Source organism: Paenibacillus sp. FSL H7-0735 (genome assembly GCF_038008505.1).
GTDB lineage: Bacteria > Bacillota > Bacilli > Paenibacillales > Paenibacillaceae > Paenibacillus_AQ > Paenibacillus_AQ odorifer.
The window spans coordinates 1,903,160-2,825,905 of the sequence record NZ_JBBOZH010000001.1; the positions used below are offsets into that span (position 1 = coordinate 1,903,160).

General features: G+C 44.3%; 809 protein-coding genes, 5 tRNA genes, 1 other RNA gene, 8 pseudogenes, 5 riboswitches and 2 other annotated features (2 of these 830 only partly in view). Of the genes and pseudogenes, 606 read left to right on the top strand and 217 right to left on the bottom strand.

Annotated features, from left to right (window positions below):
- Together NSS82_RS08555 and NSS82_RS08560 are read right to left on the bottom strand one after the other, a co-directional pair.
- Positions 1–735 carry the 5' portion of a carbohydrate ABC transporter permease gene (locus NSS82_RS08555; protein ID WP_036675762.1) on the bottom strand. It extends 105 nt beyond the left edge of the window, so the window shows 735 of its 840 coding nt (coding positions 1–735); it begins with the start codon at positions 733–735; its stop codon lies off the left edge, out of view.
- Positions 735–1,607 carry a carbohydrate ABC transporter permease gene (locus NSS82_RS08560; RefSeq protein WP_341109724.1) on the bottom strand — a complete coding sequence of 291 codons (873 nt, stop codon included), beginning with the start codon at positions 1,605–1,607 and terminating at the stop codon, positions 735–737. Before NSS82_RS08560 ends, NSS82_RS08555 begins: the two co-directional genes overlap by 1 nt.
- Positions 1,608–1,870: 263 nt before the next feature.
- Here NSS82_RS08560 and NSS82_RS08565 point away from each other — a divergent pair, with 263 nt between their 5' ends.
- The 4 genes from NSS82_RS08565 (at position 1,871) to NSS82_RS08580 (ending at position 5,488) form a co-directional block, all read left to right on the top strand.
- The gene (locus NSS82_RS08565) at positions 1,871–2,341 is read left to right on the top strand and encodes a VOC family protein (protein ID WP_076273941.1); all 471 of its coding nucleotides are present in this window, start codon (positions 1,871–1,873) and stop codon (positions 2,339–2,341) included.
- On the top strand, positions 2,341–3,039 hold the full coding sequence (locus NSS82_RS08570; RefSeq protein WP_036675756.1) for an SDR family oxidoreductase: 699 nt from the start codon (positions 2,341–2,343) through the stop codon (positions 3,037–3,039). The genes NSS82_RS08565 and NSS82_RS08570 overlap by 1 nt, the downstream gene beginning before the upstream one ends.
- A gap of 304 nt (positions 3,040–3,343) precedes the next feature.
- A complete protein-coding gene (locus NSS82_RS08575; protein ID WP_076273940.1) occupies positions 3,344–4,177 on the top strand; it encodes a metallophosphoesterase family protein in 834 nt (277 codons plus the stop codon).
- A gap of 150 nt (positions 4,178–4,327) precedes the next feature.
- The gene (locus tag NSS82_RS08580) at positions 4,328–5,488 is read left to right on the top strand and encodes a serine hydrolase domain-containing protein (protein WP_051490870.1); all 1,161 of its coding nucleotides are present in this window, start codon (positions 4,328–4,330) and stop codon (positions 5,486–5,488) included.
- Positions 5,489–5,670: 182 nt separating this feature from the next.
- Here NSS82_RS08580 and NSS82_RS08585 read toward each other — a convergent pair whose 3' ends face one another.
- Positions 5,671–6,879 (bottom strand): MFS transporter, encoded by a 1,209-nt coding sequence (locus NSS82_RS08585; RefSeq protein ID WP_076273939.1) that lies wholly within the window; start codon positions 6,877–6,879, stop codon positions 5,671–5,673.
- A gap of 118 nt (positions 6,880–6,997) precedes the next feature.
- On the bottom strand, positions 6,998–8,173 hold the full coding sequence (locus NSS82_RS08590; protein WP_076273938.1) for a serine hydrolase domain-containing protein: 1,176 nt from the start codon (positions 8,171–8,173) through the stop codon (positions 6,998–7,000).
- Positions 8,174–8,345: 172 nt separating this feature from the next.
- Between NSS82_RS08590 and NSS82_RS08595 the strand changes: the two genes are divergently transcribed.
- Complete coding sequence (locus tag NSS82_RS08595) at positions 8,346–8,804, top strand: Lrp/AsnC family transcriptional regulator (protein WP_036675753.1); 459 nt, start codon at positions 8,346–8,348, stop codon at positions 8,802–8,804.
- 123 nt (positions 8,805–8,927) lie between these two features.
- Here the strand turns inward: NSS82_RS08595 and NSS82_RS08600 are convergent, their stop codons facing one another.
- Positions 8,928–9,776: an AraC family transcriptional regulator gene (locus tag NSS82_RS08600; protein WP_036675751.1), complete on the bottom strand. Its 849-nt coding sequence runs from the start codon at positions 9,774–9,776 to the stop codon at positions 8,928–8,930.
- Between the two features lie 271 nt (positions 9,777–10,047).
- Here NSS82_RS08600 and NSS82_RS08605 point away from each other — a divergent pair, with 271 nt between their 5' ends.
- The 4 genes from NSS82_RS08605 to NSS82_RS08620 all read left to right on the top strand — a co-directional run bounded on the left by NSS82_RS08605 (position 10,048) and on the right by NSS82_RS08620 (position 14,102).
- Complete coding sequence (locus NSS82_RS08605; protein WP_076273937.1) at positions 10,048–11,427, top strand: ABC transporter substrate-binding protein; 1,380 nt, start codon at positions 10,048–10,050, stop codon at positions 11,425–11,427.
- Positions 11,428–11,491: 64 nt separating this feature from the next.
- Positions 11,492–12,394: a carbohydrate ABC transporter permease gene (locus NSS82_RS08610; protein ID WP_036675748.1), complete on the top strand. Its 903-nt coding sequence runs from the start codon at positions 11,492–11,494 to the stop codon at positions 12,392–12,394.
- 14 nt (positions 12,395–12,408) lie between these two features.
- Positions 12,409–13,263: a carbohydrate ABC transporter permease gene (locus NSS82_RS08615; protein WP_076273936.1), complete on the top strand. Its 855-nt coding sequence runs from the start codon at positions 12,409–12,411 to the stop codon at positions 13,261–13,263.
- A 38-nt stretch (positions 13,264–13,301) separates the two neighbouring features.
- A complete protein-coding gene (locus tag NSS82_RS08620) occupies positions 13,302–14,102 on the top strand; it encodes a histidinol-phosphatase HisJ family protein (protein ID WP_076273935.1) in 801 nt (266 codons plus the stop codon).
- A 6-nt stretch (positions 14,103–14,108) separates the two neighbouring features.
- On the opposite strand, the gene NSS82_RS08625 is transcribed toward NSS82_RS08620, so the two are convergent.
- From NSS82_RS08625 to NSS82_RS08650, 6 genes are all read right to left on the bottom strand, one after another.
- On the bottom strand, positions 14,109–15,035 hold the full coding sequence (locus NSS82_RS08625; protein WP_076273934.1) for a sensor histidine kinase: 927 nt from the start codon (positions 15,033–15,035) through the stop codon (positions 14,109–14,111).
- 20 nt (positions 15,036–15,055) lie between these two features.
- Positions 15,056–15,817 carry an ABC transporter permease gene (locus tag NSS82_RS08630; RefSeq protein ID WP_038569425.1) on the bottom strand — a complete coding sequence of 254 codons (762 nt, stop codon included), beginning with the start codon at positions 15,815–15,817 and terminating at the stop codon, positions 15,056–15,058.
- Positions 15,810–16,733 (bottom strand): ABC transporter ATP-binding protein, encoded by a 924-nt coding sequence (locus NSS82_RS08635; protein WP_036675740.1) that lies wholly within the window; start codon positions 16,731–16,733, stop codon positions 15,810–15,812. The genes NSS82_RS08630 and NSS82_RS08635 overlap by 8 nt, the downstream gene beginning before the upstream one ends.
- An 82-nt stretch (positions 16,734–16,815) precedes the next feature.
- Positions 16,816–17,508: a response regulator transcription factor gene (locus NSS82_RS08640; protein ID WP_038569427.1), complete on the bottom strand. Its 693-nt coding sequence runs from the start codon at positions 17,506–17,508 to the stop codon at positions 16,816–16,818.
- Between the two features lie 209 nt (positions 17,509–17,717).
- The gene (locus NSS82_RS08645; protein ID WP_076273933.1) at positions 17,718–20,321 is read right to left on the bottom strand and encodes an FAD-dependent oxidoreductase; all 2,604 of its coding nucleotides are present in this window, start codon (positions 20,319–20,321) and stop codon (positions 17,718–17,720) included.
- Between the two features lie 6 nt (positions 20,322–20,327).
- Positions 20,328–20,612 (bottom strand): ArsR/SmtB family transcription factor, encoded by a 285-nt coding sequence (locus tag NSS82_RS08650; protein WP_036675735.1) that lies wholly within the window; start codon positions 20,610–20,612, stop codon positions 20,328–20,330.
- A 101-nt stretch (positions 20,613–20,713) separates the two neighbouring features.
- On the opposite strand from NSS82_RS08650, the gene NSS82_RS08655 reads away from it, so the two are divergent.
- From NSS82_RS08655 to NSS82_RS08665, 3 genes are all read left to right on the top strand, one after another.
- Positions 20,714–21,034, top strand: a complete 321-nt coding sequence (locus NSS82_RS08655) for a rhodanese-like domain-containing protein (RefSeq protein ID WP_076104728.1) — start codon at positions 20,714–20,716, stop codon at positions 21,032–21,034.
- Positions 21,035–21,038: 4 nt separating this feature from the next.
- Complete coding sequence (locus NSS82_RS08660; protein ID WP_076273932.1) at positions 21,039–21,458, top strand: rhodanese-like domain-containing protein; 420 nt, start codon at positions 21,039–21,041, stop codon at positions 21,456–21,458.
- Between the two features lie 1,168 nt (positions 21,459–22,626).
- The gene (locus NSS82_RS08665; protein ID WP_340960537.1) at positions 22,627–23,304 is read left to right on the top strand and encodes a winged helix-turn-helix domain-containing protein; all 678 of its coding nucleotides are present in this window, start codon (positions 22,627–22,629) and stop codon (positions 23,302–23,304) included.
- On the opposite strand, the gene NSS82_RS32665 is transcribed toward NSS82_RS08665, so the two are convergent.
- Together NSS82_RS32665 and NSS82_RS32670 are read right to left on the bottom strand one after the other, a co-directional pair.
- Positions 23,292–23,762, bottom strand: a complete 471-nt coding sequence (locus tag NSS82_RS32665) for a DUF1720 domain-containing protein (protein WP_445668228.1) — start codon at positions 23,760–23,762, stop codon at positions 23,292–23,294. The two genes, NSS82_RS08665 and NSS82_RS32665, sit on opposite strands and share 13 nt — an antisense overlap.
- Positions 23,681–23,875, bottom strand: a pseudogene (locus NSS82_RS32670) (DUF1720 domain-containing protein); the annotation flags it as partial. The pseudogene NSS82_RS32670 and the gene NSS82_RS32665, both read right to left, overlap by 82 nt.
- A 227-nt stretch (positions 23,876–24,102) precedes the next feature.
- Here NSS82_RS32670 and NSS82_RS08680 point away from each other — a divergent pair.
- Both NSS82_RS08680 and NSS82_RS08685 read left to right on the top strand, forming a co-directional pair.
- Positions 24,103–26,934, top strand: coding sequence for a glycoside hydrolase family 3 protein (locus NSS82_RS08680; protein WP_076273611.1), 2,832 nt, complete (start codon positions 24,103–24,105; stop codon positions 26,932–26,934).
- Between the two features lie 46 nt (positions 26,935–26,980).
- Positions 26,981–27,397, top strand: coding sequence for an HIT family protein (locus NSS82_RS08685; RefSeq protein WP_038569451.1), 417 nt, complete (start codon positions 26,981–26,983; stop codon positions 27,395–27,397).
- Positions 27,398–27,447: 50 nt separating this feature from the next.
- On the opposite strand, the gene NSS82_RS08690 is transcribed toward NSS82_RS08685, so the two are convergent.
- The gene (locus tag NSS82_RS08690; RefSeq protein ID WP_076273610.1) at positions 27,448–27,795 is read right to left on the bottom strand and encodes a hypothetical protein; all 348 of its coding nucleotides are present in this window, start codon (positions 27,793–27,795) and stop codon (positions 27,448–27,450) included.
- A 28-nt stretch (positions 27,796–27,823) separates the two neighbouring features.
- Positions 27,824–28,768, bottom strand: a complete 945-nt coding sequence (locus NSS82_RS08695) for an MBL fold metallo-hydrolase (protein WP_076273609.1) — start codon at positions 28,766–28,768, stop codon at positions 27,824–27,826.
- Positions 28,769–28,916: 148 nt separating this feature from the next.
- Positions 28,917–29,024, top strand: a riboswitch (guanidine-I (ykkC/yxkD leader).
- Between the two features lie 84 nt (positions 29,025–29,108).
- On the opposite strand from NSS82_RS08695, the gene NSS82_RS08700 reads away from it, so the two are divergent.
- The 3 genes from NSS82_RS08700 (at position 29,109) to NSS82_RS08710 (ending at position 30,821) form a co-directional block, all read left to right on the top strand.
- Positions 29,109–29,471, top strand: a complete 363-nt coding sequence (locus NSS82_RS08700; protein WP_036675723.1) for a DMT family transporter — start codon at positions 29,109–29,111, stop codon at positions 29,469–29,471.
- On the top strand, positions 29,472–29,786 hold the full coding sequence (locus tag NSS82_RS08705) for a DMT family transporter (protein WP_036675721.1): 315 nt from the start codon (positions 29,472–29,474) through the stop codon (positions 29,784–29,786).
- Between the two features lie 195 nt (positions 29,787–29,981).
- Positions 29,982–30,821, top strand: coding sequence for an aldo/keto reductase (locus NSS82_RS08710; RefSeq protein ID WP_218641957.1), 840 nt, complete (start codon positions 29,982–29,984; stop codon positions 30,819–30,821).
- 499 nt (positions 30,822–31,320) lie between these two features.
- Here the strand turns inward: NSS82_RS08710 and NSS82_RS08715 are convergent, their stop codons facing one another.
- Positions 31,321–32,394 (bottom strand): M42 family metallopeptidase, encoded by a 1,074-nt coding sequence (locus tag NSS82_RS08715; protein ID WP_076104721.1) that lies wholly within the window; start codon positions 32,392–32,394, stop codon positions 31,321–31,323.
- A 247-nt stretch (positions 32,395–32,641) separates the two neighbouring features.
- On the opposite strand from NSS82_RS08715, the gene NSS82_RS08720 reads away from it, so the two are divergent.
- The 16 genes from NSS82_RS08720 (at position 32,642) to NSS82_RS08795 (ending at position 45,712) form a co-directional block, all read left to right on the top strand.
- Positions 32,642–32,818, top strand: coding sequence for a hypothetical protein (locus NSS82_RS08720; protein WP_155288103.1), 177 nt, complete (start codon positions 32,642–32,644; stop codon positions 32,816–32,818).
- A gap of 139 nt (positions 32,819–32,957) precedes the next feature.
- Positions 32,958–33,461, top strand: coding sequence for a stage V sporulation protein AC (spoVAC, locus tag NSS82_RS08725; protein ID WP_036675716.1), 504 nt, complete (start codon positions 32,958–32,960; stop codon positions 33,459–33,461).
- The gene (gene spoVAD / locus NSS82_RS08730) at positions 33,458–34,489 is read left to right on the top strand and encodes a stage V sporulation protein AD (protein WP_038569463.1); all 1,032 of its coding nucleotides are present in this window, start codon (positions 33,458–33,460) and stop codon (positions 34,487–34,489) included. The genes spoVAC and spoVAD overlap by 4 nt, the downstream gene beginning before the upstream one ends.
- A 2-nt stretch (positions 34,490–34,491) precedes the next feature.
- A complete protein-coding gene (gene spoVAE, locus NSS82_RS08735; protein ID WP_036675923.1) occupies positions 34,492–34,842 on the top strand; it encodes a stage V sporulation protein AE in 351 nt (116 codons plus the stop codon).
- A gap of 155 nt (positions 34,843–34,997) precedes the next feature.
- Complete coding sequence (locus tag NSS82_RS08740) at positions 34,998–35,954, top strand: AAA family ATPase (RefSeq protein WP_038569465.1); 957 nt, start codon at positions 34,998–35,000, stop codon at positions 35,952–35,954.
- Between the two features lies 1 nt (position 35,955).
- The gene (locus NSS82_RS08745; RefSeq protein WP_076104720.1) at positions 35,956–37,200 is read left to right on the top strand and encodes a DUF58 domain-containing protein; all 1,245 of its coding nucleotides are present in this window, start codon (positions 35,956–35,958) and stop codon (positions 37,198–37,200) included.
- 1 nt (position 37,201) lies between these two features.
- Positions 37,202–39,442 carry a transglutaminase domain-containing protein gene (locus NSS82_RS08750; protein ID WP_076104719.1) on the top strand — a complete coding sequence of 747 codons (2,241 nt, stop codon included), beginning with the start codon at positions 37,202–37,204 and terminating at the stop codon, positions 39,440–39,442.
- An 87-nt stretch (positions 39,443–39,529) separates the two neighbouring features.
- A complete protein-coding gene (locus NSS82_RS08755; RefSeq protein ID WP_076104762.1) occupies positions 39,530–40,051 on the top strand; it encodes a YqeG family HAD IIIA-type phosphatase in 522 nt (173 codons plus the stop codon).
- A gap of 2 nt (positions 40,052–40,053) precedes the next feature.
- The gene (gene yqeH, locus NSS82_RS08760; protein ID WP_076104718.1) at positions 40,054–41,181 is read left to right on the top strand and encodes a ribosome biogenesis GTPase YqeH; all 1,128 of its coding nucleotides are present in this window, start codon (positions 40,054–40,056) and stop codon (positions 41,179–41,181) included.
- Between the two features lie 17 nt (positions 41,182–41,198).
- Positions 41,199–42,071: a shikimate dehydrogenase gene (gene aroE / locus NSS82_RS08765; protein ID WP_076104717.1), complete on the top strand. Its 873-nt coding sequence runs from the start codon at positions 41,199–41,201 to the stop codon at positions 42,069–42,071.
- 67 nt (positions 42,072–42,138) lie between these two features.
- Entirely contained in the window at positions 42,139–42,432 is a 294-nt protein-coding gene (gene yhbY, locus NSS82_RS08770) for a ribosome assembly RNA-binding protein YhbY (protein WP_036675703.1), read from the top strand.
- A 36-nt stretch (positions 42,433–42,468) separates the two neighbouring features.
- Positions 42,469–43,071 carry a nicotinate-nucleotide adenylyltransferase gene (locus NSS82_RS08775; RefSeq protein WP_036675702.1) on the top strand — a complete coding sequence of 201 codons (603 nt, stop codon included), beginning with the start codon at positions 42,469–42,471 and terminating at the stop codon, positions 43,069–43,071.
- Positions 43,043–43,621, top strand: coding sequence for a bis(5'-nucleosyl)-tetraphosphatase (symmetrical) YqeK (yqeK, locus tag NSS82_RS08780; RefSeq protein WP_036675700.1), 579 nt, complete (start codon positions 43,043–43,045; stop codon positions 43,619–43,621). The genes NSS82_RS08775 and yqeK overlap by 29 nt, the downstream gene beginning before the upstream one ends.
- Positions 43,618–43,965 carry a ribosome silencing factor gene (gene rsfS, locus NSS82_RS08785; RefSeq protein ID WP_036675699.1) on the top strand — a complete coding sequence of 116 codons (348 nt, stop codon included), beginning with the start codon at positions 43,618–43,620 and terminating at the stop codon, positions 43,963–43,965. Before yqeK ends, rsfS begins: the two co-directional genes overlap by 4 nt.
- Complete coding sequence (locus NSS82_RS08790) at positions 43,962–44,885, top strand: CvfB family protein (protein WP_076104716.1); 924 nt, start codon at positions 43,962–43,964, stop codon at positions 44,883–44,885. Before rsfS ends, NSS82_RS08790 begins: the two co-directional genes overlap by 4 nt.
- 56 nt (positions 44,886–44,941) lie before the next feature.
- Entirely contained in the window at positions 44,942–45,712 is a 771-nt protein-coding gene (locus NSS82_RS08795) for a class I SAM-dependent DNA methyltransferase (protein WP_038569469.1), read from the top strand.
- 554 nt (positions 45,713–46,266) lie between these two features.
- Here NSS82_RS08795 and NSS82_RS08800 read toward each other — a convergent pair.
- From NSS82_RS08800 to NSS82_RS08815, 4 genes are all read right to left on the bottom strand, one after another.
- Complete coding sequence (locus NSS82_RS08800) at positions 46,267–47,193, bottom strand: IS3 family transposase (protein ID WP_143760599.1); 927 nt, start codon at positions 47,191–47,193, stop codon at positions 46,267–46,269.
- Positions 47,142–47,459 carry a transposase gene (locus tag NSS82_RS08805; protein ID WP_036683594.1) on the bottom strand — a complete coding sequence of 106 codons (318 nt, stop codon included), beginning with the start codon at positions 47,457–47,459 and terminating at the stop codon, positions 47,142–47,144. The genes NSS82_RS08800 and NSS82_RS08805 overlap by 52 nt, the downstream gene beginning before the upstream one ends.
- A 298-nt stretch (positions 47,460–47,757) precedes the next feature.
- Positions 47,758–47,916: a hypothetical protein gene (locus tag NSS82_RS08810; RefSeq protein WP_036675694.1), complete on the bottom strand. Its 159-nt coding sequence runs from the start codon at positions 47,914–47,916 to the stop codon at positions 47,758–47,760.
- A gap of 133 nt (positions 47,917–48,049) precedes the next feature.
- A complete protein-coding gene (locus NSS82_RS08815) occupies positions 48,050–49,006 on the bottom strand; it encodes an ArsR/SmtB family transcription factor (RefSeq protein ID WP_036675692.1) in 957 nt (318 codons plus the stop codon).
- A 376-nt stretch (positions 49,007–49,382) separates the two neighbouring features.
- Here NSS82_RS08815 and NSS82_RS08820 point away from each other — a divergent pair, with 376 nt between their 5' ends.
- From NSS82_RS08820 to NSS82_RS08840, 5 genes are read left to right on the top strand one after another with little or no spacing between them, the layout of a single operon-like run.
- Positions 49,383–50,753: an arabinan endo-1,5-alpha-L-arabinosidase gene (locus tag NSS82_RS08820; protein ID WP_076272377.1), complete on the top strand. Its 1,371-nt coding sequence runs from the start codon at positions 49,383–49,385 to the stop codon at positions 50,751–50,753.
- On the top strand, positions 50,750–52,225 hold the full coding sequence (locus NSS82_RS08825; RefSeq protein ID WP_076272376.1) for an alpha-N-arabinofuranosidase: 1,476 nt from the start codon (positions 50,750–50,752) through the stop codon (positions 52,223–52,225). The genes NSS82_RS08820 and NSS82_RS08825 overlap by 4 nt, the downstream gene beginning before the upstream one ends.
- Before the next feature lie 4 nt (positions 52,226–52,229).
- Positions 52,230–52,502, top strand: coding sequence for a DUF6171 family protein (locus NSS82_RS08830; RefSeq protein ID WP_076106144.1), 273 nt, complete (start codon positions 52,230–52,232; stop codon positions 52,500–52,502).
- Between the two features lie 31 nt (positions 52,503–52,533).
- A complete protein-coding gene (locus NSS82_RS08835; RefSeq protein ID WP_076106163.1) occupies positions 52,534–53,811 on the top strand; it encodes a glycoside hydrolase family 27 protein in 1,278 nt (425 codons plus the stop codon).
- A gap of 12 nt (positions 53,812–53,823) precedes the next feature.
- Positions 53,824–54,789, top strand: coding sequence for a glycoside hydrolase family 43 protein (locus tag NSS82_RS08840; RefSeq protein ID WP_036675689.1), 966 nt, complete (start codon positions 53,824–53,826; stop codon positions 54,787–54,789).
- Between the two features lie 80 nt (positions 54,790–54,869).
- Here the strand turns inward: NSS82_RS08840 and NSS82_RS08845 are convergent, their stop codons facing one another.
- On the bottom strand, positions 54,870–55,397 hold the full coding sequence (locus NSS82_RS08845) for a hypothetical protein (protein ID WP_038569473.1): 528 nt from the start codon (positions 55,395–55,397) through the stop codon (positions 54,870–54,872).
- Between the two features lie 236 nt (positions 55,398–55,633).
- Between NSS82_RS08845 and NSS82_RS08850 the strand changes: the two genes are divergently transcribed.
- Positions 55,634–58,309 carry a YhgE/Pip domain-containing protein gene (locus NSS82_RS08850; RefSeq protein ID WP_076106146.1) on the top strand — a complete coding sequence of 892 codons (2,676 nt, stop codon included), beginning with the start codon at positions 55,634–55,636 and terminating at the stop codon, positions 58,307–58,309.
- 82 nt (positions 58,310–58,391) lie between these two features.
- On the opposite strand, the gene NSS82_RS08855 is transcribed toward NSS82_RS08850, so the two are convergent.
- Positions 58,392–59,366, bottom strand: a complete 975-nt coding sequence (locus tag NSS82_RS08855; protein ID WP_036675684.1) for an aldo/keto reductase family protein — start codon at positions 59,364–59,366, stop codon at positions 58,392–58,394.
- A 66-nt stretch (positions 59,367–59,432) separates the two neighbouring features.
- On the opposite strand from NSS82_RS08855, the gene NSS82_RS08860 reads away from it, so the two are divergent.
- Positions 59,433–60,140, top strand: a complete 708-nt coding sequence (locus NSS82_RS08860) for an SGNH/GDSL hydrolase family protein (protein ID WP_051490864.1) — start codon at positions 59,433–59,435, stop codon at positions 60,138–60,140.
- A 41-nt stretch (positions 60,141–60,181) separates the two neighbouring features.
- On the opposite strand, the gene NSS82_RS08865 is transcribed toward NSS82_RS08860, so the two are convergent.
- Positions 60,182–60,952, bottom strand: coding sequence for a DeoR/GlpR family DNA-binding transcription regulator (locus NSS82_RS08865; protein WP_036675683.1), 771 nt, complete (start codon positions 60,950–60,952; stop codon positions 60,182–60,184).
- A 244-nt stretch (positions 60,953–61,196) separates the two neighbouring features.
- On the opposite strand from NSS82_RS08865, the gene NSS82_RS08870 reads away from it, so the two are divergent.
- The 4 genes from NSS82_RS08870 to fucU are packed head-to-tail and all read left to right on the top strand — an operon-like array spanning position 61,197 to position 65,546.
- Positions 61,197–62,960 (top strand): L-fucose isomerase, encoded by a 1,764-nt coding sequence (locus NSS82_RS08870; protein WP_051490888.1) that lies wholly within the window; start codon positions 61,197–61,199, stop codon positions 62,958–62,960.
- A gap of 29 nt (positions 62,961–62,989) precedes the next feature.
- On the top strand, positions 62,990–64,435 hold the full coding sequence (locus NSS82_RS08875) for a rhamnulokinase (RefSeq protein WP_076106149.1): 1,446 nt from the start codon (positions 62,990–62,992) through the stop codon (positions 64,433–64,435).
- Positions 64,436–64,455: 20 nt separating this feature from the next.
- A complete protein-coding gene (locus NSS82_RS08880) occupies positions 64,456–65,106 on the top strand; it encodes a class II aldolase/adducin family protein (RefSeq protein WP_038569477.1) in 651 nt (216 codons plus the stop codon).
- Between the two features lie 11 nt (positions 65,107–65,117).
- Entirely contained in the window at positions 65,118–65,546 is a 429-nt protein-coding gene (gene fucU, locus NSS82_RS08885) for an L-fucose mutarotase (protein WP_036675675.1), read from the top strand.
- Positions 65,547–65,621: 75 nt separating this feature from the next.
- On the opposite strand, the gene NSS82_RS08890 is transcribed toward fucU, so the two are convergent.
- Positions 65,622–67,613, bottom strand: a complete 1,992-nt coding sequence (locus NSS82_RS08890; RefSeq protein WP_076106152.1) for a beta-galactosidase — start codon at positions 67,611–67,613, stop codon at positions 65,622–65,624.
- A gap of 264 nt (positions 67,614–67,877) precedes the next feature.
- Here NSS82_RS08890 and NSS82_RS08895 point away from each other — a divergent pair, with 264 nt between their 5' ends.
- The 9 genes from NSS82_RS08895 (at position 67,878) to NSS82_RS08935 (ending at position 81,603) form a co-directional block, all read left to right on the top strand.
- The gene (locus NSS82_RS08895) at positions 67,878–68,849 is read left to right on the top strand and encodes an ABC transporter permease (RefSeq protein ID WP_076106155.1); all 972 of its coding nucleotides are present in this window, start codon (positions 67,878–67,880) and stop codon (positions 68,847–68,849) included.
- Positions 68,850–68,866: 17 nt separating this feature from the next.
- Positions 68,867–69,751: a carbohydrate ABC transporter permease gene (locus tag NSS82_RS08900; RefSeq protein WP_036675671.1), complete on the top strand. Its 885-nt coding sequence runs from the start codon at positions 68,867–68,869 to the stop codon at positions 69,749–69,751.
- Positions 69,752–69,785: 34 nt separating this feature from the next.
- Entirely contained in the window at positions 69,786–71,372 is a 1,587-nt protein-coding gene (locus tag NSS82_RS08905) for an extracellular solute-binding protein (protein WP_036675669.1), read from the top strand.
- A 114-nt stretch (positions 71,373–71,486) separates the two neighbouring features.
- Positions 71,487–73,838: a helix-turn-helix domain-containing protein gene (locus tag NSS82_RS08910; RefSeq protein WP_341109725.1), complete on the top strand. Its 2,352-nt coding sequence runs from the start codon at positions 71,487–71,489 to the stop codon at positions 73,836–73,838.
- Positions 73,825–76,503: an exo-rhamnogalacturonan lyase family protein gene (locus tag NSS82_RS08915; RefSeq protein WP_256718443.1), complete on the top strand. Its 2,679-nt coding sequence runs from the start codon at positions 73,825–73,827 to the stop codon at positions 76,501–76,503. Before NSS82_RS08910 ends, NSS82_RS08915 begins: the two co-directional genes overlap by 14 nt.
- A gap of 27 nt (positions 76,504–76,530) precedes the next feature.
- On the top strand, positions 76,531–77,238 hold the full coding sequence (locus NSS82_RS08920; protein WP_235219367.1) for a DUF1961 family protein: 708 nt from the start codon (positions 76,531–76,533) through the stop codon (positions 77,236–77,238).
- A gap of 21 nt (positions 77,239–77,259) precedes the next feature.
- The gene (locus tag NSS82_RS08925; RefSeq protein ID WP_036675667.1) at positions 77,260–78,069 is read left to right on the top strand and encodes a polysaccharide deacetylase family protein; all 810 of its coding nucleotides are present in this window, start codon (positions 77,260–77,262) and stop codon (positions 78,067–78,069) included.
- A gap of 27 nt (positions 78,070–78,096) precedes the next feature.
- Positions 78,097–79,368 (top strand): rhamnogalacturonan lyase family protein, encoded by a 1,272-nt coding sequence (locus NSS82_RS08930; RefSeq protein WP_076272375.1) that lies wholly within the window; start codon positions 78,097–78,099, stop codon positions 79,366–79,368.
- A 15-nt stretch (positions 79,369–79,383) separates the two neighbouring features.
- Positions 79,384–81,603 carry a glycoside hydrolase family 88/105 protein gene (locus tag NSS82_RS08935; RefSeq protein ID WP_178944188.1) on the top strand — a complete coding sequence of 740 codons (2,220 nt, stop codon included), beginning with the start codon at positions 79,384–79,386 and terminating at the stop codon, positions 81,601–81,603.
- Positions 81,604–82,172: 569 nt separating this feature from the next.
- Here NSS82_RS08935 and NSS82_RS08940 read toward each other — a convergent pair.
- The gene (locus tag NSS82_RS08940; RefSeq protein WP_076104901.1) at positions 82,173–83,000 is read right to left on the bottom strand and encodes an AraC family transcriptional regulator; all 828 of its coding nucleotides are present in this window, start codon (positions 82,998–83,000) and stop codon (positions 82,173–82,175) included.
- A 147-nt stretch (positions 83,001–83,147) separates the two neighbouring features.
- On the opposite strand from NSS82_RS08940, the gene NSS82_RS08945 reads away from it, so the two are divergent.
- Complete coding sequence (locus tag NSS82_RS08945; protein ID WP_038569484.1) at positions 83,148–84,434, top strand: Gfo/Idh/MocA family oxidoreductase; 1,287 nt, start codon at positions 83,148–83,150, stop codon at positions 84,432–84,434.
- 268 nt (positions 84,435–84,702) lie between these two features.
- On the opposite strand, the gene NSS82_RS08950 is transcribed toward NSS82_RS08945, so the two are convergent.
- The gene (locus tag NSS82_RS08950) at positions 84,703–85,965 is read right to left on the bottom strand and encodes a TraB/GumN family protein (RefSeq protein WP_076104902.1); all 1,263 of its coding nucleotides are present in this window, start codon (positions 85,963–85,965) and stop codon (positions 84,703–84,705) included.
- Between the two features lie 259 nt (positions 85,966–86,224).
- On the opposite strand from NSS82_RS08950, the gene NSS82_RS08955 reads away from it, so the two are divergent.
- From NSS82_RS08955 to NSS82_RS09015, 13 genes are all read left to right on the top strand, one after another.
- Positions 86,225–87,346, top strand: coding sequence for a glycoside hydrolase family 88 protein (locus NSS82_RS08955; RefSeq protein WP_076272374.1), 1,122 nt, complete (start codon positions 86,225–86,227; stop codon positions 87,344–87,346).
- The gene (locus NSS82_RS08960) at positions 87,315–89,498 is read left to right on the top strand and encodes an alginate lyase family protein (protein ID WP_256718440.1); all 2,184 of its coding nucleotides are present in this window, start codon (positions 87,315–87,317) and stop codon (positions 89,496–89,498) included. Before NSS82_RS08955 ends, NSS82_RS08960 begins: the two co-directional genes overlap by 32 nt.
- Before the next feature lie 67 nt (positions 89,499–89,565).
- Positions 89,566–91,287 carry a sensor histidine kinase gene (locus NSS82_RS08965; RefSeq protein ID WP_076272372.1) on the top strand — a complete coding sequence of 574 codons (1,722 nt, stop codon included), beginning with the start codon at positions 89,566–89,568 and terminating at the stop codon, positions 91,285–91,287.
- Positions 91,287–92,870 carry a response regulator transcription factor gene (locus NSS82_RS08970; protein ID WP_076100553.1) on the top strand — a complete coding sequence of 528 codons (1,584 nt, stop codon included), beginning with the start codon at positions 91,287–91,289 and terminating at the stop codon, positions 92,868–92,870. Before NSS82_RS08965 ends, NSS82_RS08970 begins: the two co-directional genes overlap by 1 nt.
- Positions 92,871–93,039: 169 nt before the next feature.
- Positions 93,040–93,969: a carbohydrate ABC transporter permease gene (locus NSS82_RS08975; protein WP_051490863.1), complete on the top strand. Its 930-nt coding sequence runs from the start codon at positions 93,040–93,042 to the stop codon at positions 93,967–93,969.
- A 15-nt stretch (positions 93,970–93,984) separates the two neighbouring features.
- Entirely contained in the window at positions 93,985–94,821 is an 837-nt protein-coding gene (locus NSS82_RS08980) for a carbohydrate ABC transporter permease (RefSeq protein ID WP_036675652.1), read from the top strand.
- A gap of 141 nt (positions 94,822–94,962) precedes the next feature.
- Positions 94,963–96,360, top strand: coding sequence for an ABC transporter substrate-binding protein (locus NSS82_RS08985; protein WP_076100552.1), 1,398 nt, complete (start codon positions 94,963–94,965; stop codon positions 96,358–96,360).
- 115 nt (positions 96,361–96,475) lie between these two features.
- Positions 96,476–97,750 carry an alpha-L-fucosidase gene (locus tag NSS82_RS08990; protein ID WP_256717902.1) on the top strand — a complete coding sequence of 425 codons (1,275 nt, stop codon included), beginning with the start codon at positions 96,476–96,478 and terminating at the stop codon, positions 97,748–97,750.
- 25 nt (positions 97,751–97,775) lie between these two features.
- Positions 97,776–99,608: a glycoside hydrolase family 35 protein gene (locus NSS82_RS08995; protein WP_076100550.1), complete on the top strand. Its 1,833-nt coding sequence runs from the start codon at positions 97,776–97,778 to the stop codon at positions 99,606–99,608.
- Between the two features lie 41 nt (positions 99,609–99,649).
- Entirely contained in the window at positions 99,650–107,617 is a 7,968-nt protein-coding gene (locus NSS82_RS09000) for a polysaccharide lyase family 8 super-sandwich domain-containing protein (protein WP_076272371.1), read from the top strand.
- 162 nt (positions 107,618–107,779) lie between these two features.
- Positions 107,780–108,487, top strand: coding sequence for a DUF421 domain-containing protein (locus NSS82_RS09005; RefSeq protein WP_076100545.1), 708 nt, complete (start codon positions 107,780–107,782; stop codon positions 108,485–108,487).
- 108 nt (positions 108,488–108,595) lie between these two features.
- Positions 108,596–110,092, top strand: a complete 1,497-nt coding sequence (locus tag NSS82_RS09010) for an alpha-N-arabinofuranosidase (RefSeq protein ID WP_076100543.1) — start codon at positions 108,596–108,598, stop codon at positions 110,090–110,092.
- A 12-nt stretch (positions 110,093–110,104) separates the two neighbouring features.
- Positions 110,105–110,386: a DUF6171 family protein gene (locus NSS82_RS09015; RefSeq protein ID WP_076100542.1), complete on the top strand. Its 282-nt coding sequence runs from the start codon at positions 110,105–110,107 to the stop codon at positions 110,384–110,386.
- Positions 110,387–110,435: 49 nt separating this feature from the next.
- On the opposite strand, the gene NSS82_RS09020 is transcribed toward NSS82_RS09015, so the two are convergent.
- The 3 genes from NSS82_RS09020 to NSS82_RS09030 all read right to left on the bottom strand — a co-directional run bounded on the left by NSS82_RS09020 (position 110,436) and on the right by NSS82_RS09030 (position 117,732).
- A complete protein-coding gene (locus NSS82_RS09020) occupies positions 110,436–111,350 on the bottom strand; it encodes an ArsR/SmtB family transcription factor (RefSeq protein WP_076100540.1) in 915 nt (304 codons plus the stop codon).
- 194 nt (positions 111,351–111,544) lie between these two features.
- Complete coding sequence (locus NSS82_RS09025; RefSeq protein ID WP_076272370.1) at positions 111,545–116,344, bottom strand: LamG-like jellyroll fold domain-containing protein; 4,800 nt, start codon at positions 116,342–116,344, stop codon at positions 111,545–111,547.
- A 482-nt stretch (positions 116,345–116,826) separates the two neighbouring features.
- The gene (locus NSS82_RS09030) at positions 116,827–117,732 is read right to left on the bottom strand and encodes an ArsR/SmtB family transcription factor (RefSeq protein ID WP_036675644.1); all 906 of its coding nucleotides are present in this window, start codon (positions 117,730–117,732) and stop codon (positions 116,827–116,829) included.
- A 276-nt stretch (positions 117,733–118,008) separates the two neighbouring features.
- Between NSS82_RS09030 and NSS82_RS09035 the strand changes: the two genes are divergently transcribed.
- The 4 genes from NSS82_RS09035 to NSS82_RS09050 all read left to right on the top strand — a co-directional run bounded on the left by NSS82_RS09035 (position 118,009) and on the right by NSS82_RS09050 (position 122,226).
- Positions 118,009–119,253, top strand: coding sequence for an extracellular solute-binding protein (locus tag NSS82_RS09035; RefSeq protein ID WP_036675642.1), 1,245 nt, complete (start codon positions 118,009–118,011; stop codon positions 119,251–119,253).
- A 79-nt stretch (positions 119,254–119,332) separates the two neighbouring features.
- Positions 119,333–120,211 (top strand): carbohydrate ABC transporter permease, encoded by an 879-nt coding sequence (locus NSS82_RS09040; RefSeq protein WP_036675641.1) that lies wholly within the window; start codon positions 119,333–119,335, stop codon positions 120,209–120,211.
- A 54-nt stretch (positions 120,212–120,265) separates the two neighbouring features.
- Entirely contained in the window at positions 120,266–121,162 is an 897-nt protein-coding gene (locus NSS82_RS09045; RefSeq protein WP_036675639.1) for a carbohydrate ABC transporter permease, read from the top strand.
- Positions 121,163–121,266: 104 nt separating this feature from the next.
- A complete protein-coding gene (locus NSS82_RS09050; protein WP_178944187.1) occupies positions 121,267–122,226 on the top strand; it encodes a glycoside hydrolase family 43 protein in 960 nt (319 codons plus the stop codon).
- A gap of 334 nt (positions 122,227–122,560) precedes the next feature.
- Here NSS82_RS09050 and NSS82_RS09055 read toward each other — a convergent pair whose 3' ends face one another.
- Positions 122,561–123,373: an ABC transporter permease subunit gene (locus tag NSS82_RS09055; protein WP_076272368.1), complete on the bottom strand. Its 813-nt coding sequence runs from the start codon at positions 123,371–123,373 to the stop codon at positions 122,561–122,563.
- Positions 123,370–124,257, bottom strand: coding sequence for an ABC transporter ATP-binding protein (locus NSS82_RS09060; RefSeq protein WP_076272367.1), 888 nt, complete (start codon positions 124,255–124,257; stop codon positions 123,370–123,372). Before NSS82_RS09060 ends, NSS82_RS09055 begins: the two co-directional genes overlap by 4 nt.
- A gap of 165 nt (positions 124,258–124,422) precedes the next feature.
- Here NSS82_RS09060 and NSS82_RS09065 point away from each other — a divergent pair, with 165 nt between their 5' ends.
- Positions 124,423–125,016: a TetR/AcrR family transcriptional regulator gene (locus tag NSS82_RS09065; RefSeq protein WP_036675633.1), complete on the top strand. Its 594-nt coding sequence runs from the start codon at positions 124,423–124,425 to the stop codon at positions 125,014–125,016.
- Positions 125,017–125,053: 37 nt separating this feature from the next.
- Here NSS82_RS09065 and NSS82_RS09070 read toward each other — a convergent pair whose 3' ends face one another.
- Positions 125,054–126,556, bottom strand: coding sequence for an amidase (locus NSS82_RS09070; protein ID WP_076272379.1), 1,503 nt, complete (start codon positions 126,554–126,556; stop codon positions 125,054–125,056).
- A gap of 141 nt (positions 126,557–126,697) precedes the next feature.
- On the opposite strand from NSS82_RS09070, the gene NSS82_RS09075 reads away from it, so the two are divergent.
- Positions 126,698–127,165, top strand: coding sequence for a MarR family winged helix-turn-helix transcriptional regulator (locus tag NSS82_RS09075; protein WP_036675630.1), 468 nt, complete (start codon positions 126,698–126,700; stop codon positions 127,163–127,165).
- A gap of 73 nt (positions 127,166–127,238) precedes the next feature.
- Here the strand turns inward: NSS82_RS09075 and NSS82_RS09080 are convergent, their stop codons facing one another.
- Positions 127,239–128,870, bottom strand: coding sequence for an MDR family MFS transporter (locus NSS82_RS09080; RefSeq protein WP_036675626.1), 1,632 nt, complete (start codon positions 128,868–128,870; stop codon positions 127,239–127,241).
- Positions 128,871–129,087: 217 nt separating this feature from the next.
- Here NSS82_RS09080 and NSS82_RS09085 point away from each other — a divergent pair, with 217 nt between their 5' ends.
- The 5 genes from NSS82_RS09085 (at position 129,088) to NSS82_RS09105 (ending at position 134,022) form a co-directional block, all read left to right on the top strand.
- Complete coding sequence (locus NSS82_RS09085; RefSeq protein WP_076272366.1) at positions 129,088–129,609, top strand: MarR family winged helix-turn-helix transcriptional regulator; 522 nt, start codon at positions 129,088–129,090, stop codon at positions 129,607–129,609.
- A gap of 84 nt (positions 129,610–129,693) precedes the next feature.
- On the top strand, positions 129,694–130,425 hold the full coding sequence (locus NSS82_RS09090; protein WP_305953810.1) for a metallophosphoesterase family protein: 732 nt from the start codon (positions 129,694–129,696) through the stop codon (positions 130,423–130,425).
- A gap of 80 nt (positions 130,426–130,505) precedes the next feature.
- The gene (locus NSS82_RS09095; protein ID WP_076272365.1) at positions 130,506–131,543 is read left to right on the top strand and encodes a helix-turn-helix domain-containing protein; all 1,038 of its coding nucleotides are present in this window, start codon (positions 130,506–130,508) and stop codon (positions 131,541–131,543) included.
- 3 nt (positions 131,544–131,546) lie between these two features.
- Entirely contained in the window at positions 131,547–132,809 is a 1,263-nt protein-coding gene (locus tag NSS82_RS09100) for an FAD-dependent oxidoreductase (protein ID WP_080742436.1), read from the top strand.
- 295 nt (positions 132,810–133,104) lie between these two features.
- Positions 133,105–134,022 carry a DUF5692 family protein gene (locus NSS82_RS09105; RefSeq protein ID WP_036675614.1) on the top strand — a complete coding sequence of 306 codons (918 nt, stop codon included), beginning with the start codon at positions 133,105–133,107 and terminating at the stop codon, positions 134,020–134,022.
- Positions 134,023–134,103: 81 nt separating this feature from the next.
- Here the strand turns inward: NSS82_RS09105 and NSS82_RS09110 are convergent, their stop codons facing one another.
- Positions 134,104–134,967, bottom strand: coding sequence for a CPBP family intramembrane glutamic endopeptidase (locus NSS82_RS09110; protein ID WP_076272364.1), 864 nt, complete (start codon positions 134,965–134,967; stop codon positions 134,104–134,106).
- Between the two features lie 520 nt (positions 134,968–135,487).
- On the opposite strand from NSS82_RS09110, the gene alaS reads away from it, so the two are divergent.
- The 13 genes from alaS (at position 135,488) to NSS82_RS09175 (ending at position 150,996) form a co-directional block, all read left to right on the top strand.
- The gene (alaS, locus tag NSS82_RS09115; RefSeq protein WP_036675605.1) at positions 135,488–138,121 is read left to right on the top strand and encodes an alanine--tRNA ligase; all 2,634 of its coding nucleotides are present in this window, start codon (positions 135,488–135,490) and stop codon (positions 138,119–138,121) included.
- A gap of 315 nt (positions 138,122–138,436) precedes the next feature.
- Positions 138,437–138,712 carry an IreB family regulatory phosphoprotein gene (locus NSS82_RS09120; RefSeq protein WP_036675601.1) on the top strand — a complete coding sequence of 92 codons (276 nt, stop codon included), beginning with the start codon at positions 138,437–138,439 and terminating at the stop codon, positions 138,710–138,712.
- Positions 138,709–139,128, top strand: a complete 420-nt coding sequence (gene ruvX, locus NSS82_RS09125) for a Holliday junction resolvase RuvX (RefSeq protein ID WP_036675598.1) — start codon at positions 138,709–138,711, stop codon at positions 139,126–139,128. Before NSS82_RS09120 ends, ruvX begins: the two co-directional genes overlap by 4 nt.
- A 13-nt stretch (positions 139,129–139,141) precedes the next feature.
- The gene (locus NSS82_RS09130) at positions 139,142–139,450 is read left to right on the top strand and encodes a DUF1292 domain-containing protein (protein WP_038569507.1); all 309 of its coding nucleotides are present in this window, start codon (positions 139,142–139,144) and stop codon (positions 139,448–139,450) included.
- Positions 139,443–139,751 carry a DUF1292 domain-containing protein gene (locus NSS82_RS09135; RefSeq protein WP_076104918.1) on the top strand — a complete coding sequence of 103 codons (309 nt, stop codon included), beginning with the start codon at positions 139,443–139,445 and terminating at the stop codon, positions 139,749–139,751. The genes NSS82_RS09130 and NSS82_RS09135 overlap by 8 nt, the downstream gene beginning before the upstream one ends.
- A 174-nt stretch (positions 139,752–139,925) precedes the next feature.
- On the top strand, positions 139,926–140,975 hold the full coding sequence (mltG, locus tag NSS82_RS09140; protein ID WP_256717073.1) for an endolytic transglycosylase MltG: 1,050 nt from the start codon (positions 139,926–139,928) through the stop codon (positions 140,973–140,975).
- A 56-nt stretch (positions 140,976–141,031) separates the two neighbouring features.
- Positions 141,032–141,964, top strand: coding sequence for a peptidase U32 family protein (locus NSS82_RS09145; protein ID WP_036675589.1), 933 nt, complete (start codon positions 141,032–141,034; stop codon positions 141,962–141,964).
- Positions 141,965–142,063: 99 nt separating this feature from the next.
- Positions 142,064–143,395 carry a peptidase U32 family protein gene (locus tag NSS82_RS09150; RefSeq protein WP_036675585.1) on the top strand — a complete coding sequence of 444 codons (1,332 nt, stop codon included), beginning with the start codon at positions 142,064–142,066 and terminating at the stop codon, positions 143,393–143,395.
- Positions 143,396–143,715: 320 nt separating this feature from the next.
- Positions 143,716–145,902, top strand: a complete 2,187-nt coding sequence (locus tag NSS82_RS09155) for a methyl-accepting chemotaxis protein (RefSeq protein WP_235219364.1) — start codon at positions 143,716–143,718, stop codon at positions 145,900–145,902.
- A 169-nt stretch (positions 145,903–146,071) separates the two neighbouring features.
- On the top strand, positions 146,072–147,952 hold the full coding sequence (locus tag NSS82_RS09160) for a cache domain-containing sensor histidine kinase (RefSeq protein ID WP_036675579.1): 1,881 nt from the start codon (positions 146,072–146,074) through the stop codon (positions 147,950–147,952).
- A gap of 22 nt (positions 147,953–147,974) precedes the next feature.
- Positions 147,975–149,285 carry an ABC transporter substrate-binding protein gene (locus NSS82_RS09165; protein ID WP_052096880.1) on the top strand — a complete coding sequence of 437 codons (1,311 nt, stop codon included), beginning with the start codon at positions 147,975–147,977 and terminating at the stop codon, positions 149,283–149,285.
- A 45-nt stretch (positions 149,286–149,330) separates the two neighbouring features.
- Entirely contained in the window at positions 149,331–150,395 is a 1,065-nt protein-coding gene (locus tag NSS82_RS09170) for a LacI family DNA-binding transcriptional regulator (RefSeq protein WP_076224454.1), read from the top strand.
- A 40-nt stretch (positions 150,396–150,435) separates the two neighbouring features.
- A complete protein-coding gene (locus tag NSS82_RS09175) occupies positions 150,436–150,996 on the top strand; it encodes a GNAT family N-acetyltransferase (protein ID WP_036675574.1) in 561 nt (186 codons plus the stop codon).
- A gap of 62 nt (positions 150,997–151,058) precedes the next feature.
- Here the strand turns inward: NSS82_RS09175 and NSS82_RS09180 are convergent, their stop codons facing one another.
- From NSS82_RS09180 to NSS82_RS09195, 4 genes are all read right to left on the bottom strand, one after another.
- Complete coding sequence (locus NSS82_RS09180; protein ID WP_036675571.1) at positions 151,059–151,961, bottom strand: manganese catalase family protein; 903 nt, start codon at positions 151,959–151,961, stop codon at positions 151,059–151,061.
- Between the two features lie 482 nt (positions 151,962–152,443).
- Complete coding sequence (locus NSS82_RS09185) at positions 152,444–153,616, bottom strand: glycoside hydrolase family 130 protein (RefSeq protein ID WP_076224452.1); 1,173 nt, start codon at positions 153,614–153,616, stop codon at positions 152,444–152,446.
- A complete protein-coding gene (locus tag NSS82_RS09190; protein ID WP_076272363.1) occupies positions 153,616–154,830 on the bottom strand; it encodes an AGE family epimerase/isomerase in 1,215 nt (404 codons plus the stop codon). The genes NSS82_RS09185 and NSS82_RS09190 overlap by 1 nt, the downstream gene beginning before the upstream one ends.
- Positions 154,831–154,851: 21 nt before the next feature.
- Positions 154,852–155,802 (bottom strand): glycoside hydrolase family 113, encoded by a 951-nt coding sequence (locus NSS82_RS09195; protein WP_038569516.1) that lies wholly within the window; start codon positions 155,800–155,802, stop codon positions 154,852–154,854.
- Between the two features lie 296 nt (positions 155,803–156,098).
- Between NSS82_RS09195 and NSS82_RS09200 the strand changes: the two genes are divergently transcribed.
- The 8 genes from NSS82_RS09200 to NSS82_RS09235 all read left to right on the top strand — a co-directional run bounded on the left by NSS82_RS09200 (position 156,099) and on the right by NSS82_RS09235 (position 168,117).
- On the top strand, positions 156,099–156,878 hold the full coding sequence (locus NSS82_RS09200; RefSeq protein WP_076272362.1) for a response regulator transcription factor: 780 nt from the start codon (positions 156,099–156,101) through the stop codon (positions 156,876–156,878).
- Between the two features lie 319 nt (positions 156,879–157,197).
- Positions 157,198–158,565, top strand: a complete 1,368-nt coding sequence (locus NSS82_RS09205; protein WP_076272361.1) for an ABC transporter substrate-binding protein — start codon at positions 157,198–157,200, stop codon at positions 158,563–158,565.
- A gap of 128 nt (positions 158,566–158,693) precedes the next feature.
- Complete coding sequence (locus tag NSS82_RS09210) at positions 158,694–159,575, top strand: carbohydrate ABC transporter permease (RefSeq protein WP_036675555.1); 882 nt, start codon at positions 158,694–158,696, stop codon at positions 159,573–159,575.
- A 3-nt stretch (positions 159,576–159,578) separates the two neighbouring features.
- Entirely contained in the window at positions 159,579–160,412 is an 834-nt protein-coding gene (locus NSS82_RS09215; protein WP_036675551.1) for a carbohydrate ABC transporter permease, read from the top strand.
- A gap of 76 nt (positions 160,413–160,488) precedes the next feature.
- Entirely contained in the window at positions 160,489–161,520 is a 1,032-nt protein-coding gene (locus NSS82_RS09220) for a glycoside hydrolase family 130 protein (RefSeq protein ID WP_036675546.1), read from the top strand.
- 1,532 nt (positions 161,521–163,052) lie between these two features.
- Positions 163,053–164,015 (top strand): acetylxylan esterase, encoded by a 963-nt coding sequence (locus NSS82_RS09225; protein WP_143761242.1) that lies wholly within the window; start codon positions 163,053–163,055, stop codon positions 164,013–164,015.
- Between the two features lie 47 nt (positions 164,016–164,062).
- Complete coding sequence (locus NSS82_RS09230; protein ID WP_081386571.1) at positions 164,063–166,135, top strand: methyl-accepting chemotaxis protein; 2,073 nt, start codon at positions 164,063–164,065, stop codon at positions 166,133–166,135.
- Between the two features lie 170 nt (positions 166,136–166,305).
- Positions 166,306–168,117, top strand: coding sequence for a peptidoglycan D,D-transpeptidase FtsI family protein (locus tag NSS82_RS09235; protein WP_370511302.1), 1,812 nt, complete (start codon positions 166,306–166,308; stop codon positions 168,115–168,117).
- Here NSS82_RS09235 and NSS82_RS09240 read toward each other — a convergent pair.
- Positions 168,075–169,268, bottom strand: coding sequence for an AI-2E family transporter (locus NSS82_RS09240; protein WP_038569524.1), 1,194 nt, complete (start codon positions 169,266–169,268; stop codon positions 168,075–168,077). The genes NSS82_RS09235 and NSS82_RS09240 overlap by 43 nt on opposite strands.
- Before the next feature lie 208 nt (positions 169,269–169,476).
- Here NSS82_RS09240 and NSS82_RS09245 point away from each other — a divergent pair, with 208 nt between their 5' ends.
- The gene (locus tag NSS82_RS09245; protein WP_036680965.1) at positions 169,477–170,877 is read left to right on the top strand and encodes a polysaccharide deacetylase family protein; all 1,401 of its coding nucleotides are present in this window, start codon (positions 169,477–169,479) and stop codon (positions 170,875–170,877) included.
- A 177-nt stretch (positions 170,878–171,054) separates the two neighbouring features.
- Here the strand turns inward: NSS82_RS09245 and ilvD are convergent, their stop codons facing one another.
- On the bottom strand, positions 171,055–172,740 hold the full coding sequence (gene ilvD, locus NSS82_RS09250; protein ID WP_036680967.1) for a dihydroxy-acid dehydratase: 1,686 nt from the start codon (positions 172,738–172,740) through the stop codon (positions 171,055–171,057).
- A 494-nt stretch (positions 172,741–173,234) separates the two neighbouring features.
- Between ilvD and NSS82_RS09255 the strand changes: the two genes are divergently transcribed.
- The 8 genes from NSS82_RS09255 to NSS82_RS09290 all read left to right on the top strand — a co-directional run bounded on the left by NSS82_RS09255 (position 173,235) and on the right by NSS82_RS09290 (position 184,418).
- Positions 173,235–174,188 (top strand): glycoside hydrolase family 43 protein, encoded by a 954-nt coding sequence (locus tag NSS82_RS09255; RefSeq protein WP_076272358.1) that lies wholly within the window; start codon positions 173,235–173,237, stop codon positions 174,186–174,188.
- Between the two features lie 404 nt (positions 174,189–174,592).
- The gene (locus NSS82_RS09260) at positions 174,593–176,338 is read left to right on the top strand and encodes an extracellular solute-binding protein (RefSeq protein WP_036680971.1); all 1,746 of its coding nucleotides are present in this window, start codon (positions 174,593–174,595) and stop codon (positions 176,336–176,338) included.
- A gap of 11 nt (positions 176,339–176,349) precedes the next feature.
- On the top strand, positions 176,350–177,321 hold the full coding sequence (locus tag NSS82_RS09265) for an ABC transporter permease (protein ID WP_076272357.1): 972 nt from the start codon (positions 176,350–176,352) through the stop codon (positions 177,319–177,321).
- 15 nt (positions 177,322–177,336) lie between these two features.
- Positions 177,337–178,272: a carbohydrate ABC transporter permease gene (locus tag NSS82_RS09270; protein ID WP_036680976.1), complete on the top strand. Its 936-nt coding sequence runs from the start codon at positions 177,337–177,339 to the stop codon at positions 178,270–178,272.
- 58 nt (positions 178,273–178,330) lie between these two features.
- On the top strand, positions 178,331–180,112 hold the full coding sequence (locus tag NSS82_RS09275; protein ID WP_076272356.1) for a glycoside hydrolase family 2 protein: 1,782 nt from the start codon (positions 178,331–178,333) through the stop codon (positions 180,110–180,112).
- Between the two features lie 27 nt (positions 180,113–180,139).
- Complete coding sequence (locus NSS82_RS09280) at positions 180,140–181,888, top strand: glycoside hydrolase family 2 protein (protein ID WP_076272355.1); 1,749 nt, start codon at positions 180,140–180,142, stop codon at positions 181,886–181,888.
- A gap of 42 nt (positions 181,889–181,930) precedes the next feature.
- Entirely contained in the window at positions 181,931–183,325 is a 1,395-nt protein-coding gene (locus NSS82_RS09285) for a family 43 glycosylhydrolase (protein ID WP_076272354.1), read from the top strand.
- Between the two features lie 145 nt (positions 183,326–183,470).
- The gene (locus NSS82_RS09290; protein ID WP_036680981.1) at positions 183,471–184,418 is read left to right on the top strand and encodes an ArsR/SmtB family transcription factor; all 948 of its coding nucleotides are present in this window, start codon (positions 183,471–183,473) and stop codon (positions 184,416–184,418) included.
- 89 nt (positions 184,419–184,507) lie between these two features.
- Here NSS82_RS09290 and NSS82_RS09295 read toward each other — a convergent pair whose 3' ends face one another.
- The gene (locus NSS82_RS09295) at positions 184,508–185,548 is read right to left on the bottom strand and encodes an acyltransferase family protein (protein WP_036680982.1); all 1,041 of its coding nucleotides are present in this window, start codon (positions 185,546–185,548) and stop codon (positions 184,508–184,510) included.
- Positions 185,549–185,741: 193 nt separating this feature from the next.
- Here NSS82_RS09295 and NSS82_RS09300 point away from each other — a divergent pair, with 193 nt between their 5' ends.
- The 4 genes from NSS82_RS09300 (at position 185,742) to mgrA (ending at position 189,165) form a co-directional block, all read left to right on the top strand.
- Positions 185,742–186,485, top strand: coding sequence for an alpha/beta hydrolase (locus tag NSS82_RS09300; RefSeq protein WP_076272353.1), 744 nt, complete (start codon positions 185,742–185,744; stop codon positions 186,483–186,485).
- 34 nt (positions 186,486–186,519) lie between these two features.
- A complete protein-coding gene (locus NSS82_RS09305; protein ID WP_036680986.1) occupies positions 186,520–187,284 on the top strand; it encodes an HAD family hydrolase in 765 nt (254 codons plus the stop codon).
- A 34-nt stretch (positions 187,285–187,318) separates the two neighbouring features.
- Positions 187,319–188,059: an NAD-dependent protein deacylase gene (locus tag NSS82_RS09310; protein WP_076104932.1), complete on the top strand. Its 741-nt coding sequence runs from the start codon at positions 187,319–187,321 to the stop codon at positions 188,057–188,059.
- Between the two features lie 107 nt (positions 188,060–188,166).
- Positions 188,167–189,165: an L-glyceraldehyde 3-phosphate reductase gene (gene mgrA, locus NSS82_RS09315; RefSeq protein WP_036680989.1), complete on the top strand. Its 999-nt coding sequence runs from the start codon at positions 188,167–188,169 to the stop codon at positions 189,163–189,165.
- A gap of 86 nt (positions 189,166–189,251) precedes the next feature.
- Here mgrA and NSS82_RS09320 read toward each other — a convergent pair whose 3' ends face one another.
- The gene (locus NSS82_RS09320) at positions 189,252–190,148 is read right to left on the bottom strand and encodes an AraC family transcriptional regulator (protein ID WP_249267705.1); all 897 of its coding nucleotides are present in this window, start codon (positions 190,146–190,148) and stop codon (positions 189,252–189,254) included.
- A gap of 188 nt (positions 190,149–190,336) precedes the next feature.
- Here NSS82_RS09320 and NSS82_RS09325 point away from each other — a divergent pair, with 188 nt between their 5' ends.
- The 4 genes from NSS82_RS09325 (at position 190,337) to NSS82_RS09340 (ending at position 195,465) form a co-directional block, all read left to right on the top strand.
- On the top strand, positions 190,337–191,512 hold the full coding sequence (locus NSS82_RS09325) for a galactokinase (protein WP_036680992.1): 1,176 nt from the start codon (positions 190,337–190,339) through the stop codon (positions 191,510–191,512).
- A 4-nt stretch (positions 191,513–191,516) separates the two neighbouring features.
- Entirely contained in the window at positions 191,517–192,503 is a 987-nt protein-coding gene (gene galE / locus NSS82_RS09330; RefSeq protein ID WP_036680993.1) for a UDP-glucose 4-epimerase GalE, read from the top strand.
- A gap of 54 nt (positions 192,504–192,557) precedes the next feature.
- Entirely contained in the window at positions 192,558–194,138 is a 1,581-nt protein-coding gene (locus tag NSS82_RS09335) for a UDP-glucose--hexose-1-phosphate uridylyltransferase (RefSeq protein ID WP_076272351.1), read from the top strand.
- A gap of 163 nt (positions 194,139–194,301) precedes the next feature.
- On the top strand, positions 194,302–195,465 hold the full coding sequence (locus tag NSS82_RS09340; protein ID WP_036680996.1) for an iron-containing alcohol dehydrogenase: 1,164 nt from the start codon (positions 194,302–194,304) through the stop codon (positions 195,463–195,465).
- A 139-nt stretch (positions 195,466–195,604) separates the two neighbouring features.
- On the opposite strand, the gene NSS82_RS09345 is transcribed toward NSS82_RS09340, so the two are convergent.
- Positions 195,605–196,066, bottom strand: a complete 462-nt coding sequence (locus NSS82_RS09345; RefSeq protein ID WP_341109726.1) for a hypothetical protein — start codon at positions 196,064–196,066, stop codon at positions 195,605–195,607.
- A gap of 1,527 nt (positions 196,067–197,593) precedes the next feature.
- On the opposite strand from NSS82_RS09345, the gene NSS82_RS09350 reads away from it, so the two are divergent.
- The 7 genes from NSS82_RS09350 (at position 197,594) to pulA (ending at position 208,174) form a co-directional block, all read left to right on the top strand.
- Positions 197,594–198,130 carry a hypothetical protein gene (locus NSS82_RS09350; RefSeq protein WP_036683577.1) on the top strand — a complete coding sequence of 179 codons (537 nt, stop codon included), beginning with the start codon at positions 197,594–197,596 and terminating at the stop codon, positions 198,128–198,130.
- A complete protein-coding gene (locus tag NSS82_RS09355) occupies positions 198,130–199,713 on the top strand; it encodes a flotillin family protein (protein WP_081383764.1) in 1,584 nt (527 codons plus the stop codon). The genes NSS82_RS09350 and NSS82_RS09355 overlap by 1 nt, the downstream gene beginning before the upstream one ends.
- Positions 199,714–200,114: 401 nt before the next feature.
- The gene (gene glcT / locus NSS82_RS09360; protein WP_076126370.1) at positions 200,115–200,993 is read left to right on the top strand and encodes a glucose PTS transporter transcription antiterminator GlcT; all 879 of its coding nucleotides are present in this window, start codon (positions 200,115–200,117) and stop codon (positions 200,991–200,993) included.
- A 265-nt stretch (positions 200,994–201,258) separates the two neighbouring features.
- Entirely contained in the window at positions 201,259–203,328 is a 2,070-nt protein-coding gene (ptsG, locus tag NSS82_RS09365) for a glucose-specific PTS transporter subunit IIBC (protein WP_036683572.1), read from the top strand.
- Positions 203,329–203,426: 98 nt separating this feature from the next.
- Positions 203,427–203,702: an HPr family phosphocarrier protein gene (locus NSS82_RS09370; protein ID WP_036683569.1), complete on the top strand. Its 276-nt coding sequence runs from the start codon at positions 203,427–203,429 to the stop codon at positions 203,700–203,702.
- Entirely contained in the window at positions 203,695–205,407 is a 1,713-nt protein-coding gene (gene ptsP / locus NSS82_RS09375) for a phosphoenolpyruvate--protein phosphotransferase (RefSeq protein WP_076271931.1), read from the top strand. Before NSS82_RS09370 ends, ptsP begins: the two co-directional genes overlap by 8 nt.
- A gap of 379 nt (positions 205,408–205,786) precedes the next feature.
- Complete coding sequence (gene pulA, locus NSS82_RS09380) at positions 205,787–208,174, top strand: type I pullulanase (protein ID WP_341109727.1); 2,388 nt, start codon at positions 205,787–205,789, stop codon at positions 208,172–208,174.
- 63 nt (positions 208,175–208,237) lie between these two features.
- On the opposite strand, the gene NSS82_RS09385 is transcribed toward pulA, so the two are convergent.
- Positions 208,238–209,851, bottom strand: a complete 1,614-nt coding sequence (locus NSS82_RS09385; protein WP_076104004.1) for a sensor domain-containing diguanylate cyclase — start codon at positions 209,849–209,851, stop codon at positions 208,238–208,240.
- A 589-nt stretch (positions 209,852–210,440) separates the two neighbouring features.
- Positions 210,441–210,726: a binding site (T-box leader), on the top strand.
- Between the two features lie 60 nt (positions 210,727–210,786).
- Between NSS82_RS09385 and pheS the strand changes: the two genes are divergently transcribed.
- The 3 genes from pheS (at position 210,787) to NSS82_RS09400 (ending at position 216,738) form a co-directional block, all read left to right on the top strand.
- Entirely contained in the window at positions 210,787–211,821 is a 1,035-nt protein-coding gene (gene pheS / locus NSS82_RS09390) for a phenylalanine--tRNA ligase subunit alpha (protein WP_038569531.1), read from the top strand.
- A gap of 182 nt (positions 211,822–212,003) precedes the next feature.
- On the top strand, positions 212,004–214,448 hold the full coding sequence (gene pheT / locus NSS82_RS09395; RefSeq protein WP_076104003.1) for a phenylalanine--tRNA ligase subunit beta: 2,445 nt from the start codon (positions 212,004–212,006) through the stop codon (positions 214,446–214,448).
- 199 nt (positions 214,449–214,647) lie between these two features.
- Complete coding sequence (locus tag NSS82_RS09400; protein ID WP_076101561.1) at positions 214,648–216,738, top strand: hypothetical protein; 2,091 nt, start codon at positions 214,648–214,650, stop codon at positions 216,736–216,738.
- Between the two features lie 138 nt (positions 216,739–216,876).
- Here the strand turns inward: NSS82_RS09400 and NSS82_RS09405 are convergent, their stop codons facing one another.
- Positions 216,877–217,230 (bottom strand): cupredoxin domain-containing protein, encoded by a 354-nt coding sequence (locus NSS82_RS09405; protein WP_235219496.1) that lies wholly within the window; start codon positions 217,228–217,230, stop codon positions 216,877–216,879.
- 315 nt (positions 217,231–217,545) lie between these two features.
- Between NSS82_RS09405 and NSS82_RS09410 the strand changes: the two genes are divergently transcribed.
- The gene (locus tag NSS82_RS09410) at positions 217,546–218,613 is read left to right on the top strand and encodes a GGDEF domain-containing protein (protein WP_038569534.1); all 1,068 of its coding nucleotides are present in this window, start codon (positions 217,546–217,548) and stop codon (positions 218,611–218,613) included.
- A gap of 71 nt (positions 218,614–218,684) precedes the next feature.
- On the opposite strand, the gene NSS82_RS09415 is transcribed toward NSS82_RS09410, so the two are convergent.
- Positions 218,685–219,032, bottom strand: coding sequence for a phage holin family protein (locus NSS82_RS09415; protein ID WP_036683548.1), 348 nt, complete (start codon positions 219,030–219,032; stop codon positions 218,685–218,687).
- Positions 219,033–219,184: 152 nt separating this feature from the next.
- Here NSS82_RS09415 and NSS82_RS09420 point away from each other — a divergent pair, with 152 nt between their 5' ends.
- The 3 genes from NSS82_RS09420 to NSS82_RS09430 all read left to right on the top strand — a co-directional run bounded on the left by NSS82_RS09420 (position 219,185) and on the right by NSS82_RS09430 (position 222,759).
- Positions 219,185–221,551: an endonuclease MutS2 gene (locus tag NSS82_RS09420; RefSeq protein WP_036683546.1), complete on the top strand. Its 2,367-nt coding sequence runs from the start codon at positions 219,185–219,187 to the stop codon at positions 221,549–221,551.
- 31 nt (positions 221,552–221,582) lie between these two features.
- Positions 221,583–222,002, top strand: coding sequence for a DUF350 domain-containing protein (locus tag NSS82_RS09425; RefSeq protein ID WP_036683543.1), 420 nt, complete (start codon positions 221,583–221,585; stop codon positions 222,000–222,002).
- A gap of 211 nt (positions 222,003–222,213) precedes the next feature.
- Complete coding sequence (locus tag NSS82_RS09430) at positions 222,214–222,759, top strand: hypothetical protein (protein WP_052096886.1); 546 nt, start codon at positions 222,214–222,216, stop codon at positions 222,757–222,759.
- A gap of 378 nt (positions 222,760–223,137) precedes the next feature.
- Here the strand turns inward: NSS82_RS09430 and NSS82_RS09435 are convergent, their stop codons facing one another.
- Positions 223,138–224,388 carry an NAD(P)/FAD-dependent oxidoreductase gene (locus NSS82_RS09435; protein ID WP_036683538.1) on the bottom strand — a complete coding sequence of 417 codons (1,251 nt, stop codon included), beginning with the start codon at positions 224,386–224,388 and terminating at the stop codon, positions 223,138–223,140.
- A 175-nt stretch (positions 224,389–224,563) separates the two neighbouring features.
- Here NSS82_RS09435 and NSS82_RS09440 point away from each other — a divergent pair, with 175 nt between their 5' ends.
- The 30 genes from NSS82_RS09440 to NSS82_RS09585 all read left to right on the top strand — a co-directional run bounded on the left by NSS82_RS09440 (position 224,564) and on the right by NSS82_RS09585 (position 254,342).
- On the top strand, positions 224,564–224,797 hold the full coding sequence (locus NSS82_RS09440) for a spore coat protein (RefSeq protein WP_036683535.1): 234 nt from the start codon (positions 224,564–224,566) through the stop codon (positions 224,795–224,797).
- Positions 224,798–224,827: 30 nt separating this feature from the next.
- Positions 224,828–225,211 carry a spore coat protein gene (locus NSS82_RS09445; protein ID WP_036683532.1) on the top strand — a complete coding sequence of 128 codons (384 nt, stop codon included), beginning with the start codon at positions 224,828–224,830 and terminating at the stop codon, positions 225,209–225,211.
- Positions 225,212–225,470: 259 nt separating this feature from the next.
- The gene (locus NSS82_RS09450; protein ID WP_036683529.1) at positions 225,471–225,971 is read left to right on the top strand and encodes an Lrp/AsnC family transcriptional regulator; all 501 of its coding nucleotides are present in this window, start codon (positions 225,471–225,473) and stop codon (positions 225,969–225,971) included.
- 13 nt (positions 225,972–225,984) lie between these two features.
- Positions 225,985–227,205, top strand: coding sequence for an aminotransferase class I/II-fold pyridoxal phosphate-dependent enzyme (locus NSS82_RS09455; RefSeq protein ID WP_036683526.1), 1,221 nt, complete (start codon positions 225,985–225,987; stop codon positions 227,203–227,205).
- A gap of 250 nt (positions 227,206–227,455) precedes the next feature.
- Positions 227,456–227,644, top strand: a complete 189-nt coding sequence (locus NSS82_RS09460; protein ID WP_232061510.1) for an aspartyl-phosphate phosphatase Spo0E family protein — start codon at positions 227,456–227,458, stop codon at positions 227,642–227,644.
- A gap of 170 nt (positions 227,645–227,814) precedes the next feature.
- Complete coding sequence (locus NSS82_RS09465; RefSeq protein ID WP_036684514.1) at positions 227,815–228,381, top strand: cob(I)yrinic acid a,c-diamide adenosyltransferase; 567 nt, start codon at positions 227,815–227,817, stop codon at positions 228,379–228,381.
- Between the two features lies 1 nt (position 228,382).
- A complete protein-coding gene (locus NSS82_RS09470) occupies positions 228,383–229,369 on the top strand; it encodes an RluA family pseudouridine synthase (protein ID WP_036684512.1) in 987 nt (328 codons plus the stop codon).
- A gap of 193 nt (positions 229,370–229,562) precedes the next feature.
- On the top strand, positions 229,563–229,928 hold the full coding sequence (locus tag NSS82_RS09475) for an arsenate reductase family protein (RefSeq protein ID WP_038569540.1): 366 nt from the start codon (positions 229,563–229,565) through the stop codon (positions 229,926–229,928).
- A gap of 48 nt (positions 229,929–229,976) precedes the next feature.
- On the top strand, positions 229,977–230,888 hold the full coding sequence (locus NSS82_RS09480) for a 5'-3' exonuclease (protein WP_076101643.1): 912 nt from the start codon (positions 229,977–229,979) through the stop codon (positions 230,886–230,888).
- A 222-nt stretch (positions 230,889–231,110) separates the two neighbouring features.
- Entirely contained in the window at positions 231,111–232,475 is a 1,365-nt protein-coding gene (locus tag NSS82_RS09485) for an AAA family ATPase (protein ID WP_076271932.1), read from the top strand.
- The gene (locus tag NSS82_RS09490; protein ID WP_036684504.1) at positions 232,475–233,356 is read left to right on the top strand and encodes a hypothetical protein; all 882 of its coding nucleotides are present in this window, start codon (positions 232,475–232,477) and stop codon (positions 233,354–233,356) included. The genes NSS82_RS09485 and NSS82_RS09490 overlap by 1 nt, the downstream gene beginning before the upstream one ends.
- On the top strand, positions 233,335–234,162 hold the full coding sequence (locus NSS82_RS09495) for a hypothetical protein (RefSeq protein ID WP_076271933.1): 828 nt from the start codon (positions 233,335–233,337) through the stop codon (positions 234,160–234,162). The genes NSS82_RS09490 and NSS82_RS09495 overlap by 22 nt, the downstream gene beginning before the upstream one ends.
- A gap of 40 nt (positions 234,163–234,202) precedes the next feature.
- Positions 234,203–235,648: an ATPase, T2SS/T4P/T4SS family gene (locus NSS82_RS09500; protein WP_212592205.1), complete on the top strand. Its 1,446-nt coding sequence runs from the start codon at positions 234,203–234,205 to the stop codon at positions 235,646–235,648.
- On the top strand, positions 235,626–236,609 hold the full coding sequence (locus NSS82_RS09505) for a hypothetical protein (RefSeq protein ID WP_036684498.1): 984 nt from the start codon (positions 235,626–235,628) through the stop codon (positions 236,607–236,609). Before NSS82_RS09500 ends, NSS82_RS09505 begins: the two co-directional genes overlap by 23 nt.
- On the top strand, positions 236,606–237,487 hold the full coding sequence (locus tag NSS82_RS09510; protein WP_076271934.1) for a hypothetical protein: 882 nt from the start codon (positions 236,606–236,608) through the stop codon (positions 237,485–237,487). Before NSS82_RS09505 ends, NSS82_RS09510 begins: the two co-directional genes overlap by 4 nt.
- A 29-nt stretch (positions 237,488–237,516) precedes the next feature.
- Positions 237,517–237,711: a hypothetical protein gene (locus NSS82_RS09515; RefSeq protein ID WP_036684494.1), complete on the top strand. Its 195-nt coding sequence runs from the start codon at positions 237,517–237,519 to the stop codon at positions 237,709–237,711.
- Positions 237,712–237,728: 17 nt separating this feature from the next.
- On the top strand, positions 237,729–238,211 hold the full coding sequence (locus NSS82_RS09520) for a hypothetical protein (RefSeq protein ID WP_076103998.1): 483 nt from the start codon (positions 237,729–237,731) through the stop codon (positions 238,209–238,211).
- 14 nt (positions 238,212–238,225) lie between these two features.
- Positions 238,226–238,723, top strand: a complete 498-nt coding sequence (locus NSS82_RS09525) for a hypothetical protein (protein WP_036684491.1) — start codon at positions 238,226–238,228, stop codon at positions 238,721–238,723.
- Positions 238,724–238,740: 17 nt separating this feature from the next.
- On the top strand, positions 238,741–238,971 hold the full coding sequence (locus NSS82_RS09530; RefSeq protein WP_162164278.1) for an EsaB/YukD family protein: 231 nt from the start codon (positions 238,741–238,743) through the stop codon (positions 238,969–238,971).
- A gap of 14 nt (positions 238,972–238,985) precedes the next feature.
- Positions 238,986–239,813 carry a DUF5050 domain-containing protein gene (locus NSS82_RS09535; protein ID WP_076271935.1) on the top strand — a complete coding sequence of 276 codons (828 nt, stop codon included), beginning with the start codon at positions 238,986–238,988 and terminating at the stop codon, positions 239,811–239,813.
- Positions 239,814–239,818: 5 nt separating this feature from the next.
- A complete protein-coding gene (essC, locus tag NSS82_RS09540; protein ID WP_076271936.1) occupies positions 239,819–243,703 on the top strand; it encodes a type VII secretion protein EssC in 3,885 nt (1,294 codons plus the stop codon).
- A gap of 16 nt (positions 243,704–243,719) precedes the next feature.
- Positions 243,720–244,067, top strand: coding sequence for a WXG100 family type VII secretion target (locus NSS82_RS09545; protein WP_162164277.1), 348 nt, complete (start codon positions 243,720–243,722; stop codon positions 244,065–244,067).
- Positions 244,068–244,113: 46 nt separating this feature from the next.
- Complete coding sequence (locus NSS82_RS09550) at positions 244,114–244,413, top strand: WXG100 family type VII secretion target (protein WP_036684485.1); 300 nt, start codon at positions 244,114–244,116, stop codon at positions 244,411–244,413.
- A gap of 95 nt (positions 244,414–244,508) precedes the next feature.
- Positions 244,509–245,648: an Mbeg1-like protein gene (locus tag NSS82_RS09555; protein WP_076271937.1), complete on the top strand. Its 1,140-nt coding sequence runs from the start codon at positions 244,509–244,511 to the stop codon at positions 245,646–245,648.
- 40 nt (positions 245,649–245,688) lie between these two features.
- Positions 245,689–246,519, top strand: coding sequence for a hypothetical protein (locus NSS82_RS09560; RefSeq protein ID WP_076103994.1), 831 nt, complete (start codon positions 245,689–245,691; stop codon positions 246,517–246,519).
- Positions 246,519–248,435, top strand: a complete 1,917-nt coding sequence (locus NSS82_RS09565) for an Mbeg1-like protein (RefSeq protein ID WP_076101574.1) — start codon at positions 246,519–246,521, stop codon at positions 248,433–248,435. Before NSS82_RS09560 ends, NSS82_RS09565 begins: the two co-directional genes overlap by 1 nt.
- A gap of 42 nt (positions 248,436–248,477) precedes the next feature.
- On the top strand, positions 248,478–249,341 hold the full coding sequence (locus NSS82_RS09570) for a copper amine oxidase N-terminal domain-containing protein (protein WP_076101575.1): 864 nt from the start codon (positions 248,478–248,480) through the stop codon (positions 249,339–249,341).
- 13 nt (positions 249,342–249,354) lie between these two features.
- Complete coding sequence (locus NSS82_RS09575; RefSeq protein ID WP_076271938.1) at positions 249,355–252,081, top strand: hypothetical protein; 2,727 nt, start codon at positions 249,355–249,357, stop codon at positions 252,079–252,081.
- Between the two features lie 152 nt (positions 252,082–252,233).
- Complete coding sequence (locus NSS82_RS09580; protein ID WP_051491338.1) at positions 252,234–253,115, top strand: ROK family protein; 882 nt, start codon at positions 252,234–252,236, stop codon at positions 253,113–253,115.
- 210 nt (positions 253,116–253,325) lie between these two features.
- Positions 253,326–254,342 carry an HRDC domain-containing protein gene (locus NSS82_RS09585; protein ID WP_076271963.1) on the top strand — a complete coding sequence of 339 codons (1,017 nt, stop codon included), beginning with the start codon at positions 253,326–253,328 and terminating at the stop codon, positions 254,340–254,342.
- An 86-nt stretch (positions 254,343–254,428) separates the two neighbouring features.
- Here the strand turns inward: NSS82_RS09585 and corA are convergent, their stop codons facing one another.
- Positions 254,429–255,364: a magnesium/cobalt transporter CorA gene (gene corA, locus NSS82_RS09590; RefSeq protein WP_038569550.1), complete on the bottom strand. Its 936-nt coding sequence runs from the start codon at positions 255,362–255,364 to the stop codon at positions 254,429–254,431.
- Positions 255,365–255,760: 396 nt separating this feature from the next.
- A riboswitch (SAM riboswitch) is annotated at positions 255,761–255,890 on the top strand.
- Positions 255,891–256,005: 115 nt separating this feature from the next.
- On the opposite strand from corA, the gene metA reads away from it, so the two are divergent.
- The 17 genes from metA (at position 256,006) to glnA (ending at position 276,287) form a co-directional block, all read left to right on the top strand.
- Positions 256,006–256,926 carry a homoserine O-acetyltransferase MetA gene (gene metA / locus NSS82_RS09595; protein ID WP_036684477.1) on the top strand — a complete coding sequence of 307 codons (921 nt, stop codon included), beginning with the start codon at positions 256,006–256,008 and terminating at the stop codon, positions 256,924–256,926.
- A 36-nt stretch (positions 256,927–256,962) separates the two neighbouring features.
- Entirely contained in the window at positions 256,963–258,135 is a 1,173-nt protein-coding gene (locus NSS82_RS09600; protein ID WP_076103991.1) for a PLP-dependent transferase, read from the top strand.
- Between the two features lie 628 nt (positions 258,136–258,763).
- Complete coding sequence (mqnC, locus tag NSS82_RS09605; protein ID WP_036684474.1) at positions 258,764–259,900, top strand: cyclic dehypoxanthinyl futalosine synthase; 1,137 nt, start codon at positions 258,764–258,766, stop codon at positions 259,898–259,900.
- A 402-nt stretch (positions 259,901–260,302) separates the two neighbouring features.
- Complete coding sequence (locus NSS82_RS09610) at positions 260,303–261,145, top strand: SPFH domain-containing protein (RefSeq protein WP_038569553.1); 843 nt, start codon at positions 260,303–260,305, stop codon at positions 261,143–261,145.
- A gap of 11 nt (positions 261,146–261,156) precedes the next feature.
- Entirely contained in the window at positions 261,157–261,327 is a 171-nt protein-coding gene (locus tag NSS82_RS09615; RefSeq protein ID WP_036684471.1) for a toxin-antitoxin system HicB family antitoxin, read from the top strand.
- A 506-nt stretch (positions 261,328–261,833) separates the two neighbouring features.
- Positions 261,834–263,774 (top strand): threonine--tRNA ligase, encoded by a 1,941-nt coding sequence (gene thrS, locus NSS82_RS09620; RefSeq protein WP_036684469.1) that lies wholly within the window; start codon positions 261,834–261,836, stop codon positions 263,772–263,774.
- A gap of 385 nt (positions 263,775–264,159) precedes the next feature.
- Complete coding sequence (locus NSS82_RS09625; protein ID WP_170914212.1) at positions 264,160–264,759, top strand: 3D domain-containing protein; 600 nt, start codon at positions 264,160–264,162, stop codon at positions 264,757–264,759.
- 146 nt (positions 264,760–264,905) lie between these two features.
- Positions 264,906–265,049, top strand: a complete 144-nt coding sequence (locus NSS82_RS09630) for a hypothetical protein (RefSeq protein WP_156113077.1) — start codon at positions 264,906–264,908, stop codon at positions 265,047–265,049.
- Between the two features lie 239 nt (positions 265,050–265,288).
- The gene (liaF, locus tag NSS82_RS09635; protein ID WP_036684468.1) at positions 265,289–266,362 is read left to right on the top strand and encodes a cell wall-active antibiotics response protein LiaF; all 1,074 of its coding nucleotides are present in this window, start codon (positions 265,289–265,291) and stop codon (positions 266,360–266,362) included.
- The gene (locus NSS82_RS09640; RefSeq protein WP_036684466.1) at positions 266,363–267,439 is read left to right on the top strand and encodes a HAMP domain-containing sensor histidine kinase; all 1,077 of its coding nucleotides are present in this window, start codon (positions 266,363–266,365) and stop codon (positions 267,437–267,439) included. It abuts the gene before it with no gap.
- Positions 267,440–267,442: 3 nt separating this feature from the next.
- Positions 267,443–268,096 (top strand): response regulator, encoded by a 654-nt coding sequence (locus tag NSS82_RS09645; RefSeq protein WP_036684464.1) that lies wholly within the window; start codon positions 267,443–267,445, stop codon positions 268,094–268,096.
- A gap of 237 nt (positions 268,097–268,333) precedes the next feature.
- Positions 268,334–270,007: a S1C family serine protease gene (locus NSS82_RS09650; protein WP_038569555.1), complete on the top strand. Its 1,674-nt coding sequence runs from the start codon at positions 268,334–268,336 to the stop codon at positions 270,005–270,007.
- Between the two features lie 105 nt (positions 270,008–270,112).
- A complete protein-coding gene (locus tag NSS82_RS09655) occupies positions 270,113–270,802 on the top strand; it encodes a response regulator transcription factor (protein WP_036684461.1) in 690 nt (229 codons plus the stop codon).
- Between the two features lies 1 nt (position 270,803).
- Positions 270,804–272,252: a sensor histidine kinase gene (locus NSS82_RS09660; RefSeq protein WP_036684459.1), complete on the top strand. Its 1,449-nt coding sequence runs from the start codon at positions 270,804–270,806 to the stop codon at positions 272,250–272,252.
- A gap of 59 nt (positions 272,253–272,311) precedes the next feature.
- The gene (locus tag NSS82_RS09665; RefSeq protein ID WP_036684457.1) at positions 272,312–273,268 is read left to right on the top strand and encodes a 4-hydroxy-3-methylbut-2-enyl diphosphate reductase; all 957 of its coding nucleotides are present in this window, start codon (positions 272,312–272,314) and stop codon (positions 273,266–273,268) included.
- Between the two features lie 264 nt (positions 273,269–273,532).
- Positions 273,533–274,579, top strand: a complete 1,047-nt coding sequence (aroF, locus tag NSS82_RS09670; RefSeq protein ID WP_036684456.1) for a 3-deoxy-7-phosphoheptulonate synthase — start codon at positions 273,533–273,535, stop codon at positions 274,577–274,579.
- Positions 274,580–274,862: 283 nt separating this feature from the next.
- Complete coding sequence (gene glnA / locus NSS82_RS09675; RefSeq protein ID WP_036684454.1) at positions 274,863–276,287, top strand: type I glutamate--ammonia ligase; 1,425 nt, start codon at positions 274,863–274,865, stop codon at positions 276,285–276,287.
- 711 nt (positions 276,288–276,998) lie between these two features.
- On the opposite strand, the gene NSS82_RS09680 is transcribed toward glnA, so the two are convergent.
- Positions 276,999–278,033 (bottom strand): LacI family DNA-binding transcriptional regulator, encoded by a 1,035-nt coding sequence (locus tag NSS82_RS09680; RefSeq protein ID WP_036684452.1) that lies wholly within the window; start codon positions 278,031–278,033, stop codon positions 276,999–277,001.
- 376 nt (positions 278,034–278,409) lie between these two features.
- Between NSS82_RS09680 and NSS82_RS09685 the strand changes: the two genes are divergently transcribed.
- The 8 genes from NSS82_RS09685 to NSS82_RS09720 all read left to right on the top strand — a co-directional run bounded on the left by NSS82_RS09685 (position 278,410) and on the right by NSS82_RS09720 (position 287,568).
- Positions 278,410–279,780 (top strand): ABC transporter substrate-binding protein, encoded by a 1,371-nt coding sequence (locus NSS82_RS09685; RefSeq protein ID WP_036684451.1) that lies wholly within the window; start codon positions 278,410–278,412, stop codon positions 279,778–279,780.
- 126 nt (positions 279,781–279,906) lie between these two features.
- Entirely contained in the window at positions 279,907–280,800 is an 894-nt protein-coding gene (locus tag NSS82_RS09690) for a carbohydrate ABC transporter permease (protein ID WP_036684449.1), read from the top strand.
- Positions 280,800–281,636, top strand: coding sequence for a carbohydrate ABC transporter permease (locus tag NSS82_RS09695; RefSeq protein ID WP_076271939.1), 837 nt, complete (start codon positions 280,800–280,802; stop codon positions 281,634–281,636). The genes NSS82_RS09690 and NSS82_RS09695 overlap by 1 nt, the downstream gene beginning before the upstream one ends.
- A gap of 29 nt (positions 281,637–281,665) precedes the next feature.
- Positions 281,666–284,404 carry a GH36-type glycosyl hydrolase domain-containing protein gene (locus tag NSS82_RS09700; protein WP_076271940.1) on the top strand — a complete coding sequence of 913 codons (2,739 nt, stop codon included), beginning with the start codon at positions 281,666–281,668 and terminating at the stop codon, positions 284,402–284,404.
- 111 nt (positions 284,405–284,515) lie between these two features.
- Positions 284,516–285,403, top strand: a complete 888-nt coding sequence (locus tag NSS82_RS09705; protein WP_036684443.1) for a hypothetical protein — start codon at positions 284,516–284,518, stop codon at positions 285,401–285,403.
- Between the two features lie 106 nt (positions 285,404–285,509).
- Positions 285,510–286,598 carry a 3-phosphoserine/phosphohydroxythreonine transaminase gene (serC, locus tag NSS82_RS09710; protein WP_036684441.1) on the top strand — a complete coding sequence of 363 codons (1,089 nt, stop codon included), beginning with the start codon at positions 285,510–285,512 and terminating at the stop codon, positions 286,596–286,598.
- A 124-nt stretch (positions 286,599–286,722) separates the two neighbouring features.
- Positions 286,723–287,187, top strand: a complete 465-nt coding sequence (gene trmL / locus NSS82_RS09715; protein WP_036684439.1) for a tRNA (uridine(34)/cytosine(34)/5-carboxymethylaminomethyluridine(34)-2'-O)-methyltransferase TrmL — start codon at positions 286,723–286,725, stop codon at positions 287,185–287,187.
- A 126-nt stretch (positions 287,188–287,313) separates the two neighbouring features.
- A complete protein-coding gene (locus tag NSS82_RS09720) occupies positions 287,314–287,568 on the top strand; it encodes an AbrB/MazE/SpoVT family DNA-binding domain-containing protein (RefSeq protein ID WP_036684437.1) in 255 nt (84 codons plus the stop codon).
- 346 nt (positions 287,569–287,914) lie between these two features.
- Here the strand turns inward: NSS82_RS09720 and NSS82_RS09725 are convergent, their stop codons facing one another.
- Together NSS82_RS09725 and NSS82_RS09730 are read right to left on the bottom strand one after the other, a co-directional pair.
- A complete protein-coding gene (locus tag NSS82_RS09725; protein WP_143761214.1) occupies positions 287,915–288,979 on the bottom strand; it encodes a phosphodiester glycosidase family protein in 1,065 nt (354 codons plus the stop codon).
- The gene (locus tag NSS82_RS09730; protein ID WP_036684435.1) at positions 288,976–289,383 is read right to left on the bottom strand and encodes a hypothetical protein; all 408 of its coding nucleotides are present in this window, start codon (positions 289,381–289,383) and stop codon (positions 288,976–288,978) included. The genes NSS82_RS09725 and NSS82_RS09730 overlap by 4 nt, the downstream gene beginning before the upstream one ends.
- 284 nt (positions 289,384–289,667) lie before the next feature.
- Here NSS82_RS09730 and NSS82_RS09735 point away from each other — a divergent pair, with 284 nt between their 5' ends.
- From NSS82_RS09735 to NSS82_RS09745, 3 genes are all read left to right on the top strand, one after another.
- Positions 289,668–290,324, top strand: a complete 657-nt coding sequence (locus NSS82_RS09735; protein WP_036684433.1) for a response regulator transcription factor — start codon at positions 289,668–289,670, stop codon at positions 290,322–290,324.
- 144 nt (positions 290,325–290,468) lie between these two features.
- Complete coding sequence (locus NSS82_RS09740) at positions 290,469–291,686, top strand: aminotransferase-like domain-containing protein (RefSeq protein WP_076103987.1); 1,218 nt, start codon at positions 290,469–290,471, stop codon at positions 291,684–291,686.
- A gap of 8 nt (positions 291,687–291,694) precedes the next feature.
- On the top strand, positions 291,695–291,847 hold the full coding sequence (locus NSS82_RS09745; RefSeq protein WP_155986577.1) for a hypothetical protein: 153 nt from the start codon (positions 291,695–291,697) through the stop codon (positions 291,845–291,847).
- A 917-nt stretch (positions 291,848–292,764) separates the two neighbouring features.
- Here NSS82_RS09745 and NSS82_RS09750 read toward each other — a convergent pair.
- Positions 292,765–293,739: a DUF2161 family putative PD-(D/E)XK-type phosphodiesterase gene (locus NSS82_RS09750; RefSeq protein ID WP_051491337.1), complete on the bottom strand. Its 975-nt coding sequence runs from the start codon at positions 293,737–293,739 to the stop codon at positions 292,765–292,767.
- 194 nt (positions 293,740–293,933) lie between these two features.
- On the opposite strand from NSS82_RS09750, the gene NSS82_RS09755 reads away from it, so the two are divergent.
- The 4 genes from NSS82_RS09755 (at position 293,934) to NSS82_RS09770 (ending at position 301,280) form a co-directional block, all read left to right on the top strand.
- Complete coding sequence (locus NSS82_RS09755) at positions 293,934–295,829, top strand: PrkA family serine protein kinase (RefSeq protein WP_036684429.1); 1,896 nt, start codon at positions 293,934–293,936, stop codon at positions 295,827–295,829.
- Positions 295,830–296,379: 550 nt separating this feature from the next.
- The gene (locus NSS82_RS09760) at positions 296,380–297,306 is read left to right on the top strand and encodes an AraC family transcriptional regulator (RefSeq protein ID WP_235219505.1); all 927 of its coding nucleotides are present in this window, start codon (positions 296,380–296,382) and stop codon (positions 297,304–297,306) included.
- A 393-nt stretch (positions 297,307–297,699) separates the two neighbouring features.
- Positions 297,700–300,582 (top strand): S-layer homology domain-containing protein, encoded by a 2,883-nt coding sequence (locus NSS82_RS09765; RefSeq protein WP_340960512.1) that lies wholly within the window; start codon positions 297,700–297,702, stop codon positions 300,580–300,582.
- 257 nt (positions 300,583–300,839) lie between these two features.
- Positions 300,840–301,280, top strand: coding sequence for a GNAT family N-acetyltransferase (locus NSS82_RS09770; protein WP_076271941.1), 441 nt, complete (start codon positions 300,840–300,842; stop codon positions 301,278–301,280).
- A gap of 61 nt (positions 301,281–301,341) precedes the next feature.
- On the opposite strand, the pseudogene NSS82_RS09775 reads toward NSS82_RS09770, so the two are convergent.
- Positions 301,342–301,926: pseudogene (locus NSS82_RS09775) on the bottom strand (SpoVR family protein); the annotation flags it as partial.
- Positions 301,927–302,050: 124 nt separating this feature from the next.
- Between NSS82_RS09775 and NSS82_RS09780 the strand changes: the two are divergent.
- On the top strand, positions 302,051–304,936 hold the full coding sequence (locus NSS82_RS09780; protein ID WP_341109728.1) for a TrlF family AAA-like ATPase: 2,886 nt from the start codon (positions 302,051–302,053) through the stop codon (positions 304,934–304,936).
- Here NSS82_RS09780 and NSS82_RS09785 read toward each other — a convergent pair.
- Both NSS82_RS09785 and NSS82_RS09790 read right to left on the bottom strand, forming a co-directional pair.
- A complete protein-coding gene (locus tag NSS82_RS09785) occupies positions 304,933–305,112 on the bottom strand; it encodes a hypothetical protein (RefSeq protein WP_341109729.1) in 180 nt (59 codons plus the stop codon). The genes NSS82_RS09780 and NSS82_RS09785 overlap by 4 nt on opposite strands.
- Before the next feature lie 119 nt (positions 305,113–305,231).
- Positions 305,232–306,692 (bottom strand): recombinase family protein, encoded by a 1,461-nt coding sequence (locus NSS82_RS09790; RefSeq protein WP_341109730.1) that lies wholly within the window; start codon positions 306,690–306,692, stop codon positions 305,232–305,234.
- A gap of 116 nt (positions 306,693–306,808) precedes the next feature.
- Here NSS82_RS09790 and NSS82_RS09795 point away from each other — a divergent pair, with 116 nt between their 5' ends.
- Positions 306,809–307,051 (top strand): hypothetical protein, encoded by a 243-nt coding sequence (locus NSS82_RS09795; RefSeq protein ID WP_341109731.1) that lies wholly within the window; start codon positions 306,809–306,811, stop codon positions 307,049–307,051.
- A gap of 203 nt (positions 307,052–307,254) precedes the next feature.
- Here NSS82_RS09795 and NSS82_RS09800 read toward each other — a convergent pair whose 3' ends face one another.
- On the bottom strand, positions 307,255–307,599 hold the full coding sequence (locus NSS82_RS09800) for a helix-turn-helix domain-containing protein (protein WP_341109732.1): 345 nt from the start codon (positions 307,597–307,599) through the stop codon (positions 307,255–307,257).
- Positions 307,600–307,643: 44 nt separating this feature from the next.
- On the opposite strand from NSS82_RS09800, the gene NSS82_RS09805 reads away from it, so the two are divergent.
- The 4 genes from NSS82_RS09805 to NSS82_RS09820 all read left to right on the top strand — a co-directional run bounded on the left by NSS82_RS09805 (position 307,644) and on the right by NSS82_RS09820 (position 311,462).
- Complete coding sequence (locus NSS82_RS09805) at positions 307,644–307,802, top strand: hypothetical protein (protein WP_341109733.1); 159 nt, start codon at positions 307,644–307,646, stop codon at positions 307,800–307,802.
- The gene (locus NSS82_RS09810; protein WP_341109734.1) at positions 307,799–309,256 is read left to right on the top strand and encodes a recombinase family protein; all 1,458 of its coding nucleotides are present in this window, start codon (positions 307,799–307,801) and stop codon (positions 309,254–309,256) included. Before NSS82_RS09805 ends, NSS82_RS09810 begins: the two co-directional genes overlap by 4 nt.
- Positions 309,253–310,815, top strand: coding sequence for a recombinase family protein (locus tag NSS82_RS09815; protein ID WP_341109735.1), 1,563 nt, complete (start codon positions 309,253–309,255; stop codon positions 310,813–310,815). Before NSS82_RS09810 ends, NSS82_RS09815 begins: the two co-directional genes overlap by 4 nt.
- Before the next feature lie 107 nt (positions 310,816–310,922).
- The gene (locus NSS82_RS09820) at positions 310,923–311,462 is read left to right on the top strand and encodes a YkvA family protein (protein ID WP_341109736.1); all 540 of its coding nucleotides are present in this window, start codon (positions 310,923–310,925) and stop codon (positions 311,460–311,462) included.
- 344 nt (positions 311,463–311,806) lie between these two features.
- Here NSS82_RS09820 and NSS82_RS09825 read toward each other — a convergent pair whose 3' ends face one another.
- The 3 genes from NSS82_RS09825 to NSS82_RS09835 all read right to left on the bottom strand — a co-directional run bounded on the left by NSS82_RS09825 (position 311,807) and on the right by NSS82_RS09835 (position 314,559).
- On the bottom strand, positions 311,807–312,376 hold the full coding sequence (locus NSS82_RS09825) for a hypothetical protein (RefSeq protein ID WP_341109737.1): 570 nt from the start codon (positions 312,374–312,376) through the stop codon (positions 311,807–311,809).
- A gap of 174 nt (positions 312,377–312,550) precedes the next feature.
- Positions 312,551–313,186, bottom strand: coding sequence for a DUF4304 domain-containing protein (locus NSS82_RS09830; protein ID WP_341109738.1), 636 nt, complete (start codon positions 313,184–313,186; stop codon positions 312,551–312,553).
- Between the two features lie 170 nt (positions 313,187–313,356).
- Positions 313,357–314,559 (bottom strand): hypothetical protein, encoded by a 1,203-nt coding sequence (locus NSS82_RS09835; protein ID WP_341109739.1) that lies wholly within the window; start codon positions 314,557–314,559, stop codon positions 313,357–313,359.
- Between the two features lie 217 nt (positions 314,560–314,776).
- Here NSS82_RS09835 and NSS82_RS09840 point away from each other — a divergent pair, with 217 nt between their 5' ends.
- Positions 314,777–317,872 (top strand): DEAD/DEAH box helicase, encoded by a 3,096-nt coding sequence (locus NSS82_RS09840; RefSeq protein ID WP_341109740.1) that lies wholly within the window; start codon positions 314,777–314,779, stop codon positions 317,870–317,872.
- 426 nt (positions 317,873–318,298) lie between these two features.
- Here the strand turns inward: NSS82_RS09840 and NSS82_RS09845 are convergent, their stop codons facing one another.
- From NSS82_RS09845 to NSS82_RS09860, 4 genes and pseudogenes are all read right to left on the bottom strand, one after another.
- Positions 318,299–318,547 carry a hypothetical protein gene (locus NSS82_RS09845; protein WP_341109741.1) on the bottom strand — a complete coding sequence of 83 codons (249 nt, stop codon included), beginning with the start codon at positions 318,545–318,547 and terminating at the stop codon, positions 318,299–318,301.
- Between the two features lie 84 nt (positions 318,548–318,631).
- Positions 318,632–319,489, bottom strand: a pseudogene (locus NSS82_RS09850) (SpoVR family protein); the annotation flags it as partial.
- A gap of 693 nt (positions 319,490–320,182) precedes the next feature.
- Entirely contained in the window at positions 320,183–321,196 is a 1,014-nt protein-coding gene (locus NSS82_RS09855; protein WP_076271943.1) for a bifunctional glycosyltransferase family 2/GtrA family protein, read from the bottom strand.
- Positions 321,193–322,164, bottom strand: coding sequence for a phosphodiester glycosidase family protein (locus tag NSS82_RS09860; protein WP_143761215.1), 972 nt, complete (start codon positions 322,162–322,164; stop codon positions 321,193–321,195). Before NSS82_RS09860 ends, NSS82_RS09855 begins: the two co-directional genes overlap by 4 nt.
- A 146-nt stretch (positions 322,165–322,310) precedes the next feature.
- Between NSS82_RS09860 and NSS82_RS09865 the strand changes: the two genes are divergently transcribed.
- The 5 genes from NSS82_RS09865 (at position 322,311) to NSS82_RS09885 (ending at position 327,531) form a co-directional block, all read left to right on the top strand.
- Positions 322,311–323,027 carry a response regulator transcription factor gene (locus NSS82_RS09865; RefSeq protein ID WP_036684414.1) on the top strand — a complete coding sequence of 239 codons (717 nt, stop codon included), beginning with the start codon at positions 322,311–322,313 and terminating at the stop codon, positions 323,025–323,027.
- A complete protein-coding gene (locus tag NSS82_RS09870; RefSeq protein ID WP_076101635.1) occupies positions 323,027–323,962 on the top strand; it encodes a sensor histidine kinase in 936 nt (311 codons plus the stop codon). Before NSS82_RS09865 ends, NSS82_RS09870 begins: the two co-directional genes overlap by 1 nt.
- Before the next feature lie 117 nt (positions 323,963–324,079).
- Positions 324,080–325,000 (top strand): ABC transporter ATP-binding protein, encoded by a 921-nt coding sequence (locus NSS82_RS09875; protein ID WP_076271944.1) that lies wholly within the window; start codon positions 324,080–324,082, stop codon positions 324,998–325,000.
- Entirely contained in the window at positions 324,984–325,685 is a 702-nt protein-coding gene (locus tag NSS82_RS09880) for an ABC transporter permease (RefSeq protein WP_249267707.1), read from the top strand. The genes NSS82_RS09875 and NSS82_RS09880 overlap by 17 nt, the downstream gene beginning before the upstream one ends.
- Before the next feature lie 208 nt (positions 325,686–325,893).
- Entirely contained in the window at positions 325,894–327,531 is a 1,638-nt protein-coding gene (locus tag NSS82_RS09885) for an ATP-binding protein (protein ID WP_051491336.1), read from the top strand.
- 65 nt (positions 327,532–327,596) lie between these two features.
- On the opposite strand, the gene NSS82_RS09890 is transcribed toward NSS82_RS09885, so the two are convergent.
- The 6 genes from NSS82_RS09890 to NSS82_RS09915 all read right to left on the bottom strand — a co-directional run bounded on the left by NSS82_RS09890 (position 327,597) and on the right by NSS82_RS09915 (position 335,919).
- A complete protein-coding gene (locus NSS82_RS09890) occupies positions 327,597–328,448 on the bottom strand; it encodes a DegV family protein (RefSeq protein ID WP_036684402.1) in 852 nt (283 codons plus the stop codon).
- A 158-nt stretch (positions 328,449–328,606) separates the two neighbouring features.
- Positions 328,607–329,470: an AraC family transcriptional regulator gene (locus tag NSS82_RS09895; protein ID WP_170914210.1), complete on the bottom strand. Its 864-nt coding sequence runs from the start codon at positions 329,468–329,470 to the stop codon at positions 328,607–328,609.
- A gap of 145 nt (positions 329,471–329,615) precedes the next feature.
- Complete coding sequence (locus NSS82_RS09900) at positions 329,616–331,298, bottom strand: glycoside hydrolase family 13 protein (protein ID WP_076271945.1); 1,683 nt, start codon at positions 331,296–331,298, stop codon at positions 329,616–329,618.
- 88 nt (positions 331,299–331,386) lie between these two features.
- The gene (locus NSS82_RS09905; RefSeq protein WP_038569575.1) at positions 331,387–333,705 is read right to left on the bottom strand and encodes a glycoside hydrolase family 65 protein; all 2,319 of its coding nucleotides are present in this window, start codon (positions 333,703–333,705) and stop codon (positions 331,387–331,389) included.
- A 288-nt stretch (positions 333,706–333,993) separates the two neighbouring features.
- Positions 333,994–334,650: a beta-phosphoglucomutase gene (pgmB, locus tag NSS82_RS09910; protein WP_036684390.1), complete on the bottom strand. Its 657-nt coding sequence runs from the start codon at positions 334,648–334,650 to the stop codon at positions 333,994–333,996.
- A gap of 222 nt (positions 334,651–334,872) precedes the next feature.
- Positions 334,873–335,919: a LacI family DNA-binding transcriptional regulator gene (locus NSS82_RS09915; protein WP_036684387.1), complete on the bottom strand. Its 1,047-nt coding sequence runs from the start codon at positions 335,917–335,919 to the stop codon at positions 334,873–334,875.
- A 686-nt stretch (positions 335,920–336,605) separates the two neighbouring features.
- On the opposite strand from NSS82_RS09915, the gene NSS82_RS09920 reads away from it, so the two are divergent.
- Positions 336,606–344,312, top strand: coding sequence for a pullulanase (locus tag NSS82_RS09920; protein ID WP_076271946.1), 7,707 nt, complete (start codon positions 336,606–336,608; stop codon positions 344,310–344,312).
- Between the two features lie 158 nt (positions 344,313–344,470).
- On the opposite strand, the gene NSS82_RS09925 is transcribed toward NSS82_RS09920, so the two are convergent.
- A complete protein-coding gene (locus NSS82_RS09925; RefSeq protein WP_076103981.1) occupies positions 344,471–346,216 on the bottom strand; it encodes an alpha-glycosidase in 1,746 nt (581 codons plus the stop codon).
- Positions 346,217–346,998: 782 nt separating this feature from the next.
- Between NSS82_RS09925 and NSS82_RS09930 the strand changes: the two genes are divergently transcribed.
- The 6 genes from NSS82_RS09930 to NSS82_RS09955 all read left to right on the top strand — a co-directional run bounded on the left by NSS82_RS09930 (position 346,999) and on the right by NSS82_RS09955 (position 355,451).
- Positions 346,999–348,330: a sugar ABC transporter substrate-binding protein gene (locus NSS82_RS09930; RefSeq protein ID WP_036684378.1), complete on the top strand. Its 1,332-nt coding sequence runs from the start codon at positions 346,999–347,001 to the stop codon at positions 348,328–348,330.
- A gap of 107 nt (positions 348,331–348,437) precedes the next feature.
- Positions 348,438–349,751: a sugar ABC transporter permease gene (locus NSS82_RS09935; RefSeq protein ID WP_036684375.1), complete on the top strand. Its 1,314-nt coding sequence runs from the start codon at positions 348,438–348,440 to the stop codon at positions 349,749–349,751.
- On the top strand, positions 349,748–350,590 hold the full coding sequence (locus NSS82_RS09940; RefSeq protein ID WP_036684372.1) for a sugar ABC transporter permease: 843 nt from the start codon (positions 349,748–349,750) through the stop codon (positions 350,588–350,590). Before NSS82_RS09935 ends, NSS82_RS09940 begins: the two co-directional genes overlap by 4 nt.
- Before the next feature lie 97 nt (positions 350,591–350,687).
- Positions 350,688–352,742, top strand: coding sequence for a methyl-accepting chemotaxis protein (locus NSS82_RS09945; protein WP_081384062.1), 2,055 nt, complete (start codon positions 350,688–350,690; stop codon positions 352,740–352,742).
- 152 nt (positions 352,743–352,894) lie between these two features.
- A complete protein-coding gene (locus NSS82_RS09950; RefSeq protein WP_143761216.1) occupies positions 352,895–353,824 on the top strand; it encodes an AraC family transcriptional regulator in 930 nt (309 codons plus the stop codon).
- 121 nt (positions 353,825–353,945) lie between these two features.
- Positions 353,946–355,451 carry an alpha-glucosidase/alpha-galactosidase gene (locus NSS82_RS09955; RefSeq protein ID WP_076271947.1) on the top strand — a complete coding sequence of 502 codons (1,506 nt, stop codon included), beginning with the start codon at positions 353,946–353,948 and terminating at the stop codon, positions 355,449–355,451.
- A 901-nt stretch (positions 355,452–356,352) separates the two neighbouring features.
- Here the strand turns inward: NSS82_RS09955 and yhbH are convergent.
- The 4 genes from yhbH to NSS82_RS09975 form a co-directional block, all read right to left on the bottom strand.
- Positions 356,353–357,516, bottom strand: a complete 1,164-nt coding sequence (yhbH, locus tag NSS82_RS09960) for a sporulation protein YhbH (protein WP_036684553.1) — start codon at positions 357,514–357,516, stop codon at positions 356,353–356,355.
- Positions 357,517–357,689: 173 nt separating this feature from the next.
- Complete coding sequence (locus NSS82_RS09965) at positions 357,690–359,375, bottom strand: DUF11 domain-containing protein (RefSeq protein WP_076271948.1); 1,686 nt, start codon at positions 359,373–359,375, stop codon at positions 357,690–357,692.
- The gene (locus tag NSS82_RS09970) at positions 359,372–366,109 is read right to left on the bottom strand and encodes a DUF7507 domain-containing protein (RefSeq protein WP_143761217.1); all 6,738 of its coding nucleotides are present in this window, start codon (positions 366,107–366,109) and stop codon (positions 359,372–359,374) included. The genes NSS82_RS09965 and NSS82_RS09970 overlap by 4 nt, the downstream gene beginning before the upstream one ends.
- A 118-nt stretch (positions 366,110–366,227) precedes the next feature.
- Positions 366,228–366,872 (bottom strand): methyltransferase domain-containing protein, encoded by a 645-nt coding sequence (locus NSS82_RS09975; protein WP_051491334.1) that lies wholly within the window; start codon positions 366,870–366,872, stop codon positions 366,228–366,230.
- Between the two features lie 200 nt (positions 366,873–367,072).
- On the opposite strand from NSS82_RS09975, the gene NSS82_RS09980 reads away from it, so the two are divergent.
- Positions 367,073–367,561 carry a hypothetical protein gene (locus tag NSS82_RS09980; protein WP_076271949.1) on the top strand — a complete coding sequence of 163 codons (489 nt, stop codon included), beginning with the start codon at positions 367,073–367,075 and terminating at the stop codon, positions 367,559–367,561.
- A gap of 148 nt (positions 367,562–367,709) precedes the next feature.
- Here NSS82_RS09980 and NSS82_RS09985 read toward each other — a convergent pair whose 3' ends face one another.
- Together NSS82_RS09985 and NSS82_RS09990 are read right to left on the bottom strand one after the other, a co-directional pair.
- Positions 367,710–367,874: a hypothetical protein gene (locus NSS82_RS09985; protein WP_341109743.1), complete on the bottom strand. Its 165-nt coding sequence runs from the start codon at positions 367,872–367,874 to the stop codon at positions 367,710–367,712.
- 604 nt (positions 367,875–368,478) lie between these two features.
- Entirely contained in the window at positions 368,479–368,940 is a 462-nt protein-coding gene (locus tag NSS82_RS09990; RefSeq protein ID WP_051491333.1) for a hypothetical protein, read from the bottom strand.
- Positions 368,941–369,110: 170 nt separating this feature from the next.
- Between NSS82_RS09990 and NSS82_RS09995 the strand changes: the two genes are divergently transcribed.
- Positions 369,111–369,494 (top strand): DUF423 domain-containing protein, encoded by a 384-nt coding sequence (locus tag NSS82_RS09995; RefSeq protein ID WP_076144234.1) that lies wholly within the window; start codon positions 369,111–369,113, stop codon positions 369,492–369,494.
- A gap of 77 nt (positions 369,495–369,571) precedes the next feature.
- Here the strand turns inward: NSS82_RS09995 and NSS82_RS10000 are convergent, their stop codons facing one another.
- Positions 369,572–370,099: a hypothetical protein gene (locus NSS82_RS10000; RefSeq protein ID WP_036684355.1), complete on the bottom strand. Its 528-nt coding sequence runs from the start codon at positions 370,097–370,099 to the stop codon at positions 369,572–369,574.
- A 214-nt stretch (positions 370,100–370,313) separates the two neighbouring features.
- Here NSS82_RS10000 and NSS82_RS10005 point away from each other — a divergent pair, with 214 nt between their 5' ends.
- The 7 genes from NSS82_RS10005 to sufB all read left to right on the top strand — a co-directional run bounded on the left by NSS82_RS10005 (position 370,314) and on the right by sufB (position 376,771).
- A complete protein-coding gene (locus NSS82_RS10005; protein WP_038569585.1) occupies positions 370,314–370,616 on the top strand; it encodes a YunC family protein in 303 nt (100 codons plus the stop codon).
- A 239-nt stretch (positions 370,617–370,855) separates the two neighbouring features.
- Complete coding sequence (locus NSS82_RS10010; RefSeq protein ID WP_036684350.1) at positions 370,856–371,317, top strand: Dps family protein; 462 nt, start codon at positions 370,856–370,858, stop codon at positions 371,315–371,317.
- 280 nt (positions 371,318–371,597) lie between these two features.
- Positions 371,598–372,380 carry a Fe-S cluster assembly ATPase SufC gene (sufC, locus tag NSS82_RS10015; RefSeq protein ID WP_076271950.1) on the top strand — a complete coding sequence of 261 codons (783 nt, stop codon included), beginning with the start codon at positions 371,598–371,600 and terminating at the stop codon, positions 372,378–372,380.
- A gap of 26 nt (positions 372,381–372,406) precedes the next feature.
- On the top strand, positions 372,407–373,708 hold the full coding sequence (gene sufD / locus NSS82_RS10020; protein ID WP_036684344.1) for a Fe-S cluster assembly protein SufD: 1,302 nt from the start codon (positions 372,407–372,409) through the stop codon (positions 373,706–373,708).
- Positions 373,705–374,931: a cysteine desulfurase gene (locus tag NSS82_RS10025; RefSeq protein ID WP_076144236.1), complete on the top strand. Its 1,227-nt coding sequence runs from the start codon at positions 373,705–373,707 to the stop codon at positions 374,929–374,931. The genes sufD and NSS82_RS10025 overlap by 4 nt, the downstream gene beginning before the upstream one ends.
- On the top strand, positions 374,918–375,349 hold the full coding sequence (gene sufU / locus NSS82_RS10030; RefSeq protein ID WP_036684339.1) for a Fe-S cluster assembly sulfur transfer protein SufU: 432 nt from the start codon (positions 374,918–374,920) through the stop codon (positions 375,347–375,349). Before NSS82_RS10025 ends, sufU begins: the two co-directional genes overlap by 14 nt.
- 24 nt (positions 375,350–375,373) lie before the next feature.
- Positions 375,374–376,771 carry a Fe-S cluster assembly protein SufB gene (gene sufB / locus NSS82_RS10035; RefSeq protein ID WP_036684335.1) on the top strand — a complete coding sequence of 466 codons (1,398 nt, stop codon included), beginning with the start codon at positions 375,374–375,376 and terminating at the stop codon, positions 376,769–376,771.
- 146 nt (positions 376,772–376,917) lie between these two features.
- Here sufB and NSS82_RS10040 read toward each other — a convergent pair whose 3' ends face one another.
- Positions 376,918–377,358, bottom strand: a complete 441-nt coding sequence (locus tag NSS82_RS10040; protein WP_076271951.1) for a hypothetical protein — start codon at positions 377,356–377,358, stop codon at positions 376,918–376,920.
- A 96-nt stretch (positions 377,359–377,454) separates the two neighbouring features.
- Positions 377,455–378,003, bottom strand: coding sequence for a hypothetical protein (locus tag NSS82_RS10045; RefSeq protein ID WP_249267783.1), 549 nt, complete (start codon positions 378,001–378,003; stop codon positions 377,455–377,457).
- 452 nt (positions 378,004–378,455) lie between these two features.
- On the opposite strand from NSS82_RS10045, the gene NSS82_RS10050 reads away from it, so the two are divergent.
- The 3 genes from NSS82_RS10050 (at position 378,456) to NSS82_RS10060 (ending at position 382,492) form a co-directional block, all read left to right on the top strand.
- Complete coding sequence (locus NSS82_RS10050) at positions 378,456–380,216, top strand: ABC transporter ATP-binding protein (protein WP_036684103.1); 1,761 nt, start codon at positions 378,456–378,458, stop codon at positions 380,214–380,216.
- 26 nt (positions 380,217–380,242) lie between these two features.
- On the top strand, positions 380,243–382,081 hold the full coding sequence (locus NSS82_RS10055) for an ABC transporter ATP-binding protein (RefSeq protein ID WP_036684176.1): 1,839 nt from the start codon (positions 380,243–380,245) through the stop codon (positions 382,079–382,081).
- 108 nt (positions 382,082–382,189) lie between these two features.
- On the top strand, positions 382,190–382,492 hold the full coding sequence (locus NSS82_RS10060) for a hypothetical protein (RefSeq protein WP_341109744.1): 303 nt from the start codon (positions 382,190–382,192) through the stop codon (positions 382,490–382,492).
- Between the two features lie 50 nt (positions 382,493–382,542).
- Here NSS82_RS10060 and NSS82_RS10065 read toward each other — a convergent pair whose 3' ends face one another.
- From NSS82_RS10065 to NSS82_RS10075, 3 genes are all read right to left on the bottom strand, one after another.
- Positions 382,543–382,791 carry a DUF7667 family protein gene (locus tag NSS82_RS10065; protein ID WP_052096900.1) on the bottom strand — a complete coding sequence of 83 codons (249 nt, stop codon included), beginning with the start codon at positions 382,789–382,791 and terminating at the stop codon, positions 382,543–382,545.
- A 724-nt stretch (positions 382,792–383,515) separates the two neighbouring features.
- A complete protein-coding gene (locus NSS82_RS10070) occupies positions 383,516–384,556 on the bottom strand; it encodes an HD-GYP domain-containing protein (RefSeq protein WP_076271953.1) in 1,041 nt (346 codons plus the stop codon).
- 77 nt (positions 384,557–384,633) lie between these two features.
- Positions 384,634–385,347 carry a molybdenum cofactor biosynthesis protein gene (locus tag NSS82_RS10075; protein WP_038569590.1) on the bottom strand — a complete coding sequence of 238 codons (714 nt, stop codon included), beginning with the start codon at positions 385,345–385,347 and terminating at the stop codon, positions 384,634–384,636.
- 137 nt (positions 385,348–385,484) lie between these two features.
- Here NSS82_RS10075 and NSS82_RS10080 point away from each other — a divergent pair, with 137 nt between their 5' ends.
- The 13 genes and pseudogenes from NSS82_RS10080 to NSS82_RS10140 all read left to right on the top strand — a co-directional run.
- Positions 385,485–386,924: a bifunctional metallophosphatase/5'-nucleotidase gene (locus NSS82_RS10080; RefSeq protein WP_076271954.1), complete on the top strand. Its 1,440-nt coding sequence runs from the start codon at positions 385,485–385,487 to the stop codon at positions 386,922–386,924.
- A 74-nt stretch (positions 386,925–386,998) separates the two neighbouring features.
- Positions 386,999–387,826, top strand: coding sequence for an undecaprenyl-diphosphate phosphatase (locus NSS82_RS10085; protein WP_036684081.1), 828 nt, complete (start codon positions 386,999–387,001; stop codon positions 387,824–387,826).
- Between the two features lie 144 nt (positions 387,827–387,970).
- Entirely contained in the window at positions 387,971–389,083 is a 1,113-nt protein-coding gene (locus NSS82_RS10090) for an HD-GYP domain-containing protein (RefSeq protein WP_036684079.1), read from the top strand.
- Between the two features lie 221 nt (positions 389,084–389,304).
- Positions 389,305–390,441, top strand: a complete 1,137-nt coding sequence (gene yfkAB / locus NSS82_RS10095) for a radical SAM/CxCxxxxC motif protein YfkAB (protein WP_076271955.1) — start codon at positions 389,305–389,307, stop codon at positions 390,439–390,441.
- Positions 390,442–390,461: 20 nt separating this feature from the next.
- Positions 390,462–391,820 (top strand): hemolysin family protein, encoded by a 1,359-nt coding sequence (locus NSS82_RS10100; RefSeq protein ID WP_038574290.1) that lies wholly within the window; start codon positions 390,462–390,464, stop codon positions 391,818–391,820.
- A 164-nt stretch (positions 391,821–391,984) separates the two neighbouring features.
- The gene (locus tag NSS82_RS10105) at positions 391,985–392,665 is read left to right on the top strand and encodes a response regulator transcription factor (RefSeq protein ID WP_076100020.1); all 681 of its coding nucleotides are present in this window, start codon (positions 391,985–391,987) and stop codon (positions 392,663–392,665) included.
- Positions 392,662–394,416: a sensor histidine kinase gene (locus NSS82_RS10110; protein ID WP_076271956.1), complete on the top strand. Its 1,755-nt coding sequence runs from the start codon at positions 392,662–392,664 to the stop codon at positions 394,414–394,416. Before NSS82_RS10105 ends, NSS82_RS10110 begins: the two co-directional genes overlap by 4 nt.
- Positions 394,417–394,458: 42 nt before the next feature.
- On the top strand, positions 394,459–394,983 hold the full coding sequence (pssA, locus tag NSS82_RS10115) for a CDP-diacylglycerol--serine O-phosphatidyltransferase (protein WP_036684073.1): 525 nt from the start codon (positions 394,459–394,461) through the stop codon (positions 394,981–394,983).
- A gap of 7 nt (positions 394,984–394,990) precedes the next feature.
- On the top strand, positions 394,991–395,485 hold the full coding sequence (locus NSS82_RS10120) for a DedA family protein (protein WP_076100017.1): 495 nt from the start codon (positions 394,991–394,993) through the stop codon (positions 395,483–395,485).
- A 47-nt stretch (positions 395,486–395,532) separates the two neighbouring features.
- Entirely contained in the window at positions 395,533–396,558 is a 1,026-nt protein-coding gene (locus NSS82_RS10125) for an AI-2E family transporter (RefSeq protein ID WP_076224092.1), read from the top strand.
- 207 nt (positions 396,559–396,765) lie between these two features.
- Positions 396,766–396,984, top strand: a complete 219-nt coding sequence (locus NSS82_RS10130; protein WP_036684070.1) for a spore coat associated protein CotJA — start codon at positions 396,766–396,768, stop codon at positions 396,982–396,984.
- A 3-nt stretch (positions 396,985–396,987) separates the two neighbouring features.
- The gene (locus NSS82_RS10135) at positions 396,988–397,254 is read left to right on the top strand and encodes a spore coat protein CotJB (protein WP_036684069.1); all 267 of its coding nucleotides are present in this window, start codon (positions 396,988–396,990) and stop codon (positions 397,252–397,254) included.
- 50 nt (positions 397,255–397,304) lie between these two features.
- Positions 397,305–397,505 (top strand): annotated as a pseudogene (locus tag NSS82_RS10140) (manganese catalase family protein); the annotation flags it as partial.
- A gap of 24 nt (positions 397,506–397,529) precedes the next feature.
- Here NSS82_RS10140 and NSS82_RS10145 read toward each other — a convergent pair.
- From NSS82_RS10145 to NSS82_RS10160, 4 genes are all read right to left on the bottom strand, one after another.
- Positions 397,530–399,098 carry a recombinase family protein gene (locus NSS82_RS10145; protein WP_341109745.1) on the bottom strand — a complete coding sequence of 523 codons (1,569 nt, stop codon included), beginning with the start codon at positions 399,096–399,098 and terminating at the stop codon, positions 397,530–397,532.
- Between the two features lie 15 nt (positions 399,099–399,113).
- Positions 399,114–399,986 carry an ImmA/IrrE family metallo-endopeptidase gene (locus NSS82_RS10150; RefSeq protein ID WP_341109746.1) on the bottom strand — a complete coding sequence of 291 codons (873 nt, stop codon included), beginning with the start codon at positions 399,984–399,986 and terminating at the stop codon, positions 399,114–399,116.
- 77 nt (positions 399,987–400,063) lie between these two features.
- Positions 400,064–400,384, bottom strand: a complete 321-nt coding sequence (locus tag NSS82_RS10155; protein WP_341109747.1) for a helix-turn-helix domain-containing protein — start codon at positions 400,382–400,384, stop codon at positions 400,064–400,066.
- Positions 400,385–400,407: 23 nt separating this feature from the next.
- Positions 400,408–400,779 carry a helix-turn-helix domain-containing protein gene (locus tag NSS82_RS10160; RefSeq protein ID WP_341109748.1) on the bottom strand — a complete coding sequence of 124 codons (372 nt, stop codon included), beginning with the start codon at positions 400,777–400,779 and terminating at the stop codon, positions 400,408–400,410.
- A gap of 126 nt (positions 400,780–400,905) precedes the next feature.
- Between NSS82_RS10160 and NSS82_RS10165 the strand changes: the two genes are divergently transcribed.
- The 46 genes and pseudogenes from NSS82_RS10165 to NSS82_RS10390 all read left to right on the top strand — a co-directional run.
- Positions 400,906–401,100: a helix-turn-helix transcriptional regulator gene (locus NSS82_RS10165; protein WP_445668224.1), complete on the top strand. Its 195-nt coding sequence runs from the start codon at positions 400,906–400,908 to the stop codon at positions 401,098–401,100.
- Positions 401,101–401,146: 46 nt separating this feature from the next.
- Positions 401,147–401,383 (top strand): hypothetical protein, encoded by a 237-nt coding sequence (locus tag NSS82_RS10170; protein WP_341109749.1) that lies wholly within the window; start codon positions 401,147–401,149, stop codon positions 401,381–401,383.
- 133 nt (positions 401,384–401,516) lie between these two features.
- Entirely contained in the window at positions 401,517–402,032 is a 516-nt protein-coding gene (locus NSS82_RS10175) for a helix-turn-helix domain-containing protein (RefSeq protein WP_341109750.1), read from the top strand.
- 9 nt (positions 402,033–402,041) lie between these two features.
- Complete coding sequence (locus NSS82_RS10180) at positions 402,042–402,305, top strand: hypothetical protein (protein ID WP_341109751.1); 264 nt, start codon at positions 402,042–402,044, stop codon at positions 402,303–402,305.
- A 113-nt stretch (positions 402,306–402,418) separates the two neighbouring features.
- Entirely contained in the window at positions 402,419–402,724 is a 306-nt protein-coding gene (locus NSS82_RS10185) for a hypothetical protein (protein WP_341109752.1), read from the top strand.
- A gap of 15 nt (positions 402,725–402,739) precedes the next feature.
- Positions 402,740–402,928, top strand: coding sequence for a hypothetical protein (locus NSS82_RS10190; RefSeq protein ID WP_341109753.1), 189 nt, complete (start codon positions 402,740–402,742; stop codon positions 402,926–402,928).
- 46 nt (positions 402,929–402,974) lie between these two features.
- Positions 402,975–403,853 carry a hypothetical protein gene (locus NSS82_RS10195; RefSeq protein WP_341109754.1) on the top strand — a complete coding sequence of 293 codons (879 nt, stop codon included), beginning with the start codon at positions 402,975–402,977 and terminating at the stop codon, positions 403,851–403,853.
- Entirely contained in the window at positions 403,831–404,178 is a 348-nt protein-coding gene (locus NSS82_RS10200) for a hypothetical protein (protein ID WP_341109755.1), read from the top strand. The genes NSS82_RS10195 and NSS82_RS10200 overlap by 23 nt, the downstream gene beginning before the upstream one ends.
- Positions 404,144–405,490, top strand: a complete 1,347-nt coding sequence (dnaB, locus tag NSS82_RS10205; RefSeq protein WP_341109756.1) for a replicative DNA helicase — start codon at positions 404,144–404,146, stop codon at positions 405,488–405,490. Before NSS82_RS10200 ends, dnaB (NSS82_RS10205) begins: the two co-directional genes overlap by 35 nt.
- 32 nt (positions 405,491–405,522) lie before the next feature.
- Positions 405,523–405,897 (top strand): hypothetical protein, encoded by a 375-nt coding sequence (locus NSS82_RS10210; RefSeq protein WP_341109757.1) that lies wholly within the window; start codon positions 405,523–405,525, stop codon positions 405,895–405,897.
- A 12-nt stretch (positions 405,898–405,909) separates the two neighbouring features.
- Positions 405,910–407,472: a PcfJ domain-containing protein gene (locus NSS82_RS10215; protein WP_341109758.1), complete on the top strand. Its 1,563-nt coding sequence runs from the start codon at positions 405,910–405,912 to the stop codon at positions 407,470–407,472.
- Positions 407,469–408,425 (top strand): DUF3102 domain-containing protein, encoded by a 957-nt coding sequence (locus tag NSS82_RS10220; RefSeq protein ID WP_341109759.1) that lies wholly within the window; start codon positions 407,469–407,471, stop codon positions 408,423–408,425. Before NSS82_RS10215 ends, NSS82_RS10220 begins: the two co-directional genes overlap by 4 nt.
- Before the next feature lie 18 nt (positions 408,426–408,443).
- Positions 408,444–409,034, top strand: a complete 591-nt coding sequence (locus NSS82_RS10225; RefSeq protein ID WP_341109760.1) for a hypothetical protein — start codon at positions 408,444–408,446, stop codon at positions 409,032–409,034.
- A 77-nt stretch (positions 409,035–409,111) separates the two neighbouring features.
- Entirely contained in the window at positions 409,112–409,294 is a 183-nt protein-coding gene (locus tag NSS82_RS10230; RefSeq protein ID WP_341109761.1) for a hypothetical protein, read from the top strand.
- Positions 409,295–409,333: 39 nt separating this feature from the next.
- Positions 409,334–409,984: a dUTP diphosphatase gene (locus NSS82_RS10235; protein ID WP_341109762.1), complete on the top strand. Its 651-nt coding sequence runs from the start codon at positions 409,334–409,336 to the stop codon at positions 409,982–409,984.
- A 13-nt stretch (positions 409,985–409,997) separates the two neighbouring features.
- On the top strand, positions 409,998–410,300 hold the full coding sequence (locus tag NSS82_RS10240; protein ID WP_341109763.1) for a hypothetical protein: 303 nt from the start codon (positions 409,998–410,000) through the stop codon (positions 410,298–410,300).
- A 2-nt stretch (positions 410,301–410,302) separates the two neighbouring features.
- Positions 410,303–410,512, top strand: coding sequence for a hypothetical protein (locus tag NSS82_RS10245; protein ID WP_341109764.1), 210 nt, complete (start codon positions 410,303–410,305; stop codon positions 410,510–410,512).
- Positions 410,513–410,609: 97 nt separating this feature from the next.
- Positions 410,610–410,990, top strand: coding sequence for a hypothetical protein (locus tag NSS82_RS10250; RefSeq protein WP_341109765.1), 381 nt, complete (start codon positions 410,610–410,612; stop codon positions 410,988–410,990).
- A 413-nt stretch (positions 410,991–411,403) separates the two neighbouring features.
- Positions 411,404–411,964, top strand: a complete 561-nt coding sequence (locus tag NSS82_RS10255; RefSeq protein WP_341109766.1) for a tyrosine-type recombinase/integrase — start codon at positions 411,404–411,406, stop codon at positions 411,962–411,964.
- A 242-nt stretch (positions 411,965–412,206) separates the two neighbouring features.
- Positions 412,207–412,953 carry a phage terminase small subunit gene (gene terS / locus NSS82_RS10260; RefSeq protein WP_341109767.1) on the top strand — a complete coding sequence of 249 codons (747 nt, stop codon included), beginning with the start codon at positions 412,207–412,209 and terminating at the stop codon, positions 412,951–412,953.
- Positions 412,953–413,636 carry an HNH endonuclease signature motif containing protein gene (locus tag NSS82_RS10265; protein ID WP_341109768.1) on the top strand — a complete coding sequence of 228 codons (684 nt, stop codon included), beginning with the start codon at positions 412,953–412,955 and terminating at the stop codon, positions 413,634–413,636. Before terS ends, NSS82_RS10265 begins: the two co-directional genes overlap by 1 nt.
- An 11-nt stretch (positions 413,637–413,647) precedes the next feature.
- Positions 413,648–413,869 (top strand): hypothetical protein, encoded by a 222-nt coding sequence (locus tag NSS82_RS10270; RefSeq protein ID WP_341109769.1) that lies wholly within the window; start codon positions 413,648–413,650, stop codon positions 413,867–413,869.
- A gap of 115 nt (positions 413,870–413,984) precedes the next feature.
- On the top strand, positions 413,985–414,311 hold the full coding sequence (locus NSS82_RS10275) for a hypothetical protein (protein WP_341109770.1): 327 nt from the start codon (positions 413,985–413,987) through the stop codon (positions 414,309–414,311).
- Positions 414,308–416,020, top strand: a complete 1,713-nt coding sequence (locus NSS82_RS10280; RefSeq protein WP_341109771.1) for a terminase large subunit — start codon at positions 414,308–414,310, stop codon at positions 416,018–416,020. The genes NSS82_RS10275 and NSS82_RS10280 overlap by 4 nt, the downstream gene beginning before the upstream one ends.
- Before the next feature lie 4 nt (positions 416,021–416,024).
- Complete coding sequence (locus NSS82_RS10285) at positions 416,025–417,287, top strand: phage portal protein (protein ID WP_341109772.1); 1,263 nt, start codon at positions 416,025–416,027, stop codon at positions 417,285–417,287.
- Entirely contained in the window at positions 417,274–417,918 is a 645-nt protein-coding gene (locus NSS82_RS10290) for an HK97 family phage prohead protease (RefSeq protein ID WP_341109773.1), read from the top strand. The genes NSS82_RS10285 and NSS82_RS10290 overlap by 14 nt, the downstream gene beginning before the upstream one ends.
- 20 nt (positions 417,919–417,938) lie before the next feature.
- Complete coding sequence (locus NSS82_RS10295) at positions 417,939–419,228, top strand: phage major capsid protein (protein WP_341109774.1); 1,290 nt, start codon at positions 417,939–417,941, stop codon at positions 419,226–419,228.
- Between the two features lie 36 nt (positions 419,229–419,264).
- Positions 419,265–419,573: a hypothetical protein gene (locus NSS82_RS10300; protein WP_341109775.1), complete on the top strand. Its 309-nt coding sequence runs from the start codon at positions 419,265–419,267 to the stop codon at positions 419,571–419,573.
- Complete coding sequence (locus NSS82_RS10305) at positions 419,570–419,854, top strand: hypothetical protein (protein ID WP_341109776.1); 285 nt, start codon at positions 419,570–419,572, stop codon at positions 419,852–419,854. Before NSS82_RS10300 ends, NSS82_RS10305 begins: the two co-directional genes overlap by 4 nt.
- 1 nt (position 419,855) lies before the next feature.
- Entirely contained in the window at positions 419,856–420,200 is a 345-nt protein-coding gene (locus tag NSS82_RS10310; protein WP_341109777.1) for a phage head completion protein, read from the top strand.
- Positions 420,200–420,628 carry an HK97-gp10 family putative phage morphogenesis protein gene (locus NSS82_RS10315; protein ID WP_341109778.1) on the top strand — a complete coding sequence of 143 codons (429 nt, stop codon included), beginning with the start codon at positions 420,200–420,202 and terminating at the stop codon, positions 420,626–420,628. The genes NSS82_RS10310 and NSS82_RS10315 overlap by 1 nt, the downstream gene beginning before the upstream one ends.
- Complete coding sequence (locus NSS82_RS10320) at positions 420,621–420,977, top strand: hypothetical protein (RefSeq protein WP_341109779.1); 357 nt, start codon at positions 420,621–420,623, stop codon at positions 420,975–420,977. Before NSS82_RS10315 ends, NSS82_RS10320 begins: the two co-directional genes overlap by 8 nt.
- Positions 420,978–421,009: 32 nt before the next feature.
- Positions 421,010–421,876, top strand: coding sequence for a major tail protein (locus NSS82_RS10325; RefSeq protein WP_341109780.1), 867 nt, complete (start codon positions 421,010–421,012; stop codon positions 421,874–421,876).
- 55 nt (positions 421,877–421,931) lie between these two features.
- On the top strand, positions 421,932–422,243 hold the full coding sequence (gene gpG, locus NSS82_RS10330) for a phage tail assembly chaperone G (RefSeq protein ID WP_341109781.1): 312 nt from the start codon (positions 421,932–421,934) through the stop codon (positions 422,241–422,243).
- Entirely contained in the window at positions 422,207–422,473 is a 267-nt protein-coding gene (locus NSS82_RS10335) for a hypothetical protein (RefSeq protein WP_341109782.1), read from the top strand. The genes gpG and NSS82_RS10335 overlap by 37 nt, the downstream gene beginning before the upstream one ends.
- Before the next feature lie 12 nt (positions 422,474–422,485).
- Positions 422,486–425,191 (top strand): phage tail tape measure protein, encoded by a 2,706-nt coding sequence (locus NSS82_RS10340; RefSeq protein WP_341109783.1) that lies wholly within the window; start codon positions 422,486–422,488, stop codon positions 425,189–425,191.
- A 48-nt stretch (positions 425,192–425,239) separates the two neighbouring features.
- Positions 425,240–426,001, top strand: a complete 762-nt coding sequence (locus tag NSS82_RS10345; protein ID WP_341109914.1) for a distal tail protein Dit — start codon at positions 425,240–425,242, stop codon at positions 425,999–426,001.
- Positions 426,002–426,006: 5 nt separating this feature from the next.
- Positions 426,007–427,842 carry a hypothetical protein gene (locus NSS82_RS10350; RefSeq protein ID WP_341109784.1) on the top strand — a complete coding sequence of 612 codons (1,836 nt, stop codon included), beginning with the start codon at positions 426,007–426,009 and terminating at the stop codon, positions 427,840–427,842.
- Positions 427,843–427,857: 15 nt separating this feature from the next.
- Complete coding sequence (locus NSS82_RS10355; RefSeq protein ID WP_341109785.1) at positions 427,858–428,019, top strand: hypothetical protein; 162 nt, start codon at positions 427,858–427,860, stop codon at positions 428,017–428,019.
- A gap of 214 nt (positions 428,020–428,233) precedes the next feature.
- On the top strand, positions 428,234–429,538 hold the full coding sequence (locus tag NSS82_RS10360) for a hypothetical protein (RefSeq protein WP_341109786.1): 1,305 nt from the start codon (positions 428,234–428,236) through the stop codon (positions 429,536–429,538).
- Positions 429,539–429,630: 92 nt separating this feature from the next.
- Positions 429,631–431,172 (top strand): prophage endopeptidase tail family protein, encoded by a 1,542-nt coding sequence (locus NSS82_RS10365; protein WP_341109787.1) that lies wholly within the window; start codon positions 429,631–429,633, stop codon positions 431,170–431,172.
- 118 nt (positions 431,173–431,290) lie between these two features.
- On the top strand, positions 431,291–431,575 hold the full coding sequence (locus tag NSS82_RS10370; protein ID WP_341109788.1) for a hemolysin XhlA family protein: 285 nt from the start codon (positions 431,291–431,293) through the stop codon (positions 431,573–431,575).
- 3 nt (positions 431,576–431,578) lie between these two features.
- Positions 431,579–431,848, top strand: coding sequence for a phage holin family protein (locus NSS82_RS10375; protein WP_341109789.1), 270 nt, complete (start codon positions 431,579–431,581; stop codon positions 431,846–431,848).
- Positions 431,845–432,492, top strand: coding sequence for a glycoside hydrolase family 73 protein (locus NSS82_RS10380; RefSeq protein ID WP_341109790.1), 648 nt, complete (start codon positions 431,845–431,847; stop codon positions 432,490–432,492). The genes NSS82_RS10375 and NSS82_RS10380 overlap by 4 nt, the downstream gene beginning before the upstream one ends.
- 130 nt (positions 432,493–432,622) lie before the next feature.
- Positions 432,623–433,027 (top strand): hypothetical protein, encoded by a 405-nt coding sequence (locus NSS82_RS10385; protein WP_341109791.1) that lies wholly within the window; start codon positions 432,623–432,625, stop codon positions 433,025–433,027.
- An 84-nt stretch (positions 433,028–433,111) separates the two neighbouring features.
- Positions 433,112–433,504: pseudogene (locus tag NSS82_RS10390) on the top strand (manganese catalase family protein); the annotation flags it as partial.
- 327 nt (positions 433,505–433,831) lie between these two features.
- Here NSS82_RS10390 and NSS82_RS10395 read toward each other — a convergent pair.
- Positions 433,832–434,167 (bottom strand): potassium channel family protein, encoded by a 336-nt coding sequence (locus tag NSS82_RS10395; protein ID WP_076124810.1) that lies wholly within the window; start codon positions 434,165–434,167, stop codon positions 433,832–433,834.
- 293 nt (positions 434,168–434,460) lie between these two features.
- Here NSS82_RS10395 and NSS82_RS10400 point away from each other — a divergent pair, with 293 nt between their 5' ends.
- The 9 genes and pseudogenes from NSS82_RS10400 to NSS82_RS10440 all read left to right on the top strand — a co-directional run bounded on the left by NSS82_RS10400 (position 434,461) and on the right by NSS82_RS10440 (position 443,231).
- On the top strand, positions 434,461–436,935 hold the full coding sequence (locus NSS82_RS10400; protein WP_076271957.1) for a DUF5704 domain-containing protein: 2,475 nt from the start codon (positions 434,461–434,463) through the stop codon (positions 436,933–436,935).
- 196 nt (positions 436,936–437,131) lie between these two features.
- Entirely contained in the window at positions 437,132–437,428 is a 297-nt protein-coding gene (locus NSS82_RS10405; protein WP_076104587.1) for a WXG100 family type VII secretion target, read from the top strand.
- Between the two features lie 108 nt (positions 437,429–437,536).
- On the top strand, positions 437,537–439,645 hold the full coding sequence (locus NSS82_RS10410; RefSeq protein ID WP_256715465.1) for an HNH/ENDO VII family nuclease: 2,109 nt from the start codon (positions 437,537–437,539) through the stop codon (positions 439,643–439,645).
- Positions 439,646–439,659: 14 nt separating this feature from the next.
- Positions 439,660–440,085, top strand: a complete 426-nt coding sequence (locus NSS82_RS10415) for an SMI1/KNR4 family protein (RefSeq protein ID WP_076104588.1) — start codon at positions 439,660–439,662, stop codon at positions 440,083–440,085.
- 609 nt (positions 440,086–440,694) lie between these two features.
- Positions 440,695–441,057 (top strand): annotated as a pseudogene (locus NSS82_RS10420) (transposase); the annotation flags it as partial.
- Positions 441,058–441,366: 309 nt separating this feature from the next.
- Positions 441,367–441,660 (top strand): HNH endonuclease signature motif containing protein, encoded by a 294-nt coding sequence (locus NSS82_RS10425; protein WP_076104589.1) that lies wholly within the window; start codon positions 441,367–441,369, stop codon positions 441,658–441,660.
- A 20-nt stretch (positions 441,661–441,680) separates the two neighbouring features.
- Positions 441,681–442,154, top strand: a complete 474-nt coding sequence (locus NSS82_RS10430) for an SMI1/KNR4 family protein (protein WP_076144389.1) — start codon at positions 441,681–441,683, stop codon at positions 442,152–442,154.
- A gap of 298 nt (positions 442,155–442,452) precedes the next feature.
- On the top strand, positions 442,453–442,791 hold the full coding sequence (locus tag NSS82_RS10435; RefSeq protein ID WP_038569602.1) for a hypothetical protein: 339 nt from the start codon (positions 442,453–442,455) through the stop codon (positions 442,789–442,791).
- Between the two features lie 32 nt (positions 442,792–442,823).
- Entirely contained in the window at positions 442,824–443,231 is a 408-nt protein-coding gene (locus tag NSS82_RS10440; protein ID WP_081382534.1) for an HAD family hydrolase, read from the top strand.
- 311 nt (positions 443,232–443,542) lie between these two features.
- On the opposite strand, the gene NSS82_RS10445 is transcribed toward NSS82_RS10440, so the two are convergent.
- The 4 genes from NSS82_RS10445 to NSS82_RS10460 all read right to left on the bottom strand — a co-directional run bounded on the left by NSS82_RS10445 (position 443,543) and on the right by NSS82_RS10460 (position 447,568).
- Positions 443,543–444,742, bottom strand: coding sequence for an MFS transporter (locus NSS82_RS10445; RefSeq protein ID WP_076134077.1), 1,200 nt, complete (start codon positions 444,740–444,742; stop codon positions 443,543–443,545).
- Positions 444,743–444,808: 66 nt separating this feature from the next.
- A complete protein-coding gene (locus tag NSS82_RS10450; protein ID WP_038569607.1) occupies positions 444,809–445,426 on the bottom strand; it encodes a sugar O-acetyltransferase in 618 nt (205 codons plus the stop codon).
- Positions 445,427–445,464: 38 nt separating this feature from the next.
- On the bottom strand, positions 445,465–446,373 hold the full coding sequence (locus NSS82_RS10455; RefSeq protein WP_051491321.1) for an ROK family protein: 909 nt from the start codon (positions 446,371–446,373) through the stop codon (positions 445,465–445,467).
- 664 nt (positions 446,374–447,037) lie between these two features.
- Complete coding sequence (locus NSS82_RS10460; RefSeq protein ID WP_052096906.1) at positions 447,038–447,568, bottom strand: hypothetical protein; 531 nt, start codon at positions 447,566–447,568, stop codon at positions 447,038–447,040.
- Positions 447,569–447,872: 304 nt separating this feature from the next.
- Here NSS82_RS10460 and NSS82_RS10465 point away from each other — a divergent pair, with 304 nt between their 5' ends.
- From NSS82_RS10465 to NSS82_RS10475, 3 genes are all read left to right on the top strand, one after another.
- The gene (locus NSS82_RS10465) at positions 447,873–449,087 is read left to right on the top strand and encodes an S-layer homology domain-containing protein (protein WP_178944151.1); all 1,215 of its coding nucleotides are present in this window, start codon (positions 447,873–447,875) and stop codon (positions 449,085–449,087) included.
- A gap of 142 nt (positions 449,088–449,229) precedes the next feature.
- A complete protein-coding gene (locus NSS82_RS10470; protein WP_036684055.1) occupies positions 449,230–449,721 on the top strand; it encodes an RNA polymerase sigma factor in 492 nt (163 codons plus the stop codon).
- Positions 449,718–450,719 (top strand): anti sigma factor C-terminal domain-containing protein, encoded by a 1,002-nt coding sequence (locus NSS82_RS10475; RefSeq protein ID WP_076271959.1) that lies wholly within the window; start codon positions 449,718–449,720, stop codon positions 450,717–450,719. Before NSS82_RS10470 ends, NSS82_RS10475 begins: the two co-directional genes overlap by 4 nt.
- A 774-nt stretch (positions 450,720–451,493) precedes the next feature.
- Here NSS82_RS10475 and NSS82_RS10480 read toward each other — a convergent pair.
- A complete protein-coding gene (locus NSS82_RS10480; RefSeq protein ID WP_036684053.1) occupies positions 451,494–451,838 on the bottom strand; it encodes a winged helix-turn-helix transcriptional regulator in 345 nt (114 codons plus the stop codon).
- A 174-nt stretch (positions 451,839–452,012) separates the two neighbouring features.
- Between NSS82_RS10480 and NSS82_RS10485 the strand changes: the two genes are divergently transcribed.
- The 6 genes from NSS82_RS10485 to NSS82_RS10510 all read left to right on the top strand — a co-directional run bounded on the left by NSS82_RS10485 (position 452,013) and on the right by NSS82_RS10510 (position 458,108).
- Complete coding sequence (locus tag NSS82_RS10485) at positions 452,013–452,945, top strand: aldo/keto reductase family protein (RefSeq protein WP_038569620.1); 933 nt, start codon at positions 452,013–452,015, stop codon at positions 452,943–452,945.
- 31 nt (positions 452,946–452,976) lie between these two features.
- A complete protein-coding gene (locus NSS82_RS10490) occupies positions 452,977–453,825 on the top strand; it encodes an NAD-dependent epimerase/dehydratase family protein (RefSeq protein ID WP_076271961.1) in 849 nt (282 codons plus the stop codon).
- Positions 453,826–453,860: 35 nt separating this feature from the next.
- On the top strand, positions 453,861–454,883 hold the full coding sequence (locus tag NSS82_RS10495) for an SDR family oxidoreductase (protein WP_076271962.1): 1,023 nt from the start codon (positions 453,861–453,863) through the stop codon (positions 454,881–454,883).
- Positions 454,884–455,040: 157 nt separating this feature from the next.
- Complete coding sequence (locus NSS82_RS10500; protein WP_036684047.1) at positions 455,041–455,700, top strand: class I SAM-dependent methyltransferase; 660 nt, start codon at positions 455,041–455,043, stop codon at positions 455,698–455,700.
- A 133-nt stretch (positions 455,701–455,833) separates the two neighbouring features.
- Complete coding sequence (locus NSS82_RS10505; protein ID WP_143761219.1) at positions 455,834–456,838, top strand: CapA family protein; 1,005 nt, start codon at positions 455,834–455,836, stop codon at positions 456,836–456,838.
- 1,102 nt (positions 456,839–457,940) lie between these two features.
- Positions 457,941–458,108, top strand: a complete 168-nt coding sequence (locus tag NSS82_RS10510; RefSeq protein ID WP_341109792.1) for a hypothetical protein — start codon at positions 457,941–457,943, stop codon at positions 458,106–458,108.
- Here the strand turns inward: NSS82_RS10510 and NSS82_RS10515 are convergent, their stop codons facing one another.
- Positions 458,109–458,942, bottom strand: coding sequence for a carbohydrate ABC transporter permease (locus NSS82_RS10515; RefSeq protein ID WP_036684045.1), 834 nt, complete (start codon positions 458,940–458,942; stop codon positions 458,109–458,111). It abuts the gene before it with no gap.
- Positions 458,942–459,832, bottom strand: a complete 891-nt coding sequence (locus NSS82_RS10520) for a carbohydrate ABC transporter permease (protein WP_036684044.1) — start codon at positions 459,830–459,832, stop codon at positions 458,942–458,944. The genes NSS82_RS10515 and NSS82_RS10520 overlap by 1 nt, the downstream gene beginning before the upstream one ends.
- Positions 459,833–460,029: 197 nt before the next feature.
- On the opposite strand from NSS82_RS10520, the gene NSS82_RS10525 reads away from it, so the two are divergent.
- From NSS82_RS10525 to NSS82_RS10540, 4 genes are all read left to right on the top strand, one after another.
- The gene (locus tag NSS82_RS10525) at positions 460,030–461,892 is read left to right on the top strand and encodes a sensor histidine kinase (protein WP_076272472.1); all 1,863 of its coding nucleotides are present in this window, start codon (positions 460,030–460,032) and stop codon (positions 461,890–461,892) included.
- Positions 461,885–463,531, top strand: a complete 1,647-nt coding sequence (locus tag NSS82_RS10530; RefSeq protein WP_076272469.1) for a response regulator — start codon at positions 461,885–461,887, stop codon at positions 463,529–463,531. Before NSS82_RS10525 ends, NSS82_RS10530 begins: the two co-directional genes overlap by 8 nt.
- 122 nt (positions 463,532–463,653) lie before the next feature.
- Positions 463,654–464,964, top strand: coding sequence for an ABC transporter substrate-binding protein (locus NSS82_RS10535; protein ID WP_036684033.1), 1,311 nt, complete (start codon positions 463,654–463,656; stop codon positions 464,962–464,964).
- Between the two features lie 131 nt (positions 464,965–465,095).
- Positions 465,096–467,177: a glycoside hydrolase family 36 protein gene (locus NSS82_RS10540; RefSeq protein WP_076099998.1), complete on the top strand. Its 2,082-nt coding sequence runs from the start codon at positions 465,096–465,098 to the stop codon at positions 467,175–467,177.
- A gap of 76 nt (positions 467,178–467,253) precedes the next feature.
- Here the strand turns inward: NSS82_RS10540 and NSS82_RS10545 are convergent, their stop codons facing one another.
- A complete protein-coding gene (locus NSS82_RS10545) occupies positions 467,254–468,018 on the bottom strand; it encodes a sensor histidine kinase (RefSeq protein WP_169744752.1) in 765 nt (254 codons plus the stop codon).
- A gap of 23 nt (positions 468,019–468,041) precedes the next feature.
- Positions 468,042–468,791: a LytR/AlgR family response regulator transcription factor gene (locus NSS82_RS10550; protein WP_036684030.1), complete on the bottom strand. Its 750-nt coding sequence runs from the start codon at positions 468,789–468,791 to the stop codon at positions 468,042–468,044.
- Positions 468,792–468,973: 182 nt separating this feature from the next.
- Here NSS82_RS10550 and NSS82_RS10555 point away from each other — a divergent pair, with 182 nt between their 5' ends.
- From NSS82_RS10555 to NSS82_RS10590, 8 genes are all read left to right on the top strand, one after another.
- The gene (locus NSS82_RS10555; RefSeq protein WP_036684028.1) at positions 468,974–470,701 is read left to right on the top strand and encodes an ABC transporter ATP-binding protein; all 1,728 of its coding nucleotides are present in this window, start codon (positions 468,974–468,976) and stop codon (positions 470,699–470,701) included.
- 77 nt (positions 470,702–470,778) lie between these two features.
- A complete protein-coding gene (locus tag NSS82_RS10560) occupies positions 470,779–470,958 on the top strand; it encodes a CLI_3235 family bacteriocin precursor (RefSeq protein ID WP_036684027.1) in 180 nt (59 codons plus the stop codon).
- A gap of 40 nt (positions 470,959–470,998) precedes the next feature.
- The gene (ccpM, locus tag NSS82_RS10565) at positions 470,999–472,456 is read left to right on the top strand and encodes a Cys-rich peptide radical SAM maturase CcpM (RefSeq protein ID WP_217904434.1); all 1,458 of its coding nucleotides are present in this window, start codon (positions 470,999–471,001) and stop codon (positions 472,454–472,456) included.
- Positions 472,457–472,467: 11 nt separating this feature from the next.
- Positions 472,468–473,577, top strand: coding sequence for a TIGR04066 family peptide maturation system protein (locus tag NSS82_RS10570; RefSeq protein WP_036684025.1), 1,110 nt, complete (start codon positions 472,468–472,470; stop codon positions 473,575–473,577).
- A gap of 16 nt (positions 473,578–473,593) precedes the next feature.
- Positions 473,594–473,878, top strand: coding sequence for a hypothetical protein (locus NSS82_RS10575; RefSeq protein WP_036684022.1), 285 nt, complete (start codon positions 473,594–473,596; stop codon positions 473,876–473,878).
- Position 473,879: 1 nt separating this feature from the next.
- Positions 473,880–474,515, top strand: coding sequence for a DUF6033 family protein (locus NSS82_RS10580; RefSeq protein WP_036684019.1), 636 nt, complete (start codon positions 473,880–473,882; stop codon positions 474,513–474,515).
- 93 nt (positions 474,516–474,608) lie between these two features.
- Positions 474,609–476,129 carry a S8 family serine peptidase gene (locus tag NSS82_RS10585; RefSeq protein ID WP_081386578.1) on the top strand — a complete coding sequence of 507 codons (1,521 nt, stop codon included), beginning with the start codon at positions 474,609–474,611 and terminating at the stop codon, positions 476,127–476,129.
- Positions 476,130–476,730: 601 nt separating this feature from the next.
- Positions 476,731–476,988, top strand: coding sequence for an AbrB/MazE/SpoVT family DNA-binding domain-containing protein (locus tag NSS82_RS10590; RefSeq protein WP_036684015.1), 258 nt, complete (start codon positions 476,731–476,733; stop codon positions 476,986–476,988).
- A gap of 105 nt (positions 476,989–477,093) precedes the next feature.
- Here NSS82_RS10590 and NSS82_RS10595 read toward each other — a convergent pair whose 3' ends face one another.
- Positions 477,094–477,603 (bottom strand): PadR family transcriptional regulator, encoded by a 510-nt coding sequence (locus tag NSS82_RS10595; protein ID WP_036684013.1) that lies wholly within the window; start codon positions 477,601–477,603, stop codon positions 477,094–477,096.
- 96 nt (positions 477,604–477,699) lie between these two features.
- Entirely contained in the window at positions 477,700–478,863 is a 1,164-nt protein-coding gene (locus NSS82_RS10600; protein ID WP_076272467.1) for a YhgE/Pip domain-containing protein, read from the bottom strand.
- Between the two features lie 193 nt (positions 478,864–479,056).
- Here NSS82_RS10600 and NSS82_RS10605 point away from each other — a divergent pair, with 193 nt between their 5' ends.
- Positions 479,057–479,782 (top strand): HAD family hydrolase, encoded by a 726-nt coding sequence (locus NSS82_RS10605; RefSeq protein ID WP_370511303.1) that lies wholly within the window; start codon positions 479,057–479,059, stop codon positions 479,780–479,782.
- Between the two features lie 278 nt (positions 479,783–480,060).
- Here the strand turns inward: NSS82_RS10605 and NSS82_RS10610 are convergent, their stop codons facing one another.
- From NSS82_RS10610 to NSS82_RS10635, 6 genes are all read right to left on the bottom strand, one after another.
- Positions 480,061–480,612 (bottom strand): glutathione peroxidase, encoded by a 552-nt coding sequence (locus NSS82_RS10610; RefSeq protein WP_076272466.1) that lies wholly within the window; start codon positions 480,610–480,612, stop codon positions 480,061–480,063.
- A gap of 238 nt (positions 480,613–480,850) precedes the next feature.
- Entirely contained in the window at positions 480,851–481,468 is a 618-nt protein-coding gene (locus tag NSS82_RS10615) for a hypothetical protein (protein ID WP_076296036.1), read from the bottom strand.
- A gap of 163 nt (positions 481,469–481,631) precedes the next feature.
- Positions 481,632–483,164 carry a DUF3502 domain-containing protein gene (locus NSS82_RS10620; protein WP_076104091.1) on the bottom strand — a complete coding sequence of 511 codons (1,533 nt, stop codon included), beginning with the start codon at positions 483,162–483,164 and terminating at the stop codon, positions 481,632–481,634.
- A gap of 141 nt (positions 483,165–483,305) precedes the next feature.
- A complete protein-coding gene (locus NSS82_RS10625) occupies positions 483,306–484,190 on the bottom strand; it encodes a carbohydrate ABC transporter permease (RefSeq protein ID WP_036684008.1) in 885 nt (294 codons plus the stop codon).
- A gap of 12 nt (positions 484,191–484,202) precedes the next feature.
- A complete protein-coding gene (locus tag NSS82_RS10630) occupies positions 484,203–485,183 on the bottom strand; it encodes an ABC transporter permease (protein ID WP_051491306.1) in 981 nt (326 codons plus the stop codon).
- A 321-nt stretch (positions 485,184–485,504) separates the two neighbouring features.
- Positions 485,505–487,712 carry a helix-turn-helix domain-containing protein gene (locus NSS82_RS10635; protein ID WP_341109793.1) on the bottom strand — a complete coding sequence of 736 codons (2,208 nt, stop codon included), beginning with the start codon at positions 487,710–487,712 and terminating at the stop codon, positions 485,505–485,507.
- A gap of 238 nt (positions 487,713–487,950) precedes the next feature.
- Between NSS82_RS10635 and NSS82_RS10640 the strand changes: the two genes are divergently transcribed.
- Together NSS82_RS10640 and NSS82_RS10645 are read left to right on the top strand one after the other, a co-directional pair.
- A complete protein-coding gene (locus tag NSS82_RS10640; protein WP_038569642.1) occupies positions 487,951–489,516 on the top strand; it encodes a glycoside hydrolase family 43 protein in 1,566 nt (521 codons plus the stop codon).
- A gap of 19 nt (positions 489,517–489,535) precedes the next feature.
- Positions 489,536–490,990, top strand: a complete 1,455-nt coding sequence (locus NSS82_RS10645) for a glycoside hydrolase family 28 protein (RefSeq protein ID WP_038569644.1) — start codon at positions 489,536–489,538, stop codon at positions 490,988–490,990.
- 6 nt (positions 490,991–490,996) lie between these two features.
- On the opposite strand, the gene NSS82_RS10650 is transcribed toward NSS82_RS10645, so the two are convergent.
- A complete protein-coding gene (locus NSS82_RS10650; protein ID WP_038569646.1) occupies positions 490,997–491,878 on the bottom strand; it encodes a helix-turn-helix transcriptional regulator in 882 nt (293 codons plus the stop codon).
- Between the two features lie 73 nt (positions 491,879–491,951).
- Between NSS82_RS10650 and NSS82_RS10655 the strand changes: the two genes are divergently transcribed.
- Genes NSS82_RS10655 through NSS82_RS10665 form a run of 3 tightly spaced genes read left to right on the top strand, consistent with a single transcriptional unit; the run spans position 491,952 to position 495,057 of the window.
- Complete coding sequence (locus tag NSS82_RS10655) at positions 491,952–492,842, top strand: pectinesterase family protein (protein ID WP_036683998.1); 891 nt, start codon at positions 491,952–491,954, stop codon at positions 492,840–492,842.
- Between the two features lie 17 nt (positions 492,843–492,859).
- Positions 492,860–493,882, top strand: coding sequence for an alpha/beta hydrolase family protein (locus tag NSS82_RS10660; protein WP_038569648.1), 1,023 nt, complete (start codon positions 492,860–492,862; stop codon positions 493,880–493,882).
- Positions 493,883–493,929: 47 nt separating this feature from the next.
- Positions 493,930–495,057: a glycoside hydrolase family 88/105 protein gene (locus NSS82_RS10665; protein ID WP_038569650.1), complete on the top strand. Its 1,128-nt coding sequence runs from the start codon at positions 493,930–493,932 to the stop codon at positions 495,055–495,057.
- 67 nt (positions 495,058–495,124) lie between these two features.
- Here NSS82_RS10665 and NSS82_RS10670 read toward each other — a convergent pair whose 3' ends face one another.
- On the bottom strand, positions 495,125–495,445 hold the full coding sequence (locus NSS82_RS10670) for a cupin domain-containing protein (protein ID WP_036683993.1): 321 nt from the start codon (positions 495,443–495,445) through the stop codon (positions 495,125–495,127).
- Positions 495,446–495,471: 26 nt separating this feature from the next.
- Positions 495,472–498,012: a heparinase II/III domain-containing protein gene (locus tag NSS82_RS10675; RefSeq protein ID WP_076272463.1), complete on the bottom strand. Its 2,541-nt coding sequence runs from the start codon at positions 498,010–498,012 to the stop codon at positions 495,472–495,474.
- Between the two features lie 236 nt (positions 498,013–498,248).
- Between NSS82_RS10675 and NSS82_RS10680 the strand changes: the two genes are divergently transcribed.
- From NSS82_RS10680 to NSS82_RS10700, 5 genes are all read left to right on the top strand, one after another.
- The gene (locus NSS82_RS10680) at positions 498,249–499,145 is read left to right on the top strand and encodes a carbohydrate ABC transporter permease (protein ID WP_038569654.1); all 897 of its coding nucleotides are present in this window, start codon (positions 498,249–498,251) and stop codon (positions 499,143–499,145) included.
- Between the two features lie 90 nt (positions 499,146–499,235).
- The gene (locus NSS82_RS10685) at positions 499,236–500,054 is read left to right on the top strand and encodes a carbohydrate ABC transporter permease (protein WP_036684144.1); all 819 of its coding nucleotides are present in this window, start codon (positions 499,236–499,238) and stop codon (positions 500,052–500,054) included.
- Positions 500,055–500,099: 45 nt separating this feature from the next.
- Positions 500,100–501,869 (top strand): cache domain-containing sensor histidine kinase, encoded by a 1,770-nt coding sequence (locus tag NSS82_RS10690; RefSeq protein ID WP_036683988.1) that lies wholly within the window; start codon positions 500,100–500,102, stop codon positions 501,867–501,869.
- Positions 501,870–501,876: 7 nt separating this feature from the next.
- Positions 501,877–503,493, top strand: a complete 1,617-nt coding sequence (locus NSS82_RS10695; protein WP_256718470.1) for a response regulator — start codon at positions 501,877–501,879, stop codon at positions 503,491–503,493.
- Between the two features lie 93 nt (positions 503,494–503,586).
- Positions 503,587–504,972: an ABC transporter substrate-binding protein gene (locus NSS82_RS10700; RefSeq protein ID WP_076272462.1), complete on the top strand. Its 1,386-nt coding sequence runs from the start codon at positions 503,587–503,589 to the stop codon at positions 504,970–504,972.
- Positions 504,973–505,048: 76 nt separating this feature from the next.
- Here the strand turns inward: NSS82_RS10700 and NSS82_RS10705 are convergent, their stop codons facing one another.
- From NSS82_RS10705 to NSS82_RS10730, 6 genes are read right to left on the bottom strand one after another with little or no spacing between them, the layout of a single operon-like run.
- Entirely contained in the window at positions 505,049–506,179 is a 1,131-nt protein-coding gene (locus NSS82_RS10705) for a YheC/YheD family endospore coat-associated protein (RefSeq protein WP_036683982.1), read from the bottom strand.
- Positions 506,161–506,679 (bottom strand): GNAT family N-acetyltransferase, encoded by a 519-nt coding sequence (locus NSS82_RS10710; protein WP_036683981.1) that lies wholly within the window; start codon positions 506,677–506,679, stop codon positions 506,161–506,163. The genes NSS82_RS10705 and NSS82_RS10710 overlap by 19 nt, the downstream gene beginning before the upstream one ends.
- A gap of 26 nt (positions 506,680–506,705) precedes the next feature.
- A complete protein-coding gene (locus NSS82_RS10715; protein WP_036683979.1) occupies positions 506,706–507,818 on the bottom strand; it encodes a YheC/YheD family endospore coat-associated protein in 1,113 nt (370 codons plus the stop codon).
- A complete protein-coding gene (locus NSS82_RS10720) occupies positions 507,815–509,188 on the bottom strand; it encodes a YheC/YheD family endospore coat-associated protein (protein WP_036683976.1) in 1,374 nt (457 codons plus the stop codon). The genes NSS82_RS10715 and NSS82_RS10720 overlap by 4 nt, the downstream gene beginning before the upstream one ends.
- Positions 509,189–510,355 (bottom strand): YheC/YheD family endospore coat-associated protein, encoded by a 1,167-nt coding sequence (locus NSS82_RS10725; RefSeq protein WP_076272461.1) that lies wholly within the window; start codon positions 510,353–510,355, stop codon positions 509,189–509,191.
- Positions 510,356–510,365: 10 nt separating this feature from the next.
- A complete protein-coding gene (locus tag NSS82_RS10730; RefSeq protein WP_036683975.1) occupies positions 510,366–511,733 on the bottom strand; it encodes a YheC/YheD family endospore coat-associated protein in 1,368 nt (455 codons plus the stop codon).
- Positions 511,734–512,104: 371 nt separating this feature from the next.
- Here NSS82_RS10730 and NSS82_RS10735 point away from each other — a divergent pair, with 371 nt between their 5' ends.
- Complete coding sequence (locus NSS82_RS10735) at positions 512,105–512,443, top strand: YlbF family regulator (protein WP_036683973.1); 339 nt, start codon at positions 512,105–512,107, stop codon at positions 512,441–512,443.
- A 124-nt stretch (positions 512,444–512,567) separates the two neighbouring features.
- Here the strand turns inward: NSS82_RS10735 and NSS82_RS10740 are convergent, their stop codons facing one another.
- The gene (locus tag NSS82_RS10740; RefSeq protein WP_036683971.1) at positions 512,568–513,143 is read right to left on the bottom strand and encodes a hypothetical protein; all 576 of its coding nucleotides are present in this window, start codon (positions 513,141–513,143) and stop codon (positions 512,568–512,570) included.
- Between the two features lie 194 nt (positions 513,144–513,337).
- Here NSS82_RS10740 and NSS82_RS10745 point away from each other — a divergent pair, with 194 nt between their 5' ends.
- Positions 513,338–513,619 (top strand): hypothetical protein, encoded by a 282-nt coding sequence (locus NSS82_RS10745; protein WP_036683968.1) that lies wholly within the window; start codon positions 513,338–513,340, stop codon positions 513,617–513,619.
- A gap of 88 nt (positions 513,620–513,707) precedes the next feature.
- Here the strand turns inward: NSS82_RS10745 and NSS82_RS10750 are convergent, their stop codons facing one another.
- The 6 genes from NSS82_RS10750 to NSS82_RS10775 all read right to left on the bottom strand — a co-directional run bounded on the left by NSS82_RS10750 (position 513,708) and on the right by NSS82_RS10775 (position 518,446).
- Positions 513,708–514,046 carry a hypothetical protein gene (locus NSS82_RS10750; RefSeq protein WP_178944200.1) on the bottom strand — a complete coding sequence of 113 codons (339 nt, stop codon included), beginning with the start codon at positions 514,044–514,046 and terminating at the stop codon, positions 513,708–513,710.
- Between the two features lie 303 nt (positions 514,047–514,349).
- On the bottom strand, positions 514,350–514,490 hold the full coding sequence (locus NSS82_RS10755; protein WP_178944199.1) for a hypothetical protein: 141 nt from the start codon (positions 514,488–514,490) through the stop codon (positions 514,350–514,352).
- 154 nt (positions 514,491–514,644) lie between these two features.
- Entirely contained in the window at positions 514,645–515,322 is a 678-nt protein-coding gene (locus NSS82_RS10760; protein ID WP_076272460.1) for a hypothetical protein, read from the bottom strand.
- 529 nt (positions 515,323–515,851) lie between these two features.
- A complete protein-coding gene (locus NSS82_RS10765) occupies positions 515,852–517,051 on the bottom strand; it encodes a tyrosine-type recombinase/integrase (RefSeq protein WP_256717366.1) in 1,200 nt (399 codons plus the stop codon).
- An 18-nt stretch (positions 517,052–517,069) separates the two neighbouring features.
- The gene (locus NSS82_RS10770; RefSeq protein ID WP_076316751.1) at positions 517,070–517,957 is read right to left on the bottom strand and encodes an ImmA/IrrE family metallo-endopeptidase; all 888 of its coding nucleotides are present in this window, start codon (positions 517,955–517,957) and stop codon (positions 517,070–517,072) included.
- Between the two features lie 78 nt (positions 517,958–518,035).
- Positions 518,036–518,446, bottom strand: coding sequence for a helix-turn-helix domain-containing protein (locus NSS82_RS10775; RefSeq protein ID WP_076316752.1), 411 nt, complete (start codon positions 518,444–518,446; stop codon positions 518,036–518,038).
- 165 nt (positions 518,447–518,611) lie between these two features.
- Here NSS82_RS10775 and NSS82_RS10780 point away from each other — a divergent pair, with 165 nt between their 5' ends.
- The 19 genes from NSS82_RS10780 (at position 518,612) to NSS82_RS10870 (ending at position 529,953) form a co-directional block, all read left to right on the top strand.
- Positions 518,612–518,866, top strand: a complete 255-nt coding sequence (locus NSS82_RS10780) for a helix-turn-helix domain-containing protein (protein ID WP_076316753.1) — start codon at positions 518,612–518,614, stop codon at positions 518,864–518,866.
- The gene (locus NSS82_RS10785) at positions 518,867–519,166 is read left to right on the top strand and encodes a hypothetical protein (RefSeq protein WP_081384393.1); all 300 of its coding nucleotides are present in this window, start codon (positions 518,867–518,869) and stop codon (positions 519,164–519,166) included. It begins immediately after the preceding gene.
- Positions 519,167–519,295: 129 nt separating this feature from the next.
- Positions 519,296–519,811, top strand: coding sequence for a helix-turn-helix domain-containing protein (locus NSS82_RS10790; protein WP_076316754.1), 516 nt, complete (start codon positions 519,296–519,298; stop codon positions 519,809–519,811).
- Positions 519,812–519,820: 9 nt separating this feature from the next.
- Positions 519,821–520,111 carry a hypothetical protein gene (locus NSS82_RS10795; protein WP_076316755.1) on the top strand — a complete coding sequence of 97 codons (291 nt, stop codon included), beginning with the start codon at positions 519,821–519,823 and terminating at the stop codon, positions 520,109–520,111.
- Positions 520,108–520,380, top strand: a complete 273-nt coding sequence (locus NSS82_RS10800; protein WP_076316756.1) for a hypothetical protein — start codon at positions 520,108–520,110, stop codon at positions 520,378–520,380. Before NSS82_RS10795 ends, NSS82_RS10800 begins: the two co-directional genes overlap by 4 nt.
- Positions 520,381–520,495: 115 nt before the next feature.
- A complete protein-coding gene (locus NSS82_RS10805) occupies positions 520,496–520,801 on the top strand; it encodes a hypothetical protein (RefSeq protein ID WP_036679401.1) in 306 nt (101 codons plus the stop codon).
- 13 nt (positions 520,802–520,814) lie between these two features.
- Positions 520,815–521,003: a hypothetical protein gene (locus NSS82_RS10810; RefSeq protein ID WP_036679404.1), complete on the top strand. Its 189-nt coding sequence runs from the start codon at positions 520,815–520,817 to the stop codon at positions 521,001–521,003.
- 19 nt (positions 521,004–521,022) lie between these two features.
- Positions 521,023–521,949, top strand: coding sequence for a hypothetical protein (locus tag NSS82_RS10815; protein ID WP_341109794.1), 927 nt, complete (start codon positions 521,023–521,025; stop codon positions 521,947–521,949).
- Entirely contained in the window at positions 521,927–522,280 is a 354-nt protein-coding gene (locus tag NSS82_RS10820) for a hypothetical protein (RefSeq protein ID WP_076316759.1), read from the top strand. Before NSS82_RS10815 ends, NSS82_RS10820 begins: the two co-directional genes overlap by 23 nt.
- Complete coding sequence (gene dnaB / locus NSS82_RS10825; protein ID WP_341109795.1) at positions 522,243–523,613, top strand: replicative DNA helicase; 1,371 nt, start codon at positions 522,243–522,245, stop codon at positions 523,611–523,613. Before NSS82_RS10820 ends, dnaB (NSS82_RS10825) begins: the two co-directional genes overlap by 38 nt.
- 301 nt (positions 523,614–523,914) lie before the next feature.
- Positions 523,915–524,439 (top strand): hypothetical protein, encoded by a 525-nt coding sequence (locus NSS82_RS10830; protein ID WP_341109796.1) that lies wholly within the window; start codon positions 523,915–523,917, stop codon positions 524,437–524,439.
- Positions 524,436–524,738 carry a hypothetical protein gene (locus NSS82_RS10835; protein ID WP_076316763.1) on the top strand — a complete coding sequence of 101 codons (303 nt, stop codon included), beginning with the start codon at positions 524,436–524,438 and terminating at the stop codon, positions 524,736–524,738. Before NSS82_RS10830 ends, NSS82_RS10835 begins: the two co-directional genes overlap by 4 nt.
- Positions 524,739–524,740: 2 nt before the next feature.
- Positions 524,741–524,950, top strand: coding sequence for a hypothetical protein (locus NSS82_RS10840; RefSeq protein WP_076316764.1), 210 nt, complete (start codon positions 524,741–524,743; stop codon positions 524,948–524,950).
- Positions 524,951–525,046: 96 nt separating this feature from the next.
- Complete coding sequence (locus tag NSS82_RS10845; RefSeq protein WP_341109797.1) at positions 525,047–525,424, top strand: hypothetical protein; 378 nt, start codon at positions 525,047–525,049, stop codon at positions 525,422–525,424.
- Positions 525,425–526,386: 962 nt separating this feature from the next.
- Positions 526,387–527,268 carry an ATP-binding protein gene (locus NSS82_RS10850; RefSeq protein WP_218640731.1) on the top strand — a complete coding sequence of 294 codons (882 nt, stop codon included), beginning with the start codon at positions 526,387–526,389 and terminating at the stop codon, positions 527,266–527,268.
- 9 nt (positions 527,269–527,277) lie between these two features.
- Positions 527,278–527,628, top strand: a complete 351-nt coding sequence (locus tag NSS82_RS10855) for an STAS-like domain-containing protein (protein ID WP_076316767.1) — start codon at positions 527,278–527,280, stop codon at positions 527,626–527,628.
- A 5-nt stretch (positions 527,629–527,633) separates the two neighbouring features.
- On the top strand, positions 527,634–528,251 hold the full coding sequence (locus tag NSS82_RS10860; RefSeq protein ID WP_076316768.1) for a hypothetical protein: 618 nt from the start codon (positions 527,634–527,636) through the stop codon (positions 528,249–528,251).
- Between the two features lie 534 nt (positions 528,252–528,785).
- Entirely contained in the window at positions 528,786–529,331 is a 546-nt protein-coding gene (locus tag NSS82_RS10865; protein ID WP_076316769.1) for a site-specific integrase, read from the top strand.
- A 274-nt stretch (positions 529,332–529,605) separates the two neighbouring features.
- A complete protein-coding gene (locus NSS82_RS10870) occupies positions 529,606–529,953 on the top strand; it encodes an HNH endonuclease (protein ID WP_341109798.1) in 348 nt (115 codons plus the stop codon).
- Here NSS82_RS10870 and NSS82_RS10875 read toward each other — a convergent pair.
- Entirely contained in the window at positions 529,838–530,224 is a 387-nt protein-coding gene (locus tag NSS82_RS10875) for a hypothetical protein (protein ID WP_341109921.1), read from the bottom strand. The genes NSS82_RS10870 and NSS82_RS10875 overlap by 116 nt on opposite strands.
- Before the next feature lie 160 nt (positions 530,225–530,384).
- Here NSS82_RS10875 and NSS82_RS10880 point away from each other — a divergent pair, with 160 nt between their 5' ends.
- From NSS82_RS10880 to NSS82_RS11030, 31 genes are all read left to right on the top strand, one after another.
- Complete coding sequence (locus NSS82_RS10880; protein ID WP_341109799.1) at positions 530,385–530,999, top strand: terminase; 615 nt, start codon at positions 530,385–530,387, stop codon at positions 530,997–530,999.
- Positions 530,989–532,581 carry a terminase large subunit gene (locus NSS82_RS10885; RefSeq protein WP_341109800.1) on the top strand — a complete coding sequence of 531 codons (1,593 nt, stop codon included), beginning with the start codon at positions 530,989–530,991 and terminating at the stop codon, positions 532,579–532,581. Before NSS82_RS10880 ends, NSS82_RS10885 begins: the two co-directional genes overlap by 11 nt.
- A 24-nt stretch (positions 532,582–532,605) precedes the next feature.
- Positions 532,606–533,994, top strand: a complete 1,389-nt coding sequence (locus NSS82_RS10890; protein WP_445321950.1) for a phage portal protein — start codon at positions 532,606–532,608, stop codon at positions 533,992–533,994.
- The gene (locus tag NSS82_RS10895) at positions 533,945–534,529 is read left to right on the top strand and encodes an HK97 family phage prohead protease (RefSeq protein ID WP_341109801.1); all 585 of its coding nucleotides are present in this window, start codon (positions 533,945–533,947) and stop codon (positions 534,527–534,529) included. The genes NSS82_RS10890 and NSS82_RS10895 overlap by 50 nt, the downstream gene beginning before the upstream one ends.
- 46 nt (positions 534,530–534,575) lie before the next feature.
- Positions 534,576–535,775: a phage major capsid protein gene (locus NSS82_RS10900; RefSeq protein WP_341109802.1), complete on the top strand. Its 1,200-nt coding sequence runs from the start codon at positions 534,576–534,578 to the stop codon at positions 535,773–535,775.
- A 40-nt stretch (positions 535,776–535,815) separates the two neighbouring features.
- A complete protein-coding gene (locus NSS82_RS10905; protein WP_341109803.1) occupies positions 535,816–536,004 on the top strand; it encodes a hypothetical protein in 189 nt (62 codons plus the stop codon).
- Positions 536,004–536,552, top strand: coding sequence for a phage gp6-like head-tail connector protein (locus tag NSS82_RS10910; RefSeq protein ID WP_341109804.1), 549 nt, complete (start codon positions 536,004–536,006; stop codon positions 536,550–536,552). Before NSS82_RS10905 ends, NSS82_RS10910 begins: the two co-directional genes overlap by 1 nt.
- Positions 536,553–536,561: 9 nt before the next feature.
- The gene (locus NSS82_RS10915) at positions 536,562–537,038 is read left to right on the top strand and encodes a hypothetical protein (protein WP_341109805.1); all 477 of its coding nucleotides are present in this window, start codon (positions 536,562–536,564) and stop codon (positions 537,036–537,038) included.
- 2 nt (positions 537,039–537,040) lie between these two features.
- Positions 537,041–537,385: a hypothetical protein gene (locus NSS82_RS10920; protein ID WP_341086039.1), complete on the top strand. Its 345-nt coding sequence runs from the start codon at positions 537,041–537,043 to the stop codon at positions 537,383–537,385.
- On the top strand, positions 537,372–537,863 hold the full coding sequence (locus NSS82_RS10925; protein ID WP_341109806.1) for a phage neck terminator protein: 492 nt from the start codon (positions 537,372–537,374) through the stop codon (positions 537,861–537,863). The genes NSS82_RS10920 and NSS82_RS10925 overlap by 14 nt, the downstream gene beginning before the upstream one ends.
- Positions 537,860–538,888 (top strand): DUF3383 family protein, encoded by a 1,029-nt coding sequence (locus tag NSS82_RS10930; protein WP_341109807.1) that lies wholly within the window; start codon positions 537,860–537,862, stop codon positions 538,886–538,888. Before NSS82_RS10925 ends, NSS82_RS10930 begins: the two co-directional genes overlap by 4 nt.
- Before the next feature lie 11 nt (positions 538,889–538,899).
- Positions 538,900–539,298, top strand: a complete 399-nt coding sequence (locus NSS82_RS10935; protein WP_341109808.1) for a phage structural protein — start codon at positions 538,900–538,902, stop codon at positions 539,296–539,298.
- A 28-nt stretch (positions 539,299–539,326) separates the two neighbouring features.
- Positions 539,327–539,629, top strand: coding sequence for a hypothetical protein (locus NSS82_RS10940; RefSeq protein WP_341109809.1), 303 nt, complete (start codon positions 539,327–539,329; stop codon positions 539,627–539,629).
- The gene (locus NSS82_RS10945) at positions 539,604–539,792 is read left to right on the top strand and encodes a hypothetical protein (protein WP_280787001.1); all 189 of its coding nucleotides are present in this window, start codon (positions 539,604–539,606) and stop codon (positions 539,790–539,792) included. Before NSS82_RS10940 ends, NSS82_RS10945 begins: the two co-directional genes overlap by 26 nt.
- Positions 539,793–539,837: 45 nt before the next feature.
- Positions 539,838–542,564 (top strand): phage tail tape measure protein, encoded by a 2,727-nt coding sequence (locus NSS82_RS10950; RefSeq protein ID WP_341109810.1) that lies wholly within the window; start codon positions 539,838–539,840, stop codon positions 542,562–542,564.
- The gene (locus tag NSS82_RS10955) at positions 542,565–543,110 is read left to right on the top strand and encodes a phage baseplate protein (protein ID WP_340395299.1); all 546 of its coding nucleotides are present in this window, start codon (positions 542,565–542,567) and stop codon (positions 543,108–543,110) included. It begins immediately after the preceding gene.
- Positions 543,111–543,121: 11 nt separating this feature from the next.
- Positions 543,122–543,448: a phage baseplate plug family protein gene (locus NSS82_RS10960; protein ID WP_076316781.1), complete on the top strand. Its 327-nt coding sequence runs from the start codon at positions 543,122–543,124 to the stop codon at positions 543,446–543,448.
- Positions 543,438–544,232 (top strand): phage protein, encoded by a 795-nt coding sequence (locus NSS82_RS10965; RefSeq protein ID WP_076316782.1) that lies wholly within the window; start codon positions 543,438–543,440, stop codon positions 544,230–544,232. Before NSS82_RS10960 ends, NSS82_RS10965 begins: the two co-directional genes overlap by 11 nt.
- On the top strand, positions 544,229–544,642 hold the full coding sequence (locus tag NSS82_RS10970) for a Gp138 family membrane-puncturing spike protein (RefSeq protein ID WP_341109811.1): 414 nt from the start codon (positions 544,229–544,231) through the stop codon (positions 544,640–544,642). The genes NSS82_RS10965 and NSS82_RS10970 overlap by 4 nt, the downstream gene beginning before the upstream one ends.
- On the top strand, positions 544,630–544,995 hold the full coding sequence (locus tag NSS82_RS10975; RefSeq protein WP_341109812.1) for a DUF2634 domain-containing protein: 366 nt from the start codon (positions 544,630–544,632) through the stop codon (positions 544,993–544,995). Before NSS82_RS10970 ends, NSS82_RS10975 begins: the two co-directional genes overlap by 13 nt.
- Entirely contained in the window at positions 544,985–546,160 is a 1,176-nt protein-coding gene (locus tag NSS82_RS10980; RefSeq protein ID WP_341109813.1) for a baseplate J/gp47 family protein, read from the top strand. The genes NSS82_RS10975 and NSS82_RS10980 overlap by 11 nt, the downstream gene beginning before the upstream one ends.
- Positions 546,161–546,170: 10 nt before the next feature.
- Positions 546,171–546,794, top strand: a complete 624-nt coding sequence (locus NSS82_RS10985; protein ID WP_341109814.1) for a hypothetical protein — start codon at positions 546,171–546,173, stop codon at positions 546,792–546,794.
- A gap of 18 nt (positions 546,795–546,812) precedes the next feature.
- Positions 546,813–550,511 carry a pyocin knob domain-containing protein gene (locus NSS82_RS10990; protein WP_341109815.1) on the top strand — a complete coding sequence of 1,233 codons (3,699 nt, stop codon included), beginning with the start codon at positions 546,813–546,815 and terminating at the stop codon, positions 550,509–550,511.
- A gap of 30 nt (positions 550,512–550,541) precedes the next feature.
- Positions 550,542–551,108 (top strand): hypothetical protein, encoded by a 567-nt coding sequence (locus NSS82_RS10995; RefSeq protein ID WP_341109816.1) that lies wholly within the window; start codon positions 550,542–550,544, stop codon positions 551,106–551,108.
- Complete coding sequence (locus NSS82_RS11000) at positions 551,101–551,202, top strand: CD1375 family protein (protein ID WP_254848733.1); 102 nt, start codon at positions 551,101–551,103, stop codon at positions 551,200–551,202. Before NSS82_RS10995 ends, NSS82_RS11000 begins: the two co-directional genes overlap by 8 nt.
- Before the next feature lie 85 nt (positions 551,203–551,287).
- Positions 551,288–551,584: a hypothetical protein gene (locus NSS82_RS11005; protein WP_076106565.1), complete on the top strand. Its 297-nt coding sequence runs from the start codon at positions 551,288–551,290 to the stop codon at positions 551,582–551,584.
- Positions 551,584–551,850, top strand: coding sequence for a phage holin family protein (locus NSS82_RS11010; RefSeq protein WP_076316789.1), 267 nt, complete (start codon positions 551,584–551,586; stop codon positions 551,848–551,850). The genes NSS82_RS11005 and NSS82_RS11010 overlap by 1 nt, the downstream gene beginning before the upstream one ends.
- Positions 551,850–552,497: a lysozyme gene (locus NSS82_RS11015; RefSeq protein ID WP_341109817.1), complete on the top strand. Its 648-nt coding sequence runs from the start codon at positions 551,850–551,852 to the stop codon at positions 552,495–552,497. The genes NSS82_RS11010 and NSS82_RS11015 overlap by 1 nt, the downstream gene beginning before the upstream one ends.
- Before the next feature lie 662 nt (positions 552,498–553,159).
- Positions 553,160–553,366: a transcriptional regulator gene (locus tag NSS82_RS11020; RefSeq protein WP_076208693.1), complete on the top strand. Its 207-nt coding sequence runs from the start codon at positions 553,160–553,162 to the stop codon at positions 553,364–553,366.
- A 97-nt stretch (positions 553,367–553,463) separates the two neighbouring features.
- Complete coding sequence (locus NSS82_RS11025; protein ID WP_340395309.1) at positions 553,464–553,763, top strand: hypothetical protein; 300 nt, start codon at positions 553,464–553,466, stop codon at positions 553,761–553,763.
- A gap of 11 nt (positions 553,764–553,774) precedes the next feature.
- Positions 553,775–554,110, top strand: a complete 336-nt coding sequence (locus tag NSS82_RS11030) for a YolD-like family protein (protein ID WP_341109818.1) — start codon at positions 553,775–553,777, stop codon at positions 554,108–554,110.
- Positions 554,111–554,167: 57 nt separating this feature from the next.
- Here NSS82_RS11030 and NSS82_RS11035 read toward each other — a convergent pair whose 3' ends face one another.
- Complete coding sequence (locus NSS82_RS11035; RefSeq protein WP_341109819.1) at positions 554,168–554,509, bottom strand: DUF4236 domain-containing protein; 342 nt, start codon at positions 554,507–554,509, stop codon at positions 554,168–554,170.
- Between the two features lie 306 nt (positions 554,510–554,815).
- On the opposite strand from NSS82_RS11035, the gene NSS82_RS11040 reads away from it, so the two are divergent.
- The gene (locus tag NSS82_RS11040; protein WP_036678878.1) at positions 554,816–556,150 is read left to right on the top strand and encodes a DRTGG domain-containing protein; all 1,335 of its coding nucleotides are present in this window, start codon (positions 554,816–554,818) and stop codon (positions 556,148–556,150) included.
- A gap of 124 nt (positions 556,151–556,274) precedes the next feature.
- Here NSS82_RS11040 and NSS82_RS11045 read toward each other — a convergent pair whose 3' ends face one another.
- From NSS82_RS11045 to NSS82_RS11055, 3 genes are all read right to left on the bottom strand, one after another.
- Entirely contained in the window at positions 556,275–556,595 is a 321-nt protein-coding gene (locus NSS82_RS11045) for a YtpI family protein (RefSeq protein ID WP_036678880.1), read from the bottom strand.
- Positions 556,596–556,678: 83 nt separating this feature from the next.
- On the bottom strand, positions 556,679–557,179 hold the full coding sequence (locus tag NSS82_RS11050; protein ID WP_038569663.1) for a DUF4044 domain-containing protein: 501 nt from the start codon (positions 557,177–557,179) through the stop codon (positions 556,679–556,681).
- A gap of 5 nt (positions 557,180–557,184) precedes the next feature.
- Positions 557,185–557,508: a YtrH family sporulation protein gene (locus NSS82_RS11055; RefSeq protein WP_036678886.1), complete on the bottom strand. Its 324-nt coding sequence runs from the start codon at positions 557,506–557,508 to the stop codon at positions 557,185–557,187.
- A 141-nt stretch (positions 557,509–557,649) separates the two neighbouring features.
- Between NSS82_RS11055 and NSS82_RS11060 the strand changes: the two genes are divergently transcribed.
- The 6 genes from NSS82_RS11060 (at position 557,650) to pyk (ending at position 565,894) form a co-directional block, all read left to right on the top strand.
- Complete coding sequence (locus NSS82_RS11060; protein ID WP_076272459.1) at positions 557,650–561,267, top strand: DNA polymerase III subunit alpha; 3,618 nt, start codon at positions 557,650–557,652, stop codon at positions 561,265–561,267.
- Positions 561,268–561,341: 74 nt separating this feature from the next.
- On the top strand, positions 561,342–561,842 hold the full coding sequence (locus NSS82_RS11065) for a phosphatidylglycerophosphatase A family protein (RefSeq protein WP_036678892.1): 501 nt from the start codon (positions 561,342–561,344) through the stop codon (positions 561,840–561,842).
- Between the two features lie 146 nt (positions 561,843–561,988).
- On the top strand, positions 561,989–562,177 hold the full coding sequence (locus NSS82_RS11070; protein ID WP_036678895.1) for a hypothetical protein: 189 nt from the start codon (positions 561,989–561,991) through the stop codon (positions 562,175–562,177).
- 72 nt (positions 562,178–562,249) lie between these two features.
- Positions 562,250–563,143 (top strand): acetyl-CoA carboxylase, carboxyltransferase subunit beta, encoded by an 894-nt coding sequence (gene accD, locus NSS82_RS11075; protein ID WP_076272458.1) that lies wholly within the window; start codon positions 562,250–562,252, stop codon positions 563,141–563,143.
- A 1-nt stretch (position 563,144) separates the two neighbouring features.
- Positions 563,145–564,146 carry an acetyl-CoA carboxylase carboxyltransferase subunit alpha gene (locus NSS82_RS11080; protein ID WP_036678900.1) on the top strand — a complete coding sequence of 334 codons (1,002 nt, stop codon included), beginning with the start codon at positions 563,145–563,147 and terminating at the stop codon, positions 564,144–564,146.
- A gap of 329 nt (positions 564,147–564,475) precedes the next feature.
- Positions 564,476–565,894 carry a pyruvate kinase gene (gene pyk / locus NSS82_RS11085; protein ID WP_038569666.1) on the top strand — a complete coding sequence of 473 codons (1,419 nt, stop codon included), beginning with the start codon at positions 564,476–564,478 and terminating at the stop codon, positions 565,892–565,894.
- Positions 565,895–566,079: 185 nt separating this feature from the next.
- Here pyk and NSS82_RS11090 read toward each other — a convergent pair whose 3' ends face one another.
- The gene (locus NSS82_RS11090) at positions 566,080–566,781 is read right to left on the bottom strand and encodes a G1 family glutamic endopeptidase (RefSeq protein ID WP_256717582.1); all 702 of its coding nucleotides are present in this window, start codon (positions 566,779–566,781) and stop codon (positions 566,080–566,082) included.
- A 127-nt stretch (positions 566,782–566,908) separates the two neighbouring features.
- On the opposite strand from NSS82_RS11090, the gene NSS82_RS11095 reads away from it, so the two are divergent.
- From NSS82_RS11095 to NSS82_RS11105, 3 genes are read left to right on the top strand one after another with little or no spacing between them, the layout of a single operon-like run.
- A complete protein-coding gene (locus tag NSS82_RS11095; RefSeq protein WP_036678905.1) occupies positions 566,909–568,093 on the top strand; it encodes an MFS transporter in 1,185 nt (394 codons plus the stop codon).
- A 39-nt stretch (positions 568,094–568,132) separates the two neighbouring features.
- Positions 568,133–568,660 (top strand): acyl-CoA thioesterase, encoded by a 528-nt coding sequence (locus NSS82_RS11100; RefSeq protein ID WP_038569667.1) that lies wholly within the window; start codon positions 568,133–568,135, stop codon positions 568,658–568,660.
- Entirely contained in the window at positions 568,657–569,055 is a 399-nt protein-coding gene (locus NSS82_RS11105) for an FxsA family protein (protein ID WP_036678910.1), read from the top strand. Before NSS82_RS11100 ends, NSS82_RS11105 begins: the two co-directional genes overlap by 4 nt.
- A gap of 89 nt (positions 569,056–569,144) precedes the next feature.
- On the opposite strand, the gene ytvI is transcribed toward NSS82_RS11105, so the two are convergent.
- Positions 569,145–570,260, bottom strand: a complete 1,116-nt coding sequence (gene ytvI / locus NSS82_RS11110) for a sporulation integral membrane protein YtvI (RefSeq protein WP_036678913.1) — start codon at positions 570,258–570,260, stop codon at positions 569,145–569,147.
- Positions 570,261–570,657: 397 nt separating this feature from the next.
- Between ytvI and citZ the strand changes: the two genes are divergently transcribed.
- From citZ to NSS82_RS11130, 4 genes are all read left to right on the top strand, one after another.
- Complete coding sequence (citZ, locus tag NSS82_RS11115; RefSeq protein ID WP_036678915.1) at positions 570,658–571,770, top strand: citrate synthase; 1,113 nt, start codon at positions 570,658–570,660, stop codon at positions 571,768–571,770.
- A 147-nt stretch (positions 571,771–571,917) separates the two neighbouring features.
- Positions 571,918–573,213, top strand: a complete 1,296-nt coding sequence (gene icd, locus NSS82_RS11120; RefSeq protein ID WP_036678918.1) for an NADP-dependent isocitrate dehydrogenase — start codon at positions 571,918–571,920, stop codon at positions 573,211–573,213.
- Between the two features lie 78 nt (positions 573,214–573,291).
- Complete coding sequence (gene mdh / locus NSS82_RS11125) at positions 573,292–574,233, top strand: malate dehydrogenase (RefSeq protein WP_076272457.1); 942 nt, start codon at positions 573,292–573,294, stop codon at positions 574,231–574,233.
- A gap of 127 nt (positions 574,234–574,360) precedes the next feature.
- Positions 574,361–574,789, top strand: a complete 429-nt coding sequence (locus NSS82_RS11130; RefSeq protein WP_036678923.1) for a hypothetical protein — start codon at positions 574,361–574,363, stop codon at positions 574,787–574,789.
- A gap of 76 nt (positions 574,790–574,865) precedes the next feature.
- Here the strand turns inward: NSS82_RS11130 and NSS82_RS11135 are convergent, their stop codons facing one another.
- The gene (locus tag NSS82_RS11135) at positions 574,866–575,702 is read right to left on the bottom strand and encodes an AraC family transcriptional regulator (RefSeq protein WP_256718469.1); all 837 of its coding nucleotides are present in this window, start codon (positions 575,700–575,702) and stop codon (positions 574,866–574,868) included.
- A 340-nt stretch (positions 575,703–576,042) separates the two neighbouring features.
- Between NSS82_RS11135 and NSS82_RS11140 the strand changes: the two genes are divergently transcribed.
- From NSS82_RS11140 to thiH, 6 genes are all read left to right on the top strand, one after another.
- A complete protein-coding gene (locus NSS82_RS11140; RefSeq protein ID WP_256718463.1) occupies positions 576,043–578,109 on the top strand; it encodes a GDSL-type esterase/lipase family protein in 2,067 nt (688 codons plus the stop codon).
- Positions 578,110–578,345: 236 nt separating this feature from the next.
- Entirely contained in the window at positions 578,346–579,218 is an 873-nt protein-coding gene (locus tag NSS82_RS11145; RefSeq protein WP_038569678.1) for an SDR family oxidoreductase, read from the top strand.
- A gap of 87 nt (positions 579,219–579,305) precedes the next feature.
- Positions 579,306–579,407, top strand: a riboswitch (TPP riboswitch).
- A gap of 114 nt (positions 579,408–579,521) precedes the next feature.
- Positions 579,522–580,127, top strand: a complete 606-nt coding sequence (locus tag NSS82_RS11150) for a thiamine phosphate synthase (protein WP_076100104.1) — start codon at positions 579,522–579,524, stop codon at positions 580,125–580,127.
- 38 nt (positions 580,128–580,165) lie between these two features.
- Positions 580,166–580,369 (top strand): sulfur carrier protein ThiS, encoded by a 204-nt coding sequence (gene thiS / locus NSS82_RS11155; protein ID WP_076100105.1) that lies wholly within the window; start codon positions 580,166–580,168, stop codon positions 580,367–580,369.
- Between the two features lie 55 nt (positions 580,370–580,424).
- On the top strand, positions 580,425–581,192 hold the full coding sequence (locus NSS82_RS11160) for a thiazole synthase (protein ID WP_036678942.1): 768 nt from the start codon (positions 580,425–580,427) through the stop codon (positions 581,190–581,192).
- 34 nt (positions 581,193–581,226) lie between these two features.
- Entirely contained in the window at positions 581,227–582,342 is a 1,116-nt protein-coding gene (gene thiH, locus NSS82_RS11165) for a 2-iminoacetate synthase ThiH (RefSeq protein ID WP_076100108.1), read from the top strand.
- 83 nt (positions 582,343–582,425) lie between these two features.
- On the opposite strand, the gene yfbR is transcribed toward thiH, so the two are convergent.
- On the bottom strand, positions 582,426–583,031 hold the full coding sequence (yfbR, locus tag NSS82_RS11170; protein ID WP_143761251.1) for a 5'-deoxynucleotidase: 606 nt from the start codon (positions 583,029–583,031) through the stop codon (positions 582,426–582,428).
- Between the two features lie 102 nt (positions 583,032–583,133).
- On the opposite strand from yfbR, the gene NSS82_RS11175 reads away from it, so the two are divergent.
- The 11 genes from NSS82_RS11175 (at position 583,134) to NSS82_RS11225 (ending at position 595,532) form a co-directional block, all read left to right on the top strand.
- On the top strand, positions 583,134–584,693 hold the full coding sequence (locus NSS82_RS11175; RefSeq protein ID WP_076146271.1) for a fumarate hydratase: 1,560 nt from the start codon (positions 583,134–583,136) through the stop codon (positions 584,691–584,693).
- A 159-nt stretch (positions 584,694–584,852) separates the two neighbouring features.
- Positions 584,853–585,239: a VOC family protein gene (locus NSS82_RS11180; RefSeq protein WP_076124919.1), complete on the top strand. Its 387-nt coding sequence runs from the start codon at positions 584,853–584,855 to the stop codon at positions 585,237–585,239.
- 178 nt (positions 585,240–585,417) lie between these two features.
- The gene (gene pnpS / locus NSS82_RS11185) at positions 585,418–587,214 is read left to right on the top strand and encodes a two-component system histidine kinase PnpS (protein ID WP_036678948.1); all 1,797 of its coding nucleotides are present in this window, start codon (positions 585,418–585,420) and stop codon (positions 587,212–587,214) included.
- 109 nt (positions 587,215–587,323) lie between these two features.
- A complete protein-coding gene (locus NSS82_RS11190; RefSeq protein WP_036678951.1) occupies positions 587,324–588,052 on the top strand; it encodes a response regulator transcription factor in 729 nt (242 codons plus the stop codon).
- Between the two features lie 198 nt (positions 588,053–588,250).
- The gene (gene pstB, locus NSS82_RS11195) at positions 588,251–589,006 is read left to right on the top strand and encodes a phosphate ABC transporter ATP-binding protein PstB (protein ID WP_036678954.1); all 756 of its coding nucleotides are present in this window, start codon (positions 588,251–588,253) and stop codon (positions 589,004–589,006) included.
- 73 nt (positions 589,007–589,079) lie between these two features.
- Positions 589,080–589,739: a phosphate signaling complex protein PhoU gene (phoU, locus tag NSS82_RS11200; protein WP_036678957.1), complete on the top strand. Its 660-nt coding sequence runs from the start codon at positions 589,080–589,082 to the stop codon at positions 589,737–589,739.
- 189 nt (positions 589,740–589,928) lie between these two features.
- Positions 589,929–592,598: a DNA polymerase I gene (polA, locus tag NSS82_RS11205; protein WP_076272453.1), complete on the top strand. Its 2,670-nt coding sequence runs from the start codon at positions 589,929–589,931 to the stop codon at positions 592,596–592,598.
- A 52-nt stretch (positions 592,599–592,650) separates the two neighbouring features.
- Positions 592,651–593,487 (top strand): DNA-formamidopyrimidine glycosylase, encoded by an 837-nt coding sequence (gene mutM / locus NSS82_RS11210; RefSeq protein ID WP_036678963.1) that lies wholly within the window; start codon positions 592,651–592,653, stop codon positions 593,485–593,487.
- A 132-nt stretch (positions 593,488–593,619) separates the two neighbouring features.
- Positions 593,620–594,366 (top strand): manganese efflux pump, encoded by a 747-nt coding sequence (locus NSS82_RS11215; RefSeq protein ID WP_036678965.1) that lies wholly within the window; start codon positions 593,620–593,622, stop codon positions 594,364–594,366.
- Between the two features lie 9 nt (positions 594,367–594,375).
- Entirely contained in the window at positions 594,376–594,972 is a 597-nt protein-coding gene (gene coaE, locus NSS82_RS11220) for a dephospho-CoA kinase (RefSeq protein WP_076272452.1), read from the top strand.
- Positions 594,969–595,532, top strand: coding sequence for a lytic transglycosylase domain-containing protein (locus tag NSS82_RS11225; RefSeq protein WP_036678971.1), 564 nt, complete (start codon positions 594,969–594,971; stop codon positions 595,530–595,532). The genes coaE and NSS82_RS11225 overlap by 4 nt, the downstream gene beginning before the upstream one ends.
- An 84-nt stretch (positions 595,533–595,616) precedes the next feature.
- On the opposite strand, the gene NSS82_RS11230 is transcribed toward NSS82_RS11225, so the two are convergent.
- Positions 595,617–595,835 carry an alpha/beta-type small acid-soluble spore protein gene (locus NSS82_RS11230; protein WP_036678974.1) on the bottom strand — a complete coding sequence of 73 codons (219 nt, stop codon included), beginning with the start codon at positions 595,833–595,835 and terminating at the stop codon, positions 595,617–595,619.
- A 164-nt stretch (positions 595,836–595,999) separates the two neighbouring features.
- Between NSS82_RS11230 and nrdR the strand changes: the two genes are divergently transcribed.
- From nrdR to NSS82_RS11255, 6 genes are all read left to right on the top strand, one after another.
- Positions 596,000–596,476: a transcriptional regulator NrdR gene (gene nrdR, locus NSS82_RS11235; protein ID WP_036678976.1), complete on the top strand. Its 477-nt coding sequence runs from the start codon at positions 596,000–596,002 to the stop codon at positions 596,474–596,476.
- Positions 596,477–596,727: 251 nt separating this feature from the next.
- A tRNA-Ala gene (locus NSS82_RS11240) sits at positions 596,728–596,803 on the top strand.
- Between the two features lie 10 nt (positions 596,804–596,813).
- Positions 596,814–596,886 (top strand) — tRNA-Lys (locus tag NSS82_RS11245).
- A 1,709-nt stretch (positions 596,887–598,595) separates the two neighbouring features.
- Complete coding sequence (locus tag NSS82_RS32675) at positions 598,596–598,664, top strand: hypothetical protein (RefSeq protein WP_370511326.1); 69 nt, start codon at positions 598,596–598,598, stop codon at positions 598,662–598,664.
- Positions 598,665–598,738: 74 nt separating this feature from the next.
- The gene (locus tag NSS82_RS11250) at positions 598,739–601,819 is read left to right on the top strand and encodes a metallophosphoesterase (RefSeq protein WP_076106510.1); all 3,081 of its coding nucleotides are present in this window, start codon (positions 598,739–598,741) and stop codon (positions 601,817–601,819) included.
- 113 nt (positions 601,820–601,932) lie between these two features.
- A tRNA-Lys gene (locus tag NSS82_RS11255) sits at positions 601,933–602,005 on the top strand.
- A 151-nt stretch (positions 602,006–602,156) separates the two neighbouring features.
- On the opposite strand, the gene NSS82_RS32680 is transcribed toward NSS82_RS11255, so the two are convergent.
- Both NSS82_RS32680 and NSS82_RS11260 read right to left on the bottom strand, forming a co-directional pair.
- Positions 602,157–602,222, bottom strand: a complete 66-nt coding sequence (locus NSS82_RS32680; RefSeq protein WP_368665799.1) for a putative holin-like toxin — start codon at positions 602,220–602,222, stop codon at positions 602,157–602,159.
- A 74-nt stretch (positions 602,223–602,296) separates the two neighbouring features.
- Entirely contained in the window at positions 602,297–602,755 is a 459-nt protein-coding gene (locus NSS82_RS11260; protein WP_076273112.1) for a MarR family winged helix-turn-helix transcriptional regulator, read from the bottom strand.
- A 169-nt stretch (positions 602,756–602,924) separates the two neighbouring features.
- On the opposite strand from NSS82_RS11260, the gene NSS82_RS11265 reads away from it, so the two are divergent.
- A complete protein-coding gene (locus NSS82_RS11265; RefSeq protein WP_076273113.1) occupies positions 602,925–603,800 on the top strand; it encodes an SDR family NAD(P)-dependent oxidoreductase in 876 nt (291 codons plus the stop codon).
- A gap of 336 nt (positions 603,801–604,136) precedes the next feature.
- On the opposite strand, the gene NSS82_RS11270 is transcribed toward NSS82_RS11265, so the two are convergent.
- Positions 604,137–604,712: a TetR/AcrR family transcriptional regulator gene (locus NSS82_RS11270; protein ID WP_076107543.1), complete on the bottom strand. Its 576-nt coding sequence runs from the start codon at positions 604,710–604,712 to the stop codon at positions 604,137–604,139.
- 192 nt (positions 604,713–604,904) lie between these two features.
- Here NSS82_RS11270 and NSS82_RS11275 point away from each other — a divergent pair, with 192 nt between their 5' ends.
- Positions 604,905–606,110, top strand: a complete 1,206-nt coding sequence (locus NSS82_RS11275) for an MFS transporter (protein ID WP_076273114.1) — start codon at positions 604,905–604,907, stop codon at positions 606,108–606,110.
- Between the two features lie 106 nt (positions 606,111–606,216).
- On the opposite strand, the gene NSS82_RS11280 is transcribed toward NSS82_RS11275, so the two are convergent.
- On the bottom strand, positions 606,217–606,582 hold the full coding sequence (locus NSS82_RS11280; protein WP_081382354.1) for a VOC family protein: 366 nt from the start codon (positions 606,580–606,582) through the stop codon (positions 606,217–606,219).
- Positions 606,583–606,791: 209 nt separating this feature from the next.
- Between NSS82_RS11280 and NSS82_RS11285 the strand changes: the two genes are divergently transcribed.
- From NSS82_RS11285 to NSS82_RS11340, 12 genes are all read left to right on the top strand, one after another.
- Positions 606,792–607,574, top strand: coding sequence for a helix-turn-helix domain-containing protein (locus NSS82_RS11285; RefSeq protein WP_076098504.1), 783 nt, complete (start codon positions 606,792–606,794; stop codon positions 607,572–607,574).
- A 209-nt stretch (positions 607,575–607,783) separates the two neighbouring features.
- Complete coding sequence (locus tag NSS82_RS11290) at positions 607,784–609,565, top strand: cache domain-containing sensor histidine kinase (RefSeq protein WP_076273115.1); 1,782 nt, start codon at positions 607,784–607,786, stop codon at positions 609,563–609,565.
- Between the two features lie 5 nt (positions 609,566–609,570).
- Positions 609,571–610,767, top strand: coding sequence for a response regulator transcription factor (locus NSS82_RS11295; RefSeq protein ID WP_076273116.1), 1,197 nt, complete (start codon positions 609,571–609,573; stop codon positions 610,765–610,767).
- A 29-nt stretch (positions 610,768–610,796) separates the two neighbouring features.
- Complete coding sequence (locus NSS82_RS11300; RefSeq protein WP_076273117.1) at positions 610,797–612,074, top strand: ABC transporter substrate-binding protein; 1,278 nt, start codon at positions 610,797–610,799, stop codon at positions 612,072–612,074.
- 138 nt (positions 612,075–612,212) lie between these two features.
- Complete coding sequence (locus NSS82_RS11305) at positions 612,213–613,697, top strand: glycoside hydrolase family 68 protein (RefSeq protein ID WP_076098518.1); 1,485 nt, start codon at positions 612,213–612,215, stop codon at positions 613,695–613,697.
- A gap of 93 nt (positions 613,698–613,790) precedes the next feature.
- Positions 613,791–615,341, top strand: a complete 1,551-nt coding sequence (locus tag NSS82_RS11310) for a glycoside hydrolase family 32 protein (RefSeq protein WP_076273141.1) — start codon at positions 613,791–613,793, stop codon at positions 615,339–615,341.
- 165 nt (positions 615,342–615,506) lie between these two features.
- Positions 615,507–616,085 carry a TetR/AcrR family transcriptional regulator gene (locus NSS82_RS11315; RefSeq protein ID WP_076273118.1) on the top strand — a complete coding sequence of 193 codons (579 nt, stop codon included), beginning with the start codon at positions 615,507–615,509 and terminating at the stop codon, positions 616,083–616,085.
- Between the two features lie 90 nt (positions 616,086–616,175).
- A complete protein-coding gene (locus NSS82_RS11320) occupies positions 616,176–616,637 on the top strand; it encodes an FMN-binding protein (RefSeq protein WP_076273119.1) in 462 nt (153 codons plus the stop codon).
- 21 nt (positions 616,638–616,658) lie between these two features.
- Positions 616,659–617,180, top strand: coding sequence for a flavodoxin family protein (locus tag NSS82_RS11325; protein WP_051491057.1), 522 nt, complete (start codon positions 616,659–616,661; stop codon positions 617,178–617,180).
- 143 nt (positions 617,181–617,323) lie between these two features.
- A complete protein-coding gene (locus NSS82_RS11330) occupies positions 617,324–617,968 on the top strand; it encodes a hypothetical protein (RefSeq protein WP_036679224.1) in 645 nt (214 codons plus the stop codon).
- Positions 617,969–618,475: 507 nt separating this feature from the next.
- On the top strand, positions 618,476–619,216 hold the full coding sequence (locus tag NSS82_RS11335) for a WD40/YVTN/BNR-like repeat-containing protein (RefSeq protein WP_076273120.1): 741 nt from the start codon (positions 618,476–618,478) through the stop codon (positions 619,214–619,216).
- Positions 619,217–619,393: 177 nt separating this feature from the next.
- Positions 619,394–620,632 carry an RICIN domain-containing protein gene (locus NSS82_RS11340; RefSeq protein WP_076273121.1) on the top strand — a complete coding sequence of 413 codons (1,239 nt, stop codon included), beginning with the start codon at positions 619,394–619,396 and terminating at the stop codon, positions 620,630–620,632.
- 17 nt (positions 620,633–620,649) lie between these two features.
- Here the strand turns inward: NSS82_RS11340 and NSS82_RS11345 are convergent, their stop codons facing one another.
- Both NSS82_RS11345 and coaA read right to left on the bottom strand, forming a co-directional pair.
- Complete coding sequence (locus NSS82_RS11345) at positions 620,650–621,594, bottom strand: glycosyltransferase family 8 protein (RefSeq protein WP_076273122.1); 945 nt, start codon at positions 621,592–621,594, stop codon at positions 620,650–620,652.
- Positions 621,595–621,760: 166 nt separating this feature from the next.
- Positions 621,761–622,696 carry a type I pantothenate kinase gene (coaA, locus tag NSS82_RS11350; RefSeq protein ID WP_036679230.1) on the bottom strand — a complete coding sequence of 312 codons (936 nt, stop codon included), beginning with the start codon at positions 622,694–622,696 and terminating at the stop codon, positions 621,761–621,763.
- A gap of 180 nt (positions 622,697–622,876) precedes the next feature.
- Here coaA and NSS82_RS11355 point away from each other — a divergent pair, with 180 nt between their 5' ends.
- Both NSS82_RS11355 and NSS82_RS11360 read left to right on the top strand, forming a co-directional pair.
- Positions 622,877–623,968: an alpha/beta hydrolase gene (locus NSS82_RS11355; protein ID WP_076273123.1), complete on the top strand. Its 1,092-nt coding sequence runs from the start codon at positions 622,877–622,879 to the stop codon at positions 623,966–623,968.
- 60 nt (positions 623,969–624,028) lie between these two features.
- Positions 624,029–624,679, top strand: coding sequence for a suppressor of fused domain protein (locus NSS82_RS11360; RefSeq protein ID WP_038569717.1), 651 nt, complete (start codon positions 624,029–624,031; stop codon positions 624,677–624,679).
- A 32-nt stretch (positions 624,680–624,711) separates the two neighbouring features.
- Here NSS82_RS11360 and NSS82_RS11365 read toward each other — a convergent pair whose 3' ends face one another.
- Entirely contained in the window at positions 624,712–625,092 is a 381-nt protein-coding gene (locus NSS82_RS11365) for a VOC family protein (RefSeq protein WP_076098496.1), read from the bottom strand.
- A gap of 243 nt (positions 625,093–625,335) precedes the next feature.
- Between NSS82_RS11365 and NSS82_RS11370 the strand changes: the two genes are divergently transcribed.
- Both NSS82_RS11370 and NSS82_RS11375 read left to right on the top strand, forming a co-directional pair.
- Positions 625,336–626,373 (top strand): NADH:flavin oxidoreductase/NADH oxidase, encoded by a 1,038-nt coding sequence (locus tag NSS82_RS11370; RefSeq protein ID WP_036679236.1) that lies wholly within the window; start codon positions 625,336–625,338, stop codon positions 626,371–626,373.
- A 215-nt stretch (positions 626,374–626,588) separates the two neighbouring features.
- Positions 626,589–627,026 (top strand): MarR family winged helix-turn-helix transcriptional regulator, encoded by a 438-nt coding sequence (locus NSS82_RS11375; RefSeq protein ID WP_052096922.1) that lies wholly within the window; start codon positions 626,589–626,591, stop codon positions 627,024–627,026.
- A gap of 86 nt (positions 627,027–627,112) precedes the next feature.
- Here NSS82_RS11375 and NSS82_RS11380 read toward each other — a convergent pair whose 3' ends face one another.
- Positions 627,113–627,718, bottom strand: a complete 606-nt coding sequence (locus NSS82_RS11380) for a GNAT family N-acetyltransferase (protein WP_256718557.1) — start codon at positions 627,716–627,718, stop codon at positions 627,113–627,115.
- A gap of 224 nt (positions 627,719–627,942) precedes the next feature.
- Between NSS82_RS11380 and NSS82_RS11385 the strand changes: the two genes are divergently transcribed.
- The 6 genes from NSS82_RS11385 to NSS82_RS11410 all read left to right on the top strand — a co-directional run bounded on the left by NSS82_RS11385 (position 627,943) and on the right by NSS82_RS11410 (position 642,296).
- Entirely contained in the window at positions 627,943–631,701 is a 3,759-nt protein-coding gene (locus NSS82_RS11385; RefSeq protein ID WP_036679238.1) for an alpha-L-arabinofuranosidase C-terminal domain-containing protein, read from the top strand.
- Between the two features lie 261 nt (positions 631,702–631,962).
- On the top strand, positions 631,963–632,484 hold the full coding sequence (locus NSS82_RS11390; protein WP_036679239.1) for a serine O-acetyltransferase: 522 nt from the start codon (positions 631,963–631,965) through the stop codon (positions 632,482–632,484).
- Between the two features lie 115 nt (positions 632,485–632,599).
- Positions 632,600–634,435 carry a UbiD family decarboxylase gene (locus NSS82_RS11395; RefSeq protein WP_076273124.1) on the top strand — a complete coding sequence of 612 codons (1,836 nt, stop codon included), beginning with the start codon at positions 632,600–632,602 and terminating at the stop codon, positions 634,433–634,435.
- A 148-nt stretch (positions 634,436–634,583) separates the two neighbouring features.
- Positions 634,584–635,132: a GNAT family N-acetyltransferase gene (locus tag NSS82_RS11400; RefSeq protein WP_178944245.1), complete on the top strand. Its 549-nt coding sequence runs from the start codon at positions 634,584–634,586 to the stop codon at positions 635,130–635,132.
- Positions 635,133–635,493: 361 nt separating this feature from the next.
- Positions 635,494–641,682 (top strand): rhamnogalacturonan lyase family protein, encoded by a 6,189-nt coding sequence (locus NSS82_RS11405; protein WP_340960477.1) that lies wholly within the window; start codon positions 635,494–635,496, stop codon positions 641,680–641,682.
- Between the two features lie 149 nt (positions 641,683–641,831).
- Positions 641,832–642,296 carry a DUF2269 family protein gene (locus NSS82_RS11410; RefSeq protein ID WP_235219424.1) on the top strand — a complete coding sequence of 155 codons (465 nt, stop codon included), beginning with the start codon at positions 641,832–641,834 and terminating at the stop codon, positions 642,294–642,296.
- Here the strand turns inward: NSS82_RS11410 and NSS82_RS11415 are convergent.
- The 5 genes from NSS82_RS11415 to NSS82_RS11435 all read right to left on the bottom strand — a co-directional run bounded on the left by NSS82_RS11415 (position 642,268) and on the right by NSS82_RS11435 (position 649,465).
- Positions 642,268–643,428, bottom strand: a complete 1,161-nt coding sequence (locus NSS82_RS11415; protein WP_076273125.1) for a glycosyltransferase family 4 protein — start codon at positions 643,426–643,428, stop codon at positions 642,268–642,270. The genes NSS82_RS11410 and NSS82_RS11415 overlap by 29 nt on opposite strands.
- A 152-nt stretch (positions 643,429–643,580) precedes the next feature.
- The gene (locus NSS82_RS11420; RefSeq protein ID WP_076273126.1) at positions 643,581–644,423 is read right to left on the bottom strand and encodes a sugar phosphate isomerase/epimerase family protein; all 843 of its coding nucleotides are present in this window, start codon (positions 644,421–644,423) and stop codon (positions 643,581–643,583) included.
- A gap of 17 nt (positions 644,424–644,440) precedes the next feature.
- On the bottom strand, positions 644,441–645,541 hold the full coding sequence (locus tag NSS82_RS11425) for a mandelate racemase/muconate lactonizing enzyme family protein (RefSeq protein ID WP_076273127.1): 1,101 nt from the start codon (positions 645,539–645,541) through the stop codon (positions 644,441–644,443).
- Between the two features lie 13 nt (positions 645,542–645,554).
- Complete coding sequence (locus NSS82_RS11430; protein ID WP_076273128.1) at positions 645,555–647,009, bottom strand: GDSL-type esterase/lipase family protein; 1,455 nt, start codon at positions 647,007–647,009, stop codon at positions 645,555–645,557.
- Positions 647,010–647,119: 110 nt separating this feature from the next.
- Positions 647,120–649,465: a helix-turn-helix domain-containing protein gene (locus tag NSS82_RS11435; RefSeq protein ID WP_038569731.1), complete on the bottom strand. Its 2,346-nt coding sequence runs from the start codon at positions 649,463–649,465 to the stop codon at positions 647,120–647,122.
- Positions 649,466–649,645: 180 nt separating this feature from the next.
- Here NSS82_RS11435 and NSS82_RS11440 point away from each other — a divergent pair, with 180 nt between their 5' ends.
- The 8 genes from NSS82_RS11440 (at position 649,646) to NSS82_RS11475 (ending at position 659,711) form a co-directional block, all read left to right on the top strand.
- Positions 649,646–651,163 (top strand): extracellular solute-binding protein, encoded by a 1,518-nt coding sequence (locus NSS82_RS11440; RefSeq protein ID WP_076273129.1) that lies wholly within the window; start codon positions 649,646–649,648, stop codon positions 651,161–651,163.
- A gap of 189 nt (positions 651,164–651,352) precedes the next feature.
- Positions 651,353–652,909 carry an extracellular solute-binding protein gene (locus NSS82_RS11445; RefSeq protein ID WP_076273130.1) on the top strand — a complete coding sequence of 519 codons (1,557 nt, stop codon included), beginning with the start codon at positions 651,353–651,355 and terminating at the stop codon, positions 652,907–652,909.
- A gap of 133 nt (positions 652,910–653,042) precedes the next feature.
- On the top strand, positions 653,043–654,017 hold the full coding sequence (locus NSS82_RS11450) for an ABC transporter permease (protein WP_036679252.1): 975 nt from the start codon (positions 653,043–653,045) through the stop codon (positions 654,015–654,017).
- A gap of 21 nt (positions 654,018–654,038) precedes the next feature.
- The gene (locus NSS82_RS11455; RefSeq protein ID WP_076107520.1) at positions 654,039–654,914 is read left to right on the top strand and encodes a carbohydrate ABC transporter permease; all 876 of its coding nucleotides are present in this window, start codon (positions 654,039–654,041) and stop codon (positions 654,912–654,914) included.
- Between the two features lie 40 nt (positions 654,915–654,954).
- Complete coding sequence (locus NSS82_RS11460; protein ID WP_036679257.1) at positions 654,955–656,058, top strand: glycoside hydrolase family 88/105 protein; 1,104 nt, start codon at positions 654,955–654,957, stop codon at positions 656,056–656,058.
- Positions 656,059–656,209: 151 nt separating this feature from the next.
- Positions 656,210–657,331: a glycoside hydrolase family 88/105 protein gene (locus tag NSS82_RS11465; protein WP_036679258.1), complete on the top strand. Its 1,122-nt coding sequence runs from the start codon at positions 656,210–656,212 to the stop codon at positions 657,329–657,331.
- A gap of 22 nt (positions 657,332–657,353) precedes the next feature.
- The gene (locus NSS82_RS11470) at positions 657,354–658,715 is read left to right on the top strand and encodes a glycoside hydrolase family 28 protein (protein WP_036679261.1); all 1,362 of its coding nucleotides are present in this window, start codon (positions 657,354–657,356) and stop codon (positions 658,713–658,715) included.
- A 39-nt stretch (positions 658,716–658,754) separates the two neighbouring features.
- Positions 658,755–659,711, top strand: coding sequence for a pectinesterase family protein (locus tag NSS82_RS11475; protein ID WP_076273131.1), 957 nt, complete (start codon positions 658,755–658,757; stop codon positions 659,709–659,711).
- Between the two features lie 89 nt (positions 659,712–659,800).
- On the opposite strand, the pseudogene NSS82_RS11480 reads toward NSS82_RS11475, so the two are convergent.
- Together NSS82_RS11480 and NSS82_RS11485 are read right to left on the bottom strand one after the other, a co-directional pair.
- Positions 659,801–660,342: pseudogene (locus tag NSS82_RS11480) on the bottom strand (alcohol dehydrogenase catalytic domain-containing protein).
- 18 nt (positions 660,343–660,360) lie between these two features.
- Complete coding sequence (locus tag NSS82_RS11485) at positions 660,361–660,825, bottom strand: MerR family transcriptional regulator (protein WP_076273133.1); 465 nt, start codon at positions 660,823–660,825, stop codon at positions 660,361–660,363.
- 176 nt (positions 660,826–661,001) lie between these two features.
- Here NSS82_RS11485 and NSS82_RS11490 point away from each other — a divergent pair, with 176 nt between their 5' ends.
- The 5 genes from NSS82_RS11490 (at position 661,002) to NSS82_RS11510 (ending at position 668,250) form a co-directional block, all read left to right on the top strand.
- Positions 661,002–661,853, top strand: a complete 852-nt coding sequence (locus tag NSS82_RS11490) for an SDR family NAD(P)-dependent oxidoreductase (RefSeq protein ID WP_076107510.1) — start codon at positions 661,002–661,004, stop codon at positions 661,851–661,853.
- 172 nt (positions 661,854–662,025) lie between these two features.
- Complete coding sequence (locus tag NSS82_RS11495; RefSeq protein WP_370510916.1) at positions 662,026–663,930, top strand: ATP-dependent DNA helicase; 1,905 nt, start codon at positions 662,026–662,028, stop codon at positions 663,928–663,930.
- 219 nt (positions 663,931–664,149) lie between these two features.
- The gene (locus NSS82_RS11500) at positions 664,150–665,193 is read left to right on the top strand and encodes a YeiH family protein (protein WP_076107508.1); all 1,044 of its coding nucleotides are present in this window, start codon (positions 664,150–664,152) and stop codon (positions 665,191–665,193) included.
- Between the two features lie 110 nt (positions 665,194–665,303).
- The gene (locus NSS82_RS11505) at positions 665,304–666,113 is read left to right on the top strand and encodes a MerR family transcriptional regulator (protein ID WP_076273134.1); all 810 of its coding nucleotides are present in this window, start codon (positions 665,304–665,306) and stop codon (positions 666,111–666,113) included.
- Positions 666,114–666,312: 199 nt separating this feature from the next.
- Positions 666,313–668,250: an FAD-dependent oxidoreductase gene (locus tag NSS82_RS11510; RefSeq protein ID WP_076273135.1), complete on the top strand. Its 1,938-nt coding sequence runs from the start codon at positions 666,313–666,315 to the stop codon at positions 668,248–668,250.
- Positions 668,251–668,326: 76 nt separating this feature from the next.
- Here the strand turns inward: NSS82_RS11510 and NSS82_RS11515 are convergent, their stop codons facing one another.
- Entirely contained in the window at positions 668,327–668,743 is a 417-nt protein-coding gene (locus NSS82_RS11515) for a MarR family winged helix-turn-helix transcriptional regulator (RefSeq protein WP_076273136.1), read from the bottom strand.
- A 135-nt stretch (positions 668,744–668,878) separates the two neighbouring features.
- Between NSS82_RS11515 and NSS82_RS11520 the strand changes: the two genes are divergently transcribed.
- Positions 668,879–669,340 (top strand): DUF2798 domain-containing protein, encoded by a 462-nt coding sequence (locus tag NSS82_RS11520; RefSeq protein ID WP_076273137.1) that lies wholly within the window; start codon positions 668,879–668,881, stop codon positions 669,338–669,340.
- Between the two features lie 114 nt (positions 669,341–669,454).
- Here the strand turns inward: NSS82_RS11520 and NSS82_RS11525 are convergent, their stop codons facing one another.
- On the bottom strand, positions 669,455–670,396 hold the full coding sequence (locus NSS82_RS11525) for a MerR family transcriptional regulator (protein ID WP_076107504.1): 942 nt from the start codon (positions 670,394–670,396) through the stop codon (positions 669,455–669,457).
- A gap of 345 nt (positions 670,397–670,741) precedes the next feature.
- Between NSS82_RS11525 and NSS82_RS11530 the strand changes: the two genes are divergently transcribed.
- Positions 670,742–672,538, top strand: a complete 1,797-nt coding sequence (locus tag NSS82_RS11530) for a methyl-accepting chemotaxis protein (protein ID WP_178944246.1) — start codon at positions 670,742–670,744, stop codon at positions 672,536–672,538.
- 515 nt (positions 672,539–673,053) lie between these two features.
- Here the strand turns inward: NSS82_RS11530 and NSS82_RS11535 are convergent.
- From NSS82_RS11535 to NSS82_RS32685, 3 genes and pseudogenes are all read right to left on the bottom strand, one after another.
- On the bottom strand, positions 673,054–673,893 hold the full coding sequence (locus NSS82_RS11535) for an NAD-dependent dehydratase (protein WP_306031843.1): 840 nt from the start codon (positions 673,891–673,893) through the stop codon (positions 673,054–673,056).
- A gap of 521 nt (positions 673,894–674,414) precedes the next feature.
- A complete protein-coding gene (locus NSS82_RS11540) occupies positions 674,415–675,272 on the bottom strand; it encodes a sigma factor-like helix-turn-helix DNA-binding protein (RefSeq protein ID WP_370510918.1) in 858 nt (285 codons plus the stop codon).
- Positions 675,270–675,371 (bottom strand): annotated as a pseudogene (locus NSS82_RS32685) (sigma factor); the annotation flags it as partial. The gene NSS82_RS11540 and the pseudogene NSS82_RS32685, both read right to left, overlap by 3 nt.
- A gap of 243 nt (positions 675,372–675,614) precedes the next feature.
- Here NSS82_RS32685 and clpP point away from each other — a divergent pair.
- Together clpP and NSS82_RS11550 are read left to right on the top strand one after the other, a co-directional pair.
- Positions 675,615–676,196, top strand: coding sequence for an ATP-dependent Clp endopeptidase proteolytic subunit ClpP (gene clpP / locus NSS82_RS11545; RefSeq protein ID WP_076098479.1), 582 nt, complete (start codon positions 675,615–675,617; stop codon positions 676,194–676,196).
- 21 nt (positions 676,197–676,217) lie between these two features.
- Complete coding sequence (locus NSS82_RS11550; RefSeq protein WP_036679303.1) at positions 676,218–676,424, top strand: hypothetical protein; 207 nt, start codon at positions 676,218–676,220, stop codon at positions 676,422–676,424.
- Positions 676,425–676,472: 48 nt separating this feature from the next.
- Here the strand turns inward: NSS82_RS11550 and NSS82_RS11555 are convergent, their stop codons facing one another.
- The gene (locus NSS82_RS11555) at positions 676,473–677,480 is read right to left on the bottom strand and encodes a LacI family DNA-binding transcriptional regulator (protein ID WP_076140897.1); all 1,008 of its coding nucleotides are present in this window, start codon (positions 677,478–677,480) and stop codon (positions 676,473–676,475) included.
- A gap of 262 nt (positions 677,481–677,742) precedes the next feature.
- On the opposite strand from NSS82_RS11555, the gene NSS82_RS11560 reads away from it, so the two are divergent.
- The 3 genes from NSS82_RS11560 to NSS82_RS11570 all read left to right on the top strand — a co-directional run bounded on the left by NSS82_RS11560 (position 677,743) and on the right by NSS82_RS11570 (position 685,002).
- Positions 677,743–679,491 carry a glycoside hydrolase family 13 protein gene (locus NSS82_RS11560; RefSeq protein WP_081382356.1) on the top strand — a complete coding sequence of 583 codons (1,749 nt, stop codon included), beginning with the start codon at positions 677,743–677,745 and terminating at the stop codon, positions 679,489–679,491.
- Positions 679,492–679,729: 238 nt separating this feature from the next.
- Positions 679,730–683,332 (top strand): M14 family metallopeptidase, encoded by a 3,603-nt coding sequence (locus tag NSS82_RS11565; protein WP_341109820.1) that lies wholly within the window; start codon positions 679,730–679,732, stop codon positions 683,330–683,332.
- 111 nt (positions 683,333–683,443) lie between these two features.
- Positions 683,444–685,002, top strand: a protein-coding gene (locus tag NSS82_RS11570; protein ID WP_094903917.1) for an IS3 family transposase whose coding sequence is annotated in 2 segments (ribosomal slippage) — positions 683,444–684,077 and positions 684,077–685,002 — 1,560 coding nt in all. Because the reading frame shifts where the segments join, the coding sequence is not laid out codon by codon here.
- 74 nt (positions 685,003–685,076) lie between these two features.
- On the opposite strand, the gene NSS82_RS11575 is transcribed toward NSS82_RS11570, so the two are convergent.
- Positions 685,077–686,954 (bottom strand): LTA synthase family protein, encoded by a 1,878-nt coding sequence (locus tag NSS82_RS11575; RefSeq protein ID WP_076272906.1) that lies wholly within the window; start codon positions 686,952–686,954, stop codon positions 685,077–685,079.
- A 304-nt stretch (positions 686,955–687,258) separates the two neighbouring features.
- Between NSS82_RS11575 and NSS82_RS11580 the strand changes: the two genes are divergently transcribed.
- The 17 genes from NSS82_RS11580 to NSS82_RS11655 all read left to right on the top strand — a co-directional run bounded on the left by NSS82_RS11580 (position 687,259) and on the right by NSS82_RS11655 (position 707,229).
- Positions 687,259–688,260 carry a DUF4830 domain-containing protein gene (locus tag NSS82_RS11580; protein WP_076272905.1) on the top strand — a complete coding sequence of 334 codons (1,002 nt, stop codon included), beginning with the start codon at positions 687,259–687,261 and terminating at the stop codon, positions 688,258–688,260.
- Positions 688,261–688,303: 43 nt separating this feature from the next.
- Positions 688,304–689,794 carry a stalk domain-containing protein gene (locus NSS82_RS11585; RefSeq protein ID WP_076272904.1) on the top strand — a complete coding sequence of 497 codons (1,491 nt, stop codon included), beginning with the start codon at positions 688,304–688,306 and terminating at the stop codon, positions 689,792–689,794.
- A gap of 152 nt (positions 689,795–689,946) precedes the next feature.
- Positions 689,947–690,228, top strand: coding sequence for a DUF5808 domain-containing protein (locus NSS82_RS32690; protein ID WP_368073987.1), 282 nt, complete (start codon positions 689,947–689,949; stop codon positions 690,226–690,228).
- A 224-nt stretch (positions 690,229–690,452) separates the two neighbouring features.
- Entirely contained in the window at positions 690,453–691,652 is a 1,200-nt protein-coding gene (locus NSS82_RS11590) for a saccharopine dehydrogenase family protein (RefSeq protein WP_036679313.1), read from the top strand.
- A gap of 10 nt (positions 691,653–691,662) precedes the next feature.
- On the top strand, positions 691,663–692,799 hold the full coding sequence (nspC, locus tag NSS82_RS11595) for a carboxynorspermidine decarboxylase (protein ID WP_076125019.1): 1,137 nt from the start codon (positions 691,663–691,665) through the stop codon (positions 692,797–692,799).
- A gap of 495 nt (positions 692,800–693,294) precedes the next feature.
- Positions 693,295–693,918 carry a deoxynucleoside kinase gene (locus tag NSS82_RS11600; protein WP_036679318.1) on the top strand — a complete coding sequence of 208 codons (624 nt, stop codon included), beginning with the start codon at positions 693,295–693,297 and terminating at the stop codon, positions 693,916–693,918.
- The gene (locus NSS82_RS11605) at positions 693,915–694,568 is read left to right on the top strand and encodes a deoxynucleoside kinase (RefSeq protein ID WP_036679320.1); all 654 of its coding nucleotides are present in this window, start codon (positions 693,915–693,917) and stop codon (positions 694,566–694,568) included. Before NSS82_RS11600 ends, NSS82_RS11605 begins: the two co-directional genes overlap by 4 nt.
- A 282-nt stretch (positions 694,569–694,850) precedes the next feature.
- The gene (locus NSS82_RS11610) at positions 694,851–695,945 is read left to right on the top strand and encodes a collagen-like protein (protein WP_256718540.1); all 1,095 of its coding nucleotides are present in this window, start codon (positions 694,851–694,853) and stop codon (positions 695,943–695,945) included.
- A 259-nt stretch (positions 695,946–696,204) separates the two neighbouring features.
- On the top strand, positions 696,205–697,386 hold the full coding sequence (locus NSS82_RS11615; protein ID WP_036679326.1) for a MalY/PatB family protein: 1,182 nt from the start codon (positions 696,205–696,207) through the stop codon (positions 697,384–697,386).
- Positions 697,387–697,504: 118 nt separating this feature from the next.
- The gene (locus tag NSS82_RS11620) at positions 697,505–697,795 is read left to right on the top strand and encodes a hypothetical protein (protein ID WP_076140901.1); all 291 of its coding nucleotides are present in this window, start codon (positions 697,505–697,507) and stop codon (positions 697,793–697,795) included.
- Positions 697,796–697,857: 62 nt separating this feature from the next.
- Positions 697,858–698,808 carry a nucleoside hydrolase gene (locus tag NSS82_RS11625; RefSeq protein WP_076140902.1) on the top strand — a complete coding sequence of 317 codons (951 nt, stop codon included), beginning with the start codon at positions 697,858–697,860 and terminating at the stop codon, positions 698,806–698,808.
- Between the two features lie 156 nt (positions 698,809–698,964).
- Entirely contained in the window at positions 698,965–700,218 is a 1,254-nt protein-coding gene (locus NSS82_RS11630; protein WP_076272902.1) for a stalk domain-containing protein, read from the top strand.
- Positions 700,219–700,280: 62 nt separating this feature from the next.
- Positions 700,281–700,512, top strand: a binding site (T-box leader).
- A gap of 62 nt (positions 700,513–700,574) precedes the next feature.
- Positions 700,575–701,381: a class I SAM-dependent methyltransferase gene (locus tag NSS82_RS11635; RefSeq protein ID WP_076098475.1), complete on the top strand. Its 807-nt coding sequence runs from the start codon at positions 700,575–700,577 to the stop codon at positions 701,379–701,381.
- Positions 701,382–701,425: 44 nt separating this feature from the next.
- Positions 701,426–702,346, top strand: a complete 921-nt coding sequence (locus NSS82_RS11640; RefSeq protein ID WP_076272901.1) for an AraC family transcriptional regulator — start codon at positions 701,426–701,428, stop codon at positions 702,344–702,346.
- Positions 702,347–702,878: 532 nt separating this feature from the next.
- Complete coding sequence (locus NSS82_RS11645; protein ID WP_038569765.1) at positions 702,879–703,832, top strand: radical SAM protein; 954 nt, start codon at positions 702,879–702,881, stop codon at positions 703,830–703,832.
- A gap of 90 nt (positions 703,833–703,922) precedes the next feature.
- Positions 703,923–704,999: a bile acid:sodium symporter family protein gene (locus tag NSS82_RS11650; protein WP_080742456.1), complete on the top strand. Its 1,077-nt coding sequence runs from the start codon at positions 703,923–703,925 to the stop codon at positions 704,997–704,999.
- Positions 705,000–705,195: 196 nt separating this feature from the next.
- Positions 705,196–707,229, top strand: a complete 2,034-nt coding sequence (locus tag NSS82_RS11655; protein WP_076272900.1) for a methyl-accepting chemotaxis protein — start codon at positions 705,196–705,198, stop codon at positions 707,227–707,229.
- A gap of 166 nt (positions 707,230–707,395) precedes the next feature.
- Here the strand turns inward: NSS82_RS11655 and NSS82_RS11660 are convergent, their stop codons facing one another.
- Positions 707,396–708,676 (bottom strand): histidine--tRNA ligase, encoded by a 1,281-nt coding sequence (locus NSS82_RS11660; RefSeq protein WP_340960463.1) that lies wholly within the window; start codon positions 708,674–708,676, stop codon positions 707,396–707,398.
- Positions 708,677–709,028: 352 nt separating this feature from the next.
- On the opposite strand from NSS82_RS11660, the gene NSS82_RS11665 reads away from it, so the two are divergent.
- The 3 genes from NSS82_RS11665 (at position 709,029) to NSS82_RS11675 (ending at position 711,855) form a co-directional block, all read left to right on the top strand.
- The gene (locus tag NSS82_RS11665) at positions 709,029–709,682 is read left to right on the top strand and encodes an HD domain-containing protein (RefSeq protein WP_076272898.1); all 654 of its coding nucleotides are present in this window, start codon (positions 709,029–709,031) and stop codon (positions 709,680–709,682) included.
- Between the two features lie 86 nt (positions 709,683–709,768).
- A complete protein-coding gene (locus NSS82_RS11670; protein WP_076272897.1) occupies positions 709,769–711,214 on the top strand; it encodes a DEAD/DEAH box helicase in 1,446 nt (481 codons plus the stop codon).
- A 182-nt stretch (positions 711,215–711,396) separates the two neighbouring features.
- Positions 711,397–711,855 carry a hypothetical protein gene (locus tag NSS82_RS11675; protein WP_036679346.1) on the top strand — a complete coding sequence of 153 codons (459 nt, stop codon included), beginning with the start codon at positions 711,397–711,399 and terminating at the stop codon, positions 711,853–711,855.
- On the opposite strand, the gene NSS82_RS11680 is transcribed toward NSS82_RS11675, so the two are convergent.
- On the bottom strand, positions 711,841–712,422 hold the full coding sequence (locus tag NSS82_RS11680; RefSeq protein ID WP_341109821.1) for a hypothetical protein: 582 nt from the start codon (positions 712,420–712,422) through the stop codon (positions 711,841–711,843). The genes NSS82_RS11675 and NSS82_RS11680 overlap by 15 nt on opposite strands.
- Before the next feature lie 332 nt (positions 712,423–712,754).
- Here NSS82_RS11680 and NSS82_RS11685 point away from each other — a divergent pair, with 332 nt between their 5' ends.
- Complete coding sequence (locus tag NSS82_RS11685; RefSeq protein ID WP_076107477.1) at positions 712,755–715,070, top strand: endo-1,4-beta-xylanase; 2,316 nt, start codon at positions 712,755–712,757, stop codon at positions 715,068–715,070.
- Between the two features lie 340 nt (positions 715,071–715,410).
- Here NSS82_RS11685 and NSS82_RS11690 read toward each other — a convergent pair whose 3' ends face one another.
- Positions 715,411–717,126 carry an ABC transporter ATP-binding protein gene (locus tag NSS82_RS11690; RefSeq protein ID WP_036679350.1) on the bottom strand — a complete coding sequence of 572 codons (1,716 nt, stop codon included), beginning with the start codon at positions 717,124–717,126 and terminating at the stop codon, positions 715,411–715,413.
- 286 nt (positions 717,127–717,412) lie between these two features.
- Here NSS82_RS11690 and NSS82_RS11695 point away from each other — a divergent pair, with 286 nt between their 5' ends.
- Entirely contained in the window at positions 717,413–718,591 is a 1,179-nt protein-coding gene (locus NSS82_RS11695) for a CynX/NimT family MFS transporter (protein WP_244886503.1), read from the top strand.
- Positions 718,592–718,682: 91 nt separating this feature from the next.
- Here the strand turns inward: NSS82_RS11695 and NSS82_RS11700 are convergent, their stop codons facing one another.
- A complete protein-coding gene (locus NSS82_RS11700) occupies positions 718,683–719,444 on the bottom strand; it encodes a methyltransferase domain-containing protein (protein WP_036679355.1) in 762 nt (253 codons plus the stop codon).
- Between the two features lie 238 nt (positions 719,445–719,682).
- Between NSS82_RS11700 and NSS82_RS11705 the strand changes: the two genes are divergently transcribed.
- From NSS82_RS11705 to NSS82_RS11725, 5 genes are all read left to right on the top strand, one after another.
- Positions 719,683–719,766 (top strand) — tRNA-Leu (locus NSS82_RS11705).
- 657 nt (positions 719,767–720,423) lie between these two features.
- On the top strand, positions 720,424–720,753 hold the full coding sequence (locus NSS82_RS11710; protein WP_036679357.1) for a PadR family transcriptional regulator: 330 nt from the start codon (positions 720,424–720,426) through the stop codon (positions 720,751–720,753).
- Entirely contained in the window at positions 720,750–721,307 is a 558-nt protein-coding gene (locus NSS82_RS11715) for a DUF2812 domain-containing protein (protein WP_036679361.1), read from the top strand. The genes NSS82_RS11710 and NSS82_RS11715 overlap by 4 nt, the downstream gene beginning before the upstream one ends.
- A gap of 205 nt (positions 721,308–721,512) precedes the next feature.
- Positions 721,513–724,617, top strand: coding sequence for a PAS domain S-box protein (locus tag NSS82_RS11720; RefSeq protein WP_076272895.1), 3,105 nt, complete (start codon positions 721,513–721,515; stop codon positions 724,615–724,617).
- Positions 724,618–724,640: 23 nt separating this feature from the next.
- Positions 724,641–725,099 carry a NusG domain II-containing protein gene (locus NSS82_RS11725; RefSeq protein WP_341109822.1) on the top strand — a complete coding sequence of 153 codons (459 nt, stop codon included), beginning with the start codon at positions 724,641–724,643 and terminating at the stop codon, positions 725,097–725,099.
- On the opposite strand, the gene NSS82_RS11730 is transcribed toward NSS82_RS11725, so the two are convergent.
- Genes NSS82_RS11730 through NSS82_RS11740 form a run of 3 tightly spaced genes read right to left on the bottom strand, consistent with a single transcriptional unit; the run spans position 725,092 to position 728,032 of the window.
- On the bottom strand, positions 725,092–725,967 hold the full coding sequence (locus NSS82_RS11730) for a TIGR03943 family putative permease subunit (RefSeq protein ID WP_076272894.1): 876 nt from the start codon (positions 725,965–725,967) through the stop codon (positions 725,092–725,094). The genes NSS82_RS11725 and NSS82_RS11730 overlap by 8 nt on opposite strands.
- Positions 725,968–726,017: 50 nt before the next feature.
- Positions 726,018–727,007, bottom strand: a complete 990-nt coding sequence (locus NSS82_RS11735; protein WP_076272893.1) for a permease — start codon at positions 727,005–727,007, stop codon at positions 726,018–726,020.
- A complete protein-coding gene (locus tag NSS82_RS11740) occupies positions 727,004–728,032 on the bottom strand; it encodes a CobW family GTP-binding protein (RefSeq protein ID WP_036679372.1) in 1,029 nt (342 codons plus the stop codon). Before NSS82_RS11740 ends, NSS82_RS11735 begins: the two co-directional genes overlap by 4 nt.
- A gap of 203 nt (positions 728,033–728,235) precedes the next feature.
- On the opposite strand from NSS82_RS11740, the gene rpmG reads away from it, so the two are divergent.
- The 10 genes from rpmG to NSS82_RS11790 all read left to right on the top strand — a co-directional run bounded on the left by rpmG (position 728,236) and on the right by NSS82_RS11790 (position 735,185).
- Positions 728,236–728,385 (top strand): 50S ribosomal protein L33, encoded by a 150-nt coding sequence (gene rpmG, locus NSS82_RS11745; RefSeq protein WP_076098468.1) that lies wholly within the window; start codon positions 728,236–728,238, stop codon positions 728,383–728,385.
- A 48-nt stretch (positions 728,386–728,433) separates the two neighbouring features.
- Positions 728,434–729,642: a GTP-binding protein gene (locus NSS82_RS11750; RefSeq protein ID WP_076272892.1), complete on the top strand. Its 1,209-nt coding sequence runs from the start codon at positions 728,434–728,436 to the stop codon at positions 729,640–729,642.
- 218 nt (positions 729,643–729,860) lie between these two features.
- Positions 729,861–730,568, top strand: coding sequence for a metal ABC transporter ATP-binding protein (locus NSS82_RS11755; RefSeq protein WP_036679376.1), 708 nt, complete (start codon positions 729,861–729,863; stop codon positions 730,566–730,568).
- Positions 730,514–731,380, top strand: coding sequence for a metal ABC transporter permease (locus NSS82_RS11760; RefSeq protein WP_076098466.1), 867 nt, complete (start codon positions 730,514–730,516; stop codon positions 731,378–731,380). Before NSS82_RS11755 ends, NSS82_RS11760 begins: the two co-directional genes overlap by 55 nt.
- Entirely contained in the window at positions 731,370–732,536 is a 1,167-nt protein-coding gene (locus NSS82_RS11765) for a metal ABC transporter substrate-binding protein (RefSeq protein WP_076272890.1), read from the top strand. Before NSS82_RS11760 ends, NSS82_RS11765 begins: the two co-directional genes overlap by 11 nt.
- A 26-nt stretch (positions 732,537–732,562) precedes the next feature.
- Entirely contained in the window at positions 732,563–732,832 is a 270-nt protein-coding gene (rpsN, locus tag NSS82_RS11770) for a 30S ribosomal protein S14 (protein WP_038569786.1), read from the top strand.
- Positions 732,833–732,981: 149 nt separating this feature from the next.
- Entirely contained in the window at positions 732,982–733,416 is a 435-nt protein-coding gene (locus NSS82_RS11775; RefSeq protein ID WP_081386646.1) for a DUF6157 family protein, read from the top strand.
- Positions 733,394–734,164, top strand: a complete 771-nt coding sequence (locus NSS82_RS11780; protein WP_081386645.1) for a GNAT family N-acetyltransferase — start codon at positions 733,394–733,396, stop codon at positions 734,162–734,164. Before NSS82_RS11775 ends, NSS82_RS11780 begins: the two co-directional genes overlap by 23 nt.
- Positions 734,165–734,180: 16 nt before the next feature.
- The gene (locus tag NSS82_RS11785; RefSeq protein WP_038569788.1) at positions 734,181–734,546 is read left to right on the top strand and encodes a hypothetical protein; all 366 of its coding nucleotides are present in this window, start codon (positions 734,181–734,183) and stop codon (positions 734,544–734,546) included.
- Between the two features lie 3 nt (positions 734,547–734,549).
- Entirely contained in the window at positions 734,550–735,185 is a 636-nt protein-coding gene (locus tag NSS82_RS11790; protein ID WP_076272889.1) for a class I SAM-dependent methyltransferase, read from the top strand.
- Positions 735,186–735,297: 112 nt separating this feature from the next.
- On the opposite strand, the gene NSS82_RS11795 is transcribed toward NSS82_RS11790, so the two are convergent.
- Both NSS82_RS11795 and NSS82_RS11800 read right to left on the bottom strand, forming a co-directional pair.
- Complete coding sequence (locus NSS82_RS11795) at positions 735,298–736,101, bottom strand: MBL fold metallo-hydrolase (protein ID WP_036679389.1); 804 nt, start codon at positions 736,099–736,101, stop codon at positions 735,298–735,300.
- A 151-nt stretch (positions 736,102–736,252) separates the two neighbouring features.
- Positions 736,253–736,837, bottom strand: coding sequence for a helix-turn-helix domain-containing protein (locus NSS82_RS11800; protein WP_036679391.1), 585 nt, complete (start codon positions 736,835–736,837; stop codon positions 736,253–736,255).
- A gap of 164 nt (positions 736,838–737,001) precedes the next feature.
- On the opposite strand from NSS82_RS11800, the gene NSS82_RS11805 reads away from it, so the two are divergent.
- From NSS82_RS11805 to NSS82_RS11845, 9 genes are all read left to right on the top strand, one after another.
- Positions 737,002–737,289, top strand: a complete 288-nt coding sequence (locus tag NSS82_RS11805; RefSeq protein WP_076272887.1) for a Dabb family protein — start codon at positions 737,002–737,004, stop codon at positions 737,287–737,289.
- Between the two features lie 207 nt (positions 737,290–737,496).
- A complete protein-coding gene (locus NSS82_RS11810; protein ID WP_076272886.1) occupies positions 737,497–737,937 on the top strand; it encodes a DUF86 domain-containing protein in 441 nt (146 codons plus the stop codon).
- Positions 737,938–737,995: 58 nt separating this feature from the next.
- Positions 737,996–738,661, top strand: a complete 666-nt coding sequence (locus NSS82_RS11815) for a helix-turn-helix transcriptional regulator (protein ID WP_036689218.1) — start codon at positions 737,996–737,998, stop codon at positions 738,659–738,661.
- 100 nt (positions 738,662–738,761) lie between these two features.
- Positions 738,762–739,241, top strand: a complete 480-nt coding sequence (locus tag NSS82_RS11820) for a YtxH domain-containing protein (protein WP_076272885.1) — start codon at positions 738,762–738,764, stop codon at positions 739,239–739,241.
- 255 nt (positions 739,242–739,496) lie between these two features.
- Complete coding sequence (racE, locus tag NSS82_RS11825; protein ID WP_076272909.1) at positions 739,497–740,303, top strand: glutamate racemase; 807 nt, start codon at positions 739,497–739,499, stop codon at positions 740,301–740,303.
- 306 nt (positions 740,304–740,609) lie between these two features.
- Positions 740,610–741,818 carry a M14 family metallopeptidase gene (locus NSS82_RS11830; protein ID WP_076272884.1) on the top strand — a complete coding sequence of 403 codons (1,209 nt, stop codon included), beginning with the start codon at positions 740,610–740,612 and terminating at the stop codon, positions 741,816–741,818.
- A 110-nt stretch (positions 741,819–741,928) separates the two neighbouring features.
- Positions 741,929–742,180, top strand: coding sequence for a hypothetical protein (locus tag NSS82_RS11835; RefSeq protein WP_036689222.1), 252 nt, complete (start codon positions 741,929–741,931; stop codon positions 742,178–742,180).
- Positions 742,181–742,306: 126 nt separating this feature from the next.
- Positions 742,307–742,609, top strand: a complete 303-nt coding sequence (locus NSS82_RS11840; protein WP_036689223.1) for a HesB/IscA family protein — start codon at positions 742,307–742,309, stop codon at positions 742,607–742,609.
- 41 nt (positions 742,610–742,650) lie between these two features.
- A complete protein-coding gene (locus NSS82_RS11845; RefSeq protein WP_036689224.1) occupies positions 742,651–742,890 on the top strand; it encodes a DUF1450 domain-containing protein in 240 nt (79 codons plus the stop codon).
- 617 nt (positions 742,891–743,507) lie between these two features.
- Here the strand turns inward: NSS82_RS11845 and NSS82_RS11850 are convergent.
- Positions 743,508–745,547, bottom strand: a complete 2,040-nt coding sequence (locus NSS82_RS11850; protein ID WP_076098414.1) for an LTA synthase family protein — start codon at positions 745,545–745,547, stop codon at positions 743,508–743,510.
- A gap of 209 nt (positions 745,548–745,756) precedes the next feature.
- Complete coding sequence (locus tag NSS82_RS11855) at positions 745,757–746,896, bottom strand: THUMP domain-containing class I SAM-dependent RNA methyltransferase (RefSeq protein ID WP_036689227.1); 1,140 nt, start codon at positions 746,894–746,896, stop codon at positions 745,757–745,759.
- 202 nt (positions 746,897–747,098) lie between these two features.
- On the opposite strand from NSS82_RS11855, the gene NSS82_RS11860 reads away from it, so the two are divergent.
- Positions 747,099–747,728 (top strand): O-methyltransferase, encoded by a 630-nt coding sequence (locus NSS82_RS11860; RefSeq protein ID WP_076223263.1) that lies wholly within the window; start codon positions 747,099–747,101, stop codon positions 747,726–747,728.
- Between the two features lie 4 nt (positions 747,729–747,732).
- Here the strand turns inward: NSS82_RS11860 and NSS82_RS11865 are convergent, their stop codons facing one another.
- Positions 747,733–748,953: an MFS transporter gene (locus NSS82_RS11865; RefSeq protein ID WP_036689232.1), complete on the bottom strand. Its 1,221-nt coding sequence runs from the start codon at positions 748,951–748,953 to the stop codon at positions 747,733–747,735.
- 231 nt (positions 748,954–749,184) lie between these two features.
- On the opposite strand from NSS82_RS11865, the gene hemE reads away from it, so the two are divergent.
- The 10 genes from hemE to NSS82_RS11915 all read left to right on the top strand — a co-directional run bounded on the left by hemE (position 749,185) and on the right by NSS82_RS11915 (position 759,643).
- Entirely contained in the window at positions 749,185–750,246 is a 1,062-nt protein-coding gene (gene hemE / locus NSS82_RS11870) for a uroporphyrinogen decarboxylase (protein ID WP_076107462.1), read from the top strand.
- Between the two features lie 54 nt (positions 750,247–750,300).
- Positions 750,301–751,257, top strand: coding sequence for a ferrochelatase (hemH, locus tag NSS82_RS11875; RefSeq protein WP_076272883.1), 957 nt, complete (start codon positions 750,301–750,303; stop codon positions 751,255–751,257).
- Positions 751,254–752,678 (top strand): protoporphyrinogen oxidase, encoded by a 1,425-nt coding sequence (gene hemG / locus NSS82_RS11880; RefSeq protein ID WP_076272882.1) that lies wholly within the window; start codon positions 751,254–751,256, stop codon positions 752,676–752,678. The genes hemH and hemG overlap by 4 nt, the downstream gene beginning before the upstream one ends.
- Before the next feature lie 162 nt (positions 752,679–752,840).
- Positions 752,841–754,238 (top strand): CapA family protein, encoded by a 1,398-nt coding sequence (locus tag NSS82_RS11885; RefSeq protein ID WP_076272881.1) that lies wholly within the window; start codon positions 752,841–752,843, stop codon positions 754,236–754,238.
- A gap of 21 nt (positions 754,239–754,259) precedes the next feature.
- Positions 754,260–754,991 carry a glycerophosphodiester phosphodiesterase gene (locus tag NSS82_RS11890; protein WP_076272880.1) on the top strand — a complete coding sequence of 244 codons (732 nt, stop codon included), beginning with the start codon at positions 754,260–754,262 and terminating at the stop codon, positions 754,989–754,991.
- 36 nt (positions 754,992–755,027) lie between these two features.
- The gene (locus NSS82_RS11895; protein WP_036689251.1) at positions 755,028–755,651 is read left to right on the top strand and encodes a fumarylacetoacetate hydrolase family protein; all 624 of its coding nucleotides are present in this window, start codon (positions 755,028–755,030) and stop codon (positions 755,649–755,651) included.
- 22 nt (positions 755,652–755,673) lie between these two features.
- The gene (locus NSS82_RS11900) at positions 755,674–756,477 is read left to right on the top strand and encodes a DUF92 domain-containing protein (protein ID WP_076272879.1); all 804 of its coding nucleotides are present in this window, start codon (positions 755,674–755,676) and stop codon (positions 756,475–756,477) included.
- Positions 756,478–756,521: 44 nt separating this feature from the next.
- Positions 756,522–757,091: a TetR/AcrR family transcriptional regulator gene (locus NSS82_RS11905; RefSeq protein WP_076272878.1), complete on the top strand. Its 570-nt coding sequence runs from the start codon at positions 756,522–756,524 to the stop codon at positions 757,089–757,091.
- A gap of 86 nt (positions 757,092–757,177) precedes the next feature.
- Complete coding sequence (locus tag NSS82_RS11910) at positions 757,178–759,115, top strand: ABC-F family ATP-binding cassette domain-containing protein (protein ID WP_076272877.1); 1,938 nt, start codon at positions 757,178–757,180, stop codon at positions 759,113–759,115.
- 42 nt (positions 759,116–759,157) lie between these two features.
- Entirely contained in the window at positions 759,158–759,643 is a 486-nt protein-coding gene (locus tag NSS82_RS11915; protein ID WP_249267663.1) for a tetratricopeptide repeat protein, read from the top strand.
- Positions 759,644–759,730: 87 nt separating this feature from the next.
- On the opposite strand, the gene NSS82_RS11920 is transcribed toward NSS82_RS11915, so the two are convergent.
- From NSS82_RS11920 to NSS82_RS11950, 7 genes are all read right to left on the bottom strand, one after another.
- Positions 759,731–759,961: a hypothetical protein gene (locus tag NSS82_RS11920; RefSeq protein WP_076272876.1), complete on the bottom strand. Its 231-nt coding sequence runs from the start codon at positions 759,959–759,961 to the stop codon at positions 759,731–759,733.
- 21 nt (positions 759,962–759,982) lie between these two features.
- Positions 759,983–760,813: a hypothetical protein gene (locus NSS82_RS11925; RefSeq protein ID WP_076203248.1), complete on the bottom strand. Its 831-nt coding sequence runs from the start codon at positions 760,811–760,813 to the stop codon at positions 759,983–759,985.
- On the bottom strand, positions 760,797–761,837 hold the full coding sequence (locus tag NSS82_RS11930) for a M42 family metallopeptidase (RefSeq protein WP_036689645.1): 1,041 nt from the start codon (positions 761,835–761,837) through the stop codon (positions 760,797–760,799). Before NSS82_RS11930 ends, NSS82_RS11925 begins: the two co-directional genes overlap by 17 nt.
- A gap of 2 nt (positions 761,838–761,839) precedes the next feature.
- A complete protein-coding gene (locus NSS82_RS11935) occupies positions 761,840–762,151 on the bottom strand; it encodes a LapA family protein (protein ID WP_042126298.1) in 312 nt (103 codons plus the stop codon).
- Between the two features lie 88 nt (positions 762,152–762,239).
- Positions 762,240–764,030 (bottom strand): oligoendopeptidase F, encoded by a 1,791-nt coding sequence (gene pepF / locus NSS82_RS11940; protein WP_076125113.1) that lies wholly within the window; start codon positions 764,028–764,030, stop codon positions 762,240–762,242.
- 212 nt (positions 764,031–764,242) lie between these two features.
- The gene (locus NSS82_RS11945; RefSeq protein ID WP_036689267.1) at positions 764,243–764,413 is read right to left on the bottom strand and encodes a hypothetical protein; all 171 of its coding nucleotides are present in this window, start codon (positions 764,411–764,413) and stop codon (positions 764,243–764,245) included.
- Between the two features lie 6 nt (positions 764,414–764,419).
- Positions 764,420–764,653, bottom strand: a complete 234-nt coding sequence (locus tag NSS82_RS11950; protein WP_036689271.1) for a hypothetical protein — start codon at positions 764,651–764,653, stop codon at positions 764,420–764,422.
- Positions 764,654–764,826: 173 nt separating this feature from the next.
- On the opposite strand from NSS82_RS11950, the gene NSS82_RS11955 reads away from it, so the two are divergent.
- Positions 764,827–765,024 carry a cold shock domain-containing protein gene (locus NSS82_RS11955; RefSeq protein WP_036689272.1) on the top strand — a complete coding sequence of 66 codons (198 nt, stop codon included), beginning with the start codon at positions 764,827–764,829 and terminating at the stop codon, positions 765,022–765,024.
- 214 nt (positions 765,025–765,238) lie between these two features.
- Here the strand turns inward: NSS82_RS11955 and NSS82_RS11960 are convergent, their stop codons facing one another.
- Positions 765,239–766,489, bottom strand: coding sequence for an MFS transporter (locus NSS82_RS11960; RefSeq protein WP_076107451.1), 1,251 nt, complete (start codon positions 766,487–766,489; stop codon positions 765,239–765,241).
- A gap of 193 nt (positions 766,490–766,682) precedes the next feature.
- Between NSS82_RS11960 and NSS82_RS11965 the strand changes: the two genes are divergently transcribed.
- Both NSS82_RS11965 and pfkA read left to right on the top strand, forming a co-directional pair.
- A complete protein-coding gene (locus NSS82_RS11965) occupies positions 766,683–767,765 on the top strand; it encodes a tetraprenyl-beta-curcumene synthase family protein (protein ID WP_076272908.1) in 1,083 nt (360 codons plus the stop codon).
- Between the two features lie 66 nt (positions 767,766–767,831).
- Complete coding sequence (gene pfkA / locus NSS82_RS11970; RefSeq protein ID WP_036689277.1) at positions 767,832–768,803, top strand: 6-phosphofructokinase; 972 nt, start codon at positions 767,832–767,834, stop codon at positions 768,801–768,803.
- Between the two features lie 69 nt (positions 768,804–768,872).
- Here pfkA and NSS82_RS11975 read toward each other — a convergent pair whose 3' ends face one another.
- From NSS82_RS11975 to NSS82_RS11990, 4 genes are all read right to left on the bottom strand, one after another.
- A complete protein-coding gene (locus tag NSS82_RS11975) occupies positions 768,873–770,246 on the bottom strand; it encodes an MATE family efflux transporter (protein WP_038569819.1) in 1,374 nt (457 codons plus the stop codon).
- A gap of 135 nt (positions 770,247–770,381) precedes the next feature.
- On the bottom strand, positions 770,382–771,593 hold the full coding sequence (locus tag NSS82_RS11980) for a putative glycoside hydrolase (RefSeq protein ID WP_076098402.1): 1,212 nt from the start codon (positions 771,591–771,593) through the stop codon (positions 770,382–770,384).
- Positions 771,594–771,824: 231 nt separating this feature from the next.
- Complete coding sequence (locus NSS82_RS11985) at positions 771,825–772,013, bottom strand: hypothetical protein (RefSeq protein ID WP_036689649.1); 189 nt, start codon at positions 772,011–772,013, stop codon at positions 771,825–771,827.
- Between the two features lie 180 nt (positions 772,014–772,193).
- Positions 772,194–773,027: a YitT family protein gene (locus NSS82_RS11990; RefSeq protein ID WP_076272875.1), complete on the bottom strand. Its 834-nt coding sequence runs from the start codon at positions 773,025–773,027 to the stop codon at positions 772,194–772,196.
- A gap of 335 nt (positions 773,028–773,362) precedes the next feature.
- Between NSS82_RS11990 and NSS82_RS11995 the strand changes: the two genes are divergently transcribed.
- Positions 773,363–775,015, top strand: a complete 1,653-nt coding sequence (locus NSS82_RS11995) for a DEAD/DEAH box helicase (protein ID WP_076272874.1) — start codon at positions 773,363–773,365, stop codon at positions 775,013–775,015.
- A gap of 127 nt (positions 775,016–775,142) precedes the next feature.
- Here the strand turns inward: NSS82_RS11995 and NSS82_RS12000 are convergent, their stop codons facing one another.
- Positions 775,143–775,241, bottom strand: coding sequence for a hypothetical protein (locus tag NSS82_RS12000; RefSeq protein ID WP_036689290.1), 99 nt, complete (start codon positions 775,239–775,241; stop codon positions 775,143–775,145).
- A gap of 186 nt (positions 775,242–775,427) precedes the next feature.
- Here NSS82_RS12000 and NSS82_RS12005 point away from each other — a divergent pair, with 186 nt between their 5' ends.
- From NSS82_RS12005 to NSS82_RS12015, 3 genes are all read left to right on the top strand, one after another.
- Positions 775,428–776,264 carry a YesL family protein gene (locus tag NSS82_RS12005; RefSeq protein ID WP_036689293.1) on the top strand — a complete coding sequence of 279 codons (837 nt, stop codon included), beginning with the start codon at positions 775,428–775,430 and terminating at the stop codon, positions 776,262–776,264.
- Between the two features lie 103 nt (positions 776,265–776,367).
- A non-coding RNA gene (gene ssrS, locus NSS82_RS12010) (6S RNA) lies at positions 776,368–776,560 on the top strand.
- 159 nt (positions 776,561–776,719) lie between these two features.
- A complete protein-coding gene (locus NSS82_RS12015) occupies positions 776,720–777,109 on the top strand; it encodes a DUF1499 domain-containing protein (RefSeq protein ID WP_036689295.1) in 390 nt (129 codons plus the stop codon).
- Between the two features lie 204 nt (positions 777,110–777,313).
- Here the strand turns inward: NSS82_RS12015 and tpx are convergent, their stop codons facing one another.
- Positions 777,314–777,838: a thiol peroxidase gene (tpx, locus tag NSS82_RS12020; protein WP_076272873.1), complete on the bottom strand. Its 525-nt coding sequence runs from the start codon at positions 777,836–777,838 to the stop codon at positions 777,314–777,316.
- Positions 777,839–777,955: 117 nt separating this feature from the next.
- Between tpx and NSS82_RS12025 the strand changes: the two genes are divergently transcribed.
- Together NSS82_RS12025 and NSS82_RS12030 are read left to right on the top strand one after the other, a co-directional pair.
- Positions 777,956–778,591 carry a rhomboid family intramembrane serine protease gene (locus NSS82_RS12025; RefSeq protein ID WP_076223329.1) on the top strand — a complete coding sequence of 212 codons (636 nt, stop codon included), beginning with the start codon at positions 777,956–777,958 and terminating at the stop codon, positions 778,589–778,591.
- A gap of 4 nt (positions 778,592–778,595) precedes the next feature.
- Positions 778,596–779,510 carry a LysR family transcriptional regulator gene (locus NSS82_RS12030; protein ID WP_036689300.1) on the top strand — a complete coding sequence of 305 codons (915 nt, stop codon included), beginning with the start codon at positions 778,596–778,598 and terminating at the stop codon, positions 779,508–779,510.
- Positions 779,511–779,546: 36 nt separating this feature from the next.
- Here the strand turns inward: NSS82_RS12030 and NSS82_RS12035 are convergent, their stop codons facing one another.
- Positions 779,547–780,218, bottom strand: a complete 672-nt coding sequence (locus NSS82_RS12035) for a zinc metallopeptidase (RefSeq protein WP_036689302.1) — start codon at positions 780,216–780,218, stop codon at positions 779,547–779,549.
- Positions 780,219–780,253: 35 nt separating this feature from the next.
- Positions 780,254–780,685 (bottom strand): MerR family transcriptional regulator, encoded by a 432-nt coding sequence (locus NSS82_RS12040; RefSeq protein WP_036689305.1) that lies wholly within the window; start codon positions 780,683–780,685, stop codon positions 780,254–780,256.
- 548 nt (positions 780,686–781,233) lie between these two features.
- On the opposite strand from NSS82_RS12040, the gene NSS82_RS12045 reads away from it, so the two are divergent.
- The 3 genes from NSS82_RS12045 to NSS82_RS12055 are packed head-to-tail and all read left to right on the top strand — an operon-like array spanning position 781,234 to position 784,487.
- Positions 781,234–782,628, top strand: a complete 1,395-nt coding sequence (locus NSS82_RS12045) for an ammonium transporter (RefSeq protein ID WP_036689307.1) — start codon at positions 781,234–781,236, stop codon at positions 782,626–782,628.
- A 39-nt stretch (positions 782,629–782,667) separates the two neighbouring features.
- The gene (locus NSS82_RS12050; protein ID WP_076272907.1) at positions 782,668–783,741 is read left to right on the top strand and encodes a DUF294 nucleotidyltransferase-like domain-containing protein; all 1,074 of its coding nucleotides are present in this window, start codon (positions 782,668–782,670) and stop codon (positions 783,739–783,741) included.
- Positions 783,738–784,487 carry an exonuclease domain-containing protein gene (locus tag NSS82_RS12055; protein ID WP_076143300.1) on the top strand — a complete coding sequence of 250 codons (750 nt, stop codon included), beginning with the start codon at positions 783,738–783,740 and terminating at the stop codon, positions 784,485–784,487. The genes NSS82_RS12050 and NSS82_RS12055 overlap by 4 nt, the downstream gene beginning before the upstream one ends.
- On the opposite strand, the gene NSS82_RS12060 is transcribed toward NSS82_RS12055, so the two are convergent.
- Complete coding sequence (locus NSS82_RS12060) at positions 784,469–784,945, bottom strand: M67 family metallopeptidase (RefSeq protein WP_051491608.1); 477 nt, start codon at positions 784,943–784,945, stop codon at positions 784,469–784,471. The two genes, NSS82_RS12055 and NSS82_RS12060, sit on opposite strands and share 19 nt — an antisense overlap.
- Before the next feature lie 160 nt (positions 784,946–785,105).
- Between NSS82_RS12060 and NSS82_RS12065 the strand changes: the two genes are divergently transcribed.
- Positions 785,106–785,669, top strand: coding sequence for a TlpA family protein disulfide reductase (locus NSS82_RS12065; RefSeq protein WP_076100887.1), 564 nt, complete (start codon positions 785,106–785,108; stop codon positions 785,667–785,669).
- A 343-nt stretch (positions 785,670–786,012) separates the two neighbouring features.
- Here the strand turns inward: NSS82_RS12065 and NSS82_RS12070 are convergent, their stop codons facing one another.
- Both NSS82_RS12070 and cimA read right to left on the bottom strand, forming a co-directional pair.
- The gene (locus tag NSS82_RS12070) at positions 786,013–786,165 is read right to left on the bottom strand and encodes a hypothetical protein (protein ID WP_178944209.1); all 153 of its coding nucleotides are present in this window, start codon (positions 786,163–786,165) and stop codon (positions 786,013–786,015) included.
- Between the two features lie 145 nt (positions 786,166–786,310).
- Positions 786,311–787,930, bottom strand: a complete 1,620-nt coding sequence (gene cimA / locus NSS82_RS12075; RefSeq protein WP_036689313.1) for a citramalate synthase — start codon at positions 787,928–787,930, stop codon at positions 786,311–786,313.
- A gap of 117 nt (positions 787,931–788,047) precedes the next feature.
- Between cimA and NSS82_RS12080 the strand changes: the two genes are divergently transcribed.
- The 3 genes from NSS82_RS12080 (at position 788,048) to NSS82_RS12090 (ending at position 791,350) form a co-directional block, all read left to right on the top strand.
- Complete coding sequence (locus NSS82_RS12080) at positions 788,048–789,379, top strand: DNA polymerase IV (protein WP_370510582.1); 1,332 nt, start codon at positions 788,048–788,050, stop codon at positions 789,377–789,379.
- Positions 789,380–789,539: 160 nt separating this feature from the next.
- Positions 789,540–789,782: a ferredoxin gene (locus NSS82_RS12085; protein WP_036689316.1), complete on the top strand. Its 243-nt coding sequence runs from the start codon at positions 789,540–789,542 to the stop codon at positions 789,780–789,782.
- Positions 789,783–789,916: 134 nt separating this feature from the next.
- On the top strand, positions 789,917–791,350 hold the full coding sequence (locus tag NSS82_RS12090; protein WP_076272656.1) for a L,D-transpeptidase: 1,434 nt from the start codon (positions 789,917–789,919) through the stop codon (positions 791,348–791,350).
- On the opposite strand, the gene NSS82_RS12095 is transcribed toward NSS82_RS12090, so the two are convergent.
- Entirely contained in the window at positions 791,347–791,484 is a 138-nt protein-coding gene (locus NSS82_RS12095; RefSeq protein ID WP_167348489.1) for a hypothetical protein, read from the bottom strand. The genes NSS82_RS12090 and NSS82_RS12095 overlap by 4 nt on opposite strands.
- 209 nt (positions 791,485–791,693) lie before the next feature.
- Between NSS82_RS12095 and NSS82_RS12100 the strand changes: the two genes are divergently transcribed.
- The 6 genes from NSS82_RS12100 to NSS82_RS12125 all read left to right on the top strand — a co-directional run bounded on the left by NSS82_RS12100 (position 791,694) and on the right by NSS82_RS12125 (position 797,301).
- The gene (locus tag NSS82_RS12100; RefSeq protein WP_036689322.1) at positions 791,694–792,788 is read left to right on the top strand and encodes a quinone-dependent dihydroorotate dehydrogenase; all 1,095 of its coding nucleotides are present in this window, start codon (positions 791,694–791,696) and stop codon (positions 792,786–792,788) included.
- Between the two features lie 34 nt (positions 792,789–792,822).
- Entirely contained in the window at positions 792,823–793,635 is an 813-nt protein-coding gene (locus NSS82_RS12105) for a GTP pyrophosphokinase (RefSeq protein WP_036689325.1), read from the top strand.
- A complete protein-coding gene (locus NSS82_RS12110) occupies positions 793,625–794,077 on the top strand; it encodes a DUF309 domain-containing protein (RefSeq protein ID WP_076272655.1) in 453 nt (150 codons plus the stop codon). Before NSS82_RS12105 ends, NSS82_RS12110 begins: the two co-directional genes overlap by 11 nt.
- A gap of 101 nt (positions 794,078–794,178) precedes the next feature.
- A complete protein-coding gene (locus NSS82_RS12115; protein ID WP_076272654.1) occupies positions 794,179–795,699 on the top strand; it encodes an RsmB/NOP family class I SAM-dependent RNA methyltransferase in 1,521 nt (506 codons plus the stop codon).
- Positions 795,700–795,701: 2 nt separating this feature from the next.
- Positions 795,702–796,466, top strand: a complete 765-nt coding sequence (locus NSS82_RS12120) for a pseudouridine synthase (RefSeq protein ID WP_076272653.1) — start codon at positions 795,702–795,704, stop codon at positions 796,464–796,466.
- Positions 796,467–796,500: 34 nt separating this feature from the next.
- The gene (locus NSS82_RS12125) at positions 796,501–797,301 is read left to right on the top strand and encodes a Cof-type HAD-IIB family hydrolase (RefSeq protein ID WP_076186697.1); all 801 of its coding nucleotides are present in this window, start codon (positions 796,501–796,503) and stop codon (positions 797,299–797,301) included.
- 125 nt (positions 797,302–797,426) lie between these two features.
- Here NSS82_RS12125 and NSS82_RS12130 read toward each other — a convergent pair whose 3' ends face one another.
- A complete protein-coding gene (locus NSS82_RS12130; protein ID WP_076272652.1) occupies positions 797,427–799,040 on the bottom strand; it encodes a DUF4179 domain-containing protein in 1,614 nt (537 codons plus the stop codon).
- Positions 799,024–799,542 (bottom strand): RNA polymerase sigma factor, encoded by a 519-nt coding sequence (locus NSS82_RS12135; protein WP_076204779.1) that lies wholly within the window; start codon positions 799,540–799,542, stop codon positions 799,024–799,026. The genes NSS82_RS12130 and NSS82_RS12135 overlap by 17 nt, the downstream gene beginning before the upstream one ends.
- Positions 799,543–799,746: 204 nt before the next feature.
- A riboswitch (cyclic di-GMP riboswitch) is annotated at positions 799,747–799,838 on the top strand.
- Between the two features lie 117 nt (positions 799,839–799,955).
- Between NSS82_RS12135 and NSS82_RS12140 the strand changes: the two genes are divergently transcribed.
- Positions 799,956–800,804: a DUF6612 family protein gene (locus NSS82_RS12140; RefSeq protein WP_036689342.1), complete on the top strand. Its 849-nt coding sequence runs from the start codon at positions 799,956–799,958 to the stop codon at positions 800,802–800,804.
- Positions 800,805–800,916: 112 nt separating this feature from the next.
- Positions 800,917–802,080 carry an NADH-dependent flavin oxidoreductase gene (locus tag NSS82_RS12145; RefSeq protein WP_244886460.1) on the top strand — a complete coding sequence of 388 codons (1,164 nt, stop codon included), beginning with the start codon at positions 800,917–800,919 and terminating at the stop codon, positions 802,078–802,080.
- Between the two features lie 77 nt (positions 802,081–802,157).
- Here the strand turns inward: NSS82_RS12145 and NSS82_RS12150 are convergent, their stop codons facing one another.
- Positions 802,158–803,174, bottom strand: a complete 1,017-nt coding sequence (locus tag NSS82_RS12150; protein WP_051491609.1) for a CapA family protein — start codon at positions 803,172–803,174, stop codon at positions 802,158–802,160.
- Between the two features lie 270 nt (positions 803,175–803,444).
- On the opposite strand from NSS82_RS12150, the gene NSS82_RS12155 reads away from it, so the two are divergent.
- From NSS82_RS12155 to NSS82_RS12260, 22 genes are all read left to right on the top strand, one after another.
- Positions 803,445–804,683 (top strand): FprA family A-type flavoprotein, encoded by a 1,239-nt coding sequence (locus NSS82_RS12155; protein ID WP_076272651.1) that lies wholly within the window; start codon positions 803,445–803,447, stop codon positions 804,681–804,683.
- Between the two features lie 15 nt (positions 804,684–804,698).
- Positions 804,699–805,913, top strand: a complete 1,215-nt coding sequence (locus NSS82_RS12160; protein ID WP_076272650.1) for an NAD(P)/FAD-dependent oxidoreductase — start codon at positions 804,699–804,701, stop codon at positions 805,911–805,913.
- Between the two features lie 28 nt (positions 805,914–805,941).
- Positions 805,942–806,124, top strand: a complete 183-nt coding sequence (gene rd, locus NSS82_RS12165) for a rubredoxin (protein ID WP_038569857.1) — start codon at positions 805,942–805,944, stop codon at positions 806,122–806,124.
- 48 nt (positions 806,125–806,172) lie between these two features.
- Positions 806,173–806,883 (top strand): Crp/Fnr family transcriptional regulator, encoded by a 711-nt coding sequence (locus NSS82_RS12170; protein WP_076272649.1) that lies wholly within the window; start codon positions 806,173–806,175, stop codon positions 806,881–806,883.
- A 216-nt stretch (positions 806,884–807,099) separates the two neighbouring features.
- Positions 807,100–808,461: an extracellular solute-binding protein gene (locus NSS82_RS12175; protein ID WP_176462630.1), complete on the top strand. Its 1,362-nt coding sequence runs from the start codon at positions 807,100–807,102 to the stop codon at positions 808,459–808,461.
- Between the two features lie 213 nt (positions 808,462–808,674).
- On the top strand, positions 808,675–809,739 hold the full coding sequence (locus NSS82_RS12180; RefSeq protein WP_076272648.1) for an SGNH/GDSL hydrolase family protein: 1,065 nt from the start codon (positions 808,675–808,677) through the stop codon (positions 809,737–809,739).
- Between the two features lie 16 nt (positions 809,740–809,755).
- On the top strand, positions 809,756–811,309 hold the full coding sequence (locus NSS82_RS12185) for an extracellular solute-binding protein (protein WP_076100870.1): 1,554 nt from the start codon (positions 809,756–809,758) through the stop codon (positions 811,307–811,309).
- A 74-nt stretch (positions 811,310–811,383) separates the two neighbouring features.
- Positions 811,384–815,637, top strand: a complete 4,254-nt coding sequence (locus NSS82_RS12190; protein ID WP_076272647.1) for an alpha/beta hydrolase fold domain-containing protein — start codon at positions 811,384–811,386, stop codon at positions 815,635–815,637.
- A gap of 103 nt (positions 815,638–815,740) precedes the next feature.
- Entirely contained in the window at positions 815,741–815,947 is a 207-nt protein-coding gene (locus tag NSS82_RS12195) for a tautomerase family protein (RefSeq protein ID WP_051491612.1), read from the top strand.
- Positions 815,937–816,893 carry an ABC transporter permease gene (locus tag NSS82_RS12200; protein WP_036689353.1) on the top strand — a complete coding sequence of 319 codons (957 nt, stop codon included), beginning with the start codon at positions 815,937–815,939 and terminating at the stop codon, positions 816,891–816,893. The genes NSS82_RS12195 and NSS82_RS12200 overlap by 11 nt, the downstream gene beginning before the upstream one ends.
- 21 nt (positions 816,894–816,914) lie before the next feature.
- On the top strand, positions 816,915–817,799 hold the full coding sequence (locus NSS82_RS12205) for a carbohydrate ABC transporter permease (RefSeq protein WP_094902792.1): 885 nt from the start codon (positions 816,915–816,917) through the stop codon (positions 817,797–817,799).
- A gap of 64 nt (positions 817,800–817,863) precedes the next feature.
- A complete protein-coding gene (locus NSS82_RS12210; RefSeq protein WP_076272646.1) occupies positions 817,864–818,895 on the top strand; it encodes a response regulator transcription factor in 1,032 nt (343 codons plus the stop codon).
- Positions 818,895–820,691 (top strand): sensor histidine kinase, encoded by a 1,797-nt coding sequence (locus tag NSS82_RS12215; RefSeq protein WP_076104619.1) that lies wholly within the window; start codon positions 818,895–818,897, stop codon positions 820,689–820,691. Before NSS82_RS12210 ends, NSS82_RS12215 begins: the two co-directional genes overlap by 1 nt.
- Before the next feature lie 47 nt (positions 820,692–820,738).
- Positions 820,739–821,500, top strand: a complete 762-nt coding sequence (locus NSS82_RS12220; RefSeq protein WP_076272645.1) for an SDR family NAD(P)-dependent oxidoreductase — start codon at positions 820,739–820,741, stop codon at positions 821,498–821,500.
- Complete coding sequence (locus NSS82_RS12225; protein WP_076272644.1) at positions 821,497–823,575, top strand: heparinase II/III domain-containing protein; 2,079 nt, start codon at positions 821,497–821,499, stop codon at positions 823,573–823,575. The genes NSS82_RS12220 and NSS82_RS12225 overlap by 4 nt, the downstream gene beginning before the upstream one ends.
- A gap of 2 nt (positions 823,576–823,577) precedes the next feature.
- A complete protein-coding gene (locus tag NSS82_RS12230) occupies positions 823,578–825,872 on the top strand; it encodes a DUF4962 domain-containing protein (RefSeq protein ID WP_076272643.1) in 2,295 nt (764 codons plus the stop codon).
- 56 nt (positions 825,873–825,928) lie between these two features.
- Positions 825,929–827,485 carry an extracellular solute-binding protein gene (locus NSS82_RS12235; RefSeq protein ID WP_076272642.1) on the top strand — a complete coding sequence of 519 codons (1,557 nt, stop codon included), beginning with the start codon at positions 825,929–825,931 and terminating at the stop codon, positions 827,483–827,485.
- Between the two features lie 181 nt (positions 827,486–827,666).
- Positions 827,667–828,095, top strand: a complete 429-nt coding sequence (locus NSS82_RS12240) for a hypothetical protein (protein WP_076272641.1) — start codon at positions 827,667–827,669, stop codon at positions 828,093–828,095.
- Between the two features lie 143 nt (positions 828,096–828,238).
- Positions 828,239–829,411, top strand: a complete 1,173-nt coding sequence (locus NSS82_RS12245) for a serine hydrolase domain-containing protein (protein ID WP_038569878.1) — start codon at positions 828,239–828,241, stop codon at positions 829,409–829,411.
- 139 nt (positions 829,412–829,550) lie between these two features.
- Positions 829,551–830,282, top strand: a complete 732-nt coding sequence (locus NSS82_RS12250) for an ABC transporter permease (RefSeq protein WP_256717035.1) — start codon at positions 829,551–829,553, stop codon at positions 830,280–830,282.
- Positions 830,279–831,061 carry an ABC transporter permease gene (locus NSS82_RS12255; RefSeq protein WP_076223224.1) on the top strand — a complete coding sequence of 261 codons (783 nt, stop codon included), beginning with the start codon at positions 830,279–830,281 and terminating at the stop codon, positions 831,059–831,061. Before NSS82_RS12250 ends, NSS82_RS12255 begins: the two co-directional genes overlap by 4 nt.
- A 34-nt stretch (positions 831,062–831,095) precedes the next feature.
- Positions 831,096–832,094: an ABC transporter ATP-binding protein gene (locus NSS82_RS12260; RefSeq protein ID WP_249267665.1), complete on the top strand. Its 999-nt coding sequence runs from the start codon at positions 831,096–831,098 to the stop codon at positions 832,092–832,094.
- Here the strand turns inward: NSS82_RS12260 and NSS82_RS12265 are convergent.
- Positions 832,085–832,654 (bottom strand): TetR/AcrR family transcriptional regulator, encoded by a 570-nt coding sequence (locus NSS82_RS12265; RefSeq protein ID WP_076140940.1) that lies wholly within the window; start codon positions 832,652–832,654, stop codon positions 832,085–832,087. The two genes, NSS82_RS12260 and NSS82_RS12265, sit on opposite strands and share 10 nt — an antisense overlap.
- A gap of 163 nt (positions 832,655–832,817) precedes the next feature.
- Here NSS82_RS12265 and NSS82_RS12270 point away from each other — a divergent pair, with 163 nt between their 5' ends.
- From NSS82_RS12270 to NSS82_RS12280, 3 genes are read left to right on the top strand one after another with little or no spacing between them, the layout of a single operon-like run.
- On the top strand, positions 832,818–833,756 hold the full coding sequence (locus NSS82_RS12270; protein ID WP_076100852.1) for a ketopantoate reductase family protein: 939 nt from the start codon (positions 832,818–832,820) through the stop codon (positions 833,754–833,756).
- 27 nt (positions 833,757–833,783) lie between these two features.
- Positions 833,784–834,425: a histidine phosphatase family protein gene (locus NSS82_RS12275; RefSeq protein WP_036689381.1), complete on the top strand. Its 642-nt coding sequence runs from the start codon at positions 833,784–833,786 to the stop codon at positions 834,423–834,425.
- 15 nt (positions 834,426–834,440) lie between these two features.
- The gene (locus NSS82_RS12280) at positions 834,441–835,031 is read left to right on the top strand and encodes a class I SAM-dependent methyltransferase (protein WP_076100850.1); all 591 of its coding nucleotides are present in this window, start codon (positions 834,441–834,443) and stop codon (positions 835,029–835,031) included.
- 70 nt (positions 835,032–835,101) lie between these two features.
- On the opposite strand, the gene NSS82_RS12285 is transcribed toward NSS82_RS12280, so the two are convergent.
- On the bottom strand, positions 835,102–835,197 hold the full coding sequence (locus NSS82_RS12285) for a sporulation protein YjcZ (RefSeq protein WP_197069771.1): 96 nt from the start codon (positions 835,195–835,197) through the stop codon (positions 835,102–835,104).
- Positions 835,198–835,309: 112 nt separating this feature from the next.
- Positions 835,310–836,710, bottom strand: coding sequence for an RsmF rRNA methyltransferase first C-terminal domain-containing protein (locus tag NSS82_RS12290; RefSeq protein WP_076272640.1), 1,401 nt, complete (start codon positions 836,708–836,710; stop codon positions 835,310–835,312).
- Between the two features lie 157 nt (positions 836,711–836,867).
- Here NSS82_RS12290 and NSS82_RS12295 point away from each other — a divergent pair, with 157 nt between their 5' ends.
- Genes NSS82_RS12295 through NSS82_RS12305 form a run of 3 tightly spaced genes read left to right on the top strand, consistent with a single transcriptional unit; the run spans position 836,868 to position 842,592 of the window.
- Positions 836,868–838,004 carry a glycosyltransferase family 4 protein gene (locus NSS82_RS12295; protein WP_036689393.1) on the top strand — a complete coding sequence of 379 codons (1,137 nt, stop codon included), beginning with the start codon at positions 836,868–836,870 and terminating at the stop codon, positions 838,002–838,004.
- Positions 838,005–838,010: 6 nt separating this feature from the next.
- Positions 838,011–839,363: a metallophosphoesterase family protein gene (locus tag NSS82_RS12300; RefSeq protein ID WP_076104624.1), complete on the top strand. Its 1,353-nt coding sequence runs from the start codon at positions 838,011–838,013 to the stop codon at positions 839,361–839,363.
- Positions 839,353–842,592 carry an AAA family ATPase gene (locus NSS82_RS12305; RefSeq protein WP_076272639.1) on the top strand — a complete coding sequence of 1,080 codons (3,240 nt, stop codon included), beginning with the start codon at positions 839,353–839,355 and terminating at the stop codon, positions 842,590–842,592. Before NSS82_RS12300 ends, NSS82_RS12305 begins: the two co-directional genes overlap by 11 nt.
- Here the strand turns inward: NSS82_RS12305 and NSS82_RS12310 are convergent.
- Positions 842,579–843,700: a YkvI family membrane protein gene (locus NSS82_RS12310; RefSeq protein WP_076130149.1), complete on the bottom strand. Its 1,122-nt coding sequence runs from the start codon at positions 843,698–843,700 to the stop codon at positions 842,579–842,581. The two genes, NSS82_RS12305 and NSS82_RS12310, sit on opposite strands and share 14 nt — an antisense overlap.
- Positions 843,701–843,896: 196 nt before the next feature.
- Between NSS82_RS12310 and NSS82_RS12315 the strand changes: the two genes are divergently transcribed.
- The 3 genes from NSS82_RS12315 to NSS82_RS12325 all read left to right on the top strand — a co-directional run bounded on the left by NSS82_RS12315 (position 843,897) and on the right by NSS82_RS12325 (position 845,222).
- A complete protein-coding gene (locus NSS82_RS12315; protein WP_038569895.1) occupies positions 843,897–844,469 on the top strand; it encodes a xanthine phosphoribosyltransferase in 573 nt (190 codons plus the stop codon).
- Between the two features lie 101 nt (positions 844,470–844,570).
- Positions 844,571–844,888 carry a hypothetical protein gene (locus NSS82_RS12320; RefSeq protein WP_036689410.1) on the top strand — a complete coding sequence of 106 codons (318 nt, stop codon included), beginning with the start codon at positions 844,571–844,573 and terminating at the stop codon, positions 844,886–844,888.
- A gap of 115 nt (positions 844,889–845,003) precedes the next feature.
- Complete coding sequence (locus tag NSS82_RS12325) at positions 845,004–845,222, top strand: hypothetical protein (RefSeq protein ID WP_036689413.1); 219 nt, start codon at positions 845,004–845,006, stop codon at positions 845,220–845,222.
- Positions 845,223–845,318: 96 nt separating this feature from the next.
- Here the strand turns inward: NSS82_RS12325 and NSS82_RS12330 are convergent, their stop codons facing one another.
- Positions 845,319–845,765, bottom strand: coding sequence for a hypothetical protein (locus NSS82_RS12330; protein ID WP_051491615.1), 447 nt, complete (start codon positions 845,763–845,765; stop codon positions 845,319–845,321).
- A gap of 182 nt (positions 845,766–845,947) precedes the next feature.
- On the opposite strand from NSS82_RS12330, the gene NSS82_RS12335 reads away from it, so the two are divergent.
- Positions 845,948–846,031: transfer RNA gene (locus NSS82_RS12335), tRNA-Leu, on the top strand.
- A gap of 934 nt (positions 846,032–846,965) precedes the next feature.
- Here the strand turns inward: NSS82_RS12335 and NSS82_RS12340 are convergent.
- Genes NSS82_RS12340 through NSS82_RS12350 form a run of 3 tightly spaced genes read right to left on the bottom strand, consistent with a single transcriptional unit; the run spans position 846,966 to position 848,907 of the window.
- Positions 846,966–847,649 carry a hypothetical protein gene (locus NSS82_RS12340; RefSeq protein ID WP_076272638.1) on the bottom strand — a complete coding sequence of 228 codons (684 nt, stop codon included), beginning with the start codon at positions 847,647–847,649 and terminating at the stop codon, positions 846,966–846,968.
- Positions 847,649–848,539 carry an ABC transporter ATP-binding protein gene (locus NSS82_RS12345; protein WP_038569899.1) on the bottom strand — a complete coding sequence of 297 codons (891 nt, stop codon included), beginning with the start codon at positions 848,537–848,539 and terminating at the stop codon, positions 847,649–847,651. The genes NSS82_RS12340 and NSS82_RS12345 overlap by 1 nt, the downstream gene beginning before the upstream one ends.
- Complete coding sequence (locus tag NSS82_RS12350; protein WP_036689422.1) at positions 848,536–848,907, bottom strand: GntR family transcriptional regulator; 372 nt, start codon at positions 848,905–848,907, stop codon at positions 848,536–848,538. The genes NSS82_RS12345 and NSS82_RS12350 overlap by 4 nt, the downstream gene beginning before the upstream one ends.
- A gap of 200 nt (positions 848,908–849,107) precedes the next feature.
- Here NSS82_RS12350 and NSS82_RS12355 point away from each other — a divergent pair, with 200 nt between their 5' ends.
- A complete protein-coding gene (locus NSS82_RS12355; protein ID WP_036689424.1) occupies positions 849,108–849,917 on the top strand; it encodes a class I SAM-dependent methyltransferase in 810 nt (269 codons plus the stop codon).
- Here the strand turns inward: NSS82_RS12355 and NSS82_RS12360 are convergent.
- Entirely contained in the window at positions 849,909–851,156 is a 1,248-nt protein-coding gene (locus tag NSS82_RS12360; RefSeq protein ID WP_076143256.1) for a S8 family peptidase, read from the bottom strand. The two genes, NSS82_RS12355 and NSS82_RS12360, sit on opposite strands and share 9 nt — an antisense overlap.
- Positions 851,157–851,361: 205 nt before the next feature.
- Between NSS82_RS12360 and NSS82_RS12365 the strand changes: the two genes are divergently transcribed.
- The 11 genes from NSS82_RS12365 to NSS82_RS12415 all read left to right on the top strand — a co-directional run bounded on the left by NSS82_RS12365 (position 851,362) and on the right by NSS82_RS12415 (position 859,862).
- A complete protein-coding gene (locus NSS82_RS12365; protein WP_143758680.1) occupies positions 851,362–851,694 on the top strand; it encodes a hypothetical protein in 333 nt (110 codons plus the stop codon).
- A 194-nt stretch (positions 851,695–851,888) separates the two neighbouring features.
- On the top strand, positions 851,889–852,590 hold the full coding sequence (locus tag NSS82_RS12370) for a hypothetical protein (protein WP_076272636.1): 702 nt from the start codon (positions 851,889–851,891) through the stop codon (positions 852,588–852,590).
- A 25-nt stretch (positions 852,591–852,615) separates the two neighbouring features.
- On the top strand, positions 852,616–853,167 hold the full coding sequence (locus tag NSS82_RS12375; protein ID WP_076272635.1) for a GNAT family N-acetyltransferase: 552 nt from the start codon (positions 852,616–852,618) through the stop codon (positions 853,165–853,167).
- A gap of 233 nt (positions 853,168–853,400) precedes the next feature.
- Entirely contained in the window at positions 853,401–854,438 is a 1,038-nt protein-coding gene (locus NSS82_RS12380; protein WP_081386605.1) for an ABC transporter substrate-binding protein, read from the top strand.
- 16 nt (positions 854,439–854,454) lie between these two features.
- Positions 854,455–855,444: a FecCD family ABC transporter permease gene (locus tag NSS82_RS12385; RefSeq protein ID WP_081386604.1), complete on the top strand. Its 990-nt coding sequence runs from the start codon at positions 854,455–854,457 to the stop codon at positions 855,442–855,444.
- Between the two features lies 1 nt (position 855,445).
- Positions 855,446–856,225: an ABC transporter ATP-binding protein gene (locus tag NSS82_RS12390; protein ID WP_076272634.1), complete on the top strand. Its 780-nt coding sequence runs from the start codon at positions 855,446–855,448 to the stop codon at positions 856,223–856,225.
- Positions 856,226–856,269: 44 nt separating this feature from the next.
- Positions 856,270–856,797 (top strand): HugZ family pyridoxamine 5'-phosphate oxidase, encoded by a 528-nt coding sequence (locus tag NSS82_RS12395; protein ID WP_076140948.1) that lies wholly within the window; start codon positions 856,270–856,272, stop codon positions 856,795–856,797.
- 3 nt (positions 856,798–856,800) lie between these two features.
- Positions 856,801–857,244 (top strand): DinB family protein, encoded by a 444-nt coding sequence (locus NSS82_RS12400; protein WP_076272633.1) that lies wholly within the window; start codon positions 856,801–856,803, stop codon positions 857,242–857,244.
- Positions 857,245–857,410: 166 nt separating this feature from the next.
- On the top strand, positions 857,411–857,818 hold the full coding sequence (locus NSS82_RS12405; RefSeq protein WP_051491619.1) for a MerR family transcriptional regulator: 408 nt from the start codon (positions 857,411–857,413) through the stop codon (positions 857,816–857,818).
- Positions 857,819–857,886: 68 nt separating this feature from the next.
- A complete protein-coding gene (locus tag NSS82_RS12410) occupies positions 857,887–858,816 on the top strand; it encodes an alpha/beta hydrolase (RefSeq protein WP_076272632.1) in 930 nt (309 codons plus the stop codon).
- A 455-nt stretch (positions 858,817–859,271) separates the two neighbouring features.
- Positions 859,272–859,862: a TetR family transcriptional regulator gene (locus tag NSS82_RS12415; protein ID WP_076272631.1), complete on the top strand. Its 591-nt coding sequence runs from the start codon at positions 859,272–859,274 to the stop codon at positions 859,860–859,862.
- Between the two features lie 24 nt (positions 859,863–859,886).
- On the opposite strand, the gene NSS82_RS12420 is transcribed toward NSS82_RS12415, so the two are convergent.
- Positions 859,887–860,360 carry a hypothetical protein gene (locus NSS82_RS12420; RefSeq protein WP_143761257.1) on the bottom strand — a complete coding sequence of 158 codons (474 nt, stop codon included), beginning with the start codon at positions 860,358–860,360 and terminating at the stop codon, positions 859,887–859,889.
- Positions 860,361–860,428: 68 nt separating this feature from the next.
- Between NSS82_RS12420 and NSS82_RS12425 the strand changes: the two genes are divergently transcribed.
- The 3 genes from NSS82_RS12425 (at position 860,429) to NSS82_RS12435 (ending at position 863,306) form a co-directional block, all read left to right on the top strand.
- A complete protein-coding gene (locus tag NSS82_RS12425; protein WP_076272630.1) occupies positions 860,429–861,172 on the top strand; it encodes an SDR family oxidoreductase in 744 nt (247 codons plus the stop codon).
- Between the two features lie 82 nt (positions 861,173–861,254).
- Positions 861,255–862,340: a glycerol dehydrogenase gene (locus NSS82_RS12430; protein ID WP_076100827.1), complete on the top strand. Its 1,086-nt coding sequence runs from the start codon at positions 861,255–861,257 to the stop codon at positions 862,338–862,340.
- A gap of 105 nt (positions 862,341–862,445) precedes the next feature.
- Positions 862,446–863,306, top strand: coding sequence for a divergent polysaccharide deacetylase family protein (locus NSS82_RS12435; RefSeq protein WP_076100825.1), 861 nt, complete (start codon positions 862,446–862,448; stop codon positions 863,304–863,306).
- Here the strand turns inward: NSS82_RS12435 and NSS82_RS12440 are convergent.
- Positions 863,293–864,045 carry an N-acetylmuramoyl-L-alanine amidase gene (locus NSS82_RS12440; RefSeq protein WP_235219580.1) on the bottom strand — a complete coding sequence of 251 codons (753 nt, stop codon included), beginning with the start codon at positions 864,043–864,045 and terminating at the stop codon, positions 863,293–863,295. The genes NSS82_RS12435 and NSS82_RS12440 overlap by 14 nt on opposite strands.
- Before the next feature lie 183 nt (positions 864,046–864,228).
- On the opposite strand from NSS82_RS12440, the gene NSS82_RS12445 reads away from it, so the two are divergent.
- The gene (locus NSS82_RS12445; protein WP_036689445.1) at positions 864,229–864,417 is read left to right on the top strand and encodes a YqzE family protein; all 189 of its coding nucleotides are present in this window, start codon (positions 864,229–864,231) and stop codon (positions 864,415–864,417) included.
- A 68-nt stretch (positions 864,418–864,485) separates the two neighbouring features.
- Here NSS82_RS12445 and NSS82_RS12450 read toward each other — a convergent pair whose 3' ends face one another.
- The 3 genes from NSS82_RS12450 to NSS82_RS12460 form a co-directional block, all read right to left on the bottom strand.
- On the bottom strand, positions 864,486–865,508 hold the full coding sequence (locus NSS82_RS12450; RefSeq protein WP_076272629.1) for a hypothetical protein: 1,023 nt from the start codon (positions 865,506–865,508) through the stop codon (positions 864,486–864,488).
- A 156-nt stretch (positions 865,509–865,664) separates the two neighbouring features.
- The gene (locus NSS82_RS12455) at positions 865,665–866,729 is read right to left on the bottom strand and encodes a YqhG family protein (protein WP_076100822.1); all 1,065 of its coding nucleotides are present in this window, start codon (positions 866,727–866,729) and stop codon (positions 865,665–865,667) included.
- Positions 866,726–868,471 carry a DEAD/DEAH box helicase gene (locus tag NSS82_RS12460; protein ID WP_076104635.1) on the bottom strand — a complete coding sequence of 582 codons (1,746 nt, stop codon included), beginning with the start codon at positions 868,469–868,471 and terminating at the stop codon, positions 866,726–866,728. Before NSS82_RS12460 ends, NSS82_RS12455 begins: the two co-directional genes overlap by 4 nt.
- Before the next feature lie 404 nt (positions 868,472–868,875).
- Here NSS82_RS12460 and NSS82_RS12465 point away from each other — a divergent pair, with 404 nt between their 5' ends.
- The gene (locus NSS82_RS12465; RefSeq protein WP_370511306.1) at positions 868,876–871,515 is read left to right on the top strand and encodes an adenosylcobalamin-dependent ribonucleoside-diphosphate reductase; all 2,640 of its coding nucleotides are present in this window, start codon (positions 868,876–868,878) and stop codon (positions 871,513–871,515) included.
- 368 nt (positions 871,516–871,883) lie between these two features.
- Here the strand turns inward: NSS82_RS12465 and NSS82_RS12470 are convergent, their stop codons facing one another.
- Positions 871,884–872,282, bottom strand: a complete 399-nt coding sequence (locus NSS82_RS12470; protein WP_036689594.1) for a cytidine deaminase — start codon at positions 872,280–872,282, stop codon at positions 871,884–871,886.
- Between the two features lie 237 nt (positions 872,283–872,519).
- On the opposite strand from NSS82_RS12470, the gene NSS82_RS12475 reads away from it, so the two are divergent.
- A complete protein-coding gene (locus NSS82_RS12475) occupies positions 872,520–873,470 on the top strand; it encodes a methylenetetrahydrofolate reductase (protein ID WP_256717633.1) in 951 nt (316 codons plus the stop codon).
- Positions 873,471–873,557: 87 nt separating this feature from the next.
- Here NSS82_RS12475 and NSS82_RS12480 read toward each other — a convergent pair whose 3' ends face one another.
- A complete protein-coding gene (locus tag NSS82_RS12480; protein WP_076272627.1) occupies positions 873,558–875,300 on the bottom strand; it encodes an SGNH/GDSL hydrolase family protein in 1,743 nt (580 codons plus the stop codon).
- Between the two features lie 241 nt (positions 875,301–875,541).
- On the opposite strand from NSS82_RS12480, the gene NSS82_RS12485 reads away from it, so the two are divergent.
- On the top strand, positions 875,542–878,409 hold the full coding sequence (locus NSS82_RS12485) for a glycosyl hydrolase 115 family protein (protein WP_076272626.1): 2,868 nt from the start codon (positions 875,542–875,544) through the stop codon (positions 878,407–878,409).
- A gap of 47 nt (positions 878,410–878,456) precedes the next feature.
- Here the strand turns inward: NSS82_RS12485 and NSS82_RS12490 are convergent, their stop codons facing one another.
- A complete protein-coding gene (locus NSS82_RS12490) occupies positions 878,457–879,236 on the bottom strand; it encodes a helix-turn-helix domain-containing protein (protein ID WP_051491630.1) in 780 nt (259 codons plus the stop codon).
- Positions 879,237–879,365: 129 nt separating this feature from the next.
- On the opposite strand from NSS82_RS12490, the gene NSS82_RS12495 reads away from it, so the two are divergent.
- Positions 879,366–879,662, top strand: coding sequence for an ArsR/SmtB family transcription factor (locus NSS82_RS12495; RefSeq protein WP_038569940.1), 297 nt, complete (start codon positions 879,366–879,368; stop codon positions 879,660–879,662).
- 127 nt (positions 879,663–879,789) lie between these two features.
- Positions 879,790–880,812 (top strand): NADP-dependent oxidoreductase, encoded by a 1,023-nt coding sequence (locus tag NSS82_RS12500; RefSeq protein ID WP_076272625.1) that lies wholly within the window; start codon positions 879,790–879,792, stop codon positions 880,810–880,812.
- 71 nt (positions 880,813–880,883) lie between these two features.
- Here the strand turns inward: NSS82_RS12500 and NSS82_RS12505 are convergent, their stop codons facing one another.
- Positions 880,884–881,693, bottom strand: a complete 810-nt coding sequence (locus NSS82_RS12505; protein WP_076204513.1) for a YheC/YheD family protein — start codon at positions 881,691–881,693, stop codon at positions 880,884–880,886.
- A 162-nt stretch (positions 881,694–881,855) separates the two neighbouring features.
- On the opposite strand from NSS82_RS12505, the gene sbnA reads away from it, so the two are divergent.
- From sbnA to NSS82_RS12530, 5 genes are all read left to right on the top strand, one after another.
- On the top strand, positions 881,856–884,063 hold the full coding sequence (gene sbnA, locus NSS82_RS12510; RefSeq protein ID WP_340960416.1) for a 2,3-diaminopropionate biosynthesis protein SbnA: 2,208 nt from the start codon (positions 881,856–881,858) through the stop codon (positions 884,061–884,063).
- A 24-nt stretch (positions 884,064–884,087) separates the two neighbouring features.
- Complete coding sequence (locus NSS82_RS12515) at positions 884,088–885,053, top strand: 2,3-diaminopropionate biosynthesis protein SbnB (protein ID WP_076133504.1); 966 nt, start codon at positions 884,088–884,090, stop codon at positions 885,051–885,053.
- A 201-nt stretch (positions 885,054–885,254) separates the two neighbouring features.
- A complete protein-coding gene (locus tag NSS82_RS12520; RefSeq protein ID WP_076272624.1) occupies positions 885,255–887,228 on the top strand; it encodes a serine hydrolase domain-containing protein in 1,974 nt (657 codons plus the stop codon).
- 59 nt (positions 887,229–887,287) lie between these two features.
- Positions 887,288–887,965, top strand: coding sequence for a response regulator transcription factor (locus NSS82_RS12525; RefSeq protein ID WP_076100805.1), 678 nt, complete (start codon positions 887,288–887,290; stop codon positions 887,963–887,965).
- Positions 887,962–889,314, top strand: coding sequence for a HAMP domain-containing sensor histidine kinase (locus NSS82_RS12530; RefSeq protein ID WP_076100804.1), 1,353 nt, complete (start codon positions 887,962–887,964; stop codon positions 889,312–889,314). The genes NSS82_RS12525 and NSS82_RS12530 overlap by 4 nt, the downstream gene beginning before the upstream one ends.
- A 2-nt stretch (positions 889,315–889,316) precedes the next feature.
- Here the strand turns inward: NSS82_RS12530 and NSS82_RS12535 are convergent, their stop codons facing one another.
- The 3 genes from NSS82_RS12535 to NSS82_RS12545 form a co-directional block, all read right to left on the bottom strand.
- Complete coding sequence (locus NSS82_RS12535; RefSeq protein ID WP_051491631.1) at positions 889,317–889,952, bottom strand: TetR/AcrR family transcriptional regulator; 636 nt, start codon at positions 889,950–889,952, stop codon at positions 889,317–889,319.
- A 46-nt stretch (positions 889,953–889,998) separates the two neighbouring features.
- Positions 889,999–891,189, bottom strand: a complete 1,191-nt coding sequence (locus tag NSS82_RS12540) for a pectinacetylesterase family protein (RefSeq protein ID WP_249267668.1) — start codon at positions 891,187–891,189, stop codon at positions 889,999–890,001.
- Positions 891,190–891,343: 154 nt separating this feature from the next.
- Positions 891,344–894,490, bottom strand: coding sequence for an alpha-mannosidase (locus NSS82_RS12545; protein ID WP_076272623.1), 3,147 nt, complete (start codon positions 894,488–894,490; stop codon positions 891,344–891,346).
- 249 nt (positions 894,491–894,739) lie between these two features.
- Here NSS82_RS12545 and NSS82_RS12550 point away from each other — a divergent pair, with 249 nt between their 5' ends.
- The 8 genes from NSS82_RS12550 (at position 894,740) to NSS82_RS12585 (ending at position 909,279) form a co-directional block, all read left to right on the top strand.
- A complete protein-coding gene (locus NSS82_RS12550) occupies positions 894,740–896,578 on the top strand; it encodes a cache domain-containing sensor histidine kinase (RefSeq protein WP_169744758.1) in 1,839 nt (612 codons plus the stop codon).
- A complete protein-coding gene (locus NSS82_RS12555) occupies positions 896,553–898,127 on the top strand; it encodes a response regulator transcription factor (RefSeq protein ID WP_076104649.1) in 1,575 nt (524 codons plus the stop codon). The genes NSS82_RS12550 and NSS82_RS12555 overlap by 26 nt, the downstream gene beginning before the upstream one ends.
- A gap of 281 nt (positions 898,128–898,408) precedes the next feature.
- A complete protein-coding gene (locus NSS82_RS12560) occupies positions 898,409–899,338 on the top strand; it encodes an ABC transporter permease (RefSeq protein ID WP_076100799.1) in 930 nt (309 codons plus the stop codon).
- 18 nt (positions 899,339–899,356) lie between these two features.
- Positions 899,357–900,280, top strand: coding sequence for a carbohydrate ABC transporter permease (locus NSS82_RS12565; protein WP_038569957.1), 924 nt, complete (start codon positions 899,357–899,359; stop codon positions 900,278–900,280).
- An 85-nt stretch (positions 900,281–900,365) separates the two neighbouring features.
- Positions 900,366–901,883, top strand: coding sequence for an ABC transporter substrate-binding protein (locus tag NSS82_RS12570; RefSeq protein ID WP_038569959.1), 1,518 nt, complete (start codon positions 900,366–900,368; stop codon positions 901,881–901,883).
- Positions 901,884–902,005: 122 nt separating this feature from the next.
- Positions 902,006–903,325, top strand: coding sequence for a glycoside hydrolase family 125 protein (locus NSS82_RS12575; protein ID WP_076272622.1), 1,320 nt, complete (start codon positions 902,006–902,008; stop codon positions 903,323–903,325).
- Entirely contained in the window at positions 903,322–906,456 is a 3,135-nt protein-coding gene (locus NSS82_RS12580; RefSeq protein ID WP_076272621.1) for a beta-galactosidase, read from the top strand. The genes NSS82_RS12575 and NSS82_RS12580 overlap by 4 nt, the downstream gene beginning before the upstream one ends.
- 63 nt (positions 906,457–906,519) lie before the next feature.
- Entirely contained in the window at positions 906,520–909,279 is a 2,760-nt protein-coding gene (locus NSS82_RS12585; RefSeq protein ID WP_076272620.1) for an alpha-mannosidase, read from the top strand.
- A 70-nt stretch (positions 909,280–909,349) separates the two neighbouring features.
- On the opposite strand, the gene NSS82_RS12590 is transcribed toward NSS82_RS12585, so the two are convergent.
- On the bottom strand, positions 909,350–909,838 hold the full coding sequence (locus NSS82_RS12590; RefSeq protein ID WP_038569967.1) for a MarR family winged helix-turn-helix transcriptional regulator: 489 nt from the start codon (positions 909,836–909,838) through the stop codon (positions 909,350–909,352).
- A 206-nt stretch (positions 909,839–910,044) separates the two neighbouring features.
- Between NSS82_RS12590 and uvrA the strand changes: the two genes are divergently transcribed.
- Complete coding sequence (gene uvrA / locus NSS82_RS12595; protein ID WP_076272619.1) at positions 910,045–912,549, top strand: excinuclease ABC subunit UvrA; 2,505 nt, start codon at positions 910,045–910,047, stop codon at positions 912,547–912,549.
- Positions 912,550–912,975: 426 nt separating this feature from the next.
- On the opposite strand, the gene NSS82_RS12600 is transcribed toward uvrA, so the two are convergent.
- The 8 genes from NSS82_RS12600 to NSS82_RS12635 all read right to left on the bottom strand — a co-directional run bounded on the left by NSS82_RS12600 (position 912,976) and on the right by NSS82_RS12635 (position 920,426).
- Positions 912,976–913,125 (bottom strand): hypothetical protein, encoded by a 150-nt coding sequence (locus NSS82_RS12600; protein ID WP_340960404.1) that lies wholly within the window; start codon positions 913,123–913,125, stop codon positions 912,976–912,978.
- Positions 913,126–913,362: 237 nt separating this feature from the next.
- Complete coding sequence (locus tag NSS82_RS12605; RefSeq protein WP_178944240.1) at positions 913,363–913,512, bottom strand: hypothetical protein; 150 nt, start codon at positions 913,510–913,512, stop codon at positions 913,363–913,365.
- A gap of 306 nt (positions 913,513–913,818) precedes the next feature.
- The gene (locus tag NSS82_RS12610) at positions 913,819–914,388 is read right to left on the bottom strand and encodes a YdeI/OmpD-associated family protein (RefSeq protein WP_076100793.1); all 570 of its coding nucleotides are present in this window, start codon (positions 914,386–914,388) and stop codon (positions 913,819–913,821) included.
- A 56-nt stretch (positions 914,389–914,444) separates the two neighbouring features.
- The gene (locus tag NSS82_RS12615) at positions 914,445–914,960 is read right to left on the bottom strand and encodes a DinB family protein (protein WP_076105369.1); all 516 of its coding nucleotides are present in this window, start codon (positions 914,958–914,960) and stop codon (positions 914,445–914,447) included.
- Between the two features lie 82 nt (positions 914,961–915,042).
- Positions 915,043–915,954 (bottom strand): helix-turn-helix transcriptional regulator, encoded by a 912-nt coding sequence (locus NSS82_RS12620; RefSeq protein ID WP_076100790.1) that lies wholly within the window; start codon positions 915,952–915,954, stop codon positions 915,043–915,045.
- Between the two features lie 142 nt (positions 915,955–916,096).
- Positions 916,097–917,269, bottom strand: coding sequence for a KamA family radical SAM protein (locus NSS82_RS12625; RefSeq protein ID WP_370510928.1), 1,173 nt, complete (start codon positions 917,267–917,269; stop codon positions 916,097–916,099).
- Positions 917,270–917,401: 132 nt separating this feature from the next.
- Positions 917,402–917,545, bottom strand: a riboswitch (cyclic di-AMP (ydaO/yuaA leader).
- Between the two features lie 48 nt (positions 917,546–917,593).
- On the bottom strand, positions 917,594–919,261 hold the full coding sequence (locus NSS82_RS12630; protein WP_076105370.1) for an AraC family transcriptional regulator: 1,668 nt from the start codon (positions 919,259–919,261) through the stop codon (positions 917,594–917,596).
- Between the two features lie 139 nt (positions 919,262–919,400).
- Positions 919,401–920,426, bottom strand: coding sequence for an ABC transporter substrate-binding protein (locus NSS82_RS12635; RefSeq protein ID WP_076105371.1), 1,026 nt, complete (start codon positions 920,424–920,426; stop codon positions 919,401–919,403).
- Positions 920,427–920,953: 527 nt separating this feature from the next.
- Between NSS82_RS12635 and NSS82_RS12640 the strand changes: the two genes are divergently transcribed.
- Positions 920,954–921,616 carry an HAD family hydrolase gene (locus tag NSS82_RS12640; protein WP_036689719.1) on the top strand — a complete coding sequence of 221 codons (663 nt, stop codon included), beginning with the start codon at positions 920,954–920,956 and terminating at the stop codon, positions 921,614–921,616.
- Positions 921,617–921,658: 42 nt separating this feature from the next.
- Positions 921,659–922,746, top strand: partial view of a mannitol-1-phosphate 5-dehydrogenase gene (locus NSS82_RS12645; RefSeq protein WP_076105372.1) — the 5' portion only. 118 nt of this gene lie beyond the right edge of the window; the window shows 1,088 of its 1,206 coding nt (coding positions 1–1,088); its start codon is at positions 921,659–921,661; the stop codon falls past the right edge of the window.

Here is a 922,746-nt window from a genome sequence, read left to right on the forward strand (position 1 = left end):
CAAATCCCACTGCTTCGTATATTGTCCGAAAAAGCTATAAGTGGCGATGGGAATGGTGCGGAGCACCGGATCCTGCAGAATAAGCGATGGCATCAAGTAATCGTTCCAGATCCACAGGGTGTTCAGTATGATGACGGTGACGATAATCGGTTGCATAAGCGGAAGAACAATCCGGAAAAAGGTACCATAAGGACTGCTTCCATCTACTCTTGAAGCTTCCTCGATATCGAGAGGTACCGATTTGACGAAGCCGTGGAATAGAAAAACAGTCATCGGGGCGCCAAACCCAAGATACGCTAAAATCAAACCGGCGGTTGAATCCATGACGCCCAAGCCGCTGACGACCTGCACCAGCGGGATCATAATTGATTGAAATGGGATAACCATGGCGGCTACTAATGCAATATAGAGCACACGGTTATACAAGCTGTTGTTGCGGACCATTTTGTAAGCGCACATAGAGCAAAGGAATGCTAGCAGAATATTACTAATCACCGTGATGATAAAAGAGTTCAGGAAAGCGCGAGGGAAATTGGTAGCTTTCCAAGCTTCCGCGTAGTTGCTCCACTGGAGTGCTGAAGGCAGCGCAGCAGAGTCAGATAGTATTTCACTATAGCTTTTCACTGAGTTAGCCAGCAAAAAGTAAAATGGCACTAAAAATAGAAGTCCCAGCAGGATTACAATCACTTCGATGAGAAGCAGGGGGACATTAAATTTCTTGGCGGTAGTCTCCATTACAGCTCCACCTCTCTTTTCTTGGTTGCTCTAACCTGTAATAGGGAAATCAAAGCCACGATGACGAAGAAAACCATCGCTTTGGCCGAGCCCATTCCGAACCGACTGATGGTATAGGCTTCATTGTAAATATTCAAGGCTACAGATTCGGTAGCTTTAAAGGGTCCACCCTTGGTCAGCGACAGGTTGAGGTCAAACAGCTTAAAGGACCAGGAGATAGATAGAAATAGACAAACAGTTACAGCGGGCATGACCAGTGGAAGAGTGACATGGCGCAAGGCCTGAAAACGTCCGGCTCCATCCACTTTGGACGCTTCAATTAGGCTTTGGGGAACATTGTTGATAGCAGAGATGTAGATCACCATCAGATATCCCGCATTTTGCCAGACAAATACGATAACAATCGCCCAGAATGCTGTCCCTCCGGTGCCTAACCATGGAAGATTAAAGAAGGACCAGCCGGTGGCCTGCCCAATAGAGGAGAATCCTCTGACAAAAATAAACTGCCAAATAAACCCGAGCAAAAGTCCGCCAATGACATGCGGTACAAAAAATACCGTTCTCAGGACATTACGTGTGAACAGTTTACGCGTCAGCACATAAGCGAGTGCGAAGCCAAGCAGATTGGTCAGCACTAGACCGAAGAAAGTGAACTTCGCCGTGAACCAGAATGAATTAAGAAAGGAAGGATCCTTGGTGAAAATATGTAGATAGTTCCGCAGTCCGGTCCACTCGACATGCCGCGAGATTCCGTTCCAGCTGGTAAATGAATAATAGAGTCCCAAAAAGAAAGGAATCAGCACAATAATAAAGAAAAACAAGGAAGTTGGCCCGACAAAAATAAACTGCTGCATCAGGTTTCTATGGTCCATCGTTCCTCACCCCTTTTGTTAATTTAAACTTTTCATTCTATAACCGAATTGGTCATTAACCGAAACAAAAAGTAACATCACGCACCAAATATTCTTAACCAGTTGCGGCATCTGGAGAGGTATAAATGCCTATGATAGCGCCGAAGTCGGCTGGACTTTCTCTGGATAATTTTCACTGGCCCGGAGCGATTTCTTTTCAGGCTTGACAGCCTTTTCAAAGAATCGGTATGGTGGACTTGTCAGACAAATGGGAGGTAGAGTACATGTCAGGATGGCTTGGGAATCATTTTGTTACGCAGATTGGAATTTTGGTGAATGATGTTGAAAAGGTAAGCACGGCTTATGCGGAGTTTTTTGGACTGGAGAAGCCGGAAATTATCGTTACAGATACAGAAAATAAGGCGCAGACTCGGTATAATGGCGAGGCGACGGTGGCGCGGGCTAAGCTGGCTTTTTTTGATATGGGCTCCCTGCAGCTTGAGCTGATTGAGCCAGATCAGCAGCCCAGTACGTGGCGTGATTATTTGAATGAGCATGGTGAGGGACCTCATCATATTGCTTTTGTGGTTGAAGGAATGAAGGAGAAGATTATGCTGCTCGAAGGCAAAGGGTTCCCACTCCAGCAAAAGGGTGAGTATACCGGGGGGCGTTATGCTTATCTGGACACGTTCAAGGAGTTAAAGATGATTGTGGAACTGCTGGAGAACGATAAGGATAAAGGAGAGGATTTATAGTGAATATACTAATTACTGGTGCCGGACGTGGATTGGGTTATGAGCTGGCGGCTGAGGCATTGAAGCGGGGGCATGGAGTCATTGCCGGGGTTCGCCGTCCTGATCAGGAACAAACAGCACTATCCCAGCTTGCTGCGACCTATGGCGAGAAGCTGACTGTGGCCGCGCTGGACGTGACGGATGAAGAAGGAATCGCGGCGCTTGCTGCGAATCTGCAAGGACAAGGCCGGACGCTTGGTGCCATTATTAATAATGCGGCGGTGCTGACCGCCAGGGACACACAGATTGAAGAGCTGGATTTCCAAGATATGCTTACCACGATGGATATTAATCTTTACGGACCGATGCGGGTGGTTAAGCATTTCTTGCCGCTGCTCACTGAACCCAAACTTTCGATTATCAATATATCGTCGGAAGCAGGCAGCATTACTAATGCTTATTCGGGAGACTATCCATATTCCATCTCCAAAACGGCACTTAATATGTTCTCACAGCAACTGCATGTGTATTTAAAAGAACGAGGGGTACAAGTACTCGGCGTACATCCTGGCTGGATGCATACGGAGATGGGCGGGGCAGAGGCGCCAACGAATCCGACCCAAAGTGCTGAGGGCATCATGGACTTGATCGAGAAGCGGACAACACCGGAAGGTCATTTCATGTTTGTAGATTATACGGGTAAGGACATGAAGATTTAAGTAAGAGTGTTCTAACTAAAAGAGGTAACTCAATAGCCATTCGTGGCTTCTGAGTTACCTCTTTTTGATTTTTCTATATGCTTATTTATTTCTTAATCAATAAATAAGTCTATGAATGGTATTATATTATTCATTTCTATGGGACTAATTATAATCTCCCGTTTGGGACAAGCCGCATAAATGACCACAAAGTATAAGAGGAACTAATCTCCTAGATGAATCCATTGGTCCAAGAGTCCCTAAGGTAAAGCGAATATAAATACTACTATGATCCTTCATCCATTTTAAAAGAGGTGAATCTAAGATGAAAAGACAGGTGAAACCTAGTAGGAGAAGAAGACCTGCCTCCAGACTGCAGCCTAAACGTAGTTTAATTCTTAAGGCAAAAGCACAAATCATTAACTTTGCGGTTATTGGTGATAGTCATGTGGGGTATGGAAACAGCGCAAGTATTTTTAGGAATCTTTTGCCTAAAGCTGTGAATAGCGGGAATAAGAGATTTGTTATTTTTGGAGGAGATAATACGCAAGCGGGAGCTAATCATGGAAATAATGCGAATGCTTACTACAAGGACTTCAAGGATACGGTAACAAGCACGCTCGGGAGTATTCCTTATAAAGCATCTATAGGAAATTGGGAGGCAAGTACACAGTCCTTATTCAGACAATATTTAGGTGCTGATGAAGGGCAAATGAATTTCCCGGGTACTCAGGGGAAGGTCAAGTATGTATGGCTTAATTGTGCGCTTGGACGGTTCACTCCGGGTAGTATAAATTTGTTGAAAAATTTAGATGATAGTTTTTATTATATTATAGATTTTCATTGGCCCCTCAAAGTGAGCGGGATTACGGTGGACCCAACCCATGTATTAAGCGCATCGGAGACGAATAAGTTTTTTTCATCCATTCCTACAAAAGTGAGAGATAAGGTGCTAGCTATTTTTACGCATCATGGACATCTGTTTTACCAAAAACTTAGTAATATATATCCCGGTTACAACAAAACTAAATTTTTTGTATGCGGATGTTCCGGGGAATATAAATGCAAAACAAGTGGCGATCGGGGTTATTACAATGCCACATTATCCATCAACGGGACAACATTTAATGTGGATGCTTTTAAGGTAGCGGTCAATTAGTAAAACAAAGCTAAGCTGATTTTCGGGAGAAGCCGGGGTCAGCTTTAGCAACAATTCAGGCACAGGATAATAGTAAGCTAGCAGGATTATTTAATATATTTGTATAATAGTTTATATATGTATTAAATGAATTATATTGGAGGGCTACCGATGAGAGGGTTAGTATTTAATTCTTTAGAACAGGCGGGTGTCTCGGCCTTTGGTGTGGAGCGCATTCGTACAGCCGCCGCGCAAATGGTTGAAGACAATATCACACCTGCGCAAGTTATTGTTGCTGCGAGAAAGGGGACGCTGCTGGTCCATCAAGCGAATGGAAAAACAGGCCCTGAAGCAGACGCAGCGGAATTAACCGCGGATGCTATATTTCCACTCTGTTCCATAACAAAACTATTTACTGCAACCGCTATTATGATGTTAGTGGAACAAGGGAAAGTGGGTCTAAATAGGCCGGTTTCTGATTACATCCCCGAATTTACAGGGGAAAACAAAACAAAGGTATGCGTACATCATTTGTTGACACATACCTCTGGAATTGAGGTTGATGTGATTCGTTCTAATGGAATTGCCAAACAGGCGCAAGAGGAATATCCTCCACACGAACCTAATCAAGATCCAGAACTGCATAGTTACTTATATGGCGGTTATGATGCACCACTTAGCCATGAGCCAGGTACTGTGATGTCTTACTGTGGATATGGTTATGAGCTGTTGGGTGAAATCATACGGCGTGTTAGTGGACAAGCTTATGATGTATTCGTAAAGGAAACCATTTTTAAACCGCTGGGAATGGAAAATACATATTATCGTGTGCCAATGGAAGTGCGGAACAGAGTAGTTAGACGTGCTCCTGAGGCAGCATGCGCGGAATGGGTAGACAGCGAATACAATTTGAATTCTGTATCTGCGGGGGGCGGCGCTTACTCAACGGCTATGGATTTGGCTGTTTTTGGCCAGATGTTCCTTAACGGTGGAATTTATAACGGAGTACGATTCCTTAGTCCGGTAACAGTAAAAGAAATGACCCGCAATCAAATTCCGGGCGTATCCTCACAATATAGAGATGAAGTTTTTCCTGAAGCGTACTGGGGATACGGATGGGCGATTAATGGCACGAAGCGTGACGGCGGAGATCTGCTCTCTCCTGATGCCTATTCACACTGGGGGGCGGCAGGTCCATTCCTCTGTGTGGATCCGATTTATCAGACGGTGACGGTTCATTTATCCGTAGAGCTGGATCACCAGAAGCCATTTAAAAATATGTATGTTGATTATTTCAATAATACCGTTCTGGCAGCGATCACAGATCTGTAATTCGGCCAAGGATCTGCAAGAATTTATCAAGGGTTGATTTTATAAAATCTAATATAAGAAAGCCAGTGGCATATATTAGTCCTATCTAATATGCACCACTGGCTTATTTTTTAAAAAATCTCTTGTTCAGCTACTGTTATCTGTAAACTCGATGATTGTGGCAGGATTTCTTATGTGTGTGCTTAACGCTTCCTTGAAGGAAATCCGTAATCTTTAGCATGCCACGCTACTAGCAGCGCAAGAATCAATAGTATAAACATTACCCACGGGAAGGAGCGGACACCAAGTGTTTCAATAAGAATCCCGCCCATCACGCCGCCACCGCCAATAGCTAGGTTCCATGCCGTCACCAACATCGATTGGGCCACATCTGCACTTTCGCCAGCGGTTTCGGCAACGGCTGTCTGTAGCAAAGTAGCCGCTCCTCCAAACGTCAACCCCCATACACCAACCACTAAATAGATCACTACGGGCTGGCTGCTACTAATGCCTAGTACAATGGATGACAAGGCGAAAGCAGCGAGGCTGATCAGAACCAATGGACGCAGCTTGCGGTCGATCAAAATACCGATGACCCAGATGCCAACAAGCGCTGTAATGCCAAAAATAAGCAGTACCAAGTCAACGCGCTGGGTTAGCCCGGCCTGAGTAAGATAAGGGGCAATGTAGGTATACAAGATGTTGTGTGCCAGTACCCATGCCAGAACAACAAACAGTACCGGCCGTACCCCCGGAATAACAAAAACCTTGTAGAGAGGGAGTCGCTTATCAGGGGCCTCTCCTGGATAGTCCGGTAGCTTCCAAAACACCCAAGCGATTAGCATCAGAGCCAATAGCGACATGATCCCGAAGATAGAGCGCCAGCCTACAAGGGTGCCAAGAAGTGTTCCCGCAGGGACACCGAGTGCCAGAGCGAGAGGCGTGCCAACCATGGCTACCGCCATTGCTCGTCCCTTGAGTGACTCCGGAACCATGCGCCGGGCGTAACCTGCTATCATCCCCCATAAGACTCCAGCGGATACGCCTGCGAAGAACCGAGCTATCAGCGTAAGTATATAATTGGAAGAAAAAGTGGTGACGGTGTTGAATATGAGAAAACCAAGGATGCACATTAGTAGCAGTGGTCGCCGCCGCCATCCACGCGTCACGGTAGTTAAGGGAATCGCCGCCAACAGTGAACCCAGGGCGTACAAAGTGACAAGTTGACCTGCAAGGGCCTCGGAGACTCCAAGCCCCTCACCTATTTGGAGCAACAAGCCGGCCGGAATCGTTTCGGTAAGAATACAGATAAACCCCGTCATAGCTAGGGCGAGTAATCCAGCCCATGGCAGACGTTCAGAAGAGGGAGTGCTGGAGGCACTTTGTGTGGCAGAAGATGTGTTTTGGCTCATAGAGAAGCCCCTCTCTTATATAATTTTAGCAAACCCAATGATACACACGACGAATATGTCTACTAGACAGAGAGCCTAGGCCGGTTCATTCCGGACCCAGGCACCTTGTGTTCTTGCTCTATTTATTACGTCTATCATAAATGGCATCACAAAGGTCAACAGTAAACTGACCCGACATGCCTTCCAGTGCAGTATTAGTGAAAGCCACGACACTGAGGCGTTGCTTCGGATCGACGAACCACGAATGACCATAAGTGCCACCCATGCGCCAAGTACCCGGGGATTCCGGAGTGTCTGCGGCGACAGGATCCTTTAGTACCGTAATGCCTAGGCCAAAGCCTCGTCCTGGCCAGAAGGCCATTGGCAGATCACCGATCTGGTTGGTCGTCATATCGTGAACCAGTGACTCCGGTAGCAGCGGCGCTCCGCCCTTACGTAATGTTTCCAGCAGTTGCAAAAAGTCTCCGGCGCTGCCGACCATGCCAGATCCTCCAGAAGGATAGGCAGTAGTGTCAAATGCTCGGCTAGGGGCAAGCAGGAACCCAGCCGTTCCCTCCACAAAGGCAATACTGTCGGGCTCAAGTAAGGGCCGTGGCTCTGGAGTATCATTGGCATAGGAAGTGGCCAGCCGTTCTCGGTCAACTGCAATAAAACCCGTGTCGCTCATGCCAAGCGGCTTTGTCACGAGTGAATGTACAGCTTCACTGAGCGGTGTTTCTGTGACCTTTGCAATTACTGCTCCCAGCACATCTGTCGCGATGGAATATTTCCACTCGGTACCTGGCGTATAAAGGAGGGGGACAGAGGCAAGACGACGCAGGTTCTCTTCCAACGTGATGCCGGGCTGATCCATACCATCTGATACCCCTGCTGACTGATAGGAACCCTTCTCTTCTTGAAAAAATCGGTAAGACAGGCCTGCGGTGTGCGTCATCAAATGACGAATCATCAAGGTCGCGAACTCGCCATTCTGCAAACGCGGCTGAAACTCTGGAAGCCAACGATCAACGCGGTCGTCCAGCTGTAGACGACCTTGCGCAACTAATACTAGGGCTGCCGTTGAAACGATAGGTTTAGTAACTGAAGCTAGCCGGAATAAGGCATCTTCTCGCATAAGTCGGCCTATCTCGCGGTCGGCAAAACCGGCAGCACGGCTATAAACCAGTTCCCCATCTATCATCACTTTAATGACAGCACCGACCAAACGCTTGTCAGCGAGGGTTCGATCGATTACTCTATCGATGCGACCTGATAAACATTCTGTATTTATTTTGTTTGAATCCAATATACTCATCTGTCTTCATCCCTTCGGAATAGTTAAAGCCAGGAACACTTTACTATTGTAGGGTTATTATATATAACGAGTTATCTTGATTACATAAGGCAACTAAGTTAAATTAGCCTTATAACGGTTAATTACAAGCTAGTTAATATAGAACACCTTAAATTTAAAGGAGGCGATTTTGATGGACCATGTTGATAAGCAAATTCTTTTCCATCTTCAAAATCAAGCAAGAATTTCTATGACAGAGCTGGGGAAATGTGTCGGTTTATCGCAACCTGCGGTTACGGAGAGAGTTAGGCGTATGGAGGAAAAAGGCATCATCAGCGAATATCGCACCATAATTTCTCCTGAAAAGATTGGGAAACATGCTGCTGCCTACATGTTATTTCATTCTAGGGATTGTAATGCATTCCTTGATTTCTGCCGCTCAAGTCCTGATGTCGTCGAATGTTACCGTATAAGTGGGGAACACAACTACTTATTGAAAGTAGTAACCGACTCTACACGAGCCCTCGAGGAGTTCGGAAATCAATGTGATAAATACGGTACCTACACGATTCTAATCGTGATGTCATCGCCAATCGATCATAAATTTCTTATACCATCGCTTGAAGAAGCAAGCCTAAACTTACTGAGTTAGATTTTAAACATAATCCGTTAGCCTGTCGCAACAAAAAAAGACTCTTCTATATAAATAGAGGAGTCTTTTTGGTGTGGATATTGTAATAAAAATGATTGCAGCTGCTCCTTTTTCGTAGATACATCATGGACTCTCTATTTTATAAGTCTGGCGGTATTTTAATGGAGAAAGCCCGGTGATTTCCTTAAATACCCGACCAAAGTGAGTCATATTATCAAATCCAACATTTTCAGCTATCTTGGCTACTTTAAAGGCAGTATTAATTAACAAGGCACGAGCTTCCTTTATCCGCACATTATTCAAATATTCTGTAAAGGTGAAGCCTGTACTATCACGAAAAGTTTTGCAGAAGTAGGAAGGACTGATATAGAATCTGTTGGCAATATCGCGTATGGAATGACGTTGGTCGTAATAACGGTTGAGATAGTCAACAATTTCAAATATTTTTTTGTTCACTACACTGATTTCTTCAGTGATTGCAGGAGGCATCGCTTCCTGGTGGCGATAAATATAAATAAGCAGCTCAAACATTAGTGTTTTTAGATAGAATTCATAGCCGGGAGGTTGCTTAGTAAATTCAGAGACCATTTTATTGAATAATTTCTCGATAAAGTTTTGTTCAGAACCATTAAATCGCAGCAGATGACAATCTCGTGTAAAAGTGGACAGCAAATCAAGCGTCTTATTGTTCGGAAACAGATCTTCGAGGAACTCGCGTTTAAATACAAGTGTTATTCGTTCAAAGGTCTCCCCACTCGAATTGACAAGCTTATGAATTTTATTGATGTCAATCAGCAATAGAGAACCCCCGACAACCTGATAAGCCTTATCCTCTATGAAATAGCAAATATCCCCCGAAACCATGTAAAAAACCTCATAACCGTTATGGTAATGTCGTGTAGGCATGCTGGATTGACTTTTTTTCTCTCGACTGATGTCGAATTTTTGTACTTCATAAAAATTGGTTTCCATTTGCTATCCCTCCCAATTCAGTTGTATGTCAACTATATTAACAAGAATATATGCAGAAAAACAATATATTTAGTGAATATATGTGCTGAAAATCATATTTTTAGACGCTATGATGAAGTTGTTCCGAATGGTTTAGCAAAGAGGGGGGTGAAGAGAAAATTAGAATGTTATCTAAATTATCGAATTGTGTAATCTATATGTAAACTTATGCTGAAATTAGAGATACTTTGAACGATTTTAAACGAAAAATGAAAAAAGGTGGGACATAAAAATGAAATCTCAATTCTTAAAAAAGAACCTTCTTTCTACATTTCTACCCGTTGCAGTTCTCGGAATGTCATTGTCGGCATGTGCCGGATCTGGTGATAAGGAATCTACTATCGACCCTTCAGGTGTGCAGAGTAATAAGGGAGAGACAGTAGAGATTAATTGGGTGATGGCTGCAGATCCGGATAAAAAAGCTTGGCAAGACGAGACGATTGCTTCGTTCGAAGCCACTCATCCTAATATTAAAGTTCATCTTGAGAATATTCCGTATGATCAGTTCGATCAGAAATTGACCACTATGATCTCAAGCGGCAACGCTCCTGATGTGTGGAATCCGAACCAGGCGGACAGCGGCTTTGCTACTTATATGAAGATGGGTGCCCTGAAGGACTTAACGCCTTACATTGAAAAAGGGGCTCCAGAGCTGGATACGATGGATAAGGATTTGCTGGATGTATATAAAATTGATGATAAATTTTTCGGAATTCCGCTTGTCAGCAATGCGACGTATCTGTTTTACAATAAGGATTTATTCGATCAGCAGGGTATTCCTTATCCAACAACGGACTGGGATGACACTTCATGGAACTACGATAAAATGTTAGAAATTGCTCAAAAGCTTTCTCATGATGTAGGTAATGTGCGCAAGCAGGTATTCGGATTTGCAAGCGGCCTTAGTCCGAATGCTATGGCTTGGTCATTTGGCGGTGATTTTTTTAAGCCAGAAGCGTATACCTCAGGGGTTATGGGGGAGCCGGATCTACTTAATGACAAAAATATTGAAGCGTTACAATTTAACCTCGATTTAATTAACAAGTATAAGGTTGCACCGGACCAACAGACTGTGTCTGCCGCGGCTCAGCTTGGAGATGTGTTCATGACGGGGAAAGTTGCCATGTACATTAATGGAGGTTGGGGATTGGGTTCTTATGAAAAAGCGGACTTTCGCTGGGGTGTCGCAGCTGTTCCCTACCATGATGGCCGCAAAGTGACACTTTTTGTGGACCCATGGAGCATCTCAAACTCAAGTAAACATCCGGATGAAGCCTGGGAATTTGTCAGATATCTGGCCGATCCCAAAACCGATGGAGGCGCCTATCGCTATATGAATGATGTCGGTAGAACGCCAGCGGACAGCAGCTTGTTTGAACTGTGGTACGAAAAAATGTCCTCGCAGATTGGGATGGATAAAGCGGAATTCAAACAAGTCCATGAGGGTGCTATTAAGTATGGACGTGAAGCTGAAAATCATCTGATCGTAAAGTTCAATACGATTCTAGAAACCATGAACCAGACCATGTCTTCTGTATGGAATGGAAGTAAAGATTTGAAAGATGGACTGAAGGAAGTGGATCAGAACCTCCGTTCACTCAAACTGGATTAACTAGAACTGGAAGGATAAGCGGCCGCTAATCGCAGACTAACAGGCCGCGTAAGGAGGATGATTCATGAAGCGAATGGCAACTGAGAGTAAGCGGGAGGAACGCGCCTTCTGGATGTTTATTATGCCGTGGTTTATCGGTTTCATATTGTTTACTGGCGGACCGATCATCGTGTCGCTGATGTTAAGTTTCTCCGAATACAATGTAATTTCGTCTCCTGAATTTATAGGGTTTGATAATTTCAGGCTGTTATTTCAGGATAGGCTGTTCTACAAATCGTTATCTGTCACCATCTATTATTCCTTATTGTCCGTACCCTTTACCATTGTATCTTCGTTGGTGATTGCCCTGCTGCTGAATCAGAAGGTTCGAGGACAGTCATTACTTCGTACGCTGTATTATGCGCCAAGTGTTATTTCCGGGGTGGCTGTGTCTTTCCTGTGGTCTTGGCTGCTTAACCCGACCTTCGGGGTAGTCAATTCCTTACTCTATGACTGGTTTGGTGTGGAAGGTCCAGGCTGGTTCACGAGCCCGGGGACGGTCGTCCCATCTATGGTTCTGATGCAGTTAACGGCGTCAGGTTCAACCATGGTGATATTCCTAGCTTCCTTGCAATCTCTTCCGAGTGATCTATATGAAGCGGCGTCAATTGAAGGAGCAGGTGTGTGGAAAAAGTTCTACAAAATTACACTTCCGCTCATTTCGCCGGTGGTTTTGTTCAATACGATTATTGCAATGATCGCTTCCCTGCAAGTATTTACTGAATCCTACGTCATTACGAAAGGCGGACCGGACTGGAGTTCATATTTCTATGTATACTACTTGTTTGATACAGCCTTTAAACAATTTCGGATGGGTTATGCCTCTGCTCAGGCCTGGATTCTATTTATCATCCTTTTTACACTGACTCTTGTATTCATGTGGAGTTCGAAGCGGTTTGTCCACTATGAATATGACTCTAAAAGATAGGAGGGATTCACATCATGAGACAGCGAAGTTTTTTACACGGCAAGCTGAAGCCCATTCAGAAGATACTGTTATATCTAATCCTTTATGGCGGCGTTATTCTGTTCGCATTCCCGTTATTCTGGATGTTGGTCACCTCGCTAAAAACCATGGGCGACATTCATAAAGTCCCGATGATATGGCTGCCATCCTCTATTCAATGGAGTAATTATAAGCAAATTTTCATAGATGCTCCAATGGGGCGATATTTATTGAATTCGGTAGGCTACACATGTATCTCAGTATTTGGGACTGTGCTTGCCTCCTCTATGGCTGCGTTTGCGTTCGCTCGTCTTCGTGCCCGTGGAAATATGCTTCTGTTTGTGCTTGTACTCAGCACAATGATGATCCCGTCACAAGTGACTTTGATTCCTCAATATTTGTTATTTAATCAAATTCATTGGACAAATTCTTATTTGCCGCTTATCGTTCCGGCATTTACAGGCAGTGCATTTGTTATCTTTTTGTTACGCCAATTCTATCTTGGGATCTCTAGGCAAATGGATGAGGCAGTTAAGATAGATGGTGGAGGACATCTGGTCATGTATTGGAGAATTCTCCTGCCCTTGTCGGCACCGGCGCTCGCTACATCGGCTGTTCTAGAAATCATGTCCCGTTGGAATGATTTATTTGGTCCACTTATTTATTTAAGTGAAAGCAGTCAATATCCTCTTTCACTAGGATTAGCAAATTTCACAGCCGCATATGGACAAACACCATGGAATCTGTTGATGGCAGCATCTGTGGTAACCGTCTTTCCGTTGCTGTTATTGTTCTTTTTTGCTCAAAAAGTATTTATTCAAGGAATTGTTATTTCTGGATCGAAAGGTTAACGCGAATCATAAAAAAGTTTATTACCTGGAGGGAACTTATGAAGTTTGATTATCATACACATCATAATCGTTGCGGGCACGCAACAGGAACAGTAAGAGATTATGTAATTGCAGCCATTGAAAAGGGATTACAGGTTGTTGGAATCTCAGATCATACTCCTGCATTTGCGCTGGAGGAAGACCTGCCCTGGCCCGGAGGAGCTATGGCGAAGAGTGAATTTCCTGCATACGTGGATGAGGTTCTAGCTTTAAAAAAAGAATTTGCGGGACAGATTGATGTAATGCTGGGGATTGAAGCGGACTTTTTGCCTGATTCCCTGGATATATATCGTAGTGTCATCGCCAGTTATCCCTTTGATTATGTGATTGGTTCGATTCATAATTTCGGCGGAATCAGCATTTACGATGGAGAATACTGGGACGGATTGGATCAGGCGGGGAAACTTGCGACCAAAAATCTGTATTATGACTATGTCTCTCAATCGGCTAAAAGTGGCTTATACGACATACTAGGCCATGTGGATGCTTTAAAGCGGTATTTTCCCGGTTATTCCGGCTTGTGGACAGAAGCGCTGGATTTCACCCTGCAAACCGTTGCAGCAAGTGACGTAGTTCTCGAAATTAATACTTCTGACGATAACTGTGTCCCAGATACGGCTTTTCTAGAAAGAGCTCTGTTTCATGGTGTGAAGGTCACGATTGGATCAGATGCACATGAACCCGAACGGGTGGGGGATCAGTTCGAAGAAGTCCGGAAAAACCTGCAGGCCATTGGCTATCGGGAATGGGCTACATTCCATAAACGGGTTAGAACAATGGTTAGTCTAGACCAAATATAAAATGAATTAAGTAGCTAAGCTAATGCCGGCATCACCTAGTTTCCAACGGCAGGTCATTATCAGCTGCTCATCCTCCAGTTCGGCTGTCAGCGTGCCACCCATTTTATTCATCAGACTTTTGGCGATGGAGAGACCCAGCCCGGAGGCTTGAGAAGATCGGGTACGGTCTGCGGTATAGAATCGGTCAAATAAGAGGTTAACGTCGCTTCCGGCTAGTTCCTTCGCATCGTTTACTATCGTTAAATCAGCTGTTTCCTGCCGTCGTTCGAAACGGATTTCCACATACCCGGTCGCGTGTTTGACCGTATTGACAAGTAAATTCTCGACAACTCTCCGCACAGCGGATTCATCGGCGTATACGGATACATTTTCCTCAGGTAGCCGTATATCCGGTGTAATATTGCGTTCGTTGAAGGAATCGTAAAATCCGACCAGAATTTCCGAGAGCAGGGCCGTCATCCCAAGCTTTTCGGTATGTAGAGGATAATCTAGCGATTCGATCAAGGAAAGCTCAAAAAAATCATTCAGCAGCGCCTGCAGCCGTTTCGTCCGATTTTTAACGATGGCAACATATTCAAGCTTTTCATCAGGGGTAATAGACTCATCCTCCAACAGTTGAATATAACCGAAGATGGAGGTGAGGGGTGTACGGATATCATGTGAAATATTCGCAACAGCCTGACGGAATTCTTGTTCGACACGTTTTCGCTGGGCATCCGCTTCGACGATTAAATCAGATTGACGATTGATTTGTCCCGCAAGCGCCTCAAGCTTCTGGTCGAATAGAGCCACATCAATTTTTTTACCGGTTGCTCGCTCATTGTAGGTATGCAATTGCCCTGTTATCCGCCCTAGCTCTCGCCTTAAAATCAACAAACGGAAAAGCAGGAGAGCTCCTGCCGCAAACAATATGATTGTCAGAATAAACAACACTCTCCTGCACCTCCTATTTGTTATTTGATTTCTTTTCGGTGGAATACGAGAATACCGAGTACCCCGGAAACGGCTATTGTCAACAACGGTACAAGTAAAAGCGCTGGCCAATCTCCACTGTCGATACTGGGCTTACCGATATCGCTCACCAGTTTGAAGATGGAATAATCATACAAATTACTAAAGAAAGAGATCTTTGAACCTATACTAGCCAAAACCGTATCAATCATAAGGAAGAAAATCATTGAGAAGCCGATAGTTTTGCCGCTGTCGGTTAGGATTACGGTGAACAGCGCCCCGATGGCTGCGTAACCAGCTGTGTACAACAGGGTTAGCCCGAGGGCTCGCGGTATAAAAAGTGTAGTGCTTCCTTCTGGCAGATGACCGAAGCCCGAAAGCAGCGTGACTTCGACTGTGCTGACAATAGGAAAGACGAGCGAAATCGCCATGGCCCCAACTGCGAATACGATTAGTTTTGCCGCGAACAGCCGGCCTCTGGTGTTGCCCGAAGATGCGATCGTCTTCATGACCCCTGTGGAATATTCGTTAGAGATAAAGAATCCAGCCAGAATGGCTACGCCGAATTTAATAATGTAGGCATTGCTTGAAATAAAGGTAGTCAGAAATTCAGCACCGGTGATCTGAGGTTCCCCATTGGACCGATGATCAAAATAATATAGCAATGGGTAAGCAAGTGAGAGGACGGAAAGTGCCAATAGAAAAGTCCAAAATGATCTATTCTTACGGAGCTTGAAAAACTCAACTCTGATCAGATTATACATTTGGATTCCCCCCAATTCGCTTCGTAAAATAACTTTCCAAGTCTTCACCCATAGGCATAAACTTCTCGATCTCGAGGCCGGCAGAGAATAACGCTGTTGATACTTTGCCTGGCTGCTCAATGCGGCTATACAACTTGATGGTTCCATCCTGCATCACTTCGAAATCGGCCGTACCCAGCTCGTTCTGAATGACGGCTGTTGCCTTGCCGGGATCATCCACTTTGATAAACAAATACTGCTGACATTTCTCGTTTAATTCCTCCGCAGTGAGTTGTTCAAGCAACTGACCGCGATGAATAATGCCATAATGACTTGCCATTAAATGCAGCTCACTTAGAATATGACTTGAGATCATTATCGTAATGCCAAGCTCACGGTTTAGTCGCTTGAGCAGTTCGCGCATTTCGACGACACCCATCGGATCCAACCCATTGGTCGGCTCGTCCAGAATCAGAAATTCTGGATCTCCCAGCAAGGCGATGGCAAGACCTAACCGCTGCTTCATTCCAAGTGAGAAATTTTTGGCTTTCTTCTTGCCGGCGCCCTGCAGTCCAACTTGTTCTAGCATTCTAGGAACGCAATCTTTGCCGGGAATACCGCGTAGAATCCGGTTTGCTTCTAAATTTTCGCTTGCAGTCATATGGGGGAACAAAGCGGGGCTCTCGATAATCGAGCCGATTCGCTTACGAGCCTGGATCAAGGCCTGCTCTTCACTGGCTCCGAACAGCTCGATCGTCCCCTGAGTCGGAAAAGCAAGTCCGGTCACAATCCGGATTAATGTTGATTTTCCAGCTCCGTTTTGCCCAATAAAACCATAAATAGAGCCTTTACGGATTGACAAATTGACTTTGTCCAGCGCCGTATGGCCCTTGAACTTTTTGGATAGTTGATTTGTTTTTAATACATACTCGTACATCTCGTCTTGGCCTCCTTTTCGTGATAGACCAAGTATAGAATTGAAAACATAAGAAGAGCTAAAGCCAAATCTTAAGAATGTCTTAAGGCTTGAGCCGATAACCTATGCCCCATACCGTCTCGATAAATTCGCTTCCTGGTGCGGCCTTGGTTAGCTTGCTGCGCAAATTGCTCATGTGGACATTGACCGTATTGTCGTCCCCGAAATATGGCTCGTGCCAGACTCTTTCATACAAATTCGCTTTCGTAAACACCTTTTTTGGGGCCGACAAAAGTAACGAGAGAATCTCAAACTCTAGAGCTGTGAGCGTCAGTTCCGCACCATTTGCCGTAACCGACATCGCATCTCGATGAAGTACAAGGCCCTGATGCTGGAGCACGTTAGGCAAAGCCGATTGCGCTATCCGCGAATACAAACGTAGATGAGAATCGATCCGTGCAGAGACTTCTTCAACATCGAAGGGTTTTGTAATGAAATCATCCGCCCCCGCCCGTAGGGCAGACACCTTGGTCTGGGGCTCACCCTTGGCGGAAATGATAATTACCGACATATCGTCCCGCCCGGCAATCCTCTCAAGTAGTTCCTCTCCCGACATGCCAGGCAGCATCAGATCCAGTAGCAGCATGCTCCATTGACGTTGCTCCAGATAGAGAAGTGCCTCCGTTCCCGAGTAAGCGGGTTGGGGAATGTAGCCGCTTTTCTTAATAATGTTGCACAGCAATCGGTTGATGTCGCTGTCGTCCTCAGCAACAAGAATATGTATCGGGTTATTCATTTAATCTCCTTTTTTCACCTAAAATAGGTCGTTATTCGGATGAATGCCTATTAAATAGGATAGCAGGTTTTAGATTCTGTATCCAGATCCAGCCAATTTCTGCATTTTGGTTATTCAAATCTATATCACCGATTCTCGTGAGTTCATTTTTATATAAAAAAGAGACTCTTCTATTTAAATAGAGGAGTCTCTTTGCTATGTTAAGATATTTAGATAAATAGATTATGACCGGACTGATCGGCTTGGCCGAGGTAATAACCAACGCCGCCGATTCCGACACCGTCAATCAGTTCTTCACGAGTGATGCCCATAAGATCCATGGACATTTGGCAGGCGACGATTTCCACACCTTGGTCGATAGCCATCTGAATCAATTCTTCCAAGGAAGAGATATTTTTGCTCTTCATTAGAGAGCGGATCATCTTCGAACCCATGCCCATCATGTTCATATTTGAAAGCGTCAGCTTCCGGCTGCCGCGTGGCATCATGGCACCGAACATTTTACCGATGAAGTTCTTGTTCACATGCACCTTCTCATCCTTGCGGATAATATTGAGGCCCCAGAAGGTAAAGAACATCGTGACTTTTTTGCCGCTGGATGCTGCTCCGTTGGCAATGATGAAGGAAGCGATCGCTTTATCCAAATCCCCGCTAAAAACAACCATTGTGCTTGCGTTGCTAGTTTGAATTACTTGTTCGCCTGCTCCGGTTGGTGCTGATGCTGAAGCCTCGATAACTCCTTTGCGCAGATAAGCTTCGATCATACCAGTAGGCAGCTTTGTTAGCTGCAAAAGCGTATGGTTGGACATACGAGCCCAAGCCTTGATATCCTCATAAAATCCGGGATCGGAAGCAGTTACCTTCAGGACTTGGCCGTCCAAGAGCGGGTCCATGCTCATTTTAACTTGGATCAGCGGCCCTGGGCAGCACAGTCCGCAGGCATCAAGCACGGAATCAGGTGCTAGTTCCGTTTCTATTTTGGATGAAGGGGCACCTATTGTGCTGGAGTTAGCAGTGAAAGCTGTAGCATTGACGGTTGGTGTAACTGTGCCAGTCCCAGTCTCTGTCCCAGTCCCAGTCTCAGGCTCCGTCATTGCTCCCGTTGCTGCGATTTCTTTACTGGCTACGGCTGTATCAACGTTTGGCGTCAAGTTATCTTTTTTTTTAGGCGTAAATTGGCTCATCTGATAGGTTTTATAACCGCCGGTCAGATTCTTCACACGGTAACCTTTTTGCTGCAAAATCCGGGAAGCGGTGTAGCCTCTGAGTCCAACTTGGCAATACACCCAAATTTCTTTACTAGGGTCAAGCTCGTTTAGCCGACCACGCAGATCATCCACAGGGATATTAATGGACCCTTCAATATGACCGTTGGCATGTTCGATTTCCGAACGTACGTCAACTAAAATGGTGTTGTTTTTGTCACGACCCTCTAAATCCTTAGGGATGAATACCGTAGTCAAACCTTGCAAAATATTTTCAGCGGCAAAGCCGGCCATGTTCACCGGATCTTTTGCGGAAGAATAAGGAGGGGCATAAGATAGCTCCAACTCCGTCAAATCAGTGACCGTACCTCTAAAACGAATAACTGTAGCGATATCGTCGATACGTTTATCTACACCGCTGTAACCCACAGCTTGTGCTCCTAGCACCGTACCTTTTGGATCAAAAATCAGCTTCATAGATATCGGAGTTGCCCCCGGATAATAGGTTGCGTGTGAGCTAGGATGTATATAAATCACGTGATACGGCAGACCCAAACGTTGTAGTGTTTTTTCGTTATTTCCAGTAGAAGCACCTGTGACTCCAAAAACCTTAATAATAGAAGTCCCTTGTGATCCTTTGTAAGTTGTGCCGAGACCACTGACGTTGTCCGCAGCAATACGCCCTTGCTTATTGGCAGGACCAGCTAGTGGAATGGCAGTTTTTGTTCCGTTTACGAAATCAACCACCTCAACCGCGTCACCTACAGCGTACACTTGATCCAGATTTGTCTCCATCCGCTCATTGACTACAATATGGCCACGGGGACCGAATTCTAAGCCACTGTCCTTCAGGAAAGAGGTATCCGGAGAAACGCCGATAGCCAGCAGAACCATATCACTTTGCAGTACAGTGCCACTTGCTAATTGCACCTGTATTTGTTCTCCCACCTCAGCAAACCCTTGGACCATATCGGAAAAAATAAGATTAACGCCATGCTCGTCAAGTTCTTTTGCCAAAATAGAAGACATTTCAGTATCGAACGGAGCTAATATTTGTGGTCCTGCTTCAATTAAGGAAACTTCCAGACCAGCTTCTCTAAGGTTCTCAGCCATTTCCACACCGATAAATCCACCACCGATCACCACGGCCGAACGTGTGCCTTCTGCAGCGACTTTAGCTTTGACTTTGTCAGTGTCGGGAATGTTACGCAACATGTGTATTTTGGAACTCTCGATACCAGGCAAATTCGGACGAATCGGTTTAGCACCTGGCGATAAAATAAGCGCATCATAACTCTCTTCATAGGAGCCTTTTTCTATACTTTCTACTCGCACTTTTTTGTTCACGGGGTCGATAGACACTACTTCACTTTGAATCCGAACATCGATGTTAAAACGTTTATGCATCGCCTCCGGTGTCTGCACTAGCAGCTTGGAGCGGTCCTGAATGGAACCCCCGATATAATAAGGAAGTCCGCAATTGGCAAAAGAAATGTACGGATCACGCTCAAACATTACAATATGCACATCTTCATCTAATCTCCGAAGTCGGGCTGCTGCTGATGCGCCTCCTGCAACTCCACCAACAATCAATACTTTTTTACTCATGATGACTTATTCCTCCCCTAAAAATAACTGAATCAGATGTTTGATTTTTTCGTCTTTAACAGAATAGTTAATTTCCAGCCCATTACGTTCGGTTTCAACGATGCCTAGTGATCTAAGCTTCTGCAAATGCTGGGAAACCGTAGATTGGGGAAGGTCGAGACAGTCCTGCATGAAGCTCACGTTGCAGCTGCCCTTTTCCAGAAGTCCTTTGATGATGCACAAGCGCACGGGATGAGCTATAGCTTTTAAGGTTTCGGCGGTTTGGTTATAAGCTTTAAAATTTTTGTCCATGGTAACGAACACCTCGCTTTACAATATCCTTATATCGTAATATTATGATATAGTGATATGGAAATCAAGTTATTTTTATAAAGGTGAAGGAGAGATGCTCGATGTCTTTTAAAATTTCAAAGGAAATTACCCCACAGCAAGTTGCGGAACGCTTGAAGAATGGCGAGACTCCTACCATGTTGGATATACGCGAACCAGCCGAATGGGTGGAGGGACATGTAATGGGTGCTAAACATATTCCGCTTGGACAGCTATTGATGCGCACAGATGAACTGGATTCTCATGGCGAGATAATTGTGATGTGCTTAAGTGGTGGCCGTAGTGGACTGGCTTGTGAGCTGCTGAGTGAAAAGGGGTATAACGTTGTGAACATGACGGGTGGATTAGGCGCTTGGACGGATGTTTTTTTGGTACGGGAGTAATGGCATGAGCATGATGGTACGGATCCTACTGAGTATCATAATTGTCTTTAGTATTTTGAGGTTTTTACGTTATGCATGGCCTGTTCGTTCACTTTCTTATATAGAAGTCCGTGAGGTTCGCGAATTAGCAGATCAATCACTGGCTTTGAAAATGCTCGATGTCAGGGATGCCGTTGATTACCAGAAGGACAGTATCCGTGGTTCGATAAATATATCGCTTGGGCGGTTACCTTATGTCTGGCAGCACTGTCTATCTCCAGGCGATTCAGTCTTAATTCTTGCAGGAAGCTACTACAATAGAAATAAAGCTGCGCGAATTCTTTATAAGCAGGGATTTCGTAAGTTATATGCGGTAAACGGTGATTTGTTAGGGAACAAAAGAACGCTCTCCGACATTTCTGTGAAAGGTTGTTGTGAAGGATAATGGATTTATGATCATTGATTTCCCGTCTCGGATTGAAGCTAGGGTGTCGAAGTCAGGGTGTCGTTGGAATGATCTCTTATGATGCCTATGGGCGAGGCGCTCGGCATGCACATTTGCTAGGTGAGGGAGAGCAGTGAAGAGGAGCAATATGTCACTCTAGTTGAGCCGCTATATTAATGGTGCTAAGTTGTGATGTTGTGGCTAGGTCGCTATATTAATGATGCTAAGTCGCGATGTTGTAGGTAGGTTGCTACATTAATGTTGCTAAGTCGCGATGTTGTGGTAGGTCGCTAAATCAATGTAGCCAAGTCGATGTTGTAGCTAGGGCGCTAAGTCAATGATGCTAAGTCGCGATGTTGTGGCTAGATCGCTAAATCAATGTAGCCAAGTCGATGTTGTAGCTAGGGCGCTAAGTGATGTAACTAAGACGCAATCCAACCAGCTTCACTCGAACTCAGTTTTAATTGCATTTTGTGCAGCTAAACTTCAGTAGTTTTAGGAAAAGTAACAATTAACTGCACTTTGTACATCTAAATTTGATCATTTACGCTTAACTACCTAATATCTCCTTTTTTAGTTGTAGAAAGTACAACTAAATGGACTTTTAGGGGGATAAGGGTTAAATAGTTGCATGAAATACAATTAAATAGAAAAATCACAGGTCGATAGCCAGTGAATAGTGGAGAATGGGAGACGATTTTAGACAATTTCAAAAAGGTAGGTCGAATAATATTATTCTAGGGGAACTTAGTCAAACCGAGATTACTTTAACTGAACCTACTATACAAAACATACTATATTGAGCTAAGTCTAGTCGTCTAACTCAAAAGTAGTTTACTTAACCGAGATTGTTCTTGCTGAGCTAATACTAACTGAACTGTAGTGATCTAACTGTAGCTAAATTTAGCTGAACTCACTGTAGTGATCCAATTCTAGCTGAACTCACTGTAGTGATCTAACTGTAGCTGAAATTACTTTAATGCAACATACTCTAACCAATGTGATTTTTTAATAGCCAAGTATATTTAGCTCGATGCTAACGTTGAATGTAGAGTGTCATTGACAGCATAAGAAGGCGAATACTATACTTTTGAGTAATAGGACGAAGCACGTCCCGCATCCATAATTGGGTGCGGGATTTTTTTATGCCAAGGAGGAGGGGAACGTTATGGGATTTACGGAAGAACATCGTAAGTGGGTGGAAGATCATATTAGTCGAAGAACGGGAGAAAGACGGGGGAGATTGGAGCGGGGACATGGGCATGGTGAGCGAATGTTTGCGGAGAAGGTTTGGTGGCCGATGATGGGTCATTTTGATGATCTCCATCCTGAATATGAAGTGTTGGATTGGCGGGGATGGCCTTATTTTGTTGATTTTGCGTGGAAGCCTGGGCAGGTTAAGTTTGCTTTTGAGGTAAAAGGTTACGGCCCACATGTGCAAAACACAGATCGGACGCGTTATCGGCAGGAATTGAATCGAGAGACTTATCTACAAATCGCGGGTTATCGGGTAGTGGCGATACCATATGATGATCTGGAAGTGAATCCTGAGAATACAATTTTTTTGTTGAGATCATTACTGATGCCGTACCTCGCTTTGAGGACAGAAGAGAAGGAGGCGTTTAGTCGACTGGAGCGTGATATTTTGCAAATTGCGGTGCGTTCGAACGGGGACATTCGGCCTGTTGATTTGGTGAGGGAGCTTGGCATTGATCTGCGTACAGTTAGGAAATGTATGAGGTCACTTTGTGAGAAAGGTAAGTTTAAGCCGATAGTTTCCCAGGTGAGTGGGAGGGTTTGTCGCTATGAATATGTACATTCACTTAACGATATTCAGCTGTGGTGAATGAACGGTATAAATCCCGTAGATTGTGGGCGTGGAGCGGGAATTGGGCAAATGAACGGTATAAATCCCGTAGATTGTGGGCGTACAGCGGGAATTGGGCAAATGAACGGTATAAATCCCGTAGATTGTGGGCGTGGAGCGAGAAGTGAGCAAATAAACGGTATAAATCCCGTAGATTGTGGGCGTGGAGTGGGAATCGAGCAAGTGTGCGGTATAAATCCCGTAGATTGGAGGCGTGGAGCGGGAATTGGGCAAATGAACGGTATAAATCCCGTAGATTGTGGGCGTACAGCGGGAATTGGGCAAATGACGGTATAAATCCCGTAGATTGCGGAGATGGAGCGGGAATTGGGCAAATGAACGGTATAAATCCCGTAGATTGCGGAGATGGAGCGAGAAGTGAGCAAATGAACGGTATAAATCCCGTAGATTGGGGGCGTGGAGCGAGAAGTGAGCAAATGAACGGTATAAATCCCGTAGATTGTGGGCGTACAGCGAGAAGTGAGCAAATAAACGGTATAAATCCCGTAGATTGTGGGCGTACAGCGAGAAGTGAGCAAATAAACGGTATAAATCCCGTAGATTGTGGAGATGGAGCGAATAACGAGCAAACCTACGTACTCACATCATCCCCCTAAATCTCTAATTATGACCTGATTTCTATTTAGATTGTTAAGGTGTTGCGGAGGAGGGGAATCTTCTATGATTAGATGGATAGGACGTATAGGAGTTTTTTTGAAGGATTGTCCTCGGGAATGAATGAAACCGCTATCAACAAGAGACGAAGGAGCGATTTTGATGGGAACAGATATAGCTAAATATCCATTTCAACAGATTGATTTACCTTTAAATGAGCGAGTGCAGGATCTGATCTCCAGACTAACACTTGATGAAAAAGTAAGCCTGATGCCTCAGTATCAAGCTGCCATAGAGCGTTTGGGTGTTGGGGCCTACAAGCATGGTACGGAAGCGGCGCACGGGATTTCTTGGCTTGGAAAAGCGACTTCTTTTCCTCAGCCAAGCGGACTGGCTTGTACTTGGAATCCAGAGCTGCTGAAGGAGATTGGTTCGGCCATCGGAGATGAAGCTAGAGCCTTTTACAAAAAGAATCCAACGGTGAACGGTCTGACGTTATGGGCGCCAACGGTGGATATGGAACGTGATCCACGTTGGGGAAGAACTGAGGAAGCTTACGGTGAAGATCCAGAGTTGACCGGCCGACTCAGCACATCACTAGTGCAGGGAATCCAAGGTGATCACCCGGTCTATTTGAAAGCGGTAGCAACGCTGAAGCATTTCCTCGGCAACAATAATGAGATTGAACGCGGGAACTGCTCCGCGAGCATCGATCCGAGAAATATGCGGGAGTATTATCTGGAAGCGTTTAAGCCTGCTTTTCAAGAAGGTGGCGCACAGTCCATGATGACCGCTTATAACTCGGTGAATGGCGTGCCTGTTATTCTTCATCCGGCAGTAATGGATGTGGTTAAAGGCGAATGGGAAATGGATGGCTTTATTGTAAGCGATGCCGGCGATCTTTTTGGGATCGTGAAGGACCACAAGTATTATGAATCTTTTGCACAATCGATGGCTGAATCTATCAAAAATGGAATTGACAGCGTAACAGAAGAAACCGCAGAGACAATCAAGGTTCTTCACGAAGCGCTAGACCAAGGCCTCTTAGCAGAGGAAGATTTGGATCGTGCGCTTGCCAACACTTTCAGAGTTCGTTTCCGTCTGGGAGAGTTCGATCCGGCTGAGGGGAACCCATACGATGCAATCGACGATTCCGTTATTCTTAGCAAAAAACATACCGCACTCTCCTTGGAAGCTGCGAAACAATCTATAGTATTGTTGAAGAATGAACAAGGCACATTGCCATTGAACAAAAGCAGTCTGAGCAAATTGGCGATTATTGGTCCGCTTGGTGATGAAGCCTTTAGAGATTGGTATTCTGGCACATTACCTTATGGAGTGACTCCTTTGCAGGGTGTTAGCAAAAAGCTGCCTGGTAAACACATTACTTTTGAGAGTGGCGCAGATCAGATCATTCTTACTTCAGCTGCAAACGGCCAAGCTATCGGAATCACAGGTGAGGACGGAAGACTGGCTGTACAACATGACATAGCAGAGCACGGAGAATTGTTCCAACATACAGCTTGGGGCTGGACTAGCAATACTCTGAAGGCGACAAGTCGCGGTCAGTATGTAACTTTAAGCGAAGCAGAGACTCTCACAGCATCTGCTGATGAAATTTACGGCTGGTTTGTAAAAGAATCGATTAACATCGTTCCGGAAAGCGAAGATACGGTATCTTTGCGGACCTGGAATGATAAAATGATCTCGGTGAATCCGGAAAATGGAACGCTGCAAGTGGCAGATCAGGATGCTAATGCGGAAGCACGTCTTTTTAAAAAGAACATTGTAACTAACGGCATAGAGGCTGCAGTAGAAGCTGCCAAGGCTGCGGAAATCGCTGTGGTTTTTGTGGGCAACCATCCACTCCTTAACGGAAAAGAAGAAATCGACAGACCGGATATTGTGCTTCCAGAGGAGCAAGAGCGACTGGTCAAAGCTGTCTATGAAGCGAATCCGAATACAGTTGTAGTCATTGTCGGCAGTTACCCGATAACTTCCACTTGGATTGACGAGAACATCCCGGCTGTATTGTATACCTCCCACAGTGGACAAGAGCTGGGCAATGCGGTGGCAGAAGTTCTTTTCGGCGATTACAGTCCTTCCGGCAAGCTGAACATGACTTGGTTCCGTTCTGTAGAACAGCTGCCTGAGCTGATGGATTATGATATTATCAAAGGCAAAAGAACATATATGTACTTTGACGGAGAGCCACTGTATGCGTTTGGACACGGCTTAAGTTATGCCCAAGTTTCCTACAGCAACCTAAGCCTAAGTGCTAAGGAGCTGCAAGCGGATGACACGTTTAAAATTTCCGTTCAAGTAGAGAATACAGGCGTTGTTGATGGGGACGAAGTGGTGCAGCTATATGTGCAAGCTCTGAATTCCCGGGTGAAACGTCCGATTAAACAGTTGAAGGGTTTTGAAAAAGTAAACCTAACCGCAGGTCAATCGCAAACCATAGAGTTTACGTTGCCGGTTGCCGAGCTGGCATTCTGGGATGTTACCCGTGAGCAATATTGCGTGGAAAATGGAGAGTACATGGTTCTGATCGGCCGTTCATCTGCTGATATCCAATTATCCGCTCAACTATCGGTTCAAGGGGACGTTATTCCGTCGCGTAATCTGTATATCAATACCAAAGCAGAGAATTACGATGACTACGAAGGCGTATATCTGGACGAGTGCAAAGCAGGCGGTGCTTCCATACATCCAGTAAAAGATGGCGCTTGGATCGCTTTTAAAGATGTATTGTTCGAGCAAGGGGCAGGAGTTTTTGAAGCCTTGGTATCCTCTGCAAAAGGTGGCACCCTCGAGATTAGAACGGGCAGCCCAGCAGGGAAAATGGTTGGATCTGTGACTGTACCATCGGGTGGCGTGTTGCAGCAGTGGAACACACTTACTGGTGAAGTATCCGTGGAATCTGGAACTACCGATGTTTATCTCATCTTTAATGGTGAGGTACTGCTTAGCCGTTTTCAATTTAATCAATAAGATAAGCTAGAGCGCTCTTAATTTCTTTGGATGGAGAGGTGCCTGTATGGATTGTTTGGGATGTCGGATCGCTAACGGGATTGAGCCTAACGTAAACGTAGTATACGAGAATGAAATTGTAACTTGTGTGCTCGACATTGCTCCATTTAACGAAGGACATCTCTTAATTCTCCCTAAAAAGCATTATTGGGATCTCGAAGATATCGATTCAGAAACATCATATGCGATTATGGACGCTTCAAAGAAGCTATCAGTTGTCCTGAAGGTTTTGTTTGCACCTGATGGCATCAGCATTTGCCAAAATGGCGGGAAGTTTAACGACCTGACTCACTATCATATGCATCTTATTCCTAGATACGAAGGAGATGGCTTCGCTTGGAGTGAACCAATCCATCCGCACGGTGCCGAAAAGTTATTAAGCCAAACTCAAGCTGAAATTCTCAGTATCATAAATGAGTATTAAAAAAAGGACATTCCTGAAAGATCAGGGATGTCCTTTTCGTTTCTTTTCATCTAATCACAACCGCCCCCGCCAGCATCTCCACCACCACCGAAGTCTCCACCGCCACTATGTCCGCCGTCTCCACCCCAGCTATGCCCCCCGCTGTCAGGTCCAGAGTGGTGATGCGAGTGATCTCCAGGGTGATGATGATGGTGGTTAGAGTGGTTAGAGTGGTTAGAGTGGTTAGAGTGGTTTGGATCCAGCAGATCCGGATGACTGGCAGCCATAAAAGACATGTTGGCGGCATCATTTTGCCTATTTCTATCAAAGGTACTTCTGTTCGAGCTCGAGCCATTCCGTATAACGGCTTGTATAATAATAAATACAGCGACACCTACAAATAGTATCCCAAAAACCATAACGAACCTCTCCCTTCAACTCCAAAAATTAGTTATTAGCTGCTTTCGTCAAAAACTCAAGATTTCTGTAAAAAATACTCCCATAATTCCAGCCCAGATAAGGCTCAGGAATTTCTATATGGTTCACATTCACATTCACATTCATGTCTTCGTGTATTAATGATTCGCTAATATGGATTATATCATTTATATATCGTTTTATTTGCTGTAGATAATGTTTTTGAGTAACGGGCCCGTGACCGGGAACAATTATGTTCACATCTAAGCGCTCGACATAAGTAAGTGCCTCCAACCAGGATAAGGGATTACCGTCTACTAATAATGGATGATTATCAACAGCGACAATATCTCCAACAAAAGCTAAAGAATCGGAAGGAGAAAATAGAATAGAATCGCATTCCGTATGGGCAGCACCCACCGATAAGAGCTCAACGGATCTAGCCGAGCCATGTATGGTCATTTTGCGGTCATAAGTTAGTTGGGGAAGCGTTACTTCAAGCGTTAGTATAGACTCTTTGATTTCTTGTAAATAACCTATTTGCGAAAGGTGCTCTCGTTGTTTGGAATCGTTCAGTTCGAGCTCGAGAGAGGTATTAAGCTTATTAAGATCCTCATCAAGATTAGGAAGCAGTTTCTTCATTCGGGCTAGCCAGTCGGGTTGAGTTTTTATCATGAGCTCTCTAGTTCTACTGGAGGATATGATTACTTCTTCCGAGAAGAATTGGTTCCCTCTAACGTGGTCTCCATGCCAATGGCTGTTGATGACGTATTTGATAGGTTTATTAAAATAATACAGAGCGGCATCCCTAAGATCTTTGCCAGCTTGTGGAGTGTTGAATGTATCAAAGATTAATGTGTAATCACCCATATCTATCAAACCGGCATTGCTCATGGCTCCGCCTTGCTCCTTCGCTTCAAGGCAATAAATGCCTTCCACTAGAGGGACGCAGTTAAAATGTCTGGAATGAAACATAAATTAACCTCTTTTCCTAGATAATCGAATGAAATTTATATCTATTTTATAATTTTATGGAAGTTTATACTATGATTTAATTACTCTCGGAATAGAAAAGGTTGCTTTTATACGCCCGATTTGCTACCATACGATGTAACTTAATCATTTATTTGTTTTCTAGGGTTCCGCAGCGAGTGCACAGCTGGTCTGGTCCGAGGGAAAACGCACGAACATTAAGTTTGTGTCTACACGGAGGGATAAAAGCCCGGGAGGTATCGCCATTTGGCGATGACCTTCCGGGCTTATTTGTTTGTCCGTGGGCAATCATAAGATATGGTGAATTGAAGGAGGGCTTGAAATGAAAAAGAATTCAGAGTGGCTGAAGGTAGTTGGCGCTGCGATTTTCGAAGTCATGTGGGTCATAGGTCTAAAGCATGCTTCAAGCGTGTGGGAGTGGCTGATCACAGTTGTAGCCATAATAATAAGTTTCTATGTCATTATTTCAGCAAGCAGTAAATTACCGGTGGGTACCGTATATTCTGTATTTGTTGGGCTGGGGACAGCAGGTACAGTCATTGCGGACATGGTTTTATTCGGTGAACCCTTCAAGCTAATGAAGCTGGTACTGGTGGTTATTTTGCTGGCAGGAGTAATAGGTCTGAAAATGGTAACTAACGAAACCAAAGATATCAAAGAAACTGAAATAAAGGGGGAGTCTTAAATGGCATGGGCATTTTTGGTTGTTGCTGGATTGTTTGAAATGTTCGGAGTGGCTATGATCAACAGGTTGAATAAACACCGGAATCTGCAGTCGTTTTTGCTGCTCTTCCTTGGTTTTGGGGGGAGTTTTCTTTTTCTATCATTTGCAATGAAAAGTTTGCCTATGGGTACAGCTTATGCGGTATGGACGGGGATCGGTGCATCTGGTGGGGCGATTTTGGGGATGCTTTTATATGGAGAGGCCAAAGATTGGCGGCGGGTTATCTGTATTTTTATGATACTGGGAGCCGCAGTGGGGCTGAAGTTGATAGCGTAGTTAGCAATCAATTTGTTGCTTTTTCTCTCCTAAAGGAAAGAAAAGTTATAAATTAGACACGATTCAGATGTTTCGAAAGGGTCATAAAGGTCGTATAAAGTAAGTATACAATTTATCGGTAAGGAGATTTTTACAATGACTAAGGATTCAATCGAGCATTTGGCTGAAATTGTGAAAGTGAACCGAGCTAACCGCATGCTTCTTCCAGATGGTACCTCTCTGCCTAGAATAGGACAGGGAACTTGGAATATGGGTGATGATGTTTCCCGTAGAGAGGAAGAAATTGCTGCTCTTAGATTAGGCGTGGAACTAGGCATGGATTTGATAGATACGGCTGAGATGTATGGGGAAGGAAACTCAGAGCTTTTAGTAGGTGACGCTATTAAAGGAATTCGGGATGACGTTTTCCTGGTGTCCAAAGTATACCCACATAATGCCGGCAACGAGAATCTTATTCGTAGCTGTGAAGAAAGCTTGCAACGACTGAATACGGATCATCTGGATCTCTATTTACTGCACTGGCGGGGAGATATTCCGCTTGAAGTGACTGTGGAAGGCATGGAGAAACTGGTCTCTCAAGGTAAAATAGCAAGATGGGGTGTATCGAACCTTGATGTTGACGATATGAAAGAGCTGCTTAGTATAGCTGGGGGAACTCACTGTGCTATGAATCAGGTGCTGTATCATTTAGGGTCGAGAGGCATTGAAGCTGAATTGCTGCCATGGCAGAAAAGTCACCGCATGCCCGTAATGGCGTACTCTCCGCTTGCACAAGCAGGCGCGCTCCGCAAAGGGGTTATTGAGAGTGAGGCGGTTCAGGAAATTGCCCGTGTTCATAACGCAACACCACTGCAAATAATGTTAGCTTGGACGATCCGCGAGGAGGACATTATTACGATTCCGAAAGCTTCTTCACGTGAGCATGTAATTGAGAATGCTGCTGCAGGTTTAATTACGCTGAGTGAAGAAGAAAGATGGAAGCTGGATGAGGCTTTCCCGATACCTTCGTGGAAAGTGCCACTGGATATGAGTTGATATAGCTGTCTGAGAATGGTCAAAGAGCTCGCCGTGAGGCGGGCTTTTTTTATATGGGACGGGGGATAGTGGAGTATCTATAGGACACAGATGATCTTAAACGCAGAAATATGCCACTTTTGGAGGAGTATCGGACACCATAGTCGCTATTAGCATGAATGACACCAATTATGAGCCCATTTCTATGGAATAGTGTCACTGGGTTCGGAAGCAACATTGGGGGCGTAAATAGTAAACAACATGGGTTCGTTAGCAAGCAACATGGGGGACATAAACAATAAACAACGTGGGTTCGTAAGCATCATGGGTCCGTCGTAGTACCTATAGCGGGATCAGCGGGCAATGGGGTTCATAAGCATAAGCACAATTGTTTTTTAGAAGTAATATCGGGGTTTGTAAACACCACAGGGGCGCAAGTGACACAGGTCCGTAAGCCACGACCCCAAAAAAAGAGCAGCAATCCTTCAAAAAGGATTGCTGCTCTTTTAAAAATAAGAACCTAGCTGTTCTCAATAATCGTTTGCAGTGTAGTGCGGTCGAGGCCTTCTACCAGTTTAACTAGCAGCTCTTTAGCAGCTTCGTAGTCATCGCTATGAATAACTGATGAAGCGGTATGAATGTAGCGGGAGCATATTCCGATGACTGCGGAAGGAACGCCGATTCCACTTACATGAACCTGACCTGCATCTGTTCCACCTTGGGAGACAAAATACTGGTATTTGATCTTGTGAGTATCCGCTGTGTCTTGTACATATTCGATCAGGCCGCGATGTGTAACCATCGTTGGATCAAAAATGCGCAGGAGAGCGCCTTTACCCAAATGGCCAAAGGCTTGGCTATCACCGGTCATATCAGCAGCAGCGCTCGCATCCAAGCCAAAGAAGATGTCTGGGGACAGAAGATTAGCGGCTGTACGTGCTCCACGAAGTCCAACTTCCTCTTGTACGGTAGCTCCAGCATAAACAGTATTAGGCAGCTTTTTGCCGTGTAATGATTTAACCAGCTCAATGGCGAGACCTACGCCGTAACGGTTATCCCACGCTTTAGCCATGATTTTTTTAGGGTTGGCAAGCGGGGTGAACGGACAGATTGGCAGTACTTGTTGACCTGGTCTGACGCCAAAGCTTTCTGCCTCTTCACGGCTGTCTGCACCGATATCAATATACATTTTGCTGATTTCGCCCGTCTTGCCGCGTTCTTCAGCGCTTAGTAGATGGATAGGGGTGCTGCCAACAACACCAGTCAATGTGCCTTTTGGTGTAATGATTTGGAGACGCTGGGAAGCAACAGCAGAAGCAAGCCAGCCGCCTAGCGGTTGAAAACGAATCATCCCGGTGTTAGTAATTCCGGTGACCATAAAGCCCACTTCGTCAAAATGTCCAGCGACCATAATTTTTGGCCCGTTTTCCTCACCGCGCAATACGCCGAACAGACTTCCGAGACGATCCTGCACGAACTCTTCGGTATAAGGTGTCATAGCATCCTTGACGTAAGCGCGGAGTTCGTGCTCAAAGCCCGGGGCTGCAGGGAATTCGGTAAGTGTTTTGAATAGATCCAATGTTTCTTGATTCATTTGAAATCACTCCTTTATTAAAATATAAGGACGTATAAGCTTTGCGTTATACATCATCCTTATAGTTCTACGAGAAACGGTTGCCATCCAAAATGGACGACAACGTTATTTCTTCCTGCCACTTAGTATGAACATTGTGAGCTCACTTGTCCATGCTAAAGAGACAAATGAACACCCGGTGAACGCTCCGCGAATACAATGCAATAGGGGCTCTGGTGGCAGGAGCTTTAGAAAGGATGCGAAGGAAATGAGGGTAGCAGGTAGTGTACCCAAAAGAAGGGTGCAGGGAGGATACTCCAAAAGAAACCTAAAGGTTAGCGGAGCGCGCAGACGTTACTGGCGCCACAACTCTCTGGAAAAGGAAGCGGTGCTTATTCTTGTGCTGTTCCTGCTGCTGATAGTTGTGTTACTGTATTTTTCCTGAATTGGAGGGACATAACGAAGCGGGGTATGGCAAACAATAAGGAAAACTTCTAAGCGAAGAAACAACTTGAGGGGCTCAAAGTGAGTACTACTATGATGCTTGTCAGCCCCCTTCGCCTAACTTTCAGGAGGTGCTCTCAATGCCGGCGAAAACGAAAAAATCGGGTGTCAAGCTGAAGCTTGATACCCTGACCCCGCAAGATTACGAGAAATTGTCCAAGCCCTTTGTACCCGCTAGGCCCGTATTCAAAAACTGTGTGCGAGCATTTCTTGCTGGCGGCCTAATCTGTGTAATTGGACAAGGGATTCAGGAGGCTTATATGGCCATATTCGATATGACCTCCAAAGAAGCCGCAAGTCCAACTGTAGCGACGATGATTCTACTCTCTGTAATTCTGACCAGCTTTGGCGTTTATGACAAAATGGCCCAATGGGCCGGTGCAGGAACTGCGGTTCCGGTTACTGGTTTTGCGAACAGTATGTGTTCAGCAGCTCTGGAACACCGTGCGGAAGGACTTGTGCTCGGTGTGGGTGGCAATATGTTCAAGCTGGCGGGTTCAGTCATCGTATTTGGTGCTGTCGCTGCTTTCATAATTGGTATCGTCTATCTCTTTTTAGGCGTAGGTGGAGGTGCACATACATGAAACAGCTTGGCAGTCAGACTTGGGAGTTCACGAGCCGTCCCGTTATTTTAGGCTCTTCCGCTGTAGTGGGGCCTGAAGAGGGAGAGGGTCCATTAACGTCAGATTTTGATTTTATATTTGACTCCCTGGAAATGGGAGAAAAAACATGGGAAAAGGCCGAGCGGGCTCTTTTCGAAAAAGCTTCCCTACTGGCACTGATTAATGCAAACCTCGATAAGGAGAAGCTGGAGTTTTTTGTTGGCGGAGATTTGATGAACCAGATTATCAGCAGCTCCTTCGCGGCAAGAAAATTAGGTGTGCCTTATCTTGGAGTCTTTGGTGCTTGCTCCACTTCCATGGAGAGCCTGGCGATTGCCTCTATGATCGTTGATTCCGGAGGGAGCAAATACGTGCTCGCGGGAACATCTAGCCATAACTGTACGGTGGAAAAGCAATTCCGTTATCCTACCGAATACGGTTCACAGAAGCCGCCAACAGCGCAATATACGGTCACAGGCTCGGGCTGTGCTGTAGTAGGTCAGAATGATGGGACTGGCAACAATCCGGTAGTGGTCTCGGCTACCCTTGGACGAATAATGGATCTCGGTTTGACAGATCCTTTTAATATGGGAACAGCGATGGCACCGGCGGCGGCGGATACGATCACTGCGCATTTTCGGGATACCGGACTATCCCCCGGGCATTATGACTTAATTGTAACAGGCGATCTTGCATCTGTAGGCTTGCCCATTGCGAAAACCTTATTAGCTAAAGAAGGGATTCCAATGGAGCAAACAACCTTTGATGATTGCGGTTTGCTTATCTACGATTTGGAGAAACAGAAGTATGTGATCGCCGGAGGAAGTGGTTGCGGATGTTCCGCGGTAGTGACTTATGGTCATATACTCAAGCGTATTAAAAAAGGTGAGCTTAAACGGGTGCTGATTGTGGCAACTGGAGCCTTATTATCCCCATTGTCATACCAGCAGGGAGAGAGCATTCCGTGTGTGGCTCATGCTGTTGCTATAGAAAGTGGAGGTGAAGTTTAATGATGATTTACTTATGGGCTTTTCTGATCGGAGGAGCCATTTGCGTTATAGGCCAGCTGATGTTTGATGTATTGAAGCTGACACCTGCACATACGATGAGTACATTAGTTGTAGCCGGAGCGATTGCTGATGCTTTTGGCATCTACGATCCACTTGTGAAATTTGCGGGTGCAGGCGCAACCATTCCAATCACAAGCTTCGGTAACTCTTTGGTCCATGGGGCATTGACAGAGCTGGAACGGGATGGCTGGATCGGTGTAGTTACAGGGATTTTTGATATCACGAGCGCAGGGATTTCGTCAGCGATTGTGTTCTCTTTCCTGGCTGCATTGGTTGTCCGGCCTAAAGGATAATGGGATTCTAGCGCTTTAGATTAGAACCTGCGGGACATTGTGTCCTGCGGGTTTTTGGTTTGTTTACACTTCGTAAGCTTCAACAATGTACTTTGGGTCCCCTAATCATGTAAAATATAAATATTACTGCTTATTCTGACCTAGGAGGATCATATATGCCCGTTCGTCAAGAATCAATGCACATCATGAATGCTGTCCGTAATAATCTAGAATCCTGCATACTTGGAAAATCATTTGAAATACAATTGCTGCTAACAGCGCTGCTTGCCGGTGGTCATGTTCTGATCGAGGATGTACCGGGAACAGGAAAGACCCAGCTTATTCGCGCACTTTCCAGATCAATGTCCGGAGAGTATCGCCGGATACAATGTAATCCTGATATTCTTCCGAGTGATATTACCGGTGTATCTGTGTATCATCCGAGGGACGAGATGTTTCATTTCCGCCCAGGTCCAGTGATGACGAATATCCTGCTGGCCGATGAAATTAACCGAGCCACCACAAAGACACAATCCGCCCTTCTGGAAGTGATGGAGGAACGAAATGTAACCGTAGATGGGGAGACCTATCCGCTGCCGCATCCATTTATGTTGTGCGCCACCCAGAATCCGATAGATTTTGAGGGAACCTACACGTTGCCGGAAGCTCAGTTGGATCGGTTTATGCTAAGAATTAGTCTTGGTTATCCTGATGCAGCAACCGAAAAAAATCTATTGCTGAGCCACCAAGAAGGTCAACCAGTGGACAGGCTTACAGCCGTCACTAGTATGGAGCAGATCGCTAGTATTCAGGAGGAGATTCGTGAGATTTATATGAGTGATCCTGTACTGAATTATTTGTTAGATATTGTGCGCCAGACAAGAGAGCATCCGCTTGTATTGCTCGGTGCAAGTCCACGAGCTTCGTTATCGTTTATGCTGGCTTGTAAAGCTTATGCTTTCTTACAGGGAAGAGATTATGTGCTTCCAGATGACGTAAAGGTGCTTACTCCATTTGCCTTGGGTCATCGTATATTGCTGCGTCCAGAGTCGCGCCTAGATAATGTTAGCGTAGATTCACTGCTTCAAAAGCTTCTGCAGAGCATTCATGTGCCTGTTACGATGAGGCAATAATATGAGACGTTATTTGTCTACGGTGGCAGCTCGCATTCAGCCTACTAAATTCGCCAGCATCCTTGTAATTTGGAGTATTACTCTCTTATATGTACTATTTCAGGGCGGTAAAACTGCATTTATGTTGTTTATTATGGTCTCTGTACTTATTGCATATCTGATTGCTGGAGGTTTGGGAGGCGTTCGGCGGGCTAAGGGTGTTCGCAGTTTTTATGCCGAACAGGATAAGGGAGATTTGCTCTCTGCCGGTGGGTATCTTCGTGTAGGTCTGAAGGTCACAATCCCGGGGATTTTGCCTTTACCTTATGTAGTTGTAAGGGAAGTTCTGAAACGGCATAATGGCGAATCATGGGTATTTGAGGAAAGTCTGATTCCCAGCCTCAGAGGACTTGGGGAACTGCGGTTTCAGACACCAGTTCTGGAACGGGGCACTTATACATTTTCAGATACGGATATCATCAGCCAAGATATTTTCGGCCTTGTCGAGCATAAAGGTACTTTTTTGGCTGAAGGACAGTTTCAGGTGTTGCCTCGTGCAATCTATGTTCCGCGCTGGCAGTTATATGAAAGAAAATCCCGTCTTTCTGGACCACAGACCTCTGTAGTTCAATCCCGTCGTGAGACTACCCAAATTAACGGTGTACGTGATTATGTATATGGCGACCGCTTAACACGTATTCATTGGAATGCAACGGCAAAGACAGGCTCGTGGAAGTCCAAAGAGTTCGAGCATGAGTCGATTCCCAAAACCATTCTAGTTCTGGACGGCTCTGCTTCTGCTTATATGAATTCGAATCAATTTGAACTCGCAGTCTCCGTCGCAGCCTCACTACTTGGATTCGGCATTCGAGAGCGAATTGGGATCGGTCTTTGCTGCTTGGATAAAACCACGAAGGTATTTGCACCTGTTGAAGGTGCTGCTGAGCGTCAGAAAATGATTCAATATTTGATCGATCTTAACGCCGAAGGGCACGGTCCACTCATTTCCCGTTTGGAAAAAGGTTACCGTATGTTCCCTAAAGGCTCATACTTCGTGCTAATTAGTCCTCAACGTGGGCAGCCTGTACTGGATGCACTACGTTGGGCTGACAGCAGAGGGATGACTCCGTCGCACATTCATATAGGGAATTTATCAGAAACGAATAGCAGCACAGATTGGACAGACGTTCTAAGATCACGGGGGATTACAGGCTACAGCATTAGCTCACTGCAAGAGCTTCCCATAGTATTAGGAGGGGAAGTCTGATATGAGAAACTGGTGGAATCAGATGAAATTCTCCTGGCACCGTTCTTTAGGTCTATTGTGGCTTTTGATTATAGCCCACCAGTGGGTCTCTTATACGGAGCCTATCTGGTTAAGACAGACAACTGCTGTTGTGTGGGCTGCATTAATAACGATCACCGTGATTGAAATCATAATTCCTGTAAAAGTTCAGATAAGGCTCTTTATTGAAGCGGCAGCTATTATTTATATCGTTTATCGTATACTTATCAATTATGGTATATACGTCGCTGATCCTTGGGCAACAACCCTCCCGGACAGACTGCAGGATATTGCAGTTCATATGGTGCCCTATATCTGGTTTGCTCTCGGGGCCTCAGCCCTGCTGCTGTTGTCGTCTTGGTGGGCATCCTCAAAAAGACGTATTTTATGGTTTATAGGAATGAACATAGTGGCTTTTGCTGCCTTGGATTCCTTTACATCTATCGTTTTGTGGCAGGAAGTAGCCTGGACGGTATTTGCGGGGATGGGCTGGCTGGTCAGCCATCATCTGAGAAGCTTCCAGCTACATTATCCGCGTGGTTGGGTGCATCTGCTGAAATATCCCACGAAAATTGTCATTAATATTGCCATCGTCTTCTCTTTGGTCATCCTAATTGGAGTGAATATGCCTGGGGTAAGGCCTACCCTAACCGATCCTTATACCGCTTGGCAAGAATGGAATGGGATTGGGAAGTCTTCTGGGAAGGGCACAGTTGGGACCACGAAATCTGAGATGGGTTCTGTCTCCCCTACTAACAATACTTCGTCAGGTTACAGTCTGAATGATGATCAACTAGGCGGCGGCTTTACCTTCGATTATACACCGGTGATGACAGTGGTTTCTGATTTGCGTATTTATATGCGGGGAGAAACGCGCAGATTATATTCCGGAAGAGGCTGGGTCGATAGAGATCGGTTAAATCGGGGACCTCTAGAAGCGGTGGATGTAGGTGAATCTTTAGAGAGCAGTGTGGGTTCTAAAGTGAATACACGAACACTGAAACAAACAGTAACCGTGCTTAATAATAATGAATTTCCTGTGCTGTTTGGCACTTATTCAGTATCTTCGGTGGATTCTTTAAATGGGGAAAAAGCTGGAAATGGACTCTCCTGGAGAAGCCGGGACAGCGAGCTGATCTGGGATGTGGATGGGAAGAAACTCGCTTATCCGTCTACCTTTGAGGTGACGTCTGAGGTTCCTGTAATTCCTGTTCAAGAATTGACAACAAAGACGTATGAGGAGCTATATAAAGGGAACGATTTGGAGAAAATGTTTCTTCAACTGCCTAACGATTTTCCTAAAAGAGTCAGGGAGCTGGCTGAGGAAATCACGGCTGAAGGAAAAACGCCGTATGAAAAAACAGCGCTTTTGCAACAATACTTACAACAAACCTTTCCATATACCAATAATCCAGATATATCACGTGTCACAAGCAACGATTTTGTAGAAGGGTTTTTGTTTGAGTTAAAGGAAGGTTACTGTGATTATTATTCTACGGCACTGGTTACTATGGCGCGCTCTCTGAACATCCCTGCACGATGGGTTAAGGGGTACGCACCTGGGGAACAGCCAGAAATCCCAATGAATCCGGCACAACAGCAATCAGGCACAGTGAATAATAATTATACAATTACCAATGCGGATTCCCACTCTTGGGCTGAGGTTTACTTTGGTGATTATGGTTGGATTCCAGTTGAAGCTACACCTGGATTTAATATTCCGCTTTTAACTCAGAATGAGCAAACCCCTGAGGTCGAGTCAGAAGATCAAGAAGAACAGGCAGAACCTACACCAGCGCCTGTGAATAACGCACAAGAAGATCAAGGGTTTCATGTAGGTCTTTGGGTTGTTGTGGCAGCTGTAGCGGTGTTGCTGTCCTGGACGATTTTTATAGTTTGGCATAGACGCTTTAAGCTTCGCTTCTTCATGCAGCAGCTGCGCAATGGCCGGCCTTTAACGCCAGATCAGAAAGTAGTGGCGGAAACTGAGCGTTGGGTAAGGTATTTGCACCGCAAGGGAATGCTAAAAGAAGAGCACGAAACTTTGCGTGAAGCCGTAGATCGCTGGAGTGGAGAACGTCCGGCAGTGGCTGATCATCTATCCTCACTACTAGCAATGTTCGAAAAGGCGAAATATAGCCCTGAGGTTATTGAAGACAAAGACTGGCAGAGCGTGTATACTGAAGCTTTGTGGGTGCGGAGAAAAATGAGATCCAAGAAATAACACTTTGCGTGAAAGCATAGATACAGATTTATTTGCGATGCGCAAGGAGTATGTTATAGTTTTTTGTATGAAATCGAGGTGAACGTATTGTTTGAAATGTTAGTTCCCAAACTCCGGGTGAATACGGTATTCGATATTGCTCTGGACGAGCTGTATAGACAGGGATATCGCGGAATCATCACGGATCTGGATAACACACTGGTCGGTGCCAAAGCGCCTGTGGCTACTCCGGAGCTGTTGTTATGGTTCGAAAATGTGAAGGAACTGGGCTTTAAGCTCATCATCGTATCTAACAATAACATGGAACGGGTGTCACGCTTTGCAACACCGCTTAATATTGAATTTGTGCACCAGGCTCGTAAACCGAGTAATGCTCCTTTTCTCAAAGCGATGAAGCAGATGGAGCTGCCACCTGAACAAACGATTGTGGTGGGAGATCAAATGCTTACAGATGTATACGGCGGCAATCGCCTTGGCCTGTATACTGTTTTGGTACTGCCAATCTCCGTCAAGGATGAGGGGTTCGGCACAAGGTTTAATCGCCGGGTAGAGCGGGTTGCTCTGACACGGCTTCGCAAAAAAGGATTGTGGCACGAGGAGGAAAAATAGTAATGAACGAACAAAGCGAAACACAGCGTCCTGAGAAGTGCAGCGGTTGCGGCATCAAGCTTCAGACGGAGCATAAGGATCAACCAGGATACCTTCCGGAGGTTGCACTTGAACGGGACCCGGTGATTTGCCAACGCTGTTTCCGGATTAAAAATTATAATGAGGCTTCATCTGTTTCGGTGAATCAGGATGAATTTCTTCGCCTGCTGAGTGGAGTAGGAGAGAAGAATGCGCTTGTTATTCATATTGTCGATATCTTCGATTTTGAAGGCAGTCTGATTTCCGGCCTGCAGCGCTTTGTTGGCAATAACCCTGTTATTCTTGCAGTGAATAAATGTGACTTGCTGCCGAAAGTTACAAACTGGAACAAGTTGCGTAACTGGATGCAGCAGCGCTGTAAAGAGGAAGGCTTGCGGACGGCTGAAATCGTACTTTGCAGTGCGAAACGCAATCAAGGTTTTGACCGTTTGCTGGAAGCCGTAACGGAGTTGCGCGGCCAACGTGACGTATATGTCGTGGGTGCTACCAATGTGGGCAAATCCACACTTATTAATCGTCTGATTTCGGACTATAGCGATTTGGAGCAGGAGTTAACGACTTCACGTTACCCTGGCACAACACTCGATACGGTCAAAATTCCATTGGATGATGGCCACTACATTATAGATACTCCAGGGATTGTGTATCCTTGGCGTTATAGTGAATTAGTAGAGCGTCAGGATCTGGATGCAGTTATGCCTGCCAATCCTTTGAAGCCAACAGTCTATCAGTTGAACGAAGGACAGACTCTTTTCTTCGGTGGATTGGGACGTTTTGATTTCGTACAAGGCCCGCATCAATCCTTCACTTGCTTTATTAGTGGTACTTTAAAAATCCATCGCACGAAGCTGGAACGCGCAGATTCCCTCTATCAGGATCATCGCGGTGAAATGCTGTCTCCACCGGGAAGTGACCGGATGGACAAGCTGCCACCTTGGCAGCGGCATGAGTTCCGGATTAATCGGGGCAGCCGAACCGATCTGTACATTTCGGGTCTGGGCTGGATTAAGGTTAATGGAACTGAAGGTGCAGTTGTGGCCATTCACGTTCCGCGTGGGGTGAAGGTGCTTACCCGCCCTTCGATGATTTAACGAGGGAGGATAATCTATTGTCTACAACAGCAGTCGAAGGCTACAATAGCGGTAATATTCTACTCGGTGTAATGGGAGATCCTATTATACAATCCAAATCTCCAATTATGCATGAAGCAGCGCTGCGAGCGCTGGGAATTCCGGGTGCTTATGTACCGCTTCATATCCACCCGGAGAAGCTGGGCGATGCGGTGCAAGCGATCCGTACGCTTGGTTTCCGTGGAGTGAATGTGACGATTCCGCATAAGGTTGCGGTGATGGAGTATTTGGATGTATTAGATGAGAGTGCAGTAGCCGTTGGTGCAGTCAATACGATTGTTAATGATAACGGAGTGCTCACCGGATATAATACGGATGGAATCGGTTATGTGCGTTCGCTCAAAGCGGAAGCTATTTCTGATTTGTCTGGTGCGAAGATTATGGTTATCGGGGCCGGTGGAGCAGCAAGAGGAATTGTTGCCGCACTACTTCAAGAGAAACCTTCTTCAATCATTATTGCTAATCGCAGCGCTGAGAAGGCAGAGGACTTGGCGACACAGTGCCGGAGCAAAGGGAATGTCATCGGGATTAGCATGAACGAAGTAGCAGAAAAGCTAAGTGGTGTAGACGTGCTGATCAATACTACCTCCGTAGGTATGTATCCTCATATGGATGAGACACCGATAGATCCTGGACTGCTTCGTGAAGGAATGGTCGTAAGCGATCTGATTTATAATCCGCTGCGCACGCGGCTATTGTTGGAAGGACTCGAACGGGGCTGCACGATTCATGGAGGCCTTGGTATGTTTGTCTATCAGGGAGCTTATGCTCTGGAGTATTGGACAGGGCAGCCTGCTCCTACAGAAATCATGCGGCAGACCATTCTGGATTGTTTGGGTGGAAATGAGTAAGAAATGGATTCATTAAGTTAGGGTAATAATAGGTAATAATATATGTTAATTAAGGAGTTATTCATTTATGTTAACTGGTAAACAAACACGGTATCTTCGTTCATTGGCGCACCATCTCGATCCTATTTTTCAAGTGGGCAAAGGTGGAGTAAACGATCACCTCGTACGCCATATTGAAGAAGCTATTGAGAAGCGCGAGCTTATGAAGATTAGTATACTGAGCAATAATATTGAGAATCCCAAGGAAATCGGTGCTGCTCTGGCTGAACAATCGGGTTCTGAGCTTGTGCAAGTGATCGGTAAGACTGTCGTTCTATACAAAGAATCACGTGATAACAAAACCATTGAGCTGCCGCGTTAATAGCTGTAAGTATACCTTACCGAGGAGGTCGTCCTCTTGAAAGTTGGAATTATGGGAGGTACCTTTGATCCTCTTCATATCGGTCATATGATGGCAGCGGAAGCCGCAAGAGATACTTATGGTCTGCAAGAGGTATGGTTTATGCCTTCACATATCCCGCCTCATAAACATGAGGCAGGTGTATCTGGAGAAGACCGGCTAGCAATGGTGCAGGAAGCGGTGAAGAATCACGAAGCTTTTTGCACATTAGATTGGGAAGTTGTCAGAGGTGGCGTCTCCTATACCTATGAGACCATAAGACGTCTGCAAGAGGAGTATCCGCATTTCGATCTTTATTTCATAATTGGAGCGGATATGGTCCAGTATTTGCCGAAATGGAACGAGATTGAAGAACTGGTGCAGCGGCTTACATTTATTGGTGTGGGTCGTCCGGGAACACCTCTTGATCTAGATGCATTGCCAGACTTTATAGCAAAAAAGGTATTGCTTGCAGATATGCCACTGGTTGATATTTCGTCAACGATGTTAAGAGAACGGGCGGCAGCAGGTAAATCTATTCGTTATATGGTTCCAGAGGCAGTGTTCGATTATGTTCAAAGGAGTGGATTGTATGGCATACGGCCGCGAAGCGCTGATTGAGGCGGTCTCCACACAGATGCCTGATAAGCGCTGGAAGCATACACTCGGCGTGATGGAGACATCTATTCAACTGGCGAAGCAATATGGTGCTGACCCTGAACGTGCAGAGACAGCAGCGATTCTGCATGATGTGGCCAAGTATTGGCCGGTTGAGCGAATGAAGGAGATCATTGAACAAAATCAATTGAATTTGGATCTTCTGGTGTATGACAAGCAGATGTGGCATTCGGAAGTAGGCGCCTTTGTAGCTGAGAAAGACTATGGGATTACGGATCCTGATATTATCAATGCGATTCGTTTCCATACCTCAGGCCGTGAAGACATGAGTTTACTTGAAAAAATCGTCTGCCTAGCTGACTACATCGAGCCTGGGCGTGATTTTCCCGGGGTTGATAAGATACGCGAGAAGGCACAAGTAAGTTTGGAAGAAGGATTAGTCGCTGGGTTCGATTCTACGATTAGTTTGTTACTGGAGAAACGCCGGGTGATTTTCCCCTTAACGGTACTGGCGCGTAATGATTTAGTTAGAATATTGGAGGATAAAATATGAGTGTACAACCAAGCAAGCTGTTAGAACTGGCCCTTAAGGCTGTTGAAGATAAAAAAGCAATGAACGTCGTGGCACTAGATCTACGTAATGTTTCACCAATCAGTGATTACTTTATCGTATGTCACGGTAACTCGGATATTCAGGTACAGGCGATCGCTACCGAAGTCCGTAAAGTAGTTCATGAAGCAGGCGGAGTCATCAAAGGGATTGAAGGCATGGATTCAGCACGCTGGGTGCTGATGGATCTTGGCGATGTTATCGTTCATATATTCCACCGCGATGAGCGTGAATATTACAATATCGAGCGTCTGTGGTCCGATGCCAAGGTTGTGGAGACTGTATGAGCCTGATTGCAGGAACTACGGTTAGACTTCATGTAGAGCGGGAAGTTTCCCCATACGGATTCTTTTTAAATGCTGGAGACCAAGATGTTATGCTGCATTATACGGAGCTGACAGAGAAGGTAAAAGCAGGCGATAAAGTTGAAGTTTTCATTTTCTTTGATACCGAGGACCGTCTTGCGGCAACGATGAAAAAACCATTTCTGACGCTGGGCGAGATGGCGTTATTGGAAGTGGCTGATATTCATCCGCGTCTGGGCTGCTTTTTGGAAATGGGCCTTGGACGCCAGCTGCTGCTGCCTATTCGTGAGCTTCCAGAACTTCCAGAGCTGCGTCCGCAGGTTGGAGACTATGTGTTTGCGATCATGGAGCATGATAAACAGGGGCGTCTGCGTGCCAAGCTGGCCGGAGAACAGGAGCTTGCTCCACTAGCTCTGCCTGCACCTGAATCTTGGATGGGACAGACTGTAACAGCCCGAGTGTATAAGCCGCTGCAAATGGGTACTTTTGTACTTGTGGATGCGGGTGTTCTAGGCTTTGGGATTATCGGTATGGTCCATTCATCTGAGCGGAGCCGTCTGCTGCGTCTTGGTGAGCAGTTTGAAGCACGTGTCTCTCATATCCGTGAGGATGGACGTGTTAACCTTTCTATGGGTCTCCGTAAAGAAGTGGGGATGGATGTAGATTCTGCCGCACTTTTGGAGTTCTTAAATGCTCGTCCAGGTGGAGCGATGCCTTATTCGGATGCTACGCCGCCAGATATTATCAAACAACGGTTCGGAATCAGTAAATCCGCCTTCAAGCGTGCACTTGGGAAGCTGATGAAGGAAGGCCATATTACTCAAAAAGAGAATTGGACTTATCTTGTTGCTAAGGATAATGAAGAAGGAACAACCGAAGGGCAAGAAGAAACGACGGATTAAGCTTACGATTCAATAGACGTAATTTATAAAATGTTGTTATAGAAAGCGGTGTAATTGTGTCTTCCTATGGGAAATTTGCTTATGTATACGATGAGCTTATGGCAGATATGCCGTATCCAGATTGGATATCCTTTGCTGAAGCCGCATGGAGTAAATACGGCAAGCCGTTAACTGTAGCCGAGCTTGGCTGTGGTACAGGGAGTATTACAATTCCTTTGGCGGGTTCAGGATATCATATGACCGGAATCGATTTATCTTCTGACATGCTCTCAGTGGCACAGCGCAAAATGGAGGAGCATCCCCAGGGACGGCGCTTTTTGCGTGAAGGCAGTGTTCGTTGGATTAGACAAAACATGAAGGAATGGGAGCTTCCGGAGCTGGTGGATTCTGTGATTTCCTTTTGTGATTGTCTGAATTATGTGTTGGAAGAGGATGACATCAGCGCTGTTTTTGCCAGTACCTATGCAGGGTTAAAGCAAGGCGGAACCTTTCTGTTCGATGTGCATCATCCAAACACACTAATTCGTTATGAAGAAGAACAGCCCTTTATTCTGGACGAGCCATCTGTGTCTTATATTTGGACTTGTGAGATGGATGTTCCACGCCGCGAAATTGAACATCATCTGTCCATTTTTGCCCGTGAAGACGGACACAGCGATCGCTATCGCCGATTCGAAGAGACCCATATTCAGCGTGCCTACGATCCTAACTGGATGAAGGAAGAGCTGCTTAAGGCTGGGTTTAGTGATGTGAAGATCTATGCCGATTTCGAGTGGGTAGAGGCAGAAGATGATGCTGAACGATTATTTTATGTAGCTATAAAATAAATATTCAAAATGCTAAGAGGGGCTGTCCCATAAGCTATGAAAATAGCTGCTGGGACAGCCCCTTTTTTGACCTTAGCTGATTGCTGGGGGAAGCGAGTGGAATGCTGCTGTTGGAAGCACCTAGGTTGACGCTGCCGGAAACAAGTGTGTTTCCGCTATCGAATGCTCATGCATTACCGCTGGCGTGAGCGTGTGGGTTCTCGCTCTCGAAAGCTCATATACTGCCGCTTTGCGGAAGCGTGTAGGTTCTCGCTCTCGAATGCTCATGCATCGCCCTTTACGGATGCGTGTAGGTTTTCACTATCCAACAACATGCATGCACAACTACCATCAGATATACGTATTAGTAGTAGCTATCGGACCCAGCGGACCTTATACGCAGCATTTTCCAATATATTGGGTGCTATCGGACTCCAGTGCAGCTATTGGCTTGAAAAACGTCCAATATTGGTCATTTTCCAAGGGATAGCGTCACTGGAGTCCGAAAACATGCTCCAAGGGCTAAAAATATGCAAATAACGTCATCTGTGGACCTCTGTCAAGAAAGTGGACAGTCACGCAACAGACATTCTAGTCAATTGCTCAGCAAAACGAACTGGAGAAAGATACCCCAGCGCGCCATGCATTCGCTTGCGGTTATAGTAAAACTCAATATATTGAAAAAGTGTCTGGTAGGCTTGCTCCTTAGTTTTGAATCGTGGATTACAATAAATGAGCTCCTTTTTCAAAATGCTGTGCCACGACTCGATACAGGCGTTATCATAACAGTTACCTCTGCGGCTCATGCTGGACTCCATGCCATACGCTTTCAACTGCTTCGTGTATTCATGAGAAGTATATTGAGAACCTCTATCGGAGTGATGTAATAGACCCTTTTCCGGTTGTTTAGCTTCGTAAGCATCTTGTAAGGCGCCCGAAATTAAGCTAGTTTCCATATGGTTCTCCAAGCGCCACCCCACGATTTCACGCGTGCAAAGGTCCATCACACTAGCCAGGTACAAGCGCCCTCCCCGGCAAGGAATGTACGTAATGTCGGTAACCCATACTGAATTGGGTTTGAGTATTTTAAATTGCTGGTTCAGCGTATTCGGGGCAATCGGATGGTCATGATTGGAGTCAGTGGTCTGTACGCGATACGTTTTGGAGACAATGGAGCGAAGCTTCATATGTCGCATGTACACACTCACCGTGCGTTCGGTAACGGTATAACCTTCTTGATGTAACAGGCGGGTGATCTTCGGACTCCCATACCGCTTTTGATGGTCTGCAAAATGATACTGAATTCGCTTCATTATCGCAGCCTTACGAAGCATATGCGTACTGTTTTTTTCTGTCCGCCACTTGTAGTACCCGCTCCGTGACACATGTAGGGTCATGCACATCTTCTCCAAGAGAAACTCGGAGCGATGTTTTTCAATAAACTGGAATCTCAGTTCCTTGGTTTGCTGAAGATGTGCACTGCTTTTTTTACGATCGCTAATTCCTCTTCCACATCAGCAATCTTGTTATCTTTTTCTTGAAGTTGTCGGCTCATTTCTTTCAACTGTGCCTCGAGTTCCCGTACTCGATCCACGCTAGCTGCCGGTTCATTCTTTAGTTCTCGATACTGGCTCATCCATTGATGCAGGGTACTTTTTGGGATGTTGAGCTCTTCCGCCAAGTCGCCCACTGTCTTTGTTTGCTCTTGAATGAACTGCACTGTCTGTTTTTTAAATTCTTCGTTATACCGTTGTCGATGTTCTCCCATGTGAACACACCTCCGTGGACTCATTATCGCCAGTCTGTTAACTACTGTCCACTTTTTATTCTAGCTTCACTGGGTCCGTGAGCCACGTGAGATACGTAAGCCACGTGAGATACATGTGAGATGATGGGGACAAGGTTGGAGTAACCAGCCAGCGACCCAAACATAAACAGCGATTCTCCGATATCAGGAGAATCGCTGTTTTTATGACTTCATTCGTTGGAGCAGCTTGTAATTGCGCCAACATAATAAATACAAAATAAACCGGGCAGTGTTTATACCACCCGGCATCTTCCAATCCTTACCGATGCTCAAACAGATCAATGGCACCCAATACGACATGAGCCAGACCAAATCCAAGTACGCCTGTTGCTGCCATCTTATACTTGCTTCCAAGAAAAGCGGCGCTAGAAGCGGTTACGACGGTTCCAAGAACAGCGGGAATTAGACCTTCACGCATTCGAAACACTCCTTCTCGGTGGTTTGGGAGACAAAGTTATTATGGTTCAATATCGAAAAAATATACGAAGCTCAAAAAGACCCTAAATCAGCGTTAGCTGAATTTAGAGTCTTTTTATTTAAATCAGGGTTGGTTACTCTGCTATTATAACAGCGTTACGAGGGAGGCCCTCTCCAACTTCATGTACATCATACAACACACGTGCCAGTAGGTCCTGGCTATAATTGCCGAAATGTTTTCCGTAAATCGTGAGTCCACGTTTGTTTGTAGGCTTGTCGGTTACTGCGATACGGAATGTGAGTTCACTTTTGTAATCCAATTGGATATCATCAAGGGTCACATCAGAAATCCGACAGCCATCAATGAAGCTGCCTTCATTATTGATACGGATCAGCTTCAGCATGCCGTATTGGTTTAGGTGCGGAGGCCACCAATCGGGGTTAAACGTTCCCCGGGTATCTCCGAAATCGCCAGGGCTAGTCCAGAATCCGATTTCAATTCCATTTAAATAGAAATAAAGGTCGGACGGATAGTTATCGTTAGACCCAGGAGCTTCAGAGCCGATCTCCATCGAGAACTGAATTTCGCGGAACGTTTGGTTGGCTTTAAGGTAGTTTGGAATTCTATATTCGAGGAACCCTTCAGCCATCCAAATAATTTCGGATTCAATTCGCTGCGGATCTGCAAAATAACGCGGCTCGTCGAAATCCCCGATGATGCTATCTTTGGTAGCCAGTCCACAAGTTGGAACAGCCTGATAGTTGCTGTAATGACCTACTTGAATTTCTACTTCGTAAAGATTATCAACATCCTTGCTGCGAAGGTCAACAATAAGCTTGTCCTTATTTAAATAGCAGACCTTTTGAATACCGTGTTTGCCCACTGATGTGTTTATCTCAATGAGACCGCTTTCTTCTAACTTTTTAATATGCATGGTAATGGCGCCGTTGCTGAGGTTCAGTTTTTTGGCAATTTCATTCAGGTTCAAGGCTTGATTGGTGGCAAGGAGCTCTAAAATGAGGATTCTGATTTCTGAGCTTAGTGCCTTGAAAATTTCTAATCCACTCATTAAATCTTTAATATAGATCATTTTATCAATACCTTCTTCCGATTACGTCATAAATTATACTATTTTATAAAATTATAAACTAATAAGGCATATAAATAAAGTATACTTCCTTATTTTGTAGAATGGTCAAATATAAGAGGGATTTTTGGCATGATTTTCTTTTAATTTAGTAAAATTTAAACAAACAAAGGATTAAACTAAAGAAAAAGACGATTATTTCGCCATAATTCATTTATTTCGAGTTTAATTTCATATAAATATGAAAAGATTTATAGAAATATATTTACAAGGCTTTTTATATATGTTATTTTATATTGTAAGCGAATACATATTTTTTCATTTTAAATTTAATATTTATTGCTGCTCAATCTGTTGCTATTTCTGAGGTGATAATTTAATGGTAAAAAAAACAACAGATCTTGTCTTTCCAAGTTCCCCAGGGAACATGCCAATGTATGATCTATCAGTGATTGATATTGAGTCTTTATGGACGCTTCACAACACACATGATCCAGGCGTTATTAAAACAGATGAGGGTTACTATGTTTTTTCTACCGATATAAGAGTCGGAGGAGAATTACGTCCAGGCGTAATGGTTCGAAAATCACAGGATCTTATCCATTGGGAATGGGTTCATTATGCGCTGCCGGGAATTCCCCGAGTTGCGAAGGAATGGGCAGGGGCTACTAATTTATGGGCACCCGATGTGGTGAAATACGGTGATCAGTATCGAATGTATTACTCGGCCTCATCTTTTGGAAGTAGACAATCGCTAATCGGACTTCAAACTTCATCTTCTATTGAGGGACCTTGGACCGATGAAGGTGTGGTGATTCAGACGCGTGCTGAAGACTCACTGAATGCGATTGATGCAAATGTGCTTACGGATGCAGATGGACGGATGTGGATGGTGTATGGTTCTTTTTTTGGTGGAATTCATATCATTGAGCTGAATGCGGAAACGGGCAAACCGAAGCAAGAAGGTTTTGGTACGCTGATCGCTAAACGGGATAACACCATTAAAGATGGAGCAGTTGAAGGACCGTACATAGTGTATAACGAGCAATTCAAAAAATACTATTTGTTCGTCTCCTATGACTCCCTGTTTGAGGATTATAACGTTCGTGTCGCTCGTGCAGATACTATTACCGGCCCATATGTGGATTATAACGGACGAGATATGACTGATAGTGCGCATCAACCCCGATATGAGGTCGGCAATAAAATACTGGGTGGCTATCGCTTTGGACAAGATCCAGGTTGGATTGCTCCCGGCCATAACTCAGTTCTTCATGAGGATGGCAGCTATTATATAGTTCATCATGCACGTGGTGAAATCGATAAACATTGGTCCTATTTACAGGTTCGTCGAATTCTGTGGACAGAGGATGGTTGGCCTGTTGTATCTCCAGAACGGTATGCGGGTGAAGTGGAACAGGATATTCCAGAACAGCTAATCGCAGGACAGTGGGAATGGATTGTAATGGACCCCTCAGTGGATGGCCAGATTCAGTCTGCCCTCATAAGTCTATCCTCTGACTTTAAGCTGGAAGGTGCGAATGGAAAGGGAAGCTGGTCTTTTGATGGACGCAGAGTCCTGACCTTGGTCTGGAATGACGTTATCGAGGGTAAAGGCCGGATAGAGAAGGTGCAATTGCTTCCGTCATGGGATTGGGAGAAAGAAACTCAGACCCTTGTATTTACTGGATTAAATGAAAATGGAATTTCCATCTGGGGTAAGCAAAAGAATGGAGAAGAGAATAGATGACTACTATCAAGCTACATGCAGGTAAAGGAATTAATAAGATTAGCAAGTATCTATATGGTCATTTTGCCGAGCATTTGGGCAGATGTATCTATGATGGGATCTATGTGGGGGAAGATTCGCCGATTCCGAACACCAAGGGCTTTCGCAACGACATCCTAGCAGCACTCAAAAAAGTTAATATTCCTGTCCTTCGTTGGCCGGGGGGCTGTTTTGCCGATGAGTATCATTGGAAGGATGGCGTCGGTCCAAAAGAAACCCGTAAGCGGATGGTGAATACGCACTGGGGCGGTGTCGTCGAGAATAATTATTTTGGGACGCATGAATTTTTTGAATTATGTGAGTTGCTGGATTGTGAACCATATATCTGCGGGAATGTTGGCAGTGGCACTGTTCAGGAGATGTCGGAGTGGGTTGAATATATGACCTTTGAAGGCGAATCACCGATGGCGGACTGGCGTCGTGAAAATGGGCGTGAAGAGCCGTGGAAGTTGAAGTATTTTGGTGTAGGTAATGAGAACTGGGGCTGCGGCGGCAATATGCGTCCAGAATATTATGCAGATTTGTACAGACGTTACCAGACATATGTGCGTAATTATGGTGAAAATCAGATCTATAGAATCGCTGGTGGCGCCAACGTTGATGATTATAATTGGACAGAAGTGCTAATGCGCGAAGCTGGACGGTTTATGGATGGTCTCAGTCTTCATTCGTATACGATTCCTGGAAGCTGGGAAGAGAAACGTTACGCTTTAGGTTTTGACGAAGCCGAATGGTTTGAGACTATGCAAAAAACCTTGCATATGGATGAACTGATTACCAAACATTCAGCGGTAATGGATAAATATGATCCGGATAAGCGGGTTGGAATGATTATAGATGAGTGGGGAACCTGGTTCTTAAATGAACCTGGTACGAATCCGGGGTTCCTGTATCAGCAGAATACACTCAGAGATGCATTGGTAGCAGGGGTAACGCTGAATATTTTCCAAAAGCATAGCAGTCGTGTGCAAATGGCGAATTTGGCTCAAGTGGTCAATGTACTGCAGGCTCTTATCCTGACGGAGGGCGACAAGATGATTCTAACGCCTACCTATCATGTATTTGAAATGTACAAAGAGCATCAGGATAATGAACTGCTTGAAGTAACTGTTGAGAGCCCTGATTATACGTTTGGGGATCTAACAATTCCACAGATTAGCGTTTCTGCTTCTCGCGATACGAATGGCAAAGTATATGTTTCTCTCTGTAACTTGAGCCATAATGACAGCGCATCGCTAAGTATTGGTATTGAAGAGGTTACCTTTAGCAAAGTGACAGGTCAGATCTTAACGCATTCCGTGCTGGGTGCGCACAATACGTTTGAGGCACCGGATACAGTTACTCCAGTAGCTTTTGAGGGTGCATCTTTATCGGGTGAAAAGCTGAGCTGCGAGCTTCCACCTGCTTCTGTAGTAGTCTTGACTCTGGAATAATATCATGTCAGAGAATCAAGAAAAAAACCGTCGCTGCAAAAGCTGTGATGAGAACATGAGAATAAGCCCAGAAAAACTGGAGCGTTTAATAGAAATAGCCACTAGAGAAAGACCCTTAGCGCCGGAGGAGCAATATTTGCAGCGTATTGAACATTGCCGAGATTGCTCTGGCCTGCAATTTGGTAGCACTTGCCGTTATTGTGGCTGCCTCGTAGAGGTGAGAACAAGACTACAGGACTCTACTTGCCCTTATCCCTCGGCACCTCGCTGGGAGTGAATACTAAGTTTTTGAAAAGGACGTGAAAATCATCAAACAAAATTTGTTAGCTGCTACGCCCCCGATGGGCTGGAATAGTTGGGACTGTTACGGAGCCAGTGTAAATGAAGAAGAAGTAAGAGGCAACGCAGAATATATGGCTACCCATTTGAAGGACTTTGGTTGGGAATATGTAGTTGTGGATATTCAGTGGTATGAGCCTGGAGCGAATTCTTCGCAGTATCGCAACTTTGTACCGCTGGTTATGGATGAGTACTCCAGACTTCAACCTGCTGAGAATCGGTTTCCTTCCGCAGCGGGAGGCAAAGGGTTTGCGCCACTCGCTGAATATGTGCATGGATTGGGTTTGAAATTCGGTATACACATTATGCGCGGAATTCCGCGTCAGGCTGCTCATGCGGCCAGTGCCATACTAGGATCTGAGCAAACCGCACGCGATGTGGCTCACCCAAATTCTATTTGTCCATGGAATACGGACATGTATGGAGTAGATGCTTCAAAAGAAGGCAGTCAGGCGTATTATGACTCGCTGTTCCAGTTGTATGCCAGTTGGGGTGTGGATTATGTGAAAGTGGATGATATTGCCGCTTCTCGCATTTATGGATACCACAAAGAAGAAGTTGCTATGATCCGTAAGGCTATTGACCGCAGTGGTCGCGAGATGGTGCTCAGTCTTTCGCCTGGACCTGCTCCAGTGGAAGAGGCTGAACACTTAGCCGGACACGCTAACCTTTGGAGAATGACCGATGATTACTGGGATCATTGGCATCTGCTGCGCGGGATGTTTGAGCGCTGTGAGAAATGGGCTCCTTATGTTCAGCCGGGCCATTGGCCGGATTGTGACATGCTGCCGTTAGGTCATCTGGGCATTCGTTCTGTAGATGGCGGGGGAGACCGGTTCACGCGGTTTACTCATGACGAGCAGGTCACCATGATGACACTGTGGAGTATTTTCCGCTCCCCGTTAATGTTTGGAGGAGAACTTCGGGACAATGATGATTGGACATTATCTTTATTGACCAATAAGGAAGTGCTTCATCTGCATCGTTATGGTAAAGGCGGCAGACAGGTAGCGCTAAATGAGGAGCATGCGATCTGGACATCTGAGGATGAACAAGGTAACCATTATGTAGCTTTGTTTAATCTTAGCGATGAAACATTAACGCTTCAGGTATCATTCGAGCAGCTTAATGTTTCAATTCCTAGTACTATACGTGATCTATGGCAGAGCCGCGATTTGGAAGTAGTTAACGAAGGTATTTCTCAAACTCTTCCACAGCATGGTTCTGTATTGTTAAAGTTTAAATAGAGGAGAGAGATTATGAATACGAGTGTAGAATATAAAAATCCATTGGTGGAGCAGCGTGCTGATCCATGGGTATATAAACATACAGATGGTTATTACTACTTTATTGCTTCTGTCCCAGAATACGACCGGATCGAAGTGCGGAGAGCAACAACAATCGAGGGATTGGCTGCTGCAGAACCGGCTGTAGCTTGGCGTAAATATGAGACGGGTCCGCTTAGTGCAAACATTTGGGCACCAGAGCTCCATTATATTGACGGGAAATGGTACATTTATTTCGCAGCGGCGCGTACTACGGAGACGAAGGATGGATTATTCGATCACCGTATGTTTGCTCTTGAGAATGAATCTGCCAATCCTTTAGAAGGAACATGGGTAGAAAAAGGCCAGGTGAAAACCGCTTGGGAATCCTTCGCTTTGGATGCAACCACCTTCCAGCACAAAGGAAAATTGTATTATGTATGGGCACAGAAGGACCTGAATATTGAGGGGAATTCTAATCTGTATATTTCTGAAATGAGTAATCCATGGACGCTAACGGGTCCTCAGACGATGATTGCTACTCCTGAATATGACTGGGAAATTATTGGGTACAAGGTAAACGAAGGAGCTGCAGTGCTTAAACGTAACGGCCGTATCTTTATCAGCTTCTCGGCTAGCGCTACGGATTTCAATTACTGCATGGGACTTTTGGTTGCGGATGAAGACAGCGATCTGCTGGACGCCGCTTCATGGACCAAACTGCCGGAACCGGTATTCCAGACCCACGAAGAGAATGGACAATATGGTCCAGGTCATAACAGTTTTACTGTAAATGAAAATGGGGAAGATGTACTCATCTACCACTGCCGCAATTATAAAGAAATTACTGGCGATCCGCTGTATGATCCGAACCGTCATACTCGTGCTCAAGTCTTCCATTGGAATGAAGATGGTACGCCGAATTTTGGGGTTCCCGTTAAGGATGCTGCTAAACAATAATTCGTTGAGTATATAAAAAAGAGGGTTACTCATAAGCCATGTAGATGGCTGCTGAGTAACCCTCTTTCTTATGTTGCACCTTAAGGTATATATTGTTGAACGATCGAAGTAATTACGCCGTCCTGAATGGTGATGTGATACGGGAACTGGCTCAAGTCGATGACATCCGTATTATTAAATTGATCCATAAATTGCTGTAAGGTGATGGACTCATTCCAGTTGATATCCAAGTCTTCCATGTTGCCAGTGTGATCAAAAATTTGCATCGTCACTGTGGCGTTATCCGCTATCGGATAAGTTGTTAGAGTATCAACATCATTTACAATATAATAACTGTCTGGAGCTCCGCCGATTTCTGCTGCAGCTTCTGGATCTCTTTCAGCAAAGATTCGATCGGCATCAGCACCCTGATACCAGTTTATTTCATCGGTCGTACCGGAGAGCTTGCCATGGTCGGATTCAATAGTATGAAAGTAAACTGTTTGATGCTGGGTCTTGTCACTATCTTGCGCATCTACCCGTGTTCCAACGGTACTTGCAGAAGTAATGAGGGAAAGAAACAACAGAACAACAACCGGTAACACATACGCTGACTTTTTCTTAAACATTATTAATCTCCCCCTTGAGATATGTAAGACGTTGTATAAAACTTATTACCCGCTCCGTTTTTTCTTAAACGGGTTATATATTACTCTTTACGTGAAATGAGCAGTTTTTGTTGCATTTTTTTAAAAGTTTTTTTAAAAAGCAATGAGAAGTCACGAGTTCCCTAAAATGAATAGTAAAAGCTTATCTCCTCGGGCATATTAAAATATCAAAACATGCAGATTAGGGGGAGCAGCGAATGGGCGGAATACTACGGATTTATAGGAACGATTGGCGTAACTTATTCAGAGTTCCTGTGGCCGTATTGCTGGTTGCCGCTTTGGTGGTATTGCCCTCCGTGTATGATTGGGTGAACGTTGCGTCAGTATGGGATCCTTATAGCAATACTTCTGGCATTAAAATTGCAGTTACCAGCTTAGATGAAGGTACTAAGGTACAGGAGAAGGATTTTAATATCGGGAATGAGGTCATGGAAAGTCTTCGGAGCAATAAAAACCTGGGCTGGACCTTTGTAGATGCAGAGACTGCACATAATGGTGTCAAACGCGGAGACTACTATGCCAGTATTGTTATCCCTGCTAATTTCTCCAAACGAATGACTGGAATTCTTGAAGGAACGATTGTGAAACCAGAGATCGAATATACCGTCAATGAGAAAATAAATGCGATTGCTCCTAAAATCACGGATAAGGGCGCCACTTCAATCACCACACAGATCAGTGAGAATTTCACGGAAACGATTAGTGAGACGGTATTTACTGTTTTAAGTCAAATCGATAAGGAATTTCAATCTGAATTGCCCATTATACGCAAGGTAGAAAAAGGATTGTTTAAATTAGAGGCGAGCCTGCCAGAAATTGAAACCGCAGGTAAACGTGTATTGAAAATTCAGGAAAATTGGCCGCAGATTCATGCTTCAGCAGAGCGTATTTCCACATTGGAGAATAAGCTGCCAGAGGTGGAAAAAGCGGGTGAGGCTTTAGAGAAAATTGCTGAGCATTGGCCGCAAATCGCGAGTGCCTTAGATCATTTAGGAGGGCTACAGGACAAGCTGCCCAAGATTGAAGAAGCGGCACAGCTAATCGTTCAACTTGATAACCATTATGGTGAAGTTGAACAGATCATGGCTCAGGCCTCGCAAGGTCTTACGGAAGCGCATAAGATCGTTAATGCTGCCTTAACAGCGCTGCCTGAGGCAGAAAAGATTGCCACTGCCGGAAATGATTTTGTTCTGGAGCTTCAACAATTTTTGGAGAAGAGCAGTGCTGCATTTGAAGCTGTTCCAGCAGCTATCAAACAGAATCTTAATCTCCTACAGCAAACGGAGAACTCAGTGGTCAAGCTTGCTGAACAGTTAAAGGGAGAGGATAACGAGCCGCAAGCTGTACGTGAGCAGCTGGAGGTGCTCTCAGCACAGTTGGCTGCAGGAAGCAGCGTGATTGAACACACACTTTCTATGTTAAATGCATTGAACACATTTTCACCTGAAACAGTGTCTATTGCTGATCTTGCAGCATTGAAAGGTGTAGACAGTGTTTTGAACAGTCAGAAGTCCTTGGTAAATGCTATGGCGGCTGACGTTCAGAATAAGGATAACGCTGATTCCAGTGCAATTAACCAATTGTTCCTAAAGTCTGGTCTTGGGAAGCTGGCGATTGCGAAGCTTATCTCAGGGTATGATTCGTCGACAATCCCTGCCATAAAAAATACACTGGAGCAAATAACTTCGGCGGCAGATGTCACAGCCACCGCATTGCAGCAGGTGCCAGATCGCTTACCCGCGCTGGGTACCCTGCTGGAAGAGACAGTGTCGGCGATTGAGTTTGGGCAGACAAGCTTAGCTAGTCTGCAGCAGGATTTGCCAGCTATACGCGAAGCGGTCCACACAGCAGCCAGTGGGGTTGCCGATCAGACCCAGGGCTTTGGTGCCTTCATCCGAGATACACTTCCGCTATTGGAGAGTAGCTTGCCTACTGCAGGGGAAAAGATACAGCAAGCTGCGAACTTCGTGCGTCAGGATCTGCCTACTGTAGAAGAGCGGGTTCATCAGGTCTCGGAGTTGATTCGTACAGGACTCCCCCGTGCGGATAAAGGAGTGGCGCTTGCCGCAGATTTGGTGAGAAATGATCTTCCAGTACTGGAAGACTCGATTCGAAAAGCCGCTTCCACGATCCGCCAAATTAAAGAGGAAATTGATCTGGGGGAGATTGCACAACTGCTCGGAGGAGATATTAAGAGCAAAAGTGATTTTTTGGCCAATCCGGTAGTGTTAAAAGAGAATAAGTTATATCCCATTCCGAATTATGGCTCGGCAATGACTCCTTTTTATGTGGTACTTTCCTTATGGGTCGGAGGCACACTGCTTGTCTCCCTTCTCCGCACAGGTGTGGATACGGGTGGGCTAACGTACAAAAGATATCAATTGTATTTTGGCCGCCTGCTGACCTTCCTTACGGTGGGAATTCTTCAGGGGCTGGTGGCTGTCCTTGGCAACATTTTTATTCTGCACTGTTATGTGGTGAATAAGGTGTGGTTTGTACTTTTTGGAGTGTTAATCAGCATCGTGTTCGTAACCATTGTATTTACGCTTGTCGCTGTATTTGGCAACCTGGGAAAAGGAATAGCGATCGTGTTCATGGTGCTTCAATTCTCTAGCTCCGGCGGTACATTTCCGATTAGTACGACAGGGCGTTTTTTTCAAATATTAAATCCGTATATGCCGTTTACCTATGCAATTAGTCTGATGCGGGAGGCGGTTGGGGGAATTCTGCCAGAAGTGGCGATTCGTGATGTGATCTATCTGATTATCTTCGGTGTGCTGGCACTCTTGCTGGCATTACTCCTCAAGAAATCACTGGAGCCTTTTATCCATAAGGCTTCTGAACAAGCCGAAGAGTCTAAATTGATTTCTTAAAGAAAAAGAGGATGTGCCTAAGCCATGGTGATGGCTTTTGGCACAACCTCTTTTGTGTACTATATGGCAAGTGTGCAATAGGTTATCTTGCAGGAGCAAAATCAGCTACTGGCTTAAGAATCTCCTCGATCTGCTGTAAAGTATCAGCGGAGAGTACCGCATCTACAGCTTTGGCGTTTTCTGCAACTTGTTCTGGCTTACTGGCACCAATTAATGCTGAACTTACACCAGGCTGGCGCAGGATCCAAGCCAATGCCAATTGCGACAGCTTCAGGTCTAAACTGTGAGCGAGTTCAACCAGCTGTCCAACCACAGACAACACATCATCACGGAGGTAGCTGGAGATTACACCATTAACTGAATTATCCGCAGCACGGGTTCCTGCTGGAGGTTGTTGTCCCGGTTTATATTTGCCAGTCAGAATTCCTTGCGCCAGTGGAGAGAAGACCACTTGGCCCAACCCCTCACGCTGGGATACTTCAAGGACCTCGTCTTCAATATAACGTTCGAACATATTATAGATGGGTTGATTGGAGATCAGTGGACGCAGATTCAGTCTGCGGCTGATACCAGCAGCATTAGAGATTTGGGCTGCGCTCCATTCGCTAACAGCGGAGTAGAGAATCTTGCCTTGAGCTGTGAGATCATCCAGTGCGCGTAGAGTCTCCTCTACAGGGGTCTCTGTATCGAAGCGATGACAATAATATACATCAATATAATCAGTGCCTAAGCGGCGGAGGCTGGCCTCGCATTGCTCCATAATGTGCTTGCGGGACAAGCCACGATTATTAACATCGTCTCCCATGGGGAAAAAGACCTTTGTGCTTAGCACATAAGATGATCTTTCATAGGAACGTAGAGCAGCACCCATCGCTTTTTCGCCTTCGCCACGGTTATATGCATTAGCCGTATCAAAGAAATTGATACCGCATTCAAAAGCTTTGCTTATACAAGCATCGGCTGCCTTTTGCTCTGCTGCGGTTCCATATGTAAGCCAACTGCCTAGTCCGATCTCACTGATTTTGAGCCCTGAATTGCCTAGTCTTCTATATTTCATTTTTCTCTTTCCTCCTTGTATTCTATATGATAACTTTACTTGTATTATAGGAGACATTCAAGTTGAATGATTAATATACTAGTAATCAAGGAGATGAAAGATTCAATGACTAATCCAGCTACTAAAAAATCAAAAGTGATCTTATTTCAGGGTGACTCCATTACGGATGGGAATCGAGGTCGTGATGAAGACCCGAATCATATTCTTGGACATAGCTATGCGTATATCATCGGAGGCAAGCTAGGGAATGAGCGGGCAGAAGAAAATCTGGTATTCTATAACCGCGGAGTGAGTGGAGATCGAATCTCCGATTTATATGCACGCTGGAATGAAGATGCAATTAGCTTGCAGCCTGACATCATTAGTATATTGATTGGGGTAAACGATATTTGGAGAATGATGAAAGGGGAACCAAGTGGAGTTACGGACCGTTTTGAACGCGCTTACCGTCACGTACTTGAAGAAACACGTGAAGTTCTGCCACATACGAAGCTGGTTTTATGTGAGCCTTTTATTTTAAATACCGGAGCTCCAGCTGAACAGTGGACAGAATGGGAAGCGAAGATTACACATTATCAGGGAGTGGTTAAGCAGCTGTCTGAGCAATTTGATACAGTTTATGTACCTCTACAGGATGCTTTCAACGCAGCTGCAGAGAGAGCAGAGGCAGCCTATTGGCTGTGGGACGGCGTTCACCCGACGACTGCCGGGCATGATCTGATTGCTGGGGAATGGCTGAAGGTCGTTTTGGAAAGTGGTCTTTTAAACAATTAAGTTATAAAGTCATTATCTCTCTTTATCTATGCACCTACTGATCACTCAGCGGGCGCATAGATAAGAGATACATGGTAATTATTTAAGAAATCGATCCATTCCTCAGAAGGCTTCTGATCTGTAACGATATAATCCACTCTATCAAAGCTGAACAACTTAATGAACGCGGTCCGGTCAAATTTGGAGTGATCTACGAGCAGAACCACTTTATTCGCCTGCTGCTGCATAAGCACCTTCAGTTCGCTTTCTTCTTCATTTGAATCACTTAGACCGCCTGTCATGGACAATGCTTTACAGCTGAATATGGCTACATCCACATTATATTTTCGAATTGTCTGTGAAGCGGTATTTCCAACAAAGGAGCTGGTCTCGGGGCCTAAAATTCCACCTGTGGAAATCAGCTTTTGACCGGAGTGTTGAAATTCAGATAATACCACCAGAGAGTTCGTAATAATTGTCAGATTGTTTTTCTCCTCAATAATTCTACGCAAGGCTTCAAACACCGTTGAGCTCGTATCCGTCACCAAGCTGTCTCCATCATTGATTAATTGCAGTACATTATCGGCTATGATTCGCTTCGCTTCAATATTGACCTGATGCCTGCTGGTATAGGAAGGATCTTCATTGGTATGGGCGTTGAGAATGGCTCCACCATAATTTTTTTTGGCAAGACCTTCTTTGTCCAGTTTATCTAGATCCCGCCGAATGGTCTCTTCCGAGACGTTGAATTTTTGCGCTAGCTCTGCGACATGGACCTTCTTCTGTCTGTAAAGCTCTTTAATAATTAGATCCCGTCGTTCAAATGCTTTCATTCGTTCACTCACCTTTATATATAAATCGTCTGCTTTCTAGTGTACTACATTGTTGTTTAAATCTAAAAATAATTACATATTCACATAAAACCACAATATATAATAATTATATCACATAAAACCACACTTTTGTTTAGGTAATATGTTGTTTTGTGTTGACTAAAGCGCTTGCAGATTTTATGATGAAGGAGAAATAGATCTATTAACGATGACTCTAAGATGATCTTGAGGAGGAACGGCATTGATAGAAAACTATCCGAAAATTGGTATCCGCCCAACCATTGATGGCAGAAGAAGAGGCGTTCGTGAATCACTGGAAGAGCAAACGATGGGCATGGCTCAGCGGGTGGCTAAGTTTATTGAAGCGAATTTAAGGTATCCAAATGGGAGTCCTGTAGAGTGCATCATCGCCGATTCTACGATCGGTGGTGTTAAAGAAGCTGCTGCGGCGGCTCAGAAATTCTCCGGGGCTAACGTAGGGGTGTCGATCACCGTGACGCCTTGCTGGTGTTATGGCTCAGAGACAATGGATATGGATTCATCCATTCCGCATGCCGTGTGGGGATTTAACGGAACGGAACGGCCGGGTGCTGTGTATCTAGCTGCTGTTCTCTCTGCGTATGCTCAAAAGGGAATTCCTGCGTTTGGTATCTATGGTGAAGATGTTCAAGAGTCTAGCAGTGAAGAGATTCCAGCGGATGTGCAGTCTAAATTGCTACAGTTTGCTAGAGCAGGCTTAGCAGTTGCTCAAATGAAGGGGAAATCATATTTATCTATGGGTTCTGTTTCGATGGGGATTGCGGGTTCCATTGTGAATGAACAATTTTTCCAAGAGTATCTGGGCATGCGCAATGAATATATAGATATGTCTGAATATGTCCGGCGCTTTGAAGAAGAGATTTATGATAAAGAGGAATTTAAGCGGGCGCTTGCCTGGACTAAAGAAAACTGCCAAGTTGGCGCTGATAATAATCCGCAGCATCTGCAAATCAGTGCAGAAGAGAAAGAGAAGCAGTGGGAGACTTGTGTGAAAATGACATTGATCGCCCGCGACCTGATGATCGGCAATCCGGTTCTCGCTGAGCTTGGTTTTGAGGAGGAAGCTAACGGCCACAATGCAATTGTTGGCGGTTTCCAAGGCCAGAGACAATGGACGGACCATTTCCCTAACGGCGATTTCATGGAGACGATGTTGAATTCTTCTTTTGACTGGAACGGCAAACGGGCACCTTATCTCGTAGCGACAGAGAATGACAGCCTGAATGGGGTAACGATGTTGTTCAATTATTTGCTTACGAATACAGCACAAATTTTTGCTGATGTCCGAACCTTCTGGAGTCCCGATGCCGTTAAGCGAGTGACGGGTCATCAATTGGAGGGAGAAGCAGCTCACGGAATACTGCATCTGATCAACTCTGGTTCGGCAGCGCTTGATGGCACAGGTGAGCAGAGGATAGAGGGTAAGCCTGCAATCAAACCGTTTTGGGAGATTTCAGACGAAGAGGCTGAGGCTTGTCTAAGCAATACACAATTCCGGCCAGCTTCTCAAGAATATTTCCGAGGAGGCGGCTTCTCTACCGATTATTTAACCAAAGGCGGAATGCCGGTTACTATGGCTCGCTTGAACCTGGTGAAGGGGCTTGGACCTGTTCTTCAGCTTGTTGAAGGTTACACTGTAGAGCTGCCTGAAGAGGTTCATCATATTTTGGATCAAAGAACAGATCCGACCTGGCCGACGACCTGGTTCGCTCCTAAGCTAACTAACAGTGGTTCATTCCAATCGGTATATGATGTCATGAATAATTGGGGCGCGAATCATGGGGCGATCAGTTATGACCATATCGGGGCGGATCTAATTACGCTGGCGTCGATTTTGCGTATTCCAGTAAGTATGCATAACGTTGAGGAATCACGTATTTTCAGACCACGGGTGTGGTCGTTATTTGGGACGGAGAATCTGGAAGGAGCAGATTACAGAGCCTGTCAGAATTTCGGACCGCTATATTAAAATCTTCTTGTGAAGCAGGTGTACGTGAAATGGGTGATACGATTAAGCTTCTGGCTATGGATCTTGGCGCCAGCTCCGGAAGAGTGATGTTGGGATTGTATGACGGTAACACCCTTCGCATGGAAGAAATTCATCGGTTTGCTAATACCCCGGTGTATATTGGCGGGCATTTGTATTGGGATGTTTTGAAGCTCTTCCACGAAATGAAAAAAGGAATCCAGAGAGCTTATAGGGCGCGTGGAAAATTGAGGTCTCTAAGCGTGGATACGTGGGGAGTCGATTACGGTTTTATTGATAAAAGAGGGATGTTGCTCTATTCCCCCCATCATTATAGGGATAAGAGAATGGGAAGTCATCGTCTAGGGTTGGAGGTATTGCTTCCGCCAAGGGAGCAATTTAGCGTTACTGGTATTCAACCGAGCTTGATTAATACGGTTTATCAGCTGTTTGCTGATTATCAGGATAATGATTCTCTGCTAGAGGTCGCAGATACTATTTTAATGATGCCAGACCTGTTCCACTATTTGTTCTCTGGTATCGCGGCAGCAGAAAGCACGATTTGGAGTACAAGTGGCTTAATGGACGCTGTATCTGGTGAAGTCTCTACTGAAGTATTTAGCAGGCTTAGTATCCCGGTTAGCCTAGTGCCACAACAGGTTCAATCGGGGACGGTCATTGGTCCTATCCTTCCGGTAATACAAGAGGAGCTTAGCGTTGGTCCAATGGAGGTAATTGCGGGTGCTTCTCATGATACGGCTTCAGCAGTAGCTTCCATTCCGTATTCTCTTAAGGATAATGCAGCATTTATAAGCTGTGGAACATGGTCGATAGTGGGCATGGAGACGCCTGAAGCTGTCATTACAGAGAAAAGCTATGAATACGGATTCACAAATGAGCAGTGTTACGGCCAATCTAATCGTTTGCTCAAAAATATAACGGGACTATGGATTTTGCAGGAGCTGCAAAGGAATTGGGCAGAAGCGGGAAAATACGTCAGCCAAGGCCAAATGGTTGAGCTAGCTGAAACCATAAATCATGCCCCAGCAATTATTGATCCGAATGATGAACTGTTTAGTACACCCGGTGTGATGACCCAACGGATTAGAGAATATTGCGAACGAACAGGCCAGCAAGCCCCCTACACGAAAGCTGAGATTATTCGCGTCATACTTGAGAGCTTAGCAGAGTCCTATCGCCATACGATTAACGAAATGGAAGAGATCACCGGCAAAAAAATCAATATCATTCATATGGTCGGTGGTGGGATTCAGAATGAACTGCTCTGTCAGCTTACCGCTAATATTACGGGGAGAAAAGTTGTAGCAGGGCCTGTGGAAGCTAGTGCAATTGGCAATATAATTATTCAACTGGCTGCCCTAGGGGAATTGGAAATCTCCGAGGGCAAGCAGGTAGTGGAAAGATCTTTTGCCTTTAAGACATATCAGCCTTCTTTGGTGAAGGTTTGTGAAAAATAGGATACGAGGAGAGAAACCCTATGGATACATTGGAACAAAAATTACGTTTGCAGATTTGTGATATCGGGAGAAACCTGTTTAATAAAGATTTTATCGCGGCTAATGATGGGAATATTTCTGCTCGCTTATCAGAGAATGTAATTCTGACTACCCCCAGAGCGGTGAGTAAGGGATATTTAGAGCCTCATATGCTTGTAAAAGTGAATCTGCAAGGTGAAGTCCTTGAAGCTGCTGAAGGCTACAGACCCTCAACGGAAGCAAAAATGCATCTAAGAATTTATAATGAGCTGCCAGAGATGAAGGGCGTGGTCCATGCACATCCCCCGTATGCTACTGCATTTGCCATAAAAGGTGAGGCGCTCGACAAGATGATGATGCCAGAGTCGGTGATTATGATCGGAGATATTCCGTTGGCGGAATATGGAACACCATCGACGGAAGAAATTCCAGATTCACTGATGCCTTTCCTGGGCAAAAAAACTGCGGTCCTGCTCGAGAATCACGGAGCCCTTACTTGGGGAGAAGATGTTATGGAAGCATATCTGAATATGGAACGGCTTGAGTATACGGCCAAGCTCACCTTCATTACCCGGATGATTGGCGGGGAGAGAGAATTGCCGCAGCATCGGATTGATGAGCTGGTAGCGTTGCGATCATTTTATGGGAAGTAAAGAGGTGCCTTATGTTAAAAGGAATTCCTAAGCTGCTCTCTCCGGAGCTGGTGCGCATTCTGATGGAAATGGGTCATGGGGATGAGCTTGTATTGGCTGATGCTAATTATCCCGGACATTCGTTGAATCCGAGGGTACTGAGATATGATGGCATCGGTATTCCTGACCTGCTGGATGCCATCTTAGAGTTGTTACCTCTGGATCATTATGCAGAGCAACAGGTGGCTTTTATGGCAGTGGTGGCTGGAGATCCAACTGTGCCGGTCATCTGGTCCACATACGAGACTATCATTGCCAAGCATGATGCTGAAGCGACGATTAAACATGAGGAACGTTTTGATTTCTATAACCGTTCTAAGCAAAGTTATGCGGTTATAGTTACTGGTGAAGAAGCATTGTATGGGAATGTTATTCTTAAAAAAGGCGTTATTAAAAGTTAAAATAACGGAAATGAAGCCGCTAACCGCTTGGGTGACCAAGGAGTTAGCGGCTTTTTATGCTGTAAGGATAAGTATTTATAACCGGATTACTCTGTACTCATATGCACCAAGGGAGAGGGGGCCGCAGGCCACGGATTTGCCTGAGAGAACATCATGTCCGTCCCGCGGGAGTGTGAGACTTCCCCCGTGTCCATCCATATTTACAATGGTCCACACTTCGGTACCTTGGTCATTGCTTCTAGGGCAGACAAGGGTTCCCTTAGTGACATCACTGCGTACGGTAACACCAGTACGTTCTGCATAATGATCAATAAGTTTACATAACATTAGGTCACCTTCTTCACCGGCAGGCATTGAACCCAGCATAACAATAGTACCTTGTCCGTAAGGCTGCTCCGTCAGGAAGGACAAACCCGGTGTCACCCCCTCCGTAATCATTCCGAGACTGGAAGCGGACTCTGAAACGGGTTCAAAAACAGAACTCCACATGGACAAGGGAGCAGATACCCCAAAAGCGTGTCCAATCGTGCCTGTTAATTCCAGCGGATAGATAAACTTAGTTTTGACTCCTGCTAATCGCTCCAATTCCCCAAGTCCGGCATTCCTATGAAGGGTATGCTCCTTCGTTCGTCCTCCGGTAAGAGGACCGACAATCCAAATCCCGCCAGCTGCTGTGAAGGCCAGCGCACTTTCCACATACTCGGGGGACAAATAATGTACGAATGGAGTGAATAACAGCTTGTATCCGGTTAAGTCACCACCTTCGGGCAGCAGATCCCGGTGAATACCCATATGTAGAATTCTTTTGTAGAAATCGCCCAGCAGACTACGATAATTTAGCTTCCGATGAGGTTCAGTTGCGAGATAAGCTTTGGTTCTGTCCGAATAGGTAATCGCAACATCTGCCCGAAGGGGCCGGGTGGAGAGCATAATTTGTTCAATTTCTTGCCGTGCTTGATTGGCCTCCAGCACATTATCGTACCCTAGAGCGGGTTCTCCCCAGGCACTAAGGATCGAGCTATGTGTTTGTTCACTTCCGGAAGTATGCTGGCGCCAGAGCCAATAGCAAAATGCACCTGCACCCAGCGCATAGGCGGCAACCGCTTCTGCCTTCAGATATCCGTTCGGATGTGGCACACCAAAACTTACTAGAGATGCGGCAAACGAGGGTCCTGTCTCCATTATCCAGAAATCTTTTCCCGGCTTGAAATTTCGCCATAGATCACAGTTAAGCAGATAAGCATGCATATTTTCCTGTGAGGCATAAGAGTCGTAGGCGGCAAAGTCGAGATTCTGAAATAGCCGCTCATTATCTAGATGAAAAGCGACACTGCTGTTGTGGGTAATTGGTGCAGAGGAGTGGCGGCGGATAATATCAGCCTGCTCATCGGCGAATTCAGCGATTTTTTCCATTGAAAATAAGCGGTACATCGTCCGCAGAGATGAATTGTGGAGGAAAGGTGCGGGTCCTGGCTGTGGCACCTGATCAAAACGTTGATAAGTTTGGCTCCAGACGGCTGTTCCCCATGCCTCATTCAACTTTTCAATGGAGCTGTAGCGCTGCTGCAACCAGATATGCCATAAGCCTTTACAGGTCTCACACATGCACTCCGCCACATGCGCTTTGAATTCGTTATCGAGCTGCCAGGCGGTTAACCCCGGAAGTGCTCCGGTCTCCTTGGCAATATGCTCCGTAATGATGGCAGCCCGCTCACGAAAATAAGGATTGTTCGTACAGATATGCTGCCGTGCTCCATGTCCCATTACCGTTCCGCTCTCATCCACATAACAGCGCTCAGGATGTCCATGGGTAAGCCAAATGGGGGGTGTAGGTGTCGGCGTACACATTACTGTGTCAATTCCGTTTCTATGTAACCTTTCGATATATTTCACGACGGGACGGATATCAAGCTTATCTTCTTCTGGCTCCAAGGCAGACCAAATGAATTCTCCGATTCGTACGATATTAATCCCCGTTTCTTTCATTAGAAGGATGTCCTGCTCAAGCACCTCTTCACTCCATAGCTCGGGATACCAAGCAGCACCATAGTATAACTTGTTCTTCAATTCAGCTCCCCCTTTAAGGCAAACATTTGCTGGAAATCATCACTTGGAATCATAGGTTGTTAGGGTCTTGCGGGCAATAGTAAACTTTTGCGCGGTTTGGACTTTTTAGATAAAATGGGATTTTTAGCTTATATAGAGCGTTCAAAAAAGTCCGATTGCTGGAAAAAATCACTAGCAGCATAATAGGAGTCGCAGTAAGGGTGATTGCAGTAATCCATGGCTACAGTAATCGCGAGATGTACATGACAAATGGAGGTGAACAGGATGAAGCACGTAACAGTTCCGGGAACTGCAGAACAACAGCTAAAACCGCAGACCTATCGAAATATCCGGGTAAGAAGATGGAAACGTTTTAAACGTGATAAATGGTTATATATTCTGCTGCTCCCTGGAGTCCTTTATTTTCTTGTTTTCAAATATGTTCCGATGTGGGGCGTGCTGTTGGCTTTTAAGAATTACCAGCCGTTTCTTGGTTTTCAGAAAAGTGAATGGGTAGGTTTTGAGCATTTTCGTGTTTTTTTCCAGAATCCCGATTTCTTTATGCTGCTGCGCAATACGTTATTGTTATCTTTTTATAATTTGATTTTCTTTTTTCCGGCGCCGATTATTCTGGCACTACTTCTAAACGAAATACGGCTTTCCTTCTATAAAAAGACGATACAAACGATGATTTATGTTCCGCACTTTATATCCATGGTCATTGTGGCCAGTATGAGCTATGTATTTCTAACTACGGAAGGCGGGACTGTAAATGAGTTTTTGTATACGTTTACAGGCAGGAAAATAGACTTTCTAGCTAATCCCGACTGGTTCCGTCCATTGATTATTCTCCAGACGATCTGGAAGGAGTGCGGTTGGGGGACAATTATATTCCTGGCAGCGCTGGCCGGTGTAGATGTGGAGCAATATGAGGCTGCGGTAGTAGACGGTGCGAACAGGTGGCGGCAGATTTGGCATATTACGTTGCCTGCTATTCGCAGTACAATCGTTATTTTACTTATTCTTCGGATGGGAACGATTTTGGATAACGGTTTTGAACAAATTTATTTAATGATGAATGCTCTTAATCGTGAAGTAGGTGAGGTGTTCGATACCTATGTATACGCACTGGGAATCACCCAGGGAGCTTTTAGCTACAGTACAGCTGTTGGATTATTCAAATCAATAATCGGTGTGACGCTTGTGCTCGGGACGAATTGGATCGCCAAAAAATTTGGTGAATCCGGACTTTATTGAGAAGGGAGTAGCTTGCTGTGGCCAAACAATACAAGAGTACGGGTGGAACTGCATTTGATGTATTCAATTATATATTTTTAGGGATTATCGGAATCGTAGCGATTCTCCCTTTCCTCTTTGTGGTTTCGGGCTCCTTCGCTACAGATGCGGAAATTACTAAACGTGCCGTATTCCTGATCCCGACCACGATTTCATTTGACGCCTACCGATTTATCTTTTCAACAGATACGATTATGCGCAGTATAGGGGTTTCTATTTATGTTACGGTAATCGGAACTGTCGTTAATTTATTCTTCACGGTAACAATGGCTTATCCGATGGCAAAACGATATCTGATGGGCCGTAATTTGGTACTCAACCTTGTTATTTTTACGATGCTGTTCGGTGGAGGAATGATTCCAACCTATCTCGTCATTCGGGAACTGCATCTGCTGGATACGCTCAATTCTCTTATTTTACCGGGAGCAATTAGCGCCTTTAACCTGATTATTGTCAAAAACTTTTTTCAGGAGCTGCCTATAGAAATGGAAGAAGCGGCGCGTATTGATGGTTGTTCTGAGCTGGGCTTGTTGTGGAAGATAGTCCTTCCGTTATCCAAACCGGTTCTTGCTACATTTACGTTGTTCTATGCTGTGGGACATTGGAACAATTTCTTCTCGGCACTGCTCTACATTACGGATCCGACAAAATGGCCTTTGCAGGTGATGCTGCGACAGATCGTAATGTTGTCCCAATCTGCAGCTGGCGATATGAGTTCTATGGATCCGAGCTTTGTGCAGCCACCGGAGCAGTCGATTAAAATGGCGGTTATTGTAGTAGGTACTCTACCAATTTTATGTGTGTACCCATTTCTGCAAAAACATTTCGCTAAAGGGGTGATGCTGGGTTCTGTTAAAGGATAGCAAACTTAACTTATTCCAATTTGGAGGTATAATAATGGAAGCTAATCGTTCGGTAAAAAAGAAGCGCTGGTTGTTACTTTTACTTGTGGCTATGATGGTTACCACTGTTGTTGCAGGTTGCTCAGGTAATGAATCTGCAGGTTCTAACAGCAAAAGTGAGGGGAGTAGTAATACTGGAGAAGAGAAAAGCGAGTCCCCGCTGGATCTGACCCTCATGCTGCCGATATTCAAAACAAATTATCCGAAGGATGGCAGTCCGGTTGCTGCTGAACTGGAGAAACAGACCCACACAAAAATCCACTTTGAGTGGGTCCCGAACGCATCTTATGCAGATAAATTTAATATTACGCTAGCTTCTGGGAAGCTGCCGACTATTATCTACGTGGGGGATGTTAAGGCTTCTAGTTTTGTGAACGCTGCCAAATCGGGCGCATTCTGGGAAGTAGGGCCTTATCTTAAGGATTATCCGAATTTAAGCCAAGCGAACCCGGTTATTCTGAAAAACTCGGCTATTGATGGGAAGAATTACGGAATCTATCGGGGGCGTGTACTCGGCCGTAACGGTATGGTTTTCCGTAAGGATTGGCTGGAGAAGGTGGGGCTGCAAACACCGCAGACGGTAGATGATTTCTACAATATGCTGAAAGCGTTCAAGGAAAAAGATCCAGACGGCAATGGTAAAGAGGATACTTATGGCATGGTGCTGGTCAAATGGAGCGGCCAGTGGGCCAGCGGTTTTGATACCATTAAGTTATGGTTTGGAACACCGAATAAATGGGGCGTGCAAGATGGCAAGCTGGTGCCTGAGCATGAATATCCAGAATATTTGGAAGCGCTTAAGTTCATGAAGAAGCTGTACGATGAGAAATTGATCAACTCCGACTTCGCTGTGATGGACAGTGCCAAATGGACAGATCCGATCGTGAACAATAAGGCAGGAGTAATCGTCGATGTGGTCGATACAGGTGCCCGGGTGGATGATAAAATTCACGCTGCGCTAGAAAAAGAAGGCAAAGACGAACCGGATAAACATTATGTAGATGTAAGCGGGGGCGTAACAGGTACGGATGGCAAGCTACATACATTGCCGACCTCTGGTTTCTCGGGCATGCTGGCTATTCCAAAATCATCTGTGAAGAGCGAAGAAGAATTGAAACGGGTACTGGCTTTTCTAGATCAAATCAATAATCCGGAATTACAAACGATGTTAGGTTTTGGTTTGGAAGGTACTCACTACACTATGGTGGATGGTTTTATTGAACGCTCCAAAGACACTGTCCTTCTGGAGTCAGAAGTGGAAGGGTTAAACCAAATTCTGGCCTTTATACCTGAGGACAAATCCAAGACTGTAGCTCAGACACCGCTGCGGCTTAAACAAATCGAAGTTCAGAAAGCAAATGAAGCTTCGATCGTGGTTAATCCGGCAGAGGCCTTTATTTCCACAGTATATTCGCAAAAGGGCGCTCAACTTGACAATGTAATTAATGATGCACGCATAAAATATATTGTAGGACAAATTGATGAAGCTGAATTGAAATCAGCATTTGATGTATGGAGAAAAACAGGTGGAGATGATTTAGTTAAGGAAATGAACGAGTTATACGCTAAGGCTGACCGCTAGATCCTTCCTAGTGCTTTTATCCGGCTGGAAAGGATCTGAGGAGCAAAACGAATGTGGTTCGATTGCACTTCAAATTTATCTGATTCGGCTGGTGAGAGCATAGTGATGAGAAATGTGGCGAAATGGAAGCGTTATACAAAAGGCTGGTCAGGCTGTAAGGGCCGATATTATCGTAAAAATCTGATCATTATGCTGGTGGTGTCATCCATTCCGGGGTTTATTATTGGTGCGCTTGTCTACTGGATGGCAGGGGGACGCCTGGAGAGCGAGCTGCTGCAGATGCATAACAGGCAGATTGAACAGCGGGCGGCTAATATTGATGATCAACTGTCCAATCTGGAGCTGATGCTGGCACATTGGGCCTTTGATCCCAAGTTTGATTACAGCTTGAATGGCCTTGATTTTATTCAGGATCATGAGCGGGCTTGGGATATTACGAAGACACTCGTAGTGATGCAGGGCTCGAACACGATGACGAGTAACGTTGAACTCTATCTATCAGGAGATCATCCATTACTATTTAATCCCGAATATGGCACGATTGACTCCAGCGCGGTATCGGGTCAATATGACAAATTGATTGATACTGAACAAAGCACCTATTGGACGCAGTGGGCATTCGATCCCAATAAACCAAATGTCAAAGAATTAACGCTTGTCCATCATATTCCGGGCGGAAGCTTGAAGCCCTTCGGGGCTCTTTTGCTCCGCATGGATACGGAGAAAGTAGCTGCGATGCTACGAACTATGACACCTTATAATAGCGGCGAGACATTTTTGCTGCAGACGACGGGGGATTTGTACGTATCTGCTGGAGACAGTGCCGAGGATTCTCCCTTACTTACCGCATTGCATAATGAGATTGTGGAACGGGGCGCGAACCATGAGTCAAATCTTGAGTCCTCTTTTCTCTTCGACTGGGGTAAGGCTACATATGCAGTGACTTATGGTGAGTTTTCCCGACTCTCCGCAGATTGGCTCTATGTATCCGCTTCACCGATAACCAGCATAACTTCACCTGTCGTCTTCATTTCAAGACTGATATTTTTAGTTAGCTTCAGTGCTTTGCTGCTGGCGGCGATTCTGTCTTGGTTTGCTTCCCGCAAAATCTATTCACCGATAGGACGTTTGCTGCAGACTTTGTTGCCTGACCAAGCGGCGGCTGCGAGTAGGGAGGATGAGTTTATTCTGATTGAACGACATTGGCAGAACTTGCACGGGGAGAGCCATGCCCTGAAGTACACTCTTTCCGAGCAACTTCCACATGTGAAGGAAAGCTTCCTGCATCAGCTGTTTCAGGGGTATTTATATTCTTATTCTGAGCAGGATCTGCAAAGCCGGATGCGGCGTTTTAAGTGGGAAGTAGAGGATTGTCATTATATTATTCTTTATATTCAGCTTACAGGCATCTCCAGCCAGGAGGGGAAGTTCCGCAACGGTGATGAAAGTCTTGTATCATTCGCCGCCGTCAATATTATCGGAGAATTGTCTGCCGAGCACTTTAAGCAGGCTGATATTATCAATTTCCATGATCTCACGGCAGGATTACTTCTTATCGAACCCGTTGCGAATCCATCGCTGGAAGCGGTGCAAGCCTTTAGCGAAGAACTGACAGGAACGATTAATCGCATGTTAAAAATGAGGGTAACAGTGGCGTTTAGTGCACCGGTTGGAAGGATATCCGGTATTCCGCTAGCGTTCGAGGCTGCGAAGCAAGCCGCTAGTTATCGCCAGTTTGGTGGTGAGAACCAGATTATTAATATGGAGCTACTGGATCGTGAGGGGCAAAGTACGCCTGAACCGCAATATTCGTTCACTTTGGAGCGCGGAATGATTCAGGCCCTGCGCACAGGAGAAGCGGAAGAGGCTTATCGGCTGTTGGAGGAATTTCTGGAGGCACTGTGTGCCAATGGGGCAAAAGTGATTGATGTGCAGCAGGGCATGCTTCATTTGTTAGGCAGTATTCAGCACGCCATTATGGTCTCAGGCATTCATCCAAACCAACTGTTCAAAGGGGCTAATCTGTACGCGGCACTGTCGCAAATTCATGAGCCGAAGCTTATCCTTGCCTGGTTTCAGGAAAAGGTAGTCGCACCGTATCTGACGGAGCTGAGCGAGCGTTCTGATGCCGGAATCAAACGGACGATTGAGCATGCCATGATGTATATCAATGAGCATTATATGGATAATATTTCGCTGGATGGATGTGCGGATTATACAGGGATCAGCCCATTTTTACTGAGTAAATCATTCAAACGGGTCACCGGGAAAAATTTCATTGATTATCTGACCGAATTGCGGCTTGATAAAGCCAAGGAGCTGCTGCGTGATACCTCGCTGCGAATTAACGATGTAGCTGAACAGGTGGGTTATCAGCATAGCTATTTTAACCGGATTTTTAAGAAACAAGAGGGAATAACCCCAAGCCGCTATAGAGAGCTAAGCCATAATAATGAAGCTCTTTAAAAGTAAGAAGACGTGCGGCGAAGAAGGTATAAAGGAGATGGTTGTTGTGCCTACGGCTCTGCCGATTAGCCTGCATTGGCTAAAAAAGCCCGCTATTGATGTGGGTGTTACCTGGGGGGTTCCTTGGAAAAAAGGAGCGCTCAACAGGGAATCGTTAAAGAATCTCTGCTTAAGTATGCCGAAGAACGAAAAGCTTGTGCCGCTGCAAAGCTGGCCGGCAGCTTTTTGGCCTGACGGGAGCATCAAATGGTCCACGCACTCGGCAGTAAACAAAAATTCGGATATTCAGCAGGATTCCTTAGCGACAATGACAATAAATCAAGCGGCTCCAGCTACGGAAATGACTGAGCGACTAACTGTGCAGGAAACAGAGGAAGCTTTCATTATAGATACAGGTGTTATTATTTGCACGGTTAACAAGCAGGGGAAGGGTCTTATCCGCAGTATTGTGCGCAGAAATCCGGCGGACACGGAAGGAACCGAAGTATGCAGTAATGGAGAGCTTGTATGTATACGTGAACAGAGAGATGAGGGTGCTGGCACCCTGAGCATACGTGAGGAGCGATTCACAGGACGAACGTTAAGTGCCATCCTTGAACAGGACGGACCTGTTCGCGCAGTGGTGAAGCTAGAGGGACTTCACCAAGCTTCACACAATGCTCGTGAGTGGCTTCCCTATACGTTACGTTTATATTTTTATGCTGGGCTGGAGTCTATTCGATTAGTTCATACGTTTCATTATGACGGTAATCCACAGCAGGATTTTATTAAAGGATTAGGAATAGAATTCACAGTGCCGCTGCATGGACCGCTTTACAACCGCTATGTTCGTTTTGCCGGAGATAGCGGCTTGTTTAGCGAGTCTCCTAAGACGTTGCATACACGGCGAACCAAAGGTAAGTACCGTGATTTATTCGTCGATCAGGTAGCAGGATGTGCTGTGAAATTTGATCCAGAAGAGGATGCCTATTTCCTTAGTTTATTGGATGACTCCGCGACTTGGGGCAGCTTTCGGCTGGTTCAAGATTCTTCCGAGCATTATGGGATCTGGAAGCGGACAGAGGATGGGTGCGCTTGGATCAAGGCAGCAGAAGGCCGCCGGGCAGGTGGGCTTGGTTATGTTGGAGCAGAGGGTGGAGGGCTAGCCGTCGGGATGAAGAATTTCTGGCGTAAGCATCCGGCAGGAATGGAGATTGGATCCACTGCCACAGACGCGGCAGCTCTTACTGTCTGGTTCTGGTCACCTGATGCGGCAGCTATGGACTTGCGGCATTATGATACAAAAACACATGTGGAATCCTCGTATGAAGGTGCAGAAGAATTACGGGCCACTCCATTTGGTATCGCTAATACTAGCGAGCTAACATTCTGGTGTACGGCGCAGACTCCCGGGCCTGAATTGTTGCAGCGGATGCAGGCAGAAGCTGAAGAACCTTCATTGCTGGTTTGTGAACCAACTTATTATCATGAAGCGGGTGCTTTTGGTTTCTGGAGTTTGCCTGATCGGAGCACGCCAGCCAAGGTGTATCTGGAAGAGCGGCTGGACGGGATCATCTCCTTTTACAAGGAAGAGATCGAGCAGCGCAAATGGTACGGTTTTTGGGACTACGGAGATTTCATGCACAGCTACGATCCGGTCAGACATGTATGGAACTATGATCTCGGTGGCTGTGCCTGGCAGAATTCCGAGCTGGTGCCAAATATGTGGTTGTGGGTAACGTTTCTCCGGTCCGGGAGAGCGGATGTGTTCCGAATGGCCGAAGCTATGACCAGGCATACGAGTGAGGTAGATGTATATCATTTTGGCGAATACGCCGGACTAGGCTCGCGGCATAATGTCATCCACTGGGGCTGCGGCTGCAAAGAGGCTCGTATCGCTATGGCGGGTCTGCATCGCTACTATTATTATCTGACCGGAGACGAGCGGGTCGGCGATATTATGGACAGTGTAAAGGATGCTGATTATTCAACAGTTACTCTGGACCCGATGCGGGCGTATTTTCCGAAGGATGAATTCCCCACTCATGTTAGGGTGGGTCCGGACTGGGCGGCCTTTAGCTCTAATTGGATGACCCGCTGGGAGCGGTTCGAGGATACCGCTTATCGTGACAAGATTATAACAGGCATGAATTGCATCAAAAGGGCAAATTTACGGCTTTTATCTGGTCCCACATATGGGTATGATCCGGCAACTGGCCTATTGTCGGGAATGGGCGACGATAACTGGGGGCGTCATCTAGCGATTAGTATGGGAGGTCCGCAGGTGTGGTTCGAGCTGGCGGCAATGCTGGAGGACTCGGACTGGGAAGATATGCTGGCTGAGTTCGGCGTATTTTATAATTTGCCACAAGAAGAGAAGGACGCATTTACAGGAGGGTTGATTTCAGGAAAACTCCGTTTTGAGCATCCTGTGCTCAGCGTAGCCATTGCTGCATATGGAGCATATTACCGCAAGGATCCGGCGACGGCAGAGCGGTGTTGGACGATTTTGCTGGAGAATCCATTTGGTTGTGTGAATCTACAGGAGGAAGCTGATCGGGTCACTTATATGACTGAGTTAAATGAGATCGATTGGATGAATACAAATGAAGCCTCGCAGTGGTCTTTAAATACGATCATTGCCTTGGAATTAATCGGTAGTGCTATACCGGAACTCGCGAATTGAAGGCTTCATTGTGGGGAGGAATGATTTATGGCTAGGCCGATGCAGGACACGGGTATAGGTGGTTTGATCCCTGAAGCATGGAAACCAATCTACCATAATCCCCTCGCTTCAACTAGTGATATCGCTGGATTCCAGATGGAGGGAGAGGGAACGGTTTCCTTCCCTTTGCAACGAATGAGATTAGAGAGCACTATCCATGCCGAGGCCGGACAACAAGCAAATGTCGTTCTCTGGTGTCCAGAGGAGTTCCCGGCAGACCTCGCCGTATCGTGGAATTTCCGCCCATTGTGTGAGCCGGGGTTGGCGATTTTGTTTATAGCGGCCAAAGGAGAGGGTGGGAAGGATTTATTTGATTCCACGCTTGCTCGCCGTACGGGTGAATATGATCAATACCATCACGGGCAGATAGACACGTATCATATCTCGTATTTTCGCAGGCGTTGGGTGGAAGAACGTGAATTTCACACCTGTAATTTGCGCAAAAGTTATGGTTTTCATCTGGTTGCGCAGGCAGCCGATCCGCTTCCGGACGTCAGCGACATGACTGAGCCCTACCGGATGTTAGTGGTGAAACGTGGCCCTATGCTGTCTTTTGCAATCAATGAACTGCCGATTTTTACATGGATAGATGATGGTGAAACCTATGGGCCGCTACTGACAGGTGGGAAAATTGGGTTCCGACAGATGGCACCCCTGATTGCTGAATACTCGAATCTGTCGGTTTTTGGACAGTAATGCGAAGGAGGCTTCAGATTGATGTCTATTATTTATTATTGTTACCCTGAGGGCAGACATAAGGCGCTTACAATGAGCTATGATGACGGCAGACGGGCTGACGAAAGATTGGTTGGACTATTTAACCGCCATGGGATTAGAGGAACATTTCATCTCAATTCTGGCCTGCTGGGTGAAGGTGATCGTATTACGGCAGATGAAATAACTGAGCTGTACCAGGGACATGAAGTATCTGTCCATACGCAACACCATCCGACGCTGGCCCGTTGTCCGCAGGAGCAAATCATCCATGAGATTATGGAGGATCGAAAATATTTTGAGACGCTGCTCCAGGTGCCGATACGGGGAATGTCTTATCCTAACGGTTCCTTTAACAAGGAGATAAAGAAGCTTTTGCCTCATTTAGGCATGGAATATGCCCGTGTGGTACAGACCACTGGCGGCGGCTTTGGGCTGCCGGAGGATTGGCTGGAATGGCGGGGGACTTGCCATCATAATGATCATTTGCTGGAGCATGCGGAGCAGTTCGTGAAGCTGCATAAACGGCAGTATTTATATCTGATGTATGTGTGGGGCCATAGTTATGAATTTGATAACGATAATAACTGGGAGTTGATAGAAAGCTTCAGTGAAGCAGTGGGAGGACTAGAGGAAATCTGGTACGCGACAAATATTGAACTCGTTCATTATATGAAGGCTTGTGAAGCCCTTATTTTCTCCGCTGCTAGGGATTTTGTATATAATCCGGGAGCGGTATCTGTCTGGCTGGAAATCGACGGTGTGATTATAGAAGTAGCAGGCGGACAAACCGTCCGTTTCCCTGAGATCTAATCGAAGAGAGAAGACAGGAGGATTCTAATGAGAACGAAGGACACACAATCAGTCTATCAGCTGGCAAAAGTAGATATTTCCGCTGCTGGTCCACGCTGTAAAATGCTTATTGGCGATCTGAATGGGGATGGACGTGCAGAAATGCTGCTGGTCCAGCCGGATAATCGCCAGGATGTTCGTTATATTCCCCATCAGGTGCAATGCCTGACCGCTTTTGATATGGATGGCAAGCTGCTGTGGCAGGTGGGCACACCCGATCCTGACGCTGGCAGCCAAGGCTCGGACTATCCAGCGCAAGTTTATGATATAGATGGTGATGGGTCGCTGGAAGTATTATGTGTAATGGATGGACGTTTTCATATTTTTGAAGGTTCAACAGGAACGGTTAAGTCCATATACGACTTACCTGCTGAACATGCACATGATTGTATTATCATTGCCAATCTAACAGGGCAAAAACATGCTTCCGACATCATTCTGAAGGACCGTTATCATCAACTGTGGGCCTTGGATAAGGATTTCAATTTATTATGGACGCATACAGGCAATGTAGGACATTATCCGTGGGTTCACGATCTTTATGGAAATGGACAGGATCAAGTGATGGCAGGTTATGATCTGCTTGATTCTAAAGGTAATTTATTATGGAGCTGCCACGATCTGGATGACCACGCGGACTGTATTTGGGTTGGCGATGTGAATGGAGATGGTTATCCTGAACTGGTTGTCGGTGGAAGCGTAACGGTGATGTATGACCGGGACGGACAAGAGCTTTGGCGTTATGACGGCTCCATCGAGTCACAGCATTTGGCGTTAGGCCGATTCCGGCCTGAACTGCCTGGCCTTCAGGTTGCCGGGCTGGACCGAATGATCCGCGAAGATGACGGCAAAGGGCTAAAAGGTAAGGATGCGTTGTTCCTTTTAGACTGTAAAGGCAAGGAACTGTGGAAAGAAGAACGTACAACCGACGGTTGGCTGACTATCGTTGAAGCCGTTAGTAACTGGCAAGTGGGTTCTCCGGATTATATTCTCGCGTACCGCCGGGGAGGCGGGATATATCCTGCTTTGTACGATGGACATATGAGGGTTGTAGCTGAATTCAAGGAGGAAGGTTATGCCGTTCATGGCGATCTTCTGGGATGTGGCAGGGAACAGGTTGTAATTTATAATGATGAGTCAGCAACGGTATATTCAAGCGAGTGGATAGATATTAGTACCTGTGCCTCTGAGAAATCGTTACCTCAGCCTAAAAGATTGTACAGCTCGACGCTGTATCCCGGTGGAGAAATAACTGTGTGAAGGAGGATACGTTTAGTGAGTACTTATATTCCAGAATACTTTCCTGATCCTGATTGTATTGCCAAATCTAATGGGGGCAAAATCGAAAATGTACTGGCCGCTGTGGCCAGCCGTTTTATCGGTGCCTATCCCCCGCAGCCTCCGGTTTACCGGGTACATTCACAGAGTGGTTTCGAACGGCTCCGCGACTGCCGTTACGATATGAATCTGGAAGAACGACTGCCGGAGCTAGAGGCAGGACAATTCGTATATGTATGGGGAAAGCTGTGGAGTGACAATGAGGTAGAAGCCCCTTTCTCAGTTAGTTGCTACAGTCCAGTTAAGGTTTACATAAATGGACGTCTGGTGTTTAGCTCCAATCTAAATGATGATGTGTTTCCGGACCGGAGGACGTTTTTTCGGGCGGGCATGGATAAAGGCTGGAACCATCTTGTGCTGGAGTATGTAGCAACAGGTACAGGTTGCGGAGGGGTTTTTGGAACGGGCAGCGTCAAAGGTGCACCGGTACACTTTCTTACTCCAACGGCGCAGTTAAGCGGTTGTGAAGGTTGGATTTATAGTGGACCCCAACAGACGTCTTGGGCAGCTTGGCTGGAAGCTGATTTCACTGAAGAGCAGATGACAGCTCGCTGCGCTTGGTTTCCGACGCCGCAATGGTCGCCACAGGAACAGGCAACTGGCAACTGTTCACGTATATTTGGGGAATTACTAGGAGCCAAGGCGTTTGCTTGGTGTAAGCTGGAAGTTAAGAGCCTACAGAAAGATGACATACGCCTGCAAGGTAGCTATCGTGGAATGGCTGAAATCTCTATCTATGTGAATGGGAAACTTGTAGCTGAGCACCAGAACGTGAACGGCACGCTGGATATCCAACTGGAGCTTGGTTATGGACTACATGATCTCGTCGTGGAGTCCGTCTGCGGAGAGGGGAATTGGGGATTTGAACTGGACGTACGGTCTGGTGGTGTTCAGAGTAGTCTCGTGCAACCTTATTCAGTTGAAGGATTAACTGATCCTTGGCTGTACCTTGGACTATTCACCTCGGGGACAGCGCCGAAAGTCTTAGAACTGACCTCTATGGATACTTTATTTGGGGAAGCGGATGAAGTAACCTTTTGGCGGGTGGACCAACCGAATAGCTGGGTTAGGCCTTATTTGGAGAGTGTTATGTTTGGGCGCTGGAATTACCCTCTAGGCGTAACCCTGTACGGATTGCTGAGAACAGGAGTAGAGCTTAAGGCTTCCCATTATGCCGAATATGCACAACACCATATTGAGCAATGTACAGGGCTGCATGAATATGCCTTATGGGACCTTGGACGTTATGGCGCTCCGGGCATCAATCATCAGCTGGCGCTGATGGATTCGCTGGACGACTGCGGATCCTTCGGGGCAACGATGCTGGAAGCAAATAAGCTTCGTCCACTACAGGGTGCACCGGAAGCTGCTGCTGAAATTGCCAATTACATTACTAAAGTGCAGAGCAGGCTGCCTGACGGAGCTCTGTATCGGACCAGTGGCACAGTTGATTTCATGCAGCAGACGATGTGGTGTGATGATCTGTATATGAGCACGCCTTTTCTAAGCAAATATTATAAATTGACCGGAAATGCGGCTTATCTTGATGATGCGGCGGCGCAGTTTTTACATTACAAGGAGCGGCTGTTCCAGCCGGAGCTTGGCATTATGCATCATGTATATGATTATAAGTTTAATAAACCCAATGGCGTGCCTTGGGGCAGAGGTAATGGTTGGGTGATTTTCTCACTGACTGAGCTGCTTGAAGTTATGCCTGAGCAACATCCGTTGCGGGCTGATTTACTTGATTATTTCCGTGAGCTTAGTAAAGGCTATCTTAAGCTGCAAGATGAGCATGGCTTATGGCATCAAGTGTTGACGGATCCTGAGTCTTACGCGGAGGCTTCTTGTACCTCTATGTTTATTTACGCTTTTGCTAGAGGTGTCCGCTGCGGTTGGCTGCTGGAACCAGAGTCATACGTAACCTCTGTACTCCACGGCTGGAGCGGCTTAACCCGTCATTGTATTGACAAACAAGGCAATGTTTACGGTGTCTGCCGCGGTTCGGGTTATTCGTTTAACAAACTGTATTATAAAGATGAATTGACCTGGCAATTAAACGATACACATGGGATTGGCATCGTGCTGCTGGCCGGAATTGAGGTTCACAGGCTTGTACGAGATTTGGAAATGAAATCACATAACGAAGCAAAATGAATGGCATGATGAGGAATGAGACGACCGTATTAATCACAAAATGACAGCGGAGCAGCGATACTCCATTAGTGGGGATCGCTGCTCTTGTTATGCGTTACAGTGCTACCTAAACCCCCGAAACCCCGAAACCCCGAAACCCCGAAACCGCCGATTACTCCTGCGAGACAAAGTTATGCGGACCCAGATGACGTTATTTGCAGATTTATTGCTTATTCGGCAGGGGTTCGGACTCCAGTGACGTTATTCCTTCGGAAACGCTCAATATAGGTAGCTTTTTATACCAATAGCGACTATGGGGTCCGATAAAATCCCAAAATAGCGATTATGCTGCGAATAAGGTCCACTGGGTCCGATAGCCTCATGAACTTTGTTCGCGCGAAAAGGTAATCTAGGGACGGGGTATTGTTGTTGCCTCAATGCTCCGGATGCCCCCGATGCCAGATGCCAGATGCCAGATGCTCCCGATGCCCCCGTTCCCGATGCCCCCATATGCCGACAACATTTCACATGTATACTTCCGGGCGACGGAGCGGCTACATAGAGAATCGGTTGTGATTTCTAGCTGTGGATCAGCGGTTTTGCTTGCGATATTGCAAAGGCGAGCGTTTAACGATTTGTTTAAATACACGCCCGAAGTGGGCGATGCTGTCAAAGCCGGTATCCTCGGCGATGTTCGTAACTTTAGCGTTGGTGCTCTGCAAGAGACGTTGGGCTTCCTTGATCCGAATGTAGTTTAAATATTCTACGATGGTGAAGCCAGTTGTCTGCTTGAACACACGGCAGAGATAGGTGCTGCTGATGAAAAAAGTCTCAGATAGCCGCTCTAATGTAAGCTTTTCAGCATAATGTGCTTGTAAAAAATCGATAATTTCGTAGACTTTTAGCTGCTTCTCACTGCTCTCAGGGGCAATGGGCTCGCGGCTTATTTCCTGTATTCTGTTCATTTCAATAAATAGTTGGATGAGCAGCGTCTGAAGATAGGAGATTTGCTGTGTCCGTGGTTCTGTTTGTTCTTTTAGCATGCTGAAAAGAAGATATTCAATGGCCCCCTGTTCATGTACTCCGGGCCGCAAAAGCAAGCTTTGTGTAGCCATAAATGGAAAATGCAGCTCGAAGTGCGCCAATGTCTTTTGCAGAAAGCTTTCCTCAAAGTTAATTAAGATCCGTTCATGGCTTGCAGAGCCTTTAGAGGTGGTACGATGGAGCTCGTTCTTGTTAATAAAAATCAGATCACCTTTACGCAAGGTGTAGATCAGATTGTTAATGTAATAACTGCGTTCCCCGGCGAGTAAATAATAGATTTCATAAGTATCGTGATAATGGTCGGAATCCATGCTGAATGGACCGGCTCTTTTTATTTGCTCAATCATAAAAGGAGGCTGAGGCTCCTGTTCCATGCTAAATCTGCTCCTTTCAGATAATGAAGATAATATATGCAAAGTTTTTATTGTTTCTGCTAAGAATCGCTTAGATTCAGATGTATTTTATACTATACACTATAAGAAGAAAACGCTTTTAAATCAATAAGTGATGGAGTGATCCTGATGTCCAACAAGAAATATGCTTTCGTAGGAACCGGCGGCCGAGCGGAGTTTTTTTATGGTGAGATCACTACGAATTATCGTGAAACCTCTGAAATTGTAGCCTTTTGTGATGTGAATGGAGCAAGAATGGATTATGCGAACCGTTTGCTGGAGGAAAAATATAAATATCAAGCGGTTCCTACCTATAAAGCTCATGAGTTTGACCGTATGATTGAGGAAACCCAACCTGACACGGTAATTGTCACGAGTATTGACCGCACGCATCATCGTTACATTATCCGGGCGATGGAGCTTGGCTGCGATGTTATTTCGGAGAAACCGATGACAGTGGATGAAGAGAAATGTCAGGAAATTCTTGAAGCGATTGAGCGGACTGGGAAAAAGCTGCGTGTGACCTTCAATTACCGCTATGCACCACACAACACCAAAATCCGTGAACTCATTATGGACGGCGCGATTGGAGAAGTGCTTTCCGTCAACTTCGAGTGGCTGCTGAATACGCAGCATGGGGCGGATTACTTCCGCAGATGGCACCGTGATAAACGGAACAGCGGAGGTCTCTTGGTTCATAAATCCACACATCATTTCGATTTGATGAATTTCTGGCTGGGTTCGCGCCCGGATACGATTTATGCGATGGGCGATCTAAGATTTTATGGCAGAGAAAACGCGGAGAAGCGCGGGGTGACTGAGTTTTATCAGCGTGCTCATGGAAGTAGCGCGGCAGAAAATGATCCGTTTGCCCTGCATCTTAAAGACAATGAGCAGTTAAAGCAGATGTATCTGGATACGGAGCATGAGGATGGTTACCTGCGTGATCAAAGTGTGTTCGGTGATAATATCAGCATTGAGGATACGATGGCGGTTATGGTCAAATACAAAAATAAGACGATTATGAATTATTCACTTAATGCTTATCTGCCTTGGGAGGGCTTCATTGTAGTATTTAATGGAACGAAGGGGCGGATGGAAGTAAAGGTCGTCGAACAGTCTTATGTAAATGCCGGAGGAAACAAGGAAGATGAAGGGGCGTTAAAAGACAAGCGGATCACGGTTTTCCCTCATTTCGCAGCACCTTATGAAGTGGAGATTGAAGAAGGAGTTGGGGGGCACGGGGGCGGAGATCCTGTGATGCTGCGTGATATTTTTGAACGTCCACTAGAGGATCGCTTTAATCGTGCGGCTTCCCATGTGGACGGGGCGTTGTCTATTATGACCGGGATTGCGGCAAATCGTTCGATAGCTACTGGACTTCCAGTTAAGGTAGATCAGTTAATAAAATTGTAGTAGCCCGTTTATGAACAAGCGGCTTTGGGTTCGTAGGTTCTTACGATCGCTGTTAAAGTCCTATTCCTGGATTATTAAAATTCGCAGTTAAAATAGGACTTTAAAGGCGAACATTGGTATTTTTCCAGAATCTCCCCGATCTTCCGCGCTGTCCGCACGTTAAGTCAACTTCTACTTTTAAATTAAGCTAAAAAAAGTAAAATACAAGGCTATCTCTTAGTCATCTACGATGACTAAGAGACAGCCTTGTTTATTTTAGCTAAAGCAATTATTGTTTGACGACGTTAAAGCCATCTTTTTGCAATTGGGTCACGATACCATCGTCACCGAGCATATGCAGCGCGCCAACGACGACAAGGTAAGTCGCTTTTTTATCACTATTCAAATATTCTTTTACATGCTTCACCATGTTGACGTTACGATCCGAAACCAGGCCCTTATAATACTCTGGCTCTTGCGCGACCGCTTTTGTCATCGCTACGAGCGACTGCTCATCACCTTGCATCCACATTTGGGATAGTGCATCCAGTGAAGCTGCTGCGGAAGTATTGTCCGTTTGATTGAGGCTGCCGAGTGTGTCGACAAGAAGCTTTTCTTGCAATCCATCTGAGAACTGGTCGAACATATTCAGCTGCAATTGTGTGTTTTCCAGCTCAATAATAGGTTTGTTCAGCTTGCCTGCTTTTTGTAAAAAATATAAATCAATGCCGGTATCCGCCGTATAACTTGTAACTTGCATCTGTAGACTTGAGACACCTTGGGTAACGACCCACGGTTTGAAGGAATCGAATGCATTTTCCGCCAGACCATTTGCTTTTAGCAGTTGAGTCACTTTGTTATAGGTATCTGCGGATACATGATCCTTGAGCTTGGTTCCATCTGTATAGGAGCCTTTTTCCAAAATAAACTTTTGGATCTCAGCTTGATCAATCTTAGAGATATCTACTTCGACACCTAAATATTGCGAGGCTTCAAAAGCAGCTTCAATCTCCGGACGCAGCGGGTACATTTTGTCGTTAGCCACATGGATAGAACCAAGCAGATAAACGGTGTTGCCTTTGTTCTCCACTTTCCATAAGAATCCGGTGCTTCCTGCAGCTTGAGTATTGGCCACAAAAGTGATGGTGCGCAGCGCTGGACTCCACTCCACTTTATAGCCGATCGTTTCTCCTATAAAGCGGACAGGAACATAGGTGACATTGTTGATGGTCTTAGGAGCCACCTCTAGTTTTTTCTTCTCCCCATTTACCGTTGCAGTTGTGCTGCCAATGGTCAGTGAGAGGGCCAGTCCATTTTTGGTCCCTGTTACGGTTTGGGTTTTTTTATTCCAATTAATATTTACATTAAGCTTCTCTAGCAGAGGACGCATAGGAACTAGGGTCGTTCCTTTTTCTACAACAGGGTTAGAATCGCCTAACTTTATTTCGGTTCCATCAATCCATACACCGACAGGCTTTTCAGCAGCATGCGCAGTGGTAAAGACAGACATAACCATGAAAATGGATAAAAATAATGCACCTAGCTTTTTCATTAATAGGACACTCCGTTTCTAAAAAAGAATGAAAGATGTAAGTCACTCTCTGATTTTAACGTATTTTCCCATAAACAGTTATACCTTTTGTTACTATATTGATTTGATGCCTATGATTGGAAAGTAAACTTACAGTACTTCACGTCATTCAAAAGTCAAAATAATGCACATCAAAGCAAAAATCGCCCCTATTAGATCCTGTTCACTCTCCTTATCATGAAACGTAAGAAACGAAGAGCCTGAAGGGAGCAAGGAACTTATGTGGAGCAGTGCGATTGAAGATGCGATAGAGAAGGTACGTAAGAACATAGACCGGTTCGGGGGCAGTTTCCCTCATGTCAGCAGGAATGGAACTTATCAGCTCAATAACAACGACGACTGGACTAACGGATTTTGGAGCGGCATGTTGTGGTTGTGTTATGAATATACGCGGGATGACAGCTTCCGTATTGCGGCATCCCATACCGTAGAAGATTTCCGCCGCCGTTTCGCGGCAAAGACCGTGCTTGATCATCACGACATTGGCTTCCTGTATTCGTTATCCTCTAAAGCCCAGTGGATTATAGATAAAGACGAATCTGCGCGTCAACTGACATTGCAGGCGGCAGACCTGCTGCTGAAGCGCTGGCGTACAGCTGGCGGTTATATTCAGGCATGGGGACCGGAGGGGGATGCTCAGGAAGGCGGGCGCATCATTATTGATTGTCTGTTAAATCTTCCCCTTTTGTATTGGGCAGAAGAACAGACCGGTGATTCCGTATACAGGGAGGTGGCGGTCATGCAGGCGGAGAAAACGAGACGGTATCTGGTACGGGGAGATGACAGCTCTTACCATACGTTTTTCTTCGACCCGAAGACCGGAGAGCCGATTGGCGGCGCCACACACCAGGGTTTTACTAACGGATCGACCTGGACGCGCGGGCAGGCTTGGGGTGTTTACGGTTTTGCGTTATCTTACCGCTATACCAAAGATCCGTTGTATTTGGAAACGTCCAAGCGGATGGCCCGCTATTTTCTGGAGCATTTGCCGCAGGATCATGTCGCTTACTGGGATTTTAATGCTCCGGTATCTCCGGATACTTACCGGGATAGCTCGGCCTCAGCAATAGTAGCAGCCGGACTACAGGAACTGCTGGAGCTAATGGATGGGGAGGATTCTGAGCGGGCTTATTTTCAGCAGGGATTAGTGCAGTCGATGACTTCGCTTGTACAGAACTATTCCACGTTCGGTGAAGAGGCGGAGGGGCTGCTGAAGCATGGTTCTTACCATGTGCGCGGCGATCTGTCTCCAGATGACTTCATGATCTGGGGAGATTATTTCTATCTCGAAGCATTGATGCGGCTGCAAAATGGCAACAAGGGGTACTGGTATGAACGCTGATGGCCGACAAATCTCCCCCTATGCCGTCTTTGCGCTGCTCGACCTTGAGTTGCCCGCTTTAGCTCTGGTGAAGAATGCACTTAGCCAAGCGCGGCAGGACGATGCGCTGACTGAATTGCATCGGTATTTGACCCGCCGGAGCACGCCGGGCTGGCGGATAGAGGATAACCGGAAGCAGCAGCTTATTGACTATGTGCAGCGCTATTGTGCAGACGAGCTGGAAGCTGTAATGAAGACAGCGGATGAAGTTGTGGAGCAGACGTTTCTCTTTCGTTTTCCCTGGGATATGGAGCGCAGCCGCATTCCGGTTACCTTTGAGGAAGAAATTGACTGGCGTCATGTTCCAGACAAGGATGTAGAATGGGCTTATATGCTGAATCGCCACCGCTACTGGGTGGCATTAGGACAAGCGTATACGATAACAGGTAAAGAGGATTATGCGAGAGCAGTTTGCTGCCAGCTTGAAGATTGGATAGACCGTAACCCCGTTCCAGACAAGCCTACGAATGATACGCTGACATGGCGCACAATTGAAACGGGCCTTCGCTGTGCTAACTGGATCAAAGCGTTGTCCTATATACAGGATAGTCCACTGCTCACACCGGCGCTGCTGGCCAAAGTGATGATATCTCTGCATGAACACGGCCAATATTTAGCTTTATCGTTTACGGGCTGGAAGAAGATCAGCAACTGGGGGGTGCTGGAGACTTGTGGTTTGTTCCAAACTGTGCTCTACTTCCCTGAGTTCACTAGCGCCAATAACTGGCGACAGCTCAGTAAGGAGAGACTGGGAGAGACAGCTCGAATTCAGATTATGGCGGACGGCATCCACTGGGAGCAATCGCCCACCTATCACCATGAGGTTTTGGTATGTTTTCTCGACTGCATCCGTTTAGCCCGATTGAATGGAGTGGAGCTTCAGGATGAGTTTCAGCAAAAGGTTCAGCAAATGGCTGCCGCTTCATTATATTGGGCCAAGCCGAATCACCGGCAGCCGATGCTTGGCGATAGTGATGACAGCGATATCCGTTCGCTTTTGACTTATGCGGGCTGGTTATTTCAGGATGCTGTACTCCGCTTTGGCGGATACGATCAAATGGATTATGACAATGCCTGGTTGTTTGGGATAAATGGAGTTGAGGGCTACGAGCGGCTGACTGCGGAGCTACCGCCAAACTTGTCACGCTCCTATGCACATTCAGGCCATTATGTGATGCGAACGGGCTGGGACGAGCAGGATTTGTACCTATATTTTCACTGCGGACCGCTTGGGGGTGGACATGGGCACGCGGATCTGCTACATTTCGATCTGTATGCTTATGGGCGGGATTTGCTTACCGATCTTGGCAGATACAACTATAGTGATCATACACCACTTAGAAAAGCGTTAAAAGAAAGCGCTGCCCATAATACGACCACTGTCGACGGAATTGGATTTACCGAAGTCACGGATACATGGTCCTTCTCTCAGATTGCGAAGCCAACGGGCTGCCAATGGATCAGCCATCCGGACTTTGATTATGTAGAGGGCAGCCATGACGGCTACCGTCATTGGGATGATCCGGTCTACCCGTTAAGGCGGATCCTATTTATTAAGCCTTTTTACTGGTTTCTGGTGGACAGCTTCAGTTCCCGGCAGGAGCATACATTTTCTCAGCATTTTCATTTTGCACCCGGAACGGTTCAGATGGAAGATGGAACGCTAATATGCCGTACAAAAAATGAGCGGGAAGCCAATCTTTGTATCCTTCCTGTTCATGTTGATGGTCTTCAGTGCAGGGTTGATGATGGGGTAATCTCCCGCGAATATAATCTGCTGGAACCCAATCAGTATGCTGTGTACTCCCGAAAGGGGAAAGGAACGGTCTCGATCATGCAGGTGCTGTACCCGCAGTCTGCGGGTGAGTTGTTCTGTCCGCTGGTCGAACAGGTGCCGATTTACCGCCATACGGGTGATCCGGTGGCTGCTGCACAGGCGGAGGCGTGCCGCATTAGCTTCTCTGAAAGGAATGAGGAGCATATTATCGTGATCAGCCACGAGATTCCATCCAGTCACTTAGATTCCTATGTAGTGGAAGGCGTACAAATTTTTGGAGAAGTAGTGCTTATTGTTTCTGCAGACGGTCAAAAGAAGGTCACGGTAATCAGATAATGTATGAATACTGGATAACGGGCTGATAGAATAAAAGAAAAGAGCATGAGAGAGGCGCGGAGAAAACATGTTCAAATTCACTTACTATAGACGTATCCAGGTTTCATTTCTTTTGCTGATTTTTATCCCTCTGATTGCAGTATCGATCATTTCCTTCGTGCTCATCCGGGATACGATGGTAGAGAAGCTGCAGCTCAGCAACGATAACTTCCTGAACGTTATGATTGACGAATTAAACAAAACTATTGATGATGTGACGTTCGCTTCCCATTTTATTGTAAACGATACCAATTTCCGCGCTAATCTGAAGTCATTTGCGGATACTGAGCGGCTAAATAGCTATCAGGATTACGTACATTTTACGCAAATTCAAGATGTGTTTTCGCTCATCAACTCTAAGCCGTTGAATAATAATATCCGCATGTATTTGGTCAACCGGAAACACTTTGTGATCTCCTCTGGGACTGAGAATTTATCCGTGATCAATGCCAACCTGGACAAGCTGATGAGCCGTGTCAATATTCACGAACCGGAGACCTTGCAATGGCTTGGGATGGCTGACAGCGGTTCTGGTAAAAGCAGCAGCTATTATATTGCCAGAGTTATCTATGACAGCCGGGAGAAACGGCAGGTGTCCGTGCTGCTTATCTCAATTCCTGAATCCTATTTCAATAAATTGCTCGGACCCGTCGAATTTGGCAAGGTTGCGTTATTTGATTCTGGAGGAGGCTTGATCGCTGGGAACTCAGAATTGGCTCCAGAAAGCAAGGAAGCAAGAGGAAGCGTTCGTACGGCCAGAGCTATCGACAAATCTAATTGGCAGCTGATCTATGAAGCTTCGGAGAAAGAATGGTCGGGCCAGATCTCGCGGACGTTTTATAGTGGCATTGGCTTGGTACTCCTCTTATTTATTGTCTTTTCGGCTACCTCCATGCTGATTGCCAAAAGATTGCATAGTCCGATCATGAAGCTGCAGCGCGTTGTGCGCCAGTTCGGGATGGGGAATCTTGATGTCAGGCTGGAGGTCAAGGGCAAGGATGAAATCGCTGAGCTGGGGCAGACGTTGAATACTATGCTGGACCAGCTGCAAGGTCTGATTCACGACATCGAGCTGGAGCAGGAACAGAAGAGGGTGATGGAGCTGGAGGCGCTGTTTATGCAGATTCGCCCCCACTTTTTGATCAACACGTTGAATTCGATTAAATGTAGCCTTATTTTGGCCAAAGATAAGCTGCATAGCGGGATCATCGATTCATTAATGAGTCTGCTCCGGGCCTATTTGAAGGTCAATGAACCGGCCACCTTGCGGGAAGAATGCAAACTGCTTGGCCATTATATCGATATTATGAAGATCCGTAATGAAATCCCTCTTGAACTGGAGGTCGATCTGGAAAAGGATACAGAGAAGCTCATCGTCCCTAAGCTGATTTTGCAGCCCCTTGTAGAAAATGCAATCGTCCACGGATTGGTTGACCACCCGGCACCGCGTATTGTCGTTCGCTCGCGAACGGTCCCTGATGGGATCATGATTGAAGTTGAAGATAATGGCTGCGGTGCAGGGGCTGAAGTTCTGGCGGGACTGAACCGCAGGTTACTGTATAAGGACGATGAACAGGATGAAGCTTATCAAAGGGTCGGGTTAATGAACGTAGTTCAAAGGCTGAGGCTGACCTATGGGCAGGATACCCGCTTGTCGCTGCATAATCTGCCGCAGGGTGGGGTGTCCGTTTCTCTGTATTTGCCGCAAGGCAATCATCAGGTTAATCTGTCAGAGAGAGAGGGATATTGATGTATAAAGTGATGCTCATAGACGATGATGTTCCTATGCTCAAAGTGCTTCAGCAGATGATTGACTGGGAGGCACATAGCTTGCAGATTGTCGGCAGCACCTATTCCAGTGCCAAGGCGTTATTAATGTTTGAGGAAGTGCAGCCTGACATTGTGATCACGGATATTGGTTTGCCGCAAAAGAACGGGATTGAGCTAGCCGATTGTTTCACCCGCATGAAGCCGGAGGTCAGAATTATTTTCCTGACCTGTCATGAGGATTTCCATTATGCTCAGCAGGCGGTAAAGCTGAAAGTAGATGATTATTTAATCAAGGACCAGCTTACAGAAGAGCAACTGGAGAAAAGCCTTGCCAAGTCCGTACACTTGCTTAAGTCGAAGATTGGCTTGATCAGCCATGGGGAGACAGGCTACAACAGCCAGCTCTTCCGGCAGAACCTGCTGCAAAGGGTGATTGGCGGTGCTCCGCCTGAAACCACACTGGCTTATGCGGCGCAAATCGGCATATCCTGGACGTATCCGTGGTTTATGCTGGGCACGGTTAGTATTCATTTTTCCAGTTTCGACAAGCGATACAAGCAGAGTGAGTATCCACTTATTTTATATGCTATTTACAATATAGCCTTGGAACTGTCCGAAACATGTGAAGGGATTACGCCTTTCTTGGAGCAAAAGAATATTGTGATTCTATATAATTACCGTGTGAATCTCGCGCAGAATGCCAGTCTTCATTTTCACGATTATTTACAGCGGCTGTGTTCCGAATGCTCCCATCTCCTAAAGATTCAACCCGGCATTATTGCCGTCACAGAGAAAATGGAGCTACAGGCGATTGGCCAGATCCATCGGCAGATTGTTCAGGACAAATGCGAGTTCTATGCAAGTGCGGATTACACGGTTCTGGATACTCTGCAAATCGCTTCTCCACGTTTCCAGCCTGCACCCCAAGGATTTCTGGACAGCTATATCCCGCAGATGGAACGGGCCGTGATTAAAAAAGACCTTGAAGCCATCCGTGGCACTCTACAGGAAATCGCTAGGACTGCAAAAGCAATGTCTATTCATCCTGGCGATTTCGCCCGGGATTTATCCTTTATGCTCCGCGGCATCGAGTTAATGTTTACGAGCCTGATGTTCGATGAGGATCTGTTCGTCTATCTCGTGCAGACCCGCACACTTGAAGATACGATGGAACTGGTGGAAAGAAAGCTTGTACAGATTACAGGCAGCAAGCAGCAGGTGACAGGAGCTTCTCCGCAGGAGCCCAAGCTGCAGCTTATCCAGCAGTATATCGACCAGCATCTTGGCGATAATATCACCTCAATTGATATGGCACGTTATCTGTTTCTGGATCCAAGCTATTTTTCGCGTTATTTCAAGCGCATGACTGGCCTGACCTTTACGGACTATGTACATCAGCACAAGATGAAGGTCGCTACCAAAATGCTGAAAATCTCCAGCCAGAACCTGGAGTCGCTGGCCGTCGGCCTGGGATATTCGGACAGAACCTATTTTTCAAAAGTGTTCAAAAAATATGTAGGAACTACGCCAAGCGAATATAAATCCAAACATTCGGTACGCTGAGAAGCACAATTGTCAACGATATGAACAGACCCGCCGCCCCTCTAGGGCGGTTTTTTGTTGTCGGCGGACAAAGGTCAAAATCTTGCACATTCCGGGTCATAATCACTCCTTCTTGCGGAAGGCGGATGTATTACTATAATGACAAATCAAATTGTCGAGGTGATACAACGTGGAGGCTGCAAAACAACCTGTGCCAAAAATTCTGCAAGAGAAGCGGAAATTCTGGACTCCGCAACGGAAAGAGGCTTTAACCGGGTGGCTGTTTTTGGCACCGGAAATTGTCGGGATGCTTTTTCTTAATGTATTTGCGCTTGGATTCTCACTTTATTTGAGCTTCTCGAAATGGGATCTATTGTCGGGAGTCAAAGGAATCGAGTTCATCGGATTGGATAACTATATCAAAATGTTCCATGATCCGAGTATCATTCAAGCTTTGAAGAACAATGCTTTTTATATGATTATGACCGTGCCGATACCGATTGCGATTGCGCTGGTGCTCGCGGCATTGATTCAAAACAGTGTGTTCCTCAAAAATTATTTTAAAGTGGCTTTCTTTATTCCTTATATTTCTTCAATTATTGCGATAGCTGCCGTATGGAGTGCATTGTTCCATCCGTCTCTTGGACCGATCAATCAGTTGCTGATGGAGTTTGGAATTTCCAGCCCTCCGAAATGGCTAGTTGATCCAAAGACCTCACTGTTATCCATTGCCATTATCAGTTCTTGGGCAAGTCTTGGCTACACCATTATTATCTATATGGCTGGCTTGACGAATATTTCCGATGAAATCTACGAAGCCGCCGAAATAGATGGCGCCAGCGCGCTGAAAAAATTCTTTGCCATCACAGTTCCGATGCTGCGTCCGACTACATTTTTCCTGCTTATTACCATGCTGATTGGCTCGTTTAAGGTGTTCGACATCATCGCCTTTTTGACCGAAGGCGGTCCGAATAATTCTTCTACCGTGCTTGTGTTCAGGATCTATGAGGAAGGGTTCAAATACTACAACATGGGCTACGCTTCTGCAATTTCCTGGCTGCTATTCGCTGTTATCGGCTTGATTACCGCAGCCACTTGGAAAATGAGAAATGAAGAATAAAGGGGGGAGATTAACATGCAACTGATTAGAAAAAATATGTCCAGAGTGATCACTACCTGCATCATGGGGGCTTTGTCCATTGTGTTTCTTATTCCGCTGATCTGGATGATTTCCGCAGCCTTCAAGTATGAAAAAGATGTAATGCGCTTCCCGATCCAATGGATTCCCGAGAAGATCAATGTAGCGTATAATTTCAAGATGGTTTGGATGGGACGGGTACCTTTCTCCCATTTCTATTTAAACTCCTTTAAAGTTGCGATTATTACAACCTGCATCACACTGATCATTTCATCTATGTCGGCGTACGCCTTGACCAAAATCAAATTTAAAGGACGGAATATGGTCTTTCTGGCGCTGCTGTCGTTCATGATTATTCCTGACCAGGCCACGCTGATTCCGCGTTTTCTGCTGATTCGTTGGTTCGGCCTCTATGATACTCATGCTGCTATCGTATTAATGAGTATGTTCTCCATCTACTTCACGTTCTTGCTGCGGCAATTTATGATTGGTATCAGCGACGAATATATTGAAGCGGCACGAATTGATGGTGCAGGCCATTTGCGGATATTCTGGTCTATTATTGTTCCGCTCTGCAAGCCGGTGCTCGCTACCGTGGCGATCATCAAATTTATCTGGACCTGGAATGACTACCAGAATCCGCTGATCTTCTTGCTAAACAAGAATCTGTACACTATCCCACTCGGTATGACACTGTTCCGGGACGATTATTCGAACAACTATGCGATTATGATGACGGCAGCCGTTTCGGCGATCATCCCATTGGTCATCGTGTTCATTGCCCTGCAAAAGCAAGTCATTAACGGAATCTCCTTGGGAGGCGTAAAGGGCTGACTTGCGGGTATGCAAAAGAGGGTAAAAGTCAAAAATGTGATCCTACTACAGCAAAATTGTGCACTTGGCTTGTACAGCGGGTGCCTATAATAAGAAATGAACAAGGCACTATACTTAAATTTCAGTGCGGGGGGAAGTAAAATGAAAACAAAGGGCAAAAAAAGATTATCCGTTGTACTAGGCTCCATGCTGGCGGTTTCCTTAACGTTAAGCGCCTGTGGAAATTCCGGAAATTCAGAGAAGAATGGCGGTGCTGAAGCCAGTACGAATGCCGGGAACACCAAGGTGGACAAGCAAGTCGCCATCAAATATTACAACTGGGACAATGAAGCCCAATCAGCAGGCACGGATGCCATGCTGCAGGAATTTATGGATCAGAACCCAAATATCAAGGTAGAGCATGTGACACTCGTTCCCGGTGATTCTGTGGAGATGCTGAAGAAACTCGACTTCCTGATTTCATCCGGCGAAGCGATTGACGTTGTTCAGGTACCAAGCCTTGGAGGCGTACTTGAACGGGCGACCCGGGGAGCACTTGCCCCGCTGAATGAATTCTATGAGAAGGATAACCTCGTTCCTGAGGATGAATATTATGTGAATGCTAAGGTAGACAACAACTATTATGGGATGCAATATACCAAGAGCAGCAACTATGTAATGCTGAATAAAGATGCACTGGATGAAGCTGGGCTGCCTGTACCTACTTTTGGCTGGACATGGGATGACTACCGCGACTATGCCAAAAAACTGACCAAAGGTGAAGGCGTAGACAAACGTTACGGCACATACTTCCACACCTGGGAGTTGTATATGAACGCTCCGGCCCAAACGATGATGAAAGATCCATTCGTGTATGATGACGGGACGACCATTTTCGCGGATCCAACCTATAAATACTTCTTCCAGCTGCGCAAAGATATGGAGTCTGCTGATAAATCTGCGAAAACTTATGCAGACGCTTTAGCGGCTAAGCTCAATTACCGCACGGAATTCTTTAATGAAGAAGCCGCTATGATTCTGGCTGGTAACTGGACGATTGCTGATCCGGGCAATACTGAGCAGTATCCGCATGATTTCAAGACAGCTTTTGCTCCGGTACCGGTGCCTCCGGCAGGATCGGAACCAAAAGAATACGAGGGCAAATACTTCACCAGCGGCAATATGCTGGCGATGGGCGCTACTTCGAAGAACAAAGAGGCGTCTTTCCAACTGATGAGATTTATGTCAACGGCTGTTAGTGATAACAGACTGGAATTCTCCGGTTATAAAAAAGCGGATAATGAAGCCTTGCTGACCAAACTGGTAGCTGGCAAAGAGGATATGTATGATATGGATTCACTCAAATATACACTCTTTGACAGTGCAATTCAGTTCCTTGATGGCGCGCAGGTGATGACGACTGCAACGTCCGAATTGACCAAAATAATCGATGACGGCTTCAGCAGATTTATGCTTGGAAATGAATCGATTGATAAGGTGCAGCAATGGATGGTTGATGAAGCAACAAAAATTATCAACGAAAAAGGTGTTATCAAATAAATAGGGAATAAGCAAGTATCACAAGTTGTGGACGGGGCTTTGGAAGGTCATCAACTGGCTTTCCAAAGCCTTATTTATATATTGGGCCTACACAAACATATGGGAGAGTGTAGAAATGATGGAAAGCAGATTTTCACAGAACAAGCCGGAAGAGCAACTGGCGCTGCCTTCTAGGGAACAGCTGGAGTGGCAGGACCTGGAGCTGGGGATGTTTTGCCATTTTGGCATCAATACGTTTTGCGATCAGGAGTGGGGAGAAGGCAATGATTCACCTGCGGTCTTCAATCCGCTTCATTTGGATGCCCACCAATGGGTTAGTACAGCCAAAGAAGCTGGATTCCGTTATTTTATACTGACAGCTAAACATCATGATGGCTTCTGCTTGTGGCCGACTGCGACAAGTACTTATTCTGTGGCTTCTAGCCCATGGAAAGAAGGGCGCGGCGATGTCGTCAAGGAATGCGCGGAGGCTTGCCGTGAACTTGGAGTTGGCTTCGGCATTTATTTGTCTCCGTGGGACAGACATGAGCCCTGTTATGCAGATCCGCAAGCGTACGATGATTTCTATGCCCTGCAATTACAAGAGTTGCTTACGGGCTATGGTCCGCTTACGGAAATTTGGTTCGACGGCGCAGGGTCGGAGGGCCGCAATTACGATTGGCAGCGGATTATGGATCTGATCAAGCGCCACCAGCCAGGCGCCATGGTGTTTAATATGGGGGCACCAACGATCCGCTGGGTTGGCAATGAGGATGGCGTTGCTCCTTATCCATGCTGGAACACTGCAAATTCTGCGCGGGGTAGCATGTTCAGTGAAGCTTCATTGAACTGGCTTCCCGGAACGCCGAGCTGGGTGCCTGCGGAATGCGATGTGCCCATCCGTAAAGACCGCTGGTTCTGGCATCCTGAGGAGGAGCATCTGCTGCTGTCTCTGGAGCAGCTAATGGATATTTATTATCGTTCGGTTGGACATGGGGCAACTTTGCTGCTCAATGTAGCCCCTGACAACCGCGGGCTGTTTCCGGAGGCTGATGTGCAGCAGCTGCTGGAATTCGGCAAGGAGATAAGACGCAGATTTGACAAGGCTCTGGCGGTAACAGCAGGTACTGGAGATATTGTTGAACTGGAATTGCCAGCAGCTACTGTGATTGATCATGCCGAGATTATGGAGGATATCGCTTACGGCGAAAGAGTAGAAGGATATATGCTGGAAGCGTACAGCAACGGAGCGTGGCTGGAGTTGAAGCGTGGCAGTTCGATTGGCCATAAGAAAATCGACGCCTTCCCTCCGGTTGTCGCAGAGAAAATCCGCTTACGGGTGTCAGAAGCTGCCGCAAGCCCCAAGATTAGACGGCTTGCCGTCTACCACTGCGGGGAATCGTTAGAATAAATATTAATAAAGGAGGTTGTCGATAATGAGCCTGCTCACCTGGAACGACGGACACTATTTGCTGGACGGACAGCCTTATCGTATCGTATCAGGAGCCATTCATTATTTTCGGGTTATGCCTGAATATTGGAAAGACCGGCTGCTGAAATTGAAAGCCTGTGGATTCAATACCGTGGAGACCTACATCGCCTGGAATATACATGAACCTAAAGAAGGGCAGTTCGTATTTGATGGCATGGCCGATGTGGTATCTTTTATCGAACTGGCTGGTGAACTTGGGCTTCATGTTATTGTCAGACCGAGTCCATTCATCTGTGCAGAGTGGGAGTTCGGAGGCCTGCCGGGCTGGTTGCTAGCTTACGGGGAACTCCAGCTTCGCTGCTGTGACCCTCTTTATTTAAGCAAGGTAGACCGTTATTACGATGAGCTAATGCCTCGGCTGGTTCCGCTGCTCTCCACACATGGCGGACCAATTCTGGCCGTTCAGGTAGAAAATGAATATGGCAGCTATGGTAATGACAGTGGCTACCTGGGCTATATGCGTGATGGACTGGTCAGCAGAGGGATCGATGTGCTGCTATTTACTTCCGACGGGCCAACCGATGAGATGTTGCTCGGCGGAACACTGGAGGATGTGCATGCGACAGTCAATTTCGGCTCCAGTACAGAGGAATCCTTCCGCAAATATCGGGAATACCGCTCTGAAGAGCCGCTTATGGTGATGGAATACTGGAACGGCTGGTTTGATCACTGGATGGAGGATCATCATGTACGCGATGCCGGGGATGTAGCAGGTGTTCTGGATGAGATTCTGACACAGGGCTCCTCATTTAATATGTACATGTTCCATGGTGGAACCAATTTTGGTTTCTATAATGGTGCGAATCATATCGTCACCTACGAGCCAACGACTACAAGCTATGACTATGATGCCCCGCTCACGGAATGGGGAGATACGACGGAGAAATTTGAAGCTGTCCGGTCGGTACTCAGCAACCATGGATTTGCCCCGACTTGTCCACTCCCTGAGCCGATTCCGAAGATTTCTTACGGGAAAGTCGCTTTGACGGAAAGAGCGGAACTATTCACAGCTTCCAATCTGGAGAAGTTATCAGAGACGGTGAACAGCGTGTGTGTACAGCCGATGGAGAAGCTCGGACAATCCTATGGTTTTATATTGTACAGCACTTATGTGAAAGGGCCGCGCTCTAGACAGAAACTCTACATCGAGGGCGTGCGCGATCGGGCGCAGGTCTTCCTGGATGGACAGGTGCTTGGGGTGATTGAGCGCTGGAATCCGCTGCCACTGGAACTTTCCATCCCCGCTGGGGGAGCGCAGCTGGATATCCTCGTCGAGAACATGGGACGAATCAATTACGGGCCGCTCATTCGCGATCCGAAAGGGATTCTGGACGGGGTTCGGATTGATAACCAGCTGCAATATAACTGGACGATTCGTACTTTGCCGTTGGAACAGGAACAGCTGGATTCACTAGCGTACAAGAAGCACCCGGTGGAGAAGCAGCAAACTGCGACCCTTTCGGGTCTGCCCGGATTCTACCGGGGGAGCTTCGAGGCGGAGGAGATTGGCGATACCTTTCTACGATTCGATGGATGGAATAAAGGGGTCGCCTGGATCAATGGTTTTAATCTGGGCCGCTACTGGAACGCAGGGCCGCAACGCGCCCTATATATCCCGGGCCCATTGCTGCGCAAGGGGCGCAATGAACTTGTTCTTTTGGAGCTGCATGGCCGTGCGGAGACTTGCGAGATTGAGCTTGTGGACCTTCCTGATCTGGGAAGAACTTCGGCCGTCGATGACGCCGTGTTGAATTTTGTGCAGGATGATAACTTGTAGATGCCTTTAGCTTTAACCAATTCTAAGATTGGGGTGAACAAATGCGTAAACCAAGTCTATTTTTAGTATTAGTTCTCATTGTTGATCTTTTTTCTTCCTGTGGGGGAGTTCTTTATCCCTCGCATAGCAGGGCATCTGCGGCTGCATCAAATCTTATGCTTAACGGAAGCTTTGAGAATACAACGACAGCCCTTGACTCAACCTGGACAGGGGTTACAGACGCTGCTCCGGTGGGCTGGAGCTTATGGGTCCCTACAGGTAGCGGGAAAGGCACGAATAAAACAGCGAATATCAAGATAGACGCTGGCACTGCGCATGAAGGAACCCGGTCCATGCTGTTCGATGCCTTTGCCACAAGCAGGATTTCCATCAATCAGGGGGTAACTTCGGTTATCCCCGGTAAATCCTACAGACTTAAAGTCTGGCTAAAGACGGACAACGTCACTGGACAGGGAGCCTACTTTAGAACACAGTATTACAATACTGCCAAAGTGGGAGATGGACCTTCCTCTCCCAAAATAACAGGCACACAGGACTGGAGTATGCAGCAAGTACTTCTAACTATGCCGGCTAACGCGACGAAGCTAGTCATCGAGCCTTTTTTGGAGACTGGAAAAGGAAAGCTATGGATAGATGATATCGCATTGGAGGAATATGCGGGTCTTACAGGAATTGCGCTAGACCGTACGGCCTTTTCTATGGTCAAAGGGGACACGGTTGCACTTCTGCCCACTTTATCCCCTATAACGGCGGTGGATAAAACGGTAGTGTGGACTTCGAGCAATCCAGAAGCTGCGACTGTGGACGCACTTGGTAATGTAATGGGTACGGGGATCGGCTCTTCGACCATCAAGATCGCCACACCGGATGGTAGCCTTGCAGCCGAATGTCTGGTTACTGTCGAAGCTCCCGACATGATACAGGCCTACAATAAACTGAGGCTGAAATGGTACGACCGATTAAGTGGTGGTCAATACGATGGGAGTGATCCTGATATAGCTGCTAGTATTAGCGCTCAGGCTGCATCGGCTGCTGCACTTTGGGAGAGTATGGATAAATCCTCCGGCCGCACCTCCTTGTGGAGTGATACCGCGAGCACTACAGATTCGCAGTTTATTACAAGCGCTTACAATCGCTTGAAGACTATGGCATTGGCCTATTCTGTGGAGGGATCGGAGCTTTACGGCAACAGCGCTTTGGCGAATGATATTGTAAGCGCAATCAATTGGATGTATACAAACCGCTATAATCCGAGCAAAAGCGCTTATGGAAACTGGTGGGACTGGGAGATTGGCACGCCGCAGATTGTGAATGATCTTATGGTGCTCATGTACGACCATCTAACACCGCAGCAAATCAATCAGTATCTTGCGGCTATTGATGCCTTCTGTCCAGACCCCAAAGTAGGGTCGGTGCTTGGCGTTAAGGGCACGAAGATGACGGGAGCAAATCTACTAGATAAAGCGCTTGTGGTCACGGTAAGAGGCGTGATTGGCAACAACAGTGCAAAGATCATTCAGGGCCGTGATTCTATTGGCTCCGAGTATGTGTACACGACCCATGGTGACGGTGTGTATAAGGATGGTTCCCTCGTTCAGCATAATAATATTGCCTATACGGGAGGATATGGTTCGGTCTGGCTCAAAGGGACGGCGGATATGTCTTATCTGCTGACCGATTCTCCATGGCCAATAACGGACCCGAATGTTCTGAACATTTACGAATGGGTGGCTCAGACTTACGAGCCGGTGATCTACAACGGTCAATTTATGGATTCGGTAAATGGCAGAGGTATATCTAGAAAAGGAAGCGGCAGCGCAAGAGGGTTAATTGTCACCTTGCTGCGGATGGCTGAAACTGCTCCGGAGAATATTGCAGTATCCATTAAGCAAGCGGCGAAAGAATGGATCTCAGCGAATATGACATCCGGCAATTATTATGAAGGGTTGTCGCTTGCCGATATAACGATTGTGAAAAAGCTGATGAATGACGGGAAGATCAATCCAAGAGGAGCTCTCATTAAGAATCAGGTATTCGCCGGCATGGACCGGGTGGTTCATCTACGCGAAGGTTACGGCTTCGGTTTGAGTCTGTTCTCGAATCGTATCTCGGCGTTTGAGAAAGGGAATAACGAGAACCTGAAAGGATGGTATACGGGGATTGGGATGACCTATTTATACAATCAGGATCTGACCCAATACCGCAATGACTTCTGGCCTACCGTCAATTCCTATCGCTTGTCTGGCACGACAACGGATGGATCGGGGCAGGGGATGGTGCCTGTGGAATGGAAAAGTTACATGAATCCGAAAAACTGGGTGGGTGGATCGTCGCTGGAAGGCCTATACGGTGCAGCAGGTATGGATTTCTCACTCTCCCAAGTGACCGGTAGCGATTTGCAAGGCAAGAAATCCTGGTTTATGTTCGATGATGAGATTGTGGCGCTTGGTTCGGGAATTTCCAAATCAACTGCCGGCCCGCAGTCTGTTGAGACGATTATCGATAACCGGATGCTAAACGAAGTGGGAAACAACAAACTTCTAATCAACGGAGCTGTAGAACCGTCACAGTCCGGATGGTCAGCGACGTTAAAGAACGTTCAATGGGCCCATCTGGAGGGTAATGTGCCAGGTTCCGACGTGGGCTACTATTTCCCTGAAGCTCCAAGTATACTGGCGCAACGTGAAGCCAGAACCGGCAGTTGGAAAGAGATTAATGCCACTCAATCCGATGTTCCCATTACGCGCAACTACTTAAGCCTGGCAGTTGAGCATGGAGATACGCCTACGAATGGCTCATACTCCTATGTTCTGTTGCCTAATCGTGACATTGCCGGTACTGAAGACTATAGTGGCAACCCGGATATCGAAGTGTTGAGCAACAGCAAGGATGTGCATGCAGTCAGAGAGAAAAAGCTGGGCATAACCGCCGCTAATTTCTGGAATGCCGGAACGGTGGATTTCATCAAGGCACGCAATCCAGCTTCCGTGATGATTCAGCAGACCGATCAGGAGCTTATCGTTTCGGTGTCTGATCCTACACAATCGCAAAACCTATTGGCCCTAGAACTGGATGTGCCGGGGTTGACATTGCTCAGCAAAGACAGCAAGACGGAAGTAGTGCAAGCTTCGGGAAATACAGTTATAACGGTGGATGTGAAGAATTCTATAGGGGCAACGCATGTATTGAAATTTAATATTACTGAAGGAGAGACTCCAAAAGACGAATATGACGAGCTTCGTGGAAGATGGGTGGAGTATTTGACCGGAGGGCAATCCTTCGACCCGAATAACCCGGACATTGCCAAGTCTATAAAAACTTTATCCGATAAGATCAGTAATCAGGAGCGAACTGGATTCTGGGATACGATGAACAAGCAAATGAACCGTACTTATTTATGGAGCGATAAGCCGGGCAGCACAGCGGATGCTTTTGATACGGCAGCCTCTTATAACCGGTTGAAGGATATGGCTATTGCCTTTTCGACATCCGGCTCACCATTGTACGAGAATATGCAGTTGAAATCAGATATTCTGGACGGTTTAGATTTCCTATACGCGAATTGGTATAACGAAACCAAACTGGAGAAAGGCAATTGGTTCGAATGGGAGATCGGCATTCCGCTTGCATTGGGAGATACGATGGCCTTAATGTTCGAGTATTTGTCAGGCGATCAGATTACCAAATATACCAAAGCCATTGATAAATTCTGCCCGGACCCAACCAAACGGACCAATCAACCCTCGTTGATGGAAACCGGCGCGAATCGGCTGGATAAAGCACTGGCAGTGGTCTTGAGGGGCATTTATAATCGTGACAGCGCGAAGATCAAACAAGGGCGGGATGCAGTTAGCCAAGTATTACCCTATGTGACCCGCGGAGACGGATTTTATGAGGACGGCTCCTTTATCCAGCATAATAATATTGCTTATACCGGCAGTTATGGGGCTGTATTGCTTGGCGATATGATGAAAATGATGACTTTGCTGACAGGGTCCTCTTGGCCGCTGACTGATACCAATATGAAGAATGTATACAACTGGGTAACGGATTCTTATGAACCTCTTGTCTACAGAAAATTAATGATGGATATGGTGTTCGGTAGATCGATAGCCCGGGGAAACCGGCAGCTCGTGCCTTGGTCGCATATTTTGCGGCTGGCTTCTTCCGCGCCACCGGAGCAAGCGGCCCGATTTAAATCGATGGTGAAGTATTGGTTCGAAGCCGATACGGTAGTAGAAAGTTATTACGACGGTCTAAGAGTAGCCGATATTGTTCTGCTCCAGACGCTTATGGACGATCCAGAGGTGCAGCCATCAGGAGACCTTACTGTGCATAAGCAGTTTTCGGCTATGGACCGGATTGTCCACCATCGGCCTGGATATGCCTTTGGGATCAGCATGTCTTCGGCCCGAATTGCCAACTATGAAGCGGGCACAGAGAATCTGAAGGGCTGGTATACAGGCGAAGGCATGACCTATCTGTATAATCAGGATCTGGATCAATATGCAGATGCATTCTGGCCGACCGTGAACGCTTACCGTCTACCTGGGGTTACATCGGATGGGGCAAGTCGCGGTGCAGCCAAGACTACATCTAAAACATGGGTGGGAGGATCATCCATAGACGGCCTTTATGGAGCGGCCGGCATGGATCTGGATCCGGATAACAGCACATTGTCCGGTAAAAAGTCCTGGTTCATGTTCGATGATGAAATCGTAGCGCTTGGGGCAGGCATTACAAGCACAGATAACCGCAAGGTGGAGACCATCGTAGATAACCGTAAGCTCAAGGCGAGCGGAGACAATGTACTTACGGTCAACGGAGAGGCCAAGCCATCCGCGCTGGGTTGGTCTGAGTCAATGAATCAGGTGCATTGGGCACATCTGGAAGGCAATGTTCCCGGCTCGGGAATCGGTTATTATTTCCCTGATGCCCCAACGATTGACGGTCTGCGTGAGTCTCGGACTGGCGCATGGAAGGATATTAATCAAGGGGGATCAACGGAGCCGATTACGAGAAATTATGCCAGCCTGTCGATTGCTCAGGGAACGAATCCGGTGAATCAATCGTATTCGTATGTGCTTCTGCCGAATCAGGATGAAACGGCGACAGCGCGCTATAGCAGTAGTCCTGACATCGAAATTATAGCCAACACGGATAGTGTGCAAGCCGTCAAGGAACAGAAGCTGGGACTTATGGCTATGAACTTCTGGGTACCGGGAATGATCGAATCCGTGCGCGCCAATCATCCAGCCTCCATTATTATCAAGGAGTCTGGAGATGAACTGACGATAGCCATTTCGGATCCGACACAGTCTCAATCTGTGGTGAATGTGGATGTCGGCAGAACCGCGCTGGAAGAACTGATGAAAGATCCAACCGTAACGGTACTGCAGACCTCGCCGAGGATTGAACTCGCAATTCATACAAGCGGGTCCAAAGGAAAAAGCCATGTTGTCAAGTTCAGAATTGATCCGAATGCCGAACCTTCTGAGCCTTCCGATTCGGAACCAGACGAAGCGGCAATAACGAAGCTGTATGTTTCTGAAGATGCGTATGTCAATGGAGGATCGAAAGCTGCAGTCAATTATAGTTCGGTCAATTACTTGCAAATCAGAAATGGCAGCGGGGACACAGACAGAAGGGTTTATCTAAAATTCGATCTGAGTCCGTTTGTCGGTGAAGTCGGTTCTGTGAAGCTGAATGTGTTCGGAAAGACAAATGACGGGGCAGGCACTTTGTCCGATATCGGTGTATTTGGAGTCCAAGATGATGATTGGACGGAGGCAACGCTAAATTACAATAATGCTCCAAAAATCGGTACTCAAGCTGCGCTGCAGACTTTTTCCGGACCGGAGCAGTGGCGGCAGTTCGATATCACCTCATGGGTTGGCACGGAGTTCCCTTCCGATCCGGTGATAAGTCTGGCTCTTAGGCAGGTAGGCTATAATCTCGCCACAGACATAAGAAGCCGTAAGAATGAGAATGGCAAATATGCCGCGTATCTGGAAATTTTGCCGAAAGATACAACACCTCCAGTCACGAAGGCTACCATACTTGGAGAAACAGGAGAAGGGGGCGCATATAAGGGCAAAGTCAATATCACTTTTGATGTCACCGACCAATCCAATGGGGGAGCTGTCGGCTGGGGAGTCAAGCGGACAGAATACCGGCTCAATGGTGGTGCATGGAATACGGTTACTCAGAGCGTATATATCGAGAACCCCGGAACCTTCGGGATCGATTATCGTTCGGTGGATAAGGCTGGCAATGTAGAGCCGTTCCGACAGCTTCAGGTGACGGTCATGGAGCCTACAGAAAGAGTCTCAACGGCAATTAGCGGCCCGGAAAGCCTGGGTGTCGGGGAGACCGGAACGGCGGTTACTTCGGTAGTGTACAGCGATGGTAGCCGTTATATAGTAACCGAAGGTATAGTCTATGAGAGCAGCGATCCTAACGTCGCAAGTATAGGCAAAGATGGCCATATTGAAGCTAAAGGCCCGGGCGTTTCGGTTATTTCATCCGTATATGACAACATGACCGCTTCCTATTTATTAAAGGTGTATGAACAACTGCCGGAGCTCGTCTCTATTTCGTTAAGCGGTCCGACATCCTTGGAAATAGGGCAGAGCGGTAAGGTGGTCACAACGGCGGTATATAGTGATGATAGCCACCTTACGGTAACAGAGGGTGTGATCTACGAGAGCAGTAACAGGAAGGTAGCCACAGTAACGGCAACGGGGCAGCTGCAAGCACTTGATCCGGGCATGACAGTGATTACTGCAAGTTACGGAGGACGGCAGAGCAAGCTGACGCTTCAGATTCTACAAGCGGAAGACAATACTTCAACTGTTCTGAGTCCGCAACCACAAGTGCCTTCCGTACCGGAGGTAACGGCGGGGCGGCTGCAACTAAACGCAGCTTCGTTGAACGATCTTTCGGCAGCCATTGTCTACGAGGGTAAATTGAGAATGCTAGTATTGCCGGGGATGGCAGCAGACATGCTCAAACAGAAGCCGCTTCGGGTAGAGGCTTCTAACTTTAATGTGACCCTTCCGGCAGCGGTGCTTCAACAATTACGGGGTTTGATTCCTGCGGAGCAATTGGCCGGTAGCCAGATCTTTCTGGAGGCTTCTGAGGTGAATGGGGAAGCGGCGCAGAGAATACTAGCTAGCGCAGAGAAGAAATCTGGTGCAGTGCTAAACCAGGCAGGAGAGTTCCTTCTCTTTAACCTGTATATTGTTGCTGGTGACGGTACAAGAAGCATACTTCACCAATTTGTTGAGCCCGTTACATTAGAGCTTAACGCCTACCCTGAGGCCAAAAGGAATTTGCTCGGCGGCTATTATTTTCCGGATTCCGGAAATATAGAGTATGCGGGCGGTTCCTGGCTGAAGGGCAAGGTGGCTTTGCGCACCGAATACTTAGGCACATATGCTGTGCTGGAATACAACAAATCGTATGACGATGTTCCTTCTGGACATTGGGCGGCGGCGGTTGTACAAGAGCTAACGGCCAAACATCTGATTCAAGGAGTCGGACTTCGGAATTTCGAGCCGAACCGGTCAGTGACCCGTGCAGAATTTACAGCTATGCTGATCCGCTTGCTGGGACTTGAAGGGAAATCATCTACAGCATTTGCGGATGTATCTGCGGATGAGTGGTATGCGGAGGAAGTGGCGCAGGCTGTAGAGGCGGGGATAGTCCATGGGGTGAGTGAGACTCTCTTCGCTCCAGAAGCCCCTATTTCCCGCCAAGAGATGGCGGTCATGGTGATGCGAGCCTACCAATATGTCAGCGGGAAAAAGGTGGAACCAAAGCCTGTAATCCAATTCGGTGACTTGCGTGCGGCTGCCTCATGGGCCCGTGAATCGATCATTGCTGCCCAAGCCCTTGGACTTATCCAGGGTCGAAGTGACCAGCAATTCGCTCCGGGAGGCTCAGCAACTCGAGCTGAGAGTGCAATGGTTCTATACAATCTTTTAGCAATTAAGACTGAAAAGTAAGAATTTGAAGCCAGGGCTTTGGGAAGGTTCAGTAGAACCATTCCAGAGCCCTTTTGGCGTTTAGAGAAATCGGCAGGTTTGGATGGGCAGAGCTTTCGTTGAGGTTTCATTTCTACTCGGTTTGTGAATAATGGAGGATTGAATAGGAAGGGAGCATTAGAGATGCAGGTGTATATGGACATTGTGCTTCGGGCCTTTGTTGCTATGATCATGCTTTTGCTGATCGCCAAAATATTGGGAAAACAAACGTTATCTAACTTGACCTTCCACGATTTCGTGACGGGTATTATATTGGGCTCAATAGCCGCGAACTTGGCGTTTAATAAACAGTTGCATTCTTCCTACATGATCCTGGCGCTTATAGTCGTTACCGTTACATCTTTTTTACTATCTGTCATCGCTTTAAAAAGTCGTAAAATGAGAAGCTGGATTTCAGGTTCACCCACTGTACTTATTGAGGATGGGAAAATTCTTGAGCAAAATATGAAAAAGGTAAGGTATTCGTTGGACTCTTTGGATCAGGCATTGAGAGAAAAGGAAATCTTTAATCTAGAGGTAGTAGAATACGCTGTGCTGGAAGATAACGGAATGGTGTCTGTATTAAAGAAACAAGAGTACCAATATGTTACCCGAAAAGATCTAAAGCTGTTGTCCGTTCCTCAGAGCTTTCCCGTTGAATTGATTATGGATGGAATAGTGCTTGCAGATAATCTTAAGGATAATAGCCTGACCCACGAGTGGCTGGAGAACGAGTTAAGACGTAAGGGAAAACAAATTTCTGATGTGTTTTACGGGGTAAGAGGAACGCAGCAGCAGCTCATTTTTGACTATTATGAAGACGGGATAAAGAAACCTATTGATAAAGAATAGCTTTTGTTCATATTGGAGATTGACGGATACCTAAGCAGCATCTTATAATGTTTGTATAATTATTAATTAGTTAATAAAAATATAAACGTTGAGAGGCGGTATTTAACCATGGCAGAACGTGCGATCCTTAATACTGACATTCGCAAAGGAACGATTAACAGAAATATTTACGGACATTTTTCTGAGCATCTTGGCCGTTGTATTTATGAAGGGATTTGGGTTGGAGAAGATTCAACTATTCCTAACACCAACGGTATTCGTAATGATGTCGTGAAAGCGCTTAAGGAAATTAAAATTCCTGTACTTCGCTGGCCAGGCGGATGTTTCGCGGATGAATATCACTGGAAAGATGGTATCGGAGCCCGTGAAGGTCGTAAACGTATGATCAACACTCACTGGGGCGGAACCGTTGAGAACAACCATTTTGGTACGCATGAATTCATGGAATTATGTGAGATGCTGGAATGTGAGCCTTACATTAACGGTAATGTGGGCAGTGGTACCGTTCAAGAGATGTCCGAATGGGTGGAGTATTTAACCTTTGGAGGCGTATCTCCAATGTCCGAGCTTCGCCAGCAGAATGGCCATCAAGAGCCTTGGGCTGTGACTTATTTTGGCGTGGGGAATGAGAACTGGGGCTGCGGCGGGAATATGCGTCCAGAATATTATGCAGATCTTTATCGCCAATATCAGACGTATGTACGTAATTACGGGGACAATCGTATTCACCGGATTGCTTGTGGTCCTAACGTGGATGATTATCACTGGATGGAGGTTCTGATGCGTGAGGCAACACGCTTTATGGACTCGATTACCCTGCATTATTATACAATCCCTGGTCCAGCATGGGAGAATAAAGGTGCAGCTACAGGCTTTGAAACGAGTGAATGGTTTAGTACATTAGAGAAAGCCCTTCGCATGGATGAGCTGATCACCAGACATGGCGTTATTATGGATAAATATGATCCGGATAAAAGAGTAGGCCTTATCGTAGATGAGTGGGGAACTTGGTATGATGTAGAGCCGGGAACGAATCCAGGATTCCTGTATCAACAAAATTCAATTCGGGATGCTCTTGTGGCAGGCGTGACCTTGAATATTTTCCATAAACATAGTGACCGGGTACGTATGGCAAATATTGCGCAGACGATTAACGTACTTCAGGCAGTTATATTGACCGAAGGGGAAAAGATGGTGCTGACTCCTACGTATCATGTGTTCAATATGTTTAAAGTCCATCAGGATGCGGAGCTGCTGGATTTGGCACTGGAAAGTGGCACTTACAGCTTTGAAGGCCGTGAGATTCCTGAAGTATCTGCTTCGGCTTCCGTAACTGCTTCTGGAATCATTCATGTCAGCCTTTGCAACTTGAACCATGCAGCTTCTGCTACTGTACCACTCGAGCTTCGTGGTCTTTCCGGGAAGAAGGTTGAAGTGACAGGCACAACACTTACCGGTGACAAAATTGATGCTCACAATACCTTCAGCCAACCGGAGGCAGTAGTGCCGCAAGCCTTCACTGCCTTTACTCTGGAGGGCGATCTTCTTAATGTTGAACTGCCTCCAATGTCAGTAACTGTGCTGGAGATTACGCCGAAGGCTTAAGGTGGTGTTACCATGTCAACAACATCAACATGCAAGGGATGCAGAGAGGATTATAAAGTTACGCCAACGCAGATTAATCGTATCTTGTCTTCTTCCATGTTTAAGCCAGAGTTTTGTGTTCCAGATGAAGTTTACGCTGAACGGGTTGCCCTTTGTGGGACTTGCCCTAAGCTGCACGAAGGGGTAACTTGCGTCGCTTGCGGTTGCATCATCCCCGTAGTAGCCAAGCTTAAGGAACGTAGTTGTCCATTACCCGGGGGTGGCTTGTGGGGCCCCTTTATCGAAAAGAATTAAGCTAAAATAAGAGCCGCATTCGACTCTCCAATGGGAGGTGAATGCGGCTTTATTCTTGGTTATCCGTATAGAACAATTCAACGATTAGATCTTCATTGTAATTTCCAAAACCTTTGCCAAAAAGAGTAATCCCGCCAATATGCTCGGCATCTTCATCTACGGAAAGCTTAAAAGACCACTGTTTGTCACGGATATTCACTTGATCAAGGGTAACTTCTGAGAGCTTCAAACCATCCATAAATGTACCTTTTGCTGTAATGCGCAGCTGCTTGAGCAAGCCGTATTGGTTCGTGAGTGCTGGCCACCAGGCCGGTGTATATTTACCACGGCTATCCCCGTAGTCACCAGGACTTGTCCAGAATCCAAGCTTCACTCCGTTCAGAGTGAATGTGATATCCGAAGGCCAATTATTATTAATGGAAGGTGCTTCGGAAGCAATTTCCATGGTTATAATCAATTCCTCAGGATGCTGGCTGGAGAGTAGGAAATTAGGGATTTTATATTCAATAAATCCTTTGCCGAACCAAAGAATCCCCGCATTCATACGCTCAAGATCCCAGAAATATCGGGGATCATCAAAACTGCCGATCACTTTCTCAGTAGTTGCAAGACCACAGGTTGGCTCGATCAGGAAGTCGGAATAATGTCCAACCGGAATTTCCTTACGATAACTTTTGCGCTCATTGATTTGTCTGCCTGGAAAGGTGATTTCTGCTCCTTCAGCAGCTAGAGTACAGATCTTTTGCAGACCACTTCGACCAGGTGCCATATGCGTCTGGATCAGGCCGGCAGCTTCCAGCTTACGCACATGCATAGTCATAATTGCGCTGCTCAAATTTACTGCTGCGGCCAATTCCTTAACATTCATAGGATTTTCGGCAAGCAAACGCAACATGTGTAGGCGTACTGAGCTGGCTAAAGCTTCATAGACGGGAAGGGATTCTTCCGACAGGTCAAGTTTCATAAATGGCCTCCAATTAAAATTTATGGGCTAATCGCCGATGATTAAGAAATTTATTAATAACAATATAAAAATCGACGTTTATCTCGGACGTATAGTTAATGATTATATTAGTTAAATACTTTTTTTACAATATGGGACTTTAAAAAAAGAACGGAGCCTGTGGCTCCGCTCTCTCTTTTCAAATCAAGTCTTGCTTAATCTACGTTCGAGCTATACTCTGCCTGTACTTCATCTGATTTGAGCGCTCTGCTGTAAATCTTCAGTTCATCAATCATACCCTTAAATGGTGCATCCCAATAGTTGACGCCTAGAGCGAAAACGCCATTCTTATTCTTAAAGACATTCGGGAAGCCCTCACCAGAGAACTGCTCTACTCCGTTGAGGTAAACTTTTACGGTTCCATTGCTGACCGTAAACGCAACATGTGTCCATGTATTTACTGGAATCTTCATGGCAGAAATAGCATCATACCAAGCTTCTCCGGACCATAACAACGTTTTACCGCCACCGTTCTGAGGAACGAAGCTAATCCAGCTATTTTTAGTGGCAGCGCCGAAGAAAGTAGTTGTTGCATCTGTAAGTTGTTCAGGGTTTAGCCACATAGATACGGTGTAGGTATTGCTGTCAATTAATCCATCAGGCAAACGGATACCGGAGGTACCGTTGAATATTGCAGCTTGACCGAGGACACCGTTACCGTATGTGATATTGCCTACTGTTGGGCTATCTACTTTTGCTCCTGTAACTTCGCCTTTTCCGTTCAATTGGAAGGAGTCATCCAGGTCGCCATCAAAAGCATAATGAGCTACTTTTCCTTCAGTTACATTTACTGTGTAGCTGGCTGAAACTTCGCTTCCATCAGTCGCTGTTGCAGTAATTACAGCTTGGCCACCGACAGTTAGTGCTGTTACTATTCCGCTCGCTGCGTCAACAGCCACTACGCTGGAATCGCTAGAGCTCCAAGTTAGCGCCTTATTTCCGGCATTGGTCGGAAGCACACTTACTTGAGGGGTGAAAGTATTTCCTACAGCTACTGATTTAACAGCTTCACTGAATGAAATATTACTTACTTTGATGTTCGTATCAGGCTCACCGTTTACAAGCCAGCCTACAGCTTCCGCAGACAATGCTCTATCATACACGCGGAATTTATCAACCAAACCTTTGTAGGGTGCATCCCAATAGTTCACACCAAGAGCAAATACGCCGTCTTCTGTATCAAAAATATCTGTGAATCCTTTTCCGGAGGATTTCAATACACCATTTACATACATATTGACTGTTCCAGCATTGTAAGTGAAGGCTACATGCGTCCACTGGTTAACTGGAATTTGTAAGCCTGTATCAGCATCCAGCCAAGTCTCGCTACCGAACCAGAGTCTAGTGGTTGCTCCACCGTTTCCATAAGGCAGGAGACTGAACCAGTTCGTTTCGGTTTTAGCACCGAAGAATACAGGAGTAAAAGCTTTTAATTCGGATGGATTCAGCCACATCCCTACCGAGTATGCGCTACTTTGAATTAATCCGTCAGGTAGACGAACACCGGATTTGCCATCAAACTTGGCTGCCTGACCGTCTTTACCAGCCTCAAAAGTGATGTCTCCATCCTCAGTGTTGTTGATCAGATTTCCGGTGACTATGCCGTCAGCTGTACGATCACCATTTTCTGCAAGGTCGCCATCAAAGTCAAAGGCAGCTACTAAGCCGTCTTCCAGTTGCGTGCTCTTTTTTTCCATAACAACGGCGGTGAAGGTTTTAGTTACTGCGACTTCGCCTAGCTTAATTGTAGCAGTCAGTTCAACTGTAGCGTTTCCAAGTCCAAGTTCAGGACGAGTAACATTACCATTGTTACCAATTACAGCCTCATTGGAAGAGGACCATGAAATTTCTGCTCCGCGCAAGCCTTCCGTAGGGAGGGTGATGTCATCGTATATTTTTCTTGTGTCACCAATACTCAAGCCTGCAGCAATATTGTTCAAAATCTGCTCAACGCTCATCGATTCCATCTGGCTGCCCCAGATAGTGATTCCTTGATCTGACATTGCGGTGAACGTCATAACATGCTGTTGGCGTGAGGAATCCCATTGCTTCACAAATACACCTTTGTAGAGATGTTGTACGGTGTTTCCATTTTCCGTTTCGTTAATAAGCAAATGAGCGAAGTACTCATCCTTCAATTCCCAAGTTCCGGTTAACGATCCAGCGATCGTTCCGTCACTTTTCAGCTCGATATCTACTGTGGGTTTGATGATGCCTGAAACATCTTTGCCGTGGTTTACGAACTGATAAGAGCCGACAACATTATCCCGTGCTACAGCCCCAATAGTTTCACCCGTGTAACGATGTACGGCAGTTACTGGCCAGCCATCTTCGTTAGTGAACATTTGATGCACACGAAGTTCATGTGTTTCACCACGGAGTGGGAAACGAGTGTGGAAGAAGTTAAATATTTTACCCGTTTCATCATCATATTGTATCGAGTTATGTCCTGAGGACACATAACCATACGTTTGGAAATTCGGGTCTGCATTTTGATTTGTAAACATGAAGTTTCCTAATAGCTTATTACCATATGGTGTGTTGTCACCATCGGTAGTTAGAACAGCATTCTGTCCTGCTGCATCCGTATAAGGGCCGTCCGGATTTGTTGAACGGAACTGCCGCATGCTGTAACCGCCTTTGGAGTCAAGTCCACCGTAAGTTACATACAAGAAGTAGTAACCAGTATCCTTGTCGTAAACGATATACGGACCTTCACCCGATTTGGTCATTCCGCCAGAAATATGGGTTCCGAAATAGCGGTCGATAAGACGTCCATCAGCGGTCTTTCCATCTTTGCCTGGATATTTAGGTTCTCCGGTAGCTGGATCAATCTCCAGAATGAATATACCACCTGACCATGAACCATAAGTCATCCAAAGCTTGTTGTCTTTGTCGTAGAAAATAGTTGGGTCAATTGCATTTGTATAGGTTTTGTTTTGATACAAACCACCTGCATTAAACCAATCTGGATTGACACCTTCCAGCGTTCCATTGCCGATAAGGTCCTTGATATTTGTATTGTCCCATTTCTTATTTACTTTACTGTCACTGTCATAAGCCTCTTCCTTGGTGAAACCGGAATAAATTACGGTATTTCCATAAGTATAAGGCCCTTCGATATTTTGCGAAGTGGCGTAGCCAATCGCCGAACGGATATAAGTAGAAGAAGCGCTGTAATACATCATATAAGCGCCAGTTGTTCCATCAGCGTTCTTATAATCGTTATTCCAGAATACGTCCGGTGCCCAGATGGAGAATCCGCCTTTACTGTCCGAATCGTTCTCGCCAGCCCATTTAAAGGATTCTGCCAGATTCTTGGACAGATCACCAAAAATCACGTTGCCCGGTGTTGTATAACCATTAGTGAACTGTGTCCAGTTCATCAGATCATCTGATTTGGCCGCATCGATATGGGAGCCAAATACATAATAAGTTCCATTATCCACAACCACCGATGGATCATGCACCGAGACATTGGTGAGTGCTGGTGCAGTTGCTCCCGGACTAGGTGTAGCCGTCGGACTAGGCGTAGCCGTCGGATTTGGTGTAGCTGTTGGATTTGGTGTAGCCGTTGGATCTGGTGTAGCAGTTGGAGCCGGAGTAGCTGTAACTTCCGGAGCTGATGTAGCAACAGAACCGCCGTTAGATCCACCAGTACCAGTGGTTGCCGTAGCCGTTGGAGTTGGTGTTTCAAAATGGATTAGCTGACTGTACTTGCTATCAAAGATAACCTTACCCGTGCCTTGGATGGTTAGGATATCGTTGAAACCAAGGATTAGATTCTTGATTTCCGTACCTGCCTCTACACGCAGCTTGGCTTTTTGCTTCAGTGTAACTTCAGCAATACTGCCTGCTGTCAGATGGAGTGTAGGCTCTCCCAACGCTTGAAGCTCAACGGAATCAAAGCTTCCTTTCAGCTTGAGGATGGAATCCTTAGGCAGCGTATTCTCAACAATAACCCGGCTGAAACCTGCCCCCGTTAATGCATCTTCCTCTAGTATTGCACCGGAATGTACGCGTACGTTTGGTACAGCACTTGTGCCTCTAGTAACGACGCGCAGCTTGCCGTTATGCTTATCTACTACCATTTCAGCAGCATTGGAGTCGCTTAGTACGACACTGTTCTCACCGCCACCGGCAACGAATACTTTTCCCTTAACAGTGACATTATTCAGTGTGACATCGCCCTCAGCAATACCTTCGGTAAGGTAGAGATTCCCTGAAATTGTGGAGTTTTTCAACTCTACGCCTGGGCTGCTGATAACCATATTCCGAGTGTTAATCCCCGAATAGCTTCCGCTCTTAGGCGTGATTTCTCCGCCAAGCTTCTCAATCATGCGCAGTGCTTCCGCTCTTGTTACAGCCTGAGTTCCTTTAAAGCTGCCGTCAGTGTAGCCTTGCAGATAACCTTCACCAAGTAAAGACAATACTGCTTCTTGGCTCCATTCTGGCAAATCAGCAGCATCTTTTGGTGCAGAAGTGCCAACAGATGAGTTGAGTTGGAACAGTCTGTATAACATTACTGCAGCTTCTTGACGACTTACTTGCTGTGCGGGTCGGAAGGTGCCATCGCTGTATCCTGTCACATATCCTGCAGCGGTTGCTTTTTGGATATCGCTGTAGTAAGCACCTGTCGTGGAAACATCCGTGAAGCCAATTTCGGCTTTTTCCTGCAAATTAAAGACCCGATTAACCAGAGTAACCCACTCTGCACGGTTGATTTCTTGATTTGGCTTATATATTCCGTTTCCGTAACCCAGAATCAAGCCCTTATCTACCCAAGATTGAAAATCCTTCTGTGCCCAGTGGCCGGAATAATCGGCGATTTGTTGCTGAGTGGATAATGCGACTGATTTGGAATCGCTTGCAGAAGCTGCAGAAATTAATGGAGCAGGCACTAATAGAGTGAGTGCAAGCAGAGAAGCGGTTAGTTTACCAGTAGTTTTTCTCAAATGTATGATCCTCCGATTCTAGTGATGTAGAGCTTGTACACGCGTATTTTTCCAATTCCTCCCTTCTTTACTGAAAAAAATGTAAAACGCTTACATAAATAGCTACTAAAAAAACGCTTTCGTATATGAAAATGGTTTTAATTTATGTATTACTAAACCATAACAAGGAAAACGTTTTATAATGCTCTCATTTTAAGCATGATATCAGCAAATAGTCAAATAGAAATTTATAAATCCGTGAATCTTTTTATATTTTTATAAATTATAAATTCAAAATAGAGGAAAATGATTTAACTACTGGTGATTAATGCTGAAGTGGATAAGAGTGAAATTTGGTGAATGGATGACTAGGCGGGATATATCAGCATGGATAAAGAGAGGGGGGAGGGCATAACGGGTGGGGGGGAGCTAAGGAAGAATAGCTAATTAGTTGTTCACCCCCGCAAAAAGAACCAGTTTTGCTTAGAACATAAAAGAAAAATTTACAGATAGTACAATTTGAAAATGATATCTTGATCATGGTTTCCGAATTTTTTCCCGAAAATCGTTGCTCCTCCTACATGCTTTGCATCTTCCTTCACTTCGATCCGAAAGGTCCAACGGTCACAAGTCGTATCTAAATCCTCAATCGAAACCTGAGACAGCGGGTCACCGTCAATGTAAGTTCCATTGTGGTTTGTAATTCTAATCGTTTTTAGCAATCCGTATTGATTGATATTGTGTGGCCACCATTCCGGTGTGAATTTACCTCTAGCATCAGCGAAATCCCCGGGGCTCGTCCAAGTCCCTAATTCCAAGCCATTCAAAGAAAAGGTGATGTCTGAAGGCCATACGTCATTAGCAAAGGGGAATTCGGAAGAAAGCTCTAAGCTAATCTCAAATTGCTGTAGGGTTTCCTCTTTTTTTAGGAAATTAGCGATATTATATTGCACATAACCTTGAGTGAACCAGAGAATCTCTGCGTCCACTCTTTTAGAATCCATGAAATACTTAGGTTCGTCTACTCTGCCGATAAACTCCTTATCCGTAGCAAGTCCGCAAGTAGGTTTCAGATCATAATCGGTATAATGACCAATCGGCACTGATGTCTCGTAGGAGGCAAAAGAGTGAAAGATTTTCTTCGGGAAGTTAATCTCAATATGATCCACCCTAAGAATTGAAATTTTTTGCATTCCTGATTTACCAGGCACCTTTTCCGTTTTTATGAGCCCTGCATCTTCTAGTTTTTTAATGTGTTTGGTAACGATAGGACTGCTTATTTTAAGTTCTTCTGCCAAATCTTTGATGTTCATCTTATTTTTGGAGAGCAACTGAATAATTTTGATGCGTACTTCACTCGCTAAAGCTTCGTAAACAACAAGAGAGGATTTGTCGATTTCCAACTGCATTTTACCCACTTCTTTCAAAGTTATTTCATATACTGTAAAGTTTATTAATCTATATATAAAGTAACATGAAAGGTAACCGAAGTAAATATAATATCGCTTTCATCTCCGAGAGATGAATCAAAAGGTTAATTAAACGAAAAAAAATTCTATTAAGTTTATTTAAATGTTATTGACTACGCTTTCACAATGAATGTATACTAATCTCAAGTTAATCGTTTTCAAAGAAAGTGAACATGAATGGTTATCTTAACATTACAGCTGCAGGGGGAGAGAGTAATGAAAAAGAAATTTGGAGTTTTATTAGCAACGGTTCTAACATTATCGACAGTTTTGGCAGGATGCGGTGGTAAAGATGATAGTAAGACGATTACGTTCTGGACACCGCTGACCGGTGATGACGGTGCTTATATGGATCAAATTGTTAAAAACTACAATGCAACGAATCCCGAAATTAAAGTAAAACATGTTATTACGGCTGATATGTACACAAAGATTTCTACAGTTTTGGCATCTAGCAAAGGTGTTCCTGATTTAGCAATTATCCATGCTGACCGTGTTCCTGGATTTGTTAAACAAGGTGTACTGGAATCCATGCAAGATACCGTATTGCCAGCACAACCTGAACTGAAAGCTGAAAATTACTTACCACAAGCTTGGAACACTGGTAATATCGATGGAACTCAATACACAGTTCCTCTTGATATTCATAGTAACGTAATGTATTACAATAAAGATTTGCTGAAAAAGTATAATGCTGAATCTTTCTTGGATGATAACGTTGTTACTATTGATGAAATGCTTTCCTTACAAGGTAAATTGGATGAAGGCGATTACGTAGTTAATGATGCTTTGCTGGGCTGGGTTATCTTGGCTCAAATTCAAGATTTGGGCGGCGATATCCAAGTTGATGGAAAACCGGCTGTTAACACCCCTGTCTTTAAACAAGCGTTTGAAAATGTTAAGAAAATCGCCGATGCTGGCCTTATGACTCCATTTGGTGAAGACGGTTACTTGATGTTCCAATCTCAAAATGTACTTTTCTCGACAGACGGAACTTGGAGTTCTACAGCACATGCTGGGGTTGAAGGTTTGAACTTTGGCGTGACCAATGTTTATTCTCCTACTCCTGACAAATTCACCAACAGATCTTCTTCTCACTTGTTCGCTATGTTGAAAAATGATAAGAGAACAGACGAAAAAGAAGTAGGTATTGCTAACTTCTTGGAATATGTTCGTACGAATTCGATGGAATGGGCAAAAGCTGGACAAAACGTAGCTAGTAACGTAGTTAACCAAAGCCCTGAGTACAAAGACTATATGCAATCCTTCTTTACATCTGATGAAAAAGAAATCGAATCCCTTTACATTTACACATATGAATACTACCCATACATTGCGGAAGCTGTAGATACTTACTGTGCGGATATCGTTCGTGGCAACGTTGATATTGATGAGACTTTGGCAACGATGCAAAAATTTGTTGAAGATAAAATTGCGGAAAGCAGCAGTGCAGCAAAATAAAGCAAAATAGAATAGATTGTACGAAGTAATGTGCCATGTTATGGTGCATTACTTTGTGCAAAAGGAGAAATGAATTCCTATGAAAAAGAAAATCAATTGGGCACCTGCTTTCTTTGTAGGTCCGCATGTCATTTTGTTTGCTGTCTTCATTTTATTGCCAACGATTTATGGGATTTATGCTTCATTTACAAAATGGAATTTAATGAGTGATCCGGTATGGGTAGGCTTTGATAACTATAAAGCTATTCTTTTTGACGGCGGATCAACCTTTCATACTCAATTTTTCAGAGGCCTAAAAAACACATTGATTTTCGTTGCTTTGTCTGTTCCGCTGCTGATTATTATTCCATTAATGGTTGCGGTGGCGTTGGAGCATAAAAAAGTTAAAATGAAGAGCTTAATTCAATCTATTCTTTATATTCCTGGCTTGATTTCAATTTCTGCGGCAGCACTGATTTGGCTGTTGATCTTTAATAAGCAACTAGGGATCACTGGTAATCTGTTTGGATCACAAATTGCTTGGCCTGCAAATCAACCCTATGCGTGGATTATTATCATTGTAATTACTTTATGGGGTGGTATTGGGGGCAACATGATTATCTATCGTGCTTCCTTAAGTGGCGTGGCTCAAGAGTTATATGAATCAGCGGAGCTCGATGGTGCGGGTTCAATTAAAAGATTCACCAGTATTACCTTGCCATCTATTCGTTTTCCATTAATTTATACCTTTGTTATGACAACTGCGGGTGCCTTTAATGTATTCGGCCAACCGTTAATGATGACCGATGGTGGACCTCGACAAAGTACACACGTTCTAATGATGTATATTCGTCAATTAGCTTTCGGTAACGGTGAATCCATCGCCGGGATGGCATCAGCTATGGCAGTTTTACTGGGATTAGTTATTTTGGTGATCTCAGCACTGCAATATTATGTAATGAACCGAAATGCTTCATAGGGTTCGCAGAAACTAATTGACTAACAAGGAAATGGAAAAGGTAGGTGTACTAAAATGTCAAACCAGGCAGTAAATCCAGTTGTAAATACAACAGGCAAAATAAAAGGCTCCTCCAGTGTAAGTATTTCAAAATATATATCCTATATATTTCTAGGTATCCTATGTGTGATTTGGATCATTCCTGTTATATTCGGGATTTCCACCTCATTTAGATCACAAACGGAAGTAGTATCCTCGGGCTTTAGACTATTTCCTAAAGAGTGGGTCTTTGAGAACTACGTTACGATCCTAAACAATACTTCTACAGCTCCAATTCTACGTTGGTTAGGTAACTCATTGTTTATTGCTACATCTCACACCATTCTGGTTGTTATTGTTATTTCGATTACAGGTTTTGGTTACACCCGTATTAAGTTTAAAGGAAGAGACACATTGTTCTTTACTTTGCTAGGGATCTCCTTCTTCCCGGGTGTTGTTAACTTGATTCCTTCGTATAAAATCATTGACTCCTTTGGTTGGGTGAACACTTCCTGGGCTATGATTATCCCTGGTCTTGCGGGTATGGGTAATATCTTCTTGGTCAGACAGTTTATGAACGGTATCCCAAAAGAATTAGATGAATCGGCTAAAGTTGATGGTGCAAGTGACTTTAGAATTTTCGCGCAAATTATATTGCCGTTAGTTAAACCAATACTAATTGTTTGCGGATTGTTCTCCTTTACTGGATCTTGGAATGACTTCCTCTGGCCGGTTATCGTGTACACAGACGTAGACAAAATGCCAATTACCGCTGGTTTGCTCTTATTGCAAGACATCTACGGAAACTATCGTATGATCGGACAATTAATGGGCTCGGCAATCATGGCGATTATTCCAACATTGCTGCTATTCGTTTTTGCACAAAAATACTTCGTTCAATCCATCAACCTGAATTCGGGTATCAAAGGTTAGATCGAATGAACTTAAACTTAAATACACCTTGACTTCTTATAAGGAAGGGTGTGTTTTGGTGACCTGCAAATATAAAAAAAGAGATAAATATAGGAGTTGTCATTGTGAGAGAATTTAATGTAAAAAATCCACTAGTTGAGCAACGAGCAGATCCTTGGATCTATAAACATACTGATGGTTACTACTATTTCATAGCTTCAGTTCCAGAGTTCGATAGAATTGAGCTTCGCCGTTCTGAATCCATTCAAGGATTGGCTGAGGCTGAAGGAAAGACCATTTGGGTTAAGCATGAAACGGGTTTGATGAGTGCTAATATTTGGGCGCCAGAGATTCATTATATTGATGGAAAATGGTACGTATATTATGCAGCTGCACATACCTCTGATACGAAAGATGGTTTATTTGATCATCGCATGTTTGCATTAGAAAACCCATCCGTAAATCCTTTAGAAGGTGAATGGGTGGAAAAGGGTCAAATAAAAACAAAATGGGAATCTTTTGCCTTGGATGCAACAACTTTTGAGCATAAAGGAGTTAGATATTACGTTTGGGCACAAAAAGATCCTGCTATCCCTGGCAATTCAAATATTTATATTTCCGAAATGGAGAACCCTTGGACACTAAAAGGTGAGCAGGTGTGCATCACTACTCCTGAATACGATTGGGAAAAAATCGGATTTTTGGTGAACGAAGGCGCGGCAATCCTTAAGCGTAATGGACGTATTTTCATGACATTCTCAGCTAGTGCAACAGATCACAACTACTGTATGGGATTGTTGACTGCTGATGAAAATAGTGATTTAATGGATCCAAAATCATGGGTCAAGACACCTGAACCTGTGTTTACGACTTCTGAGGAAAACGGCCAATATGGTCCAGGACATAATAGCTTTACTGTCTCTGAGGATGGCACACAGGATATCCTGGTTTTCCATGCTAGAAGCTATAAGGAAATTGTCGGTGATCCGCTTTACGATCCGAATCGTCACGCACGTGTGCAAGTAATCCAGTGGAATGAAGACGGAACGCCAAACTTTGGTGTACCTAGACCGGATACGAAATAAAAAGGGATTTGTCGCATAAAACAACAGAGCAATGATTCTCCCAGAGGTGGAGAAACACTGCTCTGTTGTTTTTTATAAGAGTCATAGTTATAACCCTCCTGAGGCTTAAGGACTCAGCTGACGCTATTTGCAAATTTTTGGACATTTGAGCAAGGTTGCGGACCCCAGTGCAGCTATTCCTTTAGAAAAGGTTCATTTTTGCTGTTCTTCAAGCCAATAACGACTTTAGGGTCCGTTAGGTACGCAAATTTGTGATAAAGTTGCATTTAAGGTCAACGGTGTCCGATAGTTGCTTTGGGAATGCGTAAAAGCAAGTTGATCAAATGAGGTACTCTTATAATGGAAGATCCCGTCTTCTGAACAGCTCTACTCCCAAGGAAAAGGTGAACACTCCGATCAACAGCAGCAAACTGGAGACCTGAATAATTTCCACGTTGCCCTGAACGATTTCCCCGGGTTGATAGAAGGAGAATAAGGTTAGGAAACGCAGTCCTTCAAGTTTGTCGCTTATTTTACCGAGTAGATCCAGAGTGAAAAATCCGAAGGCGATGGCGCCGGAAATTCCGAGTGCTTTTTTCTCGTCATTACATACAGAGGACACGAGAAAGGTAAGGCCGCCTACCGCAAAAAACAATAAAAACGCCACGGTATTCAGCTGAGCGAAGCGACCGCTGTTAAAGTCATATTCACTGCCAAGGAACCATGCTTTACCTAATAATCCGGCGAGGGTGGTTACACCCATAATTAAGAGTAATGCTGTAGTGAGAACAAGTGCCTGCGTGGTAGCGACTTTTCTCCGTGTAGTTGGGGCTATGAGCAGATAAGCCATGGAACCGCGATCCACGAGTCGAGCCATAAGCTGCGTTGACATTTGCACACAAACTATGGAAAGAATCAGAACTAGTATAAGTCCATAATATTCTCCGGAGATAAAAGCTTCAGCACTGGTAAATCCGCTATTTAATCCAAAGGCTTTACCCACACCCTCTGGCATCGCTTTAATAAGGTCATCAATTGCTTGTGTACTCCCCGCAATCCCTGGATAAAGCCAGATCATAAACAGAATATAGAAGGCAGAACCAAAGGCATAATTCAATATTCCTTTCAGGTTCACTCGCATCATTTCCTTATAGAGCGGAAGATTCATTGCACTGCCCCCTCGCGGTCATAATAGTCCATGAAGATGTCCTCTAGATTCTGCGTGAATACGTCGATGCTGCGGATATTGTATTTTCCAGTTTCCCGGATGAATCGATCATAATTGCCTTGCACAGCTATGCGGACCATATTTCCCTCATGAGCTTCCACTTGTAGGCCGGAGGCGGCAAAATCCACTGCATCTTCACTATTCGCAAAAATGACCTCAAACAGCTTCCGTTGCATCGATTGTAGTTCATGAATATTTTTTACGGTGATAATCCGTCCGTCTTTAATAATTGCGGCGCGGTCACAGGTGCGTTCAATTTCCTGAAAGCTGTGTGAGGACATGAGAAAGGTAGTTCCGGCTGATTTTTCCTCCAGTACCAGATCAATAAATACCTTTTGCATGAGCGTGTCGAGACCCGAGGTAGGTTCATCCAGAATAATAACTTCAGGACTGTGCATAAAAGCAGCGACGACTCCGACCTTTTGCTTCATTCCCTTTGACATTTTTCGGATCGGAGTTGTGGCATCAAATTGCAAGCGTTCAATCAGCTGCTCGCGTTTGGTAGTATTTTTGATTCCCTGCATGGCTGACATGAATTTAAGGAAAGAAAGGCCCGTCATCCCATCAAAAAAGTTAATTTCACCGGGTAAGTAGCCAATATGCTTCTGGACTGTCCCTTGTGCCTTCCATACATCAAGCCCATGGATACTCGCATGCCCTTGATCTGGTTTCATAAAACCCATGATATGCCGTATAGTTGTCGATTTACCCGCGCCGTTAGGACCTAGAAATCCAAAAACCTCGCCTTTGTTTACGGTAAATGTTACATCTTCGATTCCTTTGCCATTCGAAAATCGTTTAGTTAAGCCTTCTACAACCAGCATGCCGCCACCCCCGCCGCAAAATAATGAACTAATATGAATTGAATATTTCATATGTTATATTATTCCTAGTGGTTAATGAAGTCAATATAATTATGAAATAATTGAAATGGAATATTTCATTAAATTTAAATACGCATACTTAATAACGAAGTTAGGGTGGAAGCTATGAATGGATTTGAGAAGAGAGCAGCACAGATTAAATTCAAAATTATGAAAACTACTATGGAGATGCTCAAGAGCTGGGAACCCAAACGTCTACGGATCGCAGATATTGCGAAAGAAGCAGGAGTCTCTCAGGTGACGATTTATAATTATTTTGGCAGTAAGGAAGCGCTGCTTAGTGAGTCTTTTAAGGACTTTGTTCAGAAGGAAATTCAGGAGTTTGAAGATTACATTTATCAAGAGCATTCTCTAAAGGAGATTATTGGTTACATTCTAACCATGGAAAGGCAAACTTACAGCGGTTTATCTCCCGCGACTGTGAAGGAGCTTATGGTTGAGGATCAAGAAATGTTCCGTTATATTGAGGAACGATATGCGAATGACATTTTGCCGGTGCTGGTGAAGATGGTTGAGGATGGGAAAGCACGGGGAGAAATCTCAAATAAAGTATCCACCAAAGGGATACTTTCACTAATGGGGATGTATATGCGTAATGCGGGTGAACTTCTAGACGAAGCTAGCAAACAGGAAGATATGGATGCCTTCATCGAGGAAGCCATCCATATTTTCTTCTATGGCATTTGCGGGAAAGAGTAAGGGGAGCTTGAGCTGCGTGAACATCACCCTTAATTGATCAGGTCAACAGCGGATTCCCATTCATGCCGACCCAAAGAGCGGATTGTTCAAGCTGGGCAGCAAGCTGAAGCAGCAAATCTTCACGGCCTTTGTTCGCCATGACTTGAACGCCTAGCGGCAGGCCAGTTGCTGACTTATGGACGGGCACACTCATTGCTGGCTGGCCTGTCAGATTTGCGAGCTGGGTGAACGGTGTATAGGTTAGGCTTGGCTCAAACATCTCGTAAATTAAGCGGCTCTGTTCTTCTTTTGGCAATTCGTTTACGTGCAGCAGCTTTGCTATCTCTGCAGGTTTATGCGTTAATTCACCAATTTTGGGAGCGGAGTTTGCATTCGTAGGTGTTATATATAAGTCGTAATGATTAAACAGTTCCGCCATTTGGGCGGCTGCAACGTCCCATTCATCCAGACTATGTACGAATTCGGCCGCTGAAACATTTTTTCCGGTCTCACCAAGAACCCACGTAATGATATCGACATCGTCAGCAGTTATGGAACGTCCCATATTTCTCTCCAGGGAGACGAACATGGCTGCTACCTCTCCGGCATTCATCGTATAGTAGTTCTCCATCAGTCTTGTGCCATTCACAGGACTTTCTGTTTCTTCAACCGCATGTCCTTCAGCTTCGAGCCATTTCACGGTTTTGTGAACAGCATTTACGGCCTCTTCAGAGACAGGCGTACCTACTGGGGAAGCAGTCGTAAATCCAATTCGTAGTTTACGTTGCGTAGGCTTAAACAGATCATCCAGATATACGCCCGGATATAACGGAGTCTGGAAGGCGGCTTCTGGCTGCACAATCTGCAGCAGATCTAACATAGCAGCGCTATCGCGAACGGACCGGGTTAAGGCAAAATCAATAGAAGCCCCTTGCCATTGACGGCCGACTCCGGGTCCTACTGGTGTGCGCCCGCGCGTGGGTTTAAGTCCGAATAAGCCTGTGAATGAGGCGGGAATACGGATGGACCCACCACCATCACTGGCTCCTGCTACTGGAACGATACCAGAAGCAACAGCTGCCGCGGCTCCGCCACTCGAACCTCCAGGAGAATATTCGAGATTCCAAGGATTACGAGCAGGTCCATGGAGGACATTCTCTGTAATGTTTTTTAAGCCGAACTCTGGTGTGTTCGTATGGCCAAGTGGAATGAAGCCGGCTTTCCTAATCCGTGCAACATAATTTGAATCCCACCGCGCGACATTGTTCTTCATCAGCATAGCCCCACAAGTGATGGGCTCGCCAGCGATAGATTGGGAAATATCCTTTAATAGAAACGGAACGCCAGCAAACGGCCGAGTGTTATCCTGAACAGGCATCTCGTCGGCTTCTCTAAGAGCAGCTTCCCGGCGGGTGCGCACCACCGCATTTATGACCGGATTGACCTCATCTAACCGAGCAAAGGCGGCTTCGACCAGCTCACGAGGTGAAATTTCACGTGCTTTGACAAGTGAAGCAAGTCCTAGAGCGTCATAGGTAGAGTAAGAAAAGGTCAAATTAATACCCACTTTCAATTTAGGATGATTATTATATTATACATCCCATTAGTTATTTTTTGAAAATGGGTAATCTGACATCTATCAATTCTTTTTTACGTCATATTAGGCTATACTTAGTGTTAAATGATTTTATGGGGTGTACTGATGAACGAAGAGAAATATCAGAATGTGGATGGATTAATGGAGGCTTTCCAACAATTCGCTAGAATGAACTGGCGTAAAACTACGATTTGGGGCTTGAAGCCAAGTGAGGTCCGGATGTTGGTTTCTTTAAAGCTTGGTAAAGAACGGGAAGGGAAGAAGGGACAGACGGTTTCGGAGATTAGCAAGTTTCTGAAAGTCACCTCTCCTACGGTTACCCAAATGCTCAATAGTCTGATTGCACAAGGATATGTGGTGCGTACTTCCGATGCACAGGATCGCCGAGTTAGTGAGATCACGCTTACGGAAAAAGGGGAGCATCTGGCTGAGATGGCCGTAACGAAATCCCGGAATACCTTTAAAGGTATGATTGATTACATGGGCAAAGAACAGACGGATACGTTAATGGAGCTGTTAAACGGAGTTTACGTTTACTTCGAAGAATTGAATGATCAATCAAACGAATCCTAGCCCTTCTTATCAAAAAGAGATGCCGCACAGCCTAAGCTGTTTACGGACATCTCTAATGTAAGGTTATTTGTGATTAATGTGCAGCAGGCACAGATTTTTCGAGTTTTTTACTCCCGGTTTTATCCTCTGCGTGTGCCTCCATTTTTTTCTCTCCACTACGTAATGGAATCTCTTTAAGGAACAGAACGAGCAGTGCTGCGATAACTAACAGCGCCGTACCACTTAAGAACACAACTGTCAGGGAATCGCTCAGTGCGTTCCGCAGCATCTCAATCAATTGATTGAAGAGCGGCTGGATTTGCTCTGGCAATGTTGCATGCAATTCCTTTAGTTTAGGTTGATCTAGCAACATTTGAGGGTTCATAAATGCAGAAAGCTGTTTAGCGGATTCAGGATCGAGTTTGGATAAATCCGGACCTTTGCCTGAAGATACCGCTGCCTCTAATTTTTTCGTTAATGAGGAGTTCATAATGGTACCCATGATGGCAATACCTATGGTTCCACCTAAATTACGGAATAAAGTATTTGTAGCAGTAGCAACACCTAGCATTGAAGGAGCAACAGCATTTTGTACGGTTAGAGTAAATACGGGCATCGATAGTCCTAACCCAACCCCGAAGATAATCATGCTGACTACAGCCGTAGCAATGTTACTCATAAAGGCCATTAATATCATGGCTACAACCATGAATGGCATCCCCATTAGAGCATAACGTTTATATTTTCCTGTTTTGGAGATCCATCTTCCCACTAAAGTACTTAGTACAATCATAGTAAGTGACATTGGCATATTGATAAAACCAGATTTAGTTGGGGAGACGCCCTCTACCCCTTGCACAAAGAAGGGTAGGTAGATCATTGCGCCCATCATACCGGCATTCATCAGGAAACCGACAATCATTGAGATGGATACGATGGAGTTTTTAAATAAGGATAATGGCAATACGGGGCTCTTAGCTTTACGCTCAATCAGAATCAGGATAATCAGACCCAGAATGGAAGCCCCAAACAAGCCGAGAATCTCCGGAGAACCCCAGTCATATTTTGTTCCTGCCCATGAAAAGCCGAGCAAGAGCGCAACGATGGTCAGGGAAAGGAAAATGGAGCCTAAATAGTCAATGGACTCAGATGTAGAACGCGTTGTTTTAGGGAACATTTTCAAAATCATAAAGAAGGCCACGATACCGAAAGGCAAGAAGATCCAGAAGATCCATTTCCAAGCCATGTGATCTACCATGAATCCGCCAAGAGTAGGACCAATTACGCTGGAGAAACCAAATATCGCCATCATAATTCCAGTCCACTTGGCTCTCTCTCTTGGAGCGAACAAATCACCTACAGCGGTTACGGTAGCCGACATTAGAATCCCGCCGCCTAGACCTTGAATCCCGCGATAAGTGATCATTTGAAAAATGTTGGTCGACAATCCGGATAGGAAAGCACCTATAATAAAAATGACAATCCCTGATAACAGGAAGGGCTTTCTTCCGTAAATATCGGATAACTTACCGACAAGTACGGTAGCAATGGTTGAGGTGAGCATATAGATGGTAATTACCCAGGTATAATGTTCAATGCCTCCAAGCATCGCAATAATTCGGGGCATTGCTGTGCCCACAATTGTCTGGTTGATTGCTGCGAAAAACATAGCCGCCATTAAAGCAATCATAATTGTAACTTTCTTTTTCTGAGTGAGATGCTCCAGAGCAGTTCCTCTCCTTTAACTTCTATATATTGTAGTTTGGGAATTCATGTCGTAATAATTAGGTAGCCAAACTATCATTTATGTATAATACACAAATTCATCAATTAGCACAACAGGTTAATTATTAAATTTTAATTTAAAGAGAATTTGAATTTGACTTGATTTTTTGGGAATAGGTAAGTAATCTAATTAGATTGAGGTATATTGGAGGTGCCCTATGGATACCCATGACAATCAAGAGCAGAAGCTTATCATAGCCCTTGAAAATATAAAGCGTCTGACTGCTCGCCCCTACTCGATTGATGTAGTATCGTATAGAGAGTTTGTTATGATGTACGTCATTCACACTGTAATGAAGCAAAAGAAAGCGACCGAAGGTAACAAACAGCACCGGGGAGTTATGATTTCTAAGTTAAGTGACCTGCTCCAGATAAGTAGACCTACTGCCACGCAAATGGCAAATACTTTGGAGGAAAAAGGTTACGTAGTACGTACAACATCCGAGACAGATCGTCGGGTCGTATATATCTGTTTGAGTGAGCTTGGAGAGCAGATTTATAGCAGGCAGATGGCATCCTATTCCGGTATTTTGAGTGAAATCACGCAAAAGGTCGGTAAGGAAGAGATCGACCAGCTGATCTTTTTGTGCGATCGTTTTCAAGAAGCGGTGCATGAGGTCAGAAGCCGTCATTTTTTTCCACAGTCGGATGAAGAGTCATTAGTTATAGATTCAGTATAAAAAGCCCAACATCAAAAGATATTCCTGCACACCCGCGGGAACATCTTTTTTTGCATCTTAGAGCAAGGAGCGATTATCATCAGAATATTAGCAATTAGTGACATTCACGGAAGTTATGTAGAATTCAATGCACTGTTATCAAAAGTGAATTATCGCCCAGCGGAGGATAAGCTTATCTTGATGGGAGATTATGTGGATAGAGGGCTGGACAGTAAAGGAATTGTGGAGCAAGTGATGACTCTGCAGCAAGAATGTGGAGCTATAGTTCTCAAAGGAAATCACGATAAAATGGCTTGCGATGCGCTCACCGGCGAAGATGATAAATTGGATACCCATTGGCTTACTAACGGCGGATTTCATACGCTGATGAGTTATTGTGAGGCGGGCTCCGAAGGTTTGCAGGAGGATTTTGGCTGGAAGGATTATATGCAGCTAAAAGAAAAAATTAGGCGGGACTATAGACATCATATAGACTTTCTAAGCACATTGCCGCTTTATCATGAGACGGAAGAACATATTTTTGTTCATGCGGGCATTAATCCATTAATTGAGGATTGGAAACAGCAGGACCCTTATGATTTTATCTGGATTAGAGAACCCTTTTATAAGAATCCGGTAGTTAGCACTAACAAAACGGTTGTTTTCGGTCATACTTCGACGATGGATCTGCATGATTCAGAAGAAATTTGGTTTAGTCCACTTGGAGATAAAATTGGCATAGATGGTGGCTGCGCATATGGCCAACGACTAAATTGCTTGGAGATTTCCGCAGGGAAATACATAACGCATTTTGTTCGGAATGGTGAGACGCTTTGAGCGTTCTCCCATTTTTTTTAGAATAGTAATGAATTAAACGTTAACTATGTATAAAATAAAGATAGGAGGGGTGCAAATAGGTGAATGCAAACAGCAAATATCATATCCTCATGCAAGGGGCCATCAGCAAGAATGTGAGCGAAACCTGTAAGGAGTTTGGCATTTCCCGGACGATCTATTATAAGTGGTCTAAAGCTTATCAACAACATGGAATGGATGGACTTGGGGAGAAGAAAAAAAAGCCGGTAATGCCTAATAAAGTAGATAAGAAAACGGAAAGATTGATTTTGCAGTACGTCGCCAGATTTCCTGAGGATGGGCCTAGACGCATCTTTTATGAACTGCAAGATGAAGGTATGCAAATAGGGGAATCGGGTATTTATAATGTACTACGTCGAAACGGACTAAATAAACGAATAGAGCGTGAAGCTTACGCCAATCAAATCAAAGCAAAGAAGAGGGATGGCGCACAATCCACTCTCACTAAAGGATTTAAAGAGAAACGGAAAACACTAGATTATAAGATGAAGAATCCGATAAATGCTCATCCCGGGTATATGTGTCAGCAGAGTATCAGCTATTTGGGAGTTTTCTCGAGGGTCGGAAAGGTATATCAATATGTAATTTATGATGCCTACTCCAGACTAGGTCTAGTTAAGCTATACAATCGTAAGTCTACCATTCATTTTATAGATTTTATGCATCTGAAAGTTCTCCCATTGATGAAGACATTAGATTTTCATATCGATAATCTGGTTACGAACAAAAGCCGTGAATTCATTACGAACTGGGACAGAGGAAAACATAAATATAGTGAATTTTTACATAAGAACAATATTAATCAAGTAGCTATAACGGTAGACCAAACAGAGATATTTCAGCCCTTGCAGCAATTTGCGGCGGTGTTGACCAAAGAATTCTACCAGCAGGCTTGGGTAGATGATACGATAGATTCTTTTGAAATTTTAGAAAAGCGCTTACATGAATACTTGAGAACCTACAACTTCAGCAGGCAAATTACAGATGGACCTAATCAAGGTAAAATACCATCGGATGTCGCACTTGCCTATACGGGACAACGAGAAACTTTGCCATTATGGTTATTTACAAGGAGATAACGGATGATGACAAACACGAAGAATAAAGACCGAATTGGGATCATCGGTGCAGGGATTTCTGGGGTTACAGCTGCTTACGAATTAGCGAAAAAAGGTTATACCCACATTACCCTCATGGAGAAGTCGGACAGAGTAGGAGGAAAGTGTCATTCTATTGAGTACAAAGGAAAAAGTTATGAAATGGGGACGCTAATCGGCCTGCCCACCTATAAACATACGATGGATTTAATGAGAGATTTTGATCTTATGGATAGGGGACCCTTGTTAGAACGTGGATTTTTTGATAATAATGGGAGGAAAACTTCACAGATTCCCATGGAGCAGATAGAGGCGTTTACACAAGAATTCAAACGACTGCCGGATATTCTAAAACGCTATGAGTCTCTCCAAGAACCGGGATTTCTTCACTTACCACCAGATTTATGTCAGCCATTTTCACAGTGGTGTGCAGAGAATAAGCTGTCTGTCCTTGAACAGGTCTACATGCATTATTTTAATACTTTTGGATTCGGTAGTATCCATAATGTGCCCGCTGCATATGTGTTGAAATTTCTAAGCTATGATAATCTGTTGTCGTTTATTGAAATTACGCATATGATAACCTGGCCTAAGGGTGTTACTGAACTGATAAGACGAATGGCCGACCAAGTGAACGATCTCCGCCTGACTTGTGAAGTGCTTTTTATGGAGCAAGAACAAGATGGACAGGTTCGAGTAGAGACGAGTCAGGACATCTTTTATTTTGACAAGGTCATTTATACAGCCGCTTTAGAGCAAATGGGCGATACAGTTAGCCTGTCCAGTGAGGACAAAACCTTATTAGCGAGTATAACGTATGAATGGTTTAGGGTATATGCCTACAGAGTGAAAGGGCTGCCGGAGCTTTCTGGCTATATCCCCCGGAATATGTACCCTGAACGTAAAGGGCATATGATGGCATGGTACTATCGGTGGGCAGATATGGGAACTACGGATCTAGTTACGGTTTATGTAGCAGAGAATGAAGCTATGACTGATCTGGAAATGCGAGAGACGGTAGAAAATAAACTTCGCGAGCTGGGCGGAGAGAGCATTCGACTGTATATGATGAAGCGTTGGAAGCATTTCCCTCATGTGGATTCTGATGCGCTACATGAGGGGTTTTATGAACGGGTTGATCAGATGCAGGGGAACAACAATATCTATTTAGCTGGAGAAATCATGAACTTCCCTACACTTGAGAATTGTATTGTATATGCGAAACACTTGGTTGAACGATTCTTTTAAATAATAGTAAAGAGGAACCTTGTCCACAAAGAAATTTGTCGACAAGGTTTTTTTTACATTCAAGTTAGGTTTGCAGTATATAGTTCTGTAGACATGCATTCTAATAGATTGCTCAGAAGAAAGGTAGAAACTTTGGCGAATCCTAGTGCTATGGTTGTGTAAACTCAACTTGAAATGAAACTAAAAAAACACTGATAAATCAACGTTTTAAGCGATTTGATCGTTCAAAGAGGGATGTACTATATTGGACCTGAGACACAGATTATATACACCAAACTACAAGGAGGAGTAAAACATGTTTTTATTCGAATCGATTCCCTGGTACTCTGCGCTAATGTGGTTAGTAGTACTAGCAGGATTAATGTTTGTAAATGAAATCGCACGGAAGAGCAAGTGGTTCTCAATCATTCTGTTTATAGTTGTCCCTATTGTTCTTACCATAGCGGTCTGGCCGAATACGGCAGGCGAAGGCTCTAGTACTGGAACATGGTTTCACTGGGTAAAAGTATATTCTGCTTTGGCAGGATGTATAGGGTTTATGGCTATCCGTTATGTTAAAGGATGGGACAAAAATAAATATATATTAATGTTCCCGGCTATTATCCTTGCAGTTAACATTCTTGAAGCAGTTATTCGTGATTTCCAAGTGTACAGCTTGCAAGGTATGGTGGATGGCGTAATGATGGTAGGTGGTCCTTGGAACATTATGAACGGGATCGCAGGTATTCTGAACATTATTACGATTTCTGGTTGGATGGGAATTGTGATCAGTAAAGATAAGAGTAAAGATATGTTGTGGCCTGACCAGCTTTGGTTCTGGATCATTGCTTATGACATTTGGAACTTTGCCTATGTATATAATGCAGTTTCTGACCATTCCTTCTATGCAGGTGCAGCATTGTTGATTTCTTGTACCATCCCGGCGTTCTTCTTCAAAAAAGGGGCATGGCTGCAGCATCGTGCACAGACTTTGGCGATTTGGATGATGTTTACGATGTCATTCCCGGCGTTTGTTGGCGAGTCAAAGTTCTCTGTACAATCCTCTCATAGTGAAACCGCTCTGTGGGTAGTAAGTGCATTATCTTTAGCTGCTAATATTGCAGTGTTTGGTTATCATTTCTATAAAATTATCAAGCATAAACGCAATCCGCTTAAAGAGGAAGTTTATACGGATTTAGCTGCTTATAAGGCTATTGCAGAGGGTGCGAATTAATAGAAATAATATAATAATGAAAGAGGTTCCTCCAGCTTAAAGGGTGGAACTTCTTTTTGTGAGTAATTAAAGTTCTAATTATTAGAGCTCCATATCCGCCTGATGTTGCTGCGCGCGAAACTCTTTCCTTTTTATACAAAGCAAAAGACAGGTCAGTAATAACACACATAATAAAGTTGCCGTATACGTGAAATTGCTATTCCAAAACACTATCTGAATATTCATTAATGAGTGAACGCCGATCACGAAAAATAGATTTTTGGTTAGGATATAGAGTAGAGCGAATATAACTCCTAGAATTAGAAGCATGATAAAATCATAAACAAACTCCATTCCAACTAATCCTGAGTAAATCCGGTTTGGGATATGTATGGCAGCAAAGATCGATTGTGAAATCAGCATTGCCGAGATCATCCGTGTAGTCTTGTTGTTGATTTTTTTTAAGCATAGATAGATTTGAACGAGCAGGAAGCCGCGAAATAAGATTTCTTCCAATAAAGCATTTCCGAAGATTTGACCTAGAATTTCACCGAAAACTAAATTTGAATGGCTGAATATAGCATTGTTAAGTGTTAACTCTGAGTGATTCAAGTGTACCATGCACAAATCTACTATATTTATAGCGAGCCAAAACAGAAAGGTACCCAGCAGTCCAGCTCGTAATTTTTCTATTTTTAACCCAAAATCCCGGGGCGAAACTTTAGCTATCAGAATCAAAAAAATAATTACTTCTAAGAGAAGCCCAACTAGATTGGCGGCTAACGTTTCATTGATCCAGTGGTTTGTGTTTTTGGCGATAAAACTTAAATATCCATGCTCAAAAAGGATAAGATTAACCGCAAGAGTAAAGATAATATGAATAAAAATCAGGTTCGCTATAAAAAGGTAGTGTGTAGGCTTTGCTTCAAAAATCGATGATGGATTGAACTCCTTGGAGTGAAGCATCAACGGCAGTCCTCCTGAATACAAAATATTCCAAATTAACCTTAGATTTCACTATATCCTTTTTGAGGCCAAGTTTACTGTTACAAAAATCATGTGTTATTCTTCACATTCGCCCATCCCAGATTGACAGAAGCAAGGGCACTGGCTATACTTGAAATGTTAAAATGCAAATCGGACAAATCGTTGATGAAAATGAAGTACACCGGAGGATGGCTTGGTCAGAGAAAAGGTTCCTTTACGAAACGTTTCGTAATGGCTGTGAGAACCTTGAAGACAGGCCGGTGGAAAGCTAATTTCGGAGTGTGAGATCAATGCTCACCGGGGGCGCCCGTTATCAGCCGCGACAAGGCGATCGTCTGCAATTGTCCCATGAGTGGGGTCAAGGCGATAACCAGGGTGGTACCGCGATATTAATCGTCCCTGAATTATTCAGGGGCGTTTTTTTGTTTTTATTTTTTAGGTATTTTGTAATTTCCGGTGTAAATGCCGAAGTAAAAAGATGAGACGGGAGCTGTAAATTATGAAAGCAAGTGAAATTCGTTCCAAATGGCTTAAGTTTTTTGAAAGTAAAGGTCACAAGATTGAACCAAGCGCGTCCCTCGTTCCTCACAACGATCCTTCGCTTCTGTGGATCAATGCGGGTATGGCACCTTTGAAAGTGTACTTCGATGGCCGGGAGGTTCCAGAAAATCCGCGCCTGACCAACTCACAAAAATGTATTCGTACCAATGATATTGAGAATGTGGGTAAGACACGCCGTCACCATACGTTTTTCGAGATGCTGGGTAACTTCTCCATCGGTGATTATTTCAAAGAAGAAGCTATCACATGGGCTTGGGAGTTCCTAACCGGCAAAGAGTGGATCGGCTTTGACCCGGAACGTATTTCCGTAACGGTGTACGCAGAGGATGAAGAGGCATTTAAGCTGTGGAATGAAAAGGTTGGCCTGCCTGCTGAACGCATCATTAAGCTGGGCGACGAAAATTTCTGGGATATTGGCGAAGGCCCATGCGGTCCTTGCTCGGAAATCTTTTATGACCGCGGAGAAGCTTACGGCAGTGATATGAGCGATCCGGAAATGTATCCAGGCGGAGAAAATGAACGTTGGCTGGAAGTATGGAACTTGGTGTTCTCACAATTTAACCATAACAAGGATGGCAGCTATACGCCGCTTCCGAATAAAAACATTGATACAGGTGCTGGTTTGGAGCGTTTTGCATCCATTCTACAGGATGTAGATTCCAACTTCGACACTGATTTGTTCCAACCTATTATTCAAAAGACAGCACAACTCGCGGGTGTAACTTATAAAGATAACGTTGAGCAGGATATCGCGCTTAAAGTAATCGCTGACCATGTGCGTACCGTTACTTTTGCAGTAGGGGATGGAGTACTTCCTTCTAATGAAGGACGCGGTTATATTATCCGCCGTTTGCTTCGCCGTGCTGTTCGGTACGGAAAGACCTTGGGTCTGGATCGTCCATTCCTGTATGAGCTGACTGAAACCGTTGGCGAAATTATGGGTGTCTACTATCCATCCGTTGTGGACAACCGCGAATATATCGCAAAGATTATTCGTACTGAAGAAGAACGTTTCCACGAAACATTGTCTGACGGATTGGCTATTTTGGGTGAGATCAGTGCTAAAGCAAAAGCAGAGGGTCTCAGCAATATTGCTGGAGCCGATGCATTTAAGTTATATGATACTTATGGATTCCCATTTGACTTGACCGAAGATTTCGCAGCGGAGCAAGGATTAACTGTAGACCGTGAAGGTTTTGATGCGGCTATGCAGGAGCAACGTGACCGTGCAAGAGCTGCACGTCATGATGGCGGCAGCATGAAGATTCAGGGAGGCGCACTAGCAGACCTGACGGTTAAAAGTGAATTTGTTGGATATAATGACTCGGTAACAGAGTCGAAAATCCTGGCTATTGTTGTGGGTGATGAATTGGTAGATGTCGCCGGCGAAGGCGCAGAATGCCAAGTTATTCTTGAAGCAACACCGTTCTATGCTGAGAGCGGCGGACAAGTAAGTGACACCGGTGTGCTTACTGGGAGTTCAGTTACGGCTAAGGTGAAAGGACTCTTTAAAGCGCCGCACGGCCAACACGTACATTTGGTAACTGTGGAAGCGGGAGAATTGAAAGTGGGCGAATCCGTTCGCGCGGAAGTGGATCGTGCAGAGCGTGAAGATATCGTGAAGAACCACACAGCTACCCATTTATTGCACAAAGCGCTTAAAGAAGTTCTTGGCGGGCATGTTAATCAAGCGGGATCTTTAGTGGAAGGTGCTCGTTTGCGGTTTGACTTCTCCCATTTTGGAGCGATTACTCCAGAAGAACTGAGCGATATCGAACATCGCGTAAATGCACAAATCTGGCGCGGTCTAGATGTAGTGATTGAGAACAAGCCGATTGATGAAGCTAAAGCAATGGGAGCAATGGCGCTCTTTGGTGAAAAATACGGTAATATCGTCCGTGTCGTTCAAGTGGGCGATTACAGTCTTGAGCTTTGCGGTGGTTGTCATGTATCCAACACGTCGCAAATCGGAATTTTCAAGCTGCTTAGCGAAAGTGGCATTGGATCCGGAGTGCGCCGCATCGAGGCAGTTACCGGACGTTACGCTTACCAGTTCACTGAAAGCCAGCTAGATTTGCTCAAACAATCAGCAGGCCTTCTCAAGTCTTCTCTGAATGACGTTCCGAAACGGATCGAAGCGCTGCATAACCAGGTGCGTGAGCTTTCACGTGAGAATGAATCTCTGCAATCCAAGCTGAGCGCTACTTTTGCTGCTGAACTTACAAGCAGTGTGAAGACAGTTGGTGCAGGTACGCAGCTCCTGGCTGTTGCTGTTCAAGCAGGCAATATGGATGCTTTGCGTTCTACAGCGGATGAATTGAAATCCAAGCTTCCGGATGCAGTGCTTGTATTAGGTGCGGCGATGGATGATAAGGTGAACTTTGTAGTATCTGTACCGCAAGACCTTGTGAAGAAAGGTTTCCATGCTGGTAAACTCGTTAAAGAAATCGCAGCGGTTTGCGGCGGCGGCGGTGGCGGGCGTCCAGATATGGCGCAAGCCGGCGGTAAAGATGCTTCTAAGCTAAACGAAGCATTGGCAAAGGCTGAAGAATTGGTAGCTTCCTTAGCCTAAGTTAAAATTACGAAACCATTTCTCTAACTAAACGTATTACGAGAAAACATAGCGGTACTGAGAGTTTGATATCAGTACCGCTACTCTTTATTAGCAGGATGTTAGATTATTCATGAAGAATTGTGCTTGACAATAGCTTAAAAGCCAAAAATATCATAATTTTTGTAGAGAAAATGCCAAAAAAAGCGTTAATAACGGGCAGGATTTCCTCGTTGGGGCATGAATATGTTATGATAAAGGAAGCAAGCGAGCTGCACAGTAGCAACTTTGCGAAGCCGTCCCAAAAGGCGATTTTGCAGAAGGAAGGTGTCACAAATGGACTCCATGGACAAAACGGTCAAATTCAATGTGAAGGGCGACGAAAAGGAAGCTTCTCCCCAGGAAATATTGCTAGCAGTATACGATGCACTGGTGGAGAAAGAGTATCATCCGATCAATCAGATCGTAGGGTATCTTCTTTCCGGAGATCCGGCTTACATTCCGCGCCATAACAATGCGAGAAGTTTGGTCCGGAGAAAAGAACGTGATGAGCTGATTGAAGAGCTGGTTAGATTCTATCTCGTCAATCACAGGGTGGACAATCCGAAATGAAGAAAAAGTTAGGTTTAGATTACGGCGACCGTAGAATCGGTGTAGCCACAAGCGATGTTTTTGGCTGGACGGCACAAGCTCTTGAAACGATTGAGCGCCGAGGTACGGGTAATGAGTTCGAACGCATTCGTGAACTTGTTGCAGAGCACGAAATTGGAGAGATTGTAGTTGGTCTGCCGAAGAATATGAACGGCTCAGTAGGACCCCGGGGCGAAATCTGTATTGAGTTCGCTGATAAGCTACGGGAAGAGTTAGAAATGCCCGTACACCTTTGGGATGAGCGTCTGACGACGGTATCCGCAGAGCGGGTGCTGATTGAAGGGGACGTCAGCCGGAAGAAACGCAAGGGGATTGTGGATAAAATGGCCGCAGCCCTGATTTTGCAAAATTTTTTGGATGCTAACAGTAAAAGGTGAGGGGTGCGAGGATATGACAAACGAACAGATTGGCCAAGAGGAAGAACCGGAAATTATCTATATTCCCGATGAGGAAGGTAATGAAGAGGAATTCGAGGTCATTATGAAGTTTGAGGTTGATGGCTCGGACGCTAAGTATATGATGGTGGTTCCGCTAGACTCCGAGGACGAGGAAACCGATGAGGTATACGCGTTCCGTTATGTGGAAGAAGGCGACGATCTTCAATTGTTCATGATCGATAACGATGAGGAGTGGGCGATTGTCGAAGAGACTTTCAACACACTGGTCGACGAGTTGGACGGAGGATCGGAGAATGACTGAGATATCCGCTGATCAAGCGGTGTGGACTTCACGGCTTAAAGAAGCATACGGAGAAACTGTAGAACTGGAAGATGAGCAAGGCAAATCTTCCATTTACGATATTATCGCCGAATTTGAAGTCGGTGATCGCGGATATGCGGTGCTGAAAGGCTCTGGCAAAGACGTGGAGTATGAAATCCTGCGTATCGTTGTCTCTTCTGACGGACTTCCGGAATTGGAGAGCATTATGGACGATGAAGAGTGGGAAGACATCTCTGAGCTATACGATGAGATGACTTTTCCAGCAGATGGCGCTGAATAAATCTTAAACATGTACGTTACATTTATGATGGGCACGGAAGAGGGCGGAGAATTCCGCGCTCTTTTTGCTTGAAATGCGAGCAATATCCTGTATAAACATCAATTTAAGGAAATATATATTGAATTTTAGGCAATACACTTTTATACTTTATAGTCGGAAAGTGAGGAACCAGACTTGAAATCCGCAATCCGTACTGTGTTAATCATTATTCTTTTGCTGGCAGCAGCAGGAGGTGGGGGAGCATGGTACATTTGGAACGGGATGCAGCCGGTAGAGCCTGCAGGTCCTGCTGTAACATTTACGATAGAGAAGGGCATGGGAAGTGCGGAGATTGCTGATCTGCTTGAGCAGAATGGCATTATCCGTAAGAGTCTTTTTTTTAAGGGATATTTGAAATGGACTAAAGAAGGTTCTAGCTTCAAAGCAGGTACTTATATCGCTAAGCCGGGTGACAGCTATGATGAGCTCATTGCGAGATTAAATGCAGGTGATGTAGTTAAGGAAGAAACTGTGGTCTTTACCATCCCCGAAGGATATACTGCTGAGCAGATCGCTAAGAAGCTCGCTGAAGCTTGGAATCAGGATGCGGCTACTTTTCTTGAAATTATGGATACTGGTGCAGGTTTGAAGGGGATTGATATTCTGGGTATCCCGCAGGATAAGAATCTTCGCCACCGTCTTGAAGGATATTTATTTCCCGAAACCTATGAACTGGCCAAGGATAGCACGCCCCAGGAAGTTGTAGAAGCACTTTTGGATCAGTTCCAGAAGAAGCTGGATACGATTCCCGACTGGCAGCAAAAGCTAGAAACGCGTGGATTGTCTCTGCATGAACTGTTAACCGTAGCCTCGCTGGTAGAGCGGGAAGTTGTGGTGGATAGTGAACGTCCGCTTGTGGCTGGGGTTATTTATAACCGCCTAGAGAAAGAACAGAAGCTGGAGATTGACGCTACCGTTCAATATTTACTTAATAAGCAGAAGGAAAGACTTTTGTATAAAGATTTAGAAGTTGATAATCCATATAATACGTATAAGAATATTGGACTTCCTCCGGGACCTATTAGTAATCCGGGGCTGGAGTCCATTCAGGCGGCACTCGAACCAGAAGCTTCTGAATATTATTTCTATGTGACCAAAAAAGATGGTACACAGGGCCATTTGTTTGCTAAGACCTACAAGGAACATTTAGCCAATATCGAAAAAAGCAAGCAAGAATCGAAATAAACTATTAAAATGAAGAGTGGTGCGGTTGAAATAACTGTACAAGTAGGAGGTACAACATGACTAACAAACCGGAATTGCTGGTGACGGCAGCGTCCTTAGAGGAAGCTGCTGCTCTGCTGGATGCCGGAGCAGATGCGCTGCTCATTGGGGATGACCGTTTCGGGATGCGGCTTGCTGGACATTTCTCTCTGGAGGATACAGCGACTGTCGTAGAAATGGCGCATTCGCGAGGCTGCAAAGTGTATGCAAGCTTGGGTGGGCTGATGTCTAACCGTCTGCTGGATGAGCTTCCTGACTATGTGAAGGCTTTAGGTGAGCTTGGCATTGATGGTGTTGAATTCGGGGATCCAGCTGTGTTAACCACAGTGAAGAAAGAAGCGCCAGCAATGAAGCTGCACTGGAATGCGGAAATGACTTCCACCAACTATGCGACCGCGAATTATTGGGGACGCAAGGGGGCTTCTCGTGTCGTGCTGGCCCGTGAGCTGAATATGGATGAAATGACGGAAATGGTTCCGCTTTTGGAGATTGAGGCACAGGTGCAGGTTCATGGAATGACCAATATATACCATTCCAAGCGGAAGCTTGTTGAAAGCTATATGTCACATCAAGGCCGTCCTAGTGATGGAGGAAGTCTCGGGAAGGAACGCGGACTATTTCTGATTGAGGAAGAACGAGATGACCAGAAATTCCCGATTTATGAAGACGAGAACGGCACTCATATTATGAGCTCGGATGATATTTGTATTTTGGAGGATCTGCATATTCTGATGGCTGCAGGTATACACAGCCTTAAGATTGAGGGACTCTTGAAATCGATAGCGTATAATGTGACGGTTGTGAAGACTTATCGTAAAGCTATAGATCTTTATGCGGCTGATCCGGAAGGTTATGCCTTCGATGAGGAATGGATGGATGTAATCAGAACGGTGCAGGACCCTGAACGGGAGTTAAGCTTCGGATTTTTCTATAAAGAGCAAGTATATTAAGTTTGACAAAAATAAAGAGGTTATAGGTCCCCACGAAGATTAGGACAGCATTTATAGCATGTGACTTAGCTTTGTGGGGCGATGGAGGGGAGAACAGGAATGGGAACCATGACAAAGCCGCAATATAAGGGCAAACGTTACCGTCTGGACAAACCGGAGCTCCTCGCTCCGGCTGGTAATTTGGAAAAATTGAAGTTCGCAGTACACTATGGTGCGGATGCTGTTTATATCGGAGGACAACAATACGGCTTGCGTTCCGGCGCAGATAATTTCAGCTTCGAGGAAATGCGCGAAGGTGTTGAATTCGCCAAGAAATATGGCGCTAAGGTATTTGTTGCAACAAACATTTATGCTCACAATGAAGATGTCGCGGGAATTGAAGAATACCTGCGTAACTTATATGAAGCTGGCATTGCTGCTATTATCGTAGCTGATCCAATCATTGTAGATACAGCACGCCGGTTAGTGCCTGGACTTGAAGTGCATTTGAGTACACAGCAGTCTACATTGAACTGGCAAGCGGTGTCCTTCTGGAAAGAAGAGGGGCTTCCGCGTGTTGTTTTGGGCCGTGAGACAAGCCTGGAAGAGATTGCTGAGATTAAAAAACATGTCGACATTGAAATCGAAAGCTTCATCCATGGTGCCATGTGCTCCTCATATTCGGGTCGTTGTGTATTGTCCAACCATTTCACCGACCGTGATTCCAATCGCGGGGGCTGTTGCCAGTCTTGCCGCTGGAAATATGATTTGTTTGAGGATGCACGTCCGGAAGGGACTTGGGTGTCTGAGGAAGAGCAGGCTGAAGCGAAATCTCCAGCTCCTCTGCTTCCAGGTGTAACTCAGATTCCACTGCATCAGCAAGGAGATAATCCCTTCTCCATGGGCTCTAAGGATCTGTGTATGCTGGAAAGTATACCTGAACTGATTGAAGTGGGCATCGACAGCTTCAAGATCGAAGGGCGAATGAAGTCAATCCACTATGTGGCTACTGTCGTAAATGCATATCGTAAAGCCATTGATGCTTATATGGCAGATCCGGAAGGGTATGAATTGAAGCAGGAATGGCTGGATGAGCTTAACAAAGCGGCTAACCGTCCGCTAAACACAGGATTCTTCTATGATACTCCGGATCATGAAGATCATATCTATGAGCCTGAAGAAAAAGCAGCTCCGTATGATTTTGCCGGACTTGTAATTGAATACGATGCTGAAAGTGGTACGGCACTAGTTCAACAGCGCAATCACTTTAAGCCAGGTCAGGAAGTAGAATTCTTTGGACCTAACGATACGTTCTTCAAGCAAACGGTTGGCGAAATATGGGATGAGAAAGGCAATTCGCTTGATGCCGCCCGTCATCCACTGCAACCTATTCGCATGAAGGTAGATCAACCAGTTGCATACTTTGATATGATGCGTAAGAAGAAGTTTTAATAAAAAACAGGGAAGCTTTTGGTCATCCAAGAGCCTCCCTGTTTTTCTTTTTGACAAAGCGAACAATAAGTTATATATATTAGGGATTAACAAACTATATCCAAGGGAGGAGGTCCAACAAGCTATTTATTATGATTAAACATACATAGGTTAAAAGTTGTAAAAAAAGTCTCGTAAAGCTAAGGAAAAAGACCTAATACGCCGATATATATATTGGTTAACGCTTTCATGCGTATTCTAATATTAGCGGGTAGGTGATCAAGATGGGGGATCCTGATCAAGATAGTATTAGTGAAAAGCATAATGAGAGAAGGTTTAGCATGAATAAAAAGAATAAGAAATCGGCGATTACAGGAAACAAGGAAACAAGCAAGATTGAAGGGGCAGGCAAGACACCTAAGTTTAATTTGAAGAATGGAATAGATTTACGGGGACAGATCAAAAGAGTTAATCCTATGGAATCTGTTGGCGTGAAGATATTCCTGATATTTTTGTGTGCAATTGTAATTGTGGTAATGGCACTTGGACTGCTATCTTATTCAAAAGCCAAGAAGACAATTAAGAACAACGTATCGGAAGCCTACCGTCAGACTATTATTCAGACCTCAGAGAAGTTAGATATTACTTTGAAGCAGTACGAGAACTTGGCTTTACAGCTTTATTTTGATGCGCAGATGCAAGAAGATTTGAAGTCTTTAGTGACTGCACAATCTTCCTATGAGAAATTTGAAGCTACAAGCGCAGTAAGTAAAAAGTTGTCCAGTCAGATTACAACGGATTCTAATATTCTTAGTGTTTCTTTGATCCCGGAGTCACCTGATCAAGACATTGTTACAAGTGGCAGTGGCGGCATTAAGTTAGATAACATTAGAGAACAAGAATGGTATAAGAAGATTGTCGACAACACTGCATCTTATGAATCCTACTATTCTAAAGGTGATGGTGATGCGGCCAAGAACATATGGTTCTCTACAGCTGTTCAAGGTGATGGAGACAAAAATATTGCTATGGCAAGATCTCTCAAAACCCTGGGCTCAGGTACAGGATACATAGTCATCCTTGTGTTGAAGAATACATTGCTGGAGGAATCATTCGCAAGTGTCCAACTGGGAGATGGCTCTCGAATTCAACTTGTCACTCCTGATGGAACCGTAGTAGCTTCTTCGGATTCAAAAGACGATGGTAAACCTTCAGAGTTTGCTTTTATTCAGGCAAGTAAAAAAGATAACAAGAGTTTGGATGAAAAAGATACAAACGGGGAAGAAATCCTTGCTGTCTTTAATCCAATGATCCGGGCGGATTGGAAGTTGGCAGGGGTAGTCCCAACAGATGAGCTAGTGAAAGAAGCACGTCCGATTCTGTTGACTACTTTTATTGCGGCTGCTGGCGCGGCTCTTCTAGCCATAGTAATCGGGATTTGGATGGTGCGTATGATTGCTCGTCCTCTAGCTCGCTTGAAGGATCTTATGGTACAAGGTGCAGGTGGTGATCTTAGTGTACGTACAGAATATGTATCTAAGGATGAAATTGGCCAGCTGTCAGCTTCCTTTAACGTGATGATGGAGCGTATTACTGAGCTTGTATCGCAAACGACAGAAACCGCTCGGGATGTGCTGGAGACCGCTGGTGAGCTTGGTGAAGCCTCACGTAAGACAGCTATTTCTGCGAAGGAAATCGCAGCCGCTACGGAAGAAATTGCCGGTGGGGCAGGCAGCCTGGCGCTCGAAGCTGAACGTGGTAATGAGCTTACAGATGTGATAGCTACGCAAATGCAGACTGTGATTTATGCCAACACTGAGATGGATGAAGCAGCACGTGGGGTTGGTGAAGCTAGTGCTCAAGGTGCTAAGCAATTAACGGACCTGCTGGATCAGACCAGCCGCACTGGAGAAAAAACAAGTGCGCTTGTCGAACGTGTCAACCACCTGAAGGAGACCGTATTCTCCGTAATTAAGGTGTTGGATGTGATGAAGAGTATCACGCAGCAGACGAATATTTTATCATTAAATGCGACAATAGAAGCCGCTCGTGCAGGAGAAGCTGGTAAGGGCTTTATGGTAGTTGCGGGTGAAGTGCGGCAGCTTGCTGACCAATCGAAGCAATCTATTGCCCTTGTTGCTGGAATTACGGATAAGATCATGGCGGAAATGAACGAAACGGAAGCTGTATTATCCGAAGTAGCACCACTGTTTAAAGAACAAGTAAGCTCTGTGAAGAGTACAAGTGATATCTTCTTGTCCGTAAAAGGACAGATGGATGAATTCATAACAAGCTTAGAATCGGTAACAACAGCGATTAGCAGTCTGAATCATTCACAAGGTGTGTTGTCAGAGGCTATGGGGAATGTTAGCGCCGTAGCAGAACAGTCTTCAGCAACTTCCGAAGAAGTAGCTTCACTCAGTAATGAACAGCAAAATGTAAGTGATCAACTCGTTTCATTATCTGGCAAGCTGGAAAGTGCTTCAGGTCAATTGAAGGACAAGCTGTCATTATTCACTATAAAATGAGTGGATTCATCACTAATCTCTAAATTGTTTACCTAACAAAACCGCTTCTTCAACATGAAGAGGCGGTTTGTTGTTGTGTAATGAAGAACTACACCGTATAATAACTTTGTTAGGTATTTGTTATAATTTAATAACAAGTTAGGTAAAAAGTATTAAGGAGAAGGACCAAATGAAAGGTAGACGCATCTCTGGCTGGTGGTCCGTTATCGGGGACATGAGCATGGAACGCAAGCTGCTCCTCGTCTTTTTAATTATCATTACCCTCCCGCTATCCTTCATCAGTGTATTTACCTTCAAGAGCTACTCAGAATCTATTCAGGGGAACACTATTGCTTATTCTGAGAAATTAATCGATCAAATGATGGATGGAGTAGACGATTATATCGAAGATATGAAGCGTATTTCATCTATGCCCGCCTATGTGAATGATATCAAACTTAATTTAATACGTTCAAACCGCTACCATGAGCAGAAAAAGATTATGGGAGGCGCAACTGGGAGTGCTACTTTATCACCCGGTGATTTTGATCTACTGTTGTCCATTCAACGGGGGATAGAGGGCAACATTTCGTTTATTAACAATATTAAGCGAGGCGCGAACTCGGTTTATATTTTTGACGCTTACGGAAATGGTTATTATTCTGCGAAGGATGGTGGCGTACGGCTCGATCTCGAGCAAAGCTATAAATACTGGAGCCAGCAGACTAAGGATTCCAGCGGAGAAGCATTATTGTTCGGTACTCAGGCGTATACAAGTAATCTGCAGAGCACCCGATATGCTTTTACCGTTGTTCGCAAAATCGTGGATGGCTTGTTAAATCCAATCGGGCTGATTGCGGTTGAAGCGAATATTAGCAATTTGGAGAATCAAGTTACGGAGCTGGATAAAGTCACCCATGGGAAGTCGTTGATTGTGGATGAGAAAGGAATGGTCATCTACGACAGCGACAAGAAGCTGCTGGCCACAGATATTTCTGATTCAGACTTGTTCAAAAGAGTTGGGGGAATTTCTGGAAGCTTCTATGATACAGTCAACGGAAAAGAGCGCTTAAATATATACTCTGGTTCTGCCAAAACCAATTGGAAGGTAATTATCTCTATACCTGTTGATGTACTGATGCGTGATGTGAAGGTGACCCGTAATACAACACTTGCTGCTACATTAAGTATCATTGTACTGGCGTTAATTATTTCGATTATTCTTTCCGTTGCCCTTACTAAGTCTCTGACTCAGATGATTCAATTGATGAAAAAAGTTCAGGGCGGCGATCTGGATGTGATGTTCAGAGTTAAGCGGCGTGATGAAATTGGTCTGCTGGGGCATCAATTCAACCGTATGTTAGCCCGAATCAGGCAGTTAATTCAGGATATCTACCGTATAGAAGAACAGAAAAAGGAAGCGGAGCTTCATGCGCTGCAGAGTCAAATCAATCCTCATTTTATCTATAACACACTGGAGTCCATCCGAATGACCGCCGAGCTGAATGATGATGTCGAAGCTGCAGATATGATCTCTATTCTGGGCAAACTGCTACGGTATAGTACAAGTGATCTGAGCGGTAATACGACATTGAAGCAAGAGCTTGGATATGTGCGTAATTATGTCGAGCTGCTTAACTATCGTTATCCTAACCGGTTTTTGCTGGATATTGATGTGCCGAAGGCGTTAGATAATTACTCTATTATCAAGCTGGTCTTCCAGCCCATCATTGAGAATGCTGCTTATCATGGCTTAGATGATAATAAGCCGCAAATGCATTTAAGCATCCACTGTGAGATTACAGAGCAAATGCTGTTGTTTCATATCAAAGACGACGGGATCGGAATGGATGAGAAGACTTTGGAGAAATTGAATGATGGGCTGCAGAACGAAAGTCCTCCTAAGAAAAGCATTAACGGGGGCATAGGCATGAAAAATGTACAGCAGCGAGTGCGTCTTCATTATGGAGCGGCATTTGGGATCCAGGTATATAGTGAGCTTGGACGAGGGACCGATGTTATTTTGTCGCTGCCATTACTGGAGCCGGAAATGATTGGCTTACCTGAGTAACGAAATAAGAGGGGGCTGTCCGTTGAAGGGGTTGAAATTAGAATGGACTATGCGAACCATACTGTTACTTCTCTTGGTGTTATTGAGTAGTAGCTGTGCCAATAACAATAAGCAGGCGCAATCCACTCCGCCTCCAGTTGGAGACGAGGTGATGTCTGACTTGTCCGGCACCATAGTCATGATGACCAATCGAATAGATCTGATTGAGAACGGAACTTTTCAAGGATACGCGGACCAGTTTAAACAGAGATACCCCGAAGCCAATGTGGAATTTGAAGGTTTGTCCAATTATGCAACGGATATTCTGGTACGGCTGTCCACGAAAGATGCCGGTGATGTACTGCTGCTTCCGGTGAATCTTCCAGCAAAGGAGCTGGATTATTTTTTCGAACCGCTGGATGAAGAAACCGCTGCTAGTGAGCGTTTCACTTCTTTTGCTACGTATAACGGGAAACGTTATGGGCTGTCCACTGGGACTACTACGGTTGGGATTGTCTATAATAAAAGGGCATTCGAAAAAGCAGGGATAACTACTGTTCCGAAGACACTGGATGAATTCTACGAAGCTTGTGCGAAATTAAAACAAGCGGGTATTATCCCCCTATATATGAATTATGGGGCCGTCTGGCCTTTACGTGAATGGGGGAACAGTCTGGTTAACTATATGACAGGCAATCCAGAGTATCTAAATAATATGGTAAATGAGGATAGCCCATGGCAGCTTGATAATGAGTGGGGGAAATCAATTTCCATTGCTCGAACCTTAATTGGTAAAGGCTACGTAGAAGATGAACTATTCTCGAACAATTGGGAGATATCAAAGACTAGGCTAGCTAAAGGTCAAGCAGGAATGTATTTACTGGGGAATTGGACGATTGGACAAGTCCTTGATGTGGGGGCTGAACCGGATGATATAGGATTCTTCCCGTTTCCTTATGATAATGGCAGCACTCATTATGCACCGATCAATCCAGATTGGTTCATGGGGGTTAGTAAATACACCAAGAACAAAGAGCTTGCTATGGCGTGGTTGAATTTTTTTGTAAAGGAGACTTCCTATCGGGATGACTGGGGATTCCTTCCGGCTGATGGAAGCTTGAATTCCTCTATGTCGCAGTACCGTGAGTTTTTATCTTATAAGCCTAAGCTACTTGATGCTACCGTACAAAGTGATGCGTTCATCGATCTGGCGAATAGAGCCAAGCTGTCCTTTTGGTCCGGGGATTACATTCAGGAGTTACTGGCTGCGCCTGATTTACAAAAGGCTTTTGACGAATTGAATGCAAAATGGAAGGAAGCGCGGGCAGGAACATCAGAAACTTCTCAGCCTTAAAGTTAGTACTACATAAATTTGATGACATTCTCTGGAGGGTTATATATGGCTAAAAAGGTCACTATGCAAAAAATCGCTGATCATCTCGGCGTATCCAAATTCGTTGTTTCCAAGTCACTTTCGGGTAAAGGCGGCGTTAATGAGACGACAAGAGAACGAGTGATTCAAGCGGCATCGCAGCTGGGTTATTTTACGCAAAAAAATGCTTTTGTCCAAGGCATAAAACGCACCCCTCCGGTAGGTGGCGGTGATCGGAATAAGCAATCCGTGCTGGTGTTAATGCCGAATATTCGTTCTCAGACGCAGGATTCCTTGTATTGGGGGAAAATTGTGGATGGTATTGCTATTGCGCTGGATCAGGAAGGGCTTGGGATGGTCATTATCTCTGAGAATCGTGCGGATAATTTCGTCAATATTTTGAATCCAAATGGAATCCTTGGCTTAGTAGGTGTGGGACAAATCTCTACTTCCTTACTGCTTGAGGTGCATCGTATTGGTCTGCCGATGGTGTTGATTGACCATGAAGATCCGCTAATTCCAAGTGATACCGTGTTTGCGAATAATGTGGATTCCATGGCTCGACTTACGAATCATTTGATGGGAACAGGCCATACCCAAATGCATTTTATCGGCAATATTGGATTCTCACGCAGTTTCCGCGACCGGTGGATTGGCTTCCGGAGTGCGCTGGAGGAGAGCGGAATAAGACTGCCTTTGGAAGATGATGCGAATCTTTTTCTGGAAGGGGTGGAGGAAGATTTATTTCAGGAGGATTTTAAAAGCTGGGTGAATAAGCGTAAAAAAGCCAAAACACTCCCGACAGCCTTGGTCTGCGCTAACGACTCCACAGCCCTTTCGGTCAGTGACATTCTTAAGGAAGAAGGGTTTAATATTCCGGAGGATATCTCAGTTACAGGCTTTGATAATATTGAGGATGCCTTAAGAGGAGTTCCACCGCTTACAACTGTTCATGTTCCTAAAGAAGCGATGGGCCGAGCCGCAGTGGAGAAACTTCTGAGCCGTATTCATAATCCTTCTGCGCCGCTTGAGAAAATTCTTATCGCAGCGGACATTGTTCATCGTGATTCTGTGGATAAGCCGCGAGACTAGAACTATGTTGTGATTTGCTTGAGTAAGGGGGAGTTTAGCTATGACAGAACCAGTTGTCATGCCAAGGATTGAAGGCGAACAGATTCAACTACGAGGTGTACAAGTATCCGATCTGGAGGCTTATTATAATTTTTTGCTTGATGTTGAGATGGGGCAATTAACAGGATCACAAGGAGATTTCTCCCGTGAGCAAACAGCAGCTTGGATTCGTAAGATTAGTGTTCCAGCCGAGGATCGTGTAGATCTTATGATTATAGTAAAGGACACGGGTGAGCTCATTGGAGAAGTGGTACTAAATGAAATAGATCCGGACAATCGTAGTGCAAATATCCGAATCGGCATTTGTGGACATGAACATCGGGGTAAGGGTTACGGTACTGAAGCTATGACTCAAATGCTACGATATGGCTTTGAAACTTTGAAGCTGCACCGCATCCATCTCGGCGTATATACTTTTAACCCCAGAGCCGTTCATGTCTATGAGAAGCTTGGTTTTCAACGCGATGGTGTGGAGCGGGATGCTCTTTATGTAGACGGAGAGTTTCATAACATGATTCTGATGTCCATGCTTGAGGAGGAGTTCCGCAGTTTGTACAATTAAAAAAAGTGAATCTACGGTAAGGAAGATTGTAAGTAACTTCCTCACCAGATTCACTATGAATATTAGTCTGTAATATTTCCAGCCATTTTGAGGCGTTTGGCAATTTCTTTAAAGTCTTCGGGGGAGATTCCTGGAGCGAATTCCTCTTCGACTGCCGGAGCAACGGGGATCGGAAAACCTTTAGGGGCTCCCTGAATGACTTCAAGCGGAAGATTATCCTCCGGGTGGGTTCCCTTCCAAATCTGATCGATGGCGCCGAAGTCACTTTCACTCCAGGTGTATAGCTTGGTGTGCACGCCTTTTTCTTCATATTTTTTTGCTTCACTGAATGATTTATTATTTAACGAAGGAATCGGCACGAGCTTAGTTACATTAACACCTGTTGCCACTTCGATTGCTTTGGCATAAGCGACCACGTGGACACCACCACGGACTAAAAGGAATCCGACTACAGCGCGTGCAGCTGGATGGTCTGTCATTTCGTAGACCTTCATTTTATGTGTTCTGGCTCCGCATTCGAGGAAGAAGTTATGTAGCAGATCTTCCACTAGGTTGCCGCTATTAAATACGTTTGCTCCGGTCCACGGGTTCCCCGTTGAATCAAAAGGCATAGCCCCTTGTGCACCAGCCAGAAAGTGATAGGATAGACGCGCATCTTTTGCGGACCCTAGAGGGGTGGAATCGGGCTCTTTATAACTTGTTGACCCTCGAAGACATTTGTTGATGGCATGCGAAACCAGCTCGACGTGGCCAAGCTCTTCCGCTGTTATGCTCATCACCAAATCATAAAAGGGCTTCAGTTTGTCTTTTGAACGGAAATTAAAGGATTGAAAGAGGTAATTGTTAAGGGTCGACATTTCTCCGAACTTTCCGCCAAGCAATTCCTGAACAGCGGCAGCAGCATTGGGATCGGGCTTCTCAACTTCAGGAATCTCGATCATGATTTCATCCATACGTTTGAACATTAATATCTCAGCCTCCTTGAGGTTAGGGGTTACTGAGCTATTTTGAGCTTAATCTATAGGAATTACTCATGAATGGGTTGAAAAGTATGGATGTGCGTCATGTAAATGGCTTTTTGTGTCGAAAAGGCAAACTGCAAATACTATCAAATACGCAATCAAATACGCATAGTAACCCGCTAACGGACACAGCTGACCCTATATGCAGTATTATCCGATATTTGCAATACTAACGGACTCCAGAGCAGCTATCGTCCTAGAAAACGCCCCAAATGGACCTCTTTTCAGGGAATAGCGTCGTTGGAGTCCGAAAACATACTTTAAAGGCTAAATATATGTGAATAGCGTCATCTGAGTCCTTAAGATACTTTAGATGATTGATATTCGCTTGAAGCAAACAGTGAATGATTAAAACGCAGAGCAGCGATCCTCCAATAATAGGAGAATCGCTGCTCTGTTGATTTCTAGGGTTTATGAAACCTTATTTACAATGCTAAATTACGGTCAATAAGAGCAATACGTTGCTGTACACAAGCATAAGAGCGAAGTGGATCCTCTGGAGTGTTCAGCACATAATCTAACATTTGGTCAACGGTAGTTGTAGCCACGTGGATACGAGTGTCGGAGGAAGCGTAGTAAATATAGATTTCACCGTTATCACGTGCAATCACGCCATTACAGAACACGACATTGGAGACATCGCCGACACGTTCTTCACCATCTGGTGCGATGAAATGACCGCCAGGTGAATGAGTGACTTTGTTTGGCTCATCCAGATCAGACAAGAAAGCATATAGCACGTATCGGAGTCCAGCAGCTGTGTTGCGTACACCATGAGCAATATGCAGCCAGCCTTTTGCAGTTTTGATTGGAGCCGGACCTTGGCCGTTTTTAACTTCCTTGATGGTATGGTAGTGGCGTTCATCCATGATGGTCTCACTAGTAATTACGGCATCTTCAATTGTATCCGAGAGTCCCCAGCCAATACCGCCACCGGAACCTGCATCGATAAAGCCATCTTGTGGGCGAGTGTAGAAGGCGTATTTTCCATCTACAAATTCAGGGTGGAGCACGACATTACGCTGCTGAGCAGAGCCTGTTTTGAGATCGGCCAGACGTTCCCAGGTTTTCAGATCTTTGGTGCGAACAATACCACACTGTGCTACTGCGCTAGAAAGGTCACCATGTGGAGCTTCTGGATCTTTGCGTTCTGTACAGAAGAGGCCGTAGATCCAGCCATCTTCATGGCTTACGAGGCGCATGTCGTAGACGTTGATATCAGGAACTTCTGTCTCAGGCAGCACAACTGGATGATCCCAGAAGCGGAAGCCGTCTACGCCATTGTCGCTTTCTGCTACAGCGAAAAAAGATTTGCGGTCATTGCCTTCAACGCGAGCAACAAGATAGAATTTGCCGTTCAGTGCTATAGCACCCGGGTTGAAGACGCCGTTGACGCCAATTCTTTCGGCAAAATAAGGGTTGGTGTCTGGGTTAAAATCATAACGCCAGATTAAGGGCGCATGCTCAGCAGTTAGCAGTGGATGAGCATAACGGTCATAAATGCCGTTTCCATAAGGAAGCTTTTCGTTCTTGCGGGCGATCAGGGCTTCATAACGTTCTGTTAATTGTTGTTTGCGTTCTTGGAATAATGATGACATTAGACAGTCTCCTTTATAGTTGATTTCAGTCGTGCGATCATTTCGAAGCAGGCTCTGCTGTTATGATAAGGACATTTCCAGGCGCTAACCTTTGATCCGTGAGGCAGGGGCTGAAGGTTCTCGTCCACGCCCCAGTACCATTCACCGAGCTTGTGATCCACCATGTATTTATCGATAAAAGTCCAGGAGGCTTGGGCAGCCTCATTAAATTTGCTGTCACCAGTCAGCTGATAAGCATTATAGAATCCAACAACCGCCTCAGCTTGCGGCCACCAATCTTTATCTTTGCTCAGGAGCCCGCTTGGGTCAGCTTCATTCCATATCCCACCATCGCTATCTATACCTTCCGCAAGAACGGCTTCTGCCATGGAGACAGCGACTGTTCGCACACGCTGCAGCAGCAGCTCTTCTCCAAGGGTTTCAGCAGCTTCCACCAGCAGCCAGCTTCCTTCGATGTCATGTCCGTAGGAGATAATATCTGATTTCACATTCCATGCCTCATCTAAGAAAAGATGAAAATGCTGGCCTTTCTGATCAATGATATGATCCAGCATCGTTTCGATTAGCTCGGTTAGCGTGCTCTTTAGCTCCTCCGACTTCCATACTCGATAGAGACCGGTATACGCTTCCAGAACATGCAGATGGGTATTCATAGATTTTTTTTCATTCATATCCTTGCTGCTGAGACTGAGGTTATCAGTGATTTGCCATTCCCGTGATAAAGCTTCGACATAACCTTTATAAATAGAATCATAGCCGTATTTCTCAACGAGCTGGAATAATTGAATCGCATCCTCTAAGACTTCTGGACGTCCGGTCGCATGGTAGAATTCAGCCAGTGCGTAGATAGCAAAGGATTGGCCATAGATCTGCTTTTTCTCTTGAGAAGGTCTGCCCTCAGCATCCACCATCCAGTATAATCCGCCATACTCTTTATCAATGAAGTGTTCCATCAGATAGGTATAAGCACGTTCTGCCATCGCCAGATATTCCGGTTTACCGTAGATCCGGTAAGCGCTCGCAAAGGACCAAAGGATCCGGGCATTAAGCACAAGGCTTTTCTCTGCGTTAGGAGTAATGTTCAGCTGATTGTCGATCTCACCTACAAAACCGCCGTTTACTTCGTCCTTCGTCTGTTTCATCCAAAAACTAAGAATATTATCCTGCAGCTCATCCTCAAGTTGGGTCAACCATAATTCTGGTGAATTAATCATTGTAATCAGTCACTCCTCACATTATTTGGTGATTTTTGAGGTGAAATATTCGTTGATGATCCCAGCGGCTTGCTTACCGTACATACAGTAATCATCATTCTGTGCTGCTTCTTCAATTGGATAAAGATGAGTAGGCCAATCCCAGAGCATAAAGCCCTGAACCCAATCTCTGTGCTCACAGCCTTGAAACATTGCCTGATAGAATTTACTTTGTTCTTCTTGACTTGGTTCGCCCTTTAAGGTCCAATCATTGGGAATCGCAGCGCTCCCGCTCCGGCTTGGGCAACCCGCTTCCATGAAAAAGAACGGCTTATTCTGTGAGCTCACCACTTGCTCAATCCGGTCGAGCTGAGCCTCCCAATCACTAGCTGGATAATACCCACTTGAAGAAATCACATCGAGCGCATCCCACCAGGTTACGTTATCCTCCTGATACTTATCGCAATTATAAGTAAGAATACCTGAGTAGACCTTCCGCACCTCGGCAATAAGCGAACGCCATTCGGCTTCGCGTCTATCCGTCTGTACAAGCTCACAGCCAATACAGAACATTTCACAGCCTGTTTCCTCAGCGATAGCGGCATAGTGCAGAATAAATTTAGTATAAGAGCTGAACCACTCAGACCATTTAGGCTCGCAAGGGACATCCTTATCAAAAAAGTTAATATGGGCACGCCAAGTTCCGTCAGCACAATTAACAATCGGCTTCAGGCATACTTTTAGCTGGAGTGACTTCGCTTTGCTGATAGCCCATTTCACTTCTTCGTCGCTAACGGTTGGAGCCTCCCAGTAGGGAATTTCCGTAGAATGAGCGGTAGCTTGAAGCGCACTGAGCGCGATGGCCGTCCAGTTCGCTCCGGTGACAGAGGACATTAATTCCAGCGAACACTCAGCTTCTTTTGTTGTCCATGAACCACGTCTACCTGAGAAACCCCAGGTTACGCCTGCAATGTATTCGTTGTTTAACATCATCGAGGATCCTCACTTTACAAATGGAAATAGATAAATTAGCAAACTTAATTTTGTTAGATAGTTATTATTGTTTTGTTAGTTTATAATAACAACTTAATTTAGTTATATACTTTTTCGTAGATGATTTCAAGGACAATTTGTAGTTGGAGCTGGGAAATTTGAATAACTTTAGTTATAGTAAATATAAGACTATAAAAGGGCGCAATCGTACATTGACGTAATGCATGGGGAGATACTATTCGTGATGATAGCGCAATCATAATAACTGGCGGATACAACTGGAGGGAATTACTTAAATGATAAATGTTATGATTGCGGACGACGAGGAAGTCATTCGCAGGGGGCTCGAAAAAATCACATCCAGAATGCAAATAGACGTACATGTAATTGGATCTTATGGAAACGGGTTGGAAGCCTGGGAACATTTAGAAAAGTTATCCCGAGAGGATATAGATCTGCTTATTACAGATATCAAAATGCCTAGAATGGATGGTTTTAAGCTGATTGAACAGGTTAGAGACCATATGGAGGATATACCTATTGCTGTCCTTAGCGGTTTTAGTGAATTTGAATATGCCCGTCGAGCGATCCGCCATGGGGTGATGGATTATTTGCTTAAACCGATTGATAAGACTCAGCTATATGAGCTGCTTAAGAGAGTAGAGGATGTAAAGAAAAAGAACGTGACGGAGCATGAGGAGATTTTCTCACAAGCTGCGGATGGTGGGGAACATTATGTAGTTGAGCAGACAAAAGGCATTCTGGAGAGAGAGTATGATCAGAACTTCGAGCTAGAACGCCTAGCGGAGATGGTGGGCATGAATGCGAGTTATCTTAGCCGTTTGTTCAAATTAAAGACGGGGCAGACGATCACAGACTATCTGATTCGGATTAGAATTTCTAAAGCTAAGGAACTGCTAATGGAGCATCCTGACCTGAAGAATTATGAAATTGCCGAGAAGGTGGGTTATAGCGATCCGGTATATTTTAATAAATTGTTCAAGAAAATGTGTGGTATGACACCTAAGGATTATAAAAGCGGCTGTAAATTCCCAAAAATTGAACGAGAGTTTTAGGCATATATAGGAAGCTATTTATTAGGAGGGCGAAAAGCTCTCTTTTTTTGTAGATATTTTTATAAATTAGATAACAAAATTATTATAAGTAAAACAAAAATAACAAATACAAGACCAGAAAAAGCAATTGAAACCATCGTTTTGCGTCGAAAATAGATTTATAATGGGTTTGTAAGCGATATCATCACTTGTTTTTAAGAGTAATTCAGATAATCCGGTATTAATGACTACTCTTTCAATTTATAAGTGATGATAAAAGTTATTATATTTGTTATTTACCTAAAACTAGAGTTGAATTGAAGAGAGGGGTCGTAACAGCATGAAAAAAGGCAAAACAATGATGGGCTTGATGGCACTAACACTTGTGGCGGGATTGTTTAGCGGTTGTTCCTCAAACAACAACACTAACAATGAAGCTGCTAAAAACACAGGAAACAATGGTTCTTCAGCAGAGGCAACTGCTCCAGCTGATGGTACAGCAGCTAAGGATATCAAAGGGGATATCACAGTCATAACGCAAAGAACAGATATTGTTGATACCGTATTCAAAGAGTATGCGGCTAAATTCAATGAGAAATATCCTGATGTAAAGGTGAACTTTGAAGCGCTCGCTACTTACGAAGACCAAATTAAAATTCGTATGAGCACTAGTGATTATGGCGACGTTCTTTTGTTACCTACTAGCATAGCTGTAAAAGATATTCCTGATTTCTTCGAACCCCTTGGCAAGCTTGAAGAAATGAGCAAACAATACACAGGGCTGGAAGAACGTGCAGTAGACGGAGTTGCCTATGGTATTCCGATGACCATCAACTTTAACGGCATTATCTATAACAAACAAGTCTTCAAAGATGCCGGAATTACAGAGGTTCCCAAAACCCCTGAACAATTCTTGACTGCTCTGCAGACTATTAAAGACAAAACACAAGCTGTTCCTCTTTACACAAATTACGCAGCAGGCTGGACATTGACACAATGGGAAGCGGATCTGGCTACAGTAGCTGGTGACCGTGATTATGTGAACATTGCTCAAGTGGCTAGCGACGACAACTATGTAGCGGGTCAACCACACTATGAATTGTACAAAATTCTGTACGATGCAGCACAAAAAGGTTTGATTGAAGAAGATCCAACTACAACAGACTGGGAATCTTCCAAAGCTGATCTAGCCAACGGAAAAATTGGGACTATGGTGCTTGGATCTTGGGCGATTGGCCAAATCAAAGGCCTGGCTACAAATCCAGACGATGTTGGATTTATGCCTTTCCCAACCAATGCGGATAAAATCCTTGTGCCGCTTGCTGGTGACTACAATCTGGGTGTCAGCATTCACAGTAAGAACAAAGAAGCAGCTAGAGCTTGGGTGGATTGGTTCATCAACGAATCTAACTACCCTACAACTGAAGGCGGCGGTATGAGCCCGGCTATCGGTGCAGAGCTTCCGGAAATCCTGAAACAATATGAAGGTACAGATGTAACCTTTGATACTCTTGCTCCTGCTAAAGCTGGTGAAGAAGGCTGGTCTGATGAAATCGACAAACAAGCTGAGATCGGTGCTTGGCAGCCAGACTTCAAGAAACGGATTATTGAAGCAGCGATTGGCAACAGAAAAGAATCCTATGATGACATCATGAAAGACCTGAACGACAAGTGGAAAGCCGCTCGCGCTAAAGTCACAGTACAGTAACAACTATAAGCTTCTTAGATGCTATAGGCGGTAGTGAATGTGGGAGGGGATATGCTAACAAGCATTTCCCCCTTCACATTTAAACGAGTCTTAAATAAATGAGGATGCTTTTTCTGGAGGTGTATCGGGTGTTTAAGTTTTCAAATTTGAGTTATAAAAATCAAAGAATCGCTATCATCATCTTATTCTCATTAGTGCCGATATTGTTGCTGCTCACATTCGCTTATTATCCAGTCATCAGTATGTTTCGGTACAGCTTCACCAGTTGGAATGGATTAAGCAAAAATATGGAATATGTCGGTTTAGAAAACTACAAGACCATTTTTACAAAACCTGAGTATTTTTCTGTGTTTAAGGTCAGCTTGTATTATTTCTTTACCACCTTTATTCAGATGGCACTTGCCTTGTATTTTGCAACCATCTTAAGCTTTAGTGTTCGCATGAAAAACTTGTTTAAAGGGATTTTGTTCTTCCCGACCTTGCTAAACGGTGTAGCGATCGGTTTTATCTTTCTCTTCTTCTTCAAACCAGATGGAACGCTAGATACGATTCTTAATCTGATTGGGCTTGGCAGTCTGCAGCAGAAGTGGCTACTGAATCCTAATTTGATTAACTTCTCGCTCGCAGGTGCATCACTGTGGAGATACATGGGAATGAACTTCCTGATTTTCCTTGGAGCTATTTCTTCTATCGGTAAGGATATCTATGAGGCCGCTGAAATTGACGGTGCAAACAGATGGCATCAGTTTATGCATATTATTTTGCCAAGCATTAAACGTATTCTGCAATTGAACTTGATTCTTGCGGTTAGTGGCGCCATTGGGGTATTCGAAATTCCATACGTCATGACAGGCGGATCAAACGGAAGTAGTACATTCGTTATTCAGACGGTCGATGTAGCTTTCAAATACAGCAAGGTTGGTTTGGCATCGGCGATGGCCGTGGTATTGCTGGGTATTGTTATCATAGTTACTATTTTGCAGCGCGTTCTGATCAAGGAGGAGAAATAAACTATGCATTCTGTAAAATATACCACTGCTAGTATATTCAAATATCTCACCTTGATTTTGGGAGCACTTGTAGCTTTGATACCTATCGTGGTCGTGTTTTTCGCTTCATTAAAGACCGGAACGGAATATGCTTCTACCGGACCGTTAACGCTGCCAGAGAATTGGTTGAATTTCTCCAACTACACTAAGGCTTTTGTAGACGGGAAAATGCTGCTCGGTTTTAAAAATACTGTCATTATCGTTGTGATTTCTATTGCGGGTGCTACGTTGACGGGTTCGATGATGGCTTATATTTTATCGCGCTTCAAATTTAAAGGCAGTAAGATCCTAATTAGTATGTTCCTGATTGCTACCCTGATTCCAGGCGTAACTACACAAGTGGCTACTTTCCAAATTATCAATCACTTGGGATTATTTAATACCAGATGGGCACCAATTGTTATGTACTTGGGCACGGATATTATCGCTGTTTATATCTTCATGCAGTTTTTGGATTCGATCTCCGAGTCACTGGATGAATCCGCGATGCTGGACGGAGCTTCGTATTGGACGATTTATTGGAGAATTATTTTGCCACTGTTGAAGCCAGCGATTGTAACTGTTGTGATTGTGAAGGGTGTTAATATTTATAACGATTTTTACACCCCTTTCCTTTATATGCCGAAAACAGATCTGCAAACGATCTCCACAGCACTCTTTAAGTTTAAAGGTCCATATGGATCGCAGTGGGAAGTAATATGTGCGGCGATTATGATCGCAATTATACCTACATTGGTTGTGTTTACCGCCTTGCAAAAATATATCTACAATGGTTTTTCGCAAGGTTCTGTAAAGTGAGTTCAACAGTAAATTTAATAACAGTACTAGATAAAATAGCATACTGAAAAGTTGCATACATTTGGAGGGAATACTAATGAGTGAAGTAAAATTGGTTGGAGCAAGTGCAATTAACATCCCGAACATGCCTTGGCAAGAAAAGCCTGCTGGCTACGAGAATCCGATTTGGAGACATAATGATAACCCGGTTATCAAAAGAAATCCTGCAAAAGGTGTAGCCCGTATTTTCAATAGTGCGGTTGCTGCGTATGAAGGCAGTTTTATTGGTGTATTTCGTGTAGAAGATAACACGACTCGTCCGCATCTGCGTATGGGACATAGTGTGGATGGTTTGGATTGGAAAATTGATGATGAGCCGATCCGATTTATAGATGAAGAAGGTAATCCTTATCAGCCGCGTTATGCTTACGATCCACGTCTGGTGAAGGTTGAAGATACATTTTATATTATCTGGTGTACAGATTTCTACGGCGCAGCTATTGGTGTAGCTAAAACACAAGATTTCAAAACATTTATCAGCTTGGAAAACCCATTCCTGCCATTCAACCGGAACGGCGTACTGTTCCCTAGAAAAATCAACAATAACTTCGTGATGTTGTCCCGTCCAAGTGACAGTGGCCATACGCCATTTGGTGATGTGTTCCTTAGTGAGAGCCCTGACTTCGTATATTGGGGAAAACATCGCCATGTAATGACCAAGGGTGGTCAAGGCTGGTGGCAAAGTGTCAAAATTGGTGGCGGACCAGCGCCGATTGAAACTACTGAAGGCTGGTTGATGTTTTACCATGGCGTAACTGGAACCTGCAACGGTCTTGTGTATAGCATGGGGGCGGTTATTTTGGATATCAATGAGCCCTCGAAAGTAAAATATCGCTCGAAAAACTTTGTATTAACGCCAGAAGAATGGTATGAGGAAAGAGGTTTTGTGAATAACGTCCTGTTCCCATGTGCCACACTGCATGATGCAGAAACCGGCCGTATCGCCATTTATTATGGCGCTGCTGATACTTATGTAGGCGTTGCTTATACAACGGTTAATGAAATCGTCAACTATGTCATCGAAACTCATGAAGAGGTTGGCGATGATGCAGGTTTAGGCAAAATCTAATTGGACTTAATGACCTATATTTGCAGGGAGCTTGCTTGTCCGGAGAATTGCGTAGCGTAGAGTTCGAAAGAAGTGTTGGGATTGGTGTTGTTAAGTGTGCTCAGTGCGGAGGTTGCCATGTGCGGCCTCCGTTCTGTTGCAGAATGTGCAACAGAACAACTCAATATTGCTTGTAATAGATAAGTAGCAGGTGAGGGGGGGGATTCGGCTCTGTTGGCGGCTTTGTCAGTCTGTTGCTTAGTTACTATGTGGCTTGGTTACTCCATGGCTTTGCTACTCAATGGCTCTAACGTAAATAGTTGCACTCTGTGCACTTAAACTAACATTTCTTTGATTACTAGGCGATATAGTTGCACTTTGTGCAACTATATCAGCCAAGTAACCTTCAAAAGCTCCTTTTACTGTTTTTTAGTTGTACAAAGTGCAACTAAAAGGGGAAAAAGACATATTCAGCTGTAATAGCTGCACAAAGTGCAACTCTATGGCTCTGACGTAAATAGTTGCACTTTGTGCACTTAAACTAACATTTCTTTGGTTACTAGGCGATATAATTGCACTTCGTGCAACTATATCAGCCAAGTAACCTCCAAAAGCTCCTTTTGCCGTTTTTTAGCTGTACAAAGTGCAACTAAGAGAGAAAACACACATATTCAGCTGTAATAGCTGCACAAAGTGCAACTATCCAGCCAGAAGCTGTTACTGTGCCGATTATAAAGAAGTTAATGGGCAAGGTGGAAAATGTGGGTGTTGTGGAGGTAAGAGGAAGATAGCGTGTAAGTGGAATGTGAGTGGTTGTAGAGGTAATAAGAAGGTAGTAGGTACGTGGAATGTGATTAGTTGTGGAGGTAATAAGAAGATAGCGGATAAGTGGAATGTGAGTAGTTGTAGAGGTAATAAGAAGGTAGTTGGTACGTGGAATATGATTAGTTGTAGAAGTAATAAGAAGATAGCGGATAAGTGGAATGTGAGGGGTTGTAGAGGTAAAAAGAAGGTTATAGGTACGTAGAATATGATTAGTTGTGAAGGTAATAGGCAAGCAGCGAGTGAGTGGTGAATGTGGATCTGTTGGTGATTCTGCTACTCTGTTGCTTAGTTACTCTAAGACTCCGACGTAAATAGTTGCACTATGTGCACTTAAACTAACATTTCTTTGGTTACTAGGCGATATAATTGCACTTCGTGCAACTATATAAGCCAAGTAACCTCCAAAAGCTCCTTTTACTGTTTTTTAGTTGTACAAAGTGCAACTAAGAGGGAAAACACACATATTCAGCTGTAATAGCTGCACAAAGTGCAACTATCCAGCCTCGGAGCTGCAATTAAACTATTCAGTCGCAGAAAACGCAACTATCCCATCCCACTATCCCATCTCACTATCCCATCGCAACTACCCCCTCGTAGATATCCATACATCAACGGAAAACCCATATGGGGTTTTCCGTTTCTATCTAGCATAGTAACTCCAATGATGCTTCGCGGTTACGAACAGCAAGTGAACAATATCGTTACATAACTTAAGGAGGATCATTATTTTGGGAAGCGACATGAATTTGTCACAGTTAAGGGAATATAACGGAAGTAGTCCAAAGCCGAGTGATTTCGAGCAGTTTTGGAAGCGGGCATTACGTGATCTGGATGCACAGCGACTGGATTATGAGCTGGAGCCGGCGGAGTTTGTCAGTGAACTTGCGGAATGTTTTCATTTGTATTTTACCGGTGTTGGCGGTGCAAGAATCCATTGCAAATATGTAAGACCGAAGAAAAACGTACATAAAAGAGGCCCCGGTGTAGTGATGTTCCATGGGTACTCCTGTGACAGCGGGGATTGGATGGAGAAGGTGGCTTATGCTGCCCACGGGATTAGCGTCCTGGCGATGGATTGTCGCGGACAGGGCGGCCTCTCCGAAGATAATCTTACCGTAAAGGGCACCACGATACGTGGACATATCATTCGAGGGATGGATGATCCTAATCCAGATAACCTTTATTATCGCAATGTGTTTTTGGATACGGCACAGACTGCCCGAGTTCTGATGTCTATGGATGAAGTTGATCCTGAGCGTGTAGGTGCCTTTGGACTATCTCAAGGTGGAGCACTTACTGTCGCTTGTGCAGCATTAGAGCCTCGCTTAAAAATAGCCTTGCCTGTGTATCCCTTCCTTTCAGATTATAAACGTGCTTGGGAACTGGATATTACCACCTCAGCTTATGAGGAGATCAACTATTATTTCCGGTTTTTTGATCCCCATCATTTGCGTGAGGATGAGATTTTTAATAGGCTTGGCTATATCGATATTCAGAATCTTGCGGAAAGAATTCAGGCTAAAGTACTGTGGGTTACCGGGTTATCCGATACGATTTGTCCACCTTCAACTCAATTTGCCGCATACAATAAAATACTAGCGTCCAAAGAGCTTATGGTTTATTATGAGTACGGTCATGAGTATTTACCATATCTTGCCGATCGGGCGTTGGAATTGTTCATGACCTTGTAAGAGATAAGCCAGCAGGCATAACTGAAGACAACGGTGGTGAACAATTGATGAAGTCGCAAGCAAAAAAAGAAAAGGCGCATTTCCAGCTGCACCCTGCCAAATCGATTGGGGTGCGGCTTTTTCTCATCTTCTTCATCTCAACAATGGTGCTCGTTCTCTCACTTGGCTACATTTCCTATTCCGTAGCTGAGCAAACGATCGAGAATAACGCGCTGTCAGCCAATCAACAGACAGTCGTCCAAGCTGCAGAGAAGTTTGATGTTGAATTATTGCGTTATGAGGACGGCCTAGGAAGAATTCTTTACAACAATGAGATTCAGGATGCACTCAAACAAGGGAATAATCCCACTACAAGTAATGAGGAACGTAATTTGCAGTCTAACCAGATTAGCGCCGAGCTGAATGCCTGGCTGACCGCATCAAAGGGGGTAGAAGCTGTATACCTCATCCCGATGAATCAGGAAGTCCCCACTTCTTCAGCGGGATCAAAAGACAACGCTTTTATCAAGGAATTCAGAGAATCATCATGGTTCAAGCAGCTTGAAGAGGAACCACAAACACTGTGGATTCCCCGGACAGTACAAGAACAAGAAGGAAATACTTCGGGTATGTTTCATTTGGCACAATCGATAGCTGGGGATACACAAAGCCCGGGATACATAATTATCTGTGATATTAGAATTAGTGAATTAGAAAATCAGCTTCGTAAAGTTGATCTCGGACCCAGCTCTTACATGCAATTGCTGACGGATAAGGATGAATTGATCGCATCGTCCCAGCAAGTAGGAACAGATACTTATCTCAGTCTGGGAGGGACCCTTCTTCATGGTTTGGAGCATGAGGCGGGGTCATTGCCAACGAAGGATGAGAAAGGGAAATCCATACTAGCTGTGTATGGGACGATGGAAAGCTCCAGCTGGAGATTGCTTGGTGTTGTTCCGGCTGAGAATCTTACGAAAGACGCACTTCGTATTCTAAAAACTACATATATTATTGTTGCGGTGGCTGCTATTGTCGCCATTCTAATTGGTTACTGGATGTACAGAATGGTATCCAAGCCCTTGACCCGGCTTAAAGATTTAATGTCTAAGGGGGCAGATGGGAATCTTGGAGTACGCACGGAGATTACCTCACGAGATGAAATAGGTCAGTTATCGGGTTCCTTTAATAGGATGATGGAACGGATCACAGAACTGGTTATCCATACTAATGAAACGGCTCGAAAGGTAATGGAAACGGCCAATGAACTTAGTGGGGTATCGCGTAAGACAGCGATGGCCGCCAAAGAGATTGCCGCTGCAACAGAAGAAATTGCCGGAGGTTCAGGCAGCCTGGCTTTGGAGGCGGACCAGGGCAACGAGCTTACGGGGCAAATTTCGGTGCAAATGAACAAAGTGAACTCAGCTACGCATGAGATGGATCATACCGCACATAGTATCGGCGTGCTTAGTGAAGAAGGTTTTAATGAGTTAAAAGAGCTGCTTGGCAAGACCAATAAGACGGGCGATATGACGAATAAACTTGTGCTGAAAGTGAATGAGCTGCAAGACACCACATCATCAGTGATGAAGGTGCTTGATGTTATGCAGAATATTACACAGCAGACGAATATTTTGTCTCTAAATGCAACGATAGAAGCGGCAAGGGCAGGGGAGTCCGGCCGGGGATTTATGGTAGTGGCCGATGAAATACGCCAGCTTGCAGATCAGTCCAAAGATTCCATTGCTGTGGTGGCTAATATAACAGACACCATTATGAAGGATATGAACGAGACCGTAGGTGTTCTCTCGGAAGTAGCCCCTCTTTTTAATCAGCAGGTGACTTCAGTGGAGAGCACTAGCGATATCTTCGTATCTGTACAGGATCAGATGCGTCATTTTATTACACGCTTGGAATCTGTTGCTTTATCGATGGATAGCTTGAGCCAATCCCAACAGGTGCTGTCAAATTCCATGGGCAATATCAGCTCCATTGCAGAGGAATCATCAGCAGCTTCGCAAGAAGTGGCTTCGCTTAGCGGGGAGCAACAAAGTGTGAGTGATCATTTAGTGGAGCTGTCTGAGCAGCTTGAGCATGCGTCCCGGCAGTTGCAAGAAAAACTGTCCAAGTTTAATTTGTAACCTTGCATAACCTCAGTAATTATTTTCAATACAAAGACCAGTCTCCAATTATTTGGGACTGGTCTTTGTGCTATTCAAAAGGTTATAAAATAGCTAACTAAGCATGAGTGTAAATAATCCAGCGGGTGGGACATAATAAAGGCTATGAACGTCAGTCAGGAGGAATGGGATTGCACAATAATGTCCACAGACGCATACTCGGCGGACTGATTATTTTATGTTCAGTGGTAGCCGTGTTGGTCCTTAGGCTGGCGTGGATTCAACTGTTTATGAAGGAACAGACGGTCCCTGGAACGAAATATACACTTGCAAAGATGGCGGAAATTCAAAGCGAACGGGAGACTGTATTGGATACTGGGCGGGGGCGCCTGTATGACCGAAAGAGTGAACCCCTTGCCGGGGAAACCATTTGGACGGCTGCTTTTTTTCCTCAAGAGGCGAAGGCTAGGAATACCGTGACGAAGGTTGTATACGAAGAAGCTGAGTCCATGCACCGATTGGCAGCTATCCTTGGAGTGAGTTATGAGCAATTGCTAAACAAGCGCTCTTCCCTTAAAGAACCTCTGCTTTGGCCATCCTCAGTGGGAAAAGGACCGCTCGCACTTACATCCGCACAAGCAAAAGAAGTGAGTGCGCTGGGGATCGACGGAGTAGGCGTGCTTCCCTTTGCTCGCAGATATGATGGAAATTCAACTGGACGGCAGTGGCTTGGATATTTATCGGAAGCGGTCCCAAACACTGATGGGAAGGCATCGCCATCGGGGCTGAGAATTCCGATGACAGGAACGGACGGGTTAGAAAAGACCCTGGAGCCGTTGCTTCGAGGCGTCGGGCATACTGAGGCATACGCTCAGGTTGATGCGCGCGGGCAACGTGTCCCGGGCAGTCCCATTCAAGTGCGGGCCCCGGGCAATCCGTATTATCCGCTGTCTTTATATACAACGATTGATAAAAAGCTTCAGGAACAAATAGAGGAGTTAGCTGTCAAAGCTGGAATGGAGGAAGGAGCCGTGGTGGTGTTAGACACCGGAACGGGAGATATTGAAGCCATGGTATCTTTACCTTTTTACGACCCAGAGAAGATATCCCCTGAAGGGGGAGAGTGGAATAACCGGGCGCTGCAGGCTGCTGTACCTGGATCAATCTTCAAAATCGTCACAGCAGCAGCGGCACTAGAAGCCGGGGTCACCTCAGCGGATGAGCTCTTCTATTGTTCAGGGCAATATGAGAAATATGGATTATCTTGTCTAAAAGGAAAAGGACACGGCGCCCTCACGCTGGCGCAAGGGTTCGCCGTGTCCTGTAATACAGTATTTGCTGCGCTGGCAGAGCGCTTAAGTGGGGCGCAGCTTCAAGCGACAGCACTCGCGCTGGGGCTCGGAAGAGATATTAGCTGGCAAGCGGAGAATACGCTTGGTTTTCCAGTTCTTAAGCCACTATCCGGTGAGCAGAAGGGGACGATCTTCACTTCTTTGCTGCCGGATGATCCAGGCGCCAGAGTGCAGACGGCCATTGGGCAGCGAGATGTGCAAGTGACACCACTTCAGGCAGCCAACCTAGTAGTGACGTTACTGCATGGAGGGGAAGTGAGAGCGCCAAGAATTCTCCAGCGTGTGACCTTTGCAAATGGTCAAAAGCTAGAGGATCTGCCGGGTCATCTTTCCCCTTCAACTGCAGGAAGGATCTCAGAATCTACAGCCCGCCAGCTGCTGTCCTGGATGCGTAAAGTTGTTACGGATGGAACCGGCACAAGTCTGCAGAGTACGAAATGGCCGGTTGCCGGGAAATCAGGTACGGCACAAACCCTTGTTAAGGGTGTGCCGCGTAACAATCAATGGTTTATCGGCTATGGGCCGGTGGATCATCCCAGATATGCTGTGTCGGTAGCGGTTGAGAACGTTGCTCCGGACAGTTCACATCTAGCGGTTAAGCTGTTTGGTCAAGTGTTGGATTTACTATCATCGGTTCCCTCTGGAGCTTGAGGTTCAGGTGGTGGCGCAGAGCTGGTATGATTGGAAGCTGGACCGTTAGCTGCAAAGGGCGAAACGATAAATTCCTCTTGCGGAAGATAGATCCAGCTCTGAAGATACCCTTGTTGAATCAGTTCTTTTATCAGAATAAGCAGAATCGGCGAAAGGATCAGACCAGCCATACCGAAAGCAGAAGTGGACAGAATGACGAACGACAGCATAAGGAAGGCTGAGGATACGCCAATCGAATTCCCGGTAATCTTCGGCTCAAGCAATTGCCTAACAATTAGTACAATGGCAAGGAGGATAATTAATCCAATAGCCAGTGAAGTATTGCCCACGATGAACAAATAGATGATCCAAGGGACTAAAATTGTCGTCACGCCAAGAAGCGGCAAAACATCAAATACAGCGCAGACTAACGCCATTGTGATTTCGTTGCCGGTTCGCAGAATAAATAAGCCGACCAGAACTATGGCAAAAGTAATGCTGATCAGAATAAGTTGTGCTTTTAAATAGGACCCGATGGCTTTAAAAACATTGCCTTGTAAAAAGGCAAAGGCGTTCTTAAAAGTTTTTGGCATTTTGTCATGCGCGATTTTACGCCAATCTTTGATCTCCATGCTAAGGAAAAATGCCAAAATGATGGCTATCCCGAAATTGGCCATGAAGGTGGAGAAGGAGCCAAGAATACCGGCCATATATTTTAGAAAAGTAATCAGCCATCCTGTTAGAACATCCGTGGCATCTTTAAAGTAGCCGTTGACCTTGTTCGTAATATCGGGTGGCAAGTTATCTATTTTTTGCTGCAGGTAGGTCGTGGTCTCCACAAAATGCTGCTGCACCACATATGTATATTTAGGGAGGTTCTCTTGGAAGTGAAGGGCCTGGATCGTAATCAGTAGACCGGCACCAAATAATGTACCTAACAGCACAATCAGAAAGAGCAACACTGAAATAGCGGAGGCGAAAGGTTTACCAAGACCACGGCGGTTCAAGAAGCGGGCCAAGGGTTCGATAAGCAAAAATACAAAAAAAGACAGGAATACAGGTGCAGCTAACTGGTACAGTTTACTAAAGGAGAACATAATTAAATAAACCGTGAGGACAATTAATCCGATGTCAAAAAATGTGCGCCAATATTTTTTGTATAACGGCAGCATAGATATAAACAACTCCCTTTTTTTATAAGTGGATATGCCAGGTTGATTACATTGTACATGATTTTACTTTAAAAGCGTCTATTTCTTTGATACATGTGTTAAAATAGGGGGTAACGTTTTTTTATTCTACTTCACTTGGCCGTTTCACAGGTTCTGCTTGCAGACATTAGGCGAGCCAAAGTCAACTCTGGAAAAGCGGGGAATTAATATGCAGACTTTGCTGCTCTGGTTATTTTACATCTCATCATTTTATGCTTTTATCCCTGGTATGATCAGCCGGATTTTTGGTTACCGTGTCTTTCGTAAAGGAACTGGGCGAAATGAATTCGCTCTGACCTTCGATGATGGACCTGATCCTCGATTTACACCATTACTGCTGGAATTACTGAAGAGGTATGATGCAAAAGCGACCTTTTTTGTAGTAGGCTCTAATGCTGAACGTTATCCTGATCTTATTCAGCGTATCCATGATGAGGGACATCTCATCGGGATTCATAATTATGTTCACAAGACGAACTGGCTCATGCGGCCAGCAACCGTCCGCCGGCAGATTCAACGTACGAATGATATTATTTATAATATTATTGGCGAACGCAGTACGTATTACCGTCCACCTTGGGGCATTGTCAATTTATTTGATATTTCCAAACGACGCCAAGTTGAAATTGTGCTTTGGTCGGCAATGTTTGGCGATTGGCGTGAGAAGCTCGGCGCCGAAAAACTTACTGAGAAGATGCTGGCCCGTCTAAATCCCGGGGAAGTGATGTTGTTGCATGATAGCGGCACAACGCTGGGTGCAGATGCGGATGCTCCAGGGAATATGCTTGTGGCTCTTGAGCAGACACTGGAGGAAGCCCGTAAACGGGGACTCCGCAGCATTCGGATTGACGAAATGATTAAGATGGCTGAGACTTCACCTATCCGGCGCTTATCTTTTGGTAAACGGGTGCTTGTAGGACTTTGGTTAGCTTGGGAACAGGTATTTCAAGCTCTTTTTCATCTCCAAACGATTACTCCGTCAGATCCTTTCCTGCATTATCGGATGCGGAAATATCAGGGCGAACCGGTTGAACTCGAGGGTGGAGAACTGCTGCGTAAAGGCGACAAAGTCATTGAGCTGCACATCGATAATAAACAGTTGTTCGAATTAGGAATTCATTCACGTTCTTCCGCTCAACTAGCGATTCGAATGATCCGCAGAATGGAAAAGGATCTGCCCATTCTTGCTGAGATCATTGCCAAGGATGTGGATCTTGCAGAAGCCAAAGCGCTTTACGGAGTCAGCATGATTAACCGGGGACCGGAGAAATTCGGCTTTACCGTACGTGATTTGCCGGATGGCTTATTCGCACGTTCCTCCAAATTTTACTTAAGGATCCTGTTAAGTGTGATTCATCCAGCAGGTGGGGCAAGGCTTAAAGAACGGAGCGAGGTCCTTGTGCCGAAGCTTATCCTGATGCCTGTCTCAGAGCTGCTCAAAAAGATGAATCAACAGCTGCCTCATCATCCGAAAACTGCAAAAAAACGCAAATCGCAACAGGAAGAATCGTTGTCACTTAATGATTCGGTTGCGGAAGTAGAAATGCCAGGTGCGACAGTAACAAATTGATTCATGATCTTATTGATAAATATTATACAGTGGACGTGTAAAGAGATGTTCTACAATCCAACGTTGGGTTGTGGAACATTTTTTTGTTGGGATAATTAAAAAAAGAGCAGCCCGCCAGTAAAAATACTAAGGTGGGACTGCTCTTGCTTGTTTTAATATTCTTTTCTGCTAAAGGGATTAGATCTTCAGCACAGCGCCGTTACTTGCGTTGGTAACCATTTTGGAGTAACGAGCCAGGTAACCAGTTTTAACTTTAGGTTCGAATTCTTTCCAACCTGTACGACGAACTGCTAATACTTCTTCTTCAACCAGCAATTCAATCTTCCGGTTGTTGAGATCCAGTTCAATGATGTCTCCATCCTCAACAAAAGCGATCGGACCGCCTTCAGCTGCTTCTGGAGAGATATGACCGATACTGATTCCGCGGGAAGCCCCCGAGAAACGACCGTCTGTAATCAGACCGACCTTAGCACCCAGCCCCATACCCACGATTTGTGAAGTAGGCGCCAGCATTTCCGGCATTCCAGGTCCGCCCTTAGGACCTTCATAGCGGATAACGACTACATGGCCTTCTTTAACTTTACCGTTAGCGATACCTTCCAGTGCAGCTTCTTGGGAATCAAAGCAGATCGCAGGACCTTTATGATATCCGCCTACTGAAGCATCAACTGCACCAACCTTGATGATAGAACCCTCAGGAGCCAAGTTTCCGTAAAGTACGGCCAGACCGCCTCTTTCGGAGTAAGGGTTGTCGATAGTATGAATTACGGAAGTATCTTGGATCTCGTGTCCGATTACGTTCTCGGCTAATGTTTTGCCGGTAACGGTCATACATTCCCCGAACAGAGCACCTGGTTTCTTCAGCAGTTCATTCAATACAGCACTAACGCCGCCCGCACGGTCCACATCTTCGATAAAGATATCAGAAGCTGGAGCCAGCTTAGCCAGATATGGAACACGGTTTGCAACTTCGTTAATGCGTTCAAGCGGATAATCGATACCTGCTTCTTGAGCTAATGCAAGGGTGTGCAGCACTGTGTTAGTAGAACCACCCATTGCCATATCCAGTGCAAATGCGTTATCAAGGGATTCTTTAGTTACGATATCTCTTGGTTTAAGATCCAGCTTAATCAATTCCATCAGTTGTGTTGCGGATCTGCGAACAAATTCTCTACGCTCATCAGCAACAGCCAAAATTGTACCGTTACCTGGCAATGCCAGTCCAAGTGCTTCTGCAAGGCAGTTCATGGAGTTGGCAGTGAACATTCCGGAACAAGATCCACAGGTTGGACAACCGAATTGTTCTAATTCAAGCAACTCTGCATCGTTGATTTTGCCGACTTGGTGAGCACCAACGCCTTCAAATACCGAGGTCAGAGAGAGCTTGTTACCTTTACTATCTACGCCGGCTTTCATTGGGCCGCCGCTTACGAACATGGTTGGGATGTTAACACGCAGTGCGCCCATCATCATGCCCGGTGTAATTTTATCACAGTTAGGGATGCAGACCATGCCATCGAACCAATGCGCGGAAACTACGGTTTCCAAGGCGTCAGCGATGATCTCGCGGCTTGGCAGTGAATAACGCATGCCGATATGTCCCATAGCAATTCCGTCATCTACGCCGATCGTATTGAATTCAAAAGGAACGCCACCAGCTTCGCGAATCGCTTCCTTAACGATTTTACCGAACTCTTGCAAATGCACATGCCCTGGAACAATATCAATATAGGAATTGCAGACCGCAATAAACGGCTTTCCGAAATCTTCTTCTTTTACTCCGGCTGCTCTCAGGAGACTACGGTGTGGAGCACGGTCAAAGCCTTTTTTAATCATGTCTGAACGCATTTTCTTGGCTGCCATAATGACATTCCCCCCTAAATGAATTTCAATCAAATATAGTGTCGCATTAACGCAATGAACTCCAAAGACCTGCGTATATACGGTTTATAGAAAGAACGGGGACCTGCTTCCTCAATAAGAAAAGCGATGCCGTTTCTATAAAAAAAGCCGCTGTTTTGGTATAAACAGTTACCGCCTAAAATGAACGGAGAAGTCATTGTTATTAGTGAGTCTATCACAAAGAGCACGTTTTTTCTACCGGACAATGTGAAGTTTGTCGATTGACGCAAAGCGTGGGAAGTGGAGGAAAAGCTCATTTTCGAAAGGAAAGTGCTTTATTTGGAAAATGGATCAGGGTTCGGATGTATCTATTTACCACTCTAGACAACTTTAGGAGAGCTGAGTATGATGGGAGTTATTATTTTATGGGAGGTGCTGGAAAATCGGGATTTGTGTATTATTATCGCCGCGGTGGATCGTTTTTACGGGGATGAAAAGCTAAGGAGGGAAAGGGAATGTCACAGCGTACAACTTATTTAAATCCAATTGTAGCAAGCTCAGGAGACCCATGGGTATTCAAACATACCGATGGATATTATTACTTTATGGCCACAAAAGCTAAATGTCTGGAGCTGACGAGATCTAGAACCTTGACCGGCCTTGCGGAGGGCGACAAGAAAGTGATCTGGTCTCCCGAACCGGGGGGCAGCTACAGTTACAATCTGTGGGCGCCGGAAATTCATCATTTGGACAACAAATGGTACATTTACTACACTGCGAATGACGGAGGAGGCGACGATTCACGACGGATTTGCGTGCTGGAGAATGAAGAGGCAAACCCGCTGGAAGGGCAGTGGGTATGGAGAGGTGCTTTGCAGACACCTGTCCCAGGGTTGGATGGAACAGTAATGTCTTTGCGGGATCAGCTGTACTTTCTGTATGCGGGATATGGTCATTTCCCTGATTATGGGTCGGCTATTTACATTATGCGAATGAGTAATCCTTGGACCTTGGATGGGGAGCATCACCTGCTTACCGCTCCAACTCTGTCATGGGAGAAGCAAGGTGGCATGGCGATTAACGAAGGTCCGGTAATTTTGCGGCGCAACAATCGTATTTTCATGGTTTATTCGGCAAGTACGACTTGGTCTGAGGATTATGCACTAGGGATGCTAACCATGAGCGAAGCGGCAGATCCTTTGCAACCGCTGTCATGGGAAAAATCAATGTCGCCTGTATTTTGCAAAAGTGTAGAGAACGGGATTGTTGCCACGGGGCACAATAGCTTCACACGATCTCCTGATGGCAAGGAAGATTGGATAGTCTATCATGCGCTTCCTTCCGCTGGAGCGGATGTGTCTTTGCGAGCAACCCGTATCCAGAAATTTGGGTGGAAGGTGGATGGCACACCGGATTTTGGGGTTCCTTGTAGGGATGCGCTTGCTCAGACCGTACCGTCGGGAGAATAAGAATAAAACAGAAAAACAAGATTGAAAAGGCCATTCATTACAGAAAAACTGTAATGAATGGCCTTTTCATGTAATGCAGATATTTTTATTCGCTGTCGATAATAATTGACGAAAAACGCCTGTGTTATAAGGGTTTTTTCGCCAAAATACAGGGTGTTTAGTACGTTTTTTAATAGGTTTGTAGTTGGTGTAGCCATATATTTGTTTGAGAAAAGTTCGTAAGATTACAAAATTATTGTATGAAAGCGTTGACATATGGATTTTGGATGCTTATAATTCGATCTGAGATACAGAAAAACTGTATTAATCAAGGGGAGTTATCTACAGGGCAAAAAGGAGCGTGGTTCCAAGCTTTGGATTTGCTTAAGGCGTTGTGGCAAATATTTTATAGTGGGAGGTTAAGTATGAAGAACAATGCAAAGCGTTTTTTTAGTCTTTTATTTGTGTTAATACTGATCATTTCGACTGTAACAGCATGTAGTGGCAACAGTGCAAACAATGGGGCTGATAACGGTGGCTCCAACAACAAAGAGAACGAGAGCACAGCCAAAGACCCGGTTGAGTTTACAGATATCAGCGCAGACATACGCGGCAATACAGCCCCAACGCAAGAGCAAATCGACGAAGTTAATCATTCCTTGAATGATACATACCTCGGCGACGTTTTCGATGAAGTCATTCCAAATGATTACTCAGCTTATCCTGTTAAAGGTGATGTGGTTCTGGATGTATGGATGCCTGCGAATTCCAATATTCCGGATATGAACAATCATGCTGTCCAGAAGCAGGTGGAGCAATTAACGGGAATCAAAGTAAACTTCATCACGCCGCCAATCGGCCAGGAAGCGGATGCCTTCACGCTGATGATCTCCTCCGGTGAACTGCCTGACATTATCATTGAGCCGGGACGTTATCCGGGAGGTTTTGAAGCGGGCGTAAATGACGGCGCTTATATCGATCTGACAGATCTGATGGAGAAAAATGCTCCGAACTATACGAAGTGGCGCAATTCGGATGAATCAAGAAGAAAAACCACGGTCACGGATGACGGCAAGCTGCTCGGCTTTTATGGCATCGCCCCATATTCAGAGTGGACTTGGTTTGGAACGTTGATTAAGCAAGAGGCGCTGGATAAAACAGGGCTTGAAGTTCCAAATACGATTGATGAATGGCATACCTTCCTGACAAAAGCAAAGGAAGTCGGATACAAAGCACCACTTAATTACGGCTCTACTTACGGCCAGATTTTTACCGGCATCATAAATGGCGCATATGGAGTATGGGATTGGACGTTCCTTGATGAGAATGGCAAAGTGGCTTGGGGGCCAGCACAGCCGAAAGCTAAGGAATATTTGACCACCATGCAGCAATGGAACAAAGAAGGATTACTGAACCCGGACTGGGCAACGGCAGACTTTAACCAGAGAATGGCGAGTGCCATTTCGGGAGATACCGCGATGATGATGGACTCTCCGGATACGATGTGGAGTTATTGGAAAGAGCAAAGCGGTATCGACTTTGTGGGCGCACTGAACCCGGTTCTAAACAAAGGAGATAAGTCCGCAACCACGTACAAAAATTTCAAAAGAGCGGGGATCGAAGCTGCGATCACAACGCAAAGCAAAAATGTAGAAGCGGCAATGGCTTGGCTTGATTTTAATTACAGTAAAAAGGGCTGGGAATTGATTAACTTTGGTGAATACGGCACGGTCCACCTGATTGATGACACGGGAATGCCTTATTATCCAGAGAACAGTTATATCTTTAAAGACCCTGAAGGTCAGCCCGTATCGACAACCTTATGGAAATACCGGATGCACAACTGGCCGGATATCCGGGATGAGCATCATTCCAACCCGCTGATCGCTGCCAAAGGAAGTTATTCGGGAGACATTCGCAAGAATTGGACAGAAAATATGGACACCAGTATGGCTATGCCACCTATTTCCTTTACCAAGGATGAAGCTTCGCGGGAAGCCGAGCTTGGAAACCAGCTGTCGACACTGCGCGGAGAGTATTTTGCAAAAATCATAATGGGAGACCTGCCGGTAGATGCCTATGATAAATTTTTGAAAGAAGCTCAGAGCATGGGACTGGAAGAGTTTTTGAGTATCCATCAGGCAGCCTTAGATCGATATAACAAACGATAGGTGGTTGTTTTATGGAAATATTACGAAAAAACAGAGCGATAAAGCCCACTCCTCAGGACGCCAAACCTAAAAATACCAAGCTAGTGATTAAGAAGGATTTGAAAAAGAACTGGTTTGTCTATCTGTTGGCCGTCCCTGTTGTAGCATGGTTCCTGATTTTCTGCTACGGGCCGATGTGGGGGGTTATGATCGCCTTCAAGGATTTTAAACCCCTGCTGGGGTTTGGCCAGAGCGAGTGGGTAGGGTTTAAGCACTTTATTGATTTTTTCCAAGGGCCTTATTTCTGGCGGGTCGTTAAAAACACCCTTCTCCTCAATGTTTGGGGGATTGCCTTTGGATTTACAGCCCCGATTATTTTGTCCTTGATGCTGAACGAAATCCGTGGGGTTAAGTTTAAAAAAGTGGTCCAAACGATCACCTATATGCCGCACTTTATTTCCCTGGTGGTGGTATGCGGGATCATTCATATCTTTGCCGCAGATGAAGGGATTATCACGCAAATCCTGCAATTTATTACCGGAAAAGAGTACTCTTCACTGCTCGGCTACTCTTCGTTCTTCCGGCCGATTTATACCTTCTCCGGCATTTGGCAGAGCATCGGCTGGGATAGCATCATCTACCTTGCGGCGATGAGTTCCATCGATACTTCATTATATGAAGCTGCTGAAATTGACGGAGTGGGACGGATTAAAAAAATGTGGCATATTACGCTGCCGCAGATCAGCCCAGTTATCATCATTCTGTTTATTTTTGCCATCGGCGGGTTGATGTCATCCGGGTACGAGAAGATTATCCTGCTGTACAATCCTCTGATCTATGATACGGCGGATGTTATTGCCTCTTATGTTTATCGTCGCGGTTTAAGAGAAGCCAGTCTTAGTTATTCTACGGCTGTGGGCTTGGTCAGCTCAATCGTTAACTTCGGGCTGCTCTGGATGACCAATACAATAGCCAAACGCAGGTCCGAGGTCAGCTTATGGTAAGAAAGAGGGACAGCTATGAAAGATAATTTGCAGCGTAAAACGAAAAAAAGACGAAAACATAAATCCATCGGCGACAGAGTGTTTGACGGCACGCTTTATACTCTGCTGACCGCATTAACCTTGGTGTGTTTTTATCCGATCCTGCATATCCTGTTTGCTTCCGTCAGCGACCCCGGCATGTTGATTGCTCATAAAGGGATTTTGCTGAAACCGCTGGGGTTCACTTTGGATGGCTATAAGCTGGTGTTTAAAGATAACAGTCTGATCAACGGCTATAAAAACACGATTATATATGTAGGGTTAGGCACATTAGTCAACATGATCATGACCATTCTGGGAGCTTATGTATTGTCCAGACGAGGTTTGTATTTCAAAAACTTTATCATGATCCTGATTACAATCACCATGTTCTTTGGTGGCGGGTTGATTCCTTGGTTCTTATTAATGAAGGATATTGGTTTGTACAATAATTTGTGGGCCATGATTTTGCCAAGTGCTTTAAGCACATGGAACATTATTATTTTACGAACTAGCTTTCAAGCCATTCCGCAGGAATTGGAAGAGGCGGCTACTATTGACGGGGCAAGTCAGGCCCATATTTTAACGAATGTGATTCTACCGCTGTCCAAAGCTACGCTGGCCGTAATCTTTTTATACTATTTAGTTGGGAACTGGAACTCATGGTTTAATGCGATGGTGTTGTTGAAGGACAGACAGCTGTTCCCGCTGCAGCTATTAATGAAGGAAATATTAGTAGCTAATGATGCAACCGCAACCTCGATCGGCAGTGCAGGCGGGGTAGTCATCGATAGCGCCCAGAGCCAGACGGCTTTCCGCGAGCTGGTTAAGTATTGCGCGATTGTCGTTTCTACGCTTCCTATATTAATGGTATATCCTTTCTTGCAAAAATATTTTGTTAAAGGTGTTTACGTAGGTTCGATTAAAGGATAGCGGGCAAAAAAACAAGTTCATCTTATATAGAAATTATTTAATAGGAGTGAAGTACACCATGTTGACAGAAGCAAGCAGCACATCCGTTCCACGTCCAGAATATCCAAGACCCCAATTTGCCCGTAAGGATTGGCTTAGCCTAAATGGAGAATGGGATTTTACGTTTGATGATGAAGATGTCGGTGAGGAAGAACAATGGTATCGGGCGGACACAAAGGGTTTATTTTCACAGGTTATTCAAGTGCCCTTTGCGTTTCAGAGCAAGCTGAGCGGAATTGAAGATCCTTCATTTCATGATGTTGTGTGGTATAGAAGAACTTTCGAAGTTCCTGAGGGTTGGAACGGGAAGCGGATTGTCCTCCATTTCGGCGCCGTTGATTATTTGGCAAAAGTCTGGGTGAATGGTCAGCTGGTGGCCGTGCATGAAGGTGGACATACGCCATTTCAGGCCGATATCACTCCTTCGCTGATCAAAGGAAATAATACCATTATACTGCGCGCAGAGGATTTCAGCCGCGATGTCACCTTGCCGCGGGGCAAGCAATACTGGCTGGAACAGTCTGCTGCCATCTTTTATACCCGCACAACCGGAATCTGGCAGAGTGTCTGGCTTGAACCGCTGTCTGCAGTGCATCTGAATAAAACCATGATGACACCAGATATTGACCGCAATGAAATCCGGCTTCGGACCTTTCTGCAAGGATTTAAGTCTGCTGATCCGCTCAAGCTGCGCATAACGGTATCGTATGACGGTGAAGTGATCGCAGAGGATCAATATATGATCAAGAATGCAGAGCAGCTGCGGACTATCGGCTTGGGGGATTTTGCGGATCATGGTCTTGGACGTTTATGGAGCCCTGAGCATCCGAATTTGTATGATATTCAATTCCAATTGCTTCGGTATGAGGAAGTAATTGATGAAGCGGCGAGTTATTTCGGCATGCGCAAGGTGTCGATTGAAAATGGCAAGCTATGCTTGAATAACCGCCCATATTTCCAGAGACTGGTGCTGGATCAGGGGTACTTCCCTGACGGGATACTAACCGCACCTACAGACGAAGAGCTGAAACGTGATGCCCAGCTGACGAAGGAAATGGGCTTTAACGGGGTGAGGAAACATCAGAAGACAGAAGATCCCCGGTTCCTGTATTGGTGTGATAAGCTCGGCCTGCTGGTATGGAGTGAGGCAGCCAATGCTTACGAATATTCCGAGGAGTATGTCCGCCGCTTCACGAAGGAATGGCAGGAGATCATCGAGCGCGACTATAACCATCCTTGTATCGTGACCTGGGTTCCGCTTAATGAGAGTTGGGGGGTTCCAAATGTCCAGATTGATACACGCCAGCAGCAGCACGGATTGGCAATGTATCATTTAACGAAATCCTTGGATGAGATGAGACCTGTTGTGTATAACGATGGGTGGGAGCATATGACTACAGATTTGGTGACTATTCATGACTATGAGAGCCATCAGGAAGTGCTGGAGGATAGATACGCCACGGCTGAATCTTCTGTAAATGCGATGCCGGCCAACCGCAAAATATTTGTCGGTGGAGCTTCGTATCAAGGCCAGCCGATTCTCGTATCCGAGTTTGGTGGAATTGCCTTCAAGAAAAGTGAGTGGGAGGGCTGGGGTTATTCTGGGGCAGAGAACGAAGAGGATTTCCTGATGAAGCTCAAGGCTGTGGTTGACCCGATGTTCACTTCCCCGGTGATCCAAGGTTATTGCTATACCCAGCTGACGGATGTCGAGCAGGAAATCAACGGACTGCTCACCTATGATAGACAGCCCAAAGCTCCGCTTGAAGCGATCCGCAACATCATGATGCATATCAAATAAATAACATTTATTAAAAGGAGTTACACCATGACACAACAAGCAACGCTTCCGCGTCCTGAATATCCCCGCCCTGACTTTGTTCGACCAGAGTGGATCAATCTGAACGGCCAGTGGCAATTCGAAATTGATCATGGCAAAAGTGGGAAGGAACGCGGATACCCTGTTAACGAACATAATCTCTCAGGGACAATTACTGTGCCCTTCTGTCCGGAAAGCAGGCTGTCCGGCGTAGAATACAAAGATTTTATGGCTGCTGTATGGTATAAAAGGGAGTTTACCGTGCCGGAGAACTGGACAAATGGCAGAGTTATCCTTCATTTTGGCGCCGTTGATTATATGGCGGAGGTCTGGGTGAACGGCGTATCCGTAGGTACGCATCGCGGAGGATATACTCCGTTTAGCTTTGATATTACTTCTAATCTTTTAGCGGGCGGTAATGTGATTACTGTATATGCTGAAGACGACGTTCGATCGGGGCGACAGCCGCGGGGCAAGCAGAGTGAACAGTTCCATTCGCACGGCTGCGACTATACACGCACTACAGGAATCTGGCAGACGGTATGGCTTGAGCAAGTGCCTGAGACCTATCTGTCTAATCTGAAAGTTGTCGCTGATCCCGACAATGGCTGTGTGCACCTCGAAATGAAGGTACAAGGGAACGTTGCGGGGGACACGCTTAGCGCTGCTGCTCTTTATGGCGGCAAACCCGTCGGGGACAGCAGTGTGATTGTTTCCGGGCCCTCTATAAAACTTACGATTCCACTGTCAGAGATTCACTTATGGGAAGTTGGAAACGCCAGATTGTATGACCTGAAGTTATCCTTGCATTGTCAGGGACGGGAGAGTGATGTGGTCCATTCTTATTTTGGACTCCGCACGGTACGACTGGATGGGATGGCATTCCGGATCAATGGGAAATCCTTATTTCAGCGGTTAGTACTGGATCAAGGTTTTTATCCGGAGGGAATCTATACCGCTCCTACTGATGAAGATCTGCGCAGAGACATCGAAATCTCAATGGGGCTTGGCTTCAATGGCGCAAGACTTCACGAGAAGATCTTTGAGCCGCGTTATCTTTATTGGGCTGACCAATTAGGTTATCTTGTCTGGGGAGAACATGCCAATTGGGGGCTGAATATTACTGGAGCGGATAGCCTGTCTCACTTCCTGCCGGAATGGCTCGAAGGTATGCAGCGTGATTTCAATCATCCCGCGCTGATCGGCTGGTGCCCTTTTAATGAGACCTGGGATCGGGACGGTGTGAAGCAGCATAACGCCGTGCTACAGATTGTTTACGACGTAACAAAACGTATGGATCCAACACGTCCCGTAATTGATACAAGCGGTAACTTCCATGTGGCTACAGATATCTTCGATCTTCATGACTATGACCAGAATCCGCAGACGTTCCGGGACAGATATGAACCTATGAAGCATGGCGGTCAAGTATTCAATACCTTCCCGGATCGCCAAACGTATGAAGGTCAACCTTACTTCATCAGCGAATATGGCGGAATTTGGTGGAACCCACAGCAGAAAGATGAAAAATCATGGGGGTATGGGGACAGACCGACCTCAGAGCAAATGTTTATCGAACGCTACGAGGGGTTGACGAATGTTCTATTAGATCATCCGCTGATGTTTGGATTCTGCTATACCCAGCTGTACGATGTGGAGCAGGAAGTTAATGGACTGTATACTTATGACAGACAGCCGAAGTTCGATCCTGAGCGTATCCGCCGCATCAATGCGCGTAAGGCTGCAATTGAAGATTAGAGGCGCTACGTAACTATTCATTCGAAAGGAATGTGATAGATTATGAAAGTGAATTTCCGGCAAAAATGTCTGGTAGCCTTAAGTGTTCTTCTTATTCTTCCAATGGGGAAGGTGACCTTAGCTGTCTCTGATCATAATGACTTTTACAACGTGGTTATGCAGGACGGGGCGGACCCATGGGTGTATAAACATACAGATGGCTTCTATTATTTCACCAAAACAACAGGTGGCAATGTTACTCTCTGGAAGTCAGCCCAGTTGACCACTATTGATGCAGCGCCTACTAAAGTTGTCAACACGGGCGGTAGCGGCATCTGGGCGCCTGAGCTACATTATATAAACGGAGCTTGGTATATCTACTATGCGATGGACGACGGAGATAACGTAAACCACCGCATGCATGTAATGGAGAACACAGCGGCAGACCCGATGCAGGGAACTTGGCAGTACAAAGGCCAGATCACAGATTCAAGCAATAAGTGGGCTATAGACGGTACTGTGCTGCAAGTGAACGGCGAGCTGTATTTTATCTGGTCCGGCTGGGAGGGGAATGTTAATGTGCGGCAGAATCTCTATATCGCGCATATGAGTAATCCCTGGACCATTGATTCCGAACGCGTAGAAATTTCAAGACCAACGTATAGCTGGGAAACGAATCATTCCCCAAATGTGAATGAAGGACCGCAGGTGATTATAAATGGAGAAGTCATTAGTTTGGTCTACTCGGCAAGTGGAAGCTGGACCAATGATTATTGTCTGGGACTGATCACCGCAGACATCTCCAGTGATCTGTTGAATCCGGCATCATGGAATAAACGCAATCAGCCTATCTTTTCCTCAGGCAATGGACTTTACGGACCTGGACACCATTCGTTTACTAAGTCTCCTGACGGCCAAGAGGATTGGATCATGTACCATGTCGCCAAATACAACAACGCTGGCTGGAACCGCGAGGTACGGATGCAGAAATTCAGCTGGAATGCTGATCATACACCTAATCTGGGCATTCCCGTTGACCCTAATCTTCCTATAACTTTGCCTTCAGGTGAAAACATGCATACCCGCTACGAAGCGGAAAAAGGGACATTTGGCGGCGATGCCTATGCCTCTTCGAGTCCCAAGGGCTCGGGTGGGCTTAAGGCGGGTCATATTGATACGCCGGACAGTTACGTAGAATTTTCGGTTGATGCGGCAGCCGCAGGCGAGTATATTCTTTTGGCTCGAACGGCGAATGGAACGGCTGGCGGGAATTGGTCGAATTTTCAGCTTAGTGTCAATGCAGGACCTTCCGGACCATTCTATATCACCAATAAAGGGTGGGAGAATTGGGGGCTGTCCACAGCCCGGATTCAACTGAAGGCAGGCATAAACAAGCTTCGTTTTACCAAAGGCGAAGGTTACGGAGAAATTGATTTCATTGATATTAAGCCATTGTGAATCGAACAAACCTAAGAGACCTACGAGATGGCTTCCGGTTTTCCGGAGGTCATTTCTAGGTGAAAGGGCCTGTAGTTGTAATTGTTTTTCATCTCATTAAGAAGTAAGATTAGGATAATTATTAGGATACAAGGAGAGCTGATTTGTGCTGGAACTTAGCTTAAACGACCCGGAAAAATTAGTCACAGTAACGCATGCTTTATCAACCCGTTCTAGGGTTGATATTCTTCGGCTCTTAAACTCCAAAAACTTAAATATTATTGAAATCGCTGAGAGGCTGAAGCTTCCAGTGTCGACGGTAGCAAGCAATATTAAAGTATTAGAAGCAGCAGAGTTAATTCATACAGAATTGCTTCCGGCTTCACGCGGGGCGATGAAAGTTTGCAGCCGGAATTATGATGATCTTCATATTGCCTTGAATTTAAAAGAGCCGATGCCAAAGGGATTAACTCATGTCTATGAAGTAGAGATGCCGATCGGTCATTATAGCGACTGTGAGGTATCTCCTACTTGCGGAATGGCTAATAGCGAGGGTCTTATTATCAAAGAAGATGAACCGTCGAGCTTTTATCACCCTAAACATGTCAACGCTCAGCTGATCTGGCTCCGCAAAGGATTCCTGGAATATTTGCTGCCTATGGATATCCCCTCCGGAGCACAAATTGAATCGCTGGAATTATCCATGGAGATCTGTTCGGAAGCTCCGAATTATGACCAGAACTGGCCTTCGAACATTTCCGTGTGGGTGAATGGATCGGAGATCGGCATGTGGACCAGTCCCGGTGATTTCGGTGACCGGCGGGGCAAGCTGAATCCGAACTGGTGGTGGGATGGATCCACACAATACGGGTTTCTCAAGACCTGGCGTGTTGACCATGAAAAGACGACGCTTGATATGGAGAAGGTGTCGAATGTTTCCTTAAATGATCTTCTGATTAACCGGAGCCCCAAATTGCGGCTGCGCATTGGAATCAATCCCGATGCAGTTCATCAAGGTGGACTTAACCTGTTCGGGCGCCAGTTTGGCGATTATGAACAACATATTATGATGAAGGTAAAATATACAATGGATCAGGATGAAGTAGAACTTTAGCTTAGGAGATGGATAAAGCAAGGCGGTGCCTCGGAAACGAATCTTCGTATCCAGGGAACCGCCTTGCTTTGTTTGTTCTGGATGTAAAATCAGAGTGTGCGGCGTAGGGCGGCACGCTGAAGGGTGATCATCCAGTCAACGGACGGCTCAACCAGCGGGTGAAAGAGCCGTTTAACTGACGGCTGAGCCAGCAATACGGTGAATAATACGGCGGTGAGTAGCAGGACTACTGCCCCAGCAGCATTGCCAATATAGGTGTAAATCCCAGAAACGGCAGCCAGACGAACGATAAAACCATGAAGCAGGAAGACATACAACGTGCGGCGTCCCCAGTCGGTCATGCGGCTTGCTCCGTAAGGTACAAGACCGAGGAAAGCGAGTGAAGCGACAATTTGTAGTCCGTACAGTCCCAGGCGGTATACGCCTGCATACCATACATTGGCATCAAGCTGCATATAGGTCATGTTGCCATATAACCAGCCAAAGGGAAATCCTGCTCCCCATGTAGCCATGATGGCAAGGAGTAGAACGGAGGCTGCTGCTGCAAAGATTTTGATATATTTCTGATAGAGCTTGACGAAGGTTTCGAAGGAGAAATGATAGCCGATAATGAAAAAAGGCAAATATACAAAGGTACGGCTGATGCTAAACCATACACCGTCCAGCTGGAGATATCCCACAGCCACCCCCGCTGTTACAGCGAAGAGGAGCTTAGCGGTTATTGACCATCTGCTCATTCCGAGCATCAGGAGGCGCCAGCAGGCATGACTGGCCAGAAACCATAGGAGCAGATAGGGTGCGAAAATGGAATGCTGGATGTTGCTTACATGAAAGAGGGAAACGTCGAGTGCGGAATATAAGCTTTGAAAAATGAGGTATTGCAATCCAATTTGCAGCAGCATTTTGCGGCCGGTAGTTCCGGCAAGGCTTTTTCTGGCGAAATAGCCGGTCACCAGTACGAACAGCGGCATGTGAAAGCTGAAAATCCACATATATAATCCGTGTATTCCGCTCATTTTGTTAATCAGAGGTTCAATTGCATTACCGGCAAAAACAGTGATAATAAGCATAAAACGCAGGTTGAGAAAAAAGGTTTCTCCGCGCGTTTCCAGCGAGTTTTCCCCTACCATGATTTAGCCTCCAAATTATGCTGTATGCAAATTAATTTAATTTTAAAATACTAGATTTTCTTTGATTTAATTGTGAATTAAGTCACAATAGAAAGCGTTATCATGTGTGCGAAATGTGGCGATGTGTTGAAGGTTGTTAGAATAGAGGGATTCCACTATAATTTTTATATGCATTAACATCTGGGAGTGGAACATGTTGAAGAGAAGAATAACTAAGCGTCGCGTCGCTATTTTTGTATTGATTATTTTAGTTGTAGCCGGGTTGCTGATATGGAAGTATTTAACGCCATATGCACCGGCTCAAGAAGCCGAAACCGCACTGATTTCAAGTGGTGGAGTTACCGTCGAACAGAATGATAATTGGATTTCGTTCGAACCTTCCATTACTAAAGGCGCCTCGATTATATTTTATCCTGGGGCTTTGGTTAAACCGGAAGCTTACTCCCCTCTTGCGAAGAGCGTCGCTGCTGCAGGGCATCCCTTCTACATCGCCAAAATGCCGTTTAATTTAGCCGTAACGAAGGGGGATGCCGCAGAAGAGATTATTCGTGTACATCCGAAGCAATCTTTTGTGCTGGGTGGACATTCACTTGGGGGTGTCATGGCCTCACGTTACGCAATTGAGCATACGGACCAGCTGGAAGGTGTATTTTTCTTAGCCTCTTATCCAGATGAAAAGGGCAGTCTACGAGAGACTACTTTGTCAGTGTTATCAGTTGTGGGTACTGAGGATCAAGTGATTGACAGAGACAGCTACAACAAAGGGCGTTCCTATCTGCCAGATAATACAGTTTATAGTTCAATTGTAGGTGGGAATCATGCGCAATTTGGCAGCTACGGGCCTCAGAAGGGGGACGGCGAAGCCACAATATCCGAGCAAGAGCAGCAGGGTCGCACAGTAAGTGCCCTGTTGGATTGGCTGGGAAATTTGAGGTAGTTACGGGTCATTCAACAGAGGGAGGAAACAATTCATGCCAGTATTACACATTAACGATGAATGCGTTCCCTGCTCTGGAATATTGTTTGATAAAGACGGGACATTACTCGATCTATTAGCCACCTGGGGGAATTGGGCGGAGCTTGTGCTGCGCGGACTGGAAGATCAACTAGCGATCATGGGAGCGGGATTTATTGTAGAGCGCAGCAAGGTGCTGGGTACGCAACATGATCCGCAAGGGAAGTTAATAGGGTACGACCCGGCGGGGCCGCTTACTATGGCTACAGAGGAAGAAAGTTACGGTGTACTCGCGTGGCAGCTATATGCAGCAGGAGTTCCTTGGAATGAAGCGCTGACCCGTGTGAAAAGCATAACTAAAAACGCGATGTATGAATTACGCCGACGCCGTATGGCACAGCCTTTAGCGGGACTTCATTCTTTTTTGGAGCAATGCTCTGCGGCATCCCTTAAGCTTGGCGTGGTTACCTCCGACGGGGCAAAGACCACCGGTGAGCATTTGGAATGGCTTAATGTGGCAGGCTATTTTGATTCGGTAGTTACTAGGGACAGGGTAAAAAACGGAAAACCCGCTCCTGAAATGGCTGAATTGGCCTGCCGGGAGCTAGGGCTTTCGCCTGAAGAGACGATTATTATTGGGGACAGTAATGCCGATATGCAATTAGGTAAAGGTGCAGGGCTTCGCCTCGCAATTGGGATTTCCGCCAGTGGTGATGGGGAGCACCTTATAGACGCAGATGTAATCATTTCCGGTTTTAATGAGCTTCGGATCACTTACTGATCAGCTAATAAAAGGAAAGGATGTGCTACTTAGCATGGATCAATTGCAGACACTTGCTTCTTGGATCAAAGAAAGTGACAACATCGTTTTTTTCGGAGGGGCGGGTACGTCGACAGAGAGTGGAATTCCCGATTTCCGCTCCGCAGCTGGATTATATCAAACTCAGCACAATTCACCTTATCCACCTGAAGTGATGCTGAGCCGCACTTTTTTCATGTCCTCACCGGACATTTTTTTTGATTTTTACCGCAGTAAAATGATTCATCCAGAGGCCCGTCCGAATGGTGCGCACCAGCTACTAGCGGAATTGGAACAGCAGGGGAAGCTGAAGGCGGTGATTACGCAAAATATTGACGGCCTGCACCAGCAGGCGGGTAGCCGTAGTGTACTTGAGCTGCATGGTTCGATCCATCGCAACTATTGTATGGACTGCTCACGGTATTACGGGCTGGATCAACTGCTGGAAATGACTGAGATCGTTCCTCGCTGCCCGGAATGTGGCGGAATTATCAAGCCGGATGTGGTTTTATATGAAGAAGAATTGGATCATTCCGTGCTTATGGGCTCTGTCGCAGCGATTGCCTCTGCAGATATGCTTATTATTGGTGGAACCTCGCTAACGGTTCAGCCTGCGGCCAGTTTGGTGACTTATTTCCGTGGCAAACGTACGGTGCTGCTGAACGGAGATCCCACACCTTATGATGACCGGGCGGATCTGCTGATTACAGATCGAATTGGAAAAGTAATGGGCAGTGTCAAGGATCTATTAAGCTAGATGGAAAAAGCTGTCCTTTGGTTTCTCTTGCCAGATTATTATTACGCTCAGAAGTTTAAAGATAAGGTAGGCTCACAACAGCGTGTAATGAGAGGCAGGGATAAGCAATGGTATATGTAGCAGACGATAAACGGTATGACAACATGCGTTATAATCGTTGCGGGAACTCAGGTCTCAAGCTCCCAGCAATCTCATTAGGATTATGGCAGAATTTTGGTGGGATCGATAATTACGAGAACGGCAGAGAAATGATCACTCGTGCTTTTGATCTTGGAATTACCCATTTTGATCTGGCCAATAACTATGGTCCACCAGCTGGTTCAGCAGAAGAGCTGTTCGGTAAAGTTCTTGCCAATGATATGTTTCCTTATCGTGATGAAATAGTGATCTCTACAAAAGCAGGGTATAACATGTGGCCCGGCCCTTATGGTGAATGGGGTTCGCGTAAATATATGCTGGCTAGTCTGGATCAGAGCCTGAAACGGCTAGGCCTAGATTATGTTGATATTTATTACTCTCATCGTCCAGACCCGGAAACACCGCTTGAAGAAACCATGCAGGCGCTGGATTATGCGGTACGTTCTGGCAAAGCTTTATATATAGGACTATCCAACTATAATGCGGAGCAGACGGCTGAAGCCCTCAGCATTCTAAAAAGCCTGGGCACACCGCTCTTAATCCATCAGCCTAGTTATTCTATGCTCGATCGTTGGATTGAGGGCGGCTTACAGGATGTACTGGAACAAAGTGGTGTAGGAAGCATCGCTTTTACACCCCTGGCTGAAGGTTTGTTAACCAACAAATACTTGAATGGTATTCCAGAGGGATCAAGGGCTGCCAAGCCGTCTGCCGCCTTGAATGAGAGCCGGATTACACCGGAGGTGCAGCGGAGGATTCGCGCACTTAATCAGCTTGCAGTTTCGCGAGGACAGAGTCTGGCTCAGTTTGCACTGGCTTGGACACTCCGGGGGGGCAAGGTTACTTCTGCCCTAATTGGAGCAAGCAGAGTGGATCAGATTGAAGAGAATATAGCTGCTTTAGCTAAGCCTGATTTCAGTCCAGAGGAGTTAGAGCGGATTGAAACGATTCTAAAGACAGAACTATAGCGTATTGAACACATTAACAGCCCGGTTCCTTAAGTTAAGGAAGACGGGCTGTTGTTGTAAGGTGGATTTATAAATTAAAGGTCAAACTAACGTTCAGGTTTCTCTGCTTGTCTCGTTGTAGTCATCCGGTAAGCCGTCGGTGACTGGGCACAAAACCGTTTGAATTGGCGAGAGAAGTATAAAGCATCGGTGAGCCCCACGGATGCTGCTACCTGTTCCACGGACAGCTCCGGTCGTTCACGCAGCAGCTGTCTGGACTTTTCAATACGCAGCTTCAGCAAGTAGGTCACCGGAGATAATCCGGTCTCTTGCTTAAATACACGGGACAGGTAGGCTCGATTATAACCCAGCGTATCACACATTTGTTCAATAGAGACCGGGTGCGCATATTGAGAAGCCATATAGTGGATCATTTGCTTCACAGTACGCTTAACCTGTGATTCTGTTCCGGGAAGACGGGAGAAGGAAGAGAGCAAATCAGCTGCCTCGCCGACAATGAGATAGAGATACCCAAGCGAAGTCAGATGGGCACTTTCTTTGTTGGCGTTGAAGGCTTGCATGATGCTGGACAGGGCACCTGGAATGAGGCTTTCACCTGTTGTGGTCACCACGGGTTGTTGTGGTGTGAACCCCGTCTGCAGCACCAGATCGTCAGCTTCGCTGCCAGTAAATGCTGCCCAGCGATAGCACCAGGGCTGATCTTTATCAGAGACGTAACTGACTAATTGTCCCGGATGGATCAAGAAGCAGTCTCCTTTACCCAACTCATATTTATGATGTTCTGTACGGAAAACACCCGAGCCAGATTCTATGAAATGCAGCAAATAATAATCATAGATCTTGGGTCCAGCTTGATGCATGGGCAGTGTCTGACTCTGGCCGGCAAACAGTACATGAAGGTTCTGTTTATCGTAATACACGGGATTGGATCCTACGGAATAAGTATGCTCCATTTGGGACAGCCTTTCTTGTGTTAATGTCATTTAATGGCTTATAGTTTAGAGAGTAACAGTAATATATGTAATTATTATATTATGGGAAGTCACATTTATCCATACATTACACACATGATTGCATTATCAGAGGATGAGTGAATCTATTATAATGAGTACATAAAGAACGCTTTACTAATTCCCACTGGCTGAAGCAGCGAAAGGATGGAGTGGTATTAATGAGCATGCAGGAACTTAACAACAAATTTATTGAAAAATATGGGGTGAGCGAGGAAGAGGCTAAGGTGTTTTATGCACCAGGTCGTGTCAATCTCATCGGAGAGCACTTGGATTATAACGGCGGATATGTACTTCCCGCAGCTTTGGAATTCGGTACAACGCTGATTGTGCGTCCACGTAGTGACAGCAAAGTGAATTTTGCATCGACTAATTTTCCTTACGAAGCTTCTATTGATTATAGCGAAATTGGCAAGTCCAAAACTGGTGAATGGATTGACTATCCGATTGGGGTAATGGTTGAGCTGGATAAGAAAAGCACCCCGGTATCCAAAGGGTACGATCTGCTGTTCCATGGCGATATTCCGAATGGAGCAGGCTTGTCCTCCTCGGCATCTCTTGAAGTCGTTACTGCTTATGCGTTCCTGACTCTCGAAGGCGGCGATACAGACACTGTTGAGATTGCACTTTTGTCCCAGCGTGCGGAGAATCAGTACGTAGGTGTAAACTCCGGAATTATGGATCAGTTCGCAGTTGCTAACGGCAAACGCGATCATGCAATCCTGCTGATGTGCGACACACTTGAGTACAATTTGGTACCATTCATCACAGGTTCATACAAATTGGTTATCGGCAACACGAACAAACGCAGAGGGCTTGTAGATTCCAAGTACAATGAACGTCGTCAGCAGTGTGATGAGGCATTGGCTATTTTGCAAAAAGAAGTGCCTTCGCTAGCTTATCTGGCACAGCTCAATCGTGAACAGTTCGAAGCACATCAAGATAAAATCACAGACGAAATTGTAAGACGCCGCGCTCGCCATGTCGTGGAAGAGAATCAACGCGTGCTGGATTCCGTTGAGGTATTAAAAAACAATGATCTGAAGCAGTTTGGACAGTTCATGAATGATTCGCATGCGTCCTTGCGCGATTTGTATGAAGTTAGCTGTGCAGAGCTTGATATTATGGTTGAAGAAGCTGGACGTATCCCAGGTACACTCGGTTCCCGTATGACTGGCGCGGGTTTCGGAGGTTGTACAGTATCTTTGGTACATGAAGATGATATAGAACGTTTTATTCGTGAAGTTGGTGAAGCCTATACCACAAGATCTGGTTTGGTTGGCGAGTTCTACGTTTGCGGCATCGGTAATGGTGTCCAAGAATTGAAGGGAGTGTAATCAGATGGCGATTTTAGTAACAGGTGGAGCAGGGTATATTGGGTCTCATACTGTAGCGGAGCTGCTGGATCGTGGCGAAGAAGTGGTGGTCATCGACAATCTGCTAACAGGGCATCGTGAGGCGTTGCTGGGTGGCAAGCTGTACGAAGGTGATCTGCGTGATAAAGAACTGCTGGGTAAGCTGTTCGCTGAAAATGAGATTGAAGCGGTTATCCATTTTGCCGCAAGCTCGCTGGTCGGAGAAAGCATGAAGGACCCTGTAAAATATTACGACAACAATGTATATGGTACACAGTGTCTTTTGGAAGCTATGCAAAAAGCTGGCGTAAACAAGATCGTATTCTCGTCCACAGCTGCAACCTACGGCGAACCGGAAAAGGTGCCGATTGAAGAAACAGACCGCACTGAACCGGCCAATGTGTATGGAGAAACTAAGCTGACCATGGAACGGATGATGGCTTGGTTTGATAAAGTACTGGGCATCAAATATGTAGCATTGCGTTACTTCAATGCAGCTGGCGCACATGCCAGTGGCAAAATCGGTGAAGACCATCGTCCAGAAAGTCATTTGGTGCCGCTGGTATTGCAAACGGCTTTGAAGCAACGTGACAGTATCGCTGTTTTCGGAGATGACTATCCTACAGAAGACGGTACTTGTGTGCGCGACTACATCCATGTCAGCGATCTGGCTGACGCCCATGTCCGTGCGGTAACTTACCTGCGCAGCGGAAGCAGCAGCAATATTTTCAACCTGGGCAATGGACTTGGATTCTCGGTAAAACAGGTGATTGAAACGGCGAAGAAGGTTACTGGACTTGAAATTCCTGTAGTCATTCAAGAACGCCGTGCCGGCGATCCTGCTGTGCTGGTAGCTTCCTCCGACAAAGCGCGTAGCGTCCTTGGATGGAACCCGCAGCATGCAGATTTGGAAGATATCATTCAAAGTGCATGGAACTGGCACTCTGCCAATCCGCAAGGATACGGAGAATAAGGGACTTTAGGTTAGCTTATCTTGAACTTGAGACCCTACTTAAGGAGAATTAAAATGCACAACGAGAATAAGATTATGCCTGCTGGCCAGATAGCATTACATGCGATTGAGCAGCTTGTTCTGTTCGCACTGCGCCAGCAGCTTATAGCTCCATCCGATGAAGATTATAGCCGTAATGTGCTGCTCGAACAGTTTGGTTTCAGTGAGCCGCTTGTAGGTGACATCGATCAAAGTGCATTGGAAGGGCCGCAGGCTCCACTCGATGCACTGATTGATTATGGTTTTGAAATCGGATTGATCCCAGAGAATAGTGACACTTACCGTGACTTGCTGGACGCCAAGATTATGGGACTTCTCATGGCCCGTCCTTCGGATGTAAATGCTGAATTCTATAGTCTGACTGCTGAAAAAGGCATCTCCGCGGCTACAGACCGTTTTTATAAATTGAGCATTGATTCGAACTATATTCGGATGGATCGGATCTCCAAGAATGTCTACTGGCTGCAGGATTCGCCGTACGGAGACATTGAAATGACGATCAATTTGTCCAAGCCTGAGAAAAATCCGAAGGAAATTGCGATGGCTCGGCTGCTCCCGCCGCCAGTCTATCCGAAATGTCTGCTGTGCCGTGAGAATGTAGGTTATGCCGGACGGATCAATCATCCGCCGCGCCAGAACCTGCGTATCATTCCGCTTAACCTGAATAATGAAAAATGGTTCTTCCAATACTCGCCATATGTTTATTACAATGAGCACTGCATTGTATTCCATCATGATCATGTGCCAATGAAGCTTACCAAGGATACCTTGAAGCGGCTGCTTAGCTTCGTGGAATCATTTCCGCATTATTTTATTGGCTCAAATGCAGACTTGCCGATTGTTGGCGGCTCTATTCTGACGCATGACCATTTTCAGGGCGGACGCCACACGTTCCCGATTCAAAAAGCGCCTAAGGAAGATACATTTACACATGCTTCTTATCCGGGTGTCAGCATTAATATCGTAAAATGGCCGATGTCCGTATTGCGCTTAAATGGTGAAGATCCTGCGGTTCTACTGGAATGCGGAAATGCGCTTTATGAAGCTTGGAAAGCCTACAGCGATCCAGAGGCGGAAGTGCTAGCCTTTAGTGAGGTTGACGGTGAAGTACAACCTCATAATACCGTTACTCCTATCGTCCGCCGGGCCGAGGACGGCAGCTTCGAGATGGATCTTGTGCTGCGGAATAACCGGACTAATGAGCAATATCCTGAAGGGATTTTTCATCCGCACCGGGAAATGCATCATATCAAAAAAGAAAACATCGGCTTGATTGAAGTTATGGGACTGGCGATTCTGCCGGGCCGTTTGAAGGAAGAACTTGATTCCATCGCAGGTATTCTTGCAGGAGATCAAGCGCTGTTAGAAGCGGTGAAGAATGACCCTAGTCATTCTCTTGCGCAGCATGCGGCTTGGATTCAGGAGCTGGTGGAGCGATTCGGAACTGCACTGCAACACGAGGAAGCGCTCAAGATTGTGCAGAACGAAGTTGGCATCAAGTTTACGCATATTCTTGAACACGCTGGCGTTTACAAACGGACTCCAGAAGGTCAAGCGGCTTTCCGCCGTTTTGTAACTAGCTTCGGTGCTTTGTAGTAAGTGAATTTAGATTTAAGGATGTCCTCAAGCCTATGGGCTTGGGGCATCTTTTTTTATTCGGAATGACGAAATCCAGCCACCTAATTTGAATGCGGGTAACCAGAGGTTTATAATACGAAGGAGTAAGACATTATGAATTAACTACTGGAGGTTTACACATATGCGTAAATTTGAATTTTATAATCCTACCAAGCTGATTTTTGGACAGGGTACCCTTGAAGCCTTGAAGACGGAGGTTCCTAAGTACGGTAAAAATGTGCTTTTGATGTACGGTGGCGGCAGTATCAAGCGTAGCGGTTTGTACGATAAAGTAGTTGCTGAGCTGAGTTCAATAGGCGCTACAGTGACTGAACTCTCTGGAGTAGAACCCAATCCACGTCTTTCCACAGTACATAAAGGCGTAGAGCTGTGCCGGGAGCATAATATTGACCTTGTTCTCGCAGTAGGGGGCGGAAGCGTATTGGACTGCGCAAAAGCTGTTGCTGTTGGAGCGAAATATGATGGTGATATGTGGGACTTTGTAGAGCGTAAAGCAGCGGCCCAAGACGCGCTTCCACTGGGCACAGTGCTGACAATGGCTGCTACGGGATCTGAAATGAATAACGGCTCCGTAATCACAAACGAGGTTACTAAGGAAAAAATGGGCTGGGGCAGTGTCCATGCCTACCCGGCATTTTCGATTCTTGATCCAGAGAACACTTTTTCTCTGCCACGTGATCAGACCGTTTATGGCATGGTGGATATCATGTCACATGTTCTGGAGCACTATTTCCATACAGACGGCAATACACCGGTACAAGACGGTTTCTGTGAAACTTTGCTGCGCACTGTAATTGAAACCGCGCCGAAGCTTATCGAAGATCTGAATAACTACGAGCTGCGTGAGACCATCATGTACTGCGGTACGATGGCGCTTAACGGAATGGTCAGCATGGGTTTTGCCGGAGATTGGGCGACTCATAATATCGAGCATGCAGTATCGGCTGTATACGATATTCCGCATGGCGGAGGTTTGGCGATTCTGTTCCCGCAATGGATGAAATATAACCTCAGCACAAACCCTGCACGTTTCCGCAAGCTTGCGGTAAATGTGTTCGGAGTTGATCCTGCTGGCAAGACTGATGAAGAAATCGGGTTGGAGGGTATCGAGGCTCTGCGTAATTTCTGGGATTCCATCGGTGCGCCGAAGACACTTGGTGATTATGATATTGATGACAGCGAGATCGGCAGTATGGCTGACAAGGCTGTTCGTTTCGGAGCGTTTGGTAATTTCCGCAAGCTTGAGCGTGAAGATGTAGTTGAAATTTATAAAATGGCTTTGTAAGTAACTCTTCTACGGAAAGAGACCATTTGTCTTTATTCAAGAAGCCGCAATAGAATGTCAAAGAAGCGGATCCTCCGTTAATGGAGGATCCGCTTTTTTGTGTTTATGGTCTAGTGTGACTTGCTCCTCTTGCACAACTTCACTCGCCCACGTCCCAAGTTCCGCTACCGCCGACTGCACCTCCTATGCTTCTGACCGTAAACTCCGCTGCCGCTGACCGTACCTCCGCTGTCGCTGGCCGCGCCTCCGCTGCCGCTGACCGAATCTCCGCTGCCGCTGACCGAACCTCACTGCCGCTGACCGCGCCTCCGCTGCCGCTGTCTGGACCTCCGCTGCCGCTGTCCGAACCTCCGCTGCCGCTGACCGCGCCTCCGCTGCCGCTGCCCGCGCCTCCGCTGCCGCTGCCCGCGCCTCCGCTGCCGCTGCCCGCGCCTCCGCTGCCGCTGCCCGCGCCTCCGCTGCCGCTGACCGCGCCTCCGCTGCCCGCGCCTCCGCTGCCGCTGCCCGCGCCTCCGCTGCCGCTGCCCGCGCCTCCGCTGCCGCTGTCTGGACCTCCGCTGCCGCTGACTGATACCCATTGCCGCTGATCGCACCTCATCAATCACTGTTCGCACCCGTAATCTAATCCGTCGACCGTCCTCGGGAGTCTTACGGACCCAGCTGACGTTATTTGCGAATTTTCAGCCTTTTGAGCAAGTTTTCGGACACCAGAGACACTATTGCTTCGAAATAGCCTCATATTTGTTGTTTTTCATGCCAATAGGGACTATGCGGTCCGATAGCATACCAAATGTCGGATAAATCGGCGAATAGGGTCTGCGGAGTCCGATGGGCCGAGGCGCGTAAGCAGTATAGTATCTTCATACGCGCGAGAGTGTTACCTAACAAACTAGGGTTTGTATGATCCCCACACGACTGATTCCTCTACCAATACACGCCTACCCTACGGACCCAGCTGACGTTATATGCGAATTTTCAGCCTTTTGAGCAAGTTTTCGGACACCAGAGACACTATTGCTTCGAAATGGCCTTATATTTGCTGGTTTTCATGCGAATAGAGACTATGCGGTCCGATAGCATGCCAAATGTCGGATAAATCGGCGAATAGGGTCTGCGGAGTCCGATGGGCCGAGGCGCGTAAGCAGCATAGTATCTTCATACGCGCGAGAGTGTTACCTAACAAACTAGGGTATGTAAGATCCCCTCACGACTGATTCCTCTACCAATACACGCCTACCCTACGGACCCAGCTGACGTTATTTGCGAATTTTCAGCCTTTTGAGCAAGTTTTCGGACACCAGAGACACTATTGCTTCGAAATGGTCTTTTATTTGCTGGTTTTTATGCCAATAGGGGCTATGCGGTCCGATAGCATACCAAATGTCGGATAAATCGGCGAATAGGGTCTGCTGAGTCCGATAGGCCGAGGCGTAAGCAGCATAGCCTCTTCATACGCGTGAGAGTATTACCTAACCAACTAGGGTTTGTATGATCCCCACACAACTATTCCTCTACCAATACACGCCTACCCTACGGACCCAGCTGACGTTATATGCGAATTTTCAGCCTTTTGAGCAAGCTTTCGGACACCAGAGACACTATTACTTCGAAATGACCTCATATTTGCTGGTTTCAATGCCAATAGAGACTATGCGGTCCGATAGCATACCAAATGTCGGATAAATCGGCGAATAGGGTCTGTTGAGTCCGATGGGCCGAGGCGCGTAAGCAGCATAGCCTCTTCATACGCGCGAGAGTGTTACTCAACCAACTAGTGTTTGTAATCCCCCCCTCACACTGATTCCTCTACCAATATACGCCCTACCTAAGGACCCAGCTGACGTTATTTACGAATTTTCAGCCTTTTGAGCAAGTTTTCGGACACCAGAGACACTACAAATTTTGCTGTTTAGATTAAGTAACTTTCCAACAAAAATCAGCGCCTCAGCAACTATTGGACGGCTTTGGGACAACCCCATCGTATGTAATAAAACAGTGTCAATGTGCGCATGCTTATCCTCTGAATGGAACTTATTTGGGTGAATATCCAAAGATTGTGAAACCAAGGACCTACTTTGTACGTTTAATGTAATATGACAGTCCTGATTGAAGACAGGAGGAAACAAAAATGCAAACGCTGTATTTAGGCTGCTTGGCGCTAGGCGTCATATTTGCCATAGTCAGCGTCCTGGTGGGCGATGTGATCGGAGATGCCTTGCATGGGGCCTTTGATTTCGTATCTGTAGATTTTCTGAATCCCACCGTGCTGGCAGGAGGAATAACCGTGTTCGGCGGAGCGGGCATTCTTCTAACCCGGTACAGCGCTCTGGAAGCTGGGGCGATCATTGCTTTGTCTTTGTTAGCCGCCGCTTTTTTGGGAGTACTTATGTATCTAGGGGTGGTTAAGCCCATGGAAAAAAGCGAAATGTCCAATGGTTTCTCAATGAGTGATCTGCCTGGTAAGATCGGGGAAATCACAATTCCTGTTCCCGCCACTGGTTATGGTGAGATTATGGTAAAGTTTGGCGCCGGCAATAGCCTGCATACGGCAGCAAGCTTTGATCATGAGCTGCTTCCGGCAGGGATTAAAGTTGTTGTAGTGGAGGTTAGAGAAGGCGTTGCATTGGTGTCAGAATTCGAAAAGAGAAGAGGAGTGGATCTTTAATGTTCGGTATTCCTGAGTATTTGTTAGTCCCTGCTGTTGTCGTTGCTGTTTTGTTTGTGCTAGGTATCGCATTCTGGGCACGTTACAAAACGGTTGGACCCGATGAAGGGATGATCGTAACGGGGTCGTTCTTAGGGAAAAATCATATTTCAGACGATGGTTCTGGTCGTAAAATAAAGATTGTACGCGGGGGCGGTGCCTTTATACTCCCAGTCTTTCAGAAGGCTGAATTTATGTCGCTTCTTTCTCATAAACTCGATGTGACGACCCCGGAAGTATACACCGAACAAGGGGTTCCGGTTATTGCCGACGGCGTAGCGATCATTAAAGTGGGTAGCTCAACGGAAGATGTGGCGACAGCTGCTGAGCAATTTATGGGCAAACCGATTGAAGCACTGAAGAGCGAAGCACAAGAAGTTCTTGAAGGTCATCTGCGGGCCATTCTCGGTTCGATGACCGTTGAGGAAGTATATCGTAACCGTGACCGCTTTGCGCAAGAGGTTCAAGGCGTGGCGGCACGTGATCTTAAGAAAATGGGTCTGCAAATTGTTTCCTTTACCATCAAGGATGTGCGAGACAAACATGGATATCTAGAGGCACTGGGTAAACCGCGGATAGCTGCTGTGAAGCGGGATGCAGAGATCGCTGAAGCAGAAGCAGTGCGGGATGCGAGAATTCAAAAGGCAAACGCAGAAGAGCAAGGGCAAAAAGCTGAGCTGCTGCGGGATACGAATATTGCCGAAGCCTCTAAGGAAAACCAGCTTAAGGTGGCTGCGTTTAAACGGGATCAGGATACAGCGAAAGCGGAAGCCGACCAGGCTTATCATATTCAAGAGGCACGTGCAAAGCAGACCGTTGTTGAAGAACAGATGAAGGTTGAGCTGGTACGTAAGGAACGTGAAATCGATTTGCAAGCCAAAGAAATTCAAGTTCGCGAGAAGCAGTATGATGCTGAAGTGAAGAAAAAAGCAGAAGCGGATCGTTATGCAGTAGAGCAAGCGGCGGAAGCCGATAAGGCGAAGAGAATGCGTGAGGCAGATGCCTTGCAATATAGTATTGAAACGCAAGCAAAAGCGACATCTGAGCAGAAGCGTCTTGAAGGTCAAGCGATGGCGGATGCAGAGCTGGCTAAAGGTACAGCGGATGCTGAGGTTATCCGGTTGCGCGGTCTAGCGGAAGCAGAAGCAAAAGAGAAACTGGCGGAAGCTTTCCAGAAATTCGGCGAAGCAGCGGTGCTCGACATCATCGTCAAAATGCTGCCTGATTTGGCTGGCCAAATTGCGAAGCCGCTGGCATCTATTGATAAACTTACCGTTGTAGATACCGGTAATGGGGAAGGTGCAGCCCGGGTCAGCAATTATGTGACTCAGCTAATGTCCACCGCTCCAGAGATGCTGAAGAGCGTCTCAGGGATTGATGTAGAGGCACTGATCAAGGGGCTGACCACTAAAGCTTCCGGAAGCAAAGGAGCATCAGTTACACCAACCGCAGCAGTTGCCCCTGCAACTTATATTCAGCCATCAGTAACATCCAGTGCAGCCAGCGAGACTTTAACTTCTCTGCCTGAACAAAAGGAAAAATAGTTTAATGCAAATTATATTGATTTAATTTACTTAAGGTATGACTGGCAAAGCTGCTGGTCATACCTTAATCTTTATGTGTTGATCTAAAACAGACAACATGATAAACAGCTCGTGCGTATACAGGTGATTTTTGGTGAAGGCTTATAGCTTATCGAAATACCATGGGAATTATTGTATAAATGGACATCGTCGCTTTCACTGGTGTTTAAAGATTTTTTCAGGTAAAATAAAAGCCTTTAAGGCTGTTCACTCTGATCTACTAGCTTAGTAAGGACACAGAGTGTTCTTCTAATATGCAATTCTTGGTGTTATGATGGTAGCAAAGCTTGTATTCATCGTACGATTTCTTATTGCGTATGCTGCTGGAAGTTAGGTGTTTAGAAATAAAAGAGGTGTCAAAAATGAGTAGCATAACAGTGGCGAAGGTGTTAAATAACAACGTTATCATTGCCCAGCATCCTCAATATTCTGAGGTTGTAGTTATCGGTAAAGGGATAGGGTTTAACCGCAAGCTGCGTGATCAGATTAATCTATCCTCCGTGGAGAAGATGTTTATTCTTCGTAGCCAGGAGGAGCAGGAACAATATAAACAGCTTCTTCCCCAAGTGGATGAGAAGTTGATTGAGGTCGTTCAAGAAATAGTATTACATATTATGCATTGTAGCCGTCAGCCGCTTAATGAGCATATTCACATTGCACTTACCGACCATATTTCTTTTGCTATCCGTCGTTTTGAACAAGATATCCCAATTCATAATCCATTTTTGTATGAAACTAAGGAGATTTATCCTGAGGAATATAAGATGGCAGAATATGCGATTGGACGGATCAATGAGGCTATGGGCGTGGAATTGCCGGTGGATGAGATAGGTTTTGTGGCTCTTCATATTGTCAGCGCACTTAGTAATAGGCAAATTTCCGAGGTTAGACAACATTCTCTCTTGATTGGAGAGCTGGTTGGGTTAGTCGAGAATTATCTGGACTATCGAATCCCACGGGATTCACTTGATTACTCAAGACTGGTAACCCATCTGCGATTTGTTCTAGAAAGATTACGCCGTGGAGAGGCGGTACAGGAGACCTCAACCCTGGATGGACTCATGAAACGGGAGTATCCTGAGATGTATTCGTTGGCTTGGAAATTAACAAAAATTATCGAACAGCGTGTGCGAATTCCCGTGTATCAAGCTGAGGTAAGTTATTTGACGATTCATCTGCAGCGTATTGCCCAGAAAAAAGTGGACGAACAAGATATGGACAAGAATGGTGAAGCTCCTTAAAGTGCAAAAGTTGTAACAAATCATGGTTTCAAAAAAAACGCTTGCTACTTAAAAAAAACGATGCTACAATGTTCACTGTCATCAACAAAACAGAATATCGAGCGTGTAACTGATTCGATCAGGCATGAGTGAATTACAGTATTTTGGTTGTTAACCCCCTTCTTGGGGCAATCTAACGATAGCGTTAGATTACAACTTCTATACTGTGTTGCTCATGCCTTTTTTGGCATCTGTTTTAGTGAAATTAATGAAAGGAGTAACCTAAATGTTTAAAAAGTTGTTTGGTGTTTTACAAAGAGTTGGTAAAGCTCTGATGCTTCCAGTAGCTATTCTGCCTGCGGCAGGTTTGCTTCTTGGAATAGGAAACATGCTGGTAAACCCAGACTTCCTGCAATATGTTCCAGCACTGGAGAACCATGTTGTTCAGGCTGTTGCCAACGTATTGATGAATTCAGGACAAATTGTATTTGATAATCTAGCCTTACTCTTCGCGGTGGGGGTTGCGATAGGTTTAGCCGGGGGTGAAGGTGTTGCGGGTCTAGCTGCCATTATCGGTTTCCTCGTAATGAACATTACGATGGGTACAGTTATTGGTGTTAATGATTACGTTCTAAGCCAAGGCGACTTCTCGTATGCCAGCGTATTAGGGATTCCAACACTGCAAACAGGGGTGTTTGGAGGTATACTCGTCGGTATATTGGCTTCGGCCATGTACAAGCGATTCTTCAAAATCGAGCTTCCTTCTTACCTAGGTTTCTTCGCAGGTAAACGTTTCGTACCGATTATGACGGCGGTAACAGCTCTAATCTTGGGCTTGTTACTGACAATAGTATGGCCACCTATTCAACATGGTCTGAACTATGTGTCACAAAGTATGATTGATACGAACAAAACGCTTGCAGCGTTTATCTTCGGAACGATCGAACGTTCGCTCATTCCTTTTGGACTGCATCACATTTTCTACTCTCCATTCTGGTATGAATTTGGTACCTACGTTGATAAAGCAGGAGAATTGGTACGTGGTGACCAACGGATCTTCATGCAGCAGCTTCGCGATGGAGTAGACTTCACAGCAGGGACATTTACTACGGGTAAATATCCATTCATGATGTTTGGTCTTCCAGCAGCGGCTTTGGCTATCTATCATGAAGCTAAACCTCAGAATAAAAAGATCGTCGGAAGTTTGATGATTTCCGCGGCATTGACATCGTTCTTGACAGGGATTACTGAGCCGCTCGAATTCTCGTTCCTATTCGTGGCTCCATTGCTGTTCGCTGTACATGCTGTGTTTGCAGGTCTGTCCTTTATGACTATGCATATTCTTGATGTTAAAATCGGCATGACATTCTCGGGTGGTTTTATCGATTTTGTGCTCTTCGGTATTATCCCGAACCGTACAGCTTGGTGGCTGGTTATTCCGGTAGGTCTGGCCCTTGCCTTAATTTATTACTTCGGCTTCCGGTTTGTAATTCGGAAATTCAATCTTATGACACCGGGTCGTGAAGAAGATACGAATGAAGAAGAAGAAGTGAATACGGAGTCTGTCTCCAGAGCCGGTGATGATCTACCGCGGAACATTTTGTCCGCTCTAGGTGGTAAAGAAAACATCACTCATCTAGACGCTTGTATTACCCGCCTTCGTGTTGAAGTTAAAGATAAGGCAGGCGTAGACAAGAACCGTCTTAAGAAACTTGGTGCATCAGGTGTGCTGGAAGTGGGTAATAACGTTCAAGCGATTTTTGGCACACGTTCAGATACGATTAAATCGCAGATTCAAGATGTAATTAACGGAAAGACACCTGCGGCTTCAGCAGCTCCAGTAGTGGTTACTCCAGAGCCAGAAGAAGAACAACAGGCAGGTGAAGCTGGTGAAGCGATTATCAAGGAAGATATCGTATCTCCAGTAAACGGTGAATTGTTGGATATCACAGAGGTGCCAGATCCAGTATTCTCCCAAAAAATGACGGGCGACGGCTTCGCGTTTCTATCCGAAGATGGGAAAATTGCTTCACCGGTTTACGGTAAGGTATTTAACGTGTTCCCGAGCAAACATGCCATCGGTATTATGTCTGACGGAGGCAAGGAAGTGCTCGTTCATATTGGGGTTAATACGGTTAAGCTTAAAGGTCAAGGCTTCACGGTATTAGTTGAAGAAGGCGATCTTGTAGCGGCTGGGCAACCGATTATGGAAGTGGATTTAGAGTATGTAAAAGCACATGCACCTTCTGTAATCTCACCTGTTATTTTCTCGAATTTACCAGAGGGCTCTTCTGTAACATTGAAGAAGCCGGGTAAGGTTTCTATAGGAGACCAAGACATCATTACGATTCAGTAAAAGTGCAAGGGCCGATGCTTCTTTGTTCATACAAGGAAGCGAAGCTTTCACTATAAATTTAAAATACTCTAATAACAGAAAGCGAGTTGGATAATATTATGCAAAAAACATTCAGAATTGTCGATGAAGATGGAATTCACGCACGTCCAGCAACTGCCTTGGTAAATACAGCGACAAAATTCAAAGGTACAGAAGCATTTGCAGAAGCTAAAGGTAAAAAAGTAACTTTGAAATCCATTCTTGGCGTATTGTCATTGGGCCTTGAAGCTGGAGATACTTTGTCTTTGATTACTGAAGGAAGCGAAGAAGCAGAAGCTTTGAACGCTCTTCAAGAAGTAATGATTAAAGAAGGGCTAGGGGAAATCCATGAATAAGATTTCAGGAATCGCGGCTTCAGCAGGGATTGCAGTAGCCCGTGCTTTTATCCTGAAACATCCGGATTATACGATTACGAAGACAGGTATCAGTGATACTGAAGCAGAAGTCGCTAAGTTGAATGATGCACTCGCCAAATCAAGAGTGGAGCTGCAAACGATTAAAGAGCGTACTTTGGCAGAGCTGGGGGAGAAAAAGGCTGAGATTTTCGAATCACATCTGCTTATTCTTGATGACCCAGAGCTGATCAATCCCGTAATTGATAAAATCCGTGAGGAATCGGTTAACGCGGACTATGCGCTAAACGAAGTGGCTACACAATTTATTGAAATGTTCGAAAATATGAAGAGTGCCTATCTGCAGGAACGTGCAGCTGACATGCGTGATGTTACCAAGCGTTTGCTGAACCACCTGCTGGGCATTCATTATGTAAGTCCTGCAGAAATCAGTGAAGAAGTAATCGTGATTGCTCAAGATCTAACACCATCGGATACAGCACAGCTTAATCGTAAGTTCGTTAAAGGCTTCACAACGAACATTGGTGGACGGACTTCCCACTCTGCGATTATGGCACGTTCTTTGGAAATTCCAGCGGTTGTTGGAACTAAAACGGTTCTGTCCGAAGTGAATTCTGGCGATTTGGTGATTGTCGATGGTCTGAATGGGGACGTTCTGATCAATCCTAGCGAAGCTGAAGTGGCAGAGTACACTCGCAAGCAGGAAGCTTACGACTTGCAAATCGCAGAATGGAAGAAACTTCGCGACGAACCAACAGTATCAGCAGACGGTAAACATGTTGAGCTAGCTGCCAATATTGGTACACCAAATGATGTGAATGGTGTAATTGAGAATGGTGGCGAAGGTGTAGGTCTGTACCGCACTGAGTTCCTTTACATGGGTCGCGATAAGCTGCCTTCTGAGGAAATCCAATATAACGCCTACCGTACTGTACTTGAGAACATGAAGGGTAAGCCGGTAGTCGTACGTACCCTGGATATCGGTGGCGATAAAGAGCTGCCTTATCTGGACCTTCCGAAGGAAATGAATCCTTTCCTTGGTTTCCGTGCGATCCGTCTGTGCTTGGATCGTCAGGATATTTTCCGTACTCAACTACGTGCATTACTAAGAGCAAGTGTTCACGGGGATCTTCGCATTATGTTCCCTATGATAGCTACGCTTGGTGAATTCCGTGCTGCGCGTGATCTTTTGCTCGAAGAGAAAGCTAAGCTTCGGGAAGAAGGTAAGGAAGTATCAGACAACATTCAGCTCGGCATAATGGTTGAGATTCCATCAACTGCTGTACTGGCTGACCAGTTTGCTAAGGAAGTTGATTTCTTCAGTATCGGTACGAATGATCTTATTCAATATACAATGGCTGCTGACCGTATGAATGAACAGGTATCTTACCTGTATCAGCCTTACAATCCAGCCATCCTGCGTTTGGTCAAAAATGTAATTGATGCAGCCCATGCAGAAGGTAAATGGACAGGGATGTGTGGTGAAATGGCTGGTGACGCAACAGCTATTCCGCTGCTACTGGGTCTTGGTCTTGACGAATTCAGCATGAGTGCAACTTCCATTCTGTCAGCGCGCAGTCAAATTTCTAAATTGTCGGCTGCCGACATGAAGGATTTGGCTGCAAAAGCTTTGCAGCTTGGCACGGCTGAAGAAGTAGCTGCACTTGTTCAAAGTATCGCTAAGTAACTTTTTACGCATGCATTAATCCGTTTTAGCGTTCTACTGTTTTCCAACTACTATTGCCGACTTCCGATGGCTGGAGGTCGGCTTTTTTATGTTTTTTAATCTATAATTTACTTTAATTCGACCTCATTTACTGTTCACTGTTTATTTTCTTTATTGCGCAGATGTCTATACCGATAGTATTAGTAATGAGCATAAAGTCGATAAGGAACCCAAACCTATAAATATGTCGTACATATAATAGTAAGGATCCATAGAAAGTTTATACTCCATTTGCCGACTTGCAGCGCTGTGCAAGTATTAATATGTAATGAATTGGTAATATATGGACTTATAAGCAACCCTACAGGTTAGGTGGGGAGCCATAGGATGGTGTTAATTCATGAGTAAAAATTATATAAATGCAGAATTGATGATGGAAGTCTATGAGGGTAAGGACTTAGGCTTGACGTATTCAACGGAGTACAGTGTCTTTAAAGTCTGGGCACCTACGGCTCTTGCTGTGTCCCTTGTCCTGTACGAAACAGGTGGTTATCAACTGAATAGTGAGTCACATAAGAGCGCTGTGGACAGTGGTCGGATTGTATATATGCAGCGTAGTAATGGCGGAGTCTGGCAGACCAAGTTATCAGGTGATCTAAAAGGGAAATATTATATGTACCGTGCTGTTTTTGCAGATGGTAATGTGACAGAAGCAGTAGATCCTTATGCAACAGCCGTATCAGCTAATGGTTTAAGATCGGCAATCGTTAATTTGCAGGATACGAATCCAGAACATTGGGATCAGGATGTAGCGCCTCCGTTACAGCATCCTGCCGACGCAGTGATTTATGAACTGCATGTTCGTGACTTTTCCTCACATGAGAGCTCTGGTATGTATTATAAGGGTAAATTCAAAGCATTTACCGAATTTGGATTAAAGGATCCGGCAGGAAATACAGTGGGGATTGATCATCTGGCTGAATTAGGGATTACCCATGTTCATCTGATGCCGGTATTTGATTTTCAGACCGTGGATGAGCTGAAGGTGGTTAATCGGGGTTCCTCCATAGCTAATGTGGACTACAATTGGGGGTATGATCCCCAGCATTATAATGTACCTGAAGGATCTTACAGCACCGATCCTGCCAATCCTGGCTTGCGGATCCGTGAATTTAAAGAGATGGTGCAGGCCTTGCACAGCCGCGGGATCGCGGTAATTATGGATGTCGTTTACAACCACACTTATGCTGTGGAGAATGGACCTTTTGAGCCGCTTGTCCCAGATTATTTCTATCGCCGCGATTTTATGGGACGTTTGTCGAATGGCTCCGGGGTTGGCAATGAGCTGGCTACAGAACGTCCGATGGTCCGTAAATTTATTAAAGACTCCCTATCTTATTGGGCTGCGGAATATCATATCGATGGTTTCCGGTTTGATCTGATGGGTCTGATGGACAGTGTTACCATGCGGGAGATTACGGAAGAGCTCCGTCTAGAAGTGAATCCGAATCTGTTGCTTTACGGTGAACCTTGGACGGGTGGAGATTCTCCGCTGGCCACTAAAACGCTAAAAGGTGTACAACGGGGCAAGGGTTATGCTGTCTTCAACGATAACTTTCGTTCAGCGATCAAAGGGGATAGTGATGGCTTCGGAAGAGGGTTCGTGACAGGCGAATATGGCAAAGAAGGTGCTATTGCAGCCGGAATTAAAGGAGCAATTCATGAGTTTACGGACTCGCCTGTGGAATCTGTGAACTATGTAACTGCCCATGATAATTTGAATTTATGGGATAAGTTGCTTATCGTTCAAGGGGGGAGCCAGAAAGCTGATTTTCCGGTAATCGCCAACATGGATAACGAGGATCTGGAAGATGCAGTGGCCCTTGCCAATCCATACGTGAATGTAGATCCGGAGAACATTCTCGGTAATGAAACTGTACGTCGTTCCTTGCTTGCTAACGGAATTATTCTGACATCGCAAGGGATACCTTTCCTGCATGCTGGAGATGAGCTCCTGCGCAGTAAATTTGGAGATCATAACAGCTACCGAAGCGGTGACGCGATCAACTCGATCCGCTGGAATATGAAAAGCGTATTTAAGCCCGTATTTCAATATTATAAAGGCCTGATCGAGCTGCGGCGCACACATCCGGCATTTCGTCTGCATGGCCGCCAGGAAATTGAACGTTCGTTGGAATTTCTGCGATGTGATGGCGGAATAGTATCGTATCTTCTTAGAGGCCATGCAGGAGGCGATCTTTGGAACAATATAACCGTTATCTTCAATGCTAATAATGATCGAATGACGGTGGCTCTTCCTGAGATTTCTAACGGGTGGAGTATAGTAGTAGACCATACCCGTGCCGGGATAGAAGCCATCCGCAGAATCGAAGGCAATGAGGTAGAAGTGGAAGGGTTGTCGATGATGGTCCTTTATGATGAATGTGGTGAGCCAGCCCCACGCTCTAAAATCATCGAAATACACTATGAACGCCCTGATCAGAATTACCAAGGCTGGAATCTTTGGGTTTGGGATACAGGAATCCAGGATGGACAATGCGATTTCCGTTATATGGAGAACGGGCGTGCAGTAGCCCGCATCGAAGTGCTGCCAGATACCCAATCAATTGGATATATTTTGCGGCTTAATGATTGGAAAGAAAAAGATGGAGACGGAGACCGCTTCATTGATTGTTCTACGAATGGAGAGTTAACCAAGGTCTTAGTCCGGGATCGTGAACAGGAGATTGATGGAATTTCAGAGGATCATCTTCGGTTAAGCAGTTAGTGGCAATACAAAAAAAAGCTGTTTCAGGGTTGATTGTATCCTGAGACAGCTTTTTATTTGGTTTTATGGTTTTACAATGGTCTGGTCAGCAAACTCTTCGTCCACAAGCTCATAGTAAAGATTGGCTTTATTGCCACCATGGTCTTTGGAGCGGTACATCGCCAAATCGGCGGCACGCAGCAGTTCATTGATACTGCTTCCATGTTCAGGAAATAAAGCTACTCCGATACTCGCGGAGGTGTGGAAGCTGGACCCGTTATCAACAGACCAAGACTTATTGAACAGTTTAAGTAACCGCTGCAGCGTTTCATCAAGCATCTCTGGAGAAGTGAATCGATGCAGTACAACTGCGAATTCATCTCCGCCGATCCGGAAGGCCTGACCTATTCCTTTGACTGTATGCTGAAGTTCACGGGAGAGCAGCTGAAGAAATTCGTCTCCAGCCAGATGGCCTAAGGTATCATTTAGCTGCTTGAATCTGTCACAATCCAGCAGGGCCAGTGCAATTTTTTGCTTCCGTTCTCCGGGTTGTGTGATAAGGTTCTCCATATACATTTTGAAATGAGCCCTGTTGGGAATCGCTGTTAAATGATCATAGAAGGCTAGCTTATGTAGTCGTTCTTCGTATTGTTTTCGCTGGGTAATTTCTCGAGATAACAGCATGAATTGTGCTGGGAATTTACGGCTGCCGAGAACAGGTGACACCTTAGTTTCAAGCCATACCCATTGGCCTTCTGCTCCGCGCATGCGCAGTTCTGAAATGCGCGGGGTTCCCTGAACCACGCTCTTTAATTTAGCCCAGGCAATCTCCGGTTCACGTATGTAGTTGGATAACGGATCTCCTTTTTTAGGCACATAGCCTAGAATACTGGAGTGTGAGGGGGAAGCGTATAGAATCAACCCGTTAGGATCCGTCAAAATAATGAAATCAGACATGGTTTCACCGATTAGCTGATAAAGTGTTTGTTCTTCCAGCATTTCATTCTGGAGCCAGATGATTTTGCGTCCAAGGTAAATAATGACCAGGAGAAACACAAGTAAGAGGAGCGAATATAGGGAGAACAAAGCGCTTTTTTTATCCTTAAAACCGTCCGTTACTTGCAAGGCGTAGTTGCCAATCAAGTCCTCTGCTTGATCGAGATGTGCTCTAGCTTCATTGAATTGCGAGTTTAGGGTGAGCGCAGAATATGAATCCGGATTCCAGCTACTCTTCGTCCGTTCCGTTATTAGCGTATGCCCTGAATTTTTCCACATGACAATGGTAGTTTCGAAGGAGCGCAGCTCGTTTTTTAATTCGGAAAGGATAATTCCACTTTGTTTCATATCACTGTAAGGTTTTTTTATAGCGTTGATATTTGCTCTTGCTAGACTTATTCGTTCCTGCGCTTGAAGATTATTATCTATAAACTCCGTAGTGAACTGTTCACCTTCCGCGGCTGTTAGGTTTGGACCCATTGCGATTTGCAAGGCTACAGCAGCTTGATGCAGATCACGATCGGCGCTCAGTATGAGCTTAGAGTTCTGATATATATCATCATAAAGAGAATCTGACAATCTATTAATAGTGTGATTTAAATAGAGTAGCGAGGACACGCTGATCCCGACCAGAAGGACGGAGATTGCAGCGAAGACATAGAATAGTTTGCGTGTTACCTTGAATTCGAAGAACCCTGCCACAGTCATCTTCTCCCTGTATAAGATGATTAAGTAAATCTATTGCTGCTTAAGTAGAACCTGCAGAAGTCAATCTATGGTCAGGCGTAATTTAACTCAGTCACTGATGTTTGAAGGTGCTTTTGGGAATAAAAGAGGTGTTGTATACATAGTGGGAAAACATAGGAAAGTGTACGTGTGAGTAAATGGTAGTTTCTAGTATATCAAGTATATAGGACGTGCTGCTTATAGAGCAATCTTTACTCATAATAATCCAAAAGACAAAATTTAAAGTTTAATGTATGGGCCTATTGAATTATCTATATTCAAACCGATGGATCCTATTACCCCACTCGATCATAAATGATACGGCTTACAGCTGCTGAAAAAAACTGCCCTTAGTCATAATGACTACAGGAAAGCTAATCATTCATTATTCGTTACGCAGTGCGTGAATGGGGTGAAGTCGTGCGGCTTTGTTCGCAGGCATCATTCCAAAAATCACGCCTGCCCGCCCCGATGCCAATCCAGCTTGTCAAAACGACAGATTTTGCATATAATAAAGAGACATATCTCTTGTAGTAAAGAGATACCTGACAATTAGCATGAATTGTGAAATGCAGTGATGGAGAAGAGTACACAGTGCCTGACTTACAGGGAGGAGACGCCGCGGATTGAGAGCGTTTCTAAGAAGCAGAGCTGTCGAAGTTCACTCCGGAGCAGTTCCCTGAATTCCTTAAGCTGTCTAATAGGGAAGGGTAGGGGATACCGGTCACAGACCGTTATTTCTGTATAAAGTGAGATAGGTATCTGTCCAGCCAAAAGAGGGAATGAAGCTCTTAAGGGGAACAGATCAGCTTGTCTAACAAGGGTGGTACCACGGTCTTTTCGTCCCTTACCGGGAGGAAAGGCCTTTTTTTGTTGAACTAGACAATGATTGAAGGGGGCTGTACACGGCCATGAAAGAGAAGTTGGAAGCATTGAAGGTTGAAGCGCTGGCTAAGCTGCAGGAGGTTATGGATCCGCAGGTACTAAATGATTTAAGAGTGAAGTATCTCGGTAAAAAAGGTGAGCTTACAGAGGTTCTGCGCGGTATGGGAGGACTTAGTGCTGAGGAGCGTCCGGTAATCGGGCAAGTGGCGAATCAGGTTCGCAGTGCTATTGAGGAGATTATCGGCGCGAAGCAGGAGGCTTTTCAAGAGCAGGAAACCCAGCAACGTTTGCAGGCTGAAAAAGTAGACGTAACCTTACCGGGTCGCCGTTTACAGCAAGGGGGCATTCACCCGCTTAGCAGAGTCGTACAGGAGATTGAGGATATTTTTATCGGCATGGGCTACCGTGTAGCTGAAGGTCCGGAAGTGGAGACCGATTATTATAACTTTGAAGCTCTAAATCTGCCTAAGAATCACCCGGCACGTGATATGCAGGATTCTTTCTATTTAACAGATGACCTGCTAATGCGCACTCAAACCTCGCCAGTACAGATTCGTACTATGCAGGCTATGAACGGTGAAGCTCCTGTTAAAATCATCTGTCCGGGTAAAGTATTCCGCCGTGATGATGATGATGCAACGCATTCCTTCCAGTTCCACCAAATCGAAGGTTTGGTCATTGGAAGTAACATTCGAATGAGTGATCTGAAGGGCACCCTGCAACAATTTGTGCAGGAGATGTTTGGACCGAATACAGGCATTCGTCTTCGTCCGAGCTTTTTCCCATTCACGGAGCCAAGTGTTGAAGTAGACGTAAGCTGCTTCAAATGTGGTGGCGATGGCTGCAGACTATGCAAGCAAAGTGGATGGTTAGAAATCCTTGGCGCAGGTATGGTACACCCGAATGTACTGAAAATGGGTGGCTATGATCCTGCTGAATACAGCGGCTTCGCCTTCGGAATGGGTGTAGAGCGGATTGCAATGCTTAAATACGGCATCGATGACATCCGTCATTTCTATAGTAATGATATGAGTTTTGTGAAGCAGTTCAAGGGCGTTTAGTTATTGTGGTGCGCTGGCTGATAGTGGCTGGAGAATGGGTTTTGGAGCATCTGATTTCCTTGTAGGGACCGTCCTTAATAGTGTGTAGCTGAAATTGAGTGCACTTCATCCGTTCTCCCACAGGAAGCAGCACGAACGACAGTGAAATAAATACATCTGAAACATAAAGGAAGTGAGCGGATATGAAAGTATCAACCGGATGGTTGGCTGATTATACATCGATTGAAGGAGTAACCGCCGAACAGCTAGCGGAGAAGATTACCGCTGCCGGCATTGAGATTGACGGCGTAGAGCGCCGCAATAAAGGCATTTCCGGCATCGTAACCGGCTATGTGAAATCAAAGGAAAAACATCCTGATGCCGACAAGCTGAACGTATGTATCGTGGATGCGGGCCAAGATGAGGATCTACAAATCGTCTGCGGCGCAAAAAATGTAGCTGCAGGTCAAACTGTACCTGTAGCACTGGTCGGTGCTAAGCTGCCAGGACTGGATATCAAAAAAGCCAAGCTGCGCGGCGTCCTATCGCAAGGGATGATCTGCTCGGCCAAAGAATTGGGACTGAATGATAAATTGCTTCCAAAAGAGCAACAAGAAGGTATTCTTGTGCTGCCTGAAGGGACAGAGATTGGTCAGGATATTTCCAAGGTCCTCGGCTTAGATGACGAGATTCTGGAATTCGATCTGACTCCGAACCGTTCGGATTGCCTCAGTATGATTGGTGCTGCTTATGAAGTAAGTGCGATTCTTGGGCGTGAAGTTAAATTGCCTGATCCAAAAAGCGAAATTATTGAGATCAGTGGTCCTGCTGCGGATTCCATTTCCGTCAAGATTGAAGATGAAGAATACTGCAGCCATTATGCAGTTCGTTATATTGCAGGTGTTAAACCTGCACCATCACCGCTGTGGATTCAGAATCGTCTGATGGCTGCTGGGGTTCGTCCAATTAATAATATCGTGGACATTACCAATTACGTGATGCTGGAATATGGACAGCCGCTGCATGCTTTTGATGCAGATAAAGTGCAAGGTGGAGAACTCGGCGTTCGTCTTGCCCATGAAGGTGAAGTTTTGGTTACACTTGACGGTCAAGAGCGTAAGCTAGAGCCGCAAATGCTCGTTATCGCTGATGGAGTTAAAGCTGTAGGTCTGGCCGGAGTAATGGGTGGACGGGATACAGAGGTTACTGCTGAGACGGTAAACCTTGTTCTGGAATCTGCTAAGTTTGATGGTGGTACGATTCGTAAAACCTCGCGTCAATTGGGACTTCGCTCTGAAGCCTCCCTTCGTTTCGAGAAGGAAGTGGATCCAAGTGCAGTTATTCCTGCATTGAACCGTGCAGCAGTGCTGATTGCACGTTATGCTGGCGGATCGGTCCATGAAGGCATCGTGCAAGCAGGAACTGACGCTGTTCAAGAGAAGGTTCTCACCTTGTCCTTAGAGAAACTGAATCGTTATCTGGGAACGGATTTGTCCTTGCTGGAAGTGAAGACATTGTTTGGCCGTCTACACTTCAAATGCGGAGATACCGCACAAGGGCTGGTTGAAGTTCAAGTCCCAACCAGACGTGGCGATATCAGCTATGATGTTGATCTTATTGAAGAAATTGCCCGCCTGTACGGATATGACAATATTCCAACGACTCTAATTGAAGGAATTACAACGCCAGGAGCACTAACTCACAAGCAAGCGCTCCGTCGTGAACTGCGCCGCTTATTGTCACATGGCGGTTACCAAGAGGTGATGGGTTACTCCTTCATCCAGCCGCAACAAAGCACAATGTTCCCTGCGTTATCAGAAGGAGCAGTAGCGGTGAAGCTGGCTATGCCGATGAGTGAAGAACGCAGCGTACTGCGTACCAGCCTTCTTCCGCAACTATTGGATATTGCCAGCTACAATACCAATCGTCGTCAAAGCGACTTGGCATTGTTTGAAATCGGCAACGTCTTCTTCACGGATGAAGAACAGCTGACTCGCCAACCACGCGAACTGCCAGTGCTGGGGCTGTTGCTTAGCGGAAGCTTAACAGTGAAGCAATGGAATGTTTCGGCACAGCCTGTGGACTTCTTTGATTTGAAGGGTGCGCTGGAAACGGTATTTGCTCATTTAGGGCTGACTGATAAAATCGTCTATGTGGGAGACAGCCCAGAAGGATTTCATCCTGGGCGTTCCGCATCGGTATATTTACTCGGGAACGAGGGCCGTGTGAAGATCGGAACGATGGGGCAGATTCATCCGGATCTGCAAAGACAGCTGGATCTGGTGGATACTTATGCGGCAGAAATTTTATTGCAGCCGTTATATGAAAGTGCGCAAAGCCGTTTGCAATATAATGAGCTTCCGCGTTTCCCGGGAATGGAACGGGATATTGCTGTGGTCGTGGATTCCGCTGTACCAGCGGGCGATCTGCTGGCTTCCATCCGTGATAACGGAGGTACTTTGCTCCAGTCCGTACAGGTATTTGACGTGTACACTGGCGGTAAGCTGGAGAGTGGAAAGAAGAGCATCGCGATCTCACTGCTGTATCGTCATAGTGAACATACACTGACTGATGAAGAAGTAGGAGAGGTGCATGAGAAGGTATTAGCATCTCTTCAACAAACTTTTGGTGCAGAATTAAGAAAGTAGCAGGAATTGTGTAAAGCCGCAGCGAATCCATTTAGAAACTGAGATTCGCTGCGGTTTTTTCTAGGTAGAGTGCAAAGCGGAGAATATCAGCCATAATCTATTGAATATTAGGGATTTTTCCAAATGCTTACCAAAAAAGCTACAATAGAAGAAGTGAAACTAGCTTAGAATCCGCACACATACAAAGGAGGGCACAACTGTGGCTATGGACCGGACACGTGTCGCCGTGGAGATATACGGAACTTCCTATAAACTCGTCGGAAGCAGTACTGAATATATGAAACAAGTGGCCCGTTATGTTGATGAACATATGCGCACGATTTCTAAATCTCACACCAGACTGGACACACCGCGTATAGCGGTGCTTGCAGCTGTACATATGGCGGAGCAGGCTATTCAGGTTCAGGACTTCAAAAATGAACTAAACATGATGACAGGTGAACGCAGTGAACTGCGATTGGAAGTATCTCGCCTGCTGGAGGTACAGCGGGAGCGGCAAGAAGAAATTGAGCGACTTGAAGCTGCGGCCAAAGAAGAGGCTGGGCGACTGATTGCTGCTGCTGAGGAAGAACGTAAGCGGCATTTGGAGATTCAGGAGAATGAACGCAAGGTACATGCGGAGCAGCTTCAGGAGGCAGTGCAAGCTGTGGAAGTTGCACGCAAGAAGCTGGAAGAAGAATTGCTTGAGCGCGAGATAGAGCTGCAAGAACTGCGGACAAGCTACGAAGAAGAGCGGGCAGCTAGTCGTGAACAACAGCGGCAGGAACTGGCGAAGGCGGAAGCCATCCGCTTGCAGCAGCTGGAGGAGCAGAAGGCTGCTCATCTGCAAGAGCTGGAGAACATCCGAGAGACGCTGACCAAGGAGAAGACAGACACGCTGTCTGCTCTGCAGCTTGAGCTGACCGAGACCAAGTCAACACTGGAGGAAGAGCTTGAGGTTACCAAGTCTACATTAGGTAAAGAACTCGAAGATACCAGATTGACGCTGGGTAAGGAGCTTGAGGATACCAAGTTGACCTTAGGTAAAGAGCTTGAGAGTACCAAAGCGAAGTTGGGCAAAGAGCTGGCGGAAGAACGTGAAGCACTGCAGCGGGAGCAAACCAAGAATAAGGAACTGCGGCAGTCACAAGGCACTCAAGAGCATAGACATAAGCAAAGCATTCAAGAGCTGGAGAAACAGCTGGCGGAGCTTCGTGGTGGGACCGGGCAACTTCAGTCCAGATTACGGGCGGCTGAAGCCAGTCTTAAGAGTGAGCGAGATGCAAGACAGACGCTGCTTGGACAATATGAAGCGATTGTTAAACGTGAAGAACAGCTCAGTGAAGAGCTGCGCACGGCTACTGAGCTGGGCACACTGTTGAATGAGGAGCTGGAAGAGTTACGCCAGCGTTATCAACAGTCACAGAATGAAGCGACAGAGCTAAGAGCGTCTCTACAGGAGACGAGTGAGAATCTGCACCGTGTTCAGGAAGAACTTGCGGGATCAGCAGCAGAGGCGGCTAACTGGCAGGAGCTTTCGGATAAACGTATGGAAGATATTGGTGAACTGGAAATGAATCTGCTGGAGTCTGAGGAGAAATCCGTGTTGCTTCAGAAAGAGATCGACACGCTACGTGGGCAAGCCGATGGATTAGTACAGCAGCTGGATCAGGAGGTTCAGCTTCGTACAGATGCAGAACGCGAAACAGCGGCACTTCGGGAGCAAGGTGTGCAGGTTCAGAAGGAGCTGTCTGCGCTTCGTGTGCGTTATGAGGAATTGATTGCTCAATACGATGATGTACTGCAAGAAGGAGAACGCCTGCAGGAAAGATATCAACTGCTGCAGGAAGAAGGCGAAGAGGCAACACGACGCTTAGAAGAGCTGTCTGAAGCTAGTCGTGAAGCCGCTGCTACTGTTGCTGAGCAACAGGAAGTGCTGAAGGAAGCAGAGGCGTACGGAGCTTCTTGGAAGCACAAGTACGAGGAGCTATCCGATCGGCAGCTGCAGTGGACGGATCTCGAAGCGAAGCTGCGCGAGGAGATCGACATTTGGCAGCAGGAAGCCGGCGAGGCTGAGATGAAGCAGGAAGCTATTGATCGTGAACGTAGCGAGGTGCTTCAGCAGTTAGGTGAAGTTGGTGAAAGCTATGAAATGGTTCAAGGACAGCTTCGTTTGTTGCAGGTCCAGTTTGAAATGCGTCAGGAAGAGCTTGACAAGCTTACGGACGAGCATCGTAACCTTAAAGAGGAATATGCCAAGCTGCAAAATGAATATAATGAATGGATTCAACTGATCGAGCAGGACAGTTGAATGCCGGATGCAAGTAAGAGGGCTGACCTGATGAGTAGAGAGATCTATTTCGGGTCAGCACTCTTTATTAATGAGCTCAGATTAAAAAAACAGCCGATATCAGGGAGAATCCCTAATAATCGGCTGTTTATGTGTAATCTATTCCACGATGATAGTAGCTCTCATTCCGCTATGTCCGGAGCCACACATAATGGAACAGGTCATTTCGAAAGTTCCAGCTTCCTCTGGTACGATCACCTTTGAGGATTTTTTTTCATTAAGCTGCAGCTCGAACTCAGGAATAAGGATACCGTGATTGCCGTCATCATTTTTAAAAATGATTTTGACGGGCACACCCTTTTTTAGATGATATTCTTCCTGATCAAAGCTGTAATTTGTAGCTGTAATTATGAGTTCTGTTTCTGCCTCGATCTCCGGCTCCGATGTGTTAGCATTGCCAGCAGCACTATCATTGCTGTTCCCACAGGCTGTAAGTGCTATAACGAACACCATTGAAAGTAGAATTGCAAATTTTTTAATGATCTAAATCCCCTCCCAAGAAGTCCAAGCATAGTGAAAATGTGACAATTATGTAGACATCATAACTTAAAATTTAAGAAAGCGCTTTGATTAAATGTGAAAAATCTGTGAACAGGCAGACTGTTCAAACTTTGTCGTAAATTGCAAAAAAATGATGAAAATATAACTAAAATTTATTATAATGAAAGCTATTACATTAACGTCTAAAAGTAGGGGATACATATTACAAGTATTAACGATGCGCTAAGTACGGAGGTTTGGCACCGTAGAATCTTAAAAGGCTATTGGATGGTAGTCATTCTTTTATTAATCTCACAGTTGCTGTTTTTGTCGAATATTGACCGACTCCAAATAAAAACAACAATGGACACGAACCTATGGCATTTATTTATAGCCTGTAATTTACTAATTGTGGTCCTTATGATTACTGCGGAGCTGTGGCTGCGTTATAGTAAACAGTCCCCTAAATATGGGGTGGTTAGCTGTGGGTTTTTAGTGTCCTACCTTATGTATTTTGTATTAGAGCCTTTTGTTGACGGTGCTCAGATGACACTTATGATGCCGATTATGGTTGCTCTTATTTATTTTGATCGTAAGCTCCTGTACATAATGGGGTTATTTAGTATTGTGTTTTATGCTGGGGTATATTTTGGGTTGGAACGGCCATTCCTACATAAACCGCTGCTTGAATTCTTGATGGTAGAGTGTGTATTTTTGGTATTTGTGCTGATGGCTATTGCAGTAATTATTCGTGCTCGTGAAGCGCGTATAAATTTAGAGAGATTAACGAAGGCGGGCCAAGATCTAATGGTGGAGAGGGCTATTTCGGATAAGCTGCTGAAGATTGACGCACTTACTGGACTCTATAATCATAAAACCTTTCATGAATATTTGGATTCATTATTGGAGCAATGTGAAAGCAACAACCTTCAACTGCAGCTGGCTCTTTTCGATATTGATAACTTCAAGCAAGTGAATGATACCTACGGACACAGGGTTGGAGACCTTGTGCTTAAGGTGATAGCGGACAAGGTAGGCGGTATGATTGAATTAAATGATTTTGCGGCTAGGTATGGCGGGGAAGAGTTCGCTGTGATTTTTACAGATAAAAGTTTCTCGGAGTCCTATGAAGCAGTAGAAAAATTACGGAAAAATATTGCTCAAATTGAACATTTGCAGGCTGGGAACAAGCCGATCACCGTTAGCATTGGAATTTGTGATTATCAGCTTGGGGATGGGAAAGAGCTTCTCTTCCGTAAAACAGACAAGGCGCTTTATACCGCTAAAAAGCAAGGCAAGAACAGAGTGGTCAACTGTGCTGAAAGTCATAAAGAGGAGATTGTGTCTTTTGCATAAAAACAACACAGAACCCCTTATTGCCGGAGAAGAACCGGGAATAAGGGGTTCTGTGTTGTGAAGAGCTTTTGTTACTTAGCGGCCTCAAATGGAGTGGATACCGGCAGGAACAAGTCGATAATCCCAATGACCAGAGCTGCTAAAATGGCACCCAGAATGGATACGCTGACTCCGCTGACTACGAATTGAGCGACCCAGATAACTACCGCACTGACAATAAAGCCGACGATACCGCGACCGAAAGGCGTTGCTTTTTTGCCGAAGATTCCTTCGACTACCCAGCCGAGTAGCGCAATCACCAGTGCAAGGATTAGAGCGCTCCAGAACCCACCAACCGTGAACTGTGGAACAATCCAGCCAACAACCATCAGAACAAGCGCTGCGACCACAAAACGACCAACATGACTTAAGAAATTCACTGTACTAACCTCCTTTGGCCCATGCTAAGGATATGTGCAGTTCTTATTGTGACCTTATTACGTGATTCTATGCTTAAAAATAAGACCCAAATAGCGAAATTGACCTGAATTCTGTATAATGGAAACATCTATGAAGGGAGCTGTGACTGTAATTGGACGACAAAATTTTGCATACGCTTGAATATCGCAAGATTTTAAATAAATTAATGCAATATACGCAAACCCCCATGGGGAGATTGGCTGCTGAGCAGCTAAGACCCTCCGGCGATTTCGAAGGCGTGAAGAAGCTGCTTCAAGCCACGGATGAAGCGGCTAATGTGGATCGCCTGAAGGGTATTCCTTCGTTCGGCGGGGTAAGCGATATTCGAGCTGCACTAAAACGTGCGTCTATAGGCGGAATGCTGGGAACAACTGAGCTGCTGGCCGTTGGAAATACCATTGGCGGTGCACGCAGAGTCAAACGTTTCCTGGCAGCTATGCATGAGGAAGAAAAGATTGAGCTCCTGTTCTCACTGAGCGACGTTTTATCGGAGCAAAAACATGTGGAAGATGCCATCCGCTTATGTATAGACGAGAATGCTGATGTACTTGATACAGCTAGTTCTGAGCTGGCTAACATTCGCCGTGAATTGCGCGGAGGAGAGACCAGAATTCGTGAGAAGCTGGATTCGATGATTCGTTCGTCTTCTGTAGCGAAAATGCTGCAGGATCAGCTGGTAACCATTCGTGGTGATCGGTTTGTTATTCCTGTAAAAGCGGAGTACCGTGCCCATTTCGGCGGTATCGTACATGATCAGTCTGGATCAGGAGCGACTTTATTTATCGAGCCAGAGTCTATTGTGGCGATGAATAATAAACTTCGTGAAACACGGCTGCGCGAGGAACGGGAAATTGAGATCATTTTACACAGGCTGACGGCACTTGTAGCCGACATTGCGGAAGAAATGACCTACGATATTGATATTCTGGGAGAACTGGACTTCATCTTCTCCAAGGCGCGTCTTGCTCGTGATATGAAGGCTACTCAGCCGCGCATGAATGACCGCGGTTATCTTAAGCTGCGCAAAGGGCGGCATCCGCTTATTCCAGCGGAGCATGTGGTTCCTTTGGACGTGGAGCTGGGCAATCAATACAGCTCAATTATCGTAACCGGACCGAATACCGGTGGTAAGACCGTTACCCTCAAAACCATCGGCTTGTTAAGCTTAATGTCGATGTCCGGCTTGTTTATTCCAGCAGAGGAAGGCAGCCAGATGTGTGTATTTGATGCCATTTATGCTGATATTGGCGATGAACAGAGCATTGAGCAAAGTCTGAGTACCTTCTCTAGTCATATGACTAATATTATCTCCATTCTGCGTAGAATGACTCCTAAGAGCCTTATTCTGCTTGATGAAGTGGGTGCTGGAACCGACCCGGCAGAAGGCTCTGCGCTGGCAATTGCCATTCTGGAGCATATTCACCGGATCGAATGCCGGATGGTCGCAACAACACATTATAGCGAATTGAAAGCTTACGCTTATGAGCGTAAGGGAGTCATCAATGCCAGTATGGAATTTGATGTCCAGACCCTTAGCCCAACCTATCGCTTGTTGATCGGCGTACCGGGACGAAGCAACGCCTTTGCGATTGCTGAGCGTCTAGGCCTGCCTCATGCGATTCTGGAGCATGCCCGCGGTGAAGTGAAGGAAGAAGATCTGCGCGTGGAGCATATGATTGCTTCTCTCGAAGAGAATCGGCTGGGAGCGGAACAGGAGCATGAACGTGCAGAGGGCATCCGCCGTGAAGTGGAGGAGCTACGCAGCAGACAACAGCAAGAGCTTGAGAAGCTGGAAAGCCAGCGCGAGAAACGCCTCGAGAAGGCAGAGAAGGACGCCAGCGCGATCCTGGACAAAGCGCGTAAGGAAGCTGAGGAAATTATCAGTGATTTGCGCCGCTTGGCTATGGAAGAAGGAGCTTCAGTTAAAGAGCATAAGCTGATTGAAGCGCGGCGACGTCTGGATGAAGCTGAGCCATCACCGCGCAAGAAGGCTGCTACCCGCAAGACTGCCAAGGCCCCACGGACAATTGGTCCTGGAGATGAAGTGAAAGTCGACAGCTTGAACCAAAAGGGCTTTGTGGTGGAGCTAAGCGGTACTAAAGAGGCGCTGGTGCAGTTTGGCATTATGAAGATGAAGGTAAGGCTGGATGATTTGGAATTGCTCTCCTCGAAGGCAACAGCTGCGCCAACGGCCCTTCGCCATGCGACAACCGTCAAACGTTCCCGTGATGAGAACATTCGCAGTGAACTGGATTTGCGCGGCACTAACCTGGAGGAAGCTATCATGGAGACAGATCGTTTTATCGATGAAGCCTTTTTAGGTAATCTGGGCCAAATCGCCATCATTCATGGTAAAGGAACGGGTGTGCTGCGCACAGGAATTCAGGAATATTTGCGTAAGCACAAGCATGTGAAGAGTTATCGGCTCGGGAATTATAACGAAGGCGGCGCGGGCGTAACTGTGGCTGAGCTGCAATAGCGGGATTTCCCGGCAGAAAGAAGGGGAAAGCGTGCAAGAAGATATTGATCTTTTGCTGGGTCATCCGCTAGGTGCCTTGCTTGGCTACTTCGCAGTGGCGATTCTTGGGCTAGTTGTATTTCTGTCTTTTTTTGAAATGGTAACGAAATATAATTGCTGGGAAGAAATACGTAAGGGAAACCTGGCAGTGGCAATGGCCACAGGCGGTAAAATCTTCGGGATTTGCAACGTACTGCGTTTCAGTATTGAAGCTGGTGTTTCAATTTATGAGACCATGAAGTGGTCCGTCGTCGGTTTTTTGCTGCTGCTGCTTGCCTATTTTTTATTTGAATTTCTGACCCCTGTATTCTCTATTGACGAGGAGATCGCTGCGGATAACCGTGCTGTTGGACTTATTGCCATGCTGATCTCGGTATCGTTGTCTTATGTAATTGGTGCGGCTATTTTTTAAATCCGTCCTTATAAGGACACCCTGCAAAGGATTATGATCTGGACAAGCTTTGAAATGAGCAGTCCCACTCTTTGTGGGGTATCTTAGGAGGAAATCATGAAGATTCTCACCCGAGTTCTGTTTCTGTCAGCGATTGCTTTTATAGCAGCCGGTATTATTTATTTAATGATGAATTAAATTTAAAAGTGAAAGTATGAAGGAGATTAAAAAGATGGAAACAACTGTATGTCCTTGGTGTCATACTGAAATTGTATGGGATGAGGAATTTGGACCTGAGGAGAATTGTCCTCACTGTAACAATGAGCTTAGCGGATACCGCACGGTCACTGTTGGGATTGACGGCATCGAAGAAGAAGAAGTAGAGGAAGTCATAGAAGAACCCAAACAAGAGGTTGTTAATGACGATGATCTTTGGGGAGAGCCTGATAAAGACAGCGTAGTTCCAATCTATAATACGCTTAATCAATTCGGCGATGATTATGATTTGAACAAGTACGAAGAGAGTGTTTCAGCTATTCTAGCCATTCAGGAGGAGGCTCCGGAATGTACTCAATGCCATGAGCTTACGATCCTTGCGGGTAAGCAGCCTGTGAGCAGCTTTGAACCGTCTGCTCCAGCAACATTAGGTAAATCGGTATTAACCGCTCCATTCTCACTCAATGTTTACGTGTGTCCTTCATGCTTCCATGTTCAGCACAGTCTGGCACAGGAAGATCGTATTCAGCTCGTACGCAATTTGAGCAACGCTCAGGCGTAAGGTTAAGCATATAAAAAAAGGGGCTGTCCCATAAGCTTATAGCTGCTGGGGCGTGCTCCTTTTTTTGGACCTTACTTGACCGTTGTCGAAAGCGTGCGTATATGTAATCACTGACGGATGCGCATAGTAACCCGCAAACGGACACAGCCGACCTTAAGCGCCACATTATTCGATATTTGGAATGCTATCGGACTCCAGTGCAGCTATTGGTCTGAAAAACGCCTAAATATGGGCCTCTTTCCAAGGATAGTATCACTGGAGTCCGCAAGCTCATGGAATGATGGATTTACGATTAAAGCAGGCAAAATTAAAAGCAGGATTGTCCCAAAAGCCGTGAGCGGCTACGTGGGAGAGTCCCTTTTTTATTTTCTATGCTAATCAGCTTTGTTTCATCACGTCCAAATTCTTAGAAGGAGAGGGTTTGGCTGACCGGGTGAGTGAGAATAAATCTAACTCAGGCCGATGTTTGCCGGCAATCGTATCCGTTAACAACTCCGCAGCGATCATACTGTACACAGTCCCATTGCCTCCGTAGCCCTCGATGAAATAACAGTGAGGGAACTTTGGATGGGGGCCGATATATGGGAGTCCATCACGAGTAGAACCGAACACAGCACCCCAGGAGTACTCCAGCTCAATGCCTTTGATTTCTGGAAATAAGGCCTCAAGCTCCTCAAGCAATTTTTGACCTTGAGAGATTACCCGGACCTCACGACGTTCAGGGTCTGTCAGCTGCTCATCCTTGCCTCCCGCAATAATCCTGCCTTCAGGAGTTGTCCGAAAATATAAATAAGGGCGGGCTGTCTCCCACAGCAGGCTACGCTCATGCCATTTTGGAAGATCCTTTAAAGGTTTGGTCATCACTGCATACGTGTTGATCAGCTCAGCGCCCCGGTCTTTTTTGAACTCTTGTGTTTCATAACCCATTGCAAAAATAACATCCTTGGCAATAATCCGGCCATTTTCTGTGTGGCAAATCACGCCATCCTTAGTAAACTCATAATGTTTCGCTTCGCTCTGTTCAAAGACGCGTACACCATTCGACGCTGCCTTGGCGATTAAGCTGTGCACCGTTCGATAAGGATTCGCTTCGGCATCCCCACGTGAATAAAGTCCTGCTGGTTTTGAAAAAGAGTATAGAGCTGCAATCTTTTCCTCATCCCAGAATTCAGAATCGAAACCGTTAGCTGCGAGATTCTCATATTCTTCCCGCAATGCAGGTACATCCTCTGATGTGCTGGCATATAAAAGACTGCTGCGTGGAATGATCTGTGGATCGATATCGAGCTTGTCCGGCAGGTCCAGAATGTTCCTAACCCCAGCTTGGCATAACTGATAAAAGAGCAAACCGTTCTTTTGCCCAAAAGTGTTCATACATGAGGTTAATGATTTATCGTTGGAAATTTGCAGGAGCCCTGTGTTAGCATGCGAGCTGCCGCTACCGACCCGTTTTTTTTCAATCAGAACAGCATCCGCTCCACTTAAGGACAAACGATAGGAAGCCATTGCTCCACCCATTCCCGCGCCTACAACCAGACAATCACAATGAATAGTACCTTCTAGAGTGGGGTAAGTCGGAGGGTTCTGTAAAGTGCTAGACCAAGGTGTGTTTCCACTATTTAAATTCATGAATTGTTCGCTCCTTCATTCGTGCCGTGATTAGTATTGGCGGCAATTTATCGACTCATTCGCAGCGTGTTCTTATTTCTGTCATAACTCTCTAGTGCTTTTCGGCAAATAAATAGCGCGCTTAAGCGGCATACTAATGCCTGTTTGAATCAACTACAAGGAGGGACTACAACAAATGCAATCAACGCAAATGCAAGCGCTAAGTGGTAAAGAATTGGAATATATCGCTGACTCCATCTCCAATGAGGACTTGCTTCTTAAGCAATGTGCAGCAACGGCTGCGACAACACAGAATCAACAGGTTCGTCAAATTTGTATGCAGCATATGCAAAATCACACCAAGCACATGACTGAGCTCACTCAGTTAATCCAACAACATCAACAATACGCGCCAACAAGCCCACAATAATTGCAATATTAATTCTAAGGAGGTTATTTAATGAACGCGCAAAATACTGGAGCATTTATGCCGGATGAGGATTTACTAAACACCATTTTGTGTGATTTGAAGCGGACCGTACGCGAATATGCTACAGCTGCTACAGAATCAGCATGTCCAGCGGTTCGTAGGGTTTTTAATACTATGACCATGGACACACTGCAACTCCAAGGTGATTTATACACACATATGTCTCAATTGAATATGTATCCTGCACCTGCAAAAGCATTGCGCCAAGATGTGGACAAGCAGCTTCAAACCGCACAGCAAATGCAACAGCAAACAGGGCAATTCGTTCAACAAAAAACAGGGCAATTTGGCGCATCCGCTCAGAATGCTCATATTCCGGCTAACGGACAACATCAGCCTTCTCATTTAATGTAACCATGATGGTTGGCGAATGAAGCAAATCGCTTCATGTGTGTGGAGCTAACGCCCGTTTTTACTGGTTAAATCCGGTAGAACGGGCGTTTTTTCTATATTTGTGAGTATGCTCTATATAAACTCAGCCTTTCATGGGAGCTCCTATAGGGTTATTTTGTTTGCAGAGATGCACATTTCATGTCATATTAGTATTAAACTCTTTTCGCGGGGCGACGCATTAATAGCGTACCGTCATTAGCGAACTATCCGGAGGGAAGGCATGAAGGAAATGAACGAGCTTAAGAGGAAAGTGCTGGAACTGCTTAAGGAAGACGCGAGAAGATCTACTGCACTCTTGGCAACGCTGCTTGGCGCGGAGGAAGAAGATGTGAAGACTGCAATTGAGCAGTTGGAGAAAGATCATGTCATTGTAAAATATGCTGCCGTTGTAAACTGGGATAAAGTGGACGATGAGAAGGTAACCGCACTGATTGAGGTGCAGATTACGCCTGAACGAGGGCGTGGTTTTGAAGGAATTGCCGAGCGAATCTACCTGTATCCACAGGTCAAATCAGTTTATCTGATGTCTGGTGCTTATGATCTTCTGGTGGAAGTGGAAGGCCGGAATTTACGTGAAGTAGCCAATTTCGTATCTGAGAAGCTGTCTCCAATCGATTCAGTACTTTCAACCAAAACGAATTTTACCCTTAAAAAATACAAACAGGACGGGATCATCTTCGAAGAGCATGAAGAAGACAACCGTCTGATGATCTCTCCATAAAGGAAGTAATCATATGATCACGAATAAATCGCAGCTAACTGGAGAAGACAGCAAATCAATGGATTCTTATTTGGCCCCGTTGGTACAGCAAATTCAACCTTCGGGTATCCGCAAGTTTTTTGATCTGGCTGCAGGTAGCAAGGATATCATCTCTCTGGGAGTCGGAGAGCCTGACTTTAAGACCCCCTGGCATGTCAGAGAGGCTTGTGTCTATTCGCTGGAAAGAGGGTTTACAGGGTATACATCCAATGCAGGGATGCCTGAACTGCGGGAAGGGATCGCAAATTACTTACACAGCCGTTTTGCTGTGGAATATGATCCTGCCAATCAAATTATTGCAACCGTTGGCGGAAGTGAGGCCATCGACTTGGCGCTACGTGCGCTGATTTCACCGGGGGATGAAATTCTGATTCCGGAGCCTTGTTATATCTCTTATTCGCCGATTACCGCGATTGGTGGAGGGATACCTGTAGGTATTGAAACGGTTGGTGAGAATAACTTTAAACTTACTGCGGAAAGCCTGGAAGCCAAAATCACTCCGCGCTCCAAGGTTCTGATTTTGTGTTACCCAAGTAACCCTACGGGAAGTGTAATGACCCGAGAAGATTGGGAGCCGATTGCTAAGGTAGTAGAGAAACATGATCTTATAGTGATTTCAGATGAGATTTATGCAGAGTTGTCTTATGGCATTAATCACGTCAGCTTTGCCTCTTTACCAGGCATGATAGACCGTACGATTCTGGTTAGCGGCTTCTCCAAAGCTTTTGCAATGACCGGATGGCGGATGGGTTATGCTTGTGGTCACCCGGATCTTATCGCTGCAATGCTTAAGATTCACCAGTACACTGTGATGTGTGCTCCTTCTATGGGACAGGTGGCTGCACTTGAAGCGCTGACCAATGGTATGGAAGAGAAGGACCGGATGGTAGATTCCTATAATCAACGGCGGAGGTTGATCGTCAAAGGCCTACGCGATGCGGGGCTGGAGTGCCATGAGCCGCAGGGCGCCTTCTACGCTTTCCCAAGCGTGCGCAAGACAGGGCTGACTTCTGATCAATTTGCTCAGCGGCTTTTGCTTGAATACAAGGTTGCGGCTGTGCCTGGAAGTGTCTTTGGATTAGGTGGAGAAGGTTACTTGCGCTGTTCCTACGCCACATCAGTATCTCAACTGAACGAAGCAGTAGAACGCATTGGTGCTTTTGTCACAAAGCTTACACGTGAGAGAACGGATTAGTGAAAATTGAACTATAGCCGATCATACAATCCTATGGTATTATTTTACTTTGAGAGTAATTAGCCCCTATAATAGAACTTACAAGGATCCATTTACTCTGGAACTAAGCGTTGCTTTGAAGTTGCTTTATTTAACTTTTATGCTATTTTGCAGCACGCGCTCAATAATACTTTTGGGAGGGATGATTGTGCTTAGCGCCGATTATTACTTACCTTCCTATGGTGGGAAATGTTTCTCTGGAAATGGGAAAATACCCCCCAAGGGTGATGCTTCTGCTCGCATACTCTCTCTGGAAGATGAAATTAGAATACTCCGCAGCAAGATGGAGCAGCTTTTCCTGCAGGAAAAATCATTCACTTCGGATAATGTGATTGAAATTAGCAGTTTATTGGACCTCAAAATAAATGAGTACATGAAGGGGCGTCCGGCTGGAAAATAGTGCTGCTGAATGCTCTTGAGAGGACCCTAGGGTCCTCTTTTTGTTGTTCACTCTTACTAATGACGGTGTTATTGTGTATACTCTTAATTTGCTATCTTTATTGCCTTCCTTATAGCAGAAAGCTTAAACTATCAGTATGTGATTTCAAGAATGGATAGGAGGCTTAAACCATGGCGATTTATACACGTACGGGTGATGCAGGTCAGACTTCAGTGATTGGCGGCCGGGTCGGCAAGGATGATGTCCGCGTCGAGGCCTACGGAACGATCGATGAGCTGAATTGTTTTGTAGGGCAAGCACGAAGCCTGATGGAAAGTGATAATTTCGACGATGTCCGCGAGCAATTGCTCGAAATACAGCATGAGCTGTTTGATTGCGGCACGGATTTAGCATTTGTTAAACTTGCTGACGGTGGTCAATATATGGTGACAAGTGAGATGGCTCAGCGGCTGGAAGGCTGGATAGATTCTCTACAAGAGGAGAATCCACCACTAGAGAAATTTATCCTGCCAGGAGGTAGTCAGCTGGCTTCGGTTCTACATGTATGCCGCACGGTTTGCCGTCGTGCGGAACGCCGGGCAGTTACCTTAGGGCGAAATGCGGACATAAACCCAGAAGCGGTGATTTATCTCAATCGATTGTCGGATTATTTTTTCGCGTTGGCTAGAACGGCTAATACACGGTCAGGGATTACTGATGTAGAATACATCCGTAGTAAAAAGGTGTTTCGAGACTAATATGACAAGCTATTATTCACCCATTACTTATATCATACCGCCAGAAGAGGATGACTTCCTGCTGAAGACAATCCTGCACAAACGGATGGATGTCTCACGCAAGCTACTCTCCCGGCTGAAGCAGACGGAACAAGGCATTACATTAAACGGTGAACGTGTATACATTAGTGTGCATGTTAAGGCAGGAGATACCGTGCAGATCCGCATGGAAACGGAGACTTCGGATGATATTTTACCGCAGCCGATTCCATTCGAGATTCTATTTGAAGATGAACATCTGCTAGTGGTTAACAAGGCAGCGGGAATTATAGTTCATCCAACACATGGACATTACACTGACACGCTTGCCAATGGCGTGGTTTATTATTGGGCGCAGAAGAATGAACGCTTCCGTTTCCGGCCTGTTCACCGCCTGGATCAGGAAACCTCCGGTGTGTTAGTGATCGCCAAAAATCCATACAGCCATCAGCATATTTCCGAGCAGATGATCGCCGGTACTGTGGATAAGCGTTACGCTGCATTTGTTCATGGGGTTCCTGCGGAGCTATCCGGTGATATCGACGGCCCTATCGACCGTGATCCTGAGGAGCCACATCGGCGTATCGTGACACCGGATGGATATCCTTCCCTAACCCGCTATGAGGTTAAGCAGGTGTATTCGGCCGGCTCCAGAGTTGAACTAAAGCTGGAGAGTGGACGTACGCATCAGATTCGGGTCCATATGACCTCTATCGGCTGTCCACTGATTGGAGACAGCATGTATCGTCATGAGCTGTACAATCTACCAGAATTTACTTCAACGCAAAGCGAGCAGTTGGAGTCCGTTGCAGCACTCGATGCTTCCATACCGCGTCAGGCACTGCACGCAGTGCGTCTGACGTTCAAGCACCCGGTGCTTCTGCAAGAAATGATATTCGAAGCCCCGTTGCCACCTGACATGGCAGTCTTGGAGAAAATATTGGAGCAAGGTCTGACAGCGAATTTGTGATAAAATTATGATTCAGGCGATAGAGTGGCGAAGGGGAAGTTTGGAACTGTAGGAGCGATAGCGACCGCCTTTGTCTGCGGATTTCAACCGTGTTTAACGGTAAAATTGATGAAATCTATAGACAACAGCGGCCGGAAGTCCAAACATTCCTTGTAGTTACGGTATTATTAGCCGATTATTAAAGGAGCACAGCATGAGCAAATTAAAAGTATATCAATATCCCAAATGCAGCACCTGCCGCAGCGCAGTGAAATGGTTGCAGGGACAAGGTCATGAGCTGGAGCTTCAGCACATCGCAGAGCAGCCACCTACGGTGGACGAGCTGCGTGAGCTGCTCGCGAACAGCGGCCTTGAGCTGAAGAAGTTTTTTAATACAAGCGGTGAAGTATACAAATCATTAGGTCTGAAGGACAAGCTGCCCCAGCTTACGGAACAGGAGAAGTTAGAGCTGCTCTCAAGCCACGGGATGCTGATCAAACGTCCGATTGTCACCGATGGAGTTAAAGTTACGGTGGGATTCAAAGAAGACCAATATGCCGATACTTGGACTAATGTTTAATATCAATACAACGATCAAGGGAGAGGTTTATAAGTGAGAACAGAAACAATGGGCCGGGTAATGCTTGTAGATGGAATGGCTCTGCTGTTCCGGGCCTTTTATGCGACCTCTTATGGAGGATATATTCGCAAGACAAAAGATGGATTGCCAACGAATGCGGTATATGGATTTTTGCAGTATTTTTTTGATGCAGTAAGTACGTTTGAGCCTTCTCACGTCGTATGCTGCTGGGATATGGGCAAAGGAACGTTCCGCACCGAGAAATATGATGGATACAAATCCAACCGGATCGAAGCTCCGCTGGAATTAATTCCGCAGTTTGACCTAGTAAAAGAAGTGGTGGCTGAGCTGGGTGTGCCAAACATTGGTCTTGCCGGCTATGAAGCAGATGATTGCATAGGTACGCTGGCATCCTGTTACAGCGATAATTCTGAGGTTTACATTCTGACGGGTGACCATGATATGCTGCAGCTTATTGATGAGAATGTTAAAGTCGTCATTATGAAAAAAGGACGCTCCAACTATAAAGTTTATGACCTTGCAGAATTGCTTGAGGATAAAGGTCTAACCCCTAGACAGGTTATTGACCTGAAGGGCTTTATGGGCGATACAAGTGATAATTACCCTGGTGTAAAAGGGATTGGTGAGAAAACCGCGCTGAAGCTGTTAACAGAGTACGGTACAGTTGAAGGTGTAATTGAGAATCTTCACTTGCTCCCTAAAGGTGTACGGTCCAAAATTGAAGCCGACCTAGATATGCTGCATCTATCAAGGGAGCTGGCTGAAATCCGTTGTGATGTGCCTGTGGTCTGTGAGCTGGCAGAAGCTTTATGGCAATTACAGCGGGAAACAGCCGCGCGTAAATTTCAAGAACTGGAATTCGGCAGCCTGATGCATTTGATCGCTGAGGTGCAGGACGAACGGGGAATTGTACAGATTGAGTTAGGTGATCTGGGTTAAGGAGAGAGGTTCTCTTCTGATGAAAATGTGAATAAACATAATGGCAGGTCAAGGTTACTATCCTTGACCTGCTTTTTTTGTTGTCGAATTCATGTGGAAATTTATCAATATATGTCTTTTTTTGACTGAATTACAAATTAAGGTTTCTAATCATGGATATTGGTTTAATGAAATTTCAAAGGAAATACATAGGGATTATTTTCCATAGTAGGTGATGATGAGATGAAGATACTTTTGGTCACGCACAAGTTTCAGAAGATAGTAGGTAATTATTGCAGGCGGACCATGGACGTAGTGAACGAGTCTGAATTAGTCCTTGGAGGTGTTTTGGAGTTTTTGCAAAACATCAATCCTTCTATAGATAGCATATTAATAACAGATGATGCATTATCTCTGAGGATGGAACAGAACAGGAGTGATCTAAATAACCTAATCAATTGGCTCGTAGCTAATCAAAAGTCAAATGTAAAGATTTTAATCCTCACTAGGTACATAAGGAAAGATACAGAATGGGAGAATCTCAGCTATAGATATCCGAATCTCCAAATTAAGAATTACGAATACATACGCATTACACCAGTACTATTTCAGGAAGCTCTTGAGCATTTATCCGATACCAAACCTCAATTGAAACAACATTCCAGACCTCACGACGATAAGAGTAATCACCAAAAGAGTACAGACAGAAAAGGGTCGTTTCTGGATCGCTTTAAACCGAAACCGAAAGCCCCAACTGAATTACAGGCTACGGATACCCTTACTAGGGAGCTTGATAAGATTAGCCGAGGGATTAGTCGTATTGTAGCGATAACCGGGCATAGTGGATGCGGAATTACCAGCACAACTATCAATGTTGCAAGTGAAGCGAGTAAACGGGGGCTAAATGTAATAATCGTGGATATGGATATCGAATATCGAAGTACGAATATGTATTTTAGCAGCTTTCATGAACGAACCAAGCGGGATGAAGATATAAATGCATCTCTCATCCGAACGTTAGCAAGACCTCAGGATTATTTGACTACGGCTTTTCATTTGAAAGAAAACCTATGGCTGGCTGGACTGGGTTACAGCTTTTCCGATTCCAAGTTAATCCAGCAATTTTACACCAGCTCTAAACTTGTCGGTCTGTTGTCCTTACTCCGAAACAAATTTAATTTGATCCTATTGGATCTACCACTGAACTTATTAGACAGATTTCGAGAAGCATTAATCCATATCGACAGCTTTGGCCTCTGTATTCCCAATAATCTATATGCTGTTTTAAGCACTCTGAGGAATGTGGAAGAGACACTGAATAAGGAAAATACGGCCTATTTGAATGCTAAATCAAAAGTAATTGTCACCAAATATAATGACCGTTCCAGATTTCAAGGTGAAATTTTCGTACCAGACAAGGTAAGTGCAGTTGCTACATCCGGTCTTTTAGAAAGCTTTACATACGGAATGAAAGTGGCAGGTCATATCTCTTATGACACGGACTTTGATACTCAGATTGAAACCGATGTGCCGCTTGTATATTCAAACAAAGACCATGAGCGGGCATATGGAAATATACTTCTTAGATTACTGGAGGGGAGTAGTTAATGGATTTAAGTGGGCTTAAAAACGCGACACCCAATAAGCAAATGTTCAAGCGGGTTGCAGCATTGCTCTTTAGTCTATTGATCATCGTGGTTTCTTATATGTTCATTACGAAAGCCAGCAAAGATGCCAGCGATGTGGTAGAGGTGTTGCGGGTCAAGCAGAGTGATGGTATTCCGGCTTACGTAGTCATTACGGAGCCTATGATTGAGAAATACAATATTATCAAAAAAGAATACACCGAGGACATGGTGTTGTCTGAAGATATAGATTCGGTGAAGGATAAACTGTCCGCATATTATCTTCGAGAAAACAGCGTGCTCTACAAAGATCAGTTGCTGGATGAAAAACCGCAAAAAAATGAATGGCTGTATCAAGTGAATGAGGAAAATGAGGTCTTGACGCTTCCTTATAATTTTCTGGAGGTTGGTGGAGATATTCTAATGCCAGGAGACCGTGTTCGTATCCGTGTGTCCTATGAGGTAGAGGAGAAGGATGCCCCGGGTGGCAATCCAAACGCTATTTATTCCGAGTCCACGAATACGATCAAAAAAACTGAAGTATTGTTTGAAAGCATTGTTGTGAAGGATATGCTCAACGCAAGTAGTCATTCCATCTACGAAGTATATAAAGAGGTGCAAAAACTGGATGAGGATAAGAAACAAAATGTTATGAAGAGTAAGGATTTCTTAAAGAACATTCAACCTAAAGCATTACTCCTCGAGGGGACGAGTGCACAAATTAACAATTATGCCAAATACAAAGGACTTAATGGAAATTCATTTCTGATTACCATACTGAGCAGAAAAAGTAGTGATGTCATCATTGACCAACTGCCCACTTTGGAGAAAGAGGTGGAATCGTGGATCGGAAAAGAGGATTAGGAATCGACAGCATTTTTCAGAAAATATCATCTAAGGATCTCGTCGGTGCCGAACTTCAAGAGAATAATCTGATTTATAGTGTAGTAGGTTTTATACCTGCTTGTGATGGTGTAGATAATGCCATGCTCATAAGCAACTTAGGATATTTATTATCTCAAAAGGGTCTAAATACTTGTGTGGTTGACCTTAAGGTGTTTTATCCGAACTTATATCAATTTCTAGATGTCTCTGCACATAAGAAGGGGCAAGGATTAATTAAGGTCTTAAAAAGCGACAAGGTAGATTTCCGAGATGAATTGCAGCGGACCAAATACGAGAAGCTGTTCCTGTTATCAGCTAGTCCACAGGATCTAATGGAGGAGTATTTTGATTTTGAGTTTGGAAATTTAGAGCGTGTAATTACTACACTTAAGCAGATGTTTGATATTGTGCTGATCGACATTCCCAACAACCCACCATTGGAATTTTGTCTGGGTGCCATGAAGTATTGTCACATAGGATTCTTTACGGCAACAGAGAGGATGGAAGCTACCATAAATATGGTGAAGCTGCTGGATTATGCTAAATCGGTGGGGATAAGTACGGCTAAGTTCACCAGTGTGGTGATGATGAATATTCAGCATATTGAATTTGATTATAAGGTTATGAAGGACATGGGTTTTAACATAGTTTCTGTACTGCCACTTGTGAAGGATGCCGTAGTTCGTGCACATGAGGGCAGGCTGTACATAAAAGATAACCCCCTAATTAATAAATATTTTAAAAAAGAGATTCAAAAGCTGGCCGATCGGTTGGCGGATCAGTAAAGGGGAGAGCGACTTGCTGACACGTGCAAAAATTAGCGATATGCAGCAAAAAGTACTGCATCAGGTAGGGCCGAAGGAGAACATGGAGGATCTGGCTAGTAAATATACGACCATAAGCTTTGATGAGGCTTTGGAGTTATGCCAAAAATATATTACGAAAATAACGACACATGCCTATAGGCGAGAAAACGACCCTGCTCGAAAACGCGAAATGACTAAGGCATACATAAATGAATTTGTAGACGCGCAGAAACCTTCTGTCGAGGGATTTTATGATCTAGCAGAGTTGAAAAACGCACTCACCAATGAAATCACTCACTATGGTCCCATTACCAAGGCTATGGAGGACCCTAGTATAGATGAAATTAGAGCCAACGGGCCTGATCAAATCTTTGTGGAAAGCGGCGGAAGAAGCCTGCAGTGGGATCAAAATTTTACAGATCGTGATCATATGGAACGGATTATCGCCAAGCTTATAGGTATCTCCAAGGTTCGGCTGATTCCAAAGATACCCATGGTAAATGCCAGAACGATTGAGGGGTATCGTGTGAATGCCACTCATGCTGAGATCTCACCGTATGACCAACCGGCGTTTGTGATCCGAAAGTTCAGCAAGAAGAGTATTGTTCCGAAAATGCTCATTGAGAATAAATCCTTCTCCTCAAATATGTATAAATTATTGTCTTTGATCCCGAAATCAGACTTATCCTGGATTACAGTGGGACCGACAGGAAGCGGAAAGACTACGCTAAATGAAATTCTTGTGAAGGAGATCAATCCTCTATCAAGGATCATTACCATTGAAAATCCTTCAGAGATGAGATTGATTCAAAGAGAAGATAACAGCGAACACGGTAGAGTGCTGAATGATGTGTTGCAATACGAGTCGGTCCCTGATGATGATGACTCAAGCCCAGCGACTATGGAAAATTTGCTTATTAATGCGATGAGACAATCACCTCACTGGATTGGACCAGGGGAGCTTCGAACACCCGGTGAATTCGCCACAGCGCTTCGAGCAGCACAGACGGGACACTATTTCTTTTCCACACTTCATGCAGAGGGGGATAAGGAAGCGATCTTTAGATTTCTAACGGCCTATCTAATGGCCTCTAATGAGCCAGCGGAACTTGCTCTACGAAATATCTGCAGTGCTGTGAAATTTGTAATCTTTCAAGAGAAACTGGCAGATGGTACTCGTAAAGTGACTTCAATTTCAGAGATTTTGGGCTCAGATGGCTTGAATCCACTGATTAATCAAATCTATAGATTTGATTGTGATGATGTGATTGAAGAGATGATTGAAGGCAAGAAGATGATCAAAATTGTTGGCAGACATTTACGTGTAGGAAAGATCTCGGAGAATGTACAGCAGCTAATGCTCAAGGCCGGAATTAAGAAAAGCAGGTTTGAGTTCTTTACCAAGGATCCGTTGGAGGGCGAAACAGAGGTGTACGAATTCGATGAATACAACTTTAATCATTAGTCTACTTCTTGGTATGGCTGCATTTGTACTATTTAACGCCATCTTTGAGGTCAAGTTTTTTCAGGGTTCTGTAAGATATGTTCTCGACGTTATGGATACCCTCGCAGAGTACCTAGGCAAGTATAACACGAAGCGTTATGTTGACCGGATCAAGAAGGAGCGAATCGTCAGGCAGAAGGAAAATATTTATGCGAAATACAATCGAATGGTAGAGGGTTTGATTTTAGACTTTAATATGCCGTTTACGCTGGAGAGCTTTACCTCAATGCTGTGCATTTGCTTTGCGATTATAGCTCTGCTAGTGGTTCTGCTTATGAAAAGCGTTACGCTTTCGCTTGTGATTACGATTTCAATTTTTGTAGGATTGTTTACTTTTTTCGTGATGCAGTCTAGAGCCATCCAAGCAGAACGGCTTGAAAATATAATGGATGCCGAAGATGTGATTTGTCCGTTAGCCCGTGAAGGTGTACTAGTAGCCATTAAAAAGGTGATGGAGAGCGATGAATATATCAGTCCTAATCTTAGGCCATATTTTCAGCAATTTATAGATAATTGCGACAACAACGGCTATTCCTTTAAGCAAGCTATTACGCTATTAAATAGACAGCTTGGTCCCAAATTTGATAATTTCACAAAAAAAGCAGTGGTCTTCGAATATAACGAAAGAAAAGGTATGGCAGACATTTTCCTCGATATTGTAGATGAAAATGCCGTGCTGCGCGAGATTAACTCTAAAAAGGAACGGATTTTTAGAAAGATGAATCGAGATTTTATGTTTAAAACCGGAATCATTGTGCTTTTTTTCTTGTACGCATTAACTGTAAAGGATTTTAGAGAATTTATGCTTGAAAGCAATGTTGGGAAATTGATCAACACGATATTGATTAGTGTCATTTGTTTAAGCTTTGCACGCAGTCAGGTACTCCAAGGGAACGTCGGCATGGGTGGTGAGCGCAAATGATATTCCTAGTTAAGCTGATAGCCATGCTCTCCATCCTTTATTTGATCAAGATATTGTTATACCCCTTCTTCAAGCCTGTGAGCAGAAAACAGAAAAAACGTGCACGTCAATATATCAAGCAGCGTAAAAATGCGGCGCTAAAAGAGAAGTTCAACCAATATAAACGAAGAATTGCAATGAAATATGTTAAAGGGTTATTGGGAAGTGCTGAAAGATTAAGATTCAAGAAAATCATTGACCGACTTGATCTACAAAAGACTCCAGAGGAAATACGGACCGAGCAATTCATGTACACGCTAAGTGCTATTGTGATTATGTTGTTGCTATGGAAGGTGAACATCCTGCTTGGCTGTATCTCTGCCATCTTCATCATGCTGGGCTGGCTCTATCCGGTGGTCGAGTTGGAGAAGATTATCGATAAGAAGAACAAAAATATATCCCTGGATTTCCCAGCCTTTTATAGTATGGTCTATTACCAGTATATAAAGTCGGTTAACATTCATTTCTCAGATGTGCTTAAGGATTACATTCCTAGTGCAAATCCTGATATAGCCGAGGAGCTCGGTGTGATGCTGGACAATATTGATTACGGAGAAGAATTCGCTTTTAAGCAGCTGAAGAAACGGATTCCGATGCATTACGTGATCAAGTTCTGCGACATTATGGAGACGAGGCTTAAAGGATACGATAATGTGTCTCAGATGGCATATCTCAAGAATGAATTAGATGGCTTCAGAATCAGGGCTTTGGAAGAAGAGCTGGAGAGTAGGCAGTGCAGCAGCGCAAGGATCCAGTTTCTACTTATTATAGTGTTGGCTATTTATATCGTTATGTACTATTTGTTTACCATTCTGAGTTCAATGAAGATGTTTCAATAAGCCAAATTTATTTATAGGGGGATAAACGAATGAAGACAGATCTTAAGGAATTGCTAGTGGAGGAAAAAGGAGAAGTAGGGATCAAGCAAATTGCCATCACGGTTGGCGTTATTATTTTAATTGGAGTGGTAGTGACCTATCTAAAGGGTGGAGTACTGACAGGATGGGTTGATGATGTTTGGGAATTCTTATTCGATGATTTGATTGGAAAGATGGTTAGCTAATTTGGGGTGAAAACACAATGCAAGGGATAGCAAAGGCAGTATTACTTACCATTCTGACCTCGGTTACGATTTTGCTGTTTGTAAATTTGGCTTTCTTTTTCCCATGGTATTTAACGCTGGTCACAGAGACGTATAGTGTTTCGCAGATTGTAGCTGGTGATAACTACTTGAAGGAATCGTATTATGAGGATGCTATGGAGAGATTACAGGAGCGCCCTATTTACCGAGATAAAGCCGATGATATTGTCATTACGGTCACTAATGCAGATCATGATAATGCGATTGGAAATGATGATGAAACCTCATATTACGATGAAGGGAACGAATGGAATAAACCTTATCGGCAAAGAGGCGAACCGCTTACGGTTGAGATTAAAGCTGTATATCCTTTCTCTATCACTTTATGGGGAAAGAAGCTGGAGCGTGAAATTCCGGTCCACTTCTCCATGTCAACGACAGGCCTGAAACATTATAAGGATCTGGACTACTATATAGATTGATAGGATGACTTTGTGTGAAAAATATTGCAGTAGGAGTATTGTTGATTATTCTAGTGTCAATTGTTGTGGAGCCTTTGGTGGAGATGGGCATTGTATTTAGAGAGAAGGTAGTGCTGAGCACTGCGATCTCTAATGCTTGCCGGGCAGCCAAGGATCGGAGTTTAGAGTATGAACTGCTACGTGGACTGGATGCGGTGATTAACGAGGAGAGGTTCAAAGAATACTTTTCAGATGCGTTCGAAAGTGCTCTAAATGTATCGGAACAGACCGATAATGGCAACGTGCTTACATTTACCTCCAATGATGATAGATACAATGATTTTACGGTAAATTTAGATTTTTCTAACATAGAGAACACCCAAACCAGCCAATGGGTATCAGAAGTTAATGTGAAAGCACAGGCAACATACAAATTTAAAACCAGATACTTAAAGCTCGCTGAAGAAGCAGACAAAGAAGTAGATTATCAGTTAATTAGCGAGAGGAAATATATTCTCTCCGTTAAGAATTGATGAAAGGAATAATCAGAATGGACTATATCATGGTTACTTTTCAAACGGATACAGGTCTAAGAATGGACCTAAAAGTCCCGGTGTTTGTGACTATAGAAGAACTGTTAGACATGTTAACGGAGTCCTTGAGCTTAAAGGAGAGAAGCGGGGCTAAGCTTCAGGCTGAGCCATTAGGTAGAATATTAAGTAATAGTAAAACCTTGGATCAAGAAGGTGTAGCCCAAGGCGCACTGCTCACACTTATCTGAGAAGGGGCAATGAAATGAATGGCAACCTGCAAAGTGGCGGATTAATCCTAAAGGCTGATGAATCTCTTTTTATTACGGATATTAAAAACTATTCAGGAACCTATTCTTTGGACAGAGCGAATGATCAAGCTGTGCCTATTCATTATGAGGGTTTGTTCTGGTTCATGAATGAGGCTGGCAATTTCCTTTATTACAGTGATCAGTTAAAGGGAAATGTGCTCTGTAAGCTTGATATTGTAAAGCAACATTCAGAAGTATTGTTAGACAAACCTTGTTATCAGCTTCAGCGACATGAAGATTGGATCTACTATATTCACGAGGAGGACCATCGATTATATCGCTGTTCTACTAGTGGTAAACGTGATATGAGGCTGATTGATGAGCATGTGGAGAGTTTTCTCTTGTACGAAGGACAAATCTACTATGCTACACCAAATGGGATTAAGAGGAGCACAGAATCCGGTGAGGCAAGTGAAAAGATTAGTGAATTGGTTACAAGTTTACTGATTCGGATAGGAAATAAGCTGTGTTTTTCAGATGCCGGGAATGGACATCGCTTGACGCTACTTGATGTGGAGCGTCATACGGTAACTATGGTAGACAATATAGTTGCCCTTAGTATAAGCACGGATGACAAATATATTTATTGTGCTAACCGATTAAATGACAACAGTATATATCGCGTAGATCCATTGCATGGAGGGAGTATTCGAATATCTGGGGAAAGCGCGGACTATTTACATGTTCTGGACAATGATCTTTATTTTTGCAGTGGTCGTGAATGGCATCGAATCTCTCTATTTGGTGGAGAGGCGGAGACAATAACCTTTATAGGAAGGTAGATCTAATGAGCTATGAATTCAGTCGTCAGCCCCGTTTTCTACCGGATATGCCCCGGGGAGAAATTGATGTTCCTAATCCACCTATGATTAACGAGAAACCAGAGATCTCTTGGTTCGGAATATTGCTTCCACCTATCGTAATGTTGATTATTACCGTATTAATCGCAATGACTTCACAGTCCATCTATTTACTGATCTCAGTTGCGACCACAGTAATGACACTGATTGGCTCATTGACAGGAGCAACTTCTCAGATTCGGAAATATAAGCTAAAGAAGAAGGAACGGGAAGAAAAATATCTTCAATTTATAACCGATGTCCGTAGCGATTTGTCGATAGCTCGCGAACAACAGGTGAAAGCCATGAATGAAATGAGCCCGGATCCTGCGGAATGTGTGCAACGAATCTCGCGCAGGGATAACAAGCTATGGGAAAAAACGCCTTCACATAATGATTTTCTGGCTCTGCGGATCGGGGTGGGAAGTGTACCCCTGGAACTGCACATCAAATACACCAAACAGGCGATCATCCTTGAAACAGACCCGCTGCTGATGGAGCCGCAGAGATTGGCCATGGAATTTGAGAAGGTCCCGAACGTTCCTATAACGGTTAATCTGTTGACTACCGAAATATGCGGGATTGCCGGTGAAAGCGATAAAACAGCTGTGCTAATAAAACTGATGCTGCTACAGCTTGTGACTCATCATGGTTATGACGATGTCAGGGTTATTGTTCTTGCCGCAGAGGATGAATTGGAGAAATGGGATTGGCTGAAATTTGTACCCCACCTATGGGATGACGGTTTTAATATCAGATTTCTTTTATGTGGTAAAGCCATTGCCCATCAGACCTTGTCCGAGATTTATGGCTCTTTGAAGGAGCGGGAGATGAGGTCTTTGAGCGGTGGTGTATTGCCCCATTATCTCTTTATTGTAGAGGACGCTTCCTTACTTGAGAATGAGCTAATCAGTAAATATTTGTACAACGGCAGTGTAAAGCTTGGAGTATCAACCCTTTTTATCGCCAAGAATTCCGCTTATTTGCCCATGAACTGTAAAACGGTTATTCATTTAAACGGAAAAAACGGTGAAATGGCCAATCGATTAACCGGGGAGAAGATCGTATTTACTCCGGATCAGGCAGATATAAAAGATTTAGATCTAGTCGCCAGAAAGCTCGCACCGCTACGAATCAAAAATTCAAGTGCTAATTTCTCACTTCCATCCTCCATCACACTGATGGAAATGCTACAGAACGAAAAGGTATCTGAAGTAAATGTAATGTTGAACTGGACCCGCAACAAAACCTATATGGGCATGAGTGTACCTATAGGGGTGAGGGCTGGTGGAGAAGCTTTATATTTAGACATGCATGAGACGGGGTTCGGGCCCCATGGTCTTGTAGCCGGGACAACAGGTTCTGGCAAAAGTGAATTATTACAAAGTATCATCGTATCCCAAGCCATTCATTACCATCCGCATGATATTGCTTTTGTCCTTATTGATTATAAAGGGGGCGGCATGGCAGATGTATTCAAGGGAATGCCTCATCTGGTCGGTACCATTACGAATTTGGATGGGAATCAAACGACGAGAGCACTGCTATCTATCAAAAGTGAGCTCATGCGGCGGCAACGTGTCTTCTCGGAATATGGCGTGAACAATATTGATAAATACCAGAAATTATTTTATAGCAAAAATGTAAAAGGTGACATGCCAGCCATTCCCCATCTGATTATGATTGCGGATGAGTTCGCGGAGCTTAAGCAGGATCAACCGGATTTCATGAAAGAGCTTGTAAGTACGGCCCGGGTAGGTCGAAGCCTTGGCGTCCATTTGATCCTTGCCACCCAGAAGCCTGCCGGCGTAGTGGATGACCAGATATGGAGTAACTCGAAATTTAAAATATGTCTTAAAGTGCAGGATGAGGCTGACAGTCGGGATGTTATTAAACGTCCTGATGCGGCCATGATTAAGGAACCGGGAAGGGCGTATATACAGGTCGGAAATGATGAGATCTTTGAGTTGTTCCAATCTGCGTATTCTGGTGCTGATTATGATCCGAAAGGCGAACTGCAGAAACAGGAGAACAAGACCAAACGAATCTATAAGGTAGCTCTGAATGGTAGAAGCGAGCAGATCTTTCCGCTTGAGGAAGAGAAATTCTCCCAAAATGACTCTGCTTCCCAACTGCATGCCATGGTTGAATACATTACAGAAACTGCCAAGCAATATGGGATTTCTCCAATGAAAGGGCCTTGGCTACCGCCACTGCCTGAAGTAGTCTACCTCGATTTATTGCTGCCGAATAGCTTAGCAGATGGTAGATGGCCGCAGCAGCAGAAACTGCTCAGTGTGCCAGTGGGGATCATGGATGATCCAAGAGGACAGAGACAGGAAGCGCTGGAGATAGATTTTGCATCTGAGGGGAATCTGTTTGTCTATGGAACGCCGGGTACAGGTAAAACCGTGTTCCTCAAAACGTTATGTTTATCGCTGGCTCTAATGTATCCGCCGGATGACGTCAATATCTATATTATGGATTTTGGCGGAAGCTCACTCAAAGCTATGGAGAAACTCCCTCATGTCGGTGGGGTAATGACACTGGAGCAAGAAGATAAAATTGACCAATTTATGCGCTTTATGTTCAGGGTTATGGAGGATCGAAGAACGCTGTTTCAAAATAATGGAAGTGAAGGGTTCAATGATTACCGTAGAAGTGGACGAAAACTGCCCGCATTTATAGTCATAATCGACAACTACTTTGCTTTATCGGAGACCTACGAAGATTTTGACGCTCAAATGGTGCTGCTGGCTCGTGAAGGCTTTAAATACGGTATTTATATGGTCGCTACAGCAACCAATAGTGCTTTGGTCAGATATAAATTTTCGGTTAACTTCAAAATGGCGATCAGCTTCCAGATGACTGAGAAGAGTGAATATGATGGTATTGTAGGACGAACGGAAGGCTTGGAACCCGCAAAGGTTGCAGGCAGAGGATTGGTAAGAGGCAAGCCGCCTTTGGAATTTCAGACTTCGCTTCCTGAATATCAACATACCGCTACCGAGCTCATCTTGAAGAGAATGGAGGCTTTGAATCTAACTGGAGCCGCACCAATTCCGGTGATGCCTTCTACGATTGATCTGCGGCAGCTCAATAATAATACAGAGCAACTGGCAATAGGCTTGGGCAACAATGATTTACAGCCTGTGTTTATAGACCTTGTTGCAACACCAGTGCTGATGATAGCTGGAGAGGCTATGTCAGGAAAGAGCACTTTACTTGTATCGTGGATGAAGCTGCTGAGCGAAAAGCAGGATCTAGAGGTATATGCGCTGGATTCATCTGCTATGGGCATTTATGAACTGATACAACAGTCTTACGTAACGGATCTATCGAACGTGGATGATTTGGACAATTTCATTGATGGGATCAAAGAACAATTGGAAACTAGACGCAGTGAGCTTCTCTCATGCAGAATGTCCGGTGGTGACGTTGGCGCTCTGATGAAACAGTGGAAGCAGATAATCTTCGTTATTGATCGTCTAAGTGAATTTACGAGCGGAGACAAGTATATGCTGCATGAGCTGATTGAACGAATTGTGAAGCAAGAACGCGGCATGAAGGTAGCTGTTCTAGCGGCAGATAACACAAATGATCTTACCTCTAATTGGGATTCCTTGGGCAAGACTATCCGAGAAGAACAGACCGGGATCCTGCTAGGTAGAATGAAAGAACAAAATCTTTACAATGTGTCCTTACCTTACGGAAGCCAGGAGAAAGATGGGGAGCAAGGTGATGGCTATCTCATTGTAAAGAATAAATATACCGGATTAAGATGTGCCGTATGGAGTAAGGAGAATCGAGTTAATGCGGGAGTAGGAGTTTAGGATGGAGGTGCAGCTAGTGTCAGTTAGTCCATCAGAAATCAGGGGAAACGCTTCACAAATCCATAGTCTAATCAATGAAGTGAACAGTACTTCAAAAAAACTGCAAAGTGATTATACACAATCGGCCAGCTATTGGACCGGTACGGCTTCTAAAGCATTTCAAAGTGAATACAACGAGCTGGATAGCGAAATGAAGACCCTGCTTACAATGCTGGATAGGCTCGAAAGTGGGGTCCAAAGAGTGGCTTCAGAAGTGATCCGTGCTGAACAGGAAAGAGAAGAAAAGCGAAGACTAGCAGAGAAGGCGGCGCAAGAGGCACTGAAACAAAAGCAATTAGAAAAGCAAAAGCAAAGCCAGAAGTAATGACAGGGGTGTTGAGATAGAAATGCTTTGAAAGGAGGTGAATAATGTGGCGGGAAACAATCTTACATTTAATCCGGATCAGGCACTAGGTGTAGCTAAGTCTATTAAAACCAAAGCAAACAATGCAGATACTCTTATCAAACAATTGCAATCTGAAATTCATGCTGTTAGCGGTTGGTGGCAAGGAGAATCACAAACTGCTTTTATACAACAATTCGATGGACTTATGCCTAGTTTTAAGGAAATGGTTCTCTGTGTAGAGAACATCAGTAAGAACCTAACGCAAATTGCTAACATCAAGCAACAAGCCGAGCAAGAAATGGCAAGTAAACTGCGTGGAAAATAATGCTGGCATACATAACAAGGCAGATTTTGAGCTATCTGCCTTGTTAGTATGATTTTAAGTAAGTATGAAGTGAATTTATTTGGGGGGATCTGTAAGTGAAGCTGACCGAACAACAATACATAACACTGGCATCAGTTGTAGAAGCAGCAGACGGTCTCGAACTGACGGATAGTCTGACTTTTGCTGGTGCAGCAGCCTATGCCTATAGAGATGAGCATGATGATAGATTAATTATCTTTACATATAAAGGAAAAGATTGGCTTGCGGATCTGCAGTCTCTGTTAAGCGGTCAGAGCAGCATGCCGGAGGAAGCATCAAGATTTTTATTAAAAAACAAAGGGGAGAAGGATTGCCAGGTTACTGGTTATTCCATGGGCGGTGCCTTAGCTCTTTATGCAGCAGCGGTTAATGAGGGGATTGGTGGTGTGGTATTCGACGCACCAGGTATAGTAAACATTCTGACTGCGGAGCAAAGGGGGAAGCTTCAGGTTAAAAATATTGTGGCTTATAACAGTCTTGTATCCGCGTTAGGCAAACACAACGAAGAGATTGTATTTGCTAAATCGGGTATAGAAGAAACGGAATTTCTAATTCCTGATTCGCTTTGGCAGCGCTATACCTTTGACTCTGAGGGGAATGTGATTATAGGTGAAAAAGGGAATGCCTATGCTTTGCTATCCAAGATTAATATCCTAACGGAAGAGCATACGCCTGTTTTTGATGCTGTTATGAGTGGATTTGGGGATACCGTCGGACTAACAGAATCTGCATCGGATCATTTGGGTTACGTGATATTTACCTTAATAGATCAGTTGGATGTAGGAAAAGTGCGAGGTGCACTGATTGAAATTGCCCACAAATATGAACGAATGTTGGATGCGAAGTTCAGCGAGTGGAGAACCGAAATGAATAATATTCCGGAATCCTTCTTATTCGATGACATCCGTGCGAAATTTGAACAACTATCTGAAGCAGCCATGCTAGAGGCAGCGGGAATAGCAGAAGAGCTTAATGAAATCACGCAAGCTGTCTTATCCATCCTGCTGATTTGCAGTCCGGTAGGGGATAAGCTGATGGACCATGTAGAGGAATGGTTGAATAAACTGACAAATGCCCTCATGGAACGTATGGAGAAACTAACGAACCAAATGACATTACATCTCGATAAGGTGGTTGAAACAACCATGAATCAAATGCTCAAATTTCCAGAATTGAAGCTGGATTTTGAGTTCTGATTACTAACTGGAATCGCCATCAAAAAGGAGTGAAGCCAGCATGAAAAAGATTTATACAAGGAAGGTGTTGACTCTGATGTTGATATTATCAATGTTCAGCTTTATGGGATGTGGCTCTAGAGAGGAGAAAAGTGAAAAGAAAATTTTGAGCTCCTTGCAGGAAAAGTATGGCGAGGAATTCATCCTTGATGGCATAGGCGGCGGTTGGGGAACGATGAACAACAATACATTGAAGGCGACTGTGCATCCTAAGAAGGATGACACGATTAATGTACGGGTGGAAATCACGAAGGATTTGGAAAAGGTGTATGACAACTATTTAAACCAGGTGGTAGCAAAAAAAGACGAACCAATGATTCAAGCAATCGCTGCTAGCATTTGGCCTGACAGTAAAATTATCGTTGCCAACGAAACGGGGTTGGTTTACCCCAAGCATAACGATACAAAGATTTCCTACGAGCAATTTCTGAAGTTATATCCAACGAATACGCTGGTGATTTCAGTCTATTTAAATAGTGATAACTATGTTGATGGTAATGGAGATATGGACCAAGAGGCAGAAATGAGAAAATATATGGATTTTGCAAAAATACTAGCAGAAAATAAATATGTGAGTAGTCTGATAGGGATAGGATACCTCACTCCAGAGGCCTATGGTCGATTAGAAGAGGTCAAAAAGGCAGAGGAAAGTGTTGACATATATTTTAGTGACGAAACTAAAAAAACAGGAATTATTAATATAGTTACAATGGCTGGATTCAAATTAGGAGTTGATGGAAAGATTGTAGAATCTCAAGACAAGATTAGAGAATTCTTTGATATATGGAAAGAGGACAGAATAAAAAGAATGGAACAAAGAGGGGGATTGTAATGGACGATACGCTTACAGAGGTAGAGTTAAAGCAGATCTCGCAACTTGTTTATTTAGATATACTCAACATTAAGGATTTGGAAAAAACATATGCATTATATAAAAAAATCACTCTCGGCGAAGTTCTCAACTTCTACGCTTCTCCCGCAGGTCAGCAACAATTAAAAGAACGCTTTCCTGACGATCTTAACGGAGTCAAAGAATACAAGCAGTGGAATGATCTCATAGAGCAGATGAATATATCTGATTATCAGAATTGGGAAATCTCCAATATCGTCTCTCATAATAAAAAAGAGGAATCAGGTTTTGTTGCATTTACAGTAGATACCAAGAACGGGGCAAAGGTAGCGGCGTTCCGGGGTAGTGAACCAATGGATAACCCGCTTTACCATAATGACTGGAAAAACAACGGAACAACTGCATATGCCCTTGAATCTTTACAACAGGCGGAAGCTAAAGAATATATGGATAATTTCAAAATAGATGCGGGTTATGAATTGTTTCTGACTGGGCACTCGCTAGGAGGTAATCTAGCCCTATATTCCTCTTTTATATTACCTGAGAATTTACGGAATCAACTAACTTCCGCATCAACGTTTAATGCACCGGGATTTAATGGAACCTTGCTTGATAAACACAGGGCCACTATAGATGAATTGAATGAGAATGACAAAATTAAAGAGTTCAGAAATAAAAATGACATCGTTCCGGCCTTATTTCAAAATCCATCAGCAGGTATTTACATTGATACTGAATCTGAAAGGAATACCGTGCTGCCACATCATTCCTTATTCTCACTGAAGATCGACGGGAACAATGAGTCTTTTCAACGTTCAGAGTCACAGACTCGGGCTTTGGTTCCTAACCTTGTGCATAATATTACAGTTGGTTTAGAAATTGTGCCGGGGCCACTAAAGGAAGCATTGGTTGAAGGGATTTTTAAAGTATTGGATGGGGAAGTAGATCTGCGGCCATTAGCGTTTGCGGGAATAGCCGTAGTTGGGCTTTTAATGGTGACTGTTGGGCCCGTTGCAGTTGTTACTGCGGCGATTACTGCAGCGTTAGCTGCGCTCGTTGTCACTATAAAAGCTCTGGTTGCGCTTTATGTGATTGGTTTTGTAATTGACAGTGTGATTCCCTGGATTGAGCAAAAGGTGGAGGATATCAAGGAGAGAGTGGTCTCCTTTTATAATCAAAGTGTTGAATTTGTAACGAATATGGTGACAGAAGCTGTCCGAGTGACTAATTTGATCGGTGATAAAATTGAGGAGTTTTCACAAAAGGTAAAGCACGCAGTCTCTGATTTTATGACGAAATTAAAAGAGGGCTTTAATCGTTTTGTAGAGAATGCCATTCAGTATATTGAAGCTCAGAAGGAATATTGGATTAGTGTAAAAGACAAAGCAATGAAGAAAATGGGGGATATATTCCAAAGTGTAAAATCTAAAATTAAGAAAACTAAGGAAGAATTTATCGCTGGCGTACGCACGATTAAAGATTCAGCGATCAGCAAAGTCAAATCGACCGTAACGAAAACCATAACGAAGATTGCAGTTGCATCTGCTAGTGTCATTCAAGGAGCCAAGATTTTGGCGAATATGGATAAACTGGAGAGCCTGCAGAAAAGTCTGGTGCGTAAGGAAGAGAGCATTGCTGAAGCCGTCGAGAGGATATTATCTATAGCTTCTGGAGTCAGTTCTAACGTGGGCAGGACTTACAGTGAATCTTATGTTCAAGCTCAATTAAGAGAAGTTCAACGTTTAAGCAATGAAGTCCGGACACAGAAAAATCGTGTAACAACAGCGATTAACGGAAAAACTGCAGGTTTAAGATACACAGTTACAAAATATCGAGAGATTGAATCCAAAATTGTTGCAGCTGCCCGTGCAAGTACTACCACAATACATCTTAACTAATTATATCAGGAAATAGAAAGATAAATTGAGAGGAGTAATTATATGAAAAAATTAATCAGTTCTCTACTTTTATTACTAATGGTATCCCTGATGACTTCTGCATTTTCAGGTTTTGCAGCAAGTCTTCCATTGAGGGTAGTAGTAAATGGAGAAAAAGTTATTTTTCCAGACGCCCAGCCTTTTATCGATGCGCAGCAAAGAGTACAGCTACCCGTGCGTTTTATAAGTGAAGCGCTTGGAGCTAAGGTGTTATGGGACAGTAAGGCCAAAAAGGCAACAATCTCGCTTGAAGGCAAAACAATGGGTGTCTATATCGGGAAAAAGAGTTATGAGCTCAATGGAAAAACAAAACAAATGGACACGGCAGCATTGTTCAAACAGTCAAGAACCTTTGTCCCACTTCGATTTGTATATGAAGGACTCGGTGTAAACGTGAAATGGGATGATGCTGTGAAGACGGTCTACATCACTACTCCTTCAGGTGAAATAGCTACCTCTGATAAGCCTGCTACGGGAGAATCAACGAATGGAGCGAAGACGGTAACGATTCATGGGTTTGAAATCCCGTATACTCAATTGGGGGCCAATCTAGAGTCGACTTATATTACCGATTCACAGCTGACAGTATACAACAATGATGATCGGAAAGCAGGTCAGTATCTTTTTCAAATCACAATTACATTTACTAATATAGGCTCTGACCCTGCACTGGAAGCGAAGGAAGCGGAGAATATTCTTAGACAAAACATTGAGGGCGATGTCGTAGATTCGATTATGAAGTATGTTAGAACAAAAACAAAAAGAATGGATGAGCTAGATTATAAAGTCTTCCAAAGCAAAGATTATAAAATTGATGTAGACTCTCCTGGTATGGGGGATATAGGAATCGCAGTATGGCCGAAGTAGGTGAGGTGAGGGTATGAAAAAATTGATATGGCTTAGTATAGTGACAATATTCTTATTCCAATCTATAGCTTCTTCAGTTTTCTCTGAAGAGTCAGTGAATGATACATCTAACAATCTTCCAAAAACAGCGACAGCTGTTATCGAGAAGATCAATAAAGATATGGCGGAGCTCTATAAAAAATCTAATTATTACACAATGGAGACTAATAAAGGAAAGTTAAGAGAGGATTTGTTGCAAAACCAGATAAAATCTAACAATAGTAATTTTGAGATTGTTTATGGTGGAAATCATGAATGGCTGGAGCATAGCAATATGTTTGCTTTTTCCGGGTATTCGATTGATGGGGACTCGGTCTCAACTGAGGGAGCTCCATGGTATGCTGGATGGAGCGGGATTCAAATTCAGAATTTTAATATGATTAAGGAACCTTGGAAGGACTCTGGCGTAAAATCAAGCTACAAAATTAGAAAAAATGATTTTGATGCATTTGTAGGTCGGGATATTGAGTATCTAGCAAATTCCGGCGGGACTTTTGAGCAGGCGATTCTTACTGGACTAAACCTGAGCTATGCCGGTAAGAAATATGAACGGTTCATCTATAACAATCAAGACAAGGAGTATAAAGACAGGGTTGTATACACTCAGAATACTACACCGTCTAAGGGAGGGCGATGGATAGATTATGTTCACGTCTTGCAACCGCCTACCTATCTGTCTTGGGGATCAGGGAGGATTTACATCCAAGGTTCCAATGGAAATATTACTTACTTAGGCATTCCTATCGCACCGTTTATTTTGCAGGTAAATGATTTATCCCCTCATTTCGAAACTTTGCCAACCGGCGCGGTAGCTGGACAAGAGGTAACCGTTGGAATCAGACTCAGATCCAGCTTCGCCACGCAGAAAACAACAGATTACGCTTGGAAGATCACGAGTAACGGAAAGGAAATCCCTGTAAGATACCATGGTCATGCGTCAACGTTAGCAGGTGAAATTATGCTTGCGGCTAATACGGCTGACAATATTCTTTTCGCGACATTTACAATGCCTGATGAGGACGTATACATCCAGTTTAATCTGAACAGGCTGAAGTCACCTAATGAAGTCTTTTACGGAAATAATGAGATTTACGGATGGATTAAGAAGGTCAACTCGATGCCAACAACTAAAGGCTCCTTCGATCTGGATTATAATGTGTTATCGAAAAAAGTGAAATTCGGGTTAGCCGATGGTGCTGCTATAAAGGCTGTTCTACAACCGCAATATTCTGATTTTACTTGGAGTGGGAATGCTACAGGCGCTTTGGAAGTAATCAATAATTCGGATACTATCTATCGTTATTTCCGTGTGGAGAATAATCCGCTGGTTAACGATGCCGCCAGTACTATAGTTAGGCAACCTGACATCATAGCTAGTCTGCAGCGTCCTGATTTTGGTGATGATCCTGTTAACGGTAAGTGGTACATTAATCCGGCTCCGTATACACCTAATCAAAAGTCAGGTAATATCAGTTTCCAGGGTACTGTGAGCAGAAATTTCACTCGTAATTATCAGGTGTGCAGCACAACTAAGAACGGGCAAGGTAAAGATGTTGAATCTTGTCAAACGTATACGGAGAGCGGCAGCACTTCAGCTCCGTTTACACCAGGTGAGGATGTCAAAACCATTCGGACCTATATTTATAACGGGGCCAAACAAATAGCACCTAAGCTGTACAAGAATTCAATAGACAAGAATAAAGCGGATTCTTTGATTCGAAAGCTCCTCTGGACAAGTGAGCCTTACAATTATAATGTAATCCGCTGGATGGCTCATGAAGATGAGAATAAGAACTTACAGGATTGGACGAAAGTAAAGGGGCAATTCGAACGAATCTTCACACAACAGGCAAGCGGAGACATCGGTTGGAAGGTAGAGAATAGCATGGCTCAAGCTTATAAGAAAGCCAGAGCTACCGCTAAAAAAATGCTTAACGACAAATCTAATTATGATACCGCCGTGTTTGCGACGGATAAGCAACTTCAAGGGTATGATTATCCGATTAAATCCGGATATTATTTTAATCCTGTTGGAACGTATACCTTTACACTGGAGACAGTTACGTTTAAAGATACGGATAAAGACACGAAGGACCATAAGGATCTTGTTGAGGAACTTACGAATTCTTTCCGATATGAAACTGATCTTATGTATATCAATAATGATAAAGTTGCGGTCAATCTGCGGAATGAACCACTGAGCAAAAACGGGAATAACTTTGCAAGAAAGCCAGCAGCTTTATCCGTAGAGGATAACACCGGAGTGAATGATGCGAAATTGTTGACGGTGGAGAACAGCTTTACTAAAGATGTGGAAGAGATCCCATATTCACAAGAAAGAGAAAGTGATAATGGCACCCATGAATTCTGGAAGAATATATTAGAGGGTTACTCACAGTCTAGTACACTGGGAAGCTTCGACAATTTCAAATACCGTGAATATGTGGGCTTGAATCAGAATATGTACAAGATCACGGAAAAGTCTACGGTGACGATTACGATTAATAAGGACCATATTCCTGTCTATACTACAGCTGAAATGCCAGATGGGAAGTACTATGTTAAGGCTTGGTTGGCAGATGTGGAGCTCTCCAAGAGTACCAACGCATACAAATCACTGGGCAAGCTTGTCGGCATTAAGCCGCTGGATCAAATTGAGGTTATGGTAAAAGGCTCTATGTTTGATGACTTAAATAATTAAACAACAATAGTCTCCCTTCATGCAAAATAGCATGAAGGGAGTTTTATTATTGTGATAGCGCTTCATCCAACGTATAATAAGGGCTGTTGATTGTTTTTTATTTTCACACTGGATGGCGGATTATTGCTTATTGGAGAAGGGAGATAGTTGCTATGAAGTTATTAGGAGCGATTGAAGCAGGCGGAACGAAGTTTGTATGCGGGATTGGTTATGAGGACGGTACCATTCTGGACCGAGTTAGCTTTCCGACAACAACACCGGAAGAAACGATGGGACTCGTAATCGACTATTTTAATGGGAAGAATGTAGAAGCTTTTGGTATTGGATCGTTTGGACCGATTGATCCCGTGCTGGACAGCCCTACTTATGGTTACATAACAACGACACCAAAACCTCACTGGGGACAATATAATCTGGTAGGCACAATGGCTGAGCAATTTAACGTGCCGATCGGTTTTGATACGGATGTGAATGGTGCAGCGCTTGCGGAAAGTAAATGGGGAGCGGCTAAAGGTCTGGACAGCTGCCTTTATATTACGGTTGGGACAGGTATTGGAGCGGGAGCAGTTGTTGGAGGTCAGATGGTGCATGGATTGTCTCATCCTGAGATGGGACATATTCTAGTTCGCAGACATCCAGAGGACACGTTTGAGGGCTACTGCCCTTATCATGGCGATTGCCTTGAAGGGTTAGCCGCAGGTCCGGGGATTGGCAAACGCTGGGGACAACCAGCAGGCGAGCTGCCTGTTGACCATCCAGCTTGGGATATGGAAGCTCATTATCTTGCACATGCACTTATGAATTACGTGCTGATTCTGTCTCCCGAAAAAATCGTAATGGGCGGTGGGGTCATGAAGCAAAGCCACTTGTTCCCGCTAATCCGTACCAAGCTGCAGGAGCTGCTTAAAGGTTATGTTCAGCATCCAGCGCTCAATACCGATATTGATAATTACGTTGTGCCACCGCAGCTTGGAGATAATGCAGGACTTGCAGGTGCGATTGGACTGGCAACCTTAGCTTTGGCAAGAAACTAGTATAAAAAGATATTGACTGTTAGGAAATATATGGTATTGTAGGATCTAACAGTATAGCATTTAATGAGGGAGCACCTCTTTCACGTTTATCGTGAGAGTGGTGCTTTTTTACGTTTTCCGAGTCTGACAGTGTGGGATTCACACCAGCGAAGAGTAGTTCAGACCCGGTAGGTATAGTGCTTGCTGAAGACTAGAAAGGCAGGGATGAATATGCAAATTGTATTTATGAATCGCTTATCCAGAATATCTGGGGTGGATCAAGAGGTGTTCGCTCAGCTATGGATTGGAGAGGAAGAAGGAGTGTGGAGCCTGGGCTGGCGTGATTTTTCAGACGGTGAGGAGACGCAGGAGCATTTGTGGTATGCGGGTGGTTCTTGGAATGAAATGCTCTGTGTTTACAGGCATGAGCTGGCGGTGAAGATGGGGGATGGCTATCGGCCGTTGATTGATGGCGTATTTCATGAAGAAGACGGCCTTACTGGGCGCAATCAGGAGCAGCTAAGGCTGCAATATTACAGTGAATATAATGGGAACGAAGCTATTTATGAGGAGTTATGTGCTTGGCGCCGCAGCCGAGCTTCTAGTGAACGGAAAGCCCCTTACATTCTTGCCAGCAATCGTTTGTTACGTTTGATAAGCACTTTCTTGCCGCATACACCAGAGGAGCTGCTGCAGATCCCTGGTGTAGGGGAAGGAAAGGTAGCCCAATATGGTACGGATTGGTTGGCTATAACCTCTACGGCTGCAAGGGAACATTCCTTTCCTTTGAATTGGGTACACCAAGAAATTGAGGAGGACTCTTTTGTATCCTGGCTCTATAAACAGAAAGAGGTCAAATATAAGAAACAGCTAGAAAGACTGCGATTACGGCGAATTCTGCTGCAAGGGATCGAGAATGGGTTAGGGTTAGAACAGCTTAAGGTGAACAGTGGAGTGAACCGTCGCGAACTGATTGAAGCGGTAGAGGAGCTGGAAAGAGAAGGTTATTGCGTGGAGAAACTGATCGAGGTAGAACTGAAAAATGTGCCGCAGAATGAGCAGGAAGCGATATGGAATGCCTATGTAGAGGCAGGAGATCTTTTTCTAAAGCCAGTGCTGCATAAGGTGTATGGGGAGGATTTTTCAGCAGCAGAAGGGCTGGATAGCTATTATGAACGTCTACGTCTGATGCGCATTCGTTTCCGGCGGGAGCAAGCTCCTAAAGTGGACATGGCGACCAGTTTCTAGTAGCTTTTTCTCATATCAAAAAGACGAAGGCTTCCTTACACCATAGGGTTAAAGGGCCTTCGTCTTACCTATTCGTCCGTTTATTTTCATAGCCATTCTTTCTTGCGGAATACATACAGCATCCCACAGCCTAACGTCAACATTAGACCTATCACGGCAAAATAACCGTATTTCGTATGCAATTCAGGCATATGATCAAAGTTCATCCCATAGATTCCGGTGATTACGGTCAAAGGCATGAATATCGTTGTAATCGCGGTAAATACTCTCATAATTTCATTGGCGCGGTTGGCGATACTGGATTGGTAGGCCTCACGTAAGTTGCCCATGAGATCGCGGTACGTCTCAAAAGTTTCTGATATTTTAACTGCATTTTCATAAATGTCGCTAAAATATTTCTGCAGCTGATCATCAATCAGACGGAGGTCTTTTTTGTTCAGGGTATTGATAACCTCTTTCTGTGGTCCCAGCATCTTCTTTAACCATAAGATTTCACTTCGCAGACCGATAATCTCACTCAGATGAGATTTCTTGGTATGCATTAGAATATCCTCTTCAAGCTTCTCAATCCGGGCTTCAATTCGGTCACCTACGGAGAAATAATTATCTACGACAAGGTCAATAAGCAGGTAAAGGAATTGGTCAGGTTCGCTAACCTCTTGTTCCCATAACATGGGCTTCAGGATGCGCAGCTCGTGGATCTTTTGTTTCGTTACAGTAATAATATAATGTCTGCCCAAGAATATATTGAGTGCCCGCAGGAAAATTTCCTCATCATCAAAGCGGATGCTGTTTACAACAATAAAGTAATGACTTTCGTATATTTCGATCTTTGGACGTTGATCCTCTTCACTAAGGCAATCCTCAACAGCGAGATCATGCAGGTTGAACAGGGGCTGAAGCAGCTCCAAATCCTCCACATCTGCATCAATCCAATAGAACCCTTCTGTTGGGGGTGTCAATGTTTCATCAATTTCATCAATAGGTGTAAAAACCCCTGCATTCACCAGCCGGATTTTCATCTGATTCCACTCCTTCTATCCCCGGGTCTTCACCAGGGACTGCTAATTAAGCACAGAGAAAAAATCAGCTTGGCCGGCGTTACAATCAATACAAGAGGCCGAATGACGATTCGAGGGCATGAAGAAGAACTGCTCCCGCCGCCGGCAAGCTGATGATTATCCTGTGTGGTTGCTCATTTTGTACACTTAATTGCGAGCTCGGGTCGCCTTCCATTCTTCTTCTCACCTCTTCTTTTCGTTCAGGTATGAAATACTTGTCTAGTATAACAACGGAGTATGCCTCTTTCAAGCAAATTTATTGTTACTTTAAGGCTACTTCAGCATTGTATGGACTTGACGAAAAGGAGGTTCATGATTTAAAGTAAATTTTAAAGAAATTTAATTGAATACAGCTAAATCTTATCAAGAGCAGGTGGAGGGACTAGCCCTATGAAACCCGGCAACCGGCGTGTGAACGCACGGTGCTAATTCTTGCGGAACTTTGCTGACGACTAAACCCCGTCCAAAAGTTTCTGGCAGATGAGAGAGGCGCATATGACTGTAGATATGACCTTTCTCGTTTTCCGAGAAAGGTCTTTTTATTGTTCAGAAAGCCGCGATGTGACAACATAACCTAAATACAGTTAAGGAGTGGAAAGACAATGCCAATTAAAATTCCCGACAGTTTACCAGCAAAAGAAGTACTATCCGGAGAAAATATTTTTGTGATGGATGAAAGTTTGGCTTTCCATCAGGATATCCGTCCACTAAGGATTGCTATTCTGAATCTCATGCCGACTAAAGAAACGACGGAGACTCAATTGCTGCGTTTAATAGGAAATTCACCGCTGCAAGTTGATGTTACCTTGCTGCATCCACGCTCACATACTTCTAAGAATACTTCTGCTGAGCATTTGAGAAGCTTTTACAAAACTTTTGACGAGATCAGCCACCGCCGTTTGGATGGCCTTATTGTTACAGGAGCACCCGTAGAGCAAATGGAGTTTGAGGAAGTATCCTATTGGGAAGAGCTAAAAGAGATTTTTGAATGGAGCAAGGATAATGTGACCTCGACCATGCATATCTGTTGGGCGGCACAGGCAGGGTTATATCATCATTTTGGTGTTCGCAAAGTGGCATTGCCTGAAAAATGTTTTGGTGTATTCTCCCATACGATTAATCAAAATAACATTAAATTGCTGCGCGGTTTTGACGAGGTATTCCATGTACCGCATTCCCGTCATACCGATGTCTCCCGCGAAGATATTGAGAGCAATCCAGATCTGCAGATTCTGGCAGAATCCGAAGAAGCTGGTATGTATCTAGTAGCTACGACCGACGGCAAACAAATATTTGTGACCGGACATTCCGAGTACGATCCTCTATCCCTGAAATGGGAATATGATCGTGATTTGGAGAGGGGCATGGAGATGGCCTTGCCGAAACACTATTTCCCTAAAGATGATCCAGAACGGACACCTCCTGCAGTGTGGCGTGCACATGCCAACTTATTATTCTCTAATTGGCTCAATTACTATGTATATCAAGAGACACCTTACGATATCGACCCGATTGTTTATTAAGATCAGCGCTACATTATAATTTAGGAGGCATTTATCATGGACGACAAACTTAGGATTGAAAGCAGACTGGCACAAATAGGTTCACAAGAAGATCCGGCTACCGGAGCCATTAATTTTCCTATCTATAATGCTACGGCATTCCGTCACCCGAAGCTTGGGCAGAGCACAGGTTTCGATTATAGCCGTACCAAAAGTCCGACCCGTTCCGTACTGGAGAATGCGGCTGCGGAATTGGAGTCTGGTGATGCAGGTTTTGCCTGTAGCTCTGGGATGGCGGCTATTCAAACCATATTTACCCTGTTTGGGCAAGGCGATCACTTGATCGTTTCGCTGGATCTTTACGGCGGGACCTATCGTTTGTTGGAACGAATTATGTCCAAGTTTGGAATCACTGCTTCCTATGTAGATACGAATGATTTGGATGCGCTTGAGGCTTCCCGTCTTCCAAATACAAAGGCGATATTTATTGAAACGCCAACGAATCCTTTGATGATGGTTACGGATATTGCAGCCGTTGCTACTTGGGCTCGTCATCATGGGCTGCTCACAATTGTAGACAATACACTGCTGACTCCATTTTTCCAGCGTCCTCTGGAATTAGGTGCGGATATTGTAGTCCATAGTGCTACCAAATATTTGGGCGGACACAATGATGTACTTGCTGGTCTTATTGTATCTAAAGGGGCTGAATTATCCGCTGAAATAGCGATTCTACATAACTCTATTGGCGCTGTGCTTGGGCCAACAGACAGTTATCAGCTGATGAGAGGCATGAAGACACTGGCTCTGCGTATGGAACGGCACGAGAGTAATGCACTAGCAATTGCCCGCTATCTACAAGAGCACCCGGCGATTGCGGAAGTGTTCCATCCAGGCCTGCCGGATCATCCGGGATATGAAATTCAGAATCGCCAGTCCTCGGGCAATACCGGAATTTTTTCTTTCAAATTAAAAGATGCCAGATACGTAGAACCTCTGCTTCGTCATATCCGGCTTATAGCCTTCGCGGAGAGCCTCGGTGGGGTTGAATCACTAATGACCTATCCTGCAGTACAGACGCATGCGGACATTCCTGTGGAAATTCGGAATGCGGTGGGTGTAGATGATCGGTTGCTGCGCTTCTCGGTGGGCATTGAACATGCGGAGGATCTAATTGCTGATCTGGGTCATGCTTTGGAGGCTGCGCGGGCGGAAATCGAAACGAAGTAAAAGTAACGGCAACCCAGATCGGCACCGAATTGCTGGGAAATATCGAGGATCTATCTCACCGTTGATTTAGAGCTGGTGTTAGACTGAGGATGAAATAGAGCTGTCTCATAAGCCGGGAATTGGCTGCTGGGGTAGCTCTTCTTTTTGGACTTTTCGCTATTGGACACAGCTGACCTTAGATACAGCATTATTACACATTTGGAATGTTAACGGCCTCCACAGCAGCTATAGCGCTAAAAAACAGCTTTCATGAGGCTCTTTTCATGGAATAGCATCACTGGAGTCCATAACTATGCTCTAAAGGCTAAAAACTTGCAAATAACGTCATCTGTGTCCGACAGCCTCAGGGAATTTTGATTCAACGGGTGCAGGCAGCAATGTAAGGACTCTTTCTGCTGGATGGTATCTTGCTGAGAAAGTAAAAAGTTTTTCAAGCTGTTCAGATTGTGATACGATGAGGAAATGAACTGTTCATTTATTAAAATATAAGGTATAAGTTACATACTATACTTTATCCTTATGTTACTACGAGAAACGGTTGTTATCTCTAAAGGACGACAACGTTATTTTTTCTTGTGATTTTGTGAATCTACCATATCCCTAAGGGTTTAAAAGGAGGATGCGAACGATGAGTGCGATAGATCTTATTTTGGATAAAGCCCTGCGGGGCGACCGTCTCCAATTGGAAGATACCATCCGACTATTCGAGAGCAACGAAATTGAGAAAATGGGTGCTGCTGCAAACACTATTATGGAACGCTGGCACCCGGACCCGTTAGCCACTTTTGTAATTGGCCGTAATATTAACTATACGAATGTATGTGATGTGTACTGCCGTTTTTGCGCTTTTTACCGCAGACCAGGCTCGGATGAAGGCTATGTGCTGCCAGATGAGGCGATTTATCAAAAAATTGCTGAAACAATTGCTGTTAATGGTACAGAAATTCTTATGCAAGGTGGAACTAATCCTAACCTTCCATTTAGCTACTATACAGATATACTGCGCGGAATTAAGCAACGGTTCCCTGAGATTACAATGCACTCCTTCTCTCCTGCGGAGATTATGAAGATGAAAGAAGTATCAGGATTACCACTGGAACAAGTGGTTCGTGAAATTCATGCTGCGGGTCTGGATTCATTGCCAGGCGGAGGCGCAGAAATTCTTGATGACCGTACACGCCGCAAAATCAGCCGACTAAAAGGCTCGTGGCGCGAGTGGATGGATGTAATGCAGACGGCACATAAAGTGGGTATGAATACCACAGCGACAATGGTGATTGGGCTTGGGGAAAGTATGGAGGAACGTGCTTTGCACTTACTACGTGTGCGTGAGGCTCAGGATGAGTGTATTGCCAACAAATATGATTCTGAAGGTTTCTTGGCCTTTATCTCATGGACATTCCAGCCGGACAATACCAACCTGAAGCTGGACAGACAAACGCCTGAGGAGTATCTGAAGACGGTGGCGATCAGTCGCCTTGTGCTGGATAATATTAAGAACTTCCAATCTTCATGGGTCACTATGGGACCAGAGGTCGGCAAGCTCTCCCTGCAATATGGCTGCAACGATTTCGGCAGCACAATGATTGAAGAGAACGTAGTATCTTCGGCGGGTGCGACTTACAAGGTAAACATCGAGTCGATTACTCAGCTGATTCGCGAAGCAGGCAAAGTTCCAGCGCAGCGGAATACACGTTATGATATTCTGCGGGTGTTCGATGATCCTAATGCGAAGATTGATAATGATTTTGTAATGCAGAACTAATATATATTAATTAATCAACGCTTGATGCTTGTTAATCCTTCAGTGGACTAATGAGCATCAAGCGTTTTTTTGTAAGGTTAGGATTACGATCATTAGCAAGCCTCATTGCAGAACACATCTGAATCTTCGCTTGTTATATCATCCGTTAGGCGTATGGACCCAGTGGACCTAATTCGTAAATTCAGCGTCTTTTGAGCAGGTGTTCGACCCCAGCGACGGTATCCTTGAAAAGAGCCTTATATAGGCTGGTTTTTAGCGCAATAGCGACTGTGGGGTCCGATAGAGCTGCAGTATATGAAATATGAACAGAAAAGCATTTTTAATTTCTTTTTACCTATTCACATTATTATCCAGAAGTGATATCATAATCATATCAAAAGAATATCTAGTGGGGGTGCTTTTATGAAAGAGAAAACGCTTCGTCCTGTCAGTGGATTTTGGGTTCTCGCATTGATTGCAGTTTGTTTAGCTGGAGGAATTTATGGTGCTGTTCAGGAGTATGTCGCAGTGCCAGTCATTCTGTTCGTTGTAGCTGGAGTTCTATGTACAAGTTTTACGGTTGTGCAGCCCAATAAGTCGGTCGTAGTTACCTTTTTCGGGCAATATGTAGGGACTATCGTGACAAGTGGCTTGTTTGCAGTCATTCCGTTCAGTTTGCGCAAGACGGTTTCCCTCCGCGTGCGTAACTTTAACAGTGTCAAGCTGAAGGTTAATGATGTGGAAGGTAATCCGATTGAAATTGCTGCAGTTATCGTATTTAAGGTAATTAACTCTGCAAAAGCGCTTTTTGATGTAGATAAATATATGGCGTTTGTGGAAATCCAAAGTGAAACAGCGCTGCGTCATGTAGCCAGTAAATACCCGTATGATAACTTCAATGAATCGGGCATGTCCCTGCGGGCTAATGCAGATGAGATTGCTAAAGAATTGGCAACCGAGCTGCAAGAACGTTTGTCGATATCTGGTGTAGAGGTCATTGAAGCGCGGCTTACACACTTGGCTTATTCCACAGAAATTGCCAGTACAATGTTGCAACGTCAGCAAGCATCTGCAATTCTGTCCGCTCGTCAAATCATTGTTGAAGGCGCCGTAGGCATGGTCGATATGGCGATTAAACAGCTTAAAGAAAGCGGCGTAGTTGAGCTTGATGAGGAACGCAAAGCGGCGATGATCAATAATCTGATGGTTGCGATCGTGTCGGAGCGCGGAGCGAGTCCGGTCATTAACGCCGGCTCGTTGTACTAAGGCGGTGCATCATGGCGGCCAAGAAAAGCTTTCCACTGCGGATCGATCCGGATCTGCATGAGGCGCTGGAACGATGGGCGGGAGAGGAATTTCGCAGCGTAAACGGACATATCGAATACTTGTTGCGTGAGTCTTTGAAACGTGCAGGCCGCTTACCTGAAAAAAAACGGCGAGAGGAATAACCACAAAAGGACTGTTTCGGCATCCATGTATTGGCTGCCAGAACAGTCCTTATGTGTGTCTTCTGCCTGAGTTTCTATCATTTTGGGCCCTTTTCTGACTTGACTGTCAGAGAGGACAGATTTATAATTACTCCATAATTCACGTTAACAGCATTGACGAAGATATGAGTTGATTGTTCTGGACCGTTCAGAGAGAGGAAACTTAGGCTGAAATTTCCTCCGGCATCCTGCTTTCGATTTACCCCTTTGTAGCTGCCGTTTTGAACTCCCTGCAATGGGATAGTAAGAACTGCCGGTTCATGGTCGTTACTCCATGCTTACGAAGGATTCTATCTTCACTCCGCTTGAGGTTTCAAGGGAGGCTAGAGAGAATCGAATTTGGGTGGAACCACGGGTGTAATCGCTCGTCCCTTTGCGGGACGGGCGTTTTTTTGTGTGCGTGGATATTATTGTTCCGCAAAGGTTAAAGGGCCGTTAGGCTTAATTATATGAAGGAGGAATTAGCAATGTCAGTAAGTATTAAGCTTCCGGACGGTTCTGTCCGTGAATACGCAGAGGGTAGCAGTATTGATGATGTAGCAGCTTCTATTAGCAGTGGCCTGCGCAAAAATGCAGCAGCGGGGAAAATGAACGGTATCGTTGTAGATTTATCTACTCCCCTTGAAGAGGGCGCACTGGTAGAGATCGTAACTTTGGATTCACCTGAAGGTCTGGAGGTTATGCGTCACAGTACAGCTCACTTGATGGCTCAAGCTGTCAGACGTTTGTTCGGAACAAAAGAAGTTAAGCTTGGTGTAGGTCCGGTCATTGAAGATGGCTTCTACTACGATATGGATCTGGAACATCCTCTAAATCCTGAAGATTTGCTCAAAATCGAAAAGGAAATGGACCGCATAATTTCGGAGAACCTGCCGATCGTGCGCAAAGAAGTTAGCCGCAAGGAAGCACTTGAAATTTTCGGTGAGCTAGGTGATCCTTACAAGCTGGAATTGATCGAGGCATTGCCTGAAGATAGCGTGATTTCTATCTATGAACAAGGTGAATTCTTCGATCTATGCCGCGGACCGCATGTGCCGTCGACTGCCAAGATCAAAGTCTTTAAATTGATGAATGTAGCTGGTGCTTACTGGCGTGGCGACAGCAAGAATAAGATGCTTCAACGCGTATACGGCACAGCTTGGATTAAAAAAGCTCAGCTTGATGAGCATCTTCGCCTGCTTGAAGAAGCGAAGAAACGCGACCACCGGAAGCTTGGTAAAGAGCTTGAAATCTTTACATTTAATCAATTGGTAGGACAAGGCTTGCCAATCTGGTTGCCTAAGGGTGCCAAATTGCGCAGTATTCTGGAGCGTTATATCGTAGATCTGGAAGCAAGTCTTGGCTATCAGCATGTATACACACCAGTTCTGGGTAATGTTGAACTGTACAAAACTTCAGGACACTGGGAGCACTATCAAGAGGATATGTTCCCTAAGATGACTATCGACAATGAAGAATTTGTTCTTCGTCCAATGAACTGCCCGCATCACATGATGATTTATAAGAGCTCGATGCACAGCTACCGTGATCTGCCGATCCGTATTGCTGAGCTTGGTATCCAGCACCGTTATGAAATGTCAGGCGCATTGACTGGCTTACACCGTGTACGTTCGATGACTCTTAATGACTCCCATATTTTCTGCCGTCTGGACCAAATTAAAGGCGAGTTCATTCGTGTAATCGAATTGATTAAACAGGTATACAGTGACTTTGGTATTAATGACTACCGTTTCCGGTTGTCCTATCGTGATCCTAAGGATACAGAGAAATATTATGCGAATGACGAAATGTGGGAAACTGCACAGCGGATGTTGCGTGAGGTAGTAGAGGAAGCAGGACTGCCGTTCTACGAAGCAGAAGGCGAAGCTGCATTCTATGGTCCTAAACTTGATGTGCAAATTAAAACTGTATTAGGTAAAGAAGAGACTCTGTCTACTGTACAAATCGACTTCTTGCTGCCTGAACGTTTTGAACTGGAATATATCGGTGATGATGGTCAAAAACACCGTCCAGTCGTTCTGCACCGCGGAATCTTGGGTACTATGGAACGTTTCGTTGCCTTCCTGTTAGAGAACTTTGCGGGCTCGCTGCCGCTTTGGTTATCTCCACAGCAGGTTAAAGTAATTCCTGTATCGACAGCGTTCGACGATTATGCCAAGGAAGTTACAGACAAGCTGCGTCGCCGTGGTATCTCTGCTGAGGCAGATCTCCGCAATGAGAAGCTGGGTTATAAGATCCGCGAAGCTCAGCTTGAGAAACTGCCATACATGTTCGTAGTTGGCGAGAATGAGATGAACGCTCAGACGGTCTCCATCCGTAAACGCGGGGAAGGCGACATTGGAGCTAAGCCGCTTCAAGAAGTGATTGAGCTCTTGTCTCAGGAAATTGCTGATCGTGTGATTTCCTAATTTCTTGTAATTAACAACACCAAAATTACGTCTAAATAAGACCTCTGTTATATGCCCATGAGGATCAACTTCTGATCTTCATGTATAAAATTTTGTGAATCGGGAAACCTTCGCTAATAAGGGGGAGGTTTATCACATGAACAAAATGGGCATATTTCAGAGGTTTTGGTGTCTTTTTGTCACCATCGTTTTGCTATTGACCGCTGCTGGAATCATTCCAGAATCTAAGCAACAGGCAGCAGGGGCCATTGGGACAGGAGACACTTTACAGCACACGGATATTAACAAAACGCTATCGAACGAGTTGCAATATACCAAAGCTAATTCTGTGTTTATGAGAACCACAGATGATAAGGTCGTTCTTGCGACTGGCCGCGCCACACTAATGTCAAACGAGGCGCATTCCGTCGCACCTGTATTACCTGCAACAACAAAAAATAAACCAGCAGCGACAAAGGCACCGCAGAGCACCAAAGCTCCAACCACTAAAACAAATGGTGGCAGCGGATCCTCAAAACAGTTACCAAATTCTATTCCTGTAGCCGCTCCTGCGGAAGACCAGATTATTACTTCAATGAAAGTAATGGCGACTGGCTATACTGCGGGTTATGAATCTACAGGTAAAACATCTAAGCATCCCGAATATGGAATCACCTATTCAGGTGTAAAAGTGCGCAGAGATAAGAATACAGTCTCAACCATTGCTGCTGACCCTAAGGTTTTGCCGTTGGGTAGTATTCTTTATATACCGGGCTATGGATACGCCATAGTTGCTGATACGGGCTCGGCTATTAAAGGGCGGAAGATTGATCTGTATTTTGCTACTACGAAACAGGTGTATAAGGAATGGGGCAAAAAATCGGTTGTAGTTCAACTCATTAAGCGTGGTAACGGGACTTGCACGGAAGTCATGCTGAAGAAGCTGAGCCAAGCGATTGAGACTTACAAAGCAGTGCCGCAATCCCTGCTCGAAGAATCCATTTAATGGGATTGAACTTATTTTCACTTGGTCATGCATAATAGTGACATCACCTTGCCATAATACGGACTGGGGCAAAGCAATTGCCTCTTCCGAGATGTTCTCTTAGTAAGCATATTCTATGCTGCATAAGAGAAAAGGAGGTGAATTCCGTGGCCAATAACAAGAAATCTAAAGTACAAGAAAATTACAAAACACCAAATGAAAAATACAATGCTGAGTTTGCTGTTGAGAATGACGGCGCTACTAAGCAAAGTGGAAATACTTCTAAACCAGCTCAGAAACCGCAACAATAATGCGCTAACTGAAGCAGAAGACTGCTGAAAAAAAGAGACTGTCCAAATCAGTTAATTACTGAGGGACAGTCTTTTTTCATATATAATGAAGTAAATAGAATTTTATCCCATTCATCTCAGTCTAGAGACTGAGGGGAAGTTCCTTCTCTCGCCGCTGTTTCTCAGCACTTCATTCCTGTAGACTAAGGCTATAAGATTGAAGAAGAGAGCGTTCCACTACTTTAAAGGGGAAATGAGTCATGAAAAGAAGGTTCACCAGCCAGGTTTTAGGCGGCCTGATCCTGATAGGGATTGGAGCTATGTTTCTACTGAGACAATTGGGTTACACTGATTTCAGCTTAGGTTACCTGATTTCGAATTATTGGCCGGTTATCTTGATCCTAATGGGAATGAAACGGCTTTTAGGTACAGGGGAGGAGCAATCAAAAGGTTCTTCACCTATCGGCGGCTTTTTCTTTCTGGCGATCGGAGTGTTTTTCCTTGGACGGAATTTAGATTGGTTTGATATTTCGGCCGGGGATTTTTTCAAAATGTTCATTCCAGTCATGTTGATTGGCGGCGGACTTTATGTGATTTTTAAACCACGCGGTTCAGTACCACCTGTGCCACCAGCTCCACCGTCACCACCAGATCACTTTCCTTCAGGAAAAAGCTCACTAGATGTGGAGCCGCCCAAACCGCTGGATTCCACACTTGATGAACAATTTGAGCAAAAATTCGGCAAGGCTTCTGGTCAACGCGACTGGAAGGACTATCTTCAAAAAGATGAAGAAGACGATGAGGACGAAACAGGATCTTATAAGTCCGGCGCTGAAGCACGTTGGCAAGAGAAGCAGGAACGACACGAGCGCAGACGTCAGGAACGTCATGAGCGTCATGCTCGTAGACATGGTGAATGGCATGAGGAATTCCATGAATCAAATAATCAAAAGGAATCGACCAATCGCTCTGCTTTTATCGGAGATGTCCACATGGGGCGCGAGCATTTCCAACTGAAGAACACGAATATCTCGCAGTTTATCGGCGATACCGTACTGGATCTGACGAATGCACAAATTGCTTATGGCGAAACGAGGATTAATATTTCCGCTTTTATAGGCGACATTAAAGTGTACATTCCGAATGATATGGATCTTGGCATCTCGGTGAACAGCAGTTCTTTTATCGGGGATATGGAAGTTCTGGATCAGTCTCGCAGTGGGTTTATGAGCAGTGTACAGTGCAAGACTCCTTATTATAAAGAAGCAGGCAAAAAAGTCCGTATAAATGTAAGTGCATTTATAGGTGACATTAAAGTTAAAACGGTGGGTTAGATGGGGACAATCTTCAGTAATACCAAATGGTTGCTGTTGTTTTACTTTTTGCTCACTGGAGCGGTAAGCGCTGGATTGATGTATGCAGGCACTTGCCTTGGTTATATCGAAGTGAAGGATTATCGGATGTGGCTGTACTTATGTCTCGGGATTGTGTTGTTCACTGTAGTTATCGGCTACATGGCAGGCCAGCGGATTCAGCGCCGGATTGATCATCTGGATCTGAATATGCTGCAGGTAGCCAAAGGAAATCTGTCCGTACGGATGCCAGAAAGTGACGATCAGTCTTTTGCCCGAGTGTATCACGAGTTTAATGTCATGATGGATACGGTTGAGAATAAGATGCAGCTTCTACAGCGATTGGGTGAACAAGAGGTTATTGAGAAGGAACAGGCAGCGGAGAGTGCGGTGTTGGAGGAAAGAAGGCGTATGGCCCGGGATCTGCATGATACGGTGAGCCAACAGCTTTTTGCCATCCATATGTCCGCTTCTTCGCTGCCTAAAGTTCTGAAGGTCAATGAAGCTCAAGGTCAAATGGTCATGGACCAGTTGATTACAATGTCTCAGATGGCACAAAAACAAATGAGAGCATTAATTGCACAACTGCGTCCAGTGGAGCTGGAAGGTCGAAATCTGTTCGAGGCGCTGGAAAAATGGTTTCCCGATTATTGTCGCCAGAATGGCTTAAAAGGAATGAAGGAGCTCGAACTTCAGGGCGAGTTATCGGAAGCGATCGAACATCAGCTGTTCCTAATTATTCAAGAGGCGATGGCGAATATTGTGAAGCATGCTGAAGCTAGACTGGTCAGCCTATCACTGCGTGAAGGATCAAGACAAGTTGTGCTGAGTATTAGTGATGACGGTCAAGGTTTTGAACATGTGCAGCAAAAACAAGGCTCCTACGGTCTCACCACCATGCGCGAACGCGCGGAGAAACTGGGTGGGCAAGTGGAGATTATTAGCCGCAAGGGTGCGGGAACGACGATCCGTGTACATATTCCTAAGTTTGTTCAAGGGAACCCAGAATTAGAGCAGAATAGATCGTTAGGAACAGATACACAGGACGAGGAGGAGTAGAGCATGAGTGTCATAAAAGTGTTGCTCGTAGATGATCATGATATGGTACGGATGGGCCTCAAAACATATCTAATGCTGGAGCCTACATTCGAGGTCATCGGTGAGGCGGCGAATGGACAAGAGGCGCTGGAGATGCTGCGTGCTGGTGGACATGAAGGTCTGCCTGACCTCGTGCTGATGGATTTGATGATGCCTGTGATGAATGGTGCCGAGACCACAAGAGCAGTGCTGGCTGAATTTCCTGGCCTCAAAATCGTGATCCTCACCAGCTTCCTGGAGGATGATCTTGTTGTAGATGCTATAGAGGCTGGTGCAGTCAGCTACGTGCTCAAAACAGTGTCGGCAGAAGAGTTAATCTACGCGCTGCAAGGGGCTTACCGCGGCATGCCCGTCATGACGGGTGATGTGTCACAGGCGCTGACCCGTGGTATACGCCAGCGCACCGTGCAAGGTGATTCCTCCGGTTTAACAGAGCGTGAGAAGGAAGTCCTGCTGCTTATAGCTGAGGGCAAGACCAATAAGGATATCGGTGAGGAGCTGCATATCAGCATCAAGACAGTAAAGACGCATGTCAGCAATCTGTTGATGAAATGCGAGCTTGATGACCGTACCCAGTTGGCTATTTACGCTCATCGGAAGGGCTGGGCTCAGGGGTAGGACTTGTAGACTAAGGTGCATTACTATTTGAAATGGTTTTAGAAGCTCGGGCCGCGACCTTTTTCGCGCCCGAGCTTCTTTTTTCTGCTTCCCTGTATAATCTCCTCCCATTTGCCTATATCTTTTATCTGCGCTTAAATTGTTTTTAATGTGACCTTAAGGTTTAAAGTACAAAATAAGAACATGAAAACAAATTAATCCTTGTCACGGCGACAGGAAGCAGGAGGAAAGATAAACATGGACGATAACAAAAACAACTTCAATCGCGACAATGGACCAGCACCAGATCGGGAATGGGACAATAATAACAATAGCAGCAATAATAATACTTCATCTGAAACAGGATCATCATCCTACTACTATTCTTACGGACCTTTTAAATCTTTGAACAAAGATGAGAATAACGCTGACGGAGGCGCGCAGCACTACAATCGGATGGAGCCAGAACGGGTCGAGGTTACACCTCCACAGCCTGTAAAGCCATTACCATATAACACATCACTTCGTACCACTGGTTATGATGGCAATGGTGGTGGCCGCGGAGGAAATGGCGGTGGCGGTTCTGAAGGTGGCGGCGGCTGGCAATATAATAAAAAACCAAAAAGCTCGTTAAAAACAGTGCTGGTATCATTCCTAGCCGGTATGGTCGTTCTCTCGGGCTCAATGTATATGGCAGACAGAGGTAACTGGTTTACGGGAGATACAGCTACAACTGTTGCTAGCTCCGGAACGAATGGAACGGCGAAGACAACGGGCGAGAGTGCAGGTGTTGCGCCTTCTACTTCTACTACATCCTTGGTGACTGGATCTCGTGATGTGACAGGTGTTGTTGATGCGGTGGGACCAGCAGTCGTTAAGATTGAGACACTAGTGAAATCTAATTCGCGTAATGGAAGCTCATCCAGCCCGAATCTGAGTGATCCCTTCTCACAATTTTTCTTCGGGGATCAATACAGTGGAAATGGTTCTTCACAAAATGAACAGGATTCCAAATCAGGATCGGATTCTTCATCACAGCTTATCCCTTATGGAATTGGAACAGGCTTCATTTATGAGAAATCCGGCTATATTTTGACCAACCAGCACGTAATTGACAATGCTGATGTAATCCAAGTCACCGTGGATGGCGTAACCAAGCCTTATGAAGCGAAGCTGCTAGGTTCTAGCAAAGATCTGGATTTGGCTGTGCTTAAAATTGAAGGAGATAGTGATTTCCCTACCGTAGCACTTGGAGATTCGGATAGCATAAAGGTAGGTTCAGAAGTGGTTGCTATCGGTAACCCACAAGGCTTCGACCATACTGTAACTTCCGGTGTTCTTAGTGCAAAAGGACGCAGTATTGATATTAACGAAGAAGATGGCAGTGGAACTCGTAATTACAAAAATCTGCTGCAAACCGATGCTTCTATCAACCCGGGTAACTCAGGTGGGCCGTTGCTCAACATGAATGGACAGGTAATCGGGATGAACGTAGCCGTCAGCACGGATTCTCAAGGTATTGGTTTCGCAATCGCTGTGAATACGATTAAAGAAGTCGTAGATAAACTGGAAGCCAACCAAGCCATTCCGAAAGAGCCGGTACCTTTCATTGGTGCAACTCTTATGACGATTACAGATGAGGTTGCTAAGCAAATGGGTACGGATATTAAAGAAGGTTCTGTGGTTGCAGATATCATCTATAAATCCCCAGCGTATACCGCTGATCTGCGCCCTTACGATATCATTACCGGTGCGAATGGAACGAAGTATGCAACCAACCAAGATCTGATTACTTTCATTCAAACGTTAAAAGTTGGTGATAAAGTAACATTAAATGTTGTGCGCGACGGTAAAACCATGGATCTTTCAGTTACCATCGGTAACAAAAATGATTTTGATACAACGACTACACAACAAAGTCAGCAGCAATAATACCGGACGGTAAGTCACACGGAAGGGGCGACCCTTCCGTTTTTGTCTAATTGTGATGTAAACTGCTACAATATATAAAAAGAACTGAACAATGGGGGCTGCTTGATGCGACCGAATATTCTAATTATTGATGATGACGAAAAGATTATTTCTATGCTGCGTAGAGGTTTAGCTTTTGAAGGTTACGATGTGAAAACAGCGGTGAATGGAGCGGATGGATTACGGGCGATCTTGAGCAGTGATCCGGATGTGGTAATTTTGGATGTAATGATGCCTCAGGTGGATGGCTTTGAAGTATGTCGCCGCCTGCGGGAAGGGGGCAGTAATGTACCTGTTCTCATGCTTACCGCGAAGGATGAAATTGAGCACCGTGTGAAAGGGCTTGATCTGGGCGCGGACGATTATCTGGTTAAACCTTTTGCCTTGGAAGAACTGCTTGCACGTGTACGTGCGCTGCTTCGGCGTAAGAGTGAGCAAAGTGAAGGTGGAGAGCAAGCGGTTTCTTATGAAGATATTACGCTGGATGTGGATTCACGTGAGGTTACCCGTGCCGGTAAAAGACTGGAGCTAACAGCGAAGGAGTTTGAGCTGCTTCATCTTTTTATGCAAAATCCGAAACGTGTACTTTCACGGGATCTGATCATGGATAAAATATGGGGTTATGATTATAGCGGTGAATCTAATGTGCTTGAGGTATACATAGCTATGCTACGTCAAAAGACGGAGGAGCATGGCGGTAAACGCCTCATTCAAACGATCCGGGGTGCCGGTTACATTCTAAGAGGTGACAACTAACATGTCTATAAGATTGCGGCTGACTGCTTGGTATTCAGGGATTTTGGCCGTTATGCTGCTGGCCTTATCAGCCGCAATTTACGGTTTTGTTTATTTTAATACTTATGGGGACTTGAAGAATCGCCTCCAGGTGCAAGCTGAGCAGACCATTCCATTTTTCAGTATCAATTTATACAGCGGTGAACTAATGATGGATGGGGTCAGAACTCCTGAGAATTCTAATACGTATACACAGATCTATGTTTATGATACTAAGGTTATGCAGCGAACGACAAACATGAGAAATGGTAATCTTGCATTTGATTATCCCGAGCGGGATAAAATTGTACAGGGATTTCGTAATGTTGTAATTGAAGGCAATCAATTTCTGATTTATGAACGGCCAATTCTATTGGAAAATTATAAAAATAATCCTGCTGCTGTGTTACAAGTGGCTACCTATGTAGGTGAACAGAATAAGCTCTTGGAGCGTTTAAAAACTATCCTGCTCGTAGGTTCTTTTGCTACCCTGATCGCGGCATTTACCTTCGGCTTGTTCCTAGCGCGCAAATCCATGAGTCCAATCGGCAAAGTAATTGAAGCTGCGAATGGGATTCAGACGGGGAATGATTTAAGCTCGCGTATTGAATACGATGGGCCGCCAGACGAGATAGGAAGACTTATTGAGACCGTTAACAGTATGCTTGGGCGTATGGAAGGATTCTACACAGAGCTGGAGGATTCGTATGCGGCTCAGCGCCGTTTCGTTTCAGATGCTTCACACGAGCTTCGGACACCGCTCACTACGATTCGCGGAAATATTGATCTGCTGCAAAAGGTTTGGGAGATGGAACCCGGAGAAGGGAAGATGAGTGAAGCTGAGATTCGCCAGCTATCGCTTGAATCGGTGCAGGATATCGCAGACGAGTCTAAGCGTATGAGCCGCTTGGTAGCGGATATGCTCTCGCTCGCGCGTGCGGATACTGGACGTACTTTTGATATAGAGCCCGTGGCACTGGAACCGATGATGAATGAGATTGCGCGCCGCGCCTCTTTCCTGCCGCGTCAAGCCGAGTGGGTTACAGGTGATATGTCAGTCTTAAATGGCAAATATATAGTTGGGAATAAAGATTATCTACAGCAAATGCTCTTTATTTTTATTGATAATGCCTTTAAGTACACGCCTTCTGGCATCGTGAGTTTGGATACCCTTTTCTATCAGAATCAGGTTGGTATTCGGATCACTGATACAGGTATTGGTATGGATAAAGATGAGGTTCCATATATCTTCGATCGTTTCTATCGTGCGGATGAATCGCGTGGAATTACGGAAGGGATTGGGCTTGGTCTATCCATTGCTAAGTGGATTATTGACGAGCATGGTGGGTCTGTGGAGGTTGTTACACGCCAAGGTGAGGGTACTACTTTTGTCATCTGGTTGCCGCTTCTCTTTGCTCCGCCGCTGGAATAGGGTATAATTTAGAAGTGTCCTATTACAGAGGTCAATGAAAGCAGAAAGCTGGTGAACTCATGGAAGTCATTAAAATCTCTCCCCGGGGATATTGTTACGGAGTTGTCGATGCAATGGTTATGGCACGGCAGGCTGCGCAAAATCTCGATCTTCCCCGGCCGATTTATATACTGGGTATGATTGTTCATAACAGTCATGTCACGAATTCGTTCGAAGATGATGGCATTATTACTTTGGACGGACATAATCGTCTGGATATTCTGGATAAAGTGGATAGTGGGACTGTTATATTCACTGCACACGGGGTTTCTCCTGAGGTGCGCAAGATGGCAAGGGACAAGGGTCTGACTACGGTCGACGCCACCTGTCCTGATGTCACGAAGACCCACGATCTTATTCAGGAAAAAGTAGATGATGGTTATGAGGTCATTTATATCGGCAAAAAAGGCCATCCGGAACCAGAGGGTGCTGTGGGTATTGCCCCTGAGCATGTGCATCTGATTGAAAAAGAAGATGAGATTGCTACGTTATCCATCCCTTCTTCACGTATCGTCATTACGAATCAGACTACTATGAGCCAGTGGGATATTAAACATATCATGAAAAAGCTTCTGGAGACCTTCCCAGGTGCTGAAGTGCATAATGAGATATGTATGGCTACCCAGGTACGTCAAGAGGCTGTAGCGGAACAAGCAGGGCAATGTGATCTGGTGATTGTTGTCGGTGATCCGCGAAGCAACAACTCTAATCGTCTGGCACAGGTGTCGGAAGAAATCGCTGGGGTTCCTGCCCATCGTATTTCTGATGTGTCTGAACTCCAAACAGAATGGCTAGAGGGTGTAAATATCGTCGGGGTCACTTCTGGCGCGTCCACACCTACACCTATCACCAAAGAAGTGATTAACTACTTAGATCAGTATGATTCGGCTAATCCGGAGACGTGGGAGATTAAACGTACTGTGAATATGGCGAAGCTGCTGCCACCGGTTAAGAATAAGAGTGCAAGTACTACTTAATGTAATGGGCTAGGCTCGAACTTATATATTATGAACGCTGCAACAAGAGCGCTTAACTTCGTCAGTCGAGGTTAAGTGCTCTTTTTTATCGAAAGAACGCTTCCAGCATAGGAATCTAGAATATAGATTGACTATAATCGCTTTTTGAGGTAGAATTGCTTTAGTGATTAAAAGCATAAAAGCTTAAAAGCGAACACGCGTCGTAGCGCGATAGTATCTAGCGGAATTATTATAAATTTTAAGTGTAGAGAGGGAGTTATAAATATGATCGTCATTACATCAAATCAAACACCGGAAGAGCAGGTTAAAGATATAATTGCCGTAATCGAAAAAGAAGGTTTGCAGGTGCATCTCTCCAGAGGAGCAGATCACACGGTGATAGGTTTAGTGGGAGGCGTCACTCCTAAGCTCGCCGAGCATTTGCGGCAAATGAAGGGTGTAGAGAACGTCGTGAAGATCTCCAAATCCTACAAGCTGGCCAGCCGGGATTTCCATCCTGAGGATACGATTATTGATATCAAGGGTGTGAAGATTGGTGGAGAAAACCTGGTGATCATGGGCGGACCTTGCGCCGTTGAGTCTCCAGAGCAGATTGATGAGATCGCCCGGCTTGTTAAAGCGTCTGGTGCTCAGGTACTTCGTGGAGGCGCGTTTAAGCCCCGCACAGGACCGTACAGCTTCCAAGGCGTAGGTGTGGAAGGTTTGACTATGATGGCTGAAGCAGGAAAGCGTCATGGCCTGTTGACGATTACAGAGGTTATGACACCGGAGTATGTTGATATCTGTGCGGAGCATGCGGATATTCTGCAGGTGGGTACACGGAATATGCAGAACTTTGATTTGCTGCGCAAGCTGGGTACCTGTGGCAGACCTGTTCTTCTAAAACGTGGCTTCAGTGCGACCTATGATGAGTTGCTCAATGCAGCGGAGTACATTTTGGCAGGCGGTAATAAGGATGTAATGCTCTGTGAGCGCGGTATTCGCACATTTGAGACCTACACTCGTAACACACTGGATCTATCGGCTATTCCAGTTCTACAAAGCTTAAGCCATCTTCCAGTAATCTCTGACCCAAGTCACGGAACCGGTCGTCGTGAGTTAGTTGAGCCTATGGCCAAAGCTTCTGTTGCTGCTGGTGCAAACGGGCTAATTATCGAAATGCACACAGATCCGGACAATTCCATGACAGGTGATGGTGTTCAATCGTTATTCCCTGATCAGTTTGATAACCTGCTTAAAGATCTGGAAAAGCTGGCTCCAATTGTTGGACGTAAGTTTTCTACTTCGCCAGAAACGGTTTCGGCGCTATAAAATTCAATCTAAGAGCTTCCTCGGAAGCCCTCTTAACCCGCGACCTAGTGGGAAAAGAGGGTTTTTTTGGAGTTGAATAAAATAAATGTGACATGAAAATATGCGAAAATAACAGATTTCACGAAAGCGTTAGAATATCTTACATTGCTGAAAGAAATACCTGACATAAGCATTGACGATGTTAGGTATGAGATTTATAATTACGACAGCAAAAAAAATTAAAACAAGAACATTTGCATACTGTGAGCGGCCTAATGTTCGGAACTTGGGGGAGGAAAAATTCATGTCGGTTGAAAAAGTGTTGCAAACAATTAAAGAGAACAATATCGAGTGGGTAGATTTTCGATTCGTAGATTTAGGTGGTCGTGCCCACCACATCTCTCTGCCAGCTTCTGAAGTGGAAGATGAAACTTTTGTAAATGGGGTAGCATTCGACGGTTCTTCCATCAAAGGTTTCCGTGGTATTGAAGAATCAGACATGGTTATGATGCCTGATCCGAATAGTGTGTTCATAGATCCGTTTACAGCTCATCCAACGCTGAACGTGATGTGCGACATTTTCACTCCTGATGGCGAACGTTATGAGCGCGATCCTCGCGGTATTGCTGTGAAAGCAGAAGAATTCCTGCAAAAAAGCGGAGTAGGTACATCTGCATTCTTCGCACCTGAATCAGAATTCTTTATCTTTGACGATGTTCGTTACGAAAGTGGCATGAACAGATCCTCATTCTTCGTAGATTCTGAAGAAGCGGCTTGGAATACGGGTCGTAAAGAAGAGGGCGGCAACTTGGCATTTAAAGTTGGCGTTAAAGGTGGATATGTTCCTGTAGCGCCAGTTGACTCCCAACAGGATATCCGTAGTGAGATGTGCCGTCTGCTTGCTGAAGTTGGACTACGCATTGAACGTCATCACCATGAAGTAGCCACTGCAGGTCAAGCGGAAATTAACTTCCGTTTTGATACCTTGAAGAAAACTGCTGATAATCTCATGACTTATAAATATATTGTACAAAACACTGCACGTCAGTATGGCAAGGTAGCAACCTTCATGCCAAAACCGCTGTTTGGTGATAACGGTAGCGGAATGCACGTGCATCAATCGATCTTTGACGGAGATACTCCTTTGTTCTATGAAAAAGGCGCTTATGCTAACCTGAGCGAAATGGCTCTTCATTATATCGGTGGTATTTTGTACCATGCACCAGCATTGATCGCTTTGACTAACCCAAGCACCAACTCCTTTAAGCGTCTGGTTCCTGGCTACGAAGCACCGGTTAACTTGGTTTACTCCAAAGGAAATCGTTCTGCAGCAGTTCGTATCCCAGTAGCAGCTGTGACACCAAAAGGCTGTCGTATCGAATTCCGTACACCGGATTCCACGGCTAACCCTTACTTGGCATTCTCCGCAATGCTGATGGCAGGTCTGGACGGAATCAAGAACAAGATCAACCCGCAAGAACTGGGTTATGGTCCTCTGGATAAGAACATCTATGAATTGTCTGATGCAGATAAAGAAAAAATCCGCAGCGTTCCAGGCAGCCTGAGCGAAGCGCTTGATTCTTTGGAAGCTGATTACGAGTTCCTTACAGAAGGCGACGTATTTACTAAGGACTTCATCGATAACTATATTGCTCTGAAACGTTCTGAAGCACAAGAGGTAGCGATTCGTGTTCATCCACATGAATATGCCCTGTACTTCGATCTATAAGATTCCTGCTATATATAATCTTTATAATAAAAGAAGCTGTCTCAAAAGTAGTGATTCTACTTGGAGGCAGCTTCTTTTTTTGAATTGGGAAAAGTAATGGATTTTACTGTATCTTATGAATGTGTGCCACACGTAGTGTTCTAAGCCATGAGTAGTGTGTTCTATGCTATGAGTAGTGATCTAAGCCATGAGTAGTGTTCTATGCTATTGGAGTGGGTGGCGGGTGACGGGTGACTGCTATGTGTGATTTCCGTTCGGCTTGCAGTATATGATTTGTGGTATCTGTGACGCTGGACTATGTACGGTGAGCGATATGCGTTCTGTGTTTATGTGATATACAAAGTGGATTTAAACTAATTAGGGAAAAACTCCCTAAAAAAAGCCGATATTTGCTCTAAATGAACGAAATCAGGGAATTCCTCCCTAATAATCAGGGTGATTTCTTTATTAGTTACTGAATAGGCCAAAATTCAGGGAAGTTTTCCCTAATTATAAGTCCGATGAACAGAAATCTCTGATTTTTAGGGAGAAATTCCCCAATTATTCTATAAGTGCTTCACTTATTGCATCATCCGGAGCAACACTAGGTGCGCCCATAGAATCCATTTGGACATTAAGTAGTGTTAAGAACATAAAAGAGGCTGTCACCAAGCCATAAAATGGCTGCTTGGGACAGCCCCTTTTTGCTATTCGTGTATTCTCCGAGAAAGGCTACACTAGCCCCCGTTCAGGAGCGCCGCAGGACTCTCTAATGATAAGCTCTGGTTCTACGCTGAAAGAACTCGTACCTGATTGGTTGTTTATTAGATCATACAGCATTAGTGCTGCTAGGCGACCGATCTTATCTTTATTTTGGCGGATGGTAGTCAATAGGGGTGTTGTATAATTGCAGGCCTCAATATCATCACAGCCAATAATTGCAACAGTTTCAGGAACAGCGATAGAAGCCTCTTTAAGGGCACGCATCGCTCCTATAGCAAGCTGATCGGACGCTGCGAAGATCGCTCTAGGTAAATTTCCATTCTCAATCATTCTACGCATCGTCTCATACCCACTAGCCTCAAAGAAGTTACTTCCGTTTAAGAACCAACTCTCGTTAATAGGCAGCCCCAAATCTTCAAGAGCTTTGCGATAACCACTTTCGCGCATATTGGAGATGTCTGAATCTGAGGAGCTGCCAATGTAGCCAAGCTCACGATAGCCCAGTAAATAAAAGTGTTCTACCACTTTGGAGGACATTTTGAAATTATCCGACATGATAAAGCCAGAGTTGTCACCCGTTAGTTTTAAATCTACGCCGATACATGGAATAGCACTGTTGTCTAATTCGCTGATAGAGGTTTCTAGCTCCTGTCCGGATAGAAGCACACACCCATCTACATTAAAATGCTGACAACGGGCAAGATAATCGTTAGTATCGCCACTTTGGAATTTTTCATTGGAAAAAAAGATAAGGTCGTAACCTAGTAGTCCCATTTGTTTTTTAAATGAATTTAGCACCTCGATGAAAAAAGGGTGGGTAAAGTCGACATTCAGCATTCCGGCAAAAATCACTCCGATTAGATTGGACGATTTCGTAGCCAATGTTTTAGCTGAATTGGAGGGGGTATATCCAGTTTCTTTTATAATTTGTTGAACCCTTGTCTTGGTATCTTCCGAAATATCACTGTAGTTATTAATGATTTTGGATACTGTCGAAACAGAAACTCCAGCAATTTTCGCTATATCTTTGATGCTGTAGGCCAAATTAAGTCCCCCTTATAGTGAAAAATGTTCCGTAATATATGTTTAAAATCTACTCAAGGCTATTTTTTTATGACTTGAATTTATGATTTACGAAATAGTTTCGTTACTTATTTTATAGTTCAATAAGATTATAGTCAATGGAATGTTTACTCTTAAACTAGGATTATGCTTGATATTAAAGGTTTTTTTGAATGATTGGTTCAAAAAACGTTCAAAAATGAACAATGAAAAAAGACTTTACAAAGACAAATAACGATGTAATAATGAAAACACCGAAACCGCTTTCTGTGATATCATCCTTACTGTTTCGTGATTTTCAGAAATTAGCATGTGGTTTCGTTAAAGGGTCATAACAAATTATCTGGGGGGTAACAAAATGGTAAAGAAGCTTTCTGCGGTATTGTTGAGCTCAGCGCTAGTGCTCTCATTAGCAGCATGTGGAAGCGGCAATAACAACGCGAATGGTGAGGCTACTCCGGGCAGCGGAACAAACAAGCCTGCATCTGGTGATAAGAAAGTGATTAAGATCTTACACTGGAAACAAGAGAATATTAACAAGGTCATTACAGAAATTAATAAAAAGTTTGAAGAAAAATATCCGGAATACAAAGTGGAGTACACAACCACTGGTCCGGATGATGAATTCAAACAAGCACAAAGAGCAAGAATTACAGCTGGTGACGTAGATGTACTTGCCGATCTATCCGGTATGAGATTGTCTCCGAAAGATTGGACACCAGGTGCGAAAGTGCCAGACTGGCAACAATGGATTGATTCCGGGCTGATTGCTGATCTGAGCGGCGAAGCTTTCGTTAAAAACTACAATGCGAATGATATTGCTAAAGCCGGCACTTATAAAGATAAAGTGTATGCAATCCCAACCGGTAAAGTAGCGATGTCAGGATTCTTCTATAATAAAGAAATTTTTGAACAAAACGGGCTGACTGTACCTACAACTTGGACAGAGTTCATTAGTGTTCTAGATACATTGAAAGCTAAGAGTATTGTTCCAATCGTAGTGGCTGGTAAGGATGTATGGCCTTTGAAATTGCCAGTGTTCGGTTTGCAAGCCAAGATTCTGGGTGGCGGCAACCAACAACAATGGATTGAAGGGGTTTGGAAGGGAACTTCGGCGTTTAACGATGCTGAGGCTGTAGAAGTATTGGAGAAAATGAAGACGCTTCAAGATAACTACATCATCGACGGTTTCTTGGGTATCGACTATGCAACAGCACCTTCGTTTTTCGCAACAGGAAAAGCAGCTATGATTGCTGACGGAACTTGGGATGCTCCTACGATCGCGGCAGCAAATCCAGATGTGAAATTTGGTTACTTCCCAATCCCAGCTACAGAAGATGCTGCTAAGAATAATTCTCTTGTAGGTAAATACGATGTAACTTGGTATGCAGCAGAAAAAGGCCCGAACAAAGAAGGCGCTTTGAAATGGCTGGAATTCTTCTCTGAACCAGAAAACTACACAGAATATGTTAAAGCAGCTGGATTCTTGCCTACACAAGACAATATTGCCACTGAAAGTGACTTTATTGACAAAGAACTTGCTCCATACATGACTGGAGATTTCGAACTTGCTTATGAAATTATGATGATTAACCGTGATAACGTTGGTGAGCACATTGCAGCTGAAGGCGTTCACACTGAATATTTGGCACCAGGTGGCGAGTTTAAAACCGCTAAAGAGCTTGCAGATGTACAACAAAAAGAATGGGAAGCAGCAGCACCTAAATAAGTAGCTATCCCGATAAATAAAAAGAATCTACAACATACTGTACACCAAACATGTTTTACAACTTCGGGGTCTGTTTTGTGCAGGCCCCGATCATTTTATTGAATTAGGATTGGGTAGGTGAGAGAAATGTATCCGTTCGGGAAAGGTATTAAACGATATATACCGCTTCTGCTGCTAATGATTCCATTATCATTGTATGTAATTTTCTATTTTGGCCCATCTATGATGACGGTTATCTATTCATTTACAGATATCACTAATGTTCCTGGAAGCAAGATGAGTTTTGTAGGCCTTGACAATTATTATGATGTATTTTACTCAGGAAATTCAGGCGAGCGTTGGGATTCCATTATACGTACTATTTATTTCATGGTCATTGTAACCATTGTACAGAACGGTGTCGGTCTGCTTATGGCCGTAGTTATCAATCAGAAGCTGAAAGGCGATTATTTCTATCGCGCGGTATTCTTTTTACCGGTTGTGCTTGGTGTAGCGGTAGTTGCACTGGTATGGGGCATGATGTTCGATCCGCTGAGTGGTCCGGTTAACCAACTGTATGATTCTTTGTTCGGTTATAAAGATATGTTCTTTGGAAGCTTCACTCATGCGTTCGGTTATATTATATTTACGCAAATTTGGATGTATATGGGTTATTCGATGTTGATTTTCCTTGCGGGACTACAATCCGTACCGAAAGATTTGTATGAGGCTGGATATATAGACGGAACTACGAAGTGGCAATCTTTTAAAAATATCACATTCCCACTTATCGCTCCATCCTTTACGATTAACATTATTTTGTCTATTATCGGTGCGATGTCCACCTTTGATATTATTCTCGCAACTACGGACGGTCGCTTTAACACAAGAACGATGGCATATGACGTTTATAAAGAGACGTTCCGTGGTTCTCTACAGATGGGACTTCCTTCCGCGCTTTCCGTGGTTCAATTCCTTATGATTCTGGTGTTTGTAGTATTTGCAGTGAAACAAATGCGTAAGAGAGAGGTGGAATATTAATGAAGGATTCCAAAACCGCCAAAACTCTCTCTTATATTCTGATTGCAGTGTTGCTTGTTTTGTATATCATGCCGTTGTTATTTGTAATCAATATTTCATTCAAGTCCTTTACAGAATATCTGTTAGATCCTATCGGTCTCGTAAAAAGTATTCAATGGGATAATTATAAAGAAGCTTGGCTACAGGGTAATTTCTCTAATTATTTCTTAAACAGTCTGCTGTATACAGCTGTGGCAACAGTGCTGACCCTAATTGTTTCGTTATTCGGGGCCTTCCCGGTGGCGAGAAATTATGTGAAGTGGAGCGGATTTATTTATTTGTTCTTCTTGATGTCTCAGTTCCTGCCGAATCCAATGGTCGCACAGTTCAAGCTGATGCTTACCATGAAACAGGAGCTAGGATTTGTAGGTTATGACACGAAGCTGGGTTACATTCTCCTTAAAACAGGCGGAACGGGTATCGTGTTCATGATGTTTGTAGGTTACATCAAAGGAATTAGCCGGGAGATGGATGAAGCAGCAGGTATGGATGGCGCTGGATATATGCGTTATTTGTTCCAGATCATCCTGCCACTTATGAAACCAGTAATTGCTACAGGTGTTATTCTAACAGCAATTAGTATCTGGAATGACTTCGTGGGGCCGGTCATGTATTTACCGAGTCCAGAAAACTATCCAATCACCTTCGGGCTTAAAGAATTCCGCGGTCAATACGGGAACAACTGGCCTATGTTGGCGTGCGGGATCATGATCGTATCTGCACCGCTTATCATCCTATACACCTTCATTCAAAAGTATATCGTTGACGGTGCATTGGCAGGTGCGGTTAAAGCTTAAGTAGTTGTGTAAATGAGAGGATGGAGAGAATGGATCGTAATAAAATTCATGGCTTCGAATTCACCGGAAATGATGGGGAATTCAGGCTTCAGCAACCGGATCGCAGCAGTTTTCTATATTTCCCTCTAGTGAATGAAGGGGGAATGATGTCGACGGTAACTCCAAAACTTCATGGTCAGGTTACCACAGGTCATAATACATTTTTGACACCGCCATTATCTGTTGAAGATTTGCATAATTCGCGGGCTTCCCGTAACTTCTGGGTATACGTAGAAGGCAAGGGAGCTTGGTCGGCAGTGGGGAACTCCGCTAAGCAAAATGCCGATTTCTATACATCGTCTACTGATGAAGCAGTACTAGAGGCTGGTTTCCTGTGGCAACGCGTAACGCGTTGTAACGCAGAGATGGGTGTTAAAGCTGAAATCACCAGCTTTGTGCCAAGCGGTAATGATAAGGTCGAACTAATGAAGGTTACGTTGACGAATACAATAGCAGAGGCTATTACGCTGACACCGACAGCGGTAGTTCCGATCTACGCGCGTTCGGCAGATGATCTGCGCGATCATAGACATGTAACCTCTTTGCTTAACCGGATCTATACTTCACCTTATGGTGTTGAGGTTCAGCCTGCGCTCTCCTTTGATGAGCGGGGACACCGCATCAATCACACTTCTTATGGAGTATTTGGTGCAGAGGGTGACGGCAGTCAACCTGCTGGTTTCTTTCCAGTGCAGGAGGAGTTCATTGGAGAAGGTGGAAGTCTGGATTGGCCAGAAGCTGTTATCCTGAACAACACGCCGGAGATTGGCAAGGGTGGAGGTGTACAAAGAGAGGGATATGAGGCTATCGGGGGTCTTCGTTACGAGGCGCTTAATCTGTCTCCTGGTGACAGCCATTCTTATATAGTAGTTATGGCGATCCATAATGAGAGAATTGACGTGGATGCCTTGATGAACAAATATGGTACATCTGAAGCTTTTGATCATTTGCTTGAGGAAACTAAAGCCTTCTGGGCAGATAAAGTGAATATGGTAGAATTTCATACCGGTGATTCAGATGCTGACCAATGGATGAAATGGGTTACGATTCAACCCGTGCTGAGAAGACTTTATGGTAACTCCTTCTTGCCTTATCATGATTATGGAAGGGGCGGACGTGGCTGGCGGGATCTTTGGCAGGATTGTCTAGCACTCCTTATTATGGAACCGGCTGAAGTACGCAGCTTACTGCTGAACAACTACGCCGGGGTAAGAATAGATGGTAGTAATGCCACTATTATCGGTCAACAGCCTGGTGAATTTATTGCCGACCGTAACAACATCCCGCGGGTGTGGATGGATCATGGAGCTTGGCCGTTCTTAACGACTATGTTATATCTGGATCAGAGTGGTGATCTTGATTTCTTATTGCAGGAACAGACGTATTTCCGCGATACCTTTATGAGTCGCTGTAAGGAACGCGATAATTCATGGGATACCTCGCTGGGAAGTGATCTCAGAACTACTTCTGGTGAGGTTTATAAAGGTACGATTCTGGAGCATATCCTACTGCAAAATCTGGTTCCGTTCTTTAATGTTGGAGAGCACAATAATATCCTGCTGGAGGGCGCAGACTGGAATGATGGTCTTGATATGGGCGCAGACCGGGGTGAGAGTGTAGCTTTCACAGCATTCTACGCAAGTAACTTATTGGATATTTCTCGTGTGCTGCGTACGCTAAAGACTTCTAAAGGGCAAGAGACAGTTGAATTGGCAGAAGAAATGAAACTATTGCTAGATTCGCTTGGTGATCAAGTGGATTATGAATCTGTATCAGGCAAGCATGAAAGACTTAATCAATATTATGCTGCCGCTCCGAACAAAGTCAGCGGTATTCGTGCAGCACTCGACATAGAGACAGTAGCGGACGATCTGGAACAAAAAGCAGAGTGGATCTTTAATCACTTGCGCCGCAATGAGTGGGTGGAAAGTGAACACGGTGGAGGCTGGTTTAACGGTTATTATAATAATGATGGAGAACAAGTGGAAGGGGAATTCGCAGAAGGCGTTCGAATGACGCTTACGGGTCAAGTATTCCCGCTGATGGGCCATGCAGCTGCGCCAGAGCAAATTCCGCATATCATTGCCGCCGTGGATCGTAATCTACTGGATGACAAAATTGGGTACAGACTTAATTCCCGTTTCGGAGGGATCCAGCAGAATCTGGGTCGTGCCTTTGGCTTTGCCTTTGGACATAAAGAGAACGGTGCTATGTTCAGTCACATGACCATCATGTATGGCAATGCATTGTATAAACGCGGATATGTGAAAGAAGGACATAAAGTATTAGAATCTCTGTATAGCTTAAGTACTGACTTTGCAAAAGCCCGCATATACCCAGGAATTCCTGAGTATATTAACGAGCAAGGCAGAGGGATGTATACGTATTTAACAGGATCAGCAAGCTGGCTGCTGTTAACTATGGTTACTGAAGTATTTGGTGTAAAAGGTAAGCTAGGTGATCTTTTGTTGCAACCGAAGCTTGTTAAAGAGCAGTTTGATTCCGAGGGAAAAGCCTCTATTAAGACAATCTTCGCGGATCGCGAGTTTGAAGTGGTCTATAAAGCCACAGGAAGCTTAAACTACGGGGAGTACCAAATACACTCTGTTACCCTGAATGGCAGCGAGGTGACGCTGCAGCGCGGCTCAGGAAGTGCGATTATTCCGCGTGAAGAGTTGCTCTCTCTGCAGACAGAGAAATGCCACTTGATTGAAGTGACATTGGCGTAGCTTTATACGATATTTTAAGACGTCTGCACCGTTATTCATAGCGGCTGCAGACGTTTTTTTCAATAATGAATATTTATTCATTGTAACAATGAACGAAAGGGCGCGTTAGGTATGGGTTGCAGACTGTCAAATGGCATATTAACTGTCGATATCGCTGATATCGGAGAGTATAAGGGCACTCGTTTTGACTGGACAGGATTTATTACACAGGTGACATTAGAAGAGGGGAAACATACGTTTTGTGTGCCGGAAAGCTTGAAGCCAGGCGAAGGAACTGGAGGCAAGGGGCTTTGTAATGAGTTTGGCATTTCCCGGGCAATTGGATATGATGAAGCGCCAATCGGAGGCTGGTTTCCAAAAATCGGAGTCGGATTGTTACAAAAAGGAAATTCCCCATTATACAGCTTCAATGAGGAGTTCCCTTTAACCTCTTTTAGTAAGGATGTCGAAGCAGGGAATGATGCGGTCACATATACGATCCACCCAATGGAAAGCAACGGATATGCTGTGCAGCTAACCAAAACGATTTCTTTACAGGGGGATCAATTAACAATTGCATATGAATTGCATAACAAAGGTCAAAAGCCTTTCCATACGGAGGAATATATTCACAATTTCATCGGAATCGATGGGTTGAATATTGGGCAGGATTTTGAACTGCGTCTTCCGAGGGAACTCAAGGTAGTAGAACCAGAATCCTCCTATACGAAAGAATTGCTAGAGGTATCCGGGAATACTCTTACTTGGTCAAAGGAACCGGATAAACCCTTTTATTGCAAGTTGAGCGGTTGGGAAGGTCAGGAAAATGAGTTCACCTGGGAGTTGGTTCATAAGCCTAGTGGAACGGGCGTGCGAGAGAGTGGGGACTTTCCAGTAGAACGTATGGCCCTGTGGGGAGAAGGTCATGTAGTCTCTCCTGAAGTATTTGTGAACATTAGTCTTTTACCGCGTCAAAGCAAGAGCTGGCGCCGATCTTACCGGTTTTTCACTGCGAAATGAGTACCGTCTTAACCTTTTATGTGAATAATTATACTTGCTGGTGCGGGAGAATATTGCTATCATAACCATATCCATATTGATAGGAGAGAAAGGGTGGGGAGCAGTTTTGAATAAGAGAGCATACAATTTTAATGCCGGACCGGCAGCATTGCCGCTTACGGTACTGGAACGCGCACAAGCGGAGTTTGTTGATTTCCGGGAAAGTGGAATGTCTATCATGGAGATGTCGCACCGTGGTGCAATTTACGAATCCGTGCATAATGAAGCGCAGGAACGTCTGCTTTCGCTCCTCGGCAATCCGAAGGGCTATAAGGTATTGTTCGTACAAGGCGGAGCAAGCACACAGTTTGCAATGATCCCTATGAACTTGATTTCCGAAGGCCAAGTAGGTAGCTATGTAATGACAGGTAGCTGGGCGGATAAAGCTTATAAAGAAGCCAAATTGGTAGGAGGCGCTCATGTTGCTGCTTCTTCCGAAGATAAGAAATTCTTGGCTATACCTGAATTAAGTTCGATCAAAGCTGCGGAGAATGCTGCTTACCTTCATGTTACTTCCAACGAGACCATTGAAGGAACGCAATATGCAGAATTTCCGGATGCAGGCTCGATTCCGTTAATCGCGGATATGTCTAGTGATATACTTTGCCGTCCAATCGATGTGAACCAATTCGGAATGATCTATGCCGGAGCACAAAAGAACCTTGGACCTTCAGGCGTGACTGTAGTTATCGCGAAAGAAGAATTGCTTGCAGAATCACCTTCTAACATTCCTACTATCATGCGTTACAGCACTCATTATAAGAATAACTCTCTTTACAATACACCTCCATCTTTCTCTGTATATATGGTGAACGAAGTATTAAAATGGATTGAGGAGCAAGGCGGCTTAGCTGGCATCCATTCCAAGAACCTTGAAAAATCGGGTCTGTTATATGATCACATCGATGGAAGTGACGGTTTCTACCGTGGCGTTGCAGAACAAGGCAGCCGCTCTATTATGAACGTTACTTTCCGGATGCAATCAGAAGAACTCGAAAAGCAGTTTGTCAAAGCTGCTGAACTGGAAGGTTTTGTCGGCTTAAAGGGTCACCGCAGTGTTGGGGGCTTGCGTGCTTCCATCTACAATGCAGTTCCTTACGAAAGTGTAAAAGCACTGTCCGATTTCATGAACCATTTCCGGCAAACTCAAGGTTAATGAATTCTATCTATAACCTTCCGCCTTCTTGGTGGAAGGTTTTCAGTTTGTTTGGAGAAGCTATGGTTAGGCACTAGAGTAAAACATCTGGCTATTAAGCCTTTAGAGAGGAAGGAACCATATAATGGCACTCCATATCGTATTAGTCGAGCCGGAAATTCCGGCCAATACTGGCAACATTGCGCGTACTTGCGCCGCTACAGGCACTCATCTTCACTTGGTTCGTCCACTCGGATTCCGTACAGACGATGCTACATTAAAAAGAGCAGGATTAGACTATTGGCATGCTGTTACTATTGAATATCACGACTCCTTTGCTGAGGTTTTGGAGAAATATAACGAGGGGCGTTTCTTTTACGCAACGACGAAAGCAGAGAAAAGATACAGTGACTTTGAGTTCCAAGATGGCGATTTTTTTGTTTTTGGCAAGGAAACGAAGGGGCTTTCTGCAGAGATTCTAGAAGCAGGTAAAGAAACAAAAATGCGCATGCCAATGAGTGATGCTGTGAGATCTCTGAATTTATCCAATTCGGCAGCTATTATTGTGTACGAGGCGCTTCGACAATTGGATTTTCCTAATCTTATTTAAAAAAAGACAAATTTTTTATTTTTTTCAGCAGGATTCGACAATTAGGTAACGAAATATATTGAAAGAGCCGAAATAAGTAGTAGCTACTAAATAATTTTTCTTGAACAGGAGAGGTGTACGTTAGTTATGAAACCTGCTGGTGTAGTTCGCAAAGTGGATCAGTTGGGTAGAATTGTTCTGCCTAAGTCCCTGCGTAAAAGGTATCAGATGAATGAAGGCGACCCGGTTGAAATTTTGGTACAGGGTGACCATATCATCTTGGAGCGTTACCGTCCAAAATGTGTTTTCTGTGGATCAATGGATGGTGTAAGCGAATATAAAGATCGTTATATTTGTTCTGCATGCCTTTCGGAAATGACTCAATTGCCAAGACATGCCTAAGAAGTACATATTTTGAATTTTGACAGCCAAGAGCTTATAAAAAAACTGTCCTCTTCGTAGAACTCTTCTACTTGGGGGCAGTTTTTTTATGTATACGAAAAATGCCCCCGCACCAAGTGGCTGCAGGGACATATCGGCTTTATAGGCCTTTTGTTTTGTCGTCGTTGTAAGATGAGGTAAGGATGCCGACCGTAAATAACACAAATACGAACATTACGATCCAAAAGGTTAATGAGAACGACATACTGGCACCTCCAATAGCGAATGTATTCGTTATCAAGATTATAACCTGCAATTTAATAAAAATAAACGCAAATGTGATATGTTACATAGACAATTTACTATATTATTTAAAAAACAGGAAATTCGTTGGCACAGCTCTTAGATTTCCATCGGATGGTTTATTGATAACTCTTCCGTTAAAGATCAATGAGGAAGAGCCACCACCATCTAAATTATAAGCATCTACGAGGCCCATATTCGATAATTTGTTCTGAATCTCCTCCAGCTGTGCACCAGAGCTGCCATACTCATTATATCCATCTGCTACAAAAAGCAGGATCTGATCATCTTTATATTTGCCGATCACGGTACGTGGTGCCCGATTAGGGGATGTTTTCCACTTTTCGGGTATGGGTGTTTTAATGTTGTTTTTAAGGAGGACAGGCACAAAGGTGGCGCCGAATACCGGATCTAGCTGATCTAATTGTGCGCGACTGTAGAATTTCCCGCCGATTAATTGCCCGGATTTGTTCAGCCCAACAAAACTTAGGTCCTTGTACGTTGGCTCAAAACCGTATAAATACTTTCCATCCACTACAGTTGTGCTTAAGGGATAACGTTTTCCGGATTGATCTGCAAAGCCGCCCGCATTAATACCAGCAATGGCACCATTACGCTGTACGGCATGCATAGTAGTTTCCGCACCGGAGGCTGTCTCCGCCAAGCTCATCTTCATAGCGGTCGGGTCCTTCAATTTGATTTTCAACGCATAAGCTTTGTAGTTTCCTGGATTCAATCGATATAACTCAACTCTTATACGGTCGCTGGTAACAATCTCTGAAGGTATACCAAGCTTGGCTGAAATCCTGCGGTTATAGATCAGTTCAGGCCGGTTCGCCTGAGTCTTTGCTGTTTCGACCAGCTTATTCATCGTAGTGGTAGTCTCTTTATATAGCTTGGCACTAGCGCTGACAGCATCAATGGTGTAAGCTGCGGAGGCCTCTGCCAGAGTCAGCTCTTTTTTTAAGGAAGCTGTTTCATTCACTGGCCCAGCGCTTGGTGTGAATTGTCCTACATCAAGGTTTAGCTGTAGCGGTGGTCGATACCACGACATACATATAAACAAGCCTATGAACGGTGCAGTTAGAAGCATGAAGAAGCGATTTACTCTTTTGACTGGCGTCATCATTTGATCAGATCCATTTCTTTCTTCAAAGCTTCTAACTGTTTGCTTACCTCACTCAATTGCGTATATAGCTTGTTGCTGTTATCTGTCTTGGCACTAGCATTATCTTTAGTGAAGGTTAATAGTTCGTTAAAGCTTTGCACTGTATTCTGCAATTCCTTCACTTCTTCAGAGAGAACGGCAATTTTTGCTTCATAGTCGGTCTTTAAAACGGTAAGCTGCTGCTGGCTCTGAGTACTAAGTTCGGTTAGCACTTGTTGCTTCAGATGGTTCGTGTAGCTGTATACAGCATATACGCCGAGTCCGATCATCATAATCCAGAACAGTAAAAACCATTTTACGGAAGGGCCGTTTCTCGCAGTAGTAGAGCGCGAGCGTACCGGGGACGTTTCCGCTAGCGGTTGCATTTTATCACCTCGGGTTGGTCTTTTTTTCAAGTCCCCATTCTATCAGACTTTGACAAGATTCGCAAAAATGTAAGAGAGTATGAAAACTAGAAAAAGTAATTGCATCCTATTAAACTACTGCGATACAATTTCTATAGATTGGAATTCTGATAGACGTACACAAGGTAACCAGCTAGAGATTATACAGACAAGTCATCATACAGCCTTGCTTGCGTTTTAACCGGAAACGCTGCGGCGCTTTCCTTTCTAGATGATTATATATAGAGCAGGGGGTCAGGGCATTAATGATGAAGGTTTGGCAGGTGGTCATTGTGGGGTGTCATCCTACAAGTATGCTGGGGACAAAATTGATTTTGGAAGAGGAAGAGGGGCTTAAGGTTCTGGGAATGTATTCCACTTGGGACGAAGGCGCTACCATCGTAAGGGAAAAAAATCCCGAGCTAGTGCTAGTAGATTATCATATGCCTGAGGGGAATATTGAGAGTGTGCTGTTAAATATGAAAAAAAGCTCACCAAACTCACATTTTGTCGTGATGACAGACGAAGACGGGCGAGAACTGCTTCAGCCCCTCGTAGAACTAGGAGCCAGCGGGATATTCTCGAAGGGAGCTTCTCCCCGTCAGCTTTTACAGCTGATCCTGGGTTTACGGGAGGGTTTTCTTTCAATGCCGTTGGAATGGATTGAAAAAGGAGCTTGGCCGATTTCGACATTTAAAGGATTAGATGATGTTCTGCAACTGACGGAGACAGAGATGTTTATCATGGAGCGAATCGTTCAAGGGATTACCTACGATAAAATTGCGCTTGAAATTGCGGTAAGCCGTCGGTCCATTGATAATTATTTGCGCAAAATCTATGTAAAGCTCGATGTTTCGACCCGGGCACAAGCGATTGAGAAATTCGCGCTCTTCTCAAGACAAAACAGGCAAATCTACGCCTAACCCACGCTTTACGACATAATGACGTATGGGGTGGAATATTCTTGGAGTAGAAGTAAGAATATCATGTTGAATGGGTAACCATCCCATCCTTGGATGAGGATGACGAAGCCGTTTCTACTTGGTAACAGGGAAGGGGGATTTCGCATGATTTACGAATTTTCTGCTCGCGCACACACATTGTTGTCGTCATCGCTTCTTAGTATCCGCACCCAAACACGGAGAAGCTCCATGATATCGCTAGCTGAAGAATTACCAGCGGAAGAACTATTCCCATTGTCACTGCTTGCTGAAGCAGCATCTACGGTGATTTCAGCAGATGCGGGAGCACTGCAATATGGTGATCCTGCAGGGTACGGACCGCTTCGGGAGTGGCTTGCTGGGGATTGGCTTAAAGAAAAAGGGGTAAATGTTGTTGAGGGTGGAGTTCTGCTAACAACGGGTAGCCAGCAAGCCATTGATTTGTTGTCGCGGGTGTATATTGATCCAGGAGATCGTGTATTAGTAGAAAATCCGACCTCTCCAGGATTTTTGCAGACTCTTCGGATGCAGGGGGCCGTTATTATTCCTGTACAGGGTGATTTGGACGGGCTTGATCCGGAGCATTTGCGGAGCCAGATCGAGCTGCATAAGCCGAAAATGCTGTTCGCAACCCCTAGCTTTACTAATCCAAGCGGCATTTTATGGAGTTTGGAGAGACGCCGCGCAGTATTGGATTTATGTATCGCATATAACATCTTGATTGTGGAAGATGATTCTTATGGGGATTTGCACTTCCAGAAGCAGGGTGAACAAAAGGCTAAAAGATATCCGTCTTTGTATGCACTGGAAAATATCAGCGATGGCGGACATGTGCTTTATATCGGTTCGTTCAGCAAGACCGTTGCGCCCGCGCTGCGGACGGGCTGGGCGGCAGGCAGCCGAGTCTTGATCAGAATGATGTCTGCGGCTAAGCAGATGGCCGATTGGCAGTCGAGCGCATTAAATCAGCGGCTGCTGCATCATTTATTGGATGTGTCTGCGTTTGATCTGCGTGAGCATATCGCGCAGCTGAATCGAGAGTATAACACCCGTCTGAAGCTTATGGTGGAATTGCTCAAGCGGCCTGCTTGGAAGGGCAGCTCCTATGATCTTCCATCAGGAGGCATGTTCCTGTGGGTCGCACCACCAGAGGGAATGGATGTTATGGCGTTGCTCAAATGTGCGCTAGGTAAGGGAGTGGCTTTTTTGCCAGGTCCGTTATGTAGTGTAGATGGAGTCAGCAATCACCTTCGCCTTAACTTTAGCCATCCCGGCCGGGATGAGCTGCTGCTTGGCATGAACCTGATGAGCGAAGCGGTTAAGGAGTTCACAGCCCGGAGTTAGGTAGTGGAATGAAAGTTGTGGATGAAATGATGGAAATGATGAAAACACAAGACACTCTTAGAGCTAAAACACGGACAGAATTACAAGTCGGGCAAGACGAAGTGCATGATGTGAGATTAATTAGGGAAATCCTCCCTAAAACTGGTCGATTTGAACTCTAAAATGGACTGTTTAGGGAATTTCTCCCTAAAAAATCAAGGGATACCCCGTTTTAGGGGTAAATCTGGCGAAAATCAGGGAGTAATTCCCTAAAATGCGGTTTTTAGCGTGTGAATCGAAGAATATTAGGGAGGATTTCCCTAATAACTTAGTGTGCCTTTTTCGGAATGGTGTTTTTAAAGCTTATTTTGCTTTGAATGATTTAGTATTAGTGGATGTTGAATGTAGCATAGGGGTTCTAATGTGAATAAATCAGCAAGAGTAGCATGTTTAAGCAAGAGTAGAGAAAATAGTAATTAATAAATAGCGCTCGTGTTCGAAGATTGTAAATAAGTTAGTTAAGTACAGTCAAGTAGAGCTGGATGAGGTACGCAGAGATATGAACGTGGTAAGAGTGAAATGCAAACGTGGTATGAATGAGTTACTAATGTGATGAGAGTGATTTACGAACGTGGGAAAAGCGAGTTACGCACGCGGTAAGAATGAAATACGAATGTGGTACGTATGAGATAGAGCGTGGTACGAACGAGATTCTAGTATGTTAAGAATGCAGTCTGAATGTGATACGTATGAGATACTCATGAGATATGTGTGAAATAAGACATGATACGGATGAGATACTAGTGTATTAAAAATGTAATCTAAATGTGATATGAGTATAGTAAGAACGTGGTACGCACCAGATACTAATGTGTTATGTGTAAGATAAGAACATGGAATGTACAGAGATAAGATTCAAATAAGATTAGACATACGAAAAAGCATCCCGTAGTTGGGATGCTTTTTGGCGTTATTTAATATGTTATGTGTGCATCAGAATAATAAGTTTAAAGTCTGAGTAAATGATTAGAACCGAGGTAAAAGATTAGAACCCGACTAAAAGAGGTGCTCGATTGATGTACTGTCCAGGTTAGGTTAGCTAATTACTGGGATGATTGCTGTTATTGGGTACGCCGCTTGTTATCGCGGCATATTCAACCAGCGCCGCATGACCGGCTGGGGTTAGGGTATAACGCCCACGGCTTACCCGGTGAAACCAGCCGTAGTAGTTGTTCTGAAGCATAGCGGCGGCGGTGGGTACGCCGCTACGCTTCCGCAGCTCGGCCGGAGTGATGCCGGCTGAGCGGGGAGCGCTTCCTGCGGCCAATACGGCCGCTGGAAGCGTGCTTGAGGCAGCGCTAGGGGCACCGCTTCGCGTGCCTGCCGCCGCTGCCTCCCGTGCTGCCGCGTCCCCGGCAGCACGGCTCTCCGGCGCTGAGCTCAGCGCCGGAACCTGTTCAGCGGTGCCCGCCGCTGAACGTTTGGCAGCTGCGAGCGAAGCCTTCGCAGCTGCCTTCTCTGCAGCGGCGGCGGCGTCCGCCTCCGCTGCTTGCAGAGAAAGCGCGACACGCAGCGCTTTCTCACGGTAGGCCGTCACGAGCTTGACGCGCGTGCTGCCGCCGGTGTTGTAGTCTCCGCTGCGCTCGCGGAACTCATAGAGTAGGCGCTCGCGCCGCCGCTTGTTGCTGCGCTGCGCAGGCGGCTTCTCGTCTGGCTCTACAAGCACCTCGACCAGCGGTGCTTTGGTCTTATAAAAGATAACGGTGATCAACCCAAGACCGAGCCGGCGGCATAACCCGCTAAGCTCGCCCCAGCGCTGGTTCACCGCACCTTTTTTATCACGGACACGTTCCACTGCGAGATAGACGATGGGACTGAGCTTCAACCGTTCTACCCCTTGCAGCAGCAAGGCGAGATTGAATGATTTTTTCATCTCCACGATCAGAGGATGCTCAACGTCCTCCCGAATCCCCACCAAATCGCAGGTCCGGACCTCACCTTTGATGCTGTAACCCTGCTTTTCAAAAAAAATCTTCAAAGGAGCGTACAGCTCCGTTTCATGTCGTACCGCCATCTTGTCACTCCCGTAGGCCTTTATTTTCGGGTTTCTCAATAAGGTTTTACAGCCATTTTCTGATTCTCTATTATAGCACAGTAAAAAAGAGGTCAACTATTCCGCGCTTGCCGCATAGGTATGTAATACACTTTTTAACGCTATAGGAGAGCAAGTAGAAGAGCAAGTAGGAGCGCAAGAGGAGGCAGCGAGCAATGGACATTTTTGAGCGTATAGCTTCGTATCGGGCTGAGAACGACCGGTTGGCGTGGAGCGGCACCTTCAAGCAGTATATAGAACTGTTGAGAAAAGACCCCTCTCCCGCAAAAACCGCTCACTCCCGCGTTTATGACATGATTAAGTCGCACGGCGTAGAGGACATAAACGGACGCAAACGGTATAAGTTTTTTGAACAGGAGATTTTTGGACTTGATCGTGCAGTCGAAAAGTTGGTCGAGGAATATTTTCACTCTGCAGCACGTCGGCTTGATGTTCGCAAACGGATTTTGTTATTGATGGGACCTGTCAGTGGGGGGAAATCGACCCTGGTCACGCTGCTTAAACGTGGTTTGGAACAGTACTCGCGGACAGATGCGGGTGCGGTATACGCAATAGAAGGCTGCCCGATGCATGAGGACCCGCTGCATTTGATCCCGCTGGAGCTCCGTCCGGAGATTGAGAAGGAACTTGGTGTACGTATTGAGGGCAACTTGTGCCCATCCTGCCAGATGCGTCTGAGAAATGATTATGCTGGTGACATTGAGCAGGTTAAGGTGACGCGTGTTATTTTGTCAGAAGAAGAGCGGGTAGGGATTGGTACCTTTAGTCCATCTGATCCGAAGTCTCAGGATATCGCTGATTTGACAGGAAGTATTGATTTTTCGACCATTACTGAATTTGGTTCGGAATCTGATCCGCGTGCCTACCGTTTTGATGGTGAGTTGAACAAGGCTAACCGTGGGCTGATGGAATTTCAGGAAATGCTCAAATGCGACGAAAAGTTTTTATGGAACCTGCTGTCACTGACGCAAGAAGGCAATTTCAAGGCTGGCCGCTTCGCGTTGATAAGTGCGGACGAAATGATAATTGCTCATACAAATGAAACCGAGTATAAGTCGTTTATTTCTAATAAAAAGAATGAAGCGCTCCAGTCCCGTATGATTGTTATGCCTGTTCCGTATAACCTCAGAGTTTCGGAAGAGGAAAAAATCTACGCGAAGCTGATCGCCCAGAGTGATATGAGTCATGTGCATATTGCGCCACATGCGCTGCGTGCCGCCGCTATTTTTTCCATCCTAACCCGTCTTAAAGAAAGCAAAAAACAAGGTATGGATCTGATCAAAAAGCTGCGGATGTACGATGGTGAAGAGGTCGAGGGCTATAAAGAGGCCGATCTTAAGGAGATGCAAACGGAGTATTTAGATGAGGGCATGTCCGGAATTGATCCGCGTTATGTTATCAACCGCATTTCCAGCGCTCTGATCAAAGGAGATCTGCAGTGCATGAACGCACTGGATGTCCTGCGGGCGATAAAGGATGGCCTGGATCAGCATCCATCGATTACAAAAGAGGAGCGGGAGCGTTATCTGAACTTCATCTCCATTGCCCGCAAGGAATATGATATTTTAGCGAAAAGCGAAGTACAAAAGGCATTTGTCTACTCCTTTGAGGAATCTGCGAAGACACTTTTTGAGAATTATCTAGATAATATCGAAGCCTTCTGCAATTGGTCGAAAATTCGTGATCCGCTGACGGATGAGGAAATGGAGCCGGATGAGCGGTTAATGCGTTCGATTGAAGAGCAAATTGGTATCTCTGAGAATGCAAAAAAAGCGTTCCGTGAAGAGATCCTGATCCGGATTTCCGCGTATTCACGCAAAGGGAAGAAATTCGAGTACAACAACCACGACCGCCTGCGGGAAGCGATTGAGAAAAAGCTGTTCACAGACCTCAAAGATATCGTCAAAATCACCACCTCGTCCAAAACACCTGATGAAAGTCAGCTCAAACGAATCAATGAGGTATGCGCCAGACTTATTGATGGACATCACTACTGCCCAATCTGCGCCAACGAGCTGCTGAAATACGTGGGAAGTCTGCTAAACCGTTAAAAAGAGTTCATTTATGCGGGGTGTTCCAAAAGCCATGAAAATGGCTGTGGAGCACTCTTTTTTTGTCCTTCCATGTTTTACTGCCTCCTTTTACCCTCCTAATGTTGATCTAAACGCCGCCACCCATCTGACTAATTTGGCTGTTGTGCGTAGGAAGTTGCTAAAGGACACAGGAGACCCTAAACGTAGATTTTGAGCATCTTTAGCAGGCTATTGGACCCTATGGTCGCTATTAGCAGGAAAAACCTAAATATGAGCCGTTTTTTGAGTAATAGCTGCACTGGAGTCCGAAACTCCGCTCAAAAGGCGATATTTTGGAAAATAACGTCATCTGGGTCCTTTAGTCAGTCGTAGGGAGCAACTGAAGTGTAAGTAGGTTACGTGAATCCAGCGTTGTCTACTTCGAGGCTTACCCAAAATGATGGCGGCCAAGAATACGCAGAGTTGTGATCCTTCTGTAAATGGAGGGGCTCGCTGCTCTGTTTTTTTATACAGGCAATAATGCAGCTCAGCAAAACAGGAACAGTCCATCTCATGCGCAGTTGATATAATGAAATCACCGTACGGGGGAAGGCTGGTGCTGCACTTGAATTACAGTAAAGATATAGAAAAATGTGTTGAATATATAGAAGCTCATATCAAAGAAAATATAACGGTGGAAGAAATAGCGACTGAGGTCGGATATTCGGTGTATCATTTTTGCCGAGTGTTCAGCTTGTGCAAGGAAATGTCTGTGATGGAATATGTGCGGAGCCGAAAATTATCCTTAGCCTCAATTGAATTATTTGCTGGAAAAAAGATCATTGATATTGCGCTGGACTATGGTTTTGAAACACAAAGTGGCTTTACTAAAGCTTTTCGCAAAACCTTTGGTTATAGTCCGACACAATATGCGGCGCGGATGGATGGGTTTAGTAAAGGAAATTCAATATTTGATATCGGAGGTTATATTATGAATCCTGTTTTTGTTCGTAAGCCTGCTTTTAAGGTGGCTGGTTATGGTATCCAAACTAATGTTGCGGGTAGTATGTACACTAAGGATATTGCTTCTTTTTGGAGCCATTATGAGGGTGAAAACCTGGAGTCCAAAATGTATAAAATACTAAACCCGCCTAAACACGGAGAAGTTGGTTTATGTATTCCGTCTTCAGATAACGGCAATGCCACCTATCTTTTGGGTGTTATTGTTGAGGACTACTCCAAGGTAGAAGCTGATATGTTGACGATGGATGTGCCAGAAGCCGAATATGCCGTGTTTACAACACCTCCAGTGGATACTTCAACGGATACAGAGCAAATACAGTTTGCCCAAGTCATAAAAAGCAGCTGGAAGTACATCTTCGAAGAATGGTTTAAGGATAGTGGTTACGTTTATGACGAGACTAAGCTGGATTTTGAGTTTTACGATGAACGCTGCCATTCGCGGCCAGATACAGTGATGGAGATTTACGTTCCTGTGAAAAAGTTGACTGAATAGTCGATAAGGGCAAATACCGCTCGGTGATAATTGTAATTTCTGAAATGTTTGGACTTTATGTCGCTGACAAAGGCGAACGCTACGCGCCTACATTTTCAAACTTCCTTACGTTACGTTCCCCTGAGCATTTGCCATGTGCAGTTATTAAGTCGATATGAGGGTGTCGATGAAGGTCCGCAGCGTGTTACCGCTGCGGGCTTTTTTTAATGATTAAAGGGACTATCCATAGGTAGATTTTTTAGACATAAAATCTGCTTACTCTCGACAAAAAGAGACACCTATGTAAAAAACAATATGATATGATCTCTATGAATTATCTAGCACTATTGTACTAGAAGTTAAGGGATTAGAAGTGGTTCGTAGTTCATTTCGTAGATAAGTAGGAGGAGAAACGTGGTTATTAAAAAGATTTTATCTAAAAAGGCTATTGTATTCATGCTTATTGTTTGTTTAACATCATTACCTTTAGGTACTGTTTTCGCAAGTAAGGTTTCAGATATTCAAGGGAGTTGGGCGGAAGCGCAAATTTCTAAATGGATGGAGAAGGGGCTAATATCAGGTTATCCAGACGGGGGCTTTAAACCTGACCATTCGATTACTAGGGCTGAATTGGTTGCATTAATCAATAAGTCATTTGGATTTGTTGAGTTGGAGGAGCGTTCTTTTAAAGATGTAAAAGCTTCAGACTGGTATTATTCTAGTCTTTTAGCGGCAAATGCTGCTGGTTACATACAAGGTTATTCAGATGGATCCTTTGGACCTAATAAAAAGGTAACACGTCAAGAGTTTGCAGTGATTGTTAGTAAATTACTTGCACTGCCTTCTTCCGATTCTGCTAATAAATTTAGCGATACATCAACAAGCCCTTTATGGAGTAAAGTAGCTATCGGATCAGTATACGATAAGGGTATTATGTCGGGTTATTCGGATAACTCCTTTCATCCAGAATCGTTTACTACTCGTGCTGAGGCTGTTGTAATTTTGGACAGATCGTTAACTATCAAGAGTGAATCCTCATTTGGAACCCTCTCTTACAATGTAGCGGGTACTTATGGTCCAGCTACAGGGGAAGAGAAGGTTAGCCAAAACGTAATCATTAATTCTCCTAATGTAACTTTACAGAACATGACGATCTTAGGGGACTTATTACTAGCAGAAGGAATCGCCGAGGGAGAAGTATTTTTAAAAAATGTTACTGTTAACGGTGTTACTACGGTTAGCGGTGGGGGAGCACATAGTGTTCATTTTGAGAATGCTAGACTAACCTCGGTGATCATTGATAAGAAGACAGGGATTATTAGAGTTGTTGTTGAAGGATCTACAGTTATTAGTGATATTCAAGTTCAATCCCCTGCAACAATCCAATCTTCTAGTGGGGCTACTATTCATACAGTTACTCTATCCAAAGCGCTTCCTAAAGACTCGCAGATGAGTTTGCTTGGAAGCTTTAAGAATGTAATTGTTTTGGCGCAAAATATCAATATTGGATTGCCACAAGGCAGCGTTCAAAATTTTAGTTTTAATAAAGATGCAAGTGGAAATAAGCTAAACAATGGGGCTAGTATCCTTTCTTTGATTATGAACGCTAGCACGAATGTTGTAGGGAATGGGACTATTGATCAAGCGGTTATAAATGCATCTGGAATTACTATCGAACATGCTCCACGCAATTTAGAAGCTGGAAAAGATGTCCCATCAAATGTGAATGTGAATATTGGTGGTGTAAATAGACCGGCAGCAACACCTACACAGGCACCAGCAGTAACAACACCAATTTCACCGGTGTCCCCGGGGACACCAACTGGAACAGCAACGCCAATAGCGACACCAGCTGCAACACCAACAGCGACACCAGCGGCAACACCAGCAGCAACACCAGCGGCAACGCCAACAGCAACGCCAACAGCGACACCAGCAGCAACGCCAACAGCAACGCCAACAGCGACACCAGCGGCAACGCCAACAGCAACGCCAACAGCGACACCAGCGGCAACGCCAACAGCAACGCCAACAGCGACACCAGCGGCAACGCCAACAGCAACGCCAACAGCGACACCAGCGGCAACGCCAACAGCGGCACCAACAGAAACACCGACAGTCACGCCATCAGCAACGCCAGACGTGACTCCACTGCCAACGTTGTCTCCAATTCCGACAATGGTGCCGACTTTTACTCCGGAACCGACACCGCCAGGGCCAACACCGCAACCAGAACAGTATAATGTAAATGGAACTATTATACGTGCAGATGAGAAGGAAATATTTAAAGAGGGTATTCTTTATATAAGTAAAGTTCAAGATAATATGACTATTGGTTATGAGACTAAGTTGATTGACGGGAAATTCAGTATTAATTTATACGATGGGGATTACCAGATCACAAAAGTATCTGATTTGAATTCTTCAGATTTTATTTCGCTTTTCTATACTTTTAAGGTGTCTAATGAGAAACCTATTCCTAGCTCGCTTGATATTGTAATTCCAGAGGGGCATGAAGGAACTATAAAATATCAAGATGGTACCTCAATAAGTAATGGTTCGTTATCAATTTTAAGAATAGAACCTAATTTATCTGTCGGGTTCAGTGCGCCGATCAAAGATGGTAAATTCACTTTGTATTTACCTGATGGAGACTATCTAATAAAAAACCAGAATAATTATGCTACTGAAGAGCAAATTTCACTATATTACACATTCAAAATTGTTAATGGGCTGACTGAGCCAAGTCAAATTGATATAGTCATTCCTTCAAAAATCAAGGGGACTATAGTTAATTCGGAAGGGGGAGCAGTTCCTTCTGGAACACTTATGGTGCATAGAACAGATACTCCAGAATTAAATATTTATTATGCTCAAATTTACGGGGGGAATTATAGCTTATTTTTACCTGACGGTTCTTATCAAGCCGATGGTTTCTACCCTGTTAATATGTCAAGTCGGATTTCAATTGACTATAGATTTACAGTGAATAATGGAAAGACAACACCAAGTCCATTAGCCATTACAATACCGAAAGGATACAACGGAACGATAAAAAATGCAGATGGAAGAATCTTTAGATATGGATCGATAACTGTTTATAAAAATAATGAAGATGGTTCTCAGTCTTTTTACACAGCCCCTATATTCTCAGGGGAGTTTAAGTTGTTTTTGCCAGAGGGTACTTATCAAGTGAATAGTTTATTTAACGGTGAAGATCAAATCCCATTTAACTATACCTTCTCCATTGCTAAGGGTCAGTCTGACCCGAATCTATTAAATATTCTAGTGCCATAATGAACTTCGGCTTTATTTACCGGAAGACTCATAACAAAATATAACAATTGATCAAACAATGCTCAGTCCTATCATCTTAATCTTATAGGGTATATGAGTGAATTTGCACCCCACAACATTGGAACTTCCATATGGAAACCAATGATACTTTTGGGGTGTTTTTTTATCTAATCAGTTTATGTTTGACGTGTATGATCTTCCGTAGTGTAATAGAGTCAATAAGTAAGGTAATTCGAAAATAACAGGGAGTGAAGCAGATGATTAGAGAAGCGAGAGCAGATGACTGGCAAGACATAGAGGAATTATTAGAACAGTTGGGATATCCGAATACAGAAATGTTCATGCAAGAAAAAATAGAAAAGCTAATCCTACATCCGGATGAGGAATTATTGGTTTTTGAGGAAGATGATAAAGTGGTAGCTTGTATTTCCATGCATTACATACCCCAATTAGGTCTGGTAGGAGAGACTGCAATTATAAGTTATCTTGTGGTGAGTAATGCCATTAGGAGCAAAGGAATTGGACGTAAGCTTGAGGAGTATTGCGCTGAATTAGCTAGAAAAAGAAACTGTGATAAAATTCAGGTTCATTGTCATTCCAGAAGAACTGATGCGCATAGATTTTATGCTCGGCAAGGATTTGTTGAGGCTCCAAAATATTTCTCGAAGTCGTTAAAAGAATCTGAATCCTCATTTTAGCCAAAGCAAAAAGCGGCAGACCAGGGTGTTAATACCCGTTTAGGTCTGCCGCTTTTTAATTCTAAATAAACTTCCGCTGCACCTTTTTGCCATCGTATGAAAAACGCGCCTTTTTGTCTTCCACAACCGTCTGTAGATGAACCGTCCGCCCCCATAAAGAGTAGATGTGAGGGAGTGTGCGCTCCAGGTACTTCAGATCCAGCTCGATGCTTTCATAGCGATGAGTTATAAATAATTCACCATTCTTCTCGAAGTCTGCATCCTCAATGACCAAGTAAGGAGACCCCCCATTGACCCGGGCGAGCACCAGTTGATCGCGTACATTTTCCCATGCTTTATCGGTGATTTTCCATTCGGGGCCTTTTTTTTCAAAAACATAAAGATCGAGGTCGTTCACCAATTCCTTAGATAGATAGCTGCGGATAAAAGAGGTATCGGATTCCAGCTCACGTACTTCAAAGATTTTCTCGCGGTCCCAGCGGCGTTCGATGTCTTCAAAGATTTTCAGCCCCAGATAGTAAGGATTCAGGCTTTGCCGTGAGGGCTGCACGACGGATGAATTCAGTTTTGCGTATTCCACTGTTTCCTCTTCGGTCAGATCTAGTTCGCGAACGATGCGCTGATGCCAGTAGGAAGCCCAGCCTTCGTATTGCTAAGGTGCTTTATAACAATTGTTGAATCAAAGTGATCTTATAGAAAAAATAGGAGGATTTTGACAATCGGAGTCGAAAGATTACCTTATCAAAAATTTTCAAGATAGTGGGGATAGCATGAAAGGATATTTGTTTCCAAAGGGGTCTGAATGGAGAAAGTGGGATTTACATGTGCATACACCTGCTTCTTTTCATTGGAAAGGCCAAAGATTTGCAACAATGACACAAGATGAAAGAAAAGCATCATTTAAAACTATGCTTAACACGATTAACGATTCGGATGTATCTGTATTTGGTATAATGGATTATTGGACATTTGATGGTTATTTAGAATTTATGAAGGAAGTTAACCTAGAGGGATGGGAATTAAAGAAAACAGTATTACCTGGTATGGAACTTAGAATTGAGTCGCCTACGAATTACAGATTGAATATTCATGTTATACTTTCTAATTATTTAACAGAACAACAATTGTATGATTTCAAATCCCATCTAAAGCTGGGGGTTGTAAATAGGCAGATATCAAACGAAGCATTAATATCTCTTTCAGACCATCTAGGTGCTGATAAGAAACGTGCGCGTGGGTTCAAAGATCCAGAGAATATGGATGAAGCAGATAAATTAAAGTTTGGGTCAATGGTAGCTGAGGTAACAAAGGAATCTTTTGTATCAGCAATGAGAAGTATACCTCAAAACCAGGGCTATGTTCTTCTTCCTTATGATACAAGTGATGGATTAAGTAAATTAGACTGGGAGACATTCCCAATATCAGATACCTTTTTTTTAGGACTAGCTCATATATTTGAGACAAGAAAACAAGAAACGGTAGACCTTTTTATTGGTAAACAAACGCCTGAAAATGCGGACTTCATTAAAGATTTTCAAGCAGCATTGAATAACGCGCATAAACCTGGAATTGCAGGTAGTGATGCTCATAAGTATTCGGAATACGGAATATATCCGAGCAATAAAATGACGTGGATAAAAGCTGATCCGAATTTTAATGGATTGAGACAAATTATTCACGAACCAGAAACCCGTGTGTGTATATCGGAGAACAAACCAAATCAGAAGACATCGTATTTGGTTATTGATAAGGTTAAATTTTCTGATACCCGCCAAATAAAAGAATTTAGCGATGAATGGATTGAACTAAACGATGGACTTAATGTAATAATTGGAGGAAAGTCTTCTGGTAAGTCCTTGCTCCTTCATTATATTGCGAAGACTATTGATCCCAAGCAGGTAAAGGACAAGTTGGGAAATAAGTTGTACGATTTTGAAAAAAGTGAAAACTTTAATTTTGAAGTTAAATGGGTTGATGGTACTACGAACTTTTTGAAGGACGATGATGACAGTAGGTCAATGCATCAGATTACATATATACCTCAGCTATATATACATCAATTGGCAGATGAAGAGGGCCAAGGGAATTTAAGAGATATAATTTTAGATATTTTACTTCAGAATAACATTTTTAAGGAATTTTTTCATAATAAAATGGAGGATATCGCAAGGAGTTTTAAAAATATAGAACAAGAAATAATTTCATTATTCATTAGTAAAGAAGATATTGAAAACACAACTGAAGAAATAAGTAAAATGGGTGATAAAAATTCTATTATTATGGAAATCCAAAAAATTCAAAGTGAAATTAATGAATTGAGGTTTAATTCTGGATTTTCAGAGAAGGAAGAAGAACAATATAAAAATTTAATGAATATTAGAAATGATAATGCCAAGGAAATTTATCATTTAAATTGGGTGCTAGAGTCGTTGACAATTTTCGAAAGGGAAGTAAAATATCATACATCTTATTATTTAATGCAAATTCAACAAGAAATCGATAAATTGAACAAACAATCCACGTTCGAAGAAGAAAATAATTTATTAGTAAAAGTAATTATTGATGAATTAGAAGCTAAACTTCATCCTACAATGAGTGAAATATCTAACCATGTAAAGTATGATGAAATAAACTTATTGATTGCTCAAGCTCAAAAACTAAGTGAGATAATTGAATTGGATTTATCTCCATTTTTAGCGAAATTTAAAAATAAATCTCGGGCAGAAGAACTGCAAAAGAGTCTAGACTATCAAATGGATTTATTAAATTCTATAACTGAAAGTGAGAAGCAATTAATCTTAGAAAAAGAAAAGTATGAAGAACAAATCAGTCGTATAATTGAAGAATATTCATTAATTTTAAATAAACGTGAAGAGGTAGTACGAGAACTTAATAAATCAGCATATAATAATATCTCAGAAGACATGAAATTAAAAACAACAAATTTATTTGACACAAAAAAGTTCTTTAAACAATTTACTGAAATGTTTAACAGACAGAAAAAGTTGTATAAAGGTTTACCTGGATGTTTTGATGAAAATGATGAAATTATCTTTACTACATTGAATGAACACGAATTGAAAATCAAGGAAATTTTTCTGAATATTTTAACTAATAATGAATTGAAACTTAAAAGTACATATGAATTAAAAGCAGCTGTACTTGCTTTGTTTTCTGATTATTATTATTTTGATTTTAATCTTAGTCAGAAAAATGATTCTTTTATTCATATGTCTCCTGGTAAAAGAGGAATGGTTTTATTACAGCTGTTTTTGCATCTTAGCAATTCTACACATCCTATATTAATAGATCAACCAGAAGACAATCTTGATAATCGAACAATCTACACTGAGTTAAATGGATTTATTAAAAGTAAAAAAATTAATCGTCAAATTATAATCGTTACGCATAACGCTAATCTCGTAGTTTTAACGGATGCTGAGCAAGTTATTGTTGCAAATCAAGCAGGACAACAGGTTGAAAGAGAAAATGAAAAGTATAGGTTTGAGTATGTTTCAGGAGCTTTAGAATGTACTTTTATTGATGAAAACGCTGTTGGTACGCTCTATAAAAAAGGGATAAAAGAACATGTATGTGAAATACTTGAAGGTGGCCAGGAAGCATTTGAAAAACGTGAGCGTAAATATGGGTTTTAAATTTCAATATTCCCTTGATTCTTATCAAGGGTTTTTTCTTTGTTTATTTTAGCTAATCTATATAACATATGTTCTTTGCAATAATCATGAGTTCCAAATGCACCTAAATCATGAATTATAATTTCATAGTTATTATTTGGGCCAATTCCTTCCTGACAATAATCACAGAAAGCCATAAGATTACCTCCTTAGTTTGGTTGTAATCACCATTATTATCATGCGCTTGAACCTTTAGACGATATATGTGGCATTCAATTATATATTCTATTACCTTCATTGAGTGACTATCCTTCGATTAAACAAATAGCAATTCTATATCCAACTCCCCCTCCCCCAAAACCGTGACCTTCGAAACCAACGTTCGTAGCAGCACCTTAGCCTCCTCAACAGGCAACACATTTATCGCATCCAGTACCGTCTTGATCTTGCTTTCAAGCATTTTCTTTAGCTCTTCCACCTGTATGTTCTCCCCCAGTTCATTAGAACTTTGATTTTCCAGAATAATTCGTTCCATCCGCTGCTTCTCCTCGTTGAGATCCTGCAACTCAATCAATCCAGCAGTATAAGCTTCGACCTTCCGCTTATATCGATTTTTTGCTGCGGTAATTTGTTGATCTCCACGACTGCTCTGGCTGCTACGGGCTTTCTCAACGAGATAAGGAACCAGGTCAGGGCTAAGTGAATCAGACAAACCTGCTAACCCCTGCAAAAACCAGGACTCCACCTCGTCTGCCTTGTACTGCTTGCTCGTACATGTTCCTTTATTCTTATTCGCAGAACAACGGTAAACACGGTAACGTCTGTCTCGTGACCCTGACCAGCCAATGCTCATCCCCGACCCGCAGTTTCCACATTTCAGTATGCCGCCGAGAAGATGGGGGCTGGTCTGGGCGCGGGGAGCAATGCCTGGTCTGCTCATTTTGGTCTGCACTCTTTCCCAAGTGTTCTTGTCGATAATGGCGGGTAGGCAATCGTCAATGACAATCCAATCCTTATCATCCTTTATGGTTCTTTTCTTCTTGCTTGAATCCACGCGGTTCCATATAAAGGTGCCTTTATATACAGGATTAGTAAGCAGCAGTTTTACGGAACGAATGGACCATTCTTTGTTGTGTCTGGAAGGTATACCTTCTTCGTTCAGTTGTCTGGCAATTGCGAAGAATCCCATTCCCTGATTGAGGTATAGATCATACATCTGTCGTACAGTCTTAGCCTCGGGCTCATGGATGATAAGGACTTTATCTTCCAAGCGATACCCGTAGGGACTCTGGGTCAGCCATTTACCTTGGTTGGCAGCATGGAACATATTATCCAGTACACGCTCTCGAATACGCTCACGTTCAAATTCCGCGACAGCACCAAGCACTTGAAGTGTTAAACGGCCTGACGGCGTGTTCGTATCAAACGATTCACTGATCGAGATAAATGCGACTTGGTGCTGCTGGAACATGTCGATCAGCGTAAGCAAATCGAGCAATCGGCGGCTCATCCGATCCAGTTTGGTGACCATAACTTTTGAGATTTCGCCATTCTCTATGTATGTCATCAACCGCTTGAGCTGAGGGCGGTCTGTGCTTTTTGCGGAGTAGCCATCGTCAATGAACAACAGGACCTCGTCTGACCATCCCATGGCCTTACAGTAGGCCTTCAGGCGCTCCTGCTGCTCACCCAAGGAAACACCTTCACGTGCCTGCTCATCGGTCGATACGCGGCAATAAATCGCTACAAAACGGCTTGTGGTATTCTCAACATTCATAGGCGCTCCTCCTGATGGGCTGGTCCTTTATTCTATGCACCAAAAATTTGATTTACGATTATAGGGTTGTCCTCTCCGATCCGCTACATAGGTTGTATTAAAGGGGGGGAGGCACGATGGACCTGAAGATCCGTTTTACTGTCAACACTCCTTCGCAGCAGATTCGTTTTGGAAATCTTAAGGAAATCGATCATTCCGAAACATTAGAGAAGTTAGCGGAACACTTCGCTTCCTGGGAGAAGACGCTAAAAGAGCGGGCAGCCGCACATCTGCTTACAGAGACCATAGGCTTGGAACAAGCAAGCGGGTACCGAATTAGCTTCGTTCATAAAGAAGAGAGTCTTCCCGAGGTGGGATAGACTCTCCTTTTTTTGCATGGCAATGGGTCTGATAAAGTAAGCAAAAAGGGAGTCAACCTATTGAAGGTTAGACTCCCCTTTAGTTCGATCATTATTCACGTCTGTAAACGTATATTTATGATTATGAAGCTTGTTCCGTTCATGATTTTAAATATTTGTTCATGTGTATGAATAGTTTCCCTTATACATGCACATATTACCAATTACCGAGGTGAGGAGGTGTAATGCGATAAGAAAGCTTCGGCTCCTTCTTCGACACAACGAAGCAAATATTCAACAGCATCAGGTTTACAAGTTTGCAAAGTTAGAAGAAGTTCGTACACCCGATCAAGGCGCATTCGAATCTCATCACTGCTATCCGCAGGAAACGGGACTAAGTTAAGGTCCTTTTGCAGTTGTTCCAGAACACTAAGAGTGATGTTTTGAGTTTTGCCTGTTTCCAGATTAGAAAGATAGCCCGAGGATACGCCGAGTTCATTTGCATAAGCATTTAAACTAATGCCTTTCCGATTGCGGATTTGACGAATTTGTTGACCGATTTCCTGCATACGCAGCCTCCTTTAAAATCAAATACTAGAAGGGAATTGAACCCATGAAAAAAAGGTACCAAGAGATTCAGGATGCCCAAATTCATTCTGTGAAATACGTAAATGATCCCGCAGCGGCCAAACAATATCACGATTTGTTTCTTGAGGTTATCCAGCGAATTATTGAAGAAGAAATGAATAAGCAGAATCAGGAGCTTCCATGAAGACGGCGCTGTACGTAAGACATTCGATTGACCAAAAAATTCAAAAGACATCTTTGAGATCACAGATAGCCGAAGGAGAAATCACAGCATTCAAGAACAAGTTGTTTATCGATGAGCGATATCTTGACCCTAAAGTCTCTGCGCGCAACATTAACAGATTTCAGAGACCTGAGTTGCATCGTTTGCTCTCCGATATTCAGGCAGGGATTGTGCAGAATGTAATAGTTAGCAGGCGCTGTCGACTGGCACGTAACTTGAGCGAACATCTTGAGATTTACGAAATTCTTAAGAAACATAAGATCAACGTGATCTTCTCGGAGGAGACCGAACCTCCTATGATCTATTCTGAGGAGGGAGAGATTCTTGAAGCCATATTTGGAGCGAAGAACGAGCTTGAAGGCGATAAGATTGTTGAAGGAGCAAAAGCTGGCAAACGTGCAATAGCGAAAAAAGGAGGAAATCCAGGAGGTCAAACGCCTTATGGCTACCGAATAATTAAGACAGAAGACAAAAAAGAAGCTGGGGCAATGATAAAACAAGAAGAGGAAGTTGTAGTGATCCGAAATATGTTCAATGTATTTCTGGCACAAAACTTCAAGTCATTCGCTAACTATGTGAAGTACTTGAAATCACAACATCTAATTCCTCAGGAATGGGGTGATTCACGAGTTCGGGGGATGTTCGGTAATCAATATTATAATGGATATTTGCGTTATGGGGATGTGCGTACAGCGGTCCCTCACCTGCGTATTTTTAAAGATGAAGATTGGAATAAGATTCAGGAGAAGTTTGCATCGTATTCAACTGGCCGAAAGAACGCCAAACATAATGTCGTATATCTCCTTAAAGACAAAATCACCTGTTCATTATGTGGAGGTCTGATGTCAACCCAGAATTATAGTTATAAAGGTGTTGAGGGGTTGTACGTTTGCAAAAAGCATGGTCTTAAACTTAAAAAGAATGAAGTTGAAGGAAGCTATTTACAAGCTGCTAAGGAATATCTTCTGCATGAGTTACCCTTGGAATTAGAAAAGCAGTTTCCCAAATATGTAACTGAAAAAACAAGCGAATTAGAAAGCAGACTATTCCAGTTAGAGTTCGATCTCAGTACTATCGGCTCTTTGTTAATAACACAAACCAGGCAATACATGCTCGATAAGTCGAATCACAATAAGGATGAATTAAAAAAGGTAAAGCGTAGACATCACCTAATACAGGAGGATATTAGCTGTATTAAGGGTGAAATTGAAAGGTTTAAAGGAATGGTACAATACGCTGCATCACCTCATTTGAAAGCGGCTGAATTTGCCCTGGAATCCAGATTATCGGAACTTGCGAGAGATGAGTTAATCCGATTCCTCATAACAATGAGCGTAGCGATTAACGCAGATTCCAAAATATTAAAAATTATATGGAGTCAGGGTCAAAGTAAATACACGGAGGTGGAGATTTGATTATAACTGACTTAATTAAACCTGGAATGAAGGGTGCCTTCTATGGAAGGCATTCGACGGATAAACAGGAGATGGATTCCCAGAACAGTGCTTGCGAGGAGTTCGTAAGACGGCATGAGTTAAGTCTCGTTGGCCGTTATTTGGACAGTGCGGTATCGGCAAGAAAGAAGGAGATGAATGAACGTCCCGAGTTGAAAAGATTGCTCGATGATGCACAGAAGCGGTTGTTTGATTTTGTCCTGGTGTGGGCTGAAGATCGATTGGCAAGAAAAACCAGAGAACACCGTGAAATTCGCAAGAAATTTGTGGAGTATAAAATCCCCGTATATGTGCTTCACAATAACACCCGTTATGACGAAGGTGAGTTATTATCGCAAACTATTCGCGACAGTTTCTCACAGTATCAAGGGGATAAGATTGCTGGTGATACTAAACGCGCGATGAGGACATTGCTGAAGGAAGGTCAGTGGACGGGCGGATCAGCTCCATATGGTTATAGATATCTTAAGGATACGAAGAAATTTGAGACCATTCCCGATGAAATTGAACATGTCCAAAAAATATTCTCTCTCTACAAGCAGGGTAATTTGGGATTCAGGGCGATTGCGGGAATGCTGCCCAAAGAGTCAAGAAGAGGTCGGGATTGGAAGTGGAACCATATCAAAGAGATCATTACGAATCCGTTTTACGCGGGAATATTGACTTTAAACCGTCGCGATTCCATTTCACATTTAACCGTAAATAAAGAAATGACGGAGTGGCTACAAGGCAGTAATACTTCTATTAAACCCGTTGTGACACTTGAGGCGTGGAAAGAAACCTGGTTCATTTATAAAAATCGCAGGGATTATTATGACGGTGAAGAGTCTTTGAAGAACGCAGGGCTTAAATTTGCTCAGTTCTATGTCACAAAGAATGTATTGAATGGACTGCTGTTCTGTACAGAATGCAATGAACGTTTGAAATGCAAGGATATGACCTCCAAAAATAAAAACAATGGAAAGGATTATGGTGATATTTTTTATGTATGCAGGGAGTGTAACTATAAGGTAGGAGCAGAAAAATTATCGCCGATTATTGACGCAATTTGGAAAAAGATACAGCGGTCAGTCGACGTTACGAGGATTTCGGAAGTTGTGTATGTTCGCTTTCAAAATGAAGTAACCACCATACAGCATCGAACGGAATTTTATGAAAAGCAAATTCAAGAATTCTCAAACAACAAAGTGCATTACGAATCATGGATTGAAGAGTATGGGAAGATAAAAAGTGAAGACAGGGATGTCTACGAGGCGTTCAGTTTAGCTAATGCCTATAATGAGCAAAACTTATTAGCTGCTAAGAAAATGTACGCACGATATAAACATAAACTGGATTTCTTAAAACAAGATAGGGAGACGGTTATTCAAGAGACAGAGAAACTTGTGAACACAATAAAATGTGACCGTAAGAGTTTACCCGTTCATGACGAGAAACAATTACTTCAATTTGCTCTAGCTTACCTGACGATTGATCAGAACGGAAAAATTGAATACGCGATTAAGTCAGAATTGTTGTGAGCCGTTCTCTATAATGGAGGCGGTTTTTTGATTTTTATCATAAAAAGGAAAATGAATGTGGATTGTGGAATTATAGGTATATCTCAAGATGGAAGGAATAAATACATATGATCAGAACCTTGGAATGTCCCAATTGTGGACAATTAAATGATGTAGACACTCAGAAATTCGCTCAAGCTTTATGTGGTTCTTGCAAAGGGAAATTTAGTAGTCTTACTGCTTTAGGTGCTTATAAATCGAGTAACGAGTTAGCCTCAGCACTTGAAATCGATACTGAGTTTTCTGAGTCTGAAAAAATTGATGTTAAATCATGGACATCAAAAATTGGTGGCGCTGAAAAGCAAGAAGAGTATGTGAAAGAAGGTTTCTTGAAAAAAATTAAAAAACACGCCTCAAAAATTCCCTTTGCCAAAGATGCCGTTGCTATGTATTTTTGTGCAACAGATAGCAAAACTCCGTTATCAGCACGTTTGATTGCTATGGGTGCGCTTGCGTATATTGTGCTTCCTATTGATGCAATACCCGACGTTGTTATTGGGCTGGGTTATACTGATGATGCGGCTGCGTTTTGGGCGGCTTATAAAGTAATTAGCATACATATTACTGACAATCATAGACAGCAAGCAGAAGAATGGTTTGGGAAATAAGTGATATTTGGGCTGATTGCAGTGAGGTGTTATTCTGTGATCAGCTCTTTTTACTTGTGCTGGGGCGAATGAATAATTCATTTCTCGGTAAGTGTATTAGGACTAATCAATCTTTTGTCAAAATGTTAAGGCAAGCGTATAGGGTACCGATCGTCCCCCTATACACTTGCCTTAACTAATTTAGACTAAAACGTTGCTGCATCTGCATTTGTAACGCAAAAAGAACTGACGCAGCATCCTTTACAGGGACGCTGATCAGTTCTTTTCGGCAAGCGTATATGATGGCAATATCTAATTTCGGTAAGTGTATATTAGTTCGTGGAAACATTGGCTCCAAATGATTGTTAGGGTTGATTCGGTTCTGAGGTTTCATTTTGTTCATTATTAACCAGTTCGTTGTACTGGTCTAGAGATTCATGATCCCAAGGCTCAGACTGATTTTCATGTGTGGCGTCTTTTAACGTTAAAGCTTCAAGTGTCTTCGTATTTTTCGGGGGTCTCATTTTTCTCGTTTTAGGTTCTGTTTCGTCGGGGTTGCTTAAAGAATCCGTCTCCAGTTCACTTTTATCTTTCGTTTTTCTTGAACTCGGTTTTGCTGCTTTACGTGAAAGTCGTGCATTTTCTTCATTGAGTTTTTGGATTTGAGATTTCTGACTTTCGTTGGCGCGTTTGAGTTTTTGAATTTCCTGCTGCAACAATTCGTAGTTATGAGACAGTTGTTTGTGTGATCCAGCCTCTTCGATTAATGCGCCTTCATATTGTGTGGGCAGCTGTTGAAGATATTGCTGCATCTCCTTTAAGGCATCCTCGAAATAATGATGTACTCGTTTTCCTATGTCATAGTACAGCTTAGCCTGACCTTCTTCGATTTTGCTTAAAAGCTGTTTTGACGAAATTGGCTCATAACTTTCCATTGTTAATCCCCCTCTGTCCAATGATCGGTTGATTAATATCTATGGTAAAGTTAGCTCGGTTATGTTGTTTGTTGCATCAAATTGCTAAGGTGAACGTTTAATAAAACAGAGGCATTGAACATTGAGTTCAAATGCCTCTGTTATATAAACGTTACTTATAATGTTTGTATAAGGTTAAGGCAGGTCCAGACCTAGTTTTTCTGCAATTTCAATTAATTTGGGCTTATAATACGGATTTCCATGTTCTATGCTTAATGCTTCAATCAGCTTTGTCTGTGCAGTTTCCTTGTGATCCAAAGAATAGTAAAGTATTATTTCGTCATGAATATTAGGTAAGGAACCAAAGATATCTTGTTCTTTGGCCACTTCAATTGCTTTAATTAATGAATCCGTTGATCGTAACGGGTCTATGTATGGAAATATATAATTAACCAAATCGCTTCTCAAAGCCTCAGCAACTTTACTCATATTTGTTTCCGAAACAATATGATAATCAGGAGTATATCCACGAGGAGCTTTTAAATGCTGTATATTGCCTCCAAGAATAGGTCTGTGCAATGTGGAGTTGAACCAACTCTTAGGTAATTCATATTGCATGAGGGCATAATAAGGTTTCGAGAATAATGCAAAGTCATTTGAAAAATCGTAATAATCGGGTAAGTTCCAACTTGAAGCAGCAAGATGCACGATCTGAACAACTTCAGGGTATTCTCTGACAAATACATTATTTTTCTTTTTATAGCCCTTCTCCTTAAATAAGGGTGTAATGCTTTCTGATAACATCATTTTATACATCTCTTTTGGCTTCATAAATTCAATGTCACCTCTAATTGAGTCAAATCCTTCAGAAACTTGATCTCTAGAGCGAAAGAGTTGGCCACTTATCGCAGACCAATCCACAAAAAACTTACAGTGAAGTTTTAATATATAACTTCTACTCAAGTCCTTGAATCAAAAAGATTAGTTTTTAAACTTATAAATTAAATAAAATGAACGATATCTCTCGCATGGCATTCAGTGCAATCAAAGTTAATGGTAGCTGATGAGAAAAAGTTATGCGCATTTCTTTTGGGGACATTCCTATATCTCCCAGTGAGAGTAGAAATAATAGATCCTCGTATGTTGAGTGTAGACCATGCTGAAACATCGAAATTCCCAGCATTTCCACAATGATGAGGAACAATTATTTCAAATTCAGTGAGTCGTTGTGTCAAGATAATGTCTCGAAGTATTTCAGGATAGTGATGATCACCAGTTAATAAAGCTGAACAGTTTGGTCCATTGATCAATAAAACAATTCCACTTTGGTTCATAGATGATCCATCAGTGGACCTATAAATTGTAAATAAACTGTTTCTATAACAAGGCAGAAGATTTATCCTATGTAAAGAAGAAACTCTATTCATTGGTGGAATTAACCAGGGGTTAACACCATTTGATACTAAACGATTCCAAATTCGCAATGATGTAGCGGTACCTGAAAACTTTGAAGGGGCAGTAAAGGTTTCAATATTTTGAATTTCTGAATCAAACATACCAAGGACGGCATGGATGTGATCAAGATCCCAGTGGCTTAAGATAACGTGAATATTATTTGTCTTCATATTAGCTTTTTGGACTAATTGAATAATCTGTGCACCGTTCCAGGTTAAATCAGCACCCATATCATATATAAGGCGAAAGCTCTGATTAGGAGACCTTATTTCATTCCAATTTCCAAACTCGACATTAAGTGCATGTAGCTCAAGGTATTCGTGATTTTTGAAGTCCAAGCTATCTTTCAAAGTGCACCAACTAGGATCAAGAGTAATATGTGATGCTACATGGTACTCTCCAAAATAGGGGGGGGGATAGAATCGAAATGGCTTAAAGTTTATTGAATTTTGATGTGCCTTTATGCGTACTCTGAAAATTAGGGATGCAGATTGTTCGGGATTAACATTAAATTCGAAAAGTTCAAATTCAAAACTACTCCAAAACTCAAGAGGGATGTCATACCAAAAACCTTCTCTAGGTCCTTCTCGAAAAGTAGTATGTATTTCTTCAATCAGCAACATGGATCGTTCATCGGCAGTATTCCACGGAATATTCAGTTTCTCAAAAAGGAGGTTCAAATCCATAAGTTTACTTACATCTAGTGCAATGTATTCACCAGGAAAATGCTTCTCACAATAAAATAGCAATTTATATACATCTCCTTATGTAATGAAGGGTTTCTTTTTTAATATATACAGAAGTCTATTTATTGTCTATTTATTGTTTAGATGGCAAAAAGAACGGAATATTTATCAAATTCTGTCACAAAATTAATAGATTATAATCCTTTGCAATAGTAGTATTTAATATAAGTTAAATCGAAATAATTAATATATATTTCATTACCAAAAGGATGGAAGTACGATGAAGAAAACTTTAGTGTCACGGGACTGGGAAGATTTGGATTTGTTATTGGGTGTCCTAAGAGATTATCAGATCAAGGCTCTTGAGATGCTATCTAATTATATAAATAGTGATTCGCAGAAACAATCACTCATTAAAATGCCTACAGGTACAGGCAAAACCTTAATCATAGCTTTCATTGCTTCAAAATATACAAAAGTCAAAAATGTACTTATTGTAACTCCCTCAGAAGGTATCAGGGAACAATTGTATCATGATTTAAAAGGAAGGATATGGATTAATTTAGAAATACCTAAATCAGAAAAAAAAGTATCGAGACTTTTTCCGAAAAATTTTAATGGTTGTGATTCTAATAAAGGTAATATTTTAGTGGGAACGATGCACGCGCTTAATGAAATAAGAAAAAACGAAATTATGTATGACTTATTAAAAAAAGATATTGATTTAATCATTTTCGATGAAGGTCACAAAGAGCCAGCTGAAGATTGGAAAAAAGCAATTAGAGAAATGGGAAAAAAAGTAGTCTTAATGACTGCAACGCCAGTTCGAAATGATAACAATCAGTTCAATATAGACAAGGAATATATTTATAATTACTCATATCATGCAGCAGTAAAAGATAATTACATAAGGGATGTTATATTTAGAGAGATTAACGAAATAGAAATTCTTGATTTTCTGAATAATGTTATTGAAGAATGTGATAAACACATAACCGAATACCCAGATACAAAAATTATCATAAGATTTAAAAATTTTGAGGACTTAAATTATGCATTCATGAAATTAGACGAGGAAGGGAAAAACGTAATAGCCATTCATGATCAATACAAGAATTTCAATACTGATTATCATTTCGAAAGTGGAAATAGGCGAGTTCAATCAGTGCCTGATGTAAAACAAATAAGGGCTAATTATTGGTTACACCAATATAAATTAATAGAAGGAATAGATGATAGTTCGTTTCAAATTTTAGTTGTGTATGATTCTTTTTCTGATGTAAGATCATTAATTCAACAAATCGGAAGGATTGTAAGAAAAAAAGCTTATGATTCTGATGAAATTGGCGTAATTTATTATAGATCATCCACTGTTAATCAAGAAAAATTGTGGAAAGAATACTTGCTTTATGAAGAGAAGTTACAAGAAAATAAAGAATTAATTTATTTTTCTTTTGAAGAATTTTTTGAAAGAACATTAAAAATACATCCAGATATTATTTATAGTGACGGTCATTACTCGAAGAAACTTAACCATTTGCAAATTGATGATAATACAGCGAGTTTAAAAAAGTTTAAAGTTCCTTTGAAGACAAATGTTTTTATGAGTTCCATTAGAACAGACATATTAATTGAAGAAACCTTGAAAATGGTTCATGAGGGAATTCTAAATTCAGATGCAAAAATCATAACAGCAGTAAATAACAAAAAAACTAATGAGTATGTTATCGTTTACTCATCCTTCAAGAACTCTCCATATTTAGTAGAAGAGTATTTTTTAGAGGTTCGACTACAAATAATTATTTTGAAATTTGTGGAATCTTATCTCTTTGTATTTGATAGTAATAATTTGATTATGGCTTCAATTAAAGAATTATATAGTCAAATACCCTCAGATCTTTTACAAAATTTGTTTGCAATCGGAAATAAAATATCAAGAGTGACCATAAATAATGGTTTCATAACTCAAAATAATAATATTAGACGACAAATTCTTAATGCTAATGATATTTCTAGCTTAGCACCTTCTATAACAGATAAATATAGTTTCTGTACAACTATCAATGGTGTAGTAAAATCAACTATTAGTAATGAATTTTTAACAAGATACATTGGATTCTCTAACGGGAGAATTAGTGATTCGTCTACATTGTTTCGACTTGACCACTACTTTATATGGATTGATTATATATATAATTCTTTAAAGGCAAAGAGTATAAATTCAAATATTTTCAGTCGCTATGCACCAGTTACTCGAAAACCAAAAAATCTTGATGCTATTAGTATACTTCTTGATATTTCTGAATTTGCCGACCTATTCGTTGATAAATACAATAAAAAAGTTAGTTTTGAAACATTTATATACGAGGTTAAAAATAATACATTCAGAATTGAAACCCATCAAGGGGAATTGGATGTGAATATCAAGTTTAATCACAGAACTAATAAATACGTATTACACCAGACAACTAATTTTCAAGTTAATTTTGACGTACAGAATTTAAGTGAGTACTTTTTTGAAAATCCTGATGTGAGAAAAACAGATGACATAATTCAATATTTAAATCGTAATCAAGCATTTCAAATCATTGTTGGAACTAAACGCCATATATATACACGAGAAAACTTCTATGAAGTTGGAATTAAATCTAATGATAATAGACTTTTAGAAATATTGAAAGAATATAGTGTTACTACTAGTGGTGGGATAGTAAATGAAAAAGGTTCTAGCTCTAACGTCGTAAAATCTAAAAAAATGTGGGATAAAGGTTCATTGTTTGAACTTGTTGCATCTCAAGGAAGTAGTATTGACTTAAAAAGTTCGTACGGCGAAGAGCTACAGAATCATTTGTCAGGGTTTGATTATTTAATTTGTACAGATTTAAATAAGGAAATAGCTGATTTCATTGCGTTAGATGAACAGAAACAGAATGTTTACTTTATTCATTGCAAAGCTTCTAAAAAGATGTTGTCTGCTTCTGCATTTCAAGATGTTTGTGGACAAATAGTTAAAAATTTAGATTATGTCCACCCATTAAGTAATAAGAAGCCCGATGATTTAAGTAATTGGAATGGAACTTGGGAAAATGAAAAATATAAAGTTTCGATAAATAGGATTATCCGTAACAAGGGAAATATTAATTCGGAACTGATTTGGGATAAAATAAAGTCAGTTTCTCAAAAACAAGATAGTAATGTTTATGTTTGGGCTTTGTTGGGGAATATGTTCTCACTAAAAGAATATCTAAAGGAGAAAAATAAAAGTGCTGGTTCACAGAAAGCAGAAATGATTCAAATTGATTATCTCCTGATGTCTACTTGGGCGACAGTTCAAAATTCACATGCCAAATTGCAAATTTATTTTGATAAAAAATAAAAATGTTAATTAGGGGCTAATTAATCGTTTATAAAAGCAGTTTCTGAAAAATCCCCTTTAAATTATTAAACAGATAATGAGACAAAAACACCGTGTAATCCGCAGGGTGTTTTTGATATTTAAATACGTTATATACCTAAATTGTATTGATTCCTGCGATAGATTCTATCACTTAATCCTTTTGACTTAAAGGATACATAACAAGCCCATCCAAACCCAGCACTATTTTAGCATTCATAAGCAGATCCAATCCAAGTAGCCCATCCTATTCTAAAATAATCCCCACTATCTGATACAGCATCAGCGGATAATAGGGTTTGAGAAGCCCCTATATCGATGAAAAGTTTGTCTATAGTCAGAGCTTGGCCTTTATAAGTCAAGGTCAAAAATGTTAGCAGCATTCAAACGAACGAACGTAATCAATTTTCAAGTTGCATGACTCCCCACAATCCACGGAGTGTACGAATTCAACCTTAATTTCATCGTTTGCGGTAGGGGAACAATCACGCCGTCTTTAGGTTGCAGCAATTCTTTGGTAGCTTTCTTCGGATCCTGAATAGCACGGATCAGTGCGAATTCATCCACTAACTTGGTGTTGCCTTCGGTATGTGACGCAAGTATTTGCAGCTTAACGTATTGATGGGGATAAATCTTCCGAACTTCTTCCCATTGCATGGCTGGCACCTCCAATCGGGATTGTCCTTTTATTGTATCAGATTATTGGCCATTAAAAAGCTCTCCAAAACGATGTACATCGTTCACGGAGAGCCTTTTTGCGTAAGCACCTTGGAGATACGAAGCCCAGCCTTCGTTCATGATCTTTGTTTCCATCTGTGGCCAGAAGTAGAGCATTTCATCATGGAGCATCGTCATAATGTCACGTTGCCAATCCTCCAAAACAGTGGAATATTGCTGAATGAACCAGACCATATCTTTTTCTGGCTCTGGGGGGAAAGCACGATTTCCAGAGAGGGCTTCTTGTGGTCCGGTAGTGCTTTTATCTAGATTCCATAATTCGTCATAAGGATTGGATGATTTCGAGCTACCTGGAGGGGCATCTTTGAGCTCCTTCATCTTAGCTTCCAGCAGGTGAGTTTTGCCCAGCTTGCGTGGCTGGATCAGACTGGGGTCTATATGCTCCTGGATAGCCAGCACTGAATCGATGAAGCTCTCCACAGCATCAGTTCCGTAAGTTACAGAATAACCGGCAATCCGATCTGCTGTAGCTGACATACTCTCGACCATATCTCGGTTGGACATGGAGAAACGCATATTATTTTTGAAAAAATCACAGTGCGCTAGCACGTGGGCAACAATCAGCTTATTCTGAATCAGTGAATTTCCATCCAGCAGGAAGGCATAACAAGGGTTGGAGTTAATAACGAGCTCGTATATTTTGCTCAGTCCGAAATCGTATTGGGATTTCATTTTATGAAAGGTTTTTCCAAAACTCCAGTGTCCAAATCGTGTAGGCATTCCATAAGCGCCGAATGTATAAATGATATCTGCGGGGCATATTTCATAACGCATGGGATAAAAATCTAAACCGAAGCCAGTGGCTATTTCCGTAATCTCGGCAATTGCCCGCTCTAGCGCATTAATTTCTTCGCTTGGCATGAATCTTTCTCTCCCTCCAGCTTGGGCTTATGCTGCAACCTATTCTGACAAGGCTGCAAAGGTTCCGCGACAACGTCCGGGACTGTTCCATTTATATATATGGGAGAGTAGATGAGTGTATGACGTTCTGAATTTCTGAGCAAAGATAATGTGATTTTGCATACATTATTGGAAGGACGCACTAGCTTTTTTTGTATGCGATTCTATCAACGGTACCCTTCTCGGTGAATTCGGACTCAGATGACGTTATTTGCAAATTTCCAGCCTTTTGAACAGGGTTTCGGACCCCACAGACGCTATCCCACAGAAAGAGGCTCATATGTGGTGTCTTTCTTACCAATAGCGGCTATGGGGTCCGTTAGCATACCAAAAGTGGAATAATACTGCGATTAGTGTCATCTGTGTCCGATAGGCGCCCAATAGGTGCCCAATAGATGCTCCATATGTGTTCGAGAAACAGTTCCATAGATGCCCGATAGAAGCTCCATATGAGTTCGAGGAGCAGTTCCATAGGTACCCGATAGAAGCTCCATATGTGTTCGAAAAGTATTCCATAGGTACCCATAGTACTCCACAAGTATCCGATTAGTACTCCATAAGTGTTCGAAAAGTACTCCATAAGTGTCCAATTAGTGCTTCACAAATTCCAGATTGCTCACCACACGAGCATAAGCAGTTCAGAGTTCCCAACCCTCAGTACACAAACCTCCGTTGCGCCCAATAGCTGAATAAGAAGATTGAAGCCTCGGTCAGTAGCTTGGCGGCGACAAGCGGAATAATCAGCTTTTCATTATAGAAATAGAGTAGCCCATAGTTGAACAACAACACGAGGATCACCAGCGCAAAATATTTGGGAAGCGACGCCTGAATCTTGGAGCGTTTGCCGCCCGTGAAGACATATTTTCGATTCATAGAATAGTTGAAGACAGAACTGCACAATCTCGCGGCCGCGACGGACAGGAATAGGTTATGGCTGAGACTCTGGAACAGGAATAAGAGTGTGAAGTCGAGCAGGGCAGACAGCAGCGAAGAAGTGCTGAACATTAGTATCGGCAGGTATATCCGGAAGGAGTCCATCAGAGGCCGGAAATGGGAGGATTTATTATCGTCCAGATAGACGGTATCGATGTACTCTTCCGTAATGGTGTACCCCTCTTTATGGGCAGTCAGCAGCATGTTCATTTCATATTCAAACCGTTCGCCGGGAATCTGGCATAGCCAATCAAGCATTGGTAGAGGGTAGCCGCGCAGACCAGTCTGTGTATCATAAATCTTAGTGCCTGTAGTTAAGGAAAAGACCGTCCGGGTTACCGAGTTGCCGAAGCGGCTGCGCAGAGGAATGGTTCCGGTGAACCTGCGGCTGCCGAGTACGATTCCCGGGGGAGTCTGGTTCCGCAGAGATTCAACGATTCGGTTAATATCATAAGGCAGATGTTGGCCGTCGCTATCCGCGCAGACTACATAATCCGGCAGACCAGCCTCCTGAATATACTGGAACCCTGTCTTCAGAGCACGTCCTTTTCCGAGGTTGACTTCATGGGTTAGGACAGTGCAGCCGAATGCTTCTGCCATATCGAAGATTCCACGGTAGTGCGGGCCGCTGCCGTCATCTACAAGAACAATAGGTTCAAGCTGGAAATTATGCAGCTGTAAAATCAAATCGAGCAGTCGTTCATCTGGCTCATAGGCTGGGATCAGTATAGTCATGATGTTGCACCCTCCTTGATATAAAAAATGTCGCTGACGCCCCGCTCCTTGTTTTTGCCCTGCGGATTATTTACGACCCGTCCCATGAAGTACATAGTGGATGAACCACCGCCGTCCAGATTGTAGGCTTCTGTGGCGCCAAGGTCGGACATTACATCGGCTAGCTCAGTAAGGGTCATCCCACGGCTGTACCCTTCATTGCGCCCGTCAACTACGACAAAAACATAATGGTTTGGTTCGATCATACCAACTGCGGTGCGGGGATTCGCATTCTGGATGGAATGGTTGCCGAAGTTGGTATCGATTTTGACATTGCTGAAATCACTGGCAATCTCCCCGTCCTGAATCAGAATCGGGCCAAAGGAAAGGGTATCGGTGGCCCCTTGCGCCAGCAGTTCAGAGGAAGAAATCTCTTCCTCGTTATAGGTTTGCATCGTTCCGTCATCGAACAGCGCCATTGCATCCCGCACAGGATCATCACGATACACCGTGCCGTTACGGATAATCACTCCGTCATTGCGGAAGCCATAGTAATCCCCGTTGATGGCAAATATCGCATTGTTCGCGGAAGCAATGTCCGAGGTATCCTCAGTGATGTTTGTTCCAAAGCTGTTGTCGGCAAAGGCAGTGCGCAGGCTGCTCGCTTCCTTGAGGACGACATCAGCGACAAAATAGGTGATCTGGTCTGAACCGGACCCTGTCTGCACTTGATCGATCTGGATCTGAATATCATCGCTGGAGTAATTCCAGTCATCAGAGGTTGCATTAACTTCGGCAGCTGTAACGGCTGTAGCTCCTGAGCTGCTAGTTGTAGCTGCATCATCCGCAACCACGACTTCGACATGTTCGATTAAGTAACGATCTGCCAGACTATATATCACTGTGCCGAGAAGCAGGAGGACAATGATCATCACGATCAGCAGTTTTCGTTTGAAGCTCCAGGCTTGTTTACTGCTCTTGTTCAACATTGAAGCATCACCTCTTTTTGTAAGTTGTTAAGGCCATCATACCTGGGCTACCTTTAACGAAACTGAAATAAAAACTGAAATAGTAAGCGCTCCGGGAAATTGGTATAATTTAACGAAGAGGTTTTCGACTACGGGGAGGTTTGGACATGCCACAGCGTGTGCTGCTGATTGAGGACGACGAAGCAATCAGTGAAATGGTCAGGTCTTATTTGGTAAAAGAAGGTTATGAGATTGAAGCTGTATTTGACGGTGAAGTAGCGGAGAGAACATTTCGGACCGGGGGTCCATTTGATCTTGTGCTGTTAGACCTTATGCTGCCGAAGCGAAGCGGGACTGACATTCTTCAGACTATCCGTGCGGGGAGTCTGGTTCCAGTGTTGATCATGTCCGCCAAAGACAGTGATGTAGATAAAGCGCTTGGGTTAGGCTTTGGGGCAGATGATTATATTACGAAGCCCTTTTCTATGATTGAGCTAGCGGCTAGGGTGAAGGCAGCGATCCGTCGTGCAGGTTATGCATCTCCCAGTATCCAAGTGGAAGATCAAGCTCCGGTGAAGCAAATGATCTCCATTGGTCGATTGACTGTAGATTTAGATAACTTCTCTGCGTTGAAGAATGGGGAAGAAGTAAAGCTAACGTCGAAGGAATTTCATATTCTTAAGCTGTTTGTGACACATCCGGGCCGAGTATTTACCAAAGCGCAGATTTATGCGAGCGTATGGGAGGATGATTATTTCGGGGATGAGAACGTCATTAATGTACATATGAGAAGATTGCGTGAAAAAATAGAAGACGACCCCTCCCATCCCGAATACATTAAGACGTTATGGGGCATCGGGTATAAGCTGGGAGAACAGCTATAATGATTGCGGTGCTAGGTATTGTCATTGTGCTCTTACTGGCCGTCATTGTGTGGCAATATCAGAATTCGCGTAAAGCTTCTAATGATTTGCGATATATGCATGACAAGTTAAGCAGCATTATGGAAGAAGGCTCACATGAAAGATTGCTGCTGTTCAGCGGTAATTTGGAGCTGCAAAACGTGCTGATTGACCTGAACCGGCTGCTGGATATCAATCATAAAGGAAGCATTGAGCGTGTGAGGCTGGAGAAATCCATGCGTAATATGCTGTCTAATATTTCTCATGATCTTAAGACTCCGCTAACGGTTGTGCTTGGTTATATTGAGACCATTCAGCAGGATGAGCATTTGCCGGCTGAGGAACGGGAACGGATGATGAAGATGATTCATCAAAAAGCCAATGAAGTGATCCAGCTGATGAACAAGTTTTTTGATCTGTCCAAGCTGGAATCAGGAGATCGGGAAGTTGCTCTTTCACGAGTTGAGGCAGGTGAAGTATGCAGACGCAACATCCTTTCTTTCTATGATATCCTCAGTGCTAAGGGCAGTGAGGTGGAGATTGAGATTCCGGATGGGGCTGTTTACTTCATGGGAAATGAAGAGGCTCTTGATCGAATATTGTCCAATCTGTTGTCGAACGCAATTTCTTATGGCGACGCGGGGGGCGTATTAGGATTAAAGCTCTATAGTGATGAGAACAAAGTATACATAGAGGTGTGGGACCGGGGAAAGGGCATTAGTGAAGTACACCAAGATAAAGTATTTGAGCGTCTGTATACGCTGGAGGATTCAAGAAACCGGGCTTATCAAGGCAGCGGTCTAGGTCTGACGATCACCAAAAGATTAACGGAGCAAATGAATGGAACGATTACACTGGTTAGTCAGCCGTATGTGAGAACGGTGTTTACCCTTACTTTTCGCAGATTACGCTTCTAAGGAATAGAATTGTGCGCAGCTTAAGATTTTCGTAAGAAACGAGTAATAAAAAAGAAAATTCTGCTGTGTACAATAAGAACTAAGGAAGACGAGACGAAAACAAAGGGGAGCGCGGAATTGACTACAATACTTCGGACAAGAAATTTAACGAAAACCTATCAAGGTAAAGAAGTCGTAAGCAATGTGAATATGAATATTAAGCAAGGTGAAATTTACGGGTTTCTTGGACCCAATGGTGCTGGCAAAACTACCGTGATGAAAATGGTCACGAACCTCGTTAAACCTACGAGTGGAGAAATTGAATTTTTTAATGAAAAAATGACAGAGCATTCTTACGAAATGCTGAAGCGGATGGGCTGCATCATTGAATATCCCGTGTTTTATGATAAATTGACAGCCAAGGAAAATCTGATTTTGCACGGAGAGTACATGGGCTATTATGATCCGCAAGCGATTGGTGAAGCGCTGGAGCTCGTAAAGCTCACAGGTGTCGATAAAAAGCCGGTGAAGCAATTTTCACTTGGGATGAAGCAACGACTGGGTATTGCCAGAGCCTTCATGACGAAACCTGAGCTGCTCATTTTGGATGAGCCGATTAACGGGCTTGATCCTGTGGGAATCAAGGAGATGCGTGAAGTGTTCCGGATGCTTAGCCGTGAATATGGAATGACGTTACTTGTATCTAGTCATATTCTGGGGGAAATAGAGCAGATTGCTGATACGATCGGTGTGATCCGGCAGGGTGCTCTGGTAGAAGAAGTGGGGATGGATTCCATTCGTGGCCAAAATACTGAATATATCGAAGTGGTTACGAACGAGATTAATAAAGCAGTGTATGTGTTGGAGCATAAGCTTGGGCTTAATAATTTCAAAGTGCTGGACCATATTACAGTAAGAATATATGACGATGGAATCTCACAGCGTGATCTGAATAAGGCGTTAGTGCTAGCAGATGTGGAAATTGAGAGTATCAGCAAAAAACAACATACGCTGGAAGATCATTTTCTGCAATTGATTGGGGGTGAAAGCATTGCTTAAATTAATATCTTTGGAGATTCGGAAGAATAAGCTAAAAACGCTTCTTACAGGTGCTGCAATCGTTAATCTTGCGATTCTTGCTTTTATGATTATGGTTTTATTCGTTGATCAAAATGAGAGCGAACCGTCGTTTGCTTCTTATGCAGAGTTGTTTGAGGGTGTGTTCGTTTTTGTAAAGGCTGCTTATATTATTTTCGCTTCGGTTATTATTAGCAAGCTGGTGATTGATGAGTATAAGAACAACACCATTACTCTTCTCTTCATGTATCCTATCTCACGTAAAAAGCTAATGACTGCGAAAATATTGATAGTGTTCGCCTTCACATTTGTTGCCATTATCGTGGCAGACATTGTAGTCGGCGCTATCCTAATAGGATTCAATTCCTTTGCAGGGCTAATTCCGGGTGAACTGACCCTTCATGTAATCACATCAGAGCTGATTAAGTTAGGCGCAAACGCATTTTATGCCGCGGGTATCGCTCTAATTCCATTGTACTTTGGGATGAAGAAAAAATCAGTCCCAGCCACCATCGTCTCAGCTGTGTTAGTTACCTCCCTAATTTCTGGGGGATTTGATCAAGCGCGTTTAGGTAATTTAGCGGCGGTGTCGATCTCACTTGGTTTGCTAGGAGCAGCCATTGCCTATATGGCCATTCGCAACATTGAACATAAAGATATCGCCTAATAGATTCGGAATTCCCCCCTTTTATAACCCTTTTGTAACGATGAAAAAGCATCGTGATTGGGGTTATAAAGGGGGGATTTGACGTTTATCTACGACTGATTTCCGTAATTTTGATATAATAGATATGAAATATATTTTAAATTTTAGATGAACATTGCCCGTTTAGGGGTAATGATAATGGATGAGAGAGCCTGAGGGGATGTGAACTGTGGATAAAGACTGGACGTCCATTCTGAGACGGTTGCTTTCGGAAGAGAGCGCTTATAAATCGTTATATGACCATCATCCTGATTTGATATTCGTTCTGGATAGACAAGGTCGCTGCGTAGGAACCAACCTAACGTTCCATCTAGGCTCCGGCGCAGAAGCGCAGTTTCAAAATACAAGTCCGATATCAGCAAAGAGAAAAAAACTTGGCAATATTGCTAGTTTTGAGGCTGCTCTGCAGGGGAACTCCTCAAGCTTTGAGCTACAAGATTTAGAGAATCCCAAAAAAGGCTCGAATTGCGTAGGCGTTAAACTTTTACCGATCAGAACGGAAGAAGGGATCGCCGGGGTATTCGCGATTACCAAAGTAGCTAACGGAAGCGCTCTTTTACATGCGGAATTGTTACAAGACTGGTTGGATGAATTGGCAGACACCTTGGACACTGAAATACCTGCCAAGGGAGAAGCGGAGGTAAGCTCCAAAGATACCTCAATAGTAGCTGTGAAGGATCAACAATCGAGTCTCATTCTGAATTCTGTCTCTGCGGGAATCTTTGTGCTCGATACAACGGGGCGAACTCTTTTTATTAACCGTGAGGCAGCAGATATGCTAGGCTATCAACCTACAGAATTGATGGGTCTGAAGCTTATGGATTATATCCATCATATCCAAGGTGACGGTTCGCGCTATTCGACGCCTGATTGCCAGATTAGTCTTACGATAGAGGATGGAATCATCCGTAAAAAAGATGATGAGATCTTCTGGCGTAAGGATGGCACCAGTTTTTTTGTTAATTACCGGGTGGCACCTCTTATTGATGAAGGGCTGATCGCAGGTGCGGTTATTGCCTTCAGTGATATTACGAATGAGCGAGAAATCATTCGTGCCAAAGAATCAGCAGAGCAGGCAGCGCAAGCCAAATCTGATTTCTTAATGATGATGAGCCATGAAATTCGGACGCCGATGAACGGGATGATCGGAATGGCTGATCTATTGTTGGATACTGAGCTTGGAGAAGAGCAGCGAGGTTATGCCGAGATTTTACGCAGCAGTAGTTATACGTTATTGCAGATCTTGAATGACATTCTTGATTTCAGCAAAATGGAAGCAGGTAAAATGTCACTGCAATCCGAGAAGTTTGATCTCCGCGAGATGATCTCAGACGTCATTGATTTATTTGCACCGAAAGCGGAAGAGAAGAAGCTGGCATTACGGTGGTGGATGGATACTAGCGTTCCAACCATAATCATTGCTGATCCGATCCGCTTGCGGCAGATTGTCGTGAATCTGGTAGGCAATGCGCTGAAATTCACTGAACGTGGGAGCGTGACCCTATCGGTGAAGAACATTCCACTATCTGATGAACAAGAATTTTTGTTGGAATTTTCAGTGCGGGATACAGGTGTAGGAATTGCCGGTAACAAACTCAATCTGTTGTTTCAATCTTTCTCACAGCTGCATCCGTCCATAAACCGTAAATATGGAGGCACAGGCTTGGGACTGGCGATTTGCAAGCAGCTCGTTGAGCTGATGGGTGGGACGATCTTTGTAGAAAGTGAAGAGAATCAAGGTTCTACGTTTCGTTTTATGCTGCCTTGCAGAGCAGAAGATATAGAGCTGGAAGTAACTTCAAACTAGGGGGGGTTACACACAAATCTCCGGTCCATTTGCTTAAGAAGCAATGGCCGGAGATTTGTGTGTTATTAGTCCTGAAGCATATACATGAGACCTACAGTATGCGGCCCACAATGGCTGCCAATTACACAACCAGCATGGAGAATTGCTATTTCATTAACTTGAGTTTTCTCTCGTAGTGCTGACTCCAGATAGAGTGCATCTTCTTCCGCCAAGGTATGGACAACGATGAGCAACTCTTTATCCATTCGATCGATGTGAACCAAAGCGTTCTGGAGCATTTGTTCCACAGCTTTTTCCTTTTTGCCACGGATTTTGCTAGTAGGTATGATGCTTCCATCTACCAGTCTAAGAACAGGACGGATTTTGAGTAGACTACCGATGAAGTTCTGCATGCCTGAACAGCGTCCACCCATATATAAGTAATCTAGCGTATCCACAACGAATTCAGTTTCCACAAGGTTGCGGCTGTGCTCCAGCATGGCTGCAATCTCCACCGCAGTGTGGCCTTTTTTAGCAGCTCTGACAGCCTTCATAACAAGGAGGGCAATGCCTCCGCACAAGGTTTGCGAATCTATGACCTGTACGCGTCCCTCAGGAAATTCCCCGGCAGCCAAAAGTGCATTCTGATATGTAGAGGATAGTGAGGAGGAGAGACTGATATATACAATATCTTGTCCGCTACTAATCACGGGTTGAAATGCAGCAATGAAATCTGCTGGCGAAGGTGCTGCCGTTTTCGGCAATACTCCACTAGCGGCTACACGGCGATACACTTCCTCGGGTGTAATATCTTCACCATCTTTGTAGGTACCTTCTTCAAATACTACATAAAGAGGAACGATGCCGATGTCATAAGTATCCTTCCAGTTTTGAGGTAAATCGGAAGTGCTGTCTGAAAATATTTTTACAGTAGACATGAAATTCTCCTTCACCGATAATTCGGATGACAATAATCAATAATCATTATAGAACTATATAATCTATTTATTATACCAAGACTATGCCAATTCTCAAAATGAAATAGTAGGCAATCACAAGAAAAAAGACTATCGAGGTTTCGATAGTCTTTCTAGTTCTATTCTTTTTTCGTAACAGGGATCCATATCTCACAGCGATAGTCCTCTGCGTCTGGTCTCCCCGGAAGATATAGCTCAAACTCAGGCCCGCCTGTATGCTCGTAGCCTGTGGAAGGGAACCACTCTTGGAAAATGCGTGCCCATACCTGCTGGATAGCATCAGGCATCGGCCCTACTGAGGTGAACACAGCCCAACTTGCAGCTGGGATTGTTGTAGAAGCAAAGCCCTGTGCATCAGTCTCTGGAGTAGCTTCGACAGCGATCCAATAGGAGAAGGTTTCTTTATCATGGTTCATGTCAGAGCAGATGCCTAATAAATCCTTATCTCCACCGAGCTCAATCAGCTTATCCGACGTACCATTTTCATTAGCTTCTATCCACAACTGAGGGATGCGGCGCAGATTCTCCCCATCTTTCGTTGTCATTTCCTCTACTAGTCCGATAACATTAAAGGCGTCTCTTTTCTCAATTCTGTAGTCCATTTCTTTATCTCCCTTCAGTGATAGATGGAAGGAGAGTCTAGGGAAAGCCTTGAGCTGTACCCCTGACTCCCGCGCAGCAGAAGGAGTAATTCCATGTGCCTTGCGGAATGCTTTGGCAAACGACTCGGGCGAGTCATATCCGTATTTCAGTGCAACATCCAGCACTTTAACTTTAGAAATAGCAAGCTCCTGTGCAGCCAGAGTTAATCTGCGCTTACGGATATAGTCTTTAATAGATACTCCGGTAAGCATATTGAACATGCGCTGGAAATGAAAGGGGGAGGAGTAAGCAACCTTGGCGATTTCTTCAATCGTCACAGATTCCTCCATCTTGCTCTCCATATAATCTAAAGCTTCTTTCATGCGGATAAGCCATTCCAAGTCCGTCATCTCCCTTTAAGTTCATACTATCAGGCTGCATTTGCAAAATCCTGTTATTCCGTGCTCTCTAATGACAGGTAGCAGGCAGAAGGATAATCTCATAAAAAATCATCCTAAATAGTATAACTCAGGAAGATAGACAAAGTTAGTCTTTCAATCGATACACTCTTGCTTCATAAGGTCGTAATAATTCCCGTGTGGGTGCATCATCAGGGTAATTTCCAATAATAAGTTCCGTAGCCTTACTTAGCTCTGCGGAAAGATCAACAGTCTGTGGAACCTCATTGAAATTGAGCAGCACCAGCCACTTCTCGTCATCCAGAGTACGCGTATAGGCATATATGTCCTCATGCTCTGGCAAAAGTAGCTTGTATTCGCCATAAGCCATGATCGGATTTTTTTTGCGCAAAGCAAGCAGCCTTTGGTAATAATAAAAGATAGAATCCGAATCAGCCAGCGCCTGCTCCACGTTAATTTCCTTGTAGTTCGGATTAACTTTGAGCCACGGCTCCCCTTCAGTAAAGCCGGCATTCGCAGAATCATCCCATTGCATCGGAGTGCGCGCATTATCACGGCCTTTGATATGAATAGCGTTTAGAACGCTGTTAGGATCAGCGCCGCCTTCGGTAACCTTTTCGCGATACATATTGAGGATTTCTATGTCTTTATAATGTTCAATGGCTGTGAACTTTACATTGGTCATCCCGATTTCTTCGCCTTGATAAATATAGGGCGTCCCTTTCAGCGTGTGCAGTAAGGTAGCGAGCATTTTGGCAGAGATCACGCGATACTTACCGTCATCCCCGAATCTTGAGACCATACGTGGCTGGTCATGATTGTTAAGATAAAGACTATTCCAACCCTTATCCGCCAGACCCACTTGCCATTTATGAAGAATATCGCGCAGCTTCGACAACGTCCACGGGGCTACGTCCCATTTGCCGTCAGGACCCGAGTCCACATCCATATGCTCGAACTGGAACACCATTTGCAGCTCTTTGCGTTCCTCGTCCGTGTAAAGAATAGCATCTTCAACTGTAGCGCCAGGAGTTTCGCCGACAGTCATAATGTTATAGTTGGATAACACTTTGTCATTCATTTCATGTAAAAACTCATGAACACGTGGTCCATTCATATAATATTCGCCACCCCAGGCAAGTTCCCCGGGAGCGAGGCCGCCTCTATGGGAGGAAGGGAGACCTTCCACTTTGGAAATCATATTGATTACATCCATTCGTAGACCATCCACACCCTTGTCGAGCCAGAAGGTGATCATCTTGTATAACTCCTCACGCAGCTGCGGATTCTCCCAGTTGAGATCCGGTTGCTTGCGCGAAAACAGATGCAGATAGTATTCACCAGTAGTTTCATCCAGTTCCCAAGCCGGGCCGCTGAATACAGAACTCCAATTGTTGGGGCGCTCACCATCTGGTCCACCCGGACGCCAAATGTAGTAATCACGATATGGATTATCTTTTGAAGAACGGGATTCTACGAACCAAGGATGCTCATCTGAGGAATGATTGATTACAAGGTCCATCATCAGTTTTATGCCACGGGCATGCAATCCAGTCAGTAATTCTTCCCAATCCTGCAATGTGCCGAACTCATCCATAATATCTTGATAATCGCTGATGTCATAACCGTTATCGTCATTTGGCGATTTATAGACAGGTGACAGCCAAACTACGTCGACACCTAGCTTTTGCAAATAATCCAGACGTGAAATGATTCCTTGCAGATCTCCAATCCCGTCACCATTGCTATCTTGAAAGCTGCGGGGATAGATTTGGTAGACAACGGCTTCTTTCCAAAAGGTTCTGTTCATTCATAATCACTCCTTTTATAAGTTAGCTTCCTAAAAAATAAAGAGACCCCAAAAGCTTTAAGCTTCAAGGGTCTCTTGGGTGTAAGTTTTATACTGTGACGGAATTGCTATCAGCAGTGATGCTGCTTAGTCCGTTTACGGTATATTCTTTGTCGTAGATAGTAATAGAAGCGGGGATATCAGTTTCATTCGTAACAGTAACTTGTGCATCCGTAACGCTTACTTTCAGACGGGAGCCGCGGAACATAATTTTAAAAGAGTAAGCAGTCCAGTGACCTGGGTTAGATGGGCTCAGTGTCAGTCTGCCGTCATGTACGCGGAGTCCGCCGAAACCATGTACGATCGACATCCAAGTACCAGCCATGCTAGTGCTGTGCAACCCGTCTTCTGTATCATTGTTATAGTTATCAAGATCCAGTCTTGAAGTACGCAAGTACATTTCATAGGCCTTATCCTTATATCCCAGCTCACTGGCTAGAATGGAGTGGATACAAGGGGAAAGGGAGGACTCATGAACAGTGATCGGTTCATAAAAGTCGAAGTTGCGTTTTTTTGTATCCAGATCGTAACGGTCACCCAGGAAATATAATCCCTGCAGAACGTCTGCTTGTTTAATGAAGCAAGAACGCAGGATACGGTCCCATGACCATTTTTGGTTAAGTGGCAGATGCTCACGTTCCAGATCTTTGACTTGAATGATCTCTTTGTCCAGGAAGCCATCTTGTTGTAAGAAGATACCCAGCTCTTCATCCGCAGGATAATACATCTTAGCAATGATGTCTTTCCATTTTGTAGTTTCGCTCTCTTGCAGCCCTAGTTTGTCAACTAGCTCTGCATAACGAGCAGGCTCATTTTCTTGCAAGTATGCCAGTGCTTCCATGGTGTATTCCATAGTCCACGAAGCCATACGGTTTGTATACCAGTTATTATTAACGTTATTCTCGTATTCATTCGGGCCCGTTACGCCGAGCATTACGTATTTGTCTTTACGTGATGCGTAGTGAACACGTTCTTCCCAGAAGCGGGAGATTTCCACGAGAACCTCAAGGCCATATTGTCCCAGATAAGCTTTGTCTCCGGTGTAGTTCACATAGTTGTAAATGGCGTAGGCAATGGCACCGTTCCGGTGAATTTCTTCAAATGTAATTTCCCACTCGTTGTGGCATTCTTCACCGTTCATGGTAACCATTGGGTACAGCGCACCTTTTTTGAATCCAAGCTTACGGGCATTTTCTTTAGCTTTCTCTAAGTGCTTGTAACGGTAGATCAACAAATTGCGGGCAATGGAGGAGTCCGCCGTACTGAGATAGAAGGGAACGCAATACGCCTCTGTATCCCAGTAGGTGCTGCCGCCGTATTTTTCACCGGTAAAGCCTTTAGGCCCAATGTTCAGGCGGTCATCTTCACCATTATAGGTTTGATTGAGTTGGAAAATATTAAAGCGAATCGCTTGCTGAGCCGAAACGTCACCTTCAATAATGATGTCGCTTTCTTTCCATTTTTCTCTCCAAGCTTCAATTTGTTCAGTCAAAAGGGTTACGAACCCAGCTTCCTTAGCAGCTTGCAGAGCAGTTTGGGCGGCGTCGACCAATTGTCCCAGACCGTGATTCCGAGAAGTAACATTGGCTACATATTTATAAATGACGATTTGATTGCCCGCTTGTGCGGTTACGTCCAGTTTGCTGGCTACATATTTCTCTTGTTCGATGACTTCTGCTTCGGCAGTTACCTTCTCACCATTGACAAGGATATCAAAAGCCATAGCAGAGGTGACATGGAAGTCGAGTTTCTTAGTCTTTAGGGTGAGATGTCCATGATCAGGTCCCGCTTGTTTCTCAACTTCATTCCAGAATTTCTCGTCATAGTTGGAATCCTTGTTCTTCACATCACCATCAAGATAAGGAGTAATCGTAATCTTGCCTGAGAAATTGACAGGAATGATGGAATAGCGAATCGCGCCGATTTCTTGACGAGTCATGCTTACGAACCGGATACTTTCTACTTTAACTTCCTTACCATCTTCGAGTGTGGCAGTGAAGCTACGGGAGAGCGTTCCTTCTTTCATATTAAGTACCCGGCGGAATTCGGAAACGGTGCACTTTGCCAGATCAAGGGGTGTACCCTCGATTTCAATGTTAATACCGATCCAGTTCGTGCTGTTAAGTACTTTGGCAAAATATTCAGGATAGCCGTTTTTCCACCAGCCGACACGTGTTTTGTCAGGGTAGTAGACGCCAGCCATGTAGCTGCCTTGCAGGCTGTTACCGCTATATTGCTCTTCGAAATTGGCCCGGCCACCCATAAATCCGTTACCAAGACTAAATACGCTTTCAGAAATTTCTTGCGTCTGTGGATCAAAGGATTCCTCAATAATGGACCATTCATCAATTGTTAAATATTGTTTCACGATAACCGCTCCTTTAAATATGTTAGGGGGATATATAAAATGAACAAATCCCTTGTTAAACTTCCGGTGATATATAAGTGACTGCGCGGAATCTTTGGACTTTCGATCACATTTTGCGGATGAAATCTGATTATAAAGGCGAACGTTATGCTTCTATAGTTCCAAAATTCCTCTCCGTCACTTCATCACCAGAAGGCTAACGATTAATTATTAGTTCATTTAATCTTTGGTTGGAATGTCCACAACAACTCAAATCAGTACTATTTGAGTTAATTATGTTCAATAAACTTATGCAAAAGATTCTTTGAGCAGGGACACACTCATATGAGCAAGCGATGGGACAACAATATTCGCTGCACTCAGGGTTTCCGGCGAACCAATGCCAACACTGAACATACCGGCCCGGGTAGCGGCCTCAATTCCCGCTTCTGCATCTTCGAAGACTACACAATGTTCAGGTGCGGCATCCAGTGCTTTGGCTCCTAATAGGAACACTTCCGGATCTGGTTTAGCAGCACTAGTGTGTGTGCCGTCGATGATTGCATCAAAGTAAGGGGTTAATCCGGTATTATTCAAGATCGTCATAGCGTTTTTGCTGGCAGAACCGAGAGCAACTTTGATGCCATTCGCACGGCACTCTTTTAGGAAATCAAGCGCACCTGGCAGAATCTCAGAACTGTCCATTTTCGCAATATATTCGACATAACGATTATTTTTCTGTTCCGCAAGCTTAGCTTTCTCTTCTTCGTCAATCGTTAGTCCGCCGATTTCCAGCAAAATATTTAGTGAAGCCGTTCTGCTGACTCCCTTAAGGCGTTCGTTATCTTGTTCTGTGAATAGAAACCCCAGTCCATCTGCAAGCTCTTTCCAAGCAATATAATGGTATTTTGCTGTATCGACGATTACTCCGTCCAAGTCGAACAAGCAGGCTTTAATTTCCGACATTGTAGTACCTCCTAAAAGTTTTGACAGCGTCGTGATCCAGCGGATGCCGTATTAGAATCTTATTAAACCGTTTAAACTTTGATTAAGATGTGTAAGTTTATCCTAACCTAAGATCCTAGAAATCACCCATAAAGAACTGGATCAATAAGTATTGTATGATTTAGCGCAAACGTTTGTACAGATTTTCAAAAAATAAATGAAGCGGTTAAACGCTTCACTTATTCATTCGGTTTTATGCTTTGCCAGAGAGTGCATGGATGACTCTCTCACGATCAGACGATGGGGAATAACAAATCGGTTGGTATGACCTGAACCGTTATCCGGACTCTTGATATTTTGGATAAGTACTTGTGATGCGGTGTAGCCAAGATGATAAATTCCTATATCAATACTGCTGATCGGAGGACTAGATAATTCAGATAATGGAATATTGTTAAAGCTTACAATGGCGAGATCGTCTGGAACCTTGTATTTCAGTTCATTCAACCCGCGCAAAATTCCGAACGATACCATGTCATCCACCGCTACCAGCGCAGTGGGGCGATTCGGCAAATTCATGAAAAAGGACATCGCTCTATAGCCGCTATCCTGTAGAAATTCACCTTCTACAATCCATTCATCCCGCATTTCTAAACCGCTATTCTGCAATGCTTTACGATATCCGGCGAGACGGTCACGAGAAACGATTAGATTAGGTGGTCCACTTACGAAGCCAATACGTTTATGCCCCATGGAAATGAGGTGGTTCGTAGCATCGTATGCTGCCATCACATTATCATTATCGACTGATAAAATATTCTCATATTTATCACTTCGGCCAACAAGCACGAATGGATAATCGTTGCTCTCTAGAAAATCAATAACGGCATCATCCGTACGAGAGTAAAGCAGAATAACGCCGTCAACACGGCGACCCTTCAGAAGTCGTGAAACGGCTTCCAGTTCTTCTTTCTCGTTCGCTCCGGAGCTTATTAACACATCGTAACCGGAACGGCTGGCTTGTGTAACGATCCCGCGAATTAATTCCATAAAAAATAGATTAGAGAACAGCTCTTCAGCAGGTTTAGGAAGACTGAAGCAGATGCTGTTAGTAGTTTTCGACACCAAGCTCTTAGCCATCATGTTAGGGGTATAGCCCATATCCTCCATAATAGCTTTAACTTTGCGGGAAGTTTCCAGGCTGATTCTGGGATGGTTGGACAATACCCGGGATACCGTGGAGGGAGATACTCCCGCTTTCTTGGCCACATCCTTAATGGTAACTGTCATTGAAACCTCCTTATGGAACCGTTTGCTTTACACAGTAATATTAATCTAAGAGTTCTAAATTGTAAATAGATAAAGTCATTCAAAAGGGGGAAATTGCTACTTTTGGAAGGAACACAAGAAATTTCAATGTAATATTGTTGCTTTTCACCAAAAAAGTATGAATGATTCGGGAATTTTGATGTTAATATGTATAAATGCGGTCTGGATTTTGCGAAAAGAGTATTCGCTGAATGCAAACGTATGGCTTAAATGATGCAAGAACTTAGCTGAAAGGAAGGGAAGAACAAGTTTCGTTTTTATTGCGGCTTTAAATTGAGCTTTTATTTTAGAAAATACTGGTTGACAATACCGCAAATTCGGCATTAGTATGTAAATCAAAATACAGCAAGCGTTTTCATTGGGCGTTTTTAGGTTGAACCAGTTGCACTAACGAATGGGTTTTATGGACTAGTGTTTGTGCATAGCTTTTTGCAAACGATTGCACTAATTTCGACATGATGTATCAAGCTTTTACTTTGATAAAAGGATGGTGACAGCGTTAAATTGGCTTGACGAGCCATACATATAGACCTTCTCCAACTTTAGAAGGAATAGCATGATTTATAATCTCATAAATTGGTGGGGTTTGTGAAATCATGTATCCGCTTGCAAAAAGGGAATTCATAATTATGGGAGGTTTTGCAAAAATGAAAATAACTTTATGGGGGAAGAGGGCATTTGCGATCTTTATGATTATTGCTCTCGTGTTCTCTGGTCTTGGACTACATCCTGTTAATGTTACAGCAGCAACGACGAAGGTTGTATTGGTTGGGGATCTGCAGTCTAAATTTACATCGACAGGTGCGGAAACGCCGGGTAAGGATTGGGATGAGACATCAGTAGTTACCCAAATGACCTATTCAGATAATGGCCTATATTCTTTTACAGGCACTCTGCCGGCAGGAGAATATAACTACAAGGTTACTCTTAATGATTTATGGGACGAGAACTATGGATTCACAAGTTACACCAATCCTCAGGGAACAAATGATGGGGAGAATATCCATATCAAGCTGGAAACAGAGACTGCCGTAACCTTTTATTATAATGACTTAACTCATAAAATAGCTGATTCCACGTATTACACACCGATTGCTTCCGCTAAACTACCAAGATTGACAGGAAACCTGCCGGCAGAAGCACTTACCGTATTATCTGATCCTGATTTTGATGATGTTTACAGTACGGTGGCTACCCTTCCTAAGGGAGATTACACCTACCAAGTTTCTGTTCCAGGAGACGGTGAAGCCGGGGATCAATTGTATCCCGAAACTGCTAATAATCTGAGTCTTCCTTCAGATCTTCTGGTTACCTTTAAATTTAATCCACTGGATGGCAGTGTGACAGCAGAATATAAAATTCCTTCTGAACCTGTTGAGGTTACTCCTGTTCCGGCTGGACACATCCGTATTCACTACAATCGGACAGCTGGTGACTATGAAAATCAGGGATTATGGACATGGGATGATGTTCAATCCCCTTCCGCAAATTGGCCTACAGGTGCAACTCCATTTCCTGAAGGGCAAATCGATTCTTATGGTGCTTATGTTGACGTGCCAGTGAAGGATGGAGCTAAGAAAATTTCGTTCCTTGTGGTAAACCGAGTCACTCAGGCCAAGGATGAAGGGGATAAACTCTTTGCCATTAACACGCCTGAGGCGAATGAAATTTGGATCAAGCAGGGTTCAAATGATGTAACACCGTATGAACCAGTTACACTTGCTCCTAATACAGTGCGAATTCACTATACCAGAGCTGATACAAATCATGATCAATATGGACTGTGGCTGTGGGATGACGTCGTAGCCCCATCCGAAAATTGGCCGTCTGGAGCTACTCCTTTTGTAGCAGATCAAACAGATCGTTATGGTGCATATGTTGATGTTCCGCTTATTGAGAATGCGAAGAAAATCGGCTTTATTGTGATGAAACCTTCGAACGGTGATAAGGACGGTGACAATAAAACCTTTAGCCTGCTGGATCGATACAATCAGCTATGGGTTAAAGAAGGAGACAACAATGTTTATGTTTCTCCGTTTGGTGAGACACCTATTGGCTTAGTATCCGCAGAGGTGCTGTCGACGAGCAAAATCCTTCTCGGCTTCACACTGACTGACGGTTTGGATCCAGCAGCCTTAAAGACAGCAATTACAGTTAAGGATAAAGAGGGTGCTGCAATCCCGATTACTGCTGTAACCCTTACAAGCAAAACTTCAATCGAAGTGGATACAGAAGCATTTGATCTGGAAAAAGTTCCGCTTAGCGTTACCTATTCAGGTAAAACGGTCTCAGCCGCAAGTGGCTGGAGAATGCTTGATGAAATGTACAACTATACAGGAGACGATCTTGGAGCTACGTATAATGCTGACAAAACAGCCACATTGAAATTATGGGCACCTAAAGCAAGCTCGGTCGTTGTGAATCTTTACGATAAGAATGACTCTAACGTGCAAGTGGGCAGTGTTGCTTTAACGCTCGGCGAGCAAGGGGTTTGGTCAGTCCAGCTGAAGCCAGCTGATTTGACAGGCACAACGGCAACAGATGTAAGGGGCTTCTTTTATCAATACGAAGTAACGAATGACGGTGTAACCCATAAGGTTCTTGATCCTTATGCTAAATCAATGGCGGTATTTACTGTGGATACCACAGGTGCTGCTGGTGCTGGCGTGGATACAGTGGGCAAAGCGGCTATTGTTGATTTAAGCCAGACGAACCCAGATACCTTTGGGTATGCTGATATAAAAGGCTACGAAAAACGTGAGGACGCCATCATCTACGAAGTCCACGTGAGAGATTTTACATCGGATGTATCGATCGAGGATAGTCTGAGTGGGGAAAGATGGGGTTCTTATAGCGCTTTTGAAAAGAAACTTGATTATATTAAATCTCTTGGTGTAACGCATGTTCAGTTGCTTCCTGTGATGGCTTGGTATTACGGGGATGAGACGAAGATGGGGACTAGAGAGCCGGATTATTCCGCAAAAAACAATGAATACAACTGGGGTTATGATCCTCACAGCTATTTTTCACCGGACGGGGCCTATTCACAGAACCCTGCCGATCCAGAAGAGCGGATTAAAGAATTAAAAGGTTTGATTGATGCCGTGCATGAAGCTGGAATGGGTGTCATTCTGGACGTAGTGTATACTCATATGGCTAAAAAAGAATTTTTAAACGACATCGTACCTAATTACTATGCCTTCCAAGATGCAAACGGTAACTTTATCGGGGGGTTCGGCAACAATTTAGCCACCAACCATAAAATGGCTGAGAAGCTGATGGTTGATTCGGTAAAATACTGGTTTGAAGAGTACAAGATTGATGGAATGCGCTGGGATATGATGGGCGATGCGACAGCTGATGCTGTTCAGCATGCTTATGATGCCGCAGCAGCAGTGAATCCGAAGGCACTCTTTATTGGTGAAGGCTGGAGAACATTCGGCGGCGCCGCGGCTGATCCTTCTCTCGCTGGGCAAGGTGCAGATCAGGATTGGATGGACAAAACGGATAGTGTCGGTGTTTTCTCAGATGAATTCCGTAATGAATTGAAGTCTGGTTATGGTTCCGAAGGTCAGCCTAGATTTATTACAGGTGGAGCACGTCCGATCGCTACAATCCTGGACAATATCAAAGCTCAACCTTCGAATACACCAGCAGATGATCCGGGTGATATCGTCCCATATATCGAAGCTCATGATAATCTGACACTTCATGATGTCATAGCACAATCGATCAAGAAGGATCCGGATATTGCTGAGAATGAGCTTGAAATTCAGCAGCGGATCAGATTAGGAAATATGCTCGTATTAACTTCTCAAGGTACAGCCTTTATCCATGCCGGTCAGGAATATGGGCGGACTAAGCAGTGGAAGGGCACAACGGTTCCTGAGGATAAATTCACAGAGATGTTCGACAATAACAACCAATCGTTTGGCTATTTCATTCATGATTCTTACGATTCATCGGATGCAGTTAACATGTTTGATTGGACCAAAGCAACAGATGAATCTAAGTTCCCAGTACAGAACACGACAAGAAAATATACGTCGGGTCTGATGGAGCTGAGAAAATCAACGGATGCCTTCCGATTGGGCGATAAGGATTTGGTTGACTCTAACATTAACCTGATCCCTGCTCCAGAAATGAAGGATAACGATCTTGTCATCGGCTATTCCAACAAAGCAACAGATGGAACTGGCATCTATTATGTCTTCATGAATGGTGACAGCACAACTAGAAAACTGACCTTATCTGAGGATTTGACGGGCGGTCAGGTGCTTGTGGACAACGATGAAGCTGGTGTTACAGCGATACCGGCTGCACAGCAGTCAGGTTTTATTTTGACAGCAAATTCAATTACACTAGAGCCTTTGACGGCCGTGATTATTCAAAAGGAAGCTGCACCAGTTACGCTGAACTCTTTGGAAACAGATAGTGCAAGCTACACGCTGGCAGCAGGAAATACGCATCAAACCGCTGTTTTTGCGAAATATGATGACAATAGCAGAAGTAATGTTACTAAGAAGGCTACTTACCTCTCCAATAAACCTGAAGTAGCTACAGTAACTGATAAAGGTCTAGTCAAAGCGGTTGGGCTAGGAACGGCAACCCTTACTATTTCTTATGAAGGTATTTCTACAACCGTCACCGTTAATGTTACTGACAAACGATATGTTCAATTCACTTATACCCGTAGCGATAAGGACTATAAGGATTGGAATATCTGGGTTTGGAACACTGGAGCTAAAAATGACCAGATTGATTTCACAACCTTTAAGAATGGCACAGCGAGCGTTCTGATTGAGGTTGCGGAGAATGCAACAAGCGTTGGATTTGTCCTGCGCAAAGGTACGGATTGGAACACGGGGAAACTAGACTACCCAGACGATCGTGTTATTCCGTTGACCCCTGGTGAACCGTTCACTAAGGTGTATGTAACCAGTATGGTTAAAGAGCTTGATATCAAACCAAGTATTAGCGGCCCTATTTTAAAAGATGGAACGATTACTTTCAGATACCGCGACGACGCTTTGTTCCGTAATGGAAATATGGACGCAATAACAGCTGCTAAAGTAAAAGTGAACGGCACTTCGTATCCAATGATCTATGATCCGGCTAACGAGTGGTTCACTTACACACTGGCTGATTTAAAAGAAGGTATGTATAAATATACTTTCTTGATTACTAAAGACGGCGTCACTACCGAAATTACAGATCCAAAGAATACGGTGAATGATGAATCTGTTATTGATTATCATCAACCTGTCGTTAAGATTGCGACATCCGTAAGTCCAGAGGCAGTCACATCCAATCAGAATGCTGTTGTAACCATCCACGCTTCCTCTTCGGAAGAAGTAACTTACTCTGAAGCATATATGGATTTAACTAATCTTGGGGGCCCTAGCAAAGTTAAGCTGGATACGGAACTCTTGAAACAAACGGTTGCTGTGGAAGACACGGTGTCAGCGGGCATCAAGGATATTCCGATTACGCTCGTAGACCAATACGGCAATGCACATAAGGAAAAGGCTACACTTGAGGTAAAAGCAAGAACCTATACAGGGGATAAGCTGGATTTTGATTGGGATGAGGCTCGAATTTATTTCGCGCTTACAGACCGATTTAAAGACGGTGACCCAACGAATAATGAGAATGTGAATAAAGATCATCTGGAAGCTTATCATGGTGGAGATTTCCGGGGGATGATCGACAATCTCGATTATTTGCAAGAGCTAGGAATTAACACGTTATGGATCACGCCAATCGTAGATAATATTGATTTTAACAAAGGCGTTGACTTTGGCAGCGAACAATATGGATACCATGGGTATTGGGCAAAAGATTTTACCAAGCTTGACGAGCATCTTGGCGATATGGCCACCTTCAAGGAGCTGATCGAAAAGGCGCATGACAAAGGGATCAAGATCATGGTTGACGTTGTACTCAATCATACGGGTTACGGTCTGAAAGCTGAGGATACCTATCCGACAATTACAGCTGAGGATAAAGCACGTTTCGAAGGGATGCTGCGCACGGATGGTGTATCCGCAGATACAGATCCAATTAAGGGTGAACTTGCTTTCCTGCCAGATTTCAAAACGGAAGATCCAGCCGTTCGTGAAAAAATTATCGCTTGGCAAACAGGCTGGTTAGACAACGCACGTACGGAACGTGGAGACACGATTGATTATTTCCGTGTGGATACGGTCAAACACGTGGACGATACGACTTGGAAAGCCTTTAAAAATGCACTGACAGCGATTGATCCAAACTTCAAAATGAACGGCGAATACTTCGGTGGAACCATTGATAACAATGGTGGAATGCTCGAAACTAGCCAGATGGATGGGCTGCTTGATTTTGGATTTAAAGATGCAGCCAGAGATTTTGCAAATGGTAAGGTAAACAGTGTGGATGCTTATCTGCAGGAACGTGAATTGAAGATCGACAATACGAAGATGATGGCTCAATTCCTGAGCAGTCACGATGAGAATGGTTTCTTGTCTGATTATGTGGGAGGCGATAAAGGCAAGCTGAAGATTGCTGCAGCTCTGCAAATTACCGCCAAAGGACAGCCGGTAATATACTACGGAGAAGAACTGGGTAATTCAGGCAGCAATGCTGGAAATATGTCTGAAGGTCAATTCAGTGAGAACCGTAAGGATATGCCTTGGGATCAATTAACGGCAGAGAAGCCACTACATGACCATTATCAAAAGCTGTTGAATATCCGTGCGAAGTACTCCAAAGTGTATTCCAAAGGTGCGCGCACGAAGCTCGCAGGTTCAGATGATTCAGGTTATTTGGCTTTCAACAAATCTTATGAAGATGAGAACGTAGTGACGGTAATCAATACTAAAACTAGTGAGAGTTCTGTAACGATTCCAGTACCGTTTGCTGCTAATTCATCGGTAACCGATGAATACAGCGGTAAAACATACATGGTTTCCGAGGATCAAAAGGTAAATATTGATCTGCCAGGTAGAGATGATGGAGGTACGGTTATTTTGGCTGAGGTATCGGATGTTATACCGACACCAACGCCAACGTCGACACCAACACCAACGTCGACACCAACATCAACGCCGACACCAACACCAACACCAACACCGACACCAACGTCGACGCCAACACCGACACCAACGTCGACACCAGAAGTAACACCTTCGCCTGAGGTGACACCAACGCCAGAAGCTACAGCGGCACCAACCTCTGGAGTTGTTGTTAACCCTAGCCCTACACCGCCAGCGGATACTCAGGTTGTGAATGAGGATAGCTTGAAGAATGGTAAAGAAGGCAAGGTGCAAATTGATGTTGCTGCTGGTAAGACAGCGGTACGCTTACCTTTACAAGCTGCACAAATACTAGGAACTGATGATCTTGTGTTTAAAATGGGAGATCTGTTAGTTACTATCCCTAGCCAGCTTTTAAGTACAATGCCAAGTTTAGCTTCAGGTATTGATGGGGTAGGTGCCCAAATCTTGCTTGAACTGAAGCCACTGGCGCAGTCTGCTGCGAAAGCCATAGTAGACGGTTTAAACAATGATAGTGCTCATGTTAGCTCTCTTTCCGATGTATTTGAATTCAGACTTAGCGTGCTGATGAAAGACGGTACTCGGATTGTAATTAAGCAGTTCGATGAGCCGATTACGATCTCATTTAAGATTAAAGGGCAATTCAACAAAGACTTAATCGGAATCTATTATTTAAGTGATAATGGCGGGTTAGAGTACGTGGGAGGACAGCTGAATGGAGAGGTGATCACGGCACAAGTCACACACTTCAGTAAGTATGCTGTGCTTGAAATCGATAAGTCGTTCAAAGATGTTCCTGCAACCTATTGGGCATTTAAGGCGATTCAATCACTTGCCGCCAAACAAATTGTGTCAGGGGTTACTACCTCTGAGTTTGATCCGAAAAGTAATGTTAGCCGTGCGGAATTTACAGCACTACTAGTACGTGCACTTGGCTTAAAAGCGGAAGGGCAGGTCCTGTTTACTGACATCAGGTCAGATGCATGGTATGCCTCATATGTAGCTACAGCTGCTAAGCTGGGTATTGTTAGTGGACGGAGTAATAATATTTTTGCGCCGAATGCATCAATTACCCGTGAGGAAATGGCTGTTATGGCGATCCGCGCACTTGAAGTGAAGTCTGGTAAGAAGCTTGAGCCTGTAGCAGCCTCTACGGCATTTACTGACGCTTCAAGTATTAGCAAGTGGGCGGAAGCCTATGTGAAGACTGCAGCAGACTTAGGACTCCTGCAAGGCCGAGAGAACAATCGATTCGCTCCAAAAGCATGGATGACCCGCGCAGAAAGCGCACAGGTTATTTATACGCTGCTGAGCAAGTAGGCTAAACTAAAGTGTGCTGAATTCTGGCACCCCTTAGTTTGAGCAGCGGTTAGCATTTTAGTATTCTCCAAAAGAAAACAGGGTATCCCGAAGCGATTATCGCTTGCGAGATACCCTGTTTTGTTATGCTGTATGGCTGAGCAGTGGAAAGAAACCTTTTAGATGATTGCCTTTAGGATAGTGAATCCATAGGCTGGCATCTTCACGATCAGCTTGCTGCGTTCTGTGCGCAGTGTTTCGCCTGTAAACAAGTTCTCCCAATCCCGCTCGTCTACGTCAATACGGAAGGTCTGAGCGGTCTCTTCACTGTTGATTAGTACGACAATTGTCTGCAGATCCAGCCGGCGCTCATAGGCTAGCTTGCTGCCTTGTTGTCCTGCCTCAAGGAAGGTAAATGTACCTGTGCGGAGAGCAGGGTGATCGTTGCGTATTTGAATAAGCTGACGATAGAACTCGAAGAGCTCACGATCCTGCTTTTCAGGGTTCCACTCCATGCATTTGCGGCAACCAGGGTCACCTTCACCGTCCATGCCGATCTCGTCACCGTAATAGATGCAGGGAGTGCCCATAAAGGTGAATTGGAACAGTGCCGCTAATCGCATCTTGTTTTTGTCTCCAGCAGCCAGCGTAAGCAGTCGTGGAGTATCGTGGCTGTCGAGCAGATTAAAAGCAACTTCACTTGCCTGCAGCGGATAGCGCGATAACTGTTTGCCAATGGAATTAGCGAATTCTTCAGCATCAAGAGTGCCATGCACAAAGAAGTCAAGGACAGCGTCAGTGAAAGGATAGTTCATAACGGCATCAAATTTATCGCCTTCTAGCCAAGGTGCAGATTCATGCCAGATTTCTCCCAATATGTAAGCCTCAGGATTAGCACGTTTAACCACCTTGCGGAATTCCCGCCAGAAATCATGATCCACTTCATTGGCAACGTCCAGACGCCAGCCATCGATCCCAACTTCTTTGATCCAGTATTCTGCGACTTTCAGTAAGTATTGTTTAACTTCAGGATGTTCTGTGTTTAGCTTTGGCATTAGCGGTTCAAAAGCAAAGGTGTCATAAGTAGGGACACCGTTTTCAATTTGAAGTGGAAACTTGCGAATATGGAACCAATCTTTAAAGGCGGAAGCCTCTCCTTTTTCTTGAACATCCACAAAAGGGGCAAAGGTTCTGCCAGAATGATTGAATACGGCATCTAGCAGGACACGAATCCCACGTTTATGGCAGCTATCGACGAGCTTTTTTAAAGTCTCAATATCTCCAAAATGCGGATCGACTTTCATATAGTCTTCTGTATCGTATTTGTGATTAGTAGTTGCATCAAAGATAGGTGTGAAATAAATAGCAGTGATCCCAAGCTCGTTAAGATGATCTAAATGATCAATAACCCCTTGCAGGTCGCCGCCAAAAAAATTGGTTGGTGTTGGTTCGGAGCCCCATGGCTGAACATTTTCCGGATCAAGGCTCGGGTCCCCATTTGCAAAGCGTTCTGGGAAGATCTGATAAAAAACAGCGTCCTTTACCCAGGCAGGCGGAGCGAATACATCAACGCGGTTAATGAAGGGGAATTCGAACAGCTTGTTTGGGTTTTCCGGCCGCACCGTTTGAAAGTCACTTTCGGTCATCCAAATTCGTTCGTTATCTTTTTGAAGTAAGAAGCCGTATTTCAAGCGGCGGTAGAGAGGTACTGAAGCACATTCCCAATAGTCAAACATAGCATCGGAGGTGAAGAGGGTCATGGGAATTAGTTCTTTTGTGGTATCCCAAGCGTATTTATCTCCAGCAAAGGCGAACACTTCGGTTAAATCCCCTTTTTTAGCGCGCAGACGCAGGTGAATCGTACTTTCATTATAGGCATAAGACCAATTTAACCGCGGACGATGATACACTGCTTCCAGTAACATGATAAATCCTCCTAAAGTTTTGTTAGCGTTACTTCCTCGAACACTTCGGCAAAACCGCATCGAAAGCATAAACTATTCCCGGACGATACTCCACAGAGCGCGTGGAATGTAGAATGTCGCTATTGTTATTGGTTGCACAATTTTTTATGCAACATGCACTAAATCAGTAGCAGAGTAGCACATAACAAAGAGGCACAGCCACCGCGAAGTAGCTTGCCCGAGGTTGTACCTTTGATAAGTAACATTGCCTTTTAATTGTATAGAACAGGAGGCAGACAAGAGATGTTGTGCTTCATGCTGGACAGCCTCTTAACGTTTTGGATTATAGCATGGAATAAAAGGGATTTCAATACTCTTGTTCAAACCATTGCACTAAATTTCACTAAAGTAAACGAGCATTGTGAACGTTAATTTATGAGAAATCTCTTGAAATAGAGAAAATGTGGCATATTAGGGGCAAATAAAATAGATATTCCAATATTAAACACATGAATTATCGACTAATTAAAAGATATCATGTGAAAAATGGAGATATATGCCTATAATGTATATCAATTAATGGAAAATGACCCAATACAGTATATGCAAACGTTTTTAAAAACAATCGTTACTGTTGTATGATGTACTCATGGATGAAGCGCTTTCTTACCTGTGAAATGCAGATACAGAAGGAGCAAGCTAAAAGAAGAACTTTTTTTTTAGCCTTTCTGAAATCGTTTGCGCAGATTGCAGCACTACTATTTTCCATCTTACGTTTTTAAAAATTGGGAGGGGTTAAAGTAATGAAATTGAAAAAAATGATGGTTATCACCGCAGCTTTCTCAATGGCTCTGTCCGTTACAGCATGCGGTTCGAACAACAACAGTACGAATAACGGGGGCAACAACGCAGCAAAAGCTACTAACAACGCTACTACAGAGACTGCAGCGCCAGAGAGCACAGATGCAGCAGTAACAGATGAAATCGTACCTGAAGATGGCGCAACTCTAGTGGTATGGGAAAGTAAAGAAGAAAGACCTTTTGCAGATGAGATTGCTAAACAGTTCACAGCAAAATATAACGTTCCAGTCAAGGTTGAAGAATTGGCACCCCCGGATCAAGTAACTAAGCTTACTCAAGATGGTCCTTCAGGATTAGCGGCAGACGTTATTCTTATCCCTCACGATAACTTAGGTAAAGCGGCAAGCGCGAGCTTGGTTCTTCCTAACGATGTTTTCGGTGAAGAAACAAAAGCTAACAATACTGAAGCTTCGATTATCGGATCTTCGTACGAAGGCGAATTGTATGGTTACCCAAGAGCAGCAGAAACTTATGCATTGTTCTACAATAAATCGCTTGTTAAAGAAGCACCTAAATCATTCGATGATGTTCTTGCATTCAGCAAAACATTCACGGATAAATCGAAAAATAGATATGGAATTATGTGGGAAGTAGGAAACGTGTACTTCAACTACATGTTTATCGCATCCGATGGCGGATACCTCTTCGGTAAGGATGGTACGGATAAAGATGATATCGGTCTTGCTAACGATGGCGCAATTGCAGGACTTAAAGAATTTGTGAAATTGAAGGAAGCATTGCCAATTAAGAGTGGTGATATCAACAGTGATATCAAACGCAGCTTGTTCAACTCTGGTGATGTAGCTATGGATATCACAGGTCCATGGGAGCTTGGAGGATACAAAGAAGCTCTTGGTGACAACCTTGGTATTGCTCCAATCCCTACTGTGAATGGCAAAACAGCAATTACATTCTCTGGTATTAAAATTTTCGCAGTTAACTCGTTTACTCAATATCCGAATGCTGCTAAATTGTATGCGAATTTTGCTTCAAGCAAAGACGCTCAGCTGTTACTGAACAAAACGATTGGTTCGGTTCCTACAAACAACGAGGCGCTTCTTGATCCACAGATCTCTAGCGATCCTTATGTGTCCGTTTTTGCAGAACAAGCTAAGAACTCCCAACCGATGCCTTCTATCCCTGAAATGGGTAACGTATGGAGTCCAGTAAATGCTGCCCTTCCAGAAATTTGGGATAAAAATGGGGATCCAAAAGCAGCAATGGACAAAGCTGTACAACAAATCAAAGATTTGAATAACAGTGCATCTCAATAAGGATCATAATTCACTGTCTTAACAGCATACAGTGAATCAAGCTGCCCGCCGCATGTTTAGCGGCTGGCAGCTTCTTATTTTCACTCTGAGAGGAGAACGGAAGCGAAATGCAACGACATCGCACGAGGGCCGCAATACTGTCGACGATTTTTATGGGATTGGGACAAATATATAACCGCCAATTCGTTAAAGGAATATTATATTTAGCCGTAGAAGCTGTAGCCGTTTTTTATTTTATTGAGAATCTTGCCAACTCCTTATGGGGCATTGTAACACTAGGAGAGAATCCGAGTCGTCTGGTTAAAGTGAAGGGGATCGCCAAGATGGTTACCGGTGATCACTCGATTTATATTATGATCCAAAGCTTGATCACCATCCTTATTCTTATTCTATTGATTATCGCGTGGTATTTGAATATCAGAGATGCTTACAAGATTGGAGAAAAACGTGATAACGGTCTTCAGGCAAACACTTTTAAACAAAGTGTTCGTTATATCCTGGATTACAAGTTTGCTCAAGCGTTTCTAGTCTTGCCGGGCATTGGTGTTCTATTCTTTACGATTATGCCAATTATCTTCATGATCCTGTTGGCCTTTACGAACTATTCCGCACCTGATCATCTTCCACCCGCCAAATTGGTGGACTGGGTTGGATTTCAGACCTTTCGTAATTTATTGGTCCTTAAGACATGGAGCCACACTTTTTATGGTGTATTAACATGGACAATTATATGGGCAGTTCTTTCAACCATTACTACATACTTCGGAGGACTGTTGGTCGCTTTGCTGGTGAGTCAGAAGGGCATTCGCTTCAAAGGAATGTGGAGAGTAATTCTGATTGTGCCTTACGCGGTGCCACAGTTAATCTCGCTTCTGCTCATGCGCAACTTATTTAACGGTCAATTCGGGCCTATCAATCAATACATGGGGTATTTTGGACTGGATGGATTACCGTGGCTGACTGACCCATTCTGGGCTAAGGTTACCGTAATTATCGTTAATATGTGGGTAGGTATTCCTGTTTCTATGCTGCTTATCATGGGCGTTCTGACTACTATCCCACGGGATATGTATGAAGCTGCTGAGGTGGATGGAGCATCGGGTTATCAGAAGTTCCGTATCGTAACGTTGCCGATGGTATTGTTCTCCACAGCACCAACCTTGATTACGCAGTTTGCAGGTAACATCAACAACTTTAACGCAATCTTCCTATTAACTGGGGGTAGTCCGGTAAATGGTGACTATCAATATGCCGGTTCTACGGACTTGCTAGTAACCTGGTTATACAAATTAACGCTTGATCAGAATAAAAACAACATGGCTTCGGCAATAGGGATTATTATCTTTATCATTGTCGCTTCATTCTCCCTGTACAATTACCGCCGGACGAAGTCATTTAAAGAGGAGGATATGATCCAATGAGCAGAAAAGTCGCGAACATTATTCGCTTAGCAGGTAGTTATATTATCTTGATTGCTTTGTCGATAGCTGCACTCTATCCTGCCCTTTGGATTCTCTTAGCTTCCTTCCGACCTGGTAAATCATTGTACAGCAAAACGTTTATTCCCGAGCAATTCACTTTATCACATTACAGAGAATTGTTCACATCACCCAGCTATATGTTTGGGACTTGGTATGCCAATACCTTGAAAATAGCTGTGTTCTCGATGCTTATCGGGGTAGTTCTTACTTTGTTAACCAGTTATGCCGTATCCAGATTCCGGTTTAAAGCGCGTAAAACAGCGTTATCCACCGTATTGATTCTTGGTATGTTCCCTGGTTTTATGAGTATGATCGCTATTTATATGCTGCTTAAAGAGTTTAATTTGCTGGATACACATATTGCGTTAATTATCGTTTATGCGGCTGGGGCACCGCTGGGTGGGACCTTTATCGCTAAAGGGTTCCTGGATACGATTCCTCGTTCTTTGGATGAGGCGGCTCGAATAGATGGGGCGAGTAATTTCGGGATATTTATGCGGATCATCTTACCCTTGTCACGTCCTATGATCACTTACATGGCGCTGACTCAGTTTGTTGGTCCTTGGGTGGATTTCATTTTCGCCAGACTTATTTTGCGGACGAAGGAGAACTGGACGGTCGCAGTCGGAATGTGGGATATGGTTAACACGAACCAAAACACGAACTTTACCTTGTTCTCTGCGGGTGCGGTTTTGATCTCCATTCCAATTATGATTTTGTTTGTATTCTTGCAACGTCTGCTAGTAGATGGCTTGACAGCAGGAGCAAGTAAGGGGTAAACCCATTCGCTCGCTTCATGCTAATAAATAATCAGGGTACAGCCTTTATACAGAAATGGAGGGCTGTACCCTTATTTCGTCATGGGGAGTGAACTTAATGAAAAAGTCCTGGACTCTATATTTTAAATCTGTTGGAGTTAAACTGTTCGTTATTTTATTTAGTTCTATAGTTCTCTTATCCTCTGTGCTAGGATTAACTTCCTATTTTGCCGCCAAAAATATCATTACGAATGAGGTTGCTGCAGCCTCCACACAATCTGTAGTTCAGGCAGCGGACAAGCTGGATTTTGTGCTGGCAGAGTATGAGGCACTATCAAGGCAGTTTGCACTCGACTCTGTGTTAAAGGGTGATTTAGAAAAAATAAATAGTGGCGAGCTTACAACTGTGGCCAAAGCGGGTGCTGAAGATCGGATTCGCAGAAAGCTGGACTTGGTAAAAGGGTCTGATGAGCGGATGTATGGCGTCAGGCTGGTATCCAAGAGCTTGGTAGAATCAGAATCTTATAAATCTACCGGTATAAGTGGGATTCGTAGTGATGAAGGCATTTCCGCAAGATTAGAGCAAATTGCCGCAGCTAAAGGAGAGCCAGTCTGGTTTCCCGTTCGTGAGAAAGGCTTTTTTGATGCTTATACTGAGCCATCCTTAACTATGGGGAGATTGCTGCGTAATCTTGTACATCCCGAAGCGGAGTATTACATGCTAATCGAAGTGAAAGGGAAGGCCATGACTGAAATGCTGTCTAACCTTCAGATTGGGATGACCGGTGAAATTCGTATCTTGAGTGCGGATGGCAGCATTGTGTATGGTGTGGATCAAGCTAAGCTGGGTCAACCCTCTTACATAAAAGTTTCAGAAGAACAAGGTAAAGAGCAGAATCATTCATTTACAGCGGAGGATGAGAACGGAAGTTCTCAGCTTGTTGTATACCAGCCCTTGGCTACTGCCAAGTGGACGCTTATGGGGTATGCTCCCGTCAGTGATTTTACCAAGTCTGCGGACAAGCTTTTATATATTACATTTTCTGTGGTGCTAGCGGCAGCCTTAATAGCACTACTAATCGGTTATATTCTTGTTCGTTTGGTAGGGCGTCCGCTGGGTAAGCTGGCAGTCTTGATGGAAGAAGGAGAGCATGGGAACCTACAGGTACGAACCCATTTTAAGGGCAAGGACGAGATTGGCCGCTTGGGTCACAGCTTCAACAAAATGATGGAGCAGATCTCTTTGCTTGCAAGGCAGAGCGGGAATTCGGCAGATGAAGTCCTCCTTACTTCGGAACAATTAGTACAAGCATCAAGTACAATCTCCCTCCATGCCAGAGAGGTTGCGACCGCTACCGGTGAGATTGCAGCGGGGTCAGCCAGCCTCGCTGTTGAAGCCGAACGCAGTTATCACAATGTTGAGATTATCGGCAGCAAAATGAGTGAAGTGACGGAAATAAATACAGTGATGGACCATTCAGCAGAACGGGTCATTGAGGTTAGCAATCAAGGTACAGAGCTGATGAAGCTGCTAGTAGAACAAAGTGAGTCTACGGTAGAGATGATCAATCGAATTCAAGATAATTCTACTAAGCTCAGAGAAAGCACCCATTTAATTCGCAGTATTCTCAGCCCTATGATTGCCGTGAATAAGCAAACCAATATTTTGGCGCTAAATGCTACCATAGAAGCAGTTAGGGCAGGTGCGGCCGGAAGAGGGTTCATAGTGATTGCTGATGAAATCAGGCAGCTCGCTAACCAGTCGAATGAGTCGATTCAATCGGTCTCCAAGATCACGGAAGAGATTGGTCTACATATCGAGAACACCGTTAAGGATATCAATGAAGCCGCTCCTAAGTTCCGTGAACAAATCTCTTCTGTAAGAGAGTCGTCAACGATATTTGCGAGTGTCAAAGAGGAAATGGAACATTTCATGAGACATATTAGTGAATCTTCTGCTTCTGTCCTCGAATTGATTGAGTTCCAGCGTCAACTTGGTGAATCCATGGCCAGCGTCAGCTCCATTGTCCAGCAGACCACAGCTTCGACGGAGGAGGTAGCTTCTATGTCATCTCAGCAATTTACGGTTAGTGAGGAATTGGTTGCCTTATCGGAAAAGCTGGAGGGCTTGGCAGCGGATCTCAAGCACTCTTTGGTTTCTTTTCAAGTATGACAATAATATTCTAATAGAGACGAGCAATTTTCCAGTATAGTGGAGAGTTGCTCGTTTTTGTTGATTTGATCGCTATCGGAGGTTATCTTGTCTTCGAAGTGGCTAAAGGGATACACTTGTATTAAGTAATAAATGAAGAAAGTAGTGATCCATTGACGAACTTAAATCTGAGTCCTAGCGGGAGTCTTTTTCAGCAGGTTTTAATCGAGGGAGATTATAGTCCTCATTTTTTTGCTTACTATTATAAACAGTGGAATAACTACAATATGTCTTACCATCAGCATAATTCAACGGAAATCATGTATTTGATCTCAGGGAGTTGTATCGTAGATGTCCGTCCAAGCTCAGGAGGAGAAGAGAGAGTTCGGCTGAAGCGGGGAGAATTGATCATCCTAGACGCGAATGTTCCGCATAGGCTGATTGTTGAAGAGGGGGCACCTTGTCGGATGCTAAATGTGGAATTTGGCTTCATGGAATATAGAGGGGTTGCACCCTCTGTCGGCAAGCTAGCCCGTGAAGAAACGGCGCTCGCAGAAATGCTGCAGCTTCCTTTTTCCAGTTTAGTAATGCCTGATCCGGGGGAAATCTATCATGTTCTAAAGGGACTTGTGTTAGAGCTTGATCAGAGCGGCGGGAAGGGGGGAAGTATGGTTGATTTATTATTTTGTGAGCTTCTGTTGCGATTATCCAGACTTCGGCAAGAGCAGCTTCATACCAGCCAACAGCCCTCGCAGCTTTATGTGCGCCGTAGCATCGAATTTCTGCATCAGAACTATGACCAGAACATTCAGGTTAAGGACATCGCAGCCGCAGTTAATCTGCATCCCGGATATTTACATCGAATTTTTAAGAGCCATACGGGTCGGACACTCAGCGATTACTTGAATATGCTGCGAATGGAGAAGGCGAAGATGCTGCTTGGGCAGAGCGACATCCCGATTGCTGAAATTGCAGATTACGTAGGAATTAGCAGCAGGCAATATTTTCACCTTCTTTTTAAAAAATACGCCGATTGCACGCCTGTAGAATTCCGCAATTCCATTGAGCGTCACGCCTGGAGTTATGAAGAGCATGATTTTTAGTAGATAGGTTAGGATTTTTGACACCTTCTTTCAAAAGAGGTCATGATATTGGTTACGCTTTCCTCAGGTCCCTTGCTACAATGGACAGGAACAACCAATTCATTACCGGAGGATGATAACCATGTCATTTAAAGTGTCTTTTATAGGGGCAGGCAGCATTGGATTTACCCGTGGATTGTTGCGGGACTTACTAACTGTACCGGAATTTAAAAATATCGAAGTCTCATTTATGGATATTAACAGCCACAATCTGGAGATGGTCACGGAGCTATGCCAGCGTGATATTAAGGAGAATGGTTTAAATATACAAATTCAGGCCACAACGGATCGCAGAGAAGCACTGAAGGATGCTAAGTACGTATTTTGTACTATTCGGATGGGTGGGCTTGAAGCCTTTGCTACGGATGTGGACATTCCCTTAAAATACGGAGTCGATCAGTGTGTGGGAGATACTCTGTGTGCGGGAGGTATTATGTACGGGCAACGCGGAATTGCGGAGATGCTGAATATTTGCCGTGATATTAGGGAGATGGCAGCACCGGATGTGCTTTTGCTTAACTATTCGAACCCGATGGCTATGCTGACCTGGGCCTGCAATAAATATGGTGGTGTTCGGACCATCGGTCTATGTCATGGTGTACAGCATGGGCACCAACAAATTGCGGATGTGTATGGGCTTAAGAAATCCGAAGTTGATATTATCTGTGCGGGCATCAATCACCAGACCTGGTATATTTCAGCAAGTCATGAGGGGAAGGATCTGACCGAAGGTCTTTTAGAGGCTTTTGAGAAACATCCGGAATTCAGCCGTACGGAAAAAGTGCGCATTGATATGTTACGTCGCTTTGGCTACTATAGTACAGAATCCAATGGACACTTAAGTGAGTACGTGCCATGGTACCGTAAACGCAGTGATGAAATTATGGATTGGATCGATCTGGGGAGCTGGATTAACGGAGAAACTGGTGGTTATCTGCGTGTCTGCACGGAAGGTCGAAATTGGTTCGAGACAGATTTTCCAAACTGGATGAAAGACGCGGCACTGGAGTATACGAAGGAGAATCGCGGGGAAGAGCACGGCTCTTATATTATAGAAGGCTTGGAAACGGGACGAGTGTACCGGGGGCATTTTAATACAGTGAACAATGGCGTGATTTCTAATCTGCCAGATGACGCTATTATCGAAGCACCGGGATATGTAGACCGGAACGGGATCTCCATGCCGCTGGTAGGCGAATTGCCGCTTGGACCTGCCGCCGTATGCAACGTTAGTATTTCAGTACAACGTCTGGCGGTTGAAGCAGCTGTACACGGCGATGATAAGCTGTTGCGTCAGGCATTTATGATGGACCCACTCGTTGGTGCCGTATGTAATCCAAAAGAAATCTGGCAGATGGTCGATGAGATGCTCGTCGCAGGGGAACAGTGGCTGCCTCAATACAGCGAAGCTATTGCTAAGGCCAAGGAACGTTTGGCTTCAGGAGAGCTTATCACAACGAACGCTAACAACGAGGGCGCTGCTCGCCTGAAGGTGAAGACGGTGGATGAGATGATGCAGGACCGGGAAGCAGCGAACAAAAATGCTGGTGAGTCTGATAAAGGCAAGGATAGAGAGAAGGTTCATTAGGGTGTAGTGGTGAACGCTTTTTAAATATAAATAACCTCCACATTCCAGAGTTTGGGATTGGAGGTTATTTGCATGGTGGAAATCTAAGCGGGGGAAAAACAAAACAGCAGTCATAGCTTACGAAAACAAGCTGACATGGGTGGGGAGTACAAGTTTATCGGTACCGATCCAAATTGTGAAATTAGGTGTATAGTAGGAGTTATTATGTAACTGAAAAAAGAAAGTTAATTTCACTGGCTTATTTTTTAATCTATACCGTAGCGCCGAGCGCTACAGTAATCCCACACAGTTGCCCTACATACTATTCTGACGCATTCTTTGATATTTACGGACTCAGATGAGCAATTTGCCCATCCCCGATACTTGCGGACCCAGATGACCCTATTTGCAAATTTATCGCCTTTGGAGCGTATTATCGGACTCCAGTGCACCTATTGCTAAGAATGAGGCTCGTTTTTGGTGTTTTTCGTGCTAATAGTAGCTATGGAGTCCGATAGGAAGCCAGATATGCGATAAAGCTACGTTTAAGGTCATCTGTGTCCGAAAGCGCCGATCCCCCAGTAATCCCCCAGTAATCCCCCAGTTGCCCTACATACTATTCTGACGCATTCCCTGATACTTACGGACCCAGATGACGCTATTCGCCCATCCCTCGATCTTACGGACCCAGGTGACGCTATTCGTCCATTCCCCGATACTTACGGATCCAGATGACACTATTCGCACATCCCTCGATCTTGCGGACCCAGATGACGCTATTTGCCCATCCCCGATGCCTACGGACCCAGATGACGCAATTTACGAAGTTTGTTGTTTTGTTCAAGAAGGAGCAACGCCAAAAACGCGGATGTCCCATCAGCCATTCTTGGCTTTTGGGACACCCGCGTTTTGGAGTGGGGCATTAAGAATTAACCGTACCCTTTGGACTAAAGAAGGTCTTCAGCGCCTGATACACTTCTTTTTTGTCTTTAATGACATAATGCATGAATTGTTCATGTTTCAGGTGGCGATAAGCTGACATTAAGGTACTGCTACGATTGTATTGATTCACCTCACCGTAGCCGAACATATTGCTTCGTTTCAGCAGTTCTCCGATCAGCTTCACACAACGTTCGTTGTCGGAGGTGAGATTATCACCATCGGAGAAGTGAAATGGATAAATATTGTACTGTGCTGGCGGGTAGCGGCTATCGATAATTTCAATCGCTCGCTGATATGCTGAGGAACAAATCGTTCCCCCGCTTTCGCCACGGGTGAAGAAATCATGCTCACTGACTTCCTTAGCCTCCGTATGGTGGGCGAGAAAGACAATCTCTACCTTCTCATACTGGCGGCGCAGAAAACGGGTCATCCAGAAGAAGAAGCTGCGGGCGCAGTATTTTTCAAAAGAACCCATCGAACCTGACGTATCCATCATGGCAATAATGACCGCATTGGAATGAGGGGTTCTAATATCATCCCATGTTTTGTAGCGCAGATCATCTGGGCTGATACTGTGGATGCCGGGATTGCCGCTGCTTGCATTGCGCCGAAGATTCTCCAGCAGCGTACGTTTTTTATCGATGTTGGACATCATCCCTTTTTTACGAATATCGTTAAAAATAATGGATTTGACCTCGATCTCTTCCTTATTCTTAGGCTTCAAATGTGGTAATTCCATATCCTGAAATAGAATGTCCTCCAGGTCTTCCAGATTGACCTCTGCTTCCACGGTGTCTTGACCGGGCTGATCGCCTGCTTTTTCTCCTTTGCCTGGCTGTGCCGATTGTGAATCGCGCCCAAGCACATCTCCGACCTGGCTTTCTCCGTCCCCCTGTCCTACATGCTTCTGTTTACGGAAGTTATAAATAATCCGGTATTCATCCAGACTGCGAATCGGAACCTTCACAATCTGCTTACCGCCTGACAAAATAATATTCTCTTCGGTAACGAGGTCAGGCAAATTATCCTTGATGGCTTCTCTGACCTTTTGCTGATGGCGTTCCTGATCCTGATGACCTTTACGATGAAGGGACCAATCTTCTTTTGAGACTACGAAGGAAAAGGGACCGGATGATTGCGACAGGATGACCACCTCCCATGGAATATGAATGTTGATTGAAGGAATCTTTTGCAAAGTATATATTTGGATCCCCCGCAAAGTACCTGAGTACGCATAGAGAGCAAAGCCTCACCTTGTGGGGATGTTTTGGGGTTGTAACTAAAGTATATTCATGGGGATGAGGGATATGTGATTTCTTATTCACTGATCTCATCTACGGTCAGCACATAACTGTTAGATTGACTTTCGCCAGAGTAGTCACGTCCATCCATATTGAAAGAGTATTGAGCATTCACGGAGCCCTTAAGGAAACGACCCATTACCTGTTCACTCACCTGGATAAAATAATGAATGTTAACCATAGATGCAGCATTAACTATTCCCAGCGGCAAGGTGCCGGTAAATGAAGATTGTGGATTCGGAACTCCATCAATTACAATGCTGTTGGGATCAAGAAAACATTTTTCCGGGGTTAGACGATTCAGAGATATTTCCGCAGGCCAATTTCCGTTATTGGTTAGTGAGATCCAGCATTGGACTCGCTCACCTGCTTCTACAATAGTTGGTTTTGCATGGACTACCAGTGAAATGACAGGTGTGACTACTAGGGTGGTAACTGTATTGGAACGAGAGGTTTGTCGTACGGTCCGTCCGTCTGGAAGCACAAAGGTATACTGAACACTACCATGGTTTTGTACGGCTGCGATTTCATGTATGTTAATGGCTGCAGGTATACTCACTTGAAAAACTACAACTGCTGTAGTTCCGCCTCTTAAAGAACCTAACTGGATGCCTTCCGCTGGTCGTGCACCTTTTTGCAACACTCCATTTAAGAGAACACTATCCCATACGAAAAGAGCACCTGAAGGTATAGCATCTGTTAGGACTGCATTTACAGCCAGATTCCCGTTGTTGGTTACCGTAAGCTCATATCTCAAATTGTCGCCCGGAGCTGCTGTAACATGATCCACTTTTTTACTAATGGTGACCCCCGCTTGGACGAGTGAGACAACCGCAGTGTTACTTTCGGTCGTAATTGTATGCTCATCAACTGAATAGGTGACAATTGCACTATTGGTCAAGGCTAACGAGGGAGAAAACTCTGTTACCCGGACACGAAAAGTAATATCAACGCTTAGGTCTGTGTCCAGCGAACCGAGTAATATTCCCTTCGCCGGGTCTGCTTCTGGGTAATAAATCCCACCTGCAATGACACTGCCTGGAATAAACACTGTCGCGTCCGGAATAGAAATTGTTGCACTGATTTGAGTTAAGAGGCTGTTGCCTTCATTTGTAAGTCGCAAGGTGTAAGTTACTACATCCCCAATAAAAGAAGTCGGAGTACTTGCAGACAAAGAGGTCGAGAGCTGGTAGGAGCGTAAAGAAACCAGTACAGAGTTAGACGCAAGCTCACCCTTAACGGTTCTTCCCTCCGGAGTGGAAAAAGAAAAACGGCCTAGCGCTTTATTTTGCAGCACTAGGGAAGACGGCAGCGAAATGATGACGACTTGAAAGGCGATGCTCACTTGACTCTGCGGTGCAATAGAACCAAGGGGGATGCCTGAAGACGGTGTAGCCCCCGGAAGAGGCACACCGTCTCTGAGTACACTGTTGGAAATAAAGGATACACCTTCTGGAAGAATGTCAAACACCGTCAAAAAAGCATCTGTATTTCCATTATTACTGGCTTTAATGGTATACACCAAAGTGTCGCCTAAAGAGGCGTGGAGTTTATCTGTACTCTTCAGCAATGAAAGCACGGGGCCCACGACCGGGGTGTTAACGGTATTGGAATAGACAATTCCATCAACACCCGCTGCCGAATTGAAGAGTACCATGGATTGATTGGTTACGACAGGTTGGGTACGTGAGCCGGGAATCATAACGCTACTACCTGAACCTGGAAGGTAATGGTTGAAGAAGCACCTGCAGCAATTGTACCAATTGCGATTCCCGAAGCCGGACTGCCACTAGGACGAGGGGCTCCATCTACGGTAATGCTTCCCGTTACGAACTGGCTGCCAGCTGGAATAGGGTCAACCATGATGACGTTATTGACTGGTGAAATCCCTAAGTTGGTGACAACTATCGTATAGGTAATGATATCGCCAACAACCGCATCAATAGAAGTAGTGCTCTTAACAACACTTACGTCCGGAGAAGATACAGGGATAATGAGGACGTTTGAGACAGAGGAGCCCGTGAGTGAACGTCCATCTGGCGGTGTGAATGTGAAATTTGCTGTAGCTTGATTGACCAACTGCTGCGGTGAAGGCAGGGACGCAATAGTAACCTGTAAGGTAATCGTTACTGTTACTGTACTTCCCGGAGCTACCGACCCAATACTTAAGCCTGTAGACGGATCTGATCCTGGTTGTGGTACCCCATTCACGAGCACGCTGTTTGGAACAAAGACAGCTCCGTTAGGGATGGTATCGGTGATAACTACATTTGCGATGAGGTTACCAGTATTCGTCACATTCAAGGAGTAAGTAATCGTATCTCCGACAGTTGCGGCGGTTCTGTCCGCCCCTTTGACAACTACAATAATAGGTTGATATACCGGAATTACTAGTGTATTTGAGAATGAGGAGCCTGAAAATGCGCCAGAGGTGAAACTGACAGAAGCCTGATTACTAAGCGTTGCAGGATTAGGGAGCACATTGACAATTGTGTTGAATGAGACTTGGAAAGATGCGCCTGGCGCAAGCGTGCCGAGCGAGATGCCGCTCGCTGGATTGGCGCTAGGGCGTGGAGTGCCATCTACGGTCACACTGCCAGCGACAAAGGTAGAGCCCGCAGGTATTGGATCACTGAGGTTAACGTTACTGATATTTGCTATTCCGCTGTTGGTAACAGTGAGATTATAAGTGATGGTATCGCCAACAACGGCATCGGTAGCTGTCGAAGATTTAGTGATGACAACGTTCGGTGAGGATACTGATATTGTTGTCGTATTGGAATTGATCGAACTGTTAAATGTCCGTCCATCCGGAAGCGTATATGCAAACGCGACCGAAGCTTGATTGAGCAGCTGTTGGCTTGCCGGCAATGTTGTGATAAGAACTGAGAAGATCACAGACAGGCTTCCGTTCGCGGAGATTACACCCAGTGGTATGCCAGCAGCCGGGTCTGCTCCTGGAGCAGGAGCACCTTGAATGAGTACACTGTTTGGAATAAACGTTGTACCCGCAGGAATGGTATCACTCAGGGTTGCTAAAGCACCGTAGTTACCTGTGTTGGTCACATTGATAGTATAAGTAATCGTATCCCCAACTGTAGCATTGACTGAATTGGAGCTTTTTACTGCTGCAAGGATAGGCAGATAGACAGGTGTGGAGACGATATTTGAGAAAGCTACATTCGAGACAACACCTGAGGTGAAACTGACCGTTGACTGATTGTTTAACAATCCGGTAGCCGGCAGTGAAACTACATTTACGGTAAAAGCAACAGTTACGGTTACACCAGGTGCTATGCTGCCTAAGGTTACTCCAATAGATGGGCTAACTCCTGTACGAGGCACACCGTCCACAAGCACGCTGCCTGTCACAAATGTAGTACCAGCAGGAAGTGCGTCTGTGAAGACCACATTATTTACAGTGGCAATACCGTTATTAGTTAAAGCTATGGAATAGGTGATAGTGTCACCGACCGTAGTTGATGTTGTGGTTGTAGTTTTAACTACAGCAATATTAGGTGAGGAGACAGGAATAGTGACGGTGTTAGAGAGTGCAGACCCATTAAGTGTACGTCCGTCGGGTAAGGTGAAGCTGAATGCTGCGGTTCCTTGATTGACCAGTTGCTGAGGACTAGGCAATGAAGTGATGTCAACCGTGAAAATGACTACGGTGGTTCCTCCAGGCTGTATTATTCCAGCTGCAATTCCGGTGGAAGGATCCGCTTGCGCTAAAGGGAGGCCGTTGATGAGCACACTATTCGGAACGAAAGTGGTACCTGCGGGAATATTATCCGTCAGTGTTAAATTAGCAGCATAGTTTCCTGTGTTACTCACTGTCAGTGTGTAGCTAACTGAATCGCCAACCGTGGCATTGGCTGTACTAGCACTCTTGACTACGGCAATGTTCGGCTGGAACACAGGGACTGTAACAGTATTAGAAAAAGTGGAGCTTGAAATAACGCCTGAAGTGAAGGTAACGGATGCCTGATTGATGAGTGAAGCTGTAGGAGGGACAGAGGTAACAGTAACACTGTAAGTAACCAGCGCTGAAGCACCGGCTGCTAGAGTGCCGATAGATATCCCCGAAGCAGGACTCAAGTTCGGGAATGGAACTCCGTTGACCGATACGCTGCCTGTTACAAAAGTACTCCCTGCCGGTGTAGGATCACTCAGCAAGACGCTAGTAACAGATTCTATACCATTATTAGTTATATTGACGTTGTAAGTGACCGTTTCACCAACAGCAACTGATGTTGAAGTGGTGCTCTTGGTAACGACAATGTTAGGAGCAGAGACTTGTAATGTGACAGTGTTAGACACAGCAGTCCCAGATAACGGTCTACCGTCAGGCGGAGTAAAGGTAAAGCTTGCGGAAGCCTGATTACTAATCTGCTGAGGTGTAGGTAAGGAGATGATATCAACGGTGAAGCTGACAGCAATACTGGCACCAGGAGCGACATTTCCTACAGCTATCCCTGTATCTGGGGCTGAACCAGGTTGAGGCATACCACCCACTATGACACTATTAGGAACGAAGACAGTACCTGCTGGGATGTTATCAGTTAGTGTTAAATTTGCAGCCAAATTACCTGCGTTGCTAACAATCACTGTGTAGATGACAGAATCACCGACGACTAGAGCATCGAAATCGCCGTCTCCATCAGCGGCACTTTTTACTAAGGAGATTTGGGGCTGAATAACTGGTGTAGTTGTGATATTAGATGAAGAAGAACCGGAGAATACACCGGATGTAAAACTGACAGACGACTGATTGTTAATCTGTGATGGTATCGGCATTGTTATCCTCACCTCGAATGTTACGGTAGCTGTGGCGCCAGGGCTCAAACTACCGATTGGAATGCCGGCGGACGGAACTGCTAGCGGCAGGGGAGTGCCACTTACAATTACGGTTCCGGGAATGAAAGCTACATTCTCAGGCAGAGGATCGCTGAGAATGATATTGCTTACTGTTGCAATACTGTTGTTGGTCAATACAGAGGTAAAGGTAAGGATATCACCAGTAACAGCAGTAGCAGCGTTTACGCTTTTTACAACACTGACGTTAGGGGCAGACACTGGGACAGAGAGCGTATTGGACACTACATTTCCACCGAGCTGACGCCCGTCTGGAAGGGTGAAATTATATGTCGCTGAAGCAGAGTTCAGCAATACTTGTGATGGAGGCAGGGCTGTGATTGTGACCAGAAAACTTACGGTGACACTGTCACCAGGAGCGAGCGGTCCAACTGGAATGCCAGTTGCCGGATTATATCCGGGCAAAGGTGTTCCGCCAATAATTACACTATTCGTGTCAAACACAGCTTGGGGTGGCAGGATATCAGTTACTAATAGAGTAGCTGCAATATTCCCGGTGTTGCTGATCAGGATGGAGTATGAGAGAGATCCCCCTACAGATGCCTGAGCTGCATTAGCGCTTTTGACCATACTAAGGATGGGTTGAAATACTGGTGTTACTATCGTGTTTGAGAGCGAAGAACCGGTAAACGCTCCAGAGGTGAAGGAGGCGCTGGCTCTGTTTGTAAACTGTGCTGGACTTGGCAAGAAAGCAACATTTACTCTAAAAGACACCGTGACAGAGCTGCCCGCGGCGATACTTCCGATTGCTATACCTGTACTTGGGTTAGCCGCTGCTACCGTCGAACCGTTGACAGTCACACTGCCTGCTACAAAAGCTCCCCCCGTAGGAATAGGGTCAGAGACAACGACGTTGGTGACAGCGACGCTGCTTGGGTTGGACACTACGACTGAATAAGTCAGATTTTCTCCAACCGCTATATTAGTCAGGTTTGCAGTTTTGGTTAGTGTAATGTTTGGAGCGGAGACCGGAATGGTTAGGGTATTGGACAGACTGGTCCCGGAGAATGATCTTCCACTTGGCAGTTGGTAGGTGTAATTGCTGCTGCCTTGGTTATTCAGAACAGGTGGAGCAGGCAGAGATTGCACAGAGACAAGGAAGGTCACAGGAACAGCTGCCCCTGAAGCTAAAGTACCTAAGTTAATTCCTGTAAGTGGAGAGTCAGCAGGTCTAGCAACACCGTTAACAGTTACACTTCCCGAGACAAAGGTGCTTCCTGAAGGAATATTGTCGCTCAGGGTTACAGCCGCCCCGATATTTCCAGAATTCTGAACATTTAACGTATAAAGAATATTGCCGCCTACAGTTGCACTGGAAACGTTCGAGCTTTTTGCAATTTGGATTACAGGCTGATACACGGGAGTTGTCGTCGTGTTTGAGACTGAAATGCCAGTAAAAGCACCCGAGCTAAAAGAGGCACTAGATTTATTCAATAGCTGAGCGGGACTGGGTAATGAGATAACGTTGACCTGAAAAGTGACGGCGACGGAGCTTCCTGGAGCGATGGTACCGACAGAAATCCCTGTTCCAGGATTAGCTGAGGGTTGTGACACACCGGCGACGGTAACACTTCCGGGGACCAGCGATGTACCCGCAGGGATGGTATCTGAGAGTGACACGTTGGTAATTGCTGCAATTCCGTTGTTGCTGATTACAGAGGTGTAGAGTAGTATATCTCCGACAGTTACGTCGGCGAATCCAGCGCTTTTGACTACGGTAACATTAGGTGTTCTAACTGGAATAGACAAAATGTTGGACGAGGCAGATCCAGCTACTGTTCGCCCATCTGGAACTTGAAACGTATAAGCGGCGCTTGCTTGGTCGACCAGCTGTGGCGGAGAAGGTAGGCTATTCACGATGACCCGAAATTGAACAGTAGAACTGCCACCGGCGGCAACCGTACCGATAGCAATCCCTGTGGCAGGGTTACCGGCGATAGGATTTCCATTGACGGTGAAGCTACCTGCGACATAAGAGCTGCCTGAAGGAATATTATCAGTAAGTGTTGTTACCGCGCCGATATTTCCTGTGTTAGTGATTTGAAGGGTATAGGTGATCTGATCTCCAACCGTAGCATTGGTAGTACTGGCTGATTTCACAATGTTAAGGACGGGTGAATATACAGGTAAGGTTACTGTATTAGATGGAATGACCCCAGTCATGATAGGGCCTCCGGCTACACTTTGAAATGTAAAGGCAGCATTAGCGGTATTAGCGATATTTTGCGGACTTGGTGGTAATGAAGTGACTTTGGCTTGATATGTAACAGTTATTGAACTGCTTAAAGCTAATGAGCCTAGTGAGATTCCTGCTGTAATATCAAAAGTAGGTCTGGAGACACCAGCAACAACTACGCTTCCAGTTACAAAAGTGGATCCTGCCGGCAGCGCATCTGATAAAACGACACTTGCTGCTCCCGCTGTTCCTGTATTACTGACAGTCACCGTATAAGTTACCGTATCACCGACTATGGGGCCGGCTACATTAGCGCTTTTAGTGAGGTTTATTTTTGGAGCATTGATATCAACCTGTATGGCATTACCGTTGAGTACATAAGCATCGCCTGAGGTGGTTAATTGTAATACGGCTGAAGATTGATTGTTTATCAGCCGTGCGGAGACGTCAACATTGGTAATATCCCAGCCTTGGCGACCACCGATAATGTTGGTTCCTGGATTTCCGTTTATTTGGTTGCGGTTTCCAAAGGTACCCGTTGTGTTTAGGTTACCTGCATCATTGTTAATCTGCGATGCAAAAAAGTTGTTGGCAAAGTTATTAGGTCCCGATAAAGCAACAAGTGTAGCAGAGGTTGGACCAAATAATGCCTGATCCCCCGAACGGTTGGCATCCCCCTCCTGCGCGCTGAATAACGCTCTGCCGCCAAGCGCACCAGTAATGGGTGTGGCAAATCCAGTTATTGTAGTGGATACCGGAGCTGAGTTTGCCTGTACAAGTATTGCACCTGCCCGAAGGGACATATTGCGAAAAGGTAAGGCTGTATTTTGGTAGATTACTCCTAATGTCCAGCCTGCATGGTTGGCCGTGGAATCACTAGGAATAACAATCGTACCCACTACACCGCCAGTGGTGTAGGTGCCGGCACCGCCTTGTTGGATAATGCTGGTCACGTTGGCGGAACGAACATATGCTGATGCACCACCTCCCAAATCGACTACGTTGCTCGTTGCTGAATCAGGAGTAACACTGAATGTAGTGCCGGCAGGGGTTATGAAGGAGACAGGGTTGTTAATGGCCGAACTAAGGTTTACATTTCCGTTAATATAGGTACCGCCCCAGATTAGCTCCGCATACAGTACGGTACTGCCTGAGGGTAGGACCAGTATGGCTGCTGAACTGTTGCTTGTATAAAGACTAGTAGTTCCGCTAGGATAGGTACCAAATGTTGATGAAGTATTAACAGTAGTAAAGCCACCGATGCTGTCTAGTGTCCCTGGCACTCCGATCGTATCGGAGCGGCTAAGTCCAAGCGTGTTGCCGGTAAATGTGATAGCACCGGTCGCATTGATCGTTGCCCGTACGACTAGTGGGATGATTCTCACCTCCTTCGAGGTTGGTTTTGATCAAAAGTGTGCCGTCCTATAACTAGGACGGCACAGTTAATACCTGTATGTTAGCCTATGACACAAAATGGGTATTAGTGTATGTCCCATCTTAAAATTATAGAAAAAAATGTCTGTTTTGTGATTTAAGTCTTCGTTCGACAAGAACATGAGGTTCAGGATAATGGCTTCTGCTCATCAGCTCTAACTCCTGATCGTTGATATTGTGCTTGACTACGACAAAATGGTACATGATTTCATGCACTACATTTGCTTGAAGGGTCTTTAGTATTTCTAGTTCTTCAGTTTCGTAAAGCGGATCTTCATAAGGATGCTGATAGAATAACTCCATCCGCAGCAACCGATAATCGAAGGGTGGTGCGGGTACAGGGTAGTCTGGAATAGCTGGGCAAACTGGACCGGATGGAGGCTGGAAGAAGGATCCTGTGAAATGCCGGGGGGTATATTCGTCAAACTTCTGCTTGAAGGCAGGGTTGGACATATGGGCAAAGCTGTGGGCATAGGGTGCTAGAATGCAAACAACTGCTTTATGGATGCTAATTCTGTGAATTTCCGACAGGGCTGCGAATAAATTGTCCACATAAGGCAGTACACGGCTAGCCATAACAAACTCAGCACTATTGTCAGGGAGAGGAATCTCTTGGCAAATGTCACAGACAATATCTACATCAGGACCCGCGATCCGATCGATCCCGAGATAACCTGCTTCCTTATTAGATCCACAGCCGATATCGATTCTCAAGGGGCTCACTCCTTTGGGATAAATCAGGCTCACACTATTGTATTAATACCGCTGTAGCCTGCATCCGACGGATGCCTAATAGAAGCTGGAAGTTATCTAAAATTACTTCATATGAAACTTTCATAGAGTGGTTAACGTTATAGGAGTATACTTATGAAGATGACTTTGAAAATAATCGCCACATAGAGGAGGCACTCAACATGAAAAAACAACGTTCATTACCCGCCATAGCAGCGATTGCTGCCTTAACATTTGCCTTAACCGCTTGCGGTGGGAATAATTCGGCACAGACTTCAGGAGAACCGACTGCAACACCTTCTCCAACACCAACCGAGAGCGCAAGCACTGCTGAGCCTACAGAAGCTCCAAGCACTCCCGTACCCACTGAGAACCCAAGTACAGCCACACCAACCGAAAATCCGAGCACAGCTAAACCTAGTTCTACTCCAAAAGCTGAAGGTAAAACAATAAAAATGACAGCCGTTTATATCGGACAAATTGATAGTCATTCCGTTGAGATTGCGACAAAAGAAGGTCCAACCGCTTTTGAGATTTCAGCTGGAATGGAGAGCATACTCGACACTTTGAATTCGGATGATTCCGTAGTTATTGAATATGTGGAAAAAGCAGTGGAGGGCGATCCGTCCATCAAGCAGCGTGTGCTGACAAAGCTGGCTCTAGCAAAATAATTGAATGTATTGATTTGCAAATTAATAGAGGGTGTCTCAGCAATCATATAGTGGTTGCTGGGACACCCTCGTATTTTTTAAGCATAGTTCTTGCTCAAAACACTAAACTTTGTTTGGTCGATCACAGTACGCATACCTAGCTGCATCACTATGGATCTAGCAGCCCCACTAACGGAACTGGTAGCCCCACTAACGGAACTGGTAGCCCCACTAACGGATCTAGTAGCCCCACTAACGGAACTAGTAGCCCCACTAACGGAACTAGTAGTCCCACTAACGGATCTAGCAGCCCCACTAACGGATCTAGTAGCACACTAACGGAACTGGTAGCCCCTATATTGGACTCAGCATCATCGGACCCAGCGGCCCTTATACGCAGCTTTTTCCGATATTTGAATTACTATCGGACCCCATAGCAGCTATTGCCATGAAAAGCGCCCAATAGGATCCTTTTTCGATGCAATAGCGTCACTGGGGTCCGAAACTGTGCTCCAAAGGCGTAAAAAACGTAAATAACGCCATCTGAGTCCGCAAGCCGCGGATGAGGGATAGGATCCAGCATTATCGGAATTAGTATCATAGGAATTAGTATCATAGGAATTAGTATCATCGGACCCAGCGGCCCTTATACGCAGCTTTTTCCGATATTTGAATTACTATCGGACCCTATCGCAGCTATTGCCATGAAAAGCGCCCAATAGGATCCTTTTTCGATGCAATAGCGTCACTGGGGTCCGAAACTCTGCTCCAAAGGGCGAAAATCCGTAAATAACGTCATCTGAGTCCGCAAGCCGCGGATGACGATGAGGACTCCCCGATGCAGATTTTAGCTTCATACATAAAATGAGGGTATCCCCACAACAGCTCAAAGTTGTTGGGATACCCTTTTTAATGAAGTTAACATGTTTAAAATAAGCTTAAAGCGTTCCAGCATTGACTAGGAAGGTTGTAATAAGCAGCATAAAGAGTAAGATAATAACACCATTAACAATCGTGCCAATAATGCCAAACACCTTGCGACGTTTCCGAATGGAAAGCCCAATGATGCCGATGACTACTCCGATTACATTAAGAGCAGCTAAAATAATAACCGTTAATCCTAGAAGCATTATGAATTGCGAGGACTGGCTTAATAGTTCAGAATTCTCATTAACCAGTGAAGAAGACTTCATTATAATAGAGATAAAGATGGCTGCGTAGCCGATGATCGACACGAGACAGATAATGAATGAAGCAATACCAGGTCCAGAATGTTGAAGATCATGTTCTACTTTTTGATGCGTAGACGATAAATCAGCGCTTGGGTAATCCGGATGAGGGCTGGGATTTCCCACCTCTGCCGCAGGTACGTCTGATTTTGACAGAGAATTTAAGTCCATGGTTTGCACTCCTTGAGAGATTAGAATGAAAATGTTGTTAATATCCACTTTTTCATATTGATGCTAAAAAAGCAACCCCTGAATGAGGCGAATTAAAAAATGACTGCTGGAAATAGGAACTGGCATTACGTTATGATAGAATGAGTCTAAAATTAAGGGGGTGTAATCATTTGCAACGGAAATTTATGGCCTGGGGGGCTGTACTAGCAATGCTGGCAGTAGGAATTGGTGCTTTCGGTGCCCATCTACTAAAACCAGTTATCAGTGAAGACTATATGAAGGTATATGAGACTGGCGTGCAGTACCACTTGGTACATGCGCTGGGGGTAATTCTCATCGCACTGGCTGTGGGCCAATGGGGCGAAAGTGCCCGATTACGTTGGGCTGGTCGGTTGTTAATTGCAGGTACCGTTTTCTTCTCTGGCAGTCTGTATGTTCTAAGTATCTCCGGAATTAAGGTGCTAGGAGCGATTACACCTATCGGTGGGGTATGCTTTATAATTGGCTGGTTATGCCTTGCGATAGAAGGATTTTCACGTAAAACGTCGTCTTAGTTGTTAGGAAAAGAAAGACCAATAAGCACCTGTTCCCCCAAAGAGGGAGGGTGCTTATTTGCTTGTAACGCATGCGCTTACAGAAACTCGTCGATTTCATTTAGATTAAAGCTGTACACCTGCTTCTCATCCACATGGTAGACACTTATAGAGTTGGCTGCTTCATCAAAGTTTAAAATACGACAGGGCATGGACACTTGTTTCCCGTACCGGTTCGCTCGTAAACGTACCAATTGATTATTCTGAATATACTGACGAATCTTCCCGTATGCATCAGCTGGCGTTTCAATTGCCGTTTGCTGTGCAGGCGTTTCTGCCTGTTTTTTTATCGGTGTATCCAGCTGCTTCTTTGTGGATTTTGGAGGCAGCTTTAATGAAATGGGAGGAGCAGAGTTTTGATTCAAAGCTAGTTTAGCGGAGCGTAGCAAGCTGTCAATGGTTCTCCCTAATTCAAGACCGGAGTTAATGTTGAAATCTGTGATATGGTCATTATTGTTCAACATTTCGAGCAGAAATTGCAGTGCAAGCGGGTTGGTACGGGCATTAATCAGGATGTCGACGTTAAATAAATAATTGCCGTCTGTGCGTTGTAGTTTCTCGTCCATAAATCCCCCAGCTTTTCGTTTAGAACATCTCTGAATGGTTACAGGAATGTAATTAACTATAACATTAAACATGCAATATTCATATACCCAGGACTACTGGAATAGGGACTATTATACTGTATTTTATACTAGGCATAGGACTACCGTCAGCACACCCACGGGAAAATTAGCATACATATACAACGTGGATAGTGAAAAAAAGGAGGTGCTGCTATTGGTTACTATGGAGCCTATTACAGTAGGTGAACATACGCTGATCGGGGTAGAGGTTAAGCTTCCCAAAACTACACTGCTCTCCATCAGCACGAACCGAGGTTATATTATGTGCGGTGCACTGGATGTCGGTCTCCTTAATGAAACACTTAGTGATCGGCATATCATCGCGGCTCGTGCGGTGGGTGTACGGACACTTGCCCAGCTTCTAGCTGCCCCATTGGAGTCTGTAACGATAGAAGCAGAGAGACTTGGCATCGTACCAGGTATGACGGGTGCGGAAGCGTTACTTCTTATGGTCTGACCGGAAAATTTAACAATTCCAAACAAACGGGGCTTAAGCCCTTTTTGTTTGTGTGCAAGTATTCACATTTAAGCATAATCGGGTGTGTCTTTGCTCATGCTAGTTTAAGTAAAGGTGTTATGGAAGGCTTCTCCTTGTTTCGTATTAAAGGTAAAAGGGTAAATTAAGAATAGACAAGTTACTACCGGACGAAGGAAATAGTAACCGGTAAATATAATGGATAAGGTAGGGATCATCTCATGGCTAAAGCATCGAATAAAGTAAATACAACTTCACTGGAACAGATCATGAATCGTCAGGTTGCTAACTTAAATGTCTTGTACGTAAAAATTCATAACTTTCATTGGTATGTCAAAGGAGAACAGTTTTTCTCCCTTCATGTGAAATTTGAGGAATTATATAATGAGGTAACCCTTCACATGGATGAAGTAGCAGAACGCTTGCTAACCATCAAAGGCAGTCCGGCAGCAACATTGAAAGAATATTTGGAATTAGCTACAATTCAAGAAGCTACAGGTAAGGAAGATACACGGGGAATGGTTCAGTCTCTGATTGAAGACTTCGCCACCATCTCTGAAGAGCTGACAGAAGGCATCGAGCTTGCCGAAGAAACCAAGGATCAGCCAACCTCAGATATGTTCATTAAAATCCGTAGTGATCTGGAGAAACACCAATGGATGCTACGTTCATTTCTTAGCTAATCATTAAGCAGTTTGAATAAGGCTTCCTGCGGGAAGTCTTATTTTTGCGTTAGTCTTATACTTAATGAAAATCTTCTCTGAGTCACAAGTGATTAGCTAAAGAGAAATTTGTAAAAAAACAAGGTTTGATATAAAATTAGTGAGAATCATTGATAATCATTGTGATTCAATTTATAATAATTATAATGTGATAGAAAATCTAATTGTGCTGGGAATCAGGATTATCCTGTTTCAATACAACTTTTGATTTCGCAAATCGATCAATGGAGGGAATAATATTATGGCAGCAGAATTTGTCATTGAGGGTCTTAAAGCGACGATTGAGGGAAAAGAAATTTTGAAGGGGATTAACCTTCAAATGAAAGGTGGCGAAATTCACGCCATCATGGGACCAAACGGTACAGGTAAAAGTACTTTGGCTTCGGCGCTAATGGGTCATCCTAAATACGAAGTAACTGATGGAACTGCAACTCTTGATGGTGAAGATCTTCTGGAGATGGCTGTTGATGAACGCGCACGTGCAGGTCTTTTCCTTGCAATGCAATATCCAAGCGAAATCTCTGGAGTAACTAACTCCGACTTCTTGCGTTCTGCCATTAATTCCCGTCGTGAAGAGGGAAGCGAAATCTCGTTGATTCGTTTCATTCGCCAAATGGAAGCAAAAATGAAAGAACTAGATATGAACCCTGAGTTTTTACACCGTTACTTGAACGAAGGCTTCTCCGGTGGTGAGAAGAAACGTAATGAAATTCTACAAATGATGATGCTGGATCCAAAAATCGTGATCTTGGACGAAATTGACTCCGGTCTTGATATTGATGCTTTGAAAATTGTAGCTGAAGGCGTAAATTCCATGCGGAGCGAAGAGCGCGGCTTCTTAGTTATTACCCACTATCAACGTCTTTTGAACTACATCAAACCTGATTTTGTTCACGTAATGATGCAAGGTAGAATCGTGAAATCCGGTGGTCCAGAGCTTGCACAGCGTCTGGAAGCAGAGGGTTATGAATGGATTAAAGAAGAACTCGGAATTGAAGATGAAACTGTAGGGCAAGAAGCGTAAGAAACGCCAGGAAGGAGGAGACCACTATGACGACACAGACCATTCTTCCGGTGGATGCCGAACGCTTGAGCGAATTATCGCACAGCAGCGGCGAACCGGGTTGGCTGAAAGAAAGCCGCTTGAAGGCACTAGAATTGGCAGCTACTCTGACACTGCCTAAATTAGAGAAGACACGGATTGATCGTTGGAATGTCAATAATTATGGTAGCTATAAAGCAAGTGAACCTTTTGCTTCGCTAAGTGATGCACCTGCATCTATTTCTTCCTTGATCAAGGATCAGGAGGAAGGCAGCCTGATTATTCAACGCAACTCTGGTGCAGTATATACACGTATCGCTCCTGAGCTTGCAGAACAGGGTGTTATTTTTACAGATCTACAGACAGCTGTTAAAGAACACGGAGATTTGGTACAACGCTACTTGCATAAAGCCATTCAACCAGACGAGCATTCTATCGCAGCGCTTCATGCTGCATTGTGGAATGGTGGAGTATTCCTCTATGTTCCTAAGAATGTTGTTATTGAAACTCCGCTTCAAGCAGTGCTGTTAACGGATGATGCGGAAGCTACTTTTGTTCCACACATTCTGGTAGTAGCTGATACTAACAGTTCCGTAACCTATGTAGACAACTACGTATCGGATAAAGAAGAAGCTGGACTACACAATGGTGCGGTAGAGGTATTCGTGGGCGCAGGCGCTAAAGTTCGTTATGCTACAGTGCATCAGCTTGGTGTAGATACTACAGATGTAACTTATCGCCGGGCTGTTGTTGAGAATGACGGAGTCATTGAATGGATTGTTGGTGAGATGAACTACGGAGATACTGCGAGTGATACCAAGTCTGTGCTTAAAGGCAACGGTTCTAGCTCCGACGCTAAAGTAATTGCAGTAGGTACGGGATCACAGAAACTGAATTACACCACTCAAGCTCAGCATTTTGGCAAAAGCACACCAAGTGATATGATCACTCGGGCAGTTATGCGTGATTCTGCTACTTCTATCATCAACGGAATCACCAAGATTGAGAAAGGTGCTACTAGAGCGGATGGCCAGCAAACGGAAAAAGTATTGATGCTGAGTCCAAAAGCCCGTGGTGACGCCAATCCGATCCTGCTTATTGATGAAGATGATGTTACAGCCGGCCATGCCGCTTCCGTAGGACAGGTCAATCACGAGCAAGTCTTTTACCTAATGTCCCGCGGAATTACACGGCATGATGCAGAGACTCTGATCATCTACGGCTTCTTGGCTCCTGTTGTGTCACAAATTCCACTGGAGGGACTGCGCAATCAGCTCCAATCTCTTGTGGAAAGGAAGTTAGTGCAATGATTAGCAACGCCATCCGGGAGCAATTTCCCATACTGAACCAAAATGTGAACGGACATCCACTAGTCTATCTGGACAGTGCTGCTACTTCACAGAAGCCTCGGAAAGTGATTGAGGCGGTCAAGTCGTATTATGAGTGGGATAACGCCAACGTACACCGTGGCGTCCATACTTTAGGCAGCCGAGCAACCGATGCCTACGAGGGAGCCCGGGAGAAGCTAGCTAAGTTTATTAACGCCCGCAGCACTAAAGAAATTATCTTTACACGCGGAACGACTACAGCCTTAAATCTTGTAGCCTCTTCTTACGGACCCTCTGCTGTGGGTGAAGGCGACGAAATCGTCATCACCTTAATGGAGCATCATAGTAATCTGATTCCATGGCAGCAGCTCGCTAAGAAGACAGGTGCTACATTAAAATATATACCGTTGCAACCTGATGGAACGGTTACGTTGGAAGCTGCCGAGCAGACGATTACGGATAAAACCAAGATCGTTGCTATCGCTTATGTATCCAACGTTATGGGAGTAACTCATCCTATTAAAGAGCTTGCGGCTATTGCTCATCGTCATGGTGCAGTAATTGTCGTAGATGGTGCACAAAGCACACCACATATGAAGGTCGATGTGCAGGATCTGGATTGTGATTTCTATGCACTATCTGGTCATAAAATGCTTGCACCAACCGGAATTGGCGCTTTGTATGGCAAGAGAGCACTTCTCGAAGCCATGGAGCCCGTCGAATTCGGTGGCGAGATGATTGATGATGTGGGTCTTTATGAATCCACATGGAAAGAACTGCCTTGGAAGTTTGAAGGCGGTACGCCGATCATAGCTGGTGCTGTTGGTTTAGGTGCAGCCATTGATTTCTTACAAGAAATCGGATTGGATGAGATACACCGCCATGAGAAAGCTCTTGCAGCGTATGCAGAGCAACGTCTGTCAGAGATCGAGGGTCTGAACATTTATGGTCCTCGGAATCGTGAAGTCGGCGTTGTCACCTTTAATCTGGGTGACGTTCACCCGCATGATGTCGCTACAGTGCTAGATGCGGAAGGTATTGCCATCCGCGCTGGTCATCACTGCTGTCAGCCGCTGATGCGCTGGCTGGAAGCCAGCTCTACAGCACGTGCAAGCTTTTATCTGTATAATACTGAGCAGGATGTAGATCGACTGGTGGACGCTTTAATCAAGACAAAGGAGTACTTCAGCTATGAACTTGGATGACTTATACAGACGCGTAATTATGGATCATTATAAAAGTCCTCGGAATCGCGGTTCATTTGAAGATGATGCTCTAAAAATCGAACTGAATAATCCAACCTGTGGTGACCGTATTACTCTTCAGCTTAAGGTAGAGGATGGAATTGTAAAGGATGCCCGTTATAATGGTGAAGGCTGTTCGATCAGTATGTCATCGGCTTCGATGATGACTGAGGCGATCAAAGGACAAACGGTTGAACGTGCGCTTGAACTGGCCGATAACTTCTCCTTACTGATGAAGGGTGAAGACGTAGATTTTGGAGATTACGAAGACATTGAAGCCCTTTCGGGTGTGAATAAATTCCCTGCGCGGATCAAATGCGCAACACTGGCTTGGAACGCACTTCGTAAAGGAATTGACGAAGAAGAGCAACATAAATAACAGTAGAACAAGGAGGCTGACACCATGGCTAAGAAAGCGCCTGATATGGAAGAATACCAGTACGGGTTCCGTGATGAGCATAAGTCGATATTCCAGTCTGGTAAAGGTTTGACGGCCGAAATTGTTAAAGAAATTTCAGCGATCAAAAATGAACCACAGTGGATGCTTGACTTCCGCTTGAAATCTTTGGAGCAGTTCCGTAAAATGCCAATGCCTACATGGGGCGGCAATATGGATGATTTGGACTTCGAGGATATTCAATATTATGTAAGACCTTCAGAGAAGCAAGGGAAGACTTGGGAAGAAGTTCCTTCCGAAATCAAAGAAACCTTTGACAAGCTGGGGATTCCGGAAGCGGAACAGAAGTTCCTCGCCGGCGTATCGGCACAATATGAATCTGAGGTAGTCTATCACAGCATGCAGAAGAGCCTTGAAGATCAAGGGGTTATTTTTACAGATACCGACACTGCATTGCGTGAGCACCCAGAGCTTCTGAAAAAATATTTCGGGACGATCATCCCTCCAACCGATAATAAGTTTGCCGCACTTAACAGTGCAGTTTGGTCAGGCGGCAGCTTCATCTATGTTCCTAAAGGTGTGAAATGTGAAGTTCCTTTGCAGGCTTACTTCCGTATTAACTCCGAGAACATGGGACAATTCGAACGTACTTTGATCCTTGCGGACGAAGACAGCTTCGTGCATTACGTAGAAGGATGTACTGCTCCAATCTACAGCACGAACTCTCTACACAGTGCGGTTGTTGAAATCTTGTGTATGAAGAACGCTCGCGTTCGTTATACCACAATCCAGAACTGGGCTCCAAACATCTACAACCTCGTTACCAAACGTGCGGTTGCAGAAGAGAATGCTACGATGGAATGGGTCGATGGTAACATCGGTTCCAAGCTGACCATGAAATATCCTGCGGTTGTTCTTAAAGGCCGTGGTGCAAAAGGTTCAGTACTATCCATCGCGGTAGCAGGTAAAGACCAGCATCAGGATGCGGGTGCCAAGATGATCCATTTGGCTCCAGATACAACATCCACCATCGTATCGAAATCCATCAGTAAACATGGCGGTAAAGTAACTTACCGTGGTCTAGCTTCCTTCGGCCGTCAAGCAGAAGGTGCGAAATCGAACATTAAATGTGATACGCTGATTTTGGATAATGAGTCCACTTCGGATACTATTCCTTACAATGAAATCATGAACGATAACATCGTTCTTGAACATGAAGCAACCGTGTCTAAAGTTTCTGAGGAGCAACTGTTCTACCTGATGAGCCGTGGCCTCACAGAAGCTGAAGCGACTCAAATGATCATCATGGGCTTCATCGAGCCGTTCACAAAAGAACTGCCGATGGAATATGCGGTCGAAATGAACCGTCTGATCAAGTTCGAGATGGAAGGTTCAATCGGTTAATAAGAGCGCTTATGAATGGAGGCTTGTCCTCCTAACGCTTATATTTCTTCAAAGCATCCGTAGATATTTTTCTGCGGATGCTTTTTTATGGGCACAATTGAAAAAAATCCCCGAATGCTCCGGGGACTTACCTTTAATATTTTCAACTATCCATTTCCGGCAACGGCAATTCCACTGAAGGATCTGGCTCCCAGAGATGCCGTTCTAATCGCTGATGCTACAATGGTGTATTGGATCTGGCCAGTAAGCACATCGGTCGAAGGCGGATAGTCGACAGCGGTGATTCCAACCATTTCATATTGGGTCGTTGTATTATTGATGTTTCCGGGGTAGGTTGTACTAAAAATTAATATATTATTGCGGTAAATACTAAAAGTAACATCATTCTGAACTATAATGCTGACATCAACACTAAGTCTGGCAAAAGCATTCAATGTGACTCTCACTAAGCCTGCATTGGCAGGGGTAACATTTACTGTCTGAAGTCCAATGTCACCGAAAACTGCACCTGAACGAACCAAATTAAGACTTTGTGCATCCATAGTGCTGCCCTGTGAAATCCGCATATCAAGAAACTGTATACTCATCCTATTCACCTAACCTCTCATTGTAGATTTTATATTTTATGAGAGAAAGAATAGAATGGCACCAAATCATTGACGGGGTTTTTTATATAGTAAAGGCTACTGTTTTGCCAGATCATTCACTTCTTTATTAAAAGCCTCTGAATATTGATTAAATTTACCTGCATCAAGTGTTAAGCTGTCATCGTTTGCTTTTGGAGGTGTCTCCTGGATCTGCTTATATAAAAGATCAATTTCTGGTGAAAGCTTGGCCCATATTTTCTTAATAGAATCATACTTAGTATCTAACTTGTTCATATATGTATCGTATTCTTTTTTCTCTTCCATGGCTTTGCCAAGCTGTTCGACCGTAAAGTCTATGTCCATGCTCGCTCCTGTACTGCTTGTACCACTTCTAGTGTATGAGATAACATCTACAAACCCTACATTCCAAATGTCGGCAATAACAAAATTGCTTATTTCTCTTAGCGTTTTTTCAGGTGAGGGTGCTGCTGTATCTGCTTTTGAGGAAATTTCCCCGAAATTAAACAAGTTTTTAGATTCGTTGATCGCTGTGTTTGCGTCCGTAGGGTTATTGTTATTTGTATTGCTACACCCTGAGAGAAGGATAATGGCGATAATACAATATAAAATAAGCTGCTTTTTCAATATAGTTCCCCTCCATAATATAAGTAAAAAGTGTTGTATTACTATATTACGGTAAATTGTGGTAAAAGTTTTACATCTGAGGCAAATTTAAGACGGCGAAAAAGTGAACTCTTCGAAACCCGGAATAAATTCCAATAATTATGCAAAAAACCGAATAAAGGTCCTCCTAATATTACACGATGATTACAATATTCATGTAGATTCTTCATTCATCAGGATTAAGGAGGAAACACGAGCATTTTAAGATAACGAGGGTCCTTTATATCATGTAGATGCTGCTTTTTTCCGAAATAACCGCAAAAACGCGCAATTCTCCCCTTTGCCGCATTAAATTATGGATGATACACTGCATAAAGTCACTAAATTGTAAGCGCTAAAAAAAGCTAGCTTACGATGTAACATTTGCTTTATACAAAAAAACGCTTACTAGGTAAGCCTTAAGGAGGAGAGATATGGATGTTCTCAGGCAACTGCGCGGTTATTATCGAGAGAAGCTGCATTTTCTGATTCTTTCGATTATATGTTTGGCCGCTGCAACTGCAGTGGGGCTGATTACCCCCAATTTGTTAAGAAAGCTGATCGATGATGTTATTGTGCCACTTAAGTTTACAGAGGTGCCAGTGCTCGCATTGAGCGTGTTAGCTGTAGTAATAGTAAAAGCATGCCTGCAGTTTGCACATGGTTTTTTTGGAGGACGGCTAGGTAACTTTCTTGCATACCGGCTGCGTAATGCTTGTTATGAGAAGCTGCAATTCCTATCTTTCCGTTATTATGATACCGCGAAAACTGGGGATTTGATGTCCCGACTAACCGGAGATTTGGAAGCGATTCGTAACTTTATCGGTTTCGGTTTTGCTCAGTTGCTTAATGTCTTTTTTATGGTCATTTTTGGTTCCATTATGATGTTCTCACTCAATTGGCAGCTTACTCTAGTAACTTTGATTACGATGCCAATCCTGGCGTTTATTGCGCTAAAATTTGAGTCTAAGATTCACCCGGCCTTTCAAGAGATGCGCCTTGCGCTCAGTTCTCTGACTACGGCTGTACAGGAGAATATCACGGGTGTGCGCACCGTCAAATCGTTTGCGAGAGAGGCTCATGAAGTAGAGAAATTCTCGCACCGTAACGAACGTTATAAGAATAACCAGATTTTTGCTGCTGAGCTCTGGAGTAAGTTTTTTCCAGCGATGGAGTTTTTAGCATCGATCAGTGCAGCTATTCTGCTTGGAGTAGGCGGAACGTTAGTTATTAAGGGGAAAATGTCACTGGGCGAACTGGTTGCTTTTTTCAGCTTAATTTGGTACATCATTGGACCGATTTGGGGTCTTGGATTCCATATTAATAACTATACACAGTCCAAAGCATCGGGAGAACGTGTATTGGAAGTACTTAATCAGAATATTGATGTGAAGGATAAAGAGAACGCCCGTGAACTGGTACCTTCCGAGGTTAAGGGAGATGTAGCGTTTAATCACGTCACATTTGCTTATGGAAACAAAATGCCTGCGGTTACAGACATTGATTTTGAGGCTAAATCTGGTGCGGTTATAGGGTTCCTTGGAGGAACGGGCTCTGGTAAATCGACCATTACACAGCTGATGATGCGTGCTTATGACGTTAATGAAGGCAGCATCACACTGGATGGGATGGACATCAGAGAATACAATGTTCGCAGCTTGCGTTCACAGATCGCGACGGTCTTTCAGGAGACCTTCCTGTTCTCCTCCTCAATTCGCAACAACATCTCCTATGGGTTGAAAAATGTAAGCATGGAAGAAATTATCCGAGCTGCACAACTTGCCAAAGCCCATGATTTCATCATGGAGATGGAAGATGGTTATGACACTGTGGTGGGTGAGCGCGGAATGGGTCTTTCCGGTGGACAAAAGCAACGGATTGCCATCGCTAGAGCCCTGCTTAAGAATCCGCGGATTCTTATCCTCGATGATGCGACCAGCGCTGTCGATATGGAGACGGAGCACGAGATTCAAGCCGGATTCCAAGAGGTCATGAAGGGGCGCACTACACTTATTATTGCCCATCGGATCTCCTCCTTGCGCCATGCGGATCAGATTATCGTCATGAACGAAGGTCATGTACAGCAGCGTGGTACCCATAAAGAGCTAATTGAAGTGCCGGGTCCTTATCAGGATGTATACCGGATACAGTATGCTGATTATCTGGCCAGAGCGACCGGAAGAGGGGAGGAGTGAGGCATATGAAACTTGAAGCCAAACCAATGACCGCTACGGGAGCAAAAAATAAAGCAGCCGAGCAGCAAGAGCTGGATGAACGTTTTGTATATAAAGATGATGATGTCATCGATAAGGCTTTTGACTGGAAGCAATTCACCAGACTGTTCGGGTACATGAAGCCTTATGCAAAGCAGATGCTTCCATTGGTGTCCATCATGATGATTCTGGGAACTATCACGAAGTTGACCGTCCCGTTCCTAACAAGTTTAGCCATTGACCGTGCGATTGCGCCAAAGGTGGGGAATCCCAGCTTATCTCTGCTATATTCGCTTACAGCAGGGGTAATCGTCTTATATCTGATTCAATGGATTGCGGGAGTATACCGGATTAAATACACGAACATCATCGGCCAAAGAGTGATTTATGATTTGCGCTCAGATTTGTTCAAGCATATTCAGAAGCTCTCCTTTAACTTCTTTGATAAACGTCCGGCAGGTTCGGTATTAGTGCGGGTAACCAATGATATCAACTCTTTGCAGGATTTGTTCACAAACGGGGTTGTCAATCTGATGATCGACTGCGTGCAGCTTATGGGGATTACCATTATTCTGCTAGTGATCAACTGGAAGCTAGGTCTTGCAGTAATGGTTACGGTTCCGATTATGTTCTTTGTTTCAACTAAGCTGCGCCAAAAGATTCGGATCGCTTGGCAGGATGTGCGGATGAAGAACTCCAGAATTAATTCTCATTTAAATGAATCGATTCAGGGAATCAGAGTCACACAAGCCTACACCCAAGAACAAGAAAATATGAATTATTTCGATGTTATGAATACCGACAGCAAAAAATCCTGGAACAAAGCCTCTGCGATGAACCAGGCGTTCGGTCCGATTATTGAGGTCACAGGTGGTTTTGGAACAATGATCCTCTTTTGGCTGGGGGCTTATCTGATCCAATCTGGAGAACTCACAGTAGGTATGCTGGTAGCATTCAGTTCTTATGTCAGCAACTTCTGGGACCCGATTAATCGCCTTGGGCAGATGTACAATCAGCTGCTTGTGGCAATGGCTTCCTCGGAACGGATCTTTGAATATTTGGATGAGCAACCTGCGGTTCAAGATAATCCTGGTGCTAAGCCAATGGGAACGATTCGTGGGGATATTAACTTTGAGAAGGTCATTTTTGAATATGAAAAAGGCCGGGCTGCATTAAAAGGTATTGATCTGGATGTAAAAGCAGGACAGTCGATCGCGCTCGTAGGTCATACAGGTTCTGGTAAAAGTACGATCATTAACCTGATTGGCCGGTTTTATGATATCAAAAGCGGCCGAATCACGATAGACGGTGAAGATATCCGCGGGGTTACGTTAGACAGCCTGCGAAGGCAGATCGGAATCGTGCTGCAAGATACCTTTATTTTCTCGGGAACGATTCGGGATAATATCCGTTTTGGCCGTCTGGAGGCTACAGATGAAGAAGTGGAAAATGCTGCAAAAGCCGTGGATGCCCACGACTTCATCATGAAGCTGCCCGGTGGGTATGAGACAGAGGTGGAAGAGCGCGGCAGCGCGTTGTCGATGGGACAACGTCAGCTTCTCTCCTTCGCCCGGGCGCTCTTGGCAAATCCGCGTATTCTAATCCTGGATGAGGCAACTGCCAGCATTGATACGGAGACAGAGCTGAAGATCCAGGAGGCACTCAAAATCCTGCTTCAAGGCCGAACCTCCTTTATCGTAGCGCACAGACTTTCTACCATCCGCCATGCGGATAAAATAGTCGTCCTCGATCACGGAGAGATAAAAGAAGAAGGAAACCATCATGAGTTGACATCCCGTGATGGGGTATACAACGGTCTGATCGAAGCGCAATTCCGCTTCCTATAGACCGACAGAACAGAACAGAACAGAACAACAGCTCATTCCCGTTGCTTAGGCAAATGCGGGGTGGGCTGTTTTTTATAGGGATATAGTGATTAATGTGGCCGGGGCTTGGTGGATCAGAGTAGAGTGGAATATGGCAGAGGTATTACGGGACAAGGTAACCGAAGAACGGCAGAACGGAAGAACGGAAGAAGGGCAAAACGGAAGATTGGAAGAACGGCAGAACAGCAGAACGTAAGAATGCAAGAACAGCAGAACGGCAGAACAGCAGAACGTAAGAATGCAAGAACAGCAGAACGGCAGAACGGTAGAATGGAAGAATGGAAGAATGGAAGAATGGAAGAATGGAAGAATGGAAGAACAGCAGAACAGCAGAACAGCAGAACGGCAGAATGGAAGAACAGCAGAACGTAAGAATGCAAGAACAGCAGAACATAATACAGCAGGGTTAGATTTCTATTCAGTTACTTAGGACGTTTGGATACCCTGCCCGTCACACGCAGCTCAAACATTTGTGCACAAATATCTTGATGCCATTGTAGATCAGCTGTCTGTTCCGCTAATTGGATTTCATTTTGCAATCGGGCCATCTCATAGCAGTAGGTAGCGTTTATTTGCAGGCACTGCTGTTGTTCCGTTTCCTCAGCAGCAGTAAGCTGCCGTCTACGGCTCAGGGTGAACAACTCGGCAAGGCGTTCATGGACAGGAAGCATGCTTTTTTCCTCCTACAGCAATTTAAAACCACATATTAGTCTCGCCATGAGAAGAGAAATTTAAACGTTACGTCAGATAATTAAATTGAGGGGCCTTACTATGTTGAGGGTAGGAGGAACTATCTTCGAAGTCAGAAGGAAACAAGTAGAGGTGAAAATCGAGGGAAGTTTAGGAGTAATCAGGAAACGAATCGTTTAGTTGCAGTTTGTACAATAGTAACCGCCATTCTCGTTATAAAAATACTGTTAATTGCACTTTGTGCAGCTATTTTCGAGAAATGTGCTTATTAAGGGCATTTTCCTTAATTCTAGTTGCACAAAGTACAACTAAATCAGAAATCGGCTCGCTAGACGTGGATTTAGTTGCACAAAGTACAACTAAATCAGAAATCGGCTCGCTAGACGTGGATTTAGTTGCAAAAGTACAACTAAATCACAATTCAGCTCGTTAGACGTGGATTTAGTTGCACAAAGTACAACTAAATCAGAAATCGGCTCGCTAGACGTGGATTTAGTTGCAAAAGTACAACTAAATCACAATTCAGCTCGTTAGACGTGGATACTGTTGCACAAAGTACAACTAAATCAGAAGTCAGCCTGGTAGACATGAATTTTGTTGCACAAAGTACAACAAAAAAATCCCCCGTAGTCAAACCGGGGGATTTAGTGTACAAACAGCAGCTCTGAACCTTTTGCTAAGCAACGCAGGACCTCAAGAAACGCCCTAGTCCATGTAGATTTCCACAATCGTAACGTTACGTTCGCGGGCTAGATCGACAAATAATCCATCGATCTTTACCAGCGGACGGAAAATATCAACCGGGTTGTTCATGATAATCACACCTGTATCCCCCGTGTTCAGTAATACTCGCTTGCCGATAAAGTTAGGCATTAAATGCTGTATAAAGGCTTGAACCGTTCTGCCGTTCAGCTTACCAAAGCTGAGGTCATTTAGTTCACGTAGGACAGAAATAAGCTCTTGCTTGGACTGATAGACGCGTTTAGAAGTCATCGCACTATAGATGTCAGCTACAGCAGCAATTTGCGCATAAGGATGAATATCGGATTTGGTTAGCTTATTAGGATAGCCAGAGCCGTCCTCACGTTCATGATGCTGCAAGGCTGCCAAGGCTGTATGTGAGTCATCCATAGAATTGCGGATAATTTCGTAGCCGTACTTAGTATGTAGTTTAACTTCTTCGAATTCTTCCGCGGTTAATTTCCCAGGCTTATTTAATAGTGCAGGTGAGATTCTACATTTTCCAATATCAATTAAATATCCAGCTCGTCCAATCTCATAGCATTCTTGTTTGGAATACCCAAGCCAGATTGCAATATAATAAGAGAGCATACCTACCTGCAAAGAGTGATTGTAGGTATAATTATCTTCGCGATCGAGCAGAAGCAGCAGGGAGACTACATCCTTTTGCTTGTCCAACGATTGAAGCGAAGGCTGAAGAATGTCGTTAACCACGGATTGGTTAAAGCTTCCTTTTAATAGTGCTTCCATATAAAGATTCTCAAAGCCGTCAATCATGGTATCAAAACTAGTGGTCACCGTCTGAATAATTGAAGGTCTGCTTAATGGGGCAGGTTCTTCCACTAACGTCCGGATATCAACATAATCAACTCCATGCTGCATCAGCTTGGCGATATCATCTATCTGGAGCAGCGATCCCTTTGGTAATACATGCAGACCTCTTGAACTATAAGCGTCTGAGTTGAGGTGATTACCAGGTTTTAGATCCGAGACGTGTACTCTCAATGCCTATGCCACCTTTTATCCGATTTTATCCAGAATATCAACAAAGTGCAGATTTTTCAATGAAAAAGGAGTGAAGATTAATTGTGGAGGGAATCGGCAGCCTTTTGTTCAGAGCCTACCCAGTGCTGGCCTGATTCATTGATGTCTTTTTTCCAGATAGGGACGGTCTGTTTCAGCAGTTCAATGGCCAGACGACTAGCCTCGTAACAGGTATCGCGATGAGGGGTAGAGACGGCAATGATAACGCTTGCTTCCTTCAGGCCTACAAGCCCAATGCGGTGGGAAATCGCGCAGCGTGCATTCCAGCGATTCTGCACCTCGTCACCAATTTCTTTCAGCTTGCTTAAGGCCATAGGAATATAGGCTTCATAGTCTAAGGCTGTTGTACGTTGTTCTCCGGTCATTTCGCGTGTAGTTCCTACAAATAACAGGGATGCTCCATGATTGGCGTCGAGGACGGCATCCAGAAGCTTCTCAGCATTTAAAGGCAGATCCGTTATGCTATAGAGGCCGTCAGAAGTGCTCTCATATAAAGAACCATTCTCTCCACCGGAAACGGGAGGGATTAATGCAACTTCGGCAGACTCGGTGATGAGGGCTTCATCAGGTGCATATTCCCGGTCAATGGCGACCAAAGAAGTTCCAATTAGGGATGCTGCATCCGGATAAGAGGTTGAAAGGAGTTCTTTTAACTTCCCAGCGGTTAAGGGATTCTCTGTCGCATGAAAGGTCAGAGAAGATGAGCCGATAATCTCAGCCAAACCCGCGAACAGACGGATTGTGATATGCATACTTATTCACCTCTGAAATATGTTGTAATGTCTACAATATACCATAATGAGCCTGAAAATGTTATGCTAGGCTCTATAAGATCATGCATCGGCTGCTTCATTTAAGAGCGGCTCAACAGGTAGGAGGAATGTTGCTAATGGGGCATGTGCCGCAAAGACTGACCATACTTCATACCAATGATATACATAGCCATTTCGAAATGGTGAGTCCATTGGCAGCAGAAATCGAGAGACAAAGAGCTGCAGCGGGGGAAGAGCCTGTGCTGTTGCTGGATATTGGCGATCATATGGATCGTGCAGCCGTCGAGACAGAAGGAACTATGGGTCAGGCTAACATCGATGTACTTAACTTAACAGGATATGATACTGTAACCATCGGTAATAATGAGGGGTTAACATTCTCACAGGAGATGTTATCCTCTATTTTCTCCGGGTTACAGTGCCCAGTGGTATGCTGTAATTTTGTGGAGACTGCAACAGGGGAACCTCCCCACTGGATGAAGCGTCATGCCATCTTGGAGAAGGATGGAATCAGAATAGGAATAACTGGAGCGACAGCGGCATTTAGTTCGTTCTATTCCTTGCTGGGCTGGGATGCCCTGGATCCCGAGACAACCCTTCGGGAACAATGCCTTCTTTTAGCTCCCCAGGTGGATATTCTAATCATCCTTTCTCATTTGGGGCTTCCCGCAGATCGAATTCTGGCAGAGCGGCTGGAAGGTGTGCATGCTATTCTTGGTGGACATACGCATCATATGCTGGAAGAGCCGCTCATGATTAACGGAACAGCTGTATGTGGAGCGGGGAAATTCGGGCGTTACCTCGGGCGGCTTCAATTTGAGCGGAGAGAGGGACAAACTGGATTCAGTCTGGTGGCAGGTGAATGTATTCCGATTGACCCAGAACTGAAGGAAGAGGTTGTAGGTCCTGCCGCTACTATTCATTTGGAGCGTGGTCGTGAGGCTCTTCAGCAGACCGTTGTGATCACAGATCGTGAGCTTCCTTTGAATTTGCAGGGAGAATCCCCTTTTGGCAATCTTTTAGCCCAAGCTGTACGTAGATTTACAGGCGCCAGTTTGTCGATAGTTAACACAGGTCAGCTTCTAGGACCTTTGCCTGAAGGGGAGGTTACAACGGGAATGCTGCACGCCCTATGTCCTTCTCCCATTAATACATGCGTAATCAAGCTGAAAGGCCTAGATATTCGCATAGCTTTGGAGCAGAGTCTTACGGAAGAATTTTATAATAAGGTGATTTTTGGGTATGGCTTTCGCGGGAATTATCTGGGCAGCTTAGCAGTAGATGGGATAAAAATCTTGTACGATCCGCAGCAGATACCGTATGATAACAATATTGCAGTTTTTGTCGAAGGAAATCCGCTGGAGGATGATAAAGAGTATAATGTTGGTACGCTGGACATGTTTACTTTCCGTGCAGGCTATGAGACGATCGCCAATGGGAAGGATCCTTTATTTTTGCTGCCTCATTTTTTACGCGACCTGCTTGGGATGGAATTGCAGCGCCCGGACAGTCTTGATGAATGCATGCTCACTCGCTGGCAGATCAAGTCTGAGTAAACCTGCAGCTTACAAGATTTACTTTTTGATTCCATTTAGACAGTGCTAGATTCCCAAAAAAATAGGAGGAAATTATGGACACGATTACAGCTATTATTTTAGCAATTGTCGAAGGGATCACTGAATTTATTCCTGTTTCTTCTACAGGACACATGATTTTGACCTCGAAGCTTCTGGGCTTTGATGAGCAGGATTCGATTATGAAGACTTATGAAATCGTTATTCAGCTAGGGGCAATATTGGCGATTGCGCTTGTTTACCGCGAGCGTGTGCTTAATTTGCTGGGCATTGGGCGTAAGAACTCAGGAAGAGGCGGTGTGATGCCGGCGTCTCGTTTGAACTTAATCCATGTAATACTTGGGATTGCCCCAGCACTAGCTGTGGCATTTTTTGCCCGCGATTTTATAAAAAGTCTCTTTGGGGCCACGACTGTTCTTTGGGCGCTTGTCGCCGGAGGGATTCTAATGATTATCGCAGAATGGGTAAATAGACGCAAAATTAGAGTTACAGCGCATGAGCTAGACGATCTTTCTTACGGACAGGCGCTGGCTATCGGGATGTATCAGATTATTTCAGTGCTGTGGCCAGGATTTTCTCGTTCGGGATCTACGATCTCCGGAGGGATGTTAAGTGGAGTTAGTTATAAAGCTTCTGCGGATTTCTCCTTCCTTATAGCCATTCCTATTATGTGTGCGGCTTCCGGATATGAACTGTTGGATTCTTATAAGAACTTCACTAGTGAGACGATTGGCTATTTTGTAATTGGATTTCTGATTTCTTTTGTAGTGGCTTATGTAGTGGTCATTTTGTTTATGAAATTGATTCAAAAGATTAGATTGACGCATTTCGCGATCTACAGATTTATTCTTGCTGCTATATTCTGGTTGTTTATTATGCGTTAATGCCCATAGGCAAAGACCTAGACACACCCGATGTTCTTCATGGTGCACCTGTCTGATCTCTACATAAACGGTATAGACAAAGCGTGTGACCCAAGGATTTCAAAACAGAATAGCATTTTACCGTTAAAGGCAGGAGTGAGCTAAGTGCGTTTAGTATCCGTGAATCAGCTTCAAGCAGGCATGAAATTAGGTAAAAAAATATATAATGATGAAGGTCTAACTCTCCTCGCGGATGGGGTGGAGCTTACTGATGCGTTGATCAAGAGGCTTGCAAGAATTGACATCGGTTATATTTACATAGAGGACTCTGTCACGGACGATGTTGAGATTATAGGTATGCTTCAAGATGAGACGCGCAATCAGGCACTGAAGGTGATTCGTAATCAGTTTCAGCAAATGACAGGCGCTTCAGGAATAAGTAAGGGATTCTACCATCTGGATAAAAAATTCTCAAAAATCATGGATAGCATCCTGGATGATTTGTCTTTACAAGAAGATCCGATGATCATGCTGCTTGATATGCACACTGCTGATAACTACTTGTACGTCCATTCCCTGAACGTCTGCTTGTACACTTTGGTGCTTGGCATTGCGCATGGGTACAGCAAAGAGGAGCTTCGAGTGATTGGTCTGGGTGCGCTGCTGCATGATATTGGCAAGACCCAAGTCCCGATAAAAATCATTCAAAAACCCGGCAAGCTCAGTGAAGATGAATTTCGGCATATGCAGGCACACACCGAGATCGGGTATCAGATTCTCAAGGAAGAACCGAATATCCCGCTGCTCGCGGCTCATTGTGCGCTTCAGCATCATGAACGCATTGACGGATCCGGATATCCGCGGGGATTAAAAGGACCTCAAATTCATGAATATGCCAAATGGTTGGGCGTGGCTGATTCCTACGATGCCATGACCTCCAACCGGGTCTACAAAAAGGCTATGCTGCCACATCAAGCCGTTGAGGCGCTTTATGTAGGTTCCGGTACATTGTATGAGCAGAAGCAGCTAGAGTTATTTAGAGATCGTGTGGCTATCTATCCACTTGGTCTTACGGTGAAGCTCAGTACGGGTGAAAGTGGAGTTGTTGTCAAAATAGATCCAAGTACGCCTCACAGACCGATCGTACGTGTGCTTACAGGGCCTGAAGGAGAGAAAGTCGTACCGTTCGAAAGGGATCTAGGAAAAGCCCTCTCCGTTGTTATCGTTGACGTCGCAGATCAAGGCGATTCTGTGGGAACGCCAAAATATTTATCATAGCAGCGAAGAGAGAAGAATAGGCTTGTCCGCATAACTCGCGGAAGCCTCTTCTTCGTCTCGCTGCTATTATTTTTTACAGTGAGAAAGCTTGTGAGGACAGTCCGAAAGACATCCGAAGTGCAGTTTTTCTGACTAACGTGGTATGATATAGGATAAGACACCGTTCAATCTTCATGATTATGGGTTAATAATAGGAATAAGATTTAAAGGAGCTAGTACAAATGAATGTTTTAAGACCATTAACATCTTCACCGAAGGAGCTGTCGCCAAGCTACGATCCATGGGATCCCATTACTTCTTTACGCAAGCATGGACGCCATGTGCTAACGAGTGTGGAATTTACAGTAACCAATTTATGTAATATGCGGTGTGAACACTGTGCGGTAGGTGATAGTTTAACCTCTAGAGAAGGGGATATGCTGCCGCTTAAAAATATGTTGGACCGTTTAGATGAAGTAGAGCATCTGGAGACTATTAGTATTACCGGCGGAGAGCCTATGTTTTTGGCCGGAACGGTGGATAATATCATAGTGCCGCTCTTAAAGTATGCCAAAGAGCGGGGGATTAGATCGCAAATTAATTCTAATCTGACGATGCCGTATGCTCGATATGAAAAGCTGCTTCCGTATTTGGACGTTATGCATATTTCTTTTAATTATGTGAACGGAGACGATTTTCATGAAGTTGGTTTTGCCAACAGCGGGCATGCTGTTTCAAAGGAAAGTGCATATCGGTTATATAATGCAATGATTGAGAATTCTCGACGGCTAAGTGAGGATGGTATGCTAATTTCTGCGGAAACTATGATTAATTACCGTACACATACTAAGCTGCCTGAAATTCATAAGTTGATTCTCGACATGGGCGCCAAACGGCATGAGGTACATCCTATGTACAACTCCAGTTTTGCTTCGGCGTTGCCAGTGTTGTCCTTGAATGAAATGCGGACGGCAATCCATAAACTACTGGATACCCGTGATCTGGAGATTTGGATGCTGTTTGGGACCCTTCCGTTTTTTGCTTGCAGCTTCCTGGAAGAAGACCAGAAGCTGATAAGCAGAATGCGCGCCGAGAAGAATGTTACCCTTCGCAATGATCCGGATGGCCGGAATCGAGTGAACGTAAACATGTTTACGGGCGATGTTTTTGTTACAGATTTCGCTGATATCGCAGCCTTTGGCAACATCGAGAACCAAAAGCTGGATGATATATTTATCGATTGGCAGACTAAACACCCGCTGAACCAAAAGGTGAACTGCCACTGCGATGCAGCAGGCTGCTGCGGACCTAATCTGTTAGTGGCGGATATGTATTATCCGGAAGTTGACTTCAAAACTAGAAAAGCGATCAATCTGTAGAAATGAGGCGTTGTTAAGTGGTGCATACGGAATTTGAAGTAGGGAGATTATTGCTTAATCTTTTGCTGGTTCTGGTGCTCGTATTATTGAACGGTATTTTTGTAGCAGCGGAATTTTCATTAGTTAAGGTCAGGCAGTCCCGCCTGACCCAACTTGTCAGTGAAGGTAATAAAATGGCTGGATATGCTCTGAAAGTAAATAAGAGACTGGACTCCTATTTATCCGCCACTCAGTTTGGGATAACACTTGCATCGCTGGGCTTAGGTTGGGTTGGAGAGCCCGCGATTTCTGAGCTGTTGGTCGAACCTTTAATGTACCAGATGGGGATCACCGATCATACCCTGATTTCTACTGTATCTGTGATTATTGGATTTTCGATCATTACATTTTTACATATTGTACTTGGGGAGCTTGCTCCTAAATCGCTCGCGATTCAAAGAACAGAAGGTTCGGCACTGTTGTTATCTGCACCCCTGATGTTCTTCTATAATGTGTTCATGCCTTTTATCTGGGTGCTGAACGCTTCAGCCAACGCGTTGCTTCGGTTAGTTGGTGTGGAGCCTGCAAATGAAAGTGAAGCAGCACACTCGGAAGAGGAAATACGTATTTTGATGAATCAGAGCGCCAAGAGTGGCGTCATTGACAAAGATGAAATGAAACTAATGGATAATATCTTTGAATTCTCAGATCTGCTTGCACGTGAAGTCATGCTGCCTCGTACAGATATGGATGTGCTTTACAGCAATCTTTCGTTAGAAGAAAATATGAAGATTATTACCGAAACGAGACATTCACGTTATCCGGTTGCTCTGGAAGATAAGGACCGTATTATCGGTTTTATTCATATTACCGACCTGTTGTTTGCTCCACCGGAGCAGCAGAATGATCTTACAACTCTGGTTCGGCCTATCCTTAACGTTCCGGAATCGATGGAGATCAGTCATACTCTTCGTTTTATGCAGAAGAATAAGGCGCAGCTAACGTTGGTTGTCGATGAATATGGCGGCACAGCAGGTTTGCTGACAGCAGAAGAGATTCTGGAAGAAATCGTAGGAGATCTGCATGACGAGTTCGAAGATGAGCGTCCAAGTGTGGAACATAACGGGGAGTATATCTCTGTTGAGGGCCGGATGCTGATTGAGGATGTCAACGATCTTACGGGTGTTGTGATTGAAGATGATGAGGTGGATTCCATCGGCGGCTGGTTGTTTAAGGAGCTGGAGGGTAATCCAACCAAAGGAAAACGTGTCAAAGTTGAAGATGTTATTTTTGAAGTCGAGGAATCGACAAGATTGCGTATCACTAGAATTAATATCCACCGGGAACCCCGTGTTGCGGATGAAGAAACCTCATCAAAATTGGACGAGGATAAAGAATAACCTATTAAAGATTGTAACGTATTGTTCCGGTTGATCAGGGATATAATGAACTCCTCCTGTAAGAGCTTTATGGCTCACGACAGGGGGAGTTTTTTGTGGACACATAAAGGACATAACGCTCGTCTATGCTAATGTTTATAAATTGTTTGAAAGCGGGGTCTAGATTGAAAAAGAAACTTCTTCTCGTTGAGGATGAAATTCGTATTCGTGAACTGGTATCTGATTATTTCTTACAGAATGATTGGGAAGTACTTGAAGCGGATAATGGAAGAGATGCATTGGTTTGGTTTGATTCACTGTTGCCGGATCTGCTGATTCTGGATATCATGATGCCTGCTATGAATGGCTTTGAAGTGTGCCGTGAAGTTCGTGAGAAATCAGCGGTACCCATCATTTTGTTAACCGCCAAGTCTACAGATGACGACAAAATCTATGGATTTGAATTAGGAGCCGATGATTATGTTACAAAACCATTTAGTCCAAAGGTGCTGGTAGCCCGGGCAAATGCACTCATGAAGCGGGTTGAAGGCACCCATCAGCCTGAATCTGGCATAATAAAATTTGGTTCCGCGATGTTTAATACCTTAGCTCATCGGTTGGAGGTAGAAGATGCGGAAGTGGAGCTTACTCCTAAGGAATATGATCTTTTATGGCTTTTAATACGAAATAAAGGGATTGTCATTTCAAGGGATACGATCCTCAGTCGGATCTGGGGAATTGAATTTGAAGGAGATTCCAGAGTTGTGGACAGTCATATTAAAAAGCTGCGAAGTAAATTGGGTTATGAATCACGTTTTATTCGTACGGTAATTGGCACAGGATACATGTTCGAGGAAGAGGCATGAGAAGACGGGGAATTACTTTTAAACTGTTTGTGATGACCGTTATCTTTTTCCTTTGCTTCTATGGCATGGTGATTCTAAGCCAATTGCTGTTGTTTGACAATTTCTATCAGAAGCAAAAAGAGCACCGCGTGGAGAAACACCTTAAGAGCTTTGCGGCAAGATATATAAGTGAGCCATGGGGAAGCACTCGAACCTCTCAGGAGCTTGTCCGGTTTATGCTGCGGAATAAAACACAAATGGTTATTTTGAAGCTGGATGGAAAGATGAATTCAGAAGATCCATTTCATATAAAGCTAATCGATGATGACGGGAAGAGTATGGTTGTTTCTTTATCCCTATTCATGAATCAGTACGGAGATTCACTAAGAGCAGCAAACATTAAAGTAGATGATCAGTTGAGCGTGGAAGGCGAACTTTTGGACGAAGACAGTGCTTCACCCGTTATACTCTACCCCATAAGTATTACAAAAAAAGGGGGCGGAACAATAGGGGAGACGGGAGAGACTGGGACGATTCATGCATCTGGTACTGTTGCAGAAGTTGTACTGCCTGATTTGAAAATATGGAATCCACGCCAGGGAATACTGTTTGAGGCTCTAGAGGAATGGTTTCCTTTGACATCGGCGCAGGCAGAAGACTTCAAAAATTTGAAAATACAGAAACAAGACTGGATTGCTCCCTGGAGTGGGAGTCGCAATTCTGTGGTTATTCTGCCCCTGAAGCAAAGTAACGGAGAAATTGAATTACTATTCACAGTCACTTCATTACAGGAAGTTAAGGATTCGAACGATGCGTTGCGTTGGTTCTTTTTATATCTGGGAATGGGTGGTTTTGTCCTGATTCTGGTGCTTTCTCTCTTTTTCTCGAAAATGGTAACGCGTCCGCTAATTAAATTAAATAAAATAGCCAAACGTATGGTTTCTCTGGATTTTACAGGGGACACATCGATTCGGCAGAAGGATGAGTTAGGCAGCCTTTCTAACAGCATGTTCACCTTATCACTAAGTCTGGATTCTGCTTTACGAGAGTTAAGAGAGGCCAATCAGCAGCTAGTTGAGGATATGGAGCAGAAACAAAGAATGGAGATCATGCAGCAGGACTTTTTTGCCAACGCCTCCCATGAATTGAAGACACCACTCAGTATTATCAAAGGTTTTGCTGAAGGCTTGGAAGATGGCGTTAGCGCCGGCAAGCAGGATCACTACATTAAGGTAATTATTGAGGAAGCCGATAAAATGGAGTTTCTTGTTAAAAATATGCTAGATCTAGCGCGGTTGGAGTCGGGCACGATTAAACTTCGGAAAACTTCCTTTATGTTAAGTGAACTGACGGAAAAGGTGACGGACAAGCTGGTCCACTTGCTGAGTGAAAAACATTTGGAAGTCATCATTATTCCTGCAAATGAATTACCGGTCTATGCGGATGTGAACTGGATCGAACAAGTTATGCTAAATTTTATGACCAATGCTATCAGGCATGCGGAAGAAAGAAGTTCTATCACCGTCAATATTGAGAGTCATGCCCAGACTATTGTATTCACTATTCAAAATATAGGAGAATCAATCCCTGAAGATCAGCTGGAGCAGATCTGGGAGCGGTTCTATCGGTTGGAGCCATCCCGCAGTCGAATGACAGGCGGTACGGGTCTGGGGCTTTCCATTGCGAAGCGAATACTAGATATGCACGCTTGTCTTTATACAGTGAAAAATACGGAGAACGGTGTCAGCTTTACTGTGACCTTTGTAGGTTAAATCGGATCAACAGAAATACTGCTATGAAAGGGGTGAGATTGTATGAAATTGAACTGGTTGCCTTCAACGTGCACACTAGGAAACTTGGGACTAGGATCACTGTCCTTGTATTTTACGATTCAAGAACGATATAGCCTAGCTTTATTAATGATTTTGCTCGCGGCAATATGCGATGTACTGGATGGATTACTGGCAAGAATATTGCAATGTACTAGTGAATTCGGTAAACAATTGGACTCATTGGCGGATATTATATCATTTGGTTTAGCGCCTACCTTCCTTATCTTGTTGTATAGGTTAGAAGATGCCCACTGGATTGGACCTGCAGCTGCAGTTTTCTTTTTGATCTGTGGCGCACTTCGTTTGGCCAGATTTAATCTGTCGGCGCCTTCCAAAGGGTTCGTGGGGATGCCGATTACTGCTGCTGGAGTCATTCTGTCGATGATTTCTTTACTAGATGAACGTATGAAACCAGGACTGGTCATCGGATTAATGGCATTGCTGTCCGTAATGATGATCAGCCGTATCCCATTTCCGTCCCTTAAAAAATCCTTCAACAGGAAGTGATACACCCATGCCTTGGATTATAGAGTTTATTTCACAGTACGGATATTTAGCCATATTTGGCCTTATGGCACTTGGGATTATCGGACTTCCTGTGCCTGATGAGGTGTTAATGCTGTTTGTAGGCTATTTATCCTCCGTTATGGTTTTGGATTTTTCACTTTCTGTATTGGTTTGTTTCATGGGATCCATCACAGGAATGCTTATCAGCTATACTATTGGTCTAAGGCTAGGGCAGCCTGTGGTAGCAAAATTCGGCAAGTGGGTTGGCCTTACACCCAAGCGTTTTGCCAGTATGAAAAGATGGTTTTTGCGGTTCGGAAACTGGGCGATTTTCATTGCTTATTTTATTCCAGGTCTGAGGCATGTATCGAGCTATATCTCTGGAATCAGTGCTATGTCTTTCAAAAAATATATACTTATAACGACTGCAGGAGCGCTAACCTGGTCACTCCTTTTTGTTTCTATCGGCTTTTTTGTGGGGGCTAAGTTTTCCTTTTTATAGCCATTGAAGTTTAACATTATTAATCGCAATTGAATGGAGCAAGATCAATGAATGTATTCAAGCGATTCTACGCGAATAGGACTACCAGACGCTTTTTTATTCTCGCACTTATCGGGTTGCTGCTGTACATGGTTCGTGGGATGCTTAATCTGGTGCTGCTGACGTTTCTGATTGCTTTTGTCATGAACAGCTTTCAGATTGTGCTCAGTAAACGAATTGGTAAATTCATGAAGGTTAACAGTAAGGTGATTATTGTCATTCTATACCTTGCTTTAATCGCATTGATTGTACTGGCCCTTGTAAAATATCTTCCTAAAGTATTGGAGCAGATTAAGCAATTGGCGATCTTCCTCACCAATCTCAAGTCAGAGGATCTTCCGCAGAACAAGATTACATTATATTTGTATGATATGCTCAGGGACCTTAACTATCAGTCCTATATCAAAAGAGGCATCGATTATGTGCTGCAGGTTAGCAACTGGGGTGCAACTTTCGTTCTATCAACCATTTTAAGCTTTGTGTTTATTCTGGAGAAGAACCGGGTCGTCAGTTTCACTTCTAGGATGAGAGAGAGCAGGATTGCCTGGTTTTATATAGATCTGGAGTATTTCAGCCGAAAATTCATCGTTTCCTTTGGGAAAGTAATAGAAGCGCAAATTCTCATTGCCATGTTCAATACCTGTCTTACTGTTATTGGCTTGTGGCTGCTTAACTTCCCGTATTTATTTGCCCTGGCGATTTTGATTTTTTTGCTCAGTCTCATTCCGGTGGTTGGTTTTTTGATTTCGCTCATTCCGCTTTTAATAATTGGTTACAACATCGGCGGTCTGATAACAGTTACTTATGTGCTGGCGATTATTGCGGTGTTGCATTTTATCGAAGGCTATTTCTTGAATCCTAAGCTGATGTCCACAAAAATGAATTTGCCGATGTTCTTCACCTTTAGCGTGTTGTTGTTCTCTGAGCATTATATAGGTGTCTGGGGACTTATTCTTGGTATTCCTATCTTTGTATTTATGTTGGATATCCTTGAGATTACCCACGAAGATTCGTTCAAAAGAGCGAACCCCTAAGCTGAATACTAAAAGACTCAAGTTATAAGCTGTTTCCGGTACTTTTCCGGAGACAGCTTATTTGTCGTGCACATTGCTCAAAAAAATTGCTAATGGGCTTTTTTTGTAAATAACGTTTTATATTGTGTCCTGCTGTCATAAGTTAGCTAAGGGAGTAATGTTCAGAGTCTTTAAAGAAGGAACAGGAACAAAGGAGGTACAAAAAAGATGGAATCACAGCTGCGGAGGTATACCCCCTTTAGGGGCCCGTTTGATCCTTGCCCACCGGTGCCGTTCAAGACGTATGTAGTTCCACCCAATCAATTTATCACCTTTCAGCCACCCGATTTGCCACAGTTTAGTTTGCAGGAGGCTCTGAAGTATGGAACGCTCTGGCCAGCACTATTTAGTCCGTATGAATCCAAGTGCAAAGGAGGAGGAAAATAGACTATGGAGGCAAATCCTTGCGACCAACGTTATTATGAATTGCTTGAACAGTTGCAGACCCTTGATTTTGCCTTAGTGGAGTTGAACTTATATCTAAATACGCATCCTGACGATCTGAGAAGTATTGAACAATTTAATCAGCTTACGCTGGAACGAACCAAGCTAGCGAATCATTTTCAGGAGTTATATGGTCCGCTGCAGAATTTTGGCCGCGCTTATTCTAAATGTCCATGGGAATGGAATCAACCCCCTTGGCCTTGGCAGGTGTAAGAGGAGTATAACCGTAAGGAACTATTTTTCTAGAGGAGGGAAGTTCCCGAATGTGGATATACGAAAAAAAACTGCAATATCCGGTACGGGTGGGTAAATGTGATGTCCGGATGGCGCGTTATTTGAGTGAGCAATACGGAGGAGCAGACGGCGAGCTCGCCGCTGCACTACGCTATATGAATCAAAGATACACGATTCCAGATAAAGTTATTGGCGTGTTGAACGATATTTCTACTGAGGAATCAGCGCATTGATGTTATCAGTAAGAAAAAACCTTATTGCTCCGGCAATTTCGGATATAATTTCAGATCGAATTTCCGCATTGTTTCCGGCTTAGTCCAATGCCCACGCTTATCTTTACTGTAAACAACCCCTTGAAGCACGCTCTTAAGTAATTCATTTCTTTCAGCCGCATCCTCAATTGTGTAGTACGTATTCAGCACATGCTCAGCTTGCGGTATGATCCCCGCCTTTGCCTCTTTGCGATGCTTCTCCAGGATTAATTCTTCATTTGCTGCGGATAATCCCTTTTCAGCATCCGCAATTCTTTCAGACAGGTTTTGTGATCTTTCCATGAAGACATCAATACTATACACGCCACGTTCCAAAAGATCATGCAGAGCACTGGACTGCTGCCGCAATTCCCCCAGCTTTTTCTCCAGATCCTTAACGATTTGAGATTTAGCGTTTAACAGTTCTTCGGTGTCCTCCGTTTCAATAGGCGCATGACTTTCCCATTTAGCCTTATACTGGTTAATCCAAATTCGCAGACCTTCCAGGATCCGTTCTTCGACAAGTGAGAACAACGAACTAACTTGCTTACACAATGGTGTTACGCAAATAAGTGATGGTTCCGCATCACGCGAATATGGACGGCGTACCATCAGGCGACCGCATAAGGAACATCTTACAAGACCGGCTAATGAGCTGGTAATTACTCCAGCAGGAGAAGGGGCATGATACCTTCCCTTTAGTATCCTTTGCGCTGATTCCCATGTTTCCTTAGTGACAATAGCTTCATGTTTGCCTGGAACTCTAATCCATTGATCTTCCGATACTTCAGAACGTGTTTTGATCAGCTTTCCATCTTTGCGGGTTTTCTTAAGAGGACGACGATTCCATACAATATCCCCGATATATACCGGGTTTTGTAAAATACCGCTAATAGTAGCGACCGTCCAAAATGATCCTCTAGCAGTTGGCACACTAAGTAGATTGAGTTTCTTTGCGATATTACCCATTCCCATGTTCTGAGTCGTATACATATCGTAGATCATTTTAACGACGGGGGCCTGTTCAGGATTAGGTGTTAGGCTGAATGATTTATCTTCTAATCGTATTTTTGTATAGCCGTATGGAGGGATGTTCCCGATGTAATTCCCCTCTTTGACGGACTGGATCCGCCCGGCCTGCTGTCTGCGATTGATGGTTTTATATTCGCGCCGGCTCATGAACAACCCGAATTCAAAATACTCCTCGTCAAACTCGTTATCTGGGTCATACACTTTAACCGGGGTAATGATCTTTGTGCCGCTATATTTAAAAGCCTGAGCAACAAACCCTTGATCCATAGTGTCACCACGGGCAAGACGCTCAATTTCCATGACAAGAACTCCTGCCCACTTACCATCTTCTACATCCTGAAGCAGCTGCTGCATCTCCGGCCGATCCGCCACCCGTTCTCCCGAGACGATTTCAGGGTAAACTTTTGCGATATTGAGATTCATTTTTTTAGCTAAAGCGAGAAGAGCACTACGGTGCTTCTTTAGTGTTTCACCCTCGCCTCGTGCTTCAGCATCTATGTCAGCGCGTGATTTCCGTAAGTACATACAATACTCGCTCAAAATAAAACCTCCTCTTTAAAAATTAAGAGCATCTTCTGCAGCTTCCATTGATAGATAAAGTTTTTGAATATCAGCGCCATGCCTCCATGCAACACGAGAAATATTTATACTTATACATCCTTTGTCGCCATTGTATATGCTAATGTCATCAGGAAGAACAATTGCAGAGTTTTTTGGTAATCGCTCTGGTATACCACATGATTTATAGTTTTTGTTAACATCAATTTTCAATTCGTCTATACCCTCAAATCCTAGTGGGGATTCAATGACAAAAGTATGAGGACGGGAAAAATCACTATTATGATCGTAAAATGCTCGCACACGCAATAAAGACGACGATTCACTTTTAGTTGTATCATCGACAATCTTTGATGAATTTATATCATCCCCTTCAATTGAGACTGCAAAAAATTCAGCTTGAGATAAACGTTGACGAACTTGAGTAAGTCTTTTCTCAGCGATTTCGGTAGTAACACAAAATTCTTTAGAAATATAACTAATAGCTTCACCTATATTTTTTGGCAAGGAAAGTTTCTTCAGCATATAGAAGGGTACAGCAGCATAAAGCATAAACGCAGAAGCATCATATTCTTGTAGTTGTCTAAATAATTCAGGCATTCTTCGTTGATCACCAACGTGCCGAAGGACATGACCTAGTTCATGAAAAAACGATACTCTCATACTTGCTAAATCTCTATCATCATGTAGGAAAATGACACCGAAATTATTATCAGCTGCCGTTCTCCCTTTATAGTATATGAGATCAATATTAAACGAAGAAGCAATTCTATCAATATCCAAATCTTGAACGAAATATATTCCTTTTTGTTGATATTCACAGGATATCCAATGTTCAAGCGGAGTCTCCCAGTATAGAGATAAATCCATAATAATACCTCCGTATAAGAACGTATGTTTGTATTTGATGGTAAAAGAAAAGCCATTTCTGGCTATAAATATAAAAACTATTTATTATTTTCAATTTGATATGTAAGTTTACTTTTCATTTCTCGGTATCGTCTTAGAGCATCCTCGATCAATTCAACTTCATCTTCAGTGTATTCTCCTTGCGCTTCAATACGTGGTATTTCAGTGCGACCCATCAAATAATCAGTGGAAACGTTGAAAAAGTTAGCAAACTTGTCCAATGTTTCTAAATCCGGTTTGCGTGATTCATTTTCATAACCAGATATTGTGGATTCAGCCAGGTTGAATTTTCTCCCGAAATCCTTCATCGTTAAACCTTTAGCTTTCCTTAATTTGCGAAGATGGCTTCCACTAAACATTATTATCCCCTTAGATAATTAAGTTACTTTTTCTTATTATCTTCAATCTGATTTAGTAGCTTGTTCTTCATATCTCGATAACGTCTTAGAGCATCCTCGATAACTTCAATTTCATCCTCCGTGTATTCCCCAGGCCCCCCATAAAAAGAGAGGTTTGTTTCTTCAGACCGACTATTGTCAGTTCGTCCGAACAGAAAATCCGTTGAAACTTCAAAGTGATCTGCTATTTCATTCGCAAGCTTGAACGAAGGCTCTCTTTCGTCACGCTCATACATTCCAATTGCACTTTCACTTAGCTTAAACAAATTCGCAAATTCTTTTTGAGTTAAGTTTTTTGCTAAACGAATTTCGCGTAGCCGGTTACCAAAAGTAGCCATCAATTCATCACCCATCATTAATATAACACATACCGTGTTATTTTTTTATTAAAAACACGAAACGTGTTGACAACACGAAACGTGCGGTGTATATTTATCCCAACAACACATAACGTGGTTTTTGAGAGGCGGTGCATAGTACTGATGAAAGAACTAATTGCAAAAAGACTAATATGCTTGCGTGGAGATAATTCAAGAGAGGACACCGCTCAAGCTGTCGGAATTAGTGTGAGTGCATTGCAAATGTATGAGAATGGTCAGAGGGTTCCTCGGGATGAAATAAAAATCAAATTGGCAGCACATTACAAGCGAACTGTTCAATCAATTTTTTTTGATTAACAACAACACGAAACGTGTTTTTTAATGAAAGGAGGTCGGATAAATAATGGCTGTCCCACTACCGGCACTGCATACACATACCTTAAGGGGTGATGCGGCAATGAAGAATCAACTGCCTGAAGGAAATGTGGTCAAGACCGTATGGATCGGCGAGAGCAAAATTGAGTTTTGTGACGATTTCGTCGCCCGTACACCGGAAGCCATCGCACAGGTTGAACGTGATTTTCACTTGGCAGGCTGGAAAATTGTTATGAAGCTCCGCGAGCAAGGCATTTATATATAAAGATTCCCGCCACTGCACATCAGCAGGGCGGGCGGGGAAGGCGTTCGGCAAGGGGAATTGCTTAAATAAATCATACATCAGGCCTCTGTCCAATAGCATTCCCTATACTTGGACAATTATAGGAGGATTTGATATGGCAGTTGGACAGTTTCCAGAAGCACTGAAAGAAGTCATGCAGCGTAATGGCGTCACCTTGGCCAAAGTTGGGCAAGTCGCTCATGTGGACTTATCACAGATCAGCAAGATTGTTAGGCGTACCCGTAAGGCATCTAAACAGGTGATGAAGTCTACGGCCACTCATTATGATGATGCTCAATTATTATTGGCTGCAGCAGCTGACGTAACCGGTGGAGCTTCTGTTCCTTGGCTGGATAATGTGGACTTGCACCCGAGCACTACACACATCAAAACGATAGAAGAGATTCAGGAGGCGTTACAGGCCCTGCTTACTCTACCGATCACGAAAAGCCCCGAGCAATTGACTGACAAGGATCGAGCGAATATCAAAAACGGTCTCATGGAACAGCTTGAAGCAATAACGGCACTTACACATAATGCAGCTGCCCTTTGCCGTAAGTATGAATTTTCTTACATAGCATTGTGGTCAGAACATCGAGAAGAATTGAAATTCAAAAAATACATGAAATGAGGGAATGGGATGAGCTCAGCATATAACCTTCGGGACGCGAGAAATGAAGTGATTAAAACAGTTCGTATTCATCGGGCATTGAAGGCAAAAGGGAATTTAACTCCAGCTGTGGATGCAGCGCTTAGATATCGGGAGTTCGAACTTGAATTGGAGATCGAAGAGGCGAAACGCAAAATGACCGCCGGCCAGGGCAGTCATTTGGTAGAAGGCAAAACAAATTTTATTAAGACCATTATACCTGAACTTTGCGCATCATTCAATGTATCGCTATAAGCAGTGGCCTCGGCCTCTGCTTGGAATGTCGGAGCTTAGAAGTAACCTTCCTCCCTCCGGCATTCCAAGATGCGGCTGACGCATCAAATTCTGATTGAAAGGGGAATGGCATTATGATTCCAGATCATTTGTATCAGGATCGTTACTGGCGGGGGCTGCTTTACATTTTCATGAATCATAACAAGCTTAAGCAGCTTTTATCTAATCCGGAATTTATTGATTTTGAAGAACTGTCTGTCCATGTGGATAAGCTCAAGAAGACTTCAAAGCCGTGGAGTACATCAGAAAAGTTCATGCTAGATCTTGCACTCCATCTTTACAATGGCCGGAATAAGTTTGACATGTCTGAGGCTGATCGTCTGGACGACAAGAACACGGAGATTGCACTGAAAGCACTGCGTTTGCGGTATGCAGGGTAAAGGGGGGCGAGGCTATTGCTACTCGTACTCAAAGGAGACACCGTACGGACAAGCTGTGGCCTGTCTGGTGAGGTGCTGGATATATGGGGAGTTGCTAGGCCTTGGGCAAAGCTCCGGAAGGAAGACGGTGAACTAGCCTTCTTTCTTCGTACGGACGTAATCGAGGTATTGAAACGCCCACCAGTTAAAAAGGGGAAACGATGATACGCCAGCAGAGGTGAGAATAATGCCCGCAGATAGCTTTCCCTTTATGGTCTACTCGGGGCTATTAGAGCCGGAGCATTACAAGAAAATCGGCTCGGCATTATGGCTATTTGCTTGGTGCATTAGCTCCACTACAGCTGAAACTGAAGATGATGGTATCGTTTGGGGAATTGTCCTTGGAGGCAAGCCGATGAAACTATCTGAAATCGGTGGAAAGTTTGGGGTTAACGACAAAACAGTTAGCAGATGGATTAGTGACCTGCAGGATCATGGGTACATCCATATCACCAGAGCGCCCCGGGGTTTGATTGTAAAGGTAAGAAACTCCAAGAAAAACCTGTTGAAGAGATCAGACAAAAATGTCCGATCACAGGAAAGTGAACAGACAAAAATGTCCGATCACAACGAAAGTGAACAGACAAAAATGTCCGATCATGGAGCAGATTCGGGAAGTGATCGGACAAAAATGTCCGATGCAAAAGATATTAAAGATCTTATTACTACTACTACTATTTTAGAAAATGAGTTCTCGGACGAAATAACTGAAGATCCTGACAAGGATGGAATAATCACTCTTTTAAATGCTTATTGCAGTCTACACAGGAAAATAGACTTCCATGTCACTCAAACGGAACGCTTAGCCATGGGTAAGATGGTCGCCGGGGGGATGCCGGTACCCTTTACCATCACAACTATGGAGAGCCTGTACAGGGCAAAGCAGGAACGTGAAGGAGTCCATTTTCAACAGCCTAACAGCTTCTCTTATTACCTTCCTGGGATCAAAGAGGCTTGGCGCAATGCCAATGCTGTTCAGCAACCAACTCATAAAAAAACAACGGTGCAGAATAGTAAGCGAGATAAGCTTGCCGACCTGCGGCGTAGAGCAGAGGAGGCAAAACGGCTTGAAGCGAGCACAAGTCATTGATTTACTGCTAAAGATTGCTGAGGAATATAACCAAGTAGACACCAGCGATCCGGAGATTGACAGACTTTACGAACACCTTAAGGATTTTCCGTTTGATATTGCCCAAGAAAACGTTCGCCGGCACATTCAAACCAATTCATTTCCGCCGAAAATCAGCCAGATTCGGGGCAGAGTGGGGGACCTTCACGAAATCGAGCAGCAGAAGAAAGCGACGGCCGTATATTTGGTCCAAAGAGAATCAGAGCGAACCGCCGTAGCGCTACCGCCTGCGGGGTGGAAGGAGTCACTATATGCAAAGCTCGGAATTGCGAGAACTACCGAATAGCCCAGCAGCGGAAGCAACCGTGCTTGGATCCATACTTATCGACAAAACAGGAGATGCCGTCGAGATTGCGTCCGTACTTCATCCGGAGTCGTTTCACAACCCAGCGCATCAGCATATTTTTAAAGCCATCCAGGATCTACACAGAGCAGATGACCCCATTGAGCTCCCGGCGCTTGTCAATGAGCTGCAGAACCGGAGGCAGTTAGATAAAATCGGGGGAACAGGATACCTCTTAAAACTAGCGAGTGCGGTCCCGTCTGCGGCGCAAATCGGTTATTACATTGGCGTTCTTGAGGACAAGCACACGCTGCGAAAAGCTATCCAAGCTGCTCAGCGGCAGATGAAGTTGGCTTATGATAGTGACGATGCAGGTCTTGTTGTTACCAGTATGCTGAACGATTCGGCGGCTTTATCGGATCAGGCATCCTCAGATGATGATTTCCAGCCTATCAACAAGGTATTGTTTCAGGTAATCGAATCCACAGAAGAACGATGTGAAAACGTCAAAAATGGGGTTACTACAGGGATATCAACCGGGTACCGAGATTTGGATAACATGCTTGCAGGACTGCAGAAAGGTGATCTTATTGTGATTGGCGCCCGTCCTTCCATGGGGAAAACAGCAATCGCCTTAAACATTGCCCAGAATGTAGCCGTTAGGGCAAAAGAGACGGTAGCCATATTCAGTTTAGAAATGTCAGCGCCTCAGTTGGTACAGCGCATGATTAGTGCAGAGGTCAATCTGGATTCTAACGCCATGCGGACCGGTGAAATGAAGGTGCATGATTGGGACAAGCTGGCTGGGGCCGCCTCCGTTCTTGGCCAAGCAAATATATTTATTGCGGATACAGGTGTTATTACTGTTCAGGAGATCCGGACACGCTGCCGTAGGCTAAAAAAAGAATGTGGCCTTGGGTTGATTGTTATTGATTACCTCCAGCTGATACAGGGCCGTAGGGGCGGTGAGAATCGACAGCAGGAAGTGTCCGAAATATCCCGGACGCTGAAGCAAATCGCCAGGGAACTGGATGTACCGGTAATTGCTCTGTCTCAGCTTAGCCGGGGAGTGGAACAGCGGCAGGACAAACGACCGATGATGAGCGACCTGAGGGAATCTGGATCTATTGAGCAAGATGCTGATGTGGTGGCTTTCCTGTACCGGGATGATTACTACAACCAAGATACAGAGAAAAAGAACATCACTGAGATTATCATTGCCAAGCAACGTAACGGGCCTGTAGGTACCGTGGAACTTGTTTTCTTGAAGAATTACAACAAATTCGTGAATTACGAACGGGCACATGCTTCCTAATCTGTAATAAAAACCGAAAGGGATGAATGAATATGCAAGAAGCGATTGAAAAACTTCGCACGGAAATGGGAGCTTCCACAAACAACCCATATGTACAGCTCATTGGTAACTTTTTGCTGCAACAATTGGGAACTGACCCAGGTATGGCAGAGAAGATTCTTGTTGATGGAAAGTCTATCAATGGAAGTCTGGCAGCCATGAAATCAGAGGCTAAAAAAAAGGCGGTTGACGGCATGGCTATGCTGACTGATACCGAGGGATATGCGGCAGTTATGAAATACTATGGCATTCAAGGTCAGCCCGATCCAGTTGCTGCATCAGCGGCGGCCGCGGCTATTCCGCCAGCATCGGTGAATCCGCCGAAGGCTGTGAGTCGCTTCGAAGTATCGCTGGATGATCTTTTGTAAGGGGGGATGGCCGTGAAGGATTATGAATTTCATGAACACTTCGAGCAGCAGAATGAGGTCAGTCAGAAACTGCTGGATTACATTACAAATTCCGTTATGGGCTGGAGCAAGTATTTATTCACACATCGAGAGGGCCGCCGTCAATGGGCTTACTGCACAAGCTGCCGGCAGGAGCATCCGACAGAGCAAACACTGAAACATGGTCAGGATGCACAATGCCCTCATTGCGGATGTTCCGCGACTGTAAAAGCTTCAGGAATCGGGCGTAAAACACTTATAGATCATGCCTATCTGTTGTGGTACGAACGTTCTCAAGTTGATCCAGACATATTGATAGCCCGGGGGCTCTACTGCACGCGCGACTATACTGAAGATTATCGCAAAACTGAAACAGCGGTGAAGGACATTGCTCGTTATCTGTTCAAATGGGGCGAAGGCGGTCAAATGAAGCATCGAACCTACTGGACAAATGGAGGGAAATGGTATGAACAAAAAAAGATTGGATCTGAAGCAGTGAGAGCGATGCGGAACGTCCACTCATATCATATGCCGCCTGACGAAATCCAAAAGGTTGTTCAGGGAACTTCGTTTCAATATTGTACCTGGGAGCAGTACCGATTAAACGATTATGTAGAAGTTTTCGACTTGGCCGCCCGTTACCCATGCATCGAGTTTCTCACGAAGTTTGGACTGAGTCACTTTGTAAGAACCAAGCTTGAAGGTGGTCAAACATACGGGGCGATTAACTGGAATGGAACGACACCACGAAAAGTATTGAGGCTCAATAAGCAAGAAATGAACGAACTTAAAAAATCTGGATCAATTGGATTGCAGGCCCTCCGTCATTATCAGATGTGTCGTAAAGACGGATCTAACCTATCCTTCACGGAAGCCAGAGACCTTGCTTGTTTGGCTGATCCGAATCAAATGGCGGAATTTTTAGGAATATTAAACAACTTGGACAACAGGTTCTCTGTGGCAGAGATGAAACGGTATCTCATCAAACAAATCCGCAACAATGGCACTCATTATGGATCTGGAATGGCAGTCATTACTGAGTATCGAGATTATTTGCGGGAGTGCAGAGAACTTGGCCTTGATCTAAATCGCAATGGGGTCGTACTGCCGAATAATCTGCGGCAAATGCATGCTTTTACTATGCAACGAATCAAGGCAGTCACAGACGCGCAAATCAAGCAGAACATCCGTAACCGATTCGGAAAGCTGAAGCCAATGTGCTTCCAGTACAAGAATCTCATATTGTTCCCGGCCCCATCGGCAGAACAGTTGGTACGTGAAGGAAAGTCACTAAATCACTGTGTCGGCGGGTATGCGAAAAACTATGCCAACGGAGTGTGCGACATCTACTTTATCCGCCAAAAGAACGAGCCCGACAAACCATTCTATACGATGGAGGTCAAAAAGGGAGCTATCATGCAGTGCAGGGGATTTAAAAATAGCGATATGACTGATGAAGTAAAGGAATTCGTAAAAATGTTTGAGGAACAACGACTGAAAAAGCGCACGGTCAATAAAAAGAAGATTTCCAATAAACCGCAGGGGGTAGCAGTATGACACAACTAGCGATGCGCACTATTGAGACGATTGCCATTGAGATCAACAGCATCAAGGAGCAAACCAAAAATATTATCCTGGCTTCCAGCGTAGAGATCGGCCGCAGACTGGTTGAGGCCAAGAGCATGATGCAACATGGCCAATGGGGGAACTGGCTGGCTGATTCAGTCGATTACTCTCAGTCCACAGCCAACAACCTCATGAACATCTTCGAAAAATACGGATCATCGCAAATGACGCTTTTTGGAGACAACACAAATTCCCAAGCGTTTGCGAATTTAACGTATTCCCAGGCGGTTGCATTGCTTGGTGTTCCGGATGAGGAACGTGAGAAATTCGTTGAACAAAATAATGTATCCGAAATGACGACCCGGGAGCTGCAGGCCGCGGTCAAGGAACGGCAACAGGCTATTAAGGAGAAAGAAGTTGCTGAGAAGGAAGCAGCTGAAGCAGCCAAACAGGCGGAAAAGGAGCGCAAGCTTCGAGAAAAGCTGGAGAAGCAGCAGGCGGATCATTCGGAAATTGTTCGGAAGCTCCAAGAACAGGTGGACGCGCTGAATGATGCAGACGATGCCAGAGACGACAGCGCCGCTGATGCTCTGAAAGAATCATTGAGTAAGTCAGAGAAACAGCTGGTTGCTTCTCAAGCTGAGATTAAGCGTCTGCAAGATGAACTGAAAGCAAAACCGATAGACATTCCCGTTAAAGAGATCGTCGAAGTAGTAAAGGTCCCAGACGATATCATGGCTGAATTGGAATCTTTACGCAAAAAGGTTTCTGCCGGCACAGGTGAAGAGGCTGCAGTGTTCAAGGCTCATTTCAAAGCTTTGACCGATGCATTTGGGAATGTTTTGTCCTCTATTGAAGTCGTAGCTAAAGCTGATGAGGAATTGGCGGGAAAGTACAAGGGCGCTGTTTCTAAATTAATTAGCAGGATGTCAGAGCAATTATAGACCTATAAGGAGGATATTATGCCGAACGAACAAGGGCGATTCAACCGTCAAGAGGTTTTGGAAAGTGGCCTTCCCTACTTCATTCCGCGCACTGGCCGATGGAACGGAGGAACATATCCCTTTGCCGTGCTGCTGAGTAAAACCAGATGCAGAGAATTGGGAGTACCGATTATGGAGAATGGTGAGCTGCCATCAGCATTTCTTTACGCAGCTAATGCCGGTTCCGGCACTGGTGACAATCAACATCGCTATTACGCCTTATACGATCGCACTGATGCTTATGCTGTTATTAAGGACAAGCTTCATCCGCGTGAAATCATGGAATGTTTAGTCGACAAGCTGCCTGGACTTACAAGATGTGCTTTAACAAAGGAACAGATTGATCAGATGGAACACGCACTAGGATTGCATTACAAGAAAAAGCCTTCACGAAATTACTATTATTGCAATGGCGATGATCCAACATGGAGCGATTTGGTTGAAAAGGGGTTTGCTACTCGTTCAGATGGATGGACAGAGGGGAAAGCATATTTCCGACTTACTTTTGAAGGTGCGAAAGTGATTTTCACTAAGCCAATGTCACGCCATTACTTTGAGGCACTTCCATGAATATCACTGGTGAACATATAACAAAATGTCCCAGGATATGAGCAGTGGACGCATATAGCTCAGGAAGGGGAAGCGAAATGGAAGAAGAAAAATGTCCGCAATGTGGAAATGAAAACCTGAAGGTTTATGAGCAAATAGCAGTCGGAAGAATCAGATCCGTTAAAACTGGTAAAGTACTGAAGAATGAAGGGTTCCTTGAATTGACTTGCTGGAACTATCTTTGTAAATGCGGCTGGGTCGGGGAGATTCTAACCACGTAATGCGCAGTACGACGATATAAAGAAGGAGGAATATGATTTATGGGCAGAGAGACGTTAACACTTGAAAAAATGTATGACATGCAGAAGGTGCTCGATACACGAATTATTAAGGAAAAAGGATTGGAAGGAAAAGACCTGCTGCCGAACACAGTACTTGCACTTCAGGTGGAAATTGCAGAACTGGCGAATGAATGGCGCGGATTCAAACATTGGAGTGACCACAAGGAGCCTAAGCGCGGATACGAAGCTTTGATTGATTGCGATGGTTGCAATGGTAAAGGGTTCTGGTTTGATGGCCCCCGGGTAAAGTGCTCTAAATGTAACGAGACTGGAAAGGTCCTCAATCCTCTTCTTGAGGAATACGTTGATTGTCTGCACTTCTTCCTTTCTATCGCCCGGCAGCTCGACCTTCCGGCAGACGATCTTTATGTAGCCGATGATCAGCTTGAATACGATTCGGCAATAGTTTTTACCGAACTACTTCATAATGTGGGTCTGATTATGGGGGATCAGTTTTTATTAAATCCGCCGAAGGATGTCCAGCGGTACCGGAGAGACCATCTTCGCGGGGCATTGTACATTTTCTACGGGCTGGGTGAGCAACGCCTTGGATTTTCTTTTGAACAGATAGCAGAGGCATATGCCACGAAAAACCAAGTAAATCACGACCGCCAGGCAAATGGATATTAGGAGGGTGACCTTCATGAGTACATTATCCCCAATTCATCCACAGGCGGTGAAAATGATCAATAAAGCTCTTAGTAAGGTGATTCGCAGAGGTCGCCGGATCGAACGCATTCAGTTATATGTTTGCCATCGCTTCGAGCTTGCTCAGCATCACATAATAAAGACAGCATTTGGAGATTTGCGGATTCATCCGAGTAACCACTTATCAAAAGGTTATTCTTATCTGAGGGAAGATTTGGGAGGTGAGGAAATAGGGTTTGCTTGGGTGTCAATTCCAAAAAGCGCGAATATCACGGAAAATAGAAGAAAGGAGGCATGAAGGTGATTATTAAGACAATCAAGAACATTAATACACCGGTTGGCTGTATTGTTTCGGGCGTATCATTCAGAGCTCAACGTGAACGTAAGGGTTATAAAATCAATATTGGCGAGTTCAAAGGTCAGTTTATTGCAGAAGACGCGGCAATCATCCTAAGTGATTTAGTATTGAATGAAGATGGAAAAATTCCAAGAGGTCAAAAATATGCCTAATGAACATGAAAAGACCCCCTAATCCTTGGCCGGTCCGGGGGTCAATGAGTGGTAAATCAATCCTCAACCCATTATAACATAAAGGGGATCGAGGGGAATGGCAATGGTATGGGGACAAGGGGAATTGTTTCCGCGTGCTAATAAGTTGGACAAGCTGGCTGCTAAAGCTCTTCTGAGTGAGTACCCCAAAATGCGAAAAGCAATTCTTAATTTTGAACGCAAAGCATCACTCACCCAGCAAGAGGAAATGCTCTTTAAAAACCTGAAGTATAAGGTGCAGGAAATAGACGCAGCTTTTGAACTGATTTTGGATGATGATGTTAAGTCCATTCTGAAACATAGATACTTCACCGCTCGTAAGCATCACTTGACACTGGAGACGTTTGGAGCGACTAACAGTACAGCTACCATTAACCGGCGAATAGATGTAGGAGTGGAGACTATTGCGGAGTGTCTTAAACTTTCCGGCATGATCTAAATTTTGATACTAAATTGAGACAAAAGTGAGATTAAGTTGATACCGATGTGAGACAGAAACAGATTTACAGTAGGGACATAGGGAAGAAGTCATTCCCGGGTGTCCCTGCTGCCCCTTATCGCTGCAGGACTCAATCAGAGCTGAGCAGTGATGATGCCTGTTGCAATAGCAACGTATTTAGTGGCGGAACTGATAGCATAAGTAGCCAATAGCTATTGCGGCGGCCTGATGTGGGGGATGAGGGTTTAACAACCACTCTCAACGGGCTCCACCCGGGCGCGTCCAAGAAATACGGGTTTTCATTGTGGCCTCTTGGTGTGGGCGGTTCGATTCCGCCAAGGCCGAAAAATTTCACTATATAAGTCGCTCATACCCGGGCGGCTTTTTTGCTGTTAAGAATACGGGGTGGTGATATGAAGAAAGTACAGCCCATCAGAGATGAGCGAATCATTGACGGCATGAAGCATTATTTCCGAATCCGTAGCCTGAGAAATTACCTATTCTTTTGTATCGGGATTTACTCCGGTCTGCGCGTATCTGACTTATGCATGCTTAGAGTTGAAGAGGTCAGGGGTTCTCATGTAAGCCTGACGGAAAAGAAGAATAAGCATGCAAAACGGTTCATTATTCACCCGAGCATTCGGGAGGATTTAGACAGGTACATTTCCGGGATGTCTGATGGTGATTATTTGTTCGCCAGCCGCCAGCGCAAGAAGGTTAGCCGGATCAAATATCAGCCGATTGACCGAACGACAGCCTACCGGTTCCTGAATGAAGCAGCTCGGGAATTTGGATTGAAGGAAATCGGCTGTCATACGCTTCGGAAAACATGGGCTTATCGTTTGTATATGCAGGACCCTAAAAACCTAGCGTTACTAATGGACATGTTCGGTCATAGCGATCCGAGGGAAACATTGGACTATATTGGGCTGACACAGGACATGATGGACAAGGCAATCATGTCTTTGCGTTAATAGCAGTGCAACATAATATGTGCTTCGTTGAAGTCAGTTTAAGACGGGGGAATGTATATATGAAGAAACGCAATTTTTTTTGGCTAAAACGAGTGAAACAGTATTACCATTGTGTTTCACTCAAAACCCAGTATTTAGTAGTTTAACAGCAGCAGCCTTTAGGTCGCTAAAGTAACGAATGTAAATAACTGTTAAAAGTGTACTGTTCAAACACGAATACCGTGCGGAGGTGGTGAGATGAGGTGAGTAGGGGCCGAAGTGAAAACCGTGACAAAGCATTTCGAATGTGGGAGAAAAGCGGAAGGACGCTTCCTTTGGTGGATATCGCCAAACGTTTGGGCATTGCTTCCTCCCTGGTCCGGAAGTGGAAGCATGAGGACGCTTGGGAGGCGAGGCCAAGCCGGAAGCGCGGCGGTCAGCCGGGAAACACTAATGCCGTGGGCAATAAGGGTGGCGCTGCTCCGCCAGGCAATTCAAACGCCTGGAAGAATGGAAACTATGAATCCATGTGGATGAGTCAGGTTGCAGCAGAGCACAAGCTGCAGCTGATGAAGATGGAGACAGACCCACGTCAGATACTGCTCAATGAAATAGCACTTCTTGAATACCGCGAATTTCTCATGATGAAGAACATGAAGGATATCGAGGAGGGCAAGGACAGACTGAGCATTGAGCGCAAATATCAGTTCTTCGAGGAACCGGCAGAGGACGGCGGCGCTGAAAAGCTGCGGTTTATAGACGGTGTTCCGCAGTTCACACCAGTCAAGGTTGTGACCAAGCAGATCGTTGAAGAGAAGACCAAAGAGCCGCAGCAGCTGGAACGTATCCTTCAGATACATAACGCGCTTACGGCGGTTCAGGGCAGGAAAATGCGTTGCATAGCGCTGCTTGACCAGTTTGATCGTAACGAGCTGACCAATGAAGAACTGCGATTGAAGATCGAGCGCATGCATCTTGAAGTGAATAAACTCAGATCGGAGGCGTGGTGATGGCAAGGCATGCAATACTCCAGGCATTTTACACTTCCGATGTATGGCAGCTGTTCCGCCTTGGTCTGATCGCGAAGCGTGGCAACGGTTGCCAGCGCTGCGGGCGGATCATCGCCAGATCGGTTGATATCATCGGACACCATAAAGTGGAACTGACACCGGAAAATGTGCATGACCATGCGATCAGCCTAAACCCGGATTTGGTCGAGCTGGTATGTTCCGACTGCCATAACCTGGAGCATAAGCGGTTTGGCTATCAGCATATGAAGGAAGTCTTCTTGGTGTACGGCCCGCCGTTATCTAACATGCTGGAGGTTGTGCGTCAGCAGATGAGCCGGGGCGACCTGATCGTTAACATGGACATGCTGTATTCGGCTATATCCGGCCTTCCGGAATACGACAAGCCGGATGCACTGTTCTCCAATGTAATCGGTGTGCAGAACTTTTTGATCGACAACATCAAGACGCGGCTGGGTAAGTGGGGCACGGCTTGGATCGTCGGCGGCTTCCCGGAGAAATTCAAACGGGAACGGATGGCCGAGGATACGGGCGCTGAGCTTATCTTCTGTCCGGTGAGCCGGGAGGATTGCCTTGCGAGGTTGGAGAGCAGCGAGGCGCTGCGCTATCGGAAGGATGAATGGCGCGGGTACATTGAGAAGTGGTTCGAACAATATAGGGAGTGAGGTGAATTTCATTGGACAAAAAAACAATTGCTCCACCACCAAAAAGAATTGATGGAGTTTCTTCTGTATATTTTGATTCGAAAACTTTTGCTGCCAAGATTGAATACCTTCAGCAGCTGCGGCAAACGGCAGACAATAGAGGGGTATTCGAAACATCCATACATTCTCGCATTGACAATGTTTGCGATGCTATTGAAAAAGATTTAGGAATATCTACGAAAATAAAAATTTAATTATTTCTCAGACCCCCCGGGTCAAAAATATTTTTACAGCTTTGGGCAACCGTAGAGGGGACCCTTTTTTGTTACACGCCGAAAATTTTGAAATCGGATCGAGGTGTTGAATTCTATGGAAAAATCGGAGGTCTACAGCCAAGAGTTGGCGAAATTGCAGGCCATCTTCACCGATGTTGATCCGGCCAAGGCTCAGCTGGTGGAAGGGCTTATGGAGGATGCAGCGTTTCTTAAGGCCGAAAACACCGTTTTAAAACGGGCGCTCAAGGCAACGGGTATGGTAAAGATTCATCCGACTAACCCTGAGCTACAGAAGCCGGTTGAAGCTGCGCGGCAGTATCTAAAAAACGTCAATGCATATGCGGTGGTCATTAAAACGCTGAACGGTGTGCTGTCCAAGAATGCGATGGATCCTGATGATGATATGGAAGACTTCGAATGAGTGCGGTATATAGTTCCTTCCTACAGGAGTATATTGCCAAATGCAGGGCCGGAGAGATCATCGTCGGTCAGGAACTTGTGCAGATGTTCGATATCCTTGAGGAAAACATGCACGATCCTACCATTCAGTTCGATACTGCCGATGCCCACAAGCGGATTAGGCTGATTGAAACCAAATGCAAGCATTACGAAGCGCCATTTTCCGGGAAGCCGTTCATTCTGGAGCTGTTTCAGAAGGCGTTTATTGAGGCGATTTACAGTTTCAAAATCTATGATGAGGAAATTGGCCGTTGGGTGAGGCTCTACCAGGACATTCTGTACTTGGTAGGCCGCAAGAATGGCAAGACACCACTCATATCCGCGCTGATTCTCGCAGAGTTCTTCTGCGGTCCGGAGGGACTTAAGGCGCTATGCTCCAGCAATGATTATGAGCAGGCCGATCTTATGTTCCAGGCGATTAACGCAATGCGGGAAGAGAGTAAGTCGCTTGAGCGGAAGACCCGGAAGAACATCAAGGGCATCTACTTCGGAAATCCGAAGAAGCCGACTCACACCGGGAAATTTTCGTACCGGAACAAAGGCTCCATTCGTAAAATATCTGCTAAGACTGGAGCGAAGGAAGGCCGGAATATCGGCGTGGGTGCGGTGGACGAAGTTCACGAGATGAAGGACAACAACAGCACCATGCCAATCCGCCAGGCTCTATCCACTCAGGATGAGCCTCTTTATATTGAGTTGACAACAGAGGGATTTACGAATGAGGGCTATCTTGACGGACGCATGCGGGAGGCTCGGCAGGTTTTAGGCCGTGAGCTGGACCGCCGCCGCTGGCTGATCTGGATGTACACACAGGACAGCGAACAGGAAGTATGGAGGGATGAGAAGACCTGGACGAAGAGTAACCCCGGACTCGGTAGTATTAAGAAATGGAGCTTTCTTCGGAAGATGGTTGAAGAGTCCAAGACGAATCAGGAAATGCGGGCGTTCGTGCTGGCAAAGGATTTCAACGTCAAGCAGAACAATGCTGCGGCCTGGCTGATGGATCAGGACATTGCCAGTGAGGATAATTTCGACATTGAGCAGTTCCGTGGGGCGTTCGCTATTGGCGGCGTTGACCTTTCAAAGTCCGGTGACCTTGCTTCTGCCCGGGCGCTGCTGATGAAGGACGGCAAAAAATATACTTGCCAACACTACTTCGTGCCAGCCTCTAAGATTGCGAATCTGTCCAAGGAGGACAAGGAGCGTTTCGACAAATGGACGGCGCTCAACTTGGTCACGGTATCCGATGGCAACGAAAATGATTTCCGACACGTCACCGCTTGGTTCATGCGCTTGTTCCGTGACTATGGCATCCGGTTCTACAAGGTGGGTTATGATAAATGGTCTGCCACCTACTGGGTGAAGGAAATGGAAGAGTACGGCTTTGACATGGTACGGATCAGTCAGGAATACGGCAGCTTATCGGAGCCGATGAAGCTGGTCAAGGCGGATCTACAAAGCAAGCTGATCAACTACAACCAGCATCCAATTGACCGCTGGTGTCTCGAGAATACAGCGTTTGAGATCAACAGCAAAATGGAGATTCGGCCCGTTAAAGTTCAGGGCAAGGACGAGAAGAAGATTGACGGCACGGTGACTATGATCTTCGTGTACAAAGTCTACATCGACAATCGGACTGAATTTCTGGATTTGGTAAAGAGAGCGGGGTGAAATAGTGGCATTAATTGATAGCTTCAAAGGGCTGCTGCCCTTCAAGTCCAAGGAATACAGGCGAGCGAAGATGCTTAATGGGTACATGCCAGTGTTTAGCCAGTTCGGAAATAATATTTATGCATCTGATATTGTACAGAACTGCATTGACATCATTGCAACGGAAATCAGCAAGCTGGAACCCCGGCATATTCGGACTGATGCAAATGGTAATCAGACCACGCCGCGAGGAAACCTGAATCGACTTTTCAAGTTTGGGCCGAATGAGCTAATGACCACCCGGGATTTTCTTGAAAAAATCGTGTGGTTGTTATTCATGAATTTCAACGTGTTTATTTATCCGATGTACACAGTTCAGATTTCCGCAGAAGGCATAGAGAGCCGGAGCTACAGCGGATTTTATCCGTTGAATCCATATCAGGTTGATTTTTTGCAAGACCCTACTGGCCGCCTGTATGTAAAATTATTATTTTCTTCCGGTGAGAGCTTCACCGTTCCGTATTCGGACATCATTCATATTCGAAAACGATACTCGGTGAATGAAATTATGGGCGGCGGCCAGAATGGTCAGCCAGATAATGAAGCGCTGCTTAAAGTGCTGCGAATTAATGACACACTGCTACAAGGTGTGGAAAAGGGAATCAAGACAAGTATGTCCATTCGCGGCGTTTTAAAAATTGCAACCATGCTTGATGATGATGCACAGCGTAAGGAGCGGGATCGCTTTGAAAAGTTGATGGCTTCTGGTGATTCCGGTATTCTTCCGGTGGATCTTAAGGGTGATTTCACGCCGATTAACATCGACCCCAAGATGATTGACAAGGATACGCTTGGATTTCTTAAGGACAGCGTTCGAGAGTGGTTCGGGATGCCTCTGGCCATTCTTTCACGGGACTACACCGATGATCAATATCAGGCATTCTATGAAAGTACCCTGGAGACGATTCTAATTTCACTGAGTCAGGGATTTACGAAAACAACTTTCACTACCCGCGAGTTAGATGTAGGGAATGAGATCGTTTTTTATCAGCGGAATATGATGTACCTCAGCACAGCGGCCAAGCTCAACATGATTAAGACAGGTGGAGAGCAAGGGCTGTTCACTGATAACCAAAAGCTGGCTCTGCTCGGCTACCCTCCACTTCCGGACGGAAACCGAATTACGCAGAGCCTTAACTATGTGGATCGTTCCATCATCAATGTGTACCAGCTGAATGGAATGAAGCCTCAACCTAATAAGGCGGTGAATGAAGATGTCGAAGAATAACCTTCCGGTTCTCCAAGGGCCGGAGCGCCGGGCCTTTGCAATGGATGATTTAAGAGCTGATCCGGCAGGGAATGTAATCGAAGGTCACGCAGCTGTTTATGATCAGGAAACGGTTATTGGTGGCTGGTTCAAAGAAGTCATTGAGCGAGGCGCGTTTGACCGCACGGATTTTAAAGATGTAATTATGACTGTAAATCATGATCTTCAGCGGATTCCATTGGCCCGCAGCCGGAACAACAATGCTAACTCCACCCTTCAACTCCAAGTGGATCAGGAAGGGCTTTCCACTCGCGCAGTATTAGACGTGGAAAACAATGTCGAGGCAAAAGCACTATACAGCGCTGTAAGTCGTGGCGACCTATCAGGGATGTCATTCATATTCCTGGTCCGCAAGGGCGGTGAGGTCTGGGAAGGGCTTGATACAGAACTTCCCACAAGACGAATCAAGGACATTGCAAGGGTTATTGAAATCTCAACGGTATCATTCCCGGCTTATGACGGGACAGATATAAATGCTCGTGACCAAAAGGCACTGGATAGTGCCCGCACCGCACTGGAGAGTGCGCGGTCTGGACTGGATAGTTCAATGAGTGAATTAGATTTGGCAAAAGAGAAATTGAAATTTATCTAATTAACTGGAGGTTATCAAAAATGAAAGATTTCCTGAAAAAGCTTTTGAAAAATAAAGAAGAGGCCCGTTCCGCACTCAAGGAAAAGGGTTTGAAGAGCAATGATATTGGAGAAGTGCGTTCTATCGGAGCACAAGTCGAAGCTATTGATGCGGAAATCGCCGAAATTCGGCAGCAACTTGAGTCTATGCCGGATGATCCGATTGCGGGTGGCAGCACACCACCGGAACCCGAGCAACGGGGAGCTGGAGCAGGACAGGCTCCTGCTGGAAATGCTGCAATGGCACAGTTTTTGAAGTCGTTTGGAATCGGACAGCAAACGCAGCAACGTTCAGATGAACCGGCTGATCCATACGGTACCGTTGAATACCGGAATGCATTTATGATCTTTGCTAAAACGGGTGAAATCAAGCCGGAGCTTCGGGCCAATGCGACAACTACTACTGCAGACGTATCTGCGGTTATCCCGACAACCATCTTGAATGAGATCATCAAGAAAGTCACAGTCTACGGGCAAGTATTCAGCCGTGTTCGGAAGCTCAATATCAAGGGTGGCGTAGAGGTTCCTATTCTTGCACTGAAACCAGTAGCTACTTGGATCGGTGAATCTGCTGTATCTGATAAGCAGAAGGTGCAGGCCAATACTAAACTGACATTTACTTATTTCGGCCTGGAGTGCAAGGTAGCCATTTCCCTTCTGGCTGACACTGTAACGCTTTCCGGATTTGAAACGGTCATTACAGACCTGATTGTAGAGGCTATGGTCAAAGCGATTGATTTGTCCGTAATCAAAGGTACTGGGACGGGGCAGCCGAAAGGTATCACCGTTGATGATCGTGTGCCGGCTGCTCAGATCGTTACAATGACACCAACTGAGTTTTCGCAATGGGATAGCTGGCAAAAGCTTGTATTTGCCAAGATGCCGCTAGCGTATAAGGCCGGAGCTGCTTTCCTAATGGCATCGGGTACGTTTGATGGTTACATCAACGGAATGGTAGATGATAACGGACAACCGATTGGCCGAGTGAACTATGGTATTACGGATGGACCACAGGAACGGTTTGCGGGGAAAGAAGTCATCCAGGTTGAGGACGATGTGATTACACCTTATGCTTCCGCCGCTACAGGGGATGTGGTTGCCGTATACTGCAATCTTAACAACTACGGCTGGAACAGTAATATGCAAATGACTATGTTCCGTTACTTCGACCATGACACGAATGAGTGGGTGGACAAGGCTATTCTGATTGCTGATGGTAAGTTGATTGACCCGAACGGTGTTGTCATTGTCAAGAAGGGTGCAGCATCCTAATGAACGGGGCCATATGGCCCCTTAAAGGTGGTGAAAATGATGGCTAAGAAAACACCGGCTACTAAAATTGATGGCATAGAGGTAGCCGCGATTACAGGCGAAACCGTTTTGTTGTGGAAGGCTACACGCGAATTGTCTGCAGAAGAACATGAGCAGCTGGCTAGTAAGGTACGGTTTGAACAAGAACATGCTGGAATAAAAATTGTGCTAGTACCGTTGTCCGTGGATGTAGAGCTGACGATTCAAACACCAGCTGATACGGCTGCGGAACCGACTGCTGAACCAGTAGCGGAACAGGATGCAGATCCGGATGATGAATTGAACCAAGGCGGTGCTGATCAATGACGGATGCAGAATTGCTAATGCAGTGTAAGATTGGCCTGGGCATGCCTGCTCAGGGCGATGTATTCGATGGTCTACTCTTACCTAAGCTGCTGGCCGTTAAGTCTTATATGGCTGGCGCTGGCGTGTCTGAAGAAGTCATGGCTGATGATGCAGCTCTTGGGGCTATTGTGGTCGGCGTGACGGACTTATATAACTTGAGCAGCGGGGACATTCAGTTCTCCGCCGTTTTTCATTTGCTCTTAACGCAGCTGGCTTGCCGCAGTTTGCCGGAGGTGACGTAGGATGTGGAAACCAGGAGTACAGCAGTTCAGCACGCCGATCCGGGTGCAGCGCCGCCAGGAAACGAAGGTGAACGGTGCGATGGATATCAGCTATATTGATGCGGATATTCCTTTAGGTTTCTGCAATTGGAAAGGGCGCGGTGGATCGGAGAGCGTGACGGCCGGGACAGTAGTTGTTGCTGATACTGCTGAGCTGACTTTGTGGTATCGCCCGGACATCACGGAAAAGACCCGCATTCTGCTGCAAGATAATGTGAAACTCGCCTATGAGGTCACGAATGTCGAAAACGTTGAAATGCGGAATCAATACATGATCGTCAAGGTCAAACGGGTGGTGAATGGCTAATGGCACGTAGCCGCAGAGTAACCAACTCACGCACCATTACGCTGAACGTATCCGGCGTTGAGGATTACCTTGCTAGGGTACAGGCAGCCGGTCGGAGCGTGGACGATGCTGTCAAGGCAGCACTAAGCGAGAGCGCCGAACCGATTCAAGCGGATATTAAGAAGTGGGCCGAAAAGCACAAACTGACTGGAACCACGCTGGCTGGCGTAGATGTGGCGGAGCCGAAGCAGTACGGCAACAACATCGTTGTCCAGGTAGGCATTGATGATACCAAGTCGCCAGGAGCGTGGCACTCCACTTTTGTGGAATATGGTACACCTACCCAACCGGCAGACCCTGGTATTCGGACGGCCTTTGAAAAGAACAAGAACAAGGTGAAGAAGATCCAGCGCGAAGTGCTGAAGCGGGAGGGGCTGCCAGTTGATTAACATCTATGAGCTCATCTATTCAACGCTGGGGCAGCTGGGGCACGATGTGCGGGAACAAGGGACATATGCAGAGGATGAAACGTTTCCGGAAAGCTTTGTGACCTATCAGGTGATAGACGACAGCCCCGCAAGACATGCGGACAACAAGCCCACGTCACTCGTATGGCGCGTTCAGGTCGCGTTATATAGTAAGAGACCAGCAATCAAACAAAGCGCTTCTGAGGCGATTAAGGCGGTTATGCTTGCGGCTGGATTCATGAGGGTGGGCGGACGCGATCTGCCTTTCTCGGAGGCAACAGGACACTACGGATATACCTGTGATTACAGGTTCTATGAAATGGAGGAATGAATGTGGAAAAGAAATATGGTGAATTTGTCGGAGTGGATAATCTACACTTTGCCAAGGTCACAGATACAGTTGAAAGTTATACGGCAGAGGCTCCAAAGTATCTGGCACCGGCTGCAGAAATTTCAGCAGAAGCAGAAACCAGCAACACGCCGACTTACTATGACAACGTTCCGGGCAACAATTATGTTTCGGAGGGTGTAACCACCCTGACGATTACAGTGTCCGGCATTCCGGCTTATCTGGCGGCGGAGCTGCTGGGTAAAGATTTCGATCCGGTAACGGGTCGGCTTATTGACAGCGGCCAACCCAATCCGCCAGATGTGGCAGTTGGATACCGTGCAAACATCGGAAGAGAGGATTATCGTTACACCTGGTATCTCAAGGGCACGTTCAGCGGTGGCGCGGAAGAGGCGGCAACCAAGACAGCAGATATTGATATCCGCACGTATCAGTTGACTTATACCGCCGTAGCCACTACCAAGCAATTTACCGTGCTCGACGAGGACAAACCAATTAAGAAGATTTCCGGTGACACGACACATGAAGCCTTTGATCCTACGGGCTGGTTTGCACAAGTGCAGACCCCGGATAATTCCGGTGCGCCTGCTGCCCTTACATTGTCCAGTGTCCCGGCCAATAATGCCACAGGCGTGGCCGTAGGGGCCAACGTAGTGTTGACATTTGTGAACAAACTCTCTTCATACTCGGCTGTGCTGCTGAATGGCGGTTTCGACGTTATTGATTCGGCAATCTCGCTGGACACTACAGGCAAGGTGCTGACGATTAACCCGGACGTGAACTTGGAGGCTGGGACAGAATACGCGGTTATTATTAATGGTGCTACGGACGTGTACGGCCAGATTCTGCCGCAGACGGTAATCAGTTTCACAACGGCATAATTATTCAGAGGGCGGAGCGATCCGCCCTAATTTATTCTAGGAGGCAGAATTCATTATGAAACCTGTTTTTATTAAATTTACCGATGCACAGGGCCAAGTGACACAGACCTTTTCCACGTGCAGCCTCAAAACCGGGATGATGGACACCATTTTTGACATTGCGGAGCGGGCAGACAGTTTTAAGGCGGGCACACCAAGCGCTCAAGAAGTCCGGGATTTCTATAGAGAGGTCAAAGCAATCATTGTGTCGGCCTTTGGAAAGCAATTTAGCTACGACGAGCTGAACGAAGGTGTTGAAACCGATGAACTGATGAATGTATTTCAGAATCTTTGCAAGAACGTGATGAGCGGTATCAAAAAAAACTAGCCCCGGGGGATCAACCAAAAGACGATTCCCCGGCCAGTTACCGCACAACGTTACTTAGCCTTAAGCACAATTTGGTTAAAAACTTGAAATGGACATTACACGATGTAGATGAGGCGGATTTTCATAATTTACTGTCTTTCCTCAACTTCAAACCGTCCGATGATCCAAATGTCCGTGTCATTAACGGCAAGACCTACCGCCGCGCAAACATTGCGCCAAGCTGGATATAAGGGGGCGAGTAGATGGCAGATAATACAAATGATATTGGCGGGCGTGTCAGTCTAGATACATCGGATTTCAAGGCGAACATTGCCGCGCTGGACAGACAGATCAAGCTTATCGACACTGGATTTCGGGCAGCAGCTGCGGGCATGGATGATTGGGGCGCTTCCCAGGATGGGCTTGAGCAGCGCATCAATGCGCTGAACGGCATAACCGATTTGCAGCGGCAGAAAGTGGCCAACCTGACGGCTCAATATGAGCAGATTGTCGCGGAGCAGGGCGAGAGCAGCCGTGCAGCTCAAACATTACTAATCACCATCAACCGCGAGACTGAAGCACTCAACCGGAACATGCAAGAACTGGGCCGCGTAACAGATTCGCTTGAAGATTTACGGAATGGCACGGATGGTGCCGCCGATCAGACAGGTGAATTAGCCGATGCAGCGGACGAATCTGCAGATAGCCTAAGGGAAATGGGCGAGGCGGCGGCGGAAAAGGCAGCGCTTGGCATTGCTGCGATTGGCGCGGCGGCTGTAGGGGCTATTACTTCGCTTGTCAAGTTTGGTGATGAGTCCAACGAGGCTATGAATCATCTTCAGACGCAGACCGGAGCGACAGCAGCGGAAATGGAAGAATTCCGAGGCGTAGCAAATGACATTTACGGTGACAATTTTGGGGAATCCGTAGATGATATCGCGGATAGCATGGCGGCGGTGAACCAAGTCACCAAGCAGACCGGGGATGAGCTTAAGGCAACAACTGAAAATGCGCTGCTTATGCGTGATGTGTTTGAATTTGAGGTGGCCGATAGCATTAAAGGTGCCAATGCCTTAATGACAAATTTCAAAATCAGCTCTGACCAAGCATATACCCTGATTGCCCAGGGAGCACAGAATGGTGCTAATAAAAGCGGCGACTTGTTGGATATCCTCAACGAATTCGCTCCCCATTTTGCTCAGCTGGGCTTTGATGCCAATGAATTCATGGATACCCTGATTCAAGGGGCTTCATCCGGTGCCTTTGAAATTGCTACTGTAGGCGATGCGGTTAAGGAATTCGGAATCATTACCAGAGAAGGGACTGACGATGCTCGGGCGGCACTGACTGCAATGGGGTTGGACGCAACGAAGATGTTCTCAACCATTGCGGCAGGCGGTGCGGATTCGGCAGCAGCGTTTAACGATGTGGTTAAGCGGCTTGCGGATATGAAAGACCCGATTGCACAGAATCAGGCTGGGGTTGCGCTTTTCGGAACAATGTGGGAAGACCTGGGCGTTAAAGCAATCACAGCCCTTGGTGACCTTACCGACACGGCTGACAGGACAGGTGAAACGCTTCAGGAGCTTAACAACGTGCAATACAACGATATCGGGTCAGCGCTTGAGGGCATTAAGCGGACGCTGGTATCCGAACTTGCTGTGCCGGTGAGTGAAGTCGTAATGCCCGCAATCAATGACCTGATTACTATGCTACAGAACGCTGACTGGTCGCCTCTTGTTACCGGGATGCAGTGGCTCGTTGATAATGCTGGAAGTGTGGCAGCTGGCTTAGCAGGAATTGCGGCTGCAATGATCACTATGCAGGCTGTCCAAGCTGTTACCGCACTTGTAGGGTCATACAATGCTTTTAAGCTGGCAACGGAAGGTGCAACGGTTGCCCAGTGGCTTATGAATGCGGCAATGGCTGCTAACCCCATAGGATTGATTATAGCGGCTGTAGCAGGACTGGTAGCGGCTATAGTAGTCCTGTGGAATACGAATGAAGATTTCCGGAATGCTTTGGTTTCAGCCTGGGAAGCAGTGAAGAATGCTTTTATATCTGTTTGGGACTGGGTGAAGTCCAATTGGGCAAATTTGCTCCTACTACTGACCAATCCGATTGCCGGGGCACTCAAGCTGCTTTACGAGATGAACCCTAATTTCAAGAAATGGGTGGATGGTGTTTGGAACACCATTGTTGACGTAATCAAGAAGCTTCCCGGGGCTATTGCCGGATTTTTTAATGAGCTACCAGGTAAAATCGGTTATGCGCTCGGTGTAGCTATTGCAACAATGATTAAATGGGGCACGGATGCAATCAATTGGGTGAAAACTGATGTTCCGAAGATTATCAGCAGCATCATTTCATTTTTCGTTACTTTACCAGGGAAAATAGGTTCAGAGCTTAGCAAGGCATTTACTCAGTTCACGGGATGGGCTTCGAATCTTATTTCTACCGCAAAAGTTGAAATCCCTAAGGTAATCAGTTCAATCGTGGACTTCTTCGCGGAGCTCCCAGGCAAAATGCTGGAAATTGGCGAAAACATCGTCAAGGGGCTATGGGAAGGTATCAAGAATATGACCGGTTGGATCAAGGATAAGATATCTGACTTCGCCGGTGGTGTTGTTGATGGTATGAAGGACGCGCTTGGCATCCACTCCCCTTCCCGTGTCATGCGGGATCAGGTCGGTATGATGGTTGGCGCGGGTATGGCGGAGGGAATTGCTAATAGCGCCAGCCAGGTTAACGCTGCTATGCAGGATTTGAGTGGTGAAGTAACGGGTGTTCTTCCAGGCATGAATGCGGCGGGATCTGGTGGAAGCACATCAGAGATAACGAATCAAATCAGTTTCGCGGACATGTTCCGGGGGGCTAATTTTACTGTTCGGAGTGATGATGATTTGAACGTGCTGGGGCAATTACTCGGCGGGCAGATCACAAGCGCTCTGCGCGGGGCGGGGGTGTAGCCGTTGAGCGGCGTTGTTGCATATTTGGGCGAAAAGCGCCCGCAGGATTTGGGCCTGCAAACACTTCGGGAGTCTCAGCGGCCTATCCTTCCGCCGACTGTAGACCGGACGTATGCGGTGCCCTTTATGCATGGAGAGTATGACTTTGGGGCAGACATGGGGCCGCGTCCCTTGACGCTGGAGTGCGCGTTCATGGAGCGCAATGCCCACCTACTGCAGCGGCGTATTTCTGCCCTTGCAGCTCATCTGGTGGACGGTGACGGCAGGCCGCGCACTCTGCCATTGATTTACGCCAATCAGCCGGACCGTCAGTACATGGTGCGTTTGTCCGGCCAGCTGCCGGTTGATCGAATGGCGGGATTAGGAAAATTCTCCTTGCCGATGGTGGCATATGACCCGTTTGCTTACAGCACCTATGAATCGGATGATATCAATGTTGATACTCCGGTGCTGGTAGATACTGAAATATCAGTCGATGCCGCCTATAGTTTCGCGGTGACTGGTCCGCAGGCGCTGACTATTGATAACTTCGGCGGACTGAACGTCAAGCCTGTCATTGAGATTACAGGCAACTTTACTACTCTGTCCCTGACTGTGGGCGGTGTGGTGACTACCTACGGGGCGGCAATGTCCGGCACTCTTGTACTTGACTTTCAGCGCTGCACGGCCCGGATCGGCAGCAGCAACGTTCTGATTAACACGAACGCCAGATTCGGGGCACTGCCGCCTGGGATCTCTGCTGTATCGGTAGACGGTACCGGAATCAATGTAGCAATTTCGATTAAATTCAAAGCAAAATATGCGGGGTGATTGTCATGGCTGAAATTCAGCTGATCAAAGGAGCGGCAAACGGGAATCCACCTGATTCGCTACCTACGTTGTATCAAAAAGTAAATAACAGTATGACAAATATTAATACCCAGGTTGTTAACCACGAGGGGCGGATCGGTACGGCGGAAGCAACGGTAAGTGACCATGGTAGCCGGATCACCGATGCTGAAACGGAACTGATCAACCAGGATGAACGGATTTCTAATATCGTCTCCAGCGCCGGCGACAGCAACACGGAAATCGTGGATGCACGGCAGCCGGCGGCGGGTACGGCGTTCCCGATCCTGGGAGATCGGCTGAACAATTTTGATGCGCAGTTGGCGGATACTGAGAGTGATCTCAGAGATCGAGAGGTTAATGTTAAGTCATTAGGGCTTATTGGAAATGGATCTGACGAGTCTGCGTCTCTTGCTGCGGCTATAAATTACGTTGCTGATAATCACTACACACTTCTAATTCCACGTGACATGACTATATTCGCAGATTCCATTACCATTTCGAATAAAAGCTCGTTCGGCATTAGATGTGAGGGTATTATTAAGAGGTTAGATGATTCTCCGACGGTAGGGGCGTTACTAAGGTTGGAATATTGCTCTGATGTATCAATTCCTCTAATTAACTTTAATGGAAACGGCTTAAATAATGGTTGCGATGAAATGTTGCCTTACACGTCAACACAGGAGCAAAAGCATTCATTAGTGATTTATGGGTGCAGCAGGGTAAGGATTGGAGACATACACAGCCATAACAGTTGCGGAGATGTAGTGTATATTACCAACGACTCAACTGACATAATAGCTAATTCGGTAAATGGTACTGCTGATGCTTATATAGGTCGGAATATTGTCAGTATCATAAGTGCTCAAAACATAGATATAACAAGTATAATAGGCAGCCATTTCGGACATTATCAGATGCCTGGCGGATTCGATATTGAGCCCAATGCAAACACTGAGATAGTTCGCAATGTTCATGTTGGAATAGTGCGAGTCGAAGGAGGTGGGACCTTACCTTGTGCCGTCCAAAACACAAACGGATCAACAACAGAAAACGTGACTATCGACTCGGTCAACATTATACACAACAATGTTAAAGCATTGGGATCAGGTGCAGAAACTGGTTCAATACAACTGGCCGGGTCATCAATTAAATTAAGTAACGCTATTACCAAGAATAATACATCCTTCAATATAACATCGCTCATCATTAATAATTTTGGAGGTACAGCCAAAGGAGTATCTGTATCTAGTCTGTATGCAACCAATTGTTATCGAGGACTATCCATTGGATTTAATGGCATGGTTGAAGATGTTGTAATAAACGCGGTTATCCGTAATGCAAAATTTGACGGCATTGATTTATTTCAAGGCAGGAACATGCAACTACATGTCGATATTAACAGTGTCGGAAGTGACAGGTTCATGATAAACAAGCCTGTAAACGGCCCGCTGGAAAATGTAAAAATTTCAGGTGACATCTCGAAGCGCGGCACGGGTTTGCGCGCCTTGATTACTGGTGACACTGCTGTAAACATCGTAAACCTGACCCTCGAAAATCTTAATTTTACGGGCTGGAGTAACGGAGAAAGATTATCTGGGACTGCCTTTGGAAATGCCAATAAGATAAATTGCCTGAACTTAACGGACATGTCTGCAAAACCAACATCGGAACAGTGGAAGGTTGGCGATGTTGTAACCAACAACGCTCCAATAGAGTTAGGGACTGCTGGAAGTAAGTATATCATCGAAAAGTGGATTGCCGTTGCTGCGGGTTCTGGTAGCAGCATTTTTAGAGACAGTCGAGTCTTAACAGGAAACTGAGAAAGGAGATCAGTTATGGCACTGCAAATAAAAATAGAATTAAGTAGCGGGATTCTAATTGAAGATGCGTATTGTAGAATCGGCTCTGTCGTAGGTAATAAAAATAACATCACAATTATGGTGGATACTTTTATGAACCGTGAAAAGTGTAGTGAAGGGAAAAGTATTGTTCAATAGGTAGCGTATGCTTTTTCCCCATCAGTAGCCGATGATTCTCCGAATTTCATCAAACAAGGGTATGAGTATCTTAAAACTCTGCCTGCTTTCGAAGGAGCGGTAGATGTGTTAGAGTAGCTTGACACAAATTATCCCCTGAACTTTGAAAATATCCCCCACAAGTATGAATTTATATTGTATAATTTGTAATATTTGCTGAAAGTGGGGGTTATCAGTGTCAGAGTTTGTTTTGCATAAGAAGAGAGAATCATTGTCGTTAACTATTTTAATATTGTTATTTATTATGCCTTTGGCTCTGTTATTTATGGCAAGTCCGAAGGATTCAGCGGCCTTTGTAATAACTGCATTGACTATTTTTTCAATATTTGTGGTCAAAGATTTCCATCAAAGCAAAAAAGTATTCATTGCCAGTCTGTTTGTCTTAATTTCACATCATGCAATTGCGTTCGTTAATGCGTTTTTCTTCGCGACACCTGGTTCAGAGGCTGATGCGATTGTTTTTCACGACTCTGCGAGGATCATATCAGAGGTAGGCGTAGTTGACCTCAATACAAATGGTTCGAGGTTTTTTGTTAATTTTCTCGCCTTATGTTATAAGACTTTCGGAGAGTCGCATTTGTTGGGCATGGAGTTGTCTGTGGCGGCATTTTTTCTTTCAATGGTTGTCCTACTGAAGATATTAAAATTAGCCGGAGTTACCCACAATAATCACCTAATCATTTTGATGTACGGGTTACTGCCAACGTCATTGATGTTTACCTCGATAACGTTGCGCGAGTCTTGGCAAATTCTTTTTTTTTCACTAGTAGTTTTTTTCTCAATAAAGTTAAAGTTCACAAAAAAGTTTATATGGCTGTTATTTCTCATTCTTTCTATGAGCGGATTGTCCTTATGGCACAACGGATTTGTAGCCATACTTCCTTTTCTCTTGTTCATAACTATCCTTTGGTCCTTTAGGAGCAACAAGAAAAAATCTCTCGTTTTAGATATGTTTATTTTTGTTTTCGCTGTTGGGATTATCATTTTAAGTTTTAATCTATTGGGCGGATCTTCTGCGGGTAGTGCTTTGTCTTCGGGAAATGCTTTGGAGTATGTAGAACAATATCGCTCAAACAGTAATTTAGGCACGGGAGCGTCGTATGTATCTTCTATTAACTTTTCTGGACCAATCGGGACACTACTGAACATTCCAATAATGTTTTTAGGGTACATGTTTGCTCCTTATCCATGGCAGATAAGAGGCGCAATGGACATATATGCCTTCTCGGAATCTATGTTCAGGTTACTTTTATTAATCGCGGCACTAAAAACATGGAAAAACAGCACCGGAAAAGAGAAAGGTGTATACGGGTTTTTACTGGTAGTTTTTTTACTGATAGAGGGTCTTTGGTCTTTGGGAACAAGCAATTGGGGGACTGCTATGAGGCACCATCTTGTAGCTTATGGGATTCTTTTGACGGTCGGGGGCCCAAGATTATGCAGTTCCATTAAATCAAGGTTAGTAAAGATAGTTAAGTGAATAGTAGGACCAAACTGCGCAACAAATGAATAATTAAGAAAGAGCTGCCGGATCTCTCCTGCAGCTCTTTTGCATGTAAAGGAGAGACTGTATTGATTACCATACGCAACCCATCTAACCAGCCGCTGGCCGTCGTGGAGCGGTACCACAACGACATCATTGATGAGACTATCAACGGCGAGTATAAATTTAGCTTCAGCACCCTAATTGATGAAGACGGCAAGAGCGATTACTTGATAGATGGAAATCTGGTCGAGGTAGATGATCAGCTTTTCAATATAGTCCACCATCGCCGCACCAGGGCCGGGGATGGATCTACACTGGTAGCCATTGAGTGCGAACAAGTCAGTTATGATCTGCTTACCTATGAGTGGGCGGACGGATTTGTTCATGCTGGAACGCCGGAGCAGCTACTTAATATGGCATTGGCCGGGACAGGGTTCACCATTGGTGTAGTAGAGCTTAGCGGAATCATTTCCGTGGATCTGGCAGAGGAAAACATTAGCACCCGTGCAATCTTGCTGGAAATTGCGGCACAGTCGGGCGGTGAACTTCGGTTTGATCGGTATAGCATATCCTTGCTACAGCAACGGGGAACACTTCGCGGCGTTTGGTTCCAGCTGGGAAAGAATTTAAAAGGTATTGTTAAAGATATAGACACGCGGTCTGGAGAACGAGTGACGGCATACGAAGTAGATGTGCTTGAACTCAATAGTTTGCCGGAATTTCGTGGGATGGAATACTTTGAGCTTGGTGATACAGTAGGAATTGTTGATCCTGAACTTAGCATCAATGAACAGCAGCGTATCGTTCGTTATTCGTACAGCCCACGCCGCCGAATCAATAGCAAGGTCACTATTTCGAACGCTATCACCGGCATTAAGGACGCGGTTGTTGGCTTACGGAAGACCACCATTGTCAAGGATAAGATATACAACGGGACTCGTATCGGACCAGAGGTCGGTTTCGAATCTATTCGAAGTGATAAGATGGCTAGGACAGTTATGAACGCCACAGAGGGCATAAAAATTCAGAAAGGGAACGGAACAGGCTCTAGTTGGATTGATGTTATTTTCTTAGATACTGATGGCAATGCACTATTTACTGGAAAAATCGAAGCATCGAGCTTTGTTGGTGGAAATATCTATGGATCTAATATTGTCGGCGGCAGCATTAAATCTGATACAGATATTGATATTACACGAGATGCGCGAATTGGTGCTAACCTTTACATGGGAATTGTCGGGGCGCTGGGAGACCGTAAAATCGAATTCGTTGATAGCGACATTTATTCCGCATTCATTTCCTTTACGGAAACAAGCAAAGAAATGATGCTTCGGGGTTCAAACGATGTTCGCATTAGTGCAGGTGAAAGTTTATTCTTCACTGGAGGAAACATTATGTTTATGCCTGCTGGCGGTCAAGCATATGTAGGGGCAGATATTAGCTCTGGCAATCGAATTGTTACTGAATCTGATTTAGAACCTGTATATACAGAATTGGACAATGTGAACAGTCTGGCTTCAGATGCTAGGTACAGTTCTGGTGTAAATCTATCCTACGATCCGGTAACCAAAAACTTGAAAATGTATAATGCATTCGGAACGCAGATAGCAATGGTTAATCTGTCATAGAGACAATATTAACGCAGGAGGTGAACAGGGTGGTTACCAAGAAAAATAGAGATTGAAACACGCCTATGATGGCGTGTTTTTACTTTTCAGGGAGTCAAAATGAGAGGGGGAAGGGAACATGGCAGGAGGGGGAGGCGTAGTGACAGCAGAGGACAAGCTTGTAGAAATTCAGATTCAATTAGCCCGCATGGAAAAGACGCTTGAGGCGGTGCCAACACTTACCACTACTATCGAAGCTACTCGCGATTTAGCGCGGGAAGCCATGCAATCAACTAAATCGGCTCATCACCGTTTGGATCGGATTGAGGACGGCCAGAGATGGCTGTGGCGTACTATTGGGGGATCAATCATTACTGTTGTTATTGCTGCAATCATTGCAGCTATTAAACTCACTGGGGGTTAAATCATGGAATGGAATGCTGTATCGAGCTTTATTGAACCAGAATTGCTAATCGTACTTACTGGGTGCTGGGTGATTGGATACATCTTGAAGCAGACACCACGTGTGCCGGACTGGACGATCATTTACATTGTCACTCTGCTCGCTATTATAGCTGTCTGTATTATCCTTGGGCTTAGTGCGGATAGTGTCCTTCAGGGCATTTTGTGCGGGGCGGTGGCTGTTTATGGTAATCAATTGGTCAAACAGGCCAAGAAGGGAGTAGATGACCAATGACTAAATATAGCAAAGCTGCATTTTTTGCGCTGCTAGCTCCAACCGTCGTAAAGGTGTGGAAAGAGGGAAGCAAAATGCTTCCCAGCGTCCGGCTGGCCCAAAACTGGCTTGAGACCGGTGGAACGGTTAACAGTTGGAACAATCTTGGCGGATACAAGGTAGGTAGCGGAAAGCCTACAGCTTACTGGGATGGATCAAGTGTCAACACAGGCACTTGGGAGGTCTACAACAGTGTACGGGTTAACACGTCGGCAAACTGGCGGAAGTATAGCAACATATACAATTTTTATAAGGACCAGGACTTGTTATTCGCAAAGTCACGTTATAACCGCGTCTGTGCTGCCACAACTCCGGAGACACAGACCGCAGCGTTATTCGCCTGTGGTTATGCAACCGATCCGGCATACGCCAGCAAGCTTATGAGCATTATCAAATCAAATAACTTGACGCAATATGATGCGCAGGATGGGGAGGACAACACTTTGGAACTGGCAAATTATCAATGGGCAATGCTTCAGACGCAAGTTAAGGCGCTGCTGGATTCTGGGGCGATCCAGGACAAGTCTTGGCTGGAGAAAATCGAAAAAAAGACTTTGACAACCTCAGAACTTTCCTGGTTATCGTTTATCGTTGCCAAAAAGTAAAAGACATGATAATATAGTTGAATCAAATCCGGAAGCACCGGTAATTAAAGCCCTTGCCAAGCGCAGGGGCTTTTTTTTTGTTGAATAAAGAACGTATGTTTGCGTATACTGTATTCAGGGGGCGATGATTATGTCCAATCTGGAGAAGAACGGCGGGAACATGCTCAGTGTCGAAGAGAGGACAATGGTGCGGGATCTTATATTGCTGCCATACATAGACACAATGGTCAGCAAGAGTATGAAGGAGATCCAAAACTCCAGTAATGTGCTCAGCAGAGCATACCTATTGGCTGGCCGCTATGTCCAGAAACGAGTTGTTCAAGATGTTTACAGGCTGCGGCAAGAGCTTAAACGTCGAAACGTTAAAGTGATTGAGGATACCCAGGATGATTTCATTACATATAATATCATTCATTTTCGGGGATATCAGGAACGCTTCGGCATGACCCGCGATGTAATGCGTACTGAAATCAGTCTGCGGCTCACTAGTTATACCGCCGATCTGGGCAGTACACTACAGGATAATCTTATATAAAATAAGTCTACTGTATTAACGGGCGAGGCTTATTTTAATGTGATTGTACTTTTTCTCACTGAATTGCCTTATTACTGATAACCTATATGTACGGAAGAATTCGCTCACCTTGAGATGATTGCCACGATGATCTACAAGCTGACAAAGGATGCTTCGGTATGTGAATTAGAGGAAGCGGGATTAGGGCCACATTTTGTAGCGCATGATCATGCCCTGTTCTACACGGATGCTAGCGGTGTTCCATTCACTGCAGCCTATATTCAAGCTAAGGGAGACCCTTTGGCAGACCTTTATGAAGACATTGCGGCTGAGGAAAAAGCCCGGGCTACATACCAGTGGCTGATTGACATGACGGATGACGTGGACCTGCAGGATAGCCTCAAGTTCCTGCGGGAGCGGGAGATAGTGCATGCTCTACGGTTTAAGGAAGCGGTGCAGATTATTATTGATGATCGGAATCAGAAGCGGGTGTTCTAAGGATTTCTGTGAAAATAACATTAAAAGCCGTTCTCTTCTATAAGAGAACGGCTTTTTTACGTTAGAAAATATGGAGCGGCCAACAATCCAGCCATGCATAAAGCCATTTTTCAAGCCTTGTTTGGTCATTTCAATGGTAATGGTGAAAGCAGTAAAGCTCTTGCAGCCATTGGAGATGAGACACGTTAATCCATCAACATTGCTTTGATTGAAGGTGAAAGTGATTGCGAAAAAGAAACAGATATAATCAAATATTTGAAAAAAATAGCCATGTCAGCTTCGGCTAACAAGGCTATTAATAATGTCACGAGTTCTAGGTTCCATTATTTAATTGTTATCTTTATCGGTTTGTTTGATCAGTTCATAAGCGATATACCCGATCATTCCCAAGAACAACCCTGTGCCTGCAATAATGTAAACGATTGTAAATATTTTTCCGAGTGCTGTCTGGGGAACAAATGTTGGATGACCTAATGTACTAAGCGTTGCAACACAGAAATAAATAGCATCCAGGACAGACAAACCTTCCTGTTTGACATAAAAAATGGTTCCGGACAACAGCGTCATCAAAACTAATAAGAATAATGCTTGGAAATTTTTACGTTTGAGCGCTTTCCATAAGCCCGAAAATAAACGTTTTAAAGTTAGTAAAAATGATAACATGCAGCTCCACCCTTCATTTATATTAGAGCATACATAACAAATCGTAGTCAAACTATTGAAACCAAGCAGCCTCTTATGAGGTTGCTTATTTGTTTTGAGAAATAGTTAGAGTCAGCAGCACCTTCCTGGTTCTCTCCCAAGTTAAATTCCTTCTAAGAGCATAAGTTTCCTTCAATTTGATAGAAATATTCTGATTCATAGGATCTATTATGGAATGTTGATTTCAAAGTAAAGCTTCGAATGATCCCAGCTTAGTTCAGCGTAATTTTAAGGTTTATGTAGGTGGAGTCAAAATGGTGGCCAGTTACAAAAAAGTTGGTGGCCCTCCCACCGAGGGAGAAGGCTCAGGCGAATGTAAGTATACTATTGATCCGCCAAACAAGATCGCTGCTCCGCAAACGTCATTTATGGAACCGGATGCGAACGGGGCAATTCTAGGTGATGATACAGCAAATGGACGCCATTTTGATGCACCGGTGGGAATCCCCACCTCTGAGAATTTATTTTCCAATGTGTGGGGAAAGAACTATTTGTTTGAACATACCTTCGCCAATATGGCAGGTCAGATTCGTTATTCCTGCAGTGTTAAAGTTACATATCCGACGAAGTGGGAGGAAGCGCAGCCGAATCTTCCAGGACCAAATGGAACATCGATTCCTCAAGCTCCGCTTCCTAAAACAGGGAAATTTGATAAGACCTATACCTTTGACTTGACTCCAAAAGAATATACTTACTGGCAGGTAGATCAGTTAGCTGTTTATCAAATCGATCGTGCCCAGATGGAGAACTATGCGCTGCCTGGAGGAGAAGTCACTCTATATCCTAATAATTATGGTTCGCCGACGCTTGAGCTTACCAATAGTACAGAAGTAGAAGACCATGTTGTTCCCCAAGATACGGGAGGGATTGAATTCAAGCCAGAAGTGGTAGATGGTGGAGACCACGAACCGGGTCCTGACGATGTTGATGATACAGACGTGCTCACAGACCTTGCGGAAATGCAGACCAAAGATCCTGAGGTGCAGAATGACCGACTAGTATTTAACGGGGAAACGATTATGGATGATACCGTTGCTAACAAGACCGGGCCCACCCCAGGGAGGATTCCTGATCCGCAAATCATCGGAGACGAGGTGCTTTACGAGGGCCAGTTGATGATCAATAGTGGTTTACTCAATCGGCAGAATACAACCAGCACGGGTACCATTTATTATACGATGCTGTCGGAGAACGTAGAGGGAAACGGAGATCAGGAATTTTTGATCTCTCCGATAAACTCCGTCACCGTGCACACACCGGTCGTCAACTACTCGCTTCTTCCTGACGATAACCGCCCATTCGATCAACGTATGACACCGGATATGACTAGGGCAGTGCTGATCTTGGATCGGCCGTTCACCATACATTTTACGGAGAGTGGCCAGCATCTCAATATCCCTGGGTACGGCAACCGGGATTATGCCAAATACACGAAAAACAAGCGGATTCAATTTCCGTTTGGTGTGTTTCAAGGCAGCCAGTATTACCCAGAGAATACCTGGATCTACATCCCTGTTGGAACACAGTCCATGACCTTTACTATGCCAACCTGGGTGAATGAAGGCGACTATACCATTTATACGCAGTCTTGGGCTATAAACGCCCCGTCAGATGGATCGGATCTTTGCGAGGAGAACTTGAACGGTAATTTGACGAATTACTGCGCTTCGGAGAGTTTTAATATTGGGGTCGTCGGTCGACTGTTCGATTTTCGGATTTGGGACATCGGTGATTTTCGGTTTGAGAAGGTGTTTCGAACTGGTGTGGGGACACTTGAGCATAGCAACACGATGTACTATACGGGAGGGAATGATGAGAATGGCATACCGACCGCTTTAAGCGGACAACCACAGTGGCAGCTGCCGATCCGCAAGGGTTCTCATCCTACGGAGCAACGGACGGTACCGCATAACGGCTATTCCTTCTTGTTTGACTTCCGGACCATCGGGAACCTTTGGCAGCCGGGCGAGGGTATCCGGATCGAGCCAAGCTTCTATTTTATTCCGAAAAACGTAGGTACAGCGACACCTGTCGATCTGTACTATGATATCTCCGGTTCGAATAATAAAATGATCGGAGTCGGCTCTTCCAAGGATAAGCTGAGTTATTCTCGGACCTACCGTTTGGCGGATGGCTTGCGAAATATATCGAGTGGTGAATTATCGACGGCAGCAAGCTATGAGTACAATTACATACTGTCCGAGGCGGAGCGGGAGAACACCTCTTGGCTGAAGTTCTATCAGCAATATACAAAGCGCAAAACTAAAATCGCTACAGGCTATAACCTAGAGCTTCTACCTTATAAATCGAGAACCTTAGTAGGGCCGACTGATATCCCTAATGGAGTGAATCCGATAGCGGCGGTTCGGAGCGTTCAACACTGGTACGGAGAATACAACCTGCCGATAGCCCCTTACATCCTGCATAAAGGAACAGACATTGTCACCCTGGCGAATCATTATGGAGGGGCACTAGATGGGCATGAGCAGGAGTTTATCACTGGCGGCTTTATCCTGATAAATTTCGAAATTTATACGGTTAAAAATGGGGATGCCGACACTCGTATTTTAGGCTACAAGGCTCCTATTGCTAACATGTGGGCGATTGAAGGCCAGATGACTGGGAGCACAGATGAAATGGGGCAAACGTTCTCTTTTTCCTCTGGGGATATCATTCTGTTTGAATCAGATTACTCTGTACGAAATGATTATCAGGGTCAGGCAAAATAAACTTTGAAAAAAATAACTTAAATGTTTTATTTATCTTTAAATGGATTTAAATATAAAATTCATATCATTGAAGACCGATAATTATATAAAGGAAACCGGAGCTATAATAATGAACTTGAAAGATCTTTTGGGGTGTTAAAAAGTATTTTTAAAGTTCATTTTTATATAAAAAAATCACTTAAAGGAGAGGTTAATAATGGCAGAAAAAGTTACATTGAGTTACGAAGGATTAGCAGGGCAGGCAAGTACAGTTTTGAAACAAAAACTAGAGTACGATGCATTAATGAAGAAGATTATGACGACTGCAACGAATCTGAATAGTATTTGGGAGGATGCAGCAGCTAGAGACTTTGCTGAAAAGGTAAAAAGTATGCAGAAAACTTTCGATGCATTTGGTAAAGCGCTTGAGGATATTGGAACTCATATGAATAATGTATCTAAGAGTTATTCGCAATTATCTAGAGATATTAAGACTTCTCAAAAAGGTTTCTAGGAATCTTTAATATGATTTAGACAGCAAGAGCTCTAATACATAAGAATTCAATTAGCTATGCAGAGTGCTGCATAGCTAATTTTATTAGAAGCAAGCAGGGGGAATCATATGGCGTCAACGAAGCTTACATTTAACGTAGATGAAGTCGAGCGCCTGCAGACAAAAATCAGACTGGTAAGCCAAGATACCAACCGGCTGTACTTGCAGCTGAGAGGTCAGACCAATAACTGGGGTGGGATTCCGCTGGGTTCAGATTTGATACGAGCTCAGACGCTCATCAACGAACTGACGGTGGAAGCGGAAAAATTGGAAGACATCATTCGAGGCGCGATAAAAGGTGTTCAAGGCGCACAGGATGAGAATAAGCGGCAGGCAAATCAACTTTTTCAGCAGCTCGGTGTTCTTGGGGGTATGTTCGAAAGGTTTGGGGGCGGAAGTGCAATTGGGCAGTCTTCTATTCCGACGACGGCTCAGAAAGCGGTCACGAATCTGATCACCTCAATTGCTACTCTGTTGGGTTGGGATGAGTTGAATAGTGATCCTATGGTGCAGAAGCTCCAGGCAACTGTTAAAAAGTCAGGATTGGGAACGATCGACTCCATAGCCGCGCAAAGTAAACTGAAGGATATCTACCTGGCGCGGGATCAGATCGCGAAGGCGCAGACAGCCTATGAGGTATATCAGGCGTTTGGAAATCAGACTCAAATGGACGCAATGCATGAGCTAGCGGAAGACGCACGCAAGAAGCTGAAATCTTTGGGTATAGACGAGGTCCGGTACCAGGCGGGTAAGGATCTAAGCACTTATTTTAAGAAACCAGCGGTTAAGGCATGTGATTATGATCCGTCGATTACCAGTAGAAGCATACCACTAGTGCAGAATGAAACGTATCAGTTGTTACTACGGACGGCAATGGAAAAAGGGGAGAAGGGAGCCTGGGCAAAAGGGCAACTGGAAGGCGTTCAAACCACCATGGAACAGATGATTGCTACTGGAGTAAGTTTGGGTGTACACGTGATGACAAACCAAGGTGGAAAGGCTTGGGGAGATGTTATAAAATTGACTTCATCAGTCGCCCAACTGGATTCCTATAATCTGTTTAGAAAGAATAAAACGGAGGAACAAGCAAAACCCGAGGATTCTAAAAATGCCTTTTATAAATCAATAGACAGTTTTAAAGAGATTGGAACGGGTTTTGTAGGTACATTAAGAACTCGTGCGGATAAGGCCACAGACTCCCCCTATGACTTTTTCAACTGGTTAACATTAGGCATAACAGGAGATATTCCGGTCGGGATATATGAAGCAGCCAAAGATCGATCAGAGCATATGTTTGATTCAAAGGAGAAGTTTGCGGATTGGTTAACACTGGGAACAGTGGAGATGGCGAAAGGAGCATTTAATCCAGACGAAGCATGGTCAGCGGATCATTGGCTCAATAGTTTGGGAATGGTAACGTTGTTGTATGGTCCGGTAGAAAAATCTTTGCTTCCTACAGGAGGCGGAGGTCTAAAGCCTCCAAAAGGGTTAGATTCTGTAAAAGGTATTGAGGTACAAAAACCGTTGCCGGCATTTAGCACAAATGAAGGTTTTCAATTCAAGATAAATAATCTAGATATAGATACGCCGGCACTTCCACAGACCCCGATGCAAATCAATTTTAAGAATGAAATGGACCGAATTTTAAAAGAGAAGATGGAAGGGAAAAGTGACAGTAATCATTCAATAAAGGATGTAGAAGTGAAGGCGGTTGAGGGGACGGGTGAAGGTAGACTAAAACCCACAAAACTATCTTCTGAAAAAATCCAACTGGATTGGTTACCAGATAAATATACTGCTGTAGAAGTAAAAGGATCTGTTAAAGTGGCAGGAAAAGATGTAGATGTATCAAGAAGAGTGTACCAAATCGAGATTGATAAAAACTATGTGCCGAAAGATCCGGCCGCAGGCGGACTAACTAATAAGGAACTAATGTCGAAAGGGAAATCTCCCTATGCTGTAAAAGACGGTGTGGAGAGTAAAGTTGAACTGCACCATTTGATTCAAAAAGAGCCAGGAGGTATGGTTGAAATTGCTGAATCTACCCACGATAAGTACAGCAGTCAATTACATGGTTTGGTAGAGGATGGAAATAGCTTCAGGAATGATCCATTGCTTGAAAAACAGTATAATAATTTTAGAAGCAATTACTGGAAGATGCGTGCAAATGAAGACTAGAAAAGAGGGATACCATGAATGAGAAAATAATAAAAATGATCGAAGAATATGGTGAAGAAAGGGATTTTTTTGGAGGGGCTTCAGAGGAAGATATTCGTAATGCTGAAGAAATGCTTGGCTTAAAGTTTCCTCAAAGTTACCGAGAATTTCTAAAAGAATATGGCTCAGGAGGAATATGTGGTGTTGAAATCTTAGGCGTTCAGGGAAATCTTGGGGCGTCTGTAGTAAAGGCGACTGAAAGATGGAGAAACATAGGGTTAGATATTGGGCTAATTGTGATTGAAGATTCAGGAGAATTTGTTCGATGTATGTACTCCGCTGATGTTAATGACAATAGAGTATTTAGTTGGATTAGGGGGGGGGGAGAACTTTCAGTCCGTTATGATACCTTTGATGATTATACAATAGATATGTTTCAAGAAGGTATTGATAACTTATAAATATAATGGTCTTGCCAGTCCTCTAGTATATCATTTGGGGGCTACCCAGTGCCGAATGAATTCATCATTTATCCAGTAACACACTTAACCTATGTAAGACCCGTATAGAGATTTAGTCATTTCGTTTGTACGCACAGTAATGCTCGAAAAGTATAACCTAAATAACGCTAAAGCGTTACTTAATACAGGTCGATTATGGTCAGATACTACCATGATTGCCCTGTTTTTTGTTTTGTTCGCTTTCTTGCGGTTTTTTCAAATTTACTCGCAACTGTAGATTACCCTGTAGCGATAGTGAGGGAGAGGAAGACAGAATCGCACCTTTCAAGATGGATAGCACGACAACTATAGTAAGGTGTTATTCAAAGAATAGGACTTTGTCCGCAACTTAACTGACCCTTGTAACGATGTTTAGGGTGTACGAAAGCATTCTGGTGACAACCAGTCAACATATAAAGGTAAGGCAACGTTGTAAGGCTAGCCACCTTGCCCTCTAATATAGTCCGAAATTCGTTAAAAAATTTCGTTTTGGGGGCTGAACATGGAAGGGGTACAAGTTTGAATTGACCGTATTGTAGTAGAGTTTACGGATGTATATTGGGATTTCTAATAGGAGACATTCACCGCTTCTCCAATGCGGATAAACTAGCTCGATTTACCGGAATCGCTCCAATACGCTTTAGATCGGGCGGCAAGGGTAAGGACCAAGCAAGCGGTCAAGGAAATAGGGTACTGAACAGTATCTTCCACAACTTTGCTGTACAACAAATCTAAGTAGCTAAAGGAAAGAACAAGAGACAGCGTAATCCCTTGTTCTACGAGTTCTATCAACGGAAACTAGCAGAAGGTAAGACGAAGAAGCAAACCCTTATATGCGTCATGAGAAGGCTTGTGAACGTCATATACAGCATGATGAAGAACAAAACAGAATACAGGGCGGCGAGTCCTCTAACGGAACTCAAAGCCGGATGATACAATGGTGGTAATTGGTAAACAGTTATCACCTTTCCTTTAGTAGAGTTTAAGATTACTACTTAGGGGACGGGTAAAGGAAAGGGTGGTAGTAGAGCACCTCACCTAAACAACATTGATGAATTTTTATCGGGGAGTAAAACTTTTGATGAAGTTGTTAATGACTATGCTAAGCATTATGTTGAGGTAATAGACACTAAAGGGTGGTCTTGGGAAAAAAGTATTTCTGGAGGAGATAGTTTAACTGGTGGGCAAAAAAAGTTAATAAAAAGTATAGCCGAGGAATTAAATTTCATACCTAAAATAGAAATGAGAAAAGTAGATGGTATGCGTTATGGGTTTGCTGATTTTGAGGGTGCAGGCGTGGTAGTGAATAGTGATGAGCTCCCAAAAGATTTGTGGAAAAAAGGTGATACAGAACAGTTTGACTGGTTAAATGATAATCTTTCAGAAGACATAAGAAAACTGGTTGAGAACGGATCGTATACATGGCACCACACTGAAGTCCCTGGGAAAATGCAATTGGTTCCTTATGGAATTCATAACATTACAACTCACAATGGCGGAAGGTCTACTCGAATGTGGGCAGATGCCGCAAGATAAATAAGAGGGAGGAAATTATTATGAAAATAAAAAAAGAGACTATAGTTTATCCTTTACCGTCTGATCAACTGTTATCGAAAGAAGAAGGTTTTTGGAGAGTAGAATTGCCATTAGAATATAAAGAATTTATAAAAATAAATAATGGAGGTGCGCCAGAAATTCGTTCGTTTATTTGTAATGATCATAACTATTCAATTAGTAGATTTTTATGCATTCTTGAGAATCCAACAGAAAATGAATTTGGAATATTTGATATTGACGCTACTAAATCTCAGCTTGATGAGAGACTAATTGATGATGAAGATTTGTTAGGAGTTGCATTATTACCAATTGCTGTTTTATTTGCTGGTGATTTTCTATGCTTAGATTTTCGTGAATCTAGAAATAATCCTAAAGTTTGTGTGTGGGATCATGAAAATTCTGGCGAATTTGACCCAGTGAGCTATCTTGTTGCAAATAGTTTTGAAGAATTCCTAACAATGCTAACTGAATAAAAAGCATTAAGGGCTAACTAGTACCGAATACACCTATCATCCAACCAATTACACACTTAACTTATGTATTGCCTGAATAGAAATTTAGTCATTTCGTTTGTACGTACAGTAATGATTGAAAAGTTAACGCAATAGCTTTACAAAAAACAGGTCGATTATGGTCAGATACCATCATGACTGACCTGTTTTTTATTCATTCTCCGGTGTTGTAGCTTGCGGTGCCAATCCAATATCCCTATGTTATTATTACCTTATATTTTCCTATAAATAACAATATATAGAGTTTGGAGGTTTATGAATGAGAAGTAAGCGTAGCTTGATAATGCTGTTATTGTTTGCTTTGACGATTATACTTTCAGCCTGTAATGATAAAAAAACTGCAATATTATCCATGGATGAAATACAGGATCTAGCTCATCAAGGCGAGGCGTTGTCGTGGAAGGATTTTGAAGGTTATCCCTTTGAAGATGTCGGTTCAGGCTTGTACATCCGTAAATATGAAATCAATGAAAACTACCATGTGCTGGTGGGTGGCGGAAGTGTTGATGCAGCTCCTCTGTATATAAATCTTGTCAAAAGAAACGGAGAAAAGATCGATATCCGTTATGATGACATCGATCATTTTATCCTCAATTAAATGAGGGGCATTTAGGTCTATGGTTGGCGGGAATGGTGCGGAGAAATGTAGATCCAGAACAACGCGCCAAAAATGTAACTCCATCGGAGCTGGATGAGATTGTGAAGGTAGTTATTTTGAGCAGTCTGAACGGGGAACAACTTATTCATAAGCTGCAAAATCTGCCGATTGTGATCTACCAGCATGGACAAGAAGATATTATGGATATAAGTCCCCAAGGCGTAAACAAATGGACAGGACTAAAAAATTTAGGCATAGAACCGCAGCAATTTATTGCTTTTGGTAACGATGCTAATGATATAGAAATGTTCAGACATTCCGCACACTCGGTTTGTGTTGGCGATCATATAACCTTGGGAGAAGTTGCAACGGAAAAGGTTAGTAGCGGTGAAGAGCAGATTGTTAGAAAAATAATGGAGCTGGCGGGAGGGCTGCGATAATTGTTGGGATGGTGATCACCAGCTCAGAGGTCATTGTTGCGGACTGTATAGTCGCTATTTCAGGATTTAGCTTCATTAGGCGGAGTGTTCGGACTCAGGAGGCGTTATCAAGTCAGAAGACAGCGGTTTTTGCACAAAAACAACTCAATAACGACTCTGGGGTCCGAAAAACCTCGTTTCTGCCTATTTCGAAGCCAATAAGGTCATTTGAGTCCGATGGTGGGAGGTTGGTCGCTATTTGCAACAAAACAACCTGCCATGAAATCAGCAGGTTGTTGCAGGGATGAGCAGAAGTAAGTGCGATAACTATTCTATATAAGTTCTTGGCGGCGATTTAAATAACGATATAAAACACAACCGGATATCGCGCATATAGCTGCACATAAACCGATAAAACCATACCCAGCTTGAAGTCCACGTAGCAAGCCAGTTTGTGATTCTGCTCCGTAAAGCCTCTTTACACCTTCGATTACTGCACCTATGGCATAGTTGCCAATCACGCTACCGACTCCCATTAGTGTAACTGTAAAGGTGATGGCAGTGTCACTGCCATGCGGATACCTTTTTGCGATAAACGCCATGACGGTCGGATAAATCATAGCGATACCTATGCCTGCTGCTGCAAATAGAAACGCGAGCTGTTCCCCACCCAAAATAGCAGCAAACGTACATAAGGCAGAGAAGGCTGAAAAGATGATAAGCGATAGATTGAAACCAATCTTATCTGTAACCGGCCCCAGCAGGAGCCTTGCTAGCGAGAAGCAGAGAAAAAAGGTGGACAACATACCAGAAGCTGTAACTGTATCCCACAAGTATGCTTTTTCTAGGAAATTCACTAGCCATCCACCTACTGCAAGTTCTGACACTACACCGAAAGAAAGAATAAGCACCATCAGCCATAAAGCGGGATCGCGGACCAGCGTTTTTAATGGGATCCGGTCCTCTTGCGGAAGATCGTCACCCGGAAATGTACTGCGCAAGGCAGATAGAATAGGCAGTAAAGATAAGCTTAGCATAATCAAATACATTCCGCGCCAGTCGAGTGGATGGCCAAATATACTTACCGACATGAGTCCTGTTGCCAGCAGTGGAGCTAAGGTTGAACTAAATCCGTAGAAAAAATGGGATAAGTTCATCATCGTCCCGGTATTTTTTACGAAGATGCGTGCTCCCAAAATGGCAAGACCAATCTCCAGCATTCCGTTTCCGATGTACATCAGGAAATAAGAAGCTGAGAAAAAGGGGTAGCTGTGGGAGATATAGATTAACACTCCTGAAAATATCATGGATGCAAAAGCAATGATACTGACAGCCTTGATCCCCCACTTCCGAACCAATACAGCTGTAAAGGAGCAGGCGATCAAATAACCTAATGCATTTAGGGATAAAAGGGTGCCAAGCTGTTTTTCGTCCAGATTAAAGTCGAATTGGATTCGCGGAATGGCGGGTCCTTTAATATTTTCCGATATGCCAAACACTATAAATCCTAAAAAGATGGTCGCCAATTGCATGGCATAAATCTTGTTAAATCCCCCGAAGCGCTTTTTCAAATTAAGATCCTCCCAGAACGGGTTACTTTATTGCTCAATGTCTCTGTAATACTCTTCTTTAAGTTTTTCCCAGTGTTGCTTATCGTCTTCGGTGATTGCTCTTAATACCTTGCATGGGTTACCCACCGCAATTACATTGTCAGGGATATCCTTAGTTACGACTGAACCTGCACCGATGATTACATTGTTGCCGATTTTTACCCCAGGATTAATTACCGCGTTTCCACCAACCCACACATTGTTTCCAATGGTAATCGGTGTACCGAATTCAAGCATACTAATACGCACGTCCGCATCTATGGGGTGACCAGCAGTATATACGCCTACTCTAGGTCCAAAGAGAACATTGTTACCAATCGTTACTTTAGCTACATCAAGGATAATGCAGTCAAAATTAGCGTAGAAGTTATTACCAACGGTAATATTACTGCCGTAATCACAACGGAAGGGAGGTTCAACATATAATGATTCTCCTGTAGACTCAAATAATTGCTTGAGTAGTTCTACTCTATATTCACCTTGTTCTTCCGTCGTATTGTTAAATAAACGAGTGAGCATTCTGGATCTTTTGTTATCCTTTGCTAATTCTTCACCGCCTGCCATATATAGCTTTCCTGCGATCATGTTTTCTTTGTTTGTTGCCATTCGTAGTTCCTCCTGAAGTGTATGTTAGTTTTATGTTTTTAACGGCGCTTCTCAACCAACTGCAATGAGTAGGTTAAGCTTTCCAGTGTGATCGCAATTAATCCGTTCATGTAATGATCATCAGGTTGATCCAGCACAATTAAGTGAGGCATATGCTCCTCTGGAATCACTTCCAGACAACGTTGATAAATCGGCCGCACATTCTCTTGTTTGACTTGTTCTCCTGTGAGAGCTATGGTCTCTGGATTAATAATTGCAATCAGGGACGATATAGTGTGAGCCGCCAAAGGGATGAAGGTATCCGTGTGGTCCAAGCTACTCAATTGCTGTTCACGCGAGATTCCAAACGGTAAAAAAGAGACTTCACCAGCAAATCTAGTATTACCTTTGTGGATATGCCCGTCGATCATCATCCCGGCGCCTGGAAAAGCTCCTTTGATAAAGGTCACCACGACAATGGTTTTATCCTCTTCATAATCCTGCTGTTTATAGAACCCGTAAACGGTCAGATTCATATCATTTTCAATCGTGACTTCAAGCTCGTATTTTTCTCTGAGCAGTGATTCTAAGGGAGCATTAATTAACTCTTTAATGTCACAGATATTAATGACACCTTGGTGAGCAAGGCCGGGAATTCCAATCCCGACTGCCTTGATGTTGTTATATTGTTGGATAAGCGTATCCAGCAGATGGTCGATGGCTGCAGCATCTATGTACTCTAATTCCATCCATCCATGATCCACACGATCACCAACTGAATTGGTCACCGCATAGGTTATGGATTTCTGGCCATCCTCAATTTTGGCATAGATACATGCAATATAGGAAAAATCAGCGTTATAGATAAATCGTCTGGCCGGTCGACCTCCATTTGATGCCTCCAGTTCAGTCTCAATGACTTCACCAGTCTCCAGAAGTTCATTCAGGATATTTCCGCAGGTAGCAATACTTAATCCGGTGGCACTTGCAATCGTGGATTTGGTTCCTTCTTTCATCGATTTCAAGGCCTGCTTGATAAGCTCCTGATTTATCTTTTTAACACGAATAGAATTGTTTGCGATTTGGTTTATTTTATTCACCTCTAGACTTTTGAAAATGGTTATTAAAAGTATTATCAATACTATAACTTGGCTCTATATAATTGTCTAGCAATCGACAGTTTTTTATTGTGGATTTTTTTGAAATGACATGTGGCTTTTAATCAACCTGCGGTGTCTAATTAAATGTAAGGTCAAGAGGAGGTTCTTACAATGTCTGGAGCTCATGACAAATCCACTGTTTATCCGGATGCACAGGGAGACAAGCAAAGCTTTGAAATCACTTATAATCAATATCGCGAAAGAATCCATAAATATCTTTTGTTGAAAGTAAACTCGGGTCAGAGCAAATTCATAATCTTGTTATTCCTACTTTTCAATAATTAAATTCCGAGGGCTGGGATCTTTAAACGATCCGAACTAGAGTTGCATGAACAATTTGTTGTATATTTAAAAAATAGATAGTTAGATTTCTATTCAAGGGAACCCAGAAGCCATCTGGATGACTTCTGGGCCCTGAATATTTCGATGGAATGCCTAATATGATTAGCGGGTTTAAATCAGAATGTTAGCTTTAATTGGCATCCGCTTGTATAACAAAAGCATATCTATATTCTTTTTCTCCCCAGCTTGCCGTTATGCTAAAGCCTCTATAGTCTTTTTTGTTCTCTTCGTAAAACGAACTCAATGAAGAAGCCATATGCTTTTCGATCGTAAAGGAATATTTACCGTCTTTTTTTGTAATTGGAACTTCTAGTGTTTCTCTGGATGAAAATTGATAAGCTCCACTCTTATTTAGTACGCTATCTTCGATCAATACATTATCTGGCTCAGGATCTCCAAAGTCTAGAGTAATGATTTCTCCGTTTTTTAAATATTGAATATTCTTTACTGCATCCTGCTCAAAGGCGAATTCAAATCCACTTGCTTCAGCGTTTGAGGATAAGTCACTCTTCGCGTTAGCTAATTTAGTGTTAGATAATGTTGTACTTTTAATTTCTTGATCTCCTGCGCTTATCTTAAGATCTCCTATATTACTCTCTGCACATCCACTTATACCTATTAAAGAAACTATTAAAAGAATAGACAGCATCATTTTTTTCATCGAACAATAATCCACCTTTTCCGAAGAGTTTCACAAAAAGACCACTTGTAATGAGTGTACACTATGGAAATTAATAGAATCAATGTTATATAATTCACTAAGATACAAGCTGAGAATGCGATCGTTCCCGCTATGAAGTGGGGCGATCTTTTTTTTGTTTTTCTTGTGAAAAAGGAGAGCAGTATATTTACGAATCAGACTTTTTACCCGATAGTTAAGATAAAGGGTTAATCTCGATAAACCTGACAAAGAGAGCAGGAACCCCTTACCGATAAGAACGAAAGGGATTATTAAATTGAAGATAATGAAGCTATTGGTACTAGGTCTTATCTCAGGGACAATTGTAACATGCGGCAACGTGAGTTATAGAGTTCATGCTGACACGACAACGTACGAGAATACAGGGACATATGAAGAAGTGGAAGAGGACGGTGAGGAGGATCCGGCATCTTCACTGTTCACTGACATTCAAGGTCACTGGTCCGAGCCTTGGGTGCGCTGGGCGTTGGGCAACCAATTGATGGTTGGTTATGATGATGGGAGCTTTCGACCGGATCAGTCGATTACGGAAGCAGAATTTTTGAAATTATTTTATCTTTCTTTCGGCTATCCAAAGGCTACTAGCATAGGCGAAGAATGGACAGCAGCACCGTATAGAATGGCTAAGTGGTGGAATCATCCAGTTACTGGACTACAATATCCAGTGGCAAGATCGACTCCAATCACCAGAATGGCCGCCGCAAGGTTAGTTGCATCTGGTCTAGGGATGAATTACAACGACACGGATTCCGTCGTTTATTTGCTGGGTAACTCTCTACTTCCACTTCCCGGGGAGCCAACTTTAGTCGGTTTCAAAGGAAATCTCCCGCTTACAAGAGCAGAGGCTATACAATGGATGAGAATGCTCAAGCTTAAGGGAATATATACTGTAAATTCTCGTCCAGAAGAACGATCGGATCGGAGTCACTTACCGTCATTACCAGAACAGGGTACAGGCTTGAAGGACTTTATAGCGGCTCCGGTTACTGATCGCGATTTCGGAATCACGGATAGTGGACGTAATCTTTTTATTGATTTTGGGAGTTCAAGAATGTTAGTAGAGGAACATTACGGGGATTCAGCAGGTCGAGATGTGTTCAATAATGAAATGTATAAAGAAGTATCTATACATTATGATACCAAAGGTCGGCTGAACGCTTGGAAAATAGACAAAGATAATGAGCGCATTGATCCAATCCACATAGGTACATTGAACAATATTCGACCTGGGGTAAGTACATTGGAAGATGTGCTAAAGGCATATGGTACATACGTTGCAGTGGATAACGAATACGGGATTATAGTGAGTTACTGGTTTGAGAACAAGGGTGGAGTGTATGAGCCCCGATTGTCACCTTTTGAAATGGATAATATGGAGGGTGGGTTCTATATAGGCTTCATTATTGACAAACAATCTCTGAAAGTTCAAACCATACTCATATCTACAGCTCAGCAGGCAATGAATCCTACGGATATATAGGAATTGTACTGGAACCTTATTCATTCTTTAAAATGTGACGGCATGTCTTTCTGAGGCAGCCGTCTTTTCTTTTATAATTTTTTTACCTCATAAGCTAACATTCTGAGAACTTTATCGTTATACATACGAAGGGAGGTGCAGGATGAAGCCCGGGCAGCTACATCAGATACTTCAACCTAAAATGTTAGAAATTCAAAAATACCTGATTCGTCTCGGGGCACCTGCAGCCGACGCTGAAGATATCGTACAGGATACGGTGTATAAGGCTCTTTTGTATATTGATTCCATTGATGAGAACAAATTCAGTGCATGGTTATATAAAGTAGCGATCAACCGCTACTATGATCTGTGCCGCCGCCGCAAGCGGATAGTCATTCCTATTGACTATGTAGATGTGCCGGATATGGAATTGCCAGAGGATCATGTGCTGTTAAAAGAGAAACGAGAAGACATCGAAAGAGTGTTGGATGAGCTTCTACCGCTCCATAAACAACTCATTATTATGAAATATGAGCTGGAGCTGTCCTATCAGGAGATAGCTGAGCTTCTGGGAATTACGACAGATACAGTGAAATCGGCATTGTTTCGTGCCCGCAAGCAATTTCAAAAAAAGTATAGAGGTGAAGCGGAATGACAGCTCCATGGGAACAAAAGGATGATCAGAACCTTTCAAAAGTAATTAAGAAGGCAAAACGAAAAACAATGATTCGAAACACAATCATTTCTCTAGTGGTGACGGTTATAGTACTATTCGGCGGGATGCTGGGTAACGCCCATCTGACAAGCTGGTTGGCGATGCGTGGTTTGGATGAAGAGAGGATCATGATGAAGATTAGCAGTCCTAACCTTCAGGAGTTGAGAACTGAGCTTGATTTAGGGTTTCTATCGGGTAAAGTCGAACTGAGTACTTACAAAGTTGTTGAGGGTGTACCCATCGTATGGGATACAAAAAAACTGTATTTCGATATGGGCAGCCGTTTTTCTCTGCTTAATAGGGGGTACTCTAGTATAAATGTTCCTGACCCGGTAATGACACAGCAAAATTATGAATACTACCGAGGATATAACAGTCAAAATGCTCAGCGGGAAATGATGTTTTATGTGCCTGGAGTGAATTATAACGAAAAAGTGCTGAATGACCTGCCTGCACTCGAACAAATGGAACCTGGTAAGCTCGTAGAAATGGCAGTTTCTTTTGATAAAGGCTACACTCAGGCAGAGGTAGAGAAGATGATGCCGGCGGGTTTGACACAGACATGGTATTGGGTGGATACGTATGACGATAAAAGGAACCTTGAGTTTATTAGGAATGACAGCGGTCCGAATAAATATGCCTTACCGGAATCAGCTAGACAAGTATATGGCTACGGTGGGGAATGGGAAGGGTTATTTAAACCGAAACCAGAGGATTTTTTACAATCCCTAGCCTATGGGCTTCAGATGAAGGGCAAGCATTACGGAGAGTTTGAGCGAATCTCGAATTACTTGAAAAAGGATAAAGCGGCGCCGGATGCCAGTGATGTACAGCTATTGGGAGCTGTTGTTACAGGAACTGCGAAAGAGCTGCAAAGCCTCAAAGGAAAACCCTATGTAAATACGGCAGTTCTCGGCGCGATTGTGGATAAATACTAGATCCGTATAGTGAAAATGCTGGAAGGGTTGTTCTACAGGTGGATTTTTTACGAAAAGAGACGACCTCTCCTTCATTTTCAAAAATGCAAGGGTCAAAAGAGCAGCGATTCATCCTCCTATTGGATCTTCGCTGCTCTGCGTTTTTGATTATCAGCGATCTGCTTCAGTAGTAGATTGAAGGCAAGGCATAGCCTGCTGACCTCAAACGGCAATTTGTGTATGACTTGACGCAGAAATCGCTGGTATCTCCGGTTGTTTTCAGTTAACCAAATACGCATTCCGACTCTATAATTGGGGAATTTTTCCCTATAATTCTTAGATATTTGGTCATCTAACTTATAATTAGGGAAAACCTCCCTGTAATTTACCTGATTTGGTGAAAAAGAAAGGAATCAACCCGATTTTTAGGGAGAAATTCCCTCATTATGCTCTTTTTTAGCGAATATCGGCTATTTTTAGGGAGTTTTTCCCCAATTACACTAAAGCGCACATCACACATCGCACACCGCGGCGCATCACACACAGCACACCGCACACCGCACACCGCACACCGCACACCGCACACCGCACACCGCACACCGCACACCGCACACCGCACACCGCACACCGCACACCGCACACCGCACACCGCACACCGCACATCGCACATATCCCCTGGGTTAAAGTAAGAATCCATCCATTGTATAGCCAATTTATAAAAAAGAAGCTACCCTATAAGTAGAATTCTCTACTTTTTGGACAGCTTCTTTTTTCATCAGTCACAATCTGCTCAAGCTAAGTCCATTTCGCGGACCACAGCTTCATTTCCTTCAAAATTTGATGTAAATCCTCACCTTTGGGAGTAAGCGAATATTCTACCGTAACAGGAACAGTTGGAAATACGTGACGTTCAAGCACACCATGCTCCTCCAGATGGCGCAACGTAGTGGTCAGTGCGCGGGGAGACACATTAGTGATTTTTCGTTGCAGTGCCCCAAAACGCTGCGTGCCGTCGAATAGCTCTCTGAGGACAAGAAAGGCCCATTTTCCACCTAATACTTCAAGTGTTTTTTCAACATTACATTCAATAGTAACAGGGGTTTTGGGGATATAATTATTAGTAGATTTAGCTGTCTTCAAGGTATCTCCTCCTGTTTGTGAAGCTACTATACTCTAGTATAGTAACTACACTAGAGATCATATAATAAACTAATTTTCACTTCTTTCTATTATATACAAACTATTCTAGAATGAATATGAGTGCTAAGCAACCTGCCAAAATCAAACACGGAACTATGGAGAGGAGCAGTTATTATGAAATATCGCAGATTAGGTGGAACCGGTTTAAAAGTCAGTGAGATTAGTTTGGGAAGCTGGCTGACATACGGAGGCTATGTGGAAAGAGATAATGCTGTTAATGCCATTGAAACCGCTTACGACTTAGGCGTGAATTTTTTTGATACTGCAAATGTTTATGAAAAAGGTGCTGCCGAGAAAGTACTAGGTGAGACTTTACGTAATTACTCTCGTGAGTCCTATGTATTAGCTACTAAAGTATACGGGGAAATGGGCTCGGGACCTAACGACCGTGGACTATCCCGCAAACATATCACGGAACAGTGTCATGCTAGCTTGAAACGTCTCGGAGTAGAATACGTGGATATTATGTATTGCCACCGTTTTGATCCGGAAACTCCAATTGAAGAAACCTTACGTGCGCTAGATGATCTGGTTCGGCAAGGCAAGGTATATTATGTCGGTGTTAGTGAGTGGACGGCGGCGCAAATGACCGATGCGTTAGCTGTAGCAGACCGCTATTTGCTAGATCATATTGTTGTTAATCAGCCGATTTATAATATGTTTAACCGTTATATTGAAAAAGAAATTATTCCGCTCGGTGAGCGCCGTGGGATTGGACAGGTGGTATTTTCTCCACTGGCTCAAGGGCTGTTAACTGGAAAGTATAACACGGACATCCCTGAGGATAGCCGTGCTGCTAAGCTGGATCGATTAAAAGATTCGATTACAGAAGAAAAGATTGAAAAAGTCCGCCAATTGAGTGGGATCGCCACGGAACTGAATATTTCTGTTGGGAATTTGGCTTTGGCTTGGATTTTGCGTCAACCTAATGTAGCTAGTGCACTGGTGGGTGCCAGCCGTCCGCAGCAGGTCGAAGAGAATGTTAAGGCTTCGGGTATTGAGCTTTCGGAAGAGATTTTAAAGCAGATTGAGGAGATTCTGGAGTAGTTGTTAGCTTCATAAAAAAGGAGACACACTCATGGCGAAAGTAGTTGTTACAGGCGGCAGTGGGATGTTGGGCAGATGGGTGGTCCGGCATTTTGTAGAGCAAGGATATAAGGTTGTGAATGTAGATACGCAAAAATCCGCAGATTCTTTGTGCCAAACGATGATTGCTGATTTGAATAATTTGGGTGAAGTATATGGTGTACTTGCTGGCGCTGATGCAGTTGTACATTTGGCTGCGATCCCAGCTGCAAATGTAAAGACGAGTGAGGTCACCTTTCAAAATAATGTAGTATCTACCTATAACATTTTGGAGGCTGCAGCGGGTCTCGGGATTCGAAAAGCAGTGATTGCTTCCAGTGAATCCTCTTACGGAATCTGTTTTGCGGTTAATCCTTTGGGGCCGAAGTATGTGCCTATGGATGAGGAGCATCCACAGTTGCCTGAAGACAGCTACGGTCTGTCTAAGGTTGTGAATGAGCAAACCGCTGAGATGTTCTATCGCAGAAAGGGTATACAGGTCGTTTCCCTAAGAATCGGAAATGTTATTGATCCATCGGCGTATGAACGTTTCCCTTCCTTCATTCATGATCCAGCGCAGCGCGATCGGATTCTATGGAGTTATATTGATACACGGGATGTAGCAACAGCTTGCCAATTGGCAATCGAAACGGATGGATTGGGCGCGGTTGCTCTTAATATATGTGCAGATGAGACCAGCATGGCTGTTCCTAGCAGAGAGCTAATGGCCGCACGTTATCCAGAGGTGACGGATTTCCGCCAGCCGCTGGAGGGTCACGAGTCGCTACTCAGTAATGAGAAGGCCAAAAAGCTGCTGAATTGGCAGCCGAAGCACGTATGGCGAGATTATGTTAACCAGTAAATAACGAGCCGGATTCACTATAAGGAGCGTGCAAAATGAAGGTCTTATTTATTGGAGGTACGGGATTAATTAGTCAGGCTGTATCCCCGTTGGCTGTAGCTCAAGGAATCGAGCTGTATTTGTTCAACAGAGGACAGCGGGATGAATTCGTTCCAGAAGGTGCAAAAGTAATTAAAGGAGACATTCGTAATCCGGCAGAAGCCGCATTAGTATTACGAGATTACGAATTTGACGTAGTGGTAGACTGGATTGCTTTTACACCGGAACATGTGCAGGCAGACATTGACCTGTTCACTGGTAAAACGAAGCAGTACATTTTCATCAGCTCAGCCTCTGCTTATCAGAAGCCGCAGCGTAATTATGTAATTACAGAAAAGACACCGCTGGAGAATCCTTATTGGGAGTATTCGAGGAATAAAATTGCGTGTGAGCAGCTGTTGATGGAAGCTTACAAGGCGAACGGATTCCCGGTTACGATTGTTCGTCCTTCCCATACCTATGGAAATACAGCCATCCCTGCGGCACTTACGAGTGGCCAGCATCCTTGGTCATTGATCGATCGTATCCGCCGCGGCTTACCTTTAGTCATACATGGAGATGGAACCTCTTTGTGGACACTGACGCATAATTCGGATTTTGCCAAAGGTTTTGTTGGATTGCTTGGACATCCGGAAGCGATAGGGGAGGCCATTCATATTACTTCCGACGAGGTATTGAATTGGAATCAGATCTATGCGGCCATCGGACAAGCGGCAGGTGTGGAACCTAAAGTGGTGCATATCTCCACAGACTTTATCACAGCCTTTTCCCCTCCAGGGACAGCGGATGGCTTGATCGGTGATCAAGCGGTAAGCAGTGTTTTTGATAATAGCAAAATCAAACGTTTCGTGCCTGACTTTCAGGCTACTGTGCCTTTCTCCGAAGGGATCAAGCAGTCGGTTGCTTGGTTCGAGGCTCATCCTGAGCAATGTACGGTCGATGCGGAATGGTCTGCGTTACTTGATAAGTTGATCGAGAGACATGGAATTGAGTCCAAACCTCTTTCATTCTACGCATAAGGTTTATACTATACAGTTATATTTAAAGACGGTCTGTTCCTAAGGGAGCAGCCGTTTTTTTGGGTTTGTCTCGTTCAATGTAAGGTTATGGAATGAATCAGCAAATCATGAATATACTCTCACTACCTAAAATTCCGTTGAAAAAGGAGTCCTGGCCATGCCAACCCATCCCTTTGTCTCGCGTTTTTTCGTAAATTCAGATGCACGTCGTGAGAAGTTGATTTATGATCTGCCGGAATCATGGTGGAGCCGTCCCTTTGAATATGAGTGGTGTATTAACTTTATTTCTCCGCATGGTGTTGTGCTGGATGCCGCCTGTGGGATTCCTCATCCCTTGAAGTTTTATTTGGCAGGGGTTTGTGCAGAGGTCTATGCCTGCGATAAGGACAGTAGGGTTATTTACCCGAAAGCTATCCAAGAATGTATTGAGAATGAGATTGGGGAAAAAGCGGCGAAGCAGGTTATCGCTAGAAGAACAAACAACCTGCATTTCGCTCAAGCTAATCTGACGGATCTGCCTTATGAGGATGAGAGCTTTGACACTGTCTTTTGCATATCAGTATTAGAGCATTTGAGCTTTGAGGATACAGTGGGTACTTTACGGGAATTTCACCGGACGTTGAACGAAGAAGGATTATTGGTATTGACATTTGATTACCCGACGGTAAATCTGAGTCTTATGAATGACCTGCTGCTGCAAACTGGATTTCAGTATTGGGGGGAGACGGATTTTGAGTTGCCTGCGGATGCTGTGCATACGGATGCGTGGGGCGGATTAAATTGCTTCAGAGCCGTTCTGAAAAAAGCAAAGGAATAACAGGTCTTTCTACTCTTAATTTAGTAACCTCTTTCCAGTATGCTAGGATCATAGCTAATAAAAAGATGAGAGGAGGCTGTGTTTTTTGAGATTAGGATCGAAGGTTTTGCGTAGAATAGCACTTATTACACTTATGTTATCACTAATAGTTCCTGTGACATCTGCTTCCAGTGCAGCTTCACTATCTTCAGATCCTATAAAGCTTGCTTTTGCGGGTGATATCCTTTTGGACGGTTTTGTTGGCGATCAGATTGCTAAATATGGGGTGAACTTTCCGTTTGTAAAGGTCGCACCTACTCTGCAAAAGGCTGACATCGCCTTCGCCAATCTGGAGACGCCTGTGTCTATCCGAGGGAAAGCGGCAGAGAAAACCTTTGCCTTCAGATCCAAACCAGCAACGTTAGGTGGCTTAACCTATGCCGGGATTGATGGAGTGTCCTTGGCGAATAATCATATTTTGGATTATGGAAAAGACGCTATGCTCGACACGCTGATCCATTTGGATCGAAACAAGATTGGCCATACAGGAGCTGGCAAAGATGAAGATGAAGCGTTCAAGCCTTATACTAAGACAGTAAAAGGGAAAAAGATCGCCATCCTTGGCGTTAGCCGTGTGCTTTCAAATCCTTCGTGGTATGCCGGCAAAAACAAACCGGGAGCCGCTTCAGCTTACACCTCGCAGCCTATGCTTAGCGCCATTCAGAAGATGTCCAAGGAGAATGATTACACGATCGTATATATTCACTGGAATGAAGAGTTTAAGGATTTCCCTGAAAAGTACGCTCGCACACTAGCTAAACAGATGATTGATAGCGGGGCGGATTTAATCCTTGGCGCACACAGTCACTGCCTTATGGGCATCGAATACTATAAGCACAAGCCCATTTATTATTCACTTGGGAACTTTGTATTTAATCGCTCCACACGTGGTGGGGAAAAGACACTTAATTCTATGCTATTGAACGTTGAGATTAAGGACTCCAAGATGACCAGCAAGATTACACCTGTCAAAATTATTGGCGGACAGCCTAATTTCATGGATGATTCCTACAATAGGAAAACGATTAAGCTGATGAATACCCTATCTTTTAATGCCAACATAGACGCTAACGGCAGGGTTACGGAGAAGGCGCTTTAATTAATACAAACTCTGATTAACTATTCACGGATTGCGCCCGATCTCGTTGGAATGCGAAATGTGTGGAGTACTTATGGAGTACCTATGGAGTGGCATGAAGTACGTATGGAGTACGAATGGAGTACGTATGGAGTACGTATGGAGTACGTATGGAGTCCGTATAGAGTACGAATGGAGTACGTATGGTGTACGTAGGATGTGGCGTATGGAATACCTATGGAGTGCCTATAAAGTATCACCGTTGTGTTTGTGAAATAACTGCATTCTATACACCTATTTTATATGTAAAACGGACCATTTTGCTTTTAAGTGTATTCTATACAACTAAAAACTAGAAAATCGACCTAGAGGGCATTAAATCAAGAGAATAGTTGTACGAAATACAGCTATACCCATCGGCCGAGCGAGTTGCAGAGTTATAGTTGTACAAAATACAGTTAAACTACTAGTTAGTATTGGAACGTCTGCATCAAAAGCTGACCGTAGCAGTATGCAGAGAGTATGTATGGAGTCCGTATGGAGTGCCCATGAAGTATCACCGTTGTGTTTGTGAAATAACTGCATTCTATACACCTATTTTATATGTAAAACGGACCATTTTGCTTTTAAGTGTATTCTATGCAACTAAAAACTAGAGAATCGACCTTGAGGGCAATAAATCAACAAAATAGTTGTACGAAATACAGCTATATCCATCGGCCGAGCGAGTTGCAGAGTTATAGTTGTACAAAATACAGTTAAACTACTAGTTAGTATTGGAACGTCTGCATCAAAAGCTGACCGTAGCAGTATGCAGAGAGTATTGGAACGTCTGTATAAAAAGCTGACTGAAGCAGTATGAAGAGAGTATTTATGGAGTCCGTATGGAGTGCCTATAAAGTATCACCGTTGTGTTTGTGAAATAACTGCATTCTATACACCTATTTTATATGTAAAACGGACCATTTTGCTTTTAAGTGTATTCTATGCAACTAAAAACTAGAAAATCGGCCTAGAGGGCATTAAATCAAGAGAATAGTTGTACGAAATACAGCTATACCCATCGGCCGAGCGAGTTGCAGAGTTATAGTTGTACAAAATACAGTTAAACTACTAGTTAGTATTGGAACGTCTGCATCAAAAGCTGACCGTAGCAGTATGCAAAGTATTGGAATATCTGCATCAAGAGCAGACTGCAGCAGTATGCAGAGTATTGGAACGTCTGCATAAAGGGGGAGATCCATATGGATCTCCCCCTTTTTATGCAGAAGCTAGGTTTGGAATCAGTTAATCAGCCCTTCACCGCCCCCGCAACAACACCCTTAACGATGTACTTTTGCAAGAAGATGAATACTACGATTGATGGCAACACCGCCATGACCATAGCAGTCATCGCATATTGCCAATCTGAGGTATATTGGCCCACAAAGGTGTAGGCAGCCAGTGTCAGCGTTTTGGTATCTGGGGAGCCGTTGACCATAAGCAGCGGGAGCAGGAAGTCATTCCAGATCCACATTACGTCGATAATGACAATGGTTGTTGTGACCGATTTCAGCAGTGGGAAGATGACACTGAAGAACAGGCGGAAGCCGGAAGCTCCATCAATCGTGGCACTCTCATCAATTTCAACCGGAATCCCTTTGACGAATCCATGGTAGATAAACACGGCGAGTGGAGCACCGAAACCCCAATATAACAACCCAAGTCCCCAAGTACTCTCAGAGAGATTTAAAGTCTTAGCCGTTTGCAGAACGGTCAGCATGATCGATTGGAACGGAATCAGCATCGGCATAATGCAGAGGAAATAAATCACCCCGCTCAGTCTGGATTTCGTCCGTGCCAGCTTGTAGGCTGCTATGGATGAAATGAACACAATACCCAGAAGACCTACACCGGTAATGACAAAGTTGTTCAGGAACAGCTTCGGATAGTTGATAAACTTCCACACGTAGGAATAGTTGCCGAATACCAGATGTTTTGGCAGGGCGATGACATCTGTCATGACTTCGCTAAAGCTTTTTAACGAGTTGATAATTGTCAGAAATAGCGGATATAGAAACAGAAGAGAGAGGATGACCATAACAACTTCTAGAATGATTCGGCCTGCTTTGCGGTTTGTATTCATTATGCCTCAACCTCTCTTCGTTTGAAGAATGCTAACTGGAGAATGGTTACCACCAAGACGGCCAGGAACAGGATAAGCGCTTTCGCTGTACCGTATCCATACAGATTGTTCTGGAAGGTATCCCGGTAGATATCGTAAGCGATACTGTAGGTAGTTCCGCCAGGTCCGCCCCCGGTTAATGACAGGATGACATCGAACACCTTGATCGAATTGGTCAGTGCCATGAACACAGAAATCGTAATGGATGGAGCGAGCAGTGGCAGTGTAATACTGAAGAATTTTCTCATGGGACCAGCGCCATCAACTGTGGCTGCTTCTTTGAGATCCTCAGGTACAGATTGCAGACCGGCAATATAAATGACCAGATAAAAACCAATCGACTGCCAAATGGAGACGGCCAATATGGAGACGAAAGCAAGTCCCGGCGTCCCTAGCCAGCTTAGACCAAATATGGACCAGCCGGTACTTTCTCCGAGTGAGTTGAAACCTTGCATAAAGATAAATTTCCAGATAAAACCGACAATGACAAGACTGAGGATATAAGGAATAAAGAAAGCGGCTCTCAGCCAAGGGGTGCTCTTCAGCTTCATGTCCAGAACCAGTGCGAGCAGAATGGCCAGCACGTTAACGAGAACAATGTACAGAATCGCATACTTTATGGTGAACCAGGCTGAATTGGCGAAGTTGGTGTCGCCCATAAAGATTTGTTTGAAATTATCAAGTCCGACAAACTTAGGGTGTTTCGAAATTCCGTTCCATTTGGTCATCGAATAGCGGATAGTCATGGCAAACGGAATGTAGAATGCTACAGCGATACAGATTAGGACTGGGAGAGTGAATAATCCGAATTCTGTTTTCTCGCGCCATCTTTTGCCGAGTGATTTTAACATGGATGCACCTCTTCTTGATTTGTTGGGTGGTAATATCGACTAGGCTTGCCACACATAACCATTCCGGTTAGTCTATATTGTGTATTATAGAGCAGTGCCCTATACTCAAAAATGGATTTAAGAGTACAGTTAGGGGTAAAAAGGTGAACTGAAATATTTATAATTAAGCCTGTAAATCGTGGGGGAGGTTGCCGGTCATTATTAAAAAGTGGATCATAAAGCGGTTTGAACCCGTGCTGGAGCTTGTCTCACGCAGGTTGGCGAACAAGCTTATTTTGCTGTTTACAATCATCATTGTTTTGGTGGTGACCTCACTGACGTTCATTTCATACGGCATGCTGCGAAAAGAATCGGTGAATAACAGCATCGCCAGTACGAGCAACAATCTGTTGCTTGTCGGCCGGAATCTGGAGAGTTATTTGGACGGCATCGAGCAATTATCCCTGCCGCAAATATCGTATGACGAGATCACCTATGCGATTTTGCATGAATCAGAGGATTATGCCTCGAAGATGTATGTGGAGGATTACTTGAAGAACCTGTACTTCTCCCGCAATGATCTGGAAGCTATCTACCTGTATGTGATCAAGGAGCACAAGTATTATTATGTCACCAAAGAGAACTACAATATTACCGTGCGGGTCGCCGAGCATCCGTCGATTGAGAATCTTTCCTGGTATAAAAAAGCGCTGGCCAGCCCGTTTAACCGTTCTTACCAGTCTTTTGTAAAAAACCAATCCTCGATGATCAATAGCTCCGACTACCCTATAAATAAGGATAAAAGCTTCATGGGCTACCATCGATTGCTGCGCTCTATAGTTTCCAGGGAGCCGCAGGCGGTGCTCTCCCTTTATTTCAACTCCTCGGTTACGGACGAGATTATGAAGGATATTCCCTTCAGTAAAGGGCAGCACCTAATGTACGTCAGTCCCGATAATGAACCTTTTGTGGTGGATGACCCCGGGTTTTATCAACAGAGCGAACAAGAGGGACTGCTTAAGGAGCTGACACCAGCCTCAGGAGGACGCGTGACGTGGTCGGATAAAGAAGAGAAGTATCTAGTGATTTATGACATCAGCAAAAAAGAAGGCTGGAAGCTGATTAAGCCGATTCCCTACAAAGAAATTTATGAAGCGGCCACGACAACACGCAAATTGAACTATTTCATAGGACTGTTATTTTTAATCGTTTCGGTCATCTTGGTCAGCTTTATTTCGAACAAAATAACGAACCCGCTAAAGAATCTGTCGCTGCAGATGAAGCGGTTCAGTACAGGCAGCTTTGACGCTGAAGCACAGGTTGAAGGAAAGGATGAAATTGCCTATCTGTCTCGCCACTTCAATAAGATGGTGGAAAAGACGAATGAGCTGATCAATGAACGGTATAAAATGAAAATTGTCGAGAAAAATGCTGTACTCAAAGCACTGGAAGCTGAGATCAATCCGCATTTCTTATATAATGCCCTGCAAGCCATTTCCACCAAGGCGCTGAAAAACAACAATGATGATATTGTCGATATGGTCGATAATCTTGCTATGACGTTGAGATACTGCATTAGCGGTAAAGATGTGGTCTATGCCAGAGAGGAATTAAAGCATATTGAACGTTATTCGGCACTGCAGAAGGCTCGTTTTGGAAACAGAATGCAGGTGGCCTACCAGTGGGAAGACCCTTTGCTGGAGCTGGAGATTCCGAAGCTGTCCATTCAGACCTTGGTAGAAAATTGCATCAAGCATGCGCTGGAAAAAGTATCCACAACGATCACAATTACCATTGAAGCGCATGTGACGCCTAGCCATACTGTTATTTCAGTGACGGATGATGGACCGGGGTTTAGCGGGGAGCGGCTGGAGCAAGTGAGAAATTCTCTTCAAATCCAGTGGGAGGATCAGGGCGGAGAAAACGCTGCCGAAAGTGACACGGAAAGCATTGGACTGAAAAATTTGAACACGCGGCTGAAGCTTTTGTATGGTGAGGCTGCGGGTTTGGCCATTACCAGTGATGCTGGCGGAACAAAGATGGACATGCGGTTACCGCGGGGAGGGACTAACCATGTATAAAGTACTGATTATAGATGATGAGGAACCGTTGCGTGAGGCGATCAACATCCTGGGAGACTGGAAAGGTCTAGGTGTCGATCAGGTACTGGAGGCTACGGATGGAAATATGGGTCTAGCCATGCTGCGTGAGCAAAAGATCGACCTTGTACTGGTTGACATGAAGATGCCGGAGCTGAACGGAAGTGAGCTGCTGCAGATCGTGGAGAAGGAGTTCCCGGAACTGCTGACGATTGTAATCAGCGGCTACAATGATTTTGAATATACCCGCCAGGCTATCCGTTCTAAGGTAGTTGATTATTTGCTGAAGCCGGTCAACCGGGCGGATTTGAATGCGGCCTTGCGTAAAGCTATCGATGTGCTGGAGGCTAAACGCAAGAAAGAAAGCGAGTTCATCAACAGGAACATTACGCTCAATATGTCTCTGCCGAAGCTAAAGGAGAAAATCTATCTGTCGATCATTGAGCGCAGCTTCAAAAATCAGTCCAACGAGGCTTTTCTGCCGTTGATCGGCGCTGATACGACCGGAAACTATTTTGCTGCGGGTGTACTGCGGGTGCTCAATTTGGAACAAGTGCGTCGTAATCGCTTCCATGAGGACCGGGATTTGCTGCATTTTGCCGTCACGAATGTGATTAATGAGAATAGCGATGAGCATTTTCAGACCTTCAGCTTCGCCAGTCATAAGGGAGAACGCGAGTTTATCGCCATCTTCACGATGAAAGGCGGCTATGAGGAGGACGCAACTTTCCGCTCTTTACATCATATGAAGAAGTTAGTCTCGACGCTGAAAGAGCTATTCGGAATTGTTGTTGCCGGAGGAATTGGACAGCCCTATGGTGACATCATGGCGCTTGCTCAATCCTATGAGACTGCCAAAGCCTCTCTCGACGGGATTGACCTCCTGACGCTGAAGGGAGCGATTGTCACAAATAGCAGCAACGATACTTCACAGGGGAAAGATAATCCTTCCTTGACGGGACGTATGCCCTTGATTCGCAACGCACTGGAGAGCGGGAACATCAATCATGCCAAAAGTATTTTAAGCGAATTCACGAAGAAATGGGAGGCTTCCGGACGTTTTAATCTGGGCGAGGCTGACCGGCAGATAGAGGAATTTATTATTTTACTGAACGATATTGCGACGGAGCTGGATGCGGTCCCCGAACGTATCCGTGGCGGTAAAGATAAAGGATTGCGTGGGCTAGGCATCGGGAGCGATTTTGCTTCCTTTGGCGAATTTGAGCGGGTGCTGAGCGGGATTCTAGATTGCTATGGCAATGAAATCAGCAAAAGCCTTGCTGGCAATCGCCCCAGCGTATTGGAAAATATTAAAGCATACATTGATAATCACTATTTTGAGAATATTAAAATATCGATGTTCACGGATAAATATTTCCTGAGCAGAGAATACTTGATGAAACTTTTTAAGGGGCAATATGGTTATGGCATACATGAGTATGTACAAAAGGTAAGAATGGACAAGGCAAAGGAGATGCTATCCACCCCCGATTTGAAAATCCAAGACATTTCCGAGATGTTGGGGTACAAGGACAAAAATTATTTCAGCAAGGCGTTCCGGAATTATTATGACTGTTCACCTTCTGAATATCGGGTTCTGCTATTGAACGGGGATGAGTGAAGCGGTTACATGAACACACTTTTTTACCCTAATAAGTTCACTTATGTACATTCTTATCCTTTTTCTTTTTCTTTAGAATTGTCTCAAGACCACTAGATGCATGAGGAAAAGGGGGCAACATCATGTTAAAAAGATTTATGGCTTTATCTGCGAGTCTGCTGCTCGTCGGCGGATTACTGGCGGGTTGCGGCGGAAACAACAATGCCGCTGACAATAGCGGAACAGGGAATACTCCTGCCACAGATTCTGGCAAGCCGGTCACGATTAATATGTTCACCGCATCACCCGAGTACACTGATGCTTTTAACGCTTATATTGCCGAGTACAAGAAAGTTAAACCGAATGTGACGATTAATCTGGAGATTATGCAGGCTGACTACAATACGGTGCTCAAATCGAAGATTGCTGCGGGAAGTACACCTGACGTATTCCAGACCACAGCGGGCGGAGATATTGATACCTTTGCGGAGTATAGTGCTGACCTAACTAATGAGCCACTGGCTGCGGCGATGACCGATGCAGTGCGTTCTAACATGAGTTCTACGGACGGTAAAGTGCTCGGTCTTCCGGTAAAAGGGAATCTATTTGTCCTGATGTACAATAAGAAACTGTTGGCTGATGCTGGGATTACAGAAGTTCCTAAGACAACAGCCCAAATGGACGATGCGATTACTAAGCTTGAAGCTAAAGGTATTACTCCTTTTGCCAACGCCTATAAAGAGTGGTGGGTATGGAAACATATCTTCCAACATTTCGTAGATGCGGCAGCCCAAGATGCGGGTACGGATGCTAAGACACTAGTAAATGATTTTATTGCCGGAAAAACCACGATCAAGGATCACCCGGTGCTGTACAATAACTTTTTCAGCTTCGTTGATACTACTGTTAAACATGGCACAGACAAACCGCTTGAACGGGACAGCAATGCTGAAGTCAGCGACTTTGCATCCGGCAAAACAGCGTTCATGACGGGTAAAGGCGCATGGGATGAAGAAGCCATTAAGAAAATCACACCTGACTTCGACCTGGGCATTATGGGTTACCCAGTCAGCGACAAGGCTGAACAGTCCCAGATCATTACGGGTGCGGATCAGGCCCTGCGTATCAATAAGGATTCTGCTGTAGCTGGTGAGACTATTGAGTTCTTCAACTGGCTGTATACTTCTGAATACGGTAAGAACTGGTTCTCTACAGTAGCAAAGGTTATTCCTCCAATTAAGGATGCTCCAATGCCTGACCTGCAAATGCCAAAAGAAATGGAAGAAATCCTCAAAACAGAGAAATCCGGCGACCTGTCCGTGAACTACTCTCTGGATACCTTCCACCAAAAATTTGGTGAGCTCATGCAGGCTTACATCGGCGGAAGCAAAACTAAGGATCAAGCCATCGATGAAATTCAAAAAGCTTGGATTCAATTCGGATCGGCAGAATAACTAGGTTGAGATCAGGGGGCGGGCTCCAAGGTAAGATTCACTTACTGGAGAACCGTCCCTTTTTTATATGTTATATAATCATAAGAAGATACTGAGACAAAGTCAGGAGGTACATTATTGTGAATAGCAAAATGATTGAAATCATTGAAAATGGACTATATCTTACGATTGAAGTTACGGAAGATCAAGATGTTCGGCTATTGCATTTTGGCGCGGCACCTTTGGAAGCAGCCATAGCGGATAAGAACAAGCAAGGCTTCCGGCTGCTGGAGCTGCAATTATCGGGCGAAGACCGCGCCGAATATCACGGGCGCACACACCGAGCATCCTATCCGGGTCTTCGGATGGTATATGCGGGACACAGCGATACAGTGAATGCGCTCGGGCGTAAATTGGAGCTTAGCTTGGCTGATCCGATTACAGGAATCCAGGCAGTGCAGCATTTTCAATTCTATAAGGGTGTGCAAATCGTTCGAAGCTGGTCAGTGTTAAATAATGCTGGAGAAGCTGAGGTGGCAGTGGAATACATCTCCTCCTTTGCTCTTACAGGTGTAGACAAAGAGGGGGGCAGGGAGCGCAATGATAAGATTGAAGTAACCCTTGCCCACAGCGGATGGCAGAGTGAACTTCAGTGGCGGACCTACCGGCTGCCTGAGCTCGGGATGTATCATTTGGCAGACCGTGGCTCCAAACGAATTGCCGCAAGCAATACAGGCTCTTGGTCAGCAGCGGAACTTCTGCCGATGGCGGTTTTGCATAATAAGGAGAGCGGGACAAGCCTGTTCTGGCAGATTGAGCATAACGGCTCTTGGCATTGGGAGCTGACGGATCAATACGATCAGCTTACACTACTGGTCAGCGGACCTACAGAACATGACAACCATTGGTGGCTGAAGCTAGCTCCCGGTGAAGAGTTTACTTCGGTGCCAGCAGCTGTGGGTGCTGTGCAGGGAGGATTTCAGAGCGCGGCAGAACAGCTTACGGTATATCGCCGGATGATCCGCAGACCTAATGAGGATAATGAGCTGCTGCGGATTATTTTTAATGACTATATGAATTGCCTATGGGGGAGCCCAACGACTAAGAAGCTACTGCCTTTAATTGATGCTGCCGCGGAAGTAGGTTGTGAATATTTCTGCATTGATGCTGGCTGGTATGCACCCGGAGAGTGGTGGGATGGTGTAGGCCAGTGGGAGCCTTCCAGCGATCGGTTTCCGGAAGGGATTAAATATGTGCTCGACTATATCCGCAGCAAAGGGATGATTCCCGGACTATGGCTTGAGCTGGAGGTTATGGGCATCAACAGCCCGAAGCTTGCGGAGACTGATGACAGCTGGTTTTTCATGCGGCATGGTAAAAGGGTTAAGGACCGTAGCCGCTATCAGCTAGATTACCGCAACCCGAAAGTCATTGATCATGCAAACGGTGTTATTGCGCGTCTGGTTGAGCAGTACGGTGTAGGATACATTAAAATGGATTACAACATCAATGCAGGCATTGGGACAGAAACGGATGCGGACAGCTTCGGAGACGGGCTGCTACAGCATAACCGCGCTTATCTGGCTTGGTTGGACAGCATCTTTGTTCGTTATCCGAACCTTGTCATCGAGAACTGTTCCAGTGGGGGAATGCGCATGGATTATGCGATGCTTAGCCGACACAGCATCCAGTCTACCAGCGACCAGGAGGATTATGTACAGTATGCGGCGATTGCCGCAGGTTCTCCGGCAGCACTGACACCGGAGCAGTCCGCAGTTTGGTCTTATCCGCTGCGCGAGGGGGACGATGAGGAAGTCATCTTCAATATGGTTAATGCGCTGTTGCTTCGTGTACACCAGAGCGGTCATTTGGCGGAGCTTGAACCCCACCGCAGGAAATTAGTTAAAGAAGCGCTGGATTATTACAAAACCATTCGCAGTGATATCCCACACGCCACGCCCTTCTGGCCGCTCGGCCTGCCTGACAGTGAGGGCGAATGGGTCAGCCTTGGCCTGCGGCGCGGCGAACGACGGTATGTTGCAGTATGGCGGATTGCCGGAGAAGCTGCAAATGTCCAATTGTCGATAGAAGAGCTGAAGGGATTTGAACCAGTGATCGCCTGTGCCTATCCTCAGCAGCATAGTTCAACTTGGAATTGGGATCAATCGGCAGGGGTTTTGACGGTGGCACTCCCACCAGGAAAAACAGCGAGATTGTTTGAGATTACTTCGTAAAGCTTGCGGCGGGCCTGCTCCCCTTCAGTCTGCTGTTGGGGAGCGGCCGCTGTACTTGCTAGGGAAATAGTTTTTTTCACTGCCTTTCTAATTCGGTCAGGTTTGGCTTAGCTGCTGAAAGTATGTTTAGAAAAGGTAGTACAATGATTGTTTCGAATTCATTATTTTGAGCGTTAGTAACTAGATGACCTCCGTATTTTTCGGTGACACTTTGAATATTTGTTAAGCCGAATCCGTGAAAAGCGGGATTCTCTTTAAAATTATGCTGCACTATAGTGCTAGAATTGTTCCGTGAGTTGGTGACTTGGATAAACAATGAAGTATCGGTAGTGAAAATTAGCAGCTGAATAAATCTATCTTCTTTTTTTGGAACTCTTGCAGCGGCGTTTAGAGCATTATCCAGCACATTCCCGATCACGGTACATAAGTCAAACCGATCAATATCAATAGCTTCGGCGTGTATATGAATATCATACTTAATAGCAATTTTGTGTTCACAAGCAATATTTAGCGCGTTGCCAATTAAAGAATCAATTACCAAATTACCTGTTGATAGTTTGAGAGAAGGCTGATGAATTTGACCGAGCATTGAATTGATATGATGGATAGATTCCTGAATCTCATTGTTCTGAATACAATTCCGGACATATACCAAATGCTTGTTCGTATCATGGATAACTTGTTTGATGCTTGTAAGGGAATGTGTGGTTTTTTCATAGCTGATGTGTTGATAATCCATCTGTTTATGTAATTGCAGATTTTCTTTAGTCAGTTTGGTGTTTTCATTAATTTTACCGAATAAAAGGATGGTTTCTCTGATTAGCAGAATAAGCAACATCATGATGACCATTGATAGATAAAGAGTCATCCTCGTTCTTTGAATTGTGCAATCATATAATAGGCGTAGGCTTCTTTAACCTCTTTTGCCTGAGTACGGCCAATAGGAAACTGCTCTTGATTGTGCATGACTACGGAAGTAGCTGTAAACTTATGGACATGTTCCAGATTAACAATAACGGAACGATGAATAAGCATAAATGGACGGTTTAGTTTACTTATATATTCTGAAATTGTACCTGGAATTATGTAATGCTGCGTAGAGGTAATGATCTTTAGTCGGTTTTTAGCCAAGGAATGTTTGATTTTAACAATCGCAATAATGTCAGAATTTTTGATCACCATATGTCCATCTTCAGTTTTAATCATTAGAAACCTATTTACAGAAGAAATGATATAGCTACATAGCTTTATTATCTTTGCCTCAAAACACTCATAGTTTACTGGTTTAATCAAATAATGGTAGGGTTGCACATCAAAGCTGCTCATTACGTACTGCGGATAGTTTGTCAAGAATATAATTTGAACCTCCCGATCCGGAAGTGCACGGATTTTTTTTGCAACCTCGATTCCATTTAATCCTCTCAGTTCAATATCCATTAGAAGTATATGAAAAGGATAACTACTCTGTTGATTATAATAGTGAAGCAATTCCTCACCGGAGGTAAAATATTGAGTCTCGAAAGAGTAAGCCGTGCTTTTCATAAGTCTTGGGAGATATTCCTTTAGCAAATCGTGTTCCTTTTTCTCGTCATCGCATACGGCTATGCGTAACAAAGCCATCCCCCCCATAATTAAATTTGTTAATCTTCAGAGATACCAAAACCTGACACGAAACGTCATTCAGCCTCCTATTCCAACCATTAGCTACCAAATTACCCCAAATATTCTTTTATATGATATATTGATAGCGTTATCAATGTCAAACCGAAGCTTGAAAGTAGAAGAGGATATATTCTATGAATGATAAGGATACCCTTGAAAAACTTATCGGATTATTTAAAGCGCATAAAAAGAATTTATGTATTATTTTTCTGCTCTTAATATTTTCTACTTTGATTAGTTCCATTTTGCCGATGTTCAACAAAATTATTATTGATGAAGGATTTATGAAATCAGATGTTAGAACCATTATTTTAACGGCAATCTACATCTTTCTTTTGTCTATGTTCAGTAGCTTTTTAGATTTGCTCAAAGAAAAACGAAGAATAAAAATAGCTTCAAATATTATCTACTCCTTGCATAAAGCTGCATTTGATCGACTTATGAAAGTGAAAGTGAAATATTTCACTGATAAAAACTGCAGTGAAATTTTAAATCGCGTTAGCACCGATATATCGAATATTTCGCAAATAACGGATGGTAGCATGCTTTTTATTGTTAGTCAGTGTTTTAGTTTGGTAGGAGGAGTTATTGGACTTTTTATCATAAGTTGGGAACTTACACTTATTGTGCTTATTTTAATCCCTATAGAATATTTAATTTTGAAATCGTTTGCTAAAAAAAGAAAGTCTCTTGCGGAAAAATACATCACGAAGGATGGAGAATATTCGCATTGGTTTGAGGATAGTTTGAATGGTGTGAAGGAAACAAGGCTTTTTAATTTATTCATTTTCAAAGAAAAAGAATTTGCAGACAAGCAGAATCAAGTAATAACCTCCCATATGGGAATCAGTTTATTGGATAATTGGCGGATTACTGTGGAGAGATTTCTAATTGGAGGACTAGTTCTTCTAATATATGCTTCTGGATCGACGATGATATTAGATTCAAAGCTTTCGGTAGGAAGTATATTTGCATTTATTACCTATAGCGCTTATGTGACCACTCCTATCTCATCGATGTTGAATATTGGATACTTATTGTCGGGAATAATGCCTTCTGCCCGAAGGTATTATTCATTGCTCGAGGAAGAAATCGAAGCTTGTGATGTAGAATCCGCCAACATTGGTATGAAGCGACTCAACCCTTTTGGGAGCATTCAGTTTGAAAATGTAAGCTTTGCTTATGATACTGAACTGATCTTGTCAAATGTGAATTTCACGATTGGCAGCCATGAGAAAGTGGCCATTGTAGGAATGAATGGTTCGGGGAAGTCTACAATCCTAAATTTAATCCAGAGGTTTTACGAACCACTTGCAGGAAAAATTTTATTTGACGGAGTGGATATTAAGGCTATTAATTTGAATGAATATCGGGAATTAATTTCGACTGTTAGTCAAGAGATATATCTTTTTGACACAACCATCGAAAATAACATAAAACTTTACAGTGAAAACCATGAGGAGCAGTATAGACAGGCTATTGAGGCTACCCAATTATTAGAGAAGGATACAAGCCGGTTTGAGGATTATGTCGTAGGTTCTAATGGGAACAAGTTGTCCGGTGGACAAAAACAAAAAATCGCGATAGCCAGAGCATTAGTAAAAAGCAGGCCTATGGTGATTTTTGATGAAGCGACCTCCAACCTTGATCTTCACTCTGAACAAGCCATCAACCATCTATTAGATACAGCACTCAGTAACAATACAGTGATTATAGTCAGTCATAGGCCGGAAATTCTGAAGCATGTGGATAGAGTAATCTTTTTAGAAAAAGGCCAGGTCTCCGCTATTGGACTTCATGAGAAGTTGTCTTATACAAATGAAAGGTATCGGCTCATCACACAACAGCATCAATTCGTTTAATGGGTTTACCCTTCGAGTGATTTAAATATCAAATATTGATATTTAGATAAATACGATTTGAAAGGAGGAATAGGCATATGAAACAACTTGTAAAAAGAACAAATGCAAATTATGAAACGTTGGAGGCATATGCAGCTTGCAGTGCATGTCCTTGTTATGCATGTACATGCAATGCCAGCGGATCAAACAAAGCAGCCATGAAACAAGTAACCTATACTGGTAACTCCATGAAGATGACTGCTATTGGAATCGGGTAGTAAGTGCAATCTTAAGTATAGCTAAGAGCAGGATGGCTAAATGGCTTTATTAAAAAAGCTGTCCTGCTTCACTTTTAGAGTGGGGGGAGTTCAGGTGCCAGTATTTCATTTATTTGAAACGGTAACGGGAAAATATATGTTCGATGCGAATGCAAATACATTTCTTAAATTAAATGAAAGATCTTATCAGGCTTTGTTGAACTATAGAAATTCAAACTTTGAACAAGTGGAACCGGAGATTCAAAACTTATTTGATTCCGGTTTTTTGGCGGAGAAACAGGATTTTGAGATGATTCATCCCATGAGCGACTCTTTGCAGCACAATTTAAGCAGAAGCGTTGGCTCGATAACTTTGCAGGTCACGCAAAACTGTAATTTAAGATGCAGCTATTGCGCGTATTCAGGGAGCTACTTACACAGAGTACATACCAATAAGAGAATGAAAAAAGAGGTTGCTTTGAAAGCAATTAAGTTTTTGATTGAGCACTCCGTAGATTCTCCAATTATTAATATTGGATTTTATGGAGGAGAGCCCTTACTGGAAATGGACTTAATAAAAGCTTGTGTTGCTTATGCCAGAGAACAAAGTGCGGGCAAAGAACTAACGTTTAACCTTACTACAAACGCAACTTTAATTACCGACGAAACCTTAGAGTTCTTATCTTCTAATGATTTTAATTTAACGATCAGCCTGGACGGCGATGAAGTCGCGCATGATAGAAACCGAGTTTTTGCGGTAAATAATAAAGGCAGTTTTCAGACTATTATGGATAATATTGAAAATATCAAAAACAAAACACCAGACTATGTTGATAAAGTGATGTTCAATGCAGTAATTGATCCAAATTCAGATTTTAGCTGTTCCACAAACTTTTTTTCAAACTATGAGACCGTAAAAGACTTTGCTGTTATGGCAAGTGATATAGCAAGTAGCTACAAAAAAAGTGAGTCCTTAATCAATGACAGTTTTATCAAGATGTATAATTACGAAGTTTTCAAATTATTTCTTTATAAATTTGATAGGCTTAAGAAAAATGATGTATCCAAGCTGGTGATGGAAAGCTTTGATCAAATCCAGGAGAATGTCCATAACAGGCTTAGAATCTCTTTCTATGATGTAAAAAAAGACCATCATTCCGGACCGTGTGTTCCAGGAGTACAACGATTGTTTGTGAATGCTGACGGTGCTCTGTATCCCTGTGAAAGAGTTAGTGAAGCATCTAGTGTAATGAGGATTGGGCATATAGATACAGGCTTTGAATTGGATAATATCCGGAACATACTAAACATTGGAACAATAACGGAGAAAGAATGCAAAGAGTGCTGGGCCTTTAGATATTGCACTTCTTGTGCAATGGCCGCCGATGATATCAGTGAGTTTTCTGCTGCCAAAAAATTAAGTATCTGCAATAAAGTTAAAGAAAACACTGAGAGTTTGTTTAAAGATTATTGCGTACTAAGAGAGTTAGGCTACGACTTTGATAAAGAAAAAGTGTAATGGGGGAGACAATGGTGAAAAAAAGAGCAATTGTTTATCCATATCATGCAGATTTCGGTCCGGTCGTCAGATTCTCCAATTTACTGGGCAACTATGAGCTTGTTTCATTAATGGCACCTTTAGGTTTTGGACTGAATGAAAAAGATGCAGCGTACAGCTATTATGGTGAGGATGTGGGTATAAAAGTTAAAGATTCTTTTTCAGATGATGAATTTGATGTGTTAATGATTTGTGAATTTGAATGCAGTTTTGAAAAAGTGGTGTTCCCGACAATTATCAAAGCCGCAGAGATGGGGAAAGATATTGTTCTGCTTAACAGATGTGCTGATCATGAAGTTGAAATGGTAAAGAAGGTATGCCTGAAAAATAATGTGGAACTCACAAGTTTTTTTGGAATTGACATTGACAGAACGAAAGTAGAACTCGTTGAGAAAATACTGCTGGATATTAATGTTCCGATAATCTGCGTGGCGAGTCTTATGGAAAAATCCAATAAATTTGATGTTCAGCTTAGCCTAAGGGATTATTTCTTGAAAGAAGGGTACAAAGTAAGTCAAATTGGGACAAAATCTTATTGTGAGATTATGGGATTTCATTCTTTTCCTGATTTTATGTTTAATCATAAAGAAGCGGAGATAGATAAAATATTTCTTTTTAATCACTTCTGTAAATATATTGAATTGAACGAACGACCTGATGTAATGATTATCGGAATTCCAGGCGGGACAATGGTATATAATAATCTGTTTACCAATAGATTTGGTATTACTGCATTCGAGGCGGCTAGTGCAATCCATCCGGATGTCGGTATTATGAACTTGACCTATGATGATTTTAATGGAGAGTTTCTCGATAAGATATGTGTGTCAACAAAGCATAAATTAGGTTTTGATATTGATTGTTTTAATATGTCAAATCATAAATTTGATACGGGCAGAAGCAAACAGGATAAAGAATTGAAGTTTTTTACGGTTGATTCTAAGTTGGTTGATGAAAAAATTGCACAAATATCGCTAGAGTCAAAGGTTCCTCTGTTTAATTCGTTAAATGGGACAGACACTTTGAAATTAGCAGAATGCTGTGAAGCTCTATTGTTACAGGAAAATATGCAAATCGTATAAAAGAAGGGTGATATTTATGGATCTGGATCAAGTGCGTGAACAGATAAACGAAATATTATTCGACGTAATGGGAATGGACAAGATCAAGCTTAATGAAAACTACTTCTATGAAGATTTATTGGGCGAGGCGATGCAGTTCTCACCACGGGATTTGTTGGTTCTATTTGTACATATTGAGGAAAAACTAAAAATACAAATTCCGGAAACCGATATATTAAATGGATGCTTCAACAGCCTAGATCGAATTAATAATACAGTTTGCCGCATTCTACAGGAAAAAAGAATAAGGGAGTTGGTTTAAGTTGTTGAATGTAGCTTCACTCAGTAGCCTGAATCGTGCGGGGGCTGCAATGGTAATCCAGAAAAATAAGAGTTCAGAGATTTCATTTCAAGACGCGCTATCGACATCGAGTTCGGAAGCGGTTTTGACGGAATTGGAAAAAAAATTCGACATTAAAATCAACGTTCAAGCCATACCAAAGAACAATGAAGCAGTGAAAAGTGTATACTCTGGTAGTGTTGGCAAAGGGAATGTAACCATTGCTCCAAATATACTGAATCAGTCGGCAACAGATCCACAAATGCAAAAAAGGGTAGAAGCAATTATTCAGGATCATTTTGCTTCCAGCGCTAATGATAAACCCGGTGATGCCAGTGGCGTCATTATACATCCGGATGGAACAGCTACTTTTTGGGTGATTGGTGATTATTTAACACCTGCCGAGCGGGAGAAGATTAATAAAGAAGTAGAGGCAGAAAAAAAAAGAAAGGCGGAGCAGTTAGACTCGTTGAGTAAATTAAGTAGCAGCTCTAGCCTATCACAATTCGGGTTATTTATTGACAACTCCAATAATGGTGAAGAAGATAGCATGTATTTAAATAGTGTGCTACAAGCTAGTCTGGATTCGATGCTGCGGAAAAAGAACCTGTTTAATTAAATGATTAATCACTTTTTTAATCATGACTACCGCCTGGGTCAATGGATTTGTGACCAATGAGGCGGTTTTATTTTTGTCGATCTGTAAAAGGAGATGATGAACATCGAAGCTAAAGTGAAAATTGCCGTGATTGATGATGGTATCAACGAATATTTGCTAGGTGAACCGGTTGTTCAACAGTTGATCTTCAATGAAGATTTCACAATAGACGCTTATACAATAGACAGTCCCGAAAGAATAACTCACGGCACCATCTGCGCAGGCATAATTAAGCACTATTATCCGGAAATCTATATGTATAGCTTGAAGATATTGTCTGATACCTTAAGGGGAAATATCCAGAAGTTGTATAGTGCACTAGAATGGTGCGTTCAAAATGATATCCAAGTTGTAAATATCAGCTTGGGAAGCCATTGCTCAGCGGATTTATTAGAAACGCAGAGAGTTATAAACAAGGTTGCTGGTCAAGGCTTAGTTATTGTAAGTGCCGCAAGTAATCATGATTATATTACATATCCAGCTTCTTTTTCAAACGTTATAGGCGTTAAGAGAGAGGTAAGCAACACGCTGCACGAAGGGGAGTTTTATCTCAATGATAATATCATCGACGGTATAGAATTTACGGCTTTTGCTAGACATCATTTGAATGGTAAAGAGTGCAGCAACTCGAACAGCTTTGCCGCGCCCATGATTACAGCCAAAGTATGTGAACTCATTGGTAAATCTCACCTAACTAACTTGCAGCAAATAAAACTCATGTTGTCGAAAATGGCAAATAACTATAGGGACGATAAACACTTGTTTATTTGCTATGCTGACCCTGATTGGATAAGTGATATATTAGTATGCTATGTGAACGGAAAATGCAAATTGGACAATCGGAATCTTTGCGTTAACATACACGGTGAAATTGTCATTCCCGCTGAGTCGGCTTATGATGCTGTTGATGCAGCCCTATTGGCTTACAATGAAAATATTGAGACTCTCGTTGTGATCAGCAGAGATCTTTACCCTGATGCTTATGTTGAATTACAGTGGATTGCTTCGAAATACAATAAAAATGTAGTGTTTATTGACAATTACCAAGGAAAAGATATGAACAAGATAGTTAACAATCAGTGTACTAACATTAAGTTATGGCATAGCTTATTCAAAATACACAACATTTACACACTTAACAGCACCCCGTTGCTGATCGAAGAGCCAATGGTTTCTATTTACATCCCTGCTGACACTGACTTTGAAGTTATTCTCTGGTTAAAAGGGCAATTTAAAAATAATAACTATAACAGTTATTTTGCATCGAATCACCCTATCGGAGTTTTATACGGAATAGACTATGTTCCTGAGACAAACTCAGCGCAGACATCTTCCTATTTTTCCTTAATTCTGAATAAGAAATCTTACGATATCGCGATATATGTCTTATATGGCTATGATATTTCGGATAAAATAGAAACGGATATTGAAATAGACATTGAACCATTAAACGGTTACTTTCAAGCAACTTTTGCTGTAAATGGCTTATGCCAGGAACGTATTATCAATATTAAACAGATTGATGAAACCTTTATCGGAGAACTTTATAATTCTATAGTTTATTTACTCTCTTAATGGGGGACAAAAATCATCAAACACTTAGAATACCCTCCATTAATAACTTCTTTGCTAGCCCCTCGTTAGTCGACTTCCGGATTCATCGTATTTACACTACAGTGATATCATCAGCCTTGTATTTACATGAGGATTCGATACACACACTACTCATAGCGAAATTATTATTCCAATGATAGATCCTATTTAAGTTTGACTTACTAAACATCTGGGTAAATGACGGAGTAGCGTTCTTGCTAGTTTTCGACAATTTCCTACTTGTGATTGCGGATAAGCGGAGTGACAAGATTTACAAATAGATTAACGAAGGTATTTTAGGGTAGAATTGTCATCAAGTAGGGTTACATTCTGGGTGGATTTCGACATTCCAGAGAAGCCCCTATTTTTTTGTGTTCTGACACGGCTTCATCTCTTGGTGCTCAACAGATATCATACATTGTCGAAATTTTGTCGAATAATATCATATAATGTAGAAAAATAATTGACAGGAAATGAATAGAACTTTAGAATTAGGTAGTAGCGTAATCATTACTATCATATAGAAGCGTACATAGCTTTTAGCAAGAATGATTATAAATGTGACTTCAAGGGAGGATGTACGATGATGAAAGCAACAGGCATAGTAAGAAAAGTGGATGAATTGGGACGTATCGTAATTCCTATTGAACTGCGTAGAACAATGGGAATCGACATAAAAGACCCGCTCGAAATTTTTGTAGACGCTGAAAAGATTATCCTTAGAAAATATGAGCCAACTTGTATCTTCTCCGGAAGCTCAGAAAACCTGATCAATTTCAAAGGTAAAATGGTAAGCAAAGATGTTCTTGATGAACTTATTGCAAGCTTTGATAGAGCATAATCCATATACCACATATGATTCCAAAAAAAAGAACCGGTATTACAAGCACAAGATGTGCCTGTAATACCGGTTCTTTTTTTTATGGTGTACTTTCGAAAGCGGGTTTTATTTAGACTCTAGCACACTTTGGATTTTTTTGATAAAAGCATCATATTGTACGAGGCCTAGCTCCATGCACAACTTCTGGTAGGAAGATAGCTTGTAATCTAGCTGGTTCAACTTCTGTTCCAGATCGTCGTACATTGCCTGCTTTTCTATCAATGCTTGCCGAAGCAGATTATCTATGTTCTCTTTGTCCGTCTTTTCCCCAAAATACAGGTGCATAAAAAAGTCAGAACGCAGAACATCTTTTTCGGCTGGTGATTGTAGATAAGCGTGGAACTGATCCAAGCCGGCAGAGGTAATGGTGAATACATTTTTGTCGGGTTTGCCTTCCTGTCGCACAGATTCTTTAGTGATCAGATTCAGCTTTTCCATCTTGCTTAGGGTAGGATAGATCGTGCCATAGCTGGCATCGAAGAAAAATGAGAAGTATTCCTCGAAATGTCGTTTTATCTCGTAACCAGAATGAGGTTTTTCGCTTAAAATCCCCAGAATAACATCTTGTATGTTCATAAATCATTGCCGCTCCTTTCTTTCACTTCCTACCATATCACAACTGCATATCGCTCTCAATTTGAAATGGCATAGCCGGAGTGGCAAACTGTATAATTACGCATTTACTGGCACGGGCTCTTGTTCTCGTGAGATCCGAGTTTCTTTACGGAGGAAAGTGACAAGTACGCTTAATACAGCAATTGTTGCCCCAATACAGAGTAAATAGAACATATCTTTCCATACCCCGTTACCCCCGATAACCAGGTCGAGCATACCATTAACTGCATAGTAAGCGGGTGAGAAGGGACCGATCCAGTTATAAAAAGGTGAAAGCACATCGCGTGGAATAGTTGCTCCGGACGCTAACATTTGCATGGAGAGAAGGGCAATATTTAGCCAGCCGCCAGCATCCCCGAGGAGCAGCAGACTAAACTGAGCAAGGATCATGCAGGAGAGAATTACCGTGAACTCGAACAGCCACATAAGCAGAAAGCCACGATTAGAGTGGATACCGAGTGAGTTAACCATGATAGTTCCCACTAGTGAGATAAGCACAGCCGTTCCACCCATAATGACAAATCGGGCTGCAAAGCGATTCCATTTACTAAATTGTCCAGACAAGTTGGAGGAAGCTTTATGGAGATTCATCGCGAGTAACATTGCACCGGTAAATGAGGCGGTAACGATCATTAAGGGAACCATAGTTTGTGCAAAATTAGTTGTAGGGTTAATGATTTCGACGTTGGCGGAAATGCGGCTGCTTGCAGCACTTTTGATGATCTCCGCTTGTGCCTGCGGCAGATTCATAGCATCCAAGGTGTGGCTTAGTGCTGAACTACTGCTTTGAGTGTTCATTGCAGCCGTGACTTTAAATGCTACCGTCTGCATGACATTGCTGACCATCTGCGGATTAGATTCATTTAAGAAGTAGTGGAGTTCAGTCTTTGCAGATGGATTGCTGATCTGTCCAGTGAACCCTTGGGGAATATTGATAATCATGCGGATTTCTCTATGCTCAAGTGCTTCTTTTGCATTTTCTAGTTGGAGATCCTGTCTGGTTACGAACTGAAGTGATCCTGCAATCCCATCGACTATAGGCTGGGCATTTGTACCATCCTCATTAACAATAGCAATGGGCAACTGATCTACCCGATCCGTTACATGATCGTACCCTGTAATCCAAATTAAGCTGAAAAAAACTTGGAACAATAGTGCAGTTATAATTCCAATGATGGTAGCAGGCTGCTTGAGGAAGCGCATGATTAATTGATTTGACATGGTTATTTCTCCTTTATATTTCAAGTTGTAATATTACAGATTGAAATATATCATAACGAAATATAAACTGCAACAGAAAAAGTTAAGAGCATGGACATTACAAAGCGATTTCATATATCATAGGGCTTGTACTGGAAATATCGCACAGATGAATGTCTTACCTGAAGCAGAACAGAATGGGGAGGAACAACAGATGAATAACGAAGTACATGGAATGGAACAAAACGTGGTTCATGCGAAACTGAACAAGCCAGAAGCGATTGTATTTGATATGGATGGAACATTGTTCCAGACTGAAAGTCTTTTATTGCCTGCATATCATAAAATGTTCGATATTTTGCGGGAAGAGGGACTATACGTAGGACCTACACCACCAGAAGAACGTATTCTAGGCTGCTTGGGGATGTTGCTGGCAGACATTTGGAAGAATGTTATGCCTGAAGCAGATGAAGCCGTGCACCGCCGGGCGGATGAATTGCTCCTGCAGCTGGAGATTGAAGGGCTTGAAGCCGGAGGCACACTACTGTATCCACAGGTGGTTGAGACACTGACAGCGCTTAAAGAGCGCGGAGTGAAGCTGTTTGTGGCTAGCAACGGGCTGGAGGATTACATTCACAGCATCGTTGTGGTACATGAGCTTAAGGAGTTGTTCGAAGGATTGTATAGTGCGGGAGGTCAAGGCACTGCGACTAAGACCGAGTTGCTACGCATTCTTTTGGATAATCATGGGATCAGCAGTGCCTGGATGGTTGGGGACCGTTCTTCTGATGTTCAGGCAGGTAAAGGAAATGGCCAGACCGTAATCGGCTGCGCCTATGCAGGCTTCGGACGTCAGGATGAGCTGAAGGGCTCTGATGTCATTATTACCTCCTTCGACGAATTGGTTGACTTATACGATAACGCAACGATTAGTGAATAAGAACTTACGATGGGGAGTTTGCTTAGCTTACAAGCAAGCGCTTGATCACATAAAAGACAACCTTCTTGAAGAAGGTTGTCTTTTTATTGAAGTCAAAAAGATGGTGCTTCAGTTGAAAGAAATCGGTATCGTCGTCAGGCAGCAAAGATATATACATAAATAAAGGAAGTAATCCGATAAAATATGGAGAGGGTCTATATATGTTTTGCATGCCTAATATGTAAACCCTTTATGTTAAACTATCGTTCTCTGTTGGTTAAATTACCAATCGGATTCATTTAATTTAAAAGAAGTGACTCAATAAATGGCTCTATGTCAAAAGGTTTAGTCGTTGTTTCGTATCTACCGTATACATGACCGTTTCTATCGATTAAAAACTTTGAAAAATTCCACTTAACCCCATCGCCGGCATATATGTCCGGATACTTTTTCTGCAGAAAATCCTGCATCCATTTACCGCCTGATGTCTCAGTATCGAATCCTTGAAATGGTGCTTGCTGTGTTAGATATTGAAATAAAGGATGGGCAGACGGTCCCCTAACCTCAACTTTCTCAAATAAAGGAAACTTAACTCCAAAGTTGCTCTCACAATATTCATGTACTTCCGAGTTGCTTTCTGGCTCCTTCTCGTTGAATTGGTTACAAGGAAAACCAAGTATTTCAAACCCTTGCTCATGGTGAATTTCGTAAAGTTTTTGAAGATCAGGTAATTGGCGAGAATAGCTGCACCTACTGGCAGTGTTCAGAATAAGCAGAACTTTTCCACGATAAATGGACAATTCAACAGGCTCACCATGAATTGACTTTGCTTGAAAATCATAAATAGACATCAGATCATCCCTCCACGTTATTATTATAAATAACATAATAGCGCTATAGGCGTTTATTGGTCTAATATATAATAGGGATAATATTTATAGTATTTACCTATAACGGGCAACACTCGATCATTAATTACAATAAAAGTATTCCTCCAATATTCCCTTAGTTGTTACCGGTTAGTTTAATAGAAAAGAAGAGCTACCTTATAGGAAGCTCCCCCACTATCGTTTTCCGTTAGTGTAGTCTCTAAAATACAAATTCTTTCTCGTTGTTTTCCCCATCAAGATATCTAACCCTACAGTAATCTTTCCAATTATCCCAATTTGTTATACTGTCAACTTCCACGCGAAATAATTCATTATATGGCATATTCATCGGATTAGAAAAATCATAAAAAACAAGTTCATAAGGACATGCCCAATAGCATCCATCAATCACTATTAATTTTTTTTGTTGAAAATATATTATTTCCCCCCAGCAAAATCCATGACCTTTATATGCCTCTTCAGGAACATAATGTTTGGTTTGTTTATTTGATAAATTAACAATTGAATACCCTTGATAATCTAACCCACCTAAAAGATATTCTATGCCATTTATCTCTAACCAACTGAATAGAAATGTGCCGAAGTTTCTATATATTATGTCGATGGTTTTATGCTCACTATCCGTAATAATTCCTTTTGTATAATTATATCTAATAATACCTACTACATGGTTATAGTGATGGATTTCAAGTTTAAACTTCCCTGATGGTGAATAAAAAATTTCAGTTTTCTCAGGATTGTAAAATTCATCTTGAAAATAGTACATCATCGTAGCTCTTTCACTGAGAAACTGAGTATCATTAACAATATTCCTCAAAGTTTTTCACCCCGCCTTAGTATTACAAATTGTACCATAATATCGGACATGCTATTACGCTTTTCTGCCTGTTAGCTACGTCGTTCGGTGACGCCAAAGAAGCGTGTCTCCATTAAGGAGCACGCTTCTTTGTTGACCGGTATGATAATTGCCGCGGCGGTGCTTACTGCTGCTTAGCGTACCATTCGGAAAATTGTTTTTGGTATTCAGCGATATATTTGTCTATTCCCGCTGCTTTTAGTCTGTCCAGCGCTTTGGGGAAGGCGGTGTCATAATCGCTGAAGCCACTGCCAATCGGAGCGAGGTATTCAGTGAATACGCCGTTCAGCTTCGTTTCTTCATTCTTGACGGGTGTATTGTCAAAGTTGAAGCCGGCACCTTTGGAAATGATAGCTCCATCGTCCCAAGCTTTATATTCTGCAATAAACTCATCCGGTACCGTGTTATCGAAACGCATGAAGTTTTTGTTCATCAGCAGCCAGTCAGGGATCAGCGAATCAGTGGTTATTTTAGTCAAACGCCCGTTTTCATCCAGCGTATAGTCTGTTCCTTCTATCCCGTAGGCGAACAAGTCGTACAGCTCCTGGTTTTTTTGCAGCAGATTGAAGAACATAATATAACGTTCAGGGTCTTTAGCTGCGGTGGAGACAAAAAAGGCGGTGCTGTAAGTGCCGCGGCTGATTTTTGGACGGCCGCTGCCGAGGAAATAGTTGACCAGTTTGGCATCAGGCACTGCTTGTGAGATGGTTGCCGCACCTTCGAATGGGCGTGCCGCTGTGCCGGCCCAGAACATCGCTTTACCGGAGTTCCAGTCAGACTGCAGCTGCGGAACATTGGTGGCGGCATATTTCGGAATGATTCCTTTTTCATACCAGCCGTGCATAAGGTTCGCATAACTCTTGAACTCTTCGGTTTCAAACCAGCTAATAATTTGATCATCCTTCACAGACTCATCCAGGGCAATAAAATCATTTTGCCAATAGAGGTTTTTGTCCGTGTAATCATATTGTAGGAGTCTGCGCGCATCGGTGTTGGCGTACCCGATCAGTTCGGGATGAATGGCATGGACCTTATCATAGAACTGCTCTAGTTCCCCCAGCGAAGTAACCTGCGTCATGCCGGCTTCTTCAAGCAAATCCTGTCTGACTAGTGCACTGTAGAATTCCGCAGAATTCGGTTTGTTGCCGACGGGGATCGCATACTGCTTGCCTTCCAGCTGAAAGGCTTTGAAGGAGGCCTCGTCCACATTTTTACTCAAATCAGCTGCTGCATCGGCATACGGAGTGAGGTCGGCATAAAGCCCCTTTGCCACAGATTTTACCATGTAATTGGCATCTGTATAAGTTGCGAAGTCTTCTCCTGTAGACAGCATTAAGTCAGTTTTGCCGCCGCCATATTCGGTCCAAGGAAGAAACTGAAATTCAACCTCAGCATTGATTTCTTTCTTAATAGTGTCGTAGAACGATGTCTTCGCTAGTTCCTTCATCCGGTTGGACTCATCCCCGTACAGCACAATTTTCAATTTGGCAGGAGTCAAGGCGCTGCCGTCATTACTACCGCTATCCGTAGAGGAAGAGGTACCTTCATTTCCAGTCCCAGAACTAGGGGGAGCGCTTTCATTGTTGCCCTGAGCACAGCCACTTACCAAGAACACCGCAGCTAGGAGCAAACTTAACCAACCTTTTTTCTTTTTCATGATGAACCCTCCTGAAATAGAATCATAATGTTTGAGGCATCTATTGCAAAGGTCGAGCTCCCTTAAGTCCCATTGTACATCAAGAAGTAGGGGAGCATAAACCCGGTGCAACCGAACATAATTTGGTATCTTTGCTGGAAATTAGCCTTTGACTGAACCTACGATAATGCCTTTGACAAAAAAGCGCTGGAGAAAAGGATATAATATGGCGATTGGCAAAACGGTCAGACAGGTCATTGCCATTTTGGCTGTCTCCAGTGGCGGTGCGATGATAGCTCCACCAATTTGAGCAGCGTTGCCGGAAGCCAGGAACTGAATGTTCGCCATCATGTTGTACATCAAATATTGAATCGTATAGAGATCCTGATCGGATACCAGCATTAGTGGCAAATAGAAGTCATTCCAGAATTGCAGTGCGTAAAAGAGCGAGATGGTGACCAGTCCGACGCGGCCCAGCGGAATCATAATGCTGAAGAAGATACGCAGATGTCCGGCACCATCGATTTGCGCAGATTCCACAATTTCATGCGGGATGCTGCGGAAATAGTTAGCCATGAGAAACATCAGAAAGACGCTTAGCACATAAGGGATGAACAGGCCGATGAGCGTATCGCCCAAATGATAATATTTGGTGCTAAGCAGATACCATGGCAGCGTTCCTCCGCTGAACAGCATTGTAAAATAGGCGAAAAAGGCGAAGAAATTTTTGAGCCGGAAGCCTTTAACGGATATGACATAAGCATAAGCGGTGGTCACCAATACGGCCGACACGGTACCCAGCACCGTAACGATCACCGACATGGAATACGCCCGCAGAATCTGCTGCGCCTTGGAGCCAAACAGGAATTCATAGGTTTCAAAGGTGAAGCCTCTGGGCCAGAACGAATATCCTTCCGCGGCGATTCTGGATTCGGTAGATAATGAGCCGGATACTGCCAGAATAAACGGCGCTAGACAGATTACTGAAAATACGGCAATACAGATGTAAAAGAAAATGAGCAGGCCTTTGTTTTCGGTAGTTTGCATCTTATCAGTCTCCTAAAATAGTTTGCTGTCTTTGTCATACCAGCCGGCTAATTTGTTGGCCACCAGCACCAGAATGAAACCAAAGACGGATTGATAGAGCGTAATGGCTGAAGCAAAGCCGAATTCACCGGAACGGATGGCTGTGCGGTATACATACACATCGATAATGTCGGTAGTCGGCAGAAGCAACGGATTCAGGAACGTTACCCCCATAATCATACTGAGATCGCCTTTCAGCATGCCCCCGATGCCCAGCAGCGTCATCAGAATGATCGACGGAATCAGCATTGGCACCGTAATTTTGGTGATAATCTGCCATCTGGAGGCACCATCGATTCTTGCAGCTTCATAATAGGAAGTGTCGATGCCTTGCAGCACCGCATAATAGATGATGGCGCCGTAACCAGCGCTTTTCCAGATATTCGCTAGCACGAGAATGATTACGAACAGCCAAGGGCTGGAATACCAGTCAACCTGAGAGAAGCCGAATGTCTGGAGCAACTGGTTCATAATGCCTTTGTCGTAATCCAGCAGGGAGAACAGAATGGCTCCGATAATAATCCAGGAAATAAAATACGGGAAAAACATGACGCTCTGCGTGATTTTGATAAACCATTTGCTGCGCAGCTCATTTAGAATAATGGCGATGGCCACTGAAAAAAACGTGCCGGTTAGCATATACAGCGCATTTAACATCACCGTGTTGCGTGTAGCCCTAAGAGAATCTTCCATACTAGAGAAGAAAAACTCGAAATTAGAGAAGCCGGCCCACGGGCTGCCGAAGATTCCGTCGTTGAAGTTGTAATTTTTAAAGACGAGAATCAGACCACTCATCGGCAGATAAGCAAAAAGAATTAGAATGACGATTCCCGGAAGAGCGAGCAAATAAAGCGAGCTGTCCTTCCTTAGGGATTTACGGAAGCTCTTGGCTTTGGCCGTCCTGATTCCCGGACTTGGCATTCCTTGTGTCTCCGATGTAGCCTCTTGCATCATTAACAGTCCACTCCTTTATACTAGCGTTGTCATTTCCGTCCCTTGTTTTAGGAGAACGCTTTACATGAAAATCATAAATCCACCCGGAATGTAAACGCTATCATAATAAACGGAAAAAAGTTAAAAAAAGCGGAAAAGGACGGCTTAAAAAAACGAAAAAAACAGAACTTTTTTGTTTTTTAGGTGCTAAAAAGCCTGATTTAAAGGGAAATCTCATAGTATATGCGACGCGAGGGATTATTCATAGAAAGTCAAAAAGGGAATGTCTCCGGCTATGAAAATGCTGCCGGGACATCCCCTTTGTTCCTTACTTTTAGCGGGTCAATCAGGAAGATTCTGTTTTTGCAGAATATGATTCATTCTCCATTTGGAAGGTGTAACCCCATAACGCTTTTTGAACTGGGTTGTAAAATAGGTGCTGCTGTTGTAGCCCACTTTCTCGGCAATTTCCCGGATATCCAAGCCAAGCTCTGTGACTAATAACATCTGCGCCTGCTCCAGACGCAGCAGGTTAACGAAATCGGGAAAGCTGCAGTTTACTTCGTCGGCAATAAGTCTACTGAGATAAGCGGGACTTAGCGATAGCTTGTCGGCAAGGGCATTAAGGGAGAGCCTGGAGTCATCATAATGATCTCTGATATAACAAATGGCTTCACCAGCAATGCTCTTGGTCTGTACAGCACTCATGCTGGCAATGCGCTCGTGGGCGGTATAACAGCTGTCTACAATCCAATTCCATAGCTTGTCATAGCTTTGGATCTGCCAGATATGCTGGTAATTATCTAGAAAGCCGGAATGCTGGACGTCTGCATTAAGCTCAGCCGTGCGACTGAGCTCAAAGACCAGTCTCGATAAAGCGATGGTGGCAGGCTCGACACGGTAACTGCAGGCTACTGCCAGCAATCTCTCCACTGCCTGCGGAATATGGTTAGAGAGTTCCGTCTGCTTAACGGCTTGCAGTACCGGTTCAAGGGCACTGTCGGGCATTGGGCTGCTGTTCAGATGGATCGTATCATCGGCAAAGATGATGTTCTGCTGCACATGAAATTTATTATATTGCAGACAGTCCGCAGCTTCATTGTATTTAGCCCTCAGTAGGTTTAAATCATCCGTCAGCCCGCTGATTCCGAAGGCGCAGCAGGCTCCGGAAAGCTGCAGCTGAGCGGCGACTTCTTCCCATTTGCCGCGGTACAAAGCGTAATCGCCGAAGCTCCCGCTGTGAAGCTCGCTCAGAATAAGTACAGCAGTGCCCTGATGCGGGCGGAAGGATTGAATGGCTGCAAGTTCACAGAAGGCATGTTCAATCTGCTGTATGTTTTCTTCAAAGGTATGCCGGAAGTCGGAGTCTTCAGGTTGATCGGGCTCCAGAGCGGTCAGCACGCATACACAATATGCTCCCCCAGCAGCGGCTATACTCATCAGGGGTGTCCTGCTGTTCTCCGGTGTTCTCTGCGGGGAAAGCAGCCACCGCATCAAGGCGCTATCATCGCTTTCTTTTTTTAGCTGCTCCAGCTTAACGCCAATCTGTTCGAGCTCCTGGCTTACGGTATCGAAATCGCCACCGGTTTTCAGCGCTTCTTCATTGCCAGATAGATGAGCGATATTGCCGAACAGCCGGCCGATTGGCTTATACATCCGCCGCGAGATCAGGTTGGCGGTTATAGATGCGGCGGCAATCAAGGCCAAGCATAGGCCAGTCATCAGATTGCGGGCATTGGAGATATCACGGATGCTATCCTTGTAGGAAGTCTCCGACACAAACCACAGCTTGTCCGCTGCAGAATATACATAAGTAATCAGCAGCGGCTCTTCACCTCCCCTATAGACAAAAGAGCCTCTCTCAGAGGTGGAGGACACCACCTGCTTTAACATGCCCTCTTCCAGAGGGATGTCAGATAATGCACTGTGCATGAGCACCGATGCTTTTCCGTCAAGCACAGCGTAACGGGTGGCTTCGCCTTCTTTTTGCGTAAACAGATTATTCTGCAGCTTTCCCAAATTGACGGTCAGCGCTACCGCACCATTATATTCGCTATCCGCAAATGCCCGGTCATTATAGAACACGGTGAGCAGGGTAATGGGGGCACCGTTATTCAAGGTTGCTTCCCACAGAAACGGTGATTCAACAATAATGTTATCCCGCATTCTCGAGAACAGCTCCAGCTTGGATTCAGGGCTTAGCGGAAGGTTTTCGAACATGGCAACAGGCTCATCCACTCCCATGATGTAGGCATTCTCCATATATTGGTTCACAACCAATGCTCCGCGGATTTGGCTTAGGGCACTGTACAACTGGTCGCTCCAGCTGGTATCGCCATTCATCATGAGCGCGTTGATGTTTGGATTCCTATAGAAGTCCATAGCGTAGTTCTGGACGATCTCTTCATAGTTTGTAAAAACGGTTTCAGTATTCACCAGTACATTTTGGTTCGCCTTGTTGACATTATCTATCGTAATATTCCGGTACCAATAAAAGATCACTACAGCCAGTACTAGAATACAGCAAACTGAAATCGCGGTTAGGCTCATAAAAAAGCGGGAGTACAATTTCTTTCTTTTTCCCAAGCTGCTCACCCCTTCAGGTAAATCCTATTACACCCATTCTAGAGGGAAAGGCTATTCGCTGACAAGGAGTGAAATATGGGCAATATAGCATGAAAGTATAAAAATGAAGAAATAGAACATAGAAAATACAAGAAAGTTAAACTTATACGAACTATAATTGGTGGTGCTTACATTTGAATTGTTTTGAGGAGGATTACTTTTAATGAGAACATTCCGCAATCCAGTGCTGCCGGGATTTTATCCTGACCCTTCCGCTATCCGTGTTGGTGAAGATTATTATCTTGTGACTTCAAGCTTTGAATTTTTCCCAGGCGTTCCTATCTTCCACAGCAAGGATCTGGTCAATTGGCGCCAGCTTGGCCATGTACTGGACCGCCCGTCCCAGCTCAATCTGGATCACTCGATTCCCTCCATGGGCATTTGGGCACCGACGCTCCGCTATCATGAGGGAGTTTTCTATATGATTACTACTTTTATTGACAATGACAAGAACCAGCATAATTTTTATGTAACAACAACCGATCCGGCCGGAGACTGGTCTGACCCTGTATGGCTGGAGGATGCACCCGGTATTGACTCCTCTTTGTTCTTCGATGAAGACGGCAAGGTGTATTATACCGGCAACCGTGTTCCGCCGGAAGGGCAGGATTATCCGAAGCATATGGATATCTGGCTGCAGGAGATTGATCTCAGCCAAGGGAAGCTAATCGGTCCGAAGCATAGTATTTGGCAAGGCGCACTCAAGGTAGCTCATGCGCAAGAGGGACCGCATATTTATAAGATCGGCGCTTGGTATTACGTGCTGATTGCCGAGGGCGGAACCGGGCATACTCATGCGATTACGATTGCCAGAAGCAAGAGTGTGACAGGTCCTTATGAGGGCCATAAAGCCAATCCGATTCTGACGCATCGCCATCTTGGCAGAGCGTATCCTATTGTTAATGTGGGTCATGGAGAGCTAGTGGAGACTCAGCATGGTGACTGGTGGATGTTCTGCTTGGCTTCACGAACCAGCGGTGGTTATTACCGCAATCTGGGACGTGAAACCTTCCTGACACCGGTAATCTGGGAGAACGAATGGCCTGTGGTCAATCCCGGCAAAGGGGTGCTGGAATTTGAGACGGAGGCTCCGGATTTGCCGGAGACAAAATGGCCGGAATTGCCTGCGCGCGATGAGTTTATAGGTTATGAGCTGGCACCGATCTGGAATTTCCTGCGGACACCGCGGGGTGAATTCTGGAGTCTCACCGACAAGCCTGGAGTTCTGCGGCTTCGCCTGAAGCCAGAACGGCTCTCGGAGATCACCAATCCATCTTATATCGGTAGACGCCAGCAGCATTTGAGCTTCAGAGCGGCGACGGACATGACGTTTAGTCCCGCTGCAGAAGGGGAAGTGGCTGGTCTTGTTCTCCTCCAAAATGCGGATCACCACTTCCGTTATGAACTGGGGCTGGAGGCAGGCGAACGCGTATTACAGCTGATTCATCGGATGGGGGGCAGCGAGCAGCTGCTGGCGTCAGTGCCATATCCACAGGATCAGGTACAGCTTAAGGTGGAAGCCAGAGGACAAGAGTACAGCTTCTATTACAGACCTTCTGAAGCCGCCAAGTGGACAGCCTTCTGCGAACGGACGGATGGCAGAGTGCTCAGCACCGATCTGGCCGGAGGGTTCACAGGAGCATACATCGGGATGTACACAAGCTCTCAAGGTGCAAAGAGCGAAAGCTATGCTGATTTCGACTGGTTTAGCTATGAAGGACTTGAGTAATAGGAGGAGGTGAAATTCAATGAGCAGCAATCTTGTAACCAATACGTATCCGATTCCCGAGCTTCCCCAGATTCCCGAGCGGACTTTTACAATCACGGATTATGGGGCGGAAGAGGGTGGATTAACGCTATGTACCTCTGCTATTCAGGCTGCACTGGACGCCTGCGCTGCAGCGGGAGGCGGAAAGGTTGTTATTCCCGCTGGTATCTGGCGCACAGGACCTCTTACTTTGCATAGTCGAATTAATCTGTATGTAGACAAGGGAGCATTGGTGCAGTTTGATCCTGATCATACCTTGTATCCGCTACTTTCTTCCCATTATGAGGGGAATGCCGGCTGGCGCTGTCAGGCTCCGCTCGATGGAGAAGGCTTAAGCGATGTGGCAATAACCGGTGAGGGAATATTCGACGGCAGCGGTGAAGGCTGGCGTCCAGTGAAGCGGTTTAAGATGACCGAGAAGCAATGGGAGCGTTTGATCGAATCTGGAGGAGTACTTGATCCCCAGGGCGAAGTATGGTGGCCTTCCCGGGAAGCCATGGAAGGTGAGGACTTCTGCCGGAAGCTGTGGGACAAGGGAGAAACTAGTATGGAGGCTTATCTGCCTGCTCGTACGTATCTGCGTCCGACGTTACTTAGCCTGCGCAACTGCCGGCGTGTGCTGCTGGAAGGGCCGACCTTCCAGAATTCACCTGCTTGGTGTCTTCATCCCATTGGTTGCGAACAGATTACCGTACGAAATGTTCAGGTACGTAATCCTTGGTATTCGCAGAACGGGGATGGCCTTGATTTGGAATCCTGCACGCATGCTCTAGTTGAGCACAGCAGCTTTGATGTGGGTGATGACGCCATCTGTCTCAAATCAGGCAAGGATGAGGAAGGCCGTAAGTGGGGAATGCCCTGCCAGTATATTACCATCCGGAATTGCACGGTATATCACGGACATGGAGGCGTTGTGATCGGCAGCGAGATGTCCGGAGGTGTACATGCAGTTCGAGTTAGTGACTGCCTGTTCATCGGCACGGACATCGGCCTGCGGTTCAAAAGCACCCGGGGAAGAGGCGGTGTGGTGGAGGATATTGTAATGGAGAATATCAACATGACCGGCATCATCCACGAGGCTGTATCCTTTCATATGTTCTATGCAGGGGTTGAAGGATCGGAAGGGTATGACGAGCAGTTATTTTCGGTTACAGAGGAAACTCCGCAATTTCGGAAGATTACCCTGAAGAACATTGTGTGCCATGGTGCGGCAACCGCTCTACTGGTTAACGGGCTGCCGGAGATGCCGCTTGCTGATCTAACCATTGAAAAATTCCACGCAGTGAGTGACCGGGGAATTGTGCTGCGGCATGCTACGGGGCTTAAGCTGGATCGTATCCGGTTGCAGACTTCGGAAATGCCGAAGATAACAGCGCATAGATGCAGCCACGTCACGCTCACTAATTCCGAAGATTTGACGATCACAGAGAGATAAAAAATTCTATGGATGATGGAAATCCGTCTTGAACTTCCGTGGGTGTGACCTTGCTTCTTTTCGGTATTGGAGCGGGGTCAGACCGGTTGATTTTTTGAATGTTTTATTGAAATGGGAAAGATGTTCAAATCCGACAGCGGAGGCGATCTCCTGGATTTTGCCTGTAGATCCGACAAGCAGGCGTTCGGCTTCCCTTACACGGACATGAACGATGTATTCCCGAAAGTGAAAACCCGTCAATCGGTGAAATACCCGGCTCAAGTATGAAGGACTAATGTAAAAATTACTTGCAGTTTCTTCCAGAGTAAGGGCCTCACGGTAGTGATCACGGATATAGGTGGCTACATCAGTTACTAGATGATGGAGTGGATGTTTCGTCCCTCCAGCTTGTGAGATACTCTCTGAACGCTGAAGGAGAATCATCAGCTCGGCGAATAAAGCGATTACGCTGGTTTCGTAATACGGTCGCTGTAACCGGCATTCTTCCAGCATCCGGTTCATTAGGATTTCCGCTTCGTCCTGCTCGCGCAGGGTCAGCTTGAACAAGCGGTACCCGCGGTCATGAAACCAGATGGCTTCATTCTGCAGGGAAGGCGGTAGAAGAGCAGGATCATAGTTGATCAGAATCCGCTCGAACTCGGCTACTTCCGAGCTTGCTGTGGAATGAAGCTCCCGGCCGGAGATAAGAATAAGCTCACCCTTATGAACCGTAATGACTCGGTCGTCCACAAAGTATACCCGCTCCCCTTGTATCAGATAGTACAGCTCGGCTAAGTCATGGCTGTGGGGACGTGGCATAGCAGTGATGCCTTTACGTTTCATATGTTGGATGCTGTAGCGGTCTTCTTCAATATGATATTTGTGATTGGGGCTAGTCAGGCTAGTCATAATTCTCCTCTTCTCTTACGAAGCGTTACGGTTATTATAGAATAAACTCAGGTTGATAGGAAAGGAGCCGCAGATGTTAATTACAGTCTCTAAGAGTGTCGACGAAGGATTCAGTAGTCTACAGGCAGCGTTGGATTCAATTCCACAGGAACACAAGGAAGAAGTGACGATCCGTATCAAACCCGGCATTTACGAGGAAAAAATTACAGTGAAACAGGGAACGCCTCCGGTTCTGCTATTGGGGGAAGACACAAATTCCACCATCATTACCTGGTCAGACAACGCCCATACTTTAGGTCCGGACGGAGAGCCGCTTGGTACGTTCAAATCCGGCACCTTGAATGTATTCGCTGAGCATTTCACGGCTGAAAATCTGACCATTCGAAATGCATCAGGTCCCGGCACTGGCCAGGCGGTGGCTGCTTTTGTTGATGCTGGTCATGCTGTATTCCGGCGTGTACGCCTGCTGGGTGATCAGGATACTTTGTATACAGGGCAAGGGAAGCAATATTATAACGAATGCTACATTGAAGGCGATGTGGATTATATTTTTGGCGCGGCTACGGCTTTGTTTGAACGTTGCCGGCTGCATAACAAGCGTTCCAGAGGATATATTACAGCCGCATCAACGCCTGAAGACGCATCGTTTGGTTATGTATTCCTCGATTGTGAAATTACTGGCGGTCAAGGTGTAAGTGAAGTGTATCTTGGCCGACCTTGGCGCCCTTATGCACATGTGGCTTTTATCCGCACCGTCATGGACAGTTCGATTATCGGGGAAGGCTGGCATAATTGGGGACAGCCGGACAGGGAGGAAACTAGCCGCTATGAAGAATATGGCAGCAGTGGACCGGGAGCTAATCCCGAAGCCAGAGCTGCATGGTCGCGGCAGCTGATTCCACAGGAAGCTGCGGAGTATAGGGTGCTGTCCGTGCTTGATGGCTGGCATCCTGAAGGATATTAAGGGAAGGAGCACTTCGGATGGAGCCTCTGGAACAATACATGAAAGAACTATCTGGTTCAGCTCAACGCAACTCGGCTTTCAGCAAAGATATACCCTTTCAGCAATGGCGCGATGAGCTTACCGCAGCATTTACGGAGCGATTAGGTGGCTTTCCAGAAATAGCTGAGGAGCTGCAACCGGTTCTGCTGGAACGTACAGTCTGCTCCGGGTATACCCGTGAACGTATAGAGATAACTACCTATGAAGGGTTGCGCATGCCGCTGTATCTTTTGATCCCGGATCAGCCGTTCTCTACCCCTGCCCCTGCCGTTCTTGCCATTCATGGACATGGCTATGGAAGCCGGGAGATCGTAGGCTTGAATCCGGACGGATCGGATCGGCAGGGAGATCCCGGGCTGCACAAGGACTTCGCTGTTTCACTGGTAAAACAGGGTTTTGTAGTGGCAGCTCCGGAGCTGTTCGGCTTTGGCGACAGACGACTGGAAGAAGACCTAACAAGCGGGGAGCCTGGACGTAATTCCTGCTTCCGCCTGTCATCAGCATTGTTGATGGTTGGGAAGACGATGGCCGGCTACCGTATCTACGAAACCATGCGGGCACTGGATTATTTGCAGACAAGAAAAGAGGTTGAGAGCGAACGGATTGGAATTATGGGTATTTCCGGTGGAGGACTGGTAGCTGGCTTCACAGCTGCACTTGACGAACGAATCGCTTGTGCGGTCGTAAGCGGGTATGCCAATACTTTCGTGGACAGTATTCTGACACGCAATCATTGCCTTGACAATTATATTCCAGGGATTTTGCTGGAAGCGGAGATGCCTGATCTACTGGGCCTCATTGCCCCACGTGGCCTGTTCCTCGAATCGGGAGATGCCGATCATCTGTTTGGCCCGCGCGGAACAAAATTTGCTTTAACCCAGTTGCAGACGATTTACAGGTCGGCGAATCATATCGGACAGGTAGAGGCGGACTTCTTCACCGGAGGTCATGAGATTCATGGTGAACCAGCCTTTGCCTGGCTGCGCAAGCAGCTCACCTGAGCATAAGATTAGACTTCATATGGATGACAAACGAAGGAGGAATAAGGATGTCTATAACTGAAGCAACAACCGTTCGCTTGTCCAGTAAAATTGCGAATACGATTCTTAGAGGGTGCAACAAGCAGGGAGAGCATGAATATGTGCTGGAAAGATGGGCGTATGTTCCGGGCATGTTGCTGATGGCAATGGCCCGGGCGGGTGTTCAGCTCCACCAGTCTGAGTATGTCTCCTTTATGGAGCGGCATATGGACACATTTATTGGAGATGATGGTTCCATCCGTACCTACAGGCTGGAAGAATATAATCTGGACCAGATTAACGAGGGGAAAAACCTGTTCCTGCTATACCAGAAAACCGGAGAAAAACGGTATGCTGAAGCAGCCCATTTGCTGGCCGCACAGCTTATTGGACATCCCCGCACCTCCGAAGGGGGATTCTGGCATAAGAAGGTATACCCTTTCCAGATGTGGCTGGACGGGCTGTACATGGCATCGCCATTCCTAGCGGAATACGGCAAGGTCTTTCAACGACCTGAACTGATTGACGAAGCGGCGCATCAGCTGCTGCTGGTTGAGCGACGGACCCGTGATCCACGGACCGGCCTGCTCTATCATGGCTGGGATGAATCCAAAGAGCAGGAATGGGCTGACTCGTCTACCGGATTGTCCTCTCATTTCTGGAGTCGGGCGATGGGATGGTATGCGATGGCTGTGGTTGATTGCCTGGAGCATTTTCCGCTCACTCATCCGCAGCGGGGGACGATCATTGGCATTTTCCAGCGGATGTGCGGCGCGCTTCTGGAGGTTCAAGACAAGGAGACTGGCCTCTGGTACCAGGTGTTAGATCAAGCGGGGAGAAAAGGCAATTATCTTGAAGCTTCCGGCTCGTGCATGTTTGTTTATGCGATGGCTAAGGGACTAAGATTAGGTTATCTGGAACCCTCTTTTATAGAGGCGATGTTGCAAGGATATGAAGGCATTCTGACGCATTTGACTGAAGAGGATGAACAAGGTGTTCACTTGCACCAGATTTGTCATGGAGCGGGTCTGAGCAAAGACCGTAATGGCTCATACGATTACTATATCTCTGAGGACGTACTGTCGGATGTGCCTATGGGCGTCGCTCCATTGTTATTAGCATCACTTGAAGTGGAACGGTACCAAGCTGAAAAATAACAGAAGCCCAATCATTCCCTAAGAAATGGAATGATTGGGCCTTTTTTTGCTGCCAGATATATATTTATTAGCGTTTCAGCAGATCCTCGCGGATTGGTGTAAAGACATCGAGCAGCGCGGAGTCTGCTTCCAATGCGGTTACACCGTGCTTTGCATCTGGCGGTATGGCAATACTTTGCCCCGCGGTTACCTTATGCTTCTCGCCGTCAATACGAAATTCAAAGCTTCCACGCAGACAGTAGCTCATCTGCTCGTGAGGATGGCTATGCTCATAGCCCTCGGCTCCCTTTTCGAAATGAACCTCCATCATCATCAGACTGGCTGCAGCATTCAAGATACAGCGTTTAACTCCCGGTTCTGCTGGTTCCCATACTCCAAGATTGCTCATGTTCTAATCTTCCTCCTTCTATATAGTTATCGGGGCATGGCGATGTGAATTTTGCCTGCCTCAATTCTTAATTGGGTTGGTTCAGGTTGCCCGGACGTTGACTCAGGTTCTCCGAGAAGCCTAAGCGGTCCGAGACCCGGAACAGTAACAAGGCGTTCCTCCTTGGTGCCGTTGATGGCGGCGATAAACCATTTTCCATCCGTACGGGATATCCTGTACAAGCGTACTCCTTCGACAGCCTCTTCATAATCAAGCTGTTCAAGCTGTAGTGAAGGAGCATCTTCTGTCCGGGGATGAAGCAGAATGACGTAGTCGCTTGTACCACCATAAACACGGAAATGTTGCTGCTCTGCCAGCGGATAATTCCCGGCTACAGCGCCTTCTCCCATTGTAATCACTGGAAGTTCTGGCTCGGCGATATAAGCGCTTAGGTGCTTGCCGTTCAGGCAAGCTGCATCAATGGATTGCTCCATTATACTTGCATCAGTACTGAGTGTATGCAGATTCCAGACGCTGTTCGATGCTCCCTCGATTCGATCCCATATCAAGTAGACGTTAAAGCCTGCTTTAATGAATAAGAAATTCCGCTCATATTCCCTGGCGTTAGCATCTGGAATAAGACTGCTGGCATGATCTAACTCTTCTGAGAAGCGTACTTCCTTGCAAGTGCTTTGCAGTGGCCCATTGGCAAAATTTCCGAATGAATCGGTAAATTGGACAACATTATGAGCTGCGCTGGATACATACCAATGCCGATCCCCGTTATAATAACCTCCCGTTCCAGAATCAAGGGTTACTGGAACACCATCTGCCCAGATGGAGAAGTGCCCTTCATCGTGATGAGCGTGATAAGTCAGCGGTGAAGCCTCGTAGATTGCATAATGCTGAAGGTTCTGTTCTCCGTTGCGGAAGATGACATAACCGATATCGGGATAATGTACGGAGTCGAGTGCAGGCCTTTGTTCTGCTAAATCGGGCTGTGGATATAACAGCGCGACCAGAGGCAGAGGAAATGCGCCACTATCCTCAATCGGTTCTCCGCCGTGCTTCCACGTCCAGAGCATTTCCCCGGCAAGCTGGGGGTCTTCGTCCATATAGAATGGGGCAGCGTATCCAAGCAGGCGAAACCATTGTTCCTGCACATTGGCATCGCCGACCGCTGGTGTAAGCAGGATGGGGGAGCCAGAAGAGCCTCCTTGAATAATATCGGGTACAGTCACTGTGCCGATTAGGAAACGGTACATGCCCTTAACCTTTTCATGCTTGAAATAATCAATGCCCTTCAAACGCTTTAATAGGACGAAGAAGAGAAAATAGCGATGCAATACTGCGCCATGGTAGCGAATATTTTCTGGCCATGCGCCGTCTGAATCCACCACTTCTGCCAGCTGCCAGTTGATGACAGAGAGGGCATGATCAAGATATGCCTCACTTTGTTTTTCATTGGGAAAGAGGAGGGCATATACACCCAGTCCGGTTGCCCGGTCGGCATTCCAATTACTGCGTTTTCCTCCCTTTTCATCTGGGAAGGTCTCCAGATCAAACCGGTAGTAGTGGGTATCCATCATCATGTCTGCGATATACCGGAAATGAGCGAGAAGTTCGGTTTCTTCTCCAGTGAGGAATACACTGCTGCCAGCAATCTGATCGTAGATTACCGAAGCAGCAGCGAGCCCCCTCCCGATATGCACCGCGCCGTAAGTATCATCGTCATGCCAGCCGTCTCTACGGAAAATATCCATGCCTACCCGCATATCGGCAAGCATGTACTGGAGCTTTTGCTTGGCTCGAACCGCAAATTCACTTTCACCCGTGATCATATACATATTGGCGTCCGTTCCCGTAGCCTCCAGCAGGTAGGCCCAATTGGTAAGCGTCGGCCGATTAAAAAGCGGGGAGAGCTGCTCGGTTCCCAACGGCTGCCCCGCAGCATTTAGAAAATGGACCCCGATGCAGATTCCTTCGTCTAGAGGAGCTTCCAGACTGAGTGCTGTCTGCACGCTGTAATGATCACCTTCGTATACAGGTATGGTCTCTCCATAATGAAGGATTGTCAATCCCTTCACTTCCTCATTACTGATGCAGATACATTGCAAATCGTCTGCCAGAGTGGCGCCAGATGGAGTCACACCAGATGGCTGAAGACCCTGCTGCCAGCTGGCCAATTTCTCTAGATATACTTTGCTTCCGTTTTCTCGGTCCTGACTCCACCCCAGCATCCCAGATTCTAGACCGCCATTCGCTAGTTCAACCGGCAAGCCAAGCTGCGAATGAGTCAGACGCAAGCCCCCGATGCGTGCCGTGCCCTTTCCCCGAATCTGTACAGAAAGCTTCAGGAAGGCCGTACTGGGAGGGGTTTTAAAAACAAAGGGTTCTACCCGGAACACGCCGAGTTTATGGAGTGGCGCAGCAGCTTCTCGGCTGGCAAATTGTTCAGATAGCTGCCGTTGTCTTTCGTACTCTTGCCGGACCTTGGGAAGCTGTTCGATTCTAAGGCGTATGCCCTCCAGCTCTCCTTCCGTATAACACCCGAAGGGGCGTGTACCGCCACCATATGCTGAAATCATCGGTAGTTCTAACCTCCTTGTAAAGTTGTCATATTTCGTGGGTGAGCTTTCTCTTAATTAGTATAAACGTGGCTTTACGAAGGGCGGGATAGATAAACAAATGAAGGAAAGGGGACAAAGCAACTGAAAAAGTGAAATTCTCCCCCAAGCGCAGTCGCTTTCTCCCTAACCGTTACGAACGGATAGAATTATCATTAAGGACATAAGCTTAGTCCAATGGACAGGAGGAACAATAAATGAATTTATCAAAACGTCAAATTAACGCCTGGACCTTCGTTGCTCCCAGTTTGATTCTGACGCTGGTTTTTGGAGTATATCCGATCTTTTGGGCTCTGAAGTACATGTTCTATGATTACCAGGGCTTCGGCGAACCCCTGTTTATCGGACTGGAGAATTTCGAGCGCTTATTAAGGGATCAGGAATTCTGGAAGTCAGTGGTCAACACCTTTATCTACGCTGGAGGCAAGCTGCTCATCACCTTGCCATTATCATTTTTACTGGCGGTTGTCCTTAACCGTGCACTAAAAGGGCGGCAGCTGCTAAGAGCGATTTACTTTATGCCGACCGTAATCAGTGCTTCGGTTATGGCCATCGTATTCTACGTTATCTTTAATTCATACAATGGGATGGTTAACCAGCTATTGGTCGGCTCTGGAATTATTTCCGCTCCGATAGATTGGCTAGGGCCGAAATATGCCTTACTAACAGCTATTATGATTGCGATATGGGGGGCTATCGGTAACTATATGCTGCTCTTTATCGCTGGTTTACAGAACATTCCTGAGGATCTCTATGAGGCGGCATCTATAGATGGAGCTGGACCCTTCAGAAAAATGTGGAACATCACCGTTCCCATGCTCGGACCTGTATTGCAAATGATCATTATGCTCGCTATTACCGCCTCCCTAAAAGGCTATGAGAGTATTATGGTGCTTACCGAAGGCGGTCCTTATGGCAAGACAGAAGTTATGTACCTGTACCTGTATAAGCTGTTCTTCCCTGTATCCAGTGGAGGTACAAGCATTCAGCAATTTGGCTACGGTAGTGCGGTTGGTTTTGCCACAGCAGTTATTGTAGGTCTGATTACCTTAGTCTACTTTTATGTATCTAAAAAGCTAAATGATATCTATTAAAAGAGAGGAGAATGAACAGTGAGTACATTACATGCGGAGACGAAGAATACTTCGGTCCAGCCTGTCCGATCCTTCAAGACCCGAGCGGTGCTGTCCCGGACCTTGCTGTGGATTTTTCTACTTATAGTGGCGGCTTTTGCATTGTTTCCGATTATTCTGGCTTTTTTCGGATCCCTTAAGACCAATCTGGAGTTGACGACAGGAACCACCTTGCTGCCTAAATCTTGGCAGATTGGAAACTACGCGCAGGCTTGGAATTCGGCTAACTTTGCCCGCTTTACATGGAACAGTGTGTTTATCAGTATCTTTACCACCTTAGGCACTCTATTAATTGGAACGATGGCCGCATATGCGGTAGCGAGAGTCGATTTTTATGGGAAAAGGATATATGTTGTAATTCAGTCCTGCACGCTGTTCATCTCGATCGGTGCTGTGGTGCTGCGGCCGCAATTTGACCTTATGGTAGCGCTTAATCTACAGAAATCGTTATGGGGTGTCATTATTATTCTGATTAGTGCGCATGCCACGGCATTTTTTATGTTGATTGGTTTTGTACGAGCGATTCCGAAGGATCTGGATGAGGCTGCTTTTATTGACGGCTGTAATTTCTATAGCGTATACTTTCGAGTTATCTTACCGCTTCTGACGCCCGCCCTTGGAGTCACGGCGCTCTGGACCTTCCGCGGAGCATGGAACGAATATATTCTGCCGCTGGTTTTTACTATGACACAGCCAAAATTACAGACACTCACCGTAGGATTGGCGGGGCTAAAATATGGTATCGGCGATGCGGCGCAACCTCAATTGATGCTCGCGGGTGCATGTCTGTCCATGTTGCCAATGATTGTTGTCTATATTTTCGCTAATAAATCGTTCATGCAGATGACAGCTGGCTCTGTAAAGGGCTAGATTCGGGGCGGGCTTCGGACAGCTATTCAAGAAGGATGTGAATACATGCTGAAGGCCTGGGTTTATCGTACCTCTTTGAAGAAAAGAATATGGCTGTCTTTTACCGCACTGACGGTATTCTGTATTTCAGTCACCGGTTTATTGGCTTACTCCATTGCTTCTCGGGCGATGGAGCGTAACTCTGTCGAGTTAAATCAAAATGTGCTGAATCAGTCAATCAATGTCCTAGACCAGAAGTTAAAGCAAATCATTGTGGCTTCCTCCACGATGATGTTGAGCGAAGCTTATCAGCAGACCATCCGGGATATTAAAGCTCATAATATGGAACGTTTTTTTGCCAATTTTTCTATGCTGCAAGCGCCCTTCACGCAGGTAGAGTTGACGGAAAACTCTATTGAATCTATCTTGATCAGTACGCCAGACGGGGATTTCTACTCTACCAGCAATCAGCGCAGAACCTTGACCCCATTTCTAGAATCTTCGCTGTACCAACGGGTTAAGGAGAAACCTGAATCCAATTGGGTGGAGAGCCATCGGGACGAGCTATTTGCCGGGAAACATCATGTTATTTCCCTAGTCTTGCAGCCGCTTACAGACAATTATGTCCCTGATCTATTTTTGATCGTTAATGTAAAAGAGGACATTCTTGAAGATACTGTAAGTGGAGGCGGGAGCCTTGGCTCCGCGCGTTTTTTACTGATCAATAAAGAGGGAACAAGCGTCTTCGGAGACGGGGAACGCCCGGAATGGTCTCGGGACTCTGTGTTTTTAGACAAACTGAGGGAGGCGGACCGGGGTAATTTTGAATATTCCGCTGGTGACGGGACAATGCTGCTCAGTTATGCCAGTTCAGGGTATGCAAAAGACTGGGTGTTGGTCAGCTACCTGTCCAAAAAGGAACTGCTGCAACCTGTTCGGAGTATTCAATGGCTGGTGTTGATGATCATGGCGGCATGTATCGTCATCGCGCTTTTTCTTGCAAGGTATCTGTCCGCTTTGCTACTGGGACCGCTGCTGAAACTGCAACGGACGATGTCTCGTGTAGAGCAGGAGGATCTCAGTGCTCGCTTCCAGAGTCCTTTCCAGGATGAGATTGGGGAGGCAGGACGCAAATTTAACCAGATGTTAGACCGGATCGGCGAGTTGATTGTTGAAGTCAAGGATACAGAAAAAGAAAAGAGAAAAGCGGAGATCAAGGCGCTTCAGGCGCAGATCGAGCCTCATTTTTTATATAACACATTAAACACGATTTTCTGGAAATGTGAGATGGATGAATATGAGGACGTGAAACAGATGGTCATTTCGCTGTCTGCGCTGTTTCAGCTGGGACTGAACAACGGGCAGGAAATTACGACCTTAGGTAAGGAACTGGAACATGTCCGCCAGTATCTAAACCTTCAGCAGCAATGTTATGAAGGGTTGTTTGACTATACAATTGATGCCGGAGTGGAACTGCTGGAGCTTCCTGTGTTGAAAATTATTATTCAGCCCTTGGTAGAGAACTCTATCTTGCACGGTCTTAAGGAATTAAGGGGAGGGGGAGTGATCCGGATCTCTGTAGAAGTAGCCAAAAACACACTGCTCATCCGGGTTACCGATAACGGAACCGGCATGAATGCGGAGAAACTCAATGCCTGGCTGAAGGAGCCGAACGGCAGTGGAGGGTACGCTCTGTCTAATATATGTAGCCGACTGCAGCTGTACTACGGCAAAGAAGCCGGATTGGTCTTTCGAAGCAGTCCGCGTGTTGAAACCGAAGCTGTTCTATCCATTCCTGTGGAAGGGGGAATAAATCCTGAGCGCCCATTCAATTAAAATATGTATTGTTGATGATATTCCTGCAGTGGTCCGCGGATTGTCGCAGCGGATTCCTTGGGAGGAACATGGGATTGTGATCGCGGCCACCGCGGCAGACGGGGAAGAAGGTCTGGAGCAGATCCGCAAGCATCGTCCTGACATCGTATTGACGGATATCCGAATGCCTTTTAAGGATGGTTTAGAGATGATGCGGAGCCTTCAAGCGGAGCAGCCAGGCATCAAACTGATTTTTTTGACGGGTTATTCTGATTTCACTTATGCCCAGGAAGCTGTTAAGCTGGGTGCCTTTGATCTGATTGTAAAACCGTACACCAAGGTTCAAGTGCTTGAATCCGTGTTGAAGGCCAAGGAAGTGTTGGAACGGGAACGCAGTCAAGCTGAGCAGATGATGGGCATGGAACAAAAGCTGCGCGAGAGCTTACCCTATTTGCGTCAGGAATATATGCGTCTGCTCATCCGTTACGGAACTAGACAGCAGCATTTGAGCCAGCAGTGGGATTTTTACAATATCGAGATGAATAACCATAACTTTTGCGTGATGGTAGCGGAAGTGGATTTTTTTGTGGAACGTACATCAGAACTTACGGTTTCCGAGGTGGAGTTAATCCGCTTTGCCGTACAGAATATTTTGGAAAATACAATATCTGAATACACTCGGGGCATTGTGTTCCGGGAAAATGTGAATCAATTCGTTATTGTGATGAACCCTCTGGCGGAGCCGAATATGGAGCAACTTGCAGAGAAATGCCGGGAAAATGTACATCGGTATACGTACCAGACGGTGTCCATTGGACTGGGTGGAGAGGTAGAAGAGGTAGGGCAGCTTTCTGCTTCCTATGCGCAGGCACTGTCTGCACTTGCGAACACCTTTCTAAATGGTGGGAACAGCGTGTACACCTATGTTGAAGATGCAGTCGTGAATGCCGCGCTACCCAGATACTCATATGACAAGGAGAAAGAATTGCTTTATTGTCTGCGTTCGGCAAATTTGTCCAAAGCAGAGGAGCAGCTGGATAACATTTGGCATGATTGGATTACTGCACCGGCAACGCCTAACCCGTCCATCGTTAAGACACTCTGTCTTGAACTGGCTCATTCTATCCATCGGATTTTTTCGGAAAAAGCAACAGATTCGGAAGTTAAAACTCTGGAAAACAAACTTGCAGACATGAGCAGTGCAGTTTCATTTGAAGATCTTAGCCGCCAGATTCGGGAATTTTGCCGTTTGGGCTGTACGTATTTGCAACAACGCCAATGCAGTGACGCGCGTATGCTTGTGGATCGGGCCATCACTCATATCAATGGAAATCTGCAGCGAAATCTATCCGTCGCCGACTGTGCACGGGAGGTGCATCTTAGTCCTAGCTACTTCTCCAATCTTTTTAAAAAGGAGACAGGGATGACACTCGCCCAATATATTATCGGGAGACGAATGGACAAAGCCAAGGAGCTGGTGCTGGAAGGCATACAGGTTCAGGATATTGCCATCTCTTTGGGCTATGAGGATCGACCCTATTTTACAGAGCAGTTCAAAAAATATACCGGAATGACGCCGACTGACTTTCGTGCAAAATATACCTTACCCAAAGTGGAGGGAAACAGTGATTTCGTCTCCCATTGACAGTTGTTTTCTCCTTCACTGATAAAAGGGCAGTGGAATTATAATTTTCTTAAGAAATGAATGCGATTTCAAAAGAAAAGGGAGGCATTTTAGATGAAAAGAAACAAATGGATATTAGCTGGAGTTTCGCTGATGCTGGCTGGCTCGTTGGCCGCCTGTTCATCATCCGAATCTAATACGGAGGTAAGCAGCAGCGATACAAACTCCGAAAAAACAAAATTGGTCTACTGGACCATTGATCGTCACGATTCTGATTTTATTGAACAAAAAATCAGCGAGTATGAAGGTCTTAATCCCAATATTGAGATTGAAATGAAGGTTATGGCAGAGAACTATACCCAGTCGGTGGATATTGCCTTCTCCAGCATGCAGGCGCCTGATATTCTCCGGGTGGATACTTATAACGTGCCAACGTGGGTCAAAAGAGGGTATCTGGAATCTTTTGATAGCTACATTTCACCAGAGATGAAGAGCCGGTTCGAGAACGTACTTATCAACGAGAAAAATACCGTTGACGGCAAAATATATAGCCTTCCCAATATCGGTCAGTTCTGGCGCCTCATCTATAACGTAGATTTGTTCGAGAAGGCTGGCATTACAGAGCCGCCTACCACACTCGCAGAGATGGTCGAGGATGCCAAGAAAATTACAGAAGCGGGAAAAGATATAGGCGCTTACGGCTTCGCGGGTAATTTCAAAAGTACCAGCGGATTTGAGCGTATCGCTTATCCAATAACAACACTTAGCAAGACTAAGGGCACAGAGGGCTTCGACTTCCAGACCGGGCAATTTGATTTTAGCGTATATAAAGAGGTTGCTGAGGCGCTGCGGCAGATTAAGGTGGATGGAAGCATGATGCCAGGATCGGAATCGCTTGATATCGACCCGCTGCGTGCGCAATTTGCTCAAGGCAAGATCGGTATGTATTTCAACCATTCCGTTGAGCCGACGGTCTACAAAACCCAATTCCCAACTGAAATTCGCTGGGCAGCTGCGATTCCTCCAACCATTGACGGGGAGCAGAAGGGTGTCAGCCAAGTTATTGCAGGAAGTTATTTGGCTATGAGCAAGGATTCTAAGCATAAGGAAGAAGCTTGGAAGTTTATTGAATGGATGTACAGTGATGATGTGCAGATTGCTTATCAGGAAGCAGGGTACGGGGTTTCGGTTATTCCATCGGTTGCTACTGTTGCCAAGGCACCAGACATTGCAGGGATTGAAGATTTTCTGCCTACAAAGTTAGACGGGATTTATCCAGCGACTCCGATGGTCATTAGTGAGGGACGTCTGGAAGGACTAAAGAAGGTTGATGTCTTCAATAGATACATTTTTGGTGGTGGAGATTTAGATAAAGAGCTTCAGGACTTGAATACTCGCTATAATGCGGCACTTGAAAAAGCCAAAGCCGCAGGTGACACCGATATCGAAGCACAGCCGGACTTCGATGCAGGTTCCCTGCAGGGATCATTGGCCAAATAAATCGAAAAGACGCCCCTTCGGCTTCGTATTAATACGAGCTAGGGGCGTCTTTTTTTGATGACTATTAAGATAATTTTTATTCCTCAGTCGTTTTAGCTGTGCTGGGGGTTCCTTTGTTATTGTAGAGCCACAGCGCGTATTCCAGAGGGCGAATAAGGGCTTTGCGGTATGTGGTTCCGTCACCTGATCTTGCGAACACTTCACGGGCGGGCTTTGGATTAACCTCCAGCACGTAAATTTTCCCTTCGCGATCAATGGCGAGGTCCAATGCAAGCTCACATAAGGCTCCGTAACTTTCTTCCAGGAAGGCTGCGGCATCAAGGCCTAACCTCTCGGCAGTCTTCATGACCTTATCGGTTTTATCCTGACTACCCAGCCATTCCTTCAGCAGTGTTTCCGCTCGAACGGCATGACCACCGCCATGAAGATTGGAGGTTACACTCCGCGCTGCACCGACCCGTGCTGCCATACCTGTGAGTTCCCAGACACCTTGCCCATTCTTTTGAACGAGCATCCGGTAATCATGGAAACGTCCGCCCGGCAGACGTAATGGAATCCCTTGTTGGATAAGGAAACGTCCGCCGATGCACCATTGCCGTACGATGGAATCCAGCCGAGTAGAAGAGACTTTACGTGTGGGAATGATTCGGCGATCCTGGCGACGGCCTTGAATATCATATACCCCACGCCCATTCTTCATTCTCTCAATTCTGAGGATGCCACGTCCACCTGTGCCGTTTGCCGGCTTGATATAGACTACTGAATTGGTTTTCAGCATCCGGCGCAGGTCGGCAGAGGACTGATAGAGTAAAGTTTCTGGCATATGTTGCCGGAAACGGCTTTTTTGTGAGAATGTTTGGTGAATGGTCCATTTGTTGCGCAGTGGACGATTCAGAAATAACAGATGATTGTAGCGTTCTCGGAAACGAAGCAGTTGCTGAAAGCGTGAGCTGCGCTGAATACGGCAACGGTCATAAATCATGTTCGGAAAAGAACGCCATTTGCGTGACCATTTTCCGCTCTTGGGATCAAAGACAAGGGCATGGATCTGCTCTTTACTGGGATGAACATCCATGGGGGTGAAAACAAAGACATCCAAGCCAATTCGTTTGCCCTCGACGATCATTCTCCGGTACACGGCCTTTTCTTCAAGCTGCTTGGCTTCGTTAATATATAAAGTAAGAATGCCTAAGACGGGCTCTGGCACAGGAGTTCACCTTCTTGTGGAGAATTAGTAGTGCTGCCGGTATGATGGGGTGACCGGAGCAGTAATGTTGGCTTGCCGGTAGGACCAGTGGTAAGTGTGTCGGCAGCAAGGCCGATATTGAAGCACATCTTTAGGCTAGCTGTATTGTCACAGGCAACACTGCATTGCAGATGCCCGAGGCGTTTCAGCTGGGCAGCCATTAAGGCAGTGCCGGTGTGTCTATTCCGGTAGAAGGGGTGCACAGCGACAAGACAGGCTTCTGCACCGAAACCGGATACGAAGCTGACTCCTGCGAGCTGGCGCCCATTCTGACCGCGTACGGTGGCAACAAGCAGCGAGATACCCGGCTCTGACAACTGATCCGGTGTTAAACGGGCCAGTACTTTGCAAGCTTGGTTTGTGATTCGCTTCTCCCCATGCGCTCTTATAAACTCAAGCAGTCCAGCCAGCCGTGATTTCCACTGTTTGGCATTTGTGTCATAGATGGAGGATATCTGCATGCTGTGTCACATCCTTTTAATGATTTCTATTTAAACTGGCGCGCTAAGTGCTGGCCGTAGTGAAAGATTCGCTCTAGGGACAGCTTGCGGATCGCGGGTTCATCAAATTTCATCGGCCGGGAGTTGGCCTCAAAGAACCAGAGTCCCCCGTTCTCATCTACACCCAGATCCATCGACATCTCTCCGAGCATAGAGTCAGAAGCTCTTTCGATTTGTCTAGCGATAAGAAGGGCGGTTGTAGGCACGCTCTTCAAGATCATGGCTGCTCTTTCGGTTCCAAATGTACTTTCCAGCATGCTGGCAGGCTCTTCAATACTACCGCCGCGTGGTACATGTGTCGTTATACTTCGGGCACCGGCGAGGCGTGCGCCTATGCCGGTCACTCCCCAGCCGCCTCTGCTGTTTTTTTGCAGCAGCACCCGCAGATCAAACGGTCTTCCCCGATGAGTCGCCAGTTCAATAGCCTGCTGCACAATATAACGAGAGATTCCTTTTTCTTTTCCGATTCTTGCCCAGAGCCGGTCCATGGAAGCTGCTTTGTACGTCACATTTTTTTTGCCGCTTTGAATTTGAAGCCGGTAAGGCAAAGCGGTATCTGCACGATATTTCAGGCGCATAATTCCTTTTCCTGCTTTGCCGTTCTCTGGTTTAAGGTAGAGGCTGGTATGCTGATTCAGCATGGCAGTAAGGGTGTTTGCACTGCGTAATCGTCTCGTTTTTGGAACATGCTTTGAGGTGGAGTGCGAACCCCTTAACCATTCGAATAGACTCCATTTATTGAAAAAATATGGATTATATAGCTTAATGCCTGGATGTTCCAGGCATTGAGCTATTTTACGTACCACAGCAGGTTTTTCCTCATCCTCACGGGTGGGAATTCGGTTATAAATGATTTGTGGAAGAGGTACAGGAATGCTGTACCAGATTTTACCGCTGGACGATGGGACATATCCGTTCACCATCCGTTCCTCAAGCTTGAGGTCACGGACAGTGACGACGTAGACAAGAAATCCCATTTCTTTGCCTGTGCGAATAATGTCCCGGAAGTTGCTGCGGTTGCCATTAAATTGCCGTACTTTATCGCTGGTTGTCAGTATGGCAATAACAGGTTTTGTATCTTCCGGATTATGGGTGCTCACATCTCATCCCTCCTGCGGAATTTGCTGAGGTATAGACAATGCTCCAGAATGTGCTCGATGGAAGCTTTGCCCTCAGCGCGCAGGGAAGGGTGACGGAAGATGGAACGACCTGGTTTGGCGTTGGCCTCGAACATCCAGATGTCTTCATCCTGATCAATTCCGAGATCAAAGCCAATTTCACCGAGCAAATGACGATGCTGGACTTCTAGTGATTCTGCCAGCTTGATGGCTGTAGTCTTTGCACGCTGCAGTACTTCGTCAGCTCTTGCGCCGAATACACGTCCGAGTGCTTGCTGAGGTGTAAGCAATGCTCCTCCATTTTTAAGGTGAGTGGTGACACTGCCACGGCCGGCTTTTTTAGCGCCTATGCCGACTACAATCCACTGATTACTGCCGTTTTTATGCATATGGAACCGGAAATCAATCGGGCAGCCATCTATTTCAATGAGACGTATTCCCTGCTGAACTATATAATTTTGCAGATTTTGACCGTGACGCGAACGAAGCATACGCATAAGGGCTTCAAAGGTGGTAAAGCGTAAAAGAACGTTTTTTCCACCGCGGCGGTAGCGGGCAAAATACCCCTTTTTCGGGAGATAGGTAAGCCGATAAATGCCGTGCCCCAGACTTCCCGCAGAAGGTTTATAGTATACAAAATGATGGTGATCCAGCATTTCTCTCATTTTTTCCGTGGACGGATTGCTGTGGGTTTCAGGAACATAACGATTTGCCGCCCCATCATTTTCTAAAAGCTTATAGATATCGGATTTATTGAAAAAGCTCCAGTTAAAGTATGGAATTCTTTTCCGCATAAATCGTTCGCGAAGTTGGTTGATATAGGGTGAGGTCTCAGCTCTCCGACTGGGCAATCGATTATAGACAACATCAGGTAGAGGGACCATTTTTCGTTCAAACTTACCGCTTGAAGTCAAAAAATATCCATAGACCTGTTCCTGTTGCCAGTTGATGTCACGCGGCATAAAGGCAAATATATAACATTTGTTGCTGCCTTCCCGCAGTAATTGCTTGATGAACCCTGTGCGAGAACCGAAAGGCTGAGACGAGGAAGCAGGACCATCGGACAATATGCCAACTAAAGGTCCTAGCTGCACCTCGTCATTCTGTAGATTGCGTAAATAGACACCGCCCGATTTCGGAACCTTGATAGCGCTTTTTACGCCTGAGGCGAGATATAGGTGATTTCCGGCGCGCTTGATGGGCTTGATCATGGTCGGGGTGGCATCTTTACCGAGCCTTAAGCGTATATTTTTTTTCCCGGTTAACTTCAAGCTTTTCATCAGTGCACCTGATACATATACAACTCTTTGGGGCTGCTTAGTGAAATGCACATTGCAAAAAGTGAGACTCATTTATGAATCCTCCTTAGGAACCATTGTTATCATTCTCCCGTTTGTAACGGAGCTGTCCGTAGATAGGGATGGTATCCGTCGTTGTGTGAGCAGTAGATGGCGCGCATAAGACAGTGGATTCTCGGCGGCGAGCTTAGCAGCCCGGCGGTCGCCCGTCAGCCGGAATACCGTGCGCCCTGGCTTGGAATTTGCTTCTAGTAAATGAATCCGACCGCTCGAATCAATACCGAAATCAAGGCCGAGTTCTCCAAGCCTGCCGCATGCAGCCTCCAGTAGGGGAGGCAAGTATGCAGCTTCTGCAGCAAGCTCACGCAAGATGTCTTTTCCACCCTGACCATATTCTGCAAGCAGAAAAGGCAGGGGAGAAACAGCTGTTCCGCCGCCATGCAGGTTCGAAGTCAGCGAACCTTGGTTACCCAGCCGTACGGCCATGCCGGTAAGAGTCCAGCGGCCAAGGCCATTCTTTTGCATCAATACACGCACATCGAACGGTTGCCCCTTACTATTAGTTAGGTGCAGGAAAGGCTGTATAATATAGCGGCGTGAGCCGATAAATTCATGAATCCAGTTCAGTCCTTCAGCCTGTGAGTCGAAAACATATTGAAAGGGTGTATTTGTTCCGTCACGCCCTCGTACTCTCATGCCTCTGTTCTGCAGTATGGCATGTAATGTACGTTTGCCATGGGTGCCGGCCTTGGGCTTTAGAAAAACTCCATATTCTCTTTCAGCAAGCATTGTACTTAACCTGCGGGTACCGGTATAGAGTACAGTTTCCGGCAGTATTGCCGCTGCTCTCCGGTCGCGCTTCAATATCTCATGTACACCCCATTTATCTGGCAAACCTCGAGACCAAGGTAGAGAACGATGAAGAGAAGAAAGTGCAGCGGAAGCTTCTTTTCTTTCTTTCGGACCTTCGTGAAAACAGCGATTATAGACAATATCTGGCGGTGAAGAAGTGGTATTCTGCCAGCTTCCATCTTTCCAGGTATAGCCGGTAATGGAGGAACCGTCTGCCGCTACTCCGTCTGGATGAAATACGAGGACTTTTAGGCTGTATAGAGGAGCTGCCCGGCATAAATGACTGCAAAACTCTGGCTCGGCGATCGGTGGATTCCCGTTGCGGCGGCCTGTCATAATGCCGAGGAACCCCACTTCTTTTTCAGTCATCGTGTCCTCCTTATAAACCGGCCAAGTAGCGGCAATATAAAATCATTTGCTTGACGGACGGTCTTATTTTTTGATCGTTTAACGGTGTATTATCGTTCTTGGAGGGCTTGGAGTTAACCTCTAAGAGCCATATTCGTCCTGATTGATCCAGTGCCAGATCGATTCCGAGCTCTCCGAAATGAGCGGGGATAAAGGTTTCGACCCCTCTTGCAATGGCAAGTGCTGCTCTGGGCAGCTGAAGCTGAACGTTTTCTTTTGCGCCCGGAGGAAGACTGCTCTTGCTAACCGCTTCTTTCACTGTGCTGAGACTGCCACCTCTAGCTAAATTAGACACGAAGTGATTGCTTCCGGCGGTGCGGGCGACAATGGAGGTAACTCCCCATTTTCCGCTGCCATTCTTCTGAACAAGTGCCCGGAAATCTACAGGTCGCCTTCCTAGCTCCATCAAAGGCAATCCCTGCTGAATCTGGTATCGAGTGGTCTTCATTTTGGGAGCGATGGACTGGTACAATTTAGCGAGAGTGGTGTAGCTTTGCTTGCGTGTACCTATGGAGGTAGTAGACAATAGACGGTAACCTCCGCCTTCTTCTTTAGAGATACGAAGTATGCCTTTGCCGAGACTGCCTCGTACAGGTTTCAAAAATACACTTGGGTAATGGCTGCACATCTTCTTCATTACGGCAAAGCCGTTCAACGCATGCGATTCAGGTAAATACCGCTGCAGGGAAGGGTCTTGCGCTAAAGCTTCAAATACCTCTGTCTTGTCAAGAAATTTTTCGTTGAAGAAATGCGTTCCATATCGCGATTTTACATCCGCCAAAAAATGCTGTACGCTAGGTTTATTCTCCACCTTTCGCGTCGTTAACCGATTGTTGATTACATCGGCAATGGGCAGACTCATTTTTCTCCAACCCTCGTTGTATACCCAGCCCTGAATGGAAGAACTGCGTGTTTCCAGCGCTTCCGGGGTAAAGAAATATACATAGGCGCCTTGTGTGTGGCAGGCATTTGTCAATTCCCGGCAGAACATGGTAATGGGTCCAAACAACCTGTCGAGATTATCTGGATGGTCACGACTGACGAGCACGCCGATCAACGGTCCAAGCCGCAAGGTGCGGCTTACAGAGCTGTAAGAAACGTTGAGGGTTTGTCGGTGTTTCCATCCGGTCCGCCGCGCCAGTCCTTCGCTTACACGCAGGATGTCGGATTTGGGAGCCGAGATAATGGTAACCTCCTGCCGGAAAGAGCCGAATGCCAGCTGGAGTGTTCCGTGAGACGGGATTTTGAGTCTTTTCATGGATTTTTCGCCAAGCATTATAGCGTTTTCCTGCAGGATGCCCGAGTTGACCGTATGGACCGGGATCTTGAATTGGGACATCGTGGATCTCCTTCCGGTAGGCAGCATGATGCCGGCAATTTGGTAGCTAAGGGTTACATATCATTCATCATATGGAGACAGATGACCCTTGGTGATTGACCTAATCGCTAAAAACCTTGCCCAGTCATTTCATAAGCTCGGCCCAAGAAGCGAAACAAGTATGGAATGAGCGAATATTGGAAACTAAAGCAGCGTGGATTCAGGAAGCAGCTGCTAACAAAACTTAAGCGTAAGTTTCCGAAGTGAGTTTTTAGAGCAGAGTAGATTCAGGAAGCAGCTGTTACAAAACCTAAGCGTAAGCTTCCGAAGTGAGTTTTGTACGAAGACGAACTGAGGAGTGTACGCTAACAAAACTTTTAGGAGGAATCATAATGAGCATTCACGACAAAGCACATGAACTGGCGAAAGCCATTAAAGAGAGCAGCGAGGTATCGGACATCAGAAATGCCATGAAGGTCGTAGAAACGGATCCTGAAGCGAAAGCGATGCTGGACAATTTCCGCCAAGGTCAGATGGAGCTGCAACAACGGATGATGAGCGGAGAAATGCCTCCACAAGAAGAAATGGAAAAGATGGAGAAGCTGTTCGAGGTGCTTAATTTGAATCTTGGCATTCGTCGTCTGTTCGATGCGGAACGCCGTCTGAGCGTTGTAATCGAGGATGTAAATAAAATTATCACCGAGAGTTTGTCCCAATTGTACGGTGAATAAATTTCAGCAATGAAAATCAAAAGAGGGTGTTCCCGAAGCCGATGGCTCTGGAAGCACCCTCTTTCTTGTGGCTGTGACTATATGGTTAGCCTAAGCTCAAGCTCGACCTCAACCTCAACCTCAACTAATCTTGTTTACCTTCGACTGCGCAGAGAAGAATACCAGCTGCCAAACCTAAGCGGCGATCAAGCTTGCCTTTTCGATCCTCCGAGAAGTCAGCCATAATTTTGGTGACAAATGGATTGAAATTTTGCTTGAAGGCAGGGATCGTAGTATCATCCATCTCGATATTATATTTCTGCGGAATAATAGCGATGAAGCGGCGCAGTAAAGCCATCGCGGTGCTGTCTTCCTTGATTTTTCCGATTTCCTGATCATGACGGTCAAGAATAATCCATTCATCCTTCAAAATAGATTTGAGACCCTTACGGCGAAAAGCACCAATATGCTCACCGGACTCTGTATCGTGTACATCATAAGTAGCGCTAAAATCGACGACGCTACGGGCTTTTATGCGCAGAAGCTCCTTCTGCATAGATTCATCCGTATAAAGTGCAATGTCTTCTTTAAGCTTGAACGCTTTCATTTGTGAATAGAGCACAAGCTGCTCAGAGCTGTCAAAAATATGAAGTTTCGCACCCATGATCGAAAATACCTTTTTGCGAATTATGTATTCGGTATGATTATAAGCTGCATTCAATTCAAAAACGCCTCCCCTAAATGAAATCATCATCTCATATATAAGCGTCTCTTGCTATATAAATGCTAACCTTTTATACATAATTTTGAAAAGGTTATATTTTTAATGGACTTGTCTCATATTACGGGCCTCATGTTCATAGAGTAGAGATATAGATTCAATCGAATATCCTGTCTACGAAGGAGCTGTTATTAATGAGAAAAAGAAACAAGTTCAAACACGGTGTCTATCTCTTGCTGGCGTTGGCCATGCTTTTGTATGCACTGCCGAAGCTTTCGCTTGCGAATGGACCGAGTTGGGTGTTTGGTTTTGGAGTCGTCTGGTCACTTTTTGCGTTTATGGTCATTGCGGCACATCTGCATTTTATTATCGGGGTTGATGAGGAAAAGACCAAACGTTTGGAAGCTGTGCGAAAAGCAAAGCTGGAGCAATGGCAGACAAAGTGGAATGAAGAAACTAGAGTTTCGCAAAGATAATAGAGTTGGGGTCGATTACTAAAAAAGCTAGATTAGCTTCAGGTCTCTCGAAAAGCACGGCAGTCGTGCAAAGAGAGGCAAAAATGCCTTAGAATGCCGCGCAAATCGTAAAAGTAGCCAAAAGAGAAGTATAAATACCGTAGAATGCCGCGGAAAGCGTAGAAGTAGCTAAAAGAGAAGTATAAATACCGTAGAATGCCGCACAAAACGCACAAGTACACAAAAGAAAGGTATAAATCCCGTAGAATGCCGCGGAAATCGCACAAGTAGCCAAAAGAGAGGTATAAATACCGTAGAATGCCGCGCAAATCGCACAAGTAGCCAAAAGAGAGGTATAAATCCCGTAGAATGCCGCGCAAATCGCACAAGTAGCCAAAAGAGAGGTATAAATACCGTAGAATGCCGCGCAAATCGTAAAAGTAGCCAAAAGAGAAGTATAAATACCGTAGAATGCCGCGCAAAACGCAAAAGACGTGAAAAGAGAGGTATAAATACCGTAGAATGCCGCGCAAATCGTAAAAGTAGCTAAAAGAGAAGTATAAATACCGTAGAATGCCGCGCAAATCGTAAAAGTAGCTAAAAGAGAAGTATAAATACCTCAGAATGCCGAGCCAAGCGCAAAAGTCACACAAAGAGGCATACAAAAAAGACACACTCATACGAAAAAGCCCACTAGCCTAAGCCAGTGGGCTTTAATATGCCCCCTGCATTGCTTGCAGGGGGTTAAATGTTATTTTTCACCCGTAAAAGGATTGATCTCATTGGTGAGATCTCTTCCAGCCTTCTTTTCTTCGGCAGATATCCGTTTACCAAGAGCCGCGTAATACCACACCGCAGGAACGAGAACCGCGAGTATAACAAGAAATTGCATAAGCTCAGCTCCTTTCACGTCGATAGTATAAACTTTTTTCCTGATCGTAGAGAGGATGGACATAATCCTACCATCCTACCATCCTGCCATCATCCGACCATCATCCGACCATCATCCGACCATCCCATCCACGTGTTAAGCAAAAACAATCCGATTACTTTTTACTGACCGAGCATTGAACTTCAAATACATAACTGGCGCTTCCCTGAGGCCATCTTGCATGGATGATATATAGGTGTCTGCCGCTACCTGCTGCGAGTTGAAAACTGTTTTTGTCCACGGAAAGGGCTTCGTCCGGTCGTTCCTCACCAGGAAATGAAGCCATAACCTCCATCTCCTTGGGTGCATATGAGAATTCGAGTTCTACCTGATCACCGCTGATGGCTTTGGGATGTACCTTCTGTATGGAAACCAGCTCAACGTTAGAAGCTATATCCACACATACGCCTTTGCCATTGTCGGTCCAGCAATAAGAGCCTTGAATAGCCTCGAACTGCTCACCGCCAACAGTAACTTGAACGCTTGGGGGCTGTGGGTTAGCAGTGTCTTCTGATGAATTCTTATCTTCATTAAAAGTTGATTGAAACAAGTCCAATAGATCCTTTTTGCTGGTATCTGACAGGCGATAGTGGCCCATTTGTCCTGATTTAATGAGTAACCCATTGTTACTTCCGACGATCCCAAAAGACAATTCATAACTTATGCCATCCTTCATGTTCAGAGTGGTTCTGTAATCGCTGGGAGCAATATCCAGTTGTCCTCTATCATATTCAGCAGTAGTTATGGCTTGAACGAAACGTTCAAAGGAGGATGTATCCGAAATAGTGGCCATTGGCTGTTTTCTTTCAATTAAGTTAATAGAAACTATATTATTTGCATCCAGCTCTATCTGGTCTGTTTGTTATATTTTGTTTCCCGTATTTCCACAGCTGACCAGTCCTATGAAAAGCAAAGTAAGGGTAAGTAGTAATAAAGCGGTCTTGTTCATATCTTCAATGCTCCTTTACACATTCATTAATTCTCAGACTATAAAAAAGAGGAAAAGGTTGCTAAATAAAGGCAGCGAATTTTTAAGGTCAGCTTAAAACGCATCAGAGATATTCAGTTTCAAAAAATTCGATTTTAAGGTGGTTTTCAAACCTGCTATGTGGCAATACCTACCTTAATCGTAGATTGTGTAAGGAGAGTGAAATTCGAATCCGAAGCTTATGAATCGGTTGTACTGAGCCATTCTATCGTTGTATAATAGGTACAATTATACACTGAGGATTAATAAATTCTTTAAGATACTGGTATTTCTAACTATTTTATAAGTGAAATCATGTGATGAATAACGGATAAATAACATTTCTTGCAAAAAATTAAAAGTCCAGAACATTCCCGAACTTTATCTTTACCTTTTCTCCAGCACTCTGCTTCATTTTACTGGTGATATGAGTATATATCTTTAATGTCGTCTTTGGACTTTCATGACCGACTCTTTTCATAATGGTAGGCAAATCTACTCCGGCTTCAGTCAACATGCTAATGTGTGTGTGTCGAAATATATGAGGTGTAGCTGGCTTGGTGATGCTAGTCATTCTTAGTAATGTTTTCATTCTATCTAAGAATGCTTTTTGAGTATAAGGATATCCGTTAGAACGACAAAAAATAAAATCTCCATTATGAAAATCTGAATAATGCTTTTTATATTCTCTGTGAATTTCATTTTGCTTTACTTTAAATTTTAATAACATGTCAATAATGGATGGGTCTAAATCTATAGTCCGAACTGATCCTTTTGTTTTGGGAGGGGTTAATCGGTAATCTAGCATATTGTTATGAGGATTGTATAACGTTTTTGTGACTCTAATTTCATTTGTATCTTTGTTAAGATCACTCCACTTCAATACACTTGCCTCCCCTGGACGTAGACCGCTAAAAGCCATCAGATAGAAAAACTCCTTATCTCGTTCCTTTCCATGTTCACGAGCAGCCTTTAAAAATTCTTCCAGTTCATGTATTTCTAAATATTTATCTTCTAATTTATTTTTCTCTATATCCTCCACCGTTTGAACTTTGGACGGTATTACAACTCCCGTGCAAGGATTGTCCAATCTAAGTTTATTTTTGATCGCATACTTCATAATCTGATTAGCAGTACTATGTACACCTTCTATAGTGCTTCTTGTATAATTTTCATTGAATATTTTCTTAATCACTTTCTGGTAATAGGCATGAGTCACCTTTTCGACTACCAAATTAGCCATGTACTTATTCAGAATAGCTATCTGACTCTCTCGAATTCTAACGGTGCTTTCTTTAACCTCACCTAAAGCATATGTCTCTAGCCAGTCAAGAGCTATTGTCATGAATTTGGCTGATTTTGCTTTCTTTGCGTCTAGTCCAAACTTCAACGCCTCTACAGCGTCTTGAGCGCGCTTTGATGCTTCTCCTTTACTGTCTGCACGGCGAGAAACTTGTCGTCGCTCACCAGTAGACGGGTCTGTTGGTCCTTCCATGACACACAGCCATTTGTATCCTTGTTTATTTTTTGCGGGTATTTTCTTTAAGTACGCCAAGCAAAAACGCCTCCTTTACTAAAAATTTATAGCATCTTCTATAGCTTCCATAGGTAGATACAAACGCGAAACTGCTGTTCCGTGGCGCCAAGCTACCCTAGACAGGTTAATGGTTACATATCCTCTGCGGCTAGGAATGGAGAGATCTCCAGTGAGCACAGTTGCAAATTCTCGGGAGGTGTGTGAAGGTAAGTCGCAGCTTTCATAATTTCTATCAACCTCAACGTCTAGTGGTTTGTCCCAGTCGAATCCCTCAGGATGTTCGATGATGAGTATTTCTGGACGGGAACAATCTCCATCCCAATTGTAATATGCTTGGATGCGAGTTTCTGATCCAAATCCATAAGTTGAGTTATTAGAACCTTCAGTTGATTCACAGATAGTTTCTTCAGATGCAGAAATATATTTGAATGTGGACAAATATAGCCCCTGCCTTATTCGATCCTCAATTTGTTCAAATCTCTTCTTCGCAAAATTTAGTGGAACTTTAAATTCACGAGATAAATATCCAATTGCTTCGGCTCTATTTGAAGGAAGGCTTATTTTTTCGATCATAAAGAAAGGAATAGCAGCGTAAAAAATAAAACGATCTGCTTCAATCTCTTGTGCTTTTGTAAATTGTTCTGGCATCAATAATTGGTTTCCAGCATGTCGGAGTAAGTGACAGAGTTCATGAAAAAACTCAAGACGTTGTGATTCTTCCGAAAGGCGATTGTCAAGAAACATACTGTACACTCCATTAAAAACCTCGATTCCTTTGCTCTTCTTATTATGATAATGAATCCAAACATTGAATTTTTTTGCTAACAATTCAATAGATAAATGTGATGGTTCGATGATGTTATGGCTCTGATATAATTCAGAAATCTTTTTTTCAAGTGGGGGAGTTTGGTAGTTTTTAATCATGTTATTCTCCTTGTGTGCGATCATATGTTCTGATTTATATTAAAAAGAAAAGCCATTTCTGGCTAAAATTTCTTTTGGTCATTTTTCTCCTTGGACATCTCCAGGCTTACGGCCTTTCTCTTTATCCTGGAGTATCTTAAATATTTCCCGCATTTCTTCGCGTCGTTCTTCGGGGGCGCTTAAATAATCTCTAAAAAAGATACCATGTTCAGGGTTGTTAATGAAATCCTCAAACTTGGCTTGTTCTTTTTTTTCTAAATCACCGTTCTTCAGAGAAGATCCTTTATTGTTTGTTCTTCCAAGGATGTAATCGCCCGAAACATCAAAGAAATCTGCAAAGGAGTTTATTTCACTGTCTGCTACAGGACGTCTACCGGATTCTATTCTTGAAAGAACACTGTTGTTAATGCCGATTCGATTAGCAAGTTCGATTTGGCTTAAATTTCTTTCTTCTCTCAATTGTCTAATGCGATCTCCTGAAATCGACATCCCAGCCACCGCCCTTTATTTCTATTTTAGCAATATGATATTAACACTTTTCTAAAATAGAAAAAACATTTTTGCTAAAACAACAAAATATTATTGACATTGCTATTTTAGCAATGTATATTTAATGCAAGGCTTTGCTAAATCAGCAAAGAACGGAGGTGCAAGATGGGACATCTAAATCTATTATTTATAAAAAAACGCCGTCTAGAATTAAACTTATCACTTCAAGAAATGGCGGAGTCACTAGGTTTTAAAAATGCTTCAACATATATGAAATATGAGGAAGGTACTTACTCCTTTAAAGCCAACCACTTGCCGATTTTAGCAAATAAACTCGATGGAAAAATTGAAAATTTTTTTATTGATAACTTTGCTGAAATAGCAAAGTTAGAGCATTCCGCAACTAAGGAGGTTGTCTAAGTGGCCATTGTTCTTATTGAAACCAATGAACTTGAAAAAATCATTAACAAAGCTATCTCTACTGCTTTAGAAGGCCAAAGTAGCAATAACTTACCTCCACTTCTAACCAGACAACAATTCATGGAATTACTTGAGATAGGAGCAACGAAAGCCGCAGAACTTTTCAATCGGCCCGGATTCCCTGTCACACGGGAATTTGGTAATCCCCGAGTAATCACCCGCCTGCTTCTTCTGTGGGCAGAGGAAAACAGTGAATGGATGAGCCAGCATGCCAATGTAAGCTGGAAGTCAGCGATTTAAAACCCGCCGCGCCATAACGGTTGCGGCGGTTGAGGGAATGTGGGCAAGGGGAATTGCTTAATAAAAGCATACATCATTCCCTTGTCCAATAGCACCTAACTAATTTGGACAAATAAGGGGGCAATAAGTGTGGCAGTTGGACATTTTCCAGGAGCACTTCAAGAAGTGCTTAAAAGAACAGGCGATTCATATCAAAAGGCTGGACGAGCTGCACATGTTGACGGTTCGCAGATAGGGAAAATCATAAATGGTACTCGCAAGCCATCTAAACCAGTAATGCAGGCTGCGGTTAGACACTACGATGATATTCGGTTGATTATTGGCGCAGCAGAAGAGGTTACGGGTGGGGCATGTGTACCTTACTTAGATGGAGCTGACTTACATCCAAGTTCAACATACATAAAAACAATCGAGGAAATCCAAGAAGCATTACTGGCTTTGCAGTCAATTCCAATCACTAAGAGATTAGACCAGTTGACGCCTGCTGATCATGAGAACGTCAAAAATGGACTAATGGAGCAAATCGAAGCCATAACGGCACTTACACATAATGCAGCTGTCCTTTGTCGGAAATATGATATTTCTTACCTTGGATTATGGGCGGATCATCGGAATGAACTGAGACAAAAAAAATATATGAATTGAGGTTTTTTTATGAGAATCGAAGATTTGGAAGATCAAGCGCGGTTTGAAGCTAAGAACGCTAAGCGTAATCTGAAAATGATAAAACGCCAAGCAGAACATATTGATCCGATCAAGTTAAAACGAAATATTCGTTGGCTAGAAATGCTGATCTGGTTGCATGAATGTGAAATGCATCATGCTAAAGAACAGCATAAAAAAGCCCGCCTGGCACGGCGGACCTCATTGAGAACCCGATTAAAGTTTCTCGTTGCGTCTATTCTACGCGATGCCCCTCGTAAAAGCAAGGAGGGAACAGCTTGAGTGAACAAGACGAAATTCAATTTGCCAAAGCTCTTGCTGAATTGTATGTGAAACGCAGAAACGAGTGGTCATCTGCTATAGATCATGTACTGAAAACGGAGATTACCGCTGCGAACAATCAGGTCATGAGTTCTGTAGAAAATTTTTATCTTGCAGACAGGCAACAACAAAAAGCTTCGGGCAGGTGGAATCAGATTGTTGAAGTCGTAGAGTTTCTACCAATGAACATCAAAACACTCGTAATGCAAGAAATAGACAGGATCAAATGATGAAGGGCTTCGGCCCCTATCTTGGAATGTCGGACCTTAGAAATAACCTTCCTCCGTCCGGGATTCCAAGATGCGGCTGACGCATCACAATTTAATTTGAAAGGGGAATGGCATTATGATACCTGATCACTTACTTCAGGATCGTTACTGGCGGGGGCTGCTTCATATCTTTATGAATCATAACAAGCTTAAACAATTATTGTCGAAACCGGAATTTGTTGATTTTGAAGAACTTACTGTCCACGTGGATGAATTGATTAAAGCTTCAAAAGGTTGGAGTCCTTCCGAGAGATTTATGCTCACATGTGCTCTTCATTTGTTCAATGGCATCAACAAAATTGATCTTTCACAGGCAGACCGTTTAGATGACAAGAGTACAGCAATCCTGCGAGAAGCTCTGCAACTTCGCTTAGCGAGATAAGGAGGCGATTGATATGCTTCTTGTTCTCAAGGGTGATACAGTCCTAACAAGCTGTGGCCTGTCCGGTGAGGTACTGGATATATGGGGCATTGCCCGACCTTGGGCTAAGCTTCGAAAGGACAATGGAGAATTAGCATTCATCCTGCGTACGAATGTCACAGAAATTATAAATCGCCCCAAACCGAAGAAGGGAAAACGATGATTATAACAGAGGTGAGCTTATGCCAACAGATAGCTTTCCTTTTCCGATCTTCTCCGGGTTATTTTCGCCGCAACACTACGAAAAAATAGGATCGGCGATATGGCTATTCGCTTGGTGTGTTAGCTCCACGACTAAGGAAGTCGAAGAGGACGGAACTGTTTGGGGACTTGTCCTGGGTGGCAAGCCGATGAAGCTTTCTGAAATCGGTGAGAACTTTGGGGTTACCGATAAAAGCATCAGCAGATGGATTAGTGACCTCCAGAACCATGGTTACATCCATATCACTAGAGCACCCCGGGGTTTGATCATAAAGGTTAGAAAGTCCAAGAAAGGCATATTGAAGAGATCAGACATTTTTGTCTCATCATTAAATAATGATCAGACAAAAATGTCCGATCAGAGCGTAAGTGATCAGACAAAAATGTCCGATCATGAAGCAATTTTAACGAGTGATCAGACAATATTGTCCGATGCAAAAGATATTAAAGATCTTATTACTACTACTACTATTTTAGAAAATGAGTTTTCAGAAGAAATTAGCCCAGATCCTAAAACGGACGGGATGATCGCAATTTTAAATGCTTATTGCAAATTGCATGATAAATTCGACATTCACGTCTCCACAAATGATCGCGAAGCCATGGGTAAGATGGTCGCCGCAGGGATGCCAGTACCCTTTACCATCACAACTATGGAGAGCCAATACAAGGCAAAGCGAAAACGTGAGGGAGAAGATTTCGAGCAGCCAAACAGTTTTACTTATTACGTGAAAGGCTTGAAATCAGCATGGCGGAACGCTAACAAGACTACGAAGCCTAAAGCGTCAATAACCCAAACACTACTGCCAGCCCCGCCGCAGCGACTAACCAAGCAGCAGCAAGAGCTTGCAGACCTTAAACGTCGAGCAAAGGAGGCAAAGCAGCTTGAGGAGAGCACAAGTTATTGATCTACTCATTAAGCTCAAGGAAGAATACGCACATCAGATTGATACCAGCGATACTGAAATAGACCGGCTCCACGAGAACCTTAAAGATTTCCCGTTTGACGTAGCCTGTAAAAACGTGGAGCAGCACATGCTTACAAATCCGTGGCCGCCGAAGATTGCGCAGATCCGTGGAGGTGTGGGTGATTTACGAGATCAGCGAAAAGCCAAGGATCAGACAGCGGAGTATTTTGCAGAAAGGGACAAGGCTCAAGCTGCTGCTAAACCTATACCCGCCGGATGGAAGGAAGAACTTTATGCGCGACTTAAATCGGGAACAGCCGCACGACATTGAAGCCGAATGGTCTATCCTTGGAGCGATCATGATTGATAACACGGGAGAAGCGATAGATAAGGCGATTTCTATAGCGCCGGAAGTATTCTATGATCCGATGAACCGGACAATCTTCTCAGGAATGGTGGATCTTCACAATGCCGGTGAAGAAATTGATATTCGCTCTCTTACAGGGATAATGCTTCAGCGTAAGAGCCTAGATAAGGTTGGCGGCGTTCATCATCTTACCCGTATAGCCCGTTCTTCTCCAACAGCAGCGAATATCGAATATTTCATTGGCATCATAAATAGCAAATTCACCTTACGTCAAGCCCTGAAGGATGCTCATGCACTCATTGATATGGTGTATGAAAGCGAGGATGCCGATAGTGTCGTGTCCTACGCTCTCACCAAGTCAGCCGCGCTTTCTGATCAGTCTGTCTCAAAGCAAGATTTTAAATCCACCAGAGTAATCGGAATGGCGCTGATTGATACGATCGAGCAGCGTGTCAGCAACCGACTCAGTGGAACCATTAGCGGGAGAGAGACCGGATTTGTGGATTTGGATAAGCTGACAGGTGGATTTCAAAAGCAGGATCTAATTATAGTGGCAGCTCGTCCATCCGTTGGTAAAACGGCATTTGCCTTAAATATTGCTCAAAATGCGGCTGCGATATCGGATGATCCGATTGCAGTGTTCAGCTTAGAAATGTCAGAGCAGCAGCTCATGCAGCGCATGGTCTGTGCTGAGGTTAACCTCGACGCTAATGACCTGAGAATGGGCGATATCACTAGTGACGATGATTGGGGCAAGTTGACTATTGGTATTTCTTCTCTTGCAGACAAGAACATTTTCATTGCTGACGATCCAGTTGTCACCGTTCATGATATTCGAGCCAAGTGTCGCCGTTTGAAAAGAGAACAAGGTCTTGGAATGATCATTATTGATTACTTGCAGCTGATCCAGGGAAGTAGTGGAAAACGCGGGGAAAATCGTCAACAAGAGGTTTCAGAAATTTCCCGAGTGTTGAAACAGATTGCCCGTGAATTGGATGTGCCAGTTATCGCGTTGTCTCAGCTCAGTCGGAATGTTGAACAGCGCCAGGATAAACGTCCGATTATGAGTGATCTTCGTGAATCAGGCTCAATTGAACAGGATGCCGATATTGTCGCTTTCCTTTATCGGGATGATTATTACAACCAGGAATCCGAGAAGAAAAACATTATCGAAATCATCATATCTAAGCAGCGTAATGGCCCTACTGGAACGGTTGAACTTCTGTTCCTCAAGAATTTTAATAAGTTCGTGAATTACGAACGGGCGCATGCCAATAACTTGCCGCAGCCAGCCTGAGAATATAGAAAGCCGGGCATTGGTGCAGAGTAGAACAAACTATGAAGGAAGGTGCGATTTTATGAAATATGTAATATACGTGGAAGGGCTAAGCGAATTTTACAGGGGAAACACATACACTCACCAAGGGGAGACATTCCCCGCAGGGTGTATATTATCTGAGGCTAAACGCTATTCTTCTAAAAAACGTGCAGAAAATACTGTGACGGTACTAGAAAGAAAGTGTGATGATAAATTTTGCGTACATGAAATTGAAGAATGATGCACAGTACGAGGACACGGTGAAGGAGTGAAACGATAAATGTCTTATAGATATTACATTTCCCCTGAAGACTATGAAAGGGCAGCCCGAAACGGTATCAAACGCGGGACGCTAGAATGGCGGGTTCGAGTTGCTGCTTGGGGTATAGAACAGGCAGTTCGAACACCTCCACGGAAATTGAGTAATCACTCGAAATGGATTGAGATTGCGGCTAAGAATGGTATCCCGTATCAAAATTTCATTAATCGTGTAAGTGCAAAATGGACGCCAGAACGCGCGGCTACTCAACCGCTGTTGACTAATGAGAAGCGTGCTGAACAGATGAAGAAGCAGAACCCTGTAAAACGGATTTATCCAGAAGAATTGATCAAGCAGGCAGTTAGTAACGGAGTTTCTCGAAACACATTTTATCAGCGAGTTCGCAACGGATGGAATTGGGAAAGAGCAGCAACAGAACAACTTGTCTCTCCTCAGGAAAGTGGACGCAGAGGGACAAGAACAGTACGTCAGAGATACGGCAATATTAACGCTCTAATATTTATAAAAAAGAGGATTACGTCATGAGCACATTATCCCCAATCCATCCACAAGCCGTGAATATGATCAATAAGGCTCTTAACGAGGTAATGCGCAGAGGCAGCAAGATTGAGCGGATGCAGTTACATGTTAGCCCACGATCTGAATTGACTCAGCGTCAAATAATAAAAACAGCATTCGGAGTTTTACGGGTTCATCCAGGCGATTTCATCCCGAAAGGCTATTCTTATCTGCTTGAAGATCCAGGCGGAGATAAGAGAGGATTTGCTTGGGTATCAATACCTAAAGATGCGAGGATAATGGAGAATCGGCAAAAGGAGGCGTAGAAGTGATCATCAAAACAGTGAAAAATATTAATTTGCCAGCCGGTAGTATTGTTTCAGGAGTGTCATTCCGGGCGCAGCGTGAAAAGAATGGGTACAGCATAACATTTGGAGAATTTAAAGGTCATTACATTCCAGCATCATCAGCAATCATCATCAGCGATATTGTTCTCGACGAAGATGGAAAAATGCCTCGTGGATCTAGATATGCATAGACAGGAAAAGACTCCCTAATCCTTGGCGGGGGCTGGGAGTCAAATGGAGTAACTAATACCTCAACCCATTATAACTGATAAAGGGGATTGAGGGGAATGGCAATGGTGTGGGGACAAGGGGAATTGTTTCCTAGTGCAAGTGCGGTAGATGTTGAAATAACAAAAGTATTGCTTCGCAAATATCCAAAAATGGAAATAACCATCAACGGATTGAAGTTAAGGGATTCGCTTACCGCTAAAGAAAAATCCACACTTAAAAAGTGGGACCCGATAATTAATAATATTGAGTTGGCGATTCATGCCATTTTGGATTTAGAAATTAAAGAGATTATGGAATACCGGTTCATTGATCGAAACCCAAGAAAAGCCGCCTTAGTAAAGTGGTCGATTTTTACCGAACGATCATTTGATAGGAAAATCCAAGAAGGGACAGAATCGGTAGCTGGCACCCTTAAGATGCTCGGTATTATCTAAAACTTGTCTGTAATCTGTCTGGAAAACGTCTGTTTCGGGTCAGGTTTACGACGGGCAAAAAATGCTTGTGAAATTCTATAGTAGGGACATAGGGAAGAAGTTATTCCCGGGTGTCCCTGCTGCCCCTTATCGCCGCAGGACTCGTCAGAGCTGAGCGGTGATGATGCCTGTTGCAATAGCAACGATATTAGTGGCGGAACTGATAGCACAAGTAGCAAGTAGATGGTGCGGCGGTCTGTTACGGGGGATGAGAGTTATAGTACCACTCTCAACGCGCTCCACCCGGGCGCGGTATATTGGCATAGGGGATGTTAGTCGGCAATACCGTCCGTCACCATGCAAGTACGGGTATTTATAATATGGCCTCATGGAACATAAGGGTTCGATTCCCTTCAAGGCCATAACGGATAAGCAGATAACAAGGTCGCTCATTGATGGGCGGCTTCTTTATTTTATCTGAAGGGAGTGAGTGAAATGGAGATCAGGTGTCTCCGAGAACCACCGGAGAAGCAGCAGCCATCTAAGTGTAAAGGATGTGTCTGGGGCCGCTGGGAGGCGTCGGTTCAGTTCTGTTCAAAGCCCTTGGGTTGTATTAAGTATGCATCGGTAAGGGTCAAATGAACTTTGTTAAGCCGATTCGTGACCCGATAACGGTTGGAAATAAGTAAACAACTGTTGTACATGTTTTGCTATTGATAAGTTAGAAGAGCAACGATAGTTGATCATCTCAAGCCTCATAATGGTGATAAGGTTCTGTTCAGGGATCGGATGAACTGTCAAGCGCTCTGCAAAGCATGTGATAATTGCAAAGATTGTTCGTGAAGATGGGGAATTTGGAGGGGATTTGTATTAAATATTTTTCGGATTTAAAGAATTAGGGTAATGGTAATGAATAGATAACATTGGCTTGAGAAATAGTAAATGTTATAATCTTCTTAATGTTCTGCATTAGGGGGAGTATATTGAAGGTCATTTACGTTCCTACAGTCAATGAAGATAGTCGTTCTTACGAAACTCTTTTCCATTTATGGAGACAGTTTCGACACTCTGAATCAGATATAATTCTCAATTTCTCTTATTGTTCTTTCTTGAGACAAAATGGAGTTGCCTTCATCGGGGGACTGATTCGATTGATTCAAAGTAGAGGTTTTAAGGTGGACTTTGATTTAACCTCACTAAAAAGTGGGGTGAGAACTAATCTGGAGCAAAACGGTTTTATGAGTCATTTTAATTTAGTTCCTTACTCTCCTTGGGAGGGAAACTCGGTACCCTATCGTGAAGACACAACGCAAGTTGCGGAATCTTATCTAGAATACTTAAAAAATCGTTGGCTTGGGCGAGGTTGGTTAAATGTCAGTCCAGCACTTAAAAATCTTATTGTAGGAAACGTTTTTGAAATTTTTATTAATTCCTTTGATCATGGTCACTCTCCAGTAGGGTTAATTACTTGTGGACAACGTTATCCTTCATTCTCACAATTAAAATTAACCTTAGTTGATTTTGGAGAAGGTATTCCGAATTCAGTACGGAATTATAAGAATAACGAGAACATTGAAGCTTCAGATGCGATGGAATGGGCCTTCAAAAGGGGAAACTCGACAAAAATTGGACTGAATGATTCACCGAGAGGACTGGGATTAGACTTATTAAAAAGTTTTGTGAAGATGAATGAAGGACAATTGGAAATATTCAGTCATGAAGGTCATGCTTTTATTAGTGAGGATGAAGAAATTTATGATGAGATCGATTCTTTTTTTGGAGGTACACTCGTAAACATAACATTGAAAACTGATGAATCTTATTACTGTTTGGCTTCAGAAGTTGACAATGATTCATTATTTTAGGAGGTAACCATGGAATATAAAATTCAAGATATTATCGGAGAAAACTGCATAACTAGAGAAGATGGAGAAAAGTTATACAACTTGATATTCCATGATCTTAAAGATGGGAATAAAGTTACATTAGATTTTATTAATATTGGTGTGTTCACCTCTCCTTTCTTTAATACAGCAATTGGTCCTTTGTTTAGGGATTTTAGTAGAGAGGATTTAAGGGATCATTTGATATTCGAGAACTTAAATTCTGTCGGCAGAAATCTGGTGAAAATAGTTATTGAAAATTCTTCAAAATATTTTTCGGATGAGCAATATAGAAGAGTTCATGATAATATCCTCAGTCAACATGATGATGAGGAGGAATAGAATTTATGAGTGTAAATTACATAATAGAAGCAGATGTTATTGATATTAGAGTTGATCAGCCGAAGCCAGACGATATTTTTTTGGTTGACACAAATGTGTGGTACTGGCTTACATATTCTAGAGCAAGTATTGCGCCTACTCCCCCAAAAAGTCATCAAACAAGCCACTATCCTAATTACATTGCCAAAGCAATGAGTGCAGGATCAAAATTACTATGGAGTGGGCTATCTTTATCGGAGTTAGCCCACATTATTGAGAAGACTGAACGTGAGATATTTAGTCAAACAATAAGCTCGAAAGCTTTTCGACACAATCATAGTAGTGAAAGAGCAAATGTCATTAGTGAAATACAATCAGTTTGGGGACAAGTAAAGAGTATGGCTAATCCATTAGAAAATTTCAATATTGATAACCTGAGAACAGATGAAGCATTGAGCAGGATATGTTCATCTAAACTAGACGGTTATGATGCATTTATTGTTAACTCATTGCTTAATGAAGGCATAGTCAAAGTAATTACAGATGATGGTGATTATACTACTGTTCCAGGGTTACAAGTGTATACTGCTAATTATAATGTTATACGTTCATCAACTACACAAGGAAAAGTAATGGCTAGATAAATGATTTATTTGAAGATAATACACTACTAGAACGTCACTTCTAAGACGTTCTTTTTTGTTTTTTACCACTGGCAGATTATGGGAATATTGTTGAGCCATTAGAGAACGCATAGGACTCAAATGCGTAGCAGATCCCTGAAATAAAGTTTATGAGTGTAGGGGGTTTGCTGGAATTGAGAGGTTTGATCATATGTGCTGTGGAATATAAAGGTGTGGGAAACCCTGATGAACTGAACATATTATGACCGTATATTGACTGTAAGTTGAACACCGTATGACAGGTTTTCCTTGATACTTGGTAATGTAGAAATTTGAAGGGGAAAACATAATTATCTGAAGGTCGCTCATACCAGGGCGACTTTTTTGTTTTTCTTATGGAGGAATAGTAATGAAAAGGATAAAGAGTTTAAAGGAACCACCGACTTCTAAGCAGCTCTTTAAATGCAAAGGGTATATATGGGTAGTATGGGAGGCGACTGTTCAATTCTGTTCTAAGCCGATCGGATGTGTGAGGGCAGACGGTGGTGAGGGCGAGTGAACTTTGTTCAGCCGATACGCGACCAAGAAACGATTGATGAAATCAAGGGATTCCTCAAAGGTCAATCCGATCGGAATCACCTAATGTTTGTTTTTGGAATTAATACTGGCCTGCGCATTCAGGACATATTGAAGCTAAGGGTTAGAGACGTTAGTGGAGATCAGATTGTAATGACGGAAATGAAAACAAAGAAACGGAAGTTCATTCAGATCAACCCAACGTTGAAACGAGATATCAAGAAATATACGGCTGTTATGGATAAAGACGATTATTTGTTTCCATCAAGGCAAGGTGGTAAAAACAAGCCAATCAAACGAGACATGGCTTATAAGGTGATGCGGAAGGCTGCTGATGAATTTGGTTTAGTGGACATAGGCACGCACACGCTGCGGAAAACCTTTGGTTATCACATGTACCAAAAGACCAAGGATATTACACTTGTTCAAAATCTGCTGAACCATTCAGATAAGAGTATCACAATGAGGTACATCGGTATGGATCAAGATATGATGAACAATGCAATGAATCGTTTTGGCCTATAAGTTATTCATATTTAGCGAGTATATAACTGATCATTGGGAAGTGTTCATAATCCCTTATTTGTCAAGGGATAGCAGCAGCTCAGTGAGTTATGCTCTCTAATAAGATATGAGGAACTGGTATTCTATGCAAAGTATGCAATTTTACAAGTGTTTATAATGATTATCTATTAAATAGCAGCAGAAAAAAGCCCTTTTAAATGAGGGTGTTTTGAAGGGTAAACTCCAATTCATCCGTTGAATATTTATACATTGGTGTTTTAAGGAGGTTGAATCAATGCCAAGCAAGCCTAAACGCCCCTGTGGAAAGCCTGGCTGCCGTGAATTGGTCAGTGATTCATACTGCGATAAGCACAGGAAAGCTCGGGAGCAGCGACGTGGAACGTCAGCCAGTAGAGGCTATGGACACAAGTGGAGGAAGGAACGACTGGAGTATTTGGAGCAGCATCCGGTATGCGTGATTTGCAAGGCTGCTGGAGTGATAGAGGCTGCGACTGTGGTCGATCATATCATTCCGCATAAGGGCGACGATAAGCTGTTCTGGCGCAGGAGTAACTGGCAACCGTTGTGTGCTTCACACCATAGCCAGAAGACGGTAAGAGAGGATGGTGGCTTTGGGAATTAAAAAAAGCCACTCTAATGAGTGGCGTAACATTTGGTCCCTGGTCACTGGTATTAAAACTATGCAGTCCACCTACACCAACTCCCCCACAAGCGACCAGGGATAAGGTAATTACGGAAATGCTCATAAGCATCAATCCTTTCTTCGGTAGAAGCATCCAAAGGGCGGCAATCGCTGCACTGATAATTCCAGCCACTAAAGTAGCGGAGTACCAGTTAGCGATGAGCTTGAGCAGTAGCACGGAGAGTACAGGAATCGAACCTGTTCCAGTCAAAACCAAAGTTACATCCTTATCTTACAATATAGCGTGTTCGAGAATCAAGGGAAGGGGGGCGGTCCAAAAAACTTTAAAACTGCTCCCTAATAGACCGCATCGGACATTAACGCAAATTTTTTTCGTTTTTTGAAACTTTTTAGAAATTGGAGGTGCCCTCATGGCAGGGAGAAACGCCAAACCGGTTGCTCTGCACATTGCAGAGGGCAACCCAAATCGTTTGACCAGGGAAGAGATTAAGCAGCGGGAAGAATCCGAGCTAAAGCTTGGGCAAAGTGATTTGAAGAAGTTGAAAAAGCCCAAGTACATTTCTCAGGATAAGATCGCTAATAAGCTTTGGGGCGAGTTGATTAAAGAGTATCAGGAATCAGCTAAACAAGGAGTTGCGTTATTAACCAGTTCTGACGTTGGGACATTTGCATTGTACTGTAAGACGTACAGTGAGTATGAAAACCTTCTTGACCAGTACCAACGCTTGGAGAACATCGTTATTGATGAACACATTCTGGATGAGTACATTGGAGCGGCTGAGGCTGAACAGGAAGTGAATTTAAAGGCGCTTCGATATCTTTCGCAATTAGCTAGTTTAGAGGGGATATTGAAGGTTGAGACTGCGATCAATAAAAAGGTGGATATGCTTCTTAAATTGCAGGACCGCCTATTCCTTAATCCACTGGCTAAAATCAAAAATGTGGCGATGCCAAAGAAAGATGATAAAAAATCCTCCGCAATGGCCCAATTCTTGAATAGAAGAGCTGGCGGCCATGGCACATGATGAGCAACGTGCGCTTGAACCGATTGAGTTTATTCAAATGCTCCATGCAGTTGACGATTTCTATGGTCAACCGTTTATACTGCTTGACTGGCAGTATGACATTCTTCGGAATGTTTATGGTACGGTAACCGAGCGCGGTTATCGGCAATACCAATACGCTTATTTGGAAATCCCAAAGAAGAATGGGAAAACAAGTCTTATCGCGGCCGTTTCTCTTTATCATCTCGTTTGTGATCCACCAGGTGGACAGATTTACTGCTGCGCAGCTGATAAGGAACAGGCCAAGTTGGTTTACAAAGCTGCTGCCGCAATGATCGAGCAGGAACCCGAGTTTGAAGGTATTTTAAAGGTACTGGATAGTTCCAAAGAAATTAGAAACTTGATTACTGGAACCGTCATGAAGGTTCTTTCAGCTGAAGCTTTTACCAAACACGGGATTAATCCTACTGTTGTTATATTCGACGAGCTTCATGCCCAGCCAAACCGCGATTTATGGGATGTTATGACCTTTGGTGCAGGAGCTGCCCGTAAAGAACCACTTTGGTGGGTAATAACTACAGCTGGAGATGATCCAGATAGAGGCTCTATTGGTTGGGAACAGCACGAATATGCAAAACAAATCCGAGATGGTGAGAAAGAGGACCCATCTTGGTATGTGAAAATATACGGAATTCCTGAAGATGGCGAGGATGAGAACGGGAATAAGATTGATATCTTTGATGAAAATCTTTGGTATGAAGTTAATCCAAGCCTGGGTCATACGATTGACATAGAAGCCGTGAGAAAAGAGGCGCTAACTGCTCGAAATAAGGAGTCGGCAGAGCGCCTTTTTCGTTGGCTGCGGCTTAATCAATGGATCTCATTAAAGAAAACAGGTTGGCAACCGCTCACTTTATGGGACAAGACGGGCGGAGAGTGGGATTTATCAGAACTTGATGGTAAACGATGCTATCCAGGGATTGACTTGTCCAGTACAACGGATATTACAGCGGTCTGTTATTTGTTCCCACCACAGGAGGGAGTTCCAGACTGGAGGGTGGTTTTTAACGCTTGGATTCCGGAAGACAACATGAAAGAGCGGGTCAGACGAGACAAAGTTTCCTATGATAGATGGGTCAAACAGGGATATCTCCTTACCACACCAGGTGATGTCGTGGATTATGACTTTGTTGAGACGAGGTTGCTAGCAGCTAACGAACAATATGCTGTTCAGACACTTGGTACGGACCCTTGGAACAGTCGAATGCTTGCCCAAAGACTTATGCGTGGCGGTGTTGATGTGCTCGAAATTCCTCAAGATATGAAACACATGAGTCCTGCCATGAAGATGATTGAACAACTCATGAAGCGTGGGCTTATGAGTCATGAAATCAATCCAGTTGCACGATGGTGTTGGGGAAATATTGTTGTAGCTATGGATGGTAACGAGAATATTAAACCTATGAAGAACAAGTCAAAAGAACGTATTGACCTCATTGTGGCCATGATTAATGCGATGGCAACCGCCATGTTGTTTGAAGAAATTGATTTGGGTGTTGAAGAGTTTGCGGAAGATGATTTCTTGAAGAAATTATGGGGTTAAAACTCCGAGGGAGGGGGGGAATGTGTGAAAACAAATCTATTAACTAGAATATTTGGGGGCGAGCGCGATACAGAGCGGCGAAGTCAAGAAATAAGCATTAATGACAGGGAGTTTTTACGTATACTTGGGCTTGATGTAGCTCCCGGAGAGATAAGTATTAAGGGCTGGAACGCTTTGAAGGTAGATACGGTATACGCCTGTATTAAAATCCTATCCGACTCTCTTTCTAAGTTGCCGTTAAAGGTATATCAAGAGGATGAATACGGCATTACAAAGGCCGCGAAACATTATCTTTTCCGGCTACTAAAGCTGCGTCCTAATCCGTATATGTCGGCATCTGATTTTTGGAAATGTGTAGAAGCAAACCGAGCGATGGGGAATGCCTATGTAAATATTGAATTTGATCAGCGTACAGGTCGGGTAATCGGTCTTTGGCCTATTCCATCTAGCAGAGTAAAGGTTTGGATTGATGATGCGTGCTTGTTGCCGGATGTAAATAACAAATATTTAAGCGGGAGAACCCGTCTTTGGTATGAGGTTGATGTTGGTAATGGTGTTAAAAGAAAGATAATGCCGGATGAAATGCTTCATTTCAAGGGCAGTGTGACACTTGATGGTCTTGTAGGTATCCATACAATGGATTACTTGAAATGCACAGCAGAAAACGCCGCCTCTGCTTCTCAATTCATTAATAATTTCTACAAGCAAGGGTTACAGGTCAAGGGGCTGGTACAGTATACCGGAACATTAGATGATGGCTCCAAAAAAGTATTCAAAGATAATTTCGAGAGCATGACATCTGGCCTAAAGAACAGCCACAGAGTAGCTATGATGCCATACGGGTATCAATTTACACCAATTGCAATTAGTATGGCTGATGCTCAATTTTTGCAGAACACGGAGCTTACTTTCCGCCAAATTGCGAATGCATTCGGCGTCAAAATGCACCAGCTTAACGACTTGGCGAAGGCCACATACAGCAATGTGGAGCAGCAGCAACTTGCTTTCTATAGTGATACACAGCAGCCAATACTCACTACCTATGAACAGGAACTTTCGTACAAGCTATTTACGGATGATGAACTGGACGAAGGGTATTACTCCAAGTTTAATGTAGATGCGATTCTGAGAGCTGACCTTAAAACTCGTTACGAAGCTCACGGAAAGGGGATTGAAAAAGGGTTCATTACCCCAAATGAGGCACGAGCTGCCGAAGATAAGCCACCACTTCCTGGTGGAGATCAACTCCTATTCAACGGTAATGTAATTCCGTTGACAATGGCAGGCCAACAATACGTGAAGGGGGGTGAAGAAACTGAGCCAGAAGAGAACGAACCCAACTCCGACGAAGGAGAACAGAGCAATGCCGGCGATACTGGAGATACGGGAGACGATGGAGGGGGAGACAAGTAAACGAACTATCATCGGTTCAATTAAGTACGATTCAGAGTCCCATGTTATGCAGGATTGGTATGGTGACGAATTCGTAGAGGTTATTGCTCCTGGGGCCTTTGCAGAATTTATGAGAGAGAACAATACCGTTTCTCTTTGGTGTCACCGAACAGATCAGATCCTTGGAAATACTCGTTCTGGAACCTTAAAACTATTTGACGGTCAATCTGAGCTGAGGTTTGAACTTGATCTACCGAATAGCAGTTGGGGAAATGATGCTTATGAGAGCATCGACCGAGGTGATGTTGACGGTGTTTCCTTTGGGTTTAACGTCCGCACAAATGGAGATCGATGGTCAAAAATTGAAAGGGACGGTAAAACACTTTACAAACGAACAGTATTACTTGCGACACTCCCTGAAATCTCAATGACTCCTTTTGCAGCTTACCCCGAGAATGAAGTATCTGTTAGATCCCTTGAAGAATTCAAGGCTGAAGAAAAGCGGGCTGCAGATCAATTTGAAAAAGAAAAAATACTCTTGGAACTGGAACTATAATCCGGTTCCTTTTTGTTTGACCAAAATTTATATGAGGTGATGAACAGTGTCAAAAGAATTGCGCGCGCTATTAGCAAAATTGGATTCAGCGAAAACGGAAGTACGATCATTATTAAACCTTGATAAAACCGCTGATGCAAAAGTGAAGATGGAAGAGGTTCGTTCTCTTCAGGAGAGAATTGACATTCAGAAAGAGCTTGAAGTTGAAGAACGCGGCGGATTAGGTAACGGAGGACGTCACAGAGCCGGAGAGGAAACACCGGATCTTGAATCGCGTGAGGATGTGGAACTCGAGCAAGAATACCAGGGTATTTTCTTACGTGGTCTGCGTCGTAAAGGAATCACAGCGGACATGAGAAGCGTTATTGCTGAATATGAAAAACGTACTGTGCTGAATGAAGGGCAAACTGATCCTGCCATTCCAGACGGTGATTTGTCTATTTTAGTGCCAAAAGATGTTCAGAATCAGATTAACGAAGTGATTCGTAGCTTAGATGATCTTTCACAATACGTCAGCGTAGAGCAAGTGACGGCGCTGTCCGGCAGTCGTGTGTTAGAGGCATACGGGACTATGACTCCGTTTCAAGAGCTTAGTGAATATGATCCAATGGAAGAACACGACTCACCAAAGTTCCGTCCGGTAGAATACAAATTGAAAGATCGAGGCGGTTTCCTTCCCCTTACTAGCAATCTTCTACAAGATAGTGATCAAGCGTTATTGCGATATATCACCCGTTGGATCGGACGGAAGTCTGTTGTTACTCGGAACACCTTAATTACTCAACTTTTGTCTACCTGGACGAAAAAGGCGCTGACCAACGTTGACGCTGTTAAAAAAGTATTGAATGTCGACCTTGACCCGGCGATTAGTGCAACTGCAATTATTTTGACCAACCAGGATGGATATAATTGGCTGGATGAGCAAAAGGACAGTAACGGGCGTTACTTGCTTACAGACGACCTTACACAAGCAGGACGCAAGCTCTTTAAGGGTCGCCCCGTTTCAGTTGTGGCGAACCGTTATTTGCCTAGTGTTGGATCTTCAAGCGTTAAAGCTCCACTTATTATGGGAGATCTTAAGCAGGCCATCGCTCTATTTAGTCGCCAGTTTTATGAGCTTGCTAGCACAACTGAAGGTGGAGACGCTTGGAGACGACGTACCACAGAGTTGCGAACTGTTATCCGCGATGATATCCAGAAATGGGATGCGGAAGCCGCAATTTATGGTGAGTTGACCCTATCCTAAAATCGCAAGCGCTTAGGAATTTGAAAGAGAGGTTATAAGGGTGCAAACCAAAAATTATCAAGATCAAAATGGGAGTCGTTGGGTTGTTGAAGGAACTCTTGAAATTTCGGGAAACGGGAAAATTACTAAGGATGGCCGAGAGGTCGATTTGGAAGCGGGAAAAGTCAGCCGTAAGGAATATGATGCTTTAGCTGCTCGTGTGGCTGCACTAGAAAAGGGTGGTAGCTAATGCTTACCACCCTGGACAAAGCGAGAACGTTGGGGATTGATCCAAGTGGTGAAATCCCCGATAACGAGCTTGCCGCGCTTCTTACCATAGCATCCGTTGCTATTGAAGAGGTCTGCCGCCGGAATTTCAAGCTGCAATCCTATTCTGAACGGGTGAGCGGGATGCGCGGGTCATATCTCAGACTACCTAATTATCCTGTTCACGAAGTGAGGATTTACGAAATGGCGAACCGCCCCTTTGAAGATGTGGAAAGGCTGGAGCATGGAATCTTATTCCGAGACTGTGGCTGGCCGGGCGGGGAGCGGGGGTTGACCGTGAACTACACAGCGGGTTATGTCCTGCCAAATGATGCAACAGAGGAGAATCCGGCTACGTTGCCGGAGACACTGGAATATGCTTGCGTGTTACTGGCAAAACACCTTCAGCGTGAACATGGGGTGTCATCAGAGAGGGTTGGGGATATCTCAGTAACCTATGCGGCAGCAGAAGCAGACATGCCTATGGCAGTAAAGTCTTTGATTAATCCCCATATTAGACCAGAATTATGAGGTGAGAGCATGGCAGGATCAAGATCCAGGGCGAGGCGGGTCGGTGTGCAAGTCACCGGCGAAGATAATCTGCGGCAACTAGCCGAGCGACTTCGCCCATTGACTAAGAATAAGATTCGTATTGGTATGCAGGGTGATGCTGAACTGGCTATGATTGCCGGAGTCCACGAATATGGATCTGTGAAAATGAAGATTCCTGCCCGTTCGTTTATCGGGACAGGGAAAAAGAAAGGTCAGGCTCCCATAGGTAAGTTGGTCCGGGCTGGGGTAACAGAGATTGCCCACGGGCGTAAGCGGGTAGACGAATTGTTTTCGGAGATTGGTGAGACGGGACTTGATCGAATGAAGAAAAATTTTGAACGAATTAAGCAGCCGCCCTTATCCGCCCGATATGCTTCAAGAAAGACTGGCTCCCGAAAGTTGCTGCACCGGGAAGACGAGCTGCGCGACTCCCTGATTTATGACATTGTACCGAAGGGAAGGTAATCATGCGGCAATTTAGATTTGCTGGCGTCATTCGAAAATATTTCAGACCATATACCCTGATCCGAGACAGTGGAGGTGCATGGGTCAAGGGAAAATGGGTTCCAAGTCAACCGGAACGACTAACACGGAGCGGCAGCATCCAGCCTGTGAGCGCTCGATTGAAAGCGACAGAGGGCGGTAACTATACCGAGACAGATCGAATGTTATATACGACTTCGACGCACAGTACTGGTGAACGTATTGACTACATGGGCGTACAGTACACCGTTAATGAATCACCAGATCGAGAGTATTCCGATATCAATCAATATCTGCTGCGGAAGGTGGTCGCCAATGCTCCCGTTTGAGGATATTAGAGTTGCCATTGTTGAGGGTATGGAATCGGCTTCCGGTGGTTTGGTCATTGAAATGAACGGCGGAGGGGATACTCCTTCCGGTGATTTCATGACTTATAGTTTCGTTGGCGGCTTCGCTTCCACTGGAGGACAACCGATCATTACCCAACAGTTAGGAAAGCAGTACAGGATGGAGACGGTGACATTTACCGTCTCTTTTAATTGTTATGCGGATGACTCAGACATAGCTCAAGTTAACGCCATGAGGGCGAGAGATTGGTTTAAGTCAGATGGACATGATCTGTTAAAGGACAAACTTGACGTGATCGTGATTGAGATTGGAGAGATCCAGAACCGGGACATTAACATTGGTGAAGAGTGGGAACGGCGTCAGGGCTTTGATGTTGAATTTCGGGCCACGGATGTTGTAGTAACAGACATGTCAGGCTGGATTGATACTGCACCAATACAAAGGAGTGATAAGTTTTGAGTATTAGCGACGTTACTGTAAACATAGCTGTACTGAAGCCAACACCTATTTTGGGTGGGTTTGGCAAACCCTTAATTCTAGGGTCCAGTACAGCGGGTAAAGAATTTAAAGATTACTTAGATATAGATGCCGTGAAGACTGATTATGCTGCCAGTACCGAGGAATATAAAGCGGCGGCTGCGCTTTTTGCACAGAAGAACCCGCCAGCAGAAATTGCGATTGTATCTAGGAGAACGGGCGCAACACCTGAGACATTGACAGATATTTTACCAAAACTGTTTTTGAAAGATTGGCATTTTCTCGTTACGACGAGCACGGCTGCTTTGGACATTACCACTATAGGTGATGCTATCGAGGCAGATAAATCCAGACAATTTTTCTTCCGTACAAGCGATAAAGCCGATTTGGCTACAATCTTGGCTAAGAAATACACTCGAACCTATGGTGTTTATCATATTGCAGCAGAAGTTGCTAAATATCCTGAAGCATGCTGGATCGGTGCAGCTGGAAGTCTCCCACCTGGCTCGATTACTTGGATGGGATGGACACTAACTGGTATTGCACCACTGGATGTTACAGCGACAGAGTTAGCAGCTATCCATGCACTTGGTGCCAACACGTACGTGACCAAATCGGGAACTAATGTCACTAGTGAATGCAAGTCTGGTAGCGGTGATTATATCGACTTCATTCACTCCCAGGACTACATTGTTTTTAGCATTCAATACGCCGTACAAGATTTATTCAATCAGGCACAGCACGCATTACAAAAGATCAGTTACAACAATACGGGTATCGCTCAAATTGAGAGTGCCGTTCGGACGGTTCTGCATCGGTCATTTCTAAATGGCATGATTGCTACTGACGATGATAACGTTCCATTGTATAACACGACGTTTCCACCACGTAGTCAAGTTGATCCGGCACAGGTGGCAGCACGCAATTATCCAGATGGAAAGTTTGAATTTGTTCAGGCGGGAGCCATACACAAAACGGCCATTCGTGGCACTATTAAATTTGCATAGGAGGGGTTAGGGTGTCAGAAGCAAAAACATATGATGCAATGGACGTCTCTGTAATTGTTGGAGGCGTCTTTTTAACGGGATTCGGAGAAGACCTAGTAACTGTGGCGAAGGACGAAGAAAACTTTTCAACTAAAGTAGGGGCACAAGGAGATGTGGTCCGAACGAAGGTTAATAACCCACTTGGCACAATTACTGTTACCCTTCAAAGCACCAGCCCACAAGCCGCATATTTGGATGGACTGGCTAACAGCCAGAAGATTGTACCTTTATCAGTTATGTACTCGGGTACGCCAAAGGAAACGAATACTGCAACACAAGCTTATCTGAAAAAACCAGCTGACCGGGAATATGGCGGAGAAGCTGGCGATCGTTCCTATGAGTTTCAATGTCTTGATTTAAGCATGAACTAAAATCCAAAATTGAGAGGGGCCTATATCAATGGCTAATTTTAAACAGAAAGAGTACAAATCTAAATCAGGAAAAAGTTATACCTTCCAGCATCCAGGCGTACGCGCAATATCTAAAATCAATGATGGCTCAAAAAATAAATTTGGAGTGATTCTGGAAGAACGCTTATCTGAAGAAGTACTCAAACATGTTATCGTGGATCCTAAAATGAAAATTGATGATTTCAACGATTACACGGAATATAGTGAAGTTGTTAATGCAGCATACGCCTTTGTGACAGGAAATGATGAAAATGAGGACGCCGACGATGGCGATCAGCAAGAAGGAAGCTAAGAAACGAGCACGATCTAATTGGAGTCAATGGAGGCTGCTACTCTCCGATATGGGCATTACGTATAATGATCTAAATAGTATGGATGATGATGACATTGCCGAAGCGAACGCAGCTTTAGACCTTCATATTGAACAGACAAACAAAGCAAATAAGAAGAAATAGGAGACGTCCTTTAGGGCGTCTTCTTTTGTTCGGAAAGGAGGAACTATGGCAGGCGGTATAATCGGTTCACTAATGTATGCAGTTGGGTTCAAGTTCAACTCTAAGGGAATAAACGATGCAGATAAAAAGGTTGGTAAACTCACAAAAACTGTGGTCGGACTTGGGGCTGCTGGTGTAGCTGCAATGACTGGAATCGGAATTGCTGGGGTACATGCTGCTTCTAAATTTGAAACGGCTATGAAGCAAGTTCAGGGGGCAACTGGAGCAACCGTGAAACAGATGGAAGCAACTAGAGAGGTTGCTAAAAATCTGTACTCTAACAATTTTGGTGAGGATTGGAACGACTTAGGAACAGCGATTTCAAATGTTCAGCAAGTTACTGGCCAAACAGGAGAAGAACTTGAGAACACCACTCGAAACGCAATTCTACTTCGGGATCAATTCGGCTTTGAAATTCCGGAATCCATCAAATCCGCTGATACTATGATGCGACAGTTTGGGATCACCTCCGAAGAGTCATATAACTTACTGGCGCAAGGCGCACAGCGGGGACTTGATAAATCCGGCGAACTGGTGGATTCAGCCAATGAATATGCTAACCAGTTCAAGAGCTTGGGCTTTACGGCTGACGATATGTTTGACGTTTTTGCCGCTGGCTCTGCCGAAGGTGTCTTTCAAGTTGATAAAGTTGGAGACGCCGTGAAGGAATTTAATATAAGGTCTAAGGATGCCAGTAAGACATCAATGGATGCCTTTACCGCGCTGGGCCTTAACGCTGATGCAATGATGCAGACCTTTGCCAAAGGTGGACCAGACGCGAAACAGGCATTTAGCGATATCGTCTCTATGATATCGGATATCGAGGACCCCGTTGCCCGTAACAATATTGGTGTTGCTTTGATGGGTTCGCAGTTCGAAGACCTTGAGGTTAATGTCATATCGGCAATGGGGGCTGCAACGAGATCCTTTGATAAAACAAAAAAGACGATGGACGAGCTTAATAAAATCAAATTTGAAAAGCCTGGCGAGGCATTTAAAATGTTCGGAAGGCAGGTCGAGGTTGGAATATTAATTCCAATTGGTCAAAAGCTGCTACCTTACTTGAATGCCTTTGGGCAATGGCTATCTGACCATAAGCCGCAGATCGAAGCGGTGGGCAATGCAATCGGTGACGGGCTTGGTGCAGCAATCAATATGGTAAGCGGTTGGATTCAGGCGGCAATGCCATATCTACAACAATTTGGAACACAAGCATTGCAGGTGTTTGGGTACCTGATTGATAAGGGGAAAGAATTGTGGACTTCTATCCAGCCAGTGGCCGTCATGATCGGTGAGACATTGTTAAATGCCGCAGTTCAATTATGGCCACATATCCAGCAAATTGGCTCTTCAATTGCTGATACAGCTAAAGCATTCTACGATTGGGAAGGATTTGCACCGGTGGTGAGCGGAATTGTCGCGGCACTGGTCACATATAAAACAGTCGTAGGCACGATAACAGTCGCAACCAAGATTGCAGCAGCAGCGACCAAAGCATGGACTGCAATTCAGAAAGCTTTCAGTATAGTCATGGCTGCCAATCCTATTGGCATAATTATCGCCGCCCTAGTGGGTTTAGGCGTGGGGCTGGTAGTCGCTTATAAAAAATCAGATAAGTTCCGGGCGTTTATTGACGGGATGTGGTCTGGGATCAAGACGGCTACCATGGCAGTACTGAATTTTTTCAAAATTACAGTTCCCCAGACCTTCATGACAGCCTTTAACGCAGTGACTGGATTTTTGAAGACTTGGGGAGTAACGATTCTGGTTGTAATTGGTGGTCCAATTGCATGGATCGTTGCTTTGGTCGTTAAATATTGGGATGAAATTAAGGCAGTGACATTTGCAGTGTTCAGTGCAATTGGTAGCTGGTTGTCATCCATATGGAGCAGCATCAGTAGCAATATTTCTGGGGCTGTCAGCGCTGTGTGGAATGCAATTACCGGGGCATGGAACAATGTATTTTCGATAACTAACTCTCTGATGACCAAAGTTTGGAACAAGATCACTGCTATATGGGCGCAGATTGTTGGAAGCATCAAGACAGCCGGAGTCAATGTCTGGACTGCCGTTTCGGATATGTGGGGAAAGGTGACAAGTTTTTTCAATGGGATCAACCTCTTTGATACAGGGAAAAAAATTATTAGTGGTCTGATAGATGGAATTTCGAATATGGCATCGACCTTGATGGAGAAGGTCAAAAGCATAGCGGATGGCATTAAAGATTTCTTTGGTTTTAAAACCTCTGCAAGCGTGTCTGTTTCTACTGAAACTACTGGCATAAAGGCAGTAGACGGAAGTCACGCGAATGGGCTGCCTTATGTTCCGTGGGACGGTTATATCGGTGAATTGCACAAAGGCGAACGCGTTTTAACAGCTAAAGAAAACCAGGCGTATTCCCAGCCGGAAGTAACATTGCCTAAGTTTGACTTCCCAATCTATCAAATGCCGGCTTTTGAATTGCCTGATTTTCAAATAGCTCAGATAAACATTCCTTTTGCGAAGCAGGAACCCGTAGCAGCAAAGCCTGATTACGAGCCACACACACCTGAATCATCCCCAGCACGAATGACAACAAATAATCATCGTGCAGATTTTAAGCCAATCTTTAATATTAAGGTTTCAGGTAATGCCGATGATAAGACCATTTCAAATCTGCGGGAGACGATTCGGCAAGAAATGCAAGATGTATTTGAATCGTATATGCGCAGCGTAGGATTGGAAGGTGCGTAAATGGCACTTATTGATGGCAAATACATTACTGTAGAGAATGAATCACCGTCCTTTCCCGTAACTGTGACAGAGCAACCGGTTGAAAAAGGGATCAACTTAATTGATCATGTGCAGGCACAGGCCCGGACGCTATCATTAACGGGAGTTATTGTTGGTACGGATGCAGCGAAGACACGCGCCTATATCATAGCTGCGAAAGACAAAGGCACAATCATTAATTACGTCGGCCGAAATCAATTCAAAGGTCTCATTACTGATTTTTCGACAGGACATGATTACACCACTGCGGATGGATTTACTTTTACGATGGAGCTGCGAGAGATAAAGATTGCAACGTCTTCTTATGTGGAGACGTTGCCACCTCCAATCAAGGCTCAGGTTACTAAGATCGTAAATTCTGGAACTAAGCAAACCCAGGAGAAAAAAACTGCAAAAACGACTACTAAGAAGAAAAGTAATAATACAAGTAAGAAAAAAGAAAAGGAAAAGGAAAAAGAAAAAGTTCAGAAAGTAAAATTTAAAACGGGAAGTAAATGGGCAACATGAGGCGGTGAATTATGGAATTTATTGAGATAGAGAAGGACAACATCCCTTATCGTTTTGACATATCTATCGCTGGTGAAATGTTTGGCTTTGAAGTCCATTACAATGCTGACTATGATTTTTTTACGGTGGATCTTGAAAAGAATGGAGAAGTGCTGGTATATGGGGAAAAGTTAGTTTATGGGCAAACGCTCTTTTATGACGTCCAAGATAACCGATTTCCTAGATTACCTATTGTTCCTTGGGATGAATCGGAAAAAAGTACAGCAGTAACATGGGAGACGCTTGGTATAAGCGTCTTTTTGTTTGTTATTGATGAGGATGAGGAAGATGACGAGTAAAAATTTTGGCCGTGTCGTGGAGATTATGACTGCTAATATGAAATTCACTCTTGATAAATACACGATGGAAGGGACGGTTCCATTTGACAACGACACTTTACCTAATGAGTCGGAACTGAGGATATGGAACCTGTCACAAACAACGATAAATAACATCAAGCGTAACGCTGTCCTAATGGTGAATGCTGGTTACACCGGAGATGTTGGGCTTATCCTCCATGGTCGAATTTCATCGGTTCGAACCAAATGGGAGGGCGTAGATAAAATAACGACTGTTTATGTCTTGGATAGTGAGGATCTCTCTAAGCGAGAAGTTACAGAGATTGCTTTTGCAAAGGGGACACTAGCCAGTGCGATCATTAAGCAGATGGCGGGGTATATCGGTTTACCTGTAGCGCAAATGGCACTTAACCAGGACTACAGATATCAAGATGGTTACACAGCAAAGGGAAAAGTCACCGACATCATATCGGAGGTTTGTAAGGACTGTGGAACATCTTGTTATATCAATCAAAGCAAACTCTATATTCGTAATATTCGTAATGGTGCTGATTCTGTTTTTGCCTTGTCTCCAGAAACGGGTTTGATAGGATCTCCAGAATATTTCGAGGACAATGGCATTCAGGGATACAATATTTCCGCACAGCTGCAACAACGAATCACAACGGCTTCTGTTATTAATTTGACTTGCAGGGAATGGTCAGGAAAGCTTCATATTCGTAGTGGAACCCATAAGTTTTCCAATACAGGAGACTTTATCACAGAAACGGAGGCGATTATGTGAGTAGAGCAAATCCAGCAGGAGCACTTTCCCGTTTGCTTGGCGCGTATGCGGGTAACCAAGGCGACGATATCAGTGTTGCGATGCCTTGCAAGGTTATTTCCTTCGATGATGCTAAGTTGAATGCTGTTGTACAGCCATTACTTAAACTGACGAGTGGACAACCCGCACAGATAATGTCTGTCCCGGTCATAGGGCAAAAGGTCGAATTTGAAATTAATCTTGGTGCTGGGATGCAGAAATTCGAAACAATTATGCGTCCACTATTAAAGGCTGGAGACGTTGTTTATGTGGTTTGTGCTGATGCTGAACTTAAAAATACATTATCCGGTCAAGTGGCAGCCCCGGACACCGAAAGGCGACACAGTCGAATGGATGCTGTAATCGTAGGGGTGTTACCATGCAGTCTATAAAACTAGATATTTCCGGAGATTTGGTGTTTTTAGACGGTGAATTGCAACTGATCTCCGGTCCTGAAGAAATTGCTCAATGTTGCACTTTGGCAGTAGGAACTAATAAGGGCGAGTGGATAATTGATCCTGAGATGGGCATTGATTTTAAGCGGATCACTGGAAAAGGGGTTACTGAAGAAGAGATTCGCGACGAGTTGACCAGTGGGGTTTTACAAGAACCGCGTATTCAGAGCGTAGATACGGTGACTGTAACCTTTGACAGAATGAAACGAACAGCTACAGCAGATTTTACGGCTACAGCTGTCAACGGCGATGTAATTACGGTTGAGGGGGTCGAGACCGTTGTTGGATAGCACAGGTTTTAAACGACTACGATTTGATGATCTATTTTCGCAAATGGAGGATAAAGCCAAGGAGTCATTTGGAGACACGGTTAACACATCGGTTCGCTCACCGCTTGGAATTATACTTCGTATTTTTGCTTGGTTTTTAGCTATTATTTGGAGCACCGCAGAGGACGTATACAACAGCGGATATATTCCAACGGCCACCGGCAACAACTTGGATAGGCTGGGTCCGCAAGTTGGTATATCCCGAACGCTTGCCCAATGGGCAGCGGGATCATTGGAAATCACGGGAACTATAGGCTTTACTGTTCCGGCGGGTACCCGTGCGGCGACGAAATCCGGTGTAGTGTTTGAGACAATGGCTGATGTTACACTGACCACTGGTGCCGCCACCGTTGCAATTGAGGCGTTGGAACCGGGAGTATCAGGCAACGTCGCGGCGGGGGCAATATCTGTGGTAGTTAACCCGGTACCGGACATTACTGGTGTGACCAACGTTGTAGCCGTGACGGGGGGCAGGGAAAAGGAGACAGACGCCGAATTTCGCAGTCGCTTTGATTTGTCCGTGGCGGGCGGCGGCGCGGCTTCCGTGGATGCACTTCGGGGAGCGCTGCTAAGAATGCCCACCGTCCGAGCAGCAGCGATCATCGAGAACACAGGTATGACAAAGGATGCTGCCGGACGGCCACCCAAGTCTTTCGAAGCTTATGTGCTGGGCGGGGATGAGCTGGAAATCTCTAAGGCAATCTTTGCAACCAAGTCCGGCGGCGTAGAAGCTCACGGGAGCATCAGTAAGCAAGTTGCCGATTTGGGTGGACAGCTGCACACGGTTAAGTTTTCCCGTGCAAACGAGGTGGGGATCAAAGTATCTGTATCTGTGACCAAAAACGCTCAATACCCGATCGATGGTGATGACCAAATTCGATCAGCCATTATTACGTATATCGGCGGCGAAGATGCCGCAGGGTCCTATTACAACGGCTTAAGCATGGGAGCAACCGTAGTGTATACCCGATTAATCAGTGTTGTATCCAATGTTGAGGGGGTCGAAGATATGATCTTGACAGTGGGCAAGACGAGCGGAGGCCTTGGCAGTTCTAATGTGCCTATTCAGGTTTATGAAGTAGCTCGGGCACGAGCGGCGGATATTATGGTGAACAGTCATGTTTAGTGTTAAGGACATGCTACGACGCTTTGCGGATACCTATAATAAAAATCCGGAAAGCAACTTGGGTAAGATGATAAGCATTTTGCATGGGGAATTGGCAAGAGTCGGTGAGACGCTGGAACGTGTCTGTGAGTGGAAAGACATTGATGCTGCCCAAGGCACGACGCTGGACCGAATAGGCTCCAATGTGGTCCAGCCACGAGGGGCAGCGACTGACGAGGTATACCGAGTACTGCTAAAGTCCAAGATTGCCCGAAATCTATCTAAAACGGACGTTAACACCATTATCCAGGTGCTAGCCCTTGCTTTGGACTGTGATTACTCAGATATCAAAATCCAAGAGAAATTTGCCGATCCACTGGAGCCGGAGCCAGCGGCAATCAACTTGATTCGTGTTCCAGTCCGGCGCTTGAATGAGGTTGGCATGTCCCCATTACAGTTTGCCCGAATCATACAAAAGACGGTTGCAGCAGGCGTCCGAGTGGCTCAAATTGAGCTTGCTGGGACGTTTGCTTTGTCCTCTCAGTATGATGTGCTTGAAACAAGCTCATTAGGACTTTCGGACACGGATATGACTACGGGTGGGGAGTTAGGAACGGTATACGCACCAGGCGATGATTATCCATTACCTATATAGTATTTAGGAGGGAATAAAGTGGCATTTAATGAAAAGCTTCCTGAATGGCAGGAACCAGGTATAGAGCCGCCAGAGAGTAAGCGAAAGACAGGTTGGCAGATCAACGACAAACCTCCAGCCGCATGGCTAAATTGGTATTTTAACAGAGTTTATAAAGTTTTCCAGGAGATCCGCAGCAAGTTTGATACGCATACAGAAGATAACAATATACATGTCACAGCAGCTAAACAAACCGCATGGAATGTCAAAGAAACTCCTGAAGGAGCGCAGACAAAGGCGGACGCAGCTCGTGAAGCAGCAAAGGCAGCTTCGATTCCATTGGCGCAGAAAGGTGCTGCTAGTGGTGTGGCTCTCTTGGAAGCAAACAAACTAATGGTTGCTGATGGAACAGTACTATCTAGTAGAATATCTGAACGCGTTCTTGGATTTTCATTCTCAAACAGCGTAGCTAATCAAAGAATTGACTTATATACAACTGGTGCATTGTCAGGCTACATTGAGGTGTCTGTGACGGCTAGTTGGAATGCAGTGAACGCAGCTGGTAAAATGACGAAGCGTTTTAATGTGGTTGCTGCTGCTACTACCCTAAATTATCAGAGCACGCAATACCCAGAAGTAACGGGTCTTATCAATCAGCACATATCTATATCTGATATTAGTTGGGACGCCACTAACTCTCGTTGGAAAATAAGTATAGAAGCACGACATGCGCCAGGGGCTGCTATTGCCTTTGCTGTATCTGTAAAGCATGCGAGCCCTACTGCGCCACCAACGTGGAATCTGAGTGCTGTTTACAGCGGCGCAGCACCTACTGCACTACCTGTAGCAGTACAGACAATTCCCGACGACACCGTGCTTCAGTCCGGGCAGGAGTTCCAGAAGTACAAGCTCACTGATAACAGCGGAAAGGTCATCCGTCTCGCCCCTAGTACGGACCTAAACACAGTTAACCGCAACGGGCAGTACGATGGTTACCCTCTTGTAAACGCACCGGGGAACAACACAACAGCGTGGTTCTTCATCGAGGTTTTCTCCCACTCACAGAACCCGGATACTATCCTCTTTCAACGCGCTACTACTTTCGCTACTGTACCGAGATCTTACATTCGGGAGTGCTATAACAGCGTGTGGGGAGAGTGGATCGAGGAAGAAAATGCTAGCCGCAAGAACGTCGCGAATGGGTATTTGGGTCTGGATGCAACTGCGCTTGTCCCGGACGCTAGACTATCCCCTAACATTTCTAGGTTGGCAACAAGACTAGTAACAGACACTAACCTAAATGACGTCATTGGAGAAGGTACTTATCACTGTGATTCAAACGCTGTAGCGGGCACGATCCTTAATATACCACCCGCGATAGCTAATTTAGCTTTCGGCTTACGGGTCACTAAGACCGCTGGTGCAGTCGGATTCAATCAGGACATATACTGTTACTCACTTGCGGGAACAACCTCACCTAAGCGGTACACGAGAAACTACTACAATGGTACATGGTCTTCTTGGCAGGAAATAGAGACGACAGCTTCCAAAGGAGTAGCTAACGGATACGCAGGACTGGATAGTGCGGCACGAGTTCCACGAATAAACACCTACAATGAGTTTGCTGGGTACTCCACAGTAACCGACTTCAATGCAGCCCTAACAGCGGGAGTCTACTCTGTATCAAACACTGCGTTAAACAGCCCTATAGGCGATTACGGGCATGTGGAAATTATCATTAATAACAAGGAAGTACATGATAACGTAGGGAACTGGATATGGCAAAAGTTCTACGCTACTGGTGGTGGGACATACGTCCGCCGTAAGCTTAACGAGAGAGCATGGGACCCGTGGGTTCCTGCGTGGAGCGGTTACAATGACTCCCCTATATTTATGACGAGGGCTTTGCTAGCGAATAACACGGACCTGAATAAGGTCATCACTAACGGTATTTGGAACATCTACCAGCCTACCGGGATCACGAACGCACCTCCTGTAACATACGGTCTTATGTCTGTGTATAGAGCAGACTCCACAACCAACTATATCAAGCAAGAGATAATTGACATCATACCGGGTACTATCTACACCAGAAGCAGAAATGGGGGCACCGCGTGGAGCCCTTGGGTAACTACTATTACCAGTGCTGGTGGCAACTTTACTGGCGCTGTATCAAGAACCTATGGAGGTTCTTCGGTTAAATATAACAATGTGGCTTCTTACTACTACGGCGGCGCGAACAATACAGGCACACTAAAAATAACGCTCCCGGTTTCTTGGAATAATGCCATGATGAACATCAAAATAACTGGATTTGATTACTCTACTCGTGGTTCATGGGAGCTTTCGCTTGGTTGCTATAACTTCTCTACTGGATGGAGCATGCTTTCAGCTTCCGTAGTATCGTATAGCGGAACAAGTTTACCATTTTCGTCCGTACGTTTCGCTCATGATGGTAGTAAATGCTGTATCCTTCTTGGGAACACTGCTACTATCTGGCAATACCCATCTATAGAGATAACCGAAGTATTGGCTTCTCACAATGGAGCTACTGGGTTGGGTGGAGATTGGACGATGAGCGTCATAACGTCTGAGACAGGCATTTCCGGCGCTCTTTCTACTCCTATAACATGGGGGAATGCTGACTCAGTAGGTGGATATTCTGCTGCGCAGGTTACACAAGGTACACTTGCCTATGCTGTTACCTCTGGTACTGCTCCAACACTGGTGGCTACTTTTAATCCGGCAGTTGCAGCCTTGACAGCGGGTTTACGCGTAACCATTAAAGCACATGCAGCTACAACAGGTCCGGTTACACTCAATGTAAATGGTCTAGGCGCTAAATCTATCAAAAAGCCAAATGGCAATAACCCGCCTTTGGCTCTTGGTGGTGTCTATACGGTTGTATACGATGGAACGGCTTTTATCTTACAGGGTGAAGGGGGGGAATATGGAACAGCAGAAGCAGCGCAGGTATTGTCAGGTTATACAGTTGGTAGAGAGAATGGGGTGGTCAATGGGACAATGCCGGACAGAACTAGAGCCGGAGACAGCTTAACCTATACCACAGCCTTGTCAGCTAAAGGGGATGGATTAGGGAGCCTTGTCATGGAACCTCAGACGGGGTACTATGCTTCTGGACTTAATTCCGGTGGATTTGGGACACTGTTATCCGTTGATCCAAACTATGTACCCGCAAGTATACTGTCCACTAAAACCGTCTTTGGAGTTCAGGGTTCTGTTCCTGTTATCTCTGGGGTTGATGTAGCTTCGGGTGTGGGGAGATGGGGAAACGGTGATCTAGCTGTCTACCCACTGGAAGGTTATAGAAAAGGCGGGATGGGTGCTGGAGAAATAAAAGTGACTGTAGCGCAACTGAATTCTGCTGGACTACCACAAGTTGCCTCCGGCACGATTGAATCTGGTGGTCTTGAGACGTACACAAGGGCTGATGGTAGCACAGTTATAGCCGCATCACTAATCGTTTCGGGACTAACTTTCAAGCCCACCGTGATTATTGTAAAGAACGGGAATTTAAATAACACAAACAAGGATCATATCGTATACGATGCTAGGATGGATGTTAACTACAGAATAACAACACTAGGAGCAAGAACAACGAGTAATCCAGAATTACACATATTTAGAGAGGCATCACCTGTATACGTGAACAGTACGGGTTTTAAACTACCAGTCATAAACGGATACTATCCCTATACATGGATTGCAATACAGTAGAAAACCGCCAGATACTTTATAGGAGGGATTATGATGGAAATCGGAATGAAAATATACTTTGAAAAAGCAACAGGAAACGTGGTAGTAAATACGGGTGAACAGGTAGGTAGGTTGGTAGTGGAGACAACCGAGGATCAGGACTTTGCAACATATAAGGCGCTGGCTGAACGGGTCCGCGATACCATTGGTGTAGTAAAGCTCAAATACGGTCAGTTCCGTCGAGAATTTGCGGAGTGTAATGGCTACCGTGTTAATCCAGATACCGAAGATTTAGAGTTTACCTATCCGGGCGAGGTTCCAGCAGAGGTGCTAATTAAACGTATCGAAATGGTAGAGGGAGAAAGTGCTAAAACGGTTCAGGAGCTAGAACAAACCAATAAGAAACTTGTAGAGACCTTGGAAAGACTTGATCAAACTGAAACCCAATTGCAAGAAGCGCAGCTTGCTCTTACGGAAAATTATGAAGAGTTACAGACTGCCAAACATGAGGCGGCAGACGCACAATTGGCGCTCACAGAGCTTTATGAGCTGGTACTTGCCGGACAACCCGTAGCACCTACAGACCCCGTTGAGGGAGGTGAAGAAGACAATGCCTAAAGTATATGCAAGCTTGATCCGTAAAGGACTTAAGAAGTTGGAGCAAGTACCGGAGATTATCCGTGAGGATGTCGCAGCAGAGTTAAAAGAATAGATTAAATTGCTAGCGCCACATAGTAGGCGTTTTTATTTTGCCCTCGGGATTCCCGGGGGCTATTTATATTGAGGGGGAAACGGGAGTGGAGCCTACAACGATCGTAGCAATGATTGCGGCAGTAAGTGGGGTTGTCTTGGGCTGGACGGGGAAAACCCAAGCATTTAAAAAGGATGTTGCACAAGAGGCTGGTAATGGTGCGTCACTTCGTACTGACGTTGAGTATATCAAACGGGGCGTGGATGATATGCGTTTAGAGCAGCGAGCCCAGGGGCAGAGATTTGATTTACTTTCAGAGCGTGTAACGCGTATTGAAGAGGCTTCTAAATCGTATCACAAGCGGCTTGACCGATTTGAAGAAAATAGAAGAGGTGATTTGTAATGGAATGGAATGCAATTATGGAGTTTATTAATCCCGAATTAATGGCTGTCGTTGTAGCTTGTTGGATCATAGGCTATGTTTTGAAAAAAACGCCGAAAGTGCCAGATTGGAGTATTGTATACATCGTTACGCTGATGGCCATCGTATTTGCTGTACTGATGTTAGGGTTTGTCATTACAAGCTTTATACAAGGCATCCTATGTGGTGCTGTAGCTGTATATGGTAACCAACTGGTCAAGCAGTCTCGTAAAGCGGGTGATGAGTAATGAGTCGCAAAATTTCGCAAGTGGGAATTTCCCTTATCAAGTCTTTTGAGGGCTGCCGTCTGACGGCGTACAAGCCTGTGCCTACTGAAACACACTGGACAATCGGATGGGGTCACTATGGTCCAGATGTTAAAGCAGGTATGACCATCACGCAGGCACAGGCTGACAGTATGCTTCTATCCGATCTGGCAAAGTATGAGGCATATGTTAATGATGCGTCGTACGTGCCGGTTACAGCGTGGCTCAGTCAAAATCAATTTGATGCACTCACAAGTTTTTGCTACAACTGCGGCAACGGCAGCCTTAAAAAACTTTGCGTAGGGCGGACGATAACAGAGATCGCTCAGAACATTACTAAGTACAACAAAGGCGGCGGCAATGTTTTGGCTGGTCTAGTAAGACGGCGTAAGGCGGAACTCGATCTGTTCAATAAAGAAGACGTATTAATCAAAAAAGAATCCCCAAATGCCAAGGAGGACGATACTTTGGAACTGACTAATTATCAATGGACATTGCTGCAAACACAGGTTAAGACTCTCCTGACAGCTGGTACGATCAATGACAAGACTTGGCTTGATAAGATCGACAAAAAGACGTTGACGACATCTGAGCTTGCGTGGCTGTCGTTTATTGTTGCTAAAAAGTAAATGCTCAAACGTTTGAGATTATGAAAAAGCCCTACTAACCTAAATAAGGTCAGTGGGGCTTTTTTGTTATATGGATTAAAGGCGTCCACTGGCTTTAATTAGTGCTGCGATCGAGAGGACCAATGCAGCCACAATAACTATCCAGGTAATCACGTTCAGCATATTCCTTCCTCCTTTAGAGGGGCCGCAGCCCCCGCGTTACTTAAAGAAAATCTTCGAAACTGATGGTGACTGTTCAAGATCAAAAAGCTCATCCTCTGTTATCCAAATTTCATTTGATCCCCCAAAACTCCAGAGAACTATAGCTAACCTCGCCATTTCCGTATTTCCTCCTGTGTATGCCCGCCGGCTAATTGTATCGTTCAAACCGTTTATGTTATGATTGGATGGAGAGTAAGGGGTGCAACCCTTACTCTCCGGGAACCTATTTACGTTTGCGTGGTCCGCGGCGTTTTTTGGTTCCTTTCTTTTTTTCCTTTAGCAGCAGCGTTGCGGTAATGAGTTGAATGATTGCTGTAAGGAGCGTAACCCAATCTTTCATATGCCTTGTTCACCTCCTTTCTTATCTTAATTATATACTGGTACCAGTATATTGTCAACATATTTCTATACTGGTAACAGTATATTTTTTGTGGTATCCTATAGCAAAGGGGTGATAACCTATGGAACAGCAAGGTAAGGCATCAACACGCGCAAAGGATAAGTACAACGCCGCAAATTATGATCAAGTGAAACTTTGGGTTAAGAAAGGTGACAGGGAGAGGATTGACGCTGTTGCTAAGCAACTTGATAAGAGTCGCAACGCCTTTATTTTGGAAGCGATAGAAGAAAAGATAGCAAGAGAATATACAGAGCCGCCACAGGAGTAGTCCTGTACGGCTCTTTTTTGTCATAAAAAACCATTGATTAAAAAACCAATAAGCGCATATAATACAAACAAGCGTTCTTATTTTGGGAGCGTTATTTATGTTAAGCGATACACCGCGTAAGCTTTTATTGATCATTACTCATTACTCACGACATTTTGGTCGTCTCCCTTCATTGCCTGAGTTAGAACGATTGAGTGGACGAATGCCAGTTGATATCCGAAATGGGTTGAAAGAGTTGACGGAGGAAAACTATATCGAATGGAATCCAAATACACCACCTGAAATGGCCTGCATTATCTCTGGTTGGGAAAGAGATAATCCATCACACCGAGATCCAGAAGAGGCACAAAAGGTTAAAAATGTACCTAGCAGCGCTGACTATTGGCTGTATTATTAGGGGGTATATCTATGAAGAGAAAGAAACTCGAAGGTAATGGATTGTGGGAAAGTAGCAGGATGATTATGCCTGAGCATAAAATCAGGATTCTGGACGATGTGCTCAATGAAGAGACACGTAAAAAACCTGATTTAGATTCCCAAGCATTATCAGAAATTTCACAGGTATTAGCTCAATCATTAGAGGATTGTAGTCCGATCACACTTACATTGTTTGATCCGATTGAGAACAAATCAATCCATGGCATAGTTATGAGGGTTGACCGTCAGCTGGGTCAGATTAAGTTTCGTCATGATGATGATTGGGATTGGATTAAAATAGAGAATGTTGTAGGTGCGAATACATAGTAAATTCCCAAGCGCTTACGAATTTAAAAACCCCGCCTTTTGATTGGCGGGGTTTAGCTATGTAAAGATGATAAGAATCACAATCAATAGAGCAAAGGCAATACCTATAAACTTAAATATAGTAAGATTCTTTTTTCGATTTTCAATTTGTTTTGGTGTCATTTCATCCACGTTTAGTGTTGGGTTGCTACGACTAGATTGTGACGATTTCCCTTCACCAATTTTTTTAGAGTATGAAAGCCCGGTTCCAGGAAGTGATACTGTAGCCCTTTTTCCACTCGGACCAGCACTAACTCGCGCACCTTTTACACCGGCGCTAATTCCAACGCCCTTTTTACCTACGTTCAACTTTACACCGCCACCAAGATTTATAGACTTTCTAAATCTGAACGATCCCATATTAATCACTCCAACAAGGAAATTTATTCCTATTGTATAATACATTAAGGAATGATGATATATAAGTTATCATTGTTAGTGTTTGCACTCGAAATGTGGGTTGGTTTATTTTTAACGTAGCACATGAAAGAAATAACTAAAAAATCACAATATTAATGAAAGTACGCGAAACTAAACGGCAGTTTATTAATAGTTAAGATAATAAAGAACCGTATATAGTGTATTAATGAAAGGTTGCGCAGGTAAGCGAAAGTATATAATATATAGGTACAGTATAGTACAGATCGGAGCATGGGGGTGTAACAGTTGGAAGGTCAAGGCGATGCGATTACTAAACACGAGCAACTGCTGCAGCATATTGAAAGTCTTAAGGTAGGCACCAAAATATCTGTTCGCAAGCTCGCCAAAGAAATGTTAGTCAGCGAAGGGACTGCTTACCGTGCAGTGAAGGAAGCTGAGAATCTCGGGATAGTCATCACGAAGGAACGGATTGGTACAGTTCGTGTAGAAAAGAAACCTCGGAACATTTCAGAGCAGCTGACGTTTGGCGATGTAGTTGATATTGTTGAAGGGCATGTGCTTGGCGGGGCAAGTGGACTAAATAAACATCTGCATAAATACGTGATCGGGGCGATGAAAGTCGATGCGATGATCCGTTATATAGACGCTGACAGTCTGTTGATTGTGGGTAACCGCGATGATGTTCACTCTCTAGCGCTGGAGCAGGGTGCAGGGGTTCTGGTAACAGGGGGCTTCGGGACGAGCCGTGAAGTGAAGGCATTGGCAGACGAGCTGGATCTTCCCATTATTTCTTCGAGACATGACACGTTTACCGTCGCTTCAATGATTAACCGTGCTATTTTTGATAGATTGATAAAGAAAAAAATTATGCTGGTAGAGGATATTATCGACAGCAAACCGCGCCTGAATACGTTAAAAATCTCTAGCACCGTCGGTGAGCTACGACAGGTTTCTGAGGAAACTGGAGAGCAGCGCTTTCCCGTTACGGATGAATGGAACCGAGTCATTGGCATTATCGGTCGCCGTGATGTAGAGGAATTGACGGAAGGGCAGATCATTGAAAAAGCGATGATTCGCAGTCCGGTTACGGCTGCACTGCAAACCTCACTAGCCTCCGCGGCCCAGATCATGATGTGGGAGGGCGTGGATTTTCTGCCCATAGTGGACCGTAACCGCAAACTGGTAGGCTCCCTAACCCGTAAAGAAGTGCTGCAAAGCTTACGCGATGTTCGGAACCAACCTCAGCTGGGAGAGACTTTTGATCATCTCATTTGGAATGGTTTTGCGGATGAGCGGGACGAAGAGGGACGATTGTTCTTCCATGGCTTTATTACGCCGCAGATGGCCACGGATCTTGGGACGATTTCTGAGGGGATATTGTCTACGCTTATGACGCTTTCGGCATTTAAAGCAGCTAAGGACATCACAGGAAATGATTATGTACTAGATAATATGTCCACTTATTTTATCCGACCGGTACAGATCGAACACGCGATCATTGTAATGCCGAGACTGCTCGAAATCAGCCGCCGTACCTGTAAGCTTGAGATTGAGATCAGCCACTCGGATACTCTGGTAGCCAAAGCTGTTCTGATGCTGCAATCCATTGATCATGGCTAAAGAATGGTTTGCTAGCTGGATAGCATCCGGTAAATAGGATCGTATACATGCTAAATAGACTGCCCTCATCATTGATTGAGAGGGGAGTCTATTTTATTCTTTTCCTATTCCGTCAGAGCAGCAGCTAGGCTTTTGACTGGTGTTGTTCCTGGCTGCGGCTACGGCTGTAAAAACTATAGCTGCGTAGACCCGAGAAGATGTTGAACGCACCAATCAGCAGAAAGGCAGCTTCAACAATAATATTAACGGTAGAGCCGCGAAACAAAAACATGGATATCAAGGATAGCGTTACGAGCATAGCACCGAGCATCACATTCATGACGGAGCGTTTCAGCCCTTTATCTTGGGGATTTAAGGCACGGCGGGAGGATATGCTGAACACAGCGGCACCGATTACAAAGATCACCAGCAGGATAAACAATAAATACTTGATAAATAAAACCATGGACAGCCAGCTCCTTTATCGTGTCTTGCAGTAGCCAAGAAGTAATTTCCACGTCTGTCCATTATTGTATCACACGATGGCTGTCAGCTGCGCTTAAAAGGACTGATTTCTACCCAGATTTGCAGGACACCTTCCATGACGAGCATGGTTCGGATTTTGACAGAGTATTCCTTGTCACGCACAATGTATAGCTTGCCATCCAACAGCAGTCTAACCAGTTTGCTGTCAGTATCAATATCGAACATGCTGCGGCCGCGCATCGGTTCCAGATCTGAGCCCATTTGGCTTATGATTAATTTTACAGTTACGGGGTCAAGTGGGGTATCTTCTTTGGATTTGCTTTCCTCCGATCGAATTTTGATTTCTCTGATCACGGTTGAGGTATTATTGTATTTTTTGAGTGTCTGAATATCTTTTTGATATTGCTCGATCTGTACACGCAGATCTTGATTATGAAGCCATAATACGTTATATCCTACATGGTAAATAGCATTGTATATGACAGCTCCTACGACGATCCCTAGCATGAATATAGCGGAGATCTGGGTGAATCTGCGAAAACGACTGAATGGTGGAACTCTCACTGGCGTTACCCCCTGCCGCACACCCATTTTACTAGCTCACTGCCCATATGTGCTCCTAGAAAAGCGAAGGCAAGATACATGATTTGTTTGATGGCGGGGGAGAGGTTGCCTCCAATCATGTTACTTTCAATGACCCGTAAGGGGTCCATAGTACCTCCTACAGCGGCTGCTAGTGCCCATATTTTAATCCGATCTGCCACATCCAGCATCGTTTGCGTCGGCGGTTGCAGGGATACAACGGCGCCGATTCCGCCGAGCATAGCTCCGCCAAGCACGATGCCGAAGGCGATAAAGAAGTCGAGGATAGCTTTGCTCATAAAAATGCTCATACAGGCCCCTTCCCGGACGAGGCATTTACAAGCTTTGCCTGTCCTTATGCTCTTAATCCATTGTATGGGCGGGTCCCCCTTTAATATGATAAAATAGTTTCATCTTATGTTTGATTTTTGCAGTAGAGAGGAAGTGGGGTTATGAGCCCTTTCGTGCATTTGCATGTGCACAGCGAATACAGTTTACTGGACGGGGCGGCGCGCATTACCGATCTCGTGCGCCGGGCCGGCGAATACGGCATGAAGTCGCTGGCGCTTACGGATCATGGAGTGATGTACGGGGCCATCCCCTTTTATAAAGCGTGTAAAGAGAATGGAATCAAGCCGATTATTGGCTGTGAAGCTTATTTAACCGCGGGTTCACGCCGTGAGCGGGGCAGTCGAAAAGATCAACCGATCTACCACTTGATTCTGCTCGTCAAGAATGAAACCGGCTACAAGAACCTGATGAAGCTGATCTCTATCGGCCATCTGGAAGGCCATCATTATAAACCCCGGATCGATATGGAAGTGTTGGCAGCTCATTCAGAGGGGATTATCTGCCTTAGTGCTTGTCTGGGCGGAGAAGTGCCGCAGCATCTGCTGCATGGTCGTGATGAGGAGGCGCGAAAGGCTGCGCTGCGATATAAGGCGATTTTTGGCGAAGATTTCTATCTGGAGCTGCAAGACCACGGGATCTCCGAGCAAAAGAGAGTGAATCCCAAGCTGATCGCCCTTGCCGGGGAATGTGAAATTCCACTTGTGGTGACGAATGATGTCCATTATTTGGCGAAGGAAGATGCTGAGGTTCAGGATGTGCTGATCTGCATCGGAACAGGCAAAACGGTGGATGATGAGGAACGTCTCAAGATCGGAACAGATCAGCTGTTTCTAAAAAGCAGCGAGCAAATGGCGGCATTGTTTCCGCATGTGCCGCAGGCTATCGCCAATACCTTATTGATCGCAGAAAAATGTAATTTGGAGCTTACCTTCGGCAATCATATTCTGCCTGCCTATTCTCCGCTCCCTGAAGGCATGGATTCCGCTGCTTATTTGCGTGAGCTGTGCTGGAAGGGGATGGAGGAACGATATATAGATACACCGCAATGGGCTACACCTGAGCAAAGAGAGACGGCTGAGAAGCGTCTCACCTATGAGCTGGGCGTTATCGAGAGTATGGGCTTCAGCGATTATTTTCTAATTGTGTGGGATTTTATTGCTTATTGTCATCGTCAGGGAATTGCTACGGGACCCGGACGGGGATCTTCCGCGGGTAGTCTCACCGCATACGCTTTGCGAATAACTGACGTGGACCCATTGAAATATAACTTGCTCTTTGAACGTTTTCTAAATCCAGAACGGATCACCATGCCGGATATTGATATCGATTTTAGCGATGAACGGCGTGATGAGGTTATTGGTTATGTAGTGGAGAAATACGGCAAAGAACATGTGGCGCAAATTATTACTTTCGGAACTATGGCTGCACGGGCTGCCGTTCGTGATGTAGGCAGGGTGCTGAATTTGCCTTATAACGAGGTAGACAAAGCTGCCAAGCTTATACCTGGACAACTAGGGATCAGCCTTGCCAGGGCGCTGGAGAGTACACCAGATCTTAAAGCACTGTATGATAGCAATCCAAAGATTAAAGGGTTGCTGGATATGGCTATGAAGGTCGAGGGCATGCCCCGCCATGCTTCGACACATGCCGCTGGGGTTGTTATCTCGAAAGGTCCGTTGACCGATGCAGTCCCACTTCAGGAAGGTAACGAAAGTACGGCGTTAACCCAATACTCTATGGAGCATTTGGAGAGCGTCGGGCTGCTGAAAATGGATTTTCTGGGTTTGCGCACGTTGTCGATTATCGAACGCTGCATGAATTCGATTAGTGAAATGAGCGGAAGTGTTCCAGATTTCCGTGTCATCCCAGATCATGATCCAGCTACGTATGAAATGCTTGGTGCTGGTGAGACAACAGGGGTCTTCCAGCTGGAGTCGGCGGGCGTTAGACGAGTACTTAAAGATCTGAAGCCTAACGGCTTTGAAGATATTGTATCGGTTCTAGCGCTGTATCGTCCGGGTCCGATGGAATTTATCCCGAAATATATAGCAGGCAAACACGGTGAGATTGAAGTAGAGTATCCACATTCTGATTTGAAGGCTATTTTAGCGGACACCTATGGGATCATTGTGTATCAGGAACAGATCATGCAGATTGCTTCTCTGATGGCGGGCTTCTCGTTAGGAGAAGCGGATCTGCTCCGTCGAGCGGTCTCTAAGAAAAAACGTGAGACTCTGGATAAGGAACGGAGCCATTTTGTTCAAGGCAGCTTGCAGCAGGGGTATAATGAAACGGATGCGAATGCTGTTTATGATATGATCGTGCGCTTTGCCGATTACGGCTTCCCGCGTGCTCATGCCGCGGCTTACGGAGTGTTGGCTTTCCAGACAGCTTATCTCAAGGCACATTATCCGGTGCAGTTTATGGCGTCTATGTTGACCGCTGTAATGGGCACTCACCGCAAGGTAGCGGAGTATGTGCTGGACTGCCGCCGCACGGGCATCGGCGTGTTGCCGCCGGATGTGAACGAGAGCGGCGTATTGTTTACTCCGGTTCCAGGCGAAGGAACCGGAACCGGAACCGGGCATATCCGCTTTGGACTCGCAGCCATTAAGAACGTCGGCACGCTGGCAGTGGAGAACATTATGGCGGTCCGCAAGGAGCGTCCGTTCGACAGTCTGCTAGATTTCTGTCGACGTGTGGACCTGCGGGTCTGCAATAAGCGGGTAGTGGAATCATTGCTGCAGGCGGGAGCTTTTGACTGTCTGCCGGGTCACCGCGCCCAGCTGCTGGCTATGCTGGACGAGACGGTTGACGCTGCGCTGAAATGGCGCAAGGAGCGGGATGAGCTGCAAATCCAGCTGTTCGACGATTTGGTGGAGACACCGAACTGGGAAATCCGCTATCCGGATATCCCTAAGTTCACCATTGGCCAGCAGCTGGAGATGGAACGTGAGCTGCTGGGGTTATATCTTTCGGGCCATCCGCTTGATGATAGCGCGGAGCTGCTTGAGGAGCCCGGTATGCAGCGGCTGATGGATCTTGGTGAAGCCGCGGATGAGAGCCAGACGGTTACGGCCGGAATGGTCGTATCCGTTAAGGAAATTACGACGAAGCAAGGAAAATCGATGGCCTTCGTCGAATGGGAAGATCAGATCGAGCGCTGCGAGGTCGTGCTCTTCCCTGAGGTGTGGAAGCGAAGCCGCAGCTTGATTGCCAAGGGCGCGCTGCTGGCCTTGCGCGCCAAGGTGCAGCAGGAAGACGAAGGCTTCAAGCTGCTGGCCGAGGAAGTGGCGCTGCTGTCTGCGGAGGCTCTCCGCGGGCTATTGCAGCGCCGTAGTGCCGCCGCGTCCCGCTCGTACAGCGCGGGACGCTTGGCCTCGGCAGGAGCGCCGCCACGCGGCGCAGCTCCTGCTTCCCGGACCAGCGGTGCCGTCACTGGTCCGCCTGCAACACCTGCACAGGCCGCGCCAACAACAGCGGCGACCTCAGGCCAGCGTGTCTTTATCAAGATCACGCCGGCCTCAGAGAATGCAGCGTTGCTGTCGCGCCTGAAAGAGCTGCTGCAGAATCATCCCGGTCCAGCTGCGACGCTTCTGTTCTATGAACAGGATCAGAAGCTCCTAGCTCTTAGCGATAATTATCGAATTAAGCCGTCCGAGGAACTTTTCGCGGCGATCGAGGTTATGCTGGGTGCAGGTACGGTAAGAATAAAATAAGAACAATTCTCCCCTTTTCCGCATACATTAGGAAACCACAGGGCACATCCCTGTACGGAAAGGGGAGTCGCAGCATGTCCTATCAAATGGCAGTAGATCTGTTGGAACGCAGAGGTGTATCACTTTCCTCCATTGCTGAAATCGTATATATTTTACAATCGGTTTATTATCCTGGTTTAACCAAGGATGAATGTCTGTCCAGCGTCAAGTCTGTTTTGGGCAAAAGAGAAGTGCAGTATACTTTAATGACAGGTGTTGCTCTTGATGAATTAGCCGAGAAAAAACTGCTTCCGCAGCCGCTGCAGGCGGTAATGGAGGCTGATGAATCCCTCTACGGAGCGGACGAGACTCTGGCACTTGGTATAACAGGGGTATATGGGATGATCGGACTGACAGGTTTTGGGTATTTGGACAAAATAAAGCTTGGAATCATTGGTGAACTGAACGATGATAAAGGTAGAATTCATGTGTTCTTGGATGACCTTGTTGCCGGCATTGCTGCCGCCGCTTCCGCCAGAATTGCTCATCGGCATGAAGGGGCAAAAGTATATCCTTTAGGCACGGACAAGGAATAATTGAGCCCCTTTATTTCGTTTGAACAAGTTCCTCAGTCTTGCTTCCTATGCCCTACTCCTGTTGCGGGAAAAAAGAAAACTGTGTTATCATAATTCCATTATACGGGATACGGCTGGGAATTAAGATTGGGGAGGCCTTGCAGGGCATGTGGACGGTAATATATATCGCGCCGACCGCCAGAGTGGCGGATATGATTAAGAGTAAGCTAACAGAAGAAGGTTTTTTGGTAGAATGCCGTCCAATCAATATGTCCAAGCAGCAGTTTGAGATATTGGTTCCTTCAGGTGAACTGGAGGAAGTACAGGAAGTCCTTAATCTTATTCTGCATCCCTGAGTTTCTTACAAGACAAAAGTCATGACAGCGGCAAGCTGCATAACGCAAATAAACGGCTGAAGAGGTGCGGGTGTGTTCAAAGATTTATTTCAGAAGAAACGGAAGTACGCGACTATTCCTTCAGAACGTCTGGAGCGGAGCGGCGGGCCTGCGGAAGGCGAACGCCCCAAACGTGAAATCCCTGAAGGATTAATGAGCAAATGTAATAAATGCGGAACGATCCAGTATAGTAAGGAATTAGAGAAGAACCTAAAGGTATGTCCTACTTGTGGTCACCACTTGCGCCTAAATGCTGTGGAGCGCATTGCAATGACATTAGACCCTGAGGGCTTTATTGAGTTTGACAGTGAAATGTATTCTATCGACCCGCTGAAATTTCCGGGTTACGCTTCCAAAGTGGAGCAACAGCAGCTGAAATCTGGACAAACTGAAGCCGTAATTACGGGTCAGGGTTCCATTGGTGGCCATCCAGTCATCGTAGCTGTGATGAATTTTGAATTTTTCTCAGGCAGTATGGGCTCTGTAGTAGGTGAGAAGATCACCCGTGCGATAGAAGAGGCCACGGAGCAACAGCTTCCACTCCTTATTTTCTCTACTTCAGGTGGAGCGAGAATGCAGGAGAGTATTCTTAGTCTAATGCAAATGGCGAAGACCAGCGCTGCGCTGGCTCGTTTTAACGAGGTTGGAGGTCTTTACATCTCGATAATTACGGATCCTACTACCGGTGGAGTATCTGCGAGTTTTGCCAGCCTTGGTGATATAATTATTGCAGAGCCTGGAGCGGTATTTGGTTTCGCAGGACGTATAGTCATTGAGCAGACCATTCGCCAGAAGCTTCCGGATGATTTCCAGACCGCTGAATTTAATCTTCAGCATGGGTTGCTTGATATGGTCGTGCACCGCAAAGAAATGCGCGCTACATTGACTAAAATTTTGGAGCTGCATGACGTGAAAGGGGGATTTTAGGTTGGCAGGAGAGTTGCCTTTTGAAATGCCTCTGGTAGAAATGCGCAAGAAGATTGCTGAACTGAAACAGTTTGGCGAAGAGAAGGGTATTGATTTTACGGACGAGGTAGCTAGGCTGGAAGAGCGATACCGTGTGCTGGAGGAAGAAATATATTCTAATATCTCTCCTTCGCAAAAAATGCATTTGGCTAGACATCAAGGACGTCCGACTTCCCTTGATCTTATGGGGCAGATCTTCACAGATTTTATTGAGCTCCACGGTGATCGGATGTTTGGGGATGATCTTGCTATTGTAGGCGGCATCGGTAAACTAAATGGGTTGCCGGTTACAGTTATTGGCCAGCAGCGCGGTAAAGACACCAAAGAGAATATTTTACGATTCTTCGGCAGTGCACACCCTGAGGGCTTCCGTAAAGCGCTGCGTCTGATGCAGCAAGCGGACAAGTTCAAACGTCCCATTATTACCTTCGTGGATACGAAAGGTGCATACCCAGGCAACACAGCCGAGGAAAGAGGTCAATCCGAAGCGATTGCCCGTAATTTACGCGAGATGTCTCAGTTTGGTGTCCCTGTAATCTGTGTGGTCATCGGTGAAGGCGGAAGCGGTGGCGCCCTGGCATTGGCGGTTGGAAATAGAGTGCTCATGCTGGAACATGCCATTTATTCGGCGATATCTCCAAACGGAGCGGCCTCTATTCTGTGGAAGGATGCTTCGAAGGCTGATCAAGCGGCAGAAGCCATGAAGATAACGGCTGCTGATCTGCTTGAGATGGAAGTTATAGAAGAGATCGTACCAGAGCCTAAAGGCGGCGCTCATCGGGATTACGAAGCAACGGCAGCGGCGATTAAGGATGCATTATGGCGGCATCTGCAGGAGCTAACCCAGATGAACTCAGTGGAATTGAAGGATGATCGATACCGTAAATTCCGTAAAATTGGTGAGTTTGCAGAGGCTCAGCAGGAACAAATTTTCATTGAAGAAGAAGTGAAGTCAGAAGTGTAAAAGTGCAAAATCATTTGCACTTTAAGACATATAGCTATACTTAGTGGGTCTTTTGGATATAGTGTAAAATATACAATTTATTGGAATTAAAATAATCTCGATCCACTAACGGGATTATTTTAATTTTTTTATGTTTACAGAAAATTCGACTTAAAGTTACACCCAAAAGTGCCTACAACATTGATTTTGTGTCTGGTTTGCAGTAATATTCATAAGGGCGTACTTAAAGGCACATGTGACAAAGTTCCTATTTTATTAGTTAGCCTTGTAGTAGATTTTGTAGTTGGAAAAAGTGAGACAGAGAGAACGAAAAAACGGAGGAAAACCTAATGCGGAAAAGTAAAATTGTATGTACGATCGGACCTGCGAGTGAATCGTTGGAGAATATCAAAAAATTGATTTTGGCTGGTATGAATGTGGCCCGTCTGAATTTCTCCCACGGCGATTTCGAAGAGCACGGTGCTCGGATCAATACGATCCGTCAAGCATCTAAGGAACTGAACAAAACAGTTGCTATCCTGCTCGATACTAAAGGACCGGAGATTCGCACAGGCAAGCTGGAAGTAGAACCGATTGAACTTGTTCAGGACGAGTACCTGACACTGACTACGGAAGAGATCCTTGGTAATCAAGATCGTATTTCCATCACGTACAGCGAACTTCCTAACGATGTTCAAGTAGGATCCACAATCCTTATTGATGACGGTCTGATTGGTTTGACAGTTGTCGACATTCAAGGTACAGAAATCAAGACCCGTATTGTAAACGGTGGTACGATTAAGAGCAAGAAGGGCGTTAACGTACCAGGAGTAAACATCTCCTTGCCGGGTATTACGGAAAAAGACACCAACGATATTCTTTTTGGTATCGAACAGGACATCGATTTTATCGCCGCTTCCTTCGTTCGCAAAGCTAGCGACGTTCAGGAAATTCGTGAGCTGCTTGAGAAAAACAACGCTTCTCACATCCAAATCATTTCCAAAATCGAAAACCAACAAGGTGTTGACAACCTTGATGAAATTTTAGAAGCTTCTGACGGCCTGATGGTTGCTCGTGGTGACCTTGGTGTTGAAATCCCAGCTGAAGATGTACCTTTGGCTCAAAAATTGATGATTCAAAAATGTAACGTTGCTGGTAAACCAGTTATCACAGCTACACAAATGTTGGATTCCATGCAACGCAACCCACGTCCTACTCGCGCTGAAGCAAGTGACGTAGCAAACGCTATTTTAGATGGAACAGATGCAATCATGCTTTCCGGAGAAACTGCTGCTGGTAAATATCCAGTAGAATCCGTACTTACAATGTCCCGCATTGCTGAGAAAGCGGAATCCGCTCTGAACCACCATGAAATCTTCATGAAACAACAAACTGCACAAGAAACTACAGTTACAGAAGCAATCAGCCAATCCGTTGCAATTTCTGCTTTGGATCTGAACGCTAAGGCTATCATTTCTTCGACTGTAACAGGTCATACTGCACGCGTTGTTTCCAAATACCGTCCTAAAGCACCAATCATTGCCGTTACAACACAAGAAAGAACTATGCGTCAATTGTCCCTCGTTTGGGGCGTAACGCCAGTGTTCGGACAAGTTGCATCTTCCACAGATGAGCTGCTGGAAACAGCAATCAAAGGTGGTAAGGATTCCGGTCTGGTTCAAACTGGTGACCTAGTTGTGATTACTGCAGGAATTCCACTTGGACGTTCTGGTTCCACTAACTTGGTAAAAGTAAGCACAATCGAGTAGTTTTCGACTGGCCTCACCTGTTTAACAGGTTCCATAGAGCTTAATTAAAGGGTTGTCTCAACTGTAGTGTAAATCTACAAGCGAGGCAGCCCTTTTTTCGTGTTTATCAACATATTCGATTGAAGATTATGTTAAATCCATTTATGCTGTTAGTAACAAATCTTGAATGACAGGTTCGAGAATTTTTATTTGGGGTATGTTCGTTTGACAGTAAAAGAATCCCCACGATGGTTTGGACAAGAAGGAACGGCGATAGTAGCGTTATTTTGCACCATGATTCCTCCCATATTTAGGGTAAGCCTCGGACTTTTGCCATTAATTCGACAGCAATAGAAGCAAGTAGGGGAGACGCGCGCCAGCTTTGCGATCGAGCCGTCTACCTCGGGAGCCTCCATAATCCATTCACCAGAGGTTTGTGGTCCGTTGTATCGCTGCAATGTTCGAAAAATCCAATTTCGGCTCAAATTGCGGAGCGTAATCGTCCATTTGTTGCGGCCTACCTTCGTGATGTTAGCTTTTATATGGTCTCCAGGGCTCACTGGAAGGGGAATTACCGTTTCAACATCAGGTAGGATTTCCCACCAAGCGTAATACCGGGCACGACCATTTACGAATTCATGGCCTGTTCCCGTTTGGATCAGGCTGCTGTTCTTGAAACCGTCGATTCCAATCCAAGCAGAGGAATAGGAAGGTTTAGAGGTTGGTTTTACGGAGGGAACGATCCATTCGCCGGCAATGCGGTTAAGGGTCCCCTTTTTTCCAGTGATTGTATACCCGCTCCAGTTTGTTGAAGACCAGCCGAAGCCGGAGCTTTGAAATTTGTTCGCATTAGATTTGTCTTTTAGACATGGATGATTGACCCGAATAGAATTTTGTTTATCATTCAACTTGTCCACCGCCTTTATAGTACTGCTATATTAAATGCGGTGATTACATAGGAAGTACGGGTGTTCTGCTAAAATATAAGAGAGTGCAATGCTTGATTAAGAAGCTGGAGAGGATTTGTAGCTTAAAATGGAAAAATTATCGAAGCTGCGTGGCTTTTATCTGTTTTTAGGATTGGCCGGTGGTTCATTTGGCTCATATCTAACGCTGCTGCTTGTACACAATGGACTTGATAGCGGGCAAATAGGTATACTAATGGCAACAGGCACGCTAATTGCGATCACGATTCAGCCAATATGGGGAATTGTCTCGGATCGGTATAATCAGACACGTTTGGTACTAATCCTAAGTGTGGCGATACCGGCTTTATTAGCGGTCTTTTACCGTTCGGAATATTTTATAGTGTTACTGCTGGTGTATACCCTCTCAACAATCTTTTCCTCAACACAGGCGCCTATAGCCGATTCTTACGCGATTTCAGCGGCGAAGAGGGCTGGGGCTACTTATGGTAGTATAAGGCTTATGATGAGCATTGGAGCGGCTGTGGGAGCCTATTTAGGCGGATTGTATGTATCGTCCTTCTCTGTATCCACGATATGGCTGCCCTTTCTTATGTTTAATCTAATAGCGGTTCTTATTGCATTGACGCTGCCGAAGCAGGCAGAAGAGAATCATATGATGCGGCAATCGTTTTCTCAGGGGGTTAAAAAGCTGCTGGGGAATCGGGTGTTCCTAGCGTTTTTGGGTGGCAGTTTTCTTGTGAACCAGACGATGACTGCTTTTGGAACCTACTTCGTTATCGCGTTTCAGTCGGTTGGAGGTTCAACTCGTTATGCAGGAATTGCGCTTTTTCTCGCATCTGTAACGAACGTGCCCTCCATGCTGTTTGCTTCCAAGGTAATCAAAAAGCTGGGTCGCGAGCGGACGCTGCTCCTTGGTGCACTTATTTATGTCTTGCGGTGGGGCATTCAGGTGGCATTCCCTTATCCATCCGTAATGATTGGAGTGCAGGTACTGCATGGTCTGTCATTCGGGTTCTTTTATATTGCTGCCGTTGAATATGTATCTCAGATCACCTCTAACGAGATGCAGGCGACTGGGCAAAGTGTTTTTAATATGGTGTTCTCGGGTTTTGCCGGTGTTGTTGGCAATTTATTAAATGGATTCTTGCTCAATCAAGGCGGTGTAGAAGTGATGAACCTGTCTTGTATGTTGAGTTCAATCGCAGGAGCGATGCTGCTATTTTATGTCGCCAGAAGCTCCCGAAGCAAACTATCAACGACAAAGCTATCTTCAGACGGGGCCAGGGCATAAAGCTCTCCCTGCTGCCTATGCCGAAAGGAGTATTTATAAATGGAATTACAGCAAGACGGCTTGCGAAGCCGGTGGTATGAATCGACCCTGCGTGTTCGATACCAGGAAAGTGATCAGATGGGCGTTGTGTATCATGCGAATTATTTGAACTGGTTTGAGTCTGGCCGTACGGAGTTGTTACGTCAGCTTGGCTTTACTTATCGTGAGCTTGAGAATCAGGGAGTGCTGCTTCCTGTTACCTCAGCCGATTTGCAATTTAAAAGTCCGGCGCGATATGATGATCTTATCTCCGTGTATGCGCGAATGACTACCTTTTCGGCGTTAAGAGTCGCATTTGAGTATCAGGTGCGGAGGCTCTCGGAAGCAGAAGGTAGGAATTTAGAGGGTTCAGCGGCTACTTTGGGACAATTGCGGTCGATGGACCTCCCCGGGGAACTGCTGGTTACCGGCTCGACAAATCATGTTTGGGTGAATCGAGAATGGAAGCCTGCCAGGCTGGATAGAGCCCTTCCGGAGCTGTTTCACGCGATTAAAGGAGCGCTGCGGGAAGAAAGGGGTTCTGTATGATTAGAAGCAAATGGTTGTGGGCTGCATTATTTATCATTCCTGCCGTGGAATTATTCGGCTTTATCTTTGTAGCAGATCAGCTTGGAGCATTCAAAACGCTGCTGCTTATGTTGACCACCTCGGTTATCGGTTTATTGATGATGCGTTTCGAAGGGAATAAGGTGCTGCAAGACAGCAGAACACATATGCAGGAGGGACGCGTTCCTGGCCGGACGATGCTGGATGGCCTATGCATTTTTTTCGGGGGCTTACTGCTGATCTTACCTGGTTTCGTAACGGATATTGTAGGTTTCTCCTTGGTGTTTCCGTTGACTCGGCCTTTGTATCGTATATTTTTGCTGAAGTGGATTGAGAAAAAGATGAAAAACGGCACCTTCACTTTTTACCGCCGCTAGTTATAATCAAAACAAAAACAGAGCGGATCCCCGTCATTGATAGGGATCCGCTCTGTTTTGCTATTCTAGGAATTGTAGGGTATTGTTTATTATCTTAGTCTTCCGCTGACAATATAGCTGTGTAACGCGTGAAATACACCTGCTCGGTTAAAGGCTACAAGGATAACTAGAATAACGGGACCGATGATCAGCCCAAGCATGCCGAACAGCTGCAAACCTGCAAACATACCGACCAGCATAGCAAGGGGATCAAGCCCAATGCTGCTGGCGAGCACTTTCGGCTCAAGCACTTGGCGGGTTATAAGGATAACGGCATATAGGATAGTAAGTCCGATCCCCAGTGCCAGATTGTCTGTCATGTAAGAGTATAAAGCCCAGGGAATCATTACGATTCCAACCCCTAAATAAGGCAGCAGATCCACAAAACCAATCATTAAGCCAATAGCGAAAGCAGATTTTACACCCAAGAGCAGCAACCCGATCACGACAATGACCGCTGTAATCGAGATGAGGATTAGCTGAGCCCGGAGATAGCCGAAGAGAGCTTTTCGCAGATCCCGCCAGATATCCGATACAGGCTTTAAGAACGGTGCTGGCAGCCAGCTTGTGAGTTTGGCATTATGTCTTTCCCAGCTAGTACTAATAAAAAAGGCAGCGAGAACGACCACGATAAGAATTGTACCCATACTGGGTAGAGCAGAGATCAGCTTTAAGATCACATTAAAAAATCCGGTCACCACTTGCGTAACTGCGTAACCAACTGTTTCCGTTGTTCTGCTGATATTGCTGTCAATGGTGGCGTGATAGTCAGGATTGTCGCGGTAGAACTGATTTATCTGGTTAATGATATTCTGTATGCTTGCATTCTGGCTCAAAGACAGCAGAAGCTCTCTCCATTGGTCCGTATGAAGATTAAAGGTCTGCAGCAGCACGATCAATTCTTTCACTAGCCTTGTAATCATCGCGGTCAGTACTAGTGCGGTTCCGCCTATGTAAAATAGCAGCGAGAGCGACACTGCGAGCCACGCTGGGAGCTTAAGACCTTTAAGAATCAACACTAGTGGATGCATGATATAAGCGAGCAACCAAGCGAGCAGGAGGGGGTATAACAGCGGAAGCAATAAATAGATTGCCAGCAGGAGGATAGAGGTAGCCAGAACGACCCACAGGCCGCGCAGCAGTCTTTTTAATGCTAATCGGTCCATACGAAGATCTACACCTCCTTCATTCCTGCTGATGCAGGGGAATAAAAGCTCGTCTTCATATATATTCATAGAACGTATTTAAAGACTAGGAAACGGGATAAATATTGGGCTGAGCCGGATGCTATAAACTAAAATCTCAACTGTGAATCAAGGGTTTAGAAGTTTTTTTCTATCTCTGTGATAAAATCATTTGATGCGCTGCAAAGCTTCCACATTGTTCACATAACCGACAAAATCCAGTATGATGAATAAAGATTCGATTACGAAAGTCAGACAACATCCTCGCCGGATATGTCCTTGAACTGCACTTATTAGATTTTTCAATGCTTTAAATTGGAAATGTTTTCATGAAACCGAGAATGCTTTTTATACCTTGTTGGCAAAGGAGAGATATGCTATGACAGCTACCAAAGGCTTGGAAGGTATCGTTGCAACAACTTCATCCATTAGCTCTATTGTGGATGGGGTACTCACTTACCGTGGTTATGATATTGATGATCTCGCAGAAAATGCTACCTTCGAAGAAACCGCTTATTTATTGTGGTTTGGCAGTCTACCAACAACACCAGAGCTGGAAGCGCTCAAACGGGATTTCAGTGCTTTCGCACGGATTCCTGAGCCAGTTATCGAGCAAATGAAGCTCTATCCAAAAGACACCAACACCATGGCAGCATTGCGGACTGCTGTATCAAGCCTTGCTCTCTATGATGAAGCGGCTGACGATATGAGTAGAGAAGCTAACGAGATTAAAGCAGTAAAACTACAGGCTCAGCTCCCGACGGTTGTGGCAGCCCTATCGCGTATTCGCAAAGGTCTGGAACCTGTGGCTCCTAAAGAAGGCGTCTCGATTGCCGAGAACTTCCTGTATATGCTATGGGGAAAAGAGCCTGACAGTGTATCTGTTAAAGCGCTTGATACCGCACTTGTGCTTCATGCGGACCATGAGCTGAATGCTTCAACTTTTGCAGGCCGGGTTACGGTTGCAACCTTGTCCGATATTTATTCAGGCGTAACCTCTGCTATCGGTGCACTCAAGGGTCCACTTCACGGTGGGGCGAATGAAGCCGTTATGAAGATGCTTGAAGAGATCGGAAGTTTGGAAGCGGTTGAACCTTATATTCGTAAGAAGCTGGATAACCGTGAGAAGATCATGGGCTTCGGCCATAGAGTATACAAGAATGGTGATCCACGTGCTAAACATCTGATGAAAATGTCACTTGAACTTGGCACAATGAAGAATGATACTACGCTGTATGATATGTCCGTAAATATCGAGGAATTGATTACCGGACAAAAGGGACTTAAACCAAATGTTGATTTCTATTCGGCATCAGTTTATACACAGCTGGGTATTGAACGTGAGCTGTTCACTCCTATCTTTGCAATTAGCCGGACTTCAGGCTGGACTGCGCATATTCTGGAGCAATATACAGATAACCGTATTATCCGGCCACGTGCAGAATACACAGGTATGATTGAACAGAAATACGTTCCAGTAGACGAAAGATAAAAGGGCAGCCTTGCAGGCTGCTCCTAAAGTTTAGTAGAATGAACCCTAGAATATATGCAATAATGCATATTCATACGTAGAGAGTTTTGTTCGAGGCTTGTCCATGAGAAATTAAATCCCACAAAACTTTAGGAGGAATACACTCAAATGTTGAAACTAGAAAAATTCGATCTGCCAACAGAAGGCGAACAAATCACAATTAAAGATGGTAAACTGCAGGTTCCTAATCATCCAATCATTCCTTTTATCGAGGGTGACGGCACAGGCCGTGATATTTGGAAGGCTTCCAAACGCGTACTTGATGCAGCAGTAACTAAAGCTTATGGCGGCACAAAGCAAATCGCTTGGTACGAAGTTTTTGCTGGCGAAAAAGCCTTCAATACATATGGCGAATGGCTGCCAAATGATACATTGGAGGCAATCCGTGAATATTTTGTAGCTATTAAAGGTCCGCTTACGACTCCAATCGGAGGCGGTATTCGTTCATTGAACGTAGCTTTGCGTCAAGAGTTGGATTTGTACGTATGTCTGCGTCCAGTTCGTTATTTCGAAGGGGTTCCTTCTCCTGTTAAACGTCCTGAGCTGGTGGATATGGTTATTTTCCGTGAGAATACGGAGGATATTTATGCAGGGATTGAATATCAAGAAGGTTCTGCTGAAGTGAAGAAAGTCATCGAATTCCTGCAAAAAGAGATGGGAGTTAACAAAATCCGTTTCCCTGAAACTTCTGGTATTGGTATCAAACCAGTATCCTCCGAAGGTTCGAAACGTTTGGTGCGCGCTGCGATTGAATATGCGATCAAACACGGACGCAAGAGCGTAACGCTTGTGCACAAAGGAAACATCATGAAGTTCACTGAAGGTGCCTTCAAAAACTGGGGTTATGAAGTTGCTGAGCAAGAGTTCGGAGATAAGGTCTTCACTTGGAATCAATATGATGTGATTAAAGAACGTGAAGGTGAAGCTGCTGCCAATGCTGCTCAGAAGGATGCTGAAGCTGCAGGCAAAATCATCATCAAGGATGCCATTGCGGATATCGCATTGCAACAAGTTCTGACTCGTCCGACTGATTTTGATGTTATTGCTACCTTGAACCTGAACGGGGACTACCTGTCTGACGCGCTTGCTGCGCAAATCGGCGGTATCGGTATCGCTCCTGGAGCGAACATTAACTATATTTCTGGACATGCGATTTTTGAAGCCACTCATGGCACCGCACCTAAATATGCAGACAAAGATGTTGTGAACCCTGGTTCCGTGATTCTGTCCGGTGTAATGTTGCTGGAGCATCTGGGCTGGCAGGAAGCAGCAGATCTGATTTATAAAGGTATGGAAACAGCTATTAATAACAAGACCGTGACTTATGACTTTGCCCGCCTGATGGAAGGCGCAACTGAACTGAAATGCTCTGCATTTGCCGACGAGATTATTAATCACCTCTAAGAGACTGGCTCAACCAACTGAATATATTGAAGTTTAGCTAATACAAGCTATACCGACACCGTTCTAGGAGGAGAATCCTTGGCAATCAAACGTTATAAAATTACAGTTGTAGGTGCCGGTTTTACTGGTGCTACTACAGCTCTTATGCTTGCTCAAAAGGAGCTTGGTGACGTTGTGCTGCTTGATATCCCACAAATGGAGAACACTACCAAGGGGAAGGCACTAGATATGCTGGAAGCAGGTCCTGTACAGAAATTTGACAGTCAAATTACAGGAACCTCAAGCTATGAAGATGCTGCGGATTCAGATATTGTAATCATCACTGCAGGGATTGCCCGTAAACCTGGAATGAGTCGCGATGATCTCGTGAACACCAATGCAGGTATTGTGAAGTCGGTATGCGAGAACATAAAACGTGTAGCACCAGATTCCATTGTAATCATTCTGAGCAATCCAGTTGACGCTATGACCTATGCGGCATTTAATGCGCTGGGTTTTCCGAAGAGTCGCGTAATTGGACAATCCGGAGTGCTGGATACAGCCCGCTATAACACGTTTATTGCACAAGAGCTGAAGGTATCCGTTGAAGATGTACGTGGTTTCGTATTAGGCGGACATGGCGACGATATGGTACCGCTCGTAAGGTATTCCAGTGTCGGTGGCATCCCAATTGATACATTGATATCTGCGGAGCGTATTGATGAGATTGTGCAACGTACACGTGTGGGTGGCGGAGAGATTGTTAACCTCTTAGGAAATGGTAGTGCTTATTATGCACCAGCGGCTTCTTTAGTTCAGATGGCGGAAGCTATCTTGAAGGACAAAAAACGGATCATTCCGGTTATCGCCTTGCTCGAAGGAGAATATGGCTATGATAACCTGTTCATGGGTGTTCCGGCGTTACTTGGTGCCAATGGTATCGAGAAGATTTTTGAACTGGAGCTTACAGCTGAGGAAAAAGCGGCTTTAGATAAGTCTGCTGAATCCGTGCGTAGCGTAACAGCTGTGCTAAATGTATAGATTGTGACAGAGGTATGAAGAAACCCCCATTTTGTTCACTTAAAATGGGGGTTTCCTTTTCTTCTCAAGCAATAATGGGTATAATTAAATGTAACTATTATCACAGTTAAAATGGAGGAGATATGTTATGGATTGGAACGTTTTGTTTTTCTTACATATGATCGGAACCTTGGCACTTGGCTTCTACCTTGTGCTACCCTTCATCCTAGGACGTGCAGAGAAACTGTCGTCTGGGGCGAAAGAAGGAACTTTAAGTGCAGTAACCGGATTTAATCGTTTTGCGCAGTATGGATTGGTGATCCAACTCCTTACAGGCGGTTACATGATGACCAAAGGTGATTATTCAGTAGCGTGGATGATTATTGTTGTTGTGTTACTGCTAGCGATGTTTGCGCTTGGCGGTATTATGAGCAAGCCTTTGCGTCTTGCAGCAGCTGGAATTCGTGAGAACCGCGACGTTAGCGCAGAGACTGGCAAATTGCGCACACTTAGTGCACTGCTTACGGTGTCATTGCTATTGATGGTATTCTTCATGGTGTTTAACGACATAGTTTAATTTACAGCGAATTATACCCGCCTCCTTAATGGAGAGCGGGTTTTTCGTATGTACCGGTAATTTATCTTCATAAACGTTAATCCCTGATAGGATTAGTATAAGATTTCGGCCGGTAGTTTATGGGAGAAACACCCGTCCATCGCTTGAATTGTCGGCTGAAGTGGCTCTGGGAAGCAAACCCGAGTTGTTCAGAAATCATCTGTATTTTTAAATCGGTATGAAGCAGTAAATGTTTTGACTTCTTTAATCTTAGGTTAGTTATGTACTGCCTAGGAGATATCTTATACACCTTTGTAAACAACTTATGGCACTGCACCCGACTTAAGCAAAGCTGCTCAGCAATCAAATTAACCGTGAGCTCCGGTAAATGAATATTGGCTGCAATATATTTTTCGATCTGATGAGCAGTTTCCACCTCGTACAAAGAGTTTGCTTGTCTCGCTGTGTTGGAATTCTCTGAATTCGAGAGCTGTACATCAATGAGTTCAGTCAAAATCATCAGAATGATCGCTTGCAAACGAAGCCTTTCTTTTACAAGGATCATTTCTTCAATTTCCTCGGGAAATCCAGTGGATGCCGTCGTGGCGAGAATATTGTTCTTAATAAATTCATCCAAATGTTCCAACTGGTGATTTAATCCCGAACGCTGCATTTGTTGGTTATTCCATTTCTGTACAGCCTGAGATTGAAACCATTCACGAAACTTTAAATCGTCAATATCGAAATGAAAGGAGAGGTAAATATAGTTGCTCAGGCCTGAATTAACTACATAATGACGTAAGCCAGGCGGAATGATTAACCAATCTCCTTTACCAAAGGCGATGGAGCTACCTTCTACATATTGATGGGAGTTGCCATCGTAGCAATACAATAGTTCGAAGATTTTGTGATGATGATCAGGGTATACCCCCAGGTTCTGCTACACGATAATGAACACCGATCAGCTGCAGTGTACTTATAATGTTCGGAAAGCTGACTTTGTAAGCGATAGGAGTTCTCCTCCTTAGGATCAATAGGGATGTTCTTAATTATATCAAGGATACCTATACATATGACCGTTTTGCAGTGTGAGCCGTTGATCAATTCCAAGTTTTACGTTACAAAAGGTCAAAAAAAAGAATGAAATCATCATTTGAATCACTTTAGAGAAAAGGGATAATGGAGGAACCTAGGTAAGTACTTCGAGAAACGGAAGGAAGTGTAATGAAGTGAGAAAGCTGTGTAGGGATATACTAATCTTATCTTCTTTACTTATGGCTTCATTGACTCTTACTCACGGTATAACAGAGGCAGCCCTTATTAAAGATGGGGTAGAGGGGCAACCTCCAATCCAAATTGCAAACGCATACAAGCTCAATTTTACAAACCAAGTTAAAACAGGGTATCAATCCGTTAGGTATGATCCTAATCGCGGTGCGCAATTGTATGACTCATCATTAGGTTATGGTTTTGTCCAAGAGACCAACGCTTTACCCGCTAGAGAAGTGCATACCGATTCAATTACATCCGATGGAACAGGTTTTTTCATCACAGAATCTTATTTTTTTGCTGAACCTAAATCTGAAAAGGATAATTATAATAACTACGGCATGGCGTTTCGAATGGATGCTTCCCCTGGAACCTACAACGTATATGTAAAAACGACTTCTGACGCAGAGGATGGGATCGTGTCAGTATCAGGAATGCAGACCAGCCGCTTGTTGAAAAGTGGACATTGGGACGCGGCAAAGCTTGTACCCGTCAAGCATACGGCTGTAGCCAAAGGGAAAGAGTGGACTTATACGTATGTAAACGGCCGTGACCATATAGATATTGAGATTGAACCGAACAAAGTGAACACAGCTGTAGGGATTGAGGAGATCATACTGGAACCGATTTTGCCACAGCATAGAGCAGCTGGAGCTCTTCCGAATTTATTTATACTTGGAGATTCCACGGTCAAGTCCTACACCTTCGACGAAGCGCCAATGAGTGGTTGGGGCCAGATTATTGGCAGTATGTTTAATCAACATAAAGTGAGTGTAACTAACTATTCCATGGGAGGACGCTCGTTTAAAAATGCCTATACAGAAGGTCGACTTAACGACATTTTACTGAGTGGCAGCATTGGGGATTATGTGTTTATTCAATTCGGACACAATGATGAGAGTGCAGATGAGTTCAGACGTTACGGCAGAGGTTCGACTGAGGCAATGTATGAAAACTACCTTAAAGAAGTTTATCTCCCTGCGATCCAAGCCCGGGGCATGATACCAGTACTGGTAACGCCAATGTCCAGAATTAAAGGGAATGCAAGTCCGGGATATATCTATGAGAATTCTTTTAAATCAAGAAAGTTTGTAGATATTCTTAAACGGGTTGCAGATGAATCTGGAGTTACACTTATTGACCTTAACTCGGAAAGTCTGAAATATTATAACGAGATCGGAGTAGAAGCGATAACAGCCCTCTTCATGTCAATTGAAGCCGGAGAAACTCCAGGCAAAACAAATGACGGAAGTTACGCTAACGGGCATCCTTCAAAGAAAATCGATGGGACTCATTTTAAAGAAGCGCTCGCCAAACAATTTTCGCGGATGATTGTTACGGAGCTTGTAGAGAAAGGTGCTACTGGCGATTCTACTGCTGCCTCCATTACTGCTTATCTTAAAGGGAACGTTAAGCATGCGGCACTAACAGGCAACTGGGATAAGGTTTTTCCGGAAATAACTAATGATACGACGACCGGGGAAGCTGCTTATTACCGCAATCAAATTGAAAAATTAATCCAGCTGGGAGTAATGGGCAAAGACCGTCAAGGGAATTTTAAGCCAGATACGGAGATGACAGTTGCTGAATTCACACGCAGTGTTTCTAAGTTAATGAAAGTGGAAAGATCAGATCTTGCCTATTACCCGAAAGGTAAGCTGTCACGTGAAACGATGGGTGCTATTCTCTATGATGTTTACCAAGTAAAGTTTGCTAATAAACCTAAGTACATGACTGATTATAACGGCACAGCAGTAGTGCCAGGAGATCCTGGTTATGATTTCAATCTGGATCCAGGAGCTAGAGGAGCGATGTACTATCCACTTGTATCCTGGCAGCAGCTGGTTGATACGGCGGACATTTCTCCCTTTTTAATTTCAAAAGTGAAAAGTGCTTATGAATTAGGGCTTATTAGATCTGAAGTGGGGATTGCTAGAGGTCAAATGGTCAATGGGACAGAACTAGAACCTAAAGCCATAGTGACCCGGGAGAAAGCAGCTAAGGCTCTTTATTTTATGTGGGTACTGGAACATGAAGTGAATGCAGAAAATCATGTTTCTTCTTTGAAATAGTTAGGGTGAACAATTCAAGGCACAGCAGCGGTGCTGTGCCTTTTTGTATGCAGTGAAGTCCTCTCCACTTACAGCAGTTTACATCCACGGTTGTTTATTTCTACTTGCATTGTGGTAAGTAAGATTCGTAAAGCGATTTAAGAAAATGACAAACCCAGCGTATAAACATGCATTGTTGTGCCATCCTAAGATGATCAGTTAACTATCAATTTGCTTAACGAGAGGAGATAGGGAAGATGTCAGGCAATAATAAACAAGCTACAAAAACCTTACCCCCACAGGAGCAGCATCATCAGCCAGGGATTGAGAGTGAAATGACGCCGCTGCCCAAATACGAGCCGGCAAATTATAAAGCAGCAGGTAAACTGCAAGACAAGGCGGCGTTGATTACCGGTGGAGACAGCGGAATTGGGCGTGCAGTTGCTGTGCTTTTTGCTAAAGAAGGTGCTGATGTGGTCATTTCATATCTTAATGAACACTCAGATGCAGAGGAAACTAAACGTCAGGTCGAGCAGGAAGGCCGCAAATGTATCCTAATTCCAGGTGATATCGGTGACGAGAAATTCTGTAAGGATCTTATTAAACAGACGGTAGAGGGCTTAGGAAAGCTTGATATTCTCATCAATAACGCGGCGGAGCAACATCCGCAAGCTAAGATCGAGGATATTACTTCCGAGCAGCTAGAGCGTACTTTCCGTACGAATATATTTGCGATGTTCTATTTAACAAAAGCAGCTATGCCTCATTTAAAAGCAGGATCTACAATTATAAATACAACTTCAATTACCGCTTATCGCGGAAGCCCGCAGCTGCTGGACTATTCATCAACTAAAGGAGCTATCCTGAGTTTCACACGATCTTTGTCCACGAATCTGGCGGAGAAGGGCATACGGGTAAACGGTGTAGCACCAGGTCCAATCTGGACACCGCTAATTCCCTCTACCTTTGATGCGAAGCAGGTTAGCGAGTTTGGAGGCACGCAGCCTATGAAACGGCCTGGACAACCAGAGGAGCTGGCGCCAGCCTATGTATATCTAGCCTCTGACGATTCCAGTTATGTGACTGGACAGGTTATTCATGTAAATGGTGGCGAGGTAGTAAACGGTTAGATTAGTACAGCTAATGTGAATAAATGGGTGTATTTCAATAAAAAAATATGTTACTATAAACCACGTTAGTATTTCAAAATTGTATATTTATGTCACTAGGGGTGCCGATTGGCTGAGACGGAATGGATTTCCGGACCCTTTGAACCTGATCTGGTTAAGACCAGCGTAGGGAAGTGGAGAACGAATTTCTGTTGTCGGGCTATTTGTAGTACCGTCTATATACAGATTCTGACTGCCTTCCTTACGGGGGCAGTTTTTTTGTTTTTTACTGGCCTACAGGGAAGTGAGAGAGAGGAGACGCGAGTGGTACAAGCTGAGATCCATCTAATATCAGACGGCAAGCAGCTGTTGAGACAATTTGTTGAACTGGCTGTCACGGTGCAGACATGGGTCGATTATATTCACTTAAGAGAGAAGCAATGTCCAGCACGCGAACTGCTCTCTGCGGCACAGGAGCTGTTGGCTGCCGGTATACCCGCTACCAAACTGATAATCAATGACCGGATCGATGTAGCATTGGCAGCTGGTGCCGCGGGTGTTCAGTTGGCTGGGCACAGTCTGAGCCCGCTTACAGCCCGGCGAATTGCACCTCAGCTTTGGCTGGGGAGATCGGTTCATTCTCCGGAAGAAGCGGCGAATGCTTCAGAGCAGGGAGCTGATTATTGCTTGTTTGGCCATGTATTTCCCTCGGCGAGCAAGCTAGGGCTGCCCGCACGTGGGTTAGAGCTGCTTGCAGAAACGGTGAAGACTAGCTCTATTCCTGTAATTGCGATTGGCGGAATTGGTCCCGCTAATGCGGCGCAGATCATTAGGCAAGGCGCGGCAGGAATTGCTGTGATGTCCGGAATTTGCGGAGCGGATGATCCTTATGAGGCCGCCAAAGCTATTCATAAGGCGGTTCATTCATAGCCGGGAGGTAAAAGCATAGGCGAAGGGGGTGATTCAGAATGAGACTGTTGATTAACGGGAAATCCGCAGAGTGTTCTGGTGGTATTCAAACTATAGCTGATTTGATCAGTCTTCCTGAGTGGTCGGGTCGTCTGATGATCATTGAGCTGAATGGAGAAATTGTCAGTAAGGAGAATTATGAAAGTACTGCTCTGAGCGAGGATGATCGTTTGGAACTGGTGCACTTTGTTGGTGGGGGTTGAGATGGAGCGGTATAGAATTTTGAGAAATTTATAAGAACCAAAGGGAGGTAATTTCATGCATGACCCGTTACATATTGGAGGCATCGAATTAACTAGTAGATTATTTATCGGAACCGGAAAATATAGCCGGAATGCTCTGATCCCCGAAGTGATCGCAAGCTCTGGTTCTCAGGTGATTACTGTAGCGCTTCGCCGAGTGGACCCGGAAGGTGGAGCAGAAAATATCATGAACCACATTCCCGGCCACATGACTCTTCTGCCTAATACCTCAGGAGCGCGTACAGCGGAAGAGGCAGTCCGTATTGCGAGATTAGCAAGAGCTGCGGGACTGGGGAACTGGGTGAAGATCGAAGTGATCAATGATCAGAAATACCTGCTTCCAGATAATCTGGAGACCATACGAGCTACAGAGATTCTAGCGGCGGAGGGTTTTGTAGTACTGCCATATATGAGTCCGGACCTTTCGGCTGCTTTACGTCTGAGAGATGCCGGTGCTGCTGCTGTGATGCCGCTTGGTGCGCCGATCGGGACGAATCGCGGCCTGCGCACCAAGGAGCTTGTGCGTATTCTTATTGAAGAAGTGAATTTGCCGATTATTGTAGATGCCGGAATTGGCAAGCCCTCGGAAGCGGCGGAAGCAATGGAGATGGGGGCCGCTGCTGTTCTGCTTAATACGGCTATCGCAACGGCACGTAATCCGCTCGTCATGGCGGAAGCGTTCCGCGAGGCGATATCCGCTGGCCGCAAAGCTTATTTGGCAGGACTCGGTCCTGTAGAAGAAGTTGCTTTTGCTTCGTCACCGTTGACTGGATTTCTGAACTGAATTTGATAGGTTCACCAAAGGAGGGAGGATTAGCATGAGCTTTTTTGACACACTGGCCCGCTTGGAGCAGTATCCTTATGAGCAGCTGTGGAAGGAGTTCCGGGAGGATGACGTTAAGCGGGCGCTTGGAAAAGACAAGCTGAACGAAAATGATTTGCTGGCATTGCTCTCTCCGGCAGCAACGCCGCTGCTAGAGGAGATGGCGCAAGCTGCTCAGCGACTGACCCGTGCACATTTTGGTTATTCGATGCAGCTGTTCACACCGATGTATCTTGCCGATTTTTGTGTGAATCATTGTACCTACTGCAGCTTCAGCTCCATTTATGATTTTCCGCGTAAAAAGCTGTCCTTGGAGGAGGTTCGCAGGGAGGCTGAGAAGATTGCAGCTACAGGTCTGCGGCATATCCTCATTTTGACTGGTGAATCGCGCCGGGAGAATCCTGTCTCATATATTAAGGATTGTGTAGTTGTACTTAGAGAATTTTTTTCCTCCGTCAGTATTGAGATAAATCCTCTATCGACTGCCGAATATAAAGAGCTTCTTCAAGCAGGCGTGGATGGATTAACACTATACCAAGAGGTTTACCACCAGGAGACTTACAAAAAGCTGCATGTTAAAGGGCCTAAAAGAAACTACCGAAATCGCCTGGATGCACCTGAACGCGGCTGTCAGGCAGGTTTTCGTTCTGTGAATATTGGTACGTTGCTCGGGATGTACGATTGGCGGCAAGAGGCATTCCAAAGTGCCATGCATGCCCGCTATCTACAGGATCGGTATCCAGATTGCGAGATCAGCCTGTCACCCCCACGGTTTCGGCCTTATTTAGGGGAATTTAACCCAGAGTGCGATGTTACCGATCGATCACTAGTGCAGATTATTTTGGCATACCGGTTATTTTTACCCCGTTCGGGCATTACTTTATCTACAAGAGAGCCTGCCTCTCTACGCGATCATTTAATTCATCTAGGAATAACTAAGATGTCAGCCGGGGTCACTACTGAGGTGGGCGGTCACACTAATGCAGGGGGAACTCCGCAATTCGAAATATCCGATAGCCGCAGTGTGCAGGAGATTACGGAAATGCTATATACGAAGGGTTTGCAGCCGATTTTTAAAGACTGGGATATCCTGACTGAATCAGTAACGTAACGCTTGTATTTTTATTATTAATCACTAAAGGGACCCCTGCGAGATTCATGCGGAGGTCCTTTTTTCTATTGTGTAGATGGTGTTTAGTTTCCGGCAGAGAGCTCATCGAGAGACATTTCGAAGCTCGGTCCCATATGAGTCAGAAAATAATCCACTTCCTGCAGGCCAAGCCCACGAAGTTTTGCTGCTGTCTGCTCCTTCGCGGCGGCAAATTCTCGGTTGCCTGCAGCAACCTCCCATACGCATTTCAAATAAGCATCCAGCCGATCAGCGGCTTTCACATAGCTGTGCAGCAGAATGTCCTCCGAATCGGGAGGGCTGTCTTCCGGTCGTATGAGCTGAGTGTAGATGCTTTTTAGCTCTGATGGAATCATTCCAGTTAAGCGATCAGCCGCAACTTTTTCCATTTCGCGGAAGCTGGTGAGCAAGCGAGGATTGTTGTATTTTACCGGCGTGGCAATGTCGCCTGTGAATACTTCGCTGGCATCATGGAAAAGAGCTATGGTTGCTGCTCGTTCCGCGTTTAATGAACGCCCGAAATGTACATTACCAATGGAACAGAGCATATGTGTGAGCAATGCAACATGAAAAGAATGCTCAGCGACGTTCTCCGGTGCGGTGCTGCGCATCAAGCTCCAGCGCTGAATATACTGAAGACGATATAGATAGGCAGAAAAATGGTAGCTCAATTTTAAAGTAACCCCTTTCATGCGGTGCTAGGTATGATATTATTATACTAATTGTATCAAACTTTAGATAACCTGGAACTGCCGAGAGGAGCTTGAATGAAGATGCAGCATTTTGAAGACAGTATTTATAACCTTATCGTAGAAACTTCCACGAATTTGCCGGGAGATGTACGCCGGGCAGTTGCAAAAGGTCGCGCGCTGGAAGACAGGGCTACCCGGTCCGGTCTTGCTTTAACCACGATTGCACAAAATATCGGAATGGCTGAGCAGCAAGTGTCTCCGATCTGTCAGGATACGGGAATGCCTACATTTATCATTCACACCCCTGTGGGAATCAATCAGATTGAGATGAAAAAAGATATTCATAATGCCATTGTACGAGCGACCAAGAATGGTAAACTTCGTCCCAATTCTGTAGATTCATTAACAGGTGAGAATAGCGGAGATAACTTGGGTGCAGGCACACCAGTCATTCATTTCGAACAATGGGAAGAGGATAAAATAGACGTTAGACTTATTCTGAAGGGTGGAGGCTGCGAGAATAAAAATATTCAATACAGTCTCCCGGCAGAATTAGAAGGACTCGGCAAAGCGGGTCGGGATCTGGACGGAATCCGTAAATGTATTTTACACGCGGTATATCAGGCGCAGGGACAAGGCTGTAGTGCCGGTTTTATTGGCGTGGGTATCGGCGGTGACCGTACGACTGGCTACGAGCTGGCTAAGAAGCAGTTGTTCCGCAAAGTGGAGGATGTTAATCCGATAGAAGACCTTAGCAAGCTGGAAGACTATATTATGGAGAATGCTAACAAGCTTGGAATTGGCACGATGGGTTTTGGTGGTGAGGTATCGCTGCTGGGCTGTAAGATTGGCGTTATGAATCGTCTGCCAGCTAGCTTTTTCGTATCCGTTGCTTATAACTGTTGGGCCTTCCGCCGCCAAGGGGTGCTGGTTGATCCATCAACAGGCAATATAGAGGATTGGTTGTATGAGAGTGGTACAGGGATATCTGTAGATGATGAAGGGGCACATGAATCTGAAGCGGTAATTGCTGAGGGAGCTAACAGCCCAGCCTCTGAGTCGCGGGAAGTACGTCTTACAACGCCGGTAAGTGAAGAGGATATCCGTAGTCTGCGTGTTGGAGACGTGGTTATTTTATCCGGTGAAATGCATACAGGCCGTGATGCTCTGCACAAATATTTAATGGATCATGAGTCTCCGGTAGATCTGGAAGGGGCTGTGATTTATCATTGTGGTCCTGTGATGATGAAAGATGAGGAAGGCTGGCATGTAAAAGCTGCGGGCCCAACTACGAGCATTCGTGAAGAGCCTTATCAAGGCGATATCATCAAAAAATTTGGAATCCGTGCAGTCATCGGAAAAGGTGGTATGGGTCCAAAAACGTTAAAAGCGTTACAGGAGCACGGCGGGGTATACCTCAATGCGATTGGTGGAGCCGCCCAGTATTATGCAGAGTGCATCAAGAAGGTCAACGCTGTTGATTTTATGGAATTTGGTATTCCTGAGGCAATGTGGCATCTCGACGTGGAGGGTTTTGCAGCGATTGTGACGATGGATGCTCACGGCAACAGTCTGCATGCGGATGTGGAAAAAGATTCTGCAGCTAAATTGACTCAATTCAAGGAGCCAGTGTTTAAATAAATGGGGTTACAACCGGTGGATAAGTCATGAGGAGGGCAGATTCTCTGAATGGCTTTTCCATGGGTTTTAATCAAATTATAAGGATTTATATGTTCCAGACTATAAATTATCCTTAAGGAACGCCGAAGGCGTTTTTGCCTGTCTAAAGGAGGACAACGAATGGCACCACATTATATTAGAAATGGTTTTCTTAACGTTACGCCGTATTTTATTGCGGAAGATGCAGACCAATTGATAGATTTTGTTGTGCACTGCTTTGATGCCAAAATTATTGATATGCTGCGAAACGATGAGGGAAGGATTAGGCATGCCGAGGTCAGAATCGGTGATTCCATCATTGAGATTTCTGAAGCGAATGAAAAGTATTCACCGGTACAGCTTGCCATTCATCTTTATGTAAGAAATGTTGATGAGACCTACCGCAAGTGCCTGGATGCCGGGGCCTCTATTATTGAAGAACCACTGGATAAGTCCTATGGAGAAAGAGGAGCAGGGGTTAGAGACCGTCAGGGTAATCAGTGGTTTCTTGCCACCCGTACAGAATAAACTCATGTGTTTTTACAAAAGTAATACAAAGTAACAGTCCAGAGTTAATCAACTCGGGCTGTTATTTTTATATAATTTACTCTGGGGGGCTTTTGTCACGGTCATAGTCGTACTGGTATTTTGGAGAAAATGAAGTTAGGATAAAAGATACAATGATAAAGGGAGAGGCACATTTCAGATGAAACCGTTTCGCGCTCGTCTTACGTTTATACTTATGGCCTTAATCGGTATTTCCATGATTGGTACTGGATTTACGATGGCTCATCTGTTTAAGAGCTCCCATATAACTGCTCTGGAAGAGAATATGTCCCGGGAAATAAGTTTGCTCTCAGGCACACTGGAATTTGTAGATATGAATTCTTCAAATGCGATCCCGTATTACACTGAACAGGCGGAGCATATTTCTAAACTTTTAGATTCTCGGATAACGTTTATTACAAAGTCGGGTAAAGTAATTGGCGATTCTGAGAAAAACCCCTTGGAAATGGACAACCACTCCAATCGTGAAGAAGAGATAGGGGCTGCGAAAGAGGGAACTGGACGGGCAATCCGTTACAGCGAAACTCTAAAGCATGAGATGTTATATGTGGCTGGAAAGGTAACTTCTGATCAAGGATTTGACGGCTATATTCGGGTCTCAATGGGACTTGATGCTGTTACTCAAGGTCTTAAGCATGCTTGGATGATTATGGCTGCAGGTCTAATTATCTTGTTCTTGTCAGCAACGATTGTGAGCTATAAAGTAGCTTCAAGCATGACTTCCCCACTGGAGCAAATCACAAGAGTCGCCCGGCGGATTACCGATCTGGATTATGATGCCAGAGTTCATTTGAAGCGTAAAGATGAAGTTGGACAGCTGGCTACAGCGATTAATGCGATGGCAGACAGTCTTCAAGACCAGCTCAAGACGATTCGTGATAATGAGGATCTGCTGCAAAGCGTGCTGGATAATATGACTGGCGGCATCATAATGATCAATGCGGAAGAAGAGATTGCGCTGCTCAATCGGGCTTCAGAGCGAATGCTTGATGTCAGCAACAGTGAAATGGCGGGTCATTCGTACAAAGAGTTAAAACGGCATTATGAGCTAACCCGTCTGCTTGAAGAAGGGGTATTAAGCCGGGAGCCGATTCATGAAGAGCGAAGTATTTATAACCCAAGAGAGCGAATTGTACGGATGGACGCGGTTCCGATGATCCAGGATGGTACGTACAGAGGTATGCTTTTCCTATTGCAAGAGGTTACGGAAATTCGCCGTTTGGAGCGGATGCGCAGTGAATTTGTCGCTAACGTATCGCATGAACTAAAGACTCCGGTTGCAGCGGTCAAAGGGTTTGCCGAGACCTTACTGGGAGGCGGAGTTAAAGATGAGAAGACGGCGAGATCCTTCCTGCAAATTATATATGATGAGAATGAGCGTTTAAATCGCTTGATTGGAGATATTCTGGAATTATCTAAAATCGAATCTAAACGGGTGCAGCTCGATTGCTCACCGGTTCATATCATTGAATTCTTTGATTCCGTGCTGGGAACCATCAGTAAAGTCGCTGAGAAGAAAAACATTAGTCTTAATGTAGAGGTTCCTGAGGAGCTGTTCATTGAGGCGGATGAGGATAAGCTGCGTCAAATCTTTATGAATCTTTTCTCTAATGCGATTAATTACACACATGAAGGCGGAAACGTAAAGGTCTACGTTAAGAGTCTACTGAAACCAGACGGCTCCGAAAATGTTCAATTTACTGTTAGCGATACGGGTATGGGGATTCCTAAAAAAGATCTGCCGCGTATTTTTGAACGTTTTTACCGTGTGGATAAGGCAAGATCCAGAAGCTCCGGTGGAACGGGATTGGGGCTGTCTATTGTGAAGCATTTGGTAGATATGCACCATGGAGTGATTTCAGTTGAAAGTGATCTGGGAATCGGCAGTTCCTTTGTGATTGAATTGCCTTTGCTGCAGGAAGAAAAGACCGATTAGATTTTTGTAAATTCACTTTTTCAATTTTACACTAAGTTAACATTACGGTGATATGATGGTTTTGTTGCTGTTTTGTAAAAATCAAACTATATGGAAGACGGGGGAACCTATGGCTCAACGATTGCTTGTCATTGAAGACGAACCGACACTAGCCCGGCTGCTGTCCTATAACTTAACGCAGGAAGGTTACGAGGTGACGGTAGAGGATCATGGAACGGCAGGATATGATCGTGCGACGAGGGAACCTTTTGACTTGATCGTATTGGATCTGATGCTGCCAGGAATGAATGGCATTGACATCCTTGATAAATTGCGTGGACAAGGTATCCGCACACCTATTATCGTATTGACTGCTAAAAATGCTGAAGAAGATGTGGTTAGAGGGCTGAAATCCGGTGCTGATGATTATATAACCAAACCTTTTGGAGTATCCGAATTGCTTGCAAGAGTGAGCGCTGTATTACGGCGGATTTCCGGCCTTGCTGAGGAGGCTCCACAAGAGACACCTATATCTGCTTCAACGATCATTCTGGGACAACTAGAAATCTATCCTGAGCGGTATGAAGTTTCCTTAGGAGGACATAGCATCAACCTTCGACCTAAAGAGTTCGAGGTATTGTTATATTTGGCCCGTAAACCCGGGGTAGTGCTGACAAGAGATGATCTTATGAACGCTGTTTGGGGCTTTGATTATATTGGTGGACAGCGTACAGTTGATGTGCATGTAAGTTCACTCCGTAAAAAGCTTGAGCTAGATCCAGAATCCGTTCATATCGATTCCATTCGAGGTGTAGGTTATAAATTAGTTGTTAACAAAAAGAGAGCTCCGGTCATTTAGCATGACAGGAGTTTTCTTCTTTATCCCGTTCATAAACAAGATTCAGGTGAGATTACACGCCGAATTGTAGGGAATACTATCACGTGGACTAATTCATCTTCACCAATTTTACATTGCGTTAACATTTCTCTCCAACTGTATTTACATTAAAAGCTTATTATGGAGAACGAAGATGATGAGAAGGAGACGTAAATGCTAATGAAATCCATCATTGACATAGAGAAACTTGATCTCTACTATGAGTCATTTCACGCACTGAAGAATGTGAATCTGCAAATTCCGGAGAAACAGGTTACTGCTTTTATCGGACCTTCCGGTTGCGGAAAATCCACTCTGTTGCGCACGCTGAATCGTATGAATGATATGATTCCTGGTACACGTATTGAAGGAACTGTAAACATCGGTGGCAAAAATATTTATAGTGACGAGGTAGAGGTAGAAAGCCTGCGTAAACAGGTCGGCATGGTATTCCAACAGCCAAATCCTTTTCCAAAGTCGATTTACGACAATGTAGCTTACGGTCCTCGCCTGCATGGCATTCGTTCAAAGAGCGAACTGGATGAGATTGTAGAGCAAAGTCTGCGTCATTCCGCGCTGTGGGAGGAAGTTAAAGATTTTCTGAAAAAATCTGCCCTTAGCTTGTCCGGCGGACAGCAGCAACGGCTGTGTATTGCCCGAGCTTTGGCAGTTCAGCCGGATATCCTGCTCATGGATGAAGCAACGTCTGCACTGGATCCTGTGTCTACGCTCAAGATAGAGGAGCTTGTACAGGAATTAAGAAGTAAGTATACAATCGTTATGGTTACTCATAACATGCATCAGGCGGCACGTGTATCTGGTCGAACCGTGTTTTTCTTGAATGGTGTAATTGTAGAGGCGGCGGATACAGAGGTGTTGTTCTCGACTCCTAAGGATTCCCGCACCGAAGATTATATTTCTGGACGTTTCGGCTGATACGGGCTACAAGGGCGCTCGTCCTTGGAAATGGCAAGCTGACCATACATTAATGAGGAGGATCGCTCTTACTATGATTCGCAGAAAAGAATTTGATAAAGATTTGGAAGAGCTGCGCAGTCTGCTGCAGCAGATGGGTGAACATGTAATAGATGCTCTTGGTGGAGCAATTGTTGCTTTACAGAATCTTGATACTGTACGCGCTCAGGAAATCATTAAAGCAGATTTGCAGCTGAATGCCATGGAAGATAAAATCATGGAAATTGGCTCACGGCTAATTATTACGCAGCAGCCTGTAGCAAAAGATTTGCGCCGCATTATCGTTGCTTTCAAAATATCTAGCGATTTGGAACGTATGGGTGACTTGGCTATTGATGTTGCGAAAGCAACTATGCGCATCCATGGACAGCAGCTGATCAAGCCGCTTGTAGACATTCCACGTATGGCGGAAATTGTGACGACCATGATTGATGAGGCTATCCAGTCTTATCTGGATGAGAACACTGATCTGGCTTATAGAATGGCACAAGATGATGATCAGGTCGATCAATTATATGGTTCGATGATCAATGAGCTATATAGTTATATGGTGGCAAAACCGGATTCTGTGTCCCAAGCTATGTTATTAACGCTGGTAGGCCGTTATATTGAACGGATTGCCGATCATGCGACTAACATTGGTGAGAGTGTTGTTTATCTGGTCACAGGCAGCCGTCCGGACTTGAATCAGTAATTTGTACTTACACATCTTTTGTTATATCTTTAGTTAAACTAAGTAGCCGCCCTTTTAAAAGGGCGGCTACTTGTTGTATATCCTTAACATATCAGCTTATCCCACTGTCTAGGTTGGTAAAGCCGTTTCTACTTGTACAGGGCATATGGTAAGATGTAAGGAGTAAGCATGAAAAAGGCGAGGTGCACTATGGACAAGTTGATACTTATAGATGGAAACAATATTATTTACCGTGCTTTTTTTGCGATGCCCCCGCTGACGAATACAGCAGGGCAACAGACAAATGCGGTGTACGGATTTACAACGATGCTGCTTCGTTTAATCGAAGAACATAAACCGACACATATGATTGTCGCTTTCGATGCAGGGAAAGTTACTTTTCGGCATGAAGGTTATCAGGATTATAAGGGCGGCCGGAAAAAAACACCGCCCGAGCTCTCCGAGCAGTTCCCATTGCTGAAGGAATTGCTGACTAATTTAGGTGTACCGCAGTTTGAAATTGGCAATTATGAGGCTGATGATATTATTGGCACCATTTCGCGCCAGGCGGATGAAGCGGGACGGCAGGTTATGATCGTGTCGGGAGACAAGGATATGTTGCAGCTGGCCTCTGAGCATACGACCGTTGCTTTAATCCGCAAAGGGGTCACTGAAGTTGAGCTTTATGGGCCGGAACAAATCCGGGAGAAATATGACCTAACCCCAGAGCAGATCATTGATCTTAAAGGGCTGATGGGCGATGCGAGTGACAACATCCCGGGAGTACCCGGCGTAGGTGAGAAGACAGCTTTGAAGCTGCTGCATCAATTTGGATCGGTGGAAGGTGTCTTAGCTGGAACCGGTGAGCTAAAGGGTAAAATGAAAGAAAAACTGGAAACCCATGCGGAAGATGCGGTAATGAGTAAAAAATTAGCGACCATCTATCGCGAAGTGCCGCTTGAGCATTCGTGGGAAGACATGGTCTTTAATGGAATTTCAGCGGATACAGCCGGCCCAGCGCTTGCCAAGCTGGAATTTAAATCACTGTTGGAACGTTTGTCTCTTAGTGCTTATGCTCCTGTTGCCGAGGGAGAGGGAAGTGCTGCTGAAGTAGAAGCAGCTGTACTTGATATTACGATCGTAAGTGAAGAAGAACTTAAGGGGCTAAGTGAAGCCCTGGCTGGCATTTCGGCGCTGCATGTGGAATCGAATGGAGATAATCCGCATCGTGCCGAGGTAATCGGAATAGGATTGTCCTCTCTGGAGCGGCATTACTATGTGCCGTTTGAATTACTGCATAAACCGGCTGCTGCGAAGCTGCGTGATTGGCTAGGAGATGAAAAGGCTCCGAAAAGTGGATATGATCTTCACCGCGCTGATTTGGCTCTACACTGGCAGGGAATTGCTTTTGCAGGTGCAGCCCATGATGTGCAGCTGGCGGCTTATTTGCTTGATCCTACGGAGGCTAATCAGAATCTAAACGATCTCACTGCTAAATACGGCTTGCCGCGGCTCTCTCCTGATGAAGAGGTATTTGGTAAAGGTGCCAAATACAAAATCCCTGAGCTTGAAGTCTTAGGAAATCACGTTGCACGAAAGAGTGCAACGGTTCTTGGAATCGCACAGAAGCAACAGCAGGAGCTGGTGGAGACCGCGATGACAGGGCTATTCGAGGATCTGGAAATGCCTTTGTCACGAATTTTGGCGGATATGGAGAAACAGGGGATTGCAGTCAATGCTGGTGATCTTAAAGAGCTTGGAAAAGAATTCGAGGCGCAAATTTCCAAATTGGTCAGTGAAATATACGAGATTTGTGGCACTGAGTTTAATTTGAACTCACCAAAGCAGCTGGGTGAAATCTTGTTTGTAAAGCTAGGTCTGCCTGTCGTCAAGAAGACGAAGACGGGTTATTCCACGGATGCCGAAGTGCTTGAGAAACTTGCGCCATACCACGATGTGGTGCGTTTGATTTTGCAATATCGCACAATTGCGAAGCTTCAATCTACCTACGTAGAGGGGCTGCTTAAAGAAATTTCCCCGAACACAGGGAAGGTGCATACATTCTACCGGCAGACGATTGCCGCTACAGGACGGCTTAGCAGCCAATTCCCGAACTTGCAGAATATCCCGATTCGTCTAGAGGAAGGACGCAAAATCCGCAAGGTATTCGTTCCGTCCGAACCGGGCTGGTCCATCCTGGCAGCCGACTATTCGCAGATCGAACTGCGTGTGCTGGCGCATATTTCAGGTGATGAGCGGATGAAGGAAGCTTTTCTGCATGATATGGATATTCACACGAAGACAGCGATGGATGTGTTCGGTGTGACCGCGGAACAGGTGGACAGCAATATGCGCCGTGCCGCAAAAGCCGTAAACTTCGGGATCGTCTACGGGATCAGTGATTACGGCCTCTCGCAGAATTTGAATATTCCGCGTAAGGAAGCCGCTCAATTTATTGAGCAGTATTTCGAGGTATATCAGGGTGTGCGCCGCTATATGGACGATATCGTAGTAGAGGCGCGAAAGTATGGTTATGTGACCACATTGCTCGAACGTCGCCGTTATCTGCCGGAGATTAATGCGAAGAACTTTAATCTGCGCTCTTTTGCGGAGCGGACAGCAATGAATACACCTATACAGGGAACAGCAGCGGATATTATCAAGCTGGCGATGGTGCATATGGACAAGGCATTATTTGATCGTGGGCTTAAGAGCCGTATGCTGCTTCAAGTACACGATGAGCTTGTATTCGAGGTGCCAGAGGATGAAATGGAGCTTATGAAGACGCTTTTGCCGGAAGTAATGGGTGGAGCCCTGAAGTTATCTGTGCCACTTAAGGCAGAGGTCAGCTTTGGAAGTAACTGGTACGAGGCGAAATAGACTCCCTTTAAGGTGTGCATATCAGCTATAATGTAGTTGAGGTGAAGACATCATGCCGGAATTACCGGAAGTAGAGACAGTCAAGAGAACACTTAATGAGTTAGTTAATGGAAAGCAGATAGAGAATGTAACCGTCCGGTTGGCGCGGATTATTCAGCGTCCGGATGATATTCAGGCTTTTGCCCACCTGCTGGCAGGTCATAGCATTGTTAAAGTTGAACGAAGAGGAAAGTTTTTGCGTATTGTGCTGGATGGTCTGGTGCTTGTGTCACATTTGCGGATGGAAGGCCGTTACGGACTTTTTTCAAATGATGACCCACTGGACAAGCATACACATGTGATTTTTCATTTTACGGATGGAACTGAGCTGCGTTACACGGATGTTCGCCAGTTCGGTACGATGCATCTTTTTCAGATGGGAGAAGATCTTCAGCTGCCGCCTTTAAACAAGCTGGGGCAGGAGCCGCTGGAGCCTTCTTTTACACCGGAGAGGTTTAAGCAGATCGTGTCAGGTAAAAGCACCAAAATTAAATCGCTGCTGCTTAATCAGGAATATATCGTCGGCATCGGCAATATTTATGTAGATGAGTCGTTGCACCGTGCGGGCATCCATCCTGAAGACAGCGCCAAATCGCTCACGGACAATCAATTGGACAAGCTGCATCATGCCATTGTAAGCACGCTGGCCGAAGCGGTTAACGCCGGAGGTTCATCTGTTAAGTCATATGTTAATGGCCAAGGTGAGAGCGGTACGTATCAGCAGCAGCTATTGATTTACGGTCGTAAGGATCAGCCGTGCAGTAACTGTGGAACGATGATTGAGAAGACGGTTGTAGGCGGTCGTGGCACGCATTATTGTCCAAATTGCCAGCGCCCGACTGTTAACTGAATTTGTTGAAATAATAAGGTTGGCACCCACTACTTGTCCCGCCCATATACTGTGTGAAGAATGCTTAATAGAGAACGGAAGCTGAAACGATAAACTTTTCAGTTTGCCGGTTCTTCACAGGAGGGATTGCGGGTGCTCAGCCCATTATTTTCACTGCTATTGCTAGCGTTTGCCTTGAGTTTGGACGGTTTTGGTGTAGGAATTACATATGGGCTGCGTAAAATGAAAATACCACTGCTCTCCGTTCTGATTATCTCGCTCTGTTCGGGGGTAGTTATCTGTGTATCGATGCAGGTTGGGGTTTTGCTTGCCAAGGTAGTGTCTCCGAATGCAGCTTCTATGGTTGGTGCGGTTATACTTGTGCTAATGGGGTGCTGGTCACTTGTTCAGATGCTGATGCAAAAAGAGAAAGATGCAGATGGCGGACGTAAAGCTGAAACGGTAGATGAGGGCTCATTTTCCGAGCAGGCTTGGGCAGAGGTAGCTGCTGATTCTGAAGCGGGTACAGAACCTGTTATGAATGATGAACCGTTGAAATCAGCTGTTTTTTCGCTTGAGCTACGCCGTTTGGGGATTGTAGTGCAGATCTTGCGTACCCCGTCTTCTGCGGATATGGATGCCTCAGGAAGCATCTCTTCGATGGAGGCGATGATACTTGGGATTGCGCTCTCTCTGGATGCTTTTGGGGCTGGACTTGGCGCAGCGCTGCTTGGCTTCAATCCGATATGGACATCACTTACAATAGCTTTATTTAGTGGTACATTTCTATTACTGGGTATGAAGACTGGACTTAGATTTGCCGGGAACTACTGGATGAAGCATGCTGCCGCATTACCAGCGTTATTATTAATTGCAATGGGAATACTGAAGCTATTATGAGGTGAGTACATGATTATAGGCTTAACCGGAGGAATCGCATCCGGAAAAAGCACAGTGTCTGCACTGCTTGTGAACAAGGGAGCGAGGCTGGTTGATGCCGATGTGATCGCCAGAGAAGTTATGCTTCCCGGGCATGAAGTGTTGGATGCTGCTGCTAAGCAATTTGGAAAAGAGATCCTTTTTTCGGATGGAACACTGAATAGGGCCAAATTAGGTGAAATCGTCTTTCAAGATCCGGTGGCCCTGCAAACCTTGAACAATTTGACGCATCCTGCCATCCGGCAGGAAATCAAAAATCGTATGTACAGCATGGAGCAGGAAGAGCCGAAGCGGCTTATTATTGTGGATATTCCGCTTCTTTTTGAATCAGGGCTTGAATCCCTGTTCCATGAGATTGTAGTAGTCTACGTTCCCCGTGAAGTGCAAATTACTCGATTAATGGAACGTAACAGGCTCTCTTTAGAAGAAGCAGAAGCGCGATTGAATGCACAGATGGATATTGAACAGAAACGTAATAAAGCGGACTACATCATCGACAACAGTGGCGATCTTGCGTACACTGAGCAACAGGTTGCTGTTTTTTGGGACAGGCTGGGTTTATCATGAAATGGTTACGTAAAAAAAGAGTACTGCTTCTGCTATTTGTTGGTTTTACGGCAATATTGTTTCTGAGTACAAACTGGATGTCGTGGTTTTATCCCATCCATTTTAAAGACGAGATTCGCAAGCACAGCATCACTTATGAGATAGACCCGTTTCTTGTAACCGCGATTATTCGTGTAGAAACGAACTTTAAAACTGGACGAGAATCCAAAAAAGGCGCACTAGGGCTGATGCAGCTTATGCCGGATACCGCGAAGTGGGCGCTGGAAAAGGCCAAGCTTCCAAACGTATCTATGGAAGAACTCAAGCATGAGCCTTCGGCTAATATTGAACTGGGTACATGGTATCTTTCAACTTTATCCCGTCAGTTCGAAGGCAAACGTACAGCAATTATCGCAGCTTATAATGCTGGGCCGGGAAAAGTTCAACGCTGGTTGGACGAAGGGATCTGGGATGGGACAGATGCAACCATTAAAGATATTCCCATTGGTGAAACCAGGCATTATGTACAGCGCGTTAATTATTACTATGATCAGTACACGGACATTTACAAAGAATTTTAATTTCTGCCGTGTTATGTATAAAAAGAAGTATTAAACGACTTGTAGGTCGTTTAATACTTCTTCAAAAAGCTTATGTTGGTCAGGTTATTTGTATTGACCTGCCAGTTGTTGTTCTGCCAGGGTTACAAGACGTTTAGTGATGTAACCACCGATCGAACCATTTTCATAAGAAGTTTTATTGCCTTGGTAACCATCTGGGGAAAGCGTGATTCCTAGTTCTTGGGCAACTTCGTATTTAAGTTGTTCCAAGGCACCGCGGGAATTTGGAGCTACAAGGTTATTGGAGTTGTTGCTTTGGCTCATTGCTGTTCACCTCCTCTGTTGGTAACTGTATTATGTGCCGGACTTGCCATTATCATTACAAGAAAAAAACGGTGATTTCTGGAAATAATAAAAAAGCCGTTCAAAAGCCGGATTTATAACATTCCGGGACCAATACCATTATGTAATAGGAAGTGATGAAGCTTATGAAATGCCCTTACTGCGATCACACAAATACTAAAGTGCTGGACTCGCGACCAGCGAATGAAAATAAGTCAATCCGTCGTAGGCGTGAATGTGAGCGTTGCAGCAAACGTTTCACTACTTTTGAAATGATTGAAGAGACGCCACTGATTGTAATTAAAAAAGACGGCAGCCGTGAGGAATTCAGTCGTGATAAAATACTCCGCGGTCTTATCCGTGCTTGTGAGAAACGGCCGGTTTCTGTGGAACGTCTAGAAAAGATCGTGTCCGAGGTTGAGAAATCTTTGCGCGGCATCGCCGTTGCGGAAGTGGAAAGCCAACAGATTGGTGAATTCGTGATGGAGCAGCTCTACCCAGTTGATGAAGTGGCTTACGTTCGTTTTGCGTCCGTATATCGCCAGTTCAAGGATATTAACATGTTCATGAAGGAACTCAAGGGGCTGCTGTCCAAGAGTACGGGAGAATTAGAGGGATTATAGGGTTTTGCCCAGTTAGGGCGTTACAGCCAGTCCTAGGGTCTGCTAGGAGTGCTTCTACTGGTTTGTTTCCTCTAAGTTCTCAGCGGGGAATTTGAGTGGAAAAATGAATTTTAAAAAAAGTGTTGACATAGAGGGCGATTTTTTATATTATATAGAAGTCGCCTACGACGCTTGAGTTTATCGGAACAACTCAATTACGACCAAACTAAAATTTAAAAATGTGTGATTACATACATCTGAAATTTCAGTTTGGGGCCATAGCTCAGCTGGGAGAGCGCATCGCTGGCAGCGATGAGGTCAGGGGTTCGATCCCCCTTGGCTCCACCAAACATCATATGGACTCTTAGCTCAGTTGGTAGAGCAGTAGACTCTTAATCTATTTGTCCAGGGTTCGAGCCCCTGAGAGTCCATCCTAAAGAAACGGCAGAAATGCCGTTTCTTTGCATTTAGTAACACTTTTATAATGAGTAAAAATCGGTGAGATGAGGATTAATCTAATTAATCTCTCTCTCATGTACAGAAGTGAATCTTCGATCAATAGTATTCCGCTTTATGAAAAGCTCAGTAGGATTTACTATGAATGTGGTAACATTCTTAAATCGACACTGATACCTTTTTGATAAGGTTTCGCAAAAATTCTCTTTGGTATTAATCACATTACCCAGTCTTATTATGCCGAGTATCTTCTAATCACATGTTATACGAATTACACTCCAATACCCAGTGACAGGCTGAATCCCGTTGTTTGAAGTTATGATGATTACAGAATTCTGGATCTTGTTAACTACTAAATATTGCTTGTTATTGAGACACAGTGAAACATTTAAAAGGAGTAGAGTGGTGGGACATAGTCCCATCACTCTACTCCTTTATTTTATATCGGAACTATTCCTAGAATTTTCGTATTCAATTTCAACTAATTTGAAGAAGTATGATGGTCTAGTTTTTAGCCCTTCGCAAAGTTAAAATATTTTACTGACGAATAGCTCATTTTTACCTACCTCGATTAACGATATATATATGATCTATCAACATTGCAGATTCCAGCCAAATCTTCTTGACTCAAGTTCTGGCTAGCTCGTAAGCCTTTAAGTGTCTTTCCGATAAATAACAACTGATATAAAGGTGAAATTAAACATAGTTAAATAATTGAATTTATATATTTTAATACTATTTATTGGATTTTGCGGAGTTATAAAACGAATATTAATTCCTGTTTGGCGTGAGGTGATTAAGAAAGCATCTACTGCTAAGAAGAAAATGATGCTTAGTACGATCATCGAGTGCGTGAGGGTCTACCGAGATTCAGTAGAACTGACGTTGAAATTGAAAATTAGCTCGTTTTTAGCGACTGCTTGTACAAGTAGCTTAAAAGTTGATGATTTGAATGTTGGGGTAAGGCACTGTCGCATCATACTAAGATAGAACAGTAATAGTACTAGAAGCATCCACTGAATTCTGCAGTTATCTAAATTTCAGTGAAATAAAGTAGGCCCTGAGTATCATTTGGTGGCTTTTTATTATACCAAATATAGCCAAACTTATGATATAGTAGAGAGAATTTGAACCGAAAAATAGCAAATATAGAAGAATGATCAATTGTAATATCGAAATTACTAGGTATGTAGTCGCTTTTTTCTACTTTGATAAGACCTATAACAGCATGAGGTGGGCTTTTATGGCTAAACGTATTACGCAGAAGGCAGGCAAGTAGCGTATATAGTGGGAGGATTGTTTATTCTTGGAGATTTAGTGATTCACTTTGGGGTTCTTTTTAGGAATTCTACTTGGTTCGGTCATTCTCGGTGAAATCTTCGGCAGTATGTGGACTCGTAAGCAGTGTAAGGCTAAGAAAGTAATAAGAGCATCTGGAACGTCAGATTAGCGTAGCAAGGACCGAAATTAGTGTTCATAGTACATCGACTAACGCTTCTACCAAAAAGCTGAGAGGTGCACTGATTCTGAAAGCAGAAGTAAGGACATTGTCCGGTACGGATTTTGAGCGTTTAATGGAGCTGTATTACATAGAAATCAAGGCTATACCGTACAACTGGTCGGCGGATAAGGTGATCATTAAGTAGATTTGATCCTTAAAGGCAAAGAAGGTTATAAAATCGCCGTGCAGTGCAAGCGCTGGAATCAGGTTGTCGGAAATGATATTGTATTGCGGCTTAAAGCTAGTCTTTAGTTTGATGTTGATTAAAGTTTTGATTAAGATTTATTATCACAAAATACTAAATATTAAAATTATTGGAGGGTTATATGTCTAAAATATGTGTTCTTCATCTTTCAGATTTACATATTTCTGAAAGAGATGATTTTGATACAAAAGGAATAAGAGAAGCCTTATTAAAGGATTTACTTCAGAAGAAAGCAGAGAAAGGATTAGTTGTAGATATTGTGGCAATTACTGGAGACTCAGTGGATAAAGGTGGAACACAAGGGTCATTTCAAATTGCCGAAAACTATTACATTCAACTATCGCAGGAATTAGGTATAGATAGAGAGAGACTATTATTGGTTCCTGGAAACCATGACTTCCCCAGAAGAAAAGCTGTGGAAGTTTTGTTAGCGAACACTCACAAAGAAAATTATTATGATGAAGTTCAATTTAATGAGTACTGGGAGACATTCGAAACTCGTCAAAAACAGTTTTTTGCTATGGCAGAAAAAGTAACTGGAGTGACAGACTATAGTTTTACTAAATATGGCGGAGCGGTAAGAAATATTAAGATTAACAATAGTATAATTAAAGTCATTATGATTAACTCATCTTGGTCATGCGTGGGAAAGGGGGATTATGGTAATTTAATGGTTGGAAAGCCGCAGTTGGAAGAATTGACAAGAATTAGCAAGAGTTTACCTGAGGCTGATTTAACTATAGGGCTTGTTCATCATCCATTTGAATGGCTAGATAAAGACGAAAGAGAGATGTGTGTAGATTATCTTACAAGCAGTCAAAAAATTAAGGTTGATGCAATTTTACATGGTCATATACATTCGGGCAAGATCACTAGATTTTCTAATCCCGACAAAGACTTATTTAGCTTAATCAGCGGTATTGGTTATCCGGAAAAAGGGGATAAAGGGATTGGAAGGAATAAAGTTTCGAATTGCAGATATGCGATATACACATTTGATACAATTTCGGGCAATGTGAATGTCCAACTAAGGATATCTAGTGAGTCAGGTACTTTTTCTTCTGATACATTAATGTATGACTTGGGAAAAGAGAACGGAATTTTTGATACGTTATATAAAGAGCCACTTATAGAAAAATTCACGGCAGTTACACAAGAAGTGGTATTGAAAAGATCGGAATTTCTGACTATTGAAGTTGATTTCGTTCCGAAAATCAGTGATTGGGTTGGTAGAGGTGATGAATTGTTATTACCCCAAAAAAGAGAAATTTCAGTTATCTCAATTACTGGTGTAGGAGGACAAGGGAAGACAGCGTTAGCATCAGAGTATTTAAGAAAATATTCTCGTGGAGATAGTCCTAAGTATGATTATGGAATTTGGATTGACTGCAGAGAACTTCCTGAGTCTTTTCATTACAAACTGATAGAATCACTCGAAAAAGTATCTGGAGGACTTGAAACAGTAACACTATATAAAGATGAAAGGCTAGAGGATACAGTAAAGAGATTTTTGAAGTATTTAAATAAATATAAATTATTAGTTGTGTTTGATAATATAGATGCGTATGTTAAAGTTGATTCTGAAGGTCCGGTAGAAGAATTAAAACCTTTGTTTAATTCTCTTTGTAACAATGAGCATTCAAGCTTGGTTGTTTTCACTTGCAGGCCCCCGCTAGTCCATTCGAGTTCGAATTTTCAACATATACAATTGAAAGGCCTTGATACGTCTGTGGCAGCTGATTTTTTTGCGAGAAGAGGTATAAAATCATCTGGTGAAAATGCTGAAATTTATGCGCGAGAAGTTTTCAAACTTACAAACGGTCATCCATGGTGGCTTGGATTGATAGCTGGACAAGTCAATGTAAAACAAGAGTCTTTAAAAAAGTGTGTTGAGAGATTAAAGCGAGGTGAAGAAACAACTGGTGGTAGTATACAAGAATATTTTAAGGATATTTGGCAGCAGTTGAATAAAGAGAGACAGAATCTTCTAAGATATTTAGTGGTAGGTCATAGACCATTAAATGAAGATGAAGTCAGTTTGGCTGTTACTACTGACTATGGGCCAGATAAGTTAAAAAAAGAATTAAGGAGACTTACTAGGTTAGGATTAATAGAGCCACATGAAAGTGGTATGAACGATGTATCAACCTTAACCTATCAAGTACATCCATTAATTCGTGAGTTTGTACATCAGTCGTACCCTCCTGCATCACAAGAACGTTTTGTGAAGGGGGTTTTATGCGTATTTTTACCCCAGAGTGTTTTAAATTATTTATTCAATAAAACTGAAAAACCAATGATTGAAGCATCAATGCGGCCAGCCCACTTAATTGATTCTATAGAGACATGTTTGAATTCTCGCAGTCCTGAAAAAGCATTAAATCTTATAGGGGCATATACTTCATTGCTTTACGATGGGGGTTATCATCATCAATATTATTCTTTAGGGTGTAGAATACTAGATTCAACGGACTGGAAGGACGTGAAAATGGTAACCCTTGCTAATAATATTTCCTTTTTGCACTCATTTCTACCGCACCTATGCAGTATAGGAGAAAATTTAAAGTGTGACTTTTATTTACGAAAGTATAATTCTATGATTGAAGAAGGAACTCACAGTCATGTGAATTATTTGTCTTTAGCGAGTAGGATTGCATGGATTAAAGGTAACAATATTGAAAGTATTCGATTAGCTGAAGAGCATATCTTACTTTCCTCTAAGCTTGAGGTCATTCCATCTACTACAGTTTTGAATTATCATGCTCTAGCGTTAAGAGATAGCGGTGAAGTAAAAAAAGCACTAGAGATATTTCAACAATTCGAAATGGAAGAGAAAAGCGATAAGTCAACTTATTATGGGAATTGTGCAAGATGTTACTTTAAATTGAATGATTTCCAATCAGCTGAGAGATATATTCGTAAATCCCTTAAAATTCTGATAGCAAGAGAAAGCTATCATGACATACAGAATATAGGGTATGCCTATCTATGGATTGCGGATATAATGTTTGAAAGACAAAATTTTAAGGACTCTAAGGCATTTTTGTTATTAGCTGAATCTATATGGAAGGAATATGCTCCAGGACTATTATTTAAAATTCACGAGGTCGAGCATAAATTTATTTTAAATGAAACTTGGCACCTTGAGCCTGTGAGTTTAGAAGAGGCCAAGATAATAGAAAACAGGTTTCTTGACACCTAACAATTATTGAATTCAAAAAAATGGGCAGTGCCCCTGACAATCACGCCAGAGCGCATCGCTGGCAGCGATGAGGTCAGGGGTTCGATCCCCCTTGGCTCCACCAAACATCATATGGACTCTTAGCTCAGTTGGTAGAGCAGTAGACTCTTAATCTATTTGTCCAGGGTTCGAGCCCCTGAGAGTCCATCCTAAAGAAACGGCAGAAATGCCGTTTTTTTGCTGTTTGGGGAGTGAGTGACTTTTTATTTGGTTTTGATCGTGGTATAGTTTGGGTAGATAAAAGTGGCTTCGGAAGTTTAGTCAGGAAATAGACCGCATTCCTTTGCGAGAGGACGGTCTATTTCTTTTTGAGGTAGTTGAGCAATGCAATAATGAACATACCGAACATGAACAACAGTGACAATTGCTGACTCCAATTACAGACAATCCATATCTAAAGAAACAGCAAGATGCTGTTTCTTTTTTTGTTCCCATTTATTAATTATCATTAAATCCATTAAACTCCTGAAGCATTTGGATAAAGGTTTCAAGCTGTTGATTATCCCATTGGGCTATGCGCTCATAAAATATGAACTCCTTATCCTGTAACGCGTCAAAGGTTTTTTGCCGTCCAAGATCAGTGAGAGTAAGAAGTATAGCTCGACGATCGTTAGGGGAGTCTTCCCTTCTAACATAACCCAAATTCTCGAGTTGCTTGATGAGACGGCTGACTGAACTACGATCCATAGCCGTTGATTCTGCCAACACAGAGGCGCTTGTTGGTCCATAAGAGTACAGCCAACGGACTATATGGAAAGCAGCAGGCTGTATAGTTGAATCGAAAGCGGCAGCAGTTCTGACATTTAGGGCATGCGAAGCACTAATGAGGGCACTAATTTGTCCACCTAGCTTCAGTTCTAATTGCCCTCTCAACGTGTCTTTACGCTCGGCATTCATTGTTTTAGCCACCTAACCTTGAATTTTAAAAGTCGTTACACATCTATAAAGTTGACATATGTCAATCATCATCATATAGTTGATATATATCAATTATATGTTTTGGACAGTACGCTGTCAAAATGAAATTGGCCCTTATGATTTCCTTATATAAAGGAGAATGTTGAAGATGACAAAGCCGATTATTGTAATTACTGGAGCTACAAGCGGTTTGGGACAACTCGTTGCACTTGAAATGGCTAAGCGAGGTGCCCATCTTGTTCTGACTGCAAGGAGTAATACGCGTTCGGAAGCAACTGAAAAAATGATAAAGGAGAGCGTACCAGCAGCCGAAATTAGTTTTTTTTACGGAGATCTATCCTCAATGAAGGATGTCACTAGGTTAGGACAAGAAATATCTAATGTTTTTCCGAAGATAGATGTGTTAATAAATAACGCAGGGCTTCATGGGTTTGAACAGCGGATAACTGCCGATGGATTCTCAGAAATGATGGCTGTGAACTATTTTGCACCATGGTTATTGACACATACCTTAGAGCATTCTTTGAGAGCAGCAGGAAGTGCAAAAATCATAAATGTTGCTTCAGAAGCTTCACGCCGGCATGGAGTGCTAAAGTTGCCAGAAGATTTGCTCAATACAGCTTCCTTTACTTACAGGGGATCATCTGAGATTTATGGGAAAACCAAACTGTTAAATATTATGTTTACCAGTGAGCTTGCACGTCGCTGGGCGGGAACGGGAATCAGCGTTCATGCATTGAATCCAGGTTTTAATGTTACAGGTCTCGGGCGTGAACTTTGGTTTTCTTCGATGCTTAAGCACTTATTGAATTTCTTTCGTATTGGCGACCCTCGTAAAGGAGCGGAGATCATTATTCGTTTAATGACCGATCCTAAGTATCAAGAGAGCAGTGGGGGATATTTTAACGTTGGGACAGGCAATCCCATTGTACCCGTCCAACCGGGAGGAGATAGGGTAATGGAAAATAAATTATGGAACGATACGCGAGACATTTTGCAGCAGAAAGGTTTCATTGGAAACTGATGTGATTAGTGAAACTGACCACATGTCCGTTCGAATCACCTATTTATGATCCTGCGGACCGCATAGTTCTTATTTTCTATATAAGGTGCAATTAGTCGAGTGATCGGACCGTATCGCACTTATTCCCTCATCAGTAGCAGTATTTTGCTTTGAAAAGACTAGATAAGTGCGTAGGAGTCCGATAGCTTGGGAAAACGCCCTATAATGAGAAAATAAGAGCACCTCGGTCCGTTGTATCTGATCCTTCCGTCAGTCCGACGTTTTATAGTACTACGAGCAGAAATAGACCGCATCTCTGGTGAGAGAGGGCGGTCTATTTTTCCATTACCGTTCCCGTTAGTTACGTATTCCTTGAAAAGCGTACCTCACCAACTGCTGCACATAAGCATCGTCTATGGGTTGGCCGGTCACCAGCAAGCGGTAGAATATCGGCCCGTAAATAAGATCGGTAACTACTTCAATATCGAGATTATCCTTCAATTCCCCGCGCTGAACACCCCGTTCCATAAGCAGCCGTGCCTCAAGCCGACGAGGCTGGAAATATCGGGTCCGATAAGCTTCTGCCAAGCCTGAATCCATCTGTCCTTCGCCAATGATCTCCGTAATGATTTTACCCTCTCGACTAATCAGGAACCGGGATAAGTTCGTTGCATGCATGAGAATATCATCGAATACTGAACCTGTGTCAGGTACGGGCAGTCTGTCCGCAGCGGAGGATAGGAATCCATCCATCACCACGGCAGCCTTGTTAGGCCACCATTTATATATCGTAGCTTTGCTAACCTTGGCACGATCCGCTATTTTTTCCACCGTAACTGCTCCAAAACCAGTTTCCAATAATAAATCATAGGAAGCGGAAAGAATAGACTTCTCCGTCTCAACATTACGCGGACGCCCTCGTTTACTCTCCATCTGAAATCACCCTTTCGTTAATCTGTTTCCAATCAAAATATAAACTATACGTTCAGTATACTAAAAAAACCTGAAAAAATAAATGACCATCGCCTATTTACAAAACGATACGTTCAGTATATTATTTAAACATGAATTAGTGAACTGAACGTACAGTATTTAAATCATTAAGATAATCTGAGGAGGATTCACATGCAAAAAGAACAAGCGGTGAAAGAGAACCACATTTCAAGTTGGATGATGTTTATGTTAGCAGCTGCATGCGGGCTTATCGTGGCCAATCTTTATTATGCTCAAACCCTTGTTGGACCTATCAGTGTCTCGACAGGACTTTCTTCTACAGCCGCAGGATTGATCGTCACTTTAACTCAAATCGGTTATGTTGTAGGTTTGTTATTTATCGTGCCGCTGAGTGACATTGTTGAGAATCGGCGCCTCACGATAATCACGTTAATGGTTGCGGTGGGTGCATTGCTGGTTGCAGCTTTCGCAGCTAATGCGTCTTTGTTCCTGACAGCATCTTTGTTTATAGGAACCGGTTCTGTGGTAGCCCAAATCCTGGTGCCTTATGCCACCTATTTAGCGTCTGAAGAGCAGCGTGGCCGTGTGGTTGGTAATGTTATGAGTGGACTCTTGCTAGGCATTATGTTTGCCCGGCCAGTGGCAAGCTTTATCACCAGCATCTGGGGATGGCAAGCCGTGTTTATTTTTTCAGCGGTCGTCATCACGTTGTTAGCCATTCTGCTGTCGCGATTTCTTCCTGAACGTAAACCTGCACCTTCGGTAAGCTATGGTAAATTAATTGTCTCTTTAGGCACCCTTTTAAAACAAACGCCTATATTGCGCCGACGTGCCTTATATCAAGCTTGTTTATTTGGAGCTTTTAGTCTCTTTTGGACGGTGGTTCCGTTGCGGTTGGCGGATGATTTTGGAATGTCGCAGCAAGGTATCGCATGGTTTGCTTTAGTAGGTGTTGGTGGGGCTGTAGCCGCGCCGATTGCTGGAAGACTGGCAGATAAAGGTTGGAGCAAATGGTTAACCGGGCTGGCCATGATCATTGCCACCTTGTCTTTTTTACTAATTCATCTTTTCCATAGCCACTCAACTTTTGCTCTCATTCTGCTCTTTATTTCCGCGATTACATTGGATATGGCCGTATCCGGAAATCTTGTACTCGGACAGCGTGTGATTTATTCATTGGGTAGTGAAGCGAGGGGGCGTCTTAATGGGATCTTTATGGCGATTTTCTTCGTGGGTGGAGCCGTTGGATCATCTTTGGGTGGTTGGGCTTATGCCTATGGGGGATGGACCTTCGCCTCACTCATCGGAGTGATCCTGCCGCTATTGGCTTTGGTTTACTTTTTCACTGAAAAAAGATCAACTAAAGCTGTTGAATAAAGCCTTGCTTTAAGAGTGGGGGTTAGGTTTTACACGGCAGAATAGACCGCTACCTTTGGTTAGGGCGGTCTATTTCTTTTTGAGGTAATAACGCGCTTGATAAACGTTAGTTATGCTCCGCTAACTGCACCTCAAACCCGTCCGGGTCCAGGATATAAAAGAACCGCAGGTGGGGATTGGGGGCGATTGGTCCGCGCGCTACTGGGATACCTTGGCTTTTTAAACTCTCCATCGCTTCATCAAGTGAATCCACTTCGAAACCCACAGAAACGCCACATTCCGGCTTCAAAGCCGGGTCACTTCCCTGAATAAGCTCGATCTTGGGTTGCCCCTCCAGACCTAACATGACGATCTGTTTTCCACTGCTCTCAAATCTACGCTCAATGGGTAGCCCCAGTATCCGGTTATAAAAATGAAGGGAAGCCTCCAGATCGCGGACCCGAAGCGTAATCCAATTCATACTCAATTTCATGGTTTTATAGTCTCCTCTGATGAATATTCTATATCGTATATTATACGCTATCATCTTGCCCGGAAACAGGGAGAATGGGGAATCAAGAACGTTTAATGAGGATAAAAGCCCGCAAAATCAGCTGTGCAACCAGTGGTTGACAGTATGTAAGGGTAGATAGGTAGTCAATTACAGAACGTTATAATATGATGAGCATGAGGTGATGGCGAATGGACTTTGCAAATAAATTGCAAAGCTATAGGAAACAGAGAGGAATGTCCCAGGAGAACTTGGCGGAGGTGATTGGTGTTTCGCGGCAAGCCGTGTCTAAGTGGGAATCAGGTCAATCCTATCCCGAAATGGATAAGATGATTAGTTTAAGTGAATTATTTCACGTAAGTTTGGATCATCTGGTGAAGGATGCTTCAAGCGATACCAAAGCAGAGCATGTCGCAAGCCCCGTATATGTAGATCTGAATTCCTTGTTTCATTATGAGTACAAAAGTAAGAGAACATGCTTTGGAATTCCTCTGGTTCATATCCATATCGGACGGGGGCTATACGTTGCCAAAGGGGTTATTGCCATAGGTAATGTTGCGATTGGTGCTGTATCCATTGGTATTGTTGCTTTGGGCGGATTATGTTTAGGTGCGCTTGCTTTAGGACTCATCAGCTTTGCAGGTCTGGCTCTAGGGCTTTTGTTAGCCGTTGGGGGCATTGCGGCGGGTACAATGGCCGTTGGTGGAATAGCATTGGGGATATTTGCTGTTGGAGGTTTAGCTGTAGGTATGTTCTCCTTGGGTGGTCTCTCTATCGCTTCCCATATTGCAATGGGTGGATATGCAAGCGGGCATATAGCTATAGGGGATACCGTAAAAGGTGCTTATACCTTTATTACTCAAGATAATAATTTCAACGACATCAAGGGGGAGGAGGTAAGACAGTTAATTCAGCAAGAATACCCCCATCTTTGGAAGCCCATTGTGCAGGGAATTATTTCAATCTTCAAATAGCTGATTAATTTGCGGAAATTTCTTTACGGTTGTTTCATATGGATATAATCTGGGTAATAAACGATTGGCGTTTGTCATATATGGATCCGGCAAAAATACTTGTTGCTCAGCAACAAGTATTTTGATTTTGTGTTGGATATTTGTGAAAATATAAAACCTGATATTAGATTTTTTGCTGAAAACCGAAATTTTTACAGAGGAGTATTTATTTGAAAAGCATTCATAAGCGCTTATTATTCTTGCTGCTTGTGTTTATAATTCTACCGTATTTTTTATCCGTGTTGTTGATCTATCGGCAGACGAAAGAGAATGTGGAACGACATGAACTTGAGAACAGCCAAGAGCAAATTCAGCAGGCGTCAGCCGATCTAGAGCAATATTTTGATGAAATCATTAATCTTCCATATATTTTATACCGAAATCCAGACTTATTCAGGGTGTTTGAAGAAGGGTTAGAAGAAGATTTTTATTTTAAGCAGCTTGAAATTAATAAGGGTATGACTAACTTCTATCTCATGAGGAGTGAAATTCGTCAGATTCGTTTATTCATAAACGAAGAGAAAAGCTCATTTACAGTTTATAATGCCATGTTAAGTTCCCGTAAAAGGAATCCGGATTTATTACAGCAAGCTTCCATTCAGAAGCTGATGAGCTCTAATAGCAATTATCTTATTGAAGCTCCGCATCTGATTGAGAACTATAACGATACCTCCATTATGCCTCCTTCGGATAAAACGATGGTCTTGACGGTTCATCACAAAATTGTGGATGTCCTAACGCAGGAATTTCTGGGCGTCATCACTATAGATATTGATTTGGACAAGATTGCTCATATCGCTAATCATTTTCTACAGAAAAATAAAGAGAGCGTGTGGCTTTCCGATGCGGAGGATCATGTCATTTACGCCAGTGATGAAACATGGATAGGCAAAACCGTTCCTGATGAACTGCAAAGGAAAATAAGTCCGGCACAGGCAGATACTAAATCTCCAGAAGGAGATATTGTGTTTACTAGAACATTGCAGGAACCGATAAAAGAGTGGCATTTTGCTAAGGTAACCCCGAGCTCTTTTTTATTTGAAGATGTAAGGAAAACCGCCTATACAAACATCATTGTAGGTGTGGTTGTAGGTGGACTGGGCTTGATAATGATAACAATCATTTCATATGGATTTACACGGCCGATAAAATTGCTTAGTCAAAAAGTCCAGCGCATCGAGGGGAGGAATATGAATGCCCCATTCGACGATATGCGGGAGGACGAAATCGGTATTCTAGAAAGACATATCAAGGAGATGATGAATCGGATCAACCGTCACATTGACCGGGAGTATAAGCTTGAGATAGAGAACAGGAAAAATCAGCATAGGGCGCTAAAGTCGCAGATTAATCCGCACTTTTTATTTAATTCTTTACAATCCATTGCTGCTGTTGCCCTACTCTCTGAATCTCCAAAAGTATATCAACTGATTACCTCTTTATCCAAAATGATGCGGTACTCGATTCGTGTGGATCAGAAGGCGACGGTTCAAAGCGAAGTGGATTATGTACAGGCTTATTTGAATCTTCAAGCGGAACGTTTTCAGACTGATTTTAGCTATTCCATTGATATACCTAAAGATATTTTTGATATTCCGGTTCCCAGTATGATCCTGCAGCCGCTCGTTGAGAACTTTTTTAAGCACTGTTATGACGAGGGCTATGAACAAGCTTACATCCATATTTATGGTGAAATACAAGGTGAATATTTGAATCTAGTCGTAGAAAATAACGGAAACAGCGTGACGGATGATGAACTTGAGGCATTAAAAAATAATCTCTACACACCGGTTAACGAAGGCAATCCTTCTTTTGCACATATCGGGTTAAAAAACATTCATGATCGCTTGGTTCTTCATTTCGATCACACAGCGGGAATCAAACTGGATTCAATGCAGGGACAAGGGTTCACTGTACGGCTAGTAATTCCACTCTACCTAAAGGAGAAGTAACATTTATGAAAGCTCTTATTGTAGATGATGAGTCTAATGTTAGAAAAATCATCCGTTTTTTGGGACGGTGGGAACAATACGGGATTACCGAAGTGCTGGAAGCCAGAAATGGTCTCGAGGCTAAGGCGTTGATTGAGCAGAAATCTCCAGAGATCATAATGACAGATGTCAAAATGCCCAAAAATAGCGGGATGGAGTTAATCGAGTGGTTGGCTGCTAAAGACTATCCGGGAAAAGTGATTATGATTTCAGGGTTTGACGATTATTGTTTCATGCGTAAAGCGTTTAAGCTGGGATGCTTTGATTATTTGATGAAGCCAATTGAAGAGAAAATGCTGAATGAAACTATAGAAGGGGCGTTGAGAGCCTGGGAACAAGAAGAGGGAGACCGTCGCAATATGGAGTCCGGATTTTATGAAGAGGTAAAAATGTTTCGCTTAAACAGGGAGATTACTGCTGCTTGTAACGGTGAAGCTTTTGATGCAGGCGAAATTGCCTCAGCTCTCCCACAGGCAGACGTATACGACTTCACCATGATGTATTTTTACCAATCTCACTATTCGGAGCCATACATTCAGCTTTTGACCGAAGAACTGGCTACACGGGAGTGGGGAAATGCATTTACGCTTCAAAATGATCCTAATGTCTGTGTGATTCTGTCCCTTCATGGACAGTTTTTCCCGATAGAGGAATGGATTACCCAGCATTTTGATATACCTGTTCGTTTGGTTAGCGGCCCTTCCCTCCAATCGCTCGCAGAGATATCGTTATCTTTTCAATCTGCACAAAGGTCTATGGCTGAACAAAATTTTAGAGCAATCCATCGTTTGGCGGATTTAGATGATGTTAGGCGTATGAATGATATTGTCGCATTTGTAGATGAGCATTATATGGAAGAGTTAAGTTTGGACAAATTATCCGCCCGTTTTTTTCTGAGCCGAGAACATATCTCGCGGAGATTTAAGCAAGAAGTAGGGATGACTCTTACTAACTACGTCATTCATTTACGAATAAATCAAGCGAAACAGTGGTTACTGGAATCGGATGAAAAGATGTACTCGATTGCCTTAAAGCTAGGGTATCAAGATGAGATTTATTTCTCTAAGCTGTTCAAAAAAAACGTCGGTATGACGCCTGCTGAATATCGTAATTCACAGGGAGCAAGAGAAATAGACGCGGAAGTCAGGATAGCCAATACATAAGTTCATTGTTGAATGCATCTGGGGGAATTATGAAAATAAAAAGGGTTCAAATGATTATCGTGGGGTTGATTACGCTAACGCTTTCTTCATGTGGTGCGCATACACGTCCACTGAAGGAAGCGGATTTGAAGGTAGCGGATAAGACAGTCACTTTGGAGGTACTGAATCCTAAAGTGGAAATTTCTATAGAATTCGAGCAGATGGTTAAGGAATATGAAAAGGAAAACCCGAATATTAACGTGGAAATTCTAACCTTTGGCGGAGGAGCTAACTACCTTGATGAGCTAAAGGCGAGGTTTGCGGCCAATGTTGGTCCGGATATTTTTCCAAATGGCGGTTATGAAGAAGCGAGGGCATGGAGTAGATATCTTGAAGATTTATCGGATCAACCCTGGGTGGAACAGGCTTATGACGAGGCGCTAGAACCGATGAAGATGGACGGGAAAATATACGGGATGCCGATCAATTTTGAAGGCTACGGTTTTATTTATAATAAGGATTTATTCGCAAAGGCTGGGGTTACTCCTCTCCCGACAACGTTTACTGAATTAAAAGTGGCGGCGAAAAAGCTGAAGGCTATAGGTGTGACTCCTTTTTCTGTTGGGTATTCCGATCATTGGTTTTTTGTACTTCTGTTGAATATTGCTATTGCACAACAGGAGGAGCCGGATGCTTTTATTCAAGGGTTAAACAACGGAACACAATCTTTTCGAGAGAATAAGGAAGTTAAAGATGTCATTCGGATGCTGGATTTGACCGTACAATATGGTAACGAAAATTTTTTGACAACAGATTATAATTCGGAAGTTGAGTTATTTGCAACAGGGAGAACGGCGATTCTTAAACAAGGGAATTGGGTTCAGTCTAAAATTGATCAAATATCGCCGAATATGAATATCGGTTTTTTACCCATGCCTATTAATGATGGTGCCGAAAACAATGCGTTGCCAGTAGGGATATCTAATAATTGGGCTGTTAATAAAGAATCTTCGCCAGAAAAGAAGAAGGAAGCCAAAAAGTTTTTGAACTGGATGGTTTCCTCGGAAACAGGGAAAAAGTTCATGAAGGATCGCTTTCATTTTATTTCAGCTTTTAAAAATATAGAGACGGACCGTTCGGGAGCGCTTGTAAAAGATCTTATGCGATACGTCGATGAGCAGAAAACATTATCTTGGAATTGGTTCAAATTCCCTCCCAGAGCAAGAGAGGAGTTTGGCTATCTTATGCAAGCTTATGTAGGAGAGCAAATCAATCGGGATCAATTGCTTCAAGAGCTTCAAAAATCGTGGGATACCCATGTGAAGTAATAAAACCAAATCAATATAACCCTGTAAATGCATCAATTCACGACATACTCATAACGTCTACTCTTCATTAGAATTTAAAAGGGGAACAGCACAAAGGAAGACCGAAACCCAAATTTAAAGTATAAGAGGAGTTAGATGATGAATTTCAAGAAAATGATTAAACAAACAACAATCCTAACCTTTACAGCTGCTTTAATGTTAGGTGGAGCTACTCAAACCTTTGCGAAAGGAAATAACAAGCCGAACAAGCCGGAGTACAATGACTACGGTTTCTCTCATATCACTCGCGCTGACATGTTGAAATTACCCAAACAACAAAATAGTAATCAATTCCAAGTCCCAAAATTTGATGCTTCAACGATTAAGAACATTCCTGCAGCCGTTAAGTTCGATGAGAATGGAAACAAAATTGAAATGGATGTTTGGGATACTTGGCCGCTGCAAAATGCAGATGGAACTGCAGCAAGTTATAAGGGGTATCAAATTGTTTTTGGTCTGGCGGGCGACCCTAATAATGGATCAGACACATTTATTTATTTGTTCTATAAGAAAGAAGGAGACAACTCTATCAGCAGCTGGAAGAATGCCGGCCGGGTGTTTAAGGATAGTGACAAACTTGTACCTGATGATTATGTTTTAAACAATCAAGCCGAAGAATGGTCCGGTTCAGCAACCATGACATCTGATGGCAAAGTTCGCTTGTTCTACACCAATCGTCATCCTTGGGATCCAGATCGCGGATTTTACGGGAAACAAACTTTAACTACAGCTCAAATTAATGTCTCTGCCCCGGATGGGGATACCCTTAAGATTGATGGCGTAGAAGATATGAAATCCATCTATGACGGTAATCAAGGTGAAATTTATCAAAGTCTTGATATCACCGGTTTCAGCAAAGGCGATTACGACGATAATCATACCTTAAGAGATCCTCACTATGTGGAGGATAAAGGCCACAAGTATCTTGTGTTTGAAGCAAATACAGGGACAACTACGGGTTACCAGGGTGAAGAATCTCTCTTTAACAAAGCTTATTATGGTAATAGCAATGCCTTCTTCCAAGCGGAGAAAAAGAAATTACTAAGCAGTGCTGACAAAACATCTGCGGAAACCGCGAATGGTGCGCTCGGTATCATTGAATTAAATAATGATTATACATTCAAAAAAGAAATGAAGCCGCTACTTGCCTCCAATACCGTGACAGATGAAATTGAACGTGCGAACATATTTAAATTGAATGGCAAGTGGTATCTGTTCACAAGCTCAAGAGGTTCTAAAATGTTCATTGATGGCATTGATGATGAAGACATCTACATGCTCGGGTACGTATCTAATTCTTTAAACGGACCGTATAAACCATTAAATGGTACAGGACTTGTCCTCCATCAAGATCTTAATCCTTATGATATTACCTGGACTTATGCTCACTTTGCGATTCCGCAAGTGAAAGGGAATAATGTAGTCATCACAAGTTACATGACGAATAGAGGTTACTTTGGGGATCATCATTCCACTTTTGCCCCAAGCTTTGTGCTGAATATTAAAGGCTCCAAGACTTCAGTTGTACCGAACAGCATTTTGGAACAAGGGCAATTGACACTTAAAGGTAACAAACCGTATTAATTATTTACAAAGTAAATGCCGATGTAGTTGGCGTTTACTTTTCTTTTTATAAGCAATGTGAAAAAAGCGAGGTATATTTTGAATAAGAAAAAAATGATAGGAATCACTATATTAATCCTTTGTTTAATTTGTATTGTGACAATAGTATTAGTAACTTATGGCGCTGGAGAGAAGAATAAGCCGGGGACCGACGTTCCTGATCATAAACCTACCACTCGGGCTAGCTATCATTTCACTGTACCTGAGCATTGGAAAAACGATCCGCAGAAGCCCATTTATTTTGATGGTAAATATCATTACTATTATCTCTATAATGCTGATTACCCGGATGGAAATGGTACAGAATGGAGACATGCCACATCAACGGATTTGGTGAGCTGGACAGATGAAGGCGTTGCGATTCCAAAATATACAACACCCAATGGTGATCCCTGGTCAGGATCTGTTGTTGTTGACGATAGCAATACAGCAGGTTTTGGCGAAGGGGCAATTGTGGCGATTTTAACACAGCCCTCTGCAGAGGCGGGGAAGCAAGAACAATATTTATGGTTCAGTACGGATCGTGGGCTGACGTTTAAATCATATAGTGATGATCCTATTTTGCCAAATCCGGGCACAGAAGATTTCAGAGATCCGAAGATAATATGGGATCAACATTCTCATAAATGGGTGATGACACTAGCCGAAGGTACGAAAGTAGGCTTTTACGAGTCTGACAATTTAAAGGATTGGCACTACACAAGCGGCTTCGAAACAGAAAATATCGGAATTGTGGAGTGTCCTGACTTCTATATGATGCGGGCGAATGATGGCACTTATAAATGGGTTCTTGGGGTCAGTGCAAATGGTAAGTCGATAGGTAAACCCAACACGTATGCCTACTGGACTGGAGATTTTAATGGGAATGAATTTATCACGGATTATCATGAACCACAGTGGCTAGATTATGGATTTGATTGGTATGGTGCTGTAACGTTTGAAGAGGGAAAGGATAAGGATCAATACAATCATCGATATGCTTTGGCCTGGATGAATAATTGGGATTACCCTCATGTTACCCCCAATCTTAACGAAGGTTTTAACGGAATGGATTCAATCGTGCGTCAAATAAAATTAACACGAGATGAAGAGCAATCGTATCAGTTAGTATCACACCCCATCGAAGCATTAGATCAAATGGTAACTTCAACGGATTCCTTGCAAAAAATAAAAGTGAACGGCTCGTCAACACTTGATATCACAGGTGAAAATTACCAGCTCGATGCAGATCTATCTTGGTCAGAGAGTACCAATGTAGGCTTAAGACTTCGTGAATCAGCAGATAAGACGCGCCATGTGGATGTAGGAGTGTTTGTTGAAGGACAATATTCTTATGTTAACAGAGCCTTTACTGGACAACCTGATAAGAGTGACAGATATCTTGAAAGCAAGGCCCCCTTTGATGTGAACAAGAAAAAAGTGCATCTGAAGATCCTTGTGGATAGAACAAGTATTGAAGTTTTTATAGATGATGGTGAAATTGTATTTTCTAATGAAATTTTCCCGGAAATAAATGATCAAGGCATTACCTTGTTTTCTGAAGGTGGCACCGCGATTTTTAATAATGTTGTAATTAAGCATTTTGGCAAAGATCAGAATGATTAGTCAGAATTTTTCTAATTCTTGCGCAATAAGAGGGCACTCCAACCTAATTTGGGTGATGCTATAGATGTTAATGCTTTTGGTGATCTATTTTTGCATTGACATACCAAGCTGTTAACACTATGATATGAATGAAAAAATAATTATTCATTCACGGAGAGACGAAAAGTGGAAGACAAAAAAACAAAGATATACGAATGCGCGAAAGAGCTATTTAGCAATAAAGGCTTTAAAGATACTAATGTTTCTGGCATTACCAAAATGGCTGGAATAGCTGTAGGAAGTTTTTACAACTATTATCCCTCTAAGGAAAAGCTTTTTATGGATATTTTTTTAGAGGAAAACGAAAAGCTCAAAAAAAGCTGTATGCAATCGCTCGATATGAGCCAAAGCCCACTGGCAGTAATACGGCAGATGATGGCGCTTAATTTGGAAGGTATGATAGCCAACCCCATTCTTAAGGAATGGTATAACAAATGTGTTTTCGCAAAAATCGAACAGTTGTACCGTGAAGAAACCAACATTCAGGTAAACGACTTCTTGTATGATAGCTTCCATGAAATCATTAAGCAGTGGCAAGCCGATGGTAAAATGCGCAGCGATATGGATAGTAAAATGATTATGATGATTTTCGCCGCTATGATTAATGTGGAAACCCACAAGGAAGAAATCGGGCTGGAGTATTTTCCACAACTTCTGGACAATATGCTGGAACTAATCATGAAGGGTTTGACAGACTGCCCCTAATACACTTATGGTGCAGTTTTTTTTCTTGTAAAATGAATGAATAATTAAATATTCATTCGAAATTGAAATCCAAAGGAAGGAGGCAAGCAGGTGAGTAAGAGAAGAGGAAAAAAGCGAAAATTCAATAAATGGATTATTGTTCTCAGCATTCTATGCGTGATTACAGTCATAGGTTGGATAGGTGGTATTCTCTTGACTGCTCCGGGAAGGCATGAGGTTCAGCAGCTTACTATCAACGTCATAGATATACAGAATCTGCGGGAGGGTACCTATGTGGGGGAATACATTGGCATCAAAGATCATTCCAGAGATACCAAGGTGAGGGCAATAATATCTGCTGAACGGCTGACAGATATCAAAATACTCAAAGGTGCCTTGGACAAAACAGGGAACCCTGCTGAACTGAAGGATGGTCTAGGCATTGGTGATTTGTTTAGTCATGTGATTGAATCGCAGTCTCTTCAGGTGGACGTTATCAGCGGTGCAACGCTTATCTCTAAAACACATCTTAAGGCACTCGAAAATGCCCTACAGCAGGCGGAGACGAAATAATTCATTTTAAGGAGAATTTATATGAACATTGCAGTCATTTCGTATTCATTCACAGGTAATAATGAAGCATTAGCAAGGAGTGTGGCGAATGCGTTGTCGGCTGAACATATCCGAATCTCGGAAGCCAAACCCCGAACACTCGGTAGGATTACCTTCGATATGATTTTTGACAGGATACCGTTGGTTCAACCGAAGCCTGAGCAAATAGGAAAATATGATATTATCCTATTTTTTGGACCGGTTTGGATGGGGAAAGTGGCCACACCGCTCCGTGCCTATTTAAAGGATTTGAAGAAAAATCCGCAAAAGTATGGTTACCTTTCAATCAGTGGCGGAGCTGACGGTCCAAATCCGAAGGTGCCAGGGGAGCTCAGAAAAAGAACTGGAGCAGATCCTGTTGTATTCATCGAGCAGCATATCGCTGATCTGATATCGGCAGATCACAAACCTGCACGTAAAGATACCTCAGCTTATAAGTTAAATGAGGGGGATATTAATCAATTAACTGGTAAAATAGTGAAGAAAGTAAGGGATATGATCTAGCTATTGAGCTCCAGCGAGACGAACAGAGAAACGGCAAAGCTGCCGTTTTTTTGTTTTCTCTGCAATCTGGTAGAAATTGTTCTATTATAAAGTGTTCGTTCAATTCGCTAGATGGTATGATAGGTATGGGAGGGAATTATAAAATGAACAATGAGACGACTAATGAAAATGAAATAACAAATGAGAATGAGGAAGTAAATGATAATACAGAAATGTCTGAAGAGGATATGGCACAGCTGCTAAAGGCTGTTCACCATAACGGCCTTGTAGCATTGAGAGTACACTTTAAAGATGTTGAAGGACAAGTATTGAACATGGAAGCCTACGGTCCTGTTTTTGTTTTTCACGTGAAAACTGAATTAGATCAGGTGTATTCCTGCGGATTTTTTCTGCGCGAGTTAATTGCAAGATTCCAGTCGGGTAAGGATCCGGCAGCATGGATGGCCTCATTCTTCGTTGAGCTGATGAAAATTGAGGGAGGCAAAACACTTCCAAAACCACCAGCAAGTGAAGAAGAAGCAAAAGGGATCATTGACAATGTGTTAGTTCCGCTTTGTATTGAGGAAATTACCCAAGAATTTGCTCCAGAAAAAGTGCATGTCGGGCTAGCTTGGAACGAGAAATTGGGACCAGTCTTCGAGGCTGGATTTCCAGCGATCACCGATGGGAATAACGTATGTGCATTCCCGCTTCATCTGTTGCTGACCCATTTGCAATTGAACCGGGATCCATCTGAGCTGCTTGTTCAGGGTATGTATAACATCCGCAGAGAACATGGATTGGAGTAAAACAGGCTCTGAGCCCTGACCATCCATAACCCAAAGAAACGGCAGAAATGCCGTTTCTTTTTCTTTTGACATTCAAAGAGTAGATCCTTGCTTGATGAATTCATTCATATCTACTTTGAGCTGATAGCTTTAAGCTGATAACCTGCTGCTTGAAGGTTTCGTTCACATTATCTTCGGACTGTATAGCGCTTATCTTTGCTTTTTAGCTCCATTTACCGAACTCGCGGACCGTATAGCACTTATTGTCTGTTTATTGCCTATAAAAGTAGGAGGATTAGCCAAATAGTTGCATCTCAGTCCGTTAACAGAAGAATTCTCTTGAAAATGAACCAATAACGTCTCCTCGGTCCGATAGGCCTTGGTGTTGCTGGATTATATAAAGAAACTGTAAATACTTTTCAGATATTTTAGGATAAAATTTCATTTACTGAATACGTTTGCGGACCAAGCTATATGTACAGCACCACTATACTTTTTCAGAAAAATAACAGAAGGTGTGGTAACAAGATGAAATATCTAGTTTCAATACTACTAATTGCTGCAGTGATAGCATCTGGTTGTTCCAATTCCACTCCAATCCCTCATCCAACTTCTAATCAGGAAACTTCTCCTTCTCCTTCTCCTAATCCTAATCCAAATACAAATTTGAATTCTGATACTGATTCTTCAGATAACCGCAGAGAAGATACTGTGTTCCTCAACAAAAATATAGGTTGGAAAGCAGTCTATCATTTTCAAGGAATGTCACGTGAAGATATGGAGCTTTATACAACTAGTGATGGGGGAGAGACTTGGAAGGAGATGGGGGATAGCTTACAAGCAGGAAGTACTCTTCCTAGCGGGGTGAAATCGGGACTTACTTTTGTTAACGAAAAAGAAGGCTGGATTACAACGAATGCGCCTTGGCAGGGAAAAGTTGGTTTATATAAAACAATGGATGGTGGAGTTACCTGGAGTGAACAGACAGTCACAGTGCCGGATGAGTTAGTAAACTCGCAAATCTATGCTTATCCTCCCCTCTTTCTTACGAAGGATCAAGGAATCTTAATTACTCGGCCCGCTGAAAATGAACATACATTGTTATATATAACGATAGACGGGGGACAACATTGGAAATCATTCCTTGACGATCAAAAGGACCAGTATGTTGGTATCGCATGGACGCTCTCAGAGAGTATGGCGACGGTAAAATACGCAGAGAAAACCTGGACATTAAGCATGCAGAACTATGGAAAATGGTCCCTTTAATCGAAATGTTGGCATATTGCGTTTAGAAAAGACGTACACATCAAATGAAGCGAGGCGTTAACCTGACTCTGGCTGTTATAGCTGTTTATGGGATAACGTTTTGTTTTATCCATTATTCGAAACCGGTTTCAAATGTGCGAGCGCGCCGCGCAATGAAATCAGTAGGAGGAAAAGACGATGTTACGAAAAGGAAAAATGTTAAGTCTATTTCTGCTGTTCACCCTATTAATTGCTTGGGTACCTACAGGGAGTTCAAGCGCGGCATCAAGCTGGAATCTGGCATGGAGTGATGAATTTGATGGGAATTCTCTGAACACTAATAATTGGTCGGCGGAAATAGGTACGGGTAGCGGAGGTTGGGGAAACAATGAGCTTCAGTATTATACCAGTCGTCCGCAGAACCTGCAGGTAACGGGTGGGAATTTAGTGATTACTGCACAAAAGGAGTCGTATGGGGGGATGAATTATACCTCTGCACGGATCAAAACACAGGGACTCAAAAGCTTCACCTACGGAAAAATCGAAGCTAGAATCAAATTACCTTCAGGACAGGGACTCTGGCCAGCATTTTGGATGCTTGGGGCGAATATTGATTCAGTGGGTTGGCCGAAATCTGGGGAAACGGACATTATGGAGCGTGTGAACAATAATGCTTTTGTTAACGGGACGGTACATTGGGATGCCAATGGGCATGCCGAGTACGGTCAGGTATCTAGTAACCTCGATTTCTCACAGTACCATGTGTACAGCGTGGAATGGGATGCGAATTATATAAGATGGTTTGTAGACGGCAACCCGTTTAATGCTTTTTATATTGAGAACGGAACCGGAAATACGGAGGAGTTCCAGAAACCTTTCTTCATCCTGCTAAACCTTGCCGTGGGTGGAAATTGGCCGGGAAGTCCAAATGCTTCAACTGCTTTCCCAGCTCAAATGCTGGTTGATTACGTACGTGTGTATCAGGCTGCGCCTACCTCAAGCGTTGTTAGTGGTGGAATTTACACTTTAGCTGACAAGGCTAGTGGTAAGGTTCTGGACGTAGTGGATGTATCCACAGCAAGCGGGGCGAAAATGCAGCAATGGACCAATTACACTGCCAATAATCAGAAATTTAAAGTGGAGAGTACAGGCGACGGTTATTACAAGCTTACGGCAGTGCATAGTGGAAAAGTGTTGGATGTGCCGAACTCATCGACCGCGAGCGGTGTACAGCTGCAGCAGTGGGATGACAATGGTACCAACGCTCAGCGATGGAGCATTATTGATGTTGGAGGGGGCTATTATAAGCTTATTTCAAAAGTGAGCGGATTAGCCATGGATGTATCCGGAGCATCAACAGCCGATGGCGCAGCTGTCCAGCAGTGGACGGATAACGGGAGTGATGCTCAGAAATGGTTTTTTACGAAAGTGAACTAAAGAAATGCCGCCCCATATCAAATGGGGCTTTTTCTAATCGGTCTAATTTGTTTTAAATCGGATAAAAGAATAGGGGTTAAGTTCAACTGAACAATTTTTATTTTCTGCTTGTTTCTTTTTCGGGTGAGGTGTGGTTTTAAAGGGCTGCTTTTCCGTTTTCTTCGTCTGATTTTGGCTCTGGTGATTCTCCAAGGGGTTAGCTTTAGGAATTGCTGATATAGGGATGAACCCGCGGAATCTTTATTCCAGCATTTATCATCTCCGGCAAAATGGATGATTTTGTTAGTGAAATCATGGTCCGGAATGTTTGTGTTGAACGAATTAAAACGGATATCTAGGGGGAGGTAATTCCCACCAAAAACCGCATTCAGAACATCCTGATCTGGCATGGTGACATCAGGAAAGGTACGTAGGAAGGTTAGCATTTCTTCGTACCAGTTGGTATTCTGGCGGATATTATGCAAAGAAAATAAAATCACTCCGGAATTAAAATAAAGATCAGGATTTAATCCCTTAGCGCTCACAATATGAGCAACCTCTCTAATCCCCTGGTCCCAAATTGCGGCCAAATACTTGTCATTCAATTCAACCTGCCATAATTCAGTAATGTCCATATTCACTAATACATCGCAGTCCAGATAGATGATTTTGTCCACGGGTATTAGTGCAGGAAGAAGCAATCGATACATGCATGCCTGCGTCCATACATTAATGGAGTTAACATTGGCTAGCACCTGAGTTAGATCATCAGGCATAGTGATTGAATAAAAGCTAAGGGTATGATTATGTTTTGTAGTTAATGCGCTAAGCCTGCGCTTATTAGTTTCACTTAAAGAAACATCATGTAAAATATGAATATGAATTGGGGAACTCGTATGATGAAAAATTGACGCTAGAACGACTCCGGCATGTTCAGCATATTTCCCATCCTTATCTTGAAAAGCCAAGGCGATATCGATCATTTGATTTATCCTCTCTTCACGTTTGTGTACGAATGTACCACAGTATACGTTCGCCTTGATCAGAGGACAGAGACATTAAACCCAGAATATTCACCCAATTTGATGTGAGCACCAAAAAAACCAAGTGCTGAATCTCAGCAACTTGGTCGGCTAAGGACTTCAATCTTTATTTTCGCAGCTTAATTCGATCTACGTGATGATTGTTGTCCTTATGCATTATAAGATCCGCACGATTTCGGGTGGGCAGAATATTTTGCTGCAAATTAACGTAGTTTATTTCTTTCCAGATCCGCTTTGAGATTTCAATAGATTCCTCTAGAGACAGCTGTGCATATTTTTTGAAATAAGATTGTTCATCTTGGAAGGCAGTATCTCTGAGCTTAATAAACCGATCAATGTACCATGTCTCGATATCGTTTACATCAGCATCCACATAAATAGAAAAATCAAAAAAATCAGATACAAAATAGTTAGGCATATTATGATTATTTGTAATCGCAGTCTGAAGAACATTTAAGCCCTCAACAATTAGAATATCCGGATTCTCAATCGTAATATATTCATCTGGCACAATATCATAAGTTAAGTGAGAGTATACAGGGCTTTGGACCCGCGGCACCCCAGACTTCACATCCGTTAAAAAAGAAATTAAACTACGCGTGTCGTAGCTTTCAGGAAAGCCCTTTTTCGTCATTATACCGCGCTTTTCCAGCTCTGCGTTGGGATGTAGAAACCCATCAGTCGTAACTAAATCCACCTTTGGATGGGAAGGTAATTGTGAGAGAAGTTTTTGTAGGAGTCTGGCCGTAGTGCTTTTGCCAACAGCGACACTTCCCGCGATGCCTATGATAAATGGACCTTTTTTTACATCATTGTTCAGAAAGTGATTTATAGATTCATTAAATTTATGAGCAGATAGAAGTTGCAGATTTAGCAGATTGGACAGAGGAAGATAGACCTCGTTAACATCCTCGCTGGAGATTTTTTCATTAATACTTTGGACTTCCATAAGTTCTTCTTCTGATAATTGGATAGCGGTGAAATCGCTTAGTTTTTTCCAATCCTCACGTAAATAAAGTGTATATGCTGAATTATTCACCATTAAATTTTCCACATCCCTGAAGTTTTTAGAGATTTCTTATGCACTTAGGTATTATAACCGTTCATACAGCTTCATTCCATTCATTGTAATCGACATTATTATGGACATTAAGGAGATTGCATTTCAGTAAATGGGAAAATCAATTAAAATATAGAATATTAGGAAGAATGGGGTGGAGCAATGGGAGTTTTTCGAAAAGTTGAATTATTGAAGGATTACACACGCACGGAAACGTTCCAAGAAGAGTCAGAGGGAAGGAAAATAGTTATAAGTATTTATTATCCGGATACAGAGGGTGTATTAAATAAAAACGCATCTGCAATGAAGTATATGGAGCTTTTCGGGCCCTGTGAACAACAGGCGAGAGAGCTTCTACAAGATATTGGCATGAATATGGAAATCATAAATACATTATCAACCTCAATCAGCGATCGAACCTTTCAAAGCAAATCCAAACGCTCCTATCCAGTCATCATCTATTCACCTGCATTAGGTTTAGATAGAGATATGTATATTTATAATATAGAAGCGTTGGCCAAGCAAGGTTTCATAGTGGTAACGGTCAGTGCTGCGTACGAAGCTATGTTTACTGTTTGCCCTAGTGGAGAATTTATTAATCAATCCGAAGCCATAAGGCAAATAAAAGCTGCGGATTATACCGATTTACATAACTTAATCTCCATTCGAAAAAAAGATATTCAATACGTTCTGGATCACCTGTCCACGCTTAATTCTATGGATAAAGATGTGAAGGGCTTATTTGATATGAATAAGATTGGTATTATCGGCCATTCCATCGGCGGTGCTACTGCATTAGATTTAACTATGGAAGACGATAGAATTAAAGCTGCTATTTTATTAGATGCAAGCATGCACTTATATATTGAGAATGAAGAGAAGAACAATACTGTGCCGCTTCTTGTATTAAGGCAAAAGGCCTCGACCTTAGAATCCTTAAGTAATATATTACAGGAGAAACTGGCAAATGATTTCATCAAAGGACAAGAGGCGCTTTTTCAGAATTGGAACGGATATAAATCTTTTCTGAAAATACGAAATGCTACACATATGTCATTTAGCGATCTGCCTCTTTATGAGGAAGGAGAGACTTTAAAACAAAGAACCTGTGAAATTCATACTTGCTTAAATGAGCTTATAAGTAAGTTCCTTTTGGAACATCTTTTAGATCAGGGGCAAGGTTATTCGGCATTAATTAGTAGTGTTCATAAAGATTTTTGTGAGATCCATGGTAGTGGAGAAGAAATTCTGTAAATTAGCAATAAACTCTCCTTTGTTTATACCGATAAACATATATAAGGGAGGGAATTATGAATGCATTCTGCTCAGTCTAATGAGAAAATATGTAATCATATTGAAAAATACATAGGTGTTATTGATAATGTTTTTAAAGAAATTATTTCAGGTGTTCTGTCGATAGATATTCTAATTCTTGATCCGACGCCTGAGCGGAACTTCTATACTTTAATTACTTCTGGAATGAGCGAATTACCGATGACGGTGCCAGAAGGTGCAGAAGAATATCAATATGCTGAAATAATGATTTGTCTCCCTCCTACCTGGAAGCTGTCGGATGAGGCGTTTAAGGATGAACGGAATTATTGGCCGATTCGGGCCCTGAAAACAATGGCTAGGTTTCCGCATGAATATAATACATGGCTTTATATGGGGCATACGCTTGTGAACGGTAATCCCGCCCAGCCTTATAGTGAGGATACAGGATTTCAAGGGATGTTCGTTTGGGTTCCAGATGTAAAAGATAAAGCCGGTTTCTTTAATTTAGAAATGACCCGTGAGAAAGTGGTGCACTTTTATACGTTAATTCCGCTCTATGGGGAGGAGTTAGATTATAAAATCAAGCATAGCGAGGAAGAGTTACTACACAAGTTAAATAAGATTGGGGTTACGGATGTTTTGGATCCTTCCCGTAAAAATAGTTGTAAGAAGTTATGGGGACTCTTTTAAATACAAGAAAAAACGGCTGAGAGCCGTTTTTTTTATTTTTTGATTCCAAAAGCAATCCAGCGACCATCTACATCTTCGATCACAAATTCTTTGTTATTATAATCGGTGTTTGATAAAGAACGAACAATATGAACACCGGCGGCTTCGAACTCCTTCTCCAACTCTTCTTGCTGCTTCGTAATAAAATAGGCATCGTATCCATAACCGTACAACTCTCGATTGGGAATGACCTTTTGTCCATGGGATTGCGTAAGGATAATCTCTGTATCGTCGCGATACAAACAAAGATGTGGTTCTTGTGTATCTAAATAGGGCACAGCTTTAAAACCTAAGTACTGGCTGTAGAAGGCAGCAGTTTGCTCAATATTCAAGGTAGGGAAAATACTATGCGATTGTAAGAGCTTTTTGTCCACGAGTGAGGTCATCCTTTCAAAGAAAAATAGATATCCATATATTACCTCAAGGTAGAAGTTTCAACAATACATGGAGTTTCCATTAAGCAGAAGATTATTCACGGTTGACACCATCGCTGTTCTATAATAATATACATGCATGAGCATGCATTTATAAAAATATATAAGATGAACTTAGAAACTCATGTTCACTGGTAGCATTGATCATACTATACTTAGTTTTTTATAAAGAGGAGAGATATCATGAAGGACTTGTTCACCCCGTATGAATTGAAGGATTTGAAGCTGAAGAACCGCGTGGTTATGCCTCCGATGTGTCAATATTCAGTGTCTAACAAAGACGGAATTGCTACGGATTGGCATTATAATCATTACGTAAGTCGCGCCGTTGGCGGAACCGGATTAATTATTATTGAAATGACGGACGTGGAGCCTGATGGACGGATTACTGATTTTGATCTTGGCATTTGGTCTGATGAGCAAATTCCTGCACTGGCCAGAATCGTTGAAGCTTGTCATTCTTATGGCGCTAAAGTAGGTATTCAAATTGCACACGCCGGACGTAAAGCAGAAGATGCAGCAGTTCCTGTATCCTCATCTAACGTTCCTTTTGACGCTGACTCCAAAACACCACGTGCATTAACAACTGAAGAAGTGAAAGCTATGGTTGAGAAATTCCGGTTGGGCGTGAAGCGGGCGATACAAGCGGGATTTGATGTTATCGAGCTTCATGGAGCGCATGGTTATCTTATTCATCAGTTCCATTCCCCTCTAACCAATCAAAGAACAGATGAATACGGCAAGGATTTAACACTGTTTGGTACAGAAGTCATTCGCGCAGCAAAAAGTGAAATGCCGGAAGGAATGCCATTGATTATGCGTATCTCCGCCCAAGAATATGTTGAGGGCGGGTACGGTATCAAAGAAAGCTTGGAATTTAGTAAAGCTTACAAAGAAGCGGGCGCAGATATTTTCCATATCAGTGCAGGTGGTGAAGGTCCTATCGCAGCTGCCGGGAAACCAGGGACGCATGCAGCTTATCAGGTTCCTTTGGCTAGAGAAATCAAGTATGGCTTGAATGTTCCGGTTATTGCGGTTGGCAGATTGGATGAGCCTGTACTTGCTAATGCCGTGATTGGGAATGAGGAAGCTGATCTTGTTGCCGTGGGCCGGGGCATGTTGAGAAATCCATACTGGACGCTGGAAGCTGGGGTTGAACTTCAGAAAGATGCCGGCATTCCTAGACAGTATACTTTCGGGTTTCCAAGAATTAATGGGTAAAGACTAATATAAATGGTATGAAGTCTGAAGTCCAAACAAAATAATTGTAAAGTGTGGAGGGGCCGGCTTCTTGGAGAAACGGTCTCTCCTCTTTTTTAAAATAAAATAAAGTATAAGTATCGAAGCTATACTTTATGTATGGTTGTGGATTGTAGTACTATTATATAGAAGGAAAAAATCATGAAAAGCCATACACCCGGGAGATGAATAATAAAATGGACGACATTCTTAACAATGACCTTATAACGAGTTGGTTGACGTTAACGCATATACAAATGAATGTGACGAATGAATTGGAAGCTAATCTACAAGCCAAACATGGCTTATCCTTAAAAGAATTTTATTTGCTGTTATTTTTATCGGAAGCGCCGGAGAAGAAACTGAAATTGCAGAAGCTAGAAGCTATGGTGGGTTTAAGCCAGAGTGCAGTTTCCCGACTGGTTAGTCGGTTTGAGGCCAAAGGCTGTGGCGCTTTAGAAAGAAAAGCGTGTGATGCTGATCGCAGAAGTATCTATACTGCCTTGACTGCCATTGGCGAAGACAAGCTTCTTCGTGCACAAGATACCTTTCAAGAAACCCTGCTTGCAGCTTTTCCAGAAAAAGATGTGAAAGAGCTTTTGGATCAAATGCTTCGCATGAAGCATCAATCATGAATTCACAATAAAAACCTCTGTTTTGGTAAATGGACCGAATCTCCATTTCCCATACAGAGGTTTTTTAGTGTAAGGCGCTATTTACATCATACCTGTTCATCCCACTGTTGCTGGGAAAAAAGCCGGTAGTAATTATAGTCTTCATGTTCAATTGTAATCTCGTCAAGAAGCTCGAAACCACATTTTTGAATGACTCTATTAGACGGGATATTGTGTTTCAGAGCAATGGCGTTTAATACATCGGTAGAGCTATTATCAAACAAATACTTAATTAATCCCTTGGCAGCTTGAGTAGTGTAGCCGTTACCGCGATGATCCTTGGATATGGCATACATAATCTCTCTGTTAGGAACGGGCAATTCCTCCTTAATTCCTGTACAACACCAACCAATAAACTCACCGGACACTTTTAAAATAATGCCTAAACGAAGACGAAGCTCTCCGATATCTCCGCCCGCTGAGATCACTTGAAGAAACTGCTGGTTCTCTTTTATTTCATAGTTTATTAACCAGTCCAACCGTTGTTCTTTAGGAACATTCCAATCTGGCAAGAATTCAATAATTTCAGGCTGTAGAGTAAGCGCATGAAACTCCTCTAAATCCTCCACACTATATTCCCGCAGAAAAATATCTTTACAATCAATCGTAAATAAATCACTAGAATTGGCCTTTTCATTCACAGCTTCGCTCAACTTTCACCACTCCTTTATTAACTAACAGATATTTTACCATGGAATAAATGATTGATTTGGTAATATTTGATTATAAAAATTGTTTTCTTTTATTTCACATAAATATTAATTGGTTAATATATTAATTGACTATAAAATATGTTATTATGTTTCGTATAAACGGCAATGAACTAATACAGTTAGGTTTTTAAGATTTCTACTATAAAGATAACAGGTGATATTTTATGAAAAATGACAACGGTAACAAATTTATTAATGGTAGTCTAATTGCGCATTATAAGTTTGATAATCCAGAGGATGTGGGTCAAGATTTCTCGGGGAACGGCAATGATGGAACCGCTTCAGGTACTACGCTGCCGGCTATTAAATCCGTAGCAGGTAGACAAGCTGTTTCGCTTGCTGGGGGAGAACATGGCACATCCTATATTTCATTACCTAACGATCTGCTTAAAGAGGTCAGTGACCATACAGGAATTACAATTTCGACATGGATGTATGTAAGCAAAGCTTCAAGCTTATGGGAAAGAATCTTTGATTTTGGTAAAGGTGAAACAGGACCTTATATTTTCGTAACTCGCAATTTGCGGGGGACTTGTTTTGCAGGGGAAGACTTAATCGCAGATCCAGGGAAATCCTTTGCGACTGATGAATGGGTACATGTTTCCTTTGCAGTTACAGGTACAGAAGGTGGAACACTAAGCAGTGCAGGTCCTGTGATGTATGTAAATGGTGAAGTAGTTGCGGATGGAATGATCAGCCAAACCTCGAGTGGCACATATGCTAAGCTGCGTACATGGTTTGCTACTTTTGAAGATCAACAGAATTATAGCAATAATACAATCGGGAAATCCCAATACGCGGCAGATGTTGATTTTAGCGGCTATATTTCGGACTTCCGTGTATATAAAGCAGGTTTAACTCAAGATGAAGTGATTGAAATCATGTGCGAATCTTTGACGGATGAAGATATCGTAAAGCTTGCAAAAGATAAATACTTAACCTTCCCAAGCTCGATCATTACCAAAGATATTGAGTTGCCAGTTTCGCTGATGGGCGGAAAAGTTGACGTATCTTGGGTATCCAGCGATTCCAAAGTCATTTCTAATGAAGGTGTTGTGAATAAAGGAGTTCAATCTGCTCAAGGCGTAACGCTTACAGCACATTTGAAAAAGGGAGCTAGTACAGTAGAAAAGAGCTTCACGGTGTCTGTGCTTCCGGAAGATTTGCCACCATACACCTTAACTATTGATGGTAATCAGGAGATTTTGGATGTTAGCCAAATTCTATATGGTTTATTCTATGAGGACATTAACAACGCAGCAGACGGTGGGATCTATGCAGAGCTAGTGCAGAATCGCTCCTTCGAATCTTTTGCTTTTGACAGCTATTCGCATGTATGTGGTGTACATGGTGCTTCCACCGGAAGAAATTATACACCTCTTCACGCATGGTCTGGGGATACAGAGAAAATGACTGTCCATAATACAGGCGGATTAAACGATTTCTTCGGCATCGAAGATAAAGATATGAATGCTCATTATGTGACGGTAGCGGATGGCGCGACTATTAATAATAGAGGTTTTGCGGATTCCAATCAGCACTGCTCGATGTTTATTAAGGAAGATGCCAAGTACAACTTCACAATCTGGGCGAAGGCAGAAGCAGCGGGCACAATTACCTTGCAATTGCTCGACAAAGACGGTAAAGCCATCAGCGATACTGCAGTTGTTGAAGTAAACGGTGACGGCAACTGGAAGAAGTATGGTGTCGATTCTAAGCTTGTATTAACAGGGTCTGAAACTGTGCTTGGTCAGCTGGCGTTAACCTTTAACGGTGAGATCTCCATTGATATGGTATCCTTAATTCCTGATGACGTTTGGGGCGCTGGTGAAGAGGAACGTTCTGCTACAGCTCATGCTAACTATAAAGGAAATCCAAACTATAGATTAAGAAAAGACTTAGTGAATGCACTCGTTGATCTTCATCCTACATTCCTGCGTTTCCCTGGGGGTTGTATTTCTGAAGGTTCTCACATTTGGGAGAACGTGTACGATTGGAAAGAGTCCGTCAACGATATCGAATTGCGCAAAGAGAATTATAACGTATGGGGCTACATGATGACCATGGGTCTTGGATATATGGAGTATTTCCAATTAGCCGAGGATTTGAACGCAACACCACTTCCGGTTATGGCCTGCGGCGTACTCTGTCAAGCTCGTTCGGATTATGCGAATCCAGCTGGCGGTGCGTTAAGAGATTATTATGTGAAGAACTTTACGGATCTGATTGATTTTGCGATTAGCATGGATTTTGACAATAATGAGTGGGCTGCATTGCGTAAAAAGATGGGCCATGAAGCAGCGTTTGACCTGCGTTATTTGGGTGTGGGGAATGAAAACTGGGGTACAGAGTTTTTTGCCAACTTCGAATATTTTAAAACAGTGATTGATGAGTATATGGTGAAGAACTATCCTGATCATGAATTGACTATTCTCTCTACCGTGGGTGCACAGGCAGATGATGATGCTTACCAGCAAGGTTGGAAATTCCTAAGCGGAAATTTACAGGGCTCGGAAAAAATCAGCTTTACGGATGGTACATCGAGCATCGAAGAGACTGTTACCTGGTACGAAAAACAAAAGAACTACATGGATACCATTGCGGATGAGCATTACTACCGTTCCAATGAGTATTTGTTAGAGAATGCTGATCGTTACAACTACTATTACAGAGCCTATAAGGAAGACGGCAGCTTGGATGAGGCTGAAACTTCAAAGGTTTTTGTGGGTGAATATGCTTCCACAGATAAAAACACATTGGCAGGAGCTGTTGCTGAGGCAGCGATTATGTCCAGCTTCGAGAATAACTCTGATGTGATTAGATTGGCGGCAACGGCACCGTTGTTCAACAAGGTTCTGACAGATGGCACCTATAGATGGACACCGGATTGCATCTGGTTCGATGATGAGACCGTATGGTACACACCGAACTATTATGTTCAGCAGCTGTATGCTAAATACCTGGGAACCAAAGTGGTTGGCACCTCATTTTCGACTTATCGCAACGGGGAGAAGGTAGACCTCATTCCTCATGGAGGAATTGAAGTGGCTGCCGGGAAATCAGCTGTGATCGTGAAACGGGTGAAAGTGACCTCGAATGTAGATGGCAGTGTTTGGTTGGATCAAGATTTCACGCAGCCGCTGAATGAAGCTTGGAAAGTGATTCCTGGCTCTGCCGGATATACGATTGATCCTTCCAAAGGTCTGGTATTGAAAGCGCAGAATGGCGGACTGAATGGATTGTATATCCTTAATGACGCGTGGACTAATTATAAAGTAGAGGTTGTAGCTGAAAAAGCTTCTGGCGAAGATGGCTTCTATGTAGGCGCAGGTCTGACAGAAATCTCACCGGAAAATAAAGATGTCATCGAATATGCGATTGGCTATAATGGTGATGCCACAGGAGTCAAGGTGTACAAGCAAGGGATTGAGGCTTATACTCTCGGCGATTATTCCTCTAGTACCGCTGCTGGTAACCTGAGAGCCAGTTGCTATGAAGAGCTTGCGGATCATACGGAATATACTATCACCGTTAATTATGGTGGAGCAGATGGCAAACATTTGATTTGCTCTTATACAGATGGCAAGGTAACAAGCAAAGTACTGGATTATAAGCTTGAGGCTTATAACAGAGAGGTATATAATTCCGTAACTAAAGATGATAAGCATCTTTATGTGAAGCTTGTAAATGCGGATGGTGTAGAAAAAGCAACGAAGCTTGATCTAAAAGGCTTAAAAGTAGCTGCTACTGGTAAACGGATTACCTTAACCGGAGACGCCTCGCTGGTTCACACACCTAATGTGAACAGAAAAAATGATGAGAAGGTTACACCAGTCGAAACAGAAATCGTAATTGATAAAGACACGGCAGTTGTGAAGCTAGCTGCCAATTCCGTAAATGTGATTGTTCTGGATCTGATTTAATAGAAAATATGCTTTCCAACACGCGCCGATCTTTTTGTTCGGCGCGTGTTGTTGTTTAACAAGCCTCTAAATCGGTTGATGATTATATAGAGAGAACTGTCCACTTGCTTGATGAATCTCAAAATCTATCTTACACTGGTGAAAGTACAATCACCGACTGACCCTCCAGCCCGCGATCCTCCCAGATGTTTTATCCACAGCTGCCCTTCATTACTCCAGAATACAGTGCATACCCTAGCCCCTAAAAAGGAGAACGATAAAATGATGAAATCATTCAAAACGGACTGGAAAGCAAATCTGAAAAATCCTCAAACGATTATGGCCTTGTTTACTTATCGTTATGGAAATTGGGTGTATTATCGAGTGAAGAATGGCATCGTGCGAAAACCTTTGTGGCTTTTATATCGAATAATGGATGTGCTTTTTGTCCGTATTCTTGCAAATGGAGAGCTTCACGCTCAAGCTCAAATTGGTGACGCGCTTCATTTACCGCATGGTTTAAATGGGATTATCATTAGTCCTAAAGCGGTGCTTGGAAGCCATGCTACTATTTTTCATCAAGTGACGATTGGCGGGAGAAATAACTTAGGAGAGCCTGTGATTGGAGACAGAGCTTTTATTGGAGTAGGCTCCAAGATTCTTGGACCGGTTGTCATTGGTAACGATGTTAATATCGGGGCCATGTCTGTAGTGGTAAAGGATGTGCCGGATAATGCTTCGGCAGTAGGTATTCCTGCTAAAAATATATTGCGGAGTGAACCGAAACCAGAGAATACAAGATAAAGACGTTAGGTTCTAGTACATAGGGTACGCGTGCGCTTTATTTTAATATCTTACAGGGTATAATTAAAGCATCCAAGTAATCTTGTAATAACCTTCTAGAGATCGGAGTAATGAAATGAAATATAGCAATTTAGAAGAGTGTGTTAATGATTTAGAGAAACACGGACATTTAGTTCGGATTCGTGAAGAAGTGGACCCTTATCTAGAGATGGCGGCGATTCACCTAAAGGTTTATGAGGCTGGTGGACCCGCATTATTATTTGAGAATGTAAAAGGCTCGAAGTTTCGGGCCGTATCTAACCTTTTTGGAACGCTAGAGCGCAGTAAGTTTATCTTTCGGCGGACTTGGGACTCCACACATAACGTAATTGCCCTTCGCAACGATCCCGTAAAAGCACTCAAAAATCCATTTAAATATGTTGGAACCGGATTATCCGCGAGAAAAGCATTGCCTATTAAAAAGCCAGGAGGTCTGCCAAGCGGTTTCCAGGAAATTAGTATCTCTGATCTTCCGCTAATCACACATTGGCCGGGAGATGGTGGTGCTTTTGTAACCTTGCCGCAGGTGTATTCAGAAGATCCGGACAAGCCGGGCATTATGAATTCCAATCTGGGAATGTACCGTGTGCAGCTGACTGGAAATGAGTATGAATTAAATAAAGAAGTGGGCATTCATTATCAAATTCATCGCGGCATTGGCGTACATCAGGAAAAAGCGAACCGCCAAGGACAACCGCTTAAAGTGAGTTGTTTTATCGGTGGACCACCCGCTCACTCCTTATCGGCGGTTATGCCTTTGCCTGAGGGAATGAGTGAGATGATCGTTGCAGGTTTATTATCAGGACGCCATTTCAGCTATAGCTATGTGGATGGTTACTGTATCAGCAATGATGCGGACTTTGTGATAACAGGTGAAATTCACCCTGGTGAGACGAAGCCGGAGGGGCCATTTGGCGACCATTTAGGCTATTATAGCTTGGTTCACCCTTTCCCAGTAATGAGAGTACATAAAGTGTACGCCAGGAAAAATGCAATCTTTCCATTTACGGTTGTCGGCCGGCCGCCACAGGAGGATACCGCGTTTGGTGAGTTAATTCACGAGCTGACAGGTGGGGCTATCCGCCAAGAAATTCCGGGCGTCAAAGAAGTTCATGCAGTCGATGCTGCGGGTGTTCATCCCCTGCTGTTCGCCATTGGCAGTGAACGTTATACGCCTTATCAGCAAGTAAAGCAGCCGGCGGAAATTCTGACCATTGCTAACCGGATTTTAGGGACGGGTCAGCTTAGTTTAGCTAAGTTTTTGTTTATTACAGCAGAAGAAAATCAGCCTATCAGCACACATAATATCGAGGGTTTCTTGACGTATATCTTGGAGCGGATTAATCTTCGTAGAGATATTCATTTCTATACCAACACCACGATTGATACGCTTGATTATTCCGGCACAGGATTAAACAGCGGAAGTAAAGTGATCTTCGCAGCAGTAGGGGATAAGAAAAGAGAGCTATGTACAGAGGTACCGGGCATGCTTAAAGAATTACAGGGATTTGGACATGCACGAATGGTGATGCCTGGTCTTGTTGCCCTTCAAGGTGCTAAATTCACAAGCTACGCTGAAGCAGCATTGGAAATGAATAAGCTTAGTGAAGCTATTCAGGAGCAAGGGGCACTTCCTTCTTGTCCAATGATTATTTTGTGTGATGATAGCGAGTTTTTGAGTGAAAAGATCGACAATTTCCTATGGGCGACGTTTACCCGCAGTAATCCATCTCATGATATCTATGGAGTGAACAGTTCTACTGAGTATAAACATTGGTCCTGTGATAACGTGATTATTGATGCTCGGGTAAAACCCCATCAAGCCCCACCACTGATCCCAGACCCAACCGTTCAGAAGCATATCGAACGATTATTTGCGTCAGGTGGCAGTTTAAGCGGAGTTAAGATATAGAGAAACATTCATCAGCCTTCTTGGGAATCCAAGGAGGCCTATTTGCTGTTTGTGAAATGATTTTGCTCATATGAAATAAAAAAGGCATAGGGGTATTATGGGGTGTATGGTATATATTTACTATTAATATTGGGGAAGTGTTGTTCTGATGGAAATTATGGAAACCGAACGTTTATGGATTAGAAGGTTCTCAGCAGAGGATTGGAAAGACCTTCATGAATATTTGTCGCAAGAAAGTGTTGTGAAATATGAGCCCTATTCCGGGTTTAATGCAGATGAATCTCGCACTGAGGCGCTCAGACGGTCATCGGACCGTGCTTTTTGGGCAGTCTGTCTTAAATCTACGACCAAAATGATCGGCAACTTATATTTTCAAGAGAGCCAACCAGAGGCTTTTGGCGTTTGGGAATTTGGATATGTTTTTAACCCTGATTTTCAGGGAAACGGGTATGCTACAGAGGCTTGTAATCAATTGTTAAACTATGGCTTTGATAATCTGAAAATGAGACGTGTGATTGCGAACTGTGATCCCGAAAATACACGCTCATGGAAACTGCTTGAACGATTGAAGCTTCGTCGAGAAGGACATTTTTTGCAGACGGGTTATTTTAAATACGATAGTAATGGAGAGCCAATCTGGCATGATACTTATTCCTATGGATTGCTCAGAAGTGAATGGTTAAGGATGAAGGAATAGCAAAACTGTTGTCGTGATCTCAAAAGGCGGGTGTCCCCTCACTGATTCTTCTGTCCTAACTGCTTACCAAATCGTAGGTTTTTATAACTATAGGCGAAGAAATTGAACGGTTTAGTGTATGATAAAATCTGTTTTTTAAATGTTCAGAGTGACACTTAGGTGGTAGTATCGTGTTGGATATGAGTGGAACTGGAATCGTCTACCAACTAACTGCCTGAGCAAAGAGGAGGGGATACGCGCACGAAGTGAACTTATATTTGAAGAACGAATGACAACGAAGCTTATTGTAAGCGTTTACTACAACAGGGCTAGATGCGTACTAAGTTCTTTCAATCATAAGAAAGCGGGTGAAGCACGGAAGATGAAGAGGAATAAACTTGGAAATAAAATATTTATGGTGTTATTGTCGTGGATCTTCATTTGTTCATCAATACTTCCATCTACAACATTTGGGGGGCAACAGGCCAGTGCAGCTTCAGGCCCAATAACCTTGCAATATGATTTTGGAACAGCAACAAGTCCTGTTATGAGTGGTTATACAGGCGTGCATGAATCTAAGTTATATACGAATGAGCTAGGGTATGGTTTAGATCAGGCGGTTGCTTCGAGGAATCGTTCGGGTGGAGACGGTATGATCAACGATTTTGTATTGGGACTGTCCTATTCTTTTTTGGTGGATCTTCCTAATGGGGATTACGATGTGACTGTATACTCAGGAGATTTACTAGCGGGTACAAGTACAACCAAAACTACGATTACTTTGGAAGGTAGCACGGCTGGGTCGATAAGCAGCAAGCAAGCTGTAAATCAAGCTACCTATCGGACGACTGTTCAAGATGGTCAACTGACCGTCGGCATTACGGGTACAGGGGTTGGCGGATATTTAAATGGACTAATTATTCAGCAGATTGTACCAGGTCCATTGAAAGCCCCTGAGGGATTAGTGGTTCATAATATCACTCCCACTGAGGTATCTCTGGGGTGGAGCAGCGTGACAGAAGCAGTCTATTACAATATTTATCGAACGGTTCTTCCTAGTGGAACTCTTCAAGCCATAGGTCAAGTTGCAGCTAACAGCTACGTGGATTCAGACGTAAATGAAGGCAGTGGCTACATTTACAATGTGTCAGCTGTAAATGGAAAGGGTGAGGAGTCTGCTTTGAGCGCATCTGTGACAGTAGACAAAATTCCGGGGGTAGAGGTTCCCGCAGCACCAACCGGTCTTTCAATTGTCAGTGTAGGTGTAAGTTCTGTTCAACTGAGTTGGAACAGTGTGGCTGGAGCAAACCGCTATACGATCTTAAGGTCTGATGCAGCAGATGGAACATTCCATGAGATTGGTCAGTCAGAGAAGACGACATTTACGGATGCCTCAGCGGATACCTCAAAACGGCAATATTATGGGGTGAAGGCAGCCAATGACCAAGGAGAATCAGAGCTATCTGATAAGGTGGAAAGCGCTGTGTATACGCCTCCTGGAACTTTGCCAGAAGGGGATGTTTATTCCTTTGATTTTGGCCCGGGTGCTGTGGCTGAAGGTTATCTTAAGGTAGATTCAGGGGTATCTTATTCCTCTGAGGTTAAATATGGATTTACAGATATATCGAAAGTAACTGGGGTAGACCGAGGAACCTCAGATCCTTTGCGATCAGATTTTGTGGTCCCTAAGGATGCTACCTTTAATGTAGATTTACCGAATGGCGACTATACTGTGTCACTTATCGCTGGTGACAGCGCCGGAGATACAGAGATTGGCATCAAAGTAGAATCCATTCAAAAAGTTCAACAGACGAGCAAAATAGCAGGCCAGTATTTGGAAATGAGCTTTGACATCGCTTTGGTGGATGGACAAATGAACTTGGTGTTCTCTGGCACTAAGCCTAATATCAATGCACTGGTGATTACTAAGCAGCCAGACCGTCCTGCTAATGAATTGCCTACGGTTTATATTGCGGGTGATTCAACCCTGCAGACTTATGATCCTTATTGGATACCACAAGCAGGCTGGGGACAAATGATTCCTGATTTCTTTAGTGAGGAAGTAACGTTTAAGAATCACGCTATCGGAGGCCGCAGCTCTAAGTCATTTATTGTCGAGGGAAGGCTGGATGAAGTCCTGCGTAAGATCCAACCGGGCGACTATTTCCTTATCCAGTTTGGTCATAATGACGCAACGATTAGCGTTCCAGACCGATATGCTTCTCCAGCCGATTACAAAGTTTATTTAAAAACTTATGTCAATGGAGCTAGGCAAAGAGGAGCAACTCCGATTCTGGTGACTCCCATGGGCCGCAGAGATTATAATGCCGCGAGTGAAAAATTTAATGTGAGCTTTCCAGAATATGTGCAGGCTATGAAAGAAGTAGCAAGTGAGTTGGATGTTGACTTGGTAGATCTTAGCGCACTCAGTGTAGCTTATTACAATTCTATCGGTTTTGCAGCTACACGCTCTGTATTCCTTCACCTCGATGCAGGGATATATGGTGCTTTCCCAAATGGCTCGACAGACGATACTCACTTTCAAGAGTACGGAGCCATTCAAATGGCCCGTCTGCTGGCCAAAGGAATAGGGGAATTAAATATTCCACTCTCCAGCTTTGTGCAGGACATCAAACAGCCGGAAACGGTGCCAGCGAAGCCTGAAGGACTTGTAGCTGGGAGTATCAGTAATGCAGGTGCAGTACTGAAATGGAATAAAGTAGAAGGTACAGATATCTATAAAATCTATCGTAAGCTAGCGGCAGAAGCCGAATCTGCTTATACATTAGCGGGAACTTCAACTGTCCCTTCATTGACATTAAGCGGGTTGGTTGAAGGTCAAAGCTACTCGGTAAGAGTGACTGCAGTGAATGGGCTAGGAGAGTCTGAGCCTTCAGATGAAGTGAAGCTGACTACGAAATCCGCTCAGTATCGTTATGATTTCGGACCTGTTGGTTCACCCGTTGCTGCGGGTTATACGGAAGTGAATGTGAATGTCCTATATACCCCAGAACGAGGATATGGTTTGACCTCGAGTGCAGGGATGATTGATCGGGATCGGGGAAATGCGACGGACGATCTGCGCAGAGATTTTGTGATTTATTTTGGAGGATCGTATGAATTCAAAGTTGATTTACCCAATGGTTATTATTCTGTTAAGACTTATACAGGAGATTGGATTGGATCTGCCAAGACGAATGTAGCCATTGAAGGCAAAGATTACGGAACAGTCTCCTCAGGTAAGGAAAATATTGCTGAGAAGCTGTATAACCAGATTACTGTCAAAGACGGGCAGATGAATCTTGTCTTTAGTGGCACAACCGCTCATCTCAATGGGCTGGAGATCACACCGTTATTATTAGCCCCAACGAATCTGAAACTGGGTAGCCTGGATTTAAACAGTGAGCCTATTACAGCTAATCTTTCTTGGGACAGTATGGAGGGGGCGCTGAAATACCGTATATATCGTCAGGCTACGGTTGCGAATAGTGCAGAGCTGCTGGACGAGACAATAGAGCCGTTCTACACAGATACCACTGCGGATATTGGTATGGAATATATCTATACGGTAACTTCGGTCGACAGCACGGGACTGGAATCCGTAGGCTCTAATGCGCTAAAAGTGTCTATGATTGATCCCTCCGTAGCAAAAGCACCCGTACCTAGTGGTCTAGCTGTACAATCTACGAACAAAAATGATGTGACCTTTACTTGGAATGAGGTAGCGGATGCACGGATGTTCAACATTTATCGTGCGAAATCCGCAGACGGTGAGTTCATCCTGATCGGCAAATCATTCGAAGCTTCGTACACAGACATGACCGTTCTGACTACCATTCCTTACTATTACAAAGTAGCCTCGGTAAATGCAGGCGGCATCTCTGATCTATCCGCTACGTTGAAAGCCTCAGCGGTGACAACTTTATACCGGAGGATGGAGGCGCTGGACCGTGCGCCTGTAGCGGTTAAGACAGATGAAGGTGTGTATATCAGCTGGCGGATGTTAGGTCTGGATCCGGAAACGATAGGATTCAATCTGTATCGTGGCGATAAGAAACTAAATGATTCGTTGATTACTCAAAACACGAACTATCTCGATATTACAGGCAGGGAGGATGCCAAATATAGAATCACATCAGTAATCAATGGAGTCGAGAAATCTGCTTCGGAACCATTCAGCGTATGGCAGAAGCAATATCTATCGATCCCTTTGCAAAAGCCAGCAGATGATTACACCAAGGATGGTCAACCGTATACGTATAGTGCGGGAGATGCAAGTGTAGGTGATTTGGACGGTGATGGTGTATATGAAATCATCATGTTGTGGTCACCTTCGAACAGCAAGGATAACTCTCAAGCTGGGTATACTGGACTTGTCTATATGGACGCTTATAAATTAGATGGAACTCGCTTATGGCGGATTAATTTAGGGCCTAATATTCGTGCCGGTGCACACTATTCTCCATTCCTGGTATATGATCTGGATAGTGATGGACGTGCCGAAATTATGATCAAGACGGCAGATGGCACAGTGGACGGTCAAGGAAAAGTCATTGGCAATGTCAGTGCAGACTATCGTAACAGTTCGGGTTATGTGCTGCTGGGCAATGAATATTTAACGGTGTTCGAAGGGGCAACAGGCCGGGCATTGGATACCGTTGATTATGATCCGCCACGTGGAGATGTTGGCGCTTGGGGGGATACCTATGGTAACCGTGTAGACCGCTTTTTGGCAGCTGTAGCTTATTTAGACGGCGAGCAGCCAAGCGTGATTTTTAGCCGCGGTTATTATACTAGAACTGTACTTGCAGCTTACAATTATCGCGAGGGCAAGCTCGAGAAAGTATGGCGTTTCGATTCTAATGATGAAGGATATGGAGACTTCGTAGGTCAAGGAAACCACAATCTTTCTGTAGGAGATGTGGACGGCGACGGTAAGGACGAAATAACCTTCGGCGCGATGGCAATCGACGATGATGGGTTGCCGCTGTATAATACAAAGCTTGGCCATGGTGATGCAATTCATTTCGGGGACCTTGATCCTACCAGACCCGGGCTGGAAGTCTTTGATGTTCATGAGCATACCGATTCGAAGTATGGGATTGAAATGCGTGATGCAGCTACAGGAGATATATTATGGGGTGTGTTCACGGGGATTGATACTGGACGGGGGATGTCAGCGGATATTGATCCGCGATATGCTGGCGAAGAGGTATGGGCTGCAACGATCACCAATGAGGAGCATATACCTGTTACGGGCCTATACAGTGCGCAAGGTGAACTAATTACTAAAAAACTGCCTTCCTCCACGAATTTTGGTATTTGGTGGGATGGTGATCTTTTACGTGAATTACTGGATGCTAATCGAGTGGATAAGTGGGACTATAGCAATCAGACAACGGTTAACTTATTGACGGCTGTAGGTGCTTCTTCAAATAATGGCACCAAGGCGAATCCAAGCTTGCAGGCAGATCTGTTCGGGGATTGGCGTGAAGAAGTGATCTGGCGGGCAACGGACAGTTCTGAACTACGGATCTACACAACAACGGATATGACAGATTATCGTATTCGCACATTGATGCATGATCCGATCTACCGCCTGGCAGTAGCTTGGCAAAATGTAGGCTATAATCAACCTCCGCACCCTGGATTCTTTCTTGGTGAAGGGATGGAACAACCAGCGGCTCCAAAAATTCAATATGTAGGCTCACCGGGAGAAACTGAAGATACTACACCACCTACGATTTCTGGTTTACCTTCTGCTCAAATGAGTGAAACGGATGTACTGAAGGTGCAGGTCGTAGCGGAAGATCCAGAGTCTGGTATTCGCAGTCTGGATATTACTTTTGATGGTAAACCTGTAGTTTATGGAGATGAGATTCCACTCACAGAACTTGCGGGAGCGCATACGTTCATCGCAACAGCCATTAATAACGCTGGACTCTCAACGACAGAACAAGTGATTGTGGTCGTAAGTGGACCTCAGAAGGCTACAGGTGTTCCGGGGCAATGGGTTCTATCCAATAATAATGGGCAGGATACAGGACTTTTGGACGGGGATTACCAAATCACAATGAATATGTGGTGGGGCAATAATGGTACGGTCTACAAGCTATATGAGAATGGTGCCTTAATCGACACGCAAACCTTACGTGATGATTCCCCAGCTGCACAGACTGCAGTGACTAATATTACCGGAAAAGAAAACGGAACCTACACCTATACGGCTGAGCTGACCAATTCTTTTGGCACAACGGTGTCTGCTGCTCATGTGGTTATCGTGAAGGATGCTGCACCAGCTAAGCCGGTGTTGTCCAATGACAACTGGGATGGCGATGGAGAGTATAAAGTGACTATGAATTTATGGTGGGGGATGAACGGCAAAGAGTATCGCTTGTATGAGAACGGAATACTGATCGATACTAAGACTTTAACAGCAGGCACCCCAAACGCACAAACGGCATCTACTTCTATTACTAACCGTTCTCCAGGCGTCTATGAATACCGGGCTGAGCTGTTGAATGATCAAGGGGTAAATGAGAGTGCTATCATGAAAGTTACGGTAAAATAACTGAATATTTGTTAAAAAAACGCCTAAGTCGGTAATATCCGGCTAGGCGCTTTTTTTAGATTATCTAAGATTTAAAAGATTCTGCAAGACTAATTCTCCTATCTGCCTCATATGAATCTAAACAACGAATGATAGGGGGGATTGTAAATATGGATTTGACGCATATGATCTCAAAGCTTGTGGTAGTTATACATGTTATAGCATCCATAGTGGGAATTGGGCCAGCTTTTGTGCTGCCAATACTGACAAGCTCAGCCAAGACAGGCAGTCAGCTTCGTTTTGTATTTGGTCTTATGAAGAAAATAAACAGATTCCCTAAGACAGGTGGGGTCACCCTGATCGTTACAGGTATTTTGTTAATGATCATAGATAAAATGGGCTTGTCGGTGTTGTGGTTAAATCTGTCGTTATTATTTTTTATCGTGATCGAAGTGATTATTATTGGAATGGTTGAGCCCCGATTGAAAAAGCTAACCCAGCTCGTAATGACCAGCGAAGGGGAGGAAATCCCTGAGGGTTACACTACCGCTATGAACAAGATCGCTCCCCTAGAAGCGGCGGTTCATGTGCTTACTATCGTCATTATTATATTAATGGTAGTAAAGCCGGTATAAGATCATAACGTCTATTCTCAATGATCTCTTCATAATCGCGGATGAGTCCATCAAAAATATTCTCCCAAGAGCGGCCGAGTGCCAGCTGTCGACCTTCATGTCCCATAGCAGCTAGCTTTTGAGGGTGCTCTATACATGCACAAATCTCACGAATAAAAGCATCCGGGCAGCGGGACTCGACAATCATTCCTGTGCCGCCGGGTGTGACCAGATCCTTCACTCCACCTTCATTTACTGCGAGGACAGGCAGTCCTGAGGCCATAGCCTCAAGGACAACATTACCGAAGGTTTCCGTACTGGAAGGGAAGACGAACAGATCTGCTGAGGCATATAATTGGGCAAGCTCATCACCATGTTTATAGCCTGTAAACGTGACATTATGGGGCGCCTGTGCCCGCATTTCCGGCAGAAGGGGGCCGTCTCCTACGACCAGCCAATGAACCTGAGATTGCATAGATTCGGGTAATTGCTGCATGGCGAGAGCAAGGGTGTTTATATCTTTTTCAGGGGCGATCCTTCCCACATATAGAAGCAGTAACGGTGCGGTAATTCCGTAGCGCTCACGGACCTCATGGCTGCGTTTTTTGGGGGTGTACTGCTGGCAGTCGATGCCTCTGGACCACAGCTTCAGGCGATGAAAGCCTTGAGCTTGGAGGGAATCGAGGGTTTCGTAGGATGGTGCAAAGGTGGCGTCGCAGGAGCGGTGGAACCACTTCATGTATTTCCAATAGAGCGGAGCGATTTTTTTCATCCGGTAATATTCAAGATAGCGGTCAAAATGGGTATGGTATGAGGCGACATGGGGCAAGTCATGTTTTCGCGCATAACGAAGGCCGCAGAGACCGATATTGAACGGAGTTGCCATATGAAGCAGATCGGGACGAAAAGCTTTCAGCTCTGATTGGATAGAGGACATATTGGGCAGTGCGAGTCTACATTCGGGGTATAAGAAAAAGGGGATGCTGGTAATGGGACGTATGGGATCGGCATAACTGTCTTCAGGAGCAGATTTCGGTGAGAAAAGCAGATGTTCAATACCACGCCCTTTCAAATGAGTGGTTAATCGTTGAAGCGTACGTGAAACTCCGTTGGTTTGCGGAAGAAATGTGTCCGTGAATAAAGCAAGACGCATGGAACCCCTCCCAGATACTCTTGATGCCCTGATCATAACAGGCGATTATTTGATGGAGGTCAAACGGATGTTAAACAGAATATAAAAATCCACTGCACCAAGTAAGGTAAAGAGGTGTGCAGTGGATTTATTAGTTTTAATGGGATGAAGCCCTACAGGGATTCGTATAACTGTTGCAAAAAGGTAATGCTTTCTCCTAAATGTGACTCAGGAGTGCTTTCCAGGATTCCTTGAATATGAGGACGTTCATATTTCATATAACGAAGAATCGGCTCAAACTCTAGCCACCCTTGACCTACAGGGACTATTTTTATGGCTCCATCATGGACGATAAAGTCTTTTAAATGAATGATAGCAATTCGATTTCCTAAAAGCTTCAAAGCCTCCATAATAATAGCTTCTTGATGCAAGTAATTTGTAGGTGACATTAGATTTGCGCAATCCAATATGACCTGAAGATTGTTAGAAGGGACTTCATCCAGAAGTCGGCGGGTTAAGGGCGCGGTGTACAGCGGATGATGAAGTCCTGCTTCGATTCCTACCGTCACACCAAAACGTTCGGCCTCCGCCACCATGGCCTTAACTGATGTCACCACCTCTTGGAAGGCTTCTTCTGTAAAATTATCTGTGGTATACCCAAGTCCCACACTTCCGGTTTCCGTACCTACCAGACTAGCGCCAAAATCTCTGGCCAAGCGCAGGTGGGTATTAAACGCGGCTAACGCTTGTGCCCGTTTGTGAGGATCGGTATCTACAATGTTTACATAGCAGCCCAGAACCGCAATCTGAATACCTGCCTGCCTAAAGGCATTGCCATAATAGCTGGCTGTTCCAGGGCTTATAGCCGTCAGACTAGGGGCACTATCAGAAAAAGATTTCTTAAGTGCAAACTGGATATGAGTGAAATGATAGGACTTAATCTTCTCAATTAACTCTTGCAATGGAACTTGTGTGAAATCATGTGCTCGAACACCTAGATGAAGGGGAATGCTCATATGATCGATCGCTCCTATTAGTATTGTTGTTTGTGAGGTGCTAATTTGTCCCAGTTAAAGGTAACGCCAGTGCCCGTTACTTCAGGCGCTACTGCCATCCCATTGTCTTTGTTAATCACTAGCGGACGTGTAGTGTATTGATCGATAGGGAAGCTATGCATTTCGAGATAACCAGCATTTGGCATAGCTGCTAACAAACTAACGTGTAATTCCTGCATCCCATGTGTAGAAACGGAAAGGTTATAGGCTTGTGTTAAGTGAGCTACCTTTAACCAGCCCGTAATTCCGCCTATATTGGAAGCATCAGGTTGAGGGAAATCAACATGACCATATTGCAGCATGTGATGGAATTCGGTTAATGTGCGCAAGTTCTCTCCGCCTGCAACGGCCATTCCTGTTTCTTCAGCAATCCGTGCATAGCCGGCATAATCCTCCGGAATCGTTGGTTCTTCTAAGAAAAGAATGTCATATTTCAAAAATTCACGTGCGGCTTTTATCGCTTTTTCCACACTCCAGCTCATATTGGCATCGACCATAAAGGCTACATCCGGGCCGACCAATTGGCGTACCGCAGCCACTCGTTCCACATCTTCAGCTAATGTTTTTTGGCCTAGTTTAATTTTGACAGCCTGGAGGCCCATATCTAAGTATTTTTGATTGTTGCGCAGGAGCTTTTCTAATGGGAAATTCAAATCAATCGCTCCACCATAACATTTGACCTCATTGCTTGCGCCACCCAGAAGTTTGTAGAGAGGTTCATCTGCTTTCTTCGCACGTAAATCCCATAACGCAATGTCACATGCCGCAATGGCGAAGCTAGCCAGACCCCCGCGAGCAACATAATGTATTCCCCAGTTCATCTGCTCCCAGATACTTTCCACACAGCTGGCGTCTTTGCCAACTAAAATATGTGTTAATTCATTAGCAATTAGTGAACAGATCGCTTTGCCGCCAAATCCGCCAGTATAGGTATAACCTACACCTTCACGACCGTCATCCGTTCTAATTTTGACAATGGGTACTTCAAAATGAGTATGCAAGCCGTGTTTAGCATCCTCCATGATTTCTGGCAAAGGGATACGATAGTACTCTGTAATAACTTCTTTAATTATAGACATCTGTGATCACTCCTTATAAAAGTTGTTGTAAGTTTGATATAGGTGAGGCTGTATTTTGTTTAAGTGCTTGAACCACAAGTTTAGCAATTTGCTGGGCACCTTCATCCGAGAAATGAGTATCATCCGTAACTCCATTGGGGTAATTGGGATGTGTTTTCTCTGGTAAGTGCATGAATAACTTCTTGGATTCTTCTTCGCCTAATGAACGATAGAGCGCTTGCGAGGCTGTGAAAATATCAAGTAGCGGAGTGTGCGTTTCTTCAGCCACTTGTCTCATTACCTCGGGATAAGCGCCTACAGCCAACGGGTCAAGCTCTCCATCGGCGTTAAAGCGGCGGCGACTTACAGAGGTTAACAGAATCGGAGTCCCCCCTAGCTGCCGAGCTGCATCTATATATTGAATTAGATTGTGGCGATATTCGGTTTCAGGATCGGTGTAACGTAATGGATCATCTTTTTTCTCATCGTTATGTCCAAATTGAATAAACAGGTAGTCGCCGGGTTGAAAGTCTTTTTTGATGGCATCCAGGCGGCCGTCTGTTATGAACGATTTGGTGCTTCGACCATTAATTGCATGATTCTGGATTTGAATAGAAGTCCCAAAATAACTTTGCAGGTATTCTCCCCAGCCAGTCATAGGTTTTTCTCCAGCGCCTTTAATAGCCGCAGTGGAATCGCCTGCAATAAATAGTTGTTGTCTCATAAGGTCTTCTTCTCCTTTAACGTATTGGCGTTCCCTTAACCAATTCTCAGCAAGGGAAAGCCATTGCTGGCAATGAGGGTGTTCTTTAGCAAGCCCTAAACCATGCCGCCCTTCTTCAAAGATATGTAATTCAAAAGGAATTCCCTGATTAGACAGGGCAGAGGCGAACAACAGACTATTCTCCACGGGAACGCTGGCATCGTTTGCTGTTGTCCAGATAAAGGTTGGAGGTGTGAGTGAATCCACCTGGGCTTCTGAGGAAAAGGAGTCAAGCTCCGCTTGTGATGGGTCGACTCCAAGAAAATGTAGCCGGCTTCCCTTATGCGAATGGGACTCTTGGAAAGTGATTACAGGATAACCTAACAGAAGAAGATTTGGTTTCTCTGCTCTAGTGGTAGAAAAGATGGAAGCTAAGTGTCCTCCAGCCGAGAATCCAATCATCCCTACTTTGTCTGAGATCACATTCCAAGCTTTGGGTGCTTCCCTAATCCATTTGAGAGCTTCCTCAACATCATTTAACAAAGAAGAGACGTTGAAGTCTCCGACCTGATAATCTAGTACACCTGCATGAATACCTATATTGTTTAGCCATTGAGCCACAGGTTCTCCTTCATGTTTGGCTAAGTGCTGATAACCTCCACCAGGCAATACCAATATAAATGGACGGGGTTGATCCGTCTCGAGCGGATAGAGGGTGAGTAGTGAGGTTTCCTGAGAAATCTCATCTTGTTCTACACGGTTAGTATTTAGTCGAAAGTTCAACATTGCGTTCAAATTCCTCCCTAAATGGTTATATGCACACGTTAACATATTTTCCGAAAAAAAGAGAGACTCTTTTTTTTTAGATTCGACCTTGAACGATTATTTTGTGATTTTTACATAGATTCGTCAAATGTTGGTTTGGATTTAGTGCCTGTATTGTTATCCCGGTACTGTCCAGGGGTCATCCCTTCCTGTTTACGGAAAGATCGAATGAAATTCTGAGAATTGTTGTATCTTAATTTGGCTGCAATATCTTTGATCGGCATATCGGTTTCCTGCAGCCATTTTTTCGCCATTTTAAATCGGTACATCGTTAAATATTCGCTGAAATAGTATTGGGTCTCCTTACGGAAGACACTGCTGATATAGTTGGCGTTGTAATGCAGCCGAGAAGCGCATTCTTCCAAGGTTAGATCTGTATCATATTCATGTTGGATCAGATCAATGATTTTCTCAGAGATGTTTTGGTATTGGGCATTTTGCCTGCTGATAAAAATTTTGATCATCGGGTAAATGACCATGCTCCAGAACCAATCCTCAATCTCAGCCACAGTATGAAGGTCATGCAATTCCTCAAAAATAGAGCCATTAGCATGATAGATCTGATTTAAGCTAATGCCCGATTCCTGCATCATAATGAGCAAGTTATTGAGTAAGCGGGTCAACGGGATTTGATATTCCTGTGGTGAAAGCTCAAGGGCAAAAATAGATTTAAAAAGCAAATGAATCAGTTCCTTGGCTTTATCCGTTTCAGCCAGCTTGATAGCATCCATTAGATCGTTTTCTTTATGCGTAGGGTAGTTCAAGTTCAGATAATGTTTGCCGGAGTTAATGTTCTCATATTGAATAATAACGCCTTTGCCAAGCTTAATGCGATGTTTCAGTGCTTCTAGACCTTCTCTGTAGGCGATGGCTAGTTTATCGAAGGCGTTGAAGGGAAGGCTCAGCCCAATACTCACCTGCACCTTTAGATAATTATTTATTTCTTGCTGCAGCTTCTCCGTTAACGAATACAGTGTCTTATGAAAAGACTGGGTATCGCAGTCTGGACTGCCCAATAATACGACTACCGCATGGTCCATGATTACAGGAGCCAGCCGTTGTTCAGGACAGATTAACTCTTCGATCATATTGTGGGCAGCGAACAATAAGAGGCTGAGATCTTTTTTCTCATAGCTGGAATCCTCGGCATAATCAATAGACAACGTAATTACTGCCATGGTTTTCCATTCTTCAAGTTGTGTTTGGTAGCCGAATTGCCCTAATTCTTCGAGCAAATCACGTTTCTTAACATTTCCGTGGAAGGCATTGATCAGAAAAAACGTTCGCACCTGCTGAAAGTGTTGCCGGACTTCTTTTTCCAGCTGTGATTTGGATTGGAACAAAGAATGAACTTGTTCTCCTATAATCTGAAATTCATTGCGATGTCTCGATTTAATATCCGGTTTGCGTTGGCCCATCTGATTAAGCAGTCTTTCGATAGGGGTGTACATACGCCTGGAACCGATCCATGCCAGAAGAATGGAGAACAAGAGCATAATGGTGCACACGATTATCGTAAACATCCCGATTTTATTGGACTCCTTCGTCAAGCTTTCCATAGAAGTAACCGATAGATAAACCCAGCCATTTAACTGAGAACGCATGAAAGTGACGGAGTAATTCTTTTTATTGATCACAGTCTTGAACTGTCCGGATTGTTTAGAAGGATCAGAGATTAAAGGGACTTCTTTAAATCCGCCTTGCTCTTTAGGTTTTCCGATTAAGCTGGTATCTGGATGGAGCAGGAAGCGGCCAGCTTGATCCAGAACGATAATGTCATCGAGTGGCTGCACATCTGAATTAATGAAATCCTGAAGACTGCAGACCGGAATATTAGCTAGGGCAAGCCCATATTTTTGCAGCTTATTGGTGGGAAGCTTTTTGATAAGACTAATGCTGTAATTGCAGCCAGTGACGTTAATGCTCTCCTCGCTATAAAATAAGGACGATGGATTCAAAATCCATGAAGTATCGTCAGCTATATTCATTAGATTAGAGAGTTGCGCGTGGTTTTTGTATTCATTCAGACGGTAGACGCCTGAATTTTTGATCATCCAGTTCTGCTGCTGATTGAGCAGGATGACATCCTCCAGTTTCGTATCGAAGGATTGCATATTGCGGATTTCGTTTCTTAAATCATTATATAAAATGAAATCGGTTTCATTTAAAGGGTTATTTAGTGCTTTTTTTAATACACTAGAGTTGATCACTTGGTTTAATGTTTGATTGACAGTTGTTAACTTATGTTCTACATTTGAGGTGATTTGTAATATAAGTTCCATTTTACTGTTGTTTACGTTCTTTTGGATCTCATTAGATGATGTGAAATAGGAAAATGAACCGATGAATATCACCGGCAACGTGCTAATTACAAAGGCAAAAATCGTTAATTTACTTAAAAAGCTTAATGGTCTCACGGGGCTCAGCACCTTTACTTATGTAGAAGTAGACACTTGTTCTTAGTGTATGAAACCTGGTGGAAAATAACAATAATCATCTCGTTCTGCAATAATCATTAATCCTAATTATGACTACAAAATGGAAAATCTTCAAGCTGTAGGGTGAAAATCCTTACAATACCTTAGGAGGCTGTAGAAATGTTCAGACAATTTTTGTGTAGAAGGGCAACGTTTTGTTTCTGCTTATTATTCATGCTTGTTTTCCCTATGTTAAGCGCTTGCAGTGATGGAAAGTCAGCTGCTTCTGTACTGCAAGAAGCTCGCCCGAACATCTCCATCTTGGCACCCCTTCATTTTCCACAGCAGCCTTCAAAAAAGATTATAGCTGAGATTGAAAGATTAACAGGGGTGGAGCTTGATATCACGTGGGTGCCTGAGGGTGTTTATACCGATAAAATGAACACGGCGTTGACCACTAATTCCTTAGGAAAAGTCACCTTTGTGAAGTTCTCAGATTATAATCTGGTGAAAAACGCCATCCGTTCTGAAGCATTTTGGGAGATCGGCCCATATCTTCAGGAGTTCCCCAATCTTAAAACACTGGACCCCGCTATTCTTAAACAGACCGCTGTAGATGGAAAGATCTACGGCCTATATACAGAACGCCCTTCCTCCAGACAGGGTGTCATTATACGTAAGGATTGGCTGGACAATCTTCATTTAAGCAATCCACAGACCTTAGATGATCTATATGAAGTAATGAGGCAATTTACATATAACGATCCGGATCAGAATGGCAAACAAGATACCCTTGGATTAGTCGATCGTAATGATCTTGTTTATGGTGTATTTAAGACACTAAGCTCTTATTTTGACACACCAAATAATTGGAAGCTAGAGAATCATCAATTTGTTCCGGAATTCGTAACAGCGGAGTATATGAACACAATGAATTTTATGAAGAAATTATATGATGAAAAAATCATAAATCAGGACTTTGCTCTTACCAGTAAAGAGGTTCAACGCGATAAATTCATTAACGGAATCGCTGGTGTGTTTATTGGCAGCATGACTGATGTGCAGCGGTTGTCAATTGAAGCTCAAGCATACAATCCAAAGGCAGAACTTACCCTGATCAATCGTATCGAGGGGCCTGATGGATATAAAGTGTGGTCTATCCCCAATTACAACGGACTGTATCTCTTTTCCAAAAAGTCCATTGCCACAGAGGAGGAGCTTCGGCAGGTGCTTGGATTTTTTGATCGGACCATGGATAAAGATGTAGCCAATATAATGATGTATGGCTTTGAGGGGCGGCATTATAAGCTTGAAGGCGGCAAGATTATCCTTCCCGAGGAAACCTCACAACTGCGGGTACAGGAAGTGAATCCGCTATATGCTTTAATGATCGCGGACATTAGTAATAAAAACATTATGGAAGTGGCTCAGAAGGAGCAATTAACCTCTCTAGCAGATCAGCTGAGTAAAGATAATGAATCTTTTCTGGTCGATGACCCGACAGTTTCTCTGAGCTCATCTACTTTTGATGAGAAGAATATGGAGTTATCTACAATCATTGTGGATGCTACATATAACTATATATTAGGTAATATTACCGTCGAGGGATTCCAGCAAGAGGTTGAGAAATGGAGAGCTCGTGGAGGCAATCTTATTATTAAGGAATATGCTGAGGCTGAGTTTGGGACAGAAAAGTAAATAGGTTAAAAAGGTTTTGATCCACTGCGGATAATGCGGTGGATTTTTTTTGTGCTGCGATATCACGATAATCATTTGCTCAGATCCCTTTCAGAACGCGCCGTTATGGGGAAATGATTGTTTTCGTAACCTTGCCGACGATGTAACGTGGAACTCGTAACCAATACAAATTATGGAGGTCAAAATGGTATGAAGAAGAAATCCTTCACCATGTTGTTAACAGCACTGTTAACATTCAGCACATTGTTAGCTGGATGCGGTGGTAACAACAATAACAAAGAAGAAGCAGCAGCTCCAACTACAAGTGCAGAGAACACTACGAAGGTGGAAGAGACTGAAGCACCTAAAGAGGAACCTACAGAAATCAAAATCATGCTTCCATTGAATACATCAGAGACTCCGCCTGATACGATTAAGAATGAACTTGAGAAATTGACCAACACGAAGCTGACTTATCAATTTTTTCCGGCTGATACTTATGAAGAAAAACTGAATTCATCTTTTGCAACGGGTTCATTGCCGCAAGTAACATATTTGAAGAATCAGACAACCTTCATTCAGATGAAAGAAGCGATAAAAGACGGACAATTCTGGGAAATCGGTCCACTATTAAGCGAATTTCCGAATTTGAGCAAACTGAAACCAGAAATTCTTAATAACACGAAAGTAGATGACAAGCTTTATACCCTATATATCGGGCGTCCACTTGCACGCCAAGGGATCATTTACCGCAAAGACTGGGCAGATAAATTAGGACTTGCTGCACCAGCTAATGTAAGTGAATTATTTGAAATGGCTAAAGCCTTCACAGAACAAGATCCAGACGGTAATGGAAAGAAAGATACTACCGGTATTATTGACCGTAATGAGTTGACCTATGGAGCTTTCAAAACTGTTTCGTCTTGGTTCGGAACACCGAATACCTGGGGTGAGAAGGATGGCAAATTAGCGCCTGAATTTACCTTCGATGAATATTTCGACACAATGGATTTTTTCAAAAAAGCTCGTGATGGCGGATACATTAATCAAGATTTCGCTGCCACCAGTAAAACGGATGCAGTAAATATGTTTAAGGCTGGAAAGGGTGGACTCTATATTGGGGGCTCCATGCAAGATATTGATTCCCTCAATAAAGATACTATTAAGAATAACCCTGACGCTGTTTTGGATGCGCATAGTATGGTTGCAAGTCCAGATGGAAAATATGCTCAATGGATGATTCCAGGCTATAACAATGTTGTCTTGTTCCCGAAATCTGCTGTCAAGGATGAGGCAGAGCTGAAGAAGATTCTTGCTTTCTTTGATCAAATGATGACTCCAGAAGTAGCTAATTTGATGTATTGGGGAATTGAAGGTACTCACTATACCGTTGAAGACGGTAAAGCGAAAGCTGCAGACGACAAAGAATTGATTGAACGTGAAGTAAAGGGATATAAGGACAGCGTTATCGGCGAAGCTGAAACCAATGGAATGTACGAGAACTATAACACGCTGCCAGGAAGAATTCATGCAGATCAATTGGTTCTTGAGAATGTCAAAGTTGGTGTAGCGGATCCAACAGCTGCTATGGATTCGGCTACCTATACAGAAAAAGGCGTAGAGCTTCAACAGATTATTACAGATGCAACCTATAAATATATTTATGGTCAGATTGACAAGGCTGGATTTGAGAAGGAAGTAGAGAACTGGAAGAGCCGTGGTGGAGATAAGATTATTGAAGAATACAACGCGTTATACAAAAAATAGTAACCCGTACTGGAATAGTTAAGCGACAAATTGTAGCTGAAAAGGTTGTTGATCTTGTTTCAACAACCTTTTCTATTCCTCACTGGGTTCAGAAATATCGTGTTTGAATAAAGAAGGAGAAAGGAAGAATATCATGCAGGAAGTCACCGCACAGCCCAGCTCAGCTCCTCAAATGAATCCTAAGCCTGAAATTTATAAAAGCAGCAGCGAACTGAAAAAGCGGCTGTGGAGAAATAAATGGCTCTACGTCATGCTAACTCCGGGAGTACTGTATTTTCTGATTTTTAAATATCTTCCAATGTACGGATTAATTATCTCATTTCAGGATTACAAACCCTATCAAGGGATCAACGGTAGTGATTGGGTAGGGATGAAGCATTTCAGCAGGTTGTTCACAGAGCCGGATTTCTTAAATATATTAGTGAACACACTTATTCTTTTCGGATTAAATATTCTTATCTATTTCCCGATGCCGATTATTCTTGCCCTGATGTTAAATGAACTTCAAGGCAGCTTTTTCAAAAGAACCTTTCAGACGATCTTCTATTTGCCCCATTTTCTGTCATTGGTTATCATCGTCTCCATTTCTTATGTAATGGTCACGATGGATGGAGGGATTATCAACGAGCTGCTTGTCTATTTTGGCTTTGAACCAATCAATTTCCTGCTTAATCCAGGGTGGTTCAGGCCCATGTATATTATTCAGGTGATTTGGAGAGAAGCAGGTTGGGGAACGATTATTTATCTAGCTTCCATAGCTGCGATTGACCCAGGGCTTTATGAAGCATCGCGTATGGACGGAGCTGGAAGACTTAGACAAGTCTGGCATATCACTCTTCCAGCGATTAGAGGCGTAATTATTACATTATTTATTCTGAAAATTGGTTCCGTTCTTGATCTTGGATTTGAACATGTATATCTGCTACTTAACTCCATGAATCGAGAAGTTGCGGAAATTATCGATACGTATGTATATACTGCTGGTTTGAGACAAGGGCAGTTTAGTTACAGTACAGCTATTGGATTCTTTAAATCGATTGTAGGCTTTGTAATGGTGATGATGGTGAATAAATTATCCAAGAAAATGGGAGAAGAAGGCGTTTATTGATATTTTGTGGGAGGAATCGAAATGGTAGAAGATAAAACAATCAGTGGTAGAATCTTTTCTGCTATAAACTTTACGCTGCTTGCGATCATTGCTTTAATTACTGTGCTTCCCCTTGTTCACGTTGTAGCAGGCTCTTTCACAACGAGTGCAGAACTAGCTTCTAGCAAATTTGTACTGATTCCAAAGGTATGGAGTCTGGAAGCGTACAAGTTCATCTTTTCGACGAATACAATATTTAAAGCCATGGGTGTTTCCATTGGTATCACGGCAATTGGTTCTATTTTTAGTTTGTTTATAACTTCTTTGATGGCCTACGCTCTTACCAGAAAAGATCTGGATGGTCGTAAAGTGGTTAACTTCATGGTTGTGTTCACCATGCTTTTTCATGGTGGGATGATTCCAACGTTCCTTGTGGTGAAGGAATTGGGACTAATTGATACGTACGCATCATTGATCCTACCGTCAGCGATTAGTGCCTTTAATATGATCATTTTGAGAAACTTTTTCCAAAATATACCTGAAGGTTTGGAGGAATCGGCCAAAATTGATGGTTGTAACGATTTTGGAATATTATTTCGGATTGTATTGCCACTATCCTTACCTGCGTTAGCGACTATCGGATTGTTCTATGCGGTAACGTATTGGAATACCTACATGAATGCGATTTTGTATTTGAATGATAGTGCGAAATGGCCAATACAGGTTCTGCTCAGACAAATTGTCGTCCTTGCCAGCGGTATGGATCACAGCGCTACACTGGATGCTGCTGTTCCACCGCCAGATCAATCAATTAAAATGGCTGTTATCGTTGTAGCTACCTTACCAATAGTTTGTGTGTATCCGTTCCTGCAAAAGCATTTTGCCAAAGGTGCCATGTTGGGTTCTATGAAGGGCTAGCAAGAAAGAGAGAGACTATACTTAGGGGAGGAGCTTCGAGATGACTGTACAGATACCTACAACGCCGATAGAGTGGGCAAAAAAAGCTTGCGATTCACTAATGGATACTTACAGGGCGGGAGAGCTTCCCCCCGCGCATCGATGGCACTATCATCAGGGTGTATTTCTGTGTGGCATGGAGCTTTTGTGGAATGCTTATCAAGAAGACCGTTATATCAACTATATTCAGGAATATGTAGATGATTTGGTGGATGAATACGGGAACTTTTATTTTGCACGTGATGAGCTGGATGCGGTTCAAGCAGGACAGCTACTATTCACTCTTTATGAACGGACAGGCAAACTTAAGTATCGTATTGCAGCAGAGAAGCTAAGGAATTTACTGCTCACACTAAATAAAACCTCTGAGGGCGGGTATTGGCACAAGGATAAGTACGCCAACCAAATGTGGTTGGATGGACTTTATATGGCAGGCGTATTCTCCTTGAAATATGCTAATGTCTACGATGAACCAAGCTTGCGTGAAACGGTCCTTCATCAGGAAATGTTAATGCGCAAGCATATGAAGGATGAGACAACGGGTTTGTTATACCATGCCTGGGATGAGAGCCGGCGGATGCCTTGGTCGAATCCGGAGACGGGTTGTTCACCGGAGTTCTGGAGCCGATCATTAGGATGGTATGGTCTCGCCTTATCGCAATTTCTGGATCTGTTACCTTCCCATGATTCAGCCCGGACAGAGCTGTCTACTACGCTGAGAGATTTTGTGGATGCACTTATTCGTTACCAAGATCAAAAAAGTGGACTTTGGTATCAAGTCGTAGATAAGGGACATGAGCCAGATAATTGGCTGGAGACTTCAGGGTCATGTTTGTTCGTCTATACGATTGCCAAAGCCGTGAAGCATGGCGTTGTAAGTGATGTGACTATCGCTACAGCTGCCGCTAAAAAAGGATATGAAGGGTTAACCAAAGTAATCCAGTGGGATGAGCATAACCGATTAGTTCTGCCGGACATTTGTATCGGTACCTCAGCTGGAGATTACGAGAGTTACGTGACTCGGCCTAAGGTTAAAAATGATCTGCATGGTGTGGGCGCATTGGTGATGGCTTGTGTTGAAATACAGTCAATGCTCCAAGACTGAATCGCTCCGTATCCTTACTAAACAATGACTTGATTCTCTGAGATTGCAGAGAATCAAGTCGTATTATTTTATGTACAAAGTAATCCTTAAATCGGGTGAACCTATTTATAGTTTTTGAGCTCTTAAATTTATAAATATTTTGGGGGTTGGGATGAAGAAATCACAGTGGGCAATTCAAACGGCAGACTCTATTATGGCGCGGACACCGAAGCTTTATGAAGATAAAGGCTACAAAGGAAGCTGGACCTACGATTATGGCGTGGTATTGAACGGTTTTGAATGGCTTTGGAAGCAGACCGGTGATTCGAAGTATCTGCAGTTCATTCAAGATAATATGGACTACTTTATTCAGGAAGATGGCAGTGTCAAGGGCTACCACCTAGAGGAGTATAACATCGATCATATTAACAACGGAAAATTATTATTGACTCTATATAAAGAAACGAAGCAGGAAAAATACAAAAAAGCGGCTGCTCTACTTAGAAAGCAACTTGAGACCCATCCGCGAACCTCGGAAGGTGCTTTTTGGCATAAAAATATATATCCCTATCAGATTTGGTTAGATGGACTTTATATGGGCGCTCCTTTTTATTTAGCCTACTTGCTAGCTTTTGAAGAAGGAAAGGGACTTGGGGATGTAACTAAACAATTTATCTTGTGTGAGAAGCATACGAAAGATCCGGTAACAGGTCTGCTATATCATGCATGGGATGAACAGCGTATTCAACCTTGGTGCGACCCTGAAACAGGACTTTCGCCTAACTTTTGGGCCCGTTCACTTGGCTGGTATCTCATGGCATTGGTTGATGTTCTGGAATTGCTGCCTAGTGAGCACTCAGATTATCCAGAGCTGGTACGAATACTAAATGATACCTTAACTGCGGTGAAGAAATATCAGGATAAGGAATCCGGGGTCTGGTATCAAGTGATTAATCTAGGGGAACGCAAAGGAAATTATCTTGAGGCCTCTGCTTCAAGTATGATCGTGTATGCCATGGCTAAAGGTATCCGATTAGGCGTGTTAAACGCTGGATGGTACGAAACATTAGATCTGGCTCAACAAGGACTTATCTCGGAGTTTGTACTAGAAACCAAAGAAGAATGGGTCAATTTAAATAAGAATTGCCAAGTAGCAGGATTAGGTGGAGTGGACCAACGTGACGGTACTTTCGCTTATTACATTAGCGAGCCTATTGTCACTAACGACCAAAAAGGTGTGGGTGCTTTCCTTCAGGCCTGTGTGGAATACGAACAATTAAGAGGCTGGATCTGATATAGAACAGGGAGGCTTATGAATGTTGATCTACAATATTGAGGATTTTGGAGCGCTTAAGAATAGTAAAAAGTTAGCGACAGAAGCGATAACGCGTGCAATTGAAGCGGCAAATAAAGCCGGTGGAGGAACCGTTTATGTGCCGGCTGGTACGTTCTTAACCGGTGCAATTCATATGAAAAGCAATATCGAATTGAATTTAAATCCTGGTGCCATTCTTTCATTCAGTACGAACCCGGAGGATTACCCTGCAGTGGAATGCAGATGGGAAGGAGTGAAGCAGCAGGTTCATTCACCTTGTATTTATGGAAGAGAGTTAGTTAATGTATCGATCACTGGCAGCGGAATGATTAACGGAAATGGTGAACTCTGGTGGGATAAGTTTCGGAACCGCCGGGAAGAGCTGCAGTATCCCCGGCCGACTCTAATCGGCTTGGACAGCTGTCAGCGGGTAACCCTTAAAGATATCGCGCTGGTCAATTCTCCAAGCTGGACCGTTAATCCGATAGGCTGTTACAATGTGACTATTGATAATATTTCCATTCTGAACCCGGCGGACTCTCCAAATACAGATGGTATTAATCCAGAGTCTTGCACCAATGTGCGAATTAGCAATTGCAATATTGATGTCGGTGATGACTGCATAGCGATCAAGGCAGGAACTGAGGATACCAAAGAACGAGTTCCTTGTGAGAATATTACGATCACCAACTGCACTATGGTACATGGACACGGGGGTGTCGTACTCGGTAGTGAAATGAGTGGAGATATTCGTAATGTCACGATTAGTAATTGTGTGTTTAAACAAACCGATCGTGGAATCCGGATGAAATCAAGACGGGGACGCGGGGGAACGATTGAAGATATTCGGATCAGCAATATTGTAATGGAGGACGTTATTTGTCCGTTTACTCTAAATCTATATTATTTCTGTGGACCACGCGGAAAAGAAAAATATGTGTGGGATAAAAATCCTTATCCGGTTACAGAGGAAACGCCGTGTTTTAGACGCATTCATTTTGCCAATATTACCGCACGTAATGTTCATGCCGCAGCGGGTTTCTTATACGGGCTTGCGGAGCAGTATGTATCCGAGATTACGTTTACCAATGTGGACATCTCCATGGCGACGAATGCAATTCCCGGCCATCCAGACATGATGACAGGGATCGAAAACATGAATAATCGCGGGTTTTTCCTCGGGAATGCAAGAGATGTTCAATTTCATCAGGTGACGATTGAGAACCATGAAGGGCCTGCTTTTTACATTGAAAATGGAGAAGCTGTAGAGATCATAAATTGTCGATCAAAAAACACGAAGAAGCCGGAAAAATTAGTAGAACAAGCTACAGTGTCACCTGAAGAACAGAATGTCTGTCCATAAGAGAGAGTCATCAATTTATTGAAAGGAAAAGAATCCACTATGCTTGTTGTAGGAAAAGAATCCTTTTGCGCTTATCACACGATTCAAGAGGCGATAGATTCACTAGAGCAGGGGCCATCCGGTCAAGCGGATACGCTTTATATTTTGTCAGGGGTCTATAAAGAGGCAGTGCGGATTTATCGTTCTAATCTTACGATCATAGGGATTGGCTACGTGGAGATTGTTATGAATCGTTACGCGAAAGAGCGTGATGAAGCGGGCGAAGAAATCAATACATTCTCTACACCAACGTTATTTCTGGGTGGCAGCCACCTGATCTTGGAGAATCTGGTGATTACCAATAATGCAGGGCAGGGTGAAAATATCGGGCAGGCGGTAGCCGTGTATGCTAATTGTGATCAAACCGTATTCAGAAATTGTACTTTAAAAGGGTATCAGGACACGTTGTTCACGGGACCTTTGCCACCTGCACCCAAAGAGCGATCTACGTTTGGAGGTATACCACTGAGAAAGCACCATGCCCAATATCGGCAGTTGTATCAGCATTGCTATATAGAGGGAACAGTGGACTTTATATTTGGTGGGGCTACGGCTTATTTTGATAGATGTGAAATTCGCAGCTTGCGTCATAGTGAGAATCAAGCAGGTTATATTACGGCAGCCTCCACACCCGTGGGACAATCGTATGGTTATATTTTTAAAAATTGCTTTTTAACAGCGGCTCCTGATATTGCTCCGGTGTTTCTGGGCCGTCCATGGCGTGAGTATGCTAAAACCGTATTTGTAGATTGTCAGCTGGGTGCACATATTCATCCACTTGGCTGGGATAACTGGAACAACACCGCTAATGAACAAACCATTTGTTATCAGGAATATGGCGTGAAGGATGCAATTCTCCTGAGTAAGCAACGTGTTTCTTGGGCAGATTGCTTTGAAGATGGGGACGAGACGTTGGATAAAGAGTTTGTTTTTGCTGGCACGGATTTTTGGAAATAGATAATTTAATTAACGAGTACACAAATAAAAAACGGTAGTCTAGACGAGAAGCATAAAGTCTTAGACTGCCGTTTTATTTATGTGTTGTATCATTTTATTTTTAATATGATCTTTCCTTTAGCTCTGCCCGATTCGGAATACTCCATCGCTTTCTGCGCCTCTACAGAAGGAAACACTTGATCAATAACAGGTTTTATTTGTTCGGACCTTATCAAATGCTTCGGTTTTATAATTGATAATTTGATCGGCTCCAAGTGACTTGACCAATTCTGCTCCAGCATCGCTTGTAGTAGTAGCCACGTATATCCCCATCGCTTAGGCAAGTTGGATAGCAAAAGTGCCAACACCGCCCGCTCCCGCTTGAATCAATACCTTTTGCCATCATCTATCTTGAATTTTTTAACATTCTTTCCTACTTGGATGACAATCCCTGAAAAATCATTTCCTAAAACTAGGGGCATATCGTATTTCAACAGCGTACGAACTTTGCCATCCCGCACTTTGAAATCGATAGGATTAATACTTGCTGCATGGATCTCTGCCAATACATCATAATCACCCACTGCGGGTGTTGGGATGTCGGCTACTGAAGAGGGGAATTCCCGTATTTTTTTATGATCATTGCTTTCATCCTAAAACCTCCAATTCATTAATTATTCATTTTTGCTGATCCAGAAAAATAACTCATCTCAACAGGGGAGATGTTTTTTGGTTCCGATCGGTCTTCGCTTTTATCTGAGCAGTCTCGGCGATATTTCCCTTGTTCCAGCTTGATATCAATAAAATCGACAACCTGCTGCAGCGACGAGATTTGGCTGACGATGTTTTCTCGATGGTTCCTTAAATGCTCCACCAGTTCAGGATAATCCGCGGGATCAGCGTCGGCGGAGACCGCCAAAAATGGCTGCATATCCTGCAAGGGCATACCTGTTTTTTTGAGGCAGGATAGCAGCCGGATTGTATCTATGTCTTCCTGCCGGTAAACGCGATGCCCGTTGTCCTTCCGGTCCGCCCGGGGAAGCAGCGCAATCTTTTCGTAATAGCGGATCGTATCCTCGGATATTCCGGTTTGCACGGCGGTTTCTTTTATCGTAAACGTTTGCTCTGCCTTCATACTGTACCTCCTGGAGATTGCTTTGTGTGTGCATTATACAACTTGGAGCTGACTCCAAGTCAAGACCTTATCTCTGGGACAAAATCTTTTTATTACGCCTTGACTTGGAGTCGACTCCAATTAATAAAATGTGCGTTATAAGAGGAAGATATCCCGAATTCAGGAGGAGATTTACAATGAGCACACAGCAACGTGAAAATATCGCATTGATTACAGGCGCTAACGCCGGGATTGGATTGGAATTAACTCGAAAACTGCTAGCGGAGGATTGGCAGGTGATTGCTTTGAACCGTTCCGATTTTCCGGCCGACGATGTGAACATCCAAAAAGCCATCAAAAACGGCTGGCTTCGTATTTATAAAACAACCGATCTCGCGGATTTTGCCAGCTTGAGAGGGACGCTGGAAGAGATCAAAGGCAAGGAGCAGCGAATCGATATTTTGTTCAACAATGCCGGCGGGAGCTTCCCCGAACTAAGCTATTCGAAACAGGGGCGCGAAAAGCACTATGAATTGATGACCGTTGTTCCGTATATTATTTTAATGGAATTGAAGGATATCCTACAAAAAGGACGCTTAAAAACGGTGATCAACACCTCATCCTCAGCGCTTAATTATACGAAAGAGTTTACGATAGAAATCTTGGAGCATCCCACAACCTTCCGCAAGCTGCTTGGTCCTTACGCCACCTCAAAGCTGGCATTATCGTTATGGACACAGGCCGCCGCGCCGCAACTTGCTAACGAGGGCATCATGATTCGCAGTGTTGATCCGGGTAGCAATAACACATTGCGAAAAGGGAAAAATTCTGGACTGCCTCTTATAGTTAAACCGTTGATGAAGCTGTTTTTCTCTCCGCCAACCCACGGCGCCGGCCAATTGTATGAGGGTGCTCTGGGAGAACACCGTGAAGAGACAGGTATATTTCTTCGGAAAGGCCAGGTTGCGGATTTGAAATTTAAGGATCAAGCCCGGAATGTTTTGGAAAGGATTAATAATATCTACGAAAATGAGTATCTTCGTTGTTAATCTGATCTTTAGATCTCTAATTTTTTTTTGTAATTCCTCCAAACGTATGAGATAATAGAGTTTTTCCGTTGATTCTATTTTTCATGGCATGGTAGAGATGCCTGATCAAATATTGGAGGTAGGCTTGTTGGCGAAACAGTATCCTTTTGAATATGATCGGACCAAACCTTTTATGGAGCAAGTAGGGGAATGGGTCGGAGATGTATTCTATGAAATTCTTCCTGAGGCTGGATTTGAAGTACGTGATGAACAGATATACATGGCCTTTCAGGTAGAGCGAGCTTTTGCCGAGAAAAAGACGATTTTTTCTGAGGCAGGGGTCGGAACAGGCAAGACATTAGTGTATTTGTTGTATAGCATTTGTTACGCGCGTTATATGGGCAAACCTGCGATTATTGCATGTGCGGACGAGTCCTTGATTGAGCAGCTTGTGAAACCGGAAGGCGATATCGCCAAGCTTGCGAAGCATCTGAACATGAATATTGATGCCAGACTAGCGAAATCTCCGGATAAATATATGTGTCTGAAAAAGCTGGATCAGGCTCGGAACCATGATGATGAAAGCTTACCACTGGAGAGCTTGTACAGTACATTACCTGATTTTGTACATTCACATGCACCGATGCAGCAGTTCCATGCTTATGGAGACCGCAGAGATTATCCTGATCTGAATGACGAACAATGGAACAAGATTAACTGGGATACGTTTCAGGACTGCTTTACTTGCGATATGCGTCACCGCTGCGGGCAGACCTTGTCCCGTGATCATTACCGGAAATCAAGCGATCTGATCATTTGTTCCCACGATTATTACATGGAGCATATTTGGACCTATGAAGCGCGTAAGCGGGAAGGGCAAATCCCTTTGCTTCCGGATCACTGTGCGGTTGTATTCGATGAAGGACATTTATTAGAATCAGCGGCCATGAAGGCGCTTGGCTATAAGATGAAGCATGTCGTCTTTGAAGAATTGATTTCTCGCCTGCTACAGAACGAGATTCGTGAAACGCTGGCCGTTCTGATTGATGAAGCGATCATGCAAAGTGAGCAAATGTTCAAAGCGATTCGCCGTCAATGCCGAAACATACCTGGATCAGATCGGAAAAGCATTGAGCTGAATGCTTCATTGATTCGTGAGGTACACCGGATGCGGAGTGTAATTGCTGCTATCGAAGAAGAATTAGTATTCGAAAGCGGACTCTACACGATTGATGAATACCAACTCCGAATTGTGGAGGAACGTTTGGAGACCATAGAGATCGCTTTGCGATTGTTTGAGGATTCAGGGGCTTTAATCTGCTGGGCGACAGAAGAAAGCGATGGTCTAACGCTGTCGGTCATGCCACGAAATGTCAAAGAGGTACTTCAAGACAGCCTGTTCACGCAAAAAATGCCAATCGTATTCTCATCGGCTACATTGTCTGTGGATAAATCATTCCAATACTTGAAGGACAGTCTTGGGATACAAGATTTTTTATCCTTCTCTGTAGACTCACCTTATGACTATGAGCACCAGATGAATGTCTATGTGCCAGAGCTTCAGAGTGGGGATTTTGCTGAGAAAATGGAAATTTCCCTGAAGCTTATTCAGCGGACTGAAGGTAGAGCACTGCTATTGTTCCGTACTCGTGAAGAGCTTCTGCAGTTCAAGCAGCTTAACTCGTTACGACCGGAAAGCAGTTCATATTCATTTTTATATGAAGGGGATCAAGAAATCAGCTATTTGATTTCGGCATTCCAACGGGATGAGCATAGCGTGTTATGTGCGGTCACCTTATGGGAAGGGCTGGACATCCCTGGACCTTCATTATCCAATGTGATCATATGGTCGCTGCCGTATCCTCCGCTTGATCCAGTGTTTATGGCAAAGAGGGCGGAAACCTCCACTCCTTTTGAAGATGTGGATTTGCCTTACATGCTGTTAAGACTCAAACAAGGGATGGGGCGGCTGATTCGAACCGGTACAGATCAAGGAATTGTAACTGTACTTGCGGAAGAGGAAGGGCAACATCCGGTACACGAATATATAACTTCTGTACTTCCAAAAGGGACTCGACTACAGAAGCTGGAAGCTTAAATATCACTAACGATTATAATTGCTCCTTTGGTGAGGCAGATGCTACGGCATTTATGTTTCACTCGAAGGAGCTTTTTTTGTCTAAAATTAAGCATAAGTATTCCTAATCTTACGGATAGGATATTGGTATTTAACTTCCGAGCGCTGTCGTATTATTGTTGAGTCATGGGATGTATTTATACAGCATCATCTAGAGATTCATCAAGGAGTGTATACGACATGGGTCAATCAGAAGGTTTGTATCAACCAGATCACAACAAAAAGGTTGGGTTTGCATTAGGGATAGGGCTAACCTTAGTTATCGCATTATTGGCGAAATTTTTAGCGGGTTTTCCATTCCTATCTATTATGGGGCAATTGGTCATTGCCATCTTAATCGGGATTATTTGGCGAGCTACGATAGGAGTGCCAGATAGCATCACACATGGCACCGATTTTTCCAGTAAAAAACTGCTTCGTCTAGGGATTATCCTGCTCGGTATGCGGCTTAATCTAATGGATATCGTTGCTGCAGGACCTCGGGTATTTCTTTTGGCAGTCATCGTCATTATATTTGCGATCTCCGTTGTATACGGACTGGCTCGACTGTTCAAAGTAGATAAGCGCCTCAGTATCTTAACTGCCTGCGGAACTGCGATTTGCGGTGCGGCAGCGGTGGTTGCCATCGCTCCACAGATAAAAGCTAAAGATGACGAAACGGCCATTGGTGCAGCTATAGTAGCTATATTAGGCACAATATTTACACTGCTGTACACATTTTTGTATCCTTTCCTCGGCTTATCAGATTTAGGTTATGGGGTATTCTCAGGAGCGACTTTACATGAGATTGCTCACGTTATCGCGGCTGCGGATGCTGGTGGAAATGCTGCCGTTGATATGGCGGTCATCGTTAAATTGACCCGGGTGGCTTTACTTGTGCCGGTGGCTATTTTAATTGGGATTTGGTCCAATCGTGAAGAAAGAAAAGTGCAAGGTGGAGCGGCTAAAGCTTCGTGGAAAAGCATTCCAATCCCCTGGTTTATTCTAGGATTTCTAGTTGTCAGTGGTGTGAATTCGTTAGGAATCGTCTCCGCATCAGTAGCCAATGGGATCGTTACGATTGCTTATATGTTAATCGCTATGGCGATGGCAGGGCTTGGGTTAAACGTTGATTTGGCGGCATTTAGACGGCTTGGAATGAAGTCTTTTGCAGCGGGACTTATAGGCTCGGTCATGTTATCTCTAGTTGGATTTATGTTAGTTCACTTACTTGCACTAGCATAGTTAGCATGTACACCCTGAGTATGAAATGAGTTACTTCATATCCAAACAGCGTCCTTCTCTTTATCATTTAGTGTGGTAGGGTATGCATGAAATGAATGGAGGGACTTCAGGTGAAGTATTGCATAGGTGAATTTGCTTCCATTCTCGGGGTAACTGCGGATACGCTGAGATTATACGAGAAACATGATATTGTTAGGCCCACAAAAGATAACAGCAATAATTATAGATATTTTAATGATTTAGATGCGAGGGATCTGTTAATGAGCAGATGGTATCGCAGTATGGAAATTCCATTGCCCGAAGTGGCACTTTTAATGAAGGAGTCCTCTATTGAGCAAGTTATGGGAATGATGCAGCAGTCTCAGCAGAGTTTAGAAGAAGAGATTAAGCAAAAGACGATGCTGCTAAACAAGATGAATGAAATTCATAAAGAGCTTAAGGAAATAGAGTCCTCATTATATATATGTAAACTTAAACAACTGCCAGGCATGTACAGGCTTAAGCAAACGGATAAAAATGCATTATTAAAAAATGATATCGTAAAAAGCCTCGTCAACACTTGGATGGATAGGCTTCCTTATGCGTTTTATTCTTTTAAGATTGAGGACGCGGGGGTGTTATCCGGTGATAATAACTTTGACTATAGCTGGGGGCTTACCTTACCCGAGGAGGAAGTGCAGAAATTTGCGATGGATATCGATGAATATGTAGAGTACATTAGCCCGAGTACCTGTGTCTCTGCTATCATGTTATCTACGGATGGACATTATATCACGAAGAAATCCTTGCAGTTTATGATAGATTACATCGAAGCAAATGGTTATACCATAGCGGGTGATGTGGTGGGTAAATTAATGCTTACTGAAAAAATAGAAGGCAATAACCGCTCGTATTTGGAAGTGAATATCCCAATTGTATAAGTGTATTTCTATAAACACCTGCTCTGAGAGCGGGTGTTTTTCTTTTTGGACAAGAATTGGACATTGACCTTGGTGCTGCACCAATGTTTATACTTCGGTATATAGCTTGGCAACGTTCGGTAGATATGTATAGATATGAATGTGAAAAATATCACGTTCTTGGCGAGCTATAAGATATTAGATACTGGGGGAGAAGAGAATGCGCAACAGAAATTTCACCAAGAAAATGCTCATGTTAACTTTTTGTATGGTGCTGATCGTTTCCATGCTGAGTGGATGCAAAGGAAATGGGGAGTCGGCAAATTCGTCATCATCATCTTTTAAAGCCGGTACATTCGCTGGGGAAGCGGAAGGCAAAGAGGGCGTGATTAAAGTAGAAGTCACTATGGATGAGCCAGATAAAATTAAAGATATCAAGATCGTAAGCCAGTCAGAAACAGGTGGTCTAGGCGATAGTGCACTTGAAAAAATAAAAGATCAAATTCTGGAAGGACAAACCTTGGCAGTAGATGCTGTTAGTGGTGCGAGTCTTTCCAGTGAAGCAATGCTCGCGGCCGTTGAAGATGCCGTAACCAAAGGTGGAGGAAATCTGGAAGTCCTCAAAGCCGGTGGCGTGCAAAGAGCGGGTGAAGGTAAAACGGAAAAGCTTGAAACAGACGTAGTGGTAGTAGGCGCCGGTGCATCTGGTGTGTCCGCAGCGGTAACCGCTGCTGATAAAGGTGCCAAGGTTATTATTATCGAAAAAACAGGAGTTATCGGGGGAGCAAGTAATCTATCCTGGGCCGGTAAGTTCTATAATTCTTCCGCAGCTACTGACAATAATCTTAAAGTAAATGTGGAAAAAGAAATTGCCGATTGGATTGTCAACAATCACTGGAGAGTTGACGCTGCAGCGATTAGACAATACGTAACGAAATCCGGTGAAACTTATGATTGGTTAGCGGAAAAAGGTTATAAAACCAGCTTTCTAAACTTTTTCGGAGAGCAGCTGCATGTACTGCCAGCTTATGAAACTCGGGAAGAGACCCTTCGGAAAATGTTAGCTGAATCGGTTGAACAAAAGGGTGGACAAGTGATCACCGAAACCACTGCCAAAAAGCTGATTACCAATGAAGCAGGAGAAGTTACAGGTATTGTGGCTGAGAAATCAGACGGGACTACTCTTGAAATCACAGCGAAAAGTGTCGTAATGGCAACAGGCGGTTATGCTGCAAATTCGGAAATGGTTAAAGAAGCTTTTGGTTTTGAAGGGGTTAACGGAGGACTAGGTCAGAATGTTGGGGAAGGTCTGAAGATGGCTTGGGAAGCAGGAGCCAAGGTTCCTGATAACTTCGGTGGTCAGATGCTGCACCAAACATTAGCCAGAGCAACACAAGGACTAAAAGCACAATATGAGCCTTTTGAAGCAAGTTATCCGCTGATGTTGACGTATCTGCCTAACTTCATGAATGTAGGTTCTTCCGGAGCACGTTTCAGAGATGAAGCAGCGACATTAACATCGGTCGCCGCAGCTAATACGAGTGCATTTAATGGTGCTTATCATATGGTTATCGTATCAAAATCACAATTGGCTGCTCTTCAGTCCAAGGGGATGAAAGGTGTTAACGCACCAAGCCTGCCAGGAATGCCACCAGAATTTTATGCAGAATTTGCAGATCAATTCACGTTAGAGAATCCATGGGTAAATGCAGAAAAGGTGTTTGATTCTATGGTAGAAAACGGAGATGGCTTCAAAGGAAATACAATCGAAGAATTAGCAACAAATGCAGGTATGGATGTAGATGTGTTTGTAGAAAATTACAATAGTTATAAAGAAGCTACAAAAACTGGTGTGGATACTGAATTTGGTAAAGCTGCTGATTATTTAGAGCCAATGGGCGAAGAAGGACCGTATTATGCCATCGTCGCTGAAATCAACAACTTGGGTTCTGTAGGTGGCTTGCTGGTAAACACTAAGTTCCAAGTGCTAAATGATAAACGTACACCAGTAAAAGGATTGTTTGCTGTAGGGCTTGAATCGGAAGGCGTATTATTCAACGATACCTATGTAGGCAATGGGGTTGGAATTGGTTATTCCTTTACCTCAGGTCGTCTAGGTGGAGAGAGCGCGGCAAACAGTGCTTTGAAAGCTAATTAACGACAATTTCCCGGAAAATAATTCAAACTTTTTAAAGCCGCAGAGTAGACAACTCTGCGGCTTTTTTTGTTGGAGATTAGAGCCAATCTTCTTTTAGCAAAGATTTAAGAAGCTCTACATTTGTTACTCCCAGCTTGGCAGCGATCTGCTGCTCTAATTCAATTTTGGTGATCATCATTCTGTTATTGCATTCTATACCCTTTAGAGTGAGGACAATATTTTTGTCACGCTGATTTCCTTCGACTTCAACGGCTTCAACATAACCACGGGATAACATGCCTTGAATGCTTTTATGGGTGCCCTGTCTTGAAATATGAATTATTCTACTGATTTCTGAGATCGATAACATTTTTCGGGCCGCAAGAACTGCAAGAATGTGGGATTCGGTCTTATTGATTTGATCCGGGTCTTTGTCTGTCACTATTTTACGTAAAGCTAGATGCTTCTCACTGAGTAAATCAATCAGGTTCATTTTTTGCAGCTGCTTATTCATTAGAACACTCCTAAATGATGGCTCGTTTATCCCAGTATAAGTCATTTGTGAATATTGTCAACTTGGTTGACTTGATTTAAGGATCTATGTTATTGTAATCCAAGTTGACAATACAGAGATAAAAGGAGCTTGAAGATGGGAAGAAACAAAAAAGAAGCATTTTTATTTACGTTCATCATGTGTTTTTTGATGGTGCTGGGTATGAGTATTTACAATGTAGCACTAATGGAGGGTTGGTCAGGCACGTTAGTTAAGGATGTGATTGTCGGCTACTTGCCTGCATTTATAGTTGCACTCATTCTAGATGTATTTGTTGTAGGCAAGGTTGCGAAGGGGATCGCGCATAAGCTGGTTAAAGAAAATGATCCGATGATCAAAAAAATCATGTTCATATCCTTTTTTATGGTGACCGGAATGGTATTGTTCATGTCCTTCTATGGCACAGTTCTCCATGTTGGATTTTCTGCTGAACTACCAAGAGCTTATCTGTCTGCCATAGGTAAAAATTTTATTTTTGCACTTCCACTGCAAATCATTTTAGTTGGGCCGCTTACACGATTTATTTTTGTGAAAATTACTCCAGCAGTGTCTGCGTAGGGAATAAATCAATAGAAGCAATGTACAACAAAACGCTCTCCGTCTGCCTGAATAAGCAGAAGAGAGCGTTTTGTTTTTTAAAAGATTAGAAACGTTTATCTATGGCTCGCTCGTTTACGTAAGCGCGTGAACTCTCTTTTTTACAGGTTCGAGTAGATTTAGGGCATACTCATTTCCGCTACCTTTGGGACTATCGTTGCGGATATGCTCCTCCAGACATAATCTGGAGTCGTGATCCGCTTGATAATCAGGATGATTATCCAGATACCCCATTAGGGCTTGCCATGAACCATAGATATCATCAGTGCTTTCTGTCAGAGCATAGAGGCCGCCGTCGAGCCGCATTTCCTTTAGATGAGCTGGTATCTTCACATTTTCCGGTATTGAGGCACAGAATCCATATCCGTAAGGTTTATTCTCACCACTTGGATGCGGGTTCGTATTGCCGCCAAACAGCCGTGCTGTGCCTAATAGTTGACTAGCTTCCAGCCATTCATTAACTGGGATCATAGCTTCATCTTCTGGAGAGGTACTAACCGCAACATTGTAGGCAAATCTCATAGCTGGGAGAGTAATGAATCTTACATGAATAGGGGTAGAGTGATTAATAGTTGGCATAGATATAACCTCCTCAGTTTTAGTCATACCATCCGATGGACTGCATGACTTTTCGTTTAGTTCAGATAATAATTGATTTGTAATGGGTTCCTCGAGATGGGCGGATATCCACTGTAAAAAGAGATGGATTTCACCTTCTCTATTTGTTAGTTCTGTTTTTTGATTGTGAATAGAAGCCGCTTGCTGGCTGAGCGCTTCGTACATGGACTGAACGGACATATTTTTAAGCACGGTTCCAATATCCTTGATGCTAATATCCAGCTTTCTTAATAATGAGGTAACCCGAATGGCGAGTATTGCTTTCTCATCATAAATCCGCCAGCCAGAGCTGCTATCCCGCTTACTTTCAAACAATCCTTGAGCTTCCCAGTGACGCAGAGTCCGACTCGTCAGTCCGAATTGCGCAGAAAGCTTATCAATGGTAACAAATCCGCTCATAGACAACTCCCGTTTCATAGTTTGATAAGGCGCCTTATGTGGATTATTTTAGCATTTAACGTTACGTCAATTGCAAGGAGAATTAATGATTGGGTATTCGAGATAATTTACATTTCTCATACAAAACATTGTCCAGTATTTAACGTCCAGCTTCTACAATCAAGATATTGGTAGAATGTACCTATTGCAATATGAGGCTTTATACGGAGGATGATATTGTTGAAAGCTAGGTCTATGCATCTAACTATGAAATGGAAGTTGATTTTGAGTTTTTCCGCCGTTGTTCTTTTCTTTTTGGGAGTAGCGTTTTATCAAAACCATAAAATCAGTCAAGTGGAGATTTCTATGGAAACGCAAAAAGCTGAGATGGAAAAACGAATTACCGTGTCTATCATTACGCAACTGCTGCAGGAAATGAATGCGGTAGAATCTTCGTTAGCGGGTTCGAGTGATTTGGAGTTCGTCCAACCCTTTAAGGACAAGCAAACAAAGCTGACTAAAGAGATGGCGACGGTGGATTTTGCGGCAGATTCGCCGGCATTTAAAGAGTTAGAACAATTACATAGTCATATTGGGGAATATACGGGATATTTTGACGAATTGGTAAAGACCATAGAAGACGAGCAGCTTGATCCCATGAGTGTGCTGGAACAAATCGATGAATTACATACGAAGGCTACAGCGTTGAGTGAAGTCATGCTAGTGACTAATGAACATTTGTATACGGCAGCAGCAGAGAATGCAGAAAAAGCACAGGATTATTCTTTTGATCTGCTTAATCTAACCACCTCTATAGTTGCTTACGCAGCTGTGCTAGTGTTTATTTTCACATTAGTGATTGCGGTAATGCTCATACGTTCCTTTCTGAATCCTATTCATAAACTGCAAGTGGCTCTGCGAAAAATTGCCGAAGGAGATTTGCGTCAGCAGATTAATTCACCTTACAACGATGAGTTGGGCAGTTTGAGTCATCATTTTGATCATATGGTGGAGCGGGTCCGGGAAATGCTTCAGCATACCCAGTCAGTAGCCTCTTCGCTGGCAACTTATTCGCATTCTTTTCAAGAATCTTCATCTATAACGGCGCATACGAATCAAGATATCGTAAGCACTATACAGGAAATTTCGGTAGGCGCAGAACAGCAGGCAGGACAATCCGAGCAGAGCGCTGGCCTGATTCAGGAGCTGGAACGTGAAGTGAACGAGATCACGGAGTATACCGAGGTTATGCTGGCTACCAGTCAAACGGCTAATCACAATACTCGTAAAGGATCTGAATCCGTCATCGCCCTCCGGGAGGTGTCTGAGCATTCGCGAGAATCTGTTAATAAAGTATATCTGGCTTTAACCAAACTGAGTGATCAATCAAAGGACATCTCGCGCATCACTAAATCCATAACAGATATTTCTAATCAGACCAATATCCTCTCACTTAACGCAGCAATTGAAGCAGCTCGTGCAGGTGCCTACGGAAAAGGGTTCGCTGTCATCGCTGATGAAGTAAGACAATTATCTGTGCAGACCAAAGAGTCCTCCGTACATATCAGTCAGATTATTAGCGAGCTGCAATCCGGGATGGATGAATTCCAGCAATATATGCTGGTGACCAAAGGAAATCTTGAGGAACAGGATCATAAAGTGGCCGAAACGTTGTCCTCTTTCGAAGCGATTGATCAATCTATTGTGGAGATTAGTAAACAGATTGGGCAAATTCACGACAAAGTGGATATGACTCAGACTATGAACCGTAGACTCGCAGAGTCTGTGCATGCCGTCGCGGCCATCGCCGAGGAAACTGCGGCAGGAGTGCAAGAGGTGAACGCCTCCAGCGTACAGCAGGATCATGCTATCCGTGATATAGCCCGTCAAGCCATTGAGATTAATGAAATTTCGCAGAATTTATTTAAAGAAATCAATATTTTTAAGATTGATTCAGATGGGGACGATGGGGTCAGCGATGAAGGGGACAGGGATACAAAGCATGCTGGCACTCCAGAAGCTGGGGACACATTAGGAGACGCATTAGGAGATGATACATTAGGTGCTGGCGATCCTCCAGATGATAGCGGTACTCCAAATGATGGTGGTACACCAAATGCAGACGCTTCTAAAGAGGGGTCTTATCTGACAATCTCTGCGTAGCTCAGCGGGAATTGGCATTCGTAGCGTAAGGTGGAATAGAGAATAGAGTAGGGAGTAGGGAGTAGGGAGTAGGGAGTAGGGAGTAGGGAGTAGGGAGTAGGGAGTAGAGAGTAGAGAGTAGAGAGTAGGGAGTAGGGAGTAGGGAGTAGAGATTAGAGTTTATAGAATAGAGTTTAGAGATGAGAGGCTAAAGTTTAGCGCTTAGTGAGGTTCTACCTGCCGTTTTGATTTTAAGTGTATTTTATACAACTAAAAAGGTTTGTATTTAGCTTGATTAGGGTTTAGTTGTATTTAGTGCAGCTATTTCGAGCTGAAAAGGGGATAGCGGCTGTTTAGTGGGGATTTAATTGCATGAAATACAACTAAAACCAGGTGGGAGTGCACATACCTGAAAATAGTTGTATAGAGTGCAATTAACTCAACGCATAATTGTGATTTGTTGCATAAAGAAGCTGGCTCATTCGTGGGAGTGTCCACGAAAGGCCAGCTTTTTATCGTAGTAATATAGTTATTAATTAGTCCTCGTAAGTTTGATTTAGGGTGCTAACTAACTCTGGGAGCCAGTCGCTTAGAGTGAGAAACTTGTATCCCTCCGATTGAGCTTTAGCTGTATCCATAAACCAAGATTGTGTGATCCCGAATGGAGAATTATGCGCATCCGCTGTTTCGCTTTGAATGACGGCTTGTTTTCTGGTCTCTTTTTCAATCAGCGAGATAAGCTCCTTAATACTAACCGTACCGTCTGAGCAAGCGTTGAGAGGACCCGTCACCGTCGAGTTGCCAAGCCAATACAGAAAATCAGCGGCTTCGTCCGAACGGATAAAACAGATATTTGCATCTGGATTCGGAATCCCGATGGGCAGCTCGTTACGTACATGTTCGATATGAAAATGGAGTCTTCGTGTATAATCGTCAGTTCCCAGAACAATCGGAAAGCGGACAGCGGCTACAGGGAAGTTAGCTTGTTGGATAAGGACGGCTTCCGCCAGTCTTTTCCCCTCCTGATAGGTGAAGTCATTTCGTCCTCCATAACGAATAGGGTGCGTTTCAGGATCGAACACCTCTTCCGTCAGCGCTTGCTCACTGAAATCATAAACAGATAAACTTGAAGTCAGTATGTAACGTGTGGTTTTGCCGTCAAAAATACGGCGCGCCTGATCCGCTTCATCAGGTGAAAAACAAATATTATCGTAAACTACATCCCAACTCGTATCACCTAATGCTTGAGCGAAGGCCTCCGGTTGAGACCGATCCACCTGTATCCGGTGAACGAGATCGCCAAAAGGGTCGCTTGTTTCCCCGCGCGTTAATATGGTTACTTCGTTCTTAGAATCCTCAAGCAGACGCTCGACCAAACGTTTCCCAAAAAAAGCGTGTGCCGCCTAAAATAAGAATCCTCCTCATCAACCTCACTCCTTGATTGCTATTAATGGTTATTAAAATGACTGTTTATTGGTTTATGTGAAGCTTCTGATTCATTGTAGAGAAGCGGCGGGATCAGCCAGATCAGCAGCAATGTATTGAGTTTTGAGTGATACAAATTGGACTAACGGGAAAGAGTTAGTTTGATTGTACTTCGTGCAATAGAATTCGTATTAGAGTGGAGAAAATTTGATCCTATTGTACTCTATACAATCAATGGATGATCAAGTGGCATTAAACTAGCTTTTCACCAGAATCTATTGCAGAAAGTACAGCAGATTCAATTTTTGCTGCCAGGACGGCGGAGTCTGTTGCACAATATGCAACGTTTGTAGCTAGTTACCACAAACAGCCCAAATGTTAATTACACATTAAGCGAACTAATCGCAAATATATCTGTTCGTTTTTAACGTAACGAGACACTTAGCTGCCCGAAATCGAGCTTAACGAAAAACTACGCCACCATACACATTCCTGGCGTGGTATAATTCCAGCTGTTTGAACTGAATCCACCAGCTTGGAAGGTCTGGAAGCCTTGCAAGCTTTGGCTCGATACCGCCATTACAGGTTCCTGGCTTTCGTCCGCAAATACAAGCTCGATCAGCTCGGCAATTTCCCCATGTTCATACGCGGCTGCAAGGCGGCTCAAGACAATCTGCATGGCTGTGTCCTGTGGTAAGGAAGGACCATCGGCCTGAAGCAGCTCTTGTCTTACGAGAGGAAGGGCTTGCCGGGCTCGGTGCAGAGCGGCTTTTATTGCCCCTTCTGTGGTATCGAGAATCTCGGCAGCTTCCATTGCAGAGTGTCCCAACACATCTCGAAGCAGGAATACCGCCTGCTGCAGCGGAGATAAATGCTCCTGTAGTGCTTGAAAAGCAGCTTCAATCTCAAATGAACCATACTCCGCAGAGGCTTCAGTGGGGGACTGATCCAGCTCCAACACTCGTGACAAGGTGGCTTTTCGCCGCATGATATCAATCCATGTGTTTCGGGCAATCCGAAAAAGCAATGCCTCAGGATTTGGGTGATTTGTAGAACTTGTATGATGAGTAGAATTTGTAGGAATCGTAGAATGCATTGCAGATTTTGCAGATTTTGTAGATGGTGCAGTCTTAGATGGCGTTACAGCCTTAGCAGACGTTGCAGCCTTAGAAAACGTATAGTTCATTTGATTAGTTTGATTAGTTTCAAGTTTTTCATTAGCTCCATTTGCTCCATTAGCCTTATCATTTTCAATGGTTTCTTTATTTTGTTTAACTTCATTCATTGGACTGTTCCCATTATTTGCGCTCGATGAGTTCGAAGTCTTCATATAACCTAGAGCCTTGACCCATGTATCCTGAGCTAAATCATCGGCATCCCACGGGGATTGTGTCAATGCAAGACAATATCGCTTCAGAGCTATCTGCAAAGACCTGCTGTTACTTTCATCCGGCTCATCTCCGGTGCTAAGCTTCTCAAGGATGATCACTCTGCATAACTCCTTTTCCAGTAAGGTGATTTCGATTACTTCTAATAATAAACGAATGAGCAGGAAATTAAGATACGCAATTTTAAAAAATAAAAATTCTCACGCCTAACGTATCCTATCCCCATATTAATCCGTTTACAGGGTAGATTTCAAAACTCTAAAACAGATGGAGGTCGAATACGGATGGCGTACGTTCCTTATGTAGTCGAACAAACGAATCAAGGTGAAAGATCTTACGATATTTATTCGCGGCTGTTGAAGGACCGGATAGTGTTCGTAGGTGCGGAAATTGAGGATCAGCTGGCTAACAGTATTGTTGCCCAGTTATTGTTTTTATCAGCAGAAGATCCGGATAAAGATATACACATGTATATCAATTGTCCAGGTGGCTCTATCACCGCAGGCTTCAGTATTTATGACACGATGCAGCTTATTAAGCCTCCGGTAAATACCATTTGTACAGGAATGGCGGCTTCTTTTGGTTCTTTGTTGTTATTGGCTGGGGCCAAAGGGAAACGTTATGCCTTGCCGAATAGCGAGATTATGATTCATCAGCCGCATGGTGGGGCGCAGGGGCAAGCTAGTGACATTGCGATCAGTGCCAAACGTATTTTGAAGGCAAGGGAAGTGCTTGTGCAAATTACAGCGGACCGAACTGGGCAGACGGTAGAGAAGGTACTGCAAGATATGGATCGAGATTATTTCATGTCAGCCGAGGAGGCGGTTGAATACGGAATTATCGATAAGGTCATCACAAATCTCTAAGACGAAGGAGTGAAGAAGGCTATGCTGGAGGTTTTGCAGGGAAAAGAGGTAACAATCTATTTTGTGGATGGCTCCAACGCTACAAAAGGAGTGCTGGAAACGGTAAGTGAAAATTTCGTCAAATATCGGACGGATTTTGAAGAGTTTTATATTCCAATCAGCTCGATCTGTTCCATCTCTCTAGATACCAAAACGCGTGAACGAGCCAAAGTAGGATTCACACAATAACATCACCAACATCATCTGTATAAAAAAGGGTTAGGAGCTCCACAGCTCCTAACCCGTACTTTCCCGAATAGCCAAATAATGAGCCACATTTGCATGATGCGGCACAACGGTCTCCCCTTTAATCAGCTTGATTAAGGTTCGGGTGGCGGTCATCCCAATCTCCGTTCCAGAGTATTCAACCGAGGAAAGCTTAGGTCGAACGATAGAGGCAATGAAGCTGTTATCAAAACCGAACACGGCGACATCAGCTGGCACCCGTAGACCGTTATCGGTTAAATGATTCATGGCTCCAACTGCCATCCAATCTGTAGAGCAAAACACCGCAGTAGGTAACTCCCCGCTATCTATAATTCGGCGCATGGCGTCGCTCCCATCTTCGACGGCCATCGCACTTTCTACTACCCATTCTTTCCTTAAGGTTATGCCTGCATCCATAAGGGCTTGTAGATAGCCTTTATACCGATCGCCACCCACCGCATTATCTCCCGATCCGCGAATCATAGCGATTTTGCGATGACCTTTTTGAATCAGATAAGTAACAGCTTCATAGGAGGCAGTTATATTGTCCAGATGAACGGAAGGAATCATATCCACCTGCGATTGTTGCCCGACAAGCACGCAAGGTGTATTTGAGCTGCGGATGATCTCCAGATGTTCATGGTTTGGAATTGAACCCACAAATATATTTCCTTCCGTCCCAATACGCTGGAACATCTTCAAATAGTGTTGTTCACTTTCTGCACTGCCGTCCGTTAATCCGACCATAATGTCGTATCCATACAAATCCGCAAGATCGCGAATACCAACATTGAAGTCATCCAGTACAGTGTTGCTATTCTGCGGAATGATCACACCGATCAGCTGTGTATTAGCTTTGTCCGTTTCAAGGCCGATGACATTCGGACGGTAGTTGGTTTGTTTAATAGCTTCCAGTACTCGTTTACGGACATCTTCGTTTACTGGTTTGCTGTTATTGATTACCCTGGACACCGTAGAGATCGAAACGTTCGCCATTTGGGCTATATCTTTTATCTTTACCTTCAAGAAGATCACCATAACTTTCCATATGATTCACTTGGTGTTTCAACTCTCGCAAGCATATCACGGATAGCTTCAAGAATCCAAAAGATTGTTGTTGACCTAGGAAATAAAAGGTCCTATAATGATCGCTGTAGGAAAATTATTTCCTTGAAAAAAGCTTGTTTTGAACGATAAAGTTGGATTTTTGCTAAAAACAATAACTAAATTATTAATTTTAATGAATTTCGGGAAAAAATTTTCCTGTGAAGGGTATATGAATACGAAGGAGCTGCATGCATTGAACAGAACATGGTGGAAAGAAGCCACGGCGTATCAAATTTACCCACGGAGCTTTATGGACAGCAATGGTGATGGTGTAGGGGATCTGCAAGGAGTCATTTCTAAACTTGATTATTTGCAGGAGCTTGGCATCAATGTCATTTGGATCTGTCCTATTTATAAATCCCCAAATGATGATAATGGTTATGATATTTCGGATTATCAGGATATTATGGCGGAGTTCGGCAGCATGGCCGACTTTGATCAGCTGCTGCACGAGGTTCATGCACGAGGCATGAAGCTGATTCTGGATCTAGTGATTAATCATACTTCGGACGAACATCCATGGTTTGTTGAAGCACGTTCAAGCAAGGATAATCCGAAGCGGGATTATTATATTTGGAGTGATCCTAAGGACGGGGAGGAGCCGAATAACTGGGAGAGTATTTTCAGCGGTTCGATTTGGGAGCTTGATCCCGCCACAGAGCAATATTTTATGCATGTATTTTCCAAAAGACAGCCAGACCTCAACTGGGAGAATCCTGAGGTGCGCCGTGAATTGTATAGCATGGTCAACTGGTGGCTGGACAAAGGAATCGACGGCTTCCGGGTGGATGCCATTTCACATATTAAAAAAATCACCGGACATCCCGATCTGCCGAATCCACAGAATCTTCCGTATGTTCCGTCTGGCGATGGTCACATGAACCGTGAAGGGATTCACGATTTCTTGCAGGAGCTCAAGCAGGAGACGTTTGACCGATATGACATCATGACGGTTGGCGAAGCGAGTGGTGTAAATGTTGATCAGGCGGAGTCGTGGGTGGGTGAAGAGCAAGGCAAATTTAATATGATTTTTCAATTCGAGCATTTAGCTCTTTGGAATAAGAGTGTGACAGGTGGATTGGATGTTCTGCAGCTAAAATCAGCTCTCTCCCGTTGGCAAAAAGGTCTTGAGGGCAGAGGCTGGAACGCATTGTTCATCGAAAATCACGACCAGCCGCGTTCAGTTTCTACTTGGGGAAATGATGGCCAGTATTGGAAAGAGTCAGCTAAATCGTTGGCTACGATGTATTTCCTGATGCAGGGAACACCATTTATTTATCAAGGTCAAGAAATTGGGATGACCAATGTAAGATTTGAATCAATGGATGATTACGATGATGTGGCGATGAAGAACTTGTATCGTTTGGAGACTGAAGCCGGTAAATCACATGAGGAAGTCATGGAGGTAATCTGGAAGAACGGTCGGGACAACTCTAGAACACCAATGCAATGGAGCGACTCTGAAAACGCTGGTTTCAGCAGCGGCAAGCCATGGATGAAGGTGAATCCGAATTATACGGAAATCAATGTGGAGCGGGCGAAGCAGGACCCTTATTCCATCTATCATCATTACAAAAAGCTTATCGCTCTTCGGGCTGCTAATCCCGTTACTGTTTACGGGACTTATGATCTCATTTTGCCTGAAGATGAACGTATTTATGCTTATACTAGGACGCTTGGAAATGAAAAACTGCTGGTCATGTCTAACCTGACAGCAGAGGAAGCGCTGTTTGACCTTCCATTTGAATTGGAGTTTGATACTAGTGAGTTGCTCTTGCATAACTATGAGGTTGATCCTGCGGAGCCGATTGAGACTGTCGCATTACGGCCTTACGAGTCCCGTGTGTATATGCTGGTTAACGCACCTGTAGAGCAAGAGGGGAGCAGTGAACTTGTACCTGCACAAGAGTTAAGTGAAGCTTCTTTTCCAGAAACAGTTTAATATATTATTGTAATTCAAAGCGCCCGGTTATCCGGGCGCTTTTTTTGTTGCGGTAGTGTAGGACTCTTGCACAAAATGAATACGCTTACCTAGGCAAGTCGTATAAAAATATTATTTTTTCTATTATTTTTGTTCCCAAAATTAATAGAATACTATATTATGTTATGAATACAGATTCATATAAGTGTATATTCATTCAATTTGGGGTGAAAGTAGACAAAATTATAGGAGGTAAAAAATGTCCAAGAGAATACTATCTTTATTACTAGCTTTTACACTTATGATGTCGGGTCTGCTTCCAGCTGCATATGCAGGTGAAGTTGCAACCGAAATTAACCCGCAGGCGGTTGTTGCTCCGGTTTCTACGGAGAACACAGCTGACCCAGCGGTGCTTTCTTCAGAACAAATTACGGTAGCGACTGCTGTCTATGAACAAATAGCGGCGACAGTTTCCACAGAAGTATACAAAGCTTCTATGACGGAAGCTAGAACATTAGAATTGACTTTAGATCTTCCTGATGGGGCATCGCCTCAAGATATCATCTGGAATTTTGGCAGAACGGCGGAAGAGATGAAGCCGCTGGCAGAGTGGAAAAAATGGAATAAAGATGCGAAAGATTATTCAGGTAATCCTTTCGTAACAGTGACATATGAGCCGATCTCAGGTTCAAAAGTAAAGGCTTTAATTCATTTTGATTTGCTGTACGGAGAGAATCTCTCACTAACGGGTATACGTGCAGAGTACGTCAAACGAGTGGGAATTTATAATCTAATCGGGACATTACCTGCTGGAGATGTGCTGGTAGAGCAGCAAGTCAAACTAAATCCATATGAAACCTATCATACATATGATGAGATTAAACCCGCGATCGATAGGATTACTGCTGAAAGCAATAATAAATATGATCGATATGTAGAGTATCAGCAAATTGGGACCTCAACTCAAGGTCGTGCCATTCATTTCTCTATTGTTGCTAAGGATAAGTCCTCAGTAGATCAATATTTGAACGAGACCTTACCGCTTATGATGAATGATCCTGAAGCCCTGCAAAAGAAAATTAACGACGGGGATCTGCAGAATTATAAGGTACCTATTTGGTTGAATAACATTCATGCCGATGAAGCCAATGGTGTCGATGTAATCATTAAGTTTTTGGATACGCTGATGACACAGCAAATTGTCACCTATGATACCACTGATGAGAATGGAAATCCGAAAAAGGTAGTTCTGAACATCGACGAAGCGCTTGACCATGTGATTTTCCTGCTTGATTATGTAGAGAATCCTGACGGTCGCGCGTTAAACACGCGTCAAACTTCAACGCTGCTTGATCCAAATCGGGACAACTCTTACCAGACCCAACCTGAGACACAAGCGGTAACTGCACAAATTGCTAAGTGGACGCCGCTTACCTTTTTGGACATGCATGGATTTGTAAGTGGCTTCTTGATTGAGCCTTGCACACCACCTCATGATCCTAACATTGAATATGATCTTGTAATGCCAAGTATGCTTGAGCAAGCAAATGCCATGGGTAAGGCGGGGATTGCTAATACAAAATATGATTCCTACCATATCCCTTATGAAGAATACGAAAAAACACAACAGGATCCGAACTATAAAGGAACGAATGCAACAGGTTGGGATGATGCTTCGCCAGCCTACACAGCTGTATATGCCATGCATCAAGGAGCACTTGGGCATACCATTGAAGTGCCTGAATTGAATGAAGATTCACTGGATGCCTTTTATTATGCGGCTTTGGGGGCCACCGATTATGTGATCAACAACAAGCAGGAACTGTTCCTGAATCAATTGGAAATCTTCAAACGGGGTATCCAAAATGAGAATACTAATGCTGCTGTTAAAGATTATCTAATCAATGCACAGAATGAGTCTATTGGACGTCCAGGGGTAGATGAGAATACGAATTTCTTCCCTGAGTATTACATTCTTCCGGTTGCAAAAGATTTGCAAAAAAATGATCTGGAAACCTACAAAATGGTTCAGTACCTACTGCGTAACAATGTGAAAGTAGAACGGACAACAGCCAGTGTAACTGTAGATTCTGTAGTCTATCCGGCTGGAACCTATGTGGTGAATATGCATCAAGCCAAAAGAGGTTATGCGAATCTTGTCTTGTATGATGGACTAGATGTCTCGGATTTTAATGAGATGTATTCCGATACGGTACAGAATTTCTCGGCTATGCGTGGTTTTGACCGATATATTAGCCGTTCTGTAGGAGCATTCACTGGGAAGACAGAAGAGGTTAGCGGTGTAACGATCCCTAGTACGAATCTGGATCAATCTCCGTTCGAGCAAAATTATGTGATTAAAAACAGCAACAATGATGCGATAAAAGCTGTGAATGAGCTGCTAGCCAACCATAAGGCAGTGACACTGCTGGAGAATGGGGGTACAGGTTACGAGAAGGGAAGTTTCCTTGTTTCCAGATCCAATCTTAGAACGGTATCGTCTAAATATCTGCTGGATATTGTGCCGTTTAGTGCTGCAGAGAACAGAACGGGTAAATTGCTTAAGGCTCCTAAGGTAACTATTGCAGGAGCGACTGCATTTATGCTGAAGGATCTTGGGTTTAACGTAACTACGGATACAGTGGCAGCAGATGTTCTAATCAATTCGGGAACGAATCTGATTGCTACAGGTAAACCGTTTATCGGTTATGGAAGAACGATGCTAAAAACTGTTAAAGGGCTTAAGGTCCTCCCTGGACTGGACTATTCAACTCCGGTCAATAAGGATGGTAAAGAAGATGCTCATGAGGGATTGTTTAAGGCTGAGGTCTCTCAGGACAATGTAATTACAGCGCCTTATGCCGATAGCGAATATCTCTACACAGTTTCCGCGGCTTATATTACAAAAGTGCCTGAAGGCGCAGAGATCTTGGCGAAATACGGATCAGGAGCTGACTTTTTCAAAGCAGGCTGGTGGCCGAATAACGAGGCTGCACAAGACCAAGTATTGGCGCTTACTTACAATACAGACAACATCCATGTGACGTTATTTGCGAATGATCTGATGAATAAATATCATCCGCAAAATCAATTCAGATTGCTTGCCAATTCAATCTATGCTGCTGCTCCAGCGGCGACTAAAGAGGATGGTATGGATAACGGGGTGAATGAACCAGAGCCAACAACACCTTCGACACCGTGGCAGCCATCTGTAACATCAACACCTGCACCGACCGTGCAGCCGTCTGCAACACCAACGCCAGCTCCAGCTCCAACTGTGCAGCCGTCTGCAACACCAAACCCAATAGGTTCTAACTTCACGGATCTAGGTAAGGTGGCGTGGGCAGTATCGGCAATTCAAGAGCTGGCGGCAAAAGGGATCCTGCAAGGAGTGAGCGATAATTCCTTTGCTCCGCTTAAAGAGGTGACGCGTGCCGAGTTTATTACCATGATCGTGCGAGCTTTTGATCTGCTTGATGTGAAATCAACCGCTGCCTTCAGTGACGTGAAAGCTTCTGACTGGTCTTATGGATACATTGCATCCGGGGTCAAGAACGGATTGATTAACGGTGTAGGCAATGGAAGGTTTGATCCTAACCGTGCGATTACACGCGAGGAAATGGCAATCATTGTATCCAATTCACTTAAGAAATTTAAAGGCAAGTCGGTAAATGATACAAATGCCGCTTTGGCTAACTTTAAAGACCAGGCAACAATCGCTGCTTACGGTAAAGAAGCGGTGGCATTACTAACTCAGGAAGGTATTGTGCAAGGTCTGACTGCGGATACCTTCGGTCCTAAAAACATTGCCAACCGTGCTCAAGCAGCAGTGATTATTGATAGGATGTTGAAGCTTAATTAAGTTTTAGATACTTATAAAATAATACAAGAATGCCCCTCAGCTATTGATATGCTCCCCATATAGTAGACAGGTGAAATAATAAAAACCTGTCGCTGTATGGGGAGCATTTTTATGGAACAAAAGAAGTATACAGCACTGGAAAAGTTAACGATTCTCCAAGAAATTGAACGGGGCGACATTGGTTTGAAAGCTGCGGCCCGGAAGTATGGAATATCCAAAAACTCTATAGTGAAGTGGCGGCAACGTTATCAATTGTATGGATACGAAGGGCTGGAAGTCCGAAGCTACAATCGTACGTATTCTGCAGAACTTAAACTCTATGCCGTTAAGGATTATCTCGAGGGAGGATTGTCGCAAAACCAAATCATCTGCAAGTATAAGATTGCAAGTGCAACCCAACTCGCCAACTGGATTAGGAAGTATAATGGTCATAGCAACAGCTTAACAGCTCATTCAGGAGGAACTAAAGCTATGACCAAAGGACGCGTAACCACTTGGCAGGAACGGATAAATATCGTGCTGTACTGCCTTTCGAACGGAGAAGACTATGCGAAGGCGGCAAGCCATTTTCACGTGTCTTACCAACAAGTATATAGCTGGGTAAAGAAGTACGAAGCAGGTGGTGAAGAGGCATTACGAGACGGTAGAGGACGCACCAAAGCGCCTGAAGAACTTACGGAAGCAGATCGCCACAAACTCGCGATGCAAAAGCTGGAATACGAGAATGCACGCCTGCGTGCGGAGAATGCTTTTCTAAAAAAGTTAGAGGAACTCGAAAAGAGGAGGCGTTAAGAACCATTCGCCAGGTGAATATCTACCTGGCCATTCAGGCTGTTCAGCAGGAACAGTCTTGCTCCATTCGGCTTTTGTGTGACATCGCAGGGATTTCACGGTCAAGTTATTACAAATGGTTGAATCGCAAACCCAGTTTTCGAGAGGCTGACAACGAGAAACTGACAGAGGCCATGCTCCTCTTGTATGAGAAGGTGGAACGAACCTTTGGGTATCGCCAATTGACCCTGCATTTGCGCAGACAAATGGATAAATCTATTAACGCAAAGCGAGTGTACCGGCTGATGAGATGCCAAGGTATCCAGTCAGTCATCCGCAGAAAGAGAAAGAAGTATGTAGGCTCCACGCCTCAGCAGGTTGCAGAGAATGTGCTGAACCGTAATTTTGAGGCTGAAGCTCCAAACCAAAAATGGGTAACGGATGTAACGGAATTCAAATACGGCAACGGCAAGAAGGCGTATTTAAGTGCAATAAAAGATCTGTATGACAAGTCCATTGTTGCTTACGTTCTGGGTCATTCCAATAATAATTCGCTAGTTTTTAACACACTGGAATTAGCTTTGCAGGCAGCACCGGAGAGCCGAACCTTACTCCATAGCGACCGTGGTTTCCAGTATACCTCTCTGCATTTTAAGAAGATGCTGGACGATGCAGAACTGAAGCAAAGCATGTCCCGAGTAGGCTGCTGCATTGACAATTCGCCGATGGAATCCTTCTGGGGAACATTGAAATGTGAGAAGTACTACTTACATACCTACCAGACCTTTGAAGAACTCCAAACAGATATTGATACCTACATTCACTTTTATAATAACGAACGGTTACAGGCAAAACTAAACGGCCTCAGTCCCATTGAATTTAGGACTAAGGCCGCTTAAACTACTTTTATTTTTTGTGCTGTCTACTTGACGGGGTGCAGTTCATATTTGGCTGAGGGGCATTCTTTTTATAGTTACTCTGCATTATCCGTAGATGGTAAATCCGGCAGTTGTTGAATGTAGCTGTTAGACATATTTAGAAGCCGCTGAACGGCGTCAAATTGTTCTTTTGTCGAACCGCCCTCTGTTTCAGAGCCATCGATTAGATTAAAGTTGTCTCCATCATCGTAATCGACACCAGTCAAATACATGCTTGTGTCATTAATGAAAGAGCCGGTAGGCAAAAAGTGTCTGACAGGGAGCATGTTGGTCTGTTGGTTCATCAGATCTTCTCCGAAGTAGAGCTGATCTTTCATTGAAATCCCTAACAGGTTAGCTACAGTTGGCATAATGTCGATCTGGCCGCCAGTTTGGCTGTAGACCGTAGGTTGACCTACCCCTGGCGCATGTACGATGAAAGGAACGTTGAACATATCGGTATAACCATATTCGTGACCGACCATTTCTTCCATTAACGATTTCTCGTTGCCATCAAGGGAATATAGCGATACACCCTGATGGTCCCCGTAAAAGACAATGACGCTATCATCCCATAGACCACTGGACTTTAATTGATCCAGAAATTGTCCCATTGCATAATCTGCGTAATTTTGAGCTAGAATATAGTTGCCAACTAGGGTACCTTCATACCGTTTAGGCAGCGTCATTTTATTTTTTGACTCTGGCATTTTATAAGGGTGATGAGCACTCATAGAAATGACCATTGCATAAAAAGGATCATCTTTAGCATCCATTTTGACTAATTCAGGCACAGTCTTGGCATAGAGTACCTCATCAGAAGCACCGAATGCGATATGATCACCATCCCCATAGAACGCTTGATCGTAATACTTATCAAAGTCTAGGACTTTGTATAGAGTTTTGCGGTTCCAGAATTCTACGCTATTGGTGTGAAAGGTTGCTGTATTATATCCATTAGCTTTCATCAGCTTAGGCAGGCTCGGAAGCGCCTTATCCATATAATTGGATGAAGTGGCTACCTCGTGATGAGGAACGTACAACGAAGTATTCACCACAAATTCAGCATCCGAAGTTGTTCCTTGCCCGGCATTAGTATAGAAGTTATTGAAATAATGTTCGCTTTTCAAAAGCTTATTTAGATTGGGTGTTACTTCCTGTCCGTCAATGCTCAGGCCCAGCAAAAAGTTCTGAAAAGATTCCATTTGTACCACGATTAGATTTTTACCTTGAGCTGCCGCCCAGTACTTCGGTGAGACAGGCTCTGTAATCCCTTTGGTCTCGTTAATGGATTGTTGCGTGATTTCTTTGCTGTCGATTATTTCTTCTGTTTCCCTTGTATCGGCAAAAATAGTATAGACCTCGTAATTAAGAATCCCCATACTCTCCGCTTTTTTGTTCTCGTTCATACTGGCATGATTCGGCCAAACATTAAAGACACAAACTGCTAAGGAAACACTGATGATCCCAAACAAAGCGGTCCGGTTCATGCGGCGGTTCATACCTCTTTCTTTCCAGATCGCAATATATTTCGGACGGAACATAAAAAACATGAACACTACAATATCCACAAAAATGAACAAATAGTAAGGGTCCAGCAACGAGTATGTGCTTTCTCCCACCTTAGTTACTTTATCTGCTTGTTCCAAGGCATGATAAGTAGCAATTACACCGTAATATTTGTAATACATTAGGACGGCGAAATATATGACTGAAATCAATAGGTTGGCTATCATGTAATACAGAAATTTTCGTTTGGAAGCCATCCATTCAATAAGTCCAAATACGATAAAGAAAAATGGGATCTCTGTCAGCAGCATGCTCCAGTTAGGACCGTCGCTAAAAACTACGAACCAGGCCACTGCGCATTTTAGCAGCAGGACGAAGCTAAAGACTAGGAAGGGTTTGTTTTTTATATCAAAATCTTTTTTCACTCGTTATCATCCTCTCTGATGCAATTACACCAAGGTCCTGCATATACCTGTATTTCATGGAAATCCGTTGCAATATGCCGAAGCTTATTATGCTCCCGAAGTTATCAAGTGTCAAAAGGTGGACGAGAGTCCTAGAGTGAAGCAACAAGCGATTTATGCCGCATAAGCAGGTAAAATCAACGCCAATCCCAAACTACAGGGTCCTATGCGTATAAAATGATTTTAATAATTTCCAGTTTCCCGCAACTTTGTATAATATTCCTCAGTCTAAATATAGAGGAGTGATTAGAGAGGCGGGAATTAGATGACCCAGCGGCAGTTCATAACGATGATAACGATTTGTTTTCTTGTGCTCTTAAATTCAGGTTGTAATCAAGGGGAGAACTCCATTGGTGTGGAGCCTTCTGGCTCTATAGCTTCAACGTCTGTACCACAGGTAACGTCGACTTCTACTCAAGTAACCATGATTCCCGAAGACTTTTTGCTAACACTGGATTATAAAGTTCAGAACCATCCGGATACATTTGCAGTTGAGGTACCACAGAACTGGGAGGTTAAGCTGGGGGAGTATCCAGTGGGACTTTACTGGCGATTAGCGAATGAGTTCTCTAAAGATGCCGGATTGGATTTGACCCTGCTGAAGGGTGCCACGGTAGAGGTACAGCGGTATTCCTTAGTCGATGGTTTACCTGGTTCTGGCGAACAAAAAGAATTTTCTTATCCCTCCAATCTCGTTTTGCTTGTGCAATCAGGAAATACCGTTGGGGCTTGGCTGGAATTTAATATTCAAAGTATCGGCCCTTCTATTAAGAAGCGTAGCTTGACCGACATTACAGGATTTACATTTGAGGAGTGGACGGAGAGAGAAGGTTTGTTTGCTAAGGAAGGTGAGAATGGTGACTTAGCCTCATTAGGCCATTTCGAGCTGCTGGATGCTTTTTTTCAGGCTATACAGGTTGGTAATCATACCCGCGCCCGCGCATGTTTGAATCCTAATGCCTTACTCACTGCATTGACGGTTAACCGTCAAGAGCATCAACTCTATAACCCGGGTTTTGGTGGTGAAAATGCTCTCAGTGAAAGTATTGTTGAGGCTAAGCCTACCTCTTATAAAGTGATGGATTATGATACTGGCTCTGAAATCAAAGACATCGGTGATCGCACAACGTTAAATATTGTGGTCGATCTGTATATGAAATCACTAAATCCCGTCTTCAATACCCCAGATGGCCGGGAGACTCGCTTCGCAGTGTTGACCAAACATGCTAACGGCTGGAAGATTGGAGGTTTTGGGACGGGACCGTGAGTTGTTGCGTTATCTATTTTTTAATAAAAAGGAGTGATCTCAAGTGTTTAAACAAAGCTTGATGTCAAAAGTGCAGGTAAGTCGGATTTGTAGAGTTGTTGTTGGGACTGTTCTTTGCCTGACTATGGTCTCACCTTTAGTGGCAGCAGCAGATAATGTGAATTCACCTGAAGAAAAGAAATTATTGTCTGGCATCACCCAACTGGACGCTGGTGACAGAAGTGCGTATGCCGTCACTGCGGATGGAACAGCCTGGGCGTGGGGTGGTGGGTATGGCTCTATTGGTAATGGGGCGACCACACCAGCGTATACTCCTGTCAAAATGCATATCGATCATGTAAAGCAAATCTCAGGTGGTTATCGCCATGACTTGATGTTGAAGGACGATGGAACAGTGTGGGCGGTAGGGGGGAACGAGCATGGACAACTTGGCATTGGAACACAGTCCTCTAAGATTCTTGTAGAGCCTGTTCAAGTGCAAGGGCTAACAGATGTGAAAGCTGTTTCTGCGGGGGGCACCTTTAGCTTAGCTCTTCTTAAAGATGGAACGGTCTGGGCGTGGGGAGGCAATGAACAAGGTGAACTCGGTGACGATTCGCGGAAAAACAAGCTAACCCCGGTGCAGGTGAAGGGACTACCCTCCGTCCTGTCTATAGCAGCGGGATCGAATAATTCAGTAGCTCTTGGTAATGGTGGAGAGGTATGGGTGTGGGGATCGCAGCAACCGCTGGGAACGCAAAAAGGCGTAATCTTAAAGCCTACGCTTATTAAAGGAAGCGGAGAATATAGAGCGGTTGATATGGATGGAGCCTATGGACTTTATGGGGCGGCATTGAGATGGGATGGTACAGTATGGATTTGGAATAATTACATAGATCCATATCTGGGAGAAGCTCTAAAGACTGTTCAGGTTCCAGGACTTACAGATGTCATTTCGCTGACAACAGATTCCGCAGTGAAGGCGGATGGGACCGTGTGGCAGTGGACGGTTGGCGATAAGAACAAGATTAATGTTACACAGTCTAAGGGTATTCAGAATGCAGTTTCCATTTCTAAAGGGAGCAGAAATCATTATGTACTCTTAAAAGATGGTCATGTCCTTGCCTGGGGAGCAAATGAATTTGGGCAGACGGGTCTGGGGGTCAGAGAGATCGAGGTGAATACGCCTCAGCTCGTGAAGAAATCTATTCAAGTATTGTTGAATGGGAATGAAATGGAACTGACTATGCCGCCACTACTAATTAATAATTCGACATATGTTCCTTTAAGAGGAGTCTTCGAGCAGATGGGAGTTAATGTTCGTTGGGATGTTCCATCGAGAGCTGTGGTCGCTGTAAAGGGATCTACAACTCTGATCTTGAATTCGGTAACTGGACAAACGACTGTTAATGGAAAGGTAATAGCAACAGATCAAAAACCGGTCTTCATTAATGATAGCGTTTATGTACCCCTCAGATTGATAAGCGAAATGTTGGGGGCGCAGGTAGAATGGGATGCAGATGCTTATGCAGTTCGAATAAATTCCAATAAATAAGTTGACTATTTATTAGAAGCTTTAGGCTGAATTCTCCTTCTGGAGAGTTCAGCTTTTTGCGTGGAGCGCAGAAGATTTAGAGGGAAATGCAATAACGGTAAACAAAGCGTATGCGATTTTGAAGAATGTAAGCGGGAATCTTTTCGAGGATTATTTATACGGATGATGATGAATATTGGAAAAATGGGACAACTTATAATTATCCCAATGATCGTTCAATTCTGGTCACGAAACGGATGGGCATAGCAACAACGATTAATATTGCGACAAAAACGGGTAAGAGTATATATTACGGCCTCTTTGTATTTGTTGCAGTGCTGTTGATCGGAATGGGTGGGAACTGTACGTCTTTACGCGGAGTTGAAAGGATGGTGAGGTTTTTCATTGATTTTAAAATAAATCGTATGAAGTATAACCCTCTTGTGATAGAATAATCTAGTTGCTCTAGTTTCTGAAAATCCACTCTGTTCCAGCAAAACACCTGATCTATACACGTGGATAATCGAGGAAATATGAGCATTTAAGAGTATTAACAAGATTTCTTAGAGATTTTACACAAAACACATCATTTTTTGTCGGTTTTTATTGATTTATTCAAAAATATTATGTATAATCAGCCTTGTTGATTTTGCAAATGGAATTTTAGGAGGTTTTTATTTTGGGAAAAGCGTTAATTATTGGCGCTGGCGGCGTAGCAAGTGTTGTTGTTCATAAATGCTGCCAGAACCCGGATGTATTTGAAGAGATCTGCATTGCCAGCAGAACTGTCGCGAAATGTGACGCTCTGAAAGATAAATTAGCCGGAGGCCGCACGAAGATTTCTACTGCTCAGCTCGATGCAGATAACACGGACGAAGTCATTGAACTGATCAAGAGCTTTGAGCCGGATGTCGTTATTAATGTCGCTCTCCCATATCAGGACCTGACGATCATGGATGCGTGCCTGGCAACAGGAGTGCACTATGTGGATACTGCCAATTATGAACCACAAGATACAGCGAAATTCGAATATTCCTGGCAGTGGGCTTACAAAGAAAGATTTGAGAAAGCTGGCCTTACCGCTTTGCTCGGCAGTGGATTTGACCCAGGTGTAACTGGCGTGTTCACGGCTTACGCGCAAAAACACTATTTTGACGAGATCCATACCATTGATATTGTAGACGCCAACGCTGGCGATCATGGATATCCATTCGCTACAAACTTTAATCCTGAAATCAATATTCGTGAAATTACAGCTAATGGCCGTTATTTCGAGAATGGCGAGTGGATTGAAACCGCACCACTTTCTGAGAAGAAAGTTTACGATCTTCCGGAAATCGGACCTAAAGATATTTATCTTTTGTACCATGAAGAGTTGGAATCCTTGGCTGTTAACATCAAGGGCGTGAAGAAGATCCGTTTCTGGATGACTTTCTCGCAGAACTACCTGACTCACTTGAAAGTGCTTGAGAATGTGGGTATGACTTCTATCGAGCCTATCATGTACGAAGGCAAAGAGATCGTTCCTTTGCAATTCTTGAAGGCAATGCTGCCTGACCCGGCTTCCCTGGGACCAAGAACAAAAGGTAAAACTAACATTGGATGTATCATCCAAGGTACTAAAGACGGTAAGCCAAAAACTTATTATGTATACAACGTTTGCGATCATGAAGAATGTTATGCAGAGGTTGGCTCCCAAGCCATTTCCTATACTACAGGCGTTCCTGCAATGATCGGAGCAATGTTAATTATAAAAGGAATCTGGAAGAAACCAGGCGTGTACAACGTAGAAGAGTTCGATCCAGATCCATTCATGGAAGCTTTGAATAAACATGGTCTGCCTTGGCAAGAAGATTTCTCGCCAACGCTGCTAGACTAAGGCGCGATTGATGGATATTGATATCAGCGTTGTCCCGTCACCATGTTACCTTGTAGATGAAAGATTGCTTACCCGCAATCTTGAGATTATGAATTCTGTACAAGAACGTACAGGAGCTAAGATTTTGCTCGCCCAAAAAGGTTTCTCTATGCACTCCTTGTATCCGCTAGTTGGCAAGTACTTGCATGGCGTAACTTCCAGCTCCTTATTCGAAGCCAGATTGGGCTATGAAAAAATGGGCAAAGAGGTTCATGTCTACGCACCAGCTTATGTGGACAGTGAATTCGATGAGCTTCTTGAATACTCCGATCACATTGTGTTCAATTCTTTTGACCAGTGGAATCGATTCAAGGATCGTGTGAAAAATGCACCGAAGCACATCAGCTGCGGTATTCGAGTGAATCCGGAGTATTCCGAGATCGAAGTTCCGCTGTATGATCCATGCTACAATTATTCCAGAATGGGAGTAACTCTCCCTAACTTTAGACCTGAAGAGCTTGAGGGAATTGATGGATTACACTTTCATACCATGTGCGAACAAAATTCAGACACACTGGAGCGTACGCTCAAAGTAGTCGAAGAAAAGTTCGGACCTTATCTCAAAGGGATGAAATGGCTTAATTTTGGTGGCGGTCATCATATTACACGTCCCGATTATGATCTGGAGACCCTTGTCCGCTGCATTTTGCATATGAAAGAGACTTACGGTGTGGAAATCTATCTGGAGCCAGGTGAGGCCGTTGCGCTTAATACTGGATATTTGGTAGCTACCGTTCTGGATGTTATGCATAACGGTATGGACATTGCGATTCTTGATACTTCGGCTGAATGCCACATGCCAGATGTACTGGCTATGCCATACCGTCCGAACATTATCGATGCTGGACAACCTGGGGAATATCCTTATACGTACAGATTAGGTGGAATGACTTGCCTAGCCGGAGATGTTATTGGAGATTATTCCTTCAAGGAGCCTTTGAAATACGGCGATAGACTCGTATTCCTAGATATGGCGCATTATTCTATGGTGAAGAACCATATGTTTAACGGCGTGAATCTGCCAGCTATCGTCAGCTACAATGACGAAGAGGGAATTAAAGTAATCAAACAGTTCGCTTTCGAAGATTTCAGCGGACGTTTATCTTAATAGAATGATCTAAAAAGGTGTCCCTTCAGGGACACCTTTTTTGCTATGGTTCCAGTCCTTTGAATGCGCGATGACATCTAGGAAAAGAGGAGTGATCCTAAAGGACCGTATGGCAACTATTGTTGTTTATTAGCTCATTTAGCTAAGGTTATGGACTGTATAGCTCTTATTGGTCGGATAGTGACTATTATTAGGGCGCATTTGGTAGAATAGCTGCAACTGAGTCCGATTGTATGCTGAAACAGCCGATTTTTCGGAAATAGAGTCTCCTCGGTCCGATTCATCCTCGTGGGGAGAAGATAGATGTCGAACCGATTTTTCAGAGGAATAACTCTCTTATATATGCGTTTATCTTACAGTTGGACACTTGTATTACTGGAAAAGTTTCTTCATAATTAGCCGCTCACAAGTAAGGTCTCATGTGATACAATAATTTAGTCTGTTTTTTAAAATTAGTTATTGAAGGGTCCGTATCTGAGGAGGAAGTCAGCATCAATGGAACATGCACCGTTTATTGCAGTGGAAGGCCCGATCGGGGCTGGAAAAACAACATTAGCTTCGATGCTTGCAGAGGAATTAAACTTACCGATTATTAAGGAGATTGTGGATGAGAATCCGTTTCTGGCTAAATTTTATCAGAACATGGATGACTGGAGCTTTCAACTGGAGATGTTTTTTCTCTGTAATCGGTACAAGCAGCTTGAAGATACAGTAACTCAGTACATAGATAAAGGTAAACCGGTGATCTCGGATTATCATATTTATAAGAACCTTATCTTTGGGGAACGAACGCTGAAGGGAACGAAACGAGAAAAGTATCGACAAATCTATCATGTGCTGACGGATGACCTGCCGAAGCCAAATATTATTCTCTATATAAAAGCAGATCTTGATACCTTGTTAAAAAGAATCGCCAAACGCGGACGCCCTTTTGAAGGGGATATGGATACTGCGTATTTGCAGCAATTGATAGAAGATTATGATGATGCGATGGGCTCTCTAGCGATTCAAGAGCCGTCTACCGTTATTATTACCATAGATGGAAATGCAGTCGATTTCGTGGAGAACCCAGAACACTTCGTCGAAATTGCCTCTCACATAAAGGAGCTAATGAAATGAATCCATATAACATCCCAGCTAACGCCATAATTACCGTGGCAGGAACCGTGGGGGTGGGGAAATCCACTTTAACAGGTGCTTTGGCTAAAAGGTTAGATTTTCAAACCTCGCTGGAGCAAGTTGATCATAATCCTTATCTTGAAAAGTTCTATCATGATTTTGAGAGATGGAGTTTTCATCTACAGATTTATTTCCTAGCCGAACGTTTTAAAGAACAGAAGAAAATGTTCGAAATGGGCGGTGGTTTTGTTCAAGATCGCTCGATTTATGAGGACACTGGTATTTTTGCTAAAATGCATGCGGATCAAGGCACGATGTCCAAGACAGACTATGAAACCTATACAAGCTTGTATGAAGCCATGGTCATGACACCCTATTTCCCGCACCCTGATGTGCTGATTTATATTGAAGGCAGTCTTCCTTCTATTTTAGCGCGAATTAATGAACGCGGCCGCGAGATGGAAATTCAAACGGACGTATCCTACTGGGAGCATATGCATGGCAGATATTCGAAATGGATCAATGAGTTTACAGCTTGCCCAGTGCTTCGTCTGAACATTGATGATTATGACGTAAATGACTCGGCATCAATGGCGGATATTCTCACGAAGGTAGGCAACACCATTCGTAAGCCTGTTGATAAAATATAATAGTTGATGATTAGCAGCTCCCGTGGTTTGGGGGTTGTTTTTTTATGTGCTCATAAAAAAACCCAAATCTATGATTTGGGCCTAATAGGGAAGTGTCAGTTGTCCTAATCATAAAATACGAAAAGTAAATAAAAATGGTGTGGACATTGTAATGTACTTAAGGGCCACCTCCTACTTTATTAGCCCTTTTTTATGAAAATAGGTTCCAGTCTAATAGAAACTAGTTATTGGTCCATGTCTAAAATTAGTAAGATGCGTACACTGAACTATATTTATAGGGAGGTGTACGCATTGAGTTGTCCAGACGATAAAAAGTGTCATAAGAAAAAAGTCGCCACTGTATTTCCTTCGAAAAGAAAAAGAAAAGAACATCGTCGAAAAGTTATTAAGAAGATTGTAAAAGTCACTTGTCCTCCACCAGAAGTGAATGTTACTACACCGACAGTCGTTGGTGCTACAGGACCGCAAGGGCCGCAAGGAGCACAAGGACTCCAAGGAATACAAGGGGCCCAAGGCGTTCCCGGAGCTCAAGGAGCACGAGGACTCCAAGGAGCTGAAGGACCTCCAGGACCCGCCGGCGGACCTCCAGGACCCCAAGGACCTCAAGGTGAACCAGGGCCAGCGGGAGCGATTGGTCCACAGGGTGTAGCGGGACCCGTTGGTCCTCAGGGTGCCCAAGGCGTGCCGGGTGCCCAAGGAGTTGTAGGTCCTCAGGGATCGCAAGGTTTACCTGGTCCTGCAGGAGCTATAGGACCACAAGGTTTTGTAGGAGCACCGGGAGCACCGGGAGCAACAGGAGCAACAGGAGCACCAGGAGCGCCAGGAGCACCAGGAGTAGCTGGAGCAACCGGAGCACCGGGAGCGGCCGGAGCACCGGGAGCAGCAGGAGCACCGGGAGCAACCGGAGCGCCGGGAGCAGCAGGAGCAACGGGGGCAACCGGAGCACCAGGAGGTGTATTAGGTTTTGCTGATTTTTTTGCCCTAATGCCTCCTGATAATGCAGCAACTGTAGCACCGGGCACAGACGTAAGTTTTCCTCAAAACGGACCTACCAGCGGGACGACAATTGCACGAACGGGTCCTAGTTCTTTTAATTTAGCAGCAATAGGGACTTATCAGGTGTTGTTTCAGGTTAGTGTAACCGAAGCAGGACAACTCATCTTGACTCTTAATGGCGCGGATCTCGCCTATACTGTAGTTGGACGCGCAACAGGTACATCACAAATCGTAGAAATGGCTATAGTGCAAACAACGGTTATTAACACCATCCTGACCGTTCGGAATCCTGCTGGTAACTCTACTGCACTTACTATTACTCCTCTCGCTGGAGGAACAAGATCTGTTTCAGCACATCTCGTTATTACACAATTAGCGTAATAAGGTGTATTTCGTATAGATAAGTTGGTCACCTTAATATTGGTGATTTTACTTATGATTATTGTAAAGAGGAGGACGAACGAAGGTCCTCCTCTTTATTCAGAGTATTTACTATTAACATTCTATTGTTTTTCTATCGTCTAACGACTTGAAATTAATCATCTATTTATGTGAATTCTTTTGATTCTATCTTAAGATGCCATATCGCTTTCCTCATGATACAATAAAAGATAAGTTTATAAGGATGAGGTGACTTTAGTTGAAGTATGATTTCGATCGCGTAATTGACCGCCGTAATACTAGCTCTTACAAATGGGATCAATCCGAGAAGTTGTTTGGTGAGAAGGATATTATGCCGCTTTGGGTGGCAGACATGGATTTTGAAAGTCCTCCCGCAGTGAAGGAAGCCATTCTGCGCCGCGCAGAACAAGGAGTTTACGGTTACAGTGTACCTAGTGATACTTATAAAGAAGCCATCACGTCATGGTTTAAAAGACGGCATGATTGGCAGATCAAACCGGAGTGGATTTCAGATTCTCCCGGAATTGTAACTTCCTTAAGCCTCTCTGTTGAACTGTTTACTGAGCCTGGGGACGAGGTTATTTTACAATCGCCAGTTTATTATCCCTTCTATGATGTCATCCAGATGAATGACCGGAAGGTTGCCAAGAATCCGCTTATCGTCCGTAATGGGCGCTTTGAGATGGATTATGAGCAGTTGGAAGGGCTGATGTTGGGTGGAGCTAAGCTGCTGCTGTTATGCAGTCCGCATAATCCAGGCGGTAGAGTATGGGAAAGAGAAGAACTGTTGAAGCTCGGTGAACTGTGCTTGCGCCACGGAGTGACAGTTATCTCTGATGAGATCCATTGTGATTTGGCGCTTCCAGGGTATGAGCATATTCCTTTTGCATCTTTGTCTGAGGAAATTGCCAATATTACGTTAACCACACTTGCCGCGACCAAAACCTTCAATCTTCCGGGGCTTCAATCCTCTTTTATCGTGTCCTCGAATCCGGAATTGAAACGTAAATTTGATCAAAAAATGAAAGCCTTGAGCTTACATATGGCTAGTTTCTTCGCGCAAGGAGCAGTACAAGCCGCTTACAACGACGGAGAAGAATGGCTGGATGAGCTGTTACAATATGTATCAGATAATGTGGATTATACTATTAGCTATTTGTCGGAGCATTTACCACAGGTTCATGTGATGCAGCCGCAAGGAACCTACCTGTTATGGGTAGATTGCCGCGAACTGAACTTGGAAATAGACGGTCTGAAGCAGCTGATGCACAAAGAGGCTAAAGTTGCGTTTAATGAAGGTTCTGTTTTTGGAACAGAGGGCAAAGGCCATCTGCGGATCAATCTGGCTTGTCCGAGATCTACGTTAGTTGAGGCATTGGAACGCTTTTGCAAGGCAGCCGCAGCTTATACAAAGAAATAAACGGTGATTTACTGAAGCTTGATGATTCCGCTAATGGGGTCGTTAAGCTTCTTTATTTTGCAATAGGGTAAAAAGAATAATAAAATGGAGTCCATTACGACAAGCAGGAGGACTGCAAATGAAATGGGTAGCCCAGCTTCCGTATTATAAGATACAACGAGAAATTAGGGATGGAGAACAACGAAGTGTTGCTTCCAATCGGCTAATGTATCTATATCAAGATAGAATTGTAACTCGTCATCGGGAATTCCCGCTAAAAGATATTTTCGATATGTCTTATCGTTCAATGGGGGATATGGGCGGCATGTTCTATCTGCACACGAGTAAGGGTGTGTATGCTTATTTGATAGAGTGTGATCCCAAGCGGTTTATTGAAGCCTTTAAAGAACAGGAATTGAATAAAAATTGAGCGACCCTCGTTGGCCGTGATATGATAGTTTTTATGAAAAAACATAATGGGAGAGAACATAAATGAGCAAAACACGAATTATTATTGATGCAGATACAGGTATTGACGATGCACTGGCGATTCTATATGCCTTACGCGCTCCAAACGTAATTGTAGAAGGGATTACAACCGTTTTTGGGAATATTGATGTCGAAAAGGCGGCGGACAATTCACTGCGGCTAATTGAGCTTGCTAAGCCCGGTTATGAGATTCCTGTAGCGATAGGAGCATCCAAGGCACTTGTTCGTGAGCACTCAGGCTACGCCACTCATGTGCATGGTGAGAACGGTATTGGTAATGTGGAAATTGCTCCATCCAGCCAGCGTCCCATTAGCGAAACTGCATCTGAGTTTATTGTTCGGATGGCTAATGAGAATCCCGGAGAGATTGTATTAGTCACACTGGCACATCTAACTAACCTTTCTATGGCGCTTGACATGGACCCTGGTATTAAGAATACTTTGAAAAAAGTAGTGGTGATGGGCGGTACGATCTTCAATCCCGGCAATAGAACACCGGTTGCGGAAGCGAATATTGCTGGGGATCCGGAAGCTGCTGATCATGTATTTACATCTGGGCTTCCTGTTATGATGGTGGGTCTAGACGTTACGCTTAAGACGCGGATTACCCAAGAGCATATCGATTTATTAAACCGTTTTGGACGTGAAGAAAATAAAGCGATCATTTCGTTCATGGAACAATCGCTTACTCATTATTTTAATTTCTATCGTGAAGCGAACTTTTTGATCAACAGCGCACCGCTGCATGATCCACTCGCACTTATGGTTGCGCTGCAACCAGATCTAGTAACCTACAAAGAGATGAATGTTCGTGTGGAGCACAAAGGTGAGTTCACATCGGGAATGGTCGTAGCGGACTTGCGGGCTCAGCCAAAAGTAGGTAAACCCATACAAGTTGCAGTGGATGTAGATGTTGAACGAGCAGTGGGAACCTTTTTGAGCGTGTTTATGTAATTTTGCCGACCTCTTCTAATATGAAAAATAATTTCGAAGCTCATAGATGACAATCTATTAATTTTACAATTGGATAATCTTTGGTAAAATGGTAGAGGACATATAAGAGTTTACAAGATTAGACTTCATATCATAGAAGAGGGAGACTTATCATTCATGAACAAGCGAATCGGTAAATTAGTATTATGTTTGGCTATTTCGCTAGGAGGCACCACGGCTTTAATCCACAATACCACACAGGCAGCCACAGCTGGTGGAGTTAGTATTGTGCTGGATGGTTATCCACTACCCTTTCCAGTAGAACCTGTTGTGATGAGCGGAACAACGATGGTGCCATTCCGAGCTATATCTGAAGCTTTGGGAATTAATGTCGAGTGGAATCAGGCGCAGAAGAAAATTACGGCTACCAAAACAGATACTGCAGGGACCAAAGTGGTAACCCTGACCCTTGGCAGCAAAAATGCAGGTGTTAACGGCGCGGTTGTGAAGTTAGGAGTTGCTCCGCAGACGATCCGGGATACAACGATGATTCCCCTTAGCTTTTTCGGCCAGCAGTTTGGTGCGGGTGTAGCTTGGAATCAAGCCACGAAGACCGTATCTATTACTTCACCGAAGACTGAACTGTACACTCTTGGTTTCTATGCTCTGAGTTCTTATAGTGAGATTTCCTTACTTCCTAATTTTGATGCTGTGGCCTTTGGTTGGAGTGGGATTGATAAAAGCGGGCAATTCACCACAACGGGGACTGATTTCAAATGGCCTCAGGCGGCTGGTGACGTAACGCCAGAATCGATTGTCACGAATGCAGCGGCAGGTGGAACAGCTCCTTATCTGATGGTCTTCTCTGGAGATACCGCATCAGAGTTAACTAAGAACCTGGAAGATAAGCAGCTTCAAGAACAGACGATTACTGGAATCGTAGATCTTGCAACGCAAAAAGGATTCCAAGGCATTACCCTGGATCTGGAGGGCCTAGGTCTAACAGGTGATAAGGCGAAGGTGCAAGCAGATTACAATGCTTTTGTGAAAAACCTATCACAAAAAGCACATGCAGCAGGACTTAAACTTACCGTTATTCTTCATCCATTAAATAGTTCTTATAAAGGATATGATTACAAAACTTTAGGAACACTTGCAGATGATTTGGTCATTATGGCGTACGATTATTTACAAGAGAAAAAAGTTCCAGAGCCGATGAGTTTAGTTGATGAAGGCATCCGGCTTGCGCTTCAGCAAGTGAGTAAGGATAAGCTGATCCTCGGGATCTCTGTGTATAGCGAAAACGAATCTTCAGTGAATTCGAAGGTAGGACTTGCTAAACGTTATGGTCTTAAAGGAATTGCGATCTGGCGTTTAGGTCTGATCGGACAGCCTGTCTGGAACGAAATGGGGAAGTCAGTAGAGCTGTAAGTGGAATTTGTATTGACAGGGAATAATTTCTAAATATATACTAGGTCAAAATACAATACGGAATAAACGTAATGATTGGGAGTATTAAGGAATAACTACTGCCCAGAGAGCTGCCGGTTGGTGCAAGACAGCGGAGTAGGTTCCCCAACTCACCCATGAGCGGTAAGATCGAACCTCAGTAGATCTTAACGGCTAACCCTCCGTAATCGGGTTCTAAGATTCGTTGTTTATTATAAGCAATAAGCAACGATCAAAAAGAGTGGTACCGCGAAGGTTAAACCTATCGCCTCTTTGGAGGCGATAGGTTTTTTCTGTTCTCTACAGAAAAAATACAATTGAAGGTGGGTGTTTTGGTAATGGGCAATATTATTGATTATTACTCCCAATTTGATGAGTGGGGAAGATTGGATAGGGAGCCGCTGGAGTTCATCATTAATCTGCATTATATAAAACATTATTTAACTACCGCACAATCTATACTGGATAATGGTGCTGGGCCCGGTAAGTATGCCATGGAGCTGGCGAAGCTGGGCTATAACGTAACGTTATCGGATCTTACCCCTAAGTTAGTTGAAATAGCTCAGCAGAAGGTTAATGAATTAGGATTAACTGAGCAATTTAAAGGTTTTCATGTGCTGAATGCAACTAGTTTAGAGGGAATATCTGACGAAAGCTTTGATGCTTCTCTGATGTTAGGCCCTTTATATCATTTGCAAGAAGAAGAGGATCGGATTTTAGCAGTTAAGGAATTGTTTCGTGTGACAAAGAAGAATGGCATCGTATTTGTAGCCTTTCAAAGTCGGATGAGAATGACTCTTACATCCTTACAGTTCCCACAACATTGGAAGCCTAATGACAACATGGATTCAATACAAGAGTTTTATGATAGCGGGATTTTTAATCATAAAGATGAAGGTAGGTTTACGGGAGCTTATTACTTCAATATTGAGGATATAAAACCTTTCATGGAGGAGAATGGATTTCGAACCATTGATTTAATTGGTTCTTCTAGCCTCGGAGCATTACTGACAAATGAGCAGAAACAATACTGGACAGACCGGGGTGAGCATGAGGAGCTCTTTGAATTTCTCATTAACGCAGCAAAGGATCCATCCATTTTGGGGATTTCCTCTCATCTGTTGTATATAGGGCGAAGAAAATAAATAAGGAAAAATCATTTTATCATCACGGGATTGAGGTAGGTCTAGTGAACAATGATTACAGGGTGCGTATTCAGACGGTTCTTCATTTTATCGAGGACAACTTAGATCAAGAGATAAATCTAGAAACGCTAGCTGAAGTTTCTAATTTTTCTAAGTATCATTTTTCTAGAGTTTTTTCTGCAATTACAAATAAAACACCAATGACCTATCTGACGGAAAGACGTCTATATCACGCGGTTACCTATCTTGAAACAACCAATAAAACCATGCTAGATATCTCAATTCTATGCGGTTTTAGTTCCATCTCAAGTTTTAATTCATCCTTTAGGAAACTGTTTAAGACAACCCCAAGCGAGATGAGAAGGTCAATGCAAAAACATAGCAATTATCAGTTAATGTCCAGCAATAATCAGGAAGAATTGTCTCCTTCTAAAAATTATGATGTGAGTATCAACATAAATAATTTTTTAAGGAGAGTATGGGAAATGAACATTGAGGTAAAAGAACTTCCAAGTTATCAAGTGGCATACGTAAGGCATGTTGGCAGCTATCTTGAAACGTATAAGGCATGGGGAACACTCAGCAAGTGGGTTGAGAAAAATGATTTACCGTCAACAGAATACTTCATTGGTATTTCTTTAGATGATCCCAGCGTGACTGACGAATACTCTTGTAGATATGATGCCTGCATAACCATTCCAGAAGAGTTTGTTAAAGAGGGTGATTCGAGCGTAGAGTTCAAAACTTTATCTGGTGGTCTTTATGCCTTATATCCGTTTTATGATACGATCGACAAATTGGCTATTGCCTATCAAAGTGTGTACGGTCAATGGCTACCTAATAGTGATTATGAACCGGATGATCGGTATGCGCTCGAATTTTGTATGAATGATCCATATACAGACCCTGAAGGTAAAGCAAAAGTTGATCTTTATATCCCTATAAAAAGTGTCGGTGGACATTAAAAACAAACTCTACTACTCGATTACAGTTCCATTCTCGATGGACGAAATGGTAGTAAAGCCCATAACCCCAGGTTTTATAGGTTTCACCAGTTTGAAGATAACCTGTAACATATATGCCTGAATGCGTATCGGTTTATCCATCACTCCACGAGGCTTCCGGACTCGGATGACGTTATTTGTATGTTATCAGCTATCAAAACATGATTTCGGACTCCGCTGGCATTCTTAAAATAGGATAATTTTAGGTTTAGGGTCAGCTGAGTCCGTTACAGGTTACTATGCGTATCTGAAAGTGATTACGCATGCGCTTCCGACTACGATTATGGTGAAAATTTGAGTGTTGTTCAATGGATTCGTTTATCAAGTGAGATCATAGAAATCTGGAAATAAGCAGCGGCAGATCAGTATTCGTTAATCAAACCGTGCAATCCGAATGTTATAAAACTCACATTAACCTAAGCCATAAACCTATATAATCTCTAAGGTTGAACTTTTGAACTAAATTCATTATTTTTCAGGAGGACTTTAGAGTATGAGATATAAAGCATTAGAGCTCGACAAACCGCTTACTTATGAGCTGGAAGGGTTAGAAATAGGGGTAACTTCGAACTGTAATTTCCGCTGCGATTATTGCTGTGCATATAATAGAAATGATGGACAAAGCATCAAAGCCAAAGAGGTCATCCGCATTCTGGACGAACTTCCAGGCCTTAAAAGAGTACGTTTATCAGGTGGAGAAGTGACGCTGAAGTTCGATGACTGTGTGGAAATTGTAACCTACTGCGCATCCAGAGGGATTCAGACACAACTGAATTCCAACGGCAGTCTTTTAAATGCTGAACGAATTGGCCAATTGGTTTCCGCAGGATTAACGACCATACATATTTCCTTCAATTTTACTACTGCGGAAGCTTTCTCAAAATATTATAATATTCATCCAAGCATTTATGAGAAAATAAGAGAAAATATTACCCTGTTCGCCGCAACAAGTGTAGATACTGTGCTGGAGACGCTGCTGTTCAGTGAAACCCAGGATAATATGAAGGAGATCAGCGATCATGTCTACGCAATGGGCGTGCGCACACATGAAATTCAGAACAGTATTATCATGGATCATACAGGGTGGAAGTCGATTGCTGCGCGGGAACAATTAAAGAATGCAGTGAGTGAGCTGATCGCACGGAAGAAAGAAGATACGATTCTGTATTTCACCTGCATGGACCGCTTTATGGACGCCCTTGGGTTCGAAGAGCAGCCGGGTGTGTATTTTCCTCACTGTATAGAGGGGAAGAAGCAGCTTCATTTGCATGGAAATGGCGACATTTTGATTTCAGAGCTTTGCCATCCGGTGATTATCGGCAACATTTATCAAGGAACTTCACTAAAAGATTTATACAATAATATGCCAGCGCCATTGGCACAGTTTTTGGATAAGCAACCTTGCCCAGCGCTGGATGCATTGTTTCCACAAGGCATAGAAGTTTGACACTCTATATAGATTACTTCGAGGGACCAATTTAAGAATTGGTTCCTATTTTTTATGGTAGACTTAATAAAAAACACAGATAAGGAATGTATGAGCTTCATACATAAGGTGTACTGCCAAGTGTTTGCTAATATAAGAAATGGACTTATCAAATCTAATGTTGTTCTAGAAAAGATTATGCCGTTATTAACACCCACAGCCATCGTGGTCGGTGTGCTTAACGAAAGCAGACTGCTGCCGTTCACAGGTCTCGTGCCCTGGATTTTCGCTGTAATGACGCTGATCGGTAGCTTGAAGTCCAACCTAAAGGACCTGCTAGGGGTACTTCTGAAACCCCAGAAGCTGATTATTCTAATGGTAATTTTACATATTGTAATGCCGCTGATCGGCTGGCTTGCAGCCATGGCTTTTTTTCCGGGAGATCCATATACAGTGACTGGTTATGTATTGCTGTTCGCGATTCCTACAGGTGTTGTAAGTGTGGTATGGGTGTCGATGTACGGAGGAAATATTGCATTGACATTAGCCCTTATTCTGATTGATACGCTCTTGTCGCCAATTGTTGTCCCGGGTACCTTATATTTGCTGATGGGAGCGAGTGTGGAAATTCAGCTAGGTGATATGATGAAAGGGCTGCTATGGATGGTAGTCATTCCTTCTGTAGTTGGGATGCTGCTGAATCAATGGACAAAAGGGAAAGTCAATACGGTATGTGGACCGCCGCTTGCTCCATTTGTTAAAGTCGGATTATTTGTAGTTGTTTCTATTAATGGGGCCAGCATTGCCCGTTATCTGAAACATCCGGATGGCAAATTAGCGATCATAATTGGAGTGACCTTCATAACCGTTGTGCTTGGCTATGTAATCGGAGCTTTGGTGTCACGCCGTTTCCGCTTTAGTTATGAAGATTCCGTGGCGGTGCAGTTTAATTCGGGTATGCGGAATTTAAGTGCGGGAGCTGTATTAGCAGTGAAATATTTTCCTCCTGCTGTCGCGCTTCCAGTAATTTCGGGGATGTTGTTCCAACAAATACTCGCTGCGATGTCTGGTCTATTTTTACGTAGTAGAACTAAACGACTGTTAAGTGAGGGTGCATTAATGCAAGTGAATACTGCCTCTCAGATAGAACCCTCTGCTTCTTCTAGAACAGATGATAGGTCTTGTTAGCCGGTTTGTGAAGGATATATGACCTAAAAGCTGTGATATTTTATTCATTTACATGAAAATTTTCGACATTTTATGATATATTTCTTATTTTTGCGCGATTTATATTCACTATTCAACTTTGCCACCCGATAGTAATTGTATTATTTACAATTTCATTGTTCGCAAATGAACAAGGAGTCGGAAGGATGAAAAGAATATGAAGATTCGCCTAAAGTTATCACTTGTTATGATAGGTGTGACCCTTTTATGTATTTCTGTAATGGGGATATTTACGTATTTGAAATCAACTCAGGCGATTGTGAATCTTACTGAGAATTCTATGAAGCAGGTCAATACGAACAAAGCTCAGACCATATCAGCCATGATAGCAAAAGAGCAGAGAAGCACAGAGCTTATTGCGAGCCGCTCGGAAATTGTTGATCTACTGCTGCAAGCTGGGAATGGTGGAGTTAGCAAAGGTGATAAGCTTCAGAATGAGGTGAACGCCAGTCTTCAAAGCATTGTGGAGGAAGCAGGGAACCTTGAGCACATTCTTGTCAGTGATATGAAAGGTATTAGTGTGGCTGACAGTGATACTAAGCTTATAGGGACAGATTTTAGTGAAAGAGATTATACGAAAAGAGTAATGGAGACGGCTGAGCCTGTGATCAGCGAAACGCTGAAATCAAAATCTACAGGAGCTTATGTAGTGGCTTTTGTACAGCCCGTAAAGAGTAATGGAAAGATGATTGGATTTATTGCTTCAGCTGTTTCCGCAGATAGTATGATCAAGTATTTGGCGGATACCAAAGTGGTAAACACGACGAGCTCTTACGCTTACTTACTGGATGAGAACGGCAATAAATTATATTATCCGGATAAAACACAAATTGGTCAGCCTATTGAGAATACGCAGATCGCAGCTGTTATGGAGCGTGTGAAATCTGGTGAGAAGGTAGCGGATGGCCTGCTCAATAATACATATAAAGATGTGGAAAAAAAATCAACCTATACAGTTTTACCTGAGACGCACTGGTTGCTTGTATTAACCGCAGACCTCGATGAAATCGTGAAACCTGTCACTGATATGAGAAATTTCAACTTATTTCTTGGTGTGGGAAGTTTGATTATTGCCTTGCTGATTGCTCTTTATTTTGCTAAAAAAATCTCTTCTCCGATTGTTAAACTAACGGACATGATTAATAAAACGGCAGAATTGAATTTGACGCATGACTCAGAGTATGAGTATTTGACTAAAAACAAAGATGAAACAGGGACGATCGCCAAAGCGATGTTCCGCACCCGGGCTACACTTCGTGAGATGGCTGGAAGCTTAATTACGATCTCGTCCAAAGTGCTTGAAAATGCAGAAACGTTGGAGAAGCTGTCTATAGATGTGCGTGAAAATGCCCACGATAATTCAGCGACTACGCAGCAGCTATCGGCAGGTATGGAAGAGACCGCAGCCTCCACAGAGGAAATGACAGCAGCAATTACTGAAATTGATAACAATGTATCCGGGATCACCAATAATGTGAAGGAAGGTGCTGCCGTTTCTAGACAAATTAGTGAGCGGGCGCTGACTCTTCAGGATGAGGCAACAGAATCTACGACGAATGCTAAACAAATTTATGAATCCGTGCGAATCGATATGGAAAAAGCGATTGAGCAGTCGAGCGCGATTGCAGAGATTAATGTACTGACAGATACGATTCTATCCATTGCCAGTCAGACCAATTTGCTGGCCCTGAATGCAGCTATAGAAGCGGCAAGAGCGGGTGAGGCAGGTAAAGGTTTTGCGGTTGTAGCTGGTGAGATTCGGAAGTTGGCTGAGAAATCGTCTAAGATTGCGGCTGGAATTCAAGGTGTGGTAACAGGTGTATATTCCTCTGTTGAATCCATGAAGGAGAATTCTGAGGCATTACTTTCTTTTATTGACCAGAATGTTCTAGCAGATTATGAACGATTAACTGAGGTAAGTCAGCAATACAACAGTGATGCTGCTACTGTAAATACGCTGTTAAAACAATTCGAGAGCGCAGCAGATCATTTGAGTATGGCCATATCGAGTATTAATGTTGCCGTTAATGAAGTAGCTGCTACAGTAAACGAAGGAGCTATAGGGATTCAGGATATCGCGGTGAAAACGGCGGATATCGTGGAAAAAACATTCCTGGAGGTTACTATGGCTGATGAAAATACTCAAAGTGCCAAAGAGCTTCAGGGGTTAGTAGATAAGTTTAAGATCTAAGGGTTTGAAATGAATTAAGGGAATCCTTATCTATTTTTCATAAAATATTAAGCTTGCAGGGTTATAGTACATGTATAACCTCCCTTATATATAGACTTTACCCCGCCGGTCGCCGGCGGGGTCTTTTTTTTATGCGAATCTTTCTAAAAGAATATCAGGCAGTAGTTTAGCCAGTAATAAGGTAGATGGCTTCATCTAGTGGAACTATAACCTCTGTTTGTTCCTTCATATCCTTCAACCGCACCTTATCCACACTGGATTCACTCTCGCCGATCAGAATAACGTAACGGATTTTTTTGGATGAGGCTGTGGCGAGTTGCTTTTTAAGTTTTCTTTTACCGGATACCAGAGTGGTTCGGATAGAACAGGCACGGAGCTCGGCGGCTGCAATTAAAGCCTGTGGGAGCGTCTCGCCAATCGGAATGACCATAACTTCTGCTGTCTTGTGCTCTTGGATAGGAAGTTCTGCAAGGAGCGCCATGATAGACTCCATACCAAAAGATAAGCCAACCGTAGGATATTGAATATCCTCTCTGCCCACTAGCTGTCCGATGATAGCGTCATATCTGCCTCCACCCCCCAAGCTTGAGGTAAAGGAACCGGATGCATCAAAGATCTCGTAGACGGTTCCAGTGTAGAAAGAAAGCCCGCGGGACAAGAAGGGATCGAAACGGCAAGTCTGCTGCAGCTGAATGTCTTGGAGCAGCTTTTGCAGGACAAGAACCTCCATTGCTCCCGGTTGTCCGGTAAGACTATATTTTTCGCATAACTGCTCAAAGCTTGGATTGTCCGTTTCAATAAGCTCTAGAATAGCAGCGATGGTTGTAGGATCTATTTCCTTGCTGCTCAATTCATTTTTCACGCCGCTGAGGTTGATTTTTTCTAATTTATCCAAGGTTAGCATAACGGACAGCTGGTTCTCGGCAGGTACACCCAGCGATTCCAGAATCTCACTGAGAAAACGTCTGTTGTTCCATTTTAGGATGATCGGGATGTCCAGCTTGCGAAAAGCTTCTGTGGCCAGCTGCATCAATTCAGCTTCCGCCTCAAGTCCTGAAATACCAACAACATCAACATCGCATTGCAAAAATTCACGCAGGCGCCCACGTTTCACGGGACCATCACGGAATACTTTTCCGATCTCATAACGCTTGAAGGGAAACTCTATTCCAGGATTTAAAGCGATCACTTTGGCAAAAGGGATGGTCAGATCATATCGTAAGCCCAGCTTGCGGTTGCCTTGATCGGTTAGTTGGTACATCTCCTTGAGAATTTCATCCCCACCTGCATATTTCGAGGTTAATAAATCCAGTTCATTTAATAATGTGGTGTCCATGGATTCAAAATCATAGAGTTCGAACAAATCCTGCAGCGTATTTTGAATGTTCTTTCTGAGCGCCTGCTCTTTTCCGAAGTAATCATAAGTTCCTTTAATGTTTTGCATCATTAGTAGCTCCTTTGAATTGGCATAGTTTAGGGAATAAAAAAACGCGCAGGACCTCATGGTCCTGCGCGTGATCTATGCCGCAGGGAGGCCAACGCGAGTAGCGTTAGCCTCCCTGAGAATTTCAGGGTTGCTAACGCTGTTTGTGATAATAATGAAGTTGATTCAGCATGATTGTTATGGTGTTCATCAGAATCAATTCCCTTCGACATTTTGATTACTGCCGATTATAGCGGATCATTTGGAGTCGTGCAAGTAAGAATTTGTTATCACGAAGATTTTTAGTAGGCGAATGGACAGGCAATCAGCTATAATAGGGCTTCGATATTTCATAGGCGAGGGGAGTTTGTTGACGATGAATCAACCTTTAATAATAGCCCGGGCGGAAGAATTTGTTAAAGAACAACTGGGACAAGATACTACGGGTCATGACTGGTGGCACACCCATCGGGTCCGCAGCACGGCATGTGAAATTGCTGAGATCGAGCGTGCGGATGTGTTTATCTGTACGATGGCAGCCTTGCTGCATGATGTTGCAGATGAGAAGCTTAATCCGTCAAAAGAAGCAGGCCTGCTTAAAGTCCACACTTGGCTTACGGCAAACCTTACAGAGGAGGAGCAAATTCGTCATATCATGCTGATCGTTGAAACGATGTCCTTTAGTGGTGGTGGAGGAGAACCTATGCAGACTCTGGAAGGTCAAGTGGTGCAGGATGCAGATCGACTAGATGCGCTTGGCGCGATTGGCATTGCCAGAACTTTTATTTTCTCAGGCGCGAAGGGACGTCCGGCTTATGATCCAGAAGTGCCTCCACGCGAGGAGTCGCTGCAGAAGGAATACAGGGATTATAGCAAGGGGACGGCTGTGAATCATTTTTATGAGAAGCTGTTGAAACTAAAATTCTTAATGAATACGGCTTATGGACGCAAGTTAGCGGAAGAACGGCATGATTTCATGTTGAATTTTCTGGACCAGTTCTATAAGGAATGGAATCAAGGACGCCAATAACTGTTATAATGATAAGTATGCACAAGATGGAAGGATCGCGGAGTTTCCGCTTTAACCAGAACAATCGGCATAGAAGAGGTTGAACGATGAGTGAAATGCAATTTCGAGATTATGAGTTAGACGGAGAGATAATTAAAGCACTGGATGTTCTGAAATTTATGACACCTACGGAGGTACAGAGCAAGGTAATTCCTGTGGCTTTGCAGCAAAAGGATCTGATTGTGAAATCGCAAACAGGCAGTGGCAAGACGGGAGCTTATGGTATTCCGCTTTGCGATCTGGTGGATTGGGTGGAGAATAAGCCGCAGGCTTTGATACTTACACCAACTCGGGAGCTTGCGATGCAGGTGAAAGAGGATATTACGAACATCGGACGTTTTAAACGGATTAAGGCAGTTGCTCTTTTCGGCAAGCAGCCCTTTGCCCCCCAAAAGATAGAGCTTACGCAAAAAACACATGTTGTCGTAGGTACGCCTGGACGCGTATTTGACCATATTGAAAGAGGCACACTTCCGCTAAATCGAATCAAATATTTGATCATCGATGAAGCTGACGAAATGCTGAGCATGGGCTTTATTGAGCAGATCGAGAAGATCATTAAGCAGCTGCCCAAAGAGCGAGTAACCATGTTATTCTCAGCTACCTTACCCGAAGTGATTAAGAACTTGTGCCGAAAATATATGAACGATCCAACGGATATCGAGATTCAGGCAAGTGGAATTACGACGGCTACGATTGAACATGCGTTGATTGAAGTGAGACAAGCTGCCAAATTCTCTTTGCTAAGCGATATCATAACGGTGGAGAATCCGGATAGCTGTATTATTTTTTGCCGTACGCAGGAGCAGGTGAATGCTGTATTCAGAGGACTGGCGGATCTGGAATATCCTTGTGATAAGATCCATGGGGGTATGGAGCAGGATGAGCGCTTTGAGGTCATGAATGCTTTTAAAAGAGGGCAATTCCGCTATTTAATCGCTACCGATGTGGCGGCTAGAGGGATTGATATCGAGAATATCACCCATGTGATTAATTACGATATTCCACTGGAAAAAGAAAGCTACGTGCATCGTACAGGCAGAACCGCGCGTGCAGGCAAGACGGGTAAAGCGATCACTTTTGTCACTCCGAATGAGCAGAAGTGGGTAACTGAAATTGAAAGCTATATTGGCTTCAGCATTCCGCATATGAAAGCTCCTTCGGACGACGCAGTTGCCTACGCAAAGGAAGCGTTCGAGCAGAAGATCAATAAGCAGCCTGTCCGCAAAAAGGACAAAAGCGAAAGCTTAAACAAAGAGATTATGAAGCTATACTTCAACGGCGGCAAGAAAAAGAAGCTAAGAGCCGTGGATTTTGTCGGCACAATAGCTAAGCTTGAAGGTATTTCCGCCGAAGATATCGGGATTATCTCGATTCAGGACAATGTGACCTACGTGGATATTTTGAACGGTAAAGGCGCAATGGTGCTGCAAGCGATGAGAGAGACCACCGTAAAGGGCAAGCAGCTGAAGGTTCATATTGCGAAAAAATAAATCAAGGATGACAGCTTATTGCTAAGCTCCTTGCAAATATGCCGCTACTGATGCGGTTTATAGGAAGAGGGAGTCGTGTTCACTACACGGCTCCTTCTTTAATTTGTTGTTTTATCTCAGCATTTCTATGTTTTCGTTGTGAAATTATAGAAATTAGAATATAACTTGTGAGAGGTGATAGATTGAAAGCTGAATCTAGAAGCACAAGGATGAAAGCAATCCTACAAGTTACCATTGTTATTTTCTTACATTTAATAATTATCTACCTTTTGGGAATGAAAACGGGGAAGTTGGAAGTAGAAGTAGTAAAACAAATGTTTATAATGTATGCAGCACCAATAATTCTTCTGAATGTGTCTTGCAAGATAGCTTTAAAGACGCAAAAGCTTAGGTACAACATTTCTTGGTTAGTTATTAGTATTGTTCCTAGCACGAGAATTCTATTTTATTTAAAAGAATTACAAGGAAAAGAGTCTAGGGGTTCAGGGGTTGTTGATTTAAGGTTTTTTGATATGAAGCCTGACTTTGATCAGATAAGTCTTATTTATTTTTTCCCTATAATATATTTAGGCATTCAACTAGTTTTGATTTTTTTACTATTGATCATGATAGTAACGAAAGAAAAATCAATAGCTGACTAGCATAATTTTCTTGTACATACTAGGAATGCCGAAATGAACGGTAAAACTCCCGTACAATGTGCTGATCCAGCTGGAAACGCCAAAATGAACGGTAGAATTCCCGTACAATGTGATGATCCAGCTGGAAACGCCGAAATGAACGGTAGAAATCCCGTACAAAGTGCTGATCCAGCTGGAAACGCCGAAATGAACGGTAAAACTCCCGTACAATGTGCGGATCCAGCTGGAAGTGGCGAAATGTACGGTAGAATTCCCGTACAAAGTGCTGATCCAGCTGGAAACGCCAAAATGAACGGTAGAACTCCCGTACAATGCGCTGATCCAGCTGGAAGTGGCGAAATGTACGGTAGAATTCCCGTACAAAGTGCTGGTCCAGCTGGAAACGCCGAAATGTACGGTAGAACTCCCGTACAATGCGCTGATCCAGCTGGAATCGCCGAAATGTACGGTAGAAATCCCGTATAATGCGCTGATCCAGCTGAAAGTGGCGAAATGTACGGTAAAAATCCCGTAGAATGCGTTGATCCAGCTGGAAGTGGCGAAATGAACGGTAGAAATCCCGTACATTCAGCCAGCATATTATGTAACCCAAGATACAACACCATAATGGTGTCGTCTCTTGGGTTTTTTCGACGCTAAATGGATCTGATAACGCAGATCCGTTCAGCTTAAGTAAAATAAGATCGAAAATAATTAATTTTAGTTCCATAAATGGAAACAAATGTGATATTATGGCGATATAGAGCCCATACTTCACGGATGACCTGCCTAGCTTGGTTCCTCCTGAGGATAGGCTCTGATTTTTTTATGAGGAAGGTGGTGTGGCCCGAGCGGTATCGGGGACAGGAAGAAACGAAGCAATAAGGTTCGAACCTAATTCAGAAGGGAGAATCGAAGCGATGAAAAAAGGAACTTTTTTGAAAGCGCTTAATTTTGTTTTGGTTTTATGTTTGCTTGTACCTGCGTATTGGGCTGCACCCGCACATGCGGAGAACACGCTTATTCAGCAAAGCGATTTTGAAGATGGTACTGTTCAGGGCTGGAGTGGACGTGGGGAAGTTGAGGTGCTTACGGCCAAAACAGATGCGGCACGCAGCGGCACATATGGCCTGGAGGTAAGCGGCCGAACAAAAACGTGGCATGGACCTTCACTGGATGTGACTAGCCAGCTAGAAGTGGGACAAACTTATGTGTTTATTGGATGGGTGAAGCTGCCGGCCGGATCATCTAACGCGAATATCTATATGTCATTGCAGCGGACATTACCTTCTACCATTCATTATGACAATTTGACCTTTGGTGCAGTGACAGCGAACGGTTGGGTGAAGCTTCAGGCGCAGTACAAGCTATTGGAGCCGGCAGATCAACTTTCTATTTATTTTGAAGTGCCGGGTAGCGCGACAACTTCTTTTTATTTGGATGATTTTCGATTGGAAAAGCTACCGGATCTCGGTCCAATTGTCATCGAGGATGCGATTCCTTCGCTGAAGGATGTGTTTGCAAACAAATTTCTGATCGGCTCGGCTTTTACGAATAGTGAGCTGCTGACAGCTCCGGATCGGCAATTGTTATCCAAGCATTTTGATAGTGTAACGCCAGGAAATGTTCTGAAATGGGACAGCACGGAGCCGCAGGAAGGTGTGTTTAATTTCGCTGACGCTGACACGGCAGTAGCTTTTGCTACCGCAAATGGGCAGCAGGTACGTGGACATACCCTGGTCTGGCATTCGCAGACACCGGATTGGGTGTTCCGTGACGCCAGTGGTAATTTGGTCTCCAAAACGGTGTTATATGAGCGGATGAAGAGTCATATTAAGACCGTTATGGAACGTTATAAAGGTGAAATCTATGCTTGGGATGTCGTCAACGAAGTGATTGACACTTCGCAATCTGATGGCATGCGCCGCAGCCTGTGGTACCAGATCGCGGGTGAAGAGTACATTGAGAAGGCGTTCCAGTTCGCTCATGAAGCTGATCCTAACGCAAAACTGTTCATCAATGACTACAATACGCATGAGCCAGCCAAAAGCCAAGCACTATACAATCTGATTGTACGACTTCAGGCTAAAGGGGTTCCTATTGACGGAGTAGGGCATCAAACGCACATCAGCTTGTATTATCCTTCGCTCTCTGAAATCGAAAATTCGATTATCAAGTTCAAGGCTTTAGGGCTGGAAACTCATATTACTGAGCTGGATATTAGTGTGTATTCTGATAATTCTCAAGCCTATGAGACCTTCCCTGATCATTTGAAGCAGCGCCAAGCGGCTTTATACAAATCATTATTTGAGATCTTCCTGAGGCACACGGATACGGTCACGAATGTCACTCTCTGGGGGAAGGATGACAGTAATACTTGGCTGCGCACTTATCCGGTAGCCCGCAACAATTGGCCTTTATTATTTGATGAGCGCCTTCAATCTAAGCCGGCCTACTGGTCCGTATTGGAGACAGTGGCAGCTCCCGTAGTTCCAGCTGCTCCTGCTAACTTGAATGCAGCTGCAGGCAATGGGCTCGTGAATCTTAGCTGGAGCACCTCGGCGGGCGCAACTTCCTATACGGTGAAACGGTCACTTACGAGTGGTGGCCCTTATACCACTCTGACTACGGCTACCGGGACGAGCTATAGCGATGCGGCCGTTAGCAACGGAACGACTTATTATTATGTTGTGAATGCTGTCAATAGTGCGGGTACGAGCAGCAATTCTGTACAAGCGATGGCTACACCGCAAGGCTCGGGGCCTGTCGAACCGGTCACCGGGCTTGCAGTGGCGTATCGGACAGCGGATACTAACCCAAATGACAACCAGATGAAGCCCTATTTTAATATTAAAAATAACGGCACAACTGCAGTCGATCTTAGCGAGCTGAGCATCCGTTACTGGTATACGATCGATGGAGACAAGCCGCAATCCTTTTTCTGCGATTATGCCCAGATCGGCAACAGCAAGGTAGCAGGCAGTTTTGTAAAGCTGGACACGCCTCGAACGGGAGCAGATTACTACTTGGAAGTACAATTCAACGCAGGTGCGGGCATGCTTGCAGCTGGAGGTGCTTCCGGGGATATTCAGACCCGGATACACAAGACAGATTGGAGCAATTTTAACGAGGCCAATGATTATTCGTTTAATTCACTTCAGACCGCTTATGCGGATTGGAACAAGGTGACCCTTTATCGGAACGGAGTGCTGGTATGGGGAACAGAGCCGCAATAGCGAAAGTAGGGGAACTGAGCTTTAATTGTGCTGTTTTTAAATTTTTAGGCAAAACCTCCCTGAAAATAGCTGATTTATGCTGGTTACTTAGCTTTTCAGGGAAATCCTCCCTAAATATCGTCTGAATTCCACTATTATGAGCAGATTGGGGTGAATCTGCGGGAGGTTTTCCCTGATTGCAAGGATTAGAGCAATAAACCAAAGAAAATCAGGGAGTAATTCCTTAATCAAGCATCACGTTTGCTGCAAATAGAGGAGTTACGCGAAAAAGCAAGCCTAGTCGCCAAAAACATGGTGACTAGGCTTGCTTCATTTTTGCCCAGCTGTGGCAAATTACTTTTTAAAAGTTATATTGCGCCTGATGCAGACGGCTGTAAATTCCACCAGCATGGACTAATTCTTCATGTCTGCCTTGTTCAGCGATTCCTTCTTCATTCACGACCATAATCCGGTCGGCATTTTTGATCGTCGTCAAACGGTGAGCGATGACGAGTGTGGTTCTGCCTACGGACAGATCAGCCAGGGATTGCTGAATCGCGGCTTCTGTCTCTGTGTCCAGCGCGGAAGTAGCTTCATCCAGAATCAGAATCGGCGGATTCTTGAGGAACATGCGAGCGATAGCCAGGCGCTGCTTTTGTCCACCGGACAGCTTCACACCGCGCTCCCCGATGACTGTCTCCATTCCATCTGGCAGATTCTGAATGAGCTCCTCCAGATGAGCACGTCGCGCGGCTTCCCAGATTTCAGGCAGCTTTGCATCCAGTTTCCCATAGGCGATATTCTCGCGAATTGTCCCGGAGAACAGGAAAACATCCTGCTGCACGATCCCGATTTGTTTGCGCAGCGATTCCAGCTTCATGTCACGGATATCGATGCCATCAATCGTGATGGCCCCGGCTGTGACATCATAGAAGCGCGGAAGCAGGCTGCAGATTGTTGTTTTGCCTGCGCCGGACGGCCCAACAAAGGCAATGGTTTCGCCAGCCTTTACGTTAAGGCTTATATTTTGCAGAACCGGACGATTCTCTTCGTATCCAAAAGATACATCCTGGAATGTAATGTCACCGCGCAAAGCGTTGATCTCCACGGCATCCGGTTTGTCACTGATGTCAGGTTCCGTGTCAATGATCTCCAGATAACGTCTGAAGCCGGCAATTCCTTTAGGATAACTTTCGATGACTGCATTGATTTTCTCAATAGGGCGGAAGAAGATATTCGACAACAAGATAAACGCCACAAATTCACCGATTTGCAGCTCGCCATTGATGAAGAACCATGCGCCGCAGATCATCACCAGGATGGTAATGAGGCGGGTCATCATATAGCTGACGGACAAGCTTCTAGCCATGATTTTATAAGCCAGAAGTTTTGTTTTGCGGAACATTTGATTATCTACTGCGAATAGTTCCTGTTCATGTTGCTCATTGGCAAAAGATTGCACGACCCGAATCCCACCGACATTGTCTTCGATACGGGCATTGAAACTGCCTACATTTCCAAATAGCTGACGATAAGTGGAAGTCATATTGCGCCCGAAGTAGATGATTACCCAAGCCATAATTGGAACGATAATAAAAGTAATGATCGCCAGCTTCAGATTAATATCAGCCATTAGGAGAAAGGCTCCGACAAGGGTCATGATTGCAATAAATACATCCTCAGGACCGTGATGCGCAACTTCGCCGATATCATTTAAGTCATTGGTGATTCGTCCGATTAGATGGCCTGTTTTATTATTATCAAAGAATCGGAACGAGAGTTTCTGAATATGGTCAAACATTTTTTTGCGCATATCAGTTTCGATATTTATGCCCAGCATGTGACCCCAGTAGGTGACAATATACTGCATCACCGTATTTAAGGCGTAGATCGCCAGCAGCGCAACACAAGCGATAAGAATAAGCGGCCAATCTTGACCAGGAAGCAAATCATCAATAAATTTATTGACGGCTACCGGAAAAGCCAGTTCTAGCAGTCCCGCAAAAACAGCGCAGGAGAAATCCAATATAAATAGTTTTCTATACGGACGATAGTAGGAAAAAAACCTTCGAAGCATTCTGTTCACTCTTTTCTGTGGTTTAAATATGAGTTCAAATGAAATTGATTCTCAACTACCCGATGATATGGATACTAAAGATGGCCAGCGGTTTTGTCAATAATTCGGGTATAAAATTACTTAAGGGTTGTAACTTCTAATAGAATAGTAGATGATGGTTCATAGTGTTTAAAATATTTCAAATCCTTGACAAGCTTTCTGCTTGGCGGGGTTATTTGTTTGTAATTTAGGAGGATACACGATGAAAGCATCACAACGCGAAGGACAGATTCAGAATAATAGCTTAATGGATAGCAAATATGATCGCTGGCTGCTTGTGCTGGGAATTATTTTTATCGCTGCAGCGCTGCGGGCTCCATTTACTTCTGTGGGTCCATTAATACAATTGATTCAGGATGACCTCGGCTTATCCAATACTCTAGCAGGAGCTATTACTACTTTACCATTATTAGCTTTTGCCATCTTGTCCCCGTTTGCTCCAAAGCTGGCCCGCCGTTTTGGTTTGGCTAATGTGTTATTAGTTGCCATGGTCATGCTTGCTATGGGAATTCTAATTCGCTCGGGATCTGGAGCAGGTCTGTTGTTCACAGGTACTGCTATACTTGGATTATCTATTGCTGTGTGTAATGTACTGCTTCCAGGTCTTATTAAGGGGAAGTTTCCTCACAAAATCGGGCTAATGACAGGTATCTACACGGTTTCTATGAATTTATGCGCAGCTATTGCCTCAGGAATTAGTGTACCGCTGGCAACGAATGCTGGATTCGGTTGGAGAGGGACCTTGGCCATCTGGTTTATGATCGCAGCTCTAGCAACAGTGTTCTGGATTCCGCAAATGCGTAAGCTTAATCAAGGAACCGGCTCTAAGAGTGCAGCCTCAAGCAAAAATATGTGGCGTTCATCTCTTGCTTGGAAAGTCACGATCTTTATGGGCTTACAGTCACTGCTTTATTACGTCTTTATTGCTTGGTTTTCGGTTCTCCTCGGTGAACGGGGAATGTCGTCGAGTAATGCGGGTTGGTTTCTCTCGCTCATGCAATTGGCACAGCTACCCTTTACTTTCTTCGTACCGCTGTGGGCAGGCCGGATGAAAAACCAACGTATTCTAGTTATAATCACTGCTGTTCTTTATTTCATCGCATTAGGTGGCATCTGGCAAGGCAGCGGCGCTTTAATGGCTGTCTGGGCGATATGCTTTGGTATTGCCGGAGGATTTGCCTTCGGTCTTGCGATGATGTTCTTCAGTCTAAGAACAAGAAGCACGCAAGAAGCGGCGGAGCTGTCAGGAATGGCCCAATCTGTGGGTTATGTACTGGCAGCAATGGGACCGGCATTATTCGGCTGGCTGCATGATGTAACGAACAGCTGGACGGTGCCATTAATTTTACTGCTGGGTGCAAGTGTGCTGTTGATGGTTGTCGGACTTGGTGCTGGCAGTGATCGGTACGTTGGAGATAGAAAATAGGATCCCGTGTAAAAAGAGTGTACTAACGCGTACTAAGCGCCAGTGCACTCTTTTTTTGATTATTGAACATGGGCAGTAATTCTCATCTATATTAGCTTCGTTTGTAAGCAACAACCCGGATTCTGCGATAGTCCATTACCCAGCGGCCGTCCTGATATAGCGTGGGTTTCAGTTTCTGTTCCATAGAAGAGAGAACTTCTGCGCGTTCAATGGGTGTGAGCACACTTAAGATTCCATCGGCAAAAGTATTCAACCACCGCTGAAATCCTTGCTCCAAGCCTTCCAGTGGTGTTGGCCGGTCAAAACAAAGAGCGAGGTCCACGGTCAGTCCGTGCTTCTCTAGTAGAGTTGCGTACTCGCCAATGCTGGGGAAGTACCAGGGCAAATGCAGCTTATGACTACAGCCAATGACTGCAAAAGCTTGTGGAAGTGTAGCGACGATGGAAGCAATATTGCCCAGTCCACCGAACTCGGCCACGAAACGGCCGCCTACCCGCAAGCTGGCAACGATGGACGCCGCCGCTCCGTTTGCGTCTGTTAGCCAGTGAAGGGCAGCGTTGCTGAACACAGCATCGACTGGCTGTTCCGCGACATAAGTTTGCCCATCAGCTAAGACAAAGCTTAGATGGGGATGTTTGTCACGGGCTGTCTGAATCATTTCGGCAGAGGCATCAATACCTGTCACAGTGGCGCCTCTAGCAGCAATGGCTGCCGCCAAATCTCCGGTTCCACAGCCCCAATCGATAATCTGTTCGCCAGGCTGTGGGCGAAGCAGCTCAATCAAAGACTCTCCAAACTGAGACACAAAGGCCATATCAGTATCATAGGTTTGGGTATTCCACTGCTGGTTCATAAGTATTCATCCTTTCTATTGATAGATTATTCAGACATCTCCGTCATAACGCCATACTTTATCTATGTTGTACCATATGAGATCTTATAATAGAAATATATAAACTGAATAATATTGATTGGTTGTGCCTATGAGGTCTATATATAGCCCAATTCAATAATACAAAAACCTTGCGTTTTATATGCAAAGGGAGTATAGTATTATGTACAGGCGGTTTTGGTCGCCAGTTACATAATACGCGGTCATGGCGGAATTGGCAGACGCGCTGGCTTCAGGTGCCAGTGGTAGCAATATCGTGGAGGTTCGAGTCCTCTTGACCGCATCATAGCTTAATAGAAAGCCCCTAAATTCGCTCCTATGGTGATTTGGGGGCTTTTTTATTTGCAATTATCATATAGCTAAATTAGCAATTATGTAGCTGAGCAGCAGTCATGTAGATCAATAGCATCCAACTGATGAATCTCAGCGTTCTCAAACAAATTAACGAAACTATCTCTAAATACAGTCACCGCCAGAGCGCATGGTGTTCTTTAGGTCCATAAACGGAACCTAGGTGAACGGTGTTAAACTAACGGACCGTATGGCCGTTATTATTGATATTTGGCACATTTTACAGGGGTTTCGGACTGCATAGCGCTTATTGCTAAGGAATCGTGTGAAAAGCGAGTGTTTGGTGACGAATAGCTGCATCTGAGTCCGAACGTAAGCTAAAACACGCTATTTTTCGGAAATAGCTGCATCTGAGTCCGATACATCATAATGAGGAAGGAATAGTTGCCACGGTGGGAGTAGCTAGCTGCTGAGTAGCCCCCCCAACAAATCCGTCCTTAGCTAAGTGCTGGGCGGTTTTTTTGTTGCGCTCATAATCGCTGCGAAGAATAAAATGGGTGTTTTTGTATTGACAATTATATCGGCTTCCGTAATAATGGTATTACGGAAGCCGATATATCGACAACAGTAATAGAATGGGGATGAAATGATGCCTGAAAGCACAGAAAGAGGCGCATTAACTGAAGCTGTATTTTATATCTTATTGTCTCTATATACAGCAATGCACGGATACGCAATTATGCAGAATGTGAAGGACTTAAGTAACGGTCGGGTTGATCTGGGCGCGGGCACTTTATACGGAGCACTTAACACTTTACTGGAAAAAGGCTGGATAAAAGCAGTGGAAGGGGAGCAAGGTTCCCGTCGAAAAGAATACGAAATTACCGACTTAGGAAAGTCAGTGATTCAGGGAGAGATTATCCGTCTGGAAGAATTGATAGCGAATGGGAAGAGAATAGCTGGAGGTGAGTCCAAATGAAACATGTGGTTCGCAAGCTGATTTGGGATTATGAGAAGGAAGAAAAGTGGCTTAATGAAATGTCTGCGAAGGGGATGGCTCTATCAGAATTATCTTGGTGCAAATATGTGTTTACAGAGACCCCCAATAATGAGTACACGTATAGAATTGAGCTTTTAGATAACATGCCTGATCATCCGGATAGCATCAAATATCTCAAGTTTTTAGAGGAAAACGGTATAGATTGTGTTAGTACTTACATGCGCTGGGTTTACCTTAGAAAGAAGTCGGGAGAAGGTCCGTTTGATATTTACACAGATCTGGAATCCAGAATAAAACACTATAAGCGAATCAACAGGTTATGGAAATCTGTAATGTGGCTAGAGTTGATTTTAGGTCTATTTAATGTGATGATTGGTGTAATAAATTATTCTTTTTCATCACAGGATCTCAGTATAGTAAACGTAATAATGGGCGGAATGTTGATTTTGTTAGGTCTTGTTTTTTTAATTATTGGTGCACCTATCCGTAAGAAAATTAAGAAGCTTCAGCTGGAAAATTTGATAATAGAATAGGACTTTAGAGTTGTAACATGCACACACGGCAAGTTTCCTTTTCAAAGGGAGACTTGCTGTTTATTTTTGCGCAGTTTTACTGCGAAATTTACCAGTCTATCATTTAGGACTCAACTATCAAGCTTATTTACCGAAAAAAAGGTATACTGAAATTATTACAAGTTTGTTAATATAGTCCCCCATTTTCAAAAGAGGAGGCTTACAGGTGTCTGATTTTCTTTTTAAGCAGCTATACTTACGGTCTTCTATCGGGATTGCGGTAGTCTCTCCGAAGGATGGGACGTTATTACAATCGAATCCTGCGCTATGCCAAATGTTTGGTTATGCAGAAGAAGATCTTTTGAATATAAATTATCTGGATCTTGTGTATCCGGAAGATAAAACTAATAACGATCATTCCGTTATCCTGAACGATCTGCTAGCTGAGCCTGGGACTGCATTGGAGAAAGAACGGCGGTTTTTGCGTAAGGATGGCGAAATCATCTGGGTAGCCCAACATATATTTTTAATCTATCAGGAGAATTCCAGTGAACCCTATGTCCTGATTTCTGAGTTAACGGATATCACTGACCGAAAACTTGCTGAACAGAAGATTCAGGAAGATGAGCATTTATATAATTTGATCACGCAAAATACACCGGATATGATTTCTTTTGGCGATCCTGACGGAACACTGCACTACGTATCTCCCTCAGTGGAGCTGCTGTTAGGTTATTCTGCACAAGAAATGATAGGTACCAAAAGACCCGAGTATTATCACGTAGATGATGCTCTTGAGATGATTGAACAAGGCAAGCTATATTCGGATACGGACGTATTTACTCGTAGAGCCCGTCATAAAGATGGACATTATTTGTGGATCGAGAGTTCTTCCCAAGTGGTACGTGATGAGCAGGGGAACATTAAACAGATATTAACCATTGGTCGCGATATTACTCAGCGCAAGAAATACGAGGATATGCTGGCTAAAGCTCAACACCTTGCGAAGATGGGATCCTGGGAATGGGATATGACAAAATCACGGCTGACGGTTTCCAGAGAGATGCGTAATATTTTTGGCTTTTTGGAAGATGAGAGCAATCATTCTTATTTTGATTACAGACGTGTTTTTGCTTGCATTGATCCTGACGATTTCATCAGACTTGAACGGTTAGTACATCAATCCATGGAGAATGGGGCTAATGGCGAAGCAACGGTCCGTATTCATAGTGCGGATGGAGAGCTGAAGTTTCTGGATGTGCACTGGGAAGTGATTACAGATGAAGAAGGAAGACTGCTGCAGATCAGCGGGATAGCCCAGGATGTGACCGAACGTCAACGAATGGAAGAACAACTGCGGGAAAGTGAGCAGAACTATCGTCTGATCTCAGAAAATTCTATGGACTTCATTTCACGTAATGCAGCGGACGGGAGCTTTACCTATCTGTATGCCTCACCCATCTGCCAGACTATGTTTGGCTATGCACCAGAAGAAATGTGCGGAACTAGAGGGATTGATTACATACATCCGGAGGACAGAATCAAATTAACTTCATATCTCAGCAATTGTATGGAAGGGAAGAAGCTTGAGCCTGTTATTCTCCGGTTTTTTTGCAAAGACGGAACCTTTATTTGGACAGAAACGACTCTGCGGTATATTTACTCTGAGACCTGCGGGAATCAGGAGCTTGTCTGTGTAACCCGCGACATTGGGGAACGTACGCGTCATTTTGAAGAAATACAGAAATTAAGTAACGAGTATGCGCTGATCTTGAATTCGGTCTCTGAAGGCATATTTGGGATGAACCTTGAAGGCAACACGATGTTCATTAATCCAGCAGCCATTACTATGTTGGGATTCGATCCTACTGAGTGGGGAAACAGCAAATTTCATGCGATTCACCAAACCTGGCTGGATAACGAGTCTTTTACAGGAATTCAGAAGACGCTGCTTCCTTCACGCTCCAGTAATCTCACTATTGAAGATAGGGAGGGTGTGTTTTGGAGGCAGGATGGTTCAAGCTTTTTAGTCAGATATCGAATGACCCCACTGTTTGATGGTGATGAACGGATTGGGGCGGTTGTCGTCTTTCGAGATATTACGGAGGAGAAGGAGATTGTGCGGGCGAAGGAGTCTGCCGAGGAAGCGGACCGGGCAAAATCGGAGTTCCTAGCGATCATGAGCCATGAGCTGCGCACGCCTATGAACGGCATTATTGGGATGGCTGATCTTTTATCTGGGACGGAGCTGGATGAAGAGCAAAGCTACTACACACAGATCATTAACAAAAGCGGTGAGGCATTGCTTCATATTCTGAATGAAGTGCTGGATTTCAGCAAAATTGAAGCAGGCATGATGACGCTTGAACTACAAATGGTGGATTTGCATGAAGTGATACAAAACGTTTGTGAACTGTTTTATCCGAAGGTTAAGGAGAAAGGGCTTTTACTTACTAGCGAGCTATCTCCTGAGCTTCCAGCCGTCATCATGACTGATGGGGCGAGATTGCGTCAAATTCTCGTAAATCTGGTTGGGAACGCAGTGAAATTTACGGAGACAGGTGAAATCAGTATCTCTGTTATGTTAGAAGCTTCAGAGGCATCCGGAAATCTTATCGTGAAATTTATCGTAAAAGATACAGGATTGGGGATTCCAGTTTCCAGCCAAGGTTTATTATTTCAATCCTTCTCGCAATTGCATCCGTCGATCAATCGTAAATATGGTGGAACTGGGCTTGGACTTGCCATAAGTAAAAAGCTGGCCGAGCTTCTTGGCGGATCTATCGGTGTCAATAGCTGTGAGGATGAAGGCTCGGAGTTTTATTTTACAGTGGAAGTCTCTCTACCCAAAGAGGAATGGGATCAGAAAGTGACCGTCAACGCCTCAACAGATGTGGTCAGAAATGATAAATCTGCTGTTAAAGAGTTAACTACCGGTGAGTATGGACCGATGTCCATTCTTATTGCTGAAGATCATCCTGTGAATCAGCAGCTTATGCAGGCTTATCTGAAAAAGAGGGGATATGTTCCTGACATCGCTTTAAATGGTGAGGAAGCGGTTCGGGCTGTGCTTTCCAATCATTATGATCTGGTATTTATGGATATTCAGATGCCTATTATGGATGGAATTGAAGCAACGGGAATCATACGTGAGAAGCTTGGGCTGACTCCAATTATCATTGCGGCTACAGCTTTTGCAAGAGATGAAGATAAGATGATGTGTCTTAGTGCTGGAATGCAGGATTTCATTTCTAAACCCATCTCGATAAAAGAGCTCGACCGGGTATTAAGAGAATGGTCTGCCCAAATTCGTTTAGGTGAGCATCATTGACAAATAGGGTTATGATTAATATATTGATATTAATCGTAATCATTACGTATATTATTTGTCATGAAAGGATTCTTACCTTGTTAACAATGAAGCGCGGGGATATTTTAATTATTGTGATAGCCTTGTTAGCTGCGGGCTTGATTTATGGCATGAAGTGGTGGGACAGCAGCAATGAGCAGTATCAGCAAGGTGATTTGAAAGCTATAATTACGGTGGACGGTAAAGAGTACAAAACCGTTTCTTTGACTAAAGAAGAACAAATTATAGATATTCAAACGAAATTCGGCCACAATACGCTAAAGGTGTTTGATTATGGAATCCAAATGACCTATTCTGATGCTCCCCTAAGAATTGCTTTGGAAATGGGGTTCATCTCAAGACCCAAACAGCAAATTATTTGTATTCCAGCCCGTATTATGGTAGAAGTATTTAATCCTAATAAGTCTGAGAATGATGAGGATGAGCTAGATGCGATTATTTAGTAATCTTAGTTGAACCTTCTAACTCTTTCCATGCGGTGATAGAGTCAGGACTGGTGTAAATGTAAGGTGTTGCGGGTTGTTTGATAGGTGTAATAGACTCAGCACTAATTTGCATAATTTCTTGACCTTTATAGGGAACAACTTGAAGCTTGCCCCGGACCTCTATCCAGGTATCGGTAGGCAGGCTTTTTAGTTTGCCGGAATCCACTAATATCCCAAAGGGTGTAGCATCGGCAGTGCAGCATTGGACCAGAAATCTACCTATGGCAAAAGAATTCTCTGAATGTTCACCTTGATCACGATATAAAAAGCCGGAAATAGTAATTTCTTTGCCTGCAAATTGTTGTTTGTACATCTCAAGGGCACCTAAGGTTTCGGAGAAAATCGCTGAATAAACTGGGACCACAGGTTGTGCATAAAGGATCTTGGCCAGCTCGGTAAGCTCCTCATGGTAAGGATCAATGGACTCGAATCTCGCGGAATTTTTAGCTTCAGTGGGCAAGGAGGATAGGGAGATTCCTTTTTTAGCAGCGGCCATACTTCCCAAAGCGCGATCCGGAAGGAGAAATCCGAGCAGCAGTGGAAAAAGGAATAATCCATATAGCGCTGTACTTTTGAAAAAAGAATGTGGAAGCCGATGCTCGCAGTCACAGAGAACACTACCCTTGCCAAATAAAGCCTGTACGGCCAGACTGAGCGCCATAAGTGTCAGCGGGATTGGACATAATTGAACCCAGCGTGCCAGCTTGGGCGCTACATAATAATGCAAAGCGTCCTGCTGTACCAGATATCCGATATAGAGGGCGAAAGCGAGCAGAATGACCGCCCTTAACAAATAGTGAAACCGGATGCTTCGAGAGTCATTCATGCTCTATCCTCCTACCCATGTTGTAAGCAACAGCTTACCACCTCTATGAATTACAGCCACAAGGACATGAATACCGCCCCAATAAACACGCTTGCGAAGATCAGAAAGAACAAATAAAGAGCGAATTTGGTCTTAAACAGTGAGAGCAACATCAATGAATTTTTGAAATCCAGCATCGGTCCGAATACCATAAAAGCGAGCAGAGCACCAGATGGAAAAGAATGTACGAAGGTGGAAGCTACAAAGGCATCTGAGGTGGAGCAAAGTGAGAGCACAAATGCCAGTCCCATCATGAAAAAATATGAACCCAGCGGCTTGGCTCCGATCGCAGCCAGACTGTCTTGAACCATAAATGTCTGAATGCCAGCGGTTAATAAGCAACCGATAATTAAATATTTTCCCATCTCAAAAAACTCATCTGAGGTATGGACGAAGACAGCGGTTATTTTTCCCCCACGAGAATTATTGTGATGAGCTTCCCCTGTTTCACGTTGAACATTTAGGCGGATGGGAGATTTTTTAACCGTTGCGTAGATTATCAAACCTATGAGACAGGCTACAACAAAAGCCAGACCCATACGGGCATAGGCCAGCTCCGAGTGGCTGCGAAATGCTGTCATGGTCGCCCCATAGACGACAGGATTTAGGATCGGTCCGGACAAAATAAACACGATAGCCACGTAAACAGGCATACCTTTATGGATAAGTCGGCGGACGAGCGGGATCATTCCACATTCGCAGACCGGAAAAATAATTCCGAGCAGACATGCGAACAGAATGGCCGGAAGAGGTCGCCGCGGAATCCACCGGGAAATCATTTCATCCGGGATAAAGACGCGAAGCAGTGAAGATAACAATGCTCCTGCTAATACAAACGGCAAGGCTTCCAGCAATATGCCGATAAAAGCGGTTTTGAAGGTGTCGATGTATGCATTATCTAGCAGCTCCAGATGATTCGGCAGCCATACAAAGCCAATGATAATCAGGAACGAGATCGGGAGGAGCAACGGCAGTATTTTTAATGGTGAAAAGGTAGTCAAAACTCGAATAAGGCGGACCACCGATCTGCCAGCTGTTCTTCATCTATATTCATCCCGATGAACACCACATAAGGCATACCAGGATAACGAGAGGCTTCCCAGGTAGTACGCATCCCCGCATATTGAACAAGCTGAACCGGCTCCTGTTCGGACAAAAGAATATGCCCCTTGGCACGTAATAGATTGTCACCCCATTCTTGGAAGAAGGCCTCTAGGCGTTCTTTAGAAGGCATAGTTGTCCTTACCTGCGGAATGGTTAACGTGATGGCTGTTACCTGCGAGAAAGAAGCGTGCTGCTCCTCATGCAGCTCTTTTACAGCGGTTCCCCCATGCTCTGAATGCATTTGTTTCAGTGATGCTCCTTTGAAGGTTTGAGGCGCTCGCTGTGGAGCCGGAGCTATAATTTTACGTGGGATTATTCCTGACAATATCGGAGACAGGTTGATTTCACTGTAATGGGTGTATACAATTTCAGCCTCCGTATTTTGTTTACGAACTCCCTTTTCAATTCTCCATAAGGTTTCCGGCTCTACGAGATCGCTTTTATTAACGACAATAAGATCAGCTGTGGAGAGCTGCTTACGCAGGGTCCGAACGAGCTGTTTGTCAGAGGAGAGTCTGCTGTTATATTCCAGAGCATTTTCCGCATCTAACAGAGTGATGGTATAGTGCAGCTCCACCAGATCCTGTAGAGGGGTTTCCTGCAACGTTTTGGCGATTTCTTCAGGATCGGCGACGCCGGTCAACTCCATGTAAATGGCATCTGGACGTCCTCTCAGCAGCACCATCAGGCTATCTGCCAAATCCTCTTTACGGCTACAACATACGCATCCGTCCAGCAGTTTAGTTACAGCTGTACCGGTATGCTCCTGCAGAATATACCCGTCCACATCCCGTTTGCCCAGTTCATTCATTACTACTCCTGGATTCAGCCCTCTTACCTTGCTTTCTTTCAGCAGGGACAACAGCAGAGTTGTCTTCCCGCTCCCCAGAAACCCGCTCAAAATAATTACTGGTATCTTCATGATCTCCACTCCTGCCTGATTCTCTAGGAATTACAAGAATCATATTTTTTATAATTCCATCTATACGTAATTTGTCCACCAGAAAGACCACAAAATTAAGAGAGTTGAAATTTTTACAAGATCATAGTTGACAGATTGTGAATAAACCGTGTACGATGTGTTAATCGTAATTATTACGATTTAATCAAAAGGAGATGGAAACGATGAGAGTAATCATTACTTTGGCATGTACGGAGACAGGAGATCGCAACTATACCACTACCAAGAATAAGCGAAATCATCCAGGGCGTATGGAAATGAAAAAATATTGTCCACGCCTAAAGAGAGTAACCTTACATCGCGAAACCCGTTAAGGGCGGAGGCTTTTAATCTTGATTTTATAAACGATAGGAGTGGTATAGATGAAAAAGCTCCCTGTTACCGTGCTCAGTGGATATTTGGGCTCTGGGAAAACAACGCTGCTGAATCATATTCTGCACAACCGTGACGGGCTTAAAGTAGCTGTTATTGTAAATGACATGAGTGAAGTCAATGTGGATGCGAATCTGGTGAAGTCCGGAAATACGCTTTCTAGAACAGAAGAGAAATTAGTTGAGATGTCTAATGGTTGCATCTGTTGTACGCTTCGTGATGATTTGATTGTCGAAGTACAAAAGCTGGCTGCGGAAGGGCGATTTGATTACATCCTGATTGAATCCTCAGGCATTAGCGAACCTGTACCAGTGGCACAGACCTTTACCTATGCCAATCCCGAGTTGGATATTGATTTGACTTCGCTTGCTCAATTAGACACGATGGTGACTGTTGTGGATGCTGGGCGTTTCTGGCATGACTTCTCTTCTGGTGATAGTCTGATGGACCGCAACCAAACGGCTGGCGAAGGAGATTTCCGCGATATTGTGGATCTGCTTATTGATCAGATCGAAACTTGTGATGTCTTGCTGCTTAATAAGTGTGATCTGTTGAAAGAAGATGAACTCAACAAGCTTGAAGCTGTGCTCCGTAAGCTTCAACCGTCTGCCAAGCTGATCCGCACGATTAAAGGCGTAGTAGATCCGAAGGAAATTCTGAATACCGGATTGTTTGATTTTGAGAAAACAAGCTTATCCTCTGGTTGGATCGCGGAGCTGAATAAAGAGACCCATACCCCTGAAACGGAGGAATACGGAATTTCTTCTTTTGTTTATCGCCGGAGAACACCTTTCCACCCGCAAAGATTAAGTTTTTTCTTTAGCAACTGGCCGGAAGAGGTCGTTCGGGCAAAAGGTGTGGCATGGGTAGCTGCAAAAGGTGATCTTGCAGCTACTATAAGTCAGGCAGGACCTTCCATTCAGTTCGGACCTGCTGGCTACTGGTTGGCTACAATGCCTAAGGATCAGCAGCTGGAGGTACTGGAAAGTGAACCTGAGCTGCAGGCGAAATGGGACGAGCAGTGGGGCGATAGAATAAATGAAATCGTATTTATCGGTGTAAATATAGATCAGGCACAACTCGAAGCCAGATTGGACAGATGTTTGCTGACGGTGGAGGAGCTGAAGCAGGATTGGACAAAGTTCAACAATCCACTTCCGTGGCCTGTTGAAGAACTCCTTGCGGCTGCTGAGGAATAGATACTTAGTAAATTAGCGATGGAAATCCGGAATCCAGAAGGTGGGATTCCGGATTTTTGCTGTATGAAAAAGAGGTCTAATAGTTATTATTACGATTAATTTTTAATTTTGGGTTTACAAATCGTAATGATTACGATATTATCAAATTTGTTAAATCGTAAGATTTACGATTTAATCCGAGATGGACATAACATCAGTCAGAAGGGAGGCGAGTAACGATGATCCTATCATCCATGCGGAATGTAGTGTTCGGGTATGGAGATGAAGCTGTCCTTGATAACATTTCATTAGATATTCATACCGGACAGTTTATTGGTATAACGGGACCCAATGGAGCTGCTAAGACCACCCTGCTGAAGCTAATGCTCGGCCTGCTTCGTCCATGGAGTGGAACGGTTCAGTTGAATAAAGAGTTATCAGATAACGGAAAGATGGTTATCGGCTATGTTCCACAGCAGGTAGCTTCTTTTAACGCAGGATTCCCAAGTAAGGTGATCGAACTGGTTCGCTCGGGTTGTTATCCAAGGCTGGGATTATTTAGACGCTTTACACCTGAGCAGGACGAGATCGTCGAGCGAAGTTTAAAGCAGGTGGATATGTGGCATTTGCGAGACCGGAAGATAGGAGAACTGTCAGGCGGCCAGAAGCAGCGGATTTGCATCGCTCGAGCATTGGCACAACAGCCGCAGATATTGGTTCTCGATGAACCTACTACGGGAATGGATCTGGACAGTCGCATTGGGTTCTATAAGCTGATGCGCCATGATGTCAGTGAACACGGCCGGACCGTAATCATGGTGACGCATGGCCTGGAAGAGACCAGTTCCTATCTGGATACGTTGATCAGCCTGGAACGAAAGGAGAATGAGGGTTGGCAATGTTTAGTTACGAATTCATGCAACGTGCATTTTGGGCCGGTGGTTTAATTGGCATTATTGGTCCGCTGCTCGGGGTATATCTCATGCTTCGCCGTCAGGTCCTAATGGCGGATACCCTCTCTCATGTTTCGCTTGCAGGAGTAGCACTAGGCTCAATACTTCAGCTTAATCCGGCACTAAGTGGTTTCATGGTGGCGATTCTCGGTGGTATTGTCATCGAACAGCTTCGACGTTCTTATCGTACATATAGCGAGCTTCCGGTAGCTATTATTATGACCTCTGGATTAGCATTGGCAGTTGTACTTATGAGCTTAAAGCAGAATTTAAGTAAAAGCTTCAGTTCCTATCTGTTTGGTTCCATCGTTGCGGTCAGCGACACTCAACTAAAGATTATCGCTGTGGTTGCTGTAATCGGTCTGGTCTATTTTATTGTGTTACGCAGATCTTTATATAATCTGACCTTTGATGAAGAGACCGCTAGTATTAGTGGAGTTCATGTGGGCTGGTTATCATTTTCGTTTGCTGTACTAACTGGAATGACAGTAGCTGCTGCGATGCCAGTTGTTGGAGTGCTGTTAGTCTCAGCGCTTATTGTTTTGCCAGCTTCGATTGCCTTGCGTATAGCGTCTGGTTTCACGACAGCTATATTGATATCAATTGGCGTAGGGTTACTCGGCGTTTTTAGTGGCCTAAGTGCCTCGTATTACATCAATACACCGCCTGGTGGGACGATTGCTCTTATACTGCTATCGTTCTTATTAATCGCAATTTTGGTACAGAAGCTGATCCGACTTAGAAATCGTCGGCGAATTCATAAATCTATTTCCAGAAAAGGAGTTACAACTCTCAATGAAATTTAGAATCCATCATTTAGCCCTTTTGTCCCTGTCCGCGTTACTTATTGCCGCAGGTTGCGGTAATAATAATGCCAGTAATTCTTCTACTACTACGAATGCTTCTGGAGCCGCAGAAGCCACAGCCCTTCCAGAGTCATCTAAACTAAATATTAAAGTCAGTTTCTATCCAATTTACGAGTTTACCAAAAATGTGGCAGGAGATCTGGCGGACGTGGAAGCACTCATACCGGCAGGAATCGAACCCCATGATTGGGAACCGACTGCACAAGATATGGCAGAAATCTCAGATGCGGATATGCTGATCTATAATGGCGCAGGAATGGAAGGCTGGGTAGATCAGGTGCTGGAAAGTATATCTGGCACTCCGTTAATTACTGTAGAAGCGAGCAAGGGTCTGGACATCATGGAAGGCACGGAAGAGGAAGAAGCTGACCACCACCATGAAGAAGGAGAACATGCTCATGAAGAAGGAGAGCATGCTCATGAAGAAGGAGAGCATGCTCATGAAGAAGGGGAGCATGCTCATGAAGAAGGAGAGCATGCTCATGAAGAAGGGGAGCATGCGCATGAAGAAGGAGAACATGCGCATGAAGAAGGAGAACATGCTCATGAAGAGCATTCGCATGATCACGGTGGATTAGATCCGCATGTGTGGCTCAATCCTACACTAGCCATTCAAGAAGTGCGTAACATTGAAGCAGCTTTAGCTGCTGCCGCACCTGAACATGCCGAGGATTTTAAGACAAATGCAGAGGCTTATGTAGCTAAGCTGGAGCAACTGGATCAAGAATTTAAGGACGGTCTTAAGGATACTAAACGCAAGGATTTTATCACTCAGCATGCGGCTTTTGGTTACCTTGCCAAGCAGTATGGATTAACTCAGGTCCCGATTGCCGGACTATCTCCGGAGCAGGAGCCTTCTGCCGCAAATATGAGTAAGATTGTGGAGTTTGCGAAAGAGCATAAAGTGAAGACGATTTTCTTCGAGACACTTGTATCCTCCAGTGTGGCAGACACAATAGCAAAAGAGATTGGTGCCAAAGCAGCCGTTCTAAACCCAATTGAAGGATTAACAGAGGAAGATCGCAGTCAAAACCTGGATTATTTAGGAATCATGCGTCAGAACCTGGAAGCCTTGAAGAGTGCATTGAACGAGTAGATTTAAAGGATGGAAGGAGAACGAACATGGCCAAGAAATCTAAAGTTGTGAAAGAATTGAAGAGACAAGCACTAGTCGCCAAATACGCTGTTAAAAGAAAAGAACTAAAGGAACAAGGGGACTATATGGCTTTGCAAAAGCTGCCACGTGATTCCTCCGCAACTCGTCAAAAAAATAGATGCCAAGTGTCTGGCAGACCTCGAGGTTATTTGCGCAAATTTAATGTTTCCCGAATTGTATTCCGCGAATTGGCGCATAAAGGCCAGATTCCGGGTATTACCAAGTCGAGTTGGTAAATGAGAACGGCCAATCCTCCGTAGTTTAGAGGATTGGCCGTTTTTGCTGCTCATCCATCATGGACTTTAGAAAATTCGGCTATGCTAAGAATAGGAAAATGATTTATCATAGAAGGAATATATTTCTATTTAATATGGAGGTGATGCAAATGAGCTATACCGATACTTTTATTCGTGTAGCAGAGGACTGCCCTGAGGAAATCGGAGTTCCTCCGATGTCTTGCCGAACGCTCCCGCCTGCACATGTGATTCAATATGAACTGTTAATTAATGAGCCCTACAAATACAATCATGAAGAACTTCTGTACGAGGTTCATGTGCGCCATAAACAAATTCCACAGGAAGAACGTTTGGCCCGTAAGGAACAAATATGGAACGAGCTATTTTCCAAAAATCATCCTTGTCTAAGGGCTTCACTGCTGCCGAAGCGGTTTGGTTGGGGTGTTCATTATAACGGTGAGGGTAAAATAGCTCTTTATGGCAAAGAGTCTCCCGATTATGACTATTTCACTTCCCAAGAGGAGGGAACTGTGAAATTACTGCCTGCGATGCGTAACAAACGTGCTTCAAGAGGAGAGGAATAAGCTGTATAAATTCATAGAAGAAATCACACTTAATACTTGGCCTGCGGAGCAGAGCGTTCTCCTGCAGGGCTGGATTCTACGTACGGCAGCTGGTTATACAAAAAGGGCCAATTCGGTCAATCCATTATACGGGGCTGACAGCTCTCAGGTTGATCTCGCAGAACAAATCAAGCTTGCGGAGCAGTATTATGAGCATGCTGGACTACAGCCAGTGTTCAAAATAACCCCCTATATCCAGCCGGCAAAGCTTGATGAGATGCTTGCGGATCGCGATTATACAATTGTCGAGCCTTCATCGGTAAGGCTTCTTGATCTGGGGGGCTTAGCGAGCCCCGATCTGTGTTATACGGTTCAGATGCAGGAGAGCTTGACTGAAGAGTGGCTGCACGCCTTCAGTGAGCTTACCGGGTTGTCTGGCAAGAACCGGGAAACCTTAACTAGAATGTTGTCTGCATCACATTTGCAGCAGGGTTATGTCCTGTTGTTTAATTATGGTGTTCCTGCCGCCTGCGGACTTGGTGTGATTCAGAATGGATACTTGGGTCTGTATGATATTGTCACTTCCCCTGCTCATCGTAGAAAGGGAATGGCGGAACAGCTGCTGCTAGCGTTGCTTAATTGGGGTAGAGCAAAGGGAGCAACAACTTCCTTTCTGCAAGTTGTGCAAGCGAATACGCGGGCTTCAGCCTTGTATGACAAGCTGGGTTTTAAGGAGATTTATCAGTATTGGTATAGAGTGAAAAACTAGCTGAGGAGGGGATGCGGTGAGAAAATTAGGATTAAATCTCCTGATCATTAGTGTGTACTGTTTTCCATTTGTATATTTCGCGATGGATAAAGATTTCAATAATGGTTCAATGGTTGGTTATTTAATGATGATCGTCATAACATCGCTAATAGCTTTTTTGGGAAAATGGTCTAATAATATAATTGCTGTAGTCATTGGGAATATCGCTTCTGCGTTTGTTTCGTATTATTTTATTAGCAAATTGTCAGGAGAAGGCGGTTGGGACGGGACGTTTTTCAAACCACTTGGACCTACAGGATCGTTTTTATTTTTTAGTATGCTAAACCTGATCCCTCAATTCCTTGCGATGAAATTAGCGAATAAATTTAAAAAGAAGGTCTAATCTATGTCCGAATACTGGAGTCGAAGATTTGCTCAGGAAGGCATGATCTGGGGGAGTGAACCTAGTCCTACAGCCCAGGCAGCAAGGGAGATATTTCGGCAATATGACGTGAAATCAGTTTTAGTCCCGGGTGCGGGATACGGAAGAAATACGAAGGTGTTCTCAGATGAGTTTAAGACCTTAGGCGTTGAGTTAAGCGAGGATGCGTTAAGGATGGCGGCAGAATGGGATCCCAAGAGCCATTTTATCTCAGGTTCCGTATTAGATACTATTTCTGAAGTACAGGTTGATGCTGTCTACTGCTATGACGTGTTGCATTTATTTCTCGAAGAGGATCGCCGCAGGCTCGTAGCTAATTGTCTGGAACAGCTGCGGCCGGATGGCTTGCTCTATTTTACCAGTTTTTCCGATGAGGATGCGAACAACGGCTGTGGAACACTTTTGGAACCGGGAACCTACGAATACAAAGAGGGAAAATATGCCCATTTTTTTAGTGATGAAGATTTAAGACAACATTTTGCAGGTACGAAAATAATTACGACCGGCTCATGTATGGAGACTTTATGTGGGCCGCTTGGAAAAAAACATCAATACATACTGAGATATATAGTCGCACGTAAATCTGCACTTAGCAAATAATATAGGGAGGAACTCCCTATAATTTCGTTGAATATCCGTAGAATCGGCTATATCAAATGAATTATAGGGACTTTTTCCCTAGACCTCTGCTCGATGATCAGGAATACCTTATTTACACAAATTTACCTTGACCCGGTAGCGCCATTTCTTTGAAATTTTTGCATAAATGAGCAAGCTGGGTAGACAGCTCCTCACCTTCCATGGGTACTCCATGTCCCGAAAGAACAAGATGTGGATTCAGCAAGGCAAGGGTACGGACTGATTTCTCGGCATCTTCCCAGTCTGTCGTGAAATAAGAGGGTGGGCCATGCACCACCTGATGCTGCGTAGCCACTGCAAATACGGATTCCTGTTTGACCGTAAGGAACGTATCACCAGCGATCAGGACTCTATCCTCAGGCCTGAACAGGGAGATATGCCCGGGACTATGTCCAGGGGTATGGATCCATTCCCAGCCCTTCGCACCAGGGACAGTCCCGTCTTCCGGCAAGGGGTGAACGGCTGAACCAAGATCAATGCCATGATGTGAAAATAAAGGGGATATCATGCTCATAAGCCCGCCGCCTACGGCCGGATCGGCTGGAGGGTAATCTTCTTTACCTGTCAGAAAAGGTAGTTCTAGCGGATGAGCATATACAGGCACGTTCCATTCCTCAACAAGCCTTTTCACACCCCCAATATGGTCAAAATGCCCATGCGTCAGGATAATTGCCACCGGAGGCTTATCATAATGCTCCGTAGCAAAATCAATAATATTGCCTGTATATGAGCTAAGACCAGTATCTACAAGAACCCAATCCGAAGAGGGCTGGCCAATTAATGCGACATTTACAAACATAGTGCGAAGTCCAATGACACCAGGGGCCACTTTCCAAGTATCGGTATAGCCTTTTGACAGTATTCCGTTAAGTTTCATCTTGCGCCTCCTGACCCGTTCTTTAGTACTACACAATATATTTACACACAGTAGTATGACCTCTTTTAAAGAAAAAAAGGTATGGCAAATAACCCTTCTCATGATTTCTTGAAGAAGGGCTGTGTTAGACGTGTTTTGCGAGAGGATTGTATTAGAGCGTTCCGCAGTCTGCAAATAGAATATGGCGTGGAATCCGGAAGAAAGCTTCGGCTTTTTCCTGCAGAGCAGGGGTCGGCAGATGGCTGTTGTGGAGCCATTTTCGAAATGTTCCAGGATGGACGCCTATCCAGATACTTACATCCGTTACTGAGAAATCGTAAACCATACAAAGTCCGGTCAGGATAACATTGCTGCGCGGTGAACTGGTAATACTTCTTTTCATAAATCGTGAGGGTGTAGGCTGACATACAATGGGGCTTTGACGAATCAATGCTTCATTGAACAGAATGTGGGGTGGGTACCCCAATAGGCGGCAGGTCTTGTCAATGTTATTGTTGGAAGGGATACGACCTTCGTATACCCAAGCGCTTACACTGCGTGAGGATATACCAAGCTCTTCTGCGAGTCGTGACAGCTTGATATCCTTAGCCATCAATACAGCAAGCAGCACACGGTTTCTAATCTGGCTGCGCTTTGGACGGCGAAATCTTTTGACTCGAACGCCTTGTCCAAGGTATTTGCGATTGATCAGAGACCACGCCTGGATATTATGAGTTTCTTGTTGGTTATTAGGCATAATTCCTCCGATTTTTTAAAAATATACTACAACACTTTCTGGTATATCGGCAATGGTTAATGCTGCTATTTCTGACAACACTGTTTAAGTTTCTTTCAGAACAGCTACGCTTATGATATATTTTTAATATCTAATTACAATATTACATTAGGGAGCGATATAGAATGATCAAACATATTGTGTTTTTCAAATTAAAAGATCGGTCCGAAGAAAGCGTAGCGGCAACGGTAGCGATATTGCGTAATATGGAAGGCAAGATTCCGCAGCTTCTCTCCATCGAGGTGGGTGCTGACATCATTCATTCCGATCGTTCCTTTGATATTGCTCTAGTCACAGAAGTGGCTTCTCTAGAGGATTTACAGGCGTATCAGGTTCATCCGGCTCATAAAGAAGTTATTGCTCACATTAATGAAGTCAAAGAGCTCTCAATTGCTGTAGATTACGAAATTTAAGCTGCTGCTTGAATATAGTATCATCATTTTATACCGGAAGCGGTGACAGGAATGCGTGAGCTTGAGTATCCAATGGAAGCGTTAACTTATTTAATCGTTTTTCTCGGAGCATGTTTCGTAATGTTCTTCTGGCTGAAACGCCGTGGCAAACGCGGTAAGTAGAGATTAGGACGATTCTCTAACTATTATCGATATGGGGGTATTGCTGTGTATTATGTCAACCGCAATCAAATCGAAACCATTCTAGCTCAAATCCCTGATATTACCGCTGGTCTTCGGACTGTAGCAGCTTCCTGGGAGGGTACAACACTAACCGGACTAATACAGGAACGCAGCCTCCATCTGGCAATAGAGGTTGTAACAGACGTTGGTAGCTGTCTCATTGACGGGTTTATTATGCGTGATGCTGGAAGTTATGAGGATATAATTTCTATTATTCATGAAGAGAAAGTGCTAGGTCAAAGTGAGATTTATGAGAGATTGATAGAATTAGTTGCTCTGCGTAAGCCACTCGTTCAGGATTATTATGCCTGGGAGAGAGGTGATCTGCATCCACTTACCCCCATTCTTTCGGAAGTGCTTGAGCAGTTTGCCGTTGAGGTACGGAAATATTTGGACCAGGAGCTTGGAGCCAGTGTACCGCTATAATAGCATAGGATAGAATCACATAGAATAGGCGATAGCCGTGAAAGAGAGGGGTTCCTTTATGATGAAGATGGGGCAGGAAAGCGGATCGACAAGACAAATGATTATGACGCTCCTGAAGACGAAAGGAACACTGACCATCGGCGCGCTGGCAGAAGAATTGGGAATTACAGAGATGGGTGTCCGTCGTCATGTGCTTCAGCTGGAGCAAGAAGGGCTTGCAAAGACAAAAGTGGTCCGGCAAGCGATGGGGCGGCCTTTACATATGTACTCATTAACGGAGAGAGCCGAAGAATATTTTCCAAAAAGTTATCACAACTTGGCTTTGGAGCTTCTGCGTGAATTGGATTACGGCAGTGGACTGGATGCTGTTAATACATTATTTGAAGGCCGCCGCCGCCGGATGCTCGCTCAGTATGCTCCGATGATGGAACGGCGCAATTTGGAAGAACGCGTCGCCGAATTATCTTCTATCCAAAATGCCGGTGGATATATGGCAGAATGGAACCGTGAAGAGGATGGCTCATATGTCATAAGGGAGTACAATTGCCCGATTCGCCAAGTGGCTACCCAGTATCGTAAGGCTTGCCAATGTGAGCATAGTCTTTTCGAAGAACTGCTGGATGCTAAGGTAACACGTAATGAATGTATGGCAGAGGGCGGCCATTGCTGCCGCTACGCTATCGTACCCAAAAATGTTACAGACAAAACTTCTGAAAAGTTATAATAATTAGTCACAAGACAATCCCCTGCTGCTTATGATATAGCAGATATAGGCATTAGCCCGGTAGAGCGGGGAGCAATGAATTTAAAGGAGAGATGAAACGATGAAAAAGGACACCAAAGGTTTATTATGGGGCGCTTTAGTCGGCAGTGTGGTTGGATCGGTGACAGCATTGCTGTTCGCGCCTAAACCAGGTAAAGAGCTGCGCAAGGATATTGCAGAAGGAACTACCGCTGGTATTGAAAAGGTTCAAGAACTTGCCGTTCAAGCGGGAGATAAGAGCATTGAGATTTATGACAAGGCAAAAGATTCGATTGGGCATGTAGTACATGAAGTTCGGGAATGGAGCAAATCATGTGCGAATGCTGTTGATGAAGAAGAAAAAATCACAGTAACTGTCAGCGGCATCGCTACAGAAGAAGCTGTAGAAGCAGTTGACGCTGTAGAAGCTGTTGAAGAGGCTGCTGCCACTTTGGAAGTGGAAACTGAGTTGGTTGAGGCCACTATAAGTGAAGATGTAAGTGAAGAAGCCACCCTTGAAGAAGTCGTTCAAGATGACAAGGTTAATAAAGAAATTCTATAATGGAACCGTGGTTTAAATCCTCTGTTTCAGTGGTAAAAGAGTACTCATTCTCTTATAATAGAGCCGCTTTTTCGCATTGGGCGGAGGGTGGCTTTTTTAATTAGTTTGCACCCGCTTGTTAAATGATGGAAGAAGACTAGTCTTGAACTCAGAGGGCAAAAGGAGTAATATCTGCAATTGGGGCTGAAAGCCAGGTACATTTTGTTTTCACCTTACATAAGCTACACAAAACAAGTAGAAGGAAGCGGTGTGTTCGTGCAGCAAGCTATAGCAATATTAGACTCAGGTGTGGGAGGGTTAACAGTTGTCAAAGAAGTGATGAGGCAACTCCCGCGGGAGAAGATCATTTATTTCGGAGATACTGCCCGAGCTCCGTACGGACCCCGTTCGACCGAGGAAGTACAACTGTTTACTGAACAAATTGTAGATTATTTGATCCAGTTTAATCCTAAAATGATCGTTATCGCTTGTAATACCGCAACAGCTGCGGCACTCGATTATATCTCAGCTAAGGTCTCCATCCCTGTAATTGGGGTGATTCATCCCGGAGCCCGCGCAGCAATTAGCGCAACCAAAAGCGGACATGTCGGCGTGATCGGTACGATAGGAACTATCAACAGCGGAGCTTATACTAACGCATTAAAGCAGTTGTCCCCTTTTGTTGAGGTTGTAAGTCAAGCCTGTCCAGCGCTTGTCCCACTCGTCGAGCAAGGCAAGTTCCGCTCAGAGAAAAGTTACGATATCGTAGAAGAGGCACTAGAAGGCATTAAAGACACTAACATCGATACTTTAATTTTAGGATGCACTCATTATCCATTTCTTGTAGAACCCATTGGTGAGACTATGGGATCGGGAGTCAAGCTGATCAGTTCTGCAGATGAGACCGCTCGTGAGATCAGCACAATTTTATATGATAAAGGCAAGCTGTCCATCGGGGATGAAAGTCCAATTCACCAGTTTTTCTGCAGCGGTGATGCTGAGATGTTTCAAAGCATCGCGCGAGACTGGCTTGGAGAACAAATTAGACGCACCCCAGTAGTGTGGCAAGTATCCACGTTATAAGCAGGAGCAATGTTGAATTGAATAGGGACAAACTCCATGGGAGTGTAAAAGAAAAACAGACTGGGAAAGCACATTTCCCAGTCTGTTTTTTTGAAATATAAGCACTTATATGCTGCGGAACTGTAATATCCTTATTTTTCATGAGAAACGGTTGCCATCTATAAAGGGCGATGACGTTGTTTTTTCTTGTGATTCATTTCTCCTTCATGCCGGGTAGTGGCGCTTGCATACAATAGAGTTAAGTGCTGTATGCCGCTGTTTTTGTATTGCTGTATCAGCAATTTAAGGCCGAGAGGATGAGACCTAATGCGACAATATATTGCAAACAGGGGAGATACCGTAAGCCGAATTGCCGCTCTACATGGATTAACTCCTGAGCATGTTATTCAAGGTAATCCATGGGTTGGGAGACAATCTTATTTATACCCAGGTCAGGTTTTATTTCTGCCATCTTCGCCGCGTAAAAGGTATGCTGTGCAGGAAGGGGACACTCCAGAACGGATAACCTCATTATTTAAGGTGAATTTAGAGGATTTGGAGAAGCTGAATCCTGGTGTGACCTCAGGGCGCTGCTGTACACCTGGAAAAATTCTTGTCATTCCACCCCCGATTCCAGACCGCGTGGTGTTTCTGCGCGGGGAGTACGGTCCGGCTGAGGTTGAGAGTGACATTGACAGCTTGCTTGTCCAATACCCGTTTATACAAGCAGCCACAATAGGCACGAGCGTGCTCGGCAAGCCGCTCCATGTACTCAAGATCGGGAATGGCACTCGTCATCTGCATGTTAACGCCGCTTTGCATGCCAATGAATGGCTGACTTCGCCATGCTTGATGTCCTTCATAGAGGAGTATGCAGCAGCTTATGCTGAAGGCTTGGAATGGAATGGACACAATCCTGAGGTTTGGTTCCAAAACTGGACATTATGGGTCGTGCCTATGGCTAATCCAGATGGCGTGGAGCTGGTTCAGGAAGGGGTTTTGCCAGACCATCCGTTTTATGATGACCTCATGAAATGGAATGGTGGACGAAGAAGCTTCCGGCATTGGAAAGCTAACATCCGCGGTGTGGATCTTGGGGATCAATTTCCCGCTCATTGGGAAGAGGAGCGGGAACGTCGGGGAGTAAGGCAGCCCTCACCGCGGGATTACAGCGGCCCTGAGCCGCTGAGTGAGCCAGAAGCAGCCGCTCTGGCTGCCCTGGCTGAGGCAGCGCCTGGCGAAGCTGCAGTGTCTCTGCATAGCCAAGGAGGAGAGATTTATTGGAACTACCGGGGGTATGAACCTCCCGAGAGCCGTGAATTAGCCGCGCAGCTGGCAGTTGCGAGCAGTTACCGGGCAGTGGAGCTGACTGGAAGTGATGCCGGATATAAGGATTGGTTTATTCAGACCTTCCGCAAACCTGGATTTACGGTGGAGCTGGGGATCGGCAAAAATCCGCTGCCACTAGCAGATTTTGAAGATATGGCCTTGGAAACAGGACTTATATTGGCAACGCTCCTTTCTAATGTGAAATAATTATGAAACATTTGCAGTAAACTTGCGTAAAATAAAACATGGGGTATGGCCGCTGTCGTCACTACACGTTATCCGCGGCTGTATCCTTTTTACTTGGGAGGAGGGTCACCATGAAACTGAAAAAAATACTGTCACTAAAACAATGGTCCCATATCTTCAGTAGCTCCTGGCAATACATCCGCTCCCCTAAAGTAGCAATGGGGGACAAGCTGTTATTTACAATTCCAGTACTGCTCTATTGGGTCTTGCCGGACTTCATGCCATTTATTCCGATCGATGATATTGGAGTGACCATGCTGCTAATGGGCTGGTTCGTGTCACGAATGGGGCGGAAATATCCTACACTTCAGCAGGGTGAATAGGATCGCACCACACATTTTCGACAAGAACTTCAGAGCTAATTAGCTAATATAGTTGCTTTTAGATGTCATTTACCTTTAAAATAAGTAATTGAGTATTTAATTTTCGGACTAGGAGATGGAATATAGATGAAGGTCAAAATTACCCGCAATGCGGCTAAAGTGATAAAGAAACAAATGGAGCTTGAAGGAAACAGCGAGTTGAAGCTGCGCGTAGCAATTACACATGCACACGGTGATCATGCTCACTACGGACTGGACTTGGACACGCCTAAAGAGAACGATGTTGTAGTGTCGACAGATAAGGAAATCGATGTTATTCTTGATCCGAGCCAACCACTCCTTGATGGTGTGGTCGTTGATTATTTGTATCTTCCACAAGAAGGTTTTGTCATTACGAATCCCTCTAAAGGTAATCACGGCGATCACTAAACACTCGCCTGTAAATTTCGAACACAAAGAAGGGTTGCTCCATGGCTAACGAAATACAAGTGTGCGATGAATGTAATTTCATGAAGTTGAAAAGTATTATCCCTAAGCTGCAAAAAATGGCACCTGATGCCGAGATCAAGGTCGGCTGCAAGTCGTACTGCGGTCCATGTGGCAAACGGGCTTTTGTTTATGTGAATGGTCGTTATGTGAGTGCTCCAACGGAGGATGAAGTGTTGAAGAAAGCAGAAGCTTTTATCAAACAGCCCTCCGTTCAGAAATAATACTGAGTTCTTATCAACTAAGATAATAGGGTCGATCCCTCTTCATTCTCAGAATAAGTAAAAGTAAACAGAGCAGCGATTCTCCTGTTATTTGGAGGATCGCTGCTCTGTGTTTTCTGGTCATTGGTGGCTTACTTCAATCGTGTCCATCATCCCATCATTTCTCCGTCTCCTCATCTCATCGACCCATTGTCCCATCATCTCACCATCTCATCATCTCATCGACCCATCGTCCCATCATCTCACCATCTCATCATCCCACCGTCTCCTCATCTCCTCATCTCACAGGGGTTACGGACTCAGATGACGTTATTTGCCTGTTTTTAACCTTTAAAGCAAGATTTCGGACCCCAGTGACGCTATTCCCTAAAAAGAGGCTCATATCGGCGTTTTTCAGGCTAATAGCTGCTCTGGAGTCCGTTAGCATTCCAAATCTCGGATAATACTGCGTTTAGGGTCAGCTGTGTCCGTTAGTGAGATACTTCGCGTATCTAAGTCGGAAAACCCAACGTGCTTCCAACAACGATCAAGGAGTAAATGTCCAAAATACAAAGGATGTCGCAGCAGCCTTTTTCGATAGTTTTGTGGACAGTCTCTTCATTTACCGGGATATAAGCTTAAGGTGCAGATTGTGTATTCTTAAGCTTTTTGATTCCATCATATTTCATGATATCGTCGGAGATCTGTAGGCGGAGCTTGCTGGTCTCATACCCGATGCTGCACTCCCCTACGTCCACGGCTTCGCGGCTTTCGAGACTATAACAGGTTCCACTGGCAAATTGCCCATTCTCGCTGGGGAGATAAGACAGCTTTGCATCGGCATAGGCGCCGGATCGCAGCGTTACAAGACGCTCATGCCCGCTAAACAGATTATTGCCCATGAGATAATAAGGATCACGTGAGATCCCCAGCAAATGGAGCAAGGAAGGTGTAAGATCCAACTGACCAGCTGGAGCTGAATCTAGGACAGAGGCGTTAGAGCCTGGAAGATGAATGAGCAAGGGAACCTGATGCATTATTTGCTGCATATCGAGTGCGCTAAGGCTTTTGCCGAGAAATTGTTCGTAATAAGCGATCTCCTGGATCGAATTATCATGATCTCCATAGAAAGCAACAATGGTATTATCCCACAGCCCACGCTGCTTCATCTCTTTAACCATTTCCCCTAAAGCTTCATCCGTATAGTGAACAGCCTGCAAATAATCTCCGAAGATCGTGCCCTTGAACTCTCCAGTATCAAGCCCTTGTTTATCTGCAGGGAGAGAATAAGGATGATGGCTGGATAGTGTAGTCAAAAATGAATAAAAGGGCTGCTGTATCGTTTCTGAAGTGTCCATAATATCGAGGGATTGCCGCAAAAAAGAATTGTCACCCAGAGACCAGCCTAGAGGTTCGTCTATTGTATAGTCTTTTTTGTTATAAAAATGGTCATAACCCATCGCGTTATACATAATCTGCCGATTCCAGAAGCTACCTTCGTACGCATGAAAAGCATTGGTACTGTAGCCCTTTGATTTCAAAATAGCAGGCAGCGTGTCAAACTGATGATCCGGGTAACGGACAAATACCGAGCCGGAGACCAGCGGGTACAGGGAAGCGTTGGACGTGAAATCCGCATCGGAAGTTCGGCCTTGTGAGGTCTGATGGTAGTAATTGCTGAAATAGGTGTTTTCTTTGATTAGAGCGTTCAGATTAGGCGTGATCTCCTGGCCGGATATTGAGCGTCCAACTACAAAGTTCATAAAAGCTTCAGCTTGAATAACAACAATGTTGCTTCCGCTGTATTTTCCAAAGCTGTCATTATTGGCACTTTGCTCAGTGTTTTGTTCATTGAACCAGAGCTGCATCGAGGTGGCTTCTTCTTGTGAAAGCTCAGGCTGCGGACCAAGATGATCTTTAGCATATAAGTAAATATCATAACCGTGAAAACCGATTAGTCCGGTTACGTTATACATGGCGAGACTCCACCAGTTGCCAGTGAATAGATCTTTAGCCCAGGTAGTAGCGTAGGTGTGGATAGGTCCAAAGGTCAGCACGCAACCTAGCACCAGAGCAACGATCCCATTCACGCTTCTTTTTAGCGTCCTGCTTAGGCGTGAAGAGCGGCGGGAATAACCGGTTTGAGAATAAGAGTGAGATTGCCCATAACGGCGAGGGACGGCATTAGACAAGTATGTATGGGATTTGCGGCGGTATAATCCTACGCCGATTCCGTATGCAATAAGAAATAGCCAGTCAGCGAACAAATAAAGATCGGAAGGACGCAGTAGGGCGAAGATACTTCCACCAAGCGCATCCATCTGTCCAGCCTGAAACAATACGGGTACCGTGATAAAATCCTTAAAATAACGATAGTAGACGATATCCGAATAAATAAGCAGCGTCAGAAGCAAGTTTATACTTAACAACGTTATCGTCTGTCCCCGGCGGGGAAGCCACAGGGTCCAAAAAGACAATAACATGACTGAACCTACAGCAATCCATTTGTCCTGCCGGTTCATATCTATATTGGGAGCATGCAGCCCACTATGCAGAAATAATAACTTGGCCAGCATGATGCCAAGAAAAAGGAGATAACCGATATATCGGGAGCGAATCACAGCAGCTATTGTACTTGTTACGGTTGTGCTGCTCCGACTTGATGGAAAAACTGACATTTTGAAGCCTCCTAGCACAGAAAATAAATAAAACGAGAAGAAACAACGTTGTTGTCTTTTTTAGATGACAAACGTTTCTCTTAGAAATATAAGAGCGTAAAGGATGGGTGTTAAACTAAAACTGTCTTATACTCGGAGAAAAACGGACACCCTCCTCATACGATACGAGGTAGATGTCCGTTCTGCATTCAAACCAATGGTGATCCTAATTATTTCGGATTTCTAGGTGGAAGTGGACCCAAGTATTGATAATATTGACACTCGATACGTCCGTTATACAGTTTGCGGCGTTTGTCTGCCTTACGACCGTAAAATTGTTCGAATTCCTTGTAAGGGCTAATCGCAAAAAATGACCATGTTGGCAGATATATCATCATTTCACCAAACTGGCGGGTCAGCTTCTCCACTTCTTTGTCATTACTGATCCGTTCACCATATGGAGGGTTGGTGATGATACAACCATATTCTCCTTCAGGTCTTGCTTTGGCGGCAGCCATCACTTTGAAGGTGATTTCTCCGGACAGTCCAGCACTCTTGGCGGCGGCTTCAGCAATTTCAATTGCTTCTGGATCGATGTCCGTACCCGTTAATTGCAAAGGATAATCGTCGCGCACAGCATCGAAAGCTTCTTCGCGAGCCTCTTCCCAAAGATGTTTCGGAATGACTGGCCAATGTTCAGATGGAAATGAGCGGCGTAGTCCTGGAGCAATATTCCAAGCGATCATGGCGGCTTCAATTAACAGTGTTCCCGAACCACAACATGGATCGAACAGCGGCCGATGGCCATTCCAGCGGCTAAGCTGGATTAGTGCAGCAGCCATTGTTTCCTTCAGTGGAGCCTCTGTTGCATGTCTGCGGTAACCACGTTTGTGAAGCGCGGGTCCTGTGGTATCTAATGTGATCAAAGCGATGTCATTTAATAAAATCACTTCGATCACATATCGAGGACCGTTCTCTGGGAACCAGTCTGTATGATACGAAAGCTTCAGCTTCTCCACGATTGCTTTTTTGACAATCCCTTGGCAAGCGGGTACACTCGTTAGTTGTGATTTATGGGACCGTCCTTCAACCGGGAATTCTCCATTCTCTGGAATCCAGTCTTCCCAAGGCAAAGCTTTAACCCCTTCGAATAACTCGTCAAAGGTTTTAGCAGGGAATTGGCCCATTTTAACCAATACGCGGTCAGATGTACGCAGCCACAAGTTACAGCGACAGATATCGATGTAATCACCGCTGAATAATACTCGTCCGTTCTCGACCTTGGTCTCATAACCCAGTTCGTTTAATTCGCGCGCTACCACAGCTTCTAAACCCATAGGGGCAGTAGCGATTAATTGTAATTTGCTCAAATACTCTCAACTCCGTTTAACTTGTAGATAAATACAAAAAGCCAGTACAATAAGAAGAGACGACATTGTCGTCCTTTAAAGCATCCATACAAGTATAGGGGAATGTGGGACACTTCACAATGCCCGGCATTCCATAAATTATAAAATGTTCCCCGTCATCCCTTACTATGAGCAAACGGGGGATCCTCAAAGGAGAATCTTTATGCTTACGCAAGAAGAATACAGTGAACAACTTTATACAGAGGACGAAATTCTGCTTCAAGTAAAAGAAGCAATCGTCCAAGCAGGCATGCCGCCGGTGTCTGTCGAGCCGGGGTACGGAAGACTGCTCACCATGCTAGTTAGACTGTCTCGCTCTAAGCGTATTTTGGAAATTGGCGCACTTGGCGGTTACAGCGGAATTTGCTTGTCCCGCGGTTTCTCTGAAGGTGGCACACTGACTTCGCTAGAGCTGAGAGCCGACTATGCCGAGCTTGCCCGACGTAATTTAGAGCTGGCAGGCTTCGGCGATACTACGGAGTATAAAATAGGACCCGCAATGGACAGCCTGAAGGCACTGGAAGCAGAGGGCGCTAGGTTCGATTTCTTTTTCATTGACGCAGATAAGTTGAACTACACTAACTACTTGGAATATGCCATCAAGCTGGCCAATCCAGGAGCGATCATTGCGGGCGATAATATTTTTCTCCGTGGACGGACCTTAAATACAGATAGAAATGGTCCTGCCATCCTGGCTGTGCGCCACTTCAATGAGATGATCGCCACGGATGAACGTCTTATCAGTACATGTCTGCCTGCCTATGATGGACTGGCACTAGCGATGGTCAAATAGCTGATTAGCGAAATAACCGTGGTGTTGTTGCTTTGTACAGCTTCAATCGAACCCAAATCGTATTAACCAGCAGCAAGCAGCCGGATATAATGAAAAGCCCCTCAATTCCGATGTAACCTGATAGAAAGCCGCCCAAGATAGCTCCCAGCATATTGCCTAGCGCCAATGTACTGCTGTTGAAGCCGAATGCGCGGCTTTCTTTTCCGTCAGGGGTATAGGAGCGGATAAGCGCATTAACGCTGGGCAACAGTCCACCCATGAAGACTCCCATTAGGAAACGGACTATAATCAGCTGCCAGACACTAGTTACGAATGCCTGCGGAATTAGGAATAGTGAAGCGCCAATTAACGCATAGGTCAGAATACGATGTGCGCCGACTTTGTCACTTAGCTTACCAAGCAAGGGAGAAGCCAGCATATTGGAGATCCCTGTAACGGCACTGACCATTCCGGCCAAGAAGGCTATATTCTCGGCGGGTCCATTTAATTTTTCTACATAAAGTGGCAACAAGGCCATAGGACTAATCATTGCAAATTGCAGCAGAAAGGTTACACCGAATAGAGCTGGCAGCTGAGGGATTTTGATTAATTCCTTCAAACCTGCGAGTACAGAAATCTGCGGCTCCTGTGCAGCTTCGGCGCGGTCGAATTTTTCCTTAACAAGAAATAATGCCAGGAGAGAGGCGATAAAGAGCAAGGCCCCAACGACATAAAAAATCGGCCGAAATCCGATTAAATCGGCAAGTAAGCCACCAATCAGTGGCCCTAGAATTGTTCCTGCTACAGATCCTGATTGCATTAATCCCATGGAGAAGCCCATACGTTCTTTGGGGGTAGTACCTGACACCAGTGCGATGGAGGCGGGATTGAAGCCAGAGATTGTACCGTTTAAGAGACGGAGCAGGAGCAGCTGTAAAGGGGATTGTGCGAAGCCCATTAATACCATGACAATAGCCATCCCAAAGCTGGAACGCAGCAACATGATCTTACGGCCATACTTGTCTGCAAGCTTGCCCCATAATGGCTGGAATATGAAAGAGGTTAAGAAGTTTGCGGCAAAAATAAGTCCCGCCCAGATTCCAATTTCATGTTCACCCTGGACACCAAGATCCTTCGCAAGGTACAAGGTCAGGAAGGGTGTAATCATTGTCATTCCAGCATTCACCAAAAATTGCCCGAACCAAAGCACTAAGAGGTTGACCTTCCAGGTCTCCCATTTCTTCATAGTGCTTTCACATCCTTTCAAAGAATTTCAGAGAATATATGATTCACGGAAAAAATGCCATTTTATCAGTATATCATTTTTTGCAGCTTAATGTGTGCAACACATGTCATAGTAATGTCATAGGATTGTCATTCCAAACTCTTCGTATTAGTTGTTACAAGCTTTTAAAAAGGGCATAATAGTAGATATGCCGATTAAAAAAATCTAATAAAATATAATGGAGATCTTATCATGACCTACAATGACACTTTTATCCGCGCCTGTAGAAAGCAGGACACGGAGCACGTTCCCGTATGGTACATGCGGCAGGCCGGCCGTTATGATCCCGAGTACCGTAAAATCAAGGAAAAGTATTCATTGCTTGAAATCTGCAAGCAGCCTGAGCTGGCAGCGGAAATAACCATGATGCCCGTTCGCAAGCTGGGTGTGGATGCGGCCATTTTGTATTCCGACATTATGAATCCAGTTGCTTCAATCGGAGTGAAATTCGATATCGTTAAGGATATCGGTCCAGTAATTGAGAATCCGATCCGTAGTGCAGCTGATGTGGAGAGACTAAAACCGATTGATGTAGAGGGTGATCTTAGCCACATTTTGGAAACGATTGCTATTTTGGATAAGGAACTGGACGTTCCTTTGATTACTTTTGCAGGCGCGCCGTTTACAATTGCCAGCTATTTGATCGAAGGTAGACCTTCCAAGGGGTATATCCGTACGAAAGAGCTAATGTACAGTGAACCCCGTGTCTGGGAAATGCTGATGGACAAGCTGGGCGATATGATTATCACTTACCTCCGAAGCCATGTACGGAGTGGAGGCAAAGCCTTCCAATTGTTCGACAGTTGGGTTGGTGCGCTTGCTCCACGCGATTTTGAAACGTATGTGCTGCCGACGGTTTCTCGTATTTTTTCCGAATTATCTGATCTTGATGTACCGAAAATATACTTTCCTGGTGTGAGCTCTGGAGAATTGCTGCCAAGTCTTACGAAGCTTCAAGCAGACGTAATCGGGCTGGATTGGCGTGTTAGCTTGACTGAAGGCCGACGCAGAACAGGCAATAAATTTGCGATTCAAGGAAATCTTGATCCATATTTGCTTACAGCTCCGATGGACCTCTTGAAGGAACGCGCGAAAGCACTGATCGATGAAGGTGTGCTTGAGCCAGGTTATATCTTCAATCTGGGCCATGGATTATTCCCGGAGGCTTCATTAGATAAACTTAGAGAATTGACGGAGTATATTCACACTTATTCTCAGGAAGTATTACAAAAAACGGCTAAGCAACGTTCGTAAAAATATAAGAATTTATATGTTCCACGCTATTAAATTGTAAAGGGGACGGAATCCGTGACAGTAAAAATAGGTGTTCTCGTCATGTCGTATGGCACTCCTAAGAGCCTAGAAGATGTTAAGGCTTATTACACGCATATTAGACGGGGGAATCCGCCATCAGCGGAGCAGCTTAAAGAGTTAACCGACCGTTATGAAGCAATCGTCGGGGGGGTATTCCCACTGCGGGAGAATACAGACCGGCAAGTAGAAGCTTTACAAGCAGCATTAAATGCGGATAAAGCGGGAGCAGATGTTGAATTTGTCTGCTATCAAGGCTTGAAGCATGCCAGTCCCTTTATTGAGGACGGCGTTGAGGCTATGGCGAAGGATGGCATTACTCAAGCAGTGGGTATTGTTTTGGCGCCACACTATTCCAGTATGAGTGTGGGGAGCTACATCAAGCGTGCTCAGGAAAAGGCTGATGCATGCAAGATTGACATGGGTTTTGTAGAGAGTTACCATATGCATCCTGAATTGATCGATGTGTTAAGCCAAAGAGTGTCGGCGAAGCTGGATCAATATATTGAAGCAGGCGCGACCCGTGATGAGATTCGCGTATTATTCAGCGCTCATAGTCTTCCAGAACGTATTCTGGCTATGGGTGATCCATATCGGAATCAACTGCTGGAAACTTCGCAAGCAATTGCAGCTCAGGCAGGCGTAACCAACTGGCAGTTTACTTGGCAAAGTGCTGGTCGCACAGCTGAACCGTGGCTCGGTCCGGATATTCTGGACACGCTGCAACAGCTTAGTAAAGAACAGGTGGAATACGTATTGGTGGCCCCTATCGGATTCGTATCCGATCATTTAGAGGTACTGTACGATCTCGATATAGAGGCAACAGCCGTAGCTTCGGAGCTTGATATGCGTCTTATGCGGATCGACTCACTGAATAGTGATCCCGCATATATGTCTGTATTGATCGATGTAATTCGTAAACGACTGGAGCAGATGAAGGCCGCTCAATCATGATTGGCCCCACAAGAAAAATTGTTATCATAGGCGGAGGGCTGAGTGGACTCAGCGCCGCCTTTTATATTCGTAAATTTTATAAAGAAGCGGGTATTAAGCCTGATATAGTCTTGCTTGAGAAAGAGAAAAACCTCGGTGGAAAGATTGAAACCTTACATCGCGATGGTTTTGTGATTGAAAAGGGACCAGATTCATTTCTAGCGGAAAGGGCGGAGATGTGCGAGCTGGCTAAGGAATTGGAATTGGATCACGAGCTGGTATCCTCCAACCCTCTTGCTAAGAAGCGATATATCTTGCAGCGGGACAAGCTTAATCCTCTGCCAACCGGTCTTGTACTCGGTATCCCTACCGAACTGAAACCTTTTTTATCAAGTGGGTTAGTTTCGTTTGGGGGCAAAATACGTGCGATGATGGATTTTATTCTTCCTCCGCGGCGTAATGATGAAGACGAATCGCTTGGTGAGCTTATTGAGCGCCGTCTAGGGTCTGAAGTGCTGGAGAACTTAACCGAGCCACTCCTCTCTGGCATGTACGGCGGAGATATACAAAAAATTAGCCTGCAAGCTACTTTTCCGCAATTTGGACAATTAGAACAACAGTATGGCAGCCTTATTCGTGGAATGCGCACAGGGCGAAAGAATAAAAAGGCACAGGAAGGTACTACACAGAGTACCTTCCTCACGTTCCGCAAAGGGCTGCAAAGTCTCGTGCATAGTCTGATTTATGAGCTGCATGATGTAGAACAACGGACGGAGTCTAACGTAGTTTCTATACAGACTGCGGGGAGCTCTTCTCGTTATGAGGTAGCGCTGGAGAATGGTGAACGGTTGCTTGCGGATGATGTATATATCACAGCGCCTAATTTTTCGGCTGCTGACTTACTTCGTCCCCATATGGATGTTACAGCGCTGGAAGCGGTGGATTATGTTTCAGTAGCGAATCTAGTCATGGCTTTTAACAAAAAGGATATTGTTAACGAATATGATGGATCGGGTTTTTTTGTGCCTCGTAAAGAAGGGCGAAATATTACTGCCTGCACATGGACATCTACGAAATGGTCGCATACGGCTCCTGATGATAAGGTGCTCTTACGCTGTTATGTGGGTCGTTCTGGTGATGAACAGAATGTTCAGCTGCCTGATGAGGCTTTGACGGAGCTTGTACTTAAAGATTTGCGAGAGATCATGGGCATTACTGCGAATCCAATATTTACGGAAATCACCCGCTTAGAGCATTCCATGCCGCAGTATCCTATAGGACATCTTGATAATATTACCGAATTCCGCAAAGAATTAGCGGCTTCGCTTCCTGGTGTGTATGTCATTGGCGCCGGATTTAATGGCATAGCAATGCCGGATTGCATCAAGCAGTCCAAGCTTATTGCGGAAAGCGTTGCTAAACAGCTAATGAATGAAATGTGAGTACGATGACTAAATAAAACAGTGAAGCGAAGCATGAGGCGCTTCACTGTTTTTCTTTAGTTAGTAAAATTTTCTATTTCTATCGACTCTCTTATTTGTAGGGTGCTGTGATAGATATGCTATAATAAAAACAATTTGAGAGTAGAGGAGATCACAGAAACCATGTATCCGCCGCGATCGCGTTCTAGACAAAAGAACAAACATAAGAGCAAACGCAAGCGCAGAACGGCCTGGGCTTGGATCAATGCAGGTCTTCTTTTGATGATTACCGTGTTATTGACTTATAGCTTTACGAATGACCCTGACAAGAAAAGCGCCTCACCGCCTCCGGTAGCAGAAGCGACAGCTACGCCTATACCAGAGAGTAGTGATCAGCCTCAGACAGCACCTCCGGTGGTTGCAGTTGCAACGCCTGAAGCTACAGAGACGCCAAGCCCTTCTCCTACGGCAACTCCAGAGCCAACGCCTACACCGCTGGAGGAGCCCGAAGAGATCATTGAAACACAAGCTCCTGAAGCGACAGCGACCCCTGCGAAGGATGAGGACAGCTCGGAAGCAGCAAATAATGATCCAGTGTCTGGTCTGCCGTCAGATGATAACGCGTCTGGTAAGACGGTGACTTTGAATTTTGGTGGAGATGTTATATTTTCCGGGAAAGCTGGAGAACTGCTGGAGAAGAAAGGTTATGATTATTCGTATGCCGCATTGGAGGGTCTGTTCAAGAAAGATGATCTTACGATCTTGAATCTGGAAACTCCAGTGACCACTGGTGGCGTAAGTGCCACTAATAAGCAATTTGTATTCAAAGGATCACCACTCGCTCTGGATGCGCTTAAGTCAGCTGGTGTGGACGCAGTAAATATGGCGAATAATCACACGCTTGATCAAGGAGAGCAAGGCTTGCGGGATACCCTTAACCACCTTGCTGAAAGAGGAATTCCTTATGTGGGTGCGGGGCTTAACAGTAAAGAAGCATATTCGGCGCAATATTTTGAACGTAAGGGCATTAAGATCGCTTTGCTGGGATTCACCCGGGTGATTCCTGCGTCGGATTGGATGGCAGGAAAAAATAAGCCGGGACTTGCCTCCGTATACGATAGCGCAGAAGGACTGAAGGCTATTGCTGCAGCCAAAAAGAAAGCCGATTTGGTGGTCGTAGTTGTCCATTGGGGTAAAGAACGGGTAGAACAATATGATAAAACGCAACAGTCGCTGGGCCATAGCTTTATCGATGCAGGAGCCGATCTTGTCATTGGCGGCCATCCACACGTGCTACAAGGCGTGGAGCCATACAAGGGCAAATGGATTGCCTACAGCACCGGGAATTTTATTTTTACGAGATCTACAGTGCCTGCCACTTGGGAAACTGCGGTTTTTCAGGCGGAATGTAGTGTAAAAGGTCAATGCTCCTTAAAGCTGAAGCCTATGAAAGCCGAGCTAGCACAGCCTGTGCCGATGAACGCAGTGGATGGACAACTTTTGTTAAAAAGAGTAGAAGCTCTTTCCGCAGGACGGGTAAAGATCGGTAGCGACGGTAAAGTCACTCAAGTTACCAAATAGGGTTCCTGGGAGGTCCTTATGATGAACAATTTGTGTGTAGCCCATCGAGGGTTTTCCGGTAAAGCTCCAGAGAATACATTGGCAGCCATTCGGATGGCGATTGCCATGCCCTATGTGCACTGGATGGAAATTGATGTCCAGCTCTCCAAAGACGGCGTTCCTGTTGTCATTCATGATTATACGTTGGACCGGACGACCAATGGTCATGGCAAGGTGAAGAACATGGACTGGGAATATATCCGGCGTCTGGATGCGGGGAGCTGGAAAGGGCGTTCTTTTCAGGGCGAGCGGGTGCCTTCTTTGGAAGAGGTGCTGTCACTAGCCTCCGGAAGATTGCGTCTGAATATTGAACTGAAAACAGTGGGAGATATGTATCCTGGCATTGAGAAGACGGTGACGGATCTTATTTCTGCAAAAGGTATGCGGGACGACGTGATCTTGACCTCTTTTAATACTGGAGCATTAAAAAAAGTCAAGGAAATTGATTCCCGTTTTCGCACCGGATTGATCTTTGATTCCAGATTTGGCAATCCTGCACGCAGGCTGCATGAACTGGATTGCTCTTTACTTTCGATTAGCTTCTCGCGTCTGAATCCTAGACTGGCCAAGCTTTTGTCCGAGCGAGGGGTGGAAATTATGGCTTGGACTGTGAACAAAGCGAAAGAGATGCGTCGCTTAGCCGACATGCATTCTGATATAATGATCTGTACAAACCGCCCGGATATATGGGGCGACACCTTTCTGAAGGTATAAATAATCCAAATCGATGGGAAAGAGAGCTGACTGTTTATGTGCGCTGCTGTTAATAATCTTTATTGTGTTGGACGCAACTACAAGCTACACGCGGAGGAATTGGGTAACAATGTGCCAGTGGAGCCGCTCATTTTCATGAAGCCCTCACATGCGGCTGTTTCCCTCGATAAAGCAGTAATTAAGCTGCCAAAGGATGCGGGTCAGATTCATTATGAAGGGGAACTTGTACTGCGTATTGCACGTGATTATACACCAGGCATGAGCGTGGAGGATCTGGTAGATGTAATGGCACTGGGACTGGATTTCACGCTGCGTGATGTGCATAATGATCTGCAGAAGAAAGGTTTGCCATGGACGCCAGCTAAAGGCTTTAAAAATGCCGCACCACTCACCCCTTACATAGCGTTTCCAGATAAGGAAGAGCTGGAGGGAACTGATTTTACAGTGGTGAAAAATGGGGTGGAAGTACAACGCGGCAATGTTAAAAACATGATTTTTTCACTTCAAAAAATTGTTGATTTTATCGCCGAGCGCTACGGGTTAGGGAAAGACGATGTGATATTTACAGGTACTCCGGCAGGCGTGGGTCCTACTGTAGCTGGAGACGCTTTCGAGCTGTACTGGGGCGACAAGCTGATGGGGACTTGCCTGATCGGTTAATAGATCTGTTGGAGATGAATCTATGCAGTGGGTTATTGGCGCTTTAGGCGCTTTGATTGTTGCGGGAGCGGCATATTGGAAGCAGTCTTTAAGTCTCTCTGGCATGATTGCCGCGGTAGTGATGGGCACTATTTATTTTGGTGCCGGAAATGCTTTTTGGTTTGGGATATTGCTGATCTTCTTCATCACTTCAAGCCTGCTGTCCAAACTTCATCATGATAATAAAGCAGAATTAGAGCTGACGTATGCTAAGACGGGCCGCCGCGATGCCGGGCAGGTCTTTGCTAACGGTGGACTTGGCATGGTTCTGGTTCTCCTGAATGCGATCTTCCCGCATGAGCTGTGGGGGTTCCTATTTATTGGTGTAATGGCTACAGTAACCTCGGATACATGGGCTACGGAGATCGGAACACTGAGCAAGAAACCGCCTCGTTCTGTCCTTACAGGTAAAGTTCTTGCTGCCGGAGCTTCGGGAGGCGTATCCAGCTTGGGTACGGTAGCAGCAGCAGCAGGAGGCGCACTCATCGGTGCGTCAGCTTGGCTGCTGCGAATGATATCCGGCATGCCGGATCACTCTTTCGTGCTGCTTACCCTAGCAGGACTTGCGGGAGGATTAGTCGGCGCCTTTACCGACTCTATCCTTGGTGCAACCGTGCAGCAGATGAACCGCTGTACGGTATGCGGCCGAGAAGTGGAAGGCTCACAGCATTGTGGGGCTCCAGCTGTACACGCCAGAGGCTGGAAGTGGATGAGCAATGATGCAGTCAATGCCATCAGCTCTATCCTCGGCGGTGCAGCTGCCTTACTGCTGAGCATGATCATTTAGCATTTGAATTTAAGCTTTGAACGGCACAGTTTAGGGAGGGACCGATGAGTAGCGCATCCAATCAAAAACATACTGCTATTCTGGATGCCGCATACGAGCTCTTCGGTTCAGGTGGATTTTACGAAACGAAGATGTCGGAAGTGGCGGAGCAAGCCGGGATAGCAAAGGGCACCGTTTATTTATACTTCAAGAGCAAGGAAGAATTATTCATGGCAGTGACGCGCCGCGATTGTGAGGGATTTCTCCTGCAATTACAGGAAAGGCTGAAGGCTAGTGATACTTTGGCCGGTAAACTGTCGATCATTGCTAAACATCACCTGAATTATTATTATGAACGCAAGCGGCATACGAAGATTTTTTTCCGTGCCCCTAACAATAATCCTGAATTAGTGGCGTATATGACACAATTTATGGAGCAATACATGCAAGATGTGGTCAAGGTATTATTAGAAGGTGGAGCATCCGAGCCTGAGCTTATGGCACAGTCCTACATAGGGATGCTGGATCGTTTGAAGATGGATATCTTATTTGACCCGTCTTTTACGGAGGAGGACGCGTATAAACGCGCTGATTTCGCTGCTGGTCTTTTTATTAGAGGGGCCATGATCACCTGAATTTTGGATAGGATGATAAACCGGGTAAATAGCATTGGTTAGATGCGGCCGGTTTTATGAAAATATAAGGCAAGCGAGGAAATAGCATGAATATTATGACCGTGGAACATCTTTCCAAGAGTTATGGCGAGAAAGTACTCTTTAGCGACGCTTCATTTGGTATGGACGATCGGGATAAAATTGGCTTGATCGGTGTGAATGGAACGGGTAAATCAACCTTTTTACGGATTATTGCCGGTCAGGATACTCCGGATGGTGGACAAATTGCCATCGGGAATAATGTAAGAGTACAATATTTGGCGCAGAATCCTCCTTATGATCCTATGAATACAGTTTTGCAGCAAGTGTTCGCCGGGGATGATCCAGACCTTGCTACCATGCGTGAGTACATGGAGACTATGTCTCTGCTTGAACAGCAGCCTGGTAATGCTGAACTGGAAGGAAAACTAGTAAAGATTGGGCAGGCGATCGACGCTGCGGGAACATGGCATTTGGAGAGTGAAGCCAAAAGCGTGCTTACCAAGCTAGGCATCTTAAAGTTTGATGCGTTAATGGACACACTTTCTGGTGGACAACGTAAGCGTGTGGCTCTGGCAGCTGCACTGATTACCCCCTCTGAACTGCTGATTCTTGATGAGCCTACCAACCATATTGATACGGATTCCGTGGCTTGGCTGGAGCAATATTTGCAGAAACGGCGCGGCGCTCTTTTGATGGTGACGCATGATCGTTACTTCCTAGAGCGTGTGGCTAGTGTCATGCTAGAGCTAGATGGTGGCCAGCTTTATCGTTATGAAGCTAACTATTCACGGTTTCTAGAGCTTAAAGCCGATCGCGAAGAACGAGAAGCTTCTGCTGAACAGAAGCGTAAGAACCTGCTGCGCACAGAGCTGGCTTGGATTCGTCGCGGTGCCAAAGCCCGTTCAACGAAACAGAAGGCAAGAATCGACCGCTTCGAGAAGCTGAAAGAGAGTACAGGAAGCAGCTCGAACGGTTCATTGGATATTTCTGTGGCTTCTACACGTTTAGGTCGCAAGATCATTGAAATTAATGACCTGTCGAAAGCGTTGGATGGTCGTCAGCTAATCAAAGATCTCAGCTATATCGCTGTACCCCAGGATAGAGTGGGCATCGTCGGCCCGAACGGCAGCGGCAAATCAACACTCTTAAATATGATTGCAGGTCAGCTGCAACCCGATAAAGGTGAAGTTCAGCTTGGCGCTACGGTTAAGCTTGGTTACTTTACACAAGAGCATCAGGATATGGATGACAGTATGCGTGCCATTGAATACGTAAAGGAAGAAGCAGAAGTGATACGGACAGCAGACGGCAGTGTGATTACGGCGGGTCAAATGCTGGAACGCTTCTTGTTCCCTCCAGCGATGCAGTGGACACCGATCTCGAAGCTGTCCGGTGGCGAAAAAAGACGCTTGTATCTGCTTCGTGTATTGATGGGAGCACCTAACGTATTGCTTTTGGATGAACCTACGAACGATCTGGATATCGGCACATTGGCTGTTTTGGAAGATTATTTGGATGAATTTCCGGGTGTCGTCTTTACTGTATCCCATGACCGTTATTTCTTGGACCGTACGATAGATAAGCTGATTGCTTTTGAAAATGGCGATATCCGGATTCATGTTGGCGATTATACGGAATATGAAGAATGGCTGGCCAAAAATGTACCGTCACGCATTGGAGAATCGAACAAAGAAGATGGAAGCTCAAAGCGAAAAGAGGCCGCGGACACTGGCAGCAACCCTGCACCTTCAACGGCTCCCAAAACAAAACTCAAATTCAGCTTCAAGGAACAGCGTGAATATGAGGGCATTGATGAGCAAATTGAGCTTGCAGAGCAACGTTTGACGGATATTAGTGTACAGATGGAGGCGGCTTTTGCTGACTCAGGAAGGCTGCAGGAGCTAGTAGAGGAGCAACGCCTAGCCGAAGCAGAGCTGGAGCGTCTTATGGAACGCTGGACCTATCTGAACGAGCTTGCGGAGAAAATCGCTGGTAAGGCTTAAACCCGTTGGATGGCTTTGAATGAAAATAGGGGAGGGCTCTGTGTGGAAGATAAACTTAAAGCTGCCGTAGCCCTACGCAACGCTGGTAAAGCGGAAGAAGCCAAAATGATGCTGTTTGAGCTATATGAGCAGAATGCTGGGGACGCTGAACTTCTATATCAATTGGCCTGGACGCATGATGTGCTGGGTTTGGAACGGGCGGCAGTACCCTTTTATGAGAAAAGCTTGGCGTTAGGATTACCCTCTGAGCAGAGAGTTGGCGCTCTATTGGGACTGGGCAGCACCTACCGGACACTCGGAGAATACGAGAAGTCAAAAGGTCTTCTGATGCAGGCTGTTCAGGAGTACCCGGAGAATAAGGAATTTCCGGCGTTCCTAGCCATGACCCTGCACAATCTTGGAGAGCATAGTCAAGCGATGGAGCTGCTGCTTAAGCTGTTGGCAGAAACCTCTGCGGATGAAGGGATAAGAAGTTACAGTAAGGCCATTTCTTATTATTCAGATAAGCTGGAGCAAGTCTGGGATTGATGCTGGCTTTTAGATCACATTAATACTTACGAAGTACTATCCGGACACCACTGACCTTAAACGCAGCATTATTGCACATTTGGAATGTTAACGGACACCACAGTCACTATTAGCATAAAAGGCACCAAATACGTAGCTTTTCAAGCTGAATAACGTCACTGGGGTCCGAAGCAGTGCCCCATTGGCTGAAAATTGGCGAATAACATCATCTGGGTCCGTAAGCACCAGCCGTAAGAGATGACCACCGGAAAGTCCGGCAGTGTCTGTTGAAGAACGAGCGAACCACCAATAAACAAAAAAAAGAGTAGGGTCCTCCATTAATTGGAGAATTCTACTCTTTTATTTCGTTCCGTCCACAGCAATCATTTGCACTACAGACCGAGAATCGCCGGGTACAATGATTTCCTTCGCATTCATCTGGGAAGAACCATCTCCGTCCAAGAAGATGCCCTCCAGACCCTTAGCAGGCACTGTCTGGAGGATCGCTGAGCGGAACTCCGCCGCTGTTGAGAGCGTTGGGGTAACAATCAGCCAGAGCTTTCCTGTGTTGTCATACACCATGCCTGAGCGCAGGCGTTTCTCATCAGCGTAAGGAAGATGCTCTGCAGTTACTGCCGCTTCCCATAAGTCTTCGTGTCCCAGATTCATACTGATGCCACCTTGCGCAAAATAATGCTGGCGATCAGTAATCTTCAATTCTTCTCCAGAAGAGACAACTTGTACGGAGAAGTTGCTGCTGGCACCATCCCAGACAAGGGTTCCACGTGCGTATTTAGCATTGAACCAGCCAGACCCATAACCCTTCGGGGCTCCGTTGACTGGAGTATCATTCATGATAGCCATGGATAAAAGCGCATCTTGATAGAAAAAACCTCCGTTAATCCCATATGCATTAACTTGCCGTAAAGGGACACCCGCGGCCCTGAGCTTAATATCTTCAGGTGAAGTTGACATCATATAGAGCTGCACATTATCTGTACTCACTGTTTCCAAAAAGCTATAGGCGTGAGGAAGACCTTTAAAGGGATCTTCCTTGTGATTTCTAAATACCAGAAACAACGATAGCGCTAACCCCACTATTAATAACACCAGAAGGGAGAGGATAAGTCCCTGTCTGCGCCTCCAGAGCTGTTTCAGCTTGCCAGAGCTAACCTCAGTTTGTCCCCACATAAGCAGCGAGAAGCTTAGCAGTGTTCACTACAGCTTGCTTATGCGTACGTTCCATGGAGTGGGAGGCATGTACACCTGGGCCAATCAATGCTGCACGGATATTGTTTCCGCCTCTGAGCGCTGCGGAAGCATCGGAGCCGTACATAGGATAAATATCAACGGCATAAGGAATTGCGAGTGCTTCTGCCAGTTCAATCAAACGGCCTGTCATAACATAATCGTAAGGACCGGAAGAGTCTTTTGCACAGATAGATACATCGGTTTCTTTACAGCTGAGATCATCACCCATGGCGCCCATATCAACAGCAATCATTTCATTGATTTCACCAGGAATCCAAGCTGTACCGTGTCCCACTTCCTCGTAGTTAGAGATGAGGAAAGAGAGGTTGTGGAGAGGTTTCCAGCCTTCACGTTTAATACTTTCCAGCAATCCGAGAAGGGCAGCCACGCTTGCCTTGTCATCTAAATGACGGGATTTAATGTAGCCGCTAGGCGTAATCACTGCACGTGCATCGAAAGAAATGAAATCTCCGACGGAAATGCCAAGCTTGAGTACGTCTTCTTTAGAAGATACCAGCTCATCAATACGTACTTCCATGTTCTCCTCTGATCGTTTGAAGTCACGAGCGTCTGGATATACGTGAACAGATGGATGGCTGGTTAAGATGGTTCCTGTATAAGTTTTGCCGCTACGGGTATGGATCGTGCAGTATTCATTCTCAATGCTGTGCATGGCGAAGCCACCCACAGAGGTCAGACGCAGTGTACCATTAGCTTTAATCGAGCGGACCATGGCACCAAGTGTATCCACGTGAGCGCTGATGCCAATAGTACGAGAGGGATCTAGGCCCGGGACGTTAAGAATTACACCGCCTTTTTCATTCCAGCTTAAAGGTATGTTCAGCGCAGCTGCTTCTTCAGCAACTAGTGTCATTACCTGTGCGGTGAAACCGCTTGGGCTGGGGGTGTCGAGTAATTTTTTTAGGATGGAAAGTATGTAGTCTTCATTAGGTTGAATGGTAATCATTAGTTAAGCCCTCCTGTTAAGCCATCATTGTCTGTGTTAAAAGAATCCAGTGAAGTGTCGGCATCACGAAGCTTGGTAAGCTCAGCAGTTAAGCTTTTAATTTGCTTTTGTAGTTTGTATTGACGAAAAATGCCGTATGAGCCCACGATGATTCCGCCAATTAACGCGCAGCCAAGAATAACGAGTATAAGTGGTATATTAACCACATCAAAACCGAAATTGACTTGAACGGGATCAACGTTGATGACTGCGAATATGGCGGTTAGCAGCGCGAAGATTAGACCCGCAATTAGTGACCATTGAATTCTCATTGAATTCTTCCTCCTCAGGGGGATATAACAATATAAAATCCCCTGCCCAGATAGGGCAAGGGATTAATGTAATACTAAGCTCTCTGCCTTATTTGGTCAACTGTTCCATTTGCTCGATAACACTTTCGAACACACTCATCGCTTCGCGAATCGGCTCAGGAGACGACATGTCAACGCCTGCTTTTGACAAAATATTGATGGAGTAATCACTGCCACCGCTCTTCAGGAAGCCGAGGTAACGATCTACCGCCGGTTTACCTTCTTCAAGGATTTGTTTGGCAAAGCTAGTCGCTGCCGAGAAGCCTGTTGCATATTTGTAAACATAGAAGCTGTTATAGAAATGCGGAATTCGTGCCCATTCCATCTCGATATCCTGATCTACAACCATTTCTTTGCCGTAGTATTTGACATTCAGGTCGTAGTAGATACTCGAAAGATCTTGTGGGGTAAGCGAATCGCCCTCTTCAACACGCTGATGAATGATCTTTTCGAATTCTGCGAACATCGTTTGCCGGAAAATCGTTGTCCGGAACTGATCGGCATAGTAGGTGAGCAGATACATTTTTTCCTTAGGATCTGTAGACTTTTTGAGTAGATAATCCATAAGCAAAGCTTCATTGGTAGTCGAGGCAACCTCTGCAAGGAAAATGGTATACTGTGCATCCCGATAGTTCAGAGCGTTGTCTGAAAAATAAGAGTGTAGAGCATGACCCATCTCATGTGCCAGAGTAAACATACTGTTCAGATTATCGTTATGGTTCAGCAGGACGTATGGGTGTGTGCCATAAGGGCCCCAGCTGTAAGCTCCAGAGCGTTTATTCTCGTTCTCATAGACATCAATCCAGCCATTGTCGTAGCCTTTTTGCAGCACATTCAGATAATCTTCACCCAGCGGTTTGAGGCCTTCTTTGGTAATTTTCTTCGCTTCTTCGTACGTGATATCCAGCTTATATTCATCTACTAGTGGTGCAAATAGGTCATACATATGTAACTCATCCACACCAAGCAGCTTTTGACGCAACTTCATGTAACGGTGCATTAAAGGAAGACTCTCATGAATCGTATCAATCAGGTTGGTGTATACCTCTTTTGGAATGTTATCACCGTAAAGAGACATTTCCATTACAGATGGATACTTGCGGACGTGTGAGAAAAAGACGTTTTTGTTCACATTGGCGCTAAGCGTTGCTGCGATGGTGTTTTTTTGCTTACGATAGGTGTCATAGACTGCTTTAAAAGCATTTCGGCGAACCTCGCGATCGGAGCTTTCCAAGAACTTGATATAGTTGCCGTGAGTCAGCTCGACCTCTTTGCCATCTTCATCTTTAATCTTAGGGAATTTCAGATCTGCGTTGTTCAGCATACTAAAAATGTTCTGAGGCGCTTGTGCTAGGTTTCCAACTTGGGCAAGCAGAGCTTCCTCAGCCTTGGACAATACATGCGCTTTCTCACGTTTCATCTCTTTTAAAGTGAAGGTGTAAGCGGACAGTTCAGGATCAGCAATAAATTGATCCAGCTTCTCAATAGGCAGTGCCAAGATTTCTGGGGTTACAAAAGAAAAGGCTTCGCCTGCTTCGATCCCAAGCTTCTTCGCTTTGGAGGACAAAGCTTGATATTCAGGATTAGCAGTGTCTTCATCCTGACGCATATGAGCATAGACAAAGAGTCGCTCAGTGGAGACGGACAGCTTGTCATCCAGCTCAAAACATTGTTTCACAGCTTCTGCGGAATCAAGTTTACCTTGGAAATCAGCAGCTTTTTTGATCAGTGATTTAGCTTCAGCATATTCTGCATCCCAATCCTTCTGAGAGGCAAATATATCTTCAAGCTTCCAACGATTCTCAGCAGGTACTTCACTTCTCTTCAATAATTGTTCCATAGAAACCCTCCTAGAATGATGAGATGTAGTAGGCATAATCTCCCTCGGCAATACTGTGGATGATATTTCACCCGGTAGCAAGCTGAGCACAAGTAGAAGAGGGATGGACTTGAGTGTAATAGGCATGACGTCCTCCTCTTTGAAAAGTAGAGTCAGCTTATTATGTCCTGCTAAGTCCTGATTATTAATATTTAGTCTTCTTTATATGGTAGTTATGCCAACAAGCTATAAATAACAAAGATGAAAGCAAACAGAATCATTACGACCGCAGCCATGGCCATGCCCCGCTTTAATTTCGGCGGGACACGATCCTTGGTCATAATTAATACTGCGCCTAGACAGAGGACTAGGACAACATAAATCGTGAGATTTTCGTTATTCATTTCCTGTTATACCTGTTTGAAAGCTGCAATGATGTTTTTGTACTCTTCTTCATTGTCTTTATAAGATTCTTTGTTGAAGCGGTTATTCACCCATTGCATCATCGCTGGACGACTCAGGAAGGTATGTGTTTCTTCTCCCCATTGATCGGAAATTTCGCGGAGTACAATGTAGCGGCCTTGAACTTCTACCGTCATCATATTCCATTTGTCTGTTTTGTATATTTCATGTTTTTTGATCATTATCATTACCACCCTGGCGATTTTTGGCTTTTGGCTCAATGATAACGCACTGGAGAAGGGAAAAGCAAATTAAATCATATATTAAGGGTTGGGTTTGATTGATTTGAACAGAAGATTGCAGTATACTATAGTTATACGCCATATATGGCGGTTATTTTTAGGAGGTTGTTCAATTGAAAGGTACAGTAAAATGGTTTAACGCAGAAAAAGGTTATGGTTTTCTTCAAGTAGAAGGCGGCGAAGATGTATTCGTACACTTCTCAGCAATTCAAGGTGAAGGATTCAAGACTTTGGACGAAGGTCAAGAAGTAGAATTCGACATCACTGATGGTAGTCGTGGACCGCAAGCTGAAAACGTAGTAAAATTATAAGAAACAGCAGGACAGTTAAGCTGTCTGCTACAAATATATAATTTACTTGGCAAGCCCTTGCAAGAGTGGTTACCAACTTACAGAACACAGTTCTTTCGGGAACTGTGTTTTTTTACGCCCACTATAGAAGTTATCCAAAATGAAAAAGGTCGTTACACTCCAGTGAAGGGGAGTGCAACGACCTTTTTGTATTATGAAATAATACCAACCCTAATTATAGGGAGGCTTTTTTGTTCTTTTTTCTGAAATAATTGATCGGATCCAGGTTGGATTTCAATAAATGCTGTCCCAGAAACCCTGCAAAAGCGAGTAAGCTGAAACCCGTAGCCACTATATAAAAAATATAACGCCCCGCCTCTTGATAAATAATGCCGCCAAAGGTACCGCTAAGCAGCCCAGACGCACTTGACCAAACGACGGTGAAAATGGCAAGACCTGTTGCCCGAAGGCGATCCGGAATAATCCGGGTGATATAACGGACAGATGTTACATAAAAAACACCAAATGATATACTGTGCATGGCTTGAATGGCAATCATTGAGCCTGGATGATCCGCTAGGGACATCAAAAGAAAACGCAGAGCATACATCAGACTCCCCAAGGCCAGCAAGGGCAATTCTTTGAATTTGTCGCCGTATCTGCTGAGGATAAATAATACAGGGATCTCACTAAGAGCTGACGCGAGCAGTGCCCAGCCAATGATTTCCTCACCAGCGCCTAGTTGTTTTAGACTGATCGTCAGAAAGGCTTCGTTCATTCTATGGCCTAACGCGAGTACAAACACACACCCGAAGAACCACAGCACCTCTTTTTGCAACAATATATCTTTAAGTCCATTTTTGCTATTATCAGCTTCAGCTGTGTCCTTATCTTGATTCGTTGTTTCTATAACAGCAGGTCTTTTAACATCCTTAAGTCCTAGGGTAATTAAAAGTGCAGCAATAATGATGATGATACATAGGGTCAAGCTCCAAGTAGAGCCCAATGCTCTTAATGCATAGCCAACGGTTAGAGCAAAGAAAGAATAGCCTAAGGAGCCAAAAACGCGAATGGTAATGAAGTTCCGTCCGTGTCTTTCGGCAACTTTGATAGCCATTGTATCGGCAAGCGGAAAAACTGGGTAATAGAAGAAGTAGAAGAAGGACAAAATAAGCATGACAGATGAAAATTCCGTCGCTCTGGCTAATAGAAGACCAGTTACTAATTGACCCGCAAGTAATATGAACATGATCTTTCGAATGGTGCCTAACTTATCGCTTATCATACTCCAGAATAGATTGGATAGGATGGAGATAAGGGGGCCGAGGGAATACAAGTAGCCTATCTGAGAACTGCTAAACCCTAAATGTGTGTAGAATAAAGGAAAGTATGATACTACAAGGACGCTGGTACCATATATGGTAAAGAGAAAGGAACGCAGCCAGTTTTGATCGCTGTAAAGGCTGCCGGTCCGTTTTGAAAACATGGATTGCACTCCTCCGAAATTGAAATATGCCTAGTATAGCATAAAGCAATGAGGAGATGTTTTTAAAAACTGCTGTATTTCTGAATCTTTCATGATTTTACGAAAGTGATTTTGTTGTTTGTACAAATACGCCTGATCATATTATAATAAGTGGTGATTTGGATAAGGAGACAACAATGTGGAGGCACTGTCATTGAGTGAATTAGAGCAAGGCCGTTACCTTAGCCCGCGTGGTCCACTGGGACTTATGAACAGGGTCTATAAGTACGTGCTGCCGGAAGTGAGAGAATGTCTCCATTTCTGGCGCCAAGATGCGAACGGGATTCCCGATCCCGAGCTCCGGAAGCAAGCACTTGCCAGCATTGAAACTAAAGAGTTTCATTGCATAGGCGGTGGTATTTATGCCGCCGGCAATTTATCGATGAAACATATACTGATTCCGCTAATTGTTGCTTATCAAACTATCAGTGATTATCTGGACAACTTATGTGATCGCAGTACTTCGCTTGATCCTGCAGATTTCAGGCTGCTGCATCAATCTATGCTGGATGCTATTGATCCAAATGCTGAGCCAGGTAATTATTATGCGCTTCGAAGTGAACAGAATGACGGCGGATATTTGTACAGGCTGGTTCGCAAATGCCAAGAGATGATTTCTTTGTTGCCAGGTTATTCCGCTGCTGCAGCGGAGATTCGAGAACTGGCTGTGCTCTATACAGATTTACAAGTGTATAAGCACATCCGCCCGGAACTCAGGGAAACAGCCCTGAAGGAGTGGTGGGAGGAACAGGGCAGTCGAGCACCACATCTGCAATGGAATGAATTTTCGGCTGCAACGGGATCAACGCTAGGTGTATTTATGTTATTTCTATCCGCATGTGATCCGAAGCTGAACCAAGCTTCTGCGGCTTCGATTCGAGCCGCGTATTTTCCGCATGTATGTGGTCTGCACATTATGCTGGATTATCTGATTGATCAGGAAGAGGACCGAGCAGGCGGTGATCTTAATTTCTGCAATTATTATGATGACACGGATACCATGCTGAGTCGGATCGCTGCAATGGTTGAGTGGGCCCGTAAGGATGTTCGTAATCTTCCAGAGTCTTCGATGCATCGTATGGTGATTGAGGGATTGCTGGCACTTTATTTATCTGATCCGAAAGTTAGCGAACAGCGGGAAGTTCGCTCTGTATCTAAAAGCCTGATGAAAGGCAGTCCGCTTACAAGACTGTTCTTCTTCGCTAACAGCCGTTGGATACGCAAACACTTTTTGTAACCATGTCGCGAAGTTATTTTTATAAGAAGTATCAGGCTTCGCACAATTTTAAGGAGGAACAACAGAATGTCTAAAATTCAAAAAATCGCAGTATTGACTAGTGGTGGAGATTCACAGGGAATGAACGCCGCTGTTCGTGCGGTTGTAAGAAGCGCACTTTATTTCGGTATTGAGGTATTTGGGGTGCAACGTGGTTATCAAGGTCTGCTGAATCGCGATATCTTCCCAATGGATCTTCGCAGTGTAGGAGATATTATTCAACGTGGCGGTACTGTTCTGCAGTCTGCAAGATGTCTGGAGTTCACGAAACCGGAAGGACAGCAAAAAGGCGCGGATATCCTTAATGAACTGGGTATCGATGGTCTAGTAGTTATCGGTGGAGATGGTTCCTATAAAGGAGCTAACAAATTAAGTAAACTCGGTATCAAGACTATGGCTTTGCCAGGTACGATTGATAACGATATCTCCTTCACAGACTACACTATCGGGTTTGATACAGCGGTTGGCGTTGTTGTAGACGCTATTAACAAGTTGCGTGACACTATGTCCTCCCATGAACGTTCTTCGATTGTAGAGGTTATGGGACGCCACTGTGGCGATATCGCGCTGCATGCTGGACTGGCTTCCGGAGCAGAAACAATCCTTGTGCCGGAAATGCCTTATGATTTGAATGAAGTTGCTGACCGGATGCGCGATAATTTTATCAGAGGTAAACGCCACAGTATCGTAATTGTTGCCGAAGGCGTTGGCAAAGGTGAAGATGTGGCTCAAGCTCTGAAAGACCGTCATGCTTCTCTGGATGCGCGTGTTACTGTACTCGGACATATCCAACGTGGTGGAACACCAACTCCTGGAGACCGGAATCTGGCTAGCCGTCTTGGCGATTTTGCCGTACGTAAGCTAATCGAAGGTGAATCCGACAAGGCTTGTGGTATCATCAAAGGTGAATTAACCCTTACGGATATTGATCTCGTAGTAAATACGAAAAAGGGCTTTGACCTGGAGCTGTACGAGCTGGCTTCCCGTCTTTCCCAATAATTAGCGACTATATATAAAAAGGAACAGCTGCGAGATTCGCACTGTTCCTTTTTTGTGTAATATGGATCGTTAACTCTGAAGTTGTTCCTGTGCGTATTGTGCGGCATAACGTCTTTGAACCTTGATAAGCCGAGACAATAGCAGGGTCGCACCGATGGCAAGACCGGTGATAAGACCAATCCAGTAGCCGAATGCTCCTAGATCTGTGTAAGTTGCAAGTACATAACCTGTAGGTAAGCCAATTACCCAATAGGCAATAAAACAAATGATAAAGGCTGGGTTAACATCCTTATATCCGCGAAGCGCACCTTGAGTAGGTGTAGCAATCGCATCTGAGATTTGAAAAAAGATTGCATAGATCAGGAAATGCTGAATTAACGAGATGACATCGGGTTCATCTGAATATAGACCAGCTACATGATTTCCGGCAAACAAGAGTAATAAAGCTGTGGCCAGTGAAAGGATTGCCGCCAGTCCGATACCCATTATGGCATATTGGCGTGCATCCTTTTGTCTGCCAGACCCGGTCTCGAAGCCGACGAGGATGGTAAGGCTGATGCAAATACTGAGCGGAATCATATAAAGTGTTGTTGCAAAATTGATTGCTGCCTGATGCGCGGCAATTGTTACGGTATCAAATCGGCTCATTAACAAGGTTACAGCGGAAAAGACAGCTGTTTCGAAAAAAATCGAGAAACCGATGGGTACTCCGATTTTGAGCAAATCTTTAATGCTGTTTAACGATATAAAATAGAACTTACGGAATAATCTGAGATTTACAAAGGCCTGAGAACGATATATGAACAGTAGAGCAACGGCAAATATAACCCAATAGGTAATAGCTGAAGCGACCCCAGCACCAACGCCCCCGAGACGAGGGAATCCGAAGTTCCCGAAGATGAGCAAATAGTTCAAACCTACATTTACAGGCAAAGCTATTAGTGTAATACACATGGATACGCGTGTTTGCCCTAAAGCGTCTATACAGCTACGAAGTACCGTATATCCAAACAGGGGGATAATTCCGAACGAAATAGCACTGAGAAAGCGGAAAGCAACATCTCTTACACCAGACTCCAAGTTCATAAAATTAAGAATAGGTGACAAGGCAAAGCTGCCAATTAGCAAGACGATGATCGAAACAATCAGTGACAGCCAAATACCTTGTGTGACTTGAAAGGCAACATCCTTATCCTTTTTGCTCCCGATGAGCTGTGAAACAATAGGTGTGATCCCCATAAGAATACCGCTGAGACCGGTTTGGATTGGAATCCAAAGACTAGTTCCTATCGCAACTCCTGCCAGATCGACGGTTCCGAATTTACCGGACATATTAGTATCAAAGAAGGTGATCGCGGATAAAGCAATTTGTGTAACAAGGATTGGGAATAAAATATGAAAAAATTGTCCTGCCTTTTGTTTTAAAGAGGTGGTCTGTATCATAATTATGTGCCTCATTCTTTATGGTTTTTCAAGGAATAGGTTAAATAGTTCAATAAGTTTCCGTTAAAAGACCCGGCAGACGCCGGGTCTTTAGCATACGTATATCAGATCAGCTATAAATAATAAGGGCTGTATTCATTGTTTTTCGTAATCAACATCGGCAGTATAGCGATTGTTGGCGTTCCATAGAAGGAACTCATCCACGTTCTCATCTTTTAAAGCGCGGATTTGATCTTCCACCTGTTTTTTACCATATTTCACATAATGACCACTTCCGAGCCAGCTTGCTGTAAAGTCTTGAATCCAAGGTCGAATAACGGGTTTATAGCTGCCCAGTGGATCAAGTTTCTTATGTGTATCAACCATGGAACCTTTGATTGTAGCATAAGGATCTAAGTCGGGCTCTTTCACGCCAAACCATCCCGTTGAATAGTGGCTTGGATAAACCATTGGACTGATAACATCCACATTCTTGGATATTTTAACAAAGTCCTGGCCGATACCCTCAGCAGGGGCAGATGCGGCATATCCAAAAATATCTACGGACACACGGACACCAAGTGGAGCTAGCTCTGCTTTGGCATATTTAACAAAATTAGATACGATTTCTACGCGTGAGTCAGTGGTTTTAGTGTATTTAAGGGTATCAGCACGTTTTTCGAATCCTTCCGGAAAGCGAACATAGTCGAACTGAATTTCTTTGAAGCCGAGCTTAACAGCTTCCTTGGCGATATCCACATTGTATTTCCACACATCTTCATTATAAGGATTAACAAAGCTGTCGCCGCCCTTATTCTTCCATACAGTGCCGTCAGTATTAACAAAAGACATCTGCGGGTTCTTCTTGGCAAGAATAGAATCTTTAAAAACAACAATCCGGGCGATAGGATAAACATCATGTTTCTTCAAACGTTCCATTAACTTATTGATATCTCCAATAAAAGGCTGAGGGTTACCGAGCTTCTGGAGGTCGGCATTATCGGTCTTATACGTGATATAACCCGCATCGTCCTTAATGTCTATAACCATTGAGTTAAGTTCGGTTTGGTCAAGCAATGTAAGCAGCTTTTCCATTCGTTCCCCACCAGCACTGTAGGCGGTAACATAAATGCCTTTTACTTTGGGTGCGTCTGGTTGTGGATCGGTGTGTAACATACTTTCTGAGTTTGTTGCTTCAGGTGAAGCGCTTGGAGCTGGAGTTGCTACATTCGAATTGTTGTTTTGTTGTGCAATGATGGGGGGATTCATGGCGGACTTCAAAGCGATCGCCACTTCAGCGTCATGTTGGTTCTGTTGTACGCCTACGCTTCCCAAGGCCATCATCAGTAGAGCCCAGGTGATGTTCATTCGTTTTTCTCTCCCTTTATGTACTTTCCCCTAAATTATATAGGAACGGTTGCTCCCAAAAAGAACAGTGTTGTAACAATATTAGCTCAGATTGGGAATAAAAAACCGCCTTTGTTGTTTATAAACGAGATGTATGGATTCGAAACGGTATGAAAAAAGTAAATGCCGCCTTAAATCGGCAACAGGGCCGAACCCAAGGCGGCAACTATCAAGACTTCTCTTGCGGCTTGCTCATTGAAGATACGCAGAATTCTGATGTTCACAGATGCTGTAATGGATAATATCCATGGCATCTGCAGGTTCCAGAATACTTAGCCCGTCTCGCAGAACGATTACTGAATTTAATTCGTCCTGTTTGAGAAACGGCATCATATCAGGATACCACCTCATGACGATTGCTGACAGTTTTACCGTTTCCATTTCCACAAAAATCACCCTTTCCTTTTTCGATAGTTCTGAATAGATTCAGTGTTCATCGGAAAACGAAGTGCTTTGGAAAAAAGAGGGGTAAATCTCAATCTTTATGAAATTGTTAGGGTTCTGCGTGTGTATAATATATCATAATTCTGAGGTTGGTGCATTTTCCAATACTAGGAATTTTTATTTCCTCATTTTGTCTTTCCGGAAGGAACCCATAACACCCACTGTTTCAACAATATTTACAAAAGCTTGAGGATCTGTCGTGCGGATGATACGTTGTAGCTCGGCAAGTTCGTAGCGGGTTGTTACCGTCATTAGCATGTCCTTTTCAACGTGAGAATAAGCACCTTCTGTTTTAATCTTTGTGACACCTCGTTGAAGGCCTATTAGATGTTGCAGTAATTCATCTGTACGGTTTGTTACAATATATACGGTTACCTTTAAGTGGCTGATATGAATCATATCCAACACTTTACCTGTTACATATATAGATACCATTGATGAAAGTGCTAAATTCCAGTTCTGGTCAAGATAAGCGGCCGCCAGGATAACAAGTCCATTTAAACTTACTACTACATTGCCGACCGGGAAATCTCGGTATTTAGTGATAATTGAACCCAAGATGTCAAAACCTCCGGAAGAACCTCCTGCACGGAAGGAGATACCACAGCCAATCCCAACGAGAACTCCGCCAAACACAGAGGACAGCAGCATATCTGTAGCCACCAGATGCTCGGGAATCACTGTTAAGAACCAGGTTGTAAACGCAACGGACAACATGCTCATAATAATAAATCTCCGGCCTAACTGGAACCAGCCTGCAGCCAGCAGAGGAATATTAAAGAGCAAGTATAGGAGGCTTATGTTTAATGGAGTGAAATAACCCACTAACATGGAAAGCCCAGATACACCACCACTTAGTAAACGGTGTGGAATTAAAAATAGATTAAATCCACTGGCGATCAGTGCTGCCCCTAAAAAAACAACCAAACAATTCAAAATCTGTCTTAACAAGTAAATCCACCCTTATATATATATTTAAAAAATTAAAACATGAAAGCAATGAAAAGAAAGGAACCCACTGGTATTCTCACATGTGTTTGTGATATAATGTATAGGATATTCTTGAGTAGAACGTTACAATGGTATTTTTGCATTGCATCGGATGTAAAGCTACAGTTGCTCAGGTACAACAAGGTACCTGATGATTAGGGAGGCTTTTCGTCCCAAAAGCGCTATATCATGCAGAAAATAGAGCATGATTGGACAGCCTATAAATGTGTTTACCGCTACTTAAGAATACAGACAAGCATGTGGAATGTCCACTGTATAGAAGGAGCATGAATAATTTGAAAACATTCGCAGAATTTGGCTTGGAGCCAAAAGTGCTACAAGCAATCACAGAGTTAGGATTTGAGGAGGCAACACCGATACAGGAACAGTCGATCCCATTAGCATTGACTGGGTCGGATCTGATCGGTCAAGCTCAGACTGGTACAGGTAAGACTGCTGCTTTTGGTATCCCCCTCATTTCGAAGATTAACCGTGAAGACGAAAAAATCTTGGCCCTTATTATGGCACCAACACGTGAGTTGGCCATCCAAGTGTCAGAAGAAATTGGCAAACTAAGCCGTTTCAAAGGTCTTCGCTCGTTGGCGATTTATGGCGGACAGGATATTGGACGTCAAATCCGTGGATTGAAAAAGAAACCACAAATCATTATTGGTACACCTGGTCGTTTGCTCGATCACATCAACCGTAAAACGATCCGTTTGGATGATGTTCAAACCGTTGTATTGGATGAAGCAGATGAAATGCTGGATATGGGCTTTATGGAAGATATTCAGACTATCCTGAAGCTCGTTCCTGCAGAACGTCAAACCATGTTGTTCTCTGCTACAATGCCACCAAACATTCAACGCCTAGCTCAACAATTTCTTAACAACCCGCAACATGTCTCCGTTATTCCGAAACAAATCAGTGCCCCACTGATTGATCAAGCTTATGTGGAAGTGCCTGAGCGTCAAAAGTTTGAAGCTCTTAGTCGTTTGATTGATATGGAATCACCTGAATTAGCTATCGTATTCGGACGTACTAAGCGCCGGGTTGATGAGCTTGCTGAAGCTTTGCAAAAACGCGGATATTCTGCTGATGGATTGCATGGTGACTTGTCACAGAACCAACGTGATGCTGTAATGCGTAAATTCCGTGATGGCAGCATTGACGTGCTGGTAGCTACTGACGTAGCGGCACGTGGTCTGGACGTATCCGGCGTAACTCACGTAATTAACTTTGACTTGCCACAAGATCCTGAAAGCTATGTACACCGTATTGGTCGTACAGGACGCGCAGGTAAAGAAGGTACGGCTTGGTCATTCGTTACTCCACGCGAAATTGATCACCTGCATTTGATCGAACGTGTTACTCGTCACCGGATTACTCGTAAACCTTTGCCAACAATGGCTGAAGCTATTGAAGGTAAACAACGCGTTACTGCTGAGCGTTTGCTTGAAGTGGTAGAAAGCGGAGAGTTGAACGAGTACAAAGGAATTTCTATTCAATTGCTTGAGCAATATGATTCCGTACAATTGTTGTCCGCAGCTATGAAGCTTCTCACTGGCGACAAGAAGGATTCCGCAATTGAATTGACTCCTGAAGATCCAATTCGTGCTAAACGTCGTGGTGGCAAAAACGATATCCGCAGTGGCCGTAAACCTAATGGTGGTTATGGCGGAAACCGTGGTACTTCCGGTGGCAGCGGTAGCGGTGGCGGATACCGTGGTAACCGTGATAATAACGGTGGCGGTAGTCGTGGTGGCTATAGCAGCGGTGGCAGCAACTACGGTAGCGGCAGTGGCGGCTATGGCGGTGGCTATAAAGGCAACCGTGATGGCGCACCAGCTCGTGACGGTAGTGCAAACCGCAGCGCAGAGCGTAAACCATACACTCGTCCAAGCAGCACGAGCACTCGTCCTGCAAAACGTGAAGATTTCGATAATTAATACTTCGTCAAGATACCAAAGAAGACGAGATGCCGCATTGCGGTTCTCGTCTTCTTTTTGCTGAAATATAAGGATGTTTGGTGAATTGTTATGTCCTTAGTAGGGCGCGAATTTGTTTTGTGTGATATTAGTATCCGAATGTACGAGTGATGATAACGAGCAAGATAAACAATACGAGGATCGTGCCTGTAGAAGTCCAACCGCCGAAGCCAACAGGTGTAGACATGAGATAACCTCCTTTAGAATGTGGGGATTTTGGTATTTCTTATGGTTACAATCCTAATATATGGACTATAAAGGCTTTACGTATAGACGATAGTCTATAATTCAGAAAGTTGGGCTATGGAAATGAGGAGGTCAAATGAGGTATAGTTAAGATATGTAGTATGTAAGAGACAGAGGAGGAAGGGAATTGGAGTTTAAAGGAGCAATGGGCGGCTTATACCGCGTGACAGAATGGATTTCACGTATCGCAGGCAGTAATATCTTATGGGCACTATGTTCCGCCCCGTTTTTGTTTTTTGGTGTTTTAAAGATGATTATGTTAGGGACAGGCGCAGGTGGAGCGAACGAGCAAATTACATTGAACTGGGCAATGGGGATTTTAGCGCCCTTTACGGTGTTTCCAGCTTCAGCCGCTTTATTTACCGTAGTGCGTAAATGGGTAATGGGGAATACGGATGTAGGAACTTTTCGTACATTTTTTCAGGGGTATAAAGAAAATTATGTAAAAAGTATGCTCGGAGGAGTTATCTATACATTGATGTTCGTTGTTATGTACGTTGATGTAACAGTTTACATGACACAAATGCCTAACTTTAGAATTGTTGGTATTTTGATGTTGGTGCTGATGATACTTTTGTCGGTATCCATGTTTAACTTCTTTTCCATTGTGGTTCATTACCAAATGGGCTTCAAGCAAGTGATGACCAATTCTATATTGCTGACTATAGCACGCCCAATTCGTGTGTTCTCTACATTGATTGCAGCCGCAGTTCTTGTTTATATCGGTCTTAGATATCCGGCTCTTTATTTCATTTGTATTCCAACGTTGATTGCAATGGCAGCCTTCTTTAACTTCTACGCTACTTATAATAAGCTACAGCTGCAAGTAGAAAAGAAGAAACTGAAAGAGCAGGAAGAAGCAGAAGCAGCAGCATTGAACAATCGGAATGAATATGACGACGATGACGACGATGATGATGACTACGAGGATGAAATTGATGAAAAGGACACCAAACGCATTTAACAAAAAACTGGATTAGCGTTGGATATTTCCAGGTAATTAATTCCTGTGTAAAAATAAAGCGCATACAGGTTTACTTTTTCGTTAAAACGCAATATAATAATAACAAATCCTGCGATGTACGTTACGGTTACTCGTTGTTTTGAACCAATGATAATGTCTTGGGAGATCTACACGAAGCGCAGCTGAACCGCCCTGTCTATATGACTTGGGGAATTCAAAAAACGTTTTCTGCGATCACCCACCTGCTCTAGCAGGTTCAGAAGACACTGTAGCCGGACGGCATAAGCGGGTTTTCTCTTGTTTAAGCCAAGGCGCCCTGTTTCCCGTGAATAATGGGAGCGGGCGCTTTTTTGTATGTCTGGAATAAAGGGAAAGTGAGTTATACCCTTTTGTTCCTGAGACAAGAGTGTTACACTTAGAATAATGAACTTGGGATTTGTAGAGGGGGAAGAATTTTGTCGTTAAAAAGAACCTTGGTTGGCTTATTCCGCAGTCATGATGGAACAAGCGACCGCGCCAAAGATCCGACATTAAAAACGCGTTATTACAATCTAACTAAAGACAAAGCATGGGAAGAAGTTTCATCGACTTTAAAGAAAGTTCCTGGATTTAAGGTGCTTCACGAAGTGGAGTCTGTAGGTGAGATTACTCTTGAGAAGAGAACGGCATTTGGCCGTACGCTGGACATTACGGTATCGGTGCTTAATACGACGCCTGTTCGTTGTGGTGTAGATATGTATTCTGCATCTAGAGGTTCACTTGGTGATCTCGGGGCGAATTACCGTGTGATTCAACGCTTGTATGCATCTTTGGACAAAAAATTAGGAAAATACAAAGCAGACTGATTTTTAGAGGCCCGTCAAACCCTTCTTGCTTAGGGATAGTATGAATGCGTTTACGTAAACGGTGAGCTGCTCAGTGTGTTATCGATAAATCTTTCTATTACAAAAAAAAGCGGGAGAAGGATGGACCTTCTGCCGCTTTTTTAACAGAGATTATTAAGTATTGTTGTAATAACCGCTACTGATTGGAGAATTAGAGCAGCTTCTTCACAGCAGCAATAGCTTCTTCACAGCAGCAATAGCATCTTCATAGTTAGGGTGCTCGGTCATTTCACTCAAATATTCAACATATACGATCTTGTCGTTCTTATCCAGAACAAAAATGGAGCGCATATCTAAGCGGAATTCTTTAATCAGCACACCATAGGCTTGTCCGAATGAGGTTGCTTTGTGATCGGATAGAGTAATAACTCGATCGATGCCGGCAGCACCGCACCAGCGAGCTTGGGCAAACGGCAGGTCCGTGCTTACAGTGAGAATTACCACATCGTCACCAAGCTCTGCGGCTTCACTGTTGAACCGGCGGGTCTGTGCGTCACATACCCCGGTATCTAGAGAAGGGACAACACTGATCAGCTTGATTTTACCGGCATAATCACTTAGAGACACGTCTTCCAGGAGATTCTTGCTCAGAACAAAATCGGGTGCAGGATCACCAGTTGTTAGCTTAGGTCCTACGAGAGTGATGGGGTTGCCTTTAAAAGTAGCTACGCCTGTTTTTTCTTGCGTCATATCCTTGTTTTCCTCCTCGAATTATAATATTGGATTCTTACTGCCACAATAAATTATAATCTTAATAACAGGAAGATGTCCAACCGGACAAGATATATATGTAAAGGGATGGGTGTTATGATATTTATTCGGTACGAAAATTGGAAAAGTTATGTCCGGTATTATCCGGTAACCTGTCTGCTCATATTGGCCAATGTGATCATGTTTATCCTGATGGCAGTTAACGGAGGATCAACAAATATTCAAACGCTTGTTGATTTTGGTGCTATAGTTGATGTGAGTCCGTACAAAGAGGAACTGTGGCGCTATCTGGCCGCTATTTTTTTACATAATGGGTTTTCCCATCTGTTCTTTAATTGCTTCGCTCTCCTGGTGTTTGCACCGCCTCTGGAGCGATTGCTGGGCTGGTGGCGTTATGCGCTGCTCTATCTGGTGGGCGGATTTCTGGCAAATGTGCTTACAATTGCGATTAGTGCTCGCTCAGTAGTAGAGTTTGGTACGGTCTCGGTTGGTGCTTCTGGAGCAATCTACGCCATTTATGGTGCATTTTTATACATTGCGGTTATTCAACGGGCCATGATGGATGAGGGCTCGCGTAAAACTTTATATGGATTGTTAATAATCGGGATCATTATGTCGTTTGCTACACCGAATGTGAATTGGGTTGCGCATCTCGGAGGTTTGGTTTCTGGCTTTTTCGTATATGGGCTAATTATTCGTATATTCAAAAAAAGCCTAAGACAGGGGCGATGATGGAGTGGAGCTAAGACAGCTGCAATATTTTTTAAAGGTAGCTCAAAAAGAACACGTAACAAGAGCGGCAGAAGAGCTTCATGTAGCGCAGTCTGCGGTAAGCCGTCAGATTCATCAGCTGGAGCAAGAGCTTGGGGTTGATCTATTCATGCAAAAAGGGCGCAATCTGCAGCTTACGCCTGTTGGACAGCTCTTTTGCAAGAAGGTTGAGAGTATCCTTAAGGAGCTGGAGCATTCGGTAAATGAGGTGCATGAATTTCTGGATCCTGAGCGTGGAGAGATTCGGATCGGATTCCCGCATAGTCTTGGCACACATCTCATCCCGACTATCGTTGCAGATTTTCGTAAATATTATCCTCATGTCAAATTTCGTTTTAAACAAGGATCTTACCCTTCTTTGATAAAAGACGTATTGTCTGGAGAAGTGGATTTAACTTTCATTTCGCCTTTTCCGGAGAATGATGAGCATGTCTCGGGGGATATTGTAATGACTGAAGAGTTGTTTGCGATTCTTCCTCAGAATCACAGGTTGGCAGGAGAGTCTGAGATCCGGTTGGAACAGCTGCAAAAAGAGAAGTTTGTTCTATTCAGCCAAGGCTATTCGTTAAGACCTATCGTTTGGCAAGCTTGCTTGCAGGCGGGATTTCAACCGCAGATTGCATTTGAAGGCGGAGAGACCGATACCATTCGTGGTTTGGTGGCCGCAGGGATGGGTGTAAGCCTGCTTCCGGAGATGGCGTTCTATCAGACGAATCCTCTTCAACCAGCTCAGGTGAGGGTTGTGGAGCCTGCGGTGACGAGAACGGTTGGCTTGATCTACCGTACAGATAGTAAATTGCCGCTGGTGGCACGTTCCTTTCGGACTTTTTTAATCTCCTACTTTAAAGCTAGACAAAATAATACCCCGGTCGGCTCTTAGCCTTCCGGGGTTTTTGTTGTTTAGAGGTATGCGATATTAGTCGCGGTTGCCTAAAAAGACGGTGATTAAGCGAAGCAGTTCAAGCAAGGATACTAGAGCAGCGGCAACATAAGTTAATGCAGCGGCGTTGAGAACCTTTGCTACTCCGCGTTCTTCTTCGTTACGGATGAAACCTTGTTCTACCATGACCTGACGAGCCCGGTTACTGGCGTTGAATTCTACAGGCAGGGTTACGAGCTGGAATGCAACAGCAGCTGAGAAGAAAATGATACCCAAGCCTATAAGATTAAAGTAACCGAAGATGAAACCTGCCATCAGCATGAAAGGCGCGACACCTGATGCGAAATTAACTACCGGGAACATCCGGTGACGAAGTGTCAACATAGGGTAACTTACTTTATGCTGAATCGCGTGGCCTACTTCGTGACAAGCGACAGAGATTGCAGAGATGGAGCTTTCATAATACACAGGCTCTGATAAGCGTACAACCCTGTGGATGGGGTCATAATGGTCTGAAAGTGTGCCTCTTACAGGTTCAATCGGAACATCGTGTAAGCCATTGGCGTCGAGCATACGTCTAGCTGCTTCATATCCAGTCAGGCCGTTCGAATTAGCTACCTTCGACCATTTGCTGAAGGTTCCTTTAACTCTAAACTGTGCCCACAATGAGAAAAGAAAGGCAATAATTACTAACAGGTACATAAACATAGGTGCATTCCTCCACTGTATTGTAAATATGGTATTTACATTGGCGGTCCTTGCGTAAGCAATAGCCGGATCGCTTCCATGCAGGCTAATCCCTGAGGGAGCAGATTTGAAAGTACGCGACTGGCCTGTCCTGGCTTCAAACCACTTATAAGAGGTTCAAGGGCTTTTACTTCCCGTTCTAGCCGCTGCATTTGCTGCTCTAACTCGACTAATTTATCAGAGACGTCGGTTTCTGGTGTTGCCTCATTCCATTTGCCTAGCATAGATTTGATTTCTTCCAATGAATACTTGTCATGCTTTAATTGAGTAATACGTTCTAAAGCAGCCAAGGTTTCATGGCTGTATAGCCGATAATTTTTGGTGCTTCTAGATTCCGGGGAGATTAATCCCAGTTTCGTGTAATAATCAATAGTTCGTTCACTAATGTGAGCAGCCTTAGCTAATTCTCCAATTCGATACAAAATCATATCCCCATTTAATCTCGCCTCACTAATTGAATACGACTGCCGATAAGTGGCGGTCATCTTCTAAATTGATGGTTTCTTATGCTATCTGTAATGATAACAAACTGGAAACCATACAGTCAAACGTCATACTTTCATAAAGTATATGCAGTAAAGAAGGGTTAATTCATGAACGGTGATCTGTAGTTTCTATACAATACACTCAAACTCAAAGGGATATCAAATTTGAAGAATGATTGGGGATGAAAACTATAAGTTACCCCAATACATAACATTAAATGTTATGTATTTTGTGATTTTGGTAAAAGATGCGTTCAATAATTAGGTAATATAAATGAGATTGTACACGTAGTTATTTTAATGAAAATGCAGCTAGAATCAGGCCTTTTGGACCTCTAGTCCATTAGTACTGTGAAAATTTCGTGTGCTCAAATAAAATAAAATAAAAACATTCCCAAAATAGTCTTGTCAATTTACCTGACTTCTGATTATAATGACATTAAGAGTTTCACGCTTTGTTAGAAAATATAACATTGGGGAGTGGGGTAAAAATGAAAAAGAAATGGTTGATGATGTTACTGGCCATGATTACACTGATGATTTATCCGGTAAGTGCTTTTGCAGCGGACGGTCCGACGAACGTTGACTTACAAGTCGGATTGGACACAGCGTTTACCTTCCTGGCATTCATTTTAGTATTCTTTATGCAAGCAGGGTTTGCAATGCTCGAAGCGGGTTCGGTTCGGATGAAGAATGCAGGGCACGTAGCAGGTAAGACAGTACTTACCCTGGCTATCGCAAGTCTTTGCTTCTGGGCTATCGGCTTTGGACTTGGTTTCGGTAACGGCAATGGCTTCTTCGGTACTACAGGCTTCTTGTACGGAGGAGATTCAACCGCAGCTTCTTTTGAATCACTTGCATTTTCTGATGTTACTTTAAATGTTAAATTCTTATTCCAAATGGCCTTTGCAGCAGTTTCCTTGGCTATCGTATCTGGTGGTATGGCAGAACGTGCGAAGCTAAGCGTGTATATCATTTTCGGAATTTTGTTCTCCGTCGTAATTTATCCAGTTGTAGCTCACTGGGTATGGGGCGGTGGCTGGTTGGCTGAGCTGGGAATGCAAGATTATGCAGGTTCCACAGTTGTCCATCTTACAGGTGCAACGGCAGCAGTGGTAGCAACCATACTGCTTAAGCCTCGGCTTGGTAAGTTTAATAAAGAAGGAAAACCAGTGATTATTCCAGGTCATAACCAAGTATTTACTGTACTCGGTGTTATTATCCTCTGGTTTGGTTGGTTCGGATTCAATCCAGGTAGTGCTTTGTCCCCAATGGGCGGTTTCTTCGGTCACGTAGCCCTAACTACGAACATTGCAGCAGCAGCAGGTGGTTTGGCAGCTCTAATTGCATCTTGGTTGTATTTTGGTAAATCTGATATTCCAGCGATGCTGAATGGTGTTCTAGCTGCATTGGTTGCAATCACAGGAGCATGTGCTTTCGTTGATCCATGGGCAGCAATCATTATTGGCTTTGTAGCCGGTGCTTTTACATTCATGACTTCCCAATGGCTGGAACGTGCAGGGCTTGATGATCCAATCTATGCTTTCTCGGTGCATGGTATTGCGGGGATGTGGGGTGCAGTTTCAACGGGTCTGTTCGCTGTACCTGAGCTTATTACTAAAGGCGGCTTGGTAGGTGAAGCTGGGTTGTTCTACGGTGGCGGTTTCCATCAACTAGGGGTTCAAGTGCTTGGTGTGGTTGGAACATTTGTTTTCGTAGCCGTTCTTTCTTTCATCATCTTGTATGTAATGAAGGTAACTATCGGACTTCGTGTTACAGAAGAAGAAGAATTGATGGGTCTGGATATCAGTGAGCATGGTACTTACGGATACCCTGAACAAATGAAATTGATCGCAGATTCGGAATCCAAAACCCTTAAACAATAATATTTCACCTCGGACAGGGAGGCGGACCGTGTGGCATCGATGGAGTTAACAGATGAGTATAATGAAGAAAGCTTTAGGACCATCGTATTGGCCGGTTCGTCAGAGGAGCTTAGGGAGAGGCGTGTTGCCTGTCAAAAAGTACTTCTCGAACAGTTGAATGTTATTCCTATAGAGGAATGGATGTTCCGTGTGAATACTATGCATGATCTTATTGCCCAAACCGCAGTACTCATATGTGAGGCGCAGTTGAAAGAGGCGGGCTATGGCCCGCCTCCCTGTGCTTATTCCTTTATTGTGTTTGGCAGCAGTGGGAGGCAGGAGGCAACGCTTTGGAGCGATCAGGATAATGGCCTGATAGTCGAAGGAGAGCCTGATGGGGAAAAAAATCGCTATTTCGAATTTTTCGGAACTTTGTTATCCGATATGCTTGAAGAAGTAGGGTATGAGAAATGTGCGGGGAAGGTGATGTGCTCCCAAGTTATGTGGCGTAAGACATTATCTGAATGGATAGAGCAGCTTGATAGCTGGAGAAATCAGTTGGAATGGGAGCCGATCCGGTATCTTATTATTTCTTCTGATATGCGTCATGTGGCAGGAAGCGTGGAGTTATCAGCGAAGTGGCAAGAAGCTTTCTATGAAGGCTTTGCGGACAATGAGCAGCTGTCTAATGCTGTTCTTCGCAATACAGTACGCCATAAAGCGACTTTGAATTTACTGGGACAGGTGTTAACAGAACGGTTTGGTGATTATGCAGGCGGATTTGATGTTAAGTATGGGGTCTATATTCCGTTAGTGAACATTGTTAGACGCTTGTCCTTACTACATGGCATTAGAGCTGGCTCGACATTAGAGCGGATTGAAGCGCTTGATAGGCTTGGGAAATATCAACATTTAGAGGATATTCGCAGAGCTTTCTTATTAGCAATGCGGTTGCGAGTGAACACGCCATATAGTGTTCAGGATGGATTGTTAATCAGCAGTGATTATGTAGCTGAGAGTGAATTGAAGAATAAGCAGCTGCTGTCTGAGCTGCGTGAAAGCCTGCTGCTTGTCAGACGCCTTCATCGGGCGCTGCAGCGTCAGCTCCGCTCAGCGGAAAGGTGGCGGTCATGAGGGAGCCGAACAAAAGCGGAGGATTCTGGAGTAATCTAAGACAAGGTGGAATGCCCTCGGCTATCGCTTCGATGAGAGGTGGGGAAACTGCGCAACAGACTGCGCAGCAAATGGCCTTTATTCGATCTTTGATGCGAGAGAAGCGGCGGCCTGAGGTGCTGCATACCCCATTGTCTGAACTAGAGACAGTGATCTTTGATCTAGAGACTACAGGCTTTTCCCATCAGCATGGGGATGAGATTATGTCTTTCGGAGCCGTCAAGGTTGTTGGAGAGCAGATTAAAGAAGAAGAATGCTTTTATACACTGGTGAACTGTCAGACGGCTATTCCGGAGGATATTACAAGGCTGACTGGGATTACGGAAGAAATGACACGATCCGCTCCCTCCTTAATGGATGGTCTTCATAATTTTATGTCCTTTGTAGGTCAGAATGTGCTGGTGGCACATGCAAGCTCACATGACAAGGCTTTTCTTAATGCTGCTTTATGGAAAACCTCTAAAGTTCAGCTTACACACCGTGTGCTGGACACGATGATGTTAGCGCGTTGGCTTGAGCCACAACGAAGTAATTATTCGCTGGATGAGCTGCTATATGTGCACGAAATTCCGATTCATGGCCGTCATCATGCCTTGGAAGACGCAAAGATGACAGCGCAGCTGTGGGTGATCTACCTTCGGGAAATTTCGGAGCGCGGCCAAGTGGATACCTTGGGAGATCTCTATGCTTATTTAAGTAGAACGTGAAGCGGGGCTTGGGATAAACCGCGGGACAAATTACCGTGGTCATCAGGCAAACGCTCAATATAAAATCCGTTCAGAATTGGATTGCCGCTGTCTTTGGTGTTGGGAGAACCTATAAGATAGAGGGCAAACTCAGGTCCTAGTGCTGTTAATCCTTTATAATCGGCAACTGAAGGGATAGGTGCTGAATGTGGGTGGGAATGAAATAGACCGATGATTGTCGGTTCGTTGTAAAGAACATTAATCCACTCTTCGGGGTGGGGAGTGAAGGTGTGCAGCGGGTCTGGCGCTACGTTGCGCAAGGGTACGTAAGTATCAATGAGCATGCCACCCGCTGCGGCAGCACCCAGCAGGACTCCGCATGCTTCATGCGGATAACAGGACAGCAGGTGCTTCCCCAGTGCTTGCTGTACGGAATATTTCAGTCTTATTGGCTGGACATTTCCCTGGAATGCTGCCATTTGTTCACCCCTCTCTCTTCTTTAGGGTTTCGTCGCAGACGAAACCCTCTTTTTTATTATAAAAGTATATATTATTGTGTAAAATATGAATGGTTTGAAATTTAACCTAATGAGGGTACAATAGTAGAAAACTATTCCAATTGTAAAGGAACAGATGACTATGAAAGCAAGTAACAAATTAAATATAACAGTGTTGCTCATAGTTGTATGTGTTGCTGTGTTTGCGGTGTGGCATAATCGGGAGCCAAAAGCAGAAGCTGTGCTTGCGCAGCAAAATGAGCTGCCGATGAAGAGTGGACCTAAGGCTGGACTGCGTGCACCTTCGTTTTCACTTCAGGGAACAGATGGGACTACCTATGTTGTTGATGGCCCCAGAGATAAAGCGGTAATCCTTAATTTCTGGGCTTCATGGTGTGATCCCTGCCAGCAGGAAGCCCCTGAACTTAATACCATGGCCACTAAGTATAAGGATGTTCTAGATATTTACGGTATTAATGTGAGCAGTCAGGATTATAAACCCAATGCTGAACGTTTTATCAAGAAATACGGTCTTGTGTTTCCGGTTATGTTTGATGTAAAAGATGAGGTGTACAGCAAATATAATGGAGCTGTTTTTCCCACCAATGTGCTCATTGATAAGAATGGAGTGATCTCCGAGATTATTTTAGGTATTCTTAGCCCTGAAGAGTTGGAAAAGAAAATAATCAAGCTTACCGAATCATGAAGCGGGCTGTCCATATAAGAGACAGATCTGCTTTTTTCTCCAAACAGCAAAAGTCTAAAGATCAGCGATTCTTCTTATTGGAGGATCGCTGATCTGCGTTTTTGGTCATACGCGATTTGCTTTAGTGGACCACAAGCATTAATTTCACTATACCGTGGAGCAGAAATGGCTGGAACCCCGAAGAAAGCCGCGTTAGAACAATTAGGGAATTTCTCCCCATAAATTTGAGATCTCGGGTCATTCAACGAATAATTAGGGAAAATATCCCTCTAATTTAGCTGTTTTGGTAAAAAATAATGAAATCACCCTAATTTTTAGGGAGGAATTCCCTGTTTCTGTTTATTTATAGCAAATATCGGCTATTTTCAGGGAGTTTTTCCCTAATTACTCTACCGCACCCCGCACCCGCACCCGCACCCGCACCCGCACCCGCACCCGCACCCGCACTCCGCGCACCCCGCGCACCCCGCGCATCCGTACATCCCTCAACGCCCACTGCACACTGCCCACCACCCATAGTCTATGGGCTAAGTAATAGTCCGTTATATAGCCTATTTAATAAAAAAGAAGCTGCCCTATAAGTAGAATTCTACTTTTGGGAAGCTTCTTTTTTTGTCTTACAAAAGTCTATAAGTGATCAATTAATGATTGACCAGGCCTCTAGGTTCATTGCTGGTTGTCTTCTCATTCTCCAAAGAGAGCTCATTGAGAAGCGCGTAGCGCATACTGTCAACAAGTGCCTCCCAGCTGGCTTCAATTACGTTACTGGAGACACCAACCGTACTCCAGGTGTCTGTGAAGTTCTTGGATTCAATCAATACCCTTACCTTCGCTGCAGTCTGATCCTGTTCATCTATTACACGGACTTTATAGTCGGATAGATGCATTTCCTTTAATTGTGGGAAATAGGTCTGTAATGCTTTACGAAGCGCGTTATCGAGTGCGTTGACTGGACCGTTACCTTCAGCAGCAGTATAAAGATTCTCACTGCCAACTTTCAGTTTAACGAACGCTTCAGATACTACTGGATGTTCTGCGGTTTTCTCAACTAACATCTTGAAGGATTCAAAGGTAAAGGTTTCATTCATCTCGCCGGTAGCTTCCCGAAGGAGTAGCTCCAGTGAGGCATCGGCACCTTCAAATTGATAACCTTGATGTTCCATCGTTTTAATCTTCTCGATCACCCGGCGAGCCTGCTCGCTGCTTGGATCCAGATTTAAACCCATATCCTGCGCTTTGGAGAGTACATTGCTCTGTCCAGCCAGTTCGGAGACCAGCACACGCTGCTTGTTCCCGACAAGCTCAGGAGCGATATGCTCATAGGTCCGTGAATCACGCATGATGGCGGAGACATGGATTCCACCTTTGTGGGCGAAAGCTGCATTTCCGACGTAAGGCTGATTTACCGGCAGATTAACATTGGCCACTTCACTAATATAGCGGGCAGTGTTGGTAAGCTGTGATAATGAATCGCCTGGAATACAGTGATAACCCATTTTGATCTGTAGTGTAGGAATAATAGAACATAGGTTGGCGTTGCCACACCGTTCACCGTAACCATTAATGGTACCTTGTACTTGCCGTGCTCCAGCTCCGATGGCGCTAAGTGCATTGGCAACCGCCAGCTCACAGTCATTATGAGTGTGAATTCCGAGATTGGCTCCGGGTAATTGTTGATTTAGAGCGGTAACAATCTCATGAATTTCATAAGGTAAGGTTCCACCGTTGGTATCGCACATTACAAGCCAATCTGCTCCGGCTTCCCGGGCTTTGGACAGAACAGCTGCTGCATATTCAGGATTATTCTTGTATCCGTCGAAGAAATGCTCGGCATCAAAAATCACTTCAAGGCCTTGGCGTTTCAAGTAGGATATGGAGTCGCCGATCATGGCGAGGTTCTCCTCAAGCGTAGTCTGTAATGCAGTGTGTACATGGAAATCCCAAGATTTTCCGACGAGTGTAGCAGCAGGAACCCCTGCGTCAATCATACGTTTTAAATTGTCATCGTTTTCGGCCAAGGAATTCTTACGCCGAGTGCTGCCGAACGCTGTAATTTTGGCGTTCAGATGAAGCTCCTTGACTCTTTTGAAAAATTCAATGTCTTTATTGTTGCTTCCCGGGATGCCACCTTCAATATAGTGCACACCCAGATCATCGAGTTTCTTGGCAATCTTCAGCTTGTCGTCAGCCGACAGACTGATGCCTTCACCTTGGGTGCCGTCGCGTAATGTAGTATCGAAGATGGAGATGGACTTAGACATGAGAGTCCTCCTTATAGGGAAATGAATTTATATATTATAGCATTTTTACGCGGGAATGTAACAAAGAACTTTACAGCCTCTTAAGTTGACCTAACCGCAGCGGAGAGTTATTCTAAATTGGACAATAGAAAACCTGAGGATAAGAAGGTAGATATTGTGCAGAATGTTGATCAGTATTATCCAACGAGCGGCAGGGTTATCCTGCATGTCGATATGAATGCTTTTTACTGCTCTGTGCATGAGGCAGAGGACCCTGACCAATATAGAGGCAAAGCTACTGCGGTTGCGGGTAGTGTTGAATTGCGGAAAGGGATCATAGTGACTTGTTCCTACGTCGCCCGCAGAATGGGGATTTCGACGGGAATGCAAGTTCAGAAGGCGCTTCGTATTTGTCCATCGCTTATCGTTATTAAACCGGACTTCCATTTATACCGCAAATATTCTAATGCTTTTATGCAGATTGCATATAGCTATACTCCGTTACTGGAAGCAGTGTCCATCGATGAATGTTACCTTGATATAACTGGCTCCAGACAATTCGGTACACCCATGGAAATAGCGGAGACGATTCAGCGCCGTATAATGGAAGAATTGGGCTTGCCATGCTCAGTGGGGATCGCTCCCAATAAGCTGCTTGCGAAGATGGCTTCCGATTTAAAAAAGCCAAACGGCATTTCGGTGCTGCGGCTGCGGGATGTGCCTAAGATTTTATGGGACAAGCCCTGTAATGAAATGTTCGGCATTGGTGGAAAAACAGCAGAAAAGCTCCGCAAACTGGGCATTTACAGTATTGGTCAATTAGCAGCGGCTGATGAAAATATGCTGGTTGAGAATTTCGGAGTTATGGGCTCATGGCTAAAGCGTGCCGGCAACGGTATTGATCATGGGATCGTTAACCCTGAGCGGGAGCAGAGTAAGTCGATTGGGCACACCACAACATTGCCGCGGGATGTCGTAGGTCTTGCTGAGGTACGACCGATTTTGCTGAATTTAAGTGATCAGGTAGCTCGGCGATTGCGTAAGCAAGGTCTTGTTGCCTCAGGGGTACAGCTGACTATTCGGACGCCCGATATGAAGACTATAACCCGCTCGCGTCAGCTAGAGGCTCCTTCGGAGAGTGGGGAGGATATCTACAAGTCCGTCTGCGATCTATATGTTCGTCATTGGAATGGGGAGAAGCCTGTGCGGTTGCTGGGTGTGACCCTGCAGGGCTTGATTGCTAAAGAGGATTCCGCCATTCAGCTTGATTTGTTCGATTACGAACGTCAGCCTAAGAAAGAGTCTCTTAACAAGACTATGGATATGCTGCGTAATAAATTCGGTGAAAATGCAGTGTTAACTGCCGGGATGTTAAGCGATTCTCACTCTGCAAGGCTCCGCAATCATAAAGAACGGGGCACTTCACTGCAAAAGGATAATCTTCTATCTGTCGAGTCTGATAAAGAGTGACAAGAACATTCTATGACATGTCAAAATAGGTGTCGTAGAATGCGTCAGAAATGCAAACGTATTGAAAATCGATTGAAATTGTATTCTTTTTATATTAATATGAGAAAAATAAGACGCTGGTACAACAGCGCTGTATTGCTCAACGGGAGGCAGAGATAAAATGGCTAAGTACACTTGGGTCGAAAAAGACACTTGTATCGCTTGCGGTGCATGTGGCGCAACGGCTCCTGATATTTTTGATTACGATGATGAAGGTTTGGCAGAAGTTATTTATGAAAATGACGGAAACCACGGCATCACAGCGATTCCGGATGATTTGTTTGATGATCTCCAGGATTCTTGTGATGGATGCCCAACCGATTCTATTAAAATTGCGGATGAGCCTTTTAACAAAGAGGGCTAATTAACCGGGATTTTGTAACTTCCAGCACAACATAAAGACATCTCCTGCGAACTTTTGTTCAGCTAGGGATGTCTTTTTTGCGATGTCTGACCGATATTAATGTAGGAAGGAATTATAAAATTTCGGAGGTTCCGATGAAAAATTCTCAGCACCTCAAAGCATATGTACAGATGCATCCAGACAATAAGATGGCATGGTACTTGCTGGGTAAGGAATACTATAAGAACGGTCAACAGGGGAAAGCTAACTATTGCTTCAATCAGGCTGGAGAAGTATATGAAGCTTTCGAGCATAGTAAGGTGCCTGCGGAAACGCTGCGGGAATATGAGGAAGGGCTGCTTCAGGCAAGCCGCCAGCGGGACCGAAGACAGCAAAGATTCCGCTACATTATGCTTGGGCTGATGCTTCTATTACTGGTTATGGTGCCATCGGCTGTGGCTCCGGGTCTAGATATTGCGGGAGATCAGGATACGGTCCAAGACACGGTTACTTCTGAAGTTAAAGATCCGCTTGATCAAAAAGATATTGAGAAGAAACCCGTTCTAGAGGCACGAAAAATGATGTATACAGCGCAAGAGAGTGGAGCTTCGGCTTCGTCAGGGAAGCTGATGGCAACCATGCTAATGTGCGAGGAACCGTTTCAAGCTGCTATTTTGGGCATGGAGCGGGAAGGGAAGTGGCTGCTGTGGAAAGAGAAGCTTCCGCTTAATTCCACACTGCAGAAGAATGGGAATGGACGGTTGGTATACCAATCCTATGATTCAGCGGCATGTGCATGCGAACCGCCAGAGCAAGGGGAAGTTGCGGAGGATGCAGCTGAGTGGCAGGGTGATCAAGAGGAGCTAGCTACATTATGGAGTGCAATGAGGGCTTATCAGAATCATAAAGGCAAGCTTCCGGTTTCCTTGGCGGAATTGACTAGACCTTTTCCGGAGAATTGGATTGGCGGGACGACACCAGTCATGAAGCGTGATTTCAATTCTCTAAAGGAAGTAGCGACTGCTAAGGCACTTGGGATACCAGAAGTTGCGGAGGAGCCTCCAAGCTCAATTGTTGAGGCGGGAATGGGCATACCGACGGCGTTAAGCGAGAGTGGAAGTAATGGAAAGGGTGTTCCCTTTTTTGACCAGCCGCTTAGAGTGATTGTGGATAAACAAAAACACCGCTTGGCAGTAGTCAGCGGCTCTGTTATTCTGCGGAATTATGAGGTAGGTCTTGGGGGAGACAAGACTCCAGAAGGCAACTTCATCATTACAGATAAAGTGGTCAATCCAAACGGTCATGATAATGGGGAGTTCGGAAGCCGCGGACTACAACTTTCAGATAGTAATTACGCTATTCATGGCACCAATGAGCCAGAAAGTGTCGGCAAGGATGAATCCCTTGGCTGTATTCGGATGAGTCGAGAAGATGTGGAAGAACTATTCGCTATGATTCCAAAAGGAACAAAAGTGGTGATCAGTAAAGGGGTTCTGCCTGAAAAGCAGCTGCTGCCGGCGAAACGCTTCAACCCTGCTGCTCCGTATGATCAGACCAACCCCCACAAAGTATATCACTGGCTGAATTAGTTCCCGGCAACTATAAACAGAACGATGATGAGAAGAATTAGTAAAGTTAAACTTACGCCGATCCACATTAGCGCTTTACGATTAACTTCTTCTTTCTTTTGCTGCAAAGTTGGTGGTTTACGTTTAGTTGACATCCAGCATACCTTCTTTCTCTCTTAATCGCTGATTACCCCTATATTGTAATGCGTTTACAAGAAAATTACTATACTTTGGGTTAAGCTCTCTGCACACTTACAGGGTAAAATGCTTTTCTTTTGTTCAAGAAAAGGCTAAAATTAAGAAGAAACCTACAGAATCGGGTAGACACGTGGATTAGTGAAGTACCCCTTAAGGAGCGAGAACGGTGTTGTATCGTAATTTTGGTAAACCAATTTTCTTTAAGCTGGACCCTGAGAAGGCTCACCATCTCGTCATAGGTGGATTGGATAAATCATCATCAGTTCCAGGGGGAAGCGCGGCATTGCGTTTAATGTATGGCGTTCCTGAAACGGCAGATTTAGCAGTTGATCTGTTTGGCATACATTTTCCGACTCCAGTTGGACTGGCAGCAGGCTTGGATAAGAATGCCGAGGCCGTTTCTGGATTCTCTTCGATCGGATTCGGATTTATGGAAGTGGGGACGGTTACCCCTAAGGGTCAACCGGGAAATGATAGCCCGCGTTTGTTCCGTCTTCCCTCTGATGAAGCTTTGATCAATCGTATGGGCTTCAATAACGAAGGGGCTGACGCTATGGCAGAGCGTCTAAAAAAATTAAAAAATCGCAGAGTTCCAATAGCAGTAAATATTGGACGGAATAAAATAACTAGTAATGAAGCGGCTCATGAAGATTATCGTCAGTGTATCCGTACGCTTTATCCGTACGGTGATTTTTTTGTGGTCAATATCAGCTCACCAAATACACCGGGGCTGCGCAGTCTCCAGCATGGCAGCGAATTAGCGTTCCTGCTAGCACAAGTAAAGGAAGAAATGGAGATTCAGCGTAAAGCCACCGGTATGAATAAGAGCTTGTTGGTTAAGATTGCTCCAGATGTAAGTGATTCTGAATTGGAGTATATGGTTCAATCACTGACAGAAGCTGGTATGGATGGTATTATTGCTACGAATACTACATTGAACCGGGATGGACTTAGTCATGAAAAGGCTAATGAGACAGGTGGATTAAGCGGTAAGCCACTTCGTGACCGGTCAACGGAAATTATTCGTAGGATTTATCGCCAGACTGAAGGGAAGATGCCGATCATAGGTTCAGGGGGCATATTCACCAGTCAGGATGCGTATGACAAGATAAGAGCAGGCGCAAGTCTGGTCGAAATTTATACAGCACTTATCTACGAAGGACCGGAGGTTAACCGCAGGCTGCATGCCGGATTACGGCAGCTCTTACGGCGGGACGGATTCAGTCATATCTCTGAAGCAGTGGGTGCTGATCATCACTGATTGAAGGAGTCGAAAGGACAGGAGGACGAAGGCGATGGACGGCAGGGACTGGGGAACTTTTTTGCTTCCATATGAACAGACAGTGGAAGAATTGAAAGTTAAATTCAAAACAATGCGTTCGGAGTTGAAGAAAAGAGAGGAATACACGCCGATTGAATTCGTAACTGGTCGTGTAAAGCGGCTGTCAAGCATTTTGGAGAAGGCTAAGCGCCTGAATGTGAAGATGGAGGATCTGGAGACGGGTATTGAAGATATAGCCGGGATCCGGATTATGTGCCAGTTCGTGGAGGATATCCGCAGAGTGGCTGAATATATCCGGGCTCGTAAGGATCTTGAAGTCCTGTATGAGAAGGATTATATCACCAATTATAAAGAGAGCGGCTATCGCAGCTTTCATATGATTATTAAATATCCTGTGCAGACAGCTCTGGGACAAAAAATAGTGCTCGCAGAGATCCAAATTCGTACACTAGCTATGAATTTCTGGGCAACCATAGAGCACTCTCTGAATTATAAATATCGGGAAAGCTTGCCGGATGAAATGCGAGTGCGCCTGAAAACCGCAGCTGAAGCAGCCTCCATCTTGGACAGCGAAATGTCCAGTATTCGTGATGAAATCCTGGAAGCACAAAAGACCTTCGAGGAAAACTCGAATATGACGACTCAAATTCTCAAATCTATTCATCAATTGTATTTCTATCACTTGGTGAATGAGGCTATAGATACTCAGGCTCGATTTAACGAAATATGGCAGGCTCAGGACATGGAAGCGATGAAGGAGCTTCTGGATCATGTACGGGGACTTCTCTCCGCAGCTAAAAAGGATAGTTTGCCGGATGGCTTATGATCCGTTGTACTTGGCTTATCTAGTGTACTTTAATCGTGACCGGGATTATTTCGAATGTCACGAGGTGCTCGAAGAGCTATGGCTTGCCAAGCAACGCGACCCATTGTACAAAGCACTTCTCCAAGTAGCTGTTGGGTTGTACCATTGCCGCAATAATAATATGCGTGGTGCAACGATTATGCTAAGCGGGGCTGCTGCCAAGCTGGAAGAATATTCAGCAGTGACACTTGGCATTAATTTGGCTAAGCTAGTGGTGGAAGTGAAGGGTTATGTTCGCCGCTTGGAGTCGTGTGAGCAGCAGCCATTTTCTTATTATGATCTGACTATAGAAATCATTGATCAAGGTCTGGCGGACGAAGTGGACTCTGCGGCTATGGCGATCACACCGAATAATCCTCAACGACGAGGTCCTCAAAGACCGACCTCTTCTCATCGTAAATAATGATCCTCTATAAATGAGTATTGCCAAAGGAACACCCGTAAGGGTGTTCCTTGAATCTTTAAACACCTAAATTTTAGCAGTACTATCAGGAGGACGGCATCATGGCGGCACAACTGCCCAGTTCTTTCAGCGAGCGTATGATGGACTTGCTGGGAACGGATTATAATCAATTTGCGGATTCGTACAAGGAGACCCCTAACGGAGGCGTTCGTGTTAATACATTGAAAATTTCAGTGGAGAAATTGCAAGCTCTTTCCACTTTAGAGCTGGAACCCATTCCGTGGTGTCCAACCGGATTCTATACAGAGGATGGGGCCAGACCAGGTAAACATCCACATTATCACGCGGGATTGTATTACATTCAAGAGCCAAGCGCTATGGCACCTGTGGAACTGCTTGATGTACAGCCAGGAGATCGTGTCCTTGATTTATGCGCTGCACCTGGGGGCAAATCCACACAGATTTCTGCCAAGCTCTCAGGAGAAGGCTTGTTGGTTACCAATGATCTTCATCCAGAACGCACGAAAGCCTTAGCCAAAAATCTAGAGCTGTATGGGGTGCGCAACGGTATCGTATTAAACGAAAGTCCAGATCATATTGCAGCGGCATTCCCGCTTTATTTTGACAAAATCTTGATTGATGCTCCATGCTCAGGTGAAGGGATGTTCCGTAAAGACGAAGACATGGTGAAGCAGTGGGATTCAGGTACACCTGCCAAATATGCTGCCATGCAGCGGGATATTTTACGTCCTGCTGCAACAGCGTTGGCACCGGGAGGTACACTTGTCTATTCCACCTGTACATTTGCTACAGAAGAAAATGAGGAAATTATAGCGGAGTTTATTTCTGAACATCCACAGTTTTCGGTGATTACAGTTGGAGGTACTGGCTCGTTTGCTCCAGGTTTTGGAGAATTATCAGGGACGGCAAGACTATGGCCGCATAAAGTAAAAGGTGAAGGACATTTCATGGCTGTGCTGCAGCATGTAGGGCCAAAGGTATCTGCGGAGGAACGTGATCAAGCCGAAGTTAAGTTGAGCGCAGTTACACGGAATACGAATAAAAAAGGCACTGCTCATATTAAATCCGCAAACAAACCAGAAGCCAGACGAGGGAAAGAAGGTAAGTTCTCTAATAAATCTGCTGCTGGCGCTGAACGTGGCCGTCAAGGTTCAGGAGAAGAGCAAGCATTGGCTGCATATGGAGATTTTATAAAAGATCAGCTTGGCTGGGAGCCAAAAGGGTATCCGATTTTCTTCGGTGATCATCTGTACATCTCCCCACTACCTAAGGAAAGATTAAATGGATTAAAGGCGATTCGTCCAGGATGGTATGTAGGACATGTCCGTAACGGCAGATTTATCCCAGGACATCCAATGGCTACCGCGTTACACCCTGAAGAGAGCTGCCGAAGTGTCTCACTTTCCAGTACGAGTAATGAAGCTATTTCCTATCTTAAAGGAGAGACATTGTTGATTAGTCAAGAACGTCTCTCTATTAAAATAGGAACTACCCAAAAAGGATACGTACTGGTCTGCATAGATGGTTATAGTGCAGGCTGGGGGAAGTGGCAGGACGGTGTGCTCAAGAATGAATATCCCGCAGGCTGGAGGTGGATGTAAGAATGAGCCTATCAGGGAAAACTGCAAAAAAGCAGCGTTTAGATAAAGTATTGTCCCATATGGGGGTAGGATCACGCAGCGATATTCGTAAACAAGCCAAGCAAGGTTTAATTACCGTGAATGGTGCAGTCGTCAAGGATAGTGGATTTCATGTAGACCCTTATCACGATAAAATTGTGGTTGGCGGCGAGCTTGTTACCTATCGTGAATTTATTTATCTTATGATGAATAAGCCACCGGGAGTTCTGTCGGCAACAGAGGACAAGCGGGATCGGACCGTTCTGGATCTTTTAAAGCAGGAAGATGTACAGTTTGAACCTTTTCCTGTAGGAAGGTTAGATAAGGACACAGTAGGGCTGCTTCTGCTCACCAATGATGGAAAGCTTGCCCACGAACTACTATCGCCACGCAAGCATGTCCCTAAGACTTATGAAGCTACAGTTGAGGGAGACGTAGATGCAGACGATGTAGCGGCTTTTGCGGCAGGTGTCGAGCTGGAAGATGGATATGTTACTTTACCTGCACAGCTAACTATATTGGGAAGAGAACGTGGCAGTAAAGTAATCTCCCATATTTCGCTGATCATCACAGAAGGAAAGTTTCACCAGGTGAAGCGAATGTTCCAAGCTGTCGGCAAAAAAGTCACTTTTCTGAAACGAGTATCTATGGGAGAATTGAGGCTGGACGAAAGTCTGCCACTGGGAGCTAGCCGGGAACTTACGCTAGAGGAACTGGCACTCTTAAGTACAGAAGCACCAGAACAATAATATATAGAAAAAGAAAGACAAGGATGGTGGGAGTATGAGATACAAACTGATTGCACTAGATGTGGATGGTACACTGTTGAATGATGATCACCACTTGAGCACTGAGAATAAAGAAGCCATTGCTGAGGTTACGCGTCTTGGCGGGCAAATCGTGTTATGTACCGGCCGCAGTCCGCAGAACTCGATTCCTTTTATGGAGGAAATGGGGTTGTCTGGTTATGTGCTGGGTCATAACGGAGCTGCTACAGTTCGTGTGAAAGATCGGGAAGTACTTCATCAATATGGTATGGATGCTCGTGGTCTTGACCCTTATATTGATTATTGTAGAAAGCATGATATTCATTATGATGTGAATACGGCTTTTGATATGTATGTAGATAATGTAGAAAACCTGACCAAAGAAGCTAATTATATGTATGAACACTTCCGTATCGTACCGGCTACACTGCCTGCATGGGAAGATTTCCGTGAACCGGTTGTTAAGTTTACTGTATTTACACAATCAGAAATCCTTGACGAAGCTGAACGTGAATGGCGTACTTGGACCCATGAGTACAATATTTTGCGCAGTGGGGAATTTTTCGTTGATTTGATGCATCCGGAAGCCTCCAAGGGCAATGCCTTGAAGAATCTGGCTGTGAAGCTGGGAATTCCGCAAGAGGAAGTTCTTTCGATCGGTAATTATTTTAATGATATTTCTATGCTTACATACGCGGGTATGGGGGTTGCGATGGATAATTCTCCGGTTGAGGTCAAAGCGGCAGCGAATGCTGTAACGGGGTCTAACAACGAGCATGGTGTGCGAGATGCGCTGGTTAAATATTGTTTATCTTAATAATGGAAAGCATAAAGCGGACTTGAGTCCGTTCTATGCTTTTTTTGTTGTGAAGGAAATAAAAGAGATACATAAACAGAATTGATTCTATTAAAAATAATCCGCCCTTAGATTAACTTCCTGTATTAAAGTTTAATTTCCTCGTTCCGGCTAGGATCGCTATATTTATAGATACCAGGGTTCAGTTCGATTTTTTCGTCGAAAGGGATATCTTTGTAGTTATCAATATTAGTTCCTGTAGATATCATGCCCTTAGGTGTAATTTCTGGCACAACTTCTTTGCCATTAATCCGTAACGTAGTTTGGTTAACGCTTTTGAAGCCAGAAGATTTGGATGTTGATTCGACAATCAAATTTTCCCCCTCAGTATAGTAAGTGAATTCAATTTTTAACCCATCGACATCAAGTGAAGTGAACTGCTTTTCTTCTTTAGGTTTGTTTATAGAGATCCAATTCTTAGTAGTATCACGTTTCTCAATGACAGCATCCTTTAATATAAGTTTCATTGGAACATCGGACCAGTCGTTATACCATTCCGGAGATTCGAATTGAAATAAATGCTGGTAGCTTTCGGAATGATCTCCCTTCAAATTCCAACCCCCAGTGATTGTTTGATCACCTATAACCAACTGAGCGGTATTATAGTGGACAATTCCTTTTTTAAGAGAATCATTTTCATCTATTAGAATTTGGATATCCAAAGGGGTAACGACTAGCTGATCTAAGGTTATACCGGTCTTTTCTTGAAATTCAGGATTGTTATACAGTTTCTTAGTGTAAATCGCCTCACTTGCTTTTTGTCCATCTGCTTTAAAATCGAACTTCCACGTACCTGAAAATCGTTTCGCTTCTTCAATGTAACTAAAATGAAGACTAGCTTCCTTCCAATCTGATTCAGTTATATTGAAAACCTGTTCAATAAATAAATCCGATCCTTCGTTAGGCATGATGGTTGGAATTGCTTCATTCTCTTGACCACCAGTACTAACTACCAAATGGGGGTTACCCCGTCCTAAGTCAGATGGTGATGCAGCGACTTTGTAACGGATAATGGTTTGATTGGAAACATGTCGAACGGATTCGATTTGAATGCTTGGATATTGCTTAACTCCAGTATCGATAGTTTCCCCTGCTTTATGATTAGATTGTAAGGGAATATTCCGATCACGGTAAAAAATGAGATTCCGAGCTTCAAACCTGTAGTCCTTTTTATCATCCTTTAATGTATCAGGTGTCTCATATACTCCAATGAGTTTCTGGCTTTCAGGATCGTATTCTAAATAACCGTATACCTTTGCCTTGGCACCGGATTCACTAGTCATGAGGTTTTCCTCTGTAGCAAATCCAGTATATTGGGATAGATCAGAGTTAGTATCAAGTGATAACAGCATTTTCATTTTTTCTCCATCAGTTACAACACCGTTCAAATTCATTGTTACTCCTGAACTGGAAGTTTGAAGATTATACTGTTGACCGATGCCGTTATTTAATGCATTGCTCACACTTCGACCACCAATTTTATCCCAATTAATCGTCATACTAGCGAATACAGGAATGGCTACAAGTAAGAGGCAAGAGAAGACAATACTGATAGGAACAACCTTTTTATTAGACCTAGGAGTATTCTGGGAGGCATACAGATTTCTTTGACGTTTATATGCTTCTTGTTCTATGGCAGTCCACATCAAATCATAATCCGGTCGGAGAATATGTTTATCTTTTTCAAGATAGAGACTCATTACTATTCAGCTCCTTTAGTTGGGTTCCACCCATTCTATTTAGTATTTTAAGTCCCTTGTTCAGTCTGGATTTTACAGTTCCTTCGGGTATGCTCATAACTTTAGAGATCTCGGGTACAGTCAATTCGTTGATAAAACGAAGGACTACTACCATTCTGATTTTGTCGGGAAGCTGACTGTATAACCCTTGTAATTCTTTTTTAGTTTCTTGTCGATCCAAACGTTTTTCTACAGGGTTTGATTCCTCAGACCTGGATAGTAAATAATTACGTACTTCTTTCATCCACCCCGTCTTACGCCTTTTGATCACACTGTTGCACTCATTTGAAGCAATTCGTAAAATCCAAGATTTCAAGTTTCTTACCTTCGACTTATCCGCTAAGATAACTTTTACAAATACCTCTTGGGAAATATCCTCCGCATCTGCCTGATTTTTCATTAAGTAGTAACAAAAATAATATACTTGTTCTTTATAGAGCTCAAAAATTTCCCGGTCACTCATTTTGCTGCACCCCCTGTCTTTGCTGTTCTCATTAATAAGACTTATAAGCGTATGTAATCGTTCAATTTTCATTTTGATTGTAGTATTTCTTCTGAGTATCATAGCGAATTCGAATGGAAGATAAGTCGTTTACAGGTAATTATAACCATGATAAAATTAGCGGTGGGACATGCGTCCATAATCTAATTAAAACTAATTGAATGTCCGCGTTAAAGGTAAAATCATCGAAAGATGATGACACAAAGCCATGGGTCTAAAGCCTTTCGACAGAAGGAAATGATCGCCAGGCCGCCATAGGGATGTCTTATGAAGCATAAAGGATTGCTCTAAGAATATGTAGTCTATTTTGAGCTCTTTTATTATTTCGACCTATACGGCGTTACATTATCGCAAGGGGCCGAAAGGGGAAGTACATGAACAGTTTTTTCAAAACAATAGGTACTAGTTTGGCAGTAGGTGCTTTATTGCTGTCCGGAACGATCGGATGGATGTCTAATCCAGGAGTAGTGTCTGCAGCTACCTCAACAGTAGTAACCGCGGATCAGATGATCAGCAAAGTAACGGCAGCCTCCAAAGCAATAAAGAATTTCCATCTGGATGTGACCAAAAAACAGGATATTCAAAGCGGCGGGGTGCGTATCAGCAACACCAACACTCTGAAGCTGGATATCAACCGTCTGCCGAATTTTGCCGCAGCAGGCACTGTCGCTAGTAGTCTTTTAGAAACATCGTACAGTCTATATGCCAATGACAAGGAGTTTTACTATCTTGTAGACGGAAGTGAACTGATCGATGAATCTGAAGATGAAGGTTACGACGATGACGGGGAGCCGATCGATCCTGATGCACAGTATTGGCTTGGACTGGAGAAAACGGAATGGGATGCCTTTTACTCTAAAGGCCAATACGATCCTGTTTCCATGCTTGATTCGGTCAAAAGTTATAAAAAATCCATGAAAGTCAGCACGGCTGGCGCACAAACGGTCTTACAATTCACGGTAACCGATCCGACAGCAGCTAAGGGGATAATCAAACTCTATGACCAGGAGAACCTCTGGGATGGTGAGACAGTTCAACCCAAAAGCGTAACGTGGAAATTATTCGTCAATACTAAGACCTGGCAAACGGAAAAGCTGACAGTCGATCTGAGTTATGTGCTGGTAAGTGACGGAGCCAAAGATACATACACCACGAAAATCGAAGCTAAATATTCCAAGAATAATAAAGGTACAGCCATTGTAAAACCGGCCGAACTAGAATAATAAGGACGATTCATATCGAGCAAAAAGCGCTGTTCCGCTGAACAGCGCTTTTTGTTGTATTCAACAGCAGTTCTTTATTAGTTGACAAGAATAAATCATTGCTGTAATTTATATGTATGCGCATGTATATAATATTCTATCTAAATATAATTTAATGAAAGTTGGGAAAAAGATGATAGCACTAGACACAGCATTAACTTTTCGCAGAGGACTGACATTAAAAAACCGAGTGGTTATGGCTCCAATGACCACCCGAATGAGCTTTTATGACGGTGTAGTAACACAAGATGAATTGAAATACTATTCGCTAAGAACGGGCGAAGTAGGTGCGGTCATCACTGCGGCAGCAAATGTACAGGAGGGTGGAAAAGGATGGGAAGGTGAACTTAGTGTTTCCTCCGATCAATTTATTCCTAGCCTTAGCCGATTAGCATCTACTATTAAACGAAATGGAACAAAAGCTATTTTACAGCTTTTCCATGCAGGAAGAATGACAGATTCAAAAATATTGCGTGGCGTACAACCCGTTTCCTCCAGCGCCATTGCTGCCGAACGTCTGAATGCAGAAATTCCAAGAGCATTAACAGAAGATGAAATTTTCGGTGTAATTGAGGATTTTAAAAAAGCGACTCAACGTGCTATTCAAGCTGGATTTGATGGGGTAGAAATTCATGGAGCAAACACATATTTAGTCCAACAATTCTTCTCTCCACACTCCAACCGTCGTGAAGATCAATGGGGCGGAAGCTTAGAGAAAAGATTTAATTTCATTAACCAATTAGTGGATGCAGTTATTGCTGTCGTTGACAATTCAAAGGTTAAGGATTTTATTGTCGGTTATCGTTTTTCTCCAGAAGAATATGAAGAGCCTGGCATTAAAATCACAGACACCTTTTATCTTATTGATAAATTAGCTGATAAAAAGCTGGATTATCTGCATATTTCATTAGGGGATTTTAAAAAAGTATCTGCATCAGAAGATTTTAAAGAAAAATCAATCCTGCAATATGTACATGAGAAAATCAATGGCCGTGTACCTTTAATTGGGGTCGGAGATATCCGTACCAAACAGGACGCAGAGGACACGTTGACAAATGCTGAATTAGTAGCAGTAGGACGTTCTCTTATCATTGATCCTCATTGGACAAGTAAAGTGCTGGAGGGTAATGAAGATATCATCAGAAGAGTACTTGCTGATCAAGATAGAGAAGAACTCGTAGTAGAGAATGGTATTCTAGAATTCCTTAAATTAATGATGCCTGATCGTTTACGCTAAACCCAAACACGGTTTTGAGCGCTAAATCTATAACGTTCCGCGGTAATTCCGCGGAACGTTATTTTTCTGTAACGACTCTATTCCCTCTTTAAGATTGTTGTCGTATGTTTCAACATTCGATTCATGAGATTTCGCCGTTCTGTTTTTATGTCGGTGTCGCTTTTCTTTAATGCGTCGCGGATGGGGATGATCTCTGTAATTTTCCTGCCGCTTTTTATTCTTCGATCTACACAAGTCGGGATGTAACCTACGTTAGTTATACTCGTGTGTCCTTTTTCATCCTTCTTTATTTTAAGCGTAAGAATGATACCGCTTTGTGTATAAGGAATATTCATTAGTTTAGTCGAAACAAAATTCCCCAATGAGTAAATAACGAATTGTTTTTTTCCACGAAGCGCTAACGGTTGTAGAACATGTGGGTGAGACCCCAGTATGATGTCGGCGCCATTTTTAAAGAAGAGATTGACCAGCTCTTTTTGCCTCTTGTTTGGAGTGTAACGGTATTCGCTTCCGAAATGCAGATAAAGCAAGACTAGATCGACTTTCTTTTTTAAATCTCGAATCTCCCGAATGATTTTGGGCGTAGATATCCGGTTAACCAGCCATGGCTTACTCACTGGTACAGGAATTCGGTTGGTTCCTGCTGTGTAGGAGAGGATGCCGATCGTAATTCCTTTGACGTTTTTAATAAGCGTTCTCTTGGATTCTTCTAATGATTTAGCTGTTCCCGTGTGGTCGATTCCATTACGGTCTAGAACTCGTAACGTCCGAACCAGACCCGGGGCACCATAATCCATGCAATGATTGTTGGCCGTTACTAATACGTCGAATCCGGCTTGCTTAAGTGCAGGGGCCAGTTCGTCTGGACATTTGAATATCGGACCGCCTGAACGTGGGCTTTTCCGGCATTCGGGGCCACTTCCAGCAAAGGTAGTTTCGAGATTGCCAATTGTCAAATCAGCCTGTTTTAGATAAGGAGCTACTTTTGCAAACAGGGGGCTGAACGAATAGGTTCCGTCAGGCTGTTTAGCATCCGAAATAATATAACGTTTGACCATTAGATCTCCCACAGCAGCTATTTGTATTTCAGTCATGGATATCCACCTTTTTATTATTTTCATTAGGATATGGCATAAAGTTGTTAGGGGTTATTCTTTCTTTAAGGCGAAGTGCAAACATTTTTGTGGCTTTTTATTTAAAATGTGACCCAACGCATAATCACTTTATTTAGATCGTCTAAATTTAAGGTATTCATTTTTTTTCAAACTTTTATAATTTGATTCAAATCCTCTTTTTTGTTTGGCAACCATAATAAAATAAGGTTGTTGATAAACATTATCAATCAAACATTGGAGGTTAAAGAAATGAGTACACAATTCAAAAAAATCGCCGAGGATACTTACTGGATAGGCAAAATCGATAACCGCCAGGTTCCATTTCACCGCCTGATTCTGGCAAAAGGAACTACCTATAATTCTTATTTATTAAAAACAGGTAAGCCAACTGTCATTGATACCGTAGATATGGAATTCGGACGTGAATATGCCGAGTGCCTGGGTGAAATGATTGATCTTCTAGATATTCATTACATTGTAATTAATCATACAGAGCCTGATCACTCTGGTGGACTGGCAGCTCTCGCTGCCAAGGCTGCAAATGCCACGATCGTATGCACCGAGATTGCTGTTCCAGAATTGCAGGAAATGTACAAGCTTCATAGCCGGAACTTCCTGGTGGTTAAAGATGGAGACAAGCTGGATATTGGCGGGAAAACGCTGCTGTTTAAAGAAACACCGTATCTCCATACCGCCGAAACGATGATAACCTATTGTATCGAAGATCAAATCTTATTTCCTTGTGATATTTTCAGCACGCATGTTGCGGTGGAGAATCTATTCAGCGATGAAGCCGGGTTTGATATTACGGAAGATTTCCAGGGCTATTACGCAGCTATTATACATCCTCATAGAAGATATGTAAGAACACTGTTAGAGGCTGTTAAGGATCTTGAGATCCGGATGATCGCTCCTTCCCATGGGTTTGTGATCCGGGAGGACATACGTAAATATATCGGGATGTACGCCACATTGAGCCGCGAAACGACGCAAGGAAAAAAGGCAACCATCGTTTATACCACCATCAAAAACAGTACCAAGAAGATGGCCAAAATTATACAGGATTGCTTGCAGGAAAATAATATTGAGACAGAGGTCTGGGATGCAGATAAAAGCAGTGCCACCGATATTCTGAACAGCATAACGTCAGCTGACGCGGTCTTTATTGGCAGCTCCACTAAATACGCGGACATGATTGGGAATCTGGAGAACATTCTGAAAGAATTGCACAATATGAATCTGGAAGGCAAACTTGCTGCAGCCTTTGGCTCCTACGGTTGGAGTGGTGAAGCCATTGAAGTCATTCAGGATTATCTGAATGGAACAAACATGATGGTGCAAAGCACATCTGAGGTTATTAAATCCACGGGGATGACACATGTAGAGTTCCCTGTACGAATCAGGTTTTCCCCGAAAGAGCCTGAGAAAGTTCAAAAAATTAAAAATGCGGCTGAATTTGTATCGGATTTGCTGCTGAGTTCATTTTAGGGAGGGGAGCATAGGATGACAAAACATTACGTTATTGTTGGCGGCGGAGTAGCCGCCGTCCATGCCGCCAAAGCCATCCGTGATCAAGACGCAGATTCGGAAATTTCGATCCTCGGGGAGGAAAGCCAACTGCCCTATAACCGGATTAAGCTGACTAAAGGGCTGTTTACCGACCTGCACAGTGAGAAGGTGCTGATTAAAAAGGAAAAGTGGTACCGCGATAACCGTATATCCGTAAAAACCTCGACCCGAATCCGTTCTGTCCACCCGGACCGGCAAATTGTTGTGACAGAAGATGGGCAGAGTGTTTCTTATCATAAGCTTTTACTGTGTATGGGAGCGAAGAATCGTGAACTTTCCCTTGAGGGCTCCGGCCTGAACAATGTCCATACCCTCCGGGACATGAACGACGCGGACAGATTGAAAGAAAACCTGCAGGATGGCAGCCATGTAGCCGTAATCGGTGGTGGAGTGCAGGGAATCGAAACCGCTTGGGCGCTGCATGTAGCTGGATATCAGGTAACGGTGATCGAAGCTTTTCACCGGTTGATGGGCAGACAGCTTGATGAGAAATCCTCACAGCTACTTAAGGAGAACCTTGAACAAGCAGGTGTGAAGGTTATTCTTCAAGCAGATGTGGCGTCTATTACAGGAACAGAGTTTGTTACCGGAATTACGCTGGACGACCAATCTCATTTTTCCTGTGACCATGTGGTCTACTCCATTGGTATTGTACCGAATACGGAACTGGTAAGTGGCTCGAGTATTCAAGTCCGGCAGGGCATTATCGTAAATGAACAAATGCAAACAAATGATCCACATGTGTACGCAGCCGGAGATGTGGCTGAAGTTAACGGGCATGTGGAAGGACTGTGGGGCGGAGCGATTGAGCAGGGCCGGATTGCCGGCAGTAATATGGTTGCCAATCTGACTGCGTATCGTAGAGCTGTTCCGGTTACCTTATTTAACGCCTTTGGCATCTCTTTATTTTCGATAGGCAACGTGGATGAACGGTATTGCGATACGGTGGTAAGCGGAGAAGAAAATGGGGCGTATACGCGAATCTATGTGAAAGATAACACAATGATTGGTGCGATATCCTGGCAAGGAGCAGCTGCTTCACTGGGGTATAAAACCGCTGTAGAGCAAGGCATCCCCCTTGAGGGGATCGATGTTAACGGGAGCAGTATCGAGGAGATTATGGCTGAAGTACAAACCAGGTTGAACTAAACTATTAACTTTTTAGGAGATGATAAAGATGAAAAAATACATTTGTCTACCCTGTGGTTATATCTATGATCCGGCATTAGGCGATCCCGATGAGGATGTTGTTGCAGGCACCGCATTTGAAGACTTGCCTGAAGATTGGGTCTGTCCGGTATGCGGTGAAGATACCAGTCATTTTGCAGCGGTTGAAGACAAAAAAACTTTTGTATCCTAAAGGAAAGTAAAAGTTGTACAAAAAAAATGAACAACAGGGGGGACAGTTATGAAGGAGTATTCTTGCCGATACGCTGCTGAACCTTGTACCCGCAAGGTGCCTATTTTTGCTGCGTTAAGCGATGAGGATCTCTCCCGGATCAGCGCTATGATCAAGCATCGTAAGTTTACTAAAGGTCAACCTTTAATTCTGGAAGGGGCGCCGTCAGATACGCTGTACATTATTCAGCGAGGGCATGTTAAATTATCTAAAACAACTCCTGAGGGCAAGGAACAAATTTTGCACATCTTGACGAATGGAGACTTTTTCGGGGAACTGAGCATTTTTAACAGCGATGAGCTGAGTAACTTCAGTGCTTATGCTCTGAAAGACACTAACATTTGCATGCTGACCCGAACGGATATGGAGCAGCTGATGAGGGATAATCCGGATATTTCGCTCAGGCTACTGAAGAGTGTGACCAAAAGACTAGCCCATACGGAAAATCTGGCGCAAAGCCTGGCGACCAAAGATCCCGAAATACGAATTGCTTATATGATCATGGAACTCAGCGACAAATATGGTAAGCAGCGTGGCGCTCATATTCATATTGACCTTCCGTTGTCTCGTGAAGAGCTGGCCAGTTATGTTGGGGTCACCCGCGAAACTATTAGCAGAAAATTCTCAAGGTTCGAAGATTCAGGTCTTATTGAGCTAATCGGAAACAAGCAAATGATCATTATAGATCCAGCCGGTTTGGAGAGTTATATGGGGTATTAAGAGGATTACGGTGTATTGACTGTCCTGTATGACACCGTTGGTGCAGAACATACGCTATATGGGGCCAGACTCCGAATACTTGTCGTTCCCAAAGGATTTCAGTATGATGAATACTATATAAACTTGTCCCTATGGGCTCGATTAATCGGAAGATGGCGAGGAAACCCAATGCAGAAAAGGAATAGCAGAAAATTTTTCAGGATTAGGCTAGAGGAAATGATTCAAACCTTGCGACATGAAATTCGTTCGGGAAGTATAGCGATCGGCAGTTATCTTCCTTCAGAAAGCGACTTAGAGGTGCGTTTCGGACTTAGTAACGCTTCTGTGCGCAACGGGCTCAAGGTGCTGGTGGATGAAGGCTTAATTGAGAAAATTCCGCGTGTTGGCAATCGGGTCATCCCTCCGGTAGAGGAAGGCAGAACGACGATCAAGTTCGGATATGTGAACACCATCCCCAAGCTTGTAGAGATGCAAGAGTTACTGAATGAGTTCGGCAAACGCTATCCGCATATCGACGTTCAGCCGCTCGAGTTGTCTTCAGGAAACTACTCAACATCTTTGAAAGAATATTTGCAATCGGAAATCATGGATGTCGTACTGATGAATAATAACAATTACCAGGATTTTTTGGAGCAAGGCTGTACAGAGCTGCTGGAGCCGATGGAGGAACAGCCGGACACGTATCGTTTTCTTTCCGACCCGTTCCGGTACGGTGACCGTAATCGCGTTCGCCCCTTCATTTATTCTCCAGTTGTGCTTTGTTATAATAAACAGCACTTTAAGGAAGCCGGCGTATCACCACCCGACAGTAGCTGGACCTGGGACGATTTGTTCGCTAATGGTCGAAAGGTAGCAGAAGGTCATGACTGGTACGGTTTTTATTTTTATTTGCCTTCTCGTAACCGGTGGCCGTTGTTCCTGCTTCAAAGCGGCACAACGTTTGCGGCAGAACAGGATGACGAAGGCAAATACCGGTTCAGTGGCTCAAAGCTACTCGACAGTTTAGGAACCATCCGAAAGCTGATAGGCATGAAGGATGTATTTCCAGCCGTATTGTCCGAGAGCGATGCGGATGCGGAAGCCTTGTTCTTGCAAGGCAAAGTGTCCATGATAATGACGACCTATTATTTCTTGAATCAATTGCGTCAATCCGATTTGGCATTCGATATTGCTCCATTGCCTCGGCTGCAAAATGCTGATACGCTGCTGATTATAAATGGACTGGCGGTTAACAGCAAATCACAGAACAAGGATGCATCCATGCTACTCGTTGATTTTCTCACCTCACACGAGGCGCAACTGATCATTAGGCGCAAGACACTGAATATTGCAGCCAACCGTTTGGTGATGGATTGGGAAGGCGAGGAAGTGGGGTATCGTCCGGCCCGGTTTCAGCTTTACCGTGAGATCTTCCCTACCTATCGTCTGGTCACGGAGCTGGGTTTAAGCAACCGCCAGTTGAAAGAGATCCAACGCGATATCATGATGTTTGTATCAGGCCTACTGGACAACGACGAGTTATGCCGCAGGCTTGAGGAGATATTGAATACGGTAAATCAGGAGACTCAGCACTCTTGAGGGCTGAAAGTTTTTTTGAAAATTCCGGCACAGGTTCAATTCTGAACCTGTGCTTTTTGTTATGTTAAAGTATTTGTTTGTCGCACAATAATTGACTCATATATGACTCATAAAAACATGTTGACTATACTTTTATTATTATTATATGATGCAATAGAAGTCAGATATGAGTTAACACGAACTCATTATTATTAAGGTGGTGTAGCTGCAAAGATGGAAAAGGAAGGCGTTTATTTTCACAATGTTTCGGAGCTGGTTCATAAACCCTATCAATCTGGATTGCATCTCCAGCGTTTTCCACAGCATGTGCGCAATGGCTTGTCAGAGAAAGGAAGAACCAAAGCTATACAATCGAACGGCTGCGAATTGCGGTTTGTCACCGAATCCAAGCATGTTAGGGTCACTGTCGGATCGAATGATAGTAACGGCCGAGTTGTGGTATGCAGAGGGGATTTTTTTCATTCTCAGCATTTTTTGCAGGCGGGTACGGTAACCACTCTGCACTTGGAGGAGCCGGAACGTTTTACAGAGGTATCAAGTAAGCGGCTGAATCAGTCTGGATTTTCCTCTAACGTATGGCGTTTGCATTTTGATCGTTTCGGAGCTGTTTTCTACGATGTGGATGCTTTTGGTTGTGAAGTACGTACGCCTAGACCGGATGAGGTACCGAAGCTTACGATGCTCGCCTATGGATCTTCCATCAGCCAGAGCGCGGGATCCACGCATCATTTCAATGGTTACTTACAGCAGACAGCGCGCAGACTTGGTGTGGATGTGCTAAATCTTGCGCTTAGCGGATCTTGTTATTGCGAGGACGTAGTTGCCGATCATCTGGCTGAACGTGAGGATTGGGATTTTCTGTTTCTGGAACTTGGTGTCAATATGCGTGCTGTAGTGTCTCCCGAGGAATTCAAGCGTAGAGTGTCTTACATGCTGGACCGGGTTATCGAAAATCATCCTGACAAACCTGTGTTTGTTACTACGATTTATCCGAATCGTGCAACGTATTTTCTTGATGCAGGCCATCTTCTTCATGTCCAAGAGGGGATTTTTAACGAAGTGCTGCTTCGTTACTGTGAGAGCAATAAACATCCACAACTACATCTGCTGGATGGCGCATCAGTCATGCGCGATCTTACCTCGCTGACCTCCGATCTGATTCATCCTTCCGATTATGGACACACGCTAATGAGCGAGCATTTAGCAAAACTGTTGCGGCCCATGATCGAGCCCCTCCGAACTTCTAGTCATTCTAGTGCCGTGTCCCAAATTTTGTAATAGGGAGTTGATGGAAATGAAGCGTTGGATGCTTACCATGGTGGGAGTTTCATTATTAGCCGCCTCTATGAATGGATGTTCCTCTTCTAATAAGGGGGGAGAAGAGCAAGCGGGGGAGAGTCCAGAAAAAACCACTGCTATCTCCATATCGTTCCGGAGCGGAAACATTTCGTATGCAGACAATCATCCGAATATCAATGATGACAAATGGGTCAAAAAGCTGGAGGAACTTACAAATACAGATCTTAACATCCGTTTGATGCAGCAGAAAAATTTTGATTCCCAAATGATCCAAATGTTCGCGATCAACGACATTCCGGATGTCGTGCAAGCAAGCTCTGGGCTGACGAACCCTCAGTTGGCAGGTTCCGTGGAGGCTGGAGTATTCATGCCACTTAATGAATTGCTTGAGCAGTATGGGCAAGATCTTCTCAAGAAAGTTCCGAAGGAGGCATGGGACAAGGAGACCGATGCGAAAGGTAATATCTACGCGATTCCGGAATGGCTGTCCAATCCGTCACGCCGGGCAACTTGGATTCGTGCGGATCTTTTGGAACAAACAGGGCTGCCAGAGCCTAAAACAGTCGATGACTTCCTGAATGTCATGCGTGCTTTTAAGAAGATGGGTGTGGAGAATCCTTATATGGGCCGGGAGGACTTTGTATATTCGGATATGTTCTTCGGATCTTACGATACCTTTGCCAATTTCTTTATGAAACAAGGGGATCAAATTGTCCCGAAATTTATGAATATCGAAAATATGCAAAAGACGATCCAAACGTACAAGACAATGTTCGACGAAGGACTGATAAACAAAGAGTTCGTCACAATTAATCCCACGAAATTCAAGAACGATATTCTTGCAGGCAAGGCGGGTATCTGGAACATGAATGCCAACCTGTTGATCCAATGGGATCAGCAGCTAAGAGAACAGGTGCCTACTGGTAAAATGAAGCTGATCGCCTCGCCCACAGGACCTGACGGTAAGGGGGGACTTCGTCTTGTCGGTACGGTGCCGCGAGCGTATTTAATTAACAAGGATGCGAAAGATCCTGCCGGGATCATCAAGTTTTTCAACTGGATGGTTAGTGACGAAGCGGAAAAGTTTTTTACCTTCGGAATTGAAGGGGAAAACTACACTGTAGAGAACGGAAATATTAACTATAACAGACCGAAAACAGCCGATGAAGCTGATGAGGAAACGTTCCGTCAAATCCTGCTGTGGTTCGTACAGGATACTACCTACAATAAAGGCGCGCTTAGTCTCACACCCGAAGGAAAAGATTTGATGAAGCTCTACGACACAGTACTTGCGAATGAGGGACGCGACGGGATTCAATTTGAACCGCAAGTAAAAGGCTATCAGAAAAACCCGGACATCACTCCAGGTGGAGATAAATTGCCGCCTGTTATATTGACGCATGTGATCAATATGGTATACGGCAAAAAGCCGATCTCAGACTATCCGAAGGTGGTGGAGGAATGGCTGCAGAAAGGGGGAAGTGACGTCGTCAAGGAAGCAACAGAACGTTATAACAATAACGACGGTGTAATTTTGTCCCGACATTAATAAGCTGCATCTCAAAAGAGGTTTGAACTCCATAATGCTTGTGATTACCTATACCATGTCAGGGAGGAATTCATTTGAGAAACGGACTATATAGGAAAGCTTTTCGAGTGGGCATTAGAGTACTGTTGGCGTTGGCTTTGTTATACTCGCCTTTGGAAATGCAAGCGCTTACCAAAGTTTATGCAGACGGAATAAACGATGACTATGTTACGCTCTACGAGGAAAACTTCGATGACCCTGACAATTTTGGATCGATCGGTGGCGTTACCATTCCGGGGCCTTGGCTGCAGGAAGGTGAAGGAAACAGCATGGCGAAAACTTCGGTTTCGTCCACGGCCCCGTCCGTACCGAATCTGGTGAAAATCGATGGCAAGGATGCATTGGCGCTGCCAGTGAATTCGACGGGGTACCGCAATCTTCAATTGAGTTATTATACACGGGCATCCTCCTACATCGGAGGATGCGTCATCGTAGAATGGTCAGGTGACGGAGGGATAAATTGGACAACGTTGGAGGAATTTAAGCTGCCCCCAGGGACGCTGGAACAAAAGAACAGTGAGCCGAACCAACTCAAAGTCCAAAACTTGGGCAGCGGAGCTGACAACAACCCGAACGTCAAGATCCGGGTCCGTGTGGGGGAATTGATGAGCGCGAATATGTACATCGATAGTGTCGCCCTCAAAGCTCAAGCGATTCCTGGAATACCACCCGCAGAGACACCGGTGCCAATCCCTACACCGGTTGAACCTAAGCCGTTTGTGGTTCCTGAAGGCGTTAAGCTGTATGAAGATGTGCTGATTGGGAACGCTGGAACGCGGCCGATTTATACTTCGATTGCCGTACCTAAGATCCCGCCTCATGCACCGATGCCAGTGATGGTATACATTCATGGCGGAGGTTGGAACCATGGGGACCGGAAGCAAGCCCTTGCCAGTATCTGCAACTATGTAACCAAGCGAGGATATATCGGAGTATCGCTGGATTACCGCCTAACCCCGGAAGCGCCATTCCCGGCGCAAATTCAGGATGTGAAGCTTGCTATCCGTTACTTGCGCGCGCATTCGGCAGAATACCATTTGGACCCGAGTCGGATCGGTGTATGGGGTTCGTCGTCAGGGGGGCATCTGGCCTCACTGCTCGGTACCACTGGGGACATCAAGTCAGGCGAGACAATCACATTGGATACTGGACATACCGTAAACGTTCCGGATTTGGAGGGGAATGGCGGTTGGCAGCAATATTCTGATCAAGTGCAAGCCGTTGTCGATCTGTACGGTCCAGCGGATTTTACAACAAATTTCGCTAATAGCTATAAATCTGTGAAAGCGCTTTTAGGCGGGAACGACGCGTTCTCTGTGCCAGACCAGGCAAGGTTGGCCATGCCTGGCACTTATGCGTCACCGGACGATCCGCCTTTTTTCATCCGCCATGGGGATGTGGATGCAACGATCCCATACACGGACAGTATTACGTTCTCCAGTCAATTGAAGGATGCAGGCGTGAAAGTGGTCGATGTCAAAATTGTACCGAAACAAGGTCACGGTTTTATAGGCGAAGCGGCTGAGCAAGCAAGCGCCGAGGCTTGGGCTTTTATGGATCAATATGTAAAGAATCGAACGGCAACAACATCTGATGATGAGGTTGTATACCGCGATCTAGCCAGTCTGACACCGAGCGACGATGCAGTCATCGACAGCAGCAAGCCCACTGTAAACTTCAATAGCGCGACGGGCAGCAGCAATGGATTGTTCAGTATTTCTTCTGGCGCCGAGAACAAGAAATATGTGTATTTTAAATTTGATGTCTCTTCATATAGCAATCCTGCAAACAGGTATATTTTTAATGTTGCTGCCAAAAAGGGTTCATCCAATGCGGACCTCGAACTTTCGTTATTCGGCCTAAAGGATACAAATTGGACTGAATCGGAGCTGACTTGGAGCAATGCGCCTGTCACGGATCTGACCATTGCTTCGTTAAGTGGGAAATTTACCGTAACGGCAGACAAATCAGGAGCTCCACAGGTTTACAGCATCGATGTGTCCGAGTTTGTCAGAGACAGATTGTCCGCATCGGGCGGTAATATCGCTTTTCTGCTTGGTGATACGGCAAGCACTGGAATTTCCCTCAATGTCTATTCGAAAGAAGCTAATGGCAACAGCAACCCCCGTCCACAGCTTGTTGTTCAAGAAGCGGTTGAACCTTCAAGTGACCTTGAGAAACCTTCCTGGCCGGATGGAAGTTCTCTGAAGGCTGTCAATATAGGTACAGAGTTCATTCAACTTTCATGGCCGGCCGCCAGCGATAATCAAGGTATCGCCTCCTATCGCGTATACCGGGATAACACCCTGTTATCCAATGTTACCGATGCAACGTATACAGCCGTTGGGCTTAGCCCTAGCACGGCGTACAGCTTTAAGGTTGAAGCGGTGGATCAGTCGGGCAATACATCCGTACCGCTTGCTTTTACCCGGTCAACGCTTACAGAACCCATCATTCCTTATGCGATTGCAAACGTGACAGCCAGCGACAGCGATGGCAATATCGCAACGAATACCATCGATAATAACTTGTTCACCCGTTGGTCCGCTGCAGGTAAAAGCCCGTGGATCCAATACGATTTAGGCGAAGAGAAGCAGATCAGTTATTTAGGTATTGCCGTTTATAAAGGTGATACGCGCACGGCTCAATTGAGTATCGAAACTTCAAATGACGGTTTGGCTTGGACTACGATATGGACTGGTGCAAGTATGTTCAGGACGATAGAGATGCAACCTTTCGATCTTCCTGACACAGAAGCAAGATATGTGCGCATCGTAGGTCTTGGAAATTCTGATGGCAGCGCGTTTACAAGTTTATCGGAGGTAAACATCTATGCGCCGTTCGCAAATGGAGATACACCTGTAGCCAGCATTCCGAATTACACGCCTAATCCACCCCGGGAACCGATCCCATTCACAGCTCCCGGATTAACTGAACCTGATGGTACGGTGCATCCGGTTCATTCCTCACCTACTACCACTGGGCGCCTCTTGAATGTGCTGGACTATAATGCTGATCTCGCCGATAACGACACAGATGACGGTATTGCTATTCAAGCTGCCATAAACAGTGCTGAGCCCGGCGATGAGGTCTATTTGCCGTCTGGGGTTTATAATTTGAACTCAACATTGGATACCCTTGTCAATTTGAAGCTCAAGTCAGGTGTAAACCTTCGCGGTGAGGATCAATCAACAACCATCCTCAAGACATCTCTCAATAAGGTAAAAAACAGCACCTTGATGAAAGTATCCGGACAGCATGATCTGTCCATATCCAACCTCACATTGACTTCTACCTGGAACGGTGTCTACACGACGGATCATAAAGTGAACAACCCGGACGCAGGTGGTCCCGACAGCATGATTACCATTGCAAATTTTGGTGAGGTTCCGTCATACAACATCACGGTTGATGGGGTTACTGTAGAGAAGTATTCACGTATGGGTGTGCGTATCGACAACAGCCGTGATATTGTCGTACGCCGCAGCACGTTCCGAAATGCGACAGATGTAGGGCCGGGCGGTGCTGGCTATGGTGTGTCGATTCAGGGCATGGCCAAACAGGACCGCAACGGGTATGAGAACGACACGGTTTGGAATGTTGTGGAGGACTCCCATTTCGAAGGCCCTTATTTGCGGCATGGGGCGCTGATCCAATTTGTTGCCCATAACAATGTTCTGCGAAACAATCAGTTTATGAATACAAAGCTGGATGCCATCGATCTGCATGGAGAACTCGAATATTTGAACGAGATATACGGCAATGTGATTAGTGACATTCCCTACGGCGCGGCGATCGGGCTGGGAAACACCGGGGGTACAGCACCCAGCAATCACAGTAAGTCAGGACCGCGCAACTATATCCATGACAATACGATTCGTAATACAAGAGAAGGAATCAATGTAACTATGGGCACTCCGGATACAGTCATCGAGCGAAATGTGATTGAAAATACAACTCATATAGAGGACGCCAAAGGCATTCAGATTTTGAACGGGCCAGGTACAATCATTAAGGAGAATATCATTCGCAACAATACTGCGTCGAATTATTGGGCTGTATCCCTTGAGCATGATCCCGGCGACAGCAAAGCAAATGATATCGGAGCGGGCGACCCGCAGGACGTTCAATTGATCGGAAATTCGCTGATTGGTAATACGAACGGCATTCGACTTCTTGCTGGAAAAGGGATCATCCTGCAGGGGAATCTTATTGACAGTATAAGTCGCAATTATTTCAAAAATGATCATGTGGGAGTAGAGGGTTGGCCGTTACCGAATATACCCTAAAGAAAACACAAGCTCACTCATAGAAACTCCATATTGCAAGCGCTTTATTGTAGGTAGAATGAGGTTAGATTCATTCACTATTCAAGGAAATGGAGGAAGGCCGATGCCACATATTGAGATTAGGATGTACGAAGGCCGAACAAGTGAGCAGAAGGAGGAGATAGTCACCGTATTCACGCGGGAGTTATCCCGAATTATTGAACGGGATGAACGATTTATTACCGTCGAATTTCAAGAAATTCCCCTGGATGAGAATGCTCCGGCGAACCTGCTGAAAACAGGATCTATAGGAAACGGTTATGAAAGCTAAGTTAACTGGGGTTGACCTTATTAACTACAAAGCCGACACGAAAAGATCCTTGCTTTTAAACATGTGGAAATTCAGAGCACTCTATGTGATTGCGATTCCCGGGATCTTGTATTTCATCATTTTCAAGTACTTGCCGTTGGCTGGTTCAGTTATTGCATTTCAAAACTACAACATTTTTAAAGGCTTTACAGGCAGTGAATGGGTGGGACTTGAGCACTTTAGGACGATGTTTCAATACCAGGATTTCGGAAGAATCTTGAGCAATACAATTCTTCTAGGCTTGTATGATCTTATATTCGCCTTTCCGGCTCCAATATTGCTTGCACTTCTGCTGAATGAAATTCGGCTTGTGTTTTACAAACGGTTTTTGCAAACGGTGGTTTATATGCCCCATTTCCTGTCTTGGGTAATTGTCAGCGGTATCGCCTTGGGTATCCTCTCCCCAGGAACAGGGATTGTGAATCAGGTTTTACAAGCCTTCGGCTTTGAACCAATTTATTTTCTTGGTGAAAATTCATACATTCGCACGATTTTGATCAGTTCCGGTATCTGGAGGGATTCCGGGTACGGTACGATCATTTATCTGGCCGCGTTGGCAGGAATAAACCCAGATCTTTATGAGGCTGCTGAAGTAGACGGAGCCGGGCGCTGGAAACAAACCTTAGCCATTACACTGCCGTCTCTGATACCGACGATTATGATTTTGTTCCTTCTCCATATCGGGAGATTTCTTGATCTTGGCTTCGAGCGGGTATGGGTATTCCTGAACGCGCTTAATACCGGGAACGGGGAGATTCTGGACACTTATATCTATAAGGCGGGGCTGCTGTCTCAGCAATACAGCTATACAACAGCAGTGGGGCTATTCAAGTCGGTAGTTGGACTCATTCTGGTGCTCATCGGCAACATTTTGAGCAAAAAAACAACCGGTGAATCGCTGTATTAATCGCTCTTTATGGAGGTAGGGATGATGAGAGTACGCTATACTCGCGGCCAGAATCTATTTAATGTGTTCAATCTTTTGTTTCTGACCGCTCTCGCTTTGGCTATGTTTCTGCCGTTTCTGAATGTGATTGCCCAGTCCTTTAGCAGCTCTGAAGCAATTATTAATGGCAGGGTAGGTTTGCTGCCAAAGGAATTTACCGCGATCAATTATCAGTACGTTTTCAGCGATCATTCCATTTGGCGGGCGTTCGGTGTCTCCGTCTATATTACGGTACTGGGCACCGCAATTAATCTGATTGCGACAGCGTCTCTCGCTTATCCGGTGTCGCGGCCGGAATTCCTAGGACGTAAATACATCGTCATGATGGTATTGTTCACTATGGTATTCAGCGCCCCTCTTATTCCAAATTTTATCCTGATAAAAAATTTGGGGCTTATGAACTCCTTATGGGCACTTATGATTCCGGGCGCCATCAGCGCTTTTAACTTTTTCGTGATGAGAAGCTTCTTCATGCAGCTGCCTCAGGAGCTGATAGATTCCTCTAGAATCGATGGGTGTGGCGAGCTGCGGATCATTGTCAACATGGTACTGCCGTTGTCCAAACCGGTAATGGCCTCATTGGGGATTTTCTACGCCGTCGGGCACTGGAATACGTACATGAGCGCTCTGTATTATATCAACAAGCCGTCTTTATGGCCTCTGCAGGTGATGTTGAAGAAGCTCTTCGAGACGGACGATATCAGCATTGATCCGGCTTCCTCAGTGTATAGCTCTTTGGCCCACACCTCACCTGAGGGCATTAAAATGGCTGTTATCATTGTCGCTACTATTCCGATTATCATGATTTACCCGTTTCTTCAACGCCATTTCGTTAAAGGAATGATGGTCGGATCCGTCAAATCCTGATCTATCATAGTGTGGTAGAATAGGAACGCGTTAAGCGAGACGAATCGGAAGGTGGTATCCATGGATGAGATGTGTATTAATCGTAGACGACGAGCCCATGATTCGAAAGGGACTTTCTATCATGATCCAGCAATGCGGCGAGCATCCGTATAACATTAAGCTGGCCCAGAATGGCGAAGAGGCCATCCAGCTTCTTATGGAGGAGCAGCCGGATTTTCTTTTTACAGATATCCGTATGCCCAAGGTAGACGGACTGGAGCTGTGCCGGCGGCTGTCGGAGATGGAGACGGATATTCAGACTGTTGTCATCTCGGGTTATGGGGATTTTGAATACGCCCGCCAATGTGTGTCCTATGGAGTGAAAGAATATCTCCTGAAACCCGTGAGCAAAGGGAACCTTCAAAATGTGATCGCCAAACTGGAAGCGCATAGAGAGAAGTTAGAGAGTTTTGTCTCTGTCGCTAAGCTCGATGAATGGGTCGTGCGTATGGATGATGCCATCTGGACCTTGGATAAAGAAAGGCTGTACCTTGTACTGAAGGAATGGGAAACTGACTTCCTCCAGCGTAAGATGAGCCGAAGTCAGCAAAAAGAGCTTCTGGGAGAGGGCTACGCTTTGCTCGTGAAGAAGCTGCTTGTCAATTCAGTTACACCCGGTAAAAGCGTGTTAGACTTGTCCGCAGCAGCTGGACCTGAGCAGTTATTCCGCTGTTTCGCAGAAGCGTCAGCAGCAATATTGGAAGAGCTTCGTAGAAAGCGCAAGGGTAAAGCGAAGGATCCGATAGAGGAAGCTAAAGCATTTATAGAAAAGCATCTCGCTCAGGAAGTATCACTGGAAGAAGTGGCGGAAGTGCTTGGGCTAAATGCCTCTTATTTCAGCCAGATGTTTAAGCACTCAACGGGAGAGACCTTTGTACATTACCGCATAAAACGCAGGATGGAGAAGGCCAAAAGATTGCTTGCCGATGCAAGCTATCGGATCACCGATATTTCCTATGAGGTCGGGTATGCAGACCATCCTCATTTTACGAAAACGTTCAAAAAGTTCACCGGGCTGGCTCCTTCCGAGTATCGCAACCAGCTGGGGATCGATTGATGAGAAAGAGTCTGTCGAACAAGCTGTTCGCCTCCTTTCTCACCGTCATTCTTCTATCCTTGTCCATGGTTGGATTTATCTCCTATTTTCAGGCTTCGGCTGAGCTGGATAAGTCTTCAGAGAAGTCCATTGCCCAAGTTATCAGAAGTGCGTCTTATCAAACGGATCTGTATTTGCAAAATTATGAAAAGGCTAGCGATTCCATCCTGTCCTACAATCAAGTCAAGGAGTTCCTGGATATGGACCCGGAGGATAGCTTCTCTTACTATCAATATACGAATGACATTCAGAAGTATTTGTTTCGTTCTTTGTTTATTCTGTATCCTCAGATTAATCTGATGTACATCATCGGTGAACACGGCAAGGCCATTAGCGATGATAACTCCTATCAGGCGCATAGCCTGCAGTTTCATCCTCAGGAACGCTACCGTTTCTTAAGCGAACATACCCCGGAGAGCGGCCGCATCACCATTCTCAACACGAATGTGATGAATGAAGGGGATAAGAACATTATTACGATGGTCCGACGAATCAGAGGTGTCTCTTCCTATCGTCCTAAAGGTATAGTGGCCATTGAATTTAAGGCAGAGGATCTGGCCCGCATATGGGAACCTCTTGATCTGGGACAGGGCGGGTCCTACTTTATCATGGACGAATTCGGCAAACTCCTCTATCGGGCGGAAGGGAATAATAACCACCCTGGGTTATCTGCTGAGCACATTCAGAACGTATTTCAACACCCAAATGACTCTGTGGTGGAAAAAGTAGACGGGAAAGAGTATTTGTTCGTGTCGAGAAAATCCGAATATTCCAAATGGCAGCTTGTAGTATCCATACCCGTTGGTGAGCTGCGCAAGCCTATTTCTACCATTCGTACGACCACGCTGGTGGTGGGAGTTCTCACGCTTGTAGGCACACTGCTCCTTGCAACCTGGTTCGGACGATCCATCACGAAGCCCATCCTGATTCTTAAGGAGGGCATGAGGGAGACGGAAAAAGGCAAGTGGCGCAGGCTTGAGATGAACGGCCGTCAGGATGAGCTGGGGGGACTGATGCGCAGCTACAACCTCATGGTGACCCGGCTGTCCGAAATGATTGAGCGGGTATATGAAGCGGAGCTTACCACCCAGAAGGAGGCTCTGGAGCGTCATCAAGCTGAATTCCAGGCACTCCAGCTGCAGATTAATCCGCACTATCTATATAACACATTAGAGACTATCAAATGTTACGCGGTCGTTCAGGATTCGGATGAAATCACAGAAATAGTGGAGGCCATGGCATTCATGCTTCGCTACTCCATCCAAACTAATCTGGAGGAAATTACGATTGCCAATGAGCTTAATCATGTACTGAGCTACATGACGATTCTCAAGCACCGGATCGGCAGAGAGTTCGAAATTGACGTAGTGATTCCGCCGACGCTGCTACTGGCTAAGATGGTCAGGCTGACACTTCAGCCCTTGATCGAAAATATTTTTCAGCATGCGTTTCCCGAGGGAATTGAAGACAAGCACTATATTCGAATCGACGCCAGAATAGAGGGAGACCGTTTTCTAGTTCTTGTAGAGGATAACGGCGCAGGGATGTCCCGCGAACGGCTTGATAAGCTTCGTGAGAAGCTGAATCTGAATCAGCTGGCGGATACGGAAGGAGATTCCCTCTATCATAGAGGTGGAATCGGGCTCATGAACGTGCACCGGAGAATTCAAATGGTGTTCGGTGAACAATACGGGTTAAGTGTCGAAAGCGTGGAGAATGAGGGAACCCGGCTGATCTTATCTATGCCTGCGGAGTGAGAAGATAGATGTTTTCAGAAAAAACTACTACTAGGAGGAAATATGCAATGAAAATTGATTTGACTGGTAAAATTGCGCTTGTTACAGGGTCCAATGCAGGGATAGGCCGACAAATCTTGGAGACTTTGGCTGCTTCCGGCGCCAAAGTGGCGGTAAACTATTTGTTTGGTTCTGCGGAGGAGACGGTTGACGCGATCCGTCAGGCCGGAGGAGAAGCTCATGCTTTTCAGGCAGACGCAACAAGTCCTGCCCAATTGGACAATATGGTAAAGGAAATAGAGGAGCATTTCGGCGGAACCATCGATATTCTCGTCAACAATGCAGGCGGTATGATCAATAGGGTTCCAAATACTGAAATGAACGAAGAGCATTACAACAAGGTGATGGACGTCAATTTTAAATCATGCGTGTTTGCCTGCAAAGCCGTAGCAGCAGGAATGATTGCCAAGAAAAGCGGTAAAATCATCAATGTATCTTCCCTTGCGGCCCATGACGGCGGCGGACCGGGGGCTTCCATTTATGCAGCGGGCAAAGCTGCGGTATGGTCTTATACCAAGGGACTTGCCAAAGAGCTGAGTCTTCACGGGATTAATGTAAACGCTATCTCTCCCGGTTTTATCGGTCAGACCGCTTTCCATGCTACCTTTACTGCGGATGCGGCAAGACAGGCAACCATTGCGAAGATTCCGCTGGGCCGGGAAGGTGCTCCACAGGATGTGAGCAATGTGACACTCTTCCTCGCTTCAGAGCTGTCGGATTATCTGACAGGTGAAATTATTGAAATTAACGGAGGCTTGTTCATGCGATGATGAACCTTAAGGAGAAAGCAGATACTTTTTCCTGGGTTGGTCTTGAGGTGGATAAATTGAAAATGGAGCTGGATCCCTTCCGGAGAGAAGAGATTCTGCTCCCGTCAGAGCCTGGTGGCTGGTGGCACCAATATGTATGTCCCCAGCATCATACTGAGCTAATCTTCGATGTTATGGAGCAAGATGCGTTTGTTTTTTCTTGCCCGAAGGGCTGCAAGCTGGAAGGTGAACCCTACCGGGGAGCATGGCTGGTATACCGGCATCAGGCGATGGCGCGATACGCCCTGCAAGCTGCCGCGGTATTCGCCGCAGACGGAGAAGAATTCTATAGCAGCTTAGCCCGGAAGATTCTTGTCGGTTATGCAGAGCAGTTCCCCTTGTATCCGGTTCATCCCGATGCCCAACCCTGGATGCTTAGTGGCCGTGCCTTTCATCAGGCGCTGACAGAGGCTATCTGGTCCACCACGCTTATTCGGGCCTATCTGCTTCTTGTGGACTATGGAGTAACGTTCACTGAGGAAGAAGAGTTGAGGCTTCAAACATTCTTCACGATGCTGGAGGAGAGCATGGAGCAATACCGCCACATCCTCATTTACGAGAAGAAGAATGCAGAGAACAATTATACCGCATGGCTGAACGCTAGCCTGGCTTGTGTATATGCCGCCAAAGGCACCAGAGAAAAGCTTGCTTCTTTGCTGGAGGGAGAAGGCGGATTCTATCATCATCTGTCCATTGGCGTGAAGCCAGATGGCTTTGAATTTGAAGGCAGCACGTACTACCACATTTTTGTATTGCGGGCTTATCTCATAGCAGCCGAGATGTCCGGGCGCTTTGGGGTTGACCTCTATGCTACCAAAGGAGATCAGGGACAATCCATCCGTGGCATGTTTCAGTTGCTGGTAGAGCTTAGCGGCGATAACGGGGAGCTTCCAGCCGTGCATGATGGTCCTTATGCGCGCGTTCCTTTCGCCCGAGAAATTGCTGAAGTATTTGAAATAGGTATTGCGGTTTACAAAGACCCGAGTCTCCAGCCAATACTGGCGAATGCTTATAGGTATCTATATGGACAGGAATTAAGGACCGGTCTGGAGGCAGTGCTGTATGGAGCAGGTGAGAGTAAGGAGCTTCAGACCAGTTACAGGGTGAGAGACTCTGTTCTACTGCCGGATTCCGGATTCGCCGTGCTCCGCCACCCGGGCAATCCGTTGTCCGTTCTGGCGGATTTCGGAGAGCATGGCGGATCACATGGGCATTTTGATAAGCTTCATATCACGATTATGCACCGATGGGGGGAGGTTGCTCCCGAGCTGGGCATGGTTCCTTATGGATCTGTTTTGCGGAAGGAATGGTATTCCGAAACCGCGAGCCATAACACGGTTACCATCGGAGGGCGCTCCCAAGCTCCACATACCGGAAGGTGCTGTCAATTCCGTCAGGAAGGCAATGCTACGTACTTATGGATTCGCTCAGACGGCGCCTATGAAGGAGCTGTTCTAGACCGGCATCTTGTATTGGCCGGCGGTTGGCTGCTGGATTGGTTTCATGTTGAGCAGGTGACGGAGCGGGATCAGGAAGTGGACTTATGGTTTCATCCGACGGGACATTTGCTGTTACCGTTCGACCTTCACCGTGTCCAGACGGACTCTCCGGCAGTCCTTGGTCTGGAAGCAGGTTATGGCTCAGTAGAAGTACTGTCCGCAATGAAAAATGAGACGGATTGTCCGTTAAATACGGAGTGGAATATCCGTTATGATGGAGTGAGCACCGGCCGGGAGTATGAAGTATCCACGAGTACTCTACTGGCGCCCGGCTCCACTATGTATGAAATCCGCACACCGGGTAATGCCGAAGACCCGAGTAGATTGCTACGAGGTATTATGCTTCGGCACAAAGGACCGTCGGTTAATTTTATTACGGTTTATCGGGACGTTCACGAACCTGCTGTACTGAAGCTAGTGAGTCAGGTGGGCGAACCGCCCCGAATCCAAATAGCAACAACTGGGCAAGTAGTGGTCTATTGCCTTGACCCTAAAGCGGGACTGATTCAGGAAAAGTCCCGGAATACGGAGGAGTAGAGATGTTAGAACCTTTATTTCAACCTACCAGCGGCGTACTCGACCTGTCATATGGGCCAGATGAACATACAGATGTTGGAGAGAATCCTCCGCGGTTTACTTGGATGCCTGCATGTCTAGAAGAGAGTATGTATGAGCTGCAGATCTCCTCAAACACTGGATTTGAGCCGGAAGGTACGTTGACCTACAGCAGAATTCCCTATAATTTGTTTACCCCGGATAAGCCGTTGGCGCCCGGCTCGTATTATTGGCGATACAGTCTTATCGGGGAGAATGATATCCGTTCCGAGTGGAGTAAAGTAAGAGCTTTTGTGGTGGAGGATGAACTGCCGCTAACGCCACTGCCTTCCCGTACAGAACGATATTCAACTGCTTCCGCCCACCATCCGCGGCTATGGCTTCAAGCGGAGCAACTTCCGTCTTACCGGGAAGTTGTCCGCCAAGACCCCATTTCCACTGGCTGGGATGACTTCCTGAAGCATTCCGTTTTACCCTGGACAAAGCGCGAGCTTATTCCCGAGCCTGCACCGTATCCAGATAATAAGCGTGTCGCCACACTATGGCGGCAGATGTATATGGACTGCCAGGAAGTTTTCTATGCTGTCCGGCATCTTGCTATAGCTGGAGTTGTGTTGGAGGACGAGGCGCTTATCGCCAAAGCTAAAGAGTGGCTGCTTCATGCGGCAAGCTGGAACACGGATGGTACCACCAGCCGGGATTACAATGATGAATGCTCCTTTCGCATAGCCGGAGCGTTGGCATGGGGCTATGATTGGCTTCACGGCTCTCTGGTGGAAGAAGAACGCCTTAAGGTAAGGCAGGCGCTACTGCGAAGAACCGGGCAGATCGCATTCCATGTCATCGAACGTTCCCGCATCCATCAAGTTCCTTATGACAGCCATGCGATCCGCTCTTTATCCTCTGTACTCGTACCGTGTTGTATTTCCATGTTGGGTGAGGAGGAGAAGGCGCAGGAATGGCTTGATTATACGCTGGAATACTTCTCCGCCATGTATACTCCATGGGGTGGCAAAGATGGCGGGTGGGCCGAAGGTCCGATGTATTGGACCACTCAGATGGCATTCGTTACGGAGGCGCTCAATCTAATTCGCAAATACATGGCAATCAATTTCTATGACCGTCCTTTCTTTCGCAAAACCGGTGACTTTCCGCTCTATTGCTTCAGTCCGGATACCGTGAGGGCCAGCTTCGGCGATCAATCGTCACTGGGAGATCCGGTCAATCTCAAAACGGGCTTCAATATCCGCCAATTTGCCGGTTTAACCGGGAATGGCCAGTACCAATGGTATTTTGAGCAAACTAAGGAACTGAACCCTGACACCCAGATGATCTTCTATAACTACGGCTGGTGGGATTTCCGGTTCGATGAAATGGTTTATCGCACAGATTATCCGCAGATTTCTTCAGAGCCACCGGTGGCTGCAGAACCTCTGAAGTGGTTTCAGGATGTGGGATGGGTCGCCATGCATCATCGGATGGAGGATCCGCAGGAACATATCATGCTGTTGACCAAGAGCAGCCGTTACGGCTCTGTGAGCCATAGCCATGGGGATCAAAACGCCTTCCTGCTGCATGCCTTCGGCGAGCCTTTGGCTATTGAAAGCGGCTATTACGTTGCATTCAACAGTACGATGCATATGCAGTGGCGCAGGCAGACCCGCTCCAAGAACGCAATTCTTATTGACGGCAAAGGCCAATATGCTGGCACGGACAAGTCGAAGAACATGGCAGCCTACGGCAAGGTGTTGAAGGCGTATAGTACGCCCGGAATCAACTACACGCAAATGGATGCCACCGAAGCCTACCGCGAGAATGTACCCTATATCAAGCGGTATGTGCGGGAAATATTTTTCTTTGATAGCGCTTACTTTGTTATCGCAGACAGTGTCGAGCTGGAACGTCCGGGAAAATTGGATTGGCTGTTTCATACACTGTATCCCATGAAGTTGAAGGAACAATCTTTTAAAGTAAATGGTAAAAAAGCTCAGATGGAGGGCAGATTTGTCTATAGTTCCTCGGGAGAAATGACACTTAGCCAAAGCAATCAATTTACAGATGTAGATCCGAAAGAATGGGAAGGGCTGCCCGAGCATTGGCATTTGACTGCCTCTACCCAAGAGGCCGTAAGTCATCGGATCGTTACTCTTCTGATTCCCCAAAAATCAGGAAGCCGGGATTACGTATCGTACTTTATGGACGATCAGGACCATGGGGTTCATGTCTACTTTACGAATCAGGGAATTACCCACCGGGTTGAGATCCCAAAAGCTTATTAGCCTTAAAATATCTTCATTTACGTATACACCCCATTGTACAAGGAGAGGGTTATATTATGAAAAAATGGATTGGCATCTGTCTGGCTACCGTAATGGGTGTTACCGTTATTGCAGGTTGCTCGAACAAGGACAAAGAAGAGACTGCCGGAGGTTCGTCAAATACGCCGCAGAAAACTGAATTCTCGATCTCGATGCGGACGCTGGCTTTTAACTATGTTGAGAAATCACCCGACTTGAATAAGGACAAATGGGTGAAAAAGCTGGAGGAGATGACAAACACAGACTTGGATATAGTGTTGGTTCCTCATAAAGAGTTCGAGCAGAAAATGGTGCAGATGTTCGCCACTAATGATATTCCGGATGTCGTTCAAGGCTCGGGCGGCGTAAATGGCAAGGAAATGGCTGGTTCCGTTGAAGCTGGTGTGTTCATGCCCTTGGATGATCTGCTGCAGCAAAACGGCCAGAACCTTTTGAAAGTAATCCCGAAGGAAGCTTGGGAGAACGTCACCTATCAAGGGAAAATTTACGCAATACCGGAGTTTCTGTCCAATCCCTCCCGCCGGGCGACTTGGATTCGCAAGGACCTGCTGGATCAAACCGGCTTGCAGGTTCCAAAAACGGTCGATGAGTACTTGACTGTGTTGCGTGCCTTCAAAAAGCTGGGGATAGAGAACCCGTACATGGGCCGTCAAGACTTCAAATATGCGGATGCTTTCTTTGGCGCTTATGATGTTTTTCCGTATCTGACTATGTTCGAGGAAGTAAACGGCCAGGTTCAGCCGAAGTTTATGGATAGCGAAAATATGATGAAGGCGTTACAGACCTACAACACCATGTATACAGAGGGTTTGATCAACAAGGAATTTGCCACCATTAACCCGACCAACTACAAAAATGCGATTCTCTCAGGAAAAGCGGGCATGTGGACGATGAATGCCAACGAGCTTCTGCAGTGGGAGCAACAATTGAAGGCTACGACGCCATCCGCCAAGCTGGAGATTATTCCTTCGCCAGTGGGAACTGATGGAAAAGGAGGCTCCTACTTGTACGGCTCCGCTACGCGCACCTACTTTATCAAGGAAGGTACGAAAAATGCTGCGGATATCGTGAAATTTTTTGACTGGATGTTGAGCGAAGAGGCTGAGACCTTCTTTACCTTTGGGATCAAGGACGAAACCTATAAGGAAGAGAACGGCAAAATCGTGTACACTTCTCCTGCGGATTCCGCTGCTATAGATGAGGAGCGCTACCGCCAGTCTTTCCTCTGGATGGTGCAGGATACTACTTATAATAAGGGTGTCCTTAACATGACAGAAGAAGGCAGAAGCTTGATCAATGTATATGATACTATTCTGGCTAACGAAGGCCGTGACGGAATTCAGTTCGACCCGCGGCTAGATGCCTTGGTGAAGAATCCAGACATTGCACCTAACTCGGACACGGCTCCTCCGGTACTGCTGACGCACATGGTAAAGATGGTATATGGCAAGGAACCTATCAGCGACTGGCCGAAGGTTGTGGAGGAGTGGCTTTCTAAGGGCGGTAACGATGTCATCAAGGAAGCTACGGAAAAATATAACAACAAAGCAGGCGTCACCATGCCTCGCAGATAAACTTACCCTCCAGAGGAGCTGGAATTCAATTAAAGTTGTAGAGAATTCACTATCTTTTCAGCATAAAAAGCAAAGGATTTATTAAGGGCTGCCGGGAGGTAGCCTTTTTAGTTAGGGCCAGTTTACTTTAATTCAATATCCAAAGTATGGATTATATGGTAAGTTAAATAGAGACATTCTAATGAATCATATAAAAAAATGGAGTGATTTCATAAAGATGCGGAATTCAAAATTTTTATATTATCTTGTCTGGATCATAGTGGGGGCGCTCTTATTACATTATGGCAACTCGCTAATTAGCCATTACACTGAAGAGGCACAAAAGAACTATCAATTAGAAAATACTGTGTGGATCACGGCTATTGTCCCGTTTGTCTATGGGATCTATCTGGCGTTGTTAGAAGGATTACCTAAAGCTTTTATTGTTAATTGGCCGCTGTTGTTTATTGTGTTTCTTCCAAGTTTTCTTCTGCTTATGTATCCGATTTTAGTAATGTATTTTAACATTTCGAACATAGAGATTTACAAATTTGCAAGCATACATGATGGGGTAGTATTTGGTCTGGTTAGTGGAATGGCACTAGTTAAATCTCTAACGACAAACCGTTAACGAGATTACAGCATTGCTGTTACAGAATTATTGGAGCAGTATAAAATAGTTATATGCAAAATCACCCTTTCAATTATTTGGGTTTTATTGCAAGATATTTATGCATCATGTATTTTATTGAATAATAAGGGGGAGTGCGAATAATGTTATCATCCACAGAGCTTAGCAAGCTGAACGAAGTGAATTACAGGGAGGACCGATTAGAGGCACTTAATCATTTTTATGAGGATCTCTGTAATAAGAAAGTAGCCGATGGCTATATTTATTCTCTTAGTCGTTATGGAAAAATATTTGCTAATGGAGCGGGGGGACGCTTCAGTTACGAAGAAGATAGCGACCAAGAATTGAAAACGGATACAATTTTTCGAATCGCTTCTATTACCAAGCTGTTTACGGCAACAGCGATCTGGCAGCTTGCAGATGATGGAAAAATTTTTATGGGACAACCAGTTAGTTCTATTCTTCCAGAGTTTGATGCCGACCCTTTTAAGCCGATTACAATTGCTCATTTACTGACTCATACCTCCGGCATCGCACCTGATCATGGAACTATAAGTGATACTTACTATAAAAGTGCATGGTGGTATATTTATGAATCAGAGCTTGGAAAAGAAAACTGGATTAAAGCTGGACTTTCCTATGGCATTCGTTTTCCGGTAGGGACTCAATGGATGTATTCCTCGTTTGGATACGTGGTTCTTGGTGCAATTATTGAGAAAATAACAGGTGTTTTTGCAGAAGATTACATAATGGACCACATTGTAAAACCGTTAGGCATGACAGATACTTTCTTTGATATACCGCCTGAGAAAGCTGGTAGGATCGCTATTCGTTCGGAAGAAGCCAAGGAATATCTTCAGAAGCTGCAAAACGGGGAAATTACGGATGAAGAACAAAGGTCTGAGGAAGAAATCAAGACTCCCGGAACTGGTGGGGGACTGTATTCAACCGTTAATGATCTACAAAAGTTCGGAATCATGCTGCTTAACCATGGGGAATACGAAGGGGGTCATGTCTTAAGTCGGATGGCTGTTCAGAGAATGACCAAGCGGTTCAATTCTGAAAAAATTCCAAACTACGCATGGGGAGATGGAGGAGCGGATAGACCATACGGTCTTGGGCCAGACCTTCGATATAATGAAAGTACATCTTATTCTGAAGGCACTTTTTTTCACGAAGGATGGGGGTCTTGTTCTTTGGTCGTTGATCCGGTAGAAAAGCTGATTGCCGTTTGGTATATCCCTTTTCATAAAAATATATGGGACGGTAGAGGGATTTTCGGTACAAACAATGTGATCTGGTCCGGACTCGAATAAGAAAAAGACTTTTTTTATGTGATATCTATAGATAGGCAGGATGTGACTTATGTTTGAGATGATAAAGCACCGCTTTCGCATTATGAGGGCGGTTGCTTTTGTTACTTATAAGGAATGGAGTGCGTACAGGACGCATTCGATGGTTTCTATTTTTGTAGGCCCAGTGTACTTTTTAGTGCAGTATTATATATGGAGCGCTGTTTATAGCGGGGAATCTTACATCAACGGGATGTCACTCTCCCAAATGCTTTCCTATTTTTGTGCTACGATGTTGATCAACTATCTGACTATGGATTTTGCCGATTGGAATTTACAAATGCTTATTCGTACCGGTAAATTCATTACGTTTTCGTTAAGACCGCTAAATCATATGTTCTTTGCTTTATCTCAGAAGGCAGGGCATAGGGTACTTGGGCTTTTGTTTGAATTTTTACCCTGCTTTATGATCTTTTTCTTTATTTTTCATATTGATGTCTTACCCGCAAATTTACTATACGCGATTCTTTCAATAGCTATGGCGTTTATGATGAATTTTTTCATTCATTATAGTATTGGAATGGTCGCCTTTTGGATGGTGCAATCCTCTAGTATTCGTAATTTTTTTAATCTCTGCGAAGGGATATTTTCAGGATCGCTGATTCCATTAGTATTTTTCCCAAAATCCTTACAAATGGCGTCCTTTTTCTTACCGTTTCAATATACGGCCTTTCTTCCAGCAATGGTCTATACAGGTAGCTATACTTTAGCTGATATAAGCTTACCTATTCCTCAAGTGTTATTGCTGCAGCTCATAGCCGTAATTATTGCCGGAGTTGTCTGCCGGGTGCTGTATGCGGTGTCGCTTAAGCATTTTACGGGGGTGGGCGCATGAAACGTATGTATCAAATATATAAAACCTGCATGAAGGCGAATATTTCTTCTGCTATCACTTATCGTGTTAACTTTATTCTTAATAGTCTTATCATGCTCATAGGGAATGTGCTGTTTCCTCTAGTAACGGTATTTATTTATAATTCGAATGCTTCATTTGCAGGATGGACCTTTAAAGAGGCGCTGTTAATTCAATCCGTTTTTATTCTGTCTACGGCTTGTGCCGGGATTTTTTTTAACGGAATTATGTGGAATACGATGTCTCATGTTGTAGAAGGGACTTTGGAAGTGGTATTAATTAAACCGACCTCGAGCCTTTTTCTGCTGTTGGCCAGATCTTTTGAGTTCGAAAGTATCGGGCTTTTAGGTGGAGGAGTAATCATGTTCGTATACGCACTTAGCGGAATCGATGGGATGACCATAGGCTCTTGGTTATTGTTCCTGTTGTTGTTTGGTGCAGGGCTGCTTGTTATGTTCGGTGTGGCGCTTATTGTGGCAGCGATTTCCTTCAAATGGGTGGCGAATTCCCGCTTGCCGGAGATGTTTGAGAGCATTAAGTCTTTTGGACGTTATCCAGGGACGATTTTTCCTAAGGCAGTCGTAGCTGTGAGTTCTTTTCTGTTTCCGGTCTCCATGATTGCCTACTTTCCAGCATCTACACTGATTGGCCGATGGGAACCCTATTTTTTTATAGCGATTATTCCTTGTGTATTATTTGCTGCCTTCGGAATTTGGCTCTATACATATATGCTTCGCAGTTACAAAAGCGCCGGAGGATAAAAGATTAGTTAAGATCTAAGAAGGAGAATTTCACTTGGACATTATTACCGTCAAGAACTTAACCAAGCAATATGAAACCTATCACCGTGGACAAGATGCAAAAAGTGTATTTAAAAGTCTGTTTCACCGTGAAAAATCGATAATTACCTCTGTAGAAGATCTTTCGTTTAGTGTTGGAAAAGGAGAAATCATTGGCATTCTGGGTCCAAACGGTGCAGGGAAATCTACGACTATTAAAATGCTGACAGGCGTTCTCTATCCTACCTCGGGCGAAATAAATGTTCTAGGGTACAACCCTCATAAGCAGAAAAATCAATATGTAAAACAAATCGGGGTATTGTTCGGACAGAAATCGCAGTTAATATGGGACATTCCCCCTTTGGATAGCTTTTATATGAACAAGGAAATCTATGATATTCCTACGAACGACTTTCGTACAAGACTAGACCGATTTGTAAACATGTTTGAGATTGGCGATATTATTACTAAGCCCACGCGCACCCTTTCCCTGGGAGAACGAATGAAATGCGAGTTTATTATGGCGATGCTTCATTCACCACCTGTGGTTTTTTTAGATGAGCCAACGATCGGGCTGGATGTAATAGCTAAACAAAGAATCAGAGAATTCATTAAGCAAATGAATCAGGAAGGCACCACATTTATTCTGACAACACATGACTTGGAAGATGTAGAGCGTTTGGTTCAAAGAGTACTTATAATTCATCAAGGGAAAAAAGTATATGACGACAAGTTCTCTGAACTTCGACTGCATCTGGGTGCCCAAAAAGTAGTTAGGCTTTCAGCCGCCACAACTATTGGAAATATTGATCTGCCTGGCACTCAGATATCGGAAAGAATATCGGATTACGAAGTGGAGCTGCTGATCGATACCGAGCAATGTAAAATGGGCGAGTTTCTGCATATTCTTAGCGAAAAGGTAGAGATCCTTGATATATCCATTAAGGAGATTCCCATTGAAAAAATTATCAGCTCCATTTATGAGATGGATATGGGAGAACATATTCAAGCTTGAGAACGGATCATCTGCAGATTTAGATCGAGCATGGACCATAACTTTTCAGTGATCTCTTTTGCAGAGCAAGGATTACTATGGGTAAACCACCATTCAATCACTCCGACAGTCGCCGAACTTAAAAATTGCACAGATATATCTTTACTCAGCTCATCGAGATTAAAATTGTTTTCTAAAAATTGTACCTTAATCTGCTCATTTATCATTTCTTGTAATTGGTTTCTAAAGGAGAGCAGAGCTTTGTTTCTTAATAAAATCTTATAAAAAAGAGCATTCTCCTCCAATTGTTCCAGCGTGCGGAGCAATGACGCCTTCGAGGGATTGGGTTCGGTTTCATCCTCCACTGCGGAGCAGCTTTCGATTAGTTGCTGGAGCTGAGCCTCCAGGCATTTATCCATCAGATCGTATTTGTCCGCATAATGGGAATAAATCGTTCCGCGGTTTACATCAGCACGCTCTGCGATTTCGTTGATCGTTATTTTTTCAAAATCTTTTTCAGCCATCAGTTGAATTAACGCATTCATGATGGCTGTTTGGTTTTTTTTAATTCTTCTATCCATGATAAGACTCCCTTTTTATTAAACAATGTATTGTATTTTGTTGAAAAATCAACAAAACCGGTCAAACTAACGATTGAACCCTACCGGAGATGTGATAATCTGATTTTATCGAACAGTTGATCAAAATTCAACAAATGTCTAAAAAGGGATAGAGGAGCTAAATATGAGAGTTTTAGTTTTTGGAGCGGGAGTATTAGGCAGCTATCTTGCGCATGTTCTAGTGCGTGGGGGAAATGATGTCACCATGCTTGCCAGAGGAAAGCGAGCAGAGCAATTGACGAAAGACGGACTTGTGCTTCGCCATTATTTTCAAATTAAAAACACTGTGGATACAGTAAAGGTCATCTCTACGCTTAGATCCGATGATCTCTATGATCTTATTTTTGTTGTTATGAAATATAATGATTTTCCATCTGTGTTACCTATTCTAGCTGAGAATCAGAGTCTGAATATAATTCTTGTGGGGAACAATGGCGATGCTCTTGGCATGCAAAAGGATCTCCAGGAAATGAGCAATGTGAGGAAAAATATACTCTTCGGATTTCAACTTAGTGCAGGAATTCGGGAAACGAGCGGTCGTGTTATTAAAATACACGCAGGAGGGCAAATGGTACTTGGCAGTTTAGACGGTGAGATTCCAATAAAACACTTACTGGAAAAAGCGTTTGAGAACGCTAAGTATAAGCTAACTTATCATGAGGATATGGATGCTTGGCTCAAAAGTCATATCGTGCCAATAGTGGCTTTGAACTCCCTTAGTTATCTGCATGACGGGGATTTGAAAAAGGTATCTAAAGATAAGAAGCTATTAAAACAAGCCATTTCAGTAATGGACGAGGGGTTTCAAATCATGGAGCAATTAAGCTATACTGTTACTCCAGCAGGTCAAGTTAACTTTGTTCGAAAGCACAAGCAGGCTGTATATTATGGTCTGGCAATAATTCATAAATTACCGTTTATGAAATTAGTGGACGGTTCTTTCAGCGAAATAGCGGCTTTGTTTAATTCATTTGATATTTTGAAGCAACAAGCAAACATTGCAACGCCCAATTGGGATCAACTTAAAAAACAAGCGTTTTCGAAGTTTAATGCAAATGTATAACAATCTTGTTCAGGAGGTATACAATCGATGGCTATATATTTTATAAGGCATGGAATAGATGATGAAGGCTTTCGTGGGGGTTGGAGTCAACGTGGACTTGTAGTAGAGGGATATAGACAAGCCGAACGTCTTGGATATTATCTTAAGGAAAATCAATCTAGCTTTAACATAACCCGTATTCTTTGTAGTGATTTGCAACGTGCGTTAGATACAGCAAATGAGATCGCCAGAGAGCTTGATTTGCCTGTTGAAAGCAGCCAGTATTGGAGAGAAACGAACAATGGTGTAATCGCTGGAATGCCTCATGAAATCGTAAATGAACGATACCCGGGTCTTTATTTCTCGGCTTTAAGAATGGATGAGAGATTTCCAGGAGGAGAAAGTCCTCAGGAATTTTTTACGCGAATAAGTTCAAGTTTCTCAAAACTATGTAATGAACTGGAGAGTACTGATCCAAATGAAAATGTAATTGTGGTCACTCATGGTGGCGTAATTAATGTTATATACCATATTTTAAAAGGGCTAACGTGGACGAATAAGAATGCTCATTTCCCGACTTCATATACTAGTATTCATAAAATAGAGTATCAAGTAGATAAGTGGGCAGTTACAGCAGAAAATCTTACGGAACATATATCAAGTGATCAGGCTGCTGGTATGGCCAATTGATTGGGAGGTATAAATATGGGTTTATTGAATGCGCTGATTGAGCAAGCCAAGAATCCTAGAGGGTTCGTAGGAAATATCATGATCAAAATCATGAATCAGGCACATACCAGCATCACAACATGGGGACTTAGAAAAATAGAAATTAAGAGCGGCGATCCTATCCTGGACATAGGCTGTGGTGGCGGTCAAACTATACATACGTTAGCAAAACAAAATAAACAACATGAAATTTACGGCATAGATTACTCAGAACAAGCTGTAGAGACATCTATTCAAAAAAACAATAAGGCTGTAATCGCTGGTAAGGTGAAAATTAGTCAGGGAGATGTGTCAGCGTTACCGTTCAACGATGGATTTTTTGGGACGATCACAGCGATTCAGACACATTATTTCTGGCCGGACCTCGAACACGATATAAGTGAAGCATTTAGGGTGCTGATGGCAGGCGGTACATTTGTTATTATTTCTGAGATCTATAAAATCAATTATCATATGAAGCAATTCACTAAGAACGAAGAGATGGAGCAGTTATTTCGGAAATCGGGCTTTCAGACGGTAAATATTCACGAGAATAACAAATGGAGATGTTATGTTGGAAAGAAATAAAGCGGCCGCACCGCCCCAAAAAGGACGACACAGCCGCTTCGTTTCACCAGCTATTTAAGCCGGGAAGGTATTAAACAAACAACGAACGGGAAATGATGACCAGCAAGATGAAAAGTACCAAAATCGCTCCGGTCGAAGTGAAGGCTCCTCCATGAAATTCACCCATGATTTATTCCTCCTCAACTTATGTCTTCTTCTCAATTGCTGTGACTGATGTCGCAGCTTTCTGAGATAATGACATCATATGCCGAAGAGGGCCTGTTGTACTGGTCTATGGCCTATTGCTCGTCAATATGGGCTTTTAGGATACGTAATCCTTTAGGAAGATGATTTTTAAGCTGCCCTAAACTCGCTTTGCCCCAACTAATCGGCAAACCATCTAAAGTTACAAGTGTCCATCCATGTAATTCGCTGGGGACAGGCAGGCTTTCACCACGTAGCCAAGCATGTATTTCCGGGCCATCACTGCTGAGATCAAAGCTTCGTGAAGCTTGTATGGGCTGTAGTGCCATAGCTAATGCATGAGCAGGTTCAATCCGATTTTTCTTCAAATGGGCGATATGTAGTCCAGCTCGTGGAATACGCAGTCCGTCCAGCAGCCCGGTATGGAGATTGCCATTAAAGGATTCTGGCAGCAAATAAAGGGATTCGCCGAAGAGCAGTGGCACACCTTGGCATGAAAGACCAGGCAGTTCTACCGCAGCCCAGTCTTGAAAAAGCTGGTAGGCATCGCGTACAGAAGAATTAGTTTTTGGGTTGTTTTTACTTCGGCGTTTTTTGGCGTTGCGGTTGGCATCATCATTCACGGATGCAGTGTCAATTTGCTTACGCAGGAGTGCTACAAAGTGACCTTCGCCCTTTTCTAAATGCGGCCAAAGGCGTTTGCAGGTGAGTAGTTCCATATCGGGGTAACTAGCCGTCAATCGAGCAATGGTTTCTTCATTCTCTTGACGGTTAAAGGTGCAGGTAGAGTAGGCTAAAGTACCCCCTGGTTTAAGCATAATGTAGGCGTCTTGCAGGATATCCCATTGTCTCGCTGCGCACATAACTACATGAGCAGGAGACCACTCTTGAATGGCTTTTGGATCTTTTCGGAACATGCCTTCTCCAGAACAAGGAGCATCCAGCATAATTCGGTCAAAAGCTTGCGGGAAACGCGCAGATAGCTGTTCTGGTGTTGCACAGGTTACGAGGGTATTCTTAATGCCCAGACGTTCAACGTTCTCTGCTAGAATTTTTACGCGTTCCGGATGAATCTCATTAGAGATTAAGAGGCCTTGTCCCTGCATTAAACCAGCGATATGCGTAGTTTTACCTCCAGGGGCTGCTGCAAGATCGAGGACGGTTTCACCGGGTTCAGGTGCCAGCAGTTCAGCTGCGGACATTGCGGAAGGCTCCTGAATATAATATAGTCCAGCGGCATGGTAAGGATGCCTGCCTGGTCGAGCGGGCTCATCATAATAAAACCCGCCCTGGCACCATGGGATAGGTTTCAAATTAAATTGTGAGACTGTACGGTCCACCGCAACTTGGCCTATGGCTGAGGTGCTTTTTAGCGGATTAAAGCGCAGTCCTTGAGTTCGTGGTGCTGAATAACTTTCTAGAAAAGCATCTGCCTCTTGCCCCAGCATTTCTTTAATAGATGCGGTGTAAGAGGCAGGCAGCTGTTCTTCCTTCATAGCTCATTCTCCTTTTTCTTAGTTGCTGTTTCATGTTTATACCGATAAAATCAAGGTATGGGGAACGTAATCGTACCTGAAATTCTACATATATTCAACTATATCATAATTGCCAAGTCTTACAGTACACAGGGCAATTGTAAAGGGGATGTACCATATGAATTTGCTGCAAGCGCTCTTCTTCCCGCCGGAGCAACCCGGTGGTGTATCATCTATGATCCCTTATCTTCAGGAAAGATTCCGTTCAAGCCGTTGGGAGATGGATTTGTTTTGGCTGCCTAAGCGGATTCGCAATAAGGGGCATGAGGAAGTAATATTCGAGACGTTTGATTGGACGCAGTATGGAGAAAGTCCGATCGTTCAGAAATATATTCAGACCTATCGTGATTATTTATGGTGGACTAAACTGCGGATGAGTAAGCCCTATGATCTTATTCATTCTCATCATCCGATTGCGGGCTTAGCAATGAAAAAAGTGTTCCCTGATACTCCGTTAATTCATACCCTGCATTCCAGTTACGAGCGGGAATTGATTCTAAATGGAGCGATTTCCGAGGATGGCTTGGAGCATCGTTTTCTAGTCTCACTTTATCGTGAGCTTGAGCATGTTAGTGATCGATTAATGACGGTGTCGCGATCTTTTGCAGATTATGTGGCCCCTTATATTATTGATCCTTCTAATATAGGTGTTATTCCGAATGGTTTTGATGAAAAAAGATTTAAGCCTGTTCCGCATGATAATGCTATTCCGCAGCTAGTGACCGTGACACGTCTGGTTCCGGCTAAAGGAATAGATATATTACTCAAAGCTTGCGCGGAGCTTAAAAATCGCGGCCATGAGTATGTACTGCATATTATTGGCGATGGTCCTTCACGTGCGGATCTGGAAAAGATGGCCCAACATTTAGGGATCTATAATGAAACGATTTTTTACGGATATACGCTGCACCCTGAAGAATTCATGCCATTCTTTGATATTTTCGTATTGCCCTCTCGGGCGGAGGCGTTCGGTTCAGTGTTTGCGGAAGCGGCACTTAGCTGCCTGGCTTTAGTGGGGACAAATGTGGGCGGAATACCGGAGCAGATTGAAGATGGTGTGAATGGTTTATTGGTCAGTCCTGACGATGAGATTGCTCTTGCTGACGCATTAGAGAAGGTGATATCTGATCCGGCTTATCGTTATGAGCTTTCACGTTCTGCATGGGATAAAGCCAAAAGCCTATATTCGTTGACACGAGTTGCTAATGAACTAAAAAAAACCTATTTACAGTATCCCTCAGGAACGAAAGGGTGAGCAGCTATGATTCCATTTCGCTTTCTGCATACTGCTGATTTACATCTGGATAGCCGTTTTGCCGGGCTGGCGCATATTTCGCCAGCCATTCGTGCTTATTTACGTGAGTCTACCTTTGCCGCCCTCGGGCGGCTTGTCCGCGTTGCGATCCAAGAGAATGTTGATTTTATTGTCATTAGTGGAGATGTGTACGATGTTTCAGATGCTTCATTACAGGGACAGCTGCGATTTCAGGAAGCGCTCAAAGAACTCGGTGAGCACGGGATTAACGTGTTCCTGATTCATGGCAACCACGATCCGCTTGACGGACTGCGTCTGACAACGGAAATGCCAAAGCATGTTACCGTATTTGGCGGAGAGAAGCCAGAACACGCTACAGCTTACCGCCGTATAGATGGCCAAGAAGTTGCCATCGTTAGTGGAATCTCTTATCCAACGGCGAAAGTGACGAACAACACAGCTGTAACCTTTTCTCGTAAACCTGGCAGCCGCCTGTTTCATATTGCGATGCTGCATGGCAATGTAGACGGTGATTTGCTGCATGAGACCTATTCTCCTTGTAGTCGCAGGGACCTTATCGAACGGGGTTTTGATTATTGGGCGCTTGGACATATTCATAAACGGAGTGTACTGCATGAGAAGCCTGTGATTGTGTATCCAGGCAATATACAAGGGCGCAGCATTAAGGAAACCGGTGCTAAAGGCTGTTATATTGTGGATGTAGATGAGGCTGGAAGATCCGCTCTGCAATTTCATGAACTGGATTTCGTTCGCTGGCAGGTTAGAGACCTATCTATAGAAGGATTAAGCAATGAAGCAGAATGGATACAGAAAGTGGAGCAGGTTATTGAAGACATCCGCGCGGAGTTCCCGGAGCTCATGTCGGTGGTCAGATTTCGTCTGATTGGACGAGGGGACGTACATAAAGTATTGGCTGAAAAAGGGGCGGCAGAGGATCTGCTGTCAGAACTCCAACGCCGTGAGGCGATTAGGGCTGAGCGTAAAGATTACAAAGGGCTTGTCTGGACCGAAGGGTTCGCCATCGAGTCCGGCTTAGCTATTGATCGCCAACGCTTATTGGAAGAAGATAGTTTTCTTGGAGAAATGCTGCGCATTGCAGAGCATACGGAACATTATCCGGAAGCGCTCGAAGAACTATTAAATAGTGCGCTTAAACCGCTATTGGAGAATCAGGAGCTGCGTAAGCTGTTGTCTATGACTAGTCAAGAAGAGAAGTTGAGCTGGCTACGTGGTGCAGCAGAGCAGGGGATCACGATGCTTGGTGGGATGGATGATACTGTTGAAGCGGCGGAAAGTCTTTCGTATCTACAAGCCGGAGGGCAAAACGATGAAAATTGAACATTTGCATATCAATGGCTTCGGGCGTCTTCACAATCGAGAGATTCATTTAACGCAGGGAGTGACCGTACTTTATGGGCGTAATGAAGCAGGAAAAAGTACGACACTGCAATTCATACGCTCTATGCTGTTTGGAATTCCAAGCCGTGGAAATCCCTTGGAAAGGTATGAACCTATGCAAGGTGGATTGCATGGGGGGACCCTGAAGATACGTGACTGTAATGATGGTTTGTGGACCATTCGCCGTTTTGCTTCAGGTGCTGAGGGATCAGGAAGAAATGAAAAGCTGAACATTACAGTAAATCATCCAAATGAAACGACTCAAGAGCTAGGACAAGCTGAAATGGAACGACATTTACTTGGGGGGATCTCTAGGAGTATGTTCCAGCAATTGTTCGCAGTTTCACTGGACGAGCTGCAGGAGCTTGCTGCCCTTCAATCTGAGGAGATGAGCAGCTTTCTTTTTCATGCAGGTATGGGCGGTGGAGGTGCAATCATGCGTGCGGAACGCCGTTTGGTGCAGGAAGCTGAGAAGCTGTACAAACCTCGTGGCAAGCTGCAAGAAGCAGCAAAAGTTGTGCAAGCCATTGAAAAGCTTGAGCGCCAAATGGTTGAGAGCCGTTCTTATCTCCCGCGATATAACGATAATATAGTGGCATTGAGGGCAACGGAGTCGGAGCTAGATGAATTGGAGCAACAGCGTAAGCTCACTGGAGAGCAGCTAGTGATGTTTCGAAAAGCACAGGAAGTCCGTGAGCTGTGGTTAAAGTGGAGCGAGGCTCAGCTAGAGCTGCAAGGATTGCCATTGATTTTAGCCTTTCCTGAAGAAGGGGCAACTCGCTTTCAGGCATTTGAAGGAGAAATTCGTAATGCACAGGGATCAGTAGTACGTTATGAACGTCTTCTAAGCGAGCTTACTATTGAACTGGCAAAGAACCCTCCAGACGAAGTATTAGCAGCGCAGGGGCCTGCTTTGGAGCGGCTGGACCGGCATCGGAGCAGTTATGAGAACCGTAGAACGGAAAGACAGCGGCTTGAGGGAGAATTAACGGCGCTGAATGAGCATTTGCGGAGAATTCTGCGCGGCATTGATGTGAACTGGGGCCCTGCAGAGCTGACTTCATTCTCCGGTACAGCAGCGGATCGTGAAGCTGCACGGAAGTTTGCGGCGGCGTTCGCTAGTTATGACCGCCGCATGGAGGCGGAGGGTGCAACGCGGCAGTCGTTGCGATCCCGTTTGGCCGCTGCCACAGCGTCGCTCCAAGCAGCAGAACGGGCGCTGGCGCGTGAGCATGCTACCGGCGCGGAATCTTTTGCGCAGCTGGCTCCCCGCAGCGCCCGTGAAGTGCTGCAGCTGTGGGACGAGCTGCAGCAGGCGGCCGAACGCTGGCGCGAAGCGCAGCTCAGCGAAGGGCCAGCGCGCGGCGCCGGAAGTGACGGCCTTGGCGCGAAGCGCATGGCCGCGCTCTATCGGCGCCTGCTGTGGGCTGGGGCAGCACTAACCGTGCTGCTGCCCGCAGCGCTGTGGCTGACCGGTGCTCCGCCGGCCAGCGCCGTGCTTGCGATCGGCCTGCTGGGCGCGGCCGATCTGGCCCTTTGGGCCGGCTTGCGCGGAGCGCGCCGGCAGGAATCGTCCCCGCCAGAGCATGGCGGGGACGTCAGCGCAGCCGCAGCCGAGATGCTGCGGCTGCGGGGGCAGCTGCTCTCCGGGGCGGAGCCGGAGAGCGTTGTGCCGGGGCGGCGGACGGCCGCCCCGGGGTCCAGCCCTGACGCAGGCGGGCTGGAGGCCTCCATGAGGGAGCTTCGCAGGCTCATGGAGGCTTGGTCAGCTTGGCGGCAGCGCATCGAACGCTATGCCGCCGAGCGTGATGCCTGCCGCACGGAGCTGGAGACACTGGCAGGCCAAGAGAAGCTGCTCGCTGAAGAAATGCACCGGGCGGAGGCGGCATTTACGGAAACTGCTGAGCAATATGAAGAATGGCTTCGCCAACGCAGGCTGCCTGAAGGGTTATCCCCTGAAGGGCTGCCGGATATTTTTGCTATGGTTGAACAAGGGTATGAGCTGCTGCGCCAAGAGAATAAACTCTCCTTACGATTGAAGGAGCTGGAAGCAGAATGTAACATGTTTGAGGAGGAACTGCTCACACTTATCTATGAGTCGGGTGCTGATCTTGGCGACGAGTCTGGTGTAGCGGCAGCTGGCTTTGAAATAGATCCGCAAGAGGGGAAACGAATATCTGCGTTATCCTTACTAAGCTGGCTGGAACTGCGAAAAAGAGCGTGGGATGATCTGAAAAAGGACTTGATTCGCCGGGAAACTATGCAGTCAAGATTGCAGGATGTGGATGAAGAACTCAAGGAGAGCCACAGGATTTTAGGTGAGCTGAGAGAACAGCGTGAGCTTCTGATACAAGAAGGCGGGGCGACTGGTGGAGAAGACTTCTTACGCAGGTCAGCAGCTGTGCAGCGGCGCAGTGATCTGAATAAATCGATTCGCCAGTGGGAGCTTGTTATGTTCGGTGGTTGGGAGGAAGAGCGAGTTACTGCTCTGCTGGAATTATTAAATCATCATGATGCGGAAGCATTGCAGCTGAAGCGGTCATTGGCTGAAGAGTTGATGGAACGGCAGGAAGAGGGTTGGAACACCCTGCTGGAGCAGCGAGGCAAGCTGCTTCAGGAAAGGGAGTATCTGAAGGAGCGCTGCGTGGAGGATTCCGTTATTCAGCAACTGGAAGAGCAGAGAGCAGCCTTGCGGATCGTGGCTGATAAATATGCAGTGGCAGCGATAACTGCCGAACTAATCGGGCGAACTCGTCGTGTGTATGAGCAGGAGAAGCAGCCACAGGTATTACTGCTTGCCTCAGATTATTTCTCCAAGCTGACGGAAGGGGAATATAAAAGGGTTGTTATGACACTGGGGCATAAAGAGCTGAAAGCTGAACATAAGAATGGGGGATTACTAGACAGCGGATTGCTTAGCCGAGGGACGGCAGAACAGCTGTATCTTGCCATCCGATTGGCATTGGCAGAGACCATGTCACGGCAAGTATCGCTGCCGCTGTTATTCGATGATCTCTTCGTTAACTTTGATGAGTCTCGTCTTCATGCTGCGCTTGGACTTCTTGGAGAACTGTCGATCTCCCGCCAGATTGTGATGATGACCTGTCACAAGCATGTGGCGGAAGCGGCAGCACGTATGATTCCTACAGCAGCGGTTATTTCCGTGTAGTTCGGGTGATTGGTTTTACGGATACGAGACTGTTCCCCTTCTCCTTTGAGTTCGATGAAGTATTACTACCTGGTGGAGAGGACCATGGCGTGCGCAGCAGCTTGACAGCCCAGACCAATGATAAACCTCCGAAGATTGGGTAGAACACGGAGAGCAGTGAACTAAAGCCAAACTGGCTCAGTAAATAGCAGACCAACATCAGAAGTGGTGTAATCAATGCGGTTGATAGGGGAAGCCGTTGCTTAAGCTGTACAGCTACTCCATAAATATCGGCGACAAAAGTGCTGAAGATCTCCAAAAAGATCAGTAGGAGATATATAGTTTGCACTACAGTACCCAATCGGACGGCGATGCTGCCCATCGGAATTTCAAATTTGAGAATCCCTGGCATCTGTGAGCTCATTGCGAAATGTGCGGCGATCAACATAAAACCAATCCCGGTACCCCCAATAATACCGCCCCATACAAGGGATTTTTCTTCCTCTGTGTGACGAGCCATAGGGACTAAAACAGCTTGTGCCATCCCTAAATTAAAGGCGGTGTAGAGCAGCGGTGACATCCATGCTCCAAAGAGAGAGCGATCGTTATCAAGGAACAGGAACCGTCCAGCTCCCGGAATTTGAAAAGTATTAAAAATAATGATAAGTGACAGAGTAAGCATTAAAGGTACAACAATACTGTTCATTTGCAGAATACCGGAAATCCCTCGTTTTAGCAGAAAGTATGAACCAAGCAATGTGATAAGTAGTCCAGTCTGATAATGAAGTCCGAGATGCTCCTGAAAAATAGCGCCGGCCCCTGCAAGCATAATACTGTTTACTCCGATCAGGACGACCATCGTGAACAAACTGATGGTGCTTCCGACCTGTTCCCCGAAGAGGTGGCGGTTAAAGTCTTCATAGGATTCCGCTTCTATTCGCCGAGCAATGACCATCATTTTTGTACCCAGCCATATGAACAATATAGTTGAGAGCAGGATGGTCAGGACTGCCCAGTGCCCGTAACGTGTGAAAAATTTTAATATTTCCTGTCCGGTGGCGAATCCGGCTCCTACAATGGTGCCAATATAAGTGAAAGCGATCTGTAATGTTCGGACATGTGATTTCATGGCTCCCCTCCTAATAGTTTTACGAAGCTAAAGAAAAATCATAACGAGTGCTATGCAGGATAACCTTGTGTACTCTGTATAGTACAGGTTATGATGAGGATCAGTAGGACATGACTTCCGTCGTAATTGCTTTATGATCAGTGATTAATTTGTACGGAATGTCTGCGATTATAAAGGGTATTGGAGGTTCAAAGTCATGGAAGTGTTGAAACAGCGGATTTTGGAAGAAGGTGTCGTCGTTTCGGATGAAGTGCTGAAGCTGGATGCACTGCTAAATCATCAGGTTGATCCACAGCTTACGATGGAAATGGGACGGGAGTTTGCCGGGAGGTTTGCGGACTCAGGAATTACACGTATTGTGACCGTTGAATCCTCGGGCATTGCCGTGGCATTTGCCACCGCGTATGAATTAAAGGTGCCGCTAGTTTTTGCACGCCGCAAAAAAACTCTGTTAGCTGATCCAGATGCGCTTTGCGAAAGAGTTCCGTCTTTTACAAAAGGTATCGTTACTGATATTATGTTGTCTCGCCAATTTATCTCTCCAGAGGATAAAATCCTCTTTATCGATGATATTATTGCCAATGGTGATGCAGCGCGTGGGTTGATTAAGATCATTCAACGTTCTGGCGCCGAGCTAGTTGGTCTTGGTGTTGTAGTTGAAAAAAGCTTTCAGGCAGGGGCTCGGACGATCAGAGAGCAAGGCATTCGTCTGGAGTCACTCGTAAGAATTACCTCTCTAAATGGAGGCACCATCGAATTTGGGGAATAACCTAATTGGCAATAAGAACAGGCCTATTTTTTAAACAACTGCTTTTCACCCTATGGATTTTCCTTTATAATAAAAATTAGACATAGGGAGGAGGCGTCACAATGGGGAAAGAACCGGTGACTGAACAATTTTTTATTGATAAATTAACCGAGGCCAAGGATCATTTCGAGCGTGCGCTGGACTGCAAACACACGGAATTCGACGATCTGTATCCCTATATGATTGAACATCCTCAGTTTTTTTGGTACAAACGCTATGTAGCCTGGTCAGAGCTTCTGACAATCAAAGGTTTGTGTGAAGAGTTATCCTTTCCTTGGAGGGAAAAATTCACTACTAACCAAGTGGAGTATCTGGAGCAACGTGTGATGTCCGCTAAAGTTCTTGACTTCTGGTTTGAGAAGAATGAAGCGCTGATATAAGAATGCTTTAGTAGACATGCAAGTCGTTAATTGCCTACATGAGACCCAGATGATTTATCATTTGGGTCTTTTTTCTGAGACTAAATAGGACAAGCTATGACAGGAGGGATTAATGATGATTAGCGATGAGCAATTGGATGCTTACCGGATTTCCGGTGAGAAAATTCGTGTAGTGCGCGATGGCTTGGAAAGTAACGACGTAAAAGGGATAGTTCTTGCATGGGATGATTCTCAGGTGATGATACGTCGTCAGAATAGACGAGTAGTGAAGCTGGATCGCAATTATTTATTCCAGCCATTTAGTGAACCAAGACAAGATCCGGATAATATATAATTTTTACAGTAATAATATCCGCAGTAATAATCTTCATAATACAAAACAGCTCCTCGCCCTACTGGGCGGGAGCTGTTTCTGTAATGTCATTTGGGATTATATAGTTAGAGCTAGTTCAGACGCATTCTCTTCTCTGGAGAGTATGGAGAGTTCTGTTGACAGTCCAAGATACGCGCGCATGCGCAGCATCATTTCTCTACGGAAGCCTGGCCATAATATATTCATCTCTCCTTGAAATCCTCTGCAGGAATATAATGCCTCGACTCCTCGCTGATCTTGGCGAACGGTAGTAATCTTCAAATCATGGGAGCTCAGCTCGCGCGTAACCTCTTGAAGCATTAGTGACGTCTTCTTAGTGGCACCAGATACGAGCTCCATATATAGCTGAGGGGTCTTAAACAGGCCGCTTCTACTGATTACACGGCAGTCGCGTTCGAAAACTTTATGAATAAACGTTAGCAGCAAATAGCTTCTGACCAGGGACAGTTCTTCTTTAGTTACTTCTTCATCAATAATGGATGTGTTTAGCTTCGTAGTCGCCATTATAAATCACCTCATTTATATTATGCGAACTTTTGTTCTCATTATACCTTATATTCGGCAACAAAAGCAATAATTATCCATAAATTAATGAATGATAAGAAAATGACGGAAATATATTGACGTTGGATTCTCAGCGTGGTATGATCTATCTTGTGACCGCAATAAGCGAGTCATTATAATACGCGGTCATGGCGGAATTGGCAGACGCGCTGGCTTCAGGTGCCAGTGGTAGCAATATCGTGGAGGTTCGAGTCCTCTTGACCGCATAGCTAAAAGGATTATAGAACTGCTCCAGTAGCAGTTTTATAATCCTTTTTTTTGTGTTTTTCAGCAGACGGTAGTGCTTAAGCGAAAGAAATCTTTAAGAAACATCTCCTGAGGCTTACGGACCCAGATGAAGCTATTTGCTCATTTATCGCTTTTTGAGCATAGTATCGGACCCCAGTGCAGCTATCGCATAGGAAAAGGATCGAACTTGGCGTTTTTTATACCAATAGCGACTGTGGGGTCCGATAGGAATCTAAATGTGCTCTAAAGCTGCGAATAAGGTCAGCTGAGTCCGATAGCACTTTCGTACGCGCAGATTGGAGAAATACTAATTTGTGTTTTGCTTCTAAGCTAATCGCCCCGCGGAATCATCATCACCTAAGGCTTACGGACCCAGCTGACGTTATTTGCTCATTTATCGCTTTTTGAGCATAGTTTCGGACCCCAGTGCAGCTATCGCATAGGAAAAGGATCGAATTTGGCGTTTTTTATGCCGATAGCGACTGTGGGGTCCGATAGGAATCCAAATGTGCTCTAAAGCTGCGAATAAGGTCAGCGGGGTCCGATAGCATCTTCGTACGCGCAGATTGGGAAATACTAATCTGTGTTTTGGTCCTTCGCTATCTGCAATAGAGGCACTACGTTCTGCTTTAAGCTACTCGCCCCGCTGAGTCCGATAGCGCCTTCGTACGCGCAGATTGGCGAAATACTAATCTGTGTTTTGGTCCTTCGCTATCTGCAATAGCGCGACACTGAATTTTGCTTCTACGCTACTTAACCCGCTGAGTCCCATAGCAACTTCGCGCGCGCAACTATGCTCGAATCCAATGAAGTTTGTTGTCTAGATCAAAGTCTAAGACACGAAAAAAACAGGTGCACCCAGCAACCATTGCATGGCTATTGGGACACACCTGTTTTTTATGGGATAATGAATTACACGGTTGCTCTACGCAGCATCAAAAACGATAAAAGAGCGTACACGACTGTCAGAGGCATGGACCACAAGGCAAGTTCAAATGCGGTATATCCAGCAAACCAGTTAAAGAGGTCTACCCACCACTGATTATAGGTCATTAACAATACGCCGAGACTGCACAGGATAAACGTAACCCCTGAGAAAATGAACAAACCGCTTCGGCCAAATCTCCGGAAGATGCTGGATATCATTAGCCCCAGAAAAAACATATGCAGAAAGAGCGCAAAATACATCCATAGCTGTTCGAGGGCATTACCATCATTTAAATAGGGCAAATGAAAATAATGTAGTTCCAAACCCCAGCCACCTGTCAGTTTGCTTTCAATGATGGAGAGCAGGTAGAGGAGAATTGAGTAGACGGCGCTAGTTATAATAGCCATTAAGGAAGTGCCTATGAAATAATCCGTTCTTCGTTGGCTTAAGCCCAGAGCAAAGGGGAAGGTCTGCACCAAAATGAGTATACCGGTGATTAACATATAAATGAAGATAGAAACCAGACCGCCGGTATAAATCGGTTCTTGGAGGAAAGAAGCGACGATGATATTTACCAAGAAGCTGGATAACAAGATTACCCAAGGCGTATACAACCATAACCACTTATCTCTGAAATGCATTTTTAACATACCTGCCGTAGGATTCATTACACGGTCACTTCCTTTCCTAGAGATTTTTTATTTGTGAGATGAACAATTAATTGCTGTAAAGATACAGGTGAGATTTCTAAGCCTAACTTTTCAGCATGTGCTTGATCCTTCACGTTGAAGCCGATAATGGTGGCTGTAAGCAATCCGCCAAAAGACTCGCGGGAAATGACTTGTTTGCCAGCGATAAAATCTTCGATCTTTGCTGTCGCGCCGATTACCGTAACAGCTTGCCCGCGAAGGGCTTCAGCATCTTCGTTAATAATTAGCTTGCCGTTGTCGATGACGATAACATGCTCTAAAAGCTGACTTACTTCATCGATCAAATGGGTGGACAAAACAACCGTACGTGGATTTTCAGCATAATCTTCAATTAGGCGATCGTAAAATAGGCTTCTAGCTACTGCATCAAGACCTAAATAGGGTTCGTCAAAAATGGTAAGTGGAGCACGGCTGGCTAGACCTACTACAATTCCTACAGCCGAGAGCATACCTCGGGACAGCTTTTTTATTCTTCTTTTTAATGGCAGATTGAAATCCTTGATTAAAGAGTGAGCATATTCCCGATCAAAGTTTGGGAAAAATAATTCGGATACCTCCAGTACATCGATGATTCGGTACGTGTCCGGATACCTTTGGCTTTCCTTAATGAAGCAAATCTGCCTGAGAACCCGGTTATTCTCGTACGGATGTTCACCAAATACGTTCAGGACACCACTTGTAGGGAAAAGCTGAGCTGTGATCATATGCATTATTGTGGTTTTTCCTGCACCGTTTCTGCCGAGTAGCCCGTATATCTTATTTTTCTCCAAAGAAAAACTGAGTTCATGGATGGCAGTGACATTTCCGTATGACTTAGTCAATCCTTTGATTTCAACGACTTCATTCATGACTTGTTGTCTCCCCTCTGAATCATAATTGTTAATTGATCCAACGTAATTCCTAATTTTTCAGCTTCACGGATCATGGTTACTACATACTGTTCATAAAATTGTTCTTTTCTCTTCTCCATCAATACTGCACGCGCTCCAGAAGCTACAAACATACCGATTCCTCGTTTTTTGTACAATATCCCTTGATCCACAAGCAAATTCACACCTTTCGCAGCCGTAGCCGGATTGATCTGGTAGAAAACAGCAAACTGATTTGTCGAAGGAACTTGTGACTCCTCCAGCAGTGTTTCTTCGATGATGTCATTTTCTATTCGTTCGGCGATCTGCATAAATATCGGTCGTGTATCATCCATTAAGTTTCCCATGTATTCACCGCCAACTTCATTGGTTAGTTAGTTATGCAATTAACCATATATGCAACGAAGTTAATTGTCAATATTTTTTAATTATTTTGGGCTGTATCCACATAAATAAAGGCTGCCCAGAATGCTCTGGATAGCCTTTTATTTGCATTACATAAATGCTATGATTTTGTCCTTGGTAAAAAAGAAGGGGGAGTTCAGCTATGAATGATTATGGTCCGGATCTGTTCAAAGATACTGCAAGCTATTACACAAGATATCGCCCGCTATATCCGTCCTCACTGATTCGATATCTAGTGAACAAATTCTCACTTAACGGAGAGGGCCGGTTGCTAGACTTAGGTTGTGGTACTGGGCAGTTAGCGCAAAGGTTTACGGATTGGTTCGAAAAAATTGTTGGCGTAGATACTGAACTAGAGATGCTAGAAGAAGCAAAGCTGTTATCAAAGTACAACAGGGTTGAGAATGTTAGCTGGCAACAGGGGAGAGCGGAAGAACTATCCAATGACTGGGGTTCCTTTCGTCTCATCATGATGGCTAAGGCGTTTCACTGGATGGACCGAGAATCCATTCTTGAAATTCTCTATCACAGTTTAGATGATAACGGCGGTATTGCTGTAATTGATACTTTTAATGAACAACAAGAACCGTTACCTTGGCAACAAAAGGTAGATGAAGTAGTGAAACGCTGGTTGGGTGACGAAAGAATAGCCGGGAACAGTACATATAGACATCCACAAGAAAGACATGAGGATGTTGTAAAGCGATCCAGTTTTACAGATGTTGAAAGACAGGTGTTATCGAGTTATTCCATCACTTGGACTGTTGATTCTATTCTAGGAAATTTGTATTCTACGTCTTATGCCTCTAAGCGATTATTTAGAGATAACTTAGAACGTTTTGAAGATGATATGAAATCAGCTTTATTAGAAATAGAGCCAACAGGTATATTTACAGAGGAATTGTCGGTTTCAATCATTACTGCCTTTAAAAAAGAAGCGGATTTACGATAAGAATCGCGCATTGATCTCACCGCATCCTGCTGTGTTAGGACTTAGTTTAAGGCGAAATGTGTTCTTTTTTAGTATGGATTTTACTTGCTTAGGCGTAAGAGAAGGGTTCCTCTGGAGTAGTTGCGCGATCACACCCGAGACGATAGGTGTTGAGACACTGGTACCGGACAGCACAAAGTAATCTTTAGCTATCCGCAAATAAGGAAGCTCGCGATCCAGCTTGGATCGTGGGGCACGAAGGGAGATGATCGTTTCGCCTGGAGCAACGAGATCCGGTTTCTTCCTTCCTCCCGGTGCGGGTCCACGACTGGAGAACCAAGTGATTCGGTCGTCCGCTTGCGTGAGCGTGCGACGGTCATCCACTGCACCGACAGTAATTGCTGAAGGACTAATCCCTGGAGATTCGATCGTACTGCGTCCCGGTCCGCTGTTTCCAGCTGCTATTACAACGTTCAGTCCGGCTTTAATTGCTTTTTCTACAGCTTGGCAGAGTGGATCATCTGAACAAGGAAGATTCACCTTACCCCCGAATGACATCGAAAGAATACGAAGATTAAGTCTTCTCCGATTCGCAATACACCATTCAATTCCTTTAATGATTGTGGAATCATATCCATCGCCATTTTTATCGAGTACTTTGACACCTACTATCCCTGCCTCTGGAGCAGGGCTTTTGTATTTTCCTTTACTCATCCAACCGTTGCCTGCTGCATCCCCTGCGATATGAGTTCCATGGCCGTTATCGTCATAGGGCTGTTTTCTATGATTGATAAAATCTTTAAAAGCAACTATGCGGTTAACAGGGCGAAACAGGTCAGGGTGCCGATACACCCCTGTATCAAGAATAGCAATATTAATCCCTTTTCCGGTAAGCCGCTTTTTCTTTTGGGCAGCTGTGGAACCAATGGATGGTGTCGCTATATTAAGGGATGTTTTTTTGACTTGATCCAAATAAATTTTTTCGATACCATCCCAGCGGCACATCCGGTTCAGGCAGTTCTTTGAAACTTTGGATGATATCGAATTGAGCAGGTGAAGATGATGTCTGATCGGAAGGTCGTGGGATTTTAAATGGTTTTGTAAAGAATGTAGCTGGGCTGTAGTTATTTTTTGTTTGAATTTAATGATAACTGGAATGGAATTTGCCTTATGTGCTGGAAGATAGGAACGTTGAACTCTTTTTCTCAAAGAATGGTGCATTTTCGAATGATATTGCTCTAGCCATTTTTGACCGTTCATTAGTAATGAATCACCTCTTGAAGGTATTATATGCACTGCAGAGCTAGTGGACACGAAACTATGAAACTAGGATTTAACACATTTTCAGATTTGTAGGTGAAAGAGAGGTCAAACATTACGATTCTTGCATTTACTAACGTATCCTAAAAAGAAAGTGGTGAAGTAAATGGTAATTATTAAAAAACCAGTTAACAAGAAAGCAGTTATGGCTAGCAAAGTTCTCGCGGCTAAAAAAGCGAAAGCAGCTCCTACGAGAAAGAAACGTAGAATTAGACAGACTCTGGATAGATTTATTGTTGTTGCTATTGGTACAAATGCAACGGGTACACCTAAAGATACTACGGGGTGGTCAGCTTCATTGAGAGCTGGAACTACAACGGTAACTGCTGATTTTGACGAATTTGGTGTAGTTAGATTCCCAACAATTAGTACCTTAACATCAGTACCTTATCTTCTCACTTTAAGAGATGAGAGTGGAGCTACTATAAGAAGTTTTAACGTTCCCGCAGACCGCGAATTTTTTGTGGCTAGATTCTAGTTTGGACAAGCCAGGTCAAGTAAACAGCATGTGTCGATTTTATATCGATGCGTGCTGTTTTTTATGTATTTTTCTAACTTTGATTCAAGTGAGTGATTTGTTACAGACAAACAGAATGGGGGGATGCCATACTTTCAGCATCATAATTTTGGGAATATAGTACAAAAATGGACATAAGGCGGGTGAGAGGTTTCGTGAAAGAAAAAGGGAATATATCAGGTATTCAATATTTTTTATTAGGACTGCTTGTATTTTTAATGTTAGGAATGGATATGTTCATCATGGGATTAGATCAATGGTTATGGGGGGATTTGTTTAATATAGACGACTTTTTTGTCAGCCCTTGGTACGTACTAGTTGTTCATTGGAGCATAGTCACCCTATTGTGGACAGTTGGAGCTATGATATTTCTACTTTGGTTCAGGAAGAGGAAGTTGATTGAAAAGGTTATATCTTTGCGTTGGAGCTCTAAGGTCATTCCTTTATTAATTGTAGCTTTTATATCAAGCTTTTTGTTCGCTGTGTTGGAATTTTGGATTAATGGGGAGAGCATTCCACAGATTTATAGAGAATATGAAAACTTCAAGTTAGAACATGGTTTTATGGGCATATGGGTTGCCTTGGTTCAAAACATATATTACATTGTGGAAGCTGTACTAGTTGTACTATTGGTTGCGCTAATGCAGTCTGCAGGAGAAGTATGGTTTAAGAAACCTTCTCTTCCTTATGGCGGAATAGGTTTAATGCTGACTTGGGGATTAGGTCATTTGACACATGGTCTGCAAAGCGGCTTGTATATTACTGCTTTTTCTTTGGTGTTTGGCTGGCTGTTTGTGAAAGCGGGTAAGCAGTGGTGGCCAAGTTTTCTGTTTATCTGGCTTGTATTTGTTTTATAATATTTAGTTTAACGGGGGGATACCATTGTACAATCCAGAGAAGAGAACAATTACTACTGAAAGATTGATTTTAAGACCTTTTGCATTGTCTGATGCACAGCGTGTCAGTGAGCTCTGCAATAATTATAATGTTTACAAAAGTACATTAACTCTACCTTATCCATACCCCATTGAATGTGCGTTATCATGGATTGAAACACATGAAGATGAGTTCAATAATGATAATTCATATGAATTCGCTATTACTGATAAAAATACAAAAGAGCTGTATGGTGCTATAGGACTGAGAAATAACCGGACACACAGAAACGGCGAGCTTGGATATTGGATAGGTGAGGATCACTGGGGTAATGGATATGCTACAGAAGCAACAAAAGCGGTCATTAATTTTGCTTTTACAGAAAAACATTATCACAAAGTGTATGCCAGATTCTTTGCTACAAATCCTGGTTCGGGACGGGTTATGCAAAAATCTGGCATGCTGAAAGAAGGCGTTTTGTTACAGCATATTTATAAAGAAAATGAGTTTGTGGACCTTATTCATTATGGGATTTTAAATACGAGAGCTACTGACTAACGCTTGGATTTCATACACCACTATTTGAAGTCACGCCCATTGGGCGTGGCTTTTTTTATTAGAAATGCTAGTCCGCTTCAACGGACAATAATGAAATTCCTTCTTATTTAAAATTAAAATAAAATTCTTGACACTTCTCATTGATAACGATTATCATAGGAAGCGATTAGTGAAAATGAAAATCATTATCAATACATGAAACGTATAAATATACATATTCGGAGGGATAGATTTTGAAAAAAATATTAGTACTCCTGGTTGTTGCAGCGCTTACTGCAATGACTGCTTGTTCGTCTACTAATACAACGGACAATCGAAAAAATGAAGCAGTAACGAATACAACTGCTAATGAATCGAAAGAAGCGAATGCAGCAAATACAACAGAAGTAGCGAATACAGCGGAAGCTGCCGGCAAGGTGTACAGTCTGGAGAATGATGGTGTGGATGAAACATTGTTCAACGAAGCCTTAAGCCAATTCCCTTCTACAGTACCGGAGCGTATTGTAACAACTTCTGTACCGTTAACAGAAATGCTTTATTTGCTCGGCATAACTCCGGTAGGTGTACCTACTTCAACGAATCCAATCCCTGCTGATTTCGAAACAATTGATCGTATTGGATCTCCTATGGCACCGGATCTGGAAGTAGTGACAAAACTTGAACCAGACTTGCTGCTGGGAGCGGAATCACTTCGCAGCACATTAGACAAATCGCTAGAAGGAATCGACCTACAAAAAGCATATTTGAGAACAGAATCATTCGAGGATTTAAAGCTTAGCCTCAAAGTTTTAGGCACTTATTTTAATAAAAAAGATGAAATGAATGCTGCTTTAACTAAGATTTTGGACAAAGAAAATGAGCTGAGTCAATTAGCCGAAGGCAAAGAGCTGCCAAGCGTGCTGCTCGTAATCGGAACCGCGGATTCTTTTATGGTCATGAGTGAGAAATCTTATTTAGGTAGCTTGGTGAATAAGCTTGGTGCTGATAACATCGCAACTTCTGTATTGCAAGTTACTGACACTTACTCACCTATTAATATGGAGAACATTGTAGCCGCTGATCCAGACATCATTCTCGTACTCGCTTCAGGCGACCACGGAGCGACAGAGGATAAGTTCAAAAAAGAAATAGAGAAAAATGAAACTTGGACAAAGCTCTCAGCTTATGCAAATAACAAAATCAACATTCTAGATTACAGCGTATTCGGTGTTACTTCGATCCTTAACGCCGAGACAGCCTTAACCGAAATTGCAAAATACTTCTATGAATAATTAAAGGAGACAGCAAGTGATAAATATATCTCGTAGCAGAATTATTGTTATTGTAACGTTAGCACTTGCGCTCGTTGCCGCCATAATTGCGATTGGACTAGGCTCAGTATACATCCCCATACCAGACATCCTAAGCACAATCTTTGGGTCAGCGGCAAAAGCAGTGAATGCCACCATCATATGGGATATTCGTTTGCCGCGTGTATTACTGGCGATGATCATTGGGGCAAATATCGCGGTTTCAGGCGCTCTGCTGCAAGCTGTGATGGGCAACCCACTTGCTGATCCAGGATTGACCGGTGTAACGAGTGGGGCGGCTGCATGTGTGCTTGTCATTATGCTTGCAGCACCACAATATACGGAGTTTATTCCAATTGCGGCTTTTGTTGGTGGACTAATCGCTGCAGGGATTGTATATGCATTAGCGTGGAGAAGAACCGGCATTTCGCCGATCACTATTATTTTATCAGGAGTTGCTGTGAATGCTCTTTGCGGGGGATTAATAGGACTTCTGACCATCATGTACAGCGACAGACTTCCGGCAGCAGTCCAATGGTTGAACGGCAGTTTGGCTGCAAAAGGGAACAATGCCTTGATGATGGTTTTCCCGTATGCCATTGCAGGCTGGATCTTATCCTTTTTCGCGATCCGCAAGGCGAATATTATACGTTTAGGCGATCAGGTGGCTTCGAATTTAGGTGAAAATGTGGATCGAATTCGTACTCTACTTTCCTTGCTGGCAGTATTTCTAGCGGCTATCTCTGTAGCGGCTATAGGGATGATTGGCTTTGTTGGACTTGTTGTGCCACATATGGCTCGATTGTTGGTGGGTTCAGACTATAAATTTCTTTTGCCGATGAGTATGGGACTTGGAGCATTGGTATTGTTGATAGCAGATACAGGTGGACGTACCTTATTTGCACCTTTAGATATTCCTGCGGGTATCCTTATGGCGGTGATCGGTGGACCATATTTTCTATACCTGATGAGAAAGAAGGCGTTCTAACATGTTTACTGTCGACTCTATTTCGATTCGGTATGAGCAGAAAAACATTATTAACAACTTCTCTTTTTCCGTAAAAAAGGGTGAAATCGTCTCGATTATAGGACCAAACGGTTCAGGTAAATCTACATTACTTAAGGCGGTATCACGACTAATTCCATATCATACGGGTGCGGTCACACTCGATGGTACGGATCTAAAGTCCATGACCGCCAAACAAGTGGCTCGAAAAATGTGCATGCTGAGCCAGAAGAACCAAGCGCCTAATGATATGACCGTGATCGATCTCGTCTCCTATGGAAGGTATCCTCATAAAAAATGGTTCGAAAAATTAAATCATGAGGATATGGAGATTGTCCACTGGGCACTGGAAAAGACACATTTAAAGGATTATAAGGATCGAGCAGTTTCCTCGTTATCCGGTGGTGAATCACAGCGTGCTTGGATTGCTATGGCCTTGGCGCAGCGCCCTTTGGTTATGTTGCTTGACGAACCGACCACTTACTTGGATATTTCGCATCAGCATGAAGTTCTTGAGCTAGTACGTGAGCTAAATCAAGACATGGGGATGACCGTCGTGATGGTGTTGCATGACCTCAATCAAGCCTCTACCTATAGTGACAGTATTGTTGTGGTGCAGGCGGGTGAAAAAGCGATGTATGGGACACCAAATGAAGTTATGACAACCGATATGATCCGGAATATATACCGAATGGATGCCGAAGTTCAATATGTTCCTGCAGAGACGAAACCTCGTATTCATTTGCTAAGTACCGTTCGCTAGATTCGTGGCTAGATTACATAACCTATTAATGGAGGGATTTTATAATGAAGAAGCCTGTAGATGTAGAGAAAAATAAAGAAAACTATTTGCAATTTATTGCGAATCGTAAAAATCTGATTTTGAGCTTAATAGATGACGAAGGAAAACCTTTTATCAGCTATGCTCCTTTTGTTAAGCATGAAGGCAAACTTTATATTTACATTAGTAAGATCGCCGAGCATTACCGATATATGGAAAATAACGAGTTTGTAGATGCGCTTCTAATTGCAGATGAGTCTGCAACGAATAATAAATTTGCAACGGAGCGTGTGCGGTGGAATTGCACTTCAAGCAATATCGGGAATGACGGGCATGAGGAGATCTTTGAATTGTTTAATGCTGATCATGGGGCGGCAATGGTGAATTTGCTGCGTGGATTGGATTTTTCATTGTTTGAATTGACACCTGTTCAAGGGCGTTATGTTGTTGGTTTTGGCTTGGCCTTTGACATCGACGTAGATGCGAACCTGTTCAACCATGTGGTGATCGACAAGAAAAAAGATGAAGAAGCCACTGTACAAGGGAGCAAATAATCTATGACTTTCACTTTAGTGTTGCCAATCTGGCATGCGGTACAAACGCGATTTCATAAAATGGTGAAGGCATTGCCGGAAGAGGATCTTAACCTTAAGCTAGGGAACTCTACGATTGGGGGATTAATTCAGCATAATGCGGAAGTTGAGTTTATGTTCGCAGAGTGGTTTTTTGCAAGACCTAATCCTCTAGGCGACAAGGCAGCATATTCTACATTGAATGAACTCGTTGATCTGCTGACTGTTTCCAATGAGAATCTAACTGCTGCGATGCAGGAGCTTCCGGAAGAAGCGTGGCATGTGAGTGTGGAGTCGGCTTTTGGCACATCTACACCGCTTGAAGCGATAGGCAGGCTTATGTATCATACAGGCATTCATGCCGGACAGATTTCGCTTATACAGAAAAATGCAGTCCGAAGTGAAGTGAGTAAATTGGGAAATGATTGATGAGAAAACGGCAGAAATGTCGTTTTTTTTGTGCGTAAATAAGGAGTTTTTAAAAGGGAGCTTGGTTACTTGTTGACGTTCTTTTGATGTCCCTTGATGTCCTTTTGATGTCCTCTGCTGCCTCTGAATTTGGTATAATGTAGGGGATTATAAGGGGGCGCTGATTATGACAGAATACTTGCGAGGCCAAATTGCTAAAATGGCGAATGTGAATATGGAGACGTTAAGGTATTATGAAGAGCTCGGATTAATTAGCACTCCCTTACGTTCAGAAGCTGGTTATCGTCTTTATTCGGATGAGGTGCTTAGCCGACTTGTTTTTATACATAATGCTAAACTGTGTGGTTTCACTTTAAAGGAAATCAAGAAGGCACTCACTAAATCTGAAAGCAGCGGCATTAGCATAGATGATTTTGTAACTGTTGTGGATAAGAAAATGGATCGAGTTCGTGGCGAAATTGCAAAACAGGAAATAAAACTAACAGCCCTCGCAGATTTGAGAAAAAATTTGTTAGCCACAGATAAACATCCAGGCGTACAGTCCACGCTCGAAATCCTAAAAATGGATTCTTAACTTGACCTTGTAGTCTCCTACAGACTTTACAATCTGAGTTGAAAAGAATTGTAGGAGGGATTAACGATATGGTAAAGTCAAGTACAGAGCAGCTTGCAGCGATCAAAGATTATCTGCGACAAAGCAACCGATTGGATAGCAAGTCTATCGGGCAAATACGGCAGGAGATGGCCGCGACGGCTGCGAACATGCCCATTCCTACGGATGTTATCGTCGAGCGGGTCATGATTGGGCCCGTAAGTGGAGAGTGGATTATTCCTGTGAAATCTGCTCCACCCGCTGATGAAGTGATCCTTTATTTCCACGGTGGGGGTTTTATTTCTGGGACTTGTGAATTTTATCGAGATTTGGTTACACGAATTGCAAAAGCTAGTGGCACGAAGATCCTAGCCATTGAATATCGCTTGGCACCAGAGTTTACTTATCCGGCTGCTAACGAAGATTGTATAGACGCTTATCTGTGGCTGCTCGCGAATGGATATTCTGCCGGGAATGTCGTGCTTGGAGGGGATTCTGTTGGAGCCAGCCTTGCGCTGATGACGTTGATTACTTTACGGGATGCGGGTGTGGAATTGCCGGCGGGTGCTTTTTTAATCTCGCCGCATACAGATCTCGTCCTTTTGGATGGTGAATCGTATCTGAGTCGAGCGGAGTTTGATCCAACAGGCAGCATAGAAGGAAATAAACGAATAATTGATGTTTATCTAGGTGCTCGGACAGAACTAGCTCCTATATTATCTCCCTTAAGGTTGGATTTGCAGGGATTACCTGATTTACTTGTTCAAGTAGGCGACCACGAGGTATTGTTAAGCGATGCAACGAGGTTGTCTGAACGAGCACAAGCCGCGGATGTTCATGTAGAACTGGAAATATGGGAGAACATGTGGAGCGTCTTTCACTTTTTAGCTTATATGCTGCCAGAGGCGCAGCAAGCGATCGCGAATGTCGGTAAGTTTGTTAGAACGAGGCTAGATCGGATTGAGCAAAAAAGCAGATGATGTTGCCCGCCTTCTTGAGAGATCAAGGAGGTTTTTTGGCGAAATCGTTAGGTTCGCAGAAGGTGGATTGCTAGATGCTGGGCTTCTTCATCATAACGGACCGTATTGCAGCTATTTGCTCAATTCAGCGCGTTTGACTAACTTTTCGGACTGCATAGCTCTTATTGGCACATAAGAACGCCGAAAAGGTGGGGATTTGGGTGGATAGCTGCATTTGAGTCCGATAGCATGGTGAATTACGGTGATTTTCGGAAATAAGGGCTCCTCAGTCCGAATTCATGTAGGAAGGGGGCTACGGAGAATTAGACACCAGACGTGTATCTAAGTTTAATAAATGGGTGTGAGTATATACTGATAATGATTTAACGAATGACAAAGTGGCAATATTGTCAGTTCGTTTTTGAACATGATATGCTATGATAATTACCACCAGAGATAGAGCGAGGGGAATACATATGTCGAATGATCTTCCATTATCAAAAGAAAACATTTTGGACGCGGCTGAACAAGTGCTCCGGCGTTTTGGCCCGGACAAGACTTCTGTTGTTGATGTAGCGAAGGTGCTTAAAGTAAGTCATGGTACGTTGTATAGACATTTTTCCAGTAAATCTGCTTTGCGAGAAGCAGTAACCGAAAGATGGTTGCAGTATAATATTTCAGAGCCTTTAAAGAATATTTCAGAGCATTTTGATGGGAATGCCAAAGAGCAGCTCCGATTATGGATGGACACGCTGATTCGTAGTAAACGCACCTATGCTGTGGATGATGCCGAAATGTTTGCTATGTACGCAGCTGTAACTTTAGAAGCGGTGGATATGATTACCCTACACGTAGATCAATTAATTGGGCAAATTGCAGGCATTATTGAAAAAGGCATACAATCCAATGAGTATAGAGTGGTGGAACCAGTGGTAACGGCTAGAGCAATTTTTAATGCTACTTCGCGGTACCATCATCCAGCACATGCTATAGAGTGGCAGTCGGCTACGATTGATCAGGATTTCGCCTCTGTTTGGGATTTGCTCCTTTCCGGGATTTCTTTGTAGCATCTAATTAAAACCTTCTGATGTTCAGGAGGTTTTTTTGTGTCTTATAGGGGTATAAATCCCGTAGATTAGTCTGAATCGAGCGACTTGCAGCGAATGAGCGGTATAAATCCCGTAGATTAGTCTGAATCGAGCGACTAGCAGCAGATGAACGGTATAAATCCCGTAGATTAGGCTGAATCGAGCGACTAGCAGCAGATGAACGGTATAAATCCCGTAGATTAGTCTGAATCGAGCGACTAGCAGCAGATGAACGGTATAAATCCCGTAGATTAGTTTGAATTGAGCGACTAGCAGTAGATGAACGGTATAAATCCCGTAGATTAGTCTGAATTGTGCGAGTTGCAGCGAATGAGCGGTATAAATCCCGTAGATTAGTCTGAATCGAGCGAATAGCAGCGAATGAGCGGTATAAATCCCGTGGATTAGTCTGAATCGAGCGACTGTTGCAAAATATGTGAAAAGCGAATTAGAATGACAAATATTAAAAAATGTCACTTGTAATTTGTAATCGATCGATTTATAATCAGACCAACAAGAAGGATAAAGTAATAGGAGGAATAAATATGAACCACAATTTAGCTGGAAAAGTAGCATTAGTAACAGGTGCATCGAGAGGCATGGGCCGGGAGATTGCGGAGAACTTGGCACAACAAGGTGCGAAGGTGGTCGTTAACTATTCGAGTAACCCCGGCAAAGCCGAGGAAGTCGTAACCGGTATTAAGCAAAAGGGTGGAGAGGCCGTTGCTATTCGGGCAGACATCAGCCAGGTGGCAGAACTTGAACAGTTATTCCAAACCACACTAGAAGCCTATGGACAACTCGACATTCTCGTCAATAACGCTGGTATTATGATCACGAAGCCGATTCTAAATATGACAGAAGAGGATTTCGACAAGCAGTTTGCGATTAATGTGAAAGGCACCTTTTTTGCTTGCCAGCAAGCAGCTAAATATATGAATGATAACGGACGGATTATCAATTTTTCAACTTCCGTTACGGGTCAAATGTTCCCGACCTACAGCGTCTATGCAGGAACTAAGGGAGCAGTAGAACAAATCACTCGTCAGCTGGCCAAAGAATTTGGACGAAAAGGAATCACTATCAATGCTGTTTCACCGGGACCTGTGAATACGGAGTTATTTACCGTAGGGAAATCAGCGGAAGAGATTGCGACCGTGGGAAATATGAATTCCTTTGGACGTTTAGACGAGCCTGAGGATATCTCAAACATTGTGTTGTTCTTAGCCAGCAAGGAATCACAGTGGGTTACAGGGCAAACGATCCGTGTGAATGGTGGATTTATTTAAGCTGGTGGCTAAAGGGATCTTTTTAATAGCTGAATGTGGTCAATCCTTCTAATATGAATGTAAATAAAAGGAGGAGTGAACCATGACGCAGATCATCTGCTCACCAACTAAATATATACAAGGACATGGTGAAATTCGTAAGCTGGGAGATTATTGTTCGCAGCTTGGAGCGACAAGAGCTTATGCCATTATTGATCCTTATATTTTCTCTGTGTACAAAAAAGAGATCACATACAGTTTTGAAATGAACGAAATGCCACTAGTGATGACTGAATTCAAGGGCGAGTGCAGCAGTAATCAGGTTAATGAGATAGTTGCAGCACTTGGCTTGAAGGATGCGGAAGTCATTATAGGGATTGGTGGCGGCAAGACCCTGGATACGGCAAAAGCAGTAAGCCACATGAGTAACCTCCCGGTAGTTATTGTACCCACAGTGGCTTCAACGGATGCACCTTGCAGCGCTTTATCAGTGTTGTATACGGATGAAGGAGACTTTGACTGTTATCTTCCATTAAAAAGAAATCCCGATCTGGTTATCGTAGACGTCGATATCATTGCCAAAGCTCCTGCAAGATTGCTTGTTGCTGGAATGGGTGACGCGTTGTCTACTTTTTATGAAGCAAGAGCTTGCCGAGAATCTGGGGCTATTACCCATGCAGGTGGGACTAGCACAATTGCAGCCCTTTCATTAGCTCGTGCCTGTCTGGATACCCTTCTAGCAGAGGGTGAAACGGCATTAAAAGATGTTAAGCAAGGCATTACCTCTCCTGCGGTGGAACACATTATTGAAGCCAATATTTACTTAAGTGGCATTGGGTTTGAAAGCGGCGGACTTGCTGCGGCGCATGCGATTCATAATGGATTGACGCTGCATGAGGAATGCAGGAATACTCTTCATGGTGAAAAGGTTGCTTTTGCTACGATCGTTCAGCTTGTACTGGAGAAAGCACCATATGAAGAGATTGATCAGGTGATTGATTTCTGCAAAAAAATCGGCCTTCCCGTTACTCTCAAAGATCTTGGGATTACCAATAAGGATATCGATCAGTTGATGACTGTAGCTGAAGCTAGCTGTTCTAAGGATAGCCCCATCTGGAATATGCCAATTGAAATTCAAGCACTGGATGTGCTGGAAGCTATTCTTGCCGCAGACGCACGGGGACAATAGAAAAAACTCGACTGTAAATTATTGCGAACCTTCCTCGTACATATTTAACCTTCGTGAACCAAACAATGAGAACAATTGTTTAAGACGAAGGAGGCGTTCCTCTTGATGAAGGACAGTCGAAGTTTCAAACGTTATTTACTGATTTGGATTGCTGTTGCTGCTCTAATGGTTACTTTAATCGGTTCCGTGGTACCGTCTGTTTCAGCTGCCGAGTCCAGAGACAACCCTACAAACACACCAAGTGAAGAGAAGGCATCTCGACGTAATAAGGTCGTAATTATTATTGACGATTTCGGCAATGACATGAAGGGGACGGATGAAATGTTTTCACTGCCGATTAAGCTTACGGTGGCGGTCATGCCCTTTTTGCCTACATCTGTGAAGGATGCCACACGCGCGCATGAACGCGGAGATGATGTTCTTCTCCACTTACCGATGGAGCCGCGCCAAGGTAATCCTAAATGGCTTGGACCAGGAGCTGTACTGGCCAAGATGTCTGATGAGGAAGTCCGTCAAAAAGTAGAGGCAGCACTCGATAATGTGCCTTATGCTATCGGCATAAATAACCACATGGGCTCTAAGATTACCGGGGACGAACGGATTATGGGTGTGATCTTATCCGTGTGCAAAGAGCGGGGATTGTTTTTTGTGGACAGTAAAACCAACTACCGTTCTGTTGCTGGCAATATGGCTTATCGAATGGGGCTGCCGCGTGTAGAGAATCATATCTTTTTGGATGATACACACACAGCCAATCATGTCCTGAAACAAATGGGCCTCGTAAATAACCTGGCGAAGGATCAACGATTCTGCGTAACCATTGGTCATGTTGGTGTATATGGAAAAGAAACCGCCGCAGGCATCCGCAGCGGTGTTGAGCAAATAAAAGATGATGTTGAATTTATAGGCATTTCTGATCTAGTCAAAAACGAAATGAACTGGAACTCGAATCCTACACTTCCATAAGATAAGCTACTATGCCGCCAGCAATCGCTTCTGCAATTTCTTGTTGCCCTTTAGGGGTGCAAAGCTTTTCGCGATCTGTCGGACTGCTTACAAAACCCGCCTCAACAATTACAGTTGTGGCGGTTATTTTGTTGAGTAAATAAAAGGGCTTACCCGGTCTTGTCTCAGCACGGATATTATAGAGACTGTTTAATTGTTGCTGAATGGTCTGGGCAAGGATAAAGCTGCGGCCTTCTTGGCGATATAATACAAGCGGACCATGTTTGGAAGGAGAAGGTGCCCAGTTAACATGGATGCTGACCACTACGGTAGCTGGTAATGTCTCAGCCAGTTCTTTACGCTGGGCAAGATCGCGCAGATGTCGGGATTTACTGCGCAGCCAGCGGTTCTCATCACTTGGGGCATAATCTCCATTACGATTTAAGGCAACATCAAATCCATCGCTGCGCAGCAGCAGAAATAATCGGCGTGAGATATCTAATGTAATATCCTTCTCAAGAATATTTCCGTAGGAAGTTCCTCCGTCGATCCCCCCATGTCCTGCATCAATTAAGATCATACGGTGGCCGTGGCTTAAGAGATGCTGACGTTCATCATTCACTACGGGTTTGGATGGAGTTGCAGAAGCATATGCACTCCCCACAAACAGCATTAGAAGTCCAACTGTAGTTAAAGTAATACGTAAGCCGCATATTGCAGCTGCTGTCTTGGAATAAGCTTTATTTCTCCCATTGTTCAAATGAACTCCTCCTTGCATGTGAATAACCTCGTGCCCTAGATTCTTTGTTAGATTGTGCTTTAATAGGTAAACCTATTCGAACAATCCGGGACAAGAGTTTAGATATATGCTCGCTGGTGCACACTAAGAGCATGGAACGACGCTGGTTATCTTAATTCACTTATAATGTAGGAGGTGTTACAAATGGCTTCCGGCGGCGATGAGCTTGTAAAGTATATCACTGAGAAGGTAGTTGTTTATATCGAGGATCCGCGTGCCATTCATGCTCGAAGAGCGGCTACTAAGCAGCCGTGGTCACAGAAATGGTTCGGTATGCTTCCGCTGGGTTGGTCGATCTGGCGAAGCAAATGGAGCCACAGTGACAAGGATTGAATTTCACAAATAACAAATAACCTTCCAGTGCCTTGTTGAGGGTGGCAGCGGAAGGTTATTTGTTATGTTTAGTTATAGATATTTTTGTCGGGCAGCTTGTGCAGTGTTCCGATAGTCTGCAAGGCAGTGAGTGGTAAATATCTTCTACCTTCTGGTCCTGATGCTGCATAAACGGTGGGCATGTTGTTTATTGCTTTTGTATTATTCGAAGCAATCGACCAGTTCTGATAACCTGTAATCATAAAAGGTGCCCCTACGATATCATTTCGGCCAGCGGATTGATAAGCAATACTTTCCTTGGGACGAATTAGTGCGGCGATATTGTCTCCACCTACAGCAAGCAGTTTTGGGGAGGTCAACCACATGATATTTTTATAAGGATCATCTGTTCCTCCGCTTTGATAAGCAGAAAGCGGCGACAAATCAGTAGTTAGGTTAGTGATTACATCCGTTTCTGTCTGCTGTCCTTTAAGTACTTCTTCCGCTTTACTTAGCGTCCACGGCAAAACTTGCGGCACGGAAGCATTGATAAATATCGTCTTATCGTCAATGACGATTTTCCATACGGGTAGAAGTGGTGCATATAAGGCTGTAAGTTTTATTTTGCCTGTAAAAGATGAAGGTATAAGTCCTTCCTGCACCAAAAATTGGCGCAGTTCTAATAAACTATAGGGGAGACCGTAAGTGCCAGCTCCATATTCGCTAAGCATATAACCACCTTGATCCGTAGCCGAAATGATCATGTAACCGATCCGCTGTTCACCTTTCATAACGTTGACAAGCCAGCTATGAGTACCTGGACCCAGAGGATAATATTCTATTCCTGCGTCCTTCCAGGCTGTAAATGGAGCTTCTGCTGCGAGCTTGTTCAGTGTACTCTTGGCAAATTCTTGGACCGTACCGGGTGAAGGTAAGATATCCATCTGCAGTACAGGTATCAAATCCTGTGTGACTGAATCAACTACACTTACTCTGGAAGCTGCAAGCGCAGAAGAGGAACCGGAGCTCGTTGCGATGAGTCCGATGCATAGAAGCAGGAGGAAGCAGCTTTGACCTGCAAGAAGCAGCCTCCGCCGTACACTTATTTTCATGGCGTCGTTCACCTTTCTTTGTTATGAAATATCAGAAAGTATAAGCTTCCTTTTTATTGTAGAGGACAAGCTATAAAAAGGCTGTTGCTTGCTGTCGCGCCGGAAGGCGGAAGTTCTCTTGTTTTTTTGCCTGCTTTTAGCGAGTAGGGTCGCATTCTATAGGCTCCGCAGATGAAACAGTCCATAGGTTACCGCAGAAACTGCGATTTGCGGCTCATATTGCCAAATGGTCTCTTGGCGACGACGGTTATACTGTTCTTGTGTCGCTAGGCGTTTTTCTTCATCAGGCTCCTTCAACAGCTCTCCATAATAGACATCAATGATGTCCAGCTCAACCCTTAGCCGCTCACGCGCCTGTTCTGCCCAAGTATAGTCCAGTTCGGCTAGCTGAGCGGTAAGATGAGTTTCCAATAAGTCGGTAGCGGCTGCTACTGTCATTTCGTAAGGCTGGATATGCACATTTTCCGGCAAGCGTGGCATCATCTCTTTCGTGGAAACTTTTGCATTAAAATCATCAATGATGGTTCCCTTTGTTAGAGAGATGCCAAGATAATGGAGCTCTTCCCGTTTCAAATCGCAGCTCATCTCCACTTTATAGCAGACACTTAGCCATGGTTCGTAAGCGGCAGAGAACAGCGTGTTCCGCTGTCTGCTACCCGGGTCCTCAAATAAGTAAAGGCATTTACCTTCGTCCCGAGCGGCGTTCCAAATTTGTTGTAATCGCTTGCTTCCGTAAATAATATCCTCTCTGCGGATCATCCCGGGTCCAATTCGTGGGAGTGCCGGCACAATACCGAAGTAGCGGGCTAGAATACTTTCCTCCGGGTCAGTAGATGGAGCATTCACTGCCTCTGAGCCCAAGGAGGCCGGATCGAGTAAGTCAGCGCTGGCCTCTGCATCGTTTGTTACACCTGTAGCTAGGCTTCCGGTGACAACTTGATTCAAGATGCCAGCACTACGATTTGCAATGGGGGGAACCTCTACTGCAGCTTGACTGTCGTATTTTTCCGGATCAAAAACAAAGGTGAAAGAAAGGGTCTCAGGATCTACACCTGTGCGCTCCACGAATCCCCAATAATACGGCCGGTCGGTGAGCATTTTGTCAGCTCTAGGTGATAATTTCACAGTTACGTGAAGGGGCGAAGCCTCAATGATGGAGCATTCAGTGGCTTCAAGATAGTCCATCACATGCTTGCGTACTTCCTGTGCGGTGAGGGTCATGTCGCAGTCCCACTTTCTTTTTTAATACCCTGTGTCAATTCACTGAGGGATTCACCAATATGGTCCAGCTCATGCCGCAATTCTTCGTCGGAGCGGGATTCGAGCATGATTTTGTATAAACTCTTCTCCAGCGATTCCTTCTTTTCAAAACGTTCCAGGATTACATCCAGCCCGCCAATCACCATTTCAAACATATTGATTTTCTCATGTAGCAGATGCAGGATATGTTCTTCAATCGTGCCTTGAGTAGACAAGTTGTAGATCACTACGTCATTTTCTTGCCCTAACCGATGGACACGGCCGATACGCTGCTCCACCCGCATGGGATTCCAGGGCAGATCAAAGTTGATCATATGGTGGCAAAATTGCAGGTTAATCCCTTCACCACCGGCTTCTGTAGCAATCATAACTTGAGCCCGGCCGCGGAAAAGATCCATCATCCAATCTTTTTTACCACGGTTCATCCCGCCGGAATAAGAGACACACATCAGCCCATGTTCACGGAAATACTGCAGTAAATATTCTTGAGTTGCGCGATATTCCGTGAAGACGATGACCTTTTCATTCATTTCTTGAATGAGGGCTAAGGTTGTTTCAGCTTTAGTGTTTGTTTTAACAGTACGGAGGGTTTGTAGTAGCTCCATCATCCGGTCTCTTTTTGGTGAATCCGCAGGCAGCTTTTTGATCAAATTAACTAAAGTGATAAAGACGGCATCCCGGCTGCTGCACACCTCACGTTGAAGGGTTACCAGAGAAAGCATGCTGCTAAGATTGCCACCGGATTCCTGATACTGGTCTTTGACAAAGGAAGTAACACTGTTATACAAATCTTTCTCTTCTTGGGAGAGAACTAAGGGAATATTACGGACTTTTCGTTTCGTGAAATTAACTGGACCTTCACCACGGCGATTGCGGATCATGACCTTCGAAAGCTCGTCCCGCAGTTGACCTTCATTCTTGGGCTGGCGTTTATCAACCACGAAATTCGAGGAAAAATCGCCCTGATTTCCAAGTTGCCCCGGCTTCAGTATAGTGATCAGATTAAAGAGTTCGCCCAGATCATTCTGAACGGGAGTCGCGGTGAGCAGCAGGCAATATTTTTTGCGTAATTGCTGTACAAATAGATAATTGGTCGATTTTTTATTCTTCAGCTTGTGAGCTTCATCAATGATCAACATATCGTATTCATTTTCCAGCAGGATTTCCTTATGCGGATCGCGTTTGGCGGTATCCATCGATGCGACGACTATGGCGTTACCCCAAGAATAGGCTTTTTTCTGAGCGACAGCAGTGATGCCGAATTTCGCATTCAGCTCACGAACCCATTGCAATACTAGAGAAGCAGGTACGAGAATAAGCACTTTGGAGACAAGACCGCGTACGAGATATTCTTTGAGCACCAGTCCTGCTTCAATGGTCTTGCCCAGTCCAACCTCATCTGCAAGAATCGCGCGGCCTGACATTTCGAACAGAACCTTATGCGCTGTATCCAGCTGATGGGGAAGAGGGGACAAGCCGGATAAATGCTTCATACATTGCAGCTCATCGAAGCTCGTTACTAGACCTGTTTCCTCTCCTTGTACGGCAAGCTTAGATAAACGGTAGTCTCCCCATGGGCCGCCCTTTTCCAGTTTGAGCTCCAGATCTTGCAACCAATTACGGTCAAAAGAAAGAGGAACAGGCAGTATCGGCGCGGGTGTTCCCCCTTGCTGGGGTAGAGAATTACGGAATAATTGCGTCATAATGCAGCCTCCTCAAGCTCGGATTTATATCACCATTCGTAAGAGTAGTATGCTCGTAAACGAGAGAATTCATAACCTCTTATTTTTCACGATAGCCTTTAAAAAAGAGAGCAAGAGCGAGAAAAAGCAGCAACGTTTGCGATAATTCGGCAACTTGACTCTATTTTCGAATAAGACCTTCGATACAATATGTGGTATAGTTTAAAAGCTGACGCACACAATATATTGTGACAAAAGCTTGAAAATGTATTTTTTATAGAGTGCTTAGCTGGTATTTGTTATTGACAAGATGAGCTTCCTACATACACCTGTTAAGCAGTGGAGGATGGTAAGGGAGTTTTTGTTGTGGGCCCATACCTTGGACCGGAAACTAATATCTACTACACATGCGGGAGGTTTTTTTATTGAGTAAAGTGGAACGTAAGCAACGCCTTGAAGGGCTAAGTGAAAAAATATTTTTGGATCGTTATGCTTGGAAGGATGCAGACAGCAACAATGCTAAAGTAGGCGATGTTGTATTGGTGCTGACCAAAGATGATCCGAAGTTTCCAACTAAGGAAGTCGGAGAAATTGTGGAGCGCAGTGGGCGAATCGTAACTGTAAAGACACGCAGTGGCGAGCTTGTGAAATCGGATGTTGAGAAGTTGACCCTTAATATAGAAAAAACTCCTGAGGAAATGTGGGACCGTCTATCCACAGCGATGGCTTCTGTAGAGAAGACACCTGAGCTTCAAGCAGAATGGGCAGGCAAATTCCGTTCAATCCTGGATGATTGGAAGCTTGTACCGGGTGGACGTATTGCGGCTGGTGCAGGTGCTAGTGAAGAATTAACATTGTTCAACTGTTATGTGATTCCCTCTCCAAAAGACAGCCGTGGCGGCATCATGCAGACATTGTCTGAAATGACGGAGATTATGGCCCGTGGTGGCGGGGTGGGCATTAACCTGTCTTCATTGCGTCCTCGTCGTGCGATTGTTAGAGGGGTTAATGGTTCATCCAGTGGTTCCGTATCTTGGGGCGGTTTGTTTAGTTATACTACGGGGCTTATTGAGCAAGGCGGCAGCCGTCGTGGTGCGCTCATGCTAATGATTAATGACTGGCATCCCGATGTTGAGGACTTCATTACCGTGAAGCAAACGATGGGCCAAGTCACTAATGCTAACCTTTCGGTATGTGTGAGCAATGGTTTTATGAAGGCTGTAAAAGAAGATCTGGACTGGGATCTCGTATTCCCGGATACAACCGATCCTGAATATAACGAAATGTGGGATGGCGATCTCGACAAGTGGAAAGCTGCCGGCAAAAACGTTATCCATTATCGCACCGTAAAAGCGCGTGACGTGTGGCGTACGATCATTGAATCGGCATGGAAATCCGCTGAGCCGGGCGTCGTATTCATGGAATACTATAACCAGATGTCTAATAGCTGGTATTTCAACCCGATTATTTGTACAAATCCGTGTGGTGAACAAGGCCTGCCTGGCTGGGGAGTCTGCAATCTGTCTGCGGTGAACTTGTCCAAGTTCTACGATGAGAAAAATCATGATGTGGATTGGGAAGATCTTGCGACTACCACACGTTATTCCGTCCGTTTTCTGGACAATGTAATTGATAAAACACCTTATCATTTCCCGGAAAATGAAGCGAATCAGAAAAAGGAACGCCGCGTGGGTCTCGGAACCATGGGATTGGCGGAGCTGATGATTAAATTGAACATCCGTTACGGCAGCCCGGAATCGTTGGAGTTTCTGGACAAGCTATACGGCTTTATGGCTCGTGAAGCCTACCTTGCTTCGGCAGAAATTGCTGGAGAGAAGGGTTCCTTCCTAGCTTTTGATACTGAGAAATATCTAATGAGCGGCTTTATGAAAAATATAGTCGAAGCGTATCCAGAGGTTGGCGAAGCGATTCGTGAACATGGTATGCGTAACGTTACAGTGATTACACAAGCACCTACAGGTAGTACAGGTACAATGGTAGGTACTTCTACGGGAATTGAGCCTTATTTTGCCTTTAAATATTTCCGTCAAAGTCGTCTTGGCTATGATGAACAGTTTGTTCCAATCGCTCAAGAGTGGCTGGAAGCTCATCCGGGTGAAGAGCTACCGGACTACTTTGTAACTTCGATGGATCTGTCAGCTAAAGATCATATCCGTGCGCAAGCAGCGATCCAACGCTGGGTAGATAGCTCTATTTCCAAAACAGCGAACTGCCCGTCTGACTTTACGGTTGAGGAGACGGCTGAGCTATATGAAATGGCCTTTGATCTAGGTTGTAAGGGTGTTACGATCTACCGCGATGGAAGCCGTGACGTTCAAGTCCTGGAAACCACGAAGAAGGAAGACAAAAAAGAAGCCGCTCCGGTTGCGGCAGAAGAAGCTACAACTACTGTAGAAGCGAGTACAAGTGTTGTAGCAGCAAGTCCAGCGCCTCAAGTGACTACAAAAGAGGCGGATAAACAATACAAAAAACGTCCGCAGGTTCTGCGCGGCGCTACCTATAAAATCAACACACCATTTGGGATGGCATATATTACGATCAATGACCTTGATGGAATACCGGCTGAAATCTTCCTGAATGTAGGTAAAGCGGGTTCTGACGTCTTTGCTATGGCTGAAGCATTAGGCCGTGTCTGCTCCTTGTTCCTCCGTTACGGAGATCATGGTGAGAAAGTGGAGCTGTTGATTAAACATCTGAAAGGCATTGGCGGATCAGGTGCTATCGGCTTCGGCGCGAACCGGGTTGAATCCATTGCTGACGCTGTAGCTAAGGCACTGGAATCACATGTGCTGAACAATGCTCATGATGATCATGTACCTGCTCCGATTGCAGCAACTTTGGAGCTGGAGGATTTCAATGAAGCGTTAAATGCGGAGATAAAATCGAGCGTTCCGTCAGCTACGGAAGATGGACATGGTGGCCATCATGGACATAACCACTCTACGGCTTCCCGTGACCTTTGCCCATCCTGCGGCAGCGCCTCGCTGATTAATATTGAGGGCTGTAAGACTTGTGGCAATTGCGGGTATAGTCGTTGCGGGTAAACGTTAGAGCCAATAAGTGTTTTATGGGAAAACTAGAAATGTGACTATGCATAGCTACTAAAAGCAAGCGATCATCGAGAGGAAGTGTTAATCTTTTATCTCAATGAATCGCTTGTTTTTTTATTATTGATGATGTTCATTAAGAGGTTTTAACTATATGAGTTTGATAATTAGTGTAATTCAAAAGGGAAGTATAATTGTAGAAAAAGATAAGGTTGGAATTGCGATTTGGTAAGTAACATCGTATTTACGCGGTGTGTCTGGTCTGTGAACTCGTGTCTAACTAAGCTTTTTAACACAAAAAACACGCGTACTTGTCTAACAAAGGTACGCGTGTTTTTGTTATTCCACTACGAGAGGAATTATTTTTACATATCTAAATTTTTGAATGCGTAAGGCAATAAATCCCTTAAACTTAGCTCTAAGATTTCTTTTTTCTCATTGGTTAAATAGACAGGCATATCAGGCAAACAGAATTCCGATAATACTTGTCTGCAGATACTGCATGGCGGCAGAAAATCCATTGTGTCACCTGCTACAGCTATAGCCTGAAAATCACCTTTAGTATAGCCCTTTGTAATAGCCGTGAAGATTGCTGTTCTCTCAGCACAATTAGTAGCGCCAAAAGATACATTTTCTACGTTTACTCCATTAATAACATTTCCATCTTTAAGTAATAAGGCTGCTCCAACTGGAAATTTAGAATAAGGGGCATAAGCAGCTTTCTTTGTGTTACGTGCGCTTTCCATTAATTCTTCTTTATTCATAATACTCACCCTTTTTAAATAAGAATGAACCTTTCGGTCCCCTTATCGCCAACTAAGGTTGGCAGGACTTCTAATATTATAGTCACATCAAATGGTTGTCAACATGTACTACTCGATAAGTATCATTAGGGAATCATAGTTTTAAAATATAACTAGATATAGCAAATAGAAGTTACACATATTAAGCCTGCCATGGTAACCTTATCTTAAAAGCGACGAGTAGAGGGGTTTTATAATTTGGGAGCGGCAGAGAATACTTTTAAACAAAAAATATTGAGCAAAAAACCGGGTATTATAACATATGGGATGACACCACCGAAGGCAAGCCACGCACCAGAAAAGGTCTCGGAAATCGCCCAGAAACAGGTTGAAAGACTTAAAAATCTTGATTTAGATGCGTTAATTCTGTACGACGTTCAGGAAGAAGTAGATAGAGTGGATCATGAAAGACCTTATCCCTATTTACCAACGATTGATCCGGCTGTCTATGGTGATAAATATCTAAGACAGGTGGAGGTCCCAAAGATAATTTACCGGTGCGTCGGTAATGATACAAGAGCCCAGTTCGAGGAGTGGGTTAAAACTGACGAAAATGAAGATAGATTTTCAGTGTATGTGGGCGCTTCGTCAAGTAAACAAGAGGTGAAATTGAATTTACCAGATGCTTATGAGCTAAGCAAACAGTTAAATAGTAATTTAACTTTTGGTGGAGTTGTCATTCCGGAAAGACATATAAAAAAGAATGATGAGCATATACGGGTTGTCGAAAAGACCAACAATGGGTGCAACTTTTTTATCACTCAGGCAACTTATAATGTAGAGGCATCTAAGAATTTATTGTCTGATTTATATTATTACTATACAAATAACGGTTTTGAGATGGTTCCTATTTTATTTAATCTTGCACCATGCGGCACTGCGAAAACATTACAATTTATGAAGTGGTTAGGGATCAGTATCCCAGGATGGTTAGAAAACGAGTTGAAATACTCGAACGATATTTTGGATAAATCAATCCAGCTATCACAAAAAATCTTTGAAGAATTGCTAGATTTCGGGCTGGAGAAGGGAATTCCTATTGGTTGCAGTATTGAAAGTGTTTCAACAAGTAAGTTGGAGATTGAAGCATCCGTACAGCTTGTTAAAGATGTGAAGGCCATTCTAGATAAAAAGCTGCCTACTAAATAGAAAAAGATTCCTCAAATTATTGAGAAACCCAGGTCATTTAAAGACCATGGGTTTCTTTTTAGGTTATATGCCACTAGGGTCAACTAATTAAGCATTATAGCCGAAGCCAAGTATAGTAAAAGACTTGTACTGATCTTCCGGCACCATTCTGATTTCTACCTGATGCTCCCCGCTAACCTCATTTTGATAAAGAATTACCGGATTGCAATGTGTCCAGTTGTTCTCATGTGGATCAGCGGTGACTACAAGACAACCATCGACGTAAATGTTCGCCTTGCCGAATTCGCTGCTGCCAGAATCCTTGTATACGAGGATGAGATTTTTGCTTGTTATCGTCAGCTTGAAGCTGTGTTCCCCAGAAGACGCTGAATGCATCCAATTATGAGGGAATTCCGGAGTTCCGAAAGGATCGGCATCCATTTCTACCCGCTGCAAATCGGTATCGATCCCCGAAAATCCGCCCACCTCGATCCTGCCTGCGTCAATATGGCTTTTGCGGTCCAGCAGGAGGGTTCTCACAAAATCATTCCCGATGACCGGATGCTGATCCAATAGGAGATCATCTTCGTCCATTAGCGTTTTGTGGGTTTCGGAGAATAAATAAGCCAGACAATCAGCCATCACCCGGTGACCCTCATTAGTAGGATGATAGATATCATAGAAAAATTGCCGTTTCGAGAGGATGTTCCCCTCATTTTTGCTTAGGCGGAACTGCCCGGATACCGCATCCTTTACACTAACCATAGGAAGATTATAAGCCCGGCCAATGGGGGAGAGCCGTTCCTGCAGGTTCCAGTCATTCATAAACACGCTGAACAGGAGAACTACTGCCGGTCTATTATCGGCGGAAAGTATTTTTAGGCATAAGCTTTCAAAACAGTTGCCTTTCGTTTCATCCCCTTCGTCGTTTACCGCAAATTCCACCACCACGATATCAGGTGTTACAGAACCTTCCCGGAGAATATCCCTTTCATAACGGATGACCCCAAGCTCGGATGGTGTTCCACCTACCCCAGCCTTCACAAAATGGATGTTCTCGCCACCATTCGTACCGAATAATTCCTTAAATCTCAGATACGATTGGTAGGCATAACATTCTGTATGGATCGGTTTAGCGCCTGCTCCCTGAGTAATGGAACCCCCAATATAAGCGATCGTGACATCCTCACCTTTTATAGCCTTATGGATGGCCGTTTTTAATCTTTTATTATTACCCGGATGAAGCAAGGATTGGGTAATGATCTCCCGGTATTCGTTAGATTCAAACGCTACAGGCGGTTCAATGATTAGCTCTGGTACAGAATAACCGTCATGCAAATAAAAAATTATACTCGCAATGGCCAGTTCGCCTTCATGTTTAAATTCAAAAGCGAATTTGCCGAGCACCGCATCCTCTTCAGACCATTCCAAATCCTCTAACTTCAAGAGGACTTCTGAACCGTCGGGGGGACAGGGCACACGTATGCTGCTGCCTGTTTCGTATTTGCTGGTTTTGCCCCAGTTCTGCAATAGAAAAGAGATGGGCTCGTTCTGCTCAGGATCCCTTCTCACAGACACTCCAATACTATGAACCAATTTGCGAAATTCAACGCAGTTTCCTAGCAGCTCCAGTATTGTCTCATCAGTGACGCCGCCAATATATCTGGCCTTGTCGATTAGATAGTTACCTTCCAGATAAACTTCCTGTGAAGGTGGACCTTCGGCCCGGGCTGTCGCCTCAATCGCGGTTTCGTAGAGCACAAAAAAACCGTTCCTGCGTTCAGCCGGATCCTTGGGTGCCTTTGGACCTTCAATCTTGCCTCCTGTAATGATCCCGTTATTGTTTTTCATATTGATCATCCTCGCTTTTTGTATAAGCTTTTCTTGTTATGGATGCGCTTGCAAAAAACATATTTTTATTAGAAGGAATACCTGTTAACAGTAACACCAAATATCCAGATTGTTCAACCGATAAACAAAGTTTCATTTAATAATTACAAAAAGTTGCTAGTTTACACATGGATGTTGAAATCGCTTACTTATATAATGTGCCTAGTCATACGAAAATAGGATGCTTAAGGGGAGAATTATCATGCCTACGAAGGAATTGCACCTTGTGAAGCAGGGCAGTGCTGCCAAGATTTACGTAGACCCCATGGGGAAAGATTATGAGGGATTACGCCGGGTGGCACAGTCTTTTGCAGCAGATGTTAAACAGGTAACAGAGGTAGAGCCTGAGATATATACACAATTGAACGAATTGGATGGAACAGTCATAATCGCTGGGTCGATAGGGAGTAATGATTATATCGATGATTTAATCGCGGAGGGAACCGTTGATGTATCGGCCATCCAAGGTAAAAGAGAATGTTATAAAATTCAGGTGGTTGAACAACCCACAGCGGGAGTGGACAAGGCGCTCGTCATTGTAGGAAGTGATAAACGGGGGACGATTTACGGGTTGTATTCGATCTCCGAAAAGATTGGAGTTAGTCCTTGGGTGTACTGGGCGGATATTGTGCCGGAGAAGAAGCCGGCATTGTCCATTCCTGATAACCAGCTTCATGTGATCTCCAAGGAGCCTTCGGTTAAATATAGAGGTATTTTTTTGAATGACGACTGGCCGTCTTTAGGTTCTTGGGTAACTCAAAGATTTGGTGACTTTAATGAAGATTTCTATGACAAGGTATTTGAACTCATTCTTCGCTTGAAGGGGAATTATTTATGGCCAGCGATGTGGAGCGCCGAATTCAGCCTGAATGGTAAAAGCAGCCCGATTGCCAACGCCAAGCATGCACAAGAATACGGAATTATTATGGGGACCTCCCATCATGAACCCTTATTCCGGGCAGGCAGTGAATGGCAGAAGGTATACAGCCAATACGGAACAAGTAACCTATGGGATTTCGCCCGTAATAAACAGGCGATTACAGATTTCTGGGAAGACGGAATCAAGCGCAATCAGGCCTTTGATAACTTGATTACCCTAGGCATGCGGGGGGAAAGTGACTCTGCGCTGGAGGGCTCCGACCAGGAGAATATTGATCTGCTGAAGGATATTATACTTACGCAAAAAGAACTATTGAAGAAATACAATCTTGAACATGCACCGCAAATTTTGGCCGTTTATAAGGAAGTTGAGAAGTACTGGTATGGCACTGCCGGGGTGGAAGGGTTGAAGGACTGGGATGTTCTGAATGACGTTACGATCCTGCTGGCTGACGATAACTTTGGCAATCTCCGCAAAATTCCGAAGAAACCCGAACGTAACCGTAGCGCAGGATGGGGGATGTATTATCATTTTGACTATCATGGTGGTCCGCATTCCTATGAATGGTTAAATACGACCCCGCTTGAAAAAGTCTGGGAGCAAATGTGTATGGCATTTGACTATGGCATCCGTGATGTATGGATTGTGAACGTCGGAGATTTGAAGCCTATGGAATTGCCCATTTCCTACTTTCTGGATTTGGCCTACGATTTTGAGGCATGGGGGACAGGTGTAATCAATCGGACTGTGGAATACACCAACCGTTGGGTAGAGCAGCAATTCGGATATGCGCTGGAACAAGAGACATGTCTGGGAATCGCACAATTGTTAGGTGATTATACCCGGATGAACGGTCGGCGCAAGCCTGAAATTATTTATCCGTCCACCTTCAGTCCTATCCATTACAATGAGGCGCACAGAGTTCTGGAGCAAGCGGTGATGATCGAGAGGGCTGCCAACAAATACGATGAGCTAATCCCGGAACAACTAAAGGATGCTTACTTCCAGCTCGTATATTTCCCTGCTGTTGCCTCGGCCAATGTGGTCAAAATGCAAATTTATGCAGGACTGAACCATCTATACGCTAAACGAAATAGTATGTTGGCAAATACTTACGCTGCTCTGACCTGCGAAACCATCGAAAGGGATAAGCATCTGGAGCTGGTTTATAATAGCGGAATTTCGGATGGGAAATGGCAGGGAATGATGAGTTCCCCTCATGTAGGGTATATACATTGGAATGCAGAAGGGTGGAACTATCCGGATGTAAACACCCTGACTCCCGCCAGAGGTTCTTTAATGATTGTCGATGTGGAAGGAACGGAACAAGCGTATGTTTCCGGCACAGCTAATCTTCCGGTAATTACAAATCTTCAAAAAGAAAACTATCGCATCACAATCAGTAACGGTGGAGAAGCGGGTTTTGAATATCAGGTGCGGAGCAGCGTGGATTGGATCAAGCTTGAGAAAATACGCGGCTGGATTGAGACAGGGGAGACGCTTCAGGTTTCCGTAGATTGGGAGAAGGTCAAAGAAACATCGACGGGCGAAATTACGATCTCCGGTGCCGGAAATATAGTTAAGGTGAAGGCAGCCGTGGATTGGATAGACATTCCGGATGTGCCACCGATGACATTTATCGAGGCCCATAATATCGTGTCCATTGAAGCGGAGCATACCATAACTCGTGTTTCGAAATCAGGGGTGGTATGGAAGACCATTGACAGCTATGGACGTTCTTTATCCTCGGTTAAAATGTTTCCGGATGCTGTATCTTTTGAACAACCGGAGGATGCACCTTATCTGGAATATCGGATTCTAGTGCAGCAGGACACCGATTATAGCTTAACCGCGTATATTGCGCCGACAAACAATCTGTCACAAACTAGTGGGTTGAAATATGCGATAGGTTTCGATGATCAGGCACCCGTGATTAAGGATGCTTTACCAACGAACTTTGAAGGCGGCAATCATGATAATGAACCATGGTGCCGCGCGGTTATGGACAATATTCATGCTGTGACCACCAGCCATGCTTTAACAAAGGGTCTTCATATCCTCCGCTTTTACGGATCGGATGCGGGTCTGGTTCTGCAAAAGCTTGTATTGTCCGCTGCCCAGCTTCCTTATTCCTATTTAGGGCCGGAGGAGAGCTTTTATACTAGCGGGACGGCGTCCATTCTTAGTTAGGTTGAATTAAAAGGGCGAACAACTGGGTTGTTGCTTCGAATCCTCCGTTATTTCAGGGCAGATGACGGAGGATAACCCTTTATATTTTTGAAAACGTTGCTGAAGTAGGCGACATCTTGATAACCACAGTGCGCTGCCACTTCGGACACATTAAAACCACCTGCCGATAGAATCATCTCAGCATTGTTCACCCGCACCTTGTTTATAAATTCTTTATAGGTGGAGCCAGTGTTCTGCTTAAATAGCTTACCAAGATATACGGGATTTAGGGCAACCAAATCTGCCAGCTCCTTGATCGTAACTTCCTCCGAATAATGATCCATAATATAGGTCATCACTTTTTGGATTCTTAGATCTATCAGAGGTGTTTCTTGATGGTGGGCGATACTTAATAAGCGGTACACTATCAGTTGAAAGATGGCCCGGGCTTTCATTTTGTAGAAAGGTTGTTTGCCCATCCAGACATGTGAGAATTCTTTAATATCCTCTAGAATCTCTTTAGTTCTCCAATTCCTAGTTACAGTCTCAAAAGGGAGCTGCACATGATTGTCCTCACCCTCCCAGAAGAAATTGAAGGCAAAGGAACGCATGGGTGCCTCCTTAAAGGTCTGAGCTTCCCGAATGCTGCCAGAAGGGGCATAGAGCATATCTCCGGCTTCAACGGTGAATTTCTCTCCATTAATAAAATAGTCAGATTTCCCTTCTACGATGAAGGTAAGATCATGGAAATCAATTTTACTCCTCGTAATCTCCCAATCCGGGAAGGATCTGCGATCAACGAACAAAAAAACACGGGGAACAAGATTTTCATATTTGGTAATGTCCATTTCTACCACTCCTCCTTCCTAATAAATAGAGCCGCGCTAATGCCGATTGGTATATTATACAAAAATGAAACCGATTAAGAAATGGGATTGTAAATTGACTTTGCGCAATCAGAAGAATACAATAGTTTTATGACTATCGAACAATATTCCTTAAAAGATGATGAAAAGCGAGTGAAGATTTTTAAAGCATTAGCAGAAGTGAAACGAATTGAAATGATTCGTTATCTTCATCTCCATAAGGAGAACAATACATGTGGGTCCATTGGTGAATCTATGGGAATGGACAAATCCAATGTGTCTTACCATCTGAAGATTTTGTATGAAGCTGATTTAGTAAGTGTTACACGTATGGGGCAGAATAAGATTAGCCAGCTTCGAGAGGATACGTTTAGCGAATTATTACCGGGTTTCTTGGACAGTTTATAATATGTCCGGAAACCTATAATTTTTTCTTGATAGTTTGATAGTTTTATAACTATTTGATAATCATGTACAGGGTTTGGTTAATAGTTATAGGTAGCAGCAAAAATAAATATTAATGGAGTAGTGATCTATGAATCAGTTGAAAAATAAACAGGTCCTGTTAATTTCACGTCCTGTAGGCATGCCAACCCAGCAAAATTTCGAGTTCAAAGATATTCCTGTAGTTGAAGCAAAAGAAGGACAAGTTGTTGTACGTACGTTGTATTTGTCAGTGGATCCTTATATGCGCGGAAGAATGAATGATGCTAAATCGTATGTTCCTCCGTATCAGCTTAATGAAGTCATCGCTGGAGGACTTGTGGGAGAGATCGTAGACTCCAAATCGGAGCTATTCAAAGCTGGAGATAAAGTCATCGGTATGCTGGGCTGGCAGTTATATAATACTGTAGATGCTAAAGCAGTAACCAAAATCGATGATTCGATTGCACCTGTATCGGCTTACTTAAGTGTTCTAGGTTTAACAGGGCTCACTGCATATTTCGGTTTACTTGATATCGGTCAGCCGAAAGAAGGAGAGACTGTCGTAGTGTCTGGGGCAGCGGGTTCAGTGGGGATGTTTGTTGGACAGATTGCCAAAATCAAAGGCGCTCGTGTCGTTGGGATCGCAGGTAGCGATGACAAATGCGACTATTTGAAAAAAGAACTTGGCTTTGATGCAGCCATTAATTATAAAACAACGGAAAATTTAGGCCAGGCTTTGGAAGAAGCATGTCCAAATGGTGTTGATGTTTATTTTGACAACGTGGGTGGGGCGATTTCAGATGCTGTGATGAGCTTGCTTAATGATTATGCACGTATTCCACTATGTGGCGCTATTTCTTCCTATAATAGTACAGACGGAGATATGGGTCCACGTATTCAGAGCAGATTGATCAAAACCCGCTCCCTTATCAAAGGATTCGTTCTTAGTGATTACGCAGCCCGCCAGTCAGAAGGCCTTCAAGAGCTTGGAAAATGGCTAACAGAAGGTAAATTAAAATATGAAGAAACAGTTGTTGAAGGATTCGACAATGTGGTTGAAGCATTCCTGCAATTGTTTCAAGGTGCGAACCTCGGGAAGATGCTTGTTAAGGTGAGCGACTCCGAATTCTAAAACATCACAAACAGCCCTGGTAGAGATTTTTATATATCAGGGCTGTTTGTATTATCACCAATCAAATCCGTTCAGACCATACCCTGTTTGGACTTCATGCATTTAAGATTGTATGTGCGGCCATAGGCTTTCGCATATTTGACGATTCGCTCAATCATGCTGGTGTCATTCAGTTTGGTAAATGGGCACGGATCGGGGGCTGTATTTACTTCCAAGATCCATGGTTTAAGGCGTCGATCCAAGGCAATATCCACACCGATTTCCTGCAGGCCGGGATAGGCTGTGCTTAGCTGTCTGGCGGAGTTCACTCCTATTTGTTGCATGGACCGGATCAACGCGCTACTATTCTCTACGTTTGTGTAGGATTCTAATAATGCCTCTACCGGATAAATCGTTCCCCCTTGGCTCCCATTCGTAACCACTTTGCGAGGATGAGCAACGCGACCCGCAATGCCTGTAGCTTCCCACCCGCCCTTAAGATTTCTTTGCACCATTACCCGGATATCAAATGGCCTTCCTTCATAAACCAAAAGCCAAATCCCCTTTTGCACCAAATAGGATTTTCCTTGGGTCTCGCTAAAGATTGCCCGATAAGCCATCTCGTAATCAGAAAATGTATGTTTATGCGTACCGGATTGATAGCTGTAGGCTGGTCGTTTTTTGGCGGAATGCTCTTGTGATCTTTCAATCCGGATTACACCCTGTCCCAAAGATCCACAGCAGGGCTTAATGTACACCATTCTATGTTTTTGCAACATCTCATAGAGTACGTTTTTATTCATTTTTTTCGTTACCGGGATATACTTCCTTAGCTCTTGTTTTCTAAGCAGTACCCTTGTTTTCGTCAGCTTATTGGATATCCGCCGTATTGGCTCCTTCATTTTGTTCCTCCGTTCTATATATCTATAGGCTATATTACGGGAATACGCAGTTTTTGCTTGGGCAACCACAGAATAATCGAACACATGCAAAGAATTCTACATATGAATATTGGAGGCATTTATTAAACTTGGGCTGCAGCATGCGGTCAACGGGAGGCGGCTATGATGCTGCTCGGTAAATTGCAGAATAAGGTGCAAGAAGTAATGGACGAATACCCTTGGTACAAGGGGCTGGTCGATGGGGAGAAAACGAATTATAACTTGCAGAACTTACCTCTTATGTCTTCGAAAACACTTGAAACCTTCTATTATAACCAACCCATCGATCCTTCTTGGACTGTTTATAGGACGTCTGGTACAAGCTCAGGCCGTAGAAAAGCAATCCTCTACTCTGAGGAAGATGACAAATACTATGTGGATATAAAAACGAAGCTATTCGGCGAGCTTATTGCGGGAAGCGGATGTAAGAGAGCGTTGGCGGATATGGGCACTGGACATGCAGCAAATACTGCGCTGACCATTTTTGAAAGGTTAGGATTAGAAAAAAGTTCAATACCCTTTGAACTGCCAATCGAACAGCATATTGAACAGCTTAAAGCTTTTAAACCTGACTTGCTCTATACGATGCCGTCCATCCTTGACCATATCGTATATGCCGCCGGAAACCCGCGTGAATTCGGAATTCGCAAGATTATTTTGGTAGGGGAAATTGCTCCGCCTGAGTGGCAGCGGAATATGGCTGGCTTGTTCGGTATTGAGCCTAGAGACATCATCGATACTTACGGCTCCATTGAAATCGGTACGATCGCTTATTACTCCCATGATCATGGCAGGTACATTTTTGCCGACGGAATTTTCGCGGAAGGAATCGGGGTTCAGGAGTTAGACGAAGAAGTGAGGCCACTTCGGAACAATGAAAGTATTCTGGTGCTTACCTCAACTGTCCGCAAGATGCTGCCAGCTCTTCGTTTTGTTACTTATGACGTTGTAAGGGATTTTAGGCCTGTGATGATAGACGGGGTTGAACAACAAAGCTTTGAGTCTATTGTAAAAAGAGTGGGTCAAGAACTGAAGCACGGTGAGAAGATCAGCCTGTACGATATCGAGCAGGTCGTATACCGTCATATTGAAGATGCGATCATCCGGGTCAAGGTAAAAAACAATGCGCTCTCTATTTATATCAAGAGTAAATCTGTGAAGCCCTCTATTATTCCGGTAATCAAAGAGGAAATCAGGGAGTGTATTCCGGAAATCGGGATGATGATTGGCAACCATCTGCTTGATGATATTGAGATCATTATAGTAGCTAAAGGGGAGTCACTGGCCAGCGGGCAGGTCAAGAACAAGAAGTTATATTATCAGAAGAACAAAGCTAAGGTGGACATAAATATCCAAGGCGGTATCTTGTCGACTATCGGAAAAACGCCATTAATCAAGCTGAATAATCTGTTCCAGAATAGTGAGTTCGAAGTCTACGCAAAAATGGAACTGCTAAACCCGGGAGGAAGTGCGAAAGACCGTCCTGCTCTGCGGATGATCCATGAGGCATGGAAGGAAGGGAATATTGGGCCGGGAACTACTATTATTGAGTCGAGTTCGGGAAATATGGCGATTAGCTTGGCGATGATTTGCCAATATTTAGGGCTGCGATTTATTAGCGTGGTTGATCCAAGAACTACCACAACAAATCTGCAGATTCTGAAAGCATTAACTGCAAAAATTGACTTTGTTAGCGAACCCGATCCTGAGACCGGTGAATATCTGCCTGCTAGACTGAATCGAGTGCAGCGACTCTTGGAGGAAATACCGGGCAGCTACTGGCCGAATCAATATGCCAGCGCAAATAACTATTTGTCCCACTACCATACGACCATGAAAGAAATCGTGACTGAGCTTGGCGAAGTGGATTATTTGTTTTGCAGCGTAAGTACATGCGGCACGATTCGAGGTCTCGCGGAATATGTAAGGGATCAGGGTCTGAAGACTAAGATTGTTGCCGTCGATGCGGAGGGAAGTAGTATTTTTGGTGGCAACAAAGAGAAACGGCGGTTCCCGGGACTGGGTGCTGGCATCGTACCCCCTTTCTGCAGAACGGATTTAATTGACCGTATCGTGCATGTCTCAGACTTGGATATCGTAAAAGGATGCCGAGCACTTGCCCAGAATGAATCGATTCTGGCCGGTGCATCCTCAGGGGCTAACCTTGCCGCTGTTAGGCTTATGGAGCAAGAATTGGCTCCAGGAGCTGTCTGTGCGGTAATTCTGCATGACAAAGGGGAGCGTTACCTCGATACAGTATACTCTGACCCATGGATTCAGAATGAATTTGGGCAGGAATTCTCGGCTGACGGCGGAGATGTCCTTGCTTAACGAACGGAAAAAGGAGGTTGTGGAATGCTGTATTTAAACGATCGGGACATACGGGAGGTGGGGCTTGATTGGCCTTCTCTCGTGGAATCGATAGAAACTACGGTGCGCATACTTGATTCTGGAGATTACGCACAGCCCGTAAAACCTTATCTAAGGTATAAGAATCCTCAAAATCGTATTATTGCAATGCCCGCATACGTAGGGGGGAACGTGAATGCAGCAGGGATCAAATGGATTTCCAGCTTCCCGGATAATATCCAGGCTGGTCTTCCCCGCGCGCATAGCATCATTGTCTTGAATGATCCCATTACGGGCGAGCCTATATCCGTCCTAAGCTCTCCGCTCCCCAGCATCGTAAGGACAGCTTCCATCAGTGGACTGATGATTGGTCACTTTTTGCAGGCTCGTTCACTTGAACGGATTCATCTTGGCATTATCGGCTGGGGACCAATCGGGCAATATCATTTTCAAATGGTTATGGCATTGTACGGAGATCGAGTTGAACGTATCCGCATCTTTGATATAAGGGAAGTAGATTTGTCAGACATCTCATCTATATATAAGGATAGGATAGAAGTGGAGGAGACGTGGGCGGACGTTTATCGAAAGTCCAATATCTTTATCACCTGTACCGTATCCAATCATAGATATATCGATATGCTTCCGGCGGAAGGTAGTCTTCTACTGAATATTTCACTGCGTGATTATAAGCCTGAGGCATTAGCTTCGGTGAAGGCCATAATCGTCGACGACTGGGATGAGGTGTGCCGCGAGAATACTGACATACAGCAGCTTCATCTGAAACATGGGTTAACTCGTGCCGATACCCGAATGATTACCGATGTTGTCTCGCGCCATTGCCTGAATGAGCTCAGAGCAGATGAGCCGATTTTCTTTTGTCCGATGGGGATGGCGGTTTTTGATATCGCAACAGCGGTATACTTCGTGAAAAAGGCGAGAGAAAAAGGGATCGGGACTGAGCTACAGTAAGGTGGTAGGCATACGTTCGCTATGGGATTTTTTATAGGTTTTTGTGATGTAACTAGACTATGATCCGTCACTTTTAAGGGTGGATTGCTGTCTAGTTTTTTTATTGTCTTGTTAACGTTCCATTCATAATACTCTGATAATCTCTATAAGTGTTAGGCGGATGATCATCCACCCCAATAAATGATGACTCGGAGGATAATAATGTTGACACCTATGAAAAAAAGGCTGATCGCTGGTCTGGCCCTATTGGCTGTGATTAGTGCCGGCTTAGGCGCAAGCTTGGTATTTCCCGGGAAACAGGCCTCGGCTGAGACCCAAAAGGGTCAAAACGGACTGCGGGTAGCTCAAATTGAAGCATCTGCCAATCTCGATGATACCGCAGGACTGACTAGCTTCGTTGATGGAATTATGGAAAAAGATATGAACCGGCTGCAAATTCCGGGAGCGGTTATCTCCATTGTAAAAGACGGCAAGATTATTTTAGCCAAAGGTTATGGCAGTTCTAATCTGGAAGAAGCGGCACCGGTTGATCCGACAACCAGCATGTTTCGAATCGCTTCAACGACAAAGCTGTTCACCTGGACAGCGGTGATGCAGCTGGTCGAACAAGGCAAGATAGATCTGGACACTGATATTAACACCTACCTGAAATCAGTGAAGATTCCTGCTACTTATCCTGAGCCGATCACGATGCGCCATTTGATGACACATACAGCGGGGTTTGAAGAGGGTGGAGTGGGTTATCAAATCACTACCGACCCTGCCAAATTGCCGGGATCAATCTCGGAAACACTCAATAAGCATATGCTGGCACGGGTAAGACCCCCCGGAGAGATGAGTTCTTATTCGAACTTCGGGGCTACACTCGCGGGTCTGATTGTGGAGGAAGTCAGCGGTGTTCCTTACAATGATTATATACAAAAGTATATTTTCGATCCGCTCGACATGAAATATTCGACTGTGGTAGAGCCTTTGCCGGAGTCATTCATACCCAACCAAGTTGTGGGGTACACGAGTGAGAACGGCAGCTTTATTCCTGGCACACCTACCTTCGAGGGCGGCTTTCGTCCTGCCGGCTCGGGTACAGTATCAGCAGTAGATATGGCGCACTTTATGATTGCCCATCTGCAGAACGGGAAATATGGTGACCAGCAGATTCTTAGACCCGAGACTGCAGAACTAATGCATTCAACGGCGTACCAATTCGATAAACGTCTGCCGGGAGTAGATCTGGGGTTCTCTGAGAAACGCATCAATGGTCTTAGACTAATCACTCATGGTGGTTCCGACCCCATGTTTAATACGGAGTTTTATCTTGTGCCTGCCAAGCATGTAGGTATCTTTGTTTCCTATAACGGCGGTCAGGGCGGTGATTCCGCGGCAGGCCTAGTCCATGCCTTTTTTGAGTGCTATTATCCCGATCTTGAAGCGAAGCGGCCTGAATTCTCCACTTCTGCGGAATCTGTTCAGAAGTATGTGGGAACCTATCAATTCACACGCCGTAACCACAGTGATATTGATAAATTTTTCAATTTTTTTGCCCAGCTAAATGTTAAGGTAGAGGATAATAAGCTATCTTTGGGAAGGGGTAGTGAACAACAGCTGTACAGAGAAATCGGTCCGAATCTGTTCCAGCTCGAGGGAGGTACCGAACAAATCGGCTTCCGCACAAATGATTCCGGTAAGGTTACACATATGCTCTTAGGTATGGCACCGGAAATGCCGCTGGAGCGTACGCCACTCTTGAATCAGAATAAGTTTTGGCTTATCGTACTTGGCGGCTCGGGGTTGATTTTCATCACTGCATTGCTTGGACTAATCTTCTACAGACGCAAGATCAAGGCGATGACGCCTCCGGAAAAGTGGGCCATCCGCTTATCTGCGGGAACTGCTGGGTGGGCGCTGCTATCTTTCGTCACGATATTTATGGTGGTTATGTCCATGGACACGATGCAGAAGTTCAGCGGTATCAGTCTTTCGCTTTCTCTCAGTTTAGTTATGCCAATCCTTTTGGTTGGACTGACTTTAGCTTTGTTAATCTCGGCTATACTGGTTTGGAAAAATAAATACTGGACAGCTTTCAAGCGTGTGCATTATACACTAGTGGCACTTTCGGCTGTAGTGATGACTCTGTTTTTCTACTATTGGAACCTGTTGGGTTGGCAGTTCGGATAACTTCGTTTCTTGTCAAGAATATATCATATATAATGTAAGCTTAAGAGAGGAGGCAAATCGTGGCTACTATACTTATCGCTGATGATGATGATAACATCCGAAAGCTAATGTCTTTGTTTTTGCGAAAAGAAGGTTTTGACCTCAAAGAAGCCAGGGATGGTACCAAAGCGCTGTCCATTATAGAGAACTCGCGAGTCGATCTCGTCATCCTAGATATTATGATGCCAGGATTGGATGGTTGGGATCTGTGCAGAGAAATCAGGCGCTCTGATGCCAACATTCCCCTCCTCATGGTGACGGCTAAAGGAGAATCTGCACATAAAGTGAAAGGTTTTCAACTCGGCACAGATGACTATCTGACCAAACCGTTTGATCCGCTTGAACTGGTGATGCGAGTAAAAGCTTTGCTTAAACGCTCGCTGGTCGTTTCTTCCCAGTCTGTGCAGTTGGGCAATGTGGTGCTTAACCGCCGCACTTTCCAGGTTACGCGTGATGAAGAACCGGTAACGATTCCTTTGAAGGAATTTGAGCTTCTGTTTCTGCTGGCTAGTCACCCTAGGCAAATCTTCACAAGAGAACAGTTGATTTCTCAAATCTGGGGATTGAACTATGAAGGAGACGGCCGGACTGTAGATGTGCATATAAGCCGGTTGAGGGAGAAATTCTGTGGTAACGACGAGCAATTTCAAATCGAAACGGCCCGCGGCCTAGGATACCGGCTAATCCCTGCGTTATGATCAAGACATTGTATGTACGCGTCGTTCTCACGTTTTTAGGCATCATTATCTTTAGTCTGATCTGTTCCTTTTTCATTGGTTTGTATGTCTTTCAGAAACAAATAAGTTACGAGGGACAGAATGAAATGATCACAGTGGGGAAGGAGATCATTCACCGTTATGATGACGCCAAGCCTGAGGATACAGACGAGTTCTTGAATAGTATGGTTAAGGTATCTGCATACCCTATCCACCTGTATAATCATTCCGGGGAATATACCTTCTATGGGCTTAAGGATAGTCCGGCCGTCACTATCACCCCCGATGCTGTGAAACAAGTGCTGCAAGGAAAACTCTATCGTTCCTCTGCGAAAGATAAGGATACCTTTATCGGGATGCCCTTTATGTTTAACGGGGAGTGGCAAGCAATGTTCTTGCAGTATTCTGCCGAGAACGAAAATATCGTCAATCGGATGCTGCTCTTTGTGCTTTTACTCGTGCTTTTACTGGGTAGTCTATGCATTCTTATTGCCGCCAGATATTTGGTGGAGCCGATCAAAGCTTTGACGAATGCGACAAGAAGGCTAGCCAAGGGTGATTTCGAGGTAGCGCTTAAAGTAAACCGAGTAGACGAAATAGGGGAACTGACACAAAGCTATGTGGAGATGGCCGGGGAGTTGAAGCAGTTAGAACAGATGAGGCAGGATTTCGTATCCAACGTGTCTCATGAAATTCAGACACCGCTTACGTCTATTTCCGGCTTTGCTAAGGCATTGCAGAACAATGATCTAATCATGGAAGAGGAACGTTCTGAATATCTTGATATCATCATTGCTGAGAGTGAGCGTCTGTCGAGGTTAAGTGATAATTTGCTGAAGCTCGCTTCCCTGGATTCTGAACATCATCCCTTTAATGCAGGTTCCTTCAATCTTGACGAGCAGATTAGAACCATCGTTGTGACCTGTGAGCCACAATGGTCAGCCAAAGGCATCGTTATCGATCTTGAGCTGCCGGAAGCTGTCAAAATTAAGGGTGATGAAGATCAGCTGAAGCAAGTATGGATGAATTTGCTTAGCAACAGCATCAAGTTCACACCGGAAGGCGGGAACATCCGCATCAGTATAGATGACAGTGCAGCAGATGTATCGGTCACCGTCAGTGATAACGGGATCGGGATTTCCCCGGAAGAGTTCAACACCGTATTCCAAAGATTTTATAAAATAGACAAGTCACGGAATGGAAACAACAATGGCAATGGCTTGGGACTTGCAATCGTTAAAAAAATTGTCTCCCTGCATCAGGGAAACATAGAAGTGGACGGTGCGGTTGGAGCGGGAACGACGATTATCGTCAGTTTGCCCCATAAGTGAAATTAAGGGTTTGTCTCATTCTTGGATTGCCGTACGCCAAACATAATGAAATCCTTGAATTGCCGGTCCATAACCCGATCTTCCTCCGTAACCACACCCCCCCGCTGATGAGTAATAATGACGGCTTTTTGTAAATACATGAAATACAGGTGGGTGGACTTGTGCAGAATGTCCAGCCACTTATTTTTTTCCTCCGGAGCGACTGAAATTGTCTCAAGGAGAATTAACCGTGAATACCAGCCTTCCATAGCCTGCTTAAAGTCAGGAAGTTCCGCGGGATTTTTGGAAAGCGTGCTGTAGTAAACTCCAAAAATGGCATCATAGTAGATCAGGGCTTCCTGATGATCTCTTAACGCCAGATATTTATCGAGAATGTTCTCCAATGACTGTACAGGGTGTTCAAAATCAAAATCAAACAGCAGCTGTCCAAACATCCGCTCCAGATTAAGGGCATAGATTTGAGCGGCTAACTCTTCCTTGTCCTTATAATGATGATACAAAGTACGCCGGGAGATGCCGGCTTGTTCCGCAATCTGTGCCATATCCGTGCGCTCAATACCTTGGGCACAGAATAAGCTAAGCGCTGTATCCTTAATGATCTCCCTTGTCATTTGCATTTGCTTTTCCCGCAAATTCATTGATTTTCTCTCCTGTCTTGTTGCAACTCTTCCGCTGCTTCTAGCACTATTTCTGAGCTGGCTTCGAATTCATGAGGAATTTGCTGCCCACTGAATAGGGGTTCTGCCGGTTGATCGCATCACCTAACCAATTCAGAAGCTTCACACCATCCTGTTCAGCCTGAAAGAAGGTCTCTCTGGTGGCAAAAGTGTGCGGAGTTGTACCCGTCTTTGCGTTCAGTCCATAGTCGGTGAGATAGTAATAATAATTAGGTAAAGTGGCTGCCAAAGAAGAAACAGATTGCCGCATTTCCTGTGACCACTCATTAATGATGCTTTGATCTCTTGGCCCCTTGTAATCGTTGATGTTGTTCTGAAAGTGGATCAGAATCTCGTCAAATACCGAGTAGGATTGCAATATTATCGCATTCACAGGAAGTAGATGGCCGTTCGCTTTAAAAGCTGCCCCGATGATATCCGCTTCAGGGGCATATCCGAATTTCTTCACGAAGTCTGCCTGCCATTCCTGCTTCACAACATTTGGCCACTTGTCTGATTTCAAGAAGGAACTGTCCGAATATTGGAAGATCTCGGAGTCCTTGTAGTGAGAGGCGATCTCGGGAGCCCAAAAAGCGGACCCAAAGCCACCAGCACTTTCGCCAGCAATCAGTAGTTTGCCGGGTTTATCCACGTTGGCATATATCCAATCGAGGCTGCTTCGTACATTATTGCTGCCGTTATAACGCATAGTAAAGGGACTACCGTCATCTTTTTTATATTCAACCGTGCGGTTGCCGATATGGAAGTCACCAGTTGAATAGGGAAGATAGACCACATTCCAGCCATGAAAAGGATTGGCAGGGTTATCCGTATCCATCATGCCTCTCAGCAATGTAAGCATATAGAAGGGGATGTTGGGGAAATAGTTGCCTGTATCTCCACCTTTAATAAAGTTCATAAGCTTGATGGGGTGTGCGGCACTTTGGGCATCCCAGCTGGCCCCGCCCCCGGAAAAGAAGATGATCCAGTTATTATTTTCACCCTTTTTATTCCACAAAAAATACTCTGATCCATCACTTGATATGACATTTCCGTCTAGCGTGACTTTATTCCACTTGTAAGGCTTCACTTCCGCGATTACGGGGGTGGTAGTCGCCGGTCTTTTGATTACAAAAGCGCTGATTACAAACATGGCAATCAAAACAAGGCTGAATAACCCAATACCTGTGAATATTGTGATTTTCCTCATTTTTCTCATATCCATCTCTCCCTTACTCGGAGTATACGTCAAGATTACTCATTGCACAAGGTGTATACTTAAAAGCATAAGAAACAATCGTGAGAAAATATATAAAGAGGTGTCCTACGTAACCTTTGATCTATGGCTACAGGGACACCCCGATTTTTGTACGTTACTTTATTAGTTTTGCTGCTTCGATTTCAAATGTTTTTAGTTCGTAAGGTTCAAGTATAAAAGTAATGACAGGTTCAGTGTGGACTTCCCCTTCAGGACGCTCCATTAGATTACACTCTTGCCACGAAATAATATTCAAGTCGCTAGTCATATCAATTTGCTGGCGGCTTCCGGAATAGTCGTGCACACGTACGATTAATTTTTGACCATCCTCAGACTTCTTAATCGCAGAAACCATAACCGTTTGAGTAGAAAGGCGAATAAGCGACTTGGTTGCTACTTCTGCTTGACCCATGGTGCTCCGTAGAGGGTTGTTGACGGACCAAGCTTGACGGACGGTGTCACCCTGTAGCCAATCCCCAGTATGAGGCAGGATAGAGTAGGTGAAAGTATGTTCGCCTTGATCCGCTTCAGGGTCAGGGTGCGTTGCCGATTTGATTAAGGATAGACGCATCACATTATCCTTGATGTCATAACCGTATTTGCAGTCGTTCAGCAAGCTAACGCCATAACCACGATCTGATAAATCTGCCCACTGATGCCCCACAGTCTCGAATCTAGCGTAATCCCAGCTAGTGTTCCAATGTGTTGGACGCGTAACATTACCGAACTGGATATCATAAGTGGCTTCGGTAGCTCGTATCGCAACAGGGAAAGCTACTTTCATTAGCTGTTGTCGCTCATGCCAGTCTACCTTCGTCACGAAATCGATACGACGATGGTGTGCATGTAAGATCATTTGCTGCTTAATCGTGGAATCCATATAGCTCCATGTGAATTGTACAACACATCGCAGTGAACCCTTTTCTATGACTTCAATGCTGCGGCAGTCGGTGACTTCACGTTTCTTTTGCTGATAGTAGATGTCAATGTCCCAAGCTTCATGGGCTAGGGGTTTATCTTCAAACACTTGGAACACGTTACCGTGACTTCCGTTTGCTAATACTTGTCTTTGTTCATTTATATCATAGATGGATACTAATTGACCTTGTTCGTTCCATTCAATATCGAAGTGAGGCGTTGAAATTCCTGATTCATTTAGCTTGAATGGAGCACTTAGAGACTCAGAATTCACATCTTCTACGAAGGAAATGGTTGTGTATCCGAGAGAAGGAATGTTAGATACTTCAACGATCCAGCGGTCACCTTCACGTTGAGCTTGTAGTTGTTTTCCTTCTGAGCTTATCCAATGTCCTGTTTCCATCCCGGCTTCAACAGTAATTTCTACGAGTTCTGTCAGCTCCCAAGCAGCATTGTTCCAGATCGTATATTTACCGGCTTCATTTCCGCTCACAAGTGCCTTACTGGATTGCTCCCAGACAGACTGACCTATTGCTTCTGCTTGTGCATATTCAATCGTACTGTCTTCATATACTTCACGAATCGAAGAGCCCGGAATAATATCATGGAATTGGTTGCGCAAAATAATTCTCCAGCCCTCGTCTAAATCGGTCTGACGATAGTTCGACCAGTCACCTGTCATCACACTTTGCAGTGTATTTAGCCATTCCGCCTCACGGTATAGCAGTTCAAGCTTACGGTTCATCCGCTTATTGTAGGCTTGGCTTGTGTAGGTGCCGCGGTGATATTCTAAGTAAAGCTCGCCATCCCATACATGGACATAACGATCCGTATTTGCAACAGTTTCTTGCAAGTTACGGAAGTAGTCTCCCGCTGTTCCTGTTTCAATCTTCGGCAGACCGGGAAGATCGTTTAGCCGACGGCGCATCTCTAGCATTTCACGGTTCACACCCCCGCCACCATCGCCATATCCGTAAGAAAGTAACAGATTGCGATTCACTTCTTTATCCCGGTAGGTATCCCAAATTCCTTTTACAGTCTTAGGAATAATCCGGCCATTATAAGTGTAGAACCAAGAATCTTCTTCGGACCAAGGCTCTGGCGTTGTAATAAAATGTGTTAACACCTCTGTGCCATCAATCCCACGCCATTGAAAGGTATCATGTGGCATCCGGTTATATTGATTCCAGCTAATTTTTGTGGTCATGAAGGTATTAATTCCTGATTTTTTTAGGATTTGTGGCAAGGACCAGCTGTAGCCAAATACGTCCGGCAGCCATAAATAGTCACATTCAACCCCAAATTCATTACGTAAGAAGCGAGTTCCATACAGTAATTGACGGACTAGAGACTCTCCTGAGGTCAAGTTGCAATCTGCTTCAAGCCACATGCCGCCGCCAGCTTCCCAGCGTCCTTCAGCCACACGTTCACGAATATTTTCGTAGATTTCTGGATAGTCATTTTTGATATATTCATAGAGTTGCGGCTGAGTCTGTAAAAAGGTATAGTCCGGGAACATTTCCATCAGACGCAGTACGGTTGAGAACGAACGCGCACATTTCTCACGGGTGTGTTTCAATTGCCACAACCAAGCCACATCAATATGGGTATGGCCAATACAGGTAACTGTGACGGGTGAGGACTTCTCCATTTTATTAATTTCATCACGCAAATAATTGCGGGCTTCCCCGATCGAAGCATAGAAGTTGTCTGAACCTGGACGAGACCAGTCGATCAGAAGAAAGGAGCGGTCTACTGTACTCATAAGTTGTGTATATTCTGGAGTTTTGGCATCGAGTACGTTCAGCGTCTCGACTACAGCAAGCGCGGTAAAATAGAAATCATCCGTTGCTTCATCCAGCCAACAAATTTCAGCCATGCGAATGCCATGTGTCTGATCCGTTTTAGGGCCGCCTCCTTCGAGTCCCGACCATAACCGGAAGGTCAGTGGAAGCTGAGTGCCTACCGTTTCATTTGGCAAGAACACTTCGGTATGATTGGAATCTACACCTTGATAGGGTTTGCCGTTGAAAAAGAATAAGGATTCAAATCCGGAGTTGTTTCCAGCACCCGTCTCGCCAAAATCAAATCGACCCAGTACTCTACGGCCTGCCCAAGTGGCGGGTACGTCTATATTTGTCGTTAGCCATAAATACAAATCGCGGCCTTTCCAGGTATCGCCAACTCGTAGCTCAGACCATTCTCCATCCACGGGCGGTTCGGCTGCAATTTCACCTTGTTCGTCAATCATTGAGTTGAAAAAAGGAATGTGTATACGATCCCGGTAACGATATTCGGAAATTTCGTTTAGTTGGGAGTTGAGTTTGCGTTTGGTTAGAAACATGAGTAATAGCCCCTCCAATATGTTGATGGGGGACGAGGAAATTAAGATCTATTTGGGTTATTATAGGTTTGTTTGGGGGGTAGAAATCAACTATAGACGATTTTTTGTGAGTTGTAAACTCTCGGTGGAGAGAAAAGTTGGAGCGCTAGAATTTATAAATAAAAAATGCATGCGCTTCCATTGCAGAAAAAGAAGTGTGATGTTAAGCTTCTAATCCTAAAGGTGATATTCAGAAAGAAGGTGGCTTTGTTGAATGTAAAGAAATTTTATCAAAACCATTTGCAGAAAAAACTGTTCAATAAAATATTAGCTATATACTCTTCAATCATCATAATTACGTTAATAGCCTCTTCCATTACCGTATATAAATACTATGAACAGACGATCACTCGCCAACATGTAGATGCCAATCGGGAGGTGCTGGATTATGTAAGTTTGTATATGAATCAGCAGTACGAAAGCATCCAAGTGGCTATCCAGCAAATATATAGCGATGCCTCTGTCAGTGAGGATTTGTCCTACTTTTTGCAAAATGATTATGGGGATTATCTTAAATACCGTTTAGATCAATATGCAGATATAGGGAGCTCCGTTCCTCATACGTTCGATACGTATTTCAAAACCTATTTGAATCAGAAAAATGGGATTTATGACGTTATTTTGTACAGCACAGAGAAAGAATTTTATTATTTATATAAAAATAATACCCGACAATTCTATTTGAGCGACATGGACGGTCCTAAGCAAAAATTATCCTTACCGAAGAATGGCTGGGTCTCGCATGAAACCAAATTAGTGCTTAAGGAAATAAGAGAAGACAATAACAATTTGTATACAATGACTAGGGAGATTAAAGATCCGATTACACTGAAAACGATCGGTATGCTCATAGTAGATTTTGATGCGGAACTTATTTCAAAATGGCTTGGCACAAAAGTTACAGAGAATAATGGTCAATTGTTGGTCTTAACCCCAAGCGGTGACGTTATATATGATTCATTGGGAAGGTATATGGGACAGCGATATCCACATATCGATGCGCTTCATACGGATGGCTGGACAACACTGGATGAGATCTCCAAGGTTAACTTAAATACAACGAACAGCTCAGGTCTTATTATGGCAGGAATCATTCAGAAGTCACAGGTCAACAACGAAATGAAAACGGTTCGAACTTGGATTATCGGGATTACCACAGCGCTTATTATTACTGCAATGTCTTTTACATACGGAATTATTTTACGTTTCTCTAAAAAAGTGAAGATCATTGTCAAATCTATGAAGCGCTTACAGGAAGGTGATTTGAGCACACGTATTCACCTTAATCGAGAAGATGAATTGCAGCTAATTGCCAACAATTTTAACTATATGTGTGAAAGACTAGAACTCTATATTAACAAAGTGTATATTTCGGAGCTTACCCAGAAAAATGCTGAGCTAGTTGCACTTCAATCACAGATTAATCCACATTTTTTATATAACACACTTGAGGCGATTAGGATGCGGGCAATTACGCAAGGAGCGAAGGATGTAGGTCAGATGATTTACATTTTATCGACATTATTTCGAACGATGATTAAGAAAAGCATGGTCGTTACAATATCTGATGAGATTGAATATTGTAATTTGTATCTGGAGTTGTTCCAGATTAGACATAAAGATAGGCTCCAAATCGAATCACAAATAAGTCCAGCTGCCATGAATTGTTCTATCGTTAAATTGCTTATTCAACCGGTTATTGAAAATTATATTGTTCACGGATTTAGACCTGACCGTTTTGGCAATCTCATCCGTATTGAAGTTACTGAATCTGGCGGGGAAATTCAAATTGCTATAAGTGATAACGGAAATGGAATTACTCCCAGCAAGCTAACAGAGCTACAGCAAATGCTTCAAGTCAGTATGAGAATGGATGAACCTCCTTCTTCGGTAGGCCTATGTAATGTGAATGAACGAATTAAACTTTATTATGGGACTGAATATGGATTGACGATCGCTAGTGAAGTAAATAAAGGAACAATAGTCATCATGAATATACCAGTAGTAAGGGAGAGTACTAATAATGCACAATATACTTATCGTGGATGATGAACCTCTTATTCTTGAAGGATTACGTTCAGTGATTGAATGGGAAAAATATGGATTGAGAATCGCGGGACAAGCGTCTAATGGGGAAGAAGCTTTAGAATTTCTGCGCAATCATAATGAAGGGATCGACATATTAATTACTGACATTACGATGCCAAAACTTACGGGACTTGAACTGATTCAACAAATAAAGGTTTTTGATTCAAAAATGAGATTTATTATCTTGAGCGGCTATGAGCAATTTGAGTATTTAAAAGCTGGAATGAGTCTAGGCATTGAAAATTATATTCTCAAACCCATTAATATAAATGAATTGGAATCAACCATTGAACAAATTGTTGAAGTGCTGAATCAAGAGGATGTTGAACAATTTCATGCTAAAGAGGATTGGCAAGTTCTGCGCAACAATATTCTAAACCGCTGGGTAACTGGCAATATAGGTAGGCAGGAGCTACAGCACCGTTCAAAAGTCTTAAATATCTCACTGGACTGTTCATTTTTTACGGTGGCTGCGATTCGGCTTATCACCGAACAGGATGACGATGAGGGGCAGGATAAACTCCACAGGAATCAGCTTATGGATGAATGTTATCGTATCGCTGTGAAGTCATTAGAGCAACTTGGAACCGTTATTGTATTTATAGATATGGAAGGTGATCTTGTTCTTATTATTGCTGAGCGGGCTGAAGCTGAGAACAAAGAAGAGCTTTATTGTGTACTGGAACGAGTACAATATGAGATTATGCATGAGTTGGAGAAGTCTGTCTGGATAACGATAGGAAGTAAGGAGCATGCTTTTCAGGAAGTCCCAAAAAGTTATAAAAAGGCGAAGAGTTTATATGTTGATCATCTAATGCTACCTGGCTACCCGATTATAGATGCGGAACAACTGTCAAAGATGGTTCTGCACGAGGAGAAGCTCGAAATTGATTATGAGGAATTCACCAAATTATTATTATCTGGAGACCGTGAAGCTACGAACCAGTTTATCGCAGAAACGTTCGAAAAGCTGTTTGGCTGTGGCATGATTACCCGTATTGATAATTACAACGTAGCGATTGAGTTAATGTTGATTGCCAAGAAAATGGAGAAAAACTCTAATTTTAGTGCCGTGTTTAATCCATTGCTGCGCATACATACTATTGAGCAATTGGTGCACCATGTGCAGGAAAGTGTGAAAGAAACACTGGACCAATTATCGTTAGTAAGTGATGAGCTCAGTCCGAATATGAGATATATGGTTGATCAAGTAAGCAAACACTATAGAGAAGAGCTATCCCTGAAAACGCTCAGTCAGCGTATGGAAATGCATCCTAATTACTTGGGACAGCTATTTCAGAAGGAAATGGGCCGTAGTTTCTCTGATTATGTTAATCAATTTCGAATTGAAAAGGCAAGACAATTGCTGCTACAAACTACGTTACTAACCAACGAAATTGCAGCTGAAGTAGGGTATCCGGATCCAGCATATTTCTATCGCCAGTTCAAAAAATCAGTAGGTGTATCGCCGACAGAGCTTCGGAATATGTACAAAAAAGCAAAATCCTAAAATAAAGGAAATGTTCCTGAGTATCACGTTCAAGTACGGGTTTCATGGACGCTGATAACGAGAATGTTTCCTTTTTTTTTGCTCAAATTTAAGGGGAAATAGACTTTTTAAATGTCCTTTCTGCTGTGGATCTTTAATTTTTACATCTGATTCTGGAGTTTTTCAACTTTATGAAACCGCTTTTATGGCGCAGAATTAAGGGTAGTTAAAGGGGCGAGGGAAAAAGATCGAAGGGATATATAGGGGCTGTTTGGGGATAGAGAGAAGGGGGATGTGGAATAATGCCTGCATTTTTCAAAAGTCTAATTAAGGATAAAGTACTCTGGTTTATGGTATTACCAGGGACATTATGGTTCCTGATCTTTTGCTACTTACCGATGTTTGGAACAGTAATTGCATTCAAGGATTTCAAGATTCATCGGGATGGATTCTTTGCAAGCGTTTTAAATAGTAAGTGGGTTGGCCTTGAAAATTTCAACTTTTTGTTCTCGACGGAGGACGCCTATATCATTACAAGAAATACGATTCTTTATAACTTGGCGTTGATCTCTCTCGGTTTAGTTCTTGCGGTGGGCATTGCGATCACCTTGAATGAACTTGTGAACAAACGGACGGCTAAAGTTTATCAAACGGCGATGTTTATGCCTTACTTCCTTTCTTGGGTCATTATTAGTTTCTTTACCTTCAGCTTTCTGAGTGTAGATAAAGGAATATTGAATCAAGTGGTTGTTTACTTCGGAGGCGATCCTATTTCCTGGTATGGGGATACTCGCTTTTGGCCATATATCCTAATTTTCATGGGGATTTGGAAATCAATTGGTTATTCAAGTGTTGTTTACTTAGCGGCTATAGCGGGTATCGACAAGTCCTACTATGAAGCGGCTATGATTGATGGGGCCAGCAAATGGCAGCAGATTAAGTTTATTACACTTCCTTTGCTTAAACCTTTAATGGTAACGCTAACGATTTTAGCGATTGGTGGTATTTTTAGATCAGACTTCGGTTTATTCTATCAAATCCCTCGGGATTCAGGTGTTCTATACTCCGTAACGAATGTTATCGATACTTATATTTATCGAAGCATGAGTACGACAGGTAATCTAGGAATGAGTACAGCGGCGGGTCTATATCAATCGATTGTTGGATTTATCATGGTGCTTGTAACGAATTCTATTGTGAAAAAGATCAGCAAAGAGAATGCGATATTCTAGAAAGGAGTTAGTGACGTTATGGCAGTATTCAAACGTAAGCCAAAAGAAATCGACAACAACGCCATTACTCCTTTATGGAATGTGGTACTCAATATTATAATTGGCATCTTCGCTTTTACTTGTGTGTTTCCGTTCTTGTTTGTCATAGCCATTTCTTTTACAGATGAGAAAGTACTTGCTCTAAATGGATTTAGCTTGTTACCCGAAAAATATAGTTTAGCAGCTTATCAGTTTGTATTTAACACAGGTGATCAATTACTTCGTTCCTTTGGAGTTACTTTGATGGTTACTGTACTAGGTACGCTCATTAGTTTATTTCTAATAACAACTTATGCGTATGTTCTCTCTCGAAGATCATTTCGCTATCGTAATTATTTCAGCTTCTTCGCCTTCTTCACGATGTTATTCTCAGGCGGAATGGTTCCCAACTATATCGTGGCTACGCAGTTTTTACATTTGTACAACACGATATGGGCTTTGATATTGCCAATCGCGATGAATGCATTCTTTATTCTAGTAATGCGGACCTTCTTCCAGACTAGCGTACCTGATGCACTCATTGAGGCTGCCAAAATTGATGGGTCTGGTGAGTTTCGGACCTTCCTGCAAATTGTACTTCCAATCTCTTTACCGGGGATTGCAACGATTGGATTGTTCTGTACGCTGGGATATTGGAATGATTGGTTTAATGCCCTGCTGTATATAGATGATGCTAGTCTTGTTCCACTCCAAGCGATGCTGATGCGAATTCAGAATAATATGGAGTTTGTCATTCAGAACAGTATGCAGATGGGATCAAGCTTTGAGATTGCTGCAACCTTGCCAACAGAAACCGTTCGTATGGCGATGGTTGTACTGGCAACCTTGCCTATAGCACTAGCGTATCCGTTCTTCCAAAAGTATTTTGTACAAGGTTTAACCGTGGGCTCTTTAAAGGAGTAACACTACTAAGATGTATTTATTCGAATCGCTAGGATAGGAATCGATATAAATAAAGCGTTCATTAATCTAAAGGGGGAAAATAGAAATGAAAATGAAAAAAGGCTTAACACTCGCTCTTGCAGGGACAATGCTTTTTTCTGGCCTTCTAGCTGGATGTGGTTCGAATAATAATACAAATGCTGCTAAAGAAACAAACAATTCAGCGGCAGCAGGGAATTCAGCAGGGAACACATCAGAATTAAAGCCATATGAGTTGAAGATGTATTTAATTGGTGGACCTCAAAAGGATTTGGATCTTGTCTTAAAAGAAGTTAATAAATATACCCAAGAAAAAATTAACGCGACGTTGAACATTACGATGTTCGATTGGGGCGATTACGATAAGAAGATGCAAGTCATCACCGCTTCTGGTGAGCCTTATGATATTGCCTTTACCTCTTCTTGGACAAATGACTTCCGTCGTAACGCTGCTAATGGTACGTTCTTGGGTCTGAATGATCTGCTAGATAAGTATGGTAAGGAAACGAAAGAAGTTTTGGACCCTCGTTTCTTAGAAGGAACTAAGATTAAAGGTGAGATCTATGGTGTTCCTGTAAATAAGGAGCTTGGACAGCAATGGGTATGGCGCTTCAATAAGAAATATGTTGATAAATACAACATGGACATTTCCAATATCCGTACATTGGATGATCTAGAGCCACTTCTTAAAACGATTAAAGAGAACGAGCCGGGTGATATTACACCGCTAGCTGTTCCTAAAGGCTTTAAACCATTTATGCCATTTGACTATGTACTAGGTGATGAGTTACCTATCGGGGTCTATATGGATTCCACAGATGGCAAGGTTGTTAATATTCTGGAGACACCTGAACTTGCAACATCGTTAGATACGATGCGTAGACTTTACACAGCAGGTTACTTACGCCCAGACGTTGCGACACTTGAAGGTATTGATAACATTAAGACGGGTAAATGGTTTGCCGATCGCGAAATTACACAACCTTATGCAGAAAAAGGTTGGTCTCGTTCAGCAGGTTATGAAATTGTAACTTCGCCTATGCATGAGCCTTATGTATATACACAGTCCGCCGCAGGTTCGATGCACGCGATTTCCGTAACCTCAGGTGATCCTGAACGGGCTATGATGTTCTTGAATCTTTTGAATACAGATAAGTACTTACGCAATTTGCTCAACTATGGTATTGAAGGCACTCATTATAAGAAAATCTCCGACAATGTCATTGAAGATCTGCCAGCTATGCAAGATAGCTATGCAATGCCAGGCTTCACACTTGGAAACATGTTACTGACTTATCTGCATGCTGATGACCCTGCTGATAAATGGGATGCTTTTAAGAAGTTTAATGATTCTTCAAAAGAAGCCCCTACCTTCGGTTTTGCATTTGATCCTACACCTGTGAAAACAGAAGTAGCGGCTATCAACAACGTAACTAAAGAATTTATGCCAGCGCTATACACAGGTTCTGTTGATCCTAAAACATATCTGCCAAAAGCAGCGAAGAAATTTAAAGAAGCTGGACTTGATAAAGTCATTGCAGAAGTTCAAAAGCAACTTGATGAGTGGAACCAGACAAAGAAATAAGCTAATGAACGTAACACGCCTAAGATTAATCACTAAAGGTAACACAAATAGGATTAGTGGAGACGGGCAGCTATGCTGCCCGTCTCTCTATCTATCCCCATTTATTATGAAGGAGTGAGAATATGGAACAATTCCGACTTCCCACCATCTCTATGCCGAAGCTGACGCTTCCTCAAGCGGTTCAAGAAGTATTAAACGAAGCAGAGGAGAAGTTAGCTCATCGGCCGAAGCTATTGCAGCTCTTTAAGAATTGTTTCCCTAATACGCTTGAGACAACGACTAAGCTTATGGATGATGGAACAACGTTTGTGATTACAGGAGATATCCCGGCTTCTTGGTTGCGAGACTCTGTGGAGCAGGTTATGCACTACGTGCCCTTTGCTAAAAACGATCCCGATCTTCAGCGGATTATTGGCGGGTTAATTAAACGTCATATCGAGTATATTCATATCGATCCGTACGCCAATGCGTTTAATGAGACGGCGAATGATTGGCATTGGAGCACTAGCGATATTACGGAAATGTCCCCCTGGGTGTGGGAACGTAAATTCGAGATCGATTCTCTTTGTTTTTCCATGCGTCTGGCTTATGCCTATTGGAAAGAAACCGGAAAGGCTGATATATTCGACGCCGGATTTAAGGCAGCAATGGTCAAAATATTCAACCTGTTCAAAACTGAACAGCGCCATAGTGAATTATCTCCATACCGCTTTACGCGTAAGAATGGGATTCCTGAAGATACACTGCGTAATAACGGCCTGGGTATGCCTGTTAATTACACGGGCATGGTCTGGTCCGGGTTCCGCTCGAGCGATGATGCTTGCGACTTCCATTACAACATTCCGGGGAATATGTTCGCTGTTGTTGCATTACGTCATATGCAGGAATTCGCTGAATGGGTATTCCGTGATCTTGAATTTCTGGAACAGCTTAAAGCATTAGAAGCTGAGATTGATCACGGAATTCAATTGTATGGTATTTATCGTCATCCGAAATTCGGTCCAATCTACGCCTACGAGACCGATGGTTATGGCAACTACTGCTTGATGGATGATGCGGGAACACCAGGACTCATGTCGATTCCTTATCTCGGTTATGTTACCGCAGAGGATGAAATTTATCAGAATACGAGACGATTTGCTCTGAGCAAGGAGAATCCTTTTTATTTTGAAGGAACCGCAGCGAAGGGAATCGGCAGTCCGCATACTCCCAAAGACTACATCTGGCATATGGCATTATCTATGCAAGGTTTGACGGCTTCCACTAAGGAAGAAAAGCTGGAGATGCTTGCGATGTTAGAAGCTACAGATGCGGATACTGGCTTTATGCATGAGGGATTCCATGTTGATGATCCGAATACTTTCACTAGAAAATGGTTCGCCTGGTCCAATAGCCTGTTCTCCCAACTTGTCTATAAAACGATGAAGGAAGGACTACTATGAGCAGCCCGAGCAGACCTGTAATCATATTTTATGATTCTGATTTTCCAATTTCCAGTCCCATTCCTAGCGATGCGATTACATCCATGAGTGAGTTCGGATCTATTGTAAATGAGAATCAGCTTGCAGAAACGCTTCGCGAAACGGAAGGCGGCTGTTTCATCAATCTGCATGCACCCTATTTCCCGAAAACGGCCTGGATAGCCATTCTTGAATACCTGCAAAGAGGTGGCGGGCTGATTAGCATTGGAGGCGCACCCTTCAAACAACCTGTTCGTTGGGAAAATGGCCAATGGCATGTGGAAGCGGAGCAGACTTCCTATCATCAGGAGCTGTATATTCATGAGGCACTTCATGTTGAATGCTCACGCAACCATTCATTGCTTGCCTCGGATGTCATTCCTCTGCTTAAGGGTCAAGAATCTCTTTTTCTAACGAGTGCGAATACATGGAACCTCGTGCCACATACGACAAAGACGAGTGATTTACCACATCAAATGGGCTCTGCAGGTCCGATGAGCACACGGATTTACTCGCTATTAAAAGGAGTTACACTCGAGGGTCGGGAAATTTCTGCGCCAGTAGTTCTTTGGGAGAATACGAGCGGTTTATTTGCAGGCTCACGCTGGCTGTTCGTAAATACACCTGCAACAGCTTCTTTTTGGGAGCAAAAAGGTCCTTTCGCGATATCCAATTGGGCTCGTTTCTGCAGCAAGGGTGTAACGGAAATGTGGGTTAAGCCCAATTACGCGTCTTATGAATTAGGAGAACGTGCTTCCCTAACCCTTCAGATTCAGCAGCTTGAACGAGTGAGACCTTCTATGCGTAATGAAGATACATGGAATTTCACAATTCATGTAGAGCATGAATCAGATACCTCTTTGAAGTGGTCTCAGAGTTTGAAAATGAAGGCGAATGCTGAACTAAACATGGTGCGTCTGCCTATTCCTTTGGAGATAAGTAGGGGCCTCTACCAGATTGTCTGTGAAGCAGAAGCCAGTGATGGTGAGGTTCGCATTCTGCGCCAAGGGTTCTGGGGTCATGCTCCTGAGCTGCTGGCAGCAGGCAATCCGGTAACGAGCGGCAGAGATTATTTTATAAAAGATGGGCGTCCGCTACCAGTGGTCGGCATGACTTATATGGCGAGTGATGTGGCGCGGAAATTTCTATTTCTACCGAACGTGGGAGTTTGGGACCGTGATATGGGCCAGATGCGGAAGGCCGGGATTAACTGGATCCGTACAGGGATCTGGACAGCTTATCGCAATGTGATGCAAGACGATGGACATGTCTCGGAAGAAGTATTGCGGGCGATCGACGCCTTCATCATGACGGCGAAGAAGCATGATCTTCAAGTGACTTTCACGTTCTTCTCCTTCACACCGGAAACGTGGGGAGGGGTAAATCCTTATCTGGACCCACAAAGTGTGGAAGCTCAGAAGCGGTTCATTTGGTCTATTGTATCTCGTCATAAAGATTCTTCGAATGTAGATTGGGATCTTATTAATGAACCGTCGATGTTTGATCCGGCACGTATTTTTTCGGACGGCCCGAGTTCATGCCATGATCGTTTTGAGCGACAAGCCTTTATGGAATGGCTACAAGAAAGACATGGTGTAATCGACGTGCTGCAGGAACGCTGGAATATGACACCTGCACAGCTTCCGAACTTTGCATCTGCAGGGCTGCCAGAAGCAAAAGAGATTAACTTCGACGTACAAGACATGCACAGTGCTAAGAGGGGAACACGCTGGTTGGATTATTGTTTGTTCTCTATGGAGATGCATAACCGTTGGGTGAAACAATTATACGACGCCATTAAGGAGCAATGTCCAGCTCAGATGGTTACGGTTGGTCAGGATGAGGGACTAGGAGCGCAGCGACCTTCGCCGTTCTTCTACGAGGAGGCGGTGGATTACACCACTGTTCATTCCTGGTGGTTTAATGATTATCTGGTGTGGGATGGCATCTTTGCCAAGACGCCTAATAAGCCAAACCTAATTCAGGAGACTGGCGTCATGTATGTAGAAACTCCAGATGGCCGAGCCAAACGTTCAGAACAAGAGCTGCAGAATTTGCTGGAACGCAAGTATGCTTACGCTTTTGGAACGGCAGGTGCGGGGGCTGTTCACTGGATCTGGAATACGAATTTCTATATGGATAATGCGAATGAGTCCCATATCGGAGCACTGAGAGCAGATGGAACCGAGAAGCCTGAGGCAGGCGTATCTTATGATTTCGGGAAGTTTATAGAAGGTATCCGTGATATATTTGGTGATCGGAAATTGGAAGAGATTGCGGTGGTGTTCCCTTATTCGAATGATTTCTCTAATCGGAAGTTGGCTTTTGCTGCTACAACAGAGCTTACCCGCATTCTGTCTTATGAGCTCAAGATGTCTTTTCGGGGGGCTTCCGAATACCATCTAGATGATTTGGAGAAGAACCCTGCGAAACTGATTATACTGCCAAGCGCGCATAACTTCGCTGATGCAGCAATGGAACGGTTGTTACACATTGTTGAAGAGACAGGAGCGGTATTGCTTGCCACTGGACCGTTAGGCATTGATGCCTATTGGCGTTCTTCGGATCGGTTGAGTGATATCCTTGGCAAACGTGAATTGCGTAATGTGCGCCGCGAAGAAGTGCTTATGCTTCAAGGTCAAGTCCTGCCTGTCTCTTTCGGCCACCGCCGGATAGCTGAGGTGACAAAGGAAACGATCATTCAAGAAACTGGTGGAAGTTCAACTATAGAGACTGTCGTGAACCTTCCGCTTGGCAAGGGTCGACTCCTATGGAGCCCACTGCCAGTTGAATTGAGTGAGCGTAGGGATACTACGGCTGCACTTTACCGCTACGCGGTTAATGCTGCTTTTGTGGAATGTGATTTTGAATGGATTAGTGGTGGGGACTTAGCGGGTATCTACGGACGGAAATTGAGCTTTGCTACGGGTGCGCTTTTTACCTTCGTGTCGGAATATGCCCAAGATGCAAAGATCGAGGTGAAGGATTCAGCCACTGGCCGAACCTATTCGTTCGTGTTAGAACAGGAACGTTCTGTTCTCTTTGCTACGGATAGTAAAGGAGACTTGCTTGGTGTTTATCGCCCGCAGGAAGTCGAGATCCATGTAAATTAACCACATCTTCTACATTAAGCATCTTGGTAGAGAGAACGCATTGCATATAAGGAGGTCTTCACTTTGGAAAGTTCAAATCAATCTATTAAACCTCAGACTGCCCATATCATTTCCCATACACACTGGGATCGGGAATGGTATCTTCCCTATGAGAAACATCATGTACGCTTAGTAAAACTGGTTGATGAATTACTGAACCGGTTGGATGAGGATAACGAATTTAAGAGTTTCTATCTGGATGGACAGACGATTATTCTGGATGATTATCTTCAGGTACGTCCCGAAAATCAAGAGCGGCTACAGAAATATATTACGGAAGGTCGCCTTCTAATAGGACCTTGGTATATTTTGCAAGATGCGTTCCTTACTAGTGGGGAGGCCAATGTTCGTAATATGCAGATTGGCCATCAGGATTCGAAGCGTTACGGGGAACCCTCCAAAATCGGTTATTTTCCGGACACCTTTGGTCTAGTCGGCCAGACTCCACAATTAATGCGGCAATCCGGCATCAATAATGCCTTTTTTGGAAGAGGTGTGAAGCCCACTGGATTCAATAATACGGTGTCAGATGGAGGTTACGAATCCTCATTCTCGGAGCTGATTTGGGAAGGTCCTGACGGATCAAAAGTGCTCGGCATCCTATTTGCCAATTGGTATTCTAACGGAAATGAAGTGCCTGTAAATGAAGCAGAAGCCAAAGTGTTCTGGGAGAAAAAGCTGGCAGATGCGCGGAAGTTTGCCTCCACAGGTGAGCTGCTGTTCATGAATGGTTGCGATCATCAGCCGGCTCAACTGGATTTGCCAGAGGCTATCGAAACTGCGAAGCGGTTGTATCCAGATATAGAGTTCATTCATTCGAACTTTCCTGATTACCTTAAGGCCGTAGAGGGTGTAATGGATCGCAGCAATCTGTCGACTGTAAAGGGCGAACTGCGGAGCCAGCATACTGATGGATGGGGTACGTTAGTGAATACCGCGTCTGCGCGTGTCTATTTGAAACAGATGAATCAGGAAGGGCAAATCTTGCTTGAAAAGGTGGCCGAGCCACTTGCTTCGTTCGCACATTTACTGGGCAAAGAGTACCCCCATCATCTGTTCACCTATGCATGGAAGACATTAATGCAGAATCATCCGCATGATAGTATTTGTGGATGCAGCGTGGATGAGGTACACCGTGAGATGGTCACCCGTTTTGACAAAAGCCGTCATATGGCAGATACCATTGTTGAGGGTAGTAAACGAGAGATTGCAGAAGCTGTGGATACGACCGGGTTTACAGCATATGGTGAAGACGTGCTTCCACTAGTTGCGATGAATATGACGGGTTGGAGTCGCACGGGTACTGTGAGCGTAGAACTTGATGTGGCGCGTCTATATTTGCGAGAAGGGTTCTCTCTGGAAGAAACGGCTAGCCGTATGACCGGAATTGACTTGCACGGTCGTGTGTTAGTAGACGATCAAGGGAATGATATTGCCTGTCAGATGGAGGACTTAGGTCTTCAGTTTGGTTATGATTTGCCAGATGACAAGTTCCGTCAGCCGTATATGTGCCGCCGGGTAAGACTTACCTTTGAAGCCGTAGAAGTTCCTGCGCTAGGTCTTCGTTCATATGCTTGGGTTCGCCGAGCATATGCAAAACTGCCAATAGCCGCTGAATCTTTGCTACAAGGAGATCGGGTGCTGGAAAATGACGTTATCAAGGTAGTTATTAATGATGATGGTTCGTTTATGCTAAGTGACAAAACTAGTGGCGTGACCTATCAAGATCTTGGCGTATATGAAAACACCGGGGATATCGGCAATGAATATATGTACAAACAGCCAGAGGCCGAACAAGCTCTGACGACTAAAGGACTAAAGGCTAATATTTGTGTACTGGAAAATACATCGTTTCGCGCCACTATAGAAATTAAGCATGACTGGGAGATTCCAGCTTCGGCAGATGATAAACTGGATGAGGAGCAGCGTGCACTGGTTTACTATCCGGAGCGCAAAGCTCAGCGCAGTAGTGACACAGTCATTCTAAAACTTCGTACTGTAATCACCTTGGAGCGGGGCGGAAAGGGATTGCATATCGAAACGACAATAGATAACCAGGCCAAAGATCACCGGATTCGTATACTGTTTCCGACAGATCTGAATGCTGTCACGCATCGTGTAGATTCGATGTTCGAGGTTGCTGAGCGGAATATTGAACCAGCTACAGAATGGAAGAATCCGAGTAACACGCAACATCAGCAAGCCTTTGTTGATATTAGTGATGGGAAGGCGGGTCTAACCGTCGCTAATTTTGGATTAAATGAATATGAAGTGCTGCGAGATGGGCGTAACACTATTGCGATTACACTGCTACGTTCTGTTGGTGAACTTGGTGACTGGGGGCTATTCCCTACTCCAGAAGCGCAGTGTCTTGGAGAGCACATTGTTCGTATGGAGCTAATCCCACACACAGGTGAGGGTATAACTTCTGGTGCTTATGCTGAAGCTTACCAATTCCAGGTTCCGTGGATTGTATGTCAGACAGATGTACATGCAGGCGTGGTTGCGCCGGTGTATACTCCATTCGATTGGGAGAGTAAGGAACTTGCATTTTCTTCACTAAAAATGAACAAGCAGACTGGAGACTTGCTGCTGCGTTGGTATAACATGAGTCAGCAGAACACAAACCTGTCCTTCCGTTCAAGTATTCCACAGCAGTATTTCTATAAAACGACGATCCTAGAAGAGGCGAGCCACCCAGTCTCTAGTGATGAGAAAGAGAAAGGAAGCTTTGACTTACAGATCGGTCCATGCGAAATTGTAACGATTGGTATTAGAAAATAAATGAAAAAGGACGGTATCCAGAGAGTCGTATGACTTTTGGATATCGTCCTTTTTTGTATAAATACGTATCTTAGGAAGAAGATTTGCCGCGCGCAGTGGATCCAAGATGATCAATCTGCTCTTCTAGAACCGCACTTGCTTTGCCTAAAAACTGCGAAATAAGGGCGAGCTCTTCATCCGTATAAGAAGCTGCGAGCTTAACCATGGCGGTATGGAGCGGTTGGTACGTATTAATGACATCATCTTTATTCTCATATAATGGCACAATAATCACTTTACGGCGGTCATTCGGGTCATTTTGTCTGCGGACATAGCCATTTTTTTCGAGCCGGTCTATTAATGCTGTAACACTTCCGGTGGTCAGACCGGTTAATTTAGACAGTTCTCCGGCAGTGATCGGACCTTTCTCCCGTAGAATATCTATAGATAAGAAATCATTATTGTATAACCCAAGTGAGGCGGCTACATTTTGTTGGTACAATACCGTTCGGTTTCCCAAACTGCGCATAAGCAAGGTGAATTGTTCCTGCTCTGGTGTAGGTTGTTCGTGGCTTGACAAAAGATAACGCTCCTTTTAAAATAATTATATCTTGATAGTCAAGATATTAGATTATAAAGTTATTTGAAAATTTTGTGATTTATCAAATACATTCTATCGAAATTAGAAATGTTTTGCAAAATAATTGCAATACAACAACTTTGGGCAACCATATGGATAGAAGATATAACTACAAACCAGTGGGTTGAAATGAGAGGGGAATAGATGTGAAAGAGACTATTGTTATTAAAGGTGCAAGAGAGAATAATCTGAAAAATGTCTCGCTCACGATTCCTAAGTATAAGCTAGTTGTCCTGACAGGACCTTCGGGATCAGGCAAATCGACGCTAGCTATGGATACACTACAGCGGGAATGCCAAAGACAGTATTTGGATTCCATGGGCATGACGTCAGATACGATCAGTAAACCAAAGGTGGAGTCTATTATTGGACTATCTCCGTCCATTAGTGTTGGACAACATGTCACCAATCGTAATCCCCGTTCGACAGTCGGGACTGTCACTGACATCTATACGTTTGTCCGTTTTATCTTTTCCAGATTAGGCGAGCGGGTTTGCCCTTCCTGTAGTGGCAGCATCCCACCTTTTTTTGAAGCGAGGGGATTGCTGATCGAGGAAGACGAGGAAATGGATGGTCAGACGATGGGTTGTCCACATTGCGGAGCAGAGCTTGAGAAGCTGGGCATGTCCCACTTCTCTTTTAATAAACCGGAGGGAGCTTGTGAAGCCTGCGGTGGTGTTGGATCTGTGGCAACTATAAATGAAGCGGCGGTGTTTAATCCAGAGCTTAGTATGCGTGAGGGTGGGGTTGCCTCGCTGAATGGTGTTCATCGTGATATACAGATGCGTATATTATTGGCCGCTGGCAAGCATTTTGGCTTTGAGTTTGACCCGGATCAGCCCTTAAAAGATTACGGTGAAATTCAGCGCGACTTGTTGTATTACGGAGTGGAAAGTGAGGCGTTTAAGCGCCATTTTCCCAATGTTAAGCCGATTCAAGGCACCAAATTTGAAGGCGTCATTCCTGGTTTGTGGCGGCGTTACAAGGAGAAGGAAGGAGAAGCTGGTACACAGGAAAAAGACGGCGGATTTTTTCATGAGCAGCAATGCCCGGAATGTCTTGGCGCTCGTTTAAAAAACGAAGTTCGTCTCGTACGGGTAGCTGGCGTATCGATTACGGAGGTATCGGATTGGTCATTAAGCGATGTTTACGAGTGGACGAAAGGCTTAGAGGCGGCTTTGCCCGCCGAGGGACTTCATCTGCTTGAACCCATCCTTCACGATATGCCTACCCGACTAAAAAGGATTATCGATGTTGGTCTAGGTTATCTTTCTATGAACCGTCAGACGGTCTCCTTATCTGGTGGAGAGGCACAGCGGCTGCGCCTTGCCTCATTGCTGGGGTCAGGTCTGACTGGAGTGTTATACATTCTAGATGAACCGACGACCGGGCTTCATCCGCGGGATACTGTTGGCCTCATTCGTGTGCTTCAGGAGTTACGCGATTTGGGGAATACGGTGCTCGTTATCGAGCATGATATTGAGATGATGCGCGCTGCCGATCATATTATTGATATGGGTCCGGGTGCTGGTCTGGACGGCGGGCAAGTTGTTGGCGAGGGCAGCATTGAGGACTTGATGGCAAGCGAGACTTCCGTTACGGGAGTCTATCTTAGAGAAGAGCGTCATAAGACTGCTGCATATGTTCGCCGGAAAGGTGACGGAAAACAGATCACCATCCGACAGGCTCAATACCGGAATATTGATATCCCGGAGGTTTCATTTCCTCTAGGTTGTCTAGTTTCTGTAACTGGGGTTTCGGGTTCAGGCAAGTCGACGCTAGTCTTTGATATTCTTGCGCAAGGTAGTGCGAAAGAACATGAGCAAACAGGCTGTGCGGAGATTGCAGGCTTAGATCAGGTTGGAAATATAGTGATTTTTGACCAATCGCCCATGGGGAGGATGTTGCGTTCTAATGTAGCGACATATACAGATGTTTTCACACATCTGCGCCAGCTGTTTGCTGCATTGCCGGAGGCGAAAAAAAGAAAACTGACCTCCAAGCATTTTTCCTTTAACACACCGGGTGGACGCTGCGAAACCTGTCAGGGTCTTGGGGTGCTGACTGTAGACATGAATTTCTTACCCGATTTGGAGGTTAAATGCCACGTTTGCAAGGGGAGAAGATTTACGGATGAGGTTCTCCAGGTGAAATATGATGGATATTCCATCTCGGATCTGCTGGACATGTCCGTGCAGGAAAGCTTACCAATTCTTAAGTCGGAAGCCAAAATGGCGGGGATAATCGAGACGTTGTGTGAGGTGGGTCTTGGTTACCTTAAATGGGGACAATCTGTCAAAACCTTATCCGGTGGTGAAGGGCAACGGATTAGACTGGCTAAAGAGTTGAGCAAACCTTCCAAAAACCATACGCTCTATCTGCTCGACGAACCAACAACAGGCCTTCATCCGTCAGACATCAGGCAGCTCCATACCTTATTGAGCAAATTGGTTGATACGGGAAATACGGTCGTGGTTGTGGAGCACAGCTTAGAGTTGATTCGGGAGTCCGACTGGGTGATTGACATTGGCCCTGAAGGTGGCGTTGTGGGCGGTAAGCTTGTAGCTGAAGGTACACCGGAGCAGGTTGCTGAAGTGCGGGAATCCTACACAGGGATGTTCCTGAAACGGATTCTGGCTGAGGGGCTATAATCAAAAAAAAAGAGGTGTCCAAAAGCCATGAAAATGGCTAGGACACCTCCTTTTTTGAACTTAAACCAACCACTGCTCTCAACTCTAAACTTCGTCTGAACGTTTGAACCGATCCCATTCACGCGTACTTAACACTTTCGGAATAACAGATGATCATGAGTCGATGGTGTTTGATCCGCAGATGATTAGGATACGGTAGCATCAGACAGCGAAAGACTATGCTTCGGCGTATCGGACTCAGCGGACCTTAAATGCAGGAAAATCCGCCATTTGGAGTATTATCGGACCGCACAGCTCCTATTGGCGAAAAAAACGCCTTATAAGAGCCTGTTTCTAAGAAATAGCTGCACTGGAGTCCGATGGATTGCTGAAAAGGCGATAAATTAGTAAATAGCATCATTGGAGTCCGAAAGCCTCAGCAGGAGATCATGGTGTCAGCAGCAGTAGCAGTAGCAGTAGCAATAGCAATAGCAGTTGACCCAGCGAATGACTATGCTTCGGCGGTATCGGACTCAGTAGTCCAGCGAATGACCATGCTTCGGCGGTATCGGACTCAGCAGACCAGTGAATGATCATACTTCGGCGGTGTCGGACTCAGGAGTCCAGCAAATGATCATACTTCGGCGGTATCGGACTCAGCGGACCTTAAATGCAGGAAAATCCGCCATTTGGAGTATTATCGGACCGCATAGCCCCTATTGGCGAAAAAAACGCCTTATAAGAGCCAGTTTCTAAGGAATAGCTGCGCTGGAGTCCGATGAGTTGCTGAAAAGGCGATAAATTAGTAAATAGCGTCATTGGAGTCCGGAAGCCTCAGCAGGAGATCATGGTATCGGCAGCAGTAGCGGTAGCAGTAGTGGTAGCAGTAGCAATAGCAATAGCAATAGCAATAGCAATAGCAGTTGACCCAGCAAATGACCATGCTTCGGCGGTATCGGACTCAGCAGACCAGTGAATGACCATGCTTCGGCGGTATCGGACTCAGCAGACCAGTGAATGACCATGCTTCGGCGGTGTCGGACTCAGGAGTCCAGCAAATGATCATTCTTCGGCGTATCGGACTCAGCAGACCTTAAATGCAGGAAAATCCGTCATTTGGAGTATTATCGGACCGCATAGCCCCTATTGGCGAAAAAAACGCCTTATAAGAGCCAGTTTCTAAGGAATAGCTGCGCTGGAGTCCGATGGATTGCTGAAGAGGCGATAAATTAGTAAATAGCGTCATTGGAGTCCGAAAGCCTCAGCAGGAGATCATGCATCTAGCGCAGCTTAATAATCGAGCAGACGTCCATTATCATGCCATTGCCCGTACATTTTATTTTCTTTAGTGTTTGTTATGAATTTGTCTAATTTACTCTTAAATAAATCTGGCTGATGTTTATTGCTTTGGATCGTGTCGATCCGAACTCTTTTATAAAGGGGGGGAAAGGCCCGGAAATTCTCATATACTTGCCTGTCCTCTTTTAGCCTTTGCTCTATAATCTTATCTACTATAAAAGAATCAGGGTTCATATCAGGAAGTATCCGTTTTCCTTCAGCACTCATTAACCCCAGCTTTTCGAGGCGGCGGACCCGTTCTTTGTTCAATTCAGTCCAAGAGCTTTTTTTACTTCGGGGAGAGAGTCTTTGCGCCAGCTCTGTTTCCGAAATTTTCTTTTTCACTCCATCGATCCATCCAAAACACAAACATTCCTCAACTACGTCCAAATATAGCAACGTTTCTGGGTTTGGCTTCATACTAACGAGTACCCAACAAGATTTTTCAGTCTTACAATTCTCCTGCAGCCAAACTCTTAAATCTTCCCTCGATTTTACTGTAATTAGATTTTCAATCTCCATAATTAAAATACAATTTCCTTTCTAGGTATGGAGTGGAGCACATTGCCCATTAGAGATTAAATAGCTTCCGCAGGTACCTGATACCAAAAAAGGGAATAGTCATTCATGGTGGAAGCGTGGCCTAACTGACGTAACATATTAGAGATATTGCCTCTATGATAAGTCCCGTGATTGACGACTTGCAACACAATTTCTGATAGGCGTGTTTGGCGGATTCCGGCGAATGGATTGTCAAGCAGAATGGTTTGCTCCAAATCGGATTGGTGGTGTAACCATTCTTTGTATTGTTCCGATAGCTGTGCAAAGATATTTACGTACTCATCCACAGAATCTAGAATGCTCAAATTTAGCGGGATACTTTGTTGAAAAGCCTCAGGCATAGCAGTGCCTGTTAAAACAAGATACCACATCGTATCAACCGCATAGATATGGCTAAGGGCATGAGCGATGGTGGGAAACGAGCTGTTCACTTCTTGACTTAGCACAGAGGATGGGAGTTCCTTGATTCTCCCCAGGATAGTTTGGTTTGCCCAAGTGTGGTATTTAAACATTTCTACTGGATAATTTGTCATTCGTATGGTCTCCTTTTGAATTGTCATGGATTTGTTTTTGTTACTGTTGTTAATATAAAAGAAGAAGTATGACATCAGACTGTCATACTTCTTCATAAAGTTTGAGTGTGTTTTGAAGCTGCTCTTTTAAAATACCTCGCAATGCAGGGGGTTCGAGGACTTCGGCCCCGCTGCCGAAACTCAGCAGAATGGACCAAAGCCAACGAGCTTCCAATGGCTTATACACAGGAATTCGCATCGTCATGCTTTTATCAGAATGAAATTCCTTGTCGACTTGATGAAACTGATCCAAAGCTTCTGCCAAAGCCTCAGGGCCCACCCGGATTACTATTTCCTCCACCTGATCTACCCTGTTTGAACAGCCAGCCTCTTTGGGTACTTCATGTTGTGATTGAAAGGTATCCTGCGTCAGGAACAAATTCAGCATCCGGGAAAGACGAAACTCCCGATAATCCTGCCGTGCCCGGCAATAACCATAGATGTACCAGTTGCTATATTTAAAATGAAGCTTTACTGGTTCCATTTCACGGGTTGTACGTTCATTTTTTACACTGATGTAATCAAAACGGACAACATTTCGTTCCGCTATAGCCGCACGTAAAAGAGGAAGTGCGTCAGGATCCGTACGCCGGGTTTCAAGATCCACCGCGAGACTAGAAGTTTGTGGCTCCGTTCCTATCGTTTGCAGCCGTTCAATGGTTCCTTGCGTATGCTCATCTTCAAACACGGAAGAGAGACTGTTAAGTACAGTAATCAGAGAAGTGACATCATACGAACGGAGCAGGCTTTTATCCATTTTATATCCGTCCATAATGCCATATCCACCTTTAGTACCCTGATACGATACGACCGGGATGCCAGCGGCACAAATCACATCGATATCCCTATAGATTGTTCGCTGGGAAACCTGAAACTCTTCAGCCAGCTTGGAGGCAGATAAAACTTCGTGGTTCAATAGCTTGTAGATCATAGAAATCAATCGTTCCAATTTCATGTGTGCATTCCCACCCATTAGTCCATTTCGTGTTACAGCGTGATTATATCATAGATTTTTTCGGGCTAATTTTGGGAGGGAGGAGTTTTGTTGTTGGTGATGAAGAAATATCCTATGACAGAGTCTGACAGAGCCGATTAATTTATTTACAGATTAAATCCGCAGGCTCTGATAAATCATTAACAGAAATAATAGCATCGTTTTTTTTCACAGGTGGGGTCCAATATTGCTCATTCCCAGGCAGGTCATCGAACCATTCGGCGTCCTTTGGACAATCTAGAATCATGAATTTTCCGTATTCCTGATCTCTGGATTGATGGTATTTGAGATAGGCTTTCCCGTTATCAATGGCGAGAATTTCTATTTTTCCTGAGGTGTGGCTCATGGATAAGCGTACTCTTTTGCCAAGTCCTGAGGTTCTAGCTTTGGCTTCTTCTACAATTTGATAGACTTGCTCGAGCGGTAATACGAAATCCCGGTTTCCGGCAACGGGCCGGTTCACAAAGAAGTAGTAGGGTGTAACGCCAGCCCATGAAAGTCGGTCCAGTAGTTCCCCTAAAATAATGGGATCATCGTTGATGCCTTTGAGGATGGGAGTCTGATTTACGACAATTGCCCCTGCGTTGTGGAGAGCTTTAAATGCTTTTTTGGCTTCAGGTGTGATTTCACGAGGATGATTGATGTGCGCCATAACATAGATTCGTTTGTCTTCGGTAGAGTAAGTACGAATCAGCTCCAGCAGCTCTTCGTCTTCAGAGATCCGCATCGGATTAAATACGGGAATTTTGGAACCTAGTCTAATGATCTTAACATGCTCAATGCTTCTTAGATTTTCAATAATGGATCTTAGCTTCGGTGTGGAGAGAATTAAACTGTCCCCGCCCGTAAGAAGTACGTTGTTAATCTCCGGATTCTTTGCGATATACTCCAAGCCCGGAGAGACATCAGCCATCGCCTCTTTCACGTCATTTCGGAACAGACGCTTACGGAAACAGTAGCGGCAATAAGCCCCGCAGACCTCGGATACAATCAGTAGTGCAGTGGTTCTATACTTGTGCTGACAACCAGGTACCACATAATTCGTGTCCTCATCGGAGGCGTCCCAGCGCCCATACTCCAGCAGTTCACCTTCGTTAGGAATAACCAGCTTACGGATGGGATCATCTGGATCATCCCAGTTAATCAAAGACAGATAGTAGTCATTTACACGAAAAACAAATTTGTCTGTAATTTCTTTCAGATTCTCTTTTTCCAGCTCAGACAACATAGCTATTTTGTTAATATCCGTGAAGTACTTTACCTTTTGCACGTACATCTCTCCTTTGTCTCGTAGTGTGAGAAATGAGGGAGCCTTAGTGTCAAAGGCCAATCTACTGCCAGCAGGGTCCAAAAAAAGCACAAAAAGAGACCCTTAGCAAGGGTCTCTGGTTATGTAAATAACATGAAAAGCAGACCCATCCACTGCTGACGAGGTTAGCTGACGGACTCGGGTAAGATGGTACCCTACATTCTAATGCTCAATGATTCGCCCCAATTAACTGGTTCCCCCGCTTTTCAACTGTAAAAGTTGGAAATTAAGCGTAGATAAAGTATACCCTATCAAGTTTTGAAAAGTCAAAAGAGAATCCTAGATTCACCTTCAATTGCTAGCGCTACTTCCGCCGAGTAGTTTAGGCAACAGCGTTAGCAGTTTCTCCCGGGTTAACGCATCACTAGAGTTCCATTTGCTTCCGTCGAGCAGATAAACATGTCCCTGACGTACTGCCGGAAGAGTGTTCCAAAGTGAACTGTCTAGTAATCGTTCCATCGCAGCTCGCGAGTCTTTGCGTTCCGGAATGAACATGAAGATATGATCTCCGGCGTAGGCAGGCAGTCGTGTTGGATCAACTTCGGCGAACCCTAACTCTTCGTCCAATATGGCTTGGATCTCTTCGGTCGGTTGTAAACCACATGGGGCATAAAGCGCAGTGGAGAATCCGGACATTCCCATAGCATATAGATGATCTCCATGATCATAGACCAAAGCAGAGGCGGTTTCTCCAACTTGGAGAGTTGTCGAGTAAAGCTGCTGCCACATGGCAGCGTTTTTGATTGTGAATGACTCCAGCCATGCTTCGGCTTCGCGCTGTTTACCTAGCCAACTGCCTAATGTCCGCATTCGGTTGTCGAGAGGCGCAAATGAATCAAAGGTGAGTGTCGGAGCGATACCAGAAACTGCTCTGTAGGCTCTTTCATCACTATTTGCCAAAATGATCAAATCTGGGTTTAGGGAAGCGGTCAACTGCGGGTCCAGTGGAAACCCGACGTTGGCGAGCTTCTTAAGCCGATGTTTATAGACGCTGTTCCGGGCGAATGCTTCATCTCCACCGATAGGCTTTACACCTAACGCGAGAAGGTCGCCAAGTGTCTCGCCATGATAGACAATACGTTTCGCTCGTTCAGGAATTTCCACCTCATGACCCGTCCAATCCTTGACGGTAAGCTTACGACCTTGCTGATGTGCATATTGTCCGGGTGTAACTCCGGTTTTTTGCCGAAAGCGGCGGCTGAAATAGTATTCATCCGAGAAGCCGACCAGTCTGGCGATTTCCCGCAGTGGTTCAGTCGATTCCTGCAGGAATCGTTTGGAATGATTAATACGCAGATCCGTCAGGTATTCAAGCGGCTTTTTACCCGTAAGCTGCTGAAAGATCGGTGTATATTGCCAGATTGATATTCCCGCCAGTTCAGCTAACTGCTTCACGGTGATACTCTCTGTATAATGCTCCTGAATGAATGTTATGGTCTTTTCTACGGATTCCGTAGGACTTGGCAGGTGTTTGGAAGGGTAATTATGCTCAAAAAGTAACAGCAGCAATTCTTGGAATTTTAATTGTTGCTTGAATTGTTGTACATCATCGGTGTTATTCCTGTTCATGAGCAGGTCTTCGACTAGCCGGATTACCTTGGTGAACGGGTGCACAATTAACTCCCGCCTGCCGGAAAGCAGCTCTCCAGAATATCGTTTAGGAAGCTTGGTTGTATAAATTGCTGTAAAGGTGATGAGGTAATAATACAACGTCAGCTCCTGGTTGTTCGTACTATAGGAGATTCCAGGAGATAGTAGATAACATTTATCCGTACTTAGTATCACGCTTTGATCATCGAGGTTCAATTGTCCGTTCCCTCCAGTAAATATGAGAAGGGTATAGTCCCGGGTTGTACGCGTTATAGAGCTTGAATCGGCAGCTTGAATCATCAGTTCGGCCTCGTTTAGCTGAAATAGCAGAGAGTGGAGTGGGGGGCAGGACGATGATATATGCAGCATGGGTTCAGCCTCCGTTCATTTGGTGAGAATGATTATCAATGAATTCATTGTATATAAAAAAAAGAAGCATATCAACAGCTGTTGACATGCTTCTTGCAGTTTTTTATCAGCCTTGTGTTAAACTCTTCATCACAGAAGGTTATTTCATATTCAATAGCTGTGGAATTTCGCCAAGCAGCCATTCTCTTGTTGTCGCATCACTTGAAGTCTTCATGATGTCTTGTGTATAGACATATCCGTTCTTGACGGCAGGAAGGCTCTTCCAGATAGGGCTCTTTAATAGATTCTCTGTGGATTGTTTTGCTTCTTCTGCCACTGGAGTCAAGATGAATATCCGGTCTCCGGCATATTCTTTCAGGACTTCCATGGATACTTCCTGGAACCCTTTACCTTCATCAAGTATCTTCTGAATAGCTGGAGTTGCCTTGAAGCCATTCTCCCCATAGAGTACCTGTGAAAGTCCGGTTGCTGCCATTATAAATAGTCTGTCTCCTGGATAATAAGTGAAGACCGCAGCCGTTTCGCCCTCTTTCATGCCTGCGGATTTCAATTGCTTCCACATGTTCTCTTCAGCGGTTTTATACTGGGCAAGCCATGCTTCTGCTTCAGTCGTTTTACCAACAATTCCACCAATGTCCAGCATACGTTCCTGGAGTGGGGCAAAGGTATTAAATATTATCGTTGGTGCAATTTTGGAGAGCTGCTCGAAATCAGCTTCATCTGTGCCCGCATAGATGATCAAGTCAGGCTGAAGCTCCAATGTTTTTTCCAGATTGATAGGGAAGCCTACATCCTCCACACCTTGCAATTGTTCTTCAAAAATCTGGCCTTCCCCCATAGAAAGAGGATAACCTACCGCCTGCACACCAAGTGCGAGCAAATCGCCATAAGTTTCTCCAGAATAGATAATTCGCTGCGGATTCACTGGAATCTCTACAGTATGTCCTATGTAATCTGTATAGGAGCGGGTAGTCGCTGCAGCTTCATCTGTACTGCTATCTGAGGGTTCTGCTGAAGGTGCCGCGGTTGCAGCGGAAGAGTTCCCGGTTGCGTTTGCCGTACTATTGGCAGAGGATTGTTCCTTTGAGTTTCCGCACGCCAGTAGCAATGTACTCAGCAAAAATAGTACACATACCACAGCGAAGGACTGTCGTGCCTTGTTCATATCTTATTGCCTCCCTATTATATGTAACGACCACCAATAATGATAATCATTATCGATTAAAAACTATCATAAATTAAAGCCTCTTTTTACTCAATGGACAAAAAATAACCCCGTAATTTGATTTGTACAATCAAGTAAAAAGGATGTGGTTGAAATTATTTTAAATTATTTTTAGCTGCTTGGAAAAATACTCTAAATAACGGCAATGGAGAGAAAGAGAGGAAGCTTGTCTTCATAACAAACTTGGCAGAAGGAATCCCTTGAAGCACATAGGATTGTGGTGTTTTTTTGAATCTGATTATTGTTATGTATTAAGATGTTCAGGTGATGCAAAAATTCAGGGTTGTCCGCATTGATTGTAATCGTTATCATTACGTGGCATGTTATCTACCGTGCTTGACGTCAGTAGAAGGGCTTTGTTATGGTTTTTATAGTCAAACGCAAGCCGAAATAGCTTTTTGTAGAATATGCAGAAGGTTTTGCGTAAGATATTCTAACCAAACATAATACGAGGGAGATGGTTGATTGTGATCAAAGGAATTATTTTTGATTTTGACGGAACGATTATCGACACGGAGACTGCTTGGTACACCGCATTTAACGAGGCTTATGCAGAATATGGAGTGGACCTGACGCTTGAACAATATTCCACCTGCATCGGCACGAGCTTGAACAGTTTTAATCCTTATGAATATTTGATGACTGATCTTAAGCTCGCGATTGACAAAGAAGAGTTCAGTAAGGCTGTTAAACAGAGACACAGCAAACTGATGGAGCTTGAAACAATACGACCAGGTATTCAGCATTATCTTGATTCCGCCAAAGCAGCTGGACTGCGCATAGGGCTGGCCTCAAGTTCTTCCCTGGAATGGGTGGAAAAATATCTGAATCAATTGGGTATTCGCGAGTATTTCGAATGCGTTCGGACTGCCGACCATGTGGCAAAAGTGAAACCAGATCCGGAGCTATATAACCAAACGTTAGCTTGTCTTGGAATCACAGCTGATGAGGCGGTTGCTATCGAGGATTCACCGAATGGATCTAAGGCAGCGGCAGCAGCTGGCATCCGTTGCATTGTGACGCCTAACGAAATTACTAATTTTCTTGAATTCGATAAGCAGCACCATAAAATTGATAATCTAAGTCTTCTTGAATTTGATCATGTAGTTACTCAACGTTGCTTCGTATAGAGAAACCGAGAAACTGAGTTCAAATTAAAGGGGGATACCAAATTGAGAGCCGTACACTTTGGAGCGGGCAATATTGGCAGAGGATTTATTGGGCCTATGTTGTCGGACTCCGGTTACAACGTTTGTTTCGTCGGAAGAAATAAGAGTAAAATTGCCCAATTGCAAAAACGTGGCCAATATCCTGTCACCCTAGCTAACAAGAACCGGGACAGCTTTATCGTTGATAATGTTACAGCGATCAATCTGAATGATACTGAGGACGTTACTAGAGCTATAGCAGAAGCTGAAATTGTGACAACTGCAGTCGGAATATCCGCTTTACAAGATATTGCTGAGACCATTGCGCAGGGCATCGAACGAAGGCTTGAAAACAACAGAAATCTCACCCCTCTTCATATCATCGCCTGTGAGAATGGGATTGGAAGCAGTCAGAAGTTGAAAAAATCTGTTTATCGATATATGAAGCAATCCTTCAAGGAGCTTGCTGACCGCAATGTCGCTTTTCCCAATGCGATGGTTGACCGGATTGTACCTATGCAGAAAAATACAGATTCACTTGAAATCCTCGTTGAACCCTTCAGTGAGTGGGTTATTCCCCGCAGTGGAATGATTGGTAACTACAATGAAATTAAAGGCGTCCATTATGTAGATTCGCTGGCGCCATACCTCGAACGGAAGCTATTTACTGTGAATACAGGTCATTGCAGTGCAGCCTATTTTGGATACCTGGAAGGTTATACTAGCATTCAAGAAGCGATGTCTGATCCCGAAATCAGAGCTCGTGTTCACGGGGTGCTTAAGGAAACAGGGACCTTATTGGTGCATTTATATGGCTTCAAGCCCATAGAACATGACCGGTATATAGAAAAGATGATGGAACGATTCACTAACCCCAACTTTAACGATAAAATTACACGTGTCGCCCGCTCCCCGCTTCGCAAGCTTTCACCTAATGATCGACTCGTAAAACCGGCAATGCTTGCTCATGAACTTGGTTTTGAGACCTCACATTTAGTCTCAGCTATTGTTTCTGCACTTTATTTTGATTATGAAAAAGATCCAGAAGCCTTACAGCTTCAAGCGGACATCCGAAACCACGGGCTAAGTGAAGTCATTGCTACACAACTAAA

What these genes read in the sequence shown, in the direction of transcription:
- pgmB (WP_036684390.1), bottom strand. Translation starts at nt 334,650, where the DNA reads ATGTCGGAAATTAAAGCCTGCTTGTTCGACTTGGACGGAGTAATCGTC.
- NSS82_RS10945 (WP_280787001.1), top strand. Translation starts at nt 539,604, where the DNA reads ATGGCGATCAGCAAGAAGGAAGCTAAGAAACGAGCACGATCTAATTGG.
- NSS82_RS12000 (WP_036689290.1), bottom strand. Translation starts at nt 775,241, where the DNA reads ATGTCTACACCTGTTGGCTTCGGCGGTTGGACTTCTACAGGCACGATC.
- NSS82_RS09440 (WP_036683535.1), top strand. Translation starts at nt 224,564, where the DNA reads ATGCAATCAACGCAAATGCAAGCGCTAAGTGGTAAAGAATTGGAATAT.
- NSS82_RS08865 (WP_036675683.1), bottom strand. Translation starts at nt 60,952, where the DNA reads ATGAAAGCATTTGAACGACGGGATCTAATTATTAAAGAGCTTTACAGA.
- NSS82_RS10730 (WP_036683975.1), bottom strand. Translation starts at nt 511,733, where the DNA reads ATGTCCCAATTCAAGATCCCGGTCCATACGGTCAACTCGGGCATCCTG.
- NSS82_RS09240 (WP_038569524.1), bottom strand. Translation starts at nt 169,268, where the DNA reads ATGCTGCCGTTATACAAAAAATATTGGCGCACATTTTTTGACATCGGA.
- NSS82_RS08810 (WP_036675694.1), bottom strand. Translation starts at nt 47,916, where the DNA reads ATGCGTGAAGGTCTAATTCCCGCTGTTCTTGGAACCGTCGTAACCGCT.
- NSS82_RS08745 (WP_076104720.1), top strand. Translation starts at nt 35,956, where the DNA reads ATGAGACGTTATTTGTCTACGGTGGCAGCTCGCATTCAGCCTACTAAA.
- NSS82_RS09940 (WP_036684372.1), top strand. Translation starts at nt 349,748, where the DNA reads ATGAGCAGAAAAGTCGCGAACATTATTCGCTTAGCAGGTAGTTATATT.
- NSS82_RS10155 (WP_341109747.1), bottom strand. Translation starts at nt 400,384, where the DNA reads ATGTTTAGTGGAAGCCATCTTCGCAAATTAAGGAAAGCTAAAGGTTTA.
- NSS82_RS10950 (WP_341109810.1), top strand. Translation starts at nt 539,838, where the DNA reads ATGGCAGGCGGTATAATCGGTTCACTAATGTATGCAGTTGGGTTCAAG.
- NSS82_RS09280 (WP_076272355.1), top strand. Translation starts at nt 180,140, where the DNA reads ATGACACAACAAGCAACGCTTCCGCGTCCTGAATATCCCCGCCCTGAC.
- NSS82_RS08950 (WP_076104902.1), bottom strand. Translation starts at nt 85,965, where the DNA reads ATGAAAAAGCTAGGTGCATTATTTTTATCCATTTTCATGGTTATGTCT.
- NSS82_RS10770 (WP_076316751.1), bottom strand. Translation starts at nt 517,957, where the DNA reads ATGATTAAAAACTACCAAACTCCCCCACTTGAAAAAAAGATTTCTGAA.
- NSS82_RS12135 (WP_076204779.1), bottom strand. Translation starts at nt 799,542, where the DNA reads ATGAGTGACCGGGAAATTTTTGAGCTCTATAAAGAACAAGTATATTAT.
- NSS82_RS12035 (WP_036689302.1), bottom strand. Translation starts at nt 780,218, where the DNA reads ATGTTTATGTACCTGTTAGTAATTATTGCCTTTCTTTTCTCATTGTGG.
- NSS82_RS12155 (WP_076272651.1), top strand. Translation starts at nt 803,445, where the DNA reads ATGAGTACACAATTCAAAAAAATCGCCGAGGATACTTACTGGATAGGC.
- NSS82_RS10780 (WP_076316753.1), top strand. Translation starts at nt 518,612, where the DNA reads ATGGGACATCTAAATCTATTATTTATAAAAAAACGCCGTCTAGAATTA.
- NSS82_RS10595 (WP_036684013.1), bottom strand. Translation starts at nt 477,603, where the DNA reads ATGAACATACAAGATGTTATTCTGGGGATTTTAAGCGAAAAACCTCAT.
- NSS82_RS11430 (WP_076273128.1), bottom strand. Translation starts at nt 647,009, where the DNA reads ATGTTGAACTTTCGACTAAATACTAACCGTGTAGAACAAGATGAGATT.
- NSS82_RS10635 (WP_341109793.1), bottom strand. Translation starts at nt 487,712, where the DNA reads ATGAGCCTAACCGCGATTTCAGTTTGCTGTATTCTAGTACTGGCTGTA.
- NSS82_RS12570 (WP_038569959.1), top strand. Translation starts at nt 900,366, where the DNA reads ATGAAAATGAAAAAAGGCTTAACACTCGCTCTTGCAGGGACAATGCTT.
- NSS82_RS08565 (WP_076273941.1), top strand. Translation starts at nt 1,871, where the DNA reads ATGTCAGGATGGCTTGGGAATCATTTTGTTACGCAGATTGGAATTTTG.
- NSS82_RS10050 (WP_036684103.1), top strand. Translation starts at nt 378,456, where the DNA reads ATGGATGTTCTCAGGCAACTGCGCGGTTATTATCGAGAGAAGCTGCAT.
- NSS82_RS11405 (WP_340960477.1), top strand. Translation starts at nt 635,494, where the DNA reads ATGAAGAGGAATAAACTTGGAAATAAAATATTTATGGTGTTATTGTCG.
- NSS82_RS12395 (WP_076140948.1), top strand. Translation starts at nt 856,270, where the DNA reads ATGAAGAAGCCTGTAGATGTAGAGAAAAATAAAGAAAACTATTTGCAA.
- NSS82_RS09990 (WP_051491333.1), bottom strand. Translation starts at nt 368,940, where the DNA reads ATGGACTTAAATTCTCTGTCAAAATCAGACGTACCTGCGGCAGAGGTG.
- NSS82_RS09450 (WP_036683529.1), top strand. Translation starts at nt 225,471, where the DNA reads ATGAAGGAAATGAACGAGCTTAAGAGGAAAGTGCTGGAACTGCTTAAG.
- yqeH (WP_076104718.1), top strand. Translation starts at nt 40,054, where the DNA reads ATGAACGAACAAAGCGAAACACAGCGTCCTGAGAAGTGCAGCGGTTGC.
- NSS82_RS09120 (WP_036675601.1), top strand. Translation starts at nt 138,437, where the DNA reads ATGGACTCCATGGACAAAACGGTCAAATTCAATGTGAAGGGCGACGAA.
- NSS82_RS10625 (WP_036684008.1), bottom strand. Translation starts at nt 484,190, where the DNA reads ATGCAAACTACCGAAAACAAAGGCCTGCTCATTTTCTTTTACATCTGT.
- NSS82_RS09000 (WP_076272371.1), top strand. Translation starts at nt 99,650, where the DNA reads ATGCGTAAACCAAGTCTATTTTTAGTATTAGTTCTCATTGTTGATCTT.
- NSS82_RS09795 (WP_341109731.1), top strand. Translation starts at nt 306,809, where the DNA reads ATGGACCTGAAGATCCGTTTTACTGTCAACACTCCTTCGCAGCAGATT.
- NSS82_RS12110 (WP_076272655.1), top strand. Translation starts at nt 793,625, where the DNA reads ATGGCTTATGATCCGTTGTACTTGGCTTATCTAGTGTACTTTAATCGT.
- NSS82_RS10660 (WP_038569648.1), top strand. Translation starts at nt 492,860, where the DNA reads ATGGAGCCTCTGGAACAATACATGAAAGAACTATCTGGTTCAGCTCAA.
- NSS82_RS09185 (WP_076224452.1), bottom strand. Translation starts at nt 153,616, where the DNA reads ATGTCATCATTATTCCAAGAACGCAAACAACAATTAACAGAACGTTAT.
- NSS82_RS12225 (WP_076272644.1), top strand. Translation starts at nt 821,497, where the DNA reads ATGATGAACCTTAAGGAGAAAGCAGATACTTTTTCCTGGGTTGGTCTT.
- NSS82_RS10645 (WP_038569644.1), top strand. Translation starts at nt 489,536, where the DNA reads ATGAGCAGCAATCTTGTAACCAATACGTATCCGATTCCCGAGCTTCCC.
- NSS82_RS12490 (WP_051491630.1), bottom strand. Translation starts at nt 879,236, where the DNA reads ATGGACATTACCAAATATGAAAATCTTGTTCCCCGTGTTTTTTTGTTC.
- NSS82_RS10590 (WP_036684015.1), top strand. Translation starts at nt 476,731, where the DNA reads ATGATGAAAGCAACAGGCATAGTAAGAAAAGTGGATGAATTGGGACGT.
- NSS82_RS09580 (WP_051491338.1), top strand. Translation starts at nt 252,234, where the DNA reads ATGAAGTTATTAGGAGCGATTGAAGCAGGCGGAACGAAGTTTGTATGC.
- NSS82_RS09785 (WP_341109729.1), bottom strand. Translation starts at nt 305,112, where the DNA reads ATGGCTTTCTGTGATTATTGTCAGGAAGGAATTGGCCCAAATAATAAC.
- NSS82_RS12060 (WP_051491608.1), bottom strand. Translation starts at nt 784,945, where the DNA reads ATGGCAGCATTCCAGGGAAATGTCCAGCCAATAAGACTGAAATATTCC.
- NSS82_RS12520 (WP_076272624.1), top strand. Translation starts at nt 885,255, where the DNA reads ATGTTGACACCTATGAAAAAAAGGCTGATCGCTGGTCTGGCCCTATTG.
- NSS82_RS11335 (WP_076273120.1), top strand. Translation starts at nt 618,476, where the DNA reads ATGAAATATCTAGTTTCAATACTACTAATTGCTGCAGTGATAGCATCT.
- NSS82_RS12530 (WP_076100804.1), top strand. Translation starts at nt 887,962, where the DNA reads ATGATCAAGACATTGTATGTACGCGTCGTTCTCACGTTTTTAGGCATC.
- NSS82_RS11920 (WP_076272876.1), bottom strand. Translation starts at nt 759,961, where the DNA reads ATGGAGGACCCTACTCTTTTTTTTGTTTATTGGTGGTTCGCTCGTTCT.
- NSS82_RS11900 (WP_076272879.1), top strand. Translation starts at nt 755,674, where the DNA reads ATGCAGTGGGTTATTGGCGCTTTAGGCGCTTTGATTGTTGCGGGAGCG.
- NSS82_RS08655 (WP_076104728.1), top strand. Translation starts at nt 20,714, where the DNA reads ATGTCTTTTAAAATTTCAAAGGAAATTACCCCACAGCAAGTTGCGGAA.
- NSS82_RS10710 (WP_036683981.1), bottom strand. Translation starts at nt 506,679, where the DNA reads ATGCAGATATCCTCCATCTATGACACAAATGCCAAACAGTGGAAATCA.
- rpmG (WP_076098468.1), top strand. Translation starts at nt 728,236, where the DNA reads ATGAGAGTAATCATTACTTTGGCATGTACGGAGACAGGAGATCGCAAC.
- NSS82_RS10470 (WP_036684055.1), top strand. Translation starts at nt 449,230, where the DNA reads ATGAAGCCCGGGCAGCTACATCAGATACTTCAACCTAAAATGTTAGAA.
- NSS82_RS12200 (WP_036689353.1), top strand. Translation starts at nt 815,937, where the DNA reads ATGAAAGCTAAGTTAACTGGGGTTGACCTTATTAACTACAAAGCCGAC.
- pulA (WP_341109727.1), top strand. Translation starts at nt 205,787, where the DNA reads ATGAGTAAAAATTATATAAATGCAGAATTGATGATGGAAGTCTATGAG.
- NSS82_RS10650 (WP_038569646.1), bottom strand. Translation starts at nt 491,878, where the DNA reads ATGACTAGCCTGACTAGCCCCAATCACAAATATCATATTGAAGAAGAC.
- essC (WP_076271936.1), top strand. Translation starts at nt 239,819, where the DNA reads ATGAGCTATGAATTCAGTCGTCAGCCCCGTTTTCTACCGGATATGCCC.
- NSS82_RS08645 (WP_076273933.1), bottom strand. Translation starts at nt 20,321, where the DNA reads ATGAGTAAAAAAGTATTGATTGTTGGTGGAGTTGCAGGAGGCGCATCA.
- NSS82_RS08895 (WP_076106155.1), top strand. Translation starts at nt 67,878, where the DNA reads ATGAAGCACGTAACAGTTCCGGGAACTGCAGAACAACAGCTAAAACCG.
- NSS82_RS09005 (WP_076100545.1), top strand. Translation starts at nt 107,780, where the DNA reads ATGCAGGTGTATATGGACATTGTGCTTCGGGCCTTTGTTGCTATGATC.
- NSS82_RS08995 (WP_076100550.1), top strand. Translation starts at nt 97,776, where the DNA reads ATGAGCCTGCTCACCTGGAACGACGGACACTATTTGCTGGACGGACAG.
- NSS82_RS09485 (WP_076271932.1), top strand. Translation starts at nt 231,111, where the DNA reads ATGAAGATACTTTTGGTCACGCACAAGTTTCAGAAGATAGTAGGTAAT.
- pyk (WP_038569666.1), top strand. Translation starts at nt 564,476, where the DNA reads ATGCGGAAAAGTAAAATTGTATGTACGATCGGACCTGCGAGTGAATCG.
- NSS82_RS10560 (WP_036684027.1), top strand. Translation starts at nt 470,779, where the DNA reads ATGAAACAACTTGTAAAAAGAACAAATGCAAATTATGAAACGTTGGAG.
- NSS82_RS12635 (WP_076105371.1), bottom strand. Translation starts at nt 920,426, where the DNA reads ATGAACAAGGCACGACAGTCCTTCGCTGTGGTATGTGTACTATTTTTG.
- NSS82_RS12610 (WP_076100793.1), bottom strand. Translation starts at nt 914,388, where the DNA reads ATGGAGATTGAAAATCTAATTACAGTAAAATCGAGGGAAGATTTAAGA.
- aroF (WP_036684456.1), top strand. Translation starts at nt 273,533, where the DNA reads ATGATCGTCATTACATCAAATCAAACACCGGAAGAGCAGGTTAAAGAT.
- NSS82_RS12150 (WP_051491609.1), bottom strand. Translation starts at nt 803,174, where the DNA reads ATGACTGAAATACAAATAGCTGCTGTGGGAGATCTAATGGTCAAACGT.
- NSS82_RS12315 (WP_038569895.1), top strand. Translation starts at nt 843,897, where the DNA reads ATGGAAGTGTTGAAACAGCGGATTTTGGAAGAAGGTGTCGTCGTTTCG.
- NSS82_RS11755 (WP_036679376.1), top strand. Translation starts at nt 729,861, where the DNA reads ATGATCCTATCATCCATGCGGAATGTAGTGTTCGGGTATGGAGATGAA.
- NSS82_RS10630 (WP_051491306.1), bottom strand. Translation starts at nt 485,183, where the DNA reads ATGATGCAAGAGGCTACATCGGAGACACAAGGAATGCCAAGTCCGGGA.
- NSS82_RS08640 (WP_038569427.1), bottom strand. Translation starts at nt 17,508, where the DNA reads ATGAATAACCCGATACATATTCTTGTTGCTGAGGACGACAGCGACATC.
- NSS82_RS12235 (WP_076272642.1), top strand. Translation starts at nt 825,929, where the DNA reads ATGAAAAAATGGATTGGCATCTGTCTGGCTACCGTAATGGGTGTTACC.
- NSS82_RS12140 (WP_036689342.1), top strand. Translation starts at nt 799,956, where the DNA reads ATGAACAGTTTTTTCAAAACAATAGGTACTAGTTTGGCAGTAGGTGCT.
- NSS82_RS08680 (WP_076273611.1), top strand. Translation starts at nt 24,103, where the DNA reads ATGGGAACAGATATAGCTAAATATCCATTTCAACAGATTGATTTACCT.
- NSS82_RS08790 (WP_076104716.1), top strand. Translation starts at nt 43,962, where the DNA reads ATGAGCCTGATTGCAGGAACTACGGTTAGACTTCATGTAGAGCGGGAA.
- NSS82_RS11330 (WP_036679224.1), top strand. Translation starts at nt 617,324, where the DNA reads ATGAACAATGAGACGACTAATGAAAATGAAATAACAAATGAGAATGAG.
- NSS82_RS09435 (WP_036683538.1), bottom strand. Translation starts at nt 224,388, where the DNA reads ATGAATTTAAATAGTGGAAACACACCTTGGTCTAGCACTTTACAGAAC.
- NSS82_RS11925 (WP_076203248.1), bottom strand. Translation starts at nt 760,813, where the DNA reads ATGTGGGGACAAACTGAGGTTAGCTCTGGCAAGCTGAAACAGCTCTGG.
- NSS82_RS12195 (WP_051491612.1), top strand. Translation starts at nt 815,741, where the DNA reads ATGCCACATATTGAGATTAGGATGTACGAAGGCCGAACAAGTGAGCAG.
- NSS82_RS08650 (WP_036675735.1), bottom strand. Translation starts at nt 20,612, where the DNA reads ATGGACAAAAATTTTAAAGCTTATAACCAAACCGCCGAAACCTTAAAA.
- NSS82_RS12500 (WP_076272625.1), top strand. Translation starts at nt 879,790, where the DNA reads ATGAATCAGTTGAAAAATAAACAGGTCCTGTTAATTTCACGTCCTGTA.
- NSS82_RS10975 (WP_341109812.1), top strand. Translation starts at nt 544,630, where the DNA reads ATGCAGTCTATAAAACTAGATATTTCCGGAGATTTGGTGTTTTTAGAC.
- clpP (WP_076098479.1), top strand. Translation starts at nt 675,615, where the DNA reads ATGGCGTACGTTCCTTATGTAGTCGAACAAACGAATCAAGGTGAAAGA.
- NSS82_RS11710 (WP_036679357.1), top strand. Translation starts at nt 720,424, where the DNA reads ATGCCTGAAAGCACAGAAAGAGGCGCATTAACTGAAGCTGTATTTTAT.
- NSS82_RS10235 (WP_341109762.1), top strand. Translation starts at nt 409,334, where the DNA reads ATGGGCAGAGAGACGTTAACACTTGAAAAAATGTATGACATGCAGAAG.
- NSS82_RS11100 (WP_038569667.1), top strand. Translation starts at nt 568,133, where the DNA reads ATGGAATTACAGCAAGACGGCTTGCGAAGCCGGTGGTATGAATCGACC.
- NSS82_RS11490 (WP_076107510.1), top strand. Translation starts at nt 661,002, where the DNA reads ATGAGCACACAGCAACGTGAAAATATCGCATTGATTACAGGCGCTAAC.
- NSS82_RS12205 (WP_094902792.1), top strand. Translation starts at nt 816,915, where the DNA reads ATGATGAGAGTACGCTATACTCGCGGCCAGAATCTATTTAATGTGTTC.
- NSS82_RS08585 (WP_076273939.1), bottom strand. Translation starts at nt 6,879, where the DNA reads ATGAGCCAAAACACATCTTCTGCCACACAAAGTGCCTCCAGCACTCCC.
- NSS82_RS09685 (WP_036684451.1), top strand. Translation starts at nt 278,410, where the DNA reads ATGGTAAAGAAGCTTTCTGCGGTATTGTTGAGCTCAGCGCTAGTGCTC.
- NSS82_RS09275 (WP_076272356.1), top strand. Translation starts at nt 178,331, where the DNA reads ATGTTGACAGAAGCAAGCAGCACATCCGTTCCACGTCCAGAATATCCA.
- NSS82_RS09045 (WP_036675639.1), top strand. Translation starts at nt 120,266, where the DNA reads ATGTCAAACCAGGCAGTAAATCCAGTTGTAAATACAACAGGCAAAATA.
- NSS82_RS11805 (WP_076272887.1), top strand. Translation starts at nt 737,002, where the DNA reads ATGATCAAACATATTGTGTTTTTCAAATTAAAAGATCGGTCCGAAGAA.
- NSS82_RS08635 (WP_036675740.1), bottom strand. Translation starts at nt 16,733, where the DNA reads ATGTACGAGTATGTATTAAAAACAAATCAACTATCCAAAAAGTTCAAG.
- NSS82_RS12485 (WP_076272626.1), top strand. Translation starts at nt 875,542, where the DNA reads ATGCCTACGAAGGAATTGCACCTTGTGAAGCAGGGCAGTGCTGCCAAG.
- NSS82_RS09465 (WP_036684514.1), top strand. Translation starts at nt 227,815, where the DNA reads ATGGCGATTTATACACGTACGGGTGATGCAGGTCAGACTTCAGTGATT.
- NSS82_RS10410 (WP_256715465.1), top strand. Translation starts at nt 437,537, where the DNA reads ATGGCGTCAACGAAGCTTACATTTAACGTAGATGAAGTCGAGCGCCTG.
- NSS82_RS09490 (WP_036684504.1), top strand. Translation starts at nt 232,475, where the DNA reads ATGGATTTAAGTGGGCTTAAAAACGCGACACCCAATAAGCAAATGTTC.
- NSS82_RS10185 (WP_341109752.1), top strand. Translation starts at nt 402,419, where the DNA reads ATGATTCCAGATCATTTGTATCAGGATCGTTACTGGCGGGGGCTGCTT.
- NSS82_RS09320 (WP_249267705.1), bottom strand. Translation starts at nt 190,148, where the DNA reads ATGACATTAACACAAGAAAGGCTGTCCCAAATGGAGCATACTTATTCC.
- NSS82_RS10680 (WP_038569654.1), top strand. Translation starts at nt 498,249, where the DNA reads ATGAATTTATCAAAACGTCAAATTAACGCCTGGACCTTCGTTGCTCCC.
- NSS82_RS08600 (WP_036675751.1), bottom strand. Translation starts at nt 9,776, where the DNA reads ATGGAAACCAATTTTTATGAAGTACAAAAATTCGACATCAGTCGAGAG.
- NSS82_RS09865 (WP_036684414.1), top strand. Translation starts at nt 322,311, where the DNA reads ATGCCACAGCGTGTGCTGCTGATTGAGGACGACGAAGCAATCAGTGAA.
- NSS82_RS09980 (WP_076271949.1), top strand. Translation starts at nt 367,073, where the DNA reads ATGAAAAAACAACGTTCATTACCCGCCATAGCAGCGATTGCTGCCTTA.
- NSS82_RS11840 (WP_036689223.1), top strand. Translation starts at nt 742,307, where the DNA reads ATGAAGGTCAAAATTACCCGCAATGCGGCTAAAGTGATAAAGAAACAA.
- tpx (WP_076272873.1), bottom strand. Translation starts at nt 777,838, where the DNA reads ATGACGCAAGAAAAAACAGGCGTAGCTACTTTTAAAGGCAACCCCATC.
- NSS82_RS09010 (WP_076100543.1), top strand. Translation starts at nt 108,596, where the DNA reads ATGGCAGAACGTGCGATCCTTAATACTGACATTCGCAAAGGAACGATT.
- NSS82_RS12265 (WP_076140940.1), bottom strand. Translation starts at nt 832,654, where the DNA reads ATGGATAGAAGAATTAAAAAAAACCAAACAGCCATCATGAATGCGTTA.
- NSS82_RS11550 (WP_036679303.1), top strand. Translation starts at nt 676,218, where the DNA reads ATGCTGGAGGTTTTGCAGGGAAAAGAGGTAACAATCTATTTTGTGGAT.
- NSS82_RS11225 (WP_036678971.1), top strand. Translation starts at nt 594,969, where the DNA reads ATGAAATGGTTACGTAAAAAAAGAGTACTGCTTCTGCTATTTGTTGGT.
- hemE (WP_076107462.1), top strand. Translation starts at nt 749,185, where the DNA reads ATGACCTACAATGACACTTTTATCCGCGCCTGTAGAAAGCAGGACACG.
- NSS82_RS12085 (WP_036689316.1), top strand. Translation starts at nt 789,540, where the DNA reads ATGGCTAAGTACACTTGGGTCGAAAAAGACACTTGTATCGCTTGCGGT.
- NSS82_RS11425 (WP_076273127.1), bottom strand. Translation starts at nt 645,541, where the DNA reads ATGTCTATAATTAAAGAAGTTATTACAGAGTACTATCGTATCCCTTTG.
- NSS82_RS10965 (WP_076316782.1), top strand. Translation starts at nt 543,438, where the DNA reads ATGACGAGTAAAAATTTTGGCCGTGTCGTGGAGATTATGACTGCTAAT.
- NSS82_RS08905 (WP_036675669.1), top strand. Translation starts at nt 69,786, where the DNA reads ATGGAAGCTAATCGTTCGGTAAAAAAGAAGCGCTGGTTGTTACTTTTA.
- NSS82_RS11010 (WP_076316789.1), top strand. Translation starts at nt 551,584, where the DNA reads ATGGAATGGAATGCAATTATGGAGTTTATTAATCCCGAATTAATGGCT.
- NSS82_RS09740 (WP_076103987.1), top strand. Translation starts at nt 290,469, where the DNA reads ATGATTTACGAATTTTCTGCTCGCGCACACACATTGTTGTCGTCATCG.
- NSS82_RS09915 (WP_036684387.1), bottom strand. Translation starts at nt 335,919, where the DNA reads ATGACAGTTACCATTAAGGATGTGGCCAAGAAAGCGGGAGTATCTCCC.
- NSS82_RS10340 (WP_341109783.1), top strand. Translation starts at nt 422,486, where the DNA reads ATGGCAGATAATACAAATGATATTGGCGGGCGTGTCAGTCTAGATACA.
- NSS82_RS08860 (WP_051490864.1), top strand. Translation starts at nt 59,433, where the DNA reads ATGATTAATATACTAGTAATCAAGGAGATGAAAGATTCAATGACTAAT.
- NSS82_RS10275 (WP_341109770.1), top strand. Translation starts at nt 413,985, where the DNA reads ATGGAAAAATCGGAGGTCTACAGCCAAGAGTTGGCGAAATTGCAGGCC.
- NSS82_RS08660 (WP_076273932.1), top strand. Translation starts at nt 21,039, where the DNA reads ATGAGCATGATGGTACGGATCCTACTGAGTATCATAATTGTCTTTAGT.
- NSS82_RS11980 (WP_076098402.1), bottom strand. Translation starts at nt 771,593, where the DNA reads ATGAACATCACCTGGGCTCTACTGATGATGGCCTTGGGAAGCGTAGGC.
- NSS82_RS12630 (WP_076105370.1), bottom strand. Translation starts at nt 919,261, where the DNA reads ATGCTGCATATATCATCGTCCTGCCCCCCACTCCACTCTCTGCTATTT.
- NSS82_RS10435 (WP_038569602.1), top strand. Translation starts at nt 442,453, where the DNA reads ATGAGAAGTAAGCGTAGCTTGATAATGCTGTTATTGTTTGCTTTGACG.
- NSS82_RS10350 (WP_341109784.1), top strand. Translation starts at nt 426,007, where the DNA reads ATGGCTGAAATTCAGCTGATCAAAGGAGCGGCAAACGGGAATCCACCT.
- NSS82_RS11375 (WP_052096922.1), top strand. Translation starts at nt 626,589, where the DNA reads ATGGACGACATTCTTAACAATGACCTTATAACGAGTTGGTTGACGTTA.
- NSS82_RS11440 (WP_076273129.1), top strand. Translation starts at nt 649,646, where the DNA reads ATGTTCAGACAATTTTTGTGTAGAAGGGCAACGTTTTGTTTCTGCTTA.
- glnA (WP_036684454.1), top strand. Translation starts at nt 274,863, where the DNA reads ATGTCGGTTGAAAAAGTGTTGCAAACAATTAAAGAGAACAATATCGAG.
- NSS82_RS10460 (WP_052096906.1), bottom strand. Translation starts at nt 447,568, where the DNA reads ATGAAAAAAATGATGCTGTCTATTCTTTTAATAGTTTCTTTAATAGGT.
- NSS82_RS09030 (WP_036675644.1), bottom strand. Translation starts at nt 117,732, where the DNA reads ATGCAGTTGGAAATCGACAAATCCTCTCTTGTTGTTTACGAAGCTTTA.
- NSS82_RS10760 (WP_076272460.1), bottom strand. Translation starts at nt 515,322, where the DNA reads ATGGCCACTATTTCGGATACATCCTCCTTTGAACGTTTCGTTCAAGCC.
- NSS82_RS09820 (WP_341109736.1), top strand. Translation starts at nt 310,923, where the DNA reads ATGATCAGAACCTTGGAATGTCCCAATTGTGGACAATTAAATGATGTA.
- NSS82_RS12575 (WP_076272622.1), top strand. Translation starts at nt 902,006, where the DNA reads ATGGAACAATTCCGACTTCCCACCATCTCTATGCCGAAGCTGACGCTT.
- NSS82_RS10585 (WP_081386578.1), top strand. Translation starts at nt 474,609, where the DNA reads ATGATGAACATCGAAGCTAAAGTGAAAATTGCCGTGATTGATGATGGT.
- NSS82_RS10960 (WP_076316781.1), top strand. Translation starts at nt 543,122, where the DNA reads ATGGAATTTATTGAGATAGAGAAGGACAACATCCCTTATCGTTTTGAC.
- NSS82_RS12480 (WP_076272627.1), bottom strand. Translation starts at nt 875,300, where the DNA reads ATGAAAAACAATAACGGGATCATTACAGGAGGCAAGATTGAAGGTCCA.
- NSS82_RS11395 (WP_076273124.1), top strand. Translation starts at nt 632,600, where the DNA reads ATGAAATATAGCAATTTAGAAGAGTGTGTTAATGATTTAGAGAAACAC.
- NSS82_RS12390 (WP_076272634.1), top strand. Translation starts at nt 855,446, where the DNA reads ATGTTTACTGTCGACTCTATTTCGATTCGGTATGAGCAGAAAAACATT.
- NSS82_RS09180 (WP_036675571.1), bottom strand. Translation starts at nt 151,961, where the DNA reads ATGTTCAAACGTATGGATGAAATCATGATCGAGATTCCTGAAGTTGAG.
- NSS82_RS12555 (WP_076104649.1), top strand. Translation starts at nt 896,553, where the DNA reads ATGCACAATATACTTATCGTGGATGATGAACCTCTTATTCTTGAAGGA.
- NSS82_RS09655 (WP_036684461.1), top strand. Translation starts at nt 270,113, where the DNA reads ATGCGACCGAATATTCTAATTATTGATGATGACGAAAAGATTATTTCT.
- NSS82_RS11175 (WP_076146271.1), top strand. Translation starts at nt 583,134, where the DNA reads ATGCAGCATTTTGAAGACAGTATTTATAACCTTATCGTAGAAACTTCC.
- NSS82_RS11095 (WP_036678905.1), top strand. Translation starts at nt 566,909, where the DNA reads ATGGAAAAATTATCGAAGCTGCGTGGCTTTTATCTGTTTTTAGGATTG.
- NSS82_RS10130 (WP_036684070.1), top strand. Translation starts at nt 396,766, where the DNA reads ATGGAATCACAGCTGCGGAGGTATACCCCCTTTAGGGGCCCGTTTGAT.
- NSS82_RS11410 (WP_235219424.1), top strand. Translation starts at nt 641,832, where the DNA reads ATGGATTTGACGCATATGATCTCAAAGCTTGTGGTAGTTATACATGTT.
- NSS82_RS10380 (WP_341109790.1), top strand. Translation starts at nt 431,845, where the DNA reads ATGACTAAATATAGCAAAGCTGCATTTTTTGCGCTGCTAGCTCCAACC.
- NSS82_RS11280 (WP_081382354.1), bottom strand. Translation starts at nt 606,582, where the DNA reads ATGAAATTGAGTATGAATTGGATTACGCTTCGGGTCCGCGATCTGGAG.
- NSS82_RS12175 (WP_176462630.1), top strand. Translation starts at nt 807,100, where the DNA reads ATGATTCAAACCTTGCGACATGAAATTCGTTCGGGAAGTATAGCGATC.
- NSS82_RS11460 (WP_036679257.1), top strand. Translation starts at nt 654,955, where the DNA reads ATGACTGTACAGATACCTACAACGCCGATAGAGTGGGCAAAAAAAGCT.
- NSS82_RS10655 (WP_036683998.1), top strand. Translation starts at nt 491,952, where the DNA reads ATGTTAATTACAGTCTCTAAGAGTGTCGACGAAGGATTCAGTAGTCTA.
- NSS82_RS11345 (WP_076273122.1), bottom strand. Translation starts at nt 621,594, where the DNA reads ATGATCGATATCGCCTTGGCTTTTCAAGATAAGGATGGGAAATATGCT.
- NSS82_RS09190 (WP_076272363.1), bottom strand. Translation starts at nt 154,830, where the DNA reads ATGATTAATTCACCAGAATTATGGTTGACCCAACTTGAGGATGAGCTG.
- NSS82_RS11390 (WP_036679239.1), top strand. Translation starts at nt 631,963, where the DNA reads ATGATGAAATCATTCAAAACGGACTGGAAAGCAAATCTGAAAAATCCT.
- NSS82_RS11260 (WP_076273112.1), bottom strand. Translation starts at nt 602,755, where the DNA reads ATGAATGCCGAGCGTAAAGACACGTTGAGAGGGCAATTAGAACTGAAG.
- NSS82_RS12310 (WP_076130149.1), bottom strand. Translation starts at nt 843,700, where the DNA reads ATGAAATCACATGTCCGAACATTACAGATCGCTTTCACTTATATTGGC.
- NSS82_RS12360 (WP_076143256.1), bottom strand. Translation starts at nt 851,156, where the DNA reads ATGAACGGTCAAAAATGGCTAGAGCAATATCATTCGAAAATGCACCAT.
- NSS82_RS10755 (WP_178944199.1), bottom strand. Translation starts at nt 514,490, where the DNA reads ATGCAATTTCTTGTTATACTCGCGGTTCTCGTTCCTGCGGTGTGGTAT.
- NSS82_RS10570 (WP_036684025.1), top strand. Translation starts at nt 472,468, where the DNA reads ATGGTGAAAAAAAGAGCAATTGTTTATCCATATCATGCAGATTTCGGT.
- NSS82_RS10075 (WP_038569590.1), bottom strand. Translation starts at nt 385,347, where the DNA reads ATGCATATCACAATCCGTCTGTTCGCGGGTTTGGCTGAGATTATCGGC.
- NSS82_RS08620 (WP_076273935.1), top strand. Translation starts at nt 13,302, where the DNA reads ATGAAGTTTGATTATCATACACATCATAATCGTTGCGGGCACGCAACA.
- NSS82_RS10610 (WP_076272466.1), bottom strand. Translation starts at nt 480,612, where the DNA reads ATGTCTATTTATGATTTTCAAGCAAAGTCAATTCATGGTGAGCCTGTT.
- NSS82_RS11400 (WP_178944245.1), top strand. Translation starts at nt 634,584, where the DNA reads ATGGAAATTATGGAAACCGAACGTTTATGGATTAGAAGGTTCTCAGCA.
- NSS82_RS11715 (WP_036679361.1), top strand. Translation starts at nt 720,750, where the DNA reads ATGAAACATGTGGTTCGCAAGCTGATTTGGGATTATGAGAAGGAAGAA.
- NSS82_RS08700 (WP_036675723.1), top strand. Translation starts at nt 29,109, where the DNA reads ATGAAAAAGAATTCAGAGTGGCTGAAGGTAGTTGGCGCTGCGATTTTC.
- NSS82_RS09745 (WP_155986577.1), top strand. Translation starts at nt 291,695, where the DNA reads ATGAAAGTTGTGGATGAAATGATGGAAATGATGAAAACACAAGACACT.
- NSS82_RS10085 (WP_036684081.1), top strand. Translation starts at nt 386,999, where the DNA reads ATGGACACGATTACAGCTATTATTTTAGCAATTGTCGAAGGGATCACT.
- NSS82_RS11145 (WP_038569678.1), top strand. Translation starts at nt 578,346, where the DNA reads ATGTCAGGCAATAATAAACAAGCTACAAAAACCTTACCCCCACAGGAG.
- NSS82_RS09470 (WP_036684512.1), top strand. Translation starts at nt 228,383, where the DNA reads ATGACAAGCTATTATTCACCCATTACTTATATCATACCGCCAGAAGAG.
- spoVAC (WP_036675716.1), top strand. Translation starts at nt 32,958, where the DNA reads ATGCCGGCGAAAACGAAAAAATCGGGTGTCAAGCTGAAGCTTGATACC.
- NSS82_RS11935 (WP_042126298.1), bottom strand. Translation starts at nt 762,151, where the DNA reads ATGAGAATTCAATGGTCACTAATTGCGGGTCTAATCTTCGCGCTGCTA.
- NSS82_RS10250 (WP_341109765.1), top strand. Translation starts at nt 410,610, where the DNA reads ATGGCAATGGTATGGGGACAAGGGGAATTGTTTCCGCGTGCTAATAAG.
- NSS82_RS09560 (WP_076103994.1), top strand. Translation starts at nt 245,689, where the DNA reads ATGAAAAAGATTTATACAAGGAAGGTGTTGACTCTGATGTTGATATTA.
- NSS82_RS12025 (WP_076223329.1), top strand. Translation starts at nt 777,956, where the DNA reads ATGATATTTATTCGGTACGAAAATTGGAAAAGTTATGTCCGGTATTAT.
- NSS82_RS10475 (WP_076271959.1), top strand. Translation starts at nt 449,718, where the DNA reads ATGACAGCTCCATGGGAACAAAAGGATGATCAGAACCTTTCAAAAGTA.
- NSS82_RS11905 (WP_076272878.1), top strand. Translation starts at nt 756,522, where the DNA reads ATGAGTAGCGCATCCAATCAAAAACATACTGCTATTCTGGATGCCGCA.
- NSS82_RS11285 (WP_076098504.1), top strand. Translation starts at nt 606,792, where the DNA reads ATGGACTTTGCAAATAAATTGCAAAGCTATAGGAAACAGAGAGGAATG.
- NSS82_RS11650 (WP_080742456.1), top strand. Translation starts at nt 703,923, where the DNA reads ATGAGCTTCATACATAAGGTGTACTGCCAAGTGTTTGCTAATATAAGA.
- NSS82_RS09480 (WP_076101643.1), top strand. Translation starts at nt 229,977, where the DNA reads ATGGGCCGGGTAATGCTTGTAGATGGAATGGCTCTGCTGTTCCGGGCC.
- NSS82_RS10495 (WP_076271962.1), top strand. Translation starts at nt 453,861, where the DNA reads ATGAAGGTCTTATTTATTGGAGGTACGGGATTAATTAGTCAGGCTGTA.
- NSS82_RS09430 (WP_052096886.1), top strand. Translation starts at nt 222,214, where the DNA reads ATGGAAACAACTGTATGTCCTTGGTGTCATACTGAAATTGTATGGGAT.
- NSS82_RS10725 (WP_076272461.1), bottom strand. Translation starts at nt 510,355, where the DNA reads ATGACTGAAAAAGAAGTGGGGTTCCTCGGCATTATGACAGGCCGCCGC.
- NSS82_RS11670 (WP_076272897.1), top strand. Translation starts at nt 709,769, where the DNA reads ATGAGTGAAATGCAATTTCGAGATTATGAGTTAGACGGAGAGATAATT.
- NSS82_RS12130 (WP_076272652.1), bottom strand. Translation starts at nt 799,040, where the DNA reads ATGAGTCTCTATCTTGAAAAAGATAAACATATTCTCCGACCGGATTAT.
- NSS82_RS08940 (WP_076104901.1), bottom strand. Translation starts at nt 83,000, where the DNA reads ATGGAACAGGAGCCTCAGCCTCCTTTTATGATTGAGCAAATAAAAAGA.
- NSS82_RS10240 (WP_341109763.1), top strand. Translation starts at nt 409,998, where the DNA reads ATGAGTACATTATCCCCAATTCATCCACAGGCGGTGAAAATGATCAAT.
- NSS82_RS11465 (WP_036679258.1), top strand. Translation starts at nt 656,210, where the DNA reads ATGAAGAAATCACAGTGGGCAATTCAAACGGCAGACTCTATTATGGCG.
- NSS82_RS11860 (WP_076223263.1), top strand. Translation starts at nt 747,099, where the DNA reads ATGCTTACGCAAGAAGAATACAGTGAACAACTTTATACAGAGGACGAA.
- NSS82_RS10860 (WP_076316768.1), top strand. Translation starts at nt 527,634, where the DNA reads ATGAGTGTAAATTACATAATAGAAGCAGATGTTATTGATATTAGAGTT.
- NSS82_RS09720 (WP_036684437.1), top strand. Translation starts at nt 287,314, where the DNA reads ATGAAACCTGCTGGTGTAGTTCGCAAAGTGGATCAGTTGGGTAGAATT.
- NSS82_RS09065 (WP_036675633.1), top strand. Translation starts at nt 124,423, where the DNA reads ATGAATGGATTTGAGAAGAGAGCAGCACAGATTAAATTCAAAATTATG.
- NSS82_RS12625 (WP_370510928.1), bottom strand. Translation starts at nt 917,269, where the DNA reads ATGTACGTGCAAAAGGTAAAGTACTTCACGGATATTAACAAAATAGCT.
- NSS82_RS10815 (WP_341109794.1), top strand. Translation starts at nt 521,023, where the DNA reads ATGCCAACAGATAGCTTTCCTTTTCCGATCTTCTCCGGGTTATTTTCG.
- NSS82_RS09325 (WP_036680992.1), top strand. Translation starts at nt 190,337, where the DNA reads ATGAGCATGCAGGAACTTAACAACAAATTTATTGAAAAATATGGGGTG.
- NSS82_RS08695 (WP_076273609.1), bottom strand. Translation starts at nt 28,768, where the DNA reads ATGTTTCATTCCAGACATTTTAACTGCGTCCCTCTAGTGGAAGGCATT.
- NSS82_RS09200 (WP_076272362.1), top strand. Translation starts at nt 156,099, where the DNA reads ATGATAAATGTTATGATTGCGGACGACGAGGAAGTCATTCGCAGGGGG.
- NSS82_RS10870 (WP_341109798.1), top strand. Translation starts at nt 529,606, where the DNA reads ATGCCAAGCAAGCCTAAACGCCCCTGTGGAAAGCCTGGCTGCCGTGAA.
- NSS82_RS11370 (WP_036679236.1), top strand. Translation starts at nt 625,336, where the DNA reads ATGAAGGACTTGTTCACCCCGTATGAATTGAAGGATTTGAAGCTGAAG.
- NSS82_RS08840 (WP_036675689.1), top strand. Translation starts at nt 53,824, where the DNA reads ATGAATACGAGTGTAGAATATAAAAATCCATTGGTGGAGCAGCGTGCT.
- NSS82_RS10400 (WP_076271957.1), top strand. Translation starts at nt 434,461, where the DNA reads ATGGTGGCCAGTTACAAAAAAGTTGGTGGCCCTCCCACCGAGGGAGAA.
- NSS82_RS09340 (WP_036680996.1), top strand. Translation starts at nt 194,302, where the DNA reads ATGCGTAAATTTGAATTTTATAATCCTACCAAGCTGATTTTTGGACAG.
- NSS82_RS11045 (WP_036678880.1), bottom strand. Translation starts at nt 556,595, where the DNA reads ATGGTTTTATTTATCAAGTATTTATTGTTTATCCTGCTGGTGATCTTT.
- NSS82_RS10605 (WP_370511303.1), top strand. Translation starts at nt 479,057, where the DNA reads ATGAATAACGAAGTACATGGAATGGAACAAAACGTGGTTCATGCGAAA.
- NSS82_RS11300 (WP_076273117.1), top strand. Translation starts at nt 610,797, where the DNA reads ATGAAAATAAAAAGGGTTCAAATGATTATCGTGGGGTTGATTACGCTA.
- NSS82_RS08915 (WP_256718443.1), top strand. Translation starts at nt 73,825, where the DNA reads ATGAAGCTCTTTAAAAGTAAGAAGACGTGCGGCGAAGAAGGTATAAAG.
- NSS82_RS10230 (WP_341109761.1), top strand. Translation starts at nt 409,112, where the DNA reads ATGGAAGAAGAAAAATGTCCGCAATGTGGAAATGAAAACCTGAAGGTT.
- NSS82_RS11885 (WP_076272881.1), top strand. Translation starts at nt 752,841, where the DNA reads ATGTATCCGCCGCGATCGCGTTCTAGACAAAAGAACAAACATAAGAGC.
- NSS82_RS09535 (WP_076271935.1), top strand. Translation starts at nt 238,986, where the DNA reads ATGAATGGCAACCTGCAAAGTGGCGGATTAATCCTAAAGGCTGATGAA.
- NSS82_RS09650 (WP_038569555.1), top strand. Translation starts at nt 268,334, where the DNA reads ATGGACGATAACAAAAACAACTTCAATCGCGACAATGGACCAGCACCA.
- NSS82_RS10910 (WP_341109804.1), top strand. Translation starts at nt 536,004, where the DNA reads ATGCTTACCACCCTGGACAAAGCGAGAACGTTGGGGATTGATCCAAGT.
- ytvI (WP_036678913.1), bottom strand. Translation starts at nt 570,260, where the DNA reads ATGGACCGATTAGCATTAAAAAGACTGCTGCGCGGCCTGTGGGTCGTT.
- NSS82_RS11665 (WP_076272898.1), top strand. Translation starts at nt 709,029, where the DNA reads ATGAATCAACCTTTAATAATAGCCCGGGCGGAAGAATTTGTTAAAGAA.
- NSS82_RS11865 (WP_036689232.1), bottom strand. Translation starts at nt 748,953, where the DNA reads ATGAAGAAATGGGAGACCTGGAAGGTCAACCTCTTAGTGCTTTGGTTC.
- NSS82_RS11790 (WP_076272889.1), top strand. Translation starts at nt 734,550, where the DNA reads ATGTCCGAATACTGGAGTCGAAGATTTGCTCAGGAAGGCATGATCTGG.
- NSS82_RS08925 (WP_036675667.1), top strand. Translation starts at nt 77,260, where the DNA reads ATGTCTATTATTTATTATTGTTACCCTGAGGGCAGACATAAGGCGCTT.
- NSS82_RS09790 (WP_341109730.1), bottom strand. Translation starts at nt 306,692, where the DNA reads ATGAATGTTGAGAATACCACAAGCCGTTTTGTAGCGATTTATTGCCGC.
- NSS82_RS08880 (WP_038569477.1), top strand. Translation starts at nt 64,456, where the DNA reads ATGGATACATTGGAACAAAAATTACGTTTGCAGATTTGTGATATCGGG.
- NSS82_RS10080 (WP_076271954.1), top strand. Translation starts at nt 385,485, where the DNA reads ATGGGGCATGTGCCGCAAAGACTGACCATACTTCATACCAATGATATA.
- NSS82_RS09505 (WP_036684498.1), top strand. Translation starts at nt 235,626, where the DNA reads ATGAATACAACTTTAATCATTAGTCTACTTCTTGGTATGGCTGCATTT.
- NSS82_RS10810 (WP_036679404.1), top strand. Translation starts at nt 520,815, where the DNA reads ATGCTTCTTGTTCTCAAGGGTGATACAGTCCTAACAAGCTGTGGCCTG.
- NSS82_RS09310 (WP_076104932.1), top strand. Translation starts at nt 187,319, where the DNA reads ATGGATCAATTGCAGACACTTGCTTCTTGGATCAAAGAAAGTGACAAC.
- NSS82_RS09245 (WP_036680965.1), top strand. Translation starts at nt 169,477, where the DNA reads ATGCAGACTTTGCTGCTCTGGTTATTTTACATCTCATCATTTTATGCT.
- NSS82_RS08615 (WP_076273936.1), top strand. Translation starts at nt 12,409, where the DNA reads ATGAGACAGCGAAGTTTTTTACACGGCAAGCTGAAGCCCATTCAGAAG.
- NSS82_RS12245 (WP_038569878.1), top strand. Translation starts at nt 828,239, where the DNA reads ATGTTATCATCCACAGAGCTTAGCAAGCTGAACGAAGTGAATTACAGG.
- NSS82_RS09175 (WP_036675574.1), top strand. Translation starts at nt 150,436, where the DNA reads ATGACAGAACCAGTTGTCATGCCAAGGATTGAAGGCGAACAGATTCAA.
- NSS82_RS10885 (WP_341109800.1), top strand. Translation starts at nt 530,989, where the DNA reads ATGGCACATGATGAGCAACGTGCGCTTGAACCGATTGAGTTTATTCAA.
- NSS82_RS08590 (WP_076273938.1), bottom strand. Translation starts at nt 8,173, where the DNA reads ATGAGTATATTGGATTCAAACAAAATAAATACAGAATGTTTATCAGGT.
- NSS82_RS12065 (WP_076100887.1), top strand. Translation starts at nt 785,106, where the DNA reads ATGAAAGCAAGTAACAAATTAAATATAACAGTGTTGCTCATAGTTGTA.
- NSS82_RS11830 (WP_076272884.1), top strand. Translation starts at nt 740,610, where the DNA reads ATGCGACAATATATTGCAAACAGGGGAGATACCGTAAGCCGAATTGCC.
- NSS82_RS11895 (WP_036689251.1), top strand. Translation starts at nt 755,028, where the DNA reads ATGTGCGCTGCTGTTAATAATCTTTATTGTGTTGGACGCAACTACAAG.
- NSS82_RS10985 (WP_341109814.1), top strand. Translation starts at nt 546,171, where the DNA reads ATGCTACGACGCTTTGCGGATACCTATAATAAAAATCCGGAAAGCAAC.
- ptsG (WP_036683572.1), top strand. Translation starts at nt 201,259, where the DNA reads ATGTTTAAAAAGTTGTTTGGTGTTTTACAAAGAGTTGGTAAAGCTCTG.
- NSS82_RS12305 (WP_076272639.1), top strand. Translation starts at nt 839,353, where the DNA reads ATGAAAATTGAACATTTGCATATCAATGGCTTCGGGCGTCTTCACAAT.
- NSS82_RS11850 (WP_076098414.1), bottom strand. Translation starts at nt 745,547, where the DNA reads ATGTCAGTTTTTCCATCAAGTCGGAGCAGCACAACCGTAACAAGTACA.
- NSS82_RS10700 (WP_076272462.1), top strand. Translation starts at nt 503,587, where the DNA reads ATGAAAAGAAACAAATGGATATTAGCTGGAGTTTCGCTGATGCTGGCT.
- NSS82_RS10265 (WP_341109768.1), top strand. Translation starts at nt 412,953, where the DNA reads ATGGCAAGGCATGCAATACTCCAGGCATTTTACACTTCCGATGTATGG.
- NSS82_RS11910 (WP_076272877.1), top strand. Translation starts at nt 757,178, where the DNA reads ATGAATATTATGACCGTGGAACATCTTTCCAAGAGTTATGGCGAGAAA.
- NSS82_RS09035 (WP_036675642.1), top strand. Translation starts at nt 118,009, where the DNA reads ATGAAAAAGAAATTTGGAGTTTTATTAGCAACGGTTCTAACATTATCG.
- NSS82_RS12435 (WP_076100825.1), top strand. Translation starts at nt 862,446, where the DNA reads ATGAAGGACAGTCGAAGTTTCAAACGTTATTTACTGATTTGGATTGCT.
- NSS82_RS08685 (WP_038569451.1), top strand. Translation starts at nt 26,981, where the DNA reads ATGGATTGTTTGGGATGTCGGATCGCTAACGGGATTGAGCCTAACGTA.
- NSS82_RS10735 (WP_036683973.1), top strand. Translation starts at nt 512,105, where the DNA reads ATGAGCATTCACGACAAAGCACATGAACTGGCGAAAGCCATTAAAGAG.
- NSS82_RS11555 (WP_076140897.1), bottom strand. Translation starts at nt 677,480, where the DNA reads ATGGTGATCTTCTTGAAGGTAAAGATAAAAGATATAGCCCAAATGGCG.
- NSS82_RS10515 (WP_036684045.1), bottom strand. Translation starts at nt 458,942, where the DNA reads ATGAATACAAACCGCAAAGCAGGCCGAATCATTCTAGAAGTTGTTATG.
- NSS82_RS09085 (WP_076272366.1), top strand. Translation starts at nt 129,088, where the DNA reads ATGGATACCCATGACAATCAAGAGCAGAAGCTTATCATAGCCCTTGAA.
- NSS82_RS10010 (WP_036684350.1), top strand. Translation starts at nt 370,856, where the DNA reads ATGGCTAAAGCATCGAATAAAGTAAATACAACTTCACTGGAACAGATC.
- NSS82_RS12090 (WP_076272656.1), top strand. Translation starts at nt 789,917, where the DNA reads ATGAAAAATTCTCAGCACCTCAAAGCATATGTACAGATGCATCCAGAC.
- NSS82_RS09195 (WP_038569516.1), bottom strand. Translation starts at nt 155,802, where the DNA reads ATGATGTTAAACAACGAATACATTGCAGGCGTAACCTGGGGTTTCTCA.
- NSS82_RS12275 (WP_036689381.1), top strand. Translation starts at nt 833,784, where the DNA reads ATGGCTATATATTTTATAAGGCATGGAATAGATGATGAAGGCTTTCGT.
- NSS82_RS12355 (WP_036689424.1), top strand. Translation starts at nt 849,108, where the DNA reads ATGAATGATTATGGTCCGGATCTGTTCAAAGATACTGCAAGCTATTAC.
- NSS82_RS09855 (WP_076271943.1), bottom strand. Translation starts at nt 321,196, where the DNA reads ATGACTATACTGATCCCAGCCTATGAGCCAGATGAACGACTGCTCGAT.
- nspC (WP_076125019.1), top strand. Translation starts at nt 691,663, where the DNA reads ATGGATATTGATATCAGCGTTGTCCCGTCACCATGTTACCTTGTAGAT.
- NSS82_RS12145 (WP_244886460.1), top strand. Translation starts at nt 800,917, where the DNA reads ATGTATGCGCATGTATATAATATTCTATCTAAATATAATTTAATGAAA.
- yqeK (WP_036675700.1), top strand. Translation starts at nt 43,043, where the DNA reads ATGGCATACGGCCGCGAAGCGCTGATTGAGGCGGTCTCCACACAGATG.
- NSS82_RS09060 (WP_076272367.1), bottom strand. Translation starts at nt 124,257, where the DNA reads ATGCTGGTTGTAGAAGGCTTAACTAAACGATTTTCGAATGGCAAAGGA.
- NSS82_RS09110 (WP_076272364.1), bottom strand. Translation starts at nt 134,967, where the DNA reads ATGCTTCACTCCAAGGAGTTCAATCCATCATCGATTTTTGAAGCAAAG.
- NSS82_RS12125 (WP_076186697.1), top strand. Translation starts at nt 796,501, where the DNA reads ATGAGATACAAACTGATTGCACTAGATGTGGATGGTACACTGTTGAAT.
- NSS82_RS12240 (WP_076272641.1), top strand. Translation starts at nt 827,667, where the DNA reads ATGAATCATATAAAAAAATGGAGTGATTTCATAAAGATGCGGAATTCA.
- NSS82_RS10925 (WP_341109806.1), top strand. Translation starts at nt 537,372, where the DNA reads ATGCTCCCGTTTGAGGATATTAGAGTTGCCATTGTTGAGGGTATGGAA.
- gpG (WP_341109781.1), top strand. Translation starts at nt 421,932, where the DNA reads ATGAAACCTGTTTTTATTAAATTTACCGATGCACAGGGCCAAGTGACA.
- NSS82_RS12560 (WP_076100799.1), top strand. Translation starts at nt 898,409, where the DNA reads ATGCCTGCATTTTTCAAAAGTCTAATTAAGGATAAAGTACTCTGGTTT.
- pssA (WP_036684073.1), top strand. Translation starts at nt 394,459, where the DNA reads ATGAAATTGAACTGGTTGCCTTCAACGTGCACACTAGGAAACTTGGGA.
- NSS82_RS10670 (WP_036683993.1), bottom strand. Translation starts at nt 495,445, where the DNA reads ATGAGCAATCTTGGAGTATGGGAACCAGCAGAACCGGGAGTTAAACGC.
- NSS82_RS08820 (WP_076272377.1), top strand. Translation starts at nt 49,383, where the DNA reads ATGGTAAAAAAAACAACAGATCTTGTCTTTCCAAGTTCCCCAGGGAAC.
- NSS82_RS10775 (WP_076316752.1), bottom strand. Translation starts at nt 518,446, where the DNA reads ATGTCGATTTCAGGAGATCGCATTAGACAATTGAGAGAAGAAAGAAAT.
- NSS82_RS12095 (WP_167348489.1), bottom strand. Translation starts at nt 791,484, where the DNA reads ATGTCAACTAAACGTAAACCACCAACTTTGCAGCAAAAGAAAGAAGAA.
- NSS82_RS10600 (WP_076272467.1), bottom strand. Translation starts at nt 478,863, where the DNA reads ATGTCAAATCAATTAATCATGCGCTTCCTCAAGCAGCCTGCTACCATC.
- NSS82_RS08980 (WP_036675652.1), top strand. Translation starts at nt 93,985, where the DNA reads ATGCAACTGATTAGAAAAAATATGTCCAGAGTGATCACTACCTGCATC.
- NSS82_RS12540 (WP_249267668.1), bottom strand. Translation starts at nt 891,189, where the DNA reads ATGAGAAAAATGAGGAAAATCACAATATTCACAGGTATTGGGTTATTC.
- NSS82_RS12270 (WP_076100852.1), top strand. Translation starts at nt 832,818, where the DNA reads ATGAGAGTTTTAGTTTTTGGAGCGGGAGTATTAGGCAGCTATCTTGCG.
- NSS82_RS12040 (WP_036689305.1), bottom strand. Translation starts at nt 780,685, where the DNA reads ATGATTTTGTATCGAATTGGAGAATTAGCTAAGGCTGCTCACATTAGT.
- spoVAD (WP_038569463.1), top strand. Translation starts at nt 33,458, where the DNA reads ATGAAACAGCTTGGCAGTCAGACTTGGGAGTTCACGAGCCGTCCCGTT.
- NSS82_RS11795 (WP_036679389.1), bottom strand. Translation starts at nt 736,101, where the DNA reads ATGAAACTTAACGGAATACTGTCAAAAGGCTATACCGATACTTGGAAA.
- NSS82_RS12495 (WP_038569940.1), top strand. Translation starts at nt 879,366, where the DNA reads ATGACTATCGAACAATATTCCTTAAAAGATGATGAAAAGCGAGTGAAG.
- NSS82_RS10690 (WP_036683988.1), top strand. Translation starts at nt 500,100, where the DNA reads ATGCTGAAGGCCTGGGTTTATCGTACCTCTTTGAAGAAAAGAATATGG.
- NSS82_RS11960 (WP_076107451.1), bottom strand. Translation starts at nt 766,489, where the DNA reads ATGTTTTCAAAACGGACCGGCAGCCTTTACAGCGATCAAAACTGGCTG.
- NSS82_RS11035 (WP_341109819.1), bottom strand. Translation starts at nt 554,509, where the DNA reads ATGGGATCGTTCAGATTTAGAAAGTCTATAAATCTTGGTGGCGGTGTA.
- NSS82_RS09825 (WP_341109737.1), bottom strand. Translation starts at nt 312,376, where the DNA reads ATGGAAAGTTATGAGCCAATTTCGTCAAAACAGCTTTTAAGCAAAATC.
- NSS82_RS12290 (WP_076272640.1), bottom strand. Translation starts at nt 836,710, where the DNA reads ATGAAGGAAGAACAGCTGCCTGCCTCTTACACCGCATCTATTAAAGAA.
- NSS82_RS09640 (WP_036684466.1), top strand. Translation starts at nt 266,363, where the DNA reads ATGGGGACAATCTTCAGTAATACCAAATGGTTGCTGTTGTTTTACTTT.
- NSS82_RS08710 (WP_218641957.1), top strand. Translation starts at nt 29,982, where the DNA reads ATGCTTCTTCCAGATGGTACCTCTCTGCCTAGAATAGGACAGGGAACT.
- NSS82_RS11660 (WP_340960463.1), bottom strand. Translation starts at nt 708,676, where the DNA reads ATGATGCAAAACATTAAAGGAACTTATGATTACTTCGGAAAAGAGCAG.
- NSS82_RS12515 (WP_076133504.1), top strand. Translation starts at nt 884,088, where the DNA reads ATGCTGTATTTAAACGATCGGGACATACGGGAGGTGGGGCTTGATTGG.
- NSS82_RS09075 (WP_036675630.1), top strand. Translation starts at nt 126,698, where the DNA reads ATGAACGAAGAGAAATATCAGAATGTGGATGGATTAATGGAGGCTTTC.
- NSS82_RS09665 (WP_036684457.1), top strand. Translation starts at nt 272,312, where the DNA reads ATGGAAGTCATTAAAATCTCTCCCCGGGGATATTGTTACGGAGTTGTC.
- NSS82_RS09575 (WP_076271938.1), top strand. Translation starts at nt 249,355, where the DNA reads ATGAAAAAATTGATATGGCTTAGTATAGTGACAATATTCTTATTCCAA.
- NSS82_RS10170 (WP_341109749.1), top strand. Translation starts at nt 401,147, where the DNA reads ATGGCTGTCCCACTACCGGCACTGCATACACATACCTTAAGGGGTGAT.
- NSS82_RS11495 (WP_370510916.1), top strand. Translation starts at nt 662,026, where the DNA reads ATGGAGCAAGTAGGGGAATGGGTCGGAGATGTATTCTATGAAATTCTT.
- NSS82_RS10040 (WP_076271951.1), bottom strand. Translation starts at nt 377,358, where the DNA reads ATGAGTATACAGTTTCTTGATATGCGGATTTCACAGGGCAGCACTATG.
- NSS82_RS10465 (WP_178944151.1), top strand. Translation starts at nt 447,873, where the DNA reads ATGAAGCTATTGGTACTAGGTCTTATCTCAGGGACAATTGTAACATGC.
- NSS82_RS10025 (WP_076144236.1), top strand. Translation starts at nt 373,705, where the DNA reads ATGATTAGCAACGCCATCCGGGAGCAATTTCCCATACTGAACCAAAAT.
- NSS82_RS09780 (WP_341109728.1), top strand. Translation starts at nt 302,051, where the DNA reads ATGAAAGGATATTTGTTTCCAAAGGGGTCTGAATGGAGAAAGTGGGAT.
- NSS82_RS10450 (WP_038569607.1), bottom strand. Translation starts at nt 445,426, where the DNA reads ATGGCAACAAACAAAGAAAACATGATCGCAGGAAAGCTATATATGGCA.
- NSS82_RS11475 (WP_076273131.1), top strand. Translation starts at nt 658,755, where the DNA reads ATGCTTGTTGTAGGAAAAGAATCCTTTTGCGCTTATCACACGATTCAA.
- NSS82_RS10305 (WP_341109776.1), top strand. Translation starts at nt 419,570, where the DNA reads ATGACGGATGCAGAATTGCTAATGCAGTGTAAGATTGGCCTGGGCATG.
- mqnC (WP_036684474.1), top strand. Translation starts at nt 258,764, where the DNA reads ATGAGTGCGATAGATCTTATTTTGGATAAAGCCCTGCGGGGCGACCGT.
- NSS82_RS10955 (WP_340395299.1), top strand. Translation starts at nt 542,565, where the DNA reads ATGGCACTTATTGATGGCAAATACATTACTGTAGAGAATGAATCACCG.
- ccpM (WP_217904434.1), top strand. Translation starts at nt 470,999, where the DNA reads ATGGCTTTATTAAAAAAGCTGTCCTGCTTCACTTTTAGAGTGGGGGGA.
- NSS82_RS11000 (WP_254848733.1), top strand. Translation starts at nt 551,101, where the DNA reads ATGCCTAAAGTATATGCAAGCTTGATCCGTAAAGGACTTAAGAAGTTG.
- NSS82_RS11325 (WP_051491057.1), top strand. Translation starts at nt 616,659, where the DNA reads ATGAACATTGCAGTCATTTCGTATTCATTCACAGGTAATAATGAAGCA.
- NSS82_RS09215 (WP_036675551.1), top strand. Translation starts at nt 159,579, where the DNA reads ATGCATTCTGTAAAATATACCACTGCTAGTATATTCAAATATCTCACC.
- NSS82_RS12320 (WP_036689410.1), top strand. Translation starts at nt 844,571, where the DNA reads ATGGGGAAAGAACCGGTGACTGAACAATTTTTTATTGATAAATTAACC.
- NSS82_RS11265 (WP_076273113.1), top strand. Translation starts at nt 602,925, where the DNA reads ATGACAAAGCCGATTATTGTAATTACTGGAGCTACAAGCGGTTTGGGA.
- NSS82_RS09900 (WP_076271945.1), bottom strand. Translation starts at nt 331,298, where the DNA reads ATGAACAGAACCTTTTGGAAAGAAGCCGTTGTCTACCAAATCTATCCC.
- NSS82_RS10490 (WP_076271961.1), top strand. Translation starts at nt 452,977, where the DNA reads ATGGCGAAAGTAGTTGTTACAGGCGGCAGTGGGATGTTGGGCAGATGG.
- NSS82_RS10255 (WP_341109766.1), top strand. Translation starts at nt 411,404, where the DNA reads ATGAAGAAAGTACAGCCCATCAGAGATGAGCGAATCATTGACGGCATG.
- fucU (WP_036675675.1), top strand. Translation starts at nt 65,118, where the DNA reads ATGTTAAAAGGAATTCCTAAGCTGCTCTCTCCGGAGCTGGTGCGCATT.
- dnaB (WP_341109795.1), top strand. Translation starts at nt 522,243, where the DNA reads ATGCGCGACTTAAATCGGGAACAGCCGCACGACATTGAAGCCGAATGG.
- NSS82_RS10175 (WP_341109750.1), top strand. Translation starts at nt 401,517, where the DNA reads ATGGCAGTTGGACAGTTTCCAGAAGCACTGAAAGAAGTCATGCAGCGT.
- NSS82_RS11800 (WP_036679391.1), bottom strand. Translation starts at nt 736,837, where the DNA reads ATGCCTAATAACCAACAAGAAACTCATAATATCCAGGCGTGGTCTCTG.
- trmL (WP_036684439.1), top strand. Translation starts at nt 286,723, where the DNA reads ATGGCACTCCATATCGTATTAGTCGAGCCGGAAATTCCGGCCAATACT.
- NSS82_RS10125 (WP_076224092.1), top strand. Translation starts at nt 395,533, where the DNA reads ATGAATGTATTCAAGCGATTCTACGCGAATAGGACTACCAGACGCTTT.
- NSS82_RS09020 (WP_076100540.1), bottom strand. Translation starts at nt 111,350, where the DNA reads ATGAAACTTGACCTGTCGGAAGAATCCCTTCCCGTCTATGAAGCTTTA.
- NSS82_RS11275 (WP_076273114.1), top strand. Translation starts at nt 604,905, where the DNA reads ATGCAAAAAGAACAAGCGGTGAAAGAGAACCACATTTCAAGTTGGATG.
- NSS82_RS09760 (WP_235219505.1), top strand. Translation starts at nt 296,380, where the DNA reads ATGAAATCACCGTACGGGGGAAGGCTGGTGCTGCACTTGAATTACAGT.
- NSS82_RS09645 (WP_036684464.1), top strand. Translation starts at nt 267,443, where the DNA reads ATGAGTGTCATAAAAGTGTTGCTCGTAGATGATCATGATATGGTACGG.
- ruvX (WP_036675598.1), top strand. Translation starts at nt 138,709, where the DNA reads ATGAAGAAAAAGTTAGGTTTAGATTACGGCGACCGTAGAATCGGTGTA.
- NSS82_RS10395 (WP_076124810.1), bottom strand. Translation starts at nt 434,167, where the DNA reads ATGTTATCATTTTTACTAACTTTAAAACGTTTATTTTCGGGCTTATGG.
- rsfS (WP_036675699.1), top strand. Translation starts at nt 43,618, where the DNA reads ATGAGTGTACAACCAAGCAAGCTGTTAGAACTGGCCCTTAAGGCTGTT.
- ilvD (WP_036680967.1), bottom strand. Translation starts at nt 172,740, where the DNA reads ATGGCAGCCAAGAAAATGCGTTCAGACATGATTAAAAAAGGCTTTGAC.
- NSS82_RS09355 (WP_081383764.1), top strand. Translation starts at nt 198,130, where the DNA reads ATGTTCGGTATTCCTGAGTATTTGTTAGTCCCTGCTGTTGTCGTTGCT.
- NSS82_RS12185 (WP_076100870.1), top strand. Translation starts at nt 809,756, where the DNA reads ATGAAGCGTTGGATGCTTACCATGGTGGGAGTTTCATTATTAGCCGCC.
- NSS82_RS09690 (WP_036684449.1), top strand. Translation starts at nt 279,907, where the DNA reads ATGTATCCGTTCGGGAAAGGTATTAAACGATATATACCGCTTCTGCTG.
- NSS82_RS12050 (WP_076272907.1), top strand. Translation starts at nt 782,668, where the DNA reads ATGGAGTTAACAGATGAGTATAATGAAGAAAGCTTTAGGACCATCGTA.
- NSS82_RS09040 (WP_036675641.1), top strand. Translation starts at nt 119,333, where the DNA reads ATGAAAAAGAAAATCAATTGGGCACCTGCTTTCTTTGTAGGTCCGCAT.
- NSS82_RS10225 (WP_341109760.1), top strand. Translation starts at nt 408,444, where the DNA reads ATGCCGAACGAACAAGGGCGATTCAACCGTCAAGAGGTTTTGGAAAGT.
- hemG (WP_076272882.1), top strand. Translation starts at nt 751,254, where the DNA reads ATGATTGGCCCCACAAGAAAAATTGTTATCATAGGCGGAGGGCTGAGT.
- NSS82_RS12220 (WP_076272645.1), top strand. Translation starts at nt 820,739, where the DNA reads ATGAAAATTGATTTGACTGGTAAAATTGCGCTTGTTACAGGGTCCAAT.
- NSS82_RS08965 (WP_076272372.1), top strand. Translation starts at nt 89,566, where the DNA reads ATGTTCAAATTCACTTACTATAGACGTATCCAGGTTTCATTTCTTTTG.
- NSS82_RS09335 (WP_076272351.1), top strand. Translation starts at nt 192,558, where the DNA reads ATGCACAACGAGAATAAGATTATGCCTGCTGGCCAGATAGCATTACAT.
- pstB (WP_036678954.1), top strand. Translation starts at nt 588,251, where the DNA reads ATGAAATCCATCATTGACATAGAGAAACTTGATCTCTACTATGAGTCA.
- NSS82_RS09930 (WP_036684378.1), top strand. Translation starts at nt 346,999, where the DNA reads ATGAAATTGAAAAAAATGATGGTTATCACCGCAGCTTTCTCAATGGCT.
- NSS82_RS11775 (WP_081386646.1), top strand. Translation starts at nt 732,982, where the DNA reads ATGAGCTATACCGATACTTTTATTCGTGTAGCAGAGGACTGCCCTGAG.
- NSS82_RS12330 (WP_051491615.1), bottom strand. Translation starts at nt 845,765, where the DNA reads ATGGCGACTACGAAGCTAAACACATCCATTATTGATGAAGAAGTAACT.
- pheS (WP_038569531.1), top strand. Translation starts at nt 210,787, where the DNA reads ATGAAAGAGAAGTTGGAAGCATTGAAGGTTGAAGCGCTGGCTAAGCTG.
- NSS82_RS09500 (WP_212592205.1), top strand. Translation starts at nt 234,203, where the DNA reads ATGCAGCAAAAAGTACTGCATCAGGTAGGGCCGAAGGAGAACATGGAG.
- NSS82_RS09265 (WP_076272357.1), top strand. Translation starts at nt 176,350, where the DNA reads ATGGAAATATTACGAAAAAACAGAGCGATAAAGCCCACTCCTCAGGAC.
- NSS82_RS12230 (WP_076272643.1), top strand. Translation starts at nt 823,578, where the DNA reads ATGTTAGAACCTTTATTTCAACCTACCAGCGGCGTACTCGACCTGTCA.
- NSS82_RS12350 (WP_036689422.1), bottom strand. Translation starts at nt 848,907, where the DNA reads ATGGGAAACTTAATGGATGATACACGACCGATATTTATGCAGATCGCC.
- pnpS (WP_036678948.1), top strand. Translation starts at nt 585,418, where the DNA reads ATGAAACCGTTTCGCGCTCGTCTTACGTTTATACTTATGGCCTTAATC.
- NSS82_RS10415 (WP_076104588.1), top strand. Translation starts at nt 439,660, where the DNA reads ATGAATGAGAAAATAATAAAAATGATCGAAGAATATGGTGAAGAAAGG.
- NSS82_RS10355 (WP_341109785.1), top strand. Translation starts at nt 427,858, where the DNA reads ATGGCACTGCAAATAAAAATAGAATTAAGTAGCGGGATTCTAATTGAA.
- NSS82_RS09565 (WP_076101574.1), top strand. Translation starts at nt 246,519, where the DNA reads ATGGACGATACGCTTACAGAGGTAGAGTTAAAGCAGATCTCGCAACTT.
- NSS82_RS09150 (WP_036675585.1), top strand. Translation starts at nt 142,064, where the DNA reads ATGGGAACCATGACAAAGCCGCAATATAAGGGCAAACGTTACCGTCTG.
- NSS82_RS10530 (WP_076272469.1), top strand. Translation starts at nt 461,885, where the DNA reads ATGTATAAAGTACTGATTATAGATGATGAGGAACCGTTGCGTGAGGCG.
- NSS82_RS12365 (WP_143758680.1), top strand. Translation starts at nt 851,362, where the DNA reads ATGGCTAGCAAAGTTCTCGCGGCTAAAAAAGCGAAAGCAGCTCCTACG.
- NSS82_RS12415 (WP_076272631.1), top strand. Translation starts at nt 859,272, where the DNA reads ATGTCGAATGATCTTCCATTATCAAAAGAAAACATTTTGGACGCGGCT.
- NSS82_RS08830 (WP_076106144.1), top strand. Translation starts at nt 52,230, where the DNA reads ATGTCAGAGAATCAAGAAAAAAACCGTCGCTGCAAAAGCTGTGATGAG.
- alaS (WP_036675605.1), top strand. Translation starts at nt 135,488, where the DNA reads ATGAAAGCAAGTGAAATTCGTTCCAAATGGCTTAAGTTTTTTGAAAGT.
- sufD (WP_036684344.1), top strand. Translation starts at nt 372,407, where the DNA reads ATGACGACACAGACCATTCTTCCGGTGGATGCCGAACGCTTGAGCGAA.
- NSS82_RS10290 (WP_341109773.1), top strand. Translation starts at nt 417,274, where the DNA reads ATGTCGAAGAATAACCTTCCGGTTCTCCAAGGGCCGGAGCGCCGGGCC.
- NSS82_RS08855 (WP_036675684.1), bottom strand. Translation starts at nt 59,366, where the DNA reads ATGAAATATAGAAGACTAGGCAATTCAGGGCTCAAAATCAGTGAGATC.
- NSS82_RS11470 (WP_036679261.1), top strand. Translation starts at nt 657,354, where the DNA reads ATGTTGATCTACAATATTGAGGATTTTGGAGCGCTTAAGAATAGTAAA.
- NSS82_RS10405 (WP_076104587.1), top strand. Translation starts at nt 437,132, where the DNA reads ATGGCAGAAAAAGTTACATTGAGTTACGAAGGATTAGCAGGGCAGGCA.
- NSS82_RS12280 (WP_076100850.1), top strand. Translation starts at nt 834,441, where the DNA reads ATGGGTTTATTGAATGCGCTGATTGAGCAAGCCAAGAATCCTAGAGGG.
- NSS82_RS12045 (WP_036689307.1), top strand. Translation starts at nt 781,234, where the DNA reads ATGAAAAAGAAATGGTTGATGATGTTACTGGCCATGATTACACTGATG.
- NSS82_RS09350 (WP_036683577.1), top strand. Translation starts at nt 197,594, where the DNA reads ATGCAAACGCTGTATTTAGGCTGCTTGGCGCTAGGCGTCATATTTGCC.
- NSS82_RS10795 (WP_076316755.1), top strand. Translation starts at nt 519,821, where the DNA reads ATGAGAATCGAAGATTTGGAAGATCAAGCGCGGTTTGAAGCTAAGAAC.
- NSS82_RS11695 (WP_244886503.1), top strand. Translation starts at nt 717,413, where the DNA reads ATGGATAGCAAATATGATCGCTGGCTGCTTGTGCTGGGAATTATTTTT.
- NSS82_RS12345 (WP_038569899.1), bottom strand. Translation starts at nt 848,539, where the DNA reads ATGAATGAAGTCGTTGAAATCAAAGGATTGACTAAGTCATACGGAAAT.
- rpsN (WP_038569786.1), top strand. Translation starts at nt 732,563, where the DNA reads ATGGCCAAGAAATCTAAAGTTGTGAAAGAATTGAAGAGACAAGCACTA.
- NSS82_RS11950 (WP_036689271.1), bottom strand. Translation starts at nt 764,653, where the DNA reads ATGATCAAAAAACATGAAATATACAAAACAGACAAATGGAATATGATG.
- NSS82_RS12325 (WP_036689413.1), top strand. Translation starts at nt 845,004, where the DNA reads ATGATTAGCGATGAGCAATTGGATGCTTACCGGATTTCCGGTGAGAAA.
- liaF (WP_036684468.1), top strand. Translation starts at nt 265,289, where the DNA reads ATGAAAAGAAGGTTCACCAGCCAGGTTTTAGGCGGCCTGATCCTGATA.
- NSS82_RS12120 (WP_076272653.1), top strand. Translation starts at nt 795,702, where the DNA reads ATGAGCCTATCAGGGAAAACTGCAAAAAAGCAGCGTTTAGATAAAGTA.
- NSS82_RS11620 (WP_076140901.1), top strand. Translation starts at nt 697,505, where the DNA reads ATGAAATGGGTAGCCCAGCTTCCGTATTATAAGATACAACGAGAAATT.
- NSS82_RS10440 (WP_081382534.1), top strand. Translation starts at nt 442,824, where the DNA reads ATGGTGCGGAGAAATGTAGATCCAGAACAACGCGCCAAAAATGTAACT.
- NSS82_RS11975 (WP_038569819.1), bottom strand. Translation starts at nt 770,246, where the DNA reads ATGATACAGACCACCTCTTTAAAACAAAAGGCAGGACAATTTTTTCAT.
- NSS82_RS10895 (WP_341109801.1), top strand. Translation starts at nt 533,945, where the DNA reads ATGCCGGCGATACTGGAGATACGGGAGACGATGGAGGGGGAGACAAGT.
- sbnA (WP_340960416.1), top strand. Translation starts at nt 881,856, where the DNA reads ATGATGCTGCTCGGTAAATTGCAGAATAAGGTGCAAGAAGTAATGGAC.
- NSS82_RS12580 (WP_076272621.1), top strand. Translation starts at nt 903,322, where the DNA reads ATGAGCAGCCCGAGCAGACCTGTAATCATATTTTATGATTCTGATTTT.
- NSS82_RS11655 (WP_076272900.1), top strand. Translation starts at nt 705,196, where the DNA reads ATGAAGATTCGCCTAAAGTTATCACTTGTTATGATAGGTGTGACCCTT.
- NSS82_RS09735 (WP_036684433.1), top strand. Translation starts at nt 289,668, where the DNA reads ATGATGAAGGTTTGGCAGGTGGTCATTGTGGGGTGTCATCCTACAAGT.
- NSS82_RS10545 (WP_169744752.1), bottom strand. Translation starts at nt 468,018, where the DNA reads ATGATGTTGCTTATTCTGCTAATCAGAGAAACCATCCTTTTATTCGGT.
- NSS82_RS11190 (WP_036678951.1), top strand. Translation starts at nt 587,324, where the DNA reads ATGGCTCAACGATTGCTTGTCATTGAAGACGAACCGACACTAGCCCGG.
- NSS82_RS10745 (WP_036683968.1), top strand. Translation starts at nt 513,338, where the DNA reads ATGAGAAAAAGAAACAAGTTCAAACACGGTGTCTATCTCTTGCTGGCG.
- NSS82_RS10835 (WP_076316763.1), top strand. Translation starts at nt 524,436, where the DNA reads ATGAGCACATTATCCCCAATCCATCCACAAGCCGTGAATATGATCAAT.
- NSS82_RS09770 (WP_076271941.1), top strand. Translation starts at nt 300,840, where the DNA reads ATGATTAGAGAAGCGAGAGCAGATGACTGGCAAGACATAGAGGAATTA.
- NSS82_RS10425 (WP_076104589.1), top strand. Translation starts at nt 441,367, where the DNA reads ATGAGAAAAGTAGATGGTATGCGTTATGGGTTTGCTGATTTTGAGGGT.
- NSS82_RS09135 (WP_076104918.1), top strand. Translation starts at nt 139,443, where the DNA reads ATGACTGAGATATCCGCTGATCAAGCGGTGTGGACTTCACGGCTTAAA.
- NSS82_RS09845 (WP_341109741.1), bottom strand. Translation starts at nt 318,547, where the DNA reads ATGCAATGGGAAGAAGTTCGGAAGATTTATCCCCATCAATACGTTAAG.
- NSS82_RS11450 (WP_036679252.1), top strand. Translation starts at nt 653,043, where the DNA reads ATGCAGGAAGTCACCGCACAGCCCAGCTCAGCTCCTCAAATGAATCCT.
- NSS82_RS11060 (WP_076272459.1), top strand. Translation starts at nt 557,650, where the DNA reads ATGAGCCCTTTCGTGCATTTGCATGTGCACAGCGAATACAGTTTACTG.
- sufU (WP_036684339.1), top strand. Translation starts at nt 374,918, where the DNA reads ATGAACTTGGATGACTTATACAGACGCGTAATTATGGATCATTATAAA.
- NSS82_RS09100 (WP_080742436.1), top strand. Translation starts at nt 131,547, where the DNA reads ATGATGACAAACACGAAGAATAAAGACCGAATTGGGATCATCGGTGCA.
- NSS82_RS11565 (WP_341109820.1), top strand. Translation starts at nt 679,730, where the DNA reads ATGTCCAAGAGAATACTATCTTTATTACTAGCTTTTACACTTATGATG.
- NSS82_RS08825 (WP_076272376.1), top strand. Translation starts at nt 50,750, where the DNA reads ATGACTACTATCAAGCTACATGCAGGTAAAGGAATTAATAAGATTAGC.
- NSS82_RS08985 (WP_076100552.1), top strand. Translation starts at nt 94,963, where the DNA reads ATGAAAACAAAGGGCAAAAAAAGATTATCCGTTGTACTAGGCTCCATG.
- NSS82_RS12430 (WP_076100827.1), top strand. Translation starts at nt 861,255, where the DNA reads ATGACGCAGATCATCTGCTCACCAACTAAATATATACAAGGACATGGT.
- NSS82_RS09585 (WP_076271963.1), top strand. Translation starts at nt 253,326, where the DNA reads ATGCAAATTGTATTTATGAATCGCTTATCCAGAATATCTGGGGTGGAT.
- NSS82_RS12450 (WP_076272629.1), bottom strand. Translation starts at nt 865,508, where the DNA reads ATGAAAATAAGTGTACGGCGGAGGCTGCTTCTTGCAGGTCAAAGCTGC.
- NSS82_RS09055 (WP_076272368.1), bottom strand. Translation starts at nt 123,373, where the DNA reads ATGAATCTTCCGCTCTATAAGGAAATGATGCGAGTGAACCTGAAAGGA.
- NSS82_RS12620 (WP_076100790.1), bottom strand. Translation starts at nt 915,954, where the DNA reads ATGAAATTGGAACGATTGATTTCTATGATCTACAAGCTATTGAACCAC.
- NSS82_RS09570 (WP_076101575.1), top strand. Translation starts at nt 248,478, where the DNA reads ATGAAAAAATTAATCAGTTCTCTACTTTTATTACTAATGGTATCCCTG.
- NSS82_RS10315 (WP_341109778.1), top strand. Translation starts at nt 420,200, where the DNA reads ATGGCACGTAGCCGCAGAGTAACCAACTCACGCACCATTACGCTGAAC.
- NSS82_RS11340 (WP_076273121.1), top strand. Translation starts at nt 619,394, where the DNA reads ATGTTACGAAAAGGAAAAATGTTAAGTCTATTTCTGCTGTTCACCCTA.
- spoVAE (WP_036675923.1), top strand. Translation starts at nt 34,492, where the DNA reads ATGATTTACTTATGGGCTTTTCTGATCGGAGGAGCCATTTGCGTTATA.
- citZ (WP_036678915.1), top strand. Translation starts at nt 570,658, where the DNA reads ATGACAGCTACCAAAGGCTTGGAAGGTATCGTTGCAACAACTTCATCC.
- NSS82_RS09610 (WP_038569553.1), top strand. Translation starts at nt 260,303, where the DNA reads ATGAAAGAGAAAACGCTTCGTCCTGTCAGTGGATTTTGGGTTCTCGCA.
- NSS82_RS09130 (WP_038569507.1), top strand. Translation starts at nt 139,142, where the DNA reads ATGACAAACGAACAGATTGGCCAAGAGGAAGAACCGGAAATTATCTAT.
- NSS82_RS10150 (WP_341109746.1), bottom strand. Translation starts at nt 399,986, where the DNA reads ATGGATTTATCTCTATACTGGGAGACTCCGCTTGAACATTGGATATCC.
- NSS82_RS10195 (WP_341109754.1), top strand. Translation starts at nt 402,975, where the DNA reads ATGGTCTACTCGGGGCTATTAGAGCCGGAGCATTACAAGAAAATCGGC.
- NSS82_RS09170 (WP_076224454.1), top strand. Translation starts at nt 149,331, where the DNA reads ATGGCTAAAAAGGTCACTATGCAAAAAATCGCTGATCATCTCGGCGTA.
- NSS82_RS09945 (WP_081384062.1), top strand. Translation starts at nt 350,688, where the DNA reads ATGAAAAAGTCCTGGACTCTATATTTTAAATCTGTTGGAGTTAAACTG.
- NSS82_RS09445 (WP_036683532.1), top strand. Translation starts at nt 224,828, where the DNA reads ATGAACGCGCAAAATACTGGAGCATTTATGCCGGATGAGGATTTACTA.
- NSS82_RS11890 (WP_076272880.1), top strand. Translation starts at nt 754,260, where the DNA reads ATGAACAATTTGTGTGTAGCCCATCGAGGGTTTTCCGGTAAAGCTCCA.
- NSS82_RS09475 (WP_038569540.1), top strand. Translation starts at nt 229,563, where the DNA reads ATGAGCAAATTAAAAGTATATCAATATCCCAAATGCAGCACCTGCCGC.
- NSS82_RS10280 (WP_341109771.1), top strand. Translation starts at nt 414,308, where the DNA reads ATGAGTGCGGTATATAGTTCCTTCCTACAGGAGTATATTGCCAAATGC.
- NSS82_RS12055 (WP_076143300.1), top strand. Translation starts at nt 783,738, where the DNA reads ATGAGGGAGCCGAACAAAAGCGGAGGATTCTGGAGTAATCTAAGACAA.
- NSS82_RS11020 (WP_076208693.1), top strand. Translation starts at nt 553,160, where the DNA reads ATGGAACAGCAAGGTAAGGCATCAACACGCGCAAAGGATAAGTACAAC.
- NSS82_RS11685 (WP_076107477.1), top strand. Translation starts at nt 712,755, where the DNA reads ATGAAAAAAGGAACTTTTTTGAAAGCGCTTAATTTTGTTTTGGTTTTA.
- NSS82_RS11415 (WP_076273125.1), bottom strand. Translation starts at nt 643,428, where the DNA reads ATGCGTCTTGCTTTATTCACGGACACATTTCTTCCGCAAACCAACGGA.
- NSS82_RS11485 (WP_076273133.1), bottom strand. Translation starts at nt 660,825, where the DNA reads ATGAAGGCAGAGCAAACGTTTACGATAAAAGAAACCGCCGTGCAAACC.
- NSS82_RS12600 (WP_340960404.1), bottom strand. Translation starts at nt 913,125, where the DNA reads ATGATCATTCACTGGTCTGCTGAGTCCGATACCGCCGAAGCATGGTCA.
- NSS82_RS09695 (WP_076271939.1), top strand. Translation starts at nt 280,800, where the DNA reads ATGAAGGATTCCAAAACCGCCAAAACTCTCTCTTATATTCTGATTGCA.
- NSS82_RS09305 (WP_036680986.1), top strand. Translation starts at nt 186,520, where the DNA reads ATGCCAGTATTACACATTAACGATGAATGCGTTCCCTGCTCTGGAATA.
- ptsP (WP_076271931.1), top strand. Translation starts at nt 203,695, where the DNA reads ATGAATAAGATTTCAGGAATCGCGGCTTCAGCAGGGATTGCAGTAGCC.
- polA (WP_076272453.1), top strand. Translation starts at nt 589,929, where the DNA reads ATGGACAAGTTGATACTTATAGATGGAAACAATATTATTTACCGTGCT.
- NSS82_RS10535 (WP_036684033.1), top strand. Translation starts at nt 463,654, where the DNA reads ATGTTAAAAAGATTTATGGCTTTATCTGCGAGTCTGCTGCTCGTCGGC.
- NSS82_RS11055 (WP_036678886.1), bottom strand. Translation starts at nt 557,508, where the DNA reads ATGAGCATTTTTATGAGCAAAGCTATCCTCGACTTCTTTATCGCCTTC.
- NSS82_RS09660 (WP_036684459.1), top strand. Translation starts at nt 270,804, where the DNA reads ATGTCTATAAGATTGCGGCTGACTGCTTGGTATTCAGGGATTTTGGCC.
- NSS82_RS10135 (WP_036684069.1), top strand. Translation starts at nt 396,988, where the DNA reads ATGGAGGCAAATCCTTGCGACCAACGTTATTATGAATTGCTTGAACAG.
- NSS82_RS10845 (WP_341109797.1), top strand. Translation starts at nt 525,047, where the DNA reads ATGGCAATGGTGTGGGGACAAGGGGAATTGTTTCCTAGTGCAAGTGCG.
- NSS82_RS10310 (WP_341109777.1), top strand. Translation starts at nt 419,856, where the DNA reads ATGTGGAAACCAGGAGTACAGCAGTTCAGCACGCCGATCCGGGTGCAG.
- NSS82_RS11515 (WP_076273136.1), bottom strand. Translation starts at nt 668,743, where the DNA reads ATGAATAAGCAGCTGCAAAAAATGAACCTGATTGATTTACTCAGTGAG.
- NSS82_RS08990 (WP_256717902.1), top strand. Translation starts at nt 96,476, where the DNA reads ATGATGGAAAGCAGATTTTCACAGAACAAGCCGGAAGAGCAACTGGCG.
- NSS82_RS11160 (WP_036678942.1), top strand. Translation starts at nt 580,425, where the DNA reads ATGCATGACCCGTTACATATTGGAGGCATCGAATTAACTAGTAGATTA.
- NSS82_RS10880 (WP_341109799.1), top strand. Translation starts at nt 530,385, where the DNA reads ATGGCAGGGAGAAACGCCAAACCGGTTGCTCTGCACATTGCAGAGGGC.
- NSS82_RS08750 (WP_076104719.1), top strand. Translation starts at nt 37,202, where the DNA reads ATGAGAAACTGGTGGAATCAGATGAAATTCTCCTGGCACCGTTCTTTA.
- NSS82_RS09625 (WP_170914212.1), top strand. Translation starts at nt 264,160, where the DNA reads ATGTCAAACGAGGCGCATTCCGTCGCACCTGTATTACCTGCAACAACA.
- dnaB (WP_341109756.1), top strand. Translation starts at nt 404,144, where the DNA reads ATGCAAAGCTCGGAATTGCGAGAACTACCGAATAGCCCAGCAGCGGAA.
- NSS82_RS09860 (WP_143761215.1), bottom strand. Translation starts at nt 322,164, where the DNA reads ATGTTGAACAAGAGCAGTAAACAAGCCTGGAGCTTCAAACGAAAACTG.
- NSS82_RS08705 (WP_036675721.1), top strand. Translation starts at nt 29,472, where the DNA reads ATGGCATGGGCATTTTTGGTTGTTGCTGGATTGTTTGAAATGTTCGGA.
- NSS82_RS08720 (WP_155288103.1), top strand. Translation starts at nt 32,642, where the DNA reads ATGAGGGTAGCAGGTAGTGTACCCAAAAGAAGGGTGCAGGGAGGATAC.
- NSS82_RS09410 (WP_038569534.1), top strand. Translation starts at nt 217,546, where the DNA reads ATGGTAGTCATTCTTTTATTAATCTCACAGTTGCTGTTTTTGTCGAAT.
- NSS82_RS08845 (WP_038569473.1), bottom strand. Translation starts at nt 55,397, where the DNA reads ATGTTTAAGAAAAAGTCAGCGTATGTGTTACCGGTTGTTGTTCTGTTG.
- NSS82_RS09755 (WP_036684429.1), top strand. Translation starts at nt 293,934, where the DNA reads ATGGACATTTTTGAGCGTATAGCTTCGTATCGGGCTGAGAACGACCGG.
- NSS82_RS08690 (WP_076273610.1), bottom strand. Translation starts at nt 27,795, where the DNA reads ATGGTTTTTGGGATACTATTTGTAGGTGTCGCTGTATTTATTATTATA.
- NSS82_RS11605 (WP_036679320.1), top strand. Translation starts at nt 693,915, where the DNA reads ATGAATCCATATAACATCCCAGCTAACGCCATAATTACCGTGGCAGGA.
- NSS82_RS09965 (WP_076271948.1), bottom strand. Translation starts at nt 359,375, where the DNA reads ATGATTCCCGGCTCACGTACCCAACCTGTCGTAACCAATCAATCCATG.
- NSS82_RS09810 (WP_341109734.1), top strand. Translation starts at nt 307,799, where the DNA reads ATGAAGACGGCGCTGTACGTAAGACATTCGATTGACCAAAAAATTCAA.
- NSS82_RS10855 (WP_076316767.1), top strand. Translation starts at nt 527,278, where the DNA reads ATGGAATATAAAATTCAAGATATTATCGGAGAAAACTGCATAACTAGA.
- NSS82_RS10915 (WP_341109805.1), top strand. Translation starts at nt 536,562, where the DNA reads ATGGCAGGATCAAGATCCAGGGCGAGGCGGGTCGGTGTGCAAGTCACC.
- NSS82_RS11690 (WP_036679350.1), bottom strand. Translation starts at nt 717,126, where the DNA reads ATGCTTCGAAGGTTTTTTTCCTACTATCGTCCGTATAGAAAACTATTT.
- NSS82_RS12455 (WP_076100822.1), bottom strand. Translation starts at nt 866,729, where the DNA reads ATGACCCTCACCGCACAGGAAGTACGCAAGCATGTGATGGACTATCTT.
- NSS82_RS12295 (WP_036689393.1), top strand. Translation starts at nt 836,868, where the DNA reads ATGAATTTGCTGCAAGCGCTCTTCTTCCCGCCGGAGCAACCCGGTGGT.
- NSS82_RS09830 (WP_341109738.1), bottom strand. Translation starts at nt 313,186, where the DNA reads ATGAAGCCAAAAGAGATGTATAAAATGATGTTATCAGAAAGCATTACA.
- yfkAB (WP_076271955.1), top strand. Translation starts at nt 389,305, where the DNA reads ATGAATGTTTTAAGACCATTAACATCTTCACCGAAGGAGCTGTCGCCA.
- NSS82_RS08805 (WP_036683594.1), bottom strand. Translation starts at nt 47,459, where the DNA reads ATGGGAGAACATCGACAACGGTATAACGAAGAATTTAAAAAACAGACA.
- NSS82_RS10485 (WP_038569620.1), top strand. Translation starts at nt 452,013, where the DNA reads ATGAAATATCGCAGATTAGGTGGAACCGGTTTAAAAGTCAGTGAGATT.
- NSS82_RS10210 (WP_341109757.1), top strand. Translation starts at nt 405,523, where the DNA reads ATGCAAGAAGCGATTGAAAAACTTCGCACGGAAATGGGAGCTTCCACA.
- galE (WP_036680993.1), top strand. Translation starts at nt 191,517, where the DNA reads ATGGCGATTTTAGTAACAGGTGGAGCAGGGTATATTGGGTCTCATACT.
- NSS82_RS09870 (WP_076101635.1), top strand. Translation starts at nt 323,027, where the DNA reads ATGATTGCGGTGCTAGGTATTGTCATTGTGCTCTTACTGGCCGTCATT.
- NSS82_RS12405 (WP_051491619.1), top strand. Translation starts at nt 857,411, where the DNA reads ATGACAGAATACTTGCGAGGCCAAATTGCTAAAATGGCGAATGTGAAT.
- NSS82_RS08595 (WP_036675753.1), top strand. Translation starts at nt 8,346, where the DNA reads ATGGACCATGTTGATAAGCAAATTCTTTTCCATCTTCAAAATCAAGCA.
- NSS82_RS12285 (WP_197069771.1), bottom strand. Translation starts at nt 835,197, where the DNA reads ATGGGTGAATTTCATGGAGGAGCCTTCACTTCGACCGGAGCGATTTTG.
- NSS82_RS09295 (WP_036680982.1), bottom strand. Translation starts at nt 185,548, where the DNA reads ATGGTAGGGGAAAACTCGCTGGAAACGCGCGGAGAAACCTTTTTTCTC.
- NSS82_RS09015 (WP_076100542.1), top strand. Translation starts at nt 110,105, where the DNA reads ATGTCAACAACATCAACATGCAAGGGATGCAGAGAGGATTATAAAGTT.
- NSS82_RS12340 (WP_076272638.1), bottom strand. Translation starts at nt 847,649, where the DNA reads ATGAATCCTACGGCAGGTATGTTAAAAATGCATTTCAGAGATAAGTGG.
- NSS82_RS10160 (WP_341109748.1), bottom strand. Translation starts at nt 400,779, where the DNA reads ATGATGGGTGATGAATTGATGGCTACTTTTGGTAACCGGCTACGCGAA.
- NSS82_RS11635 (WP_076098475.1), top strand. Translation starts at nt 700,575, where the DNA reads ATGGGCAATATTATTGATTATTACTCCCAATTTGATGAGTGGGGAAGA.
- NSS82_RS11355 (WP_076273123.1), top strand. Translation starts at nt 622,877, where the DNA reads ATGGGAGTTTTTCGAAAAGTTGAATTATTGAAGGATTACACACGCACG.
- NSS82_RS11530 (WP_178944246.1), top strand. Translation starts at nt 670,742, where the DNA reads ATGGAAACGCAAAAAGCTGAGATGGAAAAACGAATTACCGTGTCTATC.
- NSS82_RS12545 (WP_076272623.1), bottom strand. Translation starts at nt 894,490, where the DNA reads ATGTTTCTAACCAAACGCAAACTCAACTCCCAACTAAACGAAATTTCC.
- NSS82_RS12210 (WP_076272646.1), top strand. Translation starts at nt 817,864, where the DNA reads ATGAGATGTGTATTAATCGTAGACGACGAGCCCATGATTCGAAAGGGA.
- NSS82_RS12565 (WP_038569957.1), top strand. Translation starts at nt 899,357, where the DNA reads ATGGCAGTATTCAAACGTAAGCCAAAAGAAATCGACAACAACGCCATT.
- NSS82_RS08850 (WP_076106146.1), top strand. Translation starts at nt 55,634, where the DNA reads ATGGGCGGAATACTACGGATTTATAGGAACGATTGGCGTAACTTATTC.
- NSS82_RS10920 (WP_341086039.1), top strand. Translation starts at nt 537,041, where the DNA reads ATGCGGCAATTTAGATTTGCTGGCGTCATTCGAAAATATTTCAGACCA.
- NSS82_RS11625 (WP_076140902.1), top strand. Translation starts at nt 697,858, where the DNA reads ATGAGCAAAACACGAATTATTATTGATGCAGATACAGGTATTGACGAT.
- NSS82_RS10675 (WP_076272463.1), bottom strand. Translation starts at nt 498,012, where the DNA reads ATGATTTCAGCATATGGTGGCGGTACACGCCCCTTCGGGTGTTATACG.
- NSS82_RS11630 (WP_076272902.1), top strand. Translation starts at nt 698,965, where the DNA reads ATGAACAAGCGAATCGGTAAATTAGTATTATGTTTGGCTATTTCGCTA.
- NSS82_RS09455 (WP_036683526.1), top strand. Translation starts at nt 225,985, where the DNA reads ATGATCACGAATAAATCGCAGCTAACTGGAGAAGACAGCAAATCAATG.
- NSS82_RS09260 (WP_036680971.1), top strand. Translation starts at nt 174,593, where the DNA reads ATGAAGAACAATGCAAAGCGTTTTTTTAGTCTTTTATTTGTGTTAATA.
- NSS82_RS08610 (WP_036675748.1), top strand. Translation starts at nt 11,492, where the DNA reads ATGAAGCGAATGGCAACTGAGAGTAAGCGGGAGGAACGCGCCTTCTGG.
- NSS82_RS08560 (WP_341109724.1), bottom strand. Translation starts at nt 1,607, where the DNA reads ATGGACCATAGAAACCTGATGCAGCAGTTTATTTTTGTCGGGCCAACT.
- NSS82_RS10120 (WP_076100017.1), top strand. Translation starts at nt 394,991, where the DNA reads ATGCCTTGGATTATAGAGTTTATTTCACAGTACGGATATTTAGCCATA.
- NSS82_RS09105 (WP_036675614.1), top strand. Translation starts at nt 133,105, where the DNA reads ATGTTTTTATTCGAATCGATTCCCTGGTACTCTGCGCTAATGTGGTTA.
- NSS82_RS08875 (WP_076106149.1), top strand. Translation starts at nt 62,990, where the DNA reads ATGGGTGATACGATTAAGCTTCTGGCTATGGATCTTGGCGCCAGCTCC.
- NSS82_RS11945 (WP_036689267.1), bottom strand. Translation starts at nt 764,413, where the DNA reads ATGAATAACGAAAATCTCACGATTTATGTTGTCCTAGTCCTCTGTCTA.
- NSS82_RS11520 (WP_076273137.1), top strand. Translation starts at nt 668,879, where the DNA reads ATGGGAAGAAACAAAAAAGAAGCATTTTTATTTACGTTCATCATGTGT.
- NSS82_RS11740 (WP_036679372.1), bottom strand. Translation starts at nt 728,032, where the DNA reads ATGAAGATACCAGTAATTATTTTGAGCGGGTTTCTGGGGAGCGGGAAG.
- NSS82_RS12105 (WP_036689325.1), top strand. Translation starts at nt 792,823, where the DNA reads ATGGACGGCAGGGACTGGGGAACTTTTTTGCTTCCATATGAACAGACA.
- NSS82_RS09700 (WP_076271940.1), top strand. Translation starts at nt 281,666, where the DNA reads ATGGATCGTAATAAAATTCATGGCTTCGAATTCACCGGAAATGATGGG.
- NSS82_RS09750 (WP_051491337.1), bottom strand. Translation starts at nt 293,739, where the DNA reads ATGGCGGTACGACATGAAACGGAGCTGTACGCTCCTTTGAAGATTTTT.
- NSS82_RS10520 (WP_036684044.1), bottom strand. Translation starts at nt 459,832, where the DNA reads ATGTTAAAATCACTCGGCAAAAGATGGCGCGAGAAAACAGAATTCGGA.
- NSS82_RS09730 (WP_036684435.1), bottom strand. Translation starts at nt 289,383, where the DNA reads ATGCAACCGCTAGCGGAAACGTCCCCGGTACGCTCGCGCTCTACTACT.
- pepF (WP_076125113.1), bottom strand. Translation starts at nt 764,030, where the DNA reads ATGGAACAATTATTGAAGAGAAGTGAAGTACCTGCTGAGAATCGTTGG.
- NSS82_RS08815 (WP_036675692.1), bottom strand. Translation starts at nt 49,006, where the DNA reads ATGATCTATATTAAAGATTTAATGAGTGGATTAGAAATTTTCAAGGCA.
- NSS82_RS09935 (WP_036684375.1), top strand. Translation starts at nt 348,438, where the DNA reads ATGCAACGACATCGCACGAGGGCCGCAATACTGTCGACGATTTTTATG.
- NSS82_RS09705 (WP_036684443.1), top strand. Translation starts at nt 284,516, where the DNA reads ATGGGTTGCAGACTGTCAAATGGCATATTAACTGTCGATATCGCTGAT.
- NSS82_RS11680 (WP_341109821.1), bottom strand. Translation starts at nt 712,422, where the DNA reads ATGTACGGGATTTCTACCGTTCATTTCGCCACTTCCAGCTGGATCAAC.
- NSS82_RS08580 (WP_051490870.1), top strand. Translation starts at nt 4,328, where the DNA reads ATGAGAGGGTTAGTATTTAATTCTTTAGAACAGGCGGGTGTCTCGGCC.
- NSS82_RS12300 (WP_076104624.1), top strand. Translation starts at nt 838,011, where the DNA reads ATGATTCCATTTCGCTTTCTGCATACTGCTGATTTACATCTGGATAGC.
- NSS82_RS11815 (WP_036689218.1), top strand. Translation starts at nt 737,996, where the DNA reads ATGATGAAGATGGGGCAGGAAAGCGGATCGACAAGACAAATGATTATG.
- NSS82_RS11835 (WP_036689222.1), top strand. Translation starts at nt 741,929, where the DNA reads ATGAAACTGAAAAAAATACTGTCACTAAAACAATGGTCCCATATCTTC.
- coaE (WP_076272452.1), top strand. Translation starts at nt 594,376, where the DNA reads ATGATTATAGGCTTAACCGGAGGAATCGCATCCGGAAAAAGCACAGTG.
- NSS82_RS11130 (WP_036678923.1), top strand. Translation starts at nt 574,361, where the DNA reads ATGGATTGGAACGTTTTGTTTTTCTTACATATGATCGGAACCTTGGCA.
- corA (WP_038569550.1), bottom strand. Translation starts at nt 255,364, where the DNA reads ATGAAAATCCGGCTGGTGAATGCAGGGGTTTTTACACCTATTGATGAA.
- NSS82_RS09725 (WP_143761214.1), bottom strand. Translation starts at nt 288,979, where the DNA reads ATGATGACGCCAGTCAAAAGAGTAAATCGCTTCTTCATGCTTCTAACT.
- NSS82_RS10830 (WP_341109796.1), top strand. Translation starts at nt 523,915, where the DNA reads ATGTCTTATAGATATTACATTTCCCCTGAAGACTATGAAAGGGCAGCC.
- NSS82_RS08930 (WP_076272375.1), top strand. Translation starts at nt 78,097, where the DNA reads ATGAGAACGAAGGACACACAATCAGTCTATCAGCTGGCAAAAGTAGAT.
- NSS82_RS08630 (WP_038569425.1), bottom strand. Translation starts at nt 15,817, where the DNA reads ATGTATAATCTGATCAGAGTTGAGTTTTTCAAGCTCCGTAAGAATAGA.
- NSS82_RS10165 (WP_445668224.1), top strand. Translation starts at nt 400,906, where the DNA reads ATGAAAGAACTAATTGCAAAAAGACTAATATGCTTGCGTGGAGATAAT.
- NSS82_RS09520 (WP_076103998.1), top strand. Translation starts at nt 237,729, where the DNA reads ATGCAAGGGATAGCAAAGGCAGTATTACTTACCATTCTGACCTCGGTT.
- cimA (WP_036689313.1), bottom strand. Translation starts at nt 787,930, where the DNA reads ATGTCTAAGTCCATCTCCATCTTCGATACTACATTACGCGACGGCACC.
- NSS82_RS11140 (WP_256718463.1), top strand. Translation starts at nt 576,043, where the DNA reads ATGGCTTCATTGACTCTTACTCACGGTATAACAGAGGCAGCCCTTATT.
- NSS82_RS10295 (WP_341109774.1), top strand. Translation starts at nt 417,939, where the DNA reads ATGAAAGATTTCCTGAAAAAGCTTTTGAAAAATAAAGAAGAGGCCCGT.
- NSS82_RS10940 (WP_341109809.1), top strand. Translation starts at nt 539,327, where the DNA reads ATGGCTAATTTTAAACAGAAAGAGTACAAATCTAAATCAGGAAAAAGT.
- sufB (WP_036684335.1), top strand. Translation starts at nt 375,374, where the DNA reads ATGGCTAAGAAAGCGCCTGATATGGAAGAATACCAGTACGGGTTCCGT.
- NSS82_RS10540 (WP_076099998.1), top strand. Translation starts at nt 465,096, where the DNA reads ATGATTGAAATCATTGAAAATGGACTATATCTTACGATTGAAGTTACG.
- NSS82_RS10445 (WP_076134077.1), bottom strand. Translation starts at nt 444,742, where the DNA reads ATGCAATTGGCGACCATCTTTTTAGGATTTATAGTGTTTGGCATATCG.
- NSS82_RS12425 (WP_076272630.1), top strand. Translation starts at nt 860,429, where the DNA reads ATGAACCACAATTTAGCTGGAAAAGTAGCATTAGTAACAGGTGCATCG.
- NSS82_RS12115 (WP_076272654.1), top strand. Translation starts at nt 794,179, where the DNA reads ATGGCGGCACAACTGCCCAGTTCTTTCAGCGAGCGTATGATGGACTTG.
- NSS82_RS08970 (WP_076100553.1), top strand. Translation starts at nt 91,287, where the DNA reads ATGTATAAAGTGATGCTCATAGACGATGATGTTCCTATGCTCAAAGTG.
- NSS82_RS10995 (WP_341109816.1), top strand. Translation starts at nt 550,542, where the DNA reads ATGATGGAAATCGGAATGAAAATATACTTTGAAAAAGCAACAGGAAAC.
- NSS82_RS10300 (WP_341109775.1), top strand. Translation starts at nt 419,265, where the DNA reads ATGATGGCTAAGAAAACACCGGCTACTAAAATTGATGGCATAGAGGTA.
- NSS82_RS08920 (WP_235219367.1), top strand. Translation starts at nt 76,531, where the DNA reads ATGGCTAGGCCGATGCAGGACACGGGTATAGGTGGTTTGATCCCTGAA.
- NSS82_RS11820 (WP_076272885.1), top strand. Translation starts at nt 738,762, where the DNA reads ATGAAAAAGGACACCAAAGGTTTATTATGGGGCGCTTTAGTCGGCAGT.
- NSS82_RS12215 (WP_076104619.1), top strand. Translation starts at nt 818,895, where the DNA reads ATGAGAAAGAGTCTGTCGAACAAGCTGTTCGCCTCCTTTCTCACCGTC.
- glcT (WP_076126370.1), top strand. Translation starts at nt 200,115, where the DNA reads ATGAGTAGCATAACAGTGGCGAAGGTGTTAAATAACAACGTTATCATT.
- NSS82_RS11030 (WP_341109818.1), top strand. Translation starts at nt 553,775, where the DNA reads ATGAAGAGAAAGAAACTCGAAGGTAATGGATTGTGGGAAAGTAGCAGG.
- NSS82_RS11455 (WP_076107520.1), top strand. Translation starts at nt 654,039, where the DNA reads ATGGTAGAAGATAAAACAATCAGTGGTAGAATCTTTTCTGCTATAAAC.
- NSS82_RS10575 (WP_036684022.1), top strand. Translation starts at nt 473,594, where the DNA reads ATGGATCTGGATCAAGTGCGTGAACAGATAAACGAAATATTATTCGAC.
- metA (WP_036684477.1), top strand. Translation starts at nt 256,006, where the DNA reads ATGCCAATTAAAATTCCCGACAGTTTACCAGCAAAAGAAGTACTATCC.
- NSS82_RS08960 (WP_256718440.1), top strand. Translation starts at nt 87,315, where the DNA reads ATGGCAACAAGGGGTACTGGTATGAACGCTGATGGCCGACAAATCTCC.
- NSS82_RS11295 (WP_076273116.1), top strand. Translation starts at nt 609,571, where the DNA reads ATGAAAGCTCTTATTGTAGATGATGAGTCTAATGTTAGAAAAATCATC.
- NSS82_RS11645 (WP_038569765.1), top strand. Translation starts at nt 702,879, where the DNA reads ATGAGATATAAAGCATTAGAGCTCGACAAACCGCTTACTTATGAGCTG.
- NSS82_RS12400 (WP_076272633.1), top strand. Translation starts at nt 856,801, where the DNA reads ATGACTTTCACTTTAGTGTTGCCAATCTGGCATGCGGTACAAACGCGA.
- NSS82_RS10375 (WP_341109789.1), top strand. Translation starts at nt 431,579, where the DNA reads ATGGAATGGAATGCTGTATCGAGCTTTATTGAACCAGAATTGCTAATC.
- NSS82_RS10110 (WP_076271956.1), top strand. Translation starts at nt 392,662, where the DNA reads ATGAGAAGACGGGGAATTACTTTTAAACTGTTTGTGATGACCGTTATC.
- NSS82_RS10640 (WP_038569642.1), top strand. Translation starts at nt 487,951, where the DNA reads ATGAGAACATTCCGCAATCCAGTGCTGCCGGGATTTTATCCTGACCCT.
- NSS82_RS08955 (WP_076272374.1), top strand. Translation starts at nt 86,225, where the DNA reads ATGTGGAGCAGTGCGATTGAAGATGCGATAGAGAAGGTACGTAAGAAC.
- NSS82_RS11270 (WP_076107543.1), bottom strand. Translation starts at nt 604,712, where the DNA reads ATGGAGAGTAAACGAGGGCGTCCGCGTAATGTTGAGACGGAGAAGTCT.
- NSS82_RS11420 (WP_076273126.1), bottom strand. Translation starts at nt 644,423, where the DNA reads ATGAGCATTCCCCTTCATCTAGGTGTTCGAGCACATGATTTCACACAA.
- NSS82_RS09160 (WP_036675579.1), top strand. Translation starts at nt 146,072, where the DNA reads ATGAAAGGTAGACGCATCTCTGGCTGGTGGTCCGTTATCGGGGACATG.
- NSS82_RS11105 (WP_036678910.1), top strand. Translation starts at nt 568,657, where the DNA reads ATGATTAGAAGCAAATGGTTGTGGGCTGCATTATTTATCATTCCTGCC.
- NSS82_RS10805 (WP_036679401.1), top strand. Translation starts at nt 520,496, where the DNA reads ATGATACCTGATCACTTACTTCAGGATCGTTACTGGCGGGGGCTGCTT.
- NSS82_RS11500 (WP_076107508.1), top strand. Translation starts at nt 664,150, where the DNA reads ATGGGTCAATCAGAAGGTTTGTATCAACCAGATCACAACAAAAAGGTT.
- NSS82_RS09600 (WP_076103991.1), top strand. Translation starts at nt 256,963, where the DNA reads ATGGACGACAAACTTAGGATTGAAAGCAGACTGGCACAAATAGGTTCA.
- sufC (WP_076271950.1), top strand. Translation starts at nt 371,598, where the DNA reads ATGGCAGCAGAATTTGTCATTGAGGGTCTTAAAGCGACGATTGAGGGA.
- NSS82_RS10430 (WP_076144389.1), top strand. Translation starts at nt 441,681, where the DNA reads ATGAAAATAAAAAAAGAGACTATAGTTTATCCTTTACCGTCTGATCAA.
- coaA (WP_036679230.1), bottom strand. Translation starts at nt 622,696, where the DNA reads ATGGTGAATAATTCAGCATATACACTTTATTTACGTGAGGATTGGAAA.
- NSS82_RS11305 (WP_076098518.1), top strand. Translation starts at nt 612,213, where the DNA reads ATGAATTTCAAGAAAATGATTAAACAAACAACAATCCTAACCTTTACA.
- NSS82_RS09285 (WP_076272354.1), top strand. Translation starts at nt 181,931, where the DNA reads ATGAAAGTGAATTTCCGGCAAAAATGTCTGGTAGCCTTAAGTGTTCTT.
- NSS82_RS08665 (WP_340960537.1), top strand. Translation starts at nt 22,627, where the DNA reads ATGGGATTTACGGAAGAACATCGTAAGTGGGTGGAAGATCATATTAGT.
- yhbY (WP_036675703.1), top strand. Translation starts at nt 42,139, where the DNA reads ATGTTAACTGGTAAACAAACACGGTATCTTCGTTCATTGGCGCACCAT.
- NSS82_RS10220 (WP_341109759.1), top strand. Translation starts at nt 407,469, where the DNA reads ATGACACAACTAGCGATGCGCACTATTGAGACGATTGCCATTGAGATC.
- NSS82_RS10505 (WP_143761219.1), top strand. Translation starts at nt 455,834, where the DNA reads ATGTTATCACTAATAGTTCCTGTGACATCTGCTTCCAGTGCAGCTTCA.
- NSS82_RS09800 (WP_341109732.1), bottom strand. Translation starts at nt 307,599, where the DNA reads ATGCAGGAAATCGGTCAACAAATTCGTCAAATCCGCAATCGGAAAGGC.
- NSS82_RS11360 (WP_038569717.1), top strand. Translation starts at nt 624,029, where the DNA reads ATGCATTCTGCTCAGTCTAATGAGAAAATATGTAATCATATTGAAAAA.
- thiS (WP_076100105.1), top strand. Translation starts at nt 580,166, where the DNA reads ATGAGACTGTTGATTAACGGGAAATCCGCAGAGTGTTCTGGTGGTATT.
- NSS82_RS10055 (WP_036684176.1), top strand. Translation starts at nt 380,243, where the DNA reads ATGACCGCTACGGGAGCAAAAAATAAAGCAGCCGAGCAGCAAGAGCTG.
- NSS82_RS09955 (WP_076271947.1), top strand. Translation starts at nt 353,946, where the DNA reads ATGTCATTTAAAGTGTCTTTTATAGGGGCAGGCAGCATTGGATTTACC.
- NSS82_RS12160 (WP_076272650.1), top strand. Translation starts at nt 804,699, where the DNA reads ATGACAAAACATTACGTTATTGTTGGCGGCGGAGTAGCCGCCGTCCAT.
- NSS82_RS10720 (WP_036683976.1), bottom strand. Translation starts at nt 509,188, where the DNA reads ATGAGTCTCACTTTTTGCAATGTGCATTTCACTAAGCAGCCCCAAAGA.
- NSS82_RS11700 (WP_036679355.1), bottom strand. Translation starts at nt 719,444, where the DNA reads ATGAACCAGCAGTGGAATACCCAAACCTATGATACTGATATGGCCTTT.
- NSS82_RS12460 (WP_076104635.1), bottom strand. Translation starts at nt 868,471, where the DNA reads ATGACGCAATTATTCCGTAATTCTCTACCCCAGCAAGGGGGAACACCC.
- pheT (WP_076104003.1), top strand. Translation starts at nt 212,004, where the DNA reads ATGAAAGTATCAACCGGATGGTTGGCTGATTATACATCGATTGAAGGA.
- NSS82_RS09920 (WP_076271946.1), top strand. Translation starts at nt 336,606, where the DNA reads ATGAAAATAACTTTATGGGGGAAGAGGGCATTTGCGATCTTTATGATT.
- NSS82_RS08605 (WP_076273937.1), top strand. Translation starts at nt 10,048, where the DNA reads ATGAAATCTCAATTCTTAAAAAAGAACCTTCTTTCTACATTTCTACCC.
- NSS82_RS12470 (WP_036689594.1), bottom strand. Translation starts at nt 872,282, where the DNA reads ATGAATAAAGAAGAATTAATGGAAAGCGCACGTAACACAAAGAAAGCT.
- NSS82_RS12445 (WP_036689445.1), top strand. Translation starts at nt 864,229, where the DNA reads ATGGCTTCCGGCGGCGATGAGCTTGTAAAGTATATCACTGAGAAGGTA.
- NSS82_RS09925 (WP_076103981.1), bottom strand. Translation starts at nt 346,216, where the DNA reads ATGTTACTGGAAGCAGTGTATCATCGTCCGCGGTTAAATTGGTCTTAT.
- nrdR (WP_036678976.1), top strand. Translation starts at nt 596,000, where the DNA reads ATGAAATGCCCTTACTGCGATCACACAAATACTAAAGTGCTGGACTCG.
- icd (WP_036678918.1), top strand. Translation starts at nt 571,918, where the DNA reads ATGTTGAAACTAGAAAAATTCGATCTGCCAACAGAAGGCGAACAAATC.
- pfkA (WP_036689277.1), top strand. Translation starts at nt 767,832, where the DNA reads ATGTCTAAAATTCAAAAAATCGCAGTATTGACTAGTGGTGGAGATTCA.
- NSS82_RS09300 (WP_076272353.1), top strand. Translation starts at nt 185,742, where the DNA reads ATGTTGAAGAGAAGAATAACTAAGCGTCGCGTCGCTATTTTTGTATTG.
- NSS82_RS11510 (WP_076273135.1), top strand. Translation starts at nt 666,313, where the DNA reads ATGCGCAACAGAAATTTCACCAAGAAAATGCTCATGTTAACTTTTTGT.
- NSS82_RS11070 (WP_036678895.1), top strand. Translation starts at nt 561,989, where the DNA reads ATGTGGACGGTAATATATATCGCGCCGACCGCCAGAGTGGCGGATATG.
- NSS82_RS11580 (WP_076272905.1), top strand. Translation starts at nt 687,259, where the DNA reads ATGACCCAGCGGCAGTTCATAACGATGATAACGATTTGTTTTCTTGTG.
- NSS82_RS09230 (WP_081386571.1), top strand. Translation starts at nt 164,063, where the DNA reads ATGAAGTCGCAAGCAAAAAAAGAAAAGGCGCATTTCCAGCTGCACCCT.
- NSS82_RS11445 (WP_076273130.1), top strand. Translation starts at nt 651,353, where the DNA reads ATGAAGAAGAAATCCTTCACCATGTTGTTAACAGCACTGTTAACATTC.
- NSS82_RS11385 (WP_036679238.1), top strand. Translation starts at nt 627,943, where the DNA reads ATGAAAAATGACAACGGTAACAAATTTATTAATGGTAGTCTAATTGCG.
- NSS82_RS12535 (WP_051491631.1), bottom strand. Translation starts at nt 889,952, where the DNA reads ATGAATTTGCGGGAAAAGCAAATGCAAATGACAAGGGAGATCATTAAG.
- NSS82_RS09270 (WP_036680976.1), top strand. Translation starts at nt 177,337, where the DNA reads ATGAAAGATAATTTGCAGCGTAAAACGAAAAAAAGACGAAAACATAAA.
- rd (WP_038569857.1), top strand. Translation starts at nt 805,942, where the DNA reads ATGAAAAAATACATTTGTCTACCCTGTGGTTATATCTATGATCCGGCA.
- NSS82_RS10370 (WP_341109788.1), top strand. Translation starts at nt 431,291, where the DNA reads ATGGCAGGAGGGGGAGGCGTAGTGACAGCAGAGGACAAGCTTGTAGAA.
- NSS82_RS09155 (WP_235219364.1), top strand. Translation starts at nt 143,716, where the DNA reads ATGAATAAAAAGAATAAGAAATCGGCGATTACAGGAAACAAGGAAACA.
- NSS82_RS11525 (WP_076107504.1), bottom strand. Translation starts at nt 670,396, where the DNA reads ATGAGCGGATTTGTTACCATTGATAAGCTTTCTGCGCAATTCGGACTG.
- thrS (WP_036684469.1), top strand. Translation starts at nt 261,834, where the DNA reads ATGTCAGTAAGTATTAAGCTTCCGGACGGTTCTGTCCGTGAATACGCA.
- mutM (WP_036678963.1), top strand. Translation starts at nt 592,651, where the DNA reads ATGCCGGAATTACCGGAAGTAGAGACAGTCAAGAGAACACTTAATGAG.
- NSS82_RS08715 (WP_076104721.1), bottom strand. Translation starts at nt 32,394, where the DNA reads ATGAATCAAGAAACATTGGATCTATTCAAAACACTTACCGAATTCCCT.
- NSS82_RS11600 (WP_036679318.1), top strand. Translation starts at nt 693,295, where the DNA reads ATGGAACATGCACCGTTTATTGCAGTGGAAGGCCCGATCGGGGCTGGA.
- NSS82_RS11985 (WP_036689649.1), bottom strand. Translation starts at nt 772,013, where the DNA reads ATGGAAACGGTAAAACTGTCAGCAATCGTCATGAGGTGGTATCCTGAT.
- NSS82_RS12180 (WP_076272648.1), top strand. Translation starts at nt 808,675, where the DNA reads ATGGAAAAGGAAGGCGTTTATTTTCACAATGTTTCGGAGCTGGTTCAT.
- phoU (WP_036678957.1), top strand. Translation starts at nt 589,080, where the DNA reads ATGATTCGCAGAAAAGAATTTGATAAAGATTTGGAAGAGCTGCGCAGT.
- NSS82_RS12505 (WP_076204513.1), bottom strand. Translation starts at nt 881,693, where the DNA reads ATGAAGGAGCCAATACGGCGGATATCCAATAAGCTGACGAAAACAAGG.
- NSS82_RS10665 (WP_038569650.1), top strand. Translation starts at nt 493,930, where the DNA reads ATGTCTATAACTGAAGCAACAACCGTTCGCTTGTCCAGTAAAATTGCG.
- NSS82_RS08740 (WP_038569465.1), top strand. Translation starts at nt 34,998, where the DNA reads ATGCCCGTTCGTCAAGAATCAATGCACATCATGAATGCTGTCCGTAAT.
- NSS82_RS09615 (WP_036684471.1), top strand. Translation starts at nt 261,157, where the DNA reads ATGGCGGCCAAGAAAAGCTTTCCACTGCGGATCGATCCGGATCTGCAT.
- NSS82_RS09255 (WP_076272358.1), top strand. Translation starts at nt 173,235, where the DNA reads ATGTCACAGCGTACAACTTATTTAAATCCAATTGTAGCAAGCTCAGGA.
- mgrA (WP_036680989.1), top strand. Translation starts at nt 188,167, where the DNA reads ATGGTATATGTAGCAGACGATAAACGGTATGACAACATGCGTTATAAT.
- NSS82_RS09510 (WP_076271934.1), top strand. Translation starts at nt 236,606, where the DNA reads ATGATATTCCTAGTTAAGCTGATAGCCATGCTCTCCATCCTTTATTTG.
- NSS82_RS11540 (WP_370510918.1), bottom strand. Translation starts at nt 675,272, where the DNA reads ATGAAGACTTCGAACTCATCGAGCGCAAATAATGGGAACAGTCCAATG.
- NSS82_RS08945 (WP_038569484.1), top strand. Translation starts at nt 83,148, where the DNA reads ATGTCCAACAAGAAATATGCTTTCGTAGGAACCGGCGGCCGAGCGGAG.
- NSS82_RS11230 (WP_036678974.1), bottom strand. Translation starts at nt 595,835, where the DNA reads ATGAGCCAAAGCAACAACTCCAATAACCTTGTAGCTCCAAATTCCCGC.
- NSS82_RS09515 (WP_036684494.1), top strand. Translation starts at nt 237,517, where the DNA reads ATGAAGACAGATCTTAAGGAATTGCTAGTGGAGGAAAAAGGAGAAGTA.
- NSS82_RS09405 (WP_235219496.1), bottom strand. Translation starts at nt 217,230, where the DNA reads ATGGTGTTCGTTATAGCACTTACAGCCTGTGGGAACAGCAATGATAGT.
- NSS82_RS11015 (WP_341109817.1), top strand. Translation starts at nt 551,850, where the DNA reads ATGAGTCGCAAAATTTCGCAAGTGGGAATTTCCCTTATCAAGTCTTTT.
- NSS82_RS11730 (WP_076272894.1), bottom strand. Translation starts at nt 725,967, where the DNA reads ATGAATGACTCTCGAAGCATCCGGTTTCACTATTTGTTAAGGGCGGTC.
- NSS82_RS12615 (WP_076105369.1), bottom strand. Translation starts at nt 914,960, where the DNA reads ATGACAAATTATCCAGTAGAAATGTTTAAATACCACACTTGGGCAAAC.
- NSS82_RS09530 (WP_162164278.1), top strand. Translation starts at nt 238,741, where the DNA reads ATGGACTATATCATGGTTACTTTTCAAACGGATACAGGTCTAAGAATG.
- NSS82_RS12410 (WP_076272632.1), top strand. Translation starts at nt 857,887, where the DNA reads ATGGTAAAGTCAAGTACAGAGCAGCTTGCAGCGATCAAAGATTATCTG.
- NSS82_RS09370 (WP_036683569.1), top strand. Translation starts at nt 203,427, where the DNA reads ATGCAAAAAACATTCAGAATTGTCGATGAAGATGGAATTCACGCACGT.
- NSS82_RS11025 (WP_340395309.1), top strand. Translation starts at nt 553,464, where the DNA reads ATGTTAAGCGATACACCGCGTAAGCTTTTATTGATCATTACTCATTAC.
- NSS82_RS09145 (WP_036675589.1), top strand. Translation starts at nt 141,032, where the DNA reads ATGACTAACAAACCGGAATTGCTGGTGACGGCAGCGTCCTTAGAGGAA.
- NSS82_RS09805 (WP_341109733.1), top strand. Translation starts at nt 307,644, where the DNA reads ATGAAAAAAAGGTACCAAGAGATTCAGGATGCCCAAATTCATTCTGTG.
- NSS82_RS11250 (WP_076106510.1), top strand. Translation starts at nt 598,739, where the DNA reads ATGTCTAAAATATGTGTTCTTCATCTTTCAGATTTACATATTTCTGAA.
- NSS82_RS09840 (WP_341109740.1), top strand. Translation starts at nt 314,777, where the DNA reads ATGAAGAAAACTTTAGTGTCACGGGACTGGGAAGATTTGGATTTGTTA.
- NSS82_RS10555 (WP_036684028.1), top strand. Translation starts at nt 468,974, where the DNA reads ATGAATGATAAGGATACCCTTGAAAAACTTATCGGATTATTTAAAGCG.
- NSS82_RS10180 (WP_341109751.1), top strand. Translation starts at nt 402,042, where the DNA reads ATGAGCTCAGCATATAACCTTCGGGACGCGAGAAATGAAGTGATTAAA.
- NSS82_RS12170 (WP_076272649.1), top strand. Translation starts at nt 806,173, where the DNA reads ATGAAGGAGTATTCTTGCCGATACGCTGCTGAACCTTGTACCCGCAAG.
- NSS82_RS12605 (WP_178944240.1), bottom strand. Translation starts at nt 913,512, where the DNA reads ATGGTCATTCACTGGTCTGCTGAGTCCGATACCGCCGAAGCATGGTCA.
- NSS82_RS11750 (WP_076272892.1), top strand. Translation starts at nt 728,434, where the DNA reads ATGAAAAAGCTCCCTGTTACCGTGCTCAGTGGATATTTGGGCTCTGGG.
- NSS82_RS08575 (WP_076273940.1), top strand. Translation starts at nt 3,344, where the DNA reads ATGAAAAGACAGGTGAAACCTAGTAGGAGAAGAAGACCTGCCTCCAGA.
- NSS82_RS11845 (WP_036689224.1), top strand. Translation starts at nt 742,651, where the DNA reads ATGGCTAACGAAATACAAGTGTGCGATGAATGTAATTTCATGAAGTTG.
- NSS82_RS12255 (WP_076223224.1), top strand. Translation starts at nt 830,279, where the DNA reads ATGAAACGTATGTATCAAATATATAAAACCTGCATGAAGGCGAATATT.
- NSS82_RS09205 (WP_076272361.1), top strand. Translation starts at nt 157,198, where the DNA reads ATGAAAAAAGGCAAAACAATGATGGGCTTGATGGCACTAACACTTGTG.
- NSS82_RS09890 (WP_036684402.1), bottom strand. Translation starts at nt 328,448, where the DNA reads ATGTCTACTGTAAAAATATTTTCAGACAGCACTTCCGATTTACCTCAA.
- NSS82_RS11310 (WP_076273141.1), top strand. Translation starts at nt 613,791, where the DNA reads ATGATAGGAATCACTATATTAATCCTTTGTTTAATTTGTATTGTGACA.
- NSS82_RS12250 (WP_256717035.1), top strand. Translation starts at nt 829,551, where the DNA reads ATGGTTTCTATTTTTGTAGGCCCAGTGTACTTTTTAGTGCAGTATTAT.
- NSS82_RS10500 (WP_036684047.1), top strand. Translation starts at nt 455,041, where the DNA reads ATGCCAACCCATCCCTTTGTCTCGCGTTTTTTCGTAAATTCAGATGCA.
- NSS82_RS10000 (WP_036684355.1), bottom strand. Translation starts at nt 370,099, where the DNA reads ATGGACGAGAAACTACAACGCACAGACGGCAATTATTTATTTAACGTC.
- NSS82_RS09220 (WP_036675546.1), top strand. Translation starts at nt 160,489, where the DNA reads ATGAGTGAAGTAAAATTGGTTGGAGCAAGTGCAATTAACATCCCGAAC.
- NSS82_RS11065 (WP_036678892.1), top strand. Translation starts at nt 561,342, where the DNA reads ATGTCCTATCAAATGGCAGTAGATCTGTTGGAACGCAGAGGTGTATCA.
- NSS82_RS11180 (WP_076124919.1), top strand. Translation starts at nt 584,853, where the DNA reads ATGGCACCACATTATATTAGAAATGGTTTTCTTAACGTTACGCCGTAT.
- thiH (WP_076100108.1), top strand. Translation starts at nt 581,227, where the DNA reads ATGAGCTTTTTTGACACACTGGCCCGCTTGGAGCAGTATCCTTATGAG.
- NSS82_RS10065 (WP_052096900.1), bottom strand. Translation starts at nt 382,791, where the DNA reads ATGCTTCCTGTCCATGAACGCCTTGCCGAGTTGTTCACCCTGAGCCGT.
- NSS82_RS10385 (WP_341109791.1), top strand. Translation starts at nt 432,623, where the DNA reads ATGTCCAATCTGGAGAAGAACGGCGGGAACATGCTCAGTGTCGAAGAG.
- NSS82_RS11765 (WP_076272890.1), top strand. Translation starts at nt 731,370, where the DNA reads ATGAAATTTAGAATCCATCATTTAGCCCTTTTGTCCCTGTCCGCGTTA.
- NSS82_RS10620 (WP_076104091.1), bottom strand. Translation starts at nt 483,164, where the DNA reads ATGAAAAAGAAAAAAGGTTGGTTAAGTTTGCTCCTAGCTGCGGTGTTC.